This is a genomic window from Variovorax sp. R-27 (assembly GCF_049913215.1).
Lineage (GTDB): Bacteria > Pseudomonadota > Gammaproteobacteria > Burkholderiales > Burkholderiaceae_C > Variovorax.
Genome location: NZ_CP183984.1, coordinates 2,321,579 through 3,213,614, shown reverse-complemented (window position 1 = coordinate 3,213,614; position 892,036 = coordinate 2,321,579). Strand labels below are relative to the sequence as shown.

The 892,036-nt window shown below is 66.4% G+C and carries 842 protein-coding genes, 7 tRNA genes, 1 other RNA gene, 2 pseudogenes and 3 riboswitches (2 of these 855 cut by a window edge); of the genes and pseudogenes, 402 read left to right on the top strand and 450 right to left on the bottom strand.

The window, feature by feature from the left end; translation table 11 throughout:
* From ACN9MV_RS14950 to ACN9MV_RS14920, 7 genes are all read right to left on the bottom strand, one after another.
* Positions 1–168: the 5' portion of an aliphatic sulfonate ABC transporter substrate-binding protein gene (locus ACN9MV_RS14950; RefSeq protein WP_426392924.1), read on the bottom strand. It extends 801 nt beyond the left edge of the window; the window shows 168 of its 969 coding nt (coding positions 1–168); it begins with the start codon at positions 166–168; its stop codon lies off the left edge, out of view.
* A 10-nt stretch (positions 169–178) separates the two neighbouring features.
* A complete protein-coding gene (gene ssuC / locus ACN9MV_RS14945) occupies positions 179–1,024 on the bottom strand; it encodes an aliphatic sulfonate ABC transporter permease SsuC (protein WP_093054578.1) in 846 nt (281 codons plus the stop codon).
* Positions 1,025–1,033: 9 nt separating this feature from the next.
* On the bottom strand, positions 1,034–2,203 hold the full coding sequence (gene ssuD / locus ACN9MV_RS14940) for an FMNH2-dependent alkanesulfonate monooxygenase (protein ID WP_426392923.1): 1,170 nt from the start codon (positions 2,201–2,203) through the stop codon (positions 1,034–1,036).
* Positions 2,203–3,159, bottom strand: coding sequence for a sulfonate ABC transporter substrate-binding protein (locus tag ACN9MV_RS14935; RefSeq protein WP_426392921.1), 957 nt, complete (start codon positions 3,157–3,159; stop codon positions 2,203–2,205). The genes ssuD and ACN9MV_RS14935 overlap by 1 nt, the downstream gene beginning before the upstream one ends.
* A gap of 31 nt (positions 3,160–3,190) precedes the next feature.
* Entirely contained in the window at positions 3,191–3,328 is a 138-nt protein-coding gene (locus tag ACN9MV_RS14930; protein WP_177142297.1) for a hypothetical protein, read from the bottom strand.
* Between the two features lie 127 nt (positions 3,329–3,455).
* Positions 3,456–4,040 (bottom strand): NADPH-dependent FMN reductase, encoded by a 585-nt coding sequence (ssuE, locus tag ACN9MV_RS14925; RefSeq protein WP_426392920.1) that lies wholly within the window; start codon positions 4,038–4,040, stop codon positions 3,456–3,458.
* 97 nt (positions 4,041–4,137) lie between these two features.
* Entirely contained in the window at positions 4,138–5,178 is a 1,041-nt protein-coding gene (locus tag ACN9MV_RS14920; RefSeq protein WP_093173969.1) for a sulfate ABC transporter substrate-binding protein, read from the bottom strand.
* A 147-nt stretch (positions 5,179–5,325) separates the two neighbouring features.
* On the opposite strand from ACN9MV_RS14920, the gene ACN9MV_RS14915 reads away from it, so the two are divergent.
* Positions 5,326–5,601: an oxidative damage protection protein gene (locus tag ACN9MV_RS14915; RefSeq protein ID WP_093173971.1), complete on the top strand. Its 276-nt coding sequence runs from the start codon at positions 5,326–5,328 to the stop codon at positions 5,599–5,601.
* A gap of 183 nt (positions 5,602–5,784) precedes the next feature.
* Positions 5,785–7,563 carry an FAD-dependent 5-carboxymethylaminomethyl-2-thiouridine(34) oxidoreductase MnmC gene (gene mnmC / locus ACN9MV_RS14910; protein ID WP_426393167.1) on the top strand — a complete coding sequence of 593 codons (1,779 nt, stop codon included), beginning with the start codon at positions 5,785–5,787 and terminating at the stop codon, positions 7,561–7,563.
* 3 nt (positions 7,564–7,566) lie between these two features.
* On the opposite strand, the gene ACN9MV_RS14905 is transcribed toward mnmC, so the two are convergent.
* Together ACN9MV_RS14905 and ACN9MV_RS14900 are read right to left on the bottom strand one after the other, a co-directional pair.
* Positions 7,567–8,370, bottom strand: a complete 804-nt coding sequence (locus ACN9MV_RS14905; RefSeq protein ID WP_426392918.1) for a sulfite exporter TauE/SafE family protein — start codon at positions 8,368–8,370, stop codon at positions 7,567–7,569.
* 3 nt (positions 8,371–8,373) lie between these two features.
* Positions 8,374–8,709: an antibiotic biosynthesis monooxygenase family protein gene (locus ACN9MV_RS14900; RefSeq protein ID WP_093054564.1), complete on the bottom strand. Its 336-nt coding sequence runs from the start codon at positions 8,707–8,709 to the stop codon at positions 8,374–8,376.
* A 128-nt stretch (positions 8,710–8,837) separates the two neighbouring features.
* Between ACN9MV_RS14900 and ACN9MV_RS14895 the strand changes: the two genes are divergently transcribed.
* Positions 8,838–9,737 (top strand): transglutaminase family protein, encoded by a 900-nt coding sequence (locus ACN9MV_RS14895; protein WP_256216665.1) that lies wholly within the window; start codon positions 8,838–8,840, stop codon positions 9,735–9,737.
* 27 nt (positions 9,738–9,764) lie between these two features.
* Here ACN9MV_RS14895 and ACN9MV_RS14890 read toward each other — a convergent pair whose 3' ends face one another.
* The 4 genes from ACN9MV_RS14890 to ACN9MV_RS14875 form a co-directional block, all read right to left on the bottom strand.
* Entirely contained in the window at positions 9,765–10,979 is a 1,215-nt protein-coding gene (locus ACN9MV_RS14890) for a glycerophosphodiester phosphodiesterase (protein WP_426392916.1), read from the bottom strand.
* Between the two features lie 166 nt (positions 10,980–11,145).
* Positions 11,146–12,069, bottom strand: a complete 924-nt coding sequence (locus ACN9MV_RS14885; protein ID WP_426392914.1) for a crotonase/enoyl-CoA hydratase family protein — start codon at positions 12,067–12,069, stop codon at positions 11,146–11,148.
* Between the two features lie 77 nt (positions 12,070–12,146).
* Entirely contained in the window at positions 12,147–13,634 is a 1,488-nt protein-coding gene (locus ACN9MV_RS14880) for a sensor histidine kinase (RefSeq protein WP_177192739.1), read from the bottom strand.
* Positions 13,634–14,359: a response regulator transcription factor gene (locus tag ACN9MV_RS14875; protein WP_093074754.1), complete on the bottom strand. Its 726-nt coding sequence runs from the start codon at positions 14,357–14,359 to the stop codon at positions 13,634–13,636. The genes ACN9MV_RS14880 and ACN9MV_RS14875 overlap by 1 nt, the downstream gene beginning before the upstream one ends.
* Before the next feature lie 98 nt (positions 14,360–14,457).
* Here ACN9MV_RS14875 and ACN9MV_RS14870 point away from each other — a divergent pair, with 98 nt between their 5' ends.
* The 4 genes from ACN9MV_RS14870 (at position 14,458) to msrA (ending at position 17,055) form a co-directional block, all read left to right on the top strand.
* Complete coding sequence (locus ACN9MV_RS14870) at positions 14,458–15,105, top strand: cytochrome b/b6 domain-containing protein (protein WP_426392913.1); 648 nt, start codon at positions 14,458–14,460, stop codon at positions 15,103–15,105.
* On the top strand, positions 15,105–15,896 hold the full coding sequence (locus tag ACN9MV_RS14865; protein ID WP_426392912.1) for a molybdopterin-binding protein: 792 nt from the start codon (positions 15,105–15,107) through the stop codon (positions 15,894–15,896). The genes ACN9MV_RS14870 and ACN9MV_RS14865 overlap by 1 nt, the downstream gene beginning before the upstream one ends.
* A 105-nt stretch (positions 15,897–16,001) precedes the next feature.
* A complete protein-coding gene (locus ACN9MV_RS14860; protein WP_093173986.1) occupies positions 16,002–16,253 on the top strand; it encodes a pentapeptide MXKDX repeat protein in 252 nt (83 codons plus the stop codon).
* A 100-nt stretch (positions 16,254–16,353) separates the two neighbouring features.
* Positions 16,354–17,055 (top strand): peptide-methionine (S)-S-oxide reductase MsrA, encoded by a 702-nt coding sequence (gene msrA, locus ACN9MV_RS14855; protein WP_093054545.1) that lies wholly within the window; start codon positions 16,354–16,356, stop codon positions 17,053–17,055.
* A 16-nt stretch (positions 17,056–17,071) separates the two neighbouring features.
* Here msrA and ACN9MV_RS14850 read toward each other — a convergent pair whose 3' ends face one another.
* From ACN9MV_RS14850 to ACN9MV_RS14830, 5 genes are read right to left on the bottom strand one after another with little or no spacing between them, the layout of a single operon-like run.
* Positions 17,072–18,370: an acetyl-CoA hydrolase/transferase family protein gene (locus ACN9MV_RS14850; RefSeq protein WP_426392911.1), complete on the bottom strand. Its 1,299-nt coding sequence runs from the start codon at positions 18,368–18,370 to the stop codon at positions 17,072–17,074.
* An 8-nt stretch (positions 18,371–18,378) separates the two neighbouring features.
* The gene (locus ACN9MV_RS14845; protein ID WP_426392909.1) at positions 18,379–19,389 is read right to left on the bottom strand and encodes a class I fructose-bisphosphate aldolase; all 1,011 of its coding nucleotides are present in this window, start codon (positions 19,387–19,389) and stop codon (positions 18,379–18,381) included.
* A gap of 51 nt (positions 19,390–19,440) precedes the next feature.
* Positions 19,441–20,613 (bottom strand): NAD(P)/FAD-dependent oxidoreductase, encoded by a 1,173-nt coding sequence (locus ACN9MV_RS14840; protein WP_426392908.1) that lies wholly within the window; start codon positions 20,611–20,613, stop codon positions 19,441–19,443.
* A gap of 28 nt (positions 20,614–20,641) precedes the next feature.
* Complete coding sequence (locus tag ACN9MV_RS14835; RefSeq protein WP_426392906.1) at positions 20,642–21,547, bottom strand: delta(1)-pyrroline-2-carboxylate reductase family protein; 906 nt, start codon at positions 21,545–21,547, stop codon at positions 20,642–20,644.
* Between the two features lie 6 nt (positions 21,548–21,553).
* Positions 21,554–22,699: a branched-chain amino acid ABC transporter substrate-binding protein gene (locus ACN9MV_RS14830; protein WP_093054535.1), complete on the bottom strand. Its 1,146-nt coding sequence runs from the start codon at positions 22,697–22,699 to the stop codon at positions 21,554–21,556.
* Positions 22,700–22,867: 168 nt separating this feature from the next.
* On the opposite strand from ACN9MV_RS14830, the gene ACN9MV_RS14825 reads away from it, so the two are divergent.
* Entirely contained in the window at positions 22,868–23,761 is an 894-nt protein-coding gene (locus tag ACN9MV_RS14825; protein WP_093054533.1) for a LysR substrate-binding domain-containing protein, read from the top strand.
* Here ACN9MV_RS14825 and ACN9MV_RS14820 read toward each other — a convergent pair.
* Entirely contained in the window at positions 23,758–24,786 is a 1,029-nt protein-coding gene (locus ACN9MV_RS14820) for an aldo/keto reductase (protein ID WP_426392904.1), read from the bottom strand. The genes ACN9MV_RS14825 and ACN9MV_RS14820 overlap by 4 nt on opposite strands.
* A 275-nt stretch (positions 24,787–25,061) precedes the next feature.
* Here ACN9MV_RS14820 and ACN9MV_RS14815 point away from each other — a divergent pair, with 275 nt between their 5' ends.
* The 4 genes from ACN9MV_RS14815 (at position 25,062) to ACN9MV_RS14800 (ending at position 27,331) form a co-directional block, all read left to right on the top strand.
* Complete coding sequence (locus tag ACN9MV_RS14815; protein ID WP_426392902.1) at positions 25,062–25,724, top strand: peptidoglycan recognition protein family protein; 663 nt, start codon at positions 25,062–25,064, stop codon at positions 25,722–25,724.
* Positions 25,721–26,275: a hypothetical protein gene (locus ACN9MV_RS14810; protein WP_093054527.1), complete on the top strand. Its 555-nt coding sequence runs from the start codon at positions 25,721–25,723 to the stop codon at positions 26,273–26,275. Before ACN9MV_RS14815 ends, ACN9MV_RS14810 begins: the two co-directional genes overlap by 4 nt.
* A gap of 83 nt (positions 26,276–26,358) precedes the next feature.
* Complete coding sequence (locus tag ACN9MV_RS14805; RefSeq protein WP_426392901.1) at positions 26,359–26,811, top strand: GNAT family N-acetyltransferase; 453 nt, start codon at positions 26,359–26,361, stop codon at positions 26,809–26,811.
* A 187-nt stretch (positions 26,812–26,998) separates the two neighbouring features.
* On the top strand, positions 26,999–27,331 hold the full coding sequence (locus tag ACN9MV_RS14800) for a collagen-like protein (RefSeq protein ID WP_307614042.1): 333 nt from the start codon (positions 26,999–27,001) through the stop codon (positions 27,329–27,331).
* A 27-nt stretch (positions 27,332–27,358) separates the two neighbouring features.
* Here the strand turns inward: ACN9MV_RS14800 and ACN9MV_RS14795 are convergent, their stop codons facing one another.
* Both ACN9MV_RS14795 and ACN9MV_RS14790 read right to left on the bottom strand, forming a co-directional pair.
* Positions 27,359–28,066, bottom strand: a complete 708-nt coding sequence (locus tag ACN9MV_RS14795) for a Crp/Fnr family transcriptional regulator (RefSeq protein ID WP_093074795.1) — start codon at positions 28,064–28,066, stop codon at positions 27,359–27,361.
* A gap of 119 nt (positions 28,067–28,185) precedes the next feature.
* Entirely contained in the window at positions 28,186–28,926 is a 741-nt protein-coding gene (locus ACN9MV_RS14790; protein WP_426392899.1) for a Crp/Fnr family transcriptional regulator, read from the bottom strand.
* 224 nt (positions 28,927–29,150) lie between these two features.
* On the opposite strand from ACN9MV_RS14790, the gene ACN9MV_RS14785 reads away from it, so the two are divergent.
* The 16 genes from ACN9MV_RS14785 (at position 29,151) to ACN9MV_RS14710 (ending at position 46,714) form a co-directional block, all read left to right on the top strand.
* Entirely contained in the window at positions 29,151–30,275 is a 1,125-nt protein-coding gene (locus tag ACN9MV_RS14785; RefSeq protein ID WP_426392897.1) for a sensor histidine kinase, read from the top strand.
* A gap of 247 nt (positions 30,276–30,522) precedes the next feature.
* The gene (locus ACN9MV_RS14780) at positions 30,523–31,509 is read left to right on the top strand and encodes a MurR/RpiR family transcriptional regulator (protein WP_426392895.1); all 987 of its coding nucleotides are present in this window, start codon (positions 30,523–30,525) and stop codon (positions 31,507–31,509) included.
* Positions 31,506–32,474 carry an isoaspartyl peptidase/L-asparaginase family protein gene (locus ACN9MV_RS14775; protein ID WP_426392894.1) on the top strand — a complete coding sequence of 323 codons (969 nt, stop codon included), beginning with the start codon at positions 31,506–31,508 and terminating at the stop codon, positions 32,472–32,474. The genes ACN9MV_RS14780 and ACN9MV_RS14775 overlap by 4 nt, the downstream gene beginning before the upstream one ends.
* 39 nt (positions 32,475–32,513) lie before the next feature.
* The gene (locus tag ACN9MV_RS14770) at positions 32,514–34,391 is read left to right on the top strand and encodes a dipeptide ABC transporter ATP-binding protein (RefSeq protein WP_426392893.1); all 1,878 of its coding nucleotides are present in this window, start codon (positions 32,514–32,516) and stop codon (positions 34,389–34,391) included.
* A gap of 78 nt (positions 34,392–34,469) precedes the next feature.
* Positions 34,470–36,023 (top strand): glutathione ABC transporter substrate-binding protein GsiB, encoded by a 1,554-nt coding sequence (gsiB, locus tag ACN9MV_RS14765; RefSeq protein ID WP_258355171.1) that lies wholly within the window; start codon positions 34,470–34,472, stop codon positions 36,021–36,023.
* A 47-nt stretch (positions 36,024–36,070) separates the two neighbouring features.
* On the top strand, positions 36,071–36,991 hold the full coding sequence (gene gsiC / locus ACN9MV_RS14760) for a glutathione ABC transporter permease GsiC (protein ID WP_426392891.1): 921 nt from the start codon (positions 36,071–36,073) through the stop codon (positions 36,989–36,991).
* 10 nt (positions 36,992–37,001) lie between these two features.
* Positions 37,002–37,928, top strand: a complete 927-nt coding sequence (gsiD, locus tag ACN9MV_RS14755) for a glutathione ABC transporter permease GsiD (RefSeq protein ID WP_093054511.1) — start codon at positions 37,002–37,004, stop codon at positions 37,926–37,928.
* Positions 37,929–37,943: 15 nt separating this feature from the next.
* Positions 37,944–39,026 carry a P1 family peptidase gene (locus ACN9MV_RS14750; RefSeq protein ID WP_354336042.1) on the top strand — a complete coding sequence of 361 codons (1,083 nt, stop codon included), beginning with the start codon at positions 37,944–37,946 and terminating at the stop codon, positions 39,024–39,026.
* Positions 39,027–39,040: 14 nt separating this feature from the next.
* Positions 39,041–39,859 carry a M55 family metallopeptidase gene (locus ACN9MV_RS14745; RefSeq protein ID WP_093174011.1) on the top strand — a complete coding sequence of 273 codons (819 nt, stop codon included), beginning with the start codon at positions 39,041–39,043 and terminating at the stop codon, positions 39,857–39,859.
* Between the two features lie 304 nt (positions 39,860–40,163).
* Positions 40,164–41,942 carry a nitrite/sulfite reductase gene (locus tag ACN9MV_RS14740; RefSeq protein WP_426392888.1) on the top strand — a complete coding sequence of 593 codons (1,779 nt, stop codon included), beginning with the start codon at positions 40,164–40,166 and terminating at the stop codon, positions 41,940–41,942.
* Positions 41,939–42,334 (top strand): DUF934 domain-containing protein, encoded by a 396-nt coding sequence (locus tag ACN9MV_RS14735; protein ID WP_093054503.1) that lies wholly within the window; start codon positions 41,939–41,941, stop codon positions 42,332–42,334. Before ACN9MV_RS14740 ends, ACN9MV_RS14735 begins: the two co-directional genes overlap by 4 nt.
* A 21-nt stretch (positions 42,335–42,355) precedes the next feature.
* Positions 42,356–42,988, top strand: coding sequence for a phosphoadenosine phosphosulfate reductase family protein (locus ACN9MV_RS14730; RefSeq protein WP_093174176.1), 633 nt, complete (start codon positions 42,356–42,358; stop codon positions 42,986–42,988).
* A 43-nt stretch (positions 42,989–43,031) separates the two neighbouring features.
* Complete coding sequence (gene cysD, locus ACN9MV_RS14725) at positions 43,032–43,973, top strand: sulfate adenylyltransferase subunit CysD (protein WP_093054501.1); 942 nt, start codon at positions 43,032–43,034, stop codon at positions 43,971–43,973.
* Positions 43,973–45,313: a sulfate adenylyltransferase subunit 1 gene (locus ACN9MV_RS14720; protein WP_426392886.1), complete on the top strand. Its 1,341-nt coding sequence runs from the start codon at positions 43,973–43,975 to the stop codon at positions 45,311–45,313. Before cysD ends, ACN9MV_RS14720 begins: the two co-directional genes overlap by 1 nt.
* A 43-nt stretch (positions 45,314–45,356) precedes the next feature.
* Complete coding sequence (fdxA, locus tag ACN9MV_RS14715; protein WP_056599092.1) at positions 45,357–45,686, top strand: ferredoxin FdxA; 330 nt, start codon at positions 45,357–45,359, stop codon at positions 45,684–45,686.
* Positions 45,644–46,714: an NAD(P)/FAD-dependent oxidoreductase gene (locus ACN9MV_RS14710; protein WP_426392884.1), complete on the top strand. Its 1,071-nt coding sequence runs from the start codon at positions 45,644–45,646 to the stop codon at positions 46,712–46,714. Before fdxA ends, ACN9MV_RS14710 begins: the two co-directional genes overlap by 43 nt.
* Here the strand turns inward: ACN9MV_RS14710 and ACN9MV_RS14705 are convergent.
* A complete protein-coding gene (locus tag ACN9MV_RS14705; RefSeq protein ID WP_426392882.1) occupies positions 46,711–48,015 on the bottom strand; it encodes an aspartate aminotransferase family protein in 1,305 nt (434 codons plus the stop codon). The two genes, ACN9MV_RS14710 and ACN9MV_RS14705, sit on opposite strands and share 4 nt — an antisense overlap.
* Before the next feature lie 114 nt (positions 48,016–48,129).
* Between ACN9MV_RS14705 and ACN9MV_RS14700 the strand changes: the two genes are divergently transcribed.
* Positions 48,130–48,864, top strand: a complete 735-nt coding sequence (locus tag ACN9MV_RS14700) for a TetR/AcrR family transcriptional regulator (protein WP_426392880.1) — start codon at positions 48,130–48,132, stop codon at positions 48,862–48,864.
* Here the strand turns inward: ACN9MV_RS14700 and ACN9MV_RS14695 are convergent.
* Positions 48,851–50,743, bottom strand: coding sequence for an adenylate/guanylate cyclase domain-containing protein (locus ACN9MV_RS14695; protein ID WP_426392878.1), 1,893 nt, complete (start codon positions 50,741–50,743; stop codon positions 48,851–48,853). The two genes, ACN9MV_RS14700 and ACN9MV_RS14695, sit on opposite strands and share 14 nt — an antisense overlap.
* A 201-nt stretch (positions 50,744–50,944) precedes the next feature.
* A riboswitch (TPP riboswitch) is annotated at positions 50,945–51,045 on the top strand.
* A 75-nt stretch (positions 51,046–51,120) separates the two neighbouring features.
* Between ACN9MV_RS14695 and ACN9MV_RS14690 the strand changes: the two genes are divergently transcribed.
* Positions 51,121–52,470 carry a purine-cytosine permease family protein gene (locus ACN9MV_RS14690; RefSeq protein ID WP_426392877.1) on the top strand — a complete coding sequence of 450 codons (1,350 nt, stop codon included), beginning with the start codon at positions 51,121–51,123 and terminating at the stop codon, positions 52,468–52,470.
* On the opposite strand, the gene thiD is transcribed toward ACN9MV_RS14690, so the two are convergent.
* On the bottom strand, positions 52,409–53,263 hold the full coding sequence (gene thiD, locus ACN9MV_RS14685) for a bifunctional hydroxymethylpyrimidine kinase/phosphomethylpyrimidine kinase (RefSeq protein WP_426392875.1): 855 nt from the start codon (positions 53,261–53,263) through the stop codon (positions 52,409–52,411). The genes ACN9MV_RS14690 and thiD overlap by 62 nt on opposite strands.
* 44 nt (positions 53,264–53,307) lie before the next feature.
* On the opposite strand from thiD, the gene ACN9MV_RS14680 reads away from it, so the two are divergent.
* From ACN9MV_RS14680 to ACN9MV_RS14650, 7 genes are all read left to right on the top strand, one after another.
* On the top strand, positions 53,308–54,399 hold the full coding sequence (locus ACN9MV_RS14680; RefSeq protein ID WP_426392873.1) for an FAD-dependent oxidoreductase: 1,092 nt from the start codon (positions 53,308–53,310) through the stop codon (positions 54,397–54,399).
* Positions 54,396–54,593, top strand: a complete 198-nt coding sequence (gene thiS, locus ACN9MV_RS14675; RefSeq protein WP_093074833.1) for a sulfur carrier protein ThiS — start codon at positions 54,396–54,398, stop codon at positions 54,591–54,593. Before ACN9MV_RS14680 ends, thiS begins: the two co-directional genes overlap by 4 nt.
* A gap of 18 nt (positions 54,594–54,611) precedes the next feature.
* Entirely contained in the window at positions 54,612–55,424 is an 813-nt protein-coding gene (locus tag ACN9MV_RS14670; protein ID WP_093075251.1) for a thiazole synthase, read from the top strand.
* Positions 55,421–56,359, top strand: coding sequence for a thiamine phosphate synthase (locus ACN9MV_RS14665; RefSeq protein ID WP_426392871.1), 939 nt, complete (start codon positions 55,421–55,423; stop codon positions 56,357–56,359). The genes ACN9MV_RS14670 and ACN9MV_RS14665 overlap by 4 nt, the downstream gene beginning before the upstream one ends.
* A gap of 5 nt (positions 56,360–56,364) precedes the next feature.
* Positions 56,365–58,491, top strand: coding sequence for a TonB-dependent siderophore receptor (locus ACN9MV_RS14660; RefSeq protein WP_426392869.1), 2,127 nt, complete (start codon positions 56,365–56,367; stop codon positions 58,489–58,491).
* Positions 58,492–58,540: 49 nt separating this feature from the next.
* Positions 58,541–58,616: transfer RNA gene (locus ACN9MV_RS14655), tRNA-Asn, on the top strand.
* 162 nt (positions 58,617–58,778) lie between these two features.
* A tRNA-Asn gene (locus ACN9MV_RS14650) sits at positions 58,779–58,854 on the top strand.
* 78 nt (positions 58,855–58,932) lie between these two features.
* Here ACN9MV_RS14650 and ACN9MV_RS14645 read toward each other — a convergent pair.
* A complete protein-coding gene (locus ACN9MV_RS14645) occupies positions 58,933–61,830 on the bottom strand; it encodes an autotransporter domain-containing protein (RefSeq protein WP_426392867.1) in 2,898 nt (965 codons plus the stop codon).
* A gap of 191 nt (positions 61,831–62,021) precedes the next feature.
* On the opposite strand from ACN9MV_RS14645, the gene ACN9MV_RS14640 reads away from it, so the two are divergent.
* The gene (locus ACN9MV_RS14640) at positions 62,022–62,885 is read left to right on the top strand and encodes an AraC family transcriptional regulator (RefSeq protein WP_426392865.1); all 864 of its coding nucleotides are present in this window, start codon (positions 62,022–62,024) and stop codon (positions 62,883–62,885) included.
* A gap of 371 nt (positions 62,886–63,256) precedes the next feature.
* On the top strand, positions 63,257–63,658 hold the full coding sequence (locus ACN9MV_RS14635; protein WP_093054479.1) for a GreA/GreB family elongation factor: 402 nt from the start codon (positions 63,257–63,259) through the stop codon (positions 63,656–63,658).
* A gap of 27 nt (positions 63,659–63,685) precedes the next feature.
* Here ACN9MV_RS14635 and ACN9MV_RS14630 read toward each other — a convergent pair whose 3' ends face one another.
* Entirely contained in the window at positions 63,686–63,904 is a 219-nt protein-coding gene (locus tag ACN9MV_RS14630; protein WP_426392862.1) for a hypothetical protein, read from the bottom strand.
* A gap of 227 nt (positions 63,905–64,131) precedes the next feature.
* Here ACN9MV_RS14630 and ACN9MV_RS14625 point away from each other — a divergent pair, with 227 nt between their 5' ends.
* Positions 64,132–65,037 (top strand): CsgG/HfaB family protein, encoded by a 906-nt coding sequence (locus ACN9MV_RS14625; protein ID WP_093054475.1) that lies wholly within the window; start codon positions 64,132–64,134, stop codon positions 65,035–65,037.
* 27 nt (positions 65,038–65,064) lie between these two features.
* On the opposite strand, the gene ACN9MV_RS14620 is transcribed toward ACN9MV_RS14625, so the two are convergent.
* Complete coding sequence (locus ACN9MV_RS14620; protein ID WP_426392861.1) at positions 65,065–65,469, bottom strand: GFA family protein; 405 nt, start codon at positions 65,467–65,469, stop codon at positions 65,065–65,067.
* An 87-nt stretch (positions 65,470–65,556) separates the two neighbouring features.
* Between ACN9MV_RS14620 and ACN9MV_RS14615 the strand changes: the two genes are divergently transcribed.
* The 3 genes from ACN9MV_RS14615 to ACN9MV_RS14605 all read left to right on the top strand — a co-directional run bounded on the left by ACN9MV_RS14615 (position 65,557) and on the right by ACN9MV_RS14605 (position 69,239).
* Positions 65,557–66,543, top strand: a complete 987-nt coding sequence (locus ACN9MV_RS14615; RefSeq protein ID WP_426392859.1) for a helix-turn-helix transcriptional regulator — start codon at positions 65,557–65,559, stop codon at positions 66,541–66,543.
* A 124-nt stretch (positions 66,544–66,667) separates the two neighbouring features.
* Complete coding sequence (locus tag ACN9MV_RS14610; protein ID WP_093054469.1) at positions 66,668–67,372, top strand: response regulator transcription factor; 705 nt, start codon at positions 66,668–66,670, stop codon at positions 67,370–67,372.
* 1 nt (position 67,373) lies between these two features.
* Complete coding sequence (locus tag ACN9MV_RS14605) at positions 67,374–69,239, top strand: sensor histidine kinase (RefSeq protein ID WP_426392857.1); 1,866 nt, start codon at positions 67,374–67,376, stop codon at positions 69,237–69,239.
* 10 nt (positions 69,240–69,249) lie between these two features.
* On the opposite strand, the gene ACN9MV_RS14600 is transcribed toward ACN9MV_RS14605, so the two are convergent.
* The 5 genes from ACN9MV_RS14600 to ACN9MV_RS14580 form a co-directional block, all read right to left on the bottom strand.
* Positions 69,250–69,591: a hypothetical protein gene (locus ACN9MV_RS14600; protein WP_093054465.1), complete on the bottom strand. Its 342-nt coding sequence runs from the start codon at positions 69,589–69,591 to the stop codon at positions 69,250–69,252.
* A gap of 19 nt (positions 69,592–69,610) precedes the next feature.
* The gene (locus tag ACN9MV_RS14595) at positions 69,611–71,098 is read right to left on the bottom strand and encodes a DegQ family serine endoprotease (RefSeq protein ID WP_093074861.1); all 1,488 of its coding nucleotides are present in this window, start codon (positions 71,096–71,098) and stop codon (positions 69,611–69,613) included.
* A 73-nt stretch (positions 71,099–71,171) separates the two neighbouring features.
* Positions 71,172–72,506: an ATP-binding protein gene (locus ACN9MV_RS14590; protein ID WP_426392855.1), complete on the bottom strand. Its 1,335-nt coding sequence runs from the start codon at positions 72,504–72,506 to the stop codon at positions 71,172–71,174.
* The gene (locus tag ACN9MV_RS14585) at positions 72,503–73,162 is read right to left on the bottom strand and encodes a response regulator (protein WP_093054459.1); all 660 of its coding nucleotides are present in this window, start codon (positions 73,160–73,162) and stop codon (positions 72,503–72,505) included. The genes ACN9MV_RS14590 and ACN9MV_RS14585 overlap by 4 nt, the downstream gene beginning before the upstream one ends.
* A 51-nt stretch (positions 73,163–73,213) precedes the next feature.
* Positions 73,214–73,984 (bottom strand): IclR family transcriptional regulator domain-containing protein, encoded by a 771-nt coding sequence (locus ACN9MV_RS14580; protein ID WP_426392852.1) that lies wholly within the window; start codon positions 73,982–73,984, stop codon positions 73,214–73,216.
* A 141-nt stretch (positions 73,985–74,125) separates the two neighbouring features.
* Here ACN9MV_RS14580 and pobA point away from each other — a divergent pair, with 141 nt between their 5' ends.
* Entirely contained in the window at positions 74,126–75,307 is a 1,182-nt protein-coding gene (gene pobA / locus ACN9MV_RS14575; protein ID WP_093174049.1) for a 4-hydroxybenzoate 3-monooxygenase, read from the top strand.
* Here pobA and ACN9MV_RS14570 read toward each other — a convergent pair.
* Genes ACN9MV_RS14570 through ACN9MV_RS14555 form a run of 4 tightly spaced genes read right to left on the bottom strand, consistent with a single transcriptional unit; the run spans position 75,304 to position 79,351 of the window.
* Complete coding sequence (locus ACN9MV_RS14570; protein WP_426392850.1) at positions 75,304–75,720, bottom strand: SRPBCC family protein; 417 nt, start codon at positions 75,718–75,720, stop codon at positions 75,304–75,306. The two genes, pobA and ACN9MV_RS14570, sit on opposite strands and share 4 nt — an antisense overlap.
* Positions 75,721–75,733: 13 nt before the next feature.
* Positions 75,734–76,093, bottom strand: a complete 360-nt coding sequence (locus ACN9MV_RS14565) for a VOC family protein (RefSeq protein WP_426392849.1) — start codon at positions 76,091–76,093, stop codon at positions 75,734–75,736.
* Positions 76,072–76,986 carry a helix-turn-helix domain-containing protein gene (locus tag ACN9MV_RS14560; protein WP_426392847.1) on the bottom strand — a complete coding sequence of 305 codons (915 nt, stop codon included), beginning with the start codon at positions 76,984–76,986 and terminating at the stop codon, positions 76,072–76,074. The genes ACN9MV_RS14565 and ACN9MV_RS14560 overlap by 22 nt, the downstream gene beginning before the upstream one ends.
* Before the next feature lie 34 nt (positions 76,987–77,020).
* Positions 77,021–79,351 carry a xanthine dehydrogenase family protein molybdopterin-binding subunit gene (locus tag ACN9MV_RS14555; protein ID WP_093054442.1) on the bottom strand — a complete coding sequence of 777 codons (2,331 nt, stop codon included), beginning with the start codon at positions 79,349–79,351 and terminating at the stop codon, positions 77,021–77,023.
* A gap of 207 nt (positions 79,352–79,558) precedes the next feature.
* Here ACN9MV_RS14555 and aat point away from each other — a divergent pair, with 207 nt between their 5' ends.
* The 3 genes from aat to ACN9MV_RS14540 are packed head-to-tail and all read left to right on the top strand — an operon-like array spanning position 79,559 to position 81,918.
* The gene (aat, locus tag ACN9MV_RS14550) at positions 79,559–80,314 is read left to right on the top strand and encodes a leucyl/phenylalanyl-tRNA--protein transferase (protein ID WP_093074876.1); all 756 of its coding nucleotides are present in this window, start codon (positions 79,559–79,561) and stop codon (positions 80,312–80,314) included.
* Positions 80,311–81,060 carry an arginyltransferase gene (locus tag ACN9MV_RS14545; RefSeq protein WP_093074879.1) on the top strand — a complete coding sequence of 250 codons (750 nt, stop codon included), beginning with the start codon at positions 80,311–80,313 and terminating at the stop codon, positions 81,058–81,060. Before aat ends, ACN9MV_RS14545 begins: the two co-directional genes overlap by 4 nt.
* A gap of 30 nt (positions 81,061–81,090) precedes the next feature.
* Entirely contained in the window at positions 81,091–81,918 is an 828-nt protein-coding gene (locus tag ACN9MV_RS14540) for an IclR family transcriptional regulator (RefSeq protein WP_426392844.1), read from the top strand.
* Between the two features lie 71 nt (positions 81,919–81,989).
* Here ACN9MV_RS14540 and ACN9MV_RS14535 read toward each other — a convergent pair whose 3' ends face one another.
* From ACN9MV_RS14535 to ACN9MV_RS14500, 8 genes are all read right to left on the bottom strand, one after another.
* Positions 81,990–83,219: a serine hydrolase gene (locus ACN9MV_RS14535; protein ID WP_093054434.1), complete on the bottom strand. Its 1,230-nt coding sequence runs from the start codon at positions 83,217–83,219 to the stop codon at positions 81,990–81,992.
* Positions 83,220–83,336: 117 nt separating this feature from the next.
* Positions 83,337–84,875, bottom strand: coding sequence for a 2-isopropylmalate synthase (locus ACN9MV_RS14530; RefSeq protein WP_093054432.1), 1,539 nt, complete (start codon positions 84,873–84,875; stop codon positions 83,337–83,339).
* A gap of 57 nt (positions 84,876–84,932) precedes the next feature.
* The gene (gene leuA / locus ACN9MV_RS14525) at positions 84,933–86,636 is read right to left on the bottom strand and encodes a 2-isopropylmalate synthase (RefSeq protein ID WP_093054924.1); all 1,704 of its coding nucleotides are present in this window, start codon (positions 86,634–86,636) and stop codon (positions 84,933–84,935) included.
* A gap of 187 nt (positions 86,637–86,823) precedes the next feature.
* A complete protein-coding gene (gene pssA / locus ACN9MV_RS14520; protein ID WP_093054430.1) occupies positions 86,824–87,648 on the bottom strand; it encodes a CDP-diacylglycerol--serine O-phosphatidyltransferase in 825 nt (274 codons plus the stop codon).
* A gap of 183 nt (positions 87,649–87,831) precedes the next feature.
* Positions 87,832–88,848, bottom strand: coding sequence for a ketol-acid reductoisomerase (gene ilvC / locus ACN9MV_RS14515; protein ID WP_093054428.1), 1,017 nt, complete (start codon positions 88,846–88,848; stop codon positions 87,832–87,834).
* 50 nt (positions 88,849–88,898) lie between these two features.
* The gene (locus tag ACN9MV_RS14510; protein WP_093054426.1) at positions 88,899–89,159 is read right to left on the bottom strand and encodes a DUF4282 domain-containing protein; all 261 of its coding nucleotides are present in this window, start codon (positions 89,157–89,159) and stop codon (positions 88,899–88,901) included.
* A gap of 53 nt (positions 89,160–89,212) precedes the next feature.
* Positions 89,213–89,704: an acetolactate synthase small subunit gene (gene ilvN / locus ACN9MV_RS14505; RefSeq protein WP_007834236.1), complete on the bottom strand. Its 492-nt coding sequence runs from the start codon at positions 89,702–89,704 to the stop codon at positions 89,213–89,215.
* Between the two features lie 104 nt (positions 89,705–89,808).
* The gene (locus tag ACN9MV_RS14500) at positions 89,809–91,593 is read right to left on the bottom strand and encodes an acetolactate synthase 3 catalytic subunit (protein ID WP_093054423.1); all 1,785 of its coding nucleotides are present in this window, start codon (positions 91,591–91,593) and stop codon (positions 89,809–89,811) included.
* Positions 91,594–91,875: 282 nt separating this feature from the next.
* Between ACN9MV_RS14500 and ACN9MV_RS14495 the strand changes: the two genes are divergently transcribed.
* The 6 genes from ACN9MV_RS14495 to ACN9MV_RS14470 are packed head-to-tail and all read left to right on the top strand — an operon-like array spanning position 91,876 to position 95,334.
* Positions 91,876–92,442, top strand: coding sequence for an RNA polymerase sigma factor (locus ACN9MV_RS14495; protein WP_093054421.1), 567 nt, complete (start codon positions 91,876–91,878; stop codon positions 92,440–92,442).
* Complete coding sequence (locus ACN9MV_RS14490; protein ID WP_093054419.1) at positions 92,439–92,864, top strand: DUF3619 family protein; 426 nt, start codon at positions 92,439–92,441, stop codon at positions 92,862–92,864. Before ACN9MV_RS14495 ends, ACN9MV_RS14490 begins: the two co-directional genes overlap by 4 nt.
* Before the next feature lie 57 nt (positions 92,865–92,921).
* Complete coding sequence (locus ACN9MV_RS14485; protein ID WP_307614012.1) at positions 92,922–93,728, top strand: DUF3106 domain-containing protein; 807 nt, start codon at positions 92,922–92,924, stop codon at positions 93,726–93,728.
* A gap of 13 nt (positions 93,729–93,741) precedes the next feature.
* A complete protein-coding gene (locus tag ACN9MV_RS14480) occupies positions 93,742–94,308 on the top strand; it encodes an RDD family protein (RefSeq protein ID WP_307614011.1) in 567 nt (188 codons plus the stop codon).
* Positions 94,305–94,712: a diacylglycerol kinase gene (locus ACN9MV_RS14475; protein WP_093054413.1), complete on the top strand. Its 408-nt coding sequence runs from the start codon at positions 94,305–94,307 to the stop codon at positions 94,710–94,712. Before ACN9MV_RS14480 ends, ACN9MV_RS14475 begins: the two co-directional genes overlap by 4 nt.
* A gap of 31 nt (positions 94,713–94,743) precedes the next feature.
* A complete protein-coding gene (locus ACN9MV_RS14470) occupies positions 94,744–95,334 on the top strand; it encodes a TIGR00730 family Rossman fold protein (RefSeq protein ID WP_093054411.1) in 591 nt (196 codons plus the stop codon).
* A 39-nt stretch (positions 95,335–95,373) separates the two neighbouring features.
* On the opposite strand, the gene ACN9MV_RS14465 is transcribed toward ACN9MV_RS14470, so the two are convergent.
* Positions 95,374–95,712 carry a P-II family nitrogen regulator gene (locus tag ACN9MV_RS14465; protein WP_093054409.1) on the bottom strand — a complete coding sequence of 113 codons (339 nt, stop codon included), beginning with the start codon at positions 95,710–95,712 and terminating at the stop codon, positions 95,374–95,376.
* Positions 95,709–97,406, bottom strand: a complete 1,698-nt coding sequence (locus ACN9MV_RS14460) for an NAD+ synthase (protein ID WP_426392839.1) — start codon at positions 97,404–97,406, stop codon at positions 95,709–95,711. Before ACN9MV_RS14460 ends, ACN9MV_RS14465 begins: the two co-directional genes overlap by 4 nt.
* Before the next feature lie 19 nt (positions 97,407–97,425).
* On the opposite strand from ACN9MV_RS14460, the gene ACN9MV_RS14455 reads away from it, so the two are divergent.
* The 3 genes from ACN9MV_RS14455 (at position 97,426) to ACN9MV_RS14445 (ending at position 100,146) form a co-directional block, all read left to right on the top strand.
* Positions 97,426–98,580 carry a GNAT family N-acetyltransferase gene (locus tag ACN9MV_RS14455; protein WP_426392838.1) on the top strand — a complete coding sequence of 385 codons (1,155 nt, stop codon included), beginning with the start codon at positions 97,426–97,428 and terminating at the stop codon, positions 98,578–98,580.
* A gap of 69 nt (positions 98,581–98,649) precedes the next feature.
* A complete protein-coding gene (locus ACN9MV_RS14450; protein ID WP_426392836.1) occupies positions 98,650–99,402 on the top strand; it encodes a hypothetical protein in 753 nt (250 codons plus the stop codon).
* A gap of 99 nt (positions 99,403–99,501) precedes the next feature.
* Positions 99,502–100,146: a lysozyme inhibitor LprI family protein gene (locus ACN9MV_RS14445; RefSeq protein ID WP_426392834.1), complete on the top strand. Its 645-nt coding sequence runs from the start codon at positions 99,502–99,504 to the stop codon at positions 100,144–100,146.
* A gap of 1 nt (position 100,147) precedes the next feature.
* Here the strand turns inward: ACN9MV_RS14445 and ppa are convergent, their stop codons facing one another.
* Entirely contained in the window at positions 100,148–100,675 is a 528-nt protein-coding gene (ppa, locus tag ACN9MV_RS14440; RefSeq protein ID WP_093054399.1) for an inorganic diphosphatase, read from the bottom strand.
* Positions 100,676–100,929: 254 nt separating this feature from the next.
* On the opposite strand from ppa, the gene ACN9MV_RS14435 reads away from it, so the two are divergent.
* From ACN9MV_RS14435 to ACN9MV_RS14405, 7 genes are read left to right on the top strand one after another with little or no spacing between them, the layout of a single operon-like run.
* Positions 100,930–103,446 carry a sodium-translocating pyrophosphatase gene (locus ACN9MV_RS14435; protein ID WP_426392832.1) on the top strand — a complete coding sequence of 839 codons (2,517 nt, stop codon included), beginning with the start codon at positions 100,930–100,932 and terminating at the stop codon, positions 103,444–103,446.
* Position 103,447: 1 nt separating this feature from the next.
* Positions 103,448–103,816, top strand: a complete 369-nt coding sequence (locus tag ACN9MV_RS14430; protein WP_093054397.1) for a nuclear transport factor 2 family protein — start codon at positions 103,448–103,450, stop codon at positions 103,814–103,816.
* Between the two features lie 55 nt (positions 103,817–103,871).
* Complete coding sequence (locus ACN9MV_RS14425; protein ID WP_426392830.1) at positions 103,872–105,773, top strand: YhgE/Pip family protein; 1,902 nt, start codon at positions 103,872–103,874, stop codon at positions 105,771–105,773.
* Positions 105,774–105,789: 16 nt separating this feature from the next.
* A complete protein-coding gene (locus tag ACN9MV_RS14420) occupies positions 105,790–107,226 on the top strand; it encodes a TolC family protein (protein ID WP_426392829.1) in 1,437 nt (478 codons plus the stop codon).
* Positions 107,226–108,212 carry an HlyD family secretion protein gene (locus tag ACN9MV_RS14415; protein WP_093074912.1) on the top strand — a complete coding sequence of 329 codons (987 nt, stop codon included), beginning with the start codon at positions 107,226–107,228 and terminating at the stop codon, positions 108,210–108,212. The genes ACN9MV_RS14420 and ACN9MV_RS14415 overlap by 1 nt, the downstream gene beginning before the upstream one ends.
* Before the next feature lie 7 nt (positions 108,213–108,219).
* Positions 108,220–109,404, top strand: a complete 1,185-nt coding sequence (locus ACN9MV_RS14410; protein ID WP_093174074.1) for an ABC transporter permease — start codon at positions 108,220–108,222, stop codon at positions 109,402–109,404.
* Entirely contained in the window at positions 109,404–110,552 is a 1,149-nt protein-coding gene (locus tag ACN9MV_RS14405) for an ABC transporter permease (RefSeq protein WP_426392827.1), read from the top strand. Before ACN9MV_RS14410 ends, ACN9MV_RS14405 begins: the two co-directional genes overlap by 1 nt.
* Here ACN9MV_RS14405 and ACN9MV_RS14400 read toward each other — a convergent pair.
* The gene (locus tag ACN9MV_RS14400) at positions 110,549–111,178 is read right to left on the bottom strand and encodes a TetR/AcrR family transcriptional regulator (RefSeq protein ID WP_093074921.1); all 630 of its coding nucleotides are present in this window, start codon (positions 111,176–111,178) and stop codon (positions 110,549–110,551) included. The two genes, ACN9MV_RS14405 and ACN9MV_RS14400, sit on opposite strands and share 4 nt — an antisense overlap.
* Before the next feature lie 126 nt (positions 111,179–111,304).
* Here ACN9MV_RS14400 and ACN9MV_RS14395 point away from each other — a divergent pair, with 126 nt between their 5' ends.
* A complete protein-coding gene (locus ACN9MV_RS14395) occupies positions 111,305–112,147 on the top strand; it encodes a metal-dependent hydrolase (protein ID WP_426392825.1) in 843 nt (280 codons plus the stop codon).
* A 12-nt stretch (positions 112,148–112,159) separates the two neighbouring features.
* Here the strand turns inward: ACN9MV_RS14395 and ACN9MV_RS14390 are convergent, their stop codons facing one another.
* The 8 genes from ACN9MV_RS14390 to ACN9MV_RS14355 form a co-directional block, all read right to left on the bottom strand.
* Positions 112,160–112,750, bottom strand: coding sequence for a hypothetical protein (locus ACN9MV_RS14390; protein ID WP_093054383.1), 591 nt, complete (start codon positions 112,748–112,750; stop codon positions 112,160–112,162).
* 250 nt (positions 112,751–113,000) lie between these two features.
* The gene (locus ACN9MV_RS14385) at positions 113,001–113,231 is read right to left on the bottom strand and encodes a hypothetical protein (protein ID WP_007836713.1); all 231 of its coding nucleotides are present in this window, start codon (positions 113,229–113,231) and stop codon (positions 113,001–113,003) included.
* 22 nt (positions 113,232–113,253) lie between these two features.
* Entirely contained in the window at positions 113,254–113,589 is a 336-nt protein-coding gene (locus ACN9MV_RS14380) for a hypothetical protein (RefSeq protein WP_093054381.1), read from the bottom strand.
* 17 nt (positions 113,590–113,606) lie between these two features.
* Positions 113,607–114,518: a DUF6999 family protein gene (locus ACN9MV_RS14375; RefSeq protein ID WP_093074927.1), complete on the bottom strand. Its 912-nt coding sequence runs from the start codon at positions 114,516–114,518 to the stop codon at positions 113,607–113,609.
* Positions 114,502–116,418 (bottom strand): iron-containing redox enzyme family protein, encoded by a 1,917-nt coding sequence (locus ACN9MV_RS14370; RefSeq protein WP_426392824.1) that lies wholly within the window; start codon positions 116,416–116,418, stop codon positions 114,502–114,504. Before ACN9MV_RS14370 ends, ACN9MV_RS14375 begins: the two co-directional genes overlap by 17 nt.
* Before the next feature lie 3 nt (positions 116,419–116,421).
* Positions 116,422–117,363, bottom strand: coding sequence for a fatty acid desaturase (locus tag ACN9MV_RS14365; protein ID WP_426392822.1), 942 nt, complete (start codon positions 117,361–117,363; stop codon positions 116,422–116,424).
* Positions 117,344–118,117: a sterol desaturase family protein gene (locus tag ACN9MV_RS14360; protein ID WP_426392821.1), complete on the bottom strand. Its 774-nt coding sequence runs from the start codon at positions 118,115–118,117 to the stop codon at positions 117,344–117,346. The genes ACN9MV_RS14365 and ACN9MV_RS14360 overlap by 20 nt, the downstream gene beginning before the upstream one ends.
* A gap of 9 nt (positions 118,118–118,126) precedes the next feature.
* A complete protein-coding gene (locus ACN9MV_RS14355) occupies positions 118,127–119,701 on the bottom strand; it encodes a phospholipase D family protein (RefSeq protein ID WP_426392819.1) in 1,575 nt (524 codons plus the stop codon).
* A gap of 141 nt (positions 119,702–119,842) precedes the next feature.
* On the opposite strand from ACN9MV_RS14355, the gene ACN9MV_RS14350 reads away from it, so the two are divergent.
* Together ACN9MV_RS14350 and ACN9MV_RS14345 are read left to right on the top strand one after the other, a co-directional pair.
* A complete protein-coding gene (locus ACN9MV_RS14350) occupies positions 119,843–120,397 on the top strand; it encodes a peroxiredoxin (RefSeq protein WP_093054369.1) in 555 nt (184 codons plus the stop codon).
* 67 nt (positions 120,398–120,464) lie between these two features.
* A complete protein-coding gene (locus tag ACN9MV_RS14345; protein ID WP_093174086.1) occupies positions 120,465–121,898 on the top strand; it encodes an aldehyde dehydrogenase family protein in 1,434 nt (477 codons plus the stop codon).
* 14 nt (positions 121,899–121,912) lie between these two features.
* Here ACN9MV_RS14345 and ACN9MV_RS14340 read toward each other — a convergent pair whose 3' ends face one another.
* Both ACN9MV_RS14340 and ACN9MV_RS14335 read right to left on the bottom strand, forming a co-directional pair.
* Positions 121,913–122,833: a ZIP family metal transporter gene (locus ACN9MV_RS14340; RefSeq protein WP_426392818.1), complete on the bottom strand. Its 921-nt coding sequence runs from the start codon at positions 122,831–122,833 to the stop codon at positions 121,913–121,915.
* Positions 122,834–122,844: 11 nt separating this feature from the next.
* Positions 122,845–123,480: a superoxide dismutase gene (locus ACN9MV_RS14335; RefSeq protein ID WP_093174088.1), complete on the bottom strand. Its 636-nt coding sequence runs from the start codon at positions 123,478–123,480 to the stop codon at positions 122,845–122,847.
* Positions 123,481–123,677: 197 nt separating this feature from the next.
* Between ACN9MV_RS14335 and ACN9MV_RS14330 the strand changes: the two genes are divergently transcribed.
* The 5 genes from ACN9MV_RS14330 to glp all read left to right on the top strand — a co-directional run bounded on the left by ACN9MV_RS14330 (position 123,678) and on the right by glp (position 128,878).
* Positions 123,678–124,367, top strand: coding sequence for a hypothetical protein (locus ACN9MV_RS14330; protein ID WP_093054363.1), 690 nt, complete (start codon positions 123,678–123,680; stop codon positions 124,365–124,367).
* A gap of 62 nt (positions 124,368–124,429) precedes the next feature.
* The gene (locus ACN9MV_RS14325) at positions 124,430–125,707 is read left to right on the top strand and encodes a serine hydrolase domain-containing protein (protein WP_426392816.1); all 1,278 of its coding nucleotides are present in this window, start codon (positions 124,430–124,432) and stop codon (positions 125,705–125,707) included.
* A 59-nt stretch (positions 125,708–125,766) separates the two neighbouring features.
* Positions 125,767–126,918 carry a GTP 3',8-cyclase MoaA gene (moaA, locus tag ACN9MV_RS14320; RefSeq protein ID WP_426392814.1) on the top strand — a complete coding sequence of 384 codons (1,152 nt, stop codon included), beginning with the start codon at positions 125,767–125,769 and terminating at the stop codon, positions 126,916–126,918.
* A 14-nt stretch (positions 126,919–126,932) separates the two neighbouring features.
* Positions 126,933–127,568 carry a molybdenum cofactor guanylyltransferase MobA gene (gene mobA / locus ACN9MV_RS14315; protein ID WP_426392813.1) on the top strand — a complete coding sequence of 212 codons (636 nt, stop codon included), beginning with the start codon at positions 126,933–126,935 and terminating at the stop codon, positions 127,566–127,568.
* Positions 127,565–128,878 (top strand): gephyrin-like molybdotransferase Glp, encoded by a 1,314-nt coding sequence (glp, locus tag ACN9MV_RS14310; protein ID WP_426392811.1) that lies wholly within the window; start codon positions 127,565–127,567, stop codon positions 128,876–128,878. Before mobA ends, glp begins: the two co-directional genes overlap by 4 nt.
* A 38-nt stretch (positions 128,879–128,916) precedes the next feature.
* Here the strand turns inward: glp and rnhA are convergent, their stop codons facing one another.
* Together rnhA and ACN9MV_RS14300 are read right to left on the bottom strand one after the other, a co-directional pair.
* Entirely contained in the window at positions 128,917–129,366 is a 450-nt protein-coding gene (rnhA, locus tag ACN9MV_RS14305; protein WP_093054353.1) for a ribonuclease HI, read from the bottom strand.
* A gap of 52 nt (positions 129,367–129,418) precedes the next feature.
* Positions 129,419–130,189: a class I SAM-dependent methyltransferase gene (locus tag ACN9MV_RS14300; protein WP_256216672.1), complete on the bottom strand. Its 771-nt coding sequence runs from the start codon at positions 130,187–130,189 to the stop codon at positions 129,419–129,421.
* On the opposite strand from ACN9MV_RS14300, the gene gloB reads away from it, so the two are divergent.
* Both gloB and ACN9MV_RS14290 read left to right on the top strand, forming a co-directional pair.
* Entirely contained in the window at positions 130,188–130,976 is a 789-nt protein-coding gene (gene gloB, locus ACN9MV_RS14295; RefSeq protein WP_426392809.1) for a hydroxyacylglutathione hydrolase, read from the top strand. The genes ACN9MV_RS14300 and gloB overlap by 2 nt on opposite strands.
* On the top strand, positions 130,973–132,592 hold the full coding sequence (locus ACN9MV_RS14290) for a transglycosylase SLT domain-containing protein (protein ID WP_093054347.1): 1,620 nt from the start codon (positions 130,973–130,975) through the stop codon (positions 132,590–132,592). The genes gloB and ACN9MV_RS14290 overlap by 4 nt, the downstream gene beginning before the upstream one ends.
* 13 nt (positions 132,593–132,605) lie before the next feature.
* Here ACN9MV_RS14290 and ACN9MV_RS14285 read toward each other — a convergent pair whose 3' ends face one another.
* From ACN9MV_RS14285 to dnaX, 7 genes are all read right to left on the bottom strand, one after another.
* Positions 132,606–133,787: a low temperature requirement protein A gene (locus tag ACN9MV_RS14285; protein WP_093074979.1), complete on the bottom strand. Its 1,182-nt coding sequence runs from the start codon at positions 133,785–133,787 to the stop codon at positions 132,606–132,608.
* 67 nt (positions 133,788–133,854) lie between these two features.
* A complete protein-coding gene (locus tag ACN9MV_RS14280; protein WP_093054343.1) occupies positions 133,855–134,691 on the bottom strand; it encodes an ABC transporter permease in 837 nt (278 codons plus the stop codon).
* On the bottom strand, positions 134,691–135,506 hold the full coding sequence (locus tag ACN9MV_RS14275; RefSeq protein ID WP_426392807.1) for an ABC transporter ATP-binding protein: 816 nt from the start codon (positions 135,504–135,506) through the stop codon (positions 134,691–134,693). The genes ACN9MV_RS14280 and ACN9MV_RS14275 overlap by 1 nt, the downstream gene beginning before the upstream one ends.
* Before the next feature lie 45 nt (positions 135,507–135,551).
* Complete coding sequence (locus ACN9MV_RS14270; protein ID WP_093054339.1) at positions 135,552–136,592, bottom strand: ABC transporter substrate-binding protein; 1,041 nt, start codon at positions 136,590–136,592, stop codon at positions 135,552–135,554.
* Between the two features lie 205 nt (positions 136,593–136,797).
* Complete coding sequence (gene recR / locus ACN9MV_RS14265; protein WP_093054337.1) at positions 136,798–137,388, bottom strand: recombination mediator RecR; 591 nt, start codon at positions 137,386–137,388, stop codon at positions 136,798–136,800.
* Positions 137,389–137,405: 17 nt separating this feature from the next.
* Entirely contained in the window at positions 137,406–137,738 is a 333-nt protein-coding gene (locus tag ACN9MV_RS14260; RefSeq protein ID WP_007836669.1) for a YbaB/EbfC family nucleoid-associated protein, read from the bottom strand.
* A gap of 53 nt (positions 137,739–137,791) precedes the next feature.
* On the bottom strand, positions 137,792–139,642 hold the full coding sequence (gene dnaX / locus ACN9MV_RS14255; protein ID WP_426392804.1) for a DNA polymerase III subunit gamma/tau: 1,851 nt from the start codon (positions 139,640–139,642) through the stop codon (positions 137,792–137,794).
* A 179-nt stretch (positions 139,643–139,821) separates the two neighbouring features.
* On the opposite strand from dnaX, the gene ffs reads away from it, so the two are divergent.
* An RNA gene (gene ffs, locus ACN9MV_RS14250) (signal recognition particle sRNA small type) lies at positions 139,822–139,918 on the top strand.
* An 88-nt stretch (positions 139,919–140,006) separates the two neighbouring features.
* Here the strand turns inward: ffs and ACN9MV_RS14245 are convergent.
* From ACN9MV_RS14245 to ACN9MV_RS14235, 3 genes are read right to left on the bottom strand one after another with little or no spacing between them, the layout of a single operon-like run.
* A complete protein-coding gene (locus ACN9MV_RS14245) occupies positions 140,007–141,245 on the bottom strand; it encodes a TIGR03862 family flavoprotein (RefSeq protein WP_426392802.1) in 1,239 nt (412 codons plus the stop codon).
* Entirely contained in the window at positions 141,242–144,502 is a 3,261-nt protein-coding gene (locus tag ACN9MV_RS14240) for a UvrD-helicase domain-containing protein (RefSeq protein ID WP_426392800.1), read from the bottom strand. Before ACN9MV_RS14240 ends, ACN9MV_RS14245 begins: the two co-directional genes overlap by 4 nt.
* Complete coding sequence (locus ACN9MV_RS14235) at positions 144,499–147,054, bottom strand: PD-(D/E)XK nuclease family protein (RefSeq protein ID WP_426392798.1); 2,556 nt, start codon at positions 147,052–147,054, stop codon at positions 144,499–144,501. Before ACN9MV_RS14235 ends, ACN9MV_RS14240 begins: the two co-directional genes overlap by 4 nt.
* A gap of 157 nt (positions 147,055–147,211) precedes the next feature.
* On the opposite strand from ACN9MV_RS14235, the gene trxA reads away from it, so the two are divergent.
* Together trxA and rho are read left to right on the top strand one after the other, a co-directional pair.
* Entirely contained in the window at positions 147,212–147,544 is a 333-nt protein-coding gene (gene trxA, locus ACN9MV_RS14230) for a thioredoxin TrxA (RefSeq protein ID WP_042578306.1), read from the top strand.
* Positions 147,545–147,729: 185 nt separating this feature from the next.
* Positions 147,730–148,995, top strand: a complete 1,266-nt coding sequence (rho, locus tag ACN9MV_RS14225; protein WP_013540932.1) for a transcription termination factor Rho — start codon at positions 147,730–147,732, stop codon at positions 148,993–148,995.
* Between the two features lie 54 nt (positions 148,996–149,049).
* Here the strand turns inward: rho and ACN9MV_RS14220 are convergent, their stop codons facing one another.
* Positions 149,050–150,117, bottom strand: a complete 1,068-nt coding sequence (locus ACN9MV_RS14220; protein ID WP_426392796.1) for an oxidoreductase — start codon at positions 150,115–150,117, stop codon at positions 149,050–149,052.
* Between the two features lie 140 nt (positions 150,118–150,257).
* On the opposite strand from ACN9MV_RS14220, the gene ACN9MV_RS14215 reads away from it, so the two are divergent.
* The 3 genes from ACN9MV_RS14215 to ACN9MV_RS14205 all read left to right on the top strand — a co-directional run bounded on the left by ACN9MV_RS14215 (position 150,258) and on the right by ACN9MV_RS14205 (position 153,686).
* The gene (locus ACN9MV_RS14215; protein WP_019653042.1) at positions 150,258–150,527 is read left to right on the top strand and encodes a type B 50S ribosomal protein L31; all 270 of its coding nucleotides are present in this window, start codon (positions 150,258–150,260) and stop codon (positions 150,525–150,527) included.
* 79 nt (positions 150,528–150,606) lie between these two features.
* Positions 150,607–152,346: a hypothetical protein gene (locus tag ACN9MV_RS14210; RefSeq protein WP_426392794.1), complete on the top strand. Its 1,740-nt coding sequence runs from the start codon at positions 150,607–150,609 to the stop codon at positions 152,344–152,346.
* Positions 152,343–153,686 (top strand): MATE family efflux transporter, encoded by a 1,344-nt coding sequence (locus ACN9MV_RS14205; protein ID WP_426392792.1) that lies wholly within the window; start codon positions 152,343–152,345, stop codon positions 153,684–153,686. The genes ACN9MV_RS14210 and ACN9MV_RS14205 overlap by 4 nt, the downstream gene beginning before the upstream one ends.
* A gap of 7 nt (positions 153,687–153,693) precedes the next feature.
* Here ACN9MV_RS14205 and phoR read toward each other — a convergent pair whose 3' ends face one another.
* From phoR to pstS, 7 genes are read right to left on the bottom strand one after another with little or no spacing between them, the layout of a single operon-like run.
* A complete protein-coding gene (phoR, locus tag ACN9MV_RS14200; protein ID WP_176928775.1) occupies positions 153,694–155,031 on the bottom strand; it encodes a phosphate regulon sensor histidine kinase PhoR in 1,338 nt (445 codons plus the stop codon).
* Positions 155,032–155,075: 44 nt separating this feature from the next.
* Entirely contained in the window at positions 155,076–155,768 is a 693-nt protein-coding gene (phoB, locus tag ACN9MV_RS14195) for a phosphate regulon transcriptional regulator PhoB (protein WP_007836652.1), read from the bottom strand.
* A 27-nt stretch (positions 155,769–155,795) separates the two neighbouring features.
* Positions 155,796–156,497 (bottom strand): phosphate signaling complex protein PhoU, encoded by a 702-nt coding sequence (gene phoU / locus ACN9MV_RS14190; protein ID WP_093054321.1) that lies wholly within the window; start codon positions 156,495–156,497, stop codon positions 155,796–155,798.
* 16 nt (positions 156,498–156,513) lie between these two features.
* Entirely contained in the window at positions 156,514–157,293 is a 780-nt protein-coding gene (gene pstB / locus ACN9MV_RS14185) for a phosphate ABC transporter ATP-binding protein PstB (RefSeq protein WP_021007056.1), read from the bottom strand.
* Positions 157,294–157,313: 20 nt separating this feature from the next.
* Positions 157,314–158,198 carry a phosphate ABC transporter permease PstA gene (gene pstA, locus ACN9MV_RS14180; RefSeq protein ID WP_093075052.1) on the bottom strand — a complete coding sequence of 295 codons (885 nt, stop codon included), beginning with the start codon at positions 158,196–158,198 and terminating at the stop codon, positions 157,314–157,316.
* The gene (pstC, locus tag ACN9MV_RS14175; protein ID WP_093054317.1) at positions 158,195–159,277 is read right to left on the bottom strand and encodes a phosphate ABC transporter permease subunit PstC; all 1,083 of its coding nucleotides are present in this window, start codon (positions 159,275–159,277) and stop codon (positions 158,195–158,197) included. The genes pstA and pstC overlap by 4 nt, the downstream gene beginning before the upstream one ends.
* 30 nt (positions 159,278–159,307) lie before the next feature.
* Positions 159,308–160,342: a phosphate ABC transporter substrate-binding protein PstS gene (gene pstS, locus ACN9MV_RS14170; RefSeq protein ID WP_093054315.1), complete on the bottom strand. Its 1,035-nt coding sequence runs from the start codon at positions 160,340–160,342 to the stop codon at positions 159,308–159,310.
* Between the two features lie 260 nt (positions 160,343–160,602).
* Between pstS and ACN9MV_RS14165 the strand changes: the two genes are divergently transcribed.
* Positions 160,603–162,123 (top strand): exopolyphosphatase, encoded by a 1,521-nt coding sequence (locus tag ACN9MV_RS14165; protein ID WP_426392786.1) that lies wholly within the window; start codon positions 160,603–160,605, stop codon positions 162,121–162,123.
* A 21-nt stretch (positions 162,124–162,144) separates the two neighbouring features.
* Here the strand turns inward: ACN9MV_RS14165 and ACN9MV_RS14160 are convergent, their stop codons facing one another.
* From ACN9MV_RS14160 to ACN9MV_RS14150, 3 genes are read right to left on the bottom strand one after another with little or no spacing between them, the layout of a single operon-like run.
* On the bottom strand, positions 162,145–162,606 hold the full coding sequence (locus ACN9MV_RS14160; RefSeq protein WP_176928784.1) for a SixA phosphatase family protein: 462 nt from the start codon (positions 162,604–162,606) through the stop codon (positions 162,145–162,147).
* Positions 162,607–162,625: 19 nt separating this feature from the next.
* Positions 162,626–164,947 carry a polyphosphate kinase 1 gene (ppk1, locus tag ACN9MV_RS14155; RefSeq protein ID WP_426392785.1) on the bottom strand — a complete coding sequence of 774 codons (2,322 nt, stop codon included), beginning with the start codon at positions 164,945–164,947 and terminating at the stop codon, positions 162,626–162,628.
* The gene (locus tag ACN9MV_RS14150; RefSeq protein WP_093174123.1) at positions 164,944–165,831 is read right to left on the bottom strand and encodes a GNAT family N-acetyltransferase; all 888 of its coding nucleotides are present in this window, start codon (positions 165,829–165,831) and stop codon (positions 164,944–164,946) included. Before ACN9MV_RS14150 ends, ppk1 begins: the two co-directional genes overlap by 4 nt.
* A gap of 172 nt (positions 165,832–166,003) precedes the next feature.
* On the opposite strand from ACN9MV_RS14150, the gene ACN9MV_RS14145 reads away from it, so the two are divergent.
* From ACN9MV_RS14145 to ACN9MV_RS14125, 5 genes are all read left to right on the top strand, one after another.
* Positions 166,004–167,686, top strand: coding sequence for an FAD-dependent oxidoreductase (locus tag ACN9MV_RS14145; protein ID WP_426392783.1), 1,683 nt, complete (start codon positions 166,004–166,006; stop codon positions 167,684–167,686).
* A gap of 45 nt (positions 167,687–167,731) precedes the next feature.
* Positions 167,732–168,004: a UBP-type zinc finger domain-containing protein gene (locus ACN9MV_RS14140; protein ID WP_307613974.1), complete on the top strand. Its 273-nt coding sequence runs from the start codon at positions 167,732–167,734 to the stop codon at positions 168,002–168,004.
* Positions 168,005–168,109: 105 nt separating this feature from the next.
* Positions 168,110–168,814 carry a glutathione binding-like protein gene (locus ACN9MV_RS14135; RefSeq protein ID WP_093054305.1) on the top strand — a complete coding sequence of 235 codons (705 nt, stop codon included), beginning with the start codon at positions 168,110–168,112 and terminating at the stop codon, positions 168,812–168,814.
* Between the two features lie 51 nt (positions 168,815–168,865).
* A tRNA-Pro gene (locus tag ACN9MV_RS14130) sits at positions 168,866–168,942 on the top strand.
* Positions 168,943–169,106: 164 nt separating this feature from the next.
* Positions 169,107–169,183 (top strand) — tRNA-Arg (locus ACN9MV_RS14125).
* 109 nt (positions 169,184–169,292) lie between these two features.
* On the opposite strand, the gene ACN9MV_RS14120 is transcribed toward ACN9MV_RS14125, so the two are convergent.
* The 6 genes and pseudogenes from ACN9MV_RS14120 to ACN9MV_RS14095 all read right to left on the bottom strand — a co-directional run bounded on the left by ACN9MV_RS14120 (position 169,293) and on the right by ACN9MV_RS14095 (position 175,360).
* The gene (locus ACN9MV_RS14120; protein ID WP_426392782.1) at positions 169,293–170,078 is read right to left on the bottom strand and encodes a winged helix-turn-helix domain-containing protein; all 786 of its coding nucleotides are present in this window, start codon (positions 170,076–170,078) and stop codon (positions 169,293–169,295) included.
* A 145-nt stretch (positions 170,079–170,223) separates the two neighbouring features.
* The gene (locus ACN9MV_RS14115; protein WP_426393166.1) at positions 170,224–171,507 is read right to left on the bottom strand and encodes a dienelactone hydrolase family protein; all 1,284 of its coding nucleotides are present in this window, start codon (positions 171,505–171,507) and stop codon (positions 170,224–170,226) included.
* Positions 171,508–171,553: 46 nt separating this feature from the next.
* Complete coding sequence (locus ACN9MV_RS14110) at positions 171,554–172,078, bottom strand: flavin reductase family protein (protein ID WP_426393165.1); 525 nt, start codon at positions 172,076–172,078, stop codon at positions 171,554–171,556.
* Positions 172,052–173,287 (bottom strand): annotated as a pseudogene (locus ACN9MV_RS14105) (styrene monooxygenase/indole monooxygenase family protein); the annotation flags it as partial. The pseudogene ACN9MV_RS14105 and the gene ACN9MV_RS14110, both read right to left, overlap by 27 nt.
* A 14-nt stretch (positions 173,288–173,301) precedes the next feature.
* Complete coding sequence (locus ACN9MV_RS14100) at positions 173,302–174,540, bottom strand: styrene monooxygenase/indole monooxygenase family protein (protein WP_426392781.1); 1,239 nt, start codon at positions 174,538–174,540, stop codon at positions 173,302–173,304.
* A 28-nt stretch (positions 174,541–174,568) separates the two neighbouring features.
* Positions 174,569–175,360 (bottom strand): SDR family oxidoreductase, encoded by a 792-nt coding sequence (locus tag ACN9MV_RS14095; RefSeq protein WP_426392780.1) that lies wholly within the window; start codon positions 175,358–175,360, stop codon positions 174,569–174,571.
* Positions 175,361–175,538: 178 nt separating this feature from the next.
* Here ACN9MV_RS14095 and ACN9MV_RS14090 point away from each other — a divergent pair, with 178 nt between their 5' ends.
* The 15 genes from ACN9MV_RS14090 to ACN9MV_RS14020 all read left to right on the top strand — a co-directional run bounded on the left by ACN9MV_RS14090 (position 175,539) and on the right by ACN9MV_RS14020 (position 191,477).
* Positions 175,539–176,546, top strand: coding sequence for an AraC family transcriptional regulator (locus tag ACN9MV_RS14090; RefSeq protein WP_093176806.1), 1,008 nt, complete (start codon positions 175,539–175,541; stop codon positions 176,544–176,546).
* Positions 176,547–176,706: 160 nt separating this feature from the next.
* A complete protein-coding gene (locus tag ACN9MV_RS14085) occupies positions 176,707–177,489 on the top strand; it encodes a GntR family transcriptional regulator (protein ID WP_093176804.1) in 783 nt (260 codons plus the stop codon).
* 21 nt (positions 177,490–177,510) lie between these two features.
* Positions 177,511–178,716 carry an ABC transporter substrate-binding protein gene (locus tag ACN9MV_RS14080; protein WP_426392778.1) on the top strand — a complete coding sequence of 402 codons (1,206 nt, stop codon included), beginning with the start codon at positions 177,511–177,513 and terminating at the stop codon, positions 178,714–178,716.
* Between the two features lie 12 nt (positions 178,717–178,728).
* The gene (locus ACN9MV_RS14075) at positions 178,729–179,601 is read left to right on the top strand and encodes a branched-chain amino acid ABC transporter permease (RefSeq protein ID WP_093058989.1); all 873 of its coding nucleotides are present in this window, start codon (positions 178,729–178,731) and stop codon (positions 179,599–179,601) included.
* Positions 179,598–180,578: a branched-chain amino acid ABC transporter permease gene (locus ACN9MV_RS14070; RefSeq protein WP_426392776.1), complete on the top strand. Its 981-nt coding sequence runs from the start codon at positions 179,598–179,600 to the stop codon at positions 180,576–180,578. The genes ACN9MV_RS14075 and ACN9MV_RS14070 overlap by 4 nt, the downstream gene beginning before the upstream one ends.
* Positions 180,571–181,332 (top strand): ABC transporter ATP-binding protein, encoded by a 762-nt coding sequence (locus ACN9MV_RS14065; protein ID WP_426392775.1) that lies wholly within the window; start codon positions 180,571–180,573, stop codon positions 181,330–181,332. The genes ACN9MV_RS14070 and ACN9MV_RS14065 overlap by 8 nt, the downstream gene beginning before the upstream one ends.
* Positions 181,329–182,039: an ABC transporter ATP-binding protein gene (locus tag ACN9MV_RS14060; protein ID WP_354337931.1), complete on the top strand. Its 711-nt coding sequence runs from the start codon at positions 181,329–181,331 to the stop codon at positions 182,037–182,039. Before ACN9MV_RS14065 ends, ACN9MV_RS14060 begins: the two co-directional genes overlap by 4 nt.
* 41 nt (positions 182,040–182,080) lie before the next feature.
* Positions 182,081–183,037 (top strand): tripartite tricarboxylate transporter substrate binding protein, encoded by a 957-nt coding sequence (locus tag ACN9MV_RS14055; protein WP_426392773.1) that lies wholly within the window; start codon positions 182,081–182,083, stop codon positions 183,035–183,037.
* Positions 183,034–184,320: a 3-isopropylmalate dehydratase large subunit gene (locus tag ACN9MV_RS14050; protein ID WP_426392771.1), complete on the top strand. Its 1,287-nt coding sequence runs from the start codon at positions 183,034–183,036 to the stop codon at positions 184,318–184,320. Before ACN9MV_RS14055 ends, ACN9MV_RS14050 begins: the two co-directional genes overlap by 4 nt.
* Positions 184,317–184,838 (top strand): 3-isopropylmalate dehydratase, encoded by a 522-nt coding sequence (locus ACN9MV_RS14045; protein WP_093058995.1) that lies wholly within the window; start codon positions 184,317–184,319, stop codon positions 184,836–184,838. Before ACN9MV_RS14050 ends, ACN9MV_RS14045 begins: the two co-directional genes overlap by 4 nt.
* The gene (locus ACN9MV_RS14040; RefSeq protein WP_426392770.1) at positions 184,831–186,543 is read left to right on the top strand and encodes a hydantoinase B/oxoprolinase family protein; all 1,713 of its coding nucleotides are present in this window, start codon (positions 184,831–184,833) and stop codon (positions 186,541–186,543) included. Before ACN9MV_RS14045 ends, ACN9MV_RS14040 begins: the two co-directional genes overlap by 8 nt.
* Entirely contained in the window at positions 186,540–188,594 is a 2,055-nt protein-coding gene (locus tag ACN9MV_RS14035; protein ID WP_426392769.1) for a hydantoinase/oxoprolinase family protein, read from the top strand. Before ACN9MV_RS14040 ends, ACN9MV_RS14035 begins: the two co-directional genes overlap by 4 nt.
* Positions 188,591–189,205, top strand: coding sequence for a cysteine hydrolase family protein (locus tag ACN9MV_RS14030; RefSeq protein WP_426392768.1), 615 nt, complete (start codon positions 188,591–188,593; stop codon positions 189,203–189,205). Before ACN9MV_RS14035 ends, ACN9MV_RS14030 begins: the two co-directional genes overlap by 4 nt.
* Positions 189,202–190,617: an FAD-dependent oxidoreductase gene (locus tag ACN9MV_RS14025; RefSeq protein WP_426392767.1), complete on the top strand. Its 1,416-nt coding sequence runs from the start codon at positions 189,202–189,204 to the stop codon at positions 190,615–190,617. Before ACN9MV_RS14030 ends, ACN9MV_RS14025 begins: the two co-directional genes overlap by 4 nt.
* A complete protein-coding gene (locus tag ACN9MV_RS14020; protein WP_093176785.1) occupies positions 190,614–191,477 on the top strand; it encodes an isocitrate lyase/PEP mutase family protein in 864 nt (287 codons plus the stop codon). Before ACN9MV_RS14025 ends, ACN9MV_RS14020 begins: the two co-directional genes overlap by 4 nt.
* Position 191,478: 1 nt before the next feature.
* Here ACN9MV_RS14020 and ACN9MV_RS14015 read toward each other — a convergent pair whose 3' ends face one another.
* From ACN9MV_RS14015 to ACN9MV_RS13950, 14 genes are all read right to left on the bottom strand, one after another.
* Positions 191,479–192,390, bottom strand: coding sequence for an acyltransferase domain-containing protein (locus tag ACN9MV_RS14015; protein ID WP_426392765.1), 912 nt, complete (start codon positions 192,388–192,390; stop codon positions 191,479–191,481).
* Positions 192,387–193,262 carry a triphosphoribosyl-dephospho-CoA synthase MdcB gene (mdcB, locus tag ACN9MV_RS14010; protein WP_093176782.1) on the bottom strand — a complete coding sequence of 292 codons (876 nt, stop codon included), beginning with the start codon at positions 193,260–193,262 and terminating at the stop codon, positions 192,387–192,389. The genes ACN9MV_RS14015 and mdcB overlap by 4 nt, the downstream gene beginning before the upstream one ends.
* Positions 193,259–193,945, bottom strand: coding sequence for a malonate decarboxylase holo-[acyl-carrier-protein] synthase (mdcG, locus tag ACN9MV_RS14005; RefSeq protein WP_426392763.1), 687 nt, complete (start codon positions 193,943–193,945; stop codon positions 193,259–193,261). Before mdcG ends, mdcB begins: the two co-directional genes overlap by 4 nt.
* A 9-nt stretch (positions 193,946–193,954) precedes the next feature.
* Positions 193,955–194,656 carry a biotin-independent malonate decarboxylase subunit gamma gene (locus ACN9MV_RS14000; protein WP_426392761.1) on the bottom strand — a complete coding sequence of 234 codons (702 nt, stop codon included), beginning with the start codon at positions 194,654–194,656 and terminating at the stop codon, positions 193,955–193,957.
* Positions 194,653–195,549 (bottom strand): biotin-independent malonate decarboxylase subunit beta, encoded by an 897-nt coding sequence (locus ACN9MV_RS13995; RefSeq protein ID WP_426392759.1) that lies wholly within the window; start codon positions 195,547–195,549, stop codon positions 194,653–194,655. Before ACN9MV_RS13995 ends, ACN9MV_RS14000 begins: the two co-directional genes overlap by 4 nt.
* A complete protein-coding gene (mdcC, locus tag ACN9MV_RS13990; protein ID WP_371127418.1) occupies positions 195,546–195,875 on the bottom strand; it encodes a malonate decarboxylase acyl carrier protein in 330 nt (109 codons plus the stop codon). The genes ACN9MV_RS13995 and mdcC overlap by 4 nt, the downstream gene beginning before the upstream one ends.
* Before the next feature lie 12 nt (positions 195,876–195,887).
* Positions 195,888–197,570 carry a malonate decarboxylase subunit alpha gene (gene mdcA / locus ACN9MV_RS13985; RefSeq protein WP_307614601.1) on the bottom strand — a complete coding sequence of 561 codons (1,683 nt, stop codon included), beginning with the start codon at positions 197,568–197,570 and terminating at the stop codon, positions 195,888–195,890.
* Between the two features lie 11 nt (positions 197,571–197,581).
* The gene (madM, locus tag ACN9MV_RS13980) at positions 197,582–198,346 is read right to left on the bottom strand and encodes a malonate transporter subunit MadM (protein ID WP_093059033.1); all 765 of its coding nucleotides are present in this window, start codon (positions 198,344–198,346) and stop codon (positions 197,582–197,584) included.
* A 5-nt stretch (positions 198,347–198,351) separates the two neighbouring features.
* Entirely contained in the window at positions 198,352–198,768 is a 417-nt protein-coding gene (gene madL, locus ACN9MV_RS13975) for a malonate transporter subunit MadL (protein WP_258349719.1), read from the bottom strand.
* Between the two features lie 145 nt (positions 198,769–198,913).
* On the bottom strand, positions 198,914–199,828 hold the full coding sequence (locus tag ACN9MV_RS13970) for a LysR family transcriptional regulator (protein ID WP_093059009.1): 915 nt from the start codon (positions 199,826–199,828) through the stop codon (positions 198,914–198,916).
* A gap of 303 nt (positions 199,829–200,131) precedes the next feature.
* Entirely contained in the window at positions 200,132–202,234 is a 2,103-nt protein-coding gene (gene pilQ / locus ACN9MV_RS13965) for a type IV pilus secretin PilQ (RefSeq protein WP_426392756.1), read from the bottom strand.
* A gap of 60 nt (positions 202,235–202,294) precedes the next feature.
* Positions 202,295–205,402 (bottom strand): efflux RND transporter permease subunit, encoded by a 3,108-nt coding sequence (locus ACN9MV_RS13960; protein WP_426392755.1) that lies wholly within the window; start codon positions 205,400–205,402, stop codon positions 202,295–202,297.
* Positions 205,399–206,526, bottom strand: a complete 1,128-nt coding sequence (locus tag ACN9MV_RS13955) for an efflux RND transporter periplasmic adaptor subunit (protein WP_426392753.1) — start codon at positions 206,524–206,526, stop codon at positions 205,399–205,401. The genes ACN9MV_RS13960 and ACN9MV_RS13955 overlap by 4 nt, the downstream gene beginning before the upstream one ends.
* Positions 206,527–206,534: 8 nt before the next feature.
* On the bottom strand, positions 206,535–207,953 hold the full coding sequence (locus tag ACN9MV_RS13950; RefSeq protein ID WP_426392752.1) for an efflux transporter outer membrane subunit: 1,419 nt from the start codon (positions 207,951–207,953) through the stop codon (positions 206,535–206,537).
* Positions 207,954–208,140: 187 nt separating this feature from the next.
* Between ACN9MV_RS13950 and ACN9MV_RS13945 the strand changes: the two genes are divergently transcribed.
* A complete protein-coding gene (locus ACN9MV_RS13945; protein WP_093176767.1) occupies positions 208,141–208,836 on the top strand; it encodes a response regulator transcription factor in 696 nt (231 codons plus the stop codon).
* Positions 208,836–209,912, top strand: a complete 1,077-nt coding sequence (locus ACN9MV_RS13940; RefSeq protein ID WP_093176765.1) for a HAMP domain-containing sensor histidine kinase — start codon at positions 208,836–208,838, stop codon at positions 209,910–209,912. Before ACN9MV_RS13945 ends, ACN9MV_RS13940 begins: the two co-directional genes overlap by 1 nt.
* Positions 209,913–210,027: 115 nt before the next feature.
* On the opposite strand, the gene ACN9MV_RS13935 is transcribed toward ACN9MV_RS13940, so the two are convergent.
* Together ACN9MV_RS13935 and ACN9MV_RS13930 are read right to left on the bottom strand one after the other, a co-directional pair.
* Complete coding sequence (locus ACN9MV_RS13935; protein ID WP_426392750.1) at positions 210,028–212,319, bottom strand: LamG-like jellyroll fold domain-containing protein; 2,292 nt, start codon at positions 212,317–212,319, stop codon at positions 210,028–210,030.
* Positions 212,320–212,565: 246 nt separating this feature from the next.
* Positions 212,566–213,462 carry a LysR family transcriptional regulator gene (locus ACN9MV_RS13930; protein WP_426392749.1) on the bottom strand — a complete coding sequence of 299 codons (897 nt, stop codon included), beginning with the start codon at positions 213,460–213,462 and terminating at the stop codon, positions 212,566–212,568.
* A 153-nt stretch (positions 213,463–213,615) separates the two neighbouring features.
* Between ACN9MV_RS13930 and ACN9MV_RS13925 the strand changes: the two genes are divergently transcribed.
* Positions 213,616–214,269, top strand: a complete 654-nt coding sequence (locus tag ACN9MV_RS13925; protein ID WP_307614597.1) for a hydrolase — start codon at positions 213,616–213,618, stop codon at positions 214,267–214,269.
* Between the two features lie 94 nt (positions 214,270–214,363).
* Here ACN9MV_RS13925 and ACN9MV_RS13920 read toward each other — a convergent pair whose 3' ends face one another.
* Complete coding sequence (locus tag ACN9MV_RS13920) at positions 214,364–215,440, bottom strand: LacI family DNA-binding transcriptional regulator (RefSeq protein WP_093059018.1); 1,077 nt, start codon at positions 215,438–215,440, stop codon at positions 214,364–214,366.
* 113 nt (positions 215,441–215,553) lie between these two features.
* On the opposite strand from ACN9MV_RS13920, the gene ACN9MV_RS13915 reads away from it, so the two are divergent.
* From ACN9MV_RS13915 to ACN9MV_RS13890, 6 genes are all read left to right on the top strand, one after another.
* A complete protein-coding gene (locus tag ACN9MV_RS13915) occupies positions 215,554–216,573 on the top strand; it encodes a TRAP transporter substrate-binding protein (protein ID WP_426392748.1) in 1,020 nt (339 codons plus the stop codon).
* A gap of 6 nt (positions 216,574–216,579) precedes the next feature.
* Positions 216,580–218,475, top strand: a complete 1,896-nt coding sequence (locus ACN9MV_RS13910) for a TRAP transporter large permease subunit (protein ID WP_426392746.1) — start codon at positions 216,580–216,582, stop codon at positions 218,473–218,475.
* Between the two features lie 37 nt (positions 218,476–218,512).
* Positions 218,513–219,052, top strand: coding sequence for a VOC family protein (locus ACN9MV_RS13905; RefSeq protein WP_426392744.1), 540 nt, complete (start codon positions 218,513–218,515; stop codon positions 219,050–219,052).
* 5 nt (positions 219,053–219,057) lie between these two features.
* The gene (locus ACN9MV_RS13900; RefSeq protein ID WP_426392742.1) at positions 219,058–220,326 is read left to right on the top strand and encodes a ribulose-bisphosphate carboxylase large subunit family protein; all 1,269 of its coding nucleotides are present in this window, start codon (positions 219,058–219,060) and stop codon (positions 220,324–220,326) included.
* Positions 220,323–221,651 carry a four-carbon acid sugar kinase family protein gene (locus ACN9MV_RS13895; protein ID WP_426392740.1) on the top strand — a complete coding sequence of 443 codons (1,329 nt, stop codon included), beginning with the start codon at positions 220,323–220,325 and terminating at the stop codon, positions 221,649–221,651. The genes ACN9MV_RS13900 and ACN9MV_RS13895 overlap by 4 nt, the downstream gene beginning before the upstream one ends.
* A gap of 169 nt (positions 221,652–221,820) precedes the next feature.
* A complete protein-coding gene (locus tag ACN9MV_RS13890; protein WP_307614591.1) occupies positions 221,821–222,057 on the top strand; it encodes a hypothetical protein in 237 nt (78 codons plus the stop codon).
* Between the two features lie 31 nt (positions 222,058–222,088).
* Here the strand turns inward: ACN9MV_RS13890 and ACN9MV_RS13885 are convergent, their stop codons facing one another.
* Genes ACN9MV_RS13885 through araD form a run of 4 tightly spaced genes read right to left on the bottom strand, consistent with a single transcriptional unit; the run spans position 222,089 to position 226,734 of the window.
* Positions 222,089–223,198 (bottom strand): SMP-30/gluconolactonase/LRE family protein, encoded by a 1,110-nt coding sequence (locus tag ACN9MV_RS13885; RefSeq protein ID WP_426392738.1) that lies wholly within the window; start codon positions 223,196–223,198, stop codon positions 222,089–222,091.
* A gap of 29 nt (positions 223,199–223,227) precedes the next feature.
* Complete coding sequence (locus tag ACN9MV_RS13880) at positions 223,228–224,208, bottom strand: Bug family tripartite tricarboxylate transporter substrate binding protein (RefSeq protein WP_426392736.1); 981 nt, start codon at positions 224,206–224,208, stop codon at positions 223,228–223,230.
* Positions 224,209–224,240: 32 nt separating this feature from the next.
* Positions 224,241–224,951 carry a ribonuclease activity regulator RraA gene (locus tag ACN9MV_RS13875; protein WP_426392735.1) on the bottom strand — a complete coding sequence of 237 codons (711 nt, stop codon included), beginning with the start codon at positions 224,949–224,951 and terminating at the stop codon, positions 224,241–224,243.
* Between the two features lie 55 nt (positions 224,952–225,006).
* Positions 225,007–226,734, bottom strand: coding sequence for an L-arabinonate dehydratase (gene araD, locus ACN9MV_RS13870; protein ID WP_426392733.1), 1,728 nt, complete (start codon positions 226,732–226,734; stop codon positions 225,007–225,009).
* A gap of 107 nt (positions 226,735–226,841) precedes the next feature.
* On the opposite strand from araD, the gene ACN9MV_RS13865 reads away from it, so the two are divergent.
* Together ACN9MV_RS13865 and ACN9MV_RS13860 are read left to right on the top strand one after the other, a co-directional pair.
* Positions 226,842–227,531, top strand: a complete 690-nt coding sequence (locus tag ACN9MV_RS13865) for a GntR family transcriptional regulator (RefSeq protein WP_093176754.1) — start codon at positions 226,842–226,844, stop codon at positions 227,529–227,531.
* Between the two features lie 245 nt (positions 227,532–227,776).
* Entirely contained in the window at positions 227,777–228,565 is a 789-nt protein-coding gene (locus tag ACN9MV_RS13860; protein ID WP_426392731.1) for a GntR family transcriptional regulator, read from the top strand.
* A 28-nt stretch (positions 228,566–228,593) separates the two neighbouring features.
* Here the strand turns inward: ACN9MV_RS13860 and ACN9MV_RS13855 are convergent, their stop codons facing one another.
* The 4 genes from ACN9MV_RS13855 to ACN9MV_RS13840 are packed head-to-tail and all read right to left on the bottom strand — an operon-like array spanning position 228,594 to position 231,517.
* Positions 228,594–229,331, bottom strand: a complete 738-nt coding sequence (locus ACN9MV_RS13855) for an amino acid ABC transporter ATP-binding protein (protein WP_426392730.1) — start codon at positions 229,329–229,331, stop codon at positions 228,594–228,596.
* Positions 229,309–229,998: an amino acid ABC transporter permease gene (locus ACN9MV_RS13850; protein WP_093051929.1), complete on the bottom strand. Its 690-nt coding sequence runs from the start codon at positions 229,996–229,998 to the stop codon at positions 229,309–229,311. Before ACN9MV_RS13850 ends, ACN9MV_RS13855 begins: the two co-directional genes overlap by 23 nt.
* Positions 229,998–230,666, bottom strand: coding sequence for an amino acid ABC transporter permease (locus ACN9MV_RS13845; RefSeq protein ID WP_093051931.1), 669 nt, complete (start codon positions 230,664–230,666; stop codon positions 229,998–230,000). Before ACN9MV_RS13845 ends, ACN9MV_RS13850 begins: the two co-directional genes overlap by 1 nt.
* Before the next feature lie 17 nt (positions 230,667–230,683).
* A complete protein-coding gene (locus ACN9MV_RS13840; protein WP_093176751.1) occupies positions 230,684–231,517 on the bottom strand; it encodes a transporter substrate-binding domain-containing protein in 834 nt (277 codons plus the stop codon).
* A gap of 204 nt (positions 231,518–231,721) precedes the next feature.
* Here ACN9MV_RS13840 and ACN9MV_RS13835 point away from each other — a divergent pair, with 204 nt between their 5' ends.
* The 6 genes from ACN9MV_RS13835 to ACN9MV_RS13810 are packed head-to-tail and all read left to right on the top strand — an operon-like array spanning position 231,722 to position 237,281.
* Positions 231,722–232,048, top strand: a complete 327-nt coding sequence (locus ACN9MV_RS13835) for a (2Fe-2S)-binding protein (RefSeq protein ID WP_426392728.1) — start codon at positions 231,722–231,724, stop codon at positions 232,046–232,048.
* Positions 232,041–233,489 (top strand): FAD-dependent oxidoreductase, encoded by a 1,449-nt coding sequence (locus ACN9MV_RS13830; protein ID WP_426392726.1) that lies wholly within the window; start codon positions 232,041–232,043, stop codon positions 233,487–233,489. Before ACN9MV_RS13835 ends, ACN9MV_RS13830 begins: the two co-directional genes overlap by 8 nt.
* Positions 233,486–234,634: an NAD(P)/FAD-dependent oxidoreductase gene (locus ACN9MV_RS13825; protein ID WP_426392725.1), complete on the top strand. Its 1,149-nt coding sequence runs from the start codon at positions 233,486–233,488 to the stop codon at positions 234,632–234,634. The genes ACN9MV_RS13830 and ACN9MV_RS13825 overlap by 4 nt, the downstream gene beginning before the upstream one ends.
* An 11-nt stretch (positions 234,635–234,645) precedes the next feature.
* Positions 234,646–235,581 carry a dihydrodipicolinate synthase family protein gene (locus ACN9MV_RS13820; RefSeq protein ID WP_426392723.1) on the top strand — a complete coding sequence of 312 codons (936 nt, stop codon included), beginning with the start codon at positions 234,646–234,648 and terminating at the stop codon, positions 235,579–235,581.
* A gap of 28 nt (positions 235,582–235,609) precedes the next feature.
* Entirely contained in the window at positions 235,610–237,022 is a 1,413-nt protein-coding gene (gene hydA / locus ACN9MV_RS13815) for a dihydropyrimidinase (RefSeq protein WP_093051948.1), read from the top strand.
* On the top strand, positions 236,991–237,281 hold the full coding sequence (locus tag ACN9MV_RS13810; RefSeq protein WP_426392721.1) for an FmdB family zinc ribbon protein: 291 nt from the start codon (positions 236,991–236,993) through the stop codon (positions 237,279–237,281). Before hydA ends, ACN9MV_RS13810 begins: the two co-directional genes overlap by 32 nt.
* Before the next feature lie 61 nt (positions 237,282–237,342).
* Here the strand turns inward: ACN9MV_RS13810 and ACN9MV_RS13805 are convergent, their stop codons facing one another.
* From ACN9MV_RS13805 to ACN9MV_RS13790, 4 genes are read right to left on the bottom strand one after another with little or no spacing between them, the layout of a single operon-like run.
* Entirely contained in the window at positions 237,343–238,095 is a 753-nt protein-coding gene (locus ACN9MV_RS13805) for a LamB/YcsF family protein (protein WP_426392720.1), read from the bottom strand.
* A gap of 51 nt (positions 238,096–238,146) precedes the next feature.
* Complete coding sequence (locus ACN9MV_RS13800; RefSeq protein WP_426392718.1) at positions 238,147–239,160, bottom strand: biotin-dependent carboxyltransferase family protein; 1,014 nt, start codon at positions 239,158–239,160, stop codon at positions 238,147–238,149.
* Positions 239,157–239,909 carry a 5-oxoprolinase subunit PxpB gene (pxpB, locus tag ACN9MV_RS13795; protein ID WP_426392716.1) on the bottom strand — a complete coding sequence of 251 codons (753 nt, stop codon included), beginning with the start codon at positions 239,907–239,909 and terminating at the stop codon, positions 239,157–239,159. The genes ACN9MV_RS13800 and pxpB overlap by 4 nt, the downstream gene beginning before the upstream one ends.
* 47 nt (positions 239,910–239,956) lie before the next feature.
* Positions 239,957–240,886 (bottom strand): LysR family transcriptional regulator, encoded by a 930-nt coding sequence (locus ACN9MV_RS13790; protein ID WP_093051958.1) that lies wholly within the window; start codon positions 240,884–240,886, stop codon positions 239,957–239,959.
* Positions 240,887–241,055: 169 nt separating this feature from the next.
* Here ACN9MV_RS13790 and ACN9MV_RS13785 point away from each other — a divergent pair, with 169 nt between their 5' ends.
* The 7 genes from ACN9MV_RS13785 to ACN9MV_RS13755 are packed head-to-tail and all read left to right on the top strand — an operon-like array spanning position 241,056 to position 247,512.
* On the top strand, positions 241,056–241,844 hold the full coding sequence (locus tag ACN9MV_RS13785; RefSeq protein ID WP_093176740.1) for a putative hydro-lyase: 789 nt from the start codon (positions 241,056–241,058) through the stop codon (positions 241,842–241,844).
* A gap of 59 nt (positions 241,845–241,903) precedes the next feature.
* Positions 241,904–243,151 carry an ABC transporter substrate-binding protein gene (locus ACN9MV_RS13780; RefSeq protein ID WP_093051963.1) on the top strand — a complete coding sequence of 416 codons (1,248 nt, stop codon included), beginning with the start codon at positions 241,904–241,906 and terminating at the stop codon, positions 243,149–243,151.
* Positions 243,148–244,026 carry a branched-chain amino acid ABC transporter permease gene (locus tag ACN9MV_RS13775; RefSeq protein WP_426392713.1) on the top strand — a complete coding sequence of 293 codons (879 nt, stop codon included), beginning with the start codon at positions 243,148–243,150 and terminating at the stop codon, positions 244,024–244,026. Before ACN9MV_RS13780 ends, ACN9MV_RS13775 begins: the two co-directional genes overlap by 4 nt.
* Positions 244,026–245,069: a branched-chain amino acid ABC transporter permease gene (locus ACN9MV_RS13770; protein WP_426392712.1), complete on the top strand. Its 1,044-nt coding sequence runs from the start codon at positions 244,026–244,028 to the stop codon at positions 245,067–245,069. Before ACN9MV_RS13775 ends, ACN9MV_RS13770 begins: the two co-directional genes overlap by 1 nt.
* A complete protein-coding gene (locus ACN9MV_RS13765; RefSeq protein ID WP_093078184.1) occupies positions 245,066–245,797 on the top strand; it encodes an ABC transporter ATP-binding protein in 732 nt (243 codons plus the stop codon). Before ACN9MV_RS13770 ends, ACN9MV_RS13765 begins: the two co-directional genes overlap by 4 nt.
* Positions 245,787–246,494: an ABC transporter ATP-binding protein gene (locus ACN9MV_RS13760; protein WP_093051974.1), complete on the top strand. Its 708-nt coding sequence runs from the start codon at positions 245,787–245,789 to the stop codon at positions 246,492–246,494. The genes ACN9MV_RS13765 and ACN9MV_RS13760 overlap by 11 nt, the downstream gene beginning before the upstream one ends.
* A gap of 31 nt (positions 246,495–246,525) precedes the next feature.
* Positions 246,526–247,512, top strand: a complete 987-nt coding sequence (locus ACN9MV_RS13755; protein WP_093176737.1) for a TRAP transporter substrate-binding protein — start codon at positions 246,526–246,528, stop codon at positions 247,510–247,512.
* Here the strand turns inward: ACN9MV_RS13755 and ACN9MV_RS13750 are convergent.
* Entirely contained in the window at positions 247,494–248,414 is a 921-nt protein-coding gene (locus ACN9MV_RS13750; RefSeq protein WP_093078181.1) for a LysR substrate-binding domain-containing protein, read from the bottom strand. The genes ACN9MV_RS13755 and ACN9MV_RS13750 overlap by 19 nt on opposite strands.
* A 70-nt stretch (positions 248,415–248,484) precedes the next feature.
* Here ACN9MV_RS13750 and ACN9MV_RS13745 point away from each other — a divergent pair, with 70 nt between their 5' ends.
* The 5 genes from ACN9MV_RS13745 to ACN9MV_RS13725 are packed head-to-tail and all read left to right on the top strand — an operon-like array spanning position 248,485 to position 252,190.
* Positions 248,485–249,324, top strand: a complete 840-nt coding sequence (locus ACN9MV_RS13745) for an amidohydrolase family protein (protein ID WP_426392710.1) — start codon at positions 248,485–248,487, stop codon at positions 249,322–249,324.
* A complete protein-coding gene (locus ACN9MV_RS13740) occupies positions 249,321–250,121 on the top strand; it encodes an SDR family NAD(P)-dependent oxidoreductase (RefSeq protein ID WP_093176734.1) in 801 nt (266 codons plus the stop codon). Before ACN9MV_RS13745 ends, ACN9MV_RS13740 begins: the two co-directional genes overlap by 4 nt.
* A 34-nt stretch (positions 250,122–250,155) precedes the next feature.
* On the top strand, positions 250,156–251,115 hold the full coding sequence (locus ACN9MV_RS13735; RefSeq protein WP_426392708.1) for a Bug family tripartite tricarboxylate transporter substrate binding protein: 960 nt from the start codon (positions 250,156–250,158) through the stop codon (positions 251,113–251,115).
* Entirely contained in the window at positions 251,115–251,642 is a 528-nt protein-coding gene (locus tag ACN9MV_RS13730; protein WP_426392706.1) for a carboxymuconolactone decarboxylase family protein, read from the top strand. The genes ACN9MV_RS13735 and ACN9MV_RS13730 overlap by 1 nt, the downstream gene beginning before the upstream one ends.
* A gap of 14 nt (positions 251,643–251,656) precedes the next feature.
* Complete coding sequence (locus ACN9MV_RS13725) at positions 251,657–252,190, top strand: hypothetical protein (protein WP_426392705.1); 534 nt, start codon at positions 251,657–251,659, stop codon at positions 252,188–252,190.
* 22 nt (positions 252,191–252,212) lie between these two features.
* On the opposite strand, the gene ACN9MV_RS13720 is transcribed toward ACN9MV_RS13725, so the two are convergent.
* Entirely contained in the window at positions 252,213–252,866 is a 654-nt protein-coding gene (locus ACN9MV_RS13720) for a hypothetical protein (RefSeq protein WP_426392704.1), read from the bottom strand.
* A gap of 510 nt (positions 252,867–253,376) precedes the next feature.
* On the opposite strand from ACN9MV_RS13720, the gene ACN9MV_RS13715 reads away from it, so the two are divergent.
* Positions 253,377–253,949: a tetratricopeptide repeat protein gene (locus ACN9MV_RS13715; protein ID WP_307614571.1), complete on the top strand. Its 573-nt coding sequence runs from the start codon at positions 253,377–253,379 to the stop codon at positions 253,947–253,949.
* A 616-nt stretch (positions 253,950–254,565) separates the two neighbouring features.
* Positions 254,566–254,907, top strand: a complete 342-nt coding sequence (locus ACN9MV_RS13710; RefSeq protein WP_093052003.1) for an RcnB family protein — start codon at positions 254,566–254,568, stop codon at positions 254,905–254,907.
* A 119-nt stretch (positions 254,908–255,026) separates the two neighbouring features.
* On the opposite strand, the gene ACN9MV_RS13705 is transcribed toward ACN9MV_RS13710, so the two are convergent.
* The 20 genes from ACN9MV_RS13705 to ACN9MV_RS13610 all read right to left on the bottom strand — a co-directional run bounded on the left by ACN9MV_RS13705 (position 255,027) and on the right by ACN9MV_RS13610 (position 271,933).
* Positions 255,027–255,638, bottom strand: coding sequence for an alkylhydroperoxidase domain protein (locus ACN9MV_RS13705; protein WP_354337883.1), 612 nt, complete (start codon positions 255,636–255,638; stop codon positions 255,027–255,029).
* Positions 255,639–255,651: 13 nt separating this feature from the next.
* Positions 255,652–256,296: a CMD domain protein gene (locus ACN9MV_RS13700; RefSeq protein WP_093052010.1), complete on the bottom strand. Its 645-nt coding sequence runs from the start codon at positions 256,294–256,296 to the stop codon at positions 255,652–255,654.
* Between the two features lie 10 nt (positions 256,297–256,306).
* Complete coding sequence (locus ACN9MV_RS13695) at positions 256,307–257,380, bottom strand: putative FMN-dependent luciferase-like monooxygenase (protein ID WP_426392702.1); 1,074 nt, start codon at positions 257,378–257,380, stop codon at positions 256,307–256,309.
* Positions 257,381–257,521: 141 nt separating this feature from the next.
* Positions 257,522–259,057 carry a diguanylate cyclase domain-containing protein gene (locus ACN9MV_RS13690; RefSeq protein ID WP_426392701.1) on the bottom strand — a complete coding sequence of 512 codons (1,536 nt, stop codon included), beginning with the start codon at positions 259,055–259,057 and terminating at the stop codon, positions 257,522–257,524.
* A gap of 106 nt (positions 259,058–259,163) precedes the next feature.
* Positions 259,164–259,592 (bottom strand): hypothetical protein, encoded by a 429-nt coding sequence (locus ACN9MV_RS13685; protein ID WP_426392699.1) that lies wholly within the window; start codon positions 259,590–259,592, stop codon positions 259,164–259,166.
* Positions 259,593–259,738: 146 nt separating this feature from the next.
* Entirely contained in the window at positions 259,739–260,020 is a 282-nt protein-coding gene (locus tag ACN9MV_RS13680) for a hypothetical protein (RefSeq protein ID WP_093176717.1), read from the bottom strand.
* A gap of 44 nt (positions 260,021–260,064) precedes the next feature.
* Positions 260,065–260,334 (bottom strand): hypothetical protein, encoded by a 270-nt coding sequence (locus tag ACN9MV_RS13675; RefSeq protein ID WP_093052025.1) that lies wholly within the window; start codon positions 260,332–260,334, stop codon positions 260,065–260,067.
* A gap of 221 nt (positions 260,335–260,555) precedes the next feature.
* Positions 260,556–260,825: a hypothetical protein gene (locus ACN9MV_RS13670; RefSeq protein ID WP_093052028.1), complete on the bottom strand. Its 270-nt coding sequence runs from the start codon at positions 260,823–260,825 to the stop codon at positions 260,556–260,558.
* 87 nt (positions 260,826–260,912) lie between these two features.
* The gene (locus tag ACN9MV_RS13665; protein WP_426392697.1) at positions 260,913–261,866 is read right to left on the bottom strand and encodes a cupin domain-containing protein; all 954 of its coding nucleotides are present in this window, start codon (positions 261,864–261,866) and stop codon (positions 260,913–260,915) included.
* The gene (locus ACN9MV_RS13660) at positions 261,863–263,143 is read right to left on the bottom strand and encodes a Zn-dependent hydrolase (protein WP_426392695.1); all 1,281 of its coding nucleotides are present in this window, start codon (positions 263,141–263,143) and stop codon (positions 261,863–261,865) included. The genes ACN9MV_RS13665 and ACN9MV_RS13660 overlap by 4 nt, the downstream gene beginning before the upstream one ends.
* Complete coding sequence (locus tag ACN9MV_RS13655) at positions 263,143–264,024, bottom strand: alpha/beta fold hydrolase (protein ID WP_426392694.1); 882 nt, start codon at positions 264,022–264,024, stop codon at positions 263,143–263,145. Before ACN9MV_RS13655 ends, ACN9MV_RS13660 begins: the two co-directional genes overlap by 1 nt.
* 11 nt (positions 264,025–264,035) lie before the next feature.
* Positions 264,036–265,211, bottom strand: a complete 1,176-nt coding sequence (locus ACN9MV_RS13650; RefSeq protein ID WP_426392692.1) for a pyridoxal phosphate-dependent aminotransferase — start codon at positions 265,209–265,211, stop codon at positions 264,036–264,038.
* Entirely contained in the window at positions 265,208–266,041 is an 834-nt protein-coding gene (locus ACN9MV_RS13645) for an SDR family oxidoreductase (RefSeq protein ID WP_093052042.1), read from the bottom strand. The genes ACN9MV_RS13650 and ACN9MV_RS13645 overlap by 4 nt, the downstream gene beginning before the upstream one ends.
* 61 nt (positions 266,042–266,102) lie before the next feature.
* Complete coding sequence (locus ACN9MV_RS13640) at positions 266,103–266,840, bottom strand: GntR family transcriptional regulator (protein ID WP_258349797.1); 738 nt, start codon at positions 266,838–266,840, stop codon at positions 266,103–266,105.
* A gap of 71 nt (positions 266,841–266,911) precedes the next feature.
* Positions 266,912–267,751, bottom strand: coding sequence for a TauD/TfdA dioxygenase family protein (locus ACN9MV_RS13635; RefSeq protein ID WP_307614563.1), 840 nt, complete (start codon positions 267,749–267,751; stop codon positions 266,912–266,914).
* 43 nt (positions 267,752–267,794) lie between these two features.
* Complete coding sequence (locus tag ACN9MV_RS13630; protein ID WP_307614562.1) at positions 267,795–268,565, bottom strand: class II aldolase/adducin family protein; 771 nt, start codon at positions 268,563–268,565, stop codon at positions 267,795–267,797.
* Positions 268,565–269,323, bottom strand: a complete 759-nt coding sequence (locus tag ACN9MV_RS13625; protein ID WP_426392689.1) for an ABC transporter permease — start codon at positions 269,321–269,323, stop codon at positions 268,565–268,567. The genes ACN9MV_RS13630 and ACN9MV_RS13625 overlap by 1 nt, the downstream gene beginning before the upstream one ends.
* On the bottom strand, positions 269,302–270,060 hold the full coding sequence (locus tag ACN9MV_RS13620; protein WP_426392687.1) for an ABC transporter permease: 759 nt from the start codon (positions 270,058–270,060) through the stop codon (positions 269,302–269,304). The genes ACN9MV_RS13625 and ACN9MV_RS13620 overlap by 22 nt, the downstream gene beginning before the upstream one ends.
* A complete protein-coding gene (locus ACN9MV_RS13615; protein WP_093078147.1) occupies positions 270,057–270,908 on the bottom strand; it encodes an ABC transporter ATP-binding protein in 852 nt (283 codons plus the stop codon). Before ACN9MV_RS13615 ends, ACN9MV_RS13620 begins: the two co-directional genes overlap by 4 nt.
* A gap of 17 nt (positions 270,909–270,925) precedes the next feature.
* Positions 270,926–271,933: an ABC transporter substrate-binding protein gene (locus ACN9MV_RS13610; protein ID WP_093052056.1), complete on the bottom strand. Its 1,008-nt coding sequence runs from the start codon at positions 271,931–271,933 to the stop codon at positions 270,926–270,928.
* A gap of 137 nt (positions 271,934–272,070) precedes the next feature.
* Between ACN9MV_RS13610 and ACN9MV_RS13605 the strand changes: the two genes are divergently transcribed.
* A complete protein-coding gene (locus ACN9MV_RS13605; RefSeq protein WP_426392685.1) occupies positions 272,071–273,513 on the top strand; it encodes an amidase family protein in 1,443 nt (480 codons plus the stop codon).
* A gap of 79 nt (positions 273,514–273,592) precedes the next feature.
* Complete coding sequence (locus ACN9MV_RS13600) at positions 273,593–273,895, top strand: hypothetical protein (protein WP_426392684.1); 303 nt, start codon at positions 273,593–273,595, stop codon at positions 273,893–273,895.
* Here the strand turns inward: ACN9MV_RS13600 and ACN9MV_RS13595 are convergent.
* From ACN9MV_RS13595 to ACN9MV_RS13570, 6 genes are read right to left on the bottom strand one after another with little or no spacing between them, the layout of a single operon-like run.
* On the bottom strand, positions 273,825–274,622 hold the full coding sequence (locus tag ACN9MV_RS13595) for an ABC transporter ATP-binding protein (protein ID WP_426392682.1): 798 nt from the start codon (positions 274,620–274,622) through the stop codon (positions 273,825–273,827). The genes ACN9MV_RS13600 and ACN9MV_RS13595 overlap by 71 nt on opposite strands.
* Complete coding sequence (locus tag ACN9MV_RS13590; protein WP_426392680.1) at positions 274,615–276,426, bottom strand: ABC transporter permease subunit; 1,812 nt, start codon at positions 276,424–276,426, stop codon at positions 274,615–274,617. The genes ACN9MV_RS13595 and ACN9MV_RS13590 overlap by 8 nt, the downstream gene beginning before the upstream one ends.
* On the bottom strand, positions 276,423–277,283 hold the full coding sequence (locus ACN9MV_RS13585; protein WP_426392678.1) for a branched-chain amino acid ABC transporter permease: 861 nt from the start codon (positions 277,281–277,283) through the stop codon (positions 276,423–276,425). The genes ACN9MV_RS13590 and ACN9MV_RS13585 overlap by 4 nt, the downstream gene beginning before the upstream one ends.
* Positions 277,283–278,515, bottom strand: a complete 1,233-nt coding sequence (locus ACN9MV_RS13580; protein WP_426392677.1) for an amino acid ABC transporter substrate-binding protein — start codon at positions 278,513–278,515, stop codon at positions 277,283–277,285. Before ACN9MV_RS13580 ends, ACN9MV_RS13585 begins: the two co-directional genes overlap by 1 nt.
* A 54-nt stretch (positions 278,516–278,569) precedes the next feature.
* Positions 278,570–279,424 carry a fumarylacetoacetate hydrolase family protein gene (locus ACN9MV_RS13575; RefSeq protein ID WP_426392675.1) on the bottom strand — a complete coding sequence of 285 codons (855 nt, stop codon included), beginning with the start codon at positions 279,422–279,424 and terminating at the stop codon, positions 278,570–278,572.
* Positions 279,425–279,463: 39 nt separating this feature from the next.
* Positions 279,464–280,453: a VOC family protein gene (locus ACN9MV_RS13570; RefSeq protein WP_426392673.1), complete on the bottom strand. Its 990-nt coding sequence runs from the start codon at positions 280,451–280,453 to the stop codon at positions 279,464–279,466.
* A gap of 157 nt (positions 280,454–280,610) precedes the next feature.
* Between ACN9MV_RS13570 and ACN9MV_RS13565 the strand changes: the two genes are divergently transcribed.
* From ACN9MV_RS13565 to ACN9MV_RS13550, 4 genes are all read left to right on the top strand, one after another.
* Complete coding sequence (locus ACN9MV_RS13565) at positions 280,611–281,279, top strand: GntR family transcriptional regulator (RefSeq protein WP_426392672.1); 669 nt, start codon at positions 280,611–280,613, stop codon at positions 281,277–281,279.
* A gap of 73 nt (positions 281,280–281,352) precedes the next feature.
* Positions 281,353–282,510 carry a DSD1 family PLP-dependent enzyme gene (locus tag ACN9MV_RS13560; protein WP_426392670.1) on the top strand — a complete coding sequence of 386 codons (1,158 nt, stop codon included), beginning with the start codon at positions 281,353–281,355 and terminating at the stop codon, positions 282,508–282,510.
* A gap of 122 nt (positions 282,511–282,632) precedes the next feature.
* The gene (locus tag ACN9MV_RS13555; RefSeq protein ID WP_426392669.1) at positions 282,633–283,892 is read left to right on the top strand and encodes an acyl-CoA dehydrogenase family protein; all 1,260 of its coding nucleotides are present in this window, start codon (positions 282,633–282,635) and stop codon (positions 283,890–283,892) included.
* Between the two features lie 34 nt (positions 283,893–283,926).
* On the top strand, positions 283,927–284,148 hold the full coding sequence (locus ACN9MV_RS13550) for a hypothetical protein (protein ID WP_093176691.1): 222 nt from the start codon (positions 283,927–283,929) through the stop codon (positions 284,146–284,148).
* A gap of 10 nt (positions 284,149–284,158) precedes the next feature.
* On the opposite strand, the gene ACN9MV_RS13545 is transcribed toward ACN9MV_RS13550, so the two are convergent.
* Both ACN9MV_RS13545 and ACN9MV_RS13540 read right to left on the bottom strand, forming a co-directional pair.
* Positions 284,159–284,473 (bottom strand): hypothetical protein, encoded by a 315-nt coding sequence (locus ACN9MV_RS13545; protein ID WP_093052086.1) that lies wholly within the window; start codon positions 284,471–284,473, stop codon positions 284,159–284,161.
* A 365-nt stretch (positions 284,474–284,838) separates the two neighbouring features.
* Positions 284,839–285,669 (bottom strand): crotonase/enoyl-CoA hydratase family protein, encoded by an 831-nt coding sequence (locus ACN9MV_RS13540; protein WP_426392668.1) that lies wholly within the window; start codon positions 285,667–285,669, stop codon positions 284,839–284,841.
* Positions 285,670–285,762: 93 nt separating this feature from the next.
* Here ACN9MV_RS13540 and ACN9MV_RS13535 point away from each other — a divergent pair, with 93 nt between their 5' ends.
* The 3 genes from ACN9MV_RS13535 to ACN9MV_RS13525 are packed head-to-tail and all read left to right on the top strand — an operon-like array spanning position 285,763 to position 288,549.
* Positions 285,763–287,631 carry a PhoX family protein gene (locus tag ACN9MV_RS13535; RefSeq protein ID WP_426392666.1) on the top strand — a complete coding sequence of 623 codons (1,869 nt, stop codon included), beginning with the start codon at positions 285,763–285,765 and terminating at the stop codon, positions 287,629–287,631.
* A gap of 38 nt (positions 287,632–287,669) precedes the next feature.
* On the top strand, positions 287,670–288,068 hold the full coding sequence (locus tag ACN9MV_RS13530) for a DUF488 domain-containing protein (RefSeq protein WP_426392665.1): 399 nt from the start codon (positions 287,670–287,672) through the stop codon (positions 288,066–288,068).
* A gap of 22 nt (positions 288,069–288,090) precedes the next feature.
* Positions 288,091–288,549, top strand: a complete 459-nt coding sequence (locus tag ACN9MV_RS13525) for an Lrp/AsnC family transcriptional regulator (RefSeq protein WP_307614549.1) — start codon at positions 288,091–288,093, stop codon at positions 288,547–288,549.
* On the opposite strand, the gene ACN9MV_RS13520 is transcribed toward ACN9MV_RS13525, so the two are convergent.
* Positions 288,550–289,452: an SDR family oxidoreductase gene (locus ACN9MV_RS13520; protein ID WP_426392663.1), complete on the bottom strand. Its 903-nt coding sequence runs from the start codon at positions 289,450–289,452 to the stop codon at positions 288,550–288,552.
* 152 nt (positions 289,453–289,604) lie between these two features.
* Here ACN9MV_RS13520 and ACN9MV_RS13515 point away from each other — a divergent pair, with 152 nt between their 5' ends.
* Positions 289,605–290,477 carry a CoA transferase gene (locus ACN9MV_RS13515; RefSeq protein ID WP_426392662.1) on the top strand — a complete coding sequence of 291 codons (873 nt, stop codon included), beginning with the start codon at positions 289,605–289,607 and terminating at the stop codon, positions 290,475–290,477.
* Between the two features lie 4 nt (positions 290,478–290,481).
* Here ACN9MV_RS13515 and ACN9MV_RS13510 read toward each other — a convergent pair whose 3' ends face one another.
* Positions 290,482–291,396 carry a hypothetical protein gene (locus tag ACN9MV_RS13510; RefSeq protein ID WP_426392660.1) on the bottom strand — a complete coding sequence of 305 codons (915 nt, stop codon included), beginning with the start codon at positions 291,394–291,396 and terminating at the stop codon, positions 290,482–290,484.
* Between the two features lie 149 nt (positions 291,397–291,545).
* On the opposite strand from ACN9MV_RS13510, the gene ACN9MV_RS13505 reads away from it, so the two are divergent.
* Positions 291,546–291,926 carry a tautomerase family protein gene (locus ACN9MV_RS13505; RefSeq protein ID WP_093176684.1) on the top strand — a complete coding sequence of 127 codons (381 nt, stop codon included), beginning with the start codon at positions 291,546–291,548 and terminating at the stop codon, positions 291,924–291,926.
* A gap of 17 nt (positions 291,927–291,943) precedes the next feature.
* The gene (locus tag ACN9MV_RS13500; RefSeq protein ID WP_426392659.1) at positions 291,944–292,609 is read left to right on the top strand and encodes a DUF1294 domain-containing protein; all 666 of its coding nucleotides are present in this window, start codon (positions 291,944–291,946) and stop codon (positions 292,607–292,609) included.
* Positions 292,610–292,612: 3 nt separating this feature from the next.
* Here the strand turns inward: ACN9MV_RS13500 and ACN9MV_RS13495 are convergent, their stop codons facing one another.
* On the bottom strand, positions 292,613–295,003 hold the full coding sequence (locus tag ACN9MV_RS13495; RefSeq protein WP_426392658.1) for a YgiQ family radical SAM protein: 2,391 nt from the start codon (positions 295,001–295,003) through the stop codon (positions 292,613–292,615).
* Between the two features lie 147 nt (positions 295,004–295,150).
* Here ACN9MV_RS13495 and ACN9MV_RS13490 point away from each other — a divergent pair, with 147 nt between their 5' ends.
* A complete protein-coding gene (locus ACN9MV_RS13490) occupies positions 295,151–296,101 on the top strand; it encodes a bifunctional helix-turn-helix transcriptional regulator/GNAT family N-acetyltransferase (protein WP_426392657.1) in 951 nt (316 codons plus the stop codon).
* 7 nt (positions 296,102–296,108) lie between these two features.
* On the opposite strand, the gene ACN9MV_RS13485 is transcribed toward ACN9MV_RS13490, so the two are convergent.
* The 4 genes from ACN9MV_RS13485 to ACN9MV_RS13470 form a co-directional block, all read right to left on the bottom strand.
* Complete coding sequence (locus ACN9MV_RS13485) at positions 296,109–296,891, bottom strand: 3-hydroxybutyrate dehydrogenase (RefSeq protein WP_093052117.1); 783 nt, start codon at positions 296,889–296,891, stop codon at positions 296,109–296,111.
* Positions 296,892–296,937: 46 nt separating this feature from the next.
* A complete protein-coding gene (locus ACN9MV_RS13480; RefSeq protein ID WP_426392655.1) occupies positions 296,938–297,687 on the bottom strand; it encodes an acetoacetate decarboxylase in 750 nt (249 codons plus the stop codon).
* Between the two features lie 73 nt (positions 297,688–297,760).
* Entirely contained in the window at positions 297,761–298,972 is a 1,212-nt protein-coding gene (locus tag ACN9MV_RS13475; RefSeq protein ID WP_093052123.1) for a patatin-like phospholipase family protein, read from the bottom strand.
* A gap of 64 nt (positions 298,973–299,036) precedes the next feature.
* Positions 299,037–299,486: a CHRD domain-containing protein gene (locus tag ACN9MV_RS13470; RefSeq protein WP_093052127.1), complete on the bottom strand. Its 450-nt coding sequence runs from the start codon at positions 299,484–299,486 to the stop codon at positions 299,037–299,039.
* Between the two features lie 135 nt (positions 299,487–299,621).
* Here ACN9MV_RS13470 and ACN9MV_RS13465 point away from each other — a divergent pair, with 135 nt between their 5' ends.
* Positions 299,622–300,173, top strand: coding sequence for a DUF924 family protein (locus tag ACN9MV_RS13465; protein ID WP_093078120.1), 552 nt, complete (start codon positions 299,622–299,624; stop codon positions 300,171–300,173).
* A gap of 8 nt (positions 300,174–300,181) precedes the next feature.
* Here ACN9MV_RS13465 and ACN9MV_RS13460 read toward each other — a convergent pair whose 3' ends face one another.
* The gene (locus tag ACN9MV_RS13460; protein ID WP_426392653.1) at positions 300,182–301,105 is read right to left on the bottom strand and encodes a YihY/virulence factor BrkB family protein; all 924 of its coding nucleotides are present in this window, start codon (positions 301,103–301,105) and stop codon (positions 300,182–300,184) included.
* An 85-nt stretch (positions 301,106–301,190) separates the two neighbouring features.
* Between ACN9MV_RS13460 and ACN9MV_RS13455 the strand changes: the two genes are divergently transcribed.
* The 4 genes from ACN9MV_RS13455 to ACN9MV_RS13440 are packed head-to-tail and all read left to right on the top strand — an operon-like array spanning position 301,191 to position 303,857.
* Positions 301,191–301,760, top strand: a complete 570-nt coding sequence (locus ACN9MV_RS13455; protein ID WP_093078117.1) for a chromate transporter — start codon at positions 301,191–301,193, stop codon at positions 301,758–301,760.
* Positions 301,757–302,356 (top strand): chromate transporter, encoded by a 600-nt coding sequence (locus ACN9MV_RS13450; protein ID WP_093053164.1) that lies wholly within the window; start codon positions 301,757–301,759, stop codon positions 302,354–302,356. Before ACN9MV_RS13455 ends, ACN9MV_RS13450 begins: the two co-directional genes overlap by 4 nt.
* A 39-nt stretch (positions 302,357–302,395) precedes the next feature.
* Complete coding sequence (locus ACN9MV_RS13445) at positions 302,396–303,367, top strand: aldo/keto reductase (protein WP_258349830.1); 972 nt, start codon at positions 302,396–302,398, stop codon at positions 303,365–303,367.
* Positions 303,368–303,380: 13 nt separating this feature from the next.
* Positions 303,381–303,857 carry a DUF3237 domain-containing protein gene (locus tag ACN9MV_RS13440; protein ID WP_426392651.1) on the top strand — a complete coding sequence of 159 codons (477 nt, stop codon included), beginning with the start codon at positions 303,381–303,383 and terminating at the stop codon, positions 303,855–303,857.
* Between the two features lie 3 nt (positions 303,858–303,860).
* Here the strand turns inward: ACN9MV_RS13440 and ACN9MV_RS13435 are convergent, their stop codons facing one another.
* Positions 303,861–304,382 carry a GNAT family N-acetyltransferase gene (locus ACN9MV_RS13435; protein ID WP_426392650.1) on the bottom strand — a complete coding sequence of 174 codons (522 nt, stop codon included), beginning with the start codon at positions 304,380–304,382 and terminating at the stop codon, positions 303,861–303,863.
* Between the two features lie 48 nt (positions 304,383–304,430).
* Between ACN9MV_RS13435 and ACN9MV_RS13430 the strand changes: the two genes are divergently transcribed.
* The 3 genes from ACN9MV_RS13430 (at position 304,431) to ACN9MV_RS13420 (ending at position 306,613) form a co-directional block, all read left to right on the top strand.
* On the top strand, positions 304,431–305,021 hold the full coding sequence (locus ACN9MV_RS13430; RefSeq protein ID WP_426392649.1) for a helix-turn-helix domain-containing protein: 591 nt from the start codon (positions 304,431–304,433) through the stop codon (positions 305,019–305,021).
* Between the two features lie 109 nt (positions 305,022–305,130).
* Positions 305,131–305,301, top strand: coding sequence for a hypothetical protein (locus ACN9MV_RS13425; RefSeq protein ID WP_426392648.1), 171 nt, complete (start codon positions 305,131–305,133; stop codon positions 305,299–305,301).
* Positions 305,302–305,416: 115 nt separating this feature from the next.
* Positions 305,417–306,613, top strand: a complete 1,197-nt coding sequence (locus ACN9MV_RS13420) for an NAD(P)/FAD-dependent oxidoreductase (RefSeq protein ID WP_426392647.1) — start codon at positions 305,417–305,419, stop codon at positions 306,611–306,613.
* A 12-nt stretch (positions 306,614–306,625) separates the two neighbouring features.
* On the opposite strand, the gene rlmB is transcribed toward ACN9MV_RS13420, so the two are convergent.
* From rlmB to ACN9MV_RS13400, 4 genes are read right to left on the bottom strand one after another with little or no spacing between them, the layout of a single operon-like run.
* Entirely contained in the window at positions 306,626–307,372 is a 747-nt protein-coding gene (rlmB, locus tag ACN9MV_RS13415; protein WP_007828317.1) for a 23S rRNA (guanosine(2251)-2'-O)-methyltransferase RlmB, read from the bottom strand.
* 43 nt (positions 307,373–307,415) lie between these two features.
* On the bottom strand, positions 307,416–308,399 hold the full coding sequence (locus ACN9MV_RS13410) for a hypothetical protein (RefSeq protein WP_093052157.1): 984 nt from the start codon (positions 308,397–308,399) through the stop codon (positions 307,416–307,418).
* Positions 308,400–308,403: 4 nt separating this feature from the next.
* A complete protein-coding gene (locus ACN9MV_RS13405; RefSeq protein ID WP_426392644.1) occupies positions 308,404–308,895 on the bottom strand; it encodes a hypothetical protein in 492 nt (163 codons plus the stop codon).
* Between the two features lie 55 nt (positions 308,896–308,950).
* Positions 308,951–309,661 carry an ABC transporter ATP-binding protein gene (locus tag ACN9MV_RS13400; RefSeq protein ID WP_093052161.1) on the bottom strand — a complete coding sequence of 237 codons (711 nt, stop codon included), beginning with the start codon at positions 309,659–309,661 and terminating at the stop codon, positions 308,951–308,953.
* Between the two features lie 36 nt (positions 309,662–309,697).
* Here ACN9MV_RS13400 and ACN9MV_RS13395 point away from each other — a divergent pair, with 36 nt between their 5' ends.
* On the top strand, positions 309,698–310,342 hold the full coding sequence (locus ACN9MV_RS13395) for an arylesterase (protein ID WP_426392643.1): 645 nt from the start codon (positions 309,698–309,700) through the stop codon (positions 310,340–310,342).
* 65 nt (positions 310,343–310,407) lie between these two features.
* Here the strand turns inward: ACN9MV_RS13395 and ACN9MV_RS13390 are convergent, their stop codons facing one another.
* Both ACN9MV_RS13390 and ACN9MV_RS13385 read right to left on the bottom strand, forming a co-directional pair.
* On the bottom strand, positions 310,408–310,611 hold the full coding sequence (locus ACN9MV_RS13390; RefSeq protein ID WP_093052173.1) for a hypothetical protein: 204 nt from the start codon (positions 310,609–310,611) through the stop codon (positions 310,408–310,410).
* A gap of 114 nt (positions 310,612–310,725) precedes the next feature.
* Positions 310,726–311,919, bottom strand: a complete 1,194-nt coding sequence (locus ACN9MV_RS13385) for a PLP-dependent transferase (protein ID WP_093052176.1) — start codon at positions 311,917–311,919, stop codon at positions 310,726–310,728.
* An 89-nt stretch (positions 311,920–312,008) separates the two neighbouring features.
* Here ACN9MV_RS13385 and ACN9MV_RS13380 point away from each other — a divergent pair, with 89 nt between their 5' ends.
* Entirely contained in the window at positions 312,009–312,857 is an 849-nt protein-coding gene (locus ACN9MV_RS13380; RefSeq protein WP_426392640.1) for a DUF6597 domain-containing transcriptional factor, read from the top strand.
* A 90-nt stretch (positions 312,858–312,947) separates the two neighbouring features.
* Entirely contained in the window at positions 312,948–313,397 is a 450-nt protein-coding gene (locus ACN9MV_RS13375) for a VOC family protein (RefSeq protein WP_093052182.1), read from the top strand.
* A 40-nt stretch (positions 313,398–313,437) separates the two neighbouring features.
* Here ACN9MV_RS13375 and ACN9MV_RS13370 read toward each other — a convergent pair whose 3' ends face one another.
* From ACN9MV_RS13370 to ACN9MV_RS13275, 20 genes are all read right to left on the bottom strand, one after another.
* A complete protein-coding gene (locus tag ACN9MV_RS13370) occupies positions 313,438–313,962 on the bottom strand; it encodes a phosphoribosyltransferase (protein ID WP_081269111.1) in 525 nt (174 codons plus the stop codon).
* Positions 313,963–313,979: 17 nt separating this feature from the next.
* A complete protein-coding gene (locus tag ACN9MV_RS13365) occupies positions 313,980–315,311 on the bottom strand; it encodes an adenylosuccinate synthase (protein WP_093078104.1) in 1,332 nt (443 codons plus the stop codon).
* Between the two features lie 23 nt (positions 315,312–315,334).
* Positions 315,335–316,495, bottom strand: a complete 1,161-nt coding sequence (locus ACN9MV_RS13360) for an ATP phosphoribosyltransferase regulatory subunit (protein ID WP_426392638.1) — start codon at positions 316,493–316,495, stop codon at positions 315,335–315,337.
* 56 nt (positions 316,496–316,551) lie between these two features.
* Entirely contained in the window at positions 316,552–316,740 is a 189-nt protein-coding gene (locus tag ACN9MV_RS13355) for a DUF2065 domain-containing protein (protein ID WP_081269108.1), read from the bottom strand.
* A 16-nt stretch (positions 316,741–316,756) separates the two neighbouring features.
* A complete protein-coding gene (gene hflC, locus ACN9MV_RS13350; protein ID WP_093176659.1) occupies positions 316,757–317,656 on the bottom strand; it encodes a protease modulator HflC in 900 nt (299 codons plus the stop codon).
* Positions 317,657–317,673: 17 nt separating this feature from the next.
* A complete protein-coding gene (gene hflK, locus ACN9MV_RS13345) occupies positions 317,674–319,053 on the bottom strand; it encodes an FtsH protease activity modulator HflK (RefSeq protein ID WP_093052194.1) in 1,380 nt (459 codons plus the stop codon).
* Positions 319,054–319,127: 74 nt separating this feature from the next.
* Positions 319,128–320,309 carry a GTPase HflX gene (gene hflX / locus ACN9MV_RS13340; RefSeq protein ID WP_093078099.1) on the bottom strand — a complete coding sequence of 394 codons (1,182 nt, stop codon included), beginning with the start codon at positions 320,307–320,309 and terminating at the stop codon, positions 319,128–319,130.
* Between the two features lie 55 nt (positions 320,310–320,364).
* Entirely contained in the window at positions 320,365–320,610 is a 246-nt protein-coding gene (gene hfq / locus ACN9MV_RS13335; protein ID WP_012747311.1) for an RNA chaperone Hfq, read from the bottom strand.
* Between the two features lie 164 nt (positions 320,611–320,774).
* Complete coding sequence (der, locus tag ACN9MV_RS13330) at positions 320,775–322,118, bottom strand: ribosome biogenesis GTPase Der (protein WP_056598124.1); 1,344 nt, start codon at positions 322,116–322,118, stop codon at positions 320,775–320,777.
* A 57-nt stretch (positions 322,119–322,175) separates the two neighbouring features.
* On the bottom strand, positions 322,176–323,318 hold the full coding sequence (gene bamB, locus ACN9MV_RS13325; protein WP_093052200.1) for an outer membrane protein assembly factor BamB: 1,143 nt from the start codon (positions 323,316–323,318) through the stop codon (positions 322,176–322,178).
* A gap of 7 nt (positions 323,319–323,325) precedes the next feature.
* Entirely contained in the window at positions 323,326–324,018 is a 693-nt protein-coding gene (locus tag ACN9MV_RS13320; RefSeq protein ID WP_093052203.1) for a YfgM family protein, read from the bottom strand.
* Positions 324,019–324,024: 6 nt separating this feature from the next.
* Positions 324,025–325,335 (bottom strand): histidine--tRNA ligase, encoded by a 1,311-nt coding sequence (hisS, locus tag ACN9MV_RS13315; RefSeq protein WP_093052206.1) that lies wholly within the window; start codon positions 325,333–325,335, stop codon positions 324,025–324,027.
* 15 nt (positions 325,336–325,350) lie between these two features.
* Entirely contained in the window at positions 325,351–326,628 is a 1,278-nt protein-coding gene (ispG, locus tag ACN9MV_RS13310) for a flavodoxin-dependent (E)-4-hydroxy-3-methylbut-2-enyl-diphosphate synthase (protein WP_093052209.1), read from the bottom strand.
* Positions 326,625–327,584, bottom strand: coding sequence for a RodZ domain-containing protein (locus tag ACN9MV_RS13305; protein WP_426392633.1), 960 nt, complete (start codon positions 327,582–327,584; stop codon positions 326,625–326,627). Before ACN9MV_RS13305 ends, ispG begins: the two co-directional genes overlap by 4 nt.
* Positions 327,577–328,431 (bottom strand): type IV pilus biogenesis/stability protein PilW, encoded by an 855-nt coding sequence (gene pilW / locus ACN9MV_RS13300; protein WP_426392631.1) that lies wholly within the window; start codon positions 328,429–328,431, stop codon positions 327,577–327,579. Before pilW ends, ACN9MV_RS13305 begins: the two co-directional genes overlap by 8 nt.
* Before the next feature lie 4 nt (positions 328,432–328,435).
* Entirely contained in the window at positions 328,436–329,584 is a 1,149-nt protein-coding gene (rlmN, locus tag ACN9MV_RS13295; protein ID WP_093052217.1) for a 23S rRNA (adenine(2503)-C(2))-methyltransferase RlmN, read from the bottom strand.
* A gap of 21 nt (positions 329,585–329,605) precedes the next feature.
* Positions 329,606–330,031, bottom strand: a complete 426-nt coding sequence (ndk, locus tag ACN9MV_RS13290) for a nucleoside-diphosphate kinase (RefSeq protein ID WP_093052220.1) — start codon at positions 330,029–330,031, stop codon at positions 329,606–329,608.
* Between the two features lie 153 nt (positions 330,032–330,184).
* Positions 330,185–332,044: a pseudouridine synthase gene (locus ACN9MV_RS13285; protein WP_426392629.1), complete on the bottom strand. Its 1,860-nt coding sequence runs from the start codon at positions 332,042–332,044 to the stop codon at positions 330,185–330,187.
* Positions 332,041–332,943: an SMC-Scp complex subunit ScpB gene (gene scpB / locus ACN9MV_RS13280; RefSeq protein ID WP_426392627.1), complete on the bottom strand. Its 903-nt coding sequence runs from the start codon at positions 332,941–332,943 to the stop codon at positions 332,041–332,043. The genes ACN9MV_RS13285 and scpB overlap by 4 nt, the downstream gene beginning before the upstream one ends.
* A 129-nt stretch (positions 332,944–333,072) precedes the next feature.
* Positions 333,073–334,098: an RluA family pseudouridine synthase gene (locus ACN9MV_RS13275; RefSeq protein ID WP_426393164.1), complete on the bottom strand. Its 1,026-nt coding sequence runs from the start codon at positions 334,096–334,098 to the stop codon at positions 333,073–333,075.
* Between the two features lie 23 nt (positions 334,099–334,121).
* On the opposite strand from ACN9MV_RS13275, the gene ACN9MV_RS13270 reads away from it, so the two are divergent.
* Positions 334,122–334,928: an outer membrane protein assembly factor BamD gene (locus ACN9MV_RS13270; protein ID WP_093052233.1), complete on the top strand. Its 807-nt coding sequence runs from the start codon at positions 334,122–334,124 to the stop codon at positions 334,926–334,928.
* A 33-nt stretch (positions 334,929–334,961) separates the two neighbouring features.
* On the opposite strand, the gene ACN9MV_RS13265 is transcribed toward ACN9MV_RS13270, so the two are convergent.
* Positions 334,962–337,046, bottom strand: a complete 2,085-nt coding sequence (locus tag ACN9MV_RS13265; RefSeq protein ID WP_426392625.1) for an ATP-dependent DNA helicase — start codon at positions 337,044–337,046, stop codon at positions 334,962–334,964.
* Positions 337,043–337,246 (bottom strand): YdcH family protein, encoded by a 204-nt coding sequence (locus tag ACN9MV_RS13260; RefSeq protein ID WP_093052238.1) that lies wholly within the window; start codon positions 337,244–337,246, stop codon positions 337,043–337,045. The genes ACN9MV_RS13265 and ACN9MV_RS13260 overlap by 4 nt, the downstream gene beginning before the upstream one ends.
* Before the next feature lie 107 nt (positions 337,247–337,353).
* Here ACN9MV_RS13260 and ACN9MV_RS13255 point away from each other — a divergent pair, with 107 nt between their 5' ends.
* Positions 337,354–338,124, top strand: a complete 771-nt coding sequence (locus ACN9MV_RS13255; protein ID WP_093052241.1) for a PP2C family protein-serine/threonine phosphatase — start codon at positions 337,354–337,356, stop codon at positions 338,122–338,124.
* 11 nt (positions 338,125–338,135) lie between these two features.
* On the opposite strand, the gene ACN9MV_RS13250 is transcribed toward ACN9MV_RS13255, so the two are convergent.
* The 8 genes from ACN9MV_RS13250 to ACN9MV_RS13215 all read right to left on the bottom strand — a co-directional run bounded on the left by ACN9MV_RS13250 (position 338,136) and on the right by ACN9MV_RS13215 (position 349,084).
* A complete protein-coding gene (locus ACN9MV_RS13250) occupies positions 338,136–338,798 on the bottom strand; it encodes a hypothetical protein (RefSeq protein ID WP_093052244.1) in 663 nt (220 codons plus the stop codon).
* Positions 338,795–339,895, bottom strand: a complete 1,101-nt coding sequence (gene zapE, locus ACN9MV_RS13245) for a cell division protein ZapE (RefSeq protein WP_097199423.1) — start codon at positions 339,893–339,895, stop codon at positions 338,795–338,797. The genes ACN9MV_RS13250 and zapE overlap by 4 nt, the downstream gene beginning before the upstream one ends.
* Positions 339,896–339,911: 16 nt before the next feature.
* Positions 339,912–341,342 carry a dihydrolipoyl dehydrogenase gene (gene lpdA / locus ACN9MV_RS13240; protein WP_426392623.1) on the bottom strand — a complete coding sequence of 477 codons (1,431 nt, stop codon included), beginning with the start codon at positions 341,340–341,342 and terminating at the stop codon, positions 339,912–339,914.
* 14 nt (positions 341,343–341,356) lie between these two features.
* Positions 341,357–342,628, bottom strand: coding sequence for a 2-oxoglutarate dehydrogenase complex dihydrolipoyllysine-residue succinyltransferase (odhB, locus tag ACN9MV_RS13235; protein ID WP_426392622.1), 1,272 nt, complete (start codon positions 342,626–342,628; stop codon positions 341,357–341,359).
* 54 nt (positions 342,629–342,682) lie between these two features.
* Positions 342,683–345,559 (bottom strand): 2-oxoglutarate dehydrogenase E1 component, encoded by a 2,877-nt coding sequence (locus tag ACN9MV_RS13230; protein WP_093052255.1) that lies wholly within the window; start codon positions 345,557–345,559, stop codon positions 342,683–342,685.
* A gap of 179 nt (positions 345,560–345,738) precedes the next feature.
* A complete protein-coding gene (locus ACN9MV_RS13225; protein WP_426392620.1) occupies positions 345,739–347,652 on the bottom strand; it encodes a propionate--CoA ligase in 1,914 nt (637 codons plus the stop codon).
* A gap of 145 nt (positions 347,653–347,797) precedes the next feature.
* Entirely contained in the window at positions 347,798–348,400 is a 603-nt protein-coding gene (locus ACN9MV_RS13220) for an isochorismatase family protein (RefSeq protein ID WP_093052261.1), read from the bottom strand.
* Positions 348,401–348,412: 12 nt separating this feature from the next.
* Positions 348,413–349,084 (bottom strand): TetR/AcrR family transcriptional regulator, encoded by a 672-nt coding sequence (locus ACN9MV_RS13215; RefSeq protein WP_093176638.1) that lies wholly within the window; start codon positions 349,082–349,084, stop codon positions 348,413–348,415.
* Positions 349,085–349,189: 105 nt separating this feature from the next.
* Between ACN9MV_RS13215 and ACN9MV_RS13210 the strand changes: the two genes are divergently transcribed.
* Together ACN9MV_RS13210 and ACN9MV_RS13205 are read left to right on the top strand one after the other, a co-directional pair.
* Positions 349,190–350,812, top strand: coding sequence for a 4-hydroxyphenylacetate 3-hydroxylase family protein (locus ACN9MV_RS13210; RefSeq protein ID WP_426392617.1), 1,623 nt, complete (start codon positions 349,190–349,192; stop codon positions 350,810–350,812).
* A gap of 10 nt (positions 350,813–350,822) precedes the next feature.
* Positions 350,823–351,620 carry an alpha/beta fold hydrolase gene (locus ACN9MV_RS13205; RefSeq protein ID WP_097199426.1) on the top strand — a complete coding sequence of 266 codons (798 nt, stop codon included), beginning with the start codon at positions 350,823–350,825 and terminating at the stop codon, positions 351,618–351,620.
* Between the two features lie 12 nt (positions 351,621–351,632).
* Here the strand turns inward: ACN9MV_RS13205 and ACN9MV_RS13200 are convergent, their stop codons facing one another.
* The gene (locus tag ACN9MV_RS13200) at positions 351,633–352,763 is read right to left on the bottom strand and encodes a PQQ-dependent sugar dehydrogenase (protein ID WP_097199427.1); all 1,131 of its coding nucleotides are present in this window, start codon (positions 352,761–352,763) and stop codon (positions 351,633–351,635) included.
* 241 nt (positions 352,764–353,004) lie between these two features.
* Between ACN9MV_RS13200 and ACN9MV_RS13195 the strand changes: the two genes are divergently transcribed.
* Entirely contained in the window at positions 353,005–353,580 is a 576-nt protein-coding gene (locus ACN9MV_RS13195) for a C40 family peptidase (RefSeq protein WP_093052277.1), read from the top strand.
* A gap of 89 nt (positions 353,581–353,669) precedes the next feature.
* Here the strand turns inward: ACN9MV_RS13195 and lpdA (ACN9MV_RS13190) are convergent, their stop codons facing one another.
* From lpdA (ACN9MV_RS13190) to aceE, 4 genes are read right to left on the bottom strand one after another with little or no spacing between them, the layout of a single operon-like run.
* On the bottom strand, positions 353,670–355,487 hold the full coding sequence (gene lpdA, locus ACN9MV_RS13190; RefSeq protein ID WP_093176632.1) for a dihydrolipoyl dehydrogenase: 1,818 nt from the start codon (positions 355,485–355,487) through the stop codon (positions 353,670–353,672).
* Positions 355,484–356,077 carry an MFS transporter gene (locus tag ACN9MV_RS13185; RefSeq protein WP_093078073.1) on the bottom strand — a complete coding sequence of 198 codons (594 nt, stop codon included), beginning with the start codon at positions 356,075–356,077 and terminating at the stop codon, positions 355,484–355,486. Before ACN9MV_RS13185 ends, lpdA (ACN9MV_RS13190) begins: the two co-directional genes overlap by 4 nt.
* Positions 356,074–357,723, bottom strand: a complete 1,650-nt coding sequence (gene aceF / locus ACN9MV_RS13180) for a dihydrolipoyllysine-residue acetyltransferase (protein ID WP_426392615.1) — start codon at positions 357,721–357,723, stop codon at positions 356,074–356,076. Before aceF ends, ACN9MV_RS13185 begins: the two co-directional genes overlap by 4 nt.
* 49 nt (positions 357,724–357,772) lie before the next feature.
* Positions 357,773–360,487: a pyruvate dehydrogenase (acetyl-transferring), homodimeric type gene (aceE, locus tag ACN9MV_RS13175; protein ID WP_093052289.1), complete on the bottom strand. Its 2,715-nt coding sequence runs from the start codon at positions 360,485–360,487 to the stop codon at positions 357,773–357,775.
* Between the two features lie 227 nt (positions 360,488–360,714).
* On the opposite strand from aceE, the gene ACN9MV_RS13170 reads away from it, so the two are divergent.
* From ACN9MV_RS13170 to ACN9MV_RS13150, 5 genes are all read left to right on the top strand, one after another.
* Positions 360,715–363,246, top strand: coding sequence for a PAS domain-containing sensor histidine kinase (locus tag ACN9MV_RS13170; protein ID WP_093052292.1), 2,532 nt, complete (start codon positions 360,715–360,717; stop codon positions 363,244–363,246).
* Positions 363,243–363,875, top strand: a complete 633-nt coding sequence (locus ACN9MV_RS13165; protein ID WP_012747279.1) for a response regulator transcription factor — start codon at positions 363,243–363,245, stop codon at positions 363,873–363,875. Before ACN9MV_RS13170 ends, ACN9MV_RS13165 begins: the two co-directional genes overlap by 4 nt.
* A gap of 76 nt (positions 363,876–363,951) precedes the next feature.
* Positions 363,952–364,803: a bifunctional methylenetetrahydrofolate dehydrogenase/methenyltetrahydrofolate cyclohydrolase FolD gene (gene folD / locus ACN9MV_RS13160; protein ID WP_093078070.1), complete on the top strand. Its 852-nt coding sequence runs from the start codon at positions 363,952–363,954 to the stop codon at positions 364,801–364,803.
* 5 nt (positions 364,804–364,808) lie between these two features.
* Positions 364,809–366,866, top strand: a complete 2,058-nt coding sequence (locus tag ACN9MV_RS13155; protein ID WP_426392612.1) for a M3 family metallopeptidase — start codon at positions 364,809–364,811, stop codon at positions 366,864–366,866.
* Between the two features lie 30 nt (positions 366,867–366,896).
* The gene (locus ACN9MV_RS13150) at positions 366,897–367,538 is read left to right on the top strand and encodes a glutaredoxin family protein (protein ID WP_093176624.1); all 642 of its coding nucleotides are present in this window, start codon (positions 366,897–366,899) and stop codon (positions 367,536–367,538) included.
* A 28-nt stretch (positions 367,539–367,566) separates the two neighbouring features.
* Here ACN9MV_RS13150 and rpiA read toward each other — a convergent pair whose 3' ends face one another.
* A complete protein-coding gene (gene rpiA, locus ACN9MV_RS13145; RefSeq protein ID WP_426392610.1) occupies positions 367,567–368,271 on the bottom strand; it encodes a ribose-5-phosphate isomerase RpiA in 705 nt (234 codons plus the stop codon).
* 40 nt (positions 368,272–368,311) lie between these two features.
* Between rpiA and ACN9MV_RS13140 the strand changes: the two genes are divergently transcribed.
* Positions 368,312–369,391: a quinone-dependent dihydroorotate dehydrogenase gene (locus ACN9MV_RS13140; RefSeq protein ID WP_426392608.1), complete on the top strand. Its 1,080-nt coding sequence runs from the start codon at positions 368,312–368,314 to the stop codon at positions 369,389–369,391.
* A gap of 22 nt (positions 369,392–369,413) precedes the next feature.
* On the opposite strand, the gene ACN9MV_RS13135 is transcribed toward ACN9MV_RS13140, so the two are convergent.
* The 14 genes from ACN9MV_RS13135 to uvrB all read right to left on the bottom strand — a co-directional run bounded on the left by ACN9MV_RS13135 (position 369,414) and on the right by uvrB (position 380,789).
* Positions 369,414–370,133: a phage holin family protein gene (locus ACN9MV_RS13135; RefSeq protein ID WP_093176620.1), complete on the bottom strand. Its 720-nt coding sequence runs from the start codon at positions 370,131–370,133 to the stop codon at positions 369,414–369,416.
* Between the two features lie 54 nt (positions 370,134–370,187).
* Positions 370,188–370,484: a glycine zipper domain-containing protein gene (locus tag ACN9MV_RS13130; RefSeq protein WP_093052316.1), complete on the bottom strand. Its 297-nt coding sequence runs from the start codon at positions 370,482–370,484 to the stop codon at positions 370,188–370,190.
* Between the two features lie 152 nt (positions 370,485–370,636).
* A complete protein-coding gene (locus ACN9MV_RS13125; protein ID WP_426392605.1) occupies positions 370,637–371,740 on the bottom strand; it encodes an NAD(P)/FAD-dependent oxidoreductase in 1,104 nt (367 codons plus the stop codon).
* Positions 371,741–371,775: 35 nt separating this feature from the next.
* Positions 371,776–371,898 carry a stereocilin gene (locus ACN9MV_RS13120; RefSeq protein ID WP_093052323.1) on the bottom strand — a complete coding sequence of 41 codons (123 nt, stop codon included), beginning with the start codon at positions 371,896–371,898 and terminating at the stop codon, positions 371,776–371,778.
* A 161-nt stretch (positions 371,899–372,059) separates the two neighbouring features.
* Positions 372,060–372,134, bottom strand: a tRNA-Val gene (locus ACN9MV_RS13115).
* Positions 372,135–372,209: 75 nt separating this feature from the next.
* Positions 372,210–372,917: a DNA polymerase III subunit epsilon gene (dnaQ, locus tag ACN9MV_RS13110; RefSeq protein ID WP_093052326.1), complete on the bottom strand. Its 708-nt coding sequence runs from the start codon at positions 372,915–372,917 to the stop codon at positions 372,210–372,212.
* Entirely contained in the window at positions 372,917–373,255 is a 339-nt protein-coding gene (gene fdx / locus ACN9MV_RS13105; RefSeq protein ID WP_093176617.1) for an ISC system 2Fe-2S type ferredoxin, read from the bottom strand. The genes dnaQ and fdx overlap by 1 nt, the downstream gene beginning before the upstream one ends.
* A 9-nt stretch (positions 373,256–373,264) precedes the next feature.
* Positions 373,265–375,127 (bottom strand): Fe-S protein assembly chaperone HscA, encoded by a 1,863-nt coding sequence (hscA, locus tag ACN9MV_RS13100; RefSeq protein WP_426392602.1) that lies wholly within the window; start codon positions 375,125–375,127, stop codon positions 373,265–373,267.
* A gap of 90 nt (positions 375,128–375,217) precedes the next feature.
* Positions 375,218–375,736: a Fe-S protein assembly co-chaperone HscB gene (hscB, locus tag ACN9MV_RS13095; protein ID WP_093052332.1), complete on the bottom strand. Its 519-nt coding sequence runs from the start codon at positions 375,734–375,736 to the stop codon at positions 375,218–375,220.
* A gap of 63 nt (positions 375,737–375,799) precedes the next feature.
* Positions 375,800–376,123 carry an iron-sulfur cluster assembly protein IscA gene (gene iscA / locus ACN9MV_RS13090; protein ID WP_007828190.1) on the bottom strand — a complete coding sequence of 108 codons (324 nt, stop codon included), beginning with the start codon at positions 376,121–376,123 and terminating at the stop codon, positions 375,800–375,802.
* 1 nt (position 376,124) lies between these two features.
* Positions 376,125–376,544: a Fe-S cluster assembly scaffold IscU gene (gene iscU, locus ACN9MV_RS13085; RefSeq protein ID WP_093052335.1), complete on the bottom strand. Its 420-nt coding sequence runs from the start codon at positions 376,542–376,544 to the stop codon at positions 376,125–376,127.
* Positions 376,545–376,594: 50 nt separating this feature from the next.
* The gene (locus tag ACN9MV_RS13080; RefSeq protein WP_307614505.1) at positions 376,595–377,815 is read right to left on the bottom strand and encodes an IscS subfamily cysteine desulfurase; all 1,221 of its coding nucleotides are present in this window, start codon (positions 377,813–377,815) and stop codon (positions 376,595–376,597) included.
* Positions 377,816–377,901: 86 nt separating this feature from the next.
* Positions 377,902–378,438, bottom strand: coding sequence for a Fe-S cluster assembly transcriptional regulator IscR (gene iscR / locus ACN9MV_RS13075; RefSeq protein ID WP_007828186.1), 537 nt, complete (start codon positions 378,436–378,438; stop codon positions 377,902–377,904).
* Between the two features lie 233 nt (positions 378,439–378,671).
* Positions 378,672–380,789 (bottom strand): excinuclease ABC subunit UvrB, encoded by a 2,118-nt coding sequence (gene uvrB / locus ACN9MV_RS13070; protein ID WP_093052341.1) that lies wholly within the window; start codon positions 380,787–380,789, stop codon positions 378,672–378,674.
* Between the two features lie 105 nt (positions 380,790–380,894).
* Here uvrB and ACN9MV_RS13065 point away from each other — a divergent pair, with 105 nt between their 5' ends.
* The 4 genes from ACN9MV_RS13065 to ACN9MV_RS13050 all read left to right on the top strand — a co-directional run bounded on the left by ACN9MV_RS13065 (position 380,895) and on the right by ACN9MV_RS13050 (position 384,972).
* Positions 380,895–382,091 carry an amino acid aminotransferase gene (locus ACN9MV_RS13065; RefSeq protein ID WP_093052344.1) on the top strand — a complete coding sequence of 399 codons (1,197 nt, stop codon included), beginning with the start codon at positions 380,895–380,897 and terminating at the stop codon, positions 382,089–382,091.
* 157 nt (positions 382,092–382,248) lie between these two features.
* A complete protein-coding gene (locus ACN9MV_RS13060; RefSeq protein WP_093052347.1) occupies positions 382,249–383,679 on the top strand; it encodes a polyhydroxyalkanoate depolymerase in 1,431 nt (476 codons plus the stop codon).
* 25 nt (positions 383,680–383,704) lie between these two features.
* Positions 383,705–384,337 (top strand): RnfABCDGE type electron transport complex subunit B, encoded by a 633-nt coding sequence (locus ACN9MV_RS13055; RefSeq protein ID WP_426392596.1) that lies wholly within the window; start codon positions 383,705–383,707, stop codon positions 384,335–384,337.
* The gene (locus ACN9MV_RS13050; RefSeq protein ID WP_093052353.1) at positions 384,334–384,972 is read left to right on the top strand and encodes a LysE family translocator; all 639 of its coding nucleotides are present in this window, start codon (positions 384,334–384,336) and stop codon (positions 384,970–384,972) included. The genes ACN9MV_RS13055 and ACN9MV_RS13050 overlap by 4 nt, the downstream gene beginning before the upstream one ends.
* Here ACN9MV_RS13050 and yedA read toward each other — a convergent pair.
* Complete coding sequence (gene yedA / locus ACN9MV_RS13045) at positions 384,938–385,867, bottom strand: drug/metabolite exporter YedA (RefSeq protein WP_426392594.1); 930 nt, start codon at positions 385,865–385,867, stop codon at positions 384,938–384,940. The genes ACN9MV_RS13050 and yedA overlap by 35 nt on opposite strands.
* A 122-nt stretch (positions 385,868–385,989) precedes the next feature.
* Between yedA and ACN9MV_RS13040 the strand changes: the two genes are divergently transcribed.
* Positions 385,990–386,487, top strand: coding sequence for an Lrp/AsnC family transcriptional regulator (locus ACN9MV_RS13040; protein WP_093052359.1), 498 nt, complete (start codon positions 385,990–385,992; stop codon positions 386,485–386,487).
* Here ACN9MV_RS13040 and ACN9MV_RS13035 read toward each other — a convergent pair.
* The 7 genes from ACN9MV_RS13035 to scpA are packed head-to-tail and all read right to left on the bottom strand — an operon-like array spanning position 386,477 to position 395,334.
* Positions 386,477–386,965, bottom strand: coding sequence for a VOC family protein (locus tag ACN9MV_RS13035; RefSeq protein WP_426392592.1), 489 nt, complete (start codon positions 386,963–386,965; stop codon positions 386,477–386,479). The two genes, ACN9MV_RS13040 and ACN9MV_RS13035, sit on opposite strands and share 11 nt — an antisense overlap.
* Positions 386,962–387,996: a biotin synthase BioB gene (gene bioB, locus ACN9MV_RS13030; RefSeq protein ID WP_093052365.1), complete on the bottom strand. Its 1,035-nt coding sequence runs from the start codon at positions 387,994–387,996 to the stop codon at positions 386,962–386,964. Before bioB ends, ACN9MV_RS13035 begins: the two co-directional genes overlap by 4 nt.
* Entirely contained in the window at positions 387,996–390,044 is a 2,049-nt protein-coding gene (gene accC / locus ACN9MV_RS13025) for an acetyl-CoA carboxylase biotin carboxylase subunit (RefSeq protein ID WP_426392590.1), read from the bottom strand. The genes bioB and accC overlap by 1 nt, the downstream gene beginning before the upstream one ends.
* Positions 390,045–390,064: 20 nt before the next feature.
* Positions 390,065–391,609, bottom strand: a complete 1,545-nt coding sequence (locus tag ACN9MV_RS13020; protein WP_093052368.1) for an acyl-CoA carboxylase subunit beta — start codon at positions 391,607–391,609, stop codon at positions 390,065–390,067.
* A 37-nt stretch (positions 391,610–391,646) separates the two neighbouring features.
* Positions 391,647–392,645 carry a methylmalonyl Co-A mutase-associated GTPase MeaB gene (meaB, locus tag ACN9MV_RS13015; RefSeq protein ID WP_426393163.1) on the bottom strand — a complete coding sequence of 333 codons (999 nt, stop codon included), beginning with the start codon at positions 392,643–392,645 and terminating at the stop codon, positions 391,647–391,649.
* 44 nt (positions 392,646–392,689) lie between these two features.
* The gene (locus ACN9MV_RS13010) at positions 392,690–393,163 is read right to left on the bottom strand and encodes a GNAT family N-acetyltransferase (protein ID WP_093078050.1); all 474 of its coding nucleotides are present in this window, start codon (positions 393,161–393,163) and stop codon (positions 392,690–392,692) included.
* An 8-nt stretch (positions 393,164–393,171) separates the two neighbouring features.
* A complete protein-coding gene (scpA, locus tag ACN9MV_RS13005) occupies positions 393,172–395,334 on the bottom strand; it encodes a methylmalonyl-CoA mutase (RefSeq protein WP_426392588.1) in 2,163 nt (720 codons plus the stop codon).
* Between the two features lie 128 nt (positions 395,335–395,462).
* On the opposite strand from scpA, the gene ACN9MV_RS13000 reads away from it, so the two are divergent.
* Positions 395,463–396,104: a GntR family transcriptional regulator gene (locus ACN9MV_RS13000; RefSeq protein WP_093052379.1), complete on the top strand. Its 642-nt coding sequence runs from the start codon at positions 395,463–395,465 to the stop codon at positions 396,102–396,104.
* Positions 396,105–396,110: 6 nt separating this feature from the next.
* Here ACN9MV_RS13000 and ACN9MV_RS12995 read toward each other — a convergent pair whose 3' ends face one another.
* Positions 396,111–396,725, bottom strand: coding sequence for a TetR/AcrR family transcriptional regulator (locus ACN9MV_RS12995; protein ID WP_093052382.1), 615 nt, complete (start codon positions 396,723–396,725; stop codon positions 396,111–396,113).
* 158 nt (positions 396,726–396,883) lie between these two features.
* On the opposite strand from ACN9MV_RS12995, the gene ACN9MV_RS12990 reads away from it, so the two are divergent.
* The 4 genes from ACN9MV_RS12990 (at position 396,884) to ACN9MV_RS12975 (ending at position 399,900) form a co-directional block, all read left to right on the top strand.
* The gene (locus ACN9MV_RS12990; protein ID WP_307614496.1) at positions 396,884–397,546 is read left to right on the top strand and encodes a DUF3313 domain-containing protein; all 663 of its coding nucleotides are present in this window, start codon (positions 396,884–396,886) and stop codon (positions 397,544–397,546) included.
* Positions 397,547–397,678: 132 nt separating this feature from the next.
* Positions 397,679–398,140 carry a hypothetical protein gene (locus ACN9MV_RS12985; RefSeq protein ID WP_426392585.1) on the top strand — a complete coding sequence of 154 codons (462 nt, stop codon included), beginning with the start codon at positions 397,679–397,681 and terminating at the stop codon, positions 398,138–398,140.
* Positions 398,137–399,045 (top strand): DUF2145 domain-containing protein, encoded by a 909-nt coding sequence (locus ACN9MV_RS12980; RefSeq protein ID WP_426392584.1) that lies wholly within the window; start codon positions 398,137–398,139, stop codon positions 399,043–399,045. Before ACN9MV_RS12985 ends, ACN9MV_RS12980 begins: the two co-directional genes overlap by 4 nt.
* Positions 399,046–399,225: 180 nt before the next feature.
* The gene (locus ACN9MV_RS12975) at positions 399,226–399,900 is read left to right on the top strand and encodes a winged helix-turn-helix domain-containing protein (RefSeq protein WP_426392582.1); all 675 of its coding nucleotides are present in this window, start codon (positions 399,226–399,228) and stop codon (positions 399,898–399,900) included.
* Positions 399,901–399,919: 19 nt separating this feature from the next.
* Here ACN9MV_RS12975 and ACN9MV_RS12970 read toward each other — a convergent pair whose 3' ends face one another.
* From ACN9MV_RS12970 to ACN9MV_RS12960, 3 genes are all read right to left on the bottom strand, one after another.
* On the bottom strand, positions 399,920–400,699 hold the full coding sequence (locus ACN9MV_RS12970; RefSeq protein ID WP_093078044.1) for an IclR family transcriptional regulator: 780 nt from the start codon (positions 400,697–400,699) through the stop codon (positions 399,920–399,922).
* Between the two features lie 166 nt (positions 400,700–400,865).
* The gene (gene dusA, locus ACN9MV_RS12965) at positions 400,866–401,867 is read right to left on the bottom strand and encodes a tRNA dihydrouridine(20/20a) synthase DusA (RefSeq protein WP_093052401.1); all 1,002 of its coding nucleotides are present in this window, start codon (positions 401,865–401,867) and stop codon (positions 400,866–400,868) included.
* 194 nt (positions 401,868–402,061) lie between these two features.
* Complete coding sequence (locus ACN9MV_RS12960; RefSeq protein WP_307614493.1) at positions 402,062–403,402, bottom strand: hypothetical protein; 1,341 nt, start codon at positions 403,400–403,402, stop codon at positions 402,062–402,064.
* A gap of 520 nt (positions 403,403–403,922) precedes the next feature.
* On the opposite strand from ACN9MV_RS12960, the gene ACN9MV_RS12955 reads away from it, so the two are divergent.
* On the top strand, positions 403,923–404,069 hold the full coding sequence (locus tag ACN9MV_RS12955; protein WP_307614492.1) for a hypothetical protein: 147 nt from the start codon (positions 403,923–403,925) through the stop codon (positions 404,067–404,069).
* On the opposite strand, the gene ACN9MV_RS12950 is transcribed toward ACN9MV_RS12955, so the two are convergent.
* Genes ACN9MV_RS12950 through glgB form a run of 7 tightly spaced genes read right to left on the bottom strand, consistent with a single transcriptional unit; the run spans position 404,041 to position 421,288 of the window.
* Complete coding sequence (locus ACN9MV_RS12950) at positions 404,041–409,200, bottom strand: malto-oligosyltrehalose synthase (protein WP_426392579.1); 5,160 nt, start codon at positions 409,198–409,200, stop codon at positions 404,041–404,043. The genes ACN9MV_RS12955 and ACN9MV_RS12950 overlap by 29 nt on opposite strands.
* Positions 409,190–411,028, bottom strand: coding sequence for a malto-oligosyltrehalose trehalohydrolase (gene treZ, locus ACN9MV_RS12945; RefSeq protein WP_426392577.1), 1,839 nt, complete (start codon positions 411,026–411,028; stop codon positions 409,190–409,192). The genes ACN9MV_RS12950 and treZ overlap by 11 nt, the downstream gene beginning before the upstream one ends.
* Positions 411,025–413,187, bottom strand: coding sequence for a glycogen debranching protein GlgX (glgX, locus tag ACN9MV_RS12940; protein ID WP_093176597.1), 2,163 nt, complete (start codon positions 413,185–413,187; stop codon positions 411,025–411,027). The genes treZ and glgX overlap by 4 nt, the downstream gene beginning before the upstream one ends.
* Before the next feature lie 20 nt (positions 413,188–413,207).
* Positions 413,208–413,957 (bottom strand): mechanosensitive ion channel family protein, encoded by a 750-nt coding sequence (locus ACN9MV_RS12935; protein WP_258349902.1) that lies wholly within the window; start codon positions 413,955–413,957, stop codon positions 413,208–413,210.
* A 36-nt stretch (positions 413,958–413,993) separates the two neighbouring features.
* Positions 413,994–417,326, bottom strand: a complete 3,333-nt coding sequence (gene treS / locus ACN9MV_RS12930; RefSeq protein ID WP_426392575.1) for a maltose alpha-D-glucosyltransferase — start codon at positions 417,324–417,326, stop codon at positions 413,994–413,996.
* 12 nt (positions 417,327–417,338) lie between these two features.
* Positions 417,339–419,399: an alpha-1,4-glucan--maltose-1-phosphate maltosyltransferase gene (locus ACN9MV_RS12925; protein WP_426392573.1), complete on the bottom strand. Its 2,061-nt coding sequence runs from the start codon at positions 419,397–419,399 to the stop codon at positions 417,339–417,341.
* Positions 419,399–421,288, bottom strand: coding sequence for a 1,4-alpha-glucan branching protein GlgB (gene glgB / locus ACN9MV_RS12920; RefSeq protein ID WP_426392571.1), 1,890 nt, complete (start codon positions 421,286–421,288; stop codon positions 419,399–419,401). Before glgB ends, ACN9MV_RS12925 begins: the two co-directional genes overlap by 1 nt.
* A 202-nt stretch (positions 421,289–421,490) precedes the next feature.
* Here glgB and ACN9MV_RS12915 point away from each other — a divergent pair, with 202 nt between their 5' ends.
* Positions 421,491–422,675: an amylo-alpha-1,6-glucosidase gene (locus ACN9MV_RS12915; protein WP_426392569.1), complete on the top strand. Its 1,185-nt coding sequence runs from the start codon at positions 421,491–421,493 to the stop codon at positions 422,673–422,675.
* Positions 422,676–422,693: 18 nt separating this feature from the next.
* Here the strand turns inward: ACN9MV_RS12915 and ACN9MV_RS12910 are convergent, their stop codons facing one another.
* The 4 genes from ACN9MV_RS12910 to ACN9MV_RS12895 form a co-directional block, all read right to left on the bottom strand.
* On the bottom strand, positions 422,694–426,095 hold the full coding sequence (locus ACN9MV_RS12910) for an efflux transporter outer membrane subunit (protein WP_426392568.1): 3,402 nt from the start codon (positions 426,093–426,095) through the stop codon (positions 422,694–422,696).
* A complete protein-coding gene (locus tag ACN9MV_RS12905) occupies positions 426,083–427,414 on the bottom strand; it encodes a hypothetical protein (RefSeq protein WP_426392567.1) in 1,332 nt (443 codons plus the stop codon). The genes ACN9MV_RS12910 and ACN9MV_RS12905 overlap by 13 nt, the downstream gene beginning before the upstream one ends.
* 34 nt (positions 427,415–427,448) lie before the next feature.
* Positions 427,449–428,747, bottom strand: coding sequence for an HlyD family efflux transporter periplasmic adaptor subunit (locus ACN9MV_RS12900; RefSeq protein ID WP_093052436.1), 1,299 nt, complete (start codon positions 428,745–428,747; stop codon positions 427,449–427,451).
* A 540-nt stretch (positions 428,748–429,287) separates the two neighbouring features.
* Entirely contained in the window at positions 429,288–429,944 is a 657-nt protein-coding gene (locus tag ACN9MV_RS12895; RefSeq protein ID WP_426392566.1) for an SDR family NAD(P)-dependent oxidoreductase, read from the bottom strand.
* Between ACN9MV_RS12895 and ACN9MV_RS12890 the strand changes: the two are divergent.
* Positions 429,939–430,256 (top strand): annotated as a pseudogene (locus ACN9MV_RS12890) (helix-turn-helix transcriptional regulator); the annotation flags it as partial. The gene ACN9MV_RS12895 and the pseudogene ACN9MV_RS12890 overlap by 6 nt on opposite strands.
* Here ACN9MV_RS12890 and ACN9MV_RS12885 read toward each other — a convergent pair.
* Positions 430,238–431,038 (bottom strand): AraC family transcriptional regulator, encoded by an 801-nt coding sequence (locus tag ACN9MV_RS12885; RefSeq protein ID WP_426392564.1) that lies wholly within the window; start codon positions 431,036–431,038, stop codon positions 430,238–430,240. The pseudogene ACN9MV_RS12890 and the gene ACN9MV_RS12885 overlap by 19 nt on opposite strands.
* The gene (locus ACN9MV_RS12880; RefSeq protein ID WP_426392563.1) at positions 431,035–431,829 is read right to left on the bottom strand and encodes an acetoacetate decarboxylase family protein; all 795 of its coding nucleotides are present in this window, start codon (positions 431,827–431,829) and stop codon (positions 431,035–431,037) included. The genes ACN9MV_RS12885 and ACN9MV_RS12880 overlap by 4 nt, the downstream gene beginning before the upstream one ends.
* Positions 431,830–432,025: 196 nt before the next feature.
* Here ACN9MV_RS12880 and ACN9MV_RS12875 point away from each other — a divergent pair, with 196 nt between their 5' ends.
* Positions 432,026–432,409 (top strand): response regulator, encoded by a 384-nt coding sequence (locus tag ACN9MV_RS12875; RefSeq protein WP_093052451.1) that lies wholly within the window; start codon positions 432,026–432,028, stop codon positions 432,407–432,409.
* 46 nt (positions 432,410–432,455) lie between these two features.
* A complete protein-coding gene (locus ACN9MV_RS12870) occupies positions 432,456–434,168 on the top strand; it encodes a hypothetical protein (protein ID WP_426392560.1) in 1,713 nt (570 codons plus the stop codon).
* Between the two features lie 15 nt (positions 434,169–434,183).
* Here ACN9MV_RS12870 and ACN9MV_RS12865 read toward each other — a convergent pair whose 3' ends face one another.
* Both ACN9MV_RS12865 and ACN9MV_RS12860 read right to left on the bottom strand, forming a co-directional pair.
* The gene (locus ACN9MV_RS12865) at positions 434,184–435,497 is read right to left on the bottom strand and encodes an MFS transporter (RefSeq protein ID WP_426392558.1); all 1,314 of its coding nucleotides are present in this window, start codon (positions 435,495–435,497) and stop codon (positions 434,184–434,186) included.
* A complete protein-coding gene (locus ACN9MV_RS12860; protein ID WP_256216937.1) occupies positions 435,494–436,249 on the bottom strand; it encodes an aldolase in 756 nt (251 codons plus the stop codon). The genes ACN9MV_RS12865 and ACN9MV_RS12860 overlap by 4 nt, the downstream gene beginning before the upstream one ends.
* A 203-nt stretch (positions 436,250–436,452) precedes the next feature.
* Between ACN9MV_RS12860 and ACN9MV_RS12855 the strand changes: the two genes are divergently transcribed.
* From ACN9MV_RS12855 to ACN9MV_RS12840, 4 genes are all read left to right on the top strand, one after another.
* Positions 436,453–437,451 carry an AraC family transcriptional regulator gene (locus tag ACN9MV_RS12855; RefSeq protein ID WP_093176575.1) on the top strand — a complete coding sequence of 333 codons (999 nt, stop codon included), beginning with the start codon at positions 436,453–436,455 and terminating at the stop codon, positions 437,449–437,451.
* A gap of 63 nt (positions 437,452–437,514) precedes the next feature.
* Entirely contained in the window at positions 437,515–437,991 is a 477-nt protein-coding gene (locus ACN9MV_RS12850) for a MarR family winged helix-turn-helix transcriptional regulator (protein ID WP_093080409.1), read from the top strand.
* A 288-nt stretch (positions 437,992–438,279) separates the two neighbouring features.
* Complete coding sequence (locus tag ACN9MV_RS12845; RefSeq protein ID WP_426392555.1) at positions 438,280–439,107, top strand: alpha/beta fold hydrolase; 828 nt, start codon at positions 438,280–438,282, stop codon at positions 439,105–439,107.
* Positions 439,108–439,224: 117 nt separating this feature from the next.
* Positions 439,225–440,784 carry a cation:proton antiporter gene (locus ACN9MV_RS12840; protein WP_093176571.1) on the top strand — a complete coding sequence of 520 codons (1,560 nt, stop codon included), beginning with the start codon at positions 439,225–439,227 and terminating at the stop codon, positions 440,782–440,784.
* Positions 440,785–440,794: 10 nt separating this feature from the next.
* On the opposite strand, the gene ilvB is transcribed toward ACN9MV_RS12840, so the two are convergent.
* Positions 440,795–442,576 carry a biosynthetic-type acetolactate synthase large subunit gene (gene ilvB / locus ACN9MV_RS12835; RefSeq protein ID WP_426392553.1) on the bottom strand — a complete coding sequence of 594 codons (1,782 nt, stop codon included), beginning with the start codon at positions 442,574–442,576 and terminating at the stop codon, positions 440,795–440,797.
* A gap of 65 nt (positions 442,577–442,641) precedes the next feature.
* Between ilvB and ACN9MV_RS12830 the strand changes: the two genes are divergently transcribed.
* Positions 442,642–443,136, top strand: a complete 495-nt coding sequence (locus ACN9MV_RS12830) for an Lrp/AsnC family transcriptional regulator (RefSeq protein WP_177142350.1) — start codon at positions 442,642–442,644, stop codon at positions 443,134–443,136.
* Between the two features lie 21 nt (positions 443,137–443,157).
* Here the strand turns inward: ACN9MV_RS12830 and ACN9MV_RS12825 are convergent, their stop codons facing one another.
* Positions 443,158–444,156, bottom strand: a complete 999-nt coding sequence (locus tag ACN9MV_RS12825; protein ID WP_093176568.1) for an OmpA family protein — start codon at positions 444,154–444,156, stop codon at positions 443,158–443,160.
* A 269-nt stretch (positions 444,157–444,425) separates the two neighbouring features.
* Between ACN9MV_RS12825 and ACN9MV_RS12820 the strand changes: the two genes are divergently transcribed.
* Positions 444,426–446,405: a sensor histidine kinase gene (locus ACN9MV_RS12820; protein WP_093080399.1), complete on the top strand. Its 1,980-nt coding sequence runs from the start codon at positions 444,426–444,428 to the stop codon at positions 446,403–446,405.
* A gap of 22 nt (positions 446,406–446,427) precedes the next feature.
* Here ACN9MV_RS12820 and ACN9MV_RS12815 read toward each other — a convergent pair whose 3' ends face one another.
* Positions 446,428–447,321: a LysR family transcriptional regulator gene (locus tag ACN9MV_RS12815; RefSeq protein ID WP_426392550.1), complete on the bottom strand. Its 894-nt coding sequence runs from the start codon at positions 447,319–447,321 to the stop codon at positions 446,428–446,430.
* Between the two features lie 89 nt (positions 447,322–447,410).
* Between ACN9MV_RS12815 and ACN9MV_RS12810 the strand changes: the two genes are divergently transcribed.
* Positions 447,411–448,187 (top strand): NAD(P)H-dependent oxidoreductase, encoded by a 777-nt coding sequence (locus ACN9MV_RS12810; RefSeq protein WP_426392548.1) that lies wholly within the window; start codon positions 447,411–447,413, stop codon positions 448,185–448,187.
* Here the strand turns inward: ACN9MV_RS12810 and ACN9MV_RS12805 are convergent.
* From ACN9MV_RS12805 to ACN9MV_RS12790, 4 genes are all read right to left on the bottom strand, one after another.
* A complete protein-coding gene (locus ACN9MV_RS12805; protein WP_426392546.1) occupies positions 448,184–450,268 on the bottom strand; it encodes an alpha/beta hydrolase domain-containing protein in 2,085 nt (694 codons plus the stop codon). The two genes, ACN9MV_RS12810 and ACN9MV_RS12805, sit on opposite strands and share 4 nt — an antisense overlap.
* Positions 450,269–450,332: 64 nt before the next feature.
* A complete protein-coding gene (locus ACN9MV_RS12800) occupies positions 450,333–451,298 on the bottom strand; it encodes a Bug family tripartite tricarboxylate transporter substrate binding protein (protein WP_354338365.1) in 966 nt (321 codons plus the stop codon).
* 48 nt (positions 451,299–451,346) lie between these two features.
* On the bottom strand, positions 451,347–451,712 hold the full coding sequence (locus tag ACN9MV_RS12795) for an AtuA-related protein (protein ID WP_426392544.1): 366 nt from the start codon (positions 451,710–451,712) through the stop codon (positions 451,347–451,349).
* On the bottom strand, positions 451,709–453,100 hold the full coding sequence (locus ACN9MV_RS12790; RefSeq protein WP_426392542.1) for an acyclic terpene utilization AtuA family protein: 1,392 nt from the start codon (positions 453,098–453,100) through the stop codon (positions 451,709–451,711). Before ACN9MV_RS12790 ends, ACN9MV_RS12795 begins: the two co-directional genes overlap by 4 nt.
* Positions 453,101–453,188: 88 nt before the next feature.
* Here ACN9MV_RS12790 and ACN9MV_RS12785 point away from each other — a divergent pair, with 88 nt between their 5' ends.
* The 4 genes from ACN9MV_RS12785 to ACN9MV_RS12770 all read left to right on the top strand — a co-directional run bounded on the left by ACN9MV_RS12785 (position 453,189) and on the right by ACN9MV_RS12770 (position 457,298).
* Positions 453,189–454,106, top strand: a complete 918-nt coding sequence (locus tag ACN9MV_RS12785) for a LysR family transcriptional regulator (RefSeq protein ID WP_426392540.1) — start codon at positions 453,189–453,191, stop codon at positions 454,104–454,106.
* A gap of 141 nt (positions 454,107–454,247) precedes the next feature.
* Complete coding sequence (locus ACN9MV_RS12780; RefSeq protein WP_426392538.1) at positions 454,248–455,225, top strand: Bug family tripartite tricarboxylate transporter substrate binding protein; 978 nt, start codon at positions 454,248–454,250, stop codon at positions 455,223–455,225.
* 17 nt (positions 455,226–455,242) lie between these two features.
* Positions 455,243–456,118, top strand: a complete 876-nt coding sequence (locus tag ACN9MV_RS12775; RefSeq protein WP_426392537.1) for an amidohydrolase family protein — start codon at positions 455,243–455,245, stop codon at positions 456,116–456,118.
* Positions 456,119–456,242: 124 nt separating this feature from the next.
* A complete protein-coding gene (locus ACN9MV_RS12770; RefSeq protein WP_426392535.1) occupies positions 456,243–457,298 on the top strand; it encodes a porin in 1,056 nt (351 codons plus the stop codon).
* On the opposite strand, the gene ACN9MV_RS12765 is transcribed toward ACN9MV_RS12770, so the two are convergent.
* Entirely contained in the window at positions 457,286–458,221 is a 936-nt protein-coding gene (locus tag ACN9MV_RS12765; RefSeq protein ID WP_093052508.1) for a LysR substrate-binding domain-containing protein, read from the bottom strand. The two genes, ACN9MV_RS12770 and ACN9MV_RS12765, sit on opposite strands and share 13 nt — an antisense overlap.
* Before the next feature lie 116 nt (positions 458,222–458,337).
* On the opposite strand from ACN9MV_RS12765, the gene ACN9MV_RS12760 reads away from it, so the two are divergent.
* Entirely contained in the window at positions 458,338–459,486 is a 1,149-nt protein-coding gene (locus ACN9MV_RS12760) for an aromatic ring-hydroxylating oxygenase subunit alpha (RefSeq protein WP_426392532.1), read from the top strand.
* A 4-nt stretch (positions 459,487–459,490) separates the two neighbouring features.
* Here the strand turns inward: ACN9MV_RS12760 and ACN9MV_RS12755 are convergent, their stop codons facing one another.
* From ACN9MV_RS12755 to ACN9MV_RS12745, 3 genes are read right to left on the bottom strand one after another with little or no spacing between them, the layout of a single operon-like run.
* Complete coding sequence (locus ACN9MV_RS12755) at positions 459,491–460,147, bottom strand: FABP family protein (RefSeq protein WP_426392530.1); 657 nt, start codon at positions 460,145–460,147, stop codon at positions 459,491–459,493.
* A 53-nt stretch (positions 460,148–460,200) separates the two neighbouring features.
* The gene (locus tag ACN9MV_RS12750) at positions 460,201–461,169 is read right to left on the bottom strand and encodes a Bug family tripartite tricarboxylate transporter substrate binding protein (RefSeq protein ID WP_426392528.1); all 969 of its coding nucleotides are present in this window, start codon (positions 461,167–461,169) and stop codon (positions 460,201–460,203) included.
* A gap of 40 nt (positions 461,170–461,209) precedes the next feature.
* Positions 461,210–461,611 (bottom strand): winged helix-turn-helix transcriptional regulator, encoded by a 402-nt coding sequence (locus ACN9MV_RS12745; RefSeq protein WP_093080363.1) that lies wholly within the window; start codon positions 461,609–461,611, stop codon positions 461,210–461,212.
* Positions 461,612–461,702: 91 nt separating this feature from the next.
* On the opposite strand from ACN9MV_RS12745, the gene ACN9MV_RS12740 reads away from it, so the two are divergent.
* Together ACN9MV_RS12740 and ACN9MV_RS12735 are read left to right on the top strand one after the other, a co-directional pair.
* Entirely contained in the window at positions 461,703–462,020 is a 318-nt protein-coding gene (locus tag ACN9MV_RS12740; RefSeq protein WP_426392526.1) for a DMT family transporter, read from the top strand.
* Positions 462,021–462,262: 242 nt separating this feature from the next.
* The gene (locus ACN9MV_RS12735; protein WP_093052527.1) at positions 462,263–462,652 is read left to right on the top strand and encodes a DUF427 domain-containing protein; all 390 of its coding nucleotides are present in this window, start codon (positions 462,263–462,265) and stop codon (positions 462,650–462,652) included.
* A gap of 83 nt (positions 462,653–462,735) precedes the next feature.
* Here the strand turns inward: ACN9MV_RS12735 and ACN9MV_RS12730 are convergent, their stop codons facing one another.
* Both ACN9MV_RS12730 and ACN9MV_RS12725 read right to left on the bottom strand, forming a co-directional pair.
* The gene (locus ACN9MV_RS12730) at positions 462,736–463,116 is read right to left on the bottom strand and encodes a helicase SNF2 (RefSeq protein WP_426392524.1); all 381 of its coding nucleotides are present in this window, start codon (positions 463,114–463,116) and stop codon (positions 462,736–462,738) included.
* 225 nt (positions 463,117–463,341) lie between these two features.
* The gene (locus ACN9MV_RS12725; protein ID WP_426392522.1) at positions 463,342–463,815 is read right to left on the bottom strand and encodes a cupredoxin domain-containing protein; all 474 of its coding nucleotides are present in this window, start codon (positions 463,813–463,815) and stop codon (positions 463,342–463,344) included.
* Positions 463,816–463,974: 159 nt separating this feature from the next.
* On the opposite strand from ACN9MV_RS12725, the gene ACN9MV_RS12720 reads away from it, so the two are divergent.
* Positions 463,975–464,853, top strand: coding sequence for a hypothetical protein (locus tag ACN9MV_RS12720; protein WP_426392520.1), 879 nt, complete (start codon positions 463,975–463,977; stop codon positions 464,851–464,853).
* Positions 464,854–464,918: 65 nt separating this feature from the next.
* Positions 464,919–465,278, top strand: coding sequence for a DUF2845 domain-containing protein (locus ACN9MV_RS12715; protein ID WP_354338346.1), 360 nt, complete (start codon positions 464,919–464,921; stop codon positions 465,276–465,278).
* Between the two features lies 1 nt (position 465,279).
* Here the strand turns inward: ACN9MV_RS12715 and ACN9MV_RS12710 are convergent, their stop codons facing one another.
* Positions 465,280–465,810, bottom strand: coding sequence for a cupin domain-containing protein (locus tag ACN9MV_RS12710; RefSeq protein WP_371258863.1), 531 nt, complete (start codon positions 465,808–465,810; stop codon positions 465,280–465,282).
* The gene (locus ACN9MV_RS12705) at positions 465,807–466,550 is read right to left on the bottom strand and encodes an NAD-dependent epimerase/dehydratase family protein (protein WP_097199446.1); all 744 of its coding nucleotides are present in this window, start codon (positions 466,548–466,550) and stop codon (positions 465,807–465,809) included. The genes ACN9MV_RS12710 and ACN9MV_RS12705 overlap by 4 nt, the downstream gene beginning before the upstream one ends.
* Before the next feature lie 92 nt (positions 466,551–466,642).
* On the opposite strand from ACN9MV_RS12705, the gene ACN9MV_RS12700 reads away from it, so the two are divergent.
* The gene (locus tag ACN9MV_RS12700; RefSeq protein ID WP_426392517.1) at positions 466,643–468,061 is read left to right on the top strand and encodes a PLP-dependent aminotransferase family protein; all 1,419 of its coding nucleotides are present in this window, start codon (positions 466,643–466,645) and stop codon (positions 468,059–468,061) included.
* 7 nt (positions 468,062–468,068) lie between these two features.
* Here ACN9MV_RS12700 and ACN9MV_RS12695 read toward each other — a convergent pair whose 3' ends face one another.
* Positions 468,069–469,160, bottom strand: a complete 1,092-nt coding sequence (locus tag ACN9MV_RS12695; RefSeq protein ID WP_426392515.1) for a hypothetical protein — start codon at positions 469,158–469,160, stop codon at positions 468,069–468,071.
* 128 nt (positions 469,161–469,288) lie between these two features.
* Here ACN9MV_RS12695 and ACN9MV_RS12690 point away from each other — a divergent pair, with 128 nt between their 5' ends.
* From ACN9MV_RS12690 to ACN9MV_RS12655, 8 genes are all read left to right on the top strand, one after another.
* Positions 469,289–472,471 carry a hypothetical protein gene (locus ACN9MV_RS12690; protein ID WP_426392513.1) on the top strand — a complete coding sequence of 1,061 codons (3,183 nt, stop codon included), beginning with the start codon at positions 469,289–469,291 and terminating at the stop codon, positions 472,469–472,471.
* Complete coding sequence (locus ACN9MV_RS12685; RefSeq protein WP_093176531.1) at positions 472,468–474,153, top strand: hypothetical protein; 1,686 nt, start codon at positions 472,468–472,470, stop codon at positions 474,151–474,153. The genes ACN9MV_RS12690 and ACN9MV_RS12685 overlap by 4 nt, the downstream gene beginning before the upstream one ends.
* A gap of 285 nt (positions 474,154–474,438) precedes the next feature.
* Positions 474,439–476,376 carry a reverse transcriptase family protein gene (locus ACN9MV_RS12680; protein WP_426392511.1) on the top strand — a complete coding sequence of 646 codons (1,938 nt, stop codon included), beginning with the start codon at positions 474,439–474,441 and terminating at the stop codon, positions 476,374–476,376.
* A 309-nt stretch (positions 476,377–476,685) separates the two neighbouring features.
* On the top strand, positions 476,686–477,759 hold the full coding sequence (locus ACN9MV_RS12675) for a GNAT family N-acetyltransferase (protein WP_426392509.1): 1,074 nt from the start codon (positions 476,686–476,688) through the stop codon (positions 477,757–477,759).
* Entirely contained in the window at positions 477,759–478,610 is an 852-nt protein-coding gene (locus tag ACN9MV_RS12670) for a PA4780 family RIO1-like protein kinase (RefSeq protein WP_093052559.1), read from the top strand. Before ACN9MV_RS12675 ends, ACN9MV_RS12670 begins: the two co-directional genes overlap by 1 nt.
* Before the next feature lie 21 nt (positions 478,611–478,631).
* Positions 478,632–479,564 carry an ABC transporter substrate-binding protein gene (locus ACN9MV_RS12665; RefSeq protein WP_307614452.1) on the top strand — a complete coding sequence of 311 codons (933 nt, stop codon included), beginning with the start codon at positions 478,632–478,634 and terminating at the stop codon, positions 479,562–479,564.
* 32 nt (positions 479,565–479,596) lie between these two features.
* Positions 479,597–480,820, top strand: a complete 1,224-nt coding sequence (locus ACN9MV_RS12660; protein ID WP_426392506.1) for a GAF domain-containing sensor histidine kinase — start codon at positions 479,597–479,599, stop codon at positions 480,818–480,820.
* 33 nt (positions 480,821–480,853) lie between these two features.
* Positions 480,854–481,336 (top strand): SET domain-containing protein, encoded by a 483-nt coding sequence (locus tag ACN9MV_RS12655; RefSeq protein ID WP_258349956.1) that lies wholly within the window; start codon positions 480,854–480,856, stop codon positions 481,334–481,336.
* Between the two features lie 30 nt (positions 481,337–481,366).
* On the opposite strand, the gene ACN9MV_RS12650 is transcribed toward ACN9MV_RS12655, so the two are convergent.
* The 9 genes from ACN9MV_RS12650 to ACN9MV_RS12610 all read right to left on the bottom strand — a co-directional run bounded on the left by ACN9MV_RS12650 (position 481,367) and on the right by ACN9MV_RS12610 (position 493,627).
* A complete protein-coding gene (locus tag ACN9MV_RS12650) occupies positions 481,367–481,702 on the bottom strand; it encodes a DUF1090 family protein (RefSeq protein ID WP_426392504.1) in 336 nt (111 codons plus the stop codon).
* A gap of 44 nt (positions 481,703–481,746) precedes the next feature.
* Positions 481,747–482,388 carry a vWA domain-containing protein gene (locus ACN9MV_RS12645; protein WP_426392502.1) on the bottom strand — a complete coding sequence of 214 codons (642 nt, stop codon included), beginning with the start codon at positions 482,386–482,388 and terminating at the stop codon, positions 481,747–481,749.
* Positions 482,385–483,449, bottom strand: coding sequence for an ATP-binding protein (locus tag ACN9MV_RS12640; protein ID WP_426392500.1), 1,065 nt, complete (start codon positions 483,447–483,449; stop codon positions 482,385–482,387). Before ACN9MV_RS12640 ends, ACN9MV_RS12645 begins: the two co-directional genes overlap by 4 nt.
* Positions 483,446–487,264, bottom strand: coding sequence for a cobaltochelatase subunit CobN (gene cobN, locus ACN9MV_RS12635; protein WP_426392498.1), 3,819 nt, complete (start codon positions 487,262–487,264; stop codon positions 483,446–483,448). The genes ACN9MV_RS12640 and cobN overlap by 4 nt, the downstream gene beginning before the upstream one ends.
* Before the next feature lie 12 nt (positions 487,265–487,276).
* On the bottom strand, positions 487,277–488,344 hold the full coding sequence (gene cobW, locus ACN9MV_RS12630; RefSeq protein WP_426392496.1) for a cobalamin biosynthesis protein CobW: 1,068 nt from the start codon (positions 488,342–488,344) through the stop codon (positions 487,277–487,279).
* 82 nt (positions 488,345–488,426) lie between these two features.
* On the bottom strand, positions 488,427–489,104 hold the full coding sequence (locus ACN9MV_RS12625) for an energy-coupling factor ABC transporter permease (protein WP_093176519.1): 678 nt from the start codon (positions 489,102–489,104) through the stop codon (positions 488,427–488,429).
* A gap of 46 nt (positions 489,105–489,150) precedes the next feature.
* Complete coding sequence (locus tag ACN9MV_RS12620; RefSeq protein ID WP_426392494.1) at positions 489,151–490,680, bottom strand: PepSY domain-containing protein; 1,530 nt, start codon at positions 490,678–490,680, stop codon at positions 489,151–489,153.
* An 11-nt stretch (positions 490,681–490,691) separates the two neighbouring features.
* Positions 490,692–492,875, bottom strand: coding sequence for a TonB-dependent receptor (locus ACN9MV_RS12615; RefSeq protein WP_426392492.1), 2,184 nt, complete (start codon positions 492,873–492,875; stop codon positions 490,692–490,694).
* 132 nt (positions 492,876–493,007) lie between these two features.
* A riboswitch (cobalamin riboswitch) is annotated at positions 493,008–493,305 on the bottom strand.
* A 79-nt stretch (positions 493,306–493,384) separates the two neighbouring features.
* The gene (locus ACN9MV_RS12610) at positions 493,385–493,627 is read right to left on the bottom strand and encodes a hypothetical protein (protein WP_307614444.1); all 243 of its coding nucleotides are present in this window, start codon (positions 493,625–493,627) and stop codon (positions 493,385–493,387) included.
* Between the two features lie 142 nt (positions 493,628–493,769).
* Between ACN9MV_RS12610 and ACN9MV_RS12605 the strand changes: the two genes are divergently transcribed.
* Positions 493,770–494,174 (top strand): hypothetical protein, encoded by a 405-nt coding sequence (locus tag ACN9MV_RS12605; RefSeq protein WP_093052597.1) that lies wholly within the window; start codon positions 493,770–493,772, stop codon positions 494,172–494,174.
* A 23-nt stretch (positions 494,175–494,197) separates the two neighbouring features.
* On the opposite strand, the gene ybaL is transcribed toward ACN9MV_RS12605, so the two are convergent.
* The 3 genes from ybaL to phbB all read right to left on the bottom strand — a co-directional run bounded on the left by ybaL (position 494,198) and on the right by phbB (position 498,196).
* Positions 494,198–495,907 (bottom strand): YbaL family putative K(+) efflux transporter, encoded by a 1,710-nt coding sequence (gene ybaL / locus ACN9MV_RS12600; protein WP_093052600.1) that lies wholly within the window; start codon positions 495,905–495,907, stop codon positions 494,198–494,200.
* Positions 495,908–495,988: 81 nt separating this feature from the next.
* A complete protein-coding gene (locus ACN9MV_RS12595) occupies positions 495,989–497,332 on the bottom strand; it encodes a dicarboxylate/amino acid:cation symporter (RefSeq protein WP_093052603.1) in 1,344 nt (447 codons plus the stop codon).
* A 126-nt stretch (positions 497,333–497,458) separates the two neighbouring features.
* Positions 497,459–498,196, bottom strand: coding sequence for an acetoacetyl-CoA reductase (gene phbB / locus ACN9MV_RS12590; RefSeq protein WP_093052606.1), 738 nt, complete (start codon positions 498,194–498,196; stop codon positions 497,459–497,461).
* Between the two features lie 204 nt (positions 498,197–498,400).
* Here phbB and ACN9MV_RS12585 point away from each other — a divergent pair, with 204 nt between their 5' ends.
* Positions 498,401–499,048: a DJ-1/PfpI family protein gene (locus tag ACN9MV_RS12585; protein ID WP_426392488.1), complete on the top strand. Its 648-nt coding sequence runs from the start codon at positions 498,401–498,403 to the stop codon at positions 499,046–499,048.
* A complete protein-coding gene (locus tag ACN9MV_RS12580; protein WP_426392486.1) occupies positions 499,045–499,566 on the top strand; it encodes a CinA family protein in 522 nt (173 codons plus the stop codon). Before ACN9MV_RS12585 ends, ACN9MV_RS12580 begins: the two co-directional genes overlap by 4 nt.
* A gap of 4 nt (positions 499,567–499,570) precedes the next feature.
* On the opposite strand, the gene ACN9MV_RS12575 is transcribed toward ACN9MV_RS12580, so the two are convergent.
* Genes ACN9MV_RS12575 through ACN9MV_RS12555 form a run of 5 tightly spaced genes read right to left on the bottom strand, consistent with a single transcriptional unit; the run spans position 499,571 to position 504,562 of the window.
* Positions 499,571–500,590 (bottom strand): tripartite tricarboxylate transporter substrate-binding protein, encoded by a 1,020-nt coding sequence (locus ACN9MV_RS12575; protein WP_426392484.1) that lies wholly within the window; start codon positions 500,588–500,590, stop codon positions 499,571–499,573.
* 31 nt (positions 500,591–500,621) lie between these two features.
* Entirely contained in the window at positions 500,622–501,476 is an 855-nt protein-coding gene (locus tag ACN9MV_RS12570; RefSeq protein WP_426392482.1) for an HpcH/HpaI aldolase/citrate lyase family protein, read from the bottom strand.
* The gene (locus ACN9MV_RS12565) at positions 501,473–502,654 is read right to left on the bottom strand and encodes a CaiB/BaiF CoA transferase family protein (protein WP_093176508.1); all 1,182 of its coding nucleotides are present in this window, start codon (positions 502,652–502,654) and stop codon (positions 501,473–501,475) included. Before ACN9MV_RS12565 ends, ACN9MV_RS12570 begins: the two co-directional genes overlap by 4 nt.
* A gap of 15 nt (positions 502,655–502,669) precedes the next feature.
* Entirely contained in the window at positions 502,670–503,566 is an 897-nt protein-coding gene (locus ACN9MV_RS12560; RefSeq protein ID WP_426392478.1) for an FAS1-like dehydratase domain-containing protein, read from the bottom strand.
* 12 nt (positions 503,567–503,578) lie between these two features.
* Entirely contained in the window at positions 503,579–504,562 is a 984-nt protein-coding gene (locus tag ACN9MV_RS12555) for a tripartite tricarboxylate transporter substrate binding protein (protein ID WP_426392477.1), read from the bottom strand.
* 113 nt (positions 504,563–504,675) lie between these two features.
* Between ACN9MV_RS12555 and ACN9MV_RS12550 the strand changes: the two genes are divergently transcribed.
* Positions 504,676–505,587, top strand: a complete 912-nt coding sequence (locus ACN9MV_RS12550) for a LysR family transcriptional regulator (protein WP_093052624.1) — start codon at positions 504,676–504,678, stop codon at positions 505,585–505,587.
* Between the two features lie 449 nt (positions 505,588–506,036).
* Here ACN9MV_RS12550 and ACN9MV_RS12545 read toward each other — a convergent pair whose 3' ends face one another.
* Together ACN9MV_RS12545 and yghU are read right to left on the bottom strand one after the other, a co-directional pair.
* Positions 506,037–506,627 carry an NADPH-dependent FMN reductase gene (locus ACN9MV_RS12545; protein WP_093080283.1) on the bottom strand — a complete coding sequence of 197 codons (591 nt, stop codon included), beginning with the start codon at positions 506,625–506,627 and terminating at the stop codon, positions 506,037–506,039.
* Positions 506,628–506,644: 17 nt separating this feature from the next.
* Positions 506,645–507,523: a glutathione-dependent disulfide-bond oxidoreductase gene (gene yghU / locus ACN9MV_RS12540; RefSeq protein ID WP_426392475.1), complete on the bottom strand. Its 879-nt coding sequence runs from the start codon at positions 507,521–507,523 to the stop codon at positions 506,645–506,647.
* A 28-nt stretch (positions 507,524–507,551) separates the two neighbouring features.
* On the opposite strand from yghU, the gene ACN9MV_RS12535 reads away from it, so the two are divergent.
* A complete protein-coding gene (locus ACN9MV_RS12535; RefSeq protein ID WP_426392474.1) occupies positions 507,552–508,190 on the top strand; it encodes a glutathione S-transferase family protein in 639 nt (212 codons plus the stop codon).
* A gap of 148 nt (positions 508,191–508,338) precedes the next feature.
* Here the strand turns inward: ACN9MV_RS12535 and ACN9MV_RS12530 are convergent, their stop codons facing one another.
* Both ACN9MV_RS12530 and phaC read right to left on the bottom strand, forming a co-directional pair.
* On the bottom strand, positions 508,339–509,517 hold the full coding sequence (locus ACN9MV_RS12530; protein WP_093052636.1) for an acetyl-CoA C-acetyltransferase: 1,179 nt from the start codon (positions 509,515–509,517) through the stop codon (positions 508,339–508,341).
* A gap of 49 nt (positions 509,518–509,566) precedes the next feature.
* On the bottom strand, positions 509,567–511,330 hold the full coding sequence (gene phaC / locus ACN9MV_RS12525; RefSeq protein WP_426392472.1) for a class I poly(R)-hydroxyalkanoic acid synthase: 1,764 nt from the start codon (positions 511,328–511,330) through the stop codon (positions 509,567–509,569).
* 113 nt (positions 511,331–511,443) lie between these two features.
* Here phaC and ACN9MV_RS12520 point away from each other — a divergent pair, with 113 nt between their 5' ends.
* Positions 511,444–511,767: a hypothetical protein gene (locus ACN9MV_RS12520; protein WP_093176501.1), complete on the top strand. Its 324-nt coding sequence runs from the start codon at positions 511,444–511,446 to the stop codon at positions 511,765–511,767.
* On the opposite strand, the gene pgeF is transcribed toward ACN9MV_RS12520, so the two are convergent.
* The 3 genes from pgeF to ACN9MV_RS12505 are packed head-to-tail and all read right to left on the bottom strand — an operon-like array spanning position 511,699 to position 514,051.
* Positions 511,699–512,457 (bottom strand): peptidoglycan editing factor PgeF, encoded by a 759-nt coding sequence (gene pgeF, locus ACN9MV_RS12515; protein WP_426392470.1) that lies wholly within the window; start codon positions 512,455–512,457, stop codon positions 511,699–511,701. The two genes, ACN9MV_RS12520 and pgeF, sit on opposite strands and share 69 nt — an antisense overlap.
* A gap of 5 nt (positions 512,458–512,462) precedes the next feature.
* Positions 512,463–513,101, bottom strand: a complete 639-nt coding sequence (maiA, locus tag ACN9MV_RS12510) for a maleylacetoacetate isomerase (RefSeq protein ID WP_093080273.1) — start codon at positions 513,099–513,101, stop codon at positions 512,463–512,465.
* Between the two features lie 23 nt (positions 513,102–513,124).
* Positions 513,125–514,051, bottom strand: coding sequence for a tetratricopeptide repeat protein (locus ACN9MV_RS12505; protein ID WP_093052649.1), 927 nt, complete (start codon positions 514,049–514,051; stop codon positions 513,125–513,127).
* 122 nt (positions 514,052–514,173) lie between these two features.
* On the opposite strand from ACN9MV_RS12505, the gene ACN9MV_RS12500 reads away from it, so the two are divergent.
* The 4 genes from ACN9MV_RS12500 (at position 514,174) to ACN9MV_RS12485 (ending at position 516,600) form a co-directional block, all read left to right on the top strand.
* Positions 514,174–514,875: a fumarylacetoacetate hydrolase family protein gene (locus tag ACN9MV_RS12500; RefSeq protein WP_093176496.1), complete on the top strand. Its 702-nt coding sequence runs from the start codon at positions 514,174–514,176 to the stop codon at positions 514,873–514,875.
* Positions 514,876–514,892: 17 nt separating this feature from the next.
* Positions 514,893–515,444, top strand: coding sequence for an NUDIX hydrolase (locus tag ACN9MV_RS12495; protein ID WP_093052657.1), 552 nt, complete (start codon positions 514,893–514,895; stop codon positions 515,442–515,444).
* Positions 515,445–515,461: 17 nt separating this feature from the next.
* On the top strand, positions 515,462–515,944 hold the full coding sequence (locus ACN9MV_RS12490; RefSeq protein ID WP_093052660.1) for a CreA family protein: 483 nt from the start codon (positions 515,462–515,464) through the stop codon (positions 515,942–515,944).
* 143 nt (positions 515,945–516,087) lie between these two features.
* Positions 516,088–516,600, top strand: coding sequence for a murein hydrolase activator EnvC family protein (locus ACN9MV_RS12485; RefSeq protein ID WP_093052663.1), 513 nt, complete (start codon positions 516,088–516,090; stop codon positions 516,598–516,600).
* An 89-nt stretch (positions 516,601–516,689) separates the two neighbouring features.
* On the opposite strand, the gene ACN9MV_RS12480 is transcribed toward ACN9MV_RS12485, so the two are convergent.
* The 3 genes from ACN9MV_RS12480 to ACN9MV_RS12470 all read right to left on the bottom strand — a co-directional run bounded on the left by ACN9MV_RS12480 (position 516,690) and on the right by ACN9MV_RS12470 (position 520,672).
* The gene (locus tag ACN9MV_RS12480; RefSeq protein ID WP_426392467.1) at positions 516,690–518,597 is read right to left on the bottom strand and encodes a hypothetical protein; all 1,908 of its coding nucleotides are present in this window, start codon (positions 518,595–518,597) and stop codon (positions 516,690–516,692) included.
* 120 nt (positions 518,598–518,717) lie between these two features.
* The gene (locus ACN9MV_RS12475) at positions 518,718–520,346 is read right to left on the bottom strand and encodes a phospholipase D family protein (RefSeq protein WP_426392465.1); all 1,629 of its coding nucleotides are present in this window, start codon (positions 520,344–520,346) and stop codon (positions 518,718–518,720) included.
* 95 nt (positions 520,347–520,441) lie between these two features.
* Positions 520,442–520,672: a hypothetical protein gene (locus ACN9MV_RS12470; RefSeq protein WP_093080462.1), complete on the bottom strand. Its 231-nt coding sequence runs from the start codon at positions 520,670–520,672 to the stop codon at positions 520,442–520,444.
* A 170-nt stretch (positions 520,673–520,842) separates the two neighbouring features.
* Here ACN9MV_RS12470 and alkB point away from each other — a divergent pair, with 170 nt between their 5' ends.
* On the top strand, positions 520,843–521,535 hold the full coding sequence (gene alkB / locus ACN9MV_RS12465; protein ID WP_426392464.1) for a DNA oxidative demethylase AlkB: 693 nt from the start codon (positions 520,843–520,845) through the stop codon (positions 521,533–521,535).
* Between the two features lie 5 nt (positions 521,536–521,540).
* On the top strand, positions 521,541–523,373 hold the full coding sequence (locus ACN9MV_RS12460) for an ABC transporter ATP-binding protein (protein WP_426392463.1): 1,833 nt from the start codon (positions 521,541–521,543) through the stop codon (positions 523,371–523,373).
* A gap of 119 nt (positions 523,374–523,492) precedes the next feature.
* On the opposite strand, the gene ACN9MV_RS12455 is transcribed toward ACN9MV_RS12460, so the two are convergent.
* From ACN9MV_RS12455 to ACN9MV_RS12435, 5 genes are all read right to left on the bottom strand, one after another.
* Positions 523,493–524,218 carry a hypothetical protein gene (locus ACN9MV_RS12455; RefSeq protein ID WP_426392461.1) on the bottom strand — a complete coding sequence of 242 codons (726 nt, stop codon included), beginning with the start codon at positions 524,216–524,218 and terminating at the stop codon, positions 523,493–523,495.
* Between the two features lie 293 nt (positions 524,219–524,511).
* Positions 524,512–525,126: a CC0125/CC1285 family lipoprotein gene (locus ACN9MV_RS12450; protein WP_426393162.1), complete on the bottom strand. Its 615-nt coding sequence runs from the start codon at positions 525,124–525,126 to the stop codon at positions 524,512–524,514.
* Positions 525,127–525,133: 7 nt separating this feature from the next.
* The gene (locus ACN9MV_RS12445; RefSeq protein ID WP_426392460.1) at positions 525,134–526,867 is read right to left on the bottom strand and encodes a ShlB/FhaC/HecB family hemolysin secretion/activation protein; all 1,734 of its coding nucleotides are present in this window, start codon (positions 526,865–526,867) and stop codon (positions 525,134–525,136) included.
* A gap of 153 nt (positions 526,868–527,020) precedes the next feature.
* Positions 527,021–527,425 (bottom strand): hypothetical protein, encoded by a 405-nt coding sequence (locus ACN9MV_RS12440; RefSeq protein ID WP_426392458.1) that lies wholly within the window; start codon positions 527,423–527,425, stop codon positions 527,021–527,023.
* Positions 527,416–536,340, bottom strand: coding sequence for a filamentous hemagglutinin N-terminal domain-containing protein (locus tag ACN9MV_RS12435; RefSeq protein WP_426392457.1), 8,925 nt, complete (start codon positions 536,338–536,340; stop codon positions 527,416–527,418). Before ACN9MV_RS12435 ends, ACN9MV_RS12440 begins: the two co-directional genes overlap by 10 nt.
* Positions 536,341–536,632: 292 nt before the next feature.
* Between ACN9MV_RS12435 and ACN9MV_RS12430 the strand changes: the two genes are divergently transcribed.
* The gene (locus ACN9MV_RS12430) at positions 536,633–536,839 is read left to right on the top strand and encodes a hypothetical protein (RefSeq protein WP_177142348.1); all 207 of its coding nucleotides are present in this window, start codon (positions 536,633–536,635) and stop codon (positions 536,837–536,839) included.
* 35 nt (positions 536,840–536,874) lie between these two features.
* Here ACN9MV_RS12430 and ACN9MV_RS12425 read toward each other — a convergent pair whose 3' ends face one another.
* Positions 536,875–537,141 carry a hypothetical protein gene (locus ACN9MV_RS12425; RefSeq protein ID WP_093052692.1) on the bottom strand — a complete coding sequence of 89 codons (267 nt, stop codon included), beginning with the start codon at positions 537,139–537,141 and terminating at the stop codon, positions 536,875–536,877.
* Positions 537,142–537,360: 219 nt separating this feature from the next.
* Here ACN9MV_RS12425 and ACN9MV_RS12420 point away from each other — a divergent pair, with 219 nt between their 5' ends.
* A complete protein-coding gene (locus tag ACN9MV_RS12420) occupies positions 537,361–539,040 on the top strand; it encodes a hypothetical protein (RefSeq protein WP_426392456.1) in 1,680 nt (559 codons plus the stop codon).
* Between the two features lie 12 nt (positions 539,041–539,052).
* On the opposite strand, the gene ACN9MV_RS12415 is transcribed toward ACN9MV_RS12420, so the two are convergent.
* Complete coding sequence (locus ACN9MV_RS12415) at positions 539,053–539,241, bottom strand: hypothetical protein (protein ID WP_093052698.1); 189 nt, start codon at positions 539,239–539,241, stop codon at positions 539,053–539,055.
* A 201-nt stretch (positions 539,242–539,442) separates the two neighbouring features.
* Here ACN9MV_RS12415 and ACN9MV_RS12410 point away from each other — a divergent pair, with 201 nt between their 5' ends.
* From ACN9MV_RS12410 to ACN9MV_RS12350, 13 genes are all read left to right on the top strand, one after another.
* The gene (locus ACN9MV_RS12410) at positions 539,443–540,399 is read left to right on the top strand and encodes a S1C family serine protease (protein ID WP_093052701.1); all 957 of its coding nucleotides are present in this window, start codon (positions 539,443–539,445) and stop codon (positions 540,397–540,399) included.
* Positions 540,400–540,462: 63 nt separating this feature from the next.
* A complete protein-coding gene (gene kdsA / locus ACN9MV_RS12405) occupies positions 540,463–541,308 on the top strand; it encodes a 3-deoxy-8-phosphooctulonate synthase (RefSeq protein WP_093052704.1) in 846 nt (281 codons plus the stop codon).
* Between the two features lie 106 nt (positions 541,309–541,414).
* Positions 541,415–543,055 (top strand): methyl-accepting chemotaxis protein, encoded by a 1,641-nt coding sequence (locus tag ACN9MV_RS12400; protein ID WP_093052707.1) that lies wholly within the window; start codon positions 541,415–541,417, stop codon positions 543,053–543,055.
* An 83-nt stretch (positions 543,056–543,138) separates the two neighbouring features.
* Positions 543,139–543,972: an alpha/beta hydrolase gene (locus ACN9MV_RS12395; RefSeq protein ID WP_093052709.1), complete on the top strand. Its 834-nt coding sequence runs from the start codon at positions 543,139–543,141 to the stop codon at positions 543,970–543,972.
* A gap of 57 nt (positions 543,973–544,029) precedes the next feature.
* On the top strand, positions 544,030–544,416 hold the full coding sequence (locus tag ACN9MV_RS12390; protein WP_426392453.1) for a hypothetical protein: 387 nt from the start codon (positions 544,030–544,032) through the stop codon (positions 544,414–544,416).
* Between the two features lie 76 nt (positions 544,417–544,492).
* The gene (locus ACN9MV_RS12385) at positions 544,493–545,725 is read left to right on the top strand and encodes a TolC family protein (protein WP_426392451.1); all 1,233 of its coding nucleotides are present in this window, start codon (positions 544,493–544,495) and stop codon (positions 545,723–545,725) included.
* Positions 545,722–547,221, top strand: a complete 1,500-nt coding sequence (locus ACN9MV_RS12380; protein ID WP_307614416.1) for an efflux RND transporter periplasmic adaptor subunit — start codon at positions 545,722–545,724, stop codon at positions 547,219–547,221. Before ACN9MV_RS12385 ends, ACN9MV_RS12380 begins: the two co-directional genes overlap by 4 nt.
* Positions 547,218–550,394, top strand: a complete 3,177-nt coding sequence (locus ACN9MV_RS12375) for an efflux RND transporter permease subunit (protein ID WP_426392449.1) — start codon at positions 547,218–547,220, stop codon at positions 550,392–550,394. The genes ACN9MV_RS12380 and ACN9MV_RS12375 overlap by 4 nt, the downstream gene beginning before the upstream one ends.
* Entirely contained in the window at positions 550,391–550,735 is a 345-nt protein-coding gene (locus ACN9MV_RS12370) for a copper-binding protein (RefSeq protein ID WP_307614414.1), read from the top strand. Before ACN9MV_RS12375 ends, ACN9MV_RS12370 begins: the two co-directional genes overlap by 4 nt.
* Before the next feature lie 52 nt (positions 550,736–550,787).
* Positions 550,788–552,008: a helix-turn-helix domain-containing protein gene (locus ACN9MV_RS12365; protein ID WP_426392448.1), complete on the top strand. Its 1,221-nt coding sequence runs from the start codon at positions 550,788–550,790 to the stop codon at positions 552,006–552,008.
* Positions 552,009–552,054: 46 nt separating this feature from the next.
* Positions 552,055–552,741: a DUF6923 family protein gene (locus ACN9MV_RS12360; protein WP_093052723.1), complete on the top strand. Its 687-nt coding sequence runs from the start codon at positions 552,055–552,057 to the stop codon at positions 552,739–552,741.
* A 1-nt stretch (position 552,742) separates the two neighbouring features.
* The gene (locus ACN9MV_RS12355; protein WP_426392446.1) at positions 552,743–553,510 is read left to right on the top strand and encodes a DUF899 domain-containing protein; all 768 of its coding nucleotides are present in this window, start codon (positions 552,743–552,745) and stop codon (positions 553,508–553,510) included.
* Between the two features lie 13 nt (positions 553,511–553,523).
* Entirely contained in the window at positions 553,524–554,081 is a 558-nt protein-coding gene (locus ACN9MV_RS12350) for a hypothetical protein (protein ID WP_426392444.1), read from the top strand.
* Between the two features lie 18 nt (positions 554,082–554,099).
* On the opposite strand, the gene ACN9MV_RS12345 is transcribed toward ACN9MV_RS12350, so the two are convergent.
* Complete coding sequence (locus tag ACN9MV_RS12345) at positions 554,100–555,392, bottom strand: LysR family transcriptional regulator (RefSeq protein WP_426392442.1); 1,293 nt, start codon at positions 555,390–555,392, stop codon at positions 554,100–554,102.
* A gap of 170 nt (positions 555,393–555,562) precedes the next feature.
* On the opposite strand from ACN9MV_RS12345, the gene ACN9MV_RS12340 reads away from it, so the two are divergent.
* From ACN9MV_RS12340 to ACN9MV_RS12305, 8 genes are read left to right on the top strand one after another with little or no spacing between them, the layout of a single operon-like run.
* Positions 555,563–556,594, top strand: coding sequence for an amidohydrolase family protein (locus tag ACN9MV_RS12340; protein ID WP_426392441.1), 1,032 nt, complete (start codon positions 555,563–555,565; stop codon positions 556,592–556,594).
* 2 nt (positions 556,595–556,596) lie between these two features.
* Entirely contained in the window at positions 556,597–557,298 is a 702-nt protein-coding gene (gene ligK, locus ACN9MV_RS12335) for a 4-carboxy-4-hydroxy-2-oxoadipate aldolase/oxaloacetate decarboxylase (protein WP_426392440.1), read from the top strand.
* Positions 557,299–557,313: 15 nt separating this feature from the next.
* Positions 557,314–558,600, top strand: a complete 1,287-nt coding sequence (locus tag ACN9MV_RS12330; protein WP_426392439.1) for a gallate dioxygenase — start codon at positions 557,314–557,316, stop codon at positions 558,598–558,600.
* A gap of 36 nt (positions 558,601–558,636) precedes the next feature.
* Positions 558,637–559,620, top strand: coding sequence for a Bug family tripartite tricarboxylate transporter substrate binding protein (locus ACN9MV_RS12325; protein WP_426392437.1), 984 nt, complete (start codon positions 558,637–558,639; stop codon positions 559,618–559,620).
* Between the two features lie 5 nt (positions 559,621–559,625).
* A complete protein-coding gene (locus ACN9MV_RS12320) occupies positions 559,626–560,627 on the top strand; it encodes a Bug family tripartite tricarboxylate transporter substrate binding protein (protein ID WP_426392436.1) in 1,002 nt (333 codons plus the stop codon).
* Positions 560,628–560,650: 23 nt separating this feature from the next.
* The gene (locus ACN9MV_RS12315; RefSeq protein WP_093176469.1) at positions 560,651–561,490 is read left to right on the top strand and encodes a metal-dependent hydrolase; all 840 of its coding nucleotides are present in this window, start codon (positions 560,651–560,653) and stop codon (positions 561,488–561,490) included.
* Positions 561,491–561,507: 17 nt separating this feature from the next.
* A complete protein-coding gene (locus tag ACN9MV_RS12310; RefSeq protein WP_426392435.1) occupies positions 561,508–562,398 on the top strand; it encodes a DUF1932 domain-containing protein in 891 nt (296 codons plus the stop codon).
* Positions 562,399–562,400: 2 nt separating this feature from the next.
* The gene (locus ACN9MV_RS12305) at positions 562,401–563,090 is read left to right on the top strand and encodes a substrate-binding domain-containing protein (RefSeq protein ID WP_426392433.1); all 690 of its coding nucleotides are present in this window, start codon (positions 562,401–562,403) and stop codon (positions 563,088–563,090) included.
* On the opposite strand, the gene ACN9MV_RS12300 is transcribed toward ACN9MV_RS12305, so the two are convergent.
* A complete protein-coding gene (locus tag ACN9MV_RS12300) occupies positions 563,087–563,992 on the bottom strand; it encodes a LysR family transcriptional regulator (protein WP_426392431.1) in 906 nt (301 codons plus the stop codon). The genes ACN9MV_RS12305 and ACN9MV_RS12300 overlap by 4 nt on opposite strands.
* 75 nt (positions 563,993–564,067) lie before the next feature.
* Between ACN9MV_RS12300 and ACN9MV_RS12295 the strand changes: the two genes are divergently transcribed.
* From ACN9MV_RS12295 to ACN9MV_RS12270, 6 genes are all read left to right on the top strand, one after another.
* The gene (locus ACN9MV_RS12295; RefSeq protein ID WP_426392430.1) at positions 564,068–564,940 is read left to right on the top strand and encodes an HpcH/HpaI aldolase/citrate lyase family protein; all 873 of its coding nucleotides are present in this window, start codon (positions 564,068–564,070) and stop codon (positions 564,938–564,940) included.
* A 33-nt stretch (positions 564,941–564,973) separates the two neighbouring features.
* Entirely contained in the window at positions 564,974–565,954 is a 981-nt protein-coding gene (locus ACN9MV_RS12290) for a tripartite tricarboxylate transporter substrate binding protein (protein WP_426392428.1), read from the top strand.
* Positions 565,955–565,968: 14 nt separating this feature from the next.
* Positions 565,969–567,162 carry a CoA transferase gene (locus ACN9MV_RS12285; protein ID WP_426392427.1) on the top strand — a complete coding sequence of 398 codons (1,194 nt, stop codon included), beginning with the start codon at positions 565,969–565,971 and terminating at the stop codon, positions 567,160–567,162.
* A gap of 3 nt (positions 567,163–567,165) precedes the next feature.
* Positions 567,166–568,041 (top strand): amidohydrolase family protein, encoded by an 876-nt coding sequence (locus ACN9MV_RS12280; RefSeq protein WP_426392425.1) that lies wholly within the window; start codon positions 567,166–567,168, stop codon positions 568,039–568,041.
* Positions 568,042–568,068: 27 nt separating this feature from the next.
* Positions 568,069–569,040, top strand: coding sequence for a tripartite tricarboxylate transporter substrate binding protein (locus tag ACN9MV_RS12275; RefSeq protein WP_093176461.1), 972 nt, complete (start codon positions 568,069–568,071; stop codon positions 569,038–569,040).
* 153 nt (positions 569,041–569,193) lie between these two features.
* A complete protein-coding gene (locus ACN9MV_RS12270; protein WP_426392424.1) occupies positions 569,194–569,763 on the top strand; it encodes a thioredoxin family protein in 570 nt (189 codons plus the stop codon).
* 97 nt (positions 569,764–569,860) lie between these two features.
* Here ACN9MV_RS12270 and ACN9MV_RS12265 read toward each other — a convergent pair whose 3' ends face one another.
* Together ACN9MV_RS12265 and ACN9MV_RS12260 are read right to left on the bottom strand one after the other, a co-directional pair.
* Positions 569,861–570,604 carry a response regulator gene (locus ACN9MV_RS12265; RefSeq protein ID WP_093052769.1) on the bottom strand — a complete coding sequence of 248 codons (744 nt, stop codon included), beginning with the start codon at positions 570,602–570,604 and terminating at the stop codon, positions 569,861–569,863.
* Positions 570,605–570,702: 98 nt separating this feature from the next.
* Positions 570,703–571,734: an alpha/beta fold hydrolase gene (locus ACN9MV_RS12260; RefSeq protein WP_426392422.1), complete on the bottom strand. Its 1,032-nt coding sequence runs from the start codon at positions 571,732–571,734 to the stop codon at positions 570,703–570,705.
* Between the two features lie 248 nt (positions 571,735–571,982).
* Here ACN9MV_RS12260 and ACN9MV_RS12255 point away from each other — a divergent pair, with 248 nt between their 5' ends.
* Positions 571,983–573,350 (top strand): ATP-binding protein, encoded by a 1,368-nt coding sequence (locus ACN9MV_RS12255; RefSeq protein WP_426392421.1) that lies wholly within the window; start codon positions 571,983–571,985, stop codon positions 573,348–573,350.
* A 37-nt stretch (positions 573,351–573,387) separates the two neighbouring features.
* Entirely contained in the window at positions 573,388–575,163 is a 1,776-nt protein-coding gene (locus tag ACN9MV_RS12250; RefSeq protein ID WP_426392419.1) for a cytochrome c biogenesis protein DipZ, read from the top strand.
* A gap of 201 nt (positions 575,164–575,364) precedes the next feature.
* Here ACN9MV_RS12250 and ACN9MV_RS12245 read toward each other — a convergent pair whose 3' ends face one another.
* From ACN9MV_RS12245 to ACN9MV_RS12195, 11 genes are all read right to left on the bottom strand, one after another.
* Positions 575,365–575,613: a hypothetical protein gene (locus ACN9MV_RS12245; protein WP_093052781.1), complete on the bottom strand. Its 249-nt coding sequence runs from the start codon at positions 575,611–575,613 to the stop codon at positions 575,365–575,367.
* 322 nt (positions 575,614–575,935) lie between these two features.
* Positions 575,936–576,012: transfer RNA gene (locus ACN9MV_RS12240), tRNA-Pro, on the bottom strand.
* A gap of 26 nt (positions 576,013–576,038) precedes the next feature.
* Entirely contained in the window at positions 576,039–576,497 is a 459-nt protein-coding gene (locus ACN9MV_RS12235; protein WP_093053060.1) for a MerR family transcriptional regulator, read from the bottom strand.
* A 64-nt stretch (positions 576,498–576,561) separates the two neighbouring features.
* The gene (locus ACN9MV_RS12230; protein WP_093053063.1) at positions 576,562–576,933 is read right to left on the bottom strand and encodes an integration host factor subunit alpha; all 372 of its coding nucleotides are present in this window, start codon (positions 576,931–576,933) and stop codon (positions 576,562–576,564) included.
* A gap of 5 nt (positions 576,934–576,938) precedes the next feature.
* Positions 576,939–579,380 carry a phenylalanine--tRNA ligase subunit beta gene (pheT, locus tag ACN9MV_RS12225; RefSeq protein WP_426392417.1) on the bottom strand — a complete coding sequence of 814 codons (2,442 nt, stop codon included), beginning with the start codon at positions 579,378–579,380 and terminating at the stop codon, positions 576,939–576,941.
* A gap of 38 nt (positions 579,381–579,418) precedes the next feature.
* On the bottom strand, positions 579,419–580,495 hold the full coding sequence (gene pheS / locus ACN9MV_RS12220) for a phenylalanine--tRNA ligase subunit alpha (protein ID WP_093053069.1): 1,077 nt from the start codon (positions 580,493–580,495) through the stop codon (positions 579,419–579,421).
* A gap of 113 nt (positions 580,496–580,608) precedes the next feature.
* Entirely contained in the window at positions 580,609–580,968 is a 360-nt protein-coding gene (gene rplT, locus ACN9MV_RS12215) for a 50S ribosomal protein L20 (RefSeq protein WP_007832499.1), read from the bottom strand.
* Positions 580,969–580,992: 24 nt separating this feature from the next.
* A complete protein-coding gene (gene rpmI / locus ACN9MV_RS12210) occupies positions 580,993–581,196 on the bottom strand; it encodes a 50S ribosomal protein L35 (protein WP_007832497.1) in 204 nt (67 codons plus the stop codon).
* 162 nt (positions 581,197–581,358) lie between these two features.
* The gene (infC, locus tag ACN9MV_RS12205) at positions 581,359–581,910 is read right to left on the bottom strand and encodes a translation initiation factor IF-3 (protein ID WP_426392414.1); all 552 of its coding nucleotides are present in this window, start codon (positions 581,908–581,910) and stop codon (positions 581,359–581,361) included.
* A gap of 176 nt (positions 581,911–582,086) precedes the next feature.
* The gene (gene thrS / locus ACN9MV_RS12200; protein ID WP_426392412.1) at positions 582,087–583,994 is read right to left on the bottom strand and encodes a threonine--tRNA ligase; all 1,908 of its coding nucleotides are present in this window, start codon (positions 583,992–583,994) and stop codon (positions 582,087–582,089) included.
* 218 nt (positions 583,995–584,212) lie between these two features.
* Complete coding sequence (locus tag ACN9MV_RS12195) at positions 584,213–584,524, bottom strand: putative quinol monooxygenase (protein WP_093081669.1); 312 nt, start codon at positions 584,522–584,524, stop codon at positions 584,213–584,215.
* Positions 584,525–584,639: 115 nt separating this feature from the next.
* On the opposite strand from ACN9MV_RS12195, the gene ACN9MV_RS12190 reads away from it, so the two are divergent.
* Positions 584,640–585,602, top strand: coding sequence for a GlxA family transcriptional regulator (locus ACN9MV_RS12190; protein WP_426392410.1), 963 nt, complete (start codon positions 584,640–584,642; stop codon positions 585,600–585,602).
* A 101-nt stretch (positions 585,603–585,703) separates the two neighbouring features.
* Here the strand turns inward: ACN9MV_RS12190 and aceA are convergent, their stop codons facing one another.
* Both aceA and ACN9MV_RS12180 read right to left on the bottom strand, forming a co-directional pair.
* Positions 585,704–587,035, bottom strand: a complete 1,332-nt coding sequence (gene aceA, locus ACN9MV_RS12185) for an isocitrate lyase (RefSeq protein ID WP_093053080.1) — start codon at positions 587,033–587,035, stop codon at positions 585,704–585,706.
* 206 nt (positions 587,036–587,241) lie between these two features.
* Positions 587,242–587,655 carry a gamma-glutamylcyclotransferase family protein gene (locus tag ACN9MV_RS12180; protein ID WP_426392408.1) on the bottom strand — a complete coding sequence of 138 codons (414 nt, stop codon included), beginning with the start codon at positions 587,653–587,655 and terminating at the stop codon, positions 587,242–587,244.
* A 38-nt stretch (positions 587,656–587,693) separates the two neighbouring features.
* On the opposite strand from ACN9MV_RS12180, the gene ACN9MV_RS12175 reads away from it, so the two are divergent.
* Positions 587,694–588,617: a DMT family transporter gene (locus tag ACN9MV_RS12175; RefSeq protein WP_426392406.1), complete on the top strand. Its 924-nt coding sequence runs from the start codon at positions 587,694–587,696 to the stop codon at positions 588,615–588,617.
* 155 nt (positions 588,618–588,772) lie between these two features.
* Positions 588,773–589,216, top strand: coding sequence for an SWIB/MDM2 domain-containing protein (locus ACN9MV_RS12170; RefSeq protein WP_093081677.1), 444 nt, complete (start codon positions 588,773–588,775; stop codon positions 589,214–589,216).
* Between the two features lie 40 nt (positions 589,217–589,256).
* On the opposite strand, the gene ACN9MV_RS12165 is transcribed toward ACN9MV_RS12170, so the two are convergent.
* Entirely contained in the window at positions 589,257–590,036 is a 780-nt protein-coding gene (locus tag ACN9MV_RS12165) for an AraC family transcriptional regulator (protein ID WP_426392404.1), read from the bottom strand.
* A 103-nt stretch (positions 590,037–590,139) separates the two neighbouring features.
* Between ACN9MV_RS12165 and ACN9MV_RS12160 the strand changes: the two genes are divergently transcribed.
* Positions 590,140–590,436, top strand: a complete 297-nt coding sequence (locus tag ACN9MV_RS12160) for a hypothetical protein (RefSeq protein WP_426392403.1) — start codon at positions 590,140–590,142, stop codon at positions 590,434–590,436.
* Here ACN9MV_RS12160 and ACN9MV_RS12155 read toward each other — a convergent pair.
* On the bottom strand, positions 590,399–592,126 hold the full coding sequence (locus ACN9MV_RS12155; RefSeq protein ID WP_093053097.1) for a thiamine pyrophosphate-binding protein: 1,728 nt from the start codon (positions 592,124–592,126) through the stop codon (positions 590,399–590,401). The genes ACN9MV_RS12160 and ACN9MV_RS12155 overlap by 38 nt on opposite strands.
* Positions 592,127–592,220: 94 nt before the next feature.
* Between ACN9MV_RS12155 and ACN9MV_RS12150 the strand changes: the two genes are divergently transcribed.
* From ACN9MV_RS12150 to arsC, 15 genes are all read left to right on the top strand, one after another.
* Entirely contained in the window at positions 592,221–592,886 is a 666-nt protein-coding gene (locus tag ACN9MV_RS12150) for a TetR/AcrR family transcriptional regulator (protein WP_093053100.1), read from the top strand.
* A 145-nt stretch (positions 592,887–593,031) separates the two neighbouring features.
* The gene (locus tag ACN9MV_RS12145) at positions 593,032–594,024 is read left to right on the top strand and encodes a tripartite tricarboxylate transporter substrate binding protein (protein WP_093053103.1); all 993 of its coding nucleotides are present in this window, start codon (positions 593,032–593,034) and stop codon (positions 594,022–594,024) included.
* Positions 594,025–594,054: 30 nt separating this feature from the next.
* Positions 594,055–594,828 (top strand): ABC transporter permease, encoded by a 774-nt coding sequence (locus ACN9MV_RS12140; protein WP_093053105.1) that lies wholly within the window; start codon positions 594,055–594,057, stop codon positions 594,826–594,828.
* A gap of 52 nt (positions 594,829–594,880) precedes the next feature.
* Positions 594,881–595,882, top strand: coding sequence for an ABC transporter substrate-binding protein (locus ACN9MV_RS12135; protein ID WP_426392400.1), 1,002 nt, complete (start codon positions 594,881–594,883; stop codon positions 595,880–595,882).
* A 156-nt stretch (positions 595,883–596,038) separates the two neighbouring features.
* A complete protein-coding gene (locus tag ACN9MV_RS12130) occupies positions 596,039–596,818 on the top strand; it encodes an ABC transporter ATP-binding protein (RefSeq protein WP_307614301.1) in 780 nt (259 codons plus the stop codon).
* 11 nt (positions 596,819–596,829) lie between these two features.
* Entirely contained in the window at positions 596,830–598,260 is a 1,431-nt protein-coding gene (locus tag ACN9MV_RS12125) for an enolase C-terminal domain-like protein (RefSeq protein ID WP_426392398.1), read from the top strand.
* Between the two features lie 50 nt (positions 598,261–598,310).
* Positions 598,311–599,474, top strand: a complete 1,164-nt coding sequence (locus ACN9MV_RS12120) for a Gfo/Idh/MocA family protein (protein ID WP_206174280.1) — start codon at positions 598,311–598,313, stop codon at positions 599,472–599,474.
* Between the two features lie 11 nt (positions 599,475–599,485).
* Positions 599,486–600,673 (top strand): dihydrodipicolinate synthase family protein, encoded by a 1,188-nt coding sequence (locus ACN9MV_RS12115; RefSeq protein ID WP_426392396.1) that lies wholly within the window; start codon positions 599,486–599,488, stop codon positions 600,671–600,673.
* Positions 600,674–600,681: 8 nt separating this feature from the next.
* Entirely contained in the window at positions 600,682–601,560 is an 879-nt protein-coding gene (locus tag ACN9MV_RS12110; protein WP_426392395.1) for a sugar phosphate isomerase/epimerase family protein, read from the top strand.
* Between the two features lie 227 nt (positions 601,561–601,787).
* Positions 601,788–602,180, top strand: coding sequence for a hypothetical protein (locus tag ACN9MV_RS12105; protein ID WP_426392393.1), 393 nt, complete (start codon positions 601,788–601,790; stop codon positions 602,178–602,180).
* 806 nt (positions 602,181–602,986) lie between these two features.
* Entirely contained in the window at positions 602,987–604,081 is a 1,095-nt protein-coding gene (locus tag ACN9MV_RS12100; protein ID WP_426392391.1) for a DNA glycosylase AlkZ-like family protein, read from the top strand.
* Between the two features lie 272 nt (positions 604,082–604,353).
* On the top strand, positions 604,354–606,540 hold the full coding sequence (locus tag ACN9MV_RS12095; protein WP_426392390.1) for a TonB-dependent siderophore receptor: 2,187 nt from the start codon (positions 604,354–604,356) through the stop codon (positions 606,538–606,540).
* A gap of 99 nt (positions 606,541–606,639) precedes the next feature.
* Positions 606,640–606,807, top strand: a riboswitch (FMN riboswitch).
* 99 nt (positions 606,808–606,906) lie between these two features.
* Positions 606,907–607,422 carry a 6,7-dimethyl-8-ribityllumazine synthase gene (locus ACN9MV_RS12090; RefSeq protein WP_093057797.1) on the top strand — a complete coding sequence of 172 codons (516 nt, stop codon included), beginning with the start codon at positions 606,907–606,909 and terminating at the stop codon, positions 607,420–607,422.
* Positions 607,423–607,454: 32 nt separating this feature from the next.
* On the top strand, positions 607,455–608,141 hold the full coding sequence (locus tag ACN9MV_RS12085) for a glutathione S-transferase family protein (protein ID WP_426392389.1): 687 nt from the start codon (positions 607,455–607,457) through the stop codon (positions 608,139–608,141).
* A 24-nt stretch (positions 608,142–608,165) separates the two neighbouring features.
* Positions 608,166–608,546 (top strand): arsenate reductase (glutaredoxin), encoded by a 381-nt coding sequence (gene arsC / locus ACN9MV_RS12080; protein WP_093057799.1) that lies wholly within the window; start codon positions 608,166–608,168, stop codon positions 608,544–608,546.
* Between the two features lie 4 nt (positions 608,547–608,550).
* On the opposite strand, the gene queG is transcribed toward arsC, so the two are convergent.
* Positions 608,551–609,624 (bottom strand): tRNA epoxyqueuosine(34) reductase QueG, encoded by a 1,074-nt coding sequence (queG, locus tag ACN9MV_RS12075; RefSeq protein ID WP_179830456.1) that lies wholly within the window; start codon positions 609,622–609,624, stop codon positions 608,551–608,553.
* On the opposite strand from queG, the gene tsaE reads away from it, so the two are divergent.
* The 3 genes from tsaE (at position 609,610) to ACN9MV_RS12060 (ending at position 612,021) form a co-directional block, all read left to right on the top strand.
* A complete protein-coding gene (tsaE, locus tag ACN9MV_RS12070; RefSeq protein ID WP_093057918.1) occupies positions 609,610–610,116 on the top strand; it encodes a tRNA (adenosine(37)-N6)-threonylcarbamoyltransferase complex ATPase subunit type 1 TsaE in 507 nt (168 codons plus the stop codon). The two genes, queG and tsaE, sit on opposite strands and share 15 nt — an antisense overlap.
* Complete coding sequence (locus ACN9MV_RS12065; protein ID WP_426392387.1) at positions 610,113–611,582, top strand: N-acetylmuramoyl-L-alanine amidase; 1,470 nt, start codon at positions 610,113–610,115, stop codon at positions 611,580–611,582. The genes tsaE and ACN9MV_RS12065 overlap by 4 nt, the downstream gene beginning before the upstream one ends.
* A 151-nt stretch (positions 611,583–611,733) precedes the next feature.
* Positions 611,734–612,021, top strand: a complete 288-nt coding sequence (locus tag ACN9MV_RS12060) for a glycine zipper domain-containing protein (RefSeq protein ID WP_093057920.1) — start codon at positions 611,734–611,736, stop codon at positions 612,019–612,021.
* Between the two features lie 67 nt (positions 612,022–612,088).
* Here ACN9MV_RS12060 and ACN9MV_RS12055 read toward each other — a convergent pair whose 3' ends face one another.
* The gene (locus ACN9MV_RS12055; RefSeq protein ID WP_426392385.1) at positions 612,089–612,757 is read right to left on the bottom strand and encodes a DedA family protein; all 669 of its coding nucleotides are present in this window, start codon (positions 612,755–612,757) and stop codon (positions 612,089–612,091) included.
* A 47-nt stretch (positions 612,758–612,804) separates the two neighbouring features.
* On the opposite strand from ACN9MV_RS12055, the gene ACN9MV_RS12050 reads away from it, so the two are divergent.
* The 4 genes from ACN9MV_RS12050 to ACN9MV_RS12035 all read left to right on the top strand — a co-directional run bounded on the left by ACN9MV_RS12050 (position 612,805) and on the right by ACN9MV_RS12035 (position 617,648).
* On the top strand, positions 612,805–613,296 hold the full coding sequence (locus tag ACN9MV_RS12050; protein WP_426392384.1) for a GNAT family N-acetyltransferase: 492 nt from the start codon (positions 612,805–612,807) through the stop codon (positions 613,294–613,296).
* A 37-nt stretch (positions 613,297–613,333) separates the two neighbouring features.
* Positions 613,334–614,551, top strand: coding sequence for a dienelactone hydrolase family protein (locus ACN9MV_RS12045; protein ID WP_426392383.1), 1,218 nt, complete (start codon positions 613,334–613,336; stop codon positions 614,549–614,551).
* 27 nt (positions 614,552–614,578) lie between these two features.
* Positions 614,579–616,483 carry a DNA mismatch repair endonuclease MutL gene (mutL, locus tag ACN9MV_RS12040; RefSeq protein ID WP_426392381.1) on the top strand — a complete coding sequence of 635 codons (1,905 nt, stop codon included), beginning with the start codon at positions 614,579–614,581 and terminating at the stop codon, positions 616,481–616,483.
* 187 nt (positions 616,484–616,670) lie between these two features.
* Positions 616,671–617,648, top strand: a complete 978-nt coding sequence (locus ACN9MV_RS12035; RefSeq protein WP_093079998.1) for an alpha/beta hydrolase — start codon at positions 616,671–616,673, stop codon at positions 617,646–617,648.
* A 22-nt stretch (positions 617,649–617,670) separates the two neighbouring features.
* On the opposite strand, the gene ACN9MV_RS12030 is transcribed toward ACN9MV_RS12035, so the two are convergent.
* Genes ACN9MV_RS12030 through ACN9MV_RS12015 form a run of 4 tightly spaced genes read right to left on the bottom strand, consistent with a single transcriptional unit; the run spans position 617,671 to position 621,638 of the window.
* Entirely contained in the window at positions 617,671–619,917 is a 2,247-nt protein-coding gene (locus tag ACN9MV_RS12030) for a molybdopterin cofactor-binding domain-containing protein (protein ID WP_426392379.1), read from the bottom strand.
* A 10-nt stretch (positions 619,918–619,927) separates the two neighbouring features.
* Positions 619,928–620,401 (bottom strand): (2Fe-2S)-binding protein, encoded by a 474-nt coding sequence (locus ACN9MV_RS12025; RefSeq protein WP_093079993.1) that lies wholly within the window; start codon positions 620,399–620,401, stop codon positions 619,928–619,930.
* A gap of 35 nt (positions 620,402–620,436) precedes the next feature.
* A complete protein-coding gene (locus ACN9MV_RS12020; RefSeq protein ID WP_426392377.1) occupies positions 620,437–620,790 on the bottom strand; it encodes a c-type cytochrome in 354 nt (117 codons plus the stop codon).
* Positions 620,787–621,638, bottom strand: coding sequence for an SDR family oxidoreductase (locus tag ACN9MV_RS12015; RefSeq protein WP_426392375.1), 852 nt, complete (start codon positions 621,636–621,638; stop codon positions 620,787–620,789). Before ACN9MV_RS12015 ends, ACN9MV_RS12020 begins: the two co-directional genes overlap by 4 nt.
* Before the next feature lie 162 nt (positions 621,639–621,800).
* Here ACN9MV_RS12015 and ACN9MV_RS12010 point away from each other — a divergent pair, with 162 nt between their 5' ends.
* The 4 genes from ACN9MV_RS12010 (at position 621,801) to ACN9MV_RS11995 (ending at position 626,014) form a co-directional block, all read left to right on the top strand.
* Positions 621,801–622,718 (top strand): AraC family transcriptional regulator N-terminal domain-containing protein, encoded by a 918-nt coding sequence (locus ACN9MV_RS12010; RefSeq protein ID WP_426392374.1) that lies wholly within the window; start codon positions 621,801–621,803, stop codon positions 622,716–622,718.
* 52 nt (positions 622,719–622,770) lie between these two features.
* Positions 622,771–623,796 carry a tRNA (adenosine(37)-N6)-dimethylallyltransferase MiaA gene (miaA, locus tag ACN9MV_RS12005; RefSeq protein ID WP_426392372.1) on the top strand — a complete coding sequence of 342 codons (1,026 nt, stop codon included), beginning with the start codon at positions 622,771–622,773 and terminating at the stop codon, positions 623,794–623,796.
* A complete protein-coding gene (locus ACN9MV_RS12000) occupies positions 623,793–624,446 on the top strand; it encodes an ABC transporter ATP-binding protein (protein ID WP_093057810.1) in 654 nt (217 codons plus the stop codon). The genes miaA and ACN9MV_RS12000 overlap by 4 nt, the downstream gene beginning before the upstream one ends.
* 227 nt (positions 624,447–624,673) lie before the next feature.
* Complete coding sequence (locus tag ACN9MV_RS11995) at positions 624,674–626,014, top strand: TIGR03118 family protein (protein WP_426392370.1); 1,341 nt, start codon at positions 624,674–624,676, stop codon at positions 626,012–626,014.
* A 4-nt stretch (positions 626,015–626,018) separates the two neighbouring features.
* Here the strand turns inward: ACN9MV_RS11995 and ACN9MV_RS11990 are convergent, their stop codons facing one another.
* Positions 626,019–626,984, bottom strand: coding sequence for a threo-3-hydroxy-L-aspartate ammonia-lyase (locus ACN9MV_RS11990; protein ID WP_426392368.1), 966 nt, complete (start codon positions 626,982–626,984; stop codon positions 626,019–626,021).
* Between the two features lie 115 nt (positions 626,985–627,099).
* Between ACN9MV_RS11990 and ACN9MV_RS11985 the strand changes: the two genes are divergently transcribed.
* From ACN9MV_RS11985 to ACN9MV_RS11965, 5 genes are all read left to right on the top strand, one after another.
* Positions 627,100–627,804 (top strand): GntR family transcriptional regulator, encoded by a 705-nt coding sequence (locus ACN9MV_RS11985; protein ID WP_093177615.1) that lies wholly within the window; start codon positions 627,100–627,102, stop codon positions 627,802–627,804.
* The gene (locus ACN9MV_RS11980; RefSeq protein ID WP_426392367.1) at positions 627,801–628,676 is read left to right on the top strand and encodes a phytanoyl-CoA dioxygenase family protein; all 876 of its coding nucleotides are present in this window, start codon (positions 627,801–627,803) and stop codon (positions 628,674–628,676) included. Before ACN9MV_RS11985 ends, ACN9MV_RS11980 begins: the two co-directional genes overlap by 4 nt.
* Before the next feature lie 4 nt (positions 628,677–628,680).
* Positions 628,681–630,033 carry an NAD(P)H-dependent oxidoreductase gene (locus ACN9MV_RS11975; protein WP_426392365.1) on the top strand — a complete coding sequence of 451 codons (1,353 nt, stop codon included), beginning with the start codon at positions 628,681–628,683 and terminating at the stop codon, positions 630,031–630,033.
* 149 nt (positions 630,034–630,182) lie between these two features.
* A complete protein-coding gene (locus tag ACN9MV_RS11970) occupies positions 630,183–630,545 on the top strand; it encodes a YciI family protein (protein WP_093057816.1) in 363 nt (120 codons plus the stop codon).
* Positions 630,542–631,774, top strand: a complete 1,233-nt coding sequence (locus tag ACN9MV_RS11965; protein ID WP_426392363.1) for an RNA polymerase sigma factor — start codon at positions 630,542–630,544, stop codon at positions 631,772–631,774. Before ACN9MV_RS11970 ends, ACN9MV_RS11965 begins: the two co-directional genes overlap by 4 nt.
* A 30-nt stretch (positions 631,775–631,804) precedes the next feature.
* Here ACN9MV_RS11965 and ACN9MV_RS11960 read toward each other — a convergent pair whose 3' ends face one another.
* Positions 631,805–633,229, bottom strand: a complete 1,425-nt coding sequence (locus ACN9MV_RS11960; RefSeq protein ID WP_426392362.1) for a serine hydrolase domain-containing protein — start codon at positions 633,227–633,229, stop codon at positions 631,805–631,807.
* Between the two features lie 81 nt (positions 633,230–633,310).
* On the opposite strand from ACN9MV_RS11960, the gene ACN9MV_RS11955 reads away from it, so the two are divergent.
* Entirely contained in the window at positions 633,311–635,914 is a 2,604-nt protein-coding gene (locus ACN9MV_RS11955) for an FtsX-like permease family protein (protein ID WP_426392360.1), read from the top strand.
* A 13-nt stretch (positions 635,915–635,927) separates the two neighbouring features.
* Here ACN9MV_RS11955 and ACN9MV_RS11950 read toward each other — a convergent pair whose 3' ends face one another.
* Positions 635,928–638,429, bottom strand: coding sequence for a penicillin acylase family protein (locus ACN9MV_RS11950; RefSeq protein ID WP_426392359.1), 2,502 nt, complete (start codon positions 638,427–638,429; stop codon positions 635,928–635,930).
* A gap of 109 nt (positions 638,430–638,538) precedes the next feature.
* On the opposite strand from ACN9MV_RS11950, the gene ACN9MV_RS11945 reads away from it, so the two are divergent.
* The 3 genes from ACN9MV_RS11945 to ACN9MV_RS11935 all read left to right on the top strand — a co-directional run bounded on the left by ACN9MV_RS11945 (position 638,539) and on the right by ACN9MV_RS11935 (position 641,261).
* A complete protein-coding gene (locus ACN9MV_RS11945; RefSeq protein ID WP_426392358.1) occupies positions 638,539–639,624 on the top strand; it encodes a PLP-dependent cysteine synthase family protein in 1,086 nt (361 codons plus the stop codon).
* The gene (locus ACN9MV_RS11940) at positions 639,624–640,691 is read left to right on the top strand and encodes a lipocalin-like domain-containing protein (RefSeq protein ID WP_426392357.1); all 1,068 of its coding nucleotides are present in this window, start codon (positions 639,624–639,626) and stop codon (positions 640,689–640,691) included. Before ACN9MV_RS11945 ends, ACN9MV_RS11940 begins: the two co-directional genes overlap by 1 nt.
* A 96-nt stretch (positions 640,692–640,787) precedes the next feature.
* The gene (locus ACN9MV_RS11935; protein WP_093079945.1) at positions 640,788–641,261 is read left to right on the top strand and encodes a YXWGXW repeat-containing protein; all 474 of its coding nucleotides are present in this window, start codon (positions 640,788–640,790) and stop codon (positions 641,259–641,261) included.
* A 54-nt stretch (positions 641,262–641,315) separates the two neighbouring features.
* On the opposite strand, the gene ACN9MV_RS11930 is transcribed toward ACN9MV_RS11935, so the two are convergent.
* The 6 genes from ACN9MV_RS11930 to ACN9MV_RS11905 form a co-directional block, all read right to left on the bottom strand.
* A complete protein-coding gene (locus tag ACN9MV_RS11930; protein ID WP_176928912.1) occupies positions 641,316–642,302 on the bottom strand; it encodes a branched-chain amino acid ABC transporter permease in 987 nt (328 codons plus the stop codon).
* 10 nt (positions 642,303–642,312) lie between these two features.
* Positions 642,313–643,188 carry a branched-chain amino acid ABC transporter permease gene (locus tag ACN9MV_RS11925; RefSeq protein ID WP_093057828.1) on the bottom strand — a complete coding sequence of 292 codons (876 nt, stop codon included), beginning with the start codon at positions 643,186–643,188 and terminating at the stop codon, positions 642,313–642,315.
* 42 nt (positions 643,189–643,230) lie between these two features.
* A complete protein-coding gene (locus tag ACN9MV_RS11920) occupies positions 643,231–644,427 on the bottom strand; it encodes an ABC transporter substrate-binding protein (RefSeq protein WP_093057829.1) in 1,197 nt (398 codons plus the stop codon).
* 54 nt (positions 644,428–644,481) lie between these two features.
* Positions 644,482–645,630: an ABC transporter substrate-binding protein gene (locus tag ACN9MV_RS11915; RefSeq protein ID WP_256216924.1), complete on the bottom strand. Its 1,149-nt coding sequence runs from the start codon at positions 645,628–645,630 to the stop codon at positions 644,482–644,484.
* Positions 645,631–645,743: 113 nt separating this feature from the next.
* A complete protein-coding gene (locus ACN9MV_RS11910) occupies positions 645,744–646,451 on the bottom strand; it encodes an ABC transporter ATP-binding protein (protein WP_093057831.1) in 708 nt (235 codons plus the stop codon).
* Positions 646,451–647,221: an ABC transporter ATP-binding protein gene (locus tag ACN9MV_RS11905; protein WP_093079935.1), complete on the bottom strand. Its 771-nt coding sequence runs from the start codon at positions 647,219–647,221 to the stop codon at positions 646,451–646,453. The genes ACN9MV_RS11910 and ACN9MV_RS11905 overlap by 1 nt, the downstream gene beginning before the upstream one ends.
* A 256-nt stretch (positions 647,222–647,477) precedes the next feature.
* Here ACN9MV_RS11905 and ACN9MV_RS11900 point away from each other — a divergent pair, with 256 nt between their 5' ends.
* A complete protein-coding gene (locus ACN9MV_RS11900) occupies positions 647,478–648,677 on the top strand; it encodes an AGE family epimerase/isomerase (RefSeq protein WP_426392355.1) in 1,200 nt (399 codons plus the stop codon).
* Between the two features lie 61 nt (positions 648,678–648,738).
* Here the strand turns inward: ACN9MV_RS11900 and ACN9MV_RS11895 are convergent, their stop codons facing one another.
* The 4 genes from ACN9MV_RS11895 to ACN9MV_RS11880 are packed head-to-tail and all read right to left on the bottom strand — an operon-like array spanning position 648,739 to position 653,745.
* Positions 648,739–650,301 (bottom strand): DHA2 family efflux MFS transporter permease subunit, encoded by a 1,563-nt coding sequence (locus ACN9MV_RS11895; protein ID WP_426392353.1) that lies wholly within the window; start codon positions 650,299–650,301, stop codon positions 648,739–648,741.
* Positions 650,302–650,351: 50 nt separating this feature from the next.
* Positions 650,352–651,686: an efflux RND transporter periplasmic adaptor subunit gene (locus ACN9MV_RS11890; protein ID WP_093057835.1), complete on the bottom strand. Its 1,335-nt coding sequence runs from the start codon at positions 651,684–651,686 to the stop codon at positions 650,352–650,354.
* Positions 651,687–651,740: 54 nt separating this feature from the next.
* Positions 651,741–653,216 carry an efflux transporter outer membrane subunit gene (locus ACN9MV_RS11885; RefSeq protein WP_426392351.1) on the bottom strand — a complete coding sequence of 492 codons (1,476 nt, stop codon included), beginning with the start codon at positions 653,214–653,216 and terminating at the stop codon, positions 651,741–651,743.
* Complete coding sequence (locus ACN9MV_RS11880; RefSeq protein WP_093057837.1) at positions 653,209–653,745, bottom strand: MarR family winged helix-turn-helix transcriptional regulator; 537 nt, start codon at positions 653,743–653,745, stop codon at positions 653,209–653,211. The genes ACN9MV_RS11885 and ACN9MV_RS11880 overlap by 8 nt, the downstream gene beginning before the upstream one ends.
* 77 nt (positions 653,746–653,822) lie before the next feature.
* Between ACN9MV_RS11880 and ACN9MV_RS11875 the strand changes: the two genes are divergently transcribed.
* Positions 653,823–655,607 carry an ABC transporter transmembrane domain-containing protein gene (locus ACN9MV_RS11875; RefSeq protein ID WP_093057838.1) on the top strand — a complete coding sequence of 595 codons (1,785 nt, stop codon included), beginning with the start codon at positions 653,823–653,825 and terminating at the stop codon, positions 655,605–655,607.
* Positions 655,608–655,629: 22 nt separating this feature from the next.
* Here the strand turns inward: ACN9MV_RS11875 and ACN9MV_RS11870 are convergent, their stop codons facing one another.
* From ACN9MV_RS11870 to ACN9MV_RS11745, 26 genes are all read right to left on the bottom strand, one after another.
* Positions 655,630–656,079: a DUF1178 family protein gene (locus ACN9MV_RS11870; protein ID WP_093177635.1), complete on the bottom strand. Its 450-nt coding sequence runs from the start codon at positions 656,077–656,079 to the stop codon at positions 655,630–655,632.
* 7 nt (positions 656,080–656,086) lie between these two features.
* On the bottom strand, positions 656,087–656,698 hold the full coding sequence (locus tag ACN9MV_RS11865; protein WP_426392349.1) for an NUDIX domain-containing protein: 612 nt from the start codon (positions 656,696–656,698) through the stop codon (positions 656,087–656,089).
* Between the two features lie 10 nt (positions 656,699–656,708).
* Complete coding sequence (locus ACN9MV_RS11860; protein WP_093057841.1) at positions 656,709–657,014, bottom strand: DUF2818 family protein; 306 nt, start codon at positions 657,012–657,014, stop codon at positions 656,709–656,711.
* A gap of 14 nt (positions 657,015–657,028) precedes the next feature.
* Complete coding sequence (nuoN, locus tag ACN9MV_RS11855; RefSeq protein ID WP_426392348.1) at positions 657,029–658,516, bottom strand: NADH-quinone oxidoreductase subunit NuoN; 1,488 nt, start codon at positions 658,514–658,516, stop codon at positions 657,029–657,031.
* A 24-nt stretch (positions 658,517–658,540) separates the two neighbouring features.
* On the bottom strand, positions 658,541–660,019 hold the full coding sequence (locus ACN9MV_RS11850) for an NADH-quinone oxidoreductase subunit M (RefSeq protein ID WP_093079915.1): 1,479 nt from the start codon (positions 660,017–660,019) through the stop codon (positions 658,541–658,543).
* 24 nt (positions 660,020–660,043) lie between these two features.
* Complete coding sequence (gene nuoL / locus ACN9MV_RS11845) at positions 660,044–662,077, bottom strand: NADH-quinone oxidoreductase subunit L (protein ID WP_426392347.1); 2,034 nt, start codon at positions 662,075–662,077, stop codon at positions 660,044–660,046.
* Between the two features lie 7 nt (positions 662,078–662,084).
* Positions 662,085–662,393 carry an NADH-quinone oxidoreductase subunit NuoK gene (gene nuoK / locus ACN9MV_RS11840; RefSeq protein WP_019653383.1) on the bottom strand — a complete coding sequence of 103 codons (309 nt, stop codon included), beginning with the start codon at positions 662,391–662,393 and terminating at the stop codon, positions 662,085–662,087.
* Complete coding sequence (locus ACN9MV_RS11835; protein ID WP_093057845.1) at positions 662,390–663,040, bottom strand: NADH-quinone oxidoreductase subunit J; 651 nt, start codon at positions 663,038–663,040, stop codon at positions 662,390–662,392. The genes nuoK and ACN9MV_RS11835 overlap by 4 nt, the downstream gene beginning before the upstream one ends.
* 38 nt (positions 663,041–663,078) lie before the next feature.
* Positions 663,079–663,600, bottom strand: a complete 522-nt coding sequence (gene nuoI, locus ACN9MV_RS11830) for an NADH-quinone oxidoreductase subunit NuoI (protein ID WP_042579825.1) — start codon at positions 663,598–663,600, stop codon at positions 663,079–663,081.
* A gap of 17 nt (positions 663,601–663,617) precedes the next feature.
* Positions 663,618–664,697 carry an NADH-quinone oxidoreductase subunit NuoH gene (gene nuoH, locus ACN9MV_RS11825; protein WP_426392346.1) on the bottom strand — a complete coding sequence of 360 codons (1,080 nt, stop codon included), beginning with the start codon at positions 664,695–664,697 and terminating at the stop codon, positions 663,618–663,620.
* Positions 664,694–666,865, bottom strand: coding sequence for an NADH-quinone oxidoreductase subunit NuoG (nuoG, locus tag ACN9MV_RS11820; RefSeq protein ID WP_426392345.1), 2,172 nt, complete (start codon positions 666,863–666,865; stop codon positions 664,694–664,696). The genes nuoH and nuoG overlap by 4 nt, the downstream gene beginning before the upstream one ends.
* 20 nt (positions 666,866–666,885) lie before the next feature.
* Entirely contained in the window at positions 666,886–668,226 is a 1,341-nt protein-coding gene (gene nuoF / locus ACN9MV_RS11815) for an NADH-quinone oxidoreductase subunit NuoF (RefSeq protein ID WP_093057847.1), read from the bottom strand.
* The gene (gene nuoE, locus ACN9MV_RS11810; protein ID WP_093057848.1) at positions 668,226–668,765 is read right to left on the bottom strand and encodes an NADH-quinone oxidoreductase subunit NuoE; all 540 of its coding nucleotides are present in this window, start codon (positions 668,763–668,765) and stop codon (positions 668,226–668,228) included. The genes nuoF and nuoE overlap by 1 nt, the downstream gene beginning before the upstream one ends.
* 10 nt (positions 668,766–668,775) lie before the next feature.
* Positions 668,776–670,029 (bottom strand): NADH-quinone oxidoreductase subunit D, encoded by a 1,254-nt coding sequence (locus tag ACN9MV_RS11805; RefSeq protein ID WP_093057849.1) that lies wholly within the window; start codon positions 670,027–670,029, stop codon positions 668,776–668,778.
* 1 nt (position 670,030) lies between these two features.
* Positions 670,031–670,642 (bottom strand): NADH-quinone oxidoreductase subunit C, encoded by a 612-nt coding sequence (locus ACN9MV_RS11800; protein WP_093057850.1) that lies wholly within the window; start codon positions 670,640–670,642, stop codon positions 670,031–670,033.
* A gap of 13 nt (positions 670,643–670,655) precedes the next feature.
* Positions 670,656–671,135, bottom strand: coding sequence for a NuoB/complex I 20 kDa subunit family protein (locus ACN9MV_RS11795; RefSeq protein WP_007837763.1), 480 nt, complete (start codon positions 671,133–671,135; stop codon positions 670,656–670,658).
* A 12-nt stretch (positions 671,136–671,147) separates the two neighbouring features.
* The gene (locus ACN9MV_RS11790; protein WP_012748607.1) at positions 671,148–671,507 is read right to left on the bottom strand and encodes an NADH-quinone oxidoreductase subunit A; all 360 of its coding nucleotides are present in this window, start codon (positions 671,505–671,507) and stop codon (positions 671,148–671,150) included.
* Between the two features lie 67 nt (positions 671,508–671,574).
* Positions 671,575–671,659 (bottom strand) — tRNA-Leu (locus ACN9MV_RS11785).
* Positions 671,660–671,778: 119 nt separating this feature from the next.
* Positions 671,779–672,180, bottom strand: a complete 402-nt coding sequence (gene secG, locus ACN9MV_RS11780; protein WP_093057851.1) for a preprotein translocase subunit SecG — start codon at positions 672,178–672,180, stop codon at positions 671,779–671,781.
* A 36-nt stretch (positions 672,181–672,216) separates the two neighbouring features.
* Positions 672,217–672,981 carry a triose-phosphate isomerase gene (gene tpiA, locus ACN9MV_RS11775; protein ID WP_007837775.1) on the bottom strand — a complete coding sequence of 255 codons (765 nt, stop codon included), beginning with the start codon at positions 672,979–672,981 and terminating at the stop codon, positions 672,217–672,219.
* Between the two features lie 20 nt (positions 672,982–673,001).
* Positions 673,002–674,000: an NAD(P)H-quinone oxidoreductase gene (locus ACN9MV_RS11770; RefSeq protein WP_093057853.1), complete on the bottom strand. Its 999-nt coding sequence runs from the start codon at positions 673,998–674,000 to the stop codon at positions 673,002–673,004.
* Between the two features lie 90 nt (positions 674,001–674,090).
* Positions 674,091–676,394: a polyribonucleotide nucleotidyltransferase gene (gene pnp / locus ACN9MV_RS11765; protein WP_093057854.1), complete on the bottom strand. Its 2,304-nt coding sequence runs from the start codon at positions 676,392–676,394 to the stop codon at positions 674,091–674,093.
* Between the two features lie 206 nt (positions 676,395–676,600).
* On the bottom strand, positions 676,601–676,867 hold the full coding sequence (gene rpsO, locus ACN9MV_RS11760; RefSeq protein ID WP_007837783.1) for a 30S ribosomal protein S15: 267 nt from the start codon (positions 676,865–676,867) through the stop codon (positions 676,601–676,603).
* Positions 676,868–676,955: 88 nt separating this feature from the next.
* Positions 676,956–677,891, bottom strand: coding sequence for a DMT family transporter (locus tag ACN9MV_RS11755; protein WP_426393161.1), 936 nt, complete (start codon positions 677,889–677,891; stop codon positions 676,956–676,958).
* An 81-nt stretch (positions 677,892–677,972) separates the two neighbouring features.
* Positions 677,973–679,145, bottom strand: a complete 1,173-nt coding sequence (locus tag ACN9MV_RS11750; protein ID WP_426392340.1) for a pyridoxal phosphate-dependent aminotransferase — start codon at positions 679,143–679,145, stop codon at positions 677,973–677,975.
* Between the two features lie 27 nt (positions 679,146–679,172).
* The gene (locus ACN9MV_RS11745; protein ID WP_426392339.1) at positions 679,173–680,465 is read right to left on the bottom strand and encodes a branched-chain amino acid ABC transporter substrate-binding protein; all 1,293 of its coding nucleotides are present in this window, start codon (positions 680,463–680,465) and stop codon (positions 679,173–679,175) included.
* A gap of 124 nt (positions 680,466–680,589) precedes the next feature.
* On the opposite strand from ACN9MV_RS11745, the gene ACN9MV_RS11740 reads away from it, so the two are divergent.
* Complete coding sequence (locus ACN9MV_RS11740; protein ID WP_093057925.1) at positions 680,590–680,961, top strand: Hsp20/alpha crystallin family protein; 372 nt, start codon at positions 680,590–680,592, stop codon at positions 680,959–680,961.
* A gap of 187 nt (positions 680,962–681,148) precedes the next feature.
* Positions 681,149–681,883 carry an alpha/beta hydrolase-fold protein gene (locus ACN9MV_RS11735; protein WP_093057858.1) on the top strand — a complete coding sequence of 245 codons (735 nt, stop codon included), beginning with the start codon at positions 681,149–681,151 and terminating at the stop codon, positions 681,881–681,883.
* Here the strand turns inward: ACN9MV_RS11735 and tsaD are convergent.
* A complete protein-coding gene (tsaD, locus tag ACN9MV_RS11730; RefSeq protein WP_093057859.1) occupies positions 681,840–682,880 on the bottom strand; it encodes a tRNA (adenosine(37)-N6)-threonylcarbamoyltransferase complex transferase subunit TsaD in 1,041 nt (346 codons plus the stop codon). The genes ACN9MV_RS11735 and tsaD overlap by 44 nt on opposite strands.
* A 119-nt stretch (positions 682,881–682,999) precedes the next feature.
* On the opposite strand from tsaD, the gene ACN9MV_RS11725 reads away from it, so the two are divergent.
* The 4 genes from ACN9MV_RS11725 (at position 683,000) to ACN9MV_RS11710 (ending at position 687,591) form a co-directional block, all read left to right on the top strand.
* On the top strand, positions 683,000–684,262 hold the full coding sequence (locus ACN9MV_RS11725) for a nitrate- and nitrite sensing domain-containing protein (protein ID WP_426392337.1): 1,263 nt from the start codon (positions 683,000–683,002) through the stop codon (positions 684,260–684,262).
* 344 nt (positions 684,263–684,606) lie between these two features.
* A complete protein-coding gene (locus ACN9MV_RS11720) occupies positions 684,607–685,851 on the top strand; it encodes a CmpA/NrtA family ABC transporter substrate-binding protein (protein WP_426392335.1) in 1,245 nt (414 codons plus the stop codon).
* A gap of 10 nt (positions 685,852–685,861) precedes the next feature.
* On the top strand, positions 685,862–686,785 hold the full coding sequence (ntrB, locus tag ACN9MV_RS11715; protein ID WP_426392333.1) for a nitrate ABC transporter permease: 924 nt from the start codon (positions 685,862–685,864) through the stop codon (positions 686,783–686,785).
* Complete coding sequence (locus ACN9MV_RS11710) at positions 686,782–687,591, top strand: ABC transporter ATP-binding protein (RefSeq protein WP_093079890.1); 810 nt, start codon at positions 686,782–686,784, stop codon at positions 687,589–687,591. The genes ntrB and ACN9MV_RS11710 overlap by 4 nt, the downstream gene beginning before the upstream one ends.
* A gap of 28 nt (positions 687,592–687,619) precedes the next feature.
* Here ACN9MV_RS11710 and ACN9MV_RS11705 read toward each other — a convergent pair whose 3' ends face one another.
* Positions 687,620–688,897 carry an ANTAR domain-containing protein gene (locus tag ACN9MV_RS11705; protein WP_426392331.1) on the bottom strand — a complete coding sequence of 426 codons (1,278 nt, stop codon included), beginning with the start codon at positions 688,895–688,897 and terminating at the stop codon, positions 687,620–687,622.
* Positions 688,898–689,163: 266 nt separating this feature from the next.
* Between ACN9MV_RS11705 and ACN9MV_RS11700 the strand changes: the two genes are divergently transcribed.
* Positions 689,164–690,423 carry an MFS transporter gene (locus tag ACN9MV_RS11700; RefSeq protein WP_426392330.1) on the top strand — a complete coding sequence of 420 codons (1,260 nt, stop codon included), beginning with the start codon at positions 689,164–689,166 and terminating at the stop codon, positions 690,421–690,423.
* Positions 690,424–690,443: 20 nt separating this feature from the next.
* Here the strand turns inward: ACN9MV_RS11700 and ACN9MV_RS11695 are convergent, their stop codons facing one another.
* Positions 690,444–692,165, bottom strand: coding sequence for a protein kinase domain-containing protein (locus ACN9MV_RS11695; RefSeq protein WP_426392328.1), 1,722 nt, complete (start codon positions 692,163–692,165; stop codon positions 690,444–690,446).
* Between the two features lie 64 nt (positions 692,166–692,229).
* On the opposite strand from ACN9MV_RS11695, the gene nirB reads away from it, so the two are divergent.
* From nirB to ACN9MV_RS11620, 15 genes are all read left to right on the top strand, one after another.
* Positions 692,230–694,698 (top strand): nitrite reductase large subunit NirB, encoded by a 2,469-nt coding sequence (nirB, locus tag ACN9MV_RS11690; RefSeq protein ID WP_354337490.1) that lies wholly within the window; start codon positions 692,230–692,232, stop codon positions 694,696–694,698.
* Between the two features lie 11 nt (positions 694,699–694,709).
* The gene (gene nirD / locus ACN9MV_RS11685) at positions 694,710–695,108 is read left to right on the top strand and encodes a nitrite reductase small subunit NirD (protein WP_093057868.1); all 399 of its coding nucleotides are present in this window, start codon (positions 694,710–694,712) and stop codon (positions 695,106–695,108) included.
* A gap of 3 nt (positions 695,109–695,111) precedes the next feature.
* Positions 695,112–697,910, top strand: coding sequence for a molybdopterin-dependent oxidoreductase (locus ACN9MV_RS11680; protein WP_426392326.1), 2,799 nt, complete (start codon positions 695,112–695,114; stop codon positions 697,908–697,910).
* A gap of 62 nt (positions 697,911–697,972) precedes the next feature.
* Positions 697,973–698,878, top strand: coding sequence for a DNA-binding protein YbiB (ybiB, locus tag ACN9MV_RS11675; RefSeq protein WP_426392324.1), 906 nt, complete (start codon positions 697,973–697,975; stop codon positions 698,876–698,878).
* Complete coding sequence (cobA, locus tag ACN9MV_RS11670; RefSeq protein ID WP_307617107.1) at positions 698,875–699,684, top strand: uroporphyrinogen-III C-methyltransferase; 810 nt, start codon at positions 698,875–698,877, stop codon at positions 699,682–699,684. Before ybiB ends, cobA begins: the two co-directional genes overlap by 4 nt.
* An 86-nt stretch (positions 699,685–699,770) precedes the next feature.
* On the top strand, positions 699,771–700,892 hold the full coding sequence (locus tag ACN9MV_RS11665; RefSeq protein ID WP_093057872.1) for an ABC transporter ATP-binding protein: 1,122 nt from the start codon (positions 699,771–699,773) through the stop codon (positions 700,890–700,892).
* Positions 700,893–700,962: 70 nt separating this feature from the next.
* On the top strand, positions 700,963–702,231 hold the full coding sequence (locus tag ACN9MV_RS11660; protein ID WP_093057873.1) for an ABC transporter substrate-binding protein: 1,269 nt from the start codon (positions 700,963–700,965) through the stop codon (positions 702,229–702,231).
* A gap of 16 nt (positions 702,232–702,247) precedes the next feature.
* Positions 702,248–703,165, top strand: a complete 918-nt coding sequence (locus tag ACN9MV_RS11655; protein ID WP_426392323.1) for an ABC transporter permease — start codon at positions 702,248–702,250, stop codon at positions 703,163–703,165.
* Positions 703,166–703,240: 75 nt separating this feature from the next.
* A complete protein-coding gene (locus ACN9MV_RS11650; protein ID WP_093057875.1) occupies positions 703,241–704,131 on the top strand; it encodes an ABC transporter permease in 891 nt (296 codons plus the stop codon).
* Between the two features lie 64 nt (positions 704,132–704,195).
* On the top strand, positions 704,196–705,326 hold the full coding sequence (locus tag ACN9MV_RS11645) for a sterol desaturase family protein (protein ID WP_093177663.1): 1,131 nt from the start codon (positions 704,196–704,198) through the stop codon (positions 705,324–705,326).
* Complete coding sequence (locus tag ACN9MV_RS11640) at positions 705,326–706,114, top strand: YaeF family permuted papain-like enzyme (RefSeq protein WP_426392322.1); 789 nt, start codon at positions 705,326–705,328, stop codon at positions 706,112–706,114. The genes ACN9MV_RS11645 and ACN9MV_RS11640 overlap by 1 nt, the downstream gene beginning before the upstream one ends.
* The gene (locus ACN9MV_RS11635; protein ID WP_426392321.1) at positions 706,111–707,349 is read left to right on the top strand and encodes an NAD(P)/FAD-dependent oxidoreductase; all 1,239 of its coding nucleotides are present in this window, start codon (positions 706,111–706,113) and stop codon (positions 707,347–707,349) included. Before ACN9MV_RS11640 ends, ACN9MV_RS11635 begins: the two co-directional genes overlap by 4 nt.
* Positions 707,350–707,460: 111 nt before the next feature.
* Complete coding sequence (gene rpsU, locus ACN9MV_RS11630) at positions 707,461–707,673, top strand: 30S ribosomal protein S21 (protein WP_007833691.1); 213 nt, start codon at positions 707,461–707,463, stop codon at positions 707,671–707,673.
* A 110-nt stretch (positions 707,674–707,783) separates the two neighbouring features.
* Positions 707,784–708,233, top strand: coding sequence for a GatB/YqeY domain-containing protein (locus tag ACN9MV_RS11625; RefSeq protein ID WP_093057879.1), 450 nt, complete (start codon positions 707,784–707,786; stop codon positions 708,231–708,233).
* On the top strand, positions 708,233–708,712 hold the full coding sequence (locus ACN9MV_RS11620; protein WP_426392318.1) for an NUDIX domain-containing protein: 480 nt from the start codon (positions 708,233–708,235) through the stop codon (positions 708,710–708,712). Before ACN9MV_RS11625 ends, ACN9MV_RS11620 begins: the two co-directional genes overlap by 1 nt.
* A 7-nt stretch (positions 708,713–708,719) precedes the next feature.
* On the opposite strand, the gene ACN9MV_RS11615 is transcribed toward ACN9MV_RS11620, so the two are convergent.
* Positions 708,720–709,475, bottom strand: a complete 756-nt coding sequence (locus ACN9MV_RS11615; protein WP_354337498.1) for a sulfite exporter TauE/SafE family protein — start codon at positions 709,473–709,475, stop codon at positions 708,720–708,722.
* Between the two features lie 102 nt (positions 709,476–709,577).
* On the opposite strand from ACN9MV_RS11615, the gene ACN9MV_RS11610 reads away from it, so the two are divergent.
* Positions 709,578–710,483 (top strand): LysR family transcriptional regulator, encoded by a 906-nt coding sequence (locus ACN9MV_RS11610; protein ID WP_093057881.1) that lies wholly within the window; start codon positions 709,578–709,580, stop codon positions 710,481–710,483.
* On the opposite strand, the gene ACN9MV_RS11605 is transcribed toward ACN9MV_RS11610, so the two are convergent.
* The 5 genes from ACN9MV_RS11605 to ACN9MV_RS11585 are packed head-to-tail and all read right to left on the bottom strand — an operon-like array spanning position 710,470 to position 715,706.
* Complete coding sequence (locus ACN9MV_RS11605) at positions 710,470–711,522, bottom strand: NAD(P)-dependent alcohol dehydrogenase (protein ID WP_354337500.1); 1,053 nt, start codon at positions 711,520–711,522, stop codon at positions 710,470–710,472. The two genes, ACN9MV_RS11610 and ACN9MV_RS11605, sit on opposite strands and share 14 nt — an antisense overlap.
* Positions 711,523–711,563: 41 nt before the next feature.
* Positions 711,564–712,703 (bottom strand): ABC transporter ATP-binding protein, encoded by a 1,140-nt coding sequence (locus ACN9MV_RS11600; RefSeq protein WP_426392316.1) that lies wholly within the window; start codon positions 712,701–712,703, stop codon positions 711,564–711,566.
* Positions 712,700–713,548, bottom strand: a complete 849-nt coding sequence (locus ACN9MV_RS11595) for a carbohydrate ABC transporter permease (RefSeq protein WP_426392315.1) — start codon at positions 713,546–713,548, stop codon at positions 712,700–712,702. The genes ACN9MV_RS11600 and ACN9MV_RS11595 overlap by 4 nt, the downstream gene beginning before the upstream one ends.
* Entirely contained in the window at positions 713,545–714,426 is an 882-nt protein-coding gene (locus ACN9MV_RS11590) for a carbohydrate ABC transporter permease (RefSeq protein ID WP_097199475.1), read from the bottom strand. The genes ACN9MV_RS11595 and ACN9MV_RS11590 overlap by 4 nt, the downstream gene beginning before the upstream one ends.
* Positions 714,426–715,706 carry an ABC transporter substrate-binding protein gene (locus ACN9MV_RS11585; protein WP_426392313.1) on the bottom strand — a complete coding sequence of 427 codons (1,281 nt, stop codon included), beginning with the start codon at positions 715,704–715,706 and terminating at the stop codon, positions 714,426–714,428. Before ACN9MV_RS11585 ends, ACN9MV_RS11590 begins: the two co-directional genes overlap by 1 nt.
* Positions 715,707–715,991: 285 nt before the next feature.
* On the opposite strand from ACN9MV_RS11585, the gene ACN9MV_RS11580 reads away from it, so the two are divergent.
* Both ACN9MV_RS11580 and ACN9MV_RS11575 read left to right on the top strand, forming a co-directional pair.
* Positions 715,992–716,855 (top strand): alpha/beta fold hydrolase, encoded by an 864-nt coding sequence (locus ACN9MV_RS11580; protein WP_426392312.1) that lies wholly within the window; start codon positions 715,992–715,994, stop codon positions 716,853–716,855.
* A gap of 15 nt (positions 716,856–716,870) precedes the next feature.
* Complete coding sequence (locus tag ACN9MV_RS11575; protein ID WP_426392311.1) at positions 716,871–718,106, top strand: MFS transporter; 1,236 nt, start codon at positions 716,871–716,873, stop codon at positions 718,104–718,106.
* A gap of 21 nt (positions 718,107–718,127) precedes the next feature.
* Here the strand turns inward: ACN9MV_RS11575 and ACN9MV_RS11570 are convergent, their stop codons facing one another.
* Together ACN9MV_RS11570 and pmbA are read right to left on the bottom strand one after the other, a co-directional pair.
* Positions 718,128–719,075, bottom strand: a complete 948-nt coding sequence (locus ACN9MV_RS11570) for an AraC family transcriptional regulator (RefSeq protein WP_354337505.1) — start codon at positions 719,073–719,075, stop codon at positions 718,128–718,130.
* Between the two features lie 38 nt (positions 719,076–719,113).
* Positions 719,114–720,484 carry a metalloprotease PmbA gene (gene pmbA / locus ACN9MV_RS11565; RefSeq protein ID WP_093079849.1) on the bottom strand — a complete coding sequence of 457 codons (1,371 nt, stop codon included), beginning with the start codon at positions 720,482–720,484 and terminating at the stop codon, positions 719,114–719,116.
* Between the two features lie 95 nt (positions 720,485–720,579).
* Between pmbA and yjgA the strand changes: the two genes are divergently transcribed.
* Together yjgA and mog are read left to right on the top strand one after the other, a co-directional pair.
* Entirely contained in the window at positions 720,580–721,236 is a 657-nt protein-coding gene (yjgA, locus tag ACN9MV_RS11560; RefSeq protein ID WP_426392309.1) for a ribosome biogenesis factor YjgA, read from the top strand.
* Positions 721,233–721,823 (top strand): molybdopterin adenylyltransferase, encoded by a 591-nt coding sequence (gene mog, locus ACN9MV_RS11555; protein WP_426392308.1) that lies wholly within the window; start codon positions 721,233–721,235, stop codon positions 721,821–721,823. The genes yjgA and mog overlap by 4 nt, the downstream gene beginning before the upstream one ends.
* A 4-nt stretch (positions 721,824–721,827) precedes the next feature.
* Here the strand turns inward: mog and ACN9MV_RS11550 are convergent, their stop codons facing one another.
* The 7 genes from ACN9MV_RS11550 to czcI form a co-directional block, all read right to left on the bottom strand.
* A complete protein-coding gene (locus ACN9MV_RS11550) occupies positions 721,828–722,235 on the bottom strand; it encodes a cupin domain-containing protein (protein ID WP_426392306.1) in 408 nt (135 codons plus the stop codon).
* A gap of 10 nt (positions 722,236–722,245) precedes the next feature.
* A complete protein-coding gene (locus ACN9MV_RS11545; protein ID WP_426392305.1) occupies positions 722,246–722,998 on the bottom strand; it encodes an SDR family oxidoreductase in 753 nt (250 codons plus the stop codon).
* A gap of 137 nt (positions 722,999–723,135) precedes the next feature.
* Positions 723,136–724,053 (bottom strand): cation diffusion facilitator family transporter, encoded by a 918-nt coding sequence (locus ACN9MV_RS11540; RefSeq protein WP_426392303.1) that lies wholly within the window; start codon positions 724,051–724,053, stop codon positions 723,136–723,138.
* A complete protein-coding gene (locus ACN9MV_RS11535) occupies positions 724,043–727,246 on the bottom strand; it encodes a CusA/CzcA family heavy metal efflux RND transporter (protein ID WP_426392302.1) in 3,204 nt (1,067 codons plus the stop codon). Before ACN9MV_RS11535 ends, ACN9MV_RS11540 begins: the two co-directional genes overlap by 11 nt.
* 10 nt (positions 727,247–727,256) lie before the next feature.
* Positions 727,257–728,606, bottom strand: coding sequence for an efflux RND transporter periplasmic adaptor subunit (locus tag ACN9MV_RS11530; RefSeq protein ID WP_426392301.1), 1,350 nt, complete (start codon positions 728,604–728,606; stop codon positions 727,257–727,259).
* A gap of 26 nt (positions 728,607–728,632) precedes the next feature.
* Entirely contained in the window at positions 728,633–729,970 is a 1,338-nt protein-coding gene (locus tag ACN9MV_RS11525) for a TolC family protein (RefSeq protein WP_426392299.1), read from the bottom strand.
* Positions 729,971–730,068: 98 nt separating this feature from the next.
* Positions 730,069–730,443 carry a cation efflux protein, CzcI family gene (czcI, locus tag ACN9MV_RS11520; RefSeq protein WP_426392297.1) on the bottom strand — a complete coding sequence of 125 codons (375 nt, stop codon included), beginning with the start codon at positions 730,441–730,443 and terminating at the stop codon, positions 730,069–730,071.
* Between the two features lie 161 nt (positions 730,444–730,604).
* On the opposite strand from czcI, the gene ACN9MV_RS11515 reads away from it, so the two are divergent.
* Complete coding sequence (locus tag ACN9MV_RS11515) at positions 730,605–731,282, top strand: heavy metal response regulator transcription factor (RefSeq protein WP_093057895.1); 678 nt, start codon at positions 730,605–730,607, stop codon at positions 731,280–731,282.
* Positions 731,279–732,613 (top strand): heavy metal sensor histidine kinase, encoded by a 1,335-nt coding sequence (locus ACN9MV_RS11510; RefSeq protein ID WP_426392295.1) that lies wholly within the window; start codon positions 731,279–731,281, stop codon positions 732,611–732,613. The genes ACN9MV_RS11515 and ACN9MV_RS11510 overlap by 4 nt, the downstream gene beginning before the upstream one ends.
* Here the strand turns inward: ACN9MV_RS11510 and ACN9MV_RS11505 are convergent.
* Both ACN9MV_RS11505 and ACN9MV_RS11500 read right to left on the bottom strand, forming a co-directional pair.
* A complete protein-coding gene (locus ACN9MV_RS11505) occupies positions 732,610–733,863 on the bottom strand; it encodes a cation:proton antiporter (protein ID WP_093057897.1) in 1,254 nt (417 codons plus the stop codon). The two genes, ACN9MV_RS11510 and ACN9MV_RS11505, sit on opposite strands and share 4 nt — an antisense overlap.
* A gap of 36 nt (positions 733,864–733,899) precedes the next feature.
* Entirely contained in the window at positions 733,900–734,217 is a 318-nt protein-coding gene (locus ACN9MV_RS11500; RefSeq protein ID WP_093057898.1) for a winged helix-turn-helix transcriptional regulator, read from the bottom strand.
* A gap of 126 nt (positions 734,218–734,343) precedes the next feature.
* Here ACN9MV_RS11500 and ACN9MV_RS11495 point away from each other — a divergent pair, with 126 nt between their 5' ends.
* Positions 734,344–734,916 carry a carboxymuconolactone decarboxylase family protein gene (locus tag ACN9MV_RS11495; RefSeq protein ID WP_426392292.1) on the top strand — a complete coding sequence of 191 codons (573 nt, stop codon included), beginning with the start codon at positions 734,344–734,346 and terminating at the stop codon, positions 734,914–734,916.
* Between the two features lie 16 nt (positions 734,917–734,932).
* On the opposite strand, the gene ACN9MV_RS11490 is transcribed toward ACN9MV_RS11495, so the two are convergent.
* Positions 734,933–737,230 (bottom strand): heavy metal translocating P-type ATPase, encoded by a 2,298-nt coding sequence (locus ACN9MV_RS11490; protein WP_426392290.1) that lies wholly within the window; start codon positions 737,228–737,230, stop codon positions 734,933–734,935.
* A gap of 70 nt (positions 737,231–737,300) precedes the next feature.
* On the opposite strand from ACN9MV_RS11490, the gene cadR reads away from it, so the two are divergent.
* Complete coding sequence (gene cadR / locus ACN9MV_RS11485; RefSeq protein ID WP_097199486.1) at positions 737,301–737,771, top strand: Cd(II)/Pb(II)-responsive transcriptional regulator; 471 nt, start codon at positions 737,301–737,303, stop codon at positions 737,769–737,771.
* 18 nt (positions 737,772–737,789) lie between these two features.
* On the opposite strand, the gene cysE is transcribed toward cadR, so the two are convergent.
* Together cysE and ACN9MV_RS11475 are read right to left on the bottom strand one after the other, a co-directional pair.
* Positions 737,790–738,560 (bottom strand): serine O-acetyltransferase, encoded by a 771-nt coding sequence (gene cysE / locus ACN9MV_RS11480; RefSeq protein ID WP_093057902.1) that lies wholly within the window; start codon positions 738,558–738,560, stop codon positions 737,790–737,792.
* A gap of 84 nt (positions 738,561–738,644) precedes the next feature.
* Entirely contained in the window at positions 738,645–739,376 is a 732-nt protein-coding gene (locus tag ACN9MV_RS11475) for an RNA methyltransferase (RefSeq protein ID WP_093079822.1), read from the bottom strand.
* Between the two features lie 112 nt (positions 739,377–739,488).
* On the opposite strand from ACN9MV_RS11475, the gene ACN9MV_RS11470 reads away from it, so the two are divergent.
* The 4 genes from ACN9MV_RS11470 to ACN9MV_RS11455 are packed head-to-tail and all read left to right on the top strand — an operon-like array spanning position 739,489 to position 744,311.
* On the top strand, positions 739,489–740,574 hold the full coding sequence (locus ACN9MV_RS11470; RefSeq protein ID WP_093057904.1) for an inositol monophosphatase family protein: 1,086 nt from the start codon (positions 739,489–739,491) through the stop codon (positions 740,572–740,574).
* Positions 740,575–740,576: 2 nt separating this feature from the next.
* Positions 740,577–742,829 (top strand): FUSC family membrane protein, encoded by a 2,253-nt coding sequence (locus tag ACN9MV_RS11465; RefSeq protein WP_426392288.1) that lies wholly within the window; start codon positions 740,577–740,579, stop codon positions 742,827–742,829.
* Positions 742,829–743,902, top strand: a complete 1,074-nt coding sequence (locus ACN9MV_RS11460) for a mechanosensitive ion channel family protein (RefSeq protein WP_093057906.1) — start codon at positions 742,829–742,831, stop codon at positions 743,900–743,902. Before ACN9MV_RS11465 ends, ACN9MV_RS11460 begins: the two co-directional genes overlap by 1 nt.
* 7 nt (positions 743,903–743,909) lie before the next feature.
* On the top strand, positions 743,910–744,311 hold the full coding sequence (locus tag ACN9MV_RS11455) for a YbaN family protein (protein ID WP_426392287.1): 402 nt from the start codon (positions 743,910–743,912) through the stop codon (positions 744,309–744,311).
* Positions 744,312–744,327: 16 nt separating this feature from the next.
* Here ACN9MV_RS11455 and ACN9MV_RS11450 read toward each other — a convergent pair whose 3' ends face one another.
* The gene (locus tag ACN9MV_RS11450) at positions 744,328–745,515 is read right to left on the bottom strand and encodes a DUF418 domain-containing protein (RefSeq protein WP_426392285.1); all 1,188 of its coding nucleotides are present in this window, start codon (positions 745,513–745,515) and stop codon (positions 744,328–744,330) included.
* Between the two features lie 106 nt (positions 745,516–745,621).
* Here ACN9MV_RS11450 and ACN9MV_RS11445 point away from each other — a divergent pair, with 106 nt between their 5' ends.
* From ACN9MV_RS11445 to ACN9MV_RS11435, 3 genes are read left to right on the top strand one after another with little or no spacing between them, the layout of a single operon-like run.
* On the top strand, positions 745,622–746,089 hold the full coding sequence (locus ACN9MV_RS11445; protein ID WP_426392283.1) for a helix-turn-helix transcriptional regulator: 468 nt from the start codon (positions 745,622–745,624) through the stop codon (positions 746,087–746,089).
* 10 nt (positions 746,090–746,099) lie between these two features.
* On the top strand, positions 746,100–746,510 hold the full coding sequence (locus ACN9MV_RS11440; RefSeq protein ID WP_093079807.1) for a VOC family protein: 411 nt from the start codon (positions 746,100–746,102) through the stop codon (positions 746,508–746,510).
* Between the two features lie 26 nt (positions 746,511–746,536).
* Entirely contained in the window at positions 746,537–748,942 is a 2,406-nt protein-coding gene (locus ACN9MV_RS11435; RefSeq protein ID WP_426392281.1) for an ATP-binding cassette domain-containing protein, read from the top strand.
* On the opposite strand, the gene ACN9MV_RS11430 is transcribed toward ACN9MV_RS11435, so the two are convergent.
* Together ACN9MV_RS11430 and ACN9MV_RS11425 are read right to left on the bottom strand one after the other, a co-directional pair.
* Positions 748,927–749,349 (bottom strand): TfoX/Sxy family protein, encoded by a 423-nt coding sequence (locus ACN9MV_RS11430; RefSeq protein WP_426392280.1) that lies wholly within the window; start codon positions 749,347–749,349, stop codon positions 748,927–748,929. The two genes, ACN9MV_RS11435 and ACN9MV_RS11430, sit on opposite strands and share 16 nt — an antisense overlap.
* On the bottom strand, positions 749,346–750,008 hold the full coding sequence (locus ACN9MV_RS11425) for a suppressor of fused domain protein (protein ID WP_426392278.1): 663 nt from the start codon (positions 750,006–750,008) through the stop codon (positions 749,346–749,348). The genes ACN9MV_RS11430 and ACN9MV_RS11425 overlap by 4 nt, the downstream gene beginning before the upstream one ends.
* Before the next feature lie 149 nt (positions 750,009–750,157).
* Between ACN9MV_RS11425 and ACN9MV_RS11420 the strand changes: the two genes are divergently transcribed.
* Positions 750,158–750,412 (top strand): DUF1488 family protein, encoded by a 255-nt coding sequence (locus ACN9MV_RS11420; RefSeq protein ID WP_426392277.1) that lies wholly within the window; start codon positions 750,158–750,160, stop codon positions 750,410–750,412.
* 4 nt (positions 750,413–750,416) lie between these two features.
* Here ACN9MV_RS11420 and ACN9MV_RS11415 read toward each other — a convergent pair whose 3' ends face one another.
* On the bottom strand, positions 750,417–751,346 hold the full coding sequence (locus ACN9MV_RS11415; RefSeq protein WP_307617135.1) for a LysR substrate-binding domain-containing protein: 930 nt from the start codon (positions 751,344–751,346) through the stop codon (positions 750,417–750,419).
* A gap of 125 nt (positions 751,347–751,471) precedes the next feature.
* Here ACN9MV_RS11415 and ACN9MV_RS11410 point away from each other — a divergent pair, with 125 nt between their 5' ends.
* The 3 genes from ACN9MV_RS11410 to ACN9MV_RS11400 all read left to right on the top strand — a co-directional run bounded on the left by ACN9MV_RS11410 (position 751,472) and on the right by ACN9MV_RS11400 (position 754,964).
* A complete protein-coding gene (locus ACN9MV_RS11410) occupies positions 751,472–752,479 on the top strand; it encodes a Bug family tripartite tricarboxylate transporter substrate binding protein (RefSeq protein ID WP_426392275.1) in 1,008 nt (335 codons plus the stop codon).
* 150 nt (positions 752,480–752,629) lie between these two features.
* Positions 752,630–753,616, top strand: a complete 987-nt coding sequence (locus ACN9MV_RS11405) for a Bug family tripartite tricarboxylate transporter substrate binding protein (RefSeq protein WP_426392274.1) — start codon at positions 752,630–752,632, stop codon at positions 753,614–753,616.
* Positions 753,617–753,644: 28 nt separating this feature from the next.
* A complete protein-coding gene (locus ACN9MV_RS11400; RefSeq protein WP_426392272.1) occupies positions 753,645–754,964 on the top strand; it encodes a sulfatase family protein in 1,320 nt (439 codons plus the stop codon).
* 61 nt (positions 754,965–755,025) lie between these two features.
* Here ACN9MV_RS11400 and ACN9MV_RS11395 read toward each other — a convergent pair whose 3' ends face one another.
* From ACN9MV_RS11395 to ACN9MV_RS11370, 6 genes are all read right to left on the bottom strand, one after another.
* Positions 755,026–755,793, bottom strand: a complete 768-nt coding sequence (locus ACN9MV_RS11395) for a hypothetical protein (RefSeq protein ID WP_426392270.1) — start codon at positions 755,791–755,793, stop codon at positions 755,026–755,028.
* 189 nt (positions 755,794–755,982) lie between these two features.
* Positions 755,983–757,026, bottom strand: a complete 1,044-nt coding sequence (locus ACN9MV_RS11390; protein WP_426392269.1) for an AAA family ATPase — start codon at positions 757,024–757,026, stop codon at positions 755,983–755,985.
* Positions 757,011–758,579: an ATP-dependent nuclease gene (locus ACN9MV_RS11385; protein WP_426392268.1), complete on the bottom strand. Its 1,569-nt coding sequence runs from the start codon at positions 758,577–758,579 to the stop codon at positions 757,011–757,013. The genes ACN9MV_RS11390 and ACN9MV_RS11385 overlap by 16 nt, the downstream gene beginning before the upstream one ends.
* A gap of 54 nt (positions 758,580–758,633) precedes the next feature.
* Positions 758,634–759,734 (bottom strand): hypothetical protein, encoded by a 1,101-nt coding sequence (locus ACN9MV_RS11380; RefSeq protein WP_426392267.1) that lies wholly within the window; start codon positions 759,732–759,734, stop codon positions 758,634–758,636.
* 48 nt (positions 759,735–759,782) lie between these two features.
* Positions 759,783–760,556 (bottom strand): hypothetical protein, encoded by a 774-nt coding sequence (locus ACN9MV_RS11375; protein WP_426392265.1) that lies wholly within the window; start codon positions 760,554–760,556, stop codon positions 759,783–759,785.
* 68 nt (positions 760,557–760,624) lie between these two features.
* On the bottom strand, positions 760,625–760,900 hold the full coding sequence (locus ACN9MV_RS11370) for a hypothetical protein (RefSeq protein ID WP_093082450.1): 276 nt from the start codon (positions 760,898–760,900) through the stop codon (positions 760,625–760,627).
* 506 nt (positions 760,901–761,406) lie between these two features.
* Here ACN9MV_RS11370 and ACN9MV_RS11365 point away from each other — a divergent pair.
* Complete coding sequence (locus ACN9MV_RS11365; RefSeq protein WP_093082447.1) at positions 761,407–762,444, top strand: RNA methyltransferase; 1,038 nt, start codon at positions 761,407–761,409, stop codon at positions 762,442–762,444.
* Between the two features lie 20 nt (positions 762,445–762,464).
* Here the strand turns inward: ACN9MV_RS11365 and ACN9MV_RS11360 are convergent, their stop codons facing one another.
* A complete protein-coding gene (locus ACN9MV_RS11360; RefSeq protein WP_426392264.1) occupies positions 762,465–763,223 on the bottom strand; it encodes an alpha/beta fold hydrolase in 759 nt (252 codons plus the stop codon).
* Between the two features lie 167 nt (positions 763,224–763,390).
* On the opposite strand from ACN9MV_RS11360, the gene ACN9MV_RS11355 reads away from it, so the two are divergent.
* Positions 763,391–764,773: a serine hydrolase domain-containing protein gene (locus tag ACN9MV_RS11355; RefSeq protein ID WP_426392262.1), complete on the top strand. Its 1,383-nt coding sequence runs from the start codon at positions 763,391–763,393 to the stop codon at positions 764,771–764,773.
* 263 nt (positions 764,774–765,036) lie between these two features.
* On the opposite strand, the gene ACN9MV_RS11350 is transcribed toward ACN9MV_RS11355, so the two are convergent.
* On the bottom strand, positions 765,037–765,987 hold the full coding sequence (locus ACN9MV_RS11350) for an AraC family transcriptional regulator (RefSeq protein ID WP_093177727.1): 951 nt from the start codon (positions 765,985–765,987) through the stop codon (positions 765,037–765,039).
* Positions 765,988–766,118: 131 nt separating this feature from the next.
* Between ACN9MV_RS11350 and ACN9MV_RS11345 the strand changes: the two genes are divergently transcribed.
* On the top strand, positions 766,119–766,391 hold the full coding sequence (locus ACN9MV_RS11345; RefSeq protein WP_093059083.1) for a DUF4242 domain-containing protein: 273 nt from the start codon (positions 766,119–766,121) through the stop codon (positions 766,389–766,391).
* A gap of 260 nt (positions 766,392–766,651) precedes the next feature.
* Here ACN9MV_RS11345 and ACN9MV_RS11340 read toward each other — a convergent pair whose 3' ends face one another.
* Positions 766,652–767,032 carry a winged helix-turn-helix transcriptional regulator gene (locus ACN9MV_RS11340; protein WP_354337529.1) on the bottom strand — a complete coding sequence of 127 codons (381 nt, stop codon included), beginning with the start codon at positions 767,030–767,032 and terminating at the stop codon, positions 766,652–766,654.
* 87 nt (positions 767,033–767,119) lie between these two features.
* Between ACN9MV_RS11340 and ACN9MV_RS11335 the strand changes: the two genes are divergently transcribed.
* The 4 genes from ACN9MV_RS11335 (at position 767,120) to ACN9MV_RS11320 (ending at position 770,009) form a co-directional block, all read left to right on the top strand.
* Positions 767,120–767,527, top strand: coding sequence for a DoxX family protein (locus tag ACN9MV_RS11335; RefSeq protein WP_426392260.1), 408 nt, complete (start codon positions 767,120–767,122; stop codon positions 767,525–767,527).
* An 11-nt stretch (positions 767,528–767,538) separates the two neighbouring features.
* Complete coding sequence (locus ACN9MV_RS11330) at positions 767,539–768,282, top strand: SDR family NAD(P)-dependent oxidoreductase (RefSeq protein WP_426392259.1); 744 nt, start codon at positions 767,539–767,541, stop codon at positions 768,280–768,282.
* Positions 768,283–768,469: 187 nt separating this feature from the next.
* Positions 768,470–768,838 (top strand): SgcJ/EcaC family oxidoreductase, encoded by a 369-nt coding sequence (locus ACN9MV_RS11325; RefSeq protein ID WP_426392257.1) that lies wholly within the window; start codon positions 768,470–768,472, stop codon positions 768,836–768,838.
* 46 nt (positions 768,839–768,884) lie between these two features.
* Positions 768,885–770,009 carry a 3-deoxy-7-phosphoheptulonate synthase gene (locus ACN9MV_RS11320; RefSeq protein WP_426392255.1) on the top strand — a complete coding sequence of 375 codons (1,125 nt, stop codon included), beginning with the start codon at positions 768,885–768,887 and terminating at the stop codon, positions 770,007–770,009.
* 39 nt (positions 770,010–770,048) lie between these two features.
* On the opposite strand, the gene ACN9MV_RS11315 is transcribed toward ACN9MV_RS11320, so the two are convergent.
* Both ACN9MV_RS11315 and ACN9MV_RS11310 read right to left on the bottom strand, forming a co-directional pair.
* Positions 770,049–771,005: a hypothetical protein gene (locus ACN9MV_RS11315; protein WP_426392253.1), complete on the bottom strand. Its 957-nt coding sequence runs from the start codon at positions 771,003–771,005 to the stop codon at positions 770,049–770,051.
* The gene (locus tag ACN9MV_RS11310; protein ID WP_093082430.1) at positions 771,002–772,339 is read right to left on the bottom strand and encodes a glycosyltransferase; all 1,338 of its coding nucleotides are present in this window, start codon (positions 772,337–772,339) and stop codon (positions 771,002–771,004) included. The genes ACN9MV_RS11315 and ACN9MV_RS11310 overlap by 4 nt, the downstream gene beginning before the upstream one ends.
* Positions 772,340–772,630: 291 nt before the next feature.
* Here ACN9MV_RS11310 and ACN9MV_RS11305 point away from each other — a divergent pair, with 291 nt between their 5' ends.
* The 4 genes from ACN9MV_RS11305 to ACN9MV_RS11290 all read left to right on the top strand — a co-directional run bounded on the left by ACN9MV_RS11305 (position 772,631) and on the right by ACN9MV_RS11290 (position 774,799).
* Positions 772,631–772,942 carry a hypothetical protein gene (locus ACN9MV_RS11305; RefSeq protein WP_093059076.1) on the top strand — a complete coding sequence of 104 codons (312 nt, stop codon included), beginning with the start codon at positions 772,631–772,633 and terminating at the stop codon, positions 772,940–772,942.
* 139 nt (positions 772,943–773,081) lie between these two features.
* The gene (locus tag ACN9MV_RS11300; protein ID WP_426392252.1) at positions 773,082–774,239 is read left to right on the top strand and encodes a DUF1963 domain-containing protein; all 1,158 of its coding nucleotides are present in this window, start codon (positions 773,082–773,084) and stop codon (positions 774,237–774,239) included.
* A 16-nt stretch (positions 774,240–774,255) separates the two neighbouring features.
* Positions 774,256–774,441: a hypothetical protein gene (locus tag ACN9MV_RS11295; RefSeq protein WP_426392250.1), complete on the top strand. Its 186-nt coding sequence runs from the start codon at positions 774,256–774,258 to the stop codon at positions 774,439–774,441.
* Positions 774,442–774,511: 70 nt separating this feature from the next.
* Entirely contained in the window at positions 774,512–774,799 is a 288-nt protein-coding gene (locus ACN9MV_RS11290; protein ID WP_426393160.1) for a hypothetical protein, read from the top strand.
* Positions 774,800–774,941: 142 nt separating this feature from the next.
* Here ACN9MV_RS11290 and ACN9MV_RS11285 read toward each other — a convergent pair whose 3' ends face one another.
* Positions 774,942–775,859, bottom strand: a complete 918-nt coding sequence (locus tag ACN9MV_RS11285; protein ID WP_426392249.1) for a protein NO VEIN domain-containing protein — start codon at positions 775,857–775,859, stop codon at positions 774,942–774,944.
* 96 nt (positions 775,860–775,955) lie between these two features.
* On the opposite strand from ACN9MV_RS11285, the gene ACN9MV_RS11280 reads away from it, so the two are divergent.
* From ACN9MV_RS11280 to ACN9MV_RS11270, 3 genes are read left to right on the top strand one after another with little or no spacing between them, the layout of a single operon-like run.
* Entirely contained in the window at positions 775,956–776,516 is a 561-nt protein-coding gene (locus tag ACN9MV_RS11280) for a hypothetical protein (RefSeq protein ID WP_426392248.1), read from the top strand.
* On the top strand, positions 776,513–777,700 hold the full coding sequence (locus tag ACN9MV_RS11275) for a PrsW family intramembrane metalloprotease (RefSeq protein ID WP_426392246.1): 1,188 nt from the start codon (positions 776,513–776,515) through the stop codon (positions 777,698–777,700). Before ACN9MV_RS11280 ends, ACN9MV_RS11275 begins: the two co-directional genes overlap by 4 nt.
* On the top strand, positions 777,697–779,532 hold the full coding sequence (locus ACN9MV_RS11270; RefSeq protein WP_426392244.1) for a 7TM diverse intracellular signaling domain-containing protein: 1,836 nt from the start codon (positions 777,697–777,699) through the stop codon (positions 779,530–779,532). The genes ACN9MV_RS11275 and ACN9MV_RS11270 overlap by 4 nt, the downstream gene beginning before the upstream one ends.
* A gap of 56 nt (positions 779,533–779,588) precedes the next feature.
* Here the strand turns inward: ACN9MV_RS11270 and acpA are convergent, their stop codons facing one another.
* Positions 779,589–781,727, bottom strand: a complete 2,139-nt coding sequence (gene acpA / locus ACN9MV_RS11265; protein WP_426393159.1) for an acid phosphatase — start codon at positions 781,725–781,727, stop codon at positions 779,589–779,591.
* Between the two features lie 245 nt (positions 781,728–781,972).
* Between acpA and ACN9MV_RS11260 the strand changes: the two genes are divergently transcribed.
* Positions 781,973–783,391 carry a cytochrome-c peroxidase gene (locus ACN9MV_RS11260; RefSeq protein WP_426392242.1) on the top strand — a complete coding sequence of 473 codons (1,419 nt, stop codon included), beginning with the start codon at positions 781,973–781,975 and terminating at the stop codon, positions 783,389–783,391.
* Here ACN9MV_RS11260 and ACN9MV_RS11255 read toward each other — a convergent pair.
* Positions 783,388–783,828, bottom strand: a complete 441-nt coding sequence (locus ACN9MV_RS11255) for a MarR family winged helix-turn-helix transcriptional regulator (protein WP_093059067.1) — start codon at positions 783,826–783,828, stop codon at positions 783,388–783,390. The genes ACN9MV_RS11260 and ACN9MV_RS11255 overlap by 4 nt on opposite strands.
* 74 nt (positions 783,829–783,902) lie before the next feature.
* Here ACN9MV_RS11255 and ACN9MV_RS11250 point away from each other — a divergent pair, with 74 nt between their 5' ends.
* The 3 genes from ACN9MV_RS11250 (at position 783,903) to ACN9MV_RS11240 (ending at position 786,586) form a co-directional block, all read left to right on the top strand.
* The gene (locus tag ACN9MV_RS11250) at positions 783,903–785,051 is read left to right on the top strand and encodes an FAD-dependent oxidoreductase (protein WP_426392240.1); all 1,149 of its coding nucleotides are present in this window, start codon (positions 783,903–783,905) and stop codon (positions 785,049–785,051) included.
* A 91-nt stretch (positions 785,052–785,142) separates the two neighbouring features.
* Entirely contained in the window at positions 785,143–785,706 is a 564-nt protein-coding gene (locus ACN9MV_RS11245) for a PadR family transcriptional regulator (protein WP_426392239.1), read from the top strand.
* A gap of 40 nt (positions 785,707–785,746) precedes the next feature.
* Positions 785,747–786,586 carry a siderophore-interacting protein gene (locus ACN9MV_RS11240; protein ID WP_093082408.1) on the top strand — a complete coding sequence of 280 codons (840 nt, stop codon included), beginning with the start codon at positions 785,747–785,749 and terminating at the stop codon, positions 786,584–786,586.
* 10 nt (positions 786,587–786,596) lie between these two features.
* Here the strand turns inward: ACN9MV_RS11240 and ACN9MV_RS11235 are convergent, their stop codons facing one another.
* The 4 genes from ACN9MV_RS11235 to ACN9MV_RS11220 all read right to left on the bottom strand — a co-directional run bounded on the left by ACN9MV_RS11235 (position 786,597) and on the right by ACN9MV_RS11220 (position 790,304).
* Positions 786,597–788,129 (bottom strand): DHA2 family efflux MFS transporter permease subunit, encoded by a 1,533-nt coding sequence (locus ACN9MV_RS11235; protein ID WP_093059063.1) that lies wholly within the window; start codon positions 788,127–788,129, stop codon positions 786,597–786,599.
* Positions 788,126–788,593: a MarR family winged helix-turn-helix transcriptional regulator gene (locus tag ACN9MV_RS11230; protein ID WP_093082406.1), complete on the bottom strand. Its 468-nt coding sequence runs from the start codon at positions 788,591–788,593 to the stop codon at positions 788,126–788,128. The genes ACN9MV_RS11235 and ACN9MV_RS11230 overlap by 4 nt, the downstream gene beginning before the upstream one ends.
* Before the next feature lie 71 nt (positions 788,594–788,664).
* Positions 788,665–789,642, bottom strand: a complete 978-nt coding sequence (locus ACN9MV_RS11225) for a magnesium and cobalt transport protein CorA (RefSeq protein WP_093082404.1) — start codon at positions 789,640–789,642, stop codon at positions 788,665–788,667.
* Between the two features lie 32 nt (positions 789,643–789,674).
* On the bottom strand, positions 789,675–790,304 hold the full coding sequence (locus ACN9MV_RS11220; protein ID WP_093059060.1) for a hypothetical protein: 630 nt from the start codon (positions 790,302–790,304) through the stop codon (positions 789,675–789,677).
* A gap of 217 nt (positions 790,305–790,521) precedes the next feature.
* On the opposite strand from ACN9MV_RS11220, the gene mutS reads away from it, so the two are divergent.
* Genes mutS through ACN9MV_RS11205 form a run of 3 tightly spaced genes read left to right on the top strand, consistent with a single transcriptional unit; the run spans position 790,522 to position 794,805 of the window.
* Complete coding sequence (gene mutS / locus ACN9MV_RS11215) at positions 790,522–793,119, top strand: DNA mismatch repair protein MutS (RefSeq protein ID WP_426392237.1); 2,598 nt, start codon at positions 790,522–790,524, stop codon at positions 793,117–793,119.
* 28 nt (positions 793,120–793,147) lie between these two features.
* Positions 793,148–793,987, top strand: a complete 840-nt coding sequence (locus ACN9MV_RS11210) for a proteasome-type protease (protein WP_093059103.1) — start codon at positions 793,148–793,150, stop codon at positions 793,985–793,987.
* 5 nt (positions 793,988–793,992) lie between these two features.
* The gene (locus ACN9MV_RS11205; protein WP_354337544.1) at positions 793,993–794,805 is read left to right on the top strand and encodes an alpha/beta hydrolase; all 813 of its coding nucleotides are present in this window, start codon (positions 793,993–793,995) and stop codon (positions 794,803–794,805) included.
* Between the two features lie 12 nt (positions 794,806–794,817).
* On the opposite strand, the gene ACN9MV_RS11200 is transcribed toward ACN9MV_RS11205, so the two are convergent.
* On the bottom strand, positions 794,818–796,290 hold the full coding sequence (locus ACN9MV_RS11200) for an amidase (RefSeq protein ID WP_426392235.1): 1,473 nt from the start codon (positions 796,288–796,290) through the stop codon (positions 794,818–794,820).
* 127 nt (positions 796,291–796,417) lie between these two features.
* On the opposite strand from ACN9MV_RS11200, the gene ACN9MV_RS11195 reads away from it, so the two are divergent.
* From ACN9MV_RS11195 to ACN9MV_RS11170, 6 genes are all read left to right on the top strand, one after another.
* Entirely contained in the window at positions 796,418–797,665 is a 1,248-nt protein-coding gene (locus ACN9MV_RS11195) for an RNA polymerase sigma factor (protein WP_426392233.1), read from the top strand.
* Between the two features lie 44 nt (positions 797,666–797,709).
* The gene (locus ACN9MV_RS11190; protein ID WP_093177748.1) at positions 797,710–798,090 is read left to right on the top strand and encodes a YciI family protein; all 381 of its coding nucleotides are present in this window, start codon (positions 797,710–797,712) and stop codon (positions 798,088–798,090) included.
* A gap of 103 nt (positions 798,091–798,193) precedes the next feature.
* Complete coding sequence (locus ACN9MV_RS11185) at positions 798,194–798,997, top strand: SDR family NAD(P)-dependent oxidoreductase (RefSeq protein WP_426392231.1); 804 nt, start codon at positions 798,194–798,196, stop codon at positions 798,995–798,997.
* 51 nt (positions 798,998–799,048) lie between these two features.
* On the top strand, positions 799,049–799,669 hold the full coding sequence (locus ACN9MV_RS11180) for a GNAT family N-acetyltransferase (RefSeq protein ID WP_426392229.1): 621 nt from the start codon (positions 799,049–799,051) through the stop codon (positions 799,667–799,669).
* Positions 799,670–799,716: 47 nt separating this feature from the next.
* Positions 799,717–800,433 carry a response regulator transcription factor gene (locus ACN9MV_RS11175; protein WP_093177752.1) on the top strand — a complete coding sequence of 239 codons (717 nt, stop codon included), beginning with the start codon at positions 799,717–799,719 and terminating at the stop codon, positions 800,431–800,433.
* Positions 800,343–802,250, top strand: a complete 1,908-nt coding sequence (locus ACN9MV_RS11170) for an ATP-binding protein (protein ID WP_426392228.1) — start codon at positions 800,343–800,345, stop codon at positions 802,248–802,250. Before ACN9MV_RS11175 ends, ACN9MV_RS11170 begins: the two co-directional genes overlap by 91 nt.
* On the opposite strand, the gene ACN9MV_RS11165 is transcribed toward ACN9MV_RS11170, so the two are convergent.
* Both ACN9MV_RS11165 and ACN9MV_RS11160 read right to left on the bottom strand, forming a co-directional pair.
* Positions 802,251–804,599 carry a cytochrome P450/oxidoreductase gene (locus ACN9MV_RS11165; protein WP_426392227.1) on the bottom strand — a complete coding sequence of 783 codons (2,349 nt, stop codon included), beginning with the start codon at positions 804,597–804,599 and terminating at the stop codon, positions 802,251–802,253.
* 10 nt (positions 804,600–804,609) lie between these two features.
* A complete protein-coding gene (locus ACN9MV_RS11160) occupies positions 804,610–805,569 on the bottom strand; it encodes a Bug family tripartite tricarboxylate transporter substrate binding protein (RefSeq protein WP_426392225.1) in 960 nt (319 codons plus the stop codon).
* Between the two features lie 113 nt (positions 805,570–805,682).
* On the opposite strand from ACN9MV_RS11160, the gene ACN9MV_RS11155 reads away from it, so the two are divergent.
* Positions 805,683–806,504 (top strand): IclR family transcriptional regulator, encoded by an 822-nt coding sequence (locus tag ACN9MV_RS11155; RefSeq protein ID WP_426392223.1) that lies wholly within the window; start codon positions 805,683–805,685, stop codon positions 806,502–806,504.
* 15 nt (positions 806,505–806,519) lie between these two features.
* Here the strand turns inward: ACN9MV_RS11155 and ACN9MV_RS11150 are convergent, their stop codons facing one another.
* Positions 806,520–807,347 (bottom strand): undecaprenyl-diphosphate phosphatase, encoded by an 828-nt coding sequence (locus tag ACN9MV_RS11150; RefSeq protein WP_093059047.1) that lies wholly within the window; start codon positions 807,345–807,347, stop codon positions 806,520–806,522.
* 148 nt (positions 807,348–807,495) lie between these two features.
* On the opposite strand from ACN9MV_RS11150, the gene ACN9MV_RS11145 reads away from it, so the two are divergent.
* Positions 807,496–808,380: a hypothetical protein gene (locus ACN9MV_RS11145; RefSeq protein ID WP_093059046.1), complete on the top strand. Its 885-nt coding sequence runs from the start codon at positions 807,496–807,498 to the stop codon at positions 808,378–808,380.
* Here the strand turns inward: ACN9MV_RS11145 and ACN9MV_RS11140 are convergent.
* The 3 genes from ACN9MV_RS11140 to ACN9MV_RS11130 are packed head-to-tail and all read right to left on the bottom strand — an operon-like array spanning position 808,374 to position 811,343.
* Positions 808,374–809,018: an aspartate/glutamate racemase family protein gene (locus ACN9MV_RS11140; RefSeq protein WP_426392221.1), complete on the bottom strand. Its 645-nt coding sequence runs from the start codon at positions 809,016–809,018 to the stop codon at positions 808,374–808,376. The two genes, ACN9MV_RS11145 and ACN9MV_RS11140, sit on opposite strands and share 7 nt — an antisense overlap.
* Positions 809,019–809,041: 23 nt before the next feature.
* Positions 809,042–809,953 carry a transporter substrate-binding domain-containing protein gene (locus tag ACN9MV_RS11135; RefSeq protein ID WP_307617262.1) on the bottom strand — a complete coding sequence of 304 codons (912 nt, stop codon included), beginning with the start codon at positions 809,951–809,953 and terminating at the stop codon, positions 809,042–809,044.
* A gap of 55 nt (positions 809,954–810,008) precedes the next feature.
* A complete protein-coding gene (locus tag ACN9MV_RS11130; protein WP_426392219.1) occupies positions 810,009–811,343 on the bottom strand; it encodes an aspartate aminotransferase family protein in 1,335 nt (444 codons plus the stop codon).
* 136 nt (positions 811,344–811,479) lie between these two features.
* Here ACN9MV_RS11130 and ACN9MV_RS11125 point away from each other — a divergent pair, with 136 nt between their 5' ends.
* Positions 811,480–812,349, top strand: a complete 870-nt coding sequence (locus ACN9MV_RS11125; protein WP_426392218.1) for a MurR/RpiR family transcriptional regulator — start codon at positions 811,480–811,482, stop codon at positions 812,347–812,349.
* Positions 812,350–812,359: 10 nt separating this feature from the next.
* Here the strand turns inward: ACN9MV_RS11125 and ACN9MV_RS11120 are convergent, their stop codons facing one another.
* Both ACN9MV_RS11120 and ACN9MV_RS11115 read right to left on the bottom strand, forming a co-directional pair.
* Entirely contained in the window at positions 812,360–813,055 is a 696-nt protein-coding gene (locus ACN9MV_RS11120) for a GntR family transcriptional regulator (protein WP_426392217.1), read from the bottom strand.
* A gap of 238 nt (positions 813,056–813,293) precedes the next feature.
* Entirely contained in the window at positions 813,294–814,091 is a 798-nt protein-coding gene (locus ACN9MV_RS11115) for an alpha/beta hydrolase (protein ID WP_426392216.1), read from the bottom strand.
* Positions 814,092–814,172: 81 nt separating this feature from the next.
* Here ACN9MV_RS11115 and ACN9MV_RS11110 point away from each other — a divergent pair, with 81 nt between their 5' ends.
* Together ACN9MV_RS11110 and ACN9MV_RS11105 are read left to right on the top strand one after the other, a co-directional pair.
* Positions 814,173–815,174 carry a phosphotransferase enzyme family protein gene (locus ACN9MV_RS11110; protein ID WP_426392214.1) on the top strand — a complete coding sequence of 334 codons (1,002 nt, stop codon included), beginning with the start codon at positions 814,173–814,175 and terminating at the stop codon, positions 815,172–815,174.
* 78 nt (positions 815,175–815,252) lie between these two features.
* Positions 815,253–815,618: an SPW repeat protein gene (locus ACN9MV_RS11105; protein ID WP_093059100.1), complete on the top strand. Its 366-nt coding sequence runs from the start codon at positions 815,253–815,255 to the stop codon at positions 815,616–815,618.
* Between the two features lie 57 nt (positions 815,619–815,675).
* Here ACN9MV_RS11105 and ACN9MV_RS11100 read toward each other — a convergent pair whose 3' ends face one another.
* The 4 genes from ACN9MV_RS11100 to ACN9MV_RS11085 all read right to left on the bottom strand — a co-directional run bounded on the left by ACN9MV_RS11100 (position 815,676) and on the right by ACN9MV_RS11085 (position 825,662).
* Entirely contained in the window at positions 815,676–817,178 is a 1,503-nt protein-coding gene (locus tag ACN9MV_RS11100) for an efflux transporter outer membrane subunit (RefSeq protein WP_093082355.1), read from the bottom strand.
* Between the two features lie 13 nt (positions 817,179–817,191).
* Entirely contained in the window at positions 817,192–820,464 is a 3,273-nt protein-coding gene (locus ACN9MV_RS11095; RefSeq protein WP_426392212.1) for an efflux RND transporter permease subunit, read from the bottom strand.
* 445 nt (positions 820,465–820,909) lie between these two features.
* On the bottom strand, positions 820,910–824,029 hold the full coding sequence (locus tag ACN9MV_RS11090) for an efflux RND transporter permease subunit (protein ID WP_426392210.1): 3,120 nt from the start codon (positions 824,027–824,029) through the stop codon (positions 820,910–820,912).
* 37 nt (positions 824,030–824,066) lie between these two features.
* Positions 824,067–825,662, bottom strand: coding sequence for an efflux RND transporter periplasmic adaptor subunit (locus tag ACN9MV_RS11085; protein ID WP_426392208.1), 1,596 nt, complete (start codon positions 825,660–825,662; stop codon positions 824,067–824,069).
* A gap of 268 nt (positions 825,663–825,930) precedes the next feature.
* Between ACN9MV_RS11085 and ACN9MV_RS11080 the strand changes: the two genes are divergently transcribed.
* The 5 genes from ACN9MV_RS11080 to ACN9MV_RS11060 are packed head-to-tail and all read left to right on the top strand — an operon-like array spanning position 825,931 to position 829,666.
* A complete protein-coding gene (locus tag ACN9MV_RS11080) occupies positions 825,931–826,452 on the top strand; it encodes a DUF6622 family protein (RefSeq protein WP_093059199.1) in 522 nt (173 codons plus the stop codon).
* A 39-nt stretch (positions 826,453–826,491) separates the two neighbouring features.
* Entirely contained in the window at positions 826,492–827,454 is a 963-nt protein-coding gene (locus ACN9MV_RS11075; protein ID WP_426392206.1) for a sterol desaturase family protein, read from the top strand.
* A complete protein-coding gene (locus ACN9MV_RS11070; protein ID WP_426392204.1) occupies positions 827,451–827,747 on the top strand; it encodes a 2TM domain-containing protein in 297 nt (98 codons plus the stop codon). The genes ACN9MV_RS11075 and ACN9MV_RS11070 overlap by 4 nt, the downstream gene beginning before the upstream one ends.
* A gap of 53 nt (positions 827,748–827,800) precedes the next feature.
* Complete coding sequence (locus ACN9MV_RS11065) at positions 827,801–828,814, top strand: sensor histidine kinase (protein WP_097199540.1); 1,014 nt, start codon at positions 827,801–827,803, stop codon at positions 828,812–828,814.
* 24 nt (positions 828,815–828,838) lie between these two features.
* A complete protein-coding gene (locus ACN9MV_RS11060) occupies positions 828,839–829,666 on the top strand; it encodes a LytR/AlgR family response regulator transcription factor (RefSeq protein WP_426392203.1) in 828 nt (275 codons plus the stop codon).
* An 81-nt stretch (positions 829,667–829,747) separates the two neighbouring features.
* On the opposite strand, the gene ACN9MV_RS11055 is transcribed toward ACN9MV_RS11060, so the two are convergent.
* Positions 829,748–830,089, bottom strand: a complete 342-nt coding sequence (locus ACN9MV_RS11055) for a hypothetical protein (protein ID WP_093059189.1) — start codon at positions 830,087–830,089, stop codon at positions 829,748–829,750.
* 148 nt (positions 830,090–830,237) lie between these two features.
* Between ACN9MV_RS11055 and ACN9MV_RS11050 the strand changes: the two genes are divergently transcribed.
* Positions 830,238–832,052: a glutamine--tRNA ligase/YqeY domain fusion protein gene (locus ACN9MV_RS11050; RefSeq protein ID WP_426392202.1), complete on the top strand. Its 1,815-nt coding sequence runs from the start codon at positions 830,238–830,240 to the stop codon at positions 832,050–832,052.
* A 19-nt stretch (positions 832,053–832,071) separates the two neighbouring features.
* Here the strand turns inward: ACN9MV_RS11050 and ACN9MV_RS11045 are convergent, their stop codons facing one another.
* Positions 832,072–832,374 carry a hypothetical protein gene (locus tag ACN9MV_RS11045; protein ID WP_177142390.1) on the bottom strand — a complete coding sequence of 101 codons (303 nt, stop codon included), beginning with the start codon at positions 832,372–832,374 and terminating at the stop codon, positions 832,072–832,074.
* Positions 832,375–832,459: 85 nt separating this feature from the next.
* On the opposite strand from ACN9MV_RS11045, the gene ACN9MV_RS11040 reads away from it, so the two are divergent.
* The 4 genes from ACN9MV_RS11040 (at position 832,460) to ACN9MV_RS11025 (ending at position 835,289) form a co-directional block, all read left to right on the top strand.
* Positions 832,460–833,011 carry a pseudouridine synthase gene (locus ACN9MV_RS11040; protein WP_093059185.1) on the top strand — a complete coding sequence of 184 codons (552 nt, stop codon included), beginning with the start codon at positions 832,460–832,462 and terminating at the stop codon, positions 833,009–833,011.
* Between the two features lie 62 nt (positions 833,012–833,073).
* Positions 833,074–833,973: a peptidoglycan DD-metalloendopeptidase family protein gene (locus ACN9MV_RS11035; RefSeq protein ID WP_426392200.1), complete on the top strand. Its 900-nt coding sequence runs from the start codon at positions 833,074–833,076 to the stop codon at positions 833,971–833,973.
* A 159-nt stretch (positions 833,974–834,132) separates the two neighbouring features.
* The gene (locus ACN9MV_RS11030) at positions 834,133–834,951 is read left to right on the top strand and encodes a restriction endonuclease (protein ID WP_257014886.1); all 819 of its coding nucleotides are present in this window, start codon (positions 834,133–834,135) and stop codon (positions 834,949–834,951) included.
* Positions 834,952–834,965: 14 nt separating this feature from the next.
* Positions 834,966–835,289 (top strand): hypothetical protein, encoded by a 324-nt coding sequence (locus tag ACN9MV_RS11025; protein ID WP_426392199.1) that lies wholly within the window; start codon positions 834,966–834,968, stop codon positions 835,287–835,289.
* Positions 835,290–835,295: 6 nt separating this feature from the next.
* Here the strand turns inward: ACN9MV_RS11025 and ACN9MV_RS11020 are convergent, their stop codons facing one another.
* The 3 genes from ACN9MV_RS11020 to ACN9MV_RS11010 form a co-directional block, all read right to left on the bottom strand.
* The gene (locus tag ACN9MV_RS11020) at positions 835,296–836,231 is read right to left on the bottom strand and encodes a succinylglutamate desuccinylase (RefSeq protein WP_426392197.1); all 936 of its coding nucleotides are present in this window, start codon (positions 836,229–836,231) and stop codon (positions 835,296–835,298) included.
* 110 nt (positions 836,232–836,341) lie between these two features.
* Positions 836,342–837,544, bottom strand: a complete 1,203-nt coding sequence (locus ACN9MV_RS11015; RefSeq protein ID WP_426392196.1) for an ammonium transporter — start codon at positions 837,542–837,544, stop codon at positions 836,342–836,344.
* 151 nt (positions 837,545–837,695) lie between these two features.
* Positions 837,696–838,589 carry a LytTR family DNA-binding domain-containing protein gene (locus ACN9MV_RS11010; protein WP_426392194.1) on the bottom strand — a complete coding sequence of 298 codons (894 nt, stop codon included), beginning with the start codon at positions 838,587–838,589 and terminating at the stop codon, positions 837,696–837,698.
* Between the two features lie 163 nt (positions 838,590–838,752).
* Between ACN9MV_RS11010 and ACN9MV_RS11005 the strand changes: the two genes are divergently transcribed.
* Complete coding sequence (locus tag ACN9MV_RS11005; RefSeq protein ID WP_426392193.1) at positions 838,753–839,973, top strand: acyltransferase family protein; 1,221 nt, start codon at positions 838,753–838,755, stop codon at positions 839,971–839,973.
* On the opposite strand, the gene ACN9MV_RS11000 is transcribed toward ACN9MV_RS11005, so the two are convergent.
* Together ACN9MV_RS11000 and ACN9MV_RS10995 are read right to left on the bottom strand one after the other, a co-directional pair.
* Positions 839,903–840,337, bottom strand: coding sequence for a PaaI family thioesterase (locus ACN9MV_RS11000; RefSeq protein WP_093059173.1), 435 nt, complete (start codon positions 840,335–840,337; stop codon positions 839,903–839,905). The two genes, ACN9MV_RS11005 and ACN9MV_RS11000, sit on opposite strands and share 71 nt — an antisense overlap.
* Before the next feature lie 138 nt (positions 840,338–840,475).
* Positions 840,476–841,570 (bottom strand): suppressor of fused domain protein, encoded by a 1,095-nt coding sequence (locus ACN9MV_RS10995; protein WP_426392190.1) that lies wholly within the window; start codon positions 841,568–841,570, stop codon positions 840,476–840,478.
* A 114-nt stretch (positions 841,571–841,684) separates the two neighbouring features.
* On the opposite strand from ACN9MV_RS10995, the gene ACN9MV_RS10990 reads away from it, so the two are divergent.
* The gene (locus tag ACN9MV_RS10990) at positions 841,685–842,503 is read left to right on the top strand and encodes a hypothetical protein (protein WP_426392189.1); all 819 of its coding nucleotides are present in this window, start codon (positions 841,685–841,687) and stop codon (positions 842,501–842,503) included.
* Here the strand turns inward: ACN9MV_RS10990 and ACN9MV_RS10985 are convergent.
* Genes ACN9MV_RS10985 through ylqF form a run of 3 tightly spaced genes read right to left on the bottom strand, consistent with a single transcriptional unit; the run spans position 842,410 to position 844,635 of the window.
* Positions 842,410–843,009 (bottom strand): anthrone oxygenase family protein, encoded by a 600-nt coding sequence (locus ACN9MV_RS10985; RefSeq protein ID WP_426392187.1) that lies wholly within the window; start codon positions 843,007–843,009, stop codon positions 842,410–842,412. The genes ACN9MV_RS10990 and ACN9MV_RS10985 overlap by 94 nt on opposite strands.
* A gap of 59 nt (positions 843,010–843,068) precedes the next feature.
* Positions 843,069–843,662 carry a Crp/Fnr family transcriptional regulator gene (locus tag ACN9MV_RS10980; RefSeq protein ID WP_093059165.1) on the bottom strand — a complete coding sequence of 198 codons (594 nt, stop codon included), beginning with the start codon at positions 843,660–843,662 and terminating at the stop codon, positions 843,069–843,071.
* Between the two features lie 10 nt (positions 843,663–843,672).
* On the bottom strand, positions 843,673–844,635 hold the full coding sequence (ylqF, locus tag ACN9MV_RS10975) for a ribosome biogenesis GTPase YlqF (RefSeq protein ID WP_093078725.1): 963 nt from the start codon (positions 844,633–844,635) through the stop codon (positions 843,673–843,675).
* 213 nt (positions 844,636–844,848) lie between these two features.
* Between ylqF and ACN9MV_RS10970 the strand changes: the two genes are divergently transcribed.
* The 3 genes from ACN9MV_RS10970 (at position 844,849) to ACN9MV_RS10960 (ending at position 846,514) form a co-directional block, all read left to right on the top strand.
* On the top strand, positions 844,849–845,460 hold the full coding sequence (locus ACN9MV_RS10970) for a cell envelope protein SmpA (protein WP_093059161.1): 612 nt from the start codon (positions 844,849–844,851) through the stop codon (positions 845,458–845,460).
* Between the two features lie 147 nt (positions 845,461–845,607).
* Positions 845,608–846,036 (top strand): CBS domain-containing protein, encoded by a 429-nt coding sequence (locus ACN9MV_RS10965; protein WP_093059159.1) that lies wholly within the window; start codon positions 845,608–845,610, stop codon positions 846,034–846,036.
* 118 nt (positions 846,037–846,154) lie between these two features.
* Positions 846,155–846,514, top strand: coding sequence for an HPF/RaiA family ribosome-associated protein (locus ACN9MV_RS10960; protein ID WP_093059157.1), 360 nt, complete (start codon positions 846,155–846,157; stop codon positions 846,512–846,514).
* Here the strand turns inward: ACN9MV_RS10960 and ACN9MV_RS10955 are convergent.
* The 5 genes from ACN9MV_RS10955 to ACN9MV_RS10935 form a co-directional block, all read right to left on the bottom strand.
* Positions 846,501–846,977: a MerR family transcriptional regulator gene (locus tag ACN9MV_RS10955; RefSeq protein WP_093078727.1), complete on the bottom strand. Its 477-nt coding sequence runs from the start codon at positions 846,975–846,977 to the stop codon at positions 846,501–846,503. The two genes, ACN9MV_RS10960 and ACN9MV_RS10955, sit on opposite strands and share 14 nt — an antisense overlap.
* Positions 846,967–847,395 (bottom strand): nuclear transport factor 2 family protein, encoded by a 429-nt coding sequence (locus tag ACN9MV_RS10950; RefSeq protein WP_426392181.1) that lies wholly within the window; start codon positions 847,393–847,395, stop codon positions 846,967–846,969. The genes ACN9MV_RS10955 and ACN9MV_RS10950 overlap by 11 nt, the downstream gene beginning before the upstream one ends.
* A 104-nt stretch (positions 847,396–847,499) precedes the next feature.
* Positions 847,500–848,432, bottom strand: a complete 933-nt coding sequence (locus ACN9MV_RS10945; RefSeq protein WP_093078730.1) for an SDR family NAD(P)-dependent oxidoreductase — start codon at positions 848,430–848,432, stop codon at positions 847,500–847,502.
* Positions 848,433–848,555: 123 nt separating this feature from the next.
* The gene (locus ACN9MV_RS10940; protein ID WP_093059150.1) at positions 848,556–848,939 is read right to left on the bottom strand and encodes a response regulator; all 384 of its coding nucleotides are present in this window, start codon (positions 848,937–848,939) and stop codon (positions 848,556–848,558) included.
* Positions 848,940–849,069: 130 nt separating this feature from the next.
* A complete protein-coding gene (locus ACN9MV_RS10935) occupies positions 849,070–849,750 on the bottom strand; it encodes a glutathione S-transferase family protein (RefSeq protein WP_426392179.1) in 681 nt (226 codons plus the stop codon).
* Positions 849,751–849,921: 171 nt separating this feature from the next.
* Between ACN9MV_RS10935 and ACN9MV_RS10930 the strand changes: the two genes are divergently transcribed.
* From ACN9MV_RS10930 to ACN9MV_RS10905, 6 genes are all read left to right on the top strand, one after another.
* A complete protein-coding gene (locus ACN9MV_RS10930; RefSeq protein ID WP_426392177.1) occupies positions 849,922–850,743 on the top strand; it encodes an SDR family oxidoreductase in 822 nt (273 codons plus the stop codon).
* A gap of 34 nt (positions 850,744–850,777) precedes the next feature.
* Entirely contained in the window at positions 850,778–852,361 is a 1,584-nt protein-coding gene (locus ACN9MV_RS10925; protein ID WP_426392175.1) for a class I adenylate-forming enzyme family protein, read from the top strand.
* Between the two features lie 172 nt (positions 852,362–852,533).
* A complete protein-coding gene (locus ACN9MV_RS10920) occupies positions 852,534–853,721 on the top strand; it encodes an alpha/beta hydrolase family protein (protein WP_426392173.1) in 1,188 nt (395 codons plus the stop codon).
* The gene (locus tag ACN9MV_RS10915) at positions 853,708–854,436 is read left to right on the top strand and encodes an enoyl-CoA hydratase/isomerase family protein (RefSeq protein ID WP_426392172.1); all 729 of its coding nucleotides are present in this window, start codon (positions 853,708–853,710) and stop codon (positions 854,434–854,436) included. The genes ACN9MV_RS10920 and ACN9MV_RS10915 overlap by 14 nt, the downstream gene beginning before the upstream one ends.
* A gap of 82 nt (positions 854,437–854,518) precedes the next feature.
* Positions 854,519–855,490 (top strand): tripartite tricarboxylate transporter substrate binding protein, encoded by a 972-nt coding sequence (locus tag ACN9MV_RS10910; RefSeq protein ID WP_426392171.1) that lies wholly within the window; start codon positions 854,519–854,521, stop codon positions 855,488–855,490.
* Between the two features lie 34 nt (positions 855,491–855,524).
* Positions 855,525–856,292 (top strand): alpha/beta fold hydrolase, encoded by a 768-nt coding sequence (locus tag ACN9MV_RS10905; protein WP_093059137.1) that lies wholly within the window; start codon positions 855,525–855,527, stop codon positions 856,290–856,292.
* 17 nt (positions 856,293–856,309) lie between these two features.
* On the opposite strand, the gene ACN9MV_RS10900 is transcribed toward ACN9MV_RS10905, so the two are convergent.
* Positions 856,310–857,083, bottom strand: coding sequence for an IclR family transcriptional regulator (locus tag ACN9MV_RS10900; protein WP_093059136.1), 774 nt, complete (start codon positions 857,081–857,083; stop codon positions 856,310–856,312).
* 178 nt (positions 857,084–857,261) lie between these two features.
* Here ACN9MV_RS10900 and ACN9MV_RS10895 point away from each other — a divergent pair, with 178 nt between their 5' ends.
* The 4 genes from ACN9MV_RS10895 to ACN9MV_RS10880 are packed head-to-tail and all read left to right on the top strand — an operon-like array spanning position 857,262 to position 860,689.
* A complete protein-coding gene (locus ACN9MV_RS10895; protein WP_426392169.1) occupies positions 857,262–858,023 on the top strand; it encodes an SDR family NAD(P)-dependent oxidoreductase in 762 nt (253 codons plus the stop codon).
* Positions 858,020–858,373: an NIPSNAP family protein gene (locus ACN9MV_RS10890; RefSeq protein WP_256329654.1), complete on the top strand. Its 354-nt coding sequence runs from the start codon at positions 858,020–858,022 to the stop codon at positions 858,371–858,373. Before ACN9MV_RS10895 ends, ACN9MV_RS10890 begins: the two co-directional genes overlap by 4 nt.
* 36 nt (positions 858,374–858,409) lie before the next feature.
* Positions 858,410–859,696 (top strand): homogentisate 1,2-dioxygenase, encoded by a 1,287-nt coding sequence (gene hmgA / locus ACN9MV_RS10885; protein ID WP_426392166.1) that lies wholly within the window; start codon positions 858,410–858,412, stop codon positions 859,694–859,696.
* Between the two features lie 18 nt (positions 859,697–859,714).
* Positions 859,715–860,689: a Bug family tripartite tricarboxylate transporter substrate binding protein gene (locus tag ACN9MV_RS10880; RefSeq protein WP_426392165.1), complete on the top strand. Its 975-nt coding sequence runs from the start codon at positions 859,715–859,717 to the stop codon at positions 860,687–860,689.
* Between the two features lie 3 nt (positions 860,690–860,692).
* On the opposite strand, the gene gshA is transcribed toward ACN9MV_RS10880, so the two are convergent.
* From gshA to ACN9MV_RS10845, 7 genes are all read right to left on the bottom strand, one after another.
* A complete protein-coding gene (gshA, locus tag ACN9MV_RS10875) occupies positions 860,693–862,249 on the bottom strand; it encodes a glutamate--cysteine ligase (RefSeq protein WP_093078736.1) in 1,557 nt (518 codons plus the stop codon).
* Between the two features lie 165 nt (positions 862,250–862,414).
* Positions 862,415–862,732, bottom strand: coding sequence for a putative quinol monooxygenase (locus ACN9MV_RS10870; RefSeq protein WP_093059133.1), 318 nt, complete (start codon positions 862,730–862,732; stop codon positions 862,415–862,417).
* A 23-nt stretch (positions 862,733–862,755) separates the two neighbouring features.
* Positions 862,756–863,418, bottom strand: coding sequence for an alpha/beta hydrolase (locus tag ACN9MV_RS10865; protein WP_093059132.1), 663 nt, complete (start codon positions 863,416–863,418; stop codon positions 862,756–862,758).
* A gap of 151 nt (positions 863,419–863,569) precedes the next feature.
* Complete coding sequence (locus ACN9MV_RS10860; RefSeq protein WP_426392162.1) at positions 863,570–864,562, bottom strand: Bug family tripartite tricarboxylate transporter substrate binding protein; 993 nt, start codon at positions 864,560–864,562, stop codon at positions 863,570–863,572.
* Between the two features lie 82 nt (positions 864,563–864,644).
* The gene (locus ACN9MV_RS10855) at positions 864,645–865,829 is read right to left on the bottom strand and encodes an FAD-dependent oxidoreductase (RefSeq protein WP_426392161.1); all 1,185 of its coding nucleotides are present in this window, start codon (positions 865,827–865,829) and stop codon (positions 864,645–864,647) included.
* A 7-nt stretch (positions 865,830–865,836) separates the two neighbouring features.
* Entirely contained in the window at positions 865,837–866,772 is a 936-nt protein-coding gene (locus tag ACN9MV_RS10850) for a tryptophan 2,3-dioxygenase (protein WP_426392159.1), read from the bottom strand.
* An 81-nt stretch (positions 866,773–866,853) separates the two neighbouring features.
* Positions 866,854–867,768: a cupin domain-containing protein gene (locus tag ACN9MV_RS10845; RefSeq protein WP_426392158.1), complete on the bottom strand. Its 915-nt coding sequence runs from the start codon at positions 867,766–867,768 to the stop codon at positions 866,854–866,856.
* A gap of 194 nt (positions 867,769–867,962) precedes the next feature.
* Here ACN9MV_RS10845 and ACN9MV_RS10840 point away from each other — a divergent pair, with 194 nt between their 5' ends.
* A complete protein-coding gene (locus ACN9MV_RS10840) occupies positions 867,963–868,436 on the top strand; it encodes a Fur family transcriptional regulator (protein ID WP_093177992.1) in 474 nt (157 codons plus the stop codon).
* A 7-nt stretch (positions 868,437–868,443) separates the two neighbouring features.
* Here ACN9MV_RS10840 and zigA read toward each other — a convergent pair whose 3' ends face one another.
* Positions 868,444–869,637 carry a zinc metallochaperone GTPase ZigA gene (gene zigA / locus ACN9MV_RS10835; RefSeq protein ID WP_426392155.1) on the bottom strand — a complete coding sequence of 398 codons (1,194 nt, stop codon included), beginning with the start codon at positions 869,635–869,637 and terminating at the stop codon, positions 868,444–868,446.
* A 111-nt stretch (positions 869,638–869,748) separates the two neighbouring features.
* On the opposite strand from zigA, the gene ACN9MV_RS10830 reads away from it, so the two are divergent.
* Entirely contained in the window at positions 869,749–870,336 is a 588-nt protein-coding gene (locus tag ACN9MV_RS10830; RefSeq protein WP_093059126.1) for a GNAT family N-acetyltransferase, read from the top strand.
* A gap of 2 nt (positions 870,337–870,338) precedes the next feature.
* Here ACN9MV_RS10830 and ACN9MV_RS10825 read toward each other — a convergent pair whose 3' ends face one another.
* Both ACN9MV_RS10825 and ACN9MV_RS10820 read right to left on the bottom strand, forming a co-directional pair.
* Positions 870,339–871,235 carry an SDR family NAD(P)-dependent oxidoreductase gene (locus ACN9MV_RS10825; protein ID WP_093177813.1) on the bottom strand — a complete coding sequence of 299 codons (897 nt, stop codon included), beginning with the start codon at positions 871,233–871,235 and terminating at the stop codon, positions 870,339–870,341.
* 55 nt (positions 871,236–871,290) lie between these two features.
* The gene (locus ACN9MV_RS10820; RefSeq protein ID WP_426392153.1) at positions 871,291–872,166 is read right to left on the bottom strand and encodes a helix-turn-helix domain-containing protein; all 876 of its coding nucleotides are present in this window, start codon (positions 872,164–872,166) and stop codon (positions 871,291–871,293) included.
* Positions 872,167–872,249: 83 nt separating this feature from the next.
* On the opposite strand from ACN9MV_RS10820, the gene ACN9MV_RS10815 reads away from it, so the two are divergent.
* Positions 872,250–872,906: a glutathione S-transferase gene (locus tag ACN9MV_RS10815; protein WP_426392151.1), complete on the top strand. Its 657-nt coding sequence runs from the start codon at positions 872,250–872,252 to the stop codon at positions 872,904–872,906.
* Here the strand turns inward: ACN9MV_RS10815 and ACN9MV_RS10810 are convergent, their stop codons facing one another.
* Positions 872,907–873,809, bottom strand: a complete 903-nt coding sequence (locus ACN9MV_RS10810; protein WP_093059122.1) for a LysR family transcriptional regulator — start codon at positions 873,807–873,809, stop codon at positions 872,907–872,909.
* Positions 873,810–873,943: 134 nt separating this feature from the next.
* On the opposite strand from ACN9MV_RS10810, the gene ACN9MV_RS10805 reads away from it, so the two are divergent.
* Positions 873,944–875,278, top strand: coding sequence for an MFS transporter (locus tag ACN9MV_RS10805; RefSeq protein WP_093177819.1), 1,335 nt, complete (start codon positions 873,944–873,946; stop codon positions 875,276–875,278).
* A 40-nt stretch (positions 875,279–875,318) separates the two neighbouring features.
* Complete coding sequence (locus tag ACN9MV_RS10800) at positions 875,319–876,425, top strand: M14 family metallopeptidase (protein WP_426392148.1); 1,107 nt, start codon at positions 875,319–875,321, stop codon at positions 876,423–876,425.
* A gap of 4 nt (positions 876,426–876,429) precedes the next feature.
* On the opposite strand, the gene ACN9MV_RS10795 is transcribed toward ACN9MV_RS10800, so the two are convergent.
* From ACN9MV_RS10795 to ACN9MV_RS10785, 3 genes are all read right to left on the bottom strand, one after another.
* The gene (locus ACN9MV_RS10795) at positions 876,430–877,227 is read right to left on the bottom strand and encodes an enoyl-CoA hydratase/isomerase family protein (RefSeq protein ID WP_093059119.1); all 798 of its coding nucleotides are present in this window, start codon (positions 877,225–877,227) and stop codon (positions 876,430–876,432) included.
* 33 nt (positions 877,228–877,260) lie between these two features.
* Positions 877,261–877,683, bottom strand: a complete 423-nt coding sequence (locus tag ACN9MV_RS10790) for a hypothetical protein (protein ID WP_093078907.1) — start codon at positions 877,681–877,683, stop codon at positions 877,261–877,263.
* Positions 877,684–877,746: 63 nt separating this feature from the next.
* A complete protein-coding gene (locus tag ACN9MV_RS10785; protein ID WP_426392146.1) occupies positions 877,747–878,019 on the bottom strand; it encodes a DUF2164 domain-containing protein in 273 nt (90 codons plus the stop codon).
* A 105-nt stretch (positions 878,020–878,124) separates the two neighbouring features.
* Here ACN9MV_RS10785 and ACN9MV_RS10780 point away from each other — a divergent pair, with 105 nt between their 5' ends.
* Both ACN9MV_RS10780 and ACN9MV_RS10775 read left to right on the top strand, forming a co-directional pair.
* Positions 878,125–879,321, top strand: a complete 1,197-nt coding sequence (locus ACN9MV_RS10780) for a YncE family protein (RefSeq protein ID WP_426392145.1) — start codon at positions 878,125–878,127, stop codon at positions 879,319–879,321.
* Positions 879,322–879,357: 36 nt separating this feature from the next.
* On the top strand, positions 879,358–879,570 hold the full coding sequence (locus ACN9MV_RS10775; protein ID WP_307617226.1) for a hypothetical protein: 213 nt from the start codon (positions 879,358–879,360) through the stop codon (positions 879,568–879,570).
* A 35-nt stretch (positions 879,571–879,605) separates the two neighbouring features.
* Here ACN9MV_RS10775 and ACN9MV_RS10770 read toward each other — a convergent pair whose 3' ends face one another.
* From ACN9MV_RS10770 to ACN9MV_RS10760, 3 genes are all read right to left on the bottom strand, one after another.
* Positions 879,606–880,514, bottom strand: a complete 909-nt coding sequence (locus ACN9MV_RS10770) for a DUF808 domain-containing protein (protein ID WP_093078757.1) — start codon at positions 880,512–880,514, stop codon at positions 879,606–879,608.
* 75 nt (positions 880,515–880,589) lie between these two features.
* Positions 880,590–881,273 carry a PepSY-associated TM helix domain-containing protein gene (locus ACN9MV_RS10765; protein ID WP_093177831.1) on the bottom strand — a complete coding sequence of 228 codons (684 nt, stop codon included), beginning with the start codon at positions 881,271–881,273 and terminating at the stop codon, positions 880,590–880,592.
* 1 nt (position 881,274) lies between these two features.
* Entirely contained in the window at positions 881,275–881,793 is a 519-nt protein-coding gene (locus ACN9MV_RS10760) for a GNAT family N-acetyltransferase (RefSeq protein ID WP_093059111.1), read from the bottom strand.
* 87 nt (positions 881,794–881,880) lie between these two features.
* Between ACN9MV_RS10760 and ACN9MV_RS10755 the strand changes: the two genes are divergently transcribed.
* Genes ACN9MV_RS10755 through ACN9MV_RS10745 form a run of 3 tightly spaced genes read left to right on the top strand, consistent with a single transcriptional unit; the run spans position 881,881 to position 882,622 of the window.
* Positions 881,881–882,030, top strand: a complete 150-nt coding sequence (locus tag ACN9MV_RS10755; RefSeq protein ID WP_013542593.1) for a hypothetical protein — start codon at positions 881,881–881,883, stop codon at positions 882,028–882,030.
* Positions 882,027–882,338, top strand: a complete 312-nt coding sequence (locus ACN9MV_RS10750) for a VF530 family DNA-binding protein (protein WP_426392143.1) — start codon at positions 882,027–882,029, stop codon at positions 882,336–882,338. Before ACN9MV_RS10755 ends, ACN9MV_RS10750 begins: the two co-directional genes overlap by 4 nt.
* Positions 882,335–882,622, top strand: a complete 288-nt coding sequence (locus ACN9MV_RS10745; RefSeq protein WP_093059109.1) for a 2Fe-2S iron-sulfur cluster-binding protein — start codon at positions 882,335–882,337, stop codon at positions 882,620–882,622. Before ACN9MV_RS10750 ends, ACN9MV_RS10745 begins: the two co-directional genes overlap by 4 nt.
* Here ACN9MV_RS10745 and ACN9MV_RS10740 read toward each other — a convergent pair.
* On the bottom strand, positions 882,619–883,824 hold the full coding sequence (locus ACN9MV_RS10740; protein ID WP_426392141.1) for an MFS transporter: 1,206 nt from the start codon (positions 883,822–883,824) through the stop codon (positions 882,619–882,621). The genes ACN9MV_RS10745 and ACN9MV_RS10740 overlap by 4 nt on opposite strands.
* Positions 883,825–883,994: 170 nt before the next feature.
* Between ACN9MV_RS10740 and ACN9MV_RS10735 the strand changes: the two genes are divergently transcribed.
* Positions 883,995–884,657, top strand: coding sequence for an RluA family pseudouridine synthase (locus ACN9MV_RS10735; RefSeq protein ID WP_426392139.1), 663 nt, complete (start codon positions 883,995–883,997; stop codon positions 884,655–884,657).
* Between the two features lie 8 nt (positions 884,658–884,665).
* On the opposite strand, the gene ACN9MV_RS10730 is transcribed toward ACN9MV_RS10735, so the two are convergent.
* From ACN9MV_RS10730 to egtB, 5 genes are all read right to left on the bottom strand, one after another.
* A complete protein-coding gene (locus tag ACN9MV_RS10730) occupies positions 884,666–885,106 on the bottom strand; it encodes a universal stress protein (RefSeq protein ID WP_007833935.1) in 441 nt (146 codons plus the stop codon).
* A gap of 128 nt (positions 885,107–885,234) precedes the next feature.
* Positions 885,235–885,990 carry a 2OG-Fe dioxygenase family protein gene (locus tag ACN9MV_RS10725; RefSeq protein WP_426392137.1) on the bottom strand — a complete coding sequence of 252 codons (756 nt, stop codon included), beginning with the start codon at positions 885,988–885,990 and terminating at the stop codon, positions 885,235–885,237.
* Positions 885,987–886,271 (bottom strand): DUF427 domain-containing protein, encoded by a 285-nt coding sequence (locus ACN9MV_RS10720; protein ID WP_426392135.1) that lies wholly within the window; start codon positions 886,269–886,271, stop codon positions 885,987–885,989. The genes ACN9MV_RS10725 and ACN9MV_RS10720 overlap by 4 nt, the downstream gene beginning before the upstream one ends.
* A gap of 694 nt (positions 886,272–886,965) precedes the next feature.
* On the bottom strand, positions 886,966–887,862 hold the full coding sequence (egtD, locus tag ACN9MV_RS10715) for an L-histidine N(alpha)-methyltransferase (RefSeq protein ID WP_256329591.1): 897 nt from the start codon (positions 887,860–887,862) through the stop codon (positions 886,966–886,968).
* A gap of 113 nt (positions 887,863–887,975) precedes the next feature.
* Complete coding sequence (gene egtB, locus ACN9MV_RS10710; RefSeq protein ID WP_426392134.1) at positions 887,976–889,232, bottom strand: ergothioneine biosynthesis protein EgtB; 1,257 nt, start codon at positions 889,230–889,232, stop codon at positions 887,976–887,978.
* Between the two features lie 157 nt (positions 889,233–889,389).
* On the opposite strand from egtB, the gene ACN9MV_RS10705 reads away from it, so the two are divergent.
* Complete coding sequence (locus ACN9MV_RS10705; RefSeq protein ID WP_093058314.1) at positions 889,390–890,736, top strand: NAD(P)/FAD-dependent oxidoreductase; 1,347 nt, start codon at positions 889,390–889,392, stop codon at positions 890,734–890,736.
* 18 nt (positions 890,737–890,754) lie between these two features.
* Positions 890,755–891,003, top strand: a complete 249-nt coding sequence (locus tag ACN9MV_RS10700) for a hypothetical protein (protein WP_097199583.1) — start codon at positions 890,755–890,757, stop codon at positions 891,001–891,003.
* 24 nt (positions 891,004–891,027) lie between these two features.
* On the opposite strand, the gene ACN9MV_RS10695 is transcribed toward ACN9MV_RS10700, so the two are convergent.
* A protein-coding gene (locus ACN9MV_RS10695) for a PhoX family protein (RefSeq protein WP_426392132.1) crosses the window boundary here: on the bottom strand, positions 891,028–892,036 show its 3' portion. 902 nt of this gene lie beyond the right edge of the window; 1,009 of the gene's 1,911 nt are visible here — the last part of the coding sequence; its start codon lies beyond the right edge, outside the window; its stop codon occupies positions 891,028–891,030.

Sequence of the window (892,036 nt, the reverse complement as noted above, 5' to 3'; positions counted from 1 at the left end):
TTCGAGCGCGCCCTGTGCCTTGAGCACGGCGATCAGCGTCGACGACTTCTGGTAGCCGAGCCGCACGGTCGCGGGCCGGGCGGCCACGCCCTGCGCAAATACCGCGCTGGCGCCGAACGCGCCCAGCGTGGCGATGACGGTGCGACGGGAAACATGGAATTGCGTCATGCCCCTGCCCTCACTTCGCCTTCTTCTGGTAGCCAGGATGCCACCGCAGCCACCACTGCTCCAGCCCGCGCGCGAACAGGTCGGCCAGCTTGCCGAGCAGCGCGTACAGCAGGATGCCCACCAGCACGATGTCGGTCTGCAGGAACTCACGGGCATTCATCGTGAGGTAGCCAATGCCGGCCTGCGCCGAGATGGTCTCCGCCACGATCAGGATCACCCACATCAGGCCCAGCGAGAAGCGCAGGCCCACGAGGATCGACGACAGCGCGCCCGGCAGGATCACCTCGCGGTACAGCTGCCAGCGCGACAGGCCGTAGGTGCGCCCCATCTCGATCAGCTGCGGATCGACGTTGCGGATGCCGTGGAAGGTGTTCAGGTAGATCGGGAAGAACACCGACACCGAAATCAAGAACAGCTTGGCCGATTCGTCGATGCCGAACCACAGGATCACGAGTGGAATCAGCGCCAGCGCAGGGATGTTGCGCACCATCTGGATGGTGGAGTCGAGCAGCGTCTCGGCGAACTTCACCGACCCCGTGAGCAGGCCGAGCGCAAGCCCCGCCCCACCGCCGATGGCCAGCCCCGCGAGCGCGCGGCCCGCGCTGACCTTCACGTGCGTCCACAGCTCGCCTGACACCGTGAGGTTCCACGCAGCCTTGACCACGTCGACAGGCGCCGGCAGCACGCGCGTGCTGAGCCAGCCCAGCGACGATGCGATCTGCCAGAAGACGATGAGCCCGACCGGCACGAGCCACGGCACCAGTCGCCCGGCGACGTTGGCAGCGAAGCTTCTGAATGCGTTGCCGGTGTTCTCGGTGGGTGCCACGGCCGGCAGCTCCTGAACTTGTTCGGTCATGACGGTCCTTCAGCTTTGGGAGACGAGGCGCGAAGGCGCGTCGAGATTGGCGACGACCTCGCCAAAGGGCCCGCTCAGCGAACCGCCTGCCAGGCGCGTCTGCGCCTTGCGCGAGAGCAGCGGGAACACCAGCTCGGCGAAGCGGTAGGCCTCTTCGAGATGCGGGTAGCCCGAGAGAATGAATTTGTCGAGGCCGAGTGCTGCGTATTCCTCGATGCGCGCAGCGACGGTCTTCGGGTCACCGACCAATGCGGTGCCAGCCCCGCCACGCACGAGGCCCACACCAGCCCAGAGGTTCGGCGCAATCTCAAGCTCGGCGCGCGAGCGCTTGGCGCCGCCAGCATGCAGCGCGGCCATGCGGCGCTGGCCTTCGGAATCCATGCGCGCAAACGCAGCCTGCGCGCGGATGACGGTCTCGTCATCCACGCGGCTGATCAGTTCTTCGGCGGCCTTCCACGCGGCGTCTTCGGTCTCGCGCACGATCACATGCAGGCGGATGCCGAACTCGACCTTGCGGCCCTGCTGCTCGGCGCGGGCGCGCACGTCGGCGATCTTCTTCGCGACTTCCGCGGGCGGCTCGCCCCAGGTGAGGTACGCATCGACCTGCTCCGCGGCGAGGTCGTGCGCAGCAGCCGACGAGCCGCCGAACCACACGGGCGGATACGGCTTCTGCACCGACGGGTAAAGCAGCTTCGCACCCTTCACGCTCAGGTGCTTGCCTTCGAAGTCGAAAGCCTGCCCGTCGTGGCTGCGCGCGATGATCTCGCGCCAGATGCGGATGAACTCGGCCGACTGCTCGTAGCGCGCCGCATGGTCGAGGTACACGCCGTCGCCTTCGAGCTCGGCCTGGTCGCCGCCCGTCACGAGATTCACGAGCAGGCGCCCGCCGGAGAGCCGGTCGAAGGTCGCGGCCATGCGCGCGGCCATGCTGGGCTGGTGCAGGCCGGGGCGCACCGCCACCAGGAACTTGAGCTTCTTCGTCGCACCGATCAGGCTCGAAGCGATGACCCACGGGTCTTCGCACGAGCGGCCCGTCGGAATGAGCACGCCTTCGTAGCCGAGGTTGTCGGCCGCGCCGGCAATCTGCTGCAGGTAAGCCAGGTCGATGGGGCGTGCGCCCTCGCTCGTGCCGAGGTAGCGGCTGTCGCCGTGCGTGGGGAGGAACCAGAAGATCTGCATCACGCAATCCCCGCGCCGGCGGCTTCGAGCAGGTTGATCTTTTTCGGGATCAGCTTCAGCGCGAAGAAGGTGTCGGCAATCTGTTGCTGCTCGGCCAGGATGGCCTTGGTGATGGGTGTAGTGCCGTAGTCCACCCGGCCCACCGACAAATCGGCCACCGGCTTCGGCAGGCCCCAGAGCGTGGCCAGTTCGGCCGCGTAGTCGCCCTTGTTGGCTGCGCCCCAGACGTCGATCTTGTTGATCTCCTCGACCGCGATGGCCAGCACGTCAACGTTCTTCGCCACGTAGTCGAGCGACGAGAAGTAGTAGCCACGGTTGCCGACCACGCCGGTGGCGTCGGCCAGCACGCGCGCTTCGAGCGACTTTTCGGCTGCGGCGAGGAACGGGTCCCAGATGACCCAGGCGTCGACCGAGCCCTTCTCGAAGGCGGCGCGCGCATCGGCCGGCGGCAGGTAGACCAGGTTCAGGTCGGTGTACGGCAGCCCGTGCTTCTCGGCCAGCTTGACGATGAGGTAATGGACGTTCGAGCCCTTGTTGAGCGCGATCTTCTTGCCCTTCAGATCGGCCACGGTCTTGATGGCCGAACCCTTGGGCACGATCACCGCTTCCGCCCGCGGACGCGGCACCGTCGCGGCCACATAGGCCAGCGGCGCACCGGCTGCCTGCGCGAAGATGGGCGGCGCCTCGCCCACGTCGCCGAAGTCGATGGAGCCGACGTTCAGTGCTTCGAGCTGCACGGGGCCGGCGGTGAACTCGGTCCACTTCACGGTCACGCCGAGTGGTGCGAGTCGCTTCTCGAGCGTGCCGCGGCCCTTGAGGACGCTCAGCGGCCCCTTCTGGTTGCCAATGCGGAGCTGGCGTGCGGGCGCCTGTGCCAGCGCAGCAAAAGAAGGCAGCGCAATGGCGGCAGCAACGCCCTGGATCAGGCGACGTCGGGGTGCGGAAATCAATGTCATGGCAATGCTTGGGTATGGATGTGCCGCGCGGTCAGGCGGCGGCAATGAAACTCACGATCAGCGCAATGGCGCTGACGACGATGACGCTCACGGCAAGATCGCCCAGCGCGTGCCAGAGGGAGCGCGGCGAGGTGTCGAGCACGGAGTCTTCGGTGGCAACGGGGGTCATGCGTGGATTCCTTGGTCTGCAAAAACTTCAGGCAAAAGCTGTCCCGCACCGCGCGCAGGCGGCTTTCAAGAACGGGAATGAGGGAGATGAGGTCTGGACAAGCCGGGCTCGCGACGAGCCCGTGCTTTCAGACGCTACATCGCACGCGAGAAAACGGCACCGGCTCGAAGCCGTGGGTTGCCGGCAGCTTCAGGCCTTCGGTGGCCAGCACCTCGACGGCCTCGTTGAGTCGCTCGGCCAGGTCGTTGTGCACCTGGTCGGCGTTCTCGGGCGTCAGCGCAATCTGCGATTCGCTGGCGTACACGCCCGGCAGGATGTGGCGCGCCGACAGCGACTGCAGCACGGGGCGCAATGCGTAGTCGAGCGCGAGCATGTGGTGCGGGCTGCCGCCGGTGGCCAGCGGCAGCACCGTCTTGCCCTTCAGAGCATTCTGCGAAAGCAGGTCCAGAAAGACCTTGAGCAGGCCGCTGTAGGCCGCCTTGTAGACCGGCGTGGCCACCACGATCACACGGGCCGCCGCCACCTGGGCAATGGCACGCTCGATGGCCGGGTTGTTCCACTCGGCCAGCAGCAGCGCCTGCGCCGGCAGCTCGCGGATGGCAAGCCGCTCGATCCGCGCATGGCGCTGGGCCAGCCGCTCGCCCACCGAGTCGAGCAAGGCGGTGGAGCGGGACGGGGCCGTTGGGCTGCCGGCAATCAGGAGAACGGACACGGGAGACTTTCTGTTTTCTTCGGAGATGTCGAGGCGAGCCGGGTCATGACGCTCGCGGAACGGGCGCCATGCGGGACCGGATCGGTCGCGGGTCGAGTTACTTCTGCTTTGTCGTGTAGATCTGGTCGAAGGAGCCGCCGTCTGCGAAATGCTCCTTGTCGGCCTTCGCCCAGCCGCCGAAGGCCTGGTCGATGGTCACCAGCGTCAGCTTGGGGAACTGCTTGTCGTACTTGGCCTTCGCCTTGTCAGACGTCGGGCGGTAGAAGTTGCGGCCCGCAATGTCCTGGCCTTCGTCCGAGTACAGGTACTTCAGGTATTCCTCGGCCACGGCGCGCGTGCCCTTCTTATCGACGACCTTGTCGACCACCGCCACGCTGGGCTCGGCCAGGATGGAGATGGAGGGCACCACGATTTCGAACTTCTCGGGGCCGAATTCCTTCAGCGCCAGGAAAGCTTCGTTCTCCCAGGCCAGCAGCACGTCGCCCACGCCGCGTTGCACGAAGGTGATGGTCGAGCCGCGCGCGCCGGTGTCGAGCACGGGCACGTTCTTGAACAGGTTGCCGATGTATTCCTTGGCCTTGGCATCGCCGCCGTACTTGCGCTTGGCGAACTCCCAAGCGGCCAGGTAGTTCCAGCGGGCGCCGCCCGAGGTCTTGGGGTTGGGGGTGATCACCTGCACGCCGGGCTTGATCAGGTCGTCCCAGTCCTTCAGGCCCTTGGGGTTGCCCTTCTTCACCAGGAACACGATGGTCGAGGTGTAGGGAGCGGAGTTGTGCGGCAGGCGCTTCTGCCAGTCGGCCTTGACGAGGCCGCCATGCGTGACGAGCGCGTCGACGTCGCCGCCCAGCGCCAGCGTGGCTACGTCGGCGTCGATGCCGTCGATGATCGAGCGGGCCTGCTTGCCCGAGCCGCCATGCGACTGCTTGACCGTCACGTCCTGGCCGGTCTTGGCCTTCCAGTACTTGGCGAAGGCCTGGTTGTAGTCCACGTACAGCTCGCGCGTCGGGTCATAGGACACGTTCAGCAGCGTCACTGGGGCTGCGCCGCCCTGGGCAAACGTCGGCAACGCCGACAGGGCCATGGCACCGGCCACGCCGGCACCCAGGGAAAGCTTGATAAAGTCGCGGCGGAGGCTCATGGTGTCTTGCTCTGAAAAGGCATATCAATGAAGCTGCGTATTCTCAATACGACATATAGAAACTGGAACGACCAAGTTTTCAGTTCTAAATAGCCAAATCAACTAAGCAACCGCTTTCCCCACTTTTCCCGTTCAAAGGCAATCGAAATGGCACGCATGGTTCAGTGCATCAAGCTCGGCAAAGAGGCCGAAGGGCTCGACTTCCCGCCCTACCCAGGCGAGCTGGGCAAGCGCCTCTGGGAAAACGTCAGCAAGGAAGCCTGGGCCGCCTGGCTCAAGCAGCAGACCATGCTGGTCAATGAAAACCGGCTGAATCTGGCCGATCTGCGCGCCCGCCAGTACCTGGCGCGGCAGATGGAAAAGCACTTCTTCGGCGAAGGCGCCGACGTGGCGCAGGGCTACGTACCCCCCTCGGCCTCCTAACGGTCGCCACCGCGATTGCCGCCTACCTCTTCTTCGGGGAACACCGCAGAACCGGCTTTGCCGGGCTGCAGGTGTTGCCCCCTCGAAGGGGGTTGGCGAAGCGACACGAAGTGCGCGAAGCCTGGGGGTGAGCCTGTTACATGGCGCGCCGACGGCGTCCCCCGCAGCGAGCGCTTCGACGACATCTATCACACCGAAACCGGAGCACTGGCGCAGTCGCGCCATGTGTTTCTGGGTGGCTGCGGGCTGCCCGAGGCCTGGATCGGACAGCCGCAATGGCTGATTCTCGAAACCGGATTCGGGCTTGGCCTCAATTTCCTGACAACCTGGCAGGCCTGGCGCGCGGACGCCGGGCGGCCACGGATGCTGCACTTCGTCTCTATCGAGGCGCACCCGGTTTCGGCTGACGATCTGCTGCGCGCAGCCGGGGCGTACCCCGAACTGGCCTCCCTCGCCCGCGAACTGGCCGCGCAATGGCACGGGCTGCTGCCGGGCTTCCACCAGCTGGCCTTCGACGAAGGCCGCGTGCTGCTCACCCTCTGCATCGGCGACGTGCAGCCGATGCTGCGCGCCCAGCGCTTCGATGCCGACAGCATCTTTCTCGATGGCTTCAGCCCGCAGCAGAACCCTGCCATGTGGTCGGAAGACACGCTCAAGGCCGTGTCGCGCTTTGCGCGGCAAGGCACGCGCATCGCCACCTGGACGATCGCGCGGACGGTGCGCGACGCGCTCAAGCAGTTCGGGTTCTCGGTCGAAAAAGACCAGGGCCTGCCACCCAAGCGCGATTGCCTGCGCGGCGTGTTCGCGCCCGCCTGGACGGTGCGCCGCCGCGGCCCCGTGACCGAGCGCATCGACACGCCGGGCCGCTGCGCCGTCATAGGCGCCGGGCTTGCGGGCGCGGCAGTGGCGGCGAGCCTTGCGCGGCGCGGATGGCAGGTCACCGTGCTGGATGCCGCCGACTGCCCCGCCTCTGGTGCGTCGGGGCTGCCGGTGGGCATGCTCGCGCCACATGTGTCGCCCGATGATGCGCTGCTGTCGCGGCTCACGCGAGCCGGCATCCGCGCCACGTGGGCCGAACTGACACGATTGCTGGAAGAAGGCCGCGACTGGCGCGCCAGCGGCGTGCTGGAGCGCCGGCCCGATGGCGACACGCGCGTGCCGGCTGGCTGGAGCGATGGCGGCCCCAACGAATCGTGGCCCGCGAGCGCCGGGCAACTGGCGGCTCTTGGACTGCCGAGCGATGCGCCCGCCCTTTGGCACGCACGCGCCGCCTGGGTGCGGCCGCACCGGCTGATCGCCGCGTGGCTGCGGCAGCCGGGAGTCGAGTTTCGTGGTGGGTGCAAGGTGGAGCGCCTGGAGCGGCACGCGAGCGGCTGGCAACTGTTCGACCCGGCCGGCCAGTTGCTGATCGACGTCGACCGCGTGGTAATAGCCGCAGGCTTCGAATCAGGCCGATTCGCCCCCAGGCTCCCTCTTCAGCCGGTGCGCGGCCAAGTCGCCTGGGGCCACATGGCTGACGGGCTCGAACTGCCCGCCACGCCCCTCAACGGCGACGGCCATCTGGTCGCTCACGTGCCCGACGCCGAGGGCACCCCGATCTGGCTGGCCGGCGCGACCTTCGACCGCGACAGCACGGACCTCGCCCCCACCGAGACGGACGGCGAAGCCAACCGCGAGCGCCTTGCGCGGCTGCACCCTACCGCGGCCTCCGCGCTGGCCGCTTCGTTCGCGCACGGCCAGGTCAATGCCTGGGTCGGCATCCGCTGCGCCTCGGGCGACCGGCGACCGCTGGTCGGCCCGCTCGACGCCGATGCTGGCGGCCTCTGGGCCTGCACCGCGCTGGGCTCGCGCGGCCTGAGCTTTGCCGCGCTGTGCGCAGAACTGCTGGCCGCGCAGTGGCACGCCGAGCCGCTGCCCCTGCCCGCCACGCTGGCCAAGGCACTCAGCACGCAGCGGCTCTGAATATCAGCCCGCGCCCGATGCCCGCCAGGCCATCAGCAGCGCCATGCAGATCACCAGCACGAAGAAGTACTTGCGCAGCGCCTGCTCCTCCAGCCGGGTCGCCAGCCGCGCCCCGGCCGCCGTGCCGATCCACAGCCCCAGCACGACAAAGCCCAGCAGCACCCAGGGCAGCCCGCTGGCGACGCTGGCGTAGACAAGCACTGCCGGCAACGCCAGCGGCAGCGCGTTGATCGCCAGGCTCACCGCTTGCGCCCGGTGCTGCGAGTAATGCAGCGCCACCGTCAGCAGCGCCGTGATGGCCAGCCCGCCGCCGATGCCCAGCAACCCCGACGATGCGCCCGCGACCATGCCAACGACCACCAGCGCGACGACTGCTCCGCGTGGCTCTTCGACCTGCGCCGCCTCGACACCCGCGGTCTTCGCAGGCGACTTCAGCACGACCAGCGTCGCCAGCACCAGCAGATACCCCACGAACATCCACCGCAGCGCCGCATCGGCGACATGACTCGCTCCACGCGCGCCCGCATAAGCCCCAGCCAGAAACCCGAACGAGATCCAGACCACCGTACGCCACGAGGCCCCATGCCCCGACACCCGGTAGCGCAGAAACCCCGCCAGGCTGGTCGGCACCAGCTGCGCTGCGAGCGAAATGGCCTGCGCATCATGCTGCCCCAGCCCGGGCATCAACGCCAGCGCGGGCACCAGCGCCCCGCCGGGGCTCACACCGAGCAGGCCGGCCATCGCACCCGAAAAGATGCCGATCGCCAGCCCGCCCAGCACTTGAACGAGACCGAACGATTCGGGCATGGGCTAAGCGGCGCCCTGCCCCGAAGGCGCCAGCAGGTGATCGATACGGCTGTCCCCATAGGTGCGCAGCACCTCGGAGATCACCACCTTGTACCCGTCGAGCCAGTTCGCCTGCGCCGCCTTGGCCTGCTGGTGCACGGGGTGGCGGATCAACGCCTGCAGGCTGTCGAGCGAGTCCCAGTAGTAGACGTTCGACACCAGCCCGTTGCCCGTGTTCTCCCATGTTTCCTCGCCCAGGTAGCCGGGCAGCGACTTCGCTGCCGCGGCGATGGTCTGGTCGAGACGGTGGAATTCGTCGTCGAATTGCTTCTTGGCGAAGATGAAGGTGGCGGAGTACATGGCGAGCCGGAATCTCCTGGGTGAATGAACCCGAATGGACCCGGGCAGAGCCCGGACGGGCGCCGATTCTGCGGCATGTGCTCACGCCAATCCACCGTTTTGCCACGCGAACGCTGAGAATGCACCGCATGGCCATCCAGTACGACATCAAGCACACCACCGTCTATCGCTACAACAAGCCGGTCACCTTCGGCCTGCACCGCGTGATGTTCCGTCCGCGCGACAGCCACGACCTGCGCGTGCTGGCCACCGACCTGCAGGTGAGCCCGCAGGCCTTCACCCGGCTCATTCAAGACCCGCATTCCAATTCCGTGGCGCTGGTGCAGCCCATGGGCGAGGCGACCGAGCTGCGCATCGTGTGCTCTTTCACCATCGAGCACGTGCCGGCGCAGCAGGACCAGTTGGCGCTCGACCCCGCCGCCGAATTCTTGCCCTTCGCCTATTCGGTGCAGGAGCGCCTCGACCTCGAGCACTACCTGCGCCCGCACCACGACGACGACAACCAGGGCACGCTGATCCGCTGGGCCCACCAGTTCCTGCATACCGACAAGCCCAACAGCACGCGTGAGGTGCTCACGCGCATGAACGCGCACATCGGCCAGAGCCTCGAATACAAGGCGCGCGACGAGGAAGGCACGCAAACGCCGCTCGTCACGCTGGCGCTCGGCAGCGGCAGCTGCCGCGACTACGCCCTGCTGATGATGGAAGCCGCGCGGCGCCTGGGCATTGCCACTCGCTTCGTCTCCGGCTATCTCTACGACGCCGCGCTCGACAACGCCGCCCAGACCAAGGGCGAATCGATGACCGGCGCCGGCACCACGCACGCCTGGCTGCAGGCCTATCTGCCGGGCATCGGCTGGCTGGCCTTCGATCCGACCAACAACCTGATGGGCAGCGGCCAGCTGATCCGTGTCGGCGTCACGCGCGACCCGGCGCAGGCAGCGCCCATCTCGGGCAGTTGGTATGGCGACGCCGAGGCCTACGAGGGACTCGAAGCGACGGTGGTCGTCACCCGCCGCAAGGACTGAGCGCCAACCACCGCCTCTTGCGCGCTCCTACCTCGACCGCGCCGCCCGATACGCCTTGACCACCGGCACCGCCGTGACGGGGCTGTCGGCGAAGAGGCCGTCGATGCCGGCGTCGAGGAACGCCTTGATTTCCCCGGCGGTGTCGCCTTGCATGATCGGGTCGGCCTTCGGCGCTCTCTTGAGGCTGTCCGGCAGGAAGTTGTTCTCGGGGCGGATCGTCCAGACGTGGACCAGCAGCTTCTTGTCGTGCGCGTCCTTCACGAGCGTGGTCGGCGTGCCGAGCTTGCCGTCGACCACCGGGATCACGCGTGCCTTGGCCGTGCCGACGCCCTGCGCATAAGCTGCGATCTCGGCCAGGCCCTCGGGCTTCACAAGATCGGCATACGTGCGCTTGTCGCTCAGGGCCACGAGGTCGTAGGGCGCCCCCTGCCCGTCGATGAGCTGGACGATCTTCACCGTGCTCTTCAGGCGGATGTCCTTCAGGTTGCCGGTCTCGAAAGACTGCACGAACACCGGCGCATCAGCCTTGTTCAGGTCGTGCTTCTGCAGGGTGTCGAGCAGCCTCTTCTCCAGCGGCAGGCCGATCGAGCGGAAGTAGGTCGGGTGCTTGGTCTCGGGGTAGATGCCGATCACGCGACCCTTGGCCACAGACTGGGCCTTGGCGAGCTGGATCACTTCGTCGAGCGTGGGCACCTGGAACTGGTCGTTGTACGACACGTTGGCCGGGCGCAGCTTCGGAATGCGCTCGCGGGCCTTCAGCTCCTTGAGTTCGGCCAGCGTGAAGTCCTCGGTGAACCAGCCTGTGATCGAGATGCCATCGATGACCTTGGTGGCCTTGCGGCCGGCGAACTTCGGCACGTCGGCCACGTTGGTGGTGGCCTCGATCACGGTGCCGGCTGCGTCGACGATGGCAATGGCGTTCTCGTGGCGGGCGACCAGTTCGCCGTCCTTGGTGGGCACCAGGTCGGGTTCGATGAAGTCAGCTCCGTCGTCGATGGCCTGCTGGTACGAGGCCAGCGTATGTTCAGGCCGCTGCGCCGAAGCGCCGCGATGACCGATGACGAGCACGGGTGCCGCCTCCACTGGCGCTGGAGCCGGGGCCGGCGCAGGAGGCGCCGCCGGCGGTGACGCCGGCGCATCGGGTAGCGCGGGCATGCCGCCGCCACTGCCACCACCGCATGCCGCCATGAACGCGCAGGCACAAGCCGCCAGAGTGGTCCTGGAAAAAGTTAACAACTGCATTGAAATTCCCCCCATTTGTTTCTATCGATGTAAATACGCCTGCCTTTGGCTGCCAAGCAGGTTGGCGGCAGGCGCGCCGGATCATCGAAGGGGGAGGTGTCGGTCGCGTGACATGCACCACGCGACAAAGGGCCATCGGCGCGCACCGGCGCCTGCCCGTGCCAGATCAGCCGCGCGCTGCCAGCTTCGCTTCGAGCTCGGCAATGCGTGCGCGGGCTTCGTCGCCCTCGGGAATCGGCCGGCCGCTGTCACGCCACTGCACCGCGCTCTTGAAGCCCTCGGCCTCCGCCTGGCGCCTGAACCACATCCCCTCGGGGTTATGGCGCGTGATGCCGTCGAACACGGTCGCGAACATCTGGCTCTGCTCCAGCCCCATCGAATGCCAGACCTGGTTGACGACCAGCTTGTGCATCATCAAGTGCGAACGCGGCACGCCCGCGATGCGCAGTGCGAGCTTCAGCGTGGCGTCGTCGAGCTGATCGGCGGGCACCGAGAAATTGGCGAGACCCCAATCGGCCGCCTGCGTGCCGGCAATGGTGTCGCCCGTGAACATGAGCTGCTTGGCGCGCATGGCACCGAGGCGATAGGTCCACATCGCGGTGGTCGGGCAGCCCCACACGCGCGTGGGCATGTAGCCGATGCGCGCATCGTCGGCCATGGTCAGCAGGTCGCAGCACAGCGCGATGTCGCTGCCGCCCGCCACCGCGTAGCCGTGCACCTTGGCGATGGTGGGCTTGCGGCTGCGCCACAGGGCCATGAAGTCGTCGGTGTTGCGCTTCATGGCGGCGTAGTCGAGCATCGGGTCCCACGGCGTTTTCTCTTGCCGGCAGGGGTGGTCGCCCTGCCCTTCGCGCCCGTGGCCTTCGGCATAGTCGCCGAGGTCGTAGCCGGCGCAGAAGGCGCGGCCTGCGCCTTCGACCACGATCACATGCACCTCGTCATCGGCTTCGGCCCATTCGACCGCGCGTCGAATCTCCGAAGGCGTGGTCTCGCCGATGGCGTTGAGCTTCTCGGGCCGGTTGAGTACGAGGCGCGCGATGCGCGGGTGCTGCGGGTCCTTGTCGATCAGGACGGTTTCGAAGGCTGGCATCTGGCTTGTCTCCTTGCGTGAGGGTTGTGCTGTTCTTGCAGCATCGTCACCCACGCGCAGGCAAACCTGCAAGCCTTTCAGGCGCTTGCCGCACCACCCAGCTGAAAGCGGAACACCGCGCCCTTGTCCGGCTGCTGCACCAGCCGTATGTCGCTGCCGTGCAGCTGCAAGATGCGCTTCACGATCACCAGGCCCAGCCCGCCGCTGCTCGCGCTGTCGGTGCGCGATCCGCTCATGAACACGGGGCGCATGAACAGGGCCGGCTGCAGTTCGCCCGGAATGCCGGGGCCCGTGTCGCTCACCTGAACCGTCACGCCTGCGTTCTCGGCACGCAGCTGCACCACGATTTCGCCGCCCTCGGGCGTGTGGCGGATCGCGTTGTCGAGCAGGTTGGTCAGCACGCGCTCGATCATGCCGAGGTCGGCCGACACCACCGGCAGGCCCGGCGCGATGTCGGGCTTGAGGCGTTGGTGCCTCGCCTCGGCAGCCAGCTCGAACTTCTGGAACACGTCCTGCACGAGATCGGCGAGTGCGAAGTTTTCCTTCTCGGGCTTGACCACGCCGTATTCGAGGCGTGCCAGTTCGAACACTTCCTGCGCGAGGCGGCCGACCTTGCGGCTCTGGCCCAGCGCGATTTCCAGATAGCGCCGGCGCTCTTCCTCGCTGAGCGAGCCGGCCTTGAGCAGCAGCGTTTCGAGATACCCGTGCAGCGAGGTGAGCGGCGTGCGCAGGTCGTGCGAGATGTTGGCGAACAGCTCGCGGCGCTGCTGGTCTTGCAGGGTCAGCTCGCGCCATTGCTCGGCGATGCGACGCGTCATCTGCGTGAAGGCCTGGCCCAGCTGCGCGATTTCGTCGCTGCCGTGGGAGAGGCGCTCCAGCGTGGGAGCCTCGCTTTCGAGCGAGGCGATGCCTTCTGTCTCGAAGCGCTTGACGGCCGAGGTCAGCTCGCGCAGCGGCCGCGTGATGAGGCGGAAAGCCGCAAGGCCCGCAAGCAGCCCGAGCAGCGCCACCAGCCCCATCGACCACAGCGTGGTGCGCAGCACGTTGTCGGTCGCCGCATTGGCGACCAGCGCGTCGTGGTCTTCGCCCTGCAGCACCACGTAGACGTATCCCACGTCGCGCCCGTCCATGCGCAGCGGCGCGGCGCTGAACACCTTGGACGCGGCAAGACTTCGCGGATCGTCGCCGCCGATGGGCAGCGGCGCACCCGACAGCAGCTTGCGGATCGGCCCCAGCTCGACCTTGTCGCGCTTCAGGTGCCCGAGCGGTGCGGCCTGCGCCTTGATGCGGCCGTCCAGCCCCAGCAGATAGACCTCCACGCTCGGGTTGACGGCCATGAGCTTGTCGAAAAGATCCTTCACCGCCTCCTGGTTGAGTCCGCCAGGCTTCATGAGCTCGGAGTTCTCGGCGATGTGCGCCGCGAGCCCGAGCGACAGGCGCTGGATGACCTCCTGTTCGTGAATGCCGTTGGAGCGCATCTGCAGCCACGCCGAGGCCCCGCAGCACACCAGCAGCAGCACCGCGAACACGGCCGATAGCCGCCGCGACAGCGTGGCCCACGCCATCACGCAGAGTCCTCCCCGGTCGCGGTGGCCGACAGCTTGTAGCCCCGCCCCCATACCGTGAGGATGCGCCGTGGCTCCGCCGGATCGGCCTCGACCTTGGTGCGCAGCCGGTTGATGTGCGTGTTGACGGTGTGCTCGTAGCCGTCGTGCTGGTAGCCCCAAACCTGGTTGAGCAGGTCGAGCCGCGAGAACACCTTGCCGGGGTTCCGAGCAAAGAAGTAGAGCAGGTCGAACTCGCGCGGCGTGAGCTCGATGAGCTTGCCGTCCACGCGCACCTCGCGCGCCAGCGGCTCGATGTCGAGATTGCCGAGCGTGAGGCTGCCCGACTCCATGCGCGCATTGCGCGCCAGCGCGTCGGTGCGCCGCAGCAGCGCCTTCACGCGCGCCACCAGTTCCAGCACCGAGAAGGGCTTGGCCAGGTAATCGTCGGCGCCCAGCTCCAGCCCGAGGATGCGGTGCACCTCGCTCGAGCGGGCACTGATGATGATGATCGGCGTGTAGCGCGTCATGGCGCGGGCGCGGCGGCAGATTTCGAGGCCGTCGATGCCGGGCAGCATCAGGTCGAGCACCAGCGCGTCCCAGTTGCCGCGCTCCAGCTCGCGCAGGCCGGCGTGGCCGTCGGCGGCGTGCTCGACCGCATAGCCTTCGTCGCGCAGATGCATGCGCAGGAGTTCGGCAATGTGGGCGTCGTCTTCGACGATCAGCACGCGCTTGGAGGTGTCCATAGGGCGCCATTGTCCTGCGATACGGCTTGCGGAGTTATCACGATTAATTGAACTTTGCGTGATGAATCGGCCATGGGGTGCGCCCAACAATCCGCCCCATGAACAGCACAGCCATCGCCCCACTCGCCGAGCCGGCCCCCGAGGTCGATCGCCGTCCCGTCCATCCGCTGTGGATGCGCATCACGCACTGGCTCAACGCGCTGGCCGTGGTGATCCTGGTGACGAGCGGCTGGCGCATCTATGACGCGGCGCCGTTCTTCCCTTTCACCATCCCGACCGTCATCACGCTTGGCGGCTGGCTCGGCGGCGCGCTGCAGTGGCACTTTGCGGCCATGTGGCTGCTGGTGTTCAACGGCTTCGTGTACCTGGCCATGAACATCGCCAGCGGCCGGCTTGCCCGCAAGTTCTTCCCAGTAACGCCGGCCGGCATCTGGCACGACGCGCTGGCCGCGCTGAAGGGCAAGCTCTCGCACGCCGACCCGCGCCACTACAACAGCGTGCAGAAGCTGGCCTACCTGTTCGTGATGCTCGACCTGATCGTGATCGTGCTGTCGGGCCTGGTGCTGTGGAAGTCGGTGCAGTTCGCCGTGCTTCGCGACCTGCTGGGCGGCTACGAGTTTGCGCGCCGCATCCACTTCTTTGCGATGGCGGCCATCGTCGCCTTCGTCGTCGTGCATCTGGTGATGGTGGCCCTGGTGCCCCGCACCCTCCTCACCATGATCCGCGGCCGTGCGCCAAAAGCCTGATGAAAATCTTTAAAGCCCCCACCCTGAGCGGCATTGACGGCGACGCCGTGCTGCGCGAAGCCCGCACGCTGATTGCGAAGAAGCTCGACCAGCCTTCGCGTCGCGCCTTCCTGCAACGCTCGCTCACGCTCGGTGGCCTCTCGCTGCTCACGGGCTGCAGCATCAGCGACAACGCGCAGGTGGAAGCCGCGCTCACGAAGATCTCGCGCTTCAACGACAAGGTGCAGGGCCTGATCTTCAGCCCGACGCAGCTTGCCCCGACGTACACCGAAGCCGAGATCACGCGCCCCTTTCCGTTCAACGCCTACTACGGCGAAGACGAGGTGCGCGAAGTAGACGAAGCCAGCTACAAGCTCGAAGTGACCGGCATGGTCGCCGACAAGCATGCCTGGACGCTGGCCGAGTTGCGCGCCATGCCGCAGCACGACCAGATCACGCGCCACATCTGCGTGGAAGGCTGGAGCGCCATCGGCAAATGGGGTGGCGTGCGTTTTGCCGACTTCCTGCGCCACGTCGGCGCCGACCTGACGGCCAAGTATGTCGGCTTCAAGTGCGCGGACGACTACTACACCAGCATCGACATGCCCACCGCGCTGCATCCGCAGACGCTGCTGACGCTGACCTACGACGGCCAGCCGCTGCCGCCCAAGTACGGCTTTCCGATGAAGCTGCGCATGCCGACCAAGCTTGGCTACAAGAACCCGAAGCACATCAAGGCGATGTTCGTCACCAACACCTACACAGGTGGCTACTGGGAAGACCAGGGCTACAACTGGTTCGGAGGGAGCTGAGGGGCCGACACAGCCGCTCGACTGCCGAAGAAAGCGCAAGGCCCAGTTCACTGTAACCAGGCCGATCTTTGAAACGAAATCCAAACTCAACCCAGGAAGACTCCAATGAACAAGCTCACCGCAACCCTGCTCGCAACCTGTATGGCCTTCGCCGGCGCCTCGGCTTTCGCCGCAGACGAAATGGCGAAAGACGGCATGGCCAAGGACTCGATGTCCAAGGACGGCATGAAGAAAGACTCGATGGCGAAGGACTCCATGTCGAAGGACGCCATGAAGAAGGACTCGATGGCCAAAGACTCGATGTCCAAGGACGCCATGAAGAAGGACAGCATGGGCAAGGACGAGATGAAGAAGTAAGCAGAGCAACCCGCAAACGCCATTGACGCCCGGCAGATTCGGCGTCAATGTCGCGCCAACCGGCTATCCAGCCACCGAAACTCGCCCTCAAGGAGCCCTCATGAAATCCCTCGCACTCACCGCCGGCACGCTGGCTGCCGCCGCGCTGGTCTGGCACGCAGTGCCTTCGTTCGCCGAAACCGCCCGCCGGGTGCCCGCGCCCACGGCAGACCTCGTGGCACCGCCGGCCGCAAAGACCGAAACCGCCGTGTTCGCCGGCGGCTGCTTCTGGGGCGTTCAGGGCGTGTTCCAGCGCGTCAAGGGCGTGAGCAATGCCGTATCGGGCTACGCCGGTGGCGACGCCAAGACGGCGCGCTACGACGAAGTCGGCTCGGGCCGCACGGGCCATGCCGAATCGGTGCGCATCACCTACGACCCGCAGCAGGTCAGCTACGGCAAGCTGCTGCAGATCTACTTCTCGGTGGCGCACGACCCGACCGAACTCAACCGCCAGGGCCCGGACACCGGCACGCAATACCGCTCCACCGTGTTCGCCGAGAACGCCGAGCAGGCGCGCATCGCCACCGCCTACATCGCACAGCTGAACCAGGCCAAGACCTTCGGCAAGCAGCTGGCCACCACGGTCGAGATGTCCAAGCCCTTCTATGCGGCCGAGGACTATCACCAGGACTACCTGACGCTGCACCCGAGCCAGCCCTACATCGCGATCAACGACATGCCGAAGATCGACGACCTGAAAAAGCTGTTCCCGGAGAGCTACAAGGCAACGCCTTCGCTGGTGAAGGCGGCCAAGGCCGGCTGATAGCCAACCCGCAGGCCTACAGCAGCTTCAGCCGCCTGGCCTGCTCCGTCAGCTCCGCCCGGAAGGCCGGATGCGCGATGCCGATGAGTTCGCGCGCCCGCTGCTTCGCCGACTTACCTCGCAACTGGGCCACGCCGTATTCGGTGACCACGTAGTTGATGTCGTTCTTGCTCGTGCTCACATGCGTGCCCGGCGACAGCGAGGGCACGATGCGCGAGATGGTGTCGCCCTTGGCCGTGGAAGGCAGCACGATGAAAGCCTTGCCGCCGCGCGAACGATTGGCGGCACGCACGAAGTCCGACTGCCCGCCCGTGCCCGAGTACGGCGCGTGGCCCAGGCTCTCCGAACCGCACTGGCCCAGCAGGTCGATCTGCATCGTCGCGTTGATTGCGATGAGGTTGTCGTTGAGCCCTGCCAGCGCCGGGTCGTTGGTGAAGTTCACCGGGTGCATCTCCAGCGCCGGGTTGCGGTCCATGAAGCGGTAGAGCTTGCTCGACCCCAGCGCGAAGGTGGCGATCGACTTGCCCGGCAGGTAGTTCTTGCGCCGATTGGTCACGGCCCCGCTCTCCACCAGCGTGAGAATGCCGTCGCCGATCATCTCGGTGTGGATGCCCAGGTCGTGCTTGTGCGTTAGCTGCATCACCACCGCGTCGGGAATACCGCCATAGCCGATCTGCAGCGTCGAGCCGTCGTCGATCAGGTCGGCCACGTATTTGCCGATGGCTTCCTGCACCACCCCGATCTTCGGCAGGCCGACTTCCATGACCGGCGCCTCGTTTTCCACGAGCGCGGCCACCTGCGAAATGTGCACATGGCAGGCGCCACAGGCAAAGGGCACGTTCGGGTTCACCTCGAGCACCACGGCACGCGCCCTGGCAACCGCGGCCATCGTGTAGTCGGCGCCCAGGCTCAGGGCAAAGTAGCCGTGCGCATCCATGGGCGAGGCCATGCTGAAGACCACGTCGGCCGGCATCTGCCCGCGCTCGATCTGCGTGGGAATCTCCGAGAAGTAGTTCGGCAAAAAGTCGATCCAGCCCTCCTGCCCGCCCGCGCGGGAGGCCCCACCGAAGAACAACGCGACGTGGCGCACGTGCTCGACTGTCTCGGGGTCGATGTAGGCGTACTTGCGCATCGCAAGAATCTGCGCGACCTTCACGTCGTGGAAATCGCGGCGATGCTCCGACAGCGCCGTGAGCAGCGTGGGCGGCTCGCCGACTCCCGTCGGCACGATGATCATGTCGCCGTTGCGCACCTGGCGCACGGCGTCGGCGGGAGATGCCAGCTTCTGGCGGTACAGGTCCTGAGGGGTCGTCATGCGTGGCTCTATGCCTCTTTGTAGTCGCCGCGACGCGCGGCCTGATTGGCCCGGGTGCGGAGCACCAGCGCTTGTTGGGCAACAGACACGTTGGCGGCATCGCCCTTCCATGCATCGAGCGCGGGCTGCTGCACCGCGCGGGAGAACGAGAAGGCCAGCGCCCACGGCATGCGCGACTTGAACCGGATGTTCATTTCGTTCAGCCGTGCGGAAGCCAGCTGCGCCGACTGGCCGCCCGAGAGAAACGCCACACCGGGCACTGCTGCAGGCACGGTGCGCAGCAGGCAGTTGACCGTGGCCTCCGCGACCGCCTCGACAGAATCCTGCGTGGAGGCCTTCTGCCCCGGCAGCACCATGTTCGGCTTCAGCAGCATGCCTTCGAGCAGCACGCCCTGTGCGCGCAGTTCGGCGAAGGTCTTGTGCAGCACTTCTTCGGTAACTTCGGCGCACCGCGCGAGCGAATGATTGCCGTCCATCAGCACCTCGGGTTCGACGATGGGCACCAGGCCTGCTTCCTGGCACAGCGCGGCGTAGCGAGCTAGCGCGTGGGCATTGACGCGAATGCAGGCGCGCGTCGGCAGGCCGTCGCCGATGGCGATCACGCCGCGCCACTTGGCAAAGCGCGCGCCCATGCCGGCGTATTCGGCAAGGCGCTCGCGCAGACCGTCCAGCCCTTCGGTGACGGTCTCGCCAGGATGACCAGCCAGCGGCTTCGCTCCCGTGTCGACCTTGATGCCGGGAATGATGCCCACGCCCTCCAGCGCCTTGGCGAAGGGCTGACCCGCGTTGGTCTTCTGGCGGATGGTCTCGTCGAACAAGATGGCGCCGCTGATGCTGTCGCCCAGCCCCGGCGCGGTGACGATCAGCTCGCGCCAGTCGCGCCGCGCCGCCTCGGTCTGCGGAATGCCCAGCGTGGCGAAGCGCTTGTTGCAGGTGGCGTTGCTCTCGTCCATCGCGAGCAAGCCCTTGTCGCCTGCGACGAGTGCGCGGGCGATATCGATCAGTGTCTGTGCGGTCATGGGTAGGTGCACCTCTCTGGCGAAGATCGTACGCCCTCCCCTTGGCCCCGCCTAGATCACGTTCTTCTCCAGCAGCGGCCTGTTCTCCAGAATGCGCGCGAAAGACACCGGCGAAAGGTCGAGGCTGCGGTATTCCCCGAAGCGGATCAGCTCCGCCACGCCGTGCCCAGCCGCCGGGCACTGCTGCAGGCCGTGGCCCGAGAAGCCATTGGCGAAGTAGAGGTTGTCGCAGTCCGGGTGCAGGCCGAGGATGGCGTTGTGGTCGAACACGTTCATCTCGTAGTAGCCCGCCCATGCGCCTGTCATGCGGATGGCTTCGAAGGCCGGCACGCGTTCGGCCAGTGATGGCCAGATGAAGCTGTCGAAGGCTTCGTACTCGACCTCGAGCGGCGCATCGTCGTGGTCCTGGTCTTCGGGTGGCGCGAAGCCGCAGATGAACTGGCGGCCCTCGGGGCGCAGCCAGATGCCGGAGGTGTCGATCACCAGCGGGCATCCGGGCAGCGTGTCGGGGCACGAGAAGCTGAACACGCTGCGGCGGCGGCCGCGCACGGGCAGATCGATGCCGGCCCACTGCGCCACCTTCGCAGCCCATGCGCCCGCGGCGTTGACGACCACGTCTGCCTCCAACGTCTGGCCGCTGTCGAGTTGCACACCGGTCACGGTGCGCCCGTTGCGGCGCAAGCCCGTCGCATGCGCCTGCACATAGCGCACACCCTGCGAGGCCGCCTTCTTGCGAAAGGCCTGCAGCAGGCTGTAACCGTCGTACCAGCCTTCGCCCGAGAGGCCCAGCGAGGCAAGCGCAACCCCTTCGGTCGAGATCCACGGAAAGCGCGCCTTCAGCTCATCGGGCGCCATCAGCGCAACGTCCACCGCATGCGCCTGCTGCATCGCGTGGTTCTCGCGCAGCACATCGACACCGGCCAGCGAGGCAAGGTACAGGTAGCCGGGCTCGACCAGGCCAATATCGGGCACGTCGTCGCCCACGCGCAGCGTCTCGCCGAGATTGCGGAAAAAGTCGATGCCGTACAGCGACATCTCGATGTTGATGGCGGTGGAGAACTGCTGGCGGATCGAGCTGGCCGACAGTGCCGACGACGCCTGTTTGTACGAGAAATCGCGCTCGACCACCGTGACCTCGAAGGGCTCCTCTTCGGGGCTGCGGGTCAGGAAGTAGGCGATGGCGGAGCCGATGGCCCCGCCGCCGATGATCACCACACGACGCATGAAATGCCCTTCTTCTTGCTGCTCGTCATCACTGCTGCTGTTGATTCACATACGCCAGCCGCGCCGCCGCCAGGTCCCACAGCGCGTGGCCTACGGTCTTGACGAGTACCAGGCGACCTTGTTGTACCGGCTGTGCGCTGCTGAAAGCCTGAACGGCGGACCAATCGACGCCCGCCCGGATCAGGTCGCCCGCCTCGCTGCGCGCCCCCTCCAGCGTATCCACAAACACGGCGCAGCGCCGCACCAGTTCGGGCGGCACCTCGGCCATGTCGGCGCGGTAGGCGCCGACGGCGATCACAGTAGCGTCTGGCCTCACACGCAGCGGGACCACCGGGTCTTGCGAGTTGGTCGCGGCGACGATCACGTCGGCTTCTTCCGCGGCGGCGGTCGGGTCAGCGATTGCACTGGCGTCGACGCCGCGCGAGCGCATGTGCTGCGCCAGTGCTTCCGCATGGGCCTGCGTTCGCGCATGGATCTTCAGATGCCGCACGCCCCACACCTCGGCAAAGGCCTCGGCGTGCGCGCGAGCCTGCACGCCCGCGCCAATCAGCAGCATGCGCTCGGCACCGCCACGCCCTGCCCTCATGGCGCCCGCCAGCGACAACGCCGCCGTGCGTCGCGCCGTGAGCACATTGCCATCCATCGCGAGCAGCCGCGTGCCAGTGGCGGCATCCATCAGCGTCACGTCGCCCTGCACCACCGGCAGGCCCTGTTCCGCATTGCCGGCGTGCACGGTCACCGTCTTCAGCGCGGCAAAGTGCAGGTCGGCCGCCGGCATCAGCAGCATGACACCGCCGGCCGCGAGCGGTACCGAGGTGCGTGGCGACGCATACGCCTCACCGAGACGTTCGCGCTCGAACATCTGCAGCAGCGCCTCGACCAAGGCGCCCCAGGGCAAGGCTGCGGCGGTTTTCTCGGCGTTCAGTGTCCGCATGCGGCCTCAGGAGCCGGCCACGCGCACGCGCTTGCCGTCCTTGTAGGTGAAGACGGTGAAATCCGGCTTCTGCAGGTTGCCCTTGGCATCGAAGCTGATGGTGCCGGTGACGCCGTCGAACTTCACCTTGCGCATTGCCGGCAGGTAAGCCTCGGGCTCGACCGAGTTGGCCGCGCGCATGCCGGCGGCCAACGCCATCATGGCGTCGTAGAGGTACGGCGCGTAGGTCAGCACGTCGACGCCATAGCGGGCCTTGTAGCGCTGCTCGAAATCGGCGCCCTTCGATGTCTTTTCGAGTTCCTTGCCGCCGCGCGTGCAGTAGAGCAGCCCGTCGACCGCGCCGCTGCTGATCTTGGCGACCTCGTCGGTGCACAGTCCGTCGGTGCCGAGCAGTTTGGCCGTGATGCCGAGCTGCTTCATCTGCCGTGCGATGAGCCCGCCCTGCGCGTCCATGCCGCCGTAGAACACCACGTCAGGCTGCTTGCTCTTGATGGTGGTGAGGATGGCCATGAAGTCGGTGGCCTTGTCGCTGCCGTACTCCTGCGCCACCACGTTGCCGCCCAGCGCCTTCACGCCGCGCGTGAACACCTCGGCGGCGCCCTGGCCGTAGGCAGTGCGGTCGTCGATTACGGCGATGTTCTTCGCCTTCAGGTCTTTCACCGTGTAGTTGGCGATGGCCATGCCCACGTCGTCGTCGCTGGCCAGGATGCGGAAGACGTTGCTGTAGCCCTGCTTCGTGAAGGTCGGGTTGGTGGCGGTGGACACGTCGGGCAGGCCCGCGCGGCTGTAGACGGCCGAGGCCGGAATGGCTGCGCCCGAGTTGAAGTGGCCCAGCATGCCCTTCACGCCCATGTCGGCCAGCTTGTTGGCGACCACCATGGCCTGCTTGGGGTCGGCCTGGTCGTCTTCGGACTGCAGCACGAACTTGATCTTCTTGCCGCCGATGACAAGGCCCTGCCTGTTCAGGTCTTCGACCGCGAGCCGCGCGCCGTTGTCGTTGTCCTTGCCCCAGTGGGCGGCGCCCCCGGTGAGCGGGCCGGCGTGGCCGATGGTGACGGTCTGCTCGGCCTGCGCGAACGCGGCGACGGGCAGGCCCAGAACGGAAACCAGTGCAATGCCCAGGGCAGTGCAACGGGTGCGCAAAACAATCATCGGAAGTCTCCTCGTATCGTTGGCATGGGGTCGGCACGCAGAATAGAGTCGTGGGCGCAAGCCGAACAAACGCTAAAAACGCACAACGTTGTGCACGCCGGGAAGGACACCGTCTCCCGGGCACGACCGGTGCTTTGGCTGAACGACTGAGACAACCGCTGGCAATCGATGAGAAAAGACATTCCCAACCTTGGCGCGCTGCAGGCCTTCGAGGCCTCGGCGCGGCTGGGCAGCTTCACCCGCGCGGCAACCGAGCTGGCGCTGACGCAAAGCGCCGTCGGCCGGCAGGTGGCCATGCTCGAACAGCGGCTCGGCGTGCCGCTGTTCTCGCGCGTGCGGCGCCGGCTCACGCTGACCGACGTGGGCCGCGAATACGCGGCGCGCATCAGGCGCCACCTCGACCAGATCCGCCGCGACACGCTGGAGATCAGCGCCGGCCACGAGATGGGCTTCGTGCTGGAACTGGCGGTCGTGCCTACCTTTGCCACGCAGTGGCTGATACCGCGGCTGCCGGAGTTCAGCCTGCTGCATCCGAACATCACGGTGAACCTGTCGGCGCGCTCGCAGCCCTTCTCTTTTCAGGAGAACGCATACGACGCAGCCATCTACTTCGGCGACCAGTTCTGGCCGAACACGCGCGGCGGGCTGATCTTTGCCGAGGGCGAGATGGTGCCTATCTGCAGCCCCGCGTTCCGCGATGCGCACGGGCCATGGGACGAAGCCGGCTTCGAGCAATGCCGCCACGTGCACCTGAGCACACGCGCCCATGCGTGGCGCGATTGGTATGCGCAACAGGGCTGGGAGTACACGGTGCACGCATCGCGCGGGCCGCGCTATGAACTGTTCACCATGGTCGTCGCGGCCACTGCGGCAGGCATGGGCGTGGGCCTGGCGCCGCGCATCCTGATCGAACACGAGTTGCGCGCCGGTGAACTCGTGATTCCGGTGGACCGCCACCTCGACGTGCGCCAGGGCTACTACTTCGCGTACCCCGAAGGCCGGCCGGCCTCCGGGGCGCTGGAGCACTTCAAGCGGTGGGTGCTCGGGCTGACGCCGGCCTAGACCGGATTGGGGTTGCGTTCGAGAAAGCCCTGCTGGTGCCAGTAGGGATAGGCCCGCGTCATCGCGCTGGCCGCATCGAGCTCGGCAACCTGCGCGGGCGTGAGGTTCCAGCCCACCGCGCCGAGGTTCTGCCGCAGCTGCGCCTCGTCGCGCGCACCGACCACCACGCTCGACACTGTCGGGCGCTGCAGCAGCCAGTTCAGCGCGACCTGCGGCACCGTCTTGCCGACTTCGGCGCCAACCTTTTCCAGCGCATCGACCACGCGGTACAGCAGTTCGTCGGGCACCGGCGGGCCCATGTCGGCAGTGACGTGCAGGCGGCTGTTGGCAGGCAGCGGCTGGCCACGGCGGATCTTGCCCGTGAGCCGGCCCCAGCCCAGCGGGCTCCACACCACCGCGCCCACGCCCTGGTCTTGCGCCAGCGGCATCAGCTCCCATTCGTAGTCGCGGCCGACCAGCGAGTAGTAGGCCTGATTGGCGACGTAGCGCGCCAAACCGTAGCGCTCTGAAACGGCCAGCGACTTCATCAGGTGCCAACCCGAGAAATTCGACACACCGATGTAGCGCAGCTTGCCCGCGCGCACGAGATCGTCGAGCGTGCCAAGCGTCTCTTCCACCGGCGTGCTCGCATCGAAGCCGTGCAGCTGGAACAGGTCGATGTAGTCGGTGCCCAGTCGCTTGAGCGCGCCATTGACGGCCTGCACGAGGTGATGGCGCGACGAGCCCACGTCGTTCGGCCCCTCGCCGCTGCGGAAGGTGGCCTTGGTCGAGATCAGCAGCCCGTCGCGCGGGCGGCCCTTGATCGCCTCGCCGAGCACCGACTCGGCTGCACCAGCCGAATAGATGTCGGCGCTGTCGAACATGTTGACGCCTGCCTCGAGGCAGATGTCGATGAGCTTGCGCGCCTCGGCCACGTCGGTGCTGCCCCACGCGCTGAAGAACTCGCCCTTGCCGCCGAAGGTGCCGGTGCCAAAACTCAACACGGGGACCTTGAGGCCTGATTTGCCTAGATGACGGTATTCCAAAGTGGTACTCCTTGGTGTTTGCGGATTCGGGATGAAGAAAGGTGGCCGGCAGACCGGTCAGCCTGCCGCGCGGCCATTGTTGGATGGCGCGTTCAACCTTGCGAGCGGATGGGCTTTGCGCAGCGGGCCACAAGTGGTTGACGAAGTCATCAACCAGTTCACCTTTTAAGCCTTTAGCATGCGCCGCGAGGTCGCGGCCTCGCGCTCATCCGATGCGCAAGGCCTGGCTTCTGCAGAGAGTCGATAACCAACAAATTCTTCAGGGAGGAAAACCCATGCTTGTCGAAATCGACGAACACGGAATGATCAGCCACGCGCGCGTGCGACATGCGCGCAGTCCGCAGATCGAACGAGGGAAACGCGCCGGGGCCATCACCGGCATCGTGGTGCATCAAACGGACGCCGATACCTCGGCGTCTTCATTGAACAGCTACAGGAATCCCAAGGCGAACGGGGCGCACTTTCTCATCGACAAGGATGGGACGATCTACCAGACGGCGGCGATCTATCAGAGGACGAATCATGTGGGGCCGTTGAAGGCGAGGTGTCTGGCGACGGCAAGATGCGAACCACGCGATTTTGCGAAGGTGGGAGTAGAGGGAATGCACCAGATCGAAATGCGAAAACCACCGGGCGAACGTTATCCAGGGAACATGGAGGCAATCGGGATCGAGATCGTCGGAAGGGCCAGATTGCCTGCGGGATTTAGAGCTGTCGGAAAGGAAGCAGAGCTGACTCTTGATGAGTTGCGCGGCAGGCGTGGAATCTATGACGAGCCAACTGCAGCACAGAATCAGTCGCTCTCGTGGCTTGTCAGCGTGCTTCGGGAGTCGATCCGAATCGATAGCGAGGAAGTTTTTCGTCATCCTCTGGTCAGCCGCAAGAACCCGACAGAGGCCAAGGGGGCAAATTGGAAAATGCAGGTGCCAACGCCATGAAAAGAAACATCGCTCTCTTGATTCCAGTGGCATTTTTGATTGCGGCTGCGATGTTTCCGGCACAAGCGTCGGACAGGCGGTATCCCATCAGCCATGTACAGAAGGTTGAGATCACAGAACCTTCGGGCAGAACGGTATGGGAGAACAAGGATTTTCTCGATTGCGATGATGTCGTTTTGACGGAAGAGGACGTTCTTTTTGCCCTGCGGCATATGCGCCGGATTTCGCGTAGTGCCTACAACCCTGAAAAAACTGATACCACGGGCTGCGAAGGAGGTGCCAACGTCACGTTCAAGAACGGAAAAATCCTCATCATGGGTATCGAGCCCAACGGACGAACTCTTGCTCTCGAGTACGACGCAAGGATGAACCGCATGAGCAGTCCGACGAGCTTCTACGAATGCAGCCCTTGCCGGAACCGCAAGATGGCGCTGCTGAAAGATGCGCTGAATCGAGCAGATGAGCGACGGCTCAGGAAGCTCGAGGCGGAGGGAAAGATTCCTCCCGGCGAAGCCGAGCGCCGGCTGAAAGCCCTGCGCGTCAGCCGCTGACTGCCCTCACCCAACCCGCTTCGGCGGGTTTTCTTCGCCCGGCCCCTCGATGCACAGCCCTGCCGGCTCGATACCATCGCCCGATGCGAATCTCCCTCGAAAGCCCCACCCAGCCCGACGTCGTCCAGCTCATCGACGACCTCGACGCCTACCAGAAGCCTCTATATCCGCCCGAGTGCCACTACGGCATCGACATCGCGGCACTGTCTGCACCGAACGTGCTGTTCGCGGTCGCCCGCGACGGCGAAGGCACGGCCGTGGGCTGCGGCGCCATCGTGATGGAGCCCGGCTTCGGCGAACTAAAACGCATGTACGTGCGGCCGGAGAACCGGGGGCAAGGCGTCGCGGCGAAGGTGCTCGGCTTTCTCGAAGGCGAAGCGGCGACGCGCGGCTGCGCGGTCTTCAGGCTGGAGACCGGCGTGAGCCAACCCGAGGCGTTGTCGTTCTATGCGCGGGTGGGCTACGCGCGGCGCGATCGGTTTGGGAGCTACCCCGACGATCCGCTGAGCGTGTTCATGCAGAAGGATGCAGGCTAGGCGCGCACCGAACGACAACAGTCCGTTCATCGCGACTCCCTTGTGCGCCGGGGATTTTGACGGCTGGGCTGCCGGGCGGTTCGCACCTATGCGCGGTGCCGAACAGACGCAATACGCGCTGGCAGTCATTGTGGCCGGCGTAGCCTCTATTCGAGCTGCGCGCACTCCAACACCACAAGGAACCACCATGAAGAAATATCTACTCCCGCCCATCCTGTTGCTCGCCCTGCTTGGTGCATCTGCCTGCACCGGCCCGATGGGTCCTCAAGGCAACACGGGCAACACCGGAAGCACCGGCTACACAGGCGCCACGGGCGCGAGGGGAAATACCGGCAACACAGGGAACACTGGCGCCACAGGCGACACCGGGAGTACTGGCAACACCGGCGCCACAGGGGAAACCGGCAATCAGGGAAATACCGGCAACACGGGCAATACCGGCGCAACGGGCGCCAGAGGCAACACCGGCAGCACTGGCACCGGCAGCGGAACCGTTGTCGTGGTTCCGGCCGCACGCTGATGCACTGACCAACACACCAGCCAGCAGCTATGCGATCAGATGCGCATAGCTGCGCCGGTTGGCCCGGTAGCAGTCGCACGCCGCGTTCTCCAGACCTTCGCGATCGGTGATCGTGATGACCCCCCGCCGATAGTCGATCAGCCGCCGCGTGTGCAGCGCCGTCGCGGCGTTGGTGATGCCGACCCGGCGCACACCCAGCATGCGGCCCAGCACTTCATGCGTAAGCGCAAGGTGCGTGGAATGCGCGCAGTCCTGCGTGGTCAAGAGCCAGCGCGCCAGGCGCTCCTCGATCAGGTGGAAGCGGTTGCACAGGCCCGAACGGCCAAACTCCATCAAGAGCACGCAAACGTAGCGATTGAGGATGCGCTTGAGCTTCGAGTTCTGCTCCAGCTCCTGCGCGAACGATTGCGCGGTCAGCCGCCACGCCATGCCCGCGCCCTGCACCAGCGCCCGCAGCGGCGCGCTCTGCACGTCCAGCGACAGCTCGTAGCCCAGGGCGCCCTCGTTGCCCACCATGCCCGTCTGCAGGCCGTCATGGCCGTCCGCGGTCGACACCAGCGAGACGAACGCGCTCGTCGGGAAGTGGATGTGATGAATGACATCGCCCGGCTCGTAGAGGATCTGCGCCGTGGCCAGCTGCACGCTGTCGCAGCGCTCGAGCAGGTGCGCACGGTCTGCGAGCGGCAGCGCCTCGAGCAGGCGATTGAGAACGGGGCGGGTCGGGGCTGATGTCACGGAACCGCCTGTTGGGAAGAGTCAATCAGCGCGGAAATGCGCAACCGGGCGCATTGTTGCCGAGGGGCCCTCTCGCGTCTGTGCGCAGGCGCACCAAATGCGGCCCGGCCGCCGCCGGCTCAGGTCGCGGGCTGGCGAGGCAGCAGGCGATCCGTCTCACGCTTCACGACCTCATAGCACTCGCACACCTGCTTCTCCAGACCCGGGCGGTCCAGCACCGTGATGTGCCCGCGCGAATACTTGATGAGATTCAGGCGCTGCAGCTTGCCGGCAGCCTCGGTCACGCCTTCGCGCCGCACGCCGAGCATGTTGGCGATCAGCTCCTGCGTCATCACCAGCTCGTTGCCCGGGAGCCTGTCGAGGCTCAGCAGCAGCCAGCGACACAGCTGCTGTTCCAGCGAGTGGTGCCGGTTGCAGACGGCCGTCTGCGACATCTGCGTGATGAGCGACTGGGTGTAGCGCAGCAGCAGATGCAGCAGCGGCCCGCCGTTGTCGGTCAACTGCTTGATGTGCCCGGCGCTCAGGCGAAATGCATTCCCCGCGCTCTGCACCACGGCGCGGTTGGGCGTGCTGCCCCCGCCCATCAGCAGCGACACGCCCACCATTCCCTCGAACCCCACAACGGCGATCTCGGCCGACTGCCCGTTTTCCAGCACGTACAGCAGCGAGACGATGCAATCGACCGGGAAATACACGTACTGCTGGACCACGCCCGATTCGTAGAGCACCTGCCCCAGCTTGAGCGGCACCAGCTCAAGGAGCGGCATCAGGCCCGTCAGCACCTCCGGCGGCATCACCTCCAGCAGGCTATTGCGCGCCACGGCTGCGCGCGAAGAAGACGGGGGTGGGGACGATGCCATGTGGGGAGGAGATTCCAAAGTGCCCATCATTTTGCGGCCGATGCCCCGGCGTCTGTGCGCTTGCGCACACAGGGGTGCGCGTGCCGGCACTCCGCGTATGTGCGATGCCGCACAGACAACTCGTCCGTGGGCGGCTAACGATGGGCGGTACGCCTTCCAAGCGGAAGCAGAAGCAGGCGGCATTCATTGAATGAACCAGGCGAAAGCCATCGAGGTCCCGGAACATGCGCAACTTTCTCGCCAATAACCGGGAAGAGCTGGTTTCACGGTGCAAGTCGAAGGTTGCACTGAGGCCCTGGCGAGCCGCCACCGAACATCAACTGGCGAACGGCATCCCGTTGTTCCTCGAGCAGTTGATAAGAACCTTTGCCGCCGAAGAAGACGACAAACCTGCCGAGCGCATCAGGATCTCGGGACCGTCGAGCGGAGACTCGCCTACCTTGTCGGAAATGGGTGTTGCCGCCACGGCCCATGGCAGTGAGCTGCTGAAGCTGGGGTACACGGTCGACCAGGTCGTTCACGACTATGGCGACCTCTGCCAGGCGATCACGGACCTGGCCTTCGAGCGCAACGCCCCGTTCGCAGTGTCGGAATTCCGGACCTTGAACCGGTGCCTGGACAACGCCATTGCCGACGCGGTCACCGAGTTCAGCTTTCAGCGCGATACGCAAATCGCCCGTCAGCAGAGCCTGGACGCGACGGAGCGTTTCGGCTTCCTGGTTCACGAGCTGCGCAATGCTCTCGGGACGGCAACCCTTGCGATTCACGCTCTTGAACTCGGCAACATGACAGTGGGCGGCGCCACCGGGAGCGTGCTGAAGCGCAGCCTGTCTTCGATGGCCACATTGATCAGCGGGGCGCTCGCCGAAGTTCGCAGCGGCGCGCCCGAACTGCGGCAGACATTTTCCGTGGCCCTGCTCATCAAGGACGCCGAAACCGCGGCCCAGCTCGTTGCCAGCGCCGCGGGTTGCGCCTTCGAGGTGTCACCCGTCGACTCCCTGCTGGCCATCCGGGGAAACCGGGAGCTGCTGCTTGCTGCATTGGCGAACCTGCTGCAGAACGCATTCAAGTTCACACACCCGCACACCGACATCGCCTTGAAGGCCTATGAGCTTGGCGAGCACGTCCTGATCGAAGTCGAAGATCACTGCGGAGGGCTGCCGCCGGGAATCGCCGCCAAGATGTTCGCCCCCTTCAATCAGCACAGTCATGACCGGTCGGGCCTGGGCCTGGGGCTTTCCATCGCCCGCCAGAGCGTCGAGGCGGACTTCGGCACATTGACCGTGCGGGACGTGCCCGGCACCGGTTGCGTCTTCACGATCTCACTGCCGCGCCACTCGCTCCAGTGACCGTCAGTGCCGCCGAAGGTACGGCGCGCATCCGCGACATCAGGGGAAATCCCTAGACGCCCGTCCGCAACCCGCTCGGGCAGCCCCTCCACGAGCGAAACGCGTCGCGCATCGCCTCTTCAATGCCCCTCTGCCCCTGGCCCGTTACTTGCAAACTCGATCAAAAATGACAGAAAATTTTCTTATCTAACTTATATTTGTAAACTGGTTTTCAAAAACGCACGCTTTCGGGCACGTTGCACCCTTCATGAGCATCCTCGTCGACACCCCAGGCACCACCGTGGCCCAGCGCATTGCGCAGGCGCTGCCGCGGCTGTCGCGCTCGCACCGGCAGGTGGCCGACTACGTGCTGGAGCACCCGCTGCAGGTCGCCACGCTGCCCATCGACGAGCTCGCCGCCGCGGTGGGGGTGTCGGTCGCCACGGCCAACCGTTTTGCGCGCGCGCTGGAGTTCGATGGCTACGCCACCTTCCGTGCGGAACTGGTGCGCGGCTTCGAGCCGCTGGTGGCGCCGGTGGAACGCATGCGAGGCAACCTGGAGCGCCCGAGCACCGTGTCCGAGGTGTTCGCCACCGCGCTCGACGAGAGTCGCCGCAACATCGAAGCCACGCGCCAGACGCTGGACTACGCCGCCTGCGAAGCCGCGGTGGAGCGCATCGGCAAGGCGCGTTCGATCTACATCGGCGGCTTCGGCGCCAGCGCATGGCTCGCCGGCCTGCTGCAGCACGGGCTGGACGGCAGCTGCAACGACGTGCGCCTGCTCTCGGGCGTAAGCGGTGTCACCCATGCCGCGCGCACGCTGATGCACGCGGGTCCGCAGGACGTGTTCATCGGCCTGACCTTTCCGCGCTACCTGACGGACACCATTTCGCTCGCGCAGATCGCGCGCAGCCAGGGCTGCTCGGTGATCGCGCTGACCGACCGCCCCAGCTCGCCGCTGGCACCGCTGGCCGACGTGGCGCTCTATTGCCAGACCGAAACCAGCTACCGCCCGAACTGCGAGACCAGCGTGCTCGCGCTGATCGAGGCGCTGACCAGCGCGGTGTCGCTGCGCGCGCCCGACCCCGTGCAGTCGGCCGGCCGCATCCTGCAGGCGGTGCGGCCATGGCTGCACGGTGCCAACGGCCTGCCGCGCATCAACGGCACAGGCAACGGTGCTGCCGCTCTGCCCCATACATCCGATGCCCCCGCCCCCAGCGGCGCCGGCAGCAAGAAGAAGAAAGCCTCCCGATGACCCAGACTCATGTGCCCGTGATCGCCATCCACGGCGGCGCCGGCACCATCAGCGCCGCCACGACCAGCGCCGAACAGGCGCAGGCCTACCACGACGCGCTGAAAAACATCGTGGCTGCCGCGCAGGCCGCGCTGCTCAAGGGCGCATCCGCGCTCGACGCCGCCTGCCTCGCAGTCGAGATGCTCGAAGACTGCCCGCTCTTCAACGCCGGCCATGGCGCAGTGTTCACGCACGACGAAACCCATGAGCTCGACGCCGCAGTGATGGACGGCGCCACGCTCGCCGCCGGCGCCATTGCCGGCGTGTGCCGCGTCCGCCGCCCGGTGCGCGCCGCGCGCGCCGTGCTCGAAGACGGCTCGCATGTACTGTTGGCCGGCGCGGGCGCCGAGTCCTTTGCACGCGAACGCGGGCTGGAGATGGTCGAGCCCTCGTTCTTCTCCACCGAGGCGCGCCGCCAGCAGCTCTACCGCGTGCGCGACACCGGCCGCGTGGTGGTCGACCACGAAGGCGCGTCGATGGCGGCAGCAACGCCGCCGCTCGACGAAGACAAGAAGTTCGGCACCGTCGGCGCGGTCGCGCTCGACATGCACGGCCACCTGGCCGCCGCCACCTCCACCGGCGGCATGACCAACAAGCGCGTCGGCCGCGTCGGCGATTCGCCGCTGATCGGCGCCGGCACCTATGCCGACGACCGCACGGCCGCCGTGTCGTGCACCGGCAGCGGTGAGATGTTCATCCGCGTGGCGGCTGCGTACGACGTGTGCGCCCGCATGGCCTACGGCGGCGCCACGCTCGAAGCCGCCACGCATGCGGTGGTGCAGCAGTCGCTGCCGGCCATCGGCGGCACCGGTGGGCTGATCGCCGTCGACCGCCACGGCAATCTGAGCCTCGCCTTCAACACCGAAGGCATGTACCGCGGCCACGCGCGCGGCAACGAAGCGCCCCATACGGCCATCTTCGCCTGACAACGCATCGCCGCACGCCCCATTTTTCTTCGCACTCCCATGTCCACCCCTGCCCTCGCCCTGCCGGACGGCCGCGTTCTCGCCGTCGACGACCTCACCGTTCGCTTCTCGACTTCCGAGCGCACGGTCGATGCCGTGAAGAAGCTGTCCTTCCACGTCGACCATGGCGAAACGCTTGCGGTGGTGGGCGAATCGGGTTCGGGCAAGTCAGTGACTTCGCTCGCGCTGATGCGGCTCGTGGAGCACGGCGGTGGCCGCATCCTCGGCGGGAGCATGGCGTTCCGCCGCCGCAACGGCGAAGTGCTCGACCTCGCACAGGCCCGCGACAGCGCAATGCGCAACATCCGCGGCGCGGACATCGCGATGATCTTCCAGGAGCCGATGACATCGCTGAACCCGGTGTTCACTGCCGGCGAGCAGATCTCCGAGGCCATCCGCATCCACCAGGGCAAGAGCGACTCGGCCGCGCGCGCCGAAGCGCTGCGCATGCTGGAGCTGGTGCGCATTCCTGAAGCGCGCAACGTGCTCGACCGCTTTCCGCATCAACTCTCGGGCGGCATGCGCCAGCGGGTGATGATCGCTATGGCGCTGTCGTGCAAGCCTCAGCTGCTGATTGCCGACGAGCCGACCACCGCGCTCGACGTGACCATCCAGGCGCAGATCCTCCAGCTCATCCGCGAGCTGCAGAAAGAGATGCACATGGGCGTGCTCTTCATCACGCACGACATGGGCGTGGTCGCCGAGATTGCCGACCGCGTGCTCGTGATGTACCGCGGCGACAAGGTGGAAGCAGGCAGCTCCGACACCGTGTTCGCGGCGCCGCAGCACCCCTACACCCGCGCACTGCTATCGGCCGTGCCCAAGCTGGGCGCCATGCAGGGCACCGACCTGCCGGCTAAGTTCGAATTGCTGCGCACCGAGGCCAGTGCCGACGCCCAGCCCGTCGAAACGCCCACGCAGCAGGACACCGTGCGCCAGGACACCGGCCCCATTCTTCGCGTGCGCGACCTCGTCACGCGCTTCGACGTGCGCAGCGGCCTCTTCGGTCGCGTGAAGCGCCGCGTGCATGCGGTGGAAAAAATCAGCTTCGACCTGTACCCCGGCGAAACGCTGGCGCTGGTCGGCGAATCGGGCTGCGGCAAGTCGACTACCGGCCGCTCGCTGCTGCGCCTGGTCGAAAGCCAGAGCGGCGCCATCGAGTTCGGCGGCAAGAACATCCGCGAGCTGCCCACGCGCGAGCTGCAGGCGCTGCGCCGGAACATTCAGTTCATTTTTCAGGATCCGTTCGCCTCGCTCGATCCGCGCGTGACGGTGGGCTTCTCGATCATGGAACCGCTGCTCATCCACAACATCGCCAAAGGCGCCGAGGCGCAGCAGCGCGTTGACTGGCTGCTGCAGAAGGTCGGCCTGCCGCCCGAGGTGGCGCAGCGCTATCCGCACGAGTTCTCGGGCGGCCAGCGGCAGCGCATTGCCATTGCGCGTGCACTGGCGCTCAACCCGAAGGTTGTGGTGGCCGATGAATCGGTGTCGGCGCTCGACGTGTCCATTCAGGCGCAGATCGTCAACCTGATGCTCGACCTGCAACGCGAGCTGGGCGTGGCCTTCTTGTTCATCTCGCACGACATGGCGGTGGTCGAGCGCATCAGCCACCGCGTGGCCGTGATGTACCTGGGCCAGATCGTAGAGATCGGCCCACGCCGCGCGGTATTCGAGGCACCGCAGCACGCCTACACCCGCAAGCTGATGGCAGCGGTGCCGGTGGCCGACCCGTCGCGCCGCCACAAGCCGCGCGCGCTGCTCGAAGGCGAGATTCCCAGCCCCATCCGCGCGGTGGGCGACGAGCCCGATGTGCCGCCGCTGGTGCAGGTCGCGCCCGGGCATTTCGTTGCACGGCACGCCATCGGCGGCGCCTTCTGATCCTTTCCGATCGATCAACCGTTTTTTTCAACCCGCAGGCCCTCCTGCTTTTTTCCACGAACCGACTGGAGTTCTTCCATGACGCAATCTTCTTCCTCCCTGCGATGGGCATCCGCACTGCTGGGCCTGGCCGCGCTGGCCGCTTCGGGCACGGCACTGGCCGCGAAAGACGTGGTGCTCTCGATCGGCTACCAGCCGGAAACGCTGGACCCGTACAACACCAACACCACCATCACCACGGCAGTGACCAAGACCTTCTATGAAGGCCTGTTCCAGTTCGACAAGGACCTGAAGGTGCAGAACGTGCTCGCCGAGAGCTACGACGTGTCGAAGGACGGCCTGGTCTACACCATCAAGCTGCGCACCGGCGTGAAGTTCCACGACGGCACCGACTTCAACGCCGAGGCCGTGAAGTTCACGCTCGACCGCGTGCTGAACCAGGACAACAAGCTGCTGCGCTACAACCAGTTCAACCGCGTCGGCAAGGTCGAGGCGCTGAACCCGACGACCGTGCGCATCACGCTGAAGGAGCCCTTCGGCCCCTTCATCAACTCGCTGGCCCACGCCTCGGCCGCAATGATTTCGCCCACCGCGCTGAAGAAGTGGGGCAACAAGGACATCGCCTTCCACCCCGTGGGCACGGGCCCCTTCGAATTCGTCGAGTGGAAGCAGACCGAAGCCGTCAAGGCCAAGAAGTTCGACGGCTACTGGAAGAAGGGCTACCCGAAGATCGACACGGTCTCGTGGAAGCCGGTGCTCGAGAACAACACGCGCGCCGCGATGCTGCAGACCGGCGAAGCCGACTTCGCGTATCCCATTCCCTATGAGCAGGCCGACCTGCTGAAAAAGAGCGACAAGCTAGAAGTGGTGGCCACGCCGTCGATCATCACGCGCTTCCTGGCATTCAACATGCTGCAGAAACCCTACGACAACCCGAAGGTGCGCGAAGCCATCGGCTACGCCATCAACAAGGAAGCGCTGGCCAAGGTCGCGTTCGGCGGTTATGCCTTCCCCGCGCAGGGCATCGTGCCGCAGGGCGTGAAATACGCCGAGAAGATGGCTCCCATTCCCTACGACCTGAAGAAGGCCAAGGAGCTGATGAAGGAAGCCGGCTACCCCGACGGCTTCGAGTCGGTGCTGTGGAGCGCCTACAACAACACGACCAGCCAGAAGACGATCCAGTTCGTGCAGCAGCAGCTCGCGCAGATCGGCATCAAGCTGCAGGTGCAGGCGCTCGAAGTTGGCCAGCGCACCGAACAGGTGGATGCATGGCCCGATCCGAAGACGGCGAAGGTTCGCATGTACTACACGGGCTGGTCTTCGTCGACCGGTGAAGCCGACTGGGGCCTGCGCCCGCTGTTCGCCTCGGAAGCGTGGGCGCCCAAGCTGAACAACATGTCGTTCTACAAGAGCGAGGTGGTCGACAACGCGCTGGCCAAGGCGCTGGTGACGGTCGACGAAAAGGAACGTACCGCCCTCTACAAGACCGCACAGGACGAGATCCGCAAGGACCTGCCGCGCGTCCCGATGGTCACGGAGCAGAACCTGTCGGCGCATGCCAAGCGCCTCTCCGGCGTGTTCGTGATGCCTGACGGCAACATCAACATCGACGCAATCTCCGTAGCGAACTAAGCCTCGCCCCTCACCCGTCAGGGTGAGGGGTTGACCGCCTGCACCCCATGCTGAATTACTTTCTCAAACGACTGTTGGGCCTGATCCCCACGCTGCTCATCGTGGCGGTGCTGGTGTTCCTGTTCGTCCACATGCTGCCCGGCGACCCGGCGCGCCTTGCCGCCGGCCAGGAGGCCGACGAGCAGACCGTGGCCATGGTGCGCGCGGAGCTCGGGCTCGACAAGCCGCTGCCGCAGCAGTTCGTGAGCTTCTTCACCCACATGCTGCAAGGCGACTTCGGCACTTCCATTCGCACGCGGCGGCCGGTGTCGATGGAGATCGGCGAGCGCTTCTTCCCGACGGTGATGCTGACCATCACCAGCATGGTGTGGGCGGTGATCTTCGGCATGGGCATCGGCATCGTCTCGGCGGTGTACCGCAACAAATGGCCCGACCGGCTGGGCATGACGCTCGCCGTGTCGGGCATCTCTTTTCCCGCATTTGCACTCGGCATGCTGCTGATGCAGATCTTCTCGGTCCAGCTCGGCTGGCTGCCCACGGTGGGGGCCAGCAGCTGGAAACACTACATCCTGCCCTCGATCACGCTGGGCGCGGCCGTGGCGGCCGTGATGGCGCGCTTCACGCGGGCCTCGTTCGTCGAGGTGATCCAGGAAGACTTCGTGCGCACCGCGCGCGCCAAGGGCGTGCGCGAATCCAGCGTGGTGTTCAAGCACACGCTGCGCAACGCGCTGATTCCGGTGGTCACCATGATGGGCCTGCAGTTCGGCTTCCTGCTGGGCGGCTCCATCCTCGTGGAGGCGGTGTTCAACTGGCCCGGCCTCGGCCGCCTGCTGGTCGATGCCGTGCAGATGCGCGACTACCCCGTCATCCAGACGCTGGTGCTGCTGTTCTCGCTCGAATTCATTCTGATCAACCTGGTGGTGGATGTGCTGTACGGCTACATCAACCCGACCATTCGCTACAAGTGAGCAAGCAGCCATGACGCAAGCTTCCGGCGTGCCTGCCGAAACCCTCATTCCAACGACACCCGTCGCGGCCGTCCAGATCGCGGGCAAGGTCCGCACGCCCTGGGGCGAATGCTGGCGCCGCTTCAAGAAGCAGCCGGTGGGCATCGTCGCCGCGCTCTTCGTGCTGCTGCTGGTGTTCGTCGCGGTGTTCGCGCCGTGGATCGTGCCCTTCGACGCGGAGAACTTCTTCGACTACGACATGCTGAACACGGGGCCTTCGGCCACGCACTGGTTCGGCGTCGATCCGCTGGGCCGCGACATCTTCAGCCGCATCCTGATGGGTGCGCGCATCTCGCTGATGGCGGGCTTTCTCTCGGTGCTGGTGGGCGGCTTCGTGGGCACGGCCTTCGGCCTGCTGGCGGGCTACTACGAAGGCTGGTGGGACCGCATCGTGATGCGCGTCTCCGACGTGCTGTTCGCCTTTCCCGGCATCCTGCTGGCGCTGGGCGTGGTGGCCATCCTGGGCAGCAGCATGACCAACGTGGTGGTGGCCGTGTCGGTGTTCAGCGTGCCGGCGTTCGCGCGGCTCGTGCGCGGCAACACGCTGGTGCTGAAGCAGCAGACCTACATCGAGGCCGAGCGCAGCATCGGCGCTTCAGACTGGACCATCATCGTGCGGCACATCCTGCCGGGCACCATTTCGTCGATCGTGGTGTATTTCTCGATGCGCGTGGGCACCTCGATCATCACTGCCGCCAGCCTGTCGTTCCTGGGCATGGGCGCGCAGCCGCCGACGCCCGAATGGGGCGCGATGCTCAGCGAAGCCCGCGCCGACATGGTGACCTCGCCGCACGTGGCGCTGTTCCCCAGCCTGGCCATCTTCTTCACCGTGCTCGCCTTCAACCTGCTGGGCGATGCACTGCGCGACGCGCTCGATCCGAAGATCGACCGCCAGTAATTTCCGTTCTTCTTCATGTCTTCCAGCAAGCAGCAAGCCCCTCTCCCTTTCATCGGCAACCTGCTCCAGGGCGAACGCAACGCCATCACCGACGTCGCGGGCGTCACCGTGGGCCACCAGACGCTCAGCGATGGCCCCGTGCAGACGGGCGTGACGGTGATTCGCCCTCACGCCGGCGACCCGTTTCGCGACAAGGTGCCCGCGGCTGCCGTGGTGCTCAACGGCTTCGGCAAGAGCGTGGGCCTGGTGCAGGTGGCTGAGCTCGGCGTGCTCGAAACGCCGATTGCGCTGACCAACACGTTTTCGGTCGGCACCGTGGCCACGGCGCAGATCCGCCACTGCGTGGCCGACAACCCCGAGAGCGGACGCACGCTGCCCACGGTCAACCCGCTGGTGTTCGAGTGCAACGACGGCTTTCTGAACGACATCCAGCGCATGGCCGTGACCGAGGCCGACTACCTGCAGGCGCTGGCTGATGCCGGCGTCGACTTTGCGCAGGGCTCGGTCGGCGCGGGGCGCGGCATGTCGAGCTTCCAACTCAAAGGTGGCATCGGTAGCGCATCACGGCGGGTGTCGGCGCGCGAAGGCGGCTGCCATACCGTAGGCGCGCTAGTGCTGGCGAACTATGGACGCCAGCCGCAACTGGTGCTGGCCGGGCATTCGGTGGGCGACCGGCTGGCGAAGCTTCAGGCCGCGCGCAGCCTGCCGGCGGTGGACGAGGCCGAGAAGGGTTCGATCATCATCATCGTCGCCACCGACGCGCCGCTCGATGCGCGCCAGTTGCGCCGCCTGGCGCTGCGCGCGGGTGCCGGGCTGGCCCGCACGGGCTCGGTCTTCGGGCATGGCAGCGGCGACATCGTGCTGGCCTTTTCCACCGCCTACACCGTGCCCGACCGCGTCGAGCGGCCGATGCCGGCCGTGGCGATGCTGCACGACGGGCTGCTCGACGGCCTGTTCCAGGCCGCGGCAGACAGCACCGAGCAGGCGATCATCCATGCCCTGTGGCGCGCAACGCCCGTCACCGGGCGCGACGGCAACCACCGCGCCGCACTGGGCGACGTGCTGCCCGCCTCCGCCCTTCTTTCTACCCACGCCTGACTGCGAGCCGCTCCATGAAAGTCCTGATCTCCACAGACATCGAAGGCGTCGCCGGCGTCTATCACTCCGAGCAGGTGCGCCCGGGCAACCCCGAGTTCGAGCGCGCGCGCCTGCTGATGACGCAGGAAGCCAACGCAGCGATTGCCGGCGCCTTCGACGCAGGCGCCACCGAAGTGCTGGTGAACGACTCTCACGGCGGCTTTCGCAACATGCCGCCCGATGTGCTCGATGCGCGCGCCCGCGTCGTGCAGGGCAAGCCGCGCTACCTGAGCATGGTGGCGGGCGTGGAAGAAGGCGTGGACGCCGTTTGCATGGTCGGCTACCACTCGCGCGCGCAGGGGCGCGGCATCCTGGCGCACACGATCAACAGCTTTGCGTTTGCCGGCATCTCGCTCGGCGGGCAGGAACTGGGCGAGGCCGGGCTCTATGGAGCGCTGGCCGGCGAATACGGCGCGCCGGTGGTGATGGGCAGCGGCGACGACGTGTTCATCGCCGAGAACCGCCCGCTCTTTCCGCACGCGACATTCGTCGAGACCAAGAAGGCGACGGGCTGCACCAGCGGCATTTCGCTGTCGCCCGAGCAGTCGCGCCGGGCGATTCGTGCGGGAGTGGAAGAAGCGCTGGCCGCGCGTTCGAACGCGAAACCGCTCGTTTTCAAGGGGCCGCAGACCGTGACGCTGCGCACCCAGTCAACCGCGCTGGCCGACCTGTTCTGCCAGTGGCCGGCCTTCGAGCGCGTCGACGGCGTCACGCTGCGCTTCACCGCCGATACGGTGGAAGCGGCGGTGCGCATGCTGAACTGCTGCTCGGCAATGTCTTCGATGCTGCGCTGAGGCGCCAGCCCCCTCTTCAGGCCTGCATGGCGAAGCGGATGGCCGCGCGGCCAGGAACCCGCTCGCCCATCCGGGCCTTGTCCGGTTCCTAGAATTCCCGGGTCCGGCAACTCTTTTCCGGCCATCTCGCCTTATCCGGAATAAGCATCAAACCGTCCCGCAACCCGCATGGATGCTGGCGAATAAGCTTATCCGCATAAAGCGCGAACCAAAAAATAGTTTGTTTCCATAAGGCCGGCTTTCAGAATCTCGGCTTCTTGCTGGGGCGCTGGACGCACCGCACTTCAAGACATACGCACGCACGATGTACCAATACACAGAATTCGATCGCCAGTTCGTCCACCAGCGGGCTGCCCAATTCCGCGACCAGCTGGAGCGCTGGCAAAAGGGCAAGCTCGCCGAAGACGAGTTCCGCCCCCTGCGGCTGCAAAACGGCTGGTACGTGCAGCGCTACGCGCCGATGCTGCGCGTGGCCGTGCCTTACGGCGAACTCTCGAGCCGCCAGATCCGCGTGCTGGCCCGCATCGCCCGCGAATACGACGAGCCCGAAGCCGAGGTCTACAAGAAGGCCATCGAGACGCAGGGCCTGCTTGGCAGCCACAAGCTCCCGACCCACTACGCCCACTTCTCGACGCGCCAGAACGTCCAGTACAACTGGATTCCGCTCGCCAAGTCGGCCGACGTGATGGACCTGCTGGCTTCGGTCGACATGCACGGCATTCAGACCAGCGGCAATTGCATCCGCAACATCACGAGCGATGAGCGCGCCGGCATTGCCGTCGACGAAATCGCCGATCCGCGCCCGTTCGCGGAAATCATGCGCCAGTGGAGCACGCTGCACCCCGAGTTCGCGTTCTTGCCGCGCAAGTTCAAGATCGCCATTACCGGCGCCACTGAAGACCGTGCCGCCACCGGCTGGCACGACGTGGGCCTGCACGTGGTGCAGAACGAAGCGGGCGAAATCGGCTTTCGCGTGCAGGTGGGCGGCGGCATGGGCCGCACCCCCATCATCGGCACCGTGCTGCGCGAGTTCCTGCCGTGGCAGCAGATCATGAATTACCTCGAAGCGGTGATCCGGGTCTACAACCGCTATGGCCGCCGCGACAACATCTACAAGGCGCGAATCAAAATCTTGGTGAAGGCCGAAGGCCAGCGCTACATCGACGACGTCGACGCCGAGTACAAGCAGATCCTCGAGCACGACGGTGCGCCGCACACCATCACGCAGGAAGAGTACGACCGCGTGGCCGCCTCCTTCGTGCCGCCGACGCTGGCCACCCGCGTGCTGCAAAGCGCCGAGAAGACCGACGCCGAGCTGCGCGCCCACGCCGCCGACGACGTGCAGTTCGCCCGCTGGCTCGCCCGCAACGTGGCGCCGCACAAGAACCCTGCGCTGCGCGCCGTCACGCTGTCGTTCAAGCGCCTGAAGCAGGCGCCCGGCGACGCATCGGCCGACCAGCTCGACACGCTCGCGCAACTGGCCGACCGCTTCTCGGCCGGCGAAGCCCGCGTGACGCACGACCAGAACGTGGTGCTGCCCTGGGTGCATGCCGAAGACCTGCACGCGCTGTGGCTCGCCGCCCGCGCCGCCGGCCTCGCCAGCGCCAACGTGCACCTGCTGACGGACATGATCGCCTGCCCCGGCGGCGACTTCTGCGCGCTGGCCAATGCGCGCTCCATTCCCATCGCCGAAGCCATCACCGAGCGTTATCAAGACCTCGACGAGCTCGACGACCTGGGCGAGATCGACCTGCACATCAGCGGCTGCATCAACTCGTGCGGCCACCACCACAGCGGCCACATCGGCATCCTGGGCGTCGACAAGGACGGCAAGGAGTGGTACCAGGTCACCCTCGGCGGCTCCGACGGCTCCGAGCTCAGCGGCACGCCGCAGGCCGGCAAGGCTGTCGGCCCCTCGTTCTCGGCGGCCGAAGTGCCGGGCGTGATCGAGGCCGTGCTCACCACCTACCGCGACACCCGCGAAAGCGGCGAGAACTTCATCGACACGCTGCGCCGCGTAGGCCCGGACCCGTTCAAGGCCGCTGCCAACGGTGCACGTTTCAAGGTGGAGGAAGCAGCATGAACAAGAAACTCAACATCCTCTCGGCAGAAGAACACATCGACGACGGCGATCCGAAGGTTCTGCAACTGGCCAACGACGCCGACCCGCTCGCCATCGAGGTGTGCCTGGCCGACATCGAGCGCATCGACCTGAACTTTCCGAAGTTCACCGACGGCCGCGCCTACAGCCAGGCCTTCCTGCTGCGCCGCCGCCTGGGCTTCCAGGGCGACATCCGCGCCACGGGCGACGTGCTGATCGACCAGCTGGTGCAGATGGAACGCACCGGCTTCTCCAGCGCCGTGCTCAAGGAAGGCGTTGACGCCTCCGACGCGCAGCGCCAGTTCGACCGCTTCGCCGCCTTCTACCAGGGCGACGCGGTGCAGACCGCGCCGCACTTCGCGGCCGGCAACTGAGAGCGAATGGGAACCTTCGACATGAGCATCGCCACGGACATCGACTTCGCACGCATCAACACCGAACTCGGCCGCAACGCCGAGGGCCTGGTGGACTGGGCGATCGGCCTGGGCCAGCCCGCGATCATCACCACCAACTTCCGGCCTTTCGAGGCCGTGATCCTGCACATGGTCACGCGCGCAAAGCGCGATGTTCCCGTGGTCTGGATGGACAACGGCTACAACACCGAGGCCACCTACCGCTTTGCCGACGAGGTGACGAAGCAACTAGGCCTGGACCTGCACATCTACCTGCCGCGCCGCTCGCGTGCGCATCGCGAAGCGGTCGAGGGCCCGACCCCGGCGCTCGACGATCCGCGCCATGCCGCCTTCACTGAAGAAGTGAAGCTGGAGCCCTTTGCCCGCGCGCTGCGCGAGACGGCACCGAAGGTCTGGTTCACCGCACTTCGGGCCACCGACACGGCCGTGCGCGCGCAGATGGACCCGGTCAGCGTCAATCCGGACGGCCTGATCAAGGTCGCGCCGCTGCTGCACTGGTCGTCCAAGGAGTTGTACGAGTACTGCGAGGCGCACGGCCTGCCGAACAACTTCGACTACGTGGACCCGACCAAGGGCGAAGACAACCGCGAGTGCGGATTGCATCTCGCGCACTGAGAGCCAACGGCTCACCGATCCTCTGCATCCAGCACCCCATCCGATGAACGCCCGTACCGAAACCGAACTGCTGCTGTCGCCAGCGCACCTCTCCAACACGCACCTCGATGCGCTGGAAGAAGAAACCATCTTCATCCTGCGCGAGGTCGCGGCCGCCTTCGAGCGCCCCACCCTGCTGTTCTCGGGCGGCAAGGATTCGCTGGTGCTGCTGAAGTGCGCGGAAAAGGCCTTCGGCGTGGGCCGCATTCCCTACCCGCTGCTGATGATCGACACCGGCCACAACTTCCCTGAAGTGACGGCCTATCGTGACCAGCGCGCAAAGGAACTGGGCGCCGAGCTGATCGTGCGCAGCGTCGAAGATTCGATGAAGCGCGGCACCGTGCGCCTGGCCCATCCGGGCGAGTCGCGCAATGCGCACCAGTCGGTGACGCTGCTCGAAGCGATCGAAGAATTCCGCTTCGACGCACTGATCGGCGGCGCCCGCCGCGACGAGGAAAAGGCCCGCGCCAAGGAACGCATCTTTTCGCACCGCGACAGCTTCGGCCAATGGCAGCCCAAGGACCAGCGCCCCGAGCTGTGGACGCTGTTCAACACCCGCCTTGCGCCGGGCGAGCACTTCCGCGTGTTCCCGATCTCGAACTGGACCGAACTCGACGTGTGGCAATACATCGAGCGCGAGCATGTCGGCCTGCCGTCGATCTACTACACGCACAAGCGTGAAGTGGTGGAGCGCCGCGGCCTGCTGGTGCCGGTGACCGAGCTCACCCCGCCGCGCGACGGCGAAACGGTACAGGTGCGCGACGTGCGCTTTCGCACCGTGGGCGACATCACGACCACCTGCCCGGTCGAGAGCCTCGCGGCCGACGCGGGCGACGTGGTGCTGGAGACGCTGTCGGTCGACGTCAGCGAGCGCGGCGCGACCCGCATGGACGACATGACGTCCGAAGCATCCATGGAAAAACGCAAGAAAGACGGTTACTTCTGATGAGCGCGACGACGACTGCTACCCCTGTGAACACCGACGTCCACGGCGACACCGGCACCGCGCTGCGCTTCATCACCTGCGGCTCGGTCGACGACGGCAAGAGCACGCTCATCGGCCGCCTGCTGGTCGACAGCAAGACCGTGCTGCAAGACCAGCTGGCCGGCGTGCAGCGCGGCGGCGAAACCGACCTCGCCCTGCTGACCGACGGCCTCTCGGCCGAGCGCGAGCAAGGCATCACGATCGACGTGGCCTACCGCTACTTCTCGACCGCCAAGCGCAAGTTCATCATCGGCGACGCACCGGGCCACGAGCAGTACACGCGCAACATGGTCACGGCCGCCTCGGCCGCCGACGCCGCCGTGGTGCTGGTCGACGCAACCAAGCTGGCCTGGGCCGCCGAAGTGGAAGACGGCACCGTGGTCAAGCGCGAACTGCTCCCGCAGACGCGCCGCCACACGCTGCTGTGCCATCTGCTGCGCGTGCAGTCGATCGTGTTCGCGGTGAACAAGCTCGACGCCATCGACGACGCCGGCCTCGCCTTCGAACGCATCTCGACCGCGCTGAACGCCTTTGCCGAAGCGGCTGGCGTGCAGGTGGCGGGCATCGTGCCGATCTCGGCGCTCAAGGGCTGGAACGTGGCCACGCGCCATGCCGACTGGGTCGGCTACGAAGGCCCGAGCCTGCTCGAGCTGCTCGAGGAGCTGCCCGTCACGGCGCAGGACGAGGACGTGCCCTTCGCCTTTCCGGTGCAGTGGGTCGAGAAGTTCTCTTCTTCCGCCGACACCTCGCAGGGCCGCCGCGTGTTCTGGGGCCGCGTCGCCTCGGGCCACGTGGAACCCGGCCAGCGCGTGACCGTGCTGCCGAGCAATCAGACCGCCACGGTCGCGCAGGTGCTGAGCCACACGCGCCAGCCGAAGGCGGTGCATGCAGGCCACAGCGCCGGCATCGTGCTCGACCGCGAGGTCGATGTGTCGCGCGGCGACTGGCTGCTGGCGCCCGGCGCCTTCGAGCCGGTGCGCGAGATCACCGCCACCGTGGCCTGGCTCGACGACGAGCCGCTGGTCGCGGGCCGCGTGTACTGGGCGCTGCAGGGTCACCGCTGGGTCAAGGCCAAGGTGGCGCGCATCGTCGATCGCGTGAACATCACGACGCTCGAATCGGAGCCGGCAACGCAGCTGGAAGCCAATGCCATCGGCGACGTGGTGCTGGCATTGCAGCAGCCGCTGGCCGTGCTTCCCTTCACGCAATCGCGTGCATTGGGCTCCCTGGTGCTGGTCGATACGGCCTCCCACAAGACCGCTGCTGCCGTGCTTGTGCAGCCCGCCGCCGCAAAGGCCTAAAATCTCGGGTTTCCCCCGATCTCACACTGACGTTAAAAGACAAATGACTCACGTCGTCTCCGAAGCCTGCATCCGTTGCAAATACACCGACTGCGTGGACGTTTGCCCCGTCGACTGCTTCCGCGAAGGTCCCAACATGTTGGTGATCGACCCGGACGAATGCATCGACTGCGCGGTCTGCATCCCCGAATGCCCGGTCAACGCGATCTACGCCGAGGAAGACCTGCCGGCCAACCAGATCGCCTTCATCAAGATCAACGCCGAGCTGGCCCTGGCCGACGGCTGGAAGAGCATCACCAAGCGCAAGCCCGCCCTGCCTGACGCCGAAGAGTGGAAAGACAAGACGGACAAGATCGGGGAGCTGGTGCGCTGAGCACCTTGGCTACCCCCATCGAAACCGACGCCCTGATCGTCGGTGCCGGCCCCGTGGGGCTGTTCCAGGCCTTCCAGCTGGGCCTGCTCGAAATCTCCTGTCATATCGTCGATGCACTGCCCGCCGCGGGCGGCCAGTGCGTGGCGCTGTATGGCGACAAGCCGATCTACGACATTCCCGGCACGCCGGTGACCAGCGGGCGCGGTCTGGCGCAGTCGCTGTTGCAGCAGGTGGCGCCGTTCAAGCCGCAGTTTCATTTCGGCGAGCAGGTTGCCACGCTGGAGCGCCAGGCTGACGACCGGTTGCTGCTGACGACTTCGGTCGGCACCGCCTTCCTGGCGAAGACGGTGTTCATCGCGGCCGGCGTCGGGGCCTTCGTACCCAAGCGCATCACCATCGAAGGCATCGCGCAGTTCGAAGGCAGCTCGCTCTTCTATCACCCCGATTCGCTGGACCGCTTCGCCGGGCAGACAGTGGTGGTGAATGGCGGCGACGACATCGCGCTCGAAACGGCCATCGCGCTCACGGCGATCGCGAAGCAGGTCACGCTGGTGCACCGGCGCGACGGCTTCCAGGCTGACGAGGCCAACATCTCAGCTATGCGCGCCCTCGTGGCCGCGGGCAAGCTGGCCTTCAAGGTCGGCCAGCCCACTGCCTTTGACGGCAAGCAACTGCAGATCACCACGCCTGACGCCACCACGGTCGATCTGCCGCTCGACGCGCTGATCGCATGCCTGGGCATCTCGCCGCGCCTCGGCCCCATCGCCGACTGGGGCCTGGAGTTGGAGCGCAAACAGGTGCCTGTCGACACCGAGAAATACGAAACCCGCGAGCGCGGTGTGTTCGCGGTGGGCGACATCAACACCTACCCGGGCAAGAAGAAGCTCATCGTCTGCGGCTTCCACGAGGCCACTCTGGCCGCCTGGGGCGCCACGGCCATCGTGTTCCCGGGCAAGGCCGTGCCGCTACAGTACACGACCACCAGCACGCGTCTGCACGAGCTGCTGGGCGTTTCCGGCTCCCGTTAACGCGCGCCAGGCAGCAGCGCCCGGTATTCGCCGATGAAGCTGCCGATGGCGGCCACGTAGCGGTCGATATCCGCATCCGCCAATGGCAGCGACAGCACGACGAAGCCGCGCGGCGAGGTGTAGATGCCCTCGCTCAGCAGGTGGAAAAAAAGCAGCTGACGCAGGCGGCCATCGACTGGTGCCAGATCGTCGACGCTGCGCACCTCGCCGCCCACGAAATGCGCGTTCATCAGCGAGCCCAGCCCGGTGAACTGCATCGCAACGCCCTCTTTCACGCACAGCGCATTGAGCCTCGCCCGCATCGCCTCGCCCCGCTCCGCCAGCGCGCCGGCCGCCTCGGGCGTGAACAGCTTGGTGAGGCCTGCATAACCGGCGGCCATCGTCAGCACGTTGTTGTTGAAGGTACCCGAGTGGGCCAGCGACCCGGTGCGCGGGTCGAACAGCGCCATCACGTCGGCACGCCCTCCGAAAGCGCCGAAGGACATGCCGCCGCCGATGTACTTGCCCAGTGTGGTGATGTCTGACCGAATGCCCAGCTTGTTCGCCAGCCCGTGCGGCGCCAGGCGGGAGGTCATCACCTCGTCGAAAACCAGCAACGCACCGACGCGCGTGGCCGATTCGCGCAGCGCCTGCAGGAAGTCGAGGCTCCCCGGAATGCAGCCGCTCGCCCCCTGCATCGGCTCGACCAGAACGGCGGCGATCTCGGCGCCGTGCCTTTCGATCTGCTCGCGCGCCGTTTGCGCATCGTTGTAGGGCAGCACCAGGAAATCGAACGGCACCGTCGTCGGCAGCGGCTTTGCGCCGAAACCCAGCACGCCACCGTGGTAGCCGCCCGCAAACACCACGATCTTGCGACGCCCCGTGAAGTGCAGCGCGGCAGTCAGCGCCATCAGGTTCGCCTCAGTGCCCGAGTTGGTGAAGCGCAACTGCTCGATCTGCGGAAAACGCTCACAGATAAGCCTTGCCAGCCGGCCTTCGAGCAGGTTGTGGCCCGTGAGGTTGATGCCGCTTTGCATCGCCTCGATGACGGCTTCACGGATCTCGGGTGCGGAGTGGCCGTAGACGCCGGCCGTGTACTCGGCGATGAAGTCGGCATAGCGGTGGCCGTCGGCATCCCACAGCGCAGCCCCCTCTCCCTTGGCAATGGTCAGCGGAAACGGCGCGTAGAACAGCACCGAACGGCTGTTGGCGCCGGGCATGTAGCGCGCCTGCTCCTCGAACTGATGGCGGCTGGCGGGGTTGCTCTCGGTGAAGCGCTGGTATGCGCCGGCAAGAGCCTGGTCGATGGCGGCATGGGTCATGGCGGATGTCCTTCGGGTGGTGATGCGATCGTCGTTTGCGGCGCAGTTTATTGGTCAGTGCTCAATTAATATTGTTTATACAGTCAACCCGGCTGCCGCACAATGGCCGCAACCATGACGAAGAAATCGCCTCCCAAGCCCCGTACGGCCGGCCGCCCCGCCGGCGGTGGCGGTCTGACGAAACAACGCATCGCCGAAGTCGCACTGGCGCAGATCGACGAATTCGGCCTGGGCGCCTTCAGCATGCGCGAGGTCGCGGCGCGGCTCGATGTCTATCCGGCCACCGTGCACTGGCACGTGAGCACGCGCGAGGCACTGCTGGCCGAAGTGGCCGCCACCGTCATGGCCGAAGTCACGCCGCCGCCCGGCAAGCTCGACTGGCAGGCATGGATCACCGAACTGTTCCGCCGCTGCCGCACCGCGGTGCGGCGCCACCCGAACGTGGCGCAGCTGCTGGGCGCGCAGCTGGTGTCGAACGGCAGCCTGCCGATCGAGCTGGTCGAAGGCGTGCTGGCGGCGCTGACCGAGGCCGGCTTCGAGGGCGAGCCGCTGCTGGAGGCCTACAACTGCGTGGTCGCCGCAATGCTGGGCTTCCTGACGATGGAGTTCTCGCCCCTGCCCGTGGACAACACCCAGGCCTGGGCCGAGGAGCTGCGCGAGCGCGTGCACACGATTCGCCCACTCGACCACCCGGTGCTCACGCGCAACCTGGCGCAACTGGCCAACAAAGCCTTCATCCTGCGCTGGGATAACGGCACCACCGTGCCGCTCGACAGCAGCTTCGAGCGACACATCCAGATCACCATCGACGGGCTGGAGGCGTTCGCGCGCAAGGTCAGGGCTGCGTAGGCCCGAACAGCTCGTACAGCACCATGCGCGCCTGCCTGCCGCGCAGCTCGGTCGTTTCCTCGATGCGGCGGGTGGCGAGCCGCCCACCCAGTCCCTCGAATGTCGTCTGCGAGATCAGCGTACGCGTGCCCAGTTCCTTGTTGGCGCCCTCGATGCGGCTTGCCGCATTGATCGCGTCGCCGATGGCGGTGTAAGACAGCCGGTTGCTCGACCCGAGCACGCCCGCGATCACGTGGCCGGTGTGGATGCCTACGCGCGTGCGGAACTCGTGCAGGCCTTCGCCCCGCCACTTGCCGTTGAGCACGTCCATTTCGGCATGCAGTTCGAGCGCCGCGACGCAGGCCCGGTATTCCGCATCCTCCAGGTCGGACGGCGCGCCCCACAGCACCATGATGCCGTCGCCCATGAACTTGTCGACCACGCCGCCATGCCGCGCAAAGATACCGGCCGCCAGGTTGAAGTACTCGGTCAGCTGCCTCACGAGCACGTCGGCTTCCATCGATTCGGAGATGGTGGTGAAGCCCTCCACGTCGGTGAACATCGCGGTGATGCGGCGCGGCGAGCCGCTGGGCGCGAGCGCGTGGCCCTCGGCGACGAGCTGGCGGATGATGTCCACCGGCACGAACTTGCGAAAGGCCTGCAGGCTGCGCGCCGATTCGTCCAGCGCCTGGTTCAGATGCTGGATCTCCAGAACCCGGCTCGGCTCGAGCGGCAGGTTGTCTAGCTCCAGCCGCCCGATGCGGCGCGCGACAAGCGCGAGGTTTTCGATCGGCTGGGTCACGAGCTTCGACAGCCGCAGCGAGATGAACAGCGCGATGCCGAGAAAACTCAGCGTCAGCAGCAGCGCCCAGAGCACCGAACGATGCAGGCCCCCGAGCAGCAGGTCTTCGGGCTCCCAGCTGACGAGTTGCCACCGGGTGTGCGGGATGTGCGAGGTCTGCACGAGGTATTTGCGCCCTTCATGCTCGATGGAAAAAGCCATGTCGTCGGCGCCACCCGCCTTGCCCGCGGCAAGCATGCGCGCATGCAAGGCACCAAGCACGCCGGTGTCTGGCGACTCCAGTTCGCGCACCGGGTCGGGGTGGTCGCTGCGCGCGATCACGTGATGGTCGGCGCTCAGCAAGGCGCTCTCGCCGGTCCCCAGCGCGCCGAAGATGCGCACGAGCTTCGACAGATGCCCCAGCGACACGTTGCCGTCGATCACGAGCCGGCGTGTGTGCCCCTCGTCATCGACACGTGCGCTGGGCAATGAATGGCCGATTGCAAGCTCCTGTGAGTCGCTCATCAGGAAAGGCTGGGTCCACACGGGTCCATGCGCCTTCATGGCCTCCCGGTACCAGGTGCGCTTCTCGGGGTCGAAGTCGCTGCGATAGGCCGTGATGGCCGTCGTAGCAAAGCGCTGCTTCGCGTCGCCGCCCTCGGCGTCGGGCGAGCGCTTGTACTGCCAGGTTTCGGTGCTGAAGTCGGGGCCGCGCAACACCTGCCGGATAGCCGGGGTCGGGTAGCGCACAGCCATCAAGACGTGGCCGTCGTCGGTGGCCACGTTGATGCTGTCGAGCTCGGGGGTCTGCTCGAGCATGGTCCAGAGCATCTCGGCGGTCTGTTCGCCATCCTCGCCGGTGGCGTGCACGCTGGGAGAGTCGGCAATCGATCGGATGACTCCCTCGGTCTTGGCGAGGAAGGCGAGCACGTTGTCCTCGACCCGGTCATGGTTGATCTTGTGCGAGGCCGTGCCCACCCTGGACACCAGCTTCTCAGCGGCCCAGTAGCCGAATGCCACCAGCAGCAGCGACTGCAACAGCGCGACGGCGCAGATGATGGTGCCTACGTCGACCCTGAAGCGCCGTAGGCCGGTGCCAGCGAAATCCCTATCTGCCATGCAAGTCCTTCTTCATTTCTTGTTCCTGCTCGCTTATCGGCGCGCGCTCCCGTTTCTTTGATTGGCAGTTCTTCTTTGGACGCCGATTCTCTCGTGGCCTGTGCACGCTCTGCGGGTTTTCCCTGCCTCGCAAAGGCACGCATGCTGTTGCGGCTTCCCCGCAGGGGATAAACTCCGGCCCGCGCCGTGGGTTCCTCGCGGCGTACTTGCTAGGGGTGTTGGGCGGCTTGCCGTCCGGCTGAGAAAGTCCCTTTGAACCTGATTGAGGTAATCCTCGCGCAGGGAAGCTGGTCCGGTGGCCTCTCACGTTCTCTCGCGTGACGGCCGTGTCGCTCGGGCCCCGCCCACCTGCCAAACCTTTGCACTGGAGCAAATGGATGGCAAACGACAACAACAACGACGCGACCGTCTCGAACGAGGCGCTGACGCCGCTGCCCGCGTCCCAACGCGTGTTCGGCTGGCACGACCATGCCTCGCTCTGGTTCAGCCTCGGCGTGGGCCTGCTGGTGATGCAGATCGGCGCCTACCTCGTGCCGGCCGTGGGCACGCGCGATGCGGTCATTGCCATCGTGCTCGGCTCCTGCGTCGGCGCCGGCCTGCTGGCCTGGACCGCGCGGCTGGGCTGCGAGAGCGGCCTGGCGAGCGCCGGCCTGATGCACGCCACCTACGGAAGCGCCTTCGCCCGGCTGCCGGTGCTGCTCAACATCGTGCAGCTGGTGGGCTGGACCACCTTCGAACTGGTCATCATGCGGGAAGGTACGCAGGCCATCGGCCAGTCGGTGGTCGGCCCCTCGCTGGGCACCGCCTGGGGCGGCGTGCTGACCACGCTGCTGTGGGGCGCGGTGCTGCTGGCGCTGCTCGCGGGCTCGATGGTCAAGCTGGTGAGGCGCTTCGTGAGCCGCTTCGGCTTGCCGCTGGTGGTGCTGTCGCTGCTCTGGCTCACATGGCAATTCGCGACACGGCTGCAAGCCAAGGGCCTGGATGCCTTCTGGGCACGTCCGGGCGACGGCACGATGGGCATGTTCAGCGCGCTCGATCTCGTGATTGCGATGCCGGTGTCGTGGCTGCCGCTGGTGGCCGACTACGCGCGACACGGCAAACGCAGTGCACCCGGCAAGGGCGGCCTGGGCAGCGCGTTCAGCGGCACCTGGATCGGCTATGCGCTGGCGAACATCTGGTGCTACGCATTGGGCGTGATGGTGGTGAGCGTGGCCGAGCCCGGCGTGAGCCTCGTCACCGCGCTGCTGCTGGCGCAAGGCGGACTGGTGGCGCTGGGCCTGATCCTGATCGACGAGCTCGACAACGCGTACGGCGATGTCTATTCGGGCTCGGTCTCCACGCACAGCCTGCTGCCGCGATGGAGCGTGAAGCGCTGGGGCCTGCTGCTGGCCGCGCTGTGCATCGCATTGGCGCTGGTGCTGCCGATGCACACGCTGGAGCCCTTCCTGCTGCTTCTGAGCTCGGTGTTCGTGCCGCTGTACGGCGTGATCATCGGGCGGCTGGGCAGCGGCCAGTCGGTATCACTGGCCGGTACGCGCCAGATCGACTTCGGCGCGGCGCTGATCTGGATCGCGGGCATCGCGGCGTATCACGCGCTGGCCAAGTGGGCGCCGCAGTTCGGCTCTGCCCTGCCAACGCTGGCGGCGACCTTCGTGCTGGCCTGGCTCAGCCGGCCGAAGCTGACAACGGCAGGCGGTGCGTCGGCACTGGCGCAAAGCCGTGGTTGAGGGGGCCATGACCCGCGCCGATCTTCACATCCGCACCGGCAGCCATCGCGCCGAGGATGTAGGCGCGTGCCCGCTCGACCGCCTCGGGCAGCGCCGCACCCAACGCAAGGTGCGCGGCAATGGCGGACGACAGCGTGCATCCCGTGCCGTGCAGGTTGCGGCTGGCAATGCGCCTGGAAGCCAGGCGCCTGCGCTCACCGCCGGATTGCAGCAGCACGTCGACCACCTCATCGCCCGGCAGATGGCCGCCCTTGAGCAGCACTGCCTTCGCGCCGAGCGCGAGCAACTCGTTTGCCGCGTCATCGAGCGCATCGACGCCATCGATGGCATGGCCGATCAGCAAGGCCGCCTCGTCGAGATTGGGCGTGACGACCACGGCGCGCGGGAACAGTTCGCGCACCAGCACCTGCACCGTCTCGGCGGCGATCAGGCGGTCGCCGCTGGTGGCGACCATCACGGGGTCGAGCACCACGTTCTTCAGCTGGTAGCGGTCGATGGCCCAGGCCACCACCTCGACCACCTCGGGCGCATGCAGCATGCCGAGCTTGACGGCATCGACGCCGATGTCTTCCACCACGGCCTGGATCTGCGCCTTGAGGAAATCGGGCGGCACACCGTGGATGCCCGATACGCCGAGCGTGTTCTGCGCGGTGAGCGCGGTGATGGCCGTCATGCCGTAGCAGCCAAGGGCCGCGAAGGTCTTGAGATCGGCCTGGATGCCGGCGCCGCCGCCGCTGTCGGAGCCGGCGATGGAAAGCACGCGTGCGTAGCGCTGGGTGGGTCCTTGGGTCATGCCGAAAATTATCGGCGGTATCGGCAATGCGAAGGAGCACGGCTGTGAGCCTTCCTTTTCAATCGGCCGCCATCCTCGGCGCGGGCCTCATGGGCCGCCTGCTGGCGGCAACGCTCGCGCAGGCTGGCTGCAAGGTCGATGTGCTCGAAGCTGGCAGTCCCGATGCCGAAGGCGCAGCCGCACGCGTGGCCGCGGCAATGCTCGCGCCGCTTGCCGAATCGGCCGTGGCGCCGGTGTCGGTCGTGCGCATGGGGCAGCACGCGCTCTCGCGCTGGCCCGAACTGCTGGCCTTGCTGGCGCAGCCCGTTTTTTTCCAGCGCGAGGGCACGCTGGTGCTCTGGCACCGGCAGGACAGCGCCGAAGCCGCGCGGCTTGCACGCGTGCTCGCCCGCACCGGCGCGCAGGTGCCCGAACTCGCGCCAATGCAGACGCTCGACGGCCCGGCCATCACAGCGCTGGAACCTTCACTGGGCCAGCGCTTTGCGCAGGGCCTGTTCCTGCCCGGCGAAGGCCAGCTCGACAACCGTGCGCTGCTGGCCTCGCTGCTCGCGACGCTGCAGGCCAGCCCTCGTGTCACGCTGCACTGGCAATCGCCACGCGCACCGTCTGATTTTTCACCCGGCACGACAGGCCAGCCCGACTGGGTGATCGACTGCCGCGGCCTCGGCGCCAAGCCCCAGTGGAGCGCGCTGCGCGGCGTGCGCGGCGAAGTAATCCGCGTCCATGCGCCCGAAGTGAGCCTGCAACGCCCCACCCGCCTCGTGCATCCGCGCTACCCGCTCTACATCGCGCCCAAGCCCGGCAACCTGTTCGTGATCGGCGCGACCGAGATCGAGTCCGAAGACATGTCGCCCGCCAGCGTGCGCTCAACGCTCGAACTGCTGAGCGCCGCCTATGCCGTGCACAGCGGCTTCGCCGAAGCGCGCATCGTCGAGATCGCCACGCAGTGCCGCCCCACGCTGCCCGACAACCTGCCCGCCATCCGCCAGCCGCAGCCGCGCGTGCTGCAGATCAACGGCCTGTACCGCCACGGTTTCATGATCGCGCCCGCGCTGCTCGACGCCGCGATGGAGCTGCTCGCGCACGGCCACTCGGCCCTCGCAAGGAGCTTCGGCATGGAGATCTCCGACACATGAACATCCTGATCAACGACAAGCCTTTCGTGCTGCCCGACCACGCCACGCTCACCGATGCGCTGGCCGCACTGAACGCCACGCCGCCTTTCGCGGTGGCCGTGAACCGCGAGTTCGTGCCGCGTTCGGCGTATGCCGCGCGCGCACTGCAGTCCGACGACCGCATCGAAGTGATCCGCCCCGTGACGGGCGGCTGAATGATGGAGACAAAGAACATGACGACCACGAACGACCCACTGGTGCTCTACGGCGAAACCTTCCAGAGCCGCCTGCTGCTCGGCACTGCGCGCTACCCCTCGCCCGACTTGCTCGAAGCCGCCGTGAAGCGCGCAAGGCCAGCGATGTTGACCGCATCGCTGCGCCGCCAGACTGCCAGCCAGGGCTCGGGCAACAGCGACCTTGGCAACGGCTTCTGGGAGTTGCTGCGCAAGCTCGACGTGCCGGTGCTGCCCAACACCGCCGGCTGCCACAGCGTGCAGGAAGTGATCGCCACCGCGCAGATGGCGCGCGAGCTGTTCGACACGCCGTGGATCAAGCTCGAGCTGATCGGCGACGACTACACGCTGCAGCCCGACACGCTGAACCTCGTCGATGCGGCCTCGCAGCTGATCCGCGACGGCTTCAAGGTGCTGCCCTATTGCACCGAAGACCTGGTGCTGTGCCAGCGACTGGTCGATGTCGGCTGCCAGGCGGTGATGCCATGGGCCGCACCCATCGGCACCGGCCGCGGGCCGGTCAACCCCTATGCGCTGCAGGTGCTGCGCGATCGGCTGAAGGTGCCGATGCTGGTCGACGCGGGCCTGGGGCTGCCGTCGCATGCCTGCCAGGTGATGGAATGGGGCTACGACGGCGTGCTGCTCAACACAGCCGTTGCGCTGGCGCAAGACCCGGTCGCGATGGCGGGCGCTTTCGCCGACGCGGTGCAGGCTGGCCGCACCGCATATCGCGCCGGCGCCATGGCAGCGCAAGACGCCGCCCAGCCGAGCACGCCCGTACTCGGCACGCCCTTCTGGCATCACGCACCATGAGCACCGCGAGCGACGCCCGCGCCATCGCGCACGCCATTGTCGCGGCCCACGGGCTGCGCTTTGGTGCCATTACATCCGCGCCCATCAGTGCACCGAACTTCTCTTCGGACGATCCGGTCTACCGCGGCGCCAAGCAGGCCTGCACGGCCCTCGGCTTCATCGAGATCGATGCCGAATGCCTGGCCCATGCCTGGCGCGCACAGACACAACGCCTGAGCAACTTCGACGCCACGCTGTGGCCCGACGCGCCCGAAGACTTCGGCATGCGGCCGTTTCCACCCACCGCGCGCGATGACGCATTTCCGACCTGCCCCGAACGGCTCGGCCTGTATGCCGTGCTGCCCGACGCGCAATGGGTCGGCCGCATGGCGCGTGCAGGAGTACCGACGGTGCAGCTGCGCTTCAAGTCCGACGATGCTGCTGCCATCGAGCGCGAAGTGCAGGCGGCCGTCGAAGCGGTGCAAGGCACCGGCGCGCTGCTCTTCATCAACGACCACTGGCAGGTCGCCACCGCGGCCGGCGCCTACGGCATCCACCTCGGCCAGGAAGACCTGGACGCGCTCTCGCCCGACGAACTGGCGCAACTGCGCGCTTCGGGCCTGCGGCTGGGCGTCAGCACGCACGGCTATGCCGAGATGGTGCGCGCCGACAAGGTGAGCCCGAGCTACATCGCGATGGGCGCGGTGTACCCGACCACGCTCAAGAAGATGGCCACCGCGCCGCAGGGCGCGGCCCGGCTCGGCGCCTATGCACGCCTGCTGCGCGGCTATCCGCAGGTCGGCATCGGCGGCATCGATGCCGTGCGGCTGCCCGAGGTGCTGGCCACCGGCGTCGGCTCCGTCGCCGTGGTGCGCGCGCTGGTCGCGGCCGAAGACCCCGAGGCCACGGCCGCGCAATGGATGGCAGCCATGAGCGCCGCCACGGTCAGCAACTGAACAGAATGAAGCAACATACCCTCTCGCCTCTCTCGTGCGCCATCGCCGCCGCCCTTCTTGCCACGGCCTGGAGCGCCAACGCGCAACAGGCCGCGCTGCCTGAAGTCACCGTCAACGACGCGGCCGCAGCGCCGCAAGCCGACGTCAGCGGCTTTGGCGACGTGCCGCTGCGCGAGCTGCCGATCTCGGCTACGGTGATCGACAGCAAGCAGCTGCGCGACAGCGGCGCACGCCGGCTCGCCGACCTCACGCAGTTCGACGCCTCGGTCACAGACGCCTACAACTCCGCGGGCTACTGGGACTACCTCACGGTGCGCGGCTTCGTGCTGGACAACCGCTTCAACTACCGGCGCGAAGGCCTGCCGATCAGCGCCGAGACATCGATTCCGCTCGACAACAAGGAGCGCGTCGAAATCTTGCGCGGCACCAGCGGCATCCAGGCCGGCACCAGCGCGCCGGGCGGGCTGGTCAACTACGTCGTGAAGCGGCCCACCGAGCAGGACCTGCGCACGGTGCGCATCGAGACCACGAGCCGTGGCAGCGTGCTCGGCGCGCTCGACCTCGGCGGGCGCTTCGGTGAAGACCGCCAGTTCGGCTACCGACTCAACGTGGCGAGCGAAAACCTCAAGCCGCTGACGCACAACCTCGACGGCAACCGCAACCTGTTCTCGCTCGCGGCCGACTGGCGCATCACGCGCGACTCAGTGCTGGAGTTCGAGATCGAGCAAAGCCGCAAGACGCAGCCGAGCCAGAATGGCTACAGCCTGCTGGGCAACGTGCTGCCGGCACCGGTCGACCCGCGCATCAACCTCAACAACCAGCCGTGGTCGCAGCCCTCGGTGTTCAAGGCGCTGACGGGCACGGTGCGCTTCAGCCAGGCTCTGAATGCCGACTGGCGCTGGAGCGCGCAGATCGGCCAGCAGCGGCTGAAGAGCGACGACCGGCTGGCCTACGCCTTCGGCTGCAGCGCCGAAGGCAACTACGACCGGTATTGCTCGGACGGCACCTTCGACGTCTACGACTTCCGCAGCGACAACGAGCGCCGCACGCAGACGGCGGGCAGCCTCAACCTCAAGGGCAATGTGATGACGGGCAGCGTGCGGCACGAGCTCGGCTTCGGGCTGCTGCAAAGCCGCGTGCGCAACCGCTTCGACAACCAGGCCTACAACTACGCGGGCACCGGCAACATCTGGGGCACAGCCGTGGTGCCGGCGAGCCCGGACGCCACCACGCCGCAGACCAACCGCGACGAGCGCTCGACCGAACTGTCGGTGCAGGACGCGATCCGCTGGAACGATCGCTTCACCACCTGGCTCGGCGTGCGCCACACGCGGCTCGACCGCAGCAGCATCGGCAACGACGGCTCGAGCCCGACCGGGTACAAGCAGGACGTGACCACGCCGTGGATCGCGGCGAGCTACACCATCCAGCCGGGGCTGCTGGCCTATGCAAGCTGGGGCAAGGGTGTCGAGTCGCAGGTCGTGCCGAACAGGGTCTCGCAGTACAGCAACGCGGGGCAGGCACTGCCCGCGCTCACCTCACGCCAATGGGAACTGGGCCTGAAGGGCGGCAGCGAGGCCTTCAACTGGCAAGTGGCGTGGTTCGACATCTCGCGGCCGATGACCAACATCGACCTGTGCGGCGCTTATTGCGAAGTGCGCAACGACGGGCGCGCGGTGCATCGCGGCCTGGAGGCCGGTGCGCAATGGAGCCAGGGGCCGTGGCGCGTCGGTGGTAGCGTCGGGGTGATCGATGCCAAGCGGCGCGGCAGCACTGCGAATCCGGCGCTCAATGGGCAATCGCCGACCAACGTGCCCAAGGAAGTGCTGCGTGCGCAGGCTGCGTACCGCGTCGCATCGGTGCCGGGCCTTGAAATCGCGGGGCAGCTTTCGTATGAGGGCCGGCGCAACGTGCTGCCCGATGGTTCGATCACGCTGCCTTCGTGGACACGCGTCGATGCGGTGCTGCGCTACGACACCAAGCTGCGCGGCGTGAACACGAGCTGGACGCTTGCCGTCGACAACCTGTTCGACCGCCGCTACTGGAAGGAATCGCCCTACCAGTTCAGCCACGTGTATCTGTTCCCGGGTGCGCCGCGCACGCTGCGTCTGGGCCTGAGCGTTGCGCTTTGAACGCACTCTTGAGAAGTTGTAAAAAAGCACGCTATAATCTAAGGCTTGTTCCTCGATAGCTCAGTTGGTAGAGCGCCGGACTGTTAATCCGTAGGTCCCTGGTTCGAGCCCAGGTCGAGGAGCCAATACAAAGCCGCAAGGCCTCTGAATGCCCCGCTACTCAAAAGGTAGCGGGGCATTTTCAATTGCGCTGTGGCGGAGGTGTTGCGGGCAGTCATCGCACCGACGCAAAAAATGCAGCCGGCCGGCCAGGATCGACAAATCCATTGCATATAATTTGAGGCTGTTCCTCGATAGCTCAGTCGGTAGAGCGCCGGACTGTTAATCCGTAGGTCCCTGGTTCGAGCCCAGGTCGAGGAGCCAATACAAGCCGCAAGGCCTCTGGAAAGCCCGCTGTCTTTTATGGACAGCGGGCTTTTTCTTTTTCTTCGCTTCACAACGCTACCAGCGCGCGCGCACGCCAGCAGACCCTTGCAACGACGACCGTGCCCGCGTGTCGCCGCCCATCGCATAGAGGCGACCGATCTCGCCATAGACACTGGCGGCTCGCGAAAGCGGCAAGGTAAATCCACCGGCCAGCTCCACGCTGCGGTAGCCGGTGGCACTGGCGATGCGCGTGACGGCCGCCGCGTTGATGAACTGCGCGACGTCGGTGCCCGCGCTGGCGCTGTAGAGGTTCAGGCGTGCATAGGGCTGCAGCAGGCCGGCGGCCGTTGCAACTTCACCGCGCACGCGTACGCCAAGGCGGCCTAGCCAACCGCCACCGGTTTGCTGCGACACATTGGCACCGGAGAGAACTGCGTCGTCGAGCTTCAGCTTCTGATAGACGACCTGGGCCTGCGGCTCGATGCGCCAGCCCGGAGCGAGCCCGAAGGCCTGTCCGACCTCCAGCGACGCCAGCAGGCTGCGGCCCTTGCCCCAGCTGGCCTGGTTGCCCGTCGCTTCAACGCCGTAGCGGTGGCTGCCGCCCTGCAGGACGGCGTCGGCATAGCGATCGTTCTCATCGTCCTTCCACGTGGCGTAGGCCGCCAGGTAGCGCGAGCGCAGGTCGTTGCTGCCCACAGTGCCCTGCACGCCACGCGCAAAGCCTTGCACGCCGACGCGGCCTTCGAGCTGGCCGACGTACACACCGGCGCGCCATGCCGAGCCCGTTGGCGCATACAGGTCCACACCGGTCTGGAAGCCGCGCAGGCGCCCGTCGCTTGAGGGCGCGACCGTGCCCTGCTGGCGCAGGTCGATGTCGGCGTACACCAGCCGGCCCCATGCGGCACGCTGGCCCTGCGGCGCACTTTCATTCGACGCGACACCATCGCCATCGCCCATGCGCCGGTGCAGGTTGCCCAGCATCGCCAGATCGGCCCGCCGAAGTTGCGACGGCAGCGCGGCGAACAGGGGAACCTCGGCGCGGTAGGTTGGCAAGGTCGCGGTGGCCGGGCCTGTCGGACTCGCGGTCGCCGGCGCGGTCGAGCGCAGGTACCAGTTCTCGCCGGCCCCTGAGGCGTCCGCGCTGTAGAGGCGGTACTCGTAGGCGCCGGCGTCCACATGGCCGCCAGCCAGGGAGAAGCCATTCTTCGTGGTCTGCGCCGTGGTCGTCGCTCCATTGATGGCGCTCACGAGCATGATGCCGTCGCCCGTCGTCAATGCGCCGAGGCCGCCTGCATTGCTCACTTGCAGCGTGGTGGTGCCACTCACGGTGCCTGCGTTGATGACGATGCGATCAGTCAGTGAGCCGGAGTCCCCGAGGGCAGTGCGCATGCCCACGATGCCGCCCTGCCCCACCCAGTTGCCGTTGACGGTGAGCGTCTGCGGCACGAAGCCTGAGCCCGCAGAGCCCGGCGGCTGGAAGTCGATTCGCCCCGCGAGCGTCACGCTGCTCAGCGACGAGCTGCCTGTCATCGTCCAGCGGCTCGTGGCATCGACGGTGAGGTCCACCGGATCGATGCTGCCCGCGAGGCTGGAACCGTTCAACAGGCGCATGTCGACGACGCTGGTGGTGTCCGTCACGACGTTGCCGCTCAGCGTGCTGCGATCGGCGGTGAAAGTGAGGCTGCTGCCGTTTAGTGCCTGCAGCAGGTTGCCGGAGCTGCTGGCGGTGGCGCTCGTGTTCTTCAATGTGAGCACCGCGCCAGTGGCTGCATCGACGCGCACGAGGTCGCCCGATGCGCTTGTGATTGCAAAGCCGTCGAAGCTTGCCGTCTGGCCCGAGCCCGAGAGAAAGCCCAGCGCACTGCCAGCGGCGGTGATGGAGCCGGTGCCGGTGGCGCTGATCGAAGGGCTGCTGGCGAGCATCGCGGCGCCGTAGCTGCTGGCGTCGGTGGTGGTGATCGCGAGCGAGCCCGTCGCGTTGATCGCGCCGCCGCCGGTGACCAGCAGGCCCGCGGCGTACGACTCCTGCGTGCCGCTTGGCGTGTTCGCCTGAGTGACGCCGGTAGCCTGGATCGCCACGGGGCCCGCCAGGTTCACCTGCGAGCCGGCATCGCGCACCGAGATGCCGATGCTGTTGATGCCGCTCGAATGGATCGTGGTGCTCGACGATGCGGCGGCCGTTGCCACGCCGCCCGTGACCGCACGGATGCCCGACCCGTTGAGGCCCGAGTTGTTCAGGCTTGCCGTGCCCGTGTAGGTGATGGTTCCGGCGCTGGTGATCTTGAGCGCCGAGGCCTGCTGGCCGCTCACGCTCAGGTTCAGGCTGCCGTTGAGTTGCGCGGTGCCGCCAAGATCGGTCGCGATCGCATCGGACCTCGAGTCGCCAGCCGCGCTGATGACCATCGCACCGTTCGACACGAGGCTCGCCCCCGTAGTCATGCGAATGCCGGGAGAGTACGAAGCCCCGGCTCCCATGGTGATGCTGGTGTCGCCGTTCAGGATGACGCGGGTGTTCGCCAGCTCCGCGTAAATGCCGTAGTTGCTGGCCCCGTTGGACAGCGTGATCGACAACGGCCCGTTCACGGTGACGGTGCCCCCGCTCGCCGCGCGCAGGCCGCGGATGCCCGTGCTTGCGCCGGGGCGGTCCAGCGTCAGGCCACCAAGCAGGTTGATCTGCGAGCCGGTGCCCGTCGCGTACACGCCGTTGATGCCGCTCTGGGACATCGTCATGGTGATGAGGCCCGCGGCATTGACGATGCCGCCGCCCGATGCGCCCAGTGCTGATTGCCCCCCGGGCACGCCGCTGCTGCCGTAGCTGCCGGCCGCGCTGCACACGGAGCCCGCCGTGGCCTGCAGTCTCACGCCCGAAGTGCTGGTGCAGGCCGCCATCGCGTCGCCCGCCGACCACAGCAGCGCGCCGAAAAGGCATGTGCGGGGAAGGACACCAAGGGCGAAGAAATGCGGGTGCTTCAAAGACGGCTCCAGATGCACGCCATGACGATGGTGTGACAGACCGCAACTCTAGATTAGCACCAATGTATTCAATTGTGAACAAATCCGCGTTTGGAGCCTTTCTTCGGGCAGATCAGCAAGCCCCGGCATCTTTTTGAATATGCGCAAAGTCGGCTAAGTACGGGCCCCGCGAAGCGCGCAAACTCCCGCGCATGGAAAGCCGTCGAACCGAGCAGGACTACCGGGCCCGCGTGGCGCGCGCGGTCGCGGCCATCGTCGCGGACCCGATGGCCGATCACCGGCTCGAAGACCTCGCGCGGCTCGCGCACTTCTCGCCCTTTCACTTTCACCGCGTCTACGCAAGCGTGGCCGGCGAAACGGTGGCCGCCACGGTCCGCCGCGTGCGGCTGGCGCTCGCCACCCGCCTGCTGGAAGGCGGTACCCAGAGCGTCACGCAGGTCGCGCTGGCCGTGGGCTACGAGAGCCCGCAAGCCTTCACGCGCGCCTTCGGCCAGTTCACCGGACAGTCGCCGCGCGCATTCCAGCAGCAGATGGCGCGAGCGATCCTCGACGTCGATGCGCTGCCGCGTTCCGGTGAGAACAACGAAGGCGCTGCACCGGCCGTGCGGATCGTCGAGTGCCCGGCGCAGCGGCTGCACGCGCTGCGGCACCAGGGGTCGTTCGCGACCATTCCCCATACCCATCGGCGGCTGCGCCTGCAGGCCGGTGGGCGAGTCATCTCGGACCGGTGGGGCGCCTCGTTCAACGAACCCGAAGACTCGGCCAGCTTCAGGTACTACGCCGCCGTCGCATCGCCCGACCCTTGGCCGGAAGACGCCGAGGTCCAGATGCTCGACATTCCCGGTGGCTGCTACGCCGTGCACCGCCTGGCCGGCCCCTACTCCCAGATCAACGCGGCCGTGCGCGCCCTCTATGTCCGGTGGCTGCCGGCCAGCGGCTACGAGCCGGACGACCGGCCCACGCTGGAGCACTACCTGAACTCGTCCCGCAAGGTCTCGCCGGCCGAACTGCGCACCGATCTGCTGATTCCCATCCGACGCGCGAGCGCTTCGTGACCTTGTCGCAGGTGCTGGCTTTCCTCAGGCAGCACCTCGGACCACACCGCGCTTATCGGCAAGGCACGTGAGGCCATTGCTTGATGGTCTCGCAGCACGTCCCTACACTCGTCCGGATGGCCCCCTCGTCCGTGTTCCGCAAACACCCTGCACGCGCAGCCCTGCCCCAGGTAGTGGCCAGCCGTCGCGCGGGTGTTGCCGCTGCGGCGACCACGGCGGTCTTGCGACACACCTGCGCACTTTCCTGAGCCCGGCGGTCCGCTACCTTCCTTCCTGATGCGCGAACCATTGACCGCCGGGCACGCGCCGCGCGGCAGCGACTTCGCCCGCTCTCCTGCACAGGGCGAGGTCGCATTCAACTGGAGTGCTTCATGCTTGCAACCATTCACGGGGAGCGCACGCTCACCGAACTCGACTTCGTCCGTCTCGGCAAACTGCCGGGCCAGCAGCTTCCTCCCGCGCTCACCGAGCTTCTCGATGCGGCGGACGTGCTGCCCTCGCGCGAGGTACCTCCGGACATCGTGACGATGAATTCCCAGGTGGAGGTGGAAGACCCTGCCACGCACCAGCGGCAGAAGATCACCCTCTGCTACCCCGGCGACGCGCAGCCGGGTGAGGGCTTCGTCTCGGTGCTGTCGCCCGTAGGTATCGGCCTGCTGGGCGTGAGAACGGGCACGCTCGCACGCTGGCAGATGCCCAACGGCGCGGAAGGCGCGGCGCGCGTGGTCGCTGTGCTGTTCCAGCCGGAGGCCAACGGCGAATACACGCGTTGACGATGCCTGTGCCTCCAGGTCGGTCGATCAGTGCTTCATGACGACGCCGGTGCGGTCCTTTGCGCTGTCGATGGTCGCGCTCACGGCGCTGGTGTTGACGGCCAGGGCCACCAGGATGGAGCCGACGAAAGCCGGGTCGGCGGCTCCGGCGAAGTTCGAGGCCCCTGCGATGGCCAGGGCTTGCTGCACCTGCTGGCGGGTCAGTGCCGCTGCCGCTTCTCCAACGACGTTCTTCCTGGTTGCCATCTGAAAGCTCCTCGGAGTGAAGGCCCGACTGTAGCTGTCGGGTGGGCCACGCCCGCATGCCCATGACTTTCGGCACTGGTGCACCGGACACACGGAATGTATGTTCGCGCGGTCGCCGGCGGCGCGTCGAATCGGGAGGTCGTACAGGCCATGGCAATTCCATCTTCGGTCTTGATCAAGCGACGTCCGCACCGGGCATCTCATTCTTTTCACCTGACAGATCGGACATGGCTTTTTCCAAACTCTCTCTCGCAAGTGCACTCGCGGGCCTGCTGGCCCTTTCAGGCTGCCAGACCATGGACATGCAAATGGGCAGCCAGTCGGCCAAGACCGTGGCCACCGGCAGCGCCGCAGGCAGCGCAACCTCCGGCGAAAGCAGCCAGCTCGAGCGCTGCGATTCGCCACTCGGCACGGTCTCGCTGATCGAGAACGTGAATGCGGGCTGGTACACCATCCTCACCGGCGAATACAAGCTGCCTCCCACTGCCAACCTGCTGCGCCTGCTGGTGCAGCAATCGAACTGCTTCGTGGTGGTCGAGCGCGGTGCAGCCGGCATGAACGCCATGACGCGCGAGCGCGCGCTGATGCAGTCGGGCGAGATGCGCGGCGGCAGCAACTTCGGTCGCGGCCAGATGGTGGCTTCCGACTACGGCCTGTCGCCCGAGATCGTCTTCAGCAACAGCGACGCCGGCGGCCTGGGTGGCGCTCTTGGCGGCCTGGTGGGTGGCGGCCGCGGCCGCGCCATCGCCCAACTGGGCGCGAGCATGCAGACCAAGGAAGCCAGCGCGCTGCTGACCCTGATCGACAACCGCTCTGGCGTGCAGGTTGCGGCCGCCGAAGGCAGCGCCTCCAAGACCGACTTCGCGGGCTTTGCGGGCCTGGGCGGCCTTTCCGCCGCGGGCGGCATTGGTGGCTACACGCGCACGCCGCAGGGCAAGGTGATTGCCGCGGCCTTCATGGACGCGTTCAACCAGATGGTCCGCTCGCTGCGCAACTACAAGGCGCAGACGGTGCGCGGCCAGGGCCTCGGCGGTGGCGGCCGCCTGGGCGTGGACGGCGGTGCGGCGCCCTCGCAAACCTCGGCGCCGGGAGCTGCAAAGCAGCAGCGCCGCAGCAGCAAGCAGGCGCAGTAGCGCACATCGCCGGCCTGCCCGCCTCGTTCAGAGGTAGCGCGTTTCGGCCGGCGGCTCGAACCAGTTGTTGTTGCGCCCGTCCATGTACCGGACGGGTGCCGCCGACAGCTCTTGCTGCGTGACGTCGTCCAGGCAGCTCACGTTCACGCTGACGTAGGCACCACCGATCTCGGGCACATTGCCGCGCCCGAACGACCGGATGCCGCAGTGCCTGCAGAACAGGTGCTCGGTGCTGTGCGTGTTGAACTGGTACAGCGACAAGTCTTCTTCTCCCGACAGCAGCGTGAAGGCCTCCGGCTTCACGATCGCGCCCCATGCGCGGGCCTTGGTGCAGATCGAGCAATTGCATTTGCCCGTGCCCTCGGCGAGATCGATCAAGGCCTGGAAGCGAACCTTGCCGCAATGGCAGCTGCCGTTGTATGTCTTCTTCATGGGTCTGTGTCCCGGGGTTGAGATGAAAGCCAAGGCTACGACCCATTGCGGACAGATCCTGTCCTCGATCGCGGGCATCATGCGCACATGCTGTCTGCCTCTGCACGCCTGATCCGGCTTCTTTCGTTGTTCCAGGCACAACGCTCCTGGACGGGCGCCGAACTCGCCGCCCGGCTCGAAATCACCGAGCGCACCTTGCGCCGCGACGTGGACCGCCTGCGCAGCCTCGGCTACACGGTCGACTCCACCTCCGGCGTGGCAGGCGGCTACCGGCTGGGCGCGGGCACTGCCCTGCCCCCGCTGCTGCTGGAGGACGAAGAAGCCATCGCCGTCGCGCTCGGCCTGGGCAACCCGGTCGGCGCCGCGGGCGACATCGAGAACGCCTCGATGCGCGCGCTGGCCAAGCTCGAACAGCTGATGCCGCCGCGCCTGCGCCGCCGGCTCGACAGCGTGCGCGCGTCGGTGGTGCCGGTGCTGCGCGGCAAGTCGCCGGTGCGCCTGAAGGCCGTGTCCTTTCTTGCCGAGGCCTGCACCGACCGGCTCGAACTGCGCTTCGGCTATCGCGACCACCACGACGCCGTCACCGAACGCACGGTGGATCCGCACCGCGTGGTGCAGACCGGGCAGCGCTGGTACCTGCTGGCCTGGGACACGGCGCGGCAGGACTGGCGCACCTTCCGCCTCGACCGCATCGTCGAACCCACGCCCACCGGTGCGCGATTCACGCCGCGCCGACTGCCCCACGGCGACGTCGCGGCCTACATGGAACACGCGCTGCAGGTGTCGCCCTATCTGCACCATGCGCAGGTCGTGGTGCATGCATCTGCCAAGGCGCTCGAGCCGTACCTCGGCTGGGTCAGCGGCACACCGCAGGCCATCGACGAAGGCTCTACGCGCATCGCCACCGGCGCCAATTCGCTCGACGCGCTGGCCGTCTGGCTTGGCTGCCTGCCGCATGACTTCGAGGTCGAATCGCCGAAGGAACTGGTCGAGCACCTGGCGCTCGTGGCCGAGCGGCTCGGCAAGGCGGCGCGCAAGCCACGGAAAGCGGTGGGCCGCCTCCCCCGTATATAGGATGGGCGGCACGTGGGCTGCCCTCTACTCTTTGCGCCATCCAGCAGCAACCCAGAGCCTTCTCCATGCGCCTCGCCCCCACGTCCTGCATGAGCGCATACAGCCTCCCCGGGCCGGCGCAAGCATGACCGCAGAAACACAGGTTGCCCTCGTCGAAGACGACACCGGCATGCGCGAGCGCATCTCGCGCGTGGTCGATGCCGACCCGTCGCTGAGCCTGGCCTACAGCGCCTCCAACGCCGCCGACATCCTCGGCTGGCTGGTCGACAACCCCATCGACGTGCTGCTGGTCGACCTCGGCCTGCCCGACCGCCCCGGGCTGCAGGTGATCAGCCAGTGCCGCAACATGCAGCCGGCCTGCGCGGTGATGGTGCTGTCGATCTTCGGCGACGAGGCCAACATGGTCCAGGCCTTCGAGGCCGGCGCCAGCGGCTACCTGCTGAAGGACGGCACCGAGGCCGACCTCGCCACCCACATCCGCCACCTGCGCGCCGGCGGCTCGCCGATGTCGCCGGTGATCGCGCGCAAGCTGCTGCGGCGCTGGCAGGCTCATTCGGGCGGAGCGCCACGGCAACAGCAACCCGCTGCCGCCAAGCCCGCCAGCACCGCACCGAGCGCTTCGACGATCGCTCCCGAACGCCTGTCGCCACGCGAGTTCGAGGTGCTCGACCTGGTCTCTCGTGGTTTCACCTATGTCGAAGTCGGAACGCAGATGGGAGTCTCGGCGTCGACGGTCCAAACCCATATCCGCAATATCTACGGCAAGCTGGATGTGCACAACAAATCGGAAGCGGTGTTCGAGGCGCGCAACCTCGGTTGGCTTCCCTAGTGTGGCCGGCGGCATTCATCGCCAGCTCTTTGCGGCGCTGCTGTGCCTGTGGCTTGCGCTGGCAGGCGTCCACGCCCATGCCGCCGGGACGCCCGGCTCCATCGACATAAGCTCGGCCGAGGCCACGCTCGAACCCGATGGCCTGCCGGCGCAGAAGCGCCGGGTGCAGCTGCCCTTTCGCTGGGACCACGAGTTTCCCGGCCTCGGGGGCAAGGCGACCTACCGCATCGACCTGCCTGCCGCCGCAGTGCCGGGCGATGAACCCTCGGCCCTGCTGATGTCGGGCGCGGGCAACCAGGTGGCGATCTCGTTCAACGACGCGCTGGTGGCCAGCTTCGGCACGCTGGGCGTGCCGAAGCACGACGCGACCAAGAGCAACCTGCTGGTTCCGGTTCCGGCCGTGTTGCACCGTACGGGCCAGCCGCAGTCGCTGGTCGTGCGCACGACCATCCAGCGCCAGCGTGGCGCGGGGCTGGCCAGCGTCCAGTACGGCACCGAGGCCTCGCTCGCGGCGCTCTATCGCGACCGGCAAAGCTGGCGCAACACCTCGGCCATCGTGTATGCCGTCAGCCTGCTGCTGATGGGCGGCATTGCCGGCGGCCTGTGGCTGCGCCAGCGCGATGCGCTCTACGGCTGCTTCGCGCTGGCCGCGCTCTCGGGCGTGGCGCGCAACCTCGACCGCGTGTGGCCCGACGTGCCGATTCCCTGGCCGCTGTGGGGCGCAGTGGTGGCGGTCTGCTATGCCTGCCACATCGGGCTGATCGCGCGCTTCGTGCTGCTGGTGCTCGAGCGCAATCCGCCGTGGCTGGTGCGCTCGATCCACGCCGCGCTCGCGCTGTCGGTCACGCTGGCCTGCGCCTCTTTCGCCTTTGCGCGGCCTTCGCTGTGGACCGCCGGCCTGGTCGTCCTGCAGCTGACCAGCATCGTCTGCCTGCCCTACGTGGTGTACGGCGCGCTGGTGGATCGGCGGCGCATCGCGGGCGTGCTGATGGCGGCGGGCACGCTGGCCATCCTGGCCGGCGCGCACGATCTGCTGCTGGTGCGCATGGGTCTCTTCGGCGGCGCCTACTTCACGCTGACGGCGCACGCGATGTTCTTCTTCGTGATGATCCTGGCCGGCCTCGTGGTCGAGCGCTACAGCCGCACCGTGGCCGACTACCGCGCGCTCAACACCAACCTCGCGGCCCGCGTGGCGGAGCGCGAAGATCAGTTGCGCAGCGCCTTCGAAACCGTGCGCCAGCAGAATCAGGAGCAGGCCGTGCTGCTGGAGCGCCAGCGCATCATGCGGGAGATCCACGACGGCGTGGGCTCGCAGCTGGTGGGCCTGCTCAACGTGGTGACGCAGGCCAAGCCGGACCGCGCCGTGATCGAGGAGCACGTGAAGCTCGCGCTCGACGAAATGCGCATGGCCGTCGATTCGCTGCAGCCCACGCACGACGACCTGCCGACCGTGCTGGCCACCCTGCGCTACCGCCTGCAGCCGCGGCTCGACGCAGCCGGCATCGAACTGGTGTGGGACGTGGAAGTCATTCCGCCGCTGGAGCCCTTCGCCGCGCGGGCGGCCCTGCAGCTGCAGCGCATCCTGCTCGAAGCCTTCACCAACGTGCTGAAGCACGCGGCGGCCACGCGCATCGTGATGCATGCGAGCTGGCATGGCGACGAGACTCCGTCGCTGGTGCGCATCGTGCTCACGGACAACGGACGCGGCCTGCCGACGGCGCCCCCCGGTGGTGGGCACAGGGGACACGGCATCGCGAACATGCATGCGCGAGCCCAGTCCATCGGCGCGCGGCTGCAGATCGAAACGGTGGATCCCGCAACCGGGGGAGCGCGCATGCAGCTCGACTGGCCCTGCGCACGGGCCTGAGGAGCTTCTTTCAGCGCAGCGCGAACGCCAGCGTCACCGCCCCCAGCGCCAGCAGGCCGAGGCCGGCGATGAAGACCATCTCGCCCCAGGCTTCGAGCCGCGCACCCGATCTGCGGGCGCGCATCGAGATGAAAGACAGCAACGCGCTGGCCAGGAAGACCAGCGCGTCGACGGCCAGCAGGCGATCGATCAGCAGCCGCATGTCGTCCCGCGGCCCGAGGTGCCCGATCGACATCACGGTCATGCACACGCCGATCATGGTGGCCGACGTGGGCAGGATGTGCGCCGAGAGGCCGCCGGCCGGCGAGCGTTCGTGGATCACTTCCAGCTGCAGCTTGCCTGGCGGCTTCATCGGGCCGTCGTCCCTTCGATCAGCCGATGCGAACCGGCACGAAGATCTTGTCTTCGCCGCGCTGGATCAAGAGCGCCACCGACTTGTTGCTGGCCTTGGCCACCACTTCGCGCACCTGCTCCACGCTCTGCGCCGGCGTGCCGTTGATGGCCAGCAGCACGTCGCCCGCCTGCACCCCGGCCTGCGCCGAGGGACCGGCCGCGTCTTCGATCAGCAGCCCGTTCTCGACAGCGGCCTCGCGCTTTTCCTGCGGCTGCAGCGGACGCAGCGCCAGGCCCAGCTTGCCCTGCCCCACGTCGGCATCGGCCTTCGCGACCTTGGCGGGCTTCTCGCTCGCATCGCCGAGCTTGGCCTGCAATTCCTGGCGTTCGCCCTGGCGCCACACTTCGAGCGTGACCTTCTTGCCCGGCGCCTGCTGGCCGATCACCGCGGGCAGGTCGCCCGAGGACACGATGGCCTGGCCGTCGACCTTGCGGATCACGTCGCCCGCCTTCAGGCCCGCCTTGTCGCCGGGGCCGCCCTTCTCGATGTTCGAGACCAGCGCGCCTTCGGGCTTGTCGAGCTTGAACGAGTCGGCAAAGGCCTGGTTCACTTCCTGCACTGCCACGCCGAGCCGGCCGTGCGTGGCCTTGCCGGTCGCGACGATCTGGTCTTTCACCTGGATCGCCACGTCGATCGGAATGGCGAACGACACGCCCTGGTACCCGCCGCTGCGGCTGTAGATCTGCGAGTTGATGCCGACCACTTCGCCACGCGTGTTGAGCAGCGGCCCACCGGAGTTGCCGGGGTTCACGGCCACGTCGGTCTGGATGAAGGGCACGTAACTGTCGTCGGGCAGCGAGCGGCCCTTGGCGCTCACCACGCCGGCCGTCACGGTGTTCTCGAAGCCGAAGGGCGAGCCGATGGCCAGCACCCATTCGCCGACCTTCAGGTCCTTGGTGTTGCCGAGGGCGAGCACGGGCAGGTTCTTGGCGTCGATCTTGAGCACCGCAATGTCGGTCTTGGCGTCGGCGCCGAGCACCTTCGCTCGGAATTCGCGGCGGTCGGTCAGCTTGACGGTGACTTCCTTCGCGTCCTTCACGACGTGGGCATTGGTGATGATGATGCCGCTGGGGTCGACGATGAAGCCCGAGCCCTGCGCACGCACCGGCACTTCGCGCTGCTGCTGTTGCTGGCCGCGCGGGTTGATCTGGCCCTGGAAGCGGCGGAAGAACTGGAACATCGGGTCATCGGGGTCGATGCCCTGGATCTCGGCGGCTGCCTCGTCGTCGGAGGCCTTCATGGTGCCGGTCACGCTGATGTTGACCACGGCCGGGCCGTCGCGCGAGGTGATGGTCGAGAAGTCGGGCAGCGTGACCATGGCCGCGGGCGCCACGGCGGTGGCATTGGTGGTCGGCGTGCCCACGGCACGGGCGCTGGTGTAGGCACCGGCACCAACGGCACCGATCACGCCCGCGCTCGCCAGGGCAATCACCAGGGCGCGGGGCGAAGTCAGACGGGAGTTCATTTGTCGGTTCCTTTCAGGGCGCTTGGGCGCCAAAACGATGAAAGGAATGTCGTCGGTCTGACTTAAGCGCCGCTTAAACGCCCCGGCCCGCGGGAAAGCGCACCAGCACGCGCAGGCCGCCGAGGCTGGGCGACTGGTCGAGCGCCACCGTCGCCCCGTGCAGGTCGGCAATCGACTTGACGATGGCCAAGCCCAGGCCGCTGCCGGGCGCCTGCGTTTCGCCCGAGCGATAGAAACGGTCGAGCACGCGCTCGCGTTCGTCGGGCGGCAGGCCCGGCCCGCTGTCGTCCACGGTGAGCTCGGCCGCGTCGCCCTGGCGGGTGATGCCGATGTCGACGCGGCCCTCGATGGGCGTGTACTTGATCGCGTTCTCGAGCAGGTTGCGCAGCAGCATGCGCAAGGCCTCTGACTGGCCGTTGACCACGGCCGCATCGGCATGGGCGATGCCGATGTCGATGCCACGCGCCTGCGCTGCCGCCACGGCATCGGACACCGCGAGCCGCGCAACCTCGGACAGATCGACCGGCTCGGGCTTCGCACCGGCCGCCATGCTGGCCTCGTGCCGGGCCAGCGCGAGCATCTGCTCGACGAGCCGCGTGGCACGGTCGATTCCCGCCACCAGACGGCTCACGGCGAGGTCTCGCGACGCATCGTCGGGCGCGCGCTGCAGGCCTTGCACCTGCAGTTTCAGCGCAGCCAGCGGTGAGCGCAGTTCGTGCGCGGCATCGGCGACGAAGTGCTTCTGCGCATCGAAGGCATGGCGCACGCGGTCGAACAGCAGGTTCAGCTCCTGCACCAGCGGGCGCACCTCCTCGGGCAGGTTCTCTTCGCTCACCGGCGACAGGTCGTCGGCCTGGCGCGACGCCACCTGCTTGCGCACGCGCGCCACGGGGGCGAGAGACCGGCTCACGACCCACCACACGACCAGCATCAGCAGCGGCGCCATCAGCGCCACCGGCGCGATGGTGCGCAAGGCCAGCGTGCCGGCCATGTGGCGCCGCGCCGCCATGTCCTGCGCCACCTGGATCACCAGCCCGTGCGTCTGCATCGAGAACACGCGGTAGGTGGTGCCGCGCGCGTGCACGTCGGCAAAGCCCAGCACCGCTAGCTGCGGCAGCGCGGCCTCTTCGGCGGATTCGAAGATACGCACGCCTTCGGCGGTCCACACCTGCACGACGAAATCGAAATTCTGTTCGCCGGTGCCGATGCCGCCTACCGCCGCACTCGGCGGCAGGCCTGCGCGCAACGAAAGCGCCATCTGCTGCATGTGGTAGTCGAAGATGTCGTCGGCCTCGGCGAGCACCGTGCGGTAGGCCACCAGCGCCTGCGCCCCCGCGGCGAGCACGATGGCCGCCAGCAGGAACCAAAGCAGCCGTGCGCGCAGCGATCCGGTCAGCGCCCTCCTCATACCTTCGGCACCATGTAGCCGACGCCTCGCACGTTGCGGATCAATTCGGCGCCGAGCTTCTTGCGCAGGCCGTGCACATAGACCTCGACCGCGTTGCTGCTGATCTCGTCCTTCCAGCTGTAGAGCTTTTCCTCGAGCTGGGCACGCGACAGCACCATGCCGGGCCGCGCGAGCAGGGGCTCCAGCACGGCCCATTCGCGGGCCGACAGCACCACCGGCTGGCCGGCCACGGTGACCTCGCGCGTGGCCGGATTGATGCTCACGCCCATGTGCTCGTACACCGGCTCGGCGCGCCCGGCCGCGCGGCGCAACAGGGCGCGGATGCGGGCCAGCAGTTCGTCGAGGTCGTAGGGCTTGAGCACGTAGTCGTCGGCGCCTGCATCGAGGCCTTCGATGCGCTGCTGCACCGAGTCGCGCGCGGTGGCGATCAGCACCGGCATCCGCTGCTTGCGTGCGCGCAGGTTGCGCAGCACCTCGAGGCCGTCGCGCCGCGGCACGCCGAGGTCGAGCATCACGAGGTCGTATTGCTGGGTGCGCAGGGCGGATTCGGCGGCTTCGCCGTCTTTTACCCAGTCCACCGCGTACTGTTCGGCGCGCAGCAGGTCGAGTACAGCCTCGCCGATCATCACGTCGTCTTCTAGAAGGAGGAGTCGCATGGTTGTGTCCGTTTCGGGGGTTCGAGGCGCGGGCCACGGCCAAAGTTCAGATCAGAGCAACGAGCGGACTTCGCGTGCGGCCTCGAAGAGCAGCGGCAGCATGTCCCGCTGCAGGGTCTCTTCCTGATAGCGCGTGCCCGACAGCACCACATTGAGCCCGGCCACCGTGTGGCCCTGCATGTCGCGCAGCGGCACCGCCAGCGCCTGCACGCCGAGCTCGTGCTCCTCGCTGGCAAAACAATAGTCGTCCTTGCGCGCGCGGGCAATCAGCTGCCGCAGGCCGCGCGCCTGCGTCACCGTGTTAGGCGTGAGCCGCGCGAGATGACGGCCCTTGAGCCATTGCGTGAACTGGGTCGGCGCCAGCGCCGCCAGCAGGACACGGCCGGTGGAGGTGGCATGCGCAGGCAGCCGTGCACCGAGGTGCAGGCCATAGGCCAGCACGCGCGTTGGCGTGCCGTAGCTGCCGCTGCGCGCGACGATGACCACCTCTTCCCCGTCGAGCACCACCGCCGAGAACGACTCGCCGGTCTGCGCCGCGAGCCGGTTCAGCGTAGGCTGCAGCGCGCGCGGCAGGCGCGACGATGCGAGATAGCTGCCCGAGAAGCGCAGCACCTTCGGCGCCATCCAGAAATAGCTGCCGTCGGTTTCCAGATAGCCCAGGTGAGCCAGCGTCAGCAGATGCCGGCGGGCCGCTGCGCGCGTGAGGCCCGCACGCTCGGCGGCCAGCGTGGCGTTGAGGCGCTGGCGCTCGGTATCGAAGCTTTCGAGCACCGCCATCCCCTTGGCGATGCCCTCGATGAAGTCGGCTTTGGCGATGGTCATGCGTCGGTGGTTCGTCATCCGGTCGAAGTGTTGCGCGATCATCGCGCACGCGTTCGCATGATCGCACAGAGCCTCGCGAGCCACCGCCACAGACGCCCGCATGCGGCCTACGCTCCACGAAACCCTCTCGGAGACACGAACATGCGCACCCAGGTCGCGATCATCGGCGCCGGCCCCGCCGGCCTACTGCTCGGGCAGCTTCTGCACAAGGCTGGCATCGACAACGTCATCGTCGAACGCCAGAGCGGCGACTATGTGCTGGGCCGCATCCGCGCCGGCGTGCTGGAACAGGTCACGATGGACCTGCTGGCGCGTGCCGGCGTCGACGCCCGTGCCAAGGCCGAAGGGCTGCCGCACGAGGGCATCGAGCTGCTGTTCAAGGGGGCACGCCACCGCATCGACATGCACGGCCTCACGGGCGGCAAGCAGGTCACGGTGTACGGCCAGACCGAGGTGACGCGCGACCTGATGGAAGCGCGCACGGCCGAGGGGCTCACCACCATCTACAGCGCGGCGAATGTCAGCCTGCATGACTTCGATTCGGGCAAGCCGCGCGTGCGCTACGAGAAAGACGGCCAGACGCACGAGATCGAATGCGACTTCATCGCCGGCTGCGACGGCTACCACGGCGTGAGCCGCGCGAGCGTGCCGGCCGATGCAATCCACACCTACGAGAAGGTCTACCCCTTCGGCTGGCTCGGCGTGCTGGCCGACGTGCCGCCGGTGTCGCACGAGCTGATCTACGCCAACACCGAACGCGGCTTCGCGCTGTGCAGCATGCGCAGCGCCACGCGCAGCCGCTACTACGTGCAGGTGCCCACCGAAGAGCGCGTGGAGAACTGGAGCGACGAGGCCTTCTGGAACGAACTGCGCGCGCGCCTCGACCCCGAAGCGCGCGAACGGCTGGTGACGGGACCTTCACTCGAGAAAAGCATTGCACCGCTGCGCAGCTTCGTCGCCGAGCCGATGCGCTTCGGTTCGCTGTTCCTGGCGGGTGACGCAGCGCACATCGTGCCGCCGACGGGCGCCAAGGGGCTGAACCTGGCAACTGCCGACGTGGGCTATCTCTCACGCGCTTTCGAGATCTTCTACAGCGAGAAATCAGCCTCGGCGCTGGACCGCTACTCCGACCTCTGCCTGCGCCGCGTCTGGAAGGCCGAGCGCTTCTCGTGGTGGTTCACCTCTCTGATGCACCAATTTCCGGAAACGGGCGCCTTCGGCCAGAAGATCCAGGAGGCCGAGCTCGACTACCTGGTGCATTCGACCGCTGCCTCCACCGCGCTGGCGGAGAACTACGTCGGCCTGCCGCTGGAAGATTTCTAGGCCGCCGCCGAAACGGTGCGCCCTTCGAGCGTGGCCTTCATGGCCGCACCGCCCTGCTCCATCATCGGCCCGATGTAGGCCGCCATGGCGTCGGGCAGCACGTCGGTGATCCAGACGAAGCGTGAACGGCCCGCACCTTCCTCGAACACCTGCGCCGTTGCGTGGTGATGCGCGGCCTGTCCACCGGTGACGGTGTAGGCCAACCGGCGATGAGCGTCGTCGATGCCTACCAGCACCTCGCGCGCGACAAGGCCGTTGGCGAAGGTGAGGATGCGGGCACCCTCGGCGTCGATCGTGCAGCCGGCGAGAAAGCCCGGCGCGAGCCGCGTATGCACCGCGCTGAAGTCGCGCAACGCATCCCACACATGGGCTGCATCAGCTTCGACGATGAATTCCTTGTAGACCGTGGCCATGGCAAACCTCGCTTCAGGGGCAGACAGCTTCGACGTTGTTGCCGTCGGGATCGATAAGAAAGGCCGCGTAGTAGGTCGGGCTGTAGTCCGGCCGCGGGCCCGCGCCGCCGTTGTCGGTGCCGCCTGCTTTCAGGCCGGCCTTGTGGAAAGCCGCCACGGCCTCGTGGTTCGGCGCGCGGAAGGCGATGTGGGTGCCGGGTCCTTTCGCGCCCTTTGCCGCGTAGAGCCACAGCGCAGGCTCGTCAGCCGGGCCGATGCCCGCATAGCTGTCGTCATGCGGGCCCGGCACATGGCCGAGCGGCGCGAGCACGGCTTCGTAGAAGCGGCGGCTCGCGGCGAGGTCTTTGACTTTCAGTCCGATGTGGTCGTACATGATGGCTTCCTGCTCGATGGATGGATCAGGCGGTCATCATGGAAGAGCGCGGCAATGCGGTCTTGGAAAATCTTGCGGTCGCCCTGTGCCGCCTTGCGGAAGCTGCCCGGCGATACACCAGCGGCGCGGTGAAAGGTGCGCACGAAATTGCTGAGGTCGGCAAAGCCCACGTCGAGCGCGACCTCGGTCACGGGCCGGCTGTCGTCGTCGGCCAGCAGGCGCGCGGCATGCCGGAGGCGCGAGCGCACGAGGTACTGATGCGGCGTGACGCCCAGCACCTGCGAGAACAGCCGCAGGAAATGGAAGGAGCTCAGGCCGGCCTCGGCGGCCGCGCCGTCGAGGCCTATGTCGTGCTGCGAGTGGGCGTCGATCCACATCGCGGCATCGACCGCGCGGCGGCGGTCGCGTGCCACAGCGACGGGCGCGGTCTTGGGCTTGGTCTGATCGGACACGACTTCGACGAAACGGCTCGCGAACCACATGCCCAGTTCATCCAGGCCCACGTCGCTCTGCCCATCGGCCGCAGCCTGCGCGAGCTCGCCGATGACCACGAGCTCGGCCAGGGGCGGCAGGCCGCCGATGCGCCAGGTTTTCTGGTCGCCGCCGATCAGGTCGACGAAACCCGGCGACAGGTGAAAGGCCAGGCACTCGTCGCCGCAGACGTGGTGATCGTGCGTGCAGACATATTCGTCGCCCGGGCAGCCGACCAGCACGGAGCCGGCGACCAGCTCGTAGGCATGGCCGCGCGTGCGGTAGCCGAAGCTGCCCTTGCGTACATACGAGACCGAATAGCCCTCGTGCAGCTCGGTGAAGGGCTGCGCGTCGGGGCCCGCGTCGCAGCGGTAGCTGGAGACGCGGATCGGGTCGGTCTGCAGTTCGGTGGTGACGAGCATGGCCGGCGCCTTTCTGTCCCACGGAAACGATTGCTCAATCGACCGTTTGCATGGCCTGCCACACGCGTGCAGGGCTCAGCGGCATGTGCAGGCGCGGTGCGCGCGTGGCCAGGCCGTTGCGCGCGAAGGCGTCGGCCACCGCATTCACGATGGCCGGCGTGGCGCCGATGGTGCCGAGCTCGCCCACGCCCTTCACGCCCAGCGGGTTGTTCTTGCACGGCGTCGATTCGTCCATCTCCATGTTGAACATGGTGTCGACGATGTCGGCGCGCGGGGCCGCGTAGTCCATCAGGCTGCCGGTGACGGGCTGGCCGGTTTCGTGGTCGTACACCACCTGCTCGTACAGCGCCTGCCCGATGCCCTGTACCGCACCGCCTTCGAGCTGGCCGCGCACGATCATCGGGTTGATGACGCGGCCCACGTCGTTGACCGAGCTGTAGGCCACCACGCTGATTTCGCCGGTGGGCGGATCGATCTCGATCTCGCAGATGTGGCAGCCATTGGGCCAGGTCGGGCCGGCCACGGTGCTGGTGGAGTCGACGAAGATTTCGCGCTCGGGCTGCTTGGCGGCGAGCGCGAAGAGGTCGAGCTCGAGGTCAGTGCCGGCCACGTTGAAGACGCCACGGCTGTAGACGATGTCGTCGATGGAAGCCTCGAACTCCTGCGCGGCCAGTTCGCGCGCCTTGTCGATGGTGCGCTCGGCGCCGATGCGCACGGCCGAGCCGCCGGTGAACAGCGAGCGCGAGCCGGCGCTACCGAAGCCGTCGCCTCGATCGGTGTCGCCAAGCACCACGCGCACCTTCTCGATGGGCACGCCGAAGGCATCGACCGCCAACTGAGCCAGCGAGGTCGCAATGCCCTGCCCCATGGCATTGACGGCGGAGAACACCTCGATCACGCCATCTGCCTGCACCGAGACCGTGACGCGCTCTTCGAACACGTTGCCGCCGGTCCATTCGAGAAACGTGGCGATGCCCAGGCCGCGGTGCTTGCCCTTGCTGGCCGACTCGGCCGCGCGGGTCTCGAAGCCCTGCCAGTCGGCGAGCGTCAGCGCCTGGTCCATCACCGACTCGAAGTTGCCGGTGTCGTAGGTCTGCGCCATCGGGTTCTTGTACGGCATCTGCTCGGGGCGGATGAAGTTGCGGCGGCGCAGCACGATGCGGTCGATGCCGGTCTGGCGCGCGGCCTCGTCCATCAGCCGCTCGATGGTGAAGATGGCCTCAGGGCGGCCAGCGCCGCGGTAGGCGCCGGTGGGCGCGGTGTTGGTGAGCACCGCCTTGAAATGGAAGTCGATAGTCTGGATGTCGTAGACGCTGGTCTGCACCCAGGGGCCGATCAGCAGCTGGATCGCGACGCCGGTGCCGGTGGCGTACGCGCCCACGTTGGCAAGGGTCTTGATGCGCAGGGCCAGGATCTTGCCGCTGGCGTCGAGTGCCATTTCGGCACGCGCCTCGATGTCGCGGCCGTGTGCGCTCGAGAGAAATTCCTCGCTGCGGTCGGCCACCCACTTCACCGGCCGGCTGACTTGCAGCGCGGCGAAGGCGACGGCGATGTCTTCGGGATAAGCGCCGGTCTTCATGCCGAAGCCTCCGCCGACGTCGCCCACCACCACGCGCACCTTTTCCTTGGCAAGGCCGATGGCGGCGCAGACGGAATCGCGAACGCCGGAGGGCATCTGCGTGCTCATGCGGATCATGAGGCGGCCGGTTTCGCCGTCGCGCACCGCGAGCACGGAGCGCGGCTCGATCGTGAGGGCGACCACGCGCTGGTTGTTCACGTCGAGCGCAACCACATGACTGGCCTTGGCGAAGGCGGCGATCGCGGCCTCGCTGCTGCCGTGGCGCATTTCGGCGGCTACGTTGCCGGAGGCTTCTTCACACAACTGCGGGGCACCGTCGGCGGTGGCGCTTGCGAGATCGACCACCATGGGCAGGTCTTCGTAGTCGACCACGATGGCTTCGGCCGCATCGCGGGCCTGCTGCACCGTGTCGGCCACCACGGCGGCCACTGCCTCGCCGACGAAGCGCGTGCGCTCATGCGCGATGGCGTAGCGCGGCGGGCTGGCGCTGTCGCTGCCGTCTGCGCGCTTGAAGCCCGCGGCGCCCGGCATGGGCTTGACGCCGGCCTGGGCCATTTCCGCGCCCGTGATCACGCGCAGCACGCCGGGCATGGCAGCGGCGGCACTGGTGTCGATCGAGACAATGCGTGCGTGCGGGTAGGAGGATCGGAGGAAAACGAGATGCGCCTGATCGGGGAGCGTGACGTCGTCGGTGTAGCGGCCGGCGCCTGAAAGCAGGCTTTCGTCTTCGAGGCGGCGCACCGCCTGGCCGCTGCCGAAGCGCGTGGGATTGGGTTCAGTGGTCAACGTACGTGGTCCTCTTGTGCTCATCCCCGGCGTATGTGCGGGCCTGCCTGATTTGCGTGGGTCTGCGAATGCAAGCTGCGCACTATAGGGTTTCCGGCGGGTTTTGTGGTGCCGTGGCGTGTGAGCCGAACCCTTGTGGCGGTGTCGGCTGTGTGCGATTTTCGCCCAACTGGAGTGGAATTTGCGAAGCCGTGTATACCTACGCCCATGCGACAACTGCCCTGGCTCGAACCCGGAGATGCCCTGCCCGATCCTGCATCGGCCTGGGGTATGGCCGACCCCGTACCCGGCCTGCTGGCGGCCGGTGGCGCACTCGATGTCGATACTTTGATGCAGGCTTATGGCAACTGCGTCTTTCCGTGGTTCAGCGAGGACCAGCCGATCCTCTGGTGGAGCCCGGACCCTCGCATGGTGCTGCAGGTGGCGCAGTTCAAGCTGCACCGCTCGCTTCGCAAGACCCTGACGCGCTTTGCGCAGACGCCGGGTTGCGAGGTGCGCATCGACCACGATTTCGCGGCCGTCATCAAGGCCTGTTCGGGCTCTCCGCGCGTGGGCCAGTCAGGCACGTGGATCGTGCCGGACATGGTGCAGGCCTATACGAATTTGCACCGCGCCGGCCACGCCCACAGTGTCGAAACCTGGATCGACGGCGAACTCGCGGGCGGGCTTTACTGCGTTTCGCTGGGCCGCGCGGTGTTCGGCGAGTCGATGTTCACCCGCCGGCCGGACGCTTCGAAGATCGCGCTGGCCGCGCTGGTGTCGCTGTGCCGGCATTCCGGCGTGCAGATGATCGACTGCCAGCAGAACACCGCCCACCTCGCAAGCCTCGGCGCCCACGAGATGGCGCGCAAACGCTTCGTCGCGCACGTGGCCAGGGCGCGACAACAAGAGGGCCCACGGTGGCGATTCGACCCCGTATACTGGTCCGAACTCCTTTCCGCGCGACCTCTTTCCCCGACGTGACGCACCTCAAGGACCTCCCGCTTCACACGCTGCAGTTCTACGCGACGGCGCCCTACCCCTGCAGCTATCTGCCGGACCGGCAGGCCCGCTCGCAAGTGGCCACGCCCAGCCACCTGATCCACAACGACGCTTATTCCGACCTGGTGCTCAGTGGGTTCCGGCGCAGCGGCATGTTCACCTACCGGCCCTATTGCGACGGCTGCCGCGCGTGCATCCCGCTGCGCGTGCTGGCCAACGACTTCCGTCCCACGCGAAGCCAGCGGCGTGCGGTGAAGCAGCATGCCGACCTGCAGGCGCGCGTGCTCAAGCTGTGCTTCATGCCCGAGCACTACCAGCTCTACCTGCGCTACCAGAACGGCCGCCATGCAGGCGGTGGCATGGACCACGACAGCATCGACCAGTACACGCAGTTCCTGCTGCAGAGCCGGGTCAACTCGCGGCTGGTGGAGTTCCGCGAAACGCTGCCCGACGGCAGCGCAGGCGCGCTCAAGATGGTGTCGATCCTCGACGTGCTGAACGATGGCATTTCGGCCGTCTACACCTTCTACGAACCCGAAACCAGCGCGGGCTACGGCACCTACAGCGTGCTGTGGCAGATCGAACAGGCCCGCAAGCTGGGCCTGCCGCACGTCTACCTCGGGTACTGGATCGAGCACAGCCCGAAGATGAACTACAAGGCGCGCTTCTCCCCGCACGAAGTGTTGGTAGACGGACATTGGCAGGCGCCGGGTAATTTCACAAGGTAAAATGGCGCCCGGTCATCACCGCAAAGCGCCATGAGAAAAAACCAATCCGACATTCCCGCCGTCCCCGTGATCCAGGTGATCGAGCGCATGTTCGCGCTGATCGATGTCCTGGCATCCCGCGAGGAGGCCATTTCGCTGAAGGAGATCAGCGAAAAAACCGGGCTCCACCCGTCGACCACGCACCGCATCCTGAACGACCTGGCGGTTGGTCGTTTTGTCGATCGGCCCGAAGCCGGCAGCTACCGGCTGGGCATGCGCCTGCTGGAACTGGGCAACCTGGTCAAGGGCCGACTCAACGTGCGCGACGCCGCCCTGGGCCCGATGCGCGAGCTGCACAAGCTGACGCAGCAGCCCGTCAACCTGAGCATGCGCCAGGGCGACGAGATCGTGTACATCGAGCGCTCCTACAGCGAGCGCTCGGGCATGCAGGTGGTGCGCGCCATCGGCGGCCGCGCTGCCCTGCACCTCACCTCTACAGGCAAGCTCTTCCTGGCTGCGGACGATCCGCAGCGCGTGCGCAGCTACGCCACGCGCACAGGTCTGGCCGGCCATACGCGCAACAGCATCACCCAGTTGCCGGCACTGGAGCGCGAACTGTCGAAGGCGCGCCAGTACGGCATTGCCCGCGATAACGAGGAGCTGGAGCTGGGCGTGCGCTGCATGGCCGCCGGCATCTACGACGATCAAGGCAAGCTGGTGGCGGGCCTGTCGATCTCCGCACCGGCCGACCGGCTGGACGAAGGCTGGCTACCCAAGCTGCAGGCCACGGCCAATGAAATCTCGGGCGCGCTGGGATTCAAGGACGGCACGGCTGTGACGCCGTCGCCTTCGGGCAGCACGCCGCCAGCAGGCGCCTGACCCGGGCCTGTCCCCAAAAGCAAACAGGCCCTGTGAAGGGCCTGTTTTCGTTACAGCCTGCGGTTACCCGATCAGCCCGCGACCTGATACGCAGCATTGCGCGACGAAGCCGCCGGCGAACCGACGGAATGCGTAGCCTCAACCCAGCGGCGAACCCGCTCGGCATCTGCAATGCGGCTGAACTTGCCGGCCGAATCCAGGAACACCATGATCAGCTTGCGCCCGGCGACCTTCGCCTGCATCACAAGGCATTGGCCGGCCTCAGAGATGTAGCCCGTCTTCTGCACGCCGATTTCCCAATCGGGGCTCTTCACGAGGCGATTGGTGGTGTTGAACTGCAGCACGCGGTTGCCGACTTCGACCTGGTATTCCGGCGAGGTGGACAGCGAACGTACCGTGGCATCGGAATAGGCGGCATTGACCAGCAGCGCCAGGTCTTGCGCGCTCGACTGGTTGCTGCTCGACAGGCCGGTGGGCTCGACGTAGCGCGTGTCCTTCATGCCGAGCATCTTGGCCTTGGCGTTCATGATGCTCACGAAGGTCGTCAGGCCACCCGGGTAGGTGCGGCCCAGCGCATGCGCGGCGCGGTTTTCGCTCGACATCAGCGCCAGGTGCAGCAGTTCGCCGCGCGACAGCGTAGTGCCGACCGTCAGGCGCGAGCTGCTGCGCTTTTCGGTGTCGACGTCGTCCTGCGTGATGGTGATGAGTTCGTCGTTCGGAAGATGGGCTTCGCTGATGAGCAGGCCGGTCATGAGCTTGGTGAGCGACGCGATCGGCAGCACGGCGTGGTCGTTCTTGCTGAACAGCACTTCGTGCGTGTCCTGGTCGATGACCAGCGCGACGCTCGACTTCAGGTCGAGTACGTCTTCGGTGCCATGCAGGCCGGCCATCTGGCCGAAGGATTGGCGCGGGGGCGCCTCGACGACGCGAACCACCGAGCGGCGCTGCACGGCCACCACGGTCTTGCCATTTCTCTTGTGGATGGTGGCTACGACATTGCGGCCACCGCGAACGACCTTCTCGGCGCGCTCACTCTTCTCGGCACGGCCGCCGCGCTTGGCGACGACAACGGGCACAGGACCGCGCGCGGTTTTGGACGAAGCGGCGTTGCGCTTTACCTCGACCGGCACCGGACCCTTCGCCTTCTTGGCGACTGTGGTCTTGGCGGCAGCGGGCTTTTCTTTCTTGGCTGCCTGGGCGCCAGGCAGCAAAAACGCCGTGGCGCACAGCGCGACGGCGATGAATTTGAACGCGGGTAGAAACCGCTGGCTGGAAACTCGGCGTAGACGGGCTTCGGGCATTAATAAATCTCCAGCGGCGACAAACGAGGACCGCAGTGTATCCAAATCAAAAAAAGCACGCAATATCAGTTACTTGCATCCTCTTCTTCAATCGAATACCAAGGATCGCCTGAAAACCTAACCTTGTGCCGCAACTCTCTCAGCTTGGCTCTGTAACTTATTGAGCGCACTCAAATAAGCCTTTGCCGAAGCAACCACGATGTCCGGGTCTGCACCCACACCGTTGACCACCCGCCCTGCGTTTTGTAACCGGACTGTAACTTCTCCTTGGCTTTCCGTCGAGCCGCTGATGGCATTTACAGAGTAAAGAACCATCTCGGCGCCGCTCTTGACATGCGACTCGATGGCCTTCAGGGAAGCATCAACCGGGCCATTCCCGTCGGATTCGCCGGTGACTTCCTTGCCCTGGACGGTGAACACGACCTTCGCCTGGGGGCGCTCGCCGGTTTCGCTGTGCTGGGAGAGAGAGACGAAAGCAAACTGCTCACCAACGTTCGACACCTCTTCCGCGCTGACGAGCGCGAGGATGTCCTCGTCGAAAATTTCGGACTTGCGGTCGGCCAACTCCTTGAAGCGCAGGAACGCGGCGTTGATGTCGCCTTCGCTGGCCATGGTCACGCCCAACTCCTGCAGGCGCTGCTTGAAGGCATTGCGGCCGCTGAGCTTGCCCAGCACGATCTTGTTGGCCGTCCAGCCCACATCCTCGGCACGCATGATCTCGTAGGTGTCGCGCGCCTTGAGCACGCCATCCTGGTGAATGCCCGAGGCGTGCGCGAAGGCATTGGCGCCCACCACCGCCTTGTTGGGCTGCACCACAAAGCCAGTGGTCTGGCTGACCATTCGGCTCGCGGCCACGATGTGCTGCGTGTCGATCCTGAGGTCGAGCCCGAAGTAGTCCTTGCGGGTCTTCACCGCCATGACGACTTCTTCGAGAGAGCAGTTGCCCGCGCGCTCGCCCAGGCCGTTGATGGTGCATTCAACCTGGCGCGCGCCGCCGATCTTCACGCCGGCCAGCGAGTTGGCCACGGCCATGCCGAGGTCGTTGTGGCAATGCACCGACCAGATCGCCTTGTCGCTGTTGGGAATGCGCTCGCGCAGCATCTTGATGAAGTTGCCGTAGAGCTCGGGAATGGCGTAGCCGACGGTGTCGGGCACGTTGATGGTGGTGGCACCCTCGTTGATCACTGTTTCGAGCACGCGGCACAGGAAGTCCGGGTCGCTGCGATAGCCGTCTTCGGGGCTGAACTCCACGTCGGCCATCTGGTTGCGCGCGAAGCGCACGGCCAGCTTGGCCTGTTCATGCACCTCGTCGGGCGACATGCGCAGCTTCTTTTCCATGTGAAGCGGCGACGTTGCGATGAAGGTGTGGATGCGCCCGCGGGCCGCGCCCTTCAGGGCTTCGGCCGCGCGCGCGATGTCGCGGTCGTTGGCACGCGAGAGGCCGCACACCGTCGAGTCCTTGATGGCGTTGGCAATCGCCTTCACGGCCTCGAAGTCGCCGTTCGAGCTGGCGGGAAAGCCAGCCTCGATGACGTCGACCTTCAGCCGCTCCAGCAGCTTGGCAATGCGCAGTTTCTCGTCGCGCGTCATCGAGGCGCCGGGCGATTGCTCGCCGTCGCGCAGGGTGGTGTCGAAAATAATAAGTTGGTCGGTCATCGTGGGTCTCCGTTGTTCATCCCCCACGCGCACCCGACCAAGGTCGGCGCGGCAGCGTCAGGCGACTTCAACCGCTGATTGTGCTCCGTGCGCGCCCCGGGTCCGTGCACGCTGCACGCCCGAAACAATCGCTTTCAGCGACGCCGTGATCACGTTTGCGTCGATGCCCACGCCGAACAGCGTCTGGCTTTCGTCGACGCGCAGTTCCAGATATGCCACCGCCTTGGCATCGGCACCTGCGCCGATGGCGTGCTGGTGGTAGTCCATCACGCGCACCGTGTGGCCGGTGGCCTTGCTCAGTGCCTGCGTGAAGGCATCGATGGGGCCATTGCCGCGGCCTTCGATGGCGTGGACTTCAGCATCCCACGGCAGATCACCGCGCAGCACCACGGAGGCGTTGGCGCCCTCGCCCTCTTCCTCGATCACGCGATTCTGCAAAGACTGCGCGGTTTCGATGCCGTATTCACGCACGAACAGCTGCCAGAGGTCAGCAGCCGTGAGTTCCTTGCCGGCGACGTCCATCACGCGTTGCACGGTCTGCATGAACTCCATCTGCAGGCGGCGCGGCATCTCGATGCCGTATTCGCTCTCGAGCAGGTAAGCCATGCCGCCCTTGCCGGACTGACTGTTAACGCGGATCACGGCTTCATAGCTGCGGCCTACGTCCTTTGGGTCGATGGGGAGGTAGGGCATGTCCCAGATGTCGCCTTCCTTGCGCGCGGCGAAGGCCTTCTTGATCGCATCCTGGTGCGAGCCCGAGAACGAGGTGTAGACGAGGTCACCTACATACGGATGGCGCGGATGTACCGGAATCTGGTTGCAATGCTCGACCGTGGCGCGGATCTCGTCGATGTTCGAAAAATCGAGCTCGGGCGAAACGCCCTGCGTGTAGAGGTTGAGCGCAACGTTCACAAGGTCGAGGTTGCCGGTGCGCTCGCCATTGCCGAACAGGCAGCCTTCGATGCGCTCGGCGCCGGCCATCAAGGCCAGTTCACCGGCGGCGGTGCCGGTGCCGCGGTCGTTGTGCGGATGCACGCAAAGCACGATGGAGTCGCGGCGCGCGAGGTTGCGATGCATCCACTCGATCATGTCCGCGAAGATGTTCGGCGTGGAATGCTCGACCGTGGTCGGCAAGTTGACGATGCACTTGCGCTGCGGTGTCGGCGCCCAGACCTCGGTCACCGCATCGACCACGCGCTTCGAGAACACGACGTCGGTGCCCGAGAACATTTCAGGCGAGTACTGGAAGGTCCACTGCGTGTTCGGCTGCTTGGCGGCGAACTCGTTGAACATGCGCGCATGGCTGCTCGCGAGTTCGACGATCTGGTCTTCGTCCATGTTGAGCACCACGCGGCGCATCACGGGCGCGACGGCGTTGTAGAGGTGCACGATGGCGCGCGGAGCACCCTGCAGCGATTCAAAAGTGCGGGCGATGAGGTGGTCGCGCGCCTGCGTCAGCACCTGGATCGTCACGTCGTCGGGGATGCGGTCTTCCTCGATGAGCTTGCGCACGAAGTCGAATTCGACCTGCGAAGCCGAGGGAAAGCCGACTTCGATTTCCTTGAAGCCGATGGCCACGAGGGTCTCGAACATGCGCATCTTGCGAGCGATGTCCATGGGCTCGACCAACGCCTGGTTGCCATCGCGCAGGTCGGTCGACAGCCAGATCGGCGCCTTGGTCAGCACGGCATCGGGCCAGGTGCGGTCCTTGAGGCCGATCGGGGCGAATGCGCGGTATTTGCTTTGAGGTTGCTTGAGCATGTCGATTTCTCTGAGATGGTTGGTGATCAACCAGCAACCCCAAAAACAAACGGCCCGTTGCTGGTGCGAACGGGCCGTGATGAGGGATTTGCGCGTGCGCTACCGTCTCCGCCCGTGAGGGAGGGCTAGTAGAGCCAGCAGCGAAATCTTGGTCATGAGGGTTGCGAATGTAGCACAAGCCACCGGGTCAGTTGTGCAGACCCCGTTCGTCGGGTTCTTCCGTCGAGGTGCTGATCACACTGACCGGCTGACCCTTGGCCTTGCGCCACGCATAGACCACGTAGCCGCTCAGGCCGTAGATGACGAACAGGCTGAACAGCACAGTCGGCGGATGGATGTTGATGACGGCAATGCCCAGCGCGATCAGCACGATCACCGCGAAAGGCACGCTCTTCTTCATCTGGATGTCCTTGAAGCTGTAGAACGGCGCGTTGGTGACCATCGTGAGACCCGCGTACAGCGTGAACCCGAAAGTCACCCAGGTGATCTGCGTCCACGAGAGATACAGCACCTCGCCGCCGCGCTTGCCCCACTCGTTCACAAGCCAGATGAAGCCCGCCACGAGCGCAGCGGCCGCGGGCGACGGCAGGCCCTGGAACCAGCGCTTGTCGACCACGCCGGTGTTGACGTTGAAGCGCGCGAGCCGCAGCGCCGCGCAGGCGCAGTACACGAAGGCCGCAATCCAGCCCCAACGGCCCAGGCCCTTGAGCGACCATTCGTAGGCGATGAGCGCGGGCGCCGCACCGAACGACACCATGTCGGACAGCGAATCCATCTGCTCGCCGAACGCGCTCTGTGTATTCGTCATGCGGGCCACGCGCCCATCCAGGCTGTCGAGCACCATCGCGGCGAACACACCGAGCGCCGCGAGGTCGAAGCGCGCATTCATGGCCATCACGACAGAATAGAAGCCGCCGAACAACGCCGCCAGCGTGAACAGGTTCGGCAGGATGTAGATGCCTTTGCGGCGTTTGCGCGGCTGCACATCGTCGGGGAGCGTGTCGTCATGCATTGAATTTGCCTCCGTCCCTCATGGGCACTGCGCGAGCAGCTATCCATTCGATAGCATCTTGATCTTTGAATCGCATGGCTCGCAGTGTAGTTCAGGGGCTGCGTCGCCCCCGTCAAACAAAAGGGCCACCGCAACGGGTGGCCCTTGGGAAACGGGTGCCGAAGCACCCTTCTGGCTCGCAGATCAGTTACGGGTCTGGTCGACCAGCTTGTTCTTCTTGATCCAGGGCATCATCGCGCGCAGCTTTTCGCCGACGACTTCGATCTGATGCTCGGAGTTCAGGCGGCGGCGGCTGATCAGCGTCGGAGCGCCGGCAGCGTTTTCCAGCACGAAGCTCTTGGCGTATTCGCCGGTCTGGATGTCCTTCAGCACTTGCTTCATGACCTTCTTGGTCTCTTCGGTCACGACGCGCGGGCCGGTGACGTACTCGCCGTATTCGGCGTTGTTCGAGATCGAGTAGTTCATGTTGGCGATGCCGCCTTCATAGATCAGGTCAACGATCAGCTTCAGTTCGTGCAGGCATTCGAAGTACGCCATTTCGGGCGCGTAGCCGGCTTCCACGAGCGTTTCGAAACCAGCCTTGATCAGCTCGACAGTGCCGCCGCACAGAACCGCTTGTTCGCCGAACAGGTCGGTCTCGGTTTCTTCGCGGAAGTTGGTCTCGATGATGCCGGCCTTGCCGCCGCCGTTGGCGGTGGCATAGCTCAGCGCGAGGTCACGCGCCTTGCCGGTCTTGTCCTGGTGCACGGCCACGAGGTGGGGCACGCCGCCACCTTGGGTGTACGTGCTGCGCACGGTGTGGCCAGGGGCCTTGGGAGCGACCATCCACACGTCGAGGTCGGCGCGGGGCTGGACGAAGCCATAGTGCACGTTGAAGCCGTGTGCGAAGACCAGCGAAGCGCCTTCCTTGATGTTCGGCGCGACGTCGTTCTTGTAGACATTGGCGATCTGCTCGTCGGGCAGCAGGATCATCACGACGTCGGCGGCCTTCACGGCGTCGGCGACTTCAGCGACCTTCAGGCCGGCCTTCTCGACCTTAGGCCACGAAGCACCACCCTTGCGCAGGCCGACCACGACCTTGACGCCGCTGTCGTTCAGGTTCTGCGCGTGCGCATGGCCTTGCGAGCCATAACCGATGATTGCCACCGTCTTGCCCTTGATGAGGCTCAGGTCCGCGTCTTTGTCGTAGTAAACCTTCATGTGTATCTCTCCTAAAAAATCTCGAGCATCCGTAGCGGGATGCATTTCACTCAGAGGCCGGAGGAATTCCGGTCCTTCATTTGCTGGTTGATGGACACGAGGCTGTCGTGGATGCGGAACAGCACGATGAGCAATTCACTGTAGATGCGAACGCCAATGGTGCCGAAGATCAGGACCGTGAAAGCCGGCAGGTACTGGCGCTGGTACAGCGCCGCCACCGCCAGGACGATCACACCCAGCAGGCCGAGAAAGTAGAGCCCCCGGACGATCGCCGGGGTCACCATCTTGTCGAAACCGAGCAGACCTCGCATCACTCTTGCCTCATGTGTGGATGAACGTATGAACTGAGGGCGCTTTCACCCTCCTACACGCGCAGGATGCGCTCGCCGCGCCCGATGCCGCTGGCACCGGTACGGACTGTCTCGAGGATAGCGCTACGTTCGATCGCTTCAAGAAAAGCGTCGTTCTTGCCGTGGTCGCCGGTGAGTTCGATGGTGTAGCTCTTGTCGGTCACGTCGATGATGCGGCCGCGGAAAATTTCTGCCATGCGCATCATTTCCTCGCGCTCCTTGCCGACCGCGCGCACCTTCACCATCATGAGTTCGCGTTCGGTGTAGGCGCCTTCGGTCAGGTCGACGACCTTCACCACTTCGATCAGGCGGTTCAGGTGCTTGGTGATCTGCTCGATCACGTCGTCGGAACCGGTGGTGACGATGGTCATGCGCGAGAGGCTTGCGTCCTCCGTGGGCGCCACCGTGAGCGATTCGATGTTGTAGCCGCGGGCCGAGAAAAGGCCCACCACGCGGGAAAGAGCACCCGGCTCGTTTTCCAGCAGCACTGCAATGATGTGTTTCATGTTTGCGTGACTCCTCTTTTCGCCGCCCTCCCCCGCGCACGGTAATGCGCGGGCTCGGCGAGCAATAGATTCGTCAGTAAAGAGTTGAGCGAATGTTCCGCGGATCAGAGATCTTCGGAACCCAACAGCATTTCGGTGATGCCCATGCCGGCCTTCACCATCGGGAACACGTTTTCGGTGGGGTCGGTGCGGAAGTCCATGAACACCGTGCGGTCCTTGAGCTTGCGTGCTTCGCGCAGCGCAGGCTCCACGTCTTGTGGACGCTCGATCAGCATGCCGACGTGGCCATAGGCCTCGGCGAGCTTCACGAAGTTGGGCAGTGCATCCATGTAGCTGTGGCTGTAGCGGCCGGAGTATTCGATCTCCTGCCACTGGCGCACCATGCCCAGGTAGCGGTTGTTGAGCGAGCAGATCTTGATCGGCGTGTTGTATTGCAGGCAGGTGGAGAGTTCCTGGATGCACATCTGCACCGAGCCTTCGCCGGTGATGGTGAACACTTCCGAATCGGGCTTCGCGAGCTTGATGCCCATGGCGTAGGGAATGCCCACGCCCATGGTGCCCAGGCCGCCCGAATTGATCCAGCGGCGTGGCTCGTCGAAGCGGTAGTACTGGGCAGCCCACATCTGGTGCTGACCCACGTCCGACGTGATATACGCGTCGGCGTCCTTGGTCATGTTCCAGAGGGTCTCGACCACGTACTGCGGCTTGATCACGTCCTTGTTGCCGCGGTCGTACTTCAGGCAGTCGCGCGAGCGCCAGGCCTCGATGGTCTTCCACCAGTCGGACAGAGCGCCGGCATCGGGCTTGGTGGTGCTCTCGCGGATCATCGAGATCAGCTCGGTGAGCACGTCCTTCACGTCGCCGACGATCGGGATGTCGACCTTCACGCGCTTGGAGATGCTCGACGGGTCGATGTCGATGTGGATGATCTTGCGTTCGTTCTGAGCGAAGTGCTTGGGATTGCCGATCACGCGGTCGTCGAAGCGCGCACCCACGGCCAGCAGCACGTCGCAGTTCTGCATCGCGTTGTTGGCTTCGATGGTGCCGTGCATGCCCAGCATGCCCAGGAACTTGCGGTCGCTCGCCGGATAGGCGCCCAGGCCCATCAGCGTGTTGGTGACCGGGTAGCCGAGCATGTCGACCAGCGTGCGCAGTTCGTTGCAGGCGTTGCCCAGCAACACGCCGCCGCCGGTGTAGATGTACGGACGCTTGGCAGCCAGCAGCAGCTGCAGCGCCTTGCGGATCTGGCCGCCGTGGCCCTTGCGCACCGGGTTGTACGAGCGCATCTCGACCTTGTCGGGATAGCCGGTGTACGGGACCTTCTTGAACGAAACGTCCTTGGGCACGTCCACCACCACGGGGCCCGGACGGCCGCTGCGTGCGATGTGGAAGGCCTTCTTCATCGTCATGGCCAGATCCTTCGGATCCTTGACGAGGAAGTTGTGCTTGACGATGGGGCGGGTGATGCCGACCGTGTCGCATTCCTGGAAGGCGTCAAGGCCGATGGCCGCCGTTGGCACCTGGCCCGAGATGATCACCATCGGGATGGAGTCCATGTACGCCGTCGCGATGCCGGTGACCGCATTGGTCAGACCGGGACCGGAAGTGACCAGCGCCACACCGACTTCGCCGGTGGCGCGCGCATAGCCGTCAGCTGCGTGAACGGCGGCCTGCTCGTGGCGCACCAGCACATGCTGGATGGTGTCCTGCTTGTAGAACGCGTCGTAGATGTAGAGAACCGCGCCGCCGGGGTAACCCCAGACGTACTGGACGCCTTCGGCCTGCAGTGCCTTGACCAGCACTTCAGCGCCCATGAGTTCTTGCGTCGGGTTGCCGGCGCCTGAGGACGCGGCTGCTGCGGAAACGATTTCCGCCTTGGAGATTTCCATGATCAACCTTTGTTTATTTCGGGAACGAAATACCTTGGGTGCCCCTTGCCAACCCTTGTGAGGTCGCGCCAGGACTTGAGGCCAAAGCCATGAGCGGACTGATGTTCCGCCGGACCGTGACCCGTTTGCCTTTTGACTTGCAAAGGGGATTATGACATTTCCGGGCGTTCAGATTCGCTTCAGCTGCCTTGTAAAGCTACAAAGGCATAATCCGCGGCGGTAAACATACGCGATCGCTAGACCCTCTTCCCCACGCGGCGCGCCCTGCGCGCCCCCTCTCGCTTGGCCACTGAACAAGAACTCTCCGACTTCCTGAAAAGCGTTGAACGACGCGCTTTCAAGCGCTCGGTCTACCACGTGCGGGATGAAGAAGCGGCCCTCGATATCGTGCAGGACAGCATGATGAAGCTGGCGCAGCACTACGGCGACAAGCCCGCGGCCGAACTGCCGATGCTGTTCCAGCGCATCCTGTCGAACTGCACGCTCGACTGGTTCCGCCGCCAGAAAACCCGGCGCGCCCTTTTCTCCAACCTCAGCGATTTCGACTCGGTCGACGACGACGGAGATTTCGACCTGCTGGAGAACTTCGTCTCACCGACCGACTCTAGGGAATCGGAGAGCGCCGAAGACACGACCCGCCGCGCCCAGGTCTTCCACGAGATCGAGGAACAGATCGCAGCACTGCCGGGCCGTCAACGCGAGGCTTTCCTGATGCGTTACTGGGAGGAAATGGACGTCGCAGAGACGGCCGCTGCGATGGGCTGCTCCGAGGGCAGCGTCAAAACCCATTGCTCGCGAGCCGTTCACGCTCTGAGCAAGGCGCTCAAGGCCAAGGGAATATCGCTATGAACACTAAGGTTCCAACCTCAACATCCACCACCGCCGAAGACCAGTTCGGCCAGCGTCTGGTTGCCCGCCTTTCGGCCGGCAATCGAGAGCTGCCGCACGACATCGGCGAGCGGTTGCGCGTGGCGCGAGCGCAGGCCGTTTCCGCGCGCAAGCAGCCCCCGCAGTTGCGGACTGCGCCTGTGGTGGTGCAGTCGGGCCACACACTCACACTGGGTGGAAGCTGGTGGACCCGCATCGGCTCCGTGGTGCCGTTGATTGCGCTCGTGGCCGGCCTGATCACCATCAGCGTGATGCAGGACGACGACCGCGCCAGCGAGTTGGCCGAAGTGGATTCAGCACTGCTGACGGGCGACCTGCCGCCCGCTGCCTACACCGACCCCGGCTTTGCCCAATTCCTGAAGGCCGACAGCGCCTCCGACTGATTTTTCATCGACCGAATGCGACGCCGCTCCACCTCCAGCGCAAACACCCCCCGCCCGTTGCGCCCGCTCCCGGCGGGCGCAGTCGTTTGGGCAGGTGCGCTTGCAGTCGCAGCCTTCAGCCTCACGCTCGCCTGCGCCCAGCCGCCCTCCGAAGCAGCCGCCAAGGCTGCGGCGGGCCCAGCTTCGGCAAGCTCTGCATCAGCCACCAGCCCCAAGGCCATCTCAACGACCAAGCCGCTCTGGAGCGAACTCACGGCCGAGCAGCAGCAAGCCCTGAAGCCGCTGAACGCTCACTGGAACACGCTGAACGTCGGGCAAAAGAAAAAGTGGCTGGCGCTGTCGCGCAACTTCGCGAGCATGTCGGCGGACGAACAGACCACCCTTCACAGCCGCATGATCGAATGGACCGCCCTGAGCAATCAGCAGCGCGCCCAAGCCCGCTTGAACTTTGCCGAGGTCAAGCGCATTCCGCCTGACGAGCGCAAGGTCAAATGGGAGCAGTACCAGGCCTTGAGCGAGGAAGAAAAGCGCAAGCTCGCGGAACGCGCCCCACCCAAGCCGCGCGGTGCCGCCATTCCCGTGCGGCCGGTCTCGTCCCAGAAGCTCGTGCCGGTGCCGGCCGTCACCCCCGGCGTACAGCACACGCCCAGGATTTTGCTGGCCCCGCCGCCCGCCCCCGCTGCCACACCGGCCACGATCATGGTGGCATCGCCGCCGGAGCGCGTGCCTGCAGCGGCAACACCGGCGGTTTCCATCCTCCCCGCCGCGCCTGCCCCGTCCAGCATCGCTTCTCCACCGGTTCCGGCCGAAGCCCAGGTGCCCGCGCCGTCGTCGGCAGCCGAGCCATCCTCCCCCGCCCCCTGATCCCAAGGCTTCGATGGTTTCCAGCTCTCCCGAGGCTTCGGGCCCCGATCAGCCCGCCTCGCCGATCTCTCCTGCAGCCAGCGCTCCTGTTTCGATAGTGCCCGGCCTCTGGCGCCGCATGGCCTGCTGGCTCTACGAGGGCATGCTGCTGTTTGCGGTGGTGTTCGTTTCGGGCTGGCTCTTCAGCACGTTGGGCCAGATGCGCGACGCCATGGATTCGCGCCGCCATCTATTTCAGGCTTTTCTTTTCGTGGTGTTCGGCGTGTACTTCGTCTGGTTCTGGACCAAAGGCCAGACCCTCGCCATGAAAACCTGGAACATCCGCATCGTCGACGTGCACGGCCAGCCCATCAGCCAACGCCGCGCGCTGGCGCGCTACCTGCTGAGCTGGGTCTGGTTCCTGCCGCCGCTGGCCGCCATTGCGCCCTTCAAGCTGTCGGGCGGCGAATCGACCGTCCTGATCTTCGGCTGGGTCGCTGTCTGGGCCCTGCTGGCGCGTTTTCACCCCGAACGCCAGTTCTGGCACGACGCCTGGGCCGGTACACGGCTCATCACCTCCAAACCGATGAGTCGCCAATGAGTGCCTTGCCCAAGCTTCCCGATCCCGCCGTCAATCCGCAAAAAGCCCGCAAGGGCTTCGAACGCGTCTGGCACGCCACGCTGATCTCGCTACACGGCCTGCACGCCGGCTGGAGCGAGCCCGCCTTCCGCCAGGAAGCCATCATGTCGATCGTGATGATTCCGGCCTCCTTCTGGCTCGGGCGCAGCTGGGTCGAGGTGGCGCTGCTCGCGGGCAGCGCCATCCTGGTGATGATCGTCGAGTTGCTCAACACCGCGGTGGAAGCCGCCATCGACCGCATCGGCCCCGAGTGGCACGACCTCTCCAAGCGCGCCAAGGATATGGGCAGCGCCGCCGTGCTGCTGTCGCTCACGCTGTGCGGCGGCATCTGGGCGGCAGCGCTGTGGCAACGCTTCGTGTCATGAGAAGGCCCACGGGCTGCGGCATGATGGCAGGATGAATCCTGAATTTTCGATCTGTGTGTATTGCGGCTCGCGCCCCGGCGAGCGCCCCGAGTTTTCCCAGGCCGCGCAAGCCGTCGGCCAATGGATCGGCCAGCACGGCGGCCAGCTTGTCTACGGCGGAGGTCGCACCGGCCTGATGGGCACGGTGGCCGAGGCCACCCGCCTTGCCGGCGGCCGAGTGGTCGGCATCATCCCCAAGGCATTGGTCGACAAGGAACTGGCCAACCCGCTGTGCGACGAACTGCACGTGGTCGACACCATGCACGAACGCAAGGCCATGATGGGCGAGCGCGCCGATGCCTTCGTCGCCCTGGCGGGCGGCATCGGCACCTTCGAGGAACTGTTCGAGATCTGGACCTGGCGCCAGCTCGGCTACCACGACAAGCCCACCGGCATCCTCAACACCGCCGGCTACTACGACGGCCTGCTTGGCTTCCTGGCGCACAGCGTGCGCGAGGGCTTCATGGGCGAATGGCAGATGAGCCTGATCCGCACCGGCACCGATGTGCCCGAGCTGCTCACGGCATTGCGCGCCGAAGTGCCGCTCCATCCACGCGAAGACAGGCTGTCGGAAAACCTCTGACGACCATGTCGAAAGCCCCGTCGCCGGGGCTTTCTTGCTTCAAACAGCGTTTTCGTTTTCCTCACCCGTACGGATACGCACAATGCGCTCCACGCCGGTGACAAAAATCTTCCCGTCGCCGATCTTCCCGGTGCGCGCGGAACTGACGATGGCTTCGATGCAGCGCTCCACATCGGCCTCGTTGACGACCACTTCGACCTTCATCTTGGGCAGGAAGTCGACCACGTATTCGGCGCCGCGGTAGAGCTCTGTGTGCCCCTTCTGGCGGCCGAAGCCCTTGACTTCGGTGACGGTCAGGCCGGTGACGCCCACTTCGGCCAAGGCCTCGCGCACGTCCTCGAGCTTGAAGGGTTTGACGATGGCGGTGATCTGCTTCATGGTTTTCGTGCTCCGGCGGTTTCGTTGAATTTGCTGGTGATAGGGTAACGCCAATCCTTGCCGAAGCTTCGATGGGTGACCCGGATGCCTACCGGCGCCTGGCGCCGCTTGTATTCGTTGATCCTGATGAGCCGCGCAACCCGCTCGACCACCGCACGGTCGTAACCCGCGGCAATGATCTCGTCGATGCCCTCGTCGTCCTGCATGTAGCGTGCCAGGATTCCGTCGAGGATGTCGTAGGGCGGGAGGCTGTCTTGATCGGTCTGATCGGGCCGAAGTTCGGCGCTGGGAGGCCGCGTGATGATCCGCTCGGGAATCGGCTCGGTGCCCGTGCCGTACGGATCGTGGGCATTTCGCCAGCGCGCCAGCGCGAACACGGTTGTCTTGAGCAGGTCCTTGATGACCGCGAAGCCGCCCGCCATGTCGCCGTACAGCGTGCAGTAGCCGGTGGCCATTTCGCTCTTGTTACCCGTGGTGAGCACGATGGCGCCGAACTTGTTCGAAAGCCCCATCAGCAGCGTGCCGCGAATGCGGGCCTGGATGTTTTCCTCGGCCGTGTCCTCGGGCCGCCCCTTGAATTCCTCGGCCAGAGCGCCCTTGAAGGACTCGAAGGTGTGCTTGATGGAAATCTCGTCATAGCGCACGCCCAGGCGGGCGGCCATGTCGCGCGCATCGATCCAGCTGATGTCGGCGGTGTAAGGCGAAGGCATCATCACCGCACGGACCTTGTCCTTGCCCAGTGCATCGACCGCGATGGCAAGCACCAATGCGGAGTCGATACCGCCCGAAAGCCCCAGGATGGCGCCCGGAAAACCGTTCTTGCCGACGTAGTCGCGCACGCCGAGCACCAGGGCGTCCCAGAGTTGGGCTTCAGCGTCGCGTGGCGGTGCGATGGCCGCCGGCTTGGCTACGAAGCCAACGCCGCCTTGAGGCGTGCGCTCCAACTGCGCGAAGACCAGTTTTTCCCGGAAGCTCTCGGCCTGCATGGCCGCAGCGCCATCGGCCTGCAACGCGAACGAAGCGCCGTCGAACACCACCTCGTCCTGCCCGCCGACCAGGTGCGCGTACACCAGCGGCAGCCCCACCGCGCGCGCCCGGTCGGCCATGCGCGCGATGCGCTCGCCTTCCTTGCCCACGTGGTACGGCGACGCATTGATCACCGCCAGCACCTCGGCACCGCCTTCGCGCGCTAGCTCTGCAGGCTGGTCGAACCAGGCGTCCTCGCAGATCAGCAGGCCGACCGAGACACCGCCCGCCTCGAACACGCAGGTGCCCTGCCCCGGCGTGAAGTAGCGGCGCTCGTCGAACACCTGGTAGTTGGGCAGTTCGCGCTTGGCGTAGGTTTCGAGGATGCGGCCTTCCTTGATGACGCTTGCCGCGTTGTGACGCATCTGCACGGCCACCGAGCGGCTGCGCAGGCTGCCGCCGGTCGGATGCCCCACCACCACCACCATGTCTTTGAGATCGGCCAGAGCAGCGGCAATGCCTTTCACGGCATCATCACAGGCTTCGGTGAAGGCGGGACGGAGGAACAGGTCCTCCGCCGCATAGCCGGCAATCGAGAGTTCGGGCGTCAACAAGAGGCGCGCGCCCTGTGCATGGGCATCGCGCGCGGCGTCGACGATCTTTTTCGCGTTGCCGGCGAGGTCGCCCACCACAAAATTGAGTTGCGCGATGGCGAGCTTGAGCGTCATACAGAAGGAAGAAAAAGGCTTGAACGATTATGTCATTCGGGTTCTGTCGTCGCCGGCTGACGTGAGCCCGGACACGTGGAACGCGCTGCTGGCTGCCGAGGCCGAGCCATCGCCCTTCATGCGCCATGAATACCTCGCGGCGCTGAACGACAGCCGCAGCGCCACGCCGGAGAGCGGATGGATGCCGCAGTTCGTCACGCTGTGGCAAGGCGAGCAGTTGCAGGCCGCGTGCCCGTTCTACATCAAGGACCATTCCTACGGCGAGTACGTCTTCGACTGGGCCTGGGCCAATGCCTACGAGCAGCACGGGCTCGCGTACTACCCGAAGGCCGTGGTCGCAGTGCCCTTCACGCCCGTGCCCGGCACGCGGCTGCTGGCGCGCGACGCTCAAAGCCGCACGTTGCTGGTGCAAGGACTCGTCGCGCTGTGCAAGCAGGAGGAGCTGTCGTCGCTGCACCTGCTGTTCGGCGCCGATGCCGACATCGCCGCCTGCACCGAAGCGGGCCTGATGCTGCGCAACACGGTGCAGTTCCACTGGACCAACGCCCAATACCCCGACTTCGACTCCTTCCTCGCCAGCCTCTCGCACGACAAGCGCAAGAAGATCCGCCAGGAGCGCCGCAAGGTGGCCGACGCCGGCGTGAGCTTCCGGTGGTCGCGCGGCACCGACATCTCGAAGGCCGACTGGGACTTCTTCTACCGCTGCTACGAGCGCACCTACCGCGAGCACGGCAACCCGCCCTACCTCACGCGCGACTTCTTCCGGCGCATGGCCGACACGATGCCCGAAGCCTGGCTGCTGTTCGTCGCCGAGCGCAATGGCAAACCGATGGCCACCAGCCTGATCGCCCTTTCGACGCAGCCCGATGCACCGCTCGTTGCCTACGGCCGTTACTGGGGCGCGCTGGAGCGCGTCGACTGCCTGCACTTCGAGGCTTGCTATTACCAGCCGCTGGCCTGGTGCATCGAATACGGCGCCCAGCGCTTCGAGGGCGGCGCCCAGGGCGAGCACAAGATGGCGCGCGCGCTGATGCCAGTAAAAACCACCAGCGCCCACTGGCTGGCGCATCCGGCGTTTGCCGATGCGGTCGAGCGCTTCCTGGAGCGCGAGGGCGCGGGCATCGAGAACTACATGGACCACCTGGGCGAGCGCAGCCCGTTCAAGGCCGCTTGACCAGCCTTTCTTGCCATGCGGGGCTGCTATAAAAGCGCCCGATATCCACAACAACTCAGAGAGAACTCGATGCCATTCGTCGGACTGGGGCTGCACGTCCTCATCGCGCTGTTCTTCGCCGTGCACGCAATGCGCCACGGCAAGCAGATGTACTGGCTCCTCATTCTTTTCAGCTTCCCGCTGCTGGGAAGCATCGTGTACTTCGTGGTCGAGTACCTGCCCGCCTCGCGCATGCAGCGCACCGCCGGCAAGGTGGCCAGCGCGGCCATCGGCTTCATCGACCCCGAGCGCGAATACCGCGCGGCCACCGAGGCCTACGACCTCGCCCCCACGGCCCAGAACAAGCTGCGCCTTGCCAAGGCAGCGCTCGACAAGGGGCAGGCCGCCGATGCCGTCGGCCATTACCGCGACGCACTGAAGGGCCCGCTGGCCTCCGATCCCGAACTGCAGTTCGGCCTGGCCAGCGCCCTGTTGGCTGCGGGTGGAGCGACTGCCGGCCGCGAGGCATTGCAGGCGCTCCAGGCCCTGCGTGCCACGCGCGACGACTACCGCAAGGACGAAGTCGCCGTGCTCACCGCCCGCGCCCTCGCCGCCGACGGACGCCAGCCGGAAGCGCGCGAAGCCTTCGAGGCCGCGCTGAGCCAGTACAACACCGTCGAGGCCCGCGCCCGCTACATCGCATGGCTTGCCCAGCAAGGCGATGCCACCGGTGCACAGCGCCAGTGGGACGAACTCCAGCAGGCCGCTCACCACTGGAACTCGCATGCGCGTTCGGTCAATCGCGAATGGATGCGGCTGGCCAGCGACGCGGTCCGCGCCTGAAGCGTCTCCTCTGTCCAAGGGCATAGTGCCCTTGACCATTCGGCACATCGACGGCGCGCGGCGCCTCTCCTAGCATCCGCTTCGAGGAGAGAGAACCGCATGCCGCCCTTCACACGCCCTGCCCTCGTGGCACTCTGCTTCATGGCGGCCAGCCAGTTGGCCACGGCCGCCAGCTTCGACTGCGCCAAGAAGGCCGGCAACGCCACCGAGAAAGCCATCTGCGCCGACCCCGGCCTGTCACGGCAGGACGAAGCCATGGCCGCCCTCTACAAGCGGCAAGTCGAAATGCCCGGCACGGGCCAGTGGGCGACGTTCCTGAAACGCGACCAGCGTGACTGGATAGCTGTACGCAACCGCGAATGCCGCGGCAAGACCGAATGCCTCAAGCAGGACTACGAGCGGCGCATCACCTACCTGAGTCACCCGCTGCTGCATTGGATGGGACGCTATGTGGAAGGCCAATGCCCGAAGGACGGGCGCTTCCTCGACGTGACGCCCGAACTGGGCGGCACGCTGGACATCCAGATCTACGTTTGCCCCGACCCGCGCGGCAACATGCTGCTGCAGGGCAAGAACGTGCTCGACGGGCAGCGGCGCCTCGTGGTGCAGGAAGGCGGGCGTTGCACCCGCACACTCCAGTTCGACACCGACCGCGTCACCGTCTCGGACACGCCGGGCTGCGCGCCATCGCTGGCCGGCAGCTTCACGCGCGACCCGCGCCGCTCGCCCTTCGAGAACGAATAAATTACTTCTTGTAGCTGGCGATGCCGTCCAGGATTTCCTTCTTGGCCGCGTCGATGCCTTCCCAGCCCAGCACCTTGACCCACTTGCCTTCTTCCAGGTCCTTGTAGTGCTCGAAGAAGTGGCTGATGGCCTTCAGGCGCATCGGGTTCACGTCGTCGACCGACTTCCAGTGGCTGTAGATGGGCAGCACCTTGTCGGTGGGCACGGCCAGCACCTTGCCGTCGACGCCGGCTTCGTCTTCCATCATCAGGATGCCCAGGGGGCGGCACGGCACCACCACGCCCGGCAGCAGCGGATACGGAGCGATCACCAGCACGTCGACCGGGTCGCCGTCGCCCGACAGGGTCTGTGGCACGTAGCCGTAGTTGGCCGGGTAGTACATGGCCGTCGTCATGAAGCGGTCGACAAAAATCGCGCCCGATTCCTTGTCGACTTCGTACTTGATCGGGTCGGCGTTCATCGGGATTTCGATCACGACATTGAAGGAATCGGGGACGTTCTTGCCGGGGGAAACTTTGTCGAAGGACATGACGTTTTTCGAGTAGTGGAAAAGTATGAGAGAGATGGGGACAAACCCGGAGTTTACTTTCCGTGTCACCGACCGGTCGCACGCGCACTCGTATTTGCCTGTAAATTGCAACCGTTGGCCAATCGGCTCCTCACCCTTGGTGCAGTGAGCTTCGAGGAAGCAACGCGGCGGAAAACATGGTCCCGTACGCGTTGCACGCAGGGCCCATGCTGTCCGTCTCCACAAGTCGCAACGAACGAATGGAGAAGCAAAGCATGATCGGCAACACCCCCCTGATACTGGCTATCGTCTGCGGCCTAGTGGCCGTGGCCTACGGTTTCTGGGCTCGAAGTTGGATTCTCGCGAAGGACGCAGGCAATGCCCGCATGCAGGAAATTGCAGCGGCCATCCAGGCCGGCGCCTCCGCCTACCTCGCCAAGCAGTACAGCACCATCGCCATCGTCGGCGTGGTGCTCGCCATCCTCATCGCCATCTTCCTGGACCTGACCACGGCAGTCGGCTTCATCGTGGGCGCGGTGCTCTCGGGTGCCTGCGGCTTCATCGGCATGAACGTGTCGGTGCGCGCCAATGTGCGCACCGCGCAGGCGGCCACTCAAGGCATCGGCCCGGCACTCGACGTCGCGTTCCGCGGCGGAGCCATCACCGGCATGCTGGTGGTGGGCCTGGGCCTGCTGGGCGTGTCGGCCTTCTACTGGGTCTTGATCGGCAGCAGCACGCCGGCGGCGGGCCACAGCCTCGCGGCCACCCTCAATCCGCTGATCGGCTTTGCCTTCGGCTCCTCGCTGATCTCGATCTTCGCGCGGCTGGGCGGCGGCATCTTCACCAAGGGCGCCGACGTCGGCGCCGACCTGGTGGGCAAGGTCGAGGCCGGCATCCCCGAAGACGACCCGCGCAATCCGGCGGTGATTGCCGACAACGTGGGCGACAACGTCGGCGACTGCGCCGGCATGGCCGCCGACCTGTTCGAAACCTACGCCGTGACGCTGATCGCCACCATGGTGCTGGGCGCGCTGATGGTTACCGCGGCGCCGACCAACGCGGTGCTGTACCCGCTCGCGCTGGGCGGCGTGTCGATCATCGCGTCGATCATCGGGTGCTTCTTCGTGAAGGCCTCGCCGGGCATGGTCAACGTGATGCCGGCGCTCTACAAGGGCCTGGCGGTGGCGGGCATCCTGTCGCTGATCGCGTTCTGGTTCGTCACCAGCTGGCTGATTCCCGACAACGCGATCGCCCCGAGCGGCAGCCAGCTGAAGCTGTTCGGCGCCTGCTTCGTCGGCCTGGCGCTGACGGCCGCGCTGGTATGGATCACCGAGTACTACACCGGCACGCAGTACAAGCCCGTGCAGCACATCGCGCAGGCCTCGACCACGGGCCACGGCACCAACATCATCGCGGGCCTGGGCGTGTCGATGCGCTCCACGGCGTGGCCGGTGATCTTCGTGTGCATCGCCATCCTGGCTTCGTACTCGCTGGCAGGCCTCTTCGGCATTGCGGTGGCTGCCACGTCGATGCTGAGCATGGCCGGCATCGTGGTGGCGCTGGACGCCTACGGCCCCATCACCGACAACGCCGGCGGCATCGCCGAGATGAGCGACCTGCCCGCCAGCGTGCGCGCCGTGACCGACCCGCTCGACGCGGTCGGCAACACCACCAAGGCCGTGACCAAGGGCTACGCCATCGGCTCTGCGGGCCTGGCCTCGCTGGTGCTCTTCGCCGACTACACGCACAAGCTGGAGAGCTTCGGGCTGAACATCAGCTTCAACCTGAGCGACCCGATGGTGATCGTCGGCCTCTTCATCGGCGGGTTGATTCCCTATCTGTTCGGCGCGATGGCCATGGAGGCCGTGGGCCGCGCGGCGGGCGCGGTGGTGGAAGAAGTGCGGCGCCAGTTCCGCGACATCCCCGGCATCATGGAAGGCACCGGCAAGCCCGAGTACGGCAAGGCCGTGAGCATGCTGACCGGCGCGGCCATCAAGGAAATGATGATCCCGTCGCTGCTGCCGGTGCTCGTGCCGATCGTCGTCGGCCTGGTGCTGGGGCCGAAGGCGCTGGGCGGGCTGCTGATGGGCACCATCGTCACGGGCCTGTTCGTCGCCATCAGCATGTGCACTGGCGGCGGCGCCTGGGACAACGCCAAGAAATACATCGAGGACGGCCACTTCGGCGGCAAGGGCAGCGAGACGCACAAGGCCGCCGTCACCGGCGACACCGTGGGCGACCCCTACAAGGACACGGCCGGCCCGGCCGTGAACCCGCTGATCAAGATCATCAACATCGTGGCGCTGCTCATCGTGCCGCTGGTGGTGAAGTTCCATGCCGGCGATGCGGCGGCGGCCGTGCCGGCGAAGATCGAGATGCCGCCGGCCGCGACCGCGCCCGCCGCGATGGCTCCGTCGACGCCTGCTGCGGTGGTCGCTTCGGGCGCCGTGTCGGCCGCCGAAGCCGCAGCGGTGAAGGTCGAGAACGGCGTCGTGAAGTTCTACTTCGCGAGCGCCAGTTCCGAGGTGGCGCCCAACGCCAAGGAAGCCCTGGCCGACGTCATCAAGGCCGTGCAGAGCGGCAGCACGGTGCTCGTGAGCGGCTACCACGACGCCAGCGGCGACCCGGCCAAGAATGCCGAGCTCGCCAAGCAGCGCGCGATGGCCGTGAGCGATGCGCTCAAGGCCGCTGGTGCGCCAGAAGACAAGATCGAGCTGGCCAAGCCCGAGCAATCGCAGGCCGATGGGCCGCCCGCCGAGGCGCGCCGCGTTGAAGTCAAAGTAAAGTCCTGAAATGCCCACGCCCGAACGACTCGAATCATTCATCGCCGCCGTCGAAGGCGGCGCGCATGCCAAGGCCATCGAGGACTACTACACCGAAGATGCCACCATGCGCGAGAACCAGGCCGAGCCGCGGCGCGGTCGCAGCACGCTGGTGGCCCAGGAAAGCGCCGTGCTCGACCGCACCGAGTCGGTGGTTTCCACCTGCGTGCGGCCGGTGCTGGTGAACGGCGACCACGTGGCGATCCACTGGATCTTCGAGTTCACGTTCAAGGGCGGCAGCAAGATGCGAATGGAAGAAATCGCCTGGCAGCGCTGGGAAGGCGAGCGCATCGCGGAAGAACAATTCTTCTACGACCCCGCCCAGAAAAAGCCGGGCTGACCGCTTCTGCGCGCAAACCCCACCGCCATGGCGCTGCTGCAGACCTCCTAGCCCCATGCGATACCTTCACGCACTGTTCGCCGGTACCTGGGCCATCGCCCGGGCCGAGCTGGCGATCGTGCGGCGCTTTCCGCGCATCCTGCTGGCCGTGGTGGCGGTCGGCGTGGTGCCGGCGCTCTATGCGCTGATCTACCTCACGAGCGTGTGGGACCCGGCCGGGCACACGGCCGACCTGCCCGCCGCCATCGTCAACCAGGACCAGGGCGTGACCTACATGTCGCGCACCGTCAACGTCGGCGACGAACTCACGCACACCCTGCTCGACAAGCGCGCCTTCGGCTTCCGCGCGATGACCGACGCCGAAGCCGCGCGCGCCGAGGTGCGGCGCGGCACGCTGGCCTTTGCGCTGCTGATTCCGGCCGACTTCAGCGCCAACGCGGTACCGGGTGCGCAGCGCGGCGCCGGGCAACTGGTGGTCTACACCTCCGAAGGCAACAACTACAGCTCGGCCGGCCTGGCGCGGCGTTTCGCGGGCGAGCTGGGGCACCAGGTCAACGAGATGCTCAACGAGCAGCGCTGGGGGCTGGTGCTGAATGCGGCCTCCGGCTCACAGCAGCGGCTCGACAAGCTCAAGCAGGCGCTGCTGGAGCTGCGCGACGGCAGCCAGACGCTGGCCAACGGCGCGGCCCAATACAGCGCCGCCGCGCAGCAGGTGAGCAGCGGGTTCAAGCAGGTGAACGGCGGTATCCGCACCATCGAATCGAAGCTGCCGGCCGACGCTGACCTGCGTGCACTGAAGGCCGGCTCGCAGCAACTCGCGGCAGGCCAGCGCGAACTCGGCAGCGGGCTCGCGCAGATCGGCGACGGACTCGGCCAGCTCGAAGCCGGTGCCGGCCAGCTCGGCGACGGCGCGCGCAAGATGCAGAAGGATTCCGCCGACATCCCCTTCGTGGGCGAGCGCATCGCCAAGGGCGCGGGCGAGCTCGCAGCCGGCGCCGACAAGCTGCGCGGCGGCATCGATCAGGCGCAGGGGGCCATGGCCAAGGCACAGGACGGCAATCACAAGCTCGCGGCTGGCGCCACTGCGCTCGACGGCGGCGTGGGCAAGCTTACCGACGGCATGGGGGCGCTGTCTGGCGGCATCCGCACCATGGCTGGCAAGCTGCCCGCGGACAAGAAGCTCGACGAGTTCGTGCAGGGTGGCTCTCAGCTTGCGCAGGGCGCGCAGCGCCTGCTGACCGGCGTGCGCACCATCGAAGCTGCCCTGCCCGCCTCGATCACCCGCATCCAGGGCAGCGCGTCGGGGCTGGCCGATTCGGTCGAGCCCAAGGTCGAGGTGGTGGCACCGGTGGACAACAACGGCAGCGCCTTCGTGCCGAACATGGTGTCGGTGGCGCTGTGGATCGGCGCGGTGATGGCCGGCTATCTGTTCAACATCCGCATCGTGCTGGCGGACCACACCCACTACCCGAAGCTCGCCAAGACGCTCGGCAAGATCACCATGCCGGCGCTGATCGTGCTGCTGCAGGTGGCGCTGGTGCTGGCCACGCTGCTGGGCGTGCTGCAGGTGCAGGCGCCGCACGTGGCCGCCCTGGCGCTCACCATGGCGCTGGCCTCACTGGTCTTCCTGGTGGTGCTGTTCGCGATCCTGCATGTGTTCGGCGACTTCGGCCGCATCCTCACGGTGCTGCTGCTCACGCTGCAGCTGTCGGCCGGTGGCGGGGTGTTGCCGGTGGAGCTTTCGGCCGGCTTCTTCCGCACGGTGCACAGCTGGCTGCCGTTCAGTTGGGTAGTGCAGGCCTTTCGCGCGGTGATGTTCGGTGCCTTCGACGACGGATGGGCGCATGCATGCTGGGTGGTGGTGCTGTCGGGCGCAGTGGCCGTCGGGCTGATGGCGCTGTTCGGCAAGTGGAAAGAAGTGCTGCTGGCGGACTACCGGCCAACGGTGCAGATCTGAACAGCCCCTTGAAACGATGACACGCTGCCGCCAAGCTCTTTTTCCTTCTCTCTACCTGCTGCCGGCACTGCTGGTGCTGGGCACCGCGGCTTTCGCGCAGGCCCAGGCCCGCAACGACGACACCCTGTCGCTGAGCTTCGAAGCGGCCCGCGCCCGCATGCTCGATCGCTCCGACAAGCTGGCCGCGGCCCGCGCGGCGGTCGAGTCGAAGGAACTGCAGGGCCAGGGCCTGAAGGGGCTCGGCGGCCCGACGATCAGCGTCTCGGGGCTGGCCTATGCCTACAACGCGAACCTGAATCTCGACCTCGATCCGCTCAACCAGAAATTCGGGCAGATCGGCTCGGCGCTGCCGTCGTCCATCCAGAGCGTGATCGCGCGCGTGCCGATTCCACAGCTGCCCAACAGCTACACGCTCAACCGCCACGACACCGGCGCCAACACATCGATCTCGGCCGTGTGGCCGCTCTACGTCGGCGGCGCGACCGATGCTGTGCGCGGCTTCGTCTCGGCGCAGACGCGCGAGGCGCAGGCCGATGCCGAACAGGCCGGCCACGAGGTCGACACGCTGCTGGTACAGCGCTACTTCGGCGCCCAGCTCGCGCAGCGAGCGGCCACGCTGCGCCTGCAGGCCGAGCGAACGATCGCACAGCATGATTCGGCGGCGCAGAAGATGCTCGCGGCCGGTGTGATCTCGCGCGTCGAGCGGCTGCAGGCCAGCGCAGCGTACGAAGAGGCGCGGCGCAATGCGCGCAAGGCCGAGAACGACGCGGCGCTCGCCGCCGTAGCCCTGGCCCGCACGGTGCGTGCCGATGGCAGCGTGACGCCGCAAACGCCGCTCTTTCTCATCAGCACGCCGATCGAACCGCTCGGCTATTTCATCGACTCGGCGCTCACGCGGCACCCGGGCCTGGGCAAGGTTGCGGCCAAGAAGTCGCAGGCCGAGCAATTGCACGAAGGCGAAGAGGCGTTGCGCCGCCCGCAAGTCATTGCCTTCGGCACGCGCGAACTCAAGGGCGGCAACGCAGACTGGGTGGCCGGCCTCGGCGTGCGCTGGACGCTGTACGACTCGGTCGACCGCGACGCCCTGTCGGCTGCTTCACTCAAGCAGGTCGAGCAGGCCGAACGCACCGACGCGCAGGCGCGCAGCGACATCTCGCTGCTGGTCGAACGCAACTGGCGCGCGCTGGAGAACGCGCGCCGCCAATACCTCGAGATGAAGGCCTCGGTGGAGCTGGCGCAAGAGGTGGTGAAGCTGCGCACCTCGGGCCTGCGCGAAGGCACGAGCACCACGCTCGACCTGATCGACGCCGAAACCAACCAGGCCAAGGTGCTGACCGAACGCGCGCAGGCCGCCAACGACTACGTGCAAGCGCTTGCGCAACTGCTCGAAAGCGCGGGCCTTTCCGAAAGGTTTTCCGACTACATCGCGCGTGCCGACGTGAAGGTGAATTGATGATGAGTGCCAAGACCCGAAAACTGATCGCGATACTCGCCGCCCTGCTCGTGCTGGCGGTGCTCGTCTGGGGTTTCTGGCGCGCCTCGCAGCCCGCGCCCGAGGTGTTCCAGGGCCAGATGGAGGCGCGCGAGACCGACGTCGCAGGCAAGGTGACGGCGCGCATCGCCGAAGTGCCGGTGAAGGAAGGCGACCGCATACAGGCCGGCGCGGTGCTGGTGCGCATGGACAGCCCCGAAGTGCGCGCCAAGCTCGCACAGGCCACTGCCGCCGAACAGGCCGCGCAGGCCGTCGCCGACAAGGCGCAGAACGGCGCGCGCCCGCAGGAGGTCGAGATGGCGCGCATGCAGTGGCAGCGCGCCGAAACCGCGGCCCAGCTGGCGCAGACCTCGTACCGCCGTGTCGACGGACTGGCGCGCGAGGGCCTGGTTGCCGACCAGAAACGCGACGAGGCCGAAGCCAACTGGAAGGCCTCGCGCGATGCCGCCATTGCCGCCAAGGCGCAGTACGACATGGCGCGCATCGGCGCTCGCCCCGAGGACAAGACCGCCGCCAGCGCGCAGGCGCGCCAGGTCGCCGGCGTGGTGGCGGAGGCCGAAGCCGCCAAGGCCGAGACCGAGCTGCGCAGCCCCGTCGGGGGCGAGGTGGCCAAGGTGCTGGCCAAGGTCGGCGAGCTGTCGCCGCAGGGCGTGGCCGTGGTCACGGTGGTCGACTTGAGCGACCAGTGGGTGGTGCTCAACGTGCGCGAAGACCGGCTCGCCCGCTTCGCACTCGGCAACGAATTCGATGCGCGCCTGCCCGCACTGCCGGAAGACAGGCGCACGGCCCGCTTCAAGGTCTACTACAGCGCAGTGCTGCCCGACTTCGCGACGTGGCGCGCCACGCGCGGCGGCACCGGCTTCGACGTGCGCACCTTCGAGGTCCGCGCGCGGCCGCTCAAGCCCATCGACGGCGCTCGGCCCGGCATGAGCGTGCTGGTCGACTGAGTTCGCGATGAGCCTGCGCGGCTTTTCCGCAGCCAGCGCACGGCGCGAGTTCGCGCTGCTGCGCACGCGCCCCTGGGACCTGGCGATGGTCTCGTGGGTGCCGCTGCTCGCGGTGTTCCTGATCTGGTGGATCTTCTCGGCCGGCCTCCCCGAGCGGCTGCCGATCGGCGTGCTCGACCAGGACCACTCGTCGCTCTCGCGCCAGCTGGTGCGCTTTCTGGACGCCACGCCCGGCCTGCGCGTGGTGCAGCGGTACGGCGACGAAGGCGAGATGGCGCGTGCCCTGACCAGCGGCGCGGTCGACGCGGCGGTGCAGTTGCCGCGCGACCTGAGCCGTGACGTCAAGCAGGGCCGCGTCGGGCAGGTCGTGCTGCTGCACAACGCGCAGCTCGGCACGCATTCGAGCCTGATCCAGCGCGACGTGCGCACTGCCGTGGCCACGGTTTCGGGCGGGGTCGAGCTCACGGTGCGCAACAAGCGCGGCGAGTCGATGACGGCGGCGCGCGTGAGCATGGAGCCGATCAAGGCGAGCATGGTGGCGCTGTTCAACACCTCGACCGACTACGAGCAGTTTCTCGGCGCGGCGCTGATTCCGGCGCTGCTGCACATTCTTGCGATGACGGCCGGCGCCTGGGCCGTGGGGCGCGAGCTGCGCGACCGCAGCATCGGCGAGTGGCTGGGCGCCGCGCCACGATGGCACGAGGCGCTGGCAGCGCTGGCGGGCAAGCTGGCGCTGCCGTTCGCGAGCCTTTCGGCGGTGGCCATCGCGGCGATGCTGTGGATCACCGCGGGTCGCGGGTGGCATCCGGTCGGTTCGCTCGGGTGGACGCTGTTTGCGCTGGTTGTGTTCCTGGCGCTGTCGATTGCGCTCGGGGCTTTCGCGGCGGCATTCACGCGTTCGCTGCGCACTGCGCTTTCGGCTACGGGCTTCATCACGGCGCCGGCCTTCGCGTTCGGTGGCGTGGGTTTTCCGCTGGTCGCGATGCCCTTCTTAGCGCAGATATGGGCCGGCCTGCTGCCCTACACGCACTACATCCGCGTGCAGATGGAGCAGTTGCAGATGGGCGCGCCGGTGGTGTATTCGGTCGCCACGCCGCTGTGGATGGTGCTGGGCACGGGCGTGCTGCTTGCCGCGTCCGCCGGTGCGCTGGTGCGCGCGGCCGGAGCGCCCGACAGTTGGGGTGGACGGTGATGACTGACGAACAGCTCCACCTCGGCGCCGCATGGCGCGACACCGCGCTCGCCGTGCTGCGCGACAAGGGCGTGCTGCTGATCATGCTGCTCGCGCCCATCATCTACGGCTTCTTCTACCCGTGGCCCTATGGCACGCAGGCCGTGGCGCGCGTGCCGGTGGCAGTGGTCGACCAGGACCACACAGCGCTGTCGCGGCAGATCGCGCGCTTCGCGCTGGCCAATCCGCGGCTCGACGTGCGCATGGTCACGGGAGATGTGCACGAGGCGCAGCAGGCGCTGTGGCGCGGCGACATCGAAGGCTATGCGCTGCTGCCGGCCGACCTCAAGCGCGATGTGCTGCGCGGCACCTCGGCGGTCGTCACCATCGAAGGCAACGGCGCCTATGCGCTGTTGAACAAAGCGGTGCTGTATGGCTTCTCGGAGGCCGTGGGTACGGTGTCGGCCGGGGTCGAGATCCGCAAGCTGCAGGCCGGCGGCCAGAGCGCGATTCAAGCCGCTCGCAGCCGCAGTCCGCTCAACACGCATCTGGTCGCGCTGTTCAACCCGACCGAAGGCTATGGCAGCTACGTGGTGCCGGCGGTGGCACTGCTGATCCTGCAGCAGACGCTGCTGATGGGCGTGGCGATGCTGGCTGGCACCTGGGCCGAGGCGGGGCGGCTGCGGGCGTCGATGGGAGCCTGGCTGGGCCGGCTGGGGGCGCTCTCGGTGTTCAGCTTTCTGAGCGGGCTTTTTTATTTCGGCTGGGTGTTCTTCTTGCAGGACTACCCGCGCGGTGGCAATCCGCTCGGCGCGCTGGTGCTGCTCGCGTTCTACGTGCCGGCGATCTGCACGCTGGGCTTGGTGCTCGGCTGCTGGTTCCGAGACCGCGAGCGGGCCTTGCAGGTGCTGCTGTTCACCGCCCTGCCGATGGCCTTTCTCTCGGGCTTCTCGTGGCCTGTGGAGGCCTTGCCGGGGCCGCTGCAGGCGCTGCGCTGGCTCTTCCCGAGCACGGCGGGCATACAGGCCTCGCTGCGGCTCAACCAGATGGGCGCGCCGCTGCACGACGTACTGCCCTACCTCGGCGTGCTGCTGTCGCTGACTCTTGCGGGGCTGCTGGCGCTGTGGCTCGCGGCCACCCAGCGCACCGCCGGGTCGAAGGGCGTCTAGCGCTGGCTCTCGGCCGCCACGGCGCGCACCAGCCGCGTGGCGGGCGCCACCAGTTCGCGCAGGTCGCCCGCACGGTCCTGCTCGATGGCCTGCAGCACCAGTTCGTTGATGCCGCCGACCACGGTCATCGCCATCTCGCTCGTCAGGTGCACGGCGGGGCCATCCGCGCTGTCGCTGCTGTTGATCGCCACCTGGATGAAGTTGGCGATCTCGTCGTTCACCCGGCGCCGCACCACCAGGCCCGGCATGCCGAGCCCCAGGATCTCGACGAAGAGCGTACGCAGCAGCACCGGGTCTTGCGCGAGGTAATCGAAGTACGCGGTCATGGCCTGCTCGACCTGAGCATGCCAGGGCTGCACCGGGTCGAAGGCCTCGCTCACCGCCTGCAGCGCGAGCCGGCTGGCGGTTTCGTAGAGCGCGATCAGGCACTCGGTCTTGGTGCTGAAGTGTTCGTAGAAAGTGCGGCGCGACACGGCGGCCTCGCGCACGATGTCGGCAATGGTTGTCTCGGCGTAGCCCTTGGCTGCCACGGCGTGCGCCATGCCCTGCAGCAGACGCTTGTAGTGCTCGCTCCCTGGGCCCTCGGCGGACTTGGAAGGGGCTGCTTTTTCGATGGTTTCGCTCATGAACGGCACATTTTCCTACGTCTCGGTACTTGACAGTACCAATTCACAATTGCAACATGGCGGCATGCGGTACTGATTTGTACCAACCATCATCCACGCAGCTCTGCTTTTCCCGAGGCTTGCTTCATGACCGATCTCGTTGTCCGCCGCCTTCTGATCGACCTGCAACCGCCCTTTGCCCGCAACTGGTGCGGCGGCGATGCATTCTCGACCGCTTTCTTCAACGCCCTGTCGATGAGTTTCCCTTTCGGCGAGCAGTTCTTCATCGACGCGGTGCGCGACGCCGTCGCCACGCTGCCGGCCGAAATACAGGAAAAACACAAGGCCGACGTGCGCGGCTTCATCGGGCAGGAAGCCACGCACCGGCGCATTCATTCGCTCTTCAACAACCATCTGGAAAGCCAGGGCCTGGTCGACGGCTGGACGGCGCGCGCCAGCAAGCGCATGGCCCTGATGGAAGAAGCCGACCCACGCCACGCGCTGGCTGTGACGGCAGCCACCGAGCATTTCACGGCGATGTTCGCGGAGTGGCTGCTGGCGCACCCGCAGGTCCTCGACGGCGCCGAGCCCCGGCTGCGCACCATGTGGCTGTGGCACAGCGCGGAAGAGCTGGAGCACAAGAGCGTGGCCTTCGACATCTACCAGGCCGCGGGTGGCTCCGACGAATGGCGCACGCGCTGGTTCCGCCGCGTAACGATGATGTTCCTGGGCGACCTGATGCACCAGACCATCGACAACCTGCGCCACGAAAAGCAGCTGTGGAAATGGTCGACCTGGAAGAGCGCCGCGCGCATCCTGCTGAGCCGCGACGGCCTGCTGCGCGGCAACCTGGCCGGCTGGCGCAGCTACCTGCGCGCGGACTTCCATCCGATGCAGCAGGACAGCAGCCTGTCGGAGCGCTGGCTGGCGGACAACCGTGCGCAGTACACACCGGTGGGCGCGGCGCCTGAGGCGGCCGCTGCCAGCTGACGGGCAAGAAACTCAGTAGAAATTGGCGCGGTGCGGCGCGCCGCTGCCGGCCTGCTGTTGCTGCTCAGGGCGCAGCGTCAGGTCGTGCAGGGTGTCGAAATCGGACGGAGCATCCGGCACGCGCATCACCACTTCGAGCTCGTGCATCGACGCAACCCAACGGCCGGCTGGCGATTCGGCCGGCTCGTCATTGGCGAACACGCCGTCGCGGATGTAGAAGGTCTCGCCCTCCGGGCGCTCGGCATGCAGCTCGATCAGGCGCGCGATCGAGAAGTTGTACGTCACGAGCTTCTCGCGCGTCTTGCGGTCCTTGCCACCGCAATTGAACGAACCTTCGGCCGCGATGACGATGCAGGAGCCGTCTACCCCGCCGTCCATCTCGATCTCGTTGCCCGAGCGCCAGATGGCGTTGGGCAGGCGCACGCGCACCTTGTCGATCACGAGGTCGCGCTGCTTGTTGAGGCTGCCCAGGGGCGGCACCAGCGAACGCAGCTGCCGCAGGCGCTCGGCGAAGTTGTCGTCCATCAGGAATTCGACATGGTGCGTGGCGCTGCCGGACGAGCGTTTGACCACCTGCATGACCACGTGGCGCGACTTAGCCATGGCAGGGCCCCTTTGCAAGCGTTGAATTCCATGTCCCGCGAGGGGCGTCGACGGTGTGGCTGCAATTCATTGGAAATCGGCTACTAGTAGAACTTTAGATTACATGCAATTACATGCATCATTTGTGTCCAACTGTATAACGATTGCCGGCAATGCGGAAGGCCATTCCGTGACTTATGCACGAGGAAATGTCTCCAAAATGCCTCCCCGATGTGCTAGCAGGCGCACTGCCAGCAGCTGGGGTCATCCCCTATTCGAGGGATTCGTCGAGCGCCTTGCAGGAAGGCGCGCACACGGTCTGGGACTTGCCCAGCACCTGGCGCGTACGCAGCTGCGAGCGCACGCGGTGCTTGCCGCACATGAAGCACGACATGGTCGCGCCGCTGAACGACGCCGAGGCGCGGAACGGCGAACCCGGCGTCTTGGACTTGTAACGCAGCCCATCCGCCACCACTGCCGTCTTCACTTCACCCTTCGCCATGCGTCTTGTCCTTGCTGTTCAGTTATGCACTGCGCATTGCGCGTGCAATGGCTTCCCGTGCGCTGATTTCAGCGGCCAAGGAAGCGTCCAACGCCGAGCGGCAAAGCCCGGCGTGCTTGTAATTGAGGTTCTCGTAAACCTCGGCCGCGGCCGGATAGGCATCGAGCAGGCGGCCTAGTTCGGCGCCCTGCTCGACGTCCTCGAACTCATGCACGAGGTGCTCGACCACGGAGCGGTACTGCTCTGCGCCTACGGGCACAGGGCTGTGCTCAAGCTTTTCCAGCAGTTGCGCCAGCACGTGGGTCACTGCCAGATCGGTCTTGGGAGACGGATTATCGGTCGTGTTCATGGTTTCCATCTGGGGGCAGCATACGCCTATGCAAGTGGCTGCTCGTATAGGGATGTCTCCGGCTCCCCCGCTTTTTGCGCCGCCTGCATCCGCTGGAGCAGGCTGTGCAGCATCTCGGTCGAGAGCCCGTGGATCACCAGCCGGTGCCCCGCCCGCAGGGTCGACAGGGGCACCAGCGGATGCTTGTTGTTGACCAGGATCAGGTGTTCGGGCGCGTTCAGGAGCGTCGCCGTGTAGATGCCGATGGTTTCGTCCAGCTGCAAGGAATTGGCCGCGCGCCAGAAATCGTTGTCCGTGAGCATCAGCTGGTAGAGCGGCGTGAACAGCTCGATGGCGCTCTGCAGGTCGAGAAAATTGAGCCTGCCCTGGGGCATGTCCTCCAGCCGCAGCCCTGGCTCCCTGATCATCGAAAAATCGACCTTCTCCGCCTTGCACAGCGCCACGCCCTTGTCGCGCAGCGCCTTGTTCAGCCGGATCACGAAGTTGAAGAGGTTCAGGTCGTGCTTCAGGAACATCTCGTCCTTCAGCGCGTCGATGTCGGCCGGCTCCAGCGGATTGGTGGCCACCGGAGCCGGCGAATTCCGCCCGATGAAGGCCAGCACCTGCGAGCCCAGGTGAAAGTGCCGCAGGATGAGCCAGTTGGCCTCCGGCGACACGAAGCGCTTCAGCCCCCAGGCCAAAAACCGGTGCAGCAGCATCGAATGCGACCAGTTGCGCGGCACGAACACCTTCACGATCTGGATCAGGATGATCGTCAGCCGCGCGATCGGCCGCAGGAACGGCAGCAGATACTGCCGCGAGCCCGAACTCGAATCGGCCAGCCACGCCGCCTTGACGTTGTCGGGCAGCGGCGTGCTCTGGTCGAGGTAGAGCGCCAGCCAGGGACTGGGGTCGCGCTCGTCGTGCGCCTGCGTCAGGAAATCAGGTGTTCGATCCATGGGGCATACGCTCCGTGATGTGCTGGAACTGCATCAGGTACAGCGCGGCCGTGTGGCGCGCGGTGTCTGTAATCTGGCGGGCGGCGCGCGCCTGCCCTTCCACGGCCATCACCATCTCGACCGCCGTGAGCCAGCGGCTCAGGTGGTGCTCGTCGTTGTGGCCGTGGTATTCGAGAAAACGGAAGGCATCGGGCGGCAGCTTCAGGCTGGCCTTCAGCAGCGGCAACAGCGCCGGCACGATGCGCTGGCCCGTGCCCTCGATGATGTAGATCGCGCCCAGCAGGCCGATCGGGTCGCGCGTGGCGGCCAGTCCGTGCAGATAGGCGTTGAGCGCCTCGCCGCCCGGGTTGCGGCGCAGGTCCTCGATGCGCTCGACCGTGCCGCCCGCCTTGCGGTAATCGCTGAAGAGGATGTTGAAGTCGTTCTGCTCCTCGCCCGCGTGCACGCCGATCAGCGAGGCCAGCACCTGGTACGGCTCGCTCAGCGAGGCGGCGCCTTCGCGCATCCACAGGCTGCCCTCGCGCACCTGCGGCACCCATTGCTCCATCCAGTTCAGGTAGTCGGGCACGGCAAAACGGCGCTCGCGGATCTGGCGGACCAGCGGCGTGCGCCAGACGCGCGAGCGGTAGTCGTGCCAGATGGCGGCCAGCTCGGTGAGCAAGGCGCCGAGTCCTTCGGGTGCGGCGGCCGGGTCATGCGGAGGCGCAATGACGAGGTCGTCGTCGGGCACCGCTGCCGCTCGGGGCGCCACCACCACGGGCGCCGCATCGGCTGCCTCGACTTCGAGCAGCATGTACGCCGCCATGAAGCGCCCCGATTCCGGCACGTAGCAGAAGATCTGCTCGCCGGGCTTCAGCGTCTTGGTGTGCAGGAACTCAGCCAGCATCACCAGGATCGACGCTGCTCCGGTGTTGCCGCGCCACGCAAGATTGCTCCACCAGCGTTGGCGCGGAATCGACAGGTCGGCCTTCGCCATCAGGTCCTCGACCACCGGGATGAATTTCTCCGACGAGTAATGGCACAGGAAGTGATCGACCCGCTTCGGATCGACCCAGCCGTCGCGCACCAGCCCCGCGTATTCGTGGATGCCGATGTCGAACAGATGCGGCAGCAGGCGGATGTCCTGCCGCAGCGACAAGGCGCCCGCCGCCTCGGCCTCGGCCCAGGAGCCGAAGTCGAGGTGGCCGCGCGCGCGGTCTTCGGTCAGGCCCAGCTGCATGCAGACCGGGTAGTCGCCCGAGAACGCACGTTGATGCACCCACTTCAGCTTCAGGCGCAACCCAGGCGCGTCGGCCAGTGCGGGCGTGCCGTCGGACAGCAGCAAGGCGCCCGCGCCATCCGACAGCATCCAGCGTAGAAAGTGCGAGTCGAAGTCGGTTTCATAGCCGCGCGCCGCGAAGCGCGAACGCTTGAAGAGGCGCGACGGCATCTCGCTCGCCACCGCCATCGCCGAGCGGTGCGCGCCCAGCTCGATGCCCTGCGCGGCAGTCTGGATCGCCGACACGCCTGCCGCGCAGATGCCGTGCACCGAATGCGTTTCCATCGGCTGAGCCGCCAGTTCGCCCTGGATCATGTTGGCGAATCCCGGCATCAGCGTGTCGCCGCCCGACGAGCCGCTGGCCAGCAGCGACACACGCGACAGCTCCGCACCGCCCCGCCGCAGGCAGTCGCGGATCGCGCCGGCCGCCAGCTGCGCGTTGGTGTGCTGCGTCACGCCTTCCGCATCGATGGCGTAGTGCCGCGTGAGGATGCCGTTCTCCGCCAGGATGCGCCGCTTGATGCGCTCCGACATGCGGTTCAGCGGCGCGATGTACGCGTCCATGCGGTCGTTGGGAATGGGCTCGCCCGGCATGAAGTAACCGGCGCTTTCGAGATAGACGCGTTGGAATGAGACAGGCATGGTTCAGGTGATGGATGAATCGGGAGGCATCAGCGAGCGGCTGCGAAAACGCGGCCACACGGTCCCCAGCACGAACACGCGCACCATGTACGGCACCAGCCCGCCCTCGTTGAGCACAGGATCCACCCGCGCGCGGTAACGCGTGCGATGCAGATGCGTGAGCTCGGACCAATGGGCATGCGGGTTCTCGTGGTGTGCGGTGTGCAGGCCGATGTTGAACAGCAAGGGGTTCACCAGCCCCTCGAAATTGCGGGCGTAGTTCAGCTGGCTACCCGAGGTATCGCCCGGCGCCTCCTTGCGCACGGGTTTTCGGCCGTCGGCATGCGCATGCTGCAGGTAGTTGGTCGCCAGCAGCCAGTGCAGGCCATGCAGCTGCGGCACGATCACAAACAGCAGGGCCTTGCGCCAATCGAGCGCCAGCAGCACCGTCCAGCTGACCAGCCACAGCACGTACTGCGCCATGCAGTAGCGCCATGCGCCGCGCCGATGCTTCTGCAGCCGCGCCAGCCACGCGAAGAACACCGGAATCAGCACCCACACGGCCTGGAACGGATGCAGCAGATAGCCCCGCAGATGATTGGTGTCGCCACCGAAGCGGTAGGTGCGCGCCACGTCCCTCGGCCCGTGCCGGTGGCGATGATGGTTGGCCACGTGCGCGGGCCAGAACACGAAGGTCGGGTGGCCCTGCAGCAGCGTGATCCAGAAATCCGTCAGCCGGTTCATGCGCCGCCCGCGCCACATGCGCAGGTGCACGTGGTTGTGATGGATCACGCCGACGCCGAGCGTCAGGAACAGCATCAGCCCATACAGCAGCGCGTTGAAACCGTGGAGCCATTGCCACGCTGCCAGCGCAGGCAAGGCGGCGAGGTAGGCAAGGCTCTGCCAGTCGCGCCAGTGGCGCAGCCCCGGCAGGCGACGGCTCGCGTCAAGCCGTGGTCGCGCCATGCTTCTTTCGGAAAGCCTGAAGTACCGGCTCGGCTGCATCGGCCGCAATGCGCGTCCTGAAGAGCCGGTCCATGAAAGTGAACTGGAAACCGTAGTTGCCGTTGTGCACGGCATGGTGCAGATGGTGCCGGCGGCTTGCCGCGAACCAGTGGCTGTACGACACGCCCGTGAAGAAGTCGTAGTTCGAATGCCCGATGCAGTTGAAGAACAGGCTGAACACCGGCACCGCCGCCAGCGACCAGAAGCTGAAGTCGTGCACCACCATCGGCAGCAGGATCACGTTGCCGAGCATCAGCGCCTCGACGGGATGGAAGCTGTAGGTCGCCCAGGGCGTAGTCACGAACGAGCGGTGATGCGGCCCGTGAAAGCGCCGCAGCCAGCGCGTGTGCAGCAATCGGTGGTTGATCCAGAAATGCACGTCGTTCCAGAACGCGAGCACGAGGATCTCGACCGCGATCTGCTGCCACCCCGCATCGCCGTCGAGCCGCGCCCAGCCAAGCTGAAGCAGCCCCCACGGAAACACCATGCCCAGCCCGAAGATCAACACCGACACGCCCGACTGCCCCAGCTCGCGCCGCAGTTGCCCCGGCTGCATCGGCCGCGGATCGAGTTCGCGCCCGATGCCCAGCGCCGGCAGCACGCGCTTCGTCAGCAGCCACGTGATGCCGCCGAAGCCGAGATAGATGCCGCCGAAAAAAAGCACGCCCCACAGCATGACCTGCGGGGCGGACAACGAAGTGAAGGTCTGCGCCATCCCCCGAGGCTACAACAGCATCTCGGGAACGATCGGCGCTATGAGCATGTTGTAGAAGCGCTGGAAGAAGCTCGACTCCGGCTCCGAGGTCAGGATCACTTCTTTCTCGCCGTCGTTCGTCAGCCATTGCAGCGTGCCGGTGTCCTTGGCCAGCCGCAGCCGGTAGGAGTTCTGCAGCTTGCTGATGTTGATGACGCGCATCATCTCGCGCGCCAGCTGCGGGCTGTCGACCACCAGCCCCATCTCGGTGTTCTGGCTGGCCGAGCGCGGGTCGAGGTTCATCGAGCCGATGAAGATGCGTGTCTTGTCGATGGCCGCGGTCTTGGCATGCAGCCGCCCGAGCGACTTGCCGAACATGCCGAAGCGCTCGCCTGCGCTGGTGCGCTGCGGGCTCAGCTCGTACAGGTCGGCCCCGCCTTGCAACAGCCGCTCGCGATAGCGCGCGTAACCGGTGTGCACCAGCGGCTCGTCGTTGGCGGCCAGCGAATTGGTCAGCAACGTGAGCTTGACTTTGCGCCGGGTCAGGTCCTCGAAGGCCTCCATGCCGCGCTCGCCCGGCACCAGGTACGGCGAGGTCATGTCGACCTCGGTCTTGGCGTCGAGCAGCAGCGCCCAGACCTTCATCGTCACGCTGGTGGAGATCGCCTCGTCGGCTGTCATGGTCGCGGGCTTGGTGGGCGGGTCGGCGATGGCACGGGCCTCGCCCCACAGCAGGCCCATGCGGCCGCCGTCGAGCTCTTCGGCAATGGGGCCGTAGCCGAGGATGTCGGACGGCGGCAACACGATCTTCGGCGGCGGCGCGGCCATGCCCACCCAGCTGTCGAAGTCGGTGCCGGTCGGCTTGCGGCCGCCCTCGCCCGTCACGATGTCGGCAATGGGCCAGACCTGTTCGCTGTTCCAGTAGGCGTCGAAGATCGACTCGAGCTGCGGCACCACCTTGCCGACCACCAGCGCGTCCATGTCGATGAAGTTCTGCGCCTCGCTCAGCACGAAATACTCGTCGGCGATGTTGCGCCCGCCCACCACCGCCATCACGCCGTCGGCAATGAAGAGCTTGTTGTGCATGCGGTGGTTGAGCCGCGGAATCTCCCACGGCGACGCCGCAAAGCGCGAGAGGAAACCGTTGCGCCCGCAGCAGAACGGGTTGAACAGGCGCACGTCGACATTGGGCGCCTCGGACAGCGCCAGCAGCAACTGCTGGCTCTTCACGGTGTACAGGTCGTCCACCAGCACTCTCACCTTCACGCCCCGGCCCGCAGCCTCGCGCAGCGTGCGCAGCAGCAGGCGGCCAACGGCATCGTTCTCGAGCTGGTAGTACTGCACCACCAGCGAGCGCTGGGCCCGCTGGGCCAGCTGGATGCGCGCATCGAGCGAGTACACGCCCAGTGGCATCAGCCGGAAGCCCGAATGCTCGTCGGGCGGCGTGGAGGCGGCGACGATCTTCGCCAGCGTGGTCGACGGGTCGGCCGAGGCGGCGAACTCGGCGGGCCGCTCCCGCGCCGGCGGCAGCGAGCCGCAGGCGCCGAGTGCCGCTATCAGGACGCCCGCGAGCGCGATGCGCAGAAACGAGAGCCAGGTGTTCATGATGGTTCGCCCATTGCTTGGTGCTTCCCGCCGTTTTTCGGTTGTTGTGTTCAATACGCCGGCCAGCCCGCGCCGGTTTCAAAGGCCCATTCAGGGGATGCTCAAGCCTAGAATTCGCTCCACATCGCTCGGAGTTACATCATGGCTCGTTCGCACCTCCATCGCATCGCATGGATGACGATTTTTGCAGCCCTTGCCCACCCTGCCTGGGCCGCCCTGGACATCGGCGACCCCGTGCCCAAGTTCACCGCCAACGCCGCCCTGGGCGGCAAGACCTTCCGCTACTCGCTGGCTGATGCGCTCGCCAAGGGACCGGTGGTGTTGTACTTCTTTCCTGCGGCAGATTCCAACGACTGCTCGATCGAGGCCCACGCCTTCGCCGAAGCCGTCGACCAGTTCGCCGCGCTGGGCGCCACCGTGATCGGCGTCTCGGCGGACGACATAGGTACCCTGTCGAAGTTCTCGGTCAAGTCGTGCCAGAGCCGATTTCCGGTGGCATCGGACGAGAACAAGACCGTGATCCAGGGTTTCGACGCGCTGATGCAGACGCGGCCGGACTTCGCCAACCGCCTGTCGTACGTGATTTCGCCGGACGGCAAGGTCGCCTACTACTACCAGAACCTGAATCCGGACAAGCACGTGGAGCGCATGTTGAATGCCGTGAAGGCGTTGCCGAAGGCCACCGCCGCCAAGTAGACACGAGCAGAGGGACGCCGGGCCGCCCGGCCACGGATTGCGCGTGCTTCGCGCAAAATCCAGCCCCATGCAGCTCAACTACATCGCCAACGCGGACGTCCCGTCCTCCTCCGGCCGCACCCTGCCGGTCATCGATCCTTCCGACGGCCAGGCCTTCGACGAAATCCAGCGCAGCAATGCCGCCGACATCGACTCCGCCGTGCGCGCCGCGCGCGACTGCTTCGAGGGTGTCTGGCACAAGGTCAGCGCTGCCGACCGCAGCCGCCTGCTCTACAAGCTCTCGCAAAAGATCGCCGAGCACGTCGACGAACTGGCGCTCATCGAGCAGCGCGACTGCGGCAAGCCCGTCAAGCAGGCGCGTGCCGACGCGGTGGCGCTGGTGCGCTATTTCGAGTTCTATGCCGGCGCCTGCGACAAGCTGCACGGCGAGACCATCCCCTACCAGGACGGCTACAGCGTCTTCACCTGGCGCGAGCCGCACGGCGTTACCGGCCACATCATTCCGTGGAACTACCCGATGCAGATCTTCGGGCGCAGCGTGGGCGGCGCCCTGGCGGCGGGCAACGTGTGCGTGGTGAAGCCGGCCGAAGACGCCTGCCTCTCGCTGATCCGCGTGGCGCAGCTGGCAGCCGAGGTCGGCTTTCCGGCCGGCTCGCTCAACATCGTGACGGGCTACGGCCATGAAGTGGGCGACGCGCTCGCGCGGCACGAAGGCATCGACCACATCAGCTTCACCGGCAGCCCGAAGATCGGCACGCTGATCCAGCAGGTGGCAGCCGAGCGGCATTGCCCTGTCACGCTGGAGCTGGGCGGCAAGAGCCCGCAGATCATCTTTGCGGACGCCGACCTCGACGCGGCCATTCCCGTTGTCATCAACGCGATCGTGCAGAACGCCGGCCAGACCTGCTCGGCCGGCTCGCGGGTGCTGATCCAGCGCGGCATCTACGAACCGCTGCTCGAGCGCCTGGGCCATGCCTTCGAAGCCCTGCGCGTCGGCCCCGCGGCCATGGACCTCGACGTGGGCCCGCTGATCCGCCAGACGCAGCAGCAGCGCGTGTGGGACTTCCTGAGCGACGCGCAGCATGCCGGCATCCCGATGGTGGCGCAGGGCATCGTGGTCGAGGAAGCGCCCGAGACTGGCTTCTACCAGGCGCCCACTCTGCTGCGCGATGTGCCGGTCGGGCATCGACTGGCGCAGGAAGAAGTGTTCGGCCCGGTGCTGGCCGCGATGTCCTTCACCGACGAAGACGAAGCGGTCGCGCTCGCCAATGCCACGCAGTTCGGCCTGGTGGCGGGCGTGTGGACCGCCGACGGTTCGCGCCAGTTCCGCATGGCCAAGCGCGTGCGCAGCGGCCAGGTGTTCATCAACAACTACGGCGCGGGCGGAGGCGTCGAATTGCCCTTCGGCGGCGTCAAGTCCTCAGGCTATGGACGAGAGAAGGGCTTCGAAGCGCTGTACGGTTTCACCACGCTGAAAACCGTCGCCGTCAAGCACGGCTGACCGCGCGGGGCTGGTCAGCCCAGCGCGGTGTCCAGCAGCATCATCAGCACGAAGCCGATCATCAGCCCGCTCGTGGCAAAGGCTTCGTGCCCCTTGCGGTGCGACTCGGGAATGATCTCGTGGCTGATCACGAACAGCATCGCGCCCGCCGCAAAGCCGAGCCCCCAAGGCAGCAGCATCGCCGAATGGCCGACCACGGCCGCGCCCAGCACCGCACCCAGCGGCTCCACCAGCCCCGAGGCCATGCCGATCAGCACCGCGAACACACGGCTGTAGCCAGCAGCCAGCAGCGCCACCGCGACCACCAGGCCCTCGGGCACGTCCTGGATTGCGATGCCGGTGGCCAGCGCGTCGGCGCGCAGCCCGTTGTTGGCCGCATAGCCCACGCCGATGGCCAGGCCTTCGGGCACGTTGTGCAGCGCGATCGCAAACACGAAGAGCCAGGTGCGGCGCAACTGCCTGGCGGCCTGGCCTTCGCGGCCCTTGATGAAGTGTTCGTGCGGCAGCACGCGGTCCATCAGCATCAGCACGATGCCGCCGAGCAGGATGGCGGAGCCGATCACCCCGCCCGCCGCCCAGTTGTCGCCGCCGAACACGCCCACATTCTTTGCGGCCTCCAGGCCCGGGATGATCAGCGAGAAGGCGCTGGCCGCCAGCATCACGCCGGCGCCGAAGCCGAACAGCGTGTCCTGCAGCCGCTCCGGGAGCTTCTGCGAGAACAGCACCGGCAGCGTGCCGAGCGCGGTCGCCAGCGCGGCTACCGAGCCGCCTAGCAAGGCATTCCATACCAGCGGATCGCCGCGCACGAACTGCCAGAACTGCAACACGCCCACCAGCACGCCGGCCGCGACGATGGCGAAGCCGACCCACTCGCGGATCGGGCGGGCCTGCCTGGGTTGCCGTCCTGCCATCGCGCGCTGCTGCGGCTCGTTCATGGGCCTGCTCCTCAGCCGCCGGTCGCGGCGGCGTGACGCCGGGCCACCTCGGCCCAGTTCACGACGTTGTAGAAGGCCGCGATGTATTCGGGACGGCGGTTCTGGTACTTGAGGTAGTAGGCGTGCTCCCATACGTCGAGCCCGAGGATCGGCGTGTTGCCAGAGCCGATACCGCGCATCAGCGGGCTGTCCTGGTTGCCGCTGCTCTCCACGGCGAGCTTGCCGCCGGGGCCTGCCGACAGCCACGCCCAGCCGCTGCCGAAGCGCGTGAGGGCGGCCTTGGTGAAGGCCTCCTTGAAGGCGTCGAAACCGCCCAGGTCGGTGTCGATGGCTTCCGCGAGCGCCCCAGTAGGCGTGCCGCCACCGCCCTGCCCGACTGGCGCCATCACGGTCCAGAACAGGCTGTGGTTGGCGTGCCCGCCGCCGTTGTTGCGCACCGGCGCGCGCAGCGCCTCGGGCAGCTGCTCGACGTTGGCGATCAGTTCTTCGACCGGCGTTCCCTCGTGCGGCGTGTCTTTCAGGGCCGCATTGAGGTTGTTCACATAGGTCTGGTGGTGCTTGCCGTGGTGGATTTCCATCGTCTGCGCGTCGATGTGCGGTTCGAGCGCATCGAAGGCATAGGGCAAGGCTGGCAGGGTGTACGGCACGGTCGAAAAGCTCCTTGGTTGGAAGAGCCCTTTGCGTTGTCGACGTGTTTGCGTACTCAGGCACCTAAATGATAGGAATTCTCATTGTCCATGTCAAGACATCTGCGGCAGAGATGGCGCAAACCGGCCATTTCAGGAAGCTTTCGGCAACGATAGATACACTGCGCTGCGGCACGTTTCCCGGGAGATTTCCAACGATGAAGCTCAAGAGCATCCTTCCCTTCGCCCTGCTCGCCTGCGCCGGCCTCGCCGCCGCGCAGACCGCCACGCCGCCGGCCGGCGACTACATCTACGAACGGGGCAGCGGCTCGCTGCGCGTCAAGCCCGACGGGCACTTCGACATCACCACCATCGGCGCCAACGCACACACCTGCGCACTCGACGGCACCATCGTGCGCGGCAAGGCCAAGCTCGACGACTCGGCGTGTGTGGTGAACTTCGCGGTCAACGCCGACAAGGTGCAGGTCACGACCAACGGCGCGGATCAATGCCGCGACAACTGCGGCGCGCGCGCCGGCTTCGAGGGCACCTACACCCGCCCCATCCCCGCCTGCACCGACAAGGCCGTGGCCAACTCGCGCAAGACCTTCAAGCGCCAGTACGACGCGAAGGATTACGCTGCCGCGCAGACCACCCTCGCGCCCGTGCTCTCGGACTGCGACAAGACCCTCGACTGGATCACCAAGGCCTGGCTGCGCAACGACCTCGCGCTCACCCAGTTCAAGCTCAACGACCGCGCCGCCTGCCTCAAGACCCTGCAGCCGCTGGCCGAGGACGCCGACCGCACCGACGACGGCATCAAGGACAACTACCCGCCGGCCGACGCCGAGATCTTCCTGCCCGTGGTCCGCGCCACCCGCACGAACCTGAAGCTCTGCCGCGGATAGCCCGCAGCCGCCCACGAGAGGCGGCACAGGTTTTCCATTCACAACAAGACGGAGACAACACCATGAGATTCCTGAAGCGCAGCCTGCGCGCGGCCGTGCTCGGCCTGGCCCTTCCCCTGCTGGCGGCGGCGCAATCGCTGCCGACAGCCAGGCCTGAACAGGTCGGCCTCTCGACCGGGCGCCTGCAGATGCTCACCGACGTGCTCAAGGCCGACGTGGCCGCCGGCAAGATTCCGGGCGCGGTGCTGCTGGTGGCGCGCCAGGGCAAGGTCGCGTGGTTCGAACCGGTCGGCAAGCTCGACCCTGTGGCCGGCACTCCAATGCCGCGCGACGGTATCTTCCGCATCTATTCGATGAGCAAGCCCATCACCACGGTGGCCGCGATGATGCTGGTGGAAGACGGCCGGCTGAAGCTCGACGACCCGATCTCGACCTACCTGCCCGAGTTCGCCACCATGACGGTGGGCGTCGAGAAGCCCGGCGCCGACGGCAAGCCGGTGCTCGACACCGTGCCCGCGCGCCGCCCGATCACCGTGCAGGACCTGATGCGCCACACATCGGGCCTGACCTACGGCTTCTTCGGCCCGGGCCTCGTGAAGCAGGCCTACAACGCCGCCGACCTGGGCGTCGGCGACCCGACGCTGGCCGAGTTCTCCCAGCGCCTTGCCAAGCTGCCGCTGGCCTACCAGCCCGGCACGACCTGGGAGTACAGCCAGTCGACCGACATCCTCGGCCGCGTGATCGAGGTGGTGTCGGGCCAGTCGCTCTACCAGTTCGAGAAAACCCGCCTGCTCGACCCGCTGGGCATGAAGGACACCAGCTACTACGTGCCCGAGCCGGCGCGCCAGCCGCGCATTGCCGAGCCGCTGGCCAGCGACCGCAGCTTCGGCGTGGGCGCCGAGTTCAACGACCCGCGCGTCGTGCGCAAGTACGAATCGGGCGGCGGCGGGCTGGTGTCGACCGCGAACGACTACGCGCGCTTCCTGCAGATGCTGCTCAATGGCGGCTCGCTCGACGGCAAGCGCTACCTCGGCCCGCGCACCATCGCGCTGATGACCGCCGACCATTCCAACGCGGGCGCCGGCATCGTGCCCGGCCCGCTCTACCTGCCGGGCCCGGGCTACGGCTTCGGCCTGGGCTTTGCCGTGCGCCGCAACGACGGCGAGGCGCCCTACCCGTCGGCCGGCGGTGAATACAACTGGGGCGGCGCGGGCGGCACCTACATGTGGGTCGACCCGAAGAACGAGATGTTCGTTTTGCTCATGCTGCAGTCGCCAAAGTACAGAACACATTACAGAACATTGACCCGGGACATGATTTATGCGGCGGTGATCAAGTAGCCTCCGATTCACAGGCCCTTGGGGCCTGGCGCAAAATCGGAGCCCCCTTCCACGAAGCCATGAAGAACAGCAGCAGCACCGTCATCCCGATCTCCACGATCGGCCGCGCACGCCCCGCCGTGGCCGTACCGGAGATTGCCGTGCCCGCCACGGGGTTGCTGCTCGACCGCCTGGGCCGGCCCATGACCGACCTGCGCATCAGCGTGACCGACCGCTGCAACTTCCGCTGCAGCTACTGCATGCCGAAGGATGTGTTCGACAAGGACTACAAGTACCTGCCGCACAGCGCGCTGCTGAGCTTCGAGGAAATGACGCGGCTGGCCCGCCTGTTCGCCGCCCACGGCGTGCGCAAGATCCGGCTGACCGGCGGCGAGCCGCTGCTGCGCAAGAACATCGAGGGGCTCATCGAACAACTCGCCGAGATCCGCACACCCGCTGGCGAACCGCTGGCGCTGACGCTCACCACCAACGGCTCGCTGCTCGCGCGCAAGGCCGGCGCGCTCAAGGCTGCCGGCCTGCAGCGCGTGACGGTGAGCCTCGACAGCCTCGACGACGCCGTGTTCCGCCACATGAACGACGTCGACTTTCCGGTGGCCGACGTGCTCGCCGGCATCGACGCGGCAATCGCCGCTGGCCTCGGCCCCATCAAGGTCAACATGGTGGTCAAGCGCGGCGCCAACGATCAAGAAATCCTGCCGATGGCCCGCTACTTCCGCACGCACCACGGCGGCAAGGTGGTGCTGCGCTTCATCGAGTACATGGACGTGGGCGCCACCAACGGCTGGCGCATGGACGAGGTGCTGCCCTCGGCCGACGTCATCGCGCGCATCCATGCCGAATTTCCGCTGGTGCCGCTCGAAGCCGCCACGCCCGGCGAAACCGCCCAGCGCTGGGCCTATGCCGACGGCACCGGCGAAATCGGCGTGATCAGCAGCGTCACCCAGGCCTTCTGCCACGACTGCAGCCGCGCGCGCCTGTCGACCGAAGGCAAGCTCTACCTCTGCCTCTTCGCCAGCGCCGGCCACGACCTGCGCCCACTGCTGCGCGGCACCGCCAGCGACGACGACATCTCCTCGGCCATCGGCCACATCTGGCAGGGCCGCGCCGACCGCTACTCCGAGTTGCGCGCCCTGCACGGTCCGGACGACGACAGTGGCGATGCCGGCGACAAGGCCCCGCGCCGCGTCGAGATGAGCTACATCGGCGGATGACGCAGGCGGCCGCCATGCCCGCGCACGCCACCATCGCAACCGCCGACATCACGGGGCTGCTGCTGGCCGGCGGACGCGGCTCGCGCATGGGCGGTGTCGACAAGGGGCTGCAGCCTTTCAACGGCGAACCGCTGGCGCTGCATGCAATACGGCGGCTGGGGCCGCAGGTCGGCCGGCTGATGGTCAATGCCAATCGCAACCTCGCCGACTACGAAGCCTTCGGCGTGCCGGTGCGGCCCGACAGCCTCGCGGACTATGCGGGGCCGCTCGCGGGCTTTCTGGCCGGGCTGGAGCACTGCACCACGCCCTGGCTGCTGACCGTGCCTTGCGACACCCCCCTGTTCCCGACCGACCTGGCCGCCCGGCTCGCCGAAGCGGTCGTTGCCGGCAATGCGGAAATCGCCATCGCCACCGCGCCCGAAGCCGCCGAGGGCGACGTGGTGCTGCGCCCCCAACCCGTCTTCTGCCTGCTGCGCGCCGACCTGCGCGGCAGCCTGCAGCGCTACACCGAAGCCGGCGGCCGCAAGGTCCACGCATGGACCGCGCAGCACCGTACGGTGCACGTGCCCTTCGACCGCCCCGGCGACGCGCCCGACGCCTTTTTCAACGCCAACACCCTGGCCGAACTGCACGCCCTCGAAAACCGATGAGCCGCATCGCAGACATCGCTTCCACCCTCACGGGCTATGACGACGCCGCCGACCTGAGCGTCGAGGCCGTCCACGCCTTCCTTTCGCAACTGACGGCCACGGCCGTCGTCACGCAGCGCGAGAGCGTTTCGTTGCTCGATGCCCTCGGCCGCGTGCTGGCCGAAGACATCGTCTCGCCCATCAGCGTGCCGCCGCACGACAACTCCGCCATGGACGGCTACGCCTTCGACGGCTCGGTGCTGCCCAAGGACGCCCCCATCGACGCCTCCATCACGCTGCGCGTGGCGGGCACGGCGCTGGCCGGTGCGGCCTGGCGCGGCGCGCTGGGCGCGGGCGATGCGGTGCGCATCATGACCGGCGCGATGATGCCGGCGGGCCTCGACACCGTCATTCCGCAGGAGTTCTGCAAGGTCGACGGCGACCGCGTGTGCTTCCCGGCCAAGGTGCTGCGCCGCGGCGACAACCGCCGCTTCGCGGGCGAAGACCTGATGAAGGGCCAGCCCGCGCTGCGCAAGGGCGAACGCCTCTCGCCCGCCGCGCTCGGCATGGTCGCGAGCCTCGGCCTGCCGGGCGTGCCCGCGCTGCGGCGGCTGCCGGTGGCCTGTTTTTCGACCGGCGACGAGATCCTGAGCCTCGGCGACGCGCCGCGCGAAGGCGCCGTGTACGACAGCAACCGCTACACCGTGATCGGCCTACTCACGCGACTGGGCTGCGAGGTGATCGACCTCGGCCTGGTGCGCGACGACCCGGCCACGCTCGCCGCCACGCTGCAGCGCGCCGCGCGCGAGGCCGATGCCATCGTCACCAGCGGCGGCGTCAGCGCGGGCGCGGCCGACCACACGCGCGACGTGATGCAGCAGCTGGGCGACATGGCGTTCTGGCGCGTGGCCATGCGCCCGGGCCGTCCACTCGCTGTGGGGTTGATTCCGCGCGAGGCGTCACCGCAGCCGGCCGTGCTGTTCGGCCTGCCGGGCAATCCGGTGGCGGTGATGGTCACCTTCCTGGCCTTCGTGCGGCCGGCGCTGCTGCGCATGATGGGCTGCCATGAAGCAGCCGCCGCGCCGCCACCGCTGCTGCGCGCGCGCAGCACGAGCCCGATCCGCAAGAAGCCGGGCCGCACCGAATACCAGCGCGGCTTCGTGAAGAACGTGCGGGGCGCGTTGCCCGAAGTGTGCGTTGCGAGCCACCAGGGCTCCGGGGTGCTCAGCTCGATGGTCGAGGCCAACGGGCTTGTGGTGCTGCACCACGACCAGGGCAGCGTGGCAGCGGGCGACGAGGTGGATGTGATGATGTTCGACGGCGTGATCTAGCTGCCGGGGAAAGAAAGAGCGGCCAGCGGCCGCCCGACTCAGAGGCGCCCCAGCGCCTTGTCCACGCCCTTGTTGGCCAGCATGTCAGCGCGCTCGTTGCCCGGATCGCCCGAGTGGCCCTTGACCCAGCGCCATTCGATCTGGTGGCCGCCTTCGCTCACCAGCTTGTCGAGCCGCTGCCAGAGCTCGACGTTCTTTACCGGCTGCTTGCTCGCGGTGAGCCAGCCCTTGGCCTTCCAGCCGCGGATCCATTCGGTGATGCCCTTGCGCACGTACTGGCTGTCGAGATACAGCAGCACCTTGCAGGGCCGCTTGAGCGCGGCCAGGCCCTCGATGACGGCGGTCAGCTCCATGCGGTTGTTGGTGGTGTTGAGTTCACCGCCGAACAGGTCCTTCTCGGTGGCGCCCGACTTGAGCCACGCGCCCCAGCCACCGGGGCCGGGATTGCCCTTGCACGCACCATCGGTGTAGATCACGACTTCGTTCAAACTGACTTTTCCTTCTCTTTCATTCGATCCTCTTCATTCGATTTCGATCATTTCAATTCTTGTTCGGCTCGCTGCGATGCACCTTGCCGGCAATGGGCACGGGCGCGGTGGCGCGGGCGCCTGCGCGCCGCCAGTCGGCGCTCAGCAGGCGCATGCCGCGCACCCGCTTCACAGCGACCAAAAAATAGGCTGCGCCAAAGATCGGCCACCAGCGCTCGCCGGCGGCGTCCATCCAGCGCGAGCGCTCCAGCCAGGCCTCGCTGCGCACTGCCGGCCGGTAGATGCCGAAGCGGCCCGACTCCACCTCGAAGCTCAGCAGGCGCAGCCAGTCGCGCATGCGCCAGTAGCCGATGAACTCCCCGCCTTCGGGCAGGTAAAGATCGCCGATGCCCAGCCGGCGGTAGATGTGCGCGCGGCGCTGCCGCATGCCCCAGAGGCTGGCCGGGTTGAGCCCGCAGATCACCACGCGGCCTTCGGGCACCAGCACCCGCTCGACCTCGCGCAGGGTGGCGTGCGGGTCGGGACTCAGTTCGAGCGCGTGCGGCATCACCACCAGGTCGAGGCTGTTGGCTGCAAAAGGCAGCGCCGCGAAGTCGGTCAGGAGCGTTGCCTTGCTGGCGCGGGCGGGGTCGTCCAGTGCCAGCCAGCGGTGCGGCATGCGGTTGGCGCGCAGCCCGTCGACCTCTGCCGCGCCCAGCTGCAGCGCGTGATAGCCGAACACATCGGCCACCGCCTGATCGAACTGGGCCTGCTCCCAAGCCAGAAGGTAGCGCCCCGGGGGGGTCGCGAACCAATCCTGCAAACCTATAATTTGACCGCTCATGACCCTTGTTCCGCTGCCCGCCTTCGCTGACAACTACATCTGGATGCTGCACGACGGGTCCCACGCCATCGTGGTGGATCCGGGCGATGCCCAACCGGTGTTCGACGCGCTGGCGCGCCACAAGCTGCAGCTGGCCGCGATTCTAGTCACGCACCACCACCCCGATCACACGGGGGGCGTGGCCGCGCTGCATACAGCCACCGGCGCCCCGGTCTGGGGGCCCGCACGCGAGCGCATTCCCGAGCCGTACACGCCGCTGGCGCAGGGCGACATCGCGGAAGTGCTCGGCCTGCGCTTCGAGGTCATCGACGTGCCGGGCCATACGGCCGGCCATATCGCCTACTTCCTCCCCGCCGCGCAAACCGCGCTCAACCACGCACCGCTGCTGTTCTGTGGCGACACGCTGTTCTCCGGTGGCTGCGGACGGCTGTTCGAGGGCACGCCTGCGCAAATGCTGGCCTCGCTCGATGCACTCGCCGCTTTGCCCGGCGACACGCGCGTCTGCTGCGCTCACGAGTACACACTTTCTAACCTGCGTTTCGCCCAGGCGGTGGAACCGGCCAACGCCGAACTGAGTCACTACAACGCGCGCTGCGAAAGCCTGCGCGCGAAGGGGCAGCCCACGCTGCCGTCACAACTGGCAATCGAACGCCAGGTCAACCCCTTTCTTCGCAGCCGCGAAGCCACTGTCCTTAGAGCGGTGCGTGCCCACGCCGAGCTTGCTGCCGATGCAGCCGAAGCCGACGTGTTTGCCGCACTGCGCCAATGGAAAAACGACTTCCGATGAAATTTATCGCTGCCACCTGCCTTGCAGGTTCACTGGTGCTCGCGGGCTGCGCGGGCACGAACAACAACAGCTCTTCCCCCTCTTCTTCATCGTCACCCCAGGCCGGCGGCACCGGCTCCAAGGTCGCCGGCAGCGCGGCCCCCATCTACCCGCGCGACTCGCTCTCCCCCCTCCCCAGCGGCCAGGCCCATTCGCAGAGCGTGGTCACGCTCGCGCCGCCGGTCGACATGTGGGACCGCATCCGCCGCGGCTTCAAGATGCCCAACCTCGACAGCGACCTGGTGCGCGACCGCGAGCAGTGGTACGCCAGCCGGCCCGACTACATCCAGCGCATGACGGAGCGCTCGAACAAGTACATCTTCCACATCGTCGAGGAACTCGAGCGGCGCAACATGCCGACCGAACTCGCGCTGCTGCCCTACATCGAGAGCGCGTTCAACCCTCAGGCTATCTCCAGCGCGCGCGCCGCGGGCATGTGGCAGTTCATGCCGGCCACCGGCACCGATTTCGACCTGAAGCAGAACATCTTCCGTGACGACCGCCGCGACGTGGTGGCCTCCACCCGCGCCGCGCTCGACTACCTGCAGAAGCTCTACGGCATGTTCGGCGACTGGCAACTGGCCCTGGCCGCCTACAACTGGGGTGAAGGCAGCGTGAGCCGCGCCATCGCCAAGAACCAGCGCCTGGGCCTGCCCACCACCTACAGCGACCTCACCATGCCCGCCGAAACGCGCATGTACGTGCCCAAGCTGCAGGCCGTGAAGAACATCGTGGCGAACCCGCAGGCCTTCAACACCGAACTGCCGCTGATCGCCAACCACCCGTACTTCCAGACCGTCACGCTCACGCGCGACCTCGACGTGGAGCTAGCCGCCAAGCTGGCCGACGTGCGGCTCGACGACTTCCGCGCGCTCAACCCCGCAGCGCACAAGCCGGTGCTGATCGCCGCCGGCACGCCGCAGATCCTGCTGCCGTGGGACAACGCAGCCGTGTTCCAGCGCAACTTCGACGCCTATTCGCAGGGCCAGTACGCCAGCTGGACCGCCTGGGTCGTGCCCAACACCATGACGGTGGCTGATGCGGCCCAGCGCTCGGGCATGAGCGAAGCCGACCTGCGCGCCATGAACAACGTGCCGCCGCGCATGCTCATCAAGGCCGGCTCGACGCTGATCGTGCCGCGCGGCGCCCGCGTGAAGGAAGACGTGGCGGCCGTGGTGGCCGACGGCGGACACCTGAGCTTCCAGCCCGAGATCGTCACCCGCCGCACGACCGTCAAGGCCGGGCGCGCCGACAGCGTTGCCAGCATCGCGCGCCGCTACAACCTCAAGCCGGCCAACGTGGCCGAGTGGAACGACGTGAAGCCCAATCACGCGTTCAAGCGCGGCTACAGCGTGGTGGTGTATCTGCCCGTTCGCGCGACGGTTGCGACCCGCGCGGGCACCGGCATCCGGCCCGTGCAGACGTCGCACGTCGCGGCCGCTCCCGCACGCCGTGGCGGTGCGTCCTCGAAGGCTGCCGCGCCGCGGGGCTCCAATGTGGCCAAGGTGCCTGCCAGCAGCAAGCAGCAGGTCGTGCGCGAGAAGCGCGGCGGCACGCCGGCAAAGAAGAAGCGCTAAGGCTGGCCGCGCTTCAGTGGGCCTTGGCGGCCCACGCCCTGCGGCGTACCACCGCCTCCAGCGCGGCCACGGCGATCATGATGACCGTTGTGAGCGTGCCCACCACCATCACCGTCATGTGCGACGCGAAGACCGCAAGCACCGCCAGCAGGCCCAGCCCATAGAGATGCGATTGCGGCAGGAAGCCGCGCACCACGCGCTTGAACAGCGCATTGCCGAACAGATAGAGCGCCGGGCCGCCGATCAGCGCACCGAGGTACTTGAGCTCGGCATGGTGCGAGCCCTCTCCGATGGTCAGCTCGTCCGCCACAGCGCAGACGATGATGCCCGCCACCAGAATGACGTGCGTGTAGTGGAACTTGGCGCCGACGCCGCCCGGGTCCGCCGCATGCTCGATGACATGGGTCGCTTCCTTGGCGCTGGTGTCGAAGTACATCCACCACATCGCCAGGCTGCCCGCGAAGCCCACGAGCAGCGCGAACAGATCGCTCCCATGCCATTCGGGGTGGTGCCCGAAGGCGATGCCGGTGGCCAGCACCGACTCGCCCAGCGCAACAATCACGAACAGCTGGCAGCGCTCGGCGAGGTGGCCGCCGTCGATGGTCCAGTCGCTGGTCAGCGAACGGCCCAGGCCCGGAAAGCGCAAGCCGATCATCGGTGCGATGTACTCGCACAAAACGCCGCCGAACCAGAGCGCGAGGCGGGCCGGCCCGTCGACCAGGCCACCGGCAATCCAGAACACCCCGGCCACGCAGTTCCAGGCCAGCAGACGGCGGAAGTTGGGCGTGAGCGGATCGTTGGGGCCGATGGCGATCAGCATGCAGAGCGTGCGCCCCGCCTGGATGCCCACAAAGCACAGCGCGAACGCCAGTCCCCGCTCGGCAAAGGCCCCCGGCAGCGCCGAGGCCATCACCATGGCCAGCAGCATGATCGCGAACAGCACGCCGCGGATGCGCAGCGCGCTGGGGTTGAACCAGTTGGTGGTCCAGGCCGTGTACTGCCAGCCCAGCCAGACAGCGAACCACATGACCAGTGTCTGGAGCGCACCCAATAGCGTGAGGTGGTCCAGCAGGTAGTGGGAAAGCTGCGTGACTGAAAACGCGTAGACCAGGTCGAAGAACAGCTCTTCGTTCGAAACCTTGGCGGCCTGGTCGCGCGAGCGCAAGGTCGTGGCCCGCTTGTGGTCGTGGCTCATTGTTCGTTTACCCCCGTGGATCGTTGCGGCACTCCTCAGCGCCGCGCAGGATCATCGCATGAGGGCTCTAGAGCTTTTCGGTCTCGCCGGTCTTCGGCTGCCACTTCATCAGGCGCTTTTCGATGAGCCCTACGATCCCGTCGAGCGCCAGCGCAAAGGCCGTGAGCACCACAATGCCGGCGAACACCGTGTTGACGTCGAAGGTGCCCTCAGCCTGCAGAATCAGATAACCCACGCCCCGCGCCGAGCCCAGGTACTCGCCCACCACCGCACCAACAAAGGCCAGGCCGACCGAAGTGTGCAGGCTGGAAAACACCCAGCTGGTCGCGCTCGGCAGGTACACCGTGCGCAGCAGCTGCCGCTGGTTGGCGCCCAGCATCTTCGCGTTGGCCAGCACCACCGGGCTCACCTCGCGCACGCCCTGGTAGACGTTGAAGAACACGATGAAGAACACCAGCGTGACCGCCAGCGCCACCTTGCTCCAGATGCCCAGCCCGAACCACAGCGCGAAGATGGGCGCGAGGATCACGCGCGGCATCGAATTGGCGGCCTTGATGTAGGGGTCGAGGATCAGGCTCGCCGTGGGCGCGAGCGCCAGCCACAGCCCGCAGGCCAGGCCCAGCACTGTGCCGATGACGAAGGCCAGCACTGTCTCCAGCAGCGTGGTACCCAGGTGCTGGTAGATGTCGGCGTTGCCCTTCAGCCCTTCGGGAAAGAGCGCATTGGCCGGCAGTTCAAAAGGCAGGAACCAGCTCCAGATGCGGCCCGCCACCTGGATCGGCTCGCCGAGGAAGAAGGCGAACTGCTGGTTGCGCGAGGCGATGTGCCACGCCACCAGGATCACCACCAGCAGCGCCAGCTGCCAGAAGCGCGCGTTGCGTTCATTGAGTCCGAGGCGCGGCATCAGGCAGCCTTCCTCAGTTGCTGCGCATAACCCTTGAGCACCTCGTCGCGCAACACCTCCCAGATCTGGGTGTGCAGCTCGACGAAGCGCGGCTGCGTGCGCACCTCGGCCACGTCGCGCGGCCTTGCAAGGTCGATGGCGAACTCGCCGATGGGGTGCGTCGCCGGGCCGGCCGACAGCACCACCACGCGGTCGCTCATCGCAATGGCCTCGTCGAGGTCGTGCGTGATGAACAGCACCGCCTTCTTCTTCGCGCTCCAGAGGTCGAGCACCTCGTTCTCCATCAACTGGCGCGTCTGGACGTCGAGCGCGCTGAAGGGTTCGTCCATGAGGATGATGTCGGGGTCGAGCACCAGCGTCTGCGCCAGCGCCACGCGCTTGCGCATGCCGCCGGAAAGCTGGTGCGGATATCGGTCGCCGAAGCCCGTGAGGCCCACGCGCGAGAGCCAGGCCTCGGCCTGCCTGCGTGCGTCGGCATCGGGCACGCGGCGGTATTGCAGGCCCACCATCACGTTGTCGACGGCGCTGCGCCAGGGCATCAGCGCTTCGGTCTGGAACATGTAGCCGGCGCGCGTGTTGATGCCCTCGAGCGTCTGGCCGAAGACCTTCACGGTGCCCGAAGAGGGTTCGAGCAGGCCCGCGCCCACGTTCAGCAGCGTCGACTTGCCGCAGCCTGTGGGTCCGACCACCGAGACGAACTCCCCTGCCCTGATGCGCAGCGTGGTGTCGGCCACCGCCGTGTAGCGCTGGCCCGGATCGTCCTTCGAATGGAAGGTGCAGCTGATGGAGAGAAGTTCGAGTGCGTAGTCGGACATGGCGTAAAAAACCCGGCCGAGGCCGGGTCGCGGGGACGTTCGGAATCAGGCTTTGAACCTGTCTTTCGCGCGCCTAGCAAAATCGTTGGTGTAGGTTTTCGCGAGGTCGATCTTGTCGGCCTTCACGGTGGTGTCGAAGCTCGCGATCGCGGTGAGCGCGGTCTTGGGGCCGTCGACTGGCACGAGGCCGTCGGTGGCGATCGATTCGCGCACCTTGTCGAACGACGCGAGATACAGCGCGCGATCGCCGAGCAGATAGGTCTCGGGCACCGTCTTGATGATGTCGCCGGGCCCCGCCGTCTGCAGCCACTTCAGGCCGTGCACGATGGCATTCGCCAGCGCCTGGCAGGTGTTGGGATTCTTCTGGATGAACTCGCTCGACGCATACAGGCAGGCCGCCGGCATCGTGCCGCCGAACACCTGCAGCGTGCCCTTGAGCGTGCGCGTGTCGCTGATGATCTTCACGTCACCCTTCTGCTCCAGCATCGTCATCACCGGGTCGGTGTTGCTGATGGCGTCGATCTGGCCCGAGCGAAGCGCGGTGAGCGCACCGGCCGCCACGCCCACGCCGATGAAGCTCACGTCACTGGCCTTGAGCCCGCCGCGCGAGAGCACGAGGTTGGCCACCATGTTGGTCGACGAGCCCGGCGCGGAGACGCCGATCTTCTTCCCCTTGAGATCCTGGATGCCGGTGTAGCCGGCCATGTTCTTGGTCGACACGCCCACCGCGATCTGCGGTGCACGGCCCTGCAACACGAAGGCCTGGAAGAACTGGTTCTTGGCCTGCAGGTTGATGGTGTGTTCGTAAGCGCCTGAGCAGACATCGGCCGAACCGCCGACCACCGCCTGCAGCGCACGCGCGCCGCCGGCGAAATCGGAAATCTCCACATCGAGCCCTTCGGCCTTGAAGTAGCCGAGCTGCTCCGAAATGGTGAGCGGCAGGTAGTAGAACGCCGCCTTGCCGCCGACCGCGATGGAGATCTTCGTCTTCTCCAGCTTCGCCTGCTGTGCAAAGACGCGCGGCAACGCGATGGTTGCAGCGGCAATGGCGGCAGTAGCTGAAATGAGAGTGCGGCGATGAAGCATGAAACGTTGCCCGTTGGCTCTGTGACTCGTAAGAACTGAATCGAGCTTAGGGGCCGCACCACACGGCTGCATCGGGGTGATCCCGTGCGGGTTTTCACGTAAGCACGAAGGCCTCTCCGAGAAGCCTTCGCCAAGGCTTCATCGCGCCAGAAAAAGTATTGCTATATCGAGCGGAAACGCGAGTGCCCGGACAGCGTTGCTCGTGTTACCTGCGGTCTACCAGGGCATGGGCGATGGTGCCGAGATCGACGTACTCGAGCTCGCTGCCTGCCGGCACGCCACGCGCAAGGCGCGTCACGGTCAGGCCATGCTGCTTCAGAGCTTCGCCGATCACGTGCGCGGTGGCCTCGCCCTCAGCGGTGAAGTTCGTGGCAAGGATGACCTCGCTCACCGTGCCGTCGCGCGCGCGGTCGAAGAGCTTCTGCAGGCCGATGTCCTTCGGCCCTATGCCGTCGAGCGGACTGAGCTTGCCCATCAGCACGAAGTAATAGCCGCGGAACGCGCCGGTGCGTTCGAGCGCGGCCTGGTCGGCCGGCGTCTCGACCACGCAGAGCTTGCTCGCATCGCGTCGCGTGTCGAGGCAGACGTTGCAGACCGGCGCCTCGGTAAAGGTGTTGCAGCGCTCGCAATGCCGCACGTGGCCTGCGGCCTGCTGCAGTGCGCGTGCGAGCAGCTGTGCGCCCTCGCGGTCGTGCTGCAGCAGGTGGAATGCCATGCGCGAGGCCGACTTGACGCCGACACCGGGCAGGCGGCGCAGCGCATCGACCAAGGCGTCGAGCGAACTGGCGTCTGCCATTTATTGCGGCCGCTCGCTCAGAACGGCAGCTTCATGCCGGGCGGGAGACCTGGCATGCCGGCCGTCAGCTTGCCCATCTTCTGCTCGCTGGTTTCCTCGGCCTTGCGCACGGCAGCGTTGAAGGCGGCAGCCACAAGGTCTTCGAGCATGTCCTTGTCGTCCGCCAGCAGGCTGGGGTCGATGGTGATGCGCTTGACGTCGTGCTTGCAAGTCATGACGACCTTGACGAGGCCGGCGCCGGATTCGCCTTCGACCTCGATGTGGGCCAGCTCTTCCTGGGCCTTCTTGAGGTTGTCCTGCATTGCCTGCGCCTGCTTCATGAGGCCGGCCAGTTGTCCTTTGTTGAACATCGTTGGTCCTGTGTCTGGTTGGAAAGTGGGTGAAGGATAAGAGAGACGGAAGCTCAGGCTGGTTTCAGCGTGCCAGGGACGATCTTCGCATCGAAGTCGCGCATCAGTGCCTGCACTTCGGGGTCGCTGAGGATGGCCTCTTCGGCCACGCGCTGCCGCTCATCCGCGGCCTGTTTGTTGCGGCGCGCGGGGCTGTCGACCACGCTGCCGATCTCGATGGCGAGCTTGACGTCGTGGCCCAGGCTGCCCAGCGCAGCCGTCAGCTTTTCGCGGCTGGACGGCTGGTTGAGCGTTTCGCGCTCGATGCGCAGCAGCCACTGGTCAGTGTCGCGGCCCACCAGCTGCGACTGCAGCGCCAGTTCACGCGCCAAGGCGGCGATGGCCTCGGCCGCGATCAGTTGGGAGACCGTGGCGTACCAGAAATCGCCGTCTTCGCTGGTCGGAATGGGGGTGAAGGTGCTGCGCGGCTCGTCGGCGCGTGGCGTGTCGCGGGCACTGGGCGGAGGCTGCACGCGGATGGGCACGCCGACAACCCGGGCGGGTGCTTCTGCGGCAGCGCCGGGGCGGGGTTCGGCCTGCCGGGGTTCATCGACCACTGCGAGGCGATGGCCGGCGGGAACCGAGGCAGCGTAGGCAGGCGCTGGCGCGGGTGCAGCAGGCGATTCGACCGGGGGGCGAGCCACCGGCGCGGGGGCTGGAGCGGGTGGCACGGCGCGCGCCGGAGCTACCGGCGCCGCGGCCGCAGCTTCATTCAGAGTTTTTTTTTCCGGGGAGGCCGTCGAAGCAGCCGCGCTGGAAGGTTTGAAGGCCAATAGCCGCAACAGCACCATGGTCAGGGCGGCGTACTCGTCGGGGGCCAGGCCCAGCTCGCCGCGGCCATGCAGGCACAGGCTGTAGAGCAGCTGCGTCTCGTCGGCCGGCATCAGCGCGGCGAGGCGAGCGGTGTCGGCCGCGTCGGGGTCGGTGGCGGAATCGGCCGACTCCGCCCGCGAGGGCACGGCCTGCAGCACGGCCATGGCCTGCAGCACCGCCGTCATTTCCTCGAGCGTGGAGGCGGCGGACATGCCGTCTACGCGCAGCGCCTCCGATGTCTCGACCACCGTCCTGCCATCGCCCTGCGCCAGCGCCTCGATCAGGCGGAACACATGGCCGCGATCGACGCTGCCGAGCATCTGACGCACGCCGGCCTCGACCAACTCGCCGTTGCCGAATGCGATGGCCTGGTCGGTGAGCGACAGCGCGTCGCGCATCGAGCCGCGTGCCGCGCGCGCCAGCAGGCGCAGCGCCTGCGGCTCGGCCGGGACGTTCTCGGTCTGCAGCACGCTGGTGAGGTGCTCGAGCACCGTTTCGGGCGCCATCGGCCGCAGGTTGAACTGCAGGCAGCGCGACAACACCGTGACCGGCACCTTCTGCGGATCGGTCGTGGCCAGCACGAACTTGAGGTACTCAGGCGGCTCCTCGAGCGTCTTCAGCATCGCGTTGAACGCGGTGTTCGTGAGCATGTGCACTTCGTCGATCATGAAGACCTTGAAGCGCCCCTGCACCGGCTTGTAGACGGCCTGTTCGAGCAGCGACTGCACCTCGTCCACGCCGCGGTTCGAGGCCGCGTCGAGCTCGGTGTAGTCCACGAAGCGACCCGAGTCGATGTCGCGGCAGGCCTGGCACACGCCACACGGCGTGGCCGTGATGCCGCCCTGCCCGTCCGGCCCCTGGCAGTTGAGTGACTTCGCCAGAATCCGCGAGACCGTGGTCTTGCCGACACCCCGGGTGCCGGTGAAAAGATAGGCGTGATGCAGGCGCTGCGTGGTCAACGCGTTCTCGAGCGCCTGAACCACATGCCCCTGACCGACCATCTCACCGAAGGTTTTCGGACGGAACTTGCGAGCGAGCACGAGATAAGACATTGCGGGCATTCTAAAAGGCACGGCGCCGGCCCTCAGCCCTACCCCGCAATCAAAAAGGCCTGCCTTTTCGTGGGACACCGAGGAACCGGCTTCACCGGGGCCTCAGGTATCGCCCCCCCGGCAGGGGGAAGGAGAAGCGACACGAAGTGCGCGCATCCTGGGGGGTTACAATGCGTGCTGACGGGCCTCCCTGCATGGTGAAGTGGCCAACCGGGTCAGGTGGGGAACCAAGCAGCCCTAACTGCGTAGTCAGTGCCAGGGGTAAGGCTCGTCAACCTCTTCAGCGGCTTCGTTTCATTCCGTGCGAAATGAAACGAGGCTTGCAAAACCTCTCAGCGACAAAAATTCCAACGGCGCGAGGCCTTCACAGGCCCAGCCGCTGGATCGCGCCGCGTGCTGCCGCAGCGCCACTGGCCATCGACGCCGTCAACAAGTAGCCACCAGTCGGCGCTTCCCAATCGAGCATCTCCCCCGCCGCGAACACGCCGGGTAGTGCGTTCGCCATCAACTGCGCATCCAGCGCATCAAAGCGCACGCCGCCTGCCGTGCTGATCGCCTCGTCGACCGGCCGCGTCGCGACGAGCTTCAAAGGCACGGCCTTGATCGTTGCCGCCAGTTGCGCCGCATCCTGCATCGCTTCGCGGCTCAATGCTTCGTGCAACACGCCGGCCTTGATGCCTTCTAGCCCAAGCCGGCTCTTGAGGTGGCTGCTGAGCGAGCGAGCGCCGCGCGGATGCGTGACCGCGGCCAGGACCTGCTCGGCGCTGCGGTCGGGCAGCAGGTCCAGCAGCAGCGTCGCACTTCCTTTTGCAGCGATCTCGTCGCGCAGCAGCGCCGATGCCGCGTAGATCAAGCTGCCTTCGATCCCCGTGGCCGTGGCAACGAACTCGCCCTTGCGCGCAAAGTGCCGCCCCTGGCTGTCGGTAAAAGAAATAGCGACCGATTTGAAGGGCTGCCCCGCAAAACGGCTGGAGAAATGCTCACTCCAGCCCGTGCCGTCGAAACCGGAATTGGCGGGCAGCAGCGGCGCCACCTCCACGCCCTGCGCCTGCAGCCATGGCGCCCAAGCGCCGTCAGAGCCGAGGCGCGCCCAGCTTGCGCCGCCCAGTGCCAGCACCACGGCATCGGCCTTTGCAGTGACGTCGCCAGCGGGTGTCGAGAATCGCAATGCCGCCGCATCGAATGATCCATCGCCCACCCAGCGATGCCGCATATGAAACTGCACACCCGCCGCACGCAGCCGATGCAGCCACGCACGCAGCAACGGCGCGGCCTTCATGTCGGTCGGAAACACACGCCCCGACGTGCCGACAAAGGTCTCGATTCCAAGGCCGGTCGCCCATTCGCGCACCTGCTGCGGCCCGAACTGCGCAAGCATCGGCTCCAGCTGCGCGCGGCGCTCGCCGAAGCGGCTCATGAACACATCGAAGGGCTCCGAATGCGTGAGATTCAGCCCGCCGCGGCCGGCCAGCAAAAACTTGCGGCCCACCGAAGGCATCGCGTCATAGACGTGCACTTGCGCACCGGAGGCGCTCAAGACTTCAGCCGCCATCAGGCCAGCAGGTCCGCCGCCGATGACGGCGACGGTAGGGGAAACAGTCATTCGAGATTTACCAGTTCGCCCTGCCCGGTGAGGAACGCGACGCGCACCGTGGCACCGGGATAGGCATGTTGCACTGCCGCGCGGTAGCGCTGCATCTGTGCGATCAGCGCGGCGTCCCGTTCGGGGCGCGCCGCGGATTTGTAGTCGAGGATCCACCAGGCGCCGCCGTCGCGCTCGCGCACCAGACGGTCGATGCGCAAGGTTTCGCCTTCATGCACCAGCGTGACTTCGTTGCCATGCCAGTCGACCCTGCGATCGTCCCACACCCACGCCCCTTCGCCCGCGCGGATGCGCTGGGCCAGCGCGGCGGCACCGCGTGCCTGCTGGGCATCGAGCATGAATTCGCGGGCTGCGGCGCGCACGTGGGCCGCTGGCAGCGGCTCGCCCGGCACCGCCCATTCGAGCAGCCGGTGCATGGCCTGGCCGAAAGCGGCGGCTCGCGCATCGATCGTGGTGTTGGCAGCCTTCTTTGCAGACGGTTGTTCGGTGGGTGCAGGCGCTACCGGCATGTGCTTCATCGAGAAGCTGGCGGCGCCGGTCTCGGTTGGAAGCGCGACCAGCGGCTCGTCGGCCTCGGTGGGCTCGCACAGGGGCTCCAGGCGCGTCCACCAGCTGCCTTCGTTGGCACGCGCCGGACGCACCGACGACAGCACCAGCCGCTCGCGCGCCCGCGTGGTGGCCACATAAAGGCCATTGAGTTCTTCGCGGTGGCGCGCGCGTTGCTCTTCTTCGAGCAGCGTTGCGGCGCAGGCCGGCGGCGTCTTCTCGCTTGCGAGGAACACGAAGCGCGTCGGCGCGCTGTCGCTGCCCCTCCATTCGACGAGCACGCCCATGGTCTGGGCGCGCGGTGGCGGCGCGTCGCAATCGAGCATGAGCACGGTGTCGGCTTCCAGCCCCTTCGCGCCGTGCACGGTCAGCAATTGCACCGCATCGGGCGCTGCTACTGTCGGGGCGCGAACGCCGCCCGCACGCAGCGCGCGCACCAGTGCATACGGCGTGGCGAAACGCGCGCCATCGATGTCGAGCGACGCGGACAACACGCCGCGCAGATTGGCCAGCGCGCTCTGGCGCATCGCGGCCGGAACCGCGGCGCCGAATTTCGCGAGCAGGTCGCCGTCGTGAAAGATCGCGTCGAGCGCGTCGTGGGGCGGCAGCGTCATCAGCCAGCGCTGCCATTTCTTGAGCTTCGGGCCCGCCTCGATCAACGCTGGAGGCAGGCTCTCGTCCTTCTGGATCAACGCGAACCAGCTCACCGCCCCGCGCTCGCGCTGGCGCAGCGCGAGTTGCACCAGCGCGTCGTCGTCGATGCCGAACACCGGCGACTTCAGCGCCCGCGCCAGCGAAAGATCGTGCGCAGGCGACACCAGCGCGTCGATCAGCGCAACCACGTCCTGCACTTCGGGCGCGTCGTGCAGGTCGTTTTTCTCGGGCTGCTGCACGGGGATGTGGCGCTGGCGCAGCGCGTCCTGCATGGCCGAGAGCCGGCTGCGCCTGCGCGCCAGCACCATGATCTGCCGCGGGGGCGTGCCGTCGGCGATGCGCTGCGCGACCCATTGCGCGGCCTGTTCGCATTCTTTCTGCAGCAGTTGCTCTTCGGGCAGCACGCGCGGCGTGACGAGGCTGTCGCGCCAGTGCAGCATGCCGTCGTCGGCCGGCGCTGCTTCGGCCATATCGCCGAGCGCATCACGGTCGATGGCCGGCAGCTTGAGCAGTTCGCCTTCGTCGCCGCGCTCGGTGGTGTGGGCGCGGTAGCCGTCGAACTCGCCGGCCTCCTGTGCGGCCAGCATCGCTGCGTTGACCAGTCCGACCACGGAACGCGCATTGCGGTGGGTGTGGTCGCAGTTCAACAGCTCGCCGTCGAGCCCTTCGCGCACGAACTTCTTGGCAGCGATAAACACCTGCGGCTCGGCCCGACGGAAGCGGTAGATGCTCTGCTTCGGGTCGCCCACGATGAACACGCGCGGCGCGCGGCCCTGAGCACCCGTGTACGCGCTGAGCCAGCCGTAGAGCGCCTGCCATTGCAGCGGGTTGGTGTCCTGGAACTCGTCGATCAGCAGATGCGCGATGCGCGCGTCGAGCCGCTCCTGCACCCATCCCGACAGGGCCGACTGGCCGAGCAGCAACTGCGCAGCCTGCTCGACGTCGTTCATGTCGACCCAACCGCGGGCGCGCTTCACATCGGCAAAAGCCGCGATCAGGATGCGCGTGAGCCGCGTCATGCGCTGCTGGTAGAGCCATGCGGCGTGCTGGGCCTGCGCGCCGCACAACACCTGCAACTCGGCCTCCGCCTCTTGCGCGGCAGGGAATTTCTGCAGGTTCTTGTTGAGGCGGTCCTCGGTCGCCACGAAGAAGTTCTTGCGCAGGTGCGCGAGCGCGGCCGCCAGCGAATCGCCGGAGGGTTCGCCCGTGCCGAACACGTCGATGATGGCTTCGGCCGCCTTCTGCGGCGTCTTGTTGCTCTCGCGGCCGAGCGCAGCGGCGCGGTCGAGCCAACGCTGGCGAACCTGCTCGCCCCGCAAGGCCTCGGTCGGATCGTCCAGGCCTGCGAGCGACGGATAGAACACGCTGAAGTGCAGCACGGCGTTCTCCGCATCGGCCAGAGAGAATTCGACACGCTTCGACAGCGCCTCGCTCAAAGCCTTGGCCGTCTGCGAGCGGCCGTGCGTGGCGACGACGGCGTAGTAGTCGGCCAGCGCGTTCTTGTCGGCGGTCACGGCCTCGAAGAATGGCCGCCATGTGTGCCCGCGCGCCTCGGCGTCGTCTTCGAGCAGTTCGTAGTTCGAGGGCAGGCCCAGCTCGCGCAGCACCGCGAGCGGCGCGTTGCGCAGCAGACCCGCGAACCAGGCGTGGAAGGTGCGGAACTGCACCGGCCGGCCGCCTTCGAGCAAGCGTCGGTAGAGGCCTTTCAGGCGCGGCACGGCAGCCAGCGCGGCTGCAGGCTCGACGCCGCGCATCACGAGCTGGCTGACCAGCTCTTCCGGTGTTCGTTCGGCGAAGTCTTCGAGCCACTGGTCGAGCCGCTCGCGCATTTCACCGGCCGCCTTCTTCGTGAAGGTGATGGCCAGGATCTCGTGCGGCTCGCAGGCGGATTCGCCCTCTTCGAGCAGCGCACGCAGGATGCGCGACACCAGCATCCAGGTCTTGCCTGCGCCGGCGCAGGCCTCGACGGCAACCGAGCGGCGCGGGTCGCATGCGACGGTGTAGAAGGCCTCGCGCGTGACGTGCTGGCCGTTGTGCTCGTAGGCTGCGCCGTTCATTTCGACGCCTCCCAGAAGTCCTTGCGGCAGAGGCCGCGGGCCGCGCAGTAGTCGCAGACAGCGCCCTCCCCCAGTGGCGGTAGCGCCGCACCCTGCGCGATGCGCGTGAAGTCATGGATGATGCCGGCCACCAGTGCGTCCCTGGCTTCCACGACGGCAGGCTGCTCGACGGTCTGCGTGCCGGAGGATTTTTCGCCCACGTTGACGTAGGCCGCGCGCAAGGTGTCGTCGGCCACCAGCGCGGCGTAGAAGGCCAGCTGCGTGTCTTCGGTCGGGTCTTTCACGCGCTCCTTGCTGACGGCTGCCGACTCGGTCTTGTAGTCGATCACGAAGGCTTGGCCGTCGGGCATGCGGTCGATGCGGTCGAGCCGGCCGATCAGCCGCAGGTTGCCCAGCGGCTGCTCTTTCCACGGCTCGGCTTCGGCGAAGACGGCTCCGGCCGCCTCGTGCCCGGTGAGCCAGCCGAGATAGCCGTCGCGCACCGCGGGCCATGCCGCAGCGAAAGGCAGGAACTCAGCCTCGGAGAGGCTGAGCTCGTGCATCGACCGCCGAGCCGCCTCTTCGATGAGAGCGGTGCGTTCCTGCGCATCCTGCGTCGGGGTTGCGGCCAGCGCCTCGTGGAAGTGGCCGAGCACGGCATGCAGCCAGTTGCCGAAGTCGCGCTTGTCGATCTCGGCGTCGAGTTCGTCTGCGCTGCGCAGGCCCAGTTGCCGCAGCGCGAAAAAACGGTAGGGGCAGCGCCGCAGGTCTTCGTACACGCTGGTGGAGATGTTCTCCAGCGGCAGGAGCGCGCCCGAGGGGGTCGGATACTTTGTTGGCTGCACTGCCACCTCGCGCGGTGTGCGCGGGTCGGCCGAGGGCTGCAGCGCGTGGTCGAGCTGCAGCGCCTGTACGAGCGGGCTGGGCCGCACCGGCTCGCCGCTGGCGTCGGACTGGCGCCAGATCAACTCGCACGACGGGTTGTGCAAGGCCGCAGCCCAGGCCGCACGCTGTGCAGCTTCGAGCGTTTCGCGCGACGGCAGGCCCAGTTCGAGGCGCTGCGCCGCGCTCCAGTTGCCGGGCGGCTCGGGCGATGCGGGTAGGCGGCGGTCGTCGCAACCGGGAATGACCACCGCGCCGAACGCGCGGCCCAGCAGTTGGTATAGCGGCAGCACCACGACCTTCGGGGCCTGGTCGCCAGCGGGGGGCACGAAGCTCGCGTCTTCCAGCACGTCGCGGACCCAGGCGGTGAATTCGGCCAGCGTGTGACGGCCACCGGGGAATTCGTCGTCGTCGCCGTGCGCGCCGGCATCGAGCCACAGGGCGCCGATCACTTTGCCGCCGGCGAGGTCTTCGTCGAGCAACGCCCATTGGCCGCTCGCCTCCAGCAGTTCGCGCAGCGCGCGCAGCCATTCGGCCAAGGGGCGCGAGCGGGTCATGGGCGCTCGGCGCTCTTCGATGGCCTCGGTGAAGGACAGCAGCGTGGCGTCTTGTGGTTTCTCGCTGCGTGCCATGAATGCACACCACGCCGACCAGTCGCGCTGGCCTTCACGGCGCAGACGTGCTTCGAGCAGCTGTACGGTCGGTGCGTCACCGTCGACGCCGCTCTTGAGCCATTCGAGCACCTGGTCGCTGGCGGCGTCGTGGGCGCAGGCGCGCAACGCGCTCATCAGCGTGGCGGCGGCGCGCGTGGTCGAAAGCTTCCAGCCGGTTTCGTCGTGCGTGACGACGCCTTGCGCGCTCAACTGGGCGCTGATACGGCGCGTGAGGGCACGGTCGGTCGCGACCAGGGCGACCGGTGCGCGGTCTTCGGCGAGGTGGCGCAGCACGCAGGCGGCGGCGAGTTCGGCCTCGTCTTCGGGGTCGAGGGCGATGTGCGAGGCACAGGGTTGCGCCAGCACACCGGAGGGCACGAGCGAGAGATGAAGGGCATGGTCGCCCCACAGCTTGCAGAGAGATTGCGTGAGCGGATCGGTCTGGAAGCCCTCGAGCACGATCAGCGCATCGACCTGCGCGCGGGTGCTGTCGCGCTGGAGCACGTCGGTTGCGTAGCCCGAGGTCGAGGTCCACGCGACGGCGATGCGGATCAGCGCGCTTTCTATGCGGAACCACTCCGATTCGCTGCCCGCCTCGGCCACGCCTGCCGCGCGCTGCGCCCATTCGCCGCCCCGCTCCTCGGGCGTCACGGCAGCGGCGAGGGGCGCCAGTTGATACGCCAGCTCGACGACGCGGCCGGCCAAGGCGAAGCGCTCGGCGTTGAAACCGGCCTGCGACAGCAGTGCCTGCGCCGTGACGAGATCGCGCGCCATGTCATGCGCGATGTCGTAGCCGGTCGGCACGAAACCGCCCGCGCTGCGGGCCCAGTTGTAGGTGGTTTCGAAGCGCGGCACGAAGCCGGGGCTGCCGCATCGCGCCCACATGGCGCGCGCCACGCCCATCAGCTGCGCATAGGGCACCAGCACCACGGTGCGGGCGGCATGCAGCTGGCGCTCGGCGAGCGCGCGGACGATCCGCGCGACGACGCCGTCGGCGGGATCGCACCACAGTGCCTGGACGGGGTGGCCTTCGTTCATGTTCTATCGAGGGGTTGGAGCGCGCGTGGACGTGACACGCAAGGGCTTTGGCTATCGCCGCCATAGCGGCCCTGCAAGGCACGCCACCCCTTGGTTTCTGTCACAATGACCAGCACTTTAGCTGCACCGAAACTCTCTGCGCACAAGGATCCATCACATGGCCAGCGAACTCATCAAACACATCTCCGATTCCTCCTTCGAGGCCGACGTGCTCAAGTCCAGCCAGCCCGTGCTGGTCGACTACTGGGCCGAATGGTGCGGCCCCTGCAAGATGATCGCCCCCATCCTGGACGAAGTGTCGGCCACCTACGAAGGCAAGCTGCAGATCGCCAAGCTGAACGTGGACGAGAACCGCGACATCCCCGCCAAGTTCGGCATTCGCGGCATTCCCACGCTGATGCTGTTCAAGGACGGCCAGCTGGCCGCCACCAAGGTCGGCGCCATGAGCAAGGCGCAACTCACGGCCTTCATCGACCAGCAACTCGCTTAAGCGACATTTCAACCGGCCAGCGCGCAATGCGTTGGCCGGCGCGTTTTTCCTGTCATAATCTCCCACAGATCACCGGCCCTTTCATTCAGGCAACCGGTTCGAGTTCCCCGGTTGGTGAGGCAGTTCTCGCTTCACACCCAACCTCCCCCCGTTTTCCGTTCGATTACCCCGCGAGGGGTCATTCCATGCACTTAAACGAACTCAAGGCACTCCACGTGTCTGAAGTCCTCAAGCAGGCTGAAGCGCTTGAGATCGAAAACGTCGGCCGCATGCGCAAGCAGGAGCTGATGTTCGCGATCATCAAGAAGCGCGCGAAAGCCGGCGAGCAGGTCTTCGCCGACGGTGTGCTCGAAATACTGCCCGACGGCTTCGGCTTCCTGCGCAGCCCCGACACCAGCTTCACGGCCAGCACGGACGACATCTACATCTCGCCCAGCCAGGTGCGTCGCTTCAACCTGCACACCGGCGACATGATCGAAGGCGAAGTGCGCACGCCCAAGGACGGCGAGCGCTACTTCGCACTGACCAAGCTCGACAAGGTCAACGACGGTCCGCCGGAGCAGAACAAGCACAAGGTGATGTTCGAAAACCTGACGCCGCTGTTCCCCAAGGAACAGATGAAGCTTGAGCGCGACGGCGTCAAGGGCGAAGAGAACATCACGGGCCGCATCATCGACATCATCGCCCCCATCGGCAAAGGCCAGCGCGCCCTGCTCGTGGCGCCGCCCAAGAGCGGCAAGACGGTGATGATGCAGCACATCGCCCACGCGATCAGTGCCAACTACCCCGACGTTCACATGATGGTGCTGCTCGTCGACGAGCGCCCTGAAGAAGTGACCGAAATGCAGCGCACGGTGAAGGGTGAAGTCATTGCTTCGACCTTCGACGAGCCCGCTGCGCGCCACGTGCACGTCGCCGAAATGGTGATCGAGCGCGCCAAGCGTCTGGTCGAACTCAAGAAGGACGTGGTGATCCTGCTCGACTCGATCACCCGCCTGGCCCGCGCCTACAACAACGTCGTGCCCTCGTCGGGCAAGGTGCTGACGGGCGGTGTCGATTCCAACGCGCTGCAGCGCCCCAAGCGCTTCCTGGGCGCCGCGCGGAACGTGGAAGAAGGCGGCTCGCTGACCATCATCGGCACCGCGCTGATCGATACCGGCAGCCGCATGGACGAGGTGATCTTCGAAGAGTTCAAGGGCACCGGCAACTCCGAAATCCACCTCGACCGCCGCCTGTACGAAAAGCGCGTGTTCCCCTCGATCCAGCTCAATCGCAGCGGCACCCGCCGCGAAGAACTGCTGCTGGCTCCCGAGATCCTGCAGAAGACCCGCATCCTGCGTCAGCTCATGTACAACATGGACGAGATCGAGTCGATGGAGCTGATGCTCAAGAACATGAAGGCGACCAAGACCAATGTCGAGTTCTTCGACATGATGCGTCGCGGCGGCTGAGCACCACGCTCTTCCGCAAAAGCGCGTTGGCCCTACCGGGTCAACGCGCTTTTTTCATGGGCGCCCTGCATGCAGGGCGCGGCCTTCGAGGGCGCTCTGGCGGCCGATGTCGAGCAACTCCATCAATGCGACGGCCTGCTCGGGCGGCACGGGGTTAGGGCCACGGCCCAGGATGGCGTCGCGCACTGCGACGTAGTAGTCGACATAGTTGCCGGCGCGGGTGGGAATGTTGCGCTTGCTGGATGCCCCATCACTGCCAATCAGCGTGAGCTCGCCATCGAGCGGATCTGCGCCCCACCCCTCGGACGGCGGTCGCTGCCCGGCGCGCAGCGCATCTTCCTGCGTATCGACGCCGTACTTGACGTAGCTGCCGCGCGTGCCGTGGACGATGTAGCGCGGTGCCGCATGCGCTGCCAACGTCGTCGAATGCAGCACCACGCGCAGCGGCGCGTGCGGTCCGATGTCGTACCGCAGCACGGCGTGAAAGTAGTCCTCGACCACGGCGCGATCGCGCAGGACCGCAGTGTCGAGTTGAACCGTGTCAGGCTGGCCGAACAGTTGCACTACCTGGTCGACCAGATGAGCACCAAGGTCCACCCAAAGGCCCGAACCCGGCACGGCCTGCTCGCGCCAGCGCTCCCTTACCTCGGGCCGGAAGCGGTCGAAATGCGACTCCAGGTACACGGGGCGGCCCAGCTCACCGGACGCCAGAACATCCTTGAGGGTCAGGAAATCGGCATCGAAACGCCGGTTCTGGTAGACCGCCAGGACACGATTGTTGCGCTTAGACAACAATTCAAGCGCCCTCGCCTCGGCCACATCGAGCGTGAAAGGCTTGTCCACTACCACGTGCTTGCCGGCCTCCAGCGCCGCTCTGGCGACCGGATAGTGCTGGGCGTTGGGCGTGGCCACCACAACCAGGTCGATGTCGGAGCGGGCCACGAGCGCCGCTACGTCCGGCACCACGGCAACACCGGGCCAGTCGGCGTGCACCCTGTGCGGCTGCGAACTAGCCACAGCCGCCAATTCGAGCCCCGGAACGGCTGAAAGCACGGGCGCATGGAAGGTCTGGCCGGCAAAACCATAGCCAACGAGGCCGACACGAAGAGGCGCAGAGGTCATGGGGGAGGCCCGGTTTGCTCGGAAATGGGGCAGTATGCGATAATCATGGGCTCCGCGAAAAGTGCGGCTGGGCAGCTTCGTCCGGCACGTGGCTCTCGCATCGACCGCGCATTGATTCCAACAGCGCAAAAGGAAAGACCATGGCAAAAGAAGGCATCCACCCGAATTACCGCGAAGTTCTGTTCGTCGACATGTCGAACGGCTTCAAGTTCGTGACCCGTTCATGCGCGAACACCAAGGAAATGGGCAAGACCGACGACGGTCGCGAACTGCCGCTGTTCAAGCTCGATACCACGAGCGAATCGCACCCGTTCTACACCGGCACGCAGAAGTCGGTCGACAACATGGGCGGCCGCGTCGAGAAGTTCCGCAACCGCTTCGGCAAGACCACCGGCGCTGCTTCGAAGTAAGGCACGCGCTTTTGCGTCGAGGGCAGCCCGGTTTACCGCGCTGCCCTTTTTCTTTCTGAATCCTGCCTTTTTCCGCCACTTGAACCTGCCCACTCCCGCGATCGTTGCCCAGAGCGCCGTGCGCCGGCTGCCGCGCATCGCATTGCTTCTGCTGTGCGCGGCCTACCTGCTGCCGGGCCTGGTTGGCCGGGGTCCCTGGAAGAGCGCCGACATCACGGCCTTCGGCTACATGTCCGAACTGGCCCGCAGCACCGAAGGCATTGCGCGCTGGTTCGACCCCATGCTGCTGGGCCTGCGCCCGGAAACACCCGCCCTGATCCCTTACTGGATCGGCGCCCTGGCCATCAAGATCGCCCCGTCATGGCTGAACCCCGACCTGGCCGTGCGCGTTGCGTTCGCGTTCCTGCTCTGGGGCGCCTTCACTGCCACCTGGTACGCCGTGTACTACCTTGCCCGCACGGCGCGCGCCCAGCCCGTGGCTTTCGCCTTCGGCGGCGAGGCCCGGCCGACCGACTACGCACGCGCCATCGCCGACGGCGGCCTGCTGGCGCTGATCGCCTGCCTCGGCCTGGCCCAGCTCGGCCACGAGACCACGCCCGCACTGGCGCAGCTGTTCTTCGCCTCGCACCTGTTCTATGGCGTGGCCGCACTGCCCTACCGCCGCACCGGCCCGGTGATCGCGCTGACCGTGGGCACCATCGGCATTACGCTGAGCGGCGCGCCCACCGTCGGGCTCGCGCTGGCCATCGGCAGCGCGCTGTACATCGCGTATGAACGCCGGCTTGCCGCGCAGTCCGAACGCGAAAACACCGACAACAACGAAGACAACGGCCCCGGCTACACGCGAAGTGCCCTCCTCACGATGATCGGCATCACGGTGCTGGCGGCGGTGCTCGTGTTCAGCCTGAAGCTGCCGACATGGAAGATCACCGTGGTCGGCGGTTCGCTGATCGGCGACGTGCGCAGCCAGGCAAAGCTACTGCTGTGGTTCACCTGGCCGGTCTGGCCGCTCGCCATCTGGACGCTGTGGCGCTGGCGGCGCCAGCTCACATCGCGCCACGTCGCGCTGCCCTTCTGGTTCGCGCTGGTGCCGCTGGCCGCCACCTGGACCACCGACTACTCCGACCGTTCGCTGCTGCTGGCTCTGCCTGCCTTCGCCACGCTAGCCGCATTCGCCCTGCCCACCTTCCGGCGCAGCGCTGCAGCTCTGATCGACTGGTTCAACGTGCTGTTCTTCAGCGGCCTCGCCGTGCTGGGCTGGATCTACTGGATCGCCATGCAGACCGGCGTTCCACCCAAGCCGGCTGCCAGCGTCACGCGACTGGTGCCCGGCTTCGTGCCCGAGTTTTCTCCCATTGCCGTGGCGCTCGCCGTGGCTGCGACCATCGCCTGGTGCTGGCTGGTGCGCTGGCGCACGGGGCGGCACCGCGCCGCGCTCTGGAAGACGCTGGTGCTGCCAGCCGGCGGCACGGCGCTGTGCTGGATGCTGCTGATGACGCTGTGGCTTCCGCCCATCGACTACGCACGCAGCTTCGCGCCGCAAGTGCGCGCCGTGGCTGAACGCGTCGGCCAGCCGCGCTGCATCGCCGAGCTCGCGCTGAGCCGTCCGCACATTGCGGCGCTGCGCCACCACGGCAACTTCAACGTGCAGCCGCTGCTGCTGGGCACCGACTGCCCCTGGCTGCTCGCAAGCCCCGAAACCATCGAACGCCTGCACACCATCATTCCCTTCGACCAGTGGCGCTTTGCCGGCACGCTGCGCCGCCCCAGCAGCGCGGCCGACGACCTCTTGCTCTACCAGAAGATCACGCCGCAGTGAGGAGCGAACAGGCTCTGATCGCGCGGCACGCGGGCACGGTGCTCGTGGGCCAGCTGGCCGTGATGGCTTTCGGCGTGACCGACACCATCATCGCGGGCCGCTACTCCGAACACGCGCTGGCCGCCCTCTCGGTCGGCGCCGCCATCTTCGTCAGCGTATATGTCTCGCTGATGGGCGTGCTGCAAGCTCTGCTGCCGGTCTGGGCCGAACTACATGGCGGCGGCCGCGGCAGTGAAGTGGGCCGCTCGGTGCGGCAATCGCTATACCTCGCCGCGATTGCCGTTGTGGTCGGCATGACGATCCTGCTGCTGCCGGGCGCAGCCCTGCGATGGACCCAGGTGCCGCCGGAAATGCGCGGCGAAGTCGAAGCCTATCTCGCAGTGCTGGCCTTTGCGCTGGCGCCGGCTCTGCTCTTCCGCCTGTTCAGCACGCTCAACCAGAGCCTGGGCAGGCCTCAGCTCGTGACCTGGCTGCAGCTCGGTTCGCTGGTCGTGAAGCTGCCCTTGTCGATCTGGTTCACTTTCGGCGGCGCGGGCCTGCCGGCCATGGGCCTCGTGGGCTGCGGCTGGGCCACGCTGTGCGTGAACTGGGCGATGCTCGGCTGCGCCATCTGGCTGCTGCGCAACCGTCCGTTCTACCGCGACTACGGGCTCTGGAAGCGCCTTGAGGCGCCCGACTGGCAGCAGATCCGCAAGTTCGCGCGGCTCGGCGTGCCAGGCGGCTTGGCAGTGCTGGTCGAAGTGACCTCGTTCACGCTGATGGCCTTGTTCATCGCACGCCTCGGCACCGCAGCCGCGGCGGCGCACCAGATCGCGTCGAACCTGCTGGCCGTGGCCTACATGACCCCACTGTCGCTGGCCATCGCGACCAGCGCGCGCGTAAGCTTCTGGCTCGGCGCCGGGGACGCAGCCAAGGCTCGCCACGCTTGCCGCCTGGGCTTCGAACTGACGGCGCTGTGTGCACTGTTCTATGCCACAGCCACGGCCGTGCTGCGCTACGAGCTCGCCAACGTGTATTCCGACAACCCGGCCGTGATCGCGATGGCCGGCGCACTGCTGCTGGCCGTGGCGGTGTATCACCTCGCGGATGCTGTGCAGACCTTCTGCGTGTTTGTGCTGCGGTGCTACCGGGTCACGCTGGCGCCGCTGGTGATCTATTGCGCGATGCTGTGGGGACTGGGTTTGGGCGGGAGCTATCTGCTGGCATATCGCGGTCTGGGCCCCTGGGCGGCCATGCAGTCACCGCTGGCGTTCTGGATCATGAGCGCCGCCACGCTGGCCCTGACGGCCCTGCTGTTCGGTGCACTGCTGCGCTGGACGATGCGCCAGCGCGCGAGATAAGCCGCGCCTACTTGGCCAGCACTCGCGCTTCCCGCACGCGCGCTGCCGGAAACAACAGAGCAAAGCGGGAGCCCTTGCCCACCGTGCTTTCGATACGCAGTTCGGCACCGTGCCGCTGGGCGATGTGCTTGACGATCGCCAGTCCCAGTCCCGTGCCGCCAGTCTCGCGCGAGCGGCTGCGGTCGATGCGGTAGAAGCGCTCGGTCAGCCGCGGAATGTGCTCGGCGGCGATGCCGGGGCCGGTGTCCTTCACGGCGTATTCGCCGCGCCCGTCGGGCAGTGTCCGCCAGCTCACGGCCACCTCGCCGCCGCCGGGCGTGTAGCGGATGGCGTTGCTCAGCAGGTTCGACATCGCGCTCTGCAGTTCGGTCGGCGCGCCCGACAGCTCAGACTCCGCGTCGACCGTGAACGACAGTCGATGCCCCTGTGGCGTCAGACGACCCGACAGCCCTCGCCCCTCGTCTTCGCACTGCGCGAGCAACGCACGAGTGCGGATCCACTGGTTGCCCGAAGGTGCCGCGCTGCCCTCCAGCCGCGACAGCGTCAGCAGGTCGTTCACCAGCGTCTCCATGCGGTGCGATTGCTGCCCCATCAGCGACAGATAGCGCGTGCGCTCTTCCGCATCGAGCGGCAGGTTCTGCAGTGTCTCGACGAAACCCGCAAGTACCGTCAGCGGCGTGCGGATTTCATGCGACACGTTGGCCACGAAATCGCGCCGCATCGCCTCGGCCTGCTCCAGCGCCGTGATGTCACGCGTCAGCAGCATGCGGCGATTGCCGGCATAGGGATGCACCTGCACCGACAACCGCACCGGGTGACCGCGCTGATGCCCATGGCCGAGTCCGGAGGCGTCGATGACCACGTCGCGGCTGTAGTTCCAGGACGCGAGGTAGGCCACGAAGGCGGGATCGCGCACGAGGTTGGCGAGGTGCTGCGCCAGATCGCGTTCCGCGTCGATACCGAACTGGCTGGCCGCCGTCTGGTTGCACCATTCAATGCGGCCCTGCTCGTCGAGCAGCACCACGCCATTGGGCGACGCCTGGATGGCGGCGAGAAATTCCTGCAGCCGGTCTTCGGCCTGCCGGGTCTGCTGTTCGCGGTCGCGCAGCAGCTTGCGGATGCGCTCGGACAACTCACCCCACACGCCGGACCCGCGCGACGGCAGGCCGGCGGCATCGTTGCGCAACACCCGCATCAGCCGCTCGGCGCGCCAGGCGTCAAGCCCCAGCCAGAGTACCGCACCCAGCCAAGCGCCCAGCCACCCGAACTTCCATCCAAAAATGACGATAGCGCCCGCTCCTATTAAGAGGGACGCTATTAAAAATGTAGCAATTCGGAAAGGCATGGCGGGCGATTATCCGCGCCCGCGGCCAAAGGGTGCCACGGCGGTCAAACCGTGACTTGGGCGGTCAGGCGGTAGCCCGCTCCGCGGACGGTTTCGACCATCGGCGCAGCCGCACCCAGCGATTCGCGCAGGCGCTTGACGTGCACGTCGACCGTGCGCTCTTCGATGTAGACGTGGTCGCCCCATACCTTGTCGAGCAGCTGAGCACGGCTATGCACACGCTCGGCATGCTGCATCAGATAGGCCAGCAGCTTGAACTCAGTCGGCCCGACCTTCAGGGCACCGCCCTGCCAGGTCACGCGGTGCGTGGAGGTGTCGAGTGCGAGCTCGCCGATCTCGACGCGCTCCGTGACCACTTCCGGTGCCCGGCGGCGCAGCACCGCACGGATGCGGGCCAGCATTTCCTGGGTCGAGAACGGCTTGGTGATGTAGTCGTCGGCACCAGCATCGAGGCCGGCGACCTTGTCGGGTTCGTCACCGCGCGCGGTCAGCATCAGGATCGGGATGGCCTTGGTGCGCGGGTCCTTGCGCCACTGGCGCGCGAGCTGCAGGCCGCTTTGGCCGGGCAGCATCCAGTCGAGCAGGATCAGATCCGGCAGGAAGGCGTCGATCTCACGCTGGGCCGCAGCACCATCTTCCGACCAGATCGGCTCGAAGCCGTTGTGGCGCAGGTTGACGGCGATCAGCTCGGCGATCGAGGACTCGTCTTCGACGATAAGGACACGGGGTTTCTTCATGCTTTCTTGGGAGTCTTGCCGCTGTTGTTACTGCAGCGCGGACTCGATTTCCTGCATCGAAGTGTGCCGCACATCGGCGCCCTTGACGATGTAGATGATGAATTCGGCGATGTTCTTGGCGTGGTCGCCAATGCGTTCGATGGCCTTTGCCAGGAACAGCAGGTCCAGGCTGGCGGAGATCGTGCGCGGGTCTTCCATCATGTAGGTGACCAGCTTGCGCACGAAACCGTCGAACTCCTTGTCGATCAGGTCGTCGTCCTTGAGGATGGACAACGCTGCGGAGGTGTCGAGCCGCGCGAATGCGTCGAGCGCCTTGCGCAGCAGGCCCGAGGCCAGGTCCGCCGCGATACGCAGCTCGGTCGTCGGCAATTGCCGGGCCGAACCGCTCTCGATGATCGACTTGACCATGCGCGCAATCTTGTTGGCCTCGTCACCCACGCGCTCGAGGTTGGCGGTGGTCTTGCTGATGGCGATCAGCAGGCGCAGGTCGCGTGCCGTGGGCTGGCGGCGCGCAATGATCGAAGACAGCTCGCGGTCGATGTCGATTTCCATCGCGTTGACGCGCTGCTCGGTCTCCATCACGCGGTCGGCCGCTTCGACGTCGAACTGCAGCAGCGCGTACACGGCCTGGTGAATCTGCGACTCGACCATGCCGCCGAGCTCCATCACGCGCGACGAGACGCCGTTGAGTTCGCTGTCGAACTGGCTGGAAAGGTGTTTCTCGGTCATGTTGTCTCCTTTGACTTCAACCGAAGCGGCCGGTGATGTAGTCCTCGGTCTCCTTGCGCTGCGGCTTGAAGAACATCTGCTCGGTGGCGCCGAACTCGATCAGATCGCCGAGGTACATGTAGGCGGTGTAGTCGCTGCAGCGGGCGGCCTGCTGCATGTTATGCGTCACGATGACCACCGTGTACTCATTCTTGAGTTCGGCGATCAGTTCCTCGATCTTCGCGGTCGAGATCGGGTCGAGCGCCGAGCAGGGTTCGTCGAGCAGCAGCACTTCGGGCTTGATCGCGATGCCGCGCGCAATGCACAGGCGCTGCTGCTGGCCGCCGGAGAGGCCCGAGCCGCTTTGCTGCAGCTTGTCGCGCACTTCGGTCCACAGCGCGGCCTTCTTCAGGGCCCATTCAACGCGGTCGTCCATTTCACTGGCCGAGAGGTTCTCGAACAGCTTCACGCCAAAGGCGATGTTGTCGTAGATCGACATCGGGAACGGCGTGGGCTTCTGGAACACCATGCCGACCTTGGCGCGAATCAGTGCCACGTCTTGCTTCGAGGTGAGCAGGTTCTCGCCATCGAGGGCGATGGTGCCTTCGGCGCGCTGCTCCGGATAAAGCTCGAACATGCGGTTGAAGGTGCGCAGCAGGGTCGATTTGCCGCAGCCCGACGGGCCGATGAAGGCCGTGACCTTGTTCTCGGGAATCTCGAGGTTGATGCCCTTGAGCGCGTGGAACTTGCCGTAGTAGAAATTCAGGTCCTTGACCGAGATCTTCGAGCGCGACGGTTGTGCAACGGTATTTGGCATGTTGTCTTCTTCTGCTGGGTTCAGTGTTTGTTGCGCGTCAGGACCCGCGCCAGGATGTTGAGGGCGAGCACGGCGACAGTGATCAGGAACACGCCGGCCCATGCCAGCTGTTGCCAGTTCTCGTACGGGCTCATCGCGAACTTGAAGATCGTGACCGGCAGGCTGGCCATTGGCTGGCTCACGTCAGCGGTCCAGAACTGATTGTTCAGTGCGGTGAAGAGCAGCGGTGCGGTTTCGCCGGCGATGCGAGCCACGGCCAGCAGCACACCGGTGACCACGCCGGCGCGGGCAGCGCGCAGCGTGATGCTGAGGATGACCTTCCACTTCGGCGTGCCGAGCGCGTAGGCCGCTTCGCGCAGGCCAGGCGGCACCAGCTGCAGCATGTTCTCGGTGGTGCGGATCACGACCGGAATCACGATCAGCGCCAGTGCAATCGCACCGGCCAGACCCGAGAAGGTCTTGAAATAGGCCACCACCACGGCATACACGAACAGGCCGATCACGATCGACGGCGCCGACAACAGGATGTCGTTGACGAAGCGCGTGACCGAGGCGAGCCAGCCCTTGGGGTTGTATTCGGCCAGATAGATGCCGGCCATGATGCCGATGGGCGTACCCACGCAGGTGGCCAGCATCACCATCACGAACGAGCCGAAGATCGCATTCGCGATACCGCCCGCCTCGTTTGGCGGCGGCGTCATTTCGGTGAAGGTGGCGAGGGCGAGGCCGCCCACGCCCTGACGCAACGTTTCCCAAAGGATCCAGACCAGCCAGAACACGCCGAAGGCCATCGCGGCGAGCGACAGCGTGAGCGCGATCTTGTTGACGCGGTTGCGCGAGGCAAACTTGGCCTGGCGCGTTTCGGCCAATGCCTTGGCCGCGAGAAGATTCTGGGCGGTGCTCACGATTTGGTTCCTTCGCTCTTCTTCATCTTGGCCAGCAGCATCTTGGAGAGCGACAGCACGACGAAGGTGATGAAGAACAGCACGAGGCCGAGGTACATCAGCGCGGCCTGATGCAGGCCCGCGCCGGCTTCGGCGAATTCGTTGGCGAGTGCCGAGGTGATGCTGTTGGCAGCCTCGAACACGGAAAGGGAGTTGAGCTGGTTCATGTTGCCGATCACGAACGTGACCGCCATCGTCTCACCCAGCGCCCGGCCGAGGCCGAGCATGATGCCGCCGATCACGCCGGCCTTGGTGTAAGGCAGCACGACCTTGGAAACGACTTCCCAGGTGGTGGAGCCGAGGCCGTAGGCCGACTCTTTCAGCAGCGGCGGCGTCACTTCGAACACGTCGCGCATCACCGAAGCGATGAACGGAATGATCATGATCGCGAGGATGATGCCGGCCGACAGGATACCGATACCCACTGGTGGGCCGGACACCAGCGCACCGAGGTACGGCACGCCGCTGAGCAGCTTCTGCAGCGGCTGCTGCACCCAGGTGGAAAGGATCGGGCCGAACACCAGCAGGCCCCACATGCCGTACACGATGGAAGGCACCGCCGCCAGCAATTCAATGGCCGTGCCCAGCGGGCGCTTGAGCCAGTTGGGCGAGAGTTCCGTCAGGAAAAGCGCAATGCCGAAGCTCACCGGCACCGCGATCACCAGCGCGATGATCGAAGTGGCCAGCGTGCCGTAGATCATGACCAGGCCGCCGTACTCCTCCTTGACCGGATCCCACACGCTGCTCGTGAGAAAGCCGAGGCCGTATTTCGAAATGGCGGGCCAGGCGCCGACAACCAGCGACAACAGGATGCCGATGAGCATCGCGAGCGTCAGCAGCGCGGCGCCCTTGGCGGCCCAGCCGAACAGCCGGTCAGCCATCGGGCCGGAGCGCGGAGCCTTCACGGGCGGCGGGGGTGCAGTAGCACGACCGCGCTCGGCCGCGAGGTCGAGAGAGGTGGTGGCAGCGGGAAAGGTGGATGACACTGGTCGCTCCGGCAAAGACGAAAGCGGCGCGTCCTGGAGCGAAGAATTGCTCATGGGCGCGCCGTCCTGGACTGATAGGTAGATTTACTTGAACGCGACGGCCTTGCCCGACGCATCCTTCACATCACCCCATGCCTTGGCGATGGTGGCCTTCACGGCGTCAGGCATCGGCACATAGTCGAGATCGTCGGCCGTCTTGTCGCCGCTCTTGTAGGCCCAGTCGAAGAACTTGAGCACGGTAGTCGCGTTGGCGGGCTTGTCCTGCACCTTGTGCATCAGGATGAAGGTGGCGCCGGTGATGGGCCATGCGTCCTTGCCGGCCTGGTTGGTCAGCACCTGGTAGAAGCTCTTGCTCCATTCAGCACCAGCGGCGGCGGCCTTGAATGCCGAGTCGTCGGGCGACACGAAGGTGCCGGCGGCGTTCTGCAGCTGGGCGTACGTCATCTTGTTCTGCTTCACGTAGGCGTACTCGACGTAGCCGATCGAGTTGGGCAGGCGGTTCACGAAAGCGGCGACGCCTTCATTGCCCTTGCCACCCGCGCCGGTGGGCCAGTTCACGGCCGTGCCTTCGCCGACCTTGGTCTTCCACTCGGCGTTGACCTTGCTCAGGTAGTTGGTGAACAGGAAGCTGGTGCCCGAACCGTCGGCGCGGCGAACCGGGGCGATGGCGGCGTCAGGCAGGGCCAGCGAACCGTTCAGTGCCTTGATGGCGGGGTCGTTCCACTTGGTGATCTTGCCGAGGTAGATGTCGCCCAGAACCTGGCCGTTGAGCTTCAGCTCGCCGGGCTTGATGCCCTGGATGTTGACCACGGGGATCACGCCACCGATGACGGTGGGGAACTGCATCAGGCCCTTGGCCTGCAGTTCGTCGTCCTTCAGGGGAGCGTCCGAAGCGCCGAAGTCGACGGTCTTGGCTTCGATCTGCTTGATGCCGGCGCCCGAGCCGACCGACTGGTAGTTGATCTTGACGCCGGTGGCCTTGTTGAAGTCAGAGGCCCACTTGGCGTACAGCGGTGCCGGGAAGCTGGCGCCAGCGCCGGTCACGTCTTGTGCGAAAGCGGGAATGGAGAACACCGCGGCCACCAAGCCGGCTGTTGCAAATTTGAACGTCGTTTTCATGAAGCTTCCTTTAGAAGTAAGAAGTAGTCCCTTTTTCGGGCTTGGACGGACTCTAAAAAGCTTGTGTGACATCGGTGTGACACCCCTCTGTCGAGGGAAAATGCCTTTATTCCCCCGGCGGTTCGTGTGACGCTGTCACATAACCGTCATGCACCGCGCCTAGCCTTCCAAACCTCGCCATTGCGCGATCCGAGAGGTGGCGCGCCCTGTCACGGCGCTACGATCAAACACAAAGACACCGCCTTCTTCTTCAGAACCACATGCAAAACGGCACCCGCCTCGCAGCAGTCGACCTGGGCTCGAACAGCTTCAGGCTCGAAATCGGACAGGTCGATCACGGCCAGATCCACCGCACCGAATATCTCAAGGAGACGGTTCGCCAGGGCAACGGCCTGGACAGCGCGCGCAACCTCACGGCCGAGGCAATGCAGCGAGGCTGGGACGCGCTCGCGCGTTTCGGCGAACGCCTGGCCGGCTTCAAGCGTTCGCAGGTTCGGGCTGTGGCCACGCAAACGCTGCGCGAAGCGCGCAACCGCGAAGAATTCCTGTTGCGCGCACGCACCATTCTGGGCTTCGGCATCGACGTGATCCCGGGCCGGGAAGAGGCCCGCCTCATATATCAGGGCGTGGCGCACATGCTGCCGCACACCGACGCCTCCGACAACGAGCGCCGGCTGGTGGTCGACATCGGCGGGCGCTCCACCGAAATGATCATCGGCCACGCCCTCGAGGCCGACCGCATGGAGTCGTACCGGGTCGGCAGCGTCGCCTGGTCGATGAAGCACTTCGGCGAAGGCCTGTTCACCGCCAGCGCCTTCCGCGCGGCCGAAGTGGCTGCCAAGGCCGTGCTCGACGACGCCCTCGCCACTTACACCCGCGACCAGTGGGATGTGGCCTACGGCGCCTCCGGCACCATCGGCGCCGTAGGTGACGTGCTGGCCGCAGCGGGTGGCAAACCCGGCCTCGTCACGCGCGAAGGCCTCGACTGGCTGCTCGACCGCCTGCTCAAGGCCGGCAGCGCCGACAAGCTGCGCATCGACGGCATGCGGGAAGACCGCAAGGCCGTCATCGGCGGCGGTGTGAGCGTGCTACGCGCGGTGTTCGACCTGCTCGGCATCCAGGAAATGAAAGTCGCCCAGGGCGCTCTGCGCCACGGCGTGCTCTATGAATTGCTGGAACGCGACGAAAGCGTGGCCGACATGCGCACCGCCACGGTGGCGCGGCTGGCCAATCGCTTCACCGTCGACACGGCACAGGCCAAGCGCGTGGGCGAAACGGCCGCTGCGCTGTTCGTGCAGCTCTCCCCCGCCGCGCGCGGCGGCAGTACATCAAGCCGGGCTGGCCGGGCATTGCGCAAGCTGGGCTGGGCGGCGCAGTTGCACGAGATCGGCACGCTGATCTCACACAGCGACTATCACAAGCACGGCGCCTACATCCTCGACAACACCGACGCGCCCGGCTTTGCGGTGAACGAGATGCACGCGCTCGGCCAGTTGGTGCTGGGCCAGCGCGGCAAGCTGCGCAAGCTCGAAGCATCGCTGGACGATGAGACCTTCGTGATGCAGTTGCTGTCACTTCGGCTCGCGGTGATCCTGTGCCACGCGCGCCGCGACCCTGATCCGCAGGCGCTGCACCTCGCGGCGCTGGGCGCACGGGCCTTCACCATTGTTTGTGCCCCGGACTGGGCCGAGGCGTTTCCGCAATCGGCGCACCTCCTGCGCGAAGAAGTGCTGGCCTGGCAGAAGATCAGCAGTTGGCGCGTCGAGCTCAGCGGCTGCTGAGCCAGCCGCCCCATTAGTTAGTTAGAGCAGTTCCGGCGACTGCACCGTCACAACGACGGTCTGCACATCGCCGTCGCGCTCGCGCGTGCGAATCCACCACAGTGCTCCCTTGCGAACCGGGCAGCTGTCCTGCTTGAGGCCCAGCAGCAGGGAGATAGCCTGCCCCACCGATGGCTGGTGGCCAATCATCAGCACCACCGACTTGCCGTTGGGCCAGCCGGCTGCGCCAAGCAGCGCCTCTGCCGTTGTGTCGGGCGCGAGTTCTGAACGCAGCTTGTATTTGCGACCCAGCGCCAGCGCAGTCTGTTCGCAGCGCCGCGCGGGGCTGCAGATGATGCGCGTGCCGTCCGGCAACTGACGGTCCAGCCAAGTGGCCATCCGCTTGGCCTGCTTTTCGCCGCGCGCGGTGAGGGAGCGCTGCATGTCGTCGCAACCCTCGGTCCAGTCCTCGGCTTCGGCGTGACGCCAGAAGATCAAGTCCATGGTCATCGTCTTTCGATCTTCAGTTGCTGGATGCATCTCTGAGATGCCCTCTGGATGCGTAGCGGTTCATGAGCGCGGCCTGCGCACCGTGGGCCTCGACGACGGGCGATGCGCCTGCCTCGCCCGAATGCGTATCGTGATCGACGCGCGTGTAGATGCCGTCCGCGCCCAAATCCCAGGCGTCGCGCCCGTCATGCAGGTAGGCCACCAGGCACTCGTCGATCAGCCGCTGGCGCAGTCCCGGGTCCGTTACAGGCCACGCCAGCTCGATGCGCCGCATCATGTTCCGGTTCATCCAGTCGGCGCTCGACAGGTACAGCGATTCATCCTCGCCATTGCGGAAATAGAAGACCCGCGAATGCTCCAGGAAGCGACCGATCACCGAGCGCACGCGGATGTTGTCGGTGAGCCCCGGCACCTGCGCGGGCAGCGTGCATGCGCCGCGCACGATCAGATCGATCTTCACGCCCTTCTGCCCCGCACGGACCAGCGAGGCGATGATCTCGTCGTCGGTCAGCGCGTTCATCTTGGCGACGATGCGCGTCGACTGGCCGGCCGCTGCGGCCAGGCCCAGCGCATCGATCTGCGCCACGATGTTCTTGTGCAGGTCGAACGGCGCCAGCCACATGCGGTTGAGCTTGGGCAAGCGGCTCTGGCTCGCCAGATGCACGAACACGGCTTCCATGTCGGCCGTCAGCATCGGATCGGCCGTGAGGTGGCTGATGTCGGTGTAGAGCCTGGCAGTGCGCGGGTTGTAGTTGCCCGTGGACAGATGGCCGTAGCGGCGCAATTGCTTGCCCTCGCGCCGCGTCACCAGCAGCATCTTGGCGTGGGTCTTCAGGCCGACCACGCCATACACCACCTGCGCGCCGATCGATTCGAGCATTTCAGCCCAGTTGATGTTGGCCTCTTCGTCGAAGCGAGCCTTCAGCTCCACCACTACCGTGACTTCCTTGCCGCGGCGCACGGCTTCGCGCAGCAGATCCATCATTTCTGAATCAGCGCCCGTGCGGTAGATGGTCTGCTTGATCGCCAGCACCTGCGGGTCGAGCACCGCTTCGCGCAGGAAGGCCAGCACGCCCTCGAAGCTTTCGAAGGGCTGGTGAATCAGCACATCGCCGCGCTGCAGCCGCTCGAAGAACGACTGCCCGGGCGACAGCGCAACGGGGTAGGAAGCCGGATACGGCGGAAAGCGCAGTTGCGGCTCGTCGAGCAGGTCGGCCAGTTGCGTGAGCCGGGCCAGGTTGACCGGGCCATGCACGCGGTACAGCGCCTCGGGCGGCAGGTTGAACTGCGCCAGCAGGAAACTCGCGAGAGACTCGGCGCAGCTCGCCGACACTTCCAGCCGCACGGCCTGGCCATAGTGCCTGTGCTGCAGCCCCTGGCGCAACGCGGTGCGCAGATTCTTGACGTCTTCCTCGTCCACCGCAAGGTCGGAATGCCGGGTAACGCGGAACTGCGAGAAATCGCCCACCTCGCGCCCCGGAAACATGCTCGCCAGATGCGCGCGCACCACGCTAGACAGTGCCACAAACAGCGTCTTGCCATCCGACACCTTGGCCGGCATCTTGATCAGACGTGGCAGAACTCGCGGCAGCTTGACGATCTGGATCGGGTTTTCGCGCCCGAAAGCATCCTTGCCACCCAGCCTCACGATGAAGTTGAGCGACTTGTTGGCCACCTGCGGGAACGGGTGCGCCGGGTCGAGGCCGACCGGAATCAGCAACGGGCGCACTTCGCGCTCGAAATACTCGCTGACCCACTTGCGCTGCGCCGGGTTGCGCTCGCCATGCGAAATGATGTGGATGCCGTGCGTCGCGAACGTCGGCATCAGCTCGTCGTTGTACAGCGCGTACTGGCGCGCCACGAGCTTGTGAGCCGCCTCGGCCAGCCGTTCGAACGACTCGACCGTGTAAGTGCCCTTGTGGTCCCCAGCGCTGCCCGCGATCAGGTGCGGCGCGGCGCGGACCTCGAAGAATTCATCGAGATTCGACGAAACAATGCACAGGTAGCGCAGCCGCTCGATCAGCGGCACCTCTTTGCGATGCGCCCAGTCGAGCACACGCTCGTTGAACGAAAGAATGCTGTGGTCGCGGTCCAGCAATGTGAACGTTGGTGCCGCAACGTCAAGCGACGGATCTGCGGGGGCGGGTGACATGGGCACTGATTCTGGAGCAAGCGGCACAGGAGAACACGTAGGCTGAAATATGACAGTGTCAGCCCCTCTTGTGACAGTTCCATGACTATCCCGTGACGCCTCTGAGCCAGCCGCGTGCTGGCTGGCAGCGCCAAGCGTAGAAGCGGGCGGCCCGGTTTCGGGCCGGTCGGCCGCCGGCTTCATGCGCCCAGGAAGTGCTTGCGGTAGCGCGCCGGCAGATCGTCGATGCGCATCAGCATCGGCAGGTCGGCGGCGTTGAAATCCGGATCCCAGGCGGGCGCGCCGAGCACCTTCGCACCCAGGCGCAGGTAGCCCTTGATGAGCGCCGGCGGCTCCACGTCGAGCGTGCTGTCGAGCCGCTCGACCGGCAACGGCAGGCGGGGCTGCACCTGATACTGGATCGGTGCCATGTGCTTGGCCGACACCTGGCGCCAGATGCTGGCCGCGGCGTCGCCATTCGTGACACCGTTGTGTGACATCGGAATGCTCGCGCAACCGATCATCGTGTCCAGTTTGTTGCGGTGCATGAAGCCAGCCAGCGCACCCCAGAGTGCGAGGATCACGCCGCCCTGGCGGTGGTCGGGATGCACGCAGCTGCGGCCCAACTCGACCATGCGCTCGCGCAGGTCGCGCAGGCGGGTGAGGTCGAATTCAGTATCGCTGTAGGTGCTGCCCACGCGGCGGGCCTGGGCGGGTGTGAGCACGCGATAGGTGCCGATGACCTGCCCGGTCAGTTCGTCGCGCACCAGCAGGTGTTCGCAGAAGTCGTCGAACAGGTCGATGTCGTGGCCGGCCAGCGGCGACGAAACCCGGGCGCCCATTTCGCCGACGAACACGTCGTAGCGAAGGCGTTGGGCAGCGCGCACGTCGTCAAGGTGGCGGGCCCAGCCCACGGTGATGCCTTGCTTGGACTCGACGGCCGGCGGCAGGATGACAGCGGGCGCCTGAGGCACCGATGTGCGGGCAGCAGCAACAGCGGTAGACACACCGGTTGCAGGAGCGGGCCACAAGGCCGCGCGCAGCCCGATCTGCGAAAGCGGAAACGTCGGGTTGGGCAGTTCTTTCATGGGGAACCCTTTCTGCCGAGGGAGTCTCCGCACCTGCGATGAAGCGGGCATGTCAGGAACATTGCAGGCACGTGACGTTGTTACAGCCCGAAGCCGCCTGTGAAACGCCTGCAAACCGCTTGGCGCCGCTTCGTCGTCTAATGCGGTGGATTCGCGAAATGGAGCTCCACCTATGGCCACCACCAACGCAACCGGCACCGACAGCAGCCGCCTTCACCAGACTTTCCCCGTCCTCAGTGACACTGAGATTGCGCGCATTGCACGCTTTGGCAGTGTTCAGCAATTCGCACGCGGCACCAGACTATTTACCGCAGGCGAAACCGGCCCCGGCATGTTCGTGCTGCTGAAAGGCGTTGTCGCCGTCACGCAACGCGACGGCCTTGGTCATGTGGTGCCGATCGTGCGACAAGGGCCAGGTGAATTCCTGGCCGAAGTCGGCCAGCTGAGCGGCCGCCCTGCCCTGGTCGACGGCCATGCCGACGAAGACGTCGAGGCGCTGCTCGTATCGCCCGCGCAACTGCGTGCGCTGCTGGTGGCCGAAGCCGACTTGGGCGAGCGCATCACCCGCGCGCTGATCTTGCGGCGCGTGGCGCTGATCGAGTCCGGCGCCAGCGGCCCGGTGCTGATCGGCCAGCCGCAGTCGCCCGACATGGCACGGCTGGAAAACTTCCTTCGCCGCAACGGCTATCCATATCACCTGGTCGACGCCGCCGAAGACCCCGACGCGGCCGCGCTGCTCGCGCAGTACGGCGCCAGCAAACTGCTGGCCGTGTGCCCTGACGGTTCGGTGCTGGTCAACCCGGCCGACGAGGCGCTGGCGCGCTGCCTCGGCATGGTCGACACCGCCGAGCGCAACGAGTTGTTCGACGTGGCCGTTGTCGGCGCCGGGCCGGCCGGCCTGGCGACCGCTGTTTACGCGGCCTCGGAAGGCCTGCGCGTGATCGTGCTCGACTGCCGCGCCTTCGGCGGCCAGGCCGGCGCCAGCGCGCGCATCGAGAACTACCTGGGCTTTCCGACCGGCATCTCGGGGCAGGCGCTGGCGGGGCGCGCATTCGTGCAGGCGCAGAAGTTCGGTGTCGAGATGCTGATTCCGGCCAAGGTCGTGTCGCTCGACTGCTCGCGCGACAACCCGCTCGAAAGCCTTGCCATTGCGCTGGCCGACGGCCGCACGATCCATGCGCGCACGGTGGTCATCGCCAGCGGCGCACGCTACCGCCGCCCCGACGTTCCACGCCTCGCCGAATTCGAAGGCCGCGGCGTCTGGTACTGGGCCTCGGCCATCGAGGCAAAGATCTGCTCTCAGCAAGAAGTGGCGCTGGTCGGCGGCGGCAACTCGGCCGGCCAAGCTGCGGTGTTCCTGTCGCGCCACGCGGCCAAGGTCAACGTGCTGGTGCGCGGGCCGTCGCTGGCGGCCAGCATGTCGCGCTACCTGATCGACCGCATCGAGGCCACGCCGAACATCTCGCTGCAGCCGCACACCGAGCTCGTACGCCTGCATGGCGGCTCCGACGAAGGCCTCACTGGCGCGACATGGCGTTGTCACACCTCGGGCAACGAACATGACTGCGCGGCACGCAACATCTTCCTGTTCGTCGGCGCAGAGCCTGAGACTTCGTGGCTCGACGGCTGCGGGGTGGCGGTCGACAAGCACGGCTTCGTGCTGACGGGCACCGCCGCCAGCAGCGGCTTTCCGGCGCGGCCGTCCACGGCGCTCGAATCGAGCGTATCGGGCGTGTTCGCCGTGGGCGACGTGCGCTCGGGCTCGGTCAAGCGTGTGGGCGGCGCCATCGGTGAGGGCGCGGCCGCGGTCGCGCTGATTCATCAGCACCTGTCGCAGGCCTCGGCCGTCGCCTGAAGCGCGCCCCCAATCAATCCATCGTCAAGACAAAGGAGCCCGACGTTGCCCATCAAACCCTGCGACCACGTGCCCGCCGAGATCGCGCAGCCTCATATCCAGCACGGCCAACGCGGCTGCGAAGACTGCCTGAAGACCGGCGACACCTGGGTCCACCTTCGCCTCTGCGTGCACTGCGGCCACGTGGGTTGCTGCGATTCGTCGAAGAACCGCCACGCAACTAGGCATTCGCACGCCGAAGGCCACCCCGTCATCCAGTCGCTGGAACCCGGCGAAGACTGGATGTGGTGCAACGCACACGAGAAGCAGGTCGGCTGAGATCCCGTCTGACAGATTGCGAATGAATTCCCGCGCCTGCACGCGTTTGAACTCGCACGTATAAGCTGCCGGGCTCGCATCAAATCCACAGGAGTGCCAGACAACATGCCTGCATCGCCCATCGAGGTCTATTCGTGGCCCACGCCGAACGGCCACAAGATTCACATCATGCTGGAGGAGTGCGGCCTGCCCTACCACGCGCACCCCGTGAACATCGGCAAGGGCGACCAGTTCGCGCCCGACTTCCTGCAGATCAGCCCGAACAACAAGATCCCCGCCATCACCGACCCCGACGGTCCGGACGGCAAGCCGATCTCGCTCTTCGAATCGGGCGCCATCCTCGTCTACCTCGCGGGCAAGACCGGCAAGTTTCTGCCTACCGGCGACCGTGAACGCTACGACGTGCTGCAGTGGCTCATGTTCCAGATGGGGGGCGTCGGCCCGATGCTCGGCCAGGCGCACCACTTCCGGCTGTACGCGCCCGAGAAGGTCGCCTATGCGATCGACCGCTACAGCAACGAGGCCAAGCGCCTCTACGGCGTGATCGACAAGCAGTTGTCGAAGAACAAGTTCATTGCGGGCAAGAGCTATTCGATTGCCGACATTGCCATCTTCCCGTGGCTGCGCAGTTGGGAAAACCAGGGCATCACCCTCACCGACTTCCCGCACCTGAAGGAATGGTTCGATGGCATCGCAGCGCGTCCGGCCGTGCAGCGCGGCGTGAAGGTGCTGGCTGACCTGCGCAAGCCGATCACCGGCGATAAAGAACGCGAGATTCTCTTCGGCAAGACGCAGTACGAGAAACGCTGACTGAGAAACTTCGGGAACCGGCCAATATCCGGGCTAGAATAGAAGGCTTGTCGGGGTGTAGCGCAGCCTGGTAGCGCATCTGGTTTGGGACCAGAGGGTCGAAGGTTCGAATCCTTTCGCCCCGACCATAAAAATGAAATGCACACAGTCACCAGCGGGCTGTGTGCATTTTTCGTTTTGGATCGTGGAGTGCAGCGAGCCAAGGTGTGGAACTCGGTAGAATCCGCCGCTGCTGCTTAAGAGAAAAAGCTCCTAAGTCATTGATTTTCTTGGCTTCTCTCCAGCCTGAAATCTGCCCGTAGCTCAGTTGGATAGAGCACCTGCCTTCTAAGCAGGTTGTCGGGGGTTCGATCCCCTCCGGGCAGGCCAATTTCCAGTCCCAAACCTCTCCAAATCGTCCTGTGACTTGAGGCAAACCGCGACACGCAGTGTGCGTTTTCGCCCCTCTCTTCAACCCGCCTGTCCACCTGCTCTTGCTCTACAAGGGTTCGGTACGTTCCTCGAGGACGTACCCCTCGCCTCGCACCGTATGCAGCAGCTTCGGCTCGAACGGGGCGTCAAGCTTGCTGCGCAGGCGAAGGATGGCTACGTCGACCACGTTGGTCTTGGCATTGAATTCCATATCCCAGACGCGCCTGGCGAGTTGGGACCGTGAAAGTACCTTGCCCTGGTTGCGAAGCAACACCACCAGCAACGTGAACTCCATCCTGGTCAGTTCGAGTTCGGTCCCATCGCGGGAGAACTTTGCGCGCCGCTCGTCGAGCTCCAGATCGGCCAGGCGAAGCACCGGTTGCGGGCGTACACCGGTGCTGCGGGCCAGCGCCTTGACGCGGGCCAGCAGTTCGGAAAACTGGAACGGCTTGACCAGATAGTCGTTCGCTCCAAGCTCCAGGCCCGCTATGCGAGCGGCAACGCTGTCGCGTTCGGTCAGAACCAGGAGAGGTGCATCCGTCTTGCGCCGGATCGTTCGAACGGCATGGGCTCCGTCCTGGCCAGGTCGCATCGAGTTCAGGAGGATGAGCGCGTAGTCCTGTGCGATGGCCGGGTTCACGGTTGCGTTTTCGCTGTTCACGATGTCCACGGTGAAACCGTTTCTCTCCAGTCCTTCGTTGAAGGTCTTGCACTGGGTCGATTGATGGTCGATGAGCAAGACCCGCATGGGGTCCATGTCCTCGTCGAGTTCTGTGCTGCGTGCATCGCTGGTGCCGAGAAACGAGCCGCTCAGTGCGGTTTCAAAAGGAAGCGGGGAAACATACAGTCGCACAAGTTCTCCTGTTCCAGCGCCCAGGTGGAGCCGTTGCACTTTTATATGCATCGAGGAGTTATTGATCTAATTCATCATTTCTGCCGATGAGGCGGCGTTGCCTCTCTGCGTTCGCAAAGACGGTGTTCGAATGCCCGACCTGGGCTTACGTGGTCTGTGCGTAGATTTCCAGGCTCGCTTGCCCACCTCTGTTACCCAAGTACATCAAGGTGTTCGACGGCAGCGTCTCGTCCAGCAGCTTGCGCGCCGTCTCGATTCCGGCCACGGGCAGCAGCTTCGCGTCGAGCAAACCCACCTGCACCAGCACGCTGGCCTGGTCCCAGTAGATGTGCTCGTGATAGAGCTTGTCGCCGCGGAACTTGATGACCGCGAGCAGCGGCACTTCCACGCGCTTGCCCGTCGGCGCCACGCCCGGGAGCATCCACGGGATCTCGGTGGTGTGCGTGAAGCAGATCAGCATCTCGTCGACCACCTGCGTGGCGCCCACCGTGCGCGAGATCGGCACCAGCGAGGTGTCGGGCGGATTGCTGTTGACGAAGTGGTTCGTATAGAACGCGTGCAGCGCCTTGTAGCCCACGCCGCCGGTCATGGTCGGGATGTGGTTGACGTACGGCTCGGCCACCATGGTCGACATGGTGTCGTCGACGTTGCGGGTGGCGAACTCGTATTCGCAGTGCTTGTCCCACAGCGCCGAGAGGTCGTAGTGCGGGCCGATGGCGTCCTTCAGCGTGGCGATGCTGCGCTCGTGCGCCATCAGCGCCGAGGGCTTGTGGAAGTGCTCGCCGCCGGCGCGAGCGAAGGCGTGGTCCATGCCGGGGTACACATACAGCGAGACACCGGGCCGGCCCCGGAGCGTGGCGACGATGCGGTCGCGCGCCTCGGGTGGGCAGAACTTGTCGAGCTCTGCGATGTGCAGCGTGAGCGGGCGCTTGATCTTGTCGGCTTCGTCGAGTGCGGCGTCGATGCCCACGCCGTAGTAGCCGACGGCGACGTCTGCATCGGTGCGGCAGGCCGCGAGGTAGGCCAGCTTGCCGCCGAGGCAGAAGCCGAGTACGCCGACTTTCTTCGAAGGCACCTCGGCGCGGCCGCGCAGCGCATCGATGGCGGTCTGCATGTCTTCCATGCCCTTGGCCTCGTCGAAGCCGCCGTAGAGCGCGAAGGCGCGTTGCCAGTCGGCTTCGCTGTAGCCCAGCTCCACGTTCGGCTCCTGCCGCCAGAACAGGTCGGGCACGAGCACCACGTAGCCCTCCTCGGCGTAGTAGTCGGCCACCTCGCGCATCGTGTGATTGATGCCGAAGATTTCCTGTGCGATCACCAGGCCCGGGCCGCTGCCCGAGCGCGGCACGGCCAGATAGCCATTGAAACTGCCGCTGCCGTCGCTGGCCTGGATGCGGATGTGGTGCGTGGCGTCGGGCGCTTTTTCCTGCATGTGAACTGCTCCGTTCAAGGGTTGGATGATGGTGTGGGCCACGCGCTCATTGCACGCATTCCGGATGTCGCGTGGTCACCTGGTAGTAGCCCGAATGAAAGACCAGCGGCTCGCCGTCGAAGCGGTCGTAGCGCTCGATTTCGCCGATGAAGATCAGGTGGTCGCCGCCGTCGTACTGCTTCACGTTGCGGCAGATGAACCGGGCGACGACGCCACTCAGCAACGGCACGCCGGCCGTGCCTTCGCAGCAGTCCACCCCCCCGAACTTGTCCGCCTGCGGCGTCGAGAACTGGCGCGACAGGTGGTGTTGATGTGCCGCCAGCACATTGATCGCGAAGTGGCTGGCGCCGGTGAAGTCGGCCACGCTCGGCGCCTGCCGGGCCAGGCTCCACAACACCAGCGGCGGGTCCAGCGAGACCGAAGAGAACGAATTGGCGGTCATGCCCACGCGACGGCCGTCGAGGGCCCGGGTCGTGATGACGGTCACGCCGGTGGTGAACTGTCCGAGGGCCTTGCGGAAGTCGCGTCGGTCGAAGCGGTCGACAACCGCCTCGCGCGCCCGGGTTTCCAGAAAACGGTCTGCCTCGACGCCATCGAACCACCAGGGCGCGAAGATACGTGGATCATCGAAGCCGTTGACGATGGTGCTCGCAACCGCGGGCATGTGGGTGGCGCTTTGCAGCAGCTTCAGCAGGTGCGGCTTCGGCGGCGCGAGCAGGCTGTTCGTCCAGTCGGTGGCCCAGCGGGCATAGCCTTCCCAGTAACGGTCGAAGGTTTCCTGCATCCACGCGGCGTCGAACGGTGCGTCGCCGTGTTCGAGGATCCGCTTCAAGTAAATGTCGGCGCACTTGGCTGCGTTGTTGGCGCCCTGGCCGGTGATCGGATCGTTGAGCACCACAGCGTCGGCCAGGCCCAGCACCTTGCGCCCCGAAGGCAGTGTCGTCACTGGCTTGCGCACCGTCGGCGCGAAGCGGCCCGCGAGGATGCCGTTGTCGTCGGTCAACTCGATGTTCGTGCAGCGCTCCGCTTCCCACGGCAGGAAGGTGTCGAGAATCCACTTGCTGCGCGCGAGGTGTTCCTGCGGCGTCTTCACATCGGTCCAGCAATCCATCGGGCCACCAGGCACGCCTTCGAACACCATGATCTCGCAGGGCCCCGTCGTGGTCAGCGCCGGGAACACGAAGTACTCGCCCACGCCGGGAATCAGGTTGAAGCACACGGCCGAGTGCGGCTCGCGCGGCTTCATCCCCTTCACATAAGTCAGCGCCAGTGCACGCTGAGGTCGATCGAATGGCGAGCGCTCCGTGTCGCGCTCGAACAATTGCGAGATCTCGCCCTTGCCGCTTGCAACGACCACAAGATCGTGCGTTGCGGCGCAAGCCTCCAACGCATCGAGCCCCACCTCCTGCAGCACGAGCCGGCCGCCGCGCTTCTCGAACTCCGCCATCCAGGCGGGTATCTTGAGCCGCTGGTCGATCGACTGCGCAGGCCCGTCGAGCCTCGCGCTCCATTCGAGGGCCTTGCCGCCTTCCGGGTTGCGCACCGTCATTCCGATGCCTTCCACCGGTGGGCACTCGCCTCCCCACCAGTCCAGCGCCAGCTCGCGCTCGGTCTGCAGCGCGGTCTCGAACATGCACTGGCTGGACATCACCGGCCCTTCGAAAATCTCCCTCGCTGTGCGGTTCGAAAAAACCGTCACCTCGTGCCCCGCGCGCTGCAGGCCGAGCGCGAGCTGCAGGCCGGACTGTCCGGCGCCGACGATGGCCACGCGTCGCTTCATGCGTTCGCTCCAGGCTATGCGACGGACGCGCAGGTTTCGATGTAGCGATCCGCCTCCGCGGGGTCCGCGAACCACGGGAAGAATGTGCGCGGATCGTCGAACCCGTTGGCGAAGGCACTGGCCAGCGGCGGCATCGCGCCGGCGGTGCCGAGCAGCTTGAGCACGTGGGGCGGCGGCGGTGCGAGCAGCATATTCGTCCACTGCGTGACCCATTGCGCGTAGCCGAACCAGTAGCGGTCGAAGGTCTGCTCCATCCACGCGGCATCGGCCGCGCCATCTCCGCGCGCGAGGATGCTCTTGAGGTACGTGTCGGCGCACTTGGCCGCGTTGTTGGAACCTTGCCCCGTGATCGGGTCGTTGAGCACCACCACGTCGGCCAGACCCAGCACCTTGCGCCCCGAGGGCAATGTCGCGATCGGCTTACGGACCGTCGGCGCGAAGCGGCCCGCGAGAATGCCGTTGTCGTCGGTCAACTCGATGTTCGTGCAGCGCTCGGCTTCCCACGGCAGGAAGGTGTCGAGAATCCACTTGCTGCGCGCGAGGTGTTCCTGCGGCGTCTTCACGTCCGCCCAGCAATCCATCGGGCCGCCGGGCACGCCTTCGAACACCATGATCTCGCAGGGCCCCGTCGTGGTCAGCGCCGGGAACACGAAGTACTCGCCCACGCCGGGAATCAGGTTGAAGCACACGGCCGAGTGCGGCTCGCGCGGCTTCATCCCTTTCACGTAGGTCAGGGCCAATGCACGCTGCGGCTTGTCGAAGCTCGACTTGTGGGCGTCGCGCTCGAAGAGCTTCGAGATCTCGCCCTTGCCGCTGGCCACCAGCGTGAGGTCGTGGCTTTGCGTACAGGCCTCGAGCTCGTCGATGCCCGCGTCCTTGAAGACGAGTTCGCCGCCCTTCTTCTGGAACTCGTCCATCCAGGCCGGGATCTTGACGCGCTGGTCGACCGACTGGGCGCTCGAATTCAGCCGTGCGACCCAGTCGATGGCCTTGGCCCCCTTCTGCTCGGGATGCGGCACGGCCAGCCCGATGCCGTCCACCGTGGGACAGTCGTGCGCCCAGAGGTCCAGGCCCAGGTCGCGCTCGATCTGCAGCGAGGTGTGGAACATGCACTGGCTCGACATGACCTTGCCGTGGCGGATGTCTTCGCCCGTACGGTTGCTGAACATCGTGACCTCGTAGCCTGCCGCGAGCAGTCCGAGACCCAGTTGCAGGCCCGACTGGCCCGCGCCGACGATGGCGATTCGCTTCATTGCTTGCTCCTTGATGCTCCGTTCGGAGCTAGTCCATCAACTTGGGAATGGCGGGCACGGCCTGCTCGGGGCCCATGGCGGCATAGCCGCCGTCCACCGCGTAGTCGGCGCCGGTCACGAAGCTCGCGTGGTCCGAGCAGAGGAACAGCACCACCTGCGCCACCTCGTCCGGGTCGCCGACGCGCCCGAGCAGATGGAAAGGCGCGGCCACGCGGTCGGTCTTGGCGCGGTCACCGCCGCTGAGGCGGTCCATCACGGCCGACCATGTCCAGCCCGGCGACACGCTGTTCACGCGGATGCCATCCGGCGCCAGGTCCATCGCCATGTTGCGGGTGAGCTGCGCCATGGCGGCCTTGCTCACCGGATAGAGCCAGCGCCCCGTCTGCGCCACGCGCGACGAGATGCTCGTGAAATTGACCACTGCCCCGCCGCCGGCCGCCACCATGTGCGGGTGCACGGCCTGCAGCATCGCCACCGCGCTCGCCACGTTCACGTTGAACGACGTGAGCCAGTCGGCGCGCGGCGACTTGAAGCCGTCGTCCACATACGAGCACGCAAGGTTCACGAGAAAGTGCACGCCGCCGTGCTGCGCGGCCGCCTGCGCCACGCAGGCCTGCACTTGCGCGTCGTCGGTGATGTCGGTGCGCACGAAGCGCACGCCGGCGCCGAGTGAATCGGCCAGAAGCTGGCCGTTGTCGGCATCGATGTCGGCGATGACGACCTTCACGCCGGCCGCGTGCAGCGCGCGCACCACGCCGGCGCCTATCAGTGTGGAGCCACCGGTGACGATGGCGCTCCTGCCTTCGAGTCCCTTGAACATGACGCTTGCTCTCCTCGGTTGATCGGGCAGGCCGGTTGGCCTGTGGAGCGAACGTTATGAGCAAGCAGGCGTTCGGCGAATCCCGCAAACGCAGGCCCTGTCCCTGGCGCGCAGGTTTTTGTCGAGGGGTGATCCGAATTGTGGGTGGGGATGGTTTTTGCTAGGGTGACTGCGCCCCATGGAAACCGTCACGACCCCACCGCTGCCGCTGCAGCGCTACCGGCTTTTCGAGAGCCACGACATGGACGAGGCCCGTGAAAGCGTGGCCCGCGTGTTCTGTCCGCACGGCCTGGTCATGCTGCGACCCCGCACCGAACTCGACGCCTGCCACCACAGCGCGCGGCTGCATCGGGACGTGAGCCTCAATTACGTGCAGTACGGCCCCGGCGTGCAGATCGACCCCGGCTACCTGCAGGATTTCTTCCTGTTGCAGATCCCGTTGCGCGGCGGCGCCGAGATTCACTGCGGCGCGCAGCACGTGGAAGCGACGCCCCGTCTCGCATCGCTGCCCTCGCCCACCGAACCGCTGTCGATGCGCTGGGCCGACGACAGCCCGCACCTGATCGTGCGGCTGGCCCGCTCGGCGCTGCTCTCGCGGCTCGAGTCGCTGCTGCAGGCCCCCGTCAGGCAGGCCCTGGTGTTCGATCTGGGCGTGCCGCTGGACAACCCCGCGCTGGCGCCGGTGGTGCATTTCATCGACTATCTGCGGCTCACGCTCGACGCCGGCAACACGCTGCAGGCCGGCGGCCCTTTGGCCGAGCATGCCGAGGCGTACCTGATGGCGAGCCTGCTGATGTCGGCAGGGCACAACCATTCGCGCGCCCTGGCCGGCGAAGCGCAGCGCAGCCTGCTGCCGCGCGTGGTCCGCAGGGCGCAGGAATACATGGCAGCCCATGCCGATGAGCCGCTGTCGTTGGCCGACGTCTGCCGCGAAGTCGGCTGCAGTGCGCGCGCGCTGCAGCTGGCGTTTCGCCAGCACGCGGGCCAGGGGCCGATGGAGTTTCTGCGCGAGATCAGGCTCGACCGGGTGCGGGCCGAGTTGCTGGCATCGGCCGGCGTCGCCGCAGTGGGCGTGCGAGAGGTAGCGCAGAAGTACGGCTTTCTTCATTTGGGCCACTTCGCGGCGCAATACCGCGCCCGCTTCGGCGAGCGGCCGTCCGAGACTCGGGCATCGCGCGCCTTCTGATGCGCCTCCCCCCCTGTTCGATGCCCCCCGCTTCGTCGAGGGTCTGAAACGCCGCATCGACGGTGCGCGATTCCACCAGTCTGGCCCGAGCCCCATCTCGATCTCAAATGTCCCATTGACAGAACATTGAAACTGCAAAAACATCAAAGGCATGTCGCAAATGCCTTTGCCCAAATATCACCAGATCTACTTGGTCCTGCGTGAACAGTTGCACGAAGGGCGTTTCGCGGAGGGCCTGCCCGGCGAGCTCGCGCTCATGGCGCAATTCGGTGTGGCGCGCGTCACGGTGCGCCGCGCACTCGAACAGCTGTCTTCCGAAGGCCTGATCGCGCGCAACCCAGGCCGCCGCACGCGTGCCCTGCCACCGCCGGTCAGCGGTGAGAGCCCCGGCACCAAAGGCATGGAACGCGCCAATCTGCGCGGCCTGCTCGAGAACCTGGTCACCATGGGCCTGCACACCTCGGTCAAGGTCATCGAGGTCGCGACCATCACCGCCTCCACCCAGGTGGCCGAGGCGCTGCAGCTGCAGCTCGGCGACCCGGTGCAGAAAGCCGTGCGCGTGCGTTCCACCAAGGAAGGCCCGCTCTCGCACATCACCACCTACGTGCCCGACACGATCGCGCGCCGCTTCGGCCGCCGCGAGCTGTCGAAGAAGCCCATCCTCGTGCTGCTCGAGGAGTCGGGCGTCAAGGTGGGCCGCGCGCACCAGACCATCTCCGCGCGCCTGGCCGACAACGTTCTCGCACAGCACCTCGATGTCTCGGTCGGCTCGGCCCTGCTCGCAGTGCGCCGCCTGATCTACGACGAAGACGAGCGGCCCGTGCAATGGCTGCACGGCCTCTACCGCCCCGATCGCTACACCTACGAAATGCAGCTCTCCCGCGTGGGCAGCATCGACGCGAAGGTGTGGGTCAGCAAAGACGTGTCAGCCCAGTTCAACTGAAGAGAAAAGGAAAGCCCCACCATGCAGAACCGCCGCCGTTTCGTGTCGCAGTCCGCCGCCCTGGCGACTGCCGTTGCCTTCCCGCTCGTGGCAGGGGCGCAGCCCAGGGCCGTCAAGGTCGGCGTGCTGCATCCGGTCACCGGGGCACTGGCCTATTCGGGCCAGCAATGCCGCCTCGGCGCGCTGATGGCCATCGAGGACATCAATGCCGCGGGCGGCATCAAGTCGCTCGGCGGCGCGAAGCTGGAGGCCCTGCTGGGCGATGCGCAATCGCAGCCGCAGGCCGGCTCGGCCGAGGTCGAGAAGATGAACGAGGCCGGCGTCTCGGCCATCGTCGGCGCCTATGCCTCGGCCATCTGCCTCGCAACCACGCAGGCCGCGGCCAAGTACAACCTGCCGCACGTGGTGGACGTGGGCGTGGCCGACCAGATCGTGGAGCGCGGCCTGAAGAACACCTTCCGCTTCGGCCCGGGCTACAAGAAGTCGACCGAGGTGGCCATGGCCAACCTGCTGGTGCTCAACAAGGCCGCAGGCAACCCGGCCAGGACCGTGATGATCATCCACGAAGAGTCGCTGTTCGGCGCCGGCACCGCACAGCTGCTCTCACGCGAGCTGCCGGGCTACGGCTTCGAGGTGAAGGAGGTGGTGAAGCATGCCAACCCCACGCGCGACTTCAACAACATCGTGCTGCGCATGAAGTCGATCAACCCCGACATCGTGATCCCGGCCAACTACTACAACGAATACGCGCTGCTGGTGCGTACCATGCAGCAGCAGAAAGTGGTGCCCAAGGCGATCTTCTCGGTGCTGGGCGGCGCGGCATCGAGCTACAAGTTCGTGAAGGAATTTCCGGACGCGGCCAACGGCATCATCGACTGCAACCACTGGTTCAACCCGAAGGACAAGCGCGCGCAGGACCTGCGCAAGCGCGTCGAGGCCAAGGGCCAGTTCTTCAGCTACGAGGTCTTCATGACCTACACCGCGATGTGGCTGCTGGCCGATGCGCTGGAGCGCGCCAAGTCGACGGAGCGTGCCGCAATCGTCGACGCGCTCGAGAAGAGCACCTTCGGCAACCACTTCATGCCCTATGGCCCCACGAAGTTCGTCAACGGCCAGAACGAAGGCGCGCAGCCGCTCATGACGCAGGTGGTGAAGAACGACATCAAGGTCATCATTCCGCGCGACTATCGCGAGGTCGAGCCGGTGTTCCCGCTGCGCGCTGCCTGATCGGAAGGCGGGATGTTCGATTTCGGCATTCTTTTCCCGTCGGTCCTGAACGGGCTGACGACGGGCGCGGTGTACGCACTGATCGCGCTGGGGCTTACGCTGATCTACGGCGTCCTGCACATCATCAACTTCGCGCACGGCGCCAGCCTGATGCTGGCGCTGTACGCGGTGTACTTCCTCAAGGAGCGCCTGGGCGTCGACCCCTACCTTGCGTTGCCCATCGTGGTGCTCGGCATGTTCGCGCTCGGCTACGCGCTGCAGCGCGTGGTCATCAACCGCGCGGGTCACGGCAAGGACGAGAACATCCTGCTCGCCACGCTCGGCATCGCCATCGTCATGGAGAACCTCGCGCTGCTGTTCTTCAAGTCCGACACGCGCAACATCGACACCGCCTACTCGCTGAGCACCGTCGCCATCGGCCCCGCGATGATCGCCGTGCCCAAGCTCGTCGCCTTCGCGGGTGCGCTGGTCGTCTCGGGCATCCTGTTCTGGATCATGGGCCGCACAGACCTCGGCCGCGCGATCCGCGCCGTCGCCAAGGAGAAAGAGGGCGCCAAGCTCATGGGCATCGACGTCGACCATGTCTACGCGATGAGCTTCGGAATCGGCCTCGCGTGCCTCGGGGCGGCCGCGTGCTTCCTGCTGCCGGCCTACTACGTCAACCCACAGGTCGGCGGCGGCTTCGTGCTCGTGGCCTTCACCATCGTCGTGCTCGGCGGCATGGGCAGTTTCGTCGGGGCGCTGATCGGCGGCTTCCTCGTCGGCGTGGTCGAGTCGCTCGGCGGGCTGTACCTCGGCGAATCGCTCGGTCAGATCGGCATCTTCGCGATCTTCATCGGCGTGGTGCTCTTCAGGCCACAGGGCATGTTCGGAGCCAAGGCATGAGCGCGGGCCTGAAGCAGCTCGCGGGCATTGCGCTCTTTGCCGTGCTGGTCGGCTGCGTGCCGTTCGTCACCACCTCGGGCGTCACGCTCAACTTCGTGATGATGGCGCTCTACGCCACGCTCATCGCACAGGCCTGGAACATCCTCGGCGGCTTCGGCGGGCAGTTCTCGTTCGGGCATGCGCTGTTCTTCGGCACCGGTGCGTACATCCAGGCGATCGCGCAGCTGCAGGGCGGCATCAACGCCTGGGCCGCGCTGCCGCTCGCGGTGATCGGTGCCGCACTCGTCGGCCTCTTCATGGGCGCCCTCACCTTCCGCTACGGCCTCAAGGGCTCGTATTTCGCGCTCGTCACGCTGGCCTTTGCCGAGGTGTTTCGCATCCTTGCACTGTCGGTCGACTTCACCGGTGGCGGCGTCGGGCTCATGGTGCCGCTGCGCGAGTCGGTGGCCAACCTGCAGTTCTCGACGCGCGCTGGCTACCTCTGGGTGGTGCTCGCGATGGTCGTCGCCGCGCTGCTCGTGACCTGGTGGCTGCGCAACGGCCGCTTCGGCGCCTACCTGCAGGCGGTGCGCGACAACGAGGATGCGGCGCGCGCCGTCGGTGTCAATCCGTTGCGCGTCAAGCTGGCGGCCATCGGTCTGTCGGCAGCCTTCATGGGCGCGGCCGGTGCGTTCTACGTGCAGGTGTTCCAGTACATCGATGCCGGGATCGCCTACGGCCCGGCCGTGTCGATCGAGGCGCTGGTCGCGGCCATCGTGGGCGGCATGGGCACGATGTGGGGGCCGGTGCTCGGCGCCGTCGTGCTGCACCTGCTGTCGGACTTCACGCGCAACCTCTTCGGCGAACTACCAGGCATCAACATGGTGATCTACGGCACGGTGCTGGTGCTCATCGTCATCTTCGTGCCACGCGGCATCGCGGGCATCGGGCTGTCGGTGCGGCAGCTGTGGAAGGCGAAGGGAGACCGCAATGACTGAAGCCCTGCTGGCCATCGATGGCCTCTCGCGCTACTTCGGCGGCCTGAAGGCCGTGCAGAACGTGAGCCTCTCGGTGCGCGAGGGCAGCCTGAGCGCGCTAATCGGCCCGAACGGCGCGGGCAAGACCACGCTGTTCGCGCTGATGTCCGGTTTCCTCAAGCCCGACACCGGCACCGTGCGCTTCGCGGGGCAGGACATCACCGGCCGCGAGCCGCACCGCAACGCCGCGCTCGGCATGACCCGCACCTTCCAGATCGTGAAGCCCTTCGCCGCGCAGACCGTGCGCGAGAACATCGCCGTCGGCGCGCACCTGCATGTGCGCGGCCGCGCCGAGGCGCTGCAGAACGCCGAAGCTGTTGCGCTGCGCGTGGGCCTCGCGCCGCAACTCGACAAGCCCGCCTCGGACCTCACCGTGGCCGGCCGCAAGCGCCTCGAACTGGCCCGCGCGCTCGCGACACGGCCGCGCCTGCTGCTGCTCGACGAAGTGCTCGCCGGTCTCAACCCGCAGGAGATCGCCGAGATGATGCCGGTGGTGCGCGGCATCGCCGACAGCGGCGTCACCGTGCTGATGATCGAGCACGTCATGCAGGCCGTGATGCACCTGGCCGAGCATGTGTGGGTGCTGGCGCAGGGCCAGTTGATCGCAGAGGGCACCCCGGCGCAGGTGACTTCCGACGACAAGGTCGTCGAAGCCTATCTGGGCCACGGCACCGCGGCGCGGCTGCGCAAGGCCGCATCGGGAGTTGCAGCATGAGCGCACTGCTCGATATTCAGGGCCTGCGCGGCGGCTACGGTCGCGTCGAGGTGCTGCGCGGCGTCGACCTGCACGTGAACGCGGGCGAGATGGTCGCGCTGCTCGGCAGCAACGGCGCGGGCAAGTCCACGCTCAACAAGATGGTCTGCGGCCTCTGCCCGGCCTGGGGCGGCACGGTGCGTTTCGACGGCAAGGACCTGAGCGGCGCGCACTACCGCGACGTCGTCAAGGCCGGCCTGATCCAGGTGCCCGAAGGCCGCAAGGTGTTCCCCAACCTCAGCGTGCGCGAGAACCTGGAGCTCGGCTCCTTCACGCGGGCACGCGAGCGCCGTGCGACGAACCTGGAGAAGTCGTTCCACATCTTCCCGCGGCTGCGCGAGCGCATGGACCAGCACGCCGGCACCATGAGCGGCGGCGAGCAGCAGATGCTGGCCATCGCGCGCGGCCTCATGGCCGAGCCGGTGCTGTTGATCCTCGACGAGCCCTCGCTCGGCCTTTCGCCGCTGCTGGTCGAAGAGATGTTCTCGCTGATCCGGGAACTGCGCGACGGCGGCCTCGCGGTGATGCTGGTCGAGCAGAACGTCGGCCAGTCGCTCGAAATCGCCGACCGCGCCTACGTGCTGGAAAACGGCAGCGTGCGCTTCTCGGGCCTGCCCGGCGAGTTGCTCGGCAGCGACGAACTGCGGCGCGCGTACCTGGGGCTCTGAGCCCTCAAAAAAGCACCCCCATCTCCCTGGAGACACAACACATGAAAAGACGCGACATCCTCCTCTCGTCGCTGGCCGCGGCATGGGCCGGCAGTGCCTTTGCACAGATCGGCAATGCGCCGGTGCGCATCCTCGTCGGCGCGCCCGCGGGCGGCTCGACCGACACGCTGGCACGCTCGCTCGCCGTCAGCATGGGCCCGGCACTCGGCCGCACGGTCATCGTCGAGAACCGGCCGGGCGCGGGCGGCAACATCGCCGCCGATGCGGTGGCCAAGGCTGCGCCCGACGGCAACACGCTGCTGATGAGCTTCACCAGCCACGCGATCAACGCCACGCTCTACCCGACGCTGCCCTTCGACCCGGTGAAGGACTTCACCGCGCTCACCTGCGTGGCGACCTCGCCCTCGATCCTCGTCGCGCACCCGTCGGTGCCTGCGAAGGAAGTGCGTGAACTCATCGCGCTCGCCAAGGCAAAGCCGGGCCAGCTCAACTTCGCGATCGGCGCGGTGGGCTCGTCGCTGCACATGGCGGGCGAGGCTTTCAAGATGCAATCGGGCGTGAACATCGTGAACATCCCCTACAAGGGCACCGCGCCCGCCGTGCAGGACGTGCTCGCCGGCCAGGTGCAGCTGATGTTCGCGGCCGTGGGCAACGTCAAGGCGCACATCCAGGCCGGCAAGCTCAAGGCGCTGGGCGTGACCACGGCGAAACGGCTGCCGGCCTTTCCGAATGTGCCGGCGATTGCCGAGGCGCTGCCCGGCTACGAATCGAGCGCATGGTTCGGCCTCTTCGGCCCGGCCCGTATGCCTGCCGACCGCGTCAAGCAGATCGGCGACGCGGCGCGCCATGCGCTGCAGCAGGCCGACATGCGCCAGCGCCTCGATACCGAGGGCGCGATTCCGGTCGGCAACTCATCCGAACAGTTCTCGGCCTTCGTGCAGAGCGAGATCGTGCGCTGGGCCGAGGTCGTCAAGTTCTCGGGAGCCAAGCCGGAATGACATCGATGGCTCCAACCCGCGCGCCAGCCCTGACCCTGGCGCAGAAGCTCATCGCACGCGCGAGCGGACGCGAGCGGGTGTCGGTGGGCGAGATCGTGACCTGCGGCGTCGACATGGCGATGTTCCACGACTCCTCGGGCCCGCGCCGACTGCAGCCGATGCTGGAAGAGCTCGGCGCGCAGATCTGGGACCGCTCGCGCGTGGTGCTCGTCATGGACCATTACGTGCCCGAGCGCGACGACGATTCGCGCCGCATCGTGCGCATCGCACGCGACTGGGCGCGCGACCAGAAGCTGCCGCACGTGTACGACAGCCAGGGCATCTGCCACGTGGTGGTGCCGCAGCATGGCCACATCCGACCGGGCATGCTGTGCGTGGGCGGCGACTCGCACTCGCCCACGGGTGGCGCTTTCGGCGCCTACATGTTCGGCATCGGCAGCACCGAGATGCTGGGCGTGATGGTCACCGGCGAGATCTGGCTGCGCGTGCCCGAGACCATTCGCATGTGGTGGGACGGCGCGCTGCCCGCGGGCGTGACCGCCAAGGACATGATGCTGCACATGATCGGCCGCTTCGGCATGAACGGCGGGCGCTACCAGGCGGTCGAGTTCGCCGGGCCGGCGGTCGCTGCGCTGTCGATGCAGGAGCGCATGACGCTCTCCAACATGAGCGCCGAACTCGGCGCGCAGGCCGGATTGATCGCGCCCGATGCGACCACGGCGCAATTCCTGGCCGAGGCCGGCGCGCCGCCGGTGGACATGGCGCCCTGGTTCACCGACGACGATGCCGCGCTCACGGACCACCGCTTCGATGCGTCCACGCTCGAACCGTACATCGCCGCACCGCACAGCCCGGCCAACGCCCACGGCGTGAGCCGGTACGTGGGCACGCACGTCGACGTGGCCTATATCGGCGCCTGCACCGGCGCCAAGCTCGACGACCTGCGCGCTGCCGCGCAGGTGCTGCGCGGCCACAAGGTGGCGAGCGGTATCCGTCTCATCGTGGCACCCGCCAGCCTGCGCGACCAGGAGCAGGCGCGCGAGGAAGGCGTGCTGCAGGTGCTGATGGATGCCGGCGGCGAACTTTTCCCGACGGCCTGCGGCGCTTGCTCGGGCTACGGCGACCCGATGGGCGACGACATCACCGTCATCTCGACCACGGCGCGCAACTTCAAGGGCCGCATGGGCTCGCCGACTGCACAGGTCTACCTGGGCTCGCCCTACACGGTGGCGGCGGCCGCATTGCGCGGCTGCGTGACCGATCCGCGCGAGGTGCTTGCATGAGCGCAACCAAAGCGACGCACCGCGTCTGGCGCCTGGGCGCCGACATCGACACCGACCTGCTCGCGCCGGGCCATTCCATGAAGCATGGCATCGACATCATCGCGAAGCACTGCCTGGAGGCCATCCGCCCCGACTTCGCCGCCGGCGTGCAGCGCGGCGACGTGCTGGTGGCCGGGCCCAACTTCGGCATCGGCTCCTCGCGCGAGCAGGCTGCTGCCGTGCTGGTGCACCTGGGCGTGACGGCAATCATCGCGCCCTCGTACAGCGGCCTGTATTTTCGGAATGCCTTCAACGTGGGCCTGCTGCTGCTGACCTGCGCCGAGGCCGAGACCTTGAGCGAAGGCGAGCAGATCGCCCTCGACACCACGGCTCCCGAGATCGTCGCACCCGGCCGCAAGCGCCTGGCCTGCGAGCCGGTGCCCGGATTCCTCATGGACATGGTCCGCGCCGGCGGATTGATGAACCAGTTGCGCCAGCGCTCTGGCCGCCCCGCCTTCAAGAAAGCCCCCGATGCATGATCCTTCGTCCGCCACAACCCTCGACCCCGTCACGCTCGCCGTCCTGCGCGGCCGCCTCGAGCAGGTGGCCGATGAGATGGACGCCACGCTCTACCGCAGCGCCTTCAATCCCATCATTGCCGAGGCGCACGACGCCTGCCACGGCCTCTACGACGCAGCGAGCGGCGACACGCTGGTGCAGGGCAAGTCGGGCCTGCCGGTGTTCGTCGGCGCCATGGCCTTCGCGGTGCGCGCCACCGCCAAGGCAGCCGAGCCGCGCGGCGGCATGAAGGACGGCGACATCTGGATCAGCAACGACGCCTACGACGGCGGCACGCACGCCAACGACTTCAAGCTGGTGAAGCCGTTCTTTCGCAACGGCAAGCTCTACTGCTACATGGCCTCGGCTGCGCACTGGCACGACGTGGGCGGCGCGGTGCCCGGCAACTACAACCCGGCCGCCACCGAGTGCTGGCAGGAGGCCGTGCAGATTCCGCCGGTGCGCATCGTGCAGGGCGGCGTGCTCGATGCGGACGTACTCGCGATCCTGCAGGCCAACACGCGCCTGCCCGACAGCCTCTGGGGTGACCTGAACGGACAGCTCGCCGCACTGGAGCTCGGCGAGAAGCGGCTGAACGGTTTGCTCGACGAGTATGGCGACGACCTGGTGCTCAATGCGCTCGGCGAGCTGCGCAGCCGCGCGCTGCGCCTGATGCGCTCGCACATCGCCTCGCTGCCCGATGGCCGCTACAGCTTCCAGGACGTGCTCGACAACGACGGCATCGTGAACGAGCCGCTGACCATCGCGCTCGACATGACGGTGGCCGGCGACCGGCTGCTGCTCGACTTCTCGCGCACCTCGCCGCAATGCGCGGGGCCTGTGAACATCTCGCGCGCCACGGCGGTGGCCGCCTGCTACGTCGCGCTCAAGCACCTGTTCCCCGATGTACCCGCCAATGCCGGCGTGCTCGATGCGGTGGACTTCAACATTCCCGACAAGCTCGTGATCAGCTGCGAGCGCCCACGTCCGGTCGGCGGCTACACCGAAACCATCCTGCGCATGATCGACGTGATCTTCAGCGCGGCGGCGCAGGCCGACCCGACGCGCGCGGTGGCGCAGGCCTACGGCACGATCAATGCGCTGTCGATCGCGGGCCACCGCAGCGACAAGGGCCGCGAAGGCCAGCGCTGGGTGATGTTCAGCTTCTTCGGAGGCGGCCATGGCGGCCATTCGGGCGGCGATGGGCTCTCGCACGGCAATGCGCCGATCTCGACCGCGACGATTCCGCCGCTCGAAATTCTCGAAGCCGCCTACCCGGTGCGCTTCACCGAATGGTCGCTGCGCGCCGATTCGGGCGGCGACGGCCGGCATCGCGGCGGCCTCGGCGCCGTCTACGAAATCGAGCTGCTGGAAAAAGACGCCGAAGTGTTCGTCTTCGGCGAGCGCGGCACCTCACCGCCCAAGGGCATCGCGGGCGGCGGCGAAGGCGCGGTCAACAAGTTCAGCTACGAGAACGCGGGCGAGTGGCACACGCCGCCAATGGTGTCGAAGATGCGCGGCATCCAGCTCACGCGCGGCGAGCGCGTGCGGCTCGAAACGCCCGGCGGCGGCGGCTGGGGCAGCGCCGCCGAGCGGCCTGCGCAACAGCGCGAGGCCGACAGCGCGATGGGCTATGTGACAACCGGCAGCCCCACCGGCGGCAGCAAGAAGAAGGCGTCCGAATGACTTCCACTGGCAAATCCCTTGTCGTCGGCGTCGATGTCGGCGGCACCTTCACCGACCTCTTCGTGCTCGACGAAGCGAACGGCACGGCGCGCATCGTCAAGGTGCCCTCCACGCGCGGCGAAGAAGCGCGCGGCTTCATGAACGGCGTGGCGCGCGTGGCCGACTCGGCCGCGGCCATCGCCACCATCGTGCACGGCACCACGGTGGGCACCAACGCGCTGCTCGAACGCAAGGTGGCGCGCACCGGCATCATCACCACGCGCGGTTTTCGCGACGTGCTGGAGATGCGCCGCCGCGACCGGCCCGAGACCTGGGGCCTGCGCGGCAGCTTCACGCCGGTGGTGCCGCGCGACCTGCGCCGCGAAGTCGACGAGCGCGTGCTCGCCGACGGCACGCTGCACACCGCAGTCGATCTGGACCAGGTGCGCGCCGAAGCCCGCTCGCTGCTCGACGCCGGCTGCGAGGCCGTGTGCGTGTTCTTCATCAACACCTACGCGAACCCCGAGAACGAGCGCCTGGCCGTCGAGGCGGTGCGCGCGCTCTGGCCCAACCCGCACGTCACCTCGGCCAGCGAAGTGCTGCCCGAGATCCGCGAGTTCGAGCGCTGCTCGACCGCCACGCTCAATGCGGCGCTGCAGCCCGTGGTGGGCGGCTACCTCGAGCGGCTCGAATCCGACCTGCGCGGCCAGGGCTTTGCCGGCGAGCTGATGGTGGTGCAGAGCAACGGCGGCGTGATGTCGCGGCAGACCGCGAGCGACCTGCCGGTGCGCACGGCGCTGTCAGGCCCGGCGGCCGGCGTGATCGCCTGCGCGGCCATTGCGCGCGCGGCGGGCTTTCCGAACGCGATCACCGGCGACATGGGCGGCACCTCGTTCGACGTGTCGCTGGTGGCGAACGGCGAAGCCGCATTGGCCGCGCAGACCGCGATCGAGTTTGGCATGGTGATCCGCTCGCCGATGATCCAGATCGAGACCATCGGCGCCGGCGGCGGTTCCATCGCCTCGGTGGATGCGAGCGGCATGCTGCAGGTCGGCCCCGAGTCGGCCGGCAGCGTGCCGGGGCCGGCCTGCTACGGGCGAGGCAACATGCGCCCGACGGTGACCGATGCGAACGTGCTGCTGGGCCGCATCGCCGCCGATCGCCCGCTGGGTGGAGGACTGCTCGCGGCGCTGGATGCGCAGAAGTCGCGCCAGGCGATCGAGGAGCACGTCGCCCGGCCACTCGGCCTGGACGTGCATGCGGCCGCGGAAGCCATCCTCACCGTGGCCAATGCGCGCATGGCGGGCGCGATCCGCCTCGTGTCCATCGAACGCGGCCACGACCCGCGTCGCTTCGCCTACATGCCTTTCGGCGGTGGCGGTGCGCTGCATGTGTGCGCGATGATGCGCGAGGTGGGCGTCGCGACCGGCATCGTGCCGCGCTATCCCGGCGTGACCTCGGCCCTCGGCTGCGTGATCGCCGACATGCGCCACGACGCGGTGCAGACCCTCAACAAGCCTTTGACCGAGCTCGATGTGGGTGACCTGCAGCGCCGCATCGACGAGCTGGCCGCGAGTTGCCAGCAGCGCCTGGATTCATCGGGCGTGCGCTTCGACGAGGTGCGCGAGGTCATCGCACTCGACATGCTCTACGCGGGCCAGACGCACACGCTGCCTGTGGTGCTCGCCGACGCGGGCAAGGCGCCGATCACGGCCGCATCGATCCGCGCCGCGTTCGAGGCCAGCTACACCGCCGCATTCGGCCGGGTGCTCGAAGGCATCCCGATCCGCGTGATGAACCTGCGCTATGCACGCATCGGCGTGCGACCGAAGTTCGACCTGAAGGTGCTGGCACCCGAAGGGCGAGGCAGCATCGTGCCGCTGGGCACGCAGCGCGTGTTCCATCACGGCCAGTGGCATGAGGCCGTGCGCTACGCGCGGCTCGAACTGCCGGTGGCTGCGCGCATCGAAGGCCCTGCAATCCTCGAACAGGCCGACACCACCGTGTGGCTCGAACCCGGATTCCACGCCGAGGTCGACGCGCACGGCAACCTTCTGGTGAGGCTGTCATGAGCACAGGCAAGACGTTCGTTGCAGCGAAGACCGCGCTGGTCGTCATCGACCTGCAGAACGACTTTCTCGATGCCAACGGTGCCTATGCGCGCGGCGGCGACACCAATCCGCCGGCGCTGCTGCTGCCGGTGCGCGTGGCCGAGGTGGCGCGCGCACTCAAGGCGGCGGGTGGCCTCGTGGCCGCAAGCCAGTTCACGCTGTGGCCGGACGCGGCCGGCGAGCCGATGGTGTCGCCGCACCTCAAGGCGATGCGCCCTTATCTGAAAAAGGGCGACTTCGCGCCCGGCAGCTGGGGCCAGGCGAACGTCGACGCGTTGACCGGGCTGGTCGACGTGACGGTGAGCAAGGTCGCGTACTCGGCCTTCTTCAACACACAGCTCGACTGGGTGCTGCGCCACGCCGGTATCGACACGGTGGCGGTCTGCGGCATCGTCACCAATGGCGGCGTCGCGAGCACCGTGCGCGATGCGCACATGCGCGACTACCGCACGCTGGTGCTGTCCGATGGGTGCGCGGCCTTCGGCGAAGAACGCCACCAGACCTCGCTGGCCGACATGCGCAACGTGGCCGAGGTGACGGACTGCACGGCATTCATCGCATCGCTCGCATGACGACGAAGCCTCCGCGCCACATCCGTCGCGCCGCGCAGGTCGAGGCCGAAGTGCACGTGCCGGTGGCCATCGTCGGCGGCGGTGCCTGCGGGCTCACGACCGCACTGATGCTGAGCGATGCGGGTGTGGCCTCTGTGGTGCTGGAGCGCGACACGCTGCCGAGCGGATCGACCGCGCTGTCCTCCGGCTTCATCCCCGCGCCCGGCACTCGTGCGCAGCGAGCGCATGGCGTGCATGACGACAGCGCCGGGCGCTTCGCCGCCGACATCCAGGCCAAGGCCCATGGCCACGCCGCGCCTGCGCTGGTCGAGGCCTATGCGGCGTCCATCGGTCCGGCACTCGATGCGCTGCAGGAACGGCACGGGCTGCAGTGGATGCTGCTCGACGGCTTTCTCTATCCGGGTCACAGCGTACATCGCATGCATTCGCTGCCGCAGAAAACCGGTGCGTCGCTGATGGCGGCCTTGCAAGCGGCCGTCGAAGCGGCGGGCATTCCCGTGCTGACGCAAGCGTTGGTCGATACATTGGTACTCGATGCCGAGGACCGCGTGATCGGCGCCGACTACTTGCGCCCCGATGGCAGCCGCGAAACGCTGGCCTGCGATGCGCTGCTGCTCGCGTGCAATGGCTTCGGCGGCAATGCGGAAATGGTCCGCACGCTGCTGCCCGAGATGGTCGAAGCCACCTTCGGCGGTCACGCCGGCAACGACGGCAGCGCGATCCTGTGGGGCCAATCGCTGGGTGCACGTCTGCGCGACCTCGGCGGCTACCAGGGCCATGGCTCGTGGGTCACGCCGCAAGGGGCCCTGATGTCGTGGGCCGTGATGATGGAAGGCGGCGTACAGCTCAACTGCGAAGGCCGGCGCTTTCACGACGAGACGCAGGGCTACTCGGAGGCCGCGGTACACGTGCTCGCACAACCGGGCGGCATTGCCTGGAACGTGTTCGACACGCCGCTGCTCGCACTGGCGCGGGGCTTCCCCGACTTCTGCGAGGCTGAAGCGGCGGGCGCGTTGCGCCGCTGCGAATCGGTGGCTGCGCTGGCGGATTGCATCGGCTGCGAGTCTTCCGTGCTGCAAGGCACGTTCGACTCCATGCGCGCCAGCACGCCACCGCCCGCTGGCCGCGTGTTCGCGCGCGCGCTCGAAGCGCCGTACTTCGCAGTGAAGGTCACGGGCGCGCTGTTCCACACCCAGGGCGGCCTCGACACCGCGCCCGACATGCGCGTGCTGCGGCACGACGGCACGCCCTTCGCCAACCTGTTCGCCGCCGGTGGCGCGGCGGGCGGTGTTTCTGGCGATGAGGTGTGGGGTTATCTCTCCGGCAACGGCCTGCTGAGCGCGGTGGCCGGAGGCTACATCGCGGCGCGCACCGCCGCTGCATTGATCCATTCGACGAAAGCGTCTCCATGACGAACCCTTCCTTCAAGACCCGGCTGGCGCGCCACGACATCGTGCTTGCGCCCGGCGTGTACGACGCGCTCAGCGCCCTCGTGGCCGAGCGGGCCGGTTTCGAGGCGCTCTACCTCTCGGGCGCCTCCATCGCCTACACGCGCCTGGGCCGCTCCGACGTCGGCCTCACCACCTACACCGAGGTGGCCGATACCCTGGCCCGCATCACCGAGCGCGTGAGCCTGCCGGTGATCGTCGATGCCGACACCGGTTTCGGCAACGCGCTCAACACCCAGCGCACCGTGCGCGGCTTCGAGCGCGCGGGCGCGGCGATGGTGCAGATCGAAGACCAGACCTTTCCCAAGCGCTGCGGCCACCTCGACGGCAAGGCCGTGGTGCCCGAGCGCGAGATGGTCGGCAAGCTCAAAGCCGCGCTGGACGCGCGCACCTCGAGCGACACGCTGATCCTCGCGCGCACCGATGCGGTGGCGGTCGAAGGCCTGGAGGCCGCGCTCGACCGCGCCGAGGCCTACCTCGCCTGCGGCGTGGACGCGCTCTTCATCGAGGCGCTGCGCTCGCCCGAGCAAATGGACGCGGCCTGCCGGCGCTTCGGCGACCGGGTGCCGCTCCTGGCCAACATGGTCGAAGGCGGCAAGACGCCGATCCAGGACGCGGACGCGCTGCAGAAGCACGGCTTTCGCATCGCGATCTTTCCGGGCGGCACGGCGCGCGCGGTGGTGCACACGCTGCAGGGCTACTACGCGAGCCTGCACCAGCACCGCACCACGCAGCCGTGGCGCTCGCAGATGCTGGACTTCGATGAACTCAACGAAGTGGTCGGTACACCAGATTTGATACGCAACGGGCAGAAGTACGAATGAGCTAAGCCGCTGTCATGCATTTCTGAACGTAGCGCGCAATGGCTTCCACGCTACGAAACTCGTCTACGGAGCGTGCTGGCGTATCGGCGTACCGGCCGTTCCACATGCGCGCCAGTGCCCGCCCTGGACCAATCTCGATCACGCATGCCACTCGTCGCCCGGCGATGCTTTCCATGCATTCGTCCCACCGCACTGCGTGATCGATCTGCCTGGCCAACGCGTGCTTGAGTTGAGGCGGCTCGGCAACGCGGCCCGTCACATCGCTGAAGAGAGGAATTCCGGCAGCATGAAACGCCAGCGGCGCAATGTGCGCAGCAAAGCCCTGCGCCGCCGCAGCCATCCATCGCGTATGGGATGCCACCTGCACATTGAGAAGCAAAGCGTGCGCGCCCTGGCGTTGCGCCGCTTCGACTGCGAGCGGCAGCACGACTTGCAGGCCCCCGAGCACAACGCTGTCGATGCCGTTTCTTATGGCGACGGCCAGATCGAATTCCTCGCACAGCCGTCCAAGCAGCGATTCGGTCACCCCGCTGACACCCATCAGGCCTGTGGAATTCGACTCACCAGCACAGTCCATCAGCGCTGCGCGGCGATGCGCCAGCTCAAGGGCCGTGTTCGCATCGAAAACGCCAGCGGCCGAGAACGCCGCCAGTTCGCCAACACTGTAGCCAGCTGCCGCCGCTGGCGCTGGAAGACATGGGGCAAGCTGGGCCCACGCAGCCAACGCCAGGCCTGTCAGCAGAACCTGGGCATTCGCATTGCACCCTGCCCAGACGGGATCTTTTACGCATGTTCTCCAGTCGTCGATGCCGAGCAACTGCTGCATGGCGTGCACCGTTTCATCATTCGCGAGCCAGGGCAGCATGTCGGGGTGCTGCATGCCCTGGCCCGAAAAGACGATGGCGTAGCTCATTCCGCCACGCCGCAGATGCGCTGCATCCAGCACGCTGCGGCCAGGGTATCTGCAGCGCCACCAGGCGACAGACGGAGCGCGACGAAGTCACGGTGAACCGCGTGTGCGGCTTCCATGCCCCCCTGCCCCGCTGCACCGCCCTTCGCAAGAAAATCGCGCGCTGCCTGCTGTGCGTTGCGCAGGCCCTGAATTCCGCCACGGTGCGCCAGGTTGCTGTCGTCCAGTACAGCCATGACGGCGAACAATGTATCGACACGCGCCTGCTCCGGGCTCAGACCGCGCCGCACTGAACGAAAAAGTGTCGGAACGGCTGTGTCGAACAACACCGGGAATCCAAGCGCGGCCTCTTGCGATGCGCTTCGCAATCCATGGCGGCGGGCAGCGATGCCGCCTGGCAAAGTGGAAATGCGGTGGCTGCGGGCCTGCAACGCATCGCCCCAATGCCGACGCAATGCAGTCCGCAATGTGGCTGGCCGCGCCGGCTCGCCGTCGCGCCGCGCCGCGCCGGCGGCGGCACAGAGCAGGCCCAAGGTAAAGACGGCGCCACGGTGTGTGTTCACGCCACCCGTCGCCTCCAACATCCGTGCCTCCGCGGCAATTCCACAAGCTTCCAGTGCGTTGAAGGGTGCATGCGCCTCGCCCAACTCGGCGATCTGCACGAAGTAGTGCCGCAGCGCCATGAGGCTTCGCATGAAGGTGTGTGCGTCCATGTCGTCATGACTGCCGTTGTCGACGAAGGACACCAGTCCTGGCTTCGGTGCCAACGCCAGCTCGTCGTACAGCGCCAGCGTTGCCGCGCAGCCGATTGCGTGCGATGAAGGCGGCGAAGAGAATGCTGTCGAGATGAGGGCGAGAGGTAACGCAGTGCTCATGCCGCAAGACCCATCTCTTGACTGTCTTCGGGCACGAAGGCGCTTGTCTCCAGGCGGGCACCGCACACGTGCTTCACCAGCACGCTGCGCGAATGTCCGGCCCGCCAGGCGCTCCACTCGCGCCAATTGACCGCGCTGCCGTCGCGAAAGACAAGTTCGCCATCAAGCCGCAACCGCCCGGGTGCCTGGGCCTGCAGACAGGCAGCCATGAAGTCCGCGTGGCGTGCATCGTCGACTGCAATCCACAAGTCCAGATCGGATCCCGGGTGCACGTACCGCAAGCCCGTGAGTTGTTGCCAACCATAGCTGCCGTAGGCGCGCACCTGCACGCGCTCTATTTCGAACGCTGTCGCCAACCTGTGCCAGGCCGCGCGCGCATCGCGCGGCAGCAAATGCAGCACCTCGTTTGCGCGCGGAAATTCACCGAAGCACAGGATGGCCGAACGCGGCACCTGCAAGCCGAGCCGGCGGCGTCCCCAGTGAGTTGGCGCGGGAAGGCCGAGCGAGACAGTCTCCTCCTTCGCAGTTGCAAGCTCGTGCTGGCGTGTCACCACGAGCGGAAGGCCTCGCTCTGCCCAGTGCGCGATGCACGCCTTGCCCTCGCTGTCCCATGGGCGGGCCAGCACTTGCGTCCAGCCCTGGGCGGACAGGTGAGCGAGCCGATGGCGGCGCAGCAGCTTCATGCCAACACCTCAGGCAGCATCGAGCACACGTTGCGCCACGTCGGCGGCGAGCTTGCGGCCGCCACGCAAGGCGCCATCCCTGGCACGTCGGTCCTCGCCTGTCGCTTCGGACAACGCAGCACGCAACGCCACCTGCAGATTGCCCTCCCAGAGGGCGCGCACTCCGCCCATGGCCACGTAGTTGCCGACACCGGGTGCAAACACAGGATTCGATTCGGAAAGCTCAGTGAGCATGGCCTCCGGCAACTTGGTCACGCGTGCCATCGCAGGGATGCGCATGACACGGATTTCCGCCTCAGGCAGCGCATCGCAGGCATCGGCGATCAGTCCCGAGGTGATGAAGCCGCCCGACAACGCCTGGTCGTACACCAGTCCAATCACTCGATGCCCGTTCCGCCGCGCAAGGTCAATACACATACCGAGGTGTGCCATGGCGCGATTGATACCGAGCAATTCGTCGCGTCGGCGCAGCTGCTGGCCCTGGGTATCGATGAGCAGCAGGATCGGTCGACCCGGATGCTGCGAGATCGTGTCAAGCACCACGCGGGCTTGCGCCAACGCGAGTCGAACGCCGATCGAAGCATGATTCGTTGTCCCGATGACCGTGAGCAACTCGCCCTCGAACAAGACCTCCCCCTGGAGAAAATCGCCGACCTCACGCATGCCGTGGAAAGGGCCGAAAAGTTGCGTGACCAACGCGTTCCATTTCATCTTTGTGCCTCCGTGGCCCCGCGCAAGGCATGCATGGCGGCCACGTCAATGTCGGGAATGCGCTGCGCATCGGCCACGCCCAGGCGCTGCCAGAGCGCCATTGCGTCGTCCAGGTCATCGCTGGGTGGCGGCATATCGCGCAAGCGCGCGCTCAACAGCGCGTGTTCGGTCTCCAGCAATGCCGGCGTGACCGGCTTCGCGGCCGAGAGCGCGCAGATAGCCGCCTCGCGGAAGGCCTGCACATCGTCTTCGACGAGTTCGTCGCAATCGCCTGTCAGCCAACGGTGTTTGCCGCCGGTGGTACGCCACACCAGGGCGCGGTCGCGCGAATCGAACTCCTCCACACCGAAGGAAGCCTCGATCACCTCGGGGCCGGACATGGCCAGCCGGCCGCTGTCGCTCATCACGATGTAGTCGGTGCAGCGCGCGACGATGCCCATGCCGCCGAAGCAGCCGTTCGCGCCGCCGATCAGCGTGATCACAGGGATGCCCGCCGCACGCACGTCGAGCACCGAACGCATCACCTCCGACACTGCAATCAGGCCGGCATTGGCTTCGTGCAGCCGCACTCCACCGGACTCGGCCAGCAGCAGCACCGCCGTTGGCCGATCGCGCAGTGCGCGCTGCAGCAGGCCCACGAGCTTGGCGCCATGCACCTCGCCAACGCCGCCGCCCATGAAGGCGCCCTCCTGCGCGGCAACGAAGACCGTGCGACCGGCCAATGCGGCGCGGCCGATCGCAACGCCATCGTCGAAAGCACAGGGCACACCCAGTTGGGCAAGGTGCGGGCTGGTCAGCCGCTCGGACGGCGGCAGCCACTCGTGGAAGCTGCCCGCATCCAGCAGAAGGGCCAGGCGCTCACGCGCCGTGCATTCGGCATAGCTGAGGCTCATGACGATGCTCCCGGCAGTTCGGCCACGGCCTGGCCGAGCCGCAGGCCCACCACTGCGGGGGTGGCGCCCATGTCATTGATCGAGATGCGGATGCCTCCGAGCGGATGCCGTTCGTGAAAGTCCGCCAGCACGGCCCGCCAGATGGGTTCGAAGCCGCGCGCCGAGGTCTCGATGCGCACGGTGCAGTCATCGCCGGCAGCGCTCTCGAGCATCACCTCGAGGTTGCCCGAGCCGACCACGCCGACCAGGACTGGCGCAAAGGTGTCCGCGATGCGCTGCCCGGGGAAGGAAAAGTCCAGGATTTCGAGTCCTGCTGGAATGCTCATGATGGTTGTTTCCTACCAGTTCCTGAATCGTTGGGGCGGCTGGTACAGCCCACCCGAGGCGCGCACGATGTCGCGCATGCTGCGTGCGGCCAGAAGGTTGCGCGTGGCGTCGCGCGGGTCGATGCCCAGATCCTCCGGCCGGCGAATCACGCCGCGGTCGCGCAGGTTCTCCACCGCGCGCTTGTCGCGCCCCAGCCCGACCGCCGTGTAGCCCGCTACGCCTCGGATCGCCTGCTCGCGCTCTGCATCGTTGCGGCACAACAGCAGGTTGGCGATACCCTCCTCGGTAAGGATGTGACTCACGTCGTCGCCGTAGATCATGATCGGCGGCAGTTCCATGCCCGACTGTTCCGCCAACTGCCATGCGTCCAGCCGGTCGACGAAGGCGGGCTGCATGTGCTCGCGGAAGGTTTCGACCATCTGCACCACCAGCTTCTGGCCACGCGGCGTGCCGGCCGCGCCGCCGCGGCCCGCGCGCGCTTCCTGGCCCGCCTTGAGCCAAGCCGGGCTCGTGTGGCGTCGACCGCGCGCGTCGGCGCCCATGTTGGGCGCTCCGCCGAAGCCCGCAATGCGTCCCAGCGTGGCGGTCGAGCTGTTGCCGTCGAGGTCGATCTGCAGCGTCGACCCGATGAAGAGGTCGCAGGCGTAGTGCCCTGCGGCCTGGCAGAACGCGCGGTTGCTGCGCAGCGACCCGTCCGGGCCAGTGAAGAACACGTCGGAGCGCGCGCGGATGTAGTCCTCCATGCCCAGCTCGGAGCCGAAGGAATGCACCGATTCGACCCAGCCTGCCTCGATCGCCGGAATCAGCGCGGGATGCGGGTTGAGCGCCCAGTGCTTGCAGATCTTGCCCTTGAGGCCGAGCGACTCGGCATAGGTCGGCAGCAGCAGCTCGATCGCTGCCGTGTCGAAGCCGATGCCGTGGTTCAGGCGCTGCACGCCGTATTCGGCGTAGATGCCCTTGATTGCCATCATGGCCATCAGCACCTGAATCTCGCTGATCTGCGCCGGGTCGCGCGTGAACAAGGGCTCGATGAAATTGGGGCGCGGCGCTTTCACCACGAAGCTCACCCAGTCCGCCGGTATGTCGATGCGCGGCAGCGTGGTGGTGTGGCCATCCACCAGTTCGTTGACCTGCGCGATCACGATGCCGCCGGAAAAAGCGGTGGCTTCGACAATGGCGGGAGTGTCCTCGGTGTTGGGGCCGGTGTAGAGGTTTCCCTCCGCGTCCGCGGCATGGGCCGCCACCAACGCCACGCGTGGCGTGAGGTCGACGAAGTAGCGCGCGAAAAGCTCCAGGTAGGTGTGGATCGCGCCGATCTCGATGCGCCCGGCCGACACCAGCTTGGCCAGGCGCGCGCCCTGCGGCCCCGAGAAGCTGAAGTCCAGCCGGCTCGCCACGCCGTTTTCGAACAAGTCCAGGTGTTCGGGCAGCGCGAGTACCGACTGCACCATGTGCAGGCCGTGCACCCGCGCCGTGTCGACCTGCACCAGCGCTCGGGCCAGAAAGTCGGCCTGCTTCTGGTTGTTGCCTTCCAGGCAGACCCGGTCGCCCGGCTCCAGCACGGCCTCCAGCAGCGTGCCGATCGCTTCGGTGGCCACCAGCTTGTCCTGGCGCTGCGTGCCAAGCGCCTGCGCGGCGCGGGCTAGCCGGCCTGCGCGGTTTTCGGTCCTGGTGTTCCAGTTCATGCGATCCATTCGTCCATTCCTCAACCCATCACCGCCTTGACGGCAAAAAACAGCACGGACGGACCCAGAAGGCAACCCAGTCCGGTATGGAAAGTAGCGACCAGCGCACCGTAGGGCACCAGCTTGCGATCGGTGGCCGCGAGGCCGGCCGACACGCCGCTCACAGTGCCGGCAAGGCCGCCGAAGACCATCGCCGAGCGCGGCGTCTTCAGGCGCAGGAAGCGTGCAGCCATCGGGGTGCCGACCATCACGAGGATGGCCTTGACCAGGCCGGTCGCGATGCTCAGCGCCATCACGTCGGGGCTGGCACCGATGGCCGCCCCCGTGACGGGGCCCACGATGTAGGTGACGGCCCCGGCGCCGATCGTTGTCATGCTGACCGCGTCGGAGTAGCCGAAGCTCCAGGCGATCGCCGCGCCCACTACAAAAGGCAGCAGCGTCCCGAGCAACAGCGAGATCACTCCGATGAGCCCCGCCTGGCGAGCTTCGGTCACCTGCACTTCAAAGGCCGTGGCAACAATCGCGAAATCGCGCAGCATGGCCCCGCCCATCAGGCCGATGCCTCCAAACAGCGACATATCGGCCAGGCCTTTGTGGCCCCCGGTCCGGGTGCCGCCCCAATAGGCGAGGATGAGTCCGATCACGATGGCGATGGCCGATCCGTGCACGCGCCCGAAAGTCAGGCGGCGCGAGATCTGGCCGGAAAGCAGCACGATCAGCCCCACAACCATGAAGGCGCTGACCAGGCCGTTCTGCAAGGCCGCTTTTTCGAGGATTTCAAGCATGGCGCTCATTCCGCCTCGTTGAGGAGAGGGTTGTCGTTGCGCACCGGCTCGGCCTGCGAGCTGGCGACCGGATGCTCCATGCGATTGATCAACGAGATCACCACCGCGCAGACGGCAACGGCCGCCAGCGCCGAAAGTAGTGCGACGGGTCCACCGCGCAACGCGGAAACCATGTCCTGCTGCGCCGCCATGGCGACCACCACCGGGATGTACATGGCGCCCCAGTACTCCACGCCCAGTTCGGTCAGTTTGGGCAGGATGCCCTTCCTGTTCATGTAGATGCGCGCCGTGATGAGCAGCAGCATCGCGATTCCCACGCCGCCGACGTTGGTCTTTACGCCCAGCGCCTGACCCAGCAGGTCGCCTAGAAAAATGCCCAGCAGATGGCACAAGGCCAGCAGCGCGGTGCCGTAGATGATCATGGGTTATGTCTCCGGAGTGACGGCGCGCGAGGGGCGCTGTTCCTGGAGACGTACGGTATCGGCTTGCCCGGCCGCAATCAATTAACGGCAGTCGACGACAGTTACTCTCAGCGAAACGATCGAGGACGCCAATGCGATGGCGCGCTCAAGCCAGTTCGGCTCTGGCGCTCCTGCATACCGCGAGCAGCGCAAGCAGGTTCGGGTCGCGCTCGCGTGTACGCAGGAAGCTGACTCCCAAGGTCTGGCGCATCAGGTACTTGGGCGCCAGCGGAATCAGTTGGACCTTCTGCGAGAACAGGTCGCGCACGCGCCCTGGCAGCAGCGTGTAGCCAATGCCGCCGCTGACCAGGTTCATCAGCGAGAAGATGTCGCCGGTCTTCATCACCACGTTGGGAGTGAAGTTCGCCACGCGAAAGGCCTCCACGAACCCGTTGTAGGTAGCGAACCCCTCCTTGAGGCTGACGAATTTTTCGTCGGAACATTCGCTCAGATCGACGCAATCGAGCGCGGCGAAGCGCGATCCCATAGGGGCCGCGAAGTAGATGTCGTCTTCGAACAGCGGCTCCGAAACGATGTCGCCAGCCTCTTCCGGGACCGCCATCAGCGCCGCATCGACGGCGCCGTCGCGAATTTTCTGCAGCAGATCCGCGTTGGAGCCGAGTACGAGCTCGGTCTCAAGGCTGGGCTTGCGCACCTTCATGTGGACGAGGACCGCGGGCACAGTGCGGATGGTCAGCGAGTAGAGCGACCCGATACGGATGCGATCGGCCGAGTAGCCGGCGACCTCGCGCGTGGAGCGGATGCCCGCGGACATGGTGTGCAGCACCTCGCGCGCCACTTCGGCCAGCGCATGCGCGGCTTCGGTGGGATGAAGATTGCGACCCTCGTGACGAAACAGTGCGCAGCGCACGCCGACTTCCAGAGAGTGCAAGGCACGGTGAACGCTCACCGTGCTGACCTCGAGCCGCTCGGCCGCGCGCGCAAGATTGCCGGTTTCCATGAACGCAATCAGCGTCTCAAGCTTGCGGAAAGTGATTTCTTCGTCGACACGGGCGTGCATGATGGTCTCGCAGATCAGTCCACATCCTAGCCCTTTGGTGCGCTCGGCCGGCCTGGCGCTCCAAGGACGCGGGCGTGCAGTGAACTTTCTGGCCCCCTCGGAGTACGCACCGGAGGCAAAGTTGATGGCATGGCCGCGCCGGGCGTTCGTTCGGAGGACCGGCAATCACGCTGGAGAGGTCGGGATGTTCATCGAACCGCTGCCTGCTTGCGCCATACCGTCCGAACCAAAGTACAGGACGCATCGATGCACAGGGCCAGGTGACTGCCGACATGAATTTCTCGCACCCACATCGCATCGCGGCTAGCGAGCCGCATTCCGATCGGTAATCATCTTCGGGGTGATGAAGATCAGCAATTCGCTCTTCTTGACCTCGCGGGTGCGCGATCGGAACAGCACCCCGACATAAGGCAATTCGCCGAGTACCGGTATCCGTGACTCGTCGTTCGTTTCCGACAGTTCGAAGATCCCGCCGATCACGACAGTCCCTCCGTTTTCTACGAGCACTTCGGTCTGAACGTGCTTCGTGTTGATGGCGTAGCCCGCAGTGGTCGACTGGCCGACGGAATCCTTGTTCACATCCAGCGTCAGGATGATGTTTCCTTCTGGCGTGATCTGCGGCGTGACCTCGAGCCTGAGATTCGCCTTCCTGAAGGAGACCGAGGTCGCACCGCTCGACGTGGCAGACTGGTAAGGAAGTTCAGTCCCCTGTTCGATCAGGGCCTTGGTTTGGTCGGCCGTGACGACCCGAGGGCTCGCCACGACCTTGCCCTTGCCGTCTTCTTCAAGCGCGGATATTTCCAGATTCAAAATCTTCGACATGCTGGAGTTGTAGAGCGAAACCGCGAAGGTTCCCGTGGAAGTGCCACTGGAACTGCTGGCCGGCAGGTTGACGAAGTTGCTGCTGGAGGTCGACGAATACGACACGGTGCCGTCGCTGCTCGTCGTCGCCTGGGTGCCGATCGAACTGTTGCTGCCCTTGGACGATCCACCCAGCTTGACGCCCAGCGATTTGCTGAAAGTGTCCGATGCCTCGACGATGCGCGCCTCGATCAGTACCTGTCGCACCGGCACATCGAGCTTCTGGATCAGCTCGGCGACCTGCTGAAGCCGCGAGGGGATGTCCGAGACAAAGAGCTGGTTGGTGCGCGCCTCGGCGATCACACTGCCGCGCGGACTCAGGATGCGTGTGGGCGTACCCGATCCGCCTCCCCCACCTCCACCGCCACCGCTACCCGTCAGGCCTTGCACGAGGGTCGCGGCCTTGGTGTAGTTCAGCTGAAACGACTGGGTACGAATCGGCTCCAGGCTCTGTATGGTGGCCTGCGCTTCGAATTCGAGCTTTTCCTTGGCATTGATTTCATCCTTGGGCGCGATCCAAAGCACGCCGCCGTTCTTGCGCACGCCCAGGTTCTTCGCCTGCAAGATGATGTCCAGGGCCTGGTCCCAGGGCACGTCCTTCAGCCGCAGCGTCAGTGCGCCGCTCACCGAGTCCGAGGTCACGATGTTGAAGTTCGTGAAGTCGGCGATCACCTGCAGCAGCGAGCGGATATCGATGTTCTGGAAGTTCAGCGAGAGCTTCTCGCCGCTGTAGCTCACGCCCTGCGTGAGCTTGGTCGGATCGATCTTGCGCGGGCGCACTTCCACGACGAACCGGTTCTCGCTCTGGTAGGCGCTGTGCTCCCAGTCACCCTTGGGCTCGATGGTCATGCGCACGCGATCATCCGATTGCTGCACCGTCACCCACTGGACGGGGGTGCCGAAATCCGCCACGTCCATGCGGCGGCGCAAACCTTCGGGCAGCGTGGACTTGGTGAATTCGACGACCAGGTTCTTGCCTTGCTGCCGAATGTCTACACCCACCTGGCTATTGGCCAGATCGACGATCACGCGGCCGGCGCCGTCCGAGCCCAGGCGGAAGTCAACGTCACGCAACGGCAAGGTGTCCCTGCTGCGGTTCTCCGCAAAGGTGGACGACATGGGCGCGTTGAGCGCCGCACCGGCGACAGGACCGAGTGACACGAGCAGCGAGTTGCCCTGAACCTGGGTCGTGTGGGTTGTTGCCTGTTTGAGATTCAGCACCAGGCGCGTGCGCTCGCCGGCCTGCGCCACGTTGACGGAGCGCAGATTGCCCTGGTTGATTTCGATGGGCGCGCGGCCAACGCCGTTCGTGACGCCGGGAAAGTCAAGGGCGATGCGTGCAGGCGACTGGATGGTGAAACCCGTCGGCGCCGCGGCAAGCGGCTGGGAAAAATCGATGCGGATGACTTCTGCACCGGATTGCACCGAAGACGTGACCGATTCGATCACGTTTTGCGCCTGGGCTGCTGCTGCGCCTCCCCACACGCAGAGCAGCAGACATGCGGTACGCAGCCATCGCGCGATGGCAGATTGTTGTTCGTTCACGTTGGGCCTTTTGTTACTGCAGCGATCTGGAAAAAGTTGATCAGCGGACCTGCGCGGTCTTCATTCGACCGTCTGCAGGGCCTGCTCGGGCGCAGCGCGTGTGGCGCTCCTGCGTGACACGAGGCCACGCCCCCACTGCAAGAGGTCGTCTACGTAAGTGAAGATCACCGGCACAACCAGCAAGCTCAGCGCGGTGGACGTCAGCAGACCTCCAATCACGACGATCGCCATCGGCTGGCGGAAACTGGGCTCAGCACCCAGCCCCAGTGCGTTGGGCAGCATGCCGGCGCCCATTGCGATGGTCGTCATCACGATCGGGCGAGCGCGCTTGTGGCAGGCATCGATCAGCGCATCGAACCGGCCCATGCCTCGGTCGCGGCGCGCCACGATGGCGTACTCGACGAGCAGGATCGAATTCTTCGTGACGATGCCCATCAGCATCAGAACGCCGATGACCACCGACATCGAAAATGCCTGGTGCGTGAGCCATAGCGCGAACATGGCGCCGCCCATCGCCAGCGGCAAGGCACTGAGGATGGTGCCGGGTTGCAGGAAGTCATGGAACAGCAGCACCAGCACCGCATAGATGCAAAAGATCCCGATTGCCATCGCAACGCCGAAGCTCTGGAACAGTTCGGACATGCGCTGCAATTCGCCTTGTTCCACCTGGTGCACGCCGGCCGGCAAAGACTTCAGTGCGGGCAACGCCATGGCTTCGCGCTGCACCTCGCCGATCGTGCGTCCGTTCAACTCGACACTGAGCGTCACGTTGCGCGAGCGATCCAATCGGTCGATCTGCGACGGGCCGCTGCCCATCACGATCTCGGCCACCGAGGCCAGGTCCACGTTGCCGCCGCTGCCCTTGACTCGCAGCTGCGCGATGGCATCGAGGTTGCCGCGCACCGACGGATCCATGAGCACGCGGATCGCGATCTGGCGCTCCGGCAGGTTGAGTTTGGGCAGCGAGTTCGAATAGTCGCCGTAGGTGGCCAGGCGCACTGCGTCGGCCAGCGCTTCCGACGTGACACCCAGCGCAGCGGCACGAGCGGTGTCGGGGCGCACCTGGATCTCCGGGCGCTGCAACGAAGCGCTGGAGGTCACGTTGCCAATGCCCTTGAGCGTGCGCAGTTGCGACTCTGCCTGCGCCGCCGCGCTGGCAAGGATCTGCGGATCGTCACTCGCCAGCGTGATGTCCAGCGACTCTCCGTTGGCGCCGGCCCCGACTGTGATACGGGCGCCGGGAAGCGCTCGCAGCATCTCGCGCATCTTGGCCTCGACACCCGATTGCTTGAGTTTTCGCTCGCCACGCGGCACCAGGTCGACGGTGAGCGTGGCACTGGTCACGTCGGTCGAAGAGCTGACGCTCATGCCGCCACCGCTCGTGGCCGTGCCGACCGAGACAAATACGCCTTTCACCTCGGGCAGTGTGCGCAGCATCTGCGACGCACGTTGGCTGGTCGCCGCGGTGTCCTGCAAGGTGCTGCCCGGCGCCAGCTTGATCGTCAGGGTGCTCTGCGCCTTGTCCTGCGCCGGGATGAAGGCGGTCGGAATGAAGGGGATGATGAGCAGTGCCAGGCCAAAGAAGGCCGTGGCCGCCAGCACCGTGGCCTTGCGCCGCGACAGGCTCGCCCGGACCCAGCCGAGATAGCGGGTCATGGTCGGGCCATCGGTCGATATCTCGTGATTCCCCGGCGTCTTCGGCTTGAGCAGGTAGGCCGCCATCATCGGCGTCAAAAGCCGCGCCACCAGCAGCGAGGCCAGCACCGCCACCGAGGCGGTCACGCCGAACTGCCGGAAGAACTTGCCGGGAATGCCGCCCATGAAAGCCGTGGGCAGGAAGACCGCGACAAGTGCGAAGGTGGTGGCGATCACAGCCAATCCGATCTCGTCGGCCGCCTCCATCGCCGCTTGATATGGCGTCTTTCCCATCAGCAGGTGGCGTTCGATGTTCTCGATCTCGACAATCGCGTCATCCACCAGGATGCCGACCACCAGCGACAGCGACAGCAGCGTGATGACGTTGAGCGAATAGCCCGCCAGCGCCATGAAGCCGAAGGCCGGAATGATGGACAGCGGCAGCGCGGTGGCCGAGATGAGCGTGGCACGCCAGTCGCGCAGGAACCACCACACCACCAGGATCGCCAGGAATGCACCTTCGTACAGCAGGTGCATCGAGCCTGTGTAGTTGTCCTCGATCGGCGTCACCGTGTTCGAGGCCTCGGTGATGCTCGCCTCGGGATGCGCCTTGGAGAGGCGCTCGATCGCGCTGCGCGTGGCCTCGGCCACGCCCACGTCCGAATAGCCGCGCGAACGCGTGACCTGGAAGCCGATCACCGGCCGGCCATCACGAAAGGCCATGGTCGTGCGGTCGGCATGGATGTCGCTGACCCGCGCGATCTGGTCCAGCCGCACGTAGAGTCCATTCGAGATCGGCACGCTGATCGCGGCAATCTCCTCGGCCGTGCCAGCGGTGACGATGGTGCGCGTGGACTGCTTCTGCCCGCCCACGGCCCCCTCACCGCCCGAGCTTTCTTTCTGCACCGCCTTGAGCTGCGTGGAAACGTCGGACGGCGTCACGCCCAGGCCCGCCATCAGCGTGGGATCGAGGTCCACGTGAACCTCCCGGTCGATGCCGCCTACGCGCTCGACCTTGGCAACGCCCTTGACGGCGAGCAGCGCCTTGGTCACCGTGTTGTCGACGAGCCAGGACAGATCCTGGTCGTCGAGCTTGGTCGATTCGACGGTGTAGGTCAGCAACGCCGAGCTCGCCGAGGTCTGCTTCGAAACCGTGGGCGAAGCCATGCTGGAAGGCAGATCGGCGCGCGCGCTGTCCACCGCGTTGCGGACCTCGCTCAGCGCTTCTTCGCTGTTCTTGTCGATCTCGAAGCTGACGCTGATGCTCACCGTGCCGTCGGTGATCTTGGTGGTGATGTGATCCAGCCGCGTCAGAGAAGCCAGCTTGTCCTCGATCTTGCGCGCCACCTCGGTCTCCAGCTGCGAGGGCGCGGTGCCTTCGAGCGTGGCCGAGACCTGGATGGTCGGCAAATCCGTGTCGGGGAAATCCTGAATCTGCAGGCTCTTGAAGCCGATCAGACCCAAGGCCGTGAGGAGGATGAACAGCAGAACCGCGGGAACCGGATTGCGGATCGACCAGGAGGAAAAATTCACTGCGAGCCCCCTGCCTGCGCTTTGGCTGCGCCGGCCACCGTGACCTGTACGCCCTCCGACAGGAAAGCGCCTCCGCCGGCAACGACGCGCGCATCGCCGGCGAGCCCGGACAGCACCTCGATGCGGTCGCCCTGGCGACGTCCTGTGGCGACCGGATGGCTGCTGACCTTGTCACCGCTGCCGACTACGTACACATACGAGCGGCCGTCGCGCATCACGATCGCCGACTGCGGCAGCGTGAGCGCGGATTTGGCGTCGAGTTCCAGCGTGCCGTTGGCGAACATGCCCGAGCGCGACGTGCTGGCCGCGGGCAGGCTCGCGTAGACCGTGCCACGGCCGGTGGTGGTGCTCAGCGTCGGGCCGACCAGCCGGACCTTGCCCTGCACCTGCTCGCCGCCGGGCAATGTGACCCGTGCGATCTGCCCCACGCGCACGAGAGCAACCTGCCGGGCATCGAGCTCCGGGCGCCATTCGACCTTGGCCTGCCGCACCAGGCGGAACAGCTCCGCGCCCGCACTGACCACATTGCCCAGCACCGCCGACTTCGAGGACACGATGCCGTCGTCGGCTGCGACGATGCGCGTCTGGATGAGCTTGAGCTTGCTGCTGTCGAGTTCGGCCTGCGCGGAGGCGAGCGAAGCGCGCGAGGTGGCCTCGGTGATCCGGTACTCCTCGATCTTCTGCGCCGACAGCGCGCCGCTGCTTTCGGCGATCTTCGCGCGCCGCGTGTTGGAGACCGCCTGGTCGAGCGAGGCGCGGGCCTGTGCGACAGCGGCTTCCTGCTTGCGCACCTCGGCTTTCACGGTCGCGTCCGCCAGCCGCGCAAGAAGTTGGCCGCGCTTGACGCTCGCGCCCACATCCACCAGCAGTTCAGCGATGCGCAGGCCGCCGGTCTCGGGGCTGACGATGACCTCCTGCCAAGCCGTTACCGGTCCACTCGCCTGCAGTGTCTGCGGCCAATTCTGCGTCTGGGGCACGACCACCTCGACTGTCAGCACGCTGGGAGCCCGGGCGTCGGCATCAGGCACGCGGGCGTCCCCGGCCGGGCGGGCCAGCCAGGCGACGAGCCCCAGCCCGAGCGCCACGGCGAGTGCCGCGGTCCCGATAAAGAACTTTCGATTCACGGTAAACCTCATTGATTGTTTGTCTGCTGCGCCGCCACCGCCTGCGGCGGCAACGCGGGCGAATCGGGCTGCCAGCCGCCGCCCAATGCCTTGTAGAGAGCGATCCAGTACTGGACGCGGTTGCGCTGCAGCGCGATCTCATCGATCTGGGCGGACAGCGCCGAGCGCCGCGCCTCTTCCAACGTGAGCAGGCTTGCGCCGCCGGCACGCCAGTTCACTTCCGTCGCTTCGAAGTAGCGGCGATATTCCTGCGCCGCCTGCCCGGCCTGGTCTGCGCGTCGGGCGGTACTGTCAAGGCGGACCAGCGCCTGCTCGATCTCCTTCACGGCGTCGCGCACACTTTGCCGGTAGTCGGCCAGCGCCGACCTGTAGCTCGCTTGCGCGCTGTCCACTGCCGCGCGGCGCTTGCCGGCGTCGAAGATCGGAATCGACAGCGACGGGCCCAGGGACCAAGTGGTGACCGACGAAGCGAGGTTGGAGGCCGAGACCGTGATCGATCCGGTCAGTGAAAGGCTCGGGTACAGATCCGCCACCGCGGCGCCGATCTCGGCGCTCGAAGCCGCGAGCTCCCGCTCGCTCGCGGCCAGGTCGGGGCGTTGGCGCAGAGCCCGAGCGGGCACGCTCGGAACTGCCAGCGCGGCTGGCTGCGGCACCTGTGCGCCAGCGTGCGCCATCAGGGCTCGCAGCGCGGCCTCATCGAAGCCGGTGAGATTGACGAGCGACTTCACCAGCAGTTCGCATTCGGCACGCTGCGACAACAGCGTGGACGTGGTGCTCGCCAGGCTGGCTCGCGCGAGCGCCCCATCGGAAGGCGCAGTGAACCCGGCACGCACCGAAACGGCGGTGGCCTTCTCGGTCTCGGTCATCGAGGCCAGTTCACGCTCATAGGCCTGGGCCAGCAGGCCGCAGGCGCGGTATTGCACATAGGTGTCGGCCACCTCGGCCGCCAGCGAGACCCGTGCGTCGTGCCAATCGTCCACGCGCGCATCGATGCGCGCCTGCGCCGCCTGCGCATTGCGGCGCACCTTGCCGAACAGATCCAGTTCCCAGGAGGCATCGAGGTCGGCGCTGCGGCTGGTGGCAAGCACCGGCGCGCTGCCTTCGGTCGTCTGCTGCCTTGCACGCGATAGCGAACCGCTGCCGCTCAGGCTGGGCAGGCCGCCTGCTCGCGTCGTAGTCAGCGTTGCGCGCGCCTTCTCGATCTTCGTCCAGGCTTTGTCCAGACTCGGACTGTCGGCTTCCGCCTGCACGATCAGCCGGCCAAGGACCGGGTCGTCGAACTGGCGCCACCAGTCGACCATCGCACTGACACTGCCATCGTGCGGCACCACCGCCTGCCAGGTTGCGGCCACCGATGGCGTCGGCGGGTGATATTCCGGACCGGCCGCACAGCCGGCCAGCATGACGCCAAGAGCGAGCAGCGCCATCGCGCGCACCCGCCTTCCGGGGGAGAGAATTTGAGAAGCATGCATAGGGTTCTTCGTTCGAACCCATCGTAGGAAGAGCCTCTGTTGGATGCGGTTCGGGAGAGTTAAGCTGGGTAAAAGATGGCCGTGGTTCGCCATCGACGCAGCATCTGATGCCAAACTGTCGGCTCTCGCCCAGAACCAAGCCATGCACCGAGTCCTGCTGATCGACGACGACGTCGAACTCACCACCATGCTGTCCCAGTACCTGGGGTACGAAGGCTTCGATGTCCGCGCCGTGCACGATGGCGGCACCGGTGCTGGCGAGGCGGCCACCAACCTCTATTCCATCGTGGTGCTGGACATCATGATGCCGCGCCTGTCCGGCATCGAGGTGCTTCGGCGCATCCGGGAGCGCAGCGCAGTGCCTGTCCTCATGCTGACTGCCCGCGGAGACAATGTCGACAAGATCGTCGGGCTGAACATGGGCGCCGACGACTACGTGTCAAAGCCATGCACGCCGGCCGAGCTGGTTGCACGCATACGCGCAATTCTGCGACGCACGGAAACAAGGGCTGCAGCCGAGCCATCGTCCGCGCCGCGCGTACTCAAGGCGGGAGAACTTGTGTTGTGGCCCGGCAGCCGCCGGGCGACGTGGCACGGAGAGCCACTCGAACTCACGGGTACGGAATTCAGCCTGCTGGAGGTGCTTGCAAGCCATGTGGGCAAGCTCGTCAGCAAGCAGGACATTTCGCTGCAAGCCTTCGACCGTTCGCTCGTACGTTTTGACCGTCGTATCGACGTGCACATCAGTGCCATCAGGCAGAAGCTGGGGACCCGCTCGGACGGCCAATCCTGGATTCAGAGCGTGCGCGGCTTGGGCTACCAGTTGCTGGAGGGCTGATGCCACTCAGGCCAACAGTCGGAAGGCTGTTCTGGAAGCTCTTGCTTGCCTTGTCGCTGAGCATGATCTTGTCGATGGTCGGCACCGCCGCCTACCTGATGCTCACCAACCACCCCTTCCCTCCGCCGCAGCCGGACGGCATGCCGTCCCTTGGCTACACGCCGATCGTCCCGCTGCTTTCCGGGCTCATTGCCATACTGGTGATCGGCCTCGCACTCTCCTGGTACCTGTCTCGCCCGCTGCGCCATTTGCGTTGGGCGCTTCACCGTGTTGCTCAGGGCCATCTCGATACCCGCATATCGCCGCTGATGGGGCGCCGGCGCGACGAGATCGCCGATCTGGCGCGGGACGTCGACCGGATGGCCGAACAGTTGCAACTGGTCGTGGAATCGCGACGTGTTCTGCTGCACGACATCTCTCATGAACTGCGTTCCCCATTGACTCGAATTCAAGCCGCCATCGGTCTGTCACGACAAGATCCCGAGCTGACCGAGGCCATGCTTCTTCGCATCAAGAACGAAAGCGAGCGACTGGATGGCCTGATCGAGGAGTTGCTCACGCTGCATCGCCTGGAGGCTGGTGCGTCTGTCGCGCCACTTGAGCGGGTGGATCTGATCGAGCTGCTGGACGACATCACGGAAGACGCCGACTTCGAAGCCCGCGCCACGGGTCGCCGCGTGAGCACCGATGCTCACGGAAGTTTTGTCGTTGAAGTGCATGGCGAGTTGATCTATCGCGCTTTCGAGAACGTCATCCGCAACGCCGTCAAGTACAGCCCGCCATGCGGCATCGTGGAAGTCAATGTGCAGGTCGATTCGCAGACAGGTGCTCTCGTCATCGCGGTGGCTGATCGAGGCCCGGGCGTGTCGCCCTCGTTGCTGGAAAAGATTTTTGAGCCCTTCTTCCGTGCCGAAGAAGGCGAGCAGGTGCATGGCGTGGGCCTCGGCCTGGCCATTGCTCGTCGCGCGATGCAGATGCACAACGGAAGCGTCACGGCATCGCCGCGCGAAGGCGGAGGCCTTTTGGTGAAGCTGATCCTGCCTTCTCCCCAAGGAGCGTCCGGCCCCTTCGAGTGAGGCAGGTGTCACGCGACTCTGCGGTGCCCGCATGGCCATGAAGCTTCGCCGGATGGATGGCACCTTTACATAACTTGCGTCGGCCAAACGGCGGCACGCGGCCCCGGCAGTCAGGTCAGGTTGCCCTGGCCGTCAGCCACTTGTCGGAAGTCAGGGGGACGCCAACGATGCGGATTTCACCAATGCTTCCCAAGAAGCCGGTCGACATGTTCCCGGCCCACTGACCGCAGCCGATGGCAATTTGCTGGGTGGGGCTCACGTATTGAATGCCCTGCATGTTCGTGTTGTTCCGCAGGACGGGCGCTCCTTCCACGTACATGGTGGTCGCATACGACGCGGAGGGGTCGTTCACGATGGCAATGTGCAGCCACTGGCCGGCCGACACGCCTCCGGACCAGCAGGTCAGATTGGTCGCCTGGTTCACCGGGACAATTTCCCACTGGAATTCCATCAGGTTTGAAAAGGCGAACATCAGTGCGCAATCGCCCTCGCCCGATCCGAAACCAGGCAGCTGCGATCGCGCGCCCAGGCGGTACAGGATGCCCATCCATCCATTCGTCGTCGCATCGAAACCTGGATCGATATTGACGAATGCCTCGATGGTGTAGCCCGAGGGGAAGGTTTCCACGTTCAGCGTCGAATTCTGGTCGGTGGTGAAGTAGGAAGACTTGGTCTTCGTGGCATTCAGGAAACGCAGGCTTCCGGGCGCGGCCGACAGCGGATGATGGCTTGTCGACCAGACCAGATCACCGGGCGAGCCCATCCACGTGTTCACCGAAATCGGGTTCTTTCCCCCAGCCGAACTGTCCTGGATTTGCTGCCCGGGCTGATAGGGAAAAAGATCCCCGTCGGCTGCCGACGCATTGAAGAAACGCCAGTGCGCCAGCGTGCTGCCGACCTTCGGGTAATCCTCGGTGCTCGTCGGAAGCCTTGCGGCCTTCTGTGGAGGCTGGCTGTAGTTTGTCAGGATGATTTTCCTGGCCGCGTCTGTCAGGCCGCTGTCCGATGAACCGTCCGGAACGGTGAAGTTCGGATTGAAGGAAGCAAACCTCCGGACAAAATCCAGGTCCAGCGTGAAGGACTGGTTCGAGTCGGACAGCCAGGCGGCATCGAACTCGTTGAGCGTGGCGGCCGGCTTCAAGGGAACCCATGGAGAGAACGAACTGGCGATGATCTTCTTGTTGGTGAGATCGAACTCGAACATCCGCATGAGACCGTTGCCGCCCATGTAGGCCATCTGGTAGTCCACCACCATCAGGTAGACATCGTTGCCGCGGGAATTCTTCTTCGTGCTCGTGCAGGAGCCGTGGTAGTGGCCACTGACCGCCATGAAGATCTGGTCGTTGTCCTTGATGAGCTTGTCCCACATGTAGTTCGAATAGGCGGTATCGGCTGCGGTCTTCCCGTCGCTGCCGATTCCGACCAACTGGTGATTCACCAGGATGACGGGGAGCGTCTTGTTCGCCTGGATGACCTGGTTGGCCCAGCCGATCGCATCGTCAGATGCTCGCCACGACATCGACAGCACAAGGAATTTGTTTCCTTCGGCTTCGAAGACGTGATATTCGTGGAACCCGGAAGCGTGCCTTCCACCGAATGTCGCCTGCCTCTTCGCTCGCTCCGCGGGGAACACCTGCAAGTAGGGTTCGAACAGGCCCACCCGATGACTGCCGCCGTCCTGGTAGCCGTCGTTGTTGGCGAAGCCGGTGACTCCGACGCCCCAGTCCGGGCCCCATTGCATATCGGAGTCGATGGCCCCTACGTCATGATTTCCCGCGCAGATTGAGTAAGGGCATTGGGCCGCCTCGAGCACCTGCATTGCCTGGCTTGCAAGCTCCCATTCCTTCGTGACCTGGCCATTGCCGATCTGGCCATTGCCAACGAGATCGGTCGAGGCGCTCCAGGGGGTCGATTTTTCCGATGTGTAGTACCAGGACTGGTCAACGATATCGCCAAGATGGATGGTGAATGGCATTTTCAGCAGCTTGGCGTTCTGCGCGATCCATTGCGTTTGGGTCTTGAATGGATTGTCGTATTTCGGATCTATTCCCGAATACAGTTTTTGATAGAGCTCGCCCATCTTTTCCGATGCATACCTGGGATAGAACTGGGTATCAGGAAGCACGGAAATGGTGAAGCTGGATATCTTTTGAGCGGGGGCGCCAGAACTGGCTGGGGGCGACGAATTGCTCGGCGACGCACCTGCCGATGTCCCGCTCCCTCCTGTTGCCGGAAAGGCCGTGGCGCCCGCGCCATTGTTGCCGCCGCCGCACCCGGGCAGCGCGATTGCCATGCCGGTGACCGAGCCGGCCAACATGAGCTTCAGCAGTTCCCGGCGCCTGTTTTCCGGAACGGAAGCCAATTGATCGAGGCCGGCATTTTCTTCAGGAGAGTAATTTTCAGTCATGGCATAAAAGTCAGGAACGCATCGAAGCTCTTCCGCGAAATTGCGAACGACTTCGAAAAGCGGAACTTTATTTGCCAAATATGATGTTTTTGTGAATTAATTACCGCGCAAAACGCACGAATTCACAGGTCATTGACTCAATATTCCGGGAAATCGACCCAGGCAATTAACCTGCCAATTGGCGGCAGGAATTAATCCTGACCCAGGCCTGACTCGCTTACCGAACATTCACGGTCGATGCATCACTCAAACAGGTGCAGCTCCCGCAGGGTGCGGGGACCGGTCGCAATACTCGATCAGGAGTTCGGTGAGGACCCGTATCTTCCGTGCGGGATGCTGACCTGGCGGTCGGATGACATATGCACCTGCCGGGGGTGGTGGGTGACGTGTCATGACCGGCACGAGTGCCCCGGAGGCCACATGTTCATGGGTGAGCCAATCGGGCAGGTAAGCGATCCCGAGTCCTGCTGTAGCAGCGGCGACCAAAGCAGTGCCGTTGTCGGCCTTGAAGCGCCCCTGCGGACGAACCGTGATGATCTTGTCGCCATCCGTGAGCTGCCAGACCTCGGTTCCTTGCATGAGGGCCTGATGGGCGACGAGTTCCTCCGGCGTCTCGGGCGACCCATGCGCCTTGACATAGTCCGGACTCGCGACGAGCTTCCCGTGGACCGGGCCGATGCGTCTTGCAATCAGGTTGGAGTCCTGGAGATAGCCAACCCGTATCGCGCAGTCGTAACCCTCCGCGATGAGATCAACGAAGCGATCGCTGTAGCAGGTCTGGATGTGAAGCCTAGGGTGGCGTCGTGCCATTTCCGCGAGGATGGGCGCGAAGTGAGTCGGGCCCAGGGAAAACGGCACTGCAACACGCAAGCGGCCGCGAAGGTCACCAGCGGGCAGGATCGCTTCCCTGGCCACGTCGATCTCGGCGCAGACCCTGGCTGCATAGTCCCGGAACGTGGCCCCGGCTTCAGTGAGAGCAGCCCCGCGGGTGGATCGCGCAAGCAGCTGGACACCAAGTTCTTCTTCAAGCCGGACGAGACGACGACTGACGATCGACTTGGACACCCCGAGCCGCAGCGCAGCAGACGAAACGCCCCCGGCATCGGCAACTTCCACGAATGTCTGCAGTTCTTCGATATCCAATTTGGCGTTCCCCGTTTCGCGACACAGCTCGCCGCGAAATGCTACTACCGCATCAAAAGGGGGAACAACAAAATCCTGCTTCGGGCAACGTCGCCGCCGGCGAATGTTTCCCGAAAACCAATCCCGCTCACAACGGCAACAAAGGATCCATCAATGACTTTTCGCAACGGCCTGGCTTCGCTTCTTCGTCCCGAAGACTCGGTACTCGTTCTTATCGACCACCAGCCCTACCAGCTCGCCAATCTGAACAGCCACGACCCGCAGGCCGTGGTGAACAACACGACCGCCCTGGCGAAGTCCGCCAAGGCCTTCGGCGTCCCCACCATCCTGACCAGCGTGATCGCGGCGCGAGGCGGTCTGCTCTTCCCGCACATCACTGACGTGTTCCCCGGCCAGGAGGTGATCGACCGGACCTTCATCAACACCTGGGAGGATCGGAAGGTCGTCGATGCGGTCAAGGCGACGGGCCGCAAGCAACTGATCATCGCCGGCCTGTGGACGGAGATCTGCGTCGCCATGCCGACAATCCAGGCGCTGGGCGAGGGCTGGGATGTGACGGTGGTCACGGATGCGTCGGGCGGCACTTCGGTTGAGGCCCATGAGGTCGCGATCCAGCGCATGATCCGCGCGGGCGCGAACATGATGACCTGGTTGGCGGTGGCCTCGGAGTGGCAACGTGACTGGGCGCGCACCGAGCACGCCGCAGAGCTGACGGAAGTTCTCAAGCAGCACGCCGGCGGCAGCGGCATAGCCTATCTGTGGGAGCAGCAGCTGCTCAACACGCCGGTGCCGAGCACCGCGGGCTGATCTGGGCGGGGATGAAGAGGACTCCTGAGCGACGCGTCGCGAGAAGGCGGATTGCTTTTCGCAGCCTCGTCATCCCTCTTTCCATGCGCGGCATCTACGGAAGATTCTCCCGAAAGATCACCTGGCTGCGCGTGGTCTCCACGCCGCTCAGCGCCTCGCGCTTGTCGCGCAGGTTGGTGAAGATGCGCACGCAGCTCATCAGCGTGGTGTGCGGACTTTGCGTGATCACCGCGTCCATGCTGCCGTCGATCAGCAGTGAGCGCGTATCGGGCGTGAGCCCATGGCCGATGAAGACCACCTTCTGCTCGCGCCCTGCCTCCTTCAGCGCGCGCGCCACGCCGTCCGATGCGCCACCGATGTTGTAGATGCCGCCCATGTCCGGGTACTGCTCCAGCAGCGCGCGCGTCTGCCGGTAGTTCTTGCCCGCGTCGTCCTGCCCTTCGCGCAGCCCCACCACTTCGAGCCGCGGGAACATCTCGTCGATGACGTGCAGGAAGCCGGCCTCGCGCTCTTCGTGCGCCTTGTAGCTCAGGCTGCCCGCGATGAGCGCGACCTTGGCGGCGCGTGCGCCGATGAATCGGCCGATGAGATAGCCCGCCGTGCGGCCCGCGGCCCGGTTGTCGAGCCCCACGAACGCGGCGCGCTCGGAGTTCGACAGGTCCGAGATCAGCGTCACCACCGGCAGCCCGCGTGCAGCGAGCGCGGCCACGGCCTCGCGCACCGCCGGATGCTCCAGCGCCATCATCGCAATGCCGTCGCAGCGCTGGCCGTGCCGGCGCAACGCGTCGGCCAGCTCGTGCGGATTGAAGCTCTCGATGAACACCGTACGGCACTGCACGTTGAACGGCGCCCAGTGCTCTTGCGAGTAGCCCACCATATCGCCCAGCATGCGAATGAAGCGGTTGGTGCCGGCCGGCAGCAGGAACACCAGCCGCAGCGGCGGCGGCGTGAGCGCTGCATACAGCTCGGGGCCGGGCAGGTAGTCGAGCTCGCCCGCGGCCTTGAGCACGCGCTGCACCGTGGCGTCGCGCACGCCGGGGCGGCGGTTGAGCACACGGTCGACCGTGGCGGTCGAGACCTGCGCCGCGCGGGCGATGTCGACCACGCGGGCACGCCGCACGTCGCGTGGCGAATCCGTGGACTCGGAAATGAGTGAAGGGTTTTCCCGCATACATCAAAAACCATCAGACAGAAGTTTGACCCGAATCATGCATCCTTCTATCTTCACTGGGCCTTGAAGCCCATGGTGCATCAGATTGCATCAATCGCATAACGGAGACAGACATGACCTCGCTGACCCGCAGGAGTGCCCTGCGCACCCTTTCCGCCCTCCCCGCTGCCGGCATCGTCGCGGCCCTGCCGCGCATCGCACGCGCCGCCGAGTTCTCGTACAAGTACGGCAACAACCTGCCGCTGACGCATCCGCTGAACATCCGCGCACAGGAGGCGGCCGACCGCATCGCCAAGGAAACCAAGGGCCGTGTCGAGATCAAGATCTTCCCGAACAACCAGCTCGGCGGCGACACCGACATGCTTGCGCAGGTGCGCTCGGGCGGCATCGAGTTCTTCACGCCCTCGGCACTCGTCATCGCCACGCTGGTGCCGGTGGCTGCCATCAATGCAGTGGGCTTCGCGTTCAGCGACTACAGCCAGGTGTGGGCCGCCATGGACGGCAAGCTCGGCGCGCACGTGCGCGGCGCCATTGCCAAGTCACGCCTCTATGCCTTCGAGAAGATGTGGGACAACGGCTTTCGCCAGACCACCAGCAGCAAGGCCGCGGTGGCAAACGCCAAGGACATGGACGGCCTGAAGATCCGCGTGCCCGTGAGCCCCCTGTCGATCTCGATGTTCAAGGGCCTGGGCGCCGCACCGGCAAGCCTGCAGTTCAGCGAGGTGTATTCGGCGCTGCAGACGAAGATCGTCGACGCGCAGGAAAACCCGTTGCCCATCATCCAGGTGGCCAAGCTGTTCGAGGTGCAGAAGTTCTGCTCGCTCACCAACCACATCTGGGACGGCTACTGGTTCATTGCCAACGGCCGCGCCTGGGACGCCCTGCCCGACGACCTGAAGACCATCGTGGCGCGCGCGATCAACGACGCCGGCATGCAGCAGCGCGACGACATCAGGAAGCTCAACGAGTCGGTGGTCGGTGACCTGCAGGCCAAGGGCCTCACCATCAACCGGCCGGCTGCCGACAGCTTCCGCGCCAAGCTGCGAGAGTCGGGTTTCTACAGCGAATGGAAGGGCCGCTTCGGCCCGGAGGCCTGGGCGCTGCTCGAAGGCGCGGTCGGCAAGCTGGCCTGACGATCCATGGCGCATGAATCGACTTTCGAGGCGGCCGCCTTTGCTGGCGCCGGCGCTTCGGCCAACCCGCTGAGCGGCATGGCGTCGCGCTGCGACCGCGTGCTCGGCGCAGCGGTCGAGGCCGTGGCCGCGCTGCTGGTGCTGGCCGAGATCTGCGTGCTGTTCGCTGGCGTGGTGTCGCGCTACGTGTTCCATGCGCCACTGGTGTGGTCGGACGAGCTCGCATCCATCCTCTTCCTGTGGCTGTCGATGCTCGGCGCCGTCGTAGCGCTGCGGCGCGGCGAGCACATGCGCATGACTGCGCTGGTGCAGAAGGTGCAGCCGCAGACGCGCGCCATGCTCGATGCCTTCGCCATCGCCGCGTCGGTCACGTTCCTGGTGCTGATCATCTGGCCCTCGATCGACTACGCGCACGAAGAGTCATTCATCGTCACGCCCGCACTCGAGATCAGCAACGCATGGCGCGCTGCGGCCATTCCGGCGGGCATCGGCATCATGCTGGTGATGGCGCTGCTGCGCCTGTTGCGCGTGTGCACCGGCCGGCAGATTGCGGTCGCACTCGTCGGCATGGCCGCGCTGGTGGGCGCCTTCTGGCTTGCCGCACCGGTGTTCGCGACGCTCGGCAAATTCAACCTGGTGATCTTCTTCGTGGTCATCGTGGCGGCCACGGTGCTCTCGGGCGTGCCCATTGCCTTCTCGTTCGCGCTGGCCACCTTCGGCTACCTGGCGCTCACCACGCGCACGCCGCTGCTGGTGATGGTCGGGCGGCTCGACGAAGGCATGTCGCACCTCATCCTGCTGGCAGTGCCGCTGTTCATCTTCCTGGGCGCGCTCATCGAGATGACCGGCATGGCGCGCGCCATGATCCAGTTCCTGGCCAGCCTGCTGGGCCACGTGCGTGGCGGCCTCTCCTACGTACTGATCGGCGCCATGTACCTGGTGTCGGGCATTTCGGGTTCGAAGATTGCCGACATGGCGGCCATCGCGCCCGTTCTCTTCCCCGAGATGACCAAGCGTGGCGCCAAGCCCGGCGACCTGGTGGCGCTGCTGGCGGCCACCGGCGCGCAGACCGAGACCATTCCGCCGTCGATCGTGCTGATCACCATCGGCTCGGTCACCGGCATCTCGATTGCGGCGCTGTTCACGGGCGGCCTGCTGCCGGCCGTGGTGCTGGGCGCCGCGCTGTGCGTGGTGGTCTGGTGGCGTTATCGCCGCGAAGACCTGAGCGCCGTGCAGCGCTACAGCAAACGAGAAATCGGCAAGCTGCTGCTGGTTGCGCTGCCCGCCGTGCTGTTGCCCTTCGTGATCCGCGCCGCCGTGGTCGAGGGTGTGGCCACGGCCACCGAAGTGTCGACCATCGGCATCGTCTACTCGGCCATCGTCGGCCTGGTTGTGTACCGCCAGTTCGACTGGAAGCGGCTCAAGCCGATGCTGATCGACACCGCCTCGCTGTCGGGCGCCATCATCTTCATCGTCGGCTGCGCCACGGCCATGGCCTGGGGCCTCACGCAGTCGGGCTTCTCGCAGGACCTGGCGCGACTCATGGGCACGCTGCCCGGCGGAGCCTACGGTTTCCTGGCCGTGTCGATCGTCGCCTTCATCGTGCTGGGCAGCGTGCTCGAGGGTATTCCGGCCATCGTGCTGTTCGGGCCACTGCTGTTCCCCATCGCCAAGGCCGCGGGGGTGCACGAGGTGCACTACGCGATGGTCGTGATCTTCTCCATGGGCATCGGCCTGTTCGCGCCGCCCTTCGGCGTCGGCTACTACGGCGCCTGCGCCGTGAGCAAGGTCAATCCCGACGAAGGCATCAGGCACATCTGGGGCTACATCGGCGCGATGCTGGTCGGCCTGGTGATCGTGGCCGCGTTCCCGTGGTTCTCGACCGGCTTCCTCAAATTCTGATCACAACAACACACTCACATCACCGGAGCCAACCGCAATGAGTCGATTCCTCGGCGAGATCCGCCAGCTGGGCTATGTCGTGCACGACATCGAAGCCGCCATGGACTACTGGAGCACCAAGCTGGGCGTGGGCCCCTGGTTCTACAACCCGCGCGTGCCCATCAAGAACTACCGCTACAACGGCGAAGCGCACGAGCCGCACAATTCGGTGGCACTCGCCAACTCGGGCTATGTGCAGGTCGAACTCATCCAGACGCGCAACGACGTGCCTTCGATGTACCGAGACTTCCTGCAGGCTGGCCGCACAGGGCTGCAGCACGTCGCCTACTGGACGGCCGACTACGACGCCGACCTCGCGCGCCTCACCAAGCAGGGCTTCAAGCCGGTGATGAGTGGCGAAGTGGGCGAGCGCGGGCGCTTCATCTACTTCGACACCGAGTACCACCCGGGCACCGTCATCGAGCTGTCGGAAGTCGCGGGCCCGAAGGGCAGGATGTTCGACCTGATCCGCAGCGCGTCGGAAGGCTGGGACGGCAGCGAGCCGGTGCGGCCCTTTCCCGACCTGAGCAAGCTGTGAGCGTGATGGCGCCTGAACGCATCCGCGCTCGCTATCTCATCGAGACGCCGCTGGACCCGGCCGCCGTGGCCGAGGTGATGGCCGGCGAGCAATCGTGTGGCACCTTCACACGGGTCGAAGGCGAGACCGATGCGCTGCGCGAACGCGCACGCGCCACGGTCGAAGCGATCACCGAGCTGGCGCCAACCGAGACGCCGAGTCTGCCGAACGCCCTGCTCGAACGCAAAGGCACGCGCGGTCCGTGGCGGCGTGCGCATGTCGACATCGCGTTTCCAGTGGCGAACATCGGCGCCAACCTGCCGACCCTGGCCGCAACGGTGTCGGGCAACCTGTATGACCTGGGCGAAGTGACGGGGCTGCGGCTGGAATCGCTGCAGGTGCCCGCGAGCTATCGCGCTCAGTTCGAGATGCCGCGCGCCGGCATCGCCGGCACACGGCGCGCGACCGGTGTGGCGAGCGGCGCGCTGGTCGGCACCATCATCAAGCCGAACGTCGGCCTTTCCGCCGCGCAGACCGCCGACCTCGTCGGCCGGCTCTGTGCGGCAGGCGTCGACTTCATCAAGGACGACGAGGTGTGCGCCGACCCCGCACACGCCCCGCTGGCCGAGCGCGTGCCCGCCGTGATGGCTGTCGTGCGCGCGCACCAGCAGCGCACCGGCAAGCACGTGATGGTGGCCTTCAACATCACCGACGAGACCGACGCGATGAAGCGGCATGCCGATCTCGTCGAACGCGAAGGCGGCTCGTGCGTCATGGCCAGTCTCAACTGGTGCGGGCACTCGGGCATTCAGACGCTGCGTCGGCACACCGGCCTTGCGCTGCACGGCCACCGCAACGGCTACGGCGCGCTGTCGCGGCATCCGCTGCTGGGCATTTCGTTCCAGGCGTACCAGACGCTGTGGCGCCTGGCGGGTGTGGACCACATGCACGTTCACGGGCTGCAGGGCAAGTTCTCGCAGCCCGACAGCGAAGTGATCGAGTCGGCGCAGGACTGCTTCACGCCGCTGACCGATGCGGCGGACGATCGCGTGATGCCGGCGTTTTCTTCGGGCCAATGGGCCGGCACCGTGCCTGCGACGTGGAAGGCCATCGGGAGCGACGACCTGCTCTTCATGGCCGGCGGCGGCATCCTCGCGCACCCCGGCGGCGCGGCGGCAGGCGTGACGAGCATCCGGCAAGCATGGTCGGCCGCGCGGGCGGGCGTGTCGCTGGCGGATGCCGCCAAGGATCAGCCCGAGCTGGCCCACGCCCTCGCCTTCTTCGGCAAGCCATGAGGCCCTGCCCGCCGATCGTCTACTACGGCGACGATTTCACCGGCGCGACCGACACCCTCGGCACCGCGGCGCGCGCGGGACTGCGTGCGCTGCTGTTCCTGAAGACGCCCGATGCCGCGCGGCTGGAGCGCACGGGGCCGCTCGACGTGCTGGGCATCGCGGGCGCGGCGCGCGCCATGACGCCCGAGGAAATGCAGGCCGAACTCCGCCCCGTGGCCACGCTGTTCCGCTCGCTCGGCGCGCGCGTGCTGCACTACAAGACCTGTTCGACCTTCGACAGCGCGCCGCACATCGGTTCGATCGGTGCGGCAGTGCGCGTGCTGCGCGCGGCGGTGCAGCAGCCATGGACCGCCATCGTCGGCGGGCAGCCCAACCTGGGCCGCTACTGCCTCTTCGGCAACCTGTTCGCTGCGGCGGGGAGCGGCGGCGAGGTCTTTCGCATCGACCGGCATCCAACGATGAGCCGGCATCCCGTAACGCCGATGGACGAGGCGGATCTGCGGCTGCACTTGGCAAAGCAGGGGCTGGCAGATGTGCGCTCCATGCCGTTCACCGCCGCATCGCGCGGCAGCGATTCGCTCGACACCGCGCTGCGGCAGGCACTGCACTCGCCGCCGGCGGATGCAGTGCTGTTCGACGTGGCCGATACGACGCAGCTGCGGGCCATCGGCGAAGTGCTGTGGGCCAGGGCGCAAAGCGCCACGCTGCTGGCTGCGGGGCCAAGCAGCGTGGTGGATGCGCTGGCAATGGCGCTGCCCTCGTCGCACAAGGAAGGCGGCAGTGCCCCGACGGCGCGGACCGGCGTGCCTCCGGCGAAGGGGCCGGTGCTGGTGCTTGCGGGAAGCCTGTCGCCTGTCACGGCGCGGCAGGTGGCGGCGGCGAAATCGTTCGATACCGTGTGGCTCGATGCGTCAGGAATCGCGCAGCGGGACGCAGCCACGCTGGAACGTCATGCTCGAGACATCGCGAACGGGCTCGTCAGCGGCCGCAACGTGCTGGCCTGCACCCGCCCCCCCAAGCCGCTGCCGCTCGAAAGAGGCATCGATCCCCAAGCCTTGGCGCGCGCTGGCGGCGATCTGCTCGCCAGAGTGCTGGCAATGGTGCCATTGCAACGCGTGGGCATTGCCGGAGGCGACACCTCGAGTCATGCAGTGCAGGCGCTCAATGCCTGGGGGCTTTCCTACGTGGCGGACATGGGCGCCGGCACCTCGTTGTGTCGCGTGCACAGCGACGACGACGCGCTCGACGGGTTGGAAATCATGCTCAAGGGTGGCCAGATGGGCTCGGACGACGTGTTCGAGCGTCTGGTGCGCGGCTCAGCCTAGACCTGGCTCCCGGCGTCCAATGGGCTGTCGCTTTGCGCATCCTATAAATGCGGGATCCCGAAGAAGCTCTCTTCAGGTCAACTGCGCCTTCGGGAAGTTTGACGGAAGCGAAGCAATGCCTAGACCCCCCATTCACAACGCAACGATCACCTTGAAGCTGCCATCCGACATGGAGACCAACGCCGAGATCAAGGCCTTGCGCGCTGCCGGCATACCGGTCGACGCGCTCGGCAACGCGGAGCGGGGCTTTCTTTTCGTGCGCTTCAGCGACGGATGGAGAAACCACGCCAACATCTTCCGATGGTTCGCCGGAGACATCGGACAAGACCCTCGCAACAGCGGCATCAAGCCGGGTCCCCGGCGGCGCAGAGCGGCATTCTCAAGCTGCATGCCCAATCATCGCTAGACGCCCACCCGCCGATTGCCGCGGGCGCGCCTCAGACGGCGCCGTGGGCCTCGACGTAGAGCGCATAGAGCGAATGGCTGCTCGCCATGTAGAGGCGATTGCGCTTCGGGCCTCCGAATTCGAGATTCGGGCAGCGCTCGGGCAGGCGGATGAAGCCGATGGGCTTGCCCTGCGAATTGAAGATCTTCACGCCGTCCATCTCTTCCGACTTGCCTGTCGGCAGGTAAGCCTTCATGCCACCACCGATGTCCGTAGGTTCGGCCGCAACCGCGCCCGTGTAGCCCCACCCGCACCAGAGATTGCCGTCGCGGTCGACGCGAAAGCCGTCAAAAGCACCCGGCCCGTCGGCGTCGATCAGCTTGGTCTTGTTCGAAACGCCTGTGCCATCCGGTGATACGTCGTAGCTCCAGATGCTGCGGTTTGGCGTTCCCTTCCACTCGACGACATAGAGCTTCTTCTCGTCGGGCGAGAACGCCAGGCCGTTCGGATTGACGAGATCGGTGATCACCGCGGTGAGCTTGCCGTCCTTCGCGATGCGGTACACGTTGGTCGTCGCCTGCTCCGGCACCGCCTTGAAACCTTCCCACTCGCCGTTGATGCCGAAGGTGGGATCGGTGAACCAGACGGTGTCGTCCGACTTGACGACGACGTCATTCGGCGCGTTGAGGCGTCTGCCTTCGTAGTTGTCGGCCAGCACCGTCATGCGCCCGTCCTTCTCGGTGCGGACCACGCGCCGCGTCACCGAGTGCTCGCAGGTGATCAGCCGCCCCTGCCGGTCACGGGTGTTGCCATTGGCATAGTTCACGTTGGTCTTGTGCACGGAGAACTTGCCGGTCTTCTCGTCGTACTTCATCAGCCGGTTGTTCGGAATGTCGCTCAGGAGCAGGTAGCCATGCTCGGGAAAGTAGACCGGGCCCTCGGCCCAACGCATGCCCGTGCCGAGTTGTTCCACCGTGCTGCTGTAGATCCGGTACTTGGCGAAGCTCGGGTCGAGGATCATCACGGACGGATCGGGGTAGCGCTGGTTGGGTTTGAAATCGAAGGCTTGCGCGCCGGCCAGGCCGCTGAGCGCCGCGGCCCCTGCGCCCGCCGCAGCCGTCCTGAGCAACTGGCGTCGTCGATGGTTGATATCGCTCTGCATCGGAGGTCTCCTCATGTGGTTGCGAAAACTCAATCGGCCACCGCGCCCGACTTCTTCACCAGTTCGGCCCAGCGCGGAATTTCCTTGGCCATGAAATCACGCAGTTCTTCCGGCGTGCTGCCCACGATCTCCATCGCCAGCTGGTCCGATAGCTTGGCCTGCACGTCGGGCTGCCTGAGCGCCCTCACGATCTCTGCATTGAGGCGCTGCACGATCGGCCTGGGCGTGCCCTTGGGCGCGTACACCGCCTGCCACGACGACATCTCGAAGCCGGGAATGCCCGACTCGATCATGGTCGGCAGCTCGGGCACCAGCGCGATGCGCTTGCCGGTGGTCACGGCCAGCAGCTTGAGCTTGCCGCTCTTGACCAGTGGCAGCGCGGCCGTCACCTGGTCGAACATGAAGGGCACCTGCCCTGCGGCCACGTCGGTCAGGGCCGGCGGCGTGCCCTTGTACGGCACGTGGGTGAGCTTCACGCCGATGAGGTCGGCGAACATCTCGCCGGCCAGGTGGGTGGAGGTGCCGGCACCGGAAGAGGCAAAGGTGCGCTTGCTTTCGTCCTTCTTCAGCAGGGCCACCAGTTCGGCCACCGAGTTCACGCCTAGTTGGCTGTTGACGATCAGCACGTTGGGCAGGCGCGCGACCAGCGAGACCGGCTCGAAGTCCTTCATCGGGTCGTAGGTCAGCTTCTTGTAGAGGCTGGCGTTGATTGCGTGCGTGCTGATGGTCCCGCCGAAGAGCGTGTAGCCGTCGGGTGCGGCCCTGGCTACGTAGGCGGCGCCGATGCCGCCGGCCTGGCCGGGCTTGTTGTCGACCACCACCGATTGCTTGAGGCTCTCGCCCAGCTTCTGGGCCAGCGTGCGGCCCACGATGTCGGTGGAGCCACCGGGGGTGAACGGCACAACGTAGACGATGGGCTTGGCAGCCGGCCATTCGGGGGTCTGGGCCAATGCGACAACGGGGGCGAGCGCGGCCGAAAGCAGCGCCGCAGCGAGGCGGATGAAACGCATGTCTTGTCTCCTTTGTTTTCTTGTCGATGGGCTCAGCGGCCCTTGGCCTGGCGCCAGGTTGCGAAGTCAATGCGGCTTTGCTCGTCAGTGGGCGGATAGAGGCCGAGGATGGAACGACCTTCGAGCACCTTTTCCTGTACGAAGTCTTCGAAGACGGTCATCTCGGTTGCTTCGGCCGCGACCTCGTCGGCCATGTGGGCCGGAATGACGATCACGCCTTCGGCATCGCCCACGATCACGTCGCCCGGAAACACCGGCGCATCGCCGCAGCCGATGGGCACGTTGATGTCGATGGCTTGGTGCAGCGTGAGGTTGGTCGGCGCGCTGGGGCGATGGTGGTAGGCCGCAAAGCCGAGCTTCGCGATGTCGGGACTGTCGCGAAAGCCGCCGTCGGTCACCACGCCGGCCACGCCGCGTTTCATCAGCCGCGTGACCAGGATGCCGCCAGCCGAGGCGGCGCGCGCGTCCTTGCGGCTGTCGATGACCAGCACGGCGCCTTCGGGGCACTGCTCCACCGCCTTGCGCTGCGGATGGTCACGGTCGAGGAAGACGCTGATCGGGTTCAGGTCTTCGCGCGCCGGCATGTAGCGCAGCGTGAAGGCCTCGCCCACCATGTTGGGCAGGCCCGCGTTGAGCGGCCGCACGTCCTGGATGAACTGGCTGCGCAGGCCACGCTTGAACAAGGCCGTGCACAGGGTGGCGGTGCTCACCTTCATGAGCAGCTCGCGGGTGGCTGGATTCACGTGTCGTCTCCGTTCCTGAAATGAAATGAGAAATGAATTGGGGTTGAAAGGCGAATCAGAAGATGTCGGGCTCTGGCACAGGCTTGCCGAAGCTGGTCTCCAGGAAGTCGAAGTCGCAGCCTTCGTTGGCCTGCTTGATGTGGCGGCCGAACATCCATCCGTAGCCGCGCTCGTAGCGCGGCGGCGGCGGCGTCCACCGGGCCTTGCGGAGGGTGAGTTCCTCGTCACTGATGTCGAGGTGGATGCGCCGTGCGGGCACGTCCACGGTGATGCGGTCACCGGTCTGCACCAATGCGAGCGGCCCGCCGATGGCCGCCTCGGGCGAACAGTGCAGCAGGCAGCCGCCGTAGCTGGTGCCGCTCATGCGCGCGTCGGACAGGCGCAGCATGTCCTTCACGCCCTGCTTCAGGAGCTTGGTCGGAATCGGCAGCATGCCCCACTCCGGCATGCCGGCACCGCGCGGGCCGGCGTTGCGCAGCACGAGGATATCGTCGCCCGTCACGTCCAGCTCGGGGTCTTCCACCGCCTTCTTGAGCGCGGGGTAGTCGTCGAACACCAGCGCACGGCCGCTGTGCTGCAGCAGGTGCGGCGCGCAGGCGCTGGGCTTGATCACCACGCCGTCGGGGGCCAGGTTGCCGCGCAAGACGGCCAGCGCGCCTTCGGCGTAGATTGGGTTGGCGAGCGGCCGGATGACGTCATCGTCGTAGACCTCGGCGCCTTCGATGTTCTCGCCGAGCGTGCGGCCATTGACGGTGCGCGCGTCGGTCCGCAGGTGGCCGCGGATGCGCTCCAGCATCGCCGGCAGGCCGCCGGCATAGAAGAAGTCTTCCATCAGGTAGGTGTCGCCGCTGGGCCGGATGTTGGCGATGACGGGCACGCGGCGGCTGAAGGCATCGAAGTCGTCGAGGCTCACTGCATGGCCGGCGCGGCGTGACATCGCGATCAGGTGCACGACGGCATTGGTGCTGCAGCCCATGGCCATCGCGCAGGCGATGCCGTTCTCGAAGTTGGCGCGCGTGAGCATCTTCGCGGGCGTGAGGTCTTCCCACACCATCTCGACGATGCGGCGGCCGCAGTCGGCGCTCATGCGGATGTGGTTGGCGTCCGCTGCGGGAATGCTGGAGGCACCCGGCAAGCTCAGGCCCACCGCCTCGGCAATGCCCATCATGGTGGCGGCCGTTCCCATGGTCATGCAGGTGCCGTGGCTGCGGGCGATGCCGGCCTCCATCTCGGACCAGGCCTGCTCGCCCAGCCGGCCGGCGCGGCGCTCGTCCCAGTACTTGAAGGCATCGGAACCGGAGCCCAGCACCTTGCCCTTCCAGTTGCCGCGCAGCATGGGGCCGGCCGGCAGGTAGATGAAGGGAATGTCCATGCTCAGCGCGCCCATCACGAGGCCGGGCGTGGTCTTGTCGCAGCCTCCCATCAGCACCGCCCCGTCTATCGGGTGGCTGCGCAGCAGCTCTTCCGTTTCCATCGCGAGGAAGTTGCGGTAGAGCATGGTGGTGGGCTTGACCATGCTTTCCGAAAGCGAAATGGCCGGAAGCTCGAGCGGGAATCCACCCGCCTGCAGCACGCCCCGCTTGACGTCTTCCACGCGTTGCTTGAAGTGCGCGTGGCACTGGTTGGCGTCGCTCCAGGTGTTGACGATGGCGATTACCGGCTTGCCCATCCAGTCGGCGTAGCTGTAGCCCATCTGCAGCACGCGCGAGCGATGGCCGAAGGAGCGGAAGTCGTCGGGCGCGAACCAGCGGGCGCTGCGAAGGGATTCGTAGGGGCGTTTCATCAGGGTTGTCTCCAGGGCTCGCTGCACCATGGGTGCCGCCTCGCCGATCGCAATCCGGAAATTAAAACACTAATATATCAGTCGGGTCAATGACACAATCGGCAGCGATGAGCGCCCCTCCCAAGATCCGACTTGACCGTACCCGCCTGGCCGCGCCCCAGGTGCTGGAAAAACTGCGCGAGGCCATCCTCTCGCTGGAACTGGCGCCCGGTACCGTGCTGGTGCGGCAGGAGCTGGCCGACCGTTTTGGCGTGAGCCAGACGCCGGTGCGCGAAGCGCTGCTGCGCCTGAGCGAAGAAGCACTGGTGGACGTGTTTCCGCAGCATGCGACGCTGGTCAGCCGCATCGACATCGCAGCGGCGCGCGAAGCACATTTCCTGCGCCGCTCCATCGAGCTGGAACTGGTGCACCAGCTGGCACAGCAGGAGTCAGCCGGGCTGGTCGCGCAGCTGAAAGCCATCATCGCCCAGCAGGCGGCGCTGTCGGCGGGGCAGCGCTACGGCGACTTCGTCGATGCCGATCGCGCGTTCCATCGCCTGATGTACGAGGCCGGCAACGTCCTCGGCCTGTGGGATCTTGTGGGCCGCGTATCCGGGCACGTCGACCGGCTGCGTCGCCTGCACCTGCCTACCGCCGGCAAGACCGAGGCGATCCTGCGCGACCACCGCGCCATCGTACGCGCCATCGAGGCACAGGACCCGGCCGCCGCCCAGGCCGCGCTTCGCAAGCATCTGTCAGGCACGCTCAGTGCGGTGAACGAGATCTGCCGGCAGTACCCCGACTACGTGCTCGCCTGAACCTTTGGATGCTCGACTTCAGCGAGCCCCTCCCCCGTTCAGAAATCGAACCGCAACGCGCTGGCTGCGACAACTGCGCCGCCCCCGTCTCCACCAGTACTCACCAAGGTAGTTCGTCGCCAACACCTGCCCAATGTTCAGGACCGCCGCGATCTGGTCATCACCATGCGACATTGCCGGACCAGCCGATAGGACATCGTATGCTGTGGCATTCTTCGATTGCACACAGTTTGTAGACAAATCATATGAAACCCAAAGCCGCGATCAAGCCAACGCCGCATGCGAAGCCCGGAAAGACGGCTTCGCCCGGCAAGGTCTCGCGCGCTCGCAAGCCCGCGCAGGTGCCCGTGAAGCGCGTGAAGACCGCGCCGGACGCTTCCGGCGAAGCCTCGACGAACCTGACCGACCGGGCCTACGCCGTCGTGCGGCGGCTCATTCTGCAGCGCGAGCTGACCGGCGGCGAGGTGCTGGTGGAGGGGCGCCTGGCCGAACGGCTCCAGATGTCGCGCACGCCTCTGCGCGAAGCCTTGCTTCGACTCGAGGGCGAAGGCTTGCTTGTGCGGGCCAACGCGCGCTCCTATGCGGTGCGACGCATCACGGCGTCGCACTACTTCCAGTGCCTGCAGGTGCGCGAACGGCTCGAGTCGCAGGCCGTGTCGCTCTCCATAGGGCATGTGCCCGCAGACTTGGTGCAGCGCCTGCGCAACGACATCCTGTCCCTGGATTCGAGCCAGCAGGGCTCGAGCCACTGGCACGCCGATGACGAGATCCACGGCATGTTCGCGCGTGCATCCGGCAACGCGATGCTGGCCGAGACCATCGCTCATCTGCGCGTGCTGTGCCGCCTCTTCGAGGTGGTCGACCCTTTCAATCGCATCGAGGACGACAGGGCCGAGCACCTGGCGATCCTGGACGCCTACATCGCAGGCAACGAGAAGGCAGCCGAGCAAGCGGTCGTCGCCCACCTGCGCAACCTTGCGCGCTATACGCTCTCAAGGCTCAGCAACGGGCTGGTGACCGAACTCCCGCAGTAGGCCGGGCCGGCAGCGGCGCACGAGCCGATCAGTGCCGCAGTATCTTGCCGACGAACTCGCGGGTGCGTGCCTCGCGGGGTTCGTCGAAGATCTGCCGCGGCGCGCCGATCTCGACCACGTGCCCGTCGGCCATGAAAACGACCTTGCTCGATACCTCGCGCACGAAGCCCATCTCGTGCGAGACGATGAACATCGTCATGCCCTCGGCCGCCAGGAGACGCACCGTGTCCAGCACTTCGTTGACGAGTTCGGGGTCGAGGGCGGCCGTGACTTCGTCGAGCAGCATGATGCCCGGCTGCAGCGCCAGTGCCCGCGCGATTGCAACGCGCTGCTGCTGGCCGCCCGACAGCTGGTCGGGGTACGCCTTCAGCTTGGCGCCCATGCCCACCTTCTCGAGCAGCTGGATCGCATAGTCCTCGACCTGCTTGCGCGGCCGTCCCTTGACCTTGATGGGTGCGACGGTCACGTTGTCGAGCACCGTCATGTTCTGGAACAGGTTGTACTGCTGGAACACGATGGCCATCTGCGAACGCAGGCGGCGCAGCTGTTCGCGGTCGTTGTAGTCGAGCGCCTGGCCGTCGATGCGCACCTGGCCCTCGATCGGCGGCAGCAGGCCCATCAGCACGCGCAGCAAGGTGCTCTTGCCCGAGCCCGACGGGCCGATGAGACTGACGATCTCGCCCTTGTCGACCGACAGGTTGATACGCTCGAGTACGGTGTGTGAGCCGTAGTTGGCCTTCAGGTCAACGATTTCGAGTTGGGGCAAGCTTTTTCTCCAGGTGTTTTCCGAACCGGGCCAGCGGATAGGACAGCATGAAATAAAGGGCCAGCACGGTGCCGTAGACAAGCGTGGCCGAGAAGCCCTTGTTGTTCATCGTCTTGCCGGCAAAGGCCAGTTCGACGACGCCGATCTGCGAGGCCAGCGCGGTGTCCTTGATGAACAGGACGAAGAAGCCGAAGACCGGCGGAAGAATGATCTTCCAGGCCTGCGGGACGATCACGAGGCGCAGCGTCTGCAGGTAGCTGAAGTTCATCGCCGCCGCAGCGTCCCACTGGTTGCGGTGCACCGATTCGAGCCCGCTTCGCACGATTTCGGCGATGAATGCGGTGGCGATCAGGCAGACGCTGATCAGCGCCACGGTGAACATGGCGAGGTCGGCGTTGAGCCCCTGGAAGATGAAGAACACCAGCATCAGGGTGACGAGGAAGGGGATGCGCCTGAACAGCTCTATGAAGACCGTCGAAGCAACGCGCAGGGGCCGGCCTGCCGGCCGGGTGTCCAGCCTCACGGCCGCGAGCAGAAAGCCCAGCGAGAACCCGACGACGCAGCCGATGGCCGACAAGGCAAAGGTCACGCCCAGCGCCTTCGCGAAGAAGAGCAGGTTGTAGTAGCTGAAGAAACGAGGCAGCTCCTGGAGGATCTGGTCGAGCATCAGAACCACCTCATCTTGGCGCGGAAGAATCGCTTTCCGACGAAGGCCAGCGACAGCGTGGCGATCAGCGTGATCACGATGTAGAGCACCGCGGCAACCGAGAACACCTCGATCGAACGGAAGGTCTCGGAGTTGATGTTGTAGGCCCTTCCGGTGAGTTCCTCGACACCGAATACGGCCGCCATCGACGTGCCGAGGGTCATCAGGATGTACTGGTTGGACAGCGGCGGAAACAGCACGCGCACGATGTGCGGCAGGATCACGTAGCGGATGGTCTGGATGCGCGAGAAGCCCAGCGTTTCGGCGGCCTCCAGCTCAGGCAGGCGCACCGATTCGAAGCCCGCGCGCTGGATCTCTGTGAGGTAGGCACCGGCATTGAGCGTCATGCCGATCAGCACGGCCTGGTATGGCGACAGCAGGATGCCGGCATCGGGCAGCGCGAAGAAGATGAAGAAGATCTGAACCAGCTGCGGCGTATTGGTGAAGAACACCACGTAGGCGCCGACGATGCGACGCGCCCAGCGCGGGCCGTAGGCGCGCACCGAGGCACCGCCAAGGCCGAGCAGCATTCCGAAGGCAAACGCGAGGAACGCGATCTGCAGGCTCAGCCAGGCGCCGCCGATCAGATAGGGCAGGCGCTCCAGCACCGGTGTGTAGTCGAATTGCATGCCCTCCCCTCGCGGCCTTATTTATAGGTCGGCGCGGTGCGCGGATCGTGCAGCATCGGGCCGCCGAACCACTTCTTCCAGCGTTCGTCCACGTAGCCGCTCTTGTGCATTTCCTTGACGGCCGCGCTGAGTTTCTCGCGCAAGGCGTCATTGCCCTTCTGCACGCCGATGCCGCAGAAGTAGACCTCGATCGGTGCGTCCACGATGCGCCAGTCGACCTTGTGCTTGGCCGTGTGCTCCGTCATGAAGTCCATCACGTCGATCATTGCATCGGCCCGGCCCTGGGCGATGGCGCGCACCGCATCGGGGTAGTTGTCGAGCAGCAGCAGTTGCGCCTTGGGCAGTTTTTCCTGCACCAGCTTCACGGGCGTGGCGCCGCGAACCTCGACCAGTCTCACTGCCGGGTCGTTGAGCTCCATCCAGTCCTTGTAGGGCTTGGCCTTGGTGGTCAGCACGCCCAGCACCTCGGTGTGCAGCGGCACGGTGAAGTCGATCACCTTCTGGCGCTCGGCCGTGATCGTCATTGCGCCGAGCACCGCATCGATCTTGCCGCTGCTCACGAAGGGAATGCGGTCGGGCGAGCCGACCTGCACGATCTCGGTCTTGACGCCCAGCAGTTCGCCGAGCTTGCGCGCGATGTCCACATCGAAGCCGTCGATTTCATTCTTGTCATTGAAGATGCCCAGCGGAGGCAAGGTCGGATTGACGCCGATCACGAGCTTCTTGCTGGCCACGATTTCATCGAGCGTGCGTGCCGAGCCCGTGGCCGGCAGGCCCATCAGCGCCGAACCCAGCGCGAGCGATCCGGCAACCAGGAGGGTGCGGCGGATGGTGTTCCTTATCTGCTTCATCGAGAAAAACTCCTAGAGGGTGAAGGTTGAACCAGTCGCCGAAGCGGCCCGGATGTCGGGAAAAACGGATGCAAGACGAATGCCAGATCGCATTTTGTCTTCAAAAAATATAAGATATATATATTGAATGTATACAATAAACTTCGAGCGGTCCAGTCCAGGTTTCCAGTTCGCGTTTACCCGTTCATTCCGTCACTTCCTCTCATGACGAAAAGCTCAACTCCTGCGATGCCATCGCTGCGCGCCGACCAGGCAGTGCAGCGCGGACCTGCGGTGCGTTTCATGGCCGACGGCTGTACGGTCGACGCGTTCGAGGGCGAGAGCGTCGCGGCGGCGCTGTTTGCCGCAGGACAGCGCGAACTCCGGCGCAGTCCGCGCGACAACGCACCGCGCGGAATGTTCTGCCTCATGGGCTCCTGCCAGGAATGCCTCGTATGGGTGGGCGGGCACAAGCTGCCGGCCTGCCAGGTGCCGGCGGCGGCGGGCCTGGAGATCGAGTCCCTCGACTATCGGGAGCAGCGTCTTGGCTGAAGCGCCCCCTTCCCCCATCGATCTGTTGGTGATCGGCGCCGGACCAGCCGGCGCACGCGCCGCGCTGCGCGCGCAGGCCTGCGGCCTCGACGTCTTGCTGGTCGATGAGAACTCCGATGCGGGAGGACAGGTGTGGCGTCCCCTGCCTCCGGGCTTCACGCGGACGGCAGACGTTCGGCCCTCGGACGAAGCCGTACAGGGCGACGCCCTGCGCGACGAGTTAAGTCGTTCCGGCATCCGATGCCTGTTCGGTCACAAGGTGTGGAACGTGGGCAGCAGCCTTCGCACCGACCTGATCGGCCCCAAGGGCGTGACAAGCTGGCAGCCGCGCGCATTGCTCGTGGCAACGGGCACAACCGAGCGGGTCATTCCCTTCGCCGGCTGGACCCTGCCCGGCGTCATCGGCCTGGCCGCCGCCACGATCCTCCTCAAGTCGCAGAACATGCTGCCCGGGCGCCGCACGGTGGTGGCAGGCAGCGGCCCCCTGCTGCTGGCTGTGGCGAGCGGCATCCTCAAGGCCGGCGGCGAGGTCGCTGCCGTGCTGGACCTGGCCAGCCGGGCCGATTGGCTGCAGACCTTGCCTTCGCTGGCAGGCCGGCCCGATCTGCTGTGGCAAGGCGTGCAATGGAAGGCGCTCCTGCGCAAGGCGCGTGTGCCGCTGCTCTATCGCCACGGCATCGCGTCAGTCGAAGCGCTCGGCGACGGATTCCGCGTTCACGCGCGGCAGGTCGACATGACCGGTGCGCCCGTTGCGCATGCCACGCCTGTGGCTTTCGAGGCGGACGCTGTTGCGGTAGGGCACGGCCTTGTGCCGGGCACCGACGTCACCAGGCTGCTGCGCGCGCGCCATCGCTACGAAGCGGCGCGTGGCGGCTGGATTGCCGAGACCGATGCGCAGGGCCGCACCTCCGTCGCCGGTCTGTACGTCGCGGGCGACGGGGCTGGCATTGCAGGTGCCGCCGCAGCCGGCGCCCACGGCGAGCTTGCTGCCGTGGCCTGCGCCCACGATCTGGGCCGATTGACGGCCGAGGCCCACTCGCGCGAACGCGATCGACTGCTCGCGCAATGGCAAAAGCCCGCCCGCTTCGGGCGTGCGATGGCGGGTCTGATGGCATTGCGCGAAGGCGCCGTCGCGAGCATTGCGCCCGACACGGTGGTTTGCCGCTGCGAAGACGTGACCCGAGCCGAGATCGATGCCGCCGCGCGCGATGGCGCCCGCGACATGAACCAGCTCAAGGCCTGGACACGCTGCGGCATGGGCCCCTGCCAGGGCCGCACCTGCGGGGACATCGCGGGCGCCCTGCTCGCTGCTCACGCGGGCAGCCGCGAAGCCGTGGGCTGCTTCACGGGCCGGGCCCCGCTGCGTCCGGTCTCGCTCGCCGAGGTGGCCGGCAACTACACCTATGCCGACATCCCGATCCCGAAGGCGGCGCCGCTGTGAGCGGCAACGTGCGCTCCTCGGCCGCATACGACGCGGTCGTGATCGGTGGCGGCGTCATGGGCTGCTCGACTGCGCTGCATCTCGCGCAAGGCGGCATGCGAGTCGCACTGGTCGATCGCGGGCCCCTGTGCCGCGAGGCATCCGGCGTCAACGCCGGCACGCTGACGCTGCACATGACACGCGCCGCGCTGGTGCCCTATGCAATGCGCGCCTGGCAAATGTGGATGGACGCCGAGAAATGGCTGGGCATGGGCGTGCTCGCAACCCATGTGCCGGGCCTCACGCTGGCCTTTACCGAGGCCGAGTGCGAGCTGGTCGAGCTGCGCGCCAAGGCGCGCCGCGAATACGGCGCGCCGATCGAAGTCATTTCGCCGGCGCGCGCGAGGGAGATCGAGCCCGGCGTGCATCCCGGCCTGCTGAAGGCGGGCTACTGCGACATCGATGGCTTCGCGAGCGCCTATCTCACGGGCCGCGCCTTCCGCCATGCGCTCACGGCAGCCGGCGTCGACGTGCACGAGAACGCGCCCGTCGAGGGCATCGACTCCGGGGACGCGGGCCACGTGATCCGCTTTGGCGGCACGACAAGTCGGCCGCCCTTGCAGGCGACGCGCGTGGTCCTCGCAGGCGGGGTGTGGATCGAGAACATGCTCGCCTGGCTCGGCGTGCAGATCCCGATCAAGGTGCTGATCAACCAGCTCATCATCACCGAGCGCGTGCGACCGGTGATGCGCACCGTGCTCAGCGTCGCCAACGGGTTGTTGTCGCTCAAGCAGTTCGCCAACGGCACCGTGCTGATCGGCGGCGGCTGGCAGGGCGAAGGCGACCGCGAGCGCGGTGGCGTCGAGGCCCGTCCGCAGAATCTCGTGGGCAACATGCGCCTGGCGGCCTATGCCCTCCCCGCTTTGGCCGAGGCCCGCATCGCGCGCATCTGGCTCGGCCTTGAGGCCGAGACTGCCGATGCCATGCCGATCATCGGCGACGTGCCCGGCGTGCCGCGGGCCTATGTGGTCGGCAGCGCCCACTCGGGCTACACCAGCGGTCCGTTCATGGGCCGGATCATGGCCCAGCACATCCTCGGGCAGCAGCCCGAACTGCCTCTTTTCGATCCCGCCCGCCTGTTGGGCATGCCGATGCCCGGCGCTTGATAACCCGCTCCATGATTCCCCAACAATCCGACGCTTTCCACGGCATCTATGCCGCCACCCTGTGCCCGCTGCTCGACGACGGCCGCATCGACGAAGCGACGCTGGCACGTCATCTCGAGGCCAACGCCTTTGTGCCGGGCATGAAGGGCCTGCTGATCAACGGCCATGCCGGCGAGAACTTCTCGCTCTCGCGCGAGGAAAAGCGCCGGGTGACCGAGATCGCATTCGAGGTTTGCGGCGAACGATCGCTGCTGGTGTGCGGCATCAATGCCGAAGACAGCTTCGAGGCCCAGCGCCATGTCGACGACGCCAAGGCGGCCCGGGCCGATGCCGCGCTGGTCTTCCCGCCGTTCTCGTGGGCGCTCTCGCAGGACTCGCGCATGGCGGTGACGCACCACCGGATCGCCAATGCCAACGCGCAGATGCCCCTGATGCTCTACCAGGCCGGCGTCAATGCAGGCACCCTCGCCTATCGTCCCGAGGTGCTGGCAGAGCTCGCCCAGATGCCGCATGTGGTCGGCATCAAGGAAGGAAGCTGGGAGGCGGCGGCCTACGAGGCCAACCGCCGCCTGGTGAAGCGGGTGGCGCCGCACGTCGCAATGATGGCCTCGGGCGACGAGCATCTGCTGACCTGTTTCGCGATCGGCAGCGAAGGCAGCCTGGTGAGCCTGGCCGCGGTCGTTCCCGAACTGGTGATCGACCTCGACCTTGCGATCAAGCGTGGCGACCTCGCGCAGGCCCGCAACCTCAACGACCGCATCTACCCGCTCGCCAAGGCGATCTACGGCACCGCGCCCGGCGGATATGCCACGGCGCGCCTGAAGACCTGCCTCAAGCTGCTGGGCCGCTTTCCGAGCGACGCCATGCGCCCCCCGATAGGACCGCTGCCGCGCGATGAAGTCGCGGCACTGGAACGTGCGCTGGCCGAGGCCGGCGTGCACGCCTGAACCGAGCCGACCAAGGAGAGCCCCGCCCATGACCCGCAAGATCATCCGCAACGGCCGCATCGTCACGGCCGTGGACGACTACACCGCCGACCTGCTGATCGACGATGGCTGCATCGTCGCCATTGGCCGCGCACTCGATGTCGGAGCCGACGTCGAGGTCATCGACGCCGCCGGCATGCTGGTGCTGCCCGGCGGGGTGGATTGCCACACCCACATGGACAACACCTTCGGCGACTCGACCACCTGCGACAGCTTCGAGTCGGGCACGCGTTCGGCCGCTTTCGGGGGCACCACGACGATCGTGGACTTCGCCTTCCAGCGCAAGGGCGTGAGCGTGCTCGAGGCCATCGAGCGGGCCCGCGCGAAGGGCGCCGACGGGGCCTGCATCGACTACGGCTTCCATGTCATCGTGACCGGCGTGGACGACCAGGTGCTGGCCGACATGCAGCACGCGATCCGGCATGAGGGGGTTTCGAGCTTCAAGATGTTCATGGCCTACCCGGGTTCGGTGATGGTCGACGACGCGGCCATCTTCCAGGCCATGCGCATGGTCGGGCAGCATGGCGGCATGATCGCCCTGCACGCCGAGAACGGGACCATCATCGAACTCCTCATCAAGGAGGCGCTCGCGCAGGGGCACACCGCACCCAAGTACCACGCGCTCACACGGCCGGCGATCATGGAGGGCGAAGCCACGCACCGCGGCATCAAGCTCGCCGAGCTCGCCGACGCACCCGTGTACTTCGTCCATCTCTCGGCCAGGGAGGCGCTCAAGCATGTGGTCGAGGCCCGGGACATGGGGGTGCCGGTGTTTGCCGAAACCTGTCCGCACTACCTGTTCTTCGACGACAGCGCCTACGACAGCGAAGACTTCGACCTGGCGCGCTACGTGATGAGTCCGCCGCTTCGCTCCAAGGAGTCGCAGCAGGCCTTGTGGACCGCACTGCGCACCGACGACCTGCAACTGGTTTCGACCGACCATTGCCCCTTCTGCATGAAGGAAGGGCACCTGGGGCGCGTGAACCAGAAGCCGTACGGCCGCAATGATTTCTCGAAGATCCCCAACGGCGTACCCGGCGTGGAAACACGCATGGCGACGCTCTACGACGGCGGCGTGCGCGCCGGCCGCATCTCGCTCAACCGCTTCGTCGAGCTGGTGTCCACGGCGCCCTCGAAGCTGTTCGGACTGTTTCCGCAAAAGGGCACGATCGCCGTCGGCAGCGATGCCGACCTGGTGATCTTCGACCCCGATGCGCCGCACGTCATCTCGGCGAAGACGCAGCACGGCAACTGCGATTTCACGCTGTTCGAAGGCCGGGGCGTGACGGGGCAGGTGAAGAAGGTGCTGTTGCGCGGCGAACTCATCGTCGACGGCGACCGATGGCTCGGCAAGACCGGCAGCGGCCGCTATGTGGCGCGTGGTGAATCGGGCGGCTGGTAGCTCCATGCCCACCTACGACTACGCCTGCCCGCGCTGCGGACCATTCGTCGAACGGCGGCCGATGGCCCTGTTCGATCGGCCAGCGCCCTGCCCTGCATGCGGGTCGGAGTCCGGCCGCGTGCTGAGCGTGCCGGCTTCACTGGGTGGGCAGCGAAGCGGCGAAAAGTTGCGGCATGCTGCGGCGCAGAGCGACGGTTCGAGCTATCGGCGACTCCGGCAGAGAGGCGTTTGCGCCTGCTGTCCGCGAGCCGGTGCCTGAACCTCCAGGCGGGACCAGGCAGGCCGCGCCGACCGCAGCAAGGGCGTGCAGTGGAAAACGCTCAGGTCCGCGCGATGGCAATGCCGTCGGCCAGCAACGCCTCGCGGATTCGCCGGGCAAACACGACGGCACCGGGCTGGTCGCCGTGAAGGCAAAGGGTGTCGGCGGTCACCGGCACGTCCACGCCGTTCACGGAGCGAACGACACCCTCGAGCACCATGCGCCGCACCTGTGCGATGGCCTGCTCGACGTCTTCGATCATGGCGCCCGGCTGCGAGCGCGGCGTCAACGTGCCGTCGTCCTGGTAGCTGCGGTCTGCGAAGACCTCGGAGCACACCGCCAGGCCCTTGTCGCGCGCGGCCTGGGCCATATTCCTGTTCGCCACGAAGAGCTGCAGCGTCGGATCGAAATCGAATACCGCCTGCGCCACCGCTTCGGCGAGCGCCGGCTGCCGCACGGTCATGTTGTAGAGAGCGCCATGGGTCTTCACGTGGTGCAGCGATGCGCCCTGGGACCGCGCAAAGCCCTGCAGCGCGCCGACCTGGTAGATCACCAGCGCATAGACCTCGGCCGGCGACATGTCCATCGCGCGTCGTCCGAAGCCCTGGCGGTCCGGCAGGCCGGGATGGGCGCCCAGCGCCACGCCGCCGGCAATGGCCGCACGCACGGTCTTCATCATGGTGTCGGGGTCGCTCGCATGAAAGCCGCAGGCGATGTTCGCGGAGGTCACGTGCGGGAGGATCTCGAGGTCTTGCCCCATGACCCAGGGGCCGAAGCTCTCGCCCATGTCGCAGTTGATGTCGATCGATGGCATGGCTGTGTTTCCTTGTTCCTTGTGAGTGGGCGCGTGCGGCTCGATGCGGGCTCAGGCGAGCGCGTGCGCGGCCATCTCCCGCACCAGCGCCAGCCGGTCTTCGAGATCGAGCCATGCCTGCTCGGCCGCCTGCTGGGCCACCGGAGTGAAGCGGATGGACGCGCCCGGAAGCGCCTGGGCCAGGCGCGGGAGGTCGGCGCTCGCGACATAGGCGATCTTGGGATAGCCGCCCGCGCTTTGGCGGTCGGCCATCAGCACGATCGGCTGGCCGTCGGGTGGCACTTGCACCGTGCCGAAACTCGTGGCCTCCGAAATCATCTCCAGCGGCTGCGTGAGCTGCAGGCCGGGGCCTTCGAGCCGGTAGCCCATGCGGTTGGAGCGCGACGAGATCGCGAAGGGCTGGCTGACAAAACGCTCTCTCGCCTCGGCAGAGAAGGCGTTCCACTGCGGCCCCGGTATGAAGCGAACGCCTTCGGGCGATCCGCCCGGCAGTTCGGTGTCGATGCGCGCTGCCGCCACGAACGGCAGGCCGCTCTGCACCAGGATGCGCTCGAGCGCCAGCGTGGGCGCATCCGGGTCCGACGCAGCGAGCGGCACTCGGTCGTTCTTGCGTAGCGCCCGCCCCTCGTGACCACCGAAGTTTCCGGGCAGATACGTGCTGCGACTGCCGAGCACGGGCGTCGTCGCGAAGCCGCCGCGCACCGCCAGGTACATCCGGGCGCCGCTGCTGCGCTCGCCGAAAGCCAGCGTCACGCCGCGGCGCAACAGCACGGCACAACCCATGGGAACGGGCCGGTCCCCTGCGGTGATGCGGACCTGCGCACCGCAGACGGCCAGCAGCGTGTCCCGGGTGAATTGAACGGCGGGGCCGGTCAGCGTGCATTCGAGCACGGCCGCATCGTCGGCGTTGCCGACCAGCATGTTGGCAGCCCGGTGCGACCACTCGTCCATGGCACCGGTCACCGGAACGCCATGGTGCTGATGGCCCAGGCGCCCCAGGTCCTGCACCACCGAGAACATGCCCGGCTGCAGAACCTGCATGTGCGCGAACAGGCCCCGGGTCATGACCTGGGCTCCTGCATCTGCGCGAATTGCGAAGGCGAGATCGGATGGAAGCGCACCCGGGCGCCGGGCTGCATCCGCGTTGGCGGGGTCTTCGTCACATCGAACATGCTCCACGGGGTACGGGCGATCACGTTCCAGCCGCCGGGCAACGCCGTCTGGTAGATGGACGTGATGCCGTTGGCGATGGCGACCGACCCTGCCTCCACCAGCAGGCGCGGCGTCGCGCGGCGCGGAACCTTCAGCCGGGGATCGACCGGACCGAAGAACGGGTTGCCCGGAGAGAAGAAATAGACGTAGAGCGACATCGGCGCCGCGGAATGCAGACTGACGACTTCGTCGGCAGTCAGGCCGCAGCGCCGGGCCACATCCTCCAGGTCGGGACCGTATTCGCCGCCATAGCAGGCGGGGATGTCGATCACCTGGTCGTTCACTGGCAGCGTGGGAATGTCACGGCCCAGCAGCCGCTCGATGCGCCGTGCCAGCTGCAGGGACGCCGCCCCCTGGCGTCGCGCGAATGCGAGCGGCTGATAGTGCAAGGCCACGGTCGTGAATGCAGGCACCACATCGAACACGCCAGGCAGGTTTGCCGATGACAGGTACGCAGCGACGTTCTGCACGGTGCGACTGGTCTCTGCACCGACCTGATCGCCCAGGCGCACCAGGAGGCATCGATCGCCCACCGGTTCGATTTGCCAGCCCGTGAGACGGTGCGCAAAGCCGCTGGCCCGACCGGGAGGAATCGTCGGCATCGCATCTTGCATGTTGGTTGAAGGTATTTTCAAGTTTGGTATGCCAGTCAGCCGAGGTGCTGCACCCACTGGGTGCCGCAACGCCTGCAATACGCCTTGCACGCCTGTCGCGCGATGTCGGCGGTGCGCAGCACGATGGGCGTCGCATTGGACTGGTGCGAGAGCGCCACGCCGAGCGAGGGTGGCGCGGGCAACGGCAGCACCACGAGCTCGCCGCGTTCGATGTGTTCCCTGACCAGCAAGCCGGGGATGATGCCGACACCGACGCCTTCCCGCACCAGCGACACCAATGCCGCCAGCGACGGTGAACCGGAGATGCGCAGATCGCCCTGCGCCATGCCCTGGCGCGCCGCGAGCTGCTGCGCGAGATTGACCGCGGCGATGTGCGGTGTCGTACCGCGCACCTGCGTCAGCAACTGGTGCGAGAGTGTCTTGCGCAGTGCGTCGCGCTTGGGGATGAGCCCGCGCCTGGCGACCCAGTGGATCGGCAACGACATCAGGTCTTCCATGACCGAATAACTGCTGCCGACCTCGTTGCTCACCCGCAGGATGAAGTCCAGGGTGCCCCGCATCAACTGGTCGGCCAGATCCACGGTGAGGTCGACCGTGAGATCGACTTCGACCTGCGGCAGTTGGGTCCGCATCGCTTTCATGAAGTCGGGCAACCATGTGTGCACGGCCGTCTCGAGCACGCCGACGCGGATGCGGCCGCCGATTGCGCTGCCGCTTGCCGCAGCAGCCTGGATGGCGCGCGTTGCCTCCAGCACACCTTCGGCATGGCGCAGCAGGCGCGCGCCATCCGGCGTGATGCGCATGGTCTTGTGGTCGTAGTCGAACAGCGTGACGCCCAGTTCCTCCTCGAGACTGCGCACACGCATCGAGATGGTCCCGGGCGTGGCATTGAGGTGCTCCGCCACGCGGCGCACGCTGCAGATGCGGGCCAGCATCACGAAGGTCTCGATGAATTTGGTGTTCACTTGCTCCTGATCCAGTGCGCGAGCGCACTACGTTGCAGCCTCATTCCCCGGTGTGGGGCGTGCGCTGTTCAATTTCTCTGAACAGTGCCCGCGCAAATTCCTCGATGGACGCGGTGCACTGCGATTTCTACAGTAAGCAAATTCCTTGCTCACTTCCCTCGAGAACCCGATGAACTCCACGATCTGGATGAATCCTGACGATCTGCGCCGCGAGATTCGGGAAGGCCGCTTCAGGGGCCCGACCGCAGGCCACAGCCCCGGCTATACACAGGGCAACCTGGCGATCCTGCCGCGCGAATTCTCCGAGGAGTTCCTGCGCTTTTGCCGCCTTAATCCGAAGGCCTGCCCGGTGATCGGCGTCAGCGAGCCCGGCGACTGGCGCGTGCCCGAACTCGGCGAGGTAGACCTGCGCACCGATGCACCGGCCTACTGCGTGTTCCGCGACGGCGAGCCGGCCGGCGAAGTGCTCGACCTGCGCGAACTGTGGACCGACGACATGGTCGGCTTCGTCATCGGATGCTCGATGTCCTTCGAAGAAGCCTTGCTGGAGGCCGGACTGCCGATACGCCACATCGAGCAGGCCACCACGGTGCCGATGTACGACACCAGCATCGCCAACGTCCCGAGCGGCCGCTTCGGCGGCACGATGGTCGTGAGCATGCGGCCGATGACGCCGCAGCAGGCCATCCGGGCAATCCAGATCACATCGCGCTTTCCTGGCGTGCACGGCGCGCCGGTGCATTTCGGCGACCCGGCGGCCATCGGCATCCGGGACATCGAGCAGCCCGACTACGGCGAGCGCTCCGAGATCCGGCCCGGCGAAGTGCCGGTGTTCTGGGCCTGCGGCGTGACACCGCAACGCGCAATTCGCACAGCGCGCCCGAAACTTGCAATCACCCACAAGCCTGGGCAGATGCTGGTCTCGGACGTCCGCAACAGCCACCTCGCGGTGTTCTGACTTTTCATCGCCTTCACGCTTCCTCCCCGATTCACCCCTGCAGTACCGGAGATTCATTCATGAAACGCAGACAAGCCCTCATTGGCATTGCCGGCACCGTGGCATTGAACGGCGCCTTCACCCAGGCCCTGGCCCAGAAAGGCGAGGTCGTCATCGGTGTGATCTACCCGTTGACGGGGTCCAGCGCGCAGGTCGGCGTGGACAGCAAGCACGCGATCGACACCGCACTTGAAATCATCAACACCGCCAGCACGCTCGACCTGCCGGGTGCCCGGAATGCCGGCCTTGCAGGCCTGGGGAACGCAAAGGTGCGGGTGGTCTACGCCGACCACCAGGGCGACCCGCAAAAGGGCCGCTCCGAGGCTGAACGCCTGATCACGCAGGAAAATGTCTGCACCATCGTGGGTGCATTCCACTCGGCCGTCTCCGCCACGGTGAGCGCCACTTGCGAGCGCTACGAGGTGCCCTATCTCTGCGCCGACTCGTCTTCCCCGAGCCTGAGCCGGCGCGGCCTGAAGTACTTCTTTCGCACCTCCGCGCATGACGAGATGTTCAGCGAGGCCATGTTCGACTTCATGGATGCGATGAAGGGCAAGGGCAAGCCGATCGGCAGCGTCGGCATCTTCTACGAAGACACCATCTTCGGCACGGACTCGTCCGCCGTGCAGCGCAAGCTGGCCAACGAGCGGGGCTACAAGATCGCCTGCGACATCAAGTACCGCGCCAACTCGCCCTCGCTGAGCGCCGAGGCACAGCAGATCAAGACGGCCAACCCCGACGTCCTGCTGCCCTCCAGCTACACCAGCGACGCGATCCTGCTGACCAATGCGATGGCGTCGATCGGCTACAAGCCGAAGAACCTCGTGACGCAAGCGGCCGGCTATATCGAGAAGCCCACGCTCGAATCGGTGGGCGACAAGCTCCAGGGCATGATCTCGCGCGCCAGCTTCTCCGCCGACATGGGCGACAAGCGGCCGTCGGCCAAGGCCGTGAACGACATGTTCAAGGCGCGCGCCGGACGCGACCTCAACGACCAGACCTCGCGGGTGTTCACCGCGATGATGGTGCTGGCGGAGGCCATAGACCGCGCCAGATCGGTCGAGCCGAAGAAGATCCGCGAAGCGCTGGTTGCCACCGACATTCCCGGCGAGAAAACCATCATGCCGTGGAAGCGCGTGAAGTTCGACGCCACGGGCCAGAACACATTTGCCAGCCCCGTGCTGATCCAGTTCAAGGCAGGCAAGTTCTCGACGGTGTTTCCGTTCGAAGTCGCAACCGCGACGCCGGTCTGGCCGATGAACCCATGACCGCCTCCGCCCTGCCGCAGATCCTGGCCACCGGCTTGCTGATGGGGCTGATCTATGCCCTCATCGCCGCCGGCCTCTCGCTCATCTTCGGGCTGATGGACGTGGTGAACTTCGCCCACGGCGAGTTCCTCATGCTCGCCATGTACGCAACCTTCGGCTTCGCGGTGTTCGCGCATCTCGATCCGGTGCTTTCGCTGCCGCTGGTGGCGGCCGTCATGTTCATCGTCGGCGCGAGCGTCTATGCGGGCGTGGTGCGGCATGCAATGCGCTCCAAGGTCAACACGGGCATGGTCCAGATCTTCTCCACCTTCGGCCTGGCGACGCTGATCCAGGGCGGTGCGCAGTTCTTCTTCACGCCGGACTTCCGCAATGTCGACCACACCTGGCTCAGCGCGAAGACGCTCGACCTCGGCGGCATCTTCCTGCCCTGGTCGCAGATCTTCGGTGGCCTCATCTCGCTGGTCGCCTTCGGCGGCCTGTACCTGATGATGACGCGCACCGACTTCGGCCGGGCGCTGGAGGCCACGCGCGAGGACAAGGGCGCGGTCGCGCTGGTCGGCATCGACAGCAACCGCGTGTTCGCGCTCGGCTGGGGCCTGGGTGCGGCGCTGGTCGGCGTGGCAGGCGCGGTGCTCGCGACCTCGTACGCCATTCATCCCCAGGTGGGCGCAGGCTTTGCGACCATCGCCTACATCACAGTCGCGCTTGGCGGCTTCGGCAGCGTGTTCGGCGCGCTCGTCGCGGGCATCGTCGTCGGGCTGGTCGAAGCCCTCACTGCCAACATCCTGCCGCCGGCCATGAAATCGATGGGCATCTACGCGCTCTATCTGATCGTCATCTTTCTTCGCCCGCAGGGGCTGTTCGGGAAGCTTTGATGTCCATCCCATCTTCCCCTGCGGCCGTGCCGTCTTCTTCGTCTTCTTCGTCTTCTTTGCTGGCCGGCGTCACCCGGCATCGGCGCCGCCAGCTCATCGAGGCGGCGGTGGTGTTCGCACTCATCGCCCTGCTGCCCCTGCTGGTGAAGAACGCCTACCTGCGCAACGTGATCGTGCTGACGCTGATGTACGCCGCCCTCGCCCAGAGCTGGAACATCCTCGGCGGCTACTGCGGCCAGATCTCGCTCGGCCACGCGCTGTACTTCGGCGTTGGTGCGTATGCGGTCAGCAAGCTCTATGTGAGCTACGGCGTGCTGCCCTGGTTCGGCATGCTCGCCGGTGGCGGACTGGCGGTGTTGCTGGCCTTGGCGCTCGGCTACGGCACCTTCCGGCTGAAGGGGCACTACTTCTCGATCGCGACCCTGGTGATCGCCGAGATGGGCCTGCTGATCGTCCACAACTGGGACTGGCTCGGCGGCGCCACGGGCATCCAGTGGCCCTTCGGCCCTGACAGTTGGGCCACGCTGCAGTTTGCGCGCGACAAGACGCCCTACATCTTCTTCGCGCTCGGGCTGCTCGTCGTGACCTGGCTGCTGACCTTCTTCATCGAAGGCTCGAAATGGGGCTACTGGTGGCGCGCCGTGAAGGACCACCCCGAAGCTGCCGAAAGCCTCGGCGTGACCGTGTTCCGGTCCAAGATGGCGGCCGCCGCGCTGTCGGCCTTCTTCACCGCGATCGGCGGCGGTTTCTATGCGGCCTTCGTGTCCTATGTCGATCCCGACAGCGTGATGCACTTCCGGTTCTCGCTGCTGATGGTGCTGCCCGTGGTGCTCGGCGGCATCGGCACGCTGTGGGGGCCGATCCTCGGCGCTGCGATCCTCGTGCCGCTGTCGGAGTTCACGCGCAGCTACGTCGGCGGCTCCGGTGGCGGCCTCGACCTGATGCTGTACGGCGGCCTCGTCATGGCTGTGGCGCTGCTCAAGCCCGAAGGGCTGATCAAGCTGTTCGCAAAGAAGACCCGGATCCGGGAGGCTGCACGATGAGCATCGACATTCTTCTGGAGACGATCGACGTCACGCGCCGCTTCGGCGGCCTCGTCGCGAACCGTGACGTAAGCATCCGCGTGCACCGGGGCGAGATCCTCGGGCTGATCGGGCCCAACGGCGCGGGCAAGTCGACCCTGTTCAACCTGATCGCCGGCGCCTATCTGCCGACCTCGGGCAGCATCCGCTTCGACGGCCGCGACATCACCGAACTGCCGGCCACGCGCCGCTGCGCGCTCGGCATTGCGCGCACCTACCAGGTCCCGCGCTCCTTCGATTCCATGACGGTGCTGGAGAACGTGATGGTCGGCGGCTTCGTGCGCCACGCCTCGTCGAAGGCGGCTCGCCTGGCCGCACTGCAGGTGCTCGACTTCACCGGCCTCTCGCGCACGGCCGGCACCCTCACCGGCGAACTCACGCCACCCGAGAAGCGCCGCCTGGAGGTTGCACGGGCGCTGGCCACCGAACCCAAGCTGCTGTTGCTCGACGAAGTGCTCACGGGCCTCACGCCGAGCGAGGCGCAAATGGGCGTCGAGCTGATCCGGCGCGTGCGCGACGCGGGCATCACCGTGGTCATGGTCGAGCACGTGATGCAGATCGTGATGCCGCTGGTCGACCGCGCCATCGTCCTCAACCTCGGCACCGTCCTTGCCAGCGGCAGCCCCGCCGACGTGGTGCGCGACCCGGCGGTGATCTCCGCCTACCTTGGAACACGCCATGCTGCTTGAAGTCAATGGCCTGACCACGGCTTATGCCGGCATGGTCGCCATCGCCGATATTTCGGTGTCCGTGAACGAGGGCGAGATCGTCGTCGTCGCCGGTGCCAACGGTGCCGGCAAGTCGACCCTGCTCCAGTCGATTGCCGGGCTGGTCAAGACGCAGTCGGGCCAGGTCCGCTTCGCCGGCGAGGCCATCGATGCCCTGCCCGGCCACCAGATCGCCGCACGCGGGCTGGCGTTCGTTCCCGAAAGCCGGCGGCTGTTTCCGCGCCTGTCGGTGGAAGACAACCTGCGCCTGGGCAGCTACCTGCATCGCAAGAAGGCAGACCGCGACGCACCGCTGGCCCAGGTGTTCACGCTGTTTCCGCGCTTGAAGGAGCGCCTGAAGCAACGGGCGGAGACGCTGTCGGGTGGCGAGCAGCAGATGCTGGCCATCGGCCGCGCCTTGATGACGCGGCCGCGTCTTCTGATGCTTGATGAACCCTCGCAAGGAATCATGCCCAAGCTGGTCGACGAAATCTTCGAGGCGGTCCTGACGATTCGCAAGGCTGGCGTGACTGTGCTTCTGGTCGAGCAGCGCCTGGCTGAAAGCCTGGAGATCGCGGAGCGTGCCTACGTGCTGCAGACAGGCCGACTGATGCTGTCAGGCAAGGCAGCCGAGGTGCGCGACAACCCCGAAGTACGTCGCGTGTATCTGGGCATGTGACCCTCCTTCGCAGCATCAACTGAGGCCATTCATGAACCATCGAGTCACTCGTCGTACCTTTACCCTGCTGGCGTGCGGCGCGGGGGCTCTTTCCACTGCACGCGGTGCAACCGTTTGGCGGATCGCAACTGGATACCCGCTGGAGAACTTTCACACGGCCAATCTCATTGCGATGGCCAAGGATGTTGAGCTCGCGACGCAGGGGCAGCTTCATATCGACGTCTATCCCAAGAACTCCCTGTATGCGCTGAACGCCATCCAGTCCGCCGTGCAGGACGGAAAAGTCGAAGCTGGCGAAGTCATCATGAGCAGTCTTGTCGCCGACCTTCCGATCGCGGGCGCAGATTCGGTTCCATTCATCACCGACAGCTATGCCGATGCACTTCGGCTCTGGCGAATTCAACGTCCCCTGATCGAGAAAGCCTTCGCAAGCCGGGGATTGGAAGTTCTTTATGCCGTGCCGTGGCCACCGCAAGGCTTGTACTCGACCCGACCGCTTGGCGGATTGGGAGACATGCGTGGCATGCGAATGCGCACGTTCAACGCAAACACCGCAAAGATCGCAACGCTCATGGGCACCGAAGCCGTCGATGTTCCAGCTACCGAACTCAACAAGGCACTCGCTGATGGACGCATCGACTGCATGATGACGTCCGCCGTGACTGGAGTGGAAAGCCGTGCATGGCAGTCCATGCACTACTTCTACGAAATCAATGCGTTCTTTCCCAAGAACATTGTGTTTGCCAACAAGAAGGCATGGGACGCCATTGGCGCCCCATTGCGCGAGGCATTGAAGAACGCGAGCGCAGCGGCAGAACTTCGCGGATGGTCCAACAGCGCATCGGTTGCCGCTCAGTCCCTGGAAGAGTTGAAGCGAAGCGGCATGAAGATCGAATCACCTTCCTATTTGTTCGGTCGAGACGTCAAGCGTCTCGGGGAACGTTTTTCGCTGGATTGGGTGAAGCAAGTAGGCGTATCCGCCAACGATGTCTTCATTCCCTATTTCGACAAGCGATAGATATCTCCCGGATCCGTCTCGCGACGCCGGAAATCCAGCTCCTGAAGAACTTCTGCCGTGCCGCGGACAAGACGGGTGGCCGGACGCGCGGTCGGTGTCGCAAGCACCAATGCATTCCAGATGCTGGGCGGCCCGATCGGCGCCCGCGGCAATGCCTCGCCGCCGGGTGCGCCGAGGGCGCTCTCCGGAAGAATCGTGCACCCGACCCCGGTTGCAACGAGCGCAAGCACGGTGTGGACAGCTCCCACCTCCGCGAGCACCTGGAGCTCGATGCGACGCGGGCCAAGGACGGAGTCGAGCAGGTGCCGGATTGCGTTTGGCGCGCTGGGCAACACCATCGGGTAGTTCGCAAGCGCCGCCAGTCCGACACGTGCTGGCAGCTTGCTCTTGGGCGGCGCGACCAGCAATAGTTTTTCGCGCATCAAGGGCTGAAAGCTCAGCTGGGGCGAAGCGGCGGGATCGAACAGCAGCGCCAGATCCAGCCGCCCCGCGATCAGGGATTCGCGCAGTGAGACGCTCAGGCCTTCGAGGATGGTGATGACTGCGCGCGGAAACCTCTCCCGGAACTGCTGGATCAGGGGCGTGCTCAAGCCCAGGGCCACCCGCGGCGGCATGCCGACCACGATACGGCCGCCGGGACTCTCATCCAGTTCCTGCAATTCGTCGCGGGCGCGACGGGAGATGTCCAGCATCGCGCGTGCGTGAACGAGCAGCGCAGCGCCTGCATCCGTCGTGGTCACGCCGCGTCCGGTTCTCACCAGCAAGCGTTGCCCGAGATCTGCCTCCAGCAAGGCGATCTGCCTGCTCAAGCTGGGCTGCGCCAGGTTGAGCGCCACCGCGCCGCGGCTGAAGCTCCCGGCATCGACCACGGTGACGAAATACAGAAGCTGGCGCAACTCCATAGGAATTCAGCATAGCTGATATAGGCATGTTGTCCTTACGCCGGTGGCTATCGGTGGGGAAACTGCCTGCATGACCTCCCCCCTTCCCCCAGGCGCCTGCAACGCCCACTGTCATGTGTTCGGGCCCGGCGCGCGCTTTCCTTACGCCCCGGACGCCGCCTTCATTCCCGAAACAGATGCGCCCAAGGAAGCCCTGTATGCGCTGAACGACCGCCTCGGCCTGCACCGCTGCGTGGTCGTGCAGTCGACCTGCCACGGCTTCGACAACCGCGCCGCCGAGGACGCCGTTGCGTCGCGGCCCTCGAGCTACCGGGCGATCGCCCTGCTGCCGACCGACGTCGACGACGCAGAACTCGAGCGACTCCACGCCGCGGGCTTTCGTGGCGTCCGCTTCAACTTCATGGGCCACCTCGGCCGGCACGCGGACATGGAGGGGATCCTGTCGTTGGCCGGCCGCTTCGCGCCGCTTGGCTGGCATCTGCAGATTCACGGCGATCCCGCGCTGCTCACGGACCTGGCGCCCGCACTGCGTCGCTCGCCCACGCCGGTGGTGATCGACCACATCGGGCGCATCGATGCGGCGCTGGGTCTTGACCAGCCGGACTTCCAGGCGCTGCTGCGGCTGATGGCGGACGAGCGCTTCTGGGTCAAGGTGAGCGGCATGGACCGCATCACGCGGCTGGGCCCACCCTACGCCGACGCCCAGCCCTTTGCCCGAACGCTGGTCGCCGAGTTCGGCGACCGGGTCGTATGGGGCAACGATTGGCCGCACCCGAACCACGCCGGCCCCATTCCCGACGAGCAGCAACTTGTCGACCTCATTGCCGAGATTGCCCCCACGGAATCTGCGCGCCATGCGCTGCTGGTCGGCAATCCGGAACGCCTTTATCAGTTTGGAGACAGGCCATGAGCCTCCGATTCGAGAACAAGGTCGCCATCGTGACCGGCGCCGGTTGCGTCGGCGCCGGCTGGGGCAATGGCCGCGCCATCGCCGTGCGCCTCGCCCAGGAGGGCGCCCGGGTACTGGCAGTCGATCGCGATCGCGCCCGGCTCGACGAGACGCTCGAGCTGGCCGGTGACGTCCGCGCGTCGATCACGCCATGGGTCTGCGACGTCACGAACAGCGAGAGCGTGGCGGCCATGGCGGCCGCGTGTCTGGACGCATACGGGACCATCGACGTCCTCGTCAACAACGTGGGAGGGTCCGCAGCGGGCGGGCCGGTGGAGTTGCCCGAAGAGACATGGGATCTGCAGGTCGACACCAACCTCAAGAGCGTGTTCCTGACGTGCAAGCATGTGCTTCCCACGATGCTGGCGAAGGGCGCAGGTTCGATCGTCAACATCTCTTCGACTTCCGGCCTGCGCTGGACCGGCAGTGCACAGGTGGCGTACGCCGCGACCAAAGCCGGCGTCATCCAGATGTCGCGCGTGATCGCAGTCCAGCACGCGGCCAAGGGTGTCCGGGTCAACAGCGTCGTGCCGGGACAGCTGCACACGCCAATGGTCGAAACACGCCTGGCGAAGCAGCGCGCAGGCGGCGACGTCGACGCACTGCTGGCCCAGCGCCAGAAACGCATTCCACTCGGCTTCATGGGCGACGGCCGGGACACCGCGAGCGCGGTACTGTTCCTGGCCAGCGACGAGGCACGATTCATCACCGGCACCGAACTGATCGTCGACGGTGGCATGACCGCGCGCTGCGACTGAGATTCGAGTTACCCCAAAAAAGACGGAGACATTCATGACCATCCAACGCATCCTGCTCGCGGCAGCATTTGCCATGGCGCTGGCGCCCGCTGTCCATGCACAGCCGAAGACGACGCGGATCGTCGTTTCCTTCACCTCCGGGGGACCTGTCGACTCGGTCGCCCGCATCCTCTCCGAACAGCTCGGCAAGGAGCTGGGCCGCACGGTCATCGTCGACAACAAACCTGGCGCCAACGGCGCGATCGGCGCCGTCGATGTCATGAAGTCGGCCCCGGACGGCGGCACGCTGTGGTTCACCAGCGTCGGCGCGGCTGCGATCAATTCTTCGCTGTACGAGAAGCTCCCCTACGACATGCAGCGCGACTTCGCGCCGGTCTCGCTGGTCGTCAACAACGTCGAACTGCTGGTGACCCAGCAGAGCAACCCGGCCAAGGACGCGGCCGATTTCGTGGCAGCAACGAAGAAGCGCGCCGAAGCGACACCGATGGGCTCCTCCGGCACGGGCAGCATTCCGCATCTGGCAATCGAGCAGCTGGCCGATTCGAGCGGCGCCAGGCTGCTTCATGTCCCCTACAAGGGTGCAGCGCCGGCCATCACGGACCTGATGGGAGGCCAGATCGGCGGATTCTTCGGCGACGTGCCCGGGCTGCTTGGACATCTGCAAGGCGGACGGCTCAAGGCGCTGGGTGTGGCTTCGAGCAAGCGACACCCTTCTTTGCCGGACGTGAAGACGCTGGAAGAGCAAGGCATCCGGGGCGTCGACACCAACAACTGGTATGCGCTGTTTGCGCCCGCGAAGACGCCGCCCGAAATCGTCGAGGCGCTCAGCAAGGCGGTGCGCAACACACTGGCCAACCCGGGCGTGCGCGAGAAGCTGCTGAAGACGGGCACGGAGCCTGCCGGGTCCACGCCCCAGGAACTGGCGACCATCCAGAAGCGGGACACCGAGAAGTGGGCGAAGCTGATCCACACCAAGAACATCAAGGCCGAGTGATGACGACCACCCCTGTCCGCGTACCCCTCGTGCAGCCCGGCACACGCCCCGAGCTGGCCGAGATCGAGTCCCGCATCATGGCGCAGCGCGGTCGCGTGTCGCTGCTTTACCAAGTGCTCCTCAACAGCGGGCCGATCGCCTCGGGCTGGGAGCGCATGCTCACGGCGGTTCGCAACCAGACCGGCGTACCCGCCGATCTTCGCGAACTGATGATCCTTCGGGTCGCCGTGCTCAACGGCGCCAGCTTCGAGTACGACGCGCACGTGCCGCATGCACAGAAGGCGGGCGTCAGCGCGGAGAAGATCGACGCCGTCCGGCAGGAGGCGCTGTCAGGCGTGTTCGCGCCGCTGGAGCGCCTGGTGCTCGAACTCACGGATGCAATGACCCGCGAGATCGTGGTTGCGGAAGAGCTCATGGGCCGGATCCAGCAGCACTTCGACCCCAAGGGCGTGGTGGAAGTCGTGGCGACAGTGGCGGCCTACAACATGGTGTCGCGCCTGCTGGTTGCCCTGAACGTCGCGCATTGAACGAGGAGCCCGGAATGCAGGATCTATGGCTTCTCAAGTCCGACACATCCATGGCCGAACAGCCGCTCGCGCCGGTCCGCACACTGCCGCCTGGAGTTCAGCCATGGCAGGCAATGAATGGCACTTGGGTCTATTTCTACGCGGCAGGGAGCACGCCGCCGGTGCTCACGCCCCAGGGGGTTGCAGGCGAGTGGAAACGGCTCGCCTGCTTGCAGGAGGTGCAGGGCGCGTCGGCCGGCCAGGTTGCTTCGCACCACTATGTTGTGGAAACGGACGTGCTTCCCGGGTTCGAGGACGACCTCAACGCCTGGTACGCGCAGGAACACCTGCCCGGACTGGCCGCCGTGCCGGGGACCATCCGGGCGGCCCGGTACATCGACACCGCAGGCTCGCCGCGCTACTACGCCTGCTACGACCTCGCGGGCGCCGAGACCCTGGGCAGCCCCGAGTGGCTGGCCGTGCGTGCAACGCCCTGGAGCTCGCGGGTTCGCCCCGCTTTCCGGAACACGGGGCGAACCATGTTTCGTCGGCTGTCGGCCGCACGCTGAGCACGGCTCGCATCGCCGAAGCCTATCGCGCGGACGGTCTGGCCAGCGTAGCCAGCTTCTTTCTGGCCGCCTGCAAAAGACTGCTCCGTTCGACAGGCAGTGCCGCCTTGGTATCTCCGAGCGCGACGACCTCATGCACGCTGGTCGCGGAGAGCTTCGAAGACAACGGGTCGCGCGGCGACATGCCATTGAGCCTGGTGATCGGGATGACGTGCACCTTGAGGTGGCGGCCCATGGTCTTCGACAACTTCTGACAAGCTGTCGTCATGGTGGCTTCGTCAGGGACCAGCCGGCCGTGCACGACCAGCAGTTCCACAGTGCCTTGCGCGTCCTCTCCCAGCACGAACGCGCGCACGACCGAGTCCTTGAACTTGGAACGCAGCATGGCGCGGATCGGTTCTGCCACGGCGAACGATTTCAACGCGATGTTCCGCAGCTCGTGGTGAAAGACGAACGAGCGATCGACCTGAACGGTATCGGCCTGGTCTGCCTTCGCCGCCTGCCGTTTCACGATGCCGCTGCGGACGAGATGCTCCGAAGTGAGGGCGGTCTCGGCCTCCTCCAGCTTCGCCCGCCGTGCAAGCTCACTCGTCGAGAACTGTTGATCGGGCGCCGCGTACAGGACCGTGAGGAGCTTCTGTACTTCGGGAGAGAAAAGGAAATCCGCGGCACTCATTCTTGCTTTGCTGCTGACACAAAGACCGCATTATCCAAGCGGCATGGAAGAGGTCGGCATCGGCGCTTCATCTATCGCTGGGGCAGCGCCTGAGTATGAGAAGAAAAGTGACAGCGGTCGGCATCGAGGCGGTTTCCCTGAGCGGCTTTTTTCTCCCTGGCCTCTACCAGCGCCGAACCGCTGTCGAGAGGCAGTGTGCGCGCCCCCATCGAAACCAACGTGGAGTCTGTGCGGGAGTTCTGTAAAACGATACCTGCCGTCCTGTGAGGTGCGACCTCGAGGCCTCCGACAAGGTCTCAAGGAGGTCGAAGTAATCCTTTCGATGAGCAATCACAGAAACCCCAAAAGGACTGTTGATTGCCTCATTGAGCATGTCGTTACGCTTGCTCCGGTCATTGCGGCACGATCTGTGTGCCCGACAAAGTCGGCCAATGCATCTGCAGATGCCGGTCGTAGAACTGTTTGCGGACCGGTTGCCGAAGCGACTCGATGAGACAAGGCCCTGAACGCATGCATGCAGACCGCGAAGAAAAACTGGTCGCCGCCCGCAAGGCATACACGGACGGCCTGCTTTATCTGGCCTTTGATCTCTATCAAGTGCAGGCAGACGAAGGGTATGTCGAAAGCCAGGTTTTTGTCGCCTGGATGTTGTCTCAAGGGGTTGGCTGCGAGAAAGACGAGAGCCAAGCTGCTGCCTACTACGAGCGAGCAGCAGTTCACGGGCATCCGCTGGGCTGCTTCTACTTCGCCCGTTGGTTGACGCGAGCTGGCGAACATGCGAAGGCCCATCGCTTCTATGCGATGGGCGCAGAAAAGCGGCATCTGCCCTCGATGTTTCGTGTCGGCTATTCGTTGGCTCATGGCAAAGGCGTTTCACGCGATCTTCAGCGGTCCTATGAAGTCCTGAAAGAAGCTGCGATGCATGGTCATGCCTTCGCGCTGCGAGAACTGGGTCTTCAAGATCTGCGCGGCAGACGAGGTATTGTTTGGCAGCCTATCGGGCTCGTGGAGATTCTTGCCGCAGTGTGCTGGGGCTTCATGGTCTCCATGGTCAATGACGATTCGGATCTTTTGATCTCCTAGACCTTGCTCTGCCGCACAACAATGCTCGCGCAATCATGATTCGCAACGGAAGCTTCGGGTGAAAATTTCCAGATCCGCGGTCAGGTTGTGGGCGCCCTTTACCTGCGCCTCCCTGCTCACGTTCGTGGCATACAAGACTCTTTGGGCCACTCAGTGGTATTGGGTTTTCCTGTCCCTGCTCGGACTCCTGAACTGCGGTCTTTCCGCCTTGGTTCTCCGGAAAACCGGCTTGAAGTACTGGCCAATTTTGGGAGTGGCCGTTGGCCTTCTGCTTGGTCAATGGTGGCTGGTACAGATGCTGATCCTGGGTCTGTTTTTTCGCGTCGGTGGGTTTGCTCCATAGTCCGTCCTGAATTGCTCTGCTCCCGTTCCCGGAGCTTGGTAGCCCTTTACAGCGCAATCAACACCCTCGTAGCGTCCGCTGCCGTCCCTGAAAACGGAAACCGACAGATGGCGGGCAGTCATCAAGAGCAACAACATTACTTCTGACTAGATACAGCCCTCTCCATCGGCAATCCGGGAGACCGGTCAACCGGCACCTCTCATCCCATCTCCAAATTTCGGCCCAAGTGGTGGCATAGGCTGAGCCTCCGTTGTTCAAAGGAGCTCAACCAACATGCGATACATCACCCAGAAACTCACTACGGTCTCCATGGCCGCCGTCGTTGCCGCATCCACTCTCGGTGGCTGCGTGGTCGCACCAACGCCCGTTGCCACCAATGTGGTCCTGGCGCCTGGCTCGCCTCTGCCGCCCGGGTATCAAGGCGAGGTGTATGTCGTGAGCGACTGGCAGTCCAGAGGTCTCTATGCGCCTCCACAGGGCTACGCCTGGCGCTATGTCGACGGGCAATATGTGCTCGTGGCCGTAGCCACCGGCATCATCGCTGCGACTTTCCTGGCTGCATTTTTTGGACATGGCGGCCATGGCGGGCCCGGGCCAGGTTTTGGTCCTCGCTGAAACAGCACATCTGTTGAATTGCAGGGCGGTGAACTTGCTGGACGCACTCCGGGATTTATGGGCGGCAATGGTCGCCATCGGTCAATTCTTCAACTGGCTCCTGAGCCTGTTGGCGTGACTCAATCTGCTCCGCGCTCCTGCGGCTCGCCCAGCGACAGCATCAGCCGGTTGGCCCAGTTGAAGAACGCCGCGCCGTGGATGACGTCGGCAATCGCGAGGTCGTCCAGGCCTTGCGCACGCAGCTGCTCGATGTGCTCCGCGCCAAACGCAGATGGCGTGGCAGACAACGCAACCGAGGCCGCCACGATCGCATTCCAGCGCTCGCCCAGATCGGCCTTCACGCCCTCGTCCAGCAGGCGCTGCACATCGTCCGTGCGCTGCGAGAAATGCGAGGCGAAGCGCGCGTGCACCGAGGCGCAGTAGATGCAGCCGTTGTAGCGCGAGGCCGCGGCGGCTGAGAGTTCACGTTCGGCGCGCGGCAGGCCGGCTTCGGGGTTGTAGAAGATGTCCTTGTCGGTGCGCGTGCGCGCGCCCAATATGTCCGGGTCGCGCGCCAGCAGGCGGAAGTACGGCGACTTGGCGCGCGATGCGTCCACCAGCCCGGCGAAATGCCGCTCGGTCAGTTCGGCCTCGGGCAGCGGTTCGAGCCAGGGCAGCCATTCGAGCTGCGCCTGCGTGAAGGCATTCGGGTGCGTGTTGTGGGGATGGCTCAGGGCCGATTCGGCAGTCATGGTGTTCCTCGGGTCAATCGACAAGGGTGACGGGGCGTTGCGCCAGCGCCCTGAGGCCGGTGACGACACGGATCTGGAATGCAAGGAAGGCGACGAGCTGCGACAGGGTCACGATCTCGGTGCTCGACCACCCCGCATCGAGCAGAGACTGCAACGCAACCGGGCTTGCATCGCGTGGGTGAAAGACCAACAGGTGCGCATGCACGAGGCCGGCCGAAAGCCGCTCGCCAAGCACCGGACGCTGCGCGGCGCCCACCGCATACGAAGGGCCAGGGGCATCTTCAGCACTGAGCGGGCCTGCGGGATAGCGCCCGTACGGCCCTTGCGTGGAACCCCGCTTCGTTTCGATGGCGATGGCCTCCGCCACCCCGGCACGAGCGCCCTGCCCCGCCAGCGCATCGGCATAGAAGCGCGCCACGTCGGCCTGCCCGTGCAGTCCGGCGACGAAGGCCGCGACGGCGAACCGGTCTGCGATTTCGAAATGCCCGAACACAGGCGGCGTCGGCGCGAACAGCGAGAGATAACTCTGCTGCGCATGGGTACGCGCCTGCTCGCGCTGCACGCGGATCTGGTCGAGGTGGCTGCCCGGCTCGATGCCGACGAGCCGGTCGATGACATCAGGCACAGCAGACGCAGAAGAAGAAACGGTGGCGTTCATGAAATCCAGCCTAGAGAAGTGCAAGGGATTGAAGGTCCGACACGCTCGCATCGCGCGCCCAGCCGAGGGCCGGCGCGACCACGGTGGCGGTCAGTTCGATGGAGCGCAGGATCGCCTCGTGCGGCGGATCGACCGAATGCACCTGGCAGACCAGGTCGGTCACGCGTGCGAGCGTTCTGTCGGCGCGCAGAGAGGCGATCACGTCGTCGGGCGATCCAACGTGCACGTCGTACGCGGCGATCAATTGTTCGAGCGGGGCATCAGGGCCGGCGCGGTCAGCGAGGCCGATCTGTCCCGAAGCAGCGAAGCGGGCCGCCGAGCGGCGCAGACCTATGTCGGCCAGGCGCAGCGCCTCCTTGCGGGTCTCCGCCACAAAGACGCTGCGCGAACCCACGATGCGCGGCGTGCTGCCGGGCGGCAATGCAGCAAGGTAGGCATCGACGATCGGGTTCTGAATGTCGGCAAGCGACGCGTCGGGCGCGTGCTCGGGACGCGGCTGCGTGCGCGAGAGCATCAGGCCGTCGCCAGCCTCCCCCGCTCGTGTGCCGCCGCTCACCGAGAACGTGGCCTGCCAGATGCGGTCCAGCAGCGGCGAGCCCGCGGGGTACAGCGTGTCGCCGCCCTGCAGCGGCTTGCCGGCCCACGCTGCGCGCACCGCGGCAAGCTGTCTCGCGAAGATGGCCGAACGGTCGTTGCCATCCAGCCCGAAGGCCGCGAAAGATTCGGGCGTGCCGCCGGTTCCCACGCCCACCTCGAGCCGGCCACCCGAGAGCAGATCCAGCACGACCGCGTCCTCCGCCACGCGCACGGCGTTTTCCAGCGGCAGCGTGACGATGCCCGTGCCCAGGCGAATGCGCTTCGTGCGCGAGGTCACATAGGCCAGGAAGACGAACGGCGACGGCAGCCCTCCCTCGTGTTCGTGAAAGTGATGCTGCGCCACCCAGGCCGAATCGAAGCCGAAGGCCTCGGCGTGGGCGATCTGCGCAGCGGCGAGACGGTAGCGCTCGGCGGCTGTCGCGTCGTCGAGCAGGCGGCTGAAGAAGCCGAGGCGAAGCTGGCGCGGGGAGTGAGAAGTGCCGGGCATCCGAAGAGAAGAAGGCTGGGTTGTCGAAAGCCTTCGAGTCTTGCCCGTGATGCGGTCCGCAGGGAAATCCGGATTTCGCGCTTGTTTATGCGGTTTGCGTGTATCGCCGCCTGTCCTCGCAGCGGGAGCGCGGAAAGCCGTTCACGCCGTCGTCGGGCGTATCTCCGCTGTGCAAACGCGATTCCGGCCTCCCATCTTGGCCGCGTACAGGGCCTTGTCGGCCGACTGAATCAACTCCTTCGGCGGTCCGTGGGTGACCGAGGGGCTGAGCGCATCCACGCCGGCGCTCAGCGTCACGAAGCCGTCGGGAGCACCGGCGTGCACGATTGCCAGGTCGCGCACCGCGCTGCGGATTCTTTCCGCCAGCACGGCCGCGCCAGCCACATCGGTATTCGGCAGCAGCACGGCCAGTTCCTCCCCGCCATAGCGGGCCGCGAGGTCTCCCGGGCGGCGGGACGCGAGGCTTGCGATGGTGCGGCCGATCGTCTGCAGGCACTCGTCCCCGGCCGTATGGCCGTAGATGTCGTTGAACTGCTTGAAGCAATCGACATCGATCAGGATGAGCGCCAGGGTGCTCGCGTCTCGCATGGCACGGCTGAACTCGTTGTCGAGCGTCACGTCGAACTGCCGGCGATTTGCCAAACCCGTAAGGCCGTCCTCCATCGCGAGGGTGTTCAGGGTCTTGTTGAGCGTCTCCAGCGCGTCGCGTGCGCGCCGCAGCTCGGCCTCGGTCTTGCTGCGCAGCTCCATCTGCTTCACCAGCCGCCATCCCACGAAACCGACGATCAATGCCAGGAGAATGACGCCTCCTGTATGCCAAAGCGTTTCCCGCCACCAGGCGGCCAGGATCTCGTCCTTGGAGAGGGCCGCCGCAACGAACAGCGGGTAGTTGGTGAGCCGCCGGAAGCTGTTCAGCCGCGTGATGCCGTCCTGCGCCGACAGGATTTCGGCCGTCCCGACCGGGCCCTGGGTCACGTACGAACGGTAGAGGCCGGTGTCCAGCATGTTTCTTCCGACCATGTCGGTGCTGTACGGCCGGCGAGTCATCATCGTCCCGCTCTCGAGAACCAGCGCGACTGCGCCAGCCTGGCCTATGTCGAGGCTGTCGTAGAACTTCGTGAAGAAGCTGATGTCGATCGTCGCGAGCGCCACCCCGCCGAAGCTGCCGTCCGCGCGATTGATGCGCCGTGACACGGGAATGAGCAGTTTGCCGTTGACGCGGCTCTTCACCGGCACACCGATGTGCGGTCCCCGCTCCTCGTGTTCGCGGTGATACCGAAAGTACTCCCGGCTCGCGTTGTTCAGGTTTTGCGGCGGTGTCTGCCGGGAGTTTGCGACCCAGTTTCCATCCTTGTCGTAGATGTGAAGCCCGTCGAGCTGCGGGAGCTCGGCCACCCGCATCGCGAGCACCTTGCGAAGCCGTTCGATGGCAGCGGGCCCCATGCCGTCGTATTCCATGCGTTCGACCATGCCGACCAACGCGGTGTCGGCCTGCTTGATCGTGTCGTCCGCCTGCTGTGCCATTGCACGTGCGAGATTCGACGTCGCAACGCTCATCTGCTGAAGCTGGACCCTTCGCGAGTGCCAGCTGTTCAAGCCGTCGAGCGCCACGAGGGCGAGGCAAACCACGGCCACGAAGGCCGTCGTCCGGAAGGTGATGGATCGTCGACGAAACACGATGCGCTTTCGAAGCAGTGATGTCTGAAGCCTTGCCCGACTTTGACACAGCTGCGGCCGAATCGTCACCCTCCGCGCAATCTGCAGGCGCGGTCGTCAGCGCGGCTCAGATCGGCCGCACGTCGAAAAATGCCTCGTCGGTGTCTCCCAGGTCGCGAAAGCCCGCGGTGCGCGCCGCGTCGTAGGCCTTGGCCCAGCGCTTGGCCATCGCGATCTCCGCCTTCGACAGATCGCTTTCGCTCGATTCGCTCGCGTTCTGGAATGCGCGCAGCGCCTCGACCACATCGGCGCCCAGTTGCCGGTCGATCTCGCGCCGGAAGCGCTGCTCGGCGACCTTCACGGCATCGGCTGCCGGGTGCGGATAGTCGGCTAGCCGCACGGCGTACGTGACACGCGCCTCGACCTCGACGTCTTCGAACTGGAACGGCTCCTCGCGATCTTCTTGCGGCAATGGCGGCGGCGGCGCTTGTTGCGACAGTGCGATGGGCAATGCCGTTGCTGCGACCCGCGGGAAGAAAAGCTCAAACTGGTTCATGGTTCATCGCCCCCAAGCGCGTACCGCGCTGAACAAGGCTTGCGGCCAAAATACTGTACGAATATACAGTTTTTTGCCATTGTTAACCAGTCTGCGGCTGCTTGGGCAGTCGATTCAGCGACCGCCGGCGACCAAATGGGGGGCGATCAGTCGGGCTTCGCAGGCAGGTCACCCTCACGCAGCTTGCGACCCACCCACATCATTCCCGTCGCGTAGTCGGCAGCCCCGACCTGGATGCCGCCCACAGTTCGCAGCGCACCAGTGCCGTCGTCGGTGGCCGGCCCTTCACCGGTGTATTCGCCCGGCACCAGCACCCGCCCGTCTTTCAGGAAATCGGCGATGCGCAGTTCGCGCATGGCGCGGCCCCAGTGCCATTGCTTCTTGATGTCGTAGCTGCTGGTTTTCTTCGGTGGGTTGGTTTTCTTCATTTCATTCGGCTGCATCAAACACTGCCGCCGAGCATAGCCGCGCCCTACTCGGCGCAAGGCCTGGCCGCGCCCCCCGGCACCGACGGCTGAAGCTTCACCGGCTCTGTTGCCTCCCCTGCCTCCACATAGTTGAGGTCAACAGGATGAACAATTGCCGCGGCGAACTCGCCGTCGAACTTGACGAGGACATGTTCCCCGCTGGCACCGGTGATGACACCGAATCTGCCGTTGAGCTCGACACGGCTTCCGCGTCGCGCGGGCACTTTGAAACGCACACGGATGTAGGGCAGTCCTACCCGGAAATACTCGACCATTTGATTCCCCGACTTTCTTGTGGCTCGCATCGGCGGCTGTCTTGACAGGACACGCCCACCGGCCGCGACACCTGCGACATGCAGTGATGCACTGTCTCCGCATGGCCACGGGGATACGTGTCGGTCAGAGCCTACGCTTGCTGACAGCCATTGGACATCCGCCAATTGGCTAACACCACCCATGTTTGTGGGTTCCGCCAATCGGTGTAGATGCGAAGCCGCTAGTCGAGCTCGCCGACAGCGTCGTCTTCTTCAGCGAACACCGATTCGTCGACCTCTTCGCGCGGGCCGACGTTCAGGTCTTCCGACAGGCCGCGCAGCACGGTGTAGCCCGCCTGCAACGCCTCGGCGTAGGTATGAAAGCCCTTGGCCGCTTCCATCAGCGGTTCGAACTCCATCGAGTTGTCGAAGGATTCCAGCAGCACCCAGAAATAGTCGCCCTCGTCGTGTTGATCCACTGTCAGGGCGATGGAGATAAGTTGACCAGCCATCCGCGCATGGTGGCGCGCCCAAATGACAATCCGAAGAAGCGGGTGTGAACGTTCGGCTTCTACGTTGCCTTCTCCGCCGGCCACCGCTCACCGGTCACCGGCGGCCTCCAGAAACTCGAAGCCCATCGTCCGCGCGTGGTAGTGCAGCCCGCCGTCCTGCACGATGAGGAAGAGCGCGCCGCGCGGGCCTGCGTTGTGGTGCGAATGCGGCGCACCGGGTGGCGTGACCAGCGTGGACCACGGCGCCCACGGGCACACCGCACCGCCCACCACCGAATGGCAGCCCTCGCCCTGCACCACCAGCGTGATGGCGGCGGAGTTGTGGCGGTGCGTGCGCTGGTGCGTGTTCGGCTCGAGCGTGTTGAAGCTCAATGTCAGCGTGGGCGTAAGGTTGCGTGCGGCGGCCTGCCGGTCGGACGAGAAGATCAGCGCGCGGCCCGAGGTCTCCTCGCTCGTGCCGCTCGAAAAAATCAGCGCGAACTGGTGCTCGATCTCCGCGGCCGAATAGTGCACGGCGTCGATGGTCGCCTTGGCCACGGGCGCCGGCTGCGCGCGTTCAAAAGCCAGCTGCGGCTCGTTGCCGACAGTCCACAGCAGCACGTCCTCGGCGCCCGCTTCGAGCCGGTAGCCCGGCGCGCCGGGCAGCAGGAACACGTCGCCCTTGCCGAAGGTCAACCTGTCGACCGCGCCTGTCAGGCTGCCGCTGCCGGAAATCACGTACCAGACCGACCCGGTGGCGCAAACGTCCAGCGGCAGCAGCGCATCGCGGGCGGCAATGCGCACGTAGCGCGCGAGCATCAGCGGCGTGGTGGCCGGGAAGCCACAGCCCAGCGCCCGCGACTGGTCGCAATCGAACATGCCATAGCGTCCTTCCGGCGGCGACGCGAAGAGCCGCGCAGGCACCTCTGGCAGCTTCACGTTGAAGGCATTGCCGGAATTGAAGAAGCGCGCCCTGGCCTGCGCGACGCTGGCCGGCGCGCGCGGATGCTGCATCGGCAGATCGGCCATGTCGACGACGGTGGCGATGTCTGCGGCAGTCATGCTCCGGCCCCCACATAGGGCATCAGCACACGCAGCAGCACGTTTGCGCCGGCCGCCACGTGCGCCGGCTCCGCCCACTCGTGTTCCGCATGGCTTACGCCGTCGCGGCAGGGAATGAAGATCATCGCGCTCGGGCACAGCGGCGCCATGTGGCGCGCGTCGTGGCCGGCAGCCGAAAGAATCGGCATGTGCGGCTGTCCGATGCGCTCGGCGGCTTGCGCAATCGCCTGCTGCAAGGCGGGATCGAAGCCGTTGGACGGCGCATCGACCAAGGGGGTCACGCTCGCCCGGCACGGCGCGGCAAGCGAGTCGCACAGCGCGGCCAATCGCTGACCCAGATGTTCGAGCACCGCGTTGTCGGGATGCCGCAGGTCGATGCGCAGCGTCACCCGCTCGGGCACCACCGAGGGCGCGTTCGGCTCGACCTGCAGCCGGCCGATGGTGAATTTCACCGCGTCGTCGTGGCCGCCGATCTCGGCATAGAGCGCCGTCGCAATGCGCGTGAAGGCTGCGAGCGCATCGCGCCGCTCGACCATCGCGAGCGTGCCAGCGTGACCACGCTCGCCCTCGATCACGACGTCGAAAGTCTTCTTGCCCTGGATGCCGGTGACGACGCCGATCACGCGCTCCTGCGCTTCCAGTATCGGCCCCTGCTCGATGTGCGCCTCTACGTACGCCGCCACCGGAAAGCCCAGCGGCCGCCGCCGCAGCGCCGGGAACGCAGCGTGCAACGCATCGAGCGCATCGGCTACCGAGATGCCGGCGGCATCGCGCACCGCGCGCACGGCCTCGAGGCTGCGCACGCCGGCAAAGGCTTCCGAGCCCATCATGCCGGGTGCGAAGCGCGAGCCCTCCTCGTTCATCCACGCCACGCAGACGATGTCCACCGGCGGACGCACGCCACGCCCGGCCAGCGTGGTCAGCACCTCCAGCGCAGCCACCACGCCGTACACGCCGTCGAAGCGCCCGCCGCCGGGCTGGCTGTCGAGATGGCTGCCCGCGAGCACGGGTGGCGCGTCGCGGTCGGCGCCCGGCAGCGCGATGAAGAGATTGCCGGCCGCATCGGTCGAAGGCTCCAGCCCCGCCGACAGGGCCCAGTCGATCATCGTGCGCCACGACGCGATCTCTTCCGCGCTCAACGCCTGCCGGTCTACGCCGCCGCCCGGCGTGGCGCCGATGCAGGCGAGCTTCATGAGCCGGTCCCACAGGCGATCGGCATCGATGCGCCAGATGCCTTGCTCCCCGGCGACTTCTTCGGTGGCGGTTTCGGCGGTCATCAGTCGGTCTTCATGATCTGGCTGGGGAGCGCACGCGGATCACGCGGCTTCCACTGGCCGGCCTCGACCTGCGCGAAGAACTCGGCCAGCAAGGCGTTGAACGCGGCTGGCTCTTCCAGGTTGAGCGTGTGGCCGGTCTTGGGCATCACGGCCAAACCGCAGGCCGGTACGGTCTTCTTGAGGAAGACGCCGGGCTGCAGGCAATGGTCGTCCTCGTCGCCGACCACCACGAGCGAGGGCACGTTCATCACGCGCAGATCGCTCTCCAGGTCGTAGATCGACGGGCGCCGCGCCTGCACGCCGCGCATGGTGTTGGCCGCGCCGACGGCATCGTGCTCGCCGAGCCAGGTCGCGAATTCCTGCCAGCCGCGCGGGTCCTTGTTCTGGAACTGCACGCGGCTCGCGCCCTGCGAATAGGTGCGGGCGAATTTCTCCGAGCCCTGCGCTTCGAACTGCTTGGCCACTTCGAGCGAGACGCCGCGGAAGTACTCCTCGTGCTCTTTCTCCGCGCCGTAGCCCGCGCCGGCAATCACCAGCGACGAGGCCCGCTTCGCATGGCGAAGGCCGAAGTGCAGCGTAGCGAAGCCCCCCATCGACAGGCCCACGATGTGCGCGCGCTCCAGTTCCAGCGCGTCCATCACGGCGGCGATGTCGTCGGCCGCGGTGGCTTGCGAATAGCGCTCCATGTCGGCCGGCACGTCCGACGGCGGATAGCCGCGCGCACCGAAAGTCACGCACTGGTGGCGCCGCGCGAAGTAGCGCATCTGCGGCTCCCAGCTGCGGTGGTCGCCGCCGAACTCGTGCACGAACACGATCGGCGTGCCGCTGCCGGCGGTCTCGTAGTAGAGGCGAACGCCGTCGGGTGTGGTGGCGAAGCTCATCGTTCGCCTCCTCAGAACAGCGCGGCCGTGGCCGGCAGTGCGCGTGCCCGCTCGACCGCTTGCGGCAGCACATCGCACAGCGCCTGCGCCCAAGCCTTCGGCACAGTGGTCGAGATCTTGATGAAGCGATGTCCGAAGCGCGGCGTGTGATACGTGCCCTGCCGTACCATGATGTCGTGCTCGCCCAGCGCGCTGACCAGCGCTTCGGGCGTCACGCCCGCCTTGCTGCACTCGACCACGATGAAGTTGGCCTGCGACGGGAACACCGGCACCTCGAAGCCCGGCAGCTTGGCGAAGGCGTCGACGATCATTTGCTGGTTCTCGCGCTGCTGCGCGATCACCTCGGCCATCCATTCGGCCTTCACGCCCAGGCCCGCGATTGCTGCGCGCTGCGCCAGCACGCTCGCACCCAGCGGCGCCTGCGAATGCGGCAGGATGCGCGCGAGCAGCTCGGGCGAAGCCACCAGTGCTCCGAGGCGCAGGCCCGCGAGGCCGAGCCACTTGGAGAAGCTCACGATGGTCACCGTGCCTTCCGGGTAGAAGCGCGAAGCCAGCGTGTGGCTGTCGGCAAAGTCGCGGTAGGTGCAGTCGTGAATGAGGATGGCGCCGATCTCGCGCGCACGGTCTGCGAAGGCGCGGATTTCGTCTTCGGTGTAGGTGGTGCCCAGCGGGTTGTTCGGGTCCACGAGGTAGATGACGGCTGTGTTCCCGTCGGTCGACGCAGCCAGCGCCTCGGCCGACAGCTTGAAGCCGTACTCCGGCCCGTAGATCGGAATCTCGGTGATCGCCGAGCCGGCCTTGGCGGCGAACTGCAGCGGCCACTTCCAGCCCGGGTCGGTGGTCACGAAGCCCTTGCCCGCCACGCAGAAAGCACGGCAAGCCAGCGCCAGCGCAGACACCGCGCCGTCGGTCACCACGGCCGACTGGTCCGGCACGCCCAGGTCTTCCACGATGGCCGAGCGCAGCGCTTCCATGCCCAGCGGCGGCGCATAGGCGTGAAAGCTCTCGTCGTCGATGGCGTCGTGCAGCGCCTTTCGCACGGCGGGGTGCAGCGGAAAGTGATTGGTGTTCTGGCCCAGCCACATCAGGTCTGGGTTGGTGAACAGCCGGTCGAAATACTGGTTGCGGGTTTCGGCGTCGCTCGTCACGGCCGGCACTGCAGCGGCGGGGTTCAGCGCCGCGTTCATGCCGCGAGCCTCCGGGCCTGTTCGGCCTCGACCACCTTCTTGCTGGTCTTGATGATCGAGCCGCGCGCCGCGATGCCGCCGTCGATGGTCACCACCGTGCCGGTGATGTAGCCCGCACGCGGCGAAGCCAGGAACACCATCAGCTCGGCCACCTCTTCCGGCGTGGCCGGGCGGCCGCCGGGGTAGTTGTCGAACAGCTCTTCCCAGCGGCCTTCGTCGCCATGGGTGTCGAAGGCGCGGCGCTTCATGAGCTTGACCATGCGATCGGTCGCCACGGGGCCGGGGTTCACGCCCACCACGCGGATGCCGTCGTCCAGGCTCACGCCGCCCAGGGCGCGCGTGAAGGCCATCACTGCGGCGTTGCCGGTGGAGCCGGCGATGTAGTTGGCGTCCCAGTTCTCGCCGGAGTTGCCGATGTCGTTCACGATCACGCCGCCGCCCGCGGCCTTCATGCGCGCGTAGTAGATCTGGCTGAGCTCCATGTAGCCCAGCACCTTGAGCTGGAAGCCCCGGCGCACCACGGCGAAGTCGAGCGATTCGATGGGGCCGGCCGGAATGTCGCCCGCGTTGTTCACGAGGATGTCGACATGCCCGGCCGCTTCGGCCAGCTGCGCCATCGCGCCGGGCGCGGCCAGGTCCATCGGGTGGACGCGCACGTTGATCGGGTAGATCTTCTCGATCTCTTCCTTGGCGGCCGCCAGGGCGGCGCCGTCGCGTGCGGCCAGTTGCAGGTGGCAGCCTTCGGCCGCGAACGAATGGGCGGCCGCAAGGCCGATGCCCTTGGAGGCGCCGGTGATGAGTACGGTCTTGCCTTCGAGTTCGAGTTTCATGGAGTGATGTCCTGGGATGCGATCGAAAAAGGGTGGCGTTGAGTGCGTTGAAAGAAGGGGCTCAGGCAGCCCCGTTGTCCTGCTCGGACAGCGCGGCGATCAGGTCGACGATGTCGTCCTCGAGCAGGCTCACGTGGTCGATGGCGGCGTTGAACGCTGCCCCCGGGTCGTTGCGCCGGATGGCATCGAGGATGGCGCCGTGCTCGCCGATGGTGGCGGTCATGCGACCGGGCTGGAAGGTCACGTAGCGGCGGTACACGCGCACGCGCTTGCGCAGCGCGCGCGTCTGCTCGGCGAGGTAATGCGTGTTGGAGGCTTCGTAGAGCGCGTCGTGGAAGTCCTGGTTCACGTCGTAGAAGCGCGAGTGGTCGCCCGAGGCGAGGATGCTCGTCAGCTCGTCGTGCAGCTGGCTCATGCGCTGCTTCTGCACCTCGGTGGCGCGGCGCGCGGCGAACTTGGCGCACAGGCCTTCCATCACCGCCATCATCTGGAACATCTCGATGAGCATGGGCAGCGAGATGCGCGCCACGCACACGCCCCCCTGGCGGCTGCGCAGGTCGACGAGGCCGGTGGCGGCCAGCGCCTTGAGCGCCTCGCGCACCGGCGTGCGCGACACCTTGAAGCGTTCGGCCAGCTCGGCTTCGTCGAGCCGCGCGCCGGGCTTCATGACGCCGCTGACGATCAGGTCTTCGAGCGTGTCCTTCAGTTCGTCGGACAGCGTGGCACCCTTGCCGCGCTGGCGCTCGCGTCCGCGCAGCGCCGGAGGTTCCGCTGCCATCTCTGGTTCGTTCGGTTCCATGTTCTTGCCTTCCTTGTTGTGCTTGTCTTTGTCGGTTTTCAAACGCGGGGCCTGCTCGGCAGATCGGAATGTCAGAAGGGACGATCACCGGCAACGGTGGTGCGATGCATCACGCGGCGGTACACGTTGTCGTCGTACGGCGTGGCGCGGTGCATGGTGCAACGGTTGTCCCACACCAGCAGGTCGCCCGCGAGCCACTTGTGGCGGTAGCTGAACTCCGGCGAGATGGCGTGCGCGTTCAGCTCGGCCAGCAGCGCGGTGCTCTCATCGGCGGGCAGGCCGTCGATGTGCTTGACCACGTCTTCGCCCACGTACAGCGAGAGGCGACCGGTTTCAGGATGCGTGCGCACCAGCGGATGCACCACGTCGGGCGTGGCCGCCAGTTGCTCGGGCGTGAGCGGGTTGCGGTCGGCAAAAGCCTTGCCGTAGTAGTTGGCGTAGCTGTGCGTGGCCGTCATGTGGCGGATGCGCGCCTTCATGTCGTCGTCAAGCGCTTCGTAGGCGGCGTGCATCGAGGCGAAGAAGGTGTCGCCTTCCACCGGCGGCACTTCGAGCGCGTAGAGCAGCGCGCCCATCGAGGGCTCGGCCTTGTACGAGAGGTCGGAGTGCCAGTTCCAGCCCTCCTTGTGGTTGCCGATGGGCTTGCCGTTTTCCGACACGTTCGACAGCACGTAGACCTCCGGGTGCTCCTTCTTCAGGAACTGCGTGAGCACGTGGCCCAGCAACGTACCGAAACGGCGCGAGAAGGCCACGTGCTGCGATTCGTTGATGCTCTGGCCGCGAAACAGCAGCACCGAGCGCTGGTTGAGCGTGTCGCGCAGCACCGCGAAGTCGGCGTCGCTCACGGGCTCGCGCAGGTCGATGCCTTTGACTTCGGTGCCGATGAAAGAGGTGAGGTTCTCGAGTTGCATGGTCGAAATGTGTCTCTGGGAATGAAGAGGAAAGTGCCGGCGCTCAAAGCCGGTAGTCGGGTTGGGTGCGCTCCAGCATGCGCAGGAACGCAGGCCATTCGCGCGTGCCGGGCGGCAGGATGTCGCCGGCGAATTCGGTGAACTGGCGCGCGGCCAGATCGCTCACTTCGGGCTGCGGGTACACCAGCGATTCGCCGGGCGCCACACCGCCCTGTGCGAGCAGCTGCACCTTGGCCGCCTTCTCGAAGTAGTACATGAGGATGAAGGCCTCGGGAATCGTGCGGCCCACCGTCAGGATGCCGTGGTTGCGCAGCACCAGCGTGTGGTGCGGGCCCAGATCGCGCACCAGCCGCTCGCGCTCGCCGGTTTCCAGCGCCACGCCTTCGTAGTCGTGGAAGGCGGTATGGCCCTGGTAGCGCATCGCGAACTGGCTCAGCGGCGCCAGGCCGTTGGGCATGGCGGCAATGGCGGTGCCGGCCTCGGAGTGAGTGTGCAGCACGCACAGCGCGTCGGGCCGGCCTGCGTGAATGGCACTGTGGATCACGAAGCCGGCCTGGTTCACTTCGGCGTCCGTGTCGTCCACCTTGTTGCCGTCCAGGTCGATCTTCACCAGCGACGAAGCCGTCACTTCAGAGAACAGCAGCCCGTAGGGGTTGATGAGAAAGTGATGTTCCGGCCCCGGCACGCGTGCCGAGATGTGGTTGTAGATCAGGTCGTCCATGCCGAAGTGCGCCACCAGCCGATAGCAGGCGGCGAGCTGCACGCGCAGCCCGGCTTCGGTGTCGGGGTATGCCGCGGGATTCGTCTTTGCCATCAGCGCCACCACACCAGTTTCTGGTCGATCCACACCAGCAGGCCGTAGAAGACCATGCTCGCAATCGATGCAACGAGCACTGCCGACCACACGCTCAGCAGATCGACCTGCTGGGTCGATTCATAGATCATTCGCCCGAGTCCCGCATAGGCGCCCAGCATCTCGCCGACGATCGCGACGATCATGCTGCGCGGCACGCCGATGCGCAGGGCAGTGACCACCGAGGGCATTGCCACCGGCAGGCGCAGGCGCCACACGATCTTCAACTGCCCTGCCCCGAAGCTGCGCATCAGGTTCACGGCCGCGATGTCGGCCTGCTTCAGGCCGTGCAGCGCGTTCACCAGGATGGTGAAGCCGACAGCCAGCGCCACCAGCGCGATCTTCGAAGCGGCACCGAGGCCGAACCAGATCAGGAACAGCGGCGCATAAGCCACGGTTGGCACGGCGTTCACCGCCACCGCCAGCGGCATCACGATGCGCTCCAGCGGCGGCGCCAGCAGCAACACCACGGCCAGCAACAGCCCGAGCACGCTGCCCAGTGCATAGCCGCCGAGCGCCTCGCCCAGCGTGGCCAGCAATGCGCTCATCAAGCGCCCCGTGTCGGTGAACGCATGCTGCACGATCGTGCCCAGGCTGGGCAGCACGAACGGCGGAATATTGAAGAGCAGAATCGCGCCCTCCCACACCGCAAGCAGCACGACGATGCCCAGCACCACCGGCACGACGGGCGATTCCATCAGCTTTCGCTGCGCCACCATACGAGCCTCCTTTCCACGAAGGTGAGCAGCCCGTAGAGCAGCGCACCCATCAGCCCGCAGGCAAACATCACCACCCACAGGCGCACCACGAGGTCGGCGTTCATCGCCTCCATGAGCATCACGCCCAGGCCCACGGTTTCGCCGAACCATTCACCCACCACCGAGCCGATCAGGCTGAGGCCAACGGCCACGCGCAGCCCGACCATGATCTGCGGCAGCGCCGAAGGCACGGCCAGCTTGAAGAACATCACCAGGCGGTTGGCGCCGAAGCTCTTCATCAGCGCGATGCGCTGCGGGTCGCACGACTTCAGGCCGCGCAGCGTGTTCACCGTGACGGGGAAGAAGGTCAGGAAGAACGCCGTCATCACCTTGGCCAGCAGCGAGTTGCCGAACCAGATGACGATGAGCGCGCCGAAGGCCACCACCGGCACCGTCTGCGACACCACGAACAGCGGGAACACCGAGCGCTCCATCCAGCGCGAATAGGTGAACACCGTGCCGCAGGCGCAGCCGAACACCGCGCCCATCGCGAAGCCGAGCACGGTTTCGAGCAGCGTGCGGCCGAAGCCACGCGCAAGCTGCGGCCACACTGACCACGCGTCCTGCACGATGGCGCTCAGCGCCGGCAGGTAGCGCGGCGACGGCGCGAAGGCGTGCACGCAGATCTCCCACACCAGCGCCAGGCCCACAAAGGCCAGCGCGGGCGAGCGCACTGCGCGCTGCAAGAGGGCGTTCACGAAGCGGTGCCCTCCTGCGCGAAGGTCTTCTGGCTTTCTTCTTCGATCTCGGCCAGCAGGCGCTGCTTGATGCGGATGAACTCCGGCGACAGCACCACCGACGGGTCGCGCGGGCGCGGCAGGTCGATCACGGTCTCGCTCTTCACCGTGCCGGGGCGCGCCGTCATCACCAGCACCTTGTCGCCGAGCAGGATCGCTTCGTCGATGTCGTGCGTGATGAACAGCACCGTGCGGCGGTGCCTGGCCCAGAGCTCCAGCAACCAGTGCTGCATGCGGGTGCGCGTGAGCGCGTCGAGCGCGCCGAAGGGTTCGTCGAGCAGCATCAGGTCGCGCTCGAACAAAAAGGTGCGCATCAGCGCGACACGCTGGCGCATGCCGCCCGAGAGCTGGTGCGGATAGTGGTTGGCGAAACCCGCCAGGCCGAACTCAGGCAGCATGGCGCGGGCCCGTTCGCGCGCTTCCTTGCGCGGCACGCCTTCCACCTCGAGCGCGAGGATGGCGTTGTCGAGCACGGTGCGCCAGGGGAACAGCAAGTCGCGCTGCGGCATGAACGACACCTTGCCGAGCAGTTGGCCGTCGCGCTGCGGTGCGCCACCGAACAGCAGCGAGCCATCGTCGTCGGGCGGCAGCAGGCCCGCGATCATGTTGAAGAGGGTCGACTTGCCGCAACCCGAGGGGCCCACGAGCGTGACGAACTCGCTCTTCGCGATCCGCAGGTTGACGCCCGACACCGCGACGGTCCTGGCCTGCGCTTCACCGAAGCGCTTCCATACGTTGACCAACTCGAGCATGGGCGGCGCCGTGTCGCTCACGGCGGGCGGCATCACTTCGTGAGGCATGAATTTCATGGCTGCGGCGATGCGGCTCAGAACTTCTTGTCGGCCGCGGGCACCTGCGTCCAGAAGCTGGCGTCGTAGGCCTTCGACAGGTCGGCCGGCGCCTTCAGCGCCTTGTAGCCGACGAGCTGCGCCTGCATCTTCTCCACCGTGGGCAGGTCGATGGCGAGGATGCCGTCGGTGGTGCCCTTGCCGGCCTTCACGAGCTTCTCGAATTCGTCGAGCATGGCTTCCTGGTGCGCGCGGTTCAGGCTGGGGGCGGCGGCCATGACGATGTCGATGGCTTCCTTCTTGTTCTGCAGCGCGTACTTCCAGCCCTTGATGGTGGCGGTCAGGAAGGCCTGCACCTGCTGCGGCTTCTCGTTGCGGTACTTCTCCGACACGAGCACGGTGTCCTGCTGCACGACCACGCCGTAGTCGTCGGGCTTGATGAGCGTGAGCTTGTCGCCCAGGCCCTGCTCCTTCAGCGTGTTGAGCTCGTTGTAGTAGGTGGCCGCGGCCACGTCGAACTGCTTCTCGACGAAGGGCGCCATGGAGCCCGACTGGGGAACGATGGTGAGGTCGCTCTGCTTTACGCCGGCCGAGGCGAGCATCGAGTACAGCGTGTACTGCGTGCCGGTGAACCAGGTCGCGACCTTCTTGCCCGCGAAGTCCTTCACCTTGGTGATGCCGGAGTCCTTGTAGGTCACGTATGTGAAGGGCGTGTTCTGCACGGTCACGCCGATGCAGACCAGCGGCAGGCCTTTTTCGCGGGCGAGCAGCACGGTCTCGGTGCCGCCGGCCAGGCCGAAGGTGTCGTTGCCCGAGGCGACCAGCGTCTCGACGTTCAGGTTGGGACCGCCCGGGTTGATCGTCAGGTCGAGGCCGCCCTGGTCATAGAAGCCCTTGGCCTTGGCTACGTAGAAGCCGGCGAACTGCGCCTGCGCCAGCCACTTGAGGCGCAGCGAGACCTTCTCGGCGGCAGACGCGGGCATGCCCGCCAGAAGAGCCATCGACGTTGCGACGGCGGCCAGGATACGCAAGGACTTGAAAGACATTGGATGGCCTCATGGATACAAAAAACTCTCATAGCAGTATTCATGCCATGCAATTTCAGCCTGTTTTCTGGCGCCAGAAGCGCGAATTGGCCCGAAACATGCACCGGAGTGCAGCTTCCGCCCCACTTCGAGCCTTCATGAACCGAATCCATGCGCTGACCGATCTTTCCGCCCGCGAAGCCGCCGGGCAGATGGCGCGCGGCGAATTGCGCGCCACCGACTACGCGCAGGCGCTGCTGGAACGCGCCAGCGCAATCGCACCCTTCGGCGCCCTGCTCCACCAGGACCCCGCGGCGCTTCGCGCAGCCGCCGCCGCGCTCGATGCCGCACCGCGCCCCGCGCCGGGAACGCTGCCTCTGTATGGCGTGCCGCTGGCCTTCAAGGACAACATCGACGTCGCCGGCATGCCGACCACGGCTGGCAGCCCGTGGATGGCGGACCACCGGCCGCGCATGCACGCCGGCGTAGCGCAGCGGCTGATCGACGCAGGCGCGCTGGTGCTCGGCAAGACGAATCTGCATGAGTGGTCGCAGGGCGTTACCGGCAACAACCACGGCTTCGGGCCGTCGCGCAATCCGTTCGACGCTGCACGCGTCACGGGCGGCTCCAGCGGCGGTAACGCTGCGCTGCTGGGTATGCGCGCCGCGCCGGTGGCCATCGGCACCGACACGGGCGGCTCGGTGCGCGTGCCGGCCGCGCTGTGCGGGCTGGTGGGCTTCAGGCCGACGGTGCACCGCTGGCCGGACGAAGGGCTGGTGCCGATATCGCCAACCTTCGACACCGCCGGCGTCATGGCGCGCTGCGTGGACGACTGCGTGCTGGTCGACCACGCGGTGGCCGGCGGGCCGCTGCAGATTGCCCCGACACCGCTCACAGGCGTGCGCCTTGGAGTGCCCGAAGCCTACTTCTGGGAAGAGGTCGATCCGCCCGTGGCCGAACTGGCCCGCGAGCGCCTCGAGCTGCTGCGCACAGCCGGCGCCGTGCTGGTGCCTTGCGACCTGGCCGAAGCCGGCGCATTGTTTCAAGAGGGATCGATGACGATCTCGCTGCACGAGATCCTGCCCGCGCTGGCCGCCTACTTTGCGCGGCACGACCGCCCCTTCGACGCTCGCGCGCTCACCGACGCGGTGGTCAGCCTCGACGTGCGCCCGCTGTTCGAACGCCTCTTCGGCGCGACGGCCATCACGCCCGAGGCCTACGCCCACGCGCTGCACACCCTGCGCCCGCGCATGCAGGCGGCGTACCGCGATTGCTTCGCGCGGCACGACCTGGCCGCCCTCGTCTTCCCGACCAGCCCGCTGACCGCCGCGCGCATCGGAGAAGACGTGGAAGTAACGCTGTGCGGCCGCCCCACCTCGGCTTTTTCGGCCTACATCCGCAACACCGGCCCGGCCGGCATGGCGGGCTTGCCGGCGGTGAGCCTGCCGATGGGCCTCGCCTCCAACGGCCTGCCTGCCGGGCTGGAATTGACCGGCGCGCAAGGCACCGACACGGCGCTGCTGGCACTGGCGCTCGGCATCGAAGCCGCGCTGCCTGAAGCACCAATCGCCCCAAGCGTGCAGAAGTTGGCAAGCCACTGAACACGGCGTCGCCAAAACACTACGCCCCTTCGCGTAACAGGCCTTCACGGCTTGATGCGGGATCGGCGATGCTCAAGGCATGTCCGCAAATTCACGACCGCCCCAACGCCCCGGATGGCGCGCCGCCGCACTGATCTACACGATCACCGGCGCCGTCTGCATCCTGGCCTGTGCTGTCGTGCCCGACAGCGAGGCCGGCATGCTGGTCGCCATCGCGGGCGGGTTGCCGTGGTCGCTGAGCCTGCTGACGCTCGACCTCTCGCCCGGCGTCGCAAACACGGCGCTGATGATGCTGGCCGGCAGCTGGGCGATCAATGCCGCGCTGCTGTGGTGGCTGGCGCTGCGGCGGCCCGGGCACCATGGGCCGTCGCACCCGGCATAGCGCCACCCTCTGCGGCATCGGCATCCAGCCCCAGGTAGGCGCGCCGCAGCTCCGGCCGCGCCATCAGCTCTTCCGGCCGGCCCAGCGCGACGATGCGCCCTTCTTCCAGCACCGCGGCGCGCTCGGCCACATCGAGCGCCATGCCCACGTTCTGCTCCACCAGCAGCACCGCGATGCCGTCGGCATGGATGCGCCGGATGGCGGTGAACATGTCGAGCACGATGCTCGGCGCCAGCCCCAGCGAGGGCTCGTCGAGCAGCAGCAGCTTGGGTCGCGCCATCAACGCGCGGCCGATGGCCACCATCTGCTGCTGGCCGCCCGATAGCGAACCGCCCGGCTGCTCCAGCTTTTCAGTCAGCGCCGGGAACAGCGTGCAGACGTGCTCCATCGAGCGAGCGCGCTCCAGCCGCGCCGCGCGCAGGTAGCTGCCGAGCTCCAGGTTCTCGCGCACCGTCATCTCGGTGAACAGGCGCCGCCCCTCCGGCACCAGAGCGATGCCCTGGGCGCAGAAGCGATGCGGCGCCAGGCGCGAGATGTCCTGTCCCTCGAAGCGCATGCGCCCGGCGCTGATGCGGTGCAGCCCCGCCACCGCATTGATGAGCGTGCTCTTGCCCGCGCTGTTCGGCCCGACGATGCACAGCAGTTCGCCCTTGCCGATGGACAGCGACACATCCCACAGCGCGGTGGCCTGCCCGTAGGCGACGCGGATGGATTCGAGTTCAAGCATGGGCCAGCTCCCTTTCGACACCCGCCACGGACGACGCGGCAGTTGGCGCGGCGGGCGCCTCCGGCTCCATGGCCTGGCCCAGGTAGGCCGACACCACTTCGGGCCGCTGCATCACGTCATGCGGCGCGCCTTCGGCCAGCACCTCGCCGCGATTGAAGACCACGATGCGGTCGCACAGCGCCATCACCGCGCGCATCACGTGCTCGACGAAGACGATGGTCGCGCCCTGGTCGCGGATGCGGCGGATCAGCGCCACGGCCTCGTCGATTTCCGATGGCGTGAGGCCCGACAGCACCTCGTCGAGCATCAGCACCTGCGGCCGCGAGGCCAGTGCGCGCGCGAACTCCAGGAACTTGCGCTGGTGCAGGTTCAGCTCCGCCGGCAAGGCGTGCGCGCGCTCGGTGAGTCCTGTGAAGGCCAGCCATTGCCAGGCTTCGGCCTCGGCCGTCCTGCGGTCAAGCGCGGCGGCGCCGAACATCGCCGGCAGCGCCACGTTCTCCAGCACCGTCAGGTGCGCGAAGGGACGCGGGATCTGGTACGTGCGCGCAATGCCGCCCTGCGCGATGCGGTGCGCCGGCACGCCCGAGATGCGTCGCCCCTCGAACTCGATGACCCCGGCGGTCACCGCATAGTGGCCACTCGCGACATTGATGAAAGTCGACTTGCCAGAGCCGTTGGGCCCGAGCAGGCCGAGGATCTCGCCGCGCCGCACTTCGAGGCTCACGCCGCGCAGCGCGTGCACGCCCTTGAAGGACTTGCGCACGCCCTCGGCACGCAGCAGCACTTCGCCGGTGATGGCAGCGGGCTTTTTCGCTTCATCAGCCACGGCCACATGGGCCGGCGCGGACGAGGCGGCGGGCGCACCGCGCCGAGCGTTCCACCACTTCAGCGCCTGCCCCAGCAGGCCTTCGGGCATGAAGAGGATCACCACGATCAGCACCAGCCCCGTCATGCCCTTGCCGATGATCGCGCTGTCGCCGCCCGTGAAGGCATACAGCAGCAGCGTGATCGCCGTCGCGCCGACGATCGGCCCGGCCCAGTGGCGCGTGCCGCCGAGCACCGACATCAGCACCACCGTGAGCGGCATCGCGATGGTGAAGGTATCGCCCGTGGTCACGTACGACACGAAGAGCGCATGCACGCCGCCCACCACGCCCGCCAGCCCGCACGAGAGCGCGAAGGCGCCGAGCTTGAAGCGGTACGTCGGCACGCCCATCACTTCGGCCACATCTTCGTCGTCATGAATGGCGAACAGCCCGGTGCCGAAGCGCGAGTGGTACACGGCCAGCGACGCCAGCACCGTCAGCACCGCCACGCCCAAGGCCAGCAGGTAGAAGGTGCCGGAAGCTGTCGGTCCGATCTGCGGCACCGCCACCGCGCTCATGTACACGCCGGGTCCGCCATCGATGGGCGTGTTGAGGATGATGGTCGCCACCACGAAGGTGGCGGCCAGCGTGAGCAGCGAGAACAGCTCGGCGCGCACCGCCTGCACGCGGAACGCCACGGCGCCCAGCAGCGTGCCGAACAGCGCGGCCACCACGGCGGCGGCTGGCAGCGTCCAGAGAAACGGAATGTCGAAGCGCGTTGCCAGCGTGGCCGTCGTGTACATGCCGATGCCGAAGAACGCACCGTGCCCGAACGAGAAATACCCCGAGTAGCCCGAAAGCAGGTTCCACGACGTGGCCAGCGCGACCCAGTGCAGCACCAGGTACAGGATCGACTCATAGAACGCCGGCAGCCCGAGCCACGGCACCACGGCAAGCCCCGCGCCGGCCGCAAGAATCAGCAGGAACGAGCGCTTCATGCCACCCTCCCCGGCCGCACCAGCAGCACGAACATCAGCAGCGAGAACGACACCAGCGGCGCCCACGATGGCGCGGTGACGGTCATGGTGACGGCCTCGGTCACGCCGATGATGCAACCCGCGATCAGCGGCCCGAGCGGGCGGCCGAGCCCGCCCAGCATCACGGCCGCGAACACCACGCCGATCCACGCATAGATCTGCGAGGGCGACAGCGTGTACGCCAGCGCAATGCACACGCCCGCCACGCCGGCCAGCGCCGCGTTGAGGCCCGAGAGCATCAGCGCCAGCGCGTTCTGGTTCACGCCAAAGGCCGCGGCGATGGGCGCGTCTTCGGCGGCAGCGCGCATCGCCTTGCCCAGGTCGGTGCGGCGCAGCGCGAACCACACCGCAAGCGAGATGCCCACGCCCAGCGCCAGCGTGATGAGCTCGGGCACCGGCAGGTAGAGCGGGCCGATCTGCAGCTTGTGCTCCGCGTAGCTCGATTCGAGCTTGCGGTAGTCGGCCGTCCAGGTCCACTGCAAGAGCGCCTCGATGATCACGGTGATGCCGAAGGTGACGAGCAGCGAGTTGAAGGGGCTCACGCGAAAGCGCGTCAGCACCCAGTGCAATGCCACGCCCAGCACGAAGAACAGCGGCACGATCACCACCAGCGTGAGCAGCGAATCGACGCCATGGTGGCTCGACAGTTCGTACGTGAGATAGGCGCCGAGAAAGGCGAGCGCGAAGTGCGCGAGGTTGATCTGCCGCAGCATCCCCCACGACAGGCTGAGGCCGAGCCCCAGCAGGCCGTAGAGCGCCCCGGTGAACAGGCCCGCCAGGATCGACTGGGCCAGCAGCGTGGCACTGGGGAAGCTCATCAGCTGGTCACCCCGCGCGTCTGCAGCTTTGCGCCGGGGGCGGCCCAATCCTTCGGCCACACCACCACCCACTTGCCGTTCTGCACCTGCTTCACCTTGCCCAGGTCGTCGCCGAAGTTGCCGCGCTCGTTGAAGCGCAGCTTGCCCTGGATGGTGTCGACCTTGTTGGCGCGCAGCCAGGTGGCCATGGCCTTGTCGTCGATGCCCTTGGTGGCGACCACGGCGGCCTCGATGATCTGCCAGGCCGAGAACGACGCGGCGGCCTGCGTCTCCACCGCCGTGTCGGGCATGCCGGCCTTGGCCGCGCGCTCGCGGTAGACCTTCACGAACTCGGCGGCCGTCGGGTTGTCGGTAAACGGCGGATGGTCTTCGAAGATGGTGGTGGCCAATGCGCCGTTGGCCTCGGGCGCCTTGAGCATCGGCGCGGGCGCGGGCACGTGATAGAAGTGATGCAGCGGCGCGTAGTCGATCTTCTTCATCGCATCGAGCAGCTGATTGCCCTCGAGGCCGATGGCGCCGTTCCAGATGAAGTCGGGGTTGGCCTCCTTCAGCCGGCCTGCGATGGGGCCGAAGTCGCGGTTGCCGAAGTCCCATTCGAGGAACAACACCTCCTTCAGGCCGCGCTGCTTCGCCACCTCGCGCGCGCCCAGCGCCACGAAGTGCACCGAGGGGAACTTGCTGGTGACGATGGCGATGGTCTTCGGCGGCTTGGGCGAGGTGGCCAGCGCGTCCATGACCATGGCGGGCATCGTCTTCTCGGGGTCGGGGCCGAGCGACCACGCCGGAAACTGCTGGTCGTACTTGGCCAGGCTCGGAATGCCGAAGGTGTGGTGCACCAGCGTCTTGTTGTAGCGCTGGGCCACGCCCATGGCCGAAAGAATCGCGCCCGTGGCATACGGGCCGATGAGCAGGTCGACCTTGTCGGCCGTCACGAGCTGCTCGTACAACGTGCGCGCGAGGTCGGGCTTGGACTGGTCGTCCTTCAGCACCCACTCCACCGGCCGGCCGAGCAGGCCGCCGCGCTGGTTGAGCGACTCCACGTAGATCTCGCCCGTGAGCTTGTGCACGAGCCCCGTGGCCGAGAGCGGCCCGGTGAGCGCCAGCGTGCCGCCCACGCGGATGGGCTTGCCCGAAGGTTGCTGTGCGGCGGCGGTGCCGCTGAACAGCGCGCCGGTGCCGAGGGCACCGAAAGCGCTGGCGGCCGCGACGAAGGAACGACGATCGATGCTCATTTTTTGTCTCCGTAATTGTTTTGGTCAGCGCGGCCTTGGTGCTGCTGCCGCTGCTCAGTCTCCGTCGACGACGGGGTTCGAAAGAAGGCCTACGCCTTCGATCTCCACTTCGCACACGTCGCCGGCCTTCATGAAGATCTGCGGCTTGCGCGCCAGGCCCACGCCCGAGGGCGTGCCGGCGATGATGATGTCGCCCGGCTGCAGCGCGAAGGGCTCGGAGCACACCGACACCAGCGTGGCGACGTCGAAGATCATGTCGCGCGTGTTCGCGTCCTGCAGCACGGTGCCGTTCAGGCGCGTCTGCAGCTTCAGACCGGTGGCCCCCGCAGGCAGCTCGTCGGCGGTGACGAACTCGGGGCCGAAGGAGCCCGAGCGGTCGAAGTTCTTGCCCATCATCCATTGCGCCGACTTGAACTGGTAGTCGCGGATGGAGCCGTCGTTGAACACCGAGTAGCCCGCCACGTAGTTCAGCGCATCGCCCTTCTTGATGTAGCGCCCGGCCTTGCCGATCACCACCAGCAGCTCGCCTTCGTAGTCGAACTGCGTCGACACGTGCGGACGCACGATCGGCTGCTTGTGGCCGACCCAAGACGACGGAAAGCGATGGAACAGCACCGGGTAGGTCGGCGGGTCGAATTTGCTTTCGGCCGCGTGGTCGATGTAGTTGAGGCCCACGGCAATGGCCTTGGAGGGCGATTGCACCGGCGGCAGCCAGTCGATGCCTGCGAGCGGCAGGCGCGCGCGGGCCGCGTCGCCGGCCTTCTTCGCGGCGGCCATGGCTTCGGGGCCGGCGCGCAACAGTTCATCGAGCGTGGCGGGCAGGCCTGCGGCGGTGAGGTCGACGACCTCCTGGCCGAGGCGCAGGCCGAGGGCCGGCTTGCCGTTATGGTTGAAGGCGAGGAGACGCATGGGATTCCTTTGTGATTCGGATGCAGAGAAGAAACGGTCTCAGGCCTTGGCGGCCTCGACCTCGAAATTGGTGACGAAGTCCTCGGGCACCTTCGGGCCCCAGGCGTAGAAGGAGTCTTCGGGCGGGTGGTCTGCGGCGCGCCAGTCGTAGTCGCCGGGCACGAAGTCCATGTCGCAGGAGTACTCCGAGTAGCTGCCCCACGGGTCGCGCACGTAGTGGAAGTAGTTCGAGCCCAGCACGTGGCGCCCCACGCCCCAGCCGCGCACGTGGCCGGCCGCATACATCTGCTCCATGCCCCGGCCGACTTCGTCGATGTTCGCGACGTCCCAGCTCAGGTGGTGCAGCCCCGGGCCGTTCGAATGCGCCATCGCAATCAGGTGGTGGTCGCTGCCGTGCACGCCGTGCATGAACACGATGAGATCGCCCGAGCGGTCGGTAACGCGCAAGCCCAGCGCGTCTTCGTAAAAGCGCAAAGCCTCTGGCACCTTGGCGCAGAACATCAGGATGTGCGAGAGCCGGCGCGGATGCACCTTCGGAATGCGCGCGCGGTTCGGCGAGGCGCCAGTGCCCACGGGCGGGCGCGGCGCGACGACGGGCTCGCTGCCCGCGTCCGGCGCGCTCTTCGCGGCCACGACGACCTGCACCGGAAAACCCTCCGGGTGCAGCACCCACAGGCCGCGGTCGTCGCCCAGCGGGTGCGGCGAGCAGCGCGGCACGCCCAGGCGCTCGATGCGCGCGGCGATGGCGTCGAAGTCTTCCGCGAAGCAGGCGAAACGCAGGTACTGCAGCTTCTTCACCCCGGGCGCCTGGTACAGCGAACCCCAGGCGTGCGGGTGGCCTGCGGTGTACAGGTCGAGCCGGTCGCCTCTGCCCTCATCCACGCGTTTCGGCTCCAGCCCGAAGGCGTCGTAGAAACGCGCGGCCTCGTCGAGGTCGGGCACGGTGAAGACGAAGGCATCGAGCGAATGAACGCTGTGCAACGCCGCGCGCTCGGGGCTTTTGTGGGTGCGAAGCTGGATATCGGCCATGTCGTATGTCTCCAATCGGCTATCCATGTTGGAACAAACAATATATTCTTTCAACGTTAGTCTATTGTTTAGCCATCCATGGATCATTAGGGTTAACAAGTAACATCAGGCCGTTTTTCGCGGTGACGGGAGTGCAATGAACGAAAAAACGAAAGGCATGAGCCAGACACGACAGGTGTTCACCGAGCTGCGCACGGCCATCGTGGGCGGGCGGCTGCTGCCGGGCTCGAAGCTCAACATCGCCGCGCTGGCAGAAGAGCTGGACGTGAGCGCAGGCGCGGTGCGCGAAGGCCTCGCCATGCTGGAAGCCGAGGCGCTGGTGGTGTCGGAGCCGGCGCGCGGCTACCGCGTGAGCCCCATTTCGGCGACCGATCTCGAAGAGCTGGTGAAGGCGCGCATCGAGATCGAAAAGCTGTGCCTCGCTGAAGCCATCCGCCACGGCGACCTCGCCTGGGAAGGCAGCGTGGTCTCGGCGCACCACCGCCTCTCGCGGCTGGCCGAGCGCGACGCGGCCATGCCCACGATGCTGAGCGCCGCATGGACGGCGAGCCACGCGGAGTTCCACAACGCGCTGGTGGCGGGCTGCCCGAACGGCTGGCTGCTGCGCATGCACCAGATGCTCTACCAGCAGAGCGAACGCTACCGGCAGCTGTCGGCGCCGCTGTCGAAGCAGGCGCGGGACGTGGGGGCCGAACACCAGGCGCTGCTCGATGCGGTGCTCAACCGAGACATCCAGGCGGCGCAGACGCTGATTGCCGAGCACCTGCAGACCACCGGCCGCCTGCTGATGACGGCGCTGAAGGCGAACCCGCCGGCCGACAGATAGGAGGCAGGCATTTCGGTGCGATCATCTCGCCCCGATCTCCTCCACAAAGCGCCTCCACGAAGGCTTTTCCCCGATGCCCCAAGACCTGCTGCAAGTCAACGCGCCGCTGATCGGCGTTCCCGGCGGACGCCATCTTCTCGACACCCCCGCCCTGCTGATCGAGCTGCCCGCGATGACGCGCAACATCGAACGAATGGCCGCCTTTGCCAAGGCTCGCGGCGTCAACCTGCGCCCGCACGTGAAGACGCACAAGTCGGTCGAGATCGCACGGCGCCAGGTGGCGGCCGGTGCCGTCGGCGTGAGCTGCGTCACGCTGGGCGAGGCGGAGGTGATGGTCCAGGGCGGTATTCCGGGCGTGCTCATCACCTCGCCCGCAGTCACGCCGAGCAAGATCGCGCGGCTCATCAAGCTGGCGCAGCGCGCGCGCCCAGGCGACGTGATGGTGGTGGTCGACAACCCGCAGAACCTGGCCGACCTGGCGCGCGCCGCGAGCGAACTCACGCATCCGCTCGACGTGCTGGTGGACTACGGCGCGGGCTACAACCGCACCGGCGCCGCCACGCAGGCGAAGGTGCTCGAGCTGGCGGCGCTGACGGCCGCTGAGCCGCGCCTGCGGCTGCGCGGGCTGCAGTCGTATGCGGGCAACCTGCAGCACATCGTGTCGCGCGACGAGCGCAGCGCGGCGGCGGCCGGCCTGCGCGAAACCGTGGCGGGCATCGTCGCGGCGGCAAAGCGGCAGGGCCTGAACTTCGACATCGTGACGGGCGCGGGCACCGGCACGCACGACCTCGATTCGCAGGAAAACGCGTTCACCGAACTGCAGGCGGGCTCGTATGTGTTCATGGACGCCGAATACACGAGCGTGCTGGCCAGCGGCGAACAGCCCTCGCCCTTCGACGTCTCGCTGTTCGTGCAGACGGCGGTGGTCAGCACGAATGCGCCCGACTGGGTGACGGTGGACGGCGGCACCAAGTGCTTCTCGACCGACAGCGGCGTGCCGCTGGTGGCGAAAGGCGCCGACGCGTCGAGCCGCTACGCCTTCTTCGGCGACGAGCACGGCAAGCTGATGCTGCCCCCGGGCTCGCAGGCGCAGCGGCCGGCGCTGGGCGCTCGCGTGGAGTTCATCACGCCGCACTGCGACCCGACGGTCAATCTGCATGACGCATACCACGTGGTCGAGGGCGGCACGCTGGTCGCCATCTGGCCGGTGGACGCGCGCGGCAGGCGGTAAGGGATAGGAACGGGCGGCATAAGAAAACTCGAAAAGCGTATTTCACAAGGGCCCCGCCGCGGGGGACAGTCGGGCGCCTGTCTCTCTCCTTCCGGGCGCCCTTCCGGGGCCGCCCAGCCTCCATGGAATCCATCCAAGCAACGACGCGGCCCGCAACGCATGCCCTGGGCGTGCAAGCGCCTTCCTCGCAGCAACTCGCGGCCCGCTTCCGCCCCGTGTTCCAGCGCATCGCCGAGCATGCGGCGCAGCGCGAGAACGAACGCGAGCTCGCCTACGAGCCCGTGGCCTGGCTCAACGCAGAGCGCTTCGGCGCGCTGCGTGTGCCGCTCGAACATGGCGGCCTGGGCGGCTCGGTCGAACAGCTCTACGACCTGCTCATCGAACTTGGCGAGGCCGACTCCAACCTGCCGCAGATCCTGCGCGCGCACTTCGGCTTCATCGAGCGGCTGTTCGCGGAGATCGACCCCGCCCTGCACGGCCCATGGATGCGCCTCGCGGCCGAGGGTGTGATCTTCGGCAACGCCACCACCGAGCTTGGCGAAGGCCCGCTCGGGGCACTGCAGACCACGCTGAAGCGCGACGGCGACGCGTGGCGGCTCGATGGCGACAAGTACTACAGCACCGGCACGCTGTACGCCGACTGGATCTCGGTTTCAGCCCAGCGCTTGAACGACGACGGCAGCAGCGATCGCGTGATTGCGCTCGTGCCGGCCGAAGCACAGGGCGTGGAGCGCGTGGACGACTGGCGCGGTTTCGGCCAGCGGCTGAGCGCATCGGGCACCACGCGCTTTCGCAACGTGCGGGTGAAAGCCGAGAACGTGCTGCTGTACGTGCGCGACCAGCCCACGCCGCTGACCGCGCATTTCCAGCTCACGCACCTCGCCACGCTGGCCGGCATTGCCCGCGCCATCGTGCGCGACGCCGTGGCCTTCGTGCAGCCGCGCAAGCGCGTCTACAGCCACGGCAGCGGCGACACGCCGCGCGAAGATCCGCTGGTGCAGCAGGTCATCGGCCAACTCGCGAGCACGGCGTTCATCGCGACCTCGACCGTGCAGGCCGTGGCGCGCGGGCTGGGCGAAGTCGACCGCTTCCGCCAACGCGGCGAAGCCGTGCCCGAAAGCCTGCTGTTCGAGGTAGAGCTGAACACCGCCAAGGCACAGGCCGGCATCGTTGATGCGGTGCTGCAGGCGGGCACGCGGCTGTTCGACATCGGCGGCGCCTCGGCGCTGCAGGAAGACCGACGGCTAGACCGGCACTGGCGCAATGCGCGCACGCTGGCGTCGCACAATCCGACCATCTACAAAGGGCGCGTGGTGGGCGACCATCTGCTCAACGGGGCAAGGCCGACTTTCTATTGGGCGGTGGGAAGCAGCAGCGCTTAAAGTCGCGGGTCTTTCACCGGACCCGTCTTCTTTCATGCGCCGATTGCTGCTCGCCCTTCTTCCCCTCGCCACCGTCATTGCCGGCTGTGCCACTCCCGTGACCGGCGTGGTGCGTCTCTACGACGGGATCCTTCGGGCGGCGAGTCCGCAGGAAGCGGAGGCCTACTGCCGCAAGGACGGAAACCCGATCCGCTTCCTGGAGCAGGCCGATGCGCCGAACACACCGGGCAGCGGCGTGCTCTTCAGGTGCGACTGAAGGGAGTGCGTCAGACGCGCGGAAGCGCCGCCAGGAAGGTGGACACGACAATCGCGGCGGCGCGGTCGAGCTGCAGGATGTCTCCCACTTCGAAAGCGTGCGGCGCTGTGCGTCCACTCGAACCGAGTGGTTTGCGGATCTCGACAAGAACTTCGGCCGCCAGCTCGCGGTCACTGCGCGGCTGGCCGTCGGGGTGCATCACCCATTCATCGACTTGATCGAATGGAATGCTGCGAAAGACCCCCACGATGGGGATGTACTTGTAGCGATCCTCGCCCACCAGAATGGGCACGCTGAGGTTGCAAAAAAACGTGGTCGTCGACATGCAGGATCGCCGTCGCTAAGCAAAGCTTTCGATTGTTAATGAGTGCGCTGTCAGGAGCCATCCTCCGCGGAAGCCATCAGAGAGGAAGACGTGACCTTCTGCACACAAATTGCCTCCATTCCCGTTCATTCTCCCTTTAAAACAACTACTTAATTCTTACACAAAGACACTTAAAAAGCACTTTGCATTCTTTTCGGCTGTTTGGGCGCGAGATTGAAGGGCCCGCCCACAGGCAAACGCGGGCTCGACTGCACCCGTAGAAGATGGGGTGCGAGGGTGCGCGAAGTTCGGCCCCGGCGGGCTGGGGGATTACCCGGCTGCCCGGGCACAAATGATGAGTCGCACGGGCCCGGGAGCCCGGCGGATCAGGCCGGAGCGCTGAAACGCGGCGCGCGCCGCTCGATGTTCGCCTTCACAGCTTCGACCTGGTTCGGGCTGCCGATCAGGGCCTTCTGCTCTACCGACTCGGCCAGCAGCATCTCGGCCGCGCTGTGCGATACCGACGCGTTGAGCAGCCGCTTGCCGGCGCGGATCGCGTCGGGGCTCTTGCCGGCGATCTCGTGTGCCACCTGCAGCGCCTCGGCCAGCGGATCGGCTGCGACGCGGGTGGCGAAGCCGATGCGCAGGGCTTCCTCGCCCGAGAAGATGCGGCCCGTGAAGGTGAGTTCGCGCACCACGTCGCTGCGGGCGAGTTCGCGCATCAGCACCATGCCGGCCATGTCTGGCACCAGGCCCCACTTGATTTCCATCACCGAAAGCTTGGTGTCGGGCGCGACGAAGCGGATGTCCGCACCCAGCGCCACCTGAAGCCCGCCGCCGAAGGCCACGCCATGCACGGCGGCAATGACCGGCACCGGCACCTCGCGCCAGACCATCGCCACCTGCTGCGCGGCGTTCGAGATACCGTGCGTGCGCACCAGCAGGTCGGCGCCGGCAGCGCCCTCGCCCAGCACGCCGCCCCCCGCGCCCTGCTGCTGCATGCGCTCGAAAGACGCCATGTCGAGCCCCGCGCAGAAAGCCTTGCCGCGGCCCGAAATCACCACGGCCCGTACCGCCTTGTCGTCGCGCAGCGCCTCGCCGGCTTCGATCAGCGCGTCGAACATCGCGGGGTCGAGCGCGTTCATCTTGTCGGCGCGTGCGAGCTGCAGTTCCACCACGCCGTCGGCGTGGCGGGTCCATTCGATGCGGTCGGTCATTCGATGTCTCCTGGGCGGTTGCCGCGCCAGTATCGCCGGGTGCGGCGCCCGGCGATGATCGTGGCTGTCGCCTACACAACAACACCCACTGCCATGCCCCTGGATCGTCGTCACTTTCTTCTGCAATCGGGCTCCGCCGCTGCCGTGGTGGCGCTCTTCGGCCAGGGTTGCGCCGTGCCTTCCTCGCCCACGGGCCGCGGCAACGTGCTGGGTTTCACGGGCGTGCCGGCCTCGTTGCGCGACGGCATCGTCGTGCCGCCCGAATACGAGTGGCAATTGCTCTATCCCTGGGGCACGCCCACCGGCGTCGCGGGCAGCATGCCGGCCTTCGCGCCCGATGCCGGCAACAGCGCCGACGACCAGGCCGTGCAGGCCGGCATGCATCACGACGGCATGCACTTCTTCGCGCTCGACGCAAGCGGCGACCACGGCCTGCTCGTGATGAACCACGAATACACCGACGAGCAACTGCTGCACACCGACGGCGTCAAGGCGTGGACTGCCGAGAAGGTGCGCAAGTCGCTGCACGCCATGGGTGTCTCGGTGATCGAGATCCGGTGCACCGGCCAGGGATGGCAGCAGGTGCGGCCCTCGCCCTTTGCGCGTCGCGTGCACGGCAACACGCCGATGCGCATCACCGGCCCCGCCGCGGGCACGCCGCTGATGCGCACTGCCGCCAACCCGGCGGGCGACGCGGTGTTCGGCACCTTCGCCAACTGCGCAATGGGCGTCACGCCCTGGGGCACCTACCTCACCTGCGAGGAAAACTTCCATGGCTATTTCGGCGGCCCGAAGGAAGCGGCTCAGGGCGCAACGGCGGCGCAGCGCCGCTACGGCACGGTGGCCGGCTCGCAGTGGGTCGAGTACTGGCGCTTCGACGAGCGCTTCGACCTGAGCCGGCATCCGAACGAGCCGCACCGCTTCGGCTGGGTGGTCGAAATCGACCCCTTCGATCCGACCGCCGCGCCCATCAAGCGCACCGCACTCGGCCGCAAGCGGCAAGAGAGCGCCACCTGCACCGTCGCCAGAGACGGCCGGCTGGTGGTCTACATGGGCGACGACTCGCGCTTCGAATACATCTACAAGTTCATCAGCCGCGAGAAGGTGCGTCCCGGCACCGATGCCGCCGCTCGTGCCGCCAACCGCCACCTGCTGGACGACGGCACCCTCCACGTGGCGCGCTACGACGCCGGCGGCCGCGGCCGATGGCTCGAGCTCGTGCACGGCCGCGACGGCCTCGACGCGGCGCACGGCTTCGCCGACCAGGCCGAGGTGCTGATCCATGCGCGGCTGGCGGGCGACGTCGTAGGCGGCACGAAGATGGACCGCCCCGAGTGGATTGCCATCCACCCGCAAAGCGGCGAGGTCTACGTCACCCTCACCAACAACAGCCAGCGCGGCGACGCCGGCAAGCCCGCCCCCGACGCGGCCAACCCGCGTGCCAACAACCTCTTCGGCGGCATCCTGCGCTGGCGCGAGGACGGCGGCGACGCCGCCAGCACCGGCTTCGCCTGGGACCACTTCGCGCTCGCTGGCGATCCGGCACAGCCCGGCAGCGGCGCACGCTATCCGTCGGGCGATGCCGACATGTTCGGTGCTCCCGACGGCCTGCACTTCGACCGGGGTGGCCTGCTCTGGATCCAGACCGACCTGAGCGGCCAGGTGCTCGGCAAGCCGCCCTACACCTCGCTGGGCAACAACCAGATGCTGTGCGCCGACCCGGCTTCGGGCCGCATCAAGCGCTTTCTTACCGGGCCCAACGGCTGCGAGATCACGGGCTGCGTGGTCACGCCCGACCGGCACACGCTGTTCGTCAACATCCAGCATCCGGGCGAGGCGCGCGACGACGGCGACACCAGGCACAACAGCGCCTGGCCTGATGGCACCGAGCCGGGCAGCGCGCGGCCGCGCTCGGCAACGCTGGCAATACGCCGGCGCGACGGCGGTATCGTCGGCACCTGAGACATCGACTCAAAGCCCAAGGGAAAAGGAAGAACATCATGAGCATCCGCATCGTCCGCCTGGGCACCCCGCGTGCGCCCGGCGAAGGCCTGCGCGTCGGCACCGTGCGCCGTCCGCCGCGCGGCGTTCCGAAGACCGAGTTCGCCTCGCAGGACTGGTACGACGTGTGGTACCCGAACCTCGCGCCCTCCGTCGAGACGATGAAGCAGGCGCAGGAGGCCCAGAAAGCCGACTCGCCCGTGCAATGGAACGCCTTCGTGCGCAAGTTCAGGGCCGAGATGGCCGAGTCCGACGCGAGCCGCAGCCTCGACCTGCTGGCCGCGCTGTCGCACGGCACGGCCCTGTCGGTGGGCTGCTACTGCGAGGACGAAGCGCACTGCCACCGCTCCGTGCTGCGCAGCCTGCTGGCCGAGCGCGGCGCGGACATTGCGAACTGAGCAAGGGCAAAGCGAACCTCGCATGAACATCGACAGGAAAGACCGACAGATCCTCGAAGCGCTGCAGGCCGACGCGCGCCAGAGCCTGGCCGCGCTGGGCAAGCGCATCGGCCTCTCGCAGCCGGCCATGAGCGAGCGCGTGCGCAAGCTCGAAGAGGCCGGCGTGATCGAGGGCTACGGCGCGCGCGTCAACCTGCGCGCGCTGGGCGTGGGCCTGCAGGCCATCATCCGCATCGACACCACGCACGCGGGCATCGCCAAGTACCTGAAGCTGTTCGACGCCATGCCCGAGGTGCTGAGCGCCGACCGCGTGACCGGCGAAAGCTGCTTCATCGTGCGCTGCGCGATCGCCGAGCCGGCCGACCTGGAGCGCGTGGTGGACGCGCTGGCGGTCGACGGCTCGGTGACGACATCGCTGGTGCTGTCGAGCCCGGTGAACAAGCACGTCACCGTGCAGGCGGCCAGGACGCCAAAGAAGTAGTCAGCGCTGCGCCTTGTCCTTCTGGTTCTGCGCCTCGATGCGTTCGCGCGCGGCCAGCCAGTCAGCATCGCTCCACTGGCGCAGCTCGTAGAAGTTGCCGCCGGTGGCCAGCGCATTGCCGCCGTCCATCATGATGCTCTGGCCCGTGAGCCAGTCGCACTGCCCCGGCGCCATCAGGAAGGACGCGAGGTTCTGCAGCTCGCTCATGCGGCCGGTGCGCGCCATCGGGTTGCTCTGCTTGCTGCGCGCGCCGGGCTCCTCGCCGGGGTTCAGGCGTTTGCTCATGCCCTCGGTCGGAATCTCGCCGGGGCCGACGGCATTCAGGCGGATGCCGTGGCGCGCCCACTCCACCGCGAGCGACTTGGTCATCACCTCGATGCCGGCCTTGCTCATGGCCGAGGGCACGACGTAGGGGCTGCCGTTGTCGACCCAGGTGACGATGATGCTCATCACGCTGCGGAAGGCATCGCCCTGCTTCCACTGGCCCGACTTGGCCTGCGCCACCCAGCGCTTGCCCACGGCCTGCGTCACGTAGAAGCTGCCGTGGAACACGATGTTGGTGATGGCGTCGAAGGCGCGCGGCGAGAGGTTTTCGGTCGGAGAGACGAAGTTGCCCGCCGCGTTGTTGACGAGCCCCGTGAGGCCGCCGCTCTGGAACAGGCTCTCGACCATCTCGTCGACCTGCTGCGCGATGCGGATGTCCACGCCGAAGGTGTCGATGCGCCGGCCCGGAAACTGCTGCCGCCATTCGGCCGCGGTTTCTTCGCAGACCGACTGGCGCCGGCCGCAGATGGCCACGTCGGCGCCAAGGCTCAGGAAGCGCTCGGCCATCGCGCGGCCGAGGCCCGTGCCGCCGCCGGTCACGAGGATGCGCTGGCCGTTCATCAGGGAAGCTTCGAACATGTTTCGTCTCCTTGGTCGTTGCGGCAGCGGCAAGGACGAGCGCTGCCATGGCGCATGCTACGCGCGCCGCCTCGATGGCGGCTTGCGGAATCTGGCTTCCCGTGCCGCACGGGTGAGAATGGCTGCTGGCCTGTTTTCCGGATCGACGCCCCATGTCCAGCCCCACCCAAGACTCCTTCCAGCCGCTCGAAGGCGTGCGCGTGCTGAGCCTTGCGCTCAACCTGCCCGGGCCGGCCGCGCTGCTGCGCTGCCGCGGAATGGGCGCCACCTGCCTGAAGCTCGAGCCGCCGGGCGGCGACCCGATGGCGCTCTACAACAAGCCCGCGTATGCCGCACTGCACGAAGGCATCGCCATCGAAACAGCCGACCTGAAGACGGACGCGGGCCAGCAGCAACTGCACGCCGAACTCGCGAAGACGGACGTGCTGCTCACCTCGTTCCGCCCTTCCGCGCTGCGCAAGCTCGGCCTCGATTGGCCTGCGCTGCAGGCGCGCCATCCGTCGCTGTCGCAAGTGGCCATCGTCGGCGCGCCGGGCGAACGCGCCGAGGAGCCGGGCCATGACCTGACCTATCTCGCCGAAAGCGGACTGGTCACCGGCATCGAACTGCCGCCGACGCTCTACGCCGACATGGGCGGCGCACTGCTCGCAAGCGAAGCGGTGCTGAAGGCCATGCTGCTGCAGTCGCGCAAGGCGGGCGGCGTGTACCTCGAAGTGGCGCTGAACGCCTCGGCCGACTGGCTCGCCCTGCCCCGCACCTGGGGGCTGACGCAACCCTCGGGCACGGTCGGCGGCGCGCATGCCGGCTACCGCGTCTACCCCTGCGCCGATGGCCGCGTGGCCGTGGCCGCGCTGGAGCCGCATTTCGCCAGCCGGCTCTGCGAGGCGGCGCAGATCGACTCGCGCGACATGCTGGCGCCGGCCACGCACGAAGCGCTGGCCGCATGGCTGGCGACGCGCACGCGCGCCGAACTCGAAGCCATGAGTCGCGAGCGCGACGTGCCGCTGCTCACGCTGGCCAGCTGATTCATCAGCGACTGGCGCCGTCGCGCTGCCGGTCTTCGCGCTTGAGCGCGAGGTAAGTGTCGAGATCGACTTCGTGCAGCTGGCGCGGGTACTGCTCGGCCGCCGCGAACCAGCGACGCTGACGACGGTCGGCCTGTTCCGGCCCCGGCGCCGAGAGGTAGGCATCCAGCGTCAGGAAGTAGCGCATCGCATTGCGCTCCACCAGCCCGCGCAGGCCGCGGATGTAGTCGGGCTGGCCTTCCGGCGTCTTGCCCAGCACGGTAAAGCCCACCTTGTCGCTGCCGAAGGTCGCCAGGTAGGCCATGGTGCCCAGCCGCACCATGGTGTTGTGGTCATAGCTGTAGCTGAAGTGCAGGAAGCTCTTGCGCTCGTCGAGCGCCACGGCCTCCAGCGTGACGCGATAGTTGCTGGTGCCCAGCGGCCCGCTCTCGGCCGACAGTTCGACCATCAGGTGCTCGGGCGTGGCACTGGCGACCCGGTAGACGAACGGCAGCTCGAAGGCCTGGTCGATGGGCTTGTCATAGCGCCGCACCACGTAGAGCGTCAGCATCTCGCGTCCCAGCGGGCCGCTGGCCGTACTGCAGCGCCGGTTGTTGATGTGCAGGGTCAGCACCTCGCACCAGTGGGCCGATCCTTTGAGCGCGGTGCTGATTTCCGCGAGCGGATGCTCGACCACGGCGTAGACGTCGCCCTGCAGGCCATCGGCCGTCTCCATGGAATCGAGCTGCACGGGCCGCCCGAAGCTGCTCTTGTCGAGCTTGTCGCTCAAGCGCTGGTGGGTGGCGCGCAGCGCCTGGGCGGAAGAATTCTCCGGTGCGGCGGCAAGCGCCTGTTGCGCCAAGGCTGCGAGCAGTAGCAGCAGCGCTCCCGCCAGGGTGCGCATCGTCCATGAAGCCGACGGGTAGTACGAACTGCTCATGGACCACACCATACAGCGGACCGCCCCCCCCTCGCCTTCAGTCGGACTGCGTGGGCTTGCTGCGCCGCACCAACAGCGGCATTGCGCCCGCCATGGCCGATCGATACGGGATGTACCTTAGGCTTCCACTCTTTTTCGAGGAACCACAGATGCCACTCGTCCGGATCGATCTTTCCAATGACAGCCCCGAGACCCTGGGTCCGGCCATCGGGGATCTCATTTATCAGGCCATGCGGGACACCATCAACGTGCCGGAAGACGACAAGTTCCAGGTCATCACGCGGCACGATGCACGCGAGCTGGTCCATCCGGCAAGCTACCTCGGTGTTGTCTACTCGCCGGGCTTCGTGCTGATCCAGATCACGCTGAATCACGGAAGAACGACGGAGATGAAGAAAGCCTTCTACAAGCGCGTGGCCGATGACCTGCACGCCCGGCTGGGCATCCGGCGCGAGGATGTCTTCATCAACCTCGTCGAGGTGGCGAAGGAGAACTGGTCGTTCGGAAATGGCGAGATGCAGTACGCATAGCGGCGAGAATCCCGCCGATGAAACGCCAGGGCACGCTAGTTCGATGGGAGAAAGACCGGGGCTTCGGCTTCATCCGCTGCCCCGAAATCTCCGCCGATGTGTTCGTGCACCTGCGCGACTTCACCGACCGGGGCACCGCGCCGCAGGTCGGCATGAGGGTGAACTTCGAGGAGATCCATGTGGGCGGCAAGGGGCCGCGTGCGATGTCGGTGCAGGCAGCCGGTGCGGCGCGGCAGCCGCAATCACAGCCGCAGCGGAGGTCCGCGCCGCCTCGCCGGCAACCTGATCGCTCCGTGCGTTCCTCGGCCTCTTCCTCGTCCCCTTTGCCGATGGTTCTTCTGCTCGTGGCATACGGCGCGCTGCTCGGCTATGGCGTTTGGACCACATGCCTTCCGCCGATCGCGCTCGGCGTATTGGCGCTGCTCAGCCTGCTGACTTTCTTCATCTACGGCTTCGACAAGAACGCAGCCGAAACAGGCCGCTGGCGCACCGCGGAGAACACGCTGCACCTGCTCTCGCTGATCGGGGGTTGGCCGGGCGCCTGGGTCGCGCAGCGGTTGTTCCGCCACAAGGTGCGCAAGGCGAGCTTCATGGCGGGCTACTGGGCCACGGTGCTGGCACACATGGCGGCCGTGGGCGCCTGGGTCGGCAAGCTGCTGCCAGCGGGACTGCTGGCGTTCTGAAACTCAGCGCGGCTTGCGGATGCTGCCGCGCACCGGGCCGGCAGCCTTGCGCGGCGCCGCGGCCGAACCGTTGTCGCGTGGCGGCAGGCCGGTGTGCTGCGTGAGGATGCGGCCCTTCGAGGGCTTCACCGGCGCCAGCTTGACCGGCGCGGACTTGTTGACCGCCGGTGCGACGGTCGAATTCTTGCGACGCGCGCTCGTGTAGCCGCCGTCGGTCAGCGGCTGCCACGTCGGGATGAGGTGGTGCTTGCCGTTGCCGATCAGGTCGGCGCGGCCCATGCTCTTGAGCGCCTCGCGCAGCAGCGGCCAGTTGTTGGCGTCGTGGTAGCGCAGGAAGGCCTTGTGCAGGCGGCGGCGCTTGTCGCCGCGCACGATGTCCACAGTCTCACTCTCGCGCGTGATCTTGCGCAGCGGGTTCTTGTTGGTGTGGTACATCGTCGTGGCCGTGGCCATCGGGCTCGGGTAGAACGTTTGCACCTGGTCGGCGCGGAAGCCGTTCTTCTTGAGCCAGATCGCGAGGTTCATCATGTCCTCGTCGCTGGTGCCCGGATGCGCGGCAATGAAGTACGGAATCAGGTACTGCTTCTTGCCCGCCTCGGCCGAGTACTTCTCGAACATCTGCTTGAACTTGTCATAGCTGCCGATGCCGGGCTTCATCATCTTCGTGAGCGGGCCCTGCTCGGTGTGCTCGGGCGCGATCTTCAGGTAGCCGCCAACGTGGTGCTGCACCAGCTCCTTCACGTACTCCGGCGACTGCACGGCCAGGTCGTAGCGCAGGCCCGAGCCGATGAGAATTTTCTTGATGCCCTTCAATGCACGCGCCCGACGGTAGATCTTGATCAGCGGGTCGTGATTGGTGTTGAGGTTCGGGCAGATGCCCGGGTACACGCAGCTGGGCTTGCGGCAGGCCGATTCGATCTCGGGCGACTTGCAGCCGATGCGGTACATGTTGGCCGTGGGGCCGCCGAGGTCGGAGATGGTGCCGGTGAAGCCCTTCACCGAATCGCGGATGGCCTCGACCTCCTTGATGATCGAATCTTCCGAACGGCTCTGGATGATGCGGCCTTCATGCTCGGTGATCGAGCAGAAGGTGCAGCCGCCGAAGCAGCCGCGCATGATGTTCACGCTGAAGCGGATCATTTCCCACGCGGGGATCTTGGTCGCGCCGTCGTGGCTGCCGTTCTCGTCGGCGTAGCGCGGATGCGGGCTGCGGGCGTACGGCAGGTCGAACACGTGGTCCATCTCGGCCGTGGTGAGCGGAATGGGCGGCGGGTTGATCCACACGTCGCGCGCCGTGGCGCCCTCGCCGTGCGCCTGCACCAGCGCGCGGGCGTTGCCGGGGTTGGTCTCGAGATGCAGCACGCGGTTGGCGTGCGCGTAGAGCACCGGGTCGCTGCGCACCTGCTCGTAGGCCGGCAGGCGGATCACCGAACGGTCGCGCGGCGGAACGGCGATCTTGCCGCGGGGCTGCAGCGCCGGGTTGGGCACGAAGTTCAGCGGCTTGATGGCTGGGTTGACCACCGAGCCGGCGGCTTCGGCCGCCTTGGCAACGGCGTCAGCCTCGTCTTCCTTCGCGCAGGTGGCGCCGTTGGCCTTGGCCTGGTCGGACACCATCAGGTAGGGGTTGACGTGCGCCTCGACGCGGCCGGGTTCGTCGACGCTGGTGGAGTTGATCTCGAACCAGCCCTCGGGCGTTTCGCGCCGCACATAGGCGGTGCCGCGCACGTCGGTGATCTGCTGCACCGGCTCCTTGGCGGCCAGGCGGTGCGCGATCTCGACGATGGCGCGCTCGGCGTTGCCGTACAGCAGCAGGTCGCACTTCGAGTCGACGACGATGGAGCGGCGCACCTTGTCCGACCAGTAGTCGTAGTGGGCGATGCGGCGCAGGCTGCCTTCGATGCCGCCGAGGATGATCGGCACGTCGTTCCAGGCTTCCTTGCAGCGCTGCGAATACACGATGGCCGCGCGGTCGGGGCGCGAGCCGCCGACGTCGCCGGGGGTGTAGGCGTCGTCGCTGCGGATCTTCCGGTCGGCCGTGTAGCGGTTGATCATCGAATCCATGTTGCCGGCAGTCACGCCGAAGAACAGGTTCGGTTTGCCCAGTGCCTTGAAGGGCTCGGCGCTCTGCCAGTCGGGCTGCGCGATGATGCCGACGCGGAAACCTTGCGCCTCCAGCATGCGGCCGATGACCGACATGCCGAAGCTGGGGTGGTCGACGTAGGCGTCACCCGTGACCACGATGATGTCGCAGCTGTCCCAGCCGAGCGCTTCCATTTCCTTGCGCGAAGTCGGCAGGAACTTGGCCGTGCCGAAACGGGCCGCCCAGTACTTGCGGTAGCTGGTCAGCGGCTTGGCGGCGCGCGCGAAAAAGGAGACGTCGACGGGGGCGTTCATCGGTGGGAGTAGACAGCGCTCGTGGGAGCGCCGTTGTGGGCAACCCTCGATTTTAGGGTTTTCCATCATGTCTGTCGCGGCAAACATCCTGTGACCGGGCCTCTTCGAAGCCTCAATTGATTGCCAAAGTCAACCTTCTGAATGACAATGGCAACTATGTCAGCCACTTTACCCTCCATCGATCCCGCCGCCGTCAAGGCGATCCGTCAATTCAACCGCTTCTACACCCGCCGCATCGGTGCCCTCGACCCCTACCTCGGCAGCGCCATGTCGTTGACCGACGTGCGCGTGCTGTACGAGCTGGCGCACCGCGAGGTGGCGGTCGCGAGCGAAATCGGGCGCGACCTCGGGCTCGACGCGGGCTACATGAGCCGCATCCTGCGCCGCTTCGAAAACGAAGGCTGGCTCACGCGCGAGCCGCATCCGCGCGATGCGCGCCAGAGCGTCCTGCGCCTGACCGAGGCCGGCCACTCCGCATTCGCGCCGCTGCAACAGAAATCGCGTGAAGAAGCCACCGCCCTGCTCGCCTCGCTCGCGCCGCCGCAGCGCCAGCAGCTGGTGCAGGCCATGGGCACGGTGCAGTCGCTGCTCGACCCCGAAGCCGCCCCGGCCAAGACCCAGGCCGCCATCCTGCGCGACCCGGCACCCGGCGACATCGGCTGGGTGGTGCAGCAGCACGGCGAGATCTATGCGCGCGAGTACGGCTGGAACAGCACCTTCGAAGCGCTGGTGGCCGGCATCGCGGGGGAGTTCCTGCTCAAGTTCCAGCCCGAGTGGGAGCGTTGCTGGATTGCCGAGCTCAACGGCGAGCGGGTGGGTGCGATCTTCGTGGTGCGCAAGTCGGCCGCGGTGGCGCAGCTGCGCCTGCTGATCCTCGCGCCCGCCGCGCGCGGGCTCGGCCTGGGCGGCAAGCTGGTGGACGAGTGCATCGCCTTCGCGCGCCTCAAGGGCTACAAGAAGATGGTGCTGTGGACCAACAGCTGCCTGGTGGCCGCACGCGGCATCTACGCCAAGCGCGGCTTCCAGCTCACCAAGTCGGAGCCGCACGAGGGCTACGGCTCGCCACAGGTCGGTGAGACCTGGGAGCTGAAGCTGTAGCGTCTGCTTATTGCATGAACCAGCCGTGGCTCACCACCAGCGACTGGCCGGTGAGTGCATTGGTCGGGAAGCCCGCGAACAGCAGCGCGACGCGCGCCACGTCTTCCGTGGTCGTGAATTCGCCGTCGACCGTTTCCTTCAGCATCACGTTCTTGATGACTTCCTGCTCGCTGATGCCCAGGGTCTTGGCCTGCTCGGGAATCTGCTTTTCGACGAGCGGCGTGCGAACGAAGCCTGGGCAGATCACGTTGGCGCGCACGCCGTGCTTGGCGCCTTCCTTCGCGACCGTCTTGGCCAGGCCGATGAGACCGTGCTTGGCGGTGACGTAAGGAGCCTTCAGCAGCGAGGCTTCCTTCGAGTGCACCGAGCCCATGTAGATCACGCTGCCGCCGCGACCTTGTGCATACATGTGCTTCAGGCAAGCTTTCGTGGTGAGGAAGGCGCCGTCGAGGTGAATGGCGAGCATCTTCTTCCAGTCGGCGAAGCTGAACTCTTCCACCGGGTGAACGATCTGGATGCCGGCGTTGCTGATGAGGATGTCGATGCCGCCGAAGGCCGCAGCGCCCTCTTCGACCGAGGCGTTGACCTGGTCTTCGTTCGTCACGTCGACACCCACGCCGATGGCCTGTGCGCCCGTGGCCTTGAGCTCGGCCGCGGTGGCGTCGGCCGCTTCCTTGTTGAGGTCGGCAATGATGATCTTGGCGCCTTCCTGCGCGAACAGGATGGCGATTTCCTTGCCGATGCCGCTGGCCGAGCCAGTGATGTAGGCGACCTTGTCCTTGAGTTGCATGGTGATGTTCCTTGGTAAGAGTCGGGTTTGAAAAGGGCAGCAAGAATCAGGCGAGATAGTCGTGCTCGACCGTGCCGAGTGCGAGCGTCATGTCCGCGATGTAGTGCACGGCCGATTCGAACTTGAGCACCGGCAGGTCGGCCACGGGCGCCAGCGCATGCGGGTGCAGTTCGAGCGAGCCGGGCCCGCCCCATGCGCCGTGCAGCGTGACGTCGACCATGTGATAGCGCACCAGTTCGCAGATGCGCGCCGTGCCGTCGACGTGCGGAATGATCTTGAGCAGAAAGTTGGGTTGCGCAATGCCCGCGAGGATGGGCTCGGGGTCGAGCGCGCGGTGCTTGAAGCCCATCGTGGCCTTGGCGACGCGCACCTTGCCGTAGTCGAGCGTGCCGACCACCACGTCGGTCTCGTAGTCGAGCACCGGCGAGGCGAGCTTCTTCGGAAAGCCCCAGAGCTCGCGGCCGCCGGCAATGGGCGGATGGTCGTTGAGGTACATCGCGTGCACGTACGCGCCCCTCTCCACGCCCCTGGCGGTGCGCAGCTGCACCGGAATGACCTGGCCCGACTCGGTGTAGTCGCCGAAGCCGGTGGAGTCGGGCATGCGGATGAATTCGTACTTGACCAGCGGCTCGACCACTTCGAGCGGCTCGGGCACCACGGCGCGCAGGGCGTCCATGTCGGTGCGGTACGTGAGGATGAGAAATTCGCGCCGCACGAAGCGGTACGGGCCGGGCGGAAAGGCGGGATTGGTCAGCGGCATCGCGAATGCCGTTCGTCGCACATCTTCAATGTTCATGAAAACATTTCCTCCTGTTGAAGTGACGGCCCAGTCTCGCGCTGGTTTCTTAGTTGGAACTGAATCGCCCGTGTCAGCGCGACAAGCCCGGCCGCTTGACGCGCCCCGAGCCGTGCTCGCCAAGGTCGAAGGTGGTCACGCCGTTGACCGTTGCGTCGGCACGCAGCGTCTCGGGATGGGCCAGCGTGTTGCGCATATCGCGCGCACCCGAATCCCAGTGCTCTTCAACGGCGGCGCGCGAGAACTCGTAGTCCTTGGACTCCAGCTCGTAGGGCTTGTCGCGGTAGATCAGGTGGAAGATGTCTATGGGCTCGTGCGTGAGCTGCGACTGCACCGCGAGCACGCTCGGGTCGTTGCGCAGGCCTGCCGGCAGCTTGGAGATCAGGTCGGCAATCGCCTGCTGCAGGTTCATGTTGGCGGCCAGCGCATCGGTGTTCATGCGGGTGCGGCTCGAGTAGGTGATGTCCTTCTGCCGCTCCATCACGCCCGCCATGGTGCGCGGCATCTCGCCGCGCGCATTGAACAGGTCGACCTGCAGCACCACCAGCGGCTCGCTGCGCGGATGCGTGTCGAGCACGTACTGCAGCGGCGTGTTCGACACGATGCCGCCGTCCCAGTAGTCGTCGCCATCGATGCTGATTGGCGCGAAGCCCGGCGGCAGCGCGCCGCTGGCCATGATGTGCTCGGGCCCGATGAGCTGGCGCGTGTTGTCGAAGTACACCGAATTGCCGGTGCGCACATTGACCGCCCCCACGCTGAAGCGTGCCTCGCAGGCATTGATGCGGTCGAAGTCGACGAGGCGCTCCAGAGTGGACTTGAGGGCAGAGGTGTCGTAATAGCTCAGCAGCGGCGCCGCCCCGCCCATCAGGAAGGCCGGCGAGTACCGCGGCTCGAAGAAGCCCGGAATGCCCACCAGTGAGGCCATGGTGGCGCTGTACTGGTTCTGCAGGGCCCGGTCGCCCAGCCAAGAGGGCAGGCGCTGCGAGGGGCCCGAAGACACAAGGTGCCAGAACTCGCGCAGCCGGTCGACGCGCGTTTCCGGTGCATTGCCCGCAATCAGTGCCGCGTTGATGGCGCCGATGGAGACGCCGGCAATCCAGTGCGGCTGCAGCTCGGTTTCGCTGAGCGCCGCATACACGCCGGCCTGGTAGGCGCCGAGCGCGCCCCCACCCTGCAGCACCAGCGCCTTGCGGGCGGTGCGCATGTCTTCGCGGCGCGAAGCAAAAGGGTTGAGGGGCTTGGAGGAGGCGGCACGGGGTTTCTTCTTCGGTGGTGTCGTCGTCATGCGTTCATTTGACACCAGCCCCGCGACACCAACCTGACCAGGGGTTGTTGCCCCCGGGACGATGTCACATCTTCGGCAGCATCTGTCCGCGGATCTCGCCGCCCGGGTTGGCGGCGGTGTGCACGTTGGCGTACCACTTGCCCGCGGACAGGTCGGCGGCCTGTGCCGGCGTGAGCGTGGCCTGGCCTTCGATCGGGCTCGCCGGGTTGGCAAAGGGCAGCACCACGCCCGCATTGGCGCCCGCGGCGGCCGGGCCGTGGAAGTGCGCCATGGTGGCCGGACCGCTCAGGCCGGTGTAGGTGATCTTGTACTTGAGCACGTTGGTGTCGCGGTCGAGCCAGGCCTCGGCCATGCCGCTGCCGCGTGTCATGTTGGGCGGGACTTCGCTGGCTGCGTTCATCGCGCCGCTGAAGCTCGCGACGTTCGACTTCGACATCATTCCGCAGCCGACCAGCGCGGCACTGGCCACCCCGGTGATGAGGGCTGCGCGCAAAAGGGTGCCATATTTGGTCATGAGCTTGATCTCCTGAGTTATGAAAGCCTCCACAGCATAGGCAGCACGGCGGGCTTGGCTTGTCGGCCACCACCCCGACTTTGACGGCCGCCTAACGGCTGATAAAGGGCTGAAAGGCTGAAAGAAAATGCAACGATGACTTTCAACGCCCTCCCCACCGCCCGCGACGTGGTCGATTTCTGGCGCGAAGCCGGCCCGGACCGCTGGTTTGCCAAGAACGACGCCTTCGACGCCGACTTCGCCGCCCGCTTCTCGCACGCCCATCAGGCCGCAGCCCGTGGCGAACTCGACCACTGGACATCCGACGCCGAAGGCGCCCTGGCTTTGCTGGTGCTGTTCGACCAGTTTCCCCGCAACACCTGGCGCGGCAGCCCGCACATGCTGGCCACCGACGGCAAGGCGCTGGCCGTGGCGAAGCAGGCAGTCGAATCAGGCTTCGACCTGCAGTGCGAACCGGTGCTGCGACGTTTCTTCTACCTGCCCTTCATGCATTCCGAAGTGCTGGCCGAGCAGGAGCGCTCGGTCGAGCTCAACGCGGCGCTCGACGCCAACACGCAGCGCTACGCGGTGCTGCACCGGGACATCATTGCGCGCTTCGGCCGCTTTCCGCACCGCAACAGGATGATGGGGCGCAGCACCACGGCGGAAGAGCAGAAGTACCTCGACGAAGGCGGCTTCGCCGGCTGAAGCGAGGCTCAGGTGTCGTTGTGCGGCAGCGGCACGTTGCGCGTCGGCGACGGGTTCAGGTCGGCGATGCCATTCGTGTCCTTCATCGAGCCGTAGGTACGCGCATAGACCCAGGTGAACTCGGCCCCCAGCAGGAATATCTGCGCCGAGTAATAGACCCACACCAGCACCACCACCAGCGAGCCCGCCGCCCCGTAGCCCGAGGCCACGCTGCTCTTGCCGATGTACAGCCCGATCAGGTGCTTGCCCACGGTGAAGAGCAGCGCCGTGACTGCCGCCCCCACCCACACGTCGCGCCACTGCACCTTGGCGCGCGGCATGATCTTGTAGATCATCGCGAAGATCGCCGTCACCATCGCGAAGCTGAAGACGAAGTTGACGGCCTGCGCCGTTGTCTCCCACGCTCCGAACACCGGCGACCACCACTTGCCCAGGGCCGCGAGCGCCGCACTCGCCACCAGCGACACCATCAGCAAAAAGCCGATGCCCATGATCATGCTGAACGACAGCATCCGCACGCGCAGCATGTTGAACAGCCCCTTGTTCTTGGCGCGGGCCGGCGCGCGCCAGATGCGGTCGAGCGCGTCCTGCAGTTCGCCGAAGACGGTGGTGGCGCCCAGCACCAGCAGCCCGATGCCGATCACCGTGGCGACGATGCCTTCGGCCGGCTTGTTGACGGCCTTCAGCATGCCCTGCACCGCCGCCGCACCCTGCTCGCCCATCAGGCCCGAGAGCTGCGCGAAGATCTCGCCGCGCGCGGCCTCCTGCCCGAAGACCAGGCCGGCCACCGCAATCACGATCAGCAGCAGCGGTGCAATGGAGAACACTGTGTAGTAGGCCAGCGCGGCGCCCATGCTCGGGGCGTAATCGTTCGACCAGGAGTTGAAGGCCCGCTGGCAGAGATCGAAGAGTGCGCGCAGTTGCTTGACCATGCTGAAGTGTCCCTGTGGAATCGCCCGGCGCCATGTCGATCCGGCGCCCGGCATGTTGAAAGCGTGCCTACGATAATCGCTCCACATGCACCCGTCTCCCCCCGCTGCCCAGCCCCAGTCGCCACGCGACCTTTTTGTTTCATTCACCTGGCTCGCGTTGCAGGGCTTCGGCGGTGTGCTGGCCATCGTCCAGCGCGAGATGGTCGAGAAGAAGAAATGGCTCACGCCCGAGCAGTTCCTCGAAGACTGGGCCGTGGCTCAGGTGATGCCGGGGCCCAACGTGATCAACCTCGCGCTGATGATCGGCGACCGCTACTTCGGCTTGCGCGGCGCGCTCGCCGCCCTGGCGGGCATGTTGACCATCCCTCTGGTCGTCATTCTTGCGCTGGCCGTGCTGTATGCGCACTTCGCCGGCAACCCGCAGGTGGCGGCCGCGCTGCGCGGCATGGGCGCGGTGTCGGGCGGACTGATTGCCGCGACCGGCATCAAGCTGGTGCCGCAGCTGCGCAAGCATCCGCTGGGCTTTGCAACCTGCCTCTCCTTCATGGCGCTGGTGTTCGTGGCCATTGCGGTGTTCAAGATCCCGCTCGGATGGGTGCTGCTGGTGGTCGGCGGCGTCGCCTGCGTGTGGACCTGGAAGAAGATCGCGCCATGACCATCACGATGCAATGGCACGACTGGCTGGCCCTGTTCGGTCAATACGCGCTGCTGTCGCTGCTGTCGATCAGCGGCGCCATCACCACCGTGCCCGACATGCACCGCTACCTCGTGGTCCAGCACAGCTGGCTCACCGATGCGCAGTTCAGCTCCTCGATTGCCATCGCGCAGGCCGCGCCCGGCCCCAACGTGCTGTTCGTGGCGCTGATGGGCTGGAACGTCGGGCTCAACGCGGGCGGCGGCATCGGCGCCGGGCCCTCGGCCTGGCTGCTCGGCTTCTTCGGGCTGATGCTCACCATGGTCGGCATCATGCTGCCGAGCACCACCCTCACCTACTTCGCCACGCGCTGGGGCCACCGCAACCGCACGCGCCGCGAGGTGCGCGCCTTCAAGCAGGGCATGGCGCCCGTGGTGGTGGGCCTGCTGATTGCCACCGGCTGGGTGCTGGCTGCGGGAAACCATGCCGGCAATGCGCCTGCCTGGCACCTGTGGCTGCTGACCGGCGTTTCCGCCCTTATTGTCTGGCGCACGCGCATTCATCTGCTCTGGCTGCTCGGCGCCGGGGCGGCGCTGGGCGCCGTGGGCTTCGTCTGATCCTTCGTCTCATCCCTTTCTTCTTCAGGAACACTCGACATGTCGCAACTCCGCCCGCTCGGCCGCTCCGGCCTCCTGGTTTCCCCGCTCGCCTTCGGCGGCAACGTGTTCGGCTGGACCGTCGACGAAGCGGCGTCGTTCAAGCTGCTCGATGCCTGGCTGGACGCGGGCTTCAACTTCGTGGACACCGCGGACGTGTATTCGGCATGGGTGCCGGGCCACACCGGCGGCGAGTCGGAGACGATCATCGGCAAGTGGCTCAAGCACAGCGGCAAGCGCAATCGCGTGGTGCTGGCCACCAAGGTCGGCAAGCCGATGGGCGAAGGCAAGGTGGGCCTGGCGCCCAAGTACATCCGCGAAGCCGTCGAGGCCTCGCTCAAGCGCCTGCAGACGGACTACATCGACCTCTACCAGTCGCACGACGACGATGCCAACACGCCGCTCGAAGAATCGCTCGGCGCCTTCGACGACCTGATCAAGGAAGGCAAGGTCCGCGCCATCGGCGCCTCGAACTACAGTGCACCGCGGCTGGCCGAGGCGCTCGACGTGTCGGAACGCCTGGGCATCGCCCGCTATGAAAGCCTGCAGCCGCTGTACAACCTGTACGACCGCGCCGTGTTCGAAGATGCGCTGGAGCCGCTGTGCATCAAGCGCGAAGTGGGCGTGATCAACTTCTACGCTCTGGCCGCCGGCTTCCTCACGGGCAAGTACCGCACCGAGGCCGATGCCGCCAAGAGCGCGCGCGGCGCCAACACCACGAAGAAGTATCTCAACGAGCGCGGCCTGCGCATCCTCGACGCACTCGACAAGGTGGCCCAGCAGTACAACGCCAAGCCGGGCCAGGTCGCCATCGCCTGGCAGATCGCGCGGCCGGGCGTGACGGCGCCCATTGCCAGCGCCACCTCCATCGCGCAGCTCGAAGAGCTCGTGGTCGCGACGCAGCTGAAGCTCGACGCGGGCACCATCGAGATGCTCGACCGCGCCAGCGCTGAAGCAAAACCCGCTGCCTGAGCAGCTCCCGGCGATGAGCGTGTTCGACACCATCGCAGCGCCCGCGCTCGAGCACTTCGTCGACCTGCGCGTCGAGGTGGGCGTGCCGCAGGTGCTGGGCAACAGCCCGCGCGGGCTGCGCCGTGTGGTGCCGATCACGGGCGGCGAAGCCATCGGCCACGGCTGGCGGGCGCGCGTGCTGCCGGGCGGCAGCGACTTTCAGTTGATAGTGAGCGACACGCTTTCCGAGCTCGATGCGCGCTATGGACTGGAGACCGATGCCGGCGATATGGTCTACGTGCAGAACCATGCGGTGCGTTCGGCCTCGCCCGAGGTGATGGGCAAGCTGCTGCGCGGCGAGCCGGTCGATCCGTCGCAGGTGTACTTTCGCTGCAGCCCGCGCTTCGAGACTGCCTCGCCTTCGCTGAAGTGGATCAACGAACGCATGTTCGTCGGCGCCGGTGTGCGCCACCCGGCCGAGGTGGTGATGCGCTTCTTCGCGCTGATCTAGCTGCTAACCGTCGACCGGATTCATCGGCGTCGCAAGAATGCGCTGGTAGAAGGCCACGTCGAGCCAGCGGCCGAACTTGAAACCGGCCTGCCGCACCGTGCCCGAATGCTCGAAGCCCAGGCGCTCGTGCAGCGCGATGCTGCCGGCGTTGGCTGCATCGATGGCGCCGACCATCACGTGCACGTCGCGCGCGATGGCCTCGGCAATGATCGCTTCCATCAGCGTGCGGCCCAGGCCCTCGCCGCGGTGCGCGCTGTCGACATAGACCGAGTGTTCCACCGTGTACTTGTAGGCGGGAAAGGCACGGAACGTGCCGTAGCTCGCGAAACCCAGCAGCTTGCCGGCATCGTCCACGGCACCTATCACGGGAAAGCCGTTGGCGCGCTTGGTGGCAAACCACGCGACCATGTTCTCTGGCGTGCGCGGCTTGTAGTCGTACAGCGCGGTGGAAGTGATGATGGCCTCGTTGAGGATGGCCAGGATCGCGGCGGAATGCGCTTCTTCTGTGCAGGGGATGAGACGCATGGTGTCCTCGTTGAAATTTCGTTCAATATAGGAGAATAATAATCTCATATGAGAAACGATTCATCTCCCGCCGACACGCCCGGCCAGGACATCGACATGCTCATCGCCACCCGGCTGCTGGCGCTGAGGCAGGCGCAAGCACTGAGCCTCGCGGAGCTGGCTGAGCGTTCGGGCGTGAGCAAGGCCATGATTTCCAAGGTGGAGCGTGCGCAGAGCAGCCCCACGGCCGTGCTGCTGGGCCGGCTGGCCGCCGGGCTCGGGGTGCCCCTGGCGCAGCTCCTGACGGAAGAGAAAGAGCAGCCACAGCGCCTGCGCACGCGCGCCGAGCAAGAAATCTGGCGCGACCCGAAAGCCGGCTACCTGCGGCGCCAGGTCGCCGAGCGTCATGCGGGTAGCGGCGTCGAGTTGGTCGAGGTCGAGCTGCCGCGCTCGGCGCAGGTCGACTACCCGCGCTGGAGCGGCAAGCCCTACCGGCAATGCCTGTGGATGCTCGAAGGCGCGCTGCGGGTGGACTATGGCGACGAGCGCTTCGAACTCGCACCGGGCGACTGCCTCGACTTCGGCGTGGACCGGCCGCTGGTCTTCAAGGCGCTGGGGCGCACCGCCTGCCGCTATCTGCTGGCGGCAAGCCCGGAGTAGCCGCACGCGCAGGGTAGGCAAGCTCCGACACGCACTGGCGGTCGACGCCTGTGCGGCGCCTGCCACCCCTCGGGATACTGCAAGGCATCTCAGCTTCAGAGGAACGACGATGTCATTCGCGCTCTACATGATCGGTTTCGTGATCTTCCTGGGCGGCCTCATCTGGGGCGCCTCCGTCGCCGGCGTGCCGACGCTCTACATCGGCATTGGAGCGATGATCCTGCTGGGGATCGGCATCTTCAGCGCGGTGAGCCGCACGCGTGGCAAGGATCCGTCCTGACCGGCCGGGTGCATCCATCAGGTTCACACAGGCTTCACGCCGCACGCACATGGCGTAGCTAACTTCGCATGCGCACCGCAGACCGCGGTGCGCATCGAATCCAGTTGGCTGCCCCATGCACACTTCTTCCAGCTTCTTTTCTCCCCTCGCCTCCTCATCCTGCGCAGCGCCCCAGCCGGCCCCGGCTCCGGCAGCAAGCCCCGGCAACATCAAGGTCGACCTTCTCGTCGTGGGCGCGAGCTTTGCGGGCCTGGCCTGTGCCCGGGCCGCGGCCCTTGCAGGCCTCAGCGTGATGGTGCTGGAGAAGAAGACCACCGCCGGCGCCAAGCTGCACACCACCGGCATCATCGTCAAGGACGCGGTCGACAGCGTGCCGTGGCTGGCCGAAGTGCCACCCGCGCTAGTGCGCCGCATCGAAGGCGTGCGGCTCTATGCGCCCAACATGCGCCACGTCGACCTGCACGCGCCGGGCTACTGGTTCTGGGCCACCGACGCGCCCGCCCTGCTCGACTGGATGGTCGGCTCGGCCCGCGCCAGCGGCGTCGACGTGCGGCTGGGCACGCTGTTCGAGCAGGCGCTGTGGCTCAACGGCCGGTGGGAAGTGCCGGTGACGCAAGGGCCCTGCATCACGGCCACCTACCTCGTGGGCGCTGACGGCCCCCACTCGCGCGTTGCCAAGGCCCTGGGCCTGTCGCGCAACACGCGCTTCCTCTACGGCATCGAGCACGAGTACCAGGGCGCGCGTATGGCGCCCGGCCTGCTGCATTGCTTCATCGACCGCAAGCTCGCGCCCGGCTATATCGGCTGGGCGCTCGACGGGGTCGGCGTGAGCCAGATCGGGCTGGCGCGCCGCATGGTGCACAACAGCGCGGGCGCGCTGAAGCTCGATCCGCTGCTGCGCAAGATTGCCTCGGTGGTCACGCCCGGCGACGCCCCGCCGGTCGCGGTGCGCGCGGGAATGATCCCGTGCGGCGGCGTGCTGCCGGTGGTGGCGCGCGAGCGGGCCCTGCTGGTGGGCGATGCGGCGGGCATGGTGTCGCCGGTGACTGCCGGCGGTATCCACACAGCGCTGCTGCACGGGGAGCGCGCGGGCGAGGCCGTAGCGCGCTTCGTGCGCGGCGAGGCCGGCGACCCGGCCACGTGGTTCGTTCGTGGCTACCCGGGCTTCCGGCTCAAGCGCGCGCTGCGCTGGGCCTTCGACCATTTCCAGAGCGACTGGATGTTCAACCACCTGCTGGGCACGCCGCAGATGCGGCGGGTGGCGGAGCTCATCTACTTCCACCGCAAGGGTGGATCGCTGCCCAAAAGCTAAAAGAGACGGCGCTCAGGCGCCGCGCTGGCGCATCGCCTCGTAGAGGCACACGCCACTGGCCACCGAGACATTCAGACTCTCGACCGCACCGGCCATCGGAATGCTCACCAGCTCGTCGCAGGTCTTGCGCGTGAGCTGCCGCATGCCTTCGCCTTCGGCGCCCAGCACCAGCGCCAGGGGGCGCTTGAAGTCGCTCTGGTAAATGGTGCCCGGCGCGTCGTCGCTGGTGCCCACGCACCAGATATTGCGTTCCTTGAGTTCGTTCAGGGTGCGCGCGAGGTTGGTGACCATGAAGTAAGGCACCGTCTCGGCCGCGCCGCTCGCCACCTTGGCCACGGTGGCGTTGATGCCGGCCGCGTGGTCCTTGGGCGCAATGACCGCATGCGCGCCGGCGCCATCGGCCACGCGCAGGCAGGCGCCGAGGTTGTGCGGGTCGGTCACGCCATCGAGCACCAGCAGCAGGGGCACAGTGCCGGCCTCTTCGAGGCCCTCGAGCAGTTCGTCGAGCGAGCGGACCTGGGCCACGGGTTCGACCCGCGCCACCACGCCCTGGTGGCCGTGGCTGCCGCTGAGCTTGGACAGCCGCAGGCCGTCTGCCTCGACCAGCCGCACACCGGCCTCCTGCGCACGCGCGATGAACTGTTTCATGCGCGCATCGCGCCGGCTGGCGTCGAACATCACTTCGAGCACCGATTTAGGCGCGGTCTTGATGCGCACGCCTACGGCATGGAAGCCGAAGATCACTTTGGGGGAAGACATCCCTGGATTATCCCTACCCCCGGGACCTGGCCATTTCGCGTGGTCAGGCGATCGGCAAACCACTGAGCGCGCGGGTGCGCTCGTCGTGCAGTTCCTGCACCGCCAGCGCGCTCGGATGCACCTTCGCACCGTTGCCCACGCTCTCCAGGTACTGGCAGGCCGCGTGACCCTCAGCTGCCTTTTCGTAGCGCGCGATCCAGGCGTCGCGCGCAGGCAGCTTCTCGGGCGACACCGGCCATATGCCCGGCTGGGGCCGCATGTGTTCGCCGATGCCGATGCGCCAGGGCTTGGCGCTCACCCGGGCACGAAAGCATTTCTGGTTGCGGCACATGCGTGCGTAGACCTTGTCGACGCCCATTGCATGAAAGCAGTCGGCCACCGCGGTGTCGGTCGGATCGAAGACATCGTGCATCGCCAGCACCCGGAAGCCTGCGGGCGTGCGGTAGATGCGCAGGTGCCAGTCGGGGTGCTGCTGCATGAAGCGCCCGATGCGCTCGGCCGCCCGCTTCTCAGGCGCGGGGTTGCCGCTGTGCTCGCCGCGCTTCTTGCGCTGGCCGATGACCCATGCCACGACGAAGACCACGATGCCCGCGATCAGCCCGCCCAGCCAGGTCTTGGCGGCCCAGCCACCGACCACCCCGGCGATCAGCGCCGGCACCAGCGCAAAGCCGAACACGCTGCCGCGCAAGGGCTCCTCGAAGTCGATGTCGACGAACAGCACGTCGGGCGTGTTGAGGCAGCGCGCGCCGTAGGTGTTGCGCGTGATGACGGTGTCGCCCTGGCGCTCGACGATTTCCTCGCGGATCGGCATGCCGTCGGCGCCGTTGTAGGGCATCTTGCGTTCGCGGCGCTCGAGCTTCTCGCCCTTGTGGACGATGCGGTCGAAGGCATCGCGCGTGCGCTGGTCGGCGTGCGCCTGCGCGGCCAGCGGGCTCTCGTCGGACCAGCCGAAGCGGCGCACGGTGAACTGCTTGCCGGCCACGCTCTCCTGGATACGGCCTTCGGCCCAGAACTGGGGAACGATCATCGACTCAAGCCTTTCCGGCAATCAACAACCAGGCCATGACCGCCGCCAGCACGATGATCAACGCCGGCAGCCATTTGTAGCCGTCGCCATGCACGCGGCCCGGTTCCTCCATCTGGCGGCGGGGCATGTGCTGGGTCAGGGGGCTGAAACTTCCGAGCGCCGGATCGTCATGGTTGTCGACCAGCCGCTTGGCCGCAGACAGGCTCAGGCCCGTGGCTTCGCGCGTGAGGCGGATGGCCTCGATCTTGTTGCCCTGCGCCAGGGCTGCGAGTGCGATGGAGGGCATGGAGGCGAAGCCGCGGTCCTGCATGGCGGCGGCAGGCGCACCGCGTCCGCTGGCTTCGCCTTCCCCCCGCTCCAGCCTGTCGGCGTAGCGATCGACAGCGTCCTTGGCCGATTTGAGGTCCACGCCCGTACGGTCGCGCACGATCTTGATGGCCTCGATCATCCTGCCGCGCTGCAGCGCCAGGACGGCGTCGGGCGGAAGCTCCTCCATGAATATCTCCTGTGTGGCTGGCTATTTACTTATGTTTAATAGCTTATTGCGCTTGTCAGGCGGGCGCCAGAGCCACTTTTTCATTAAGTGCGACACGACCGGCCTCGATGGTGATGCGTCGCTCGCATCGGGCCGCGATGCCCCGGTCGTGGGTGACGAGCACGAGCGTGGTGCCGAGCTCGCGATTGAGGTCGAACATCAGCCGCATCACCTGCTCACCGGTGGCGAAGTCGAGGCTGCCGGTGGGCTCGTCGGCCAGCAGCAGCGCCGGTTGCACCACGAAGGCGCGGGCCAGCGCCACACGCTGCTGCTCGCCGCCCGAGAGCACCTTGGGGTAGTGCCCGAGCCGCTGGCCAAGGCCGACGCGGCCGAGCATTTCGGTGGCGGCCTTGCGCGCATCCTTGCGGTTGGCCAGCTCCAGCGGCAGCATCACGTTTTCGAGCGCGCTCAGGTTGCCCAGCAGCTGGAAGCTCTGGAACACGAAGCCCACGCGCTGCGCGCGCACGGCGGCGCGCTCGTCCTCGTCGATGGCGAAGATGTCTTCGCCGGCGATGCGCACCGTGCCGCGCGTGGGCGTGTCCAGCCCCGCGATGATCGACAGCAGAGTGCTCTTGCCGGAGCCCGAGGCGCCGACGATGGCCGCGGTTTCCCGCGCGCCGAGGGTGAAATCGATGTCCTGCAGAATGTCCAGCGTGCCGGCCGAATCGGTGACGGACTTGAAGACATGCTCGACGGCGACAATTGCATCAGACGGGGGTTGGGACATGGAAAGGCTTTGGTTTTGAATCGACGTGACTTTATCTTGACCACCGCCGCGCTCGGCAGCGCGGGGCTATGGACGACCGCGGCGCAGGCCCAGGCTCAGGCCCAAGTACCGACGGCTGGCAAGCCGGTGATCCTGGTGCTCGGCGATTCGCTGAGCGCAGAGTACGGCCTCAAGCGCGGCGAAGGCTGGGTACCCTTGCTGGAAAAAAGGCTTGCGCAGCAGAAGATCGCGGCCACCGTGGTCAACGCCAGCATCAGCGGCGACACCAGCTCCGGCGGGCGCTCGCGCCTTGCTTCGCTGCTCACCCAGCACAAGCCCAGCCACGTGGTGCTGGAGCTCGGCGCCAACGACGCGCTGCGCGGCCTGCCGCTCTCCGACACCGAAAGCAACCTGATGCAGATCACCAAGGCCGCGCAGGCTGCAGGCGCGAAGGTGCTGATCGTCGGCATCCAGGTGCCGCCGAACTATGGCGGCGACTACACGCGGCGCTTCGAGGCGGTGTTCTCCAAGGTGGCGGGCGCAACCAAGTCCGCGCTCGTGCCCTTCCTGCTCAAGGGCGTGGCCGATGCGCCTGACGCGCTTTCGCTGTTCCAGGCCGACCGCATCCACCCGACGGCCGCGGCGCAGCCGCAACTGCTGGACAACGTCTGGCCCGAGCTGCGCAAGCTGCTGCCGAAATAATCAAGAAAAAAGCCGCCGCAGGCGCAGGCCTGCGGCGGCTTCTTGATGGGTACGCCAGGAGCGGATCAACCGTTCTTGGTGGGCAACTCGGGCACCGTGGGTGGATCGCGTTCGAGCGAGGCCACGTCGGTTTCCGGATCTCCGGGGGCCAAGCCGTCGCTGCTCGGATTGAGTTTGCGGTTCGCCTTTTCCCGGAGCTTTTCTTCCTTCTTCTTCTTCTTGGCCAGCTCTTTCTGGCGCTTCTCGTAGCCGTAATTGGGTGTTGCCACTGCTTCTCCTTGGGCGAGGCAGTCAGGGTGACTGCGCGTGGCCTACTGTAAGCGATAACGGTGCAGTCCCAAGACGGTACCCACTGACGCTCCCAGAGAGCGAGAAGCGATTTTTTACATCCGCGCCAGCGCCTGCTGCAAGTCGGCGCGCAGGTCCTCCACGTCTTCGAGGCCGATCGAAAAACGAACGAGCGTGCCCTTGTAAGGCCAGCGTGCCACGGAGGCATCGCGCATCAGGCCGATGTCGTACGGCACCACCAGGCTGATGGGACCGCCCCACGAATAGCCGAGGCGGAACAGCTGCAGGCTGTCGCAGAAACGGTCGACCTGCTCGGTGCTGTAGCGCTCGTCGAACACCACCGAGAACAGGCCTGCGGCCAGGTCGGTCGCGCCGCACAGCGCGCGCCAGTGCACGTGCCCGGGCGAGTCTTCGAGCGCGGGGTGCAGCACCTGCGCGATCTCGTCGCAGCCGTTGAGCCAGCCGGCCAACTCGCGCGCCGCGCGGTCGTGGGCGGCATAGCGCAACGCGATGCTGGGCAGCGAGCGCAGCAACGTCTCTACGTCGCCCACGCCGATGCCGAAGCCCATGCGCATGTGCGTGAGCTTGAGCGCGCGGTGCAGCCGCTCGTCGCGCGTGATCACGCTGCCCATGAGCACGTCGCCGCCGCCGCTCGGGTACTTGGTGAGCGCATGCACCGAGATGTCGACGCCCTGCCCGCTGTCGTTGAAATCGAAAGGCGCAAAGGCCAGGCCCGCCCCCCAGGTGTTGTCGAGCGCGGTCATCACGCCGCGCGCGCGGCAAACGTTCACGAGCGCAGGCAGGTCGGGAAACTCCATCGTCACCGAACCCGCCGCCTCGACCCAGACCAGCCGCGTGCGGTCCGACAGCTTGGCCGCGAGGTCGGCCGGATTCATCGCGTCGTACATGCGATGGGTAATGCCGAAATTCGCCAGTTCGCCGGTGGCCAGCGCCTTGTTGGGGCCGTAGGCGTTGTCGGGGATCAGCACCTCGTCGCCGGTCTTGAGGAAGGCGAACGACACCAGCGAGATGGCCGCAAGCCCGCTGGGCACGAGCAGGCATTCGGTGCCGCCTTCGAGCGTGGCCAGGCGCTCTTCGAGCGTGAAGGTGGTGGGCGTGCCGTGCAGGCCGTAGGTGTAGCCGGCCTTGGTGCGCCAGTCGCGCGCGCGCATGGCGGCCACGTCGGCGAAGAACACGGTCGATGCCTTGAACACGCCGGGCTGCGGCGCGGCGAAGGTGGCTGGCGGAACGTAGGGGTGGTGGATCAGGGTCGTGGAAGGCTTGCTCATGGAGCGATGCTAGCGCGAGCGCCGCATCCGGGGATTTCGCGGGCGGGGTGATTGCGCCGCGTGGCGGCTCGGCAGACACTTCCCGCGTCATGCAGCTGACCCGACCACCCTCCCCTCATCTGCGGCCCTTTGTGCGGCTCCTGTGGGCCTCCGCGCCCGATGAGCAGCACGAGGGACAGCCGGGCGCGCGCGAACACGTGCTGCCCACGGGTGGCATGCACCTCGTGTTCCGGCTTTCGGGGCCGCCCTTGCGCCTGTTCCAGGACGATGCCGATGCGCGGGGCTTCACGGTGGGCCATGCCATGGTGGGCGGAGCCCGCTCGGCGTTTTTCGTGCGCGACGTGTCGGTGCAAACGCACTCGGTCGGCGCCATGCTGCAGCCGGGCGCGGCCAAGGCGCTGCTCGGTGTACCCGAGGACGCGCTGGCCGACCGCCACACATCGCTGGACGCGCTCTGGGGCGCGGACGCTGACTTCGCGTTAGAGCAGTTCCACGGCACCGACTCGCTGGCGCGGCAACTAGCGATCGCCGATGCCCTGCTGGGCGCACGCCTCGCCGCCTCCGCCATGCACGGACTGCATCCTGCGGTGGCGCAGGCACTGGCCAGCATGGCAAGCGCGAGCGCTCGTGACGACGATGCGCAGGCCGGCGCCATCCGCGAACTGGTGAAGCAAAGCGGCTACAGCCACCGGCGCTTCATCGCTCTGTTCCGCGGAATGACTGGCCTGGCGCCCAAGCAGTACGCGCGCATGTTGCGCTTCGACCGCGTGATCGGGCAGTTCGCCATGGACCCCACCCAGCCCTGGGTCGATCTGGCGCTGCAGGCCGGCTACAGCGACCAGGCGCACTTCAACCGCGACTTCCTGGCCATCGCCGGCATGTCGCCACAGGCGTACCGGCGGGCAGCGCCAGCATCGTCCCGGCATGTGCGAATCTGACTACTCACCCGCAGGTCAAATTTGTTCAAGACGTGAAAAGCAACGGTCGCCAGAATCGCAGCCGTCTCATCAACCCGACTGGACAAGAGCATGGCCATCCACGAACTGTTTCCGTACCTCTGCGTCCACGATGCCGGCGCAGCCATCGAGTTCTATTGCAAGGTCTTCGAAGTGAAGGAAATCTTTCGCCTGACCGAGCCGAGCGGTCGCATCGGCCATGCGGAGCTGGACTTCAACAATGGCGCGATCCTGATGATCTCGGACGAATTCGCCGAATTCAACATCCACAGCGCAAAGACGCTGGGCGGCACGGCCGTCACGTTGCACCTGCACGTGGACGATGCCGACGCGGTGGTGGCGCGCGCGGTCGCCGCAGGCGCCACGCTGAACATGGCGCCGCAGGATCAGTTTTATGGGGAACGTTCCGGCGTCTTCCACGACCCCTTCGGCCATCGCTGGAACGTGGGGCACAGCATAGAGAAGCTGACGCCGGAAGAAATGCAGCGGCGCTATACCGCGATGCTCAGCGACGCCGGGTGAGCCGGCAGCGCTGCTTATTGCCGAAGGGTCGACCGATGGATCAGACCGACCACTTCTCGATCAGCTTCTCGGCGCCCATGGAGTCGTAGCCTTCGAAGGGCTGGTGGATCCACGGGTTGGTGGCAAGGAATTCCACCTGGTAGTCGGGCGTGAAGGTCGACAGCGCCTTGGTCCAGATCACCGCGCTGCGCAGCTCGGTGATGGGCGGGTAGTTGTTGCGCAGCATGTCCATCACGGCATGCAGCGTGTGCCCCGAGTCGGCCAGATCGTCCACCAGCAGCACGCGGCCGGCAATCTCGCCCTTGGGCGTGGTGATGAAGCGGGCGATGTCGAGGTGGCCCTGCACCGTGCCGGCGTCGGCGCGGTACGAGCTGGTCGACATGATCGCCAGCGGCTTGTCGAAGATGCGCGAGAGCACGTCGCCAGGGCGCATGCCACCGCGCGCCAGGCACAGGATAGTGTCGAACTGCCAGCCCGACTGGTGCACCTTGATCGCGAGCTTTTCGATCAGGTTGTGGTACTCGTCGTAGCTGACATAGAGATGCTTGCCGTCTTCGGTCAACATGGTTCTTCTTTTCCTCTTCAGTCGGCCAGGTAGGGGTGGCGCATCATGATCGTGTGGTCGCGGTCGGGGCTGGTCGACACCATGTGGATCGGCACGCCAGTGACCTGCTCGATGCGCTGCAGGTACAGGCGCGCATTGATCGGCAGCTTGTCGTACTGCGTGACGCCAACGGTGCTTTCACTCCAGCCTTCGAGGGTCTCGTAGATCGGCGTGCAGCGCTCGATCTCGTCAGCGCCCATCGGCAGGATGTCGGTGATTTCGCCGTCGAGTTCGTAGCCGGTGCACAGCTCGAGCTTTTCGAGGCCGTCCAGCACGTCGAGCTTGGTGATGCACAGGCCCGACAGGCCGTTGACCTGCGCCGAGCGCTTGAGCAGCGCGGCGTCGAACCAGCCGCAACGGCGGCTGCGGCCAGTGGTCACGCCCTTTTCGGCGCCCACGGTGCTCATGTGGTAGCCCGGGGTGCCGGGCGTGGCCCAGTCGAGTTCGGTGGGGAACGGACCGCCGCCCACGCGCGTGCAGTAGGCCTTGGTGATGCCGAGGATGTAATGCAGCATACCCGGGCCTACGCCCGACCCGGCGGCGGCATTGCCGGCCACGCAGTTGCTGGAAGTGACGTACGGGTAGGTGCCGTGGTCGACGTCGAGCAGCGTGCCCTGCGCGCCTTCGAACAGCAGGTTGGCGCCGTTCCTGTGCGCGTCGTTCAGCTCGCGCGAAACGTCGGCCATCATGGGCTTGAGCAGCTCGGCGTGCCTCATGGCCTCGTTGAAGACTTCGTCGAAGTCGATGGCCGGGGCGCTCAGCACCTGCGTCAGCACGTGGTTGTGCAGGTCGAGCAACACGCGCAGCTTGGCCGCGAAACGCTCGGGGTGCTTCAGGTCCTGCACGCGCAGGGCGCGGCGGGCGATCTTGTCTTCGTAGGCAGGGCCAATGCCGCGGCCGGTGGTGCCGATTTTCTCGATGCCGCCCTTTTCGCGGTAGGCCTCGCGCGCGATGTCCAGCGCGGCGTGGAACGGCAGGATCAGCGGGCAGGCCTCGCTGATGCGCAGGCGCGAACGCACCTCGACGCCAGCCTTCTCCAGCCCTTCGATTTCCTCGAACAGCTTGGCGGCCGACAGCACCACGCCGTTGCCGATGTAGCACTTGACGCCAGGCCGCATGATGCCGCTCGGGATCAGGTGCAACGCGGTTTTCACACCGTTGATGACCAGCGTGTGGCCCGCGTTGTGGCCGCCCTGGAAGCGGACCACGCCCTGGGCGCTTTCCGTCAGCCAGTCGACCAGCTTGCCTTTGCCCTCGTCGCCCCATTGGGTGCCGACGACGACCACGTTTCTTCCGGTGGTTACGCTCATGCTCGTTCCATTACTTCAAAAATTCAGATCGCTCGGACAGTCCACTGGCCAGCTTGCTCGACGAGCTCGCGGTCGCAGCGGAATTCATCGATTTCGCTGCCATGGCCCGGCAGCACGCAGACTACCGTTTCGCCGGCCTTGCGCAATTGGGCAATTGCCTGACGCAGCCCGGCCGCGTCGCTCCAGGGTGCGCGGATGGCAGCGCGCAGCGGGCGGGCCGGCAGCACGCCGACCAGTTCGCGCACGTCGAGGCTGAAGCCGACCGCCGGACGGTTGCGGCCGAACACGGCCCCCACTTCGTCATAGCGGCCGCCGCGCACCAGCGAATCGGCCGCGCCGGGCACGTAGATGCCGAAGCGCATGCCGCTGTAATACGCATAGCCGCGCAGGTCGGCCAGGTCGAAGCTGATCTGGCGGCCGGCCACGCCTTGCAGACCGGCGGCGAGCTGCTTCAGGTCGGCAAGAGCAGCGCCCACGGCGGGCGTGCCTTTCAGCGCCTTGGCGGCCTCGTCGAGCACCGACGCGTCGCCGTACAGCTGGATGAGGGCACGCAGCCCCTCGCGCGAGGCGGCGGGGAAATCCTTGGTGAGCGATTCGAGTTCGCTCGCGTCCTTGGCGGCCAGCGCTGCATGCACCCGGGCCAGCGCGGCCGCATCGACCGGCACGCCAGCGAACAAGGCGCGCACGATGCGAGCATCGGCCAGGTCGACGATCACGCCGTCGCGCAGGCCGGCGGCATCGAGGCAGTCGAGCGCCAGCAGCAAGGTTTCGATGTCCGCTTCGAGACCGGCATGGCCATAGATCTCGGCGCCGAACTGCAGGGGCTCACGGGTGGCGTGCGGGCGATCAGGCCGGGTGTGGAGCACCGGACCGCAGTAGCACAGGCGGGCAACACCGTCACGGTTCAGCAGGTGGGCATCGATGCGCGCCACCTGGGGGGTGGTGTCGGCACGCAGGCCCATGCTGCGGCCGGAAAGCTGGTCGACAAGCTTGAAGGTTTGGAGATCGAGTGCCTCGCCGGTGCCCGAGAGCAGCGATTCGAGATGCTCGAGCAGCGGCGGCATCACCAACTCGTAGCCATAGCCACGGGCGGTATCGAGCAGCTGGCGTCGAAGTTCTTCGATGTGGCGCGCCTCGGAGGGCAGCACATCGGCAATGTGATCCGGGAGGACCCAGGCGGACATGGGGATCGGGGGCGTGGTTAAACCGGGATTCTACCGGGACCGCGACCAGCCCAAGACTAGGCCAGGATCCAGAGCAGTATCAAACCCAGCAGGATGCTGCAAAGTCCGAAGAAACGAAGCTGGCCATCGCGCAGCTGCATGAGCTGCCCGAAGCCGCGCCGCCACCCTCCTGGCGAGACGAAAGGCAGGATGCCTTCGATCACCAGGACGAGCGCCAATGCGCTCCAGAAAGTGTCGGCGCTCACGGCTCCTGGCGAAGAATCAACGACGAGGCGCGTTGGTGGTCGAGCCCGAGCCTTGCATGGCGCGGAAGAAGTCCGACGATGGGTCGAGCACCATCACGTCGCTCTTCTTGTTGAAGCTCTGCTTGTAGGCATCGAGGCTTCGATAGAACTGCGCAAACTGCGGATCGCGGCCGAAGGCTTCGCTGTAAGCGGAAGCGGCCTGGGCATCGCCCTCACCCTTGATCTTCTGGGCGTCGCGGTAGGCGTTCGCCACGATCACCTCGCGTTGGCGATCGGCATCGGCGCGAATCTTTTCGCCTTCAGCCGTACCAGTCGAACGCAGCTCGTTGGCCACGCGCTTGCGTTCGGCTTCCATGCGGCGATAGACCGATTCGGTGATGGCTTCCACGTAGTCGACACGCGTGATGCGCACGTCGACCACGTCCACGCCCCAGGGCTTGGCGCCCTTCACCACCGACAGCACTTCGCGCTGCACGTCGGCCATGAGGGCTTCGCGGCGCACCGAGATCAGGTCGCGCACGGTGCGCTTGTTGATGTTCTCCTGGAACGCATTGCGTACCACGCGGTTGAGCTGCATTGCACCGGCGTTCTCGTCAAGGCCGACGTTACGGATGTAGGCCTGCGGGTCGGAGATGCGCCAGCGCACGTACCAGTCGATCACCACGCGCTGCTTCTCGGCTGTGAGCATGGGCTCGGTGTCCACGCTCGACAGCGTCAGCAGGCGCTTGTCGATGTACGACACGTTCTGGAACGGCGGCGGCAGCTTGAAGTTCAGGCCGGGCTCGGTAATGACCTGCTTGATCTGGCCGAGGGCATAGACCACGCCGAACTGGCGCTGGTCGACCACGAAGAGGGTCGAGCTTGCCAGCACGAGCAGCACGAGGATCGACGTGGCGATGAATCCGATTCTGTTCATATTCTTTCGGGCCTTTCTCAACGCACGTCGCGGTCACGCGAGCGGCCATCGCGGCCACGCACGTCGGTCGTCGCAGGGGCCACCGGGATCACCGAGGACTGGGCCGGCGCGGTGCCGGCAACGTTGGGACTGGCCGCATCGACCGGGGTGGCCGCTGCGGCGCCGCTGTTGCCGCTCATCTGCATGAGCTTGTCGAGTGGCAGGTACAGCAGGTTCGAGCCCTGCTTGCTGTCGACCAGCACCTTGGTCGTGCTGGCGTAGATCTGCTGCATGGCGTCGGTGTACATGCGGTCGCGCGTCACCTGCGGGGCTTTCTGGTATTCAGCCAGCACCGCGCTGAAGCGGCCTGCATCACCCTGGGCCTGGGCCACGATCCGCGCCTTGTAGGCCTCGGACTCTTCCTTCAGGCGCGAAGCCGTACCAGTGGCGAGCGGCACCACGTTGTTGGCATAAGCCTGCGCGTCGTTCTTGGTGCGCTCGCGCTCCTGCCCGGCCTTGAGCACGTCGTCGAACGCGGCCTGCACCTGCTCGGGCGGGCGCACGCCGCCCTGCTGCAGGTTGATGCCGACGACTTCGACGCCGATCTTGTAGCGGTCGAGGATGGTCTGCATCAGCGCACGCACGCGCGGTGCGATCTGGTCGCGCTCTTCGGCCAGCGCGGCGTCCATCTTCATCTTGCCCACCACCTCGCGCACGGAGGTCTCGGCCACCTGCACGACGGTGTCGGCAGGCGACTTGCTCTCGTAGAGCCAGGCGCGCGGGTCGCTCAGGCGGTACTGCACGGCGAACTTGATTTCGACGATGTTCTCGTCTTCGGTCAGCATGGCCGATTCGCGCAGGCCGGTGGAGCGCACGATGGCATCGCGGCCCACGTCGGCGGAACGGATCTGCGTGGTCACCACCACTTCGTGGCGCTGAATGGGATACGGCAGGCGCCAGTTGAAGCCTGCACCCACGGTGCTCTTGTAGCTGCCGAACTGCGTGACGACCGCCTGCTGGCCTTCGTTCACGATGAAGAAGCCGGTGCCGAGCCAGATCAGGACGGCCACTGCGGCCACGAGGCCGAGGCCGAATCCTGCGTTTTTCATGTCGGGCCTGTAGCCGTTGCCACCACCGCCGCTGCTGCCGCCGTTGGGACGGTTGCCGCCACCCTTGCCGCCGAAGAAGCCACCGAGCTTGCGATTGAGGTCGCGCCAGAGTTCGTCAAGGTCAGGCGGGCCCTGGTTGGGGCCTTGTCCGCGGGGACGGTTGTCGTTGCTGTTGTTGTTGCCCGGAGGCGGGGGCGTCGGTGCGCCGGGGGGATTGGCATCGGGGGGGCGGTTGCCGGCCGGGCGGTCGCCGTTGGAGGACGACGGTTCGTCGCCGCGCCCCCATCGGCCATCGTTCAGGTTGAACATGCCCAGAAACCCTCTCCGCGCTGGCTTTGAATTCATTCGCTTCGTTCTCTTGTCAGTGGCGGGATTGTGCCCAATCAATCGGCTGCATCGTGCAATTCAGCGTTTGCCCCAGGGGTCATCGTATCGGCTACGGAACCCGACTGCCGGGCGAGCTCGGCGCGCAACAGCGGCACGCCCTCGCCGCTCTTGGCGCTGAGGAAGATGCGGGGAACCTGCACGCCGTCGATTTCCATCTCGTCCTGCAGATGCAGCGGATGTTGCGCGCTTTCAAGGGCGTCGAGCTTGTTGAATACCAAAAGCTGCGGAACGGTGTCGGCACCGATCTCGCGCAGCACCGCCTGCACCTCGGCCATCTGCTCGGGGTAATGCGGGTTGGAGGCGTCGATCACGTGCAGCAGCAGGTCGGCGTCGACCGCCTCCTGCAGCGTGGCCTTGAAGGCATCGACCAGGCCGTGTGGCAGGTCGCGGATGAAGCCCACGGTGTCGGAGATCGATACCTGCCGCCTCCGTCCATCTTCGGTATTGCCCAGGTAGAGGTTGCGCGTGGTGGTGTCGAGCGTGGCGAACAGCTGGTCGGCCGCATAGGCGCGGGCCTTGACCAGCGCATTGAACAGCGACGACTTGCCCGCGTTGGTGTAGCCCACCAGGGAGATGTTGAAGGTCTCGCGGCGCTCGCGCTGGCGGCGCTGCGTGCCGCGCTGCTTCTGCACCTTGGCGAGACGCTCGCGCGTGCGCTTGATCGACTCGCTGATCATGCGGCGGTCGAGCTCGATCTGCTTTTCACCCGGGCCGCCGCGCACACCCGCACCGCCGGTCTGGCGCTCCAGGTGGGACCAGCGACGGACCAGCCGTGTGCTGAGGTACTGCAGGCGAGCCAGCTCGACCTGCAGCTTGCCTTCGTGCGAACGCGCACGCTGGGCGAAGATCTCGAGGATGAGGAAGGTCCGGTCATAGACGGCGACGTCGAGCTGGCGCTCGAGGTTGCGCTGCTGCGCAGGGCTCAGGGCCTGGTCGAAGATGACCTCGCTCGCCCTGTACAGGGCGGCCAGCTCCTTGATTTCTTCGGCCTTGCCGCTGCCAACGAACAATGCCGCATCGGGCGCCTTGCGCTTGCACGCAAGACGGGCGACGGGCGTCAGGCCCGCGGTCTGCGCAAGCAGGCCGAGTTCCTCTAGTTCGCTGTCGAAATGGGGCAGCCCGAAATCGACGCCGACGAGAACGGCGGCGCCTTCCTGGCGGGGGATCAGTTCAGACAAGCGGGATCAGAAATTGGGAAAAAGCGCGGCAGCAGAGCCGCCGCGCTCCGCGCGATCAGGCTGCGGCGTCGTCGTTCTCGGCAGCCGAGAAGTTGACGGCACGACCCGGCACGATGGTGGAAATGGCGTGCTTGTAGACCATTTGCGTCACCGTATTGCGAAGCAACACGACGTACTGGTCAAAAGACTCGATCTGGCCCTGCAGCTTGATACCGTTCACCAAATAAATGGAAACCGGCACGTGCTCACGACGCAGGGTGTTCAGAAACGGGTCTTGCAGAAGTTGCCCTTTATTGCTCACGATATTCTCCGTGTTCAAGAGTAGTTGTTGGAGAGATGACCTTAACACAGGGTTTCTGCGCTGCAGCAATCGGGGTCAAAAGCCTTGAGAAAATAACGGTTCTCAAAAGGCGGAACTTCCACTCCTGCTGCAACTCATTGGCCGCCATCGGCGGCCAAGCTCCCTCAATCGTCCTTGTCGGCAAATGGATTGTGCGAGCTCTTGAACTCGATGCGCAAGGGGGTACCCACAAGGTCGAATTCCTTGCGGAAGCGCCCCTCGAGGAAGCGCTTGTAAGCGTCGGTGACATGCTCCAGCGAATTCCCGTGGATCACGATCACCGGCGGATTCATACCCCCCTGATGCGCATAGCGCAGCTTGGGGCGGTACATGCCGCCACGCTTGGGCGCCTGGAACTGCACCGCCTCCAGCAGCAGGCGTGTCAGCACCGGGGTCGACATCTTGCGCGTGGCCGACTTGTGGGCCTGCGCAATCGCCTGCCACACCGGGCCCAGGCCCTGGCGCTTGATGGCCGAGATGAAATGCAGCGCCGCGAACTTCAGGAACGGCAGCCGGGTCTCGATCTGCCGCTGGATCTGCTCGCGCTGATAGCTGTCGACCGCGTCCCACTTGTTGATGGCGATCACCACCGCGCGGCCACTCTCGAGGATGTAGCCGGCAATGTGCGCATCCTGGTCGGTCACGCCCTGCGTGGCGTCGAGCAGCAGCAGCACGACATTGGCCGACTCGATGGCCTGCAGCGTCTTGACCACCGAGAACTTCTCGATCGCCTCGAACACCCTGCCCTTGCGGCGCAGGCCGGCCGTGTCGATCAGCTCGAAGCGCTGGCCGTTTCGCTCAAAAGGCACGGAGATGGCGTCGCGCGTGGTGCCCGGCATGTCGAAGGCCACCAGGCGCTCTTCACCCAGCCAGGTGTTGATCAGCGTGGACTTGCCCACATTGGGCCGGCCGGCCACGGCCAGCTTGATCGGCTTGTTGACCTCGTCCTCGTCCGTCTCGTCGTCGGGATCAGGCAGGTTCAGCGGCTCGAGGGCAAGCTCGACAAGGTCGCGCATGCCCTGCCCGTGCGCAGCCGACACGCCATGCACGTCGCCGAAGCCGAGTTCGTAGAAGTCGACCAGCTTGGTGCCGTCGTGCATGCCCTCGGCCTTGTTGGCCGCCAGCACGCAGGGCTTGCCAAGGCGGCGCAGTTCGTTGGCAATGTCGTGGTCTTGAGCCGAGAGGCCCTCACGGGCGTCGACCACGAAGATCACCACGTCGGCCTCGGCCACGGCCTGCCGAGTCTGCTTGGCCATTTCCTTGTAGATACCGCTGCCCGCGTCAGGCTCGAAGCCGCCGGTGTCAATCACGATGAACTCGTGCTTGCCCAGGCGGCCGTTGCCGTAGTGACGGTCGCGCGTGAGTCCGGCGAAGTCGGCGACGATGGCGTCGCGCGTCTGGGTCAGGCGGTTGAAGAGGGTCGATTTGCCAACGTTGGGCCGCCCGACCAGGGCCACGACCGGCTTCATGGCCGGCCTTTCGATGGCTCGGTATTCATGGTCGGGCCTTGGAAAAAGAAAGAAAAGTTATTCAGGGCGATAGCCAAAAACGCCACCCTTGGCAGTCACCACCACGACCGTGTTGCCGGCCAGTACCGGCGTGACGGTGATGGCCGAGCCATCGGGCGTGATGCGATTGAGCAGCGCACCGTCTTCGCGCGAGACGAAATGCAGCGTGCCGGTGTCTTCGCCGACGATCAGCGAACGGCCCACGGCCAGCGGTGCGGTGAGGTTGCGACTCTTGAAGCGGCTCATCTGCCAGGCGCGTTCACCATCGGCACGGCGCCAGGCCACGACGCTGCCGTCGGACTCTGTGCCATAGACAAAACCACTGTCGCCGCTGACGCCGTCCGCGCCCGAAGCCGGCTTGCTCCAGACCAGCGAACCGCGCACGGTCTCGACGCAGCCGACGCTGGCGTAGTAAGCGCGGGCGCAAACCGTGTCGCCAAAGCGGCTCACGCTGCCGGTCAGGTCGACCAAGCGCTCCACGTCGTTGGTGCCGCGCGGAGCCGCAATGGGCGACTCCCAGCGCGAGGTGCCGTTGGCGGGGTTGATGCCGACCAGACGGCCGCCGATGCCGGCCACCAGCGTGTCGCCCACGGCGATGAGCACGCCCGACTTGCGCAGCACCAGGTTTTCTCCGGCGCGCTGCTGGATCCAGAGGCGACGGCCGCTCTGGCCGTCCCAGGCGCTGATGCTGCGGTCGGCGGTCTGCACGAACACGCGGCGGCCTGCCACCAGCGGTGCGGTGAAAGCCTGGGCCGAGAGCTTCTGCTTCCACAGGACCTTGCCGTTCTCGATGGCGACCAGCTCGTTGCTGGTGGTGACGACCGCAGCCATCGACCCGTCGCTGCCGACACCTGCAGCCAGCGGAGCACCGGCGCTGACGCGCCAGGTTTCGCGGCCGGCGCGGGCGTCGATGGCGACCACCGTGCCGTCGCTGCCAGCCACGGTAACCGTGTCGCCGCTGACGTCAGTGCTGAGCGGGAACTGGACATCGGGGATGCGCACAGTCCAGGCCTGGCGCACGCCCATCAGGGCCGGGTTGGCAGGCAGCTCGGCCGGCTTCGGCTTGCTGGTGCCAGAACAGGCGGCGAGAAACGCTACCAAAACAAGAGCTGATCCCGCACGCAAGGCGGTCGATTCAGGCATGAAACGCTTGAAATTCATGATGCGGTCAGGGAGTTTTGGGGGCTGCGGGTGTGACGGTGACGACGGGTGCCAGGCTCTTCGGATCGACACCGACCGCGTTGAGCTTGATTTCAACCAGACGGCGATAGTCCGAGGTGGCGCCAAGGCCGGTCCACGCCTTGCGGTATTCGGTCTGCGCTTCGGCGCGCTTGCCTTGAGCCAGGTAGATGTCGCCCTTGCGGTCGGCCACCAACGGTTCGAATTCCTTGGGCACGCTGCCGTCGAGCTGCTTGAGGGCATCGTCGTAAGACTTGCTGTCGAGCAGTTCGGCCGCCAGCCGCAGCCGGGCGATAGCCTTGTAGCCAGGGTCGATGGCGTTCTGCGCGACCCATTCGAGCTCGGCGCGCGAGCCTGCGGCATTGCCCTTCTCGTACAGCGTCTTGGCGACCAGCAGGCCGGCCTGTTGCGCATAGGCAGTGCCGGCGAAGCGCTTCTTCATGTCGTCGAGCACGAGAGCGATGCGTGCCGGGTCGCCCGCCTGCGCGGTCTTCTCGACCTCGTCGTAGAGCGACGAGGCCTGCGCCGCCTTGTTGCGGCCATACCATTGCCAGCCGTTCCAGGCCACGAAGGCGCCAGCGACGAGCAGCACGACCGAAGTGATCAGGGTGCCGTATGTATTCCAGAAATGCTTGAGCTGGTCGAGCTGTTCCTGTTCTTCGAGGTCGAGGTGGGTTGCCATGCGCTGTCAGTTGTTGGGAGCCGGCGATTGTAGGGTGGCGGCCCAGGCGGCCACTTCAGCAAGTGGCCGGGAGGTTTGCGCGCCGCTTCCGTCGCGCAGCGCCTTGAGAGTCACTTCGCCGCGTGCAAGTTCATCGGCGCCGAAGATCAGGGCGTAGGTGGCGCCGCTGTTGTCGGCCCGCTTGAACTGCGACTTGAAGCTGCCGAGGCCATCCGCCGTGGCGGCGTGCATCTGCACACGCACGCCGGCGTCACGCAACTGCTGCAGCGTACGCAGCGCCACCGGCATGGCGGAAGCATCGGGCACGACGGCATAGACATCGGGGGCACGTACCGGGATCTGGGTGCCCTGCTCCTTCATGAGGTCGAGCACGCGCTCCACGCCGATCGCCCATCCCACTGCAGGCGCCGGCTTGCCGCCGAGTTGCTCGAACAGGCCGTCATAACGGCCGCCGGCGCACACCGTGCCCTGCGAGCCGAGCCGGTCGGTCACGAACTCGAACACGCTGAGGTTGTAGTAGTCGAGGCCGCGCACGAGTCGCGGGTTGATGGTGTACGCAACGCCGTTGGCATCGAGGATGGCCTTCAACCCCTCGAAGTGCGCCAGCGATTCGGCACCGAGGAAATCCATCAGTCTCGGCGCCGACTCGACCACGTCCTTCATCGCCGGATTCTTGGTGTCGAGGATGCGCAGCGGGTTGCTGTGCAGGCGACGCTTGCCGTCCTCGTCGAGCTTGTCGGCATGTGCCTCGAAATGCGCGATGAGCTGGGCGCGGTGCTGCGCCCGCTCTGCCGGTTGGCCAAGGCTGTTGAGTTCCAGCCGCACGTCGGTCAGGCCGATCGCCTTCCAGAGCGCGCTCGCGAGCAGGATCAATTCAGCGTCGACGTCGGGACCGGCAAAGCCCAGCGCCTCGACGTCGATCTGGTGAAACTGCCGGAAACGCCCGCGCTGCGGCTTCTCGCGCCGGAACATCGGCCCGATGGCCCACAGGCGCTTGCCGCCGTCGTAGAGCATGTTGTGCTCGATCGCGGCCCGCACGATGCCGGCGGTGTTCTCGGGGCGCAGCGTCAGGTGGTCGTTGTCGCCGTATTTGTCCGAACGGTCGTGGAAGGAGTACATCTCCTTCTCGACGATGTCCGTCACTTCGCCGATGCCGCGCACGAACAGCGCCGTGTGCTCGAGGATCGGCGTGCGGACGTTACGGTACGCATAGCGCCCCATCAGATCGCGCACGGTGGCCTCGAGCCATTCCCAGCGCGCCGATTCGGGCGGCAATATGTCGTTCATGCCTTTGACGGCATTCAATTTTTCAGCCATGAGTCTGCGGAGGTGTCAGGCCGCGACAGCGTGTTCGCCGCCGAAGCGCTTTTCGATGTAGGTTTCGACGAGCTGGTGAAACTCGTTGGCGATATTGTCGCCGCGCAGCGTGAGTGCCTTTTCGCCGTCGATGAAGACCGGCGCGGCGGGCGCCTCGCCGGTGCCGGGCAGGCTGATGCCGATGTCGGCATGCTTGCTCTCGCCAGGGCCGTTGACGATGCAGCCCATGACGGCCACCTTCATCGTCTCGACGCCCGGATATTTCTTGCGCCAGACCGGCATCTGCATGCGCAGATAGTCGTCGATCTGCTTGGCCAACTCTTGGAAAGTAGTGCTGGTGGTGCGGCCGCAGCCCGGGCAGGCCGTAACGCTGGGCACGAACACGCGCAGCCCCAATGCCTGGAGGATTTCGGAGGCGATCACCACCTCCTGTGTGCGCGACTCGCCCGGCTGCGGCGTAAGCGACACGCGAATGGTGTCGCCGATGCCCTCCTGCAGCAGGATCGACAGCGCCGTGGCCGATGCCACCGTGCCCTTGGTGCCCATGCCGGCCTCGGTGAGGCCCAGGTGCAGCGCATAGTCGCAGCGGCGGGCCAGCTCGCGGTAAACCGAGATCAGGTCCTGCACGCCGCTCACCTTGCACGACAGGATGACCTGGTTGCCAGCCATGCCCATCGATTCGGCGAGCTTCGCGGACTCGATGGCCGAGGTGATCAGCGCCTCGTACATCACCTGCTTGGCGTCCCACGGCTCGGCGCGCTGGCTGTTGGTGTCCATCAGGCTGGCGAGCAGTTCCTGGTCGAGGCTGCCCCAGTTGACGCCGATGCGCACCGGCTTGTTCCAGCGCATGGCCGCGTCGATCATCTGGCCGAACTGGCGGTCGCGCTTGTCGCCCTTGCCCACGTTGCCGGGGTTGATGCGGTACTTGCTCAGCGCTTCGGCGCAGGCCGGATAGTCGGTGAGCAGACGGTGGCCGTTGTAGTGGAAGTCGCCGATCAGCGGCACATCGATGCCCATGCGATCGAGCTGCTCGCGGATGTAGGGCACCTGCGCCGCGGCTTCGGGCGTGTTGACTGTGATACGGACCATTTCCGAGCCGGCGATGGCCAGCTCCTTCACCTGGATCGCGGTGCCGATGGCATCCACGGTGTCGGTGTTGGTCATGGACTGCACGCGCACGGGGGCGTCGCCGCCCACCGTGACCACACGCGAGCCCCAGGTCACGCTGGACTGGCGCGAGCGGCGCGCCTTGGGCGCCGCCGATGGAATGGGATCGGGATAGCAGTCGGTCACGATTTCACCTCGAAGCGCGCCACGCCACCGCCGCGCGTGACAGGCGTCAGATCGTAAGGCTTGCCGCTTACCTGCACATCGACCGCCGACGCACGGCCCACCACCACCGACAGTGGCAGCGCGCCCGACAGGCCGACCGTTTCGCCGGCCTGCAGGCTGCGACGCAGCAACTGCTTGCCGCCGGCTTCGGTTACGGTGATCCAGCACTCTTCACGTGCCACGAAAACGAGTTGCTGGCTGCTTGCGCTTGCGGCAGTCGCCACGGGAGCGGCGGGGGCAACCGCAACCGCCGCGGGGGCAGATGGCGCATTGGCAGCGACTGCGGCGGGCGCTTGGCCCACCGGAGCGCTCGGTGCCACAGCCTGCGAGGGCACCGTTTCGGCCACGGCGCCAGTTGCGCTGGCCGAAGCCGGTCCGTTCGCGGGCGCCGATTCGGTATCAGTCTCGCTGCGCGCCGTCAGGCGCGACACGGAAGCACTGATCTGGTCGAACACCGATTGCGGCAACCAGAACAACGCAGCCGCGCCAACCAGCAGCACCAGCACCACGATCAGCAATCCGCGCGAAGGCAGCCCGCTGGAGCGTCCGCTGCTGTTCCAGCGCGGCGTGCCCGAGGTGATGTTCGTCCGAAGGGTTCGGTCGGCCTCGGCCAGCGACACCCTTTGCGTGCTGGGCAGCTTCGCAAGCACGGGCGCCGGGTCGATGCGCAAAGCACGGCAGACACTGCTCGCCAGGGCGCGAGCGAAGACCGGGTCCGGCAACGAAGCAATGTCGTCTGCTTCAAGCGCCATGAGCTTCTGCGGCGGCACCTTGAGGGCGGCCGCCACCATCTCGATGTGCAGGCCATGGGCCTCGCGCGCTTCGCGCAGCAGGTCGCCGGCGGTCTTGTGCGTGATGTCGCCTTCTTCCAGCGGCAGCGCTGCGGAAGTGCCGAACTCCGAAACCCGATCAGTCATTGAAATTCCCGCGCTCGTACGCTGTTGCCTCCCGCGACTGGGGGAAGCGTCGTTGCAGTTGGCCTCCCAACTGCGCGACTGCCTCGCGGTTGTTCAGCTTTCGTTCGATCTTTATGCCGAGCCAGAGCGTCTCGGCGCTGGCCGAGGCACTGTTGTTGACGCGGCGAATGTAGAACTGCGCGCGCGACCATTCTTCGCGCTGCGCCAACACCGAAGCAAGGTTGAAGCCAACCACCGGATTGCCGGCGTCGATCTCGTAAGCCTGCATGAGGCTGCGCTCGGCTTGCACGCGCTGCCCAGCCTTGAGCTCGCACACGCCCTGCGTCATGAGCGTCTTGGCGCGGTCGGCATAGCTCGGCACTGCCAGCGCCTCGGTGAACTGCGCAGCCGCATCCCCATAGCGGTTCTGCTGGCACAGCAGCCAGCCGTAGTTGTGGCGCGCGTTGGGGTCGCGCGGATTGATGGCGATGGCACGGCGGAAGCTGTCTTCGGCCATGCCGGCATCGTCGAGCCGCATGTAGACCAGGCCGCGCAGGTTGTAGGCGTCGGCGTTATTGGGGTCGGCGACCAGCGCCTGCTTGATCTCGTCGAGCGCGACGGTGGTCTGGCCATGCTCGAAATAGCCGGCGGCCAGTTCCATGCGCAGGCGCGCGCGGCGCTGCCGGCTGGATTCGTCGGATTCGGTGACCACCTCGGTCCCCTTGCCCGAACTGGTGTCGGCCAGGCTGGTGGTGGTGGTGCGCGTGTTCACGCAGCCCGCAAGCAGCAATGCCACGGCGACACCCGCGAAACCTGTAGTCAGCATCCGCTGCACGTTCGCGATCGTCGTCGGAATGACCATGCTCATCAGTTCAATGCTCCTGGGGGGCGGCCTTGCGGACCGGATGCAAAACAACGGGGCGCTCGGTTGCACGGCGCTGGGCCATGCGCTCGGCCGCGCGGGTGCGGTCCTTGACGTCGCCGGCGAGCTGGCCGCAGGCGGCATCGATGTCATCACCGCGCGTCTTGCGCACGGTGGTCACGAGACCAGCTTCGCTCAGTGTCCTGGCGAATGCCAGCACGCGCGGCTGCGGCGAACGCAGCAGACCCGAGGCCGGAAACGGGTTGAAAGGAATCAGGTTGAACTTGCACGAGATGCCGTGCGTGCGCACCAGTTCGACGAGCTGCCGCGCATGCTCGGGCTGGTCGTTCACGCCATCCAGCATGCAATATTCGAAGGTGATGAAGTCGCGCGGCGCGTGCGCCAGATAGCGCTTGCAGGCCTCGATCAGTTCGGCGATCGGGTATTTGCGATTGAGCGGCACGAGGTCGTCGCGCAGCGCGTCGTTCGGCGCATGCAGCGAAACGGCCATGGCCACCGGGCAATCGGCGCCCAGGCGGTCGATCATCGGCACCACGCCGGAGGTCGACACCGTCACGCGGCGGCGCGACAGCCCGTAGGCGTTGTCGTCGAGCATGGTGCGCAGCGCGGGCACCAGCGCGGAATAGTTCTGCAGCGGCTCGCCCATGCCCATCATCACCACGTTGGAGATGACGCGCTCGTCGCGCTTCAAGTGCTTGCGCAGGAAGTGTTCGGCAAACCAGAGCTGGGCGACGATTTCCCCCGTGCTCAGGTTGCGGCTGAAGCCCTGATGCCCAGTCGAGCAAAAGCGGCAACCGACCGCACAGCCGGCCTGGGACGACACGCACAAGGTGCCGCGGTCGTCCTCGGGAATGAATACGGCTTCGACGGCATTGCCGTCACCGACGTCGAACAGCCACTTGATTGTGCCGTCCTTGGATTCGTGCTGCGTTATGACCGGCAGGGCCTCCACGCGCGCAGTGGTCGCGAGTTTCTCGCGCAGCGACTTCGCCAGATCGGTCATCTGGGTGAAGTCGCTGGCGCCACGCTGGTGAATCCAGCGGAACAGCTGCGTGGCGCGGAATTTTTTCTCGCCGAGTTTTTCGCAGAACGCAGCCAACCCCTCGAGATCGAAGTCGAGCAGATTGGCCGTGGTCATGGAATCGGTCGAGATGCGGCTTCAGCGCGCGTAGACGTTGAGGCCGGCGAAGAAGAAAGCGACTTCGTTCGCTGCGGTTTCGGCAGCGTCCGAACCGTGCACGGCGTTGGCGTCGATGCTGTCGGCGAAGTCGGCGCGGATGGTGCCGGCGGCTGCCTTCTTGGGGTCGGTGGCGCCCATCAGATCGCGGTTCTTGGCGATGGCGTTTTCGCCTTCGAGCACTTGCACGAACACGGGGCCCGAGATCATGAACTCGACCAGGTCCTTGAAGAAGGGACGCTCCTTGTGCACGGCGTAGAACTGTTCGGCTTCGTTGCGCGACAGGTGCACCAGCTTGGCGGCGACGATCTTGAGGCCAGCAGCTTCAAAACGGGAAACGATCTTGCCGATGACGTTCTTGGCAACTGCGTCGGGCTTGATGATGGAGAGGGTACGTTCGATAGCCATTGAAATGCTTCCTGGAGCTTTGATTTTGAAGTGTTTTGTCACAACTGCAACGAATTTGTTGCGTCACATGTCGACAAAGCCTCTGATTTTAACCGGCGCAGCCTTGCGGATTGGTGAAAACCCCGCGAAAGGCCGCGCTCCGACGGCTGACCTTCAGCGCCCGCGACGGCGTCCGCCGCCTTGGCCGCCCTGACCGCCGAAGCCGCCACCACCGCCCCCGCCTCCACCACGACGCGGGCCTCCGCGCTGCTCCTTGCGCTGGCGCGAGAAGCTGTCGGCACCGATGTACCCCAACGAGGTCTTCATCGGATCGGGCTGATTGGCGCCGCTCGGTTGACGGTCGTCGCCCTGCTGGCGATTGCCGCCGCCCTGGCGGTTGCCGCTGTTGCCACGGCGTCCCTGCCCCTGGGGCGGGCCGCCATTGCCACCGCCACGATTGGGGCGCCCCCCCCGGTCGCCGCGCGGCGGACGGCCATCGCCAAGCGGATTCGGAATCGGCGCTTCGCGTCCGCCTTCTTCGCGTGCATCGCGCATGTCGCGCGGCGGCTGGCCACCACCGCCACCATTGCGGTTGCCCCGGCGCTTCTTGTTGCGCCCGTTGCGGCCATTGCCGCCACCGCCCTCCTGCCCCGGGCCGCGCTGCTGCTGCTGCGGACCGGGCCGGGCAGCCGCGCCACCGGAGGCCTGGAACAGCGCTCGGATGTCGCGCTCGTCGAGCTCCATCCAGGCACCGCGCTTCAGGCCGCGCGGCAGCACCATGGCACCGTAGCGGATGCGGATCAGCCGGCTGACCGCATGGCCCACCGACTCGAACAGGCGGCGCACTTCGCGGTTACGCCCTTCGGAAATGGTCACGCGATACCAGCAATTCGAGCCCTCGCCGCCACCGTCTTCGATGGTGCCGAACTGCGCCATACCGTCGTCGAGGCGCACGCCGTCGAGCAGCTTCTGCTTTTCTTCGCTGGTGAGCGCGCCCAGCACGCGCACGGCGTACTCGCGCTCCAGGCCGAAGCGCGGGTGCATGAGCTGATTGGCCAGGTCGCCAGAGCTGCTGAACAGCAGCAGGCCTTCGGTGTTCAGGTCGAGGCGACCGACCGACTGCCACTTGCCTTGCTGCAGGCGCGGCAGCTTGCGGAACACGGTCGGGCGGTTCTGCGGATCGTCATGCGTGACCACTTCGCCCACGGGCTTGTGGTACGCGATCACGCGGGGCGGCGGAGGCGCGATGCGGTAGCGGATCGGCTTGCCGTTGATCTTGACCTGGTCGCCGAACTGGATGCGCTGGCCGATGTGGGCCGGCTCGTTGTTGACGGAAATGCGGCCCTGGAGAATCAGCTGCTCCATTTCGAGCCGCGAGCCGAGGCCGGCCTGCGCCAGCACCTTGTGCAGTTTGGGCGAATCGGCCTCGGGCAGCAGCACGCGCTTGAGCGGCGGGACTTCGGGGCTTTCTTCGTCGGCATCGAACTGGCCGGAGATGACGTCCGCGAAGCGGATCGGCTCGGGCGGCAACGCATTGCGCTGCTCGCGCTCGGCGGCGCGGCGGGCACGGTCGAGGTCGTCTTCTTCCTCGTCGGGCTCTTCTTCGTCTTCGTCCTCGTCCCGTTCTTCGTCGTCCTGGTCGTGGATGCGATCGGCTTGTTCGGGCCGTGGCGCCTGGCGCGCGGCCTCGACCGGCGCCGGATCTCGAGCTTCTTCTTCGACGGCAGCGAAAACAACCGGAGCTTCCTCTGCAACAACAGCTACCGGCACGGCCATCTCGGACGCTTCCGCGACGGGCAACGCCGCCGCCTCATCCGCCACAGCCTGCTCCACCGGCTTCTTCTTGCGAGGCGCGCGTGGCTTCTTGGGTGCTTCAGCCTCCGCCGGCGCTGCGACTTCCTGCGCCGCAACCTCTGGCGCTACCGATTCAATAGCATCACCTGCAGCCTTCTTGGGCGTGGTCGCCCTCTTCTTCTTTTTGACTTCGGGCTCGGCCGGCAGCATCGCCGCGTCTTCGGTGTCGGTTGTGCTCATGAGGTTTTTCCGGGAGAGGGAGCGTGGGGGTCGGCCTCGTCCTGGGACGGGGCATCGGGTTCTGGCGACGGCGCCTGGGCGGGCCCGGCGGGGGATTCGGTGTCTACCGCGTTCTCGGCAAACTGCGCTTCGGCGGCTTCGACCGCTTCTTCGGCGACTTCTGGCGCCATGTCGATGACGGCGGGCTCTTCTGCCGGCACTTCTTTGTCTTGCTGCGAGGCAGCGACTTCCTGCTCCGCTTCGGCAGCGGCGGACTCCAGCTCTGCCATCGCCGATGCATCCGCATCGCCCTCGGCCAATGCTTCGGCCTCCGGCGCGGCATCGATAGGCAGCCCCTGCTGCTCACCCGACGCCCGTTCGAGCGCATCGACCAGCGCGGCCTGCTGCGCGGGCGTCTCGATCAATGGCAGCTGATCGAGCGAGGCAAGGCCCAGGTCGTCAAGAAACTGGCGCGTGGTTGCATACAGCGCCGGTCGGCCGACCGTTTCGCGGTGGCCGATGACTTCGACCCAGCCGCGATCTTCCAGCTGCTTGAGGATCAACGAGTTGATCGTGACGCCGCGGATGTCTTCCATGTCGCCGCGCGTGGCCGGCTGCCGATAGGCAATGATGGCCAGCGTCTCGAGTGCGGCGCGCGTGTAGCGCGGCGGCTTCTCGGGGTGCAGGCGGTCGAGGTGGTCGCGCATCTCCGGCCGGCTCTGGAAGCGCCAGCCGCTGCCGACGCTCACAAGCTCCAGGCCGCGTTGCGCCCAGTCTTCCTGCAGTTCAAGCAACAGCACCTTGATGGTGTCCACACCCAGTTCGTCGTCGAACAGCACGCGCATATCGCGCACCGGCAACGGCTGGCTCGAACAGATCAAGGCGGTTTCGAGAATGCGCTTGGCATCCGCCGTATTCATGGTTCGCGTTATCCGGGAAAAGGCGCCTCAGGGACGCTTGTTCAGAAGGATGAAAGGAGTAGGCGCTGCAGGCACGCGGCAAATGCAACGCAAGGCCGGCCTTGGGTGACCGGCGCGGCCCTCGGGCCGTCAGGCGCGATTGTAATCCAGCCCCCAGGACTGCAAAGCCTGGACGAGATCTGGCGGCGGCGGCGAACGGAACTCCATCGCCTCTTGCGTGACGGGATGCACGAAGGCCAGCCTGAATGCATGCAGCGCCTGGCGAGACAGCCCGGCAGCCGGCGCGCCGCCGTAGAGCGCATCGCCCACCAGCGGATGCCCGATCGACGCCATGTGCACGCGGATCTGGTGGGTGCGCCCGGTTTCGAGCGTGCAGCGCACAGCGCAGCCTTCGGCGTTGCTGTCGAGCCGCTCGATCAGCGTGCGTGCCGTCTTGCCCGCATGCCGCTCGAGATCGACCACGGCCATGCGCAGCCGGTTGCGCGGGTCGCGGCCGATGGGGGCATCGACCTGGCGGGCTGCGGCGCCCTCCCAAGGCTTGTGGCCGATGGCCAGGTACTGCCGCTTGACCTCGCGGGCGGCGATCAGCGCCACCATCGCGTCCATGGTGGCGCGGGTGCGCGCCACCACCATCAGGCCGCTGGTGTCGCGGTCGAGCCGGTGCACGATGCCAGCGCGCGGCAGCAGCACCGCCTTCGGGTCCAGCGCCAGCAGGCCATTCAGGAGCGTGCCGCTCCAGTGCCCGGGTGCCGGATGCACCACGAGGCCGGCCGGCTTGTCGACGATGCGCAGGTGCTCGTCCTCGTACACGGTGACGATGTCCATCGCCTCGGGCCGGAAGGCCTGGCTCTGGGGCGTGGGGCGCAATTCGATGCGACCGGCCTGCCCCGCCTTCACTGTGGCCGAGACCTTGGTGAGTGTGCGGCCCTGCAGCTCCACCGCGCCAGCCTCGATCAATTGCTGCAGGTAACTGCGGGAAAACTCGGGTACCAGCGCGGCAAGCGCGCGGTCCAGCCGCTGGCCGTGCTGGGCCGGATCGATGACGAAAGGCCGCTGCTCGCTGGGCTCGATCGGATCGGCGCCCTCTTCGATCTCGGCCACCTCGGCGGTCTCGGGGATATTGCCCAAAGGGTCGGTCGATATAATTGAGGGCAACTGTTTCACGAAAGCCGTATGTGATGTTTCGCGCCAAATTATCGGTCCCCAGCTGGATCGCGCTCAGCGCGGCGGCTCTGCTGGCAGCTGGCTGCTCGTCGACCTCCGTCGACAAGACTGCCAACTGGAGCCCCAACCGCATCTACTCTGAAGCCAAGGAAGAGGCCGGATCGGGCGCCTACGACAAGGCCGTTCCGCTCTACGAGAAGCTCGAAGGCCGCGCCGCCGGCACACCGCTCGCGCAGCAGGCGCAGCTGGAAAAGGCCTACGCCCAGTACAAGTCGGGCGAAAAGGCCAGCGCCATCGCCACCATCGACCGCTTCATGAAGTTGCATCCGGCGAGCACGGCTCTCGACTACGCGCTGTACCTCAAGGGCGTGATCAACTTCAACGACGACCTCGGCATGTTCGCGTTCATGACGCGCCAAGACCTGTCCGAGCGCGACCAGAAGGCCGCCAAGGAATCGTTCGAGTCGTTCAAGGACCTCGTCACGCGCTTCCCCGATTCGCGCTACGCCCCTGACGCGCGCCAGCGCATGAACTACATCGTGAACTCGCTCGCGCAGTACGAAGTTCACGTGGCACGCTACTACTACTCGCGCGGCGCCTACCTGGCAGCCATCAACCGGGCCCAGATCGCACTGGCCGACTACCGCGAAGTGCCGGCGCTCGAGGAAGCCCTGTTCATCATGGTGAAGTCGTACGACGCCCTCGGCATGAAGGACCTGCGCGACGACGCCCAGCGCGTGCTGACCACCAACTATCCGCAGAGCACCTACCTCGCTAACGGTTTCAAGGGCAAGGACGACCCTTGGTGGAAGCTCTGGTAAGCCACCAGAGCACGCGCTCTTCCTGGCCAGAAGCTAGGTCTTGAGCGCGTCCAGCGCGGCCTCGAAATCCGATTCGTTTTCGAGCCGCCGCATCGGCGGCAGCGCCGACAGCAACCGGCGGCCATAGCCCATGGCAACCAGCCGCGTATCGCAGATCGCCAGCACACCGCTGTCGGTTTCCCGCCGAATCAACCGCCCTGCTCCCTGCTTGAGCGCCACGGCCGCCTCGGGCAGCGAATAGTCGGCAAACGAACTGCGCCCCTGTGATTCCAGGCGCTGTGAGCGCGCCTCGACCAGCGGATCGTTCGGCGGCGGGAACGGCAGCTTGTCGATCACCACCAGCTGCAGCGCATCGCCCGGCGCATCGAAGCCCTCCCAGAACGAAGCCGATGCCACCAGCACGCAGCCAGCGCGCCCGGCGCTCGCGCCTTCGCGAAAGCGGTCCATCAGCACGCGCTTGGGCAACTCGCCCTGCACCAGCACTTCGGGCCGCACCTGTGCGTCGAGCAGTTCGAACTGCTGCTTCATCGCATCGCCGATGGTGCGCAGCGCGCGCAGCGTGGTCGTCAGCACCAGCGTGCGACCGCCAAGCTCCGTCGCACCGCGCGCAGCCAATTCCGCGACGCGCTGGCTGTGCGACGGATCGTTGGGCTTGGGAAACGCACGAGGCACATAGAGCGCGGCCTGCGACGCATAGTCGAACGGGCTCTGCACGCGAAGCACTTCCGCGTCCTGCAGTCCGCAGGGCTCAGTGAACCAGCGCAGCGTGGGCTCGTCGCCCAGCGTGGCGGAGGTGAAGACCCAGGCGCGGCCGCTGTCTTCCTGCACCGCCGCTGCCTCGCGCGCCGGCCGCTCACCGTAGCCGTCGAGATCTTCGTCGTCGTCATCGTCGCCAACATCAGCGTCTGCCTCGACGATCTTGAGCACCCGCTTGCGCATGGCATCGGCGATGTCCAGCGGCGATTCGATGAGCCGCAACTGCGTGCCGACATCGACCCAGCGCACCGAATCGACCTCGCACGGCAAGGCAAAGCGCGCCGTGCGTTTCGCGAGTTGGCGGGCCCGCTCGTGCAGCCGCACGAAGTCGGGCGAGATTTCGCTGACGGTGGCAAGTCCCTCTGCCGCCAACTCGAACGCGTGCAGCAGATCATCAAGCGCGCGCTGCCATGCATCGGGATCGATGCCCTCGGGCGACGCGCCCAGCCAGCGCAGCTTGGCGCCCGGCCATTGCTTGCCGACCACCAGCCGCAGTTCGCGCGCAGCCCGTTCGAGCGCGCCGACCAATTGCTGCCAATCGACAAGGCCGCGCGCATGCTGCAAGCCGGCCGCCAGCATGTCGCGCGCGAAGTCGAGCGCCTGGCCGCTGCCGAGCTGCGCGCCAAGAAACTGCACGCCGGTTTCGTTGAGCTGGTGGGCTTCGTCGAACACCACCACGCTCACTGTCGGCAGCAGCTCGGCCATGCCGGTCTCGCGCACTGCGAGGTCGGCAAAGAAAAGATGGTGGTTGATGACCACGATGTCGGCCGCCAGCGCCTCGCGCCGCGCCAGGTTGACATGGCAGGGCTTGAACTGCGGGCATTGCGCGCCCAGGCAGTTCTCTCGCGTGGAGGTGATCAGCGGAATCAGCGGCGAGCGCTCGTCGAGCCCCGGCAGCTCGGCCAGGTCGCCCGTGCGCGTGGCCTTCGACCACTGCTCGATCTTGGCGAGCGTGCGCAGGCTGCCGCGCTCCGGCAATGAAGCGTCATGGCGCGCCTGGTCGAGCCGGTGCAGGCACAGGTAGCTGGCGCGCCCCTTCAGCAGCGCCGTGCGCACCGGCAGGCCGAAAGCTTCGACAAGACGCGGCAGGTCACGGCCGAACAGCTGATCCTGCAGCGTCTTGGTGGCGGTCGACAGCAGCACGCGCTCGCCGCTCAGCAGGGCCGGCACGAGGTACGAAAAGGTCTTGCCCACCCCGGTGCCCGCCTCGACCACCAGCACGCCGCCCTGGTCGATGGTGCGGGCCACGGCCATTGCCATTTCGGTTTGTCCCGAGCGTTCGCGGAACTGGTCGGCGGCACGCGACAGCGCGCCGTCCTGCGCGAAGGCGTCGCGCACCTTGTCTTCGAGCGCACCTGTCACGCCGGCTCTTTCGGATCGAGGTCGTTTTCGAGGCGCGTGATCTGGTCACGCAGCGCGAGGCGGCGCTTTTTCAGGCGCCGCAGCAGCAGCTCGTCTTGCGGCGAGCCCTCGGCCAGCCGGTCGATGGTGGCGTCGAGATCGGCGTGCTCGATACGCAGTTCGATCAGCTGACGGGAAAGGGAGTGAAGATTGGAGTCCAACGGTGGGGAGCGCGCGCGAGGTTTTTGCGGCACACGTTCATTCGATAATACGTCCTGACACGAATCTCCGAGCAGACAGAAACACGCGCTTCAGGCGCATATGCCTCATGACCCAAGGCTTTCGACTCGCCGCGGCCACCGGACTCCACAAGGGAGACCGCCCGTACCAACAAGACCAGGTGCTGCTGATGAGCCATCCGCGCGTGCCTGGCTGCGTGCTGGGCATCGTGGCCGACGGCATGGGCGGCCGCAGCGGCGGGCGCAAGGCCTCCGACCAGGTGCTGATGACGGCACGCCAGCTCTTCACCCGCTACCAGCCCGGCCGCGACGACCCGGAAGCCGTGCTGAAGCAGATCCTCGAAGATTCACACACGGTCATCAAGCTCACCGCCGTCTCCAGCGAACAGGAGCCGCACAGCACGCTGGCGGCCTTCCTCATGACCCCCAAGGGCGACTGCGCTTGGATCCACGCCGGCGACTCGCGCATCTATCACTTCCACGACGGCCAGCTCATCAGGCGCACGCGCGACCATTCGTACGTGCAGGTGCTGATCGACCGCGGCCAGATCACCGAGGCCGAGGCCAACATCCATCCGCAGGGCAACATCCTGCTCGGCTGCCTGGGCATGACGACCACGCCGCCACCCATCGACCCCTACTACATCCCGAAGCTGGCGCCGGGCGACCTGTTGATGGCTTGCAGCGACGGGCTCTGGCACTACTTCAGCCCAGAAGAACTGGCGAGCGTGCTGTATGCACAGCCGCCGCGCGATGCGGTCGAAATCCTGGTGGGTGAAGCGCGCCGCCGGGCCCGGGGCACGGGCGACAACATCTCGATTGCCGTTCTGAAGCTCGATCCGCTGCCAGTCGCCGCCTGAGCGGTGCCCGGTCAGGGCGTGGGCGACGAAGCTGCCGGCGCCGGCAGTGGTGCCCCGCGCGGCTTGCTGCGGTTGGCGTTCTGCCGCTCGCGGCTGGCCCTGTGCTCTTCGGCGCGTTTCTGCTTGTCCTCGAAACGCTTGGCGGCCGTGGGCGCCTCGGCCTGACGTTGGGCGGCCTTGGCCTGCTCGTCGGCATGCGCCTGCTGCTTGGATTGGAACTGGCGCTCGCGCTCGGCCGCCTCGGCCGCTGTAGCCGCGCGGCTGGTCGCGTGGTCGGCAGCGCGCTGCTCGCGCTCCTTCTGGCCCTGGATCGACTGTTCCTGCTTCTCGCGAGAGTCCTGCGGGCGCTGGGTGCCAGCCTTCTGGTCGAGCTTCTGCAGCTCGGCCGCGCCGCTGCGCTGGCGCAGGATGTCGTTGATCGCGGTTTCCTGCCGCTTGATGTTGTCGGTTTCCGTGCGGCGACGGCTGCGGCTCTCGCGCAGGCAGTCTTCCACCGCGAACTTCTTGTAGCAGGCAGCCCGCTCTTCGACGAAGCGCTTCTCGATGGCCTCGCGCTCGGTGGAAAGCCGGCGCTTTTCGCCCTCGAGGTCGGCATTGCCCGCGGCGGCGTTGGACTGCGCCCACAGCGGCAGGCTGGCCAACGTCATGAGCAGGGCAAGAGCGAATTTTTTCATGTGAGTCGGGTGTCGACGATGCGGCGTTCCAGGGCGAGAAACTCGCTCGATTGCATTTCGGTGAGCCGGGAAACCGTGCGCGGAAACTCGTGCGACAGCGGCCCCTCGGTGTACAACGCCTCGGGCGGAACCTCAGCCGACATGATGAGCTTGCAGCGCCGGTCGTACAAGACGTCGACCAGCCAGGTGAAACGACGTGCTTCCGAAGCCATGCGCACCGGCATGTGCGGCACGTCGGACAGCAGCACCGTGTGGAACTGGCTCGCGATTTCGAGATAGTCGTTCTGCGAACGCGGACCACCGCACAGCGTCTTGAAATCGAACCAGACCACGCCGCCGGCCTTGCGCCGCGCACGGATCTCGCGCTGCTCGATGTGCAGCACCGGGTTTTCGTCGGCCGTCTCGGCCAGCTTGTCGAAGGCCTTGCGCATTTCCTTCTCGGCCGCTGCATCGTTGGGCGTGAGGTACATGCGCAGCTGTTCCAGCGTGCGGCGCCGGTAGTCGGTGCCGTTGTCGACGCTCAGCACTTCGAGCTTTTCGTTCAGCAGCGCGATGGCCGGCAGGATGCGGTCGCGGTGCAAGCCACCGGGATACAGATCGTCCGGCTTGAAATTCGAGGTGGTGACGAAACCCACGCCGTTCTCGAACAGCGACACCAGCAGCCGATGAAGAATCATCGCGTCGGTGATGTCCGCCACGTGGAACTCGTCGAAGCAGATCAGCTTGTAGCGCTTGGAAATGCGAAGCCCAAGCTCGTCGAGCGGATTGACTGTGCCCTGCAACTCGCGCAACTCGCGGTGCACTTCGCGCATGAACTCGTGAAAGTGCAGGCGCGTCTTGCGCCGCAATGGCACGGCGTTGAAGAACAGGTCCATCAGGAAGCTCTTGCCTCGCCCGACGCCACCGTACATGTAGACGCCGCGCGGAAGCTCTGGCCGGTTGATGAACTTCTTCAGCGCATTCGAGCGCTGGGCCTTGTACTCGGCCCATTCGTTGGCGCAGCGATCCAGCGCCTCCACGGCGTGCAGTTGCGCTGGATCGCTGTGGAACCCGCGCGCTGCGAGTTCCGCCTCATAGGCCTGTTTGACGCTGGTCAAAAGAAAGATCGCGAGATCAGAAGTTCAGCGTGCGCTTGTCCACGGCGAGTGCCGCTTCCTTCGTTGCTTCCGACAGCGACGGGTGAGCGTGGCAGATGCGCGCGATGTCTTCGGCGCTGGCCTTGAACTCCATCGCCACGACGGCTTCGGAGATCAGCTCGCTGGCCTGCGGGCCCACGATGTGCACGCCCAGGATCTCGTCGGTGGCAGCATCGGCCAGGAACTTGACCATGCCGGTCGTGTCGCCCAGCGCGCGCGCGCGGCCATTCGCGAGGAACGGGAAGGTGCCGGCCTTGTAGGCACGGCCCGCGGCCTTGAGCTGCTGCTCGGTCTGGCCGACCCACGCGATCTCGGGGTTGGTGTAGATCACCCACGGGATCGTGTTGAAGTTGACGTGACCGTGCTGGCCCGCAATGCGCTCCGCCACGGCAACGCCCTCTTCCTCGGCCTTGTGCGCCAGCATCGGGCCGCGCACCACGTCACCGATGGCCCAGACGTTGGGCAGGCTCGTCTTGCACTCGTCGTCCACGGCAATGGCGCCCCGCTCGTCGAGCTTCAGGCCCACGGCTTCGGCGTTCAGGCCGATGGTGTTGGGCACGCGGCCGATCGACACGATCAGCTTGTCGACTTCCAGCGTCTGGGCTTCGCCCTTGGCATTGGTCCACGCAACGCTCACGCCCTTCTTCGACGACTTGATCTCGCCGACCTTCACGCCGAGTTCGATCTTGAGCTTCTGCTTGTCGAAGGCCTTCTTGGCTTCCTTGGCGATCTGCTCGTCCACCGCGCCCAGGAAGGTCGGCAGTGCTTCGAGCACCGTGACTTCCGCGCCGAGGCGACGCCACACCGAACCCATTTCGAGGCCGATGACGCCCGAGCCGATCAGGCCCAGCTTCTTCGGCACCGCGCCGATGCGCAGCGCGCCGTCGTTCGAGAGGATGTTCTCCTCGTCGAACGGCGCACCGGGCAGTGCGCGGGCGTTGGAGCCCGTGGCCACGATGATGTGCTTGCCGCTGATCGACTCTTCGGTGGCGCCCGCCACCTTGATCTCATAGCCGGCTTCGTCGGTCTTCACGAACGAGCCGCGGCCATGGAAGAAGGTGATCTTGTTCTTCTTGAACAGGTACAGGATGCCGTCGTTGTTCTGCTTCACGACCTGGTCCTTGCGGGCCAGCATCTTGTCGAGGTCGAGGCCCAGGCCTTCGACCTTGATGCCGTGGTCGGCAAAGTGGTGGCCGGCCTGGTCGAAATGCTCCGACGATTGCAGCAGCGCCTTCGACGGGATGCAGCCGACGTTGGTGCAGGTGCCGCCCGGTGCGGGGCCGCCCTTGCCGTTCTTCCACTCGTCGATGCAGGCGACGTTGAAGCCGAGTTGCGCGGCGCGAATGGCCGCGATGTAGCCGCCGGGGCCGCCGCCGATGACGACGACGTCGAATTGCTTGTTTGCCATCTGGTTCTTTCTCCTCAGATGTCGAACAGCAGGCGCGACGGGTCTTCCAGCGCTTCCTTCATGGCAACCAGGCCCAGCACGGCTTCGCGGCCGTCGATGATGCGGTGGTCATAGCTCATGGCGAGGTAGTTCATCGGACGGATCACGATCTGGCCGTTTTCAACCACGGCGCGGTCCTTGGTGGCGTGCACGCCGAGGATGGCCGACTGGGGCGGGTTGATGATCGGGGTCGAGAGCATCGAGCCGAAGGTGCCGCCGTTCGAGATGGAGAACGTGCCGCCGGTCATGTCTTCGATGCCCAGCTTGCCGTCTTGCGCCTTCTTGCCGAACTCGGCGATCTTCTTCTCGATGTCCGCAAAGCTCATCTGGTCGGCGTTGCGCAGGATAGGCACCACCAGGCCGCGCGGCGAACCGACGGCAATGCCGATGTCGAAGTAGCCGTGGTACAGGATGTCGTTGCCGTCGACCGAGGCGTTGATCACCGGGTACTTCTTCAGCGCATGCACCGCAGCCTTCACGAAGAAGCTCATGAAGCCGAGCTTCACGCCGTGTTCCTTGGTGAAGTTGTCCTGGAAGCGCTTGCGCAGTTCCATGACGGGCGCCATGTTGACTTCGTTGAACGTGGTGAGGATGGCGTTGGTCGACTGCGATTGCAGCAGGCGCTCGGCGATGCGGGCGCGCAGGCGGCTCATCGGCACGCGCTGTTCCGGACGCTCGCCCAGGTCGGGCGCGCCGGCCGGTGCAGCGACTTGCGGCAGAGCAGGCTTGGCGGCCGGTGCCGCGATGGTGGCGGCAGCCGCGGCAGGCTTGGCGCCCGAGGCAACCGCGCCGAGCACGTCGCCCTTGGTGACGCGGCCGTCCTTGCCGGTGCCGGCAACGTCGCTGGTCTTCAGGTTGTTGTCGGCCAGCAGCTTGGCCGCGGCAGGCATGGCAACGTCGGACTTCGAACCGCCGGCGGCGGCTGCAGCTGCTGCCGGGGCAGGCGCAGCGGCAGCCGGAGCTGCTGCTGCGGGCGCTGCCGCCGGGGCGCCAGCCGAAGCCTTGCCTTCGGTGTCGATCTTGGCGATCAGCTGATCGGCCACCACGGTGGCGCCATCGGGCTGCACGATTTCGGCCAGCACGCCAGCCGAAGGCGCGGGCACTTCGAGCACGACCTTGTCGGTCTCGATCTCGATCAGGATTTCATCGACGGCGACGGCTTCGCCGGCCTTCTTCTTCCACGTGAGCATGGTGGCTTCGGCCACGGATTCGGAAAGCTGGGGGACTTTGACTTCTACGATAGACATTTGGAGTGAGCTCCGTTTTGTTCTTCAGGGTATTCGTGTGAAAGGAAACTGGTTTTACTTGGTCAGCACGAAGCCCTTGAGCTTGCCAAACGCGCCATCGACGAGCGCCTTCTGCTGTTCCTGGTGCAGGTGCGAGTAGCCCACCGCCGGCGATGCCGAAGCGGCACGGCCGGAGTAGCCGAGCTTCTGGCCGTCCTGCATGTTTTCGTGGATGTAGTGCTGCACGAAGAACCAGGCGCCCTGGTTCTGCGGCTCGTCCTGGCACCAGACCACGTCGACGAGGTTGGGGTACTTCTTGATCTCGGCGGCGAAAGCCTTGTGCGGGAACGGATAGAGCTGCTCGACGCGGATGATCGCCACGTCTTCGTCGCCGCGTTCTTCGCGCTTCTTGGCCAGGTCGTAGTACACCTTGCCCGAGCAGGCGATCAGGCGCTTGACCTTCTCGGCCTTCAGGCCCTTGCTGTCGGGAATGACGGTCTGGAAGCTGCCCTTGGTGAACTCCGACAGCGGCGAGGTCGCGTCCTTGTTACGCAGCAGCGACTTCGGCGTCATGATGATCAGCGGCTTGCGCAGGTTGCGCACCATCTGGCGGCGCAGCACGTGGAAGATCTGGCTGGCCGTGGTCGGCTGCACCACCTGCATGTTGGTGTCGGCGCTCAGCTGCATGAAGCGCTCCAGGCGTGCCGAGCTGTGCTCGGGGCCCTGGCCTTCGTAGCCGTGCGGCAGCATCATCGTGATGCCGTTGACGCGGCCCCACTTCACTTCGCCCGAGGCGATGAACTGGTCGATCACCACTTGCGCGCCGTTCACGAAGTCGCCGAACTGGGCTTCCCAGATGACGAGCGTGTTCGGGTCGTTCGAGGCGTAGCCGTATTCGAACGCGAGCACGGCTTCTTCCGACAGGATCGAGTCGATCACGACGAAGGGAGCCTGGTTGTCGGCCACGTTCTGCAGCGGCGTGTAGGTGCCGGTGTCGAACTTCTCGCGGTTCTGGTCGTGCAGCACGGCGTGGCGGTGCGTGAACGTGCCGCGGCCCGAGTCTTCACCCGACAGGCGCACCGGGTAGCCGCTGGCCACCAGCGAGGCGAAGGCCATGTGCTCGCCCATGCCCCAGTCGACGTTGACGTCGCCGCGGCCCATGGCTGCGCGGTCGTCCAGCACCTTCTTCACGAGCGGATGCACCGTGAAGCCTTGCGGCACGGTGGTGATCTTCTCGGCCAGGCGCTTCCATTCGGTGGACGGGATGGCGGTATCGCCGGCGTCGGTCCACTTCTTGTTGAGGTACGGGCTCCAGTCGACGGCGTACTTGCTCTTGAAGTTGGTGAGCACGGGGTCGACGGTGTTCTTGCCTTCGTCGAAGGCGGCGCGCTGCGCCTTGACCATGTCGTCGCCGAGCGTGTCACCCAGGCCTTGAGCGGCCAGCTTGTCGGCGTACAGCTTGCGCGTGCCGGGGTGCTGGGCGATCTTCTTGTACATCAGCGGCTGGGTGAGCGAAGGCGTGTCCTGCTCGTTGTGGCCCAGCTTGCGGAAGCAGATGATGTCGACGACCACGTCCTTCTGGAACTCCATGCGGAAGTCCAGCGCGATCTGGGTGGCGAGCACCACGGCTTCGGGATCGTCGCCGTTCACGTGCAGCACCGGCGCTTCGATCATCTTGACGATGTCCGAGCAGTACAGCGTCGAGCGGCTGTCGCGCGGGTCGCTGGTGGTGAAGCCGATCTGGTTGTTGATGACGATGTGCACCGTGCCGCCAGTGGAGTAGCCACGGGTTTCGGCCAGCGCCAGCGTTTCCATCACGACGCCCTGGCCTGCGAAGGCGGCGTCGCCGTGCACGATCACGGGCAGCACCTGCTTGCCCAGCGGGTCGCCGCGGCGGTCCATGCGGGCGCGCACCGAGCCTTCGACCACGGGGTTCACGATTTCAAGGTGCGAGGGGTTGAACGCGAGGCTCAGGTGCACCGGGCCGCCGGGGGTGGTCACGTCCGAGCTGAAGCCCTGGTGGTACTTGACGTCGCCGCTGGGCAGGTCTTCGGGGGCAGTGTGGTCGAACTCGGCGAACAGGTCGGCCGGCATCTTGCCGAGCGAGTTGACCAGCACGTTCAGGCGGCCGCGGTGGGCCATGCCGATCACGATCTCCTGCACGCCCTTGACGCCGGCCTGGTTGATCAGCTCGTCCATCGCGACGATGAAGCTCTCGCCGCCTTCGAGCGAGAAGCGCTTCTGGCCGACGTACTTGGTGTGCAGGAAGCGCTCGAGGCCTTCTGCCGCGGTCAGGCGGTTGAGCACATGCTTCTTCTGCTCGGCGCTCAGCTTGGGGTTGGTGCGGGCGCTTTCGAGCCGCTGCTGCCACCAGCGCTTGTGATTCTGGTCGGTGGTGTACATGTACTCGGCACCCATCGTGCCGCAGTACGTTTCGCGCAAGGCGTTGAGCAGGTCGCGCAGCGACATGGTCTCCTTGCCGAAGAAGGTGTTGCTGGTGTTGAACACCGTCTCGAGGTCGGCGTCGGTGAAGCCGTAGAACGAGGGCTCGAGTTCCGGAATGGCGGGACGCTCGGCGCGCTTGAGCGGGTCGAGGTCGGCCCAGCGGGCGCCGACGTTGCGGTAGGCGGCAATCAGCTGCTGGACGGAAGTGCGCTTGCGGCCGAGTTCGGAATCGGCGCCGCTGGCCTGCACGACCTTGGTCGTGCCCTGCTTCGCGCGTTCGGCGAAAGCGTTGATGACCGGCAGGTGCGGGACGTCGCGGGTGTTGGTGCCGTCGGCGGCGGGAACGTTCTGCAACGCGTCGAAATACGAACGCCAGTTGTCAGGCACGCTGCCGGGGTTGGAGAGGTAGTTCTCGTACATCTCCTCGACATAGGGCGCATTGCCGCCGAAGAGGTACGTGTTGCCTTGATAGGCGGTATACGCCGATGGCGTCGATGAATCGCTCATGATCCGCTGACCTTCGCTTCCCTGAAGGAAGCACTAGCTGGTTAAGAAACCTTCCGCGACACGGCTGAACCGATTGGCGGATGCGACTGTGGCTGGGGAAGGGCCTGAGTACCTTGGCATTGTGCCACGTCAACCATATGACGGTTCGACGGGGCTTCGCAACCCCTGCCCCTGCTCACTCAGCCCGAAGAAAGTAACTGTTTGATCTGCTGCAGCGTTGCGGGGTCGTCGATGGTGGTCAGGTCGCCGGGATCGCGCTGCTCGCACACGGCCTGGATGGCGCGGCGCAGCAACTTGCCGCTGCGGGTCTTGGGCAGGCCGCTGACGAAGCGCACGCGGGCCGGCCGCGCCAGGGCGCCGAGCTGGTCGGCGACTACTTTCATGATCTCGCCTTCGAGCTTGAGTGCCACGTCGGCGTCAATCACGGCCTTGCCGTCTCTGGGGACCACGAAGGCCATCGCGACCTGCCCCTTCAGGGCATCGGCCACGCCGACCACCGCCACTTCGGCCACGTTGGAATGGCCCGAAATGCTTTCCTCAATCTCGCGCGTGCCAAGGCGATGGCCCGCCACGTTGATCACGTCGTCGGTGCGCCCGAGGATGTAGAAATAGCCATCCTCGTCGCGAATGCCCCAATCGAAGGTCGAATAAACCATCTTGCCGGGCACGCTTTTCCAGTACGTATTGACGAAGCGCGCGTCGTCCTTCCACACGGTCTGCATGAAGCCCGGCGGGGTCGGCCCCTCGACCACGACCACGCCCTTCTCGTTCGCGCCCGTCAGCTCTTCGCCGGTCGACTCGTGCAGGATCTTGATGCGATAGCCATACATCGGCACGCCCGGGCTGCCGAACTTGCAGGCCTTGGCCTCCACCCCGTTGGCGATCGTGATCATCGGCCAGCCCGATTCGGTCTGCCAGTAGTTGTCGATGATCGGCACGCCCAGGCCTTCGCTGATCCAGCGGGCGGTCGGCTCGTCGAGCGGCTCGCCGGCCAGGAACAGCGCGCGCAGAGTCGACAGGTCGTATTTTTTCAGCAGTGCCGGATCCTGCTTCTTCAGCACGCGCACGGCCGTGGGCGCGCTGAACATCACCGTGACCTTGTACTTCTCGACAAGGCGCCACCAGATGCCGCCATCGGCCTGCCGGTCGATGCCCTGCGTAGGCAGGCCTTCGTACATGATGGTCGCCATGCCGGCGATCAGCGGGCCGTAGACGATGTAGCTATGGCCCACCACCCAGCCGATGTCGCTGGTGGAGAAATAGGTTTCCCCGGGCCGGCCATCGAAGATGTGCTTCATGCTCGCGGCCAGCGCAACCGAATAGCCGCCTACGTCGCGCTGCACGCCCTTGGGCTTGCCGGTCGTGCCGCTCGTGTAGATGGTGTAGCTGATGTCGGTCGAGGCGAGCCACGTGCAAGGCACCTTGGCATCGATGTGCTTCTGCCGCAGTTCGGCGGCGAGATGGTCACGACCCGCCGTCAGTTCCATCGGCGCGAGGCCGCGGTCGGTCAGCAGCACCGCCGAAGGCTTGTGCTTCGACAGCCGGATCGCCTCGTCGAGCAGCGGCTTGTATGCGATGACCTTGCCACCGCGCGAGCCGGCATCGGCGCTCACGATCACCTTGGGCTCGGCGTCTTCGATGCGCGTGGCCAGCGAGCCGCTCGCGAAGCCGCCGAACACCACGCAGTGGATCGCGCCGATGCGCGCGCAGGCCAGCATGGCAAAGGCGGCTTCCGGAATCATCGGCATGTAGATGAGCACGCGGTCGCCCTTGCCCACACCCAGCTCGACAAGGCTGGCGGCAGTGCGCTGCACCTCGGCGTGCAGCTCAGTAAAGCTGTAGCTCTTCTCGACGCTGGTTTCGGTGGAAACGAAGATCAGCGCGGGCTGGTCGCCTCGTGCCGCCAGATGACGGTCGATGGCGTTGTGGCAAAGATTGGTCGTGCCGCCCACGAACCAGCGCGCGAACGGCGGCTGGCTGGCGTCGAGGATCTGTTGCGCGGGCGCCTGCCAGTCGATCAGCTTCGCCTGCTCGGCCCAGAAGGCCTCGGGCGCATCGACGGATTGGCGATAGAACTCTTCGTAGCGGCTCATCTTGATTTGTCTCCTGTTATTCATTCCGTTCCGGCGGCAGCGCCAAAACTGAATTCATAATTATGGAGACCGATCTTGCAGCAAGCTGACGGCCGGAACAATCCGGCCGAGCCCTGCCGCGCAGGCTGCAGGGCCTGCGGTGCGATTACCGGACGAGAGAAAGCAATTCAGGAAATGCGGGGTGCTCCGCCGTGCGCAGCCACTCGAAGCCGACCATCTCGGTCGTCACGAGCTCGGCGCCGGCGCCGGCCAGCCGGTCGAAGGCGGCGTCACGGTTGCGCTCGGTGCGCGAACTGCAGGCATCGGTAACGACCCAGACTTCGAATTCGTCTTCCAGCAGGTCGAGCGCGGTCTGCAGCAGGCAGACATGGGCTTCGCAGCCGGCGATCACGATGCTGTTGCGCTCCTCGGCCGCGGCAGCGGGCTTCTGCAGATGCTTGGGCAGGCTGCGTGCGTTGCCCTGCGGCGCCTTGGCCGGCACGCGCAGCCACTCGCCCAGGCCCTCTTCCACGCCACTGAAGTGCATCTTCGACAGGGTGCGCTGGCACAGCGCACGGATGTCGGGCAGGTTTTCACCCAGGCTGGAGGGGTTGTGCTCGGTGCCGAACACCGGCACCTGGAACAGCCGCGCCATCTTGCCGAGCCGCACTGCGTTCTGCGCGACCGCCTCCCCCTCGAAGATCGCCGGCATCAGCCGCGCCTGGTAGTCGACCAGAACGAGTTGGGATTGCGAGGCGTCGAGCAGCATGAACAGTTTCTTTCAGGTATCGGTTGAATTGGGCTGAACCGTACCACCGAAAAGACCGGCTTGGCGCGGGCCGCCATCGACGCGTTGCACGAGTTGCGCCACGTAGGCTTTGAACAGCGCATCGGCCGACTGCCTGAACATGCGGATGCGCCCGGTGTGCTGCATCAGCAGCAGGCCGACGCCGTGCGCGAACAGCGAAGTGTTTTCCTGCAGGGCGTTGTCCGCATCGAGCCCCATCGCCTGCAGCGCTTCTTCGCACGGGCGCAAGGCCTGGTAGAGATGGTCATTCAGTTCGTGATCGAGCTCGCTGGTCAGGCCGCGCGGGCGCATGCCCTGCACCAGATAGAAGCCCAGGTCGAGTTCGCGCGGGTTCGCGGCATAGAAATCGAACCACGCCTGGGCCTTGGCGGCGAGCGTCTGGGCGGGGCTGTCCGGCGCCACGGGGGCATCGGCCACGGCCGCCTGCAAGCGCTGGATCGACTCGCCGAGCAAGGCCGCGTAGATCGCCTCCTTGCTCTCGAAGTACGAATAGATCGCGCCCGGCGTGTAGCCGGCCTTGCGGGCAATTTCGCGAATGCTCGCGCCTTCGATGCCGGCCTCCAGGAAGACCGCGCGAGCGGCGTCGAGCACGAGCGTGCGGCGGGCGTCGGTGAGCGCCTGGCGGCGTTGGAGCTTGGCGTGCATGGGCGGGACTATAGCCCCTGGATTGATCGCCGCTCCATTTTTTTAATCGTTGATTGAAAAATTGAACAGTGTTTAAATTTAGGCCAGAACCAGGAGACAAGCACGATGAACGCCCCGCTCCCCAGCGCCACCCTCATGTCCGGCACCGACTACCGCGAGTCGCTGCGCCGCTACACCCCCAACGTCTTCGTCGACGGCCGCCGCGTCGACAGCGTGGCCGACGAACCGGCCTTCCAGCCCGGCATCAATGCCATCGCCCTCACCTACGACTACGCCCTGAAGAAGGAATACGAGCCGCTGATGACCGCCGTGCAGCACACCAGCGGCAAGCGGGTCAACCGGCTGTCCCACATCAACACGGGCTCCGGTGACCTGCTCAACAAGCTCGAAGCCGTACGGCTGGTGTGCCAGGAAACGGGCTGCGCCCAGCGCTACCTGACGCACGATGCGCTCAATGCCATCGCCCAGGTGTCGGCCCGCATCGACGACGCCCGCGGCAGCACCGAGCACACCGCCCGCTTCCACGACTACCTGCATCGCGTGCAGGACCAGGATCTGACGCTGGGCGTTGCCATGACCGACGCCAAGGGCGACCGCAGCCGCCGGCCGCACGAGCAGGCCAACGTCGACAGCTACCTGCACGTGGTGGAGCGCAACGCGCGCGGCATCGTCATCTCGGGCACCAAGGCCATCGTGACTGGCGCGCCCTATGTGCACGAACTGTTGGTCATGCCCTGCCGCAACATGGGCAAGGAGGATGCCGATTTCGCCGTGTGCTGCGCTGTGCCGCTGGACGCGCCCGGCCTCACCATCGTCGCCCGGCCAGCCGGCCGGCCCGGTGAAAAGCTCGAGCACGGCGATGCGCTTTTCAGCCGCAAGTACGGCCAAAGCACCGGCGTGTGCATGTTCGACAGGGTCTTCGTGCCGTGGGAGCGCGTGTTCTACGCCGGCGAATGGGAGCACTCCGGCCACCTGACCTACAGCTACGCCACGCACCACCGCCACAGTTGCATCGGCGCGCGCGCCGGCTTCGGCGACCTGCTGATCGGCGCTGGCGCACTGATGTGCGAGGCCAACGGCTTCGACCCGGGCAAGGAAAGCCACCTGCGCGAGCAGATGGTCGAGCTCATCACCATCACCGAGAGTTTCTTCGCCTGCGGCGTGGCGGCCAGCGTCTACGGCAAGGCCGACGAGCACTGCGACGTCTTCATGCCCGACCCGGTATTCAGCAACATCGGCAAGCTGCTGCTGGCCACGAAGATCTACGACATGCACCGCATCGCGCACTACGTGAGCGGCGGCCTGATCGTCACCCTCCCCGGCCCCGACGAAGACCACAACCCCGAGACCGCCGCCCGCCTGTCAGACGTGCTGCGGGCCAACCCGGCCATTCCCTACGAACAGCGTATCGAAACGGCCCGCTTCATCGAAGACCTGACGGCCGGCTATCAGGGCGGCTGGTACAGCGTGATCAGCCTGCACGGCGGCGGTTCGCCCGCAGCGATGAAGCAGGAAATCTGGCGCAACTACCCCGTCGGCTCCAAGGTCGAGTTGGTCGAACGCATCCTCGAACGCGGCATCGCGGCCGACGGCTCGCCCGCCGCCGCGCCGCACGACCCGGGCCGTGCCATCACCCGCAACCGCCAGCCCGGCAAATGCTGCGACACCGGCTGCACCACGCCCGGGCAAGCAGTGATGGTCGATCTGCCGGCATCGCGGCGCGCCTAGACTCAGGCGGATGAAGATCTTCTCGAAGCGGCTGTGCCTCGCAGCGCTGGGCGTGGGTGCCGCGCTGCTCGTCGTGGCCTGCGGCGGCGTGCGCAAGGCCACGGTGCCGATGGCGACCTCGCTCGAAAAAAGCAGCTGTGCGCGCAGCGATGTCGACACGCTGCTGGTGATGCTTCCCGGTGCGTACTCGGCGCCCGACGAGTTCGAGCGCGAAGGCTTCGTCCGCGCCGTCCGCGACAACCGCATCGCGGCGGACGTGATGCTGGTCGACGCGCATCTCGGCTACTACAACAACAAGACCATCCTCGATCGCTTGAGCGCCGACGTGATGGCGCCGGCGCGCAACCAGGGCTACAAGCACATCTGGTTCGTCGGAATTTCCCTCGGCGGCTTCGGCGGAATGCTCTATGCGCAGACGCACCCGGGCGAGCTTGCGGGGCTGGTGACGCTCGCGCCCTACCTCGGCGAGCGCACGCTTGGCACCGATATCGCCAATGCCGGCGGCCTTGCCAAGTGGAACGGACCGCTTGTCGATCCGGCCGAGCGCCCTCCACGAACGCCCAACGAAACACAGCTCTGGCAATGGCTGCGCGGCTATACGGGATTCACGAACACGGCGGGCGCCCGGCCGCCGCTCTATCTCGGCTATGGCGTCGACGACCGCTTTGCCTTCAGCAACCGCTTGCTTGCGGAAGTGCTGCCGGCCGAACGCGCATTCACGACCGCGGGCGGCCACGACTGGCCCGAATGGACTCGCCTCTGGCTCCGCATGCTGCCGACCTTGCCGCTGCCGGGCTGCCCCGGCTGAACGCGCCGCGCTTCAATTCGGCCGCAGGCGCAGCAGCTTGCCATCCGCCTCGTCGGTCAGCACGTAGAGCAATCCGTCGGGCCCCTGCTTCACGTCGCGAATGCGGGCACGGCCCTCGGCCAGCAGCTTGTGCTCGGCCACTACCTTGCCGCCCTTCAATTCGATGCGGTCGAGGTAGCCGAACTTGAGCGAACCCACGAACAGATTGCCCTTCCAGCCCGCGCCATAGCGGTCACTGGTCAGAAACGCCATGCCGGACGGTGCGATCGACGGCACCCAGTAGTGCAGCGGCTGCTCCATGCCGTCTTTGGCGGTGATGCCGTCGCCGATCTTGCCGCCGCCGTAGTTCTCGCCGTAGGTGATCACGGGCCAGCCGTAGTTGCGGCCGGCCTGCGGGATATTGATTTCGTCGCCGCCTTGCGGGCCGTGCTCGGTCATCCAGAGGCGGCCGTCGGGCGCGAGCGTGGCGCCCTGCCCATTGCGGTGGCCGTAGCTCCAGATCTCTGGCAATGCACCCGCCTTGCCGACGAAGGGGTTGTCCTTGGGCGCCGAACCGTCCTTGCCGATGCGCACGATCTTGCCAAGGTGGTTGTCGAGCTTCTGCGCATCTTCCTTGCGGCTGAAACGGTCGCCGAGCGTGAGGAACAGAGTGCCGTCGCGCGCCTCGACGATGCGGCAGCCGAAGTGATTGCGGCTCGCCACCTTGGGCTGCTGGCTGAAGATGATCTTCAGGTCTTCGAGCTTCGTGCCGTCGGCCGACAGATTGGCGCGGGCCAGCGCCGTGCTGTTAGTTGAGCCGCCCGCGTCGGGTTCGGAGAAGCAGAAGTACAGCGTGCGGTTTTTCTCGAAGCCCGAGTCGGCCAGCACGTCGAGCAAACCGCCCTGGCCGCCCGCCGCGATAGGAGGCAAACCTGCGATGGGTGCGCCGATTTTCCCGTCGGCACCGATCAGTCGCAGACGGCCCGGCCGCTCCGTCACCACGAATCGACCGCCCGACAGAAAGGCGACGCCCCAAGGGTTTTCCAGGCCCGTAGCCACCGTTTCGGGGCGCATCTGCGCCATCGCATTGACACAAAAACCCAGCGCGGCAACCGCCGCAAAGCGGCAGACAAGAGAAAAGGACGGCTGAATCTGCAAGTTCATGACTTTTCCGGGTAGTTGCGGCGATCTTGGCGAGAAATAGCGACCGAATCCAGCCTGACCGCCTGTTCACCCGAAGTCCGAGGGCCCATTCGCGGTCAACCACTTATGGGCAATAAACGTTCACCGTTACATTTTTTCTTCGGCCGGATCAAAATTTTTCATGTAAATCAATGACTTACAGATGCATTCGCTAATTCTGATTAAATTGACATAACCGCGCGTCATCAATATCCTACGCGCCATGCGTTTTTTCGTCCTACCCGCGTCCCTCCTATTTGCCGTCGCTGTCCATGCGGCCCCCCAACAGGAAAAAACCGATGACGAGTTGGCACGAATGCTCGCCGACAAAGGCATCATCGGGCAGCTCAAGCAGGTTCGCCAAACCGTCACGGAGCGCACCTCCGACCTGGTGGTGACCGCCATCGGTTTCTTGGGCGTCCCCTATCGCCGCGGCGGCAACACCGCCGAATCGGGTTTCGATTGCAGCGGCTTCGTCCGTGCCATGTACAACCAGACGGTCGGCCACATGCTCCCGCGCCGCGCCGAAGAGCAAGCCGCCGCCACCGAGAAGATCGATGCCAGCCAGCTCAAGCCCGGCGACCTCGTGTTCTTCAACACCATGCGCCGCGCCTTCAGCCATGTCGGCATCTATGTCGGTGAAGGCAAGTTCATCCACTCGCCCCGCTCCGGCGCCCAGGTTCGCGTGGAAGACATGAACGGCAGCTACTGGCAACGCCGCTTCGACGGCGCCCGCCGCGTGCTCGGCGGCCCGACGGATGAAGTGAAGGCTGCGGCCGTCGCCAATACCGGCAACTGAGCCTCCCCCCCCCCGAATTCAGAACGAAAAAAATCCCGCCTCGGCGGGATTTTTCATGGGCGCTCGATCAGCAGCGCCCTTCTGTCTTGTCAGCTCTTCTTCGCAGGCGGCAGATCGGTACAGGTACCGTGCGCCACTTCCGCCGCCATGCCAATGCTTTCGCCCAGCGTCGGATGCGGGTGGATGGTCTTGCCGATGTCGATCTCGTCCGCACCCATCTCGATGGCCAGCGCGATCTCTCCGATCATGTCGCCGGCATGCGTGCCGACGATGCCGCCGCCAAGGATGCGGTGCGTCTCGGCATCGAACAGCAGCTTGGTGAAGCCTTCGTCACGGCCGTTGGCGATGGCGCGGCCCGAAGCAGTCCACGGGAAGTGGCCCTTCTTGACCTTGATGCCTTCGGCCTTCGCCTGGTCTTCGGTGAGGCCCACCCACGCCACCTCGGGGTCGGTGTAGGCCACGCTCGGGATCACGCGGGCGTTGAAGGCGGCGCTGGAAAGCTCCTTGTCGCCCTTCTGCTCGCCAGCAATGACTTCAGCCGCCACATGCGCCTCATGTACCGCCTTGTGCGCCAGCATGGGCTGACCCACGATGTCGCCGATGGCGAAGATGTGGGGCACGTTGGTACGCATCTGGATGTCGACCGGAATGAAGCCGCGGTCGCTCACGGCCACGCCGGCCTTCTCGGCACCGATCTTCTTGCCGTTGGGGCTGCGGCCCACGGCCTGCAGCACCAGGTCGTACACCTGCGGCTCCTTCGGCGCCTGCTCGCCCTCGAAGGTGACCTTGATGCCCTCCTTCGTGGCCTCGGCGCCGACCGTCTTGGTCTTGAGCATGATGTTGTCGAAGCGCGGCGCGTTCATCTTCTGCCAGACCTTCACGAGGTCGCGGTCGGCGCCCTGCATGAGGCCGTCGAGCATTTCGACCACGTCCAGGCGCGCCCCCAGCGTGGAATACACCGTGCCCATTTCGAGGCCGATGATGCCGCCGCCCAGCACCAGCATGCGCTTGGGGTCGGTGCCCATCTCGAGCGCGCCGGTCGAGTCGACCACGCGCGGGTCCTTCGGCATGAAGGGCAGGCTCACCGACTGCGAGCCGGCCGCAATGATCGCGTTGCGGAACTTCACGGTCTGCTTGCTGCCCGTGGTGTCCCAACTGGTGCCGGAGGTTTCCTCGACCTCGATGTGGTACGGGTCGATGAAGTTGCCGACGCCGCGCAGCACCGTCACCTTGCGCATCTTGGCCATGGCCGTGAGGCCGCCGGTGAGCTTGCCCACCACCTTGTTCTTGTGGCCGAGCAGCTTGGCGCGGTCGACCGTGGGCGCGGCAAAGCTCACACCGAGATCGGCGAAGTGCTTGACCTCGTCCATGACGGAAGCCACGTGCAGCAGCGCCTTCGACGGGATGCAACCGACGTTCAGGCACACGCCGCCGAGAGTGGCGTAGCGCTCGATCAGCACCACCTTCAAGCCGAGGTCGGCCGCGCGGAAAGCGGCCGAATAGCCACCAGGGCCTGCGCCGAGCACGATCACGTCGCACTCGACGTCGACCTTGCCGCCGTAGGTGGATGCCACGGGTGCCGATACCGGAGCCGGCGCAGCCGCCTTCGGTGCCGGGACTGCAGCCGCTGGCGCAGGCGCCGCCGCTGCGGGCGCGGACGCCGCGGCGCCACTCACCTCTAGCGTCAGCACGACCGAGCCTTCCTTGACCTTGTCGCCCACCTTCACGGCCAGCGCCTTCACCACGCCGGCAGCGGACGACGGAATCTCCATCGAGGCCTTGTCCGATTCGACCGTGATCAGCGACTGCTCGGCCTTGACCGTGTCTCCGACATTGACCAGCACCTCGATCACCGCGACTTCGTCGAAGTCGCCGATATCGGGCACCTTGATTTGTTGTTCGCTCATTTGGACACTTTCAGTTTGAGTGTGAGAACGTCGACCGGTGGGGCCGAATTGCGATCGAATTCGCAGGCGGCGGCAATGCCTGCCTCCGCCACGTCGCGCGAGCTGCGCGACTTGATGTCATAGGCCGCGTGCATGGCGCCGAGTGCGAAGCTGCGTCCCGAGCCTATGGCCCAGAACTCCTTGAACTCGAACACCTCGCGGTAGCTGTAGATGCCGTAGATGCCGCTCTGGTTGGCCATCAGCATCGTGAACTGGCTCGACTCGTAGGGCTCGTGCTCGTCTTCCTTGGTCTGCATGAAGAACGTGTCCTTCAGCACCGGATGCAACATCGTGAAGGTGCGGAAGATCTCGTGCTTGCTGCCGAACAGCAGTTTCTCGCGCTCCTGCGCGGCCAGCGCATGCTGCAGCACCAGGAAGTGCGCGGCGGCGCCAGCCACCGCGAACAGGCTCTGCCCCGCCGCGTCCTCGACGGTGAAGATCTTCTGGTTGGCTTCGGCGCGGTGCGAAAGCCGCGTGTCGCCGAAGGTCACCAGAGAATCGGCTGCCATCGTGACCTGGCCACCCTTGCGGACGGCCACAACCGTGGTCATAGCAGGATACGGCGATAGTCCGCGAGCACCTGGCCCAGGTAGGCGTTGAAACGCGCAGCCAGGGCGCCGTCGATCACGCGGTGGTCGTACGACAGCGACAGCGGCAGCGTGAGACGCGGCACGAACTGCTTGCCGTCCCACACCGGCTTCATCTGGCCCTTGGAGAGGCCGAGGATGGCCACTTCAGGAGCGTTGATGATGGGCGTGAAGTGCGTGCCGCCGATGCCGCCGAGCGAGCTGATCGAGAAGCAGCCGCCCTGCATGTCGGCCGAGCCGAGCTTGCCGTCGCGCGCCTTCTTGGCGAGTTCGCCCATCTCGGCGCTGATCTGCAGGATGCCCTTCTTGTCGGCATCTTTCAGCACCGGCACCACGAGCCCGTTGGGCGTGTCGGCCGCGAAGCCGATGTGGAAGTACTGCTTGTAGACCAGCTGATCGCCGTCGAGGCTGGCGTTGAAGTCGGGAAACTTCTTCAGTGCCGAAACCACCGCCTTGATCACGAAGGCCAGCATCGTGACCTTGACGCCCGACTTCTCGTTCTCCTTGTTGGTGGAAACGCGGAAGGCTTCGAGCTCGGTGATGTCGGCTTCGTCGTTGTTGGTGACGTGCGGAATCATCACCCAGTTGCGGTGCAGGTTCGCGCCGCTGAGCTTCTTGATGCGCGACAGGTCCTTGCGCTCGACCGCGCCGAACTTGGTGAAGTCGACCTTCGGCCACGGGATCAGGCCCAGCGCCGCGCCATCAGCGCCGCCACCTGCCGGCGCCTTGGCCGCCGAGGCCTTGGTGCTGGCCTGGCCGCTCATCACGGCCTTGGTGAAGCTCTGGACGTCTTCCTGCGTGATGCGGCCCTTGGGACCGGAGCCCTTGACCTCTTCGAGCGGCACGCCGAGTTCGCGGGCGAACTTGCGCACCGAGGGCGAGGCGTGCGGCAGGCTGGCGCTGGGCGCGACCGTCGGCTGGTGGGCCGGGGCGGCTGCAGCAGGCGCCGATGCGGCGGCCGCCGGTGCGGGCGCGCTGGCGGATGCGGTTGCCGGTGCGGCAGCCTGCGCAGGCGCCGGGGCTGCAGCACCCGCAGCACCTTCAAGCACGGCAATCAGGTCACCGATGTTGACCGTGTCGCCCACCTTGACCTTGAGTTCCTTGAGCACGCCGGCAGCCGACGACGGAATCTCCATCGAGGCCTTGTCCGACTCCACCGTGATCAGCGACTGTTCGACCTTGATCGCGTCGCCCGGCTTCACAAGCACTTCAATGACGGCGACGTCCTTGAAATCGCCGATGTCCGGCACCTTGATCTCGACCGGGCCCGAGGCTGCCGGGGCGGCAGCAGGAGCTGCGGCGGCCGGCGCAGGCGCGGCGGCTGCGGGGGCCGCTGCAGGCGCAGGGGCCGGCGCTGCAGCAGCACCCGCTCCCTCGGCCTCGAGCACGAGCACCACCGAGCCCTCCTTCACCTTGCTGCCGACTTCGACCTTCAGTTCCTTGACCACACCGGCCGTGGACGACGGGATTTCCATCGACGCCTTGTCCGATTCGACCGTGATGAGCGACTGCTCGGCCTTGACCGTGTCGCCCACCTTCACGAGCACCTCGATCACCGCGACTTCATCGAAATCGCCGATGTCCGGCACCTTCACTTCCACTGCTGCCATATCGTTGTCTCCCGCCGTAAGGCGCCGTTCGTTCGTTGGTTGTTGATGTTCAAGCGTAAAGCGGGTTGACCTTGTCGACATTGATGCCGTACTTCTTGATCGCTTCCACCACCTTGGCAACCGGCACGGTGCCATCTTCGCTCAGCGCCTTGAGCGCGGCCACCACGATGTAGTGGCGGTTGATCTCGAAGTGCTCGCGCAGCTTGTTGCGGAAGTCGCTTCGGCCGAAGCCGTCGGTGCCGAGCACCTTGTAGGTGCGGCCCTTCGGGATGAAGGGGCGGATCTGCTCGGCATAGGCCTTCATGTAGTCGGTCGATGCGACCACCGGGCCGGTCGAGGCCCCGAGCTGCTCGGCCACGAAGGGCACGCGCGGCGTCTGGTCCGGGTGCAGCAGGTTCCAGCGGTCGGCATCCTGGCCGTCGCGGGTGAGCTCGTTGAAGCTCGGGCAGCTCCACACGGAAGCCGACACGCCCCAGTCCTTTTCGAGCAGCTCTTGCGCAGCGAAGCTTTCGCGCAGGATGGTGCCGCTGCCCAGCAGTTGCACCGTGGGTGCCTTGGCCTTGAGCGCTGGGCCCTGCTTGGACAGGTACATGCCCTTGATGATCTGCTCTTCGGTACCGGGCTGCAGGCCAGGCATCGCGTAGTTCTCGTTGAGCAGCGTCAGGTAGTAGTAGACGTTGTCCTGCTTCTCGACCATGCGCTTGAGGCCATGGTGCAGGATGACGCCGACTTCGTGCGCGAAGGTCGGGTCGTAGCTCACGCAGTTCGGGATGGTGTTGGCCAGGATGTGGCTGTGACCGTCTTCGTGCTGCAGGCCTTCGCCGTTCAGCGTGGTGCGCCCCGAGGTGCCGCCGAGCAGGAAGCCGCGCGCCTGCATGTCGCCGGCCGCCCAGGCCAGGTCGCCGATGCGCTGGAAGCCGAACATCGAGTAGTACACGTAGAACGGCACCATGATGCGGTTGTTCGTGCTGTACGACGTGGCCGCCGCGATCCAGCTCGACATGCCGCCGGCTTCGTTGATGCCTTCCTGCAGGATCTGCCCGCCCTTGTCTTCCTTGTAGTACATGACCTGGTCTTTATCGACCGGGGTGTACTGCTGACCGTGCGGGTTGTAGATGCCGATCTGGCGGAACAGGCCTTCCATGCCGAAGGTGCGCGCCTCGTCCACAAGGATCGGCACCACGCGCGGGCCGAGCGCCTTGTCGCGCAGCAGTTGCGTGAGGAAGCGCACATAGGCCTGAGTGGTCGAGATCTCGCGGCCCTCGGCCGTGGGCTCCATCACCGCCTTGAAGGTGTCGAGCGACGGCACCGTGAAGCTCTCGTCGGCCTTGACTCGGCGGTGCGGCAGGTAGCCGCCCAGGGCCTTGCGGCGCTCGTGCAGGTAACGCATTTCCGGCGTGTCGTCGGCCGGCTTGTAGAACGGCAGCTCGGCAATCTGGCTGTCGGGAATCGGGATGTTGAAGCGGTCGCGGAAGGCCTTGATGTCCTCGTCGCTGAGCTTCTTGGTCTGGTGGACCGTGTTCTTGCCCTCGCCGATCTTGCCCATGCCGAAGCCCTTGACGGTCTTGACGAGCAGCACCGTGGGCTGGCCCGTGTGGTTCTGGGCGGCGTGGAAGGCGGCAAACACCTTCTGCGAGTCGTGGCCGCCGCGCTGGAGGTTCCAGACCTCGTCGTCGGTCAGGTGCTCGACCATCTTCAGCGTGCGAGGGTCTCGGCCGAAGAAGTTCTTGCGGACGTAGGCGCCGTCGTTGGCCTTGAACGACTGGTAGTCGCCGTCGTTGCACTCCATCATGATCTTGCGCAGCGCGCCGTCATGGTCCTTCTCGAGCAGGGCGTCCCAGCCCTTGCCCCAGATCAGCTTGACGACGTTCCAGTTGGCGCCGCGGAACTCGCCTTCGAGCTCCTGGATGATCTTGCCGTTGCCGCGCACCGGGCCGTCGAGGCGCTGCAGGTTGCAGTTGATGACGAAGATCAGGTTGTCGAGGTTCTCGCGCGCTGCGAGGCCGATGGCGCCCAGCGATTCCACTTCGTCCATTTCACCGTCGCCGCAGAACACCCACACCTTGCGGTTCTCGGTGTTGGCGATGCCGCGTGCGTGCAGGTACTTGAGGAAGCGCGCCTGGTAGATCGCCATCAGCGGGCCCAGGCCCATCGACACTGTGGGGAACTGCCAGAACTCCGGCATCAGCTTGGGATGCGGGTAGCTCGACAGGCCCTTGCCGTCCACTTCCTGGCGGAAGTTGAGCAGTTGCTCTTCGGAGAGGCGGCCTTCGAGGTAGGCGCGGGCATAGATGCCGGGCGAAACGTGGCCCTGGATGTAGAGCAGGTCGCCGCCGTGGTTTTCGCTCTCGGCGTGCCAGAAGTGGTTGAAACCGGCGCCGAACATGCTCGCCAGCGAGGCGAAGGAGCCGATGTGGCCGCCCAGGTCGCCGCCTTCGGCCGGATGGTGGCGGTTGGCCTTGACCACCATGGCCATGGCGTTCCAGCGCATGTAGGCGCGCAGGCGCTGTTCGATCTCGAGATTGCCGGGGCTGCGAGCCTCCTGCGAGGGCTCGATGGTGTTGACATAGCCGGTGTTGGCCGAGAACGGCATGTCGACCGTGTTCTGGCGGGCATGCTCGAGCAGCTGCTCGAGAAGGAAGTGGGCCCGCTCCGGACCCTCGCTCTGGATGACGGAGGACAGTGCATCCATCCATTCACGGGTTTCCTGGGCGTCCGCATCGTTTGCGGCCGAGCCGAACAGGTTCTCGGGATTTGCCGACATGCTTGTCTCTCCTTTTAGGGCTGTGGCGGTAATTTAGTGCGCTATGGGATCAGCGCGGCGGAGTTTCTCATAGAAACATTGGGATTTCAAATAGTGCGTGACGATTTCTTAATGTGATATTTATGACAATGCACCGATCGGGACAGCAACCATCCCGCAACCGCTACCGAGCTCATCCCACGGCAGCCCACATCGCTTCCGAGAGGGGCTTCACCTAAACTCGGGTGATGCCTCTTTCCTCCCCGCTGGCCGTTGCCCGCAGTGCCTCACCCCTGTCCTGGTGGCGCAGGTGGTGGCGCCGGCAGACGCCGGTGCTGCAGGACGCGGTCGCCATGCTCGCGCCGATGGCGGCCGTGCTGTTGTTTCTTGCCGCCATCGTTTCCGCCTTCTGGTACCTGCGCACTGAAGAGGTCGAGCGCGAGCAGGAGTCGGTGCGCCGCGACGTCGAATACGCCCAGCAGCGCATGCGGCTGCGGCTGCTGGAGCGGCAAGAGCAGTTGATGCGCATCGCGCGCGATGCCTCTAACCGCGAGATCGACCCGGTCGAATTCACCAGCCGCGCCGAGTCCCTGGTGAGCCAGTTCCCCGAACTGCAGACCATCACCTGGATCGACGACCGCCGCCGCTTCAAGGCCGGCTATGCGGCGCCCAGCGTGCACCCGGCGCAGCAGCACCTGATCGGCGATGTGCTGCGCCCCGGCGACATCGAGAGCAACTACGCGCTGGCGCGCGAACTGCGCCAGCCGGTGTATTCGCAGCCCGTGGCCGGAGGCGATCCAGCGGCGATGCTGCAGTTGCACATTCCCCTTTTCGACCAGGGCCTGTTCGCAGGCGTGGTGCTGGGCGAGTTCTCGGTCGACGGGCTGCTGCGCTATGGCATGCCGTCCGAGGTCCAGGCGCGCTACGCGGTATCGCTGCTCGACGCCAAGGGTCATGTAATTGCCGGCAACACCACCAACCTGAAAGACAGCGGCACGCGCCTGCTGCCCTGGAGCGAGCGAACCAACGAGTACGAAGTGCCGGTATCGCCCGTGGGCAATGCGCTGGTGCTGCGGGCGCAGGCCTACCGCACCTCGCAGGGCGTGGTCGGCAACGGCCTGTTCTGGCTGGTCTGCGCTCTCAGCGTGCTCACGAGCTGGATGCTGATCGGCACCTGGCGCCACACGCGGCGACGGCTCCAGGCACAGCAGCGGCTGGTGGCCGAGACCAATTTCCGCCGGGCAATGGAAAACTCCATGCTCACTGGCATGCGCGTGCTCGATCTGCAAGGGCGCATCACTTACGTGAACGCCGCCTTCTGCGCCATGACGGGCTGGAGCGAGGAAGAACTGGTCGGCCAGACGCCGCCCTTTCCCTACTGGCTCGAGTCCGACCGCGAGGTCATGAACGAGCGGCTGGAAGAAGAGCTGCACGGCCGCGCCCTCCCCGGCGGCTTCCAGGTGCGCGTGAAGCGCAAGAACGGCAGCGTTTTCAACGCGCGGCTGTACGTGTCGCCGCTGATCGACGCACGCGGCCACCAGACCGGCTGGATGACGTCGATGACCGACATCACCGAGCCCACGCGCATCCGCGAGCAGTTGTCGGCCTCCTACGAGCGCTTCACCACCGTGCTGGAAGCGCTCGACGCAGCGGTGTCGGTCGCCCCCATCGGCAGCGAGGAACTGCTGTTCGCCAACAAGCTGTATCGCCTGTGGTTCGGCTCGGACACCGTGGGGCACCTGGGCATGGTCGCGCAGGCGGGCGTGCCCGCATCCAATGCGCACGACGAAGGCCTCGACGACGTGGACCCGTACGCCGGCCTGCCCATCGACACGCTCACCGCCGCGCAGACTGCCAACAATGAAATCTTCGTGCCCCACCTCGGCAAGTGGCTCGAAGTGCGTTCGCGCTACCTGACCTGGGTCGACGGCCGCCTGGCTCAACTCGTCATCGCCACCGACATCACGCCGCGCCGCGACGCCGAAGAGCAGGCCGCCGCGCAGGCCGACAAGGCCCAGGCCGCAAGCCGCCTCATCACGATGGGCGAAATGGCGTCGAGCGTGGCGCACGAGCTCAACCAGCCGCTGACCGCCATCACCAACTACTGCAACGGGATGATGTCGCGCATCAAGGGCCAGTCGATCGACACCGAGGCCCTGCTCGCCGCGCTCGAAAAGACCTCGAAGCAGGCGCAGCGCGCGGGCCAGATCATCCAGCGCATCCGCTCCTTCGTGAAACGCAGCGAACCCAACCGCACGCCGGCCGACGTGGCCACCATGGTGAGCGAGGCGGTCGAACTCGCCGGCATCGAGCTGCGCCGACGCAACGTGCGCCTGAATCACTACGTGGCCGCGCGGCTGCCGGTGGTGCGCGTCGACCCGATCCTCATCGAGCAGGTGATGGTCAACCTGCTGAAGAACGCCGCCGAATCCATCGACATCGCCGACCGCCCGCTGGCGCGCCGCAGCGTCGAACTGCGCGTACTGCCCAAGGTGATCGAGGGCCACAACGCCATCGAGTTCTCGGTGCAGGACACGGGCAAGGGCCTGGCGCCCGAAGTGATGGACCGGCTCTACGAAGCCTTCTTCTCGACCAAGCCCGAAGGCATGGGCATCGGGCTGAATCTGTGCCGCACCATCGTCGAGTCGCACCGCGGCCGGATGCAGGCGGAGAACATCTACAATGGCCCGGATGTGATCGGATGCCGCTTTTCCTTCTGGATTCCGGTGTTGGACGCTATCAGTTCCGTAGCTAGCGACGAGGCAAAGGTACCTGCATGAGTTTGATTCCGAAGAAGGGCACGGTCTATGTCGTCGACGACGACGAAGCCGTACGCGATTCGCTGCAATGGCTGCTCGAAGGCAAGGACTACAGAGTCCGCTGTTTCGATTCCGCCGAATCCTTTCTCTCCCGATACGACCCGCGCGAAGTCGCCTGTTTGATCGTCGACATCCGCATGGCCGGCATGACCGGCCTCGAATTGCAGGATCGGCTGATCGAACGGCGCTCCCCGCTGCCGATCGTGGTCATCACCGGCCACGGCGACGTGCCGATGGCGGTCGACAGCATGAAAAAGGGCGCGATGGATTTCATCCAGAAGCCCTTCAACGATGAAGAGCTGGTCACGCTGGTCGAGCGCATGCTCGAGCATGCGCGCGGCGCCTTCACGCAGCACCAGCAGTCGGCCAGCCGCGACGCGCTGCTGTCCAAGCTCACGGGCCGCGAGGCGCAGGTGCTCGAACGCATCGTCGCCGGCCGCCTGAACAAGCAGATCGCCGACGACCTGGGCATCAGCATCAAGACGGTCGAGGCGCACCGCGCCAACATCATGGAAAAGCTCAATGCCAACACCGTGGCCGATCTGCTCAAGATCGCCCTGGGACAGGCGGCGCCCGCTGCCAAGGCCTAGAAGCTATCCGACAGATAGCGACGAATGAATCCCACGCCTGCGCAAGCGGGCGTTTTTACTTGGAAAATCGAAACCGATGACCGCCCAACTGATCGACGGCAACGCCCTCGCCAAAACCATTCGCGCCGAAGTTGCCGGCCGCACCGCCGCACTCAAGGCCCGTGGCGTGAACCCGGCCCTTTCCATCATCCTCGTGGGCGAAGACCCGGCCAGCCAGGTCTATACGAAGCACAAGGTCAACGACAGCGCCCAGACCGGCCTGGAAGCCACGCTCGAAACCTACCCCGCCGACATGAGCGAGGCCGATCTTCTGGCCCGCATCCGCACCCTCAACGACGACCCGAAGGTGCACGGCATCCTGGTCCAGCTGCCGCTGCCCAAACACATGGACAGCCAGAAGGTCATCGAGACGATCTCGCCCGCAAAGGACGTCGACGGCTTTCACGTCGCCAGCGCCGGTGCGCTGATGACCGGCGCCCCAGGCTTCTGGCCCTGCACGCCGCACGGCTGCATGAAGATGCTCGAATCCATCGGCTACGACCTGCGCGGCAAGCACGCCGTGGTCATCGGCCGCAGCAACATCGTCGGCAAGCCGATGGCCATGATGCTGCTCGCCAAGAGCGCCACCGTGACCATCTGCCACAGCGCCACGCAAGACCTGGGCGCCATCACGCGCCAGGCCGACGTGATCGTCGCGGCGGTGGGCAAGCTCAATCTCCTGACCGCCGACATGGTGAAGCCGGGCGCGGTCGTCATCGACGTGGGCATGAACCGCAAGGAAGACGGCAAGCTGGCCGGCGACGTCGATTTCGACGGCGTGAAGGAAGTGGCCGGCTGGATCACGCCCGTGCCCGGTGGCGTCGGCCCCATGACGCGCGCCATGCTTCTGGCAAACACCCTTGAAGCGGCCGAACGCGCCGCCAAGTAACTTTCATGGCCATGACGAACAATCCTCTCCTCGATTTCAACGATCTCCCGCTGTTCGATCGCATCAAGCCCGAGCACGTCGCGCCCGCCGTCGACGCGCTGCTGGCCGACGCCGAGACCGCGCTGCAGACCGTGACGGCGCCCGGCTTTCCCGCTGACTGGAATGCGATCTCGAAGGTGCTCGACGTGGCCTCCGAACGTTTCAGCCGCGCCTGGAGCGCCGTCGGCCACCTCAACGCAGTGGCCGACACGCCCGAATTGCGCGCCGCCTACAACGAGGCCATGCCGCGCGTGACCGCCTTCTGGACCCGGCTGGGCTCCGACGAGCAGCTGTACGCCAAGTACAAGGCCATCGACGTCGCCACGCTCAACGCAGAGCAGCGCCAGGCGCATCGCAATGCCGTGCGCAACTTCGTGCTGGGCGGTGCCGAGCTGCAGGGCGACGCCAAGAAGCGCTTCGCCGAGATCCAGGAGCGCCAGGCCGAGCTGAGCCAGAAGTTCAGCGAAAACGCACTCGACGCAACCGATGCCTTCGCCTACTACGCCGCGCTCGGCGAACTCGAAGGCGTGCCCGAAGACGTGGTGAGCGCCGCGCGCGCCGCCGCAGAGGCCGATGGCAAGGAAGGCTACAAGCTCACGCTCAAGATGCCGTGCTACCTGCCGGTGATGCAGTTCGCCAAGAGCAGCGCGCTGCGCGAGAAGCTCTACCGCGCCTACGTCACCCGCGCCAGCGAGTTCGGCGACGCCGCCTTCGACAACACGGCGCTCATCACCGAAATCCTCGCGCTGCGCGAGGAAGAAGCGAAGCTGCTGGGCTACAGGAACTACGGCGAACTCTCTGTCGTGCCGAAGATGGCCGAGTCGCCCGAGCAGGTCGTCAAGTTCCTGCGCGATCTCGCAATCAAGGCCAAGCCCTATGGCGAGCGCGACCTGGCCGACCTGCGGGTCTTCGCCTCGGAGCAGTTGAGCATCACCGACCCCCAGCCCTGGGACTGGAGCTACATCGGCGAGAAGCTCAAGGAGGCGCGCTACGCCTTCAGCGAGCAGGAGGTGAAGCAGTACTTTCCCGCGCCGAAGGTCATGGCCGGGCTGTTCAAGATCGTCGAGACGCTGTTCGAGGTGTCGATCCGCCGCGACTCGGCGCCTACTTGGCACCCGAGCGTCGAGTTCTACCGCATCGAACGCGCCGGTCAGAAGGTCGGCCAGTTCTATCTCGACCCTTCTGCCCGTGCCGCCAAACGCGGTGGTGCCTGGATGGACGACGTGCGCGCCCGCTGGCTGCGCCCCGACAACGGTGCGCTGCAAACCCCCATCGCGCAACTGGTGTGCAACTTTGCCAGCGGCGTCGACGGCAAGCCGCCGCTGCTCACGCATGACGACGTGACCACCCTCTTCCACGAGTTCGGCCACGGCCTGCACCACATGCTCACCCAGGTGAACGAGCGCGACGTGTCGGGCATCAGCGGCGTCGAGTGGGATGCAGTCGAGCTGCCGAGCCAGTTCATGGAAAACTTCTGCTGGGAGTGGGATGTGCTCAAGCACATGACCGCCCACGTCGACACCGGCGAACCGCTGCCCCGCGCGCTGTTCGACAAGATGACCGCTGCCAAGAACTTCCAGAGCGGCCTGCAGACGCTGCGCCAGATCGAGTTCTCGCTGTTCGACATGCTGCTGCACACCGAGTACCACGCGGCCGCCGCCAAGACCGGCGACGTGATGGCGCTGCTCGGCAAGGTGCGCGCCGAGGTGGCGGTGATGCCCTCGCCGCCGTTCAGCCGCACGCCGAATACTTTCAGCCACATCTTCTCGGGCGGCTACGCAGCCGGCTACTACAGCTACAAGTGGGCCGAGGTGCTGAGCGCCGACGCCTACGCGGCCTTCGAGGAAACCGTGGGCGCCGACGGCGAGCCGAACATCGAAACCGGCCGCAAGTACCGCCAGGCCATCCTGGAGGCCGGCGGCAGCCGCAGCGCCATGGATTCGTTCAAGGCTTTCCGTGGCCGTGAGCCCCAGCTTGATGCGCTGCTGCGACACCAGGGCATGGCGGAGCCTCAGCCTGCTTGATGCGGCGCTGAAGCTTGCGATACTCGGGCGATGCATCCGATTTACAAATTCTCACTGCATCGCCTGACCGGCCTGGCCCTGGTGCTCGTCGCCACGGGCGCCATGGCGCAACAGGTCTATCGCCAGGTCGACAAGAATGGCAAGGTAACGTTCTCGGACCGCGCCCCCACGGCCAGCACCGAGCCGGCCTCGGCCTCGCAAGGCGGCTCCACCACGCCGGCAAATGCGGGCCTGCCCTACGAGCTGCGGCAAGTGGCTCAACGCTACCCCGTCACGCTGTACAGCAGCGACGAATGCGGGCCGTGCAGCACGGCTCGCTCGCTGCTCATTACGCGGGGCATTCCGTTCGAGGAACGCACCGTCAAGAGCAACGAGGAAATCGAGGCGCTGCAGCGCCTGAGCAGCCAGAGCTCGCTGCCATTGCTGACCATCGGGTCGCAGCAGCTCAAGGGCTTCTCGGATGTCGAGTGGTCGCAGTACCTCGACGCGGCCGGCTACCCCAAGAGCAACAGCCTGCCCGCCGGTTACCGCAACGGCCCCGCGCGACCGCTGATCGCGCAGCAGGCAGCACCCGCACCCCGTGCCGCCGCAGCACCGGCCGCACAGCCGGCGCCGCCGCCCCCCGCATCGAGCGAGCCGAGCCCGAGCAATCCCGCCGGCATCAAGTTCTGAGCCAGGCCGCTCACGCGGCCTTTCATTCCTAGGCGCCGAACTGCAGCGTCTTCACGCCAGTCGAGGTGCCCAGCAGGCACACGTCGGCCTTCTGGTGCGCGAAGACGCCGACCGTCACCACGCCCGGCCACTTGCTCACTTCGGACTCGAAAGCCAGCGGATCGGTGATCCGAAGGCCCGTCACGTCGACGATGTGCTGGCCGTTGTCCGTGACCAGCGGCAGGCCGTCTTTCTCGCGCACCTGGGCGATGCCACCCATGCTGGCGAACTGGCGCATCACGCGGCGCGCGGCCATCGGAATCACTTCCACCGGCAGCGGAAAGGCGCCCAGCACCTCTACCAGCTTGGATGCGTCGGCAATGCAGACGAACTTGCGCGACTGGGCCGCGACGATCTTCTCGCGCGTGAGTGCAGCACCGCCGCCCTTCACCATGAAACCGCGGTGGTCGATTTCGTCCGCGCCGTCGATGTAGACCGCCAGCTCTTCCACCTCGTTGCTGTCGAACACCGGAATGCCGAGGGCACGCAGTCGCTCGGTCGAGGCGACCGAGCTGGAGACGGCGCCCTTGATCTCGTCCTTGATGGTGGCCAGCGCATCGATGAACTTGTTCACCGTCGAGCCGGTGCCGACGCCGACGATCTCGCCCTTGACCACATAGGCCAGCGCGGCAAGGCCGACCTGGGCCTTGAGTTCGTCCTGAGAAAGAGGGGTTGGGGAGGCGGGTGCGGTCATCGCGGAGAATCCTTGGCTCATTGAAGCCCCGAATTATCCGATGCCCCTGCTGATGCCCTCCTCGCTCTACGGCCTTGCCCGCCCTTTCCTGTTCGGTTTCGACCCCGAGCATGCCCACGAAATCACGCTGGACGGGCTGGCGCGCACCCAGAACACGCCGCTGGCCTGTGCTTACTCGGCGCCCCGCGTCGACGACCCCGTCCAGCTTGCCGGGCTGACCTTTCCGAACCGCGTGGGCCTGGCGGCCGGGCTCGACAAGAACGCCCGTTGCATCGACGCCTTCGCCGCCATGGGGTTCGGCTTCGTCGAGGTCGGCACGGTGACGCCGAAGGCCCAGCCGGGCAATCCCAAGCCGCGCATGTTCCGCCTGCCGCAGCGTGACGCGCTGATCAACCGGCTAGGCTTCAACAACGAAGGGCTCGACGCCTTCCTGGCCAACGTGCAGAAGGCGCGCTTTCGCAAGGGCGGCGGCGGTGCGAAGCAGCCGATGCTGCTGGGCCTCAACATCGGCAAGAACGCCGCCACGCCGATCGAGCGTGCGGTGGACGACTATCTGATCTGCCTCGACGGCGTGTATCCGCATGCCGACTATGTGACGATCAACATCTCGAGCCCCAACACAGCCAACCTGCGCACGCTGCAAAGCGACGAAGCGCTCGATGCGCTGCTCGGCGCGGTGGCCGAACGGCGCGAGGCTCTGGCAGCACGCCACAACAAGCGCTCGCCGCTGTTCGTGAAGATCGCGCCCGATCTCGACGAAGCCCAGGTGGCAGTCATCGCCGCCACGCTGAAGCGCCACGGCATGGACGGCGTGATCGCCACCAACACCACGCTTGCGCGTGATGCCGTCAAAGGCCTGCCGCATGCCGAAGAAGCGGGTGGACTGTCGGGTGCACCGGTGCGCGAGGCAAGCAACCGCGTGATCGCCCAATTGCGCGCGGCGCTGGGCTCGGGCTTTCCGATCATCGGGGTGGGCGGCATCCTCAGTGGCGCGGATGCCAAGGCCAAGATCGCCGCGGGTGCGGACGTGGTGCAGATCTACACCGGCCTGATCTACCGCGGACCGGCGCTGGTCCGCGAAGCAGCTCAGGCGCTGCTGCGCGATCGCAGCAAGGCCTGAGAGCTTTTTCTTTCTTTCCTCTTCAGCGCATGCGCCAGAGCACTGGCGCGATGACCGCAGCCCAGCGCAGCAGGCGCCTCGGCTTGATCACCACCACGGCCGCCGCGGCAACGACGCCGGTGGCCACCGGATGCGCACGGGCGATGCGCAAGGCCGCAGCAGCAGCCGATTCATTGGGCGGAGGCGCTTCGCCTTCGCCCGAGCCGCCCGCAGGCTGTGCCTCGCGTCCACCCTGCAGCGTCGCGATGCGCTCGCGTTGACGCTCCATGCGCGCCAGCAACTCTTCGCGCGTGGCCGGCCGCGGGGGGCGCGGCGCTTCTTCGTCCTGCTCCGGATCCTTGCCCAGGCCGAAGCTGTCCTGGACCCAGGCCCAGTCGCGCTCGAACTCGTGGCGTGCCGGCACGAAGCTGTTGGACGCATTGCGCAGGGTCAGCAGCAAGCCGACGGCGGCCGCCAGCCAGAGCACGATCCACACGCCTGCCACCGACCACGCAGCGGTGATGCGGTACGGTGTTTCCCAGAAATGAACCACCACCGCCACGGACAGCAAGGCCACCGTGACCGTGGTGAGCCCCAGCACGGCCAGACTGAAGACGAGCATCAGCTTGAGACGCTGCTTCTCGTCCTCCCAGGCCATGCGCAGCAATTGCACCCGGTCTTCGGCCGCCAAGGCGCCTTCGGCCGCGGCAATGCGCAGCCGGCGAATCCGGGCGTTCAGCCCGAACAGGGACAGCAGCCTCATGGGCTGGCTCCGGCCATGTCCGGATGAACGATCTTGCTGCCGTGCGCGCTCAGGTCAGCGGCGGCCAAGCAGCAGGCCCACCAGCACGCCGACGGCCAGTGCGGCACCGGCGATCTGCCATGGTTCGTCGTGGGCGTAGGCGTTGGCGGAGGTGGCCGCTTCACGGGCCTTCTTGGCGGCGAGCTTGCTCTTCTCGGCCGCGAGTTCGCGTGCGATGGCCAGCTTGGTGTCGATGCGCTGGCGCAGCGCCTTGATGTGGGGAACCGAATCCAGGTCCTTGCTTGCCAGCACGCCGCGCACGTCGCTTGCAATGTCTTCGGCTGCTGCTTCAAGATTTTGGGATGCACTCATTGGAAACTTTCCTCCGTGATGACACCGGCACCGCGCCGGCGGCTTCGCGCCAGCAAATGGCGTGCTGTCATGTTACAGGCTCAAAAGACCCTCAGGCGCTACAGATGTGCAGACTTTGACGCGAGATGCCACTTCGTGACGTGCAAAGCGCTTCACGCGTCCGCCAGCAAGCCGGCCACATGGCGCCCGATGGCCAGGCTGCTCGTGAGGCCTGGCGACTCGATGCCGAAGAGATTGACCAGCCCCGGCACACCGTGCGATGCAGGTCCGTCGATCATGAAGTCGGCCGCCGGCTCGCCCGGGCCCGAGATCTTCGGCCGCATGCCTGCGTAGCCCGGGATCAGGGCGCCATCGGGCAGCGCGGGCCAGTACTTGCGCACTTCGGCATAGAAGCCCTCGCCGCGGGCCGGGTCCACCACAAGTTCGTCGGCCGAAGACACCCACTGCACATCGGGCCCGAACTTGGCCTGGCCGCCCAGGTCGATCGTGAGGTGCACGCCCAGCCCACCCGGCTCGGGCACGGGATAGATCAGACGCCCGAACGGCGCCCGCCCCGACAGGGTGAAGTAGTTGCCCTTGGCGAAGTATTCCCTGGGCACCGCCGAGGCCGGCAGGCCCTCGAAACGCCGCGCCAGCGCAGGGGCACCGAGACCCGCTGCATTGACCACGCTGCGGCAACGCAGCGCAGTGCCATCCTCAGCCATCAGGACGATGGCACCATCGCCGCATTCGGCACGCACGATGGGCGATTTCAGTGCCAGCATGCCGCCCGCGTTCTCGAGGTCGCCGAGCAGGCTCAGCATGAGCGAGTGGCTATCGACGATGCCTGTGCTCGGCGAATGCAGCGCCGCCACGCAATGCAGCTGCGGCTCCATCGCCACAGCCTGCTGCGCGGTGATCAACGTCAGATCACCGACGCCGTTCGCAGCCGCCTTCGTCCGGATGACATCGAGCTGGTCCGCCTGCTCGGGCAAGGTCGCCACGATCAGCTTGCCGCAGCGCTGATGCGGCACACCACGCTCCGCCGCGTAGGCGTACAGCATTTCCTTGCCCTCGACGCAGAGCCTCGCCTTGAGCGAGCCCTGCGGGTAGTAGATGCCGGCGTGAATGACTTCGCTGTTGCGCGAACTCGTACCCGTGCCAATGGCACCTTCGGATTCGAGCACCAGCACTTCCCGGCCCGCGAGCGCCAAGGCGCGCGCCACTGCCAGCCCCACCACACCAGCGCCGATGACAGCGCAATCTATTTCGTCCATCGCGCGAGCTTAGCGCGGCTCGCTCGCGGATTTCCTCATTGCACGGAGGGCGGCGGCTCCGGATCGGTGGGTTCGTCGGGTGGCGTCTCAGCCCCTTCGTCGGGCTCGACGGGCAGGTTCGGCGTGACGGGGGTCGGAAGATCTGGGTGAGTGGCCATGGCGGTGCTCCTTGCCCCTCAGTTCTAGGCCGCCACTACGGGAAGTTCAACAGCCCTTGGCTGCACTTGCCGTCGGTGCAGGCCGACAGTTCAGTCAATGAATGAAGCCGGCGCGACAAACGAAAACGGCACCCGAAGGTGCCGTAAGTCGTTGCTTTGAATGGTGGGCGGTGGAGGTTTCGAACCTCCGACCCCAGCAGTGTGAATGCTGTGCTCTACCCCTGAGCTAACCGCCCGAAACGCTGCTGTTTGACTGCAGCGTTCTGAAAACGTATCGCGTTGTGCGAAGCCTCAGATTATGCCATAGCTTTTCAGCCGTTTTCGCGAAACAGCGTGCGACCGCCGCTCGATTTGTCGAGTTGCCCCAACACCGCTTCGTGCGCGGTCAGCTCGTGCTCGGCGGCCAGGATCACCGGCAGCTCGAACTGGCTCAGGTCGATGGCCACCACGGTGGTACCCAGCTGAGGCTCGTTCGAAGCCACGTCGATCAGCAGCGCATCCTGGCCTCGAGTGAGGTTGATGTAGACGTCTGCCAGCAGTTGCGCGTCGAGCTTGGCGCCGTGGAAGGTGCGGTTCGAGCGGTCGACACCGAAGCGGTCGCACAGCGCGTCCAGCGAATTGCGCTTGCCCGGGTACACCTGCTTGGCCATGGCCAGCGTGTCGGTCACTTCGCTGACGAAGGTGCGCAGCGGCGGCAAGCCGGCACGCTCGAATTCCTTGTTGAGAAAGCCGACGTCGAAGGCCGCGTTGTGAATGATCAGCTCGGCATCGCGCAGGTACTCGACGATGTCGTTGGCCAATGTGGCGAACTTCGGCTTGTCGCGCAGGAAGTCGGTCGTCAGGCCGTGGACCTTGAGCGCGTCCTCGTGGCTCTCGCGCTCAGGGTTGAAGTAGATGTGCAGGTCGTTGCCGGTGAGCTTGCGGGCGAACAGCTCCACGCAGCCGAGCTCGATGACCCGGTCGCCGTTCTCCGCAGAGAGGCCGGTGGTTTCGGTATCAAGAACGATCTGGCGCGACATCAGTGGTTTTCCTTGGCGTGATTGATCGAGTACTTGGGAATCTCGATGGTCACATTCTCCTGCGCCAGGATCGATTGGCAACTCAGGCGCGACTGGGGCTCCAGGCCCCAGGCACGGTCGAGCAAGTCTTCTTCGCCCTCTTCCGCCTCGTTCAGCGAGTTGAAGCCCTCGCGCACGATCACGTGGCAGGTGGTGCAGGCGCAGCTCATCTCGCAGGCATGCTCGATGTTGATGTTGTTGTCGAGCAGCGCCTCGCAGATCGAGGTGCCGGCGGGCGCGGTGATTTCGGCGCCCTGCGGGCAGTACTCGGGATGCGGGTAGATCTTGATCGTGGGCATGTTGTTGTTCTAGAGAGATTCGACCTTGCGGCCGGCAAGTGCGCGCGCAATGCCCGCGTTCATTCGCTGTGCGGCAAAGGCTTCGGTGTCGTCGGCCAGCTTCTTGGTGGCAGCCTCGATGGCGGCGGCCTCGTTGCTGCCCTTGGCGGTTTCACGCAACTGCGCCATCGATTCGTCTATGACGGCGCGCTCTCCGTCGCTCAGCAGGTCACCGTCGGCATCGAGCGCGCTCTGCGTGGCGAGCAGCATGCGATCGGCATCGACGCGCGCCTCGACCAGCGCGCGGGCCAGCATGTCCTGCTGCGCCGTGGAAAAGCTCTCCTGCAGCATGGTCGCGATCTGGTCGTCCGACAGACCGTATGACGGCTTGACCGCCACGCTGGCTTCGACGCCGCTGCCCTGCTCCTTGGCACTCACGCTAAGCAGACCGTCTGCGTCGACCGTGAAGGTCACGCGGATGCGTGCCGCGCCGGCCGCCATCGGTGGGATACCGCGCAGCGTGAAGCGCGCGAGGCTGCGGCAGTCGGCCACGAGATCGCGCTCGCCCTGCACCACGTGCAGCGCCAGCGCGGTCTGGCCGTCTTGATAGGTCGTGAAGTCCTGCGCCATTGCGGTGGGGATGGTCTGGTTGCGCGGCACGACGCGCTCGACCAGGCCGCCCATGGTCTCGATGCCGAGTGAGAGCGGGATCACGTCGAGCAACAGCAGCTCGCCCGCGCCGTTGTTGCCGGCGAGCTGGTTGGCCTGGATGGCAGCACCGAGGGCCACGACTTCATCAGGGTTCAGGTTGACCAGCGGCTCGCGGCCGAAGAACTCGGCGACGGCGCCGCGGATCTGCGGCATGCGGGTGGAGCCGCCGACAAGCACGATGCCCTGCAGGTCGTCGGGCTTGAGCTTCGCGTCGCGCAGCGCCTTGCGGACGGCAGCAATGGTGCGATCGGTGAGCGGCCGCGTGGCGGTGTAGAACTGTTCGCGGGTCAGGTCGAACGAAGCGGTCTTGCCTGCCACGTCAGCCTTGAACAGGGCCGATTCCGAATCGGTCAGCGCCTCTTTCGCGGCCCGTGCGGCGACCAGCAACGCGGCCTTGTCGGCATCGCTGCCGGCTTGCAGGCCCGTCTGCGCGAGCACGAAGCCGGCCAGCGCGTGGTCGTAGTCGTCGCCGCCAAGGGCTGAGTCGCCCCCCGTGGCGATCACCTCGAACACGCCCTGCGTGAGCCGCAGGATCGAGATGTCGAAGGTGCCGCCGCCCAGGTCGTAGACCGCGTAGACACCTTCGCTCGCGTTGTCGAGGCCATATGCGATGGCGGCCGCCGTGGGCTCGCTGATAAGGCGAAGCACGTTGAGGCCGGCGAGCTGCGCGGCATCCTTGGTCGCCTGGCGCTGGCCTTCGTCGAAGTACGCCGGCACGGTGATGACGGCACCGTAGAGCTCGTCGTCGAAGGTGTCCTCGGCACGAAAGCGCAGCGTGGCCAGGATCTCGGCGCTGATCTCGACCGGCGACTTCTCGCCCGCCAGGGTCTGCACCTGCACCATGCCGCCATCGCTGCTGCCGATGCGGTACGACATCGCTTCGCGGTTCGCGATGTCGGCCAGGCCGCGGCCCATGAGCCGCTTCACCGAAGTGATCGTGTTGGCCGGGTCCTTGGCGCGCGCCGCCAGCGCATCGAAGCCGATCTGGCGGCGGTCGTTTTCAAGGTAGCGCACGGCCGAAGGCAGCAGCACGCGACCCTGGTCGTCGGGCAGGCATTCGGCCACGCCGTTGCGCACCGCGGCCACCAGCGAATGGGTGGTGCCGAGGTCGATGCCCACGGCAATGCGACGCTGATGCGGGTCGGGCGCCTGGCCGGGTTCGGAAATCTGAAGAAGAGCCATCAGGCCTCCCGCCGGGCCGCCCCAAGGGAGGCCTGCACCCCCTCGGGGGGCAGTGAATACACGAAGTGATGAGCGTGGGGGTTCATGTCTCTATTGTCCCAACTGATCGAATTTGGCTTCGACGTCCTGTCCGAAGCGCTCAATGAACATGAGGGCTCTCACCTGCTGCGCGGCGGCGGGGTAGTCGCCTTTTTCGTCGATCAGCCAGTCGAGCGACGACAGTGCGCGGGCGCGGGCAGCCTCGACCTCGGCCTGGAGCTTTTCAAGCGAAGCGGCGTCTTCGACATCGTCGAGCGCCTCGCGCCACTCCATCTGCTGCATCAGGAACTCCGGCGGCATCGCCGTGTTGTTCTCGGCGTTCAGCGGTGCGTCGTGCAGTTCGCAGATGTAGCTGGCGCGGCGGATCGGATCCTTGAGCCGCTGGTAAGCCTCGTTGATGCGCACCGACCACTGCATGGCCACACGTTGCGCGGCGGCGCCCTGCGCGGCAAAGCGGTCCGGGTGGGCTTCGCGCTGCAGCTCTTTCCAGCGCGCGTCGAGCACCGCACGGTCCTGCGCGAAAGTCGCCGGGACGGCGAACAGTTGAAAGTCGGTGTCGTTCAGGTTCATGGCAAGAAAAAACCGCCAGCACATGACATGGTGGCGGCTGTTGTCGCGGTCAGCGACGGCGCATCAGATGCGAAAACTTTCCCCGCAGCCGCAACGGTCGCGTTCGTTGGGGTTGATGAACTTGAAACCCTCGTTCAGGCCCTCGCGCACGAAGTCGAGCTGCGTGCCGTCGATGTAGGCCAGGCTCTTCGGGTCGACCAGCACCTTCACGCCGTGGTCTTCGAACACCACGTCTTCAGGCGTGAACTCGTCCACGTACTCGAGCTTGTAGGCCAGGCCGGAGCAGCCCGTGGTCTTCACGCCCAGCCGCACGCCCACGCCCTTGCCCCGTTTGCCGAGGTAGCGGGTGACGTGTCGCGCAGCGGCTTCGGTCAGCGTGACGGCCATGTCAGTGAACAGCTTCGGCAGCAGCAGCTTCGGTCTTGACGCCGTGCTTGGCCTTGTAGTCGCTCACGGCGGCCTTGATCGCGTCTTCGGCCAGGATGGAGCAGTGGATCTTCACGGGCGGCAGCGCCAGCTCTTCGGCGATCTGCGCGTTCTTGAGCGCAGCCGCTTCGTCGAGCGTCTTACCCTTGACCCATTCGGTCACGAGCGACGACGACGCAATGGCCGAGCCGCAGCCGTAGGTCTTGAAGCGCGCGTCTTCGATCACGCCGGTTTCGGGGTTGACCTTGATCTGCAGCTTCATCACGTCACCGCAGGCCGGCGCGCCGACCATGCCGGTGCCTACCGAGTCGTCGCCCTTTTCGAAGGAGCCGACGTTGCGTGGATTTTCGTAGTGGTCGATGACCTTGGAAGAATATGCCATGGTGTACCTCTCAAACTTTGTTCAATCGTGGAGCCTGGTGCGGGCCTGCGTCAGTGGGCCGACCACTGGATCGTGCTGATGTCGACGCCGTCCTGGAACATCTCCCACAGGGGGCTCAGCTCACGCAGCTTGGCAACGTTGTGCTTGATGGTCGAAATGGCGTAGTCGATTTCTTCTTCGGTCGTGAAACGGCCGATGGTCATGCGAAGGCTGCTGTGGGCCAGCTCGTCGCTGCGGCCCAGGGCGCGCAGCACATAGCTGGGCTCCAGGCTGGCCGAGGTGCAGGCCGAACCCGACGACACCGCCAGGCCCTTGATGCCCATGATCAGCGACTCGCCTTCGACGTAGTTGAAGCTCATGTTCAGGTTGTGCGGCACACGGTGTTCGAGGTCGCCGTTGATGAACACCTGCTCGACATCCTTCAGGCCATCGAGCAGACGCTTCTGCAGGCGGCGCGCATGGGCGATGTCGTCCTTCATTTCGAGCTTGGCGATGCGGTAGGCCTCGCCCATGCCGACGATCTGGTGCGTGGGCAAGGTGCCCGAACGCATGCCGCGTTCGTGACCGCCGCCGTGCATTTGCGCCTCGAGCCGCACTCGCGGCTTGCGGCGCACGTACAGCGCGCCGATGCCCTTGGGGCCATAGGTCTTGTGCGAGGCGAGGCTCATCAGGTCGATGGGCAGCTTCGTGATGTCGATTTCGACCTTGCCGGTGGCCTGGGCCGAATCGACGTGGAAGATGATGCCCTTTTCGCGGCAGACATTGCCGATCGCGACCACGTCCTGGATCACGCCGATTTCGTTGTTCACGAACAGCACGCTGGCCAGGATGGTGTCAGGGCGGATCGCGGCCTTGAACTTTTCAAGGTCGACGAGGCCATTTTCCTCGACGTCGAGGTAGGTGACTTCGAAGCCCTGGCGCTCGAGCTCGCGCATGGTGTCGAGCACAGCCTTGTGCTCGGTCTTCAGGGTGATCAGGTGCTTGCCCTTGCCCTTGTAGAACTGGGCCGCGCCCTTGAGCGCGAGATTGATCGATTCGGTCGCGCCCGACGTCCAGACGATTTCGCGGGGATCCGCATTGATCAGGTCAGCCACCTGGCCACGCGCCTTCTCGACCGCCTCTTCAGCCTCCCAGCCCCATGCGTGGCTGCGCGACGCCGGGTTGCCGAAGTGTTCGCGCAACCAGGGAATCATGGCGTCGACCACACGCGGGTCGACCGGCGTGGTCGCGCCGTAATCGAGATAGATCGGGAAATGAGGAGTTACGTCCATGGCTGGCTCGTGCTGGCGTGGGGGGGTTGTTTTTTGATCTGGGCGGCTCAGGGTGGCGCCCGAAGGCGCCGCCGGGGACTCAGTACTCAGGACTTGGCGAAGGCGTTGCCGAGCGCGAACACCGAATTAGGTGCGTTGACGCGGATCGGCTTGACCACCGGCTGGGCCGAGATCGCACGCTTGACGACCGGCTTGTTTTCGATCTGCACGCCCTTGGCGATCTGGTCGTCGACCAGCTTCTGCAGCGTGACGGAGTCGAGGAACTCGACCATGCGCTGGTTCAGCGAGGCCCAGAGCTCGTGCGTCATGCAGCGGCCGGCTTCGCCGAGGCAGTTTTCCTTGCCGCCGCACTGGGTGGCATCGATGGGTTCATCGACGGAAACGATGATGTCGGCCACGGTGATGTCCGCGGCCTTGCGACCGAGGCTGTAGCCGCCGCCGGGGCCGCGGGTCGACTCGACCAGCTCGTGACGGCGCAGTTTGCCGAACAGCTGTTCGAGGTACGACAACGAAATCTGCTGCCGCTGGCTGATCGCAGCCAGCGTGACCGGACCGGTGTTCTGACGCAACGCCAGATCGATCATTGCTGTGACCGCAAAACGGCCTTTGGTAGTGAGACGCATCGCAAGCTCCTTCAAGTGCTTACCGTTGAAATGACACCGTGGTCCTGGACCGCGGTGACTTCGTCTCCGCCCTGCCCGACCCCTGACGCTGGTGAACCAGTCGGTAGGAGTCGGTCCTTCATCGCGAAGTTCTTTTCTTGTTGTTGACTGTTTCGCTCAAGTATAACAGAAGCCCCCGAGGTCTGCTGGGGTAAACCCCAGCGCGGTTCGCTTGAAGAATGCGAACGTCTGACCTACTGCGGCGGGATCGCGATGTTGTCGCCGCCCGACGCCCCGAACGCCTGCTCCCGCAGCAACGCCAACTGGTCGCGCACCCGGGCTGCCTTCTCGAATTCGAGGTTGCGGGCGTGCTCCAGCATCTGCTTTTCCAGCCGCTTGATTTCCCGGGCGATGTCCTTTTCGCTCATGTCCTCGACCTTGGCGCGTTCCAGGTCGAGCTTGGCCATTTCCTTGCCCGTTTTCTCGCTGTAGACGCCGTCGATCAGGTCGCGCACCTGCTTGACGATGCTGCGCGGCGTGATGCCGTTGGCTTCGTTGTAGGCAATCTGCCGGGCACGGCGGCGCTCGGTTTCGCCGATGGCCTTCTTCATCGACTCGGTCATCCGGTCGGCGTAGAGGATGGCCTTGCCGTTCAGGTTCCGCGCTGCGCGGCCAATGGTCTGGATCAGCGAGCGCTCTGCGCGCAAGAAGCCTTCCTTGTCGGCGTCGAGGATCGCCACCAGCGATACCTCGGGAATATCCAGCCCCTCGCGCAGCAGATTGATGCCCACCAGCACGTCGAAGGTGCCCAGGCGCAGATCGCGCAGTATTTCCACCCGCTCGACCGTGTCGACGTCACTGTGCAGGTAGCGCACCTTCACCCCGTTGTCGCCCAGGTAGTCGGTCAGCTGCTCGGCCATGCGCTTGGTCAGCGTGGTGATCAGCACGCGCTCGTTCTTGTCCACGCGCACGCGGATCTCGCCCAGCACATCGTCCACCTGATGCGTGGCGGGCCGCACCTCGACCTCGGGGTCGATCAGTCCGGTGGGCCGCACCAGCTGTTCGACCACGTTGCCGGCATGGTCCTTCTCGTATTGCGCCGGCGTGGCCGAAACGAAGATGCACTGGCGCATGCGCTTTTCGAACTCCTCCATCTTGAGCGGCCGGTTGTCCAGCGCACTCGGCAAGCGGAAGCCGTACTCGACCAGCGTGGTCTTGCGCGCCCGGTCGCCGTTGTACATGGCGCTGAGCTGGCCGATCATCTGGTGACTTTCGTCGAGGAACATCAGCGCGTCCTTCGGCAGGTAATCGGTCAGCGTTGCCGGCGGGTCGCCTGGCGCAGCGCCCGAGAGGTGGCGCGTGTAGTTCTCAATGCCCTTGCAATGGCCGATTTCGGCGAGCATTTCGAGGTCGAAACGGGTGCGCTGCTCCAGCCGCTGCGCCTCGACCAGCTTGCCCGCCCCCACCAGTTCCTTGAGCCGATCGCCAAGCTCGATCTTGATGGTTTCCACCGCCGCCATGACCTTGTCGCGCGGCGTGACGTAATGGCTCGACGGATACACGGTGAAGCGCGGCACCTTCTGGCGGATGCGGCCGGTCAGCGGGTCGAAGAGCTGCAGCGACTCGATCTCGTCGTCGAACAGCTCGAAGCGGATCGCCAGCTCGCTGTGCTCCGCCGGGAACACGTCGATGGTGTCGCCCCGCACGCGAAAGGTGCCGCGGGCAAAGTCCTGCTCGTTGCGCAGGTACTGCATGCGGATGAGCCGCGAAATCAGGTCGCGCTGGCCGACCTTGTCGCCGACGCGGGCAATCAGCCGCATCTCCATGTAGTCCTCGGGCGTGCCGATGCCGTAGATGGCGCTCACCGTGGCCACGATGACCGTGTCGCGCCGCTCCAGCACGCTCTTGGTGGCCGACAGCCGCATCTGCTCGATGTGCTCGTTGATCGATGAATCTTTCTCGATGAACAAGTCGCGCTGCGGCACGTAGGCCTCGGGCTGGTAGTAGTCGTAGTAGCTCACGAAGTACTCGACGGCGTTCTTCGGGAAGAACTCTCGGAATTCGCTGTAGAGCTGCGCCGCCAGTGTCTTGTTGGGCGCAAATACGATGGCCGGGCGGCCCAGCCGGGCGATCACGTTGGCCATGGTGAAGGTCTTGCCCGAACCGGTCACGCCCAGCAGGGTCTGGAACACTTCGCCGTCGATCACGCCCTCGACCAGCCCCTCGATCGCTTTCGGCTGGTCGCCGGCCGGCGGATAGGGCTGGAAAAGCTCGAAAGGCGAGTCCGGATAGCGGATGAATTCCCCCTGTTTCGCCGGCCCGATCGGGTCCAGTTTCTTCAGGTCTGCTATGGCTTCGTTGTTCTCTGGCATGGCTGTTCCCGACAGGTGGCGCTCGCGCCGGTAAAATTCAAGGCAACCGGAAAGGATAAAGCCTCCTCCGGTTGCAGCGAAGCTTTCATCCCAAAGGACCTTTCCATGTCTATGTTCACCGCGGTCGAAATGGCGCCGCGCGACCCGATCCTCGGCCTCAACGAGCAATTTGCAGCCGATACCAACCCCAACAAGGTCAATCTCGGCGTCGGCGTCTATTACGACGACAACGGCAAGCTGCCACTGCTGCAGTGCGTGCAGGCGGCCGAGCAGAACATGATGAAAGCGCCCACGGCGCGCGGCTACCTCCCCATCGATGGCATTGCCGCATACGACAACGCTGTCAAGGCGCTGGTCTTCGGCGCCGACAGCGAACCCGTCACCTCGGGCCGCGTGGCCACCATCCAGGCCATCGGCGGCACTGGCGGCCTGAAGGTCGGCGCCGACTTCCTGAAGAAGCTCAACCCCAACGCCAAGGTGCTGATCAGCGACCCGAGCTGGGAAAACCACCGCGCGCTGTTCACCAACGCCGGCTTCGAAGTCGAAAGCTACCCCTACTACGACGCCGCCAAGCGCGGCATCAACTTCGACGGCATGCTGGCCGCGCTCAACGCAGCCCCTGCCGGCACCGTCGTCGTGCTGCACGCCTGCTGCCACAACCCGACCGGCTACGACATCACGTCGCAGCAGTGGGACCAGGTCGTCGCCACCGTCAAGGCCAAGGGTCTCGTGCCTTTCCTCGACATGGCCTACCAGGGCTTCGGCTACGGCCTGAAGGAAGACGGCGCCGCCGTCGCCAAGTTCGTCGATGCCGGCCTGACCTTCTTCGTCTCGACCTCGTTCTCCAAGAGTTTCAGCCTGTACGGCGAGCGCGTGGGCGCCCTGTCGGTGCTGTGCGAAAGCAAGGAAGAAGCCGGCCGCGTGCTGTCGCAGCTCAAGATCGCCATTCGCACCAACTACAGCAACCCGCCCACGCACGGCGGCGCCGTGGTGGCCGCGGTGCTCGGCAACCCCGAACTGCGCGCCCTGTGGGAACAAGAACTGGGCGAGATGCGCGTGCGCATCAAGGCCATGCGCCAGAAGCTGGTCGACGGCCTCAAGGCCGCCGGCGTGAAGGAAGACATGAGCTTCATCACCACGCAGATCGGCATGTTCAGCTACTCGGGCCTGAGCAAGGACCAGATGGTGCGCCTGCGCAATGAGTTCGGCGTGTACGGCACCGACACCGGCCGCATGTGCGTGGCCGCGCTCAACAGCAAGAACATCGAGTACGTCTGCGCCTCGATCGCCAAAGTCATCTAGGTGACAACAAGGTGTGAGGGAATCGCCTTCGCGACGATTCCTTCACATTCTGTGGAAGAAGGCCCCTCGCGGCGGGGCCGATGTAGGGGTAAGGCCCCCTGCAACGCAGCGAATGCGCTGATATATTGCACCGCAACATTCCACTCCAAGACCAGCGATGCTCTATCAACTCTACGAAGCCCAGCGTTCCCTGATGGAGCCGTTCTCGGACTTCGCACAGGCTGCCTCCAAGCTCTACGGCCAGGGCGCCGTGTGGGGCCAGCTGCCCATGGCCCAGCGCATGGCCGCCGGCTACGACCTGCTCTATCGCCTCGGCAAGGACTACGAGAAGCCCGAGTTCAACATCAAGTCCGTCAAGGTCGACGGCGAAGAGGTCGTGATCCAGGAGGCTGTCGAACTCGACAAGCCGTTCTGCGAGCTGCGCCGCTTCAAGCGCTTCACCGACGAGCCGCACATTCTCAAGACGCTCAAGAGCCAGCCCGTGGTGCTGATCGTGGCGCCCCTGTCGGGCCACTACGCCACGCTGCTGCGCGACACCGTGCGCACCATGCTGCAGGACCACAAGGTCTACATCACCGACTGGAAGAACGCGCGCCTCGTGCCGCTGTCCGAAGGCGAGTTCCACCTCGACGACTACATCAACTACGTGCAGGAGTTCATCCGCCGCCTGCAGGCCGAATACGGTAACTGCCACGTGGTAAGCGTGTGCCAGCCGACGGTGCCGGTACTCGCGGCCGTTTCGCTCATGGCCAGCCGCGGCGAACAGCTGCCGCTGACCATGACCATGATGGGCGGCCCCATCGACGCACGCAAGTCGCCGACCGCGGTGAACAACCTCGCGATGAACAAGAGCTACGAGTGGTTCGAGAACAACGTGATTTACCGCGTGCCGCAGGGCTTTCCGGGTGCGGGCCGCAAGGTCTACCCTGGCTTCCTGCAGCACACCGGCTTCGTGGCCATGAACCCCGACCGCCACGCCAGCAGCCACTACGACTACTTCAAGGACCTGATCAAGGGCGATGACGCCAGCGCCGAGGCCCATCGCAAGTTCTACGACGAGTACAACGCCGTGCTCGACATGGACGCCGATTACTACCTCGAGACCATCCGCACCGTGTTCCAGGAATTCGACCTGGTCAACGGCACCTGGGACGTCAAGAACCCCCAGGGTCAGGTGGAGCGCGTGCACCCGCAGGACATCCACTCGACCGCCCTGCTCACGGTCGAAGGCGAACTCGACGACATCTCGGGCTCGGGCCAGACCGAAGCGGCGCACAGCCTGTGCACCGGCATAGCCAATGACAAGCGCGAGCACTATGAAGTGAAAGGCGCTGGCCACTACGGCATCTTCAGCGGCCGCCGCTGGCGCGAACTGGTCTACCCGAAGGTGCTGAAATTCATCGCGGCCAACGACCAGCCCCAGAGCCGCGCCGGCAACCGCGGCGGCCTGGCCGCCGAAGACAGCATCAAGCCCGGCCGCAAGGTGCCCGCCGTCGCGGCCAAGAAGCTGCCGGCAAAGAAGGCCACGGCCGTGGCAGTGAAGAAGCCCGCTGCGCGCAAGAAGCCCGGCACCGGTGCGGCGCGCTGAAGAGCGCACGCAACCTCATCACCAAGTGAACGGGCTGGCCGCACGCATCAACGACGCACTGCCTCAAACGCAGTGCACACGGTGCGGCTACCCGGATTGCGCAGGCTACGCACAGGCCGTGGCTGACGGCGAGGCCGGCATCAACCAGTGCCCGCCGGGCGGCGCTGAAGGCATCGAGCGGCTCGCACTGCTTACCGGCCGCGCAACGCTCCCCCTCGATCCCCAGTTCGGCACCGAAGGCCCGCGTGCCATGGCCGTCATCGACGAGGCCTGGTGCATAGGCTGCACGCTGTGCCTCGACGCCTGCCCCACCGACGCCATTGTCGGCATCAACAAGCGCATGCACACCGTGATCGAAGCCCACTGCACGGGCTGCGAACTGTGCATTCCGGTCTGCCCCGTCGATTGCATCTCGCTCGAAGTCGAGACGCCGGGCCTCAGCGGCTGGCAAGCCTGGTCGGCCGAGCAGGCCGAAAGTGCCCGGCACCGCTACGAAGTGCATGGCAGGCGCCGCAACACCGACGCCCGGCTGGCCGAAACGGCGCCCGAGCCCGAAGCCCCGCAAGACGCCGGCGCCCGCAAGCGCGCCATCGTCGAAGCCGCCCTGGCGCGTGCCCGCGCCGCCTCGCAACAACGCCCACCAGCCACCAAACCATGACGCTCGACACCCTGCTCATCTACATCGTCGCTTCGCTCGCGCTGGCCCTGATTCCGGGGCCAACGATGCTGCTGGCGCTGTCCAACGGCATCGAGGGCGGCATGCGCCGCGCGAGCTGGGGCATTGCGGGTGCGTCGCTCGGCAGCATCACCCTGATCGCCGTCGTCGCGCTCGGACTGGGCTCTTTGCTGGCGGCCTCGGAGTGGCTCTTCAATGCGATCCGCGTCGCAGGCGTGGCCTACCTCGTATGGCTGGGCATCAAGCTGTGGCGCAGCGAAACCACCGACCTGCGCACCGCGCTGGCCAAGTCGCCGCTCGAAGTCCGTCCGCAGGGCCGTGTCGCGCTGCTGCGCAGCCTCATGGTGGCGCTGTCGAACCCGAAGACGGTGCTGTTCTTCGCGGCATTCCTGCCGCAGTTCGTCGACATCGCGAAGCCGCAAGGCCCGCAGTACCTGCTGCTGGGCGCGGTGTTCGTCGTACTCGATACCTGCGTGATGCTGGCCTATGCATCGGCCGGCACACAGGCCGTGCGCTTCCTCTCGCAGCGGGGCCTCAGGGCAATGAACCGCGGTTGCGCGGCCGGCATGTGGTTGCTCGCGGCTACGCTTGCGGTGTGGCGCCGCCCCGGCGCTTGAAGAGCAACAGCAGCACACCCGCCAGTACCACGGCCACCGCATACCACTCGAAGCGCGTGACCGCCTCGTTGGCGATCCACACGCCCAGCAGCATCGCGATCACCGGGTTCACGAAGGTGTAGCTCGCCGCCAGCGCGGCCGGCGCCCTGGCCAGCAGCACCATGTAGGCGTTGAAGGCAATCAGCGAGCCGAACACCACCAGATAGATCCACGCAGCGACCGCTTCGGCCTGCGGCGGCCAGTTCATCGTTTCGCCGGACACCGCGGCGAGCCCCATCAGCACCACGCCGCCGCAGAGCATTTCGCTCGCGAAGCCCATCGCACCGGACGCCAGCGGCAGGCTGCGCTGGCTCAGCACGCTGCCAAGCGACCAGCAGACGCAGGCAATGCAGATGGCAACCAGTCCTTCGGGCGAAGAGCGGAAGCCGCTGCCCTGCGTGAGCATCAGCACGCCGACGAGGCCGAGAGCGATGCCCGCGGCTTCGAGCCGCGACGGCTTCACACCCCAGATCAGATTGAGCAGCGCAATCAGCAGTGGAATCACCGCGATGAACGCCACCACCAGCCCCGAACCGATCGACACCTCGGCGTTCGCCGTGCCGCCCATGCCGCCGCCCAGCATCAGCGCGCCGACGATGAAGGCGTTGCGCCACTGCACCAGCGAGGGCCACGGCGCGCCGCGCCAGCGCATCCACGCTGCCAGCAGCACACCCGCGACCAGGAAACGCGAGCCCATCTGCAAGAACGGCGGAAAGCTGATCAGCGCGTACTTGATCGCGAGGTAGGTCGAGCCCCACACCACCCAGGTGGCGGCAAGGCAGAGCCACAGCAGCGGCGGCAATCCGGGGCGGCCCGCGGCTGGCGTGGCATGGGCGGGAGAAGCGAGGGTAGGCATGTCGAAGGTGTCTCTTCTGATTCTTGGTATTGGGTGCTGGTCATGGTATGAAAGCCATCCCTCGGCAGCCATGCAGATTTCATGGTTCTGCCCTCGCCAAACCGTCGATTTGAAGGAGTTTCATGGACTTTCCCTTGAACCCCGCGCTGGACGCCCATGACACCCGCATCCTCGCCGAACTGCAGGCCGATGCGCGCCTGACCATGGCCGAACTGGGCCGCCGCGTGCACCTGAGCCAGCCGGCAGTAACCGAGCGCGTGAAGAAACTGGAGGCTGCGGGCGTCATCAGCGGCTACCGCGCCACCGTCAACCTCGGCAAGCTGGGCTACGGCATCCGCGCGATCATCCGCGTCGGGCGCGCGGACTACGACCTCGTCGTGAAACTGGTGCAGGACACGCCCGAATGCGTCAATGCCTACAACGTGACCGGAGAGGACAGCTGGATCCTCGAGATCGCGGTGATCGACGTGAGCCACCTCGACGCGGTGGTCACCAAGTTCTGCATCCTTACCGAGACGGCGACCTCGATCATCCTGAATCCGGCGCGCGAGCATCAGGCGATGCTGCCGCCTCAGCGCTCGGACGTGAAGCCGCCGATCAGGAAGGTGCTCAACGCGTAGCTGCGAGCGCGCTGAACGCCGTCACCACCTCGGGCGGCGCCTGCACCATCTCGATGAGCACGCCCTCGCCCGCGATCGGAAACTCGTCGTTCGCCTTCGGGTGCAGGAAGCAGATGTCGAAGCCGGCTGCACCCTTGCGGATGCCACCCGGCGCAAAGCGCACGCCCTGCGCCGTGAGCCATTCGACGGCCTTGGGCAAGTCGTCGATCCACAGCCCCACGTGATTGAGCGGCGTCGTGTGAACGGCGGGCTTCTTCTCCGGGTCCAGCGGCTGCATCAGGTCGACCTCGACCTTGAACGGGCCCACGCCCATCGCGCAGATGTCTTCATCCACGTTCTCGCGTTCGCTCTTGAACGTGCCCGTGACTTCGAGCCCCAGCATGTCGACCCACAGCTTCTGCAGCCGCAGCTTGTCGGGCCCGCCGATGGCGATCTGCTGGATGCCCAGCACCTTGAAGGGGCGTGCGACAGTGGTCATGCGGCACAGCCTTCCGGCTGCTCCTGAACCTGCCGCGCATTCAGGCCCAGCTTGCGCAGCAGCACCGTGTCGGCTTCGACGTCGGGGTTGCCGGTAACGAGCAGCTTGTCGCCGTAGAAGATCGAATTTGCGCCCGCCATGAAGCACAGCGCCTGCACCGCGTCGCCCATCTGCTGTCGGCCGGCCGACAGGCGCACGCGCGCGGTCGGCATGGTGATGCGCGCGACCGCGATCATGCGCACGAAGTCGAAGGGGTCGACCGGGTCCGAGTCGGCCAGCGGCGTGCCGGGCACGCGCACCAGGCTGTTGATCGGCACCGATTCCGGGTACGGATTCAGGTTGGCCAGTTGCGCGATCAGCCCCGCACGGTGCACCGGTGCTTCGCCCATGCCGACGATGCCGCCGCAGCACACGCTGATGCCCGCGCTGCGCACATGGGCCAGCGTGTCGAGCCGGTCCTGGTAGGTGCGTGTGTCGACCACGTCGGTGTAGTACTCGGGCGCGGTGTCGAGGTTGTGGTTGTAGTAATCGAGGCCCGCGGCCTTGAGCTGGTGCGCATGGTGCGGCTCCAGCATGCCGAGCGTGGCGCAGGTCTGCATGCCGAGCCCCTTCACGGCCTCTACCAGCACGGCCACCTTCTCCACGTCACGGTCCTTCGGGGCGCGCCATGCGGCGCCCATGCAGAAGCGCGTGGCGCCAGCGTCCTTGGCGGCCTGCGCGGCGCGCAGCACCTCGTCGACCTCCATGAGCTTCTGCGCCTTCACGCCGGTATCGAACTCGGCCGACTGCGGGCAATAGCCGCAGTTCTCGGGGCAGCCGCCGGTCTTGACCGACAGCAGCGTGGCCAGCTCGATGTCGCCTTCGGGGAAATGCTGGCGGTGCACGGTCTGCGCCTCGAACAGCAGGTCCATCAGCGGCTTGTCGAGCAGCGTCTGGATCGCCTCGACGGACCACGGGCCCTCGGTCTTGGGGGCAGCGGCCTTCGCGGGCCGGTGCAGCGTGATCGCCTGTTGCAAGTCGTTGGCACCCATCAGTTGAACTCCAGAATGATTTGATCGACGGCGAGCGATTCGCCCTTGCCCGCCGAAATCTTGCCGACCACGCCGTCCTGCGTGGCGAACAGCACGTTTTCCATCTTCATGGCCTCGATCACGGCCAGCTTCTCGCCAGCGCGCACCTGCTGGCCCGGCTGCACCGACACCTCGACCAGCAGGCCCGGCATCGGCGACATCAGGAACTTGCTCAGGTCCGGCGGCGCCTTGTAGGGCATCAGCTCGAGCAGGCGCGCGCCCAGCGGCGACAGCACCATCGCCTCGATCTGCGTACCGTCGTGCGACACGCGCAGCGCCAGCGGGCTCTTGCCCGCGCCACGCTCCACCTGCGCGGTGAAGGGCTTGTCGTTGACCGTGCCCTGCACGCGGATCGCTCCCAGCGCCAGGCTGCTGTCGATCTTGTAGGTCTTGCCGCCCACGGCCACTGCGCTCGCGCCGGTCTTGCCATGGAAGTCGGTGACCGACACCGGATGGTGCACGTGCTTGCCTTCCGGCCCCAGCTCGACCACCACGAACTGCTCGCCCACCTTCACGCCGTGGCCTTCGAGCTGCCCGCTGATGCCCGAGGCACGCGCGCGGTAGCGGCGATGCACGTAGGCCGCGAGCGCGATCAGGAACGATGGATCGGCGTGCGGCACGTCTTCCGCGTGGAAGCCCTTGCCGTAGTGCTCGGCGATGAAGCCGGTGTTGAAGTCGCCCGCCACGAACTTCGGATGCGCCAGCAGCGCCGCCTGGAACGGAATGTTGCTGCTGATGCCGCGGATCACGAAGCCGTTGAGCGCCTCGCGCATGCGGGCAATCGCATGCTGGCGGTCCTTGCCGTGCACGATGAGCTTGGCGATCATCGAGTCGTAATACATCGGGATCTCGCCGCCGTCGTACACGCCCGTGTCCACGCGCACGCCTTGCAGGTGCTGCGTGTCGCTCGCGAACATGGTTTCGCCCGGCGGCTGGAACTTCACCAGCCGGCCGGTCGAGGGCAGGAAGTTGCGGAACGGATCTTCGGCGTTGATGCGGCACTCGATGGCCCAGCCGTTGCGCTTCACCTCGGCTTGCGTCAGCGGCAGCTTCTCGCCGGCCGCCACGCGGATCATCAGCTCGACGAGGTCGAGGCCGGTGATGCACTCGGTCACCGGGTGCTCCACCTGCAGGCGCGTGTTCATCTCCAGGAAGTAGAAGCTCTGGTCCTTGCCGACCACGAACTCCACCGTGCCTGCGCTCTGGTACTTCACGGCCTTGGCCAATTGCACCGCCTGCTCGCCCATCGCCTGACGCGTGGCGTCGGAGATGAAGGGCGACGGCGCCTCCTCGATCACCTTCTGGTGCCGGCGCTGGATCGAGCACTCGCGCTCGTTCAGATAGATCACGTTGCCGTGCGAGTCGCCCAGCACCTGGATCTCAATGTGGCGCGGCTCCTCGACGAACTTCTCGATGAACACGCGATCGTCGCCGAAGCTGTTGCGCGCCTCGTTGCGGCACGAGGTGAAGCCCTCGAAGGCTTCCTTGTCGTTGAAGGCCACGCGAAGGCCCTTGCCACCGCCGCCGGCCGAGGCCTTGATCATCACGGGGTAGCCGATGTCCTTGGCAATCTCGACGGCGCGCTCAGCCGTCTCGATGGCGTCGTTCCAGCCCGGAATGGTGTTGACCTGGGCTTCGTTCGCGAGCTTCTTCGAGGCGATTTTGTCGCCCATTGCCGCAATCGAATAGTGCTTCGGGCCAATGAAGGCAATGCCCTCTTCCTCGACCTTGCGCGCGAAGGCTTCGTTCTCCGACAGGAAGCCGTAGCCCGGGTGCACCGCCTCGGCGCCGGTCTTCTTGCAGGCGGCAATGATGCGGTCGGCCTGCAGGTAGCTCTCGCGGCTGGGCGCCGCACCGATGTGCACGGCCTCGTCGGCCAGTTCGACGTGGCGGGCTTCCTTGTCGGCGTCGGAATAGACAGCGACGGTGAGGATGCCCATCTTCTTCGCCGTCTGGATGACGCGGCAGGCGATTTCGCCACGGTTCGCAATCAGGATCTTCTTGAACATGTTCTTCTTCTCCGTGCCGCTCACAGTGGAATGTTCCCGTGCTTGCGCCACGGGTTCTCGAGCTTCTTCTCGCGCAGCATCACCAGCGAACGGCAGATGCGTTTGCGCGTCTCGTGCGGCAGGATCACGTCGTCGATGTAGCCGCGTGCGCTCGCCACGTACGGGTTGGCGAAACGGGCCTTGTATTCAGCCTCGCGGGCGGCGAGTTTTTCGGGGTCGTTCTTGTCCTCGCGGAAGATGATTTCCACCGCGCCCTTGGCGCCCATCACCGCGATCTCGGCACGGGGCCAGGCAAGGTTGACGTCGCCGCGCAGATGCTTCGAGGCCATCACGTCGTAGGCGCCGCCGTAGGCCTTGCGCGTGATGACGGTGATCTTCGGCACCGTGCACTCCGCATACGCGTAGAGCAGCTTGGCGCCGTGCTTGATGATGCCGCCGTACTCCTGCCCCGTACCGGGCATGAAGCCGGGCACGTCGACGAAGGTGACGACCGGAATGTTGAACGCATCGCAGAAACGCACGAAGCGCGCGGCCTTGATGCTGCTCTTGATGTCGAGGCAGCCCGCGAGCACCAACGGCTGGTTCGCAACGATGCCAATGGTCTGGCCTTCCATGCGGGCAAAGCCGATCACGATGTTCTTCGCGTAGTCGGGCTGAAGCTCGAAGAAGTCGCCGTCGTCCACTACCTTCAGGATCAGCTCCTTGATGTCGTAGGGCTTGTTCGGGTTGTCGGGCACCAGCGTATCGAGCGAGTAGTCGGGGCGGTCGGCCGGGTCGCCCAGGCCGTTGTTGCCCAGGCGCACCGGAGGCTTCTCGCGGTTGTTGAGCGGCAGGTAGTTGTACAGGCGGCGCAGCATCAGCAGCGCCTCGACGTCGTTCTCGAACGCCATGTCGGCCACGCCGCTGCGCGTGGTGTGGGTGATGGCGCCGCCGAGCTCTTCGGCCGTGACGCTTTCGTGCGTCACGGTCTTCACCACCTCGGGGCCGGTGACGAACATGTAGCTGCTGTCCTTCACCATGAAGATGAAGTCGGTCATGGCCGGCGAATACACGGCGCCGCCCGCGCAGGGGCCCATGATCATGCTGATCTGCGGCACCACGCCCGAGGCCATCACGTTGCGCTGGAACACGTCGGCATAGCCGCCGAGCGAGGCCACGCCTTCCTGGATGCGCGCGCCGCCCGAGTCGTTCAGCCCGATGACGGGCGCGCCGACCTTCATGGCCTGGTCCATCACCTTGCAGATTTTTTCGGCATGCGCCTCGCTGAGCGCGCCGCCGAAGACGGTGAAATCCTGGCTGAACACGAACACCAGGCGGCCGTTGATCATGCCGTAGCCGGTGACCACGCCGTCACCGGGAATCTTCTGCTCGGCCATGCCGAAATCGACCGAGCGGTGCTCGACAAACATGTCCCATTCTTCGAAAGTGTTGTCGTCGAGCAGCAGCTCGATGCGCTCGCGCGCCGTGAGCTTGCCCTTGGCATGCTGCGCGTCGATGCGCTTCTGTCCGCCGCCGAGACGCGCCTGGGCGCGACGCTTTTCGAGTTGTTCGATCAGTTCTTGCATGGTGTGCTTCCGAAGCTGTGGTCCTGAATTTCGTGTCTCATGGTCTGGCCGTGATGGCGGCTGCGGCGAGCAGGTTGCGCGCCGCGGTCGATGCCGGCAACGTGCCCTGCGCCACCAGCTGCGTGAGCTGGGGCAGCAGCTCGCGCACCTGCGGGTGATGCCTGAAGGCGTGCTTGAGTCCGGCGTCGATGCGCTCCCACATCCACGCGGTGGCCTGCTTCTCGCGGCGCTTGGCGAGCTTGCCGTTGGCGGTCTGAAGTTGCCTGAATTGCGTGACGGCGTCCCAGAAGGCATCGACGCCGGTGTTGGCAAGCGCGCTCAGCTGCAGCACCTTGGGGAGCCAGAAGCGCACCTCCACGCCGCTGTGCGCGTCGTGCACCGCATGCGCGTGATCGGGGTTGCCTTGGTGGCCGAAGAGACGCAGTGCCGAAGTGATCTGAGCCTGCGCGCGCGTGGCGGCGTCCTTGTCGATGTCGGCCTTGTTGATGACGACAAGGTCGGCCAGCTCCATCACGCCCTTCTTGATCGCCTGCAGGTCGTCGCCGGCATTGGGCAGTTGCATCAGCACGAACATGTCGGTCATGCCGGCCACAGCGGTTTCGCTCTGGCCCACGCCGACGGTTTCGACGATCACGATGTCGTAGCCGGCCGCTTCGCACACCAGCATGGCCTCGCGCGTCTTCTCGGCCACACCGCCCAGCGTGCCGCTCGAAGGGCTCGGCCGGATGTAGGCGCGCTCGTGCACCGAGAGCCGTTCCATGCGCGTCTTGTCGCCGAGGATGGAGCCGCCCGACACGGTGGACGACGGGTCGATGGTGAGCACCGCCACGCGATGGCCCTTGCCGATCAGCAGCAGGCCCAGCGTTTCGATGAAGGTCGACTTGCCCACGCCCGGCACGCCCGAGATGCCGAGGCGGAACGAGTTGCCCGTGCGCGGCAGCAATGCCGTGAGCAGTTCGTCGGCCTGCGTGCGATGGTCGGCGCGCGTCGATTCGAGCAGCGTGATGGCTTTTGCGATGGCGCGCCGTTGCGCCATGCCGTCGGTTTCGGCAACGGCGCGTTCGAGCGCCTGTGCCGTATTCAGCACGCAGCCTCCGAGGCCACGCGCCAGCGGTAGTGCAGGTCGACGCCCTCCCCGCCCTCGAGCACGAAGCCGTGCCGCAGGTAGAAGCGGTTGGCGTCGCTCTTCACGAGCGCGGTGAGCTTGATGTCCAGCCGCTGCGCGCGCGCCTGCGACTTGGCCCATTCGAGCACCCATTCACCGATGCCCAGGCCCTGGAAGCCGGTGCGCAGGTAGAGATGGTCGAGGCGCAGCGCGTCGCTGTCCTCGGGCTTGAGCGTGACGAAGCCGATGCGCTGGTCGCCGTCGAGCACGATGTGGTGCATGTACGGAACGACAAAGCCCGCGCTCAGGCGCTCGCGCGAACGCGCTGCATCGAAACGGCCCACGCGCTCCAGGCTCGGGCGCATCGCGTCGATGCGCAGGGCCAGCATGGCTTCGAAATCGCTGGAATCCACCGGCTGCAGCGACAGCCGCGACAAGAGATCGCCCACGTCGCGCCTCAGGCCGTGACCGCCGCGCGAATCTGCTCCAGCACGTCCTTGGCGCTGGCCGGAATGGGCGTGCCCGGTCCGTAGATACCCTTGACGCCGGCCTCGTAGAGAAAGTCGTAGTCCTGCCGCGGAATCACACCGCCGACGAACACGATGATGTCGTCCGCGCCCTGCTTCTTGAGCTCATTGATGATGGCCGGCACAAGAGTCTTGTGGCCGGCTGCGAGCGTGCTCACGCCCACTGCATGCACGTCGTTCTCGATGGCCTGGCGCGCGCATTCTTCGGGGGTCTGGAAGAGCGGCCCCATGTCCACGTCGAAACCCAGGTCGGCAAATGCCGTGGCCACCACCTTCGCGCCGCGGTCGTGGCCGTCCTGCCCGAGCTTGGAGATCATCACGCGCGGACGGCGGCCCTGCTCCTCCGCGAAGGCGTTGATTTCGGTCTTGAGGGCTTCCCAGCCTTCGGCGGAGTCATAGGCAGCTGCGTACACACCGGTCACCTTTTGCGTGTCGGCCCGATGGCGGCCGAATGATTTTTCGAGCGCGTCCGAAATCTCGCCCACCGTGGCGCGCAGACGCACGGCGTCGATGCTCAGCGCCAGCAGGTTGCCGGTGTTGTTCTCGGCGGCGTCGGTCAGCGCATCGAGCGCGGCCTGCACCCTGGCGGTGTCGCGCGAGGCGCGGATCTTCTGCAGCCGCGCCACCTGCTGGTCGCGCACCTTCACGTTGTCGATCGAGAGGCTGTCGATCGCGTCCTCGTTCTTCAGCTTGTACTTGTTGACGCCGACGATCACGTCCTTGCCGGAGTCGATGCGCGCCTGCTTCTCGGCGGCGGCGGCTTCGATCTTGAGCTTGGCCCAGCCGCTGTCGACCGCCTTGGTCATGCCGCCCATGGCCTCGACCTCTTCGATGATGGCCCAGGCCGCGTCGGCCATGTCCTGCGTGAGCTTCTCCATCATGTAGCTGCCGGCCCAGGGGTCGATCACGTTGGTGATGTGCGTCTCTTCCTGGATGATGAGCTGCGTGTTGCGCGCGATGCGGGCGCTGAACTCTGTGGGCAGCGCAATGGCTTCGTCGAGCGCGTTGGTGTGCAGGCTCTGCGTGCCGCCGAACACCGCGGCCATTGCCTCGATGGTGGTGCGCACCACGTTGTTGTACGGGTCCTGCTCGGTGAGCGACCAGCCCGAGGTCTGGCAGTGCGTGCGCAGCATCAGGCTCTTGGGATTCTTGGGGTTGAACTCCTTCATGATGCGGCACCACAGCAGGCGCGCCGCGCGCATCTTGGCCACTTCGAGATAGAAGTTCATGCCGATGGCCCAGAAGAAGCTCAGGCGCCCGGCAAAGCCGTCGACGTCGAGGCCCTTGGCCAGCGCGGTCTTCACGTATTCCTTGCCGTCGGCCAGCGTGAAGGCGAGCTCCAGCGCCTGGTTGGCGCCGGCTTCCTGCATGTGGTAACCGCTGATCGAGATCGAGTTGAACTTGGGCATGTTCTGCGCCGTGTACTCGATGATGTCGCCGATGATCCGCATGCTCGGCGCTGGCGGAAAGATGTACGTGTTGCGGACCATGAACTCCTTGAGGATGTCGTTCTGGATGGTTCCGCTCAGTTGGTCTTGCGCCACGCCCTGCTCTTCGGCCGCGACCACGTAGCCCGCCAGCACCGGCAGCACGGCGCCGTTCATCGTCATCGACACGCTGACCTTGTCGAGCGGGATCTGGTCGAACAGGATCTTCATGTCCTCGACCGAGTCGATTGCCACGCCTGCCTTGCCGACGTCGCCGGTCACGCGCGGATGGTCGCTGTCGTAGCCGCGGTGCGTGGCGAGGTCGAAGGCCACGCTCACGCCCTGCCCGCCGGCGGCCAGCGCCTTGCGATAGAAGGCGTTCGACTCTTCGGCGGTGGAGAAGCCGGCGTACTGGCGGATGGTCCAGGGGCGCACTGCGTACATGGTGGCCTGCGGGCCGCGCAGGTAGGGCTCGAAGCCGGGCAGCGTGTCGGTGTACTTCAGGCCCTGCAGGTCGGCGGCGGTGTACAGCGGCTTCACGGCGATGCCGTCGGGCGTGATCCAGTTCAGCGCGTTCACGTCGCCGCCGGGTGCGGACTTGGCAGCAGCCTTGGCCCAGGCTTCGAGGTCGGCGGGCTTGAAAGAGGGTTCGGGTGTGCTGCTCATGAAGGGGCCGTTCGCAGTGTCTTGCAGGGTATTCGCAAATTCGCCTGCACGGATTTGCAAGCCGGCCGCGAGTCTAACCGATCCATAATTATTAATTCAAACACCGTTTTTGAAGTACAGTCCGGCCCATGTCCGCCGTCACCCTCACCCCCCGCGCCCTCTATGAAGAGGTGGCCGAGCTGCTGCGCCAGCGGATCTTTCGCCGCGAGCTGGAGCCCGGCAGCTGGATCGACGAACTCAAGCTGGCCGAGGAATACGGCATCAGCCGCACGCCGCTGCGCGAGGCGCTGAAGGTGCTGGCGGCCGAAGGCCTGGTGACGATGAAGGTGCGGCGCGGCGCGTACGTGACCGAGGTGTCGGAGCAGGACCTGACCGACGTGTACCACCTGCTCTCGCTGCTGGAGAGCGACGCCGCCGGCGTGGTGGCCGAGCGCGCCACCGACGCACAGCGCGCCGAGCTGAAGGCGCTGCACGCCGAGCTGGAAGCAGCAGCCTCGCCCGAGAACCGGGAGCACTTCTTCGCCCTGAACGAGCGCTTTCACATGCGATTGCTGGCCATCGCCAACAACAAGTGGCGCGACCAGATGGTGGCCGACCTGCGCAAGGTGATGAAGCTCAACCGGCACAACTCGCTGCTGAAAGCCGGCCGGATCGCCGAGTCGCTGGCGGAGCACCGCTCGGTGATGGCGGCCATCGAGGCGCGGGACGCGGAAGCCGCCATGGCCCGCATGCGCGAGCACTTCCAGAACGGACTCGAAGCCGCGAACTAGCGCCTTTCAGCGCGGCGCGGCACCGGCGAGAAACATGTCGACGGCGCGCTGAACCAGCGCGTGAATCTGCTCTACCGACACGGGCTCGGGGTCGACCTGGAAGAGCCGCGCCTGGGTCTCCGCCGTGATCAACGTGGTGAACTGCAGCGCGGTCACGTGTGGGTCCCGGCGCCGTAGTTCGCCACGCTTCATCGCCGCATCCATGAACCCCGCGAGGGTTCGGATGTATTCGGCAGGCCCCGACTCCTGGAACTGCTGCCCCACGTCGGAGCGCCCGGCTTCGGCAAGAACCATCCGGTAGACCGCCAGCGCGTCCGCGTCGTTGGTCAGCACGAACAGCATCCGCTCGCCGAACCGCATCAATTGCGCCTCGAGCGTGGCGGTCTCGTTCGCCTCCTGCAACTCGGCCGCGGCCTCAGCCAGATGCGAAACGGCCACGGTTTGCACGACCGCCCTGAAGAGCTCCTCTTTCGAGGCGAAGTATCCGTACAGGGTGGCCTTCGACCCACCCAGGCGCTTTGCGAGCTCGTTCATCGACGTGCGCTCGTAACCCAGCTCCTTGAACAGCGCCACCGCCGCTTCAAGGATGACGTTGCGCCGCGCTTCTGTCCTGACCTTCATCGCATTTCCCTCAAAAGAATACCCAACTGTACAGTTTTCTTGACATCGCCAAAATCCACCTCAATAATGAACCGTACCGTACAGTTTTAAATCTGGACACGGTCGTTGCCCCTCTTCATTCACTTGTCCATTCACTTCTTCCCAATTCAAGGAACGCGATGCGTGCTCTTTCCGATGCCCCCAAGGCCATCACCCTGGCGGTCTGCCTGATCCTGACGGCGTGTGCCAGCACACAGCCGGTGCCGTATACCGGCATCGCCTCCGCGTCCCAGTTGCGACCCAGCCAGCATGACGACTCCGGCCGCATTCCATTCGAATACAAGGCAAACATCGACTGGCGGCGGTATTCGGATTTCGTCCTCGATCCGGTCGCCATCTACCGCGGCAGCGACGGCCAGTTCGAAGACGTGTCGGAAGAGGACAAGGTCTTCCTGGCGCGCTACATGCAGAACCAGTTCACCGACAAGCTGAATGCGCGCTTCCGGAACGCTCCTGGCAGAAACGCCAACGCCGTACGGATCAAGCTGACGCTCACCGGCGCCAAGACGAACACCGCCGTGCTCAGCACCTTCTCGCGCTTCGACCTGCTGGGCGGCCCGTACAACGCCGTGCAGGCCATCCGCGGCAAGGAAGGCGCGATGACGGGCTCGGTGAGCTTTGCCGTCGAAATCTACGACGCCTCGACCAACGAACTGCTCGGCGCCTACGTCACCAAGCAGTACCCGAATGCATGGAATCTCAAGGCCGGCATCGGGGCCCGGAGCGCTTCCATCGCAGGCATTGAAAACGGCGCCGACCAGCTGGTCGCGTACCTGCAATGACGACGGCGCTCTGGAGACGGCTGCGCAGGGCCTGCATCAAGTTGCAGTGCGCCTTCGCACGGGCCCGCCGGTCCAGGCTCGGCATCTTCCACGCGAAATGACTTCCTCCCTCACACACAGCCGGAGCATTCCATGACCTTCCTCAATTTCTTCCGCCTCGCGGGCATCACAGCCGTACTCGCCACGGCCCTCAATGCGCAGGCCGACAGCTTCACGTCGTCCGTGGCCTCCAGCGCCGGCTCCGCATCGAGCGGCAGCGTGTCGGCATCGCTGCGCGGTTCGAGCAAGAGTTCGTTCGACGGCGACAAGGTGGCCGAAGGCGACTACCGCATCACCGAAGTCGCGCAAGCCACCGGTCGCGAGGGCTTCACGCGCGTCGCGATGCAGAGCGACAGCGACGCGCAGCAGCGCATCGTGCTCGAACTGCCGCAAGCCACTTTCGCGAAGGAGCGCCTGGGCCTCGGCGACCTCGTGCACGCGCAACAGCGCACCTACGGCACCGCCTTCGCACGTGGCGACACGCGCGAGGCGTTCTACCTCGTGCTTGCCGACGATTGGTACGGGGGGCTTGCCGCGCGCCCCGTGAGCCTTTGACCGTCGCCCGCCGTCTGTTGCTGCTGGGGCTCTCAGCCTTCCTCGCCTTGGCGGGTGGCGTTGCGCACGCGGCGTCGTCGCAATTCTGCGATCGCGCGAAACCGCTCACAGCAGGTCAGCAGGATCGCTTGCTGCGCTTCACCGCCGTCGTGCAGGAAGCGCTTTCGAACACAGGCAGCGACGCCGTGCTGATCAGCCGCTCCGGACTCGATCTCTCGCGCTTTCAGATCCGCTACTCCCACGCCGCCATCGCCTGGAAAGCCGCGGACGGCACATGGTCCGCGCGGCAGCTGTACTACGCCTGCGACGAAGGACACCCGCGCCTCTACGACCAGGGCCTGGCCGGCTTCGTCATGGGCATCGACGACTCCGCGCTGGGCTACGTCTCCATCGTGGCCCTGCCCTCCGAAGCGGCACAGGCGCTGCGCGGCGCGGCGCTCGACACGCCGCGCGCCCTGCATCTGCTGGCTGCGCGCTACAGCGCCAATGCCTATCCGTTCAGCCTGCGCTACCAGAACTGCAACCAGTGGGTGATGGAGCTGCTCGCCGTGGCGTGGGGCGAGTTGCCCGACGGAGACGACCTGCGCGAGCGCGCCCAGCAATGGCTGCGCGAGGCGCCCTACAAGCCCGAGCCGGTCGATGTCGGCTCGCATGCGCTCGTCTTCGCGTCGAGCTTCGTGCCGCTGCTGCACCTGGACGACCACCCGCAGGACGACATCTATGCGCTGAAGCTGCGCGTCAGCCTGCCCTCGACCGTGGAAGCCTTCGTGCGCGAACAGCGCCCCGCAAGCGAGCGCATCGAGCTGTGCCACGACAGCAGGCAGGTCGTGGTGCACCGCGGCTGGGAACCCGTCTTCGACGGCTGCCAGCCCACCGGCGGCGATCGCGTCGTCCTTCTCGACTGAAACACTCAAGGGCAAACGACAGCAAATGAAGTACCTCTCCAGCTTTGCAGTTGCCCACGTCGCCGTGCTCGCGATGGTGGTCGGCGTCTTTCTGATGGACGGTTGCGCGCACAGGCAACCCGATATGTCCCCGAATGCTCCAGCCGCGCTTGCTTCGACACCGGCAAAGGGCTCCACCCCATGAACGTCCTGCTTCTCAGATCCGGAAACGGAACGCGCGACGAACTTGGCGGCGTGCTCGGAAGATGTGGCCTGGCTGTCGACGTGATCGACTCCCGCGATGCCGACGCGTGGCTTTTCACAGGCAAGCCGTACGCACTGATTCTTCTTGACGCCGCGCAACCGGCCGCCGCGCACGTGGCGATACGCTCCGTTCGCCGCAACAGCAGTGCCCCGCTGCTGGTGCTGACGCAACGAGACCAGGTGGCCGACCGTCTCGAAGGACTGGCGCAGGGCGCGACCGAGTACCTGGTCAAGCCTTGTGCACCGGCCGATCTGGTGGCGCGAGCCTGGGCGCTGGCGTCAGGCGGTCATGGTCCGGAGGCGGCCGTCCTGCGGCTGGCGGACCTGGCCATCGATCGCGCGAGCGGCAAGGCGTTTCGTCAAGGCGTGGATCTCGGCCTCAGTGCCACGCTGTTCGAGCTTCTGGACGCGCTGATGGCACGCAGAGGCCAGGTGCTGTCGCGCGCCGAGCTGATCAAGGCCGCGTGGGGATCAAGCACCGGCGAGCGGGACAACATGGTCACGGTCGGCATCCTCAGGCTTCGCCAGAAACTGGACGATCCGTTCGACCTGAAGCTGCTCCATACCGTACGCGGCGAGGGTTACGTGCTGGCGCTGCGCAACGATCACTAGGGCCGGACGGCCCCCAGTTCTAGGTCGACGTACCGGTTTCCCCGACGAGACGCTGCGCCGTCTCCAGCAGCAGCGGCGCGATGCGCACCACCATCGTGTCCTTGGGCAGAAGATAGGCGGGGCCGCCGCAACTCACGGAGTAGCGCTCGCCGCGCGGGCCCTCCAGTGCGAAGCCGATGGCGTGGATGTGCGGATTCCATTCGCCAAAAGAGCCGCAGTAGCCCAGCCGGTCGTACTCGTCGAGGCTGGCCATCAGGCCAGCCTCGATGGCGCTCCAGCTTTCCCCGCTTTCGGTCCGGATCTGCTCCAGCAGTTCGGCTTTTTCCGGCGCGGGCAGCGCCGCCAGGTAGGCGCGCCCGGCGGCCGAAGTGGCGATGGCCATGCGCGTGCCCACCTCGATGCGCGAGCTGATGACCACGGAACGCGGCCGCAGCGAATCGATGACGAGCATGTCGAGCTCGTCGCGCACGCCCATGTGCACGCTCACGCCGGCCGACTCCGACAACGCCGCAAGGTGCGGCCGCGCCACCGTGCGCAGGTCGAAATGGCGCAGGTAGCGGCTGCTCATGTCCAGCAGCGCCGGGCCGAGGCTGAAGCGCTCGCTGTCCTGCGACTGTCGCAAATACCCCGCACTCACCAGCGTGGCGGTGAGCCGCGACACCGTGGCCTTGGGGATGCCCGTGGTGTCTGCCAGTTCGCGATTGCCTATCGGTGCCGATGCCATGCCGATGACCCGGAGAAGGGCCAATCCCCTGGCGAGCGCACTTACTTCTTCTTTGCCGCCAATCGCGTCATTCATGTATCCAAACCTTTTTATGTCCCTGATGCTCCTCATTTTTCAGCAAAAAACGGTTGACGCGCCACTTATCGTGAAGTAGCGTTTTTTGGAACAACGTTTCAACTGAAAAATTGCGGGTCGTGACAGGCCCGCTTCCCGGGGAGAAAGCGCGTGATGCGCTTAGGGTTCAGGCGGCTTGCGTGACAGGCTCGCGCGCCATCGCCATCACCTCGTGCGCAGGCAGCGTCTTGAGCCGGTGATCGCTCCAGACCTGGCGCCAGCGGCGCGCGCCCGGCAGGCCGTTGCGCAGGCCCAGCATGTGCCGCGCGATCGACCACCACTGCGTGCCGTGCTCGGCCGCCTCGCGGGCCATGTAGTCGCACATCAGCGACTCGACCTCTTCGCGCGTCAGGGGCTGTGCCTCGGCACCGAAGAACTCGGCGTCCCATTCGGCCAGCCACCAGGGGTTGTGATACGCCTCGCGCCCGACCATCACGCCGTCGAGCAGACGCAGGTGTTCATGCACCTGTGCATTGACCGAGATGCCGCCGTTGATGGAAAAGCACAACGCCGGAAACTCGTGCTTCAGCCTGTGCACCAGCTCGTAGCGCAGCGGCGGAATCTCGCGGTTCTGCTTCGGGCTCAGGCCCTGCAGCCACGCATTGCGCGCATGCACGATGAAAGTCTGGCAGCCAGCCTCGCTCACCTGGCCGACGAAGTCGCGCACGAATTCGTAGCTCTCGATCTTGTCGATGCCGATGCGATGCTTGACCGTGACGGGCACGCTCACCACGTCGACCATCGCTTTCACGCAGTCGGCCACCAGCTGCGGCTCGTTCATCAGGCAGGCGCCGAACGCGCCACGCTGCACGCGCTCGCTCGGGCAGCCGCAGTTGAGGTTGATCTCGTCGTAGCCCCACTCTTCGCCGAGCTTTGCGCAGTGCGCAAGGTCAGCCGGTTCGCTGCCGCCGAGCTGCAGCGCCACCGGATGCTCTTCAGCGTTGAAGCGCAGGTGGCGGGGCACGTCGCCATGCACCAGCGCGCCGGTCGTCACCATCTCGGTGTAGAGCAGCGCGTGGCGCGACAGCAGGCGATGGAAGTACCGGCAATGGCGGTCCGTCCAATCCATCATCGGGGCGACCGAGATGGTTTTCTCTTTTAAATTCAATGGCTTAGCGTTGTCACTCATACACTTGGAACCCCGCCAACCGTTCGAAGACCAGGGATCCGACCTCGCTCGCCGGTCCTGTCAGCATCTGCACGGGCATCGGCTACATCAAGCCGGTAGTTTCTCACGCGGCAACGATTCAGGGGATTCGCGCGCGACAGAAGATCGCTGCCCTGGGGCAGGCGGATGAAGTAGTCCGCCTGCCCGCCGACCGCCTAGAAGTTCTTCACCGTGTCCAGTTGAGCCTGGGTCAGGCCCCGCTGGTAAGCGAAGTTGGTCCGGAAGTTATTGGCAATGTCCGCAAGCTGCGTATCCACTTCGGTCGCCCTTGCCGTGATGTCCGTGGCAACGAGGCCCGTGTCCGTGCCCGACATCACCAGGAAGTTCATCAGCGTGACGCTGCCGCCTGCCGGGACCGAGATGTTGAACTGGAATAGCACGTCATCGGTCCCGGCTCCAACGCCAAGTGCCGTGTCGGACCTGTAGTTGACGACATCCGCAGTGCCGAATGCAAAACCGACATCCCGATCTCCGACATTTCCACTGTTCGACTTGTAGTCCCACGTGCTCAGCGCTTTCTGGGTTGCGCCCGGCGTGGGGTAGATGATGCCCAAGCTGTCGGAGCCGAGGTTGGTCGCGTAGGACACCACGGCATCGATAGGCGCGGCGGTGGTATTGCGGAAGACATCGGTCATGCGCGCCCACAGCAGGTTGGGTTGCGTATAGAACGTGCGCTGCACCTCGAGTCCGTTGAGGGTTCTCACGCCAGTGCGCACGTTCTGCACGATCTTCGAGGCCGAAACCGTCCAGCCCGTGCCTGCGGCTTCGAAGTCGCCATTGACGACGAATTCCGTGTTGGCACCGTCCTTGACGGACACGTTGTCAATGGCCGAACCGCTAACCCATACCCGCTGCTCGAACGACAGCACCACGGTCTGGCCGACAAACGCTGCCAGCGAGGCCGAGCCCCACGTTCCGGAAACCCCATTGAGATCGACCTTGAAGAGCGTCGCCAACAGCGCGCCCGCCGTATCGCGCACAACCACCTGGCCGAACTGGCCCGGATCCGACATCGGAGCAGCGGCATTGCCTGGACTGGGAACTCCATCCCAGACCAGCGAGATCCCGGGTCCGACGGCACTGCCAAGGTTCAAGGTCTGCTGGAGACGAACCTCGGCGCCCGCGTGCAGATAGGCGTACCCACCTGTGGTTTGCAGGAAATTGGTATCCGAGGTGAAGGTCACCGCCTTGACGCCGTCCGAAGGCCCCATCTCCGGGCCCAGTGCGGTCAGTTCCGCGTAGGTCTGGTCTGAAGGGAATCCGGCCTGCACGCCGCCGACGTCCACGAGCAGATGCAAGGTCCCGTCGAACTGGTCGTCACCTCCATCCTCGATCGAGAAGTCCTCATTCAGGTCCCAGATATTGGCCTGTCCGGGCGCGATGGAACGATCACCATCGGTCGCGGCAACGGTTTGCAGGAACGCCGTGCCGGCCGGCAGGGACGTCGGCGTTGCAAGCTCGGGTGCCGTAGGTACGACAGGGCCGGGATCGGGCACCGGCGCTGGCACAGGAGGCGCCACCTCGGGTGCAGGAGCGGGCGGCGCACTCGCAATCGGGGGAAACGCAAACCCACCACTGCTTCCCCCGCCTCCTCCGCACCCGGCCAACACTGCCGCACCCACCATCGTGAGCGAAAACTTTCTACGGTCCATTACTTTTCCTAGGTGATTTTTTGGAATGTCCCAAGCAGTCCTCGGCTTCCGGATTTCGGGCCTTGCCGATCAGACGTGATCACGCGAGCCCGGAAATGCAACAGCAATCAGGCCTCACGTAACCAAAGACATCTGGGCGAAAAGCATTCGTCCCGACACCGCCAGATGGAGGAGATCGACGTCGGTCGATCAGCTACGGCAGCTTGGCTGTGCACGCAAAAGTGCACAGATTTGATTGAATCGATTTACTTCTCTCTAGACATCACCCGAAATAGTGATATCGGTGACATGTAAATGCGGTAGGCCACCGACGCTGCCAAGTTGACGGCGCGAGGCGAGTCAGGGCTGGCTCTCCGGCCGCACAGTGTGGGGCTCCGACTGGCCGCACACGAGCTTCGCGCCTGACGCCTTGCCGGACTATGCGAGCGTCTGGGAGCCGGTCGCTCGTGTCATCGACGCCGCGCAGCAGGTGCAGATCATGCTCATTTCTCCCGAGGCGCTGTACCGCTGAAGACGGCCCAGGGCATCCATCGCAGTGCGTCGTCCAGGCGAATAGCCCCTTCCCCGACCGACAGCGACTCTCCAGTCAGCAGGTTCTCGAGCATCACCGCGCCAACGCCTGCGGGAAGACACACCGTCGCGCCCTTCCATCTCGTCGCCTCGGGAAGCGCCGGAATCGCACCCTCATCCGCGCCGCGGCGCGAGAGATCGACGAACAACCGCCCCGCCACAACCACGAGCACCTGGTCCTCATGCCTGCGCGCAAAGGCCACGACGTGCCTCGACAGCGGCCCCTCGACCGCCAGCGGCTCGTAGCTTCCTTCGCTGAACAGCAAAGGCTGCTCCCGCCGCAACGACAGCAGGCGCCAGATGAACCAGAGCTTGGCGCGGCCGTCGTGCGGCGCCTCGACCATCGAGCGCACCCGCGCTGCCAGGCCATCCCCTTCCTGGCCAACCATTGCCCGCAGCGCGGCCAGCCGCCGCTGGCGCAGGGCGTAGTCCACCGGGCGCCGGTTGTCCGGATCGACCAGGCTCAGCTCGAGGAGCTCGCTGCCCTGGTAGAGATCGGGCACACCGGGCGAGCCGTATTTCAGCAGCGTGAGCGTGAGGCTGTTCCATGCGCCGAACCATGACAGCGTGTCAGCCAGCCGCTGGATGTCCGCAAGGCACTCGCCCTTTTCCGGATCGGACAGCAGCTCGCGCACGAAACGCTCGAGCGCGGCCTCGTAGTCCGCATCGGGCTGGGACCATCTCGTGCGCAGCTTGGCCTCGCGGGCAGCCTTCTGCGTGTATTGCCAGATGCGATCGCTGTAGCCCGGCGCGGTGCCGGCATCGAGCCCACCCAGAGGCAGGGTGCCGAGCAGCGTCTGGTACAGCAGGTATTCGTCGGCACGCGATGGCGCCTCGCCGCCGACCAGCTTCTTCCGCGTGCCGCGGCACAGGCCATGCCAGCGCGTCAGCGCCAGCACCCACTCGTTGGGCATTTCGGACAGCACGTCGATCCGGTTGCGAACGTCTTCCGACCGCTTGTTGTCGTGCGTCGAAGTCGCCAGCATGGTGTGGGGCCAGCGCAGCGCGCGGTCGGCGCTCGCCGCGTGGAATGCGTCGATCTCGATGCCGAACAGGTCCGGCTCGCCGCCCACCTCGTTGAGCGAGCTGAGCGGAAAGTAGCGGTAGAAAGCCGTGTCTTCCACGCCCTTCGCCGCCACCGGCGCGCTGAACTGCTGGAAGCGCAGCGCGAAGCGGCGCACCCGTTCGCCCAGCGCCGGCGAAGCGGAGGCAACCGCCTCCCCCCGCAGCGCACACCGCACGAAATCGAAGATCGACCGGTCGGCATCCCCGCTCTGCCGGGCGGCTTCGTCGACGGCCTCGTCGATGAAGCGCGCGTCCTGCTCCGACGGCCGTTCGACGATATAGGTCCGGTAGACCGGCATGCACGCACCGACATCCGCCAGCGCGCGGCGCAGCGCATTGAGCGTGTAGTCGCGCGTGCTGCGGTGGGCCCTTGCGATGCGCAGCAGCTCGGTCGACAGCACGTTCAGCTCCGACGCGAGCGCATTGCGCATCACCTCGCGCCGGCCGGCACGCGACACCGAGGCGAAGTCTTCCATCTCGCCGGTGAAGCGTTGCCACGCGTGCACCACGCTCGCCTCGGCCGCGGTGTCGACCAGCACGCCGTTTGCCACGTTCGCAAAGCGATAGCCGGTGGTGCCGTGCACATGCCAGCTCTCGGGCACTTCCTCGTGCGCGCCGGCGATCTTCTCGGCCACCACGTACAGGGGCCGCGCGGGCCGCCCCTGCGCGTCGTGCGTGGGCAGCACCAGTCCGGCGCGTCGCGCATAGCCTTCCTGCAGTTTGCGGAAGTACTCGGCCGGGTCGTAGAGCCCGTCGGGGTGGTCGATGCGCAGGCCGTCCACCACGCCGGATGCGGCAAGGTCCAGCGCAAAAGACTGCGTGGCCTCGAACACCTCCTCGCGCTCCATGCGCACGGCCGCGAGATCGTTGATGTCGAAGAAGCGCCGGTAGTTGATCTCGTCCGCCGCCACCCGCCAGTGCGCGAGCCGGTACGCCTGCAACTCGATGAGCTTGTGCAGTGCGTCGCGCGCTTCCGGCAATGCGAGGTTCAGTTCCGCCACCGACGCCACGAGCGCCTGTGCCACCGAAGGATGGCGCTGTGCCAGCCGCGCCAGCCGGGCCTTGAGCAATTCCTTGTCGCGCACGCGTTCTGCCTGTTCTTGCGCAGAGGCCGTGCCGCGCCCCGGCAGATGACCGAAAGCCGTCGACAAACTCGCCAGCCGCCCCGACGCCGCTGCATCGCCCAGCCGCGCCAGCGCCCGTTCGAGCACCATGAGATAGCTCTCGGGCGCCAGCGGAAACCGGTGGTCGTAGTAGCCGATGGCAAAGCTGCCGCTCGCGTCCTCGAAGCGCAGGATCAATTCGCCGTTCTCCAGCGCCTCGCCGTAGTGCACGCCCAGTACGGGCAGCAGCACCTTGCCGGTCAGCTCGACGTTGAGTGGCTGCCAGTCGATGTCGAAGTGCTGCGCGAACAGCGACGCGGGTCCGTTCTCCAGCACGTCCATCCACCACGCGTTGTCGGCGCCGAACACGCCCATGTGGTTGGGCACCATGTCCAGCAGCTGCCCGAGGCCATTGACCTTCAGCGCCGCGACAAAGCGCGCAAAGCCTTCCTCGCCACCGAGTTCGGGGTTGATCTCCGCATGCGCCACCACGTCGTAGCCGTGCATGCTGCCCGCGCGGGCGCGCTGGATCGGCGAGCAGTACACATGGCTCACGCCGAGCTTCGCGAGATACGGCAGCACACGGATCGCGTCGTCGAAGCCGAAGTCCTTGTGGAACTGCAGCCGGTAGGTGGCGCGAGGCACGCGAGTCGTCAGACCCAGCGATGCACTCCGCCCGGCCGATTCCACCTGGCGCGGCCGCGCCGCACGCAGGGCCTCGCCCAGCCCGCGCATGCGCTCGCCGCTGGCCAGCGCCGCCACCGGCTCGGGCAGCTTGCGCCGCCAGTTCGGATGCTCGTCCACCGTGCCGGGCATGTTGGCCTGCGCCACCACGCCCGCCACGTCCTCCAGCTGCACCATCATCAGCGCCGACGGCGCAGCCGCCAGAAAGGCGTGCGCCGCTTCCACGATGCGCGCGGACGGCATCGCGAGCCCGGCCGCCTGCGCCACTTCCTCGCGCGACACCAGGCCCGCCTGCTGCAAGGCCTGCATCAACTCGATGCGCTCCTGCGCCCGGTCCATCAGCTGCTTGTCGAAGATCGCCGGATCGGGAAACAGGCCCAGCGCGAGCCGCTCGCGCAGGTCGTCGGCCGTCCACCAGCCAGCGAAGGTCGCGAGGTCGTGCGTGCTGATCGCGACCAGGGCGGCCGGCGGATAGGCTGCGGGCTGCGTGAAACGGCCATCGCGCCGCTTCTCGAAATACAGCAGCCGGTAAGACAGCACGTCGGCCTGCGCCAGCGCATCGCGCACCGCATCTTCGACCGTGCCGAGATCCTCGCCCACGACCATGCAGCGATGGCGGTGGCTCTCGATCGCCACGATGGCGAGCATCTCGTCGAGCGGGTAGTAGACGTACGCACCCTCGCGCGCACCGCGGCCCTGCGGAATCCAGAACAGGCGCATGAGGCCCATCACGTGGTCGATGCGCAGCGCACCGGCGCCGCGCATGCCCGCGCGCAGCGTTTCGATGAAGAAGCGATAGCCATCGGTGCGCAGGCGGTCAGGGCGCAGCGGCGGCAGGCCCCAGCCTTGCCCGGCGGGGTTGAACTCGTCCGGCGGCGCGCCAACGCTGGCGCCTTCCGCAAACACCTGCTGCGCGCCCCAGGTGTCGGAGCCGGCGCGGTCGACCGACACCGCCAGGTCCACGTACAGGCCGACACCCATGCCGAGCGCATCGCAGCGCGCGGCCGCCCGTGCCAGTTGCCGGGTGGCCAGCCACTGGAGGTACTGGTGGAACTGCACGCGCTGCGCGTGCGCCACGGCGAATGCGGTCACCTCGGCGGAATCCGGATTCCTGTAGGCGACCGGCCATGCATGCCAGTCCCACGCGCCGCCTTCTGTTGCAAGAAAGTGCGCCTGCAGTGCTTCGAAAAGAGCGTGCTGCCGCAACGCTTCGCCGCGCTCCGCGACGAAGGCCAGAAACTCCCTGCCCGCCTCGTCGGGCGCACCCTCCGGAGGCAGGTGCCGCGCGCAGAAGTGGCCGAAGAGCATTTCGAGCACTTCGAACTTCGCCCCGGCCACGCCCGCGTAATCCACCAGCTGCGTTGCACGCAGCGCGGCGAGCCGCGCCTGGAAGTCGGGCGAATGCACCCGCTCGCGGGCCGGGTCGCAGTCTGCAAAGCCATCCACCGCTTCCACGTCGATGTAGAGCACGTTGAGCTGCTGGCGCGACGACGGGCTGTACGGGCTCGCATTCGACGGCGTGCTCGCGAACAGCGCGTGTAGTGGGTTCAGGCCGATGATGTCCGCGCCCTGCGCTGCCATGCGCACGGCGAGTTCTTCCAGATCGCTGAAGTCGCCGACGCCCCAGTTCCGTGGCGAGCGCAGGCTGTAGAGCTGCACTGCCGTGCCCCAGACGCGACCGCCATCGCGCACTGCGGACGGCCGGTAGCAGCGGCCGGGCGATGCGAGAACCAGCGTCTCGCCACGCAGGCCTTCGATGCGCAGCCGGTGGTAGCCCGCTTCGAGCGCCAGCGGCATTTGCAGAACGCGCTCGCACAGCCAGATGCCGTCGATGTCGATACGGCCGGTCTCGGGCAACGCCTCGGCATCGGCCTCGCCTTCCAATTCACGCCCCTGCTCGTCACCGAGCTGCCAGCGCAGCCGCCGCATGGACGCCGGCAGCCGCAACGTCACCGACCACGCAGCGCTGCCGGCCTGCACGACCCGCACCGGCGGCAGCGCCTGCGCCCAGCGCCCGCGGTGTGCGGCCTCCAATGCGCGCCCCGCGTCGGCCGCGCCATCGAGCCGCACGCCGAACTCGGCCAACAGCGCGATCAGGCTTTCAGCGGAAGCCTCGCGCCGCGCGCCGAAGGCATCGAAATAACCGGTGGCGATGCCGAAGTGCGCGCACAGCCGCCCGAGATCGCCCGTCACAGGGCCGTGGCCTGCTTCATCCGCCATGCAGCGCTTCCAGCGTCACGCGCACTGCGCCGCGCGCCAGGTGCAACGCGCCCTCACGGTCGGTTGTCGCCCCATCGCTGTAGACCACCTCGCCGGGTGGCGCCGTAGCGCCCCCCACAGGCTGCGCGCCGAAATGAGCGAGCAGATGCAAGCGCGCCGACGCCATGTCCCACTGCACCTGGAGCATGTCGTTCTCGCACCGGTAGACACCCGCGCCCGCCATGCCGGCGAGCCGCGGCACGATCAGGCGATGACGCAGGTCCAGCAGCTGCTGCACCTCGCTGAGCCTCGAAAAATGCGCGCGTGTCCCGCGCTCGCGCCAGCGCAGCTTCGAGGCCAGGAAGGTCGCCTCGTCATTCGGGTCCGGAATGCGCGCGCGAGCGGCTTCGTCCGCGAACATCGCGAACCCGCCGAACTCCGCGCGCCGCCCTTCGGACACCGCCGCCGCAAGCTCCGGCCCGAAGTCGCAGAAATACTGGAAAGGCGTGGAGGCCGCGAACTCGTCGCCCATGAACAGCATCGGCACGTGCGGCGACAGCAGCAGGCAGGCCAGCGCCGCGCGCACCAGCACCGGATCGCCGAGCGCGTGAATGCGCTCGCCGAAGGCGCGGTTGCCGACCTGGTCGTGCGTCTGCAGGAAGGACACGAACGCCTGCGGCGGCAACCGCGTGCTCGGCTCGCCGCGCCGCTCGCCATGCCTGAAAGCCGACGGCTGCCCCTGGTAGATGAAGCCCTCGGCCAGCGCGCAGGCGAAGCGGCACACCGGGTCGTCGGCATAGTCGGCGTAGTAGCCATCGCGCTCGCCGGTGGCCAGCACGTGCACCGCGTGGTGCAGGTCGTCGTTCCACTGCGCCGTGCCGGCCACGGGCATGCCGCGGCCGTCGCGCATCAGCATCGAGGCCTGGTTGGCGTCGTTCTCCAGCACCAGGTGAACATGGCGCTCGCGGGCCGGCCCGGCATCGAGCGCCTCGCGGATCTCGTTCACGATGTGCGGCCGCGTCTCGTCGTGAATGGCATGAATGGCATCCATGCGCAGGCCGTCGAAGCGGAACTCCTCCACCCAGTAGAGCGCGTTGTGAATGAAAAAGTCGCGCACCGTGCGCGAGCCCGGCCCGTCGAAGTTGATCGCAGCGCCCCACGGCGTCTGGTGTCCGGGGTTGAAGAACTCGGGGCAGTACGCATGCAGGTAGTTGCCTTCCGGCCCGAAGTGGTTGTAGACCACGTCGATCAGCACCATCAGCCCCAGCGAATGCGCCGTGTCGACCAGCGCCTTGAGTTCGTCGGGGGCGCCGTACGAGGCGTCGGGCGCAAACGGCAGCACGCCGTCGTAGCCCCAGTTGCGCTGCCCCGGAAAGTCTGCGAGCGGCATGAGTTCGATGGCGGTGATGCCGAGCTCGGCAAGTTCGCCCAGCCGTTCGCGCGCGGCGCTGAAGCTCCCCTCTTCGGTGAAGGTGCCGACGTGCAGCTCGTAGACCACCGCCTCTTCCCACGGGCGGCCGCGCCATGCGCCGTCGGTCCACTCGAAGCGCTGCGGGTCGATGACCACGCTCGGGCCGTGCACGTCCTCGGGGTTGAAGCGCGACGCCGGGTCGGGCACGCGCGTGCCGTCGGGCAGCCGGTAGCGGTAGCTGTCGCCATGCCCCACCCCGGGCACGGCCAGGCGATGCCAGCCCTTGCCGTCGCGCGTCATCGGCTGCGACGAGGTTTCGCCAGCCACCGCGTGGTGTTCGAGCATGACGATTTCCGCCGACGGGGCCCAGAGCGCGAAGTCCGCGCCATCGGCATGCACCGTGGCGCCGAACGGCATGCGATGTGTATGAGCGCTCATGGCCGCACATCCGGCCGGCTCAGCACCACGAGCGAGCGGCATTGCAGGGGATAGCTGGGCTGCGCCCATGCCGGGGCGAGCGCGGCTGCGTCCTCGGTGGCGAGCGGCGGCGTGCTGCTGGCCGTATCGACCAGCAACCGCCACGCGCCGTGCGGCATCGGCGGCAGCGTGAAGGCGATCTCGTCGTGGTGCGCATTGAGCAGCACGAGAAAGTCGTCGTCGTGCTGCACCTCGCCGCGCGGCCCGCGGTCGGCAATGCCGCCACCGGGGATGTACATCGCAATGCAGCGTGCGTTGGCGTCGTTCCAGTCTTCCGGCCGCATCTCCTGCCCGTCGGGCTTGAGCCAGTGAACGTCGGTCACGGTCTCGCCTTCTGCGGGCCTGCCGGCGAAGAAGGTGCGGCGCCGGAACGAAGGATGCGCACGGCGCAGCGCCACCATGCGCTCGACGAAAGTCGCGAGCGCCAGCCGCTCGGGCGTGGAGGTCCAGTCGATCCAGCCGAGCTCGTTGTCCTGGCAGTAGACGTTGTTGTTGCCCTGCTGCGTGTGGCCGCGCTCGTCGCCCGCCAGCAGCATCGGAACGCCCTGCGACAGCAGCAGCGTGGCCAGCAGGTTGCGCTTCTGGCGTTCGCGCAGGGCCACAACTTCGGGGTCGTCGGTGGGGCCCTCGACACCGCAGTTCCATGAGACGTTGTGGCTGTTGCCGTCGCGGTTGTCCTCGCCGTTGGCCTCGTTGTGCTTGTCGTTGTAGGAGACCAGGTCGTGCAGCGTGAAGCCGTCGTGCGCGGTGATGAAGTTGATGCTGGCGCTGGGCCGCTTGCCCGACCAGCCGTACAGGTCCTCGGAACCGGTGACGCGCTTGGCCACTTCGCCAATGAGCCCGCCGTCGCCTTTCCAGAAGCCGCGCAGGCCGTCGCGGTACTGGTCGTTCCACTCCGCCCAGCCGAGCGGAAAGTTGCCGACCTGATAGCCGCCGTGGCCCAGGTCCCATGGCTCGGCGATGAGCTTCACGCGGTTGAGCGTGGGGTCCTGGCGGATCGCATCGAAGAAGCCGCCGAGGTTCTCGACCTTGCCGGCCTCGCGTGCCAGCGCTGAGGCCAGGTCGAAGCGGAAGCCGTCGACGTGCATCTCCTCGGCCCAGTAGCGCAGCGAGTCCATCACCAGCTGCAGCGCGTGCGGATGCTCCAGGTTCACGGTGTTGCCGCAGCCCGTGAAGTCGTCGTAGTAGCGGCGGTTCTCGGCGTTGGCGATGTAGTACGAGGCGTTGTCCACGCCGCGCATCGACAGCGTGGGCCCGAGCTGGTTACCTTCGCAGGTGTGGTTGTAGACCACGTCGAGGATCACCTCGATGCCCGCCGAGTGCAGCGTCTTCACCATGGTCTTGAATTCCTTCACCTTGCCCGAGGCGCTGTAGCGCATCTCGGGAGCAAAGTAGGCCAGCGTGTTGTAGCCCCAGTAGTTCTGCAGGCCCTTCTCGGCCAGGTGCCGGTCGTTGAGGAAGCTGTGCACGGGCAGCAGCTCGACCGTGGTCACGCCCAGGCGCTTGAGGTAGTCGACCACCGGCGCGCAGCCGAGTGCGGCATAGGTGCCGCGCAGCCCGGGCGGCACGTCGGGGTGCGTCATGGTGAAGCCGCGCACGTGCATCTCGTAGATCACCATGTCCTGCCACGGCACCGAGGGGCGGCGGTCGTCGCCCCAGGTGAAGGCGGTTTCGAGCACGCGGCCCTTGGGCATCAGCGGTGCGCTGTCGCGGCGGTCGAAGGAGAGGTCTTCGCGCTTGCTGCCCACGGTGTAGCCGTAGAGCGCATCGCCCCAGCGCAGGTCGCCCACCAGGTCCTTGGCGTACGGGTCGACCAGCAGCTTGTGGGCGTTGAAGCGATGCCCCTCCTCGGGCTTGTAGGGCCCATGCACGCGGTAGCCGTAGGCCTGCCCGGGGCGCGCCTCGGGCAGGTAGCAGTGCCATACGCCGTCCGTGCGCTCGCGCATCAGGATGCGCTGCAGCTCCTGGCGGCCGCGCTCGTCGAACAGGCAGAGCTCGACCTTGTCCGAGTGCTGCGAGAACAAGGCGAAGTTGACGCCCTCCCCGTCCCAGGTCGCACCACGGGGATAGGGCCGGCCGGGCCACACGGCGCTGATCGTCGGATTGGTTTTTCGTGTCATTCGAGTGCGTTCAGCGGGGTTCAGCGGGGTGGACGGTCGTTGTCGAAACGCGTGGGATTGCTGCTGCCGACGGTGGTCACGCTCGGCGGTGCCTTGGTGTCCTTGATCTGCCGCGGCCACCAGCGCTCGATCTGGGCCTTTGCCCAATCCTTGCCGGCCAGCCCGAATGCCAGGGCCAACGCAAAAACCACGCCCGCCAGAATCACGAGGAAGCTCTCGCGCACGATGTCGCCGCCCACCTTGATCTGGTCGAGCGCGATGAGAATCACGAAGGCCATCACCGCGTACTGCGCAACCTTGCCGAAGAGCACCGCGTCCTGCATCTTCACGCCGCGGAAGTAGCTGCCCACCGCTTCGCCCACGAAGCGCGCGAAGTAGGAGCCGAAGGCCAGCACCAGCAGCGCCACGAACACGTTCGGCACGAACCAGACGATGCGGCCCAGCAGATCGGCGATGTAGCTCAGCCCCATGCCGTTGAAGGCGATGAGCAGCGAAGCCAGGATCACCAGCCAGTACGTCAGGATGCCGAACAGGCTGCTGGTGTCCCCCGCCAGCCCGCCCTGGCGCAGGAAGTTGTCGAGCCCGGCGCGTTCGGTGAGCACGTTGAAGTTGATGGCGCGCAGCGCCTTCGTCACCGCGAAGCGGGCCGCCTTGGCGACCAGCCAGCCGACGAATACCACCACCAGCCCGATCAGCAGGCGCGGAATGAAGGCGCCGACCTGGTAGAGGATGGCGCGCAGCGGCTCCAGGTGAATGCCGAAATTTTCCATGGTGTGTCTTCCGGTGAAGGGGTGGCGTCGGTGGTGTCAGGCGCGGGCCGGCTGGATCAGCGCGAGCACGCCGTGCAGCGGAACCTGCGCCCATTCGATGCGGTTGCCGAGCTCGTAGCGCAACTCGTAGAGGGCCTTGTCGAGCTCGAACAGCGAGAGCAGTTCGGCATCGAGCGGCGCGCCGTCGGGCGGCGCCAGCGTGGCGCCGTAGCCGGCCAGGAAGGCGCCGCGCGTCGCCTGCTCCCAGGCGATGGCCGGCGCGGCCAGCCGCTCGGCTTCGTCAGTGCTCTGTGCCACGCGGCGCAGCGCCGACCAGCGGGCGTAGTTGAACGAACGCAGCATGCTCGCCACGTCGCGCAGGGGCGAACTCTTGGCGCGGCGCTCCTCGAAGCTGCGGGCAGGCTCGCCCTCGAAGTCGATGATGACGAAGTCGTTGTCCTTCACCAGCACCTGGCCCAGGTGGTAGTCGCCGTGGTAGCGGCTCTTGATGCCGCCGCCTTCCACCGGATGGCGCGCCTGGATGCCGGCGTGCAGCGCGTCGGCCGCTTCCAGCAGGTTGCGCGCATCGGCCTGCGCGGTGGACGGCAGCAGGTCGAGCCGTTCGCGCAACAGCGCGAGCGTGGTCGTGGCGTCGTTCGCCGCGTGCGTCTTGAAGCTGGCGAAGTCAGCGGCGGCCAGCGGCTCGGGGTCGAAGGCGGCCGAGCCGGTGCGCATCGCGAGCGCGCGGTGCAGCTCGGCAGTGCGCCGCCCCAGCGTGGCCATGAGTGCGAGGAAACCGCCGTGCACCGCGGACACGTCGGGCATGTCACCGTCGGTGGTGGCCACATCGCGCAGGAAGCGTTCCAGGTAGCCGAGCGTGTAGTCCCAGCCGTCACCCTGGTTGGCCATGTAGCTCTGCACCATCGCGAGCGTCATCGTGCGCCCGTCGTTGGTCATGTACTCGAGCGCGCCGAGCACGGGCACGCAATGCGGGTAGCGCGCCACCTCGGTCAGGAAGCGGCCCATCTCCAGCTCGGGGTTGATGCCTTCGCGCACGTGACGGTAGCCCTTGAGGAACAGGGTCTCGTCCAGCGTGACCACGGTGTTGCTGCTCACGCCGCTCGGACGGCCGACGGGCAGCGCGTCTATGTCGATGTCAGCGGCGATCTCCGCGAAGGCGGCCGTCGGTCTGAAGACCAGCTTGCCGTTCAGCGTCGGCAGCTCGGTGCCGCTTGCGATGGCGTGCACCAGCGCGCGACAGAAGGCCTCGTCGTAGAAGGCATCGCCCATCAGGCCCACCTGCGCCTGCTGCCGCACCTTGGCGAGCGCGGCCTGCGCCACGCCGGCCATGCGCTCCTCATCACGCTCTTCCCAGGCCAGCGCAAGCGGCATGAAGTAGGTGGCGCCCCCGGCCGGGCCTTCGAGGTCGAGCAGCGACAGCATCCAGCTCAGGCCATTCACGTCCCACACGGCGTGGTCGAACAGCCGTGCGCGTTGGATGGCTGTGCCCTTGGAGGCGTACCAGCGCTGGATCTCGATGTGGCGCGGCAGCGTCTCCAGCTCGAACTGGTTGCGCATGCGCTCGGACATGCCGATGCGCCAGGGCATCACGCGGTCGCGGAAGAAGCTGGTCCAGCCGTCGAAGAGCACCAGCGTGGGCCACTCCTGCAGCGCCACGCCCTGCTCGTGCCAGCTCGGCGCATCGGCCTCTGCCGTGAGCTTGAACCAGTAAAAGCCGTACGAGGCCAGCGTGAGCAGGTATGGCAGCTCGCCGATGGGCGGGAACGGCGCGCGGCCCAGCATCTCGATCGGCACGAAGCCCTTGAACTCCGACAGGTCGAGTTCCACTGGCTGCGCGGCGCGCGACAGGTTGAACACCGTGAGGATCACGTCGCCGTCGTACTCGCTCAGGTAGGCCAGGATCTTTCGGTTGCCCGGCTTCAGGAAGCGCCGCCTGCCGCGCCCGAAGGCATGGCTGGTCTTGCGTACGGCGAGCATGCGCTTGGTCCAGTTCAGCAGCGAGCTACTGTCGCGCGCCTGCGTCTCGACGTTGAGCGCCTCGTAGCCGAACATCGGGTCCATGATCGGCTGCAGGTACAGGCGCTGCGGGTCGGCACGCGAGAAGCCGGCGTTGCGGTCGGGGCTCCATTGCATGGGCGTGCGCACGCCGTTGCGGTCGCCCACGAACACGTTGTCGCCCATGCCGATCTCGTCGCCGTAGTAGATGATCGGCGAGCCCGGCATCGACAGCAGCATGCCGTTCATGAGCTTCACGCGGTCGAGGTCGTTCTCCATCAGCGGCGCCAGGCGCCTGCGAATGCCCAGGTTGATGCGCGCGCGCATGTCGGCCGCGTACATGGTGTACATGTAGTCGCGCTCCTTGCTGGTCACCATCTCGAGCGTGAGCTCGTCGTGGTTGCGCAGGAAGATGGCCCACTGGCAGCCCTCGGGAATGTCGGGCGTCTGCGCCATGATCTCGACGATGGGGTGCCGGTCTTCCTGCGCGATGGCCATGTACATGCGCGGCATCAACGGGAAGTGATACGCCATGTGGCACTCGTCGCCATCGCCGAAATACTCGCGCACGTCTTCCGGCCACATGTTGGCTTCGGCCAGCAGGAAGCGGTTCTTGTACTCGGCGTCGATGGCCGCGCGCAGCTGCTTGATCACCGCGTGGGTCTCGGGCAGGTTCTCGTTGCTGGTGCCGTCGCGCTCAACCAGGTAGGGAATGGCGTCGAGCCGGAAGCCGTCCACGCCCATGTCGAGCCAGAAGCGCATGGTCTTCAGGATCGCCTCCATCAGCTTCGGGTTGTCGAAGTTCAGGTCGGGCTGGTGGCTGAAGAAGCGGTGCCAGAAGTACTGCTTGGCCACCGGGTCCCAGGTCCAGTTCGAGGTCTCGGTGTCGGTGAAGATGATCCGCGTGCCCTGGTAGAGCTGGTCGGTGTCGCTCCACACATAGAAGTCACGCTCGGGCGAACCGGGCGGCGCAAGACGCGCGGCCTTGAACCACGGGTGCTCGTTCGATGTGTGGTTGATGACCAGCTCGGTGATCACGCGCAGGCCCCGCTTGTGCGCCTCGGCCAGCATCTCGCGGAAATCGTCGAGCGTGCCGTACTGCGGGTGCACATCTTCGTAGCCGGAGATGTCGTAGCCGTCGTCGCGCAGCGGCGAGGGATAGAACGGCATCAGCCAGATGGTGTTGACGCCCAGCTCCTTCACGTAGTCGAGCTTGGCGGTAACGCCCTTGAAGTCGCCCATGCCGTCGTTGTTGGAGTCGAAGAAGGCCTTGACGTTGAGCTGGTAGATCACCGCGTCGCGATACCACAGCGGATCGTCGCTGGTGTCGATCTCGACGGTCTCTAGTGCGATGTGGGAGACGGGTGCGTTCATGGGCAGGCGACCTCACAGGAAGTAATCGAAGTCGCGCTCGTCGCCGTGGCGGCGACGGACCACGAAGATGTGCGCGGGCACGCTGTGGGGATCGAGCCGCACGTAGTGCCAGTCGCCCTGCCATGTGAAGCGCTGGCCGCTGAGCAGGTCGTGCATCTGGAAGCTGCGCCCGGCCGGCACGCCCACGCTGCCGGGTTCCAGCCCGAGCCAGCCCGACTGCATGTTGTGCGGATCGAGGTTGACCACGGTGACGATCACGTTGTCGCCGTCGGGCGATTCCTTGGCATAGGCCAGCAACTGGTCGTTGTCGATATGCAGGAAGCGCAGGCCCCTGTCCCGGTGCAGCGCGGGGTTCTCGCGGCGGATGTGGTTCACCCGCGCGATGAAGGGGGCTAGGCTTGCGGGGTCGTCGTGGTTCCAGTGGCGCAGCTGGTATTTCTCGGAATCAAGGTATTCCTCGCTGCCGGATCCGCGCGGCAAGTGCTCGAGCAGCTCATAGGCCGGGCCGTACATGCCGTAGTTGGCTGCGAGCGTGGCGGCCAGCACCAGCCGCGACATGAACATGGCGGGCTCGCCGGCCTGCAGCTGCTCGTGCAGGATGTCGGGCGTGTTGGGCCACGCGTTGGGGCGGAAATAGTCGATGCCGGGGCCGCTCGAGAGCTCGGTGAAGTACTCCTGCAACTCCTCCTTCGTGTTGCGCCAGGTGAAGTAGGTGTACGACTGCGAGAAGCCCAGCTTCGCGAGCCGGTGCATCACTTTCGGCCGTGTGAAGGCTTCGGCCAGGAAGATCACGTCGGGGTGCACGCGCTTCACCTCGCCGATGGCCCACTCCCAGAACGGAAAGGCCTTGGTGTGGGGGTTGTCCACGCGGAAGATGCGCACGCCCTGCGCGATCCAGTGGTCGAACACGCTCTTGAGTTCGGCCCAGAGGCCGCGCCAGTCTTCGCACTCGAAGTTGAAGGGATAGATGTCCTGGTATTTCTTGGGCGGGTTCTCGGCGTACTGCACGCTGCCGTCGGGGCGCCAGCGGAACCAGTCGGGGTGCGCCTTCACGTAGGGGTGGTCGGGCGCGCACTGGAAGGCGATGTCCAGCGCGATCTCCAGGCCGTGCTCCGCCGCGCGTGCGAGCAGGTGCCTGAAGTCTTCTTCGGTGCCAAGCTCCGGAAGGATCGACTTGTGCCCGCCTTCGGCCGCACCGATGGCCCACGGGCTTCCCACGTCGCCGGGGCCGGCTTCGAGCGCGTTGTTGGGGCCCTTGCGCTGCTCGCGGCCGACGGGGTGGATCGGCGGAAAGTACAGCACGTCGAAGCCCATGGCGGCGATGGCCGGCAGGCGCGCTTCCACGTCCCTGAAGGTGCCGTGCACGCCGGGCGCGGGGCCGGTCGAGCGCGGGAACAGCTCGTACCAGGTACTGAAGCGCGCGCGCTCGCGGTCGGCGACCAGCGGCAGCTCGACCGGGTGGCGCACCTGATGTCGGCGGTCGGGATGGCGGCGCGCCAGCTCGGCATACTCGTCGTCGAGCGCCAGCGCCTTCAGCGAGACGACGTCGTACGCGGGGCTGGCCGCCACGGCATCGAGCTCGGTGGCCCAGCGGTTCAACGCGGTGCGGTCGGCGCCTTCGGCGCGCGCGGCGGCGGCAGCGATTTCCAGCGCACCGACCTGCGCGGCAATGCGCACGTCATCGGGGTCGACGCGCCGCGTCATCTCGTTGCGCCACGACTCGAACGGGTCCACCCAGGCGACTGCGGTGTAGACGTAGCGCCCGATCGATGGCGGTGAAAACGTGGCCTCCCACACGTCGTTGCCGAGCGGCTTCATCGGCACTTCGCGGAATGCGGCCTGGGCTTGGTCGTGCGCGCGCCAGCACAGCTGCACGCGCAGCACATCGTGCCCGTCGGTGAAGCAATGAGCGCGAACCCGCACCCGCTCGCCGGCCACGCATTTCACCGGGAAGCGGCCGTTGTCCACGCACGGCAGCACGGCGTCGATGACCGCGCGGACCGCGCCGTCGCCGAAGTCGATGTCGGTCCCGGCCGCTGCGGGGGTGGGCTTGGTCGAAAAGATGTTCTTCATCAGGGACGGTGCTCCAGGATCAGCGTGGACAGCGGCGGCAAGGTGATGCACACCGATTGCCTGCGGCCATGGGAACGCACGGGCGCCGCTTCGACGCCACCGAAATTGCCCCAGCCCGCCCCGCCGAACTCCGCCGCGTCGGTGTTGATCAGCTCGCGCCAGTGGCCGCCCAGCGGCACGCCGAGCAGGTAGTTGGTGCGCGGCACCGGGGTCATGTTGCTCACCGCCAGCAAGGGCGGACTGCCGTCGCTCGCCTTGCGCAGGAAGGCGAACACGCTCGTGTCGGTGTCGTCGGCCGCGACCCACTCGAACCCCGAGGACGAAAAGTCGACCTGGTGGAGCGCGGGCGCACCGCGGTAGACGCGGTTGAGCTGGGCCACAAGGCGCTGCAGGCCGCGGTGCCCTTCCTGCTCGCAGACCCACCATTCGAGTTCGCCGTCGTGCGTCCACTCGCGCCGCTGGCCGAACTCGCCGCCCATGAAGAGCAGCTTCTTGCCCGGATGCGCCCACATGAAGCCGTACAACGCGCGCAGGTTGGCGAACTGCTGCCAGGCGTCCCCGGGCATCTTGTTGAGCAGCGAGCCCTTGCCGTGCACCACCTCGTCGTGCGAGAGCGGCAGCACGAAGTTCTCGTGGAAGGCGTACATCAACGCAAAGGTCAGCTTGTGATGGTGGTACTTGCGGTGGACCGGGTCCTGCTTCATGTAGGCCAGCACGTCGTGCATCCAGCCCATGTTCCATTTCTCGCCGAAGCCCAGGCCGTCCATGTCGGTGGGCCGTGACACGCGCGGCCACGCGGTCGATTCCTCGGCCACCGTGATCGTGTCGGGGTGCTCGCGGTACACGGCACGGTTCAGCGTCTGGAGGAAGTCGATGGCCTCCAGGTTCTCGCGGCCGCCGTGGCGGTTGGGAATCCACTCGCCGTGCTCTCGCGCGTAGTCGAGGTACAGCATCGAGGCAACGGCGTCCACGCGCAGCCCGTCGAGGTGGTACAGGTTCAGCCAGAACAGCCCCGACGACACCAGGAAGCTGCGCACCTCGGGCCGGCCGTAGTTGAAGATGCTGGAGTTCCACTCCGGATGAAAGCCCTGGCGCGGATCGGCGTGTTCGTAGAGATGCGTGCCGTCGAAGTACCCGAGCCCGTGCTCGTCGGTCGGAAAGTGCGAGGGCACCCAGTCGAGCAACACGCCGATGCCCTGCTGGTGCAGGTGGTCGACGAGGTACATGAAGTCCTGCGGCGACCCGAAGCGCGCGGTGGGCGCGAAGTAGCCGGTGGTCTGGTAGCCCCACGAACCGTAGAAGGGATGCTCGGTCACGGGCATGAGCTCCACGTGCGTGAAGCCCATCTCGTTCACGTAGGCGGCAAGCTGGTGCGCCATCTCGCGGTAGTCGAGAAACAGGCCATCGCGGCGCCGCCATGAGCCCAGGTGCACCTCGTAGACCGACATGGGGGCGTCCAGCGCATTGCGCGGCCCGCGCGTCGCCATCCACTCGGCGTCACCCCATTCGTAAGAAAGTTCGCAGATGCGCGACGCGGTGGCGGGCGGCGGCTCCGCGCTGAAGGCGACAGGGTCGGCCTTGTCGACCGTGTAGCCGCCATGGCGGGAACGGATGCGGTACTTGTACGCCTGGCCGATCGCGGCATGGGAAACCTGCCCTTGCCATATGCCCGTGCCGTCGGGACTCGGTGCCAGCGGGTCGGCGTCGCCGGACCAGTAGTTCCAGTCGCCGACCACCGAGACGGACTCCGCATTCGGCGCCCACACCGCGAACCGTGCGCCGCCCTCTTCCAGAGGGTGGCAACCCAGCAGGTCGTACAGGCGGGAGTGGGTTCCCTCGCGGAAAAGATAAGCGTCTCGCTCGCTCTGGAGTGAATGGTTCGACTGCACCGGCGCTCCTGTTGAAGGCCTGCGGAACTGTTGTTCGAAGACCGACTTCGGTTCTCGCATGGCCTGCGTCAATTTGCAGGCGTGCGGCATGCCGCGGTTACGGTCTGCGCCGCCTCGCCGTGTCGGAGAGTTGCCCGAGTCGCCCGCCGGTGCGCACGCCGGCGGGTGATAAAAAGACAGCCCCAGGCCACGATGTGTGTTCATGACCGACCTTGATGCCCCCGCGCTCGCATTGCTCGACACCTGCTCGCAGGCTTCTCTCGCGCTTCTCGAACGAAACCTGACGCCGCACGGCATCCTCGCGGCGCTGCGGACCGAAGCCGCCGAGGCCCGGCGCTACACGCGAATCTTCGGACGCGACGCTGCGATATGCGTGATCGCGATGTGCGGCAGCGGCGTGCCCGCGCTGGAACAAGGTGCGGTGGCCAGCCTCGATGCGCTCGCGGCGCAACAGGCGGCCAACGGACAGATTCCCAAATACGTCGACCCCGAAGGGCGCGATGCCGACTTCTGGTACCTGGGCTGCATCGACGCCACCCTGTGGTGGCTGATTGCCGTGGACCACGTGCGCCGCCATGGGCAGGTCGGCCCGTCGCACTGGGCCCGCGAGGTGAGCCGCGCGGTCGACTGGCTGCTGGCGCAGGAGCACCAGCACTTCCGGCTGCTGCAGCAGAACGAAGCCAGCGACTGGGCCGACATCATGCCGCGCTCGGGCTACGTGCTGTACAGCAACGCGCTCTGGTATGAGGTCAAGCGCCGCTACGCGCTCGATCATGCCGAGGCGACGCAGCACCACTTCAACCACCTGTTCAATCCGTTCCAGCGCGACCTGCCCGAATACCACCGGGCCCGGCTGCTGCAGCACTATGCGCGCCGCGGCCGGCGCGACCCGGGCCTGTACCTCAGCTTCGTCAACCTGGCCGTGGTCGGCGACGAGGGGGACGTGTTCGGCAACGTGCTGGCCATTCAGAGCGGGCTGGCCGATTCGGCCATGGCACATCGCATCGTCGACACCATCACGCAGGCGCATGCCGGCGAACCCTACCCCGTGCGCGTGGTGCTGCATCCGCTGTCGCGCCAGCACCCGCTGTGGCGGGCCTACATGGGGCGCCATCAGCAGAACATCGTGCACCAGTACCACAACGGTGGCATCTGGCCCTTCGTGGGCGGCTTCTGGGTGATGGCGCTCGCCAGGCTGGGCTTGCATGAACAGGCCTGGTCCGAGCTCGTTCGGCTGGCGCAGGTCAACGCGCTCGACGACTGGCGTTTCACCGAGTGGTTCCACGGCCAGACGCTGGCGCCCATGGGCATGGCCGGGCAGAGCTGGAATGCCGCGACCTTCCTGCTCGCCCGGCGCGCCTTGCTGGGAGGCGAGGCGGCTTACTGACGCCTCCGCCAGGCCGGCCTAGGCGCTGCCCCATCCGCCTCCAAGGGCCTTGTACAGATTGACCGTGTTCACGGCCGCCTTGAGCTGCAGTTCGATCAGCTGCTGCTGCTCGGCATAGAGTTCGCGCTGCGCGTCCTGGCTGGAGAAGTAGTCCTCCATGCCGCTGCGAAAGCGCGTGCGCGAAATGCTGGCCACCTTCTCGAGCGCCTGCACGCGTGCCTGCTGTGCCTCGAGTTGCGGAAGCAGATGGTCGTCGGCAATCAGGGCGTTGGCGGTTTCGCGAAAAGCCACTTGCGCCGCGGATTCGTAAGAGGCCATTGCTGCCGCGAGCCGCGCTTCGTTGCCCTTGACGTTGGCCGACCGGCTCCCCCAGTCGAACAGGGGCAACGACACGCCCAGCACACCGGCCCAGCTGCTGTTGCTGCCATTCAGCAGCGTCGACAGCTCCCGGCTGACGCCGCCCGTGAGGGCCGTCAGCGAGATGGTCGGCAGCATGGCGGCCTTGGCCGCGCCCACGCCCGAATTGGCGGCTTCGACGCGCGCATAGGCCGCCAGCAGGTCGGGCCGACGCTGCAGCAGGCTGGAGGGCAACCCTGGCGCGACCTGCGCGGTGGAACGCTGCGGCCAGGGCCGGGCGGCGCCCGTGTCCGGCGGCACGGGTTGGCCCACCAGCACGTTCAGCCCCTGCAGATCCTGGGCGACGCGCATGCGGAACTCTTCCTGCCGCACCCGGGCGTTCTGCAACAGCGATTGCGCACGATAGACGTCCAGCTGCGCAGCACCGCCGACCGCCTTGGCGCGTCCGATCATGTCGGCATTGGCGTTCAGCGCGGCCTCGTTGGTGTCGGCCAGGCTCAGCAAGGCGCGGTCTGCGCGCAACGTGAGGTAGGCATTCGACACCTCGCCCACCAGGTTCATGCGCGCTGCCGCGTAGTCCTTGTCGCCGGCCTCGGCCAGGGAGCCGCTTTGCTGCGCGCTGCTCTGCTGGCGGCCGAAGAAATCGAGCTCGTACGAGGTCACGCCGGCCTGGATGTCGAAGCTGTTGGAAACGCTCCCGTCGGACGGCAGGTTGCCGACCGGACTGAGCGAGCCCTGCGGCGTGGTCTGCGCGCGTTGGGCATGGGCCGACAGTCCCAGTGGCGGGAACAGCGAGGCGCGGCTTCCGGCATACACGGCCCGCGCTTCGCGTGCCTTCGCGGCATAGACGCGCAGGTCGCGGTTGCGATCCAGCGCGGTTGTTATCAGCCCCCGCAGCTCGTCGTCCTGCACGAAGCCGCGCCAGTCCACGGGATCCGCGGCCGGCCGCGTCGCGCCGGCCGGCCATTGCGAAGGCATCGACAGGTCGGGCTGCTTGAGCGGCGGCGTGAAATTGCATCCGCTTACCACCAGCAGGATGCACACCGCCAGCACCAGCAGGAACAGCCGCAGGCTCAGGCGCACGAACCCTGCTTCGGGCGACCGGAAGCCCGCGCTCGCGAGCAGCGCCGACGCGGCCCGCCATGGCCGCACCTGAACGGCAACGTGGCTCGGAGGCACATTGAACACGTGGCTCACCAGGTGCTCGCGCTGCGCCTCGGTGCCGGCAAACCGCAGTTCGGCGCCGGCACGGCTGCGGCCGGCAAGTCGGGCCGGTAGCCAGCCGACGGGATCGATGTAGACCTCCAGCAGCTGCCCGATGTGCAGGCGCTTGAACAAGCCACCACCCTCCATCAGTGCGCCGTCCGAAGCGATGTTGACGAAGCGCGAATCGCCCTCTCCCGCCGCGGTGCGGATACGGGTGCGAGCGCGCCAGGGGAAGCGCTCCTCCTGCTCCGGCCGGGGCAGGTCGATGCAGGCGATGAGCGCGCCCAGGCAGAGGATCAGCGCAATGCCGGTCCACACGAGATTGAGCTCGTCGCCGGGCGTGAGCGCCGCACCGCGCATCACGGCCGATGCGCCCCCGCCCTGCAGCGCAACCAGCAGCCCGCCGAACACGGCGACCAGCTTCCAGTGCACGACGGTCCTGGTGCGATCGAGCCCCTTGGCCGTCACCTTGAACGGGCGACCGAAGGGCCGCAGCATCGCGCTGGCCAGCGTGCCGGTGACGGCCATCGCCGCCACGAGCTGGCTCACCTCGCTGAACACGGGCAGACAGCGCCGCTGGCTGATCCAGTAGCTGTAGGCCCAGAACATCATGAGCGGCGGCAGCCCGTAGGCGGCGAAGGCCTGCGGCGTGGCGTGAAAGACCGAGACGCCGGCATACCAGTACAGCACCGGCGCCAGCACGATCAACGCCATGAAAGGCTTGCCGAGCCAATGCAGCACCCCGTGCAGAAAGTGCAGCCGCGCCGAGAGGCTGTAGCCGCTGCCGCGCAACGGCCCTTCGGGCAGCAACGCGAGCTGCACCGTGCCCAGGCACCAGCGGCTGCGCTGGTTGATGTAGTCGACGATGCTCTCGGCCGACAACCCGTTCGACAGCCGCTCGCCCAGCCAGCGCGTGACGTGGCCGTGCCGCAGCAGCAGGTAGGTGGTGTGGATGTCTTCGCACACGCTGCCAACCGGAAAGCCACCCGCGGCGGTGATCAGGTCGCGCCGCACGATGAACGACGTGCCCACGCAGAAGGCGGAATCCGCCGCGTCCTTCGCCGGCTGCAGCACGTCGAAGAACACGCGCTGCTCGTCGACCCAGCTGTCGGTGGCGCGCAGGTTGTGCTGGATGGGGTCGGCGTTGTAGTAGAACTGCGGCGTCTGCACCAGCCCGACACGGCGGTCCCCGAACAGCCCGAGCATGCGGTAGACGATCTCGCGCTGCGGCGCGAAGTCTGCGTCGAGCACGAGGATGTACGGCGCATTGGTCACGTCCGCCGACAGGCGCAGCCCGTTGTTCAGGTTGCCGGCCTTCGCGTGGCTGTTGTCGGGCCGCCGCGCATAGTGCACGCCGCGGCGCTCGCAATAGTCGCGCAGCCAGTCGCGCCGGGTGTCGTCGAGCACCCAGACCTTCAGCTGCGGGTAGTCGATGGCCTGGGCGGCAATGATGGTCTTCTCCAGCACGGCCAGCTCTTCGTTGTACGTGCAGATGAAGACGTCCACCGCCGGCACCTGCCCGCCGCGAGCACGCAGCAGGGCCTCTCCCCGGTCGGCCAATGACTGGTTGTCGCGACGCTTCACCAGCATGTGGATGGACATCAGCGTGTAGACGATGGCGGTCATCTCGAAGCAAAGGAACACCCAGGCGAACAGTGTTTCGAAGCCGAGGTCCGAAGGCGGCATGGTGGCGACCACACGCCAGGCTGCGTACCGCAGCAGCAGCAGCGCGGTCAGCGCGCCGAACAGCGCGCGATGGGTGATGCGATCGACCCTGGCCCAGGTCATCAGGAGCAACGCGAGCCCCGCGACGAGTGCGTTGAGCTGGAATTCCGGTGTGGCGATCAGGCTGGACATGATGGAATGACTCCCGGTGCGGCGGTCTTGCCGGTGAAGGGGTTGAAACCCGTGGCAGCCAGGGCGATCCACGCAGTGGCCCCCAGGTGCGGCCAGCGGTAGTAATAGAAGTCCGCGCCGGCCGAGTCGGGGCCGATGGCCAGGCCGGTGGAAATGCGCGAACTCGGCGTCGCGTAGTACAGGCCGTTGCCGGCGCGTTGCGATGCGAGCAATTGCCACAGCGCCTCGGGCGCCGAGCCTGTGCGCGCCACCAGCGTGGCGGCGGCCTGCGCGCTGCCTTCGGTCCAGATGCCGTCGGGATTGCGAGAGAAGCCGTAGCCCGCCTCGAAGCGATGGTGCTTCTCCACCCATTCGAGCCCGCGGGCCCAGGCACAGGAACCCTCGGGCGCTGCCAGCAGCGGCCACAGTTGCGCATCCAGGCCCGAGCTCTCGGTGGAGATGGTCGCGCCGTCTTCCTTGGTGCCGATGTTGAAACGCTGCTCCGACGGATTCCACATGCGTCCCACGAAGTCGAGCGCTGTGCGCGCCTGTCGTTGCTCCGGCCCGCCCTGCTGGCCGGCGGCACGCGCAGCCCAGGCGGCTGCCATGGCGATGTCGATGTTGTGCTCGGTGGACTTCCAGGTCTGGGCGCGCTGCGCGTTGTCCCAACCGTAGCGCCCGCCGTTGTAGCCATCCACGCCGTTCGTGGCGCGCGTGTTCTGCTCGGTCCAGGCCAGCAGCTTGCGTGCGGTCGCCAGATAGGCCGGCGACGGCTCGGCCTGGAACAGGTTCAGCATGAGAAACGCGGCCCAGGCCACGTTGCCGGTGGCGGTGCTGACCTGGTAGGCGTCGGCAATCCACTGCTTGCGGCCTGCGTCCCAGCGGCCGGGCAGCACGGGCTTTTCTTCGGTGACAGGCCCGGCACGATAGGCGTTGCGCACGCGCCCGTCGGTGAAGTTCTGGTCGTGCGCAACGGCGCGCACCACGGCATCGCCGATGCGCCTGGCGGCGGCACGGTCGCCGCAGGCCAGCAGCGCGATGCCGGCCAATGCGTTGTCGTAGGTGAAGGCGGCGCCCGCCAGCGCGGGCTCGAACGGCGGCTCGCCCTGTCCGGCGTCCGTCGGCCTGTAGCTGTTGAGGAACAACGGCCCCGACGCGACGCCCGCCTGGTCGTGCGCGACCGCGCGCCGCAACCCGTCGCAGCTGTCACGTGCGAGCGCCTGCTGCGTGGCGCCGGGCTGGGCCGCCGAAGTCGCCGCTGCCGCGCAGGCCAGCGCCATCGATGCGACGGTGCACCGCATGCACCGCATCCATGCGCGGGAAAAAACAGAGATCGGCATGTCGTTCTCTTGAAGAAACGCAACGTGCCCGTGCTCAGGTCTTGAGGCTTGCAGAGACCACCTTGCCCGGCACGCAGAGACTCTGCCTGCGGGATTCGGCCTGTTGCACCCCGCTGTCCTCGATGCGTGCCACGGCATAGATGGAGCCCTGCTCGGCATAGGGGAAGGGCACGCTGTACGTGCTCTGCAGCGCCTCGGAAGCCTCGGGCAGCAATTGCTCGACACGTGCAGGCAACGCGGTGCTGTTCTCGCCGATCTTCACGTCGAGCATGGAGCCGATGCTCAACCGCTTGGCCAGCCGCGCGGGAAACACCGCGACGACGCCGATCCGGCTGCAATCGGTGACGCGCACCAGCGAGGCACCGGCCGTGACGTACGCGCCCTCGGGCGCCAGCACGGTGTGCACCAGGCCCGGCTGGGTGGCCGTGACCTGGTACGCGGCGAGCTTCTCGACGCGGCGGCGCTCATCGTCTTCAAGCTGTGTGATCTGCTTGAGCTGCTTGAAGATGGCGGTGCCGTCCTGCTGGGCGCGGTCGATGCTGTTGCGCAATGCTTCGCGCCGGCTCGAGAGCGTCTGGAACAGGTTGCTGCCCCCGGTGCCCACGAAGGCGCCCTGCCCCGCGCTCACCACGGTCTGCGCCTGCCCGGCAAAGGCCTGCTCGGCCACCGCCGCGTTGGCGCGCGCTGTGCTCAGCTGGGCCTCGGCCGCGTTCATCACCTGCTCGCTGATGGCGCCCTCTTTCAGCAATGCCTCGTTGGTGCGGACCTTGTTCTCCTGCTCGGCCACCACGCTATGCGCCACGTCGCGCTGCCGCTGGGCAATTTGCCATGCGTCCCATGTCTGCGCCAGGGAAGCCTGGCGGTGAACCTGGGCCTCTTGCCCGACGGATCTCATCTCCTGGCTGTCGGCCTTGAACTGATTGCCCAGCTGCGACAGCTGGCTTTGCAAGGCAAGACGCTGTGTTGTCAGCGTGGTGAGGATCTCCTGGCTGACCGTTGGATTGCGCACCGTGGCCACCAGGGAGCCCGGCACCACCGCGTCGCGCGTATGCACCGCCATCTGCGTCACCACGCCGTTGATCGGCGAGGTGACCAGTCCCACGGGCGCCTCCAGGACGGCCCGCGTCGCCTGCGCGGACAGCAGCGGCTGGATCAAGGTCGCGATCATGAGCCACAGCACGAAAGCCAGCAGCGCGTAGGCCGCCAGCTTGGGAACGAATGAACCCCTCTGCCGACTTCGACCGGGCCGCGATCGGGCGCGGCGGTCGATGGTGCCGGCAATGCGCGCCGGGCGACGAAAGAGCAGATACGAAATCGGTTTGGACGCACGCATAGCCACCTCTTGAAACGTCGACGGCGCGCACCGGCAACCGTGCCGGCACATCGCCCATTGATGAAAGGGACTTGACCGAAGAACCCTGTCGAACCACGAGCCCGGAGGCCCGTTTTTTTGATGCTGCAGTGCAATAAAAGTACGTCGAAACCGCAATCCGTTCTGCTTCCGTGAGAAACAAGATGTGCGAACTTCCCATTCAGTTCGGCCGCTGAATCGGGGCAGATTCCTACATTGGTTCTAGAGTGAAGGAGATTGACAACGCAGGGCCGATCCGGCTGACCGGCGCAGCGCGTTGTTCAGGTTCTCAGGAGATTCGAGGGCGGCGCCATTTCGAGCGCCCGGCTTGCGCCGATGCCCACAGGCAGGTCTCAAGATGTGTTCGACAGGCTCACGAACAACAGCTGGTAACGATGCTGCTGTTTTCGGGCGCGTTTATCGGTCGAGACAGTTGCTTGCCTGCCGATTGAAATCGGTGCCGGTGTTGGTTTTTTGCTGGCACTCGCGGGCGGGTTGCGCTGCCAACGCGAGCGTCCGATGTCAGGTCAACGCCTCGGCCAGCGCCACGGCGTCCGCGCCAGCGGGAATCCGGATCGGGCACGACGGGTCATTCGCCGCGCGCCATACAGCTTGCGCCACATCCAGCACGTGCGTGAGCGGCCCTGGCGATTGCCCCATTGCCGTGAATACGCCCTGCGCAAACTCGGCGTACGCCTGCGGAATTCCCGCCTGCATCCGGGGCTGTGCGTTCTTGCTGAAGGGAGTCTCGGGAGACCGCCCGGGCAGGACCAGGTTCACCCGCACATTGAACTGCCGGAGTTCAAGCGCGAGCGACTCGCTGAATGCGTTGACCGCCGCCTTGCTCGCGGTGTACACGGAAAGCATCGGGAGCGGCTTCAGCGTGGTGCTCGACGATACATTCACGATGACACCTGCCCTGCGTTGCCTGAACTGAGGCAGCACCGCCTGGGTCACCATCAGCGTGCCCATCGTGTTCGTCTCGAAGATTTCGCGGACAAGCTCCATCGAGCTGTCTTCGAGAACGCCCAGCAATCCGATGCCTGCGTTGTTGACCAGCACGTCGATTGGCCCCGCGGCCTCCACGGCCTGGCGAATGCTTTCGGGGTCGGTGACGTCGAGCGCGAGCACGCGCAGGCGATCGGAACGGGGCAAAACGTCTTCGCGTGGCGTGCGCATCCGCGTCTCGCGGTTGCAATCCGGCAGATGCACGAAAGCCCGACCCGGCCCTGGACAGTTGCGCAGCTGGCGAAAGAGGCGGCCCTCTCGCGCTCGACGTTCTTCGAGCGCTTCAGCCGCACAGTGGGTGTCGCGCCGATGGAATACCTCCTTGCCTGGCGAATGGCCATGGCAAAGAACCTGCTGCGGCGCAAGGAAGCTGGCATTGCCGAAGTTGCGCAGCGCGTGGGGTACAGCTCCGCAAGCACATTCAACGTCGCGTTCACCCGGTATGTCGGGATGCCGCCGGGGCGCTATGTACGTGCCATGTAGTTGCCCGGCGTCACGCCGAAGCAGCGGCTGAACCAGCGCGAGAAATGAGCCTGGTCCGTGAAGCCGCATTGCGCCGCCACGTCGGCCGCCGCGCACCCCTCGCGCAGCAGCGCCTTGGCCCTGCCGATGCGCGCGAGCCGCGCATAGTGCGCCGGCGTCACGCCGACGGCCACGCGGAACAGGCGATGAAAGTGCTCGCGCGACATGCCCAGCCGCCGGGCCAGCCCGCCCGGATCGATGCGGCAGGCATCCTCGGTCGCCAGCGCGTCGCAGACGGCCTCCACGCGCGCGTCGCCCGCATGCCGTTCGACCGCCACCAGTTCGCCGCTGGTCTGCGCTCCAAGAATCTGCTCCAGGAGCCGGCCGACCTGCGCACCGTCTTCCGCCAGCGCTGCAACAGCCAGTGCATCGACCATGGCCGCGTCTTGCCAGGCGCTCCGGCGCAGCGCGCCCCGCTGGCCCTGCGGCCATCCGAAGCGCGCGCCAACCCAGACGTGCGGCACATACAGCATCACCATGCGAAAGCCCTGCGCGCTCACGCCGGCGGTGTGAAGCATGAAGGGCGCCATCAGCACCAGGTCGCCCGCCTGCGCCACCTGCCGCTCGCCGGCGCAGGTGAATTCGCAGCAGCCTTCGAGGATTGCGCCAACGCTCCACTCCGCATGCCAATGCAACTCGAAGCGCGCCTTGGGGTCGGCCGCGAACATCGCCTCGACCTGCGCGCCGTCTTCCATCGGCAGGCCGATCACATGCGAGGCGGGTGAGCTTGTGCGCGGGTTCATCCCTCCAAGGGTAGCGCCCCCCGCACCGTGATGCCCATCCAGCCGGCGCTGGCGGTCGTGGCGTCCACAGGGCCGAGCAGCGCCAGCTCTTCGACCGGGTGATCGTGGAACCGCAGCGTCGCACTGCCACCGGCCCAGCCCGACTCGACGCGGTCGATGATGTCGGCGCGCAGATAGCGCGGCACAGCCACGCTGCCCGGCTGCGTCAGGTCGGGCCAGCCGATGGCGCCGATGGTCGGTGCCGCCAGAAAACCCAGGCGCCCGGCCTTCTCGCCCGACAGCGTGACCGAAGCGTCGACGAGCCGTCGCTCCTTCACGCTGAGACTCGCGCCCAATTGGCTGCCGGCCGACAACGGCGCAGCCGCCGGATGGATCAGCGGCATGCTGCGCGTGAGCCAGGTCTGGCCGATCTTCTTGGGCCAGCCCTGGAGCCAGCCGCGCAGCAGCGAGATGTCCTGGTCCACGTAGATCAGCGGGCAATAGAAGCACAAGCGCGTATCGCCAACGCCCGGCTTTGCCGCGATTTCGAGCACAACGATGGTCTCGCGGTACTGCGCGTATACGGGGTCGAGCAGCTCGCGGCCATCGTCACCACAGGCCTGCCAGTCGGCGAAGTGGACGCAGCCCTTGCCGGTGGCCGTGCCAAGCTCGGCCGGCACCAGCGCCGTACCAAGCGCGGCATCGAATTCGAAGGCTACGTTGACGAGCCAGCCGGCATAGTGCCAGGGCGGTGCCTGCACAAGCGCGCTGCGGCCGGAGGATGTGAAAGGAGGCGTAAAAGATTGCGGCATCGGATGTGGACAAGTTCAAGACCGCCGCACGATATGGCTGCATGCGCCGCCGCGTCTTGTACGCCAGTGATCCCGCTACGACAGATGACGGTGTTGTCCGACTCGCCCCACCCCGTCGGCAGACACAATTACCGCCTCGGCCGAGACAAGCCGAACGAACACAACGAGAAGCTCCCGGCTCCGCACGATGACCCCGATGACCCGTATCTATCTGATTGAAGACAACCCCCTGATCGCCACCACGCTGACCGACGGGCTGCAAGAATTTTCCGAATGCAATGTGATCGGCACCGCCACCACCTCCGGCGCCGCCATCGACTGGCTCAAGAAAAACCCCGAAGGCTGGGACGCAGCCGTCATCGACATCTTCCTGGCCGAAGGCAACGGGCTCACCGTGGCGCAGTACCTGCAGGAGCACAAGTCGCCGGCGCAGCGCACGGTGGTTCTCATGAACTACGCGACCTCCGAAGTGCGCGAAGGCGCGCTGTCCGCGGGCGTGGATGCGGTGTTCGACAAATCGCTGCAGCTCGAAGCTTTCTACGACTTCTGCAAGACGCTGAATATCTCGCCGCGCCGTTGAGGCGGCGGTCGCAAGCGGAGCGGCCCATCGCGGCACAATCGCCCGCGTGCCGACCTTCAAACACAGCCTGACTGCCGGCCTCGCGCTGGCGTTCGCCCTTGGTGCCGCGGCCGAGCCGGTGCTCCTCGTCACATCGCCTGCCGCCTTGCAGACCGCGGAAAAGTCCGGCGCAAGTTTTGCGCGCTGGGCCGACGAGGCGCCGGGTAGCGACGGCATCGCCACCAACCAGGCCCTGATGCGCTCGCCTGCCTGGCGCTCCATCGCTGAGCCGATCAGCGCGAGCCTCTCCAGCCTCCAGCGGCGCGACAGGCAGGCCGGCGTCGGTATCTCGAAATATCCGCACCGGCTGTTCGATGCGCGCTGGCTTGCGAGCCCCGATGCCTTCTTCGAACTGGTGGGCGTCGCCAATCGCATGGACCGCCGGCCCTTCCAGAGCGGCGCATGCGGCGAGACGCGGCTCGTGTACCGCCTGGCCTATCGCACCGCCGCGATGCAGTCGCGCCTGCCGATGACGGTCAATGTCGAGTTGCGCGGCGATGCGCCCGATGCCGATGGCAGTTGCGCGAGCACCGCAAAGCGCTGGCAGCCGCCGCAAGCGTCGATGACCGACGAGGCAACCGGCCGCTGGCTGGTGTCGGCCAATGGTCCGCTGGCGCCGCAGCGCCTGGCGCTCGCGCGCATCGCGCAGGTCACGACCAACCTGCAGAGCGTTCGCTGGCCCTCGGCGGTGCGGCCCGATCTGGGCGGCCATGCCGAATACATGCTGCGCGCCTTCCGCTGGAATGCGGGCGCGAAGCGCTTCGACGTTGCACCGCTGGAAAACACACCCGACATCGCGAAGCTCAAGGCCAGCGCCCCGCTACGCAGGGAACTGCAGCAATGGCTGCAGCAGCCCGCCAACCTGCGCGCGCTGGACGAAGCTACCTTGCAGATTCCCGAGAAATTCCTCGCGACCGAAGCCGTCTCGGTCGCGCCGCGTGGGCTCGAACGGCTGGCGAACCGACCCTTCGAGCAGCTCTTCGCGCCAGGCGAATGGCAGGCCGTTCAGGGCAGCCGAACGCTGCAATCACCGCAGGCAGTGCTGCGCCGCCTCGACGACCTGAGTTGCGCTGGCTGCCACCAGAGCCGCGCAGTCGCGGGCTTTCACCTGCTCGGAGTAGACCGGCGCGGTGCATCGCGGACCTTCACCACGGGCAACGCGCTGGCGGTGCCGCACTCGCCGCATGTGCAAGACGAACTGGCACGTCGCGGCACCTATGTGCGGGCCTCGCTGTCGACGCCGCGGCCCGATCCGTTCCGCCCGCTGGCCGAGCCCGACGATGCGAACGCCGTGGCCGAGAAGCCGACGGTCGGCGCGCGCTGCGAACCCACCCGCATCACCGCATCCGCCAATCCATGGCTGGACCGCGCTGAAAAACTGCCGCGCATCTCCTGCGAAGGCATGCTCTCCGTGTGCGAGAAAACCTCGGTCGGCTTTCCGGGCGGCATGTGCTCGGGCCCCTGCGATCCGGGCGACAAGAACGGCACCTGCGGCGGCATCGCGATCCTCAGCGACTTCAACAGCTGCCTCGCCGCGAAGAAGCCCTTCGGCGAATGCCTGGCGAAGCACACGCGGCCCGGCAACCTGCGCAGCTGCTCGGCGCAGCAGCCCTGCCGCGACGACTACATCTGCGCGCAGGCCGAGGGCCAGCCCGAAGGGCGCGGTGCGTGCATACCCCCCTACTTCCTTTTCCAGATGCGGGTGGACGGGCACTCCTGACAACGGTCACTTCGCTCATTCGTTCGCGGTCGGGCGCATCAGCCAGGCAGAGACGGCGGCCACCACACCGAGCACCGCGACATAGATGCCCACCGGCACGATGCTCGAATACTTCGCGACCAGCGTGGCCGCGATGATCGGCGCAAGCCCGCCGCCAATGGCCGCCGCGAACTGGATGCCGATCGAGATGCCGGAATAGCGCAGCTCGGCCGGAAATTGCGCCGCATACAGGTTCGACTGCGGCGCGAACATCAGCGGGTAGTTGATCGACAGTGCCACCACCATGGCCACGGTGTACGCCGTGAGCGATCCGCTGCCGATGGCCTGGAACAGCGGCACCGCCATGACCGCCAGCAGCAGCCCGCCGAACACGTAGAGCCGCCGCGCGCCGACCTTGTCGGCCAGCCAGCCGCTGGCCGGAATGGTGAAGACCATCACGGTCGAGCCGGCGATCAGCGCGTGCAGCGCATCGGAGCGCGAGAAGCCCAGGCGGCTGGTCGCATACGAGATCGAGAACACAAGAATGGTGTAGATCAGCGTCACCTCGGCCAGCTTGCCGCCGATGGTCAGCAGCAAGGGCTTCAGGTGCGCGACCACGACCTCGCGCGCCGGCAGCGCCGCCGTTTTCTGGTGCACCTTGACCTGCATGAACTCGGGCGACTCCTGCACCTTCATGCGGATGAACACGCCCAGCACGATCAGCACCGCACTCGCAAGAAACGGCAGCCGCCAGCCCCAGCTCAGGAAGCTGGCCTCCGGCAGTTGCGTGACCAGCGCGAAGGCGCCCGACGACAGCAGCACGCCGATGGGTGCGCCCATCTGCGGCATGCTGCCGACCAGCGATTTCCATTTGGGCGGCGCATGCTCCACGGCCATCAGCATCGCACCGCCGAGCTCGCCGCCGAACGACAGGCCCTGCCCAATGCGCAGCAGCACCAGCAGCACCGCGGCCCACAGGCCGATCGATTCGTAGGTCGGCAAAAGGCCTATCAGCACGGTGCAGATACCCATCAGCAGCAGGCTCAGCGTGAGCATCGACTTGCGGCCCAGCCGGTCGCCGTAGTGCCCGAAGATGATGCCTCCCAGCGGCCGGGCGAGCATGCCGCTGGCGAAGGTGCCGAAGGCCGCCAGCGTGCCGACTGTGGGGTCGAAGTTGGGAAAGAAGAGCTTGTTGAACACCAGCGCCGCGGCCGTGCCGTAGGCAAGGAAGTCGAAGGCCTCGATGGCCGTGCCGACCATGGTGGCGGCGCCGATCTTCCACACGCTCTGGTGCTTTCTCTCCACGGTGGTAGCCGCTTGTGCCTGCAATGGCGAGGCGATGCTGTTCATGGCTGCTCCTGCGTGATCTGTCGCGCGAACATCGCGAAACTGGCGTTGACGATGCTGCGCTGCAGAAGGAAGTCGTGCGACTCCTTCGCCAGCACAGGATCCACCAGCTTGAGCCGCCCGTAGGCCGACTGCGCGATCAGCTGGTTGCGCGCCGCGCGCTCGATGAGCACCGACATGTAGAGAGACTCCTCGATGGTCGCCGTGGCGGCCAGGAAGCCGTGGTTGGCCAGGAGCACGCAGCGCTTCTTGCCCAGGGCTGCGGAGATGATCTCGCCTTCGACGTCGGCAATCGGCAAGCCGGGCCACTCGGGCAGGAACGCGCAGTCGTCGAAGAAAGGCGTGGCGTCCATGTGTGCGATCTGCAGCGGCTCGCCCGTCATCGACAGCGCCGAGACGTACGGCGGGTGCGTGTGGATCACGCAGTTCACGTCGGGCCTGCGCCTGTAGACCCACAGGTGGAAGCGCACCGCGGGGTTGGGCACGCCGCGGCCTTCGAGCACGCGCAGCGAATCGTCGATGCGCATGACCGACTGCGGGCGTATCTCGGCGAAGGCATGCGCGAGAGGTGTCGTCAGGAAGGTGCCGTCGGGCTGGCGCACGGTGACCTGTCCAGCCAGGGTTTCGGAGTGCCCTTCCTTGGCGAGGATGCGGCAGCTGAGCGCGAGCTTTTCGGCCTCGCTCCAGTTGCCGTAGCTGAGGCCGTCGAGAGACGGCGCGGGGGTGTCGTGGGTTCCGGGGCTCGTATCGTTCACGCTGTGGCTCCTTTGCATCGGCGGGGTGCGGCCAATGTAAGAAGCGGTGTGCGGTTTGCTCTTGCGCGTGGGCGCACGCGGGTTGATCCAGCGTGCCAACTAGTGGAAAGTCTTGACTCCTGCCCGACGGATGGCCGCCTAGACTGCATCCGACTGCACCTGCTTGGCACGAAGCGTGCGGGCCAACGGCAGGAGCCCCACCCATGCACCACGACACAGCAGCCTCCGACCTGAGCTTCGCGCCCTGCTTCCGCCCGTTCTATCCGGGCGACGTGCAGGGCTACTCGAATGCGCTCGATTCGCTGGTCTACCCCGGCGAACTGAGCGTGCAGGACAGCAACCCGCGCATGAGCCTCGAAGCCTGCCGCCTCGTGGGTGGCGGGCTGGCCATCAGTTTCGCCTCGACGCCGCTGGCGGTTCGCCATGACACGGCGCTGGCCTCCACCGGAGGTATGGGTGGCACGGGCGACGTGCTCGCCATGATTGCCGTCGAAGGCGAAGGCACCATCGACCAGGGCGGCCGGCGCATGCCCTTCCGTAAGGGCGACATCACCTTCCGCACCACGCGGCTTCCCTCCACCTGCACGCTGACCTCGCCCGGCAAGCTGGTGATGCTGCGCCTGCCCTCCGACCGGTTCTTCGGCATCTATGCCGACCTGCACGACCGCTTCGTGCCCTCGATCGCGCAGGCGGATTCGCGCCTGGCCGAGGCCGCCCGCGCGCACATGGGGCATGTGTTTCCCGGTACGGCACAGGCTGCGCCGGCACTGGCGTATTTTTCGGAGCAGTCGCTCGTCTCGCTGCTGGCCGCGACCTATTGCGAATCGATGGGCGAATCGGTCGCCGAAGACGCGGCCGACGGCAAGCGCCGCGAGCGCGACCGCTGGCAGCGGCTGGTAGCGTTCATCGAGGCGCACCTCGGCGATGCGGAGCTGTCGGTCGATGCGGTCTCGAAGGAGCTTGGCATTTCGAAGCGGCTCACGCACCGCCTGTTCGAGATGCAGCGCACGCAGTACGGCACGTACCTCAAGGTGCGCCGCCTGGAGCGCGCGAAGGACGAACTGCAGAACCGGCGACTCGACCACCTGAGCGTTTCGGAGATCGCCTATCGCAACGGCTTTGGCGATGCGAGCCATTTCAGCCGCTGCTTCAGGAGCCAGTTCGGAACCCCGCCCGGGGCCTATCGCCGATCGCCGGACTGAAGGGTTCGCGCGGCCGGAGAAATATTGCTTGCCATTAGATCGCATGCGATCTAATATTCGCCCATGCCTGCCAAGCGCTCCACCGCCCAACCCGTCGACGCCCCTGCGAGCAATTCACTGGTATTGGACGAACAGCTCTGCTTCGCCGTCTACTCGACGATGTTGAGCCTCAACAAGGTGTACCGCGGCCTGCTGCGCGACTTGGATCTCACCTACCTGCAATACCTTGTCATGCTGGTGCTGTGGGAAAAGGACGAGATCAACGTCTCCGAAATCTGCACCCGCCTGTCGCTCGAGACCACCACCCTCACCCCGCTGCTCAAGCGGCTCGAAGCCCGCGGACTGATCCAGCGCGTGCGTTCGCCCAGGGACGAGCGCCAGGTCATCGTGTCGCTCACGGCGGGTGGCCGCGCGCTGCGCGCCAAGGCGCAGGGGCTGCCGGGTTGCGTCGCGCAGGCCATGGAGTTGTCTCCCGACCAGATCGGCGCGCTGCGCACCCAGTTGCTGGGTCTGCGCGCCAGCCTCGACAGGAACGCGTGATGCGCAGCCGCTTCGCCGTTCCTGTTTTTTCAGGCCAATTACATCGCATGCGATATTAATTCATACGATACAAAACTCATCTCAACCACGTCACTCAAGGAGCGCACCATGTCCGCAAACAGCAAGAACCCCACCGCCACCCCGACCCGCCGCAGCCTGCTGGTCGGTGGCGCTTCCGTCGCAGCCGGAGCCCTCGTGGGGACCGGCTTTTCCCAGGCGGCGTCCGCCGCCTCCACTTCTGCGCCGAACCAAGGCGCCATCCATCGTTCTTTGAAAGGAACACGCACCATGAGCAACACCATCGTCACCAAGGACGGCACGCAGCTGTATTTCAAGGACTGGGGTTCCGGCCAGCCCGTCGTGTTCAGCCACGGCTGGCCGCTGAACTCCGACAGCTGGGAATCGCAGATGCTGTTCCTCGCATCGCAGGGCTATCGCACCGTGGCGCATGACCGCCGCGGCCATGGCCGCTCCAGCCAGCCCTGGAACGGCAACGACATGGACACCTACGCCGACGACCTCGCCACCGTCATCGAGACGCTGGACCTGAAGAACGTGATCCTGGTCGGCTTCTCGACCGGCGGCGGCGAAGTGGCGCGCTACATCGGCCGCCACGGCACCAAGCGGGTGGCCAAGGCTGCGCTGATCTCGGCCGTGCCGCCCCTGATGCTGAAGACCGCCTCCAACCCCGGCGGCCTGCCGATCGAAGTGTTCGACGGCCTGCGCGCCGCGCAACTAGCGAACCGCTCGCAGTTCTACAAGGACGTGCCCTCGGGCCCCTTCTTCGGCTTCAACCGCCCCGGCGCCAAGGTGTCGCAGGGCCTCATCGACTCGTGGTGGGCGCAGGGCATGGCGGGCGGCCACAAGAACACCTACGACTCGATCAAGGCGTTCTCGGAAACCGACTTCACCGAAGACCTGAAGAAGTTCGACGTGCCCACGCTCATCGTTCACGGCGATGACGACCAGATCGTGCCGATCGGCGCTGCCGGCCTGGCCTCGGCCAAGCTGGTGAAGAACAACAAGCTGATCGTCTACCCCGGCGCACCGCACGGCCTGACCGATACGCACAAGGACAAGTTCAACGCCGACCTGCTGGCGTTCGTGAAATCCTGATAGCCCCGACAGCCTGATGAAAAGGGGCCCGCAACCGGGCCCCTTTTCTTTTCATCAGGTGAGGATGAATCAACCTCTTAGTATTCGGGGAAAACAACACCAAGACCGAGGACTCCAATGGACATCTTCGAAAACGTGCTGGTCATGCTGATCGCCGCCTGCCTGCTGTTGCAGCTCTCGCGGCGCCTCGCACTGCCCTATCCGTCGATGCTGGCGCTGGCCGGCGTGTGCCTGGGCGCAATGCCCTGGGTGCCGCACATCAGCCTCGACCCGCATCTGGCGCTGGCGCTCTTCATCGCGCCCGCCCTCCTCGATTCAGCCTTCGACATCTCTCCACGCGAGCTGCGGCGCAACTGGATGCCGCTGATCTCGCTGGTGCTGGTGGCGGTGCTGCTGACCACGGCGGTGGTCGCATGGGCCGGCTGGGCTTTCGCGGGCCTGCCGCTGGCGGCCGCGATCACGCTCGGCGCCATCGTCGCGCCGCCCGACGCTGTGGCCGCGGCTGCGGTGATGCAGCAGTTCCGCATTCCGCGGCGCACGCTTTCGATCATCAACGGCGAGAGCCTGCTCAACGACGCAGTGGCGCTGCTGGTATTCGGCGTGGCGGTATCGGCAGCCGGCGCCGCGCACGTGCCCATGACGAGTTCGCTGCCGATGCTGCTGGTCGCGGTGCCGGGCGGTGCGCTGGTCGGCTTCGCGTTCGCCAAGCTCAACATCCACTTCGGCTCGCCGCTCTTCGCGGGCACGCGCTCAGCCATCATCTTCCAGTTCGTGATGACCTTCGGCGCGTGGATCGTGGCCGAGCGGCTGCACCTGTCGCCGATCATCTCGGTGGTTGCCTTCGGCATGACGCTGGGCCAGTTCGCGCCAAAGCACCATGCGCCGCGCGACCGCGTGCACTCCTATGCGGTGTGGGGCGCGGTGGTGTTCACGCTCAACGTGCTGGCCTTCTTCCTGATGGGGCTGCAAGCGCGCAGCATCCTCGAAAGGCTGTCAGGGCCGCAGCTGGTGCATGCCCTGCAGTTCGCCGGCCTCGTGCTGGTGCTGGTCATCGCGGTGCGGGTGGTCTGGGTGCAGATCTACGGGGCCGCGATGCGCACGTACAAGCTGCGCCTGATCGCCCAGGGGCACGACATTCCCGTGCCGTCCAGGCGCATCGGGTTGCTGGTCGGCTGGTCGGGCATGCGCGGGCTGGTGACGATGGCCACGGCCTTCGCGCTGCCGGCGGATTTTCCGGGGCGCGACCTCATCGTGCTCAGCGCGTTCGCGGTCGTGCTGGGCACGCTGGTGATCCAGGGCTTCACCATCGGGCCGCTGATCAGGGCATTGAAGATCGAGCCCGACGCATCGCTCGACAAGGAGGTCTCGCTCGCGCGCACCGCGATGATGGACGCGGCGCTGTCGGCCCTCGAAGCCGAAGAAAGCCGCGAGGCCGACGCCGTGCGCGACGAATACCGCGCGGCGCGCGTGCTGGCGCAAGACGAGCGCCAGCCGCAGGCGAAGACGGCGCACGACCGGCTGCGCGCCGTGGCGATCCGCGCGCAGCGACAGGCGCTCGAAGCACTGCGCCACAGCGGGCAGATCGAGGACGACGCCTACCACCAGCTGGAAGAAGAGATGGACTGGGCCGAGCTCAACGCCATTCCTGCGAACGACGTGCGCCTGCAGAGCGTCTAGAACCCTGCGCTCAGGATTCCTCGTACCACCTGTCCTTCGCCAGCATCACCCGGTGGTGCCCGTGCCCCGAGGGCATCATCGGAAAGCAGTTCTCCTGCGGCGCCACCTGCACGTCGAGAAAGAACGGCCCCTGGCTCGCCAGGCATTCGGCCAGCGCGTCTTCCAGCTCGGCCGGGTCCGACACGCGCCGCGCGCCCCAGCCGAAGGCCTTGGCCAGCGCCACGAAATCGGGCAATGCCTCGTTCCAGCTGTGGCTCAGGCGATTGCCGTGGTTGAGCTCCTGCCATTGCCGCACCATGCCCATGTAGCCGTTGTTGCACAGCACCAGCTTCACCGGCACGCGGTGCTGCACGGCAGTGGAGAGCTCCTGGATGTTCATCAGCACCGAGGCATCGCCGCTCACGCACACGGTCAGCGCTTCGGGGTGGCCGATCTGCGCGCCGATGGCGGCGGGCAGGCCGTAGCCCATGGTCCCTGCCCCGCCCGAGGTGAGCCAGTGGCGCGGGCTGTCGAAGCGCAGGTACTGCGCGGCCCACATCTGGTGCTGGCCCACGTCGGTCGACACGATGGCATTGCGACCGCCGATGGCGCTCTGCAGCGACGACATCAGCTGCTGCGGCAGGATCGAGTCCTCGCGCGCTTCGAAGGCCAGGCAGTCTTCCGCGCGCCAGCGCTCGATGCGCGCCCACCACGGTGCAAGGCGCTCGGGCGCGAAGCCCTCCGCTGGCAGCAGCGCCAGCAGGCCTTCGAGGATCACCTCGCAGTCGCCCACCATCGGCACGTCCACGCGCACCACCTTGTTGATGCTGCCAGGGTCGATGTCGATGTGGATCTTGCGTGCATGCGGACAGAACTCATCGAGCTTGCCGGTCACGCGGTCGTCGAAGCGCGCGCCGACGCACACCACGAGGTCGGCCTCGTGCATTGCGAGGTTGGCTTCGAGCATGCCGTGCATGCCCAGCATGCCAATGAACTTCGGGTCGGATGCGGGAAACGCGCCCAGCCCCATCAGCGTGAGCGTGCACGGCGCATGCAGCAGGTTCACGAGCTTCGCAAAAGCTTCGCACGCGGCGGGCCCCGAATTGACCAGTCCGCCGCCGCCGTAGATGACGGGCCGGCGCGCGGTCGAGAGCAGGTCGGCGGCGCGCTGCATCATGGCCTTGGGCGGCAGCGCCATGCGGCTCGTGCGCAGGGCCCGCAGCGGCGATGGCTCGGGGGCCTGGCCCAGGCGGTCGAGCTGGATGTCCTTCGGCACGTCGAGCAGCACTGGCCCGGGGCGGCCGGTGGTAGCGATCTCCAGCGCGCGGCGCACCAGCGAGGGCACGTCGTCGGCCGAGCGCACCTGCCGGTTCCACTTAGTCACCGAACGCGACATGCCCAGCGCATCGCTCTCCTGGAACGCCTGCGTACCAATGACGGCCGTTGCCACCTGCCCGCTGATGCAAAGCACCGGCACCGAATCGCTCATGGCGTCGAGCAGCCCGGTGATCGTGTTGCCCACGCCCGGCCCCGAAGTGACCAGCACCACGCCCACGCGGCCGGTGCTGCGCGCATAGCCTTCGGCCGCATGCACGGCCGCCTGCTCGTGGCGCACCAGCACATGGCGCAGCCGCGGCTCGCCGTGCAGCGCGTCGTACAGCGGCAGCGCCGCGCCGCCGGGGTAGCCGAAGATGGTGTCGACGCCGCACTCGACCAGCGTGTCGAGCAGGGCTTCGGCGCCGTTGCGAATGCGCGCTGGCGTTTCCGGGTGAAGAGAGAGGGAGGGCGTGAGGGGTAGGTCGAGCAGTCGCATGCCGTCAATTCTTCCGGTTCGGGAGCAAAATATGCTTCTTTCTTTTGGCTCTTTAAGCTCGATTAATGAAAACCAATCGGCAAACACCCGGCGACAACGAAGGATCTTTTGACAAGACCGACCTGGCGATCCTGCGCGTGCTGCTGCTCGACTCGCGCAAGACCCTGCAGGAGATCGGCAACGAGGTCGGCCTGTCGCCCACCAGTTGCTGGACGCGCATCAAGAAGCTCGAAGCCTCTGGCGTCATCAAGCGCTACACGGTCGACGTGGACCCGGCCAAGCTCGGCTATCACGACTCGGTGATCGTGCAGGTCACGCTCGAAAGCCACACCGACGAGACCCTGTACGACTTCGGCCGCGTACTCGCGACCATTCCCGAGATACAGGAGGCCTACCTGGTGTCGGGCGACTACGACTACTACATCCGCATCGCCGTGCGCGACACGCGCGACTACGAGCGGCTGCTGCGCGAAAAGCTCTACAAGATCCCGGGCATCCGGCACAGCAAGTCGCACTTCGTGCTGCGCGTGCTGAAGGAAACCAGCGTGCCGGTCATCTGAGGGCGGTGCGAGCAAGCTCCTTCAGAGGCGGATCAGTTCCACCCGCCGGTTCTTCGCCCGCCCCGCCTCGTTGTCGTTGGGTGCCACCGGCTCTGACGCGCCCGCACCGCGCGTGGTGAAGCGGCGCGGGTCCACCCCAGCCTTCACCAGCACCGCGATCACCGCCAGCGCGCGGCGCTTCGACAGGTCGTCGTTGTGCTTCGCCTCGCCCTGCGCATCGGTGTGCCCCACCACCGACAGCTTCAGCGGCGGGTTGCTGCGCATCAGCTTGGTCATCTCGTCGAGCGTGGGTTGCGACTCGGGGCGGATGATGTCCTTGTCGAGGTCGAACAGGATGCCGTAGAGATTGACGCGCCCCGTCTCCGCCAGGCTCTTCTGCATGGCCGTCGCGTCGACAAACACGATCTTGTTGTCTTCCATCGCCTTGCTCTCGACCACGCGCACGAAGGCGTGGTTGCCGACGTCGGCGTTGTGCTCGGCCAGCGCGATGCTGGCGTAGACGGTGCCCGTGGGCCCGGTCTTCTTCGCCAGCAGGTAGCGGCCGCTCACCGAAAAATAGTTGCGCGCGTAGTCGCCGCGGCTGCCCAGGCGCGGCCACTCGGGGTCGTCGAAGGCCAGCGCGAAGTCGTAGGGCGTGTTGGTGTCCACGCTGCCCGGCCGCGGCTTGTAGCAGGAGGCGTTGGCCGTGCCGCAGGTAAAGAGCACCTCGAAGCCCTTGGCCTTCAGGCTGGACTCGTAGTTGCGCTGCACTTCGAGGAGCGAACGGTCCTTCGGCAGCTTGTAGAGGTAGAGCGTCACCTTGCCCTCGACCTTGAGCAGGTCGGGCTTGCCGCCGGCCCAGTTCTGGAACGGCTCCTTGATGAGGCCGACCTCGTCGTAGGCGGCGGCCTTGTAGCCGTCGAGCACCGCGCCCTCGTAGCGGCCAACCAGCGGGTGGTCCTTGGCGGGCTCGGCGGCACCCGTGGCGAGCGAAAGCAATGCCATGCCGGCGAGGCTGGCCAGGAACGCGAGCGTTTTCATCGGTGCATCGGGCAGAGTGCGGCAAGAGCGGCGACGCGCTCCATGCTAGGGCGCGAGGCCGCCGCTGTGCATTCGACGGACGGCCTATGCCATTCAAGAATTTGCGGCAAGTTGCCTGGTTTGGCCGGAAAGGCTGGGCGAGGACATAATTGCGCCCGCCCGCGTGAGCGGGAGTCTGGGCTCGTCAAAAGATGGCTACAGCACGGTGCCGGCAATCGTCCGGCGCATCCACAGCACGCGAAAAGTGATTTCCGAGGCAGAAGCGATCTATGAGGCTAGGCAGCAAAGGCTGTTGGCGAATCAGCCGGTGGATCGCAAGGCTTTGGCTGGCCCTGCCGCTGGCCTTCCTGTCTTTTGCGTACGCCGATGAACTCCCGGCGGATGCGGTGCCGCAGCACGACGGCCCTGTCCACATCACGCAGGCCGAGTTGCTCTCGGTTTCCGGCACAGGCTATTCCGCACCTCCGCGGCATATCGTGGACGCCGCGCTGCCAACCGATGGCTGGAAGACTGTCAGCCTCCCCCACACAGCCCGGCGCGAACTGGTGCCCAATGCGTCGAGCGGCGAGCGAACCGTCACCGACTGGTACCGCATCGAACTGTCCGGGCTGACGCCGAAGACGCAGCAGCAGCTTCTCTACCTCCCACGCTGGAAAACCCTGGGCAACATCGCGGTGTACGGCGACGGCGTGCTGCTCTACCAGTCGCATGGCAGCCCCATCCACAACGGCTACAACCATCCGCTCCTGCTGCCGTTGAACGCGACCGCCAATACGCCCGCCCCGGCATCTGTGCTGATTCGCGTCGACCGCCTGCGCAACAGCGGCAGCGGCTTTTCGACCCTGTGGGTGGGCGACGAGGAATCGCTGAGCTGGCGCTACCAGATCCGCCAGTTGCTCCAGGTGCAGTTGCCCTTCATGGGCAGCGCCGCGTTCCTGGCGGTTGGCGCATTCGCGTTCGCGGTGTGGCTGTTCAAGAGGCGCGAATCGCTCTACCTGCTGTTCTTTGCCATCTCGGCGCTCGCCTTCCTGCGCACGCTTCACTACTACGCGGGCGGCAGCTTCATCCCGATTTCGGACGACTGGTTCGAATGGATGACAGTGGCCAGCCTGCTCTGGCTGATCGTCCTCATCCACCTGTTCTTGCAGCGCCTGCACCAGCAGCCATCACCCTGGCTGACACGTGTGTCGGTGACCCTGGCGCTGGCCTGCAATATCGCAACGCTGCCCCATGTGTCGACGGATATCGTCAGTCTCTACCTGTTCACGCCCCTGCTCAACCTGATGGTGCTGCCCGTCGCGGTGACGATCTTTGCGGTGAACCTGCGCAAGGCGCTGCGCGCGCAACTGCCCGAGGGACGCCTGGTGGCGGGCTGGACTGTCTTCGCCGTCGCATTCACTTCCTATGACGGGCTCCTGCAGAACAACCTGGTCAGCCCGGAGGCCGTGTACACCTCTCCCTACGCCATCATCAGCCTGTTCTTCGTCTTCTCGTACATCATGTTCCAGCGCTACACAGGCGCGTTCGCCGAAGTGGCCCGGCTGAACAAGGGCCTGGCCCAGCGCCTGCAGGCGCGCGAAGCCGAACTGGAGCAAAGCTACCAGCGGCTGCGCGTGATCGAGAACCAGCACATGCTCAATGCCGAGCGCCGCCGCCTCATGCAGGACATGCACGACGGGCTGGGCTCTTCGCTGATCAGCGCCATCCGCTCGGTGGAGCGAGGCGCCATGAGCGAGGCCGAGATTTCGCGCGTGCTCAAGGGCTGCATGGAAGACCTGAGGCTGGTGATCGACTCCATGGAAAACGTGGAAGCCGACCTGCTGCTCCTGCTGGCAACCATGCGCTTTCGCCTGGCTCCGCGCATCGAGAGCGCCGGCATCACGCTGCAATGGGAAGTGCAACCCGTGCCCTCGCTGCCCTGGCTGGACCCGGACGGCGCGCTGCACATCCTGCGCATCGTGCAGGAATGCGTGGCCAACGTGCTGCGCCACACACGGGCCACCGTCATCTGCGTGAGCACCGCGACGGTCGATGAAGGCGTGAACGTGGTGATCGAAGACAACGGCGAAGGCTTCGACGTGGAAGAGGCCCTGCGCCGAAGCGGACGGGGGCTGCGCAACCAGCAGCGGCGCGCGCAGGTGATCGGTGGCACGGTGAGCTGGCAGTCCGGCAGCACGGGGACGCGCTTCACGCTGTGGCTACCGCTGCACCGCAAGGCCGAAACCGACAAGGCCATCAGCGCTTTCTGAGCCCGCCCCTTCCGAGCCCGGCTCAGAGGCTCGCAACGATCTGCTCGCGCAGCCACTTGTGCGCCGGGTCGCGGTGCCGGCGCTCGTGCCAGAGCATCGCCATCTCGTAGCCGGGCACTTCGAGCGGCGCCTCCACCATCCGCAGCCCGGCCGCGCCGCGCGCCAGCCGCTCGGGCAGCATCGCGACCATGTCGGTGCTGGCCAGCACCGACATCATGAAGAGGAAGTGCGGCACCGACAGCGCCGCGCGCCGCGTCAAACCCTTTTCGGCCAGCGCCTCGTCCGTTGGCCCGGCGAAGCCTCCGCCGGCGAGCGACACCACCACATGCTCCAGCGCGCAGAACTGCGCGAGCGTCGGCCGGCGCTTCAGGCGCGGATGCCCTGCCCGCCCGGCCAGCACGTAGCGTTCGTGGAAGAGCACGCGCGCGTGCAGGCCACGCGGCGCGCCCACGCTGGTGTGAAAGAACAGGTCGACCTCACCGCTCTCCAGCTGCCGCGCCATGCGCGAAGGCACGGCCTCCACCACGGCCAGCCGCGTGTGCGGCGCCGCGGCACGCAGCCCGGCCAGCGCCGGCAGCAGGATGGCCGACTCGGCATAGTCGGCCGCGGCAACGCGCCAGGTGGTGGTCGCCTCGGCCGGATCGAAAGGCCGAGTTGGCGCCACTGCACGGCCCAGCGATTCAAGCGCCTCGCGCAGGGGCTCGCGCAGTTCATCGGCGCGCGCAGTGGGCCGCATGCCGCGCTGCGCGGGCACCAGCAGCGGGTCGTCGAACGCTTCGCGCAGCTTGGCGAGCTGCACGCTCACCGAAGGCTGCGACAGGTTCAGCCGCTCGGCTGCACGCGTGACATTGCGCTCGACCAGCAGCGTGTCGAGCGTGATCAGCAGGTTGAGGTCTAGGCGGTTGAAATTGTTCATGGCAATTCCTGGAATTCAGACTATTCATTTCCAATATATCGCCACGAAGCCTAACCTGAGGGCATCTTCATTCGAACCCTTGTGAAACCGTGAACATCCTTCTGGTACTTGCCCACCCCGAAGCCGCCTCGCTCAATGGCGCGCTCCATCGCTTCATGCTCGAACGCCTGGCGGCTGCGGGCCATTCAGTGCAGGTGTCCGACCTGTACGCCATGCGCTGGAAGCCCGCGCTCGACGCCGACGACTTCCCCGCGCGCAACACCAACGCGCGCTTCGACCCCTCCCTCGAATCGCTCCATGCCTTCGCGGCCGGCACGCAACCCGCCGACATCGCCTCCGAGCAGCAAAAACTGCTGTGGGCCGACGCGGTCGTCCTGCAATTTCCGCTGTGGTGGTACTCGATGCCCGCCATCCTCAAGGGGTGGGTCGAGCGTATCTACGCCTATGGCTTTGCCTATGGCCTCGGCGAGCATTCAGACACGCACTGGGGCGACCGCTTCGGCGAAGGCGTGATGGCCGGCAAGCGCGCGATGCTGGTGGTGACGACCGGCGGCTGGGCATCGCACTACGCGCCGCGCGGCATCAACGGGCCGATGGACGACCTGCTGTTTCCCATCCACCACGGCATCCTCTACTACCCCGGATTCGACGTGCTGCCGCCGTACGTGGTGCATCGCACGCACAAGGTCGACGAGGCTGCCTACGCTCGCATCACCGAGGAACTGGGCCAGAGGCTCGACACGCTGTTCACCACAGACCCAATCCCGTTCCGCCGGCAGAACGCCGGCGACTACGAGATTCCTGCGCTCACCCTGCGCGAACACATCGCGCCGGGCGAGACGGGCTTTGGGGTGCACTCGGCTTAAGGAAGCACCGGGTTGGCAATCGCGCTGGCAATCGCTGCGTCGGCATCCACACGCAGCATGAAGCGCTTCGCCACCAGGTCGTTGGCGGCCGTGGTCACTGCCGCGATGTAGCCCGCCTGATCCACATAGCGCTCCTGCAGCGACGGGCGCGGATCACTTCCGCGCAGCGCCGCCGTCTTGGCAAACGCAAAGTACGACCCGAACAGGCCGGCCTGGTCGATCCTGCCCGGCTGGTTGGTGTAGTTCCAACCGGTGTTTGTGCCCAGCGGCACGGCGACGTCCAGGCTGCGGATGCCCGCGATGTCGTTGCCGTCCGCATCCACCTGCGGCACCAGGATCGCGTAGTCGCGGCCCAGGTAGGCCGGCGGCACCTGCGTGGCGATGCCGCTCTCGTCCTGCGGCCTGTAGTTGGGGCCCCAGTCCAGCAGCGAATAGGTGTTGACCAGCCCCGTGTAGCTCACGCCCGGAATCGCCGGGAACTTGACCTGCTGCGGCCGCACCAGCGTGGTGTCTGCCAGCTTCGGCACCTGGCTGTCGGGCGGTGTCGTGCCCTTGACGACCCAGTCTTCCAGGTTCTGGTACAGCGCGCGCACGACCGGAATCACGCCGGCATTGCCGTTGGTCGCATACAGCGCCCCTGCGCTTGCACCCGGCAGCGACGGGAGGCCCAGCAGATGGTGCGTGCTCGCGTAGTAGTAGATGCGCGCGTTGCCGGGCTGCACGAGGTCGGTCGTACCCCAGGCATCGGTCAGCAGCGGCGAGCCCTGCAGGGTCCAGAACTCGGTGCCGCTGAAGCCGATGAAGAGCTTGGGACAGGTGCCGCTCGCCTCGCAGCGCGACAGGATGCCGCCGCGCCGCTGCGCCACGTCGTCCACGTAGTCCTTCGAAAGGCCGCGCGTGCCGGCCTGGCCGAAGGCCGTGTGGTCGGCGCGCACGCCACCGCCGCCGCCAGGAATGGAGAAGCGCATGTTGATGTTGGTCTGCCGCGCCGCGATCTGCGCGAACACGCCGTCGAACACCTTCTGGCCCGCACGGTCCTCGTTGAAGCCCAAGTGCACGAAGGTCTTCATGAAGTTGCCGCACTGCGAGACGCCCGAGGCAATGGTGTTCTTGATGGCAGCAGCCACCGGGTTGGCCGTGCCCGCCGCATCGCTCGCGTCGCGGTGGAAGAAGGTGATCATGTCGCGCAGCGCCGCGAGGCCCAGGCCCATGACCTTCGGGTCTTTTGCGATGTAGACCAGTTCATACAGGTAGGCCGGGTCCCATTTGTCCTTGAGGCAGACGTTCGTCTCGTCGGGCGTACCGGGGAACGGCGTGGCGGCGCTGCACTTCGCAAACTTCCACTCGCTCGCGGGAATGAGCTGGCGCGCGTCGCCTTCATTGATGCGGCGAGTGAGCACATAGCCGGGCTTCGTGTTGTCGAGGCTCGCGATGGCATAGGCCTGCATCGCCGCGTTGAACGGGCCGCCTGGCAAGGGCAGCGAATCGTTGTTCGCTGCGGTAGGCAGCAACTCGGCGCGGTAGGTGCCGGTGATGCTGCTGCCATCGGCGTTCTTCGCGACCGGCACCTTCAGCGTGAGCTTGCCGGGCCCGGCCGGCACGTCGCCCTGCCAGGCGGCCGTCAGGAACACGTAGCCGCGCGAGGCGAAGTACGGATCGAGGCTCACGATGTTGCCGCGGTTCGGCGCGTCGTAGCGCAGCACGCCGCCGGCCTTCGTCATGTCCTTCGGCTTGAAGAGCACGAAGTCCGACGTGTACTCGACCTTGCCGTTGGCGTTGAGCGGCGCGAGCGACAGGTCCTGGATGATGGCGTTGCGAGCGTCCTTCGGATCGACCTCGCCGATGAAGGTGCCGGTGATCTTCTCGTAGGCGCCCACGCTGCCGAAGGTGCCGGGCACGTCTTCGGTCGCGGTGATGGCGAGCTTGTACTTGGGCGCGGCGGCAGTCACGGGCGGTGTGGTGGGTGTCGTGGTGGTGGGCGGTGGCAGCAGCACGCCACCTCCTCCGCCGCTTCCACCGCATGCGCTCAGAAAAAGGGCGGCCGAAGCCACCGTGGCAGCCCAAAGGCTCCAGCGTTTCATGGTTTGTCTCCTTCGTTGTGTGTCTTGTCGTGTTGCGGCGCCGGTCCCCGCTACGGCGCGCGGGCTACTCGGCCTCGATGCCGGCCGACTTCACGATGCGGCCCCACTTCTGGGACTCGTTGGCCTGGAACTTCGCAAGCTCTTCGGGCGAGGTCGTGAACACCTCGGTGCCGGTCGGCTCGTAGAACGCGGTCTTCGCAGCCTCGCTCTTCGCGGCTTTCACCAGCAGTTCGTTGAGCCGCTTGACCACTGCGGGTGGCGTCTTCGCGGGCGCATAGGCCGCGAACCAGTAGCCCATCTCGTAGCCCTTCACGCCGGCCTCGGAGATGGTGGGCACGTCGGGCGCGAGCGGCGAGCGTGCCGAGCTGGAGATGCCCAGCGCGCGCAGCTTGCCGGCCTTGACCTGCGGCAGGCCGGTGGCCGTGTCGGTGATCATCATGTTGATCTGGCTGCCCAGCAGGTCGGTCACAGCGAGCGTGTTGCTCTTGTAGGGCACGTGCAGCAGCTTGATGTCGGCCATCTGCTGCAGCAGCTCGCCCGCCATGCGGCTGGACGAACTGCCGCTGCCGAAGCTGTACTTGCCCGGATCCTTCTTCGCGAGCGCGATGAACTCGGCCACGTTCTTCGCAGGGAACGAGGGATTCACCACCATGATCTGCCCGCCCTTGCCGAGCGCCGCGATGGGCGCGAAGTCTTTCACCGGGTCGTAGGGCAGCTTCTTGAACAGGTGCTCGTTGGCCGCGTGCGTGGTGTTCGTGGTGATGAGCACCGTGTAGCCGTCGGCGGGCGCCTTGGCCACGTTCTGCGAGGCGATGAAGCCGCTGGCGCCGGCCTTGTTGTCGATGATGACGGCCTGCTTCGTCTCCGCCGCGATCTGGTTGCCGAGCGCGCGTGCGATCTGGTCGGTGGCGGTGCCGGCCGCGAAGGGCACGACGAAGGTGATGGCCTTCTCGGGGAAAGCCTGCGCATGGCTCAGCAGTGGCATCAGGGCCAGTGCGGCGGTCAGCACGGTGAGGGGAAATCGTTTCATTGTTTTGTCTCCGGATGGAATGGCTAGGGGAAAAGAAAAGAGCTGCGGCTATGGTCCGGCCAGCAAGTGCACAAGCGCACGAGGCACGCGAACAGGCATGTCGAGCAGCAGGAAGGACAACGCCTTGCCATGTGCGTCGAGGTTCAGCGCGTCGTTGACGCCGCCGTCCAGCACCGCGTCGAGCACGAAGTTCATCGCGTGCAGCTTCGGCAACACGAAACGCTGCACCTGCGACGGCGCACGGTGGTGGAATTGCGCAGCGACGCGCTCGGGCGTGAGCTGCTCGACCAGCAAGGGATAGAGCTCGGCGTGCCAGGCGATGACGCTGATGTTGGAGCGATCGCCCTTGTCGCCGGTGCGGCCGTGCGCGGTGCGGTACAGCGGCACTTCGACGGTGTCGGTAGTGGTGTTCATGCCAGGGCCTCTTCGCCGAGCAGTTCGAAGCGCACCGGCACCGCCTCGCGCGACAGCAGGCACGACAGCGTGTTGAGCCGCGGCGTGAGCGCGGTGCGCACGCCGCCGCCGCCTGCCGGGCCGCAGGTGTAGAGCGCCATGACCTCGCGCGCCAGTCGCTCGGCCTGCGCGCGATCGGCATGCGTGGCCGCGACGCGCAGGCGCACGTCGCGCAGGCCGGCGTCGGGTGTATCCGCCAGCGCACGGCCCGCGTCGTCGCCCAGGATGCTCAGCGCGCCGATCAGGTCCACGCGCAACGCGAGTCCGGCCAGGCGCTTGCGCAGCACGTCCGCCGCGAGCCGCGCACGGGCCTCGGCGCGCGGCCCCGCATAGGAGATTTCGCCCTCGGCCAGCCAGCCGCCTTCATGGCAGACGTTGACCTTGTAGCGGCCCGGCCGCGCATGGCCGCGCACGCCGGAGAGCGCAACGCGATCCACGCCGGGCAGCGCGTGCACTTCGGCGTCGGCAATATCGGCGACCACGTCGGGCGTCAGGTAGGCCGCAGGGTCGTGCACTTCGTAGAGCAGTTGCTCCTTCACCGTGGCTTCGCTCACGAGGCCGCCGGTGCCGTCGGCCTTGCCGATGGTGCAGCGGCCGTCGGCGTCTATCTCTGCGATGGGGAAGCCCACCGCTTCCAGCCCCGGCACGTTCTTGTAGCCAGGGTCGGCGAAGTAGCCGCCGCACACCTGCGCACCGCATTCGAGCAGATGCCCCGCCATGGTCGCGCGGCCCAGCCGGTCCCAGTCGTCGGCGCGCCAGCCGAAGTGCGACATGGCCGGGCCAACGGTGAGCGACGGGTCGGCCACGCGGCCGCACACCACGATCTGCGCGCCCGCGTCGAGCGCGGCGGCAATCGGCTCGGCGCCGATGTATGCATTGGCGCTGACCATGCGCAGCCCTTCCATCTGCGCGCCGAGCGCTTCGTTCAGCAGCGCGCGGTGTTCGGGCCCCGACAGGTCGTCGCCCTCCACCACCGCGATGCGCGGCGCGCTCGCACCCAGTTCGCGCGCCATGCGGGCAATGTGCCGGGCCGCGGCGCGCGGGTTGGCGGCGCCGAAGTTGCTCACGATGCGGATGCCATGCGCCAGGCAACGCGCGAGCACGGGCCGCAGCATGTCGTCGAGTAGCGGCTCGTAGCCCGCTTCAGGGTTGTCGCGGCGGCGCAGTTGGGCCAGCGCGAGCGTGCGCTCGGCCAGCGTCTCGAAGATCAGGAAGGCGCGCTGCCCCTTGGGGCCGCTGGCCAGCCGAGCGATCAGCGTGTCGACCACCGGCCCGGCGGCGTCGGTGCGGTCGCCCGAGAAGCCGGCGGCGCAACCTATCAGTAGCGTGGGCGGATCAATGGAGTTCATTGCCGTGCACTGTAGGCAGCGGCTGGTCATCCGTAAAATCGAAAATACGGATCGATTGATCCGCTTTTCAAATAACAAGAGAGACATGATGAGAAAGACGCCCGACCTCTCCACGCGGCAGCTGCGCGCCTTTCTCGCACTGGCAGAGCACCGCAACTTCACGCGCGCGGCGCAGAGCAGCCATCTCTCGCAGCCCGCGTTCAGCGCGCTGATCCGCACGCTCGAAGACGCAATCGGCACCCGCCTTTTCGACCGCGACACTCGCAGCGTGCAGCTCACGCCCGAGGGCCGGCTGTTCGAGGGCTCCGCGCGCCGGCTGCTCGACGACATGGGCAGCGCCATGGGCGACCTCGCCGATCATGTGGAGCGCCGCAAGGGCCGCGTGCGCGTGGCCGCCCTGCCCTCACTCGCGGCCGGCTGGCTGCCCACGGTGTTCGCAGAATTCATGCAAGCCTGGCCGGGCATCCGCATCGACCTGGACGATGCGTTGTCCGACGCCTGCATCGCGCTGGTGCGCAACGGCCAGGCCGACTTCGCGCTCGCCGCCTCGGGCGCCGGAGGCACGGCAGACAGCGACCTGCGTGCGCGCAAGCTCTGCACCGACCGCTTCCACCTCGTGTGCCGCGCCGATCACCCGCTGGCGCGCGAGCCGAGCCTCACGGTGAAGAAGATCGCGCCCCACCCCTTCATCCAGATGGCGCGCAACAGCAGCGTGCGGCAGGCGCTCGACGCGGCGCTGCATCCGCAAAGGCTGAATGCGGTGTTCGAGGTGGAGCACCTGGCCACCGTGATGGGGCTGGTCGAGGCCGGGCTGGGCATCAGCGTGGTGCCTGCGCTCACGCTGTTCCACTTCCAGCGCGAGACGCTGGTAACGCGGCCGCTGCCCCTGCCTTCCCTCACGCGCACGCTCTACATGGTGCAGCGGCGCGAAGGCAGCCTGTCGGTGGCGGCGCAGACGCTGCACGACCTGATCGTCGCGCGGCTGGGGTCGCTGCGGCTGGATTGACGCTGAGTGCCACGCGAGCGCCCAGCCATGCCGAAAAACTATATCTCCCAGTGCGAACGCGATCTTGCCGGGGGCTGACCCACGGGCAATAGTTCGGGTCGGCGGCGCGCAAGGCCGCACACAAGTTCAACAAGGAGACACATGAGACATTCCCGTCGCGGCTTCGTCGGCCTGATGCTGACCCTGGCCGCCGATTTGCGCGCATCGCCCGCGCTGGCCGCCCCCATGTCTTCGCGTCCGATCCGCCTGGTCGTGCCCTTCGGTGCCGGCGGCGTGGCGGACCTGGTCGCGCGCAGCGTGGCCCAGAAGATGTCCGAATCGATGGGCCAGAGCATCGTGGTCGACAACAAGCCCGGCGCGGGTGGCGTGGTGGCTTCCGACACGGTAGCCAAGGCGCCGCCGGACGGCCACACGCTGCTGCTGATGTCCAACGGCAATGCCGTGAGCGTGGGCCTGTTCAAGTCGCTGCCCTACGACACGACGAAAGATTTCGCGCCGATCTCCACGCTCGGCTACTTCGACATGGCGGTGCTCACGGCGAGCAACAGCAAGTTCAAGACATTCACCGACCTGGTGGCTCACGCCAAGGCCCATCCAGGCCAGCTCAACATCGGCACCATCAACGTCGGCAGTACGCAGAACCTGGCTGGCGAGCTGCTGAAGAGTTCACTCGGCATCGATGCGCAGGTCGTGCCCTTCAACGGCACGCCGGCCGTGGTCACGGCGCTGCGTGGCGGGCAGGTCGACGTGGCGGTGGAAATCCTCTCGCCCGTTCTCTCGCAGATCGAAGGCAAGGCCATGCGCGCGCTGGCGGTCATGGGCGACAAGCGCTCGCCCAGCCTGCCGGACGTGCCGACCGTTGCGGAAAGCGGGACGCCAGGCTTCCAGGTCGCATCGTGGAACGCGCTGGCCGCGCCCGCCAAGACACCGCCCGACGTGATCGCCCGCCTGAACCAGGAGGCCCGTGCGGCGCTGGCTTCGCCCGAAGTCAAGAAGCGCCTGCAGAGCCTCGGCGTGGAGCCGCGCGGCAGCACACCGCAGGAACAGGCGCGGCTGCTCGACAGCGAGATCCAGCGTTGGTCGGCCGTGATCCAGCGCGCCGGCATTCCCAAGCAGTAAGCAGTGAGCCCGCCTTGATGAAAACCATCGCCCCGCCCCATCCAAACCCGAGCCGCCCCACGTTCCGCCTGCCCGCTGGCGCCTGCGACGCGCACTGCCATGTGTTCGGCCCCGGTGACGTGTTTCCGTATTCGGACAACCGCCGCTACACGCCGCCCGATGCGCCCGCCGCAAAGCTGCGCGCCCTGCATGAACTGCTGGGCATCGAACGCGTGGTGCTGGTGCAGGCCAGCGTGCATGGCCATGACAACCGCGCCATGCTCGACGCCATTGCGCAATCGCCCGACACCTATCGCGGCGTGGCCATGGTGGGTACGGGCATCACCGATGCCGAGCTCGCCGCGCTGCACAAGGCCGGCGTGCGCTCGGTGCGCTTCAACTTCGTGCAGCACCTGGGCGGCGCGCCCGACCTGCCCACGGTGCTGCGCATGGCCGAGCGCATCCGGCCGCTGGGCTGGCACCTGGTGCTGCATCTGGACGCAGATGACCTTGTCACCTACCGCGCATTCCTCGACACGCTGCCGGTGCCCTTCGTCATCGACCACATGGGCCGCACGATGGTCGAGCACGGCCTCGACCAGAAGGCCTGCGAGATGATGCTGGAGCTGATGCGCGACGAGCGCGCGTGGGTCAAGGTGAGCGGCGCCGAGCGCATCTCGCAGACCCTCTCGACCCAGGGCCAGCCCTATGCGGATGCCGTGCCCTTCGCGCGCCGGCTGATAGAGGCCGCGCCTGATCGCGTGCTGTGGGGCACCGACTGGCCGCACCCCAACGTGCGCGAAATGCCCGACGACGGCAAGCTGGTCGATCTGCTGCCGCTGTTCAGCGACGACCCGGCGCAGCTTCGCAAGCTGCTGGTCGACAACCCGACCCGCCTGTACTGGTACGACTGAGCGCCGCCGCCGCGCTTCGTACACACCACTGACACCGCCCCTCACGCCACGGCACAACCGTGGCGTGCGGACGCGCGCGCCTGCGCCCTTGCAGGCTACGAATCACAACGAGGAGACAGACGACATGAGAAGACTTTCCCGCCTTCAGGCACTTTCGCTGCGCGCCCTGCCGGTGCTGGCTCTGTGCACCACCACGCATTCCCCGTGGGCACAGACTGCCGCAGCCCCTGGGGCCAGCGTGCAGATCTACGGCCTGCTCGATGCCTTCGTCGGATCGATGCAGCGCAGCGACGAGCCCGGCCGCACCAAGGTACTCGGCAGCGGCGGCATGACGACGGCTTACTGGGGCGTACGAGGCAGCGAGAGCCTCGGCGATGGGCTGCAGGCGCAGTTCGCACTGGAAAGCTTCTTCCAGACCGACTCCGGCACCTTCGGGCGCAACAGCACCGACCCGTACTTCTCGCGGAACGCGTGGGTGGGCCTGGCCGGCGGCTTCGGCCAGCTGTCGCTCGGCCGGCAGACCAATCCGATGTTCGTGGCCAGCGGTGCCTTCAATCCGTTCGGCGTGTCGCTGCAGTTCTCGCCCGTCATGCTCCACACATGGCAGCCCACGTACAACCGCGCCGTGCTCGGCGACAGCGTGTGGAGCAATGCCATCCAGTACACCTCGCCTACCTTCGCCGGGCTGCGCGCCAGCCTGCTCTACGGCATGGGCGAAGTGCAGGACCGCGAAGGCATCCGCAACCTGAACCTGACCCTCAACTACGCGGCCGGGCCCTTTGCCGCCGTGGTGTCTGTGCAGCAGGCCAAAACGGGCCCCGGCTTCACCACGACCATCGGCCGGCAGGATGCCGCGCTGATCGGCGCCTCCTACGACTTCAAGGCCGTGCAGTTGTACGGCCAGCTGCAGCGCACCCGCACGCCCGACATTCGTACCACCGCCAATACCGCGCAGCTGGGCGCGGCGGTTCCGGTGGGTGCAGGGCGTTTCCTCGCCTCGGTGGCGCGCACCGAGCGCAAGGTGACGGGCGCCGCCGAAACACACCGCACCACCTGGACGGCCGGCTACGACCACTTTCTGTCAAAGCGCACCGACCTGTACGCGGTCTACATGCAAGACCGGCTGACCGGTTTTCGAAACAGCGGCAGCGTGGGTGTGGGCGTGCGTCACCGCTTCTGAGCTGCATCGGCCACTGCATTGGCACCGAGGTGCTGCTGCACGAGCTCGCGCAGCAGTTCCCCCATGGCCCGCTGCGTGCGCGTGACTGGCCGCTGCGAACTGGTTGCCAGCGCCAGCCGGCTGCGCAGGCCGGGCTTGACGATGGGCCGGATCGCATAGCGCTGCGATCGTCCCGCGAGGGTGACGGCATTGCGCGACAGCACAGCGTGGCCGGCGCCATCGGCCACCAGCGCGAGGATGGCCGGGACGCCGTCGATCTCCAGCGCGATCTGCGGCCGCCGGCCAATAGCAGCAAGCTCCGCCTCGACCAGCATGCGGATCGCGTTGGGCCGGGTCGGGATCACCAGTTGCTGCTCGGCCAGCTGATGCAAGGCCAGTGGCGCACCGCGCCGCGCCGGCCCAGTGCCCTTGGTCGCGCTGACCAGGAACAGGTCTTCCTCCAGCACCGTCTCGCTGTCCACGTCGGGCGAAGGCTGCGGGTTGTAGAGCAGCGCAATGTCGAGCCGGCCGGTGAGCAGCGATTCCTGCATTGCCGTCGATAGGTTCTCGGTGATCGACAGCGCCGCATCGGGCAGCCGCTCACGCACGGCCCGCACCAGCGGCACCGTCAGCACACCGGCCACGCTGGGCGGCAGGCCGACGGCGACCCGACCGGCCAGCGCATCCCGCATGAGGCTCATGTCTTCCCTTGCCCGCTCGACCTGGTGGAGGATGCCGCGGCCATGCTCCAGCAGGCGCTTGCCGGCATCCGTGGTCACCACGCCGCGGCCGTTGCGCACCAGCAGGTTCTGCCGCAGCTCCACTTCCAGCTGGCGCACCTGGCGGCTCAATGCGGGCTGCGCGATGTCGATGACGTCCGACGCGCGGGTGAAGCTGCCGAGTTCGGCCACGCGGATGAAGTACTCCAGCTGTTTCAGGTCCATGCCCTGAGGCTATCGACATAACCGGTTATGAGCTATGCGTGTTTGTTCTATCCGGGCAGAGAAACACAACCAGTTGAAGCAAGCCACCGCACGACTCGCTCGCCACAATCGCGCGCATGCAGCATGAAGAACAGATCGCACTGATCCGGCGCGCGCTCGCGCTGATCGAGACTGGCGGCAGCGAACGCGGTGAGCCGGGCGTCAGTCCGGTGACGCGCTATCTCGATCCTGAACGCCATGAGCGGGAGATCGAGCGCATCTTCAGGCGCTATCCGCTGGCGCTGTGCCCTTCGGCGTCTCTCCCGAATGCCGGCGATTCGTTCGCCATCGACGTGGCCGGCATGCCGCTGGTGTTCGTGCGCGGGCAAGAAGGGGAACTCAAAGGCTTCGTCAATGCCTGCCGCCACCGCGGCGCGCGGTTGAAGCCGCCCGGCGCATCGAATCAACGCGCCCTGATCTGCGCGTACCACAGCTGGACCTACGGGCTCGATGGCACGCTGCGCGGGCGCCCGTCGGCGGAAGACTTTCCGCATGCGCCAGCCTCGGAATGCAGTTTGGCGCGCGTGCCCGTCGCGGAGGCATTGGGCTTCGTCTGGGCCATCCCCCGTGTAGTGGCGAACGGCGAGAGCGCCAGGATCGACATCGACAACTGGCTGGGCCGCTTCGGCGCCGACCTGCGCTCATGGGGCTACGACAGCTGGGTGCCGTTTCACCAGCACGCCTTCGACAACGCGGCCAACTGGAAGATCCCTTTCGAGGCGAACCTGGAGACATATCACTTCCAGTACGCGCACCGCAACAGCATCGCCGCGCTGTTCTACGACAACCTGCTGATGGCCGACCACGACCGACAGCACCAGCGCCTGTTCCTGCCCAAGCGCAGCATCGAAAGCCTGCGCGGCACGCCCACGCAGGCATGGCAGGTGGGGCCGCACTCGAACATCATTTACTACTTCTTCCCGGCGACTTTCATCCTGCACGAGGGCGACCACGCCAACGCGTTCACCGTGCTGCCTGAATCGCCGGGCCGCTCGCGCGTGATCGCGAGCACGCTCGTTCCCGAGCTGCCGAAGACCGAGAAGTCGATGAACTACTGGCGCAAGAACGTCGAATCGTTCTGGGATGCGCTCAACGAAGACTTCGCGCTCGGCGTTTCTGCGCAATCGACGCTCGCGAGCGGTGCGCAAGCGTCGCTGTACTTCGGCGCGACCGAGTGGTGCTCGGCCAAGTTCCACGCGGACGTGGAAGCGGCACTCGCGAAGTAGCGCCTCAGGCTGCGGCGTTCGCCGCCATCGCAGCCTGTGCAGTCGGGTTCGGCGTGGGCTCGCCGATCTTGCGCAGCGTGTTGCGGTCGGTGTGGCTGAAGGGCTCGGGCTTTCCGAGCACGCTGAGCACCGTTTCAAGCTCGTACGACCAGCTGCCGTCGTCGTGGATGGTCACTTCGATGCTGTAGCGCAGCGTCTTGAACGCATGCTCCAGGAACGGGTTGGCCACGATGCCGTTGGTCTCGCCGCCGCGCACAGCTTCGAGCCTGAAGCTGCGGTCGTCGGCCTTCGCGTGCCCTGTGGCCATGGCGGTGAGCCCGCGCGGGATCGACAGCGTCTGGATCAGCGCGCCCGTGGCGGGCTCCCACAGCCAGTAGCCGACCTGGTCATGAAAGGTTTCCACGTCGTCGGGCTTGACGATGCGCAGGTGGTAGCGCAGCCCGTAGAAGATCTGCGGCCCGTTGGTCTGCGCGTCGATGGGCTGGAACTCCGCATGCTCGATGTAGGCCTCGGCCTCGGGGCCGTCTTCCTTCGGGCTCACGTCGTGGCCGGCCTTGCCGATCCACAGGCCCGCCAGGCCCGTGAGCGGGCCCAGGTTGGCGAGCGTGTGCGGATCGGGCTCGGGTTCCGTGTAGATATCGCGGGGAAACTGCTGTTCCATGTTCTTTCTCTTCCTGGAGTCTTCTGGCGTGGGTTGTCGGGAGTGTGGGAGTGTTATTGGTCGAGGCGGATGCCGACCTTGGCAATGATCGCACCCCATTTGCGGCCTTCGCTGTCGATGAAGGCCTTGAACTCTTCCGTCGAGCCGCCACCCGCCACCAGCCCCTGGTTGGCCAGCAGTTCGCGCACCGCCGGCTCCTGCAGCACGGCGTTGACGTCGGCATTGATGCGGCGCACCACCTCGGGCGGCGTGCCGCTGGCGGTGAACAAGCCGTTCCAGGCCAGCGACTCGAAACCCGGGTAGCCCGACTCGGCCACGGTGGGCAGGTCTTTCATGAGTTCAGAGCGCCTAGCGCTGGTCACGGCAATGAGCTTCACGCGCTGACCCTGGATCAGCGGCAGCAGCGCGGGCGCCACCGTGAACAGCGCCTGCGTGTCGCCGGCCGCCAGAGACAGCCCCGCAGGCGGCGAGCCCGAGTACGGCACGTGCACCGCCTCGATATGCGCCGCGCTGCGAAACAGCTCCATCGTGAGATGCGACGAACTGCCCGCGCCCACCGACGCATAACTGAACTTGTTGCCACGCTTCTTCGCCCATTCGACGAACTCGGGCAGCGTGTTCGCGGGGTTGCCCGCCTGCACCGCCAGCACGTTGGGCTGCGAGGTCGTGAGCACGATGGGCACAAGGTCGCGCGCGGGCGCATAGGGCATGCGTGCGTACATGTAGGGGCCGAAGGCAATCGGGCCGTTGAAGCCGATGCCGAGCGTGTAGCCGTCGTGCGGTGCTTTGGCCACCGTGTCCATGCCGATCAGGCCGCCCGCGCCTGCCTTGGTTTCGACCACCACGGGCTGCTTCCACATCACGCGCAGGCGGTCGGCCAGGGTACGCGCGATCAGGTCGAGCGAGCTGCCGGCCGGTGCGGGCACGATCACGCGCACGGGCTTGGCGGGCCAGTCCTGGGCCCAGGCGCCGGCGGCCAATAGGCCAGCGAGCAACAGCGTGGCGAGTTTGTTCTTCTTCACTTCGGTCCTTCGATGGATCGCTCGAGGTCGGGCGAAGGTATCACTGACGGTGCCGCGCCGCGTCGATCTGTGCATGGTTCGCCTCGGCCCAGCGGTCTACGGCGATCAGCGTCTTGCTCAATGACAGGCCGAGCGGGCTGAGCCTGTACTCGACGTGCGGCGGCACCGTCTGGTGGTCTTCGCGCAGCACCAGCCCGTTGAGCTCGAGGTCGCGCAGGGTCTGTGTGAGCATCTTCTGCGAAATACCACCGACCTTGCGCAGCAACTCGTTGTTGCGCTGCGGCTTGCCGCGCAACAACGGAATGACCAGCAGCGCCCACTTGTTGGCAATGAGCTCCAGCACGCGGCGCGAGGGGCAGTCGGCGTTCCACACATCGGCGGGTGCTGCCTCGGCTTCTTCCACAGGCTCGGACTTCTTCGATGGCGTCTTTGAATTTCCCATGGTTACCAAAAGGTGCGTACTTGTTGATCGGTGCCCGGCCCGGAATTATCCGGCTCAGCTCTACCCGCAACAGCATCGAAGGAGTTTTTTCATGGGTTGGATATTTCTACTGGCGGCAGGTCTCGTCGAGATCGCGATGGCCGCTGCACTCAAGCGATCGGAAGACTGGACACGGCTCGTGCCGTCGGTCGTGGGCGTGTCGACCGCGCTGCTCAGCATCTACCTGCTGGCCAGGGCGCTGCGCTACCTGCCGCTGGGCCCGGCCTACGCAATCTGGACCGGCATCGGCTCGGTGGGCGTGGTGCTGATGGGCGTTTTGTTCTTCGGCGAGGCCCTTTCCGCACCGCGAATGGCATGCATCGCGCTGGTAATCGGCGGTACCGTGGGCCTTCGATTCATCGAAGGCTGATGCGTGAAGCACACACATTCGTGACCACACGCAACCTGCGCACCGAAGATATGGAACTTCAGTATTCCTTACATGCTGAATCACAATCCGAAAGGCTCCCAGAGCCATTCAAATGAATTCGCTGTCTTTAACCATGTCGCGAATGGGCCGATTTTCTGGCTACTTCAAATCGCCACGGCATCGCGGCAAGATGCGCATCCGCCGATTCTTGCGTCACCCCGATTGCCCGAAGGAGCTTTCTCATGTTCGCTACCGCAGAACGCACCATCAAGACCCCCGGCCCCGACCATCCGATCACCATTGCACCCAACCCGCTTCGCGTGGTGGTGTCGGTCGATGGCTGCGTCGTCGCCGATACGCGCGAAGCGCTGACGCTGCGCGAGGCGCACTTCGGAACCGTGCACTACATACCCCGCAAGGACGTGAAGATGTCGCTGCTCGAGCGCACGTCTCATGCAACCTACTGCCCGTACAAGGGCGAGTGCAACTACTACAGCATTCCGGCCGGCGGCGAGCGCTCGGTGAATGCGGTGTGGACCTACGAGTCGCCGTACGAGCATGTCTCGCAGATCAAGGACTACGTGGCGTTCTATCCGGACCGCGTGGGGCCGATCGAAGAGCGCGTCTACTAGCTCGCCCCCTGGACAAACAAACAAAAAGCCGGGCCCCGCTTTCGCAGGGCCCGGCTTTTATTTATGCGCGTTGCCGTTGTCGATTACAGCGGCAGAGCGTCACCACGAGCAGCAGCGCGGGCTGCGGCACGCACGGTGGAGCGATCGACACCGCTTGCCAGCACCGGAGCGACACGCGAGGTCACGCCTTCGGCATACGGGTTCTCGCTGTGGGCGGCAGCCACCGCTTCAGCACGGACTGCAGCGCGGCTGGTCGTCGAGGCGATCAGTTGCACGGGGCCCGAGTTGGCGCCGTCGGCGTAGGGGTTGCCGCTGCGTGCGGCCACCACGGCCTGGCTGGCGACGTCGGCGCGGCTGGTGGCCGAGGTCAGTTGATGCACACCGTCATAGCTTTCGGCATGAGCGGCACCGGCAGCAGCCAGCAGTGCGATGGAGATGGCGGAGAGGAGCTTCGAGGCGGTCATTTGGATTTCCTTCAATTCAGTTCTTTGCATACGGGATGGTTTCGAACCGGTCTTGGGTGGGTCACCGTCCCTTCGGGGGGCGGCCACCTCGCTCGGGGCCTGTTCATCCAGATTCGCTTGTGGGCTGGTCTGTGAGATGAATTGTGAGCCGATGAGTAGGTAAAAACCCGCAGCAAAAGGAACCGCGGCGTTCATGCGGCGGAAACAATCGCGCCGCGCCCATGCCTATTTGCCCTCGGCACTGGCCACGTTCACCACACCCTTCATCCCTGCGTCGTAGTGCCCCGCCTGCAGGCATCCGAAGTCGACCTTGCCCGCCTTGGTGAACTGCCAGACGACCTCGCCGGTCTTGCCTGGCGCGAGCGTCACCATGTTCGGCTCGGCGTGTTCCATCTCGGGGTTCTTCATCATGGAAGCGTAGTGCGCCTTCAGGTCCTGCTGGGTGCCAAGTACCAACTCGTGCTTCAGCTTGCCGGAGTTTCTGACCACGAAGCGCACGGTCTCGCCTTGCTTGACGCTGATGTCGGCTGGCGTGAAGCGCATGCCATCGGTCATGTCGACCTGGACCGTGCGAGTCGCCTTGGCGGCCACGCCGGGTTTGCCGATAGCGTTGTCGTGCGTGCCCGATGCGGCGGCGCCTGTGACAGATGCGGCGAGCAACGTGGCGAAAGCGGTGGTGGTGAGGAATGCGCGTTTCATGAATGGTGTTCCTTGGGATGATGAATGGCGAGTGATGAGAACTGCACGCGCTGGATTCTGGAAAGCCCATCCGGCCATCGCCTGACGCGCGGATTACAAGAAAGCAATCTGCGCCCACGCCCGTAAGATGGCGCCCGCCCCTTGCCCGGAGCGAAGAAGATGTCCCACCCCGTCTACCTGTCCAGCTCGACCCTGCCCCGCATGCCCGAAGGCAGCCGCAACGAATGGCGCGGCTTCTTCGGCCGCGGCGGGGAGCTCGAGGCCAATGCCTTCTTCCCGCTGTTCTGGCGGGCGCTCTTCAGCGAGAGCGACATCCGCCACGCGCGCTTCATCGACGCATACGACATCGATGATGAAGACAGCGCTATCGAGCGCGAGGAATGCCGGGAAGAGTTCGGCGCCGACGCCGCCTACCCGTACCTCATCACCGACAAAACCTCCGCGCTGCAGCGGCTCGCATCGCGGCGCGAAGCCGTGATCGCGGCCATCGGCGAGCGCTACCGCCCTCTCTACGAAGGCTTCGAAGCCTGGACCGCACGCGGCTTCGAGAGTCACATCCTGCTGCGGACCCAGGGGCTGCCTGATGCCGCCGATGCAGAGCCGTGGCTGCGCGCCGAGCTGGCCTCCATCGACCGCTTGAACGACAAGAAGGTGCTCGATGGCCTCATGCTGGATCTCTCGCGCCGTGATGCGGACGCGGTCTGGCAACTTGCGGGCATCGGCGCATCGCCGGACGACGCATGGCCCACACCGGCGCTGAGAACTCTCTTCCCCGATCCAAGGCAACGGAAGCCGCGAAAGCCGCAAACCCAGCAGCAGATCGAGAAACACGAACGCGCATTGGCCGCGCAACGCAGCAGCAAGCCCAGGAGCTGGATCGACCCGGTGCTCGAATGGCTGGCCGTGGCGCTCGCCGCGGGCGCCACGCTGGGCACCTATGCGTTCACGCGGTCGGTCTGGCTCGCGTTGCTGGTTTTTCTCTGCGCGGCTCTGGCGCTGGGCTTCGGGGTCGCCAAGCTGCGCGGCCCGCGGTCGTGATGACGGCAAGAGAAACTATCGGGGCCCACCGCAGTCCCAAGCTGTTCAAGGAGCCCATCGACACCATGCGCAAATTCGCCGCGAGCACCCTCTTCCTTTCTCTTTTCGCTCTCGCGCACACCGGCAGCGCATCGGCCCAATCGCTGAGTTGCAACGGCTCGCTCTCGGGCGTCGGCGACTCCAAGTTCTCTGTGGTGCAGAAGTGCGGCGAGCCGATGTCGAAGGAGTTCGTCTGTGTGCCCCGCCCGCAGGTGGCGTGGGTGCTGTCGCCCTACCCCGGTGGCCCCGCGCAGCAAGTGATAACGCAGCAGTGCGTTCCGATGGAAGACTGGGTCTACCACCGCGGCCAGGGCAACTTCCTGGGCATCGTTCGCTTCTACAACGGCGCGGTGGAGTCGGTTCGCGACGGAGACCGGGTGCGGTAGCTCAGGGTGGCAGCAGCAGCGGCCCGCAGTTCTCTTCCGCCACGAACACCGCCACCAGCTTGGCGGGCTTCACCGGATCGGGGTTCTCCGCGAACAGATGCAGCGTGCGCGGCGGCTCGAAGAAGGTCTCGCCGGGCCTGTAGTCGCCTACCGGACCGCCGGCCAACTGCGAGCGCACCGTGCCTTCGAGAATGATGGCGGTCACCGAGCCCGGATGCCTGTGAGCCGGCGAGTAGGCCATCGGCGGAAAGTCGACGAGGACGGTGGTGACTGACTTGCCCGGCACGTTGGGCAGCGCCTCGCAGGAGATCACCTTGGTCGAGGTCTGCGGCCGTGCCGCGGCGGCTGAGCCTTCGGGGGCCGGCGCCGATGCGAACATCGGTCGGCTCACGGCGCTGCAGATGTCGTCGATGAACTGCACGGTCGATTGCCTGCTCGCGTGCGGCAGCAATGCCCAACCCATGGCTGCAACAGTCAGCGCCGCAAGCCCGGCGCGCGCACGGTGGCGCAGGAAGAGAGGCATCGCGTTCATGGCATGGCTCCTTGAGACAGCCGCGCATCGGCACGCCAGCCCAGCGTGCGCTTTGCCTTCTCGGTGCTGACCTCGGCGCCGTCTTCGGCGATGTTGAAGATGCCGCCGGTCGAACGCTGCAATGCCAGCAACGCAGCCCGCGCCGCGGCCGCGACGTGCAACGGGCTCGGGCCTTTGGGTGTATCGGTCGAAGTGTTCGGACCGTAGAGCTGCCCATAGCGCAGCACAGTGGCGGTCATGCCCTGCGCAGCCATCACGCATTTCTCCAGCGCAACCACGCCGTCGACGCTGATGCGGCGCACACCTTCCGCCTCCGTATCGAGCGGCTGCTCTTCCGTAAATGGCTTGGGGCCGGGTGCATAGGCCCAGGCGATGCTCTGCGCCACCAGCCGCTTCACACCCGAAGCCTGCGCGGCGGCCACGAGGTTGCGTGTGCCCTCGGTGCGCACACGCGCATTGAGCACCGCAGCCGTGGCCATGCGGCCCGGATCCAGGTCTTTGGGCAGGTCGGTGAGCTGATGGATCACTCCCCACGGCGCGATGCGCACCAGCGCGGCCCGCAACTCCGCAGCGTCGAACACGTCGACGACGACCGGATGCACGCCCTGCGCCTCCAGCACGCCCGCACGGTCAGCGCGACGCGTGCTGCCATGCACGGTATAGCCCGCTTCGATAAGCAACGGAACCAGCGCGGCGCCGACCGCTCCGGTGGCGCCTGCCAAAAATACCTTCTCGCTCATTGCGTTTCTTCCTTCCAGGCTATTCGGAAGGTCAATCATGGATTTACGATGCCCCATCAAAAAGAGCCAAGAATCTTGAAAATGACCAGGCCATGACACCGAAGCTCGACCGCGCGAAAGAAACGCCGCTGTTCCGCCAGATCTACGAGCGCTACCGAAGCGCCATCGAACAAGGCACGCTGCGCCCCGGCGACCGCGTGGCATCGGCGCGCAGCCTGGCCGGTGAGCTCGGCGTGGCTCGCGGCACCGTCGAGACGGCCTACAACCAGCTGATGGGCGAAGGCTATTTTTCTTCGCGCGGGCAGGCGGGCACCGTGGTCTCGCCGTCGCTGCCGCTGCATCGGGCAGCACGGCGGGAGCCCCGGCGCACGGATGCACGGGCGTCCGGCGATGCGCTCAAGCAGCCGAGCGAACCACCGCCCATGCAGCTGGGCATTCCGGCGCTCGACGCGTTCCCGCGCAAGCTGTGGTCGCGCCTCACGGCCCGCCGTGCGCGGGCTACGAACGCGGCCGACATGTTCTACGGCGACCCTTGCGGCTACCCGCCGCTGCGCGAAGCCATCGCGGCCTATCTACTGGTGTCGCGCGGCGTGTCGTGCCACGCCTCGCAGGTGCTGGTGACGGGCGGCTACCGCGCATCGCTCGCGCTCGTCGCGCGCACGCTGCTGAAGAAAGACGACCGCGTGTGGATCGAAGACCCGGGCTTTCCGCCGACGCAGGAAGTGCTACGCGCCGCCAGCCAGCGCACGGTGCCCGTGCCGGTGGACGAAGACGGCCTCGTCGTCGCGCGCGGCCTGCGCAAGGCACCGAAGGCACGCATGGCCGTCGTCACGCCCTCCCACCAGGCGCCGCTGGGCGTGTCGATGACGCTCTCTCGCCGGCTGCAGCTGCTCGAATGGGCCTCGCAGGCGAACGCGTGGATCGTCGAGGACGATTACGACGGCGAGTACCGCTACGCCGGAGCGCCGCTGCCGGCGCTCAAGAGCCTCGACGGCCACGACCGCGTGCTGTACGCGGGCAGCTTCTCGAAGGTGCTCTACCCCGGGCTGGCGCTGGGCTACCTGGTCGTTCCCGAATCGCTGCGTGCGCGCTTCGAGGAGGCCGCGCGCACATGGTCGAACGGCAGTCCGCAGATCACGCAAGCCGTGGTGGCGGATTTCATGCGCGAGGGGCACTTCTCGCGCCACCTGAAGAAGATGCGCCTGCTCTATGCACGGCGGCGCGCAATGCTCGTGGCCGGCTTGCTGAAGGCCTTCGGCGACACGGTGCGCGTCGACCTGCGCAGTGGCGGCATGCACCTGATCGCGCGATTCGACGGGCGCCGTGAAGGCGATGTGGCGCTGGCCCGCCGCGCACAGCAGGCGGGGCTGAACTGCCAGCCGCTCTCGGCACGCGGCGTTGCGGGGCCTGCCGACCAGGGCCTGCTGATGGGCTTCACCAACATCGCCACCGCCGCTGAAGCGAACCGGCTCGCGGCGAAGCTGCGCGCGGCTTTCGGTTCTTCGGGTTGACCGGCGCTCAGGCCGTTTCGTCGTCGAGGACCGCGCTTCGATCCTTGATGCGCGTGACCTGCGACAGCACTGCGTCTGCAGGCGTCATGTCCGGCCGCTGCCCCTTGTAGACGGGCTGTTCGAACTTGCCGCCTGCATAGCGGTAGAGATAGCACACCTCGACCAGCATGCCCACGGCCGGCAGCGCCTCGTTGGGCGGCACGGTCACGTTGCCCAGGTCGACCATCGCACCTGCCTCGTCGCGCAGCCCCACGGCCACCGAGCGCTGGGCGTTGACGCGGATCACCTCACAGGTCGCGCTCTGGTTGAACTTGAACTTCAGGCTGGTGCTGCTGCGGCCTGCGGAGAACGGCGCGTCGAGCGCCTTGAGCACATAGCCTTCGCCATGCGCGGCCAGCAACTCGGCGGCGCGGCGGCGCTTGCCCTCGGCGGTGAGTTCGAGTTCGAGCACGGTCATCCACGAAACAAGCTCAGCGATCTTGCGTAGATGTCCGAAGCGCTCGATGAACGGCGCGGCGCGCAGGTCTTGCCCACCAAGTTCCAGCAGGTCGAATGCCATGAAGGCATCGCCCACATGCTCGCCGGCAACCACGGTACGCCCCGCCGGCGCATCCGCAACGCCGACCCAAGCCTGCGGAATGTCGACGAACAGTCCGCGCCTGTTGGTGCCGCGCACCGCCTCGCCCTCGATCAGCAGGATGCGGTTCTCGCCATCGGCCTTTTCCTGCAGGCCCCAGCCCGGGTCGTCGAAGTAGCGCGCGGCCTGCTCTTCGAGGATCAGCGTCGGCAGTTGCGGCAGCTCGCCGCTCATGCGGCCGGCCAGGTCGGTCGAGGTGTAGAGCGCGCCGGACTGGTCGGGCGTGTAGCCTTTCGACGTCTTTTCCTTGACGACCTTGTCGTAGATCTTCAGCGCCGCCTCGTAGGCGACCGGGCTGCTGGTCTTGGTGCCGGTTGAGAGCGTGCCGCCTCGCCGGCCGTTGCCGTAGTCGACCACCCAACCGTCGTCCTTGGGGCGCAGGTGCACCTGGTAGACCTTGTCCGAGCCCTGGCCCGTGAAGTAGAGAAAGCTCGACTGAGGGGTCTGTTCTGCATTCGGCATGGGAAAGATGTGCGGGGGTGAATCTCAGGCCGCGATGCTACACACGCGCAAATTGGCACGCATGGCCGCTAAGATGCGCAGCGAAACAAAAAGCACAAGCACCCAACCGAAGGCAGGGAGGCCTCCGCGTGAAGCGCATTCGCTCCGAGAAATTGATCCGAACGAAGCCGGGCGCGACAGGCGCCACGGGCTTCAGCACCGTGGAACTGTTCGCCCTGCCGGAAGCGCCGGGCCACGTGGTGCACGTGAGCACCAGCCGCGACGGGCTGCAGTGGAAGGAAACGGTCTACACGCCATCGCCGCTGCCACTGGAGGCCGCCAACGCCGCCTTCGAACGCGCCGTGGCAGCGCAGATCGCGCAGGGCTATGCGATCGAAGGGGCGGTCGCCGAGGCCGTCATCACCACCACTGCAACCGCCGTGCTCGCACACCCCGGCGACGCCGTGCTGCTGGCCAGCATCCGCCCCGATGCATGGCGCCTGCTGGCCCCTGTGCGCAGAAGCCGCGTGGTGTGGCGCATCGGCGAGCGCCGGCTGGCTGCAGCCGTGCCGCAACTTATCGACCACATCGAAACCGGCGAGCCGCTGCTCGACTACTGCATCGCCTGGGCCATCGGCCGCTGCGGCGACGGCGGTGCGTTCGAGGCGATGCGCGAACTCTCCCGGCGCGGCCGCACGCCCGTCGTCACCCGCGCTGCGCGCTGGGCCGCGCTGAACCTTTGGCCTGCCGAACAACGCGCGGCTGAAACGGCGCGCATCGTGGACGATTGGCCCGCGCCGCTGCGCCGCGCCTGGGCCACCATGAGCGAGCTGCCCGTTGAACAGGCCATGCCGCTGCTTCGGCAGCACCTGGCCGACCCAGCGCTCTGGAACGGTTTGAAGTACGCGGCCTGGGTCGAGCAGCTGTTCGATCTCGCGCTGCTCGAAAGCCCGGCAGCCGACGGGCTCGCGCGCACAGCCCTGATGGAAATTGCGCCAACACTGCAGCTCGCAGCCGGCAGCTTCCGCGCATGGCGCCGGCTGTACAAGGGCGCGGAGTTCGCGGGCGACTACGCCCTGCTCGGCGTGCTGCACCAGCGCCTCGAAACGCAGCGCGCGGCCTTCCGCACGGGTGGCCGCTGGGCGCAGGTCAATGGCCGCTATGTCGAGATAGCGAAGGAAATCGTGCGGCCCGACAGCCGCCTCGCCTACAGCCAGCGCACACGCGACTACCTGCGCCGCCGCACCTGGCGCAGCCTGCGCCGGCTGGCTCTGGCCGGCACGGCCGACGAGGCAAGCTGGCTGCAGCTGGCCATGGGCGTGCTGCTCGCGGCCGACGATGCCGAAGCCGGCACCGCCGGCCAGCAGCGCGAAACCCGCTGGACACCCGAGCCCCGCAGCTGGCACACCGGCCCCTACAGCCGCTGGCTGGTGCTGATGCAGCTGCTGCACCGCCATGACGCCGAATGGGAAGCCCAGCGCGGCGGGCTGCGCTGGCGCCGCAACACACCGCTGCCCGCGCAGCGCCTGAACCGCACCGAAGCCTGGCCCGAGCGCTGGGACCGCCATCCACGGGCCCTGCTGCAGTTGATGCAGCAAGGCCGCTGCGGCGCAGTGCATGCCTTTGCGGCGCGCGCGCTGCAGGACAACAAGCCCTTCTGCGAGGCGCTCGAGGCGCCCGCCGTCTGGCGCCTGCTGGGCAGTACCTGGGACGACACCGCGCGCTTCGCCCTCGCCATCGCGCGCCAGCGCATCGCGGCGGGTGCGCCGGCCCTTCCCTGGCTGCCTGCGCTGCTGAGCTCGCCATTGGCCGAGGCGCGCGCCCTTGCGCTCGAATGCATCACGCAGGACCCGGGCCTCTACAGCCAGCAGGTCGACCTTCTTCTGATGCTGCTGACCTCGGCCGATGCCGAAGTGCGCCGCGCGTCGCGCCTGCTTCTGCAGGCCGCCGCCCCGAACCCGTCAACGCTCGATGCCCTGTGCGGCAGCCTGCTCGCATGGCTTTCGGCCTGCGATGCCGGGCAACCCGAGCTCGACGCCATCTGCGAGAACCTGCAGTGGGCCCTGCAAGGCCTGCTGCGCAACCCGGCCGCCAAGGCGCCGCTGCCCGAACTGCTCGCGCTCTTCGACCATGCGAGCCCTGACGTGGTGCGCACCGCCGCCGAATGGCTGCTGCTGCACCCGTCGTCGGTCCAGGGCCTGCCGGTGGGCGTGCTCACGCGCCTGCTGCAGTCCGACGACGAGCGTTTGCGCGGCGCCGGCGTGCGGCTGTTCACGGCCCTGCCCGACCACACGCTCATCACCCAGCCAGAGCTTTTCGCCGCCTTCTGCAGCAGCCCGATGCCGGCCGTGCGCGCAGCCGTCGCGCCCCGGCTCGCGCAGCTGCTGCCCGCGCACCCTGACTTTGCGGCTGCGCTGATGCCGTTGCTGCGCGACGAACTGTTCCGCGCCGAAGCCGCCGAGGGCGTGTTCGATGCGCTGCTGCAATGGCTGTGCGGCCCGCTGGCCGAGCACACGCGCCGCGGCGAGCCCGCCGTCACGCTGCGTCTGCTCGAAGCGCGCAGCAAGGGCGCACAGCGCCTCGGCGCATGGCTGCTTCCTCAGCAAGACCCACAAGGCTTCGACGTACTGCAGACCGCCAGCCTCGGCCTCGTCGACACCGCCGCCGCACGCCGCTGGGCCATGGACCAGCTGGCCGCGAACCCTGAACGCACGCTGGCGCAGCTAGGCGATGCCCTGCGCATGTTCGACAGCCGCTGGGACGACGCGCGTGACTGGGCCCGTCAATGGTTCGGCGCGCAAAGCGGCGCGAGCCAGTGGACGCCGGCGCTGCTGGTACGCCTGTGCGATCACAAGGACGCAGGCGCCCAGCGCCTGGGCCGCGAACTGCTCACCACGCATTTCGACGTGACCGACGTCACCACCTACATGCTGCAGTTGAGCCAGCACCCATCGCCCGGCATGCAGTTGTTCGTTACCAACTGGCTGGCCTCGGCCGCGAGCCAGAAGCCCGACGTGCTCGCGCGACTGGAGCCCTACTTCCTGAGCGTGCTGTCGCAGGCCAACCGGGGCCGGTTGGCCAAGGCACGAGTCATGCAGTTCCTGGCCGCGCAGGCGATGCATTCGGAAGACATCGCACGCATCGTCGCGCGCGTGTTCGCACGGCAGGCTGTCACTGGCGCCATCACCGAGCGCGCCCAGTACGTGGCCGGCCTGCGCAGCATCCAGGCTGCCTTCCCCGAGCTGGACAACCCCTTGCAGACCGCATCGGTGCGCAGCGTCGCGCCGCGCCGCGCACCGCCCGCAGCCTCCACAGGAGGGCCCGCCGCATGAGATTCCAGTACCGCTACTTCGGCCACTCGGGCGCACAACACACCGCGAACAGCACGGCGCTGCAGTTCGCGCCCGACACGCTGCGCGCGCCGGTGCACTTCGTTGCCGACATCAACCGGCACCTGCCGTTTCGCGAAGGTATGTCGGCGCTGCACGACGTGGTGGTGGGCGACCTGCGATTCAAGCCGCGCGACAAGAGCGCGTACCTCGAATGGCTGGCCGGGCAAGAGAATGAATTGCTCGCGCAGTTCATGGCGCGCAGCGACCAGCTGAAAGCGCAGATGGCGCCCATCAGCAACGAGCTGGCCGAGCTGCGCAAGAGCAAGCGGGCCGTGCTGCAGCCCTTCATGAACGCGCAGCAGCGCTACTTCGACCACATCTACAAGGTCAACCGCGAAGCCTGGTTCGTGCTCGACCCGGTGATCACGGTGCACCCCGACCGCGTGTTCTTCGAGTGCTTCAGCCAGGACGAGTCGAGCTACGGCATGTTCTCGTGCAGCCACGACATCTTCGACCGCGTGAGCGACCATGCCTTCGGCACCACCAACGTCGACTACTCCGAATCACTGTACGACGAGTTCCAGAAGATCCGCGACTACAAGACCACCCGCCTGGCCATCGACCCCGGCGGCTTCCAGGTGCAGAGCGACAACGACCCGGCCTTCCACGAGCCGAAGATCGACGTGCCCGACAGCTGGGTGCGCGGCTTCCTGCAGGTGAGCAGCGCGATGCTGCTGCCCGCGCAGCGGCTGCAGCTGCACCCGATGGACGTGCACAACATCTGCCTCGTGCTGCGCCGGCGCAAGGAGCGCGTGGGCCCGCGCTCGCTGCGCTTCATCCTGCGGCCGGGGCAGCCGGTGCGCATCCTGTTCGAGCCCTGGGGCCACGAGCTGGTGTGCCCGCGCTCCACGCACAGTGCCACCTCCGACATCGACATCCGCGTGTGGGGCCGGCGCCGCCTGCTGCAGCTCGAACGCCTCGTGCCGGTGGCGCAGGGCTTCACGGTGCACCTGCTGGGCACGGGCATGCCGAGCTTCTGGGTAGCGCAACTGCCCGATATGGAATTCACGCTCGGCCTCTCGGGCTGGACCGCCAACGACTGGTCGCGCAACGGCCACTTCGAGCTGCTGCAGCCGCGCCACACGGTCGACCAGGACAGCCAACTGCGCGTATTCGCGGCGCTGGGCGAACGCTGGCGCGCCACTACGGCCGAGCTGGCAGCGGCCACCGGCCTGTCGACCCTCACGGTCGATGCAGCCCTCGGCGGCTATGTGCAGGCCGGGCGCGTGGTGTACGACCTTGCGCACGGCGTGTGGCGGCTGCGCGAGCTGAGCCGCGAGCCGCTGCCCATGGACAAGCTGCGCTACGCCAGCCCCGAGGAAGAAGCCGCGGCCGAACTGGTGCAGGCGCGCCGCATCGCCAACGTGAAGACGCTGGCTCGCCCCGACGGCGGCCTCACGCTGAGCGGCAAGTGCAAGGGCGCTTCGGGGCAGCGCGAATACCTCATGAGCCTGCAGCTCGACGCCGACCAGCGCGTGGCCTCGGGCGACTGCCAGTGCTCCCACTTCATCCGCCACCGCATGACCAAGGGCCCGTGCGAGCACATGCTCGCGCTGCGCCTGTCGGCCAATCCGGCAGCAACATCGACCGATCAGGAAAGGACCACCGCACACATCGGCTGATACACTGTTTTTTGCGAACGGAGCGGGAAGGCTCTTGCAATCCGGACGGCGTATCGCCGTCCTCGTACACAGCACTTCCCAAGCGTCACTGGACGTCTCTTCACTGTGCCGTATGGCCATGGTGACGCGATAACAGTGCGGCTTCCTCGAAGCTCATCGGCGTCGCCATGGCCATACGGCGTCGAGTGGAGCCCTCCAGTCCCGAGGCTCTTCGACGAGATTCCCGCTTCGTTCGCAATTTTTCTGATTCATCATCAGCAGTGCATCGGCCAGTGGCGCAGCGCCATGACCATGCAGTCTCCCGCCTCCTCTTCTTCCATTCCCGACTCGGCACTCACGCGCGAGGAGCTGTACGAGCGCATCCGCAAGGGCTCCAAGCAGGAAGTCATCCTCGAGGAAATGCAGCGCCTCGGCTTCTGGCCGCAGGACGCGGCGCAGCCGACGGTCGAAGCCCAGTTGATCCGCCGCGAAAGCGAACTGCAGACGGCGCTCTCCAAGCTCGGCGACGAACTGCGCGGCATCGAGGACCGTGACAGGGCCCTGAAGACGATGCGCCAAGAACGCATGGCCAAGGCCCGCGAACGCCGCGAGGAAACCCGCCAGCGCCTCGCACAAGGCCGCCATGCGCGAGCCGTGGCGTGGCATGAGCGGCGTCAGCGCGAGCTGCTCTATGTGGGCGACGGCGTTTCGGGCGGTCTCAACGAAGCGCACAGCGACAGCCAGGCACTGGCCCGCAACGCCCTGCCCGCGCTGGACCACGCAGGCGACCTGGCGCAGGCGATGGGCATCGGCCTCGGCGAGCTGCGCTTTCTCGCCTGGCACCGCGACGTGGCGAGCGTGAGCCACTACCAGCGCTTCACCATCGCCAAGAAGAGCGGCGGCGAGCGCCACATCTCCGCGCCCATGCCGCGCATGAAGCGCGCGCAGTACTGGGTGCTCGACAACATCCTCGCGAAGATGCCGGTTCACGAGGCCGTGCACGGCTTTCTGCCGGGCCGATCGATCCTCACCAATGCCGCGCCGCACGTGGGCCAGGATGTGGTGATCAATCTCGATCTGAAGGACTTTTTTCCCTCCATCGGCATGCGCCGCGTGCGCGGCGTGTTCCGCCAGCTCGGCTATTCGTCGCAGGTGGCGAGCCTGCTGGCGCTGGTGTGCACCGAGGCGCCGACCGACGAAGTGCAGCTCGACGGCCGGCGCTACTTCGTCGCGCGCGGCGAACGCGTGCTACCGCAGGGCGCACCCACCAGCCCGATGCTGACCAACCTGCTGTGCCGCCGCCTCGACGCGCGGTTGGCCGCGAGTGCCGCCAAACTGGGCTTTCGCTACACACGCTATGCGGATGACCTGAGCTTCTCGGCCGACCCCGAGCACAGCCGCGACACCGGCAAGCTGCTGTGGCGCGTGAAGCAGATCGTGGCCAGCGAAGGCCTCACGGTGCACCCGGACAAGCAGCAGGTCATGCGCAAGCACCAGCAGCAGCATGTGACGGGCATCGTGGTGAACGACAAGCTCTCGATCGACCGCGACACCCTGCGGCGTTTTCGCGCCGTACTGCACCAGGCGGAGCGGCACGGACCGCAGGGCCTGCAATGGAACGGCAACAGCGACGTGATCGGCGCGCTGCGCGGCTACGCGAACTTCATCGCAATGACCGACCCGGCGCGTGGCGAGCCGTATCTGCAGCGCGTGCGAGCGCTGGCTGCCAAGCACCAACGAAGCGGTGCAGCGACACCTGCAGTCCCGCAGGCCTCTCAACGCAAGCTCCCTGCAGGTGAGTTCCGCAAGCAATCCGCCGCAGGCAAGGCGCCCTGGCCCGCATGGTGGCAGCCGACAGAGGCGCCCGCACCGGTGCTGGAGAAAACCGCCGAGCAACTGGCGGAAGAAAAGAAGGCCCAGCGCGAAGCGGCACGGCCCCAGCCGGCCAAGCTCACAGCACCTGCAACGGCACGCACGACCACTGCGGCATCGCCCCCATCCGGGCAAGCCGCCGCGCAGGTGCCAAGCCTCGCCTCCCAACTCGGCTGGATCTTCAGCGTGATGCTGCAAGCCCTCTACGTTGTCAGCGTCTTCCTCGCGGGCACCAGCCCGCTGATCTGGCTGCTGACGGGCGGCGTGGCGATCAGCAACTTCGTGCAACGCAAGCCCGGCTGGCTGCGCTTCATCGCGGCCGTCTTCGTGTCTTCGTTGCTGGCGTCGATCGTGCACGGCATGAAGAACTGACGCGCTGCATGCGCCAAAACCACACGCCACTTCACAGCACGCGGCAAGCCCGCTACATTCGCTCCTTCGACAATCACACAGAAAGCGGAGGTGCGCGATGGAAGACGCTGTAATTCATGCCCCCATGCACGTGCGGTTTGTCGGGCCTCATCTGAACAGCTGATCGTTCACGCGTCTATCGCGTAGCCAGTCTGCCCCGCGCGGCCTCCGGCCGTCGCGACGCCCCCAAGCCGCCCCGATTCAAACGCCGCCACCGGCACGCATGTGCCGGCGGCGCCCCGTTCATTTGTCGAATCAAGGCCAACGACCATGCTCGAAACCCGTGCCGCATCCGCGCGGCATACCGTGACCACTGTTTTCGATCCCCAGTGCGCGAGCGAAGCCGACTGGGGCAACTTCCTCGCGTACTGGCGCCTGCGCGCCGAAGAAGACTTTCCCGGCGACCCCATCGCTCCCGATGCCGACACCCGGCACAACGTGCAGCGGCCCAACCCGCTGTATGTCTTTCATCGCGTGCTGGCCGTCGGCGAGCACGGCGAATTCATCGGCAGCCTGAGCGCGAGTTTTCGCCGCGAAGGCACGCCGGAGTACGAGGCGTTCGTGCCGTTCCTCGAAGCCTGGGGCGGCGTGCTGCGTCCGCACCGGCGCCGCGGCGTGGCAAGCGCACTGCTTCGCACATTGCTGGCGCTGATGGAGACGCACGGCAAGTCCGTTGCGACGATCAAGGCGCACCTGCCCGAAGGCCATGCCTTCCTGCAGGCCATCGGCGCTGTCGAGAAGCACCGCATCGTCGAGAACCGCATGGCCTTCACCGGCCTCGACTGGCAGGCGCTCGCGCGCTGGCGTACCGAAGGCTTCGCGCCCGCCCACGGTCTGCGCGCCGAGGTGCACGCCGGCCGCGTGCCCTTCGAACGGCTCGCGACGCTGATGGCGCCGCTGTCCGTGCTGCTGAACGACGCGCCCACTACCAACCTCGAACGGCCACCGATGCGCTACGACCTGGAAGACTTCCCTCCCTGGTACGCCGACATGGACCGCCGAGGCGGCGATCACTTTCTTGTGCTGCTGCTCGACGGCGACGAAGTGGTCGCGGTGTGCGACGCCGCCTGGAACCAGCGCTTCCCCGACCGCATGCACCAGCGGCTCACAGCCGTGGCGCGGCGCTGGCGTGGCAAGGGCCTGGCCAAGGGCGTGAAGGCCGCCATGCTGCAGCTCGTGCGCGAGCACCATCCCGAGGTCGCGATGGCCTTTACCCACAACGCCGAGGTCAACGAGCCCATGCTCTCCATCAACCACCGGCTCGGCTATGCCGCGCACAGGCATGATGGGCTCTACCAGATCGGCACGGAAAGCCTGAGAACCTTCCTCCAGGAGACACGTTGATGAAAGCACCCCAGCGACTGCAGGCACTGATCGACGAAGGCCTGATCGACACCGTGGTGCGCCAGCTCATGAGCGGCAAGGAAGCCATGGTCTACGTCGTGCGCTGCGGCGACGAGACGCGCTGCGCCAAGGTCTACAAGGAGGCCGACAAGCGCAGCTTCCGTCAGGCCGTCGATTACACCGAGAACCGCCGCGTCAAGAACACCCGCGAGGCGCGCGCCATGGCCAAGGGCACGCGCTTCGGCCGACAGGTGACCGAGGCCATCTGGCAGAGCGCCGAGGTCGATGCGCTCTACCGTCTGGCCGCCGCGGGCGTACGCGTGCCCACGCCGCACAACTTCCTCGAAGGCGTTCTGCTGATGGACCTGGTGACCGACGCCAACGGCGATGCCGCCCCGCGCCTGAACGACGTGGCCTTCTCGCCCGAAGACGCGATACGCCACCACGCCAGCCTGCTGAAGGAAGTGATGCGCATGCTGTGCGCCGGCATCGTGCACGGCGACCTCTCGGAGTTCAACGTGCTGCTGGCCGAAGACGGCCCCGTGATCATCGACCTGCCGCAGGCGGTGGACGCCGCGGGCAACAACCACGCGCGGCGCATGCTGCTGCGCGACGTCGGGAACCTGCGCGACTTCTTCGGCCAGTTCGCGCCCGCGCTGCTGCGTACGCACTACGGCGACGAGATCTGGCACCTCTACGAACGCGGCCTGCTGCGCCCCGAGACGGAGCTGACGGGCGCGTTCGTGCACGAGACCGGCCCGGTCGACCTGCGCAACGTGCTGCGCGAGGTGGACGACGCACGCGAGGAAGAAGCGGCGCGGCGCCTGCGCATGCAGACGCCGCGACAATAGCGGGCTCACGATGCCCGCCTGATGAACTCTTCCGCCCCGCGCCCGCCCCTTTCCACCACCACCGCGCGACAGATCGCCAAGGCCGCGGCCCTCGTGGCCCTGGGCCTCGGCCCGGCGGCGATGCACGCGCACGCAGCCGGCATCCGCCTCGAGGACGACCGCGGCATCACGCTCGAACTGCAGGCGCCGGCAAAACGCATCGTGTCGCTGATGCCCTCGCTGACCGAAACCGTCTGCGCGCTCGAGGCCTGCGACCGGCTGGTGGGCATCGACCGCCACGCCAACTGGCCGGCGTCGGTCAAAGGGCTGCCGCAGGTGGGCGGCATCGATGACGCGAACATCGAGCGCATCGTCGCGCTCAAGCCCGACCTGGTGCTGCTGCGCCCGCGCAGCCGCGCCGCCGAGCCGCTGGAGCGCCTGGGCATCAAGGTGCTGGCGCTCGACGCCAAGACCCATGCCGACATGCGCCGCGTGATGGAAACCGTGGCCCGCGCCACCGGCCGTCCCGGGGCGGGTGAAGCCTTCTGGCGCAAGCTCGACGCGGGCTTGGACGCAGCCAAGGCGCGCGTGCCCGCCGGCTGGCAGGGCCGGCGCGTGTACTTCGAAGTGCACGGCGGCATGGCCGCGGCCAGCGAAAGCTCCTTCATCGGCGAGACGCTGGCCCGCCTGGGGCTCGGCAATGCGGTACCGGGCACGCTCGGCCCCTTCCCGAAGATGAGCCCCGAGTTCGTGGTGCGCGCCAACCCCGACGTGCTGATGGTCTCGGCCCTCGGCGAAATCTCGGCCATGGCTTCGCGTCCCGGCTGGTCGGCCATGTCGGCCATCCAGCGCGGGCGCGTGTGCAGCTTTGCCTCGGCCCGCTTCGACCTGATGATGCGCCCCGGCCCGCGGCTGGACGAGGCGGCCGATGCGATCGTTGGCTGCCTGGCCTCGCTGGGCGAGCCCAAGCCTTGACTTCGCGGGCCCTGGCGTACCATTCCAGCACCTTGAACACGCCTGCCGCCCTCTTCGCGCCTGCCGCCGACGTCGACAGCGACGAGGCCATCGCGCGGGACGTGGCCGCCATCGGCCGCATCAGCGCCGTGCCCTCGCTGCTGAAGATCATCTGCCAGAACACCGGCATGGGCTTTGCCGCCGTGGCCCGCGTGACCGACGGCACCTGGACCGCCTGCGCGGTGGAAGACACCATCCAGTTCGGCCTGGAGCCCGGCGGCCAGCTCAAGGTGGAGACCACGCTGTGCAGCGAATCGCGCATGGCCCGCCAGCCCGTGGTGATCGACCACGCCAGCACCGACCCGGTCTACGCCAACCATCACACACCGCGCCTGTACAACATCGAGAGCTACATCTCGGTGCCCATCATCCACAGCAACGGCGACTACTTCGGCAACCTCTGCGCCATCGACCCGCGCCCAGCCATGGTGTCCGATGCCCGGGTGGTGACGATGTTCACCGCCTTTGCTGACCTGATCGCGCGCCAGCTCGAAACCGAAGCCCGGCAGGAGCGCACCGAAACGGCCCTGCAGTCGGCGCAGGACGCAGCCGAACTGCGCGAGCAGTTCATCGCCGTGCTGGGGCACGACCTGCGCAACCCGCTGTCATCGGTGGGCGTCGCGGCTGAACTGTTGATCCGGCGGCAGGCGGAGCCCGACCTCGTCAAGCTCGGAACCCGGCTCAAGGCCAGCACGCGCCGCATGTCGGCGCTGATCGACGACGTGCTCGACTTCGCGCGCGTGCGGCTCGGCTCGGGCATGGGCCTCGCAATCCGCGAAACCGAATTCCTGGCCTCGGGACTCAACGACGTGATCGACGAAGTGCGCGCCGCCCATCCCGCGCTCGACATCCGCGACGAACTCTCGGTCAGCGGCGTGGTGCGCTGCGACCAGGGCCGCATCCAGCAGGTGCTGTCCAACCTGCTCGGCAACGCGGTCGCGCACGGCGCGCCGGACCAGCCGATCGTGGTTCGCGCCGACGTGCGCAACGGCCAGCTCGTGCTGTCGGTGACGAACGGCGGCGACCCCATTCCTCCCTGCGACATCGCGAAGATCTTCCAGCCCTACTGGCGCCCCGAGAACAGCAAGCCCGGCGGCGGACTGGGACTCGGCCTCTACATCTGCTCGGAAATCGCCTCGGCCCACGGCGGCACGCTGGAGGTCACGTCCTGTGCGGACGAAGGCACCTCTTTCGTGGCGAAGCTGCCGATCACTTGATATCTCGACGCCCCCCGTTTCCTTCTTTCCCCCATGAAGCATCGCAAGCAAACCTCGTCCACCCCTTTCGTCCGGGTCGGCCCCAGCGGCGTGCACGGCCTCGGCGCCTTCGCCACGCGCGACCTGCCGGCCGAAGCCTTTCTCGGCCTCTACGAAGGCCGCCGCTACACCAAGGCCGAAATCGCCACCAAGGTCTGGGACGACCAGCTCACCTACCTGTTCACGCTGACGAACCACGAGACCATCGACGGCTCCAAGGGCGGCAACGCCACGCGCCACCTGAACCACTCGTGCGAGCCGAACTGCGAAGCGGTGGAGGAATACGACGAGGGCGGCGAGCTGGTGCTCAAGTTCCAGACGCTGGTGGCGGTGGACGCGGGCGACGAGTTGTTCATCGACTACTCGCTGACGGCGGACGACGGCTCGCCGCCGTCGAAGTACCCCTGCCATTGCGGCTCGCCGGGCTGTCGGGGGACGATGCTGGCGCCTGAAGAAACCGAGGCACCCGCCCCGTAAGCGACCCGTCGTCCGAGGCGGCCTTTGCCGTCAGGGCGACTCGTTCTTCAGCTTGCGCAGTTGCTCCTCGGTGCGATCGAGTTCCAGCCGAAGCGCCCGAGCCTCCTGCTCCAGCCTGTCGATGCGGGCTGCGCGGCTCTCGGCCGGCGACGCAGTCTTGCTGCAACGCAGCTGCAGTGCGCTCAATGCCTCGGCAAGCTCTCGCCGCCGCAACATCTGGCCCCGGGAACGCGCAAGATCGATGTCGCGTTCGAGCAATGCCTCCTCCGCCTGGCAAGTCGCGCCATCCGGCGGCACCGCGGGTTGTGCGAAAGCAGGCAGCGTCACGCTCAACGCAAGGGCCAGGAAGCAGGTTTTGACGCTCATGCCGCACGGTAACGCAACGGCGGTGCAAAAACCGCCAATCAGCCCTACACGGTGAGGTAGCGCGCGTCCCACTGCGCGGCGAGCTGCTTGGCGCGATGCAGCGGCATTCGTGCCGCCTCGAAATCGACCACGCACGCGACATCGGCGGTCTCGGGCCGCAAGGGACTTTCGCTGCTGCGGCCGTCGGTCAGCAGCCACATCCAGCGCTGCCGCGTTTCGCTCTTCGCGAGCAACTGGCCGGCACGCTGCACGCCCAGCGCTAGCGGCGTGCCACCACCGGCGGCAATAGGCGCGATCCAGTCGTCGTTCCAGGCGCTGGCGCGGCGTGGCGGCAGACGCAGCTCGACCACCTCGCCGGCAAAGCACAGCAGCGCGACGTGGTCGCGACGCTGGTAGGCCTCCTGCATCAGCGCGAGCAGCAGGCCCTTCGCACGAGCGAGGTTGCCGTCATTGCGCATCGAGGCCGAGCAGTCGAGCAGGAAGCAATGGAGTGCACCGCTGCGCGCTTCCTGCGGGCGATAGCGCAGGTGCCCGGCGCGCAGCCGGTCGGCGCCGCGTGCCACTAGGGTGCGCGGCCAGTCGAAGGCCGCGCCCTGCGGCGAGCGGCCCTGCCATGCGTCCCTTTGCGAACCCTGCCTCCGGTCACCCTGGCGTGCGCCAGCGGGTGCGGCGTCCCGGAGGCTCACGCTTTTTTTGGGGCGGCCTGCGTGCGGTCGATCAACGGGCGCAGCGGCTTCACGCGCTCGATGCCGACGGGTTCAGGGGGCATGGCACCCCAGTCTTCGTCGCCTGCGCTGTTTGCTTCATCTTTGCCGTTACTGCTCCCATCGGGCTTTGCGGCTCGGGGCGCGGGGGCCGGGGCCGCAGCCTCGGCTTCAGGCTTGCGCCGATGCAGCAGCACGGCCTCCGCCACGCGCTGCACGTGGTCGGTGGTGATGGCAGCCGAGCCCTCCCATGCTGCAAGTGCCCGGGCCGAGCGCAGCATCACGAGATCGGCGCGCAAACCGTCGACACCGGCCTCGATACACAGCGCGCCGACCGCCTCGTGCACCGCATCGCCGTACGGCAGCGCCGCTGCGTCTGCCACGAGCGCCCGTGCGCGAACCAGCGCAGCAGCCAGCTCAGCCTCTTCCTGCACATGCTTCGTGCGAAAGCCCTGCGGATCGGCATCGAAGGCCAGCCGCGCACGCACGATGGCCTGCCGCTCCGCCGCGTCCCCGATGTTGCGCAGTTGCACGCACAGGCCGAAGCGGTCGAGCAGTTGCGGGCGCAGCGTGCCCTCTTCCGGGTTCATGGTGCCGACCAGCACGAAGCGCGCGGCGTGCCGATGCGAGATTCCGTCGCGCTCCACCACGTTGACGCCGCTGGCCGCCGCGTCGAGCAGCGAGTCGATCAGTGCGTCGGGCAGCAGGTTGATTTCGTCCACGTACAGCACGCCGCCATGCGCGCGCGCCAGCAGGCCGGGCGCGAACTTGAGCTCATGGCCAGCCAGCGCCTGCCCGAGGTCCAGCGTACCGACGAGGCTTTCGAGGCTCGCGCCCAGCGGCAGCGTGACGAAGGGAGCACCCGGCAACAGCTCGGCCAGCGCACGGGCAGCCGTGGTCTTGGCCGTACCGCGCGGCCCTTCGATCAGCACACCGCCCAGGCCGGGATCGACAGCGGCCAGCAGCAGCGCCTGGCGCAGATGCGGCTGGCCCGCTATCGCGGCAAAGGGAAAAGGCACCGGCATCGGGGCGGCAGTGGTCATCGCAGGCTTCCTTCCATCTGCTGCTCGTGGTCGAGCAGCAGGTTTTCCAATTGGTTCTTGTAGTTGCCGGGCGACTGCCACAGGCCGCGCTGCATGGCTTCGAGCAGGCGGCTGAGCATGTCGTGCAGCGCGCGCGGATTGTGTTCGCTCACGAAGTCACGCGTGGCTTCGTCGAGCACATAGGCGTCGGCCACCATCGCGTACTGGTGGTCGCCGACCACGCGCGCGGTGGCATCGAAGCCGAACAGGTAGTCGACCGTCGCGGCCATCTCGAAGGCGCCCTTGTAGCCATGCCGCTTCACGCCGTCGATCCACTTCGGATTGACCACGCGCGAGCGGATGACGCGGCTGATTTCTTCCTTCAGCGTGCGCACGCGCGGCGCCTGCGGGTTGCCATGGTCGCCGTGGTACATCGCCGGCTGCCGGCCGCTCAGATGGCGCACGGCGGCGACCATGCCGCCCTGGAACTGGTAGTAGTCGTTGGAGTCGAGCAGGTCGTGCTCGCGGCTGTCCTGGTTCTGCATGACGACGTTCATGGCGCGCAGGCGGCGCACCAGCGCGTCGGCGGCGGGCACGCCGTCGCTGCCCTGGCCGTAGGCGTGGGCGCTGCCGCCGACGTAGGCCCTCGACAGGTCGTCGTCGGTCTGCCAGTCGCCATGGTCGAACAGCGGTTGCAGGCCCGAGCCGTAGCTGCCGGGCGCGGAGCCGAACACGCGCCAACCGGCCTGCTGGCGCGCTTCTTCCGGAGAAGCACCTTGCGCCTCCAGCGCGGCGGCCTCGCGGAGGATGCGTGCGCGAATCGGGTTGCGCTCGGCGTCTTCGTCTTCCTGTGCGGCGACGGCCTGCACGGCCGCATCGAACATCTGCACGGCATTGGGAAAGGCGTCGCGGAAGAAGCCGGAGATGCGCAGCGTGACGTCGATGCGCGGACGGCCGATGCCGACCGTGGGCAGCACCTCGAAGTCGACCACGCGCTGGCTGCCCGGCGCCCACTTGGGCCGCACGCCGATGAGCGCGAAGGCCTGCGCCAGATCGTCGCCGCCGGTGCGCATGGTGGCCGTGCCCCAGACCGACAGGCCCATGGCCACCGGATAGTCGCCGTGCTCCTGCATGTGCCGCTCGACCAATTGCGCGGCTGACTTGAGGCCGAGCATCCAGGCGGTGGGAGTGGGAATGGCGCGCGTATCGACAGCGTAAAAGTTGCGGCCGGTAGGCAGCACGTCGGGCCGGCCGCGCGAAGGCGAACCGCTCGGGCCCGGCGGCACAAAGCGGCCCTGCAGGGCGCGGGAGAGTTGCAGCAGCTCTTGCGCACCGCAAGCATCGAGCGCGGGCGCCAGGCTTTGCGCGATGCGGCCCATCACGGCGGCGGCCTTCGGCAGTTCGGGCGGGCATGCGCCCTCTTCCAGCAGACGCTGCGCCAGCAGTTCCAGCCGCTCGCGCGTGTCGCCCTGATGCCGCCACGCTTCAGTGCTCACCGATTGCAGCAGCGCGGGGCGCGCGCCCTGCCACGGCCGGGCCGCGTCGATGTCGAGCGGGTCGAAGGCATCCCCCGCCAGCAGGTCTTGCGACAGCGCGCCGAGCAGCCCGGCATTCGCGCCCGCACCATCGGCAGCCGGATAGCGTGCCAGCGCCAGCAACGTGTCGCGCCGCAGCCGCTCGCGCGGCGATGCGCCGAACACATGCAGCCCGTCGCGGATCTGCGTTTCCTTCAGCTCGCACAGGTAGGCATCCACGCGTGCGAGCACCGCATCGTCTTCCGCGCCGGGCATGCCCAGTTCCTCGACCAGATGCTGCGCCCGCACCGCCGCGAGGATCTGCGCGCGCAGCACCTTGGCGCGGCGCGCGTCGACCAGCAGCGCGTCGTAGTACTCGTCGACCTGCCGCTCCAGGTCCTGCATCGGGCCGTGGTTCTCGGCGCGCGTGAGTGGCGGCATCAGGTGGTCGACGATGACCGCCTGCGTGCGCCGCTTGGCCTGCGCACCCTCGCCCGGGTCGTTGACGATGAACGGGTACACATTGGGCAGCGGTCCGAGGATGGCGTCGGGCCAGCAAGACTGCGACAGCGCGATGCTCTTGCCCGGCAGCCATTCGAGGTTGCCGTGCTTGCCGACATGCACCACCGCATCGATGGCAAAGGCCTCACGCAGCCAGAAATAGAAAGCGAGATAGCTGTGCGGCGGCACCAGCTCCGCGTCGTGATAGCTCGCGTAGTCGGCTGCACCCAGCGTGCCCAGTGCGCGCGCAGGCTGGATGCCGACGAACACGCGGCCCAGCCGCAGGCCGGCGATCATGAAGCGACTGTTTCGCACCATCGGGTCTTGTTCGGGCGGGCCCCAGCGCGCGTCGATGGCCGCCGCCATGCCATCGGGCAGCTTTGCCAGGCATGCGCGGTACTCGGCCAGCCCGTAGCTCTGCCACGCCGGCCGCGCGGCCCATTGCGTGGGGTCGTTCGCGATGCCTTCCTGCAGCTTGCGCATCAGCGCATCGCCATCGGCGGGCATTGCGCCGGGCTCGCCCAGCGCATAGCCTTCGGCCGCCATCGCGCGCAGGATCGCCATCACCGAGGCAGGCGTGTCGAGCCCCACGCCGCTGCCGATGCGCCCCTCGCTGCCCGGGTAGTTCGCGAGGATCAGCGCGATGCGCTTGTCGCCGGCACGCAGGCTGCGCAGCCTGCACCAGCGGCGCGCCAGCTCGGCGACGAAAGCTATGCGATCAGGCTCGGGCTGGTAGTTCACCACCTCGGTCTGCGTAAGTTCGCAGCGGTGCGACAGGCCCTTGAAGCTCACGGCGCGCGTGATGATGCGGCCGTCCATCTCGGGCAGCGCGATCTGCATGGCAATGTCGCGCGGGCGCAGGCCCTGGCTGTCGGCCAGCCAGTCCTCGCGGTTGCCGCCGCTCACGATCACCTGCAGCACAGGTGCGTCGCCGGCCAGCGCGATGCCTTCGCCCTCTTCGTTCTGCGCGCCCTGCCCTAATGCTGCAAAGGCCGTGGTGTTGAGCACGAGCTGCACGTCATGTTCGGTGCACAGCTCGCGCAGAGTGGACAGGCACAGCGGGTCTTTGAGCGAATCGAGCGCGACCGGCAACGGGTTCAGCCCTTCTGCGCTCAATGCGGCGGCGAGCGCATCGAAAGCCACCGTGTTGCCCGACAGCAAATGCGAGCGATAGAACACCAGCGCCACCACCGGCGCGCCCGCATGCCACCCGACGCGCAGGTCGTCGATGCCGGCCACGGTGTGCGCCGCGTCAATGCCGCGCGGCACATGCAGCGCAACCTGCGGCAGGCTGCGCGGCGGCAGCGGCGCTTCGCCGTGGCCCAGCCCATGGAAGGCCACCGCGCGCAAAAACTGCATCGCATTGCCCGCCCCGCCGCTACGCATGTACTGCCAGAGCTGGCGGCTCACCGCGCGCGGCGCCGTGCTGCGCGCAAGCAGGTCTTCGTCTTCCTGCAGGTCGCCGGAGAACATGGCGAGCTGCTGGCCCTTGCGCTTCGCGAGCTTTTCGAGCTGCTGGAGCCCGTAGGCCCAGGCCGATTCCGCACCCAGGTGATCGACCACAACCACGCGCGCATGCTGCAGCACTTCGTCAATGTACAGGTCGAGCGACGCAGGCTGGCGCAGGTGCATCAGGTTGGCCAGCCGCAACGACGGATAGCCGGGGTCGGCGACCGCCAGCGCGGTGCGCGCCGCGGCGAGCAGCGCCAGCGTGGTGTCGGCCGAGCTGAGCACCACGATGTCGCCCGGCGTCTGGTCGAGCCGGGTGACGACGCTGTCGTCTTCGACGAAGCGTCCGGGCTGGGTGCTCAGCAGATGCATGCGTTCAGGCCGTCAGGCTGCGACCGCACTCACCTCTTCCAGCGCCTTGCGCAGCACCGCCTCGTCGAGGTCTTCACCGATGAACACGAGCCGCGTGCGCTGCGCCTCGCCATCGCGCCAGCGGCGGTCGAAGTGATGGTCGAAGCGGCGGCCCACGCCCTGCACCAGCAGGCGCATCGGCTTGCCCGGAATGGCGACGAAGCCCTTCACGCGGTAGATGGTGTGCTGCTCGACCAGCCTGCCGAGCACGGCGAGCAGGCCGTCGCGGTCCACGGGCGGCAACTCGATCACGAGCGAGTCAAACTCGTCGTGGTCGTGGTCTTCCTCGTGGTCGTGGTGGCTTTCGCGCAGGTGGATGGTGGCCTCGGCCGCGCGGCCCTGGCCCAGCAGCAGCGCGAGCGGCAGCCTGCCTTCGGTGGCAGCCACGATCTTGACTTCGGGCGGCAGCTCTTCGCGCACCAGCGCCTCGACCTTCACTCGCGCGGCGTCGTCCATCAGGTCGGTCTTGTTGAGCACCACGAGGTCGGCGGCCGAGAGCTGGTCTTCGAACAGCTCGTGCAGCGGCGATTCGTGGTCGAGGTTGGGGTCGGCGCGGCGGGCTTCGTCGACAGCCTCGGGGTTCTCGGCGAACTGGCCCGAGGCGGCGGCCGGGCCGTCGACCACCGTGACCACCGAGTCCACGGTGAAGATGTTGGCGATGTCCGGCCACTGGAAGGCCTGCACCAGCGGTTTGGGCAGCGCGAGGCCCGAGGTTTCGATGATCACGGCATCGATGTCGCCGCGGCGCTCGGCCAGTTGAAGCATCACGGGCAGGAATTCTTCCTGCACGGTGCAGCAGACGCAGCCGTTGGCCAGCTCGTACAGCGCGCCTTCGCGCTCGTTGCCCTCGTCGTCGCAGCCGATGCCGCAGCCACGAAGAATCTCGCCGTCGATGCCGAGTTCGCCGAACTCATTGACGATCACCACGATGCGGCGGCCTTCGGCATTGCCGAGGATGTGGCGCAGCAGCGTGGTCTTGCCGCTGCCGAGGAAGCCCGTGACGATGGTGACGGGGATCTTGGCGTTGCTTGCTTGTGTCATGGGAGATGTTCTTTCAGGCGCGCAAGCGCCCGTGCCGCTCCCCGAGGCAGCACCTCGTGAGCGCGGCGATGCATTGGTTGAATCAGATGGCGCTGTACAGGCGGCGCTCGACGAAGGCCGTGCCCTGCAGACGACGCCAGGCCTTTGCGGCGGCCAACACACCCAGGTCGACCAGCGGCTCGACAAGCACGACTGTCATGTAGGCAGCGCCGAAGCTGGCGATCTGGCTCAGGTTCTCGAGCCCGGTGCCGCGTCCGTAGAGCGCCCAGAAGCCGACCCAGACCACGATGCCGCCCTGGTAAGCCACCGACAGCTTGAATGCCTGCTGGTAGCTGATGTCCACGTAGGCCAGGTTCTGGGGAATGATCCGCCGTGCCAGCGCGGCAGTCGCAAACAGGGGCACCAGCAAGGTGGTGACGTTCATGCCGAACTGCGGCACATCCTGCGGTTCGAAGAACAGGCCCTGGATGAGCAACCCGCCCGCCAGGCCAATGGCCGCAGGCGCCAGGCCGAACACCAGCAGCAGGGTCGTGCCCAGAATCAGGTGCACCTCGGACACGCCCACCGGGTGATGCGGCAACACCTCGAAGAAGCAGAACACCAGCGCAATGGCAATGGCCGAGCGCAGCGCCAGGGCGGCAAGGCCGTCCTTCACGGCCGTATCGAAGGCCACCTTGCCTGTGTAGGCGAGAGCAGCTGCCGCCGTGGCGTAGCTGAGGAAGATCTTGGATCCGTCGACGAGACCTGGTTCGATGTGCATCGAGCACCTCCTGAAATGCACCGCAGTGCGAAAGTTGATTGTTGGTTCATGGGCCTGCTTGCGCAAGCCCCTTCGATATGGCCAATGGTCGAGGCTTGCGCCGCAGCCGTCGCCAGCCGATCACGACGCCGCTGGCCGAGGCCACGGTGCCGACGATGGAAAGCAGCCACACCACGAGGTCCCAGGCCGGCCGGTACTGGATGAGCCAGGGAAAGTCGAGGCTGTGCGCCGCATTGAAGAGCCAGCGTCGCAGCCTCGAATTGCTGTCGTTGCTGCCGGCGACCTGCCCGCTGGCCGGGTCGATGTAGATCCAGCTGTGCGCGGGGTCGTCGAACTGCAGCCGCCACACGGGCACGGTGCGCTCGCGGTGGTGGCCGTACCAGTGAAAGTCTTCGCGGGTCTGCAGCGTGGCCTGGGTGATGGCGCCGGGCCGCAGGCGGGCGGCGGCGCGCAGGATGTCGTCCTTGCCGATGACGGCGGGGCCACCCGTGGCCGCATCGACCACCCGCACGCGCGCCTTCGCGTCGCGCAGCTGCAGCAGCGGCTTGCCGTCGAACCACAGCAGCACGGCCTCGCGCGGTGCGGCCTCGCCCTCGCCCGACGGCAACACCGCTGGCGGCCAGGGGAACGGCGACTTACCGGCACCCGTGTAGCGCGCCATCGCAGCCGCGCCGCCCGGCCCGCGCTGGAACCAGCCATTGGGGTTCATCGACAGCCAGCCGCTGATGATCCATGTCAGCACGAAGAAGCCGCCGATCAGCCCCGCGATGTGGTGCCAGGCCATCCATCCGTTGTACGGCGTGACCGCGCCATTGCGGAACCTGCGCCGCAGGCGCACCCGCAGGATGCCGATGACGATGCCCGTCACGGCCGAAACGATGCAAGCCGCCGACAGCCACACCACCACGTCGTGCCACAGCGGCGGATCGGCGCGCAGTGGCGTGAAGTAGATCCAGTGCGGCACGGAGCCCAGCCAGTTCCAGAAGCGCTCCAAGCGCGTGGTGTCGCGCACCACTTCGCCGTTTCGCTGCGACACGTACAGCTCGGTGCCGGCCGCGTCGCCGACTTCGATGCGGTGCAGCGGACGCAGCGGGTTCAGGCCCTGCGGCACGGTCCACTGGTCGCGCTCCAGTGTCTCGGCCCAATGCGCACTCGCATGGCCCGAGAAGGCCCGTGCGATGGTTTCGGCCTGCGCGGCATCGACCGGGCCGGGCACATGGCCGTCGCGCGCCGAGACCGTGTGCCGGCCTCCGCTCGCATCGACGATGCGCCATACGGGCTCGGCGTTGATGCCGCCCTGCATCTCCAGCACCATGCGCCGCGGCTGCACGCGGGCCGCCTGCGGCAGCGCGTCGAGTGCAGCGGTTGGCGACACCGCCGCCTGCTCGAAACGCAGCGGCGCCAGCCCCGCAAGTCGCTCTTCGTCCGTGAGGTTGGGATACCCCACGTACATCATCACGACGCCCGAGACGAACCACATGACGAACAGCAGGCAGCCGCCGATGCCCAGCCACCGGTGCGTCCAGTAGAGCCAATGCCGGATGCCCGGCCAAGCGCGGCGCCATGCGGAAGTCATGGGAGCGCCGATCAGAAGTTGACCAGAGCCGACAGCTCGAACGAACGCGGGCGGCCCAGCAACCACTGGTTGCCGCCGTTCGAGAACGACACCGCATAGCGGCGGTCGGCCAGGTTGTAGGCGCGCAGCGCAAGCTTCAGCGAAGGATTCGCCTGCCAGCTCACGCCCGCATCGGCCACCGTGTAGGAGCCGATCTTGCGCGAGTTGGCCGTATCGACCTGGCGTGGTCCGACGTAGCGCACGCCGAAATCGGCCTCCCACTGCGGCAGGAAGCGCCAGTTGAGCCAGAGATTCGCGGCATCTTCTGGCACGCCAGTGGGCGTGTTGCCCGCGCGCGAGACAAGGCGCCCGCTGACGACTTCGTTGAAATCGTCATAGCGCGCGCGCAGCTTGGCCACGTTGGCTTCGAGCCGCAGCGTCGAGGTGAGCGCCAGGTCGAGCGTGGCCTCGATGCCTTCGGACGACTGCTTGCCGATCTGCTGGGTGATGGTCGGATCGGTCGCGTCGCGCGAGAGCAGCTTGGTCTTCTCGATGCGATAGGCCGCCACGGTCCAGGCCCCGCGGTTGTCGGCCAGCTGGCGCTTGTAGCCAACCTCGACCTGCCGGCCGGTGCTGAGCTCGAACGGCACCTGCGTGGCCGAGGTGGAGATGAGCGAGGTCAGCGGGTCTGCCGCGCGCGCCACCTGCGCATAGAACGACTGCGACACATCGGGCGCATACACCACGCCGAGGCGGCCGGTGGCGTACTCGAAGGTCTTGCCGAGGTTGTTGGCCGCGTTCTGCAGGTCGGTGCGTGCCACCTTGGCGTGGTCCCAGCGCAGGCTGCCCACCACCGACCACTGCTCGTTGAAGGCCAGCTTGTCTTCGGTGAAGAAGGCGTAGGTGTCGGTCTTGGTCCGGTAGCGCTGTGTGTAGGCCACCGGCGACACGTAGTAGCCGGGATTGAAGTTGAACGGGTCGACCACCGAACGACCGCCGTAGGGCGTGTCGCTCGAATTCAGGAAGTTGATGTGATTCGCGTCGAAGCCCACCAGCACCTGGTTGGCCAGGCCGAACAGGCTGTGCTTGAAGGTGGCGTCGGTGCGGTTGCCGATCTGCTCCTGGTCGTGGCCGATTTCCAGGTAGTCGCCGCGCGTCACGCGCCGCGTGGTGGCGCTGTAGGTGTAGGTCTCGCTGTCGCGCCAGTGGCGCTTGCTCTCCAGCCGGTAGAGCTGGTTGCGCACGGTGACGGCGCTGTTGGGCGTCCACTGGGCGTCGAGCCGGGTCCACTTGTCGCGGTACTTGATTTCCGAATCGTCGACGTTGTAGTTCTGGCGCAGCGTCTGGCTGCTCAGGCGGCCGTCGATCAGCGGCACGCCGAAGTAGCGCTGCGGCGACTGCCGGCCCTCGTCGTGCGACAGCGTGAACTGCAGCTGCGGCGACACGTCGAGCCGCACGGCCGCGCCCACGGCCAGGCTCTCGGCCTGCCCGCGCTGCATGAAGCCGTCGGTCTGGCGGTGGCTGATGTCGAAGCGGTAGGAGAGCTTGTCGTTGATCGCCCCGCCGCTGCCAAAGGCCACCTGGCGGGTGGCGTCGGAGCCCACCGTGACCAGCGCCTCGTTCTGGATCGGGCCGCGCGTCGGCTTCTTGGGCACCACGTTGATGGCGCCGCCGATGGCACCCTCGCCGTACATCACCGAGGCCGCGCCGCGCAGCACCTCGATGCGGTCGACAGACCAGGTGTCGAACGGGAAGGTGACGGTACCCGCGCCTGCGTAGAGGCGCGTGCCGTCGAAGAGCTGCATCACCGAGCCGTGGCCCGAGAAACCGCGCGCCACCATCGCGGTGCCGCCATTGCCGGGGCCGGGCGTGCCGGTGATGCCAGTGGCGCGGGTGGCGGCATCGATCACCGAGACGTCGCCGCGTGCGCGGATGGTGTCGCCCGTCAGCACTTCGATGCTGGCCGGCGTTTCCAGCGGCGTGAGGCCGAGGCGGCTGCCGGTGTGCGAGGGTTCGTCGATGGCGAGCGGGGTATGCCGTTCGGCCTCGACCTGCACCGGCTTGAGGGTCTGGCCCGCATTCGCCACTTCACCCGACGACTGCGCGAAGACCGCGGAAGGCCCGAAAACCAACCCCAGACCCAGTGAAAGACCCGAAAGGCGCGTCCAACGCAGCGGCGCACCCGTGCGATCGCGCGCTGGCGATGCATGACCCATGTGACTTCTCCTCCGACCTGCGTCCCCGCAGGCTCCTGACCGATAGAGGACGCGGCGGAAGAGGCGAAGGGACTGCGACGGTACGCGCGAGCGCGAAGCGGTGGCAGGCCCGGACACGCACTCCCGCAGCGTCCGAAGGCGGTTGCAAAGGCCGGTATCCGGGCTTGCGGAGCGCCGCGGCGTGCCAATCAATCAATGAATGGATGCACACCGCGGCCGAAACCCTCGCCTTCCCACGCCGAAGCGCAGTGGCTGCCCGTGCCGTCTGGGAGGCATGAGCGTGAGGGTTTCCAGATCCGCTGACCGTTGCGGGGGCAGCGCAGGAGTTGCAGCGTCAATCAATCAAGAATGAACGACGCGGCGCACCTGCTTCCCGTTTAACCCCGTGGCCATGAGATGGCGTGCGGGGCACCTTCGAACCGTGTTGCCTGGCGGGATTAATAAGAATTAACACACCAGAACGGCGGGATTATAGGGAGAGGCCTTCCGCCGAAGGCCTCTGATGGGCCTCAGGCAGGCCTTCCGTCGGGTCCGAACAGCCGCCGCATCACGGCCACGCCCGCCACCAGCGCGTTCGAATAGGTGGCATAGGGATCGTGGGCTGCCTCCAGCGGCACATAGACGTGGGAGGTCTCGCCAGGCGTGTCGTCGACCGCCTCCATCAGCACCCAATAGAACTCGCCCGCCTCCAGTTCATGGACGGTGAGCGCGATGTTTCTCGATGAGGGCATGTAGGTAAGAGTGGCTGACAAGGTTGTCGGTTCTTTTTTGAATGGGCGGGGTACGCACGCGGTTGACAGTGCTTTCGGGTTTCTCCTACAGAGCCCGGTGCCGGTGCGACCTAATGTTGTAGTCAGGGACCTTTCAGAAGCCTTTCCAAGAACAGGAGGCAGCATGAAGCATTTCACTCTTGAACCGGGCATGCGATCGAGCATCGGCGGGGCCTTTTACCCGACCGGCTACTCGATGGTGATGTTTCCGAGTGCGGAAGACGCCGACCGCATCGGCCACCGCCTGATCGAAAAAGGCATGAGTGGCGACGAGGTCTATCTGCTGCCCGCGCAAACGGTGCTGGCCGAAATCGCCCCGACCGCGAAGACATCCGACAACCCCCTGCCCTCCGCCGGCACCGACGCCGCGACGGTACGCGCCTATACCGAGTTGGCGCGCGACGGCCACACGGGCCTGCTGGTGAGGACAAGAGACGGCGCTGCCGCCGAACGCCTGATGGAACTGGTGCGCACCGTGCCCTATTCCATCGCCCAGCGCTACCGCACGCTGGTCATCGAAGACCTCTGAGAAGAAGAGGAAAGCGGGCGTCTTCAAGCCGGCACGGCCATCGACACGGCGCGCTGGACCACATCACGGGCCATGGCCTGGGCGAGTTCGTGCTCGCCGAGGAACACGGTGGCAGAGGTTTCCTGCGTGAGCAGCCGGGCCTCCTGCTCGTTGTGGCTGCGGATCACGGTCTGGATGGTGGGGTTGAGCGTGCGCGCCGTCTCCATCATCTGGCGCACGTTCATGGCGTCGGGCGTAGCCACCACCAACACGCGGGCGCGCGCGATGTGCGCCTGGATCAGCACCGCCGGGTCGGCCGCGTCGCCCCACACGGCTGGCGTGCCGGCCTCGCGCAGCTTTTCGACAAGCTCGCGGTTCTGCTCGGCCACCACGTAGGGAATGTCGTGCGCGTCGAGTTCGGCCGCAATGCGGCGCCCGACGCGGCCGTAGCCCACCAGCACCACTTGCCGCGAGAGGTACTTGGCCTCAGTGGTCATGGGCAGTTCGGCCAGCGGGTCGTCGCGCGATTCGAGCCCGCGCGCGAAGGACGAACGGGCATGGAGCCACTTCTGCATCGGCCCGATCAGGCTGAACCACAACGGGTTGGTGGCAATGGAAATCAGCGCACCCGCCAGCACCAGGCTCTGGCCCTCCACCGGCAGCAGGCCCAGCGACACGCCCAGCCCGGCCAGGATGAACGAGAACTCGCCGATCTGCGCCAGGCTGGCGCTCACCGTGAGCGCCGTGCCCAGCGGGTAGCGGAACACCAGCACCAGCGCGCAGGCCGCAAGCGACTTGCCCAGCACGATGACCAGCACCACCGCCAGTACCTGCAGCGGCCGCTCGATCAGCACCGAGGGGTCGAACAGCATGCCGACCGACACGAAGAACAGTACCGCGAAGGCGTCGCGCAACGGCAGCGACTCTTGCGCGGCGCGGTGGGCAAACTGCGACTCGCGCATGACCATGCCGGCGAAGAAAGCGCCCAGCGCAAACGACACGCCGAACAGCGCCGCCGAGGCAAAAGCGATGCTCACGGCCGCGGCCACCACGCACAGCGTGAACAGCTCGCGCGAGCCGGTCCGCGTGACCTGCCAGAGGATCCACGGGAACACGCGCCGCCCCACCACCAGCATCAGCGCCACGAAGCCGCCGACTTGCAGCAGCGTGAGGCCCAGCGTCTGCCACAGCGGATCGGCCGGCCCGGCCTGCTGCGCACCCTGCCCGCCCAGCGTGCCCGCCAGCGGCGGCAACAGCACGAGCACCAGCACCATCGCCAGGTCTTCGACCACGAGCCAGCCGACGGCGATGCGGCCCGTAAATGAATCGAGGATGCCCAGGCTTTCGAGCGCGCGCAGCAGCACGACCGTGCTCGCCACCGACAGCGCAAGCCCGAACACCAGTGCCGCGCCGGGGCTCCAGCCCCACCACAGGGCCAACCCACCGCCGAGCAGCGTGGCCACGCCGATCTGCGCGATCGCGCCGGGCAGTGCGATCTTGCGTACGGCCAGCAGGTCGTCGAGGGAAAAATGGAGGCCCACGCCGAACATCAGCAGCATGACGCCGATTTCGGCAAGCTGGGCGGCGATTTCCGCGTCGGCCACGAAGCCCGGTGTGAACGGGCCGATGATCACGCCCGCCAACAGGTAGCCGACCAGCGCGGGCAGCCGCAGCTTGGCTGCCAGGAATCCGAACACCAGCGCCAACCCCAAGCCGGCGGCAATCGTGTTGATGAGGGAGACGCTGTGGGGCATCGCTCCATTTTGCAGGAACGATGTCTGCCCTTTTATTTCACACGGCCATCTTGTTCGGGGCCCGGCTGTCGTGCCGAGCGATCAGCCGGCCATCTTGCTGGTGCGAGCGGCATCCAACGTCTCGGGCTCTTGCGCCTCTACCCAAGTCTCGTTGTTGAGCCCCGCCTGCAGCCGCGTCTCGTCAAGCTCGTTGGTCCACTTGGCAACCACGATGGTGGCGACGCCATTGCCGATCAGGTTGGTGAGCGCGCGCGCCTCCGACATGAAGCGGTCGATGCCCAGAATGAGCGCGAGCCCCGCCACCGGCACGTGGCCCACCGCCGACAGCGTGGCCGCCAGCACGATGAAGCCGCTGCCGGTAACGCCCGCCGCGCCCTTCGATGTGAGCAGCAGCACGGCCAGCAGCGTGATCTCCTGCGTGAGCGTCATCGGCGTGTTGGTCGCCTGGGCGATGAACACGGCCGCCATCGTCAGGTAGATCGAGGTGCCGTCGAGGTTGAACGAATAGCCCGTGGGAATCACGAGGCCCACGCAGGTCTTGTTCGCGCCCAGGTTCTCCATCTTCTCCATCATGCGCGGCAGCACCGATTCGCTCGACGAGGTGCCCAGCACGATCAGCAGTTCTTCCTTGATGTACTTGATGAACTTCCAGATGCTGAAGCCGTGGAACCTTGCAATGAGCCCCAGCACCACGAAGATGAACAGCAGGCAGGTCAGGTAGAACGTGCCCATCAGCTTGCCGAGCGAGAACAGGCTGCCCAGGCCGTACTTGCCGATGGTGAATGCCATCGCGCCGAAGGCACCGATGGGTGCCAGCTTCATGATGTAGTTGACGATGCCGAAGAGCACGTGCGAGCCCTTCTCGATCACGTCGAACACCAGCGTGCCGCGGCCGCCGAAGCGGTGCAGCGCAAAGCCGAACAGCACAGCGATCAGCAGCACCTGCAGGATCTCGCCCTTGGCGAACGCGTCGACGAGCGTGTTGGGGATGATGTTCAGGATGAAGTCGACCGTGCCGGTCATCTTGCCGGGGCCGGTGTAGGAGGCGATCGACTTGGTGTCGAGAGTGGCCGGGTCGACGTTCATGCCCGCACCGGGCTTGAGCACGTTGACCAGCACCAGCCCGACGATGAGCGCGATGCTGCTGACGACCTCGAAGTACAGCAGCGCCAGGCCGCCGGTCTTGCCGACCTTCTTCATGTCTTCCATGCCGGCGATGCCCACCACCACCGTGCAGAAGATGATCGGCGCGATGATCATCTTGATCAGCTTGATGAAGCCGTCGCCCAGCGGCTTCATCGCCTCGCCGGCCGCGGGATAGAAGTGGCCGAGCAGCACGCCGATGATCACCGCGGTGATCACCTGCACGTAGAGCGAACGGTAGAGCGGGAGCTTTCTGGCGGGTGTGCTTGTTGTGTTTTCCATTTTTGCCTCCGGAGGGTTGGACACTGTAGGACGCGTGTTGGCGGCTTTCTATCCGTGGAACCCGCATCGATCAAATGAAAAAACCCGCCGAAGCGGGTTTTGTCGATCAGGTGCAGGTCAGCATGCTTAATGCATGTGCAGGCCGCCGTTGACCGAGAAGTCGGCCCCGGTGCTGTAGCCGCCTTCGTCGGTGGCGAGCCACGCGATGATCGAGGCGATTTCACTCGGCTCGCCCAGGCGCTTGACCGGGATGGTGGCCACGATCTTGTCGAGCACTTCCTGGCGGATGGCCTTGACCATGTCGGTGCCGATGTAGCCCGGGCTCACGGTGTTGACCGTCACGCCCTTGTTGGCCAGCTCCTGCGCCAGCGCCATGGTGAAGCCGTGCATGCCGGCCTTGGCCGCCGAGTAGTTGGTCTGGCCCGCCTGGCCCTTGGCGCCATTGACCGAGCTGATGTTGATGATGCGGCCCCAGCCCTTTTCGACCATGTCGCCCACCACCTGCTTGGTGACGTTGAACATGCTGTTGAGGTTGGTCTCGATCACTGCGCTCCAGTCTTCGGGCGTCATCTTCAGGAACATGCGGTCCCGCGTGATGCCGGCGTTGTTGACCAGCACATCGATGGCGCCATGCGCTGCCTTGGCGGCAGAGAAGGCCTCGACAGTGGATTGCCAGTCGCCGACATTGCCGACCGACGCGTGGAACTCGAAGCCTTCGGCTTTCTGTTCGGCCAGCCACTTGGCGTAGTCGCGCGTGGGGCCGCAACCGGCGATCACGGTGAACCCGTCCTTGTGCAGACGCTGGCAGATGGCTGTTCCGATGCCACCCATGCCCCCGGTGACATATGCAACTTTCTTGCTCATAAGATTTCCTTTGTGTACGTAGCAAAAGCCTGAACGGCCGCCTTCACTCTAGCGAGTTTCAAGCCTGCGTCCTCTGAGGAAAACACTGAGCCAAGCTTGCAACCAGCTGTCACGAAGAGCGGCCTTCGTGCCCAGCCTCTATCCTCGCACTGTCTGTTCTTGTGCAAGCCCGTGCAAGCGGCAACACCCAAGGAGTTCGAAAGTATGAATTTCGGGATCATCGTCTTCCCCGACGTCGAGGAACTCGACTTCGTCGGCCCTTGGGAAATGCTCACCATGTGGAGCAAGCTGGCCGCCGGTCCCGAACACTGCCTGATCGTGGCCGAAAAGCGCGAACCGGTGGTCTGCGCCAAGGGCCTGTCCATCAACCCGCACGTGTCCTTTGCCGATTGCCCGCCTCTCGACTGCCTGCTCGTGCCCGGCGGCATGGGCACGCGCCGCGAGGTCGACAACCCCGCCATGACGCGCTTCCTGGCCGACCAGGCACCGGGCTGCCAGGCGCTGATGTCGGTGTGCACCGGCGCTTTCGTGCTGCACGCGGCGGGGCTGCTCTCGGGCAAGACCGCGACCACGCACTGGGGATCGCTGGACCGCCTGCGCGCACTGGGCGACGTGAAGGTGGTCGAGCAGCGCTTCGTGCGTGACGGCAACGTCTGGACATCGGCCGGGGTATCGGCCGGTACCGACCTGATGCTGGCCTTCATCGCCCATACCGCGGGCGAGGAAGCCGCAGCCCGGGTGCAGCTGCAGGCCGAGTACTACCCGGCGGACACGATCTACGGAGACACGGCGAGCCATGAGCGCGCGCCGGCGTACGTGAAACGGCCCGGCTCCCGTTTCCAGGCGCCATGACCGCACCCTCGCTTCCCGAACCGCTACCGGTGCTCGCCGCGCGTATCGGCGAAACGCTGCGCGCACGGGGCCAGACGGTCTCGGTCGTCGAGTCTTCCGCAGGCGGCCTCGTGTCGGCTGCGCTGCTCGCCATTCCGGGCGCATCGGCCTACTTCCGCGGCGGCGCCGTCGTCTATTCGCGGCGCGCCGGCCGGGCGCTGCTGGGCCTGACCGCGGAAGACATGACCGGCATGCGCGGCGAAACCGAGCCCTACGCCCTGCTCGTCGCAGGCCGGATGCGCGACACCCACCACACCACCTGGGGCATCGCCGAAAGCGGCGCGGCCGGCCCGTCAGGCAGCCCGTACGGCGATGCCCCGGGGCACGTGTGCATCGCCGTGGTCGGCGCGGTCACGGTGAGCCGCACCATCGAGACCGGCGACAGCGACCGGCCGGCGAACATGGACGTGTTCGCGCGGCACCTGCTCGCTCTGTTCGACGAGACGCTGCGGGCTCAGCCGGAGCCGCCGCCCGCCTGAACAATCAATCCGCCTGGACACCCGCGGCGCGGATCACCTTGCCCCACTTCGCAACCTCTGCCGCGAGGTGCGTACGCAGGCTTTCCGGCGTCTGCTTGTCCAGCGGCACGATTTCCGAGCTGAGTTCGGCAAGCCGGTGCTTGACCATGTCGTCCTGCAGCGCGGCGCGCAAGGCGACGTTGAGCTTCTCGATCACGGCGGGCGGCGTGCCCTTGGGCGCATACATGCCGTGCCACACCCGCACGTCGAAGCCCTTGAGGCCCTGCTCGTCCAGCGTCGGGATGCTGGGCATGCTCGACAGGCGCTGCGGCGTGGTCACTCCGAACACCTTCACGCGGTTGCCGTCCTTGATGACCGGCGCGGTCTGCGTGGTCTGGTCGCACAGCAAATCAACCTGCCCGCCCATGAGATCGTTGAGCGCCGGGCCGGCGCCCTTGTACGGCACGGTCGTCAGCTGCACGCCGATCTGGTTCATGAACAGCAGGCCGCACAGCTGCGACACCGCGCCCACGCCCGCATTGGCCAGCGTGACCTTGTCCTTGTTGGCCTTCACGTAGGCCAGCAGCTCCTGGTAGTTGTTGGCCGGGAAGTCCTTGCGCGACAGCAGCGTCATCGGCACGTCCAGCACCTGGCCGATGTACTCGAAGTCTTTCAGCGGGTCGTAGTTGAGCTTCTTGTAGAGCGCGGGCGCGGTGGCCATGCCCATGTGGTGGATGAGGATGGTGTAGCCGTTGGGCGCCGCCCTGGCCACCCGCGTGGGTGCGATGGTGCCGCCCGCGCCCACGGTGTTCTCGACGATCACGGTCTGGCCCAGCGACTTGCCCATGGGAATGGCCAGCATGCGCGCCACCACGTCGGTCGGGCCGCCGGCGGAGTACGGCACGACCATAGTGACGGGCTTGTCGGGCCACGCGGCTTGCGCAATGGCGGGCGATTGCAGGGCGAACAGGCAGGCACCGGCCGAGGCCGCGAGCAGGGTCTTGAATTTCCAGGTCTTCGTTTTCGTCGTCTTTGTTGCTGTCACTTCTTTGTCTCCTATGGTTATGGGTGTTCTGTCAGGGCGCCGGTTGGTCTTCGAGCGCCAGCAGGCGTTCGGCCAGGCGCACCACGGGCGCGTCGACCATCCGCCCGTCGAGGCTGACCACGCCGCCGCCCGATGCTCGGATGGCGTCGACCACGCGACGGGCCCACGCCAGTTCGTCGGCGCTGGGGCCGAGCGCGGCATGCACCGGCGCGACCTGATCGGGGTGAATGCACAGCTTGGCGCCGAAGCCGCCGCGCCGGGCGCGTGCGGTGTCGGTGGCCAGCCGCTGGGCGTCGCGCCAGTCTGGCGTCACGCCGTCGATGGGCGCGGGAAGGTTGGCGCGGCGCGAGGCGAGCAGCAATGCGAGTCGCACCGGCACCAGCTCGGCTTCGTCCGCGTCGCAGGCCAGGCCGATATCGGCCTGGAAATCGAGATTGCCGAACGCGAGCCGCAGCACCTGCGGGCCGGCCGCGAGTTCATCGACTGCCGCCAGGCCCGCGGCCGATTCGATCAGCGGCACCAGCACGCCCTGCGGACCGACGGCCCCGGCCAACCGGGACAGGTCGGCCGTGCGCTCCGCTTTCGGCAGAACGACGCCAGCAATCAGGCCTTGCGCTGCCAGCACGCCTGCCTGCACGCAGTCATCGTCATGCCACGGCGTGCCGGCTGCATTGACGCGGACCAGCAGGCGTTGCCGGTCGGCGACGGGCAGCGCGGCGAACGAGGCGGCGAGCGCCTCGCGCGCCGCCGCCTTGCGTTCGGGCGCCACCGCATCCTCCAGATCGACGATCACGCCGCCCGCCCCGGTGGCCAGCGCGCGCGCATGGCGCTCGGGCCGGTCGGCAGGCACGAAGAGAAAGGCGCGTGCCAGGGCGAGCGCGCTCACACCGCCCTCGCCTCGCGCAGCGCCGCAATGTCCGCCTCGCTGCGCCCAAGGCCGCGCAGGATCGCCTCGGTGTGCTCACCGACCGCCGGAATCGGGTCCATGCGGTAGTCGAACGCACTCTGCCGGCCAGCCGGCAGCAAGGCCGGAATGTCGCCCGCCGGCGAACCCACCTGCCGCCAGCGCTCGCGCGCCTGCAACTGCGGATGCGCCCACAGGCCGGCCATGTCGTTCATGCGGGCGTTGGCGATCTGCGCCGTGTCGAGCCGCTCCAGCACCTGTGCCGTGCTCAGCGCGCCGAAGGTCTCGACGATGATCGCGCGCAGGGCCTCGCGGTTTTCATTGCGCCGTGCGTTGCTGTCGAAGCGGGCATCGGTTGCGAGCCCTGCCTGCAGCAGCACCTTCTCGCAGAAGGTGCGCCACTCGCGCTCGTTCTGCAGGCCCAGCATCACAGTGCCGCCATCGCCGGCGGGGAACGGCCCGTAGGGATAGATGGTCGCGTGCGAAGCGGCGCTGCGCGGCGGCGGCGGCGCGCCCTCGTAGGCGTAGTACATCGGGTAGCCCATCCACTCCGCGAGCGATTCGAGCATCGACACGTCGATGTGCGAGCCCTTGCCGGTCTTGCCGCGCTGGAGCAGCGCCGCGAGGATGCCGGTGTACGCATACATGCCCGCTGCGATGTCTGCGATGGAATTGCCCGACTTGCACGGATCGTCCGGCGTGCCCGTGACCGACAGAAAGCCCGCCTCGCTCTGGATCAGCAGGTCGTAGGCCTTCTTGTCGCGGTACGGCCCGTCTTCGCCGTAGCCCGAGATGTCGCAGACGATGAGCCGCGGATGCTTCGCCTGCAGCACCTGCGCGCCGAGCCCCATGCGCGCGGCGGCGCCGGGCGCGAGGTTCTGCACCAGCACGTCGGCATCGGCCACCAGCTCCTGTAGCACGGCGAGCGCGGCGGGTTGCTTCAGGTCAAGCGTGAGGCTTTCCTTCGAGCGGTTCACCCACACGAAGTGCGAGGCCTCGCCGTGCACCCGGGCGTCGTAGGCCCGCGCGAAGTCGCCCACCTCGGGGCGCTCCACCTTGATGACGCGCGCGCCGAGGTCGGCCAGCTGGCGGGTGCAGAACGGCGCGGCAATCGCGTGCTCGAGAGAGATGACGGTGATGCCGTCCAGGGGTCTTGTCATGTGTCGGTTCTCCCCTCAGGCCAGCACGGCCGTGGCCTGCATCGTGAGCCAGCCGTCGGCGTCTTCGCCCCAAAGGCTGAATGTCTTTCCGTCGGCACCGGGCTTGCCGTGCACGCGGAACGGCGTGATGTCGAAGGTCGGGCGCACCGCGCGAAACTCGAAGCGCGCGAGCTGCGCGCCCGGCACGTTGCGGCGCAGCAGGTCGACCAGCAGCGTCGCTATCAGCGGGCCGTGCACGATCAGGCCCGGATAGCCCTCGACCTGCGTCACGTAGCGGCGGTCGTAGTGGATGCGGTGACCGTTGAAGGTGAGCGCCGAATAGCGGAAGAGCAGCACGTCATCGGGCACGATGTCGCGGCTGAAGGCGGCGTCCTTCGGCGCGGGCGTGGGTGGCGGGCCCGCTTCACCTGGCTGCGCGGCGGCGCGGTAGACGATGTCGTGCTCCTCGGTCAGCGCAAGGCCGCGCTCGTTGCGCACCTGGTGGCGCACGAGCACGAAGACCAGTTCGCCGGTGCGGCCCGCCTTGTGCGTGACCGATGCGATGGTCGAGGTGCGCTCGATCCTGTCGCCGACCTGCAGCGGGTTGCCGGGCTCCCAGTTGAGCCGCCCCCCGGCCCACATGCGGCGCGGCAGCGGCACGGGCGGCAGGAAGCCGCCTCGCCTAGCGTGGCCGTCTTCGCCGATCTCGGACTGGCGGTGGTGCGGCAGGAAGTAGAGCCAATGCCACAGCTCGGGCAGGGGCGTGCCGGCTTCGGGCAGGGCATCGTCGCGATCGAGCGTGGCGGAGAGCGCTCGCACGGGCGCGGCGGTGATGTCGTCGGCCAGCGTCTCGCTGCGGCCTTGCCAGGCTTGCAGCTTCGCCAGTGCTTCGCTGTCGATCACGGAGGGTGTCGTGGGAGTTTCGTTGGGCATGTCTTGCTTCATTCAGTCGACTGCGGCACCGGAGGCCTTGACGATGCGCGCCCACTTGGCGAGGTCGTCCTGCAGCAGTTTCGAAAATTGATCGGGCGTGGTGGGCGCTGCAATTTCGACGCCCTGCTGGTCGAGCTTGTCGCGCAGGTCCTTCGAGGCCAGCGCCTTGCGCGTGGCGTCCTGCAATGTCGCCAGCACATCGGCCGGCACGCCCGCGGGCGCAAACAGGCCGATCCACAGCGTGCCGTTGTAGCCGGGCACCTCCTCGGCGATGGTGGGCACGTCGGGCAGCACGGCCGAGCGTTTGTCGCCGCTCACAGCCAGCGCGCGCAGCTTGCCGGCCTTGATGTGCGAAAGAGCCGAAGGCAGGCTCGCGAACACGATCGGCAGTTGCCCGCCCAGCACGTCGTTGAGCGCTGGTGCGACACCCTTGTACGGCACGTGCTGCAGCGAGATGCCCGCCATGCTGTTGAGCATTTCGCCCAGCAGGTGGTTGAGCGTGCCGTTGCCGGCCGAGGCGTACTGGTAGTTGGCGCCCTTCTGCCGCGCGAGCTTCAGGAACTCGGCGAAGTTCTTCGCCGGGAACGTGGGGTTGACCAGCAGCACGTTAGGCACCGCGCCGATGAGGCCGACGGGCTTGAAGTCTTTCACCGGGTCGAAGCCCGGGTTCTTGTACAGCGCCGGGTTGATGGCCTGGCTGCTGCTGATGGTCATGAGCAGCGTGTACCCGTCCTTCGGCCCCTTGGCCACCAGCTGCGTGCCGATGTTGCCGCCAGCGCCGGGCCGGTTGTCGACCACCACGCTGGCGTTGTTCATTACTTCGCCGAGCTTCTGGCCCACGAGGCGCCCGACGATGTCGTTGGTGCCGCCTGCTGCCTGCGGCACCACCAGCGTGACGGGGCGCGAGGGGTAGGCCTCGGCGCGTGCCGGGCCGGCCGGGACCATTGCCGCGGCGGCGGCTGCGAACGCCAGCAATGCGAAGGCGCGAAATCTCATGATGTGTTGTGTCTCCATGGCCGCATGGTCGTTCGCCCTCCCCCTGCGCGCAATCTGCGATTTCGGAACCCAGCCTTCTGGAATTCCGAAGGCTTGGGGCCTACCATCGCTCGATGCTTTTCGACCTCACCGACCTGCGGCTGTTCGTGGCCACGGCCGAACTCGGCAACCTCACGCGGGCCGCCGAGCGCCAGCACCTGTCGCTGGCTGCCGCCAGCGCGCGCATCAAGGCGCTGGAAACGCAGGCCGGCCTGCAGTTGCTGCAGCGCGAGGCCCGCGGCGTACGGCTGCTGCCTCCGGGAGAAGCCTTCCTGCACCACGCCCGCCTCGTGCTGCATCAAACGGAGCAACTGCGCGACGATTTGCTCGAATACGGCGGCGGCCTGCGCGGCCACCTGCGCGTGTTCGCCAACACCACAGCGGTGACCGACTTCCTGCCCGAGATCCTGCCGGGCTTCCTGGCGCACAACCCGCGCATCAACGTCGACCTTCAGGAAAAACCGAATGCTCAGATCCCGCGCGGCGTGCTCGACGGCCGCGCCGACATCGGCATCGTCGCCGGCCGCGTCGACACGCTGGGGCTGGAGGCGATCCACTTCAGCACCGACCGGCTGGTGCTCGTCACCTCGCGCAAGCACCGCTTCGCCAAGCGCCGGAAGATTTCATTCGCCGAGACGCTCGATGAAGACGCCATCGGCATGCAGCAGGGCAGCACGCTGCAGACCTTCCTGGCGCAGATCACCGACAACCTCGGCAAGCGGCAGAAGCTGCGCATCCAGCTCGGGAGCTTCGACGCCATGTGCCGGATGATCGGCAGCGGCGTGGGCATCGGCGTGGTGCCGGAATCGGCTGCGCGGCGCAACCAGGAAAGCATGCAGCTCGCGCTGATCGACCTCAGCGATGCGTGGTGCGTGCGGGAGCGGTATCTGCTGGTGCGAGACCGGGCGGCACTGCCGATTTATGCGCAGGCGCTGGTCGAAACCTTGTGCCGGCACTACGCCGGGCAGCTGGCCGAAGAGAACTGAGCGCGGTGCCCAAAAACATCGACTTGCATGCGTTTGCTGAACAAGTCGATCCAGTCCCCATTTTCCGTGGACAACTTTGGGGGTAACTCATGAGGAGCCTTGTAAAACAGATTTAAGTCATTGTTTTACAAGGGTATTCCTTAGTTTGCTCAAAAATTGAGCGGTGAACAACCTTGGCGGGCAAAACAGCCCTCATGGGCCCGAAAGCAGCTGCGAAGAGAACTTTTTCGCGATTTCCGGCGGGCAGAAAACGTCATTGAATCAGCAACTTGCACGCGATTGCGAAAAGTCTGATGTCGTCCCCATTTTCTGTGCACAACTTTGGGGGTAACTCATGCGGAGCCTTGTAAAAGGCATGCAAGCTGTTGTTTTATAAAGGGATTAATCACTTTGCCCAAAAAAACAGCGGTGAACAAGCTGCGCCGCCCAGCCCGCCGCGGGCGTGCAGCTCAGTACGGCGGCGCCTTGCGCGCCCGCTGCGCCCGCGCGGCCTCGGTCCACCACGCCAGGTCGTCCGCAAACCGGCCGAACGAGCGCTCCAGCGATTCGCCCGCAGGCCCCGTCGGCTTGCCCGCCGCATCCAGCGTCTGCGAGATCGGCCCGACCGCGAGCGTGCTCGACACCACGACCATGCCCATCTCCGACAGGATCGAATGCCACACCGTGCCCGAGCGCACGCCGGAGAAGCGCCCTGCCGAATAGCTGGCAACGGCCGCGGGCCGCCAGAACCACTCTTCGAGGAAGTGGTCGGTCAAGTTCTTCAAGCCGGGTTGCGGGCCCCAGTTGTATTCGCCGGTGACGAAGACGAAGGCGTCTGCCGTGCGGATCTTTTCGGCCAGGGCTTCCATGGCCGCGGGCGCGGTGCCCTTCGGGTATTCCTTGTACATGCGGTCGAGCATGGGCAGGTCGACAGCCTTCGCGTCGATCAGCTCCGCATCGTCGCCACGTGCGCGAAGCCCGGCGACGATGTAGTCCGCCAGGCGCACGCCCATGCGATCGGAGCGGTACGAGCCGTAGAAGACCAGGATCTTGTCGCTCATCGTTGTTGCTCCTGCGCTCAGGTCGGCGTTTCGAGCTTGTCCTGGGTGCGGGTCTCGAAGTCGCTGGCGTCGTGGCGCTCGTGCAGTTGGCTGTTCGGCTGGCCCCATGCGCGATTGACCATGCGGCCACGCTGCACTGCCGGACGCTTCGCGACTTCATCGGCCCAGCGCAGCACGTTCTTGTACTCGCTCACCTGCAGGAACTCGCCCGATTCGTAGAGCTGCCCCTTGGCGAGCGCGCCGTACCAGGGCCAGACAGCCATGTCGGCGATGGTGTAGTCGTTGCCCGCGAGGTAGCGGCTCTCGGCCAGCCGGCGGTCGAGCACGTCGAGCTGGCGTTTGGTCTCCATGGCGAAGCGGTCGATCGCGTATTCGATCTTCGTGGGCGCGTAGGCATAGAAGTGGCCGAAGCCGCCGCCCAGGTACGGCGCGCTGCCCATCTGCCAGAACAGCCACGACAGGCATTCGGCGCGGGCCGCGCGCTCGGTCGGCAGGAAGGCACCGCCAAACTTCTCGGCCAGGTACTGCAGGATCGCACCCGACTCGAACACGCGAATGGGCGTGTCGCCGCTGCGGTCCATCAGCGCGGGAATCTTGGAGTTCGGGTTCACCGCCACGAAGCCGCTGCCGAACTGGTCGCCATCACTGATGCGGATCAGCCAGGCGTCGTATTCAGCGCCGGTATGGCCCAGCGCCAGCAGTTCTTCCAGCATCACCGTGACCTTCACGCCGTTGGGCGTCGCCAGCGAATAGAGTTGCAGCGGATGCTTCCCCACCGGCAGGTCCTTCTCATGCGTGGCACCCGCGATCGGGCGATTGATGTTCGCGAAGCGGCCGCCGCTTTCCTTGTTCCAGGACCAGACGGTGGGCGGCGTGTAGGCTGTCGTGCCATTCATGCGATGAGTTCCAGGAGTTGGACGGACGATGATCATTCTCTACGACTGCGCCACAGCACCCAGCCCGCGGCGCGCGCGCATCCTGCTTGCCGAGAAGGGCATTGCCCATGAGACCGTGCAGGTAGACCTCGCCCGTGGTGAGCAAATGGGCGATGACTACCGCGCGATCAACCCGCAATGCACGGTACCGGCACTACGCACCGATGACGATGACGGTCTGCTGCTGACCGACAACGCCGCCATCGCTGCCTGGCTGGAGGCCCGCTACCCGCAGCTGCCGCTGATGGGCAGCACGCCACAGGAAAAGGCCGAGATCGCCAGCTGGAACTGGCGCATCGAATTCGAAGGCCTGCTGGCCATTGCCGAAACACTGCGCAACGGCTCGCCAGCCATGGCCGACCGGGCGCTGCCAGGGCCGGTGAACTACGCCCAGATTCCCGAGCTCGCGCAGCGCGGGCTGGCGCGCGTGCATCAGTTCTTCGAGACCCTGAATGAGCGGCTGGCCGGTCGCGACTTCATCGCCGCCGACCAGTTCAGCATTGCCGACATCACCGCCGTGGTGGCGGTGGACTTTGCCCGCGTGGTGCGGGTCAAGCCCGGGGAACAGCACCCCGAGTTGCTGCGCTGGCGCGCGGCGATGGCACAGCGGCCCTCGATGTCGCGCTGAGCGACGGGCCGTGGGGCCGTCGGCAGAGAAGGTGTGAAGAAACCGTCGCGAGCGCCCCGAGGTCGCGTCGAGGACCGGAGCCGTACCCAGGTACGGTGAGGACCGCAGATGCGAGATCGGGGTACGCAGCAGGTTTATTCGCGCCTTCTCAGCGCTCGATGGTCAGCGCAACGCCCATGCCGCCGCCGATGCACAGCGAGGCAATGCCCTTCTTGGCGTTCTGGCGCTGCATTTCGTGCAGCAGCGTCACCAGGATGCGGCAGCCCGACGCGCCTATCGGGTGGCCGATGGCGATGGCGCCGCCGTTGACGTTCACCTTGTTCACGTCCCAGCCCATTTCGCGGTTCACGGCGCAGGCCTGTGCTGCGAAGGCTTCGTTGATCTCGAGCAGGTCGAGGTCGGCGGCCTTCCAGCCGGCGCGCTGCAGCGCCTTGGTCGATGCGGGCACCGGGCCCATGCCCATGATGGCGGGGTCGAGGCCGGCGGTGGCGTAGCTGGCGATGCGACCCAGCGGCTTCAGGCCGAGGGCGGCGGCCTTCTTGGCCGTCATCACCATCACGGCTGCTGCGCCGTCGTTCAGGCCCGAGGCATTGCCCGCCGTCACGCCGCCGGCCTTGTCGAAGGCGGGGCGCAGGCCGGCCAGGCCTTCGGCGCTGGTCTTGCGGTTGATGAACTCGTCCTGGTTGAAGACGATGGGGTCGCCCTTCTTCTGCGGAATGCTCACGCCGACGATTTCGTCCTTGAACTTGCCGGCGTCCTGAGCGGCGGCGGCCTTGGTCTGGCTGCCGAGTGCCAGTTCGTCTTGAGCCGCACGGTCGATGCCGAACTTCTTGGCCACGTTCTCGGCGGTGATGCCCATGTGGTACTGGTTGTAGACGTCCCACAGGCCGTCCACGATCATGGTGTCGACCAGCTTCCAGTCGCCCATGCGCTGGCCGTTGCGCGAGTTGGGCAGCACGTGCGGCGCGGCGCTCATGTTTTCCTGGCCGCCGGCAATGACGATTTCGCTGTCGCCCGTGGCCACGGCCTGCGCCGCCAGCATCACGGCCTTCAGGCCCGAGCCGCACACGGCGTTGATGGTGAGCGCCGGGGTTTCCTTGGCGCCGCCGCTCTTGAGCCATGCCTGGCGCGCGGGGTTCTGGCCCGCGCCGGCCGCGAGCACCTGGCCCATGATGGCCTCGCCGACCTGCTCGGCCGTGAGGTTGGCGCGTGCAATCACTTCCTTGATCACGATCGCACCCAGCTCCGTGGCCGAGATGCCGGCGAGCGAGCCGCCGAACTTGCCGACCGCCGTGCGTGCTGCCGAAACGATAACGATGTCTTCCATGAGGTTCTCCGTTGAAGTGATTTGAAATCGAGGTGTAGCGAAGCGAAGGTCAGGCGCGAGCCTTGACGTAGCGTCCCGGCGCCGGTTCGATGGCTTTGTAAGCCTTGTCGTTGCCGTACGCCTTGGGCGCGGGGACCTGTTTGCCCGCGTGCCCCTTGAGCCATTGTGCCCAGTCGGTCCACCAGCTGCCGGGATGCTCCTGCGCACCGGAGAGCCATTCGGCCTGCGTCTTCGGGAACTTGCCGTCGTCGCGGATCCAATGGCTGCGCTTGTTCTTGACCGGCGGGTTGATCACGCCGGCGATGTGGCCCGACGCGCCCATGACGAAGCGCTTCTTGCCCGGCAGCAGTTGCGTGGAGGCATACGCGCCGCCAATGGGCACGATGTGGTCCTCGCGCGAGCCGTAGATGTAGGCCGGAATGTCGATGTTGCCCAGGTCGATCTTCTCGCCACATACAGTGAGTGCATTCGGCTTGGCGAGCTTGTTCTCGTGGTACGTGTTGCGCAGGTACCAGGCGTAGAACGGACCCGGCAGGTTGGTGGCATCGCTGTTCCAGTACAGCAGGTCGAAGGGCGGCGGCGTCTCGCCCTTGAGGTAGTTGCCGACCACGTAGTTCCAGACCAGGTCGTTGGGCCGCAGGAAGCTGAAGGTCGAGGCCAGGTCGCCGCCCGGAAGCAGGCCACCCTTGCCGAGCTGCATTTCGCGGTACGCCACCATCGTCTCGTCCACGAAGATGTCGAGGATGCCGGTGTCGCTGAAGTCGAGGAAGGTGGTCAGCAGCGTGACCGATGCCGCAGGCTTCTCGCCGCGCGCCGCGAGCACCGCGAGCGCGGTGCTCAGGATGGTGCCGCCCACGCAGAAGCCGAGCGTGTTGATCTGCTTGCTGCCGCTGATCTCCTGCACCGTATGAATCGCCTTGATGGCGGCGTTCTCGATGTAGTCGTCCCAGGTGGCCTTGTCCATCGACTCGTCGGGATTGCGCCAGCTCACCACGAACACGCGGTGGCCCTGGTCGTTCGCATAGCGGATCAGCGAGTTCTCGGGCTGCAGGTCGAGGATGTAGAACTTGTTGATGCACGGCGGCACCAGCAGGAACGGCCGCTCGTACACCTTGGGCGTGAGCGGCTTGTATTCGAGCAGCTGGAAGAACTCGTTCTCGAACACCACGGCGCCTTCGGTGGTGGCCACGTTGCGCCCCACTTCGAAGGCGCTCTCGTCGGTCATGCTGAGGTGGCCCTGCTTCACGTCGTGCAGCAGGTTCTGGATGCCCTTGGCAATGCTCTCGCCCTGCGTGTCGATGGCCTTCTTCTGCGCTTCGGCATTGAAGGCCAGCGAGTTGCTGGGCGCCGAGGCGGCCATCCATTGCTCGACCGCGAAGCGCATGCGCGCCTTGGTCTTTTCGTCGGCGTCGATGGCCTCTGCCATGCCGAGCATGGTGCGGCCGTTGAGCAGGTAGACGGCCGCCGAGAAGGCCGACAGCGGGTTGCTGCCCCATGCATCGCCGGCAAAGCGCTTGTCGCCTTCAGGCTTGGCGGCGAAGCCCTGGCGCCAGAGTTCTGTGGCTTCCGCCAGGTACTGCTGCTGGATGGACTGGAGTTTTTCGGGGTCGATGGAGAACTTGGGCAGCTCGGGCATCTTTGCGCCCTGCGGCAATTGCCATAGCGGCGTCCCGCCGACGTTGAAGGCCGAAGCCCCCGGTACGGTGCCCTGTGCGACGGACTGCTGGAACGACTCCAGCGCCTTGCTCCATCCCTCTGAAAGTGCCTGCTGAAAGGGCGCGAACGCATCGGCCCCCGTGGCTTGTTGCTTCATCATGTCTCCTGGTCCTCGCCTGAAACGATACGGATGGCTTGCGTGTTTTGAGTATCCTGCATTCACAAGGCACTCACAACGCCGCCCCCTTTGCTTACCAACTGAAACTTCTCGTGTTTATCCATCTGATCGTCATCGGTTGGTTGTATGTCGCCGTGATGATGGCGGTGGCCGAAGCCACCAACACCAACGGCACGGTGCTGGGCGCCATCTTCACATTTCTTTTGTACGGATTGGCGCCGGTGGCACTGGTGGTTTACCTGATGGGCACGCCTGCGCGGCGCCGTGCGATCAAACAGCGCGAGGTCGAAGCGCAGGAAGCCGCCCGGCGTGCCGCGGCCGAAGAGGCCGCATCGCAAGGCGCGGGCTCAGACCTTCCAGGCCAGGGCGGCGAAGCGGCCGCTGACGCCGTCGCGCCGGTGCGAAAAGAACCGTGACGGGTTGCCGACGGTGCACCAGCCGTCGCTGCCGTCATTGCCGTGAACGGCTTCGATGCCCACCGCGCGCAGCCGCTGGCGTGCCAATGCGGGCAGGTCGGCCAGCCATTTGCCGGGCGCCGGCGCAGGCCTGAAGCAGGATGCCGCTTCGGGAGCATGCGCTTCGAAGACTGCCTTGACCTCCGGGCCGACCTCGAACGCCTTGGGGCCGATGCAGGGGCCCAGCCAGGCAATGACCCGGGCCGCGCCATCCGCCTTGAAAGCCTTGGCGGTCTGTTCGAGCACCCCGCCCGCAAGCCCGCGCCACCCGGCGTGCGCAGCCGCCACGCGGTGGCCCGCTTCGTCGGTGAAGAGCACGGGCAGGCAGTCGGCCACCATGATCGTGCAGGCCAGACCGGTCGCCGTAGCCGTGCAGGCATCGGCAGCAGTACCGTCGCGTACCACGTCCTGTGCGGCATCGAGTGCGACGACGCCAGTGCCGTGCACCTGCTGCAGGAATACGGGGCGCGCGCCGATGGCCATGCGCAAACGGTTCCGGTTCTCTGCCACGAGCGCGAGTTCATCGCCCACGTGATCGCCGAGATTCAGGCTCTCGTAGCGCCCCCGCGAAACCCCGCCGTCGCGCGTGGTGCACACGGCCCGCACGTTCGGCGGCGCAGGCCAGTCGGGCACGAGCCAGCGCTCGTTCATGAGGCTCAGGCCTCCGCGTCGGGCGCCTGCGAGGGCTGCGCGCGCTGGAAGGCGTCGAGCTCCATGCAGGCCTCGAAGGCGGCCATGGTGCGCGGCAGGCCGCTGAAGTCGCAGTCGAAGCGGCGGCCGTTGAAGATCTGCGGCACCAGGCAGCAGTCGGCCATGGTGGGCGTGTTGCCCCAGCAGTAGATGCCGGCGGGGTACTGCGCAAGCTGGCGTTCGAAGGCCAGCATGCCGTCGCGCACCCAGTGGCGGTACCAGGCGTTCTTGGCCTCGTCGTCGAGCTTCAGGTCTTTCACCAGGTACTTGAGCACGCGCAGGTTGTTGAGCGGGTGGATCTCGCAGGCGATCGACTGCGACAGTGCACGCACGTGGGCGCGGCCCACCGGGTCGCTCGGCAGCAGCGCCGGCTCGGGGTGCACTTCGTCGAGGTATTCCATGATGGCCATCGATTGCGAGAAGCGCTCACCCTCGTCTTCGAGCAGCGGCACCAGCCTGTCGGCCGAGATGGCGGAATAAGGACCGGTGCGATGGTCGCCGCGCGCGATGTGCACGGGAACGTAATCGAAATCGAGGCCCTTCAGGTTGAGGGCGATGCGCACGCGGAACGAGGCGGAGGAGCGGAAATAGTTATGCAGCTTCATGATTTCTCAAGCATAGCGCTCCCTCAGGAGCGGGGCGTGGCCGCCAGCACGCAGCGGAAGTCGTGCAGCGTGGCCTTGGGTGATGTGGTGGAGATGGCGTTGCGCCATTCGTCGAGGATGCGACGCGCGGCCGCCTCCTCGCGCGCGGCGATGCCGATGCGCCATGGCCCCAGCGTGCCCGGCTCCTCGCCAGCCGCGTGGTTGTGCTGGCCTTCGCCGAAGGGGCGGCCTTCGGAGCAGGCGCGGCAGAGCATCTGCATGCTGGTGGTCCAGTTCTCGGCGCTGGCGCCGGCGGCCTCGAAGCGCTGGACGAGCGCGTCGATGTCTTCCCTGGTCGCGTCCTCGACGGTGGCCTCGTAGGTCGAATAGTCCGACGGCGCAATCAGTTCGAGCGCGTCGAACACCGGCACCTCGCGGTCGCCGCGCAGGCGGTAGCCGTTGGCCGCGCCGTCGTGCAGCACGAGGTCGCCGTAGCGATGGCCGCAGTCCGGCGTGGGCACGTTGCGCAGGATGGCGCGAGCCGGATCGATGCGGTCGGCCCACACCACTTCGCTGGCCTCGTCGCCGTGCACGCGAATGGGCGTGAGTCCGATGAAAAGATCGACCGGGCCTTCGCCGTCCGCCACCTCGATGCCGTACTGCCGCCAGGCGCTGCGCGCCGTCGCCCAGTCGCCCAACGCCGTGGCGGCGATGCCCAGGTTCCATATCGCGCCTTCGTTGCGCGGCTCGCATTGCACGGCCCGGGCGTTGGCCTGCAGCGAGGCGGCCCAGTCGCCGCGGTACTTGTGGATGAGGCCGGCGTTGTACCAGGGGGCCGACCAGTACGGATGCACGGCGCTGGCCTGGGCATAGGCTTGCAGCGCGCCGTCCTGGTCGCCCTCCTCGTCGCGTTGGCGGCCGAGTTCGTTGAGGGCGTTGGCTTTGCCGGCTTTGCCGATTCGGATGGGCATGGTCGAAATGAACGGATGCGGGAAGGCACGGGGGCGATAAGGGAGGCGCCTATTGTGAGCCTCCCGCCTCTGGCACACTGCCGGTCTCCCGCTTAGGTTTCGCTGAAAAAGGACACGTCGAAATGGCTTCCGAGTTCGTCTTCGCCCCGCCCGCCACCGTTTCGGTGCCGGTGGCCGGCCAGCCCGCCCGCTTTCCGGTGCACCGCATCTACTGCGTGGGCCGCAACTACGAAGATCACGCCAAGGAAATGGGCTTCACCGGCCGCGAGCCGCCCTTCTTCTTCATGAAGCCGGCCGATGCGCTGGTGGCGGTCGATGCGGGCCAGACCGGCACCATGGCCTACCCCACGCTCACGAAGAACCTGCACCACGAGATCGAACTCGTGGTTGCCATCGGCACCGGCGGCAAGAACATTTCGGCCGCCGATGCGCACAAGCACATCTACGGCTACGCGGTCGGCCTCGACATGACGCGCCGCGACCTGCAGAACGACATGAAGAAACAGGGCCGCCCCTGGGACATCGGCAAGAGCTTCGAGCAGAGCGCGCCCATCGGGCCGATCGTGCCCGTGGCGCAGGCCGGCGACGCCGAAAAGGCCGAGATCTCGCTGCAGGTGAACGGCACCGACCGCCAGCGCAGCAACGTGAGCAAGCTGATCTGGAACGTGGCCGAAACCATCGAGCACCTGTCGGCCGCGTGGGAGCTGCAGCCCGGCGACCTGATCTTCACGGGCACGCCCGAAGGCGTGGCCGCCGTGGTGGCAGGCGACACGCTCGTGGGCGAAGTCGCGGGCCTGCCGACATTGACCGTCAAGGTCGTCTGAAGACGGCGGCCGGTTCCATGCTCCTGCGCGTACCCATCAAGCACTGCAAGAACTGTGGCACCGCGGTGGTCTACCGCGTGCCGGACGACGGCGACACCAAGCAGCGCGCCGTCTGCCCGGCCTGCCACACCATCCACTACGAGAACCCGTTGAACGTGGTCGGCACCATTCCGGTCCTGGGCGACAAGGTGTTGCTTTGCAAGCGCAACATCGAGCCGCGCTGGGGCAAGTGGACGCTGCCGGCCGGCTTCATGGAACTCGAGGAAACCACCGCCCAGGGCGCGGCTCGCGAGACCGACGAAGAGGCCGGCGCCAACTACGTGATGGAGGGGCTGTTCTCCGTCATCAGCGTGGTGCGCGTGGGCCAGGTGCACCTGTTCTATCGCGCCCGCCTGCTCGACGACAAGTTCGACCCGGGCCACGAGACCATCGAGGCGAAGCTCTTCACCGAAGAAGAAATCCCCTGGGACGAGATCGCCTTTCGCACCGTGCGCGAAACGCTCGAGCACTACTTCGAGGACCGGCGGCGAGGCAGCTTCGACCGCGTCCACACGATCGACATCGTTTGAAAAAACCGCACACACCCATGACGCTTCGCTCCACCCTGCTTCGCGCCGCGCTCGGCTTCGGGTTCATCCTGGCCGCGACGGCACACGCCGAGACGGTGGGCGACGTCGACACCGCATTCAAGCTCATCGGGCCCGACCACAAGATCGTGATCGAGGCCTACGACGACCCCAAGGTCACTGGCGTTACCTGCTATGTCTCGCGCGCCAAGACCGGCGGGCTGGCCGGTGCCTTCGGCGTGGCTGAGGACAAGTCGGAGGCCTCCATTGCCTGCCGCCAGGTCGGCCCCGTGAGCATCACGCAGCCGCTGCCCAAGCGCGAGGAGGTCTACAGCGAACGGCTGTCGGTACTCTTCAAGCGCCTGCGCGTGGTGCGCATGGTCGATGCAAAGCGCAACACGCTGGTCTACCTCACCTACTCCGACCTGCTGATCGACGGTTCGCCCAAGAACAGCGTGACGGCGGTGCCCATCGACCGCGGTACGCCGATCCCGCTGAAATAGCCTCGGCCGGCCTTCAATGGCCACTTCGCGCCGGGTTGCTCTTCGAGCGCCGACGCATGAGTTTGCTAGCATCTGCCGCTTGGCCCGCCCGGCGAGCCAGACCGCAGGAACCCTCCGCAACGAACCCGTTCCAACAGAGCGCCATGCACCTTCAGACTTTTGTTTTACGTACCGGCGCCGCAGCGTTGCTTGCCGCGAGCCTCGCGGCCTGCTCCACGGTCGACCTCAACACCCCGTGGCCGGCCCCGGCGGTCAAGCCACCACCGGTCCAGCAACGCCCGGCAGCCCTGTTCATTCGCCCCGCGAACGGCGCGACCATCGCCCGCTTCGACGGCGACCGCGTCAAGGGCATCGACATCGCCGGCAACCTCGGCGACCCGGTCGTCGCCTCGGCCGATGGCCGCGTGGTGTACGTGGGCGGCGAACTGCCGGCCTACGGCAACATGGTCATCGTGAAACACAACGAGACCTTCCTTACCGCTTACGCGCACGTGCAGACCATCCTCGTGAAGGAAAACGCGGTGGTGCGCCAGGGCGACAAGATCGCCGAAATGGGCCGCAGCAATGCCGACCGCGTGAAGCTGCGCTTCGAAATCCGCAAGAACGGCACGGCCGTCGACCCCGAGCCGTACCTCAGCGGACGACTGCAGCAGTAGTCTCCCCGCAGCAGCCCGCCTGCTGGCGCCGTGCCCATGAAAAAGCCCCCTCACGGGGGCTTTCGGCTTTGAGGGGTGCCCCCGGGGCCTCAGTTCTGATCGCGAAGCGCCAGTTCGCGCCAGTTGGCGTCGTACGTGCTGACGTACATATTCCTGAAGACGACGGAGCCCTGTGCCGGCAGATTGAAAGTCTTCGAAGCCGTGCCCGCAGCCGACGGCGCGACGTCGGCCCGGTCCTGCACACCGGCAGAAGGGCCGGACGCCAGGCTCAGGAAGAACTCCGCGGCAAAGCCGGGGTTCAGGTCCGTTGCGCTGACGGCGAAGTCGCTGCCTCCTGCGTAGGACGCGAGGGCTGGCGTGGTCGAGAAGCCCGGGTAAGTTGCGGCTGCCGCCTCCGCCAGCGTCATCGGCCGGCCATGGAAGCGATGCTTGTAGACGATGTCGAAGCCACTGAACTTGGCCACCGTCGAGCCGTCGCTTTCGTAGGCTGTGAAGGTGTACTCGGGCGTGGCGGAAATCGCTGCGATCGCGCTGTCGCTCAGGCCGGCATTCGACAGGCCGCTGCAGTTCGACGTCAGGTAGTAATAGTTGTTGTTTGGGGAGCCCTGGATCGGCCAATCGCCGCCGCCCGAAGGACGCATGTGGCGCAAGCCGCCCGCGGGCAGCCCCGGCCCGGTAACGACGACCGACGCGACGTTGCCGCTGTTGCCGGTGTTGGTGTCCTGGATCGCGAACTGCAGCGAACTGCTCACGCACCCCGTCGCCTTCTCCTTGGTGGCGTGGATGTGCGGGTTGATGTCCAGCACGCGCCCGTCGCCGCGCAGGCGCCACGTGCCGTCCGTGCCCTTGACGATCTGCATGCCCTGGTTGTTGCTGAAGGCGACGCCGTTCTTGTCCTTGTGCGTGAATTCGACATACGCGCGCGGGCTCGTGTTGTTCGCGTCGATGGTGTAGTTGATCCGCTGGATGACCACGTCCGTGAAGCTCGCGCCCACGAGACTGGGGTCCGCCGCCGCATCACCGGCGAACTGCGCCGCGTTCAGGTCGGAGGACCGGAAGCCGTAGGTTCCGGTGGCGGGATTGCTGCCGTCGGTCATGAGGGGCAGCAATTCGGCCGGCGCGGGCAGTCCGTTTGCGAACTTGCCCACGAAGTCCGACAGCACCTTGCGGATCAGCGTGATGTCGTCCGCCGCGGTACCCATGCCGTCGCCGCTCAGCGGCGTCGTGGAGGTCTCGGCCGCAGCCTTCACTGCCAGGTCGTCGGCAATCTGCTGCTGCGTGACGATGTTGGTGATAGTTGCCACGTTGGTGGCCGGGTCCACGCTCACGCGCAGCACGTCGAGCGCCTTGTCCAGCGCGCTCGACAGCGGCGTGAAGGCGGTGCGCAACAGGTCGATGCTCGCATCCACGCCCAGCGCCAGCAGCACCGGCAGCAGCTTGGCCTTCAGGCCGTCGGATTCGGCTTTGAGTTCGTCGGCCGTGAGCGAGGCGAACTCGCCGCCGTCGAAATACTGCTCGGCCAGCCGGCCGGCGATGTTGGCCACCACGAGGTCGGTCAGCGGCGTGATGTTGATGGTGCCGTTGGCATCCGCGGCGGTCGCGGCCGAATGGATCACCGTGCGCTCGCCGCCCACCGTGCCTTCGGCGCGAAAGACGAAAGGCGCCGTCATGCCGCTCACGTCGATGTTGTAGTTGCCGTCGACCAGTGCCACGGTCTTGGTCACGCCCTTGGCGTCCTTGACGGTGACGGTACCCACCAGGGGCAGACCGGAGGCTGCGGTGCCCGAAAACGTAACCGGCGTGGATGCGGCCGGCGGATCACTGGCCGGCGGGTTGCCGCCGCCCGCGGCCGGGAAGCCGGCGAACCCGCCGCCACCGCCGCCCCCACCCCCGCCGCAGGCTGCGAGCGAGATCAGGAGCGCCACTGCGCATGCGGAACGCGTCGTCTTGAAGAAAAGCGGGCTGGAAGCCTCGGCGGTCGCGAAGTTTGTTTTCATGGATGGTTTTTCAGGTGAAAGGGCAAACAAAAGAATCAACTCGTAACACGAGCGTTGCGATTCTTCTGTGCCCCTCCCTTCCTCACCATCCTCTGTTTTGAGGATGCGGACCCGTGCCGGCTAGAGCAGGCTCTCAGGTACCAGCGGCGCCAGCAGTTCCAGCTTCCAGCGCGACCAGAAATCCGTTTCGGGCTCCTGGTGCAGGATGGTGTCGGCCGCGTCCCCCGAGGCCGGGCTCACCCACTCGATGGCGCCCGTCGGCCCCAGTTGCAGCTGGTAGGCGCCGTCCAGCCGGAGAAAGCCGATCAGGCTGGTGAGCTGCTGCGCAATCTGCGGGCTGAAGATGAAGATGCCGACCTCGGTGTTGTGCAGCATCGAGCGCGGGTCGAAGTTCATCGAGCCGATGAATACGATCTTGCGATCGACCACCGCCGACTTGCCATGCAGCCGCCCGCTGGCCGAGCCGTACATGCCGAAGCGTTTGGTCTGCTCCACCCGCTTGGGGCTCAGCTCGTACAGCTCCACGCCCAGGCGCAGCATTTCGGGGCGGTAGCGGCGGTAGCCGATGTGCACCAGCGACTCATCGGTGGCCGCCAGCGAATTGGTGACGATGGTGTAGGGCACGCCGTTGCCGCGCACGAGGCGGATCGTCTCCATGCCGCCGCGGCCCGGAATCAGGTAGGGCGTGGTCTGCATGACCTCGTTCTCGGCGCCGCGCACGTAGCGCCGCACGTTGTAGAGCACGCTGTCCTTCGACTCGTCGGCGGGCAGGCCACGCGCTTCTTCGGTCGGCCCGAGCGCCTTGGCCGGCGGGTCGGCGTATGCCTCGGCGCGGGCCCACACCAGCTTCAGCGCGCCCGCGTCCAGGTCCTTGGCCAGCGGATTGTTGCCCAGCAGGTCGGTGGAGTCGGGCTCTTCGGGGTGCAGCTGGTCGGGGCCGGAGGTCAGCCGGTCGAAGCGCTCGCGCAGCTGCCGCGGGGTTTCGCCGGTGGGCGGCATCAGCGACTCGATGGGGTACACATAAGGGCTGTTCCAGTACATGTCGAACAGCGACGACAGCTTGGGCACCACGGCGCCGGCCACCAGCGTGTCGATGTCGATGAAGTTCGAGCCCCCGTCGCGCAGGAAGTACTCGTTGGCCATGTTGCGCCCGCCCATCACGCCAATGGTGTTGTCCACCACGTAGAGCTTGTTGTGCATGCGGCGGTGCACGCGGTCGAAGTCGAGGATCGACCAGGCCCAGCGCGTGCCGAAGCGGCCACGCCCCGCGGGGAACGGGTTGAAGAGCCGCACCTCGACGTTCGGATGCGAGGCGAAGCTGGCGAAGAGCGGGTCGGCGCCGGCGGTGTAAAGGTCGTCCACCAGCAGCCGCACGCGCACGCCGCGGTCGGCCGCGTCGCGCAGGGCGCGCAGCAGGTAGCGGCCGGTCTCGTCGTTCTGCACGAGGTAGTACTGCACGTCGATGGAGCGCTGCGCGCGACGCGCAAGCTCGATGCGCGCGTGCAGCGAGAACTGCGGCATCGGCAGCAGCCTGAACCCGCTCAGCGGCTCGCCGGGCGGAGAAGCCGCCTTCACAAGGCGGCCGAGCGTGGTATCCGCGCCGTCATTGATTGCGACGGAGGGTTTGCGCTGCACGTCGACGGGCAGTCCGGCGCAGCCGGCCATGCACAGCGCGACGATGCCGAGCAGCAGCCACGACAGCCACCGGGCGCACGGTGTGTCAGCAGCCCGACAAGGAGAGTTCGGCATTGGAACGACGAGGCGTGGGTTGGAGCGTGGATCGAAAGGCTCGCGGTTTCTACCACGCGCCTGCCGACCTTGCTGTGCCGCCGCACGCGTTCAGTTCAATGCTCGCGCGCCGGCCCCCATTGCCTGACGAAGTGGTCCGCCCGCAGCGTTGCCCGCTCGATCGCCGCGTCCCATGTCAACTGCTGGGTAATCACCAGGGCGCAACGCGGAATGCCGCGCAGGCTCAGCTCGCAAATGCCGGCATAGGTGCCACTCGGCGTGCGCATGAGTTCGAACCAACCCGTCCAGCCTTCTGGAACGCTGAGGGGAAGTCGAGCGCTGTCCATGATGAGCACACCGTATTCCTTTTATTGCGCAGTTTCAAGAATTGAAACCCTAAGCACTACTTATGACTGGGGAGCCGAGGCTAAGTGCAACACCGCCAAACGACATCACCCGAACATGGGAGCTCCGGCGAATTGGGGCCCAGGCGGCTTTTCGGCAAAGATCGAGGGGCATGAACTCAACGACGAGCTCCCGAAACTCCAGCAGCGGCGGATCCGCCACCCTCTCACTGTTCGACGACCCGCCGCGCGAGGCGCTTGAACGGCTCGGCCCCGGCGCCTTCGTGCTGCCCGGTTTCGCCCTGCCCTTCGTCGACGCGCTCCTGCCGGCCATCGAAGGGCTGGCGGAACGCGCGCCGTTCCGCCACCTCGTCACACCGGGCGGCTTCACCATGTCCGTCGCGCTGACCAACTGCGGGGCGCTCGGCTGGACCAGCGACCGGCGCGGCTACCGCTACAGCGCCACCGACCCCGATAGCGGCAAGCCCTGGCCCGCCATGCCCGAGCCGTTCACGCGACTGGCTCGCGAGGCAGCCTCGACGGCCGGCTTCGACGGCTTCGCACCCGATGCCTGCCTCGTCAACCGCTACGCGCCGGGCGCGCGGCTGTCGCTGCACCAGGACAAGGACGAGCACGACTACGGCGCGCCCATCGTCTCGGTGTCGCTCGGCATGCCCGCCGTCTTTCTGTTCGGCGGGCATGCGCGCGGCGACAAGACGGTGCGCGTACCGCTGGTGCACGGCGACGTCGTGGTCTGGGGCGGCGAAGACCGGCTGCGCTACCACGGCGTGCTGCCCCTGAAAGACGAGCCGCACCCTCTGCTGGGCGCGACGCGCATCAACCTCACATTCCGCAAGGCGGGCTGACACGCATGCAGGCCAGCGACAAGACGAACAAGAAGACCGGCCCCGGCAACGCCATCCGCGAGCTCTATGCCGCCCTGTGGCACTTTGCGGAAGGCGCGCGCGGACAGCTGCTGGCGGCCACTGCGCTGCTTGCAGCTTCGCAGCTGATCCGCCTCACGCTGCCGTACCTCGCGGGGCAGGCCATCAACGCACTGCAGCGCGGCGAGCTGAACACAGCCGGCCACTGGATCGCGGCACTGGTCGGGGTGGCCGTTGGCGCATGGGTGCTGCACGGCCCGGGCCGCATCCTGGAGCGCAACGTCGGCGTGAAGGTGCGCGAGACACTCGCCGACCAGCTGTACGCACGCATCGCAGCCGCACCTCTCGCCTGGCACGATGACCACCACTCCGGCGAGCTGCAACACCGCGTGCATCAAGCCGGCCGCGCGCTGTCGGACTTCGCGCAGAACCAGTTCATCTGGCTCACCAACGCCGTCAACTTCGTCGGGCCGCTGGTCGCGCTGGCGCTGCTGTCGCGCACCAGCGGCGTGACGGCCCTCGCGGGCTACGTGCTGATCGGCCTCGTCATCGTGCGCATCGACCGCGCACTGATGAAGCTCGCGCGCGCCGAGAACGATGCCGATCGGCGCTATGTGGCTGTGCTGCTCGACTTCCTGGGCAATGCCTCGACCGTGATCGGCCTGCGCCTGCAGGGTGCTTCAAGGCTGCTGCTGCGGCGACGCATGGCCGCGATCTCGCTGCCGCTGAAGCGCACCGTGGTCCTCAACGAAGGCAAGTGGTTCGCCGTCGACCTCATGGGGCTGGCGCTGACCTGGGGGCTGGTGGTCATCTATGTGTGGCAGGCGCGCGCGCCCGGACAGGCCGTGATGCTGGGCGCGGTGTTCATGATTTATCAATACGCGCAGCAGGCCGCCGGCGTCGTGACTTCGGTCGCAGCCAACTTCAGCTTCTTCGCGCGCATGCACACGGACTACAGCAGCGCCGAGCCGATCTGGCAGGCGCCATCGGGCAACGAAGCGATGGCCACGCCGCCCGAGCAGGTGCCCGAGCGAGAGCGGATAGAGGCCGATGCGCCATGGCGGCATTTGAGCATCCAGGCGCTGCAATGGCGCTATGCGCCACGCGGCGCTTCGGCCGAAGAAGAACCCGGGGTTGCCGAACCCGTGCGCAGCGGCCTGCACGACGTGGCGCTGACACTGCGCCGCGGCGAACGCATCGCACTGGTCGGCCCGAGCGGAGGCGGCAAGAGCACCCTGCTGCGCGTGCTGGCGGGGCTCTATCCGCCCGACAGCGGCACGCTGCTGCTCGACGGTCAGCCCGTCGATTGGGCACAACTGCGCCGGCTCGCCACGCTGATCCCGCAGGAGACAGAACTGTTCGAAGCCAGCGTGCGCGAGAACCTCGCCTTCGGCCAACCGCGCGACGACGCGCTGCTGCAGGTCGCGCTGCACACAAGCACTTTTGACGAAGTGCTGAAGGCGAACCACGGCGACCTCGACACCGCCGTGTCGGAGCGGGGCTTCAATCTTTCAGGCGGGCAGAGACAGCGGCTGTGTCTTGCGCGCGGCGTGCTTGCGGCGCAAGGCAGCTCACTGCTGCTGCTCGACGAGCCGACCAGTGCGCTTGATGCCAGCACAGAAGCCCGCGTGCTCGGGCGCATTGCCGATGCGTTTCCGGATGCCTGCCTGATCGCGTCGGTCCACCGGCTGAGTTTGCTCGAGCGGTTCGACACTGTGGTGCTGATGGAGGCTGGGCATGTGCTTGACCATGGGCCGTGCGAGGAGGTGCTGGCGAGGCAGCCGCTGTTGCGGCGGATGACGACGGGCAGTACCTACTAAACAGGACACCCTTCATGCGTACAGAGCAAGAGCATGCGGCAATGGCGTTGGCCCTGCCGGATTCAGACAGAGGCGCATCGCCGTCTTTTTAGATCGGCTGTCTTCGATCCGTGAGAACGCTATTCCTGCTTTGGGAAATCGTTGCTCATCACCCGCCCGACGGTGGAGAACAGTTCCTGGCGCAGGCCCTCATATGCTGCCTTGTTTTCCTTCAGCACGGTGTCATAGGAGAAATAGCTGGGACTGCCCCGATTTGACGTGATGGAGTTCCACGTGATGGGCTGCAGCTTCTCGTCGCGCAGTGCGTACTCCACGGAAATGACGGGCCGGAAGTCCGATGTCAAACTCGGCGCTCCATAGCCGGCAGTGATGCGCAGCAGCATCACCTCATAGCCTGGGGTGGCCGTCAGACCGGCGAGTTCCATCTTGCGCGCAGCGCCGGTGGCGCGCTCGCTTGGTGTGAGCTTGACCTCGCGACCCGTTGCACGCATGGCTTCGGCCAGGCGTTCGGCGTATTCCCGGTGGAGCATCAGTTCGCCCTGGCCATCCTCTACCGCCTGGTGAAAGCGTTTGCTGCGGCTCGCGACCTGGTTGATCGAGTTGCTGCGGCTGGCAGCGTCCGCACCAATCGCCACCAGCACCCCCACTGGTCCGAACAAGCCGCCGAGCCCGACCGTCGGCGTGGCACCAGTATCCAGAACCACCAGTTCGGACTTGGCGTTGTAGACGATCTCTACCCGGGGATGCGACAGTGGTTCCGGTTCTTCATTGGTCGCCTGCTTGGGCCGGCCAGCGCACGCGACGAGCATGACTGCGATGGCGCAGATGGAAATGATGCGTTTCATTGAGTTCCCATAAGGTTCTGAAATTGTCTGAGGCCGATTGGCGACTTCTCAGGTGTGTGGTCGTCTGCTCCAGGCAACCGCGATCGTTTGCCCGGTCACTGGAACTCGAAGCACTGATCCTTCACCACTTGGTACTTGCCTCAGTGGAAGTTGCATATGCGGGCGACTTCCGCGCCGGCCTTGCTCTTGGGCAAGCGGCCACTAGTGATCTTCACGACCTTCTCGCATTGCTTGGACAACGAGCACTCGACGACCTGACGCGCGTCGACTTCACCACATATCGCATGCGGAAATCATGTGGAGCTCATGCGCACAATGCGCGGCCCGAGCTTGTTGAGCACTTCGCGCGTCATGAACGCCTTGTCATCAAGCGATGCCGGAAGTTCTCGAAGCATTTGCACGCGCAGGATGGTGAGCTTGGAGACCTGTTTCTCGTCTGCGTCCCGCTGCGCTTGGCCTGGCGGGGTGATGTAGATCGGAACAGGGATGTACCTCGTTCCAGCGACCTTTTGCAGGGTTGCCGCATGGGCACCGTCCTCACGGTTTACCGCTAGCCTGCCGAGAGGCAACTCGGGGAACGAGTCGGACCATGAAAAGACTTCGGTACCGTCCAGAATGGAGCGATCCACTTCACCTTGGACGATCCTGAAAGCGGGCGCACCGTGTTCCTCTGCAAGCTCTGCCGCGCGATAGAAGGCGAACGCCCTGGCGGTCCGTGAGGCCGTTGCCGGTGATCCATAGAAGTCGATCCGGTAGATGTCTCCTTCGATGTGCATGGTGCTGTATCCATACGTGCCATCGCCTGGAGGGGCGGCGCGGTAAGGCGTTGGCGGCAGGCTGCTACATCCCGGCAGCAGGATGCCTCCAGCAACAACTACAGCGAACAAAGGTCTAGTTGAAAAAATCATCGGCATATCAGAAGCTTGCGTTGAGATTGAAGCCCAGCGTGACCTTCGCAGTGCGATAGCCCTCGGGCTTGCTGATCGGCGCACCGACGAAGAAGTCGTAGCTCAGCTTGCTCCATTGGCCGCGCAGACCGAAGACTGCGCCGGCAAGGCTGCGGCCAAGAAGGTCAACCGTCGAACGTCCGCCCACATGGCCGTAGTCCATGCCTGTGTAGAGTTCCGCCCCACTCTGCCCCATTGCCCAGCCGATGTCGTTACGGATGAGCCAGCCGCGCTCACCCAGCAGACTCGTCTCGCCATCGAAGCCGCGCACCGTGTAGCGCCCGCCGATGGCGAAGCGGTCTTGCGGCGTCAACGGCGTGCGGTTCCACTGGGCGCGGATCAGGCCGGAGTAGCGCATCTTCTGCTCGCCGAGCTTGAATGGCGCGTTGAGGCTGATATCGGCCGTGTAGAGCTTCAGGCGCGAGGTACCCTCACCGAACTCTTCTTCCGGCGCAGCGCGTGAGCCGAAGCCGCCGGTGCCGCGCTTGTAGGCCAGCGTGCCTTCGAGCGTCGCCTCGCCGATGAACTCCTTGTGGTTCAGGCTGAGCTCCCAGCCACCGACCACGCGGTGCTGCACCTCGACTTCGGTGTCGTCCACGAAGTTGCGCGACTCGCGGCGCCAGCCCTTGACCGCCACCGTCGTCTTGCGGCTCTGGTCGCGGTAGAGCAGGCGCGAGAGCTTGACCTCGGCGTTGTTTGACTTGCCGGCGTAGACGTAGTCCTGGTTCAGGCCGGCCACGCTCTGGTGGTACTGGCTGTTGGAGGCGGTGAAGCCCAGGAGCCAGTAGCCGTAAGGCAGCGAGTAGTGGACGGTCTGGCCTTCGGTGCCCTTGGCCGGGTCGCTGAAGACGTGGTTGTTGATGTTGTGGTTGGCGCTGACGTAGAACAGATCGTTCAGGCCGAAGGGGTTGTCCAGGGACAGGGTGGCGCCGGCCTGGTAGCGGCCTGTGGCTTCGGTGCCGCTGTCGTCGAGGCTCAAGGTGACGCGCCACTTCTTGGATTGGACGTACTTGACCACGAGGTCGCTGTCGCCGGGCTTGGCGTTGGGTGCCGTCGAGGGCTCGATCTGGATGTCGGCTTCGGCCGTGGGGGCGCGCTTGAGGTTCTCCAGGCCCTGCTCGATGTCGCGCAGGTTCAGGAGGTCGCCTGGGCGCGCGGGAATGGCCGTGGCCAGCAAAGCGGAACTGCCGAGCAGCGTGGATGAAGAATCAGGTGTCGTCCGAATGGCCGCGATGCGGCCGGGCACCAGCGAAAGCGTCAATGTGCCGGCAGAGAGATCCTGCGGCGCAGCCAGCACACGGGTGGTGACGTAACCGCGCGCAATGACAGCCTGCTGCGCACGCGCGAGGACTACGTTGACGCCAGCCGTGCCGAGGCAGCGGCCAGCGGGTGAATCATCGCCCTCGGGGCCTGACAGATCCGCAACGGCCCATTGGAAGGATTCGGACTGCTCACCGACCAACAGCACGCGGTCAATGCGAAAGCACGGGGACTCGGATTCGGGGATGCGTTGAGCCGGCACGGGCGGCGCTGCCTGCGGACGCTGGTCAACGGTGCGCTCGTTCTGCTCGCGCAGGGCGCGCTCGCGCTCTTGTTGGCGCTGCTGCTCGACGAAGGGCTGGGGTGTGGTCGGAACTTGCGCCAAGGCAAGCAGGGGGCTGGCCAGGATAGTGACCAAGGGTACTCGCGAGATCACTGTCATTCTTTCTCAGAATTTTCTAATTGCAGCGCAATATTGCTTTACTTCAAATCTGCCACTTCATCTTTCAATCACCTTTCGTATTCACGAACAACGTGATCAAAATTTCATGCAAAGTGCTATTCCTGCTCCGGCAAGATCTTCGCACCGGAAAAATCAATTACCCGTATATTTTTGCAAGCCATATCTTTGGACAAGTTTCATTGCTCCTTCTCTACGTGCATCATTGCCTTCGCTTTGCTTCATTAATTCCATGCAAAGCCCCCTCGCAAATTCATCGTATGAATACAAACCCGCCTCACCAGGATTAAACAGCAAATCACTAATTACAACAAAATCAATCGGCGCATTTTTAATACCATTGCCGTGCGGTAAAAAATAAAACTCTACTTCGTCTTCGTAACTCAACCCTCGATGTGCATAAAGAAGATCAAGGCTTGGCGTCATCGCCGGCATATCCAATCTATCAAGATTGCTTTGAACAATTCCTGCCAGTGCATAGCTCAGCAGTTCATTTAGTTTTTCTTCATTACACGCAAATCTAAATTTATTCAAGGCCATGATGCTGCTCCTACTGGATAAGAAGTTTTGACATCCGGAATTCCACCGGCACCGGGACCGATACCCACTTTCCACTGAAGCCCTCCGACATTAACAACGATGGTCGACGGCCCAGTGGCACCTGACGTCACGTACTTATTAATTGCTGACTGGCTGGCAGATTGCGCCATTCTTATCATATCTGCTTGAGGATAAATGGCAGGATCAAAGACGGTCTTTGTTGCAATATTTTTTCCAGGCAATTGATACTGAACTTCATATATGCCATCAGTTCCTGCAACCTTGGTTGAACGCACGACAGTACCGCCGTTAGCATCCAATGCAGCATTAAAGGCACTCCGGTCGTGCGTCCCATACAGATTCTTCCCCGACCCCGAGTACGCATTTACACCTTCGTCTATCAAGTGCGTATCCAATGATGAGTTGCCGGTACGCACAGTGCCCGCAGCGTTCGGGATAGTGCTTGCCGGCGGGGTGTAGCCATCGAAGCCAATTCCCGATGAGCCGACAGGGCGCGGGCCGCTTCCTGCGACAGGATCTGGTAGCAGAATCTCAGGAACTGAGGTCTTTGGCGGAAGACTCGGCGAGGTCGGCAGCGCATTGCCTGCCGCGTCGGTCGCAGTCGCATTGCCATATTTCACCCCTGCACTGCTGTAGGGACTGTTGGCTGTGCCGTCCACAGGAGTCGGCAGCTTGAGCGTTGCTTCGCGCTGTGCAAGGATTCGCGCCGCTTCGGCTTCCGCTTCAATCTTGCTCACTGCCCTGGCGGCTAACGCGCCGCCCGCGATGCTTGAGCCGCCCAAGGCTTCGGCTCCAATCAGATCAGTCACCACCAATCCGGCCTGATTCGCGCAAAGCCTCGGATTCGCACTGCAAGCCGCAATCGACATCCTTGCGGCAGCAGCGATGGCAGGCAGGCTGCTGAACAAATAAGCTGCAACAGGACCGCCCACCAATGCCAGCCCCAGCCCGGCAGCCATCTTGGCGGATTCGATGTCGCATTGCTTCCGGTCCAACTGGCACATCATCTGTGCCACCACCGACTTGCCGACCTGCTCGCGATAGGCCGGCTGATTCGCCATCTTCAAGCCCAGTTGCTGCAGGTCGAAGGCACCCATGTAGCCCTCCGGCAACTGCTTGCTCTTCACAAGCGTGTCCCGGTAGTCCCGTCCCTCCTTCACCTCCTTGATGAGGGCATCGCAGTTTCCGACCTTGTCACATATCGCAAGCTCGGCATCTTGTTTCTTGCTGAGATCAGCGTACTTGGCGCGCGTATCTATCTCGCACTTGGGCGTCGTGCAGGCCGCCAGTTCCTTGGCGAAGGAGGCCCATTGATCGTGGTTCAGGTAGTTGTTCGCCGCCGCGTTGCTGCCCGCGCTCATGGCGATGCTGAGCTGGCGCTCATCGCCGCCTGCGATGGCTACGGCGAGAGTCGCCATCAAGCCAGCCATCTGGACCGTGTTGTCTGTTCGCCCCGCCATTTCCGCGGTCAGTTCGCCCACAACGGCACCCAGGGCGCCGGGAGCGCAGCCGCTGCTGCTGTTCGCACGGCCCGCACCCACCGCACACCCCGCGATGGCATGCGCGATCTTATTGATCACGCCATTGAACTGCGCGTCCGGACCCTGCGTCAGATCGCCGATGGCATTGGCCCCTTGAGCCGCCACGGTGTTCCACAGGGCATTGGTCAGACTGTGGCTCAATTCGTCTTCGAGGCTGGTCCCATTGATCGCGCTGCGCACCACCGCGCTGGCCGCACCGTCGATGAGCTGGCGTTGCAACTGATCCGTGAACTTCGCCGAGCCATTGGTCGCGTTGGCAATGTTCTCCGGCATCACATTGCTCAGTCCTTGCAGCACACCTGCCGTCACCATGGCCGTGGCGATGCTTTTGACGCCCTGGCTGCTGCCCAACTCGTCGAGCACCTTGCCGATGTCACCATCATTGTTGATGAAGGCCACCGTGGCTTGGGTGGCCAGGGCTGTGATGCCGGCCTGCACTGCGGCACTCACGCCCGCGGAGATGGTGAGGCCGGTGCCGGTGAGGAAAGCGCCCCCGCCCGCAAGCGCCACGCCTTCGCCTGCCGCCACCCCCACCGTGCCGCCGACGGCATTCCCTGCCTGGCCAGCCACGGGACCGGCCACCATCCCCACCACAACGCTGACTACGATGGCCGCCACCGGTCCCATGCTGGTCTGGCTCTGGGCCCACTTCTTGTGCTCTTCCTGCACCCGTTGCCACTCAACGCTGTTCGCGAAGGCCGGATCGTTTGCCAGTTGATTCACCCAGGCCATACCAGGCTGTTGCGCTAGGACCGCGAGACTGTCGTTCTGCCCCAGTTGCGCCGTCACCCCGCCGCTCGCCTGGACGTTCAGGTTCTGGACGTTGAACAGGTTGTATTGGCTGGTCTCGTCCTTGTGGCCCGCGCTCTTGGCCGAGACCCAGGCTCCGTCGCCATCGGTTTCCGAGCCGCTGAAGGCACTGGTCGTCTTCTGTGTGAGCAGATTGAGCTTGCCGCCGGCGTCAATGCCCAGAGTTTCCGCGTTTGCCTCGATGGCGCTGAGCGTCATGTCTCCGCCGCTGCGCATCTGGATGTCCTTGCCTGTGAGCGTGGTGCGCGCCAGTGAGGTCTCCTGGCTGTCGGCGTTCGAGCTGGAGTGACTCAGGCCATCCTTCTGCGCATCCGTCGTTGTGGCCGAAGCGGAGTTCTCGCCCGCACTCAAGGTGATCTTGTCGCCCGCGATGAGCTTGAGCGTCTCGCCCGCGTTCACTGTGACAGCAACACCCGTGAGGTTGCGGCCGGCATCGATACTCACATTGCCTGCGCCGCTGATCGTGGTCCCAATCTCTTTGCTCGTCTCGTCCTTGCGCGTGTTGTCGGAGCTCCAGCGGATATCGTCCGTGCGGCCCGTCGTCACGGTGCCTATGTTCACGTCGCGTCCCGCAGCGACACTTGCATCGCCCGCGCTCTTGATCTCGGCGCCGATCAGGTTGGCATCGCGCATCGCCGCGACGTTGAGACTTCCTCCCGGGTTCGTGACGTACAGCCCCGCCACACGGTCCAGTGTCGTGGCGCTGAGGTTCACGCCGCTGTCGGCGCCTGAGCGCGCCAGCGGACCTGCGTCGCTCTTCGAGTCGCGGGTGGTCGTCACCACATTGATGTCGCGCCCTGCGATGGCCGTCAGGCTCTTGCTGGCATCGACCACCGCGCCGATGACGTTGATGTCGGTTCGGGCCTTGAGGGTGACGTCCTCGCCGGTGATGCGACCCGCGAGATTGTTGATGTTGTCCGCCGAGAGCGAGACCGCATGGCGCCCGGCAATCGTGCCTCCCGCGTTCGTGAGGTCGCCGGAGAAGCGCATGCCCACGCTGCCGCCTGAGAGCAAAGCGCCGGAGCCGTCGATGTCGCCCGGCTTCACGCGCACATAGACCTGCGGCACTAGCACGCGCTGCGTGCTGCCGTCGGGCAGGGTCACCGTCTGCTCCACCAGCCAGACGATATCGCTTGTCAGTTGCGCCATCTGCGCGGCCGTCAGTGCCACCCCCACACGCAGGCCGTACTGCTGCGCGAAGGCCGCACCAGCATTCATGAGGGCCGTGTACTGGGCGTCGTCGCTGGTGAACCCATCCAGGTAGCGGTAGCCGGTCAACTGGGCCACCTGCTCCCGGATCAGGCGTTCCTCGTAGAAGCCGTCACCCAGGCGCTTGAGCGTGGTATTCGGATCGAGCCCGAGGTTGTTCAGCAGGTAGTCGCTGGACAGCCAATTGCGGTAGTTCGCGAAGCGGGGATCGGTTTCGATCAGATAGCGGCTCGAAGGGGCGGCCAGCGTCCTGAACAGGCTCGCGCTGGGAATCGCGACGTTCGGTACGCTGGTGCGCACGACAGTGGCGCCAGCGACGCCCGCAGTTCCACCGGGGCCACTGTTCGAGGGCACCTGGACGATGGGATTGACGACAGCGCTGCCGGAAACACCGCCAGCCGCTTGGGTCCCGGCCCCGGTCTGCCCCAGCGACAAGGACCCGGTACCCGGATTGCCCACGGCGACAGCCACATTGCCTTCCTGGCGCGCCGCGGCCAGTGTGACCGTGGAGTTGGTCGTCAGGTTGTACGGCGCGATCTGGTAGACCCGCTCATCATCTCCGGAGTGTGCCTCGACGTAGCTGTGCATCACCGTGCCGGTCTGCACCGTGGGGGCGTCGACGGTCAGCCCCTTGTTGACGATGGTGCCGCCGGTGACAGTCAGGGCGCCACCGGCCAGGATCTGGCTCATGTCGTTGACGCCGCTGCCCACTGCGATGTTCATCGCGCCACCCGCGATGATCTTGCCCGGCGCGGAGCTTTGCAGCACCGGCGTGGACGGGGTGACGGTGTAGACGTAGGCGTCGTAGGTCGATGCGAAGCGTGGCGGCTTGTAATCCGAGACCGATGCCGGAGTGCCCGTCATCGTGTAGATGAAGGCCAGCGTGGCCTTGTCCAGGGCTGCATGAGCCTGACGGTAGTCCTGCCATTGGTCGTACTCGGCTTGGGTGACCGGGTGGTCGAAGGGAACCCACTGGTCGTGGTTGGTTTCATCGAGGACCATCACCCCCGCCTGGCCCACGGTCATGTCCGGATACTTCCTGCCGATGAAGTCCATGGGCAAGTCCACGCCGGGCGCTGTGACCCCGAAGGTGGCCCAGATCGGATCAGTGCGCGAATACCAGGCACCGGGGATGTTCACCGCGTGGCAGACGCTGTCCTGGCCGTTGGTGCACTCCTGGATGCTCCGATCCTGACTACTGGCAGGGCTTTGAAGGTAATAGGCGCGAAAGCGATTCAGTGGATAGTCCGGCGAGGGAATCAGCAACCGCGCATAGGGGTCGCTGCCGGCCGTCAGAGGGTTGGCTGCGCTCGCGGCATGCCAACTGTTCCATCCAGTCTCTGGAAACTGGATGAGACCTCCGAAGCCGATGAGCACTTCGTCGGCTTTGTAGCGTGTGCTGCTGCCAGGGAGCGTGTACTCGACAACGCTCTGGGGCGTGCCTGGCTGCAAGGCCCAGGTGACACCGCCGTTGGTGTTGTTCAGCTGGGCCGTCTTGATGTCGACGTTGCCGGTCGCCTCGATGGTGGCAGCGCGGTTGTTGATGCTGAAGGCCACGCCGGTGGCTTGGCCTGCAGTGTTGAGCCCACCGCCAATGAAGAGGTCTCCATCGCTGAAGATGAGCGCGCCGTCCTGGTTGTTGACAGTGCCTGCGCCGATGTCTAGGCGCTGACGCGCCGCAATGGTCGCGGCACTGGTGGTGCCGTTGACGGTCTCGGCGAGGTTGTTGAGCGTGTCGGCGCCGATGGAAACGTGATCGCCGTAGATGCGGCCGGTGCCGATGTTGGTCAGCGTGCCTGCGTCGATGCGCGTCACCACGCCGTCGATCACACCCCGGTTGGTCACCGTATTCGTGGCAGTCAAACGAGTGGTTGTGCCCTGAATGTCACCCGTCGCGGTGTTGTCAATGTTTGTGGCCGAGAGCGACAGATCCTTGCCGGCGGCGATCCGTCCGCTGTTGGAGATATTGCCGCTGGTGGCGATGCTCAGGTCGCGGTTGGCGATGGACTCGCTTCCCGACGCCATTACAACGTCCTGCGTCAAGGCGAGGTACATGTTGCCTTGAGAGAGCAACTTGCCGCTGCTAGTGAGCGACGCCGCATCCACGATGAGCGTATTGCCGGCCAGCAGAGTGCCCGCGTTGACTACGTTCAAGGACTTCGCAGTCGCCGTACCCGCATTGGGATCGGCGAGGGTCAGCGTGTCGCCTGCGGAGATCAGCCCGCCGGGGCCGTTCTCGATACGGCCAGTGCCGGTCAAGATAGTGTTTACGCTGGCACGAATGGCGCCCGACGCGTTGTTGACGGCGGTCGCCGTGATGGCAACGTTCTGGCCTTCGATGCCTTGATCGGTGCCGGAGGTGGCAGTGTTGTCGAGGCTTCCGGCGCTCAGCGTGGTCGTCTTCGTCGAACGGATCAGGCCGGCCGTATTGGAGAGGTTGCCGGCATTGATGCCGAGGTCATCCACCGCCAGCGTCTGCCCGCTGCGGTTGTCGTAGGTGGCGCCGTGGGTGTCGATAGCTACTGTTGATTGACCCAGCACCAAGCCGGCATTGCCATTGACGAACTCTCCGATGTTGGCGGTCAAGGCGTTCTTTGAGCCGATGAAGCCTGCGCCGTTGTCCACACGGCCGTAGGAGCCGCCTGCGGTACCTGTGGCGATGTGCAGGGTGTCGGCGCTAAAGATGCCGCCCTGGGCGTTTGTGTAGGCTGCAGCATTCGTGTTGACCAGAGCTCCGCCGTGCGTGTCGACGGTCATCGCACCGCCGGACTGGATCAAGCCCGCGTCGTTCTTGAGCACGCCTGAGTTCACGTCGACGGTACTGCCTGCGGTCAGGGTTCCGCGTGTGTTGTCCAGCGTGCCGCTGTGTGTGTCGATGGCAAGGCTGCTGCCGCTGGCCTTGCCGCCGGTGTTCGTCAGGCCGCTGCTCGCAAGGACAACCGCCCCCGAAGCCAACAGACTGCCCGACGTGTTGTCGGTCGCGTCGGTGGTCGTGACGCGAAGGTCTCCCGCCACAGCGGCAATTGCTCCGGAGGCGTTGTCGAGGCTGGCGGCATTGACCGTGGTCCCGCCGTTGGAGCCCAGCGTCCCCTCGCGATTCGACAGCGCTCCCGCAGCCATGGCGCTCAGCGTGCCGGGCGTGGTCACTGTGGCTCTGTTGGTGTTGGCATCACCCTGCGTAGCTGCGATGGCAACGGTGGCGCCACTGGTCTTGCTGGACGAGAGATCGACGCTTGCGCCTTGGAGCGTCGCATTGCCTGCCGCCAGGTTGGTGCCGTTGGCGGCCAGCGCGCCGGTGGAGGTGACGCGTAGGTCGCCAGTGCTGCCCAGTGTGCCGTCGCTCTGGATACCTGCTCCCAACACGCCTGCCGTGCCGCTTTTGACACTCGCAGCCGCGATGGTTGTATTGCGTCCTGACGTGATGTTGCCGTCGTTGACGAGTGCGCCGGTGGAGGTCACGCTGACATCGTTCGCGCCGCGTAACGTGCCGGCGTTTGTAAGCATGCCCGCCTGGATCCCAAGGTCGGTGGCCGCGTTGATGGAGCCACCGCCGCCATTGGCAAGTTGACCTGTCACCGCGAGCTGCACGCCGGATTGCGCCGACTGAATGCTGCCCTGCGTGTTCTCCAGCGAGCCGGTACTGAGTACGAGGCCCTGGTTGGAAGCAAGGGTACCGGAAGTGTTGACGGTGCCCCCGGCCACGCTGGCCGTGAGCGCCCCTGCGGCCGAGATGTTGCCGCGCAGGTTGTTTGCCGAACCACCGACCGTGAGATTGGCACTGCTGTCGCTGGTCAGCACGCCGTTCTGGTTGTTCAGGTCACCGGAGGTGGTGATGTCCAGGCTGCCGCTGCGCAGCGTTCCGGACGAGTTGTCGAAAGTGCCGAGGTTGGCCGTGAAGGCCCCGGACACATTGATGGTCCCGCCCTGGTTGGAGAAGCTCGGCTGACTGAGCGCCAGACTCGCCACGCTCAGGGTTCCGCCGTTGTTGAGCAAGTTCGCGGTCTGCAGGGTGATCGGGCCACCTGCGTACACTTTGCCGCCATCGTTGTGGATCACGCCTGCTGCGGTGATGCTGCCCGGTTCAATCGGTGCGGCAGCAGGTGTTGAAGTGCCTGCGGTTGTCGTACTGCCGGTCGATGTCGTGGTGCCGGTTGAGCCGCTTGAGGTGGTGCCTGCGGTGGTACCTGTACTGGTGCTGCCGCCGTCACTGCCCCCTGTCGGAGTGGGCACAGGCTCGCTGCCGATCCACCCATCATGGGTGTTGCTGACCGTGGGGGCCGCAAGCGCGAGCGACGCCATGCTGGTCTGGCGGATCGTCCCCTGGTTGACGATGTCGCTGCCGGTGCTGGCAAGCTGCACGCTCTGGCCCTCCAGCGTGCCGGTATTCTCCAGGCGACCGGACGCCGTGACGACCAGATTGCCGGCGCTCGCGCCGATGCTCCCGGCGTTGCGCACACCCAGTCCAGCCTCTGTCCCAATCAGCGAAATCTTGTTCGCATACATGCCACCCAACGCCGCAACGTCGAGCGCAAAGGTCGGAGCAGCACCAGTGCCTGATGTCGGCGTGACCTGGCTGTGATCGGCGCTGATCTCGTTCGCACCAGTCACCACCTTCAGCTCACTCGCCCAGATACCAGCATTGACCTGCACAGCACGCGCCAGGATGGCCGCGTAGTCGGTCTTGCTCGCATCAAGCCCCGCACCATCGATGGTGACGGTGCCGCCGCGCACGAGGAAGCTATCAAGCCCCCCGATCGCATTGAACTGCGGCGTCCCCGTGGTGAGCGTAGCCCGCGAGGCGTTGATGAAGCCACCGCCGTCCACGCTGATGCCGGCCGGGTTCGCAATGATCACTTCGGCGCGCTGGCCACCCACTTCGATGTACCCGCGAAGCTGGCTCGGCGAGCCGCCGTTGATTTCGTTCAGGATGATGCGCGCCGGCCCCGTTGCGAGGTAAGGATTGCCTTGAACGAACCCGCCCAGTTGGGTCTGCACGTTCACCCGGCTGTTGTTCAGGATCGCGCCGTTCGCGCCCACATTGAACTGGTTGTAGACGTTGCGCGAAACGCCTGCGGCCGAAGGAGTCTGGATGTTGACCAGCGGCACGCCGTTGGGCGCCGTCAGCACCGTCGGGCGAAGATTGCCTGGCACATTGGGCGCGCCGACGATCTGTGCGTGGGCCGACGCTGCCATCATGACGCCGGCGATGGCCATGACGCCCGCTGCGGTCGTCGCCTTGCTCGCACCCTTGCCGGTACTGGCGGCCGTTTCCTGGACCACCATACGCATACCTCTGGCCGCATTGAAAACAACGCGGTGCAAGTGCCGATTCATGTTTAGCGCTCCCTCAAATCTTTGTTAATCCGCAACACATTTGTGTCCAGACACGCGTTGCAGGGGCGCGATTATGGGATAGCGTTACATCTCAGCAAGGCATTTAGTCACGCTTTGTAAGATTACGTCGAAGGTTTTTCGGGCGATGTAATGCATATGAATTACTTGGCTGCGCCGCCACCGGATGCCGGTGAAATTGCGCCCGGATGCCCGGCGCTTGCCCCGCCTTCGCGCAGCAGCCGTCGCCGCCGACCTACAGACAAGACTCTCCCGCCGCGCCATGGTGAAACCCATGACACACCCCATCGAACTCACCATTGAAGAACCGCTGCCGGGCGCCTTTGTCTGGCAGTTGCTCGAAACCGACGACAAGGGCACGCACCCGCGCGTGCTGCGCAAGGCGTATGACGCTGTGGAGAGCTATGAACTGGCGCTCTCGGCCGGCCAGCGTGCGCTGCAAAGCGAGATTCGTCACCGCGCGCCTGTCGGGCACGGTTGATTGAATCGCTCACGGCGCCTTCAAGCCTTGGCGGCTCAGGCGTGCAGTGCGAAGTCGTCGATCGTGAGCGTGATGGACCGATGCGGCTCGGCTTGGTAGCGCGCGACGGCCACGGGCTCTATGACGTGAAAGTGCTGCCTGCATGTCTCCAGCAGGCTGTCGCCGACTTCGCGCGCGCCGAATTCGTCGTGCAGGGTTTCCTCGGAAATCTGCGCGACGACACGGGGGCCGCCGGGGCCTTCGGGGTAGAAGGCAAATCGCACGCTCGCGGTGTCGAAGCAATAAATGCCTTCGAAATTCATCTCTCTTGTCTCCTTGTGAAGCGGCGGCGATTGGACGCGCATGCAGCAACGGCAAAGAGTAGAAAAATTCGCATGCGCGTGCAGGAAATGTCCTACAGACAACAAGGAGAGAACTTGTATCCGGAAACGGCTTCGGCTTCCATTGCGCAGCGCCGATCCGGCGAAGATCGCAGCTTCCAGATTTCCTGTACCCGGAGCCTTTCCGGAGCACCCGATTCGATGACCGAAACGATCACGCGCCCTGCCCGGCTCCGCCGCCGCGCAGCCGCATCCGGCCTCGCTGCCGCACTGCTTTTGTTGGGAGCATGCAGCGGCCCCACGGAAGCCCAGCGCCTGGCAACCGCCAGCACGCCGCCGCCCACCGACTGCACCGCCTGGGTCGGCACCGACCGCAACGCCATGATGAGCGGCTACCTGCTGCCGCAGGACCAGAAGAACAGCAAGGGCACCAAGGTCTGCGTGCCGGTGCTGATGACGGCCAACCCCACGCCTTCCGGCTATGCGGGCGGCGACTATCACATCGCCGAGTTCACCGACGACAAGCTCAAGGCCCGTTGGCGCACCTGCAAGGAAGACCCGGCGTGCTTCAAGCGCATCGACGCGCAGATGCAGCGCTGGCTGCCGCCCAACAAGGAGCGCGCCACGCGATCGACGGGCGTGGTCGACCCCTCCGGCAAGATCGATCCTGACGGCCAGGTCGACCTGAAGCAGATCCGCAGGCCCGCCTTCTTCGCCAAGGCGCCGTACCGCGAAGGCATCGCCGGGGCCGACGCCCGCACCTACGTGGTCGAGTTCACCGCGCCGCGCGACACCTTCGAGCGCATCGACCTGAAGATGACCGGCGACATCAAGCTGCGCGGCTGGTACATCGAAGGCGCGGGTGTGGACGGCGGCAAGGGCAAGAAAGTGCGCGCGCTGGTCATCATGGCGCCGGGCGGCGGCGGGCAACTTACGGCCATCCAGCACCCCGACGAGGCGTCGTACCGCATCGACGAGAAGACCGGCAAGACCATTCCCATCAACTTTCCCAACGCGACCACCGAGACCATGGGCCAGCGCTGGTGGCGCGAGAACCTGTATGCGCTCAACCAGGCCGGCTTCGACGTGCTGGCCTACGACCGGCGCGGCGAAGGCTTGTCGGGCGGTTTCAGCGACACCAACACGCTGGAGCAAGGCGAAGACGTGTTCCGCGCGCTCACGGCGCTGGAAACCGGACGCGGGCTGCGCATCCTCACGCCCCAGGGCGAAGTGCTCGAAGGCGAAGCCACCCGGGGCAAGCTGCTCGCGGGCATGCCATCGAGCGAGATCCCGCTGGTGCTCGGCGGCTATTCGCGCGGCTCGATGTCCACCGCCTGGGCCATGACGAGAAACTACGTGGCCCAGTGCAGCTTCGACATGCCCGAGCCCAACTGCACGCCGCCCAAGGGCCTGCGGAACATTCGCGGTGCGATATTGCTGTCGTCGTTCGCCAGCGGCGCGGGCTATGTGGGCGACTCGCCCGACCTGGCCGACCGCAACCTGTTCCTGGGCGGCATGGCGGCCGATCACCACATCGTGTTCTATCCGAACTCCTCCACGCTCGCGGGCATGGACCGCTGGCCCGCCGCCTTCTTCGGCAAGGGCCTGTGGGACCGCGCGGAAACGCTCGAAGGCACCGTGGCCGCCTACAACCGCATCCGCGGCTTGAAAGAGATCGTGCTGGCGCGCGGGCCGCACTCGATCGAGACCTGGCCCGCATCCGACCAGGCCTATCTGCGCGAGCGCATGGTGGTGTTCGCGAAGTCGCTGATCGTCGGCGGGCGCACCATCCCGGGCGCGCGGCCGTGGAAGGACTTCAAGTCGCTGGTGGCGACCACGCCCGACTCGTGGGAACCGTCGTCGCGACCGAAGGCGCCCTGAGCGACGAGGCGATCAGTACTTGCGCGGGTTGTCCGGCCGGCGGTCATAGCGATCGGGCACGCCGTCGCCATCGCTGTCGCGGTTGCGTTCATAGCGGTCAGGAATGCCGTTGTGGTCGCGGTCACGATTGCGGCGGTGGTTGTCGTGGCCGCAGCCGGCCGCAAGGCTGGCGACTGCAAGCAGAAGAATGAGGTGCTTCAAGCTGTGTTCCCCGTGCTGTCGGTGTAGTTCTTGGGAGCCCCAGTGTCCGGGCGGCTGCTGAAGAATCGCTGAGCCTCTGCTGAAGGCTTCATGAACGCCGGGCACTGAAACGATGGCCCTGCCGGCTTCCCGTGCCCGGGTTGAAAACCTCCGGCATGCCGCCATTTCCTCTGGGATCTGGCGACTGAAAAGAGGTGCTCCATGGGCGCGCGCGACGAATTCATTCTTGACTCCTACTCGGCCACCGTCACGCAGGTGGCGCACACCGCCAGCGCGGCGGTCGCCCACATCAAGGTCCGAAAGCAGGCACAGCGCGGCGGCGCGGGCGGCCAGGGCAGCGGCTCCGGCTTCCTGTTCACGCCCGACGGCTTCACGCTCACCAATGCCCACGTGGTCGAGGGCGCGAGCGAGCTGCGCGCCGCATTCGCAGACGGCACCGAAAGCGTCGCGCGCCTGGTCGGGCTGGACGCCTCGACCGATATCGCGGTGCTGCGCATCGAGTCGCACCCGCGCACCTTCCTGCCTCTGGGCAGTTCCGCCGCCCTGCAACCCGGCCAGCTGGCCGTGGCGGTCGGCAACCCGCTGGGATTCGACTTCACCGTGACCGCCGGCATCGTGAGCGCGCTGGGCCGCAGCCTGCCCGCGCGGGGCGGCCGGATGATCGAGGACGTGATCCAGACCGACGTGGCCCTCAACCCCGGCAACTCGGGCGGCCCGCTGCTGGACAGCGCGGCGCAGGTCATCGGCGTGAACACGGCGGTGATCCCTTCGGCGCAAGGCCTGAGCTTCGCGGTGGCCATCGACACCGCGCGCTGGGTGGCCGGAGAGCTGATGCGTCATGGCGCGGTGCGCCGCGGCAAGCTGGGCGTGCAATGCGCGGCCGTGGCATTGCCCAGGCGTTGGGTGCGCGAGAACGAATGGCCCGTGGCCACCGGGGTGCGCGTGGTCGAGGTGGTGGCCGGCTCGGCCGCCGCGCGCGACGGGCTACGCAGCGGCGACATCCTCATTGGCTGCGACGGAGTGCCGCTGGCCCAGCTGTCCGACCTGCTCAAGCGGCTGGCGGGCGAAGGGTATGGACGCCCGTTGCTGCTCAAGCTGCTGCGGCCCGTGGCCGGGACTCTGACGCCCTTTTACCTGACGGTAACGCCCGCAGGCTGACCCCCTCCTGCCGGCGCAACGACAATAGGCGCCTGCAGTGAAGCACCTGTCCAGGAGAAAACCTTGTCCACCGTCACCATCACCCCTCAAGTCAACGCCAGCAACGAAGCCCCCTTCGTCCTCTTCGGCGGCGTCAACGTTCTCGAATCGAAGGACCTGGCCCTGCGCAGCGCCGAGGAGTACGTGCGCGTCACGCAGAAACTGGGCATTCCCTACGTCTTCAAGGGCAGCTTCGACAAGGCCAACCGCTCCTCCATCCACTCCTACCGCGGTCCCGGCCTGGACGAAGGCCTGAAGATCCTGCAGGCCGTGAAAGACGCCTTCGGCGTGCCCGTGCTGACCGACGTGCACGAAACCGCGCAGGCGGCCCCGGTCGCGGAAGTGGTCGACGTGCTCCAGCTGCCCGCCTTTCTCGCGCGCCAGACCGACCTCGTCGTGGCGCTGGCCAAGACGGGCCGCATCATCAACATCAAGAAGCCGCAGTTCCTCAGCCCCTCGCAGATGCTCAACATCGTCGAGAAGTTCAAGGAAGCCGGCAACGACAAGCTCATCCTGTGCGACCGCGGCACCTGCTTCGGCTACGACAACCTCGTGGTCGACATGCTGGGCTTCGGCGTCATGAAGAAGGTCACGCAGAACCTGCCCATCATCTTCGACGTGACCCATGCGCTGCAGCAGCGCGAAGCCGGCGCTGCCGCATCGGGCGGCCGCCGCGAGCAGGTGGCCGACCTGGCGCGCGCCGGCATGGCCGTCGGCTTGGCCGGCCTCTTCCTCGAAGCCCACCCTGATCCGGCGCAGGCCAAGTGCGACGGCCCGAGCGCACTGCCGCTGGACAAGCTGGAACCGTTCCTGACGCAGATCAAGGCGCTGGACGATCTGGTCAAGTCGTTCGCGCCCCTGAAGATCTGAAGCAGGGGCCCGAGGGCCCGGCGCGGCTCCATCTGTGGGCCATTTACTAAAGTTTTCATTTGGACTGCCGATATCCAGCCATTCCCCTGGATTCCGGAGTCCGAATATGTTTCTGAGCAACGTTTCAATTGGCAAGCGCCTGGCCATCGTGCTGGGCGCCATCCTGGCGCTCTTTCTCGCCACCAGCGTCGCCGCGGTGTGGAAGCTGCAGCAGCTCAGCCAGGAGATCGACGCCATGATCGAGGACAACGTCAAGACCGAGCGCGCCGGCTCCGACTGGCTGCGCCACACCACGTCGGGCGTGCAGCGGGCGGCGGCCATTGCCAAGAGCAGCGACGCCAGCCTGATCGACTACTTCGCGCCGGCCACGGCCAAGTCGATCAAGGACACCAACGAGCTGCAGAAGTTCATCGAAGGCAAGCTGGTCAAGCCCGAGGAGCGTGAACTGCTCGAGAAGGTCGGCAACCTGCGAAAGGCCTACCTCGCCTCGCGCGAGGAAGTCAGCAAGTTCAAGCTGAAGGGCGACCTCGAAGGCGCCAACCGCATCTTCGACTCCCAGTTCCAGCCCACCTCGGTCAGCTACATCGCGGGCGTGCAGCAAGTGGTGGACATGCAGCGCGAGCAGCTCGATGCCGCCGCCGCCCGCGCCAACAATCTGCGCGCACAGACCAGCACGCTGCTGATCGTGTGTTCCGCCGTGAGCCTGGTGCTCGGCACCCTGCTGGCCTGGCTGCTGGCACGCAGCATCACGCGCCCGCTGCGAAGCGCCGAAACCATCGCGCAGTCGATCGCCGAGATGGACCTCACGGGCGCAGTCCAGCCAAGCTACGCCAAGGACGAAACCGGGCACCTGCTGCGCGCTCTCGACCAGATGCGCACCGCCTTGCAGGGCTCGCTGACGCAGGTGCATGGCGTGGTGATGAATGTATCCACGGCCAGCTCGCAGATCGCCACGGGCAACCAGGACCTGTCGTCGCGCACCGAAGAACAGGCCAGCTCGCTGGAGCAGACGGCGGCCTCCCTTGAGGAGCTCACCTCCACCGTGAAGCAGAACGCGGACAACGCACGCCAGGCCAACCAGCTGGCCACCTCCGCCTCTGAAGTGGCAGTCAAGGGCGGCAGCGTCGTGTTCCAGGTGGTGGAGACGATGGGCTCGATCAATGCGTCGTCGAAGAAGATCGTGGACATCATCAGCGTGATCGACGGCATCGCGTTCCAGACCAACATCCTGGCGCTCAATGCGGCCGTCGAGGCGGCGCGCGCGGGCGACCAGGGGCGTGGCTTCGCTGTGGTCGCCTCCGAAGTGCGCAGCCTGGCGCAGCGCTCGGCCGCGGCGGCCAAGGAAATCAAGACGCTGATCGGCGACTCCGTCGACAAGGTCGAGGAAGGCAGCCGGCAGGTGGCCGATGCCGGCCGCACCATGGAAGAGATCGTCGGCAGCGTGAAGCGCGTGACGGACATCATGGGCGAGATCAGCGCAGCGAGCCAGGAGCAGACCTCGGGCATCGAGCAGATCAACCAGGCCGTCACGCAGATGGACCAGGCGACGCAGCAGAACGCGGCGCTGGTCGAAGAGGCCTCGGCTGCAGCCCAATCGCTGCAGGAGCAGGCGGGCAGCCTGTCGCGGATCGTCGGCAGGTTCAAGCTGGAGCGGCAGCACACTGCTGCGGCATCCGCGACCACGTCGTTGAGCACCTACGCACCCAACGCGCCACGCGCCTACCAGGAGCTGATCGCGTCCCACTAGGCGGAAGAAGCCGACAAAGGCCCTGCACGGAGGAATGAGGCGAAACTAGGCGCCACGTATCAGTCTTTCCTCCGGAGCCTACCTTGTCATCCAAAGTCTCCCGCATTGCCCTGTCGGCCTCGGCTGCCGCCATTGGCAGCATCGCGGCGTACTGGACCCTGCTTGCCACGCGCCAGGGGCACATCCTCTTCAACGCCCGCAAACTGCCCGTCGTCCATCTGTCGGACGACTTCTCCACGTACTCCCACACCGTGCCGGGCGGCATGGTCCGCGGGTATGTCTATCACCCCCAGGGTGAAGACTCGCTGCGGGACCTGTTCGTCTACTTCGCCGGCCGCGGCGAAGACGTGCGCGCCACCGCGCAGATGCTGCACTGGCTGCCCGAGGGCTTCGGCTTTGCCGCGCTCAACTACCGCGGGGTGGCCGACTCGCAGGGGCGCCCTTCCGAGATCGCATCCGTCGAAGACGCGAGCCAGTTCGCCAACCATCTGCGCCGCGCCTTTCCGCATGCACGCCTGCACGTGGTCGGCCGCAGCCTGGGGACTGGCGTAGCCATCCAGCTCGTGGCGCGACAAGACTTCGAGAGCCTGCAACTCGTCACCCCCTACGACTCGATGCTGGAAGTAGCGAAGAAGCGCTTCCCGCTCGTGCCGCTGTCGCTGCTGCTGCGGCACCAGTTCAACTCGCTGGAGCACTGCAAAGAGGTCGCCGCGAAAACCCAGGTGCTGCTGGCCGAGCACGACGACGTCGTGCTTCCCGAGCGCTCGCAAAAACTCATCGCCGCATGGCCCACCCCGGTCAGCGTGCAGACGGTTCCCGCGTCGAACCATCACAGCATCATGGGCCTGGAAGAAACCTGGCTCTATCTCGTCGACTTTGCGTTGACGGCGGTCATTCCCGAGCCGAAGGCGGCGTGATCAGCCCGGCCCCGTCGGTCATTGAACTTCGAACGCCGGAGATACACTAAACCCGCCATGCTCAGCCGCCGCCAGCTCCCCCGCTGCCTGACCACGTTCCTCGTGGTCCTGTCGCTGCTGTTCTCGCAGCTGGCGCTTGCAGGCTACGTTTGCCCAGGTGCGCCGGATGCGGGTTCCATGTCCGAAATGATGGCTTCGGGCGAACCCTGCGAAGGCATGGACATGGCCCAACCGGTGCTGTGCTTCCAGCATGCCGCCGACATGTCGCTGTCCTTCGAGCCAGTGAAATTGACCACCCCTTCGCTGCCCGCCATCGTGCAGGTCGTGGTCATACCCTTGGTGCTGGTGTCCGAAGGCCACGCCCTTCCGCAGCAGGCCGTGCCGGAGCGGCAACATCCGCCGCCCGACCCCGTCTTCCTCGCCACACGCAGACTTCGCGTCTGAAATCTCCGTCGACTGACCGGTGCTGGTGCGGCTCGTCCGCTTGCCAGCGATTACCTCGTTCGTCTGCGGAGTTTTCATGTTCATCCCCTTCCCACGCGCGGCCGCATTGGCCGTTGCGTTGCTGCCGTACCTTGCGACGGCGGCCCCCCTGTCTCTTGAGGCAGCGCTTCAGCTTGCAGCCTGGCGCTCCGAAACCACCCGCGCCGCCCGTGCCGGTGCATCGAGTGCCACGGAGGCGGTGCAAGCCGCCGCCCAGCTTCCCGACCCCACGCTGCGCATCGGCGTCGACAACCTGCCCGCGACCGGGCCGGACCGCTTTCACACAACCCGTGACTCGATGACGATGAAGCGCATCGGCATCAGCCAGGAATGGCTGTCCGCCGACAAGCGCGCCGCGCGGCAGGCCGCCGCCGATGCCGCGGTCGGCCGGGAGACCGTGCAGGTGCAAGCCGCTGCCGCCGACACCCGCCGGCAGACGGCGCTCGCGTACGTGGACGCCTTCTACGCCGGCGAGAGCCTGAAGCTCGCCAGGCTCATGGAGCACCATGCGCATGAAGAGCTGGAAGCATCGCGCGCACGCCTGTCCTCGGCCGCGGGGAACAGCCAGGACGTGCTGGCACTGGCCGGTGCAAGAGGCATCTCTGAAGACGAGACGGCAGACATCCTGCAGCAGCAAGGCGCCGCTGGCGTCGCTTTCCAACGATGGGTCGGCGTACCTCCCGACGAGTTGCTGCCTCCGGGCGCCATCGCCGTGCCGCCCGAAGAGGCTTACGTAGCAGCGCACCCCACGGTCGCGGCAATGCAGCGCGACGTCGATGTGGCAAGGCAGACGGCAGCCGTCACCGCGTCAAACCGCAAGCCCAACTGGACCTGGGAGCTCGCCTACGGCCAGCGCACCGGCTATTCAGACATGGTGTCGGTGAGCGTGAGCATCCCGCTACCCGTTGCTCCCGGCGAAAGGCAAGACCGGGACACCGCTGCCAAGCTGGCGCTGGTCGGGAAAGCCGAAGCCGATCTGGCTGAAGCGACCCGAGCCGCAACCGCCGAATACCGGTCGCTGCGCAGCGACGCGCAACGCCTGGAGCAGCGCATCGACCGCTATCGCTCCGGTGTCGTCGTTCCTGCCAGTCAAAGAACAGCCGCCGCGACCGCGGCCTACCAGTCCAACCAGGGCAGCCTCGTCGCCCTGTTCGAGGCGCGACATGCCGAAGTCGAAGCACAGCGCAAGCTGCTGACGCTGCAGCGCGACCTTGCCAGAACCCAAGTCCAACTGGCCTTCCGGCCGCTCACTGCCGAGGTGGTGCAATGAATCGAACACGCATGATCGGCGCCTCGCTGCTGGCCGCCCTGTTGCTCGCAGCGAGCGCCTTCTACCTCGGCCGCAAGACAGCCCAGCCCACGGACACGTCGATGGCCGCGCCGGTCCCCACATCCACAGCCGACGGCCGCAAGGTTCTCTACTGGCACGATCCCATGGTTCCGGGCCCGCGCTTCGACAAGCCCGGCAAGTCGCCCTTCATGGACATGCAACTGGTGCCCATGTACGCAGACAGCGCAACGGGCGCGACCAATGAAGGCGGCGTACAGGTGAACTCCACGGTCCAGCAGAACCTCGGCATCCGGTATGCCAGCGTGCGGCGCGCAGAAACCTCCGCGTCCTTCGACGCAGTCGGCACCGTGCAGTTCGACGAGCGGCTCAATGTCGTCGTGCAGACACGCGTCGCCGGCTACATCGAACGCCTGTCGGTCCGCGCGCCCATGGAACGCGTGCGCAAGGGCCAGGCGCTGGCGACAGTCTTCGCGCCGGAGTGGCTCGGACCGCAGAACGAGCTGCTTGCCCTGAAGCGATCGGGCGTTGCCCCCGATCTCGTCGCAGCTGCGCGCGAGCGCATGCGGGCCATGTCCATCCCCGCCGAGCTCATCCGACGCAGCGAAGAAACCGGCACGGCACAGGCGCGCTACGTGCTCACCGCACCGTCCGACGGCGTGGTGGCTGAGTTGGGCGTCCGCGAAGGCGTCGCGGTCACGCCCGGCATGACGCTGTTTCGCATCGCAGGCCTGGAGAAGGTCTGGGCGGTGGCCGAGATTCCGGAAGCGCAGGCAGTGCGTCTAGCGCGCGGCCAGAAGGTCAAGGCCGTCCTTCAGGCTGACGCGGCCCTGTCTTTCGATGGAATGCTCGACGAGATACTTCCCGAGATCAGCACCTCGACCCGCACCCTGAAGGCCCGCTTCGAGGTCGACAACAGAAACGGAAAGCTGACGCCCGGCATGCTGCTGCGTCTGCAGGTGGCCGGCCCCGCCAGCACCCGCCTGATCGTGCCATCCGAGGCCGTCATCCGCACCGGCAAGCGCGCTGTCGTCATCGTGCGCAAGGCCGACGGCGCATTCGAGCCGCGCGACGTGTCGCTGGGCACGGACTTGGGCGACGACACCGAAGTCGTTTCGGGCCTGCGCGAAGGCGATCAGGTTGTCGCCAGCGGCCAGTTCCTGATCGACTCCGAGGCCCGACTGCGTTCCGTGCTGGGCAACATGGCCTCTTCGCCTGCAACTGCCCCACCGGCCACGGTGCTTCACAAGGCTGAGGGCAAGGTCGAAAGCGTGGCGCCTGGCGATATCACCATCTCGCACGGCCCCGTCGCAACGCTCAAGTGGCCGTCGATGACGATGGGTTTCGCCAAGGCATCGCCGAACGCTTTCCCGGAAATCAAGCCTGGCGATCAGGTCCGCTTCGAGTTCAAGGAAGGCGGCCCGACAGGCTACGAGCTGGTCTCCGTGCAGCGCATGCAACAGGGCGCCAAGCAATGATCGCCGCCCTGATCCGCTGGTCGGTCGGCAACCGCTTCCTGGTGCTGATCGCGACCCTGTTCCTGGTGGCCGCGGGCTGGTGGTCCGTCGCCCGCACGCCGCTCGACGCGCTGCCCGACCTCTCGGACACGCAGGTCATCATCCGCACGCCCTTTCCCGGCAAGGCGCCCCAGGTGGTCGAAGACCTCGTCACGTATCCGCTGACCACCACGATGCTCAGCGTGCCCGGCGCCAAGACGGTGCGCGGCTACTCGTTCTTCGGCGATTCGTTCGTCTACGTGCTGTTCGACGACAAGACCGATCCGTACTGGGCGCGCTCGCGCGTCGTCGAATACCTGAACCAGGTGCAAAGCAGGCTCCCCGCGGGCGCCAATGCGTCGCTGGGCCCTGATGCAACAGGCGTGGGCTGGGTCTACGAGTACGCGCTGGTCGACCGTACGGGCAAGCGCGACATCGGGCAACTGCGCGCGCTGAACGACTGGTTCCTCAAGTTCGAGCTCAAGACCGTGCCCGACGTGGCCGAGGTCGCGAGCATCGGCGGCATGGTGCGCCAGTACCAGGTGGTGCTCGACCCCAACCGCATGCGCGCACTGGGCATTACGCAACAGGCGGTGGTGGAGGCCTTGCAGAAGGCCAACCAGGCATCGGGCGGCTCGGTCATCGAATTCGCGGAGGCCGAATACATGGTGCGTTCGCGCGGCTACCTGCGCTCGCTCGACGACTTCCGCACTATCCCGCTTTCCGTGACGGGCGCCACGCCGGTGCTGTTGCGCGACGTGGCGACGGTGCAGATCGGCCCCGAAATGCGTCGCGGCATCGCGGAGCTGGACGGCGAAGGCGAAGTGGCTGGCGGCGTGATCGTCATGCGCTCGGGCAAGAACGCGCGCTCGACCATCGAGGCCGTCAAGGCGAAGCTCGAAACGCTCAAGCCCAGCCTGCCGCCGGGAGTCGAGATCGTGGCTACCTACGACCGCTCGCTGCTGATCGACCGCGCCGTGGAGAACCTGCGCGGCAAGCTGATCGAAGAGTTCATCGTGGTGGCGCTGGTCTGCGCGGTCTTCCTGTTCCACCTGCGCTCGGCGCTGGTGGCGGTGGTGGCGCTACCGATTGGCGTGCTGGCGGCGTTCGTCGTCATGCACTGGCAAGGCGTCAACGCCAACATCATGTCGCTGGGCGGCATCGCAATTGCCATCGGCGCGATGGTCGACGGCGCCATCGTGATGGTCGAGAACGTGCACAAGCACGTCGAGGCTTTCGAGACGGCGCAGGGCCGCCAGCCTACGGTGGTGGAACGATGGCACCTCGTCGCCGATGCGTCGGTAGAGGTCGGGCCCGCACTGTTCTTCTCGCTGCTGGTGATCACGCTGTCCTTCGTGCCCGTGTTCTCGCTCGAGGCGCAGGAGGGGCGGCTGTTCTCGCCGCTGGCCTTCACCAAGACCTACGCCATGGCGGCCGCGGCGGGCCTGTCGGTCACGCTGATTCCGGTACTCATGGGCTACCTGGTGCGCGGGCGCATTCCGCACGAAGGCGCCAACCCCGTGAATCGCTTCCTGATGGCGGTGTACCGGCCCGCGCTGGAGCTGGTGCTGCGCTTTCCCAAGGGAACGCTCGCCGTTGCCGCAGTGCTGCTGGCACTGACCGCGGTGCCGCTGATGCGGCTGGGCGGCGAGTTCATGCCGCCGCTGGACGAAGGCGACCTGCTCTACATGCCCTCCGCGCTGCCGGGGCTGTCGGTGTCGAAGGCCTCCGAGCTGCTTCAGCAGACCGACCGTTTGATCAAGACCGTGCCCGAAGTCGCGCGCGTGTTCGGCAAGGCCGGCCGCGCGGACACCGCGACCGACCCCGCGCCGCTCGAGATGTTCGAGACCACCATCCAGTTCAAGCCGAAGGCGCAATGGCGCACCGGCATGACGCCGGACAAGCTGGTCGAAGAACTGGACCGCGCCGTCAAAGTGCCGGGCCTGACCAACGTGTGGGTGCCGCCCATCCGCAACCGCATCGACATGCTGGCCACAGGCATCAAGAGCCCGGTCGGCATCAAGATCGCAGGGGCAGACCTGGCCACCATCGATTCGCTCACCACGCAGATCGAGGCGGCGGTCAAGGGCGTTCCCGGCGTGTCGTCGGCGCTGGCGGAGCGGCTCACCGGCGGGCGCTATATCGACGTCGATGTCGACCGGCTCGCGGCGACGCGCCACGGGCTCTCGGTGGCGAACGTGCAAGCCGTGGTGTCCACGGCCATCGGCGGCGAGAACGTCGGCGAAGTCATCCAGGGCCGCGAGCGCTATCCCATCAACGTGCGCTACCCACGCGAGATCCGCGATTCGCTGGAGCGACTGCGGCAGTTGCCCTTCGTGACCGACAAGGGCGCGACGTTACTGCTGGGCGACGTTGCGAAGATCGCCATCGAAGACGGCCCGCCGATGCTGCGCAGCGAGAACGCACGGCTCTCGGGCTGGGTCTACGTCGACGTGCGCGGCCGCGACCTGCGCTCCGCCGTCAACGACATGCAGGCCGCGGTCGACAAGGCCGTGAAGATGCCAGCCGGCTACGCGGTGTCGTGGTCCGGCCAGTTCGAGTACCTGGAGCGTGCAACCGAGCGGCTGAAGCTGGTCGTCCCGGTCACGCTCGCAGTCATCTTCGTTCTGCTGTACCTGCTGTTCAGGTCGTTCGCCGATGCGGCCCTGGTAATGGCGGCCGTGCCGTTCTCGCTCATCGGCGGCTTCTGGCTGATCTGGGCGCTGGGCCATTCGATCTCGGTCGCGACGGCGGTGGGCTTCATCGCGCTGGCCGGCGTGGCGGCAGAGTTCGGCGTGGTGATGCTGGTCTACCTGAAGAACGCGCTGGCACGGCGCCTCGACGCAGGAGAGCCGATGAACGACGAAACCCTGCTGGCCGCGATCCGCGAAGGTGCCGTACTGCGCGTGCGCCCCAAGGCCATGACCGTGGCCGTCGTGATGGCCGGTCTGCTGCCCATCCTGTGGGGCAGCGGCACCGGCTCGGAGGTGATGACCCGCATTGCCGCGCCCATGGTGAGCGGCATGGTCACCGCGCCGCTGCTGAGCATGCTCGTTGTTCCTGCTGCCTGGTATCTGCTGCGTCGACGCGGCCAAGTTGCGCGTAACCGTTTGTCTGCCGTTTCCACTCACCCCACCGAAGGAGCTATTCAATGAAAGTCTTGCATCCCGTCACGTTCGCCCTGCTCCTCGCATCCGCTGCGGCTCAGGCCCAGATGTCGAAGGACGACATGTCGTCCATGAAGATGCCGCCGTCCAATCAGCAGGCGGCCGGCATGCTGACCGACGCAGTCGTCCAGAAGATCGATCAGGCCGGTGGCGTGATCGTGCTAAAGCACGGTGACATTCCCAACCTTGCCATGCCGGCCATGACCATGGGCTTCGACGTGGCCGACAAGAAGATGCTCACCCAGGTCAAAGCGGGCGACAAGGTCAGGTTTCATGTGGAGGTCGTCAAGGGAAAGCCGACCGTGACGCATATCGAGGCCGCGCGCTAGGGCCACAAGCCGTCGAAAAGAAGGCGTCAGCACACCAAGGTAACCTGTCGCCATGGACTCCCTGATCGCCGCCTCCGCCCGCGCCCTGGCCGCTGGCGATGCGCTAGGTGCCCTCAAGCGGGTCGCCCTGCGCGACGACCCGCCTGCGCTGGCCTTGCGCGGCATCGCCATGGCCCAGCTCGGCGAGCACCCGCGCGCACGCGAACTCCTGCGGCGCGCCGCACGCGACTTCGGCGCGCATGAAGTGCTGTCGCGCGCCCGCTGCATCGTGGCCGAGGCCGAGGTGGCGTTGGCGATGCGCGACCTTGGCGGCTCGCCGCGCACGCTGACGGCTGCGGCAGCCACGCTGGAGGCGCGCGACGATCACGCCAACGCGCTGCAGGCACGGCTGATCGCCGCGCGCCGGCTCCTGCTGCTGGGGCGCCTCGCCGACGCCGCAGCCGCGCTGGAGCGCCTCGATGCGCGCGGCTTGCCGCCGTCGCTGGCGGCGGTGGCCGAGCTGAGCGCGGCCGAACTGGCGCTGCGTTCGCTGCGCATCGGCCCGGCGCAGGCAGCGCTGGCCCGTGCGCACGAAGCGGCCGTGCGTGCGCGCGTGCCGGCTCTGCTCGCCGAGGTGGCGGAGGCGCGCGCTGCCTTCGAGCGCCCCGCCGCGCGGCGCATCTTCGCGGGCGGCGAGCAGGCGCTGCGCCTCGACGAAGTCGCCGCGCTCCTGGCCTCCGACGCACTGGTGGTCGATGCCTGCCGCCGGGGCCTGGGCGCGGGCGACGCGTGGCAGCCGCTGGCGCGCCGTCCGATCCTGTTCACGCTCGCGCGCTCGCTGGCCGAGGCATGGCCCGGCGATGTCGATCGCGAAGCATTGATCGCATCCGCATTCCGCACCCGCCACCCCGACGAGACGCATCGCGCGCGCCTGCGTGTCGAAATCGGTCGCCTGCGCGCGCTCGTCACCACACTGGCGAGCATCGAGGCCACGCCGCGCGGCTTCGTGCTCAAGCCGCACGGCGAACGCACCGTCGCCCTGCTGGCGCCGCCCATCGACGGCGACCAGGCCTCGCTGGTGGCGCTGCTTTCCGACGGCGCGGCTTGGTCGACCTCGGCCCTGGCGCTGGCGCTCGGAGCCAGCCAGCGCACCGTGCAGCGCGCGCTGGTCGAGCTGGAGGCCGAAGGCCGGGTGCGCTCCATCGGCCAGACGCGGTCGCGCCGCTGGCTGTCGCCGCCGCTGGCGGGATTCACGACGATCTTGTTACTCCCCGCTGCGCTGCCGTTTGAATAGAGTTGTCTCCAGGCGCCGATCCGAGGCGTTTCACCAGGAGCCAATGATGAGCAGCAACAACAAGACGAGCAAGAGCAGACCCCAGCCCACCGTGCGGCCGGCCGAGATCGTGCGCGAGTACGGCCCCTTTGCCGACGCCACCCAGGTGGCGGGCGTGACCTACGACGGCCAGCGCGTCTGGGCCGCCACCGGCGCCAGGCTGGTGGCCTTCGACCCCGCCAGCGGCGAGACCACGCGCACGCTGGACACCGCCTGCGACGCCGGCACCGCCTTCGACGGCAAATACCTCTACCAGATCGCCGAGTCGCGCATCGACAAGATCGACCCGGCCACGGGCAAGGTGCTGGCGTCGATCCCCTCGCCCGGCCATGGCAACGACTCGGGCCTCACCTGGGCCGAAGGCAGCCTGTGGGTGGGACAGCACCGCGACCGCAAGATCCACCAGATCAACCCCGAGACCGGCGCCGTCGTGCGCACCATCGAGTCGAACCGCTTCGTCACTGGCGTGACCTGGGTCGACGGCGAGCTGTGGCACGGCACCTGGGAGGCTGAAGAAAGCGACATCCGCCGCATCGACCCGCAAAGCGGCGCCGTGCTCGAGCGGCTCGAAATGCCGCACGGCATCGGCGTCAGCGGACTCGAGTCCGACGGGGCCGATCTTTTCTATGCCGGCGGCGGCAAGAGCGGAAAGGTCCGCGCCGTGCGCCGTCCCCGCAACTCAACGGAGCATTGACATGACCGAAACCAATCACGCAGCAAACCACCCCGTCGTGTCCAGCGACCAATGGCTCGCCGAGCGCAAGGCACTGCTGGCGCGCGAGAAGGAGCTGATGCACCTGCACGACCAGATTGCCCGCGAGCGCCGTGCGCTGCCATGGGAACGTGTCGAGAAGAACTACGTCTTCGACACGCCCGAAGGCAAGCGCACGCTGGCCGAGCTGTTCGAGGGCCGCCGCCAGCTGATGGTGCAGCACTTCATGCTCGGCCCGGGGTGGGAGCAAGGCTGCCAGAGCTGCTCTTTCATGGCCGACCACACCGACGGCATGAACGTGCATCTGGCGCATCGCGACATCACGATGGTGGCCGTCTCGCGCGCACCGCTGGTCGAGATCGCGCGCTTTCGCGAGCGCATGGGCTGGCAGTTCAAGTGGGTGTCGGCGAACGGCAGCGACTTCAACCACGACTTCCACGTCAGCTTCACACCCGAGGAGCAGGCCACCGGCAAGGTCTACTACAACTACGCCGTGCAGCCCTTTCCCCAGGAAGAGGCGCCCGGCGTCAGCGTGTTCTACAAGGACGACGCGGGCGAGGTGTTCCACACCTACTCGACCTTCGGTCGCGGCGTGGAAGTGATGATGGGCGCCTACTACATGATGGACCTCACGCCCAAGGGCCGCGACGAGCGCGAGGTGCCCTACAAGATGGAGTGGGTGCGCCACCACGACCGCTACGAGCCGCAGGCAAAGGCGGCAGGCGATTCGTGCTGCTCGGCACACGGCTGAAGCGCGAAGCATCATGGCAAGCCTCTGGCCCTGGCTGGCGGTTGCGGGGATCGGCGCCCTTCACGGGCTGAACCCCGCCACCGGCTGGGCCTTCGCAGCCGCCTGGGGCGTGCGCTCGCACGACCGGTCGCAGGCGCTGCGGGCCCTGGTGCCGATCGCGGTCGGGCACGCCGCATCGGTCGCACTGGTTGCCGCTGCTGTGGCGCTGGGCCTGTCGATGGATCGGATGGCGCTGCAGGTGCCGGCGGGCGGGCTGCTTGTCGCGGTCGTGGTGTACCACGTGTGGGGCCGCAGCTCGGGCAAGACGGCCGGGCATGCCGGGCTGGCGCTCTGGTCTTTCATGATGTCCACCGCGCACGGCGCCGGATTGATGCTGGTGCCGGCGCTGATTCCGCTGTGCATGGGCGACGCTCCGGCAGCCCGCGAGATCACCGCATCGGGCTCGCTGATGCTGGCGCTCGCGGCCGTCGGCGTTCACGCAGCGGCGGTGCTCGGCGTTACCGGCGTGATCGCCACCGGCGTGTGCCGCGGCTTCGACTTCAGGCGGAAGTCGCCTGCGGCGCCGCACTGAAGGCGATGCCCGGCCGCATCACTGCCGCCCCTTCGGCACGTGGAAATCCGGCGACCCGGCCACCACCTTGCGGATCTCGTCCATCAAGGCCCGCGCCCCCGGCGACGGAAACGCGCCCAGTCGCTGCGTCAAGCCGATCTCGCGCCGTGTTTCCTCGAGCGGAAAGTCCAGCACCACCAGGCTGCCGTCGCGAATCTCGTAGCGCAGCTGGTGCGCCGAGATCGCGGTCAGCATGTCGCTTTCCAGCAGCAGGCCGCGCAGCACGGCAAGGTCTCCTGTCTCGACCGCAGGCAGCGGCGGCGCCTGCCGCGCATCCGAGAAGAAGCGCTCCAGCAGCTCGCGCGACGGCGAGCCATGCCGAGAGAGCGTCCAGCTCGCCTCGCGCAGCATCCTGAAGTCGATGCGCTTCGCGCGTGCGAGCGGATGGCCGGCACGGGCGATCACCGAGATGCGGTCTTCGAACAACGGCTCCTGCTGCAGGTCTTTCGCTTCACTGGCGCTGCGCAGCGCGCCGAGGATGAAGTCGATGTCGCCGCTGCGCAGCGACGCGGCCAGCGCGTCGTACGGACTCTCGACCGTGGTGACGTGCAGCCCCGGGTGCCGCGCGAGCAATGAGGCAATCGCCAGCGGCAGGATCTGCGTGCGTCCGAGCGGCAGCGCACCGACGTTCACGCTGCCCTGCAAGGTGCCTTCGCTGGCCGCGATGTCTGGCCCGATGTGCCGCAGCTCCGACAGCACGCGCTTGAAGTAGAAGGCCACGATCTCGCCCGCCGGGGTCGCCGTGAGTCCGCGCGCATTCCGGTTGAAGAGCGTGACGCCGAGCCCGCTTTCCAAGTCTTTCAATGCGCTGCTGATGGCCGGCTGCGTGATGCCGAACTCGCGCGCGACGGCGGGCATGTTGCGCTTCTCGGCGAGGCTCGCAATCACGGCGAGGCGTCGGCCGTTCAGGATCGAAGTGAAGAGCGAATGCACGTCGGCCGTGCTGTCTATTCCGCCGCGCGCCGCCAGTTGCGTGCGCGCCTCCTCGAACTCGCGCTCGATGCGCAGGGCGCGCACCAGCACCAGGTCGCCGTACGCGTTGAGCGCCACGCCGCGCGAGCGCCGGTCGAACAGCGGCCTGCCGAGCGCGGCCTCCAGATCGAGGATCGAACGCGTCACCGCCGACGCCACGCGGAACAGCGCCTCGGCAGCCGCGGCAATGCTCCCGGCAGACGCCACGGCCGAGAACGCGCGCAGGTGGCGCAGGTTGATGCCGAGCGCCACGCTGTCGGCGTGCGCAATAACTTTGTGATGCTCGTTTTTTTTGTTCACGGGTGGAGGCGTCGCTCTCGATCATGCATTTTCATGCTTAAGGGTAAACCCTTTATCGATAAAAAAGAATGATGGCAGCGCAACGCTAACTCACCCCACGCAAAGCAACCGCCGCGCAGACTTCTCTTCATGCTTGAAGCACCCCCTGCACACCTTCCGGAGCGTTGCGAATGATCATCGACTGTCACGGCCACTACACGACCGCACCCAAGGCCCTCGAGGCATGGCGCAACCGGCAGATTGCCGGCATCCAGGACCCGTCGTCGGCCAAGCCCAAAGTCTCGGAGCTGAAGATCAGCGACGAAGAACTGCGCGAGTCCATCGAGGGCAACCAGCTGCGGCTGATGAAGGAGCGCGGCAGCGACCTGACCATCTTCAGCCCGCGCGCGAGCTTCATGGCGCATCACATCGGCGACTTCGAGGTGTCGTCCACCTGGGCCGCCATCTGCAACGAGCTGTGCCATCGCGTGAGCCAGCTCTTTCCCGATCACTTCATCGGCGCGGCCATGCTGCCGCAGTCGCCGGGCGTCGATCCGGCCAGCTGCATTCCCGAGCTGGAACGCTGCGTGAACGAATACGGCTTCGTGGGCGTCAACCTCAACCCCGATCCATCGGGCGGCCACTGGACCAGCCCGCCGCTGTCCGACCGGCACTGGTATCCGCTCTACGAAAAGATGGTGGAGTTGGACATTCCCGCGATGGTGCACGTGAGCACGAGCTGCAACGCCTGCTTCCACACCACGGGCGCGCACTACCTGAACGCCGACACCACGGCCTTCATGCAGTGCCTCACCTCGGACCTGTTCAGCGACTTTCCGACGCTGCGCTTCGTCATTCCGCACGGCGGCGGCGCGGTGCCCTACCACTGGGGGCGCTTTCGCGGCCTGGCGCAGGAGATGAAGAAGCCGCTGCTCAAAGACCACCTGCTGAACAACATCTTCTTCGACACCTGCGTGTACCACCAGCCGGGCATCGACCTGCTCACGCGCGTGATCCCGGTCGACAACGTGCTCTTCGCCAGCGAAATGATCGGCGCGGTGCGCGGCATCGACCCCGAGACTGGCTTCTTCTACGACGACACGCGCCGCTACATCGATGCCACGCCCATGCTCGACGACAAGGCGCGCCACCAGATCTACGAAGGCAACGCGCGCCGCGTGTACCCGCGGCTGGACCGCGCACTCAAGCAAAAAGGACTTTGAACATGTCGACCACTCCCCTCCTCCAGGAACTCGGCGTCGTGCACCGCAACGTGGTGCGCGCCAATGCGGCCGCCGTCGAGAAGCTGTCGCGCTTCGGCGTATCCACGGTGCACGAAGCACTCGGCCGCCTGGGCCTGATGGCGCCGCGCATCCGCCCCATCCATCCTGAAGCGCGCATTTGCGGCACCGCCATCACGGTGCTGCTGCAGCCCGGCGACAACTGGATGCTGCACGTCGCGGCCGAGCAGATACAGCCCGGCGACGTGGTCGTGGCCGCCTGCACCGCCGACAGCACCGACGGCTTCTTCGGCGACCTGCTCGCAACCTCGTTCAAGGCGCGCGGCTGCAAGGGCCTGGTGATCGACGGCGGCGTGCGCGACGTGCGCGACCTCATCGCCATGAACTTTCCCGTGTTCAGCCGCGCCATCCACTCGAAAGGCACGATCAAGTCCACGCTGGGTTCGGTCAACGTGCCGGTGGTGTGCGCCGGCGCGCTGGTGCAGCCGGGAGACGTGGTGGTGGCCGACGTCGACGGCGTGGTCGTCGTGCCGGCGCAGCTGGCCGCCCGCGTAGCCGATGCCGCCGAAGCCCGCGAAGCCAACGAGGCCGGCAAGCGCGCGCGCTTCGCGGCCGGCGAGCTGGGGCTGGACATGTACGCCATGCGCGAGCCGCTCGCCAAGGCCGGCCTGCGCTACATCGACTGAGCAAGGGACCGCGCTGTGGCTCGCATCATCGGCGCCGTCGCCTGCTCGCACACGCCCACCATCGGCTTCGCCTTCGACAAGAACAAGCAGCAGGACCCGGTCTGGGCGCCCATCTTCGAGGCCTTCGCGCCGGTGCAGCAGTGGCTGGCCGACAAGAAGCCCGACGTGCTCTTCTTCATCTACAACGACCACGTCAGCTCGTTCTTCTTCGACCACTACTCGGCCTTCTCGCTTGGTGTGGGCGAGCGACACGAAGTGGCCGACGAAGGCGGCGGCGCGCGCGACCTGCCGGCTCTGGCTGGCCATCCGGCACTGGCGCGGCACATCGGCCGCTCGCTGGTGGCCGACGAGTTCGACATGTCTTTCTTCCAGGACCGGGCGCTGGACCACGGCGTGTTCTCGCCGATGTCGCTGCTGTGCCCGCACGAGCCCGCGTGGCCGATACCGGTGGTGCCGCTGCAGGTCGGCGTGCTGCAGTCGCCGGTGCCGTCGGCACGGCGCTGCTACAAGCTCGGCCAGGCGCTGCGGCGCGCGATCGAGAGCTATCCGGACGACATCAAGGTGGCAATCGTTGCCACCGGCGGACTCTCGCACCAGGTGCATGGCGAGCGCGCGGGCTTCAACAACACCGCCTGGGATGCCCAGTTTCTCGACCTGATCGAGAACGATCCGGTGCGGCTCACCGAGATGACGCAGGCTGAACTGGCGACGCTCGGCGGCATGGAAGGCGCCGAAGTCATCATGTGGCTGGTGATGCGCGGCGCACTGTCGTCCAACGTGCGCAAGACGCACCAGAGCTACTACCTGCCCTCGATGACGGGCATTGCCACCGCCATTTACGAGAACCTGGCGAGCCCACCCGTCGCCGGTGAAGTCGAGCGGCACCGCCGCCACATCGACAAGGAACTGGCGGGCGTGGAAGCGCTGCAGGGCACCTATCCGTTCACGCTCGAGACCAGCGTGCGCGCCTACCGCCTCAACAAGTTCCTGCACGGCATGACACGCCCGGCGCACCGCGCAGCCTTTCTTGCCGACGAAGAGGCCGCGTTCGACGCTGCCGCGCTGACGGACAAGGAGCGCGACATGGTGCGCCGCCGCGACTGGCGCGGCCTGATCCAGTACGGCGTGATCTTCTTCATGCTGGAGAAGCTGGGTGCGGTGGTGGGTGTGTCGAACCTGCACATCTATGCCGCGATGCGCGGCCAATCGCTGGAAGAGTTCCAGCAGACCCGCAATGCGCCCGGCGCCCTGTATTCGGTGGCCGGCAAGGACGCCGCGCCGCAGGCGTGGGAACGCCGCTGAGCCGCACCTGATTTTTTGATTCTGGAGACAACACAAATGAAGCCCCTTTCCCGACGTCTCGCCATGGGCGTGGCCGCACTGGTCGCGTTCGGCCAGTTCGGCATTGCCGCCAGCGCGGCCGACGCATTCCCGTCGAAGCCCGTGAAGATCCTCGTGGGCTACAGCGCCGGCGGCGCGGTCGATGCCATTGCGCGCTCGGTCGGCCTGCGGATGTCGGCCATCCTCGGCCAACCGGTCATCGTCGAGAACAAGCCCGGCGCGGGCACCAACATCGCGGTGAAGTCCGTCATCACGAGCGCGCCCGACGGCTACACCTTGCTGCTGGCCGCCAACGCGCTGGCCGTGAATCCTTCGCTGTTCCAGCCAGCGCCCTACGACCTGGAGCGCGAGCTGACGCCGGTGGCCTCGGTCGGTCGGGTGCCCGTGGTGTTCACGGTGCGCGAAGAATCGGCCATCAAGACGCTGCCCCAACTGGTCGCTGCGGCCAAGGCCAAGCCGGGCAGCGTGACCGTCGCCACGCCAGGCAACGGATCGACACCGCACCTGGCCATGGAACTGTTCCAGCACACCGCCGGCCTGCAACTGCGGCATGTGCCGTACAAGGGCGGCGCGCAGGCGCTCACCGACGTGCTCGGCGGCCATGTGGACGTGGTCGCGGTCAATGCGCTCGAGGCACTGCCGCTTGCCAAGTCCGGCAAGCTGCGCGTGCTGGCGGTGATGAGCGCCGAACGCTCCGCCGTGCTGCCGGGCGTGCCGACCGTTGCCGAGTCGGGCTACCCCGGGTTCGAGGCCAGCGTGTGGTACGGCTTCGTCGGGCCGGCCGGGCTGCCGAAGCCCATCGTCGACAAGCTGCACGACGCCGCGCAGAAAGCCATCGACTCGCCCGAGGTGCGCTCCCAGCTCGCCGCGGCCGGCGGCGTTCCGCTGCCGGGGCCGACCGAGCAGTTCGACAAGCTGCTCAAGGCCGACGTGGCGCGCTACGGCAAGCTCATCCGCGAAGCCAACATCAAGCCCGATTGATCGCCATGACCACAACAGGCATCACCCGTCGCCACGCCTGCCTCGCGGCAGCAGCCGCCGCCCTGCTGCCGGCAAGCCGCGCCGCCATGGCGCAGCAGGCCTATCCGTCCAAGCCGATCCGCATGGTCATTCCCTTCCCGCCCGGCGGCTCCACCGACGTGCTCGGGCGGGCCATCGGCATCGAGCTGGGCCGCGCGTGGCACCAGCCCGTGGTGGTCGACAACCTCCCCGGCGCCGGTGGTTCCATCGGTGCCGACAAGGTCGCCAAGTCGCCTGCCGACGGCTACACGCTGCTGATGGGGCACATCGGCACGCTGGCGATCAACCCGTCGCTGTACCCCAAGCTCGACTACGACCCCGTGCGCAGCTTTGCGCCCGTGGCCTGGGTGGCGCGCGTGCCGAACGTGCTGGTGGTGCATTCCTCCGTTCCGGCGCGCACGCTGGCCGAACTGGTTGCGCTGGCCAAGGCACGGCCGGGCCAGCTGGCCTTTGGCTCCGGCGGCAACGGCAGCGCGGCGCACATCGCTACCGAATATCTGAAGCTGCAGACGGGCGCCTCTTTGCTGCACGTGCCTTACAGGGGCACTGCCCCGGCCGTCACCGATCTGCTCGCGGGCCAGCTGCAGCTGCTCTTCACCGGCGCGCCCGCTTTGCTGCCGCACATCAAGTCCGGCAAGCTGCGTGCGCTGGCGGTGTCGAGCCCGAAGCGCATTGCGCTGCTGTCCGAGGTGCCGACGGTGGCTGAAAGCGGCGTGCCCGGCACCAAGGACTTCGAGGCCGACCAGTGGTACGGCGTGGTTGCTCCGGCCGGGACTCCCGCGGACATCGTCGCCATGCTCAACCGGCAGATCAACCAGTCGCTCAACACGGCGGACGTTCACGCGCGGCTGGCAGCCGAGGGCGCCGAGCCCACGCCCACGACGCCGCAGGCCTTCGGCCAGCTGATCGCGAGCGAAATGAAACGATGGGACCGCGTGATCAAGAGCGCCCACATCACCGTCGACTGAAGTTGGACAGGAACACACCGGCCATGAAATCGCTCGCCCGTCTGCTGCTCGCCCTTGTCGTCGCGGCACTGCTCGCCGCCTGCGCGCAATCGCCCCAATCGCCGCCCTCCACGAGTGGTGGCAAGACCGAAGTGCTCTGGCTCGGCCAGTCGGCATTCCGCATCACCACGCCGGGCGGCAAGGTGATCGTGACCGACCCGTGGCTCAAGCTGAATCCGCTGACGCCCGCGGCGTACAAGAACCTCGAAGCCCTCGGCAAGGTCGACGTGCTGCTGGTCACGCATGGTCACTTCGACCACTTCGCGGATGCGCCTGCGCTGGCGCTGCTCAACCAGGTGCCGATGTACGCGCCCGGCGACATGAACCAGACGGTGGGCGTGCTCGGCATCCTGCCGCCCAACCTTGTGCCGCGCTTCAACAAGAGCGGCACGATCAACCCGGTGCCGGGCATCAAGGTGACTGCCGTGCACGCTGAGCACTCCTCGGTCATCGTGTGGAAGAACCCGGCCACCGGCAAGGACGAAGTGCACCCCGGCGGCGAGCCCGTGGGCTACATCATCGAGCTGGAGAACGGCTTCCGCATCTACCACATGGGCGACACGGGCCTGTTCGCCGACATGAAGTTCATCGCCGACTACTACAAGCCCGACCTCGTGCTGATGCCGATCGGCGGCCACTTCACGATGGACCCGGTGGACGCCGCCTACGCCACGCGCGAATGGCTCAAGCCGCGCGCGGTGATTCCGATGCACTATGGCGCCAACCCGCTCGGCAAGGGCACGCCCGACGAATACATCCGCGCGCTAGGCAGCACAAGCACGCGGGTGCTGGCGTTGAAGCCCGGCGAGAAGGCCATCTTCTGACAAGGACACACACGATCATGGGAACGACACTGGGCCTCATCGGCTACGGCGAAGTGGGCGGCATCTTCGGACGCGGGTTGCGCGGGCAAGGCGGCGTGGATGCCGTCTGGGTCTGGGACAAGCGCTTCGCCGATCCCGCGACGGGCGCGGCAGCGCGTACTGCGGCAGAAAGCGACGGGATGCACGTGGCGAGCGGCATGCAGGAGCTTTGCAGCCGCGCCGACCTGCTCATATCCGCCGTCACCGCCTCCAACACGCTGGCGGTAGCCGAAGAGGCCGCGCGCCACGCGCGCACCGGCAGCCGCTTTCTCGATCTCAACTCGGCATCGCCCGGCACCAAGCAGCGCGCCGCGGCGGCGCTGGAGCCGGTGGGCGTCGCCTACGTCGAGGCCGGCGTCATGACCTCGGTGCCGCCCTACGGCATCCGCGTGCCGATGCTGCTGGGCGGCCCGCAGGCCGCAGCGCTTGACGAAACGCTGAGCGGCTGGGGCATGGACGTTCATGTCGTGAGTGACCAACTCGGCGTGGCCTCGGCGATCAAGATGAGCCGCAGCATCATGATCAAGGGGCTGGAGGCGCTGGTCATCGAGAGCTACACCACCGCCAGGCGCTACGGCGTCGAAGCGCATGTCCTGCCGACGCTGAAGGAAACCTTTCCGCAGATCGACTGGGACAAGCAAGGCGCCTACTTCTTCAGCCGCGTCGTGCAGCACGGCAAGCGCCGCGCGGAAGAAATGCGCGAAGCGGCGCAGACCGTGCGCGAGGCCGGCTTCGAGCCCCTGATGACGGCCGCCATCGCGGCCAAGCAGGACTGGGTTGCCGCCCAGGCGCGCGATGGTCTGTTCGAAGGGCTGGACGCCGCAAGCGACTGGCAGGCCTACGCGGATCGCCTCATCGGCCGCGCATGACCATGTCGAATTCGATACGGGGCATCTGCTCCATGGCCACGAAGGGCCTGCTGCTGGAGCTGGCCGCGGCGTACACGCGCACGAGCGGCGTGCCGGTTTCGTTCGAGGCAGTAGGCGGTGTGGATGCCGCACGGCGCGTTTCGGCAGGAGAGCCATTCGACGTGGTGGTTCTCGCCTCGGACGCCATCGACAAGCTGGCGGCTGCCGGCAAGGTGGACGCATCGCGCAAGACCGACGTGGTGCGTTCCGGCGTTGCCGTGGCCGTTGCCGCGAACGCCGCGCGAGTCGATATTTCCACCGAAGAAGCGGTGCGGCGCGCCGTGCTGGATGCGGCCAGCGTCGCGTATTCGACCGGGCCCAGTGGCGTTGCCCTGGCCGCGCTGTTCGAGCGCTGGGGCATCGCCGACACCATCAAGGGCCGATTGGTACAGGCGCCACCCGGCGTGCCGGTGGGCTCGTTGATCGCACGCGGAGAAGCCGCGCTGGGCTTTCAGCAACTGAGCGAGCTGATCGGCGTCGAAGGCATCGCGCTACTGGGGCCGTTGCCGCCGGCGATCCAGATCACCACCGTCTTCAGCGCGGCGCCAGGCTCGTTCGCTTCGCAGCCGGATGCCGCAAGCGGGCTGCTCGCGTACCTGGCCTCCGGCGACAGCGCAGAAGCCAAGCGCCGGCACGGCATGGAACCGGCCTAACGGGTCGCAGACTTGCGAGAGCCGTTTCCCTTGCCAGCAATGACAAGCCCCGCGCTCTCGACAAAGCCGTGAATCAACCTCAGCCGTGGCGACGCCCGCAGCCACAGCACGCCGAAGCGCCGCGTCTCCGAAGGCAGCGGCAGCGGGATCTTGGCGATGCGCTGCCCGTCGAGCAGCGGCGAAGCGATGTCGGGCACGACCGACACGCCAAGGCCTCGATCGACCATCATCGCGATTGCCAGCAATGAACTGAGTTCGAAGCGCTCCTGCGGCACGATGCCCGCCGAACGCAGGTAGCGGTCGGCCTGCTTGCCGCCACCGAGGTTGCGGTCGTAGCGGATGAGCGGAGAGGTCCGCAGCAGCTCGTGGGGATCGCGCCGCGCGAGGCGGCTCGGCGCGAGCAGCACCAGGGGTTCTTCGCGCAGCAGGGCCCAGTCGAAGGTCTTCGCAAGCGCGAACGGTGGATACAGGCACACGGCAGCATCGAGCTCGCCCTGCTGCATCGCCTTGTAGAGCGTGGCAGTGTTGCCCGACTGCAGGTACACCTTGACGCCCGGATGCGTCTTCACGAAGCGCGCGAGGATGTCCGGCAGCAGGCTGTGGATGGCCGTGTTGATGGTGCCGATGACCAGCTCGCCGCCGGCCGCCTCGCTGCCCACCAGCGCCTTGATGTCGCCCACCTCGCGCAGCAGCGTGCGGGCCCGCTGCACCAGCCGGTGCCCCGCCTCGGTCGGCTGCACCGTGCGGCCGGCGCGCGCGAGCAGCGGTGCGTTGAGCTCCCGCTCCAGCGCGCGGATCTGCTGCGCCACCGCGCCGGGCGTCAGGTCGAGCCGGCGCGCGGCCTCCGACATCGAGCCCGACTCCACCACCATAAGAAAGCTTTGCAGGTAGGCCGTTTCCATGAAGATAGATTTTCTGCGATCTGATCGCAGGGAGCAGCTGTTTTTCTCTTCTCATGAACTGCGGACACTGCATGCATGAGAAGCAAACTCTTCGTTCCCGGCACCCGTCCTGAACTGTTCGCCAAGGCACTGGCCAGTGCGGCGGACGCCATCTGCCTCGACCTGGAAGACGCGGTGTCCGAGCCGCGCAAGGACGAGGCGCGCGAGACCGTGCGCCAGCTGCTGCTTGCCAGCGGCGATGCGGCCCTGTCGCAAAAGACACTGATCGTTCGCGTCAACGCCATGGACACGCCGCACTTCGAGCGCGACGTGGCGGCAGTGGCGCAGGCCGGCGTGCACCTGATCAACCTGCCGAAGCCGCAAAGCCCGGCGCACGTGCGAACGGCGGTCGAAGTCATCGAGCGTGCCGAACGCGTCAACGGCGTGCAGGCGCCCATCGGCCTGCTGCTGAACATCGAGACACCCACCGCCCTGCGCACGGCAGCAGAACTCGCACTGGCGCATCCGCGCGTGTCGGGGCTGCAGTTGGGGCTGGGCGACCTGTTCGAGCCGCTGAGCATCGCCCGGCGCGAACCTTCAGCGATTCGCCAGGCGATGTTCGCAGTGCGCATCGCAGCCGGCGAAGCGGGCGTGTATGCCTACGACGGCGCATTCGCGAACATCCGCGATGCCGAGGGCTACCGCGCCGAAGCCATGCTGGCGCGCGACCTCGGCTTTCTGGGCAAGACCTGCATCCACCCGAGCCAGATCGCCATCGCCAACGAGGTGTTCCGTCCCACGGATGAAGAGATCGCGCACGCCTGCAAGGTGGTCGAGGCGGCGCGCGAAGCCGATGCCAACGGCATCGGCGCCTACGTGGTGGACGGAAAAATGATCGACATCCCTTTCGTGATTCGCGCGCGCGCCATCGTCGAGAGTGCACGCAGCCTTGGGCTGCTTGCGAGCTGAGCTTTCCATCAATAAGAAACCGGAGACAACAAAATGCAATTCCCATCCATCCTTCGCCCGCGCGTGCTCGCCTTTGTTGCAGCGGCAGCGCTTGCCGGCGCGGCATTCGCCCAGGGCGCCTATCCCGGCAAGGCCATCACGATCGTGGTGCCCTACCCGGCCGGCGGTTCCAACGACACCTTCGCGCGACAGGTAGCCAAGGAGCTGGGCGACCAGCTCAAGCAGCCCGTGATCATCGACAACCGCCCCGGCGCGAGCGGCAACACCGGTACGGCGCAGGTGGCGCGCGCCGCGCCCGACGGCTACACGCTGGTGGCGGTGTCGTCCAGCATGACGACCAACGCAGCCGTGCAATCGAAGATGCCCTTCGATCCGGTGAAAGGCCTCGCGCCCGTGGCCATGTTCGCCAAGGGCCCGTTCATCGTCGCGGTCAACAACGAGTTTCCCGCGAAGACACCGGCCGAGCTGATCGCCGCCATCAAGGCCAAGCCGGGCCAGTACAACTACGCCTCGTCGGGCTCGGGCAGCGTGAACCAGTTCGGCACCGAGCTGCTCAAGGCCAAGGTGGGCGACCTGCAGATTGCGCACATCCCCTACAAGGGCATGGGTCCGGCCGTGACTGACCTGATCGGCAACCAGACGCAGCTGCTGATTTCAAGCGGCCCGTCGCTGCTGCCGATGGTGCGTGCCGGCAAGCTGCGCGCCGTGGGCATCACGAGCCTGAAGCCCAGCCCCGTCGCGCCTGATCTCACGCCAATGGCCACCGCGGTGCCCGGCTACGAATTCGAACTCTGGTGGGGCCTGCTGGCACCGGCGGGTACGCCGCCCGACGTGGTAGCCAAGCTCAATGGCGCCGTCAACCAGATCCTGGCCAGGCCCGAGATCACGGCCAACTTCCTGCGCGAAGGCGCCATCGCCACGCCGCTCACGTCGGCCCAGTTCGGCACCGTGATCGCCGACGACGTGGAACGCTGGAAGAAGCTGGCAAAGCAACAGAACATCACAGCCGACTGAGGAAAGAAGAACCCATGAGCACTACCGCCCCCGACAACGCTGGCGACGACAAGCACCTGCCCGCGCGCCAGGGCCCCGCCGGGCCGTTGAGCGGCCTGCGCGTGCTCGACCTGAGCGCCTACATCGCGGGCCCGTACGGTTGCTCGCTGCTGGCCGACCAGGGCGCGGAAGTCATCAAGATCGAGCCGCCCACGGGCGACAACCTGCGCAAGTACCCATCGACGCTGGAAGCCGAAAGCCGTGCGTTCATCGGCGTCAACCGCAGCAAGCTGGGCGTGGTGCTCGATCTCAAGAGCCCGCAGGACCTCGCCGCGCTGATGGCGCTGGTGCGCACGGCCGACGTGCTGGTGCACAACTTCCGCCCCAGCGTGCCACCACGGCTGGGCATTGCGTACGACCAGTTGAAGATGGTGAACCCACGCCTGATCTACTGCGCCGTCACCGGCTATGGCGAGACAGGGCCACTGCGCGAGAAGGCGGGCTACGACCAGGTGCTGCAGACCATGACCGGCATGTGCGCGCTGCAAGGCAAGCGCGGCGAGCCGCCCGAGATCATCTACGGCTCGGTGGTCGACTACTACGCGGCCGCGCTGGTGGCTGCCGGCGTGGCCTCCGCGCTGTACGAGCGGGAGAAAAGCGGCGAAGGCCAATTCGTCGGCGTTTCGCTGCTGCGCTCCGCGCTCACGATGCAGTCGGCCCGCATGGTGTGGGCCGAGGGCGAGCCGAAAGACGTGGGGCGCGACATGCGCTCGGGCGGCATCACCGGTCTTCACCCCACGCGCGAGGGGCACATCTACATCTCGGCCAACACGCCGCACTTCTGGCAGGCGCTGTGCGCCAAGGTCGACCTGCCGGAGCTGGCGGGCGACGAGCGCTACGACTCGGTGCGCAAGCGCGCGCAGCATGCCGCCGAGATCGTTCCGAAGCTGCGCGCCGCGCTGGCCGCGCGCACCGCGCTCGAATGGGAAGAACTGTTCGGCGAGGAAGTGCCCTGCGCGGCAGCACGCACCGTGGAAGACATGTTCGACAACGAACAGGTGCTGGCCGAGGACATGGTGGCGAACTTCGCGCACCCCACGCTCGGCTCGTACCGCGGCTTCACCCGGCCGGTGCGATTCGGCCGTACGCCGGGGCCGGAGCCCTTTGCCGCGCCGACGCTGGGGCAACACACAGCAGGCGTGCTGGCCGCGCAGCGCTTGGACGAATAGGACATGCCCACCGATAACGTGGTGCCCCACAGCAGCGGCACTCGCAAGCCCGCAAGCGCGGCACCCGAAGGCGCGTGCGACGCGCACATGCATGTGTACGACCGACGCTTCGCGCTGCACGGGCCGCCCGATGCCATGCTCGATCACGCCACCGCCGCCGACTACCGCCTGCTGCAGCAACGCATCGGCACGCAGCGCACGGTGGTCGTTCAGCCGCGCGCCCACGGCACGGACAATAGCGTGACGCTGGCCGCCATTCAGGCGCTTGGCGCCGAGCACACGCGCGGCGTGGCGGTGGTACGGCCCGAGGTGAGCGATGCCGAACTCGAACGCCTGCACACGGGCGGCATCCGCGGCATCCGGTTCACGCTGTACACACCGGCGAATGCGGCAACGGACTTCGCCATGGTCGAGCCGCTGGCGCAGCGCGTGCATGCGCTCGGCTGGCATGTGCAGTTGCACTGGAACGCCGACCAGATCGTCGAGCACGCGGCGCTGCTCGCGCGCCTGCCCTGCACGATCGTCTTCGATCACCTTGCCCGCCTGCCGCTGCCCGATGCGCTGGCGCATCCCGCATACGACGTCGCGCGCCGGCAGCTCGACCACGGCCGCACCTGGATCAAGCTGTCAGGCGCCTACCTGGATTCGCGTGTGGGCGCGGAAGGCGGCTACGCCGACACGACCGGTATTGCACAAGCCTGGGCGCAGCAGGCACCCGACCGCGTGGTGTGGGGCAGCGACTGGCCCCACCCGACCGAGCGCACCGCCAAGCCTGACGACGCTCAGCTGTTCGACCTGCTGGGCCAGTGGGTTCCCGACGAGGCCGCGCGCCGCCGCGTGCTGGTCGACAACCCGGCGCAGCTCTACGACTTTTCCTGAACCACAAACAAACTCCGAGACATTGGCATGAAGCAACCACAGAAGCGCCTTCTGAAATCCGTCGTAGCGCTGGCCGCCTGCGCCGCTCCCCTGCTGGGCTGGGCCGCCTGGCCCGACAAGCCGATCCGCATGGTGGTGCCGTACGCCGCGGGCGGCGGCGCCGACAACACCGCGCGCATCGTCGCGCAGCAGATGAGCGCTGCGCTGGGCCAGCAGATCGTCATCGACAACAAGCCGGGCGCGGGTGGCGTGATTGGCGCCGACAACGTGGCCAAGGCGGCCGGCGACGGCTACACCGTGCTCTACGACGCATCGGCGTTCTCGGTGAATCCGTCGCTGCGCAAGCTGCCCTTCGACGCGGCGAAAGACTTCATTCCCGTGTCGCTGGTCGCCACCGCGCCGCAGATCCTCGTCGTGCCGACGAGCGCGCCGTACAAGACCGTCGCGGAGTTCATCGACTTCGCGCGCAAGAACCCGGGCAAGCTGAGCTTTGCGTCGGCGGGCGGCGGCACCGGCTCGCACCTGGCGGGCGAGGCGCTGAACGAGCAGGCGAAGATCAACCTGATGCACGTGCCCTACAAGGGCGGCGCGCCCGCACTCACCGACGTGATGGGAGAGCAGGTGTCGGCCTATTTCGGCAACGTGGCGTCGACGCTGGGCTACGTCAAGGGAGGCAAGCTGCGCGCGCTGGGCGTGAGCTCCATCAAGCGCGTGCCGGGGCTGCCCGACACGCCGACGCTCGCGGAGTCGGGCCTGCCGGGCTACAACGTGGTCGAGTGGAACGGCGTATTCCTGCCCAAGGGCACGCCGGCCGACATCGTGCAGAAACTCGGCAAGGCGGTGCAGGCTGCGGTCAACGACCCGACGGTACGGCAAAAGCTGCTGCAACTCGGCCTGGAGCCGGCCGGCACCACGCCCGAGGCCTTCGCGAAGTTCGTGCAGGACGAGACGGGAAGAGTGAGCGCGCTGGTGAAGGCGCGCAACATCAGGGTCGATTGATCCTGCACTCGACTGGGTGTGCGTGAAACGTAGTGTGTGGGTTTCCCCCCGCGGATACAGAGGCATACGCGTTTCGCGCCACGGCAGGGTGGCCCAACGAAGAATCGGCTCCGTTCACAGACGAACGCCCGTCACTCTTCCGAAGGAACCACCATGCGCTTTCGCTCTTCCACCCTCTTCTTCGCCGTCGCCATCGCGGCCTCGGCGGCGGCCCTCACGCTGACCTTTGCCGCACCATCGCCGCTCGGCGGCGACGTTCCGGCCGCCGAGGCGGTGCCAGCGCCTGAATTCCAGAACATCGACACCTGGCTCAACTCGCAGCCGCTGAAGCTCAGTGAGCTGCACGGCAAGGTCGTGCTGGTCGACTTCTGGACCTACACCTGCATCAACTGCCTCAACCACCTGCCTTACGTGAAGGACTGGAACGAGAAGTACAAGGACAAAGGCCTGATCGTCGTCGGCGTGCACACGCCGGAGTTCGCGTACGAGAAATCGACGAAGAACGTGAAGGACGCGATCCAGCGGCTGCAGATCAGGCACGCGGTGGCGCAAGACAACAGCTACGGCACCTGGAAGGCCTTCAGGAACCAATATTGGCCTGCGGTGTACCTGATCGACAAGCAGGGAAAGATCGTCTATTCGCACTTTGGCGAAGGCAGCTATGGCACTACGGAAAAGAAGATCCAGGCGCTGCTGGCTGAGCCTGCGCCGGCAGGGTCTTGAGGAATGAAGAAGCTCTGGTTCGCCCTACTCTTCCTAGCCGGCGGCATCACCCACGAGATACGAAACCCGGTGAGCTGCCAGTGCATCACAGCACGATTCAGTCCAACGCCTCGACAGTCGAAGAAAAAACGTAGCCCTCACTGCGCACCGTCTTGATGAAGCGCGGCTCGCGCGCATCGTCTCGTAGACGCTGACGCAGCCGGCTCACGAGCAGGTCGATCGAGCGCTCGAAAAGCTCGGCCTCGCGCCCCTGCGTGAGACTCAGCAGTTGGTCGCGGCTCAGCACCTTCTGCGGGTGGTCGAGAAATACGCGCAGCAGCCGGTACTCCGCACCGCTGAGAGCCACCATCACCCCGCTGTCGTCGATCAGGTGGCGCGCAGTGGTGTCTACCTGCCACTCGCCGAACCCCAGCTTCGAGGCCGACTCGGTCGAGCGCATGTTCGGCGGCAGCATGCGCGTGCGGCGCAGCACCGAGCGCATGCGCGCCAGCAGTTCGCGGGCGGAAAACGGCTTGGCCAGATAGTCGTCGGCGCCCATTTCCAGACCGAGGATGCGGTCCGCCTCCTCGCTGCGCGCAGTGAGCATGAGGATCGGCGTCGCCTTGTACTTGCCAGTGCGAAGGTCACGGCACAGCGTGAGCCCGTCTTCGCCCGGCAGCATCAGGTCGAGGATGATGAGATCGAACGGCCCCGACTCCTCCAGCGCCGCGCGCATGTGCCGCCCCGTGGGCACCGCGACCACGCGCAGGCCGTTCTTGACCAGATACGTGGTGAGCAGTTCGCGGATTTCCCGGTCGTCGTCGACGATGAGGATGTGGTCGGAGGTCTTCGAGGTCGTCATGCGGGTGGCCGGTACGTCGGAAGCCGCAATGTAGCCCGGCTGCGGGCCGGGACAAGCGGGTTTGTATTCCTGTGTATCCGGCGCCCCGGACGGCCACACTACGTTGCCGACGCGAGCTTCCACACCGCATCGGCAAAGACTTGCGGCGTCTCCTGCGGCACGTTGTGGCCCGCGTTCACGACCAGGTGCGTGCGCGGCCCGGTGAACTTGGCTGCGTAGGCCTTGCCGTCGGTGGCCGGCACGACACCGTCGGAGTCGCCGTCCATCGTGATCGCTGGCACCTTGATCGTCGGAAACGCGGCCAGGCGCTTCTCGTATTCCTCGTACTGCGCGAAGCCGTCCGCAAGACCGAGGCGCCAGCGGTAGTTGTGGATGACGATCTGCACGTAGTCAGGGTTGTCGAACGACGCGGCGGTGCGCTCGAAGGTGGCGTCGTCGTATGCCCACTTCGGCGAATTCGTGGTCCACAGGATGCGCGCGATGTCGCGCCGGTTCGCTTCCAGCCCGAGGCGGCCGCGCTCGGTGGCGAAGTAGTACTGGTACCACCAGCCCAGCTCGACCTTCGCAGGCAGCGGCAGCTTGTTGCCGGGGCGGTTGGTCATGATGTAGCCGTTGACCGAGAGCAGCCCGATGCAGCGCTCGGGCCAGAGCGCCGCGATGATGCAGCCGGTGCGCGCGCCCCAGTCGTAGCCGACGATGACGGCGCGGTCGATCTTCAGGGCGTCGAGCAGCGCGATCTGGTCGAGCGCCACTGCCGCCTGCTGCGCGGAACGCGGGTTGGTGCTGTCGAGAAAGCGCGTGGTGCCGTGGCCGCGCAGGTGCGGCACGATCACCCGGCAACCCCGGGCCGCGAGCAGCGGCGCGACTTCAGCATAGCTGTGGATGTCGTAGGGGTAGCCGTGCATCAGGAGCACCGGAATGCCGTCGGCAGGGCCGGCCTCGTAGTAGCCGACATCGAGCTCACCGGCCTTGATCTGGCGGATGGGCTCCAGCTTGCGCGGCCTTGCGGCGGGCGCGGTATCGGCCGCGTGGGCCGTGCTGCTCATGAATGCCAGTTCGACGGCGGCGAGGCTGGCGGCGGCGCCACCCAGCAGGAAGCGGCGTTGACGGTTGATGGGTTCTTCGGACATGGGACGTTCCTTCGTTTGTGTTGGCGACGGAACGATTGAATGCGCCGGATGTATGCGGCATGTGTCATGCCAGGGGTGTTCTTGTATGGCCGTGTGTACGGGCCGCGCCGGATACACGGCCATACAAAGCCGAAGCTGCGACGGCATCTGGGCCCCGGCAGGTAATGTTGTATGTCCCGTTTGCCGCCCAACACACTGCAATACAAAGAAGTGATCTGCGGCGCGAGCCCGGGTCTATAAACCAGCCCATGCCTACATCCGCAAGCCTCCCCGCACCCCTCGCCCCGGCCAACCCCGCAGGCCTGCGCCGGCTGCTGCCCCGCTCGCTGTTCTCGCGCGTGACGCTGATCATCGTCATCGGGCTGGCCATTGCACAGCTGCTGACCTTCACGGCGATCCGCTACGAACGCGGCATCGCGATGCGCGAGCTGATGATGATCGGCATCGAGCGCGACATCGCAAGCTCCGTCGCCATCCTCGACCGGCTACCGGCCGCCGAGCGCGAAAGCTGGCTCGCGCGGCTGGAGCGGCGCAACTACCGCTTCGTGCTGGGCGGCAGCGCACAGGGCACGCCGCCCGACACGCCGATGTCGCAACAGTTCGCCGCCGCCATCGTCGATGCGATGCGCCCATTCGAGATCGTCAAGGTCGGCCAGGTGGGCAGCCCACCGCAAAGCTTGCAGATCCAGGTGCGGCTGTCGGACGGGTCTTCCGTGGTCGTGCATGCGCGGCGCGTGGACATGCCGGTGTCGAGTTGGGTGATGTGGCTGTTGTGGATACAGCTGTTGGTGCTGGCCGTGTGCGCCTGGTATGCGGTGCGGCTGGTCACGCGGCCGCTGGCGCAGCTGGCCGACGCAGCCGACGAACTGGGGCCAGACCTGAAGGGACAGCAGTTGCCCGAAGAAGGCCCGACCGAGGTGAAGCACGCGGCGCGCGCATTCAATGCAATGCAGAAGCGCATTGCGGGCTACATGGCCGAGCGCGTGGAAATCCTCGCGGCCATCTCGCACGACCTGCAGACGCCCATCACCCGCATGCGACTGCGCACCGACCTGATGGACAGCGATCAGGACCGCGACAAATTCCGCCAGGACCTCGATGCGATGCACGCCCTGGTGCGCGAAGGCGTGACCTACGCGCGCACGCTGCACGGCGCCACCGAGCCGCCGTGCCGCATCGACGCCGACGCGCTGTTCGAGAGCATGGTGGCCGACTACGAGGACTCGGGCGAACAGGTGCTGCTCGAAGGCCGCACGGGCGAGCCCATCGTGACTCGGCCGAATGCGCTGCGGCGAATATTGACGAACCTGATCGACAACGCGCTGAAGTTCGGCACTGACGTGCGCCTCCAGGTGCATGCCGAGGCCGACCGGCTGGTGCTGGCCGTGGTCGACAACGGACCGGGCATTCCGCCCGACCAGCTGGAGAACGTGCTCAAGCCCTTCTACCGCGTGGAAGGCTCACGCAACCGCAACACCGGCGGCACCGGACTGGGCCTGGCCATCGCCCACCAACTGGCGATGGCGATGGGCGCGGAGCTGGTGCTGCGCAACCGACCCGAAGGCGGGCTCGAAGCCCGGCTGACCATGAGCACGCGCGCCGCGCCGCCGAACTGAGCCGCGCCCTCATCCCTCCATTGACCAGACTCCGACCATGCTCCTCCTCATCGTTGCCTACCTGGGTGGTGTGCTCACCATCCTGAGCCCGTGCATCCTGCCCGTGCTCCCGTTCGTCTTTGCGAGGGCCGATCGGCCGTTCCGCTCGCATGGCCTGCCGATGCTGCTGGGCATGGCGCTGGCGTTCTCGGCCATCGCCACACTGGCGGCGGTGGGCGGCGGCTGGGTCGTAGCGCTCAACGAGTACGGGCGCCTTGCGGCGATCGCGTTGCTGGCGGAGTTCGGCGTGACGCTGCTGTTTCCATCGGTGGCCGACCGGCTGAGCCGTCCGCTGGTAGCGCTTGGCTTGCGGTTGTCTGGGCCTGCCTCGGAGAAGGCGTCGGTGTTCTCGCCGCTGTTGCTGGGGGTTGGCACGGGGCTGCTGTGGGCGCCGTGCGCGGGGCCGATCCTCGGGCTGATCCTGACTGGCGCCGCACTCAACGGCGCGAGCATCGGCACGTCATTGTTGTTGCTGGCCTATGCGGCCGGTGCATGCACCTCGCTGGCGGCTGCGCTGCTCTTTGGCGGTCGGCTGTTCTCGGCGATGAAGGGCTCGCTGCGCACCGGTGAATGGATGCGGCGCGTGGCTGGCGTGGCCGTTCTTGTGGGCGTCGGCGCCATTGCGCTGGGGCTGGACACCGGGCTGCTCAGCCGCCTCTCTGTCGGCACAACTTCGGCGCTGGAGAAAGCACTGGTGGAGAAGATCGACATGCCCATGCCGTCGCCGCAACCTCAGGCCTCCATCGACCCGGGCGGCCTGATGCTGACGTCGACGCAACCGGAGCCGAAGAAGCCCGCATTGGCACTGCCCGACGAAGGTGGCTTTCCTTCGCTGGCCGGCGCCACCGAGTGGCTCAACTCCGCGCCGCTGACGCCCGAGGGCCTGCGCGGCAAGGTCGTGCTGGTCGACTTCTGGACCTACTCGTGCATCAACTGCCTGCGCACCCTGCCCTACGTTCGCGCATGGGCCGAGAAATACAAGGACGCGGGGCTGGTGGTGGTCGGCGTGCATGCGCCGGAGTTCGCGTTCGAGAAGCAGCCTGCCAACGTGCGCCGCGCAACGAAGGACCTGGGCATTGGCTTCCCGGTGGCCGTCGACAGCAACTACGCGATCTGGCGCTCTTTCGGCAACCAGTACTGGCCGGCGTTCTATGTCGTCGATGCGCAGGGGCGCATCAGACATCACCAGTTCGGCGAGGGACAGTACGCGAAGTCGGAACAGGTCATCCAGCAGTTGCTGTCGGAAGCCGGGCGGCCCGTCGTGCCGGCCGACACGGTTTCGCCGGAAGGCAAGGGTACGCAGGCTGCGCCGGCTGTGTCGCCGGCCCTGTCGGGCGAGACCTACCTGGGCTACGAGCGCGCGCAGAGCTTCGCCTCGCCTGGTGGTATCGCGAAGGATCGTGCGCGGGTCTATCCCGCGGCTTCATCACTGCGCGCCAACCGGTGGGCACTGAGCGGCGAATGGGCGGTGGAAAGCGAACGCGCGGTGCTGGTGCGGGCCAATGGGCGCATCGCCTATCGCTTTCATGCACGCGACCTGCATCTGGTGCTCGGCCCGTCAGCCGATGGCAAGCCCGTGCGCTTCAAGGTTCTGATCGATGGGAAGCCACCGCTTGCGGACCACGGCACCGATACCGATGCGCAAGGCAACGGCACCATCGATGGACAGCGCCTGTACCAACTGGTGCGCCAGACGGCGAACGAAAAAGACCGCCTGTTCGAAATCGATTTTCTCGACGCGGGCGCGCAGGCCTACGTGTTCACCTTCGGCTGATCGCCCTTGGTGCCCCTTACAGGTGCTGCGCTACAAGCACCACGGCCCCGGCGATAGAAATGGCGCCGCCGACGAACTTCCTGAATGCCTTCATGGCGTTGTTCTCCTTCAGTGAAGCTCAATGGTGCCGCGCGGCGGGGTGTTCGTGGGTTGGGAATCCTCATGTGCGGGATAGAAAAGCCCAACCTACAAGAGCGGCATCTACGACTTGGCAGCCGGCAAGGAGAGCCGCTCTCTCGCGAACTGGCTGGCCCGGAGCCGCACCCGCTGCAATGCAGCCTCCAGCGTGGGCTGCTGCATGAATACGACCACTCCCCGCCTGAGCCCACGAAGGCTCAACTCGGCAACGCCCGCATAGCGGCCGCTGGTGGTCTGCTTGATATCGATGCGGCTCGACCAGCCATCGGGCAGGTTGACGAGGAGTTGTAGTTGTTGCTGTGTGACGTTCATGTTGGGGCTGAGGATAGGCCTCGAACCCGCAGCGCCCCAAGGAACTAGTTCCTTTGCATTAGCAATACTTCAAGATTGCCATCAGGGGGATATCCGGTGCGCCCTCATCCTCAATGTCTCCCAGATTGGTCGCGATCATCGGCTTGCCCGCCTCCCTCCGGCGGGCTCCTCCCTCCGACCCCATGCGCAAGAACGGGGTCCTTCAGCTCGCCTTTGTGCGAGCTTTTTTTTGGCTGCCCGCAAGAGCCGCGTCCATTTTTCTGGGCCAAAGAAAAACGGGTTACACCTTGTGAGCGTAACCCGTCGTTCTGTCTGCTGATTTTGGTCGGTGTGAAAGGATTCGAACCTTCGACCCCTTGCACCCCATGCAAGTGCGCTACCAGGCTGCGCCACACACCGAAGCTCTCGATTATAGCGGTTGAAATTCAGCGTCCGAGGGTCAGCAGCTCACGAATTTCAAAGAGTTCGCGCCGCAGGTGCAACAACTGCGACAGGTCGACCGTCTGCGTGGCAGACGACGAGGGCGAATCCTGCACCACGGCGGCATCGAATTCTTCCTGGTCGATTTCGATGGCCTCCATGCCGTCGAGCGGCACCTCGCCCGCCTTGCGACGGTCGCGTTCACCTTGCACGAGCTCCTGAAGCTTGTTGCGCGCACCGCTGATCGTGAAGCCCTGGTCGTAGAGCAGATCACGTATGCGGCGGATCATGAGCACCTCGTGGTGCTGGTAGTAGCGGCGGTTGCCGCGCCGCTTCATGGGCCGCAGCTGCGTGAACTCCTGCTCCCAATAACGCAGCACGTGCGGCTTGACGCCGCACAGTTCGCCGACCTCACCAATGGTGAAGTAGCGTTTGACGGGAATCGGAGGGAGCGTTTTCTCCATTGAAATCAAGACTGTGCGCGGGAAACCTGAGAGATTACTCTACGCAGGCGCGCAGCACCAAGCACTATTCGGCGCCCAGGCTCCACTCGACTTCGGATGCGCCGTTCTGATCGATGCTTCCATGAATCTGCTCCTTGAGCTTCGCACTCGCGTGGAACGTGGCCACGCGGCGCTCGCCGATCGGAATGGCCTCGCCCGTGCGCGGGTTGCGGCCCGGCCGGGGCGCCTTCACGCGGATCTGGAAGTTGCCGAAGCCCGAGATCTTCACGTCCGTGCCTTCGACGAGACTGCTGGCCACGAGCTCGAAGAACGCCTCGACCATGTCCTTGGACTCGCGCTTGTTCAGGCCGATCTGCTCGAACAGCAGATCGGCCAGATGCGCCTTGGTGAGCGCAGGCGTTTCGAGGGCCTCGAGCGTGAATTCGGCAGCGTTCATTCTCATCATCCCCTCAAGCGGCCGCCGAGCTTGGCGTCCAGTTGTTCGACGATTGCACGGACTGCGGGCTCGACCTGCTCGTCCGTCAGGGTGGCGTTGTCGCTCTGGAAACTGAGACGAACCGCCATGCTCTTCTCGCCTTGCGCCAGCGCGCCCGGCGCAGCCACGGCACCATCACGCAGCGGCTGCGGGCGATAGATGTCGAACAGCGTCACGTCGCGCAGCAGTCCCTGCGCAGCTGTCGTTGCGCGAATGGCCTGCACCAGTGCATCGTGCGTAACGGCTTCGGCCACGACCACGGCAAGGTCGCGCTCCACGGCCTGGTGCTTGGGCACCGGCTGTGCCACCGGCACGGGGCGCGCCGTGACGGCGTCAAGGTCGAGTTCGAACAACACGGGCGCTTGAGCGAAGTCCCACTTCTGGCGCCAGCGCGGATGCAGTTCGCCGACGAAGCCGACGGCCTTGCCGCCAACCAGCACACGCGCCGAACGGCCCGGGTGCAGGGCCGGATGCTCGGCCACCTCGAAGCTGGGCACCAGCGGCGCGAGCAGTGCTTCGACGTCGCCCTTGACGTCGTAGAAGTCGACGCGCTGCGGCTTGCCGTCCCAGCGCGACTCGTCGGCGTCGCCCCAGGCGAGGCCCGCCACGCGCATCGGCTGGTTCACGCCGCGCACGGTGCTGTCGGTGGTGGCAACGCTGTCGTCGCGCATGAACACACGGCCCACTTCGAACACGCGCACGCGAGGCGCCTTGCGGTCGAGGTTGAACTTGAGCACCTGCAGCAGCGAGCCCAGCAGCGACGAGCGCATCACGCTCATCTGGCTGGCGATGGGGTTCAGCAGCTTGATCGGGTTGGCATTGCCTGCAAGGTCTTGCTCCCAATGCGCTTCGACGAAACTGAAGTTGATCGTTTCCTGATAGCCCAGCGCTGCGACGCTGCGGCGCACCGCAAACCGGCTGCGCTGCGCCTCGGGCCGCACGCGGGCGGTGATGGGGGCGAGCGGCGCGGTGGTCGGCAGGTTGTTGAAGCCGATCAGGCGCGCGACTTCCTCGATCAGGTCTTCTTCGATCAGCAGGTCGAAGCGATGCGGCGGCGGGGTCACGGTCAACGTGCCCTCGCCTTCGGTGATCGCGAAACCGAGGCGATTCAGCGCGTCGGCGCATTGCGCCTGCGTCAGCGGCATGCCGATCACGCGCGCCGCACGCTCGACGCGCAGCGTGACGGGCACGGCCTCGGGCACGCTCAGCGTCTGGTCGTCCATCCTGCCGGCCTCGCCGCCGCAGATTTCGACGATCAGCTGCGTGATGCGCTCGATGATCTGCACGGTGCGGCTCGGATCGACGCCGCGCTCGTAGCGGTGACCCGCATCGGTCGAGAAGTTGAAGCGGCGCGAACGGCCCTGCACGGCCTCAGGCCACCAGAAAGCGGCTTCGACATAGATGTTGCGCGTGTCGTCGGACACCGACGTGGCGTCGCCGCCCATGATGCCGGCGAGCGATTCGACTTCGCGGTCGTCGGCAATCACGCCGACCTTCTCGTCGACGGTGATGGTGGTGCCGTTGAGCAGCTTGAGCTGTTCGCCCGCCTTGCCCCAGCGCACCGTGAGGCCGCCGTGGATCTTGTCGAGATCGAAGATGTGGCTGGGCTGGCCGTATTCGAACATCACGTAGTTCGAGATGTCGACCAGCGGCGTCACACTGCGCTGGCCGCAGCGCGCAAGGCGCTCGACCATCCATGCTGGCGTCGCGACCTTGGTGTCGACGCCGCGCACGATGCGGCCCGAGAAGCGGCCGCAGAGTTCGGGAGCCTCGACCTTGACCGGCAACACGTCGGCGAACGACGTCGCCACCGGCGCGATGGCAGGGGTCTTGAGTGGCGCACCAGTGAGCGCAGCGAGTTCGCGCGCCACGCCGTAGACGCTGAGGCCGTGCGCCAGGTTGGGGGTGAGCTTGAGCGTGAGCAGCGCGTCGTCGAGCTCGAGCACGTCGCGCACGTCGGCACCGATGGGCGCGTCGGCATCGAGCTCGAGCAGGCCGCCGTGGTCTTCGTTCAGACCCAGTTCGCGCGCTGAGCACAGCATGCCCTGGCTCTCGACGCCGCGCAGCTTGCCGAGCTTGATGAGGAAGGGCTTGCCGTCTTCACCCGGCGGCAGTTCGGCGCCGACGAGTGCGCAAGGCACCTTGATGCCAACGCGCGCATTGGGCGCGCCGCACACGATATTGAGCAAGGCGCCCTGCCCCGCGTCGACCTGGCACACGCGCAGGCGATCGGCATTCGGGTGCTGCTCGGCTTCCTTGATTTCGCCGACCACGATGCGCGTGAAAGGCGGCGCCACCGGTCGGCGCTCTTCGACCTCGAAGCCGCCCATGGTGAGCGTTTCGGCCAGTGCGGCGCTGTCGAGGGGTGGGTTGCAGAACTCGCGCAGCCAGGATTCCGGGAATTGCATCTCTTCGATCTCGATCTGGTTTTTCTATGGAGGGGTGCTTACTGGAACTGCGAGAGAAAACGCAGGTCGCCGTCGAAGAAGAGGCGCAGGTCGTTCACGCCGTAGCGCAGCATCGTGAGCCGATCAGGGCCCATGCCGAAAGCGAAGCCGATGTAGCGCTCGGGGTCGAGGCCCATGTTGCGAACCACGTTCGGATGCACCTGGCCCGAACCCGACACCTCAAGCCAGCGGCCGGCCAGCGGCCCGCTCGCGAACTGGATGTCGATCTCGGCGCTCGGCTCGGTGAACGGGAAGAAGCTCGGACGGAAGCGCAGCACGAGATCATCGCGCTCGAAGAAGGTGCGGCAGAAGTCGGTGAAGACGACCTTCAGGTCCTTGAAGCTCACGTTCTCGCCGAGCCACAGGCCTTCGCACTGGTGGAACATGGGCGAGTGGGTGGCGTCGCTGTCGACGCGGTAGGTGCGGCCCGGGGCGATCACGCGGATCTCGGGCGCCTTCACGGTGCCGGTAGTGTCGGCCGCAGCGGCTGCGAACTCGGCGGCGTACTTCTTGATGTGCTGATGCGCATAGCGCACCTGCATCGGGCTGGTGTGCGGACGCAGGTTGTAGGGAATGCCGTCGTCGCCGTTGATGTCGACGTAGAAGGTGTCCTGCATCGAACGCGCCGGATGATTCGGCGGATTGTTGAGCGAGGTGAAGCTGTGCCAGTCGCTCTCGACTTCGGGGCCGTCGGCCACGTCGAAACCCATGCTGGAGAAGATCTCCTCGATGCGCTCCAGGGTACGACTCACGGGGTGCAGTCCGCCGGGAATGCGGCGACGGCCTGGCAGGCTCACGTCGAGCGCTTCGGCGCGCAGTTGCAGCGAGAGCTCTTCGTCGGCCAGTTGCTGGCGGCGGTCGGTCAACGCGGCCTCGATGGCCTGCTTGGCGACATTGATCGCTGCGCCGCGGGACTTCTTCTCTTCGACACTCAGCGCGGCCATGCCCTTCATCAGCTCGGTGATGCGGCCCGACTTGCCGAGGAACTGGGCCTTGGCGTTTTCGAGCTCGGCGGGCGTTTTCGCTTCGGCGAAGGCGGCGCGTGCGGTGTCGACCAGGGAGTCCAACTCGTTCATAGCAACAAAAATCTTCGAGGGGAAATAAAAAAGAGCTGGAGCCTTTTCAAGCGCCAGCCCTTGAGCCGTGGGCGCAGGAAGCTGCCCGGAGGCAGCATCCCTGCTGTGCAGAATCAAGCAGCCAGCTTGGCCTTGACCTGCTCCACGATGCCGGCAAAAGCGGCCTTGTCGTGCACGGCGATGTCCGCAAGCATCTTGCGGTCGATCTCGATACCGGCCTTGCGGATGCCGTTGGCGAACTGGCTGTAGGTCAGGCCCAGTTCACGCGAGGCGGCGTTGATACGCGCGATCCACAGCTGACGGAACACGCGCTTCTTGGTACGGCGGTCACGGTAGGCGTATTGGCCTGCCTTCATCACCGCCTGTTTGGCGACGCGGAAGACATTGCCGCGGCGACCGCGGAAACCCTTGGCGAGTGCGAGAACTTTCTTGTGGCGGGCGCGAGCCGTTACACCACGTTTGACGCGAGGCATGTGTGTACTCCTTGTTCGTCTGAGTTAAATGCCACGGCCGGGCAGCATGGCGGCGACAGAAACCATGTTGGTCTCATGCACTGCGACTGCACCACGCAGGTGACGCTTGTTCTTGGTGGTCTTCTTCGTCAAGATGTGACGCTTGAAGGCTTGACCGCGCTTGACGGTGCCACCGGGACGAACGCGGAAACGTTTTTTCGCGCTGCTCTTGGTCTTCATTTTGGGCATGTGAATGCTCCTTTAGTTTGTGCTCGTGAGGCGCCATGGATGCTCCACGGACTTGTTGGCCCCGAGACACTTCTTTATCCCGCCCCTGCCGGCATCTCTTGCGAGGCGCTGGCAAGGGCGAAATCCCTTCGAACCTTCTCTTCTCTACTGCAACCCTGACGCTCAGGCTGTTGCGGGCGACGCTGCCGGCGCGGCAGCGGCATCTGCAGCCGGCTTCGGCGCAGCGCCACCAGCCTTCTTGCGACCCGGCGCGATCATCATGATCATCTGCCGGCCTTCGAGCTTCGGAAACTGCTCGACCATGATCAGGTCACCCAGTTCGTCGCGAATACGCTGCAGCAAAGCCAGACCGAGCTCCTGGTGCGTGATCTCGCGGCCGCGGAAGCGCAGCGTGATCTTGCATTTGTCGCCCTCATCAAGAAAGCGCTTGATGTTGCGCATCTTGATGTTGTAGTCGCCATCGTCGGTACCGGGCCGGAACTTGATTTCCTTGACCTCGATGACCTTCTGCTTCGACTTCGCCTCGGCTGCCTTCTTCTGCTCGTGGTACTTGAACTTGCCGTACTCGATCAGGCGGCACACGGGCGGGTTGGCCGCCGCAACGACCTCCACCAGGTCCACGTCCTGCTCACCGGCAAGGCGCAGAGCCTCGGCAAGACTCACGACACCCAATTGCTCGTTATCCGGGCCGATCAGGCGGACTTCCGGGGCCATGATTTCCCGGTTCAGGCGGTGTTGGCGTTCCTCGCGGTGGCGGCGGTCGCGGAATGCAGTAGCGATGGTCAGAATCCTTCAAAATTTGCTACAAAATCTGTAGCGAACACCGGTCAGTCCTCGCGGACAAACGGCATGATTTGGCTTTGAAACATATGGGGTGTTCCGAAGACAAATCAACGCTTGTCGGCAATATCCTGGACGAGCCGTTGCACGAACGATTCGAGGGACATTGCACCGAGGTCTTGATTGCCCCGGGCGCGCACTGCGACGGCACCTGCTTCCTTTTCCTTGTCGCCTACGACAACGATATAAGGGAGCTTTTGCAACGAATGCTTCCGTATTTTATACGTAATCTTCTCGTTGTGCAGGTCAAGCTGAACCCTAAGCCCTTGATTTTGCAGCGCTTTCGCAACTTGCGCAGCGTAATCAGCCTGTCCTTCACTGATATTGAGCACCGCCACCTGCACCGGAGCGAGCCACGCAGGCAGCGCGCCCGAGTGGTGTTCGATCAGCATGCCGATGAAGCGCTCGAGGCTGCCGACGATCGCGCGGTGCAGCATCACGGGGTGCGCGCGGCCGCTCGATTCCGTCACGTATTCGCCGCCCAGGCGCTCGGCCGTGTTGAAGTCGACCTGCATCGTGCCGCACTGCCACTGGCGGCCGATGGCATCGCGCAGCGTGTATTCGATCTTGGGGCCGTAGAAGGCGCCGTCGCCCGGTGCAATGACGAAATCGACGCCCGAACGGCGCAACGATTCCATCACCGCATGCTCGGCCTTGTCCCACAGCTCGTCGGAGCCGACGCGGTTCTCGGGCCGCGTGGCAACCTTGTAGAGAATGTCCGTGAAGCCGAAGTCGGCATAGACCTTCTGCAGCTGCTCCGTGTACGCGATGCACTCGTCGAGGATCTGGTCCTCCGTACAGAAGATGTGCCCGTCGTCCTGCGTGAAGCCGCGCACGCGCATGATGCCGTGCAGCGCACCGCTGGGCTCGTTGCGGTGGCACTGGCCGAATTCGCCGTAACGCAGCGGCAGGTCGCGGTAGCTGCGCAGGTCGCTCTTGAAGATCAGCACGTGGCCCGGGCAGTTCATCGGCTTGAGCGCATATTCGCGCTTCTCCGACTCCGTCGTGAACATGTTGTCGCGATAGTTCTGCCAGTGGCCCGTTTTCTCCCACAGGCTCTTGTCGAGGATCTGCGGGCCCTTCACTTCCCAATAGCCCGTGTCGCGGTAGATGCCGCGCATGTACTGTTCGACGGCCTGCCACACGGCCCAGCCCTTGGGGTGCCAGAACACCACGCCCGGCGCCACTTCGTCGATGTGGAACAGGTCAAGCTCCTTGCCGAGCTTGCGGTGGTCGCGCTTCTCGGCTTCCTCGATGCGCTGGATGTACTGGTCGAGCTGCTTCTTGTCGGCCCAGGCCGTGCCGTAGATGCGCTGCAGTTGTTCGTTCTTGGCGTCGCCGCGCCAGTAGGCGCCAGCCAGCTTCGTGAGCTTGAAGACCTTCAGGAAACGCGTGTTCGGCACGTGCGGGCCGCGGCACATGTCGACGTATTCCTGGTGGTAGTACAGGCCCATGGCCTGCTCGTCGGGCATGTCCTCGACGAGGCGCAGCTTGTAGTCCTCGCCGCGCGACTTGAAGACTTCGATGACTTCGGCACGCGGCGTCATCTTCTTGACCACGTCGTAGTCCTGCGCGATCAGCTCGCGCATGCGCGCCTCGATGGCGGCCATGTCCTCGGGCGTGAACGGGCGTTCGTACGAGATGTCGTAATAGAAGCCTTCGTCGATCACGGGCCCGATCACCATCTTGGCCGTCGGATAGAGCTGCTTCACCGCATGGCCGACCAAGTGGGCCGTCGAATGGCGGATGATTTCCAGGCCTTCGTCGTCCTTGGGCGTGATGATCTGCAGCTTGGCGTCATGGTCGATGACGTCGCTGGCATCGACGAGCCTGCCGTCGACCTTGCCGGCCACCGTCATCTTGGCCAGGCCGGGACCGATGGACTGGGCGACTTCGGCCACCGAAACCGGGCCGGGGAACTCGCGGCGCGAGTTGTCGGGGAGCGTGATCTGGATCATTTGAAGAAAACCTCGGGGAGAAAAACAAAAAAGCGCGGTGGATGCCGCGCTTTGCTTGGTTGTAGAGCTGGCAGAAACCAGCGAGCGCGGGCTACCGGCCTTTTCCTTCAGTGAAGAAAAAGCCGCTGAATCCTTGCGGAGTAGTTCGCGGTGTCATAACCAAGGTGCCTTTCTCGCTCTTGTTGAGTGCAGAGCCCGCAATTCTAGCCGCTGCCCGTTCAGGACGCGGGCGCCGCATTCTTGAGTCCCAGCACTTCAATGGGCTCGATAGACGGCGGCTTGGCGAACAGCTCGGGAGCCTTCGCCATCAGCGCCTGGGCGATCGGGCCGGTCAAATGAGCCTGGCGACCTGCTTCGTCTTCGAACGCGTCGAACACGCCGAAGGTGCTCGGCGACAGGCGTAGCGCAAACCAGATCGGCGTGGTCTTCTCGTCGCGCGCCATCGCAAGGCCGGCTTCGAGGAACTTCTCTACATCGCCTTCCTTGCCCGGCTTGGCTTCGAGGCGAGCGAACAGTGCGTACTTGATCATGGGTGATCTCCTGAGTTGAACGGCGCGCGACATTGCGCGGCGTTGGTATGGACTCTAGGCAGCCGTTGCCTCTGGAGCTATTGGCGTTTTTGACATCTTTGATATCGTTATGGCCATGAAGCTCGATGTACTCGCTCTCGATGGAGTGTTCGACACCGGCCTGTCCACGGTGCTCGACGTGTTCACCACTGCCAACGAACTCGCGGCCATGCTGCAGCTCGACGTGGCGCCGTTCGAAGTCACGGTGACGGGCGTTCGCAAGCGTGTGAGAACTTCGCAGGGGCTCACCGTTCCGGTGGCTCGCGCGCTCGACGCCGGGTCCGCGGATTGGCTGATCGTTCCAGCGCTGGGCTGCAAGATGCCCGAAACACTGGAACCCGCCTTGTGTCGCCCCGACGTGCGCGACGCCTGCGCCGCATTGCAGGACCGCGCAAGCAAAAGCGCCAATCTGGCCGCCGCCTGTATCGGCACCTTCGTGCTCGCGGAATCGGGCGTGCTCGATCACCAGAAGGCAACCACGACCTGGTGGCTGGCCACGCTGTTCCGCCAGCGCTACCCTGCCGTGCAACTGGAAGACTCACGCATGCTGGTCAGCTCCGGCAATCTGGTCACGGCCGGCGCAGCGCTGAGCCATGTCGACATGGCGCTGTGGATCGTGCGCCAGGCCAGCCCCGAACTCGCCACGCTGGTCGCGCGCTACCTGATCGTCGACTCGCGGCCGTCGCAGTCGGCCTACGTGATCTCCGACCACCTCTCGCATTCCGACCCGCTGGTGGAGCGCTTCGAGCGCTGGGCGCGCGGCCGGCTGGCCGACGGCTTCTCGCTCGACGAGGCCGCACAGGCCGCGGGCACCAGCAAGCGCACGCTGGCCCGCCGCATGCAGCAGGTGCTGGGCAAGAGCCCTCTCTCCTACGTGCAGGACCTGCGCGTGGAACGCGCGGTGCACCTGCTCAAGACCAGCGACAAGAGCCTCGAGCAGATCGCCGGCATGGTGGGCTACGCTGACGGTGTCACGCTGCGCACCCTGCTGCGCCAGCGCCTGGGCCGCGGCGTGCGCGAGGTGCGCCTCGAAGCCTGAACACGCAACGGACGCAAAAAAGCCCGGCGCGCGGCCGGGCTGAAAGTGACAGCGAAATATCTGCCTGTCGAAAGACCGACCCGCGAGGGTCGATCACCCGATCAGTGGAACTGCTCTTCCTCGGTCGAGCCCGACAGCGCCTTCACGCTGGACGAACCGCCCTGGATCACGGTGGTCACGTCGTCGAAGTAACCGGCGCCCACTTCCTGCTGGTGCGACACGAAGGTGTAGCCCTTGTCGCGTGCGGCGAACTCGGGTTCCTGCACCATGTTGACGTAGTGCTTCATGCCTTCGCCGCGGGCGTAGGCGTGGGCGAACTGGAAGGTGTTGAACCAGTTGACGTGGATGCCGGCCAGCGTGATGAACTGGTACTTGTAGCCCAGGGCCGACAGGTCTTCCTGGAACGAGGCGATCTGCTTGTCGTCGAGGTTCTTCTTCCAGTTGAAGGAAGGCGAGCAGTTGTACGACAGCAGCTTGCCGGGGCAGGCGGCGTGCACGGCTTGTGCGAATTCGCGGGCAAAGCCGATGTCCGGCACGCCGGTTTCGCACCACACCAGGTCTGCGTAGGGCGCGTAGGCCACGCCGCGGCTGATGGCTTGCTCCAGGCCGTTCTTCACGCGGTAGAAGCCTTCCTGCGTGCGCTCGCCCGTCAGGAAGGGCTTGTCGTTGGCGTCGTGATCGGAGGTGATCAGGTTCGCGGCTTCCGCGTCGGTGCGGGCCAGGACGATGGTCGACACACCCAGCACGTCGGCTGCGAAGCGCGCGGCGATCAGCTTCTCGCAGGCTTCATGCGTCGGCACGAGCACCTTGCCGCCCATGTGGCCGCACTTCTTCACGGCAGCCAGTTGGTCTTCGAAGTGCACGCCGGCTGCGCCGGCCGTGATCATGTTCTTCATCAGTTCGAAGGCGTTGAGCACGCCGCCGAAACCGGCTTCCGCATCGGCCACGATGGGCAGGAAGTAGTCGATGAACTCCTTGTCGCCCGGGTTGACACCGCGGCCCCACTGGATTTCATCGGCGCGGCGGAAGGTGTTGTTGATGCGACGGACCATCGTCGGCACCGAATCGTAGGCGTACAGCGACTGGTCGGGGTACATCGTCTCGGAGCTGTTGCCGTCGGCGGCGACTTGCCAGCCCGACAGGTACACGGCTTCCAGGCCAGCCTTGGCCTGTTGCATCGCCTGACCGGCGGAGATCGCGCCGAACGCGTTCACGTAGCCCTTCTTGGAGCCGCCATTGATCTTGTCCCAGAGCTTCTCTGCGCCGCGCTTGGCCAGCGTGTGCTCGATGGGGAACGAACCGCGCAGGCGCACCACGTCGGCCGCGCTGTAGCCACGCTTGACGCCCTTCCAGCGCGGATCGGTGGCCCATTCCTTTTCGAGGGCGGCAATCTGCTGTTCGCGGCTGAGTTGTTCTGTGAGGGTCTGGGGCATGGTCACTCCGTGAGGTTGATTGAAGGTTGGGCGCTGCGGCCGTGGAGTTACTGTAATCGGACTGCAGACTCTTATGTCTTATAGAAGACATATTTTTCAATCAACAAAATCAACCACTTACAGATATATTTCTCAATGCAAAATTATTTTTCTCATATTGAGAAAAAATATTGCGGCGCAGCAGCCGCCGATTTCGCAATGCGCAATCAATCTTTCGGTTGTGAAAACGAGGCATCGCTTCGTGCTGCATGCGCAATCCAATCGCCGCTTTCGATCACGCGGCGGCCCACGATGCGCGCCGGATGGATCTCGTAGACCAGGCAATCGAGCCACTGCCCGCCAACATCCACGCGCACCTGCCGCTTGATGTACTCGCCTGAGTCATCGTCAGCCACTTCCTCGAGCACGTCGAGTGCTACCTCGACCGCGGGCTCGACGACATAGACCTCGCCCTTCACGCGCCCCACCCCACCCAGCACGACACCCGGATAGGCGCCCAGGTCATACAGCGTGCCGGAAATGCTCGCATCGCCCACCCACACCGGCGCGGGCCGATAGCGCGCGATGTCGTTGCGCCCGCCGCGGCGCAGCGTGCCGTAAACAAAAACGTGGGGCATCATCGAAACCGCCTTCTCCGCAACTACAGAACTTCAGTCTATTGAACTCCGCTGCTCCCGCATCAGGCCGCCTCGTGGCCTACGGCTGCCTGGCCCTGAGCATGTCGCTCGTCGGCGGCTACGTCGCCCTCTCCAAGCCCCTTGTCGCCGCCTTTCCTGTGCTGCTGCTCGCATGGCTGCGCTTCGGCATCGCCGCGCTGGCCATGCCGCATTGGCTCAAGCGCACACCCGACGAACCGCCGATGACCGCGCGCACGCGCTGGCTGGTGTTCCTCGAGTCGTTCCTCGGCAACTTCATGTTCTCGATCTGCATGCTGTTCGGCGTAAGCCTCACGAGCGCGGTGTCGGCGGGCGTGATCATGGCGTCGATCCCCGCGTGCGTGGCCGTGGCGAGCTGGCTGTTCCTGCGCGAGCGCATCACCGTGCGCATCGGCCTGGCCATCGCATGCGCCGCGCTCGGCATCGGTCTGCTGGCACTTTCGCCGGCGCACGCACCGGCATCGCCTGCTGCTTCGTCGGCATCGATGCCCTGGCTCGGCAACCTGCTGGTGTTCTGCGCGGTGCTCTGCGAGACGGCGTACGCGGTGATCGGCAAGTCGCTCACGGGACGCCTGGGGCCCAAGCGCATCGCCTCGCTCATCAACCTGTGGGGCTTCGTGCTCTCGCTGCCCTTCGGCATCTGGTTCGCGCTGCAGTTCGATTTCACCGCGGTGCGCTTCGGCACTTGGGCGCTGCTCGTGGTCTATGCGCTCGCTGCAAGCATCTGGACGGTGTGGCTCTGGATGACCGGACTTCGCCACGTACCAGCCGCACAAGCGGGTGTCTTCGCCGTGATGCTGCCCGTGAGCGCAGCCCTCGTCGGCGTGCTCGTGCTGGGTGAAAACCTCTCTTCGCCACAGCTGGTTGCGTTCGTCATTGCCCTCGCGGGTGTGGTGCTCGCGACATGGCCTGGGCGCCGAACGTGAAAAACAGGGCTTCTCCCCTCTGAAAAAACAACAACTCCCAATGAAAAAAGCGCTTTTTCCCTTGGAAACGCGTTTTTTCTCCTTTAGCATCCGCATTGCCACTGGAGACGCAAGTTTTTCATTGGTGAGTGTTCAACCAAAAAAGGAAATCAACCATGGCAACTGCAAAGAAGGCTCCGGCCAAGAAAGCTCCGGCAAAGAAGGCCGCTCCCGCAAAGAAGGCGGCGGCTCCTGCGAAGAAGGCTGCACCGGCCAAGAAGGCTGCTGCTCCTGCTAAGAAGGCTGCTCCGGCGAAGAAGGCTCCTGCCAAGAAGGCCGCTCCCGCAAAGAAGGCTGCTCCCGCCAAGAAGCGCACGCCCAACGCCGCGTTCATGAAGGCCCTGACCCCCAGCCCGGCACTCGCCGCTGTGGTCGGCTCGACGCCGCTGCCGCGTACCGCTGTCGTGAGCAAGCTGTGGGACTACATCAAGAAGAACAACCTTCAAGACAAGGCCAACAAGCGCAACATCAACGCCGACGCCAAGCTGAAGGAAATCTTCGGCAAGGCCCAAGTGTCGATGTTCGAACTGGCTGCGCTGATCGGCAAGCACGTCAAGTAAGCGCTCAGGGGCCTCGCGCTCCTGAATCAAAAAGCCCGCTTCATGCGGGCTTTTTTTTCGCCTGCGGCAAGGCCACGCTTTCTTCGAAGAAGCGCGACGGCGTGCGGCCGAAGTGCTTTCGAAAGGCTTCGATGAAGGCGCTCACGGAGCTGTAGCCCACCGTCAGCGCCACCGCCGTCACGGGCTCCTTCAGGCTCAGCAGCTCGACGGCCTTGAGCAACCGCGCCTGCTGGCGCCATTGCGCGAAGCTCAGGCCCGTCTCCACGGCGAAACGGCGAGTGAGCGTCCTGCGCGCCATGCCGATGCGATCGGCCCATTCGTCGATGCTGTCCGGCAACGCCGGATCATTGGCCACCGCAGCAGCCATCGCGGCAAGGCGCTTGTCCTGCGGCATCGGCAGGTGCAGCGACGGCCTGGCGCTCGCCGCAAGCTCATCGATCAGCACGCCCACCAGGCGTGCACGGCGCGGCTCCAGCAGGGGCTCGGTGGCATTCATCGAGGTCAACCGGTCGATCAGCCCCTGCACCAGCGGCGTGACGGCAAACACATGCGGCCCGTCCGGCAAGGCCGCCGCCATCATCGAGTCGATGTGCAAGCTCCAGCCCGCGGTGGCACCAAAGCTCTGCGCCGCATGAGCGCAGCGCGGTGCGATCCAGCCGATCCACCCCGGCGGCTGCACCCAGCGGCCCGAAGGCGTCTCGATGACCTGCAACCCCTCGCGCAGTGCGAACAGCTGGCCGGTTTCATGCGCGTGGTAGTCCGTGACGCGCGGCGCCTCGTAGGCGTTGATCCAGAGCTTCACAGGGGCCTCAGCAGCCATGGCTGGCCCGCCAGAGGTATCGATTGGCCCCGCGCCGCAAGCCCGAACGCGCGACGCTGCCTAGCATCGAGTTCATCCTCAACAACCCATCCAAGGAACATCCATGAAAGCCCAAGACGTACTGCCCGACGGCGCAGACTTCACCGTCGTGAACGGCCGCACATTGCGCAAGGGATCGGTCGGCGCCTTCCTCGCCAACGTTCGCATCCTCGAAGACGCAAGCGCGTCGGCCGCCGACAGGCACGCCGCCGAGCAAGACCTGGTCTCCCTGATCCCCGCCCTCGACGCGCTCGGCCTGTTCGACGTGTTCGAGCTGCGCTCGCCGTCCCTGCGCGACGAAGTGACCCGACATCGCTCGGCGCTCAGCCCTGCGCCTGCTGCTGCTTCGCCGAACGCGTGATCGACGCCAGCGTGCCGCGCGTGGTGATCACTTCGGGGTCAAGCGGGATCTCGATCAGCGTGCCCGTATCGGCCGCCAGCGCACGCAGCAGCGCGGCCTCGAACTGCGCCGTTTCCGTCACGCGCTCGGCCGCATAGCCATACGCGCGCGCGAGGCCGCAGAAGTCGGGGTTGCGCAGCGCAGTGCCGCTCGTGCGTTCGGGGTACTCGCGCTCCTGGTGCATGCGGATGGTGCCGAACATGCCGTTGTTGAGCAGCACGACGATGCTCTTGCCGCCGTGCTGCGCAGCCGTCGCCAGCTCCTGCCCGGTCATCAGAAAATCGCCATCGCCCGCGATGGTGAAGGCCACGCGCCCCGTCGCAAGATTGGCCGCGATGCCGGCCGGCACCCCATAGCCCATCGCCCCGCTGGTCGGCGCCAGCTGCGTCTTCGCGCCCTTCGCGAGCCCGTGATAGCGAAAGTAGCGATGCACCCAGCTTGCGAAGTTGCCCGCGCCGTTGGTAATGGCCGCGTCCGCCGGCAAGTGCTTCTGCAGCAGCGCGACGACCTCCGCCATGTCGACCGGCCCGCGTGGCGTCTCGGCGGGCATGCCGGCCAGCGCCTGCGGCACAAGGTTGGCCTCGTAGTCGGCGTGGGCCTGCAGCGTCCATTCTTCCCAGGGCAGCGTCGGCGGCGCACTCAGCACCTCCAGGCTGCGCGCGGCCGCGCTCATGCCGGCGTTGATCGCCAGGTCGGCCTGGTACACGCGGTTGAGCTCTTCGGCGCTCGCATGGATGTGCACCAGCGTCTGCTTCGCCTTGGGCGCTTCGAGCAGCGTATAGCCGCCGGTCGTCATCTCGCCCAGGCGCGGACCGATGGCCAGGATCAGGTCGGCGTCTTTCACGCGCTGCGCGAGCTTCGGGTTGATCGCGATGCCGACATCGCCCGCATACAGCGGATGGTGGTTGTCGAAAGTGTCCTGAAAGCGGAAGGCGTTCGCCACCGGCAGCCGCCAGTTCTCCGCAAAGCGCTGCAGCGCCTGCGCGGCCTGCGTCGTCCAGCCGCCGCCGCCGGCAATCACCAGCGGGCGCTGCGACTTCAGCAGCAGTTCGCGCAAGGTGCGCAGCGCACCCGGGTCGCTCCAGGGCTCCACCGCTTCCACGCGCGCCAGCGGCCGAGCCGTCGTCTCGCTGCGCAGCATGTCCTCCGGCAGCACAAGCACCACCGGCCCCGGCCGTCCGTTCATCGCGGTGGCAAAGGCGCGCGCGATGTACTCGGGAATGCGGTTCGCATCGTCGATGCGCTCCACGCGCTTGGCAAAGCCCTTGGTGCTCGGCCCGAAGAAGCTGCCGTAGTCGACCTCCTGGAAAGCCTCGCGATCGCGGAAGTCGCTGCCGACGTCGCCGACGAACAGCACCATCGGCGTCGAATCCTGGAAGGCGTTGTGCACGCCGATCGATGCGTTCGTCGCGCCGGGCCCGCGGGTGACGAAGCACACGCCCGGCCGCCCGGTGAGCTTGCCGTGCGCCTCGGCCATGAAGGCCGCGCCCCCCTCCTGCCGGTTGACGATGAAGCGCGTGCGATCGCGGTACGCATGAAAGCCGTCGAGCACCGCCAGGAAGCTTTCGCCAGGCACGCCGAACGCCATTTCCATGCCCTGTTCGACCAGGCATTCCACGATCAGGTGGCCCGCGGGTTGTGATGTACTCATGAGAAGTAGAACCTCAGCTGCAAATGTCTTCGGCAATTATGTGCGCCCGCTCCAGACGCCTTGCGTTAATTCCCCAATTGGTTAAATTCGCGCCATGAAGGCCTCCAAGGACCCCTCACCCGACGCCGCCGAAGTGATCGAACCCCGTTCGCGCGACGCCGACCGCTCGCAGCTCGCCATCCTCGCGTCGGCGCGCGACGAGTTCTCCGCGCGCGGCCTCGCCGGCGCGCGCATGGACAGCATCGCCGAGCGCGCGGGCCTCAACAAGCGCCTCATCTACTACTACTTCGGCAGCAAGGACGACCTGTTCCTCGCGGTGCTGGAGCGCACCTACGCCGATATCCGCGAGGCCGAGCAGCGCCTGCATCTCGACGAGATCGAGCCGGTCGAGGCCATCCGCCAGCTGGTTTCGTTCACCTGGCACTACTACCTCGAGCACCCCGAGTTCATCACGCTGCTCAACAGCGAGAACCTGCATTGCGCGGCGCACCTCAAGCGCTCCGAGCGCATCCAGGAGATGAACTCGCCGCTGGTACAGCTGCTCGACACCGTGCTGGAGCGCGGCCGGCGCGACAACCTGTTCCGCGCCGGCGTGGACCCCGTGCAGCTCTATATCTCCATCGCGTCGCTCTGCTACTTCTACCTCTCGAACAACCACACGCTCTCGGCCATCTTCGGCCGTGATCTGCGCGCGCCCAAGGCAATGGCGCAACGCCTCTCGCACATGACTGATCTCGTGCTGGGCTACGTCCTGCACTGAGCTTCATCAGCGCGTCTTCGCGCTCTCCGGGTATCTACTAGGCAGCGGCCGTTGACGCTGCGGCGCAGCCGTTCCTACAATCGATAATTCACTCATTGGTGAATTGATCGGTTCAAGAAAGCGGCCCGACCGCGCGGAGACATCCATGAAGCTCTTTGCCAGCACTGCACGCACCACCGTCGTTGCCTCGCTGACCTGCATCGCTGCACTGCTACCGGGCCTGGCCGCCGCGCAGAACGGCTACCCCAGCAAGCCCATCCGCGTGATCGTTCCCTTCGCGGCCGGCAGCACCACCGACATCATTGCCCGCGCCATCACCGACAAGATGAGCGCCAGCATGGGCCAGACGCTGGTGGTCGACAACCGCGGCGGCGCCAGCGGCACCATCGGCCAGCAGGCGGTGGCCACGGCCGCGCCCGACGGCTACACGGTGATGATCCATTCGTCGTCGCACACGGTCAGCCCTTCGACCTTCGCCAAGCTGCCGTTCGACACGGTGCACGATTTCGCGGGCGTCACGCCGATCTCGTCGCTGCCCAACGCGCTGGTGATCTCGCCCAGCAAGAACATCAAGACGCTGCCCCAGCTGCTGGCCGCCGCGCGCGCCAAGCCCGGCAGCATGAACTTCGCCTCTGCCGGTCAGGGCAGCGCCACGCACCTGAACGCCGAGAAGTTCAAGATGGCCGCGAAGATCGACGCGACCAACATTCCCTTCAAGGGATCGGGCGAGGCCGTGACCGAAGTGCTTTCGGGCCGCGTCGACTACTACTTCTCGCCCATTGCTCCGGTCATCGGCCAGATCAAGGAAGGCCAGTTGCTGGCGTTGGCCGTCGGCTCACCCAAGCGCGCCGCCGCCCTGCCTGACGTGCCCACCACCACCGAGGCCGGCGTGCCGGGCTCCGAGTTCAACTTCTGGATCGGAATGATGGCGCCCGCCAAGACGCCGCGCGACGTCGTCGAGCGCCTGCATGCCGAGGTAGCCAAGGCGCTGGCCACGCCCGAGGTGAAGGAGCGCTTCGCCAAGCTCGGCGCCGACGCCTGGACGCTCAAGCCCGAGCAGTTCGACGCCTACATCAAGGAAGAGATCGCGAGCAACGCGCAGCTCGTGAAGGCAGCCGGGCTCTCGGTCCAACAGTAAGCAAGCCCCCTGAAAGCCCCGGCCCTCGCCATGTTCCGCAAGCTCCTGCTCTCTCCGGCCCTGCGCCCTTTCATCCTCATCTTGCTACTGCTGGTGCTGTGGGACCTGGCGATCCGCCTCTTCAAGATTCCGGCCTACCTGATTCCCCCGCCGTGGGAGGTCGTGAAGCAGCTCGTCGCCGAGTGGCCGCGCCTGCTCGCCGAGAGCTGGAAGACCACGCTCGCCACGCTGGGCGGCTTCGGCCTGACGATCCTGATCGGCATTCCGATCGCGATGGTCATCGCCTACTCGCGCGTCGTCGAGTCGTACGTTTATCCACTGCTGGTGTTCTCGCAGAGCATCCCGAAGGTCGCCATCGCGCCGCTGTTCGTGGTGTGGTTCGGCTTCGGCATCTTCCCGAAGGTGATCAGCGCCTTCCTGCTGGGTTTCTTCCCTGTGGTGGTGTCCACGGTGATGGGCTTCAAGTCGGTCGAGCCCGACATGCTCGACCTCTCGCGCTCGATGGGTGCGAGCCGCCTGCAGACCTTTCTCAAGATCAGCCTGCCGCAGGCGCTGCCTTCGATCTTCAGCGGCCTGAAGGTGTCGGTCACGCTGGCCGTGGTGGGCGCGGTGGTCGGTGAATTCGTCGGCTCCAACTCGGGCATCGGCTACGTGCTGCAGGTTGCCAACGGCAACTTCGACCTGCCGCTGATGTTCGCCGCGCTTGTGGTTCTCTCGAGCATCGGCGTCATTCTTTTCGTCGCGGTCGACCTGGTCGAGCGCGTGATGATTCCCTGGCACGCCTCGCAGCGCCACGCGAACTGAGTTTTCCGTTTCAAGTTCCTTCGCAAAGCCAACAACTCCCGGAGACAAGACCATGAAGAAACTGCTTCCCTCTCTGCTCGCCGCAGCAGCGCTCGCCACCTTCGCCATCGCTCCTGCGCAGGCCCAGGGCGACAAGCCCAAGGACAAGGTCACGCTGATGCTCAACTGGTACCTGTACAGCGAGCACGCGCCCTTCTTCCTCGGCAAGGAAAAGGGCTTCTACGCCGAGGAAGGCATCGACCTCGACATCCAGGAAGGCCGCGGCTCCGCCGTCACCGCGCAGGCGGTGGCCGCCAAGTCGGCAACCTTCGGCTACATCGACGTCACGACCATGATCAAGGCGGCCGCCAAGGGTGCTCCGCTGAAGTCGACCGGCGTGCTGTTCCAGGTGAGCCCGATGTCGGTCATGGGCTTCACCGAGAAGAACATCAAGACGCCGAAGGACATCATCGGCAAGACGGTGGCCGTCACGCCCGGCGACTCGATGTCGCAGATGTGGCCGCTGTTCCTCAAGGTCAACAACATCACGGCCGACCAGGTGAAGATCGTCTCGGGTGACGGCCAGACCAAGCTCAATGCCGTGACCAACGGCCAGGCCGACCTGCTGCTGGGCTACGTGATGGACCAGGCGATCAAGCTGCAGGACGCCACCGGCAAGCCCGTGACGCCGATCCGCTTCGCCGACTCCGGCGTGAACCAGATCAGCTCCGGGATCATCACCAACAAGAACCTGCTGACCGAGAACCCCGACCTGGTGAAGCGCTTCATGCGCGCCTCCACCAAGGCCGCCGAAGCCGCAGAAAAAAGCCCCGAGGCCGCGGTCGACGCGATGCTCAAGGCCAACCCCAAGGCGGGCGTGCGCGACACCTTGATCGTCGGCATGAAGCAGAGCGTGGCGCTCTATCACACGAAGGAAACGGCCAACCAGCGCCCGTACCGCGTGGCGATGAAGAACGTGAGCGACTCGCTCGACCTGCTGGTGCAGTACGGCGGCATGGATGTATCGACGCGCGGCAAGCCCGAAGACTACGTGACCCTCGACTTCCTGCCGTAAGCAGGCTCGCCCCCAGGCTCCGCGCACTTCGTGTCGCTTCTCCTTCCCCCTACCGGGGGCCACACCTGCGGCCCGGCAAAGCCGGTTCCGCGGTGTTCCCCGAAAAGACCTCAGCATCCCGCCGCCTCGTCCGCTTCCGTCCTTTAACTACTCTCCATGTCCACTGATGTCCTGATCGAAGCGCGCGGCGTCTCGAAGATCTACCAAAGCAAGGACGGCCCGGTCGAGTCGCTGAAGCCGCTCGACTTCGCAATCAAGGAAGGCGAGTTCGTCTCCGTCGTCGGCCCCTCGGGCTGCGGCAAGAGCACGCTGCTGAAGATGGTGGCGGGCCTGCTGCCCATCAGCGGCGGCAGCCTCACGCTGGCCGGCAAGCCGATCAAGGGTCCTCAGAAGGATGTGGGCATCGTGTTCCAGAGCGCGGTGCTGCTGCCCTGGCGCAGCGTGGAAGACAACATCCTGCTTCAGGCCGAGATGCGCCATCTGCCCAAGGCCGCCTCGAAGGACCGCGCGCGTCAGCTCATGGAAATGGCCGGCCTGAAGGGCTTCGAGGGCAAATACCCCTGGCAGCTCTCGGGCGGGATGCAGCAACGCGCGTCGATCTGCCGTGCGCTGTTGCATGACCCGTCGGTGCTGCTGATGGACGAGCCCTTCGGTGCGCTCGACGCGATGACGCGCGAGAAGATGAACCTGGAGTTGCAGCGCATCTGGATGGCGTCGAAGAAGACGGTGATGCTCATCACCCACAGCATTCCGGAAGCCATCTTCCTGTCGGACCGCGTGATCGTGATGAGCGAGCGGCCCGGCTCCATCGCCGCGGTGTACGACATCGACCTGCCGCGCCCGCGCACGCTCGACATGATGGCCTCGGCCGAGTTCGGCGCATATACGAAGCTGGTGCGCGCGCATTTCTTCTCGCAGGGCATCCTGGACCACTGAAAGCGCCAGCCATGGATGCCATCCGCTTTCACGTCGAGGAGATCCGCTTTGCCGAGCGCAACGTCACGCTGCGGCTGCCGTTCCGCTTCGGCGCGGCCACCGTCACGGCCTGCCCACAGGTCTACGTGAAGGCCCGCATCCGCTTTTCGGACGGCCGCACGGCCGAGGGCTGCGCCGCCGAGATGATGGTGCCCAAGTGGTTCGACAAGACCCCCGCGCTCACCAACGAACAGAACTTCGAACAATTGCGCTTCGCCTTGCGCGACGCGCGCGAGGCCTACACCGGCGAGCCCGATGCGCAAACCGCCTGGACGCACTTCGCGTCGAACTACGCCGCACTGCAGGCGCGCGCCAAGGCCAAGGGCCTGCAGCCGCTCGTGGCCAGCTACGGCCCGGCGCTGATCGACCGCGCGCTGCTCGACGCACTATGCCTGCACAGCGGCGTGAGCTTCGCGACGGCGATGAGCGGCAACCTGAGCGGCATCGACATCGCAGGCAGCGGCCTGGCGGATGACCTCGCAGGCTTCGACATGCCCGGCTTCTTGTCTAGGCAATCGCCGCGCACGCGCATCGCAGCGCGCCATACAGTCGGGTTGGCCGATGCCATCGACGACAACGACGCCGTGCCCGACGCCCCCACCGACGGCCTGCCCACGACGCTCGCAGCGGCCGTGCGCCGCTACGGTCTCACGCACTTCAAGCTCAAGCTGTGCGGCAACACCGCGCAAGACATTGACCGACTCCAACACATCGCCCGCGTGATCGACGGCCACGCACAACTCGTGACGCTCGACGGCAACGAGCAATACGCCGATGCGGACGACTTCGGCGTCTTCCTCGACCGCATGCTGTCCACCCCCGTGCTGTGGAAGCTCTCGCAGAAGACGGTCTTCGTCGAACAGCCGATCCGCCGCGATGCAGCCCTGCAGCGCGACGTGTCCGCGCTCGGCAAGCGCATTCCGCTGCTCATCGACGAATCCGACGCCATGCTCGATGCCTTCGTGCAGGCCCGCGCGCTTGGCTACACCGGCGTATCGAGCAAGAGCTGCAAGGGCTTCTACAAGTCGGTCATCAACGCAGCGCGCTGCGCCCATTGGAACGCCTCCGAGGAAAAGCCGCGCTACTTCCTCTCCGGCGAAGACCTCACCATGCAGGCCGGCATCGGCGTGCAGCAAGACCTGGCGCTGGTCTCCTGGCTCGGCCTCTCGCACGTGGAGCGCAACGGCCACCACTACGTCAACGGCCTTGCCGCGGCTCCCGAGGCTGAACAGCAGGCACTGTTGCGCGCCCATCCAGGCCTGTACGAACAAAGCGACGGCGCAGTGCGCCTCGCCATCCGCGACGGGCAGCTCGACCTGTCCTCGCTCGCCACCGCGCCCGGCTTTGCCACCGGCAAACCCGGCGCCGGCATCTCGTGGGACGCCATGCGTTCCGTCTACTGAAGCCCCCCGCTTCGATCTGCAATCTCTCTCGCATCTCAAGGAAGAAAACGATGGCCACCCAACGTCTAGGAATCATCATGCACGGCGTCACCGGTCGCATGGGCATGAACCAGCATCTGATCCGCTCGATCTGCGCCATCCGCGCGCAAGGCGGCGTCACGCTGTCGAATGGCGACAAGGTCATGCCCGACCCCATCCTCATCGGCCGCAACGCCGAGAAGATGGAAGCGCTGGCCAAGGCTCACAACATCGCGCGCTGGGGCACCGACCTCGACAAGGCCCTGGAGAACAAGGACGACACCATCTTCTTCGACGCCGGCACCACGCAGATGCGCCCCACGCTGCTGGCCAAGGCCATCCGCGCCGGCAAGCACGTGTATTGCGAGAAGCCGATCGCCACCAACCTGAACGAAGCCGTCGAGATCGCGCGCCTCGCCGAAGGCTCGGGCCTGAAGCACGGCGCCGTGCAGGACAAGCTCTTCCTCCCCGGCCTGCGCAAGCTCGACATGCTGCGCCGCGCCGGCTTCTTCGGTCGCATGCTCAGCGTGCGCCTGGAGTTCGGCTACTGGGTGTTCGAGGGCGACCTGCAGCCCATCCAGCGCCCGAGCTGGAACTACCGCAAGGAAGACGGCGGCGGCATGATCCTGGACATGATGTGCCACTGGCGCTACGTGCTGGACAACCTGTTCGGCGAAGTGAAGTCGGTGTCGTGCATCGGCGCCACCCACATCCCCAAGCGCTGGGACGAAGCCGGCAAGCCATATGAAGCCACCGCCGACGACGCGGCCTACGCCACCTGCGAGCTCACCGGCCACAACGGCGAACCCGTCATCGCGCAGATCAACATGAGCTGGGTCACGCGCGTGCGCCGCGACGATCTTGTGACCTTCCACGTCGACGGCACCGACGGCTCGGCCGTGGCGGGCCTGTCGAGCTGCCGTGCCCAGTCGCGCGTGGCAACGCCGCGCCCGGTGTGGAACCCCGACGAAAAGCAGATGATGAATTTCTTCGACCAGTGGCAGGAGATTCCGGACTCGCAGGTCTACGACAACGGCTTCAAGATCCAGTGGGAGCACTTCATTCGCCACGTGGTCGAGAACGAGCCGTACAAGTGGACGCTGCCCGAAGGCGCCAAGGGTGTGCAACTGGTCGAGGCGGCGCTCGAATCGTGGAAAGACCGTCGCTGGGTCGATGTGCCGGCGCTGAAGGTCTGAGGTCCCTCGCCATGGCTCTTTCGCTGAACCTCCCTACCGCCGGCGGCACGCTCGCGCCCTACGCGCTGCGCGGCACCGCACCGGTGAAGCCCGATGCGGGCATCAAGTTCAACCGCATCGCCTACTCGGCCGCGCACGTGGTGGCCGATCCTCTGGCGGCCATCGATCCGTGGCTGCAATGCGCGGTCGACTGGGACACCACCATCGCCTACCGCCGCCACCTGTTCTCGCTGGGCCTGGGCGTGGCCGAGGCCATGGACACCGCGCAGCGCGGCATGGGCCTGGACTGGCCGACCTCACTCGAACTGATCCGCCGCTCGCTCGATGCCGCCAAGGACATGCCGGGCGCACTGGTTGCGTCAGGCTGCGGCACCGACCACCTTGACATCGACGACGTGAAGATCGTCGACGACGTGATCCGCGGCTACGAAGAGCAGATGGCCGCCATCGAGGCGCTCGGCGGCAAGCTGATCGTGATGGCCAGCCGCGCGCTGGCCCGCGTGGCCAAGAGCCCGGCCGACTACGAGCGCGTGTACGACCGCATCCTGAGCCAGGCGAAGCAGCCCGTGGTGCTGCACTGGCTGGGCGACATGTTCGACCCTGCGCTGGCAGGCTATTGGGGCACGAAGGATGTCGATGCGGCGATGGACACGGCGCTGGGCATCATCACGGCCCATCCGGACAAGGTCGACGGCATCAAGATCTCGCTACTCGACAAGGACAAGGAAATTGCGATGCGCCGGCGCCTGCCGCCGGGCGTGCGCATGTACACGGGCGACGACTTCAACTACGCCGAGCTGATTGCCGGTGACGGCTTCGGCAGCGAGCCGACGCATGGCAAGAGCGATGCGCTGCTGGGCATCTTCGACGCCATCGCCCCCGCCGCGAGCGCCGCCCTCGGTGCGCTTGCCCAGGGCAACACCGAGAAGTTCCACGCGATCCTCGGCCCGACGGTGCCGCTGTCGCGCCACATCTTCGCGGCGCCCACACGCTTCTACAAGACCGGCGTGGTGTTCATGGCGTGGCTCAACGGCCACCAGAAGCACTTCACGATGGTCGGTGGTCAGCAAAGCACACGCTCGTTGCAGCACTTTGCCGAGCTGTTCCGGCTGGCCGATGCGGCCAACCTGCTGGAGCAGCCGGAGCTGGCGATTCAGCACATGAAGACGCTGCTGGCTTTGCACGGCGTGGAAGGCTGATTCGGACCATGCGCGATTTCTCTCAGAACCACGACTGGCTGTCGATCAACACCGCCACGGTGCGCAAGCAGTCCGGCGCGGAGGTTTCGCTCGACCGCATCATCGACCAGTGCGCCGAGCGCGGCATCCGCGCGATCAGCCCCTGGCGCGACCAGGTGGCGGCTGTCGGACTCGACAAGGTGGCGAAACAACTGAAGGCGCACGGCATCGGCCTCTCGGGCTACTGCCGCGGCGGTTTCTTCCCCGCGCCCGATGCGGCTGGCCTCAAGGCCGCGCTCGACGACAACCGCCGCGCCATCGACGAAGCGAAGACGCTCGATGCGCCCTGTCTCGTGCTGGTGGTCGGCGCCCTGCCCGGCGCGCTCGAAGGCAAGGCGGCCTACAAAGACATCGGCCGCGCACGCGGCGAGGTGCGCGACGGCATCGCCGCATCGCTCGAATACGCCCGCGAAGTCGGCATGCCGCTCGCCATCGAGCCTCTGCACCCGATGCAGGCAGCCGACCGCGCGTGCATCAACACGCTGGAACACGCACTTGACCTCTGCGACGAACTCGACGCAGGCAAGAGCGGCATGCTCGGCGTGGCCCTCGACATCTATCACGTGTGGTGGGATCCGAAGCTGCAGCAGCAGATCGCCCGCGCCGGTCGTGAGCGTCTGCTGGCGTACCACGTGTGCGATTGGCTAACGCCCACGCGCGATCTCCTGAGCGACCGCGGGATGATGGGTGACGGCGTGGTCGAGCTGAAGAAGATCCGCGGGTGGGTCGAGGACGCAGGCTTCGCCGGCTTCAGCGAGGTCGAGATCTTTTCGAATCTCGACTGGTGGCAGCGTACGGGCGCTGAAACACTCGACGTTTGCATCGAGCGGCACAGGCGGGCTGTCTAAAGCTGATCTGTGTTCGGGGCGCGTGCACAGACCGCCGGGTACTCCCCTCCGCGAATGTCCCCCGGCCTGCGGCCTCCTCCTTTATTTCGCTGCGGGGAGCACCCGACGCCCTGTGCACGATGAGCGCGGCTGCCATTTGATTGCGGTGATTCCAATACTTTGCGGGCTATAGTTTTCCCCGGCACAAGCCGGGCCGGATTTATTACCTTAGCTATTGGAGCGCATCGGTGAAGCTGGATATTGCACTTGTTGAAGGCGCGACCTACTCCGCTGCGGCCCGTTCTCTTCCGTTCGTCTACACGGTAGCTTTTGACCATCAGACAGTAATCGCAGGCGAACCACGAGCGACTGGGTGCCTGCTGGTGAACACCCGCGATTGTGAAATCGTGGCTGGTTATAGCCTCACGATCCTGAGCCTTCTGGATGCTGAGTGCACGACGTTTGCGGCAGGAGAGTACGCGCGCCTGAGAGTGGATGCACTTGAGCACGAAGAAAGTCAGAGTGATTTGATCCCTGGCACGTACGAACTCTCGGCGAAGGTCGCACTGAAGGTGAAGGGCTCTGATGGAGCCATTCGGCACCAGGAGTTGAGGGCAACGCGTCTGCTTGTGCTTACATGAAACTTGTTGCCTGCCCAGCAAGCGACCTCAACCGAGCCGACGCCCCGCCATCAAGAAGGTTTCGGCCGCCGCCCCCTCAAAGAGGCCCGTCCGCCGGGCGCTGCGCGTTGCGCTATCTCACTCACCTGAAATAACTCTCCGGCCTTGCGAGCACGATCAGCCGCAAGCCAGAGCACGTTGTCCAATCGTCGAGGTCCATCCCCGCTGCACCAGTCGATGTCTTCCCCGTGGCAGACCCAAAGGAGAGCTTCGAGTTGGGAGAGTGTGTTTTCGAGAAGATCCGCCGCATCTTGGGCGTTGTCTTCGGAAGCTACCGGCGTGCGAGGCCGGGCTATAGTCTTGGTAGCCATTTTTGTGCGTTTCCTTCCAAGGTACGTGCACGAACTTGGTTAGACGGTCGGGGTGCTTGTTACACCCCGGCCGTCGCCTTTTGATACCTCGCATCCGCATCGCTGCTTTCGCACCGACGACCTGCCGCGAGGCAAGCAGCCTTCGAACATCTGGGTGGTGGGTGTGTTGCGCCTTTCTTGTCCCCTTGGTGGGGTGTGGAGTGACAGGGGCGTTCACTCTAGAGAAGAACCCGCCGAAATCTCCGCACCGCGCGGCACGAAGTCCCGACTACCGCCAACAAATACAGCTTCCGCAGCGTCACTAAACGATCACGTCGGCGGGGTGCCTTGCGCAGCGAAATAAAGGAGGAGCCCGAAGGGCGGGGGACATTCGCGGAGCAAGGCACCCCGTCGGCGTGAGCGCGCCCCGAACACAGCAGCAAAGCGAAATCCCGCCACCTGTGCTGCAATTCGCCGATGGCTGACCCGACCCTCGACGACCTGCGCCGCTACGCCGTGGCGCGCACCCTCTTCAAGCCGACCACGCTGCCGGCAGCGATCCGCCAGCTCGGCTTCGTGCAGGCCGACCCGATCCGAGCGCCGGCGCGTGCACAAGACCTCACGCTGCGCCACCGCGTGAAGGACTATCGCGCGGGCGATCTCGAAAGCCGCTACACGCGCCTCGCCGTCGAGGAAGACTGCCTCGTCAACTACGGCTTCCTGCCGCGCGAGCACCTGGCGCTGATGCACCCGCGCGAAGCCAAGCGCGCATGGGACGCCGACACGCGGCGCAAGGCCGCCGATGTGCTGGCCTATGTGCAGGAACACGGCCAAGTACATCCACGACAGGTAGAGCAGCACTTCGCGCATGGCCGCATCAAGAACTACTGGGGCGGCTCGAGCAACGCGACCACGCACCTGCTCGACGAAATGCACTATCGCGGCATGCTGCGCGTGGTGCGGCGCGACAGCGGCACGCGCGTCTATGAGGCCGTGACGCACCAGCCCGCCGACGACAGCCCTGCCGGCCGCGCACGGCGCGCCGCCGCGCTGATCGAACTGGTGGTGCGCAAATACGCGCCGCTGCCTGCCGCGAGCCTCACCTACCTCGTGCGCCTGCTCGGCTACGGTGCGCCGCATCTCTCGCTGCAAACGCAGGCGGCCCTGCGCATCGCCCGCGAAGAACTGCTCGCAAGCTGCCGCATCGACGGGACGACCTGGTACTGGCCCGCTGACGAAAACCCGGCCTCGCGCCGCCACGCGCCCGACGACGCCGTACGCCTGCTCGCCCCCTTCGACCCCGTCGTGTGGGACCGCCGCCGCTTCGAACTGCTCTGGGACTGGACGTACAAGTTCGAGGCCTACACGCCCGCGCCCAAGCGCCAGTTCGGCTACTACGCGCTGCCGATGCTGTGGCATGACCGCGTGATCGGGTGGGCCAACGTCACCGCGCCCGAAGGCCGGTTGAAGCCAGCCTTCGGCTATGCCGGCAAGAAGCCGCGCGACGCGGCCTTTCGCGCGGCGCTCGACGACGAACTGCGGCGCATGACGCAGTTCCTCTCCGGGCGCTGACACCTTTCTTCCTATAATCGCGCGGCCTCAGCCAGCCGCCCGCAACGGGCCGCCAGCCGTCTTCGAAGGAACGAAGACCGCAGCCGCAACGGCTGCTCCCCCCGACGACGCAAGAAAAACCTACAACACCCACCGGCCGCCAGCCTTGATTGATTAATTGAGCGAGCCGCCGGTAGCGCTCGTCCGGATTGAACCGAATCCGAGAAGCCATGGCACGCCCCGCTGCGCGCCGCAGCCACTCCCCTTACCGCAGGACTCAGGAGAAGCTGCACATGACATCGAAGAAGCATCGCCGCCCGACGTGGCACCTTTCACACACCCGCCGCGCCACGCTCGCGGCCACCGCCGTGGCGCTGAGCGCCGCCGTACCGGCCTATGCCGAAGAAAAAGACGAAGCCGGCGAGCCCCGCAGGGCACTGCCCACCGTCACCGTATCGGGCGATTCGGGCGAGACCGCAACCGGCCCGGTGACCGGCTTCGTCGCGAAGCGCGGAAGCTCGGCAACCAAGACCGACACGCCGCTGATCGAAACGCCGCAGGCAATCTCGGTGGTCACGCGCGACCAGATGGAGGCGCAGGGCGCGCTCACGCTGCGCGAGACCACCAACTACACGGCCGGCGTGGTGTCGAGCTACTTCGACAGCCGCGTCGACTCGTTCAAGGTGCGCGGCGGCGACGCCATCCAGTACCTCGACGGGCTGCAGCGCAGCTACGGCACCTACAACACCACGCGCGTAGATCCGTACATGCTGGAGCGCGTCGAGCTGCTGCGCGGGCCCTCTTCCGTGCTCTACGGCCAGGGCGGCATCGGCGGCGTGCTGAACCTGATGTCGAAGCGGCCGCAGGCCGAGCAACAGCGCGAGGTGCAGGTGCAGCTGGGCAGCCACAACCGCAAGCAGGTGGCGGCCGACTTCACCGGTCCGCTCGACACCGAAGGCAAGTGGCTCTATCGCCTGGTGGCCGTGAACCGCGACAGCGGCACGCAGGTCGACCATGTGCCCGACGACCGCATCCTGCTGGCGCCCTCGCTCACCTGGCGCCCGAACGCCGACACCTCGCTCACGCTGCAGGCGCTCTACCAGAAGGACAAGAGCGGCTCGCTGATCGGCTTCTTCCCATGGCAGGGCACGCTGCTGCCGTCGCTGTACGGCCAGATTCCCACCTCGACCTTCACCGGCGAGCCGGGCTTCGACCGCTACGATACGCGCAACACCTCGCTGGGCTACCTGTTCAGCCACCGCTTCAACGACACCTGGACCTTCAGGCAGAACCTGCGCTCGACCGAGAGCAAGGTGGTCTACAACTCCTCCTACACCAGCTTCACGGCCAACCGGCTCACCGGTCGCCCGGCGCGACCGGTGTTCAACGCCGACCAGCGCACCATCGAGCGCGACCTGGTGGTGCAGCTCAACGGCGGCAAGATGCTGCTGATCGACAACCAGGCCGAGGCGCACTTCAAGACCGGCGCGGTGGAGCACACGCTGCTCGTCGGCGCGGACTTCCAGCGCAACGAGACCTCGCAGCTCACCGGCCGCGGCCGCGCGGGCGCGCTCGATGTGTATGCGCCGGTGTACGGCAACTACACGGCGCCCACCTTCCTCACGCGGCAGCCTGCGGTGCTGCAGAAGCAGGCCGGCATCTACGTGCAGGACCAGGTCAAGTACGGCCGCTGGATCGGCCTGCTCGGCCTGCGCCACGACAAGGCCACCACCGACACCGAGGGCCGCCCCGCGGTGGCGGTCGACGACAAGGCCACCACCAAGCGCGCCGGCATCGTCTACCTGGCCGACGGCGGCTGGGCGCCGTACCTGAGCTATGCCGAGTCCTTCCTGCCGCTGGGCGGCGCGGACGTGAACAACACGCCCTTCAAGCCGCAGCGCGGCAAGCAGTGGGAGGCTGGCGTGAAGTGGGAGCCCGAAGGCCAGCGCACCTCGTTCATGGCGGCGGTGTACGACCTGCGCGACACCAATCGCAAGACCACCGACCCGGCCAACCCGCTCAACAGCATCCAGCTCGGCGAGGTGCACGTGAAGGGCCTGGAGCTCGAGTACAAGGGCAGCATCGGGCGCGACTGGGACTGGATCGCCTCGTACGCCTACACCGACGCGCGCGTGTCGCGCAGCAACGGAGCCGACCTGGGCAAGCGCATCTCGGGCGTGCCGAAGCACACGGCCTCGGCCTGGCTGATGCGCCGCTTCACGATCGGCGGCGTGTCGGGTTTCTCGGTGGGCGGCGGCGTGCGCTACCTCGGCAAGTCATGGGACGGCATGGACGCCAACCCCGTGCCCTCTGTCACGCTGCTGGATGCGATGGTCGCCTGGGACAACGGCCCACTGCGCCTGTCGCTCAACGTGGGCAACCTGACCGACAAGGTGCAGATCACCACCTGCCTGGCGCGCGGCGACTGCTTCTACGGCCAGCGCCGTACAGTGACTGCGGCCGCCACGTATCGTTTCTGAAGAAAATCCCCGCTCGAGCGAAGGTCTGCCACGCGGGCGACAGGTCCGTACGGCGATGGGCTCCTAGAATCGCCCCCGCTGTCCGGTTCGCCGGGCGGCAAGCGTTCTCAGGGCGGGGTGCAATTCCCCACCGGCGGTAATGGTGGCTCTTCTGAAAAAAGCCGCACAAGCCCGCGAGCGCCTGGAGCTTGCAACAAGTTTCAGGGTCAGCAGATTTCGGTGCGATTCCGAAGCCGACGGTCACAGTCCGGATGAAAGAGAGCGCGAAATGCGGGCTCGCCCGCGCGCATTGCTTTGCCGTGCGCGCAGGTAGCCTTGCGGTTTCGTGCGCCCTGATTCAGGAAACCTGCTTTCAAGAGGCACACCATGAGTCAGATCAACGACCTTCCCCTTTCTGCCGTTACCGCGTCGGGTTCCCCGCGCGGCGAGCGCATCGCATTCGTCGAGGCGCAGTGGCATTCCGACATCGTCCACCAGGCACGCGACGCCTTTCTCGAAGAAATGGACCGGCTCGGCGTGGCGCGCGAGCTCATCGACATCTTCGACGTGCCCGGTGCCTTCGAGATTCCGCTGCATGCCAAGCGGCTCGCCAACTCGGGCAAGTACGCGGCCATCATCGGCTGCGCGCTGGTGGTCGACGGCGGCATCTACCGCCACGAGTTCGTCGCGAACACGGTGGTCAGCACGCTGATGTCGCTGCAGCTGGAAACCGACGTGCCGATCTTCTCGGCCGTGCTCACGCCGCATCACTTCCACGAGCATGTGGAGCATCGCAAGTACTTCCACCGCCACTTCGCGGTCAAGGGCACGGAAGTGGCCGAGGCCTGCTTCAAGACGCTCGAAGGGCTGAAGAAGGTCGACGCGCTGCTGGCCGCTGCGTGACAACAGGCGCAGGCCTGCAGTAATCTGGGCGGATGAGCTCTTCATCATCCGCCCGCGAAGACCGCTACACCCTCTACGGCGCCCCTGGCTCGGGCGCCACGCCGATACATGCCGCGCTGACGCTGATCGGCGCGCAGGTCGATACCGTCGACGTCGCCACGTGGGAGAGCGATGCCGAGCGCGAGCGCGTGTCGGGCGTCAACCCGATGCGCCAGGTGCCCGCGCTGGTGCTGCCTTCGGGCGAGGTGATGACCGAAAGCGCGGCCATCCTGATCTGGCTCGGCGACCGTTATCCGCAAGCCGGGCTCTGCCCCGCACCCGACGACCCGCTGCGCTCGCGCTACCTGCGCTGGATGGTCTACCTGCCGGCGGCCATCTACTCGCTGTTCTGGGTGCGCGACGACCCGCAGCGCCTCGTGCCCGACCCCGCCGCGCAAGCCGCGATGCTCGAACGCTCTGCCGAGCGCATCGCGCACTGCTGGCACCTGATGGACACGCAGATCGACGAGCCCGCGCCTTACCTTCTGGGGGAGAAGCTGAGCATGCTCGACCTGTACGTGACCGTGATGTCGCGCTGGACGCCGGGCCGCAGGCGCTTCTACCGCGTAGCGCCGCGCATGGCCCGGGTGGTGCGCCGCGTGGATGCCGACCCTCGGCTGGCGGAGTTCTGGGCTGCGCGCTTTCCCTTCACCATGGACCCGAGCGCTCCGGGAGGCTGAGTCCTGTTTTCTATCATCGACACCATGACCGTACGCACACCGACCACCGTCTACCCGATGACCATCTACCACAAGCCCAACTGCAGCACCTCGCGCAACGTGCTGACGTTGATCCGCGAAAGCGGCGTGGAGCCCGAGATCGTCCTGTACCTGGAAACGCCGCCCCCGAAGAAGAAGTTGCGCGAGCTCGCGAAGGCGATGGGCATGGGCGCGCGCGAACTGCTGCGCACCAAGGAAGCACCGTACGAAGAACTGAAGCTGGCCGATTCGAAGTGGACCGACGACCAGCTGTTCGACGCCATCGTCGAGCACCCCATCCTGCTGCAGCGGCCCATCGTGGTTTCGCCGCGCGGCACGCTGATGTGCCGGCCATGGGGGCGCGTGCGCGAGATCCTTCCGGCCTGAAGCGTCAGCTCGTGGCCCGCTGCGCCAGGCCCCACGCGACATGCTCGCGCACGAGTTCGCTTGGGTGTTCGGCCCGCGTCGCCAGTGCCTCCTGCGCATCGCCCTCGCCCGCTCGCGCCGCATTGCCCAGCGCCACGGCGATGTTGCGCAGCCAGCGCTCATGCCCGATGCGGCGGATCGGGCTGCCTTCGGTGCGGCGCAGGAAGTCTTCTTCGGTCCACGCAAAAAGCTCGGCCAGCGTGCGCCCCGTGAGCCCTTCGCGCGCATCGAAGTCGGGCAGCTCGCTCTTCTTCGCGAACTTGTTCCAGGGGCAGATCAGCTGGCAGTCGTCGCAGCCGTAGATGCGGTTGCCCATCAGCGGGCGCAGTTCCAGCGGGATCGGCCCGCCATGCTCGATGGTCAGGTAGGAGATGCAGCGCCGCGCATCCAGCCGCTGCGGCGCGATGATGGCCTGCGTCGGGCAGATGTCGATGCAGGCACTGCAGCTGCCGCAATGTGCCGTGACGGGCTCGCTCGGCGGCAGTTCCATGTCGACGTAGATCTCGCCAAGGAAGAACATCGAGCCCGCGTCGCGGTCGAGCACCAGCGTGTGCTTGCCGCGCCAGCCCTGCCCGCTGCGCGATGCCAGCTCGGCTTCGAGCACGGGGGCCGAGTCGGTGAAGGCGCGGTGGCCGAAGGGGCCGACCTCTTCGGCAATGCGCTCGGCCAGCTTGGCGAGCCGGTTGCGCAGCACCTTGTGATAGTCGCGGCCCCGCGCATAGACCGACACGATGGCCTCGCCGGGCCGCGTGAGGCGGTCGAACTCGATGGCCTGCCACTCGGGCTGCGTGCTGCGCGGCAGGTAGTCCATGCGCGCGGTGATCACGCTCACCGTGCCCGGCACCAGCTCGGCCGGACGGGCGCGGCGCGTGCCGTGTGTTTCCATGTATTGCATCTCGCCATGGAACCCATGGGCCAGCCATTGCATCAGACCGGCCTCGGCGCTCGATAAATCGACGCCCGCGATTCCGATTTGGGAGAATCCGAGTTCCCGGGCCAAAGCCTGAATACGAACAACGAGTGGATGGCTGACGATCACTTGCCGATTGTAGAAACGACCCAGAACGCCCGCACCCTGCGCTGGCGCAGCGAGGACGACACCGACGCTTTCGCGCTGGCCCTCGCGTCCTCGCCCGCATTGCGCGATGCCTTCATCGCGCTGCAAGGCGACCTTGGCGCCGGCAAGACCACTTTCGTTCGACACCTGCTGCGCGCGCTCGGCATCGCGGGGCGCATCAAGAGCCCCACCTACGCGGTGGTCGAGCCCCACGAGGCGCCCGACGGCCTGCAGATCTTCCATTTCGACTTCTACCGCTTCGCCGATCCGCGCGAATGGGACGACGCCGGCTTCCGCGACATCTTCGCGGGACCGGGCCTCAAGCTGGCCGAATGGCCAGAGAACGCCGCGGGCCGCACACCGGTTGCCGACCTCGCTATTAAAATAGAAGCAATGACTGACGACACACGCAGCGTGACCCTCCTCGCGAACACCCCTCGCGGCAGCGATCTGCTGGCGCGCATCGCCGCATGAAGGCGACCGGCCTGAAACGGCGCGTGCTGCTGCAAGGCGGCAGCATCGCGCTGATGCTCGGCGTGCACCAGATCGCCCGCGGCGCCACCATCCTCGCCGTGCGCGTGTGGCCCGCAGCCGACTACACGCGCGTGACCATCGAGTCCGATGCCCGCCTCAACTCGCAGCAGCTCGTGGTGGGCAGCCCGCCGCGGCTTGCCGTCGACATCGAGGGCATCGACCTCAGCCCCGAACTGCGCGAGCTGGTCGGCAAGATCAAGCCGGGCGACCCGTTCATCAACGGCCTGCGCGTCGGGCAGAACGCGCCGAAGGTGGTGCGCATCGTGTTCGACCTGAAGCAGGCCGTGGTGCCGCAGGTGTTCTCGCTCGCGCCCGTGGCCGCGTACAAGCACCGGCTGGTGCTCGACCTGTACCCCGAGCAGGCGATCGACCCGATGGAAGCGCTGATTGCCGAGCGCCTGCGCGATGCGCCTCGCGCGGGCAGCGGCAGCAACACGAACAACGCCCCGGCCGTGGCCGGCATCGTGCCCTCGGCCCCGGCCGCACCTGCGGCCGATCCGCTCGGCGAGTTGATGGCGCAACAGTCGATGCGCCCCGGCCCGCAGACGCCGCCGCCCGTGCTAATCACGCCGCCACCGCCCGTGGTGGGCACCGCGCCCGTCAGGCCCGTGGTGCCCCCTCCCCCGGTGGCTGCCGCACGCGGCGGCAGCAGCAGCACCGCCGCCACGGCCAGCCGCACCGACCGCATCATCATCGTGGCGCTCGACCCCGGCCACGGCGGTGAAGACCCCGGCGCCATCGGCCCCAACGGCACGCGCGAGAAAGACATCGTGCTGCAGGTGGCGCACCGGCTGCGCGAGCGCATCAACGCGAGCAGCGTGAACGGCAGCCCGATGCGCGCCTTTCTCACGCGCGACGCCGACTTCTTCGTGCCGCTGGGCGTGCGCGTGCAGAAGGCGCGGCGCGTGCAGGCCGACCTGTTCGTGAGCATCCATGCCGACGCCTTCACCACGCCCGCCGCGCGCGGCGCCAGCGTGTTCGCGCTGAGCCAGAGCGGCGCGTCGAGCAGCGCGGCACGCTGGATGGCCAACAAGGAAAACGATGCCGACAAGGTCGGCGGCGTGAACGTCGGCGGCCACGAAGCGCAGGTGCAGCGTGCCCTGCTCGACATGAGCACCACCGCTCAGATCAACGACAGCCTGAAGCTCGGCGGCGCGATGCTCGGCGAGATCAAGAACATCGGCGCGCGGCTGCACAAGGGCCAGGTCGAACAGGCCGGCTTCGCGGTGCTGAAGGCGCCGGACATCCCGAGCGTGCTGGTGGAGACAGCCTTCATCAGCAATCCGGAAGAAGAAGCCAACCTGCGCCGCGTCGACTACCAGGAGAACCTGGCCGACGCGCTGATGCGCGGCATCCAGCGCTACTTTGCGCAGAACCCGCCACTGGCGCGCAGCCGGCAACTCTGATCGGCCGCGCGACTTTGTAAAGCCAAAGCGTGCACTGCTGTCCCACGCCGTGCGGCCCACGAGTCCGCACAGGCAGGCGCGGCAGGCTCCTACACAGATGCCACCGGCCTTCTGGACATGATGACTCATCACTCCTCGAAAGGTGGACATCATGAACACACGTCTCTGGATCGCTGCATTCGCAGCCACTTCGGTCATGACGATTGCAGGCTGCGCGAGCGGCCCTAACCAGAACCTCGGGACTGGTGTGGGCGCCGTCGGGGGCGCGCTGGTGGGTCACGCCATCGGCGGCAACACTGCAAGCACGGTGGGTGGCGCGGCCATCGGCGGCATCATCGGCAACCAGGTCGGCCGCAATGCCGACGAACGCAACTACTACAACCAGCAGCGCTATCCGCAAGGCAGCGGCTACTACCCGAGCAACGGCCCGAACTACTGAGATACGGCCTGAACGAAAAAGCGCGCCAGTGGCGCGCTTTTTTGCTGGTTGATCGGCCAGGCAGTCGTCAGGCCTGCGAGGCCTGCGCCTCGCGTGCCTTCTCGGCCTTCGAGGCGCGCCATGCGCCGAAAATCGCGAGCAGCCCCGGCACGAAGATCAGCGCCCAGATGATCTTGTCGAGATGCTGGCGCACGAACGGCAGATTGCCGAAGAAGTAACCCGCTGTTGCAATGCCCAGCACCCAGATCAGCCCGCCCACCACGTTGAACATGGTGAACTTCGCGCGGCTCATCTCGGCCACGCCGGCCACGAAGGGCGCGAAAGTGCGAATGAACGGCATGAAGCGCGCAAGAATGATCGTGATGCCGCCGTAGCGCTCGTAGAAGCTGTGGGCCTGGTCGAAGGCCTTGCGGTTGAAGAAGCGCGAGTTCTCCCACTGGAACACCTTCGGCCCGAAGTAGCGGCCGATCGAGTAGTTGCACTGGTCGCCCAGAATGGCCGCCGCAATCAGGACCCCGCAGGCGAGCGGGAAGTTCATGAGCCCCGCGCCGCACAGTGCGCCAACGATGAAGAGCAGCGAGTCACCGGGCAGGAACGGCATCACCACCGCACCGGTCTCGACGAAGACGATGAGGAACAGCAAGGCATAGACCCAGGGGCCATAGGCAATGACAAAGGCCTCGAGGTGTTTGTCGACGTGAAGGATGAAGTCGACGAGAAAGCTGATGATTTCCATGGCCGCGGATTATCCTTGTTGAAACCGAACGCCCTGTGAATCACCCCATGCTGCACATACGCGCTGCCACCGACGCAGACTGGCCGGCCATCTGGTCCGTGCTCGAACCCACCTTCCGCCGCGGCGACACCTACACCTTCGCGACCGACGTCACCGAAGCCGAGGCCCGTCATGTGTGGATGAACCTGCCCGCCGCCACTTTCGTGGCCTGCGACGCGCAGGGTGCGGTGCTCGGCACCTACGTCATCAAGGCCAACCAGCCCGGGCACGGCTCGCACGTGAGCAACTGCGGCTACGTGGTGTCCGAGGCCGCGCGCGGCCTGGGCGTGGCCTCGGCGCTGTGCGAACACTCGCAGCAGGAGGCCGTGCGCATGGGCTTTCGCGCGATGCAGTTCAACTTCGTGGTGTCCACCAACGAAGGCGCGGTGCGCCTCTGGCGCAAGCTGGGCTTTGCCATCGTCGGCACACTGCCTGGCGCGTTCAGGCATCCGCAGCATGGCTTCGTGGATGCCTTCGTCATGTTCAAGCAACTGCAGTAGCCATAAGACTTACTTACCCCACCCGGAGAAACACACGATGACAGGCCAGTACATCCAGATGAAAGCCGCCGACGGCAGCGGCACCTTCCGCGGCTACCTCGCCTTGCCCGAAGCCGGCACCGGCCCGGGCCTGGTGATCGCGCAGGAAATCTTCGGCATCAATCACACGATGCGCGAGGTGGCCGACTACTACGCCGAGGAGGGCTACGTGGTGCTCGTGCCCGACCTGTTCTGGCGCCAGGAGCCGAACGTGGAGCTGGGCTACAGCGAAGCCGACTGGCAACGCGCCTTCGCGCTCTACGGCGGTTTCGACGAGGCCAAGGGTATGGAGGACATGCAGACCGCCATCGATGCGCTGCGCGGCCGCGCCGAGGTGCCTTCGAAGAAGGTCGGCGTGCTCGGCTTCTGCCTGGGCGGCAAGCTGGCCTACCTGGCGGCCTGCCGCACCGATGCAGACGTCGCCGTCGGCTACTACGGCGTGGGCATCGACGCCGCACTCGACGAAGCCGACAAGATCAAGCGCCCGCTCACACTGCACATCGCAGAGCTCGACAAGTTCTGCTCACCCGAGGCGCGCGACCGCATCGTCGCCACGCTCCGGGGCCGGCCCGGTGTCTCGCTGTACGTGTACCCCGGCATGGACCACGCCTTCGCACGCGCCGGCGGCGAGCACTTCCACAAGCCCTCGGCGCTGATGGCGCACGAGCGCAGCATCGCCACGCTGAAGGACGCCATCGGCCCGCACTACGACCTCTCGGCGCTGTGGGACAAGCACTGCGAATACGAGTTCGCCACCCGCAACGTCGACGACACCATGTCGACCATGGTGGCCGAGCCGTACGTCAACCACATCCCGACCATGACCGGCGGCGTGGGCTACAAGGCGCTGCATGCGTTCTATACGAATCACTTCGTGAACAGCAATCCGCCCGACACCGCGCTGGTGCCGATCTCGCGCACGGTGGGCGCCACGCAGGTGGTCGACGAGATGCTGTTCTGCTTCACCCACACCACCGAAATCCCGTGGATGCTCCCGGGCGTGGCGCCGACGGGCAAGCGCGTGGAAGTGCCGCTGCTCGCGGTCATCAAGTTCCGCGGCGACAAGCTCTATCACGAGCACATCTACTGGGATCAGGCCAGCGTGCTGGTGCAGGTGGGCCTGCTCGATGCGAAGCTGCTGCCGGTGGCGGGTGTCGAGACGGCGCGCAAGCTGCTGGACGAGACGCTGCCGTCGAACACCCTGATGCCGCGCTGAAAACGACACGGCTTTTAGAATGCCCCGGTGAGCGCCCTCCCCACTTCCATCACCCCTTCCGAACGCCGACCGATCCGCGAACTTCCCGACGAACTGATCAGCCAGATCGCCGCCGGTGAAGTCGTCGAGCGCCCCGCATCGGTGGTGCGCGAGTTGCTGGACAACGCGCTCGACGCGGGCGCCAGCCAGATCACGGTGCGGCTGGCCTCGGGTGGCGTGCGGCTGATCTCGGTGGAAGACGACGGCCTCGGCATTCCGCGCGAGGAACTCACGGTGGCCCTGCGCCGCCACGCAACCAGCAAGATCGCCAGCCTCAACGACCTCGAGACGGTCGGCACGATGGGCTTTCGCGGCGAGGCGCTGGCCGCCATCAATGCGATTGCCGAGCTCAGCATTCTTTCGCGCTTCACTGGCTCCGACACGGCCTTCGCGCTCGACGGACGCACCGGCGAGCTGCGGCCGGTGGCCCGCTCCACCGGCACCACAGTCGAGGTGCGCGAACTGTTCTTTGCAACACCCGCGCGCCGCAAGTTTCTGAAGACCGACGCCACCGAGCTGGCCCATTGCATCGAGGCGGTGCGCCGTCATGCGCTGGCGCGGCCCGAGGTGGGCTTTGCGGTGTGGCACGACGGCAAGCTGGTCGAGCAGTGGCGCGCCGCCACCACGCGCGAGCAGCGGCTGGCCGATGCGCTGAGCGACGAGTTCGTGGCGCAGAGCGTGGCCGTCTATCGCGAAGGCGGCCCGGTGCGCGTGGTCGGCCGTGCCGGCATTCCGGATGCGGCGCGCTCGCGTGGCGACCAGCAGTTCTTCTACGTCAATGGCCGCTTCGTGCGCGACAAGGTGCTGTCGCATGCGGTGCGCAGCGCGTACGAAGATGTGCTGCACGGCCAGCGCCAGCCGATTTACGCGCTGTACCTGGAGATCGATCCGGCGCGGGTCGACGTGAACGTGCACCCGACCAAGATCGAGGTGCGCTTTCGCGACGGGCGCGAGGTGCACCAAGCGGTGCGCCATGCCATCGAGGACGCGCTGGCCGCCCCGCGTGCCGGAGATGCAGTCGCGCCAGCGGGTGCGGCACCGCAGCCATTTTTCAAGCAGACCCCGCTGCCGTCGAACGCCAGCTGGGCTCAGCCCGCCATCAATTTCACATCGCAGGAGCGCGGCGCCGGCGATTTCGAGGCGATGTGGCCCCGGCGCAGCGAGCAGCCGGCGCAGCACGCGGCGGAATCGACCGCATCGTCTCTTTGGCCCCAGGCCAGTGCGGCGGCGGCAACGTTCCAGGCCCCTGTCGGGCTGCCCGTGGCCGCGGCAAACACGGAGGCTGCCGCCCTCGCCACCAACGAACAAGCCTGGCCGCTGGGCCGCGCGCTGGCCCAGCTGCAGGGCATCTACATCCTGGCCGAGAACAGCCAGGGCCTCGTGATCGTCGACATGCACGCGGCGCACGAGCGCATCGTCTACGAGCGGCTCAAGACGCAGCTCGACGGTGCGTCCATCAGCAGCCAGCCGCTGCTGATTCCGGCCACTTTCGCGGCCACGCCGCAGGAAGTGGCCACGGCCGAGGCCTGCGCCGAGGTGCTGCCGACGCTGGGCCTGGAAATAACTCCCTTCTCGGCACGCACGCTAGCGGTGCGCGCCGTGCCCGGAACGCTGGCCGACGGCGATCCGGTGGAGCTGGCGCGCAGCGTACTGGCCGAACTGGGCCAGCACGACGCGAGCACGGTGGTTCAGCGCGCCCAGAACGAATTGCTGTCCACCATGGCCTGCCACGGGGCGGTGCGGGCCAACCGCAAGCTCACCATCGACGAGATGAACGCACTGTTACGTCAGATGGAAGCAACAGAACGTTCGGACCAGTGCAACCACGGCCGGCCGACCTGGCGCCAGCTGTCGGTTCGCGAGCTGGATTCGCTGTTCATGCGCGGCCGATAGGGCAAATCGGCGCTTTAAGCCTTTTTTCTAGGGTTTTCCGCAGTCATCGGGATTGCGGGCACGCACGTTGCATAGGCTCGGTAAAGCGCCTGTGAGCGTTGTTTCGGGGGGTTACCAAGGTGCAGTGTCGGCGCACCAAGGTGAAAGCAGGTGAACTTTTCCGCCGACTTCGCTGTCCCTCAACCCCATGATGAAACGCTGGACCCTCCTCGCGTCTGTCCTCTCGCTTTGTGCCCTGCTGGCAGCCGGTTGCTCGACGCTCGACGAACAGCAACGCGAATGGATCTTCCAGCCCAGCGACCGCAGCTGGGGCAACACCGCCTCCATGACCCAGGGCATGGAAGACGTGTGGATCGATTTCCAGTCTTCCCTCACCGGTGAGCCCGCTCGCCTGCACGGCCTGTGGCTGGGCGGCGCGCCCGAAACCACCGACACCCCCGTGATGCTGTACCTGCACGGTGCCCGTTACAACGTGGCCGGCTCGGCGCCGCGCATCCAGCGCATGCACGAACTGGGCTTCTCGGTGCTGGCCATCGACTACCGCGGCTTCGGCAAGAGCTCCAAGGGCCTGCCCTCGGAAGAGTCGGCCCGCGAAGACGCCCGCGCCGCCTGGACTTGGCTGGCCGCGCGCCACCCCAAACAGCACCGCTACATCTTCGGTCACTCGCTCGGCGGCGCCATCGGCATCGACCTGGCGGCGCATGTGAACGACGAGAGCGGCACCATCGTCGAGAGCACCTTCACCTCGATCGCCGACGTGGTCAGCGGCTTCAAGTGGGGCTGGCTGCCCTTCGGCCCGTTCATCACGCAGCGATTCGAAGCGATCAACACGGTCAAGGACATCGGCTCGCCGCTGCTGGTAGTGCATGGCACGGCCGACAGCCTCATCAACCCGACGCTGGGCCGCAAGCTGTATGACGCGGCCACCGTGCCCAAGCTGTTCGTGCTGGTCGAGGGTGGTTCGCACCACAACACCAATTCGATCGGCGAGGCGCAGTACCGCGCGGCGCTGACGCAGCTGTTCCGCATGAAGCCGGAGAGCATGGTCGCCAGCAATGGCGGCGCGGCGAACCGGCCGCAGCCACGGCTTGCGCCGCCCTCCGCCGCGCTTGCGCCGCAGGATGTGCGGGGCGAGGTGCGCGCGCCGGCACCGGCCGCCATCTAGGTTTCGTCCGCGCGCCCCGTCGTCAAGCCAGGTTGAAGGGCAGCTGACGCAAGGGCTTGCCCGTCAGCCGTGCAATGGCGTTGGCGAACGCAGGCGCCAGTGGAGGCAGGCCGGGCTCGCCCATGCCGGTGGGCGCATCGGCGCTGGGCACGATGTGGATATCGAACTCCGGCATGTTGGTGATTCGGGCTACGGTGAAATCGCCGAAGTTGCTCTGCTGCACGACGCCGTCCTTCAACGTGATCGCACCGCCGGACAGGCACGTCGACAGTCCCATCACCGCCGCCCCCTGCACTTGCGCCTCCACACTGCGCGGGTTGACCGCCAGGTTGCAGTGCACGCCGCTGGTGACGCGATGCAGCACCGGCTGGCCGTCCTTCACCGAAGCTTCCACCACATAGGCCACCACGGAGTCGAATGACTCGTGCACGGCTACGCCCCAGGCACGACCGTCCGGCAGCTGCTTCTTGCCGTAGCCGCTCTTGTCCACGGCCAGTTGCAGCGCAGCGCGGTGGCGTGGGTGCTTGTCTGCGAAGAGCTGCATCCGATAGGCCACCGGGTCCTGCTTCGTGCTGCGGGCGATTTCGTCGATCAGGGTCTCCATCACGAAGGCGGTGTGGGTGGAACCCACGCTGCGCCACCACAGCACAGGCACGTTGACCTGGGGGTGATGCACCGTCAGGCGCATCGGCAGCGGGTACGGATCGCGCATGCCCTCCGTGGCCGTGGCGTCGATGCCGTCCTTCACCTGGAATTGCCCGAACACCGTGCCCGTGGTGATCGACTGGCCGACGATGACGTGGTCCCACGCCAGGATCCTGCCGCGCTCGTCGAAGCCGATGCGTGCGCGGTGCAGATGCATGGGGCGGTAGTAGCCGCCCTTGATGTCGTCTTCGCGGCTCCACAGCAGGCGCACCGGCACGTCGAAGCCGGCGGCACGCGCGGCCTTGGCGATCTCGCAGGCCTCGACCACGAAGTCGCTGGTGCCCACGAAACGCCGGCCGAAGCCGCCGCCCGCCATCTGCACATGCACCGTCACCTGCTCGGGCTTGAGGCTCAGCACGCGCGCGGCGGCGGCAGCGTCCAGCCCGGCGCACTGGGTGCCGACCCAAAGCTCGGCGCGCCCATTCGACAGCTTGACGGTGCAGTTCAGCGGCTCCATGGGTGCGTGAGCGAGATAGGGGAAGACGAACTCGGCTTCCAGTTGGCGAGGCGCGGTGGCCAGCGGTGCCATGTCGGCGTCGAACTTGCGTGAGCCTGGGCGGCCGGCCAACTCGCGGTACTGCGCCAGTTGCTTTTCGGTGTCCACCTTCTCGACGGAGGCCGTGTCCCACTGCAGCTTCAGCGCGTCGCGGCCCAGCTTGGCGGGCCAGTAGCCATCGGCCACCACGGCTACGCCTTCGGCGCCGCGGTCCAGCGGCACGCGCAGCACGGCCTTCACGCCCTTGACGGCGCGCGCCGCGCTGTCGTCCACCGAGGCCAGGCGAGCGCCGAACACCGGCGGATGAGCCACGACTGCCGTGAGTTGGCCCGGATGCCGCACGTCGATGCCGAAGTCCTGGCGCCCGCTGCTCTTGGCGCGCGCGTCCAGGCGCGTGGTCGGACGGCCGATGATCCGGAAGTCCTTGGGATTCTTCAGCGTGACCTTCTCCGGCACCGGCAGGGCCATGGCAGCTTCAGCCAACTCTCCGTAGCCCAGCTTGCGGCCGCCCGGGCCGAGCACCATGCCGGCCTGCGTGCGCAGCGTGGCCACGTCGGCCTTCCAGCGCGCCGCTGCCGCCGACAGCAGCATGGCCCGGGCACGGGCACCCAGTTCGCGGTACTGCGTGAAGCTGTTCTTGATCGAGTGGGAGCCGCCGGTCATGTTGATGCCGAAGAGCGGATCGACGTAGGCGGCGTCGTTCGAGCCATTGCGGCTGCGCACCAGGGCCCAGTCCGCGTCGAGTTCCTCGGCCAGGATCATTGGCAAGCCGGTCTGCACACCCTGGCCGAATTCCAGCCGGTTGATGGTCACCGTGACTTCGCCGTTGGAAGCGATCTGCACGAAGGCCGATGGCTGCTGCGTCGGCTTGAGCGCGCCAGCCGCCTGCGCCGCACCGTCGGCCTGCGCCATGGCCAGGTGAGGAAAGGCGCCGAGCGCGAGGCCGCCAGCCCCGGCCATCTTCAGGAAGCTGCGGCGAGGCAGCGTGGCAGCTTCGCCGGTCAGACCTTGGGCCATCAGGCGCTGCATGGCGCGCGGCAGTTCGCGGTAGTCGATGTTGGGCAGCATGGCGGCTCCTTCAAGCGAGGGTCTTGGCCGCATCGGCCACGGCGGCGCGAATGCGGGCGTAGGTGCCGCAGCGACAGATGTTGCCGACCATGGCCGAATCGATCTCCTCCGCGCTGGGCTGCTTGCCTCGCGGCAGCGATTTGAGGAAGGCCGTCGCGCTCATGATCTGGCCGCTCTGGCAGTAGCCGCATTGCGCCACGTCGTGCTTGACCCATGCGGTGTGCACGGCTGCGCCGACCCGATCGCTGCCGCTGGTCGTTGCTTCGATGGTGGTGATCTTCTTGCCCTCGGCGGCCGAGATGGGTGTGATGCACGAGCGGATGGCCTGGTCGTCCAGATGCACGGTGCAGGCGCCGCACAGCGCCGCGCCGCAGCCGAACTTGGTGCCGGTCATGCCCAGCGTGTCGCGCAGGGCCCAGAGGATGGGAGTGCCGGGGTCGGCGTCGACCGTGTGTTCACGGCCGTTGATGTGGAGCACGCTCATGTTCGGTTCTTCCTAGGTAGTAGGTTGGATCGGATTCACTTGGCCCCGTCGAGCACCCATTGCGCGAGCGACTGCACGTCGGCATCGGGGATCTGGGTTTGCGGCGGCATCGGCATCGGGCCCCACTTTCCCGAGCTGCCGGCCTTGATGCTTGCAGCCAGCTGCGCGGCCGTTCCCTTTCCTTCGCCGTACCTTGCCCCGATGTCTTTCCAGGACGGGCCCACTACCTTGGCCGCGGGCTGGTGGCATGCGACGCACGCGTACTTCTGCGCCAGCGCCTGGCTGGCCACTGCGCGTGCCGGCCACGCGACGACGCCCACGCCAATACCCAGCGCCACGACGAGGGAAGCGGCAAAGGAACGCTGGACAGCTGCGGTGCCGTTGGTCATTGCTGTCCCCGGTCGTCGTGGGCAAGAGACGTGGACAGGCCGCGATGGGCGCCCGCCTGCGCAAGCAGCGCGTTGGCCTTGGCTTCGAAGGTCTGCACGGCATCGGCACCTGCGGCGAACCGGGCCGGCGGCTCTTCGAGCGCGGCAAGCCGCACGATGGCGTCGGCGAGCTTGGCGGGGTCGCCGCCCTGCTTGCCGCTCATGCTGCTCCAGGCGGCAACGGTCTCCCTGGTGCGCTCCGCGTAGTCGTCGATGTTCGGCTCGGCGAAAGTGGTCGAACCGGCGGTGAGCAGCTCGGTGCGAAAGAAGCCCGGCTCCACCAGCATGGTGCGTATGCCGAAGGGGGCAAGCTCAGGGGCAAGCGACTCCATCCATCCTTCGACGCCAAACTTTGCCGCGGCATAGGCAGTGCAGAACATTCCGCCGGCAATCCCCGCAGTCGAAGAGATGGTGAGCAACAGGCCCGAGCGCTGCTTGCGCATCATCGGCAGCACGGCGCGGGTGACGTTCATCGGGCCGAACAGCAGCGTCTCGATCTGGTTGCGGACCTGCTCGGGGCTCAGCTCCTCGAAGAAGCCGGCGTAGAAGTTGCCCGCGTTGTTGACCAGGACGTCGATGCGCCCGAACTTCGCGATGGCGGCCTCCACTGCGGCCTGTGCGTCGTCGAGGCGGGTGACATCAAGCTTGACGCTCAACAGGTCTGCATGGGGGCCGATGGCCGCAGCCACCTTCGCGGGGTCGCGGCCAGTGGCCACGACGGCGTGGCCTGCGGCCAGCGCTGCCCTGGCGATGTCGACGCCCAGGCCCCGGCCTGCGCCGGTGATGAACCAGATTTTCTTGTCGGTCATGGGAATGTTCCTTTCGGTTGGTGCCAGTGTCTGCCCAGGAACCGTCGACCCGTTTGCCGAAAGCGCGCGTGTTCTTGCCTGAAACGATGAGACTGCGCCAGAAATGCGGACCGAGCGAAATGCGCGAGCTAGACTTTGCCGGAGCACCCCGAAAGGATTCAAATGGAAGCGCCGCAGCTGACGCAGCAAAGCGAATCGGCCGTCCTAGGCGGCCTGGCCAAAGCGGTCGGAAGCATTGTCAAAAATGACGGCGACTTCATCACCGCCATTCCCGAACTCTCGCTCCACCGTCGCAGCGCCACGACCGAGCCTGTTCATTGCATCTATGGCTTTGGTGTGGGCATCACTGTCAGTGGGCAGAAGCGGGTTGCGCTCGGCGAGGAATTCTTCGACTACGCCGCTGGGCAATCGCTGCTGACCACGGCTGACCTTCCCGTCGTGGCGCATGTCACCCAGGCCAGTGCCGCGCGGCCTTTTCTGGGCATCATGCTCAAGCTCGACTCTCGCGCCATCGTGCAGGCGGCAGCCGAGATGGCGTTGCCCCAACCAACAAAGGACTACAGCTATCGAGCCATGTCGCTCGGCGATCTCGATGCGACACTGCTCGGCACGGTGACGCGGCTCGTCGAGCTGCTGGCCGAGCCCAGGCTGATTCCCCAGATCGCTCCACTGCTTCAGCAGGAAATCGCCGTTCGCCTGCTCGCCGGGCGCCATAGCCAGCAGTTGCAGCGCCTCGTGGCAGTCGGCTCTCCAGGCCAGCAGGTGGCGCAGAGCATGGCCTGGCTCAAGATGAATTTCACGCAGCCTGTGCTGGCGGACGAACTGGCCGCTTCCGTGCATATGAGTCCATCGACGTTCCGGCAGCACTTCCGTGCCGTGGCGGGCATGAGTCCCATGCAATACCTGAAGCAGCTGCGTCTGCAAGAGGCCCGGCAACTGATGCTGAACCAGGGCATCGATGCGGGCACCGCAGGAGTGCGCGTGGGATACGAAAGCGCCTCGCAGTTCAGCCGCGAATACGCCCGTCTGTTTGGGGCGCCGCCGCTGCGCGACATCAAGCGGATGCGGGAAACGACCTGAGCAAGACCCGCGCTGCAGACCGGCGCGCGCCATTTGCTACCCTCGGCGCATCATGTTTCCCAGCTCCGCACCGGCCGCCGAGGCCGCTCCCCCGGCATCGCCCGCCGCTGCGCGTTCCGGTCCGCCGCGCTACGTGGCGCTTGCCGGCCCCACCGCCTCGGGCAAGACGGCCGCCGCATTGGCGCTGGCGCGGCTGCAGCCGGTCGAAATCATCAGCGTCGACTCGGCACTGGTCTACCGCGGCATGGACATCGGCACCGCCAAGCCCACGGCCGCCGAGCAGGCTGCCGCGCCGCATCACCTGATCGACATCCTCGATGCGCGCGACAGCTACAGCGCGGCCGCCTTCGTGGCCGATGCCACGCGGCTCATCGGCGAGATTCGCGCACGCGGCGCGCTGCCGCTGCTGGTGGGCGGCACCATGCTGTATTTCAAGGCGCTGTTCGACGGCATAGACGCCATGCCCGCGGCCGATGCCGCGGTGCGCGCGCGCATCGACGCCGATGCCGCCACGCTCGGCTGGCCCGCCATGCACGCGCGGCTCGCGCAGGTCGACCCGATCACGGCCGCGCGGCTGGCGCCGCAGGACAGCCAGCGCATCCAGCGCGCGCTCGAAGTGTGGGAGAGCAGCGGCCAGCCGCTGTCGAGCTTTCATGCGAGCGACAACAAGACTGCCAGCGCAGTCGAAGGCGGCGTGCTGTTCTCGCTCGAACCGACCGACCGCGCCTGGCTGCACGGGCGCATCGCCGAGCGCTTCGATGCGATGCTGGCAGCCGGCTTCCTCGACGAAGTACGCGCCCTGCGTGCGCGCGGCGACCTGTCGACCGACCTGCCCTCGATGCGCTGCGTCGGCTACCGGCAGGCATGGGAAACACTCGACGCCTGCGGCGACGCAGCGCCCGACGCCAAAGCCATCGCCGATCTGCGCGAACGCGGCATTGCCGCCACGCGCCAGCTTGCCAAGCGGCAGATCACCTGGCTGCGCAGCATGCCGCAACGCACCGTGATCGCCTGCGACGCCCCCGACGCGGTGCAGACCGCCGTTCAACTGATCGCCAAGACCACTCAATCCGGATGACGCTGCGCATTTCCAACCTCGGCAAGCACTACGGCGATGCGCCTGTCTTCGAGAACGTGACGTTGGGCGTCGAGCCCGGCGAATTCGTCGCCATCGTGGGCGAATCGGGCGTCGGCAAGTCGACGCTGCTCAACTGCATGGCCGGCCTCGACAGCTGGGACCAGGGCACGGTGACGCACGACGGCACCGACATCGGCGCGCTCGACGGCGAAGCCTGCGCGCTCTGGCGGCGGCGCCACGTGGGCTTCGTGTTCCAGGCCTTCCATGTGCTGCCGCACCTCGACGTGGCGCAGAACGTATCGCTGCCGCTGATGCTGCTGGGCCAGCAGAAGGACAACGACGGCCGCGTCGCCCACATGCTCGAAGCGGTGGGCCTGCCCGGCATGGGCGCGCGGCTGCCGCAGACGCTGTCGGGCGGCCAGTTGCAGCGCGTGGCGATTGCACGTGCGCTGGTGCACCGCCCCGCCCTGCTGCTGGCCGACGAGCCCACGGGCAACCTCGACCCGACCACTGCCGCGAAGGTGATGGAGCTACTGATCGGCCAGACCCGCGAGCATGGTGCGTCGCTGGTGCTGGTGACGCACTCGGAGAGCGCGGCCGCCCGCGCGGACCGCCTGCTGCATCTGCGCGCCGACGGCATCGCCACCTGAGACTTCCTGGCTACGCCCAATGCCATCGCCAAGTCCGGCAAAAGTTGGCAGAAACAGAGCCGGATTTTTGAACCTCCAAGACGGGTGCTCATAGCATTCGACGGCCCGTAGCCAAGCCACCTGCGAACACACCGACGCCTGCAGTTCATCTGCTTCAAAGGCATGGTGGTCCCGCGTGCTCAGCCAATTCATAAAACGGCTTTGCAATGCAATCAGGGGGATCACTCATGCTCGACAGAAGAAACTTCGTTCTAGGCACGCTCGCTTCATCGGCGCTAATCGCCTGTGGCGGGGGCAACGACACCGCTGCCAACCAATGTTCATCAGCGCCGGCCGCCTGTGGTGGCGGCAACAGCGGCAGCAGCAATAGCGCCGCTGTCAACCGATACCGCCAGGCCAATTTGCTGGCCAGCCACACCCGCTACGGCGCTTCCTTCACGGAGCCGGAATTCATCAACGGCTGGGGCATCGCCATCCGCCCGGCCGGTGCCGGCGGCCATTTCTGGGTTGGCGGCGGTGGCATCTCCTGGCAATACCTCGGCGACGTCACGCGTTCGGCCGACCCGGCATTGCGCGCACTGCACCAAGACGGCCTGCGCGAAGTGACCGTACCGGGCTCGGATGCCAGCACGAGCGACGACAGCGCAGGCAAGGTCACCGGCGTCGTGTTCAACGGCGCGGCCCTGACTTCGGACCTGTTCCGGGTGCAAGGCCAGCCGGCCGGCGAGCGCACGCTGGACGGTTCGGCGCGCTTCGTCTTCGTCACCGACAGCGGTAGCGTCAGCGCCTGGACCGAGCGCGATGCAGACAGCGGCGCCATCGTGCGCATGGACGGCCCGGCCGTGGAGGTCTTCAACGGTGCCGATCAGGGCATGGCCTTCTTCGGCGCCGCCATTCACACCGGCCGCTGGGACCGGCTGTGGCTGGCCGACTTCGGCGCGCAACCGCAGATACGCACACTGGACGCGCAGTGGCAGTTGGTGCCGACGCAGGGCTTCGCCAACCCCTTCGCGAGCGGACCGGCAGGCGCGGCACGGCCGGGCGACCCAGTGCCTTTCAACATCCAGGTGGTGAACGACGGAACCCGGGACCGAGTGTTCGTGCTGTATGCGATCAGCCAGGCCGGCCCAGCCGAAGCGCATGCCTTCCACGCCGGCGAGGAAGATGCGCTGGATGCCGCGGCCGAAGCCGCAACGGGCAATCGCCCCTCGCGCGGCAGGCTCGCCGAATTCGATCTGGATGGTCGTCTGCTGCGCGTCTATGCGGATGACGGCCGGCTCAACGCGCCCTGGGGCGTGGCCATTGCGCCCGCTGACTTCGGCGCGCTGTCGGGCTTGCTGCTGGTCGGCAATTTCGGCGGGGCGGGCCGCATCTGCGCTTTCGATCCGGCCAGCGGCCAGTATGTGGACGACTTGCGCGATGCGCAGGACCGGCCCGTGTCCATCGCCGGCCTCTGGGGCCTGCAGTTCGGCAATGGCGTGGCGCTCGGCGACAGCAATGCGCTGTACTTCACGGCCGGGCCGCAGGACGAAACCGAAGGGCTCTTCGGTTCGCTGCGCACGGCCTGAAGCCTTATGTCTGCGGCGCGAGGAAGGTCGCGTAGCGCGACAGGTCGACGTTGCCGCCGCTGATCACGATGCCCACGCGCTTGCCGGCAATCGCCTTGCCCGCTGCAATCGCACCCGCGAAGGCGAGGCAGCCGGTCGGCTCCACCACCATCTTCATGCGCTCGGCAAAGAAGCGCATCGCATCGACGAGCTGCTCGTCGGTAACGGTGAAGATGTCGTCCACGTCGCGCTTGATGATGCCGAAGGTGTACTCGCCCAGATGCTGCGTCTGCGCGCCATCGGCAATGGTCTTCGGCGTTTCGATGTGCACGATCTTCCCCGCGCGAAACGACTGCTGGCCGTCGTTGCCCGCCTCGGGCTCCACGCCGTAGACCTTGCAATCAGGCGCCAGCGCACGCGCCGACAGCGCCGAGCCCGACAGCAGCCCGCCGCCGCCCAGGCACACGAACAGGTGGTCGAGCGGCCCGGTTTCCTCGATCAGCTCCTTCACCGCCGTGCCCTGCCCCGTCAGCACGTCGGGGTGGTCATAGGGCGGAATCATCGTCATGCCGCGCTCCTGCGCCAGCTTCTTGGTGAGCGCCTCACGGTCTTCGGTGAAACGGTCGTACATCACCACTTCGGCGCCGTAGCCCTTGGTGGCGGCGACTTTGGCGGCCGGTGCGTCTTTCGGCATCACGATCACGGCCGGCATCGACAGCAGGCGCGCCGACAGCGCAATGGCCTGCGCATGGTTGCCCGACGAGAACGCGATCACGCCGCCCTTGCGCTGCGTGGCGTCGAACTTCGACAGCGCATTGAACGCGCCACGGAACTTGAACGCGCCCATGCGCTGGAAGTTCTCGCACTTGAAGAAGAACTCGGCGCCCCAGCGCTCGTTGGCGGTGGTGGAACGCAGCACCGGCGTGCGGTGGGCGTGGCCTTCGAGCCGCGCGGCCGCGGCGATGACGTCGTCGTAGGTAGGTAGTTGCATGTGTCCGAGCTTAGCGGCGGCTTGCAAATTTTTGCAGCCCCGATGGGTAAAAACCCGGGATACGCGTCGGCCGCGAACTCCGTACTCTGTATACAGAGTTCAAAGAAAGCCGCCCATGCCCGCCCAGCTCGTCAGCATCGAAGCCGCCCCCGACCTCGTCGACCAGGTCTACCGCGCCCTGCTCGGCGCCATCAGCAGCGGCACGCTCGCGCCCGGCGAGCGCCTTACCCAGGAGGACATCGCCTCCCGCCTTTCGGTGTCGCGACAGCCCGTGCTGCAGGCGCTGCGGCTGCTGAAGAAAGACGGCTTCGTGCTCGACGCACCCGGCCGCGGCGTGCTGGTAGCGCCGCTCGAAGCCGAGGCGATGCGCAAGGTCTACCAGGTGCGCGGCGCGCTCGACGTGCTGGCCGCTCGGCTGGCGGCGCAGCAGCGTTTTCGCATCGACCCGAAACTCATCGAGCGCGGCCGGCGTGCCGCGCGCGGACGCAATGTCGAAGCAATGATCGATGCCGACGTGGCCTTTCACCAGGCCATCTACGAGGCATCTGGCAACCCGCTGATCGGCCAGAGCGCCGATCCGCACTGGCGCCACCTGCGCCGCGCGATGGGTGCGGTGCTGCAGGCCGAGCCGCAGCGCGAATCGCTGTGGGACGAGCACGAGGCCATCGCCGCGGCCATTGCGGCCGGCAACGTCGAGCGCGCCTCGCGCCTGAGCGAAGAACACGTCTCGCGGGCCAGCGAGGCACTGAGCGAACGGCTCGCGCAGCAACTGGCGCGGGCCGCATCCGTCATTCCCACGAAAAAAGGAGACAAGGCATGAAGCTGACCCCCGAGCAACGCGCGCAGTTCGAGCGCGACGGCTATCTGTTCTTCCCCGGCCATTTCTCGGCCGAAGAGACGAAGGTGCTGACCGACGCGGTGCCCGATCTCTACAGCAGGCGCGAAGCCTTCAACGTGCGCGAGAAAGGCTCCGACGCCGTGCGCACGAACTTCGCCGCGCACCTCATCAGCGAGCCCTTCGCGCGGCTGGCGCGCCACCCGCGCATGGTCGGCCCGGTGACCGATCTCTTCGAGGAAGAGGTCTACATGCACCAGTTCAAGATCAACGGCAAGATGGCCTTCGAGGGCGACGTGTGGCAGTGGCACCAGGACTACGGCACCTGGCTCAACGACGACCTGATGCCCACCGAGCGCGCGATGAACGTCGCGATCTTTCTCGACGAGGTAACCGAGCACAACGGCCCGCTGATGTTCATTCCGGGCAGCCACCGCAAGGGCGTGGTCGATGCGAAGCATGACCTCACGACCACCAGCTACCCGCTGTGGACCGTGGACAACAACCTGATCCGCCAACTGGTCGATCGCGCGGGCGGCAAGCACGGCGGTATCGTCTCGCCCAAGGGGCCGGCCGGTTCGATGATCCTGTTCCACAGCTGCCTGGTGCATGCCTCGGGCAGCAATCTGTCGCCCTTCAACCGCGTGGCGGTGTACCTGAGCCTGTGTGCTGTCAGCAATCACATCCGGCGCCACAAGCGGCCCGAGTACATCGCGCACCGCGACTTCACGCCCATCGAGATGCTGCCCGACGACTGCCTGCTGAAGCCGTACCCGGTCGATGTGCCGTGGAAAAACGGCCTGCCCGAGAGCGCATTGCGCACCTCGCTCGACGTGCTCGACACCGCGGAGGCCTGACCCCATGAGCCTGCACACCCGCCTGCAACAGCGTGCCGCCGAAGGCCGCCCCATCCGCATCGGCCTGATCGGCGCCGGCAAGTTCGGCTCGATGTACCTCGCGCAGATTCCGCGCACGCCCGGCGTTCAACTGGTGGCGATTGCTGATCTTTCGCCCGACGCTGCCCGCGTCAACCTCGAACGCGTGGGCTGGCAACCCGAGCGCGCCGCTGCCAGCTCAGTGCAAGAGGCGTTGAAGCAAGGCACCACCTGGATCACCGACGACTGGCAGGCCGTGACGCGCGAGCCTTCCATCGACATCGTGGTCGAGTGCACCGGCAACCCCATTGCGGCGGTGGACCACTGCCTCGACGCCTTCGCGCACGGCAAGCACGTGGTCAACGTGACGGTGGAGGCCGACGCCTTCTGCGGCCCGCTGCTTGCGCACAGGGCGCAGCAGGCCGGCGTGATCTATTCGTTGGCCTTCGGCGACCAGCCCGCGCTGATCTGCGACCTGGTCGACTGGGCGCGCACCTGCGGCTTTCCGGTGGTGGCGGCCGGGCGCGGCCACAAGTGGCTGCCGCACTTCACCGAATCGACGCCCGAGACGGTGTGGGGCAACTACGGCCTCACGCCCGAGCAGGCAAAACGCGGCGGGCTCAACCCGAAGATGTTCAACAGCTTTCTCGACGGCTCCAAGCCGTCGATAGAAAGCTCGGCGGTGGCCAACGCCACCGGGCTCACGGTGCCTTCGGACGGCCTGCTCTACCCGCCCGCGAGCGTGGAAGACATTCCCTTCGTCACGCGGCCGAAAAGCGAAGGCGGCGTGCTCGAGCGCAAAGGCATGGTCGAGGTGGTGTCCTCGCTCGAAGCCGATGGCCGGAAGATTCCCTACGACATCCGCATGGGCGTGTGGGTCACGGTAGAGGCCGAGACCGACTACATCAAGAACTGCTTCGAGGAATACAACGCCCACACCGACCCGAGCGGGCGCTACTTCACGCTCTACAAACGCTGGCACCTGATCGGCCTGGAGGTCGGCATGTCGGTGGCCAGCGTGGCGCTGCGCGGCGAGCCCACCGGCGTGGCCACCTGCTGGAACGCCGACGTAGTCGCCACAGCCAAGCGCGACCTCGCAGCGGGCGAGATGCTCGACGGCGAAGGCGGCTACACGGTCTGGGGCAAGCTGCTGCCGGCCGAGCGCTCGCTGCGCCTGGGCGGCCTGCCGCTCGGGCTGGCGCACAACGTCAAGCTGGTGCGCCCGGTGAAGAAGGGCCAGAGCCTGAGCTGGGCCGACGTGGCGATCGACACGACGACTGCCGCCTACAGGCTGCGCAACGAGATGGAAGCCATGTTCGCCCGGGCAAAGGCCGCGTGACGGCCTAGGTAGCTCAACCGTTGCGCCAAACGGCAATCGCATAAAAAATATTCTGCTCGACACGAACCCCGTGTCGAAATGACCGCCGGCGGGCCGTCATTGTGGTGAGCGATCTTGCTCAACAGCCTTTTCCTTGACGGAGAGACACCATGCAGTACATGTTGATGTTCTATCAGCCCGCGGCCGAATTCGAACAGCGCGACAACGCGTCCTCGCAGGCCTACCGGGCCAGCTGGGTCGCGTATGCCGACGCCGTGCGCCAGGCCGGTATCTCGCTCGGCGGCCACGGCCTCTTCCCGCCCATGACTGGCACCACGCTGCGCGTGCGCGGCGACAAGCGCCAGGTGCAGGACGGCCCCTTCGCCGACACCAAGGAGCAGCTCGGCGGCTACTTCGTGGTCGACGTGCCCGACATCGACGCCGCGCTCGAATGGGCGGCGCGCGCGCCCTGCGCGACCAGTGGCGGGGTCGAGATACGGCCTGTGTTCATGGCGACCGCCGTAGCGGCATGAGCGACCCGGCGGCTCACCGGGCCGCCGAACGGGCGGTGCGCGATTCGTACGGGCGGCTGCTGGCCATCCTGTCGGCGCGCACGCACGACATCGCCGCGTCGGAAGACGCACTGGCCGACGCCTTCGCGCGGGCGCTCGAGCGCTGGCCGTCCGACGGCATTCCCGTGCAGCCCGATGCCTGGCTGCTGAGCGTGGCCCGGCACCGCAAGCTCGACGCCTGGCGCCACACCCGCGTGCAGGACGCGGCCACGCAGACCCTGCTGCTGCTGGCCGGCGAGGTCGACGAAGGCACCACCGACGGCGCGGCCGTGCCCGACGAGCGGCTGCGCCTGCTCTTCGTGTGTGCGCACCCGGCCATCGACGCGGCGGCGCGCGCGCCGCTCATGCTGCAGACCGTGCTCGGCCTCGACGCGGCACGCATGGCCGGCGCCTTTCTCACCGCGCCGGCCACGCTCGGCCAACGGCTGGTGCGTGCCAAGGCCCGTATCCGCGCGGCCGGCATTCCATTCGAATACCCGCAAGCGCGCGACCTGCCACAGCGGCTGCAGGACGTGCTCGACGGCATCTACGCCGCCTACGGCACCGGCTGGGACGACGTGGACGGCGCCGACGCCCTGCCCCGCGGCCTCACGGCCGAGGCCATCGACCTCTGCCGCATCCTGTGCGGCCTGATGCCGAACGAGCCCGAGCCGCTGGGCCTGCTCGCGCTGATGCTGTTCTGCGAAAGCCGCGCCGCGGCCCGTCGCAGCGAGACCGGCGCCTACGTGCCGCTCGACCAGCAAGACCCGCTGCGCTGGGACCCGGATCTGCTCGCGGAGGCCGAACGTTGTCTGCGGCTGGCATCGGACATGAAATCTCTCGGTGCATACCAGCTTGAAGCGGCCATCCAGTCGGCCCATTGCGAACGCCGCGTGGGCGCGCCGGTCGCGCCCGAAGTGCTGGTGTCGCTGTACGAAGGCCTGCTGGCGCTGCGGCCCAGCATCGGTGCCCAGGTCAGCCGGGCCTGCGCGCTGGCGAACGCGCGCGGCCCCGAAATCGGCCTGCGGGCGCTCGAAGCCATTCCCGCGCTGGAGGTAGCGAACTACCAGCCGTTCTGGGCGGCGCGTGCGCACCTGCTCGCGGCCGGCGGCGCACGTTCCGCCTCGCGGCAGGCCTATGACCGCGCCATCGGCCTGAGCGCCAGCGCGGCGGTTCGCGCGTACCTGCATGCGATGTCGGATCGGCTCTGAGCGAACGGCTTTTCGGTGAATCCGCCGCAGTCACTCCTGCGGCACAGCGACCGATTCCCCCACCCGCTTCGCATCGAGCTGGCTGCCACCCTGCGTCAGAGACACCGCGACCACCGCGTTCCCCGCATCCCGCCGGAACACGAACTGCGCGCCGATGGCCGTCACGGCAAACCGGTCGTTGCCGGTGGGCGTTAGCGCGTTGTAGCCGCGCCCGGTCTCGCGCACCAGCAGCTTGCCGCTGCGCACGGTGAAGCTCAGCGACTTGGCCTTCGTCACGCGGAACTCGCCCTTGTAGTCTTCCAGCCGCTTCGGATCGACGGGCACTTCCACCGTCGGCACCGGGTAACGGCTCTTGCCGATGGCCAGCATCACGGGCTGCATCGGCGCGCGTGCGTTGCTGCTGAGCACGATCATCGCTTCGCCGGTGTCGGGCGCGAGCAGCCATAGCGTGCGGTAGCCCTCGGTGACGCCTGCGTGCCAGTAGGTGCGCCGGCCGCCTTCGGGGCCGCGCACCATCACTGCGTAGCCGATATCGGCGCCCTCGTAGCGCGCCAGCGGCGTAAGCATGCGCGCGGCGGCCGGGCCGAGCGGACCGCCGGCGCCCGCGAGGATGGCGCGGCTGAAGGTCATCATGTCGGCGGCGGTGGAGCGCAGCGCGCTGGCCGGTGCGTAGGCCAGCATGTCGAACAGCGGCTGGCGGCGGTCGCCGGCAAAGGCCGGGGCCATGCGCGAGGCCTTGTCGCCGAGCGAGATCACGGTGTCGTTCATGCCCAGCGGCTCGGTGATGCGCGCACGCACCAGCTCGCCCCACGAGGTGTTGTAGTGCTCGGCCAGCAACTGGCCGAGCAACGCCATGCCGAAGTTGCTGTACGCGCCCTCGCACGGCGGTGCGGCGGCAGTGAGCTTGATGCGCGCGAGGGACGCCCAGAACATGGGCTTGTCGAAGGTGCGGAACTGCTCGGCGAGCGGTGCTCCGCCCGTTACGCCATCGGCCATCACGGGCATGCAGCCCGTATGCGTGACGAGCTGGCGCAGCGTGACCGAGGCCACGGCGGACGATAGGCCTTCGACCTTGCCGGCGAGCAGCTTGCCCACGGTGTCGTCGAGCTTGAGGTCGCCGCGCTCCACCGACTGCGCGAGCAGCAGGCCGGTGAAGACCTTGGTGACGGAGCCGATCTCGAACATCGGCTGCTCGGCACTGCCAGCCGCGATGGCGCGCGGCGACGACGGAGGCTCGGGGTTGTAGGCGGCGCCGTAGGACGCCTGGCCGTTGCGCAGCGTGCCCACCACCAGCGTGCCCCGCTCGGCGCCGAGGGCGGCTTTGGCCAGCACCGTCGGGTCACTGGCGAGTGTCAGGGGCTGCTGAAGCTGTGCGGCGGCGTGGCCTGCCAGCAGCGGTGCGATGAGCCAGGCCGCAAGCCAGGGGCGGTACAGGGCACGGGGCAAGAGCCGCATCGTCGGATTCCTCAGGCGTCGTCGAAGAGGCGCCATCGTGCCACGGCGGTGTAACACCGCGCGCGCCGCGACAATTGCCCGATGCGCGCATTGCTCACCACCTTCTCCTGGCAGGAACTCCGCCACCACCCCTGGCGCAATGCGGCGGCTGTGCTGGCCGTGATGCTGGGCGTGGCGTTGGCCTTCTCGGTACAGTTGATCAATGCGTCGGCGCTCGACGAGTTCGCGAGCGCGGTGCGCTCTGTCAACGGCCAGCCCGACCTGGAAGTGCGCGCCGTGCAGGGCGGCTTCGACGAGGCCGTGTTCGAGCGGCTGGCCCGGCACCCGCAGGTGGCGCTGGCGAGCCCCGTGGTCGAGTTCCAGGGCTTGGCGCTGGCCGGCGAGCGCCAGGTGCCGATGCGCGTGATGGGCGTCGATGCGCTGGTGCTGCCGACCATCGCGCCCGCGCTGATGCCGCAGGCCGCGGCCGGTGCCGACCGCTTCTCGCTGTTCGCGCCGGGCCATGTGTTCCTCAACGCCGCAGCGCGCGGCGCACTGGGCCTGCCGGCGGAAACGCCCGCCGGAACGACGGAGACGATGCAACTGCGCAGCGGCGACGCATGGCACAAGCTCGACGTGGCCGGCCATGTCGCCGCCAGCGGCACTGCGCTCGCGGTGATGGACATCGCGGCGGCACAAGAGCTGTTCGGCCAGATCGGCCGGCTCAGCCGCATCGACCTGCGGCTGGCGCCCGGCACCGACAGGGCCGCCTTCATGGCCTCGCTGCAGCAGTCGCCGGGCTGGCCAGCGGGCGTGCAGTTTGCCGAGCCCGGCGATGCGGCGCAGCGCGTGAGCAATCTGTCGCGCGCCTACCGCGTGAACCTGACGGTGCTGGCGCTTGTGGCGCTGTTCACGGGCGCGTTCCTGGTCTTCTCGGTGCTGGCGCTCAGCGTGGCCAAGCGCGCGCAGCAGTTCGCGCTGCTCGGCGTGCTCGGCCTCACGCCGCGCGAACGGCTGCGGCTGGTGCTGGCCGAATCGCTGGTGCTGGGGCTGATCGGCAGCGCGGCGGGTCTCGCACTGGGTACAGCGCTCGCGGCCTTCGCGTTGCGCGTTCTGGGCGGCGACCTCGGTGGCGGGTACTTCGAAGGCGTGGCGCCCACGCTGCACTGGAGCGCGGGCTCGGCGTTGCTGTACGGCGGACTGGGCGTGCTGGCCGCGCTGGTCGGCGGCTGGTGGCCCGCGCGTGCGGCACAGGCGCTGCCCGAAGCACAGACGCTCAAGGGCCTGGGCGCCGCGCCCACGCAGGGCAACGGCCACTGGCTGGCGCTGGGGCTGATCGCGCTGGGCGCGGTGCTGGCCAACGTGCCGGCCATCGGCGGCATTCCGGTGGCGGCGTACCTGTCGGTGGGCTGCCTGCTGGTGGGCGGCATCACCGCGCTGCCCTGGCTGATTGCGCTGCTGTACGACCGAGTGGCGCCAATGTTCGCGCGACGCGTGCTGCCGATGCTGGCGGTGGAGCGCGCGCGCCGCATGCGCGGCACGGCCGCCGTGGCGGTCAGCGGCGTGGTGGCAAGCCTGAGCCTTGCCGTCGCACTCACGGTGATGGTCGCGAGCTTTCGCGATTCGGTGACGCATTGGCTCGACGTGGTGCTGCCGGCCGACCTGTACGTGCGCGCCACCTCGGGCGGGCGCGGCAGCAACAGCGGCAACAGCAGCAGCACCGACACCGCCACCTTTTCGCCGGCCTTCGTGCAATCGCTGGCGCAGTTGCCTGGCGTGGCACGCACGGGCACGCTGCGCACGCAATCGCTGCAGCTCGATGCGACACGGCCCACCGTGACGCTGATTGCGCGCAGCCTGGAAGGCGGGGCGACGCAGTCGTTGCCACTGGTGGGTGCCGCGCTGCCCGTGCCCGAGGGGCAGATCGGCATCTACGTGAGCGAGCCGATGGTGGAGCTGTATGGCGCGAAACCGGGCACGGCCTTCACTCCGCTGTCGGATGCGATGGGCCTGCGGGCGGGTTCGAAGAAGGCGCAAACGTTCTTCGTGGCGGGCGTGTGGCGCGACTATGCGCGGCAGTTCGGCACAGTCACGATGGATGCGCGGGACTTCGAACGCATCACCGGCGAGCGCAATGTGAGCGACGTGGCGCTGTGGCTTGCGCCCGGAGCGTCGGAAGGCGCGGTGCAGACTGCGGTGCGCGCCTTGGCAGCACGCCAGGGCGGCTCGTCCGCCGAGTCCGTCGAGATCGCATCGGTGGGGCAGATCCGCGCGACCTCGCTGCGCATCTTCGACCGCAGCTTCGCCGTCACCTACTGGCTGCAGGCGGTGGCCATCGCCATCGGGCTGTTCGGCATTGCCGCGAGCTTCAGCGCGCAGGTGCTGGCGCGGCGCAAGGAGTTCGGGCTGCTCGCGCACCTGGGCTTCACGCGAAGGCAGGTGCTGGCAGTGGTGGCCGGTGAAGGCGCCGCGTGGACCGCCATCGGCGCCGTGGCCGGATTGGGACTGGGGCTGGCCGTGTCCGTGGTGCTTGTGAAGGTCGTGAACCCGCAGAGCTTCCACTGGAGCATGGACCTGCTGGTGCCGTGGGGCCGTCTGCTGACACTGTGCGCGGCGGTGGTGGCCGCCGGCACGGTGACGGCCTGGATGGCGGGCCGGGCCGCCGCCGGCAAGGACGTGGTGCTGGCGGTGAAGGAAGACTGGTAGCGCCCTCGGCGTCTCAGCGCGCCGGCGTCAACTGGATCCGCTCCACCGTTTCCTTCTCGACAGCCCCCCGGCTGTAGACCAGCGGCACGTACTTGCCTTCGAGCCACAGCGGCGCAAGGTCGCGGTAGTTCGGGCTCTCCGGGTTGCCCGACTGGCCCGGCGTGTTGATGACGCGCGAGGCATCCCAGTTGCCCACATCCAGCACCATGCGGAACGATGCGCCCGCCGTCAGCTTGTAGTCGCTGGCCCGGTAGGTGGCCGCCATCGGCGTGAAGGAAGAACCGGACATCGGCCAATCACCCACGTCGAGCTTCTTGCGCGTGGCGGCATCGACCACGCCGCCGAGCGGATGGCGGAACTCGGCGCGATGCAGCGCGCCCCACTTCCAGGCCGCGGGGTCGGGGCCTAGCTTGGTGGTGAGCTCCTGCATCGCCGCTGGCAAGGTCTTGAGCAGCAGTGCATCGCGTTGCTCGTTCGTGACCCAGCCGAAGGGGTTTTCGAGCAGCAGCACCATTCGCGTGTTGTCGCCGGGCGCGGCCAGCGCGGCGCCTGCATCGCCTGCGCCGGCCTTGAGCACGGCGGCACGCAGCGGCTTGCTGCTCCACACCTCGTACAGCGCGGCGGCTGCGCTGTCGCGGTCCATGGTGCCGTCCCAGCTTTGCAGCATGCGCAGCGCTGTTGCCGTTTGCGCGTCGTCGCTGCGCAGGCCGGCCAGCAGCTTCAGCACGCGCTGCGCGGGCGTCGCGACGATGTCGTTCTGCATGCGCTCCGAGTCTTCGATGGAGAAGCGCGAACCCGCCGCCACCTTGGCCGCGAACAGTTCCTTGAGGCGTCGCGCACGCGCCGCGTCGCTCCACTCGTAGCCCACGCCCTTCTTCGCGGCGGGATGGTCGGGCGGAATGTTGTTCTCGTTGGCGGTCACCACATAACCGCGCGACGGGTTGAACTCCGAAGGCAGCTCGTCGCCGTTGCGGAAGCCCGACCATTCGTAGCGCCCGTCGCCGGGCACCGGCATCAGCCCGTCCCAGTTGGGCCGGATGGGCGTGAGGCCGCCGGGAATCCAGCCGACGTTGCCGCTGGTGTCCGCATAGACCTGGTTCTCGCCGGGCGCGCCCCAGCGATTCATCGCCGCGCGGAACTGGTCCCAGTTGCGCGCGCGCATGTAGTCCATGGAGCCGAAGTACGGCGCCATGCCGGGCTCCAGCCACGCCGCGCGCAAGGCATACGCGCGCTGCTTGCCCGGCTCGGCCAGCAGCACCGGGCCATGGCGCGTGAAGGTGTTGACCACCTCGCGAGGCGCGCTCTCGCCCTTGACCGCGATGCGTTCGGTGACGCGCACCATCGGCTCCCAGCGGCCCTGGTAGCGGTACTCGCTGGCATTGCGCGGGTTGAGCTGGTACACGTACAGGTCTTCCTGGTCCATGTAGAAGCGCGTGAGGCCGAAGGCGATGGTGCCGTTGTGCCCAATCGACAGGCCCGGCAGGAAGGGCTCGCCCGCGCCGATGGCGTCCATGCCCGGTGCGCTCAGGTGCGTCATGTAGCGCAGGCTGGGCGCGCCGTGGGCGCGGTGCGGGTCGTTGGCCAGGATGGGACGGCCGGTGGACGTGAGCTTCGGCGAGATCACCCAGTTGTTGCTGCCGTAGGCGCCCGTGGGGTCGCCTTGCGATGCCTGCAGTTGTTCTGCTTCGTCGCTGCCCGGCAGTTGGGCCACCGGTGACGCCAGCCGCGTGTTGGCCTTGGTGAACTGCGGCGACTCGGTTGCGCGCATGTAGGCCGCGCGCAGTTCGGCCGCAGGAATGGTGCACGGGTCGAGCCCCGGCGGTACGCGCGGGTTGATCGGCGGATCGAGCTCGCGGCGCAGCCAGTCGGCCTTGATGCCGGCGCCGCCCGCGCAGTAGGCTTTGGCGCGATCGATCTCCGACGTGAAGTTGAGCGTGAGGCCGTGATGCCGGATGCGCACCACGTCTTCGGGCGACCACGTGGCCGGCTGGTAGCCCAGCAGTGCGAACTCCGGCGGCAGCAACGAAGGCTGCGCGCGCACCTGAGCCACATACGCATTGACGCCGGCCGTGAAGGCCTCGGCCACGCGCTTGGCGTCGGAGCCGTAGGCCAGCCACTCGCGGTACATGTCGCCGCGGTAGAGCACGGCACGCGCGGCGCGGTCGTTCTCGACCCATGCGGGGCCGAAGTCCTTCGCCATTTCGCCGAGGCCGCGCTTGCGCCAGAGGTCCATTTGCCACAGGCGGTCGCGCGCGGCGATGAAGCCCTGCGCCACGAATGCGTCGTAGAGCGTGCCCGCATACAGATGCGGCACGCCCCAGCGGTCGACCAGCACCTCAGCCGGCTTCTCGAGGCCGGGCACGGCGAACGATGAGGAAGGACGCGTGGGCGTCTGCGAACCGGGAGGCCCCGACGCGCAACCCGCAAGCACGAAAGCTGCGAGCGCAACAACGCCGAAGGAATGCCTTTGACCTAACGAGCGCCGCGATGCGGGGCGCAGGTTTGTTCTTTTCATGTGTCTCGTCTCCTGCCTTGTTGTAGATGGCAGGGCACAGTATCCCGATTTGCGTGCCTCATCGCACCTTGTGGGCGTTACAAGGCATGACTTGTAGACTGGCGCCGATATGCAGCAGCAAACACCTTCCACCTCCTCGTCCTACTGCAGCGGCTGGCTCGGCGGCGCAATCCGCCGCATCGAGGCCGACTACCAGCGCAGTGCCGACACGCACCTGATCCCGCTGCCCCTGCCCTCGCTCGCGGCGCACGGCATCGACATGTACCTGAAGGACGAATCGACGCACCCGACCGGCAGCCTCAAGCACCGGCTCGCACGTTCGCTCTTTCTCTATGCGCTGTGCAACGGATGGGTGCGCGAAGGCACGACCATCGTCGAGGCATCGAGCGGCTCGACGGCCGTGAGCGAGGCCTACTTCGCGCGGCTGCTGGGCCTGCCCTTCATCGCGGTGATGCCGCGCACCACCTCGCCCGAAAAGATCGCGCAGATCGCCTTCTACGGCGCGAGCTGCCACTTCGTCGACCATGCCGCGCAGGTGTACGAAGAAGCCCGCGCGCTGGCCGAGCGAACCGGCGGCCACTACATGGACCAGTTCACGTATGCCGAGCGCGCGACCGACTGGCGCGGCAACAACAACATCGCCGAGAGCATGTTCCAGCAGATGTCGCGCGAGCGGCATCCGGTGCCGAAGTGGATCGTGGTGGGTGCGGGCACGGGCGGCACCAGCGCGACCATCGGGCGCTACCTGCGCTATCGCTGCCACGAGACGCAGGTGTGCGTGCCCGACCCCGAGGGCTCGGTGTTCTCGGCCTACCACCGCACGGGCGACGCCACGCTGACGGCCGCCGGCTCGCGCATCGAGGGCATCGGCCGGCCGCGCGTGGAGCCCAGCTTCATCCGCACGCTGGTCGACCGGATGATCGAAGTGCCGAACCTCGATTCGGTGGCGGCCATGCATGCGCTGTCGGCGCTGCTGGGCCGCAAGGTCGGGCCGTCGACGGGCACCAACTTCATCGGCATGCTGGCCGTGGCGCAGGAGATGCGCGCGGCGGGGCAGCAGGGTTCCATTCTTTCGCTGCTGTGCGATGCGGGCGAGCGCTACCTGCCGAGCTACCACGACGCGGCTTGGGTGCGCAACGCCTTCGGCGACATCGGGCCGGCGCAGCAGCGCATCGATGCGCTGGTGGCGTCGTGATGTCTCCCATGCCACTGCTGTCGCGCCGCGGCCTGCTGCTGGCGGCGCTCGCGTCGGGTCCGCTGGCGGCATGGGCATTGCCCGAGCGCCGGCTGGAGTTTCCGCGCGACTTCGGCAGCCACCCTGATCTGCGCACCGAGTGGTGGTACATCACCGGCCATGCGAAGACGCTGGCGGGGCGCGAGTTCGGCTACCAGGTGACCTTCTTCCGTTCGCGCGTCGAGGCCACGCAGGGCATGCGCTCGGCCTTTGCGGCGAAGCACCTCGTGTTCGCGCACGCAGCCGTCACCGACCTGCAAGGCCGCGTGCTGCTGCACGACCAGCGCATCGCGCGCGCGGGCTTCGGCGTGGCGGAGGCGAGCACGAGCGACACCGACGTGCGCATCCGCGACTGGTCGCTGGTGCGGGAAAACGGCCTCTACGTCGCGCGCATTCCGGCAGGCGAGTTCTCGCTCGACCTGCGCTTCACGCCCACGCAGCCGGTGCTGTTGCAAGGCAACGCAGGCCTCTCGCGCAAGGGCCCCGATGAATCGCAGGCAAGCTACTACTACAGCGAGCCGCAACTCAAGGCGCAGGGCAAGCTCACGCTGAAGGGACAGGCTTTCGACGTGGGCGGAACCGCATGGCTCGACCACGAATGGAGCGAAGCGCTGATGCACCCCGAGGCCGTGGGCTGGGACTGGATCGGCATGAACCTCGACGACGGCAGCGCCCTCACCGCCTTCCACCTGCGGCGCAGCGACGGCAGCGCGCTGTGGGGCGGCGGCTCGTTCCGCCCGCGCGATGGCGTGGCTCGCATCTTCAAGAATGACGAGGTGCGCTTCGAGAGCCTCAAGACCTGGGACAGCCCGCGCACGCAGGCGAAGTACCCGACGCAATGGCGCGTACAGACGCCCTCTGGCAACTTCGAGGTGCGCGCCCTGCTCGACGACCAGGAACTGGACAGCCGCGGCTCGACCGGCGGCGTGTACTGGGAAGGCGTGAGCGACCTGCTCGACGCCCAGGGGCGCCGTGTAGGCCGTGGCTACCTGGAAATGACCGGCTACGCCGCACCGCTGAAGCTGTAACCGTTGTAGCCGCGCACAAGCACTGACAACCAGCCCCCTCCCGCGTGCGTTGGGAATAATGTCCAGAACTCATCTGAAAACCAGAGGATCCCCATCATGAAGATTCGACTTGCCGTGCTGGCCGTGGCCGGCGCCCTTTCCATCCTTGCGAGTCCCCTTGCCGCCAACGCGCAGGTCTCGGTGAACATCAATGTGCCCGGGCTGGTGATGACGGCACCGCCGCCGCCACGCTACGAACCCCTGCCACCGCCGCGCGGCGGCTTTGTCTGGGTGCCGGGCCGCTGGGCCTGGGATGGCCGTGCCTACGGATGGCGTCCGGGCGGCTGGCAGCCCGAGCGCGCAGGCTACGCCTATGCCCCTGGCCGCTGGGTCGAGGACCGCGGCGGCTGGCGCTGGACCGAAGGCGACTGGCGCCGGCGCGAGGCTTACCGTGAAGCGCGCCGCGAACGCGAGTGGGAAGAAGAGCATCGCCGCCGCGACCATGATCGCGACTATCGGCGCGGCCATGACCACGATCGCGACCGCGGCGATTTCTGCCCGCCCGGCCAGGCGAAAAAAGGCAACTGCTGATGCAATGAAAAAAGGGAGCCTCGGCTCCCTTTTTCATTGCAGTTGCCTTGCTTGCTATTTGGCTCGTCGCCGCTCGATGAACGCAATGATCTCGCCCATGATCCCCTTGCGGAACGCCAGCACGCAGATCACGAAGATCAGGCCCGTGACCATGGTCACCGACTCGCCCAGCGTATTGAACCAGTCGATCGTCGTGATGCGCGCCAGGAAGTTGCCGAGTTCGCCGATCTTGTTCTCCAGCAGCACCACCACCGCCGAGCCCACCAGCGGACCCGAAAGCGTGCCGAGGCCGCCCACCAGCGTCATCAGGATGACCTGGCCCGAGGCGGTCCAGTGCACGTCCGACAACGTGGCGAAGCCCAGCACCAGCGTCTTGAGCGAACCGGCCAGGCCCGACAGCGCCGCCGAGATCACGAAGGCCAGCAGCTTGAAGCGACTCACGTCGTAGCCCAGCGACAGCGCGCGCGGCTCGTTCTCCTTGATGCCCTTCAACACCTGCCCGAAGGGCGAGTGGATGGTGCGCACGATCAGCAGGAAGGCCGCGACCACGATGACCAGCGCGACGTAGTACATCGTGAGGTCGTTCGACAGGTCGATCAGGCCGAAGAGCTTGCCGCGCGGCACGCCCTGCAGGCCGTCTTCGCCGCCCGTGAACTTGGCCTGCAGCGCGACGAAGAACATCATCTGCGCGAGCGCCAGCGTGATCATCGCGAAGTAGATGCCCTGCCGGCGAATGGCCAGCACACCGAAGAGCCAGCCGAGGAAAGCGCCAGTGAGCGTGCCCGCGATCAGGCCCAGTTCGGGCGTGAGGCCCCAGACCTTGATCGCATGGCCCGCGACGTACGCGGAGCCACCAAGGAAGGCCGCATGCCCGAACGACAGCAGGCCCGTGAAGCCCAGCAGCAGGTTGAAGGCCGCGGCGAAGAGTGCGAAGCACATCAGCTTCATCACGAACACCGGGTAGGCGCCGAAGAACGGCGCCAGGAGCAGCGCGACCAGCAGCAAGGCGTAGACGACGGTGGAGATTTTTTTCATGTTCATGCCGTTCGCCTTATTTCTCTTTGCCGAACAGGCCGGCGGGGCGAATCAACAGCACGATGACCATGATCACGAACACAACCGTAGACGATGCCTCGGGATAGAAAACCTTGGTGAGCCCTTCGATCACACCGAGCCCGAGGCCCGTGAGGATGGCGCCCATGATGGAGCCCATCCCGCCGATCACCACCACGGCGAACACCACGATGATGAGGTTCTGCCCCATCAGCGGCGACACCTGCATCACCGGCGCGGCCAGCACGCCTGCGAAGGCCGCGAGCGCGCAGCCAAAGGCGTAGGTCAGCGTGATCATCAACGGCACGTTGACGCCGAAGGCTTCCACGAGCCGCGGGTTCTCGGTGCCGGCGCGCAGGTAGGCACCCAGGCGCGTCTTCTCGATCACGTACCAGGTGGCGAAGCACACCACGAGCGAGGCGACGACCACCCAGGCGCGGTAGTTCGGCAGCACCATGAAGCCAAGGTCGGTGGCGCTCGACAGCGCATCAGGCGCGTCGTAGGGCAGCCCCGACACGCCGTAGATCGAGCGGAACACGCCCTCGATCAGCAGCGTGAGGCCCAGCGTGAGCAGCAGGCCGTAGAGGTGGTCGAGCTTGTAGATCCAGCGCAGCAGCAGGCGCTCGATGAGCACGCCGAAGATGCCGATGACGACGGGCGCCGCGATCAGCATCACCCAGTAGTTGACGCCGAGGTACTCCATCGCCATCCACGTGAGGACAGCGCCGAGCATGAACAGCGCGCCATGTGCGAAGTTGATGACGTTGAGCAGGCCGAAGATCACCGCCAGCCCGAGGCTCAGGATGGCGTAGAAGGAGCCGTTGACCAACCCCAGGAGGAGCTGGCTCAAAAGCGCGGGAAGGGAAATGGTCATAAGCGTTTCAACGAACCCGGGCGGCTGCGCGCCCGCGGGGGATCACTTCCAGAGGGCGCACTTGCTCTCGGCCTTCGTCGTGAAGACCTCTTCGCCCTTGAGCTTCTGGATTACCTTGTAGTAGTCCCACGGCTGCTTGGATTCGGCCGGCGACTTGACCTGCACCAGGTACATGTCGTGCACGAAGCGGCCATCGGCGCGCACTGTGCCCTTTGCGTAGAAGTCGTCGATGGGCGTGGCCTTGATCGTCTCCATCACCTTGTCGGCATCGACCGTCTTGGCAGCCTGCACGGCCTTCAGGTAGGTCATGGTGGCCGAGTAGTCGGCTGCCTGGATGTCGGTGGGCATGCGCTTGGTCTTCTCGAAGAAGCGCTTGCCGAAGGCGCGCGTCTTGTCGTCGAGGTTCCAGTCCCAGCTGGTGGTGAGCAGCAGGCCTTCGGTGTTCTTCAGGCCCAGGCTGTGCACGTCGGTCACGAACACCAGCAGGCCGACCATCTTCATGGTCTTGGTGATGCCGAATTCCTTGGCCGCCTTGATCGAGTTGATGGTGTCGCCGCCTGCATTGGCCAGCGCCAGCACCTGGGCCTTGGAGTTCTGCGCCTGCAGCAGGAACGAAGAGAAGTCGGAGGTGTTGAGCGGATGCTTCACGCTGCCCACCACCGTACCGCCCTTCTCTTTCACGACCTTGGAGGCATCGGCCTCCAGCGCCTGGCCGAAGGCGTAGTCGGCGGTGAGGAAATACCAGCTCTTGTCGCCGCGCGCAATCACCGCGCTGCCGGTGCCCTTGGCCAGCGCCACGGTGTCGTAGGCGTAGTGCACGGTGTAGGGGCTGCACTGCTCGTTGGTGAGCGCCGAGCTGCCCGCGCCGTTCACGACGAACACGCGCTTCTTCTCCTGCGCCACCTTGGCCATGGCCAGGGCTGTGCCCGAGCTGGTGCCGCCGAACAGCATCGTCAGGCCCTGCGTGTCGATCCATTCGCGCGCCTTGGAGGCGGCGATGTCGGCCTTGTTCTGGTGGTCGGCCTGCAGCAGCTCGATGGGCATGCCATTGACCTTGCCGCCGAAGTCGTCGATGGCCATCTGGATCGCGAGGGCGCCGTTCTTGCCCTCCACGTCCGCGTAGAGGCTCGACATGTCGGTGATGAAACCGATCTTGACCTTGTCCTGGGCCTGCGCGGCGCCAACGGCCATGAGGCAGGTAGCGGCGAGGCAGGCAGAGGCGATGAGCGTGCGTTTCATGGGATGGTTCTCTCGGTTGACTTCGGTGGGAGGGTCTGGCGCGGCGTCAGCCGGTTATTTCCAGAGAGCGCATTTCGTCTCGGCCTTCGTGGTGAAGACCTGGTCGCCCGGCAGCGTCTTGAGCACCTTCAGGTAGTCCCAGGGCTTCTTCGATTCGGCGGGCGACTTCACTTCGACCAGGTACATGTCGTGGATGAAGCTGCCGTCGGCGCGGATGGTGCCCTTGGCATAGAAGTCGTCGACCTTGGTGCTCTTGAGCTGCGCCATCACCTTGTCGGAGTCGGTGGTCTTGGCGGCGGCCACGGCCTTCAGGTAGGTCATGGTGGCCGAGTAGTCGGCGGCCTGCACGTCGGTCGGCATGCGCTTGGTCTTCTCGAAGAAGCGGTTGGCGAACTTGCGCGATTCGTCGTTCAGGTCCCAGTACCAGCTGGTGGTGTGCAGCAGGCCTTCGGTGTTCTTCAGGCCCAGGCTGTGGATGTCGCTCAGAAAGACCAGCAGGCCGGCCGTCTTCATGGTCTTGTTGATGCCGAATTCCTTGGCCGCCTTGATCGAGTTGATGGTGTCGCCACCAGCATTGGCCAGGCCCAGGATCTGCGCCTTGGAGTTCTGCGCCTGCAGCAGGAACGAGGAGAAGTCCGAAGCGTTCAGCGGATGGCGCACCGCGCCCACCACCGTGCCGCCCTTTTCCTTCACCACCTTGGTGGTGTCGGCTTCGAGCGCGTGGCCGAAGGCGTAGTCGGCCGTCAGGAAGAACCAGCTCTTGCCGCCGCGGTCTACAACCGCCGCGCCGGTGCCTTTGGCCAGCGCCACGGTGTCGTAGGCGTAGTGGATGGTGTAGGGGCTGCACTGCTCGTTGGTGAGCACCGAGCTGCCCGCGCCGTTGTTGAAGTACACGCGCTTCTTCTCTTCCGCAACCTTGGCGGTGGCCAGCGCGGTACCGGAGTTGGTGCCGCCGAAGACCATGGTCACGCCGGCCGTGTCGATCCATTCGCGGGCCTTGGAGGCGGCGATGTCGGCCTTGTTCTGGTGGTCGGCAACCAGCAGCTCGATGGGCTGGCCCAGCGCCTTGCCGCCGAAGTCGTCGATGGCCATCTGGATGGCGGTGGCGCCGCCCTTGCCTTCGAGGTCGGCATACAGGCTCGACAGGTCGGTGACGAAGCCGATCTTCACTTTTTCCTGCGCCTGCGCGGCGCCTGCGCCCATGGCGAGGACGGCGACGGCGGTAGCGATGAGGCCGAGTTTTTTGTTCATGGTGTTGTCTCCTGAAGGAATCTTTGTGGGATGCGAGAAAAGGTCTTGTGGACGTGTCTTTTGCTTCAGACGCCGAGCAGCTCGGTGAGCACTGGCATCTTGGCTTCGAGCTCGGCAGCGCCGAACTTCTCGACGATGCGGCCGTGCTCCATCACGTAGAAGCGGTCGGCCAGCGGCGCGGCGAAGCGGAAGTTCTGCTCCACCATGACGATGGTGTAGCCCTTGGAGCGCAGCGTGGTGATCATGCGGGCCAGCGCCTGCACGATGACGGGCGCAAGGCCTTCGGAAATCTCGTCGAGCAAGAGCAGCTTGGCACCCGTGCGCAGGATGCGCGCCACGGCCAGCATCTGCTGCTCGCCGCCCGACAGGCGCGTGCCCTGGCTGTTGCGGCGCTCGGCCAGGTTGGGGAACATGGCGTAGATCTCTTCGACCGACATGCCCTGCCCCGCGCCCTTGAGTTCGGGCGGCAGCAGGAGGTTTTCCTCGCACGAGAGGCTGGCGAAGATGCCGCGCTCTTCAGGGCAATAGCCGATGCCCAGGTGCGCAATGCGGTGCGTCGGCATGCCGATGGTCTCTTTGCCATTGACCTCGATGCTGCCCTTGCGTGCGCCGGTCAGGCCCATGATGGCCCGCAGCGTGGTGGTGCGGCCCGCGCCGTTGCGGCCCAGCAGCGTGACGACTTCGCCGGGCTGCACGACCATGTCGACGCCGTGCAGCACGTGCGATTCGCCGTACCAGGCTTGAAGGTCCTTGATTTCCAATGCGGCGGTCATCAGTGGGCCCCTTGGAGTTGGCCGTCGGTGGTGCCCATGTAGGCTTCCATCACCTGCGGGTTCTTCGAGACTTCGGCGTACGGGCCTTCGGCCAGCACGGCGCCGCGCTGCAGCACGGTGATGGTGTCGGCAATGGTCGAGACCACGCTCATGTTGTGTTCGACCATCAGGATGGTGCGTCCGGCCGACACGCGCTTGATGAGTTCGGCCACGCGGTGCACGTCTTCGTGGCCCATGCCCTGCGTAGGTTCGTCGAGCAGCATCAGCTCGGGTTCCATTGCGAGCGTGGTCGCGATCTCGAGCGCGCGCTTGCGGCCGTAGGGCAGGTTCACGGTCTGTTCGTCGGCGAGTTCTTCGAGGCCGACTTCAGCCAGCAGCTCGCGGGCTCTGGCATCCAATGGCTTGAGCGATTTCTCGCTCTTCCAGAAGTGGTACGAGGTGCCGAGGCGCCTTTGGAGGCCCAGCCGCACGTTCTCGAGCAGCGTGAGGTGCGGGAACACGGCCGAGATCTGGAACGAGCGGATGATGCCGCGCCGCGCAATCTGCGCGGGCCGCTCGCCGGTGATGTCCTGCCCGTTGAACAGGATCGTGCCGGTGGTCGGTTCGAGGAACTTGGTGAGCAGGTTGAAGCAGGTCGTCTTGCCGGCACCGTTCGGACCGATGAGCGCGTGGATGGATCCGCGCACCACCGACAGGTCGACCTTGCTGACCGCCGTGAACCCTTTGAATTCCTTGGTGAGCTGGCGTGTTTCGAGAATGACGTCGCTCATCTCGCGAAGTCGCCCGGGTACGGAAAAAGAATATCGGTCATGCGGTCCATCTCAATGCGCCACCATCGAGCGCGGACCGATTGTTCGTGGGCCTACCCCGCTTGCATACTGGGGCAAATGCCTATGCTGCAGTGCAACCTGCACGGACCGGCGCACATTCGAATCGGGGACTGTCGTTATGACGACAAAGAAAGCTCCGGCGGCATCGGAAACCCCAAGCCGGTGCGCGCAGGGGTCTGCGTAGACTGCAACCAACATGCCGGACTTCCGCTCTCCCGACTTCCTGACCGACCACATCCTGCACACGCTGGCTTTCTACGAGCCGCGCGACCTCGATGCCACGGGCGGCTTCTTTCATTTCTTCAAGGACGACGGCACGGTGTACGACCGGCGTACGCGCCATCTCGTGAGCAGCACGCGCTTCGTGTTCAACCATGCGATGGCGTATCGCCGCTTCGGCATTCCCGCGCATCTTGCAGCCGCGCGGCACGGGCTTGCGTTCGTCGAGCATGCGCATCGGCAGCCGGGTGGCGGCTATGCATGGCAGATCGACTGGCATCAGCAGCGCGCCACCGTGCAGGACGGCACCAATCACTGCTACGGCCTGGACTTCGTGCTGCTCGCGCAAGCGCATGCGCTGATGGCCGGCATCGAGGAAGCGTATGCGGGGCTGGAGCACACCTGGCAACTGATGGAACAGCATTTCTGGGAGCCACGGCACCAGCTCTATGCCGACGAGGCCACCACCGACTGGCGCATCGGCGCCTATCGCGGACAGAACGCCAACATGCACGCCTGCGAGGCCCTGATGGCCGCATTCGAAGCCACGCAGCAAACGCGCTACCTCGACCGCGCGCTGGCAGTGGCCGAATCAGTGACCGGCAAGCAGGCCGCGCTGGCAGACGGACTGGTCTGGGAACACTACCGCGAAGACTGGTCGGTCGATTGGGACTACAACCGCGGAGACAAGAGCAACATCTTCAGGCCCTGGGGCTTCCAGACCGGCCACCTGACCGAGTGGGCCAAGCTGCTGCTGCAGCTCGAAGGCCATCTCGCCACCAAGGACCGTACGGCCGACTGGATCGTGCCGCGCGCGCGCCATTTCTTCGACACCGCCATGTTCCGCGGCTGGGACGCCGACAACGGCGGGCTGGTCTACGGCTTCGGCCCCGACGGCAAAGTGTGCGACGACGACAAGTACTTCTGGGTACAGGCCGAGAGCTTCGCGGCGGCCGCCCTGCTCGCGGTGCGCACCGGCGAGGCCAGCTACTGGGACTGGTACGACAGCATCTGGGCCTACAGCTGGGAGCACTTCGTCGATCACCGGCACGGCGCGTGGTATCGCATCCTCACGCCGCAGAACCGGAAGATCAGCGACGAGAAGAGCCCCGCCGGCAAGACCGACTATCACACCATGGGCGCGTGCCACGACGTGCTCAGGGCACTGCGCAAATAAGAACCCCCAGGCTCCTTGCGGAGGCTGGGGGTGATTGGATCGGCGTGAAGACGATGCGCAGTCAGTGTGCTCCGGCTGCGGCGTCGCCACCGGCGCCGCCCTTCTGCGGCCTTGCCAGCCACACCAGCGGAATCAGCAGCAGGAACAGGATCGCTGACGCGTAGAAGATGTCGTTCGTGGCCAGCATGTAGGCCTGCTGGTCGACGATGCGGTTGATCTGCCCCAGCACCTGGTCGGCGCTGAAGCCGCTGGCGTTGAGCCCGGACATCGCGCTCGTGGCTGCGTTGTTGCCCTGGTTGATCGTCTCGGCCAGTTGCGTATGGTGCAGCGTGGCACGGTTGTCCCACAGCGTGGTGGTGATCGACGTGCCCATCGCACCCGCCGTGATCCGCAGGAAGTTCGACAGCCCCGACGCGGCCGGGATGCGGTCTGGCGTGAGGCCCGACAGCGTGATGGTCACGAGCGGGATGAAGAAGAACGCCATCGCGATGCCCTGGATCACCGTCGGGATGATGATGGTGACGAAGTCGGCCTGCGTGTTGAAGTTCGACCGCATCCACAGCACCAGTGCGAACACCAGGAACGAGAAGGTCGCGTAGCGGCGCGGATCGATCTTGGCCACCGTGAGCCCCACCACCGGCGAGAAGAAGATCGCCAGCAGCCCCACGGGCGCCATGATCATCCCCGCCTGCGTGGCGGTGTAGCCCATCCACTGCTGCAGCCACAGCGGCAGCAGCACCACATTGCCGAAGAACAGGCCGTAGGCCACGGCCGTTGCCACGGCGCCCGACCAGAAGTTGCGGCGCTTGAACAGCGACAGGTCGACCACCGGGTGCTTGTCGGTCAGCTCCCAGACCAGGAAGAACGCGAAGCCGACCACGGACACCACCGCCAGCGTGACGATCTGCGCCGAGTGGAACCAGTCGAGCTCCTTGCCCTTGTCGAGCATCAGTTGCAGCGAGCCCACCCACAGCACCAGCAGCGCGAGGCCGACGGCGTCGATAGGCACCTTGTGCGTGCTGCTCTCGCGCTTGCGGTACAGCGTCCAGGTGATGACGGCCGCGACGATACCCACGGGGATGTTGATGTAGAAGATCCACGGCCACGAGATGTTGTCGGTGATCCAGCCGCCCAGCAGCGGCCCCATCACCGGCGCGACCAGCGTGGTCATCGACCACATGGCCATCGCAAGGCCTGCCTTGGCGCGCGGATAGCTCGACAGCAGCAGCGTCTGCGACAGCGGAATCATCGGACCCGCAACGAAGCCCTGCAGCGCGCGGAAGGCGATCAGCGTCGTCATGTTCGGCGCCAGGCCGCACAGCAGCGAGGCGACCATGAACAGGATCACGCTGGCCATGAACAGGCGCACCTGTCCGAAGCGCTGCGTCATGAAGCCCGTGAGCGGCACCGCGATGGCGTTGGCCACCGCGAAGCTGGTGATGACCCAGGTGCCTTGCGTGGTACTCACGCCCAGGTCGCCCGAGATGGCGGGCAACGACACGTTCGCGATCGACGAATCGAGCACGTTCATGAAGGTTGCCGCAGACAGCGCTACCGTGCCCCAGACGCGGGCTGCGCCTTCGAGCGGTGGATGCGCAACGTAAGCAGGAGCAGCGGTGGCCATTGCGGTCGCGCGAACTGTTTGCCTGAGTTACCCGAGGGAAGCGCGGGCGATCAGCCCGGCTGCCCCTGCACTGCCACCGATGCCGCGGCGGGCGCGCTCGACGGTGCCGCCGAGCCCTTCGACGGCGCGGTGGCCGTTGCCGGTGCGCTGCGGCCGAGGTTGGCCGCGACGATGCGGTCGACTTCGGCGTCGGCGCCGCGGTCGAGCTGGCTGTACACGGCCGTCTGCGTCAGCGCGGTGGCGCGCGGCGCGTCGGCGAGCATCTTGCCGCTCTTGGACGAGATGTCGACTTCGGCGTCCATCGACAGGCCGATGCGCAGCGGGTTGGCCTTGAGCTGCTCGGGGTCGAGCGCGATGCGCACGGGCACGCGCTGCACCACCTTGATCCAGTTGCCGGTGGCGTTCTGCGCGGGCAGCAGCGCGAACGCACTGCCGGTGCCGACGCCCAGGCCCGCAACCTTGCCGGTGTACTCGACCTTCTTGCCGTACACGTCGGCCGTGAGCTTCACGGGCTGGTCGATGCGGATGTTGCGCAGCTGCACTTCCTTGAAGTTGGCGTCGACCCACAGCTGGTTGAGCGGCACGATCGACATCATCGGCGTGCCGGCGGCCACGCGCTGGCCGAGCTGCACGGTGCGCTTGGCGACATAGCCGTCGACCGGTGCGGGCATGGCCACGCGCTGGGTGGCGAGGTAGGCCTCGCGCACCTTGGCGGCGGCGGCCAGCACGCTCGGGTGCTGGGCCACGCTGGTGCCGTCGGTCAGCGACTGGTTGCTGACCAGCGCTTCCTTCGCGGCGACCACACCGGCCTGCGCCGCGGCGAGTGCGCTCTTGGCGGTGTCGAGCTGCGTCTCGGCGTGGTTGAGTTCTTCCTTCGACACGGCGCCGTTGCCCGACAGCGCGCGGCGGCGCTGCAGGTCGTCCTGCGCCTTGGCGATGTCGCTCTGCGCCTTCACGATGTCGGACTGGCGCAGCGTGACCTGCGCGGCCAGCGAGCCGTTGTTGGCGTACAGCGTGCGCACCTGGCGCACGGCTTGCGCGAGCGCAGCCTCGGCCTGTTCGAGCGATACCTTGGCGTCGGCCGGATCGAGCTGCACCAGGGGCTGGCCGGCCTTCACGAAGTCGGTGTCGTCGGCGCCGATGGCCATCACGGTGCCGCCGATCTGCGGCGTGATCTGGATGACGTTGCCCTGCACGTAGGCGTTGTCGGTGTCCTCGTAGTGGCTGGCAACCAGCCATTCGTAGAGGCCCCAGCCGCCGCCGACGACGATCACCACCGCGGCGAGCGCGGTGAGTGCGCGGCGGCGCTTGCCGCTGTTGGCGGGCGCCTCGGGGGCTGCAGGAGCTGCAGCTGCAGCGGGCGTCGGAGTGTTGTTGTCGCTCATGATGAAGTTCTTTCCGAAGACGAGGAAGTCGGGTCAGTTCTGGTCGGTTCTTGTTCAGTTCACTGCGGCCGCGGGGGCCGAGGCGGTGGCCGTGGCCGGGGGCTGCCAGCCGCCGCCCAGCGCGCGCGCCAGGCCCACCTGCGTGTCGAGCGCGCGGGCGGCGAGGTCGACGGCCAGCCGGCGCTGCGCCAGCACGGAGGTTTCTGCGGTCAGCACGTTGAGGTAGTTGCCGAGGCCCGCGCGGTAGCGCTGCACAGCGATGTCGTAGGCGCCTTCGGCAGCGGTCTGCGCTGCGCGTTGTTCGGTTTGCTGGCGCGTGATCGACTGCGCGCTCGTGACCTGGTCGGCCGCGTCGCGCACCGCGTCGAGCACGGTGGCGTTGTAGCTTTCGATGGCCACGTCGAGGTCGGCCGACTTGCCGCGCAGGTTGGCGCGCAGCTTGCCGCCTTCGAAGATCGGCAGGCTGATGGCCGGGCCCACGCCCCACTGCTCGCTGCCCGACTTCAGCAGCTTGCCGAAGCCCAGGCTCTGGAAGCCGACGAAGGCCGTGAGGTTCACGTTGGGATAGAAGAGCATCCTGGCGTTGGCCACGTCGCTCGTGGCGGCCTCGACGCGCCAGCGCGCGGCGGCGATGTCGGCGCGGCGGCCGAGCAGGTCGGCCGGAATGCTCCCCTGCAGTGCCATCGGCTTGACGCCGGCAAGCACCGGCGGCTTTAGCGATGCCGACACATTCGGCTGGCCGACGAGCGCGTCGAGCGCGTGCTGTTGCAGCGCGATCTGCTCGTTGAGCGATTCGATCTGCTGGCGTGCCTCGGGCAGGCCGCCTTCGCTCTGGCGCAGTTCGAGGCGGGTGTCGAGGCCGGCGGACACGCGGTCGCGCACGAGCTTGAGCGTTTCGTCACGCTGCGCCAGCGTGCGCTGGGCCACGGTGAGCTGGTCGTTCAGGCGCGCCCATTGAAAGTAGCTGCGCGCCACGTTGCTCGCGAGCAGCACGCGGGCAGCATCCGCATCGGCGGCCGCAGCATTCGCCGAGCCGATGGCGGCGTCGAGCGCGGTGCGGTTCTTGCCGAAGAAGTCGAGCTCCCAGCTTGCGCCGAGCTGCAGCAGGCCGATGTTCTGCGTGGAGCCGCCCAGCGGTGCGGGGTAGATGTAGTTGCTGTTGAACTTCTGGCGATCCAGGTCGAGCTCGGCGTTGACCTTCGGCTTGAGGGCCGAGCCGGCGATGTCGGCGGAGGCCTGCGCGCGCGCGAGGCGGGCTTGCGCGACCTGCAGGTTGGGGTTGCCGGCCACGGCCTGGTCGATCAGCGAATTGAGCTGCGTGTCGCCGAAGGCGAGCCACCATTGGCTGTCGAGGCGGGACACAGGCGCCGCGGCGCTGTCGGGCGCGATGCCCAGCGACGAGGCGTCGCGCAGCTTGGCCTGCGAGCCGATGCCGGCCATGTCGGCACATCCGGCAAGTGCGACCACGAGCAATGCTGCGGCCACGACGGGGGTGCGACGCACAGCGCGCACGGCGAGGGAATCAGTCATTTTTATCTCCACGGGCCGCGAGGGCCTGGGCGTTGTCGAGGATGCGGCGCAAGTAACCCTTGAGCTGCTCCCATTCTTCGGCGCTGAAGCCAGCGAGGTGTTCGTTCTGCACACGGCTGAGCACGTAGGGCACTTCCTTGGCGGCGGCACGGCCTTCGTCGGTGAGTTCGATGTTGACCACTCGGCGGTCTTCGAGCGAGCGCACGCGGCGGCACAGGCCCTTGGCTTCGAGGCGGTCGAGCAGGCGCGTCATGGCGCCGGTGTCGAGCTCGCAGGCGCGGGCCAGTTCGGCCACGGTGGTGGCGGCGCCGGTGTGCAGCTTGTAGAGAGGCAACCATTGCGGATAGGTCGGGCCGCCGGGCTCGCACATGCGGGTTTCTACTGCCTGACCAACCAAAGTGATGATGCGGCGCATCAGATAACCGATGCTCTCTTCGGTCGAGTAGGTCTCCGCGCGATAGAAGACAGGCGGGCGACGCTCGGCGTCGGCAGGGACCGACGGGGCTACTGGAATGTTTGCATCGCTCATGGGGCAAAATATTAGCTGCCGCGGCAGTAATTGTCAAGGCCGCCTTTGTGGAGGCAAGGGATCGTTAGAATCGGCGCATGGCTTCTACCCCACCGTCTTCCATGGCCAAGGGCTCGCCCCGGTCGCTGTCGGGCCTGAGCCCTTTTCTTCGGCCCTACCGCGTGCAGATCGTGCTGGCGGCCCTCTTTCTGGTGCTGGCGGCGGTTACCACGCTGGTTTTCCCTATCGCATTGCGCAGCCTGATTGACGGCGGCTTGATCAGCACCGACAAAGGCGCCCAGACCATGGCGCTGCGCGAGCACTTCGGCGCCCTCTTCGCGGTGGCCGTGGCGCTGGGCGTTTTCTCGGCGGCGCGCTTCTATACGGTGAGCTGGCTGGGCGAGCGCGTGACGGCCGACATCCGCAACGCGGTCTACGGCCATGTGCTGAAACAGAGCCCCGTCTTCTTCGAAACCACGCAGACCGGCGAAGTGCTGTCGCGCCTGACGGCCGACACCACGCTGGTGCAGACGGTCGTCGGCTCGTCGCTGAGCATGGGGCTGCGCAACGCGGTGATGGGCGTGGGCGCCCTGGCGGTGCTGATCTGGACCAATCCTTACGTGATGGTGCAGGTACTGGGCATCCTCGTGCTGGTGGTGCTGCCGAGCATGTGGTTCGGCCGCCGCGTGCGCAAGCTGTCGCGCGCCAGCCAGGACCGCGTGGCCGATTCGAGCGCCATCGCCGCCGAGGTGCTGAATGCCATTCCCGTGGTGCAGAGCTACACGGCTGAAGGCCGCGAGGCCGCGCGCTTCAACGGCTCGACCGAGAACGCCTTTCGCACCGCCGTGCGCCGCACCAAGGCGCGGTCGGTGCTGGTGGCGTTCATCATCATCGCGACCTCGGCGGCGCTGCTCTGGGGCCTTTATCAGGGCACGCAGGCGGTGCTGCGCGGCGACATCACGGCCGGCCACCTGGGCCAGACCGTCGTCTACGTCGCCATCCTGGCCAGCGCGACTGCGGTGCTCGGCGAGGTGTACGGCGACCTGCTGCGTGCAGCCGGCGCGACCGAGCGGCTGATGGAGCTGCTGCATGCGCCCGCCGCCATCTTTTCACCGCCGAGCCCGACCGTCACGCCCGTTCCCGTGGCGGGCAGCACGATCAAGTTCGATGCGGTGACCTTCCATTACCCATCCCGACCAGGCACACCGGCACTGCGCGACTTCAGCCTCGAAGTCGCGCCGGGCGAAACCGTGGCCCTGGTGGGATCGAGCGGCGCGGGCAAAAGCACAGTGTTCCAGCTACTGCTGCGCTACTACGACCCGCAATCGGGCCGCCTGCTGCTCGACGGCGCGCCGCTGGCCTCGCTCGCCCTGCCCGACCTGCGCACCCGCATCGGCCTCGTGCCGCAGGACGCGGTGATCTTCTCGACCACCGCGTTCGAAAACATCCGCTACGGCCGTCCCGAGGCGACAACCGAGGAGGTGCATGCCGCAGCACGCGCCGCCTTTGCCCACGACTTCCTGCAGGCGCTGCCTGAGGGCTACGACACCTTCCTCGGCGAACGCGGCGTGCGGCTGTCGGGCGGGCAACGCCAGCGCATCGCGATTGCGCGCGCGATCCTGAAGAACCCGCCGCTGCTGCTGCTCGACGAAGCCACGAGCGCACTCGATGCGGAAAGCGAACGCATGGTGCAGGCGGCACTGGAATCGGCAATGGAGAACCGGACCACGCTGGTCATCGCTCACCGGCTGGCAACGGTGCAGAAGGCCAATCGCATCGTGGTGCTGGACCACGGCGGAATCGTCGAGCAGGGAACGCATGCGACGCTGGTCGCGCAGGGTGGTGTGTACGCGCGCCTGGCTGCGCTTCAGTTCACGGCCTGAACGGCTGCGACCGGCTGGTCGATTACTGCAGGGTTTCTTTCAGCGCCGCCGGAATCGGCAGCGCCATCACCGGAATGCCTTCGTCGAGCAGCGCTTCGGTCTGCTCCGGCGTCGCCTGGCCGCGAATGCCGCGCTCCTGGGCTTCGCCGTAGTGCATCTTGCGGGCTTCGTCGGCAAAGCGGTCGCCGACGTCTTCGGTCTTTGCCAGCACCTCGCGCACAGCGCGCATCCAGCGGGCTTCGGGTGAGAGTTCGGCGGGAACGTTCGAGGCAGCAGCCGGTGCCGTAGCCTCAGGCGCCTTGGCATTGCCCAGATTGAGGCGCGGCGCGCTCAGCAGCTTGACGATGGCGGTGTCGCCACAGACCGGGCACTCGACCAGTCCGCTGGCCAACTGGCTATCGAAGGCCTCGTTGGACGCGAACCAGCCCTCGAAGCCGTGGCCGTGCGCGCAGCGGAGATTGAGAACCTTCATCCGCGGATTATCCCGCGTGACCTTCCGCAGGGGCAGCCTTCCAATCCAGTGCCCATGCGCCCGAAAGGACGTTCTGCAGCCAGAGCGTGCAGGTCAGGGTCTTGGCGTCGGTCACTTTGCCGTCGCGGCACCAGCCGGCCAGCTCATCGGGCGTGGCCGTGAACACGTCGAGAAACTCGCCATGATCGAGCTGCCGCTCACCGAGTGAAAGGCCGCGCGCAAAGTAGATGTGGATGATTTCGGTCGAGTACGCCACCGCCAGGTGCATCGCACCCGCATACGCCCATTCGCGCGCGGTATAGCCGGTTTCCTCAATCAGTTCGCGCCGGCCGCAATCGAAAGGGTCTTCGCCCGCATCGAGCTTGCCCGCCGGAAATTCGATCATCACGTGGCCGACCGGGTAGCGGAACTGCCGCTCCAGCACCACTCGCCCGTCTTCCAGCAACGGAATCACCACCACGGCGCCCGGATGCACCACGTACTCGCGCGTGGCGCTGTGGCCATCGGGCAACCGGATGGTGTCTCGCCTGGCCTCCAGGAACTTGCCCTTGAACAGCTCTTCGCGGCTCGTGAGCTCTTCCTTCAGATGGGAATCGGTGGTGTCGATGGGCGTGGTCATGTCGTCCTCGTCAATGCCTGTGCTTCATCAGATAGCGCCAGGTGAATCCTGGAAAGGCCAGCACGATGAACAGCGCGCCAGTCACCGCATAGAACTCCCAGCCCTGCGGGGCAATCTGCCCCGCCCTGCGCTCGAACAGCAGCCCGATACCGCCGGCCAGAAAGTACAAGACCACCAGTTCGGCGAGACGCACCGCGAGCGACTTGGGCTTTGTCGCCAGCGGCACGACGCCGAACAGGCGGTCGTTGAAGAACGGCAGGTTGGCAGCCACCAGGGCCACCAGCAGAACGACCCAGACCGACGCGGTTTGCGACACCAGGCCGGGCCGCGTCAGTGGGCCAGGGTTGCCACGATCGCGTCGTAGCAAAGCGTCATCAGGCCGCCGGGCACGATGCCCAGGATCAGGATCAGCGCACCGTTGATCGTGAGCACCGTGCGCACGTCGCGCGGCGCCGACACGGTGGTGGCCGTGACGGGTGCGTCGAAGTACATGACCTTGACCACGCGCAGGTAGTAGAACGCGCCGATCAGCGACATCATCACCGCGAACACGGCCAGGCCGATGTAGATGGCGTGGCCCGATGCAATCAGCGCCTGCAGCACGGCCAGCTTCGCGTAGAAGCCGACCAGCGGCGGCAGACCTGCCAGCGAGAACATCGCAATGGCCATCACGCCGGCGTACAGCGGGCTGCGCTGATTCAGGCCAGCCAGGTCGGTGATTTCTTCGCTTTCGAAGCCTTCGCGCGCCAGCAGCAGGATGATGCCGAAGCTGGCCAGCGTGGTCAGCACGTAGGTCACGATGTAGAACATCGAGGCGCTGTAGGCGTACTGGGCGTTGTAGGTGCCCTGCTGATCCGAGCCGGCGACCAGGCCGAGGAGCATGAAGCCCATCTGCGAGATCGTCGAATAGGCCAGCATGCGCTTCAGGTTGCTCTGCGCAATGGCGGCCAGGTTGCCGACCAGCAGCGAGGCGATGGCGAGCACGGCCAGCATCTGCTGCCAGTCGATGGCAAGCGGCTGCAGAGCGTCGACCAGCAGGCGGATGATGATCGCGAAGGCAGCCAGCTCGGGCGCGGCGCCGATCAGCAGCGTGATCGCAGTCGGAGCGCCCTGGTAGACGTCAGGCACCCACATGTGGAACGGCGCAGCGCCCACCTTGAAGGCCAGGCCGGCGACGATGAACACCAGGCCGAACACCAGCACCTGGTGGTTCACCTTGCCGCTCGCGATGGTCTTGAACACTTCGTTGACGTCGAGCGAGCCGGTCGCGCCGTACATCATCGACAGGCCATACAGCAGGAAGCCGCTGGCCATGGCGCCGAGCACGAAGTACTTCATCGCCGCTTCGCTGGCCACCGCGTTGTCGCGGCGCAGCGCCACCAGCGCATAGCTCGACAGCGTGAGCAGTTCGAGTCCCAGGTAGATCAGCAGGAAGTTGCTGCCCGAGATCATCACGAACATGCCCAGCAGCGCGAACATGCTGACGGTGAACATCTCGCCGCCGCGCAGCATCTCGCGGTCGGCCGCATAGGGACGGCCGTAGACCAGAGTGACCATCAGGGCGATGGTGGCGAAGCACTTGAGCCAGTTGCCCATCGGGTCGCTGACGACCATGCCGCCGAAGCCGTAGATCGTCTTGGCGTCAAGGGCCTGCAGGCCCGACAGCACGGCGACCACGGCAAGCGTGGCCAGCGTCAACACATAGGTGCGGGTACGGCGCGGGCTCGTGTCCGACAGGTCGACCAGCGCAATGATGCAGGCCATGACCAGCAACACGATTTCGGGGTAGATCGTGACCCAGCTGAGTTTGTCAATCATCTCGTTCTCTTCTTCAGCGTGGCATCAGGAAGGCAGCTTCGAAACTGCCACGTGGCGCAGGAGCTCGGTCACCGAGGCGTTCATCGCGTCGGTGAACGGCTTCGGGAACAGGCCCATCCACAGCACGGCAATGGCCAGCAGTGCCAGCATCAGGAACTCGCGGGCGTTGATGTCGCTGAGTTCCTTGACGTGGTCGTTGCCGACCGGACCCAGGTACACGCGCTTGTACATCCAGAGGGTGTAGGCCGCGCCGAAAATCAGCGCGGTGGCGGCGCCGAGGCCGATCCAGAAGTTGGCCTTCACGGCGCCCAGGATCACCATCCACTCGCCCACGAAACCGGCGGTGCCCGGCAGGCCGCAATTGGCCATGGCGAACAGCAGCGCGAACGCGGCGAACTTGGGCATGGTGTTGACCACGCCGCCGTAATCGGCGATCTGGCGCGAGTGCACGCGGTCGTACAGCACGCCGATACCCAGGAACATGGCGCCCGACACGAAACCGTGCGCAATCATCTGCACGATGCCGCCGGACACGCCGAGCTCGTTGAAGATGAAGAAGCCGAGCGTCACGAAGCCCATGTGGGCGACCGACGAGTAGGCCACCAGCTTCTTCATGTCCTGCTGCACTAGCGCCACCAAGCCGACGTAGATCACGGCGATCAGCGACAGCGCGATCATGAGCCAGGCCCATTCGTGCGAGGCATCGGGCGCGATGGGCATCGAGAAGCGCAGGAAGCCATAGGCGCCCAGCTTCAGCATGATCGCGGCCAGCACGGCGGAGCCACCGGTGGGCGCCTCGACGTGCACGTCGGGCAGCCAGGTGTGCACCGGCCACATCGGCACCTTCACGGCGAAGGCCGCGAAGAAAGCAAAGAACAGGAAGGTCTGCGCGGTCGAACCCAGCGGCAGCTTGTGCCAGGCCAGGATGTCGAAGCTGCCGCCCGACTTGTTGTACAGGAAGATCAGCGCAACCAGCATCAGCAGCGAGCCGAGCAAGGTGTACAGGAAGAACTTGAACGCCGCGTAGATCTTGTTCGGGCCGCCCCAGATGCCGATGATCAGGTACATCGGGATCAGCGTGGCTTCGAAGAACACGTAGAACAGCACGCCGTCGAGCGCGGAGAACACGCCGATCATGAAGCCCGACAGGATCAGGAACGCGCCCATGTACTGGTTCACGCGCTCGGTGATCACTTCCCAGGCCGAGATCACGACGACGACCGTGATGAACGACGTCAGCAGCACCAGCCAGAGCGACAGGCCGTCGATCCCGAGGTGGTAGTTGACGTTGAAGCGTGCGATCCAGCCCGTCTTTTCGACGAACTGCATCGCGGCAGTGCCGTTCTGGAAACGCGTGAACAGCGGCACCGTGACCAGGAAGCTCACGATGGCACCGACTAGCGCGACCCAGCGCACGCCCTTGGCATGCTCGTCACGGCCAAACGCCAGCAGCACGGCGCCGAATGCGATCGGCACCCAGATGGCAAGGCTCAACAAACCCATTTTTCTTTTTCTCCAGCGCTAGGCTCAGCGTTTGAACCAGACGAAGTACGTCATCAGGATGAAGATGCCGAGCAGCATCGCGAAGGCATAGTGGTAGATGTAGCCAGACTGCATCCAGCGCACCACACCCGAAATCCGGCCGATCACTTTCCACGAACCGTTGACGACGGCTCCGTCGATCAAGGCCTGGTCGCCACCCTTCCACAGACCGGTGCCAAGCGCGCGCGTGGCGCGGGCAATGACGTTCTCGTTGAACCAGTCCATGTAGTACTTGTTCTCGAGCAGGCGGTAGATCGGGCCGCAGGCGCGCTTGATCGCAGCCGGCAGCGCCGGGTTGATCATGTACATGTACCAGGACAGGACCACGCCAGCCAGCGCCAGCCAGAACGGCGCAGCCTGCAGGCCGTGGATGGCCATGGCCACCGGGCCGTGGAAGGCTTCTTCCAGTTCCTTCATGGCGTGGTGCTTGGTGCCGTCCACGACGATCGCGTTCTTGAAGAACTCGCCGAACAGCATCGGCTCGATCGTCATGAAGCCGATCACCACCGAGGGGATGGCCAGCAGCACCAGCGGCAGCCAGACGACCCAAGGCGATTCGTGCGGCTTCTGGTCATGGCCGTGACCATGATCGTCATGACCGTGGCCATGGTCGTCATGGTGCGCATCGGGGTTCTGGTCGTAGCGTTCCTTGCCGTGGAAGACCAGGAAGTACATGCGGAACGAATAGAACGCCGTGATGAACACGCCGGCCAGCACCGCGTAGTACGCGAAGTTCGCGCCCCACAGGTGGCTTTCGTGCACCGCCTCGATGATGCTGTCCTTCGAGTAGAAGCCGGCAAAGAACGGCGTGCCGATCAGCGCGAGCGAACCCAGCAGCGAGGTGATCCAGGTGATCGGCATGTACTTGCGCACACCGCCCATCCAGCGGATGTCCTGGTTGTGGTGCATGCCGATGATCACCGAGCCGGCGCCGAGGAACAGCAGCGCCTTGAAGAACGCGTGCGTCATCAGGTGGAACACCGCGACCGAGTAGGCCGAGGCACCGAGCGCCACCGTCATGTAGCCGAGCTGCGAGAGCGTCGAGTACGCGACCACGCGCTTGATGTCGTTCTGGATGATGCCCAGGAAGCCCATGAACAGCGCGGTGATGGCGCCGATCACGAGGATGAAGCTCAGTGCCGTGTCGCTCAGCTCGAACAGCGGCGACATGCGCGCCACCATGAAGATGCCGGCCGTCACCATCGTTGCCGCGTGGATCAGCGCGGAGATGGGCGTCGGGCCTTCCATCGAGTCGGGCAGCCACACGTGCAGCGGGAACTGGGCGCTCTTGCCCATCGCGCCGATGAACAGGCAGATGCAGATCACGGTGATGAGCATCCACTCGGTGCCCGGGAACGTGATACCGGCCAGCGTACCCGCCTTGGCAAAGGCCTCGGTGTAGTTCAGCGTGCCGGCGTAGGCGGCGATCAGGCCGATGCCGAGGATGAAGCCGAAGTCGCCCACACGGTTGACCAGGAAGGCCTTCATGTTCGCGAAGATCGCGGTCGGCTTGTTGAACCAGAAACCGATCAGCAGGTACGACACCAGGCCCACCGCTTCCCAGCCGAAGAACAGCTGGAGCATGTTGTTGCTCATGACGAGCATCAGCATCGAGAAGGTGAACAGCGAGATGTACGCGAAGAAGCGGTTGTAGCCGTCGTCTTCTTCCATGTAGCCGATGGTGTAGATGTGGACCATCAGTGACACGAAGGTCACGACGCACATCATCATGGCGGTGAGGCCGTCGACCATGAAGCCGACTTCCATCTTCAGGCCGCCCACGACCATCCATTCATAGATGGTTTCGTTGAAGCGGGCGCCGTCGGCCACCACGCTCTTGAGCGTCATGGCCGAGATGATGAAGGCGACCAGCACGCCCAGGATGGTCAGCGAATGCGTGACCTTGCGGCCGATGTGATTGCCGCCGAACTTGGTGCCGAACAGGCCAGCGACAGCGGCGCCGACCAGGGGTGCCAGCGGCACGGCCAGCAAGGTGGATGCGGAAAGGGTTGCGCTCATGTTGCTTTCAACCCTTGAGCGAGTTGAGTTCGTCGACGTTGATGTTCGACTTGTTGCGGAACAGCAGAACCAGCAGCGCCAGCCCGATGGCCGACTCGGCCGCAGCCACCGTCAGGATGAAGAACACGAAGATCTGGCCGTGCATGTCGCCCAGGAAGTGCGAGAACGCCACGAAGTTCATGTTGACCGCGAGCAGCATCAGCTCGATGGCCATCAGCAGGACGATCAGGTTCTTGCGGTTCAGGAAGATGCCGATCACGGACAGCGCGAAGAGCATCGCGCCGAGCGAAAGAAAGTGTCCGAGCGTGAGCGTCATGCCTTGTTTTCCTTTGCAGCGTCCGCAGCTTCAACCACAGGCTCGGCAGCACGCGTTGCCGGCATCTGCACGATACGCACGCGGTCGCGCGCCTTCACGCGGACCTGGTCGGCCGGGTTGACGTACTTGCTGTCCTTGCGGGTGCGCAGCGTCAACGCGATGGCGGCCACGATGGCCACGAGCAGGATGACCGCGGCAATTTCCAGCGGGTAGAGGTATTCGGAGTAAAGCAGCTTGCCGAGTTCGAGCGTATTGGAAGTGTTGGCCCCCAACGCACCGGCAGCAGCGCGCGGCTCGCCGAGGCGGAAGCCGCCCATGAGCACGGCCGCCATTTCGAGCGCAATCAGCGCACCGACGCCTGCCGCCAGCGGAAAGTGCTTCCAGAAGCCCTCTCGCAGGCCGTCGACGTTGATGTCCAGCATCATCACCACGAACAGGAAGAGCACCATCACGGCGCCGACATACACCAGCACAAGCGAGATCGCGAGGAACTCGGCGCGCAGCAGCAGCCAGATGGCCGATGCCTGGAAGAAGGCCAGAACCAGGTACAGCGCGGCGTACACGGGGTTGCGGGCGGTGATGACGCGGAACGCTGCAAACAGCAGCACCACGGCAAACAGATAGAACAGACCGGTCTTGACGTCCATTGGAATTCGAATTGGTACGGGGTTCGGGCTGGTCGGAATCAGCGGTACTTGGCGTCAGCCGCCTTGTTCGCTGCGATTTCTTTTTCGTAGCGGTCGCCCACGGCCAGCAGCATGTCCTTGGTGAAGTACAGGTCGCCGCGCTTTTCGCCGTGGTATTCGAAGATGTGCGTCTCGACGATCGAGTCGACCGGGCAGCTCTCTTCGCAGAAGCCGCAGAAGATGCACTTGGTCAGGTCGATGTCGTAGCGCGTGGTGCGGCGCGAGCCGTCGTCGCGCACATCCGATTCGATGGTGATGGCCAGCGCCGGGCAGACAGCCTCGCAGAGCTTGCAGGCAATGCAGCGCTCTTCGCCGTTTTCATAGCGGCGCAGCGCGTGCAGGCCGCGGAATCGCGGCGACAGCGGCGTCTTCTCTTCGGGGAACTGCACCGTGATCTTGCGGGCAAAGGCGTACTTGCCGGTAATGGCCAGGCCCTTGAACAGCTCGAACAGCATGAAGCTGCCCAGGAAGTCCTTGAGCGAGAACGGCGCGGACGGTGTTGCGGTGTGCGCAGCAGACATGATGTTGGCGCTTCCTGTTATTTCCAGATGTTGAACGGCGTCTGCATCCAGCCACCGACCACGACCAGCCACACGAGGGTGACGGGAATGAAGATCTTCCAGCCCAGACGCATGATCTGGTCATAGCGGAAGCGCGGGAACGTCGAACGCACCCACAGGAACATGGTGACCACGCAGAAGGTCTTGAGGCCCAGCCAGATCCAGCCCGGAATGATGCTCAGGAACTCGAACGGCGGCAGCCATCCGCCGAGGAACAGCACCACGGTCAGGATCGAGACGAGCCACATGTTGGCGTACTCGGCCAGGAAGAACATCGCGAAGCTCATGCCCGAGTACTCGATCATGTGGCCGGCAACGATTTCGGACTCGCCTTCCACCACGTCGAACGGGTGGCGGTTGGTCTCGGCCAGACCGGAGATGAAGTACACGACGAAGATCGGCAGCAGCGGCAGCCAGTTCCACGACAGGAAGCCGACGCCCATGCTGGCGAACATGCCCTTGCCTTGGACGTTCACGATCTCGCTCATGTTCAGGCTGCCGGTGACCATCAGCACCACGACGAAGCAGAAGCCCATCGCGATTTCGTAGCTCACCATCTGTGCCGAGGCGCGCAGCGCGCCCAGGAAGGCGTACTTCGAGTTCGAGGCCCAGCCGGCGATGATCACGCCGTACACCTCGAGGGAGGTGATGGCCATCACGAACAGCAGGCCGGCGTTGATGTTGGCCAGCGCCACGTCGGGGCCGAAGGGAATCACGGCCCATGCGGCGAGCGCCGGCATGATGGTCATGATCGGGCCCAGCAGGAACAGGCCCTTGTTGGCGACCGTCGGAAGAATGATTTCCTTGGTCATCAGCTTGAGCGCGTCGGCGATCGGCTGGAGCAGGCCCAGCGGTCCGATGCGGTTCGGGCCGATACGGATCTGCGTGAAGCCGATGGCCTTGCGTTCCCACAGCGTGAGGTACGCCACAGCCAGCATCAGCGGGATCACGACCACGATGATCTTGATCAGCGTCCAGATAAGGGGCCAGACCACAGCGGTCCACCAGCCTGCGGCAACCAGCCCCTGGCCGAAGCCATGAATGGTGTCGACGATCATGCCAGTGCCTCCTCGGCACGCGCCGACACGTTCGATCCAGCCGATGCATTGCGCGCGTCGGCAGTCAGTTGCAGCGACGGTGCGCGGCGCACGATCGAGTCGAGCTGGTAGATGCTCGCGACCACGGGTGCAGCAGTTGCACCGCTGGAAGCGACGGCATTGGCGGAGGTGGCGTTGTTCAGCGCATTCGCCGGCACCGCGCCCTTGTCACCGATGGTGGCCAGCACCTCAGTGGTCGATTCGAACGCGAAGCCGGGCAGGCCCAGCAGGTTGGCCAGCACGCGCAGCACCTTCCACGCCGGGCGCGTTTCGCCTTGCGGCTTCACGACGGCATGGAAACCTTGCAGGCGGCCTTCGGCATTGACGAAGGTACCGGGGGTTTCGGTGAACGGAGCGATCGGGAGCAGCACGTCGCTGAACTCGAGGTTGGCCTTGAAGGGGCTCAGCGTGACGACCATTTGCGCATTGCCGATGACATCGGCAGCGGCGGCGCCAGCGGCCGAGTCGAACACCGGCTCGGTGTTCAGCAGCATCACGGCCTTCAGGCCGGAACCGGCGGCGAGCATGCGGCCGGCATCGAGGCCGCCGTTCTTCGGGAAAGCGCCGACGATCTGCGCGCCAACGGTGTTGGCGGCTTCGGTCAGGTAGCCGACGGTGGCGCCCGTTTGCGCACCGATCCAGTTCGCGAGGGCCAGCAGGCTGCTGGCTTGTGCGTGGTGGGCAGCTGCATTGCCGAGCAGGATGGCCTTGCGTTCGCCGCTCAGCAGCGAGGCTGCGATGGCTTGCGCGGCGGCGTCAGGCGCGTTCTTCGGTGCCAGGGGCGCGGCTGCGCCATTGGTCTGGCCGATGGCGGCAGCAACTGCGGCCAGCGCCTCGACCCATTGATCGGCTTCGACGATGGACGCCTGCGCCACGTCGATGGCCCAGGCGTCGCGGGCAGCCATCAGGCTGGCCGAAGTGATCACCGACAGCACGGCGCCCTTGCGCACGGCCTGGCGGATGCGCTGTGCGAACAGCGGATGTTCCTTGCGCAGGTTCGAGCCGACGACCAGCGCGCGCTGCACTTGCGTGAGCGAAGCGATCGAGGTGCCGAGCCAGCGCACGCCTTCGAACGCCGTGAATTCGGCGTTGCGCAGGCGGTAGTCGATGTTGTCGCTGCCGAGTTCACGCGTGAGCAAGGCGGCGAGCTGCAGCTCCTCGAGCGTGCTGTGTGGGCTGACCAGCGTGCCAATGCTTTGCGCGCCGTGGTCGGCCTTGATCTGCTTGAGGCCGTTGGCAACGTACTCGAGCGCCGTCTGCCAGTCGACCTGCTGCCACTGGCCGCCCTGCTTCAGCATGGGCTGCGTCAGGCGTTCCGGGCCATTGAGCGCTTCGTACGAGAAGCGGTCGCGGTCGGCAATCCAGCACTCGTTGACGTCTTCGTTCTCGAGCGGCACCACGCGCATCACGCGGTTGTTCTTGACCTGGACGATCAGGTTGGCGCCGGTGGAGTCATGCGGGCTCACCGACTTGCGACGCGACAGTTCCCAGGTGCGGGCACTGTAGCGGAAGGGCTTGCTCGTGAGCGCGCCGACCGGGCAGATGTCGATCATGTTGCCCGACAGTTCGGAGTCGACCGAGTCGCCGAGGAAAGTTTCGATTTCGGAGTGCTCGCCGCGGTGCGACATGCCGAGCTCCATCACGCCGGCCACTTCCTGGCCAAAGCGGACGCAGCGCGTGCAATGGATGCAGCGGCTCATTTCTTCCATGCTGATCAGCGGGCCCACGTCCTTGTGGAACACGACGCGCTTTTCTTCTTCGTAGCGCGAAGAAGAACCGCCGTAGCCAACGGCCAGGTCCTGCAGCTGGCATTCGCCGCCCTGGTCGCAGATGGGGCAATCCAGCGGATGGTTGATCAGGAGGAACTCCATGACCGACTGCTGCGCCTTGATGGCCTTTTCGCTCTTGGTGCGAACGATCATGCCCTGCGTGACGGGCGTGGCACAGGCCGGCATCGGCTTGGGCGCTTTTTCCACGTCGACGAGGCACATGCGGCAGTTGGCCGCGATGCTGAGTTTCTTGTGATAGCAGAAGTGCGGGATGTACGTGCCCGCCTTGTCGGCCGCATGCATCACCATGCTGCCTTCGGTCACTTCGACCTTCTTGCCGTCGAGTTCGATTTCGATCATGAGTATGTTTCTTCTCGCGCTCAGGCCTTGACGGGCGCCGTCGGAACGTAGCCCGGGATCAGGGCTTCGAACTCGTGACGGAAGTGCTTGATCATGGCGCGCACCGGCATCGCTGCCGCATCGCCGAGCGCACAGATGGTGCGGCCCATGATGTCGCCGGCGACGGAGTCCAGCAGTTGCAGGTCGCTGGGCTTGCCCTGGCCGTTGTGGATGCGGTCCACCACGCGGTAGAGCCAGCCAGTGCCTTCGCGGCACGGCGTGCACTGGCCGCAGGACTCGTGCATGTAGAAGTACGAGAGGCGCTTGAGCGACTCGACCATCGAACGGCTGTCGTCCATGACGATCACCGCGCCCGAACCGAGCATGGAGCCGGCCTTGGCGATGGAGTCGTAGTCCATGGTGCAGGCCATCATGATGTCGGCCGGCAGCACCGGCGCCGACGATCCGCCGGGGATCACGGCCTTCAGCGTGCGGCCCTTGCGCACGCCGCCGGCCAGCTCGAGGAGCTTGGAGAACGGCGTGCCCATGGGCACTTCGTAGTTGCCGGGTAGCTCGACGTCACCGCTCACCGAGTAGATCTTGGTACCGCCGTTGTTCGGCTTGCCGCATTCGAGGTAAGCCGGACCACCGTTGCGGATGATCCAGGGCACCGCCGCGAAGGTCTCGGTGTTGTTGATGGTGGTCGGCTTGCCGTACAGGCCGAAGCTGGCCGGGAACGGCGGCTTGAAGCGCGGCTGGCCCTTCTTGCCTTCGAGCGATTCGAGCAGCGCGGTTTCTTCGCCGCAGATGTAGGCGCCGAAGCCGTGGGCGGCGTGCAACTGGAAGTTGTACGTACTGCCCATGATCTTGTCGCCGAGGTAGCCGGCGGCGCGCGCTTCTTCGAGGGCTTCCTCGAAGCGGTCGTAGCTCTGGAAGATCTCGCCGTGGATGTAGTTGTAGCCCACGCTGATGCCCATCGCATACGCGGCGATGGCCATGCCTTCGATCACGATGTGCGGGTTGAACTGCAGGATGTCGCGGTCCTTGCACGTGCCCGGTTCGCCTTCGTCCGAATTGCAGACGAGGTACTTCTGGCCCGGGAACTGGCGGGGCATGAAGCTCCACTTCAGGCCGGTCGGAAAACCGGCGCCGCCACGGCCGCGCAGGCCCGAAGCCTTGACTTCGGCGATCACCTGGTCGGGCGTGAGGCCCTCGGTGAGGATCTTGCGCAGCGCCTGGTAGCCGCCGCGCGCCTCGTAGTCGGCCAGACGCCAGTTGGTGCCGTCGAGGCCCGCATAGATCTGCGGCTCGATGTGACGGTCATGGAAGCAGGTCTGGACGCCCGTCGCCTGGAACTGCTGGAGCACTTGTTCGGGTGACATCAGGCAGCCTCCCCTTTGGTGGAACCGCGCAGGCCTTCGATGAGCTGGTCGAGCTTCTCGTTGCTCATGAAGCTGCACATGGTGCGGTCGTTGACCAGCATCACGGGCGAATCGGCGCAGGCGCCCAGGCATTCGCTCTGCTGCAGCGTGAACAGGCCGTCGGCCGTGGTCTCGCCCATCTTGATGCCGAGCTTCTTCTCGAGGTGCACGAGGGCGGTGACGCCATCGCGCAGCTGGCAAGGCAGGTTGGTGCACACGTTGAGCTTGAACTTGCCCACCGGATGCTGGTTGTACATGTTGTAGAAGGTCGTCACTTCATGCACGGCGATGGGCGCCATGCCGAGGTACTCGGCAATCTCGCGCTCGCGCTGCAGGCTGACGTGGCCCTCGTCCTGCTGGACGATGGCGAGGCAGGCCATCACGGCGGATTGCTTGCCTGCTTCGGGGTACTTGGCGACCTCGCGCGCAAAGCGCTCGAGGATCGTAGTCTTCAACGGCGCCGAGGGCGCCGCGTCATGGTGGGTCGAGGAAGTCGTCATTCGCTCTTTCTCACCTGTCGATCTCGCCGAACACGATGTCCATCGTGCCGATCACCGCGACAGCGTCGGCGATCATGTGACCGCGCGACATTTCGTCGAGGGCGGCGAGGTGCGGGAAACCAGGGGCGCGGATCTTCAGGCGGTACGGCTTGTTGGCGCCGTCGCTCACGAGATAGATACCGAACTCGCCCTTCGGATGCTCGACGGCGGCATACGCCTCGCCTTCGGGCACGTGGAAGCCTTCGGTGAAGAGCTTGAAATGGTGGATCAGCTCCTCCATGTTCGCCTTCATCGATTCGCGCGCGGGCGCGGCGACCTTGTGGTTATCGGTGATGACAGGGCCGGGGTTGGCACGCAGCCAGGCCGAGCACTGCTGGATGATCTTGTTGGCCTGGCGCATCTCTTCGACGCGGACCAGGTAGCGGTCGTAGCAGTCGCCGGTCTTGCCGACGGGCACGTCGAACTGCATCTGGTCGTAGACGTCGTAGGGCTGCTTCTTGCGCAGGTCCCATTCGATGCCCGAGCCGCGCAGCATGGGGCCGGTGAAGCCGAGATTCAGCGCGCGCTCCGGCGTGACCACGCCGATGCCCACGGTGCGCTGCTTCCAGATGCGGTTGTCGGTGAGCAGCGTCTCGTACTCGTCGACCATCTTCGGGAAGCGCTTGCAGAAGTCGTCGACGAAGTCGAGCAGCGAGCCCTGGCGGTTCTCGTTGAGCTTCTCGATAGCCTTCGCGTTCTTGATCTTGCTGACCTTGTACTGCGGCATTGCATCCGGCAGGTCGCGGTAGACGCCACCCGGACGAAAGTACGCCGCGTGCATGCGCGCGCCGGACACGGCCTCGTACATGTCGAACAGGTCTTCGCGCTCGCGGAAGCAGTAGATGAGCATGTTCATCGCACCGCAATCCAGACCGTGCGCACCGAGCCACAGCAGGTGGTTCAGCAGGCGGGTGATCTCGGCGAACATCACGCGGATGTACTGCGCGCGGATCGGCACTTCGAGGCCCATCATCCGCTCGATGGCGAGGCAGTACGCGTGCTCGTTGCTCATCATCGACACGTAGTCGAGACGGTCCATGTACGGCAGCGACTGGATGAAGGTGCGCGATTCGGCAAGCTTCTCGGTCGCGCGGTGCAGCAGGCCGATGTGGGGGTCGGCGCGCTGGATCACTTCGCCGTCCAGCTCGAGCACCAGGCGCAGCACGCCGTGTGCCGCAGGGTGCTGGGGACCGAAGTTGAGTGTGTAGTTCTTGATTTCGGCCATATCAGTGCAAACCGCCGCCGTAGTTGTCTTCGCGGATCACGCGCGGGGTGATTTCGCGCGGCTCGATGGAAACCGGCTGGTAGACCACGCGCTTCTGTTCTTCGTCGTAACGCATCTCGACGTGACCCGACACCGGGAAGTCCTTGCGGAACGGATGGCCGATGAAGCCGTAGTCGGTCAGGATGCGGCGCAGGTCGTCGTGACCGTCGAACACGATGCCGTAGAGGTCGAAGGCTTCGCGCTCGAACCAGGTGGCGGCATTCCAGACGGGCTGCAGCGAATCGACCACAGGCAGGTCTTCGTTCGGCGCGAACACCTTCAGGCGCACGCGCTGGTTGAGGCTTACCGACAGCAGGTGCGTGACGACGCAGTAGCGTTCGCCCTGCCACTCACCTTCGCGGTAGTCGGAGTAGTCCATGCCGCAGAGGTCGATCAGCTGCTCGAAGCGGCAGCCGGGCGCATCGCGCAGCAGCAAGGCGGCTTCTATGTAGTCGGCAGCGCCGACCACCACGGTCACCTCTTCCAGGGCAAGCGTCACGCTCTTGGCCTTGGCACCGAGCGTCTCGGCGATGGTGGCGCGCAGCACCTCCGGCGAAATTGCAAAGTCAGTCATCGTCGGCAATCCCTCAGGCGCGGGCAATGGTGTTGGTGCGGCGAATCTTCTGCTGCAACTGGATCACGCCGTAGAGCAAAGCCTCGGCGGTGGGCGGGCAACCCGGAACGTAGACATCGACCGGCACGATGCGGTCGCAGCCGCGCACGACGGAATAGCTGTAGTGGTAGTAGCCACCGCCATTCGCGCACGAACCCATCGACAACACCCAGCGCGGCTCGGGCATCTGGTCGTAGACCTTGCGCAAGGCCGGAGCCATCTTGTTGCACAGCGTTCCGGCCACGATCATCAGATCGGACTGACGTGGGCTGGGGCGAAACAGCATGCCGAAACGATCGATGTCGTAGCGGGCGGCGCCCGCGTGCATCATTTCCACCGCACAGCATGCGAGGCCGAAGGTCATCGGCCAGAGAGATCCGGTCTTCGCCCAATTCACCACCGAGTCGTAGGTGGTGGTGACGAAACCTTCTTTGAGAACGCCTTCAATGGCCATCGTGATTCCTTGTCATTCCCAGTCGAGCGCGCCTTTTTTCCACTCGTAGGCGAAGCCCACGACGAGGATGGCGAGAAAGATCATCATGGCCCAGAAGCCGACAGCACCGATCTCCTTGAGCGCAATGGCCCACGGAAAGAGAAAGGCAATTTCGAGATCGAACAGGATGAAGAGAATCGCAACGAGGTAGTAGCGCACGTCGAACTTCATGCGTGCGTCCTCGAAGGCTTCAAAGCCACACTCGTAGGGAGCGTTCTTTGCGGCGTCGGGCCTGTTGGGGCCGAGAATGTATCCGATGACCTGAGGGGCGACGCCTACGCCGACTCCGACCAGAATGAACAAAAGGACGGGGAGGTAGGAGTCGAGATTCATCGAGAGTTTTTCACCGCTTGCCACCGGCAAGAGAAGCCCCTGGATGAGGCTTTCTGCCGATGAGATTTGGTGCGGTCGGCGAGACTCGAACTCGCACAGCTTTCGCCACTACCCCCTCAAGATAGCGTGTCTACCAATTTCACCACGACCGCGGTTTTTGCTGCTCGGATGGCATGAGGTACCTGCAAGAGGCATTTGGCTTTCCGAACAGATTTAGAGTTTACCCTGAAATGAAGCCATTTCTCACAGGCAACTCATGAAAACGAGTTGATTACTTGCTCGGAATCTGACCCGCGCCCGAAACCGGGGCAGCAGGAGCCGAAGCAGGCGCACTGGGAGCCGCCGCACCAGGAATTTCACTCGCTGCACCAGAAGCCGGCGTGGCCGGCGCACCCACTGCAGCGCGCTCCAGAAGACTGCCGCCGCCCGCAGGACGCGCGTGGCTGAAATAGGCCAGCAGCAGCGTGCATGCGAAGAACACCGCAGCAAGCACAGCCGTGGTGCGCGAGAGGAAGTTGGCACTGCCGCTGGCACCGAACAGGCTGCCGGCACTGCCGCTGCCGAAGGCCGCACCCATGTCGGCGCCCTTGCCGTGCTGGATCAGGATCAGGCCGATCATTGCGAGGGCCGTCAGCATCTGCACACCGACCAGTAGATTGAGGACCAGGTTCATTCGTTCTTACTCCTAAGTGATACAGCCGTTGCGCGTTCAGCGCGCAGCGGCGGAAATGATCTGCAGAAAATCGGGCGCCTTGAGCGAAGCGCCACCGATGAGGCCGCCATCGATGTCGGCCTGCGCCAGCAGTTCTGCGGCGTTGGCGGCGTTCATGCTGCCGCCATAAAGAATCTGAATGCCGGCTGCATGCTCGCTCGCTGCGTGATGCAACTGCGCGCGCAGCACCGCATGCACCGCTTGCGCCTGCTCCGGCGTAGCCGTCTTGCCCGTACCGATGGCCCAGACAGGCTCGTACGCCACGACGATCTCGCTGATGCAATGGCCGTTCACATGAATGACCGCAGCCAGCTGACGCTTGACGACTTCTTCGGTCTGCCCTGCTTCGCGCTGTGCCAGCGTTTCGCCGACACAGACGATCGGCGTGATGCCATTGGCCAGCGCTGCCGCCGTCTTGGCCGCGACCGCTTCATCGGTCTCGCCGTGGTATTGCCGACGCTCGGAGTGACCGACGATGGCATAGCGCACGCCGAAGTCCTTCAGCATCGCCGCCGATTGCTCGCCGGTGAAGGCGCCTTGCGGATGAGCCGAAATGTCCTGCGCGCCCAACGCCAGTGCCGGCGAACCCGCCAGCAGCGACTGCAGTTGCGCGAAGTACGGCGCAGGCGCGCACAGCGCCACATCGCAAGCCGCCGGACTTGCGGCCAGGCCTTGCTGCAAGGCCTTCACCAGCGCCTCGTTGGCAGCCAGGCTGCCGTTCATCTTCCAGTTGCCAGCGATCAGTTTCTTCTTGGTCGTCATCGCGTTCGTCTTCTCGTCACTCACCATGTCAGCACGATCTTGCCGATGTGCTGGTTCGATTCCATCAGCGCGTGAGCCTGGGCTGCGCCGCTGGGCTCGCCCGCCGCCGCAAAGATGCTGTGGATCACGGGCTTGATTGCGCCGCTTTCCAGCAGTGGCCACACCTTCTCGCGCAGGGCCTTGGCAATGGCGCCCTTGAACGCCACCGGCCGCGGACGCAGCGTCGAGCCGGTGATCGTGAGCCGCCTGCGCAGCACGAGGCCCGCATTGATCTCGCTCTTCACGCCGCCCTGCACCGCGATGATCACGAGCCGGCCATCTTCGGCCAGGCACTCGATCTCGCGCGCCACGTAGTCGCCGGCAACCATGTCGAGCACCACGTCCACACCCTTGCCGCCGGTGAGCTTCTTCGCCTCTTCGACGAAGTCGCTCGTGCGGTAGTTGATGGCATGGTCGGCGCCGAGCTTCAGGCAGGCTTCGCACTTGTCGTCGCTGCCGGCCGTGACGATCACGGTCGCACCGAGCGCCTTGGCGATCTGGATCGCCGTGACGCCGATGCCGCTCGAGCCGCCCTGGATCAGCAGCGTCTCACCCTTTTGCAGGCGGCCGCGGTCAAACACATTGCTCCAGACGGTGAAGAAGGTCTCGGGCAGCGAAGCTGCATCGATGTCGCTCCAGCCCTTGGGCACCGGCAGGCATTGCGCCACGGGCGCCACGCACAGCTCGGCATAGCCGCCACCGGCGATCAGCGCACAGACACGGTCACCAACCTTGAAGCCCGCCTCGGCCAGCGCCGCAGCGTCACCCGAGACAATCTCGCCGGCCACTTCGAGGCCCGGCAGATCGGAAGCGCCCGGCGGCACGGGGTAGTGCCCCTTGCGCTGCAGCACGTCCGGGCGATTGACGCCACTTGCCGCCACACGGATCAGCAGTTCGCCCGCACCCGCTACCGGGTCGGGACGCTGCGCAACGCGCAGCACCTCGGGGGCACCGTACGAAGTGATTTCAATGGCTTTCATGGTCTTTCGGCCTCCAACGCCCGCAGATGGGGCGAAGCTTGATGTTCAAAAGATAGCAACGGCAGCCGAAGGACCGTCGTTGCGCCCTTCTTACTCCTGAGGCTCGCGCGGGGCTTGTTGCTGCTGCTCGCCGGCCGGAGCCTGCGGCTGCTCGTTGCGCGGCTGCTGTTGCTCGTTGTTGAAGCGCGGTGCGCGCTCGCCACGGTCACCACCGCGGTCGCCGCGATCGCCACGGTCACGGCGCTCGCCACGGTCACCGCGGTCTTCGCGCGGCGGGCGCTCGCTGTATTCCATGCCGGCCGGACGCTCGGTCAGGGCCTTCATGGACAGCTTGACGCGGCCCTTCTCGTCCGTTTCCAGAACCTTGACCTTGACGATCTGGCCTTCGCTCAGATAGTCGGTCACCTTCTCGACGCGTTCGTGCGCAATCTGGCTGATGTGCAGCAGGCCGTCCTTGCCGGGCAGCAGGTTGATGAGCGCGCCGAAGTCCAGGATCTTGGTGACCGGGCCTTCGTAGACCTTGCCGATTTCAACTTCGGCCGTGATCTGCTCGATGCGCTTCTTGGCCAGCTCGGCCTTTTCCGGATCGGTCGAAGCGATGGTGATGGTGCCGTCTTCGTCGATGTTGATCGTCGTGCCGGTTTCTTCCTGCAGGCCACGGATGACCGAGCCGCCCTTGCCGATCACGTCGCGGATCTTCTCGGGGTTGATCTTCAGCGTGGTCAGGCGCGGTGCGAAGCTGGAGACTTCGGCCTTGGCCTCGCCCATGGCTTCCTGCATCTTGCCCAGGATGTGCATGCGCGCTTCCTTGGCCTGTGCCAGTGCGACCTGCATGATTTCCTTGGTGATGCCCTGGATCTTGATGTCCATCTGCAGCGCGGTGATGCCGTTGGTGGTACCCGCAACCTTGAAGTCCATGTCGCCCAGGTGATCTTCGTCGCCCAGGATGTCGGTCAGCACCGCGAAGCGGTTGTCTTCCTTGATCAGGCCCATGGCGATGCCGGCCACGTGCGCCTTCATGGGCACGCCGGCGTCCATCATCGAGAGGCAGCCGCCGCAGACCGAAGCCATCGACGACGAGCCGTTCGACTCGGTGATTTCCGACACCACGCGAACCGTGTACGGGAATTCTTCCTTGTTCGGCAACACGGCGACGAGCGCGCGCTTGGCCAGGCGGCCGTGGCCGATTTCGCGGCGCTTGGTCGAGCCCATGCGGCCCACTTCGCCGGTGGCAAAGGGAGGCATGTTGTAGTGGAACAGGAAGCGGTCTTCGTATTCGCCGGCCAGCGCGTCGATGCGCTGAGCGTCGCGTTCGGTGCCGAGCGTGGTGATGACCAGCGCCTGGGTTTCGCCGCGCGTGAACAGCGCCGAACCGTGGGTGCGGGGCAGCACCGAGTTGCGGATTTCGATGGGACGCACGGTGCGCGTGTCGCGGCCGTCGATGCGGGGCTCGCCCGACAGGATCTGGCTGCGCACGATCTTCGATTCGATGGCGAACAGCAGGTCACTGACCTTGCCGGAGTCGAACTCGGCGCCTTCGGCCTTCAGTGCCTCGAGCACGCTGGCGTTGGCTTCGCGCAGGGCTTGCGTACGGGCTTGCTTGCTGCGAATTTGATAGACGGCGCGCAGCTTGTCTTCGGCCAGGCCCTTGACCTTGGCGACGAAGGCTTCGTCTTCGGCGGGGGCCTTCCAGTCCCACACCGGCTTGCCGGCGTCGCGCACGAGTTCATGGATCGCGTTGATGGCGATATTGGCTTGCTCGTGGCCGAACACCACGCCGCCCAACATGATTTCTTCGCTGAGCTGCAGGGCTTCGGATTCGACCATCAGCACGGCGGATTGCGTGCCGGCGACGACGAGGTCCATCTGCGAATCCTTGCGAGCCGTCTGGCCCGGATTCAGCACGTACTGGCCGTTGATGTAGCCCACGCGGGCTGCACCGATCGGGCCGTTGAACGGCACGCCGGAGATCGACAGCGCAGCGCTCACGCCGATCATGGCGGCGATGTCGGCATCGACTTCGGGGTTGAGCGACACGGTGTGGATGACCACATGCACTTCGTTCAGGAAGCCTTCGGGGAACAGCGGGCGGATCGGGCGGTCGATCAGGCGGCTGGTCAGCGTTTCGTGTTCGCTGGGCTTGGCTTCGCGCTTGAAGAAGCTGCCGGGGATCTTGCCCGCGGCGTAGGTCTTCTCGATGTAGTCGACGGTCAGCGGGAAGAAGTCCTGGCCGGCCTTGGCCGACTTGGAGGCAACCACGGTCGCGAGGATGACGGTGCCGTCGATGTCGACGAGCACGGCACCGCTGGCCTGGCGGGCGATTTCACCCGTTTCCATGACGACGGTCTTGTCGCCCCATTGGAACGACTTGGTGACTTTGTTGAAGAGGCTCATGTTTTGCTCCTGTTTTGATAGCAGACTACACAGAGTCCGCAAGAGACGGAGGCTTCTCAGAACACGATGCCATTCCAGCGAAGCTCGGGGCGAACTTCATTGGAATGACACAGCTTCGCTCTGTTTGGGCACTCCGAAAGTGGATCGCGAAGTAAAAAACGCCTGAGCTAGCGGACTAACCCAGGCGTTTTTTCATGCGATTCGATTTACTTGCGCAGACCCAGCTTGGCGATCAGCGCGGTGTAACGGTCGGCGTCCTTGGACTTGAGGTAGTCGAGGAGCTTGCGGCGGCGGCTCACCATGCGCAGCAGGCCGCGACGGCCGTGGTGGTCCTTGGCGTGCGTCTTGAAGTGGGGGGTGAGCTCGTTAATGCGGGCGGTCAGCAGTGCGACTTGCACTTCGGGGCTGCCGGTGTCGTTGGCGGCGCGGGCGTTGTCCTTGACAACTTCTGCCTTGATGGAGGCTGCGATCATGTTAATTTCCTTGTTCCGGGATGTTTGACTTGCGGTGTGCGCTGGAACTGCACCCACCGTGCGCCTTGCGGCATGCAAAGCCTTGGAATTATAGCCCGACCGTCCTGATCGGGCTTTCAGGCCCCTTTGGGGGCCTTTCATCGAGCGAAGCCAGCCCCACGGCGCCCAGCACGCAGGCTGCCCCGCCGATCTGCGCCAGGCTGATGCTTTCGCCCAGCCAGAGCGCGGCCAGCGCCAGCGCCGAAACCGGCAGAACGGCCGTGAAAAGCGCCGCCTCGGCCCCGCGCAGCCGGGACGATCCGGCAAACCACAGCACGAAGCCCAGCACCGTTGGCACTAACGCGTAGTAGGCGACACCAGCCAGCGCCTCCGCCGGCAAGGGGTGCTCCCAAGCTCGCTCGAACAGCGCTGGTACCAGTGACAGCAGCAGCCCGAAGGCCGTCATCAGCGTCGACAGCGCCAGCGGACGCACCGGCACCCGCAGGCGCTTGTTGAGCAGGATGAACATCGCCTCGCAAACCACCGCGCCCAAAACCAGCAGGTTGCCGATCAGCGCCGCCGGGGATTTTGAGTCCCCCGCCGAAGCCTGGCCCGCCCCGGGCCAGCTGATCGCCAGCACCCCCGCCGTCGCCAGCACGATGCTGCCCACCAGAAACCGCCCCGGCCGCTCGCGCAGCGCAATCACCGCCACCAGCGCCGCCACAGCAGGCAAGGTGCCCGCCACCACGCCCGCACTGGCCGCCGGTGCCCAGCGCACGCCAAGGATCAGCAGCACGGTGTAGCCCACGCTCCCCAGCCCCGCCTGGCACACCAGCAGCGCCAGATCCTGCCGGCCGGGCCGCGGCCACGGCGTGCGGGTCAGCCGCAGCAGCACCAGGAACACCGGCAGCGCCATCGCGAACCGCAGCGCGGTCGCGGTGAACGGCGGCAGCCCGCCCGCGATGACCTTGCTGGCCACCACCGTGCTGCCGACCGTGACCATCGCCAGCGCGCACAGCGCCATCCCCTTCAACCGTTGCGACAACATGCCGAGCCTTTCGCTTTCGAGAAAAACCCGAGCTTCGCGGCCCCGGTGCGCCGCGTCTTGAACGAAATTGCAGCCGGCTCAGCCCTTGCCGGGTTGTTGTTCCGCCAGCCAGTTGCGCAACCGCTCCACGCCCTTCACCAGCCGCTGCGGGTCTTTCGACGCAAAGCACCAGCGCAGCCAGCCCTGCGCTTCAGGTGCGAAGGCGTTGCCCGGCGCGAGCCCCAGGCCCGCCTCTGCCACCAGCCGCTTGGCCACTTCGAGCGAATCGCCGAAGCCTTCGAGCCGGAAGAAGGCGTACATGCCGCCCTTGGCCGAGGCCACCTGCACGCCCGGCAGCGCCGCCAGCAGCGGCACCAGCGTGTCGCGGCATTGCTTCAGGTGCGCCACCACGCGCGGCGTGATCTCGCTCGTGTGCTCGATGGCGGTGATGGCGGCGCGCTGCGTGAACACGCTGGCGCATGAGGTGTTGAACTCGATCAGCTTGCCGATGCCGTCCACCATCGACGGCGGCAGCACCAGCCAGCCGAGGCGCCAGCCCGTCATCAGGAAGCTCTTCGAGAAGCTGTGCGTGACGACGATACGGTCGTCAGGCTTCGAGATGTCGAGGAAGCTCGGCGCGCAGCCATTGGGCGTCGGCTCGTAGTACAGCCGCTCGTACACCTCGTCGGCAAGGATCCACGTGCCGGTCTTGCGGCAATGGTCGAGCACGGCCTGCTGCTCGTCGCGCGTCATGGTCCAGCCCGTGGGGTTGTTCGGCGCGTTGACGATCAGCAGCTTCGTCTTCGACGTGACCGCTGCGCGCAACGCGGGCAGGTCGAGCGTCCACTGGCCCTTCACCGGCACCAGCGACAGCGTGCGCACGTGCGCGCCCATGATCGCGGGCTGCGCCGTCAGGTTGGGCCACACCGGCGTCACGGCGACCACTTCGTCGCCCGCATCGACCAGCGCCTGCACCGCGAGCATCAGCGCGCTCACGCCGCCCGAGGTGACGGCGATGCGCGAGGCGTCGACCGCCGGATGCAGCCCGCTGGTATAACGCGCGATGGCTTCGCGCAGTTCGGGCAGGCCGAGGTTGTGGGCGTAGAAGGTTTCGCCCCGCTGCAGCGACTCGATGGCCGACTGGCGGATCACCTCGGGTGTGACTTCGTCGCTTTCGCCGAACCAGAAGGCCAGCACGTCGTCGCGGCCCATGCCGGCATTGGCGACTTCGCGGATCTTCGATGCTTCGAGGTTGTGGATGGCTTCACGCATGTCTGGTTGTCCTGTTCATCATCGTCATCAAGGTCTCTTCATCTTGCACGAGGTCGGCAGCTCGGCGCGCTCGGGGGCGATGGTCTTGACCACCCGAAAGCCGTAGCCGGAGCCTTCGACGTCGAACTGCACGCCCGGCCTGCCCTGCCTGTCCATCACGCCGACCACGAGCTGCTGCTGGAACTGGTGGTCCGCAGCGCGCATGCGCCCGCGCTGGCCGTACAGGCTCACGTCGGCCTGCTCCAGCGCGCGTGCCACAGGCACCGCGTCGACACTGCCCGCGCGTTCGATGGCCTGTACGAGCGCTTCGATCATCAGCGCCAGCCGCATGTGCACATAGTCTTCGGCTGGCTTCGGAAAGCGCGCGCGGAAGGCGCGGTAGAAGGCTTCGGACTGCGTCGTCTGCACGTTGGGCAGCCAGTCGGCCACCGCGATCACGCGTCCGATGCCCGCATCGCCGATGGCTGCGGGCGCACCGAGCGCATTGCCGTAGAAGGTATAGAAGGTGCCGTTGAAGCCCGCTTCGCGCGCCGCCTTCACCAGCAGCGTGAGGTCGTTGCCCCAGTTGCCCGTGACCACGGCCTGCGCACCGCTCGCGATGATCTTGGTGGCATAGGGCGCAAAGTCTTTCACCTTGCCCATCGGGTGCAGCTCGTCGCCGACGATCTCCACGTCGGGCCGCTGTGCGCCGAGCTGCCGGCGCGCCTCGCGCAGCACGGCCTGGCCGAAGCTGTAGTCCTGTCCGATCAGGTAGACGCGCCTAAGCGCTGCGTCGTCCTTCACCACGTCCATCAGCGCTGCCACGCGCATGTCGGCATGGGCGTCGAAGCGAAAGTGCCAGAAGCTGCAGCGCTCGTTCGTGAGCACCGGGTCGACCGCCGCGTAGTTGAGGAAGATCACGCGCCGCGACGGGTCGCGCTCGTTGTTCTTGTCGATGGCATCGACCAGCGCCGCGGCCGTGGCCGACGAGTTGCCCTGCAGCACGATGCGCGCGCCGTCGTCCATCGCGGCGCGCAGCGCGGAGAGCGCTTCTTCGTTCTGTCCCTTGCTGTCGTAGCGATCGAGCTGCAGGGGCCGCGCGCCGCCGGGCAGCTTGATGCCGCCGCGCGCATTCACGCGCTCCACCGCCCACAACAGATTGCGGAACACGGCCTCGCCGGTGTTGGCGAAGGGGCCGCTCATGCTTTCGATGAGTGCCAGGCGAATGGGCGCAGGTGGCGATGAAACCGATGCTTGTGCCAGCGCGGCGAAGGGCCTCGCGCATAGCGCCAGCGCCGCGAATTTCAAGGCCTCGCGACGCCAAATAAAGGGGGGATTCATTGTCTTGAAACGCGTGCGGCTGCGCCTAGATGAGGTCTCAAGCGGCACTCACGATTGAACGGCCGCGCAGTGTAAGGGACACACATTCCTTGTCCCCATTGTGTTGATTCAGGAGTTCTTCATCATGTTTTTCGCCCCCACCCTTCGCACCGCCCGCTTTGCTCCCCGCGCCTATGACCGCTCGTTCGAACGCTTCGTGAACGATGCCTTCGCCGGTGCCCGCCGCTCGCCGCTGGTCGAGCAGGACGACAAGAGCTGGACCCTCTCGCTCGACGTGCCGGGTTTCACGCGCGAGGACCTCGCGATCAGCATCGAAGGCGCCGTGCTGCGCATCGACAGCAAGGCCGAAGCCAAGCGCCAGTTCAAGGCCGCCTACGAGCTGCCGCAGGACATCGACGTGGCCACCAGCGAAGCAAAGCTCGAGAACGGCGTGCTCACGCTGAAGCTCGGCAAGCTGGTCCCCGTGAGCCAGGCCACTCAGTTACAAATCAACTAATTTGGCCTATGCCCACAAGAGGAAAATGTTAGTTAAGGCCTCGTTTTGACTTTAAACGAGCACCTTATTCACAATAGCGCTAGATAACGTCACATGATGTGACGTTTTCTTAGAACTTTCTTCTTCGTGGGCGTCTCGTAAACGCACCGAACTCGCTACGGTGCGGTTCGGGTGCCCCAAAGGCACCATGAAAACGCACCTTCAATCCGCCAACCCCAACGAACAATCCGACACGCTCCTGGTGTTCCTGCCCGGGGCGTACCTGAAGCCCGACGAGTTCGAGCGCGAAGGGTTCATCGCAGCCGTGCGCGAACGCCATCTGGCGGCCGACTCCCTGCTGGTGGACGCGGATGTTTCCTACTACTACGAACAGACGCTGAGCGATCGCCTCCACACCGAGGTCATCGAGCCGCAGCGCGCCAAGGGCTACAAGTCGATCTGGCTCGTGGGCATTTCCATCGGCGGCTTCGGCGCGCTCATTCACGAACTGGCGCGGCCGGGCTCGGTGGACGGCATCGTGGCGCTCGCGCCCTACCTGGGACGCCGGGTGCTCGGCGCGGAGATCAAGAAGGCCGGCGGCCTGCGCACCTGGCAGGCGCCTACCGGGCCGCAGCCCGACGAAGAGCCCGACCGCAAGCTCTGGCCCTTCTTCCAGCAGTACCTGGAAGCCCAGCCGTCGCAGAACCTGCCGCCGCTCTACCTGGGCTTCGGGCTCGACGACCGCTTTGCCAGCAACCACAAGCTGCTGGCCGACGCCCTGCCGCCGGGGCGCGTCTTCACGACCGAGGGTGGCCATGACTGGCCGCAGTGGCGCCAGCTGTGGCGCAACGTGCTCGACGTACTGCCGCTGCCGGCAATCGGCCGATCAAAGCAACTGCTTACGCAGTCTCCGGTAGCGAAGCCATGGGCCATCGCGGCCTGACGTCGAAGGCATAGCGCTCGCTCGCCTGCGACAGCCCCGACTGCAGCCGCATTGCCGCAGCCATGGCGATCATCGCGCCGTTGTCGGTACACAGGTGCAGCTCCGGGTAGTGCACGCGCACCTTGCGCTTGGCGCACGCGGCGTTCAGCTGTTCGCGCAGATTCCTGTTGGCTCCCACTCCCCCCGCCACCACCAGGCGCTTGAGCCCGGTCTGGTCGAGCGCGGCAAGCGACTTCTTCAGCAGCACCTCGACGATGGCTGCCTGCGTGGACGCGGCCAAGTCGGCCTTGTTCGCTTCGAGCTGGTCGCCGAGCTTCTTGGCCTGCGTGAGCACGGCCGTCTTCAGGCCGGCAAAAGAAAAATCGAGATCGCCGCTGTGCAGCAGCGGCCGCGGCAGCTTGAAGGCCGTGGCACTGCCGCCTTCGGCCAGCTTCGCGAGCCACGGCCCACCCGGGTACGGCAAGCCCATGAGCTTGGCGCTCTTGTCGAAGGCCTCGCCGGCCGCGTCGTCGATGGTTTCGCCGAGCAGCTCGTAGCGGCCCACGCCGTCCACCCGCATCAGCTGGGTGTGGCCGCCCGACACGAGCAGCGCGACGAACGGAAACTCCGGCGGATCGGCGCTCAGGAACGGCGACAGCAGATGCCCTTCGAGGTGATGCACGCCCAGCACCGGCTTGCCAAGCGCCACGCCCAGCGCACAGGCCACGCCGGCGCCCACCAGCAGCGCGCCCGCCAGGCCCGGCCCGCGTGTGTAGGCCACCACGTCGATCTCGCCCAGCGTGCGGCCGGCTTCGGCCATGACGGCTTCGGTCAGCGGCAGCACGCGGCGAATGTGGTCGCGGCTGGCCAGTTCGGGCACCACGCCGCCGTAGGCCTGGTGCATGGCGATCTGGCTGTGCAGCGCGTGCGAAAGCAGCAGCGGCAGCGCGTCGCCGTGCGACTCGACCAGCGCCACGCCGGTTTCATCGCAGGATGATTCGATTCCCAACAAGAGCATGCCGCCGAGTGTAGGCGGCGCCCTCCCCCGGCACCCGCGAAGGGGCAAACGGCGGCGCTCTCCACTCCCCGAGGCACGGATGTTGCGTCGACCATGCCAGAGCCCCGCGCCCTCCCACCATGAAATCCGGACTGAGTTTTCTGATCGCTGCCCGTCGCTGCGAAATCGACGAGCTGGATCAGCTCGCCCGCACCAGCGAACTGGTGAGCCTGATCGGCCGCCTCGTCCACGCGCTGCAGCGCGAGCGGGGCATGTCGAACATGTTCCTCACCTCTCGCGGCGCCCGCTTCGCCGACCAGCGCGGCCCGCAGATCGCCGAATGCATCGCACTGGAGCAGGAGGTGCGCGCCGGCTTCGACCAGCTCGAGGCCGACAACCACCGCGGCGCGGGCGCCGGCAACAGCGCGCGCCTGTTCAGCCGCATCGCATGGGTGCTCCCGGGTCTGGACGCGTTGCCCGGCCTGCGCCGCCGCATCGATGCGCTCGAGCTGAAGCCGGCGCAATCCACCGCCGCGTTCGCCAAGCTCGTCGCGGGCCTGCTGTCGGTGGTGTTCGAGGCGGCCGACGGCGCCACCGACCCCGAGATCTCGCGCCTGCTGGTCGCGATGTTCAACTTCATGCAGGGCAAGGAATTCGCCGGCCAGGAGCGCGCCTTCGGCTCCGCCGCGCTGGCGCTGGGCCGCAGCGACGAAGCGCAGCGCCTGCAGTGGCTGCACCTGATCGAATCGCAGGAACGCTGCTTCCAGGTGTTCACCGATTTCTCCGGCGAGGCGGTGCTCGCGCTGTGGCGCAACAGCCAGCCCGATGCCGAAGTGGCCGAGCTCGAACGCATCCGCCGGCGCGGCGCCGCCTCCACGCCGGCTGACGTGCCGCTCAGCCAGGCCTGGTTCGACTGCTGCACCCGCCGCATCGACGCCATGAAGATCGTCGAGGACCGCCTGGCCGCCGACCTGCGCGCGCTGTGCGAGCGCAAGACCGCACAGGCGCGCAGCGAGCTGCAGGAATACCGGCAGCTGCTCGACACGCTGGCCCCGCAGGCTGGCGCCCTGTTCTTCGACGACGCCGATGCGCAGTCGGCCGCTCCCGCGCAGTTCGGCCGCCATCTCGAACGCTCGGTGCTCGACATGGTCCAGGAACAGTCGCACCGCCTGCAGGCCATGAGCGACGAGCTCGAAACCGTGCGCGCCTCGCTCAACGAACGCAAGATCGTCGAACGCGCCAAGGGCCTGCTGATGGCGCACCGCCGACTCAGCGAAGAAGACGCGCACAAGATGCTGCGCCAGACCGCCATGAACCAGAAGCGGCGGCTGGTCGACGTGGCCGAGTCGATGCTGGCAATGGCCGACTACCTGCCCATGCTCGACCGCGCGCCGCCGCGTTGAAGCGGTCCTGCCGTTCAACTTGGTGCAGTGCACAACAACCGTGCCATCGGCGCTTCCCGGCCTGATCGGGCCCTCTCCCATGCTGTGCGGCCGCACCCCGCTACTTTCTTGATAGCAGCTCATGGCACCCGAAGGCTGGCACACCGCTTGCAAGCAATAAGTTCGTAGGCCCCTCAATGGGTCTTCAGGCAGGCGGCACCCAACGGCGGGTGTCTCCCACCGAACCGGACAAAGGCGTCCCCATCCCGCAAGGGCTCGTTTTCGAGCAGCCCCTGCGCGGTGCGGACGCCTTTTCGTTTTTGTCTTTCTTGTTTGTTGTTTGTCTTCAACCGGAGCCCCGCCCCATGACCGACCTGCTCAAAACCCGCCTCAGCCGACGCCGCGTATTGCAAGCCGCTGCCATCGGCGCCGTCGGCATCGACCCGGCGCTGCGCGCCGCCGTCTGGGCCCAGGGCTCGGACAAGCCCGAGAAGGAAGAAGTGAAGATCGGCTTCATCCCGCTGACCGACTGCGCCAGCGTGGTGATGGCCTCGGTGCTCGGCATCGACAAGAAGTACGGCGTGAAGATCGTCCCCAGCAAGGAAGCCAGCTGGGCCGGCGTGCGCGACAAGCTGGTCAACGGCGAGCTCGACATGGCGCACGTGCTCTACGGCCTCGTCTACGGCGTGCACCTCGGCGTGAGCGGCCCCAAGAAGGACATGGCCGTGCTCATGACGCTCAACAACAACGGCCAGGCCATCACGCTGTCGAAGAAGCTCTCGGACAAGGGCGCGGTCGATGCGGCCTCGCTCGCCAAGCTCATCGCCAGCGAGAAGCGCGAATACACCTTCGCGCAGACCTTCCCCACCGGCACGCACGCCATGTGGCTCTACTACTGGCTCGCCTCCGCCGGCATCGACCCGTTCAAGGACGTGAAGAACATCACCGTGCCGCCGCCGCAGATGGTGGCCAACATGCGCGTGGGCAACATGGACGGCTACTGCGTGGGCGAACCCTGGGGCCAGCGCGCGATCATGGACGGCATCGGCATCACGGCCATCACCACGCAGGACATCTGGAAGGACCACCCCGAGAAGGTGCTCGGCACCACGGCCGAGTTCACCAAGAAGTACCCGAACACCGCGCGCGCCGTGACCGCCGCCATCCTCGAGGCCGGCAAGTGGATCGACACCGGCCTGCAGAACAAGAACAAGATGGCCGAGACCATCGCCGACAAGAGCTACGTCAACACCAGCGTGGACGCCATCAACCAGCGCATCCTGGGCCGCTACACCAACGGCCTGGGCAAGAGCTGGGACGACCCCAACCACATGAAGTTCTACAACGGCGGCGCCGTGAACTTCCCGTACCTGTCGGACGGCATGTGGTTCCTCACGCAGCACAAGCGCTGGGGCCTGCTGAAGGAACACCCCGACTACCTGAAGGTGGCCACCGAGATCAACCGCATCGACATCTACAAGCAGGCCGCCGCAGCCACTCAGACACCGGTGCCCAAGGAAATGATGCGCACCAGCAAGCTGTTCGACGGCTCGGTCTGGGACGGCAAGGACCCGAAGAAGTACGCCGAGTCGTTCAAGCTTCATGCATAGGGAGAACAACATGGTCAGCGCAGTCTTTCACTCGCCGCTCGAAGCGACCACCGCGCAGGTGACGCAAGTGGCCCCTTCCGTCGCCGCCAGGCCGGCAACCCCCAAGCCCGCACCCGCCCCGGCGCCCGAGCCCCGGGTGCGCACGCCCATCGACCTGCGCGCCTTCTGGATGCGCGTGCTGCCGCCGCTGGCGGGCTTCGGCCTGCTGCTGCTGATCTGGGAAGTGGTGGCCATGAAAAGCACCACCGGCTTCCCCACGCCCGCAGCCACCTGGCAGCAGGCCGTGACGGTGTTCAGCGATCCGTTCTACAGCAAGGGCCCGAACGACCAGGGCGTGGGCTGGAACGTGCTCTCGTCGCTGCAGCGCGTGGCGCTGGGCTTCGGGCTGGCGGCGCTGGTCGGCATTCCGGCCGGCTTCGCGATCGGGCGCTTCGAATTTCTCGCGCGCATGTTCAACCCGCTGATCAGCCTGCTGCGCCCGGTGTCGCCGCTGGCCTGGCTGCCCATCGGCCTCTTGGTGTTCAAGGGCGCCAACCCGGCGGCCATCTGGACCATCTTCATCTGCTCGATCTGGCCGATGGTCATCAACACCGCCGTGGGCGTGCAGCGCGTACCCAGCGACTACATGAACGTGGCCAAGGTGCTGAACCTCAGCGAATGGAAGATCCTCACCAAGATCCTGTTCCCCGCCGTGCTGCCCTACATGCTGACCGGCGTGCGCCTGGCCGTGGGCACTGCGTGGCTGGTGATCGTGGCGGCCGAGATGCTCACGGGCGGCGTCGGCATCGGCTTCTGGGTGTGGGACGAGTGGAACAACCTCAACGTCGCCAACATCATCATCGCGATCTTCGTGATCGGCATCGTCGGCCTGGTGCTGGAGTTCGCGCTCATCAAGCTCGCAACGGCGTTCACATTCGAAGAGGTGAAGTCATGATCGACGACAGCAAGTACATCGAGATCCACGGGGTCGAGCAGGCGTTCAAGACGCCCAAGGGCCGCTTCGTCGCGCTGCGCGACGTGAACCTGAACGTGGCCAAGGGCGAGTTCATCACGCTCATCGGCCACTCGGGCTGCGGCAAGTCGACGCTGCTGAACCTGATTGCCGGGCTCACCACGCCCACCGAAGGCTCGCTGCTGTGCGCCAACAAGGAAATCAAGGGCCCCGGCCCCGAGCGCGCGGTGGTGTTCCAGAACCACTCTCTGCTGCCCTGGCTCACCTGCTTCGAGAACGTGTACCTCGCGGTCGAGCGCGTGTTCGCGGCCACCGAAAACAAGGCGCAGCTGCGCGCGCGAACCGATGCGGCGCTGGCGCTGGTGGGCCTCACGCCCGCCGCGCAGAAGCGGCCCGGCGAAATCTCCGGCGGCATGAAGCAGCGCGTGGGCATTGCGCGCGCGCTGTCGATGGAGCCCAAGGTGCTGCTGATGGACGAGCCCTTCGGCGCGCTCGACGCCCTCACCCGCGCCAAGCTGCAGGACGAGCTTCTGGCCATCGTGCAGAAGACGCACAGCACTGTCGTCATGGTGACGCACGACGTCGACGAGGCCGTGCTGCTGAGCGACCGCATCGTGATGCTGACCAACGGCCCTGCCGCCACCATCGGCGACGTACTCGCAGTGAACCTTCCGCGCCCGCGCAACCGCGTCGAACTGGCCGAAGACCCGGCCTATGTGCACGCACGCAAGGCGGTGATCGATTTCCTCTACACGCGCCAGGCGCACGTGGAGAAGGTCGCGGCCTGACGCTGCGCCCGCGCCAGCACAACCGGCGTCAGGACATGATCACTTGCAGGCTGTGCTCGTACGACGCCGTGAGGCGCTCGAAGGTGTCGACCAGCGCGTCGCTGGAACGCACCAGCGTGGCACGGCCGTCGGCGCTGTCGAGCGTGCGCACGCCGCCGACCAGCCGCAGCCATTCGTCGCGGGCGCTGGCCAGCGCGGCGCGGATCTCGGTGGTGCTGAGCGGCGCGTGCTCCAGCTCGAGCAATGCGGCCTCGAACTCGGCCATGGTCGGCACCAGCCGCGCGTTCGCGGCCTTCTCTTTCAGCGCTGCGGCCAGCAGCGCGTCCTTGGCCAGCCGCTGCGCACGCATGCGCTGCCGCCCGCAGATGTTGACGATGCGCAGCGCGCGCCGCGCGCCCGAGGTTTCGAGCGCCTCCGTCAAGGCCTCCGCTGCGTGGAGCAGCACTTCCGCGCGCTGGTCGATGTCGGCCAGCCCCGCGGCCGTCGGCCGCGCGGTCAGGGCAGTGGCCAGCCCGCTCCACGCGGCTTGCGCATCCCCCAGCGCCTGCGCACCGGCCGCACCGAGCCCGAGGGCCGCCAGATGATCGAGGTTCTGCTGCACCCGCTCGGCCGACTGCGTGCGCAGCACTCGCGCCCGCTGGGCGTCGATGTTGCCCAGCAGCTGCGCCGCCACGCGCACCAGCCGCTGCGAAAGCATGCGCAGTTGCCCGGCGCGGTTGATCGCGTCGGCCCACTGCGCCGCCTCGATGACCGAGCGCGACACCTCGCCCAGACGCAGGTTGGCATGCATCGCAGCGCCGCGCAGCAGGCCGAAGGCTTCGTCCTCGCCGATGCCGCGCGCGGACATCAGCAGGCCCTTGGCGCGGTCGACCCACTTGCGCTCGTCCATGCGGGTGCGCAGGCTCTCCAGTTCGGTGCGCAAAGTGGCCTCGCGCTGCCAGCGCGACCGGGCGCGGGCGGCCAATGCGGCGAGCGATTCGGCATCAATGGCATCGGCCTGCATCCATGCGTGCACGCCGAGCGCGACCAGTTCTTCATGTTGAGCACCGCTCAACGGCGCGCTGACAAGGCTCAGCGCACACGGTGGCAGGCCGGCCCACGTGCGCAATGCGTCGAGCAGCGCGGGCGTGGGCAAAGGCAGGCAGATCAAGGCCTGCCGGGGGGCCAGCGCCTCGACCTGCCGCGCGAAGCTGCCGCAATCCACGCAGCCGAGCACGTCGAGACCGGCGCCGGACAGCGCCCGCGCAAGCGCCTCGGGCAACACAAGGCCGGCGGGTTCATCGGGCAGGACTACGAGAAGGGACATCTTGGGGAAGCGGTGTGGGAACGCATCGCGAGCATAGGCCACGCCCGCGCGAACTCGCAGGCACGCCTCTTGCATGAAACGGAGCGCGGTGTAACGAAGCACCGCTTTGGTGATGAGGCTGCAGGCTCCTGCAGCCGGCCCGGCAATTCACACGCCGTGCACACCCCCACGCCGACAGCGTCCGCTGCCGGCACTCCGACCCCAACCCCGTCCGTCGACACGACCTCTCCAGGGTCGCGCCGCGGCTTTTCGCATCTTTGAACGCCATGTCCAGCTTCAGGAATTTCTTGCAATCAGGCCACAGCCCGACACTGTTCGCGGCCTTCCTGTACTTCTCGTTTTCCTGCTGCATCTGGGTGCTCAACGGCGCCATGGCGCCCTTCATCGGCGAAACCTTCAACCTCTCGCCCGCCCAGAAGGGCCTGATGCTGTCGGTGCCGATCATCGCGGGCGCGCTGATGCGCTTTCCGCTGGGCATCCTCTCGCAGTACATCGGCCGCAAGAAGGCCACGCTGGTCGAGATGGGCCTGATCGCGGTGGCGATGCTGTTCGGCTTCTTCTTCGTCAAGAGCTTCAACGACCTGCTCGCCATGGGTGTGCTGCTGGGCATTGCGGGTGCGAGCTTCGGCGTGGCGCTGTCGCTTGGCTCGGGCTGGTTCCCGCCGCAGCACAAGGGCCTGGCCATGGGCCTTGTGGGCGCGGGCAACGTGGGCACGGCGGTGTCGGTGCTGGTGGCACCGCCGCTGGCGAACTGGCTGGGCTGGCAGGCGGTGTACGGCGTGGCCGCCGTCGCCATCCTCATTCCGATGGTCGTGATGGTGGTGTTCGCCAAGGAGCCGCCGGACGTGAACGCCCATTCGAGCTTCCGCGAGCACATTGCCTGCCTGTTCGAGAAAGACGGCTGGGTGTTCAGCCTGATCTACGGCGTGACCTTCGGCGGCTTCATTGGCCTCACGACCTTCCTGCCCTCGTACTACTACGACCAGTTCGGCGTGAGCAAGGTGCAGGCCGGCCAGCTGACCATGCTCGCGGCCTTCATGGGAGCGGCGGTGCGCGTCGTGGGCGGCTGGATCTCCGACCGCTGGGGCGGCGTGAACACGTTGACGGTGGTGCTGCTGGTGGTGGCCGTGAGCCTCGTGCTGGTGGGCTTCTCTTCAGGCTCGCTGGCCGTCACCACGCTGGTGCTGATCGTCTGCTTCGCCGCACTGGGCGCGGGCAACGGCGCGCTATTCCAGCTGGTGCCGCTGCGCTGGCCAACGAGCACGGCGGTGGCCGGCTCGATGATCGGCGAGATCGGCGCACTGGGCGGTGGCCTCGTGCCCAACGCCATGGGCCTGTCGAAGCAATACCTGGGCAGCTATATCTGGGGCTTCGTGTTCTTCGCGGCGCTGTCGCTGGTGATGCTGGGCGTGATGCGCGTGATGCAGATCCGCTGGACGCGCACCTGGGCCGAAAAGGGGGGCCGTGCACGCGTCACGACGCCGCACACAGCTGCCCCCCACATTCGCAAGACGGCACGCTCATGACACGTCCCGCCGTCTTCCGCTCAACGTGGCAAGAACAGCAGCCACACGATCAACAGCACGTTGAACAGCACCGACACGCCGAGCGCGAGCTGGTAGAGCGCGAGCGGGTCGCGGCGGATCAGCGGCGTGGCGGCGGGCGCGTTCACGGGGCGCGAAGCGCCGCGCTCCAACGCGAGCAGCAGTTCCTCGGCGGTTTCGAAGCGCTCGCGCGGATCGCGGGCGACAGCCTTGCGCACCAGGTGATCGAGCCAGATCGGCACGTCGGGGCGGATGCGCGAGAGCGCGACCGGATCGCGCCGGTAGCGCGCCACCTGGTAGGGCTCGATCTCGCCGTAGGGCAGATGGCCGGTGAGCCACTGGTACAGCGTGACGCCGAGCGCGAACAGGTCGCTGGCCGCGTCGGCGGTGCCGCCCTCCTCCCACTGCTCGGGGTTGATGTAGCTGGGCGTGCCGGCATGCAGCTCGCGCTGGGCAGCGCCTTCTCTTCCGGACAGGGCCACGCCGAGGTCGAGGATGCGCCAGCGCCCGTCGTCGCCCAGGTGCAGGTTGCCGGGCTTGATATCGCGATGGATCACGCCCTGCCGGTGCAGCCGGCCGAGCGCACGGCTCAGCTCGACGCCGGCGGTCACCACCTCGGCCACCGCACCGCGCGCGTTCGCCTTGCGCAACTGCTCCAGCGTGCGCCCGCCATGCCAGTCGAACACGATGTACAGCGCGCTCGCGTTCTCGGCGCGCTCGTGCACACGAACGAAACCGCTGCCGCCAATACCTCCGACACGCAGCCCCAGCCACGCCTCGTGCGCCAGCATCGCGCGTTCCTGCGGATCGCCGGCACGCGAGGGATGCAGCGTCTTCAGCGCGACCAGCTCGCGCGTCTGCGGATGACGCGCCTGGTACAGCAGGTGCACGCCAGTGTCGGCCACCAGCGCGGTGATGGCGTAGCCGTCGAGCACGTCGCCCACCTTCAGCGCGGGCGGCGGTGCGAGCCGGCGGCCGTCGCCGAGTTCGTCGTCGAGCTGCCGCGCATCGAGCCCCACCACGCGGATGACCAGCGCGGTCGCGTTGTCGCGCGTGCCGGCGTCGAGCGCCGCGTGCACCAGCGCCTCGCTGGCCGCTTCGGCATCGCCCTGCAGGGCCAGCGCGGCCACCTGCTGCGGCTTGAGCACGCCGTGCACGCCGTCGGAGCTCAGCACGAAGCAGTCGCCCACGCGCACGTCGCCCTGGGCGTAGTCGACGCGCACCTGGTCGTCGAGGCCGATGGCGCGCGTGAGCCGGCTGCGCATGTCGGGGTGGTCGAAGGCGTGGTCCTGCGTGAGCGGCACGGCCGGCCCGCCGCCGGCGCGTACGCGCCAGGCGCGCGTGTCGCCCACGTGCGCCAGCGTGTAGCTCTGGCCGTGCAGCACCAGTGCGGTGAGCGTGGTGAGCGCCGTGCCGCCGTCCTGCTTGCTCTGGCGCCGGCGGTTGTGGTCGGCCAGCCAGCCGTTCTGCGCGCCGATCAGGCGGTCGAGCGCGGCGGTCGGCTCCCAGGTTGCAGGTGTGGCGAAGTAGTCGGCCAGCAGGCTCATCACCGTGGTCTGCGCCGCCTCGCGGCCGTGCCCGCCGCTGGACACCCCATCGGCAATGGCCGCAATGAGGCCGCGGGCCTCGTCGCCCGGCGGCGCATGCACTGCACCGGCGAAGTCTTCGTTCAGCTCGCGCGGTCCGCGCTGGCTGCTGTAGCCGATGTCCACTTCAAAGCTCATGGCGCGATTCTGAACGCGCGCCGCGGGCGCTCCTTTGCTTGATTTCCCTGAAAGGCCCAGCCCCATGAAGAAAATGAAACTCGTGATGGTCGGCAACGGCATGGCCGGCGTGCGCACGCTCGAAGAGCTGCTGAAGATCGCGCCCGAGCTGTACGACATCACCGTCTTCGGCGCGGAGCCGCATCCCAACTACAACCGCATCCTGCTGTCGCCGGTGCTGGCGGGCGAGCAGACGGTCGACGAGATCGTGCTCAACAGCTGGGAGTGGTACACGGACAACAACATCACGCTGCACGCCGGCAAGAAGGTGGTGGAAGTCGACCGCGTCAAGCGCATCGTGCGCGCCGTGGATTCGCAAGGCGATGTCACCGAGGCCGCCTACGACCGCCTGCTGATGTGCACCGGCTCCAACCCCTTCATGCTGCCGGTGCCCGGCAAGGACCTGAAGGGCGTGATCGCCTACCGCGACATTGCCGACACCGACTACATGATCGAGACCGCGCGCACGCACAAGAACGCGGTGGTCATCGGCGGCGGCCTGCTGGGCCTGGAAGCCGCCAACGGCCTGATGCTGCGCGGCATGAACGTGACGGTGGTGCACGTGATGCCCTGGCTGATGGAGCGCCAGCTCGACGACGTGGCGGGCAAGCTGCTGCAGAAGTCGCTGGAAGACCGGGGCCTGAAGTTCCGGATCGGTGCGCAGACGCAAGACCTGTTGGGCGGTGAAGACGGCCGCGTCAAGACCATTCGCTTCAAGGACGGCACCGAGGTGGCGGCCGACCTGGTGGTGATGGCCGTGGGCATCCGCCCCAACGTGGAGCTGGCCGAGAAGATGCGCCTGCACTGCAACCGCGGCATCGTCGTCACCGACACCATGCAGACGGTGACTGACGCGCGCATCTACTCGGTCGGCGAATGCGCGGCGCACCGCGGCATTGCCTACGGCCTGGTCGCGCCGCTGTTCGAGCAGGCCAAGGTGGCGGCCAACCACCTGGCGCAGTTCGGCATCGGCCGCTACCTGGGCTCGCTCACGTCCACCAAGCTGAAGGTGACGGGCATCGACCTGTTCTCGGCCGGCGAGTTCATGGGCGGCGAAGGCACTGAAGAAATCGTCATGAGCGACCCCTTCGGCGGCGTCTACAAGAAGCTGGTGATCAAGGACGACAAGCTCGTGGGCGCCTGCCTCTACGGCGACACGGTGGACGGCAGCTGGTACTTCAAGCTGCTGCGCGACGGCCGCAGCGTGCACGACATCCGCGACAAGCTCATGTTCGGCGAATCGAACATCGGCGACACCGGCCACGAGGGCCACAACAAGGCCGCGACCATGCCCGACGACGCCGAGGTCTGCGGCTGCAACGGCGTGAGCAAAGGCACCATCTGCAAGGCCATCAAGGAAAAGGGCCTGTTCACGCTCGACGAGGTGAAGAAGCACACCAAGGCCAGTGCCAGCTGCGGCTCGTGCACCGGGCTGGTCGAGCAGATTTTGATGTTCACCGCCGGCGGCGACTACTCGGCCACGCCCAAGAAGAAGGCCGTGTGCGGCTGCACCGACGCGAGCCACCAGGACGTGCGCGATGCGATCCGCAAGGAGCACTACCTGACGCACGACGAGGTGTATCGCAACCTCGGCTGGCGCACGCCCAACGGCTGCGCCACCTGCCGCCCGGCCATCAACTACTACCTGATCAGCACCTGGCCGAAGGAGGCCAAGGACGATCCGCAGAGCCGCTTCATCAACGAGCGCAGCCACGCCAACATCCAGAAGGACGGCACTTACTCCGTCATTCCGCGCATGTGGGGCGGCCACACCACGCCCGACGAGCTGCGCCGCATTGCCGACGCGGCCGACAAGTACAAGATTCCGACCGTCAAGGTCACGGGCGGCCAGCGCATCGACCTGCTGGGCGTGAAGAAGGAAGACCTGGAAAACGTCTGGAAAGACATCGGCATGCCCAGCGGCTTTGCCTATGCCAAGTCGCTGCGCACGGTGAAGACCTGCGTGGGCAGCGAGTGGTGCCGCTTCGGCACGCAGGACTCCACGCAGATGGGCAAGGACCTGGAGCGCGCGCTGTGGGCCATGTACTCGCCGCACAAGGTCAAGCTGGCGGTGTCGGGCTGCCCGCGCAACTGCGCGGAGGCCGGCATCAAGGACGTGGGCGTGATCGGCGTCGACTCGGGCTGGGAACTCTACGTGGGCGGCAACGGCGGCATCAAGACCGAGGTCGCGCAGTTTCTCGTGAAGGTGAAGACGGCCGAAGAAGTGATGGAGTACTCGGGCGCCTTCCTGCAGCTGTACCGCGAAGAGGGCTGGTACCTGGAGCGCACGGTGCACTACATCGGCCGCGTGGGGCTGGACTACGTGAAGAAGAAGATCCTCGACGACGCCGAAGGCCGCAAGGCGCTGTGGGAACGCCTGCAGTTCGCGCTCGACGGCGAGCCCGATCCGTGGTTCGAGTCAGCGCAGGCTTCGGTCGATGTGCGGCAGTTCACGCCGCTGACGGCGCCGATCGACACCCACCAGACCGCCTGAAAGGAGACACCATGAGCGATTGGAAAGTCATCTGCCGCATCGACGACATCCCCGTGCTCGGCGCCCGCCGCGTGGCGCGGCCTGCCGGCGTGGACGTTGCCGTGTTCCGCAACGCCGAGAACGAGGTGTTCGCGCTGCTCGACCGCTGCCCGCACAAGGGTGGCCCGCTGAGCCAGGGCATCGTGTTCGGCACCAGCGTGGCCTGCCCGCTGCACAACTGGGCCATCGGGCTGGACGACGGCTGCGCCAGGTCGCCCGACGAAGGCTGCACGCCGAAGTTCGCCGTGAAGGTGGAAGACGGCGTGGTGCACCTCGACGCGGGCGAACTGGCCACGCACGCCATCGACCTGGAACGCCCGGTCGCCGGCCCGAAGCCGTTCGCGGTGCTGACGGTTCTGCCGCTGGAATAACCCATGACACTTGAGACCCGCTCCACCTGCCCCTATTGCGGCGTCGGTTGCGGCGTCATCATCGAATCGCAGGGCAGCGAAATCACCGGCGTGCGCGGCGACCCTGACCACCCGGCGAACTTCGGCCGGCTGTGCACCAAGGGCTCGACGCTGCACCTCACGGCCAGCGCCACGGTCACGCGGCAGACGCGGCTGCTGCAGCCCATGCAACGCCTCGCGCGCGCAGAAGCGCCCACCGCGGTGACGTGGGACACCGCGCTCGACAACGCCGCCGGCAAGTTCGCGCAGGTGATCCGCGACCACGGCCCGGACTCGGTTGGCTTCTACGTGTCCGGCCAGCTGCTGACCGAGGACTACTACGTCTTCAACAAGCTCGCCAAGGGCCTGATCGGCACCAACAACGTCGACACCAACTCGCGCCTGTGCATGAGCAGCGCCGTGGCCGGCTACAAGCAGACGCTGGGCGCCGACGCGCCGCCGGCCTGCTACGACGACCTGAAGCACGCCGACTGCCTGTTCATCGTGGGCAGCAACACGGCGTGGGCGCACCCCATTCTTTTTCGCCGCATCGAGGACGCGAAGGCCGCGAACCCGGCGCTGAAGATCGTCGTGGCCGACCCGCGCCGCACCGACACGGTCGAGATCGCCGACCTGTTCCTGCCCATCCAGCCCGGCACCGACGTGATGCTGTTCAACGGCATGCTGCACCTGATGCTGTGGGAAGGCTGGATCGACGCGAAGTACATCGCGGCGCACACCAACGGCTTCGACGCATTGAAGGCCACGGTGCGCGAATGCACGCCGGACAAGGTCGCGCAGGTGTGCGGCATCCCGAAGGAAGACCTGCTCGAGGCGGCGCGGCTGTTCGCCACCTCGCCCGCCACGCTGAGCCTGTACTGCCAGGGCCTGAACCAGTCGTCGAGCGGCACGGCGAAGAACGCCGCGCTCATCAACCTGCACCTGGCGACCGCGCAGATCGGCCGTGCCGGCGCGGGCCCGTTCTCGCTGACGGGCCAGCCCAATGCGATGGGCGGGCGCGAAGTCGGCGGCCTCGCCAACCTGCTGAGCGCGCACCGCGACCTGGCGAACCCCGATCACCGCGCCGAAGTGGCCGCGCTGTGGGGCGTGCCCTCGGTGCCCGAGAAGCCGGGCAAGACGGCCGTCGAGATGTTCCAGGCCGCGGCCGACGGCGAGATCCGCGCGCTGTGGATCGCCTGCACCAACCCGGCGCAGTCGATGCCCGACCAGACGACGGTGCGCCGCGCGCTGGAACGCGCCGAGTTCGTCGTGGTGCAGGAAGCCTTTGCCACCACCGCCACCTGCGCCTTTGCCGACCTGCTGCTGCCAGCCACCACCTGGGGCGAGAAGGAAGGCACCGTGACCAACAGCGAGCGCCGCATCTCGCGCGTGCGCCCGGCCGTGCCGGCGCCCGGCGAGGCGCGCAACGACTGGTCGATTGCAGTGGCCTTCGCGCACCGGCTCGAAAGGCAGTTGGGCCGCGCGTTCACGCTGTTTCCGTACGAGACGGCCGAATCGGTCTGGAACGAGCATCGCGAATCCACGCGCGGGCGCGACCTCGACATCACCGGCCTGAGCTACGCGATGCTGGAAACCGCCGGCCCGCAGCAGTGGCCGCTGAAGGAAGGCGAAAGCACCGGCCGCGTGCGCCTCTACGAAGACGGCGTGTTCCCCACGCCCGATGGCCGCGCCCGCTTCGTCGACACGGCCTACAAGCCGGTGGCCGAAGCCCGCGAGGCCCGCTACCCCTTCTCGCTGAACACCGGCCGCCTGCGCGACCAGTGGCACGGCATGAGCCGCACCGGCACCGTCGGCCGCCTGTTCGGTCATGTGTCGGAGCCGGTGGTGCAGATGAACGCGCAGGACATGGCGCGCCGCCAGATCCGCGAAGGCGACCTGGTGCACCTGACCTCCAGGCGCGGCTCGATCATGCTGCCCGCGCGTGCCAGCGCCGAGGTGGGGCTGAGCCAGGCGTTCGTCGCCATGCACTGGGGCGAGGAGTACCTGAGCGGCTGCTCGTCGAACGGCACGCGGCTCGCGGGCATCAACTCGCTGACCACGCCGGCCTACTGCCCGACCTCGAAGCAGCCCGAGCTGAAGCACACGCCGGTGAAGATCCTCAAGGCCGAGCTGCCGTGGTCGCTGCTGGCCATGGCCTGGCTGCCCGATGGCGACGCGCTGGCCGCGCACCGCGCGCTGCAGCCGATGATGGCGCTGTTTCCTTTTGCGACCTGCGTGCCGTTTGCCGGCAACACGCAGGGCGCCGAACGTAGCGGCCTGCTCTTTCGCGCCGCAGCGCACGACGCGCCCGACGACGCGCTGGTCGAGAAGATCGAAGCCCTGCTCGGCCTGCAGACCGCCGACACCCTGCGCTACGCCGACCGCCGCCGGGGCCAGCGCCGCTCGGCCCGGCTGGTGCGCCGTGCCGACGGCAGCGCCGGCCTCGAAGCCTTCCTGCTGGGCGGCGACACCAGCGCCGAAACCTGGATCTCCACGCTGCTGCGCGAGGAACTGCCGGCGCAAAGCTACGGCCGCCTGCTGCTGTCGCCGGGCTCGAAAGCGCCGGTGGCGGTGCAGTCGCGCGGCAAGACGGTGTGCACCTGCTTCAACGTGGCGGACGTGGCGATCCAGACCGAACTGGGCCGCTGCACCGGCACCGCCGACGAGCGGCTGGCCAAGCTGCAGGGCGCGCTGAAGTGCGGCACCAACTGCGGCTCGTGCATTCCGGAGCTCAGGCGCATGGTGCGGGCTACGCCAGCCGAAGCGATGGTGGAAGCCCCATGACAGCCCTGTGCATAAGCCGAATGACATTCCGGCATAAGCGTTGCAGGACAATCCGCCTACCCATGGGAATCAGCCAATACATCAAGGAAATCGGCCGCGGCGCGCGAGGCGCCAAGCCGCTCACGCGTGAACAGGCCACCGACCTGTTCGGCCAGGTGCTGGACGGCACCGTCACCGACCTCGAAATCGGTGGCTTCTGCCTGGCCATGCGCATCAAGGGCGAAACGCCTGAGGAAATGGCCGGTTTTCTCGATGCCACCCATGCGCGGCTGAACCGCATCCCGGCGGGCGACCGGGCGCTGGTCGTGCTGCCCAGCTACAACGGCGCGCGCAAGCTGCCGGTGCTCACGCCGCTGCTGGCGCTGCTGCTGGCGCGCGAAGGCCTGCCGGTGCTGGTGCACGGCAGTGCGAGCGAAACCTCGCGCGTGCTGGCGTCGAACGTGCTCTCGGCGCTCGATGTTCCGCCCATGACCGCCATCCGCCCCATCGCCAACGGCGAAGCGGCCTTTGCGCCCACCGAACTGCTGAACCCCGCGCTCAAGCGCCTGCTCGATGTGCGCCGCGTGGTCGGCCTGCGCAACCCGGGCCACAGCGTGGTGAAGCTGATGCAGCCCACCGCCGGCCCCTGCGTGGTGGTGGCCAGCTACACACACCCCGAATACGCCCGCACCATGGGCGAGACCTTCGAGCTCACGGGCATGACCGCCCTGCTCTCGCGCGGCCTCGAAGGCGAAGTAGTGTCCGACCCGCGCCGCACCGCGCAGATCGACGGCTTCGTGCGCGGCGTGCGCACCGAACTGCAGGCGCAGCAGGCCGGCACCACCGCCGAAGTGCCGGGCCTGCCGAAGGAAATCGACGTCGCCACCACCGCCGACTACACGCGCCGCGTGCTGGCCGGCGAGCTTCCCGTGCCCGAAGCCATTGCGGCGCAAGTCAGGCACATCACGCAACTGGCATCCCACGCATGAACAACGACACCCCCTCCTCCTTCATCACCGGCCGCTGCACGCTGGTGGGCGCCGGCCCCGGCGACCCGGAGCTGCTGACCGTCAAGGCCGTGAAGGCAATCCAGGCCGCGACGGTGCTGCTGGTCGACGACCTCGTGAACGACGAGATCGTGCAGGCCTACGCCCGCCCCGGAGCGCGCATCGTGCACGTGGGCAAGCGCGGCGGCTGCAAAAGCACGCCGCAGGCATTCATCGAGCGGCTGATGATCACCGCGGTGCGCGAAGGCGAGACGGTAGTGCGCCTCAAGGGCGGCGACCCGTTCATCTTCGGCCGCGGCGGCGAAGAAGTCGAACACCTGCGCGAAGCCGGCATCGAATGCACCGTGGTCAACGGCATCACCGCCGGCCTGGCGGCCGTGACCGCGCTGGGCGTGCCGCTCACGCACCGCGACCATGCGCAGGGCGTGGTGTTCGTCACCGGCCATGCCAAGACAGGGGCCGGTGCAGCCGAGGACCCGACCGACTGGCGCGCGCTGGCCGCGACGGCGTACAACGCGCGGCTCACGCTCGTTATCTACATGGGCGTGTCGGGCGCCGGGCACATCGAACGCGAACTGCTGCAAGGCCTGCCGGGCGACACGCCGGTGGCCGTCATCCAGCATGCGAGCCTGCCGCACCAACGGCACATCGCGACCACGCTGGGCAACCTGCAGAACGGCATCGCCGAGGCCGGCCTGGCCAGCCCGGCTGTGATCGTGGTGGGCGACGTGCTGCGCGGACTGGCAGCCGCCGAGGTACCGGTGGACGCGGACAAGTTCGGTACCTGATCGGCACCTGACCAGGGCGAGGACAGCACGAGCGGCACGGGCGCCGCGCACCACAACGTGGCATGGATCGTGCTGAGCCATCGGCAATGAATGCCGTCGCCACGCCCGAACCCGCCGCAGTCGAGATCGTCGCGCTCACCAAGCGCTATGCCCCCGGCACACCGGCCGCCGTCGACCAGATAGACCTGCGCATCGCCAGCGGCAGCTACTGCTGCCTGCTCGGCCCTTCGGGTTGCGGCAAGAGCACCACGCTGCGCATGATCGCGGGCCACGAGTCCGTCACCAGCGGCGACATCCTGCTGGACAACCGCAACATCACCGACCTGCCCGCGGCCGCGCGCGGCACGGCGATGATGTTCCAGAGCTTCGCCCTCTTCCCGCACCTCTCGGCCACCGACAACGTGGCCTTCAGCCTCAAGATGAAAGGCGTCGGCAAGGCCGAGCGCCACAAGCGTGCCAACGACCTGCTCGAACGCGTGGCGATGGGTCACCTGGCCAACCGCAAGCCCGGTGAGCTTTCCGGCGGCCAACAGCAGCGCGTGGCGCTGGCGCGAGCACTCATCACCGAGCCGCGCGTGCTGCTGCTCGACGAGCCGCTGTCGGCGCTCGACCCCTTCCTGCGCATCCAGATGCGCGCCGAGCTGCGACGCTGGCAGAAGGAACTGGGCCTGACCTTCGTGCACGTGACGCACTCGCAGGAAGAGGCAATGGCGCTGGCCGACACCATGGTGGTGATGAACCACGGGGTGATCGAGCAGGTCGGCTCGCCGCACGCGGTCTACAACCACCCGGCGAGCGAGTTCGTGGCGCGCTTCATGGGCGGCCACAACGTGTTCGACACGCCGGCCGGCCCGATCGCGGTGCGCAACGACCGCATGCGGATCGCCGCGGCTTCGGAGGGCGACGCGGCTGGCACTGCCCTTGCCGCCACCGTTACCGACGTCGAATACCAGGGCACCTACGTGCTGCTCGGCCTGGCGCTCGAAGGCGCTGCCGCCGGGCGCCAGAACGTCTCTGTGCTGCTCGGCGAAGCCGCTTTCCTCGCGCGCCCCTATGCGCACGGCGAGGCGGTGCGCCTCTCATGGGCCGAAGCCGACGCGCGCGTGCTCGGCCCCGGCGTCAAGCCACCGGGCGAGCGGGCTTCGGCGCCCGCCAACGCCGGGGCTCGCCAGCGCGACGACACGGCCGCGCTCGCCATGACCCTGTGAGCGCATCCGCAACCTGCTTCTCTTTTTCCTGCGTTCGTTTCTTTCCACTTTTTTCTCTGGAGACTCAGCCATGACCGATTCCATCGACTCGTCCAACGGCGTCAAGCGCCGCACCCTCCTGCAAGGCACGGCCGGCATCCTGGCCACGGGCATCGCGCCCTTCGTGCATGCGCAGGAAAAGATCGTGCTGCGCTACCTCGGCACCGCGGTGAACCAGGACAAGGCGATTGCCGAAAAATTCAAGGCCGACACCGGCATCGAGATCCAGTACGTGGCCGTGACCACCGACGACGTGACCAAGCGCGCCGTGACCGCCCCCAACAGCTTCGACCTGATCGACACCGAGTTCTTCTCGCTCAAGAAGATCGTGCCGACCGGCAACCTGAAGGGCATCGACACCAAGCGCGTGAAGAACGCCGACAAGATCACCTCGCTCTTCACCAAGGGCGAAGTGGCCGGCAAGAAGGTCGGCAGCCAGGGCACGGCGCCGGTCAAGGTGATCTATCTCGAGGGCGAGAAGAGCAAGGTCTTCGCGAAGTCGGCCACGCAGTTCATGTCGCTGATCCCGACCACCTACAACGCCGACACGCTGGGCATCCGGCCCGACCTGATCAAGCGCCCGATCTCTTCGTGGGCCGAGCTGCTGAACCCCGAGTTCAAGGGCAAGACCGCGATCCTGAACATTCCGTCGATCGGCATCATGGACGCCGCGATGGTGGTGGAGGCCAAGGGCATCCACAAGTACGCCGACAAGGGCAACATGACCAAGGCCGAGATCGACCTGACGATCAAGACCCTGATCGAAGCCAAGAAGGCCGGCCAGTTCCGCGCGCTGTGGAAAGACTTCAACGAGTCGGTGAACCTCATGGCCTCGGGCGAGGTCGTGATCCAGTCGATGTGGTCGCCCGCCGTCACGGCCGTGCGCAGCAAGGGCATCGACTGCACCTTCCAGCCGCTGAAGGAAGGCTATCGCGCCTGGGCCTCGGGCTTCGGGCTGCCGGCCACGCTCTCGGGCAAGAAGCTCGACGGCGCCTATGAGTTCATCAACTGGTTCCTCGACGGCTGGGCTGGTGCGTACCTCAACCGCCAGGGCTACTACAGCGCCGTGCTCGACACCGCCAAGACCAAGATGGAAGCCTACGAGTGGGCCTACTGGATGGAAGGCAAGCCCGCCGCTCAGGACATCAAGAGCCCGCAGGGCGACGTGATCGCCAAGGCCGGTTCGGTGCGCGACGGCGGCAGCTACGAACAGCGCATGGGCGGCATCGCCTGCTGGAACGCCGTGATGGACGAGAACGAGTACATGGTCCGCAAGTGGAACGAGTTCGTCGCGGCCTGACCTTCGACCTGAGCCTGTGAGCGCTCCTTCGACCAGCGCGTCCGTCGCCACCACGCCCATCCATACTGTGAAAGCATGGTGGCAGGCGGCGCCGTTCGCGCTGGTGTTCCTGCTGTTCTTCCTGGTTCCGCTGGCGCTGGTCGCGATGGTCAGCCTGTGGAATTTCAACGAATACGAGCTGATCCCTGCGGTCACGCTGCGCAACTACCTGAGCCTGTTCGAGGGTTGCTCGCGCCTCACCGACAACGGCGACCTGTGCGTCACGCTCAACACCTACCTGAGCACGTTCAAGTTCTGCGTGCTGGTGTGGGGCATCACGCTGCTGATCGGTTTTTCGGTTGCGTACTTCCTGGCGTTCCACGTGCGCTCGTCGACCATGCAGACGGTGCTGTTCGTGCTGTGCACGGTGCCCTTCTGGACTTCCAACGTGATCCGCATGATCTCGTGGGTGCCACTCTTGGGGCGCAACGGGCTGGTCAACCAGGCGCTCATGGGCCTGGGCCTCGTGAACCAGCCTGTGGAGTGGCTGCTGTTCTCCGATTTCTCGGTGGTGCTGGCCTTCGTGCACCTCTATACGATGTTCATGATCGTGCCGATCTTCAACAGCATGATGCGCATCGACCGCTCGTTGCTCGAAGCAGCCAGCGATGCGGGCGCCTCGGGCTGGCAGACGCTGTGGAACGTGGTGGTGCCGCTGTCGCGCACGGGCATCCTGATCGGGTCGATCTTCGTCATCACCATCGTGATGGGCGACTTCGTCACCATCGGCGTGATGGGCGGCCAGCAGATCGCCTCTATCGGCAAGATCATCCAGGTGCAGACCTCGTACCTGCAGTTTCCGCTGGCTGCGGCCAACGCGATGATCCTGCTGGCGGTGGTGCTGATGATCATCTGGGGGCTGACGCGGCTGGTCGACATTCGAAAGGAGCTCTAGGGTGAACCTGGATTCTTCCGTTCTGTTTGGGGTGCGTCGTTCGGGGCGCGCTCACGCCCTGAAGGAAAAATACAAATGAGCCAACGCATAGGCGAACAACGCAGCCCCGGCTTCTGGCCTCTCGCCACGGTCTTCGCCCTGTTCGTGCTGTTCCTCTACGGCCCGATGATCACGATCTTCGTGCTCAGCTTCCAGGGCCCCGAGGGCGGTCTCACCTTCCCGTTGCGCGGCGTCTCGCTGCACTGGTTCTACAAGCTGGCTGAAGGGCTGGGCACAGTGGACATCGGCGCGGCCTTCAGGCGCTCGCTCGCGCTGGGCGCGGTGGTGATGGCCTTCACTGTCGTGCTGTCGGTGCTGGCAGGCCTGGCGTTCCGCAAGAAGCTCGCGGGCAGCAACGCCCTGTTCTTCGTCACGGTGGCCAGCCTCATCATGCCGTCGATCATCATCTCGCTCGGCATCGGCCTGCAGTTCCGGCTGATCGACACGGGCATCAAGAGCGTGCTGACGGCGATGGACGCGACCACGCTGCTCGAAGGCTACGGCACCGCGCTGGGGCTGTTCAGCTCAGCCCTCGGCGCGCACCTGACCTGGACCCTGCCCTTCGGCCTGCTCATCATGTTCGCGGTGTTCAACCGCTTCAACCCCGCCTACGAGGAAGCCGCACGCGACCTCGGCGCCACGCCGTGGCAGACCTTCCGCTTCGTGGTGCTGCCGCTGATCGGCCCGTCGATCGTGGGCATCGGCATGTTCGGCTTCACGCTGTCGTGGGACGAGATCGCCCGCACCTCGCAGGCCATCGGCGACGTCAACACGCTGCCGCTCGAGCTGCAGGGCCTGACCTCGACCGTCACCACGCCGTCGATCTATGCGCTGGGCACGGTGACCACCGTCGTGTCGCTGCTCGTGATGGCCGTGGCGCTGGGCTCGGCCGCGCTGCTGCGCCGCAGGGCTGTGCGGCCCAGGTGAGATTTTTCCTACAGCCGCCTCTAAAATCGCGCTCCAACACAAAGTACAAGCGAGAGAGGCGGGCATGCTGGACATCGACAAACTCAACGAATTCACCCATAACCATGGCGAACTGCGCCGTGGCCAAGGGCTGGTCACAGGCACCATCGCACTGAGCCTGGCCATCCTGTGCTTCCTCGGCGTACTGGCCTTCCACTTTCCGCAGTACCTCACCACGCCCGAACTGCGCAAGAGCTACAACGTCGACGTGATGCGCTACATCCTGCTGGCGGCGCTGGTCATCGCGGGCGGGCTGTCGCTGGTCAACATCATCTTCAACCGCTCGCGCTGGCTCTCGTCGGCGGCGTTCCTGCTGGTGGTGGCGTCGGCGCTGCTCGGCGGGCACAAGGTGCCGGTGCACGACTTCGCGGACAACACGCCGTACATCGGGCTCGACTGGTTCATCCTCGACCTGCTGGGCTCGTCGCTGATCTTCATCTTCATCGAGAAACTCTTTGCGCTGCGCAAAGACCAGCCCGTGTTCCGTGAAGAGTGGCAGACCGACTTCCATCACTTCGTGGTGAACCACATGATCGTGGGCTTCGTGCTGCTGGCCACCAATCTGATGGTGCACAAGCTCTTCGGCTGGGCCGCCAATGACGGCATTCGTGGCTGGGTGGGCAACCTGCCGTTCTGGGCGGGGCTGCTGCTGATCGTTCTGGTGGCCGACCTCGTGCAGTACTGGACGCATCGCGCCTACCACGAGGTGCCGGTGCTGTGGCGCCTGCACGCGGTGCACCACAGCGTGAAGAGCATGGACTGGATGGCGGGCTCGCGCCAGCACATCCTCGAACTGCTGATCACGCGCACGCTGGTGCTGGCGCCCATCTACGTACTGGGCTTCAGCAAGGACGTGATCGACGCCTACATCGTGGTGGTCGGCTTCCAGGCGGTGTTCAACCACTGCAACGTGAGCGTGCGGCTCGGTCCGCTGCGCTACCTGATCGTGACGCCCAACTTCCACCACTGGCACCACAGCCAGGACCAGGAAGCACTCGACAAGAACTACGCGGCGCACTACGCCTTTCTCGACTACATCTTCGGCACCGCGGTGAAGAGCACCAAGCTCTGGCCCGAAAAATACGGCGTGCTGGGCGACTACGTGCCCAACGGCTTCTTCAAGCAGCTGAAGTTTCCGTTCATCTGGAAGGGCTGATGCGCGCCGCGTTCAAGACCGCCGCGGTCGTCGTTGCCGCGGGCGCAGCCCTGCTGCTCACGGCCTGCGCCACCCGCATCGACCTGCCGTCCAAGGATGCCGGCTTGCGCCTGCGGGTGCAGAGCTCGGTCATCGCACCGGGCAACGGCGGCGAACTCATCGCGGCCGACGCGCTGGAGCCCGGCGACATCCTGCTGACCTCCATCGCCACGGTGAATTCCTTCGGCATCCGGCTGGGCACCTTCTCGCCGGTGAGCCACGCGGTGCTGTACCTCGGCGACGGCCAGATCGCCGAAGCCGTGGGCACCGGCGTGCGCGCGCGGCCGCTGGCCGATCTGGTCGATGAAGAGCAGATGGTGGTGGCCTTTCGCGTGCCGGGCGTCGACGAAGCCGGTGCCGGGCGCATGCGCGAATGGGCGCTGTCGCAGGTCGGCGCGCGCTACAACACCGTGGGCGTGCTGCTGAACGCGCCTTTCGTGCTGAACCGGCGCCTGTGCGAACTGCCGCTGGTGCCAAGCGCGGTCAGCAACTACTGCGTGAGCGGCATGGCGATGGTGCAGCTGGGTGCGAGCCGCGACGACCAGTTCTTCTGCTCGCAGTTCGTGCTCGAGGCCTACAAACAGGCTGGCCTGCCGATCACCAGCGCCGACCCGCGCTGGGTGAGCCCGTCCGACCTGCTGCACATGCGCGAGGGCGACGTGCCCTCCATTGCCGCCACGCAGCCGCTGCGCTACGTGGGCCACCTGAAATACAACCCGCCGCCGCTACTAGCGGCAGACGGCCCTTGAGCGCGGCAGCTTCATCGCGCTTCGACGTCGTCGTGATCGGCGCCGGGGCTGCCGGGCTGTTCTGCGCCGGCGTGGCGGGCCAGCGCGGGCTCAGGGTGCTGGTGGTGGACCACAGCGAAAAGGTGGGCGAGAAGATCCGCATCTCGGGCGGCGGGCGAGCCAATTTCACGAACCGCGACCTCGACGTGCGCGCGCCGCAGCGCCACTTCATCGGCGACAACCCGAATTTCTGCCGCTCGGCGCTGTCGCGCTACGCGCCGCAGCAGTTCATCGAGCTGGTGCAAAAACACGGCATCGCCTTCCACGAGAAGCACAAGGGGCAGCTGTTCTGCGACGGCTCGTCGCAGCAGATCGTCGACATGCTGCTGGCGGAATGCGCGGCGGGTGGGGTCGAGCGGTGGCAGCCGTGCAAGGTCGGGAAGATTGCGTTTTCTGGCGCTGATGCCGATGAATCGGGCGCTGGCAGCTATCAAATCGAGAGCGATCGCGGGCTGATCGAAGCGCCGAAGATCGTGGTTGCCACGGGTGGCCTGTCGATCCCGCAGATCGGCGCCAGCGACTTTGGCTACCGCCTTGCCGAGCAGTTCGGCCTGCGCCTCGTCACCCCCCGTCCGGCGCTGGTGCCGCTGACCTTCGGCGGCGAAGGCTGGGCGCCGTATGCCGAACTGGCCGGCCTGGCGCTGCCGGTGCGCATCGAGACCGGGGCGAAGAAGGAAAAAATGGCCTTCCTCGAAGACCTGCTCTTCACCCACCGCGGCCTGTCTGGCCCGGCGGTGCTGCAGATTTCGAGCTACTGGAAGCCCGGCACCCCGCTCACGCTGGATTTCGCGCCCGGCGTGAACGTGGCAGAGGCGCTGGGCGAAGCCAAGCTGCGCTCGAAGAAACGCATCGCCAACGAACTGGCCACGCTGGTGCCCTCCCGGCTGGCCGACGCCTGGGTCGGGCAGGATCCGGCATTGCAGCGCCCCGTCAACGAAGCTGCCGACAAGTCGCTGGCGGCGCTGTCGGAGCGCATCGCCCGCTGGCAGATCACCCCCAGCGGCACCGAAGGTTACAAAAAAGCCGAGGTCACGGCCGGCGGTGTCGACACCCGCGACCTGTCGTCCCAGACCATGGAATCGAAGCAGCCGGGCCTGTATTTCATCGGCGAAGTGGTCGATGTGACCGGCTGGTTGGGCGGATACAACTTCCAATGGGCCTGGGCGAGCGCCCACGCGTGCGCAACCGCGCTATAATCGCGGGCTAACTCTTGGCCTCCCCTCAACGGCCGCAAAAAGTTTTCAGTTGAGGAACCCCGGCTTGGGGCCTCGATCTCTCCAGGCCAAATTCATTTCAACGATTCATCAATGACCACCATCCGCGTTAAAGAAAACGAGCCCTTCGACGTCGCACTGCGCCGTTTCAAGCGCACCATCGAAAAGCTCGGCCTGCTGACCGACCTGCGCGCCCGCGAGTTCTACGAAAAGCCGACCGCCGAGCGCAAGCGCAAGAAGGCCGCCGCGGTCAAGCGCCACTACAAGCGCGTGCGCAGCATGCAGCTGCCCAAGAAGCTGTACTAAGCAACACCCAGGGCGGCCGGCTCCAGACGAAAGTCAGCACCGCCGCCCCGTTGCCTCAGCCGCGCCAGGGAAACCTGCCGCGGCTTTTGTTTTTTCCGAAAGGTTGCCGAATGACTCTCAAAGAACAAATCACCGAAGACATGAAGACGGCGATGCGCGCCAAGGACTCCGAGCGCCTGGCCACCATCCGCCTGCTGCTCGCGGCCCTGAAGCAAAAGGAAGTCGACGAGCGCGTGGAACTCGACGACACCATGGTCGTCGCCATCGTCGACAAGATGGTCAAGCAGCGCAAGGACTCGATCGCGGCCTTCACCACCGGTGGCCGCCCCGATCTGGCCGACAAGGAAGCTGCCGAGATCAAGGTGCTGGAGGCCTACCTGCCCCAACGCATGAGCGCCGATGAAACGGTGGCCGCCGTGAAGGCCATCGTGGCCGAGCTGGGCGCCAGCGGCCCCGGCGACATGGGCAAGGTGATGGGCGTGGTCAAGACCCGCCTCGCCGGCAAGGCCGACATGGGCCAGGTCAGCGCAGCGGTCAAGGCCGCTCTGACGGGCGCCTGATGATGAACAACACCGGCAGCAGCCCCTCCGCCACGATCCCCAAGGCCTGCGCCTGCATGGTTGACGCGCGGGGCCGGCTGCTGGTGTTCCGCCATCCCGAGGATGGCAACATGCAGCTGCCCAAGGGCACCATCGAGCCCGGTGAATCGCCTGAAGTGGCGGTGCGCCGCGAACTGCTCGAGGAATCGGGCCTCGACTACACCGGCCCGCTGCAATCGCTGGGCACGCTGCACCGCGAATGCGAAGCCGGCGTCGAAGGCAACACGCACCGCCACCCGCAGCTGTGGCACCTGTTCCTGATGCGCGCCCAAGGCGCCCTGCCTGAAACCTTCACGCACATGGCCACGGGCAGCCCTGAAGAAGAAGGCTTGGTGTTCGCGTTCCGCTGGCTCGAAGCGGGCGATGCACTCGACGACTTCGCCCTGCCCTACCGCCAGACTATCGAGCGCGTTCGCGCTGCCCTGCTGCAGGCAGCCTGACTTCGGCTCACAGCCCGGCGCGCGCGGCCATGTAAAGCCCTAGCAGCGCCAGCCCGATCAGGAAGCAGCGCTTGAACACCGCCACCGACAACCGCTGCCGTAGCCAGGTCCCGAGCACCATGCCGCCGATGGCCGGCACCAGCATGGCGATCGACCCGCCCATCGCCGACATCGGATAGCCCCCGTTCCCGACCAGCCCGATGGCCAGCACCACCGTCGAGGTGGTGAACGAGATCCCCATCGCCTGGATCAGCGAATCGCGCTGGAACCCCAGCGCCTGCAGGTACGGCACCGCCGGCACCGCGAACACCCCGGTCACCGCCGTCACCAGCCCCGTGACGATGCCCACCAGCGGCCCCATCCAGCGCGCCTGCGCGTCGGTCACGTGAAGCTGCCGCCCGGTCAGCCCCCAGACCGCGTAGACGACCAGCGCCACCCCGAGCGCGAACGAAGCCCAGGCCCCCGCCGGCACGCCCAGCCACAGCGCCCCGCCCAGCGTGCCGATCACCACCCCCACCTGCATGCCGCCGATGCGCCGCAGCACCGGCATGAGGGTCGCGCGCGGCCCGGTCTGCCAGATGTTGGTGACGAGCGACGGCACGATCAGCAGCGCCGCGGCCTGTACCGGCGACATCCACAGCGCGAGCAGCGCCATCGACACCGTCGGCAGCCCGAGGCCGACCACGCCCTTGATCACCCCGGCCAGCAGGTACACCGCCGCGGCGGCGGCCCAGAAACTCGTTGTGTCGATCGAATGCGTCATCGGGACACGACTCTGCCGACGAAGCCGGCCTCTGGAAATCGGGCATTCGCAGAGGTAGCCTCAGGCTGCGGCTGAGGCTCCTGGTGCACACTCCGCCGAACCATGCGATTCGATCTCACCGACCTGCGGCTCTTCCTCAACGTCGTCGAAGCCGGCAGCCTCACCGGAGGCGCCGGGCGCTCGCACATGACGCTGGCCTCCGCCAGCCAGCGCGTGCGCGGCATGGAAGACGCGCTCGGCAGCCCGCTGCTCACCCGCCACGCGCAGGGCGTGCGCCCCACCGAGGCCGGCCGCACGCTGCTGCACCACGCGCGCGTCGTGCTGCAGCAGATGGAGCGGCTGCGCGGCGAACTCGGCGAATACGGCCAGGGCCTCAAGGGCCATGTGCGCTTCATGTGCGGCACCTCTGCGCTGACCGAACACCTGCCCGAAGTGCTGAGCCGCTTTCTCGCCGAGCATCCGCGCATCTCGGTCGACCTCGAGGAGCGTCCCAGCCCCGACACGGTGGACGCGTTGCGCGCCGGCCTGTGCGACATCGGCATCGTCTCGGACGCCATCGACAGCGAAGGCCTCGAATGCCACCCCTTCCGCCGCGACGACCTCGTGCTCGTGATGCCCCGCGGTCACGCCTTGGCTGGACGCCGGCGCCTGCAGCTGGCCGACGTGGTCGACAGCGAATTCGTCGGCCTGCCAGCGGACAGCGCGCTGCAGCTGCTGATCACCCAGCATGTGCGTGCGCTCGGCAAGCACCTGGCCTACCGGGTGCGCGTGCGCAACTTCGAGGCCGTGTGCCGCATGGTCGAGTACGGCATCGGCGTCGGCATCGTGCCGCAGACCGCGGCCGAGCGCTGCGCCCGCTCGATGAAGATCGCGCGCGCCTCGCTCGCCGACAAATGGGCCGAGCGCACGCTGATGGCTTGCGTGCGCTCGTCGGAAGACCTGCCGCTCAACGCCCGGCGCATGCTCGAGCACCTGATCGCGCCCCCGGAAGAAGCTACGAGGAAGTGACGGGCTCCCCAAACTCGATCTGGATCTTCACGTCGGTCGCGCGCCCCGCCGCGGCTTCCTCGAAGGCCTCGATGCCATCTTCGAACGCGAAGGTGCGCGAGATGAAGGGCTTCACGTCGACCTGGCCCGACGCGATCAGCGCCAGCGCGCGCGGGAAGATGTTGGCATAGCGGAACACCGACTCGATGCGCACTTCCTTCGCCTGAATGGCCACGATGTCGAAGGCAACCTTGCCAGCGGGTATGCCCACCATCACGAGGCAGCCGCCGGGACACAGCAGCTCGAAGATGTCGTCGAAGGCGCGCGCGCTGCCGCTGGCTTCGAACACCACGTTGGCGCCCCAGCCGTCGGTCAGCGACTTCACGGTGTCAGCGAGCTTGGTGTTGCGCACATCGACCGTGGTGACGGCCGGGTTGTCCGCAAACAGCGCCAGCTTCTCGGGCACGAGGTCAGCGAGGATCACGCGCGCCGCGCCGCCCGCAAGTGCAGCCAGCGCCGTCATCGCGCCGATGGTGCCCGCGCCGATGACCACCGCCACGTCGCCCGGCTTCAGCGCCGCCTTCTTCGCGGCCTGCAGACCGATGGCCAGCGGCTCGACGATGGCGCCCTCGCCGAAGCTCACGTTGTCGGGCAGGCGGAAGGTGAAGGCCGCCGGGTGCACCACGAAGGGCGTAAGACAGCCGTGGATCGGCGGCGTCGCCCAGAAACGCACGGCAGGGTCGAGGTTGTAGATGCCTTCGAGCGTGGCGCGCGAGTCCATTTGCGGAATGCCGGGCTCCATGCATACGCGGTCGCCGGGCTTCAGGTGCGTGACTTCCGCCCCCACCTCGGCCACGACGCCCGAGGCCTCGTGGCCCAGGATCATTGGATCTTCCACCACATAGGGGCCGATGCCGCCGTGCTGGTAGTAGTGAACGTCGCTGCCGCACACGCCCACGGTGTGCATGCGGATCTTCACGTCGCGCGGCCCCATGTCCAGGGGAAGGTCTACGTCGCGCAGCCTGAGCTCATGCGCTTTTTCCAGAACCAGTGCTTTCATTTCTTTGCGTCCTTGAAGGGGTGTTTGGGTGTGTCAGTGCGTCAATGCAAAGGGGTGTCGGTGCGCAGCAACGAGGCGCCCGTGTCGATGTCGAACAGGTGCACCTGCAACGGGTCCGCCACGAAGCGCACCGCATCGCGCAGCCGCGGGCATTGGGCCGAGGGCATCAGCGCGGCGATTTCGCTCTCGCCCTGCCCGAAGCTCACCAGCACCTCGTTGCCGAGGTATTCGATGAGCTGCACCTCGCCGGCAAAGCCGCCTGCGCGACCGCCCTGCGTGTCGACCTGCAGGTGCGCGGGCCGCACGCCCAGCGTCACACGCTCTCGGCCTTCGAGTGCGAAGCGGCGCGCGTCCACGCGCACCGTGCCTTCGCGACCCGCCAGCTCGAAGTAGCCATCGGCGTCACGCACCATCATCTCGACCAGGTTCATCGGCGGCGTGCCGATGAAGCCGGCCACGAAGGCCGAGCGCGGCCGCTCGAAGATCTCGCGCGGCGAGCCGACCTGCTCGATGCGCCCGTCGCGCAGCAGCACGATGCGGTCGGCCAGCGTCATGGCCTCGTGCTGGTCGTGCGTGACGTACACGGTGGTGGTCTTCAGCGCCTGGTGCAGCCGGGCTATCTCGATGCGCATGTGGTTGCGCAGCTTGGCGTCGAGGTTGGACAACGGCTCGTCGAACAGGAACACCTTGGGCGTCTTGATCATGGCGCGCGCAATCGCCACGCGCTGCTGCTGGCCGCCCGACAGCTCGGTGGGCCTGCGCTGCAAGTAGCGCTCCAGGCCCAGCGTGTCCGACACCTCCTTGATGCGCGCATCGATCTCGGCCTTGGGCACCTTCAGGCGCTTGAGGCCGAACGCGATGTTGTCGCGCACGCTCATGTGCGGATAGAGCGCGTAGTTCTGGAACACCATGGCAATGCCGCGCTCCTGCGGCGGCAAGTCGTTCACGCGCTGGCCGCCGATCAGCAGGTCGCCGTCGGAAATATCTTCCAGCCCTGCGAGCATGCGCAGGATGGTCGACTTGCCGCAGCCCGAGGGGCCCAGGAACACGACAAACTCGTTGTCCGACACGTCGAGGTCGAACTGGTGCACGACCTGCGTGTCGCCATAGCGCTTGATGATGTTGTGACAGCTGATCGCGGACATGTTGTTCTTCGAGGGAAAGGAAATGATCTGGCTCATGCTGCGTCGCGCTTGCGCTTGAAGGCAGCGTTGAGGAAGCCGCTGAGCACGCCGACCATCAAGAGCGGTGGCAGCGACAGCAGGATGACCGAGGCATTCAAGATGCCCCACGGCACGTCACGCCCGAGCTGGCTCAGCTCCGAGGCAACGATGGGCAGCGTCTTCGCGTCCGAAGTGGTGAGCATCAGCGCAATGAGAAACTCGTTCCACACCAGCACGAAGCCGAAGGCGATGGCGCCGACCAGCGAGCGCGCGGCAATCGGCAGCGCCACTTTGAAGAAGATCGCATAGGGGCCGTAGCCGTCGACGCGGCCCGCTTCTTCCACCTCTTTCGGCACAGCCTTGAAGGCCGGTATGGCGAGCCAGATCACGGTCGAGAGCGTGAGCAGCGTGTAGGTGACGATCAGCGCGAAGCGCGTGTCGTACAACTCCAGCTGCAGCCAGATCACCATGAGCGGAATGGCCACGGCCACGGGCGGCAGGAAGCGCATCGACAGCACGAAGAACTGGATGTCGTCAGCCCAGCGCAGCGGATAGCGGGCGAGCGCATAGGCAGCCGGCAGCCCGAGCACCGCGCCGACGATCACCGCCGCGCCCACCACCACGATGGAATTGAGCAGCCCCTGCGCCACGGCCTCGCGGCTCAGCACGTAGACGTAGTTCTCCAGTGTCGGCGTAAAGAAAATCTTCGGCACTGCCGAGACGATGTCCACCCGGTTCTTGAACGAGTTGAGAAAGGTCCAGAACACCGGCACCAGTGCGGAGAGCCCTGCGGCGACCAGCACCAGTCGGGCTAGCAGCGTGCCTGGGGAGAACGGGGTTTTCTTTTTTGGCAAAGCGCTCATTTCGGTCGCGTCCATTTCCAGATGTAGGTGAACGCCACGGTCGAGGCGACCATCATCAGCACCGCCATGCTCGACGCGTACGAGATACGCCCAGACTCGATGAAGCCCTGCGAGAAGGCGTACATGTCCAGCGTCTCGGTGGAGATGCCGGGCCCGCCACGCGTCATCACGTAGATCAGGTCGAAGGCGCGCAACGACTCGACCATCTTCACGAAAGTCAGGCTGATGAGCGGCGCCTTGAGCATCGGCAGCGCGACATACGCATACACCTCCCAGGTCTTCGCATGGTCCATGCGCGCGGCCTCGAAAGGCTGTGGCGGCAGCGTCTCGAGCAGCTTCAGCACGATGACCGCGAAGAACAGCCCCCACTGCCACACGTCCACGAAAGCCACTGTGAGCAGCGCCGTGAGCGGGCTGGCCAGCAGGTCCAGCGGCTCGCCGGTGATCGCCTTGTACGGATACGTCAGCAGTCCGAACAGCGGATGAAAAGCGAACTTCCACACGAAGGCGGCCGACACGCGCGGCAGCAGCACGGGCACGATGAACAGCATCGACAACACGTTGCGCCAGCGCGCGGTGGTGCACTGGAACAGCAGCACACCCAGCAGCACCGCGAGCCCCATGGTCGCGCTGACGGTCAGCACCTCCCACACCAGCGACACCCGCACGGAGTTGAGAAAGCGTCGGTCGGAAAACAGCTGGATGTAGTTCGACAGCCAGACCCAGCTGGAATCGGCCTGCCCGAGCTCGCGGTCTTGCAAGGAGATGCCGATCGCGAACAGCGTCGGCACCAGCGCCAGCACCGCGAGCACCAGCAGGCCCGGCCCGATGAAGACGACCGGCAGCCTTGTCTTTTTTCGTTTCTCCCTGGCGGCCATCACTTCTTGCGCCGTGCGATCAGTTGCTTCGCGTAGGCGTCGAGTTCGTCGAGGCCGGCCTTGATGTCGGTGCGCGAGCCGGTGATCAGCTCTTCGAGAATGATCCCCCAGCGGTCGCCGAGGTCGGGCCAGGCGGCGTCCTGCCAGAAGTTCACGGCCGTGAGCTTGCCGGTGTCGGCCAGCGCCTTGCCGAGGTCGGCGCCGTAGCGCTTGGCGAACTCGGGGCTGCCCAGCACGCTGGTGCGGTTGAGCTCGCCGAACTGGCCTTCGGCGAGGCGGCGCTGCTCCTGCTGCTTGGAAGTGGCCCAGGCGACGAACAGGCCCGCGCACTTCTTCGCCTCCTCGGTCTTGTTGGCCTTGGCCCCGATGGCCAGCCCGTGGCCGTAGCCGCCGCCGGTCAGCGGCGTGGGCGGAGGCAGGTAGGCGACCTTGCCGATCACGGTCGACATCTTGGGGTCGAGCGCATTGCCCGCCAGCGGGGTCGACTCGATCAGCATCGCCACCTTGCCCGCAAGGAAGGCGCCGGTGGCCTCGTCCCAGCCGCCTGTCTTGGTGCCGGGCGCCGAGTACTTGAACAGGTCGAGGTAGGTCTGCGTGGCCTTCACCGCGGCGGGCGAATCGAACACGGGCTTGTCGCCGTCGAACCACTGGCCGCCGTAGCCGCGGAAGAACGGCATCCAACGCCACACGTTGGCACCCGAACCGCGCTGGCCGCGCAGGGCCACGCCGTAGATGCCGTGGGCCGGGTCGTTGAGCTTCTTCGCGGCTTCGGCGAATTCCTCAAGCGTGGTGGGCGGCTTGATGCCGGCCTTCTCGAGCAGGTCCTTTCGGTAGACCAGCAAGTCGCCGCCACCGGTGAGCGGCGCGAACCAGGCCTGGCCGTCGAAGGTGGCGACCTTCTGGCGGCCGGGGTCGAAGTCGGCGTAGTCGTAGTCGGCCGGGTAGTACTTGGCCAGCGGCACGATCCACTTCGACTGGGCGAACAGCGGCACGTTGGCCTCGTCGACGTAGTACACGTTGTACTTGCCGACGGTCGAGGCGTCGGCGCGGGTCTTGGTGCGGCGGTCGTTCTCGTTGAGGTTGTCGATGCTGAACGACGCGCCGCTCAGCGCCTTGAACTCGTCCTTGTACTTTTCCAGCAGGGTCAGTCCGTCGCGCGGCTGGGACAGCACGCGCACATCGTCCTTGCAGGCCTGCTGCGCCTGCGCATGGCCCGCCGCGGCCAATGCCGCCAGCAACAGTGCGCCGGCCTTGATGCGGCGCGTGGTTCGGTTCGTCATCGTTCGTCTCCTGGTCTTGTTTGTGAAGGGCTTGCGGGAGGGACGAAGCGTATGCAGCCGTGGGCCGGCGCTGCGTACACGCGCGCCGGTGGACTGGTACTTCGATGACCAGCGGGCTTGGGGTTTTGCCGGGGGTGGCGTACGAATTCGCAAATCGGTTGCAATGTAAAACCAGATCGATAGAATTCGCGTGGTTTTGTTTTGAAACCTAGAACGCCGAAAGCAGAACGTGCAGCGACCGGCCGATCGCCAATCGCCCCCATCCACCCCTTTCCGGAATCCGCCATGACCCACTACCGCACCGCCACCATCGACGGCCTGAACATCTTCTACCGCGAGGCGGGAGACCCGGCGCTGCCGCCCCTGCTCCTGCTGCATGGCTTTCCGGCCTCCTCCTTCATGTACCGGGAGCTGATCGAACGGCTGGCCCATCGCTTCCATGTCATTGCGCCGGACTATCCCGGCTTCGGCCACAGCGACGCACCATCGGTCGTCGAGTTCAGCTACACCTTCGACCACCTCGCCGACGTCGTCGAGGAGTTCACCGACCAACTCGGCCTGAAGCGCTACGGCCTCTACATGCAGGACTTCGGCGGCCCGGTGGGATTCCGGCTGGCCAGCCGCCACCCCGAAAGAGTGAGCTTCCTGGTCGTGCAGAACGCCAACGCCTACGAAGAAGGCCTGCCGGACGATTTCTGGGGCCTGGCCCGCGAGCTGTGGAGGGACCCGTCGCCGGCCAACTACGCCAGGATCCGCGAAGCCGCCATGTCGGACGCAGCCCTGGAATGGAACTACATCCACGGCGTGAAAGACGCGGCGCGCATCAACCCCGACAGCTGGCTGCTGCAACGCGCCCTGCTGGCCCGTCCCGGCAACAAAGACGCAATGGCGGCCCTGCTGCACGACTACGGCCGCAATCTCTCGCATTACCCGGCTTGGCAGGCCTACTTCCGCCAGCACCAGCCGCCGACGCTGGTCGTGTGGGGCGCCAACGACGTGATCTTTCCACCGTCGGGCGCGTATCCCTACCATCGCGACCTACGGCAGATCGATTTCAAGCTGCTCGACACCGGCCATTTCGCGCTCGAAGAACTGGGCGAAACGATTGCCGCCCACATCGAGCGCTTCCACGACGCCCTGCGTGCCTGACGGCAGGGCATCGCCATGCAATTGAACATCGATGCGGCTGCGGCCCGTGATGCGCAGGCACGGACTGCCACGCCACAGATAACGGCCGCGATGGCGCTGCTGTTCGCAGTCGCCTGCGGGCTGGCCGTGGCCAACGTCTACTACGCCCAGCCGCTGCTGGACACGCTGGCGGCCACCTTCGGCATCCGCCCCGCCACGGTCGGCATCGTGATCACCATCACCCAGGTCGGCTACGGCCTGGGGCTGCTGCTGGTCGTTCCGCTGGGCGACCTGATCGACCGGCGGCAGTTGATCGTGGGGCAATCGTTGCTGTCGGTGATCGCCCTGTTCTGCGTTGCGCTGGCGCCCAGCGCGGCGGTCCTGTTGCCGGCGATGGCCGCCGTGGGCCTGCTGGCCGTCGTGACGCAGGTGCTGGTCGCCTACGCCGCACTCATGGCCCCGCCGGGCGAGCGCGGCCGCGTGGTCGGCATCGTCACCAGCGGCATCATCGTCGGCATCCTGCTGGCGCGGGCGGTGTCGGGCACGCTGTCCGATCTTGTCGGCTGGCGCTCGGTGTATTTGGTGTCGGCCGCGGCCACGCTGGTCGTCTCCGGCCTGTTGTGGAAGGCGCTTCCCCGGCGCGCACTGCCTTCGGTGCGCATTTCGTACCTGCAGCTGATCCGGTCGGTGTTCACGCTCTTCGCCGAAGAGCCCGTGCTGCGCATCCGTGCGGTGCTCGCCATGCTGATCTTCATGGCGATCACGATGCTGCTGACGCCGATGGTGCTGCCGCTCACGTCGCCGCCGTTCTCGCTGTCGCACACGCAGGTGGGCCTGTTCGGCCTGGCTGGCGCGGCCGGCGCCATGGGCGCTGCGCGCGCGGGCCGCCAGGCGGACCGGGGCCGCGCACAGCGCACTACCGGCATCGGGCTGTCGGTGATGCTGCTGTCTTGGGCGCTCATCGCCATGCTGCCGTGGTCCATCTGGGCGATGGTGGTCGGCGTGGTCATGATCGACTTCGGCCTGCAGTCGGTGCATGTCGCCAACCAGAGCCTGATCTACCGCGTGCGCCCGGAAGCCCAGAGCCGCCTGACCGCCGGCTACATGATCTTCTATTCCATCGGCTCCGCCACCGGATCGATCGTCTCGACGATGCTGTATGCACACGGCGGCTGGAACATCGTCTGCCTGACCGGGGCCCTCACCAGCGGCCTGGCACTGGCGTTCTGGGCCACAACCCGGCACCTGACGCCGCAGGATGCCAGCCCCTGATGAGCTTCAGCACCGGGAAGCTCAGGCCGTGGTGGCGAGCGGCGTGTTCTGCGCGGTGCGCAGGCCGAAGCGGTCCTGCGCCTGCTGGCGGTAGGCCGAGGGGGTCATGCCCTTGAGCTGCAGGAAGCGCCGGTTGAAGTTCGCGAGGTTCGCGAAGCCCACCTCGTAGCAGATATCGCTCACCAGCCGGTCGGAGGTCTGCAGCATCTCGCAGGCCTTGGCGATTCGCAGGCGAGTGACGAAGTCGGTGAAGGTGGCGCCCATGTGCTTGTGGAAATAGCGCGAGAAGCTGCTTTCGGCCATGTTGGCCACGGCGCACACGGCCGGCAGCGACAGCTCTTCGGTCAGGTGCTGGTCGAGGTAGTCGAGCACGCGGCGCATGCGGGTGTTGGCGCTCGGGTCTTCGCTCGCCGTGCCTGTGGTGTTCGAAATCTGGCGCCAGTCGGGCCAGCGGGCCAGCTCGTGCAGCAGGCCGATGAACTCCGCCAGCCGGGCCATGCCCTCCTGCGCCTGCACGCGCAGGAAGCGTTCGCGCACCAGCGCGTGGATGCCGAAGAACTCGATGCCGAGCTTTGCGCGGTCGAGCATCGGCAGCACCGCCTTCAGCTCCGGGAACAGGTCGGTGCCCTTGCGCAGCGGCTCGTCGCGAAAGTGGATGACCATGCTGCGCTCGGCAATGCCTTCGGGCGGCACGTCGTGCGAAATCCAGGTATGGGGCAGCCGAGCGCCCACCAGGGCCACGTAGCCGGGCTCGAAGCGGCCGATGTGGTCACCGACGAAGGCGTCACCGCTGCTGCGGTTGATGCACTGCAGCTCGTACTCGTCGTGGTAGTGCCAGCAGTCGAAGGGCCAGGGCACGCCGTGCTGCAGGCAGCGCACCGAGCTGCCGCCCGCCGGCTCGAAGCCGAGCCTCGGGTCGCGCAGCAGTTCGTGCTCGAGTTCCGGCTTGCGCGCTGCGTTGTGTCTCATGGTTCTGTGAGCCTTCGCGCGGTGGCCGGCGGTGCGTCTCAGCTGCCGGCGATCTTCATCCGGTTCACCAGGACCGATCCCGTGGTCTTGGCGCCGAAGGTATAGGCATCGGCCCCGATGGCCTCGATGCCCATGAGCATGTCTTTGAGGTTGCCGGCGATGGTGATCTCCTGCACCGGGAAGGCGATCTTGCCCTTCTCGACCCAGAAGCCGCTGGCACCGCGCGAGTAGTCGCCGGTCACGTAGTTCACGCCCTGGCCCATCAGCTCGATCACGAACAGGCCGGTGCCCAGCTTGGCGAGCATGGCGTCGAGGTCGTCGGTGTGCTTGGTCAGGCGCGAGCTCAGCGTCAGGTTGTGCGAGCCGCCGGCATTGCCGGTGGTCTTCATGCCCAGCTTGCGGGCCGAGTAGGTCGAGAGAAAGTAGCCTTCGAGGCGGCCGGCATCGACCACCTTGCGCGCCCGGGTGGTCACGCCTTCGTCGTCGAAGGGCGAGCTGCCCTTGCCGCGCAGCACGTGCGGGTCTTCGGCCACGTCGACGTGCTTGGGCAGCACGGGCTTGCCCAGCGAATCGAGCAGGAAGCTGCTCTTGCGGTACAGCGACCCGCCGCTCACCGCCTGCACCAGCCCACCCAGCAGACCCACGGCCAGCGGCGACTCGAACAGCACCGGGCATTCGGTGGTCTTGATCTTGCGCGACTTCAGGCGGCTGAGCGCCCGTTCGGCGGCGTAGCGGCCCACGGCCTGCGGGCTGGCCAGTTCATCGGCCGAGCGCATGGAGCTGTACCAGGCGTCGCGCTGCATGTCGTCGCCCTTGCCGGCGATGGGCGCCACCGAAATGGAATGCCGCGAGCTGGCGTAGCCGCCGCGAAAACCGTGCGTGTGGGCGCTGAAGAAGTGGCTCTGCTGGGCCGAGACGCCCGCGCCCTCGCTGTTGGTGATGCGCTTGTCGGTCGACAGGGCCGCTTCTTCGCACTCCAGCGCCAGCTTGGCGGCCTGTTCGCTCGTCACGTCCCAGGGGTGGAACAGGTCGAGTTCGGGATGCACCTTGGCGATGTCTTCCTCGTCGGGCAGGCCGCTGACGGGGTCTTCGGCCGTGAAGCGGGCGATGTCGTAGGCCGCCTGAACGGTCTGCTTGATGGCCCCTTCGGAGAAGTCGGAGGTGCTGGCGTTGCCGCGGCGGTGGCCCACGTAGACCGTGATGCCCAGCGACTTGTCGCGGTTGCGCTCGACGTTCTCGAGTTCGCCCTTGCGCACCGAGACACTCAGGCCGCAGCCCTCGGAGGCCTCGGCCCCGGCGTCGGTGGCACCGAGCTTTTTGGCATGCGCCAAGGCGGTGTCGACCAGGTTTTCGAAGAAGGAGCGGCTGTAGGCGAAGCCGGAATCGGCGCGCGAGGAGGATGTCGTCATGTGGTGGCTATGATACTTGCGCCCCCTGTTTCACGTTTTCTCCCCAGCTTCCCACCGCGTTGCAACGCCGCACGGTGCGGCCCAGAATCCACTCCATGTCCCGCAAACCCAAAAAAGGCTATTTCGTCCGTGGCCAATTCGTTGCCGAAGGCAGCGAACTCGACCTTGAGCTCAAGCGCGAGCTCAAGGGCACCGACGAAGCCAGCCGTACCGACCTCAAGCGCGAAAGCGACGAGCTGCAGAAGCTAGGCACCGAGCTGCTCACGCTACGCGCCGGCCTGTTCGATACGCTCCAGCTCGACGAAAAACTGGTCGACGCCATCGCCGAGGCCAAGCGCATCACCAATTTCGAGGGCAAGCGCCGCCAGATGCAGTTCATCGGCAAGCTCATGCGCAAGCTCGAGCCCGAAGTGCTGGAGGCCGTTAAACAAGCCCTGTCCGAGCAGAGCATCGCGCCGGCCGCCGAAACCGCCGCCCTGCACGAGGCCGAGCGCTGGCGCGACCGGCTGATTGCCGACGACGACACCCTCGGCGGCTGGATAGAAACCCACCCCGCCACCGATTCCCAGCAGCTGCGCGCCCTGGTGCGCCAGGCCCGCAAGGACATGAAGACCGGCCCGGCCGGCGAAGCGCCGCGCCAGGGCAAGGCCTACCGCGAGATCTTCCAGCTGGTGCGCGCCCAACTGGCGGTGCACGGCGGAGCCGACCACGCGGCAGCGGCCGCCGCCCAAGACCGGGAAGAGGACGCATGAGTTCGTTCGACCCGGTCCGCATCGGCATCGTCTCGGTCAGCGACCGTGCCTCCAGCGGCACCTACGAAGACAAGGGCCTGCCCTCGCTGAAGGAATGGCTGGGCCGGGCGCTGAAGAACCCCCTCGAATTCGAGCCCCGGCTGATCCCCGACGAGGCCGACCGCATCAGCGCCACGCTGATCGAACTGGTCGACGCCGGCTGCTCGCTGGTGCTGACCACCGGCGGCACCGGCCCCGCCCTGCGCGACGTGACGCCCGAGGCCACGCTGGCCGTGGCCCACAAGGAAATGCCCGGCTTCGGCGAGCAGATGCGACAGATCAGCCTGCGCTTCGTGCCGACGGCGATCCTGTCGCGGCAGGTGGCGGTGATCCGCGACAAGAGCCTGATCATCAACCTGCCGGGCCAGCCGAAGTCGATTGCGGAAACGCTCGAAGGGCTGAAGGACACCGAGGGCGTGCAGGTCGTGCCGGGCATCTTCGCGGCGGTGCCCTACTGCATCGACCTGATCGGCGGGCCGTACCTGGAGACCGACGACACGGTCTGCAAGGCTTTCAGGCCCAAGTCGGCCATCCGCCCGCCGCGCTGAGCGGCTACTTGACCAGCGTGAGCAACGGCACGCCCTTGTCCTTGACCATCGTCACGAGGAACTTTGCAGGCTTGGTGGCACTGGCGTTGCGGCCGACCGTATGGATGTCGGCCGGGCCTTCGTAGAAAGTCTGGCCGGGGGTCAGCGTGACCTCCTTGCTGCCCTTCACGCCCATCACGATCGATCCCTCGAGCACGTACACGAAGGCGTGGGCATCGTGGCGGTGGACGGGATCGATTGAGCCTGGCGGAAAGTCGACAACGAACGTGACTGCTTCCTTGCCGGGCATATCCGCCAGATCCTTCGTCATGAGCATGGTCACGGCGGCTTCAGGGGCGGCCATGGCGGGCATCGCGACGAACGTGCCGAACGCGAGGCCGAGGGAAATGCAGGTTTTCTGAAAACGGGTCATGGGTTGCCTTTCAGGCCAGCGCACGCTGCGCAAGCCAGTCTTCGAAGCGGATCGTCCCGAGGCGCGGGGCGTTACCGGGTGTCAGCGACCGGTCGTCGAGTTGCACGCCGAAGTAGCTCGCCCCGGCATCGGTGACGACTGGCCGCTTGTCGCCGGTCGCCGCGAACAGGCGCCGAACCAGCTCGTCGAGCGGCAACGCCTGCGGCCCCGCGATCTCGATCCGGCCCCGCGCGGGCGGCTCGGCCACCACGGCGGCGAGCGCGGCGGCCACGTCATCCGCCGCCATCGGCTGTATCAACGCGTTCGACAGTCGGACTTCGCCGCCCCGCACGCTCCCGTCGGCGATACCGGCCACGAATTCGAAGAACTGCGTGGCCTGCACGATGGTCCAGGGCACGGGCGAGGCCTCGATCAGCTCTTCCTGGCGCTGCTTGGCGCGGAAATAGCCACTGGCCAGCAGGCGATCGGTGCCGACCACCGACAGCGCGATGTGATGCGCCACGCCGGCTTCCGCCTCGGCGGCCAGCAGGTTGCGCCCAGCGGTGTCGAAGAAATTCAGCGCCGGCCCGTCCTCGAACGAGGGCGAGTTGGCCACGTCGACGACCACATTGGCACCCGCCAGCGCGGCCTTCAGGCCTTCGCCGGTGAGCGCGTTGACGCCCGTCGAAGGCGACGCGGCGTTGACCTCGTGGCCTGCATCGCGCAGGCGCGTGGCGAGCTTGGAGCCGATGAGGCCGGAGCCTCCGATGATGACGATCTTCATGGTTGATTCCTCGGTGGATGGAGTCAAAAAGAACGCCCCCCGTGGACGTCCATGCGAGAAAGACGTCCAGCGGGGGGCGTTTGTGACACCGGGACCGAAAAATCCCAGGAATCGGTCAGATCGACCGGTCCGGCCAGCTAGGTGGCCGCTACCGCAGGCCCGAAGCCATGGCTCTCGGCCGCCTGTTCGCAAGGCACGCGTTCGACCTGCACGGTCGAATGGTGGATGTCGAAGCGCTCGGCCAGCAGGGCGCGCAACTGCAGCATCAGCGGCGCCATGTCATCCACATCCGGCGTGCACACCACGTGCACGCTCAGGCTCACCTTGCCGCTCGAGAGTGCCCATACATGCAGGTCGTGCAGGCTGGCGACGCCTTCGCTGCCCAGCAGCGCACGCTCGACCTCGGGCAGGTCCACGTCGTCAGGCACGCCTTCGAGCAGCACGTTCAGGCTCTCGCGCAACAACCGCCAGGTGCGCGGCAGCACCCACAGGCCGATGGCGACCGCGATCACCGAATCGACCCACGCCCAGCCGGTGAAGCGGATCACCAGAGCCCCGACGATCACGCCGATCGAGCCCAGCATGTCGGCCCACACCTCCAGGTACGCGCCCTTCACGTTGAGGCTCTTGTCCTTGCCTGCCGCGAGCAGCCGCATGCCGATCAGGTTGACGACCAGCCCGCCCACGGCCACCAGCAGCATCATGGTCGACTGGATCTCGGCCGGCGTGGAGATGCGCCGCCAGGCCTCGTACAGCACGTAGATAGCCACGAAGAACAGCAGCACCGCATTCAGCACCGCCGCCAGGATCTCGAAGCGGTAGTAGCCGAAGGTGCGCCGCCTGTCCGCGGGACGCTTGCCGATCCAGATGGCGGCCAGCGAAATTGCCAGCGCCACGGTGTCGGTGAACATGTGGGCTGCATCGGACAGCAGCGCGAGGCTCCCCGACACCAGCCCGCCGATCACCTCGGCCACGAGGTAGACCGTGGTCAGCAGCAGCGCCCAGCGCAGTGCCTTCTCGTTGCCGCCTACAGCGTGTGAATGCTCATGTGCCATGGGAGCCTTGCAATGCAGGATCGAGTGGCGCGCCATGAACCTGCTCCTGCACTTCTTCCTCTTCTTCATCGCGCCGGTGCGCAATGCGGTAGAGCAGCGGAAGCACCAGCAGCGTCAGCGCGGTCGACGAAAGAATACCGCCGATCACCACCGTGGCCAGCGGCCGCTGCACTTCGGCGCCGGTGCCGGTGGCAATGGCCATCGGCACGAAGCCCAGCGAGGCGACCAGCGCCGTCATCAGCACCGGCCGCAGCCGCGTGAGCGCGCCTTCGCGTATCGCCGCGTCCAGCGGCAGGCCGCCTTCGCGCAGGTTGCGGATGAACGAGATCATCACCAGCCCGTTGAGCACCGCCACACCCGACAGCGCAATGAAGCCCACCGCCGCCGATATCGACAGTGGAATGCCGCGCATCCACAGCGCCACGATGCCGCCCGTGAGCGCGAACGGAATGCCGGTGAACACCAGCAGGCCGTCCTTGAGGTTGCCGAACATCGCGAACAGCAGCGTGAACACCAGCAGCAGCGACACCGGCACCACGATCTGCAGCCGCTGCGTGGCCGAGGCGAGGTTCTCGTACTGGCCGCCCCACACGGTCCAGTAGCCGGTGGGAATCTTCACGTTGCGCATGGCCTCCTCTGCCTCGGCCACGAAGGAGCCGAGGTCGCGGCCGCGCACATTGGCGCTCACCACGATGCGGCGCTTGCCGTCCTCGCGGCTCACCTGGTTGGGGCCGGGCGCGATGTCGAGCGTGGCCACCTCGCCCAGCGGAATGAAGCTGGTGCGCTGGCCTTCGGCGCCCGCGCCCTTGGGCAGGGCCACGGGCAGGCGCTTGATGGCTTCGAGGTCGGTGCGCAGGTTCTCGGGCAGGCGCACGATGATGTCGAAGCGACGGTCGCCGTCGAACAGCGTGCCCGCCTCGCGCCCGCCTACCGCGGTGGAGATCGCGTCCTGCACGTCGCCCACGTTGAGGCCGTAGCGCGCGGTCTTGTTGCGATCGATGTTCACGGTGAGCATCGGCAGGCCGGTGGTCTGCTCGACCTTCACCTCGGCCGCGCCGGCGATCTTGCCCAGCACGCCCGACACCTCGGCGGCCGTCTTGTTCAGCACGTCCATATCGTCGCCGAAGATCTTCACGGCCACGTCGCTGCGCACGCCCGAGATCAGCTCGTTGAAGCGCAGCTGGATGGGCTGCGAGAACTCGTAGTTGTTGCCCGGCAGCTTCTCCACTTCTTCCTGCACCGCTGCGAGGAGCTCCTCGCGTGTACGACGAGGCTTGGGCCATTCGCTCTCGGGCTTGAGCATGATGTAGCCGTCGGAGATGTTCGGCGGCATCGGGTCCGAAGCAATCTCCGCTGTGCCGGTGCGCGCAAACACGCGTTCGATCTCCGGAAACTTCGCCTTCAGCGTGCGTTCGAGTTGCTTCTGCATCTCGACCGACTGCGTGAGGCTGGTGCCCGGAATGCGCAGCGCCTGGATGGCGAAGTCGCCTTCGCTCAGGCTCGGCACGAACTCCGTGCCCAGGCGCGTGGCCAGCAGGCCCGACAGCACCACCGCCACGGCGGCCAGCGTAATGACCAGCGGCTTGGCCGCCATGACGCGCGCCAGCAGCGGCTCGTAGCCGCGCTTGGCCCACACCATCAGGCGGTTTTCCTTCTCGCTGACCTTGTTGCCGATGAACAGCGCCACCGCCGCGGGAATGAAGGTGATCGACAGGATCATCGCGCCCAGCAGCGCAATCACCACGGTGAAGGCCATCGGGTGGAACAGCTTGCCCTCGACGCCCGTGAGCGCAAAGATCGGCAGGTACACGATCATGATGATCAGCTGGCCGAACAGCAGCGGCCGGCGTGCCTCCTGCGAGGCCGCGAACACTTCGTGGAAACGCTCGCTGCGCGTCAACGGCCGCCCCTTGTGCGCCTGTGCATGGGCCAGCCTTCGCACGCAGTTCTCCACGATCACCACCGCCCCGTCGATGATGATGCCGAAGTCCAGCGCGCCCAGGCTCATGAGGTTGGCGCTGACCTTCTGGTTCACCATGCCGGTGAAGGTGAAGAGCATCGACAGCGGAATCACCAGCGCGGTGATCAGCGCCGCGCGGATGTTGCCGAGGAACAGGAACAGGATCGCGATGACCAGCACCGCGCCCTCGAACAGATTCTTCTTCACCGTGGTGATGGCCTTGTCGACCAGCACGGTGCGGTCGTACACCGTCACCGCCTTCACGCCGGCGGGCAGCGTGCGGTTGATTTCCTGCATCTTCTTGTCGACCGCCTGCGACACGGTGCGGCTGTTCTCGCCGATCAGCATGAACACGGTGCCCAGCACCACCTCGCGGCCGTTGTCGGTGGCGGCGCCCGTGCGCAGTTCCTTGCCGATGCCGACCTCGGCCACGTCCTGCACGCGCAGCGGAATGCCGTTGGCGTTGCCGAGGATGACGTTGCCGATGTCTTCCACCGACTTCACCTGCCCCGGCGCGCGAATGAGGTACTGCTCGCCGCGCTTCTCGATGTAGCCCGCGCCCACGTTGGCGTTGTTGCGTTCCAGCGCGGTGACGAGGTCGGTCATCGTGAGGCCGTGGGCCAGCAGCTTGGCCGGGTCGGGCGCGATATGGAACTCCTTGGCATAGCCGCCGATGGAGTTGATCTCGGTCACGCCCGCCACGTTGCGCAGCTGCGGCTTGATGATCCAGTCCTGAATCTCGCGCAGGTCAGTGGGCGAGTAAGGCTTGCCGTCGGCCTTCTTCGCGCCCTCTTCCGCCTCGACGGTCCAGAGGTAGATTTCGCCAAGGCCGGTCGAGATGGGCCCGATCACCGGCGAGATGCCGCTGGGCATGCTTTCCCTTGCGGACTGGATGCGCTCGTTGACGAGCTGCCGCGCAAAGTAGATGTCGGTGCCGTCCTTGAAGATCACCGTGACCTGCGAAAGACCGTAGCGCGATAGCGAACGGGTCTGCTGCAGGCCCGGCAAGCCCGCCATGACGGTCTCGATGGGGTAGGTCACGCGCTGCTCGGTCTCCAGCGGGGAGTAGCCGGGCGCGGCGGTATTGATCTGCACCTGCACGTTGGTGATGTCGGGCACGGCGTCGATGGGCAGCTTCTGGTAGCTGAAGATGCCGAGTGCCGCCATGCCGAGCACGGCAAGCAGGATCAGCCAGCGCTGCTCGATGGAGAAGCGGATGATGCGTTCGAACATGCGGGCTTCCTCAGTGGGTGTGCGTGGCCGAGCTCTTGCCCTGCTGCGACTTCACGACGAAGCTGCCGCTGGCCGCATAGGGCGCGCCGGGCTTCAGGCCGCTCACGATCTCGATGCGCTTGCCGTCGCTGCGCCCGGTCTGCACGTGCTGCGGCAGGAAGCCGCCGGGCACGCGCAGGAACACGGTGGGCTTGTCTTCCACCGTCTGCACCGCTTCGGCCGATACGGTCACGGGGGCATCCGTCTCGGAGGCCACCAGCTCGACATTCACGAACAGGCCCGGGCGCCAGATGCGCTGCGGGTTCGTCAGCGTGACACGCGCGGTGGCGGTGCGCGTCTGCGCGCCGATCAGCGAACCCACGTACGACACCTTGCCGGTCGCGGTCTGGTCGAAGGCGCTGGAGCGGATGCTCACCGGCTCGCCGATGCGCACCAGGTTCAGGTTGTTGGCGGCCACGCTGATCTCCGCCCACACGGTCGATAGATCAGAGATGGTGAAGACGTTGACGGCCTCGCCCACCGATTCGCCGAGCGAGATGTGCTTTTCGACCACCATGCCGTCGAAGGGTGCGCGCAGCTCGTAGCGGCCCAGCGCCGATGAGCCCGGCGTGGCACCGAGTGCCAGCAGCTTCTGGTTGGCATTGGCCACTGCGATCTGCGCTTCCTGCATGGCCTGCTGGGCCTGCAGGTAGTCCTGTTGCGGGGATATCTTTTCTTCCCACAGCTTCTTCTCGCGCTCGTAGGTGGAGCGGGCCAGCTCCAGCCGGCGCTGTGCCGATTGCAGCGCGCTGCGTTGCTCCGACAACGAAGGGCTCGAAAGCACCGCCAGCACCTGGCCGCGCTTGACTTCCTGGCCGAGGTCGGCAGATACGCTGTCGACCACGCCCGCCACGCGCGGCACCACGTGGGCCGTGCGGTCTTCGTTGAACTTGATTTCGCCGGGCAGTTGCAGCGACGACTTGATGCGCGCGGGGCCTGCGCTCTCGATGGTCATGTCGGCGGCCTTGACCTGCTCGTCGGTGAAGGCGATCTTCTCTTCGTCTTCCTTGTGCTCCGACGTTGCGGCTTTTTCCTTGTCCTTGCCTTCCTCGTGGTGCTCGTTGTCGGCATGGCCCTTGGCCTCGCCGTGATCGTGGTCGTGGTCCTTGCCCTCTTCCTTGGCTTGCTTGCCGCCTTCTTCGTGATGCTCGCCGTCGCCGTGCCCGGCAGCTTCCGAATGGCCGGCCGCTTCGGGCTTGGCGGGTGATGTGCGCAGGATCATCGCGCCCGCGCCGAGGCCCAGCACCAGGACAACCGCGATGGCGATCCATTGCTTCTTGCCGACGCGCTCGGCGAAAGGTTTGCGTTCTTCGGTGTTCATGATGTGTGGAGTTCCTTGCTTGCTTGTCAGCGCGCGACGGGTGGTGTCGCGGCAGAGATGTCGTTGCCTTCGTTGCCCAGCAGTCGGTCGAGGTCACCGGCGGCGCGGTGCGCGTCGGCGAGTGCCAGCAGGTATTGCGCGCGCACCTGGAACAGCGTGCGCTGCGCGTCGAGTGCTTCCAGGAAGCTGAACTTCCCGAGCTCGAAGCCCTTGGTGGCGGCCTTGTAGGCGGTCTCGGCGCCGGGCAGCGCGTCGCGCTGCAGCGTTTCAGCGGTGGCGCGCGCGGAGCGCAGGCGCTCCGAAGCTTGCGCGACATCGGCGCCCAACTGCAGCTCGGCAGCGACGAGGTCGTCGCGCGCCTTCTCTTCGCGGCTCAGGGCCTCGGCCACGTTGCCGCGGTTGGTGTCGAAGATCGGCAATGGAATCGACAGGCCCACAACCACCTGGTTGCGCCGGCTGCTGCCGGTTTCGCCTTCGGATGCCGGAACACGCTTGGCGCCGAGCGACACGGTCACGTCGGGGATTCGCTTGGCCTGCTCCAGGTCGGACAGCGCCTTGCGCCGCTCAACTTCGAGCCGCGCCTGCTGCACCACGGGCGCCGCGCCCAGGCGGCTGGCCACGTCCTGCACCGGTGCCGGCAGCTGGTCGACAGCGCCATCCACCTGCGTGAAGCGCGGGTTCGGGTTGCCCCACAGCGCGGCCAGCTGCTGGCGCGACGAGCGCAGCGTGCCCTCGGCCTGCAGAAGCTCGACGCGGATGCCGGCCTCGGCCACGCGCGCCCTGGTTTCTTCCAGCGGCGAGACCTTGCCGGCGGCCACGCGGTTGGCCGCCGCGCGGGTGGCAGTCTGCGCAAGGCCCACGGAATCCTGCGCGAGCCGCAGGCGCTCCTGCGCGGCGAGCACGTCGAAAAAGGCGGTGACAGTCGCCGCGCGCACCTCGGCACGGCGGCCAGCCAGCGCCGACGCGGCCTGGTCGCGCGCGCGTTCGGCCGCCGTCACGCGGGCCGCGCGCTTGCCACCCAGTTCGAGGGGCTGGCTCAGTTGCAGCGTGGTGGTGCGGTTGTCGCGGCGCAGGTCTTCCACCTGCGCGTCGAGCGTGGGGTTGGGCCAGGCGCCGGCCTGGACGATGGCGGCCTCGGTGGCCTCCTGCTCGCGGAACGCGGCAGACAGGCCTGGGTTGGCCTGCAACGCCATCGCAACGGCGTTGCGCAACGTCAGCGGGCCCACGGGCTCCAGAGTGCGGGCAGCCGCGTTGGACTGCTGTGAATACGGGGTGCCGGCAGCGGCCGACACTGCGACCTGTTGTGAAAAAGCCGGGGGCGCCGCCAAGGCCAACATGGCCAGCGGCACGAAGAGCGTGCGCATCGAATTCTCCTGGGTTGCGAAACAACGGACGGACGAATTCGGCGAGAAGAGCTCAGCTGATGGTGAGTATCAGAGGGGGAATGTGTTCTCTCGCCGAATCAGAGGGCGAGAGACCAGTCGGGACGGACCGGAACGTCGGAGATGTGCGAGGCAAAGCGCTCGGCAGGCATTGCGCGCAGGGCCTGGGCCACATGCACCACGGCCAGCACGGGCTCCACCGAAGCATCCACATGCTGGGCATAGCCTGCATGGCAGATCGCGCATTCGCCGACCACTGCATTGGGCTGGGTGCTGGAGTTTTTCTGCGCGCCCTCGCCGCTGTGGCTGCGGTCAGTGCCGCGGGTTTCGCTTTCGTGGTGACCCCAGTGCTCGGGCTGCGTATCGCGCTCATGCTGGCAATACGCCGATGCCGACGCCCAGCTGAACTGGAACGGCAACAGGACGAGCAGGAAGATGAGGAGCCAGTGGCGCATTGAGGCAAAAAGTATATCGACGGCCTGCGGCGGGCATTCCGGCAATGGCCCTTCGAAATGCAGGCCCGGCGCAATGTATGACACGGGGGCAGGGTTTTGTCCGTCAATAGGATTACCGAAACGTAACCCGCTTATTGAAAGTGCTTCGATACCATGCGGCAATGAGAATACTTGTCATCGAAGACGAGCCCAAACTAGGCGACTACCTAAAAAAGGGGCTGGAGGAGAACGGTTACGTCGTGGACATCGCCCGCGACGGCATCGAGGGGAGATACCTCGCCACAGAGGGGGAATACGCATTGGTCCTGCTCGACGTGATGCTCCCCGGCATCGACGGCTTTGCCGTGCTGCAGGCCATCCGGCGCACAAAGAACGTGCCCGTGCTGGTGCTCACGGCGCGCGACAAGGTCGAAGACCGCGTGCAGGGGCTGCAACAGGGCGCGGACGACTACCTCGTCAAGCCCTTCTCCTTCTCCGAATTGCTGGCCCGTGTGCAGGCCCTGCTGCGACGCGGCAAGCCGCAGGAATCGACCGTGCTGCGGCTGGCCGACCTGGAGGTCGACCTCCTCAGCCGCAAGTGCGTGCGCAACCGCACGCGCCTCGACCTCACGGCCAAGGAGTTCACGCTGCTGCTGGTGCTGCTGCGCCGACGCGGCCAGATCCTGTCGCGCACCACGCTTGCCGAGCAGGTGTGGGACATGAACTTCGACAGTGACACCAACGTGGTCGAAGTGGCCATCCGGCGCCTGCGCAGCAAGCTCGACGACCCGTTCGAGGTGAAGCTGCTGCACACAGTGCGCGGCATGGGCTACGTCCTCGAAGACCGCTCCTGGTCTTGACCGCCCGGCCGCACTCACTCCAGAGCCGCTTGTCGCTCTGGTTCGCCGCGCAGACCCTGTTCGGGCTCAGCGTGATCTGCTTCGCCATCTACCTCGTCACGGCCTGGAGCTTCGGACAGAAACAGGAAGAGGAGCTCAACCAGAAGGCAGTGCTCGTGGAGCACCTGCTGAAAGAGGCCGAGAAAGGCGGCGACCTCGTCTTCCTGCGGCACAAGCTCGACGACTTCTTCTCGATGCAGGACGACGTGAGCCTGTCGATCTCGCATGCGGGCAAGCAGCTTTTCCAGTCCAGTCCCACGGCCGGCGGCCGCTGGATGCGGCGCGACCTCGTGGTGCCCTGGCAGCAGAGTGGCCTGACGACGCAGCTGCAGGTGCAGCTCGGCGTGAACACGGCACAGGAAGCCCGCCTGCTCGAACGGCTCGCATGGACGCTGCTGGGAGCCGTCGTGCTGGGCACGGCGCTGGTCTCGCTCACGGGCATGTGGCTGGTGCGGCGCGGCCTGCGCCCGCTCAAGGCGCTGGCCCAGCGCACCGCTGCAATGGCGCCAGACAAGGCCAACCGCCCCATCGACGCGATGGACTTCGCCGAAGAGCTGCGCCCATGGATCACGCAGTTCAACGCGCTGCTGCTGCGGGTGCAGCGCGCCTACGTGCAGCTCGAATCATTCAACGCCGACGTGGCGCACGAGCTGCGCACACCGCTGGCCAATCTGATCGGCTCCACCGAACTCGCGCTCACACGCCCGCGCAGCAACGAAGAGCTGCAGACCGTGCTCGCCTCCAACCTCGAAGAGATCGGCCGGCTATCGGGCATCGTCACCGACATGCTGTTTCTCTCGCAGGCCGAGCGCGGTGCGCCGATGCGCACGCGGGCCGTGACGAGCCTGGCGGTGCAGGCCGGCGACGTGATCGACTTCTACGACGCCATGCTGGAAGAAGCCGGCCTGCGTGCGGAAGTGAAGGGCGACGCCATGGCCGACGTGGACGCCGCGCTTGTCCGGCGCGCACTCTTCAACCTGCTGGGCAATGCGATCCGCTTCGCGGCGCCGGCTTCGACGATTCGCATCGAGATCGGGGTAGAGAACAACGATGAATTCGCAGTCGCGGTCGTCAACCGTGGCGAGCCGATCGACCCCGCCGCCCTGCCCCGCCTGTTCGAGCGCTTCTACCGCGCGGCGCAGGCGCGGGACGGTTCGACCCGGCACCACGGCCTGGGTCTGTCGATCGTGGAAGCCATCGCGCGCATGCACGACGGGCGTGTGTTCGCCGCCAACCAGGGCGGCGAGACGCGCATCGGGTTCACGGTGCGGCGCAGCAGCGACCGGGACTAGGGCTTGGCGTGCGCGGCATCCGCCGCGACTGCCGCCTTGCGGCCGATGAACAGGTTGATCAGCGGCCCCGTCATCGCCGTGGTCACGAGCGCCATCACCAGCAGCATCGTGAAAAGCTCCGGGCCGATCAGGCCCGCGTCGAGGCCGATCTTCATCACGATGAGTTCCATCAACCCGCGCGCATTCATCAGCGAGCCGGTGGCCAGGCTGTCACGCCAGCCGTAGCCCGCCATGCGCGCGCCGGCTGCGCCGCCGGCGATCTTGCCGACGGTGGCGACGCCCACGATCAGCAGCATCGCGCCGAGGCTCGCGCCCGAGAAGGCGTTGGACGTGGTGCCCAGCCCCGCCAGCGCGAAAAACAGCGGCATCAGCACGACGATGGAGATCGGCTCGATCCGCTCGGTGAGCGACTTCAGCAGCCGGTCGTCGCGCGGCAGGCAGGCGCCGAACAGGAAGGCGCCGAACACCGCGTGCAGGTGCAGCCACTCGGTGACCAGCGCCGTCGCCAGCAGGCCGAGCATCAGCGCCGCCATCACGGTGGTCGATGGTTCGCCCTCGGGCGCCTTGGCGCGCAGCAGCCGTGCGAAGGCCGGCTTGAGCCCGAAGAACAGCGCCAGCAGCACCACCGCCATGCCCAGCGTGGTCTTGAGCAGGCCCTGGTAGCCCTCGCCCGCGCCGACCATCGCGACCACGAAGGCCAGCAGGATCCAGGCGAACACGTCGACCACGGCCGCAGCGCCCAGCGACAGCTGACCGAAGGGCGTGCGCGTCATGCCGCGGTCTTTCAGGATGCGCGCCATCACGGGAAAGGCCGTGATCGACAGCGCCGCCGCGATGAACAGCGCAAACGGCCAGAAGCCGACGCCGGCCGGCGCAAGCGTGGGATGCAGCGCCGGCGCAATCGCGATGCCCAACGCCATCGGCACGACCACGCTCAGCACGCCCACATAGCCCGCCGAGCGAAGCTGCTCACGCACGCCCTGCGACGCCCGCAGCTCCAGGCCGACCACGAACATGAACAACACCAGCCCCAGCGTCGACAGCGATGAGAGCCCCTGCAGCGACTCCTTGGAGAACAGCTGCGCGTGCAGCGAGGGAAACAACGCGCCCATGACGACCGGCCCGAGCATCAGCCCCGCCGCCATCTCGCCGACCACGCCGGGCTGCCCCACATGACGGAGCACCCACCCGCATAAACGTGCGGTGGCCAGGATGACGATGAGCTGCAGCAGGAGCGAAGTGACGGACATCGAGGGGTTGGAATCGGTGAAGAAATTCGGCCGATGTTAGTTCGAAGCCGCGTCGTCGAGCCAGCGGTTGGCCCACTGGTTCAGCGGCGTGAGGCGTTTGACGAGTTCGCTGCCCGACTCGGTGAGCACATAGCCTGCGTCGGCAAGCTCGACCACGCCGACGGCACGCAGCTCCTTGAGCCGGTCGTTCAGCACCGAGGGCGACATGTCGTCCGTGCTCACGCGCAGCGCCCTGAAACTCTGCGGCAGGCCGTCGCGCAGCTCCCACAGGATGCGCAGCGTGCCCTTGCGGCCGAGCTGCTCCAGCAGCCGCATGATGGGTCGGCGCGATGCCGTGGGTTGTGCGTCTTCCATGCCGAATCCTTCGAATGACTGATTGGCGAGTGTACGTCCTTGCGCTACGCATTTCGTAGCGATAGACTGCACCCGATCGCTACGCTTTCCGTAGCGACTTCATCCACTTCATCGAAGGAATCACCCATGGCCGAGACAGCCGCGAACCGCGCGCCGAGGATCCCCCCACTCGAAGCCCCCTACCCCGAACCCATCGGCGATCTGCTCACGCGCATGACGCCGCCACAGGCGCCCGAAGTTCTCGCGCTGTTCCGCGTGATGGCCGTGAACCCCGCGCTGGCCGAGCGCACGCTCGACCTGGGTCGCTACCTGCTCGGCCGCAAGGCCGCCATCAGCCTGCGCGAACGCGAGATCGTGATCCTGCGGGTCTGCGCCCGCTGCGGCGCGGAGTACGAATGGGGTGTGCACTGGACCGGCTTTGCAGACGCGGCCGGCTTCAGCGAGACCGACCGACGGGTGATGGCCTCGCCAGACGGTGATCTCTCATTGCTCGCGGCGCGCGACCGGCTGCTGGTGTCGATGGTCGACCAGCTGCACGACACCGGCGACGTGGACGATGCGCTCTGGGAAGCCTTGAACGCACACTGGAGCCACGCGCAACTGGTCGAGCTGATGATGCTCGCGGGGTGGTATCACTCGGTGAGCTATGTGTGCAATGCAGCGCGCGTGCCGCTGGAGAAGTGGGCGGCACGCTGGTAATGCCGACAGCAACGACCTATTTCGGCACGCGCATCAACCGCAGCCCGTTCGCCACCACCAGCAGGCTCGCACCCATATCGGCGAACACCGCCATCCACATCGTCGCGCTGCCGAACACGGCGAGCACGAAGAACACGCCCTTGATGCCCAGCGCGAGCGTGATGTTCTGCCACAGCACCGAGTGCGCGCGGCGCGAAAGGCGGATGGTCTCGGGGATGCGGCGCAGGTCGTCGTTCATGATGACCACGTCGGCCGCTTCCATCGCAGTGTCGGTACCGGCCCCGCCCATCGCGAAGCCGATGTCGGCCTGCGCGAGCGCGGGGGCATCGTTGATGCCGTCGCCGGTCATCGCGGCCGCGCCGTAGCGCTGCTGCATGGCCTTGATGGCGTCGAGCTTTTCCTCGGGCAGCAGGTTGCCGCGCACGTCGTCGATGCCGGCGTGGGCGCCGATGGTCTTCGCGGTGGCGGTGTTGTCGCCGGTGAGCATCACGGGCACGACGCCAAGCGCGCGCAACTCCGCCACCGCTGCCTGCGACGATTCCTTGATGGTGTCGGCCACGGCGAACAGCGCGAGCACGGCCTTGTCCGATGCGAGCAGCGTGACGGTGCGGCCCGCTTCTTCATGGCGCTTCAATTCGGCTTCGAGCGACGGCGTGCACAGGCCCCGCTCCTCGATCAGGCGGTGGTTGCCGAGCATGTAGGCCTGCCCCGCGTGCGTGGCCTGCACGCCGCGGCCGGGCAGCGCGGTGAAGTCGCCGACCTCGTCTCGCTGCCCCTTCAAGCCTTCGGCAATGGCCTTCGACACGGGGTGATCCGAGCGGCCCGCGATGCTGGCAGCAATGGCGAACACCGTTGCCTCGTTGCCCGATGCTTCGATCAACGTGGACTCGACCAGCTTCGGCTTGCCTTCGGTGATGGTGCCCGTCTTGTCGAGCGCAACGGCCTTGAGCTTGCGTGCCTCCTCAAGGTAGGTACCGCCCTTGATGAGGATGCCGCGCCGTGCGGCCGATGCGAGCGCGCTCACCACCGTGACGGGCGTGGAAATCACCAGCGCACACGGGCATGCGATGACCAGCAACACCAGCGCCTTGTAGATGGCCTGCAGCCAGGTCCAGTCCATGAACAGCGGCGTGAGCGTCGCGACGGCCAGCGCCAGCACGAAGACGGTGGGCGTGTAGATGGCGGCAAACCTGTCGACGAAGCGTTGCGTCGGGGCGCGCGAGCCCTGTGCTTCTTCGACCGCATGGATGATGCGTGCGAGCGTGGTGTTGGCCGCCACGGCCGTCACGCGGAATTCCAGCGCGGCGGTCTGGTTGATGGTGCCTGCGAACACGGCGTCGCCGATGGTCTTGTCGACCGGAATGCTCTCGCCCGTGACCGGTGCCTGGTCGATGGCGCTGATGCCGGCGGTGACAACGCCGTCGAGCGGCACGCGCTCGCCGGGGCGGATGCGCGCGATGGTGTCGAGCACCACGGTGTCGGCCATCACAGTCTTCCAACTGCCGTCGGCCTGCTTCACCTCGGCCTGCTCGGGCGCGAGCGCCAGCAGGCTCTGGATGGCGTTGCGCGCGCGGTCCACGGCGCGGGCTTCGATGAGCTCGGCAATCGCATAGAGCGCCATCACCATCGCGGCTTCGGGCCACTGGCCGATGATGAAAGCGCCCGTCACGGCCACGGCCATCAGGGCATTGATGTTGAGGCGCCCGCGCACCAATGCGCCGAAGCCCTTCTTGTAGGTGTCGAGTCCGGCGAGGCCGATGGCACCCAGCGCGAGCACCATCTCGGCGGCCATGAAGCCCTTGCCCTCGAGCCCCATGAAGGAGATCGACTCGGCCGCGATGGCCAGCACCAATGCGGCGACGAGGCGCGCGAGGCCCATGCTCATGCCCGCGATGCGCGCTGGCGCGACGGGTTTCGCGCCTGTCGCTTCGACTACAGGCTCGGGCTTGAAGCCGGCCTTGCGGATTGCATCGAGCGCCAGGGGCAAGGCAGCAGCGTCCGCCGTGATCGCCATCGTGCGTTCGCCAAGGCGAAAGCGCAGACCCTGGACACCGGCTACCGGCTCCAGCGCGCGGCGGATCTCGGACTCTTCGACGGCGCAATCCATCGTGGGAATGCGAAAGAGCAAGGCGCCCTTCGGAATATCGGCCGTGTCGACGACGGCTGGCGACGAGCCGCAGACCGGGTTGCCGCAGCAGGAGGTTTCGGCCGGAGCATGCGCATGCGTGTGTCCGTGTGCATGGCTGTGACCATGGTCGTAATCGTGCGGGTGAAGGGCCGGAGTGACCGGGTTCAGAGTGGTCTGATTCGTCATGGAATCGATTGGAAACCCTGAAGCAGGTGTAGAGTCAACCGCTCATTTCCACTCGTACATTTGCCGCATCATGAAAATCGGTGAACTGGCCAAGGTCGCGAACACGCCGGTCGAAACCATCCGGTACTACGAGCGCGAGCAACTGCTGCCCGAGCCCGCGCGCACCGACGGCAACTACCGCATCTACGACGAAGACCACGCCCAGCGCCTGGGTTTCATCCGCCGTTGCCGCTCGCTGGACATGACCCTCGACGAGATCCGCAGCCTGCTGAAATTTCGCGACGCACCGCAGGAAGACTGCGGCGAGGTCAACCAGCTGCTGGACGACCACATCGGCCACGTGGCTGCGCGCATCACCGAGCTCAAGACATTGGAAAAGCAGTTGAAGGCGCTGCGCCAACAGTGCTGCGGCCCCGAATCGGCAAGCGCCTGCGGCATCCTGCAGGAGCTGGACACCGCCGCGCTCGCACCCGAGGCCTTCAGTCAGCACGCAGGCCACGTGCATGGGGCGCTGCACGCGCCCGCCAAGCGCGCCGGCTAGTCAGGCCGGCCGGGCTCGCTATTTGCCGATGAGCTGCGTGAGCTTGTCCGCCTCGAAGCTCTCGTCGCGCGCCGCGTCGCCGGGCACGCAGTCCTTGGTGCCGGGCTGCGCCGACAGCTTCTCGATGGCCTGCCACAACAGCGCGATCTGGTGCTCCTGCCCCGACGCGCTGTCGACCAGCCCGCGCAGCGCCTGGCTCAGCGGGTCATCGTCCAGCGTGATGCCGTAGGCGGAGAACTTCTGCGGCTCGGCCACATCGGCGCTCTCGTCGGTCTTCGACGGGATGATGCGTGCGGGAATGCCCACCGCCGTCGCCCCTGCCGGCACCGGCTTGATGACCACCGCATTGCTGCCGATCTTGGCGCCGTCGCCGACGACGAACCCGCCCAGCACCTTGGCCCCCGCGCTCACCACCACATTGCGCCCCAGCGTCGGATGCCGCTTGGTGCCCTTGTAGAGCGAGGTGCCGCCCAGCGTCACGCCCTGATAGATGGTGCAGCCGTCGCCAATCTCTGCCGTCTCGCCGACCACCACGCCCATGGCATGGTCGAAGAACACCCGCTCGCCGATCTTGGCCGCCGGGTGAATCTCGATGCCGGTCATCCAGCGCGCCCAGTGCGCGATGAAGCGGGCGGGCCACTTGAAGCCATGCGTCCAACAGGCGTGTGCCCAGCGATGCAGCACCACGGCATGGAAGCCGGGGTAGACCGTGATCACTTCCCAGGCGCTGCGGGCGGCCGGGTCGCGTTCGAGGATGCACCGGATGTCGGCGCGCAGTCGAGAGAACATCGCTGCCTTTTGTCGTTATATCGATATGGGGCGGGCAGTCTATAACCCGCCGTCATCGCTTACAGGCGATAAGGTTTTAAAAGGCTACGAGCCTCGCGGCGGGCGAGTTGCGTCGCTCATGGCCTTGGCAATGCCGCGCAGGATGTGGATCTCTTCAGGCGTGGGCTGGGCGCGGTTGAAGAGCTGCTGCAGCCTCGGCATGAGCTTCTTGGGCGCCTCTGGGTCGAGAAAGCCGATCTCCACGAGGGAGCGCTCCCAGTGGTCGAGCATGCCGGCCACCGCCTGTGCATCGGCCGCCTGCACCGGGTTGGTGGCCTCGCGCACCTCGTAGCCACCGAGCGCCAGCCGCCATTCATAAGCAACCACCTGGATTGCCGCGCCCAGGTTGAGCGAGCCGAATTTCGGGTCGGTCGGGATGCTCAGGGCCACGTTGCAGCGGTAGACGTCCTCGTTCCGCATGCCGAAACGCTCTGAGCCGAACAGGAAAGCCACGTGCTGATCGCCCTGCTTCGCAAGCGGCTCCAGGTGCTCCCGGGGCGTGCGGGTGGGCGGGCCGAAGTCGCGCGGGATCATGGCCGTGGCGCACAGGTGGGTCACGCCGTCCAGGGCTTCATCCAGCGTTTCGACGATGCGGGCGTTGGTCAGCACGTCGAGCGCGCCGCTTGCGCGCTGGATGGTTTCCTCGCGCCGCAGCACGTTGGCCCAGCGGGGCGCCACCAGCACGAGGTCGTCGAAACCCATGGTTTTCATGGCGCGGGCGGCGGCGCCCACATTGCCGGCGTGGCTGGTCTGGATCAGGATGAAACGGGTGCGCATGGCGGGTTTGGAGACACTAACGGGCGGAGCCGGTAAAATGCCCGATTCTCGCCGCCCGCATCGCCGGGTCGCCTCCGGGGGACCAACCCCACCGTTCTTCTCACAATCCAGAATGTCGTCCCCCAACCTGCATCCCATGCTCAACGTGGCCGTCAAGGCCGCACGCGCCGCCGGCGCGATCATCAACCGCGCCGCCCTCGACGTCGAGGCCGTGCGCATCTCCCAGAAGCAGGTCAACGACTTCGTCACCGAAGTCGATCACGCCAGCGAAAAAGCGATCATCGAGACGCTGCTTGGCGCATACCCGGGACACGGCATCCTGGCCGAAGAATCGGGCACCGAATACGGCGCCAAAGACTCCGACTACGTCTGGATCATCGATCCGCTCGACGGCACCACCAATTTCATCCACGGCTTCCCTGTGTACTGTGTGTCCATCGCACTGTCGGTGCGCGGCAAGATCGAGCAGGCCGTGGTCTACGACCCCACCCGCAACGACCTGTTCACCGCCACCAAGGGCCGCGGCGCCTACATGAACGAGCGCCGCATCCGCGTCTCGAAGCGCACCCGCCTGAACGAGTGCCTGATTTCCACCGGCTTCCCGTTCCGCACCGGCGACAACTTCAAGCAGTACCTGGCCATCATGGCGGACATGATGCCCCGCGCGGCCGGCCTGCGCCGCCCCGGCGCCGCTGCGCTCGACCTGGCCTACGTGGCCGCCGGCTTCACCGACGCGTTCTTCGAAACCGGCCTGAACCCCTGGGACGTGGCCGCGGGTTCGCTGCTGGTCACCGAGGCCGGCGGCCTCATCGGCAACTTCACGGGCGAGCCCGAATTCCTCGAGCAGCGCGAATGCCTGGCCGGCGCCCCGCGCATCTATGGCCAGCTGGTGCCGCTGCTCGCCAAGTACTCCAAGTTCGCCAACGTCGACGACAAGCTGCGCGCCAGCGACCGCGTGCGCGCCGTGTCCGCCTCGACCAAGTCGAACGCGGACGATGCCTCGGCTGACCTCTACGCCCGCAGCACCGTGGTCGACTTTGCCGACGAAGCTGCCGAAGGCGCCACCCCGGCCGCTGCCGAAGCGAAGCCCGCTCCCCGCAAGCTCACGCGCGTGCGCCGTGACGCGCCCGCCAACGGTGCCTCTCCCCAGTCTTCCCAGCCTTCCCAGCCCCGCGAGGGCGACGCTTCCGCCAAGTGACGATGCTGGGGCCCAACGCCGCGCCCCGCGTTCGTGCCGCTCTGCGCATTGCGCTGAGCCACTACGTCGCGAGCGGGCTCACCGTTGCGCTGGGCCTGCTGTTCATCTCGGGCGGCATCCACTTCTGGCTCGGCACCATCGCGGCCTCGGCCGCCGCCACCGGCGTGATCGTCACCGCGCCGCCCGACCTGCCGGGCCCGCGCCGCGGCAAGTTCTTCCAGATGCTGCCGGCGCCGCTCATCGGCCTGCCGCTGTTCTTTGCCGTGCAGATGCTGCACACCGCGCCAATCCGCCTCGGGCTTCTGCTGGTGCCCGCCACCTTCATGGCCTTCCTGGCCATGGCCTGGGGCAAGCGGGGCATCCCGATCGCGATCGCGGTGATGTTCTCGATGGTGTTCTCCATGGCCACGCCGGCCCCCACCGGCATGGCCGACGCGCTGGAGCGCACCTGGCACTTCGGCCTGGGCGCGGGCCTGTACGTGATCTGGGCCACGCTCGCCAACCTGGCACTCAACGGGCGCTTTCGCACCCAGTCGGTGGCCGACGTGCTGTATTCGCTGGCCGCGCTCATGCGCACCGAGGCCAGCCAGTTCCTGCCGCAGGACGAAACCCGCGACGTGCGCGACACCCCCGCGCCGGTGCTGGGCCAGCTGCTTCGTGAACAGGCCGCGCTGGCCGACCAGCTGCAGGCCACGCGCGACATCGTGCTCGAATCGCCGCGCACCCCGCGCCGCCAGCGCCTGGCCGCCATGCTGGTGATCGTGCTCGAAATGCGCGACCAGTTGCTGGCCAGCGAGCTCGACCTGGACACCCTGCGCGCACACCCCGCGCACGCCGAGGCGCTGATCGAAATGCGCTGCGTGCTCGAAGAACTCGCCGACGAAACCATCGCGCTGGCCGACGCCCTCATGATGGGCCGCCACCCCGAAGCCGTGGCCGACCGGCGCCCGCGCCTCGCGGCCATCCACGTTTCGGCCGACGACAGCGCAAACATGCACGGTGGAGGCGGCGGCCACATCGGTCCCACGGCCGCCATGCTCGCTCGCGGACTGGCCAGCCGCATCGGCCACATCAACGACGAAGTGCTGCGCCTGTCGGCCATGGCGCGCGGCGATGCCGAGCCCAACCTTGCCGTGGTGCGCGCCAACTGGCAGCTGTTCGTGAGCCCGACCGACTGGTCGCTGCGCCCCTTCCTCACGCTGTGGCGCTGGGACCAGCCGCCGCTGCGCCACGCCATCCGCGCGGCGCTGGCCATTGCCGCGGGCTACGCCATCGCCGTGTCGATGCCCTGGGGCTCTCACGACTACTGGATCCTGCTGACCATCGTGGTCGTGCTGCGCGGCAGCCTCTCGCAGACGCTGGAGCGCCGCAACGCGCGCGTGGCCGGCACGCTGCTGGGCTGCGTGCTCGCGGTGGGGTTGCTCTCGACGCACCCGTCGGCGCTGATGCTGCTGGTGATCGTGACCGTGGCGCAGGCCATTGCGCACAGCTTCGCGGTGCGGCGCTATCTCATCACCGCCGTGGCGGCCACCGTGCTCGGCTTGGTGCAGGCCCACATGCTGAACGTGGGCGTGGCGCCCATCTTCGCGCTGTTCGAGCGCATCGCCGACACGCTCATCGGCGCAGCGCTGGCCTGGGGCTTCTGCTACGTGCTGCCCTCGTGGGAGCGCACGCAGATTCCGGCGCTGGTGTCGCGCGTGCTCACCGCGCAGGCCCGGCATGCGCGCCTGGCGCTCGGCCTGGGCCAGCTGCAGGCCATCGACAGCAGCCCCGAGCTCGAATGGCGTCTCGCGCGCCGCGAGGCCTACGACAGCCTCTCGGCGCTGGTGCAGGCCACGCAGCGCTCGCTGTCGGAGCCGCGCGCGGTGCAGCCGCCGCTGGAGCCGCTCGAACACCTGCAGGCCCACAGCTACCAGCTGCTCGCGCAACTGAGCGCGGTGAAGTCGATGCTCGTGCTGCGGCGCGACCGCCTCACGCCGGCAGAGGTCGAAGGCCCCATCAGCCGCACCGCCCAACGCATCGAGGCGGCCATCGGAACCACTCCCACCACCGGCCCCTCTCACCCCGAGAGCGCCGGCTCGACCACCGTCGGTGGCCCGATCCCCCTGCCCGACCCGTTCGACAACGACATCAGCCCCTGGCTGCTGCGCCGGCTCGACCTGGCCACGGCCCTGGCCACGCAGCTGCGCGACGACGCGGCGCGAATTCTTCAACCCCTGAACGAGACAACAGCAGCCACGACGACCACCGCCTGATGACCAAAGAGATACTTGCCCACCCCTGGTTCGGCACATGGATTGCCATCCTCGTCGCCATCCCGCTCGCTCTTCTGGTTCACCGCATCGGCGGCCTTGTCCTGAAGCGCATCACCCGCCCCGTACCCACGGTGCACGCGATGGTGATCAACTGCAACGCGCCGGCACGGCTGGTGCTGCCGCTGGTGGCGCTGCTGCTCATCTTCCAGGCGGCGCCTGACGACCTTCGCTTCATCGGCAACGTTCGCCACCTCAACGGACTGCTGCTCATCGCCGCCGCCACCTGGCTCACGGTGAAGGCCATCAGCGGTTTCGCCGACGGCGTGCTGGCGCAGAACCCTTCCGACATCGCCGACAACCTGCAGGCCCGCCGCGTGCTCACGCAGACCCGCGTGCTTGCGCGCACCGCCATGACAGTGGTCGTGGTGGCCGGCGGCGCGATGATGCTCATGACCTTTCCTGGCGCGCGCCAAGTGGGCGCGAGCCTGCTGGCCTCGGCCGGCGTGATCGGCATCGTGGCCGGTCTTGCGGCCAAGCCGGTGTTCAGCAACCTCATCGCCGGCCTGCAGATTGCGCTGGCGCAGCCGATCCGCATCGACGACGTGCTGGTGGTCGAAGGCGAATGGGGCCGCGTCGAAGAAATCACCGGCACCTTCGTCGTCATCCGCATCTGGGACGACCGGCGCCTGATCCTGCCGCTCACCTATTTCATCGAGAAGCCGTTCCAGAACTGGACGCGCCACTCGGCCCAGCTGCTCGGCTCGGTCTTCATCTACGTCGACTACGGCATGCCGCTCGCGCCGCTGCGCGAAGAGGCAGAGCGCATCGTGAAGGCCGCGCCCGAGTGGGACGGCCGCTTCTTCAACCTGCGCGTGACCGACGCCACCGAGCGCACCATGCAGGTCCGCGTGCTCTGCACCGCCGCCACCTCGGGGCTGGCCTTCGACCTGCGCTGCAGCGTGCGCGAGGGGCTGATCGATTTCATGCAGCGCGAGTACCCGCAGTTCCTGCCGAAGACGCGCATCGCGAGCGAAGGCAACCAGGAGCGCGAACACCAGCAGGCTGTGGCCTGATCCAGCCTTGAAGCCAGAGCCGCCAGCCCCCGAACGGCACTCCGCGCTCACGCGGGCCCTGCTGTACGGCTTTGCGCTGCTGTGCCTGGTGCTCGGCCTCATCGGCGTCGTCGTGCCCGGCATGCCGACGACGGTGTTCATCCTGATGGCCGCATGGGCCGCGGCCCGCAGCTCGCCGCGGCTGCACGCCTGGCTGCTGAATCACCGCCTGTTCGGCCCGCTGCTGCACAACTGGGCCAACGGCCGTACCGTGAGCCGCCGCGCCAAGTGGAGCGCGACGGCAACGATGGCGGTGTGCGCGGTGATCGTTTCCTTCACCGCACACCGCACCTGGCTCGCCGTACTGGCCATCGCGTGCATGGCGACGGTGCTGGCGTGGCTGTGGTCGCGGCCACTTCCGCCACCGTAAACGCTGCGATCGGGGATCAGCGCCTGCGGCGCATCGCAGGAAGCGCGAGGTTCGTGAACGCGCGCAGCAGCCACTCCACCGGCCCGTAGACGAAGCGGCTCATCCACCAGCGGCTCAGCACCAGCTGCGCCGCGAAGATCGCGAAGGCGATGGCCGTTGCCGCGAGCGGGCCGACCGTGCCGATCCAGCGCAGCCCGTACGCCAGGAAGAGCCATGCGCACACCAGCGACTGCATCAGGTAGTTGGTCAGCGCCATGCGCCCCGCCGGCGCCAGCAGGCCTTCGAGCACGTGACCGCGCGGCGTCTGCATCAGCAGCACCAGGCCTGAGGCATAGGCGGCGGCAAGAAAAGGCGCCGTCAGCAGCGTGGCCGCGAGGCCGTAGAGCTCGCGGACGGCGTTGTCCAGCCGTATCGACGGAAAGGCATACACCAGGGCCCCTGGCAGCCCGATGGCCAGCCCCCAGAACAGCAGTCGCCGGAACAGCGCGCGATGCGCATCGGCATTTGCGAAGAGCCCGCGCCGCCCGGCGACGAAGCCCGCGAAGAACATCGCCAGCGCCGTCGGCGCCTGCACCAGCCCCGTGACCCACCAGATCTGCGACAGCTCGCGCAGGTGCTGGACGATCACCGTGGCGGGCGTTCCGCGATAGGCCCCCAGTGCCGCAGCCGCCTCGCCGTAGGCATTGCGCATCGTGTCCTGCGGAATGCCGGCCAGCGCCCACAGATACCCCATGCCGGCCCAAAGCAGCGCCGTCGCCAGCACCAGCCCGACCGCGCAGCGCGCGAGGAAGACATCGCCACGCCGCCGCAGCATCAGCAGCACCGCTCCCAGCACCGCATAGGTGGTGAGGATGTCGCCGTGATACAGCACCACCGCATGCAACAGGCCGATGACCCACAGCGCCCCCAGGCGCCGCAGCAGGCGCGGCGCAAAGGGCTTGCCGTCGCGTTCGGCCGCGCGCATCTGCAAGGTGAAGCTGTAGCCGAAGAGAAAAGAGAACAGCAGGTAGAACTTGGTCTCGAACACCAGCGTCCTGACGAGCAGGGCCGCGCGCTCCAGTGCCGATTGCGCCATCGGATCGGGCACGCCGACGCCGTAGTAGGTCGAGGAAAAGCTCGCGATGTTCACGACCAGGATGCCCAGCAGCGCGAAGCCGCGCAGGGCGTCGACCAGCGACTGGCGTTCGGGGTCGACTTTTCTCATGAGTCCACCATTAGACCAAGCGGCCGATCTGCGATTCAAAAGCCCCTTGATCTCGAACGCCCCGCTCGGCTTGAGCACTGCGGCGCACCGTGGCACGATCCGCCGGATGACCAGCAGACCCACCGCTGCGCAGCAACTGCGCGACCTCGCACGGCTGCGCCGCGTTCGCGACCGGATCGACCGCGAATACGCGCAGCCACTGGACCTTGAAACGCTTGCCCGCGACGCGGGCATGTCGGCCGGGCACCTCAGCCGCCAGTTCCGCATCGCCTACGGCGAGCCGCCCTACGCCTACCTGATGACGCGGCGCATCGAGCGCGCAATGGCGCTGCTGCGCCGCGGCGACCTCAGCGTTACCGAGGTCTGCTTCGCGGTCGGCTGCGGATCGCTGGGCACCTTCACAACCCGCTTCACCGAACTCGTCGGCATGCCGCCCGGCAGCTACCGGCGCCAGGAAGCGAGCGCGACCGAGGGAATGCCTTCGTGCGTGGCCAAGCAGGTGACACGACCGATCAGGAATCGAGAAGCGCCGACCCCGGAGCCGCAGCTAGCATCGCCACCCCTGCCTACCTAGCACTATCGCCATGAACATCACCATTCACTCGACCTTCCTCCCGCACGACGACCCGGAAACCTCGCTGGCCTTCTACCGCGACACCCTCGGCTTCGAGATTCGCAACGACGTCGGATACGGCGGCATGCGCTGGATCACGATCGGCCCCGCAGGCCAGCCCGGCATTTCGATCGTGCTGTATCCGCCGGCCGCCACGCCCGGCCTCACCGACGACGAGCGCCGCACCATCGCCGAGATGATGGCCAAGGGCACCTACGCCACGATCCTGTTTGCCACCAAGGACCTCGACGGCGCCTTCGCGCGGCTGCAGGCCGCCAAGGCCGAGATCGTCGAAGAGCCGACCGAGCAGCCCTACGGCGTTCGCGACTGCGCCGTGCGCGACCCGGCGGGCAACATGATCCGCATCCAGCAACTGCGCTGACCCATCACCCCAAAGACGGAGACACGATGAGCAAGGCCCCAAAGAAGGACTCGAAGTACTCGAAGGACACGCAGAAGAACGCACTGCACGCCGCCGACCACCACGACCTGATCCGCGTGCAGGGCGCGCGCGTGAACAACCTCAAGGACATCAGCGTCGAGCTGCCCAAACGGCGGCTGACCGTGTTCACCGGCGTCTCGGGCTCGGGCAAGAGTTCGCTGGTGTTCGGCACCATCGCCGCGGAGTCGCAGCGGCTCATCAACGAAACCTACAGCGCCTTCGTGCAGGGCTTCATGCCAACGCTGGCGCGGCCCGAGGTCGACGTGCTCGATGGCCTGACGACCGCGATCATCGTGGACCAGGAGCGCATGGGCGGCGACCCACGTTCCACCGTTGGCACCGCGACCGACGCCAACGCGATGCTGCGCATTCTCTTCAGCCGGCTCGGCAAGCCGCACATCGGCTCGCCGAGCGCCTTTGCCTTCAACGTGCCATCGGTCAAGGCGACCGGCGTCATCACCGTCGAACGCGGTGCCAGCAAGACCGTGAAGCAAAGCTTCAACCGCACCGGCGGCATGTGTCCGCGCTGCGAAGGCCGGGGCGCCGTTACCGACTTCGACCTGACGGCGTTCTACGACGACAGCAAGTCGCTCAACGAGGGCGCGCTCACCATTCCCGGCTTCAGCATGGAGGGCTGGTACGGCCGCATCTTCAACGGCTGCGGCTTCTTCGACCCCGACAAGCCGATCCGCAAGTTCACCAAGAAAGAGCTCGACGCCCTGCTCTACAAGGAGCCGACCAAGATCAAGGTCGATGGCATCAACCTCACCTACCAGGGGCTGATTCCGCAGGTGCAGAAGTCATTCCTGGCCAAGGACGTCGACGCCATGCAGCCGCACATCCGCGCCTTCGTGGAGCGCGCGGTAACGTTCAGCACCTGCCCCGAGTGCGAAGGCACCCGGCTCAGCGAGGCGGCCCGGTCTTCGAAGATCAAGAAGATCAGCATCGCCGATGCCTGCACCATGCAGATCAGTGACCTGGCCGAATGGGTGCGCGGCCTCGACGAGCCATCGGTGGCGCCGCTGCTCGCCAAGCTGGCGCACACGCTCGACTCGTTCGTGGAAATCGGGCTCGGCTACCTGAGCCTCGACCGCCCATCGGGCACGCTCTCGGGCGGAGAGGCGCAGCGCACGAAGATGATTCGCCACCTCGGCTCCTCGCTCACCGACGTGACCTACGTCTTCGACGAGCCGACCATCGGGCTGCACCCCCACGACATCCAGCGCATGAACAGCCTGCTGCTGCGGCTGCGCGACAAGGGCAACACCGTGCTCGTGGTGGAGCACAAGCCGGAGGCCATCGCCATTGCCGATCACGTCGTCGACCTCGGCCCCGGGGCCGGCACTGCCGGCGGCACCGTCTGCTTCGAGGGCACCGTCGAAGCACTGCGGGCCAGCAACACTCTCACCGGCCGGCACCTCGACGACCGGGCCACTCTGAAGAAGAAGGTGCGCAAGCCCACGGGCAAGCTGCCGATTCGCGGGGCAAAGACGCACAACCTGCGCAACGTGAGCGTCGACGTGCCGCTCGGCGTGCTGGTCGTGGTGACCGGCGTGGCCGGCTCCGGCAAGAGCTCGCTCGTGCACGGGTCGATTCCTGCCGGCGCGGGCGTGGTGTCGGTAGACCAGGGCTCGATCCGCGGCTCGCGGCGCAGCAACCCTGCCACCTACACCGGGCTGCTCGACCCGATCCGCAATGCGTTCGCAAAGGCCAACGGCGTGAAGCCGGCGCTCTTCAGCGCCAACTCCGAGGGCGCCTGCCCCGCCTGCAACGGCGCGGGCGTCATCTACACCGACCTCGCGATGATGGCCGGCGTTGCCACCACCTGCGAGGAGTGCGAGGGCAAGCGCTTTCACGCCTCGGTGCTCGAGCATCACTTCGGCGGGCGCGACATCAGCGAAGTGCTCGCCATGTCGGTGACTGAAGCCAAAGAGTTCTTCGGCGCTGGCGATGCACGCACGCCGGCTGCGCACGCCATCCTCGACCGGCTGGCCGACGTCGGGCTCGGCTACCTCAGCCTGGGCCAGCCGCTCACCACGCTTTCAGGCGGCGAGCGGCAGCGGCTCAAGCTGGCCACTCATATGGCGGAGAAAGGCGGCGTCTACGTGCTCGACGAGCCGACCGCCGGTCTGCACCTTGCCGACGTCGAACAACTGCTCAGCCTGCTAGACAGGCTGGTGGATGCAGGCAAGTCGGTCATCGTCGTCGAGCACCACCAGGCGGTGATGGCGCACGCCGACTGGATCATCGACCTCGGCCCCGGCGCCGGGCATGACGGCGGCCAGGTCGTGTTCGAGGGCACGCCTGCTGACCTCGTCGCCGCCAGCTCCACCCTCACGGGCGAGCATCTCGCGGCCTACGTCGGCGCCTGAACAGGGCGCTTCTTGCGCGGCGCAGCAGGCTTAGGCCGCTGCGCACCCACCGCGCTCGCATACGCCTTCACGGCCCATTCGCGCAGCACGTGCGGATCGTCCATCGCATCGACCGGCGCCTGGTAGTAGCTCGCCACCTTGACGTTCGCGGCGCGCGTGGCATACGTGAAAGGCGTCGCCCCGATGCGTTCGAACTCCGGGCGGGTGGTGTCGTCCACTCGCAGGTAGAGCGTGCTCTTCATGACGAAGGCGAACTGCACACCCTGCATGACCAGCCCGAAGCCGCCGAAGAAGCGCTTGACCTCGATCGGGCCCATCGCATGCAGCGACTCGGCCAGCTCGAGCGCACGCTCACGCGACGGTTCGGACTTTGTTGGTGCGGCTGTAGCTCCTTTTGCACGGCTCATGCGACGGCCTTGCGTCGCGGGTCCGTCACGGGGAAGCCGCCATGCACTTCGAGCAGCCGGAGCAGCGCTTCAGAGCCGTGCGCCCTGGCCCAGTCCTTTTCTGAATCGGTGATGCCCACGGCCTGAAGAAAGTCGAACTGGCCCGAGGCCAGCTGCGCCGTGGCGGGGTAGTGCTTCGGCTCCGCCAGCACGACGCAGCGCAGGCCGATGGCGCCCTTCTCGCGGATCACATCGCCGATGGGGATGCGGTCGCCGTAGTCGAACACCGGCTTGTCTTCACCGAACCGGCCGTGCGCAAGCAACACGTTGTAGGCCAGCAGCCGGCGCAGCAGCTTGATCGGCCACTGGTCCTGGGGCTGCGACGGCACTTCGATGACCAGCTCGGAGCCCAGCCATGAATATTCCTCGGGGTTGTAGTCGGCAGGCTCCGTCTCCCAGGGCGTCGATCCGCCCGAAGTGACGTAGAGCCACGAGTTGCGCGCGGGCGTCGGCTCGAACTCGAACACACCGAGGTGCAGCCAGCGCGGATCGACGTTTTCGGCGCCCAGCGACGTGAAGTCGTCGTGGTCCAGCACGAAGATGCCGTTGTGCTTTTCACCGAACAGCTGCGGGTAAAGGGTCTCCTCGCGGTAGGCCCAGACTTCTTCCAACGAACTCATCGGCTGCTCCTCCTCTGTATGTCCATGCCGGCGAGAGCATAAGCGTGAGACCGGACAGACGCCACCGGCATTAAGGACTAGAGTGCCCCACGCGGATGTCTTTCTGCGCATCACCGAAAGGACTCCCATGACACACACCAGGCCTTGCGATGGCTGACACCGCCTTCTTTCACGACGCTTCGGGCACGGTGCGCTTTTCGGTGGCGGTGGAAGGCCACGACGTGAACGCAAGCATCGGAAGGGAAACCCTGCGCTATCACTACCGCACCGGCGAAGACGCCGACCCACTGAACACATACGGCCTTCATGCCCAGGAAATCGACGCGGCCGTGCGACGCCGACTGGCGCAGGGCTCGATGGAGCCCGTGATGCTGCGGGAAAACGACCTCAAGGCTCCCGCCTAGGGCCTCAGCCCTTTCGCTTGAGCACGATCCCGCGGATCGTTGCGAGCAGCAGCCGCGCGCCCTCCCCCAGCTCGCCGCTGCGGCGCACCGTGAACCCGACCGGGCCTTCGGTGCTCGACGTGTCGATGGCCACGCGCTTCAACTCGCCGCGCGCGATGAAGCCTTCCACCGCTCCTTGCGGCGCGAACCATACTGCGTCGCAGCGCTGCAGCAGCCCCACCACGAAGCTCGTGTCGGTCGCCTCCACCAGCCGGTTGGGCAGCGCCAGGCCTTGCGCGATCAGGAAGGCATCGGCCGTGTGCCTGATGAGCGTGCCCGACACCGGCAGCACCAGCGGGTGCGCGGCCAGCGCGTCGAGCGTCGGCTTGCGCCGTGACGCGAGCGGATGGCCGGGGCGCACCACCAGCAGCAGGGGCTCGCTGAAGAGCTGCTCGAAGGCCAGGTCGGCCATGGCCGAGGCCTGCGCGAGGCGGCCGAGCACGACGTCGATTTCGCCCTGGCGCAGCTGCGTCATGAGCTGTGCGTTGGTGCCACTCATCACGCGCACACGCAGCGCGGGGTGCGCTTCGTTCAGCAGGGCGACGGCTTCGGGCAGCAGGTTGGCCACCATGTTCGGCAAGGCGCCGACGGCCACGCGCAACTGGTCGGCCTCGGGCTGGTCCATGGCCAGGCCCATGCCTTCGCGCAGGCCGCGCAGGGCAGAGACGGCATGGCGCACCAGCACCTCGGCGGCCGGCGTGAGCTCCACGCCGCGGCGGCGGCGCAGCAGCAGCTGGCGGCCGACGATCTCTTCCAGCTCGGCGACGGTCTTGGACACCGCCGGCTGCGTGAGCGACAGCGCCTCGGCCGCGCGCACGAGGTTGCGCTCTTGCGCCACCATCACGAGGCATTGCAGATGGCGCAGCTTCAGGCGCGCAAAGTTCATGGCTGACATGGGGCTTTCCTTGAGCGAGCGGCCGTTTGAATATAACCATCGGGAATACCTGGCAGAAGAGCTTTCAGTTGTGCCGGTGCTCCCAGCCTCCTAGAGTTGCCTCCAACACGGAGACAAACAGAGACATGACCACCGGTTCACCGAAAGCCTTCGGCGGCACACGCCGCCTTGCCTTTGCCATCACTACCTGCGCGGCACTCGCCCTTGGCACCATCGCCGCCCACGCCGCCGCAGCCGACGCGCCCTACCCCACCAAGGCGGTGAAGTTCCTCACCAACTTCCCGGCGGGCGGCCCCATCGACATCCTCGGCCGCGCGCTGGCCGATGCGCTGCAGAAAGACCTGAAGCAGCCCTTCATCGTCGACAACCGGCCCGGCGCCGGCGGCAACATCGGCGCCGACCTGGTCGCCAAGAGCCCGGCAGACGGCTACACGGTGCTGCTGGGCATCGACAGCACCTTCACCATCAACCCGCACCTGTACGCGTCGATGCCCTTCGCGGCCAAAGACCTGAAGCCGCTGATGATCTTCAGCTCCTCGGGCCTGAGCTTCGGCGTGGCCCCGGGCGTCAAGGCGAAGACGCTGCCCGAGTTCATTGCCCAGGCCAAGGCCGAGCCGGCCACCTTCAGCTCGGCCGGCAACGGCAGCCCCGGCCACATTGCCGCCGAGATCTTCGCAACCGAGACGGGTGCGAAGATCACGCACGTGCCCTACAAGGGCAACTCGCCCGCCGTGCTGGCGCTGATGGGCGACGAGGTGCAGGCCGGCATCCTCGCCACGCCGGGCCTGCTGCCACAGGTGCAGTCGGGCAAGCTGCGCGCGCTGGCCGTTACCGGCAAGCAACGCTCGCCGCTGCTGCCGCAGGTGCCCACCGTGGGCGAACTGGGCCTGAAGGTCCTGGAGTTCGAGGTGCTCTATATCTCGATGGTGCCCGCCGCCACGCCCGAGCCGGTCATGCAGACGCTGCGCCAATCGCTGCAGAAGGCGATGGCCCTGCCCGAGGTCAAGGCCCGGCTGGCCTCGCTCGACATGGTGCCGCTCGGCGAAACCGGCAGCGCAGCCAGCGAGCACCTGGCCGCAAGCCAGGCGCGCTACGGCCGCATCGTCAAGGCAACCGGCATGAAGGTGGACTGATGAGGCCGGTGTTGCCGCGGGGTAAACCCCGGCAATGGTTGATTTGATCAATCGAACGCAGCGTCTTCAGAATCGTCCGCAACCGCGAGCCTCGCGGTCACACTTACCAGTCACCGCCCGACCGAAGACGACGACAAGGACTTGCCCATCATGCTGCCGACCTCCCTTTTCACCCGCCGCGCCGCCGGCCTGCTGGCCATTGCCGGCTTTGCGTCGGCCTTCGCCCCCCAGGCAAGCGCCCAGGCCAAGTTCGACACCCCCCTGCACATCGTGGTCGGCTACGCCCCCGGCGGCGCCACCGACCGCGTGGCGCGCATCGTGGGCGACAAGCTCGGCGCCAAGCTGGGCGTGGCGGTGGTGGTCGACAACAAGCCCGGTGCGGGCGGCCGCCTTGCGGCGCAGCAGGTGAAGATCACGCCCGCCAACCAGAACGTGCTGATGCTCGCCAACCCCGCCGTGATGATCGTCGCGCCGCTGGTCTTCAAGGACAACAACTACGACCCCGAGCGCGACTTCGTGCCCGTGTCGTACGTCAACGACTACAACTTTGCGCTTGCCGTCTCGCCCAGCCTGCCCGTGCGCGAGCTGAACCATCTGCTGGCCTGGATGCGCGCCAACCCCACGCAGGCCAACGTGGGCGTGCCAGCCACCGGCAGCCTGCCCCACTTCTTCGGCCTCATGGTCGGCGAAAAGGCCAACGTGCAGACACAGGTGATCGGCTACCGCGGCTCGGCCCCGCTGCTGAACGACCTGATCGGCGGACAGGTGCCCATTGCCGTCGACACCGAAGACGTGGTGGTGCCGCAGCATGCGGCGGGCAAGCTGCGCATCCTGGCGCTGTCGGGCGCCAAGCGCTCGCCCTTTGCGCCGAACGTGCCCACCTTCAAGGAAGCCGGCCTCGACCTTTCCGCCACCGGCTGGAACACCTTCTTCGCGCCGAACAGCATGTCGAAGGAGAAGGTCGAGCGCCTGTCCAACCTGATCCGCGAAGTCATGCAAGACCCGGACACGCAACGCAAGTTCAAGGACTCCGGCATGACGCCGGTGGTGAGCACGCAGGCACAGACCGCCGCCATGCTCAAGGCCTACCGCGCGCAATGGGCGCCAGTGGTGCAGAAGTCGGGCTACCAGCCCTGAACCCCTTCAAGAAGAACGTCAAAGAGACATGACCACCAGACCCAACATCATCTTCATCGTTGCCGACGACCTCGGCTATGCCGACCTCGGCTGCTACGGCGGCCGCGATGCCGTGTTCGGCCCCGTGTCGCCCGTGCTCGACGGCCTGGCCGCCAACGGCCTGAAGCTCACGCAGGGCTACGCGAACTCGCCCGTGTGCTCGCCCACCCGCTTCGGCATGATCACCGGCCGCTATCAGTACCGCCTGCGCGGCGCCGCCGAAGAGCCCATCAACAGCAAGAGCCGCGGCAGCACCACGCTAGGCCTGCCCACCGACCACCCCACCCTGCCGTCATTGCTGAAGGCCAGCGGCTACCAGACCGCGCTCATCGGCAAATGGCACCTGGGCTACCCGCCCACCTTCGGCCCGCTGCGCTCGGGGTACGACGAATTCTTCGGCCCCATGTCGGGCGGCGTCGACTACTTCACCCACTGCGACTCCACCGGCCGCCACGACCTGTGGCTTGGCGAGGAAGACAAGCAGGAAGAGGGCTACCTCACCGACATCCTCTCCAAACGCGCGGTCGAGTATGTGGAGCGCATGTCAGAGCAGGAAGCGCCCTTCTTCCTGAGCCTGCACTACACCGCCCCCCACTGGCCGTGGGAAACGCGTGACGACGCCGCCAAGGCGCCCACCGTGAAGGACAACCTGTTCGACCTGGCCGGCGGCAACATTCATGTGTACCGCCGCATGATTCATCACATGGACGAAGGCATCGGCTGGATCATGGCCGCGCTGCAAAAGCACGGCATGGCCGACAACACGCTGGTGGTGTTCACCAGCGACAACGGCGGCGAACGCTTCTCGGACAACTGGCCACTGGTGGGCGGCAAGATGGACCTGACCGAAGGCGGCATCCGCGTGCCATGGATTGCGCACTGGCCCGCGGTGATCGGCAAGGGCGGCGAGAGCACGCAGCTGTGCATGACCATGGACTGGTCGGCCACCATGCTCGACGCGGCCGGGGTTTCAGCGCACTCGGACTATCCGCTGGACGGCGTGTCGCTGATGCCTGTACTGAAGGACGCGAAGCACAGCTTTCGCCGGCCGCTGCACTGGCGCATGAACCATCGCGGGCAGGAAGCGATGCGCGATGGGGACTGGAAGTATTTGAAGGTGGACGGGAACGAGTACCTGTTCAACATTCCGGCGGATGAACGCGAGCGGGCGAATTTGGGGAAGAAGGAGCCTGAACGACTGGCTGCAATGCGGGCGGACTGGGCGGCTTGGAATGCGACGATGCCGGCTATTCCGGAGGATGCGACTGTGAGTCTGGGGTACTCGGTGAAGGACATGCCGCAACGTTGAGACAACCGTGGACCAAAGGTCAGCGCGACTGCACAGCATACGTGCACGTCATGGAGACCTCTTAGCCAAGATCTCGTTCAACCAGCACCGACAAAGGCCAAGCTAGATCGCCGGTCTTGTGGAAGGCACACGCGGTAAAAAGGAGCTGACCCTTTTCTACGCGCGCGACGATGACGGCCAAAGTCCCACGGAAATCCTCGTTGTCCTCGTGATGCTCTCGAATGATCGCCTGCCATTCGCGGAGTTTCGCATAGGCACCTGCAGCCGGTTCTGGTTTGAACTGTTTCTGCGTGAAGGTGATCAAAACCCGCAGTGGCGAGTTGAGAGAACAAAGCTTCCGGATCTCATGCGTGGCTTCGGAGAAATTATTTTCAGATTCCACGTAGATAGATGGAATGGCATGGCCGTTCCTACTAAGTCTGGCGATGACGTGATCTACTTTGAACTCCTCCTTTCCATGCACCATTCCAAGATCGGCCGAGACACGTGGAAGCAGTAAGCGCGCGTAGAACTGAGTACGCTGGGTATTGGAAGTTGCAACTCCCTGCAAATCGCTGACTTCGCAACTCAAGATCCGTTTTTCAAAGGCCTTGAAGAAGCTTCGTGCAAGCTCCTGACCTTGGGTCCGTTCGGTTCCTGGCCATGAGAGCGATGCAAGGTACTTTCTAAGCTCGTCCACCGACATGAAGAGCTTCGAATCATCCGCAACAACCCCACCGGCTTTACTGGGAGCAAAACCGATTCCGTTGAATTTCGCCACGCGCGAATCCTCGAATCGAAAATTGCCCTCCCCGAGGAACGGCATGACGGTGGCAATCAGGCCATCCATAGCCGCGCAAACCAAGTGACAGCTCGGACACTCCAAGAAATCAGATGTACTTAGGTGCAAGTGCCTTGCGCCGCAATTTGGGCATTCTCCGTCGCTGAAAATCAATGGAATCTCCTAATGTGAGGCTGTACTTGCCATCTTCTCGAGTGACCACTCTGCGTCGCCGTCATTCCTTTCCTGCTGCCTCTCCTATGCAGCTTGAACGCGCTTGTGGTGTCTGAGGAGGGATTCTGGGACGAACATCAGATTGCCCCGCGCCCTCGAGCACGCGACATAGAGCTTGTTGCGAGTCTCTGGATTGAGGCCTGCCAAAGCTCTCGCCTTCCAGGCCGTGACTGCTGCAGGATGCAACACGACACACACATCCTGATAATGATCGAGCCCTTTTGACGCTCCCCAGTTCTGCGAATAACAACCGTACTTGTAGTGCTCTTTCAGAAAGAGCTTCACCGTGCCGGGCGCATCGTAGAGCGCTTGCGCGGCCACTGGATCCTCCGTCAGTCCAACCTCAGATGTCGAATCCGAGAATGATTCGATATGGATTCCAATATCCTGAGAGATAAAGTCACACACGGACTTGCTGCATCTGCGGCTCTTGACCAGCGAGGTCAGGTCAAGGTCGACTTTCGCCGTCACGAAACGCTTCCTGTACTTTTCATAGTCCGAGTGAAGATTGATGTTCACACTGCCATCGCGGCTTGTGTCATAGGTATGCTGATAGAAATCACCAACGAACATACACCTGACATTGCTCTTGCACAGCGACATCAGCAAATTGAAGTCGTGCCCGGCAAAGTCCTGTACTTCGTCAATGAAGAGTGCGTCGAAGTACTTCTCTATTCGAGCTATCACGCTATCGACCGTATCAGTTTGCGCCAAGTACTTTGCTAGCCTGTTGTGATAGAGCCAGCGCCCAGCTGTCATGTAGTACCGGTCCTCCGTAGCTGAGAAATTCGGCTGATCGTTCGATCGACGGTGGAATGTCATTCCCTTTGTCCGCTTCGCATTCAGCAAGAATGGTCGATAGCAGAACGAATACAGAAAAGTGAAATAGGTGTAGAGGCAAATATTGGTGGGAAAGTGGCCAAACTTATTGATGATCCGCGTGCGCAGATTTTCTCTATTTGCTTCTGTGAACGTGATCAATAAGAAGCGATGTGTCTCGTCCAGCTGTTCCACGATTTTGTAAGTCTTGCCAGAGCCGGCAACGGCAAAGATTACTTTCTTATCCATGTCACCGCATCTTGGATATAGGCTGGTGCAACGAGAGCGTCTTCATTTTTCTCTAGGAGCAGGAACGCGGCATCCGTCTTGTTCTTGAGCATGTACTGCTGGACAGTCAGCGTCTTCCTGCCTGCGGCGAATTGCTCCTCGCATACAGCCTTGTTGTCCTCATACATGCAGATCTCAAATGTGTAACGCTTGTCGTTCGGATCGGCAAACACCTTGATCGTGGGCAGGTCGTAGTCGGCGTAGTTAGTTACGCAGATTTCCTGATATGCCCCGTCGTTGTCACGGACCGCTGCCACCTTGATCTTGAGAACTTTGGCTAGATCGAAATAACGTTTGAAACTCGTGCCGTCGACTGAGATGACATGAACACCATCTCCATCCAAGGATCCGCCTTCAGCATGTTTTTTGTAGAGTGCCTCCATCAATATGAACTCGGCATCCCCCTCCACCAGAATTGCCTTGCTGCAAAGCGCAAGCTCCAGTACGTTGTTATCTGGCGCTTTCATGAAGAACATTGCAGTATCGTCAGGTAGGCTCTTCAACGGCAAATACTTGGATGCGTCGTTCTCGCTAAGGATGATTGCCTTCTTCAGATTAAGTCGCGTGCAGATCAGGCTGCTGTGTGTCGCAATGAAGATCTGCTTCTTCTGCGTATTGCTGATTCGGTCGATTAGTTTTCGCGTGTGAATATGGCTGAGATGATTCTCAGGCTCCTCCAAGAGGAGCACATCTAAAGTGTGCTCGCGGTCCCGCAAGGCAAACTCGATTTTTATGAAGCACTGACGCCCCTTTCCCTTGCTGTCGATAGGAATGTCGCCCTCCGTGATCATGATGTCTGTCTCGATGCTAGCTTTTGGACCGCTCCTGACGCCGAACTTGTAGTCGGGCAACTTTTCGTTGACATCTACCAACATGTCATCACGGAATTTTGTCTTGGCGTTCCGGTATTCCAGAGCGTGACGGTTTCTCTCCAGCACCGATGCACTCGCTACGTACATTGAACGGGTGTACTCCTTTGTTGCGTAGTCGTTGTTGATCTGGGCGCTATCAATCAAAAGATGCTTCAGCGGCTTCTTGTAAGGATGGACGGGGTGCCCCCCAAAGCTCGAGAACTGGATGGCGTAGTACTCAAACGGAAAGCTCGAGTTGTGATCCCGAAGGATCTCTTCTATGTGCTGCGTGTATTCGTCTACCGGCTCGCACACTAGCTTTATCCCATCTATCTCGACGTCCCGCTTGCTGTGATTCTTGCCATTGAGTTCATGTTCAGCGAATCCTTCCAAGTAGATCTCAATGAACATCCTTGGCAGATTGGCCACCTTACGTGTACCAGCCATGAATTCTTCAATGCACGCCGCATTGAACAGAGATTCCAGCCCCATGCTCTCCACTTTGCTACGGCTTCCGCTCATGACTAGATCCAGCGCTTGGAGTACAGAACTCTTTCCCGCCTCGTTTCCGCCGATCAAGATGTTCAACTCCGAGTCGAAATCGAGCTCAAGCGTCTTGAATCGCTTGAAGTTCTTCAGTATCAGCTTCTTGATGGTCTTCATTCCCCGAGTCCTTATGTATGCAGCATTTAGGGATCTCAATGAGCCATACGTCGATCAATCGACGGCATAGTCACCGGGGGATGCCACCGTCGGATTCGGCGCTAGTCGAAATACGCACTCCACATACGGCCGAACCTCCAGCCATTCCGCTTGGCTGTCATAGAACTGCGCAAGCACCCGTCCAACGTCCACCGCGCTTGGTGCTCCGGAGGACCAGTGAACGGAGAATGCGGCACGAACGTCCGCAGTGGAGTGCTTGTCCGAGTCTTGGTGACCGTAAGCGTGAAACTCTCTGATGCGGCCTGGTGCTGCGTAATCGCTGGCACCAGGGCACTTGGCCCCCGTCGTTACTTGTTCCCGCTCGACATGCGCGCGAGAGAACGAATCTTGAACAGTGTGCAAAAGGCTTCCGAACGCGACCGCACCCAGATAGGAAGGCTTGCGGATGTTCGGGTTGCCGAGAGCAAAGAGGTCTTGCACGCTCCAGCCATTCAAGCCAAAGACATCGCGAATACCCGCCACGTCCTGACTAGCAACGATGCCGTCAGGAGCGATCTTCTGGGTCGCGACCTTCCACGTGAACTCGGCCCACATCATGATGCGCCTGTAGGTGATGTCCGGCAGCTCACCATCGACCGAGCCCATTGCGTGAAGAAACTGCATATCGCCGAAATGGGACCGCACAAGTAGCGGTGCTGTCTTGGCATTCAACACGTCGCCGCGAGCCGCCCTTTTCTTTCCGTCGACGAACACTCTCCCCCAACACTCCGGCTGCACTACAAGGCGTACCGTGTCGCCGATCTTGCATCCACGGTACTTCCCGAACGCGGACTCGAATCTGAACGGCGGATCATCATTCCAGCGAACGCCGGCCAGCACGTAGGCCTGCATTGGGTCCCAGTCGGGGTCGGCGCAAATATCTGCATCTCCATCGCAACCCATTGATCGGTTTGCGATCTCTTCGTGAACCGGGCTACCGAACTTCCGGACGCCCAAGTCCGCAATCAGGCCGAACAGCCGCTCCCCGGTTGGTTGTCCCTTCTTCGCGAGCTTCTTCTCGAAGGACGTTCCGTCCGGCGATAGCTCGAAGGAAAAAGATGCACTTGGCATCAACAGAAATGCCGCTATGGCTAAGCTCGCCGCTGTCCAGTGCATCTTTCGGCCTCCGTATTTCTTCGTGCTTTTCTTACGGCCTTGCGCTGGTTACTGCCAAGCAGCATCCAGCGCCGGCAAAAACTTCAACTCCGCAAGCCGTCGAAACCCCTCAGGCGTCGGATGCAATTCATTGGCCCACTGATCAACCGCTAACGTACCTGTCGTCTTCAGCGCAACGATCTTTCCCAAGCCAGGCTCTGCAGCCAATGCGTCCTGTGCTTTACCAAAGGCAGCGACAAGATCTGCGAAGAGGTCCTTGCGCAAGGAGGTCGGGACTTGGCATTTCTCCATCGGCACCTTGAGCCAATCTGCCGGGCCAAAAACGCCATGGCCAGTTGCGTACGCGTCGTCATAGTTGTGGAGTACGACGACGGCAGTCTGGTTATAGGTTCTGAAGAGTTTGATCAGCCTTCGGTAGTGGCCGATGATCTTGTCCAGTGCTGTCGAAGGCTGCCCATCCGCATAGCAGGACGGAACCGACTGACAGGCCGAGCAATTGGCCTTGATCAGCTTCGGAAAATTCTTCTGCCCCACGATGTCGTTTCCGCCACCGCTGAGCAAAAGAGCTTTGACGAGGGGGCCGCGTGCATAGAAGTCGAAGGTGGCCTTGATCGACCCGGCGTACTTGCCCTGCCACTCCGAAGCCTCTGAGCCGTTGTAGCCTGCCACGACTATCGACTGCAAAACGCGGCGCGTCGCAATCTCGCCGAGCAGGTTGTCGAACGGGTACCAGAACCAGGAGTCGCCCACGGCGAGCGTTGTCGGAGACGCACCGCGCATCAGGGCATCTTGATGCCCGTAGAACAAGTTCGGGATCGGCATGGGAACCCTCCTCGGCGCCACGTTAGCGCAGAGGAAAGTTCTAGGGCATCCCGCTTTTGTGGGATGCCCTACCCCAGCCCACTCTCCTGCAACAGCATCTCCGCCTCCCGCGCCAGATCCGCAGCAATCCAGAGCATGCGGTCCCGGTGCATCTCCCCTGCTTCCTCGAACCACCCGTTGCCGTCGCCGTAGCAACACCACAGCAGCGAGTTCAGCTGCGCCAGTTTTATTTCGAGGAGTGCCCTTGCTTCGTCGCTTGTCCGCGTGGCGGGTTTCGACGAACCGCGTGTGCGGCGACGGGAAGATTGGGGCGTAGAACGCCCGGCCATAATTCGCTCAGCCATTTGGTGTGCTTCCTTTCCAAAGTAGTGCACGTCATGTGGTCAGACGGCCAGGGTGTTCACGCACCCTGGCCGTCGCCATTTGTGCCTCACGTTCGCACCGATGCACGAGGGCATCGGCAACCCGCCGTGAGGCAAGGCGGTTCATTCACGCATTCAATCGGTCGTCTTTGGGGTGTTCCTTTTGCGGTGGATGTTCGCCGCCCACAGGGAGGGGCGACTTGTCGATGGGGCATTCACTGTAGAGAAGCGAAGCCGCGCAAGGGAAAAGATTTCGTCGAGGATTTCTCGAATCGAAGAGATATCTGCCGGGGCGCAGCGGCGAGACACAAAGCAATGACAGTCGGGCGGCTGTCGATCGCCAAAACGGCTCGGCACGGCGCAAAGGCAGCGTACTTTTCGTGCCGGGCACAATCTGCGGCATGTCGACCATCACTCTGCACATTCAGGCGCCAGCACGGCTGGGCCGCTGACGTGCGCAAGAGTCCATTTGCCCCAGGCGGCAGTGCATGCGAATCCACGAACTGAAACAACGACTCCGCGAAGCCGGCGCGGGCCCCAGCCACGAGCAGCGGATCTTGCGGCTGTGGTCGCATGCGCTGCCCCGCAACAGCGGCAGGCGCCTGCCGGGCACCTTCTTTCCGTCGTCGCTGCTGGAGGCCCTGCCCGCCATCGAGGCCGAGCTTGCGGGGCTGGCGCGCATCCACGCGGTGCACCCCGGCGCCGATGGGTCGGAGCGGCTGCTCGTGGCCCTCGCGGACGGCCAGACGGTGGAGAGCGTGTTGCTGCCTCGCGATGGCCTGTGCGTGTCTTCGCAGGTCGGGTGCGCCGTGGGGTGCCAGTTCTGCATGACGGGCCGCGACGGCTTGCTGCGCCAGGTAGGAAGCGCAGAGATCATTGCCCAGGTCGCTCTCGCGCGCATGCGCCGGCCGGTGCGCAAGGTGGTGTTCATGGGCATGGGCGAGCCGGCCCACAACCTGGACAACGTGATGGAGGCCATCGACCTGCTCGGCACGGTGGGCAACATCGGCCACAAGAACATCGTGTTCTCCACCGTGGGCGACCCGCGCGCGTTCGAGAGGCTGTTGCAGCAACGCGTAAGGCCCGCGCTGGCGCTCTCGTTGCACACGACCAAGGCCGAGTTGCGCAAGAAGCTCCTTCCGCGCGCGCCAAACCTGACGCCCGAAGAAGTGGTCGATGCAGGCGAGCGCTATGCGCGAGCTACCGGCTACCCCATTCAGTACCAGTGGACGCTGCTGGAAGGCGTGAACGACGGGCAGGATGAAATCGACGGCATCGTGAAGCTGCTCTCCGGCAAGTACGGCGTGCTGAACATGATTCCGTTCAACGCGGTGGATGGCGTGGCGTTCAGCCGCCCATCATGGGAGCGCTGCGAAGAGATTGCCCGCACGCTGCATCAGCGGGGCATTCTGACGAAGCTGCGCAATTCAGCCGGGCAAGATGTCGACGGTGGCTGCGGCCAGTTGAGGGCGCGTGCAGCCGAAGTGCGGGTAACGCTTCACCGAAGGGCTGAAGACTCTCGTTGAAAGCGGCCTGCACCCTCAGCTCAGTTGAGGGAGGCCATCCAATCCCAGACCTGCCCGGGAGCCTCGACCATCACGTTGTGGCCATGCGGGCCGAGGTCGCGGGCGTCGGGGTCGAGGGAACGGGTTTGCTCCATCGTTACAAGCGCGTCGTTGCCTCCGCGGGCCAGATGGATGGGGCAGCGCGCAAGGGTCATCAGCTCAGACAGCGGTGGCTTGCCTACGGCGTTGGCTCTGGGGTCCATTGCGAGGCGCCAGCCGTCGTTGTTGTCGTTATGCGCGATGCCTCGCGTGACGACGGTTGATGCCGCGTTGGTGATTCCGGCGAGGCCGGAGACCTTCAGGTATCTGTCCCACGCTTCTGCTTCCGTGGGGAAGCTCTTGGCAGGCTGGGATGCCAGCGTCTCCATGCGGCGGAGCTCTTCGTCGCTCCACGCGATCTTGATGCCGGCCGCGAAGACGCGGTGCGGTGTAACGCCGAACCAACCCGTTGCCAGGGCGAGGCCTATCACTCCGCCGAGCGAGTGCCCGAGAACGACGAGGCGACCCTCTGGGTGGATGTGCGGCAGCAATGCGCGTCCAACGCTTGCTGCGTATTGGCCGATGGCGTAGGAGTCTTGCCGATCAGATTGGCCGTGGCCGGGCAGGTCAAGAGCGAGCCAGCGGCCGGGCCAGCGAGCACCGGCCTCTGCGCACATGGGCGACCACACGGCGCCTGTTGCGCCCATGCCGTGCAGCATGAGGAGGAGGTCTGGGCCTTCGCCGCCTTGTTCTGTGTACATGTGCGCTGTCTCCGCTGTGCTTTTGACGGCGCAAGAATACTCGGGGTGCCCCTCAGCGCAGACCTCGAATTTGAGCGAGTCGGGCGAATTGCCCTTGCGCAGACGTTCAGGTAGAAAGTGCGGACCATTGCCAGCTGCCGCAAAGCGCTGGATCGCCGCCTCTGCCATTGAAGCTGGATGCCCACACCATCGCGCAAAGCAGTGCTTTCATGACGCAATACGGTCCATCGCGCCGCGCGGTACTGCTTGGTTTAGCCGCGTGCTCGGCACTGCGGCCGACGACAAGCAGTGCCCGTTCGCTCTGTGACGAGCCTGCCAGTGACAACGGCCCCACCTTCTCGCCGACGGGGCCTCGTGCGGAAGCATTCGGTATCAAAGAAGGTTTCCCTGTCGCTGATCCCTTGCTGCGTGGTCAGCCAGGCGAACCTCTGGACATGAAGTACCGCGTCGGTGCCTTCAGTCACTTCGATGACCAGTACCGCACTCGCCGGGTTGCTCGCGCAGCAGCCCCATGGTGCTTTGCCTATGCGGTCACCGATGTTCGCTATCGCTACAAGGGTGCCGACCAAACCATCGAGGACTATCTGGCACGGCACCCGGTCACCGGTCTGCTGATCGCCAAGGATCAAACGATCCTGCAGGAGCGCTATCAGTACGGCCGGTCGGACCGCGATCGCCTGTTCTCGGGTTCGATGGCAAAGAGCATCACTGGCCTGCTGGTTGGCCTTGCTGTCGCGGACGGGTCGATCAGGTCGGCAGACGACGCGGTGCAGGGCTATGTTCCGGAGCTCCAAGGCACGGAGTACGGCAAGACTGCTCTGCGCGACCTCCTGCACATGTCCTCTGGCGTGAAGTTCGGCGAAGAGGCCAACGGCGACCAGGATCTTGATCGATTGTGGGGTGGGATGGTCCTCGGCCACCGCTCCTGGATCGACAGGCTGCTTGGGCGCGGAGGACCGCAGCGCAGCACCATCGACACGATCTCTGCCTTCACCCAGCGCATTGCCCCGGCCAGGACTGAATTCCACTACTCCAGCATGGAGCCCGCGGTGCTCGGCCTCGTCGTGGAGCGTGCGACCGGTCGCACCCTGTCTGACTACCTGCACGAGAAAGTCTGGTCTCAGATAGGCACCGAGGCCGACGGCGCCTGGCTCGTGAACGCGCAAGGCAGCGAAGTCGCCTGGACGTTCTTCGGCGCGGCTCTGCGGGACTATGCACGTCTGGGACGGCTGCTCGCGCATGACGGAAAGTGGGAAGGCAGACAGATCATTCCGGCCCAATGGATGATCGAGGCAACGACAACGCGCCCGTCGGATCGCTACCTTTCCCCCGGAGTATCTGGCCCTCAAGCCCTTGGCTATGGCTACTTGATGTGGCTGCTTCCCGGTTCGGGGCGCCAGTTTGTTCTTCTTGGCGGGTACGGACACCGCATCTTCATCGACCCGACTGCCAAGCTGATCATGGTGCAGACCGGTGTCGATAGCTCGATCGATCAGAGCGACGAGCCTGCTCGTCTTTGGGCGGCAGTGGTGAGCAAGTTCGGTCGCTGAAGCAAAGTATGGGATATGAGACGGCGCCAGGTTGCTTCATTTCTCGGCGGAACGGCACTTGCTTCGCTCGTTGGGTTACCAGCGTTCGCCGACCCGCCCAATGGCTGCGGTGCTCCAGGCGTGCGAGACGATGGGTGTCCTTGCGGGCGGTCGCTGGAATGACCGCCAAATCGTTTCCAGAGATTGGATCGAGACCTCGACGACATCAAAGATCAAGGCGACGGACGATCAACAACTGCAAAAGCAGGCAGCGATACAGCGGGCTAACCGTTGTGCCGCCAAACCCCTGGTGACACGCCGTACTCTCGCTTGAAGGCGCGGTTGAAGGCCGCTTCCGACTCGTAGCCGACGCCCTCGGCGATGCGCGCAAGGTTGACCTGGTCTCTGCGCAACATGCCTGCGGCCAGGATCATGCGCCAGTGCGCCAGGTAGTGCATGGGCGGCGCGCCCACCAGCTCTGTGAAACGGTCCGCCAGCACGCTGCGCGAGATGTGGGATTCCTGCGCCAGTGCCTCCACCGTCCACGCGCGTGCGGGCTCGCCGTGCATCAGCGCCAGGCAACGGCCCACGTGGGGGTCGCGCAGGCCGGCCAGCCAGCCGGGGTTGTTGGCGGGCATGGATTCGATATAGCCCCGCACCACTTCCGCAAACAGCAACTCGGCCACCTTGGCGACCAGCAACTCCGAGCCGGGCGCTCGCGCGGCTGCATCGCCCAGCACAAAACTGACGGATTGCTCGATCCACGGCCCCGCCGGCCTGCTGCGCAGCGCCGTGATGAAGAGGCCCGGAAGGTTGGACATGACGGGGTTGGGCGCATCGCCTTCGTACGTGAGCCAACTGCACACGAGCACCGTGCGATCGCCATCGCCGCCGTAGCGAATGCGTTGTACCGCGGGCACCTGCGGGCGCACGACATGTTCGACGTCCACGGCTGCGTGGCGCAGGTGGCTCCCCAGGACATGCGGATCGCCGTGCGGCACGGCGATGACTTCGCCGGCGTTCACGCGAATCGGCTCTGCCCCCTGGAGTTGCGCCCAGCACTGCCCCTGCAGCACCAGATGGCAGATGGCAAGGCGTGGAGCGCCGGGCTTGAGCACCTGGGCCATGTCCGAGCCCTTGGGGACGTTGAAGCACCAGGGCGCGCGCATGTCTCCGTTCAGGAACAGGGCGCCCTCCAGCCGGATGGTCCGCAGCACGTCCGACAGCACGTCCATAGTCACCTCTCGAGCAGCAAGGCCGGGGTTTCGGTCAATAACTCCGGAGGGGCGGTCAAACCACGGGCCTATCGAGTCGGCACCATGGGGCCTGGTCGCTTTTGGCCGATTCTACAAACAGGAGTATTAATATGCCCAAGTTCGTAATCGAAAGAGACATCCCCGGCGCCGGCAAGCTCACGCCATCCGACCTGAAGGCCATCTCGCAAAAGTCCTGCGGCGTCCTCAGCAGCATGGGCACCGACATCCAATGGATCCATAGCTACGTGACGGGCGATCGGATCTATTGCGTCTACCAGGCGACCGACGAGGACCTCGTGCGCCGGCATGCCGAGCTCGGCGGCTTTCCGGCCAACCGGGTGGACCGGGTGTACAGCGTCATCGACCCGGCCACAGCCGAGTAAGAAGGGCGACACGGCTGCTTCTCGGCTGCCCGATGACCTGATGTTCAACCGCGCGCGGATCAACGACCCGGGCGCCTATGCGCGCGGATGCGGCAGCGCGTCGTGGTTGCTCATCGTCGGCGAGGAATTCGCTTCCATGCCCGGCGGCATGTCATGCGAGCAGGTGCAGGCCGGCACGTCGGGTTTTCCGAGCTGCTTCCACACAACTGGCAGCTTTGGCGGGCCTGCTATCGGGATCGGCCTGCGAGGAGCCTTCGGCCCTACTTGGAATTGGCTTTGCGACCTCGCGAGGCTGTCTTTGTGGGCACGCTGCGGCCGTACTGCTCCCACCACGCCGTGAGGGCAGCCATCGTAGGTCCGAGTCCCAGGGCCTTGCCTGTGATCTCGTATTCGACACGGGGAGGCACCTCCGCAAACACCGTACGGGACACCAGACCGTCCGCCTCCAACTCCCGCAGCTGCGCCGTCAGCATGTGTTGGGTTATCCCTGGAATTGCTTTGCGCAGCTCTCCGAAGCGATAGATCCGCTGGTTGAGCAACCACATGATTTCCAGCTTCCATTTGCCGGAAAGCAAGGCGAATGCCCTGCGCATTTCCTCATGCATGTTGGTGCTGCCGGCTGCATTAGTCAGTTTTTCCATACTAGCCACCATTTTTTCATCCTACTTGTTCTTTTTGATCTTAGACGACATCCTCGCGGCCCTGACTCACCTTGATCTGGAAACCTGATGATCGAAAACTATTTCTACTGGATAAGCACTGCGCTTCTGTGCCTTCTGTATGTGGCTTCTGCGGTGATGTACATCACCAAGAGGAGCTGGGTCCGCCAGGCTCTCGCCGACCTTGGCTATCCCGAATACCTTGTTCCGATCCTGATTGCCGTAAAGCTCCTGGCGGTCGCGGCCATTCTTTCGCGTGTGAGCGTTCGGCTGAGTGACCTCGCTTACGCCGGCGTGTTCTTCCACCTGCTTCTGTCCGCGTCTGCTCACATGAATGTGCGCAAGGCCAGTGCAGCCACACCTGCCGCGGTGGGCCTCGTGCTGCTGATCTCTTCATTCGCGACGCAGAACGCCGCTCGCGATATTCCGTCGCCGAACATCCCCGCCGCAACGGCGAAACAACCAAGCCTCGACTGAAGGAGATTCCGATGGCTCGACTCAATGGAAAGATTGCTGTTGTGACAGGAGCAGGACGCGGCATTGGCCGCGCGACTGCCAAGCTGTTTGCGGCTGAAGGCGCGAAGGTCGCCGTTCTTTCGCGGACTGCCGCGAATGTCGACCGTGTCGTCGCCGACATTCAAGAGGCCGGAGGCACTGCGCTCGGCGTTGTATGCGACGTGAGCGACGCTGGCCAGATCAAGGCAGCCATTGATACGGTCGTCTCGACCTATGGCGGTCTCGACATCCTCGTGAACGTTGCATTCGACCCTTCTGTCGTGCAAGCGACGGTCATTGGCATGTCGGTAGAACAACTGCAGCGCAATTTCGAGATGGGTCCGATTGCCTACTTGCGCACCATGCAAGCCTGCCATCCCCACCTCAAGGCCAGCGGCGAGGGCCGGGTCATCAACTTCGCGTCGCTTGCGGGAGTGCTTGGCATGGCGCCCTACGCCCCATACAACATGGCGAAGGAAGCTGTTCGCGCGCTGACGCGATCTGCCGCCAGGGAGTGGGGAGCCGACAAGATCACGGTCAACAACATATTGCCCGTTGCAGACACCTGGGGCGCCGGAGCCGATGCACCTCCCGCAAGCAACGCGCTCGGACGGCATGGATCGCCTGAGGATGACATTGCGCCCGTCGTTCTTTTCCTGGCCAGCAGAGATGCACAGTTCCTGACGGGCTACAGCCTGACTTCTGACGGCGGGATGATCATTGACAGCGCGCGCTGATTGACCGTGTTGGCAGCATGAGCGGCAACCCCGCGGTGGGCCAGAATTTGCCCTGGCCGCCTGGCAGTAGACGCCCAAGGCAAACGCCGGGTGCCCTGCATAGACACTTGTGAGAATCCACATGATTCAAATGAGACAACCTGAAGACGCGCCCCAGGCATTTCAAACCGCCTGGAACAACCACGACATGGAGTCCCTCGGAGCGCTGTTCCATGAGGATGCGACATTCGTGAACCGGTTCGGGCACTACGTGCGCGGCGTCGAGGAAATCGTCAAGCTGCACGCGCCCATCCACGCAACCATCTACAGCGATTCCACGCTCGAGAACGAGCTGATCGACGTGGTCGCCATCAGCGATGGCGCGGCAATCATTCACTTCTGGAGCCGCCTCACGGCCGGTGCGGCTCACCCGGCGGGCCCGCACGCTGTCGACACTCTGATCCTTGCCGTGCTGACGCGGCAAGCTGGCGAGTGGCGAATCAAGGCGCTCGAGAACGTCACCCTGACGAATCCCCGCACGGGAGCAGCCGTGTTGAGGGACGAGCAGGGTTCCTGATCGAGCAGACAATCGAAGAAGCTCAATTCGACTTCACAGCCACCCCATGCCCCGCCTCGACGACCCCCTCCACGACGCCGAAATCGGCTCCCGCGACAGCACGCTCGACACCACCCGGATCGACGACGTGCGCATCGGCGCAGTTCGTCCGCTCATCACCCCTGCCCTGCTGCAGGAGCGCGTGCCCGTGCGCGACAACACGCTGGCGCTGGTCGAAAGCAGCCGCAAGGCCATCGCCGACGTGCTGCACGATCGCGACGACCGGCTGGTGGTGGTGGTCGGTCCATGCTCCATCCATGACCACGACCAGGCCATCGAATACGCACAGCGTTTGAAGAAGGTCGCCGATTTCCTGCAGGACGACCTGCTGATCGTGATGCGTGCCTATTTCGAAAAGCCGCGCACCACCGTGGGCTGGAAGGGCTACATCAACGACCCGCACCTGGACGGCAGTTTCGCGATCAATGAAGGGCTGGAGCGCGCGCGGCGCCTGCTGCTCGAACTGACGACCCTGGGCCTGCCGACCGGCACCGAGTTTCTCGACCTGTTGAGCCCGCAGTTCATTGCCGACCTGATCGCCTGGGGTGCCATTGGAGCTCGCACCACCGAGAGCCAGAGCCATCGGCAACTGGCGTCAGGCCTGAGCTGCCCGGTCGGCTTCAAGAACGGCACGGACGGCAGCGTGAAGGTCGCGGCCGACGCCATTCTTGCGGCGCGCGCGCCGCACGCCTTCATGGGCATGACCAAGATGGGCATGGCCGCGATCTTCGAGACGCGCGGCAACGACGACTGCCACGTGATCCTGCGCGGCGGCAAGGCTCCCAACTATTCGGCCGCGGATGTTGCGTCCAGCTGCGAAGCATTGCTGGCGAACGGCCTGCGGCCGCAGGTCATGATCGATGTCTCGCACGGCAACAGCAGCAAGCAGCATCAGCGGCAGATCGTGGTCGCCGAAGACGTGGCGGCGCAAATCGCGGCCGGCGAGCGGCGCATCACGGGCATCATGATCGAGAGCCATCTCGAGGAAGGACGGCAAGACCTGAAGCCCGGCGTCGCGCTGAAGCACGGCGTGTCGATCACCGATGCCTGCATCGGCTTTGCCCAGACGGTGCCGGTGCTCGAGGGGCTGGCTTCGGCGGTGAAGGCTCGGCGGCGCCTGTCGAAGGCGTGAGGCTGCGGGGGTGCCCGCTCGCCTGCGGGCGCCTTGACCTCAGAAAAGTATCACCCACTCGCCGCGCAGATACCGATACGTGTAGCTGGGGCCCGAGAAGGTGGTGCTGCGGCTGTAGCCGGCGCCAAAGCGAAAGACCTGCGATCCTCTGACTGGGCTTTGCAGACTCAGGTCCAGCAGTCTTGTTGGCTGATTCAAGTCGTGATTGATCGTCTCGTTGCCAAGCCCTGCCGTCAGAGCGGCAGTCCATCCCTGGAAACGATGCCGCCAGCCGACCGCCAGCATCGACTCGCTGTAGTTCTTCGGATTGAAATAGGCCCTGTCCACGTCCTCATGACTGCTCCGGTACGTTCGATAGCGCGCTTGCAAGGTCAGCCCCAGATCGAGCGACGGTTGATAAATCAGCCGAAGGCGGGCGTGGTCGCGTCGATTGCTGTCGGAAAAAAACTGCTGTCCCAGCAGCCCCACCAGGGTCACATGGCTTCCAAGCCCTTGATCCACGGCAACCCCGACAAATGAAAAATCGATCCCGCGGTCCAGGGATTTCGGGGTTTCCACCCAGTCGCGCGTCACAAGAAACTCCACTGCCGTGCTCTTTGTCGGCGACATGCGGTAGCTGCCGTCGAGCGTCAGCAGCGTGTGCCCTCCCTGCTCGAACAGGCCGGCCTCCATTGCCCCTCCATCGCCGGTTCTGGTTTCGATCGAGCGGGCCAGAAATGAGATCTTCTTTCCGGCTCTTTGCCATTTATTTTGACGGTATTGATAATCGCCGAGCCGGAATCCGAGAAAGCGATCGGCATTCTCAAAAGCAGGAAAAAACTCGACCGACACTCGCCGCGATTGAAAGTTATCGCTGTCGTTGGTCAAATAGAATTCTGAGCCGAAAGCCATGTCGGTTGTTTTCTCCGGGCTTTTTTCCTCCGCTCCTTCGCATGAGGAAGCCAGAAAAACAAATCCCGAAACAACGGCGGCAAAATATTTCAGCACGTCGATCATTTTGTTCCCCAGGATTTAGGCCTTCTGAACAGTTCATCCAGATATCCGAGAACACTGGCTGGCTGCAGCAACAGGCTATATAGCAATACGTAGAAAAAGAAGCCCTGAACATTCTTGCGCACGACCAGCCCTGTTTTCTTGAACGTCCGGCGCTCGATCAAGAACATCAGGAGGCTCAATGCGAAAGCAGCCGGTATCAGCGCGAGAGTCATCGGACCCACAATCCAGTAGTAGCCGAAAAGGGCCATTGCCAACCCTGGTATGAATCCGATGGTGAACGCCAGGTCCAGCCACGGAAAGAGCAGATTCCAGTAAATGAAGAATGTCGACAAGCGGGGTTTCAGGAGAATTCCCGGGTGCTTGATAAAGGCTTCCGTCATGCCGCGCGCCCATCGCTGGCGTTGCTTGACCAGTTGCTTGAGGGTGCTGGGCACATTGGTGAACAGGCACGCGTCCTCGCAGTGGCCAACCCTATAGCCGGCTTTCAGCAGGGCCCACGTGAGCACGATGTCTTCTCCCACGCACTCAGGCCATCCGCCAACCTCCACCAGCGCGGCCCGGTCGTAGACAGAAAATGCACCTTGCGCAACCAAGGTGCCCTGGAACAGCGATTGCACCCGCTTGATTGCAGCAATGCCGTGGAAATAGTCCCACTCCTGGCAACGGGTAATCCAGTTCTGCCGTGAGTTTCGAACCAGGATTTTTCCCGCGACGGCCCTCGTATTGGGCGGGTCAGCCAGATAGCGCTCGACAATACTGGCCAGCGCGCCTCGATACAGGAAAGAATCGGCATCAACCGTGACGACCAGATTGTGCAGAACTTCCTTGAACCCGATGTTCAGGGCGCGGGCCTTGCCTCCGTTCTTTTTCAGATCGACGAAGGTAAGCCATGGATATCGATTCTGGACGCGCTGGACAACAAGAGAAGTGCCGTCGGTGGAGCCATCATTGATCACGATGACCTGCAGAGGGCCAGGGTAATTTTGCCGGTCGATGCTGATAAGAGTTTCCTCGATGGAAGCTTCCTCGTTGTACGCGGCGACCAGCATGGATATCGCAGGATAAGCGGACAAAGAAGGATGCGACGGCCTCTTGTCCAAAAGCAGGCTTATGGCCATGAATGCATTCATGAAGCCCGGAATAATGGCAATGCCATAGACCAGAAAAATGGCCAGCGCGGCGCCGACGTGGTATTTCAAGTCGGCCAGCCAGAGTTCGGCGGCCCATATCGAAAACCCCATCCAGGCAATTGCGCCAATCAATGCAATAAGGAATTTCCCCGATACCGGCAGATAAATCCTTGATCGCGGCGCTTTTTGGCCATCTTCGTTCATATCACCCTCGATAGTTTCGGGAAACGTAACACTGATGAAACGCTCCGAACAGTCTGTTTACACCTTTTGATGCACTCCAACAACCATTAGTCAAGAAACCATGCCCGCCCGGCTCCGATGAAGGCTTCTATTTGTATCTGAGGCAGGCTGCGGAGACCTTGCGCGATGTCAATCGATCGCACGCAAACGCGTCGCAGCGCTGGGGGCTCATCGGATCGCACCGCTTCGACAACCGCTCGTTGCATGGTGATGCATCAGACCAATGCGAGCGGTTGACGCCTGCATTCGCCCATGGCTACATTCCCCTCAAAAGCTCTTGGGGAGGCCACGTTGCCCAGACATGTGTACTTCGTACTCGCCTTCATTGCCATCGCAGTGCTCGCAGGCAACCTGACCGCAACGGTCGTCGTGTTGCGCAGCGACTTTTATTCGCCACTGCAACGACGACTCCAGCTGGCTCTGGTGTGGTTGATTCCTGTGATCGGGGCGGCCTGCTGCGCAAGCTTCGCATCCATTCACAGGCGCGCAGTTCCCAAGCCCGACAAGAGATTCCCGAGACCCGACTCCTTCGATCTGCCCGGTGGCGAGGCCAACGGTCTTTGAGTCTGGCGGTGCCTTCCTGCCAGCATTGGCGATCCAGCGCGCAAGGAGCGAATGAAGATGGGTAGTTTTTCGATGGAGCACTGTGCTCTGGTGGCTTGCGTACAGCAAGTGGCCCAGCATGCCCGAGCAGTCCTGATGCATGCCCGTGTTTGCTGATACCCGGGCCCTGCGCGAATCGCTGCGCAAGGCCGGGCTGAGCGACTACGCCCGGCGCATCGAGGCCTCGGTGCGGCCCGTGGTGATGTTCGTTCGCCGCCAGGAGAAGGACGACACGCTACCCGTCGGCACCAGCAAGATGGCCGGCAACCCCGACCTTCCACCCGATGCGCCGTGGCCCATGCGCCCCGCGCTGGCCGCGCCCGAGCGACATCTGGCGCAGCTTCGCAAGCAGATCGAGGACATCCGGCACCCCAAGCCGTCGATGTCCGCAAGCGATGTCGAAGGGCTGCTGCAAACGATGCGCGCCAGCGGCGCCACCGAGAAAGACCTGGCGCTCATGCGCGACGCACTGCCAGGCACCAAGCGGCGCGACCCGAAGGTCGATGCGAGCCGCATCGCGTGGCTGCAGGCTCGCATGGCCGCACTGCAGACCGAATTTCCGCTCGCCTTCATCGCGCAGCTCGACCTGGGCCAACTGTCCGCGCTCCCCGGCTTCGATCCGAAGCTGCCGCGCAGCGGCGTGCTCTTCATCTTCATGGACGCGATGCGCGACGACGATGGCAAGACGCCGCTTCACCACGTGTACTGGCACGACGCACGGCCGGCCGCGCTGCGGCGCCGCGAATGGCCCGTCGAGCTCCAGCGCTGGAACGACCGCTGGTCTTCCTACGGCCATCCTGCAAGCCCCGAAGAAGCCTGGTCCCGTCTGCCGATGGCCGACCGGCTGCTGCCGCATTCCGGCCTCAGCGTGCCGCATCACTGGAAGACGGCCCTGCCGCAGCACAGCAGCAAGGCGATCTGGGCCTGGTTCCAGGGAGCAGACTCGCTGCAGCTGTCGCCCCACCTGCCTCCAGGCGACACCGCGCACGGCGGCAACTTCGGCGATCGGCTAGGCGGCTGGCCCGACGACATCCAGGGCCACGCCGAAGATGACGTGGACCCGGCGGGCGGGCACATCGCAGTGCCCGGCCAGACGCCATGGCGGCACCTGTTTTCGTACGGCGGTGAATACCATGCCGGCGCCCGCCGATCGGATTCCGTAGCCAGTGGCGACGGCAACCATTTCCTCATGATCCGCGACGAAGACCTCGCGCAACGCCGGTTCGATCGTGTGCGCGATACCTACCAGTCGACCTGAGCACCACGGAGGCAGGATGGCTGACAGCAAGAAGCGCCTGTTCTTGAGACTCATGGCAATGCCTCTCGCCATGCTTGGGCTGTCCCCGCCGGCACCCGCAAAGCCCGTGTCGGAAAACATGCAACTGATGGGCGCCAGCTACGGCCCAAGCTCGGATCAGCAAGCGGCAAGTGACGCAGTCAATGTTGTGGAAACGCCGTGACCGAGCGATCTGATCTCCGAATAGGCGACGGCACAGTGTCGAAGACGCGGATCACGCGACTTTCAAGGCACTGAACCTTCGTTACGCGCACGACAGGGAGCGCGCCTACTACATCACCGCCAAGGCGATCCGTACGAAGGGCCCGGAGGCCTTCGAGATCGTGCCGGAGATACGGCTCAACTACCGCGACGGTACGCGCGATGAGCTGCATGACATCAGCCACATCGCTCGTGATCGTGAAGCTGTCTATTTCTACGGAACCCGCCTGAAGGGTGCCAGGCCGGAAAACTTCCGCGACCTGGCCACGGCTATGCGACCGCCGGCACGACCGTATGGTTTCTTGACGAGAAAAAGGTGATCGAAGGCGCGGATGCGGCCACCTTCACCGTTCCCGGTCCTGGCGAGCCGCATGTGCCCGGCCGCTGGTGGTGGCACCAGCTTGCGGGCGAAGCGGCGGGCAACAAAAACCCGTCGCCCTAGGAGGCCGTCTTGCTCGCTGTTTACGACGGGTCGTAACCCGGCGCCGAACTGATCTCGGTCGGCTTGTAGATCTTGTGCTGCGCTACCCCGCTGCCCGCATCCGTCACCACCAGCAGGCGCCACAGCGGCTCGCGCACCGAACACGCGCTCTCTTCGCTGCTGAGCTTGAAGCTGGGCACGCCGGGCGCCGTGCCCTTCACCACGACGCGCAGAAGCGTCTGCCCCTTGGCGTTCGACACTTCGAGGTCGAAGCCGATGTTCTGGGCGATCACGTTCTCGGCCTTGTAGCCATAGCCGGTGAAGTGCTTCGTCACGTACTCGATGGCGGCTGCGTGCACTTCCTCGGGCGAAGCCTGGCCGGTTGCGACTGCTGCTGCGGGCTCGGCCACCTTCGGCACGCTGCCGCGCGCCTTCGCGGCTTGCAGGTCGGCCTCGGTCGGAACCCAGCCGCGCGGGCCGCGCACCAGCACCGCGAGCTTTTTCTCGGGCTCCCAGGTGGCGACGTGCCATTCGTCGTCGTCGCGCACGCGGGTGGAAACCTTGGCGTCCTTGTTGCTCTCCAGCTCGGCGATGGCGATGCGGTTGGTCTGCAGCACGGCACGGAAGCCCTGGCCTGCGTCGAAGGTGCGCTTGAGCAATGCGAGCCGGTCCTTGGCGCGCTGCACCTGCTGCGCGTTGCGCGGGCCGCCGCCAACGCGATGCTGCGTATCGAGCGACTCGATGCAGAACCAGCGCCCGCCCGAACCGACGCTCACGAACTCGCCCCAGATGGTGGCGATGACGTTGTCGCCGGTCGCCAGCCAGGCGTGGTCGAATGGCTTGTCCCGCGCGTCGAACACACCCATCTTGGCGACGATCTCGACCGGCGTGAGCCGTGGTCCTTTGAGCCGCATTTCGTCGATGACGGCGAGTACGTGGGGTTCGACTTCCTTGTCCATTCAGTGGAATTCTGGTGAGTTTGAGGGGGGTGGGAGTATGCCGCATCGCTTGCCGCGCCCACCGGGACAGGCGCGATCGTATGGCAGGATCAAAGGATGAACGAGCCCTCACGCCGAATACCGTATCGCACCTGGCCGGGCGCGCTCGCGGTGCTTCTCGCCATTGCCGTCTACGTGGGCGGCCTGACATTCTGGGACCGCCATACCTCGGGCAGCAGGCCGTTGCCCGTGGGGGAGACGATAGATGTCGGCCAGGCCCGGTTCATTCCCGCCGACGGATGGGAGATGGATGTGTCGCGCTCGAAGGCAGGCAAGTCGCTGATGCTGTTCAAGGGCGGCCACAAGTTCCTGGTGACCACGGGCCGGTGGGTGGGCGGACCCGACGGCCCCCTGATACGGCAGCAGCGGCTGATGGAACGCGGCCAGCGCCTGAGCATCGAGGGCGACGTGTCCGACTTCGTCACCTCATGGGGCCTGCAGGGCAAGACTTTCGCTTACTACGGCCCAAAGCTGGCCGGCCGGTTCTGGCAGGTGGTCGACCTGCGGCGCAAGTCGCTGGTGCAGATCGACTTCTACGGCTCCAACGACGGCATGGACGATGCGCTGACGGAAGCGCGGCGCATGCTGGACTCGATGGACCTGGAGGCGCCGCAATGAGTTCGCCCGCCTTCGAGCAGGACGACGCGGGCTGGCCGGTTGGCACCGATTCATTCTTCCAGCCGCAGCGCGCCGCGTTCTGGGTGCTGACGGCGCTGATCGTCAACGGCCTGTTCTATACGGTCAGCATGTTCTCGATGGGGTTCCGCGTGGTGCCCGTTACCGCGTTTCTGGGGCTGCTGGTGTGGGGGCTCTACTCCCTGGCTTTCTTCCAGGCGTTTCGCACGCTGGACTTGCTCGAGCAGCATCCGCCCGAGGCTTATGTGCTGGCCTTTGCGTGGGGCGGAATGGGCGCTGTCTACTTCGCCGCACCGGCCAACATCGCGATTCAGAGCCTGTGCGCGAAGCTGGTGTCGCCGGAGTTCGTCGCGGTCTGGGGAGCGGCGATTGCGGGGCCGATCACGGAAGAATTCCTGAAGCTTGCCGGCGTCATCCTGCTGGTGCTGGTCGCGCGCAACCAGTTTCAGACTTATCTCTCGGTGCTGATCGTCGGTGCGATGACGGGGCTGGGCTTTCAGGTGATCGAAAACCTGAGCTACACCGTCAATTCGTCCATGCACTTTCCGCTCGAAAACCAGGTGTATCCGGTGCTTCTGAACCTGCTGACGCGCGGGCTGCTGAGCGGGCTGTGGAGCCACGCGGCCTACACGACGATCGCGTCCTTCGGCGTTGCATGGTTCCTGCTCCACCCGGAGCGGCCGATGGTGATGCGGATTGCCTGCGCGCTGCTGTGCTTCGGCCTTGCGTGGGCCATGCACTTCGTGTGGAACGCGCCGTTTCTGGAAGACCTCTTCGACGGCGGATACGGCGAGATGGCCGTACTGCTGATCGTCAAGGGCATTCCCGTTGTCATCGCGGCAGGGCTCTTCTGGCGGGTTGCCGTTCGCGAGAACGGCACATACCTGCATGCCCTCGCAGCCTGGTTCGTGCCGGAGCGCGAGTTGATCCGCGACGACGAATGGGTTCGCCTGGGCGCGCCCATGCAGCGCTACAAGGTCCGCAGGGAGATGGGATGGACCTTCGGCTGGAAAGCAAGGCGCCTGAAGACTCAGCTGCAGCGCGAGCAACTACGGCTGATCCGCAAGGCCGGCACCTACGGACGCGGGGCGCAAACGCTGCGGCATGAAGTGGCCATCAGGCGGCTGCGCGCGGAGCTGGATCCGCTCATCGGGGCGAAAGCATGAGAGCACTGCTGTTGCTGATGCTCGCGGTGCTGGGAGCCGGATGGAGCGCTCCTTCGCGGGCAGTCACGCTCATCGAGCAGGCGCAGCTCACGCTGGCCTTGCGCGGTCAGGCTCCAGCACAGGCACCGCCGCCGCAGTCCGTCGCACTGCCCTATGACTGGGATCAGCGGCAAGGCGCAGTCGACGGCGAGGCGCGGTTCGCGTTCGACATACCGGTGGCCGACCCTGCCGCGCCGCTGGCGCTGTTCGTGCCGCGCCTGGGCAACAGTTTTCGTGTGCTGGTGAACGGCCAGGAACTGGCCCGATTCGGCGCCTTCCCGCCAGGCCCCTACGACGATGCCTCCGTTGCGCCGCAGTACTTCGTGCTGCCGGCCTCGGGCTCGACGTCGCCGCATCGCGTTGAAGTCGTCATCGCGGCACAGGCTGCAAGGCAGGGAGGGCTGTCGCCGGTGGTGGTCGGCAGCAAGGCCGAGGTTCTTCCGTTGTACGAAGACGCCCTGTTCTGGCATGTCAGCGGCGGACGCTTCATTGCCATCGTGAGTGGCGTGCTGGGAGCGCTGTCGCTGCTGGTGTGGCTGCGACAGCGCGAACCGATCTACCTCTACTACGGCCTGGGAGAGTTGTTGTGGTCCGTGCAGACGGCGCGCGTGCTGTTCACGCATGTGCCTCTGCCCTGGCCCTGGTGGGGTGTGCTGCCGCTGGCTGCGTTCCAGGCGGCGGTGCCGCTGCTATGCCGCTTCGCCCTGGCCGTGGTGGGACGCGACAACACCCGCCTGGCACGCCTGCTGGGCCTGATGGCTTGGCTGGCACCGGTTGCGGCCGTGCTGGGCATCATGGTGCCTTTGCTGTGGCTGATGCCGCTGTGGCGGTCGCTGGGCCTGCTGGCCGCGCTGGCAATGATGGTCGTCGTGGTGCGCGTGGCGCTGCGCAGTGCCGTGCTGGAACACCGCGTGCTGGGCGTGGCCGTGGTGCTGGTCGTGCTGTGCGGCGCGCGCGACGTCTGGGTGATGCGCACCTCGCCGGAGGCCTACGCGATGGTGCCGTGGATCCGCTTCGCCTGGGTTGGCTTCGCCATCACGCTGGCATGGGTCATCGCCGAGCGCATGCGCAAGGACGCCCGGGCGATGGCGACAATGAACGCCTCGCTGGAGGCTGAACTCGCCGAGCGCAACGCCGCCCTGGAAGCCTCCTTCGCCCGCGAGCGGGAAGGAGAAAAAGCGCGCGGCGCGCTGGAAGAACGCCAGCGCCTGACGCAGGACCTGCACGATGGTCTCGGTGGGCAGCTGGTCGGGCTGCTGCAGATGACCCAGCAACCAGGAACGGCCCTCGGCGATGTGGCATTGCACCTGCGCGACGCGGTGGACCAGCTCAAGCTCACGGTGGACGCCATGCATGGCTGCGAGGGCGACGTGGCCTCGGCCCTGGGCAGCGTGCGCTACCGCCTGGGGCCGCGCCTGCAGGCTGCCGGCATCGAACTGCACTGGGACGTAGGCCCCCTGCCGCTGATGACGGGCTGGAGCGTGCGCGAGTCCCACCAGACGCAGATGCTGCTGTTCGAGGCGTTCGCCAACCTGATGGCGCACGCGCGGGCGACGCGGGCCAGCCTCGGCGCGAGACTGGTGCCCACCAGCACCGGCGAAATCATCGAGATCGAGTTGCGCGACAACGGCCGCGGCTTCGATGCAGAAGCCAAGTTCGCGGGCAAGGGACTGACGAACATGCACACGCGCGCCGCCGCGCTGGGTGGCGCACTCACGGTGCGCTCTAAGCCCGGAGAGACTTGCCTGCGCCTGCGACTGCCCGTGCCGGTGGCGACAGCAGCCGGCAAATGAAAAAAAGGAGGTGGACTACACGCCCCCTCCCTTTCGCTTCAGACCAATGCCAGAGCTCAGGGCTTCTGGGAGAAGTCGAGCGCCGCGGTCAGGTCGCCCATCGGACGGCTGCCGTTCTTCACGAGCGCGGCGTCGCGCTCGACAAGGCCCTTCAGCGGCGGCAGCGACCAGCGGTGCGTGATGAAGCGCAACGTGGAGGCGGTGTCGTACTGGGTCTTGTCGATGAAGCCCTTCTTCGCGAACGGCGAGACGATGAGCGCCGGAATGCGCGTGCCGGGGCCCCAGCGGTCGCCCTTCGGCACGGTCGCGTGGTCGTAGAAGCCGCCGTTTTCGTCGTACGTGACGACCACGAGCATGTTCTTCCACTGCGGGCTGGCCTGCAGCTTGGCGAGGACGTCGGCAATGTGCGCGTCGCCGTCGGCCACGCTGGCATAGCCGGCGTGCTGGTTCAGGTTGCCCTGCGGCTTGTAGAAGCTCACGGCGGGCAGCGTGCCAGCGGCGGCGTCCTTCAGGAAATCGGCATCGAAGTCCTTCAGGTGAGCGGCGCGCGCATCGGGGTGGGCGCTCGGGTCGAACGCGGCGTAGTAGTTGAACGGCTGGTGGTGGAACTGGAAGTTCGGCGTCTGCGCGGCGGGTGGCACTGCGGGCGGGAACACGCGGCTGCCCGTTGCGATGGCTGTGGTGTCCTTCCACGCACCGCCATACCAGGCCCAGCTGAGGCCCTTGGCCGTGAGCAGGTCGCCGATGGTGGCCTGCGTCTGCGCTGGCAGCGTGTTGGCCTTGGTCGGGTCGGCGAAGAGCTTGCTGGTGTCGCTGGTCGCCGGTGCGTTGCCGCTGGGCTGGTACGGCGGCTGCATGGTGTTGACTGCGTAGAAGTTGCCGGCGGCATCCTTCGGCGTCAGTGTGTTGTCGTTCAGGTACGTGGGCGCGGCGTTGAGCACCGAGGTCGACGCACCCGCGGCGGGCGTGAGGCGCACGAAGTTGCCGGCGCCGTCGGTGTCGATGGCCGAGATGCTGGCCTTGGCGGGTGACGAGGCAGCATCTGCGTTGGGGTACAGCGGCGCGCAGGCGCACACGAGGTACTGGTGGTTCAGGAACGAGCCGCCGAATGCGCCCATGAAGAAGTTGTCGGCCAGCGTGTATTGCTTGGCCACTTGCCACAGCTTCATCTTGGTGCCGTCGTAGTAGCCCATGCTGAGGCCGCCGGCATCCGAGTAGGCGGTGAACTTGTCGTTCTTGCCGCCGTTGATCTGCATCTGGTTGTTGTAGAAGCGATGCACCAGGTCGCGCGAGATGATGGTCTGGTCGATCTTGGTGCCGGTGTTGTAGAAGCCCGCATCGGCATCGATCTGGAACATCTGGTTGGGCATGCCCACGGTCTGCGCCTGCGTGATCGTGGTGGTCTGGCCGGCCGCGGTAACACCGCCCCATACCGGCGGCAGGGTCGGCAGCGTCGAGCCGTCGAAGTCCTTCTGCGGTTCCGGCGTTTTGGTCAGCGAAGTTGGGTTCACGCCCGGGATGCCGTTGGCGCCGGGAAACAGGCCGTACAGATTGTCGAAGCCACGGTTTTCCGCGTAGATGACGACGACGTTGGTGATCTGGTCGAGCGCGAAGCGGTTGCGCAGCGCAGCGATCACGTCGCCGCCGGCACCGGCCTCGGCCACCGCTTCGGCGATGCGCTCGATGGCCTGGTCGATCTCGTTCTGCAGCGCGGTCTTGATGCCGGCGTCGGTGATCTTGTTGTGGTCGGCCAGCAGTTGCGCTTCGCTCACGCCCAGGCGTGCGGCCAGCGCGGTGCGCGCAGCAGCGAGGTTGCCGCCATTGGCATCCATCAGCGCCACCAGTTCGGTGGTGATGGCGCTCACCACGCCATTGGCTGCGGCCGGTGCGCGGAACACCAGCGGCTGCGTGACGGCTGTCTCGGTGCTGGTCGTGGGGTCGAAGCGCTTGCTCGACGTGCCGATCTCGGCCACCACGGCGCCCTGGCCGGAGAGCGTGAAGGCGCCGTTGGCATCGGTGGTGGTGGCGAGTTCACCGCTGTCGCAGCGACCGTTGTTGTTGGTGTCGATGCAGACCTTGGCGTTGCGGTAGTAGCTGCCGGTGACGACGCCGGAAGTGGTCGTCGTGCTGCTACCACCGGAAGGGAACCCGAAGAAGCCCGAGTTGTTGTCGGAACCGCCACAGGCCACGACCATCGCCGCCGCCGCAATGGCTGTCGGCCAGGGAGTCAGGTGGCGCACGAGTTTGCGCCCGCGCAAGGATGCGCTGCTACGTTGGGATGAATTCATCATGAGTGGAGTTATGAGGTGTGGATGAACCAGACCGGCGGCCGGGCGCCGTGATGCTCTGCGTGACGCGTGACAGCCATGTTGCAATTCGTCGTACACCGGGATTGCTAATTCAGGGCTAAGAAATCTCCACCAAATGTCACGCCGCTGACATGTGTGAAACCGATCCTCGCCGGTTGCCTCGCGGTCCGGTCCGCCCATCCTTTCTCCACGTGCCCCCGACGACACGCTCCCTTCGCCGACTGGCCGTGCTTGCCGCGGCTCTCCTGCTGTATGGCGTGCTTGCCGCCTGCGGCCGGGAGGCACCCGCATCGCTGACTGCTTCGACGCCGGTACCGCCACCCCAAGCCGCGCCAACGCCAGCCCCCGCAGCGCCCCCCGCTCAGCCCGCCTACGTCGGCGCCACCTACGCCCCCGTGCCCGGCCGGCCGCAACCCAGCGCCGCGCAGCTCACTGAAATCGGCCGGCGCATCTTCTTCGACGGCAGCCTCTCGGCCACGGGCAAGGCCTCGTGCGCGAGTTGCCACGACCCGCAGCACGCGTGGGGGCCGCCCAATGCGCTGTCGGTACAGCTCGGCGGCGCCGACGGCAAGCAGGAAGGCCCGCGCGCCGCGCCCTCGCTGCGCTACCTGGAAACGCTCATCGCCTTCACCGAGCACCACCACGACAACGACGGCGACGACAGCATCGACGCCGGCCCCACCGGCGGCCACATGTGGGACGGCCGCGCCGGCTCCGCGCACGAGCAAGCGGGCATGCCGCTGCTCTCGCCCTCCGAGATGGGCAACGCGTCTGTGGCTGAAGTGGCGGCCAAGCTCGAACGCGCGACCTATGCCGATGAACTGCGCAAGGCCTTCGGCGACGACGTGTTCAAGAACCCGGACGCCGCCTTCAAGGCCGCGGGCCTTGCGCTGGAGGTGTTCCAGCAGTCGCCGAAAGACTTCTATCCGTTCACGAGCAAGTACGACGCAGTGCTGCGCGGCGAAGCCAAGCTCAGCGTCGCCGAGACGCGCGGGCTGCGGCTCTTCAACGACGAGAACAAGGGCAACTGCGCCTCGTGCCATATCAGCGTACGCACGCAGGACGGCGCCTTTCCGCTCTTCACCGACTTCGGGTTGATCGCGCTGGCCGTGCCGCGCAACCGCAAGCTCAAGGCGAATGCCGATCCGGCGTTCTACGACCTCGGCCTGTGCGGCCCGTACCGCACCGACATGAAGGACCACCCCGAATACTGCGGCCTGTTCCGCACGCCCACGCTGCGCAACGTGGCGGTGCGGCAGAGCTTCTTCCACAACGGGGTATTCCATTCGCTGGAGGAAGCCATCCGCTTCTACGCGCAGCGCGACACCACGCCGCAGCGCTGGTATGCGCGTTCGGCCAAGGGCATCGTGCAGCAGTACGACGACCTGCCGCCGCAGTACCACGCCAACATCAACACCGATGCGCCCTTCGGGCAGAAGCGCGGCGACAAGCCGGCGCTGACCGAGGCGGAGATTCGCGACGTGGCGGCGTTTTTGCGCACGCTGACCGACGCGGACCAGAAGAACGCGCCGGTCAACGCTGGGCGCTAGCCTCCGCCCATGCGCTCGACGTTCGCGTTGAGCCGCACCAGCAGCGCTGTCAGTTGCTCGACTTCTTCGGGGGAGAAGCCGGCCAGCGCCTCTTGCGTGTGCGCATCCATCACGGCCTTGGCCTTGGGCAGGCGCCTGGCGGCCAGCGGGGTCAGCGAGATGAGGCGGCTGCGCTTGTCCACGGGGTCGGGCACGCGCTCGACCAGGCCGTCGCGCTCCATGCGGGCCAGAAGCTGCGCCATGCTGGGCTGCTCCACCTGTGCGATGCGCGCGAGCTCGGCCTGCGACAGCGCCTTGCTTTTCTTGAGCGACACCAGCACCGGCAGTTGACCCACGGCAAAGCCGAGTTCACGAACCCCCACGTCGGCGATGCGGGAGAAGCCGCGCGTCACGCGGCCGATGAGTTTCAGGGGATTGGGTGTCTCGGTGTCGGTCATGCCGGATATCTTACATGCATAGCCTCCTATGCTAATATAAATAGGAACCTATCCTTTATTGAGAAGTAATCCGAATGCACACCGATCCCCGCATTGCCATCGTTGGCGCCGGCCCCGGCGGACTCACGCTGGCACGCATCCTTCATCTGTCCGGCATCCATGCCACCGTGTTCGAACGCGAAGAAGGCCCGCTCGCGCGGCCGCAAGGCGGCACGCTCGACCTGCACGAAGACTCCGGCCAGTTGGCCGTGCAACGCGCCGGGCTCGACAGCGAGTTCCAGCGCATCGCGCGCTACGACGACCAGGGCTCGCGCCTGCTCGACAAGACCGGCCGCGTGCTGTTCGAGGAGCCCGATGCCTCCGCCGGCAACCGCCCCGAGGTCGACCGCACCGCGCTGCGCGACATGCTGCTGGCGTCGTTGCCGGCCGGCTGCGTGCAGTGGGGCCGTGCGCTCAGTGACATGCGGCGGCAGGAAGGCGGGCGCTGGAACCTCTCGTTCACAGGCGGCAGCGAGGCAGGCCCGTTCGACCTGGTCGTCGGTGCGGACGGCGCGTGGTCGCGCGTGCGGCCGCTGCTGTCGCCCTACAAGCCGCAGTACAGCGGCCTGACCTTCATCGAGTTCGGCATCGACGACGTCGACCGCAGCCATCCGGCCATCGCGCAGCTCGTCGGCCGGGGCAAGCTGGATGTGCAAGGCGATGGAAAGGCAATCATCGTGCAGCGCAACGGCAACGCGCATATCCGTGGCTATGCGATCTTCCGCGTGCCTGCGGACTGGGCAGCGAAGCGCTTCGACTTCTCGTCGCCAGCAGCGGTGCGCAGCGCGCTGCTCGCGGAGTTCGCGGGCTATGCCGATGCCGTTACCGACCTCTTCCGGATGAGCAACGACCAGTTCGTCCCTCGTCTCATCCACGCGCTGCCGGTCGGCCATTGCTGGGCGCCCCGGCGCGGGCTCACGCTGCTGGGCGATGCGGCGCATGTGATGTCGCCGTTCGGCGGCGAAGGCGTGAACGCCGCCATGCGCGACGCCGCCGAGCTGGCCGCCCTGCTCGCCGGACAGGAAGACTGGGCCGCAGCGGTTGCCACTTACGAAATGGAGATGTTCGAGCGCGTCATCGAAGCGGCGGAAGGCTCGGCCGAAGCCGCCGCCGTGCAGATGTCGCACATCGGCGAGGCACTGTCGCTGGCGCACCTGCAGGAGCACCGCGCCGGCGCTGCCTGACACCCATGCCCGGTATCCGGTGCGTATCGATTTGACTTTATTTTAGATATATCTAAAATAATTCCGATACACATCACAAAGGATACCCACCATGAGACATTTCCATCTCAACCATCACCACTGCCACACCGCCCGCGGCGAACATGAAGACGGCCTTTCCGGCGGCCGCGGACACCGTGGCGGCCGCGGCGGACGCGTGTTCGGCCATGGTGGCCTGCGCTTCGTGCTGCTGCAGCTCATCGCCGACAAGCCGGCCCACGGCTACGAACTGATCAAGGCCATCGAAGACCGCCTCGGCGGCAGCTATGCGCCGAGCCCCGGCGTGGTCTACCCAACCCTCACGCTGCTCGAGGAAATGGGCTACCTCAGCGTGGAAACCGCCGACGGCAGCGGCCGCAAGCGCTACAGCATCACGGCCAGCGGCCAGGAATTCCTCACGGCCAATCGCGAGATGGCCGACGCCATGATGTCCCGCATGAGCGGCGGCGTCGACGGCGCCGGCCCGCGCGGCGGACGCCCGCCGCAGGTCACGCGCGCCATCGAGAACCTCAAGCTCGCAATGCGCATGCGCCTGTCGGGCGTGCTGACCGAGCAGCAGGCCCACGACTTCGCCGCGGTGCTCGACAGCGCCGCGCAGCAGATCGAAAAGATCTGAACCCCATCTCAACCCGCCCTGCTCACCCAGGACTTCTGCAATGACTGACTTCAGTACTTCATCTGCTTCCACCGCCCCCGACCGCACGCCGCGCCGGGTGCGCCACGACCTGCGCTTTCGCCAGCTCACGGTGAAATCCGCGCAGCGCGTAACGCCGCACCTGATTCGCATCACCCTCACGGGCGACGACCTCGCGGGCTTCACCAGCCCCGGCTTCGACGACCACGCGAAGATCTTCTTTCCCGATGCCACCACCGGCAAGCTCACGCTGCCCACCGCCGGCCCCGAAGGCCCGGTGTGGCCCGCAAGCGGCCGCCCCACCATGCGCGACTACACGCCGCGCCGCCACGACGCCAAGGCCGGCACGCTCGAAATCGACTTCGCGCTGCACGAAGCCGGCCCCGCCACGCAGTGGGCCGAGCAGGCCAAGCCCGGCGACGTCGTCGGTGTGGGCGGCCCGCGCGGCTCGTTCATCGTGCCGACCGAGTTCGACTGGCACCTGCTGATCGGCGACGACACCGCCCTGCCCGCCATCTCGCGTCGCCTGGCCGAACTGCCGGCCGGCTCTCGCGCGGTAGTGCTGGCGGAAGTCGACAGCGAAGCCGACGAGATTCCGTTCGACACGCAGGCCGAACTCACGTTGAAGTGGGTGCACCGCCGCGGCACCGAGCCGGGCCTGAGCCCCGTGCTGCTCGACGCGCTGAAGGCCATGCAGCTACCGGCCGGCGATTTCCATGCGTGGGTAGGCTGCGAATCGGCCATCGCCAAGGCGCTGCGCGCGCACCTGGTGGGCGAGCGCGGCGCGAACCCGAAGTGGACGCGGGCCTCGGGCTACTGGCGTCGCGGTGCGGTGGCAACGCACGACACGCACGACGAGTGATGCGGGTCTTTCAGTGCGGCACTTCGGCCGGGCCTGAGGCCGCCGCACTGCGCCTCGGGCTCTTGATCAGCAACAGCAGTGGAATCGCCAGCACCGTGATGATCATCATGATCGCGAAGTCGTCCAGGTAGCCGATCAGCGCGCCCTGCCGGGTCACTTCCGCATTCAGCAGCGCCAGCCCCGTCATCGTGTCGGGCGACATCATCTGCGGCAGCGTCGACAGCGCGGTGTTGCCCGGCGCCACGGTCGACGCGATCTGCGCATGCGCCTTGCTCGAGCCTTCGGTCAGCAGCGCCTGCACGATCGAGATGCCTACGCTGCTGCCGATGTTGCGCAGCAGGCTGAAGATCGGTGTGCCCTGGTTGCGCAGCCGCGGCGCCAGCGTGGCGAAGGTGGCGGTCGACAGCGGCACGAAGGTGAAGCCGATGCCCAGGCCCTGAATGAAGCCCGAAACGATGATCAGCGTGCTGTCCATCTGCAGCGTGAGCCGCGTCATCTGGTAGAGCGAGAACGCCGTGAGGCCGAAGCCCACGGCCATGATCGCGCGCACGTCCACCTTCTGCACCAGCCGGCCCACGATGATCATCGCGATCATCGTGCCGACGCCGCGCGGCGCCGTCACCTCGCCCGTGTAGACCACCGGATAACCCATCAGCCCCTGCAGGAAGTTGGGCAGCAGTGCCATCGTCGCGAACAAGATCATGCCGACGATGAACGCGAACAACAGGCCAGTGACGAAGTTGCGGTCTTTCAGCAAGTCGCGATCGAAGAAAGACACGCCCTGCACCGTCCACGTGTGGACCACGAAGAAGCCGAAGGCCACCAGCGCGGCGGCGGCTTCGAGCTTGATCTCCCACGAATCGAACCAGTCGAGCTGTTCGCCGCGGTCGAGAAACAGCTGCAGCATGCCGATGGCCAGGCTCAGCGTCACGAAGCCGAAGATGTCGAGCTTCTCGCCCTGCGGCCGGCTCTCGGGCAGGTAGCGCGCGATGCCCCAGAAGGCGAAGATGCCCACCGGCAGGTTGATGAAGAACACCCAGCGCCAGTCGAAGTTCTCGGTGAGCCAGCCGCCCAGCAGCGGCCCGAGGATGGGCCCGACCATGATGCCCGCGCCCCAGATCGCCATTGCCTGGCCGACTTTCTCGCGCGGGTTGATGTCGAGCAGCACCGCCTGCGACAGCGGCACCAGCGCCGCGCCGAAGATGCCCTGCAGCAGCCGCGCGGCCACGATACCGACCAGCGAGGTCGCAAGCCCGCACAGCGCCGAGGCTACCGTGAAGCCGATCACCGAGATGATGAACACGCGCCGCCGCCCCCAGTGGCCGCACAGCCAGCCGGTCAGCGGCAGCGCGATGGCCGAGGCCACGATGTACGAGGTGAGCACCCAGGTGATCTGGTCCTGCGAGGCCTGCAGGCTGCCCTGCATGTGGGGCAGTGCGACGTTGGCGATCGTGGTGTCCAGCGCCTGCATGATGGTCGCCAGCATGATCGAGATGGTGATCATGCCGCGGTGCGGCACCTTGGTTCCGGGCGCGACGCTCATGGCTTCTTGCCCTCGCCCGAGGTGATTTCCACCAGGCTGCCTTGCACCTTGGCGAGCAGGCTCAGCAGTTGCGCGCGCTCGGGCTGCGACAGCACCGCCATCACGCGGGCATTGAGCCCGTCGCTGAGGCTGAGCGCGCTGTCGAGCGCTTTCTCGGCGCTGGGCTCCAGATGAATCTTGTTGACGCGGCGATCCGTGGCGCTGGGCTCGCGGCGGATCCAGCCGGCCGCGGCCATGCGGTCGCACAGGCCGGCCACGGCCATCGGGGTCAGGTCGAGCCGCTGCGCGAGTTCGGCCTGCGAGAGGGGCTCTTCATCGCCGTGCATGGCCAGTGCGCCGAGCAGGCGGCACTGGGCGCTGGTGAGGCCGATGCGTTCGCGCGCGAGGCGGTCGAACTCTTCGCTGTAGAGCTTGCCCACGCTCTTGACGAGGAAGCCGAAGCGCTGGGTGAAGTCCCTTTTCATAAGGGACTTGATTATCTACATGTTTATTAGTTGGGACTTAGCAAGCCCCCCTCGCACTCACACACTCACAGTCAAAGCCAGCCGGCGCGCCTGAACCGGTAGTAGAGATAGCCGCAGGTGCTGACGATCAGCCCCAGCGCCACTGCATAGCCATAGCGGAATTTCAGCTCCGGCATGTTCTCGAAGTTCATGCCCCAGATGCCGGCGAAGGCGGTGCACACCGCGAAGATGCTGGCCCAGGCCGCAAGGCGCTTGGTGACTTCGCTCTCCTCGATGGTGACCATCGACAGGTTCACCTGGATCGCCGTGCCGATGGTGTCGCGCATCGCGTCGATCGAGCCGTTGATGCGCCCCAGATGGTCGCCCACGTCGCGAAAGTACTCCTGCGAGCTCATGCAGATCTGCGGCACGCGCCCTCCGTGCATCTTGCCCGATGCCTCCAGCAGCGGCGCCACCGCACGCTTGAGGATCATGCTGCGCCGCTTCAGGTCGTAGAGCTGCTTGATCTTGTCGCGCGCTGCGCCGCCCTGGCCGAAAAGCTGCTGCTCGATGGCTTCGAGCTCGTCCTCCAGCGCATCGATCACCGGAAAGTAGCGGTCGACCACCGCGTCCATCAACGCATACAGCACGAAGCCCGCGCCGTTGCGCAGCAGATCCGGCTCGCGCTCGCAGCGCTCGCGCACGCCAAGAAAGCCCTGCTTGCTGCGGTTGCGCACCGACAGCACGTAGTTGCTGCCGACGAACACGTCGACCTCGCCCACGTTCGTGCAGTGCTCGCCCTCGGGCGATGGCTCGACCATGTGCATGACGACGAAGAGCGAGTCGCCGTATTCCTCCATCTTCGGCCGCTGGTGGCCGTTGCGGGCGTCTTCCACCGCGAGCGGGTGCAGGCCGAATTCGTGCTGCATCACACTCAGCTCCTCGGGTGAGGCGTCGCTCAGCGCTACCCAGACGAAGCAGCCCGGCCGGCTGATGTAGTCGCTGATGGCCTCGACCGAGATGTCGGCGAGCTTGGCGCCGTTTTCATAAGCGACGCAATTGATCAGCATCGGTACTCTTCCATGTTCAATCTGGACGTCGATCAGGTCGTCGCGTTGGAATTCGAAGTTGCGGCCAGTTGGGCGGTGGCCGCCAGCGAAGCCTCGATGGCTTGCGTTTCGCTCCTGAGCAGCGCGAGCCCCTTTTCAGCCAGCGCGGAATGGCTCGCAACATCGGCCCACAGGCTGGCCGCGGCTTCGGAGCATGTCAGCGATGCGAATCGGATGCGGCCTTTCGCGAGATCGACGAAGCGCGCCTCGCGCAGGGGGTCGGTCCGGTCCCAGGCACCGCCGATGATCACGCGCTTGCCGCGCTTGATGCGGGGTTCGAGTTCCGCGAAGAAAGGCAGCTTCGCCGACACCCAACCCAGCATGCCGGCGCTGGCCGCGGTGTCGAAGGCGGATGGAGCGGCGTGCGCTTTCGCAAAGTCGCGCAAGGCACCCAAGTTGTAGAGCACCGGGTCCTTGGGCCCCGCTGCGCCGCCTTCCACCGGCCTGATGACAGACGGGCTGTGGCCCGCGCGCCCCTCGGGCCGTTTCGACTTTCGCAGCTCCGCAAGCTGGGCCGGTGTTATGCACAGATACAGCGCGGCAAGCTCTGCGGGCAAGGTGGCGCTGCCGGGCAGCGCAGCCGCGTTCGCTTCAAGGCCTTTGAAATCATCCAGCTGGGCCATGGGCGCCTTGTTTGTTCTTCACGCGGGGGTCGCGTCGGGGGATTTTAGAGTGGTGGGTGCGGGCCCGGCCGGCGCCTTGCGGATGTCCCATACAAGATAATCCGAGCCAAGGCTCGCTCGGATACCCCGACACAGACACAAGGCGAAATCATTGAATTCGAAGGATAAATCGACGGCATCCCCTGGCGGGGCAGAAGCAACGCTCGGGCACACCCCGATGATGGCCCAATATCTAGGCCTCAAGGCGGACCATCCGGACACCCTGCTGTTCTACCGGATGGGCGATTTCTACGAACTCTTCTGGGCCGACGCCGAAAAGGCCGCGCGCCTGCTCGACATCACGCTCACCCAGCGCGGCCAGTCGGCCGGCCAGCCGGTGGTGATGTGCGGCGTGCCCTTCCATGCGGTCGACACCTACCTGGGCCGCCTCATCAAGCTGGGCGAATCGGTCGCCATCTGCGAGCAGGTGGGCGAAGTCGGCGCCAGCAAGGGCCCGGTCGAACGCAAGGTGGTTCGCGTGGTCACGCCCGGCACGCTGACCGACTCCGAACTACTCAACGACAAGAGCGAATCGCTGCTGCTCGCGGTGCATGCGGGCTCGCGCAATTTCTGCGGGCTGGCATGGCTCAGCGTGACCGGTGCCGAACTGCGGCTGGCTGAATGCCCAGCCGACGCGCTCGAAGCCTGGATCGCTCGCATCGCGCCCAGCGAGCTGCTGTACAGCGCCGAAGTAACGCCGGCTTTCGAGCAGCGCCTGAAAGCCGCGCGCAGTGCCACGCCCTTCACGCTGTCGATTCGCCCGGCGTGGCAATTCGACGGCGGCCTGGGCGAGCGCAAGCTGGCCGAGCAGATGGGCAGCAACAGCCTCGCCGCCTGGAACGCCGAATCGCTGACCAACGCGCATGCCGCAGCCGCCGCGCTGCTGGGCTATGCCGAACACACCCAGGGCCGCGCGCTCTCGCACGTGCAGCGCCTGTCGGTCGAGCGCGACGGCGACCTGATCGAGCTGCCGCCCACTACGCGCCGCAACCTCGAACTGGTGCAGACGCTGCGTGGCGAAGACTCGCCCACGATGTTCTCGCTGCTCGACACCTGCATGACGGGCATGGGCAGCCGCCTGCTGAAGCGCTGGCTGCTCTCGCCCCGGCGCGACCGCTCCGAAGCGCAGGCCCGGCTCGAAGCCATCGGCGCCCTGCAGTCGACCGTGCTCGGTGGCACTGCCGCACCGTGGCGCACGCTGCGTGAGCAGCTCAAGAACACGAGTGACGTGGAGCGCATTGCAGCCCGCATCGCGCTGCGGCAGGTGCGCCCGCGCGAACTGCTGGCGCTGCGGCTGGCGCTATCGAAAGCGGAGCAGCTTGCGCCCCTGCTGCCTGGCGCCGCTGCACTGCTGGCCCAGATCACCGAACGCCTGGCCCCGCCGCCCGGCTGCGCCGACCTGCTGACCAGCGCCATCAAGCCCGACCCGTCGGCGCTGGTGCGCGACGGCGGGGTGATCGCTACCGGCCACGACGCCGAACTCGACGAGCTGCGCGCCATCAGCGAGAACTGCGACGACTTTTTGCTGAAGCTCGAAATCAGCGAACGCGAGCGCACCGGCATCAGCAACCTGCGGGTGCAGTTCAACCGCGTGCACGGCTTCTACATCGAGGTGACGCAAAGCGCGCTCTCGAAGGTGCCCGACAACTACCGCCGCCGCCAGACGCTGAAGAACGCCGAGCGCTTCATCACGCCCGAGCTGAAAGCCTTCGAGGACAAGGCCCTGAGCGCGCAAGACCGCGCGCTGGCCCGCGAGAAGTGGCTGTACGAGCAACTGCTCGACGCGCTGCAGCCCTCGGTGCCCGCGCTCACGCAGCTGGCCGGCGGCATCGCCACGCTCGACGCGCTGTGCGCGCTGGCCGAGCGCTCGCACACGCTGCACTGGCGCGCACCGAGCTTCGTGGCGCACCCCTGCATCGAGATACAGCAGGGCCGCCACCCGGTGGTGGAAGCGCGGCTGGCCGAGAAGTCGTCGGGCGGATTCATCGCCAACGACACGCAGCTCGGGCCGCAGCAGCGCATGCAGGTCATCACCGGTCCCAACATGGGCGGTAAGTCGACGTACATGCGGCAGGTGGCCATCATCGTGCTGCTGGCCTCCATCGGCTCGCACGTGCCGGCGGCAGCCTGCCGGCTCGGGCCGATCGACGCCATCCACACCCGCATCGGCGCGGCGGACGACCTGGCCAATGCGCAGTCGACCTTCATGCTCGAAATGACCGAGGCCGCGCAAATCCTGCACAGCGCCACGGCGCAGTCGCTGGTGCTGATGGACGAGATCGGCCGCGGCACCAGCACCTTCGACGGGCTGGCGCTGGCCGCCGGTATCGCGGCCCAGCTGCACGACCGCAGCAAGGCCTTCACGCTGTTCGCCACGCACTATTTCGAGTTGACCGAGTTTCCGGCCACACACCACGGCGCCGTGAACATGCACGTGAGCGCGACCGAGGCGGGCCGCGACATCGTGTTCCTGCACGAAATGCAGCCCGGCCCTGCCAGCAAGAGCTACGGCATCCAGGTGGCGCGGCTCGCGGGCATGCCCGCGGCGGTGGTCAACCATGCGCGGCAGGCGCTGGAGGCGCTTGAATCGCAGCATGCGCAAACTCGTGCACAGGTCGACCTGTTTGCACCGCCTCCGGTGGCCGAGACACCGCTGGCCAGCGCCGTAGAATCCGCGCTGGCCGCGCTCGACCCCGACACCATGAGCCCGCGCGAGGCCCTCGATGCCTTGTATGCCCTTCAAAAACTGAATAAACGTGAACTCGGTGCCGCATGATCCGGCGCCGGTCATGCCAGACGAACCCATGACTTACTGCGTAGGCATCAAACTCAACGCCGGCCTGGTGTTTCTCTCCGACTCGCGCACCAACGCGGGCGTGGACCACATCAGCACCTTCCGCAAGATGATCGTCTACGAGCAGCCGGGCGACCGCGTCATGGTGCTGCTGTCGTCGGGCAACCTGAGCATCTCGCAGTCGGTGCGAGAAATCCTCCAGATCGAGGAGCTGCGCGAAACCCGCGAAGACGGCACGCAGGGCGAGCCCATCACCATCTGGAACGCGAAGAGCATGTTCGATGCCGCGCGCGTGCTCGGCTCGGCGGTGCGCCATGTGTACGACCGCGATGCCGAGGCGCTCAAGCATGCGGGGCTGGACTTCAACGTGTCCTTCATCTTCGGCGGGCAGGTCAAGGGCGAAGGCATGCGTCTCTTCCTCGTCTACGCGGCCGGCAACTTCATCGAAGCCACCACCGAGACGCCCTACTTCCAGGTCGGCGAATCGAAGTACGGCAAGCCCGTGCTCGACCGCGTGCTCACGCCCGAGACGCCGCTCGACGAGGCAGCCAAGTGCGCACTGGTGTCGATGGACTCGACCATGAAGTCGAACCTGTCGGTCGGCCTGCCGCTCGACCTGGTGGTGTACGAGGCCAACAAGCTCGAAACCGACCGCGTGATCTGCATCGACGCCGACAACCCCTACTACCGCATGGTGCACAGCAGCTGGGGCCAGAAGCTGCGCGAGGTGTTCGACAGCATCGAAGACCCGGTGTGGGACGACAGCCAGACCGAGCATCCGCTGAAGATGCCCGCAACGCGCCACAGCCCGCTGCGCAAGATTTCCACGCCAGACGAAAAGCTGATCTGACCCCCGTGCCTCCGGTCGTCTTCTCGCACGGCAACAGCTTTCCCGCGAGCACCTACCGCGTCGTCCTCGACAGCCTGCGCAACCGCGGCTTCGAGGTCGATGCCATCGAGAAATTCGGGCACGACCCGAAGTACCCCGTCACCGACAACTGGCCGCACCTGGTGCAGCAGCTGGCCGACTTTGCAAAGCTGCGTGCCGACCGCGCGGGCGGACCAGTGTTCCTGATCGGCCATTCGCTTGGCGGATTCCTGAGCCTGATGTGCGCGGCGCTGCACCCGGAGCTGGCACGCGGCGTGGTGCTGATCGACTCGCCCATCCTCGGCGGCTGGCGCGCGAACACGCTCAACGTGGTCAAGCGCACGCCGCTCATGAAGAGCATTTCGCCCGGCGCCATCAGCCGCAAGCGCAAGAACAGCTGGGAGCATCGCGAGGCGGTGTTCGAGCATTTCCGCAGCAAGAAGGCGTTCGCGAAGTGGGACGAGCAGGTGCTGCACGACTACATCGACCATGGCACCTTCGATGCAGACAAAGCTGGCGAGGACGGCCGTTCACTGAGCTTCGACCGCGACGTCGAGACCGCCATCTACAACACCCTGCCCCACAACCTCGGCGCGCTGCTGCGCGCGCACCCGCTCAAGTGCAAGGCGGCCTTCATCGGCGGGCGCCAGTCGGCCGAGATGAAGCGGGTGGGCATGGCGATGACCGAGCAGGTCACCAAGGGCCGCATCGCCATGATGGACGGCACGCACCTCTTCCCGATGGAAAAGCCGCTGGCAACAGCCGCGGCCATCGAAGCCGCGCTGCGCAACCTGCTCTGAGCGACCGCGCCGTCACCCCTGGGTGACGTGCACCCCGGGCCGCCGGCCCGCATTCCACTTGCCATCTAGCGCCCGCTCGATCTGCGCGGCCAGCTGCAGCAGCAGCCCGTCGTTCGCCTGCGCCGCCTGTGCCTGGATGCCCAGCGGCATGCCGTTTTCCTGCGAGGCCATCGGCAGCGAGATGCCCGGCATGCCGCACAGGTTGGCCAGCGGCGTGTACGCGAAGTTCTGCCAGAGGTTGGCGAACCAGTCGTAGACGGACGGGTTCGTGCTCGTCGTCAGGTACTCGCTGGTGCCGACCTTGGGCGTGGGCAGCGCGGTGATCGGCGTCAGGATGATGTCCCAGCGCTGGAAGAAGTCGCCGAAGGCGCGCGAGGTGGTGTTGAACACCGCCTGCATCTTCGAGCGCTCGGTGTACGAGGTGTGCAGCCCGGCTTCCCAGATCTTGATGTTGATCGGCTCCAGCAGCTCGGCCGGTGGGCGCTCCAGCCCCAGCCGGTGCAGGTGGCCGTCGATGACCTGCGCGAAGTTGCTGATGTAGCAGGTGGTCTGCGCGGCAAAGGCGGCTTTGAAATCGACCTCGGGCAGCACCCATTCGACGTGATGGCCCAGCCCTTCGAGAAACTTGCCGACGCGCTCCAGCTCGGCCACGAAATGCGGCGTTGCACGGAAGTCGCCCCACTCGTGCGACAGCGCGATGCGCAGGCGGCCCGGGTCGCGCCGGATGAGTTCGCTGTACGGCTCGGCCGGCGACCAGAAGGGCATGAACTCGCCGGGCGCGCCGCCGCGGCAGTGGTCGACGAAGGCGGCGGTGTCGCGCACCGTGCGGCTGTGGCAGCCCTGGATCGACACCAACCCCGAGAGGTCCGACAGGCCCGGCGCCAGCGAGAACACGCCACGCGACACCTTCAGGCCGATGTTGCCGTTCACGCCCGCCGGAATGCGGATGGAGCCGCCGCCGTCGGTGGCATGCGAGAGCGGCAGCACACCGGCGGCAACGGCGGCGGCCGTACCGGCCGACGAGCCGCAGGTGGTGTATTCGAGGTCCCAGGGGTTGCGCGTGGTGTGCAGCGCGTTCTCCGCCGAGCTGCACACGCCGAACTCCGGCGTCGTGCTGCGGCCCACGATGTTGAGGCCCGCCTTGCGCAGCTGCTGCGTAAGAAAGCTGTCGGCAGCCGGGCGATGGCCCTGCATCATCATCGAGCCGAATTCCTGCAGCCGGCCCTTCAGCGTCGGCCCGAGATCCTTCATCAGGTAGGGCAGGCCCGCGAACACGCCATCGGGGTTCATGCCGTCCTTCAGCGGATCGGCCACCACGTCGTCGAACACCTCGACCACCGCATCGAGTTGCGGGTTGAGCTTCGCGATGCCCGCCGCGGCCTGGGTCGCCAGCTCCGCCGCCGTCACGTCGCCCTTGCGGACCCTCTCGGCCAACCCGATGCCGTCGTGATCGGCCCATTCGTTCCAGCTCATTGCCAGCGTCATCCGCGGTGCTCCATTCTTTCGAGATTTCGTTTCAAGGACTGAGCGCCCGATTTTGCCGAGCGTGTCGGCGCGACGCATACTCGCTCGTCCTTGGGTGAGCAGGAACGAGGGACAACGAGCGCATCGCATGACCGACACCGCCTGGATCGCCACCACGCTGACCGCCTCGCGCCCGCGCGCGGTGGCGGCGCTGCTGCGCTACTTCCGCGAGCTGGACACGGCCGAGGAAGCCTTCCAGGAAGCCAGCCTGCGCGCCCTGCAGCACTGGCCCGCGAGCGGCCCTCCCGCCGATCCGCTGGCCTGGCTGATCTTCGTGGGGCGCAATGCGGCGCTCGACGAGGTGCGCCGGCGCAACCGGCACGACGCGCTGCCCGAGGACGAGACACTCATCTCCGATCTCGAAGACACCGAGGCCCGGCTCATCGAGCAGCTTGACCACGCCCACTACCGCGACGACGTGCTGCGCCTGCTGTTCGTCTGCTGCCACCCCGAGCTGCCGCTCACGCAGCAGATCGCGCTGGCGCTGCGCATCGTCTCAGGCCTTTCGGTGCAGGAGATCGCGCGTGCCTTCCTCGTCGGCGAAAGCGCGATGGAGCAGCGCATCACGCGCGCCAAGAAGCGCGTGGAGTCGGCCGGCATTCCCTTCGACACGCCGGGCCGGCGCGAGCGCGACGGGCGGCTGGCCGCCGTGTGCACCACGGTCTACCTGCTGTTCAACGAAGGCTACTCGGCCAGCGGCGGCACCGAGCACGTGCGCGCAGCGTTGTGCGAAGAGGCGATACGCCTCGCACGGCTGCTGCTCGCGATCTTTCCCGACGAGCCCGAGCTGATGGGCCTTGCTGCCCTGCTCCTGCTGCAGCATGCGCGCGCCGATGCGCGGCTCGATGCCGGCGGCATGGTCGTGCTGCTCGAAGACCAGGACCGCGCGCGCTGGAACCGTACGCTGATCGGCGAGGGCCTTGCGCTGGTCGAAGGCGCGCTGCGGCAACGCCGGCCCGGCCCCTACCAACTGCAGGCGGCCATCGCAGCCACCCACGCGCAGGCCACACGCGCCGAAGACACGAACTGGGCCGAGATCGACCGTCTCTACGTAGCGCTCGAAACCCTTCAGCCCTCGCCGGTCGTCACGCTGAACCGCGCAGTGGCCGTGCACAAGCTGCACGGGCCGCAGGCGGCGCTGGCGCTGACGGAACCGCTGGCCGGTGCACTGGCCGACTACTTCCACTTCCACGGCCTGCAGGGCACGCTGCTGATGCAGCTCGGCCAAGACGAGGAAGCCCATGCCGCCTTCGCGCGCGCCCTCGGCCTGGCCCGCACGGCCGCGGAGGCGGCGCACATCCGAACGATGCTCGACCGCCTCGGCGCGCCGCATTGATCGATCCTCCCGAACCACGAACCACAGCCAGAAAAAGGAAGACCATGCTTTATTCCATCCTCATCTACGGTTCCGAATCCGCGGTGGCCGCCTGGGAGCCTGGCGTCGAAGAGGAGATGCTCGATCGCCACACCGACCTGCGCGACGACCTGCAGGCGCAGGGCCGACTCGGCACGGTGCTGCGGCTGATGCCGAACGTGGCCACCACGGTGCGCCGCGCGGGCGACATGCACCCGCTGGTCACCGACGGCCCCTTTGCCGAGACAAAAGAACAGCTGATGGGCATCTACATCGTGGAGTGCGAAACCGTCGAGGAGGCCACGCATGCCGCGCACCGGTTGGCCTTCGAGACTGGCGTGTTCGAGATCAGGCCGATCACCTGGTACGACCCCGGCGTGATTCCGGCGCGGATTCCGCAGGTCTGAAGCTGCGGAAGATTTTTTCGGCAGCGTTGTCGGATCGCGCCGCCGCCGTCCGTCCTTGGCTGGAACGCCCGCATGTCGCGGGCGGCAACCCAAGGAGAAGACGATGTCCCAGACATTCAAGGACCGGTGCTTGGTGATTCATGGCGGCAGCGGCGCCATCGGCGGCGCGGTGGCCCGCGCCTTTGCCCGCGAAGGCGCCCGGGTGTTCATCACGGGGCGCAACCGCGCCAGGCTCGATGCGGCGGTGCAGGCCATCGTGGCCGAGGGCGGCCGCGCCGAGGCGGCGGTGGTCGATGCGCTCGACGAGCAGGCCATGGTCCGCCACGCCGGCGAGGTGGCCGAACGCGCCGGCGGCATCGACATCGCGCTCAACGCCATCGGCATCCTGCACGTGCAGGGCACGCCGCTGTCGGCGCTGTCGCTGGAAGACTTCTTCGTGCCCGTGCATGCCTACACCCGCAGCCCCTTTCTCACGGCCAAGGCCGTCGCGCCGCACATGGCAAAGCGCGGCGGCGGCGTAATCCTTTCAGTGTCGACACCGGCTTCGCGCCTGCCCGGCCCGGGCTATCTCGGCCACGCGGTGGCCTGCGCGGGCGTGGAGGCGTTGTCGCGCCACATGGCCGGCGAGCTGGCAGCCTTCAACATCCGCACGGTGTGCATCCGCTCGCACGCCATTCCCGAAGCGGCGTTCGCCGGCTCGCATTCCTACGAAGTGTTCCGCCCGGCCGCGGAGAGCATGGGGATCACGGTCGAGCAGATGCTCGCGGACAAGCCAGCCGGCCTGCTCGTGAAGCGGCTTCCCTCGCTCGACCAGATGGCAGCCGCCGCGCTGTTCGCCGCATCGGAAGGCGCTGGCGCGATGACAGGCGCGGTGCTGAACCTCAGCGGCGGCGTCACGCTGGACTGAGGGCGGCTCCCTAGAATCGCGCAGGTCATCCTGAACCTTGCCGACCTCCGCATGTCTCTCGAACTCCCGTCAGCGCCCGCATTGGCCGACGCACTCATCGTCGATCCGTTCTATCTCGCAATCTCCGCCGACTTCGAGCACGACATGCCGACCCGCAAGGCGGTGCTCGCCAGGTACTTCGCCTACTCGCTGGACGAGGCCGCGCGAACCGGGCGCTTCCTGGCGACGGAAGACGGCAAGCTCGGCGCGGCGGCCTGGCTGCTGCCGCGCACGAATGAGGTCGACGCAGCCGAGTCGGCGGCAAAGAACGAATTCCTCGCGAGCACACTGGGCCCGCGTGGCTATGACAACTACCACCGCATCGTCGAATTCATGGCCGCGCGTGCGCCGGCCGTGGTGCCGGCGGGGGCCTGGTACCTGTCGATCCTCGGCATCTCGCCCGCCGCACAGGGGCGCGGGCTGGGTGCGCAGCTGCTGGCGCCAACGCTGGTCGAAGCCGACGCGGCAGGCGCGCCGTGCTTCCTGGAAACCTTCACGCCGCGCAGCGTGGCGTTCTACGAGCGGCTGGGCTTTCGCAGCGCGGCGGAACACCTGGAGCCGGTCACGAACTCGGCGTACGCGATCATGTGCCGGCCCGCCGCGGACATACTTCGCAACAACCACGGAAAATAAGCGAATACCGTTACCCGTCGCGCCGCGCTGGCCGAAGAATCCGCCGAATGTCCCCTCTCCCGATCGAAGACGCCGAACCCGTCTCGCTGAGCCCCGCCCTCATCGTCGAGGACGACCCCGCCATGCAGGCACGCCTGCGCTACGTGCTGTCCACGCTCGGCTGCAATGAGGAGCGCATTGCGGTGACCGACAGCGTCGCCGGGGCGCAGCAACTGCTCGGCGAGCATGGCTACGGCGTTGTGCTGGTGGACATCGGTCTGCCCGACGGCAGTGGCGTGGAGCTCATCGACTGGCTGCAGGCGCACCACCCGGGCATTCCGGCGGTGGTGATATCGGCCTGGCGCACCGAGGAAATCATCTTCGCGGCACTGCGCGCGGGCGCCATCGGCTATCTGCTGAAAGAGCGTGACGACGTCGAACTCGGCATCGCGCTGCGCAGCATCGAACAGGGCGGTGCGCCCATCGACCCCAGCATCGCGCGCCACATCCTCGCGTGGCTCGCAACGCACCAGCCGACGGCCGACGCGCAGGTGCAAGCCTCCGGCGCCGCACCCGCCGCCGATGGACTGGCCCCGCTGACGCGCCGCGAGCGCAAGATCCTCGAGCTCGTGTCGCAAGGCCTGAGCAATCGCGACATGGCCGAGTCGCTGTCGATCTCCAGACTGACCGTGGAATGCCACACCAAGAACATCTACCGCAAGCTGGCCGTCAATTCGCGCACCGAAGCCGTCTTTCAGGCGCGAAGGCATGGCTTGCTGCGCTGACGGGCGCGCTGCTCCTCCTGCTTCTTGCGGCCAGCCCGGCCTTCGCCCAGGCAACCGCCGCGCCCGCGCTGCACGTCGAAGCCGTGCACGGCACCGGCTGGAACGACACGGCCCCGCCCGCTGAAGGCTGGGCACCCGTCACCCTGCCCGACAGCTGGGCCACACGCTGGCCCGGCTTCGACGGCGTGGTCTGGTACCGGCTGACGTGGCAGGAGCCGGAGCAGGTGCGCGAAACCGGCCTGCTGCTGCACTACCTCAACATGGCCGGCGAGGTGTCGCTCAACGGCACGCCGATTTCGCGCGACGACAGCCTGGTCGAGCCGCTCACGCGCGCCTGGAACACACCGCGCTACTGGCTGCTGGCGCCGCCGCTGCTCAGGCCCGGCACCAACACGCTGCTGGTGCGCGTATCGGGCCTGTTCGCCTATCAGGCGGGGCTGGGGCCGGTGAGCCTGGGCACGCCGGCCGCGATGCAGGCAGAGTTCGAGCAGGAGCGCCTCGTGCGCCGCGACCTGCAGGTGCTGGGCCTCGCGGTGAGCGCGGCGGCCTCGGCCTTCTTCGCCGCCCTGTGGCTGCTGCGTCGGCGCGAGACGGCCTACGGATGGTTCGCGCTGATGTCCGTGCTGTGGCTGCTGTTCGGCTACAACCAGATCGCGACCAGCCCCTGGCCCTTTGCCAGCAACCACAGCTGGCAGGCGCTGAACATCTCGACGCTGCTGGTCTTCGGCGTTTCCTACGTCGTCTTCGCGCTGCGCTTCTGCGGGCGGCGCATGCCCCGGCTGGAGGGCGCGGCGCTGCTGGTTGCGGTGGTCGGCGTGCTCGACCTGTGGCTGGCGCCCCACGCAGACCTGATCGCGCACCGCGCCATCTGGACGCTGGCGGGCGGCTTCACCGTCATCGCCGTGAACGGCACCTCGATCGTCCACGCCCTGCGCCACCGAAACAGCCCGATGCGCTCGCTCGCACCGTTCATGGCGGTGTCGGCGCTGACGGACGCGCACGACTTGCTGGTGTTCACGCAGGTGATCGACAGCAACACCTACTACACGACGATGTCTTCGTACATCCTGCTGCTGGGCATGGCGCTGACGCTGGCCGCGCAGTTCGTGAAGAGCCTCAAGCGCATCGAGAACTTCAACACCGAGCTGATCGAGGAAGTGAACGCGGCCAAGGCCGACCTCGCCGCCACGCTGGCGCAGCAGCACGCGCTGGAGCTGACGCATGCGCGCATCGGCGAACGCGTGAACCTGGTGAGCGACCTGCACGACGGCCTCGGCGGCATGCTGGTGGGCAGCATCGCCACGCTGGAGCGCACGCCCGAGAACCTCAGCGCGCCCGAGCTGCTCGCCATGCTCAAGCGCCTGCGCGACGACCTGCGGCTGATCATCGATGCCACCGGCCGCGACGATGGCGCCCGCGCGCTGGGCGAGCTGCTGGCGCCGCTGCGCCACCGCAGCGCGCAGCTGCTCGATGCCAACGGCATCGACTGCCGCTGGCAGGTGTCGGGCATCGACACGCTCGAACTGCCGCCTTCGCAGAGCCTCGACCTGATGCGCTTCCTGCAGGAGGCGCTGACCAATGTGCTCAAGCACAGCGCGAGCCGGCGCGTGGACGTGACCGTGGCGCGCGCGGGCGCCGAGCTCCGGCTCAGCGTGCGCGATGACGGGCGCGGCTTTGCGGTCGAAGGCACTGGCGAAGCCGGCGGCGCGGGGTTGCGCAGCCTGCGCACGCGGGCGCGCCGCCTCGGCGCCGAGCTGCAGTTGCAGTCGCGCCCCGGCGAGACGCAGGTTGCACTGCGAATGCCACTCGCGAGCTGACTAGAGTTCGAGCACCAGGCGCCCTTCGCAGGCACGCGAGCAGCAGGCCATCATCTTCGTGTTGGCGTCGCGCTCCGTACGCGTGAGCACCACGTCGCGGTGATCGACCTTGCCGGAGAGCACGCGCACTTCGCACGAGCCACACAGGCCTTCTTCGCAATCGCTCTGCACGTCGACGTTCGCGGCGCGCAGCGCGGTCAGCAGGGTCTGGTCGGGCGGCACGGTGAGGACGAGGCCGGAGTCCTTCAGCTCGACCTCGAAGGCGTGCTCCTTCGACGGATCGAGCGTGGCGAGCGTCGACTCGAAATGCTCCACACGCAGCGTGCCTTCGGGCCACGCGGCGCAGCAGCTTTCCAGCGCTTCGAGCATTCGCAGCGGGCCGCAAGCATAGACCTGTGCGCCGGGCACGGGTTGCGCGAGCAGGGCCTGCAGATCGTTGCGGCGCCCTTCGTCGGCAGCGTGCACGTGCAGGCGTTCGCCATGCAGCGCGGCCAGCTCGTCGACGAAGGCCATGCTCGTGCGGCTGCGGCCGCTGTAGTGCAGTTCGTAGTCCATGCCCAGCGCCTTCGCGCGCCGCGCCATCGCGCTGACTGGCGTGATGCCGATGCCGCCGGCAATGAAGATCGCCTTCTTCAGCGACTCGTCGAGGCGAAAGTGGTTGCGCGGACCGCGAATGCGCAGCCGGTCGCCCGGCTTCACGTTCGCATGCACCCATGCCGAGCCACCACGCCCATCGGGCTCGTGCAGTACGGCGATTTCCAGCACACCCGCCTCGTCGGGGTCGCCGCACAGCGAGTACTGGCGCGACAGCTCGGGCGCGCCGCATTCGACGTCGATGTGCGAGCCAGGCGTCCAGCGCGGCAGCGCCTTGCCGTCGGGCGATGCGAGGCGCAGCTTGACGATGCCATCGGCCACCGGCGTCACGCGCTCGACCACCACGGGTCTCGCGATCGAATGCGCCGAAGGTTCGCCGATGCGCACGGGCACCTGCACATCGCGCAGGCCCTTGTTCGCGCGCTCGGGGTTGGCCGCCGGGTCCCATTCCACCCACAGGTGCTCGGGCCCGCGGAACGAAGTGTTCGGCACGTAGGTGAAGCGCTGCTCCGACAGCCGCATGTGCGGCAGCCGGCGCGTGAACTCCTCCAGGAAGATCTGCATTTCCATGCGCGCCAGGTTCTTGCCCATGCACTGATGCGAGCCGTAGCCGAAGGTCAGATGGTCGCTGGCGTTGTCGCGGCGGATGTCGAACAGGTCGGCATCGGCGAAGTGCCCTTCGTCGTGGTTGGCCGACGAGGTGACGATCAGCAGGCGCGAGCCCGCCGGCAGGTCGACGCCGTCGATCTGCGTGTCTTTCGTGACGAGCCGGCGCCATGCGGCCACCGAGCCGTTGTGGCGCAGGCACTCTTCCACCGCGTTGGGAATGAGCCCCGGGTCTTCGCACAGTTCGCGCCACACGTGGGGGTGCTGCAGCAGCAGCTTCATCGCGTTGGCTGTGGCGTTGGCGGTGGTCTCGTGCGCGGCCACGATGCCGGCCATCATCATCGAGTGCAGGTACGAGTCGGTCACCACCTCGGGGTGCAGCATCTGCTTGCGGATGCCGTACTGCATCCAGCCGGGTGCGTCGGGGTCTTGCCGCATCTTCTCGAGCACCTTGCCGGCGTACTGCCAGAAGTTGCCGACCGCGTGCGCCACGGCCACCTGCTCCTCGGGCTTCGGGCGGCCCCAGGTGTTGACGGTGTGCGCGATGGAGTATTTGCGCAGCGTGTCCATGTCTTCCTCGGGCACGCCAAGGAAGTGCAGCGCCACGGTGAGCGGAATTTCCCACAGCATCTGGTCGACGAGATCGGCCTTGCCGTCGTCGATGAAGCGGTCGACATACGTGCGGGCCAGCTCGCGCACCATCGGCTCGTGGTGCTTCAGCGCCTCGGGCGTGAACGGGTCCATCAACGCGCGGCGGCGCGGCATGTGGGCGGGCTCGTCCTCGTTGACCAGCGTGCGGTTCAGCGCGAAGCCGTACGAGGCGAGCACCGCGTTGGCTTCCTCGCCGGTGGGCGTGATCTTTTCCAGCGCGTTCGACGGGCTGAAGGTGATGTTGTCGCGGAACACCGCCTTGATGTCCGCATAGCGCGTGAGCACCCAGTAGCCCAGCTTGGGGCTGTAGAAGATGGGCTCCTGCTCGCGCGCCCAGCGCACGTACTCGGGCGGGTCCTGCTGGTAGCCGTCTTCGAAGGGGTCGAAGCCGGCAGCGCGTTGGCTCACGGGGCAGCCGGTGGGCGTGCGCTCGGAAGACAGCGGGCCGTGCGCGACGGGACAGCCGGAAGCGCGTGGTGGCATGGCGGTATCGGGCATGGCGGAAGACTCAGTCGAGGGTGATCTTCAGGTCGCGGATCAGCTTGTGCCAGCGCACGGTTTCGTTCTTCAGCAGCTCGGTGTACTGGGCTGGCGTGTTGCCCACCGGCTCCACGCCGAAGTCGACCATGCGCGTGCGCACCGAGGGCTCGTTGATGGCCGCGACGATCTGGCGGTTGAGCGTGTTCACCACCTCGCTGGGCGTGGCCGAAGGCACCACCACGCCGACCAGCGCGGCAGCCTCGACGTTCTTGTAGCCGAGCTCGGCGAAGGTGGGCACGTCGGGCAACTGCGGCAGGCGCGTGGGGTTGGCCACGGCCAGCGCGCGCACCTTGCCGCCCTTGATGAAGCCGGAGCCCGCGGCCAGGTCGACCATCATGGCCGGCAGTTGCCCGCCGACCACGTCGGCCAGCGCAGGCGCCGCGCCGCGGTACGGCACATGGACCATGAAGAGCTTCGCTTCCACCTTCAGCAGCTCCATCGCGAGGTGGTGCGGGCTGCCCGCGCCGGCCGAGGCGTAGTTGATGCCGCCGGGCTTGGCCCTGGCCTGGGCGATGAAGTCCTTGGCCGAGGCGAAGCCCGAGTTCGCGCCGACCACCAGGATCATCGGGAACTTGCCCATCAGCGTGACGGGCGCGAGGTCTTTCGTCGGGCTGTAGCTCAGCGACTTGTAGAGCGCGGGGTTGAAGACCAGCGTGCCGTTGTCGGCCGAGAGGATGGTGTAGCCGTCGGCCGGGGCACGCGCGGTTTCGGCGGCGGCCAGAGCGGTGTTGCCGCCGGGCTTGTTGTCCACCAGCACCGGCTGCGCCACCTGGGTGGACAGCGTCTGGGCGACCGTGCGCGCGAGAAAGTCGGAACCGCCGCCGGCCGCGTACGGAACGATCCAGCGGATCGGCTTGGCGGGAAATGTCTGGGCGCTTGCGCTGGCAGCAGCTACCAGCGAAAGGATCACGGCAATGCACTTCTTCATGGGGTGTCTCCGGATTGGATATTGTGTATTGCGTAATTATCATACGCATAGCGTAATCACAAAATCGCGGGTTTACCCGGCCATGCAGGCCGAGCACCTAACATGAAGGCGACATGACCTCATCTCCGGAACCCAGCCCTTCCTCCCCCACCTCCCCCGCCCGCGAGCGCCGCCAGCGCGTGCAATCCGCCGAAACCGGCATGGCCGTGCTCAAGGGGCTGGCGCACCTGGGCGGCCGCAGCAGCCTCACGGCGTTGTCGGCGCACGTCGCCGAGAGCCCGGCCAAGGTTCACCGCTACCTCGCCAGCCTGATGGAAGCGGGCCTCGTGCTGCAGGACGCCGCCTCGCAGCACTACTACCTGGGCACCGAAGCCATCCAGATCGGCCTGGCTGCCATGCGGCAGGCCGACCCGATCCGCGCGGCCGAGCCCTGCCTGATCCGCCTGCGCGAGTCGCTGGAGGTGACGTGCTTCGTCGCGGTCATGGGCAACAAGGGCCCGACCATCGTGCGTTTCGAGGAACCGGGCCTGCCGGTGACGGTGAACGTGCGCGCCGGCTCGGTGATGTCGATGCTGTGGTCGGCGACCGGCCGCGCCTTCCTGGGTCTGCTCGACGAATCGCGCGTGCTGGCGCTGGCCGAGCAGGAGCTGGGCGAGGCCACGCCCGAAATGCGGGCGCAGCTCGACGCGAAAGACCCGATCGGGCATCTGCGCCGCGAGGTGCGGCAGGCGCACTGCGCCAGCGTGAAAGACACCTACCTGCGCGGCATCAGCGCCGTGGCGGCGCCGGTGTACGACTATGCGGGCCGGGTGTGCGCCGTGATCACCGCACTGGGCGCCACGGGGGGCTTCGATCCGGCCATCGACGGGCCCATTGCCACGGCGGTGCGGCAGGAGGCCCGGGCCGCCAGCGCCCTGCTGGGCGCCGCAGCCTGAAGCTTCAGGGCTGGATCAGTCGGCCCAGACCACCGTGCCGGTCCACGCCGTGGCCAGCACCAGGATGCCGAAGGCAATGCGGTACCAGGCGAACGGAATGAAGTTGTGGGTGCTGATGAACTTCAGCAGCCAACGCACGCACAGCCAGGCGCTGATGAACGAGAACACCAGCCCCACGGCGAACAGCGGGATGTCGGCCATCGACAGCGCCGCGCGCTCCTTGTAGATGCTGTAGAGCCCTGCGCCGATCAGCGTAGGAATAGCGAGGAAGAACGAGAAATCGGTCGCCGCCTGGCGCGACAGGCCCAGCAGCATGCCGCCGATGATGGTCGAGCCGCTGCGGCTCGTGCCCGGGATCATCGCGAAGCACTGCACCAGGCCGACCTTCAGCGCATCCCACGGCGTCAGGTCGTCCACGTGCTCGACGCGCACCGAGCCCGGCGGCCGCTTCTCTGCCCACAAGATGATGAAGCCGCCGATGATGAAGGTGCTTGCCACCACGGTCGGAATGAACAGGTGCTCCTTGATGACCTTGCCGAACAGCAGGCCCAGCACCACCGCGGGAAGAAAGCCGATGAAGATGTTCAGCGCCAGTCGCTGTGCCTTCGGTTGCCGCGGCAATGCGACAACGGTCGATTTGATCTTCTGCCAATAGACCAGGATCACCGCGAAGATCGCGCCGGTCTGGATGGCGATCTCGAAAACCTTGCCCCGGTTGTCGCCGAAGCCGCCGAGCAGCGAGCCCGCAAGAATCAGATGGCCGGTCGATGAGATCGGAAGGAATTCGGTCAGCCCCTCGACGATGCCCATGACGGCGGCCTTGGCCAGCAAAACAATATCCACGCGTACTCCTTTTAAGAGCAGCCATTATCACGATGGGTCGGTCAGGAGGAATTCAGGATCCCCAGTTCCGGTGATGTTCAGATGCAGTGCGTTAACACAAAGTAGTGCATTACCGGGCATGTGTGATGTCCGAAGGAGCTTGCGCCAAATGCGAACGCCAATGCCCGCCAACGGGCACGAAGAACATAACTCGACCGTCGACGACCACGGCGAAGACCGTCGCAAGAATGCACAGGACCTCGAGCGCGAGCAGTGCGCCTCGATGCGGCGCGTTACCGAGGCCACCGGCGCGTCGGCCCACGAACTGCAGCAGCTGATGCAGCGGCTGCTCGACATCGACCGCTCGGGCTCGAGCGCCGGCATCGTCGCCCAGGGCCACATCGCGGCCGACCGCATGCAGTCGGGCATGCAGGCACTCGACCTCGGCGACGGCCACCTGGCCGAACAGCACGGCGATGCCGCGCAGAGCATCGATTTCTGGCTGCTCGAGCCGCTAGACCCGGCTCACGACAAGAAGTGGTACGCCCGCTGGAAGTTCTGGAGCTTCATCCTCGGCGTGTCCGGTTCCGAAGCCGCACTCACCCTGCAGGGCCTGGCGCTGCGCCCCACCGAGCCCGGCGACACGCACGCGGACCTGGTGGCCAAGGCGCGCAAGGTGCTGGAGGCCTGGCGCCGCACTTCGGAGCCGCTCTTCTGGGCGGCCGTGGAATGCTACGTGCGGCAACAGTCGTTCTCGCTCGAAACACAGGCCTACCTGATGCACTGCATCGCCGCCATGTTCGCGGGTGACCCGATGAAGCTGTCGAACGCACAGAGCGAACAGCTCGCGGGCGTTCTCACCGACACCTATTGCGACGCGCTGGGCACCTCGGCGAGCATGCCCTCGGCGGACATCTACCGGCGCCTGTCGCAGGGCCTGGAGGCGACTGATCGCGAAACCGGCCTTACCCGCAACCTGGGGCGCAGCGACGCGGCCCAGATCGCGATCACGGCGCTGTTCTCGGTCATCGAAGGCTCGCGTTCACGCTACTGAGCCGTGCGCCGGCGCAGCGCGCGCACCGCGCTGTCGACCGTGGTCAGCACCGGCAGGCCGCTGGCGGCCTCGCAGGCAGCACGTGCCCTGGCCATGCTGAACTGCGCCAGTGCAATGCGCGTGCAGCCGCGCTCTCGCAGCGCCACAGCCTGCGCGGCGATCAAGGCATCGTGTCGCTGCACATCGCCGGCATTCAGGGCGTCGAGTGCACCCTCGGCCAGCGAGGTTTCGAGTGCTGTGCCTTGCGGAAACTCCGGCGGCATCGAGGCCAGCGTGGGCGCAAAGGTCGCGATCAACCCGAGCCGCCCCTGCCCTTGCGCCGCCTCGTCGATCATGGCCTCGTTGGGCTTGAGCACCGGAATGCCTGCATGCCGCCGCGCCACCGCCTCGATGCACGGCCCGAAGGCCGAGCAGGTGAAGAGAATGCCCTGCGCGCCCGTATCGACCGCGTACTGCGCCAGGCGCTGGAAGCGCTCGTGCATCGCGGCGTCGAGCCCCTTGCCGTTGCGCGCCAGATCGGCCGAGAGGCTGTCGTCGAGCAGGTTCATGCGCACGGCCTCGGGCCAGTCGCGCGCGAAGGCTTCGTTGATGGGCGCGACGGAGTGCGAGAGCGCGTGGATCAGGGCAATGCGGGTCATGAATTCAGAGGCTCTTCAAAAGCTCAGATGCCCTTCGAAGAAGGATTGGCGAACGCTTCCTTCGTCTCGGCATTCAGCGGGTAGTTGATGTTGATGCCCTTCGGCGGAATCGGCGACATGAACCACTTGGCATAGAGCTTTTCCATCTCGCCCGACTTCATCATGCCCGACACGACGCGGTCGACCAGCGCCTTGAAGGCCGGGTCGTCCTTGCGGAACATCAGCGACTGGTTCTCGGTGCGCAGGCTCTCGCCGGTGATGATGAAGTCCTTCGGGTTGCGCGCATTCGCGATCTGCCCGGCCAGCAGGATGTCGTCGAGCACGAAGGCCTGGGCGCGGCCGCTTTCCACCAGCAGGAAGGAGTCGCTGTGGTCCTTGCCCGCGAGGTTGTTCACTTCGAGGCTGCGGCCGCGGTCGGCCTCGCGCAGCAGGCGGAACGAGGTGGTGCCGCTGGTGGTGGCCACCGTCTTGCCCTGCAGGTCGGCAATGCTCTTGATGCCCGAATCGGCCTTCACCAGCATGCGCACGTTGTAGCGGAAGATGTCCGGCGAAAACGCCACCTGCTTCTGCCGCTCGACCAGGTTGGTGGTGGAGCCGCATTCGATGTCGACCGTGCCGTTCTGCACCAGCGGAATGCGATTAGCCGAGGTGACGGCCTGGTACTTGATCTCGATGGCCGGCATCTTCAGCTCGCTCTTCACGGCCTCGACGATGCGGTTGCAGATCTCGATGCTGTAGCCCACGGGCTTGAGGTTGCCGTCGAGGTACGAGAAGCCGAAGGACGACTCCCGGTAGCCGAAGGTGATGGCGCCGCTGGCCTTTATCTTCGCGAGCGTGTCGCTCTCCTGGGCCTGCACGGCCGTGAGCGGCATGAAGGCCGCAAAAATCACCGCGAGCGCGGCACCAAAGGGAAACGGCAGACGAAGCTTGGGCATGGAACGCTCCTCGGAACGATGGTTGAAGAAAAAGCGGATGGGAAAGTGGTAGCGCTCAGCGCGCGGCGGCGCGTGTGACCGCATCGATGGAGGCCGCGAGCCGCGCGGCGATCTCCTGCAGGTCTTGCCGCGTGGCAATGAAGGGCGGCGCCAGCAGCACGTGGTCGCCCAGCCGGCCATCGACCGTGCCGCCGAAGGGGTAGCACAGCAGGCCGCGCGCCATGGCGTCCTTCTTGACGGTGGCGTTGACCTTCAGCGCCGGATCGAAGGGCGTCTTGCTCGCGCGGTCGGCCACCAGCTCGATGCCCCAGAAAAAGCCGCGGCCGCGGATGTCACCCACGTGCGGGTGCGCGCCCAGCGCCTCGGCCAGCATCGCGCCGAAGGCAACGCCGTCTTCGCGCACCTTGGCGACCAGCCCGTCGCGCCGGATCACCTGCTGCACCGCGAGCGCAGCAGCGCAGGCCATCGGGTGGCCGAGGTAGGTGTGGCCGTGCTGGAAGAAGCCGCTGCCGCTGGACATGGCCTCGACGATGCGGCGCTGCGCCAGCACGGCGCCTACCGGCTGGTAGCCGCCGCCCAAGCCCTTGGCGACGGTCATGAGGTCGGGCACCACGCCCTCCTGCTCGCAAGCGTGCAGCGAGCCGGTGCGGCCCATGCCGCACATCACCTCGTCGAGGATCAGCAGCACGCCGTATTTGTCGCACACCGCGCGCACCGCCTTGAAGTAACCCGGCACCGGCGTGAGCACGCCGGCCGTGGCGCCGCCGACGGTCTCTGCCACGAAGGCGATCACTCGATCGGCGCCCTGCGCGAGGATGGCCGCTTCGAGCTCTGCCGCCAGGCGCAGGCCGTACTGCCCGGCGCTTTCGTCATCGCGTTGCTCGCGGTACGGGTAGCAGGGCGACACGTGCGTGGCCGGCACGAGGATGGGTGCGAAGGGCTCGCGACGCCATGCGTTGCCGCCCACGGCCAGCGCGCCCAGCGTGTTGCCGTGGTAGCTCTGGCGGCGCGCGATGAAGTGCGTGCGCTGCGGCTGGCCGATTTCGACGAAGTATTGGCGCGCCATCTTCAGCGCCGACTCCACCGCTTCCGAGCCACCGCTCACCAGGTAGACGTGGCTCATGCCCTCGGGAGCGGAGCCGATCATTTCGTCGGCCAGTTGCTCGGCCACTTCGCTCGTGAAGAAGCTGGTGTGCGCATAGGCGAGCTTGTCGATCTGCGCGTGCATGGCGGCCAGCACCTCGGGGTGCGCATGGCCGAGCGACGACACCGCCGCACCGCCAGAGGCGTCGAGGTATTCGCGGCCTTCGGCGTCGCGGATGAACATGCCGTGGGAGCCGGCGGCAACGGGCGGGGTCTGGCGAAGATGGCGGTGGAAGACGTGCGTCATGGGAGCTGGCAACTGGATTCGAAGGTTGGAACTAACGTTTCTGCCGAATTATTATTTGGAACATTTGTTCCGTCAACTGCCACCATTCGCCCCTCCGGTACATTTGTTCCAACGACAGCCGAAGAGAGACACCGCCATGGGCGCCCGAGAGCAGATCCGCCAGCGTTTCAACGAACTGAGCCCCGCCCTGCAGCAGGTGGCGCGCTACGTGCTCGACCATCCGAACGAGGTGGTCACGGGCTCGATGCGCAACGTCGGCACGCGCTCGCAGAGCACGCCCGCCACCCTCGTGCGTTTCGCGCAGCATCTGGGCTTCGAAGGCTGGCCGCAGCTCAAGGAAGCCTTCGCCGCCGACATGGGCCTGGGCTCCGCCGAAACCTACGGCGGACGCGCCAAGCAGCTCGTCGGCCGCGCCAAGGACCAGACGCTGACCGGCGAAATGTTCGAGGTGCAGCGCCGCAATCTCGAAGCCACGCACCAGCAGAGCGAGCAGGCGCTGCAAAAGGCCTGCGCGCTGATCGAGAAGGCCCCGGCAGTGCACGCCGCGGGGTTCAGGGCGTGCTTTCCGATCGCCTTTTCATTCGTCTACGTGTACCGGCTCTTTCGCGCCAGCGTGCACCTTGTCGATGGCCAGGGCGGCTCGCTGGAAATGCAGCAGCGCGCCTTCGCCAAGGGCGACGCGCTGGTGGTGGCGAGCTTCGCGCCCTACTCGCGCGAGGCGCTGCAGGTGGCGCAGGCGGCCAAGGCGGCGGGTTGCCGCATCGTCGCCATTACCGACAGCGTGACCTCGCCGCTGTCGCTGCTGGCGGACGAGACGCTGCTCTTCACGATCAACAGCCCCTCGTTCTTCCCGTCGGTCGCGGCCGGGGTGGCGGTGACGGAAGCGCTGGTCGAGCTGCTGGCCAGCCGCGCGGGCAAGCCGGTGATCCGGCGCATCGACCAGGCGGAGGCGCAGCTGTTCGAATCGGGGGCCTACCTCACGCCGCCGGCGGCGCGCGGCGGCTAGGGCCAGGAGCTCAGATCAGCGCCCGGGTGCGGCCGGCGGCCTGCTGACTCAGGTGAAGCACCAGCAGGTCGCGGTTGGCGATGATGTGGTCGCGCATGGCGGTTTCGGCGCTGGAGGCTTCCTGCCGGCCCAGCGCCTCGACGATGCGGCAGTGCTCTTCCAGCGCCTGCAGAGCCTGTTCGTGGCGGTACAGCTGCATCGACGCATCGCGGTTGTGCGGACGCAGCTTGCTGTCGAAAATGATCGGCAACTGGCTGGCTCGCTGCACCGCCTCGGTCAGCCAGCGGTTGTCCGCCAGTGTCAGCAGCTTGCGGTGAAAGGCCTGGTTCAGGTCCTGCCAGCACTCGGCCCGGACGTCAGTCCATTCGCCTCTGCCGTGCAGCACTTCGTACTGCTCGTCGAGCATGGCCGTCAGTTGCGCCAGGGCTCCGCCTTCGAGACCGCGCTCGCTGATCAGGCGGCAGCACATGCCCTCCAGCGTGGCACGCACGCTGAAGGCGTCGAACACGTCCTTGGCGTTGAAGCGGCGCACCTGGAAGCCCTTGTTGGGCAGATACAACAGCAGCCCCTCGTCGGCCAGCCGCGCCATGGCGCCGCGCACAGGAGTGCGCGACACGCCAAGCTCGTTGGCGAGCGAGATCTCCATCAAATGGGAGCCAGGGGCAATCACACCATCGAAGATGCGATTGCGCAGCGTGTCGGCCACGGACAACGCTCGTGTCCGAGAGGGGTCTGGGGGGGTCATCGAAAGTCGGGAACTAGGGGGCGCCGGAAGCGGGTCGCGCGGATGGTACGGCCGCGTACAAAAGCTTCATATCCCCGATTTCCGTAAAAATTTTATTCCGGGACTTTTTCGATGATTACTTCAAATTTATTAACTTTTGTAAACTTCTCTTCAGCTGTACGCGTTAACCCGCCCCCGGTAGCCCTTCCGGACAGCCTGCCTATCTGGCAATGATCCAGTCGGCGATCTGCGGAACAACCTCGCGATCGAGCCCGTTGAAGCCGTGATACGCCATGGCCTCGCACGAGTCGCCCCTGTTCTCCCCGCCCTTGAAGCTCAGCAGCGCCTTCCTCGGCGAGTTCTCGAGCTTTCCCATGAGGACGGGCACGTTGGCAAACGCGCAGAGCGCGCAACCATCCTGCTCGTGATGGACGACGAGAACGGGAACCCGGATCTTTTCCAGCGGCATTGCCGGAACGGGCCGTCCCCGGTCGTCGGTGAGGATGGTCGAGCTCAGCACGATGCCGTCCGGCCCTTCAGGGCCCGCGAGCTCGGTCGCGACGTATGCCGCGGACTGCGTACCCCGGCTGGTGCCCACAAGCCACACAGGCACCCTGGATTGCTCTCGCATCCACGCAATGACCGCCTTGAGGTCGGCCGCATGCTCCGGCTTCTGGCGAAAACCGCTGAGGTAGGGTGGACTCAGTCGGTCGGACGGAGCATCGACGACGGCGACCATGAGCCCTTGGTCTGCAAACAGCTGCCGCGTGCGAACGAGAAAATTCCCGGCGCCCCAGTTGAACGAACCATTGGGAAAGATCTGCAGCCCGCCGTGCCCGCCTGCGAGCAGGATCACGGCAGCCCTTGGCGCTGGCGGCGACAGCACGAGCATCCGCTGCGTTACGCCTGGCCGGGTGGGAATGTCCACCACCTTCTGCGTGGTCTGCGCCTGGGCTGGCAAAACCAGCGCAATCAGGAAGAGAAAGCCTGCGATCCAGTACCTGGCAATGTTGTGCATCGACGATCTCCTGGGGGTACAGCTTTGAGTCCGTTTGCCGCCGACCTGCATAATCGCGCCCTTTTTCCCTAGGGACGCCAGATGAATCTGGAAATCGCGCAATCCACGCCGACGGCGGCAAGCATTGCGAAGCTCGTTCAGGCGCACTACGGCCTGGGCGAAGTGGTCGAGAGCGAGTTCCTGCGGCGCAGCTTCAATCAAGTCTATCGGCTGAGCTTTGCCAGCGGGCGACGTGCCGTGGCACGGCTCTGCGCCGAGCGGCCCCGAGGCGGCCCCAACATGCTGTTCGAATCAGCCGCGCTGCAGCATTGGGCCCAGGCCGGATGCACCGTATCCCGTTGCCTGCCCACCGCGGACGGTGAAGTCGCCATCCACGTGTCGCTACCAGAGGGCTCCCGGGCGCTGATGCTGTTCGAGTATCTGGACGGAGAGTTCACCGGCGACTCGGCCGATGACATCGGAGCCTTTGCGCACGGGCTGGCCGCCTTGCACATTGCGGGCGAAAGCTACCAGGGGCCGGCCAGCAGCTATCACCTGGACCTGGACTACCTGCTGCTGCGCCCCCTGCAGGGCCTGCTGCATGCTCCGACCATGACCGCCGAGTTGCGCCCGCAATTCGAGATGCTGGGACAGCGGCTGCACAGCGACGTCCTGGCATTGGGCGAGCTCAGCCGCGTCCTGTGCCACGGCGACGCGCACGGCAGCAACAACTTCATCGTGCGCGGTGCGCAGGAGCAGCACGAGGCGGTGTTCTTCGACTTCGACGAGGCGGGCCCCGGCTACCTGGCCTATGAACTGGCGGTCTATCCATGGAGCCTGCATCCGCGCACGCCCGATGGCGTACTGAGCGACAAGGCAACGGGGCAGTGGCGGAACTTCATATCCGCCTATCGCGAGGCCCGGCCTGTCGCCGATGCCGACCTCGCCGCCATCCCACGCTTCATGGCAGTGCGGCAGATCTGGCTGCTGGGAGAGTGCGCAGGACGGGTTCCTGTCTGGGGCTCCCAGACCATACCGACCGACTACCTCCGCCGGCAGGTGACCATGCTGCGCAAGTGGGAAACATTGGAGTTGCCACTCTAGTAGGGCCCGGAACCCTCCCCTGCCAGCGCAAGTCAAACCGTTTGTCGCGGCGCCTTGTCGCGACAGGAGGTAATGACCATGAAGCAAGTGAAGCATTGGCAAGACCCCGTCAACGCCGTCGCCGGCGCCTGGCTGATCGTCTCGCCCTGGGTCCTGGGCTTTTCGGACCTGACGCCCGCCATGTGGACGATGGTGGCGACCGGCATCGTGCTCGGCGCGGTGGCGCTCGGTGCGACCTTCGTGCCCCGACAGTGGGAAGAATGGACCGAGGTCGCGCTGGCGGCCTGGCTCGCGATATCGCCCTGGGTGGTCGGCTTCCGTGGCGTCGAGACGGCGATGGTCAATGCGGTGCTCGTCGCCGCGGTGATCCTCGTGCTGGCGCTCTGGGTGCTGGTAACCGACAAGGACTACCTGGGCAACATCAGCGACCGTCCGGCGCATTGACCTGAGCGCCGGGCCTGAGGATGGGCCCAGTGCCCATCCTCCATATCGATCAGTCGCTTACTGCGTGCGCGAAGCGGCGGGTTGCGGTGCTGCCGCGTCCGCTTTGGCGTTGTTGCCATCGCCCATCCACCCGGCCTGCCAGCCCCCGCCCATCGCCTGGATCAGCGCGATGGCCGTGGTCTGGCGACTGACCTGCAGCTGCACAAGCGTGCGCCGCGCGCTCAGCGCGGCGGCCTGTGCGGTGACCACGTCGGTGTAGCTCACCTGCGCGGCGCGATAGCGGTTCAGCAACTGCTGCTCGGTCTTGTCTGCCGCAGCCGAGGCCTCGCGGCGAAAGCCCTCCTGCTCGGCGAGCGTCGCGCTCGCGGTGAGCTGGTCTTCCACGGCCTGGAAAGCCGTGAGCACGGTCTGCCGATAGCGCGCCACGCTCGACTCGTAGGAGGCCTTGGCCGAATCGACGTTGGCCGCGATGGCGCCCGCGTCGAACACCACCTGCGCCACCGAAAAGCCCAGCGACCACAGCGAGTTGGCCGAGCTGAACAGGTCCTTCACGCGGCTGGCGCTGCTGCCGACCGAGGCAGTGAGGCCGATGTTCGGAAAGTAGGCTGCGCGCGCAATGCCGATCTGCGAATTGGCCGCCGCCACGGTGCGCTCGGCGGCCGCGATGTCGGGCCGGCGCTGCAGCAGCGTCGAGGGCACGCCGAGCGGCACGCCGGGCACCACGGGCGTCCATTGCGCGGCCGGCAGGCTGAAGTCGGCTGGTGCCACGCCCAGCAACGCGGCAATCGCGTGCTCGTAGGTGGCGCGGGTGCGCTGCAGGCCCACGCGTTCGGCCTTGGCGTTGACGAGTTGCGTCTGCGCCTGCAGCACATCGGTCTGCGCGGCGATGCCGGCCTGATAGCGGTTGCTCGTGATCTCGAAGGCGCGCTGGTAGCCCTGGATGGTTTCGTCGAGCAGCACGATCTCCGTGTCGGCCTCGCGCAGCGAAAAGTAGTTGGTGGCCAGGTCGCCGATGGCCGACAGGCGCGCCGCGGCCAAGTCGGCCTCGCTCGCCTGTGCATTGGCCTGCGCGCTGCTCACGGCTTCGCGCAAGCGGCCCCACACGTCGGGCGTCCAGCTGGCGCCCAGCGTGGCCGAGAAGGCATTCGACGGACTCGACGTGCTGCTGCCGCCCACCGTGCCCGACCGCTTGCCGCTGCCATCGAGCGACACCGACGGGAACAGCGCCGCCCGCTCGCCGCGCACCAGCGCCTGGGCCTGCGAATAGTTGGCCACCGCCGCGGCGATGTTCTGGTTCGACACCTGCACGCGGCCGGCCAGTTCGTCGAGCGTGGCATCGCCGAACAGCTTCCACCATTCGCCGCGGTCGAGCGCATCGGCCGGCGCGGCGGGCAGCCAGCCTTCGGCGGTCTTCTGCTCCTTCCAGTTGACGGAAGCTGCGGTGGTGGGCTGTTCGTAGCGCGGGCCGACGGAGCAGCCGGCGAGCACAGCAGCCAGAGCGAGCGCCGAGAGCGGGAAGCGGCTCGCGCGGAAGGAGGAAAAGGAAAGCAGTGCGTTCATGGCGGTGTTGTTCTCAAGCTGGCGCGACCCGGCTCAGTTCGTGTTCGTTCTTGCCGCGGCGGCGCAATTTGTCGAGCAGCAGATAGACGACCGGCGTCGTCAGCAGGGTCAGCAGCTGGCTGGCGATCAGCCCGCCGATGATGGCCACGCCCAGCGGCCGGCGCAGCTCGGCCCCCTCCCCGAAGCCGATGGCCAGCGGCAGCGCGCCCAGTGCGGCCGCCAGCGTGGTCATCAGGATCGGGCGGAAGCGCAGCAGGCAGGCCTCGCGCACCGCCTCCAGCGGCGAGAGCCCGCGCGAGCGCTCGGCCTCCAGCGCGAAGTCGATGATCAGAATGGCGTTCTTCTTCACGATGCCGATCAGCAGGAACACGCCGATCAGCGCAATGATCGAGAACTCCATGCGGAACATCAGCAGCGCCAGCACCGCGCCCACGCCAGCCGACGGCAGCGTCGACAGCACGGTGATCGGATGCACCAGGCTCTCGTACAGGATGCCCAGCACGATGTAGATCACGATCAGCGCGGCCAAGATCAAGATGGCCTGCTGGCCCTGCGACTGCTGCGCGCTGGCCGCAGTGCCGGCGAAGGCGCCGCGCACGTTGGTGGGCATCGCGATGTTGGCCTCGGCCTTGGCAATGGCCTCGCGCGCATCGCCGAGGTTCGCGCCTTCGGCGAGGTTGAACGAGATGGTGGTCGCCAGTTCGCCATCTTCATGGCTCACCGAGGTGGCGACGGATTGCTCTTCGAACTTCGCCACCGCCGACAGCGGCACGAGCGCAGTGGCCGTGTTGCTCAGCACGTTGCCGGTCGATGCGCTGCGCAGGCCCGCGTTGGCTGACACCGGCACGGAGGTGCTGCTGGCTGTGCTCGAGGACGACGACGAACTTGAACTCGTCGACGTCGTGGTGCTCGCCGCCACCTGCGTGGTCACGGTCTGGCCCGCCACCACCGTCGTCTTGGTGGCCGGCACGTAAACGTCGCTCAAGGCATTGGGACTGCGCGAGTAGCGTGGAGCCCACTCCATCACCACGTGGTACTGGTTCAGCTCGGTGTAGATGGTCGCCACCTGCCGCTGCCCAAAGGCGTTGTAGAGCGCGTTGTCGACGGCTGTGGAAGTAAGGCCCAGCCGGCGCGCGCTGTCGGGGTCGACCTTGGCCACCGTCTCCACACCGTTCTCGTCCTGGTCGGTGTCGATGTCGGTCAGCACCGGCTGCATCTTCAGCTCGTCGGACAGCTTCAGGGCCCAGGTGCGCAGGTCGGCGAGGGAGTCGCTCTTGAGCGTGTACTGGTAGGTGGAATTGCTGGCGCGGCCGCCCGAGCGCACGTCCTGCACCGTGCCCAGGAACACGCGCAGGCCGGTCACCTCGTTGAGCTGTGGCCGCAGCCGCGCGATCACGGCCAGGCCGCTGTCCTTGCGCTGGTTGGCCGGCTTCAGGTTGACGAACATGAAGCCGCCCCCTGCCCGGCCCGCGCCGGTGAAGCCGACCACAGTGTCGACCGCCTCGTCCTTGCGGATGATGTCGACCACCTGCCGCAGCTTGGCAGCCAGCGCCTGCGACGAAATGCTCTGGTCGGCGCGCAGGCCGCCGTTGAGCTGCCCGCTGTCCTGCTGCGGGAAGAAGCCCTTGGGCGCAGCGCTGAAAAGATACACATTGAGCCCGACCACCGCCACCAGGATCAGCATGACCAACGCCTTGCTGTCGAGCGCCCAGTCGAGGCTGGTCTCGTAGCGCTTGAGCACCCAGTCGTAGCTGCTTGCGGCCATGCGACCGAAGCGGCCTTGCGGCTTGCTCTTGTCATGCTCGCCGCCGGGCTTGAGCAGCCACGCGCACATCATGGGCGTGGTGGTCAGCGAGATGACGAGCGAGATCATCACCGCCGCCGACAGCGTCACCGCGAACTCGCGGAACAGCCGGCCCACCTGTCCGCCCATGAACAGCAGCGGAATGAACACCGCCACCAGCGACACGCTGATCGACAGCACGGTGAAGCCCACTTCCTTGGCGCCCAGCAGCGCCGCCTTCATGCGCGTCATGCCCGACTCGATGTGCCGGCTGGTGTTTTCGAGCACGACGATCGCGTCGTCCACCACGAAGCCGGTGGCCACCGTGAGCGCCATCAGGCTCAGGTTGTTGAGGCTGAAGCCCAGCAGGTACATGACCCCGAAAGTGCCCAGCAGCGCCGCCACCGTGGCCACCGCAGGCACGATGGTCGCGCGTACGCTGCGCAGGAACAGGCTGACCACCAGCACCACCAGGATGACCGAGATGACCAGCGTGAACTCGACCTCGCGCAGCGAGCCGCGGATGGAGTTCGTGCTGTCCGACGCCACCTGCAGCGTGACGTCGGGCGGCAGCTGAGCCTGCAGCTCGGGCAGCAGCGCGCGCACGCTGTCGACGGTCTCGATGATGTTGGCCGAGGGCTGCCGCGTGATCAGCACGATGATCGCGGGCTCGCCGTTGAACAGGCCGAGCGTGCGCGTGTCTTCCACGCCGTCGACCACCTCGGCCACGTCCTGCAGCCGCACGGCCGCGCCGTTGCGCCAGGCGATGACCATCGGCGCGTAGTCGCTGGCGCGCAGGGCCGGTGTCTGCGTGTAGATCTGCAGCTTGCGGCCCTCGCCCTGGACCATGCCCTTGGGGCGGTTGGCGTTGGAGGCCTGGATGGCGGCGCGCACGTCTTCGGTGCTGATGCCGTAGCGGCTGAGCGCGAACGGCAGAAGCTCGATGCGCACGGCCGGGAGCGAGCCCCCGCCGATTTCCACGTCGCCCACGCCGTCCACCTGGGACAGGCGCTGGCTGACGATGTTCGAGACGGCGTCGTAGATCTGGCCCGGGGTCTTGGTCTTGGACGTGAGGGCCAGGATGATGACCGGCGAGGCGGCGGGGTTGGCCTTGCGGTAGGTCGGGTTGCTTCTCAGTGTGGCGGGCAGGTCGACGCGGCTGGCGTTGATGGCAGCCTGCACTTCTCTGGCTGCGCCGTCGATGTTGCGGCTCAGGTCGAATTGCAGGGTGACGCGGGCGGAGCCTACCGAGCTGGTGGACGTCATTTCGTTGACGCCTGCGATGGTGCCCAGGTGGCGCTCCAGCGGGGTTGCTACGCTGGTTGCCATCGTCTCGGGGCTTGCTCCGGGGATGGAGGCTCTTACTGAGATGACTGGGTAATCGACCTGGGGGAGTGGGGAGACTGGGAGGACGAAGAATGCGGCTATGCCTGCCAGGGCTATGCCTATGGTCAGTAGGACTGTGCCTATGGGGCGGCGGACGAAAGGTAATGAGAGATTCATCGCTGCTCTCCTTGCGGAGGGCTGAGGCCGGGTCTCGCCCCGGCGGGCGAGCTACTTTCTTTTGCTTCGCCAAAAGAAAGTAGCCAAAGAAAAGGCGACCCCACTGTCTGCGACCCCTTCGCTGCGCTACGGGGCAACCTGCGGTGCTCGCGTTTCGCGGGGTCCGCAGAACTCGCTTCGCTCAAACAGCTGCGGCCCTGATCCGCGAAACGCTCCGCTCCTCGGCGCAGCCAGAGGGGAGGTGGAGACAACACGGGCCTTTGCTTCGCTCGGCCCCCCTCCGGAGTCGAGCACCGCAGGTTGCCCGTAGCGAAGCGAAGGGACGCAGACAGTAGGGTCGCCTTTCTTTTGCCTACTTTTCTTTGGCGAAGCAAAGAAAAGTAGGTCGCCCGCCAGGGCGAGACCCGGCCTCGGAAAGCAAACAAGCAGCAAGAGAAAAACCGGCTCAAACCGCTTCCTCCTCAATCACAGCCCGCCGGGAGCTCCCCCCACCCAACCGATCAAACGCCAGATAGATAACAGGCGTAGTGAACAGAGTAAGCAGCTGACTAACGATCAACCCCCCAAAAATCGCCAACCCCAACGGACGCCGCAATTCAGCGCCTTCGCCGAAGCTCAGCATCAGGGGAACGGCCGCAAACAAGGCAGCCAGCGTAGTCATCAAGATAGGCCGAAACCGCAGCAAAGCAGCCTGATGAATAGCCTCCCGAGGAGACTTCCCCTGAGTCCGCTCAGCATCGATAGCGAAGTCGATCATCATGATCGCGTTCTTCTTCACGATGCCGATCAGCAGAATGATCCCGATGATCCCGATCACCCCCAGGTCGTTGCCGGTGATCATCAAGGCAAGCAAGGCCCCGACCCCGGCCGAAGGCAGCGTAGACAAGATAGTCAGCGGATGCACGTAGCTCTCGTACAGCACCCCCAGCACGATGTACACGCAAACCACCGCCGCCAGAATCAGCCACAACTGGTTAGACAGCGACTTCTCGTACGCCCCTGAAGCCCCCAGGAAGGTCATCGTCACGCTGCTGGGCAGCCCGATCTCCTTCGCAGCCGCCCTGATCGCATCGACCGAAGACCCAAGCGAAACCCCGGGCGCCGTATCGAAGTTCAGCGTGCTCGCCGGGTACTGCGCCACGTGCGTGATCTGCAGCGGCGCCTGCTGCTCGGTGATGTCCGCAATCGCGGACAGCGGCGTCGCGGTGCCGGAGCCGGCGATCAGGCTCAGCTGCCCCAGCGTCTGCGGCGTATTCACCATGCCGGGACGCGCTTCGAGAATCACCCGGTACTGGTTTGTCTCGGTGAAGATCGTCGACACGATGCGCTGGCCGAACGCGCTGTACAGCGCATCGTCCACCGTGCTCGCCGTGATCGACAGCCGCGCCGCGGTGTCGCGGTTCACGTTGACGAACGCCGCCAGGCCCTGCGCGCCAGCATCGCTGCTCACGTTGCGCACCTTGTCCGATGTCTGCAGCTTCGCCACGAGCTTCTTCATCCACTCGGTGATCGCGGCGCTGTCCACGCCCTCCAGCGACACGCGGTACTCGGTCGGGCCGGTCTCGGCGTCGATGGTCAGGTCTTGCGTGGGCTGCAGGTACAGCGTGACGCCGGCCACCTGCCGCACGCGCTCGCGCAGCCTGTCCATCACGTCCTGCTGGTTGCCGCGGCTCTTCGTCAGGTTGATGAGCATGCTGCCGGTGTGCAGCATGGTGTTGTTGGCCGCGTCCACGCCGACGAAGGAGCTGAGGTTCTCGACCTCGGGGTCTTCGAGAATGGCTTGCGCCGCCTGCAACTGCAGCTGCGACATGCGGTCGAAGGACACGTCCTGCGCGGCCTGCACGCGAGCCTGCAGCTGGCCGGTGTCCTGCGTGGGGAACAGGCCCTTCGGGATCGTGAGATACAGCACCACCGTCAGCACCATGGTCAGCAGCGCGACCAGCAGCGTGAGCGGCTGGTGCTCGATCACCCAGTGCAGCGAGCGGTCGTAACGCTCCATCACGCCGCTGAAGAAACGCTGCGCGCGCGCGCCGAAGCCATGGCCGGCCGGGTCTTTCTTTTCTTCGTGCCTGAGCCAGCGCGCCGACATCATCGGCACCAGCGTGAGCGACACCACGGCCGAGATCAGGATGGTGATGGCCAGCGTCACCGCGAACTCACGGAACAGGCGGCCCACCACGTCACCCATGAAGAGCAGCGGAATCAGCACCGCGATGAGCGACACGGTCAACGAGATGATTGTGAAGCCGATCTGCGTCGCGCCCTTGAACGCGGCCTGCAGCGGCTTTTCGCCCTCCTCGATGTAACGCGCGATGTTTTCGATCATCACGATCGCGTCGTCCACCACGAAGCCGGTGGCAATGGTCAGCGCCATCAGGCTCAGGTTGTTCAGGCTGTAGCCCAGCAGGTACATCAGCCCGAAGGTGCCGATGAGCGAGATGGGCACCGCAATGCTTGCGATGACGGTGGCGCGCAGGCTCCCCAGGAAGGCGAAGATCACCAGCACCACCAGCACCACGGCCAGCACCAGTTCCATCTCGACGTGCTGGACCGACGCGCGGATGCCGGCCGTGCGATCGCTGAGCACCTCGATCTTCAGTCCGGCGGGCAAGCCGGTCTGCAGCTCGGGCAGCTGCTTCTTGATGGCATCGACGGTGGCGATCACGTTGGCGCCCGGCTGGCGCTGCACGTTCATGATGATCGCGGGCGACAGCTTGTTGGTGCCGTCGGCCTTGTTGCCGGCCCAGGCGCTCAGCTGGTTGTTCTCGGCGCTGTTGACCACCTGCGCGACGTCGACCATGCGGATCGGCGCGCCGTTCTTGTACGTGACGATGAGATTCTTGTAGTCGTCGACCGTGAGCAGCTGGTCGTTCGAGTTGATGGTGTAGGCGCGCTTGGGGCCGTCGAAGCTGCCCTTGGCGCCGTTGGAGTTGGCTGCCGAGATGGCCGTGCGCAGCGTGTCGAGCCCGATGCCGTTGGCTGCGAGGGCCTGCGTGTTGGCCTGGATGCGCACCGCCGGGCGCTGCCCGCCGCTGAGCGAGACCAGCCCCACGCCCGAGACCTGGCTGATCTTCTGCGCGAGCCGGGTGTTGACGAGGTTCTGCACCTCGGTGAGCGGCAGCGTGTCGGACGTGATCGAAAGCGTGAGCACCGGCGCGTCGGCCGGGTTGACCTTGGCGTACACGGGCGGCGCCGGCAGGTCGGCCGGCAGCAGCGAGCCGCCGGCGTTGATGGCGGCCTGCACTTCCTGCTCGGCCACGTCGAGCGTCTGGCCCAGCGAGAACTGCAGCGTGATGATCGACACGCCCGCGGCGCTGGTCGAGCTCATGCGGTCGAGCCCCGACATCTGGCCGAACTGGCGTTCCAGCGGCGCGGTGACGGTGTTGCTCATGACCTCGGGGCTGCCCCCGGGGTAGAGCGTCTGCACCTGGATGGTCGGGTAGTCGACCTGTGGCAATGCCGACAGCGGCAGGAAGCGGAACGCCACCAGGCCGGCCAGCACGATGGCGACCATCAGCAGCGAGGTCGCCACCGGCCGCAGGATGAACGGACGTGACGGGTTCACCGGACGGCCTCCGCGCTACGGCTGCAGCTGCGACCGCTCATGGGCGACGCCCGCCCTGGCCACCTTCGCCACCGCCTTCGGACATGCGCTGCCAGCGCTCCAGTGCCGCCGGGTCGCCACGGTCCAGTGCTTCGAGGAAGCGCTTGCGGCGCTCCAGTTGCTGCGGGTCGTCCTTGGCGGCGTCGAGCATGCGCTGGCGCTGCTCGGCGGTCGGGAGCTTGGCGGGTGTTGAGGGTTCCGCTGCGGGAGCGGCAGCAGCCGGGCCCGATGCACCTGACGCACCTGATGCGCCGCCCTTCGGTGCCGCCGCGCCGCCTTGACGGTGTTGTCCACGGCGCGAGCCGCTCGCGGGCGCCGACGCCGCACCGGCCGGGCGTTCGACCTGGGTCTGCACGCGCGCGCCGTCCTTCAGCCGGTCGCCGCCTTCGGTCACGACCTGCTCGCCGGCCTTCAGGCCCGACATGATCGCAACGTTGTCCACGCTCGATTCGCCGCGTGTCACCGGCCGCTGCGACACCGTGCTGTCTTCGTTCAGCACATACACGTAGTCGCCGTTGGGGCCGTGGCGCAGCGCCGTGACCGGCACCACCACCGCGCTGGCCACGGTGCGCAGCAGCAGCCGCAGGTTGACGAACTGGTTCGGGAACAGCGCGCTGTCGGCATTGGCGAATCGGGCCTTGGCCTTGACGGTGCCGGTGGCGGTGTCGACCAGGTTGTCGAGCGTGGAGAAGGCTCCGTTCGCAAGCTGGCGCGTGCGCGTGCGGTCGAAAGCGGTGGCGTCGAGCTTGGCGCCCTGGGCGAGGCGCTCCTGCACTTCGGGCACGCGGTCTTGCGGAATGGCGAATTCGACGTCGATGGGCGCGATCTGCGTGATGGTTGCAATGCCGTTGGTGGTGCCGGTGGAGATGTAGTTGCCCCCGTCCACCGGCCGCAGGCCGATGCGCCCGCTCACCGGCGCGGTGATGCGGCTCCAGGCCAGGTTGAGCTTGGCCGTGTTCTCGTTGGCGCGGTCGATGGCCACTGTGCCTTCGAGCTGCTTGACCAGCGCGGCCTGCGTGTCGACGTCTTGCCGGGCGATGGAGTCCTGCCCCAGCAGGGTCTGGTAGCGCTGCAGCGTGACGCGCGCCGCCGCCAGCTGCGCCTCGTCGCGCTGCCGCGCCCCGCTGGCCTGCCCCAGCGCGTTCTGGAACGGCTGCGGGTCGATGGTGGCGAGCACGTCGCCCTTCTTGACCATCTGTCCTTCCTGGAACAGCACGGCCGTGAGCACGCCCGACACCTGCGGCTGCACGATCACGTTGGCCAGCGGCGTGACGGTGCCCAGCGCCTCGAGTTGCACCGGGATGTCGGCCTGCCTGGCCGTGGCAACGCCGACCGTGCTGGAGGCCCCGCCACCGCCGCGCCCACCCGGGCCGCCCGGCCCACCGGGCCCACCACCCTGCCGGCCGGCACCAGGAGCGCCACCAGGGCCGGCCGCGGGCGTCTTCGACCGCTGGATCAGATACCAGGCGCCGGCACCCAGCGCCACGAGCAGCAGCAGGGTCAGCAGCCCGCCCACCCACCGGCGTCTGCGCACCGTCGGATGTGTTGGCGAGACGGTGGAAGGCAGAGGCTCGGGTGGTTTTTCTTGTTCCATGGGCGGTGCGTGCGAAAGATGCAGGGGGTGCGGACCGGGGTAGTACAGCGCGGAATGGTAGTCCCGCTCTTTGCTGCGCCGTAAAGCGACGGTAAAGCTGTCCGTGGAGCCTCCGCAATTCACGCCGCCCGGCTGCAATTCGCGCCGCATGCATGCATTCCGTCGGAAGCCGGTGGCTGGGGCGGGCGGGGGCCGGCACAGTCCACTCCATCGATTCCCTTCTGCCCTTCTTCTTCAAGATTTCTTCCACTTCCAACGGAGCGCCACCATGCTGATGCAAATCATCCTTCACACGCCCAAGTGGGTGTTCGCCGTGTTCTTCCTGCTGCTGTGGCTCGGTGCCAAGCAGCTGCTCACCAACGAAGTGAGCCTGAGCCGCGTCACGCTGATGCCGGTGGCCATGGGCGCGCTGTCGATCTACGGCGTGGTCTCCGTCTTCGGCGATTCCTTCGGCGCCCTGCTCGGCTGGGCCGCTGCCGCGGTAGTGATGCTGGCGCTGGTGCTGCAGCGTCCGCTGCCCGCCACCACCCGCTACGACGCAGCCGAGCGCCGCTTCCACGTGGCCGGCAGCCCCGTGCCGCTGATGCTCATGATGGGCATCTTCCTGACCAAGTACGTGGTGGGCGTGGCCCTGGCCATGCACCCCGAGGTGCGCCAGCAAGCCGCCTTCGGCCTCGTGATCCCGGTGCTGTACGGCGCCTTCAGCGGTGTCTTCGCGGCCCGTGCTGTGCGCCTGTGGAAGCTGGCCATCCGCACTGACGCTATGTCGGCCACGGCCCGCGCGGCCTAAGATTCCCTCGGCCACGACTTTCATCCAGGACCCGCCACCATGAACGCGCTCTTGCTGATCCTCAAGATCTCCGTCACGGTGGTGCTCGTCGCCTCCATTGCCGAGGCGCTCGTGCTGTCCTGGCGCAACGGCTGGCGCAGCTACGACTGGAAGGCGGCCGGCGTCTCGGTGGTCGACTTTCTTGTGCGCGAGTACCCGTTGCGCTGGCTGCTGCCGCTGGCCTTCTGGACCGGCGCGATGAACTGGTTCTATGACCACCGCCTCTTCACCCTGCCGATGGACCACTGGAGCGGCTGGGTCGCCTGCTTCATCGGCCAGGAGTTCTGCTACTACTGGTACCACCGCGCGGCGCACCGGGTGCGCTGGTTCTGGTGCACCCATTCCATCCACCATTCGCCGAACCAGCTGAACCTGTCGGCCGCCTACCGCTTCGGCTGGACCGGCCGCCTCACCGGCACGCTGGCCTTCTTCATGCTGGCGCCGCTGCTGGGCATGCCGCCCCGGGTGATCCTGCTGATGCTCACGCTGAACCTGCTGTACCAGTTCTGGATTCACGCGACCTGGATCCCGCGCCTCGGGCCCCTCGAATGGGTGCTGAACACGCCCTCGGCCCACCGCGTGCACCACGCCTCGAACCTGGAATACCTGGACGGCAACTACGGCGGCGTGCTCATCGTGTTCGACCGCCTGTTCGGCACCTACATTCCGGAGCGCGCCGACCTTCCCTGCCGCTACGGGCTGGTGAACCCGATTACTTCGCACAACCTCTTCGAGATCGAGTTCAGCCAGTGGCGCGCGCTGTTGCGCGACCTGGCCTCGGCCCGCTCGGTGCGCGCCTTCGTCGGCTACCTCGTGAAGCCGCCGGGCTGGAAGCCCGACGGGCCTGGCGACACCACCGAGGAGCTGCGGCAGCGCGCGGCCTTGCAGGCGGCACCGTCGCCACAGTCGCCGCAGCCCGCCTCTTCCGATTTCATTCCTGTCCAATACAAGGAGCTGTCATGACTTCTCTTGCATCGAACTCTTCCCGCTCCGACGTCGAGCGCCTCGCACGCCGCCGCGCCGGCGCCAAGATGGGCTGGTACATCCACGCCTTCGTCTACGTGGTGGTCAACCTGGGCCTCGTCACGATCTCGGTCGCAAACGGCCGCACCTGGGCGATGTACCCGCTCATGGGCTGGGGGCTGGGCCTGCTGATCCACGGCGCCATCGTCTGGTTCGTGGCGCCCGGCGGCGGCTTCTACGACAGGCTGGTGGAGCGCGAACGCCGCGCGCTGGACGCCGGGGACCGCGGGTGAGCCTGGACCAGGCTGCCACCAACCAAAGGTTCAGGGCTGAAAACCTGAAGTCCATGCTGCGGCATGGCCTGATCACCGCTGTCTTCTGCTGCCTCATTGCCACCGTGATGACCATCACCGGCGGCGGCAACTGGGCCGGCCACCTAGTCTATTCGCTGTCGATCGGCACCGTGAGCTGGCTGTTCATCGACGGCGGCCGGCTCCTGATCAGCGGGCACCGCGAAAACCTCTGGCCCGGATGGCCGGGGGGCTTTCTCCTGATCGCGGCGGGCGCGGCCGTCGGCTTCTTTGTCGGCAACCTCATCGGCGACGCCTTGTTCGGCGCACCCGCATTCGACTTTCTCGAATTCAAGGGCCACAAGCTGGCCACCGGCGTCACGATCACCATCATCGCGACGGTCGGCATGTGCTTCTTCTTCTACAGCCTCGGCAAGAGCAAGCACATGCAGAGCCAGATCGACCTGGCGCAACGCAACGCCACCGAGGCGCGGCTCAAGCTGCTCGAAACGCAGCTGGAACCGCACATGCTCTTCAACACGCTGGCCAACCTGCGCGTGCTGATCACCGTCGACCCGCCGCGCGCCGTGGCCATGCTCGACCGGCTCAACAGCTACCTGCGCATGACGCTCAGCGGCTCGCGCGCGCTGTCGCATCCGCTGTCGGCCGAGTTCGAGCGGCTGGGCGACTACCTGGAACTGATGTCGGTGCGCATGGGCGAACGCCTGCGCTACACGCTCGACCTGCCGGAAGACCTGCGCGATGCGCCCGTACCGCCGCTGCTGTTGCAGCCGCTGGTGGAAAACAGCATCCGCCACGGGCTGGAGCCGAAGGTGGAAGGCGGCGAGATCGTCGTGCGCGCCCGCAGGGAAGCCGGCCAGCTGGTGATCGAGGTGAGCGACACCGGCGTGGGCCTTGATGCAGCGCCTCCTTCGGAAGGCAGCAGTTTCGGGCTGGAGCAGGTGCGCGATCGGCTGGCCACCATGTACGGCGACCGGGGGCACATGAAGCTGGCGCCCTCGCCCACCGGCGGCACCAGCGCCACGCTGAGCTTCCCTACGCCTGCCTGAACACGACACAACAACCGCGACAAGATGAACCCCACCGCCCTCATCGCCGAAGACGAGCCCCTGCTCGCGCAGGCCCTCAAGGCCGAACTGGCCGCTGTCTGGCCCGAACTGCAGATCGTCGCCACCGCCGGCGACGGTCGCAGCGCCGTGCGGGAGGCGCTGCGCCTGCTGCCGCAGGTGCTGTTCTTCGACATCCGCATGCCCGGCCTCGACGGCCTCGGCGCCGCCGCCGAACTGGCCGATTGCTGGCCCACCGACGAGGCGCCAATGCCGCAGCTGGTGTTCGTGACGGCTTATGACGAATACGCCACCCGCGCCTTCGATGCGCAGGCCATCGACTACGTGCTCAAGCCCCTGCAGCCCGAGCGCCTGCGCAAGACCGTGAGCCGGCTGCAGCAGGCGCTGTCCGCGCGCCAGCCGGAGCCCACGCCCGCCCTGGCCGACGCGGCGCTCGAACAGACGCTCGCCCAATGGCGCCAGGTGCTGACGGCCGCCGGTGCCGGAACTGCGGCCGCCCCCGCCCCGCTGCGCATGATCGCCGCCAGCGACGCCGGCGGCAGCACAGTGCGCATGGTGCCCATCGACGAGGTGCTGTATTTCGAAGCGGCCGACAAATACCTGCGCGTGCTGACCGCCACGCACGAATACCTGATCCGCACGCCGCTCAAGCAGTTGCTGCCCCAGCTCGATGCCGACACCTTCTGGCAGGTGCACCGGGCGGTGGTGGTGCGCAGCTCAGCCATCGAGTCGGTGCATCGCGACGAGGCCGGCAAGCTTCATCTGATGCTGCGCGGGCGGGCGGAGAAGATTCCGGTCAGCCGCCTGTACGCCCATCTCTTTCGCGCCATGTGAAATCGGCCAAGGCGCACCCAAAGAAAAAGCCGGCCCTTTCGGGGCCGGCTTTTTTCATTCAGTCACGAATGCCGTGGCGTTTTAGCGCCAGTGGCCATGGCCGCGGTAGTAGCCACGACCGTAGTAGCGCGGGCCGTAATACGCCGGCGGAGCGTAGTAGACCGGGGCCGGACGGTAGTACACCGGCGGCGGCGCGTAGTAGGCGGGTGCTGGCGGGGCGTAATAGACAGGGGCCGGCGGCGCGTAGACCGGGGCCGGGTAGTAGGCCGGACCGCCCACGCCCACAGCCACGCCGGGAACGCCGACACCGATGGACCAGCTGACGTCGCTGCGGGCGCTGGCCGAAGTGGCGGCAAACAATGCACCGGCTGCCACGACGCCTGCGGCGGCCCATTTGAAGAAGGTTGAACGTGTGAGGCTCATGATTCGGACTCCTTGTTACGGTGGGCTGCGCTCGGGTGTGAACCGCCCATGTGTGTATTGAACGCGGCAATTGCAAAGGGGGTGCACCGGGCAATGTGAAGAACGTTGCCAAAGGTAACTCATAGGGGGTGACCCCTAAAATGCAACGATGACCTCCCCGACCGACAAAAACGGCGCCAAAACGACCGCTGCTCCGAGCAATTTCCTGCGCCACGTGATCGAGAACGACCTCGCACAGGGTGCCTATTCTGGCCGCAAATGGGGCGGTTCGCCCGGCAACGCCGCCCATCATGCCCAGGGCATGGTCGATCCGGCCAAGGTGCGCATGCGCTTTCCGCCCGAGCCCAACGGCTACCTGCACATCGGCCACGCCAAGAGCATCTGGCTCAATTTCGAGCTGGCCAAGGAATACGGCGGCGTGAGCCACCTGCGCTTCGACGACACCAACCCCGAGAAGGAAGACCAGGAATACGTCGACTCCATCCGCGACGCGGTGAAGTGGCTCGGCTACGAAACCTACCTGGCCGACCGCCCCAGCGCCCCCGGCACGCTGCAGCCGCACGAATACTTCGCAAGCGACTACTTCGACTTCATGTACGAGGCCGCCGAATACCTCATCAGCGCCGGCCTCGCCTACGTCGACGAGCAAACCGCCGACGAAGTGCGCGCGAACCGCGGCGACTTCAACACGCCCGGCACCGACAGCCCCTTCCGCACCCGCACGCCCGAAGAAAACCTGGCGCGCTTCCGCGCCATGCGCGACGGCCAGGTGGCCGACGGCGCCGCCATCCTGCGCGCCAGGATCGACATGGCCAGCACCAACATCAACATGCGCGACCCCGCGCTGTACCGCGTGCGCCGGGCCACCCACCACAACACCGGCGACAAGTGGTGCATCTACCCGATGTACACCTACGCGCACCCCATCGAAGACGCGCTGGAGCAGATCACCCACTCCATCTGCACCCTGGAATTCGAAGACCAGCGCCCCTTCTACGACTGGCTGCTCGACCGCCTCGCCGAAGGCGGCCTCGTCGCCAGCCCGCATCCGCGCCAGTACGAATTCGCGCGCCTCAACGTGACCCACGTGCTCACCAGCAAGCGCAAGCTGCGCCAGCTGGTCGAAGAAAAATACGTCGACGGCTGGGACGATCCCCGCATGCCCACCATTGCAGGCCTGCGCCGCCGCGGCTACACGCCCGAGGCGCTGCGCCTGTTCTGCGAGCGCAGCGGCACCACCAAGTCGGGCGGCTGGATCGACTACGCCAGCCTCGAAGCCGCGCTGCGCGACACCCTCGACCCCGTCGCCCCGCGCGCCATGGCCGTGCTCGACCCGGTCAAGCTCGTCATCACCAACTGGGGCGAGCTGATGGGCGGCGACGACGTGCTCGACGACTGCTCGGCGCCCGTGCACCCGCACCACCCCGAAATGGGCAAGCGCGACTTCAAGCTCGGCCGCGAGGTGTGGATCGAACGCACCGACTACGAAGAAGTGCAGCCCAAGGGCTTCTTCCGCCTGTTCCCCGGCAACAAGGTGCGGCTGAAGTACGGCCACGTCATCGAATGCACCGGCGGCACCAAGGATGCGAGCGGCAAGCTCGTCGAAGTGCAGGCCACGCTGGTGCCCGACACCAAGAGCGGCACGCCGGGCGCGGACGCGATCAAGGTGAAGGGCAACATCACCTGGGTGGCGGCTGCGGATGCAGTGCAGGCAGAAGTGCGGCTGTACGAGCGGCTGTTCGCGGCAGCGAACCCGGGCAGCGGCGAGCTGCTGGACGAGCTGAACAAGCAGAGCCTTGAAGTCTGCTCGGCATTCGTCGAGCCTTCGCTGGCCAAGGCCGAACCGGGCATCGGGATCCAGTTCGAGCGGCACGGGTACTTCGTGCGCGATTCGAAGGGCGGCACGGACGGCAAGCTGGTGTTCAACCGCGCGGCCGGCATGCGGGACAGCTGGGGCAAGTAACCCGGTCGTTCTGCGCTGCTTATTCGGGTCGCTTGTAGATCACGCCGATCACCGCGCTGTTCTCATCGGTGGTGCACACGGCGGAGCGTCCCTGCGGCCCGACCTTCAGGTTGATCGTGTAGACGCCGTCGCGCGGCGTCGTCCCCTTGTCCGCGACGATGCTGCCCGGCGGCACCCTGAGTTCGCGCGCAGCCGCAGCCACACAGTTCTTGACGCTCGCCTCGGGCGCGCCGCCCACACGGATGCCTGGGCTGTTGCACGCCGCCAGCAGAAGGCCTGCAATCGCGGCGCAGGCAAGATGGATGGAGCTTCGCATCGTCATTCCAGGTTCTCCTGTGTGATGAACCGATTGGAGCCACCAGGGCCATCGAATGTTGCAGGACAGACCCGGGCTATCCTGTCGGCCAATGAATTTTCCGAGCCCTTCTTCCCGCCTGATCCGCTTCAACAAGCCTTACGGCGTACTCAGCCAGTTCACGCCCGAGGGCCGCTGGCGTGGCCTGAAAGACTTCATCGACATCCCTGACGTCTACGTCGCCGGCCGGCTCGATGCCGACAGCGAGGGCCTGCTGCTGCTCACCGACGACGGCAAGCTTCAGGCACGCATCGCCGATCCGCGCTTCAAGATGGAGAAGATCTACTGGGTGCAGGTGGAGGGCGTGCCGACCGAAGCGGCACTCACCTCCTTGCGCAGCGGCGTGCAGCTCAACGACGGCCTCACACGCCCCGCGAGGGCACGCCTGCTCGACCCACCACCCGAAGTGTGGGAGCGACAGCCACCCATTCGCGAGCGCAAGAGCATTCCCACCGCGTGGCTGGAGCTGGCGATCAGCGAAGGCCGCAACCGCCAGGTGCGGCGCATGACGGCGGCCGTGGGGCTGCCAACGCTGCGCCTGATCCGCGCCGCCATCGGGCCTCATACGCTCGACGGACTGGCGCCCGGCACCTGGCGCGAATAGACAACCGGCGCGGCGACGCACGAACAGCCGTACAACCTTCATTCATTCTTCAAGCCTCTTCCATGCACATCCCCGATCTCGCTCCCGTCGTCCTGAACCGCCGCAGCACCCTGCTCGGCGTCATCGGCTTGCTTGCATTGCCCGCAACGCACGCCAACGCCGCAACCCCGGCCAAGACGAAGAAACAACCGGCGCAGCCCGGCGTGTGGCCACACGCGTCCCAGGTTCCGGGCGGCGTGGCCCGCTTGTCGCTCGGCCCATCGGCGAAGCGGCCTCAGGCCTTCGCGGGCGACGTGCCCCTGCTCGTGCTGGGCGACGCCATCGAATGGACCGCACTGGTCGGCATCCCGCTCGCGGCCGAACCCGGCGAGGCCGGCATCGCGATGCGCGCCGAAGGCAAGCCCGAACGCCAGATCGCCTACACGGTGGCTCCGAAGCAATACCGCGAACAACGCCTGACGGTGGAGCCCCGCACCGTCGACCTGTCGCCCGAGGACCAGGCCCGCTACGAGCGCGAACGCGACCACCAGGCCACCGTGATGGCCACGCTCACGGACATGCGGGCGGATACGTCACTGCAGATGCGCGTGCCCGTGCCGGGCCGCCGCTCAAGTTCATTCGGCCTGCGCCGGGTGTTCAACGGCCAGTCGCGCAATCCGCACAGCGGGATGGACATCGCGGCGGGCACAGGCACGCCGGTGCTGGCGCCGCTACCCGGCAAGGTGATCGACACAGGGGACTATTTCTTCAACGGCGGCACCGTTTGGCTCGACCATGGTGGCGGCTTGCTCACGATGTACTGCCATCTGAGCCGGGTCGATGTGAAAGTCGGCGACGTGCTGAAGACCGGCGAGCCGCTGGCCGCCGTGGGTGCGACCGGCCGGGTGACTGGGCCGCACCTGCATTGGTCCGTGATGCTGAACCGGGCGATGGTGGATCCGGCGCTGTTCATCGCGGCCTGAGACACTGGCCGGCCTGAGCACTTACCCTAAATCCTGCCGTCCACTGGACTCATACACTCGCCCATTCCTGGAGTGAGGTGGGACCAAGCAATGGCTAGACAAACAAAGTCCGAGCGACGCCGCGAGCGCGCACGACGAGAACTGGCGGGCAAGGGATGGATGGCGATCCTCATCGGTATCCTGTTGCTGACGGTCTTGCCTTTGCTGATGAAGGATGTTCTTTCAGGAGCGCTTGGCCCTGCATTTCGCCCGGCGGGCTGGGCGGCACTGGCAATAGGCGTAGTGCTGGTTGGACTGAACTACGTCACTACCCGCACCGCAGCGCCAGCAAAGGTTCTGGCCGATCCAGCTAAACCAGTCTTTGCATCGGAGCCTTCGCAGTCCACGCCATCGACGCCGGCACGACAGATGAAATCGCAGTGGAGCCCTTCCGTGCTTGCCGACATCGAGTGGCGCAGATTCGAGGCCGTGTGCGAAGCACTCTACGCACAGGCCGGCTTCACCACGCGCAGTCAGTCGCATGGCGCGGACGGCGGTATCGATATCTGGCTTCAATCCAAGCACAGCGATGTGCCGCGTATCGTCCAGTGCAAACACTGGCAAAGCAAGATGGTCGGCGTCAAGGAGATGCGCGAGTTCTTCGGGGTGATGGCCTCGCACCAGTTGAAGAGCGGCACCTACGTCACGAGCTCCACGTTCTCCGAAGATGCCATCGCATTCGCCAAGGCGAATGGCATCCACGCACAGGACGGTGCCGCACTGCTCAAGCTAATCAGCCAGCGCACGCCCGAGCAACAAATGGCATTGCTCGCGGTTGCGTATGAAGGCGAATACTGGCGTCCTACTTGTGCGAGTTGCGGCACCAAGATGGTCGAGAAAAAATCGACCAAGAATGAAGGCAGTTTTTGGGGTTGCGCCAACTACCCCAGGTGCAGGGGTAAGACGATCCCAAAGGCCAAGGCCGTCGCGGCGGCATAGTCTCTCAACCGGTCGTGCCCGAAAATTCGCTCTTCACCGAGGCCTGCCTCGGCGCATCGGTCTCGCTTGCCTCGCGCCGCGACACCCTCGCCCTGCTCAACACCCGCCTGCACCCCGCGCTGCAGAAAATCGTCGCGGCCGAAGTCGCGTCAGGCAACCGCGTCAGCGACGCCGGCATCGACTGGCCTGACCTGGGCTCAGTGCACGTCACCCTGCGCGACCAGTTCGGCAGTGGCCATGCGAATGCAGAGGCCACGTTCAGCCTCTGCAATGACCCGCACTACTGGCATGCCGACTACAGCACCGCAGGCAAGCCTGTGCACCTGTTGATCTGCTGACGAATCTCAAATCGGCTTCGTCAGATACACAGCCTCGCGCCCCACGATCGCGCGCTGTGCCGGCATGAAGATCGTGCAGTCGTCGCACAGCGCGCGGATTTCCTCGTCGCCGTTTGTCGCGATCAACTCGCCCTTCGCAAAGGTCTCGAAGCCGATCAGCGGCCGCACGAACGCAAAGTCCGCCGACTTGATGACATACGTCTGCAGCAGCTGAAAGCGCCGCTGCGGTTCGGGCGGCGGCGTGGCCGGGTCCTTGTCGACAAGGCCGAAGTACGCAAGGAAGTCGTAGGTGACGGCAGTGGCCAGTTCCGACGCGGAGCGCAAGAAGTGCTGGCCGCACTCGACCACCATCGCCACGCCCTTGCCGTCCGGGCCGCCGTGGCTGCCGTACTGGATCAGCGGCGTGCCCGAGCCCAGGCCGTCGGGCATCACGAGGTGCACCGACGGGCGGCCGATGGCCAGTGCGACCTTGGCATTGCGCTCGAACGCCGGGTACACCCAGAACGGCACGACGGGCTGGCTGGTCGAATGGATGTCGAGGATGTGGTCGGCCGCGTCCACCACCGGGCGCAGGATGCGCGCACGGCTCAGTTCGGGGCTGTCTTCGGTGCCATCGAGCCACTCGGGCGACCAGATGCGGTTGAGGTTGTGCACGAGCTGGCGGCTGTCGAAGGGCAGAGCTTCGTTGAAGGACTCGTACGCTGCCACGTTGGCAAAGCTCACGGTGAGCGTGCCGACCTTCGGGCGCACGTCGTTGTCGAGCAGGTGCGTGGCCGCCGTCATGCCGCAGATCTCGTTGCCGTGCGTCAGCGCGTTGATCAGCACGTGCGGGCCGGGCTTGCCGGACTCGAAGCGGTGCACGTAGTCGACGCCGGTGTTGCCCTTGCGGTAGGCGGAGAGGTCGCGGGGGAGGACTTCGAGGGCGGGGGGAGATTGGGTCATGGGCGTCAGAAAATGGAACGAAGCGGTCCGGCAAGTTTGCTACAGGGCGCGCGTTCGTGCTGAGCGGCCCTGCGCGACGCAAACACAGACCCGCCCTGCCGCACTGGTGACTACCAGTTGACCTCACGCTCCGGCGCAGCCGAGATGTGGTGAATCGACAGATCGGCGCCGTCGTATTCCTCCTCCTGCGACAACCGCAGCCCCAGCGAGGCCTTCAGCGCGCCGTACACCGCCGCGCCCGCCAGCCCCGCCCATGCCACGCCAATGACGGTGCCGATGAGCTGCGCCCACACGTTCACACCGCCAATGCCGCCCAGCGCCTGCGTGCCGAAGATGCCCGCTGCGATACCGCCCCAGGTGCCGCACAGGCCGTGCAGCGGCCACACGCCGAGCACGTCGTCGATCTTCCATTTGTTCTGCGTGAGCGTGAACATCTTGACGAAGATGGCGCCCGCCACGCCGCCCACCACCAGCGCGCCCAGCGGGTGCATCAGGTCGGAGCCGGCGCACACGGCCACGAGCCCCGCGAGCGGGCCGTTGTAGACGAAGCCCGGGTCGTTCTTGCCCATTGCCAGCGCCACCAGCGTGCCGCCGACCATTGCCATCAGCGAGTTGACGGCCACCAGGCCCGAAATCTTGTCGATGCTCTGCGCGCTCATCACGTTGAAGCCGAACCAGCCTACGCACAGCACCCACGCGCCCAGCGCCAGGAACGGAATGTTCGACGGCGGATGCGCGCTCAGCGAGCCGTCGCCCCGGTAGCGGTTGCGCCGCGCGCCCAGCAGCAGCACCGCCGGCAACGCGAGCCAGCCGCCCACCGCGTGCACCACCACCGAACCCGCGAAGTCATGGAACTCATGGCCGGTGAGCGAGGCAATCCAGCCCTGGATGCCGAAGTGCTTGTTCCAGGCGATGCCCTCGTACAGCGGGTAGACGAAGCCGACGATCACTGCCGTGGCGATCAGCTGCGGCCAGAACTTGGCGCGCTCGGCAATGCCGCCCGAAATGATGGCAGGAATGGCCGCCGCGAAGGTGAGCAGGAAGAAGAACTTCACCAGCTCGTAGCCACTTCTTGCCGACAGTTCGGTGGCGCTCACGAAGAAATGCGTGCCGTAGGCCACGCCATAGCCCACCAGGAAATACACGATGGTCGAGACCGAGAAGTCGACCAGGATCTTCACCAGCGCATTGACCTGGTTCTTCTTGCGCACTGTCCCCAGTTCGAGAAAAGCAAAACCGGCGTGCATGGCCAGGACCATGATGGCGCCGAGAAGGATGAACAGCGCGTCTGCGCCCTGTTTGAGTGCGTCCATTGGAGCTTCTTGCTGATTTTTGGTTTGAATTGGTGCGCCGCACCCGAATCACCCGAAGCGGCGGGCCAATGAAGCAAAAATGGTGCCTGAAGCTCTTCTATGGTGCGTTGTGAACCAATAGCGGGCTTTACTCAGCCCGCGATGCACCGGATCAGCCCGCCCCGGCTCGCAGCGCGTCCCGGTAGCGGCGGCTGCAGGGCACGGTAGTGCCGTCGTGCATGTGCAGCCGGGCGTCGCCGCCATCCAGCGGCTCGATTTCCTTGATACGCCCCAGGTTCACTGCGTGGCTGCGGTGCACGCGCACGAAGCGGGCGGGGTCGAGCTGGGTCAGGAAGTCGGTCAGCGTGGCGCGCAGCAGGTAGTCGTGGCCGTTGACGTGCAGGCCGACGTAGTTGCCCTCGGCCTGGAGCCAGTCGATGTCGGTAGCCGCGATGAGGAATTCGCGACGCAGCTTGCGCACCAGAAAGCGCTCGGGGCGCGCAGGCTGCGGGGTTTCGGGTTCGACGGGCTCCGGCTCCGCCGGGGCTTCGGGCGCATCGAGCACCCGTGCCTCGCCCTGCAGCCGCAGCATGAACAGCCGGTATGCCCAGATGCCGAAGACGATGCTCGCGTACACCCGCACGTCCTTCAGGTACTCGTAGCCCCACTGGCTGGCCCAGCCGCCGAAGTCGTAGCGCTCGCCGGCCATGGCATAGACCAGCGCCCGCAGCCCGAACATGCTCACCACGTGGATCACGCTGAAGACCACGCTCGCCACCGCATGCCAGGCCACGAAGCGCAGCACGTGGGTGCGCACCAGCGGCGACAGCCGGCGCTCGACGGCAACCAGCGCCGGAACCAGCAGCAACAGCACCAGGTGGCTCGAACCCTCCCAGGTCGCGACCTCCCAGTTGGCCCGCGGCACGGCGCGCGTGCGCACGTCGACGATCGCCACCATCGTGCTGAACACGGCCTGAAGCGTCATCAGAACGATCCAGAACGCCACCTCCACGTAACGGCGGACTGGCTCGTAGCGCTCGTACAGGTTCTTGCGTGGGTCTCCCATGGCCGGGATTCTCCCGAAAACGGGCCTTGGGGCGGCGAATTTCGTCCCGTTTCATCCCTCTGGGCCACCGCTCGTCACAAAGCGGGGGCGATCCATCCCCCGGGCGTGCCACGCGAGGAGCACGAGGCCGAGCATCGCGGCCTCCAGCTTCAAGGAGCCCCCGATGACCACCCAAAACCTCCCGCCCGACCATCGCCGCCACGACATCGACGCCCTGCGCGCGCTGGCCTTCCTCTTCGTCATCCTCTATCACGTGGCCATGTACTACGTGGCCGACTGGCCCTGGCACCTCAAGAGCCCGCATGCGGCCGAATGGCTGCAGTGGCCGATGCGCGTGCTGAACCTCTGGCGTATGGACCTTGTCTTCCTGATCTCCGGCGTATCGCTCGGCTTCCTCAGCCGGGGCCAGGGCACCTGGGGCCTGCTGCGCAGCCGGGGCCTTCGGCTGATGCTGCCGCTGGCCTTCGGCATGGCGGTGATCGTGCCCTACCAGGCCTATGCGCAGGGCGTGGCCAACGGGCTGGTGGCGCCGGGCTTCGGCGCCTTCCTGCTGCGCTACCTGTCGATGGCCGAGCCGTGGCCGAAGTGGGCCTTCGATGGCGCGGAGTTCGGCATCACCTGGAACCATCTCTGGTACCTGCCCTACCTCTTTACCTACACCGCGCTGGTCGCGCTGACGCTGCCGCTGTGGAACTCCGCCGCCGGCCAGTGGCTGCGCCGCGGCTTCAACGGCCTGCGTGGCTGGAAGCTGCTGTTGCTGCCTGTGGTGCCGCTGCTCGTCTTCACGATGCTGCTGGCCTCGCGCTTTCCGGCCACGCACAACCTGGTGCGCGACTTCCACCTGCACAGCCTTTACTTCACGATGTTTCTCTACGGCTACTGGATGGGCGTGGACACCGGCGTGTGGAAGGAGCTTGAGCGGCTGCGCCGCGTGTCGCTCGCGCTGGCGGTCGCGGTGATCGCCATCTTCATCGCGCTGCGCACAGGCGCGAAGGGCCCGGCCACCGGCCCGCTGATGGACACCCTGCGCATGCTCTACCTGTGGCTGGCCGTCGCCACCATCCTCGGCCATGGCCATCGCCACCTGAACCGCCCGTGGCCCTGGCTGCGCTGGGCCAACGAATCGGTGTACCCGTGGTACGTGCTGCACCAGACGCTGATCATCGTCGGCGTGACCGCGCTGGCTCCGCTCGCGCTCGGCCCGGTGATCGAGCCCGCGCTGCTGGTGGCGTTGACGCTTTTCGGCTGCTGGGCGCTGACGGATGGGCTGATCCGCCGCTTCAACGTGCTGCGGCCGCTGTTCGGGCTGAAGCTCAGGCGCGCGGCTTCAGCTGAAGCTCGTCCACGGGAACGAGGATTGCGTTCCCCGTCGCCACGAGCTTGAGTGCATCGTCGCCCTTGCCTTCGGGCTGCGCATAGAGCTCGGACGCGACAAACACCTGCTTGCGCCCGGCCTTCGCCACGCGCCCGCGCGCCACGAAGGCACTGCCCACCGCGGGCGACATGAAGTTCACCGAGAAGTGCGAAGTCATCACGCGGCCCGCCAGCGTGCCGGCCGCGTAGCCGCTCACGGTGTCGAGCAACGCGGAGATCATTCCCGCATGGAGGAAGCCGGCGAACTGCCCCATGTCTTCCGCGCGCCAGTTCATGCGCAGTTCAGCCTCGCCGTTGCCGGCCTGGGTGGCCTCGATGCCGGCCCAGCGATTGAAGGAAGCGGCCGCGTTGGTGGCCTTGACGATCTCGAGCATGGCGTGTCCTTTGCGAGTGGGTAAGGAGTGGTTCGATCCACTCTACGAACCGCTCATGGCAAACGCCGTCACACGCGTGACGAAAGGGGTCGTGTGCAGTTGCATTGGCGACAGCGGAGCCATCGCGCCGACCGGCAATCAGCCGACCGTGCGCACCACATTTCCCTGCGGATCCCTGATCGTCGTCCTCTGGACCTTCCAGCGCACGGCGCCGAAACCGGGCACCTCGTACGTGCCTGCGATCGGCTTCAGCGTGCGGGCCAGTTCGCGCACGGTGGCGTCGCTCAGGTGCAATGTCAGCTTGCCGTCTTCCTCGGCCACGCGGTCGGCATCACCGTGCTCGAAGACCAGCGCGCGCTCGCGGCTCGCGAAATGAAACCCGCGGCCGAAGGGCAGCCGCAACGGCAGCAGCGCGACCAGTTCGTCGACCTGGCGTGCGCCGACCGTGATCTCGGTGACCGGCGCGCGCAGCAGCCGCTTGCTCGTCTCCCAGCCGAGCACGTCGGTGAAGAGAAAGCCGCTGGACGAACCGTCGCGCGCCGCGCCCTCCTCCACGCGCCGGCGCACCTCGGGGTCGTCGAGCAGCGAAGGCCGCGCGAGGTCGGTCACCCACAGCGGCATCGCGGGCAGCAGCGCATCAAGCAGCTTGCGCGTGTCCCAGCGCTTGCATGCCCGTTCCTCGTCTTCCGTCAGCCCGACGACCTGGAGAAAGCGCATGCGCCCGTTCGGCGTGTCGATGGCCGGCAGCTCAGGGTCGAACACGAAGCCCATCGAACAGATCAGCGTCTCCCGCTCCAGCGCGATGGGGCCGTTGGCGGTCATCCAGTGGCCGTCGTCGAATACGTTGCCGCTCTTGAACACGTAGCGCGCGAGGTTCTGCAGGAAGTTGATGGCCCATGCGGGCGGTTCGGCCTCGTCGGGCTCGCAGGCCAGGCGAAAAGTCAGCTCGAAACCGTAGCCGCTGGTGTCGGCATCGCCCGATTCCTTGGCGTACAGCTCGCTGAGCCCATAGCTGAGGTAGTGCCAGTGCGGCACCGGCTCCATGCGCTTCCATACGCTCACGCCGTCGAGCGGATCGGGCCCGCCGAACATCCACTTGAGGACGGTGGCGTAGTGCTTCGGCTCCTGGCCCGGATAGAGGCGCTCCAGTGCGGCGGTGATGGCGTCCCAGCCCGGCGAGAGGTTTTCGTCGTCGCCAGCGTTGTCGTCCTGGCCCTGCGCTGCTTGCGTCATGTCGCTCCTTGCGATGTCGATGACCGGCAAGCCTACACCGGGCCATCCTCAGGCCCGTGTCAGGCCGGCGTGGCATCCTCGGGCGTCGAATTGCTTTTTTCGGGAGACAGCAACGTGAGATGGATCCATCGGCGGGACGCATTGGCCCTGTCGGCCGCCTGCGCCGCGTCCGCCCTGCTCGCCGCAACGGGCTGCGAGCAGAAAAACGTGCCCGCCGCCTCCGCACCGACCCAGCCTTCACCCGGCAGCATCGAAATCACGCAGGCAGACATCGACTGGTTCCGCCGCAGCCGGGCCGAGTGGATCGACTGCGAATCGGGCGCGCCGGGCATGGTGCCGCCCGACATGTCGCTCGAACAGTACGAAGACCTGCTCGACGGCGGCAGCTCGCCGGCCTTCGACCGGTTCGTGAACGTGACCAGCGCCTTCTTCCTGCATGCGAGCTTCGTCGCCGGGCACTACACCTTCGAGCCGCCCTTCGCGCAGCGCACGGCCTTCGACGTGACCGACGAGCACATCCGCCTGCTGCGGCGCGCGAACTGGCTCAGCTTCCTCATCGACTGCAAGCGCCCCTACGGCGACTTCACGCATTTCGAGATCGACATGGCCGACATCCTCGGCCTGCCGGTGACGAAGGACGCAAAGGGCTACGCGCAGATCGGCAAGGAGGCGGAAAAGCGGATGGACGCGCTGCATGCCGACATGCTCCCGACGCTGCAGGCGTACATCCGCTTCGCGCGGCTCAACCCCGGCCGCTACGTGGTGCCCGGGCGCGGCGTGGCGCAAACGGCGGGGCGGCCGCTGTGCCGGCCTGTGTCGGCCACGCGCCTTGCGATGTATCAGCGCGCGCTGGCGGCCGCCGGCCCGCGCTCCGATTCGCACCGCGTCGCCGCGCTCGACGAGGCCGCCAGGGCGCTGTTTGCGCTGGACTGAGCTGCTGTCACAGCACGCGCGCAAAGGACTGCGAGCGCCAGCCCGAACGCCAGTGCGGCCGCCACGGTGCGCCAGAGATTCGCGGCGTTCCAGCGCAGGCGCGTCTGCGCCCAGTCGGATGGCAGCGCTTGCGGGTTCCATGACTCGGTGTAGGCATTGAGCGGCAGGTTGACCTGCGCCGTGAACACCACGATGCCCAAGCCGTAGAGCACACCGGCCAGCAGCAGGCACCACCACCAGCCCTCGCGGCGCGCAGCCCATGCCGTGCCCACGGCCAGCGCACACAGCAGCGGCGGGCCAAAGAAGAAGGCGAAGAACATCGCGTGCCGCACGTTGCGGTTCAGGCTCGACTGCACCAGCGCGTAAGTGGCGCCGTCCATCTGCAGGGTGGCGAAGTTGACGTTGGCGCTGTAGGTCCAGAAGAAGCCGGCCATCACGCCCAGCCAGAAGATGGCGAGCGCATGGCACGCGAGCGACAACCGGATCGTCGACTGGTGAAAGAACATGGCGGGGCTCCTCCTGCACAGAAAGGCCCTCACTGTCGGGCCGCTGGCGGCCCGGCGCCTTAACCGTCGATAAGCCCCATCTCCGCACGCAGCCGCGACAGCGACACGTCGGTCATGCCCAGGTAAGAGGCCAGATGGCGCAGCGGAATGCGGCCGGTCCATTCGGGGCGCTCGCGCAGCAGGGCCTCGTAGCGCTGGCGCGCCGTGCATTGCAGAAAGACCTGCTCGCGCCGCATCTTGTCGTCGAGCAGCCCGGCCAGTGCGTGCAACTGCAGCGCGGTCCACGAAGGCAGCGCACCCACCGAAGCCTGCAGCGCGCCATACGGAAGGCGCCAGACCGTGGCCGGCGTCAGCGCCGCGATGAAGAAGGCTGCTGGTTCGCGCCGCATCATCTCGGTCACGGGCCAGATGAACGCGTCCTCGGCGTGGAAGTTCTTGTTCGACTCGCGCCCCTCGCTGTCGATGTAGAAGAGCCGCAGCAGGCCGCGCTCGACCCAGAATGCATGCTGCCAGGCGCTGCCGGCCGCCAGCAGGGTCTGGTGCGCGTCCAGCGGCTCGCTGCGCGCCTGGGCGGCGAGTGCTGCCAGCGATGCCGGCGCCAGTTCGGGAAAGCGCCGCGCCAGCGCCTGCTGCCAATCGGACACGGCAGGCATCGCAGCAGCCTCAGGCGTCCTGCTCGGGCGCAGTCTCGGGCTTCGGCTTGCCCTTTTGCTTGCGCGCCGCCTTCTTTGCAGCACGCTCGGCGTCGGCACGCTGGCCATCGGCCAGCCACAGCGCGAACTCGTCGGGCGTTTCGAGCGTGACGCGCCCGAGGTTGCCTGCGCGGAACTCGTGCATCACGATCTCCGCCGCCTTCTGCAGGTTGACCTTGCCCTTGCCCAGCAGCGCGCCGCGCTTGCGGCCGATGGTGTCGAGCAGCGACTCGTCCTTCATGCTGGCCATGGTCTCGGCGTCGAGCTCCACGAGCTTGAAGCGCGCGGCCACGCCGGCGGCGTAGTGCGTCTTGAGGTAGTTGAGCAGTTCCAGCGCCACCTCTTCCTCGTCGAAGGCGTTGCGCCCCACCGCACCGCTGGCCGCGAGGTTGTAGCCGCTCTTGGGCACGATGATGCGCGGCCACAGCATGCCGGGCGTGTCCCAAAGATAGAAGTCGTCGGCCAGCGTGATGCGCTGTTCGAGCTTGGTGATACCGGCCTCGTCGCCGGTCTTGGCCTTGCGCCCGCCGGTGAGCGTGTTGATGAGGGTGGACTTGCCCACGTTGGGAATGCCGCAGATCAGCACGCGCATCGGCTTGGCCATGCCGCCGCGGTTGGGCGACAGCTCATGGCAGGCCTTCACGAGCTGTTGCGCGGGCGTGGTCTGGCTCGCGTCCAGGCCGATGGCGCGCGTGGCGGGCAGCGCGTTGTAGTGCGCCAGCCAGAGCACGGTGCGCGCGGGGTCGGCCAGGTCCTGCTTGTTGAGCACCTTGAGCGTGGGCCGGCCGGCCGTGAGTTCGGCCAGCATCGGGTTGGCGCTGGAGCCGGGCAGGCGCGCGTCGAGCAGCTCGATGACCACGTCGATGTCCTTCACCCGTTCGGTGATGGCCTTCTGGGTCGAATACATGTGACCGGGGAACCACTGGATCGCCATCGATGGGCTCTTTCTTTCGCGCTGTCTGGCTGTCTGGGAATGGGGGGCCGCCGAGGGGGCCGGGTGCGCATTGTGAACCGGGAACCTGAACGGGAGCTTGTTGCTACGCTTTCGATAGCTGCAACCGGGCATTGTGCCTTCGCCTTCGGCTTGTTCGACCCTAGAATCCGCGCGCTGCCCCCGCAGCAATACCAACAACTCCGAGGGAAATCCATGCTCAAGCGCCTTGCCGCTGCCGCCCTGCTGGCAGCCACCGTCGTGCCCGTGTCCGTCGTCCATGCCCAGCGGCCCTCCCCGCCGCCCGGCCCGCTGGTCAGCGGCTTCCTGTGCTGCAACATGCGCACCTACGGCGACTCGATCAGCGACATCAACTACGACGAGCAGGGCACGCGCATCGTCGCGGTGGGCACGCCGGCGCGCATCACGGCCTACGACTTCCGCTGGTTCAACCTGGACCTCGCCGGCAAGCCGCAGCGCATCAAGAACGACTACAGCCGCAACATCCCGCTGCCCGCGTTCGCGCAGCGCTACGTGGTGACCGAAGACCCGAAGCAGAAGATGGCGGCCTTCCCGCCCGCAGTCCGCGACGCCATCCTCGCCGGCAAGGTGATGCCCGGCATGACGCGCGAGCAGGTGCTGATGGCCATCGCCTACCCGGTGGCCAGCGAGAACCCGAGCCTCGATGCACCCGTGTGGCGCTACTGGCGCGACAGCTGGTCGGAGTTCCAGGTGCAGTTCGACGAGAAGGGCCTCGTGAAGGCGGTGGTGGGCGACCCTGTGGCGTTGAGCCGCGTGCTGGCGGCAGCGCCTGCGCAACAACCTTAAGTTCTCTCGCATTGCGCGTGCCTTGCACACACGCGCAATCCCTTAGAGGGTTTTGCATCGCGGGGGCAGTTATCGCCCCTATGATTTGACCGAGTGCGGCGCCCGAGCGTCGGTCGAATCGAAAACCCTTTGATGGAGTTACCCGCGATGAAACCCGTCTCCGAACTGCTCAAGCGCCATGATTCCGCAGCATGGCGCACCTCCCCCGACACCAGCGTGTTCGACGCGCTGGCCACCCTGGCCCGCTTCGAGGTGGGCGCGCTGATGGTGATGGAAGGCGAGAAGCTGGTGGGCTTTCTCTCCGAACGCGACTACACCCGCAAGGTTGCGCTGCAGGGCAAGAACTCGAAGGAAGTGAAGGTGCGCGAGATCATGACGCCCGACGTGATGACCGTCACCCCGCAGACCCGCACGCGCGCCTGCATGACGCTGATGAGCCAGCGCAAGTTTCGCCACCTGCCGGTGGTCGACGGCGACAAGGTGGTCGGCATGATCTCCATCCAAGACCTGATGGACGACATCATCTCGGACCACGAGGCCACCATCGAGCAGCTGACCACGTACATCCAGAGCTGACCCGGCTCGCCGCATTGCGGACCCTGCCCGGCACATGGGTAGGGAACAGACCTACGTGCACCGCGGCGCTTCGGCGCGCAAAGTGGGCTTTCATTCATCCATCCAGCAGGGACATTGCATGCAGATTCAGGTCAACACGAGCAACGGCATCACCAACAAGGACGCGCTGGAGCGTTGGGCCGACACCGAGATCAAGCAGCACCTGAGCCGTTTCGTCGAGGACGTGACGCGCGTCGAGGTGCATCTGAGCGACGAGAACCACGACAAGACCGGCGGCGGCGACAAGTGCTGCGTGATGGAAGCGCGCCTGGCGCACCACCAGCCGCTGGCGGTAACACAGCACGCGGCCAGCCTCGACGAGGCCTTCCGCGGCGCGGCCGACAAGCTCAAGCGTTTGCTGGACAACACGCTGGGCCGCCTTCACAACCACCGCGATCGCGGCTCGATCCGCACCGACCCGAGCTTTATCGCGGAGTAGCCGCAGCAGCAGCAGCGCTGCGCCTGCCGCGTTTCGGCGGCTTCAGGCTGGGCGTCTCGGCAGGAACAAGCGGCGGGCGGTGGCCGCTGGCCATCCACTCGTCGTAGAAGTCGATCTTGCGGTCGACCAGCGACAGCGCCCGCTTCCACTCGGCGATGGTCTCGGTCACGCGCTCGCGGTGGGCCGCGAGCATGTCGCGCCGCTGGCGCAGCGTGACCTTGCCCTGCACCGCCAGCGCGGTGTATTCGCGCATCTCGGCAATCGACATGCCGGTGCGGCGCAAGCGCTCCATCAGGTCGAGCCAGCCGACGTGCAGCTCGACGTACAGGCGCCGGCCGCCCTCGTCGCGCGCCACGCCGGGCACGAGGCCCTGCGTTTCGTACCAGCGGATGGCGTGCACCGTGCGGCCGGTGCGCGTGGCCAGCTCGCCGATGTGAAAAGGCGTGCCCGTGTCAGCCGGCATGGGCGGCCGCCGTGGCCGAAGGCGCCTGCAGCGCCTCCTGGACCAGTGCGGTGTCGAAGTACTCGGTCAGCTCTTTCACCTTGCCTCCTTCGAGTCGGTAGACGTAGCAGTAGCGGTTGTTGTAGCGCTTGCCGGCCTTGGTGGGCACGTCGCCGCTGAACAGCACCACCACCCGGTCGCCCTCGGCAATGATGCGCTCGGTCTTGCTCACGTAGGGCCCCGCGAACTGCGCGAAGAGCGGGTTCAGCAGCTCTTCGCGGATCGCCTTCTTGCCCCGGTAGGTGCGCGACCACGCGGTGGAGCCTTCGAGCTTCCAGCTGGCGTCGTCGGCAAGGCTGTCGACGAAGACCTGGCCGTTGCCCTTGTCCAGCTCGTCGTGGATGCGCTGGACCAGGGCCTTGTTGTCGATCGTGTTCATGGCTGCATTTCCTTGTATTCGATGAATGAACCGGACATCCGGTGAATTCATTGGAAATGCTCGAGTGCACTCGAGGTCAAGCGCGCCATGAACACGCGGGCCGGTCAGCCCCTCTTCGCGTTCGCCATGCCCTTGGCGACTTCGTTCGCGCCCTGCGCCGCGCCGCTCTGCGGTACGGCCTCGCCTTCGCGCTCGGTCACTTCCGACAGGCGCGCCGCCAGCTGCTCGGGCGTGTCGGCGGCAATGCCCAGCCAGGCGCCCTGCGTCAGCGTGATGTGCGCGGCCTCGAAGGTGCCTGCGCCGGCGCAGAGGATGGTGCGGTTGGGCGCGTCCTGCGCGGCCAGCACCAGCATCGCGGGCACCACGGCCTCGGGGCGGAAGGCTTCGAGCATTTCCTTGGGGAACAGGTCCTCCGTCATGCGGGTGGCGGCGGTGGGCGCCAGGCAGTTCACGCGGATGTCGTTCTTCGCGCCTTCGATGCTCAGCGTTTGCATGAGGCCCACCAGCGCGAGCTTGGCTGCGCCGTAGTTGCTCTGGCCGAAGTTGCCGTACAGGCCGGTGGACGAGGTGGTCATCACGATGCGGCCGTACTTCTGCTCGTTCATGAGCGCCCAGACGGCCTTGGTGCAGTTCACGGCGCCCATCAGGTGCACGTCGACCACCAGCTTGAAGTCGGCCAGTTCCATCTTGGCGAAGCTCTTGTCGCGCAGGATGCCGGCGTTGTTGACGAGGATGTCGACGCGGCCCCAGGCATCGACCGCCTGCTTGACCATGGCCTGCACCGCCTCGAAGTCGGTCACTGATGCGCTGTTGGCAATGGCCTCGCCGCCGGCTGCCTTGATCTCGTCGACCACCGCCTGCGCGGCGCTCACCGAGCCACCGGAGCCGTCGCGCGCGCCGCCCAGGTCGTTGACCACCACCTTGGCGCCACGCGCCGCAAGTGCCAATGCATGCTGGCGGCCCAGGCCGCCGCCCGCGCCGGTCACGATGGCCACGCGGCCCTTGAAGTCGATGTTGCTGCTGTTGCTGTTGCTCATGTCTCTCTGTCGCTTTCCTGGGGAGTTGCCGTTGTCCGGTTGCCGCTAGAGCGGCAGCGTGGCGTTTTACCCCAGAAAGGCGCACGACCCAGTCATGCGCGCGTCAGCCGGCGTCACCCTGCATCAGCCGGGAAGGGACGCGCGCACCTGCGCACAAAAGTCCACCAGCTGGTCGAGCTCGGCCGACTTGTCGAAGAAGGCGTCGGCGCCCAGTTGCCGCGAACGCTCGCGCATGGCGGCGTTGGCGTAGTTGCTCAGCACGATCACCTTCTGGTGCGGCGCCCGGTGGCGGCAGGCGCGGATCACGCCCAGCCCGTTGCCGCGCCGCAGGAACAGGTCGACGATGGTCAGGTCCCAGTCGCCGGTGTGCTGATGCAGCCAGGCCACGGCCTCCTCCTCGGTGCTGGCGGAGGCCACCACCTTGGCGTCGGTCACGTCTTCCAGGAATCCGACGAGGTTCTCGCGAATCACGGGGCTGTCCTCGACTAGATAGGCCTTGAAAGTCATGGGGAGGTCGCGAGGTCGGTGCTTGCGCGGTGCATGGAGGCATCCTCGCAGCCCCATGGCCACGCGCGGTGAGCCATGCAGGCCAATGCCTGTAGGCCATCGGCCAGCGCCGCTGTCGGTCATTCCGTGCCTATGGGCGTCTGCCGAGCCCTGTTCCGGGCGTCGGCAACTGCTGAATACCCTGCCGGGCGGCCGCCGCGTCCTGCACCGCCATCGCGCGCTCGAAGCCTGCGCGCGAGCTCAGGCGCTTCCAATACTGCTGTACCGCGGGGCCGAAGCGCTCGTGATGGCCCAGCACCCTGGCCAGCAGCAGCGCGTAGCCGATCGAGATGTCAGCCGCCGTGAACCGGCCGGCGCATGCGAAGTCTTGCGCCTCCAGCAACCTCTCGAGCGCCCGCAGGCGCACGAAAAAGAACTGGGCGTAATCCTCCGCGGCCTGGGGCTGGCGGCGGTCCTCCGGCTCCAGCAGCGTGTAGCGAAGCACCAGGGTCTGCGGAAAGGTCAGCGAGGCCTCGCCGAAGTGAAGCCAGTTCAGGTAGTCCCCATAACCGGCCTCCTCGCGCTCCACGTTCAGCGAGGTGGGAGCGTTGATGCTGGCCAGGTACTGGCAGATGGCCGCCGACTCGGTCATGCGCGTTTCGCCATCGACCAGCAGAGGCACCGTGCCCTGCGGGTTGATCTTGAGGTACTCGCGATGCAGCACCCGCGGCGGAAACGGCAGCATCTCCAGCCGGTAGGGAGCGCCGAGCTCCTCGAGCATCCAGAGAACGCGGAACGAACGTGCATTCGCGCAGTGGTAGAGCGTGATCATCGGATGGAGGGCTCGACGCCGGAAGTTGCCGCGCCGATGGTCGCACGCACATTCCGCGGCGCCTTGCGTCGATTGGCTGCGACGCGCGCAGCCAGTCGGCGCAAGTTTTCTTCCGCGCCGGCGAATAGCCTGCGGACTCTTGCGATAGCCGATCGCGATTGCGGAGTGTCCATGCCGTCCCTGAAATCGAAAACCCTCTTCGTCACCGGTGCCAGCCGTGGCATCGGCAAGGCCATTGCCCTGAGGGCCGCGCGCGATGGCGCCAACATCGTGGTTGCGGCCAAGACGGCAACGGCCGACCCCCGCCTGCCCGGCACGATCCACAGCGCAGCCGAAGAAATCGTCGCCGCCGGCGGACGGGCCCTCGCGGTGGTGGTCGACGTGCGTGACGAAGCCCAGGTCCGCAGCGCAGTCGACGCGGCGGTGGAGCGCTTCGGCGGCATCGACATCCTGGTCAACAACGCCAGCGCGATCCACCTCGAGACTGTCGAGCGCACGCCGATGAAGCGCTACGACCTGATGTTCGAGATCAACGCACGGGGCAGCTACCTGTGCGCGCAGGCCTGCCTGCCGCATCTCGAAAAGGCGGCCAACCCGCACATCCTGACCCTGTCGCCACCGCTGGACATGAACCCCAAGTGGTTCGCGCGCCATGCGGCCTACACCACGTCGAAGTACGCAATGAGCATGCTCAGCCGAGGCCTCGCCGAAGAGCTGCGCGGGCGCGGCATTGCGAGCAACTCGCTGTGGCCGCGCACCGTCATCGCCACCAGCGCGCTGCGCATCGCGGCTCCCGACGTGGCGGGACAGGCGCGCCTGCCGACCATCATGGCGGACGCCGCGTGGCACATCCTGACCCGGCCGAGCCGCGAGCTCACCGGCCAGCTGCTGATCGACGAGCAGGTGCTGCGCGATGCCGGCGTCACCGACTTCGAGCCCTACCTGGTAACGCCGGGCGTCGAGCCGCTGATCGACTTTTTCGTGGAACAGTGACCAGGCCGCCGTGCCGCCCCAAGGAGACCAACGCATGCAAGCAGCCGACGCCGAACGCGCAAGCATCGCCCGTATTTCGCTCGCAGACGTCGTGCGGCGTAGCGCTAGGCGAGATCCGGAGAAGATCGCAGTCATCCAGGGTGACCGACGGATCACGTTCGCAGCGCTCGATGCCGCGAGCGAGCGCGTGGGCGAGGCACTGCGCGACCATGAACTCGCCGATCGCCGCATCGCGACGATGTGCGTCAATTCGATCGAGCACCTCGCGGCCATCCAGGCCATCCACAAGTCGGGCAACGTCTGGGTGCCGGTCAATGTGCAGCTCGATGCGGCCTCCATCGAGCATGTGCTGAGTCACGCCGAAGCCAGCGCGGTCTTCATCGATGCAGCGCTGTTCGAAGTGCCGCCACTGCGCACGCTGGTCGAGCGCCTGGGCCTGCTGACGGTTGTGATCGGCGCACAACACCAGGCCACCGCCGGCACGCTGCATTTCGACGCGCTGGCATCGCGCCCGCCGGCGCAGCCGCTGGCCACTGCCCGAGGCGACGATGACCTCGCGCTCATCATGTACACCAGCGGCACCACGGGAAAGCAGAAGGGCGTGATGCATTCCCACCGCTCGGTCCACGGCGCGCTGCTGAGCTGCGCGCAAAGCTTCGAGGCCACCGAGCGCGATGTCGTCGTCTCGGTGCTGCCGCTGTTCCATTGCGCCCAGCACGCCATCAGCACCGGCGCATTGATGGTCGGCGCAACGCTGTGGCTCGCCAACGGCTTCGATCCCGCGGCCATGCTGGCGGCCATCGGGCGCGAACGCATCACCTGGCTGTCGTGCCTGCCGATGATGTTCGATGCGCTGATGAAGCACCCCCAGCGCTCGCAAACCGACTTCTCTTCGCTGCGCCTGTGCATGTACGGCCTGGCGCCGATGCCGAAGAACCTGCTCGCGGACATCCGGCGCGACATATGCCCCGACGTGCGCCTGGGCACCGGCCAGACCGAGATGTACCCGCCGACCATGGTCTACCGCGCGAGTGACCACCCGGGCAAGGACGGCAACTGCTGGGGCGTATCGGTGGCGGGGGTGGAGACCGCCGTCATGGACGACGACGGCCGGCTGCTCGGGCCGGGCCAGGTCGGCGAGATCGTCCATCGCGGGCCCAACGTCTTTCTCGGCTACCTCAAGGACCCGGAGGCCACCGCCGCGGCGCGCCGCTTCGGGTGGCACCACACCGGCGACATCGGCATGCTCGACGCCGACGGGCACATGCTGTTTCTCGACCGCAAGAAGGACATGATCAAGACCGGCGGGGAGAACGTTTCCAGCGTCAAGCTGGAGGCCGTGCTGCTCGCCCACCCCGCCATCGGCGCCGCGGCCGTGGTGGGCCTGCCGCATCCACATTGGGGCGAAGCGGTCGCCGCGTTCGTGGTCTTGCGCCGCAATGACGGCTCGTGCGGCGAAGACGAACTGCTGGCGTTCTGCAAGGAGCGCCTCGGCCGGTTCGAGGTACCCAAGTCGATCCGCTTCGTCGACGGGATGCCGATGACGCCGACGGGCAAGATCCAGAAATTTCAGCTGCGCACTGCCCACCTGGCGCTCTTCGAGTCCGGGGAAAGGTAGGCACCGGGTCCGGCCACCGGGTGACGGAGCAACGCCAGACGCAGGCGTTGGCAATTCTCATGTTCATCTATCGGACAAAGCCATGGTTTCGGGAGATGGGTGCGCGAACAATGGATCGATTCATCGACCTGACGCGGGACCGCCGGGCGCCAGCCCGCCCCACTGAAAAACCATGTTCTTCTACTTCCCCGAAAACTACCGCTGGTCTCTCGCCGTGCTCCGCGCCATCGCCGCGGGCGGACTGTTCGGCGAAATCGACTGGGCCTGCTCCCGCCTGAAAGACGCGGCGCGGGTACAGCCTTCCGGCGACGTGGAGGCCTGGCATCGCGCGTGGGGAGAGCTCGGGCGCCAGCTGGAGCAATCTGCCGCCGACGCCCTGTCGCGCGGCCATCGCGTCAGCGCCAGCGATTTCTCGTTGCGCGCCTCGGTCTATCACCAGTGGGCCGAGGGGCTGCTGGACCCTGACGACCCCCGCGCCGAACTTTCCTACGCCAAGCACCTGTCGTGCTTCGAGACCTTCGCGCGGAACCGCGACCCGGGCATCGAGCTGGTCGACATTCCTTTCGAGGGCAGCGTGATCCCAGCCTACCTGGTGCCCGCCGTGGGCCGCAGCGGCCCGGGGCCGGTGGCGCTCCTGTCCGATGGACTGGACGCCAACAAGGAAGAGATGTTCTACGTGGCGTTGAATCTCGCGCGGCGCGGAATCGCCACGCTCGCCTTCGACGGGCCGGGCCAGGGCTCGGCGCTGCGCGTGCATGGCCTGACCGCTCGCCACGATTTCGAGAAGCCGGTGACAGCCTGCGTCGACTGGCTCGTGCAACGCCAGGACGTGGACCCTGCACGCATCGGCATGGTGGCGGCCAGCTGGGGCGGCTACTACGCACCGCGCGCCGTCGCGTTCGAAAAGCGAATCAAGGCTTGCGCCGTGATGGGCGCGGTCTTCGACACGCATGCCTGCATGGTCCGGCGCGTCGGCTACGTGCCGGGCCAGGGTGCCACGCAGCTGGGCAACAGCGCGCCACTGGGCACTACCGGCAAGCAGATCCTGCGAATCCTCGGCGTGCCCGACTGGGAAAGCGCGTTCCACAAGCTGGAGGATTTCCGCCTCGAAGGCGTGGCCGGCCGCATCGACTGCGACCTGTTCATCGTGCACGGCGCCAACGACCGGCATGCGCCGCCTTCGGAAGCGCAGCGCCTGCTGGAGGCGGTGAGTTCGCGCCACAAGCAGTTGCGCGTGTTCACCGAAGAAGAAGGCGGTGCAGCCCACGTGAACCTCGACCGGCCGGAGCCCGCGCTGAGCCTGGTCTGCGACTGGATGGCCGAACGCCTGCAGGAGACGACGCACCATGACCACGCCTGAATCTTCCTGGATCGGTTGCGATGTGCGCGACGAGGTGGCCACCATCCGGCTGCAGCGCCCGGAAGCCGGCAACCGGCTCACCAACGCCATGGCGCTGGCGCTGGCCGAAGCGCTGGATGCCGCGCGCGACAGCCGGGTGATCGTGCTGCGCGCCGAAGGCCCTGACTTCTGCCTGGGTCGCGAGATGGCGCCGCCGCCGCCCGGTGCCGGGGTCAATGCGGCCGACGTGCTGCGCGACGACGCGGGGCCGATCCAGAGGCTCTACGAGGCGTTCGGCCGCTGCCGCTCGCCGGTGGTCGGGATGGTGGCGGGCCGGGCATGGGGCATCGGAACGGTGCTGGCCGCGCGCTGCGATCTCACGCTGTGCGAGGAAGACAGCAGCTTCGCACTGCGCGAACTCGAACGCGGCATTCCGCCCTGCATCGCCATGGCACCGCTGCTGGACCGCATGCCGGCCAAGGCGCTGGCGCACCTGGTCTTCGGCGCGGAGCCCATCGGCGCGCGCGAGGCGCTGGCTGCGGGAATCGTGGGCCGGGTCGTCGAGAGCGGTCGACTGCAGGCCGAGGGCGATGCCCTGGTGCAGCGCCTTCTTTCCTTCCCCGTGCCGGCCGTGCAAGCGGTGAAGCAGTTCCTGGCGACCGCGCCGCGCCACCACGAACCCAATGCAGTGCTCTACGGGGCGGGCCTGCTGGCCAACGTGCTGGGCTCGCGCTGAACGGCGGCGCCGGCACGGCGCCGGCACGGCACGGCGCGGCGCGGCGCGGCGCGGCAAGGAAAACAAAAAAGGAGACATCACCATGCGACTTTCATTTCTTGCGCCCCTCGTGGCCGCCTTCGCGCTGGCGGGCGCATGTGCGCCCGCCGCATCCGCCACCTACCCGGAAAAGCCGATCCGCATCCTTGTCGGATTTCCCGCCGGAAGCACCGGGGACCTGATCGTGCGCATCCTCGGGCCGCGCATGGGGCAGGCCCTGGGCCAGCCCGTGATCGTCGAGAACCGGCCGGGCGCGGGCAGCAGCATCGCCGCCGAAGCCGTGGCCCATGCCGCACCCGATGGCCACACGCTGCTGCTGAGCACCACCGCGAATGTCATCAACCCCAGCCTGTATCCGAATCTCCGCTTCAGTTTCGTCAAGGACCTGACGCCGGTGACGCTGCTCGCCGAAGCGCCCGCGCTGCTGATCGCGCGCGCCGACCTGCCCGCCCGCACGGTCAAGGAACTGGTTGCCGCGGCGTCCGAAGCGCCCGGCAAGTTCAGCTACGGCTCTTCGGGCAATGGCACCTTCACGCACCTCTACGGCGAGCTGTTCAACCAGTCGGCCCAGGTGCGCCTGACGCACGTGCCCTACAAGGGAGGCGCCCAGGCGCTGACCGACGTCATGGCCGGCCGGGTGGACCTGGCCTTCACGCCGGCAGCGCCGGTGATGGCGCAGGTCACCGCCGAAAAGGTCAAGGCGCTGGCGGTCATCGGCCGGCATCGCCTTGCCGCCCTGCCGCAGGTGCCGACCTTTGCGGAAGCCGGCATCGCCGGCTTCGACTCGGCACTCTGGTTCGGCCTGCATGCGCCCGCGGGCACGCCGGGCGCGGTCGTCGAACGGCTGTCTTCCGAACTGCAGAAAGTGCTTGCCGACCCCGAGGTCCGCCGGCAGCTGAGCGACCAGACCGTCGAGGCCGTCGCCAGCACACCGGCCCAGTTCGCGAGCACCATCGCGAGCGAATCGTCGAAGTGGGCCAAGGTGATCGGCACCGCGGGCATCAAGATCGACTGACACGGCACGCCCGCACGGGCAAAGGAGAACGCACATGACTCTGGGCCACGAAATCCGGGGCAGCGGCCCCCAGCGGGTGATGGTCCTGCACGGCTGGTTCGGCGACCACGGCGTATGGGCGCCGACCTATCCGCTGCTGGACGGGAAAGCCTTCACGTATGCCTTTCCCGACTACCGCGGTTACGGCGCCTCCCGCGCCATCGGGGGCGAGCACACGATCGCGGAGATTGCCGCCGACAGCCTCGAACTCGCCGACCGGCTGGGGTGGGGGCGCTTCAGCCTGCTCGGCCATTCCATGGGCGGCATGGTGGCGCAGCGAGTGGCAATCGATGCGCCCGACCGCATACAGGCCGCCGTGTGCGTGACGCCGGTGCCGGCTTCCGGCGTGCCGCTGCCGGCGGAGGTCGCGGCGCTGTTCGCATCGGCGGGCAGGAGCGACGAGGCGGCACTCGGCGTGATCGAGAGCTCGCTGGGCTCGCGCCTGACGCCTGCACTGGCCCGCTCGATCCTGGCCCACCAGCGCAGCACCTCCGAGCCCGTCGCCTTCGAGGACTACTTCGGCGCATTCTCGAAAACCGATTTCTCCGACAGGGCTGCGGGGCTGCGCGCGCCGCTGATGGTGCTGGTGGGCGAGCACGACGGGGGCGTGTCTTCCGACTTCGTGCAAGCCACCTTCCCCCGCATGTACCCGCACGCGCAGATCGAGACGCTGCCGAATGCCGGCCACTACCCGATGCTCGAAACGCCGGCGTATCTCGTGACGCGGGTCGAAGCCTTCCTGCGGCAGCACGGCGGCGGCTGAAGAAGCAGCCAGCCGCCTCAGGTCTTGCGCTTGCGCAGCAGCACCTCCACCGACTGCGTGGCACTGCGCAGCATCTCGGCCACCTGCTCGATGCGCCGCTGGCTCAGCCGCTGCGACAGGGCGGCAACGCTCAGCGCGCCCACGGCCTGCCCCATCGAATCCCTGAAGGGCACGCCGACCGCCTTGACGCCCAGGCTCACACGGTTCTGGATCACCGCGGCGCCCATGGCGCGCGTCTGCAAACAGGCCTGCGCCAGATCCTGCGGCGACAACTTTCCGAAGGCCGCCAGGCTCGGCCCCACCCTTTCGATGATGTGGGCCCGCTCTTCGTCGTCGATGGCCGACAGGATCGCGAGCCCGCCGGCGCCCACGCCCAGCGGGCGCCGGCTGCCGACCTCGAGCACCAGCGCGCGGACGGGAAAGGCCCCCTCGCGGCGGTGCATGCAGACCGCATCGAAGCTGCTGCGCACGACCAGGTAGACGGTGTCGCCCGTCTCCTGCGCCAGCGTGCCCATCGCAGGGTCGCACAGGTCGCGGATGTCGTGCATGGTCGAGCCGGCCACACCCAGTTCGAATGCCAGGGGCCCGAGCTTGTAGCGCCGGAGCTCATCGTTGAAGACCGCCAGTCGTTCCGCGGCCAGCTGCCCCAGGATGCGATGCACCGATGGATGCGGGATCTGCGATTTCTCGGACAGCTCGGTCAGCGCCAACCCGCGAGGGCCAGCGGTGGCCAGCAATTTGAGAATCACCACGCCTCGTTTCAGCGAGCCTGCATCGGAGGGTGTTTTCATGTTCGATTGATGGACAAACGACTGGTTTGAAGTGAGTCATTAGAAAACAATTCCCGCTGGAGCCATAGCGGCGCCCCGTCTATCGGACACCACTCTTGCCGAACGGCGAGACGAGCGACGGAACCCAACGATCAAGGGCAGTCATGAAAAAGCACAGGGCGCTTTGCGGGAGGTTTCGATGAGCACGATGCAGGAATGCGCTCTGGCGCTGAAAGACAGGGTCGCCGTCGTCACCGGCGGCAGCAGCGGCATCGGCGCCGCCTGCGTGCGCGCACTGGCGGACGCTGGAGCGACGGTCGTCATCGGCTACAACGAAGGCGCGGAGCGTGCACAGGCACTGCGCGCCGAACTGCCAGGCGATGGCCACAGCACGCTGCGGATTCCGCTGACCGACAGCGCGGCGCACGCCGCCACGGCGGACACCCTGCATCGCAGCTTCGGCCGCGTCGACGTGCTCGTGAATTCCGCCGGCTTCACGCAGCGCATTGCGCACGGCGACCTGGATGCGCTGGCGCCGGCGCTGTTCGACGAAATACTCGCAGCCAACGTCGGCGGCCCGTATGCCATCACGCGTGCGCTCATGCCGCTGCTGAGTGCGTCCACCGATGCGGTCGTCGTCAACGTGTCTTCCGTGTCCGCCTTCACGGGCCTGGGCAGCAACATCGCCTACTGCGCGGCCAAGGCGGCGCTCGACACCATGACCGTGTCGATGGCAAGAGCCTTCGGCCCCGTGCGCTTCGTCAGCGTTTCGCCCGCAGCGGTCGACACCGATTTCGTTCGCGGCCGCAACCGCGACGACCTGCTCAAGAAGGCGGCCGCCACGCCGCTCGGGCGCATCGTCACGCCGCAGGACGTGGCGCTCGCCGTGCTGGCCTGCGTGACGCACCTGCGCACGGCCACGGGCACGCGGATCGTCATCGACGGAGGGCACAGCCTGTGACCGCCGGACCCGACACGACCGCCCGCATGCTCGTGGAGCAACGCACCTACACCACCCACCCCGGCCAGTGGCGGGCCTACCTGTCGCTGTACGAGGCCAAGGGCCTGGCGATCCAGCGCCGCATCCTCGGCCGCATGGTTGGCTACTACCGCACCGAAACCGGCCCGCTCAACCAGGTGATCCACATGTGGGCCTACGTGGACATGAACGAGCGCGCCGAGCGGCGGGAGCTCCTGATGGCCGACCCGGCATGGAAGGCCTACGTGGTGGAAATGCTTCCGCTGCTGCAGAGCCAGGAATCGAAGATCCTGCTTCCGGCGCCCTTCTTCACGCCCCGGTGGCAGGACTGACGACCGCATCGATCCGGAACAAAGGATGGAGACACCATGACAACGCTCGACTACCAGAGCGGATTCGGCAACCAGTTCGCCAGCGAGGCGCTTCCGGGCGCCCTGCCCGTCGGGCACAACTCGCCGCAGCAGGCGCCGCTGGGCCTGTATGCCGAGCTGCTGTCGGGCACGGCCTTCACGGCGCCGCGCGACCACAACCGGCGCACCTGGATGTACAGGAGGCGCCCCAGCGCCATGCACGAGGCCTTCGCGCGCATCGACGACGGCAACTGGCGCAGCGGACCATTCACCGAAGCGGAAACACCGGCCAACCGGCTGCGCTGGAACCCCTGGCCGATGCCAGCCGGGGACGCGGACTTCGTCGACGGCATGCTGACCATCGCCGGCAACGGCGACCCGCACGCGCAGACAGGCTCGGCAGTGCATGTCTATCGCGCGAACCGCTCGATGGACGGGCGCTACCTCGCGAACTCCGACGGCGAACTGCTGATCGTGCCGCAGCATGGCGCGCTGCTGCTCCATACCGAACTGGGCCGCCTGCACGTCGCCCCTGGCGAGATCGCGCTGGTGCCACGGGGCATGCGGTTTCGCGTCGCGCTGCAGGAGGGCGAGGCGCGGGGCTATGTCTGCGAGAACTACGGTGCGCCCTTTCGCCTGCCGGAACTGGGGCCGATCGGGTCGAACGGGCTGGCCAATGCACGCGACTTCCTGGCGCCCATGGCGGCCTTCGAGGAAGACGCCGGCCCCGTGCGCATCGTCAACAAGTTCATGGGCCACCTCTGGGAAGGCACGCAGGCCGGCACGCCGCTGAACGTGGTCGCGTGGCACGGCAACCTGACTCCCTGCAAGTACGACCTGGCGCGGTTCATGGCCATCGGCACGATCAGCTTCGACCATCCCGATCCGTCGATCTACACGGTGCTGACCTCCGGCACCGACACGCCCGGCGTTGCCAACTGCGATTTCGTGATCTTCCCGCCGCGCTGGCTGGTGGCGGAAGACACCTTCCGCCCGCCCTGGTTCCACCGCAACGTGATGAGCGAACTGATGGGGCTGGTGCGCGGCGTGTACGACGCGAAGGCCGAAGGCTTCGTGCCCGGCGGCGTGAGCCTGCACAACTGCATGCTGCCGCACGGGCCGGACGCCGCCACCTTCGAGCGGGCAAGCACGGCCGAACTCAAGCCGCACCGCCTCGACAACACGCTGGCCTTCATGTTCGAGAGCCGCCACGTGTTCCGGCCCACGGCGCAAGCGCTTGGAGCCGCCAATCTGCAGCCGGACTATGACGTGGTATGGCACGGGTTCAGGGCCGCCAGGGCCTGACGGAAAGAGACAACGACCATGACCGCTTTCACCCGGCGCGACTTCGTCGTCGCCACCGCCTCCGCACTCGCGCTGCAGCCCCCGGCTCGCGCGCAGAGCGACTACCCCAGCCACCCGATACAGCTTTGCCACGGATTCGGTGCAGGCGGCAACGCCGATGTCGTCTCGCGCCTGCTCGCGCAGAAGATGCAGGAGACGCTGAAGCAGCCCGTGGTCGTCGATATCAAGAGCGGCGCGGGCGGCCTGATCGCCACGGACTTCGTGGCCAAGGCCCGGCCCGATGGCTACAACATCGTCATGCTCACCGGCGCGCACACGGTGTCGGCCGCGCTGCGCAAGACGTTGCCCTACGAACCGGTGAAGGACTTCGCATTCGTCTCGACCGTGACGAGCTTTCCCTTCGTCATCGCTGTGCGCGCGGAGCATCCGGCCAGGAATCTCGCGGAACTGCTCGCCACTGCGCGGCAGGCGCCGGAGCGGGTCACATTCACTTCCGTGGGCGTGGGCTCGACGCAGCACATGGTCGGGGAACTGCTGGGCGTCAGCGCCGGCGTCAGGCTGCTGCACGTGCCCTATCGCGGCGGCGGCGCACCGGTGCAGGCGGTGATCGCGGGCGACGTCGACATCCTGGCGGACACGCTGACCGTTGCAACGCCGCACATCCAGTCGGGCCGGCTGCGTGCGCTGGCGGTCACCAGCGCACAACCCTGGCCGTCGATGCCGGAGGTGCCTGCCGTCGCGAGCGTGCTGAAGGGCTTCGAGATCCGCTCCTGGCTGGGACTCGCGGCGCCCGGTGGCACGCCGCCGCAGGCAATCGAGCGCCTTGATCGCAGCGTGCGAGCGGCGCTCGGCGACCCGGGCGTCAAGGCAACGCTGGCATCACTGGGCAGCGAACCCGCGCCCTCTTCGCCCGTCCAGATGAAGTCGATGATCGAACGCGAGATCAAGCGCTGGAGCGAGGTCGTCGCCCAGGCCGGGATTCCCCGGCAATAAGCCTCAGGCAGCGACCGCCATGCGGCCGCGCGCCATGCCCAGCCGCGCGGGCGAGACGTACTGCTCGCGGTAGATCTCGAAGGGCATGGTGTCGGCCGCCTCGATGCGCTTCTGCTCCTGGATCGACTCGGCAGTCATCTGCTCGAACTCGGCCTGTCGCGCGGCCGAGAACGGCAGGCCCAGCAGCGCGGCGCGGGTCTGCTCGGACTGGGCACGCACGAAGCCGATGAAGGAGTTGCCGTGGTCTTTCTCGATGGCCGCGAGCACGCGGGCGGAGGGCAGGCTGTCGGGGTTCTGCAGCGCGGCCCTCGCGGCGCGCACCGCATCGGCATGCGCCGTGCCGCCCTGCGCCGCGTCGAGCGCGGCGGCAATGGGCAGGCACTGCTCGACCAGTTCCAGGCCCCAGTCGGCCAGCGCCACTTCGCGTCCGTCGCGCTGCAGCTTCAGGCCCGGCTCGCGGCCGCGCGCGGCCGTGAGGTGCTGGTTGTGCGCGAGGTCGGCTATTTCCTGCGGCGTGTCGTCGGGGCTGTCGCTCAGCAGGCAGTGCAGTAGGAACACGTCGATGAAGCGCATGGTCTGCGCGTTGATGCCGACGGTCTCGAAGGGGTCGAGGTCCATCAGGCGCACTTCGACGTATTCCACGCCGCGCTCGCGCAGCGCATGCAGCGGGCGCTCGCCGGGGTTGATCACGCGCTTGGGGCGGATGGTGCCGTAGAACTCGTTCTCGATCTGCAGCAGGCTGGTGCCCAGCTGGTTGTAGTCGCCGCCGAGGTTGCGGATGCCGATGGATTCGTAGGCCGGCCACGGGCGCGTGAGCGCGTCCTGCAGCGAGGCGCCGTAGCCGTCGAGGCTGTTGTAGCTCACGGCCAGCGAGGCCTGCGCGTCGCTCTGGTAGCCCAGGCGGCCCATGCGCAGCGAGGTGCCGTGCGGCATGAACATGCTGCCGTCGCCCAGCGGCTGCAGCTCGTGCGGGCGGCCCGCCACAAAGCTCGAACACAGGGCCGGCGAGGCGCCGAACAGGTACAGCAGCAGGAAGGCCTGGCGACGGAAATTGCGGATCAGCGCGAAATACTGTTCGCTCGACACGTCGGGCAGCGACCAGTTGTAGTGAATGCCCGAGATGGTCTGCATGCGGCGGCCATAGCGGTGGCTCAGGCCCATGCGGTAGACGCTCTTGGCGCGGCCCACGTTCGACGAGCCGTAGCGGCCGATCGGAATGGTCTCGTCGGTCGGCAGACCGCAGGGCATGCTCGACACCCACAGGCGCTCGTCGCCCAGGCCGTCGAGCACCCGGTAGGTGAACTGGTGCACCCGCGTGAGCTCTTCGAGCGCCGATTCGACGTTCGCGTGCACGCCCGTGATGAGTTCGAGCTGCGATTCGCTGAAGTCGGTCGTGATGTGCGGATGCGTGAGCGCGGAGCCCAGGGCCACGGGATGCGGCGTCAGCGCGAGCTTGCCGTCCGGCAGAGCGCGCAGGCTTTCCTTCTCGATGCCACGTCGCATGCCCTGGAGGCGTGCGGCTGAAAGTGCACCCAACCTCTCCAGCAATCTGTTGCTCATATTGTTATGACCCATCAATCTTCTGAGGGGCTGGAAGGTAGCACGGGCACGCGGGCATTGCTCGTGCAGGGAATCCCGAGGCAGGCTACCCTGTGGTTCGCTATGTTTTTGATAGCTACCTGCATAGACGATGCGCCAGTGAACGGCCCCGATGGCTGGTGAATTTCAGGCCTTGGCGCGGCCCGCCGACAGGTCGATCTCGTCCGACTGGTAGACGTGTATCTCCGGCGTGCCGTCGGCCATGGCCGCCAGCGCCTTGCCGAAGGCGCGCGAGGCGTCCACGCGAAAGTGCGTCTGCAGCGCGGCCATGTCGCTCCAGCGCTCCACGAAGGTCAGTCGCAGCGGGTCCTGCACGTCGGTCGTGACTTCATGCGAAATGCAGCCGGCTTCGGTGCGCGAGCGCAGCACGTGCTCGGTGCTGATGGCGAGCATAGCCTGCAGGGTGTCGGGCTTTGCCAGGGCGTGTCCGATGACCAGGATCATTTTCTTGTCTCCTTCGACGAAGTTCAGCCGAGCACCCGCAGCAGGAAGCGGTTGAGGTCGGCGATTTCTTCCATGCACACCGAGTGCGCCATCGTGTATTCGTGCCACTCGACGGTATAGCCCAAGGCGGCCAGCGCGTCGCGCGAGCGCATCGCCGCGGCAAGGGGCACCACGGGGTCTTGCCGGCCATGGGCGAGGAACACGGGCGTTTCGTGGTTGGCCGCGTGGCGTTCGGCCGCCGTGGTGGCCGCGATCGGCAGGTAGCCGGAGAGGCCGACGATGCCGGCCAGCCGCTCGGTGTGGCGCAGGCCGGTCATGAGCGCCATCGCGCAGCCCTGCGAGAAGCCTGCCACCACGATGCGCTCGGCGGCGATGCCGCGGGCCTTTTCACTGGCGATGATCGCCTCGATGGTCGCCTGCGAGCGGCGCAGTCCGGCCTCGTCTTCCTGCGCAGCCAGGTCGGGCAAGGCGATGTCGTACCAGGCCGGCATCTGGTAGCCGCCGTTGATGGTCACGGGCATGACCGGCGCATTGGGGAACACGAAGCGCACCGGGCCCACGGCAGAGAGCTCGAGTTCGTTGGCAATGGGCACGAAGTCGTTGCCGTCGGCGCCGAGGCCGTGCATCACGATCACCGTGGCGGTGGGGTTGGGGGCGGTTTCGATCTCGATGGGAGGACGGGACATGGTCGGGCAAAGGTATTCAGGAACGCGGATGACCGCACCTTAGCGCATCCGGGGCCTGCCCAAGGCACGGAAACGGCCGGTTGGCTGACTTGCACATCGTTGCGATGTGCCACCGTGCGGTTGCCCGGGCAGGCGACTGTCTGACTGTCTGTTACTCGGCCTTGATGCCCACGGCCTTCACGATCTGCGCATAGCGCTCGTATTCGGCCGCCACCTGCGTCTGGAACTGCCGTTGCGGATGGCCCGTGGCCTCGATGCCCTGTACCGCGAGTTCTGCACGGGCGGCCGGAGCCTGAACGATGCGCCCCGCCTCCGCCGCGATGGCGTCGAGCACCGGCTGCGGCGTGCGCGCCGGCGCGAACAGCCCGAACCATGTGCCCGAGCGGTAGCCCGCATAGCTTTCGCTCACGGTCGGCACTTCGGGCAGCAGCGCATGGCGCCTCTCGCCGCTGGTGCCCAGCGCCACCAGCCGGCCGCTGCGGATGTGCGGCAGCGCGGGGCCGACCGCGATGAACATCACGTCGACCTGCCCCGCGATCACGTCCTGCATGCCCAGCGGGCCGCCGCGGTAAGGGATGTGCGTGACGTAGATGCCGGCCTTCTGCTTCAGCAGCTCCATGCTCAGCTGCTGCGGGCTGCCGTTGCCGGCCGAGGCGTAGTTGATGCGCCCAGGATGCGCCTTGGCCGCGCGAACGAAGTCGGCCACCGTGTGGAAGCCGGTCTTCGGGTTGGCGACCAGCACGAAGTCGATCTGCCCGAGCGACACCACCGGCACCAGGTCGCGTCGGGCGTCATAGGGCAATCCGGCCTGGATGTTGGGGAGGATGGTGATGGGGCCGTCCGCGCCCACCAGCAGCGAGTAGCCGTCGGGCTGTGCCTTGGCCAGCCCATCGGCGGCCAGGATGCCGGCCGCGCCGGCGCGGTTGTCGACAACCACCGGCTGCTTCCATTGCTCCGACAGGCGCTGCGCCAGGTAGCGCGCCAGCACGTCGGGCGAACTTCCGGGCGTGTTCGCGACCGTGATGTGCACGGGCTTCGACGGGTAGGCCGCCGCCGGTTGCGCCTGCGCGGCCACGGTCAACGAAGCGCAGGCCCACAGGGCAAGGACCGGCTTGAGCAGCTTCGACAGGAAATGGGCACGCATGGCGAACTTTCGGTTGCAGGAGGCAAAGCGCGCGATTCTGTCGCGCCCTCGCCCGCAAGCGAACGACCCATTTGTCAGATGCTTAGGCTGGTTCCGGCATATGCAGCGAGCCGAACTCTCCCAGCTGCCGGTAGAAGGCATCGACCTGCTGCTGCGCCCCCTCGCGCATCGCCGCATTGCGCCGCGCGCAGCTCTCGGCATCTTCCATCGCCCCCGCCTCGCCCACCTTGCGCGAGGCATCCTGCACGAAGCGGCACATCGGGGAGCGGCGTTCGCCGAAAGCGCGCAGCGTGGCGTCGGCGATGCCGTGCCGCGCGAGCATGTCGGCCAGCACCACCGCGTCTTCCACCGCCATAGCCCCGCCCTGCCCCATGAAGGGCGTCGAGGCATGCGCCGCATCGCCTATCAGCAGCACGCGGCCCGCGTGCCAGGGCAGCGGCGTGTGCACCTCCTCGACGGCCGTGTAGAGCACTTCGGAATCCGCGCCTAACTGGTCCAGAAACTGCCGCGCCGGGCCGCCGAACTCGGCGAAGCGCTCGCGCATCTGCCCTGGCCAGGTCTCCTTCGGATACCAGCGGCCGGCGAGCTCGCTGACCGTGCCGAAGATGTAGAGCCTGTCGTGGCTGATCGGCATGATGCCCAGCCGCTTGCCGACGCCCATCATCATGATCTTGGCGTCCAGCGCACGCGGCCGCTCGTGCACGCTGCGCCAGACGCCGAAGCCGGTGTAGCGCGGTGCGACGGGGCCGGCGACGGCCTCACGCACCTGCGAGCGGATGCCGTCTGCGCCAATGACGAGGTCGAAGCGCTGTGCCGTGCCGTCCGAAAACATGACCTCCGCGCGATCGCTGCCGCCGGGCGAATCGATCTCCGCGACCGTCGTCGCCAGCCGTATCTCCACGCCCAACGCATCGAGCCGCGCGGCCAGGATGCGGTGCATCTCCGCGCGCCTGATGCCCACGATGGGCGCCGAGCCGCCGCTGGAGCGCGGATAGAACACATCGACGATGGGCTCGCCGTGGTGGTCGAGGTAGACATTGCGGCCGTCCTCGATGGCGAAGCCCGCTTCGAGGATGCCGGGCAGAACACCGACCTTGCGCAGCGCCTCGAGCCCGTTGCCATAGATGAAGATGCCCGAGCTCTGGAAGCGCCACTCGGCCTGCTTCTCGACCAGCGTGACGCGAAAGCCCTTGCCGGCCAACGAGATGGCGGCCGAGCAGCCCGCGATGCCCGCGCCGACGATCAATACCCTTGCTGCCTGTGTCATGCCGTGCTCACAGCTGCGTCCGCACGGACCACAGCTCGGGAAAGAATCGGTGATCGACCACGCTGCGCAGCCAACCCACGCCGGCCGAACCGCCCGTGCCCGGCTTGAAGCCCAGGATGCGTTCGACCGACACGAAATGCCGCCAGCGGTACTGCGAGAACACATCGGCGATGTCCATCAGCGCCTCGCCCAGCCGGTATAGGTCGTTCTCCGGCGTCGGATCGCCATACACCCACAGCCACGCCGCCTCGACGCCCGGGTTCGGCACATAGGGCTCTGACCAGTCGCGCGCCAGCGCCCCGGGCGGCACGGCGATGTCGCGGCGGTGCAGCAGCGCCAGCACGTCGTCGTACAGGCTCGGTGAATTCAGCGCGCGCTCCATGTAGGGCCACACGTCGGGGTTGTTCGCATGCGCGCGCGCCAGCGGAATCGACTTGTTGCCGAGGATGAATTCAACGTGCCGGTACATGTACGACTGCTGCCCCGAGGCAATGCCCAGCGTGTTGCGGAACTGGTTGAACTCGTGCGGCGTGATGGTCGAGAGCACGTCCCAGGTCTTGCCAAGGAATTCGAGCAGCGCGCGCACGCGCGGCACCAGTTGCAGCGCATCGGCCACGTCGTCGCCCCGGATGCGCGCCTGCATGTTGGCCAGCTCGTAGTGGATGGCCTTGAAGCTCAACTCCTTGCAGTGCGTGATGCACATGAAGACCATCTCGTCGTGGCCTTCGCTGCGCATGTGCTGCAGGCTCAGCAGCAGGTCGTTGCGCTGGTGCTCCAGGTAGGGGTTGCTGCTGCCTTCGAAGGCCACCAGTGGCTCACCATCGGTGTTTTGCACGGTGGCCGCGCGCTGTTGGTTGTCGCCGGTGGCGATGGGCTTCACCAGCGACAGCTCGAGCGCGGGGTTGCGCACTTCGGGAATGACTCTTTTGCGTGGGGTTGCCATGCGCCGATTGTTCGACCCGCACGCCGCCGCCTCAACCTCCGGCAGGCCGGATTTGGGCACCGACCGTCCGGGACGGCAGATTCAGTCGGATTCGGGTCCGCCCTGCTGGCGGGCGTACGCGCTCGGGGTCATGCCCGTCCAGCGCTGGAAGGCGCGCGAGAACGCCTTCTCCGACGCATAGCCGACCGCCTCGGCCACTTGGTGCAGGCTCAGCTGCCGGTTCTTGAGTTTCTCGGCCGCCAGCGTCATGCGGTACGAGCCCAGGTAATGCATGGGCGTGACGCCCACGAGCGCGCGAAAGCGCTCGCTGAAGATGGTGCGCGACAGGTAGCTGGCCTGCGCCAGCGTGGCAACCGACCACGGATGCTCGGGCCGCTCGTGCATCAGCGACATCGCACGGGCAATGCTTTCGTCGTCCAGCCCGCGCAGCCTGCCGACCTGCCCCGTCTGGCTCTGCGCCTGCGGCTGGGCATAGAGGTGCTCGCACAGGATGTGCACCAGCAGCAGGTCGGCCATGCGCGCCGCCGACAGCTGCCAGCCCGGGCGCTGGGCCACGGTTTCGTTCACCAGCGATTCCATGGCCTGCGCCAGCGAGGCGGTGGTGGGAATCTGCGCCTGCCGAAGCACGATCAGCGACGGCAGGCTGCCGATGATCGAGCCCAGGCCCTGTGCGGGCATCCACAGGTGCAACGAGAACAGCTCGGTGACCGGGCCGCCGCCGCCATGCGAGAACACGATGGGGTGGTCGCCGTGCCGGCCGATCGAATGCGCCTCGATCAGCTCGCGGAAAGGCATCGCATCGAGCCCCGGCACGGACGACACGGTGTGCGCCCCGCCCTGCGGCAGCATCGCGATGTCGTGCGGCGCCACCTGCACCGGCTCGGCGCCGCCCACTGCAATCCAGTAGGGTGCGCCGGTGCACATGCGGATCAGCGGACCGGCCACGCCGGTCGAATGCAGCGCCCAAGGAGCAGAGAGCGAAAACCGCGCAGTCACCGCCCTTTCTGACCTGTACGTCGCAAGCACATGGCTGAGTACGTCGCCGCCCCGCTCTGTGTCCATGCTGTTCGTGCCGCCCGGTGGTGTGTCTCGATGGCGGCGATTATCTGGCATGCCAGGCGGGCGATTGCGCCCCGCGCTACCCAAGGCGCCCCGGGATGCAACACAATGGCGTTTCGCAAGAAGACCGCATGAAGACAACGACCTCTCACCCGAAGCCCCCTCGCGCCGCCCCGTTCGACAGCGAAACGCTGCTTCGCGACAACGGCCTGCGCGTCACGCGCGCCGCGCAGACCGTGCTCGAACTGATCGAACACAGCTCGCAACCCCTGACGCACGAAGAAGTGGCCTCGGCCTACACCGCCGCCACCGGCGAAACGCCCGACCGCGTGACGGTCTACCGCGTGCTCGACCGGCTGGTCGAGGCCGGCCTGTGCGACCGCCGCGTGGGCCCCGACCGCGTCAACCGCTTCTCGCGCCATGTGGAGGCAGAGTCGGGCAACACCTTCGAGTGCGACCAGTGCCACAAGGTGCTGGCGCTGCCGTCCGACCCGGAACTGCCGAAGGTGATGGGCCGGCTGGGGCGGGCCTTGCGCAAGCAGGGCATCGACACCCGCCACACTGCGCTGACCCTCCACGGCACCTGCGGCGACTGCGCCCGCTAGGCTTTTCTCACACGTTCCACGAGGGGAACGGATCCGGAAAGTTCTGCCACCACGAGGCGCCGAAGCGCATCTCGTTTTCCGTGAGCAGGCACTCGTCGAGCCGGGCGCGCAACGCGTCTTCGTCCATGCCGATGCCGATCAGCACCAGCTCCTGCCGCGCGTCACCCGTGGCCGGGTCCCAGTTCTTGTGGATCAGCTCCAGCGCATCCGGCTCGGTCGGCCAGTGCTCGCGCGGCACTGCGGCCCACCAGAAACCCGCCGCGCCATAGCGACAGGCGCCGCCGGCCTGCGACCACGAGCCCGCACGCGTGGCGCGACTTGCAAGCCAGAAGAAGCCCTTGGAGCGCACCACTCCTTCCCATTCGCTTTGCACCAGCTTCCAGAATCGCATCGGGTGAAACGGAATGCGCGAACGGTAGACAAAGCTGCGAATGCCGTATTCCTCCGACTCGGGCACGTGCTCGCCGCGCAGCTCGGCCAGCCAGCCGGGCGCCTGCTCGGCCTGCTCGAAGTCGAACAGGCCAGTGTCGAGCACGCGGTCGAGCGCCACGCGGCCGAACTCCGACACCTCGATGCGGGCGCGCGGGTTCAGGCTGCGCAAGATGGCCATCAGCCGTTCGCGCTCCTCGGGCGTGACGAGGTCGGTCTTGTTGACCACCAGCACGTCGCAGAACTCGATCTGCTCGATCAGCAGGTCGACCACCGTGCGCGTGTCCTCGTCGCCGAGCGACTGGCCGCGCTGGCCGAGGCTGTCGGGCGAGCCGTAGTCGCGCAGGAAGTTGAAGGCGTCGACCACCGTCACCATGGTGTCGAGCCGGGCCACGTCGGCCAGGCTCTTGCCGTCTTCGCTGGCGAAGGTGAAGGTCTCGGCCACGGGCAGCGGCTCTGAAATGCCGGTGGACTCGATCACCAGTTGGTCGAAGCGCCCTTCCTTCGCGAGGCGGTTGACCTCGATCAGCAGGTCTTCGCGCAGCGTGCAGCAGATGCAGCCGTTGCTCATCTCGACCAGCTTCTCGTCGGTGCGAGAAAGCTCGGCGCCGCCGTCGCGCACCAGCGCGGCGTCGATGTTGACCTCGCTCATGTCGTTGACGATGACCGCCACGCGGCGGCCCTCTCGGTTATGGAGGATGTGGTTCAGCAGCGTGGTCTTGCCGGCGCCAAGAAAGCCGGAGAGCACGGTAACGGGGAGGCGGTCAGCCATGGGGCAGGCTCCATATATGCAACAGGATTGCATTATATGGATCAACGCAACATTGTTGCGTTTTACTGCCGAGCCCCGGTCGCCATCGACCGTTCGCCTACCATCCGGAAAATGACCTCCGAACCCCGCACGCCCTTGCAACTCGTCTGGCCTTCGCACGAACACCTCGCCGGCTACATCGCCGCGCTGGAACGCGGCTGGTCGCCCAACAACCTGCGGCCCGAAGCCGGCCAGGAAGAACTGGCGCAGATCCACGCCGACCCCGAACGCTTTCTGGCCAGCCTCGTCGACCCCGAAGCCAAGGGCCCGCCAGTCGCGCTGCCCGGCGGAGGCACCGTGCCCCGCCTGCCAGGCTACCGGCGCTGGATGTGGGACGGCGAGTTCTGCGGCAGCATTCAGCTACGCTGGCAGCCTGGCACCAACGCCCTGCCCATCTACTGCCTTGGCCACATCGGCTACGGCGTGGTCCCGTGGAAGGGCAACCGAGGCTACGCCAAGGCTGCGCTGCGCGCGCTGCTGCCCGAGGCGCGCACCAGGGGCCTCGATCACGTCGACATCACGACCAGCCCCGAAAACCTCGCCTCGCAGCAGGTGATCCGCGCCAACGGCGGCGTGCTGGTGGAAGAGTTCGTCAAGCTACCCGAGCTCGGCGGCACTCCTGAACTGCGCTTTCGCATCGACGTGCGGGAGCTCCGGTAGCGCTACATCTCGAAGGCCTCGACCTGCCTGCCGTCGATGTCGGTAAAGCCGTACTCGCGCGCCAGGTCGGCCACGCGCAGTACCTCGCCGCTCTTGTCCATCACCCGCGCATCGCCGGCCAGCGCCGCGATCGCCCGTCCCAGGTAGCGCGGCGACTCGGTGCGCGCCAGCGCGGGCCGCTCATGCCAGTGCGCCTCATCGGTCTTGTGGCCGGCCAGCACGAACTCCGTGCGCATCCAGCCGGGCGACACGGCAATGGAGGCGACGTTGTGCGACCGCAGGTCTTGCGCCATGCCGAAAGCCAGCCGGGTCATCGAAGCCTTCGCCAGGTCGTAGAAGAGGCTGCCGCGCAGATAGTGGTCACGGTCCCAGAAGGTGGTGGTGAGGATCAGCCCCTTTTTCTGTCGCACCATCAGCGGCGCGGCACAGCGGCTGGCCACGAGGTGGTTGCGCACGCCGCGGTCGAACATCGAATCCCAGTTCGACAGCGGGTGCTCCCAGAAAGGTGCTTCGAACACGCCATTGAAGGTCTCGTGGCCACCCCAGGCGTTGTTCACCAGCAGGTCGATGCGGCCTGCCTCGCGCTCCACGCGGGCGATGAGCGCCGCCACTTCTTCTTCGCGGGTGTGGTCGCACTGCACGGCGATGCCGTGTCCGCCCATGCGGGTGAGTTCGTCTGCGGTGTCGTCGATGCTGCCGGGCACGGCCTGCATATCAGACAGGGCCAGCAACTGGCCGTAGGTTTGCGCGGGCCGTTCGCGCGTGCTGCGCCCGGTGACGTACACCGTGGCTCCGGCGGCGCCCAGTTCCAGCGCGATGCCGCGCCCTGCTCCTCGACTCGCGCCAGTCACCACTGCCACGCAATCCTTCAACGGGCGACGGGTGTTTTCGTTCTGCATGTTCGGTTGCTCCTTCGATCTGCCTTGTGCAAGAGCGGACGAAGATAGTGCGCGCTCAACGCGCCGTCTTGGAAGAACCCGAAACGGCATGCCCCATGAACTCCGTCGGCGTAACGCCGCAGAGCGCGCGGAACTCGTTGACCAGGTGCGACTGGTCGTAGAAGCCGCTCTCCAGCGCTACGTCAGCCCACGCGGGCGACGACTGCAGCCGCAGCGCGCGCAGACAACCATGCATGCGCGCGAGCCGGCTCCAGGCGCGCGGCGAAAGGCCCACGTGGGCATGAAAGAGCTGCTGCAGTCGCCGTTCGCCAACGCCGACGGTCGTTGCCACCTCGCGCAAGGGACGACGCCCGCCGGATGCGGCGATGAGCTGCGCGGCATGCATGGCAGCGGCTGTGTTGCCCGCGGCGGCGCTGCTGTCGCGAAGCCGGCGTTGCAGAACGGCGTGCAGCAGCGTCACTCGCGCCGCATCGTCCGGCGCCTCGGCCATGCGCCCCAGCAGCTCGGTGCCTTCGCCCTGCCACAGCGCATCGAGGTACACGGCGCTGCCGCCGATCTCACCCACTGGCAACCCCAACAGTGCAGCGGCGGCACCAGGGCGCAGGGTGACGGAGAGCCCCTCCACCTTGCGCCGCATGCGCACCACCACAGGCGCGGCCGAAGCGCCAATGGCTTCCACCGCCAGCCCCTCGCTTTCACCGGCGGACGGTGCATCGCCGAGGTTGAACACCAGCCGCACCGCGCCGTCTGGCAGCACGCGTTCGCGCACCTCGTGCCCTTCGGCGAAGGTCTCGCTGTACAGCATGATGTGCGAGACGTGGCCGCGCAGCGCAGCCCCAACCGGGAACGCGCGCAACGTACCCGCGGGCACGCCGGACTCCGGCCCGTGCAAGGGGTCGTCGTCGAGGCGAAGGAAGAGGCGTTCGGCCATGGCAGTCCATTGTGATGAAAACCCCGCCCGGGTGCGAGCCAGCCGCGGTCGCCGAAAATCGACCGCTTCGCCCGCGCACACGAATGCCCGCCACCGCCCTCCCCGTCCTCTATTCATTCCGCCGTTGCCCCTATGCGATGCGGGCCCGGCTCGCGCTGATTGCGAGCGGCCAGCGCTGCGAGCTGCGCGAGGTGGTGCTGAAGAACAAGCCGGCCGAGATGCTCGCGGCTTCGCCCAAGGGCACGGTGCCCGTGCTGTTGACTGAAGACGGCGCGGTGCTGGAGCAGAGCCTCGACGTGATGCTGTGGGCCCTGCGGCGCAACGATCCGCTGCGCTGGCTGCAGCCCGGAACCGGCACGCTGCAGGACATGCTCGCGCTGGTCGCCGCCTGCGACGACGGTTTCAAGCCTCAGCTCGACCGCTACAAGTACCCTGACCGGCATGCGGATGGCGGCGAACCCGCGCGCGAGCGCGGCGCCCTGTTCCTGCGCGACCTCGAAACCCGGCTGTCGACTTCGCCCCACCTGACTGGCGCACATGCCACGCTGGCCGATGCCGCCGTCATGCCCTTCGTGCGCCAGTTCGCAATGGTCGAGCCCGCGTGGTTCGATGCACAGCCCTGGCCCCGCCTGCAAGCGTGGCTGTCCGGCTGGACCGCCTCGGACCTGTTCGCACGCGCCATGCACAAGTACGCGCCCTGGAAGACCGGCGACGCCGGCGTCAGCTTTCCGCCGATTTAGCTAGCCGCCCATCGCCACCGCCGAGGCCCGCTGGATGCATTCGACGAAATGCTGCGCGGCCGGCGTCAGCAGTTGCCCACGGCGCTTGATGACGCTGACGCTCAGCATGGGCAGCTCTTCCTCGATCTCCACGCGCCGGATGCCGTGGCGCTTGAAGGTCAGCGTTGCCAGCGGCTCCACGAACAGGCCGACCAGGTCCATCTGCCCGACCAGCGCCAGCGCCACCGTGACCGATTGCCCCTGGATCACCCGCGCCGGCGGCGGCAGGCCCAGTGGCAGCAGCGGCGACACGGCCTCGCGGCCGCTGAAATGGTCGTCGCCCGGAAGAATCCACTCGGCCTTGTAGAGCTCGCGGATCGAGCGACTCGCGCGCAGCGGATGACGCTCGCGCAGACCCACCACCAGCCTCACCGGAAAGAGCTCCATCGCCTCGAACTGCGGATCGAGCCGGCCCGGCACCACATGCGCCACCGCAAAGTCGAGCGAGCCCTCTCGCAGGCGCCCCAGCATCCAGGGCAGCACCGTTTCGCTGAACTGCACGTCGACCGCCGGCAGACGCGCGTGAAAGTCCTTGAATGCAGCCGGCAGCACCGTGAGCGCGAACGAAGTGCTGACGGCCAGCGAGACCTTGCCCGTGAGCCCGTCGCGGATCTGCGCGATCTCGTCGCGTGCGCGCTGCATGTCGGCCAGCAGCAGCCGGGCACGTGGCGCAAAGGCCTTGCCGAACTCGGTGAGCCGCACGCCCTTGACGCTGCGCTCCACCAGCGGCGCCCCGACTTCGCGCTCCAGCTCGCGCACGATCTTCGTCACGGCCGGCTGGGAAATGCCCAGCACGCGGGCCGCGGCGCGAATGCTCATCTGCTCGACCACCGCCACGAAGGCGTGCAACTGATTGGGTTTCATGACAACCAAAAGTTATCTTTGACGCCCAATTATTGTCTTTTCATGACAGCAGCGAGTCTCTAGCATCCGGCGCGGTCAGTGCGTAGATACCTTCGACCGACATCCTCGAAAAGCAAAGCCAACACTGGAGAGCCATGAGCAACCCAAGCAAGCAGCCCGCGCCGTCCTCGTCCCCCGCTCGCCCCGCACGCAGGCGCCAGACCATCGTGGCCACCACCATCGGCAACGGGCTGGAGTTCTTCGACTTCACCGTCTACGGCTTTCTGGCGCTGGTGATCGGCAAGCTGTTCTTCCCGACCTTCAATTCGTACGGACAGCTGCTGCTGACGGTGGCGAGCTTCGGCGTGGGCTTCATCATGCGGCCGCTGGGCGGCATCGTGATCGGCGCGTATGCCGACCGCGCGGGCCGCAAGAAGGCCATGACGCTCACCATTTTCCTGATGGCGCTGGGCTGCGCGCTGATTGCCTTCACGCCCACGTACGCGGCCATCGGCGTGGCGGCGCCGGTCGTCATCGTGCTGGCGCGGCTCATCCAGGGCTTCTCGGCCGGCGGCGAAGTGGGTGCATCGACCACGCTGCTGGTCGAGCACGCCACGCCGTCCAACCGCGGCTACATGGCGAGCTGGCAGTTCGCGAGCCAGGGCCTGGGCGTGATGCTCGGCGCTGTCGTGGTGGGCCTGCTGACCTTCACGCTGTCGACGGAATCGATGCAGAGCTGGGGCTGGCGCGTGCCCTTCATCATCGGCATGCTGATCGCGCCGGTGGGCATGTACATCCGCCGCCATCTCGAAGAGTCGCTGCACATCTCGCCGGAAGAAGCCGCCGCGCCGCGCGAGAGCAGCCTGAAGATCGTCTGCACGCAGCACGGCAAGACGGTGCTGGCCGCGATTCTTTCGCTGGTGGGCGGCACCACGGCTGCATATGTCGTCACGTTCTACATGCCGACGTACGCCGTGCGCGAGCTCGGCTTCACGCCGTCGGTGGCGCTGTTCGGCGCCGCGCTCACCGGGCTGATCTCGTTCGCCTTCGCGCCCTTCGTCGGCAAGCTGTCGGACGTGGTGGGCCGCAAGCCGCTCATCGTCTGGAGCCGCATCGCACTGGCGATCCTGATCTACCCGGGCTTCCTGTGGCTCAACGCCTCGCCCACGCCGACGGTGCTGTTCGTCGTGCTCGGCGTGTTCAGCTTCGGCCTGGTGGTGCAGACGGTGCCCGGCATCACGATGCTGCCGGAGATGTTTCCGAAGGCGGTGCGCGCCAGCGGCATGTCGCTGGTGTACAGCGTGGGCGTGGCGCTGTTCGGCGGCTTCGCGCCCTTCATCAGCACCTGGCTGCTCAACGCCACGGGCAGCAAGCTCGCGCCGGCCTGGTACCTTGTGGCGATGACGGTGGTTTCGCTGATCGGCCTGCTCTGGCTGCGCGACCATACGGGCCGCGACATCGATGCCGCGGGCGCCCACGCAACGGCCTGACGACTTTCCTCACCATTCCACGCACAGGAGTCCCCACCTCATGCCAACAACACAACGCTCCGCCGCCACGCGTTATTTCTCGGGCACGTATGCCGAAGCCCGCGCCAAGTTTCTCGAGGCCGCAGCGCAGCGCGGCGCGGCCGTCGAGTCGTTCGTGCTCGAAGCGCACCGCGGCGCGCTCGGCGAAGAGCTCGCCACCGACGTCGCGCTGATCGGCGCGATCGACGCGAAGAAGCTGCTGCTCGTGACCTCGGGCACGCACGGCCCTGAAGGCTTCTGCGGCTCGGGCACGCAGATCGCCACGCTCAACGATGCCGACCTGCTCTCGCGGCTGGAGAAGGCCGGAGTCGCGCTGCTACTGGTGCATGCGGTCAACCCGCATGGCTTTTCGCACCTGCACCGCACGAACGAAGACAACATCGACCTGAACCGCAACCACATCGACTTCAATGCGCCCCTGCCGGTGAACGCCGAGTACGCGGATGTCGAACCGCTGGTGCTGCCCGCGACCTGGCCACCGACACCCGCCGACGAAGCGGCCGTGGCCGCCTACGTCCAGCAGCACGGCATGACCGCCTTCCGCGCGGCGGTGACCAAGGGCCAGTACACCTCGCCCGACGGCCTGTTCTACGGCGGCACTGCGCCCTCGTGGAGCAACGGAACCATCCGCAAGATCCTGCGCAAGTACGCTGCATCGGCCACCCACATCGGCTGGATCGACGTGCACACCGGTCTCGGCCCCTACGGCCATGGCGAGAAGATCTACCCGGGCCGCAACACGCCCGAAGATCTCGCGCTGGCCCATGCATGGTGGGGCGCGGACGTGTTCGCACCGTTCGCGGGCGACTCGGCCTCGGCCGACGTGTCGGGCCCGGTGATCTCGACCGCGTACGACGAATGCCCGAACGCGAAGATCGCGCCGATGGGCCTGGAGTTCGGTACGTTGCCCGACCTTGAAGTGCTGACCCGCCTGCGCGCCGACACCTGGCTGCGCCGCCACCCCGAGGCACCGGAAGCGCAGAAGCGCGAGATCCGCGCAGAACTGCGCGACGCGTTCTACTGCGACAACGAGGAGTGGAAGGGAATGATCCTCGGGCAGACCCGCGTCGTGCTGCTGCAGACGCTGCAGGGCCTTCGCAAGGCCTGATCGATCAGCTGAAGTTCGGCGCGCGCCGTTCGCGCAGCGAGGCAATGCCCTCACGCACGTCGGCGCCCGCAAAGCCCATGAATTCGAGCGCCAGCGAGGCGTCGAAGGTCGGGCCGGCCTGGCGCAGCCAGTTGTTCAGCGCGTACTTGGTGAGGCGAATGGCGCTCTGGCTGCCGGCCGCCAGCCGGTCGGCCACTTCGTAGGCACGCGGCAGCAGGTCGGCCTCTTCCACCGCGAGCGACACGAGGCCGATGCGCTCGGCCTCCTCGCCGCTCACCGGCTCGCACAGCAGCAGGTGGTACTTGGCCTTGGCCATGCCGCACAACAGCGGCCAGACAATGGCCGCGTGGTCGCCCGCAGCCACGCCCAGTCGCGTGTGGCCATCGACGATCTTCGCGTTCTTCGTGGCGATGGAGATGTCGGCCAGCAGCCCCGCCACCAGCCCCGCGCCCACGGCCGGGCCGTGCATGGCGCTGACGATGGGCTTGTCGCAGTTGATGATGTTGTAGACGAGGTCGCGCGCCTCGCGCCACACGCGCTGGCGCACCGCGTCGTCGGTGGTCATGTCCTGCACCATCGCGAGATCGCCGCCGCCCGAGAAGCCCTGGCCTTCGCCCCGCAGCACGGCGCAGCGCACCGTGTCGTCGGCGGACACGTCGCGCCAGATCTCGGCGAGTTCTCGGTGGCCGTCATGGCCCGCCGTGGGCAGCTTGCCGTTGGCCGCCCGCATCTGGATGTCGAGCACCGCGCCATTCGCACCACGGCGCGCGATGGCGAGGGTCTGGTAGCGGGTGTAGTCCATGGCGGGTGTCTCTTTCTGTGGCTTGTCTGCCGTCTATTTTTTTGCGGCCACTTCGCGGCAGCGCTGCACGTTGGTGTCGAAACGCGAGGCCAGTCCGGGCTCGCACTCGTCAGACGGCGTGAGCTTGCACATGCCGACGACCACGTAGTCCATGACCGCCGACGTGCACATCGGGTAGGCCGCCAGATCGGGGTTGGCCTTGACCTTGAAGCCCCAGCGTTCGGAGAACTGCACCGTGCGGATCATCGCGCCATGGAAGAAGCTGCGGTCCTTGGCGGCGATGGCGGCTTCCATGCGGGGCAGTTCCTCGTTCAGATAGCCGACCGAATCCAGCGGGAAGCCGGACGGGTCCTGCTGCGCGGTGGCCATCGATGCGGCGACGACCAATGGCAAGGCAGCCAGGATGCGCAGGACGGGAGAAAGCGAGGGGCGAAGGGGCGTGCGTGGAAGGTGCATGGCTTCGAATTCTGCAACGTTTTGAAGCACTTTTGAAATTGCCGCGGTGCGCCCGCGCCACACCTACTTGCCCTTCTTCTGCTTGTCGAACTTGCGCCAGTACTGGAATTCGTCCTCGTGCACCTCGAGGTCGATCTCCGAAATGCGCGACTGCAGGCGCTCCTGCACCTCGGCCACGGCCTTGTTGTAGACCAGCGGGCCGATCTCTTCCAGGAAGAAGCCGAGCAGCGCCCCCGCCGCGATGTTGCCGATCGGCTCTTCCATGTTCTCGCGGAAATAGCGTTCGATGGACGTGATGGCCTGCTGGCGCGCTTCCTTCGGTATCTCGATGGTCATGGCGGGGTCTCGGGGGTTGGGTCGATCGATTGTGCCGGGGCACGGGGCCTGGCGACGAAGCTGCCGCTACCATGCGCGCACACAACTACACCGGAGACACACACCATGCAGTTCCGCCCCGCCGTACTCGCGGCCCTGGCTCTGGCAGCCCTTGCCTCTCTCCCCGGCTGCACGAACCTGACCCCCACCGTGCCGCAGCGCCAGCTGATGCTGGTCGCCAACGACGAGAAGCAGTCGTGGAACGACGCCGGCGTCGTGAGCCTCGGCCCGATGGGGCGCGACACCGTGCAGGTGCTCGACATCGGCACCGACCCGCTGGCGCCCAAGGTGGTCGGCACGCTGCAGCTGGACAACACCATCGCCGGCCCGCCGACCAACCTCGCGATCACGCCCGGCGAAACGCTGGCGCTGGTCGCCAACTCGCTCAACGTGGTCGAGGAGAACGGCGCACGCAAGCAGGTGCCCGACAACCGCCTCTTCGTGATCGACCTGACGACCACGCCGCCCAAGCTGCTCGACACCCTGCAGGTCGGTAGGCAGCCCTCGGGCCTGTCGATCAACCGCACGGGCGACCTCGCGCTGGTGGCCAACCGCGCCGACAACTCGGTGAGCGTGCTGCGCATCTCGGGCAAGAAGGTGACGCTGATCGACACCGTGGCCATGGGCGATTCGGTGGCGCACGTGCGCTTCACGCCCGACGGCAAGCGCGCATTGGCGGCCAAGTTTCCGAGCCACAAGATCGCGCTGCTCGACGTGAACGGAGAGAAGGTCAGCTACAACAAGGTCGACCTCGCGGCGGGCCTGTGGCCCTACAACGTCGACGTGACGCCAGACGGCAAGCTCGCGCTCACGGCCGACAACGGCAACTCGGGCGCGTCCGACGGCCAGGTCGATACCGTGAGCGTGATCGACCTCGAGGCCACGCCGCCGCGCGTGGTCGACAAGGTGGTGGTCGGCGACGGCCCCGAAGGCCTGGCCGTGAGCCCGACCGGCAGGCACGCGGTGGCTGTGATCCTGCGCGGCAGCAACTCGTCGAAGAGCGCCTACTTCTACAACCGCAACGGCTCTGTGGTGCTGCTGAAGATCGACGGCAAGAAGGTCACGCGCGCCAACGAGGTGGTGGTGCGCGGCCTGCCCGAAGGCGCGGTGTGGAGCGCAGATGGCAAGTACCTCTACGTGGGCAACTTCATCGACCAGGACATCACGATCCTGCGGCTCGATGGCGACACGCTGGTGCCTACGGGCAAGTCGTTCCAGCTGCAGGGCCACCCGGCCGCGATGCGCGGGACAATGACGCACTGATCGATCCACCCTCCCCCGAACCCGGACGAAGAATCCATGGCGCAACCCAAACGACAACTCCGCACGCTCGAACGCGGCATCCTCTGCCTCGTGATCGGCGCCGCCGTTCTGCTGGGGCCGCGCTTTCTCCAGGGCACGCGCTGGTTCGAGATGGTCGCGGGCGCCTACCTGGTCGGCTGGTTCGCGCTGGTGCTGGGCGTGGCGCTGATCGTGGTCGAGCTGGTGAAGCGCGGCAAGACGCGCCAATAAAAAAACCCGCCTTGCGGCGGGTTTCAGCAACAGGCTCAGGCCTTCTTGCCGCGCAACTTTCCAACCAGCTCCACCACGACCAGCACGATGGCGCCGGCCACGATGCCCACGCCGGCATTCACGCCCATCGAGCCCAGCGTACCGAACACACCGCCGGTGGCCGCGGCCCAGCCCTCGACCGCATGCCCCAGCGCCGGCACGCCGTGCACCAGGATGCCGCCGCCCACGAGGAACATCGCGGCCGTGCCGGCCACCGACAGCGCCTTCATGAGCCATGGCGCCGTGGCCAGGATGCCGCGGCCCAGGGCCCGCGCGCCTGCGCTGGCGCGCTGGCTCAGGTAGAGGCCCGCGTCGTCGAGCTTCACGATGCCGGCCACGAGGCCGTACACGCCGATGGTCATGATCAGCGCGATGCCGACCAGCACGCTCAGCTGCGTCGTGAAAGGCTGGCCCTGCACGGTGCCCAGCGTGATGGCGATGATTTCGGCCGAGAGGATGAAGTCGGTGCGCACGGCGCCCTTGATCTTGTCCTTCTCCATGGCAACCACATCGACCGATTCGTCGGCCACGGCCTTCTCGTGGCGCTCGGTGTCGGCGTCGTGCTCCTTCTTGTGCAGGAACTTGTGCGCGAGTTTCTCGGCGCCTTCGAAGCAGAGAAAAGCGCCGCCGACCATCAGCAGCGGCGTCACCAGCCAGGGCAGCCAGGTGCCGATGGCCAGCGCCGCTGGCACGAGGATGGCCTTGTTGACGAACGAGCCCTTGCACACGGCCCACACCACCGGGATCTCGCGATCGGCCTTGACGCCGGACACCTGCTGCGCATTGAGGGCAAGGTCGTCGCCCAGTACGCCGGCCGTCTTCTTGGCGGCCACTTTGGTGAGGATCGACACGTCGTCGAGAACGGTCGCGATGTCGTCGAGCAGCAGGAGCAGGCTGGTGGCCATGGGCAAGATTCGGGCTGAAAAAGAAGCGGCGAGCTTATCCGCTGCCGCCAACCGCCCTTGCAATAACCGTACGAATCACAGAGCGCTGAGCGCAATGGCCAGCACCGCGGCGAGCGACGCGCCGAACAGCGCCAGCCCCACGCGGCGGCGGCGGTGCGTGAGCATCCACAGCGCCATGCCCGACATCGACAGGAAGATCAGGCTGCCGGCCAGCGTGTCGACCAGCAGGATCCACGGCAGTGGCATGCCGCCACCCTTGTGCATGCTGGTGAGCGTGGCGACAAAGCCGTTGTGCGTGGTGGTGACGCCGACCGAGCGGTTGCCCTGCCAGTACTCGACCTGCACGATCTCGTTGGGGCCGCCGAAGTTGAACACCCAGCGCGCGGGCTGCGTGAGCACGGGGGCGCTCTTGTCGCTCTTGTCGGCCCAGGCGACGGGCTTGGCGGGCTCGATGCGGCGAGAGTTGGGCGGGCCGCTCATGCGCAGCGCACCCTGCAGCCACTGGCTCATGGCCTCGGGCGTTTCCGGCGCAGGGTCGGGCAGTACCAGCTGGGCGCGCGTGCGCTCCTGGGCCTGCGGCAGCTTCAGCACGTCTCGGTGGTTGAGCCAGATGCCGCTGAAACCGAACAGCAGCCCCAGCACCGCGCCCCAGAGGCCGAACCAGCCGTGGGTGCGGCGGATCCACTGCACGGCGGTCGTGCGGCGCTGGTGCGCGCGCACGCGCGCAGCGTGGCCGAGGGCGGTGCTGCCGGAGTCCATGTCAGGAAACGTCGCGCTTCAGGCGGATTTCCTCGACGCGCACGGTGCCGAAGGCGGTGGTCTTGGCGGTCTTCATCTCGCGCTTGAAACCCGCGAGTTCGTGGAAGCGCATGGCGCGGTCGTTGCGGATCGGCACCCAGATGGTGACCGTGGTGCAGCCCTCTTCTTCCAGGCCTTCGCGCGCGGCGTCCCAGAGGGCCACGCCCACGCCCTTGTCCCAGTGCTCGGGCTTGACGTAGATGGCCCAGATTTCGCCGGTGGTGGGCGGGGTCTTGGGGTCGCGCGAACGGTCGAAGCCGACGAAGCCGACGATTTCGCTGCCCAGCACGGCCACACGCACCTGCGGCTCGCTGTATTCGATGGCTTCGCGCCACTTGGCTTCGCGGGTGGCCGGGGCCAGGGCGCGCAGCTCTTCCTCGGGAAGGATGCCTTCGTAGGCGGCCTTGGCGGCGAGGGAATGGATTTCGGCGACGGCCTTGGCGTCGCGCAGGGTGGCGGGGCGAACTTCGTAATCTGACATGAATGCGGGGAAATCAATGGAACCGCGTATTGTCGCCGCACCGCTAAACTGCTTGCCGCATCCGTCGTAACAACAGGAGAAATCGACATGGCCAAGAGTCAGCAACGCAGCACCAAGGAAGCGAAGAAACCGAAGAAGGACACCTCGCCGCCCAAGCCTGTGGGCACTGGCGGCATCGAGCCCGTTCGCACGATCACGACGGCGGTCATTCCCCGCGGCAAGCTCAAGAACAAGTGACGAACGACGCTCCAGCACCTGCCCCAGCGGCCCCTGCGGCCGCAAAGGCCCAGCCGCGCAACCCGCTGCATGGGGTCACGCTGGAGGCCATCGTTACCGCGCTGGTCGATTACTACGGGTGGGAGCACCTGAGCGAGCTCGTTGCCATCCGTTGCTTCACGCTCGACCCGAGCGTGAGCTCGAGCCTCAAGTTCCTGCGCAAGACGCCGTGGGCGCGCGAGAAGGTCGAGAGCCTTTACCTCTTCATGCTGCGCGAGCAACGCCGCGAGCAGCAGCAACAGCAGCAAAGCCAGCCGCCGCAGCCATGAAGGTCCGACTCGAGCCCTCGGGCCTCGACTTCGAGACCGACGCCGGCACCACGCTCCTGAAAGCCGCCGAGGCCGCCGGCATCGAGCTGCCGAGCTCGTGCCGCAACGGCACCTGCCGCACCTGCATCTGCCAGCGGCTGTCCGGCGAAACCCGTCACATCATCGAATGGCCCGGCCTGAGCGCCGAGGAAAAAGCCGAGGGCTGGATCCTGCCCTGCGTGGCGCAGGCGCTGGGTGACATCACGCTCGACGCGCCCGGCGCGCGCGCCCTGTTCGCAGACTAGGACTTGACCAGCGGCCTGACCGAAGGCGCCGCCACCACCAGCCGGTCCCGCTGGGCCAGCGACGGGAACAGCCTGAACCAGGTCAGCGCGACCAGCATCGTCCCCACGCCGCCCACCACCACCGAGCCGACCGGCCCCAGCAGCGCCGCCGTGGCGCCCGACTCGAACTCGCCGAGCTGGTTGCTCGCGCCGATGAAAATCGAATTGACCGCACTCACCCGCCCGCGCATGGCATCGGGCGTTTCGAGCTGCACCAGCGTCTGGCGGATCACCACGTTGACCATGTCGGCGCCGCCCGAGACCGCCAGCGCGATCAGCGAGACGACAAAGCTCTTCGAAATGCCGAACACCACCATGCACAGCCCGAAGAGCCCGATGGCCAGCAGCAGCGTGCGCCCCACGCGGCGCTCGACCGGCCGGCGCGTGAGCAGGATCGACATCACCAGCGCCCCCACCGCCGGCGCGCCGCGCAGCAGGCCGAGCCCCCAGGGCCCGGTGTGCAGGATGTCCTTGGCGTAAATCGGCAGCAGCGCCACCGCGCCGCCCAGCAGCACCGCGAACAGATCGAGCGAGACCGCGCCGAGCACGGGCTTGCGCTTCCAGATGAAATCGACGCCCGCGAACACGGTGGCCAGCGTCACCGGCTCGCGCGCGGCCGGCGTGTAGGCATAGCGAAGCCGCAGCACCAGCGCGCAGGCGACGACAAAGAAGGCCACGCTGGCGCCGTAGACCACCGCCATGCCCGCCACGAACAGCAGCCCGCCGAGGGCCGGCCCGCCGATGATCGCGCCCTGCATGCCCGCCGAGCTGAAGGCCATCGCGCGCGACAGCATGCTGGGCGGCACCAGCAGCGGCGTCAGCGCCTGCTGCGCCGGCATCTGGAAGGCCCGCACGGCGCCCAGCACCAGGGACAGGCCCAGCAGCAGGCCGCGCGAGTCGTGCTTTTCCAGCACCGCCAGCAGCAGCACGAGCGCCACCAGCCCCTGTACCGCGAAACAGGCCGCCACGATGCGCCCGCGGTGGTGGCGGTCGACGACGTGGCCAGCCAGCAGCGCCAGCAGCAGCGCGGGCACGAACTGGTAGAGGCCGACGAGGCCCAGGTCCCAGGCGCTGCTGGTGAGCTCGTACATGTGCCAGCCGATGGCCACCAGCAACATCTGCGAGGCGGCGGTGCCGAACAGGCGCGCCGTCCACATCTGCATGAACGGGCGTTCGCGCGTCAGGTCGGAAAAGCTGGGGGGAGAAGAGGAAACGGAGGCTGGGGCGGGGCCGGACATCCGCTCAAGGATAGCCGAGGCCGGATGAGCGGGGCATGAGGGGCCGGGAACGCGGGAGCGGGCCACCATCGCGCTCTCTACACTCTGCGGCATCCATGACGACCGCGCCGCCGCTCCTGCAACCCGTTCACGAAGACCCGCACCTGCTGGTGCTCGACAAGCCCGCCGGCCTGCTCTGCGTGCCCGGCCGTGGCGAGGACAAGCAGGACTGCCTGAGCGCACGCGCCGTGCGGCAGTGGCCCGACGCGCTGATCGTGCACCGGCTCGACATGGCCACGAGCGGGCTGGTGGTGATGGCACGCGGCATCGAAATGCAGCGTGCGCTGAGCGCGGCCTTTGCCGAGCGCCGGGTACACAAGCGCTATGAAGCCATCGTCGATGGCGCGATGCCGGTGCTGGAAGACTGGTCGCTGATCGACGCACCGCTGATGGCCGACTGGCCGCGCAGGCCGCTGCAGAAGACCGACCCGGCGGGCAAGCCCAGCGTCACGCGATGGAAGGCGATTTCATTGCTGCCTGGCGAGCCTGCCGCGACCCATGTGCTGCTGGAGCCACTGACCGGCCGTTCGCATCAGCTGCGCGTGCACCTGCTGTCGATCGGGCATCCGATTCTTGGCGATGCGCTATACGGTGATGCCGCCCTGCAGGCACGCGCGCCACGGCTGCTGTTGCATGCGAGCGAGCTGGGGTTCGTGCACCCAGTGACGCAGCAGGAGCTTTACTTCAAACGGCCGCCCGATTTCGCCGTCGTTTCCTGACCAATCAGTCAGCCTCCCTTGACGACCAGCACGGGCATGTTGGCGTCCTGCAGCACGCGCTGCGTCACGCTGCCTAGCAGCAGTTTTTCGATGCCGCTGCGGCCGTGCGAGCCCATCACGATCAGGTCGGCCGCGATGGCGATGGCCGTATCGACGATGCCTTCGTGCACCACGTGGCCGTCGATCACGCGCTGGTCGCTGTGCAGGCCTTCGGCCGCCAGGGCAGCCACGCCGCGTGCGAGCGCCGCGTTGGCGCTGGCCGTGGCCGCTGCGAGGTATTCGTTCTGGCCGAGCGCATAGTCCGCGCCCACGCCGATGAAGGGGTAGTTGTCGATCACGTGAATGAGCGTGATGCGGCTACCGAAAGCCAGCGCGAGGCCGCTGGCCTTGCTGACGGCGAGCATGGAAGTTTCGGAGCCGTCGATCGGAACCAGGATGTGATTGAACATGGCGGGACCTCGCTTTCGTTCGCAGACAGACACGGCCCACATGGAGCCGGGCCCCGAATTTAACCGCTGTTCCGCGGACGGACTGTAGGACTCGTGCCAGCGACGGCGCACAGCGCCGCCGTGCGGCTTCAGTCCCCCTGGAAACCCTTGGCGCGGCAGGTGATCACGAGCGTGTCGCGCCAGCCTTCGCCGCCCTCTTCCAGCGGCTGGATCGGCGTCGATTCGTGGATCACGCGCGCATCGTCGAGCACCAGCAGGGTCCAAGGCTCGGTCATGGTGAAGCGCTCGCCGCGGCGGCCGTTGGCTTCGAACACGCGCGTCTCGCCACCCTTGATACCGTGCCGGCCGACCAGTGCCACGGCCACGAGGTCCACACCATCGCGGTGCGCGCCCTCGGGCGTCGGGCGGCCGATGCCGCCGGCGGTGTCGATGCGGAACTGGTGCGCTTCCACGTACCAGCGCTGCGGCGCACCACGCATGTCGCTGCTGGCCTTGCCGAGCTGCTGCAGCAGCCGCTGCCACACGGGTTGCGCCACGGTGGCCTCGAGCATAGGCGCGAACCAGCGCTGCATGCCCCCGTGCAGGGCGTTGTATTCGACCGGCTGCCAGTGCGCGCGATGCGGCACCTGTGCCAGCGTGGCATGGTCGTCGGCTTCGACGGTGAAGCAGGCATGGCGCCGCGTGCGGTAGCGGCCGCCGTCCTTCAGGTATTCGTCGGGTGGGAGATCGTTCCAGTCCGCGTGCAGCGCATTCAGCTGCGCGAGCGGAACGCCGAGCCATTCGCTGACGCCCTGCGGACTGAGCACTGCATAGCCTTGATCGCGCAATGCGGCAGGCAGCTCGGCCGAGGCGATGAACGGGGGAGTGAAGGCGGCCGTGGTCACTGCGCGCTGACCTTCACGTCCTTCCAGAACGCGACGCGGTCGCGGATCTCTTCGGCTTCGGGCTTCGGGTTGGCGTAGTACCAGGCGGCGTCGGTGTTGAGTTCGCCGTTGACCAGCAGCGAGTAGTAGCTTGCGGTGCCCTTCCAGGGGCAGGTGGTCTTGTGGTTGCTGAAGGTGACTGCGTCGCGATTGAGCGAACTCATCGGGAAATAGTGGTTGCCTTCGACGAGCACGGTGTCGTCGCTTTCGGCGATGGTGACGCCGTTCCAGGTTGCTTTCATGGTCTTGGTCTCCAGGGGGAGGGTTGCGGGCGCTGGCCGTTGCGCTGCCGCACGGGGCTTGGGTATTGTGCCGTTGCTTGGCACTGCCGCTTTCTTCGCTGCTGTATCTACCCTGTTGGGGGGTTTGTTTTCTGGGGCCGGGTCTCGGCCCGGCGGCCGACTCACTTTCTTTTGCTTCGCCAAAAGAAAGTAAGCAAAGAAAAGGCGACCCTGCTGTCTGCGTCCCTTCGCTTCGCTACGGGCAACCTGCGGTGCTCGACGTAGACGGGGGTCCGCAGAACTCGCTTCGCTCAAACAGCTGCGGCCCTGATCCCGTCTACGTCTGCGCTCCTCGGCGCAGCCAGAAGGGATTTCGAGCAGGCCATCGCTGCGCTCGGCCAAACATCCAATACCAACCACCGCAGGCGCTGCGCGCCTGCGGTGGCCTCATGGCCGAGCGAAGCAAAGGCCCGTGTGGTTCCCAACCCCCTCTGGCTGCGCCGAGGAGCGCAGCGTTTCGCGGATCAGGGCTCGCCCTTGTCTGAGCGAAGCGAGTTTGGGCGAGACCCCGCGAAACGCGAGCACCGCAGGTTGCCCCTTCGCACAGCGAAGGGGTCGCAGACAGTGGGGTCGCCTTTCTTTTGCCTACTTTTCTTTGGCGAAGCAAAGAAAAGTAGGTCGCCCGCCGGGGCGAGTCCCGGCCCCGGAACAAAAACTAGGCAGCCAACCAGTGAACGCTAAAGAGCTTCTCAGGATCCGTCCAAACCGCAGCAGGCCGAAACCCAGCCCGAGCAGCCAAAGCCCGAAGCCCTTCAACAGTGAACTTATGCGAGTACTCGGTATGAATAGTCTCGCCCTCCTCAAACCCAAACCGTTCCCCATTCAACGAAACGCTCTGAGCCCGCCGGCTAACAAGATGCATCTCGATCCGCTGCCGAGGCGCGTTGTAGAACGCCGCATGCGCAAACCCATCGACATCGAAGTCCGCATCCAGCTCGGCATTCGCCCGACGCAGCAGATTGAGATTGAACTCCCCCGTAACCCCTTGCGCATCGTTGTAGGCCGCATGCAAGCGCCCCGGATCCTTCACCAGATCCACGCCAATCAGCAGCCCACCCCCACGCAACATCCGCGCAGCCAGCTGCAAAAACGCCAGCGCCTCCTCAGGCTCGAAGTTCCCGATCGTCGACCCCGGAAAAAACCCGACTCGCCGCCCCGAACCAGCCATAGGCGCAGGCAGCACCAGAGGCATCGTGTAGTCCGCAGCAATGGGCTGCACCACCAGCTTCGGATAGTCCGCTTTCAACCGCTCGGCCGCAGCCTCCAGGTGCTCCCCTGAGATATCGATGGGGAGATAGCGCTTCGGCGCCTGCAGCGCATCGAGCAGCAGCCGCACCTTCGTGAGCGACCCGGCCCCGAACTCCACGATCTCCGCGTTCGGCCCGATCTGTTCGGCGATCTCCCCGGCGCATTCGCCAAGAATGCGCAGCTCGGTGCGCGTCGGGTAGTACTCCGGCAGCTCGCAGATGCGGTCGAACAGCTGCGACCCCGCCGCGTCGTAGAAAAACTTCGGCGAGATGCTGCGTGGCGACCGCGCAAGTCCTGCCTGCATCTCCCGCCCGAACTCGGACAACGGCGTCGCGGCCGTGGAAGAAGAAGAAGAAGCACGCGGCTTCGCAGCAGGCGCGAACGACAGCGACGAGGAAGAAGTTGGATTGCGCATGATCAAAGGTCTTTCGCGAGCCGCAGCCCCGAGAACTGCCAGCGCGCCGCCGGCGGAAAGAAGTTGCGATAGCTGGGCCGCGTGTGCCCTGCCGGCGTGGCCACGCTGCCGCCGCGCAACACCAGCTGCCCCACCATGAACTTGCCGTTGTATTCGGCCGCGATGCCGGGCATCGGACGGAAGCCGGGATACGGGTCGTACGACGAACGCGTCCACTGCCAGACATGCCCCGTCATCTGCGAGATGCCGGGTGCGTCGAACGCGGCTTCCCATTCGAATTCGGTCGGCAGTCGCGCGCCGGCCCATTCGGCGTACGCGGCGGCTTCATAGAAACTGAGCTGCGATACGGGTGCATCGGCCTCCATCGGCCGCACGCCGTGCAGGCCGAACACTTGCCAGCCTGCGTTGCCCTGCTGTTGCTGTGCGCCAAGGCCAAGGCGTGGATCGTCCGGCTCGAGCCAGTACGCCGGATGCCTCCAACCGTTCGCCTGCACGGCGGCCCAGCCATCGGACAGCCAGAGCTCGGCCCGTTGATAGCCACCGTCCGCGATGAACTGCGCGTAGTCGCCGCAGTTCACCAGCCGGTCGGCAATCGCATAGGGCTGCAGCAGGGCCTTGTGGCGCGGCGTCTCGTTGTCGAAGGAAAAGCCCGGCCCCGCGAACCCCACTTCAAGTACGCCGCCGGCTTGCTCGATCCAGCGCACGGCGGGCGGCACGGCAGCCAGCCGCAGCGCGGGCCCGCTCGCGGGCTTGTAGGCGGGCAGCAGCGGGTTGCACGACAGTGCGTGCAGGATGTCGGTGAGCAGCAGTTCCTGGTGCTGCTGCTCGTGGTTCAGCCCGAGCGTGACGATGGGCTCGATGGTGGCCCAGTCGAGCCCGCCCTCCTCGAGCAGCGCGACCACGGCCTCGTCAACGTGCCGGCGGTAGGCATGCACCTCGTCTACCGAAGGCCGTGTCAGCAGACCGCGCTGCGGCCTCGGATGCCGCGGCCCGAGCGCCTCGTAGTACGAGTTGAAGAGGTAATGAAAACGCGCGTCGAAGGGCTGGTAGCCGCCGGAATGCGGCTGCAGCAGCACGGTCTCGAAGAACCACGTGGTGTGCGCGAGGTGCCACTTGGTCGGGCTCGCGTCGGGCATCGACTGGATGCACTGGTCTTCGGCGGAAAGCGGAGCGGCAAGCGCCAGGCTCGTGGCGCGCACCTCGCGAAACCTGTCGCGCAGTGTGCTCGCCGCCTGTGTGATCGGCCGGGAAAGCGTCATGGGGTCTCCAGTCGGGTCAGCCGCAAGTTTTAGCCCATCCGGGCTGCGGCGGCGCGTAGGACAAAACGCCGCCGCCCTGCCGCCGGCACTTCGGCAAAGGGCAGCCACTGTGGCACAAGATTCGAGGCCTTGCAGGCGGCTGCGTATCATCCGTGCGATGCAAACGACCAACCCCTCGGGCAGGCCCAAAGTCGTCATCGTCGGCTGCGGATTCGGCGGACTCGAAGCGGCACGCAAGCTGCAGAGCGCCGACGTGGACGTGACGGTGATCGACAAGACCAACCACCACCTGTTCCAGCCGCTGCTGTACCAGGTGGCAACCGCCGGGCTCGCCGCGCCGTCGATCGCGGCGCCGGTGCGCGCGCTGTTCCGCAAGCAGCCGAACATCACGACGCTGCTGGGCGAGGTGGGCGGCATCGATCCGGCCACGCGATCGGTGCAACTGGCCAATGGGGACCGCGTGCCGTACGACCACCTGATCGTCGCGGCCGGTGCCACGCACAGCTATTTCGGGCACGACGAATGGGCGCCCATGGCCCCGGGCCTGAAGACGCTGGCCGATGCCTTCGAGATCCGTCGCCGCGTGCTGCTGTCGTTCGAGAGCGCCGAGGTCGCGGCCGACCTGGAGCGCCGCCGCGCCCTGCTCACCTTCGTGGTGATCGGCGCCGGCCCCACGGGCGTCGAGATGGCCGGAACGCTGGCCGAGATCGCCAAGCACACGCTGTCGGGCGAGTTCCGCCACATCGACCCCGCCAGCGCGCAGGTGCTGCTGGTCGAAGGCGGCCCGCGCGTGCTGCAGGCCATGCCCGAGTCGCTGAGCCAGAAGGCGCTCGAACAGCTGGAGAAACTGGGCGTCGAAGTGCGGCTCAACGCGCGCGTGACGTCCATCGATGCCACCGGGCTCGAAGTGCAGACCGGCGGCGGCGCAGACGGTGCACCGGTCGCCAGCTACCGAATCGATAGCAGCTGCGTGGTGTGGGCGGCGGGTGTCGCAGCCTCGCCGCTGGGCCGCATGCTGGGCACGGCCACCGGCGTCGAATGCGACCGCGCGGGCCGCATCAAGGTCGAGCCCGACCTGAGCCTGGCGGGCCATCCCGAGATCAGCGTGGTCGGCGACCTCGCGGCCGCCATGAGCCATGCGCCCGGCAAGCCGCCCAAGCCCGTGCCCGGCGTGTCGCCCGGCGCCAAGCAGATGGGGCGCGCAGCGGCCGCCAACATCCTGCGCCGCATTGCGGGCCAGCCCACGGTGCCCTTCCGCTATGCGGACTACGGCAACCTCGCGACCATCGGCCGCAATTCGGCGGTGGTCGACCTGGGTACGCCCTTCGGCCCGCTGCGCTTCAGTGGCCGGCTCGCGTGGCTGTTCTGGCTGTTCGCGCACGCGTATTTCCTGATCGGCTTTCGCAACCGCATCGTCGTGATGATGGACTGGGCTGGTGCCTACTGGAGCTTCCAGCGCAATGCGCGCGTGGTGGCAGACGTGCAGGGCAAGAGCGAGTCCTGAACAAGGAGATCACGCGAAATGTCGCTGGCCTTGTGGATCGCGGTGCATGCCGCCGAAGCGCTCTTCTGCCTCTGGGTGCTGCGCTGGGGCGGTGCCGAACGGCTCGAAGGCAGTTTCGCCTCGGGCCTTGTCAGCAACTTCGCGCCGCGCTGGAGCGCCGAGGGGTTGCGCATGGCGGCGCTGATCCTGCTGGTCTTCTGCGCTATCACCTTCGTCGTGGGCTTGTTCGTGCCCTCGCTGCGCTGCTGGGTCGGCGGCTCCTGCTGAGCACCGCCAACCCACCCTTCCCCATCAGGTCCCGATCACGCCGCCGTCGTTCTTGGTGATGGCGATGGTTGCCGAGCGCGGACGGCCCCCGCCGTCGGGCCACTTCGACACGGCGAGCGGACGATCCGGGTCGCTGCGCTCGTTGGCCGGCTCGCCCGGGTGCTGGATGTTGATGAACAGCGTGCGCAAATCTGGCGTGGCCGTGAGCCCGGTGATCTCGCAGCCGGCCGGGCCGAGCAGGAAGCGGCGGATTTCGCCCTTGGTCGGGTCGCAGGCCAGCATCTGGTTGTTGGGCAGGTTGCTGTACTCGCCCTTGCCCAGCGTGGAAGTCGACACGTCGGTCTCGATCCACAGCACGCCGCGCGCATCGACCATCAGGCCGTCGGGGCTGCCGAAGGTGTCGCCCTTGATGTTGCCCTGTGCTTCATAGCGCGTCTGCTTCGGGTCACCCGCGAGCACGAGGTGGTTCCAGGCGAACTTGGTCGCGTCGAGGTCGCCGGTTTCCTTCCAGCGGATGATCTGGCCCATCGTGTTGTTGGAGCGCGGATTGGCCGCGTCCATGAAGGGCTGGCCGGCGCCGCCGCGGTTGCTGTTGTTGGTCAGCGTGCAGTAGACCTCCTTGGTGAGCGGGTCTACGGTGGTCCACTCGGGGCGGTCCATCTTGGTGGCGCCCAGCAGGTCGCTGGCCTGGCGTGCCTTGATGAGCACGTCGCCTTGCGTGGTGAAGCCCTTGTCGGCCACCAGGCCGTTCTTTCCCTGCACCAACGGCAGCCATTCGCCGGTGCCGTCCACGTCGAAGCGGCCGACGTACAGCGTGCCGTGGTCGAGCAGGTCGCGGTTGGCCGCGGCGCCGCCGGGCTTGACGCTGTCGCGGCTCACGAACTTGTAGATGTATTCGAAGCGCGAGTCTTCGCCCATGTAGATGACGGCGCGGCCGTCGTTGGTGAGCGCGGTGGCGGCGCCTTCGTGGGCGGCGCGACCGAGCGCGGTGCGCTTGCGCGGCGTCGAGGTGGGGTCTTGCGGATCGATCTCG

Excerpts from the sequence above, each read along its gene's own strand:
- ssuC (WP_093054578.1), bottom strand. The coding sequence starts at position 1,024 with ATGACCGAACAAGTTCAGGAGCTGCCGGCCGTGGCACCCACCGAGAAC.
- ssuD (WP_426392923.1), bottom strand. The coding sequence starts at position 2,203 with ATGCAGATCTTCTGGTTCCTCCCCACGCACGGCGACAGCCGCTACCTC.
- ACN9MV_RS14935 (WP_426392921.1), bottom strand. The coding sequence starts at position 3,159 with ATGACATTGATTTCCGCACCCCGACGTCGCCTGATCCAGGGCGTTGCT.
- ACN9MV_RS14930 (WP_177142297.1), bottom strand. The coding sequence starts at position 3,328 with ATGACCCCCGTTGCCACCGAAGACTCCGTGCTCGACACCTCGCCGCGC.
- ACN9MV_RS14920 (WP_093173969.1), bottom strand. The coding sequence starts at position 5,178 with ATGAGCCTCCGCCGCGACTTTATCAAGCTTTCCCTGGGTGCCGGCGTG.
- ACN9MV_RS14915 (WP_093173971.1), top strand. The coding sequence starts at position 5,326 with ATGGCACGCATGGTTCAGTGCATCAAGCTCGGCAAAGAGGCCGAAGGG.
- ACN9MV_RS14905 (WP_426392918.1), bottom strand. The coding sequence starts at position 8,370 with ATGCCCGAATCGTTCGGTCTCGTTCAAGTGCTGGGCGGGCTGGCGATC.
- ACN9MV_RS14900 (WP_093054564.1), bottom strand. The coding sequence starts at position 8,709 with ATGTACTCCGCCACCTTCATCTTCGCCAAGAAGCAATTCGACGACGAA.
- ACN9MV_RS14895 (WP_256216665.1), top strand. The coding sequence starts at position 8,838 with ATGGCCATCCAGTACGACATCAAGCACACCACCGTCTATCGCTACAAC.
- ACN9MV_RS14890 (WP_426392916.1), bottom strand. The coding sequence starts at position 10,979 with ATGCAGTTGTTAACTTTTTCCAGGACCACTCTGGCGGCTTGTGCCTGC.
- ACN9MV_RS14885 (WP_426392914.1), bottom strand. The coding sequence starts at position 12,069 with ATGCCAGCCTTCGAAACCGTCCTGATCGACAAGGACCCGCAGCACCCG.
- ACN9MV_RS14880 (WP_177192739.1), bottom strand. The coding sequence starts at position 13,634 with ATGGCGTGGGCCACGCTGTCGCGGCGGCTATCGGCCGTGTTCGCGGTG.
- ACN9MV_RS14875 (WP_093074754.1), bottom strand. The coding sequence starts at position 14,359 with ATGGACACCTCCAAGCGCGTGCTGATCGTCGAAGACGACGCCCACATT.
- ACN9MV_RS14870 (WP_426392913.1), top strand. The coding sequence starts at position 14,458 with ATGAACAGCACAGCCATCGCCCCACTCGCCGAGCCGGCCCCCGAGGTC.
- ACN9MV_RS14865 (WP_426392912.1), top strand. The coding sequence starts at position 15,105 with ATGAAAATCTTTAAAGCCCCCACCCTGAGCGGCATTGACGGCGACGCC.
- ACN9MV_RS14860 (WP_093173986.1), top strand. The coding sequence starts at position 16,002 with ATGAACAAGCTCACCGCAACCCTGCTCGCAACCTGTATGGCCTTCGCC.
- msrA (WP_093054545.1), top strand. The coding sequence starts at position 16,354 with ATGAAATCCCTCGCACTCACCGCCGGCACGCTGGCTGCCGCCGCGCTG.
- ACN9MV_RS14850 (WP_426392911.1), bottom strand. The coding sequence starts at position 18,370 with ATGACGACCCCTCAGGACCTGTACCGCCAGAAGCTGGCATCTCCCGCC.
- ACN9MV_RS14845 (WP_426392909.1), bottom strand. The coding sequence starts at position 19,389 with ATGACCGCACAGACACTGATCGATATCGCCCGCGCACTCGTCGCAGGC.
- ACN9MV_RS14840 (WP_426392908.1), bottom strand. The coding sequence starts at position 20,613 with ATGCGTCGTGTGGTGATCATCGGCGGCGGGGCCATCGGCTCCGCCATC.
- ACN9MV_RS14835 (WP_426392906.1), bottom strand. The coding sequence starts at position 21,547 with ATGCGGACACTGAACGCCGAGAAAACCGCCGCAGCCTTGCCCTGGGGC.
- ACN9MV_RS14830 (WP_093054535.1), bottom strand. The coding sequence starts at position 22,699 with ATGATTGTTTTGCGCACCCGTTGCACTGCCCTGGGCATTGCACTGGTT.
- ACN9MV_RS14825 (WP_093054533.1), top strand. The coding sequence starts at position 22,868 with ATGAGAAAAGACATTCCCAACCTTGGCGCGCTGCAGGCCTTCGAGGCC.
- ACN9MV_RS14815 (WP_426392902.1), top strand. The coding sequence starts at position 25,062 with ATGCTTGTCGAAATCGACGAACACGGAATGATCAGCCACGCGCGCGTG.
- ACN9MV_RS14810 (WP_093054527.1), top strand. The coding sequence starts at position 25,721 with ATGAAAAGAAACATCGCTCTCTTGATTCCAGTGGCATTTTTGATTGCG.
- ACN9MV_RS14805 (WP_426392901.1), top strand. The coding sequence starts at position 26,359 with ATGCGAATCTCCCTCGAAAGCCCCACCCAGCCCGACGTCGTCCAGCTC.
- ACN9MV_RS14800 (WP_307614042.1), top strand. The coding sequence starts at position 26,999 with ATGAAGAAATATCTACTCCCGCCCATCCTGTTGCTCGCCCTGCTTGGT.
- ACN9MV_RS14790 (WP_426392899.1), bottom strand. The coding sequence starts at position 28,926 with ATGGCATCGTCCCCACCCCCGTCTTCTTCGCGCGCAGCCGTGGCGCGC.
- ACN9MV_RS14785 (WP_426392897.1), top strand. The coding sequence starts at position 29,151 with ATGCGCAACTTTCTCGCCAATAACCGGGAAGAGCTGGTTTCACGGTGC.
- ACN9MV_RS14780 (WP_426392895.1), top strand. The coding sequence starts at position 30,523 with ATGAGCATCCTCGTCGACACCCCAGGCACCACCGTGGCCCAGCGCATT.
- ACN9MV_RS14775 (WP_426392894.1), top strand. The coding sequence starts at position 31,506 with ATGACCCAGACTCATGTGCCCGTGATCGCCATCCACGGCGGCGCCGGC.
- ACN9MV_RS14770 (WP_426392893.1), top strand. The coding sequence starts at position 32,514 with ATGTCCACCCCTGCCCTCGCCCTGCCGGACGGCCGCGTTCTCGCCGTC.
- gsiB (WP_258355171.1), top strand. The coding sequence starts at position 34,470 with ATGACGCAATCTTCTTCCTCCCTGCGATGGGCATCCGCACTGCTGGGC.
- gsiC (WP_426392891.1), top strand. The coding sequence starts at position 36,071 with ATGCTGAATTACTTTCTCAAACGACTGTTGGGCCTGATCCCCACGCTG.
- gsiD (WP_093054511.1), top strand. The coding sequence starts at position 37,002 with ATGACGCAAGCTTCCGGCGTGCCTGCCGAAACCCTCATTCCAACGACA.
- ACN9MV_RS14750 (WP_354336042.1), top strand. The coding sequence starts at position 37,944 with ATGTCTTCCAGCAAGCAGCAAGCCCCTCTCCCTTTCATCGGCAACCTG.
- ACN9MV_RS14745 (WP_093174011.1), top strand. The coding sequence starts at position 39,041 with ATGAAAGTCCTGATCTCCACAGACATCGAAGGCGTCGCCGGCGTCTAT.
- ACN9MV_RS14740 (WP_426392888.1), top strand. The coding sequence starts at position 40,164 with ATGTACCAATACACAGAATTCGATCGCCAGTTCGTCCACCAGCGGGCT.
- ACN9MV_RS14735 (WP_093054503.1), top strand. The coding sequence starts at position 41,939 with ATGAACAAGAAACTCAACATCCTCTCGGCAGAAGAACACATCGACGAC.
- ACN9MV_RS14730 (WP_093174176.1), top strand. The coding sequence starts at position 42,356 with ATGAGCATCGCCACGGACATCGACTTCGCACGCATCAACACCGAACTC.
- cysD (WP_093054501.1), top strand. The coding sequence starts at position 43,032 with ATGAACGCCCGTACCGAAACCGAACTGCTGCTGTCGCCAGCGCACCTC.
- ACN9MV_RS14720 (WP_426392886.1), top strand. The coding sequence starts at position 43,973 with ATGAGCGCGACGACGACTGCTACCCCTGTGAACACCGACGTCCACGGC.
- fdxA (WP_056599092.1), top strand. The coding sequence starts at position 45,357 with ATGACTCACGTCGTCTCCGAAGCCTGCATCCGTTGCAAATACACCGAC.
- ACN9MV_RS14705 (WP_426392882.1), bottom strand. The coding sequence starts at position 48,015 with ATGACCCATGCCGCCATCGACCAGGCTCTTGCCGGCGCATACCAGCGC.
- ACN9MV_RS14700 (WP_426392880.1), top strand. The coding sequence starts at position 48,130 with ATGACGAAGAAATCGCCTCCCAAGCCCCGTACGGCCGGCCGCCCCGCC.
- ACN9MV_RS14695 (WP_426392878.1), bottom strand. The coding sequence starts at position 50,743 with ATGGCAGATAGGGATTTCGCTGGCACCGGCCTACGGCGCTTCAGGGTC.
- ACN9MV_RS14690 (WP_426392877.1), top strand. The coding sequence starts at position 51,121 with ATGGCAAACGACAACAACAACGACGCGACCGTCTCGAACGAGGCGCTG.
- thiD (WP_426392875.1), bottom strand. The coding sequence starts at position 53,263 with ATGACCCAAGGACCCACCCAGCGCTACGCACGCGTGCTTTCCATCGCC.
- thiS (WP_093074833.1), top strand. The coding sequence starts at position 54,396 with ATGAACATCCTGATCAACGACAAGCCTTTCGTGCTGCCCGACCACGCC.
- ACN9MV_RS14670 (WP_093075251.1), top strand. The coding sequence starts at position 54,612 with ATGACGACCACGAACGACCCACTGGTGCTCTACGGCGAAACCTTCCAG.
- ACN9MV_RS14665 (WP_426392871.1), top strand. The coding sequence starts at position 55,421 with ATGAGCACCGCGAGCGACGCCCGCGCCATCGCGCACGCCATTGTCGCG.
- ACN9MV_RS14660 (WP_426392869.1), top strand. The coding sequence starts at position 56,365 with ATGAAGCAACATACCCTCTCGCCTCTCTCGTGCGCCATCGCCGCCGCC.
- ACN9MV_RS14640 (WP_426392865.1), top strand. The coding sequence starts at position 62,022 with ATGGAAAGCCGTCGAACCGAGCAGGACTACCGGGCCCGCGTGGCGCGC.
- ACN9MV_RS14635 (WP_093054479.1), top strand. The coding sequence starts at position 63,257 with ATGCTTGCAACCATTCACGGGGAGCGCACGCTCACCGAACTCGACTTC.
- ACN9MV_RS14630 (WP_426392862.1), bottom strand. The coding sequence starts at position 63,904 with ATGGCAACCAGGAAGAACGTCGTTGGAGAAGCGGCAGCGGCACTGACC.
- ACN9MV_RS14625 (WP_093054475.1), top strand. The coding sequence starts at position 64,132 with ATGGCTTTTTCCAAACTCTCTCTCGCAAGTGCACTCGCGGGCCTGCTG.
- ACN9MV_RS14620 (WP_426392861.1), bottom strand. The coding sequence starts at position 65,469 with ATGAAGAAGACATACAACGGCAGCTGCCATTGCGGCAAGGTTCGCTTC.
- ACN9MV_RS14615 (WP_426392859.1), top strand. The coding sequence starts at position 65,557 with ATGCTGTCTGCCTCTGCACGCCTGATCCGGCTTCTTTCGTTGTTCCAG.
- ACN9MV_RS14610 (WP_093054469.1), top strand. The coding sequence starts at position 66,668 with ATGACCGCAGAAACACAGGTTGCCCTCGTCGAAGACGACACCGGCATG.
- ACN9MV_RS14600 (WP_093054465.1), bottom strand. The coding sequence starts at position 69,591 with ATGAAGCCGCCAGGCAAGCTGCAGCTGGAAGTGATCCACGAACGCTCG.
- ACN9MV_RS14595 (WP_093074861.1), bottom strand. The coding sequence starts at position 71,098 with ATGAACTCCCGTCTGACTTCGCCCCGCGCCCTGGTGATTGCCCTGGCG.
- ACN9MV_RS14590 (WP_426392855.1), bottom strand. The coding sequence starts at position 72,506 with ATGAGGAGGGCGCTGACCGGATCGCTGCGCGCACGGCTGCTTTGGTTC.
- ACN9MV_RS14585 (WP_093054459.1), bottom strand. The coding sequence starts at position 73,162 with ATGCGACTCCTCCTTCTAGAAGACGACGTGATGATCGGCGAGGCTGTA.
- ACN9MV_RS14580 (WP_426392852.1), bottom strand. The coding sequence starts at position 73,984 with ATGACCATCGCCAAAGCCGACTTCATCGAGGGCATCGCCAAGGGGATG.
- pobA (WP_093174049.1), top strand. The coding sequence starts at position 74,126 with ATGCGCACCCAGGTCGCGATCATCGGCGCCGGCCCCGCCGGCCTACTG.
- ACN9MV_RS14570 (WP_426392850.1), bottom strand. The coding sequence starts at position 75,720 with ATGGCCACGGTCTACAAGGAATTCATCGTCGAAGCTGATGCAGCCCAT.
- ACN9MV_RS14565 (WP_426392849.1), bottom strand. The coding sequence starts at position 76,093 with ATGTACGACCACATCGGACTGAAAGTCAAAGACCTCGCCGCGAGCCGC.
- ACN9MV_RS14560 (WP_426392847.1), bottom strand. The coding sequence starts at position 76,986 with ATGCTCGTCACCACCGAACTGCAGACCGACCCGATCCGCGTCTCCAGC.
- aat (WP_093074876.1), top strand. The coding sequence starts at position 79,559 with ATGCGACAACTGCCCTGGCTCGAACCCGGAGATGCCCTGCCCGATCCT.
- ACN9MV_RS14540 (WP_426392844.1), top strand. The coding sequence starts at position 81,091 with ATGAGAAAAAACCAATCCGACATTCCCGCCGTCCCCGTGATCCAGGTG.
- ACN9MV_RS14535 (WP_093054434.1), bottom strand. The coding sequence starts at position 83,219 with ATGCCCGAAGCCCGTCTACGCCGAGTTTCCAGCCAGCGGTTTCTACCC.
- ACN9MV_RS14530 (WP_093054432.1), bottom strand. The coding sequence starts at position 84,875 with ATGACCGACCAACTTATTATTTTCGACACCACCCTGCGCGACGGCGAG.
- leuA (WP_093054924.1), bottom strand. The coding sequence starts at position 86,636 with ATGCTCAAGCAACCTCAAAGCAAATACCGCGCATTCGCCCCGATCGGC.
- pssA (WP_093054430.1), bottom strand. The coding sequence starts at position 87,648 with ATGCATGACGACACGCTCCCCGACGATGTGCAGCCGCGCAAACGCCGC.
- ilvC (WP_093054428.1), bottom strand. The coding sequence starts at position 88,848 with ATGAAGGTTTACTACGACAAAGACGCGGACCTGAGCCTCATCAAGGGC.
- ACN9MV_RS14510 (WP_093054426.1), bottom strand. The coding sequence starts at position 89,159 with ATGCGAGGTCTGCTCGGTTTCGACAAGATGGTGACCCCGGCGATCGTC.
- ilvN (WP_007834236.1), bottom strand. The coding sequence starts at position 89,704 with ATGAAACACATCATTGCAGTGCTGCTGGAAAACGAGCCGGGTGCTCTT.
- ACN9MV_RS14500 (WP_093054423.1), bottom strand. The coding sequence starts at position 91,593 with ATGGAAATCTCCAAGGCGGAAATCGTTTCCGCAGCAGCCGCGTCCTCA.
- ACN9MV_RS14490 (WP_093054419.1), top strand. The coding sequence starts at position 92,439 with ATGAACACTAAGGTTCCAACCTCAACATCCACCACCGCCGAAGACCAG.
- ACN9MV_RS14480 (WP_307614011.1), top strand. The coding sequence starts at position 93,742 with ATGGTTTCCAGCTCTCCCGAGGCTTCGGGCCCCGATCAGCCCGCCTCG.
- ACN9MV_RS14475 (WP_093054413.1), top strand. The coding sequence starts at position 94,305 with ATGAGTGCCTTGCCCAAGCTTCCCGATCCCGCCGTCAATCCGCAAAAA.
- ACN9MV_RS14470 (WP_093054411.1), top strand. The coding sequence starts at position 94,744 with ATGAATCCTGAATTTTCGATCTGTGTGTATTGCGGCTCGCGCCCCGGC.
- ACN9MV_RS14465 (WP_093054409.1), bottom strand. The coding sequence starts at position 95,712 with ATGAAGCAGATCACCGCCATCGTCAAACCCTTCAAGCTCGAGGACGTG.
- ACN9MV_RS14460 (WP_426392839.1), bottom strand. The coding sequence starts at position 97,406 with ATGACGCTCAAGCTCGCCATCGCGCAACTCAATTTTGTGGTGGGCGAC.
- ACN9MV_RS14450 (WP_426392836.1), top strand. The coding sequence starts at position 98,650 with ATGCCATTCGTCGGACTGGGGCTGCACGTCCTCATCGCGCTGTTCTTC.
- ACN9MV_RS14445 (WP_426392834.1), top strand. The coding sequence starts at position 99,502 with ATGCCGCCCTTCACACGCCCTGCCCTCGTGGCACTCTGCTTCATGGCG.
- ppa (WP_093054399.1), bottom strand. The coding sequence starts at position 100,675 with ATGTCCTTCGACAAAGTTTCCCCCGGCAAGAACGTCCCCGATTCCTTC.
- ACN9MV_RS14435 (WP_426392832.1), top strand. The coding sequence starts at position 100,930 with ATGATCGGCAACACCCCCCTGATACTGGCTATCGTCTGCGGCCTAGTG.
- ACN9MV_RS14430 (WP_093054397.1), top strand. The coding sequence starts at position 103,448 with ATGCCCACGCCCGAACGACTCGAATCATTCATCGCCGCCGTCGAAGGC.
- ACN9MV_RS14425 (WP_426392830.1), top strand. The coding sequence starts at position 103,872 with ATGCGATACCTTCACGCACTGTTCGCCGGTACCTGGGCCATCGCCCGG.
- ACN9MV_RS14420 (WP_426392829.1), top strand. The coding sequence starts at position 105,790 with ATGACACGCTGCCGCCAAGCTCTTTTTCCTTCTCTCTACCTGCTGCCG.
- ACN9MV_RS14415 (WP_093074912.1), top strand. The coding sequence starts at position 107,226 with ATGATGAGTGCCAAGACCCGAAAACTGATCGCGATACTCGCCGCCCTG.
- ACN9MV_RS14410 (WP_093174074.1), top strand. The coding sequence starts at position 108,220 with ATGAGCCTGCGCGGCTTTTCCGCAGCCAGCGCACGGCGCGAGTTCGCG.
- ACN9MV_RS14405 (WP_426392827.1), top strand. The coding sequence starts at position 109,404 with ATGACTGACGAACAGCTCCACCTCGGCGCCGCATGGCGCGACACCGCG.
- ACN9MV_RS14400 (WP_093074921.1), bottom strand. The coding sequence starts at position 111,178 with ATGAGCGAAACCATCGAAAAAGCAGCCCCTTCCAAGTCCGCCGAGGGC.
- ACN9MV_RS14395 (WP_426392825.1), top strand. The coding sequence starts at position 111,305 with ATGACCGATCTCGTTGTCCGCCGCCTTCTGATCGACCTGCAACCGCCC.
- ACN9MV_RS14390 (WP_093054383.1), bottom strand. The coding sequence starts at position 112,750 with ATGGCTAAGTCGCGCCACGTGGTCATGCAGGTGGTCAAACGCTCGTCC.
- ACN9MV_RS14385 (WP_007836713.1), bottom strand. The coding sequence starts at position 113,231 with ATGGCGAAGGGTGAAGTGAAGACGGCAGTGGTGGCGGATGGGCTGCGT.
- ACN9MV_RS14380 (WP_093054381.1), bottom strand. The coding sequence starts at position 113,589 with ATGGAAACCATGAACACGACCGATAATCCGTCTCCCAAGACCGATCTG.
- ACN9MV_RS14375 (WP_093074927.1), bottom strand. The coding sequence starts at position 114,518 with ATGGATCGAACACCTGATTTCCTGACGCAGGCGCACGACGAGCGCGAC.
- ACN9MV_RS14370 (WP_426392824.1), bottom strand. The coding sequence starts at position 116,418 with ATGCCTGTCTCATTCCAACGCGTCTATCTCGAAAGCGCCGGTTACTTC.
- ACN9MV_RS14365 (WP_426392822.1), bottom strand. The coding sequence starts at position 117,363 with ATGGCGCGACCACGGCTTGACGCGAGCCGTCGCCTGCCGGGGCTGCGC.
- ACN9MV_RS14360 (WP_426392821.1), bottom strand. The coding sequence starts at position 118,117 with ATGGCGCAGACCTTCACTTCGTTGTCCGCCCCGCAGGTCATGCTGTGG.
- ACN9MV_RS14355 (WP_426392819.1), bottom strand. The coding sequence starts at position 119,701 with ATGAACACCTGGCTCTCGTTTCTGCGCATCGCGCTCGCGGGCGTCCTG.
- ACN9MV_RS14350 (WP_093054369.1), top strand. The coding sequence starts at position 119,843 with ATGGCTCGTTCGCACCTCCATCGCATCGCATGGATGACGATTTTTGCA.
- ACN9MV_RS14345 (WP_093174086.1), top strand. The coding sequence starts at position 120,465 with ATGCAGCTCAACTACATCGCCAACGCGGACGTCCCGTCCTCCTCCGGC.
- ACN9MV_RS14340 (WP_426392818.1), bottom strand. The coding sequence starts at position 122,833 with ATGAACGAGCCGCAGCAGCGCGCGATGGCAGGACGGCAACCCAGGCAG.
- ACN9MV_RS14330 (WP_093054363.1), top strand. The coding sequence starts at position 123,678 with ATGAAGCTCAAGAGCATCCTTCCCTTCGCCCTGCTCGCCTGCGCCGGC.
- ACN9MV_RS14325 (WP_426392816.1), top strand. The coding sequence starts at position 124,430 with ATGAGATTCCTGAAGCGCAGCCTGCGCGCGGCCGTGCTCGGCCTGGCC.
- moaA (WP_426392814.1), top strand. The coding sequence starts at position 125,767 with ATGAAGAACAGCAGCAGCACCGTCATCCCGATCTCCACGATCGGCCGC.
- mobA (WP_426392813.1), top strand. The coding sequence starts at position 126,933 with ATGCCCGCGCACGCCACCATCGCAACCGCCGACATCACGGGGCTGCTG.
- glp (WP_426392811.1), top strand. The coding sequence starts at position 127,565 with ATGAGCCGCATCGCAGACATCGCTTCCACCCTCACGGGCTATGACGAC.
- gloB (WP_426392809.1), top strand. The coding sequence starts at position 130,188 with ATGACCCTTGTTCCGCTGCCCGCCTTCGCTGACAACTACATCTGGATG.
- ACN9MV_RS14300 (WP_256216672.1), bottom strand. The coding sequence starts at position 130,189 with ATGAGCGGTCAAATTATAGGTTTGCAGGATTGGTTCGCGACCCCCCCG.
- ACN9MV_RS14290 (WP_093054347.1), top strand. The coding sequence starts at position 130,973 with ATGAAATTTATCGCTGCCACCTGCCTTGCAGGTTCACTGGTGCTCGCG.
- ACN9MV_RS14285 (WP_093074979.1), bottom strand. The coding sequence starts at position 133,787 with ATGAGCCACGACCACAAGCGGGCCACGACCTTGCGCTCGCGCGACCAG.
- ACN9MV_RS14280 (WP_093054343.1), bottom strand. The coding sequence starts at position 134,691 with ATGCCGCGCCTCGGACTCAATGAACGCAACGCGCGCTTCTGGCAGCTG.
- ACN9MV_RS14275 (WP_426392807.1), bottom strand. The coding sequence starts at position 135,506 with ATGTCCGACTACGCACTCGAACTTCTCTCCATCAGCTGCACCTTCCAT.
- ACN9MV_RS14270 (WP_093054339.1), bottom strand. The coding sequence starts at position 136,592 with ATGCTTCATCGCCGCACTCTCATTTCAGCTACTGCCGCCATTGCCGCT.
- recR (WP_093054337.1), bottom strand. The coding sequence starts at position 137,388 with ATGGCAGACGCCAGTTCGCTCGACGCCTTGGTCGATGCGCTGCGCCGC.
- ACN9MV_RS14260 (WP_007836669.1), bottom strand. The coding sequence starts at position 137,738 with ATGTTCAACAAAGGACAACTGGCCGGCCTCATGAAGCAGGCGCAGGCA.
- dnaX (WP_426392804.1), bottom strand. The coding sequence starts at position 139,642 with ATGTCTTATCTCGTGCTCGCTCGCAAGTTCCGTCCGAAAACCTTCGGT.
- ACN9MV_RS14245 (WP_426392802.1), bottom strand. The coding sequence starts at position 141,245 with ATGACTGTTTCCCCTACCGTCGCCGTCATCGGCGGCGGACCTGCTGGC.
- ACN9MV_RS14240 (WP_426392800.1), bottom strand. The coding sequence starts at position 144,502 with ATGAACGGCGCAGCCTACGAGCACAACGGCCAGCACGTCACGCGCGAG.
- ACN9MV_RS14235 (WP_426392798.1), bottom strand. The coding sequence starts at position 147,054 with ATGAACGAAGGCCACCCCGTCCAGGCACTGTGGTGCGATCCCGCCGAC.
- trxA (WP_042578306.1), top strand. The coding sequence starts at position 147,212 with ATGGCCAGCGAACTCATCAAACACATCTCCGATTCCTCCTTCGAGGCC.
- rho (WP_013540932.1), top strand. The coding sequence starts at position 147,730 with ATGCACTTAAACGAACTCAAGGCACTCCACGTGTCTGAAGTCCTCAAG.
- ACN9MV_RS14220 (WP_426392796.1), bottom strand. The coding sequence starts at position 150,117 with ATGACCTCTGCGCCTCTTCGTGTCGGCCTCGTTGGCTATGGTTTTGCC.
- ACN9MV_RS14215 (WP_019653042.1), top strand. The coding sequence starts at position 150,258 with ATGGCAAAAGAAGGCATCCACCCGAATTACCGCGAAGTTCTGTTCGTC.
- phoR (WP_176928775.1), bottom strand. The coding sequence starts at position 155,031 with ATGCCTTTCCGAATTGCTACATTTTTAATAGCGTCCCTCTTAATAGGA.
- phoB (WP_007836652.1), bottom strand. The coding sequence starts at position 155,768 with ATGAAGAAACCCCGTGTCCTTATCGTCGAAGACGAGTCCTCGATCGCC.
- phoU (WP_093054321.1), bottom strand. The coding sequence starts at position 156,497 with ATGACCGAGAAACACCTTTCCAGCCAGTTCGACAGCGAACTCAACGGC.
- pstB (WP_021007056.1), bottom strand. The coding sequence starts at position 157,293 with ATGCCAAATACCGTTGCACAACCGTCGCGCTCGAAGATCTCGGTCAAG.
- pstC (WP_093054317.1), bottom strand. The coding sequence starts at position 159,277 with ATGAGCAATTCTTCGCTCCAGGACGCGCCGCTTTCGTCTTTGCCGGAG.
- pstS (WP_093054315.1), bottom strand. The coding sequence starts at position 160,342 with ATGAAAACGACGTTCAAATTTGCAACAGCCGGCTTGGTGGCCGCGGTG.
- ACN9MV_RS14165 (WP_426392786.1), top strand. The coding sequence starts at position 160,603 with ATGCAAAACGGCACCCGCCTCGCAGCAGTCGACCTGGGCTCGAACAGC.
- ACN9MV_RS14160 (WP_176928784.1), bottom strand. The coding sequence starts at position 162,606 with ATGGACTTGATCTTCTGGCGTCACGCCGAAGCCGAGGACTGGACCGAG.
- ppk1 (WP_426392785.1), bottom strand. The coding sequence starts at position 164,947 with ATGAAGCCGGCGGCCGACCGGCCCGAAACCGGGCCGCCCGCTTCTACG.
- ACN9MV_RS14150 (WP_093174123.1), bottom strand. The coding sequence starts at position 165,831 with ATGAAAGAACTGCCCAACCCGACGTTTCCGCTTTCGCAGATCGGGCTG.
- ACN9MV_RS14145 (WP_426392783.1), top strand. The coding sequence starts at position 166,004 with ATGGCCACCACCAACGCAACCGGCACCGACAGCAGCCGCCTTCACCAG.
- ACN9MV_RS14135 (WP_093054305.1), top strand. The coding sequence starts at position 168,110 with ATGCCTGCATCGCCCATCGAGGTCTATTCGTGGCCCACGCCGAACGGC.
- ACN9MV_RS14115 (WP_426393166.1), bottom strand. The coding sequence starts at position 171,507 with ATGCAGGAAAAAGCGCCCGACGCCACGCACCACATCCGCATCCAGGCC.
- ACN9MV_RS14100 (WP_426392781.1), bottom strand. The coding sequence starts at position 174,540 with ATGAAGCGAATCGCCATCGTCGGCGCGGGCCAGTCGGGCCTGCAACTG.
- ACN9MV_RS14095 (WP_426392780.1), bottom strand. The coding sequence starts at position 175,360 with ATGTTCAAGGGACTCGAAGGCAGGAGCGCCATCGTCACCGGTGGCTCC.
- ACN9MV_RS14090 (WP_093176806.1), top strand. The coding sequence starts at position 175,539 with ATGGAAACCGTCACGACCCCACCGCTGCCGCTGCAGCGCTACCGGCTT.
- ACN9MV_RS14085 (WP_093176804.1), top strand. The coding sequence starts at position 176,707 with ATGCCTTTGCCCAAATATCACCAGATCTACTTGGTCCTGCGTGAACAG.
- ACN9MV_RS14080 (WP_426392778.1), top strand. The coding sequence starts at position 177,511 with ATGCAGAACCGCCGCCGTTTCGTGTCGCAGTCCGCCGCCCTGGCGACT.
- ACN9MV_RS14075 (WP_093058989.1), top strand. The coding sequence starts at position 178,729 with ATGTTCGATTTCGGCATTCTTTTCCCGTCGGTCCTGAACGGGCTGACG.
- ACN9MV_RS14070 (WP_426392776.1), top strand. The coding sequence starts at position 179,598 with ATGAGCGCGGGCCTGAAGCAGCTCGCGGGCATTGCGCTCTTTGCCGTG.
- ACN9MV_RS14065 (WP_426392775.1), top strand. The coding sequence starts at position 180,571 with ATGACTGAAGCCCTGCTGGCCATCGATGGCCTCTCGCGCTACTTCGGC.
- ACN9MV_RS14060 (WP_354337931.1), top strand. The coding sequence starts at position 181,329 with ATGAGCGCACTGCTCGATATTCAGGGCCTGCGCGGCGGCTACGGTCGC.
- ACN9MV_RS14055 (WP_426392773.1), top strand. The coding sequence starts at position 182,081 with ATGAAAAGACGCGACATCCTCCTCTCGTCGCTGGCCGCGGCATGGGCC.
- ACN9MV_RS14050 (WP_426392771.1), top strand. The coding sequence starts at position 183,034 with ATGACATCGATGGCTCCAACCCGCGCGCCAGCCCTGACCCTGGCGCAG.
- ACN9MV_RS14045 (WP_093058995.1), top strand. The coding sequence starts at position 184,317 with ATGAGCGCAACCAAAGCGACGCACCGCGTCTGGCGCCTGGGCGCCGAC.
- ACN9MV_RS14040 (WP_426392770.1), top strand. The coding sequence starts at position 184,831 with ATGCATGATCCTTCGTCCGCCACAACCCTCGACCCCGTCACGCTCGCC.
- ACN9MV_RS14035 (WP_426392769.1), top strand. The coding sequence starts at position 186,540 with ATGACTTCCACTGGCAAATCCCTTGTCGTCGGCGTCGATGTCGGCGGC.
- ACN9MV_RS14030 (WP_426392768.1), top strand. The coding sequence starts at position 188,591 with ATGAGCACAGGCAAGACGTTCGTTGCAGCGAAGACCGCGCTGGTCGTC.
- ACN9MV_RS14025 (WP_426392767.1), top strand. The coding sequence starts at position 189,202 with ATGACGACGAAGCCTCCGCGCCACATCCGTCGCGCCGCGCAGGTCGAG.
- ACN9MV_RS14020 (WP_093176785.1), top strand. The coding sequence starts at position 190,614 with ATGACGAACCCTTCCTTCAAGACCCGGCTGGCGCGCCACGACATCGTG.
- ACN9MV_RS14015 (WP_426392765.1), bottom strand. The coding sequence starts at position 192,390 with ATGAGCTACGCCATCGTCTTTTCGGGCCAGGGCATGCAGCACCCCGAC.
- mdcB (WP_093176782.1), bottom strand. The coding sequence starts at position 193,262 with ATGAGCACTGCGTTACCTCTCGCCCTCATCTCGACAGCATTCTCTTCG.
- mdcG (WP_426392763.1), bottom strand. The coding sequence starts at position 193,945 with ATGAAGCTGCTGCGCCGCCATCGGCTCGCTCACCTGTCCGCCCAGGGC.
- ACN9MV_RS14000 (WP_426392761.1), bottom strand. The coding sequence starts at position 194,656 with ATGAAATGGAACGCGTTGGTCACGCAACTTTTCGGCCCTTTCCACGGC.
- ACN9MV_RS13995 (WP_426392759.1), bottom strand. The coding sequence starts at position 195,549 with ATGAGCCTCAGCTATGCCGAATGCACGGCGCGTGAGCGCCTGGCCCTT.
- mdcC (WP_371127418.1), bottom strand. The coding sequence starts at position 195,875 with ATGAGCATTCCAGCAGGACTCGAAATCCTGGACTTTTCCTTCCCCGGG.
- mdcA (WP_307614601.1), bottom strand. The coding sequence starts at position 197,570 with ATGGATCGCATGAACTGGAACACCAGGACCGAAAACCGCGCAGGCCGG.
- madM (WP_093059033.1), bottom strand. The coding sequence starts at position 198,346 with ATGCTTGAAATCCTCGAAAAAGCGGCCTTGCAGAACGGCCTGGTCAGC.
- madL (WP_258349719.1), bottom strand. The coding sequence starts at position 198,768 with ATGATCATCTACGGCACCGCGCTGCTGGCCTTGTGCCATCTGCTGGGC.
- ACN9MV_RS13970 (WP_093059009.1), bottom strand. The coding sequence starts at position 199,828 with ATGCACGCCCGTGTCGACGAAGAAATCACTTTCCGCAAGCTTGAGACG.
- ACN9MV_RS13950 (WP_426392752.1), bottom strand. The coding sequence starts at position 207,953 with ATGGCGCTGCTCGCTCTTGGCGTCATGCTGGCCGGCTGTGCGGCCGGT.
- ACN9MV_RS13945 (WP_093176767.1), top strand. The coding sequence starts at position 208,141 with ATGCACCGAGTCCTGCTGATCGACGACGACGTCGAACTCACCACCATG.
- ACN9MV_RS13940 (WP_093176765.1), top strand. The coding sequence starts at position 208,836 with ATGCCACTCAGGCCAACAGTCGGAAGGCTGTTCTGGAAGCTCTTGCTT.
- ACN9MV_RS13935 (WP_426392750.1), bottom strand. The coding sequence starts at position 212,319 with ATGACTGAAAATTACTCTCCTGAAGAAAATGCCGGCCTCGATCAATTG.
- ACN9MV_RS13925 (WP_307614597.1), top strand. The coding sequence starts at position 213,616 with ATGACTTTTCGCAACGGCCTGGCTTCGCTTCTTCGTCCCGAAGACTCG.
- ACN9MV_RS13920 (WP_093059018.1), bottom strand. The coding sequence starts at position 215,440 with ATGCGGGAAAACCCTTCACTCATTTCCGAGTCCACGGATTCGCCACGC.
- ACN9MV_RS13915 (WP_426392748.1), top strand. The coding sequence starts at position 215,554 with ATGACCTCGCTGACCCGCAGGAGTGCCCTGCGCACCCTTTCCGCCCTC.
- ACN9MV_RS13910 (WP_426392746.1), top strand. The coding sequence starts at position 216,580 with ATGGCGCATGAATCGACTTTCGAGGCGGCCGCCTTTGCTGGCGCCGGC.
- ACN9MV_RS13905 (WP_426392744.1), top strand. The coding sequence starts at position 218,513 with ATGAGTCGATTCCTCGGCGAGATCCGCCAGCTGGGCTATGTCGTGCAC.
- ACN9MV_RS13900 (WP_426392742.1), top strand. The coding sequence starts at position 219,058 with ATGGCGCCTGAACGCATCCGCGCTCGCTATCTCATCGAGACGCCGCTG.
- ACN9MV_RS13895 (WP_426392740.1), top strand. The coding sequence starts at position 220,323 with ATGAGGCCCTGCCCGCCGATCGTCTACTACGGCGACGATTTCACCGGC.
- ACN9MV_RS13890 (WP_307614591.1), top strand. The coding sequence starts at position 221,821 with ATGGAGACCAACGCCGAGATCAAGGCCTTGCGCGCTGCCGGCATACCG.
- ACN9MV_RS13885 (WP_426392738.1), bottom strand. The coding sequence starts at position 223,198 with ATGCAGAGCGATATCAACCATCGACGACGCCAGTTGCTCAGGACGGCT.
- ACN9MV_RS13880 (WP_426392736.1), bottom strand. The coding sequence starts at position 224,208 with ATGCGTTTCATCCGCCTCGCTGCGGCGCTGCTTTCGGCCGCGCTCGCC.
- araD (WP_426392733.1), bottom strand. The coding sequence starts at position 226,734 with ATGAAACGCCCCTACGAATCCCTTCGCAGCGCCCGCTGGTTCGCGCCC.
- ACN9MV_RS13865 (WP_093176754.1), top strand. The coding sequence starts at position 226,842 with ATGAGCGCCCCTCCCAAGATCCGACTTGACCGTACCCGCCTGGCCGCG.
- ACN9MV_RS13860 (WP_426392731.1), top strand. The coding sequence starts at position 227,777 with ATGAAACCCAAAGCCGCGATCAAGCCAACGCCGCATGCGAAGCCCGGA.
- ACN9MV_RS13850 (WP_093051929.1), bottom strand. The coding sequence starts at position 229,998 with ATGCTCGACCAGATCCTCCAGGAGCTGCCTCGTTTCTTCAGCTACTAC.
- ACN9MV_RS13845 (WP_093051931.1), bottom strand. The coding sequence starts at position 230,666 with ATGCAATTCGACTACACACCGGTGCTGGAGCGCCTGCCCTATCTGATC.
- ACN9MV_RS13840 (WP_093176751.1), bottom strand. The coding sequence starts at position 231,517 with ATGAAGCAGATAAGGAACACCATCCGCCGCACCCTCCTGGTTGCCGGA.
- ACN9MV_RS13835 (WP_426392728.1), top strand. The coding sequence starts at position 231,722 with ATGACGAAAAGCTCAACTCCTGCGATGCCATCGCTGCGCGCCGACCAG.
- ACN9MV_RS13820 (WP_426392723.1), top strand. The coding sequence starts at position 234,646 with ATGATTCCCCAACAATCCGACGCTTTCCACGGCATCTATGCCGCCACC.
- hydA (WP_093051948.1), top strand. The coding sequence starts at position 235,610 with ATGACCCGCAAGATCATCCGCAACGGCCGCATCGTCACGGCCGTGGAC.
- ACN9MV_RS13810 (WP_426392721.1), top strand. The coding sequence starts at position 236,991 with ATGTGGCGCGTGGTGAATCGGGCGGCTGGTAGCTCCATGCCCACCTAC.
- ACN9MV_RS13805 (WP_426392720.1), bottom strand. The coding sequence starts at position 238,095 with ATGCCATCGATCGACATCAACTGCGACATGGGCGAGAGCTTCGGCCCC.
- ACN9MV_RS13800 (WP_426392718.1), bottom strand. The coding sequence starts at position 239,160 with ATGACCCGGGGCCTGTTCGCGCACATGCAGGTTCTGCAGCCGGGCATG.
- pxpB (WP_426392716.1), bottom strand. The coding sequence starts at position 239,909 with ATGCCGACGATTCCTCCCGGTCGGGCCAGCGGCTTTGCGCACCGTCTC.
- ACN9MV_RS13785 (WP_093176740.1), top strand. The coding sequence starts at position 241,056 with ATGAACTCCACGATCTGGATGAATCCTGACGATCTGCGCCGCGAGATT.
- ACN9MV_RS13780 (WP_093051963.1), top strand. The coding sequence starts at position 241,904 with ATGAAACGCAGACAAGCCCTCATTGGCATTGCCGGCACCGTGGCATTG.
- ACN9MV_RS13775 (WP_426392713.1), top strand. The coding sequence starts at position 243,148 with ATGACCGCCTCCGCCCTGCCGCAGATCCTGGCCACCGGCTTGCTGATG.
- ACN9MV_RS13770 (WP_426392712.1), top strand. The coding sequence starts at position 244,026 with ATGTCCATCCCATCTTCCCCTGCGGCCGTGCCGTCTTCTTCGTCTTCT.
- ACN9MV_RS13765 (WP_093078184.1), top strand. The coding sequence starts at position 245,066 with ATGAGCATCGACATTCTTCTGGAGACGATCGACGTCACGCGCCGCTTC.
- ACN9MV_RS13760 (WP_093051974.1), top strand. The coding sequence starts at position 245,787 with ATGCTGCTTGAAGTCAATGGCCTGACCACGGCTTATGCCGGCATGGTC.
- ACN9MV_RS13755 (WP_093176737.1), top strand. The coding sequence starts at position 246,526 with ATGAACCATCGAGTCACTCGTCGTACCTTTACCCTGCTGGCGTGCGGC.
- ACN9MV_RS13750 (WP_093078181.1), bottom strand. The coding sequence starts at position 248,414 with ATGGAGTTGCGCCAGCTTCTGTATTTCGTCACCGTGGTCGATGCCGGG.
- ACN9MV_RS13745 (WP_426392710.1), top strand. The coding sequence starts at position 248,485 with ATGACCTCCCCCCTTCCCCCAGGCGCCTGCAACGCCCACTGTCATGTG.
- ACN9MV_RS13740 (WP_093176734.1), top strand. The coding sequence starts at position 249,321 with ATGAGCCTCCGATTCGAGAACAAGGTCGCCATCGTGACCGGCGCCGGT.
- ACN9MV_RS13735 (WP_426392708.1), top strand. The coding sequence starts at position 250,156 with ATGACCATCCAACGCATCCTGCTCGCGGCAGCATTTGCCATGGCGCTG.
- ACN9MV_RS13730 (WP_426392706.1), top strand. The coding sequence starts at position 251,115 with ATGACGACCACCCCTGTCCGCGTACCCCTCGTGCAGCCCGGCACACGC.
- ACN9MV_RS13725 (WP_426392705.1), top strand. The coding sequence starts at position 251,657 with ATGCAGGATCTATGGCTTCTCAAGTCCGACACATCCATGGCCGAACAG.
- ACN9MV_RS13720 (WP_426392704.1), bottom strand. The coding sequence starts at position 252,866 with ATGAGTGCCGCGGATTTCCTTTTCTCTCCCGAAGTACAGAAGCTCCTC.
- ACN9MV_RS13715 (WP_307614571.1), top strand. The coding sequence starts at position 253,377 with ATGCATGCAGACCGCGAAGAAAAACTGGTCGCCGCCCGCAAGGCATAC.
- ACN9MV_RS13710 (WP_093052003.1), top strand. The coding sequence starts at position 254,566 with ATGCGATACATCACCCAGAAACTCACTACGGTCTCCATGGCCGCCGTC.
- ACN9MV_RS13705 (WP_354337883.1), bottom strand. The coding sequence starts at position 255,638 with ATGACTGCCGAATCGGCCCTGAGCCATCCCCACAACACGCACCCGAAT.
- ACN9MV_RS13700 (WP_093052010.1), bottom strand. The coding sequence starts at position 256,296 with ATGAACGCCACCGTTTCTTCTTCTGCGTCTGCTGTGCCTGATGTCATC.
- ACN9MV_RS13695 (WP_426392702.1), bottom strand. The coding sequence starts at position 257,380 with ATGCCCGGCACTTCTCACTCCCCGCGCCAGCTTCGCCTCGGCTTCTTC.
- ACN9MV_RS13685 (WP_426392699.1), bottom strand. The coding sequence starts at position 259,592 with ATGAACCAGTTTGAGCTTTTCTTCCCGCGGGTCGCAGCAACGGCATTG.
- ACN9MV_RS13680 (WP_093176717.1), bottom strand. The coding sequence starts at position 260,020 with ATGAAGAAAACCAACCCACCGAAGAAAACCAGCAGCTACGACATCAAG.
- ACN9MV_RS13675 (WP_093052025.1), bottom strand. The coding sequence starts at position 260,334 with ATGGTCGAGTATTTCCGGGTAGGACTGCCCTACATCCGTGTGCGTTTC.
- ACN9MV_RS13670 (WP_093052028.1), bottom strand. The coding sequence starts at position 260,825 with ATGGCTGGTCAACTTATCTCCATCGCCCTGACAGTGGATCAACACGAC.
- ACN9MV_RS13665 (WP_426392697.1), bottom strand. The coding sequence starts at position 261,866 with ATGACTGCCGCAGACATCGCCACCGTCGTCGACATGGCCGATCTGCCG.
- ACN9MV_RS13660 (WP_426392695.1), bottom strand. The coding sequence starts at position 263,143 with ATGACCGCCGAAACCGCCACCGAAGAAGTCGCCGGGGAGCAAGGCATC.
- ACN9MV_RS13655 (WP_426392694.1), bottom strand. The coding sequence starts at position 264,024 with ATGAGCTTCGCCACCACACCCGACGGCGTTCGCCTCTACTACGAGACC.
- ACN9MV_RS13650 (WP_426392692.1), bottom strand. The coding sequence starts at position 265,211 with ATGAACGCGGCGCTGAACCCCGCCGCTGCAGTGCCGGCCGTGACGAGC.
- ACN9MV_RS13645 (WP_093052042.1), bottom strand. The coding sequence starts at position 266,041 with ATGAAACTCGAACTCGAAGGCAAGACCGTACTCATCACCGGCGCCTCC.
- ACN9MV_RS13640 (WP_258349797.1), bottom strand. The coding sequence starts at position 266,840 with ATGGAACCGAACGAACCAGAGATGGCAGCGGAACCTCCGGCGCTGCGC.
- ACN9MV_RS13635 (WP_307614563.1), bottom strand. The coding sequence starts at position 267,751 with ATGCAACTCGAGAACCTCACCTCTTTCATCGGCACCGAAGTCAAAGGC.
- ACN9MV_RS13630 (WP_307614562.1), bottom strand. The coding sequence starts at position 268,565 with ATGGCAAAGACGAATCCCGCGGCATACCCCGACACCGAAGCCGGGCTG.
- ACN9MV_RS13625 (WP_426392689.1), bottom strand. The coding sequence starts at position 269,323 with ATGGTGGCGCAGCGAAAGCTGATGGAATCGCCCGTCGTGCCGGTGGTG.
- ACN9MV_RS13615 (WP_093078147.1), bottom strand. The coding sequence starts at position 270,908 with ATGAAATTCATGCCTCACGAAGTGATGCCGCCCGCCGTGAGCGACACG.
- ACN9MV_RS13610 (WP_093052056.1), bottom strand. The coding sequence starts at position 271,933 with ATGTCTTTCAAGTCCTTGCGTATCCTGGCCGCCGTCGCAACGTCGATG.
- ACN9MV_RS13605 (WP_426392685.1), top strand. The coding sequence starts at position 272,071 with ATGAACCGAATCCATGCGCTGACCGATCTTTCCGCCCGCGAAGCCGCC.
- ACN9MV_RS13600 (WP_426392684.1), top strand. The coding sequence starts at position 273,593 with ATGTCCGCAAATTCACGACCGCCCCAACGCCCCGGATGGCGCGCCGCC.
- ACN9MV_RS13595 (WP_426392682.1), bottom strand. The coding sequence starts at position 274,622 with ATGCTTGAACTCGAATCCATCCGCGTCGCCTACGGGCAGGCCACCGCG.
- ACN9MV_RS13590 (WP_426392680.1), bottom strand. The coding sequence starts at position 276,426 with ATGAAGCGCTCGTTCCTGCTGATTCTTGCGGCCGGCGCGGGGCTTGCC.
- ACN9MV_RS13585 (WP_426392678.1), bottom strand. The coding sequence starts at position 277,283 with ATGAGCTTCCCCAGTGCCACGCTGCTGGCCCAGTCGATCCTGGCGGGC.
- ACN9MV_RS13580 (WP_426392677.1), bottom strand. The coding sequence starts at position 278,515 with ATGAGCATCGATCGTCGTTCCTTCGTCGCGGCCGCCAGCGCTTTCGGT.
- ACN9MV_RS13575 (WP_426392675.1), bottom strand. The coding sequence starts at position 279,424 with ATGCGTCTCCTCGCCTTCAACCATAACGGCAAGCCGGCCCTCGGCCTG.
- ACN9MV_RS13570 (WP_426392673.1), bottom strand. The coding sequence starts at position 280,453 with ATGGCCGATATCCAGCTTCGCACCCACAAAAGCCCCGAGCGCGCGGCG.
- ACN9MV_RS13565 (WP_426392672.1), top strand. The coding sequence starts at position 280,611 with ATGAGCCAGACACGACAGGTGTTCACCGAGCTGCGCACGGCCATCGTG.
- ACN9MV_RS13560 (WP_426392670.1), top strand. The coding sequence starts at position 281,353 with ATGCCCCAAGACCTGCTGCAAGTCAACGCGCCGCTGATCGGCGTTCCC.
- ACN9MV_RS13555 (WP_426392669.1), top strand. The coding sequence starts at position 282,633 with ATGGAATCCATCCAAGCAACGACGCGGCCCGCAACGCATGCCCTGGGC.
- ACN9MV_RS13550 (WP_093176691.1), top strand. The coding sequence starts at position 283,927 with ATGCGCCGATTGCTGCTCGCCCTTCTTCCCCTCGCCACCGTCATTGCC.
- ACN9MV_RS13545 (WP_093052086.1), bottom strand. The coding sequence starts at position 284,473 with ATGTCGACGACCACGTTTTTTTGCAACCTCAGCGTGCCCATTCTGGTG.
- ACN9MV_RS13540 (WP_426392668.1), bottom strand. The coding sequence starts at position 285,669 with ATGACCGACCGCATCGAATGGACCCGCCACGCCGACGGCGTGGTGGAA.
- ACN9MV_RS13535 (WP_426392666.1), top strand. The coding sequence starts at position 285,763 with ATGCCCCTGGATCGTCGTCACTTTCTTCTGCAATCGGGCTCCGCCGCT.
- ACN9MV_RS13530 (WP_426392665.1), top strand. The coding sequence starts at position 287,670 with ATGAGCATCCGCATCGTCCGCCTGGGCACCCCGCGTGCGCCCGGCGAA.
- ACN9MV_RS13525 (WP_307614549.1), top strand. The coding sequence starts at position 288,091 with ATGAACATCGACAGGAAAGACCGACAGATCCTCGAAGCGCTGCAGGCC.
- ACN9MV_RS13520 (WP_426392663.1), bottom strand. The coding sequence starts at position 289,452 with ATGTTCGAAGCTTCCCTGATGAACGGCCAGCGCATCCTCGTGACCGGC.
- ACN9MV_RS13515 (WP_426392662.1), top strand. The coding sequence starts at position 289,605 with ATGTCCAGCCCCACCCAAGACTCCTTCCAGCCGCTCGAAGGCGTGCGC.
- ACN9MV_RS13510 (WP_426392660.1), bottom strand. The coding sequence starts at position 291,396 with ATGAGCAGTTCGTACTACCCGTCGGCTTCATGGACGATGCGCACCCTG.
- ACN9MV_RS13505 (WP_093176684.1), top strand. The coding sequence starts at position 291,546 with ATGCCACTCGTCCGGATCGATCTTTCCAATGACAGCCCCGAGACCCTG.
- ACN9MV_RS13500 (WP_426392659.1), top strand. The coding sequence starts at position 291,944 with ATGAAACGCCAGGGCACGCTAGTTCGATGGGAGAAAGACCGGGGCTTC.
- ACN9MV_RS13495 (WP_426392658.1), bottom strand. The coding sequence starts at position 295,003 with ATGAACGCCCCCGTCGACGTCTCCTTTTTCGCGCGCGCCGCCAAGCCG.
- ACN9MV_RS13490 (WP_426392657.1), top strand. The coding sequence starts at position 295,151 with ATGGCAACTATGTCAGCCACTTTACCCTCCATCGATCCCGCCGCCGTC.
- ACN9MV_RS13485 (WP_093052117.1), bottom strand. The coding sequence starts at position 296,891 with ATGCAACTCAAGGACAAGGTCGCCTACATCACTGGCTCGGCCAGCGGC.
- ACN9MV_RS13480 (WP_426392655.1), bottom strand. The coding sequence starts at position 297,687 with ATGAACATTGAAGATGTGCGACGAACGGCATTCGCGATGCCGCTGACC.
- ACN9MV_RS13475 (WP_093052123.1), bottom strand. The coding sequence starts at position 298,972 with ATGACGACGACACCACCGAAGAAGAAACCCCGTGCCGCCTCCTCCAAG.
- ACN9MV_RS13470 (WP_093052127.1), bottom strand. The coding sequence starts at position 299,486 with ATGACCAAATATGGCACCCTTTTGCGCGCAGCCCTCATCACCGGGGTG.
- ACN9MV_RS13465 (WP_093078120.1), top strand. The coding sequence starts at position 299,622 with ATGACTTTCAACGCCCTCCCCACCGCCCGCGACGTGGTCGATTTCTGG.
- ACN9MV_RS13460 (WP_426392653.1), bottom strand. The coding sequence starts at position 301,105 with ATGGTCAAGCAACTGCGCGCACTCTTCGATCTCTGCCAGCGGGCCTTC.
- ACN9MV_RS13455 (WP_093078117.1), top strand. The coding sequence starts at position 301,191 with ATGCACCCGTCTCCCCCCGCTGCCCAGCCCCAGTCGCCACGCGACCTT.
- ACN9MV_RS13450 (WP_093053164.1), top strand. The coding sequence starts at position 301,757 with ATGACCATCACGATGCAATGGCACGACTGGCTGGCCCTGTTCGGTCAA.
- ACN9MV_RS13445 (WP_258349830.1), top strand. The coding sequence starts at position 302,396 with ATGTCGCAACTCCGCCCGCTCGGCCGCTCCGGCCTCCTGGTTTCCCCG.
- ACN9MV_RS13440 (WP_426392651.1), top strand. The coding sequence starts at position 303,381 with ATGAGCGTGTTCGACACCATCGCAGCGCCCGCGCTCGAGCACTTCGTC.
- ACN9MV_RS13435 (WP_426392650.1), bottom strand. The coding sequence starts at position 304,382 with ATGCGTCTCATCCCCTGCACAGAAGAAGCGCATTCCGCCGCGATCCTG.
- ACN9MV_RS13430 (WP_426392649.1), top strand. The coding sequence starts at position 304,431 with ATGAGAAACGATTCATCTCCCGCCGACACGCCCGGCCAGGACATCGAC.
- ACN9MV_RS13425 (WP_426392648.1), top strand. The coding sequence starts at position 305,131 with ATGTCATTCGCGCTCTACATGATCGGTTTCGTGATCTTCCTGGGCGGC.
- ACN9MV_RS13420 (WP_426392647.1), top strand. The coding sequence starts at position 305,417 with ATGCACACTTCTTCCAGCTTCTTTTCTCCCCTCGCCTCCTCATCCTGC.
- rlmB (WP_007828317.1), bottom strand. The coding sequence starts at position 307,372 with ATGTCTTCCCCCAAAGTGATCTTCGGCTTCCATGCCGTAGGCGTGCGC.
- ACN9MV_RS13410 (WP_093052157.1), bottom strand. The coding sequence starts at position 308,399 with ATGATCGTTCCCCAGTTCTGGGCCGAAGGCCGTATCCAGGAGAGCGTG.
- ACN9MV_RS13405 (WP_426392644.1), bottom strand. The coding sequence starts at position 308,895 with ATGGAGGAGCTTCCGCCCGACGCCGTCCTGGCGCTGCAGCGCGGCAGG.
- ACN9MV_RS13400 (WP_093052161.1), bottom strand. The coding sequence starts at position 309,661 with ATGTCCCAACCCCCGTCTGATGCAATTGTCGCCGTCGAGCATGTCTTC.
- ACN9MV_RS13385 (WP_093052176.1), bottom strand. The coding sequence starts at position 311,919 with ATGAGCAAGCCTTCCACGACCCTGATCCACCACCCCTACGTTCCGCCA.
- ACN9MV_RS13380 (WP_426392640.1), top strand. The coding sequence starts at position 312,009 with ATGCAGCTGACCCGACCACCCTCCCCTCATCTGCGGCCCTTTGTGCGG.
- ACN9MV_RS13375 (WP_093052182.1), top strand. The coding sequence starts at position 312,948 with ATGGCCATCCACGAACTGTTTCCGTACCTCTGCGTCCACGATGCCGGC.
- ACN9MV_RS13370 (WP_081269111.1), bottom strand. The coding sequence starts at position 313,962 with ATGTTGACCGAAGACGGCAAGCATCTCTATGTCAGCTACGACGAGTAC.
- ACN9MV_RS13365 (WP_093078104.1), bottom strand. The coding sequence starts at position 315,311 with ATGAGCGTAACCACCGGAAGAAACGTGGTCGTCGTCGGCACCCAATGG.
- ACN9MV_RS13360 (WP_426392638.1), bottom strand. The coding sequence starts at position 316,495 with ATGTCCGCCTGGGTCCTCCCGGATCACATTGCCGATGTGCTGCCCTCC.
- hflC (WP_093176659.1), bottom strand. The coding sequence starts at position 317,656 with ATGAACAGAATCGGATTCATCGCCACGTCGATCCTCGTGCTGCTCGTG.
- hflK (WP_093052194.1), bottom strand. The coding sequence starts at position 319,053 with ATGTTCAACCTGAACGATGGCCGATGGGGGCGCGGCGACGAACCGTCG.
- der (WP_056598124.1), bottom strand. The coding sequence starts at position 322,118 with ATGAAGCCGGTCGTGGCCCTGGTCGGGCGGCCCAACGTTGGCAAATCG.
- bamB (WP_093052200.1), bottom strand. The coding sequence starts at position 323,318 with ATGAATTTCAAGCGTTTCATGCCTGAATCGACCGCCTTGCGTGCGGGA.
- ACN9MV_RS13320 (WP_093052203.1), bottom strand. The coding sequence starts at position 324,018 with ATGGCAACCCACCTCGACCTCGAAGAACAGGAACAGCTCGACCAGCTC.
- hisS (WP_093052206.1), bottom strand. The coding sequence starts at position 325,335 with ATGGCTGAAAAATTGAATGCCGTCAAAGGCATGAACGACATATTGCCG.
- ACN9MV_RS13305 (WP_426392633.1), bottom strand. The coding sequence starts at position 327,584 with ATGACTGATCGGGTTTCGGAGTTCGGCACTTCCGCAGCGCTGCCGCTG.
- pilW (WP_426392631.1), bottom strand. The coding sequence starts at position 328,431 with ATGAGCATGGTCATTCCGACGACGATCGCGAACGTGCAGCGGATGCTG.
- rlmN (WP_093052217.1), bottom strand. The coding sequence starts at position 329,584 with ATGACCACGGCCAATCTGCTCGACTTCGATCTCGAGGGGTTGGCTGCG.
- ndk (WP_093052220.1), bottom strand. The coding sequence starts at position 330,031 with ATGGCTATCGAACGTACCCTCTCCATCATCAAGCCCGACGCAGTTGCC.
- ACN9MV_RS13285 (WP_426392629.1), bottom strand. The coding sequence starts at position 332,044 with ATGAGCACAACCGACACCGAAGACGCGGCGATGCTGCCGGCCGAGCCC.
- scpB (WP_426392627.1), bottom strand. The coding sequence starts at position 332,943 with ATGAATACGGCGGATGCCAAGCGCATTCTCGAAACCGCCTTGATCTGT.
- ACN9MV_RS13270 (WP_093052233.1), top strand. The coding sequence starts at position 334,122 with ATGTTTCGCGCCAAATTATCGGTCCCCAGCTGGATCGCGCTCAGCGCG.
- ACN9MV_RS13255 (WP_093052241.1), top strand. The coding sequence starts at position 337,354 with ATGACCCAAGGCTTTCGACTCGCCGCGGCCACCGGACTCCACAAGGGA.
- ACN9MV_RS13250 (WP_093052244.1), bottom strand. The coding sequence starts at position 338,798 with ATGAAAAAATTCGCTCTTGCCCTGCTCATGACGTTGGCCAGCCTGCCG.
- lpdA (WP_426392623.1), bottom strand. The coding sequence starts at position 341,342 with ATGGCAAACAAGCAATTCGACGTCGTCGTCATCGGCGGCGGCCCCGGC.
- odhB (WP_426392622.1), bottom strand. The coding sequence starts at position 342,628 with ATGTCTATCGTAGAAGTCAAAGTCCCCCAGCTTTCCGAATCCGTGGCC.
- ACN9MV_RS13230 (WP_093052255.1), bottom strand. The coding sequence starts at position 345,559 with ATGAGCGATTCATCGACGCCATCGGCGTATACCGCCTATCAAGGCAAC.
- ACN9MV_RS13225 (WP_426392620.1), bottom strand. The coding sequence starts at position 347,652 with ATGAGCCGCTACGAAGAGTTCTATCGCCAATCCGTCGATGCGCCCGAG.
- ACN9MV_RS13220 (WP_093052261.1), bottom strand. The coding sequence starts at position 348,400 with ATGCTGCTCGACGCCTCGCAATCCCAACTCGTTCTGGTCGACTACCAG.
- ACN9MV_RS13215 (WP_093176638.1), bottom strand. The coding sequence starts at position 349,084 with ATGCACGCCAAGCTCCAACGCCGCCAGGCGCTCACCGACGCCCGCCGC.
- ACN9MV_RS13210 (WP_426392617.1), top strand. The coding sequence starts at position 349,190 with ATGAACGCCCCGCTCCCCAGCGCCACCCTCATGTCCGGCACCGACTAC.
- ACN9MV_RS13205 (WP_097199426.1), top strand. The coding sequence starts at position 350,823 with ATGAAGATCTTCTCGAAGCGGCTGTGCCTCGCAGCGCTGGGCGTGGGT.
- ACN9MV_RS13200 (WP_097199427.1), bottom strand. The coding sequence starts at position 352,763 with ATGAACTTGCAGATTCAGCCGTCCTTTTCTCTTGTCTGCCGCTTTGCG.
- ACN9MV_RS13195 (WP_093052277.1), top strand. The coding sequence starts at position 353,005 with ATGCGTTTTTTCGTCCTACCCGCGTCCCTCCTATTTGCCGTCGCTGTC.
- lpdA (WP_093176632.1), bottom strand. The coding sequence starts at position 355,487 with ATGAGCGAACAACAAATCAAGGTGCCCGATATCGGCGACTTCGACGAA.
- ACN9MV_RS13185 (WP_093078073.1), bottom strand. The coding sequence starts at position 356,077 with ATGACCACGGTTGTGGCCGTCCGCAAGGGTGGCCAGGTCACGATGGCA.
- aceF (WP_426392615.1), bottom strand. The coding sequence starts at position 357,723 with ATGGCAGCAGTGGAAGTGAAGGTGCCGGACATCGGCGATTTCGATGAA.
- aceE (WP_093052289.1), bottom strand. The coding sequence starts at position 360,487 with ATGTCGGCAAATCCCGAGAACCTGTTCGGCTCGGCCGCAAACGATGCG.
- ACN9MV_RS13170 (WP_093052292.1), top strand. The coding sequence starts at position 360,715 with ATGCCTCTTTCCTCCCCGCTGGCCGTTGCCCGCAGTGCCTCACCCCTG.
- ACN9MV_RS13165 (WP_012747279.1), top strand. The coding sequence starts at position 363,243 with ATGAGTTTGATTCCGAAGAAGGGCACGGTCTATGTCGTCGACGACGAC.
- folD (WP_093078070.1), top strand. The coding sequence starts at position 363,952 with ATGACCGCCCAACTGATCGACGGCAACGCCCTCGCCAAAACCATTCGC.
- ACN9MV_RS13155 (WP_426392612.1), top strand. The coding sequence starts at position 364,809 with ATGGCCATGACGAACAATCCTCTCCTCGATTTCAACGATCTCCCGCTG.
- ACN9MV_RS13150 (WP_093176624.1), top strand. The coding sequence starts at position 366,897 with ATGCATCCGATTTACAAATTCTCACTGCATCGCCTGACCGGCCTGGCC.
- rpiA (WP_426392610.1), bottom strand. The coding sequence starts at position 368,271 with ATGACCGCACCCGCCTCCCCAACCCCTCTTTCTCAGGACGAACTCAAG.
- ACN9MV_RS13140 (WP_426392608.1), top strand. The coding sequence starts at position 368,312 with ATGCCCCTGCTGATGCCCTCCTCGCTCTACGGCCTTGCCCGCCCTTTC.
- ACN9MV_RS13135 (WP_093176620.1), bottom strand. The coding sequence starts at position 370,133 with ATGAGGCTGCTGTCCCTGTTCGGGCTGAACGCCCGGATTCGCCGGCTG.
- ACN9MV_RS13130 (WP_093052316.1), bottom strand. The coding sequence starts at position 370,484 with ATGAGTGCATCCCAAAATCTTGAAGCAGCAGCCGAAGACATTGCAAGC.
- ACN9MV_RS13125 (WP_426392605.1), bottom strand. The coding sequence starts at position 371,740 with ATGGACGAAATAGATTGCGCTGTCATCGGCGCTGGTGTGGTGGGGCTG.
- ACN9MV_RS13120 (WP_093052323.1), bottom strand. The coding sequence starts at position 371,898 with ATGGCCACTCACCCAGATCTTCCGACCCCCGTCACGCCGAACCTGCCC.
- dnaQ (WP_093052326.1), bottom strand. The coding sequence starts at position 372,917 with ATGTCGCGCCAGATCGTTCTTGATACCGAAACCACCGGCCTCTCTGCG.
- fdx (WP_093176617.1), bottom strand. The coding sequence starts at position 373,255 with ATGCCCACGATCAAGATCTACCCGCATCCCGAGTACTGCCCGCAGGGC.
- hscA (WP_426392602.1), bottom strand. The coding sequence starts at position 375,127 with ATGGCTCTTCTTCAGATTTCCGAACCCGGCCAGGCGCCCGACCCGCAT.
- hscB (WP_093052332.1), bottom strand. The coding sequence starts at position 375,736 with ATGAACCTGAACGACACCGACTTTCAACTGTTCGCCGTCCCGGCGACT.
- iscA (WP_007828190.1), bottom strand. The coding sequence starts at position 376,123 with ATGGCCGTCACGCTGACCGAAGCCGCTGCGCGACACGTCACCCGCTAC.
- iscU (WP_093052335.1), bottom strand. The coding sequence starts at position 376,544 with ATGGCATATTCTTCCAAGGTCATCGACCACTACGAAAATCCACGCAAC.
- ACN9MV_RS13080 (WP_307614505.1), bottom strand. The coding sequence starts at position 377,815 with ATGGACGTAACTCCTCATTTCCCGATCTATCTCGATTACGGCGCGACC.
- iscR (WP_007828186.1), bottom strand. The coding sequence starts at position 378,438 with ATGCGTCTCACTACCAAAGGCCGTTTTGCGGTCACAGCAATGATCGAT.
- uvrB (WP_093052341.1), bottom strand. The coding sequence starts at position 380,789 with ATGCCAGAGAACAACGAAGCCATAGCAGACCTGAAGAAACTGGACCCG.
- ACN9MV_RS13065 (WP_093052344.1), top strand. The coding sequence starts at position 380,895 with ATGTCTATGTTCACCGCGGTCGAAATGGCGCCGCGCGACCCGATCCTC.
- ACN9MV_RS13060 (WP_093052347.1), top strand. The coding sequence starts at position 382,249 with ATGCTCTATCAACTCTACGAAGCCCAGCGTTCCCTGATGGAGCCGTTC.
- ACN9MV_RS13050 (WP_093052353.1), top strand. The coding sequence starts at position 384,334 with ATGACGCTCGACACCCTGCTCATCTACATCGTCGCTTCGCTCGCGCTG.
- yedA (WP_426392594.1), bottom strand. The coding sequence starts at position 385,867 with ATGCCTACCCTCGCTTCTCCCGCCCATGCCACGCCAGCCGCGGGCCGC.
- ACN9MV_RS13040 (WP_093052359.1), top strand. The coding sequence starts at position 385,990 with ATGGACTTTCCCTTGAACCCCGCGCTGGACGCCCATGACACCCGCATC.
- ACN9MV_RS13035 (WP_426392592.1), bottom strand. The coding sequence starts at position 386,965 with ATGACCACTGTCGCACGCCCCTTCAAGGTGCTGGGCATCCAGCAGATC.
- bioB (WP_093052365.1), bottom strand. The coding sequence starts at position 387,996 with ATGGGTGCCAACGACTTGCAACAGGCGATCACGCTGCACCGGCCCGCG.
- accC (WP_426392590.1), bottom strand. The coding sequence starts at position 390,044 with ATGTTCAAGAAGATCCTGATTGCGAACCGTGGCGAAATCGCCTGCCGC.
- ACN9MV_RS13020 (WP_093052368.1), bottom strand. The coding sequence starts at position 391,609 with ATGCAAGAACTGATCGAACAACTCGAAAAGCGTCGCGCCCAGGCGCGT.
- meaB (WP_426393163.1), bottom strand. The coding sequence starts at position 392,645 with ATGGCGCAACGGCGCGCCATCGCAAAAGCCATCACGCTGCTCGAATCG.
- scpA (WP_426392588.1), bottom strand. The coding sequence starts at position 395,334 with ATGAGCAGCACACCCGAACCCTCTTTCAAGCCCGCCGACCTCGAAGCC.
- ACN9MV_RS13000 (WP_093052379.1), top strand. The coding sequence starts at position 395,463 with ATGTCCGCCGTCACCCTCACCCCCCGCGCCCTCTATGAAGAGGTGGCC.
- ACN9MV_RS12995 (WP_093052382.1), bottom strand. The coding sequence starts at position 396,725 with ATGAAGGTCAGGACAGAAGCGCGGCGCAACGTCATCCTTGAAGCGGCG.
- ACN9MV_RS12990 (WP_307614496.1), top strand. The coding sequence starts at position 396,884 with ATGCGTGCTCTTTCCGATGCCCCCAAGGCCATCACCCTGGCGGTCTGC.
- ACN9MV_RS12985 (WP_426392585.1), top strand. The coding sequence starts at position 397,679 with ATGACCTTCCTCAATTTCTTCCGCCTCGCGGGCATCACAGCCGTACTC.
- ACN9MV_RS12975 (WP_426392582.1), top strand. The coding sequence starts at position 399,226 with ATGAACGTCCTGCTTCTCAGATCCGGAAACGGAACGCGCGACGAACTT.
- ACN9MV_RS12970 (WP_093078044.1), bottom strand. The coding sequence starts at position 400,699 with ATGAATGACGCGATTGGCGGCAAAGAAGAAGTAAGTGCGCTCGCCAGG.
- dusA (WP_093052401.1), bottom strand. The coding sequence starts at position 401,867 with ATGAGTGACAACGCTAAGCCATTGAATTTAAAAGAGAAAACCATCTCG.
- ACN9MV_RS12950 (WP_426392579.1), bottom strand. The coding sequence starts at position 409,200 with ATGGCGGATGAAGCAGGCCACGGCCCTGTGACGGGCGATCTCGGGCGG.
- treZ (WP_426392577.1), bottom strand. The coding sequence starts at position 411,028 with ATGAGCGCTCATACACATCGCATGCCGTTCGGCGCCACGGTGCATGCC.
- glgX (WP_093176597.1), bottom strand. The coding sequence starts at position 413,187 with ATGACACGAAAAACCAATCCGACGATCAGCGCCGTGTGGCCCGGCCGG.
- ACN9MV_RS12935 (WP_258349902.1), bottom strand. The coding sequence starts at position 413,957 with ATGGAAAATTTCGGCATTCACCTGGAGCCGCTGCGCGCCATCCTCTAC.
- treS (WP_426392575.1), bottom strand. The coding sequence starts at position 417,326 with ATGAACGCACCCGTCTCCCACATCGCACTAGAGACCGTCGAGATCGAC.
- ACN9MV_RS12925 (WP_426392573.1), bottom strand. The coding sequence starts at position 419,399 with ATGAAGAACATCTTTTCGACCAAGCCCACCCCCGCAGCGGCCGGGACC.
- ACN9MV_RS12915 (WP_426392569.1), top strand. The coding sequence starts at position 421,491 with ATGACCGACCTTGATGCCCCCGCGCTCGCATTGCTCGACACCTGCTCG.
- ACN9MV_RS12910 (WP_426392568.1), bottom strand. The coding sequence starts at position 426,095 with ATGTCCAGCCTGATCGCCACACCGGAATTCCAGCTCAACGCACTCGTC.
- ACN9MV_RS12905 (WP_426392567.1), bottom strand. The coding sequence starts at position 427,414 with ATGCCGATCTCTGTTTTTTCCCGCGCATGGATGCGGTGCATGCGGTGC.
- ACN9MV_RS12900 (WP_093052436.1), bottom strand. The coding sequence starts at position 428,747 with ATGCGTGCGTCCAAACCGATTTCGTATCTGCTCTTTCGTCGCCCGGCG.
- ACN9MV_RS12895 (WP_426392566.1), bottom strand. The coding sequence starts at position 429,944 with ATGCGCACGCCACGCGAAGACGTTTTGCCCCGTTCCGATCGCCTGCGC.
- ACN9MV_RS12885 (WP_426392564.1), bottom strand. The coding sequence starts at position 431,038 with ATGAACCCGCGCACAAGCTCACCCGCCTCGCATGTGATCGGCCTGCCG.
- ACN9MV_RS12880 (WP_426392563.1), bottom strand. The coding sequence starts at position 431,829 with ATGCCGCAATCTTTTACGCCTCCTTTCACATCCTCCGGCCGCAGCGCG.
- ACN9MV_RS12875 (WP_093052451.1), top strand. The coding sequence starts at position 432,026 with ATGACCCGTATCTATCTGATTGAAGACAACCCCCTGATCGCCACCACG.
- ACN9MV_RS12865 (WP_426392558.1), bottom strand. The coding sequence starts at position 435,497 with ATGAACAGCATCGCCTCGCCATTGCAGGCACAAGCGGCTACCACCGTG.
- ACN9MV_RS12855 (WP_093176575.1), top strand. The coding sequence starts at position 436,453 with ATGCACCACGACACAGCAGCCTCCGACCTGAGCTTCGCGCCCTGCTTC.
- ACN9MV_RS12850 (WP_093080409.1), top strand. The coding sequence starts at position 437,515 with ATGCCTGCCAAGCGCTCCACCGCCCAACCCGTCGACGCCCCTGCGAGC.
- ACN9MV_RS12845 (WP_426392555.1), top strand. The coding sequence starts at position 438,280 with ATGAGCAACACCATCGTCACCAAGGACGGCACGCAGCTGTATTTCAAG.
- ACN9MV_RS12840 (WP_093176571.1), top strand. The coding sequence starts at position 439,225 with ATGGACATCTTCGAAAACGTGCTGGTCATGCTGATCGCCGCCTGCCTG.
- ilvB (WP_426392553.1), bottom strand. The coding sequence starts at position 442,576 with ATGCGACTGCTCGACCTACCCCTCACGCCCTCCCTCTCTCTTCACCCG.
- ACN9MV_RS12830 (WP_177142350.1), top strand. The coding sequence starts at position 442,642 with ATGAAAACCAATCGGCAAACACCCGGCGACAACGAAGGATCTTTTGAC.
- ACN9MV_RS12825 (WP_093176568.1), bottom strand. The coding sequence starts at position 444,156 with ATGAAAACGCTCGCGTTCCTGGCCAGCCTCGCCGGCATGGCATTGCTT.
- ACN9MV_RS12820 (WP_093080399.1), top strand. The coding sequence starts at position 444,426 with ATGAGGCTAGGCAGCAAAGGCTGTTGGCGAATCAGCCGGTGGATCGCA.
- ACN9MV_RS12815 (WP_426392550.1), bottom strand. The coding sequence starts at position 447,321 with ATGAACAATTTCAACCGCCTAGACCTCAACCTGCTGATCACGCTCGAC.
- ACN9MV_RS12805 (WP_426392546.1), bottom strand. The coding sequence starts at position 450,268 with ATGAAACGCTGGAGCCTTTGGGCTGCCACGGTGGCTTCGGCCGCCCTT.
- ACN9MV_RS12800 (WP_354338365.1), bottom strand. The coding sequence starts at position 451,298 with ATGAAACGATTTCCCCTCACCGTGCTGACCGCCGCACTGGCCCTGATG.
- ACN9MV_RS12795 (WP_426392544.1), bottom strand. The coding sequence starts at position 451,712 with ATGAACACCACTACCGACACCGTCGAAGTGCCGCTGTACCGCACCGCG.
- ACN9MV_RS12790 (WP_426392542.1), bottom strand. The coding sequence starts at position 453,100 with ATGAACTCCATTGATCCGCCCACGCTACTGATAGGTTGCGCCGCCGGC.
- ACN9MV_RS12785 (WP_426392540.1), top strand. The coding sequence starts at position 453,189 with ATGAGAAAGACGCCCGACCTCTCCACGCGGCAGCTGCGCGCCTTTCTC.
- ACN9MV_RS12780 (WP_426392538.1), top strand. The coding sequence starts at position 454,248 with ATGAGACATTCCCGTCGCGGCTTCGTCGGCCTGATGCTGACCCTGGCC.
- ACN9MV_RS12775 (WP_426392537.1), top strand. The coding sequence starts at position 455,243 with ATGAAAACCATCGCCCCGCCCCATCCAAACCCGAGCCGCCCCACGTTC.
- ACN9MV_RS12770 (WP_426392535.1), top strand. The coding sequence starts at position 456,243 with ATGAGAAGACTTTCCCGCCTTCAGGCACTTTCGCTGCGCGCCCTGCCG.
- ACN9MV_RS12765 (WP_093052508.1), bottom strand. The coding sequence starts at position 458,221 with ATGGACCTGAAACAGCTGGAGTACTTCATCCGCGTGGCCGAACTCGGC.
- ACN9MV_RS12760 (WP_426392532.1), top strand. The coding sequence starts at position 458,338 with ATGCAGCATGAAGAACAGATCGCACTGATCCGGCGCGCGCTCGCGCTG.
- ACN9MV_RS12755 (WP_426392530.1), bottom strand. The coding sequence starts at position 460,147 with ATGGAACAGCAGTTTCCCCGCGATATCTACACGGAACCCGAGCCCGAT.
- ACN9MV_RS12745 (WP_093080363.1), bottom strand. The coding sequence starts at position 461,611 with ATGGGAAATTCAAAGACGCCATCGAAGAAGTCCGAGCCTGTGGAAGAA.
- ACN9MV_RS12740 (WP_426392526.1), top strand. The coding sequence starts at position 461,703 with ATGGGTTGGATATTTCTACTGGCGGCAGGTCTCGTCGAGATCGCGATG.
- ACN9MV_RS12735 (WP_093052527.1), top strand. The coding sequence starts at position 462,263 with ATGTTCGCTACCGCAGAACGCACCATCAAGACCCCCGGCCCCGACCAT.
- ACN9MV_RS12730 (WP_426392524.1), bottom strand. The coding sequence starts at position 463,116 with ATGACCGCCTCGAAGCTCCTCTCCGCCATCTCCATCGCACTGCTGGCT.
- ACN9MV_RS12725 (WP_426392522.1), bottom strand. The coding sequence starts at position 463,815 with ATGAAACGCGCATTCCTCACCACCACCGCTTTCGCCACGTTGCTCGCC.
- ACN9MV_RS12720 (WP_426392520.1), top strand. The coding sequence starts at position 463,975 with ATGTCCCACCCCGTCTACCTGTCCAGCTCGACCCTGCCCCGCATGCCC.
- ACN9MV_RS12715 (WP_354338346.1), top strand. The coding sequence starts at position 464,919 with ATGCGCAAATTCGCCGCGAGCACCCTCTTCCTTTCTCTTTTCGCTCTC.
- ACN9MV_RS12710 (WP_371258863.1), bottom strand. The coding sequence starts at position 465,810 with ATGAACGCGATGCCTCTCTTCCTGCGCCACCGTGCGCGCGCCGGGCTT.
- ACN9MV_RS12705 (WP_097199446.1), bottom strand. The coding sequence starts at position 466,550 with ATGAGCGAGAAGGTATTTTTGGCAGGCGCCACCGGAGCGGTCGGCGCC.
- ACN9MV_RS12700 (WP_426392517.1), top strand. The coding sequence starts at position 466,643 with ATGACACCGAAGCTCGACCGCGCGAAAGAAACGCCGCTGTTCCGCCAG.
- ACN9MV_RS12695 (WP_426392515.1), bottom strand. The coding sequence starts at position 469,160 with ATGCCGAATGCAGAACAGACCCCTCAGTCGAGCTTTCTCTACTTCACG.
- ACN9MV_RS12685 (WP_093176531.1), top strand. The coding sequence starts at position 472,468 with ATGAGATTCCAGTACCGCTACTTCGGCCACTCGGGCGCACAACACACC.
- ACN9MV_RS12680 (WP_426392511.1), top strand. The coding sequence starts at position 474,439 with ATGACCATGCAGTCTCCCGCCTCCTCTTCTTCCATTCCCGACTCGGCA.
- ACN9MV_RS12675 (WP_426392509.1), top strand. The coding sequence starts at position 476,686 with ATGCTCGAAACCCGTGCCGCATCCGCGCGGCATACCGTGACCACTGTT.
- ACN9MV_RS12670 (WP_093052559.1), top strand. The coding sequence starts at position 477,759 with ATGAAAGCACCCCAGCGACTGCAGGCACTGATCGACGAAGGCCTGATC.
- ACN9MV_RS12665 (WP_307614452.1), top strand. The coding sequence starts at position 478,632 with ATGAACTCTTCCGCCCCGCGCCCGCCCCTTTCCACCACCACCGCGCGA.
- ACN9MV_RS12655 (WP_258349956.1), top strand. The coding sequence starts at position 480,854 with ATGAAGCATCGCAAGCAAACCTCGTCCACCCCTTTCGTCCGGGTCGGC.
- ACN9MV_RS12650 (WP_426392504.1), bottom strand. The coding sequence starts at position 481,702 with ATGAGCGTCAAAACCTGCTTCCTGGCCCTTGCGTTGAGCGTGACGCTG.
- ACN9MV_RS12640 (WP_426392500.1), bottom strand. The coding sequence starts at position 483,449 with ATGACCACTGCCGCCCCGATGCCGGTGCCTTTTCCCTTTGCCGCGATA.
- cobN (WP_426392498.1), bottom strand. The coding sequence starts at position 487,264 with ATGCATCTGCTGAGCACCCAGCCCGGACGCTTCGTCGAAGACGACAGC.
- cobW (WP_426392496.1), bottom strand. The coding sequence starts at position 488,344 with ATGACACAAGCAAGCAACGCCAAGATCCCCGTCACCATCGTCACGGGC.
- ACN9MV_RS12625 (WP_093176519.1), bottom strand. The coding sequence starts at position 489,104 with ATGCACATCGAACCAGGTCTCGTCGACGGATCCAAGATCTTCCTCAGC.
- ACN9MV_RS12620 (WP_426392494.1), bottom strand. The coding sequence starts at position 490,680 with ATGACTTCCGCATGGCGCCGCGCTTGGCCGGGCATCCGGCATTGGCTC.
- ACN9MV_RS12615 (WP_426392492.1), bottom strand. The coding sequence starts at position 492,875 with ATGGGTCATGCATCGCCAGCGCGCGATCGCACGGGTGCGCCGCTGCGT.
- ACN9MV_RS12605 (WP_093052597.1), top strand. The coding sequence starts at position 493,770 with ATGAAGCATTTCACTCTTGAACCGGGCATGCGATCGAGCATCGGCGGG.
- ybaL (WP_093052600.1), bottom strand. The coding sequence starts at position 495,907 with ATGCCCCACAGCGTCTCCCTCATCAACACGATTGCCGCCGGCTTGGGG.
- ACN9MV_RS12595 (WP_093052603.1), bottom strand. The coding sequence starts at position 497,332 with ATGGAAAACACAACAAGCACACCCGCCAGAAAGCTCCCGCTCTACCGT.
- phbB (WP_093052606.1), bottom strand. The coding sequence starts at position 498,196 with ATGAGCAAGAAAGTTGCATATGTCACCGGGGGCATGGGTGGCATCGGA.
- ACN9MV_RS12585 (WP_426392488.1), top strand. The coding sequence starts at position 498,401 with ATGAATTTCGGGATCATCGTCTTCCCCGACGTCGAGGAACTCGACTTC.
- ACN9MV_RS12580 (WP_426392486.1), top strand. The coding sequence starts at position 499,045 with ATGACCGCACCCTCGCTTCCCGAACCGCTACCGGTGCTCGCCGCGCGT.
- ACN9MV_RS12565 (WP_093176508.1), bottom strand. The coding sequence starts at position 502,654 with ATGACAAGACCCCTGGACGGCATCACCGTCATCTCTCTCGAGCACGCG.
- ACN9MV_RS12560 (WP_426392478.1), bottom strand. The coding sequence starts at position 503,566 with ATGCCCAACGAAACTCCCACGACACCCTCCGTGATCGACAGCGAAGCA.
- ACN9MV_RS12555 (WP_426392477.1), bottom strand. The coding sequence starts at position 504,562 with ATGAGATTTCGCGCCTTCGCATTGCTGGCGTTCGCAGCCGCCGCCGCG.
- ACN9MV_RS12550 (WP_093052624.1), top strand. The coding sequence starts at position 504,676 with ATGCTTTTCGACCTCACCGACCTGCGGCTGTTCGTGGCCACGGCCGAA.
- ACN9MV_RS12545 (WP_093080283.1), bottom strand. The coding sequence starts at position 506,627 with ATGAGCGACAAGATCCTGGTCTTCTACGGCTCGTACCGCTCCGATCGC.
- yghU (WP_426392475.1), bottom strand. The coding sequence starts at position 507,523 with ATGAATGGCACGACAGCCTACACGCCGCCCACCGTCTGGTCCTGGAAC.
- ACN9MV_RS12535 (WP_426392474.1), top strand. The coding sequence starts at position 507,552 with ATGATCATTCTCTACGACTGCGCCACAGCACCCAGCCCGCGGCGCGCG.
- ACN9MV_RS12530 (WP_093052636.1), bottom strand. The coding sequence starts at position 509,517 with ATGGAAGACATCGTTATCGTTTCGGCAGCACGCACGGCGGTCGGCAAG.
- phaC (WP_426392472.1), bottom strand. The coding sequence starts at position 511,330 with ATGAAGCAACAAGCCACGGGGGCCGATGCGTTCGCGCCCTTTCAGCAG.
- pgeF (WP_426392470.1), bottom strand. The coding sequence starts at position 512,457 with ATGAACGAGCGCTGGCTCGTGCCCGACTGGCCTGCGCCGCCGAACGTG.
- maiA (WP_093080273.1), bottom strand. The coding sequence starts at position 513,101 with ATGAAGCTGCATAACTATTTCCGCTCCTCCGCCTCGTTCCGCGTGCGC.
- ACN9MV_RS12505 (WP_093052649.1), bottom strand. The coding sequence starts at position 514,051 with ATGCCCATCCGAATCGGCAAAGCCGGCAAAGCCAACGCCCTCAACGAA.
- ACN9MV_RS12500 (WP_093176496.1), top strand. The coding sequence starts at position 514,174 with ATGGCTTCCGAGTTCGTCTTCGCCCCGCCCGCCACCGTTTCGGTGCCG.
- ACN9MV_RS12495 (WP_093052657.1), top strand. The coding sequence starts at position 514,893 with ATGCTCCTGCGCGTACCCATCAAGCACTGCAAGAACTGTGGCACCGCG.
- ACN9MV_RS12490 (WP_093052660.1), top strand. The coding sequence starts at position 515,462 with ATGACGCTTCGCTCCACCCTGCTTCGCGCCGCGCTCGGCTTCGGGTTC.
- ACN9MV_RS12485 (WP_093052663.1), top strand. The coding sequence starts at position 516,088 with ATGCACCTTCAGACTTTTGTTTTACGTACCGGCGCCGCAGCGTTGCTT.
- ACN9MV_RS12480 (WP_426392467.1), bottom strand. The coding sequence starts at position 518,597 with ATGAAAACAAACTTCGCGACCGCCGAGGCTTCCAGCCCGCTTTTCTTC.
- ACN9MV_RS12475 (WP_426392465.1), bottom strand. The coding sequence starts at position 520,346 with ATGCCGAACTCTCCTTGTCGGGCTGCTGACACACCGTGCGCCCGGTGG.
- ACN9MV_RS12470 (WP_093080462.1), bottom strand. The coding sequence starts at position 520,672 with ATGGACAGCGCTCGACTTCCCCTCAGCGTTCCAGAAGGCTGGACGGGT.
- alkB (WP_426392464.1), top strand. The coding sequence starts at position 520,843 with ATGAACTCAACGACGAGCTCCCGAAACTCCAGCAGCGGCGGATCCGCC.
- ACN9MV_RS12460 (WP_426392463.1), top strand. The coding sequence starts at position 521,541 with ATGCAGGCCAGCGACAAGACGAACAAGAAGACCGGCCCCGGCAACGCC.
- ACN9MV_RS12455 (WP_426392461.1), bottom strand. The coding sequence starts at position 524,218 with ATGAAACGCATCATTTCCATCTGCGCCATCGCAGTCATGCTCGTCGCG.
- ACN9MV_RS12450 (WP_426393162.1), bottom strand. The coding sequence starts at position 525,126 with ATGATTTTTTCAACTAGACCTTTGTTCGCTGTAGTTGTTGCTGGAGGC.
- ACN9MV_RS12445 (WP_426392460.1), bottom strand. The coding sequence starts at position 526,867 with ATGACAGTGATCTCGCGAGTACCCTTGGTCACTATCCTGGCCAGCCCC.
- ACN9MV_RS12440 (WP_426392458.1), bottom strand. The coding sequence starts at position 527,425 with ATGGCCTTGAATAAATTTAGATTTGCGTGTAATGAAGAAAAACTAAAT.
- ACN9MV_RS12435 (WP_426392457.1), bottom strand. The coding sequence starts at position 536,340 with ATGAATCGGCACTTGCACCGCGTTGTTTTCAATGCGGCCAGAGGTATG.
- ACN9MV_RS12430 (WP_177142348.1), top strand. The coding sequence starts at position 536,633 with ATGACACACCCCATCGAACTCACCATTGAAGAACCGCTGCCGGGCGCC.
- ACN9MV_RS12425 (WP_093052692.1), bottom strand. The coding sequence starts at position 537,141 with ATGAATTTCGAAGGCATTTATTGCTTCGACACCGCGAGCGTGCGATTT.
- ACN9MV_RS12420 (WP_426392456.1), top strand. The coding sequence starts at position 537,361 with ATGACCGAAACGATCACGCGCCCTGCCCGGCTCCGCCGCCGCGCAGCC.
- ACN9MV_RS12410 (WP_093052701.1), top strand. The coding sequence starts at position 539,443 with ATGGGCGCGCGCGACGAATTCATTCTTGACTCCTACTCGGCCACCGTC.
- ACN9MV_RS12400 (WP_093052707.1), top strand. The coding sequence starts at position 541,415 with ATGTTTCTGAGCAACGTTTCAATTGGCAAGCGCCTGGCCATCGTGCTG.
- ACN9MV_RS12390 (WP_426392453.1), top strand. The coding sequence starts at position 544,030 with ATGCTCAGCCGCCGCCAGCTCCCCCGCTGCCTGACCACGTTCCTCGTG.
- ACN9MV_RS12385 (WP_426392451.1), top strand. The coding sequence starts at position 544,493 with ATGTTCATCCCCTTCCCACGCGCGGCCGCATTGGCCGTTGCGTTGCTG.
- ACN9MV_RS12380 (WP_307614416.1), top strand. The coding sequence starts at position 545,722 with ATGAATCGAACACGCATGATCGGCGCCTCGCTGCTGGCCGCCCTGTTG.
- ACN9MV_RS12375 (WP_426392449.1), top strand. The coding sequence starts at position 547,218 with ATGATCGCCGCCCTGATCCGCTGGTCGGTCGGCAACCGCTTCCTGGTG.
- ACN9MV_RS12370 (WP_307614414.1), top strand. The coding sequence starts at position 550,391 with ATGAAAGTCTTGCATCCCGTCACGTTCGCCCTGCTCCTCGCATCCGCT.
- ACN9MV_RS12365 (WP_426392448.1), top strand. The coding sequence starts at position 550,788 with ATGGACTCCCTGATCGCCGCCTCCGCCCGCGCCCTGGCCGCTGGCGAT.
- ACN9MV_RS12360 (WP_093052723.1), top strand. The coding sequence starts at position 552,055 with ATGAGCAGCAACAACAAGACGAGCAAGAGCAGACCCCAGCCCACCGTG.
- ACN9MV_RS12355 (WP_426392446.1), top strand. The coding sequence starts at position 552,743 with ATGACCGAAACCAATCACGCAGCAAACCACCCCGTCGTGTCCAGCGAC.
- ACN9MV_RS12350 (WP_426392444.1), top strand. The coding sequence starts at position 553,524 with ATGGCAAGCCTCTGGCCCTGGCTGGCGGTTGCGGGGATCGGCGCCCTT.
- ACN9MV_RS12340 (WP_426392441.1), top strand. The coding sequence starts at position 555,563 with ATGATCATCGACTGTCACGGCCACTACACGACCGCACCCAAGGCCCTC.
- ligK (WP_426392440.1), top strand. The coding sequence starts at position 556,597 with ATGTCGACCACTCCCCTCCTCCAGGAACTCGGCGTCGTGCACCGCAAC.
- ACN9MV_RS12325 (WP_426392437.1), top strand. The coding sequence starts at position 558,637 with ATGAAGCCCCTTTCCCGACGTCTCGCCATGGGCGTGGCCGCACTGGTC.
- ACN9MV_RS12320 (WP_426392436.1), top strand. The coding sequence starts at position 559,626 with ATGACCACAACAGGCATCACCCGTCGCCACGCCTGCCTCGCGGCAGCA.
- ACN9MV_RS12315 (WP_093176469.1), top strand. The coding sequence starts at position 560,651 with ATGAAATCGCTCGCCCGTCTGCTGCTCGCCCTTGTCGTCGCGGCACTG.
- ACN9MV_RS12310 (WP_426392435.1), top strand. The coding sequence starts at position 561,508 with ATGGGAACGACACTGGGCCTCATCGGCTACGGCGAAGTGGGCGGCATC.
- ACN9MV_RS12305 (WP_426392433.1), top strand. The coding sequence starts at position 562,401 with ATGTCGAATTCGATACGGGGCATCTGCTCCATGGCCACGAAGGGCCTG.
- ACN9MV_RS12300 (WP_426392431.1), bottom strand. The coding sequence starts at position 563,992 with ATGGAAACGGCCTACCTGCAAAGCTTTCTTATGGTGGTGGAGTCGGGC.
- ACN9MV_RS12295 (WP_426392430.1), top strand. The coding sequence starts at position 564,068 with ATGAGAAGCAAACTCTTCGTTCCCGGCACCCGTCCTGAACTGTTCGCC.
- ACN9MV_RS12290 (WP_426392428.1), top strand. The coding sequence starts at position 564,974 with ATGCAATTCCCATCCATCCTTCGCCCGCGCGTGCTCGCCTTTGTTGCA.
- ACN9MV_RS12285 (WP_426392427.1), top strand. The coding sequence starts at position 565,969 with ATGAGCACTACCGCCCCCGACAACGCTGGCGACGACAAGCACCTGCCC.
- ACN9MV_RS12280 (WP_426392425.1), top strand. The coding sequence starts at position 567,166 with ATGCCCACCGATAACGTGGTGCCCCACAGCAGCGGCACTCGCAAGCCC.
- ACN9MV_RS12275 (WP_093176461.1), top strand. The coding sequence starts at position 568,069 with ATGAAGCAACCACAGAAGCGCCTTCTGAAATCCGTCGTAGCGCTGGCC.
- ACN9MV_RS12270 (WP_426392424.1), top strand. The coding sequence starts at position 569,194 with ATGCGCTTTCGCTCTTCCACCCTCTTCTTCGCCGTCGCCATCGCGGCC.
- ACN9MV_RS12265 (WP_093052769.1), bottom strand. The coding sequence starts at position 570,604 with ATGACGACCTCGAAGACCTCCGACCACATCCTCATCGTCGACGACGAC.
- ACN9MV_RS12260 (WP_426392422.1), bottom strand. The coding sequence starts at position 571,734 with ATGTCCGAAGAACCCATCAACCGTCAACGCCGCTTCCTGCTGGGTGGC.
- ACN9MV_RS12255 (WP_426392421.1), top strand. The coding sequence starts at position 571,983 with ATGCCTACATCCGCAAGCCTCCCCGCACCCCTCGCCCCGGCCAACCCC.
- ACN9MV_RS12250 (WP_426392419.1), top strand. The coding sequence starts at position 573,388 with ATGCTCCTCCTCATCGTTGCCTACCTGGGTGGTGTGCTCACCATCCTG.
- ACN9MV_RS12245 (WP_093052781.1), bottom strand. The coding sequence starts at position 575,613 with ATGAACGTCACACAGCAACAACTACAACTCCTCGTCAACCTGCCCGAT.
- ACN9MV_RS12235 (WP_093053060.1), bottom strand. The coding sequence starts at position 576,497 with ATGGAGAAAACGCTCCCTCCGATTCCCGTCAAACGCTACTTCACCATT.
- ACN9MV_RS12230 (WP_093053063.1), bottom strand. The coding sequence starts at position 576,933 with ATGAACGCTGCCGAATTCACGCTCGAGGCCCTCGAAACGCCTGCGCTC.
- pheT (WP_426392417.1), bottom strand. The coding sequence starts at position 579,380 with ATGCAATTCCCGGAATCCTGGCTGCGCGAGTTCTGCAACCCACCCCTC.
- pheS (WP_093053069.1), bottom strand. The coding sequence starts at position 580,495 with ATGAACGAGTTGGACTCCCTGGTCGACACCGCACGCGCCGCCTTCGCC.
- rplT (WP_007832499.1), bottom strand. The coding sequence starts at position 580,968 with ATGCCTCGCGTCAAACGTGGTGTAACGGCTCGCGCCCGCCACAAGAAA.
- rpmI (WP_007832497.1), bottom strand. The coding sequence starts at position 581,196 with ATGCCCAAAATGAAGACCAAGAGCAGCGCGAAAAAACGTTTCCGCGTT.
- infC (WP_426392414.1), bottom strand. The coding sequence starts at position 581,910 with ATGGCCCCGGAAGTCCGCCTGATCGGCCCGGATAACGAGCAATTGGGT.
- thrS (WP_426392412.1), bottom strand. The coding sequence starts at position 583,994 with ATGATCCAGATCACGCTCCCCGACAACTCGCGCCGCGAGTTCCCCGGC.
- ACN9MV_RS12195 (WP_093081669.1), bottom strand. The coding sequence starts at position 584,524 with ATGATCAAGTACGCACTGTTCGCTCGCCTCGAAGCCAAGCCGGGCAAG.
- ACN9MV_RS12190 (WP_426392410.1), top strand. The coding sequence starts at position 584,640 with ATGAAGCTCGATGTACTCGCTCTCGATGGAGTGTTCGACACCGGCCTG.
- aceA (WP_093053080.1), bottom strand. The coding sequence starts at position 587,035 with ATGCCCCAGACCCTCACAGAACAACTCAGCCGCGAACAGCAGATTGCC.
- ACN9MV_RS12180 (WP_426392408.1), bottom strand. The coding sequence starts at position 587,655 with ATGATGCCCCACGTTTTTGTTTACGGCACGCTGCGCCGCGGCGGGCGC.
- ACN9MV_RS12170 (WP_093081677.1), top strand. The coding sequence starts at position 588,773 with ATGGCAACTGCAAAGAAGGCTCCGGCCAAGAAAGCTCCGGCAAAGAAG.
- ACN9MV_RS12165 (WP_426392404.1), bottom strand. The coding sequence starts at position 590,036 with ATGGCTGCTGAGGCCCCTGTGAAGCTCTGGATCAACGCCTACGAGGCG.
- ACN9MV_RS12160 (WP_426392403.1), top strand. The coding sequence starts at position 590,140 with ATGAAAGCCCAAGACGTACTGCCCGACGGCGCAGACTTCACCGTCGTG.
- ACN9MV_RS12155 (WP_093053097.1), bottom strand. The coding sequence starts at position 592,126 with ATGAGTACATCACAACCCGCGGGCCACCTGATCGTGGAATGCCTGGTC.
- ACN9MV_RS12150 (WP_093053100.1), top strand. The coding sequence starts at position 592,221 with ATGAAGGCCTCCAAGGACCCCTCACCCGACGCCGCCGAAGTGATCGAA.
- ACN9MV_RS12145 (WP_093053103.1), top strand. The coding sequence starts at position 593,032 with ATGAAGCTCTTTGCCAGCACTGCACGCACCACCGTCGTTGCCTCGCTG.
- ACN9MV_RS12140 (WP_093053105.1), top strand. The coding sequence starts at position 594,055 with ATGTTCCGCAAGCTCCTGCTCTCTCCGGCCCTGCGCCCTTTCATCCTC.
- ACN9MV_RS12135 (WP_426392400.1), top strand. The coding sequence starts at position 594,881 with ATGAAGAAACTGCTTCCCTCTCTGCTCGCCGCAGCAGCGCTCGCCACC.
- ACN9MV_RS12130 (WP_307614301.1), top strand. The coding sequence starts at position 596,039 with ATGTCCACTGATGTCCTGATCGAAGCGCGCGGCGTCTCGAAGATCTAC.
- ACN9MV_RS12125 (WP_426392398.1), top strand. The coding sequence starts at position 596,830 with ATGGATGCCATCCGCTTTCACGTCGAGGAGATCCGCTTTGCCGAGCGC.
- ACN9MV_RS12120 (WP_206174280.1), top strand. The coding sequence starts at position 598,311 with ATGGCCACCCAACGTCTAGGAATCATCATGCACGGCGTCACCGGTCGC.
- ACN9MV_RS12115 (WP_426392396.1), top strand. The coding sequence starts at position 599,486 with ATGGCTCTTTCGCTGAACCTCCCTACCGCCGGCGGCACGCTCGCGCCC.
- ACN9MV_RS12110 (WP_426392395.1), top strand. The coding sequence starts at position 600,682 with ATGCGCGATTTCTCTCAGAACCACGACTGGCTGTCGATCAACACCGCC.
- ACN9MV_RS12100 (WP_426392391.1), top strand. The coding sequence starts at position 602,987 with ATGGCTGACCCGACCCTCGACGACCTGCGCCGCTACGCCGTGGCGCGC.
- ACN9MV_RS12095 (WP_426392390.1), top strand. The coding sequence starts at position 604,354 with ATGACATCGAAGAAGCATCGCCGCCCGACGTGGCACCTTTCACACACC.
- ACN9MV_RS12090 (WP_093057797.1), top strand. The coding sequence starts at position 606,907 with ATGAGTCAGATCAACGACCTTCCCCTTTCTGCCGTTACCGCGTCGGGT.
- ACN9MV_RS12085 (WP_426392389.1), top strand. The coding sequence starts at position 607,455 with ATGAGCTCTTCATCATCCGCCCGCGAAGACCGCTACACCCTCTACGGC.
- arsC (WP_093057799.1), top strand. The coding sequence starts at position 608,166 with ATGACCGTACGCACACCGACCACCGTCTACCCGATGACCATCTACCAC.
- tsaE (WP_093057918.1), top strand. The coding sequence starts at position 609,610 with ATGGCTGACGATCACTTGCCGATTGTAGAAACGACCCAGAACGCCCGC.
- ACN9MV_RS12065 (WP_426392387.1), top strand. The coding sequence starts at position 610,113 with ATGAAGGCGACCGGCCTGAAACGGCGCGTGCTGCTGCAAGGCGGCAGC.
- ACN9MV_RS12060 (WP_093057920.1), top strand. The coding sequence starts at position 611,734 with ATGAACACACGTCTCTGGATCGCTGCATTCGCAGCCACTTCGGTCATG.
- ACN9MV_RS12055 (WP_426392385.1), bottom strand. The coding sequence starts at position 612,757 with ATGGAAATCATCAGCTTTCTCGTCGACTTCATCCTTCACGTCGACAAA.
- ACN9MV_RS12050 (WP_426392384.1), top strand. The coding sequence starts at position 612,805 with ATGCTGCACATACGCGCTGCCACCGACGCAGACTGGCCGGCCATCTGG.
- ACN9MV_RS12045 (WP_426392383.1), top strand. The coding sequence starts at position 613,334 with ATGACAGGCCAGTACATCCAGATGAAAGCCGCCGACGGCAGCGGCACC.
- ACN9MV_RS12035 (WP_093079998.1), top strand. The coding sequence starts at position 616,671 with ATGATGAAACGCTGGACCCTCCTCGCGTCTGTCCTCTCGCTTTGTGCC.
- ACN9MV_RS12030 (WP_426392379.1), bottom strand. The coding sequence starts at position 619,917 with ATGCTGCCCAACATCGACTACCGCGAACTGCCGCGCGCCATGCAGCGC.
- ACN9MV_RS12025 (WP_093079993.1), bottom strand. The coding sequence starts at position 620,401 with ATGAGCGTGCTCCACATCAACGGCCGTGAACACACGGTCGACGCCGAC.
- ACN9MV_RS12020 (WP_426392377.1), bottom strand. The coding sequence starts at position 620,790 with ATGACCAACGGCACCGCAGCTGTCCAGCGTTCCTTTGCCGCTTCCCTC.
- ACN9MV_RS12015 (WP_426392375.1), bottom strand. The coding sequence starts at position 621,638 with ATGACCGACAAGAAAATCTGGTTCATCACCGGCGCAGGCCGGGGCCTG.
- ACN9MV_RS12010 (WP_426392374.1), top strand. The coding sequence starts at position 621,801 with ATGGAAGCGCCGCAGCTGACGCAGCAAAGCGAATCGGCCGTCCTAGGC.
- miaA (WP_426392372.1), top strand. The coding sequence starts at position 622,771 with ATGTTTCCCAGCTCCGCACCGGCCGCCGAGGCCGCTCCCCCGGCATCG.
- ACN9MV_RS12000 (WP_093057810.1), top strand. The coding sequence starts at position 623,793 with ATGACGCTGCGCATTTCCAACCTCGGCAAGCACTACGGCGATGCGCCT.
- ACN9MV_RS11995 (WP_426392370.1), top strand. The coding sequence starts at position 624,674 with ATGCTCGACAGAAGAAACTTCGTTCTAGGCACGCTCGCTTCATCGGCG.
- ACN9MV_RS11990 (WP_426392368.1), bottom strand. The coding sequence starts at position 626,984 with ATGCAACTACCTACCTACGACGACGTCATCGCCGCGGCCGCGCGGCTC.
- ACN9MV_RS11985 (WP_093177615.1), top strand. The coding sequence starts at position 627,100 with ATGCCCGCCCAGCTCGTCAGCATCGAAGCCGCCCCCGACCTCGTCGAC.
- ACN9MV_RS11980 (WP_426392367.1), top strand. The coding sequence starts at position 627,801 with ATGAAGCTGACCCCCGAGCAACGCGCGCAGTTCGAGCGCGACGGCTAT.
- ACN9MV_RS11975 (WP_426392365.1), top strand. The coding sequence starts at position 628,681 with ATGAGCCTGCACACCCGCCTGCAACAGCGTGCCGCCGAAGGCCGCCCC.
- ACN9MV_RS11970 (WP_093057816.1), top strand. The coding sequence starts at position 630,183 with ATGCAGTACATGTTGATGTTCTATCAGCCCGCGGCCGAATTCGAACAG.
- ACN9MV_RS11965 (WP_426392363.1), top strand. The coding sequence starts at position 630,542 with ATGAGCGACCCGGCGGCTCACCGGGCCGCCGAACGGGCGGTGCGCGAT.
- ACN9MV_RS11960 (WP_426392362.1), bottom strand. The coding sequence starts at position 633,229 with ATGCGGCTCTTGCCCCGTGCCCTGTACCGCCCCTGGCTTGCGGCCTGG.
- ACN9MV_RS11955 (WP_426392360.1), top strand. The coding sequence starts at position 633,311 with ATGCGCGCATTGCTCACCACCTTCTCCTGGCAGGAACTCCGCCACCAC.
- ACN9MV_RS11950 (WP_426392359.1), bottom strand. The coding sequence starts at position 638,429 with ATGAAAAGAACAAACCTGCGCCCCGCATCGCGGCGCTCGTTAGGTCAA.
- ACN9MV_RS11945 (WP_426392358.1), top strand. The coding sequence starts at position 638,539 with ATGCAGCAGCAAACACCTTCCACCTCCTCGTCCTACTGCAGCGGCTGG.
- ACN9MV_RS11940 (WP_426392357.1), top strand. The coding sequence starts at position 639,624 with ATGTCTCCCATGCCACTGCTGTCGCGCCGCGGCCTGCTGCTGGCGGCG.
- ACN9MV_RS11935 (WP_093079945.1), top strand. The coding sequence starts at position 640,788 with ATGAAGATTCGACTTGCCGTGCTGGCCGTGGCCGGCGCCCTTTCCATC.
- ACN9MV_RS11930 (WP_176928912.1), bottom strand. The coding sequence starts at position 642,302 with ATGAACATGAAAAAAATCTCCACCGTCGTCTACGCCTTGCTGCTGGTC.
- ACN9MV_RS11925 (WP_093057828.1), bottom strand. The coding sequence starts at position 643,188 with ATGACCATTTCCCTTCCCGCGCTTTTGAGCCAGCTCCTCCTGGGGTTG.
- ACN9MV_RS11920 (WP_093057829.1), bottom strand. The coding sequence starts at position 644,427 with ATGAAACGCACGCTCATCGCCTCTGCCTGCCTCGCCGCTACCTGCCTC.
- ACN9MV_RS11915 (WP_256216924.1), bottom strand. The coding sequence starts at position 645,630 with ATGGGCGCAGGCGCCGCGCAGGCGCAGGAAAAAGTGAAGATCGGCTTC.
- ACN9MV_RS11910 (WP_093057831.1), bottom strand. The coding sequence starts at position 646,451 with ATGACCGCCGCATTGGAAATCAAGGACCTTCAAGCCTGGTACGGCGAA.
- ACN9MV_RS11905 (WP_093079935.1), bottom strand. The coding sequence starts at position 647,221 with ATGAGCGACGTCATTCTCGAAACACGCCAGCTCACCAAGGAATTCAAA.
- ACN9MV_RS11900 (WP_426392355.1), top strand. The coding sequence starts at position 647,478 with ATGCCGGACTTCCGCTCTCCCGACTTCCTGACCGACCACATCCTGCAC.
- ACN9MV_RS11895 (WP_426392353.1), bottom strand. The coding sequence starts at position 650,301 with ATGGCCACCGCTGCTCCTGCTTACGTTGCGCATCCACCGCTCGAAGGC.
- ACN9MV_RS11890 (WP_093057835.1), bottom strand. The coding sequence starts at position 651,686 with ATGAGCGACAACAACACTCCGACGCCCGCTGCAGCTGCAGCTCCTGCA.
- ACN9MV_RS11885 (WP_426392351.1), bottom strand. The coding sequence starts at position 653,216 with ATGACTGATTCCCTCGCCGTGCGCGCTGTGCGTCGCACCCCCGTCGTG.
- ACN9MV_RS11880 (WP_093057837.1), bottom strand. The coding sequence starts at position 653,745 with ATGAGCGATGCAAACATTCCAGTAGCCCCGTCGGTCCCTGCCGACGCC.
- ACN9MV_RS11875 (WP_093057838.1), top strand. The coding sequence starts at position 653,823 with ATGGCTTCTACCCCACCGTCTTCCATGGCCAAGGGCTCGCCCCGGTCG.
- ACN9MV_RS11870 (WP_093177635.1), bottom strand. The coding sequence starts at position 656,079 with ATGAAGGTTCTCAATCTCCGCTGCGCGCACGGCCACGGCTTCGAGGGC.
- ACN9MV_RS11865 (WP_426392349.1), bottom strand. The coding sequence starts at position 656,698 with ATGACCACGCCCATCGACACCACCGATTCCCATCTGAAGGAAGAGCTC.
- nuoN (WP_426392348.1), bottom strand. The coding sequence starts at position 658,516 with ATGATTGACAAACTCAGCTGGGTCACGATCTACCCCGAAATCGTGTTG.
- ACN9MV_RS11850 (WP_093079915.1), bottom strand. The coding sequence starts at position 660,019 with ATGGGTTTGTTGAGCCTTGCCATCTGGGTGCCGATCGCATTCGGCGCC.
- nuoL (WP_426392347.1), bottom strand. The coding sequence starts at position 662,077 with ATGAGCGCAACCCTTTCCGCATCCACCTTGCTGGCCGTGCCGCTGGCA.
- nuoK (WP_019653383.1), bottom strand. The coding sequence starts at position 662,393 with ATGACGCTCACGCTCGGACACTTTCTTTCGCTCGGCGCGATGCTCTTC.
- ACN9MV_RS11835 (WP_093057845.1), bottom strand. The coding sequence starts at position 663,040 with ATGGACGTCAAGACCGGTCTGTTCTATCTGTTTGCCGTGGTGCTGCTG.
- nuoI (WP_042579825.1), bottom strand. The coding sequence starts at position 663,600 with ATGTCTGCTGCGCACACCGCAACACCGTCCGCGCCGTTCTCGCTCAAG.
- nuoH (WP_426392346.1), bottom strand. The coding sequence starts at position 664,697 with ATGATCGTCGACACCATTCATGGCTTCGGCCAGGGGCTGGTTGCCGCA.
- nuoG (WP_426392345.1), bottom strand. The coding sequence starts at position 666,865 with ATGATCGAAATCGAACTCGACGGCAAGAAGGTCGAAGTGACCGAAGGC.
- nuoF (WP_093057847.1), bottom strand. The coding sequence starts at position 668,226 with ATGTCACCCGAACAAGTGCTCCAGCAGTTCCAGGCGACGGGCGTCCAG.
- nuoE (WP_093057848.1), bottom strand. The coding sequence starts at position 668,765 with ATGACGACTTCCTCGACCCACCATGACGCGGCGCCCTCGGCGCCGTTG.
- ACN9MV_RS11805 (WP_093057849.1), bottom strand. The coding sequence starts at position 670,029 with ATGGCCGAAATCAAGAACTACACACTCAACTTCGGTCCCCAGCACCCT.
- ACN9MV_RS11800 (WP_093057850.1), bottom strand. The coding sequence starts at position 670,642 with ATGACTGACTTTGCAATTTCGCCGGAGGTGCTGCGCGCCACCATCGCC.
- ACN9MV_RS11795 (WP_007837763.1), bottom strand. The coding sequence starts at position 671,135 with ATGGCCATTGAAGGCGTTCTCAAAGAAGGTTTCGTCACCACCACCTAC.
- ACN9MV_RS11790 (WP_012748607.1), bottom strand. The coding sequence starts at position 671,507 with ATGAATCTCGACTCCTACCTCCCCGTCCTTTTGTTCATTCTGGTCGGA.
- secG (WP_093057851.1), bottom strand. The coding sequence starts at position 672,180 with ATGAACCTGGTCCTCAATCTACTGGTCGGTGTGCAGATGCTGACGGCC.
- tpiA (WP_007837775.1), bottom strand. The coding sequence starts at position 672,981 with ATGACGACCAAGAAGAAACTGATCGCTGGCAACTGGAAGATGAACGGC.
- ACN9MV_RS11770 (WP_093057853.1), bottom strand. The coding sequence starts at position 674,000 with ATGAAAGCCATTGAAATCACTTCGTACGGTGCCCCCGAGGTGCTGCGC.
- pnp (WP_093057854.1), bottom strand. The coding sequence starts at position 676,394 with ATGAGCCTCTTCAACAAAGTCACCAAGTCGTTCCAATGGGGCGACAAG.
- rpsO (WP_007837783.1), bottom strand. The coding sequence starts at position 676,867 with ATGATCGCAGCCTCCATCAAGGCAGAAGTTGTCAAGGACAACGCCCGC.
- ACN9MV_RS11750 (WP_426392340.1), bottom strand. The coding sequence starts at position 679,145 with ATGCGTGAAGCCATCCACAACCTCGAAGCATCGAAGATCCGCGAAGTC.
- ACN9MV_RS11745 (WP_426392339.1), bottom strand. The coding sequence starts at position 680,465 with ATGAATCCCCCCTTTATTTGGCGTCGCGAGGCCTTGAAATTCGCGGCG.
- ACN9MV_RS11740 (WP_093057925.1), top strand. The coding sequence starts at position 680,590 with ATGTTTTTCGCCCCCACCCTTCGCACCGCCCGCTTTGCTCCCCGCGCC.
- ACN9MV_RS11735 (WP_093057858.1), top strand. The coding sequence starts at position 681,149 with ATGAAAACGCACCTTCAATCCGCCAACCCCAACGAACAATCCGACACG.
- tsaD (WP_093057859.1), bottom strand. The coding sequence starts at position 682,880 with ATGCTCTTGTTGGGAATCGAATCATCCTGCGATGAAACCGGCGTGGCG.
- ACN9MV_RS11725 (WP_426392337.1), top strand. The coding sequence starts at position 683,000 with ATGAAATCCGGACTGAGTTTTCTGATCGCTGCCCGTCGCTGCGAAATC.
- ACN9MV_RS11720 (WP_426392335.1), top strand. The coding sequence starts at position 684,607 with ATGACCGACCTGCTCAAAACCCGCCTCAGCCGACGCCGCGTATTGCAA.
- ntrB (WP_426392333.1), top strand. The coding sequence starts at position 685,862 with ATGGTCAGCGCAGTCTTTCACTCGCCGCTCGAAGCGACCACCGCGCAG.
- ACN9MV_RS11710 (WP_093079890.1), top strand. The coding sequence starts at position 686,782 with ATGATCGACGACAGCAAGTACATCGAGATCCACGGGGTCGAGCAGGCG.
- ACN9MV_RS11705 (WP_426392331.1), bottom strand. The coding sequence starts at position 688,897 with ATGTCCCTTCTCGTAGTCCTGCCCGATGAACCCGCCGGCCTTGTGTTG.
- ACN9MV_RS11700 (WP_426392330.1), top strand. The coding sequence starts at position 689,164 with ATGTCCAGCTTCAGGAATTTCTTGCAATCAGGCCACAGCCCGACACTG.
- ACN9MV_RS11695 (WP_426392328.1), bottom strand. The coding sequence starts at position 692,165 with ATGAGCTTTGAAGTGGACATCGGCTACAGCAGCCAGCGCGGACCGCGC.
- nirB (WP_354337490.1), top strand. The coding sequence starts at position 692,230 with ATGAAGAAAATGAAACTCGTGATGGTCGGCAACGGCATGGCCGGCGTG.
- nirD (WP_093057868.1), top strand. The coding sequence starts at position 694,710 with ATGAGCGATTGGAAAGTCATCTGCCGCATCGACGACATCCCCGTGCTC.
- ACN9MV_RS11680 (WP_426392326.1), top strand. The coding sequence starts at position 695,112 with ATGACACTTGAGACCCGCTCCACCTGCCCCTATTGCGGCGTCGGTTGC.
- ybiB (WP_426392324.1), top strand. The coding sequence starts at position 697,973 with ATGGGAATCAGCCAATACATCAAGGAAATCGGCCGCGGCGCGCGAGGC.
- cobA (WP_307617107.1), top strand. The coding sequence starts at position 698,875 with ATGAACAACGACACCCCCTCCTCCTTCATCACCGGCCGCTGCACGCTG.
- ACN9MV_RS11665 (WP_093057872.1), top strand. The coding sequence starts at position 699,771 with ATGAATGCCGTCGCCACGCCCGAACCCGCCGCAGTCGAGATCGTCGCG.
- ACN9MV_RS11660 (WP_093057873.1), top strand. The coding sequence starts at position 700,963 with ATGACCGATTCCATCGACTCGTCCAACGGCGTCAAGCGCCGCACCCTC.
- ACN9MV_RS11650 (WP_093057875.1), top strand. The coding sequence starts at position 703,241 with ATGAGCCAACGCATAGGCGAACAACGCAGCCCCGGCTTCTGGCCTCTC.
- ACN9MV_RS11645 (WP_093177663.1), top strand. The coding sequence starts at position 704,196 with ATGCTGGACATCGACAAACTCAACGAATTCACCCATAACCATGGCGAA.
- ACN9MV_RS11640 (WP_426392322.1), top strand. The coding sequence starts at position 705,326 with ATGCGCGCCGCGTTCAAGACCGCCGCGGTCGTCGTTGCCGCGGGCGCA.
- rpsU (WP_007833691.1), top strand. The coding sequence starts at position 707,461 with ATGACCACCATCCGCGTTAAAGAAAACGAGCCCTTCGACGTCGCACTG.
- ACN9MV_RS11625 (WP_093057879.1), top strand. The coding sequence starts at position 707,784 with ATGACTCTCAAAGAACAAATCACCGAAGACATGAAGACGGCGATGCGC.
- ACN9MV_RS11620 (WP_426392318.1), top strand. The coding sequence starts at position 708,233 with ATGATGAACAACACCGGCAGCAGCCCCTCCGCCACGATCCCCAAGGCC.
- ACN9MV_RS11615 (WP_354337498.1), bottom strand. The coding sequence starts at position 709,475 with ATGACGCATTCGATCGACACAACGAGTTTCTGGGCCGCCGCCGCGGCG.
- ACN9MV_RS11610 (WP_093057881.1), top strand. The coding sequence starts at position 709,578 with ATGCGATTCGATCTCACCGACCTGCGGCTCTTCCTCAACGTCGTCGAA.
- ACN9MV_RS11605 (WP_354337500.1), bottom strand. The coding sequence starts at position 711,522 with ATGAAAGCACTGGTTCTGGAAAAAGCGCATGAGCTCAGGCTGCGCGAC.
- ACN9MV_RS11600 (WP_426392316.1), bottom strand. The coding sequence starts at position 712,703 with ATGAGCCAGATCATTTCCTTTCCCTCGAAGAACAACATGTCCGCGATC.
- ACN9MV_RS11595 (WP_426392315.1), bottom strand. The coding sequence starts at position 713,548 with ATGAGCGCTTTGCCAAAAAAGAAAACCCCGTTCTCCCCAGGCACGCTG.
- ACN9MV_RS11590 (WP_097199475.1), bottom strand. The coding sequence starts at position 714,426 with ATGGCCGCCAGGGAGAAACGAAAAAAGACAAGGCTGCCGGTCGTCTTC.
- ACN9MV_RS11585 (WP_426392313.1), bottom strand. The coding sequence starts at position 715,706 with ATGACGAACCGAACCACGCGCCGCATCAAGGCCGGCGCACTGTTGCTG.
- ACN9MV_RS11580 (WP_426392312.1), top strand. The coding sequence starts at position 715,992 with ATGACCCACTACCGCACCGCCACCATCGACGGCCTGAACATCTTCTAC.
- ACN9MV_RS11575 (WP_426392311.1), top strand. The coding sequence starts at position 716,871 with ATGCAATTGAACATCGATGCGGCTGCGGCCCGTGATGCGCAGGCACGG.
- ACN9MV_RS11570 (WP_354337505.1), bottom strand. The coding sequence starts at position 719,075 with ATGAGACACAACGCAGCGCGCAAGCCGGAACTCGAGCACGAACTGCTG.
- pmbA (WP_093079849.1), bottom strand. The coding sequence starts at position 720,484 with ATGACGACATCCTCCTCGCGCGCCGATTCCGGCTTCGCCTACAGCCGC.
- yjgA (WP_426392309.1), top strand. The coding sequence starts at position 720,580 with ATGTCCCGCAAACCCAAAAAAGGCTATTTCGTCCGTGGCCAATTCGTT.
- mog (WP_426392308.1), top strand. The coding sequence starts at position 721,233 with ATGAGTTCGTTCGACCCGGTCCGCATCGGCATCGTCTCGGTCAGCGAC.
- ACN9MV_RS11550 (WP_426392306.1), bottom strand. The coding sequence starts at position 722,235 with ATGACCCGTTTTCAGAAAACCTGCATTTCCCTCGGCCTCGCGTTCGGC.
- ACN9MV_RS11545 (WP_426392305.1), bottom strand. The coding sequence starts at position 722,998 with ATGAAGATCGTCATCATCGGAGGCTCCGGCCTCATCGGCTCCAAGCTC.
- ACN9MV_RS11540 (WP_426392303.1), bottom strand. The coding sequence starts at position 724,053 with ATGGCACATGAGCATTCACACGCTGTAGGCGGCAACGAGAAGGCACTG.
- ACN9MV_RS11535 (WP_426392302.1), bottom strand. The coding sequence starts at position 727,246 with ATGTTCGAACGCATCATCCGCTTCTCCATCGAGCAGCGCTGGCTGATC.
- ACN9MV_RS11530 (WP_426392301.1), bottom strand. The coding sequence starts at position 728,606 with ATGAACACCGAAGAACGCAAACCTTTCGCCGAGCGCGTCGGCAAGAAG.
- ACN9MV_RS11525 (WP_426392299.1), bottom strand. The coding sequence starts at position 729,970 with ATGCGCACGCTCTTCGTGCCGCTGGCCATGTTGGCCTTGGCGGCGCCC.
- czcI (WP_426392297.1), bottom strand. The coding sequence starts at position 730,443 with ATGCGCCACTGGCTCCTCATCTTCCTGCTCGTCCTGTTGCCGTTCCAG.
- ACN9MV_RS11515 (WP_093057895.1), top strand. The coding sequence starts at position 730,605 with ATGAGAATACTTGTCATCGAAGACGAGCCCAAACTAGGCGACTACCTA.
- ACN9MV_RS11505 (WP_093057897.1), bottom strand. The coding sequence starts at position 733,863 with ATGTCCGTCACTTCGCTCCTGCTGCAGCTCATCGTCATCCTGGCCACC.
- ACN9MV_RS11500 (WP_093057898.1), bottom strand. The coding sequence starts at position 734,217 with ATGGAAGACGCACAACCCACGGCATCGCGCCGACCCATCATGCGGCTG.
- ACN9MV_RS11495 (WP_426392292.1), top strand. The coding sequence starts at position 734,344 with ATGGCCGAGACAGCCGCGAACCGCGCGCCGAGGATCCCCCCACTCGAA.
- ACN9MV_RS11490 (WP_426392290.1), bottom strand. The coding sequence starts at position 737,230 with ATGACGAATCAGACCACTCTGAACCCGGTCACTCCGGCCCTTCACCCG.
- cadR (WP_097199486.1), top strand. The coding sequence starts at position 737,301 with ATGAAAATCGGTGAACTGGCCAAGGTCGCGAACACGCCGGTCGAAACC.
- cysE (WP_093057902.1), bottom strand. The coding sequence starts at position 738,560 with ATGTTCTCTCGACTGCGCGCCGACATCCGGTGCATCCTCGAACGCGAC.
- ACN9MV_RS11475 (WP_093079822.1), bottom strand. The coding sequence starts at position 739,376 with ATGCGCACCCGTTTCATCCTGATCCAGACCAGCCACGCCGGCAATGTG.
- ACN9MV_RS11470 (WP_093057904.1), top strand. The coding sequence starts at position 739,489 with ATGTCGTCCCCCAACCTGCATCCCATGCTCAACGTGGCCGTCAAGGCC.
- ACN9MV_RS11465 (WP_426392288.1), top strand. The coding sequence starts at position 740,577 with ATGCTGGGGCCCAACGCCGCGCCCCGCGTTCGTGCCGCTCTGCGCATT.
- ACN9MV_RS11460 (WP_093057906.1), top strand. The coding sequence starts at position 742,829 with ATGACCAAAGAGATACTTGCCCACCCCTGGTTCGGCACATGGATTGCC.
- ACN9MV_RS11450 (WP_426392285.1), bottom strand. The coding sequence starts at position 745,515 with ATGAGAAAAGTCGACCCCGAACGCCAGTCGCTGGTCGACGCCCTGCGC.
- ACN9MV_RS11445 (WP_426392283.1), top strand. The coding sequence starts at position 745,622 with ATGACCAGCAGACCCACCGCTGCGCAGCAACTGCGCGACCTCGCACGG.
- ACN9MV_RS11440 (WP_093079807.1), top strand. The coding sequence starts at position 746,100 with ATGAACATCACCATTCACTCGACCTTCCTCCCGCACGACGACCCGGAA.
- ACN9MV_RS11435 (WP_426392281.1), top strand. The coding sequence starts at position 746,537 with ATGAGCAAGGCCCCAAAGAAGGACTCGAAGTACTCGAAGGACACGCAG.
- ACN9MV_RS11430 (WP_426392280.1), bottom strand. The coding sequence starts at position 749,349 with ATGAGCCGTGCAAAAGGAGCTACAGCCGCACCAACAAAGTCCGAACCG.
- ACN9MV_RS11425 (WP_426392278.1), bottom strand. The coding sequence starts at position 750,008 with ATGAGTTCGTTGGAAGAAGTCTGGGCCTACCGCGAGGAGACCCTTTAC.
- ACN9MV_RS11420 (WP_426392277.1), top strand. The coding sequence starts at position 750,158 with ATGGCTGACACCGCCTTCTTTCACGACGCTTCGGGCACGGTGCGCTTT.
- ACN9MV_RS11415 (WP_307617135.1), bottom strand. The coding sequence starts at position 751,346 with ATGTCAGCCATGAACTTTGCGCGCCTGAAGCTGCGCCATCTGCAATGC.
- ACN9MV_RS11410 (WP_426392275.1), top strand. The coding sequence starts at position 751,472 with ATGACCACCGGTTCACCGAAAGCCTTCGGCGGCACACGCCGCCTTGCC.
- ACN9MV_RS11405 (WP_426392274.1), top strand. The coding sequence starts at position 752,630 with ATGCTGCCGACCTCCCTTTTCACCCGCCGCGCCGCCGGCCTGCTGGCC.
- ACN9MV_RS11400 (WP_426392272.1), top strand. The coding sequence starts at position 753,645 with ATGACCACCAGACCCAACATCATCTTCATCGTTGCCGACGACCTCGGC.
- ACN9MV_RS11395 (WP_426392270.1), bottom strand. The coding sequence starts at position 755,793 with ATGGATGGCCTGATTGCCACCGTCATGCCGTTCCTCGGGGAGGGCAAT.
- ACN9MV_RS11390 (WP_426392269.1), bottom strand. The coding sequence starts at position 757,026 with ATGGATAAGAAAGTAATCTTTGCCGTTGCCGGCTCTGGCAAGACTTAC.
- ACN9MV_RS11385 (WP_426392268.1), bottom strand. The coding sequence starts at position 758,579 with ATGAAGACCATCAAGAAGCTGATACTGAAGAACTTCAAGCGATTCAAG.
- ACN9MV_RS11380 (WP_426392267.1), bottom strand. The coding sequence starts at position 759,734 with ATGCACTGGACAGCGGCGAGCTTAGCCATAGCGGCATTTCTGTTGATG.
- ACN9MV_RS11375 (WP_426392265.1), bottom strand. The coding sequence starts at position 760,556 with ATGCCGATCCCGAACTTGTTCTACGGGCATCAAGATGCCCTGATGCGC.
- ACN9MV_RS11370 (WP_093082450.1), bottom strand. The coding sequence starts at position 760,900 with ATGGCTGAGCGAATTATGGCCGGGCGTTCTACGCCCCAATCTTCCCGT.
- ACN9MV_RS11365 (WP_093082447.1), top strand. The coding sequence starts at position 761,407 with ATGCGAATCCACGAACTGAAACAACGACTCCGCGAAGCCGGCGCGGGC.
- ACN9MV_RS11360 (WP_426392264.1), bottom strand. The coding sequence starts at position 763,223 with ATGTACACAGAACAAGGCGGCGAAGGCCCAGACCTCCTCCTCATGCTG.
- ACN9MV_RS11350 (WP_093177727.1), bottom strand. The coding sequence starts at position 765,987 with ATGGACGTGCTGTCGGACGTGCTGCGGACCATCCGGCTGGAGGGCGCC.
- ACN9MV_RS11345 (WP_093059083.1), top strand. The coding sequence starts at position 766,119 with ATGCCCAAGTTCGTAATCGAAAGAGACATCCCCGGCGCCGGCAAGCTC.
- ACN9MV_RS11340 (WP_354337529.1), bottom strand. The coding sequence starts at position 767,032 with ATGGAAAAACTGACTAATGCAGCCGGCAGCACCAACATGCATGAGGAA.
- ACN9MV_RS11335 (WP_426392260.1), top strand. The coding sequence starts at position 767,120 with ATGATCGAAAACTATTTCTACTGGATAAGCACTGCGCTTCTGTGCCTT.
- ACN9MV_RS11330 (WP_426392259.1), top strand. The coding sequence starts at position 767,539 with ATGGCTCGACTCAATGGAAAGATTGCTGTTGTGACAGGAGCAGGACGC.
- ACN9MV_RS11325 (WP_426392257.1), top strand. The coding sequence starts at position 768,470 with ATGGAGTCCCTCGGAGCGCTGTTCCATGAGGATGCGACATTCGTGAAC.
- ACN9MV_RS11320 (WP_426392255.1), top strand. The coding sequence starts at position 768,885 with ATGCCCCGCCTCGACGACCCCCTCCACGACGCCGAAATCGGCTCCCGC.
- ACN9MV_RS11315 (WP_426392253.1), bottom strand. The coding sequence starts at position 771,005 with ATGATCGACGTGCTGAAATATTTTGCCGCCGTTGTTTCGGGATTTGTT.
- ACN9MV_RS11310 (WP_093082430.1), bottom strand. The coding sequence starts at position 772,339 with ATGAACGAAGATGGCCAAAAAGCGCCGCGATCAAGGATTTATCTGCCG.
- ACN9MV_RS11305 (WP_093059076.1), top strand. The coding sequence starts at position 772,631 with ATGGCTACATTCCCCTCAAAAGCTCTTGGGGAGGCCACGTTGCCCAGA.
- ACN9MV_RS11300 (WP_426392252.1), top strand. The coding sequence starts at position 773,082 with ATGCCCGTGTTTGCTGATACCCGGGCCCTGCGCGAATCGCTGCGCAAG.
- ACN9MV_RS11295 (WP_426392250.1), top strand. The coding sequence starts at position 774,256 with ATGGCTGACAGCAAGAAGCGCCTGTTCTTGAGACTCATGGCAATGCCT.
- ACN9MV_RS11285 (WP_426392249.1), bottom strand. The coding sequence starts at position 775,859 with ATGGACAAGGAAGTCGAACCCCACGTACTCGCCGTCATCGACGAAATG.
- ACN9MV_RS11280 (WP_426392248.1), top strand. The coding sequence starts at position 775,956 with ATGAACGAGCCCTCACGCCGAATACCGTATCGCACCTGGCCGGGCGCG.
- ACN9MV_RS11275 (WP_426392246.1), top strand. The coding sequence starts at position 776,513 with ATGAGTTCGCCCGCCTTCGAGCAGGACGACGCGGGCTGGCCGGTTGGC.
- ACN9MV_RS11270 (WP_426392244.1), top strand. The coding sequence starts at position 777,697 with ATGAGAGCACTGCTGTTGCTGATGCTCGCGGTGCTGGGAGCCGGATGG.
- acpA (WP_426393159.1), bottom strand. The coding sequence starts at position 781,727 with ATGGTCGTGGCCTGTGGCGGTTCCGACAACAACTCGGGCTTCTTCGGG.
- ACN9MV_RS11260 (WP_426392242.1), top strand. The coding sequence starts at position 781,973 with ATGTGTGAAACCGATCCTCGCCGGTTGCCTCGCGGTCCGGTCCGCCCA.
- ACN9MV_RS11255 (WP_093059067.1), bottom strand. The coding sequence starts at position 783,828 with ATGACCGACACCGAGACACCCAATCCCCTGAAACTCATCGGCCGCGTG.
- ACN9MV_RS11250 (WP_426392240.1), top strand. The coding sequence starts at position 783,903 with ATGCACACCGATCCCCGCATTGCCATCGTTGGCGCCGGCCCCGGCGGA.
- ACN9MV_RS11245 (WP_426392239.1), top strand. The coding sequence starts at position 785,143 with ATGAGACATTTCCATCTCAACCATCACCACTGCCACACCGCCCGCGGC.
- ACN9MV_RS11240 (WP_093082408.1), top strand. The coding sequence starts at position 785,747 with ATGACTGACTTCAGTACTTCATCTGCTTCCACCGCCCCCGACCGCACG.
- ACN9MV_RS11235 (WP_093059063.1), bottom strand. The coding sequence starts at position 788,129 with ATGAGCGTCGCGCCCGGAACCAAGGTGCCGCACCGCGGCATGATCACC.
- ACN9MV_RS11230 (WP_093082406.1), bottom strand. The coding sequence starts at position 788,593 with ATGAAAAGGGACTTCACCCAGCGCTTCGGCTTCCTCGTCAAGAGCGTG.
- ACN9MV_RS11225 (WP_093082404.1), bottom strand. The coding sequence starts at position 789,642 with ATGCTGATCAATTGCGTCGCTTATGAAAACGGCGCCAAGCTCGCCGAC.
- ACN9MV_RS11220 (WP_093059060.1), bottom strand. The coding sequence starts at position 790,304 with ATGGCCCAGCTGGATGATTTCAAAGGCCTTGAAGCGAACGCGGCTGCG.
- mutS (WP_426392237.1), top strand. The coding sequence starts at position 790,522 with ATGATGGCCCAATATCTAGGCCTCAAGGCGGACCATCCGGACACCCTG.
- ACN9MV_RS11210 (WP_093059103.1), top strand. The coding sequence starts at position 793,148 with ATGACTTACTGCGTAGGCATCAAACTCAACGCCGGCCTGGTGTTTCTC.
- ACN9MV_RS11200 (WP_426392235.1), bottom strand. The coding sequence starts at position 796,290 with ATGACGCTGGCAATGAGCTGGAACGAATGGGCCGATCACGACGGCATC.
- ACN9MV_RS11195 (WP_426392233.1), top strand. The coding sequence starts at position 796,418 with ATGACCGACACCGCCTGGATCGCCACCACGCTGACCGCCTCGCGCCCG.
- ACN9MV_RS11190 (WP_093177748.1), top strand. The coding sequence starts at position 797,710 with ATGCTTTATTCCATCCTCATCTACGGTTCCGAATCCGCGGTGGCCGCC.
- ACN9MV_RS11185 (WP_426392231.1), top strand. The coding sequence starts at position 798,194 with ATGTCCCAGACATTCAAGGACCGGTGCTTGGTGATTCATGGCGGCAGC.
- ACN9MV_RS11180 (WP_426392229.1), top strand. The coding sequence starts at position 799,049 with ATGTCTCTCGAACTCCCGTCAGCGCCCGCATTGGCCGACGCACTCATC.
- ACN9MV_RS11175 (WP_093177752.1), top strand. The coding sequence starts at position 799,717 with ATGTCCCCTCTCCCGATCGAAGACGCCGAACCCGTCTCGCTGAGCCCC.
- ACN9MV_RS11170 (WP_426392228.1), top strand. The coding sequence starts at position 800,343 with ATGCCACACCAAGAACATCTACCGCAAGCTGGCCGTCAATTCGCGCAC.
- ACN9MV_RS11165 (WP_426392227.1), bottom strand. The coding sequence starts at position 804,599 with ATGCCCGATACCGCCATGCCACCACGCGCTTCCGGCTGTCCCGTCGCG.
- ACN9MV_RS11160 (WP_426392225.1), bottom strand. The coding sequence starts at position 805,569 with ATGAAGAAGTGCATTGCCGTGATCCTTTCGCTGGTAGCTGCTGCCAGC.
- ACN9MV_RS11155 (WP_426392223.1), top strand. The coding sequence starts at position 805,683 with ATGACCTCATCTCCGGAACCCAGCCCTTCCTCCCCCACCTCCCCCGCC.
- ACN9MV_RS11145 (WP_093059046.1), top strand. The coding sequence starts at position 807,496 with ATGCGAACGCCAATGCCCGCCAACGGGCACGAAGAACATAACTCGACC.
- ACN9MV_RS11140 (WP_426392221.1), bottom strand. The coding sequence starts at position 809,018 with ATGACCCGCATTGCCCTGATCCACGCGCTCTCGCACTCCGTCGCGCCC.
- ACN9MV_RS11135 (WP_307617262.1), bottom strand. The coding sequence starts at position 809,953 with ATGCCCAAGCTTCGTCTGCCGTTTCCCTTTGGTGCCGCGCTCGCGGTG.
- ACN9MV_RS11130 (WP_426392219.1), bottom strand. The coding sequence starts at position 811,343 with ATGACGCACGTCTTCCACCGCCATCTTCGCCAGACCCCGCCCGTTGCC.
- ACN9MV_RS11125 (WP_426392218.1), top strand. The coding sequence starts at position 811,480 with ATGGGCGCCCGAGAGCAGATCCGCCAGCGTTTCAACGAACTGAGCCCC.
- ACN9MV_RS11115 (WP_426392216.1), bottom strand. The coding sequence starts at position 814,091 with ATGCACAACATTGCCAGGTACTGGATCGCAGGCTTTCTCTTCCTGATT.
- ACN9MV_RS11110 (WP_426392214.1), top strand. The coding sequence starts at position 814,173 with ATGAATCTGGAAATCGCGCAATCCACGCCGACGGCGGCAAGCATTGCG.
- ACN9MV_RS11105 (WP_093059100.1), top strand. The coding sequence starts at position 815,253 with ATGAAGCAAGTGAAGCATTGGCAAGACCCCGTCAACGCCGTCGCCGGC.
- ACN9MV_RS11100 (WP_093082355.1), bottom strand. The coding sequence starts at position 817,178 with ATGAACGCACTGCTTTCCTTTTCCTCCTTCCGCGCGAGCCGCTTCCCG.
- ACN9MV_RS11095 (WP_426392212.1), bottom strand. The coding sequence starts at position 820,464 with ATGAATCTCTCATTACCTTTCGTCCGCCGCCCCATAGGCACAGTCCTA.
- ACN9MV_RS11085 (WP_426392208.1), bottom strand. The coding sequence starts at position 825,662 with ATGGAACAAGAAAAACCACCCGAGCCTCTGCCTTCCACCGTCTCGCCA.
- ACN9MV_RS11080 (WP_093059199.1), top strand. The coding sequence starts at position 825,931 with ATGCTGATGCAAATCATCCTTCACACGCCCAAGTGGGTGTTCGCCGTG.
- ACN9MV_RS11075 (WP_426392206.1), top strand. The coding sequence starts at position 826,492 with ATGAACGCGCTCTTGCTGATCCTCAAGATCTCCGTCACGGTGGTGCTC.
- ACN9MV_RS11070 (WP_426392204.1), top strand. The coding sequence starts at position 827,451 with ATGACTTCTCTTGCATCGAACTCTTCCCGCTCCGACGTCGAGCGCCTC.
- ACN9MV_RS11065 (WP_097199540.1), top strand. The coding sequence starts at position 827,801 with ATGCTGCGGCATGGCCTGATCACCGCTGTCTTCTGCTGCCTCATTGCC.
- ACN9MV_RS11060 (WP_426392203.1), top strand. The coding sequence starts at position 828,839 with ATGAACCCCACCGCCCTCATCGCCGAAGACGAGCCCCTGCTCGCGCAG.
- ACN9MV_RS11055 (WP_093059189.1), bottom strand. The coding sequence starts at position 830,089 with ATGAGCCTCACACGTTCAACCTTCTTCAAATGGGCCGCCGCAGGCGTC.
- ACN9MV_RS11050 (WP_426392202.1), top strand. The coding sequence starts at position 830,238 with ATGACCTCCCCGACCGACAAAAACGGCGCCAAAACGACCGCTGCTCCG.
- ACN9MV_RS11045 (WP_177142390.1), bottom strand. The coding sequence starts at position 832,374 with ATGACGATGCGAAGCTCCATCCATCTTGCCTGCGCCGCGATTGCAGGC.
- ACN9MV_RS11040 (WP_093059185.1), top strand. The coding sequence starts at position 832,460 with ATGAATTTTCCGAGCCCTTCTTCCCGCCTGATCCGCTTCAACAAGCCT.
- ACN9MV_RS11035 (WP_426392200.1), top strand. The coding sequence starts at position 833,074 with ATGCACATCCCCGATCTCGCTCCCGTCGTCCTGAACCGCCGCAGCACC.
- ACN9MV_RS11030 (WP_257014886.1), top strand. The coding sequence starts at position 834,133 with ATGGCGATCCTCATCGGTATCCTGTTGCTGACGGTCTTGCCTTTGCTG.
- ACN9MV_RS11020 (WP_426392197.1), bottom strand. The coding sequence starts at position 836,231 with ATGACCCAATCTCCCCCCGCCCTCGAAGTCCTCCCCCGCGACCTCTCC.
- ACN9MV_RS11015 (WP_426392196.1), bottom strand. The coding sequence starts at position 837,544 with ATGGACGCACTCAAACAGGGCGCAGACGCGCTGTTCATCCTTCTCGGC.
- ACN9MV_RS11010 (WP_426392194.1), bottom strand. The coding sequence starts at position 838,589 with ATGGGAGACCCACGCAAGAACCTGTACGAGCGCTACGAGCCAGTCCGC.
- ACN9MV_RS11005 (WP_426392193.1), top strand. The coding sequence starts at position 838,753 with ATGACCACCCAAAACCTCCCGCCCGACCATCGCCGCCACGACATCGAC.
- ACN9MV_RS11000 (WP_093059173.1), bottom strand. The coding sequence starts at position 840,337 with ATGCTCGAGATCGTCAAGGCCACCAACGCGGCCGCTTCCTTCAATCGC.
- ACN9MV_RS10995 (WP_426392190.1), bottom strand. The coding sequence starts at position 841,570 with ATGACGCAAGCAGCGCAGGGCCAGGACGACAACGCTGGCGACGACGAA.
- ACN9MV_RS10985 (WP_426392187.1), bottom strand. The coding sequence starts at position 843,009 with ATGTTCTTTCACCAGTCGACGATCCGGTTGTCGCTCGCGTGCCATGCG.
- ACN9MV_RS10980 (WP_093059165.1), bottom strand. The coding sequence starts at position 843,662 with ATGCCTGCCGTGTCCGATTGGCAGCAGGCGCTGGCGCGGCGCTTTCCC.
- ylqF (WP_093078725.1), bottom strand. The coding sequence starts at position 844,635 with ATGGCGATCCAGTGGTTCCCCGGTCACATGTATTCGACCCAGAAGGCC.
- ACN9MV_RS10970 (WP_093059161.1), top strand. The coding sequence starts at position 844,849 with ATGCTCAAGCGCCTTGCCGCTGCCGCCCTGCTGGCAGCCACCGTCGTG.
- ACN9MV_RS10965 (WP_093059159.1), top strand. The coding sequence starts at position 845,608 with ATGAAACCCGTCTCCGAACTGCTCAAGCGCCATGATTCCGCAGCATGG.
- ACN9MV_RS10960 (WP_093059157.1), top strand. The coding sequence starts at position 846,155 with ATGCAGATTCAGGTCAACACGAGCAACGGCATCACCAACAAGGACGCG.
- ACN9MV_RS10955 (WP_093078727.1), bottom strand. The coding sequence starts at position 846,977 with ATGCCGGCTGACACGGGCACGCCTTTTCACATCGGCGAGCTGGCCACG.
- ACN9MV_RS10950 (WP_426392181.1), bottom strand. The coding sequence starts at position 847,395 with ATGAACACGATCGACAACAAGGCCCTGGTCCAGCGCATCCACGACGAG.
- ACN9MV_RS10945 (WP_093078730.1), bottom strand. The coding sequence starts at position 848,432 with ATGAGCAACAGCAACAGCAGCAACATCGACTTCAAGGGCCGCGTGGCC.
- ACN9MV_RS10940 (WP_093059150.1), bottom strand. The coding sequence starts at position 848,939 with ATGACTTTCAAGGCCTATCTAGTCGAGGACAGCCCCGTGATTCGCGAG.
- ACN9MV_RS10935 (WP_426392179.1), bottom strand. The coding sequence starts at position 849,750 with ATGATCACGCTCTACCACTGCGCGAATGCACGTTCGTTCCGCGTTCTC.
- ACN9MV_RS10930 (WP_426392177.1), top strand. The coding sequence starts at position 849,922 with ATGCCGTCCCTGAAATCGAAAACCCTCTTCGTCACCGGTGCCAGCCGT.
- ACN9MV_RS10925 (WP_426392175.1), top strand. The coding sequence starts at position 850,778 with ATGCAAGCAGCCGACGCCGAACGCGCAAGCATCGCCCGTATTTCGCTC.
- ACN9MV_RS10920 (WP_426392173.1), top strand. The coding sequence starts at position 852,534 with ATGTTCTTCTACTTCCCCGAAAACTACCGCTGGTCTCTCGCCGTGCTC.
- ACN9MV_RS10915 (WP_426392172.1), top strand. The coding sequence starts at position 853,708 with ATGACCACGCCTGAATCTTCCTGGATCGGTTGCGATGTGCGCGACGAG.
- ACN9MV_RS10910 (WP_426392171.1), top strand. The coding sequence starts at position 854,519 with ATGCGACTTTCATTTCTTGCGCCCCTCGTGGCCGCCTTCGCGCTGGCG.
- ACN9MV_RS10905 (WP_093059137.1), top strand. The coding sequence starts at position 855,525 with ATGACTCTGGGCCACGAAATCCGGGGCAGCGGCCCCCAGCGGGTGATG.
- ACN9MV_RS10900 (WP_093059136.1), bottom strand. The coding sequence starts at position 857,083 with ATGAAAACACCCTCCGATGCAGGCTCGCTGAAACGAGGCGTGGTGATT.
- ACN9MV_RS10895 (WP_426392169.1), top strand. The coding sequence starts at position 857,262 with ATGAGCACGATGCAGGAATGCGCTCTGGCGCTGAAAGACAGGGTCGCC.
- hmgA (WP_426392166.1), top strand. The coding sequence starts at position 858,410 with ATGACAACGCTCGACTACCAGAGCGGATTCGGCAACCAGTTCGCCAGC.
- ACN9MV_RS10880 (WP_426392165.1), top strand. The coding sequence starts at position 859,715 with ATGACCGCTTTCACCCGGCGCGACTTCGTCGTCGCCACCGCCTCCGCA.
- gshA (WP_093078736.1), bottom strand. The coding sequence starts at position 862,249 with ATGAGCAACAGATTGCTGGAGAGGTTGGGTGCACTTTCAGCCGCACGC.
- ACN9MV_RS10870 (WP_093059133.1), bottom strand. The coding sequence starts at position 862,732 with ATGATCCTGGTCATCGGACACGCCCTGGCAAAGCCCGACACCCTGCAG.
- ACN9MV_RS10865 (WP_093059132.1), bottom strand. The coding sequence starts at position 863,418 with ATGTCCCGTCCTCCCATCGAGATCGAAACCGCCCCCAACCCCACCGCC.
- ACN9MV_RS10860 (WP_426392162.1), bottom strand. The coding sequence starts at position 864,562 with ATGCGTGCCCATTTCCTGTCGAAGCTGCTCAAGCCGGTCCTTGCCCTG.
- ACN9MV_RS10855 (WP_426392161.1), bottom strand. The coding sequence starts at position 865,829 with ATGACACAGGCAGCAAGGGTATTGATCGTCGGCGCGGGCATCGCGGGC.
- ACN9MV_RS10850 (WP_426392159.1), bottom strand. The coding sequence starts at position 866,772 with ATGGCAACCCCACGCAAAAGAGTCATTCCCGAAGTGCGCAACCCCGCG.
- ACN9MV_RS10840 (WP_093177992.1), top strand. The coding sequence starts at position 867,963 with ATGAAGACAACGACCTCTCACCCGAAGCCCCCTCGCGCCGCCCCGTTC.
- zigA (WP_426392155.1), bottom strand. The coding sequence starts at position 869,637 with ATGGCTGACCGCCTCCCCGTTACCGTGCTCTCCGGCTTTCTTGGCGCC.
- ACN9MV_RS10830 (WP_093059126.1), top strand. The coding sequence starts at position 869,749 with ATGACCTCCGAACCCCGCACGCCCTTGCAACTCGTCTGGCCTTCGCAC.
- ACN9MV_RS10825 (WP_093177813.1), bottom strand. The coding sequence starts at position 871,235 with ATGCAGAACGAAAACACCCGTCGCCCGTTGAAGGATTGCGTGGCAGTG.
- ACN9MV_RS10820 (WP_426392153.1), bottom strand. The coding sequence starts at position 872,166 with ATGGCCGAACGCCTCTTCCTTCGCCTCGACGACGACCCCTTGCACGGG.
- ACN9MV_RS10815 (WP_426392151.1), top strand. The coding sequence starts at position 872,250 with ATGCCCGCCACCGCCCTCCCCGTCCTCTATTCATTCCGCCGTTGCCCC.
- ACN9MV_RS10810 (WP_093059122.1), bottom strand. The coding sequence starts at position 873,809 with ATGAAACCCAATCAGTTGCACGCCTTCGTGGCGGTGGTCGAGCAGATG.
- ACN9MV_RS10805 (WP_093177819.1), top strand. The coding sequence starts at position 873,944 with ATGAGCAACCCAAGCAAGCAGCCCGCGCCGTCCTCGTCCCCCGCTCGC.
- ACN9MV_RS10800 (WP_426392148.1), top strand. The coding sequence starts at position 875,319 with ATGCCAACAACACAACGCTCCGCCGCCACGCGTTATTTCTCGGGCACG.
- ACN9MV_RS10795 (WP_093059119.1), bottom strand. The coding sequence starts at position 877,227 with ATGGACTACACCCGCTACCAGACCCTCGCCATCGCGCGCCGTGGTGCG.
- ACN9MV_RS10790 (WP_093078907.1), bottom strand. The coding sequence starts at position 877,683 with ATGCACCTTCCACGCACGCCCCTTCGCCCCTCGCTTTCTCCCGTCCTG.
- ACN9MV_RS10785 (WP_426392146.1), bottom strand. The coding sequence starts at position 878,019 with ATGACCATCGAGATACCGAAGGAAGCGCGCCAGCAGGCCATCACGTCC.
- ACN9MV_RS10780 (WP_426392145.1), top strand. The coding sequence starts at position 878,125 with ATGCAGTTCCGCCCCGCCGTACTCGCGGCCCTGGCTCTGGCAGCCCTT.
- ACN9MV_RS10775 (WP_307617226.1), top strand. The coding sequence starts at position 879,358 with ATGGCGCAACCCAAACGACAACTCCGCACGCTCGAACGCGGCATCCTC.
- ACN9MV_RS10770 (WP_093078757.1), bottom strand. The coding sequence starts at position 880,514 with ATGGCCACCAGCCTGCTCCTGCTGCTCGACGACATCGCGACCGTTCTC.
- ACN9MV_RS10765 (WP_093177831.1), bottom strand. The coding sequence starts at position 881,273 with ATGGACTCCGGCAGCACCGCCCTCGGCCACGCTGCGCGCGTGCGCGCG.
- ACN9MV_RS10760 (WP_093059111.1), bottom strand. The coding sequence starts at position 881,793 with ATGTCAGATTACGAAGTTCGCCCCGCCACCCTGCGCGACGCCAAGGCC.
- ACN9MV_RS10755 (WP_013542593.1), top strand. The coding sequence starts at position 881,881 with ATGGCCAAGAGTCAGCAACGCAGCACCAAGGAAGCGAAGAAACCGAAG.
- ACN9MV_RS10745 (WP_093059109.1), top strand. The coding sequence starts at position 882,335 with ATGAAGGTCCGACTCGAGCCCTCGGGCCTCGACTTCGAGACCGACGCC.
- ACN9MV_RS10740 (WP_426392141.1), bottom strand. The coding sequence starts at position 883,824 with ATGCAGATGTGGACGGCGCGCCTGTTCGGCACCGCCGCCTCGCAGATG.
- ACN9MV_RS10735 (WP_426392139.1), top strand. The coding sequence starts at position 883,995 with ATGACGACCGCGCCGCCGCTCCTGCAACCCGTTCACGAAGACCCGCAC.
- ACN9MV_RS10730 (WP_007833935.1), bottom strand. The coding sequence starts at position 885,106 with ATGTTCAATCACATCCTGGTTCCGATCGACGGCTCCGAAACTTCCATG.
- ACN9MV_RS10720 (WP_426392135.1), bottom strand. The coding sequence starts at position 886,271 with ATGAAAGCAACCTGGAACGGCGTCACCATCGCCGAAAGCGACGACACC.
- egtD (WP_256329591.1), bottom strand. The coding sequence starts at position 887,862 with ATGCAGGCAGGACTTGCGCGGTCGCCACGCAGCATCTCGCCGAAGTTT.
- egtB (WP_426392134.1), bottom strand. The coding sequence starts at position 889,232 with ATGACGCTTTCCCGGCCGATCACACAGGCGGCGAGCACACTGCGCGAC.
- ACN9MV_RS10705 (WP_093058314.1), top strand. The coding sequence starts at position 889,390 with ATGCAAACGACCAACCCCTCGGGCAGGCCCAAAGTCGTCATCGTCGGC.
- ACN9MV_RS10700 (WP_097199583.1), top strand. The coding sequence starts at position 890,755 with ATGTCGCTGGCCTTGTGGATCGCGGTGCATGCCGCCGAAGCGCTCTTC.